The sequence below is a fragment of the Paraburkholderia sp. RL17-337-BIB-A genome (genome assembly GCF_046025895.1).
Taxonomy (GTDB): domain Bacteria; phylum Pseudomonadota; class Gammaproteobacteria; order Burkholderiales; family Burkholderiaceae; genus Paraburkholderia; species Paraburkholderia fungorum_C.
The window spans coordinates 286302-1209047 of the sequence record NZ_JARESY010000002.1; the positions used below are offsets into that span (position 1 = coordinate 286302).

Below are 922746 nucleotides of genomic sequence, written 5' to 3' on the forward strand. Positions count from 1 at the left end.
TTCCAACGCCCGCACATTGACGGCTACGCCACGCCGCCTCCTACGGGTTGGTGCCACGTCGTATTGGCGCGGCGGCGCTCGCCCGTCCTATAAACGGAGATGCACATGTCACAGCAAAAGTCCCAGCTCAATCTCCGTCCGCTATCGCTTGCTGCATTGACGGTGATCGAATTGACGCCGCCGCAAATGGTCCAGTGCGCCGCAGACGCCGGCTACGATTTCGTTGGCTTGCGGCTTATTCCCGCCACCGACACGGAAGTGCGTTATGACTTCATCGGCGACACGCCGCTGAAACGCGAGACACTAGCTGTCCTGAAGGACACCGGCATTGGCGTGCTCGATGGCGAAATCCTGCGGCTGAAGCCCGACACGAACGTAGCCGACTACAAGGCGATGCTCGAAACGTCGGCCGAACTCGGCGCACGCTACGTGCTCGTCGCTGGCAACGATCCCGACGAAACGCGCACCGCCGATAACCTCGCCAAGCTCTGCGACCTCGCCGCGCCCTTGGGACTCACGCCGTCGATCGAACCGATGCCGTGGACCGATGCGAAGAACATCACGCAGGGCGCACGAATCGTGAAGGCTGCGGGAAGAGCGAATGCCGGGCTCCTCGTCGATCCGATTCACTTCGATCGCGCGGGCTCTTCGACCGACGAACTACGCGCATTGCCGCGCGAATACTTTGGCTATCTGCAATTCTGCGACGCACCCGCCGAGCGTCCCAAGGATCTGGAAACGCTGCTCTATCAGGCCCGAGCCGAGCGGCTGATGCCAGGGCAAGGTGGCCTCGACCTCGCGGGTATTTTGCGCGCGCTGCCTGACGATATTCCGATCAGCATCGAAGTGCCGATGGAAAACTGGGCGAAGACGGCAAAAGCCACCGAGCGTGCGCTGAAGCTTCGTGAAGCAACGCTCGCCGTGCTCGATGCGACATACGGTTCCGCCTGATTCTTCCGTGGCTCCTGGAGCGACGAAAAGTCTTTGAACATCCGTTACGGAAAAGCAGAACGATCATGAGACAGATTCAACTCGTCGTTGCCGGCGCGGGCGCCATCGGGCGGCGTCATATCGAACTGATCCAGGAGAGTGACCGTTGTCAGTTGGCTGCCATCGTCGACGCGGGACCGGCTGCCGCCGAAATTGCCGCCAAGGCCGGCGTTCCACTCTATCGCTCGCTTGGCGAACTCTTCGAAAAAGCACGGCCGGGCGGCATCATTCTCGCCACGCCGAACCATCTTCACGTCGAGCAGGCGCTTGAGTGCGTCGCTGCGGGCTTACCGGCGCTGATCGAAAAGCCGGTCGCCCACACCGTGGAGGAAGGCGAGCGTCTGCAAGCTGCGGCCGATCGCGCCAAGGTGCCGTTGCTCGTAGGACATCACCGCGCCCACAGTCCGATCCTCGCAAAAGCGCGCGAGATCATTCGACAAGGGCGTCTCGGCACGCTGGTCGGCGTCATGGGTAGCGCCATCTTCTACAAGCCGGACGACTATTTCGACGTCGCGCCATGGCGGCGCGAGGCGGGTGGAGGCCCCGTGCTGATCAATATGATTCACGAGATAGGCAATCTGCGTTCGCTGTGCGGCGAGATCGTTGCCGTGCAGGCGCAGTCGTCGAACGCGAGACGTGGGTTTGTGGTGGAGGACACCGTCGCCATCGGTTTGCGTTTTGAAAACGGTGCGCTCGGCACGTTCCTGCTTTCCGATACCGCGGGCTCCGCGCGCAGTTGGGAGCAGACGTCGCAGGAGAACACGGATTACCCAAGCTACGACGACGAGGACTGTTACCTCATCGTCGGCGACATGGGATCGCTGTCGGTGCCGACAATGCGACTCAAGACCTATGCGCGTAAGGAAGACCGCTCGTGGTTCAAGCCGTTCGAGACCGGCGTGGCCGAGATGGTTCGCGCCGACCCGCTTGAAAAGCAACTGGCGCATTTCTGCGACGTGATCGCCGGGACCGCTCAACCGCTCGTCACGGTTTATGACGGTATCCAGAATCTGCGCATCGTCGAGGCCATCGCGGAAGCAAGCCGCACCGGCGCCATTGTGAACATACGGCGCCCGAGCGCTGCCGTCTGAAGCTAAAAGCTGTCCCATTCGTCAGCGTTGGCGGTTTGCGCCACCCGAACGGGTTGCGGTGCGGACCGCTTCGCTGCAGGCGTGACCGGCGCTCTCGCGCGCACCGGAGCCACCGTGCGTGCCGGCGCGACGGGACGCGTGGCCCCGGCCTCATGAGCCACGTCTAGCCTGAACATCGATACGGACGCTTTCAGATCGCTCGCCTGCGACTCGAGCGAGCTGGCGGCGGCCGCCGCCTGTTCGACCAGCGCCGCGTTCTGTTGCGTGACTTCGTCCATCTGCGTGACGGCCTGGTTGACCTGGCCGATGCCCTTGCTCTGTTCCTGTGAGGCGGCGGTGATTTCACCAATGATGTCCGCCACGCGTCTGATCTCATGAGTGATCTCGCGCATCTTCGCGCCCGCTTCCCGCACATGGCCGGCGCCTGCCTGCACGCGCTCCACGGATTCGTGGATCAGCTCCTTGATTTCCTTGGATGCCGCCGAGGAGCGCTGCGCCAGCGAACGTACTTCCGAGGCGACCACCGCAAAACCCCGTCCCTGCTCACCCGCACGCGCCGCTTCGACGGCCGCGTTTAGCGCCAGGATATTGGTCTGGAAGGCGATGCCCTCGATGATGCCGACAATGTTGGCGATCCTGTCCGAACTGGCGTTGATGCCGTCCATGGTTTCCACCACGCGTGACACCACGGTGCCACCCTGTTCCGCCACCGCGGCAGCCTGCGCAGCGAGCTGGTTGGCCTGACTGGCATTGTCGGCATTCTGGGTAACGGTCGAGGTCAGCTGCTCCATGCTGGACGCCGTTTCCTCGAGCGAGGCGGCCTGCTCTTCGGTGCGCTGCGACAGGTCCTGGTTACCCGCGGCAATCTGGTGCGTGGCAGTGGCAATGGAGTCGGCCGACACCTTGATCGTGCCGATCGTGTGCGTGAGCTGCTCCTGCATGCGCTTCATCGAGAACAGCAGGCTCGAGCGGTCATGCGGTGCCGTCTTCACCACGGCAGTCAGATCGTTGTTGGCAATCTGGTTGGCGATCCCGGCGGCATAGGACGGCTCGCCGCCCAGTGAGCGGAGGATGCCGCGGTTGAGCAGCACCACGACAGCTGACAGGGCACCGGCCAGGATCACCAGAATGCCGAGGCTCTGATACAGCGTCGTGCGGAACGCCGCATCGAGGTCGTCGATATAGATCCCCGTGGTGAGAATCCAGTCCCACGGCTGGTAGGTCGCGTTGTAGGAAATTTTCGGGGAAGCCTCCGTGGCTCCTGGCTTCGGAAACTCATACTCAGTAAAGCCCTGGCCATCACGCTTGATGACAGCGACCATCTCCCTGAACATGTAGACACCGTTCGGATCCTTGTAGTCGCTGACGTTCTTGCCATTCATACTCGGTTGCATCGGTTGCATCACGATGGTCAACTGCGAATTCAAGATCCCAAAATAGCCGCCTTCGCCATACCGGATGTTCCGGATGCTGTCCAATGCCCGCTTTTGGGCTTCTGCCACGGGCATGGCGCCAGCGGCTGCCTGATCGCCAAAGGTCTTGACCACACTCTGGGCGATCTCAGACGCGTGTTTCAGGTCCGCCTTGCGCTCGTCCAGCCGCATTTCTCGGGTCTGGTAAGCGTTATAGATCGATATTCCAGCCAGACACAGTAGGCTCAGGACCAGTGGCAGCCAGAGTTTTTGAACAAAAGACAGTTTCATAGGATCACGAATCTTTCAATTTGGCTATTGCAAGTGACTTCGAGAATATTGCGAGTGACTACGAGAAAACTGTATAACGGCAGTTATCCGGAAAACTTCAGACAAATAATATGCGCGCTGTGCGAACTGTTCTTCGATCACAGCGATTACCGGCTACGCACCGGGCACAGGCATTTCAGCGATGACCCGAAACTGCATCGGAATGCCGTCACACTTGTTACTCCCAGCGTTCGATTCTCCGGTGCAAAACTGTCTCACGGCCAACGACAGGCGTTGAGCATCGAATGGGGCCGCGCTTCAGCCATGAGGCGCGGCAATTCACCCAAACCGGAGATAGCAAAAAATCATGACGACCTCAACCAGGAACGGACAGAACGACGGACAGCTCGCCATGCAAACACCATCGGTCGTGTCGGCCGAGGCGTGGGAGGCGGCCCGCGAGCAGATGCTAGTGAAGGAAAAAGCCCATACCCGTGCCCGTGACGCGCTGGCCGCAGAGCGCCGGCGCATGCCGTGGATGGCCGTGGACAAGGCGTATGCATTCGAGGGGCCGGCGGGCAAGGCCAGCCTGCTCGACTTGTTCGAAGGTCGGCGGCAGTTGATCGTCTACCGCGCCTTCTTCGAGCCGGGCGTGTTCGGCTGGCCCGAGCATGCCTGCCGGGGCTGCTCCATGGTGGCTGACCAGGTCGCGCACCTCGCGCACCTGAATGCCCGTGGCACCACGCTCGTGTTCGTCTCGCGAGCGCCTCAGGCGGACATCGCGCGGTTGAAGGCGCAGATGGGCTGGGAGATACCGTGGTTCACCGTCACGGATAGCTTCGACGCCGACTTCGGCGTGGCGGAGTGGCATGGCACGAACGTGTTCTACCGCGATGGCGACCGCGTGTTCCGCACGTACTTCATCAACAACCGCGGCGACGAGCAGATGGGCGGTACCTGGAACTACCTCGACATCACGCCGCTGGGGCGGCAGGAAGTTTGGGAGGACTCGCCCGCGGGCTATCCTCAGACGCCGACCTACAAGTGGTGGAACTGGCACGACAGCTACGTGCCAGACGCCGAACCCGACAAGAAGTGGGTTGAGGTGTCGGACGCCGGAGAGGCGGCGTTCCGGGACCAGGAAGGGAACGCAAAGCCGTGAGTCAGGCCGGTTCCAACGGAGTCGGCGGACGGCGACGGCGGGTCTGAGGGGGCCACGATCGGCTATGGCGCAATGGGCCGTGACCGGCCATGACCCGAAGGTCCGCGATGAAGAGCGGTTGCGCAGGCGTGACCGCCTGGAATGGGGCTACAGCCAGCGCCAGATGCCCGCGGCCCAACCGGTGAGCGGCCTATGAGCCCAAGTCGCGACGAGCCAGACGACGAGGCCGCCCAACAGCGCGTGCAAGCCGAACCCGCCCAGCCGCGCACGGCCAGCGGCGATCGCCGCGAACGGCACGTAGCTCGTCTTCGATTCCCACGCGGGCCAGAGATCGGGCTGGAGCTGCTCCTTCTTCCGGTCCTGTAGTGCAGCGCCGACGAGTGCGAGGACGACGATTGCCGTTGCAAGGATGATGCTCCTGGCCGCCGGAAACACTGCGGCGTGACATAGTCCCCAAAGAGCGAACGACCACATCATCGGGTGACGCGTCACGGCGAACACGCCGAGCGCCGCTTCCGGCAACGAGCCAGGCCGGCCGCCGGTGGGAAGCGCCGGATTGCGGATCAGAGAGCCCATCAGGAGGATCGACGCGATCAGCATGACGACGGTCACAAGCGCCCAGAGCGCGTCTCCTACGGGCCATAGCGGTGTCGTCAGGGGCGCCTTCAGGTAGGCCCAGATCAGCCAGCCGAACGTCAGGATCGCGACCAGCGAATAGACGCCCAGGAACCCCACTTCGCCGAGTGCGCGGACCAAAGGCCTGCGCAGCGGATGGGACAAGACAAAGTGACTGCCCACGAAGACGACTGCCGCCGCCAGAACCGCGTTGGTGCTTCCCATAGGTCGGGCTCCTCAAGTTATATTGTCGGCTGACCGGGTTGCCCTTATTACCAAGCTTCGTGGCAGGCCCGGCTCGATGCAGCCGGCATGGCGCGCGCTTCGGTATTGAAGGGGCATTCAATTGGACATTTCGTCATGGCAACTCACGCCGCTATGGCGGGACGGGAATCTGCGATTGTTCGATGTCCAGTACTGAAGATTACTACTTCGCGTGCAGCAAAACGCGCGACGAACGAATGACACAAGCGCACGGCAATGCGAAGCGCGTCGTCACAAGACCAGAGTTGCTCGCTTGGCATCGCGGGCGGGGTCGGCTACGCCATAACTAGAATAGATGAGAGAGAACATGCAATCACCAAACGCGGGGATGCCGGCTTCTTTAGATGGCACGTTATTCGGACTCGGACTTAATACACCGCCATGGCTAATGATTCCTTTGGCGCTGTTAGCCAGCGAGCTGTTACCGCTGCCGTTTGACTATGCTGCTGATCTGTTTTTTCCGCACCAGCAGATGGGCGGCCCGGGTCTGGGCTCACATGGCATTGTCGTTGCGTTGATTGTGGGCTGTCTGATCGGACCTCTGGCGGAAGCCGCATTCCATCAGTGGGGATGTATCACGTTCCTGCGGAAGAAAATGGGCGTAGGCCCCTGGGCAGCGGTCGTGTTGTCCGCAGCGCTGTTTGCATCAATGCATTTCTATAGCTGGAAATACGTGCTCACTACGTTTCCTGTTGGCCTTGTGCTGGGTTACGTATTCGTAGTCGAACAAACGCGCCGGGGCCGAGCCTTCGGGATGGTTGCATTGATTCATTCGTTGCGGAATGCCATTTCTATCGCGCTTCTTTTTTACTGGCTTTAACGCATCTGCGCCAGCCACGGAAACTGCTCGAGATGATCGGCCTCGAACGCGCGGATTTCATCGGCCTTGCGCAGCGTCAGCGCGATATCGTCGAGCCCGTTCAACAGACAGTACTTGCGAAAGGGATCGAGTTCGAAACCCAACTGGATCGCGCCATCGACGGTGCTGATGGTCTGCGCTTCGACATCGATTCGCAGGCGGAATGCGGGCGTTGCATAAAGCGCGTCGAACATTGCATCAACCTGCTGTTCGTCGAGCGTGATCGGCAACAGACCGTTCTTGAAGCTGTTCTGAAAGAAGATATCGGCGAAGCTCGGCGCGATCAGCACGCGAAAGCCATATTGATCCAGCGCCCACGGCGCCTGCTCGCGTGACGAACCGCAGCCGAAGTTCTTGCGCGTCAGCAGGATCGATGCGCCCTGATATTGCGGTTGATTCAGTTCGAAATCGGGGTTCAGCGGCCGCGCGCTGCAATCCTGCCCTGGCTCGCCGTGGTCGAGATAACGCCATTCGTCGAACAGGTTCGGACCGAAGCCGGTGCGACTTCGGCCAATTGTCTTTTTCACACACGAAATATAACCTGGCTATTAAAGGCCTTTCGCGCTCGGGCGCGCCTCTCACTGTTGCCCATTGGTCCGCTCAGTGCCAGCCATGCGGTGCATCGAAGATCGGTGAATTCAGTGCCGAAACGCACATCCACTCAGATGCTGTTGGTTGACAATGCCGCGGTGCCGCGCAGGAAGTAGGGGCGACAAACTTCGGGCTATCATTTGCGTGAAAGTGCCGCCTCCGGGACGGTCAGACTTGCGTTGAAGTTGATAGCAAGTTCATGGCTTGGGGGACGGCCTTGATACAACCGTCTTCCTTGTCACGAAACGTTTTGTACATGCCGGGCCCTTCTTCCAGGAACACCGTATGCGTGATGACAAATGACGGGTCGATCTGCCCTTCCTGACCACCGATTTCCAACAACGATGACTCGCCACGCTGAAAACCTTCGTTTTGATCTTACGACGCTCCGTCTATTCGAAGCGACAGCCGAACTAGGTGCCGTAACCAAGGCGGCGGACCGTCTTGCGCTTGCGCCGGCGGCGGCTTCAAGGCGCATCAGCGAACTGGAATCGCAGTTTGGTGTAGTGCTGTTCGAACGCCGCCCTCACGGCATGACGCTCACCGACGCAGGTCGCACCTTGCTTGCCCACGCACGCAGCATGATTCATTCGGCGGCGCGCATGCACGACGACGCATCTGCCTTCCGCCAAGGCGATCGTGGCGTCGTGAAAATTGCGGCTTGTACGTCCGCTGTTCTTCAGTTCCTCGCGGAAGATGTGCAGCGATGCCATGCAACGCATCCTGGCATCCGGATCGATCTGCAAGAATTGAACAGCCACGGCGTCATGCAGGCGCTTTCACGTAATGTCGTCGATATCGGCATCTACGAGTCCTCGCTGGGTCACCTCGATTTTCCGACCCGGAAGTATCGCGAGGACCGGCTCGTCGTGCTGACGACCGCCGATCATCCGCTCGCCGAACTCAAGCGGGTCACGCTCCATGACCTGTTCGCTTACGACGTGATTGGCCTGACCGAAGGTTCAGCAATATCAATCGCGCTCGGCCGTCTCGCGAACCATAGCGCTCGCGTCCTGCATATGCGCATCCGTGTGGGCAGCTTCGACAGCATGACCGCCATGGTCGCCGCGGGCGTAGGGATCGGCGTAATGCCGCTCGATGTCGCGCGGGTGCTGGCGAGCGGCAAGCGCTTCCGCGTGCTGCCAATCGAAGGCGCGTGGGCCACGCGCCAATTCTTGCTGTGCCACTTGCCGCCTGAATCCATGTCATCCTCCGCGCTGTCCGTGATCGAGCTCCTCGCAGCGCCGGTTTCGCAGAATTCGAAACCTGCGTAGCCTAATGAGCGATGGCGTTGGCCGCCGATCCTTTTTATCTTTAGGCGTCGTCGCTACCTGGAAAGAGTAGCGCTCCCATCGTTCTCGCTGCTGGAGTTCCATGTCTTCGCAACCCATTCGAATTGTCCTTAGCATCGGCGATCCCGCTGGCATCGGCGCCGAGATCATCGTGCGCCTGCTTGCGGATCCTTCCATTCGCCAAAAGGCGCATGTCACACTGATTGGCAATCACGACGCCATCGCGCGCGGCGCGTCGGCTGCCGGCGTCGAGTTGCCGCAAGCTGCCGACTGGCTCGATATTGCATCCTGGGCTGGCAGCGACGCGGTGTTCGCCCCGGGCGTCATCAGCGAGGCTAGTGGGCGCTTCATGCTGGATTCGCTGCGGCTCGCCGTGCAATACGTTGTCGATGGGCGCGCCGACGCCGTGTGTTTCGGGCCGCTCAACAAGAGCGCGCTGCGCGCGGGCGGCATGATGGAAGAAGACGAAATGCGCTGGTTCGCGAAGCTGCTGGATCACCAGGGCGTATGTGGCGAACTGAACGTGCTCGAACCGCTATGGACGGCGCGCGTCACCTCGCACATGCCGCTCAGGGAAGTCTCCGCGCATCTGTCGCCCCGAGCCGTGGCCGATGCGATCCGTATGCTGACTGAAGCGCTTCGGGCATCCGGAAACGCTGCGCCTCGTATCGGCGTGTGCGGGCTCAATCCGCATAACGGCGACCACGGCAACTATGGCACCGAAGAGAGCGACATTATCGAACCGGGTATGGCGCTCGCGGAGTCGCAGGGGTTTGTATCGACGGGTCCGTATCCCGCGGACACGATCTTTCTGCGTGCGCGAGCCGGCGAACTCGACGGCATTGTCACGATGTATCACGATCAGGGGCAGATCGCGACCAAGCTGCTCGGCTTCGACGTAGGCGTCACCGTGGAAGGCGGCTTGCCGATTCCGTTGACGACTCCGGCGCACGGCACGGCGTATGACATCGTCGGCCAGGGCAAGGCGAGCGGCACCGCGATGGCGCGCGCCTTCGATGTCGCCTGCCGCATGGTCCGATCCCGGCAGAGCGCCGCCGTCTGAACGTCGCACGTTCTGTTGTCCCACAACCAATACAGACTGGCCGCGCGCGTCGCGCGTAAGCCGGCAATCTTCCGGAGGAGACATGAATCCAGAATTGACGCGTTCCCCCCGTACGCACGTTCAGCAGGGCGTGCTCGCGCTCCTGTGTGCGATGTCATTCATCCTGTATCTCGATCGGGTTAACCTCGCTGCCGCAGCTGGACCAATCAAAGCCGAACTCGGCCTGTCGAACACCACGCTGGGCGTCGCATTCTCGGCGTTCGGCTATACGTATGCGATTTTTCAGATCATCGGCGGCTGGCTCGCCGACCGCATGGGCGCGCGCCGCACGTTGCTGATCTGCGGCTCGATATGGGTTGTCGCGACTATCGCAACGGGTCTGGTCGGCGGTCTTGCATCGCTGTGCGCGGCGCGATTGTTGCTCGGCATCGGCGAAGGCGCGGCTCTGCCCGCTCAGGCGCGCGCCATTGCGAACTGGTTTCATACGAAAGACCGTGGCTTCGTTCAAGGCGTCACCCATTCGTCGTCGCGGCTCGGCAACGCCGCGGCGCCGACGCTGGTCGTGTTGCTTGCGACGCTCTATTCGTGGCGTCTGTCGTTCATCCTCGTCGGCGGCTTCACGGCGGTGTGGATCGTCGTGTGGATGGTGTATTACCGGGACGATCCGCGCGCACATGGGCGCGTCAACGAAGCAGAACTCGCATGTCTGCCTGTCGGCATGGTCCATCAGTCGCAGGAACTTCAAGGCACTCCGTGGCGTCGCATCCTGCGCCGCATGTCGCCTACGATCTTCGTGTACTTCTGCCAGGTGTGGAGCAACACGCTGTTTTTCAGTTGGGTGCCGCTCTTCTTCCTGCACGGCTACGGATTGAATCTCAAGGAATCTGCCATATTTTCTTCTGGCGTGTTTCTCGCCGGCGTGGTCGGTGACGTCCTTGGGGGCTTCCTGAGCGACCGGGTGTTAAAGCGTACGGGCAACCTCAAGCTTGCGCGTCAGGGGGTGATTGCGTTCAGTCTGCTTGGTGCGTTCGTCTTCATGATTCCGGTGATGATCAGCCGGGACCTGACAGTCGTGACGCTGTGCTTGTCCGGCGCATTCTTCATGCTCGAACTGACCATCGGGCCAATCTGGGCAGTGCCTATGGATGTGGCGGAACGCCATGCGGGCACGGCGAGCGGCATGCTCAATACGGGCGCCGCCTTGGCCACGATCATCTCGCCCGTCGTGTTCGGGGCGGTGATCGATGCGACCGGAAACTGGAGCCTGCCGTTCGTCGGATCCTTGCTCTTCCTGCTACTTGGGGCGGCGATGACACTAAAAATTCGGCCAGACCTCGACATTGGTGAGGGCCTCGATCCGTCGGGTAACGCTGACCCAATCCCGGCTCAGCGTAGTCAGCGAATGAACAAAGGAGGGGAGGAAAAAAGCGTCACGGTCATGGACGCAGATGCGAGCTAAATTAGATGCGTATTTATCGCATAACTTAATGCTGCGTTCTCCTCAAGGCGCACCACGCCGATTCCGACCGAAACCCGCAACCAGTTGCTTATGAAACCTGTTTGAGGGGTGTTGTACTAGGGCGCGTACTTCGGCAACAGCGCTGTCAGTGCCGATACGCGCTCCTTCAGCACTTCATGCAGCTGCCGGATCGCGGGAAAGAACTGCTTGCGATGCGTGCAGATCAGGTTCAGCGGCGCCGCCTCACCGGGCTGCTCGGGCATCAGTACTTCGAGCCGGCCCGTCTGCACGTCGGCGCACACGTCGAGCCACGATTTGTACGCAATGCCCTGGCCCTCGATCGCCCAGCGCCGTGCCACGTCGGCGTCGTCGCAAAAGAGCGACCCGGCGACGGCCACCTGGCGGAGCTCGCCCCCCACGGGGAACACCCATTTGTCGTACACGCGGCCGCCCAGGACATAGAGCAGGCAGTGGTGGCCTGCCAGTTCATCCAGCGTGCGTGGCCGCCCATGCCGTTGCAGATAGGCGGGCGACGCCACGAGCACACGCCGATTGTCGCTGGCCAGCGGCAGCGCGACGTAGCTCGCGTTATCGGCGCGGCCGTAGCGGATGGCGATCTCGACCGGATCGCGAAACATGTCGGTCAGTTGATCGGACAAAAAGAGCCGCACCGACAGCTTCGGATGCGCCTCGCGAAACGCAGTGATCCAGGGCAGCAGAACATTGCGGCCCAGATCCGACGGCGCGGCGATCTGCAAAGGCCCCTGCAGCGCGTCCGCCGCGCCCTGCAGGCACTCCCGCCCCTCCTGCAATGTCGCTAGCATCTGCTTCGCATACGGCAGATATTCCTCCCCCTGGGCAGTAAGCCGCAGGCTGCGCGTTGAGCGTGCGAACAAACGAACGTCGAGCTCGCGCTCAAGCCGCTGAATTGCCGCGCTGACCTGGCCCGGCAGCAGGGCCGCTTCGCGGGCGGCGTTCGAGAAGCTGCCGAGCGCGGCAGTGCGCACGAACAGCGCCAGGTCGTCGAACCGGATCATTTTCATTCCTGTAGTGAAAGTTTTACCCGATTCTCCCTGTTTTTCGAACGGCTTGTGCAGCGCATCATTAAACAACGTCCGAGCCGCTAACGCGGCTCGCTCTCGAACACCACGCCAGTAATGCAGATGAAAGCCATCGTTTATGACCAGCCCGGGTTGCCGATCGAAGATCCGCGTGCACTCTACGAAACGGAATTGCCGAAGCCCGAGCCGGGTCCGCGCGATCTGCTCGTGAAGATTCGCGCCATCGCCGTGAACCCCGTCGACACCAAGGTTCGTGCGGGAATGCTCGGCGACACGCCGCGCTTGCTTGGATGGGATGCCGTCGGGACGGTCGAAGCCGTCGGCGCCGCCGTCACGCTGTTCAAGGTCGGCGATAGCGTGTTTTACGCCGGCTCCGTCGCCCGCTCCGGCGCCTATGCCGAGTACGGCGTCGTCGACGAGCGCATCGCCGGTCATCAACCCACCACGCTCGATGACGCGCGTGCCGCCGCATTGCCGCTCACTTCACTCACAGCCTGGGAGCTGCTGTTTGATCGTCTCTGCGTTGCCGAGGGCGGGGGCGACGGCGATGCGATTCTGATCATCGGCGCGGCCGGTGGCGTCGGCTCGATTCTCACTCAGCTCGCGCGGCAACTGACGAAGCTGCGCGTGATCGGTACGGCATCACGACCGCAGACCCAAGAATGGGTTCGCGATCTGGGAGCGCACGACGTCATCGATCACGCCCGCCCGCTGGAAGAAGAGCTGCGCCGGATCGGCGTTGAGAAGGTGCGCTATGTCGCGAGCCTCACGCATACCGAGGAACGCTATGCCCAGATCGTCGACGTGCTCGCGCCGCAAGGCAAGCTTGGCGTCATCGACGATCCGAAAACGCTCGACGCGATGCCGCTCAAGTTGAAAGCGATCTCGCTGCACTGGGAACTCATGTTCACGCGGTCTCTATTCGAGACGCCCGACATGATCCGCCAGCACGAGATTCTCGAGCGCATCGCAACGCTAATCGACGCAGGCACGCTGCGTACGACGCTCGGCGAGCATTTCGGGGCGATCAACGCCGAAAATCTGCGGCGCGCGCACGCCCTCATCGAAAGCAATCGCGCGCGCGGCAAGATCGTTCTCGAAGGGTTTTGAGTCACCAGCCGGCTTTCTGTTTTGATTGCTTGTCCGTCTCCATAAGAAGATATCGCCATGAATTTGATTGATGCCGTACAAACCCGTCACACCGTCAAAGCATTTGAGCCGGGTCGTTCGTTGCCGCAAGCATCGGTCGATGCCTTGCTCGCCGCGCTTCACTACAGTCCTTCGTCGGTCAACTCGCAGCCTTGGCACTATGTCGTCGCGTCGACGCCAGAAGGCCGCGCGCGCATGGCCAAGGCAACGCAAGGCGCCTACGCGTACAACGAACCGAAAGTGGTGAACGCCTCGCACGTGATCGCACTGTGCATGCGTACCGATATGGACGCGGCTCACCTCGACGCTGTCCTCGAGCAGGAAGGCCACGACGGGCGGTTCCAGGTCGACGGAGCGAAGGGCATGCAGGATAAGACGCGCCGCTCGTATGTGGACATGCACCGCTACGAGTTGCGCGACGTGCCTCAGTGGATGGAGAAGCAAGTGTATCTTGCGCTGGGCGGACTACTCGTCAGCGCGGCCGTGCTCGGCATCGACGCGACGCCGATGGAAGGCTTCGATTCACGCGCGCTCGACCTCGAGCTTGGGCTGCGCGAACGCGGGCTTACGAGCGTCGTGCTGGCGGCCTTCGGCCATCGCAGCGAGCAGGATTTCAATGCCAGGCTACCGAAGTCGCGCCTGCCGCGCGAGCAGCTCTTCACTTTCATGTGATCGTAGCGGCACGCCGGTCTTTCGGCGTGCTGTTTTGCAGGCAAGGTCCGCTAAGGTCAGCGGAATGTAGACGTCAAATGAAAGCGCGCCCACCGGGCGCGCTTTCATTACGTTCGCGACGTACGCGTAAAGTCGACCAGCTACACCTGTGACTGACCCCGGCAAGGCCCCGGCCAATCAGTTCCACACTGAGCTTGCCGGGTCAGCACACATGGGTCTATACGTACTCCGTGTGACTCGGCGTTTCAATGTCGCCTAGACGGTCGAGGCCCGCTTCCACCGGCACCACAGCGAGTTGGCCAAACACGTTCGCCAAGGCAAGATCCGCGGAATCATACGCGTGGGCGCCGTCGAGCAAACTGAAGAGGCCCAACGTCAGGCCATTTTTTCGGATCGGAATATTGAGTGTGCTTTCGCAACCAATACTCCAGAGCGTCTCGTATTCGGAGAAAGCAGACTTGACATCGGCCTTCGTTGATCCGACGTAGATTTTCCCGTCCAGCAGAACATGCTGAACCCATGGGCTGCGGGTGACCCGCTTCACGCCTCCGACGGGACCGATGTCCGGCCGGTTGCTGTACACCCGGCACATACGACTGGATTCGGCGTCAAACGCCAGCACAGTGAAATAGCGCTGTCCGAACACGGCAGTCATCTCCCGTTCGAAAGTCTTCCAGACGTCGCTCTCGGGTTTGCCTTCGGCGAGTGCCGTTGCCACTGCTTTCACTGCATCGAGTGCAATGTCGGATTTCTGGTTCGTCATGATTCGTCTTTAGTTCCGGATTTCGCTTTGGAGCCCGATGCGATCAGGCGCCCAGTTCCCTGACCTCGATCGCCTCGAGCGACAGGCCTTTTGTCTTCACGCCCATCGTCACCACCGCGATGGCGCCGGCGAGTAGCACGGCGGTCGTCACGCCGAACACGCCGCCAAAGCCCAGCGCCGGGAAGATGTAGCCGACGAGGATGGGCGAAACGATCGCACCAATCCGGCCGATCGCCGATGCGACACCCGCACCCGTTGTCCGGATCGTGGTCGGAAACACTTCGCTCGTGTAGGCGTAGACGCCCGCATAAGTTCCGTTCATGAAGAACGACAGACAGATGCCCGCTGCAGTGATCGCTTCATTGCTCTGAAGCTGCGTCATCGACAGCGCTGCGATTCCGCCAAGGACCATATAACTGGCGATCGTTGCCTGGCGACCGATCTTTTCGTTAAGCCACGCAGCCGAGAAATAGCCAGGTATCTGCGCGACATAGATGGCGATCGAATAGGCAAAACTCTTCGTGATGCTCATCCCGTGTTGCATGAGCAAGCCGGGGATCCACGTGAAAAACGAGTAGTAGCTAAACGTGATTGCAAACCACATCGCCCATGTCATCGCGGTGATGCGGGCCTGCTTGCCGCGCCACAACGCCTTGAAGTTGGCGACGAACGAAGGATGCGCGTTTTCCTGATTCACTACCGGCGGCGCGCTTTCTTGAGGAGCCAGTCGATATCCCGTCGCGAGCAGTTCTTTCTCGATCGTGTCGACGATCCGCTCCGCTTCGTCATGACGTCCGCGGCTTTCCAGCCAGCGCGGCGACTCCTGCAACGCGCGTCGCCACCACAGCAGCATCAGAATCGGCACGCCGGTCAAAACGAGGACGATGCGCCAGCCGTCATCCGATGCCGGCACGATCATGTAGCCGAGTAGCGCGGCTGCCACAAAGCCGAACGAGAAGAAACCCGCCAACGATCCGACGAAGCTGCCGCGAAACCGTCGCGCGACGAATTCCGCCAGATACGGCGCGATGATCGCGCTTTCCGCGCCGGTGCCGACACCCGCACAGATCCGCGAAATCAGGAAGGTTTCCCAGCCATGCGTCGAGGCACTCACGAAGGACGACACTGCATAGATCAGCAGCGCATACATCATCACGCGGCGGCGCCCGATCATGTCGCCCAGCAAACCGGCGGCAAGTGCGCCGAACATATAGCCCACATACGTACTGCTGCCGAGCAGGCCCGTCTGCACACTGCTGAGATTCCACTGAATGCGCAGGACCGGAAGGATAAACGCGACAACGGCGGCGTCCATTGCATCGAAGGTGTAGCCCAGCCCACCGATGATGAGCAGTCGCCGATGAAACTTCGAGAACGGCCAACTTTCGATTCTTGTTGAAACAGTTGACATGCGACTACTCCCGTCGGCGCAAGGACGCCGTGTTAAGCGGTCAGGTTGTTGACGTAGAACTGGCCGCCCTTCATCACCGCGCGCAGCGTGCCAGGTTGCTGGAAAACGGCGAGGTCCTCGAGCGGATTACGGTCGAGCACGATCAGATCGGCGTGCGCTCCCTGCGCGACCACGCCGATTTTTCCTGTCTGGTTCATCATTTCCGCATTGACGGAGGTCGCGCTTTTGAGAATGTCGGCGGGTTTCATCGCGGCCTGCCGCAGGGTGAATTCTTCGTATTGACAAGCGTGCATGTCGCCGAGCAGATCCGAACCGAGACCGATCTTCACGCCCGCGGACTGCGCGATGCGAATCGCTTCGATGCCCAGGTGCTTGACGCGGTCGGCCTTTTCACGCATCGCGGGTGACCAGCCCAGCTTCTCTCCGTTGCGCTCGATCGCAGCGTACGTCGCCAGCGTCGGAACGAGGTACGCACCATATTCGGCCATCAGTTGTGCGGTCTCGAGATCGAGCAGATTGCCGTGCTCGATCGAGCGGATGCCGGCCCGGACGGCGCGCTGGATCGCTTCGGGAGCGTAGGCGTGGGCCATCACGTAAGTCCGCGCGGCCTTCGCTTCTTCGACGATCGCAGTGAGTTCTTCGATCGAGTATTGAGTGCCTTCCAGCGGATCGTTCGGTGTCGATACACCGCCGCCGGCCATCACCTTGATATGCGTCGCGCCGTTGCGGATTTCATTGCGGGCCGCGCGTCGCACTTCGGACACGCCGTCGGCCACAGCGCCGAGCAAACCGATGGCACCGCAGCACGCGCAGTTCATGCCTGGATAGAAGGCAGGGCGCGCATCGCCGTGACCGCCGGTCTGCGTCAGCGCACGGCCAGCAATGAAAAGGCGCGGGCCTGCGAAGTGGCCCTGTTCGATGGCCTGCACGAGACCCGAATCCGCGCCGCCTGCATCACGCACAGTGGTGTAACCGCGCTTGAGCATCTGTTCGAGAATGTCGCTGGTCTGCGCCGTCACTAGCGACTGCGGCATCATCGACAGCTTGAAGAAGTCGGGGACGGTCGCAGCGACATGAACGTGCCCATCGATCAGCCCTGGCAACACGACACGGCCGGCGACGTCGATTTCCTGCGCGTCATCCACATCGAGCGAACCGCGAGTCACCGTACCGATCTTGCCGTTCTCGACCACGATCGTCGTTTCGGGGTTCAGCTCGCCCGTGAAACTGTCGAAAAGATTGGCGTTGCGAAAAACGATGCGTGTCATGGGGATGAATCCGTTCCGTTGTAGATGGAAAAGATTCTTGCATCGTTCTTTTTTGGCAACAACGACACTCGATTTAAAATTTTGTTGCCTTTTCGGCAACATATTGTCAAATCGGAAACGGGTAGGTCGGAGGCGAATGAGCGATTTTTCGATAGCACGAATGCGGTATCTGTTCGAGGCGGTGCGACTCGGCGGCATCCGTGCTGCAGCCGATTTTCTGGACGTTGCGCCGTCGGCAGTCAGCCGACAGATCGCGCTGCTGGAGAAGACAGCGCGCACCGCTCTGCTCGAGACGAACCGTCGCGGGGCTAATCCGACGGAAGCCGGCCGGATCCTGCTGGCGTACTACAGGGAGCATGTTTCCCGCGAGGAAGCGCTCATTTCACAGCTGGACGGGATTCACGGACTCCAGCATGGCAACGTCGCCGTCGGCGCAATCCAGGGATTCACCGAGGATCTGATGAATCGCGCGTTGCGGGAGTTTCAGCAGCAGCATCCGAATGTGACGCTTACGCTAAGACTGGGTAGCGTGAATGACATCCTCGCGTGGTTGCAGGACGATCATGTGCATCTCGGCCTTACTCATGGCCCCAGGCTCAACCTTCATGCGGTACGCCTGAAAGAGGCGGCGTCTTCGACACAGCCGGTGTGCGCGATCGTGAAGACGGGGCACCCGTTGACGCAGCTTCCGGTGGTACGTGCAAGGGATCTCTTCGACCATCCGTTCGGACTGGCGAGCGCGGCGTTCGGCACGCGAATGATTGCCGATGAGGTCGAAGCACTCGAGAACCGTCATTTCAAGGTTGTGCTCGAATGCGACCACCTGATTGGGTTGATGAGTTTCGTCAGAGCGGGGATGGGCGTCACGCTGCTGCCCGCATTCTTCGTCCATGACGACGTTCAGCGGGGTGTCGTTCAGGCGTTACCGATCCGGCACAAGTTGATGGAAGCGGCTCAGGCGCAACTCATCGTCAGGCGCGGCCGGGAATTGCCGGTTAGCGCGCTAAAGCTGCAACGAATGCTGACGGCCAACCTGTTGGCGTTTTCTGCGCATGCTGCTGCGCAGGAAAGATAGGGCGGTCGCATACCTCCGGGTGCCGAGCCGCCATGGTTCTCGACAACGCCGTGTTGGTCAGAGCAGCCTTGGCGCGTAAAACGACCAGAATGATCAATGGTTCGACGCAGCGGTGGGACGCTTACTGATTTGTCCAAACCAGGACCGACGGAAGGGGGCCGTATTGTCGAAATCGTTGGCGAAGGAAATACATTTCGGGCACATTATGGTGTAAGCGTTTAATAATTTGCGGGCCAACGCGACCCCTCACAAGCTTCGGTCGTCGGCGATAGACGGATGCAGTGAAGCAGGGGTAGCTGCTTGAATGGTGCGTCCCCGCGCCGGCAGGACCGCCTCAGTCCACGATAACCAGCCCCAAAAAAACACAGTTTATGACGCAGGAATCCACGTCTCCCGCCTCTCCCGCAGTACCGGTCCAGCATCCGCCCCTACAGGGCGGCCAGCTCGTGATCGCCACGATCGTGGTGGCGCTTGCGACTTTCATGACCGTGCTGGACACGTCGATCGCGAACGTCGCGGTGCCCAACCTCTCGGGTAATCTCGGGGTGTCGGTCGATGAAGGAACGTGGGTCATCACGATCTTTGCCGCCGCCAATGCCGTGTCCATTCCACTGACGGGGTGGCTCACGCAGCAGATCGGTCAGATCCGGCTTTTCGTCGGCGCGATTCTGATGTTCGTTTTCGCTTCGTGGCTTTGCGGCATCGCACCGGACTTGCCGTTCCTGCTGGGCGCGCGGGTTTTGCAGGGCCTGGTGGCCGGCCCGCTCATTCCTTTGTCCCAGGCCGTCCTGCTCAGCTCCTATCCGAGGGCCCGGGCCAACATGGCGCTGGCGCTCTGGGCAATGACCGCCACAGTGGGCCCGATCGCGGGGCCGGTGCTCGGCGGTTGGATCACTGACAATTACAGCTGGTCCTGGATCTTCTACGTCAACATCCCGGTCGGATTTATCGCGGCCAGTGCCACCTGGTTCATTTACCGAAAGCGCGAAACGCCGACCAGGAAACTGCCAATCGACGCGGTAGGGCTTGCGCTGCTCGTGACGTGGGTTGGGTCGCTTCAGGTGATGCTCGACAAGGGGAGGGATCTTGACTGGTTCTCGTCGCCCTTCATCGTTGCGCTGGGGCTGACTGCGCTCGTCAGCTTCGCGTTCTTTCTTGTGTGGGAGCTGACAGAGGCGCATCCGGTCGTCGACCTCAGGCTCTTCGCATTGCGCAATTTCAGCAGCGGCACGATTGCGATTTCCGTTTCCTACGCGCTTTACTTCGGCAACCTTGTGCTGCTGCCGCAGTGGATGCAGGAGTATCTCGGCTACCGGGCTTACGATGCCGGCCTTGTCACGGCGCCCGTCGGCATCTTCACGGTTCTACTTTCTCCTTTTATCGGGCGCCTGCTTCACTGGTTTGATGCCAGGGTCCTGGTGTCGGTCGCGTTCGTGGGTCTGTCCGGTGTGTTCTTCATGCGCACGCAGTATCTGAGTACGGTGGATGCGTGGCATCTGGTGATACCGACCTTGCTGCAAGGCATTCCAACCGTGCTTTGGTTCGTTCCGCTCGTGTCGATCATTCTTTCTGGCTTGCCTCCTGAGCGCATCCCTGCAGCGGCAGGGTTGTCCAATTTCGCGCGTATTTTCTGCGGCGCGGTTGGCACGTCCATCGCCGGCACCGTATGGAATCATCGGACGGTTGTGCATCACGTGCGACTCACCGAGCAGGCGAGCATCGACAATCCGGTTTTCAACCAGACCATCGCGACATTGCAATCGCAATTCCATCTGGATCTGGGCGCCGCTTACGCATCGTTCGAATCGATGGTCGCGAGTCAGGCTGCGGTCATGGGTCTCGACGATTTCTTCTATGCGTCCACGTTCATCTTCATTCTGATCATCCCGCTCATCTGGATTACGCGTCCGATAAAGAGTGGAGACTCGGCAGAAGCGTCCGCAGCTCATTGAAATGACCGCGATCCGAAAACCCCTCGCACGCCGAGGTATTTAGAACGAGGTGGTCCTTGCTACCTGCGCCGGCCGTAGTAGCCTTGGATGCATTCGACACCCGATGGGACGAAGGGCGGCTGGAGTTTGTAGCCCGCCATATGGTGACGGCTGCGATCCGGAGGCACCTGTGAGTGCGGCCCCGCCTATGCCCGTGCGACCCACTAGAGGGAGGCGGCAATGATCGATTTCAGAGAAGCCCGGGAACGTATGGTGGTAGAGCAAATCGTGGCCCGCGGCATCCGTGATTCCAACGTGCTGTCCGCGATGCGTCAGCTGCCGCGCGAGGAATTCGTAGCGGAGCATCTCCGTGAATGCGCGTACGACGATGGTCCGTTGCCCATTGCGAGTCAGCAAACGATCTCGCAACCCGCCATTGTCGCGCAGATGATCGAGGCGGCCGAACTGAGTCGGTACGACCGGGTTCTCGACGTCGGCACGGGCTCGGGGTATGCCGCCGCAGTTGCCGCCGCGATCGTGGCGCACGTTGATTCCGTTGAACGCGATCCGGTGCTCGCCGACACCGCTCGCGAGACGTTGGCGCGGCTGGGCATTGCAAACGTGACTGTTTATCTCGGCGACGGCACTGTCGGCCTGAGCGCCCATGCGCCGTACGATGCGATCATCGCGGGAGCCGGCGGGCCGCGTATCCCGCGGGCGTGGCGTTCACAACTCTCGGTCGGTGGCCGCATCGTCATGCCGGTGGGGCGCGTGCCTTACCATCAGCGATTGATCAAACTGGTGCGCTACGGCGAACACGATTATCAGGAGCGCTCGCTCGGCGCAGTCAGTTTTCTGCCGCTAATCGGCGAGGACGGCTGGGCAGCTTGTTAGGCGCGCGGCCGCCAGGCGGTTGGAGCGCGTCGCTTGCCCAACGCCGCCGCAGCGCCGGATTGCCGGACCGTCGAGCCGCGCGTCGGCAGTGCTCGGATTGAGCCTCACGAAAAGAGCGGTCGAGGGGAACCAGAAAAGAAGCAGCGCATAATGCAGAGATCCCATTGTCAGGATGATGGAGGTAGATATGGCTACGTTTGCTATCGACGGCGCACGGATTAACCCTGCAACCGACCGTATCACGCATGTCCGCTGGGCGCTCATCGATCCGAAGACGCATGAATGGCTTTCTCCCACCGCGGTTGTCGAGGTGGCGGAAGTCGTCAGAGCGATCCGTGCGGGAGACGTTTGTTGGTCTCTTTTTACCCTGGGCGGTGCGAGGTTTCTTGGTCCGAAAATAAAGATCGTTGCGCACACCAACGGCCCGGATGGGATTGACACTGAGCCCCCAGGCGCGAGTATCGAAAAGTCCATGGACGATCTTCCGCCGGTTTGACGGAGGGTTCTGTCGCGGCAAGGCAGTTGAACGGTCCACAGGCGGCAAGTACAGGTTACGTCGCCAACGAGTAAAACCGGCAGGCTGGTATTGTCGCGCTGTTAAGGTCCGCTACTTTGTGACCGGTGATAGATCGTGCAATCAACAAAGGTGTGCGCTCGACTTTCACCGTATCGGAACGCCTCGTCTTCATGCAAAAATTCAGCCTGCGCTGGAAAACTTGCAATTGGCGGCGATACATTGTCAGGGGGAAAAATGGACCAGGAGACCCTGAATCGGCGCCCCATGCCGTGAAACGACAGACTTTTGCACGGAGTGACACACACTTCGATGCCGTATCCGCGATACGGCGAGCAGGATTCGTAGGACATGGCTCCTCCCGTTTGAGAAGCAATCAGGCGAACTTGAACGGCGCAACCATCATGCCCGTTCAATCCATAGTCGACCTGGTTGAAAGAGCCGCGGGCAACGCTGCCGCTGGAACAAACACGCCACATGCCGCGCAGGGATGCGCGCACGTCCTTTGAATCGTACATCTCCGCTGGATGGGTTCAATCGGGTATTTTGTCGGAGGATTGGCGAGTCCCCGTCGCCCCGAGCGGGACACGTGTCTCCGGGCCACGAGGGAAACGTTCTATAGCGCCGAAGGCAAAAACCCGGTGGCACGCACTTCCATTGCATAGACTCAGATTACGCGCAGAATGCTGCCGGGAATGCTATGGCAATGCGGTTCGCAATCTGACTTGCGCGTGTGAATGCCGTCTTGGATTAATCGTAAGGGGAATCGTCATGGTGACCTATGTGGTTCTTTCACAATTCACTGATCAGGGTATCCGTAACATCAAAAACAGCCCGCAGCGGGCCAGCCAGGCGGCGGAGTTAGCCAGGTCCTTTGGCTGTGAAATGAAAGAGATCTACTGGACGTTGGGTGAATACGATATTGTGACTGTCATCGAAGCACCCGATGAGCAAAGCTTCATGTCGTTCGGCTACGCGCTCGGCTCTGCAGGCAACATTCGCACGCAAACACTCCGCGCGTTCACGAAGGACGAATGCAGCTCGATTATCGGCAAACTCCCCTGAAGCCAAGCCCACCATTCAGCCAGGAAGCCGTTATCTTTTCGCGACGCAGGCTATGAACGGTCACGCGTTCGACGCGCTATTCGGACACTTACAAACAACATTCGAAGCCGCGCATCTTCACGCTGCCCACACGCCGATCTTTTCAAACGCGGCGACATATCGGGCAGTCGCCGTTTAGGCTCGTTCGACGCCTGCCAGCAACGCGTGGTGGCGCACTCACAATCCTGCAGACAATGGCAGGCTTCGAACAACCCTAATCGGCCCGAGACAGTCGGACCGACGGACTCTAGCGCATCAACCCACCTTCACCGGCCGCGTCCCCCAAAACAATACCGCCTCGACCGCGAAAAATGCAGCAAGCGGCACGATAGCTCCCACCGTTCCCGCGATCTCACGCCCGAACCGGCTCGTCACATACAGCAGCACGATCATGCTGAGCGCCATGCCCGGCGCGCCGAGCCCGCGCAGCGCAGCGCTGCGATGGTAGCCGAGCCAGAACGCGGCCCGCGCGACGATCCAGACTACGGTCGTCGCCACGACCGCGCGCATGGACGAACCGTCGGGACAGTAGGCGGCCAAGCCGAACAGCGACGGCGCAAACACGATGATCTGCTCCACCGTGTTCTGCAGGTATCGTTGATTGACCCGCAACCTGCGCGTCTCGAAGCCCGCCAGCGGATCGAACGCGGGAGAGGTCAATCGTTCGTGCGCCACGGCTTCGACGCCCGTCACCAGGCAGAACAGCACCGCGGCACAGCAGCATTTAAGCGTCAGAAGCATCCGCGCGCTGAGGCTGTCCATGCCCGGCAGGGGCGACATCAAAAGATCGATGCCGAGCCAGAGCCCTGCGGCAAGCAGCGAGGCGACCGCGATGCCAGCAATGCCGATGGCACGCTGCCGGCGAAAGTCGGACGCGTGATGGGTCGGGTCGGTCATGAATTTTTCCTCCGAGCGGTTCCTACGGCGGCATCGGCTGCGGTCTACGCGTTTGCCTCGTGCGACGTAGTGTATTGCGTCGGCTTTGCCACAGTACATTTGGCGAACTCGACTGACACCGGACGGATGACATCGCGTCATGTATTGCGCAGCCGTCCTTCCTGATAACGACCCCTGCATCACCGGCTCACACTCGGTCAGCGCATAAGACCCTCGTCAAGCAATAATGCGTCCCGCAGCGATCTCATGCTGTACGACGGAGAGGAGAACCTCGGTGAATGCTTCCGCATGGCGTGACAAAGGCCTGTCAAGGGAATGGAGCAGCCGGCCGCTGATATGCGTGGTCGGTTTAAACGGCCGTACCGTCAGTCCGGCGGGAACGCCGCCGATGGTTGTAAATGCATCCATGATGGCAAGGCCCGCCCCTGCCTGGACCAGGGCGCAGGCCATCCACGACTGCGCTACCTCAACGGCGATCGTGCGGCGGATGGAAGCGGCGCGAAACGCTTCTTCGATCAGCGCGCCAATCGGTTGATGGCGATTGAAAGAAATGAGCGGGAAGGGGGCGACCTCCTGAGGTCCCACAAACGCATGACCGGCCAGCACATGCGTCTGCGGCAGGACGCAGACGAGTTCCGCGGTGCATAAGTGGCGAGCCTGCGTATGTGCATCCTCGACCGGCGTCAGGACGACACCAAGATCAACCCGGTGATCGGCGACGGCCTCTACGACTTCCTGATTGGATATCGTCTCGACGATCACGTGCACATTCGCATATTGTGCGCGAAAGGCTGCGATCGCTTGCGTCACCACCGTGTTGCCCAGCACGGGCGTTGCCGCAAGCGTGACCATGCCGGTTTTCAGGCTCTGCAGGTCCTCGGCCAGCCGGCTGACGGCTTCCATCGCCGCCGTGGCACGGACGATCTCCGGCAAGAGCAGGCGCGCATCGAGCGTCGGCACGAGTCTTCCGCGCTCGCGGACGAAGAGCGGGAAACCCAGACGCTCCTCCGCCTGCTGCAATGTCTTACTGACCGCCGGCTGCGAAATGTGCAGGCGCTCCGCCGTGGCGGTGACACTGCGGGTTTCGATTGCGAACCGCAGCAGCTCCAACATCCGGAAACTGAGGTTCATAACCTCTTACTCATGGAAACCTTCCTTTTTATCATTTGACGTTAAGGAGTATGGCTCGCATTGTAAGCGCCATTGAAAAGCGACGAAGGAGGCGTTTTAAGTGACGACTAATCAACCATTATCGGGCTCGGTCCCGTCTGCATCTGCAGGAGGGACACCCATGAGCTCCGACACAGTGATCGAGGAAGGTTTGTCCCTTCTCGATGCCTGGGCTGAGGCATTCAATACCCGGGAGCCGGCACGTGTCGCCGCCCTGTATGCGGAAGACGCCTTTCTGCACGGCACCTCGCAAGCCCGGTTGCGCGTCGGTATGGCGGAAATCCGCGCTTACTTCCGTGGCGCGGCGACCGTGGAATTCGGCGAACGGCATTTCGTCCGCCTTTCCGACGGCAACTTGCTGAGCGTCGGCCACTACCGCTTTTCAAGGACGCAGGACGGCCGGGAGACCCTGGCACCTGCCCGTTTCACCTTCCTCTTCCAGAGAAGGGAAGGCGTCTGGAAGATATTGCATCACCACTCCTCAGCGGAACCCATCTGAGACTTCTTCGCAGCGAGATGAGCATCACATGAGAATTACTTCAGTCGAAACCATTCTGCTTCAGATTCCTTATGACATCGGTGGTGGCCCGAAGGCGATCGCCGGACATCCCGCGACCATGCTCAACATCTTGCTGGTCCGCATTCAGACCGACGCTGGGATCACCGGCTGGGGTGAAGCTTTCGGTCATGCCGTCGCTCCCGCCACCAAGCTGGTGATCGATACCATGATCGCGCCAATGCTGATCGGCCGGGACCCCACCGATATCACCGCCCTGATGTCCGAGGTCAGTCGCACCCTGCACCTGTTCGGACGCAACGGCCCGCTGGTCTACGGCGTCTCCGGCGTAGACATCGCGCTCTGGGACATCGCTGGTAAGCGCGCGCGCCTGCCGCTGCACGCCATGATCGGCGGCGCCGTGCGTAAGGAATTGCCGGTCTATGCAAGTCTGCTGCGCTATGGCGAGACAAGCGCGCTGGAAAAGAACCTACGGCTTGCTGCCGAACAGGGCTACCGCTACATCAAGCTCCACGAGGTCGATCCAGACCTTATCGAAATGTCGCGCGATGTCCTCGGCCCGGACATCGAGATGATGGTCGACACCAATTGCCCCTGGACGCCCAGCCAGGCTTGTGCGATGGTCGAGCGGTTGCGTCCGCTCAACATTTACTGGCTGGAAGAGCCGATCTGGCCGCCGGAGGATCACGCCGCCATGGCGCGACTGCGCGCCAGGGGCGTGCCTCTGTCGGCAGGTGAAAACGCCGGCGGTCTCCACGACTTCAGAAAGATGTTCGAACTCGGGGCGGTCGATATCGCCCAGCCTAGCGTCACCAAGATCGGTGGTATCACCGAGGTGCTGAAAATCAATGCCGTGGCCGAGAGTTTCGGCGTCCGCGTCGTTCCCCATTGCGCCTATTTCGGCCCCGGCTATCTCGCGTCGCTGCATATCGCCGCGTGCCTGGAGCAGGAGGCGCCGCTGGAGCGGCTGTACATGAATCTGGGAACAGCGCCGTTCAGTCCGTTCACGCTGCCGCGGCACGGGAAGACCTCCGTGCCGCAGGAACCCGGCCTGGGCTGCGATCCGGATGAGGCGCTAATCGCGCGCTACCGCGTCAATTGAACGTCACTAGAAAAACAATTATTTTAAAGGAGGAGATAGATGAATCCCGCCACACAAACGATCCCCCGCAAACGATGGACACGGGTCCTGCTATGTCTGCTGGGCCTGTACATCATCAACTTTATCGACCGTAACAACCTCGGCTTTGCCGTCATCGGCGGCATGAACCGGGATCTCGGTATCGGCACGGCAGCAAGCGGCCTTGCCGGCGGCCTGTTCTTCCTCGGCTATACCATTCTTCAGGTGCCTAGCGGGATTCTGGTCGAGAAATACGATGCCAACCGCCTCATCATGCTACTGGCGATCGCATGGGGCGTGGTCGCGATGGCGACCGGCCTGGTGCGTAACGGCGCGGAACTGCTGATACTGCGATTTCTGCTGGGCGTGATCGATGGCGGCGTTTGGACGATGATCCTCGTTGTTCTCGCGCGCTGGTTCCCCGAGAACGAGCGCAGCACCTCGAACGGCGTCTGGCTGCTGTGCCTGCCGCTGTCGTTCATCATCATGGGCCCCCTGTCGGGCGTGCTGCTCAGCCATTTCGACTGGCGCATGCTGTTTGTGTTGCAGGGCTTGCCGGCCGTCGTTCTCGGCGTCGTCTACTATTTGACCGCCGCCAGCCGTCCGCAGGAGGCAGCGTGGCTATCCCGCGAGGAGCGCGACTATATTCTTGCCGGGCAGCAGAAACCCGGGAAGAAGGCTTCCGCGCAAGACTACAAGAACGCGATCCTGAATCCGCAGGTTCTGCTGATGAGTGCGGTGTACGGCTTCTGGCTGATCGGCGCGACAGGCATGTTCATGTGGATTCCGGCGATCGTCAAGACGCTTTCTGGCGCCGGCATCACCTATACCAGCTACGTCTCGACGCTTCCGTATATCACGGCAATGGTCGGACTGCTGATCGCGGGCCGGATCTCCGACAAGACAATGCACAAGAACCGCGTCGTCGCCATCGTGCTGCTCGGGTTTGGCTTCTTCCTGCTTCTGTCGGTGCTGGCGCATAACTATCTCCTTTCGCTCGCGTTTCTGGTTCTTAGCGGGACGTTCCTCTTTGCGGCGCATGCGCCTTTCTGGGCCATTGCCGCGGAGAACTTTCCGCCGCAGCTGCGCGGCAGCGCGATGGGCATGATTTCTTTACTGGGCAATCTCGGTGCCTTCGTCGGGCCCTATACAGTTGGCTACATCAATGAGAAGACCGGGTCTTTCTCGAGTGGCATGCTTCTCCTGGTGGCTAGCCTCGGCATCGCTGCGGTCCTGGCCACCCGGATTCGTGTGATCGGGATAGCTCAGCAATTTGAGGCGCAGTTGTACGAAAAATCGGGGGAAGCGTGAGCACTCGCCGGACCGCGGAGTATCCGCTGGCTGTCGCATTAGTCATTTGTATGCGTCAAGGTACTCCCAGAAACAGCGATTGATGTTGCGCCGGTCTGAAAGGCTGTTCAGAGTCGCTTTATGCCTTTCGCACCCCTGCTGCGATCAGCGATCAATCGAGGTCTGCGTCGGGCCGGGTTCGGGCATGAAGGGACGTTCGCCGTGCCGCGATGAAAGGCCGAAGTTCAATCGCTAGCGGCCGTTCGACCCGTCGCGCCCGCGTTGAGCCTGCCTCCTCGCGCTTTATGCGGAGGTGCGAGGAGGCATTCGCAAACCCTCAGGCCGCGAGCTTTGCCCGGGCAAAGCAGGGCGTTCATATTCTGCGACCCAGGGAATCTTTATCCGTCTGGGGCCGCCCTCCTGAAAATCGCTTCAAACCTTTACGACAGAGGCCCGATAGATCTCGTCGATGCTCTTCGCCAGCGTCGCGTTGAACTCACTGTCGCTCATCGATTCCTTGAGCTCGTTGATCAATGCCCTTGAAAAGCTGGCAATCATGCCGTGATTGGAAGCGAGCCGTTCGCAGGCGTCGGCTCGTGTGTAGCCTCCTGAAAGCGCGACTACCCGCGCGACGCGCGGGTGCTCGATCAGGGGGCGATAGAAGTCCGCTACGTCCGGTATGGTCAGCTTGAGCATCACGCGACGGCTATCTGGTAAGGCGTCGAGACCTTTGGTCAGTTCCGCGAGGAGGGTGGCTTCCGCCCCTGCTTTGTCCGGACTCTTGATCGAAATCTCTGGCTCCAGTATCGGCATCAGGCCGTGCGCGTCGATCTGTGATGCCAGTGCGAACTGTTGCTTCACAATCGCAGCGATACCGTTTTCCGAATTCAGGTTGATGACCGAACGCATCTTGGTACCGCAGATACCGAGCTTCGTGGCCCGATCGAGCAACTCGTCCAACCCGGGTATCGGCTTCATGAGTTGCACGCCGTCGGCTTCAGCTTCCAGGCCCTTATCGACCTTCAGGAAGGGCACGACGCCGCGCTCCTCCCACAGGAAGGCCGGAACGGGTTTCCCCAGTGCCTGTCCGTCCATGGTAGCTTCGAACAGAATGGCCCCAATGACCTTGTCCCCTGTAAAGGCAGGCGCGGTGATGATGCGCACCCGCATCTCGTGTATCAGTTTGAACATCTCAGCGTCACCGCTGTAGGCGCTCTCCGGAATGCCGTAAAGCTTCAAGGCGCCGGGGGTCGATCCGCCGCTCTGGTCCAGGGCCGCAAAAAATCCCTGTTTTTCACGAACTTGCGCCAGCATCTTCTCATCTGCCATGATCGTCTCCCTCTGTCGACTCCGAATATCGGACCAGGCACGTCTGGTCCGGACCAATTGCGTTCAACACGCTTAGTGTACTGGTATCGCAAACGTCAGACTCCATGAAGGGACGGTCGCCGGTGTTGCATCTAGCGACTTTTTTTATGAGTTCCCTCTCCACGCGCTGCTCGCGCCATCGGTCGAGACACCGGTGGTGGGTGAAGACCAGACTGAATGACCCGTGCAAGCACGACCATCAATGCCGTTGTGGCCTGGCCGACAAAGACAAAACCCAGGGCATGCGACGACACACAGGATCACCACGTGCCACGTGCGTTCTTCGGTTTTCGCCCACAAAATCATTGCGACAACGGCCAGCACGCTGGGCATGCCTGCAATGAGGCCGGTCTCGAACGAGCCGAAGCCATACTGACGGATGATCAGCGGAGCCCAAAGACCAAGCGTGTACAGGCCCGCCGAGGTACCGAAGTAAATCAGAGCGAGCGCCAGAGTCGTACTGAGCCAGCCGCCGTCGGACTCTGTGCGGTCAGTTTCAGTCAATCGAACATGATTTTCCGTGCGATCTTCTGGCCAATGAGGGAGCAGACCCCTATAACATTAGCAGAACGAGTAAAGGCGTAATTAGCCAACTGAAGCAGCCATGACACACCGCCAATTCGCCCAGCCTATTCCACAGAATGGCCACGTCGCGTTCCAAGCCGAAGGATCTCTTTACAGTTCGCACCTTTGGCCTGCAATCTGTCGCACAGGGGGCGGCTGTCGCTGTATGACTGTGCGACCTGGCAACACTCATCGGTGACGTGGGCACCCATGGGAGGCTGTTCAATGCAGGAGCGCGTTTCCTTTTCTGAGCGCACTATGGTTAGATGTGACGAAGACCGAAGGGCCGCATTACTACTCGAAGGAGCTTCGAATGGGACAGAAGCGATGGAAATCGACAATTGCACCCGAAAGAAGAAAGCTTATCCGAAGCAAGGTTCACGTCGGGTTGGCGGCTGTAGGAACCCTTTCGGCGGTAGGTGGAATCGCTGTCGTGATATATGGTGGTCTCGAATTTAATAGGACTAAAGTGCTAGTCGGGGTCGGTATCATTGTCGTCTCGACTGTTCTCTATATCTCAATGCTTTTTGTTGCTGCGGACGATTAAACTTATCGGCGCATGGCACGCTTTGGGGCCTTCGCTAAATAAAATCAGGTTGGCCGTGACGCATCTTGTGCTCGAAGTCCTCGGAATACACAGCAGTGTGATTGGGAGCGCCAGTCTCACAGACGGACATGCGTGGGTCAGCCTTCATTTCACAAATGGTAAGCAGACCACGGTTGGCTTGTGGACGACGACATTATTCGAAACCAAGCGAATCGTTAGGAATCCGACTGGCGTCATACCTGACGAATCGTTCGATGTTAACTTCGGTCGTGAAATCCAGCGACACTATAAGGCTGCAGCGTTCGATACTACAAGCTAAACGAGACACAAGCCAGGCGCGCGATCGCGATCATGGGCACATACACCGGGTGGCGCTTCACGAACACATGCGCCTCATCGGCCACCAGGGTCGTACGCGAACTACTCGGGGAAGACCTTGACTCGTCCGAGGTAGGCGGTCTTACGCAGACGCCAAGGGCACTGGGTGATGCCATACTGAAATGGGACGCCGCGGATCCAACCGCGGTGGATCGTCCAAAGAATATTGCGTCCAATCCTGTTGTGGAAGCTTCGCTAACTAAATGAAGCGATCGACCCATGCGTTGGACGAGCGACAACTCGTGGCCGTCTCTCGTCCGCGTCACGGGCCGGTGCTCTTTTAACTGCTTGCGCAGCTATAGCTGGCTGCCTGATTGATGTTTCCTGAGCCGTTGTAGTGCGGCACCGTCGGATACGGGCAGTCAGGAAGCGTTGCTGTCACGTTGCCGTTCGTGTCAAGTTTGGTCATCGTCAATTGACCGGGTGCGACGCCTTGCTCAACCCAGGCGATCATGGGACCAATATAGTCGAACTGATCCGGCCCATTGCCGCCGATGACATGACCGACGCCGGCCTCGCAGTAGAACCGCGCATATCGGACAGACATCGAAGTTCGCGAAGTACCGGGAGGCAGCGGTCTAGCGGACCTCTAGTGCCGAAGGCCGAGTTCCAGGTCGCCATTTAGCTGGCCTATTCCAGTCGCATAAGATAGGTCTGCGACTAATCGCCCTTGAGCTTGAGAGACATCGTCGCGGTAAACTGAAGAAATAAACCGCTCGTCTTTCGAAAGTTGTTTTCCGCGAAATCCTGTCACAATGCCCGCGAGCGACTGTCAGAACGTCGAGTCGCCGAGCTGGCGCGCTTTCCGTCATGACCGAGGATCTCGGATAACGATGAAGGTTAACTGCACTCTCGCCTCCGCCGCCGCAGCGCTATGCATATGGACCGTCCCTGCGTCGGCCCAGGAATTCGCGCTGTACACCGGGCCGTTGACGGGCGAACATAGCCATTCCTATGCGTGGTCGATGGACTATACGGAGGGATTCGGCCAGTACCTCGCCGGCAGCATCACCTGGCTCAACGAAGGGCATATGCCCAATCATCACCGCGATGGCCAGCTCGTGCAGGTGTGGGGGAGACTTCCACTTGCACAACGGCGCTTCGTCGTCGCGCTTGGCGTGGGCCCCTATCGTTACTTCGACACCGAAGCGGCCGCAGAGGGCCAGGGCTATTCGAATACGCATGGCTGGGGCGTCGTCTATAGCGCGCGCGCCACATGGTATTCGTCCCAGCGCTGGACGGCGAATCTGCAACTCAACCATGTGCAGGTGGCGAACGGGCCGTCCACCACGGCGATCATGCTTGGCATCGGTTATCAACTGGACGCACCCGAGACGCCTGGGCCGCGTGACTTTGCGCTGCCGCGCACGCAAAAGGTGACGAATAATGAAGTCACGTTGATGGCCGGCGTCACTATCCTGAACAGTCTCGAGTCGCAAACATCGGTGGCGGAGGCGATCGAATACAGGCGCGGTTTGACGAACTATCTCGACGCGACGCTCGGCTACCTGCACGAAGGCAACGGCCTGACCGCGCGGCGTGATGGCGCGACTGCGCAACTCTGGCTCACGCGAGGCTTTTTCGACGAGCGCCTGACACTTGGCATTGGTGCCGGCGTATACGCAGCCATTCATCACGGAAATTCGGACGAGGATCGCGACACGGGCGACGGCGTTCTGTCTGGCCTCGTGTCGGTATCGGCTTCGTATCGAGTCACGCAGCACTGGTCGGCTCGCGTGACGTGGAACCGCGTGGTCACACGCTATAGCCGCGACACGGACGTGATCCTCGGCGGCATTGGTTATCGGTTCTAACGCGTAGCGCGCACGTAGTCTGATGCGGCTGTCTTTCACGGCAGATCGCGGTGCTGCGAAACTCACCAGGCATTCCGCGTAACCGCTACGGAGGCCGAAACAGGGAGCGCTCTGATCACATCCCGCTACTGCCGCTGCACATCGAATCAGGTCTTCAACGGCAACCAGATTTCGAGCCCGCCCATGCCGCTGACTGGATCGAATTGCTCACTGTAGCGCTCGAAATTCGGCGCATCCGCGGGCACGTGTCCCGACGCCGGCAGCCATTGATTCCAGATGGTGTTCAGGGTGCGCCGGATCGTCGAGATATGCTCGCGATGGCTGAATACCGCATACCGCTGCGCGGCAATGCGTACGCGGCTCAACTCCGCAGGCAGCGCCGAGAAGTCGCTGACTTCAACGCCGCATAAGTAGTCGAAATTGCCTGCGTCGTCGGCGTTGTAGCAAACGCCGTAGGCCACGCCGCCCATTTGTCCCGGCACCTTGCCGAAGTAAGCGCCAAAGCGCTGCCATTGCGACGGAATGGCGGTGCTGGTGTCACAGGTATAGCGTTCGCTCAGTCCCGCGACGAGGAACGGCTGGCCGTCTTCGAAACGCGGCGGTTCGAGGTGCGTGAGAAGGGTTTCGTCCATTTTGATCGGCTCCACGATGGCAATGCTGTCGAGATGACCACGCGCGCGCAGCGCTTCAGGCGTGAGCCCGAATTGCTCGCGAAAGGCACGCGTGAATGCTTCGTGAGAACCGTAACCGGCGTCGATGGCGACCGTCAGTATGTCAGGTGCGCCGTCGGCGAGGCGGCGTGCCGCTTCGCTCAGGCGGCGCGCACGAACATAGCGCATTACCGAAAGCCCGGTAGCCGCTTCGAACGCACGCGCCAGATGAAAGCGCGACACGCATCCGCGGTTGGCGATCTCGTCGAGCGTCAACGCCTGGGCAAAATGGCTTTCGATAAACCAGAGCGCTTTTCCAACCGGGTTCATATCGGCTCTCATGTCTGCATGAAGCCAGCATAGCCAGGCGCGCTCCGGCGCGTTTGATCGCGCTTGCGGTTTTGCAACGGTTCGCGTGCGGTGTGTGGCGAGCGGTGTGCGTTCCGGTGGGTGAAATGTCCTCGGCCGGTGAGCCGGACCCACCCCGTGGGTCAATAGTTTTCCGTTGCTGCCTCGTTGCCGGTGGGGCGAACGTGTCCCGATGCCGATGCCGATGCCGATGCCGATGTGCTGTGACCCTGTGCGTCAGTATGAGCGTCGGCACCGCCCGGCTGCCCCGGCCGCAACAGCAAGCCGCCCAAGATGCCTGCCGCCGCCGCGAAGATCGCGCCGAACAGGAACGCCACGTGATAGCCGCTATTGAGCGCGGCCACCGCGTTTTCGGAGGCCTGCATCGCGCTGCTGCGCGCGGCAGCGAGGCTCGCGAGCACCGCGAGACCCAACGCGCCACCCATCATGAACGACGTGTTGACGATCCCTGACGCGAGGCCGGAATCGCTCGGATCGACATCGCTCATGGCAGCCAGCAGCATGGGATTGAACGCGATGCCCGCGCCGAAGCCGAGCAGGAGCATGCCAGGCAGCACGTCGAGCACGAAGCTGCCATTGACCGGCGCGCGCGCGAACAGCGCAAGGCCGCACGCAGCGACCAGCAACCCGACAGCAAGCGGAACGCGCAGACCGAAGCGCATCACCACGCGCGCCGACAGGCCCAACGAAAAGAACGCCATGATCAGATTGGCAGGCAAGAACGCGAGCCCGACCTGCATGGGCCGGTAACCGAGCACGCGCTGCAAATACAGCGCGGAAATAAAAAACCACGCGAACATCGCTGCCGCCCATAGCACGCCGACCACATTGGCGGTCGCAACATTGCGCAAACGGAACAGCCCGAGCGGCATCAACGGATGCTGCACGCGCGCTTCGATGACGAGAAACATGGCCAACAGCACAACTGCGGCGAACAGCATGCCCAGCGTCTGCGGCGAGGTCCAGCCGGCTTCGTTGCCGTTCACGACCGCGTATACGGCGAGCATCAGCGAAACGGTAACCGTCACCGCGCCGGCCACGTCGAGCCGTTCGCCATGAGCATGACCGCGTGCCGACGGCAACAGTGCGACGCACAGCCCGTAGACGGCAATACCGATAGGCAGGTTGACGAGAAAGATCCAGTGCCAGCTCAGCAGGTTGGTCAGCAGACCGCCGAGCAACACCCCGATGCTGCCGCCGCCCGCGCAGACAAAGCCGTACACGCCCATCGCTTTGGCCCGTTCGCCGGTCTCGGTGAACAGATTCATGATCAGCGACAGCGACACCGCGGAGACAACTGCGCCGCCTAAACCCTGCACGGCACGCGCGCACACCAGCAGGATTTGCGAATTGGCCATGCCGCACGCGAGCGACGCCAGCGTGAACAGCGTGATGCCGCCAAGGAACAGCTTGCGATGACCATAGAGATCGCCGAGCCGGCCGCCCAACAGCAGACAGCCGCCGAAGGTAAGCATGTACGCATTGACCACCCACACCAGCGAGGTCTCGGTAAAGCCGAGGTCCGCGGCGATCGACGGCAACGCAACGTTCACGATCGTGGTATCGAGCACGATCATGAGCACGCCGAGGCACAGAACGATCAGCGCCAGCCAGCGTTTGTTGCCGTGGATGGAATGGGTCATGCGGGAACTCCTTTGCCGTGGTCAAACGGATGCAAGCGGGGTACAAGCGGATGCCGGACGTGCCGCCGCTCAGCGCGATGCTGACAATCCGTTCGGCAACCCGTTGATGGCAATGAGAAATTTAGGCAGTATGACTTTCCTTGAGTCAGCGGCTGGCCAGCCGTGAGGAACCAGACGCGGGTTAGCATCACTGCCAGAGCCGCACGATGTGCACAGGGCACACCCCGGCGATTTCCAGCGCGGAGGCCAGCGTGAACCACGATAGCACGGTGTTTGTCGGTCTGGATGTTCACAAGGAGTCGATCACGGTGGCGTACGCGATCGATATGGGCGAAGTGGAACTGTTGGGCAAGATCGGAACGCTGAAGGCGGATATCGATCGATTGTGCAAGCGCGTTCAGTCGAAGGCGCACCATGTCCGCGTTGTCTATGAAGCCGGCCCCTGCGGCTATGGACTCTACAGGGAATTCGTCGAGAGAGGATTCGACTGCATGGTATGCGCGCCGTCCCTGATCCCGAAGAAACCGGGTGAGCGTGTCAAGACGGACCGACGCGACGCGGTCAAGCTCGTACGCGCACTGCGCGCTGGCGACCTGTCAGCGGTACACGTACCGGATGTTGAAGACGAGGCGTTCCGGGACCTGGCTCGTGCATGGGCGGCAGCGAAAGCAGATCTTAGACAGGCCCGTCAGCGGCTGAAGTCCTTCCTGCTATCGCATGGAGTTCGCTACTCAGGTAACGCCAACTGGGGGCCCGCGCACCGGCGATGGATAAGTGTATTTGCATTCCCTAACCACTGGCAGCAACTGGCTTTCGACGAATGCCGTCGCACGATTGAAGACAGGTTTGCGCAATGTGAGCGCCTCGAGGCGACCTTGCACGAAGCTGTCGTCGGCTGGCGATTCTATCCGGCCATTCTGGGTCTGCAGACCATGCGCGGCATACAGTTCATCACCGCCGTGGGCATGCTTTCCGAATTGGGGGACCTCTCCCGCTTCGAGCACCCGCGCCAGCTGATGGCCTGGCTGGGCGTGACGCCGTCAGAACATTCTTCGGGTGAGCGGCGGCGCCAGGGCAGCATCACGAAGAACGGCAACAGCTATGCAAGAAAGCTGCTCGTCGAGGCCGCCTGGAGCTACAGATACCCGGCACGTGTCAGTCCGGAAATTCAGCGCCGACATGAGGGTATTCCCAAGCGCATCCTTGACCGTGCCTGGGACGCACAGGTTCGACTCTGCCGCCGATACCGCAAGCTGGCAGCACGCGGCAAGAATGTGAACATCGCTGTCGTCGCCGTCGCACGCGAACTTGCGGGGTTCATCTGGGACATCAGCAAGCTCGCAATGTCGCTCGCCGTAACGCGAAACGAGCAGCCGGCGTAGCGCTGAGCTTTGCAACACAGATTCGACGAGTTTCCTGAAGGCGGCGTAGCCCGGCACCCGAGCAACCCGCGGTTGGACTATGCAACGGACATCATTCGATTTGCGGCTTTAGATAGCGGCAGGCTCAAGGGGCGGACCTCTGTAATGCGGTAACCAACCCGCGGATATCAGTGCGATCCACCGTCGAGACTTACTGCTACGCCGCCTCCAGGAAATTCATGCGCCCACCAGAGGAAAACGAAAACCGATCCCGATTGACACGGAAAGTCATATCAGTCTAGTACCCGCGGCTTTTGGCCCACAACTACGAATTCCTGGGCGGCGTTTGCCGTCAAGCGCCACCCAGTAGTTCGTACTTGCCGCCGTGTTCCAGCGCCCGCTGATAAGCCGGCCGCGCGTGAATGCGTTTCAGGAAATCGACCACTGCGGGAATCTGCCCTTCCATGCCGCCGCGCGCGGTGGCGGCTTCGAGCGGAAAGCTCATCTGAACGTCGGCCGCCGTGAAATCATTACCGGCAAACCAGCCGCTCGCACCCAATTCCTTATTGATGTAACCAAGGTGCAGCTTCAACTGCGGATCGATGAAGCTCGATTGCAGCGTCGACGCGATCTTGCGGGCAATCGGCCTGGCGAAGAACGGCATCGGCGCACTGGCGATACGCAGCGCGACCAGTTTCAGCAGCAGCGGCGGCATCGCCGAGCCTTCCGCGTAGTGCATCCAGTAGGTGTAGCGCAGCCGCTCCTGCGTGCCCGCCGAGGGCGCGAAACGGCCTTGACCGTACCTGTCGACCAGATACTCGATGATCGCGCCGGATTCGGCGAGGGTCTGGCCGTCGTCGGTGATGACGGGCGACTTGCCGAGCGGATGCACGGCGCGCAACTCGGGCGGCGCCAGCATCGTTTTCGGGTCGCGCTCGTAGCGCTTGATCTCGTACGGAACGCCGAGTTCCTCGAGCAGCCACAACACGCGTTGCGAGCGGGAGTTGTTCAGATGATGGACGGTCAGCATGGGGCGAGGGACGTTGGCCTGTGAAGTGTCACATCATAGGGATGTTGTGCCGAGAAGAGGGCTACGTGAGGGCTTACCTGAGCGTACGCAATTCAAAGCGTTTGAGCTTGCCGGTTTCAGTGCGCGGCAGCGAGTCGATGAAAGCGATGACGCGTGGGTACTTATACGGCGCCACGCTATTTTTCACGAAATCCTGGAGTTGCGCGACCAGTTTGTCACCCGGCGTATAACCCGGGTTCAACACCACGAAGGCTTTGACGATCTGCCCGCGCGTTTCGTCCGCCACGCCGATCACACCGCATTCGGCCACCGCGTCGTGTTGCATCAGTACGCTTTCCACTTCCGGGCCGGAGATGTTGTAGCCCGCGGAGACGATCATGTCGTCGGCGCGGGCCTGATAGAACACGTAGCCGTCTTCGTCGAGATAGACCGAGTCGCCGGGAAGATTCCAGCCGTCGCGGACGAACTTCGCCTGCCGTTCGTCGGCGAGATAACGGCAGCCGGTCGGCCCGCGTACCGCGAGCTTGCCGATCGTGCCAGGGGCCACGGGTTGCATGGCGTCGTCCACGGCTTGCACCACGTAGCCCGGCACCGCGCGGCCAATGGCATGCGGACGGATCGCGTCGCCTTGCGCCGAGATGAAAATATGGATCAGTTCCGTGCCGCCAATTCCGTCGATCATGTCGATGCCGCTTGCGTCGCGCCAAAGGCGGCGCGTCGAATCCGGCAACGCTTCGCCCGCCGAGACCGTTTTCTTCAGGCTCGAAACGTCGTGATGCGCGATGAGCGGCGCCATTTGCCGGTAGAACGTCGGCGCGGTGAACATGATCGTCGCGTGAAAGCGCTCGACGGTTTGCAGCAAGGTCTCGGGCGTGAGCCGCTCGATCAGCACCGTCGACGCACCCACTCGCAACGGGAAGCACAGCAAACCGCCAAGGCCGAATGTGAACGCGAGCGGCGGCGTGCCGCAAAAGATATCGCTCGATGAAGGCTTGAGAACGTGACGCGGAAACAGATCGCACATCGCCAGTACGTCGCGATGAAAGTGCATGCAGCCTTTCGGGGCGCCCGTCGTGCCGCTGGTGAAAGCGATCAGGCAGACATCGTCCGCGGCGGTGTCGCAGGCGGCGAAGTGGTCCGGTTTATTGATTGCGAGCGTGTCGAGCGAATCGGCGGAATCGTCATGAAACAGGAGCGTCTGTTTCAAGCCCGCGCAGTAGAACTCATCCTGAGGATCGTTGCAGCGCGCGAGCTCAGCGGTCAGGCGTGCATCGCATAGCGCGGCGCTGACTTGCGCCTTCTCGATGATCTGCTTGAGTTCTTTTGCGCGCAGCAGCGGCATGGTGGGCACTACGACGAGGCCGGCCTTCAACGCGGCGAGCGCCGTCACCGCCATGTGCAGCGTGTTCGGTCCGCGCAGCAGCACGCGGTTGCCCGGTTGCAAACCCATTTCGTCGACCAGTACATGCGCGCTGCGATTGACCAGTGCTAGCAGTTCGCCATAAGTGGTGGCTTGCGGTTTTCCGTCCACGTCCGACCAGATCGCCGGACGGTCGCGATGTCCCGCCTCGATGGTTCTGTCGAGCAATTCCGTCGCGCAATTGAAGCGCGCCGGGTAGGCAACATCCGGGTTGTCGAGCAGAAAGACAGGCCATTGGTCCTGCGGCGGAAGATTGTCGCGCGCGAAGGTATCGACGTGTGCTGACGGTTCCATCATGGTCTCCCGGGCGTTGAGCCGGCTAAATGCGCTTCGTTTGGCTTGGTGGCTGGGTGCTTCGTGTGTCGTGGGCTTACTGAGGGATTACGGCCGTCGCTTCGATTTCGACCTTGGCTTCGTCTTCGATCAACGCGACGACCTGGACGGCGCTCATGGCAATGTCGTAGTCGCCGATCAGTTCGCGAAACGCACGGCCGATATCTTTCAACGAGGCGAGGTACTCGCGCTTGTCCGTGACGTACCACGTCAAGCGCACGAGATGCTCGGGTGCGCCGCCTGCTTCTTGCAGTACGGCGAGTACGTTCCTGAGCGCCTGAATCGCCTGTTGTGCGAAGTCGGTGGTCTGAAAACGCGCCTGTTCGTCCCAGCCGATCTGGCCGGCGATGAACACTTGCGTGCCGGTGGCCGCGACGCCGTTCGCGTAGCCGCGCGGCTTGATCCAACCGGCGGGAAGGAGAGCTTTTTTCATGAGCGATGCGCCTCGATGGATTCTGGCTGTGGAGCAAACCTCGCGAGCGCGCTCGCGATGTCGGCGGGAATGTCGATGGAGGTGCCGCGTTCGAGCGATGTCGTCACGAGCACCTGTTTCGCGCGAAAGCGGGTTTCGTCGCCGCAATAGCCGACGATCTCGATGCTGATCGAGCGGCGGCCGAGCGCCACGACGCTGAGTGCCAGCGTGATCGTTTCACCCATCTGGCTCGGCCGCGAAAACTCGCAATCGAGTTTGACGATCGGCAAGCCGACGCGGCGTTGCGCGATCATCTGCGCATAATCGATCTGCAGGCCTTCGTTGAACCAGTCTTCGACCAACGCGTTGGTCATCACCAGATATTGCGGAAAGAACACGATGCCGGCCGGATCGCAGTGCGAGAAGCGGATACGAACCGGTCTTTCGAAGGTCGTGTTCATTTCGCCGTATCCTTGATGGCTTGCGCGGCGTGGGCCTTCAAAAGGTCGCGGCCGACGATCAATTGCTGCACTTCAGTGGCGCCTTCATAAATCCGCAAGGCACGAATCTCGCGATACAGCATCTCGACGGCGGTGCCGCTTTGCACGCCCATGCCGCCGTAAAGTTGCACGGCGGCGTCGATCACCTGTTGCGCGCCTTCGCTCGCGTGCCATTTAGCCATCGCCGCTTCACGCGTGACGTTTTCGCCTTGATCGCGCAACCAGGCCGCGCGATAAACCAGCAGTGCACTGCTGTCGATGGTCAATGCCATCTGTGCCAGCTTGGCTTGCGTCAGCTGAAAATCGCCGAGCGTCTGTCCGAACATCTTGCGCGACGCGGCACGCGAGAGGCCCTCTGCCATCGCATGTCGCGCGAAGCCAAGCGACGCAGCCGCCACCGAGGTGCGGAAGATATCCAGCGTACGCATCGCAAGTTTGAAACCTTCGCCGGGTGCGCCGAGCATCTGGCTGCGCGGCACGCGTGCACCGGCAAAATGCAAACGCGCTAGCGGATGTGGTGCGATTACGTCGATGCGTTCGGCAATTTCCAGGCCTGGCGTGTCGGCATCGACGATGAAGGCGGTGATGCCGCGCGCGCCTGGCGCTTCGCCGGTTCTGGCGAACACCACATAGAAATCGGCGATGCCGCCGTTCGAGATCCAAGTCTTGTCGCCGTCGAGCACGTAGGCGTCGCCGTCTTCACGCGCGCTCAGTGCCATCGCAGCGACGTCCGATCCCGCTTCCGGTTCTGACAAAGCAAACGCGGCAAGGGCGGTGCCGTTCGCCACGCGCGGCAAATAGCGCGTTTTTTGCTCGTGCGTGCCGCCAAGCGAGATCGCGCCTGAGCCGAGCCCTTGCATTGCCAAGGCGAAATCCGCGAGGCCGGAATGTTTGGCGAGCGTCTCGCGCAGCAGGCACACGGCACGCGTGTCGATGGTGTCGCCGTGGCCGCCATAGGCCACGCCGCCGACACCGTATTTCAGCCAGCCTGCCGTGCCGAGTTCACGGACCAGATGACGGCAGGTCGCATCGACGTCGCCGTGCTCTACATGCGAGAGATTAGCCCGGCACCATGCTTCGATACCCGCGGCCAGTTCCCGGTGGCGTGGTTCGAAGAACGGCCAGGCCAGCGCGCTGTGCAGATCCATATCGCCCTTATCGCTTTGAGTGCTCAATTCAATCCCCTTTGAACACAGGGCGCGACTTCGCGGCAAACGCGCTATAGGCCCGTTCGAAATCGCGTGTGCTCATGCAGATGGCCTGAGCTTGCGCTTCCGATTCGATCGCTTCGTCGATGCTCATGCTCCATTCCTGGTGCAGCATCTTCTTCGTGATGCCGTGCGCGAAGGTTGGGCCGGCGACGAGGTCGGCGGCGAGCTTCTGGGCGTCCGCGAGGAGCGCTGCCGGTTCGCATAGGCGGTTATAGAAGCCCCATGCGTGGCCTTCGTCGCCACTCGCCGAGCGGCCGGTGAACAGCAATTCGGCGGCGCGTCCCTGGCCGATGATGCGCGGCAGGATCGCGCATGCGCCCATATCGCAACCCGCGAGGCCGACGCGTGAGAACAGGAACGCGAGCTTGCTGCGTGCGGTGCCGAGGCGCATATCGGACGACATCGCCAGAATCGCACCGGCGCCGGCGCAGACGCCGTCGACCGCGGCAATGATGGGTTGCGGGCAATGGCGCATCGCTTTGACGAGGTCACCGGTCATGCGCGTGAACAGCAGCAGTTCCGGCATCGGCAGATCGATCAGCGGCGCGATAATGTCGTGCACATCGCCGCCGGAACAGAAGTTCTCGCCCGCGCCGTGAATGACTACTGCCTTGACGTCGGTGGCGTAGGCCAGTTGCCGGAACAGATCGCGCAATTCGGCATACGACTCGAACGTCAGCGGGTTTTTGCGCTCGGGGCGGTTCAGCGTGATTGTCGCGACCTTGTCGGCGACCGACCAGCCGAAGTGCCGCGCCTCGTAACCGGCGAGCGTCAGGCGATTGCCGGCCAGCAGGGCGTCGGCGTTGGATCGTGTCATGTGTGTCTCCATGCAAGCTCGTTTTCGGTGCGGGTCAATCTTTCAAACTGTCGAGCAGATGTTGTTTGAGTTTGCCAAGACGCTGATGAGTACGCGATTTTTCGTCGAGGCTCAAGCCGCCGAACAACTCGACGACCCATTGCTCATGCGCCACCGCCATTTTGTCGAACGCCTTGCGGCCTGCCGGTGTCAGGCACACGCTGATCGAGCGGCGATCGTTCGGATCGGTATCGCGCGAAACCAGGCCTTCTTTCTCGAGCTGATCGGTAATGCCGGTGACGTTGCCGCCCGTTACCATCAAACGGCGCGACAACTCGGTCATCTTCAGGCCTTCCGGATGACGTTCGAGTTGCGCCATCAAATCGAATCGCGGCAGCGTGGTGTCGAATTCGTTGCGCAGGCGTTTGCGCAGTTCGGCTTGCACGAGATTGGTCGTGGTCAGCATGCGCAGCCACAAACGCAAGCCCATGTGACTATCCGCACCAGTGCTCATTTCCAGATCCACGACGTTCTCCGCTGGTTTGGCGACGCCTTTGCGCGGTGGTTTACTTTCTGCCGCCGTGGGCTTGTTGATGTTCGATGACTTGGTCACATTACTTCTCCACCGGAGATGGAAATGGATTGGCCCGTGATCGCGTCTGAGCCGGGTTGGCAGAGCCATAGCACCGCGTTGGCGACCTGCTCCGGACTCACGAAGCGATGTTGCGGATTCGAGCGCAGCAAGGTTTCGCGCGCCTGCTGGTCGGTGCGCGCGGTCTTGCTGGTGATCTGTTCGAGCGATGCGTGCAGCAGTTCGGTTTCCGTATAGCCGGGACAGACTGCGTTGACGGTGACGCCTTTCGTCGCGACTTCCAGCGCGAGTGAACGGGTCAAACCGATTACGCCATGTTTCGCGGCGCAGTAAGCGGCGACGTAGGCGTAGCCGATTTGCCCCGCCGTGCTCGCGACGTTGACGATGCGGCCGTGGCCGCGTTCGAGCATGCCGGGCAACACGGCGCGCGTACCGAGGAACACACCGGTGAGGTTCACGTCGAGCATGCGTTGCCAGAGCAGCATGTCGGTGTGCGTGAACGGCGCGGCTTGCGCCTGGCCCGCGTTGTTGATGAGGATGTCGATTGCGCCGGCTTGCGCGAATGCATTGGCTACGGAGTCTTCCTGCGTGACATCGACACTGACGCAAGCAACATCGCCCAGCGCGTGGAATTTTTCCCGCTGCGCATCGAGGCGTTGCGCGTTGCGGCCCATCAAGGTGACGCGCGCGCCGGCACGCAGCAGCGTTTCGGCCACCGCCGCGCCAATGCCGCTGCCGCCGCCTGTGACGACGGCATGTTGTCTGGCGAGCGTTCTGCTGAGCGTATTCACGTGGTTCCTTCCGCGCGTTGCGCGCGTTCTTGTGGCGACAGCCTCGCATTCGCGGCGAGCTGGGCACGCTCACGTTCGAGATTGCGTTCGAGTTGCGACTTCGCGGCGGTGTAAGGCTTCGGCCACATCACATCGAAATAGCCGATTTTTGCGGCCTCATTGAGTGTCCACGACGGATTCGCCAGATGCGGCCGCGCAATCGCGCAGAGATCGGCGCGGCCCGCCGCGATGATGCTGTTCACGTGGTCCGCTTCAGAGATCGCGCCAACGGCGATCGTCGCAATGCCGGCCTCGTTGCGCACGCGGTCGGCGAATGGCGTCTGGAACATGCGGCCAAAGACGGGTTTTTCCTGCTTGCTGACCTGGCCCGACGATACGTCGATCATGTCGGCGCCTGCCGCTTTGAAGGCACGGGCGATTTGCACGGCGTCATCGGGCGTCGTGCCGCCTTCGACCCAATCATTCGCGGAAATCCGCACGGAAATCGGCTTGTCTTGCGGCCAGACGGCGCGGATCGCCTTGAAGATCTGCAACGGGTAGCGCAGGCGGTTTTCGAGCGAGCCGCCGTATTCGTCCGTACGATGGTTGGTCAACGGCGACAGGAAGCTCGAGAGGAAATAGCCGTGTGCGCAATGCAGTTCGAGCCAATCGAAGCCTGCCTGGGCGGACATTTGCGTGGCGCGTACGAACTGCGCTTCGATTTCGTTCAACTCGTCTTTGGTGGCTTCGCGCGAGTGCTGGCTGATGCCGCTCAAATACTGTTGCGGTGAAGCGGATACGAGCGGCCAGTTGCCTTCGTCGAGCGGCTGGTCGATGCCTTCCCATGCCACGCGCGTCGAGCCTTTTGCGCCGGAGTGGCCCAACTGAATACCGATCTTCGCGTCCGACTGTTCATGCACGAGATCAACAACGCGCTTCCATGCCGTGAGATGTTCCGGCGCATACATGCCGGGACAAGCGGGCGTGATGCGCGCTTCAGGCGACACGCAGGTCATTTCCGTCATCACCAGCGCGGCGCCGCCCATTGCACGTGCGCCGAGATGCATCAGGTGATAGTCGCCGGCGATACCGTCGACGGCGGAGTACTGCGCCATCGGCGAGACGACCACGCGGTTTTTCAGCGTGACGCCGCGCAACGTGAAGGGCGTGAACATCGGCGGGACGGAGTGCTTTTCAGGCGCGCGGTCAATGCCTGAGCGATGTGCGAGCCAGTCTTCGAAGCCGGACAGGTAGCGCGCATCGCGCTCGCGAAGATTCTCGTGCGAAATGCGCTGTGAGCGCGTAAGCAGCGAATACGCGAACTGTTCAGGCTCGAATGACGTATAGCGGTCGACATGCTCGAACCACTCCGTCGAGTTGCGCGCGGCGTTCTGAATGCGCAGTACGTCGATGCTGCGCACGTCCGTGTAGTGTTTTAATGCGGCCGGCAAATCGCCGGGATGCGCGCCGATACTGTTGGCCAGTTCGATCGAATCTTCGAGCGCGAGTTTGGTGCCGGAGCCGATCGAGAAATGCGCAGTGTGCGCCGCGTCGCCCATCAGCACGATCGGTGTTTGGCTGCCGTCTGCGTTATTGCGCCAATGTACCCATTCCTCGTTGACGACGCGCGGGAAGCGAATCCACTGCGACGAGCCACGCAAATGCGCGGCGTTCAATAGCAGCGCATTGCCGTCCAGATACCTGGCGAACAGCTTCTCGCAGAACGCGATGCTGTCTTCCTTGCTCATCTCGTCGAGACCGGCGGCGCGCCACACATGTTCCGGTGTTTCGACAATGAAGGTGGAGGTCTGGTCGTCGAAACGATAGGCGTGCGCCTGGAACCAGCCGAATTCGGTTTCTTCGAACGCGAAGGTGAAGGCGTCGAACAGCTTTTTGGTGCCGAGCCAGACGAAGCGGCAGTCGCGCATGTCGATGGCGGGCTTGTAGTTGGCCGCGTGTTTCTGGCGGATCGCGCTATTGGCGCCGTCGCAGGCGATGATCAGGTCGGCCTCGTAGGTCGTGTCGTCTGTGACCTGGGTTTCGAACACCAGCTTGACGCCCAGCTCTTCGCAGCGCGCCTGCAGGATATTCAGCAGACGTTTGCGGCCAATGCCGCAGAAGCCATGGCCCGACGAGCGGATCTGCCTGCCGCGGAAATTGATCTCGATGTCGTCCCAGTGGTTGAAGGCGTCGAGGATCGCGTCGGCGCTCGGAGCGTCGGCGGCGCGCAGGTTGCCGAGCGTCTGGTCGGAGAATACGACGCCCCAGCCGAAGGTGTCGTATGGGCGGTTGCGTTCGACCACCGCGACGTCATAGGCCGGGTTCCGGCCCTTCATTAACAGGCCGAAGTACAACCCGGCCGGGCCGCCGCCGATACAGACGATGCGCATGCTGACTCCCCCACGTGGACTTTGCTCTGGAGGGTAATTTAGGTCTATATAGTTTAGATGTCAAGTAAATGGTGAGGGCGTGGCGGTCTGCACGAGGATTCGGACGGCGGGGCACCGGTCCTGTTAGGGGAGAGCCTGACGAGACCGTAGAGGTCACCGATGAACGCGGTCACCTAACCTGATGGTGCAATAATTTTCTTCGCCCCGAATACACACCCTCGCTGAGATCGAACATAGCGTTGCGGGTTCGATCATTTTGCACGTCACGTAGGAAACGATACAGTGAGGGCGTTCGCGATCGAACCACTAACATCGCGCGAATGGTGTTCTCGATGCGCAAAGTCAACTGTATAACCATGGCGATCAGCAGGCCCCGCTGCAATACCAGGAGTTTTGTCTTGTTCCATCTGAAATCCACGCTGGTTCATGCGAAGACCGCGTGTGTCCTCGTTCTCATGGCGATGCTGACGCAAGTCGGCACACAAGCGAACGCAGTCACTGTCAACCGTGCGGCGAACGTCGAGACCGGTGCTTCTACCAACATTTCAGCGGCACGTCCTTTTGTCGGCGACGACCCAGTTGCCATTCGGGATACGTTGGCGGACCGGCACATTAATGCCGCCCCGCCTTCCTTACGCGATCGCGTTCAAGGCCTGATCCACATTCCCACCCACAAGCAGCGCCCGAACCCCGACTTGACGGCGGCCAATCTCGATCGCGATCTGTTTTTCCTGGTGCGTGTGCCGTACGGAATTCGGTATCGGACAGAGACGCATCAGTTGACGGTCAACGCCGATCTATCCGGCGACGAGAATCAGCGAGGCATCCTGCTCAAGAAGACTACGACCGGACCGAGCGGCCGGGGGTTGGTGGTCGCGCCGGAAGCGAAGTCCAAAGGGTTCGTCCAGCATATCGATATGATCGAGCTCGAGTCTGGCGAAAGTAAGAAAACCACGGTTCGCGGGCGCGTGATGCTCTCACGGGCGGCGTACGCCGAAGCGAATGGGGACTTCGCGATTGTCCTCGTGGGGCGCCTCGTGCCCCCCTATCTCATCGATCGGAGCGACCACCGCGACCCGACCGATGACGAGCCTACTGACATCACGACGCGAACCTCCAGGCTATACGTCGATATCCGCGCCATCTGGTTGGTGAGTCCTCAGCGGGGCATCGTGCTATCAAAGACGCTGCATCTGTCGAAGTAGCGTCTTCTCTTGTCGGGAACGGAAACTGACCCAACAGCGACCTCCGTGCTGAAACGGAGTCTCGCCAACCGCTACGGATAATCACGTCTCCCGGCGAAATGCGGCTGAATGCGGCGCCACATCGCCGGCTGCATGGGCGTTCCGGTATTTAAAGCGGCGCTAAAGCGTTGCACCGGATATTGTGTGTTTACGTAATAATTGCGAGGCGCGTCCGATTTTGACCCATTAACCATTAAAAATGCGTAGGTCATGGCTTTCAGCGAACCAAGGTCTCCATTTTTCAAGTGGGTCGTGTCCTCCGCTCAAAACCTGAGCGCCGAGAACCGGCAAATATTGCTCGCCAACCTGTTCACTCGAACCGCATCGATTGTCTTTGCGTCGATCTGTGAAATAAGTGTCTGCGCAACCGCTTATTATCTCTATCCCCGTGCCCTTTATGCGTGGTGGGGCAGCGCCGTGGTCGCGCTGCTGATCGCGCGTATCACGTTGATCCGGCTATGCTGCCGGCGCAGCGCCCACAACCTGCCGACTCCTACCTCAGCCTTTCTTCTTGCAAGCATGCTCTGGGCCGTCCTGTTCGGCTTTGGTAGTTTCCTCTGCAATACCAGCGGAAACCAGACGCTTTTTCTGCTCGGTAACGTTTGCGCCGTGGGCGTGATCGGTGGACTAGCCGGACGCAACGCAGGCACACCCCGGCTCGTGCTTCTCCAGATTTCGTTCATTCTTGCGCTATTGGGTCTGGGCGCGGCGCTTTCGCCCGGCTCCGGCAAGCTCGTCCTGCTGTTTCAGGCGCCGTTTTGCGCGGCCGGTTTTTTTACCGTGGCACTGCGCAGTAATCGCGACACCGTTGCGCTACTTCTGGCGCGCGAAAGCAGCCATCGGCTCGCTCACCATGACAGCCTCACCGGCTTGCCCAACCGCGCGCGCATCACCGAACTCCTCCAGGAGCGCACCGCGGCTGGCTCGTTACGGCAGGATCACTCATTCGCGGTTCTACTGATCGATCTCGACGGCTTCAAGGCGATCAATGACAGCCTGGGTCATGCCGCCGGCGATCAGATCCTGCAGGAGGCAGCGATTCGATTGCGTGAAGTACTGACTGCCGGCGACCTTGTCGGACGCCTGGCCGGCGACGAGTTTGTCGCCGTATCCGACGGCCCGGCGTTGGCCCGCGACGTCCATCTGTTGGCGGACCGCATCGTCAAAACGCTGGCGCGTCCTTTCGTGTTAAGCGAGGCGTGGGTGCATATCGGTGCGAGCGTGGGCGTTTCGCTTTATCCGGAGCACGCGGAAACAGGACCGCAATTGCTGATCTGCGCGGACCGCGCGTTGTACGCGGTCAAACGCAGCGGCAAGAGCGCCTTCGCTATCTTCGATGCGACGAGGCACGCATCCGACGAAAGTTTGAGCCTCCTGCGAAGCGATCTGGAAGGCGCGATGCAGTCTTATAGCGGTTTGAGGATGGAATATCAGCCGATCGTCGATCTTGCCAATGACACGATTTCCGGCCGCGAAGCACTGCTTCGCTGGGCGCACCCAACGCGCGGCGAGCTTTCTCCGTCCGCATTTATTCCCACGGCAGAACGGACCGGCCTCATCCTCGCACTCGGGGAGTGGGCCTTGCTGCAATCGTGCACGGAAGCTGCCACGTGGCGTGATGCTGTGAGCGTCTCTGTCAATGTTTCGCCGGTGCAATTGCGGGAGGACTCGTTCGCGTCGACGGTCGCCGCGATCCTTCGTAAGACGGGGTTGCCGCCGGCACGTCTGAATATCGAAGTCACGGAAACGGTGCTGTTGCGTGACGATACCGTCACCCGGCACAACGTCGAGAAGCTTCGCGCGTTGGGAATCGGGCTGGCGCTCGACGATTTCGGTACGGGCTTTTCAACCATGTCGACGCTCGTGCGCTTCTCATTCGACAAGCTCAAGATCGACAGTTCGTTCGTGAAGGAGTCCGTGCATCGGCGCGAGTCCGCGGCTGTGGTTCGCGGGATTGTGGCTTTGGCACGGGAAATCGGCATGCCGACCACGGCGGAAGGCATCGAGACGCAAGAGCAGTTGAATTTTGTACGCCTCTGCGGATGCACGCATGCTCAGGGTTTTCTTCTCGGCAAGCCGGTCCGGGGTGAGGAGATCCCGCACCTCGAAAAAGGGCTCGCTGCGCATTCCGCGGATAAGGCGTAAGGCGTAGAGCGGCAGCTTCTTTCGCGACCGTCATATCGAAGAAATCCGTTTGTCCAATTCATAGACTATTTTCCTTCGATACGTCGAGTATGTATTCGCAGTTAGCAAGTATGTGAACGACGGCAAAATATATAGCAAGGAAATCGCCGACGTGATGGAAGCTGAACTACTCGCCCTGGTTCATGACGATGGCATCAGAAGCGTGGCCCGGTTCGATACCAATCCGGCGAATAACCCGCAACCGCCCAAGCGTTAGTGTTAGCGGCGAAGAAGATAGCGCATGCCGCATGGTCCCGTTTTCGCCGGTATGGACGAACCCGTTTCATTTCCAGATGCCGCTTCAGGAAAGTGTGGCTGTTCGATTCCGGGGTAGCAAAGCGTTCCGCTATTTGCAGCAATGGCCGCATGCAACGGCACAACGGACGAAAACGAAACCGCGTCGCGTTTGAGCAGCTAGTAGTTCTCAACGCTCCAACGGCTCACTCAAGCCAAGTTCGGCGAAAACCTTCGACATCGTCCCGCAGCGTCGCCACTCAAACCATTTGATGTAACAGGTTTGCGATGGCGGAAAGCTTGCCGGGAGACGTTGCCACTTTTGGTCATTGCGGACGATCCACAGTATGGCGTTCACGATGTCACGAGGATTTCGCCGTGGTCGGCCGACCCTCGGCGCGGCGTCATGGTGGAACAGGTGGGCAATGCGTTGCCACTCTTCATCGGATAGCGGGGAGTCGAACATCGTCAGCTTTGAACTAGCCAGTACAATCTGATTATGCCCAGTAGACGTTTGCTTCTAAATCGCGATATCGGACGTGGAAATACCGCAAACCGGCGGATTGTTTTGGGCCGGATTGTGATGGCGCGAGGCCTCGATTGATCTGCCCGTGCTAGCGGGGTTTGTTCCGCGCGCTTTTCCTTGCGGTCGCGGCGCGCGGCGCATCTTTGGCCGGCAACGCGGCGCCGCCGTTCATCTGCTCCATCCACGACAAGGCGTCGACGTATGAGAGGAATTGCTGGAGATACCCGGGCGACAGCTCGCGCATCAGCGAGAGCGACCGATGCACAAGGCTGCTCGAGTTGAGCGGACCGGCATTTCCCGGCGCTTTCTTCAGCGACTGCCGCAGCTGTTTCTCGGACCGGACTTTAGACCACGTCTGCCTGAAGTAATCGAGCGTCTCCAGTTCCGGATACGAGGGGCGCTGGGGCGCGGCATGACCTGTTGTGGGGTCCTTGCTGTCTACCGGCGCCTGGCTGGCGATGTAGTCGATCAGTCCGGCCAGCGCTCCGCGAGAGGGTTCGAGGGATGATGCCGCGGTGCCCGTGCCAACGCTAACGCCAACGCCACCACCGCTAGCCTTCTCCCCGGCCCGTTCGAGATCATCCGCATAAGCCTCAATCAGTTTGGACAATTTCTCGTCCAGCAGACGCCGCGCTTCACCCCCATGGGCAGCCGCCCGCCGATCCAGCGCCGCGATGAAATGAAAGCGGATGGGATCCAGACGATCCGCGCCGCGCTCGCGCCACGCGTCGAGCGTTGCCCGGGCGCTGCTTGTCGGAGGGCTAGCGCCATCGCTCTCCCGACTCACGTTACTCACGGGGCTTCACCGTGGCGGTGGCGGGTCTCGGCACCGGCGCGATTTCCACGCGCCGGTTTTTGGCCCGGCCCTGGTCATCGGCATTCGAGCTGACGGGCTGCTGCGAGCCGAACGCTGCGGCAAACACGGACGAGGAGGGCACGCCTGCATCGATCAACGCACGGGTCACCGTCAACGCACGCTGGGCCGACAGCTCCCAGTTGTCAGCAAAGCGGCGGTTGGCCTCCCGCACCTGCCGGTCATCGGTAAAGCCGCTCACCATGAGGATCTGGTCATTAGCCTTGAGGTACGTGGACAGCGGCCCCGCCAGGCTCTTCAAAACGTCCCGGCCTTCGGGCTGCAATTGATCGGAGTTCAGCGCGAACAACACGCTGCCGTTGATACCGATGCGCCCGTTCACCAGCGTCACCCGCCCCGCTGCCAGCGGGCCCGCCAGCGCCTGCTCCAGGGTCTTGCGACGCTGCGTTTCCATCTGCCGCTGCTTGACCTCCTGCTCCAGCCTGGTCGAGAGTTCCAGTTGCACGCCGATGACACTCACCAGGATCAGCACGAAGGCGCCCAGCAGCACCGACATCAGGTCGCCGAAGACAGGCCAGATGGGCGCCACCGTCTCCACGCCGCCGTCGATTTCCTCGTTCATGCCGCTTCAACTCCCGCGGAGGCCCGCTTGCCCGCGAGCTGTTGCAGGTCCTCGACGATCTGCTTCTGCGACATCATGCTCAGGTCGATCACTTCTCGCGCCTGAGCCACGTAATAGGCCAGCTGTTCGTCGCTGCGCGCGAGGGACTTGTCCAGCGCCGCTTCGATCCGCTGCAGGTGCACCACCAGCGTCGTGTTCGACTCGCCGAACAACTGAACGGCCGCGCCGAATGCTTCGCCGAGGCTCGCCACTTCGACTGCGCTGCCGGTGACTTGCGCGGCAATCGCGCCCAGCTTCCCGGTTTCGAGCTCGACCTTATCGGTGAAACGCGTGCCGACACGATCCAGCAGATCCGCCGACGTGGCGACGAGTGCGTCGACCGCTGAGCGCTGCTCGGTGGAGGCATGGTTCACGGCATCGAGCAGCGTTTCCAGCGTGGCCAGCAGGCGGCCGCGCTCCTCCAGCATCGCGGTGTCGCGGACCATGCTGTCGGAGAGCTTCTGACGCAGTTCGGCGACGACTTCCGCGGCGGCCTTGGGCGCTTCCGACGCGGCTTGCACGAGTTGGCCGATCTCGGCGATCGTGCTGCTCGCGTGTGCCTGCGTTTGAGCGGAGATGTCGCGTGCGGTTTGCGCCAGCGTGTCGCAGATTTCCTGCTGCCGGGTCGCGGTGCGCGTGCCCGCTTGCTCCCATTCCTTGCTCAACGTGGTGGCCATCGAACCGAGCGTTTCCGTCCAGGCCGTCAGTCGTTGCTGGTCTCGTGCGGCCAATTCCGCCTGCAGGTCCGCCGCAGCCTTCGGGGCTTGCGCCGCCACTTGCACGAGCCGTTCGATCTCGGCGATCGTGCTGCTCGCGTGTGCCTGGGTTTGAGCGGAGATGTCGCGTGCGGTTTGCGCCAACGTCTCGCAGATTTCCTGCTGCCGGCCCGCGCTGTGCGTGCCCATCTGCGCCCATTCCTTGCTCAACGAAGCGGCCATCGCACCGAGCGTCTCGGTCCAGGCCGTCAGTCGCTGTTCGTCTCGCGCCGCCAATTCTGTTTGCAAGTCTGTATGCGACTGTCCCACCGCGCGTACCAGCGACGCCGAGTGCTGCTCGAAGGTTGCCGCGGCCGCGGCCAGGGCTTGCTGATTGTGGCCGGCCAGCTTCTCGCCGGCCTGTTCTTGCCGCGACAGCGCCGCGTTCCATGCTGCCGACACACTGCCTGCCGTTGCATCCAGGCGCGCGGCAACGCCATCCAGTAAGCCGGCCGAGCGTTGCTCGAACGTCTCGGTGAATCGATCCAGCGACGTGCCCAGCTGCTGGGTGAGCGCCTCGCTCGCTCGCTGGTGCCCCTCGAGGGCTTTGTTCCAGATGTCCGCGACGGTGACGGTGGTCGCTTCGAAGCCAGTCGAGAGTCCGTCAAGTTGCCGTTGCACGGCCTGCGTGACGGTCTCGTGCAGCGCGGCCGTTTCGCGCGCGAGGCCCGCCATCGTGGCCGCCATGACCGGCTGCAACGCCGCGCTGGCGGCGCGGGTGCTTTCGGCGACGCTCTCCTTCAACGACTGCTCCACGGAGGCCGCGAGGCGCGTATAAGCGGCCTCGGCCTTGCCGTGAAAGGTGTCCTGGCTGGCGATCTGCCGCTCGTTCGAGGCGAGGCTCTGTTGCTCGATGGCGGCCATCATCGATTGAAGACGATCGACCAGGGTGGGCATCACCGCGGCCTGCCGCTGCAGGAGCTTGAGGCTTTCCTCGCGCTGATGGGTCTGCGAATAGATGCGCAAGGTCGTCGCGATCTTCACGTCGAGCAGCTGCGCCACCTGGATCCGCTCGCGACGGCACAACGCGGACAACAGCCCCAGCATCGCGGAGGTTGCCACGCCCGCAATCGAGGTGCCGAATGCGAAGCCCAGCCCCTTGACCGGCGCGGCGAGCGAATCGCGGATAGCCTGCAGGTCCGTCGCGCTTTCCAGCGCCATGCCGGTGCCGCGCAGGGTCGCCACCATGCCGAGCAGCGTGCCGAGCATGCCCAGCAACACGAGCAAGCCGACCAGGTACGGCGTCAGCGCCGGGCCCGGCAAGGCCACGCGCTCACCCTCGACGCGCAGGCGCACCGCATTGCGCAGGCTGGGAGGTAACGGATCAAGCCATGCGCCGAGGCTTGGCGGCGGCGCGGACAGCCCCGCGACCGCACGCGCCAGCGTGGACGTGGCCTGGTCATAGCGCTGCAATTCGAGCGCGCCCGCCAGATAGCAGACGCCGATCAACATCGTGACCGCCAAGGCCAGCGCGTTCGAGCCGACGTAGCCGACGCCGATCCAGCACACCGCGGCCAGACCTACCAGAAAAACAACGAGATTGAGATATCTGGACATAGTGTCCCAGTTAGCGGGTGCGAAGGGCTGCGAGCAATCCTTCGACCGGTTGTAAACGAACATCCAGTTCAGCGAGCAACACGCTCTGCATATCCTTGCGGAATGCGTCCAGCCATGCGCCGGGCGGGGTGGGCGCCACGGCTGTGGCGGGTGCGGCCGATGCGGCGTCCGCCGAAGCTTCGGCGTCGGCCAGCGTCTGTTGCTCCGCCTCGCGCAAACGCTCGAAGTGTCCCGCGAGCAATCCCGGCACGGCGGCCAGCAGACTGCGCTCACGCTCGCTGAGCGCTCGCTCCATCACCGCGTCAACCACCGCGAGGCGGGCCATGGCGGGCGTTTTGGCGGCCAACATGGCCCGCAGGCGGCCGCGCAGGTTGCCGACGCCCGTCTCCATCGCCTGCTGCATGGCGAGGTAGCGCTGACGAAACACCGCGTAATCGACCGGCGCCTCCGCCGGGGCGCCGTGCGGGAGCGCTTGCGCCGCCGGCCCGCGACGCCTCGCGGCGGCCAACACGCTATCGCCGACGATCGCCTTCGCCAACGCAGCGCGCGCGCGCGCGCACTCGCTCTCTTCAGCGTCGCCGAAGCTGCGCGCGCCGGCTACGACGGCAGGCGGCGCGTTGTTCAGCGCCGAGGACAGCGCGATCGCGTCGGTCCAGCCGAGCCATTGGCTCAGCCGCTCCGACAGCGACTGGCTGGATTCGGGAACGTCGACGTCCGTCAGGCGAGCAAGTAGGCGAATGAACGCCGGGCCACTGAAAGCTGTGCGCTGTGGGGCTTGCACGATACCACCAGAGTCAAAAAGTCAGCAGTTTACACGCCGTCAGGGTGGCGGATGCAGCCCCTTAATGAGCAGGGCGGGCGAGAGTGGGATTTTGACGTGACCGGCGAGCCACTCGCGACGCCTGGATTTCGGTCGCCATGCTGCCTTTCCTGCGCCACGTGGACTGCTTTTTGCACCACGCATTGATGGAGCGATATTGAGTGATCGAGGCGATCGGGCGCAGCGATGACGTACCTTACCAACGCTAAGCAACCACTCCCGCAAGAGGCGGTATGACCTCGTTGAGATGCGGCCATTTCATCTGGCTGTCATAGCTTCACGACTAGGATGCCCCATCGCTTCTGTCGTGCATCTGTCGCGCCGAGCTCCGGCACGGCACGCGCTGCCCGTCCGGCACCGTGCGCTCGCCGTCCGCGTTGGCGATCTTCCACCCCCATACAAAAACTCCGGACATGTCGAATAAGAAAATCGCCAAGGATTTTCCCGCCGAGCAGGGCGCTACCATCGTCTCGCGCCGCGGGTTTCTGAAGCTTGCCGGCGCCTCCAGCCTCGCGACGGCCGCAGGCACGCTTGCATCGGCGGCGCGCGCCGCGAACAGCGCGCCCGACGGCACGCCGGAGCAGATCCACCTGACGTGGGGCAACGATCCGACGAGCGAAGTCACCGTGTCGTGGGCCTCACCGGCGCCGGCGGTCAATCCGAAGGTGCGCTTCGGCGGTGCGGGTGCAGGTGTGGCCAGGCAGACGGTGCACGGCGTTCAAAACACCTATACCGATGGCATCAACGGCGAGGTCGTGTTCACCTACCACGCGCGCCTGCGTGGCCTGAAGGCCGATACGGGCTACGAGTACGAGGTGAGCGCCGATAACGACAGCAACGCGGCTCAGCCCTTTACGGCGAGTTTCCGCACCGCGCCGCGCGGCCGCGCGCCATTTCGCTGGACGAGCTATGGCGATCTCGCCACGCCCAATACCGGCTGGGTCCTGTCCTCACCGCAGAGCCGTTTCGCGGTGCAGGCCGTCGAGCGATTTCAGCCGCTGTTCCACCTGCTCAACGGCGACCTTTGCTACGCGAATCTGAATCCGACACAGCAGCCGGAGGTCTGGCGCGATTTCGGCAACAACGCGCAGACCTCGGCGTCGAACCGCCCGTGGATGCCGTGTCCGGGCAATCACGAACTCGAATTCCACAACGGCGAACAAGGCCTCGCGTCGTATCTTTCGCGCTACACGCTGCCCGAGAATCACACGCGCTTCCAGGGACGCTGGTACAGCTTCCGCGTGAGCTCGGTGTTCTTCATCTCGCTCGATGCGGATGACGTGGTCTATCAGGATGCGGCTGCGTTCGTCGCGGGCCCGAGTCCGCTGGTGCCGGTGGCGAGCACCGGCAATCCGTCGATTCAACCCGGCACGTCGCTCTACGTGCGTGGATATAGCGAGGGCGAACAAACGCGCTGGCTCGAGAAGACATTGCGCCGGGCGGCGCAAGACGACGAAATCGACTGGATCGTCGTGCAGATGCATCAGGACGCGCTGAGCTCATCGAAGACCGGCAACGGTTCCGATAAGGGCATACGCGAAGCCTGGCTGCCGCTGTTCGACCGCTACGGCGTCGACCTGGTGTTGTGCGGACATGACCATGATTACGAGCGCAGCTATCCCGTGCGCGGCTGTAATCACAACAAGGGCACCGATATCGCGACGGGGCGCGTGGTCGATACCTTGCAACCGCGGCCGGTGATGTCGGCGGTGTCGTCGGGCGCCTCGACGTTCGATACGAGTCACGGCACCATCCACCTGATTCTCGGCGGTGGCGGCACGAGCGCGCCGCTCGATGTGTATGGGGTAGATATCGGTACCGGCTTGCCGCAAGCGCGCATTTTCACGCGGCCTAATCGCCCCATTACCGGGACGACTGCGGGCACTTTCGTGCGTGCCAATGCGGACGCGGTTGAAGATGCGGTCTGGTCGGCGCAACGGGATACCGGCACGGGCTACGGTATCGCCGTGTTCGATCACGATCCGGGCCATCCGGGTGGCGAGACCACGATTACGATGAACTACTATCACGCGCCGGGCGCGGATCAAACACCCACGCAGAACTATGAGTTGTTCGAAACGATCGAGCTGAAGAAGAAGCGGCGGGGGTAGCCGGTTATGCCGCCGGCAGTGCATCCGCGGCGCGAGCGAACGACCTGCCCTGCTCTGGTCATTTACGACCGGCGGCAATTTTTACGCCAAGTTAATGGCGCTTTGGCTAACCTGATAGCAGATAACGCACAGGAGCCGCTATGACTCGCGCGCTGGTTGGTCTACGGACTCTTCTTGGACTGGGTAAAACGCCGCCTCATGGCCGGTCGCGGGCCACGCCAGGCCGCAATGTCATGATGCGCATCACACTCGACGCCCAGCACGCCACGCCGTTGCGCCAGGCGCTGATCCGAGACTGCGGCGATCAGCAATGGACCATTCGCGTCGCGCCGCTGCACGGAACGGGCCGCGTGCGGCTATCGCTCTATCTGCCGAGGGACGCAGTCAACGGGGCGATTCAACGGCTCGCGCATCTGGCGCCGTCCGCTGAAGTGGGGCGGCTGCTTGAAATTCCCGACGCGCCGACAGACGCCTGGCGGGATTTGATGGAAGGCGAGCCGCTGCCACGCACCGCTTCGCCCGCCGATGGCGTTGAAGCGGCTGAAAAAGGGAACACCCTTGCGCAACTGCTTTCACCGCATCATGTTCTGCTTGGTCTGGACGTGGCCGACCTGGAGACACTTTTCGCGCAGTTCGGCCGCTTCATCGAACAGCACTATGGGTTACCGGCAACGGCCGTGACTGCGGGGCTCACAGCACGGGAGGCGCTAGGCTCGACTGGCCTCGGCCAGGGCATAGCCGTTCCACACGGTCAAATACGAACGCTGCGCCACGCCATGGCGTTTTACGTTCGCCCCGCAAAGCCGATTCCGTTCGATGCACCGGATGGCAAGCCGGTGAGCGACGTGGTCGTCCTGCTCGTCCCGGAATGGGCAAACAACACGCATCTGCGGCTGCTGGCTGATGTCGCGCAGCGCTTCTGCGACCACCGGTTCCGCGAGCTGCTGCATGGCTGTCTCGATCCGCGAGCTGTGTGTCAGCTGTTCGCGAGCTATGAGGAAGCAGACGGTGTGGAGCGCGGCACTTCGCACGGCGATCTCGTCCGTCAAGCCGGTGCAGTGGGCAAACCGGTTCGCGCGCATAGCTAGGATCTTTCTCTGGCCCCCTCTGGGTTGCCGCGCGCATCACTTCTCAAGCTCAGCAAACAACCAATCCTGGAAGCTGCGCAGCTTCGGCAAATCGGCGCGCGATTTCAGCAGGTTCAGTGTATAGCCGCTCACAGGCAGTCCTTCGAAACCGAATGGCGCCACCAGCCGTCCCGTTTCCAGTTCGCGTTGCGCCAGAAGCAGACTCTCGAGGCAGACCCCCAAACCGTCGACCGCCGCGCTGATCGCCATGAATGAACGATCGAAACGCGGACCGCGTGCAATGTCGAGCCGCGTCTTGCGATGGAGGCGCATCCAGTCCCGCCAGCCCACCAGACACCCCTCGCTATGAATCAGCGCATGGTGCTGCAAATCCGCGACGCTCAGCAGCGGATGCTCGCCCGCCATGAGCGCGGGCGAGCACAGCGCCACGATCGTTTCGGGCGGCAGTTCGAGCACCATCGTGCCGGCCGGCTGCAATTTTCTCGGACCGTAGCGGATATCCATGTCGACCGCTTCCGAGATCAGATCCGCCGCCTCTGACGACGCGTTCAAACGCACATCGATATCCGGATGCGCCGCGCTGAAACGCGCGATGCGCGGCATCAGCCATTGAGTCGCGAAGCTCGGCGTGCAATGAATCGTGAGGATGTCGCTCTTGGCGGCGCGCCCGATCTCGCGGGTGGCGGCGTCGATTCGCGAGAACGCCGCGGTGATTTCCTCAGCGTATTGCCTTCCGTAGTCCGTCAGGATCACCGTGCGATGCAAACGATGGAACAGACGAATGCTCAATTGCTCTTCCAGCAGCTTGATTTGATGACTGACGGCGGAGGGCGTGACGAACAGTTCGTCTGCTGCGAGCGCAAATGAGGAAAGCCGCGCGGCGGCTTCAAATGCCTGTACCGACTTGAGGGTGACGCGATTGTGCATGGCAGCACCAACGTGAATTGAATTCATCTATTGGGCCATCTTAATTCGTTTGAGCGCGTGTGAGTGCGAGATTACGCTTGAGTTACTGGGAACGGCATCACAGCGGCCCCTGCAAAAGAACCCCAAGGAGACAAACAGTGAACACCAGCGAAACCGCACCGTACGCCGCACTCGCGGAGCACGCCTATCAGATTCGCCGTAACGCGCTGCGCATGGGTGAGGTGCAGGGCCAAGGTTATATCGGCCAGGCGCTCGACATCGCCGACGTGCTGGCCGTCGCCTACTTCCGCGCCATGCGTTATCGCGCCGACGACCCCGAATGGGAAGGTCGCGATCGTTTCCTGCTTTCGAACGGCCACTACGCCATCGCGCTGTATGCCGCACTGATCGAGGCCCGCATCATTGCCGACGAAGAACTGGAAACCTACGGCAGCGACGACAGCCGTCTGCCGATGTCCGGCATGGCGAGCTACACGCCCGGCATGGAGATGTCCGGCGGCTCGCTCGGGCAGGGGCTGACGATCGCGGTGGGCCGTTGCCTGGGGCTGAAGCGCAAAGGCTCGAATGCCCGCGTCTACACCCTGTTCTCCGACGGCGAACTCGATGAAGGCGCGATCTGGGAAGGCCTGATGTCCGCGGCCCACTGGCGGCTCGACAACCTGATCGCGATGGTCGATGTCAACAATCAGCAGGCCGATGGCCCGTCGTCGAGCGTCATGGCGTTCGAGCCGCTGGTCGACAAGCTGCTGGCGTTCGGCTGGTTTGTGCAGCGGGTGGACGGCAATGATCTCGCGGCAGTCGTCGCCGCGTTCGATGCAGCGCTCGCGCATCCTGAAGCGCAACCGCGGATCATCGTCTGCGATACGCGGATGGGTTGCGGCGTGCCGTTCCTCGAAGCACGCGAGAAAAACCACTTTATTCGCGTCGATGCGCACGAGTGGCAACTCGCGCTGCAGGCGCTGGAAGCCGGGAGAACCGTATGAGCGCCGCCGCACCGAAACCGCGTCTGAAGACTTCGGCGATGATCGCCTCGATTGCCGGAGAGGGGCAGCTCACGCGCTCCGCGCCGTTCGGCCACGCACTGGTCGAACTGGCGCGCAACCGGCCGGAAGTGGTCGGCATGACCGCCGACCTCGGCAAATACACCGACCTGCATCTGTTCGCGAAGGAATATCCCGAGCGCTATTACCAGATGGGCATGGCCGAGCAATTGCTGATGGGCGCCGCCGCCGGCATGGCGCACGAAGGCGCGCAGCCGTTCGTCACCACCTACGCCGTGTTCGCCGCGCGCCGCGCTTATGACTTCATCCATCAGGCGATTGCCGAGGACAACCTCGACGTCAAGATCGTCTGCGCGTTGCCCGGCCTCACCACCGGCTACGGCCCGAGCCACCAGGCGGCCGAAGACCTCGCGTTGTTTCGTGCAATGCCGAACCTCACGGTGATCGACCCGTGCGATGCCATCGAAATCGAGCAGATGGTCCCCGCCATTGCCGACCATCACGGTCCGGTATATGCGCGGCTGTTGCGCGGCAACGTGCCGGTCGTGCTCGACGAATACGACTACCAGTTCGAACTCGGCAAAGCGAAGCTGCTGCGCGACGGCGCCGAGGTGCTGATCATCTCGTCCGGGATCATGACGATGCGCGCGCTGGAAACGGCCAAGGCGCTGGCCGCCGATCGCGTCGACGTGGGCGTGCTGCACGTGCCGACCATCAAGCCGCTCGACACCGTCACGCTGCTGCGCGAAGCGCGCCGTTCCGGCCGTCTCGTCGTGGTGGCGGAGAACCATACGGTGATCGGCGGACTAGGCGAAGCAGTTGCCGCCGTGCTGCTGACCAATGGCGTCACGCCGCCGTTCCGTCAGATCGGCCTGCCGGACGCGTTTCTTGATGCGGGCGCACTCCCGACGCTGCACGACCGCTACGGCATTTCCACCGAAGCGATGTGCGCCACGATCAAAGGCTGGCTGCGGTAAAGACCCATCCGCGTTCATAGGCGCACATGAAGCGCACATAAGGCGCACATAAAGCGCCGCAAACACACGTAGTCACCGATAGCAAACCACGTAGCAAACCATAAGCTTCATATTCAGGAGATCCGCATCATGTCAGAGTCACGTCTACTCGACGGCAAGGTCGCCGTCATTTCCGGCGGCGCCTCGCCGCGCGGCATCGGCATGGCGACCGCCCGCATGTTCGCCGCGCACGGCGCACGCATCGCCATCTTCGATCTCGACGAAAACGCCGCGGTCGAAGCCGCCGCCTCGATTGGGCCCGAACATCGCGGCTACGTGTGCAACGTCACCGACCGTGGCGCCTGCCAGGCCGCTGTCGAACGCACCGTCGCCGATCTCGGTTCGATCGACATTCTGATCAACAACGCCGGTATTACCCAGGCTGCGAAGCTGCTCGAGATCGATCCGGAAAGCTGGGACCGTATCCTCGACGTCAACCTGCGCGGCGTGCTGTATCTGTCGCAAGCGGTCGTGCCGCAAATGAAGAAACAGAAGAGCGGCTCGATCGGCTGCATGTCGTCGGTTTCGGCGCAGCGCGGCGGCGGCATTCTGGGTGGCCCGCATTACTCGGCGGCCAAGGCCGGCGTGCTGGGTCTTGCCAAGGCGATGGCGCGCGAACTCGGCAACGACGGCATTCGCGTGAACTGCGTGACACCAGGCCTGATCCAGACCGACATCAACGCGGGCAAGATCACCGACGACAAGCGCGGCGAAATTCTCGCGGGCATTCCGCTCAATCGCCTGGGCGTACCCGACGATGTGGCGGGCGCCTTTTTATTCCTCGCGTCGGATTTGTCGTCGTATATCACCGGCGCGGTGATCGACGTGAACGGCGGCATGCTGATTCACGGCTGAAGAAGGGCTGATCGAGGCCAACCCGGTCCGGGAGGACGGGGGCCGTCTGGCGGGAGGCCGGCGGCGGCGAGGGAGACCTTGTAGTAGAGAACAGATGACCGCGGCGAGCGATACGTGCAGCCGCCGCGGTTTGGCTTCGCAAACTATAACGACACGCCATCAGAGTTGGAGGAAGACACCATGACTACCCGTTCTAACGCCCCGCAGGGCATCAGCCGCCGCACCTTTCTGAAGGCCGGTGCGGCCATGTCCGCCGCCGCGCCGCTATGGAGCATCTCGCGCAGCGCGATGGCGGCTCCCGAGTTTTCGTACAAACTCGCGACCGGCCAGGATCCGACGCATCCGGTCAACATCCGCGCCCAGGAGGCGATCAACCAGATTCGCGAAGCGACCAAAGGCCGCCTCGATATCAAACTGTTCCCGCAGAATCAGCTCGGCTCCGACACCGATCTGCTCTCACAGGTGCGCAATGGCGGCGTCGAGTTCTTCAACCAGGCGTCGTCGATTCTGGCGACGCTGACGCCCGCCGCGGGCATCGTCAACACCGGTTTTGCGTTCAAGGACTACGACGCGGTCTGGAAAGCGATGGACGGCGATCTCGGCAACTACGTCCGCGCGCAGATCACGAAGTCGGGCATCGTCTCGGTGAGCAAGGTGTGGGACAACGGCTTCCGGCAGATCAGTTCGTCCACCAAAGCATTGCGTGCGCCGGCCGACCTGAAGGGCTTCAAGATTCGCGTGCCGCAAGCGCCGATGCTGACCTCGTTGTTCAAGGCACTCGATGCCGGCCCCGCGCCGATCAACTTCAACGAGCTGTATTCGGCGCTGCAAACCGGCGTGGTGGAAGGCCAGGAAAATCCGCTGCCGATCATCGCCACTGCCAAGCTCTACGAAGTGCAGAAGTACATCAGCCTCACGTCGCATGTGTGGGACGGTTACTGGATTCTCGGCAACCGTGCGGCATGGGAACGCCTGCCGGCCGACATCCGCGCGATCGTCACGCGCGAATTCGAAAAGGCCGCGATGCTGCAACGCGCGGACATCGCCAAGCTGAGCCTGTCGTTACGCGACGACCTGAAGACGAAGGGCATTACCTTCGTCGATGTCGACCGCACGGCTTTCCGTGGTGCGCTGGCCAAGACGAGCTTCTATCACGACTGGAAAGCCAAATATGGCGACGAGGCGTGGGGCTTGCTTGAGAAAACCGCCGGAAAACTGGGGTAATGCGATGATCTCGATCTCTTATTCGCACGAGCGGCAGCATCGGTTCGCCTGTGCGCTCGACTCCGCCCTCGGCCATCTGGTGGAGATTCCCGCCGCCTTGCTGGTGCTCGCGGAAATCGTCGTGCTGTTGACCGGCGTGACGAGCCGCTATCTGCTGCATTCGCCGCTTGTATGGTCCGATGAACTCGCGTCGATGCTGTTCCTGTGGCTCGCCATGCTCGGCGCGGTGATCGCGTTGCGGCGCGGCGAGCACATGCGGATGACCGCGCTGGTCGGCATGGCGCGGCCAGGTGTGCGCGCCTTTCTCGAGGTGGTCGCGATTGCCGCGCCGATCGCGTTCCTCGCGATGGTGATCGGCCCGGCGATCAGCTTCGCGCAGGACGAATCGTTCATCACCACGCCGGCGCTGGAATTGTCGAACTCGTGGCGCGCCGCTGCGTTGCCGGTCGGCTCGGCATTGATGCTGCTGGTCGCCGTGGTGCGGCTCGCCCGCATGGGCAACTGGCGTCTCACGCTCGCCGGAGTCGCGACGGTTGGCGGGCTGGTCGGCATCTTCATTGCGCTCGGCCCGCTGTTTCGCGATCTCGGCAACCTCAACCTGCTGATCTTCTTCGTCGGCCTGGTGGCGCTTGGTGTGTTAAGCGGTGTGCCGATCGCCTTCTCCTTCGGACTCGCCACCTTCGGCTACCTCGCATTGACGACCAATACGCCGATGCCGGTGGTGGTCGGCCGGATGGATGAGGGTATGTCGCATCTGATCCTGCTCTCGGTGCCGCTCTTTGTATTCCTCGGCCAGTTGATCGAAATGACCGGCATGGCGGCGGCGATGATCGCGTTCCTCGCGAGCCTGTTGGGTCACGTACGCGGTGGGCTGTCGTATGTGCTGGTCGGCGCGATGTATCTCGTGTCGGGCATCTCGGGCTCGAAAGCCGCGGACATGGCCGCGGTTGCGCCGGTGCTGTTTCCGGAGATGAAAGCGCGCGGTGCGAAGCCGGGCGATCTGGTCGCGCTGCTCGCCGCAACCGGCGCGCAGACCGAGACGATTCCGCCGAGCCTCGTGCTGATCACGCTCGGTTCGGTGACCGGCGTGTCGATCTCGGCGCTCTTCACGGGCGGCATGTTGCCGGGCATCGTGCTGGCCATCACGTTGTGCGCGGTGGTGCAGTGGCGCTATCGGCGCGAAGACCTGTCGGCCGTCAAACGCGCGACCCGTAGCGAGATTCTGCGCAAGCTGGTGATCGCGATACCGGCGCTCGCGTTGCCGTTCGTGATTCGCGCGGCGGTGGTCGAAGGTATTGCAACGGCGACGGAAGTCTCCACCATCGGCATTGCCTACGCCGTGCTGGCAGGCCTCCTGATCTATCGCCGGTTCGAGTGGACGCGGCTCAAGCCGATGCTGATCGATACCGCGACGCTGTCGGGCGCGATTCTGCTGATCATCGGCGCGGCGACGAGCATGGCATGGGCGTTGACGCAATCCGGCTTCTCCGGACAGCTTGCTGAGACGCTCGGCGGTTTGCCTGGCGGCGCGGCGATGTTCATGGCCGCCTCCATCTGCATGTTCGTGATTCTCGGCAGCGTGCTCGAAGGCATTCCGGCGATCGTGCTGTTCGGCCCGCTGATGTTCCCGATCGCACGGGCGATGCACATTCACGATGTGCACTACGCGATGGTGGTCATCCTCTCGATGGGCATCGGCCTGTTCGCGCCGCCGTTCGGTGTGGGCTACTACTCGGCTTGCGCGGTGAGCCGCATTCATCCTGACGAAGGGATGAAACCGATTCTCGGCTACATGGCCGCCTTGATGGTCGGGCTGATCGTCGTGGCCGCGGTGCCGTGGATTTCCATCGGCTTCCTGCATTGATGCGCTGACGGATGAGGCTGCGCCGCGCAGCCTCTGTTACGACATTCGTTCACTCCATTCGATTCGTTTTGATTGCCGCCGCCTCGCGTGCCGAGGCGGCGTAGAGGAGCCTTTTGCCATGTCCACCACTGAAGCTCAACCGGCTGCATCGGATGATTCGCCTGATTCGCTTGCAGCGAGTACGCCAGCGCTGTTCGTTGCGGCAACACAAGCAACCCAGGCAGAGCAAGCAACGCGTCCGCCGCAGTTACCGCTCGCCGACGCGATCCGCTTCCTCTCCATCGATGCGATCTTGCAGGCCGGCGAGGGCCATCAAGGCGTGCCGCTCGGCATGGCCGAAATCGCCACCGCGTTGTTCACCCGTCACCTGAAATTCAATCCCGCCGATCCGAGCTGGCCGGATCGTGACCGCTTCGTGCTGTCCAACGGCCACGGTTCGCTGCTGCTGTATTCGCTGCTGTACCTGACCGGTTACGCGGCGATCGGCCTCGACCAACTGAAGACCTTTCGCGAACTCGGCTCGCATTGCGCGGGACATCCCGAATACGAACCGGCGCATGGTATCGAAGCAACCACCGGTCCGCTCGGGCAGGGCATTGCCAATGCGTTCGGCATGGCCATCGCCGAAGCGTATCTGGCGGCGAAATTCGGCAGCGAACTCGTCGATCACTACACGTATGCGTTTGTCGGCGACGGTTGTTTGCAAGAAGGCATCGGTCAGGAAATGATTTCGCTGGCAGGGCACTTGCGGCTCGGCAAACTGATTCTCTGCTGGGACGACAACCAGATCACCGACGACGGCAGCACCGCGCTATCGATCAGCGAAGACGTCGGCGCGCGATTTCGCGTGGCCGGCTGGCATGTGATCGAAGTCGACGGTCACGATCTCGATGCGGTCAGTGCGGCGTTGACCCTCGCGCGGAAAGACCCGCGACCGTCGCTGCTGGCGTGCAAGACGATCATCGGTCGTGGCATTGCGCGTTTGCAAGGCCAGCGTGGCGGCCACAGCGGCAAGCTCTTCCAGGCGGACGCCGACGCGGCGCGCGAGCAACTCGGCTGGCCCCATGCGCCGTTCGACCTGCCCGGCGAAGTGCAGAACGCATGGCTCGACGCAGGCCGGCGCAGCAGCGACGAATACATCGCGTGGCACGCTCGTTTGGCTGCGTTGCCGGACGCGCAGTGCGCCGAGTTCGAACGGGTCATCGCAGGCGGCTTGCCGCAAGGCTGGCGCGACGTGCTCGACGCTTACCGGAAGCGCGCTGTCGAACGCGACGAGCCGCAACCGGGTATCACCGTGTCGGGCGAGATCAGCGATCTGTTCGCGCCACTGCTGCCCGAGCGCATGATCGGTTGCGCCGATCTCGAAGCGCCCACAGGCCACAAACGCCAGTTGCACGCCTTCACCGCCGACGACCGCAGCGGCGCCTACGTCCACTGCGGCGTGCGCGAACATTTGATGGGCGCGATGGCCAACGGCATGGCGGCGCACGGCGGCATCGTCGCGACCAGCGTCACCTATCTGGCGTTCTCCGACTACCAGCGTCCGGCGATGCGCATGGCCGCGTTGATGGGCTTGCCGGTGCACTTCGTGTTCAGCCACGACTCGATCGGCGTCGGCAAGAATGGGCCGACGCATCAACCCGTCGAGATCCTCGCCTCGTTACGCGCGATGCCGAACATGCGCGTGCTGCGGCCCGCCGATGCGGTAGAAGCGGCCGAGTGCTGGGCACTCGCGCTCGAACATCGACGCGGCCCGAGCACGCTGGTGTTCGCGCGCCAGGCGTTGCCGCTGGTGCGCCGCGAACATAGTGCCGAACCGTTGTCGCAGCGTGGCGCTTACGTGCTGGCCGAGGCACAAGGCGGCCCGCGCGCCGTGACCCTGCTCGCGACCGGCTCGGAAGTCGCGCTGGCCTTGCAGGCGCGCAGCCAGCTCCAGGACGAGGGCATCGCGACCGCGGTGGTGTCGATGCCATGCTGGGAAATCTTCGACGAACAGGACGCCGGTTATCGCGCCGCAGTCCTGGGTATCAATACCGTGCGTGTCGGTGTCGAGGCGGCGCTGCGTTTCGGCTGGGACCGCTATCTCGGCGAGCGAGGCGGTTTTGTCGGCATGACAGGCTTCGGAGCTTCCGCCTCTGCGGAGACGTTATATGAGCACTTCGGTATCACGGCGCGGCACGTCGTGGCGGAAGCGAAGCGGCATCTATAAAATCATCGAGGATTCTTCGGAGATAAGCATGCAAAAAATCGTTTTTCTCGACCGCGCCACCCTTGCGCCGCAAATCGTATTGCGCGAGCCGCGTTTCGATCATCAACTGATCGAGCACGATCGCACGATGCCTGAGCAGGTGTTGACGCGGCTGGCCGGCGCATCGATCGCGATCACCAACAAGGTGCCGCTGACGAAAGAAGTGCTGGAGCAATTGCCCGATCTGAAACTCGTCGCGGTGGCTGCCACCGGCACTGATTGCGTCGACAAGGCAGCTTGCCAGCAGCTCGGCATCGCCGTGAGCAATATTCGCGGCTACGCGATCAACACCGTGCCGGAACACACCTTCGCGCTGATCCTCGCGCTGCGGCGCAATCTCATTGCGTATCGCGACGACGTGCTCGCCGGCGAGTGGCAGAAGTCCGGGCAATTCTGTTTCTTCACCCATCCGATTCACGATCTGGCCGGCGCGCGGCTGGGCATCATCGGCGAAGGGGTGCTCGGGCAGCGAGTCGCGGAAATCGGCAAAGCATTCGGCATGCAGCCGGTGTTCGCCGCTCATAAAGGACGTGACGGCCTTGGCCCGCTTTACACGCCGTGGGACGAAGTGCTCGCGACCAGCGACATCATCACCGTGCACAGTCCGCTCACGCCGCACACGCGCAACATGCTGGCCATGCCCGAGTTCCGTGCGATGAAGAAGAAGCCATTGATCATCAACACGGCGCGCGGCGGTCTGGTCGACGAAGCCGCTCTGGTGGAGGCACTCGACGAAGGGTTGATCAGCGGAGCCGGTTTCGATGTGACGGCAGGCGGCGAACCGCCGCCGCCCGAGAGTCCGCTATTGCGCGCTGCCGGCCGCCCGAATGTGATTTTGACGCCGCATGTTGCCTGGGCCTCGGACGAGGCGCAACAAAGTCTCGCCGATCAGTTAATGGACAACATCGAAAATTTCGTCGACGGTGCGCCAACCCATCTCGTGCAAGGAGCGTATTGATTGACGGGGGCGCGGCGCCCCGCCGCGCTCGGATCGTCGGATGAATTGCAGCCGCGACGACCCCGACGATCGCGAAGAGAACTAGTTCGTTGCCGACAAAAAGCTGACCACTCCGGACGAGAAAACTGCCTTTCCCCAAGCGAATGTTTCATCACATCTAGCTGTCGTCTCCGGTGGCCGCGGGCGCAGAGAATGCGCGCGGCTTTACGAACTGGATTGCTCGGACCAGGCGACCTTACAGCACAGATTTCCGTTTCGCATTAGCATACGAGGGTGTCCCGTGCCGTTCGGTGGAGTGATTCGCCGGACCATTGCCGCGGGACCGTCAACGTGTGCGGGTCGCCCGGTTCATTCCCCACATCAATCCATCGCAGGCTGACACTGCGAACCTGCCGTTTCACGTGCCTTTCGAGCGGACGGCCATCACTAATCCAATCGTATTGATTGAACGAATCGTTGGTTAATATGAGGAATATACGTACTTCATTGATAGTCGGCGTGCTTGTTGTCGAGGTAGTGTTCGGCGTGTTTTTACTGTCACACAAAAGCCATCGCGAGACGGTCGATCCCGACGTCACGACAAGCAATGCCGTGGAATTGGCTGCGACGTCCCCGCAATCAGGCGACACCCATGTGACGGCGGGCAGTGTGGTCAGCGCAGCGCCTCTCTCCAGCGATACAGCAACCGCCGCGACCGGCGATATAGCCGCTGCGACCGGCGTTAAACAGTCTACGAGCGGGGCAGTCGTGACGGCATCGGACTCGCCGGCCAAAGACGCCGTTCAGGTGCCTCGACTGAACACGCGTGCACGTGAATCCGTCGCGGTGCATGCTTACGCCGGGCCGAAGACCGGCGTGGTGCCGCAAACTGAAATCGGACGTGACAGTCTGCATCGTCACGGCTCGAATCCGGTCGGGGCTGCGATCACGGATGCGCTGGTCAAGGAGTCCGCCAAACTCGATCCGGCACTGCCACCGCCGACCCAGGCCGTTCAACCGCTCCACCCGACTCAAGCGGCCCAGCCGAGCCTTGACGACGCATACCATCGCGGCTCGAATCCCGTTGCGGCCGCCATGACTGAACAGCTGGTCAGAGAGTCCGCGAAACTCGATCCGGGACTGCCGCCGCCGAATCAAGCCAGCATGAAGTAGGTGCGCGACGCAAGGCGTGGGCTACTACCGGTAGAACACGTAGTCCGCGAGGTAAGGCGAACTGCCGGCTTGATGTTCGGTCGAGCACGGTGCCGTCGGCGCTAACCCGCCGACGGTATGGAGGCGCTGCACATACCGCACCGCTGAAAGTGTGCCGCTGCCGGACGTGCTGTGCGTTTCGAGTAACAGCTGGGGGATGCTCGCTCGTGTTTCGCTCGGCTGCTGTGCGAGCACGCGGCCGACAATCCGGCTTCCATCTTCCGCTTCCCATGACGGTCCCGCGCCATGCCGGACCGCAGCGTGGCCGCTCGCGTCGTAGAGTGTCGCTTGCGGACTCTTGAACACCCATCCCAGACGCTGCTGCGCGTCGAATTCACACGAATAATTCTGCACGCCGGACGCAGCGAGTGTCATCACGCGCTCGGCTTGCGGTGGGTCGATGGATACATTCGATGGACTTGCAGGCGGCGTTGCACACGCGGCTAGCATTGATGCGGCGATGATTGCGAAGCTTGCTTGCGAAATATTCCTGAGCATGGATATCACCTTGAGTGAAGCACCGCGCATGGCGGTTGCAGGGGAAAACCACTATAACGCAATGACTGTCCTCGGTATTGAATGCAACCAAACCGAGGGGACGCAAAGCCAATGAGCGATCAACAGTCATACTCCTGTGTGTGCTGCAGTGACTCCCAAAGCGCTGCCTTCAGCCGTCGCCGCTTCCTGACCCTGGCGGCCGAAAGTGCCGCGGCGCTGGCCTTGTTCCCCGGGCTTGCCTACGCGGAATCGGTCCCGAGCATCGCTTACGAGTCGGTTCCCGATTTTCTGCATCTTCCACGTGACGTCTATTTCGGCGAGTGTTCGGGCGTGAGTTTCAACTCGAAGGGGCATATCTTTGTGCTCTCGCGCGGCAACTCGATTGGCCCTGCCTACGGCGCGGCCGCGGCCCAACTTCTCGAGTTCGCGCCAGACGGTCGTTTCGTCCGCGAAATTGGCCACAACCTGTATGCCTGGTCGTTCGCACACTCGGTCAAGGTCGACCGGCACGACAATATCTGGGTGACCGACAAAGGTTCCGACATGGTGATCAAGTTCACCCCGGAGGGACGCGTCGCCATGGTCTTTGGCCGTAAGCAGGATGCGTCGGACGAGGAAACGGGGCCGCTCAAGCATCCGAATCCGCCTTTGCCATCGGAGCCGGGACGCTTCAGGCAAGTCACCGACGTTGCGTGGGACAGCGCCGGCAACACCTATATCAGCGACGGATACATCAATTCTCGCGTGGCGAAAGTCGACAAGGACGGCAACTGGCTCAAATCGTGGGGCGAGCGCGGCACCGGTCCGGGCCAGTTCCATACACCCCACAGCATCGCCGTCGATGCGAAAGGCCTCGTCTATGTGGCCGATCGCAGCAACCGCCGCATTCAGGTGTTCGACGGCGAAGGCAATTTCCAGCGGCAGTTCACCATCGATGTACCGGTGCCGCCCGGCGCTCAACCCGCAATCGGCAATGTGCCGGACGAAGCCACGATTGCCGCGGGCACCCTTGCGCCAGGCTCACCTTGGGCGATCTGCATTTCGCCGGGCCCGAATCAGGTGCTTTACAGTTCCGACGCGTTTCCGGGCCGCATCTACAAACTGACACTCGAAGGAAAACTGCTCGGCGTGCTGGGTCAATCCGGCAAGCAACTGAAGCAGTTTGGCTGGATTCATCAAATGGCCTGTCCGTCCGAGAATGTGCTGTATGTCGCTGAGCTTTTGAACTGGCGAGTACAGAAGCTCATGCTGCGTCCCTCGTAGCCTGGCTAACGCCGCGCCCTGCGTCCGTCCGCACAGGCGCGCGCCGATAACGTAAATGTTATCGCCCCATCCGGTTTCCTCATTGGAGTCAGTGTGCTCCCGTCCGTACACTTGGCGCTCGGTGCGTGCAAGGTAGCGTTGTATCGCGCAGCGCTAAAAAGACGCCACCGGCAACGATGAATGGCCGCGTAAGGCCATCTGGACGGAGACACGATTTGGACAAGAACACGCTTCCCGTATCGGCCGCCGCGGCGCGCCCCGTTCGCCTCAACTATCGCTGGCACGTTCTGATCTGGCTGTTGATCGGCGGGATCATCAACTATATGGACCGCGCCAGTCTGTCGATCGCCGCGCCCGGCATGATTCACGATCTTGGTCTGACACGCACGCAGATTGGTCTGCTCGGCAGCGTGTTCGCATGGACCTATGCGGTGATGCAATTACCGGCAGGCTGGGTGATCGACCGTTTCGGCGCGAAACGGGCGTACGTGCTCGGGATGATCTGGTGGAGCGTCGCGACCTGGCTGACGGGCGTAGTGGGTTCGATCTCCGGCTTGCTGGTGATGCGTGCGTTGCTCGCGGTGGGCGAGGCACCGTGCTGGCCGACCTCGGCAAAAATCACCGCAGCGTGGTTTCCGGCCAAGGAGCGCGGCTTTGCGACTGGCGTGTGGGATTCGTCGTCGAAGTGGGGGCCGGCACTCGCACCCGCCATGCTGGTTGCATTAATGATCGCGTTCGGCTGGCGCTCGCTATTTCATGTAACCGGTGCGTTCGGGATCGCGTTCGCGCTGCTATTCCTGCTGCTGTATCGCAATCCGGTCGACAGCAAACGTCTTTCGAAGGACGAGCTCGCTCATATCGAAGCCGGCGGCGGCGGTCACGAACGGTCGCTGGCGACCTCCTCACTCAAATGGCGTTCGCTGTTCGGACGCCGCAGTGTGTGGGGCATGATTCTCGGCTACTTCTGCACGATCTGGCTGTGGAACATTTTCCTGGTGTTCTTGCCGCTCTATTTGCTCGACCGCTTTCACATCTCATTCGCGCAACTCGGCGTGGTCGCGGGCATTCCGTGGGCAGGCGGCGCAGTGGGTGAAATCGCGGTGGGCTATCTGGCGAAGAAGATCGTCGACCGGCACCTCGCATCGGCGATCGATGCGAAGCGGCTATTGATCGCGTGCTGCTCGGCAGGCGCGGCGGTATGCGCGGTCGCGTTGCCGTTCACCCAATCGCTCAACGTGACGCTCGTGCTGTTCACCGTCGGCCTCGCCTTCATTGCCGCCGTGGTCGGCTCGGCATGGGCGCTTGCCGCGGATATTGCACCGTCGTCGATGATCGCATCGGTAAGTGCGATCCAGAATTTCGGTGGCTACTTCGGTGGGGCGTTCTCGCCCGTCGTCGCGGGTTTTATCGTCGACCGCACCGGCTCCTATGCGCTTGCATTCATCTCCGGCGGCATCATTGCCGGCTGTGCGGCACTGTTCTACTGGTTCATGGCGCGCCAACCGATCCTCGAGGATGGCACTGTGCCGGCGGCCTGATACTGGCCGGCCCGCGCGAGGAAACCCTGTTGCCGTTCGCAGTCAGTGCGGCATTCCGCTTCGCCCCGCGAGGACGCCGCGCCTGAAGTCACACGCGGCGGGGCGCAGCTATTGTTCCCCCGCCACGCGGTAAATTCGATTGCGCACTACGGCAATCGCCTGCTTGAGTGCGTAAACATCCTGGAAGTAACGCTGGGGCATGCGGATCTGGTTAGCATGCGCATCGATGTGTTCGATCTCGTGCTTCCACTGCGCGATCTGGTCCGCGTCTGGATGGCTGTTTTTCCATATCTCGTCTTCGAGCGCTTTGATCTCGCGATACCAGACAACCAGGCGTTTTTTTATGCGTGCCTCGGCCATGCGCGGCAACGCCTGTAGCAGGCCCAGCAGTAAAGCCATGAAGGGAAGCAGGATCAGCAGACGTCTTTCGACAAAGCTGGCCAGCCAGAATGGCAGGTAGCGTTGCAGGAAGGGGCGTCCCGTTTTGAAGTAACGTTCGCTCTCTTCGGAAACAGGAAATTCCTCGGTGTTCAGATTGGGAAACACGCCAAGCGGCGTGAAGTAATCTTCGCCGCCGTGGACAGTTTTGGCCGCGTCCAGCAACAGGTAGACGAGCGCAGGGTGCAGCGTGTCCTTGGCGACGAGCAAGGCCGTGGCGGCGAGCAGCGTGACATCGTTTGGCGGCAGATCGTTGACGATACTGGTCGCGGCGCGCGGGAAAATCACCTTGGATAGCGACGGGAATTTCTGCACCAGCGCATCGGCCTGCGCAAAGCTCATCAGTTTGAGATTGCTGTTCAGCAACGTGGTCTGCATGGGCGCATCGGGCCTGCCGATAAAGAAAGCGGCATCGAGTTGACCGTTTTCGAGGGCCTGATAGGCCTTGGCGGCGTCCATTTCGAGCAGCGTCGTATTGTCCCGTGTGACGCCGCTGTAACCGAGCAATAACTGGGAGACGTTCAAGAGGCCGCTGCCAGGAACGCCGATGGATACCTTTTTGCCGCGTAGTTGTGCCAGCCGGTTGATGGTCAAATCGGCGGAGCCGCCACGGTAGAACACCCAGATCGGTTCATAGGAGACGGCGGCGATTGTTTGCAGATGGTCGGTTTCCTTAGGACTGGTGGTGCCGGACTGAATGAAGCCCACCTCGTATGCGCTGTCCGGATCCTTCAGGCGCTGATAGTTTTCACTCGAACCCGACGAACCGCGGATATCGAGCGTGATGCCGTCACGTTTCAGGACGGGCGCGTAGCGATCCGCAAAGCCGCGATAGATGCCCTTGTCCGCGCCGGTTGTGATGACGATCGTGTGCCGGAAGGCGGGTTCGAGTATGACCGATATGCCCCAGCCTAGCGCGACGATCAGCAGGATCACGCCGGCGATGAATAGTCGCCGGCGACCCGGTGTCATGGGGCGTTTCTCATGGCGAAGAAGCGCGGGGTTGTGCCTGGGCATTAGCGTTGACCTTGCCGCGTCGCTGGTGCTGTTTAATAGTCTGCATGGATAATGCAGTGCCTCGAACGCCTTGTCCACATCCGCCCTCGTTGCGGAGCGCCTGGACCATGCTCGCCGTGCCGTCGGCGTTGCGTCGCTGACCGTTCTAAAACCGCTCCACCCTGAACGGCCGCGTGTCCACGAGCGTCTCTTCGTGGGTCATCATCTCGGCAATCAGCCGGCCCGTGACTGGGCCTAGCGTCAGCCCGTGGTGCGCATGGCCGAATGCAAACCACAAGTCTTTGTGATTTGTCGCGGGCCCGATAATCGGCATCATGTCGGCTGTGCAGGGGCGCCGTCCCATCCATGCTTCGTCGTCGAGACGCTGGCCCAACGGAAACAGCGTGCGCGCAATCGGCTCGACGGCGGCGAGTTGCGTGGGCGTTTTGGGCGCATCGCAGTGCGCGATTTCCGCCCCCGTGGTCAAGCGGATGCCTTTTGCCATGGGCGCCAGCAGGTAGCCGTTCTCGACGTCCAGAACCGGATGATTCAGGCGCGCCGATGCCTCTGACGCATAGTGCATGTGGTACCCGCGTTTGACGGCAAGGGGCAGCCGGTAGCCGAGCCGTGAACTGACGCGATCGGACCACGGCCCCAGGGCAACAACCGCTGATGAAGCGGTGATCGTTCCGACGTCCGTATCGACCGCCCAACCCTCACGAAACGAGTCGGCGTCGCCGATGAAAAACCGTCCGCCTAGCGCTTCGAAGTATCTTGCGTATGCGGTGATGAGCGCGTTAGGGTCGTTCACGGAATCGGATGCCGTATAACGCAATCCGCCTGGCAAGGACTTGTCGAGATCCGGTTCCTTCTGTTGCAGGCCGCTTGCGTCGAGTGCTTCGAACTCGACTCCATATTCCCGATGCCATCGTTCAGCGTTCCGGGTTTCCGCGTCCCGTACCTGTTCGGTGCGAAACACCTTGATCCAGCCCGTCGGGCGCAATAACGCGCTCGCGCCGGCAGCCGCGGCCAGGGCGCGGTGCTCGTCGACGCAATGCTCGATCAGCGTCGAGTACGACTTCGCGATCGCGGCGTGTTTTGCCGGATGAGAATTGCGCCAGTACTGCCACAGGAACGGCGCCGTCTTGAGGATGGCGTCGGCATGGTAGCGAACGTCCAGCGACTGGTTGCGCGCGTAGCGAAGCAAGGTGCCGAGGTCGCGTGGAAACGCATAGGGATACACGCTTTCGCGCTGGATCAGCCCAGCGTTACCGAACGACGTTTCGTTGCCGGGCAGTTTGCGGTCGATAAGCGCAACCTGGCGGCCGCGTTTCTGAAGATGCACGGCAACGCACACGCCGACAATGCCCGCGCCGAGCACGACGGCATCGAATTTCATGGTGGTCATGAACTCATTCTTGCTTTTGGATTCTTGAAATACCAGCGCCACCCTGCCCGGACTCGTTGAGTGTATGGGCAACCAGGCCCAGACGAGTGGCGAGCGGATCGAGGCTGACGTTGGCGTGGCAACTGGCTTCGACTATTCGTTCGCAGATTCGACGGGCGCCTGGGCGTCTCGCCTCGACCGGCGGACGGCTCTCACCTTTCCACTGGTGCCGCCACCGCAGAAGAACTGATCGTCGCCGTCGGACTCGAGCCCCGACACGTAAACGCCCGGCGGCATCTCGAGGCTCTCCAGGACTTCTCCCGTATGGGAATCGACGTGCCGCAGCTCGCTTTCGTCATCTTCCCAGGTGGCATGCCAGAGCTCGCCGTCGTTCCAGGTGACGCCGGTGACGAAGCGGGTGGACTCGATCGTACGCAGAATCGCCCCGGTTTCGGGATCGACCTGAAGAATCTTCCGGTCCTGATACCGCCCCACCCAGAGCGTTCCTTCGGCCCACGCGAGCCCCGAGTTACCGCTGCCGCCACCCGGTGCGGGGATCGTCGCGAGTACGCGGCCGCTATCAGGATCGATCTTCTGGATGCGATCGTCGGCGATCTGAAACAGGTGCTGGCCGTCAAAGGTCGTTCCTGCCTGCGCGGCGACATCGATCGAGCGCAGCATTTCGCCGCTCACCGGATCGAAGGCGTTCAGCCTGTCGCCGGTGGCAATCCAGACGTGCTGACCGTCATAAGTGACGCCGTGCACTTTGTCGACGCCCGGAAAGGGTCCATATTCACGCACGATTCTGGCGGCTGATCGGTTCATGGTTCCATCCTGATCACTCGGTTAAAGGAGCGGGGAGTAACAATGTTGTCGTGAATCCGGGCATGGGCGGCGTCATCCAGCGCCGCGCCCGCCCGCGACCGAACGATTGCACCTTGCCGCCTGCCGCCAGCGCGTCGAGGGCGCGCTGCATGGTGCGCTGGCTGGCGTCCAGCGCAATGGCGAGCGCCGAGCTCGACCACGATTCGCCGTCGGCGAGGAAGGCCAGCACCATCGCGTGCGGTTCCTCAACCGGCCGTGCGAGCACGACGACCTCGCGCGCGCCGTGCGGTATCAGCGCGAAGCCCCGCTTGGTCGCGCTCACGCCGGCCAGCGTTCCAAGCAATGCGCGAAGCCGCCCGATTTCGACTCGCAGCCGCGCGCGATGCGATTCATCGGGGTGCTTCGTCCGGAATGCCCGCGCGATGAGTGCGTCCCGCGAGACGTCCTCGGGCCACGCTTCGGCCAGCGCGCGTGCGAGCGCGAACAACACCGGACGCCTCGCGAGCGGGACCACGATGCGTGCTTCACGCACGACATAACGGCACGCGTCGACGATCAGCGCCTGCGACGCCAGTAACGCTTCAACCTCTTCGAGCAGCAGGAGCCGCTCCTCGCCATGCGCAATCAGACGCGCCGCCGGCGTGTTCAGGAGAAGGCGTGCGCTTTCGACCTCCGCCGTCAGCGATGGAATCCCCGCATGGCGCGCGGCGCGCTCGGCTCTCGCGAGCGCTGAGCGCGCCGTATTCGTCTGGAGGCGGCGCATTGCGAGCCCCGCGACGACCAGCTCGTGGGCGGTTCTCAAGGGGGGCGGGAAGGGCGCGGGGTCGAGCCTGGCGAGCCGGTGCCCGGCCTCGTCGAGGCGCCCGATCAGAAGCAGGCGCCGCACTTCGAGATACCGCGCATGTGCGGCGTTCAGTTGGTCGCCGTGCGCTTCGAGCGTTGCCCGCGCGGCGTCGAGCGCCTTCGCGGGCCATCCCAGATCGCGTGAGGCGAGCGCGATTTCGGCCTCGGCGACCACACACCTCGCGCGGGCCACAGGCTCTTTGGGGCCGAAGGCGCGCGCGGCACTTCGCACTAGCGCTTTTGCCCGCACGAGATCGCCGAGCTGCGCCATCGCGATGCCTCGCAAAGCGAGCGCAGGCGCGTCTTCGCGCAGAGCGACGCGGTTCAGCGCGCCGAGCGGGTCGCCCGCCGCGAGCGCCCGCGCCGCGGCTGTCACTAGCGAGTCCATGGTCGATTCAAATCGCGCCACACTTGTCACTCCCACCGTCCGGTGCCCGTGACTAATCTAGCACGACCACCAACCAGAACGTCGTATCGACAACTGAACGATCGACGCAGGACTCCCAAGGAGGGACGCAGGATGACAACACATACCACCGGGACACGTGAAGCGTGGCTGGCGGCGCGACTCGAGTTGCTCAAGGCGGAAAAGGCGTTGACGCGGCAGGGCGATGAGCTTGTGCAGCAGCGGCAGGCACTCCCCTAGGTGCGGGTCGACAAGGCATACCGATTCGAAACCGCTGCGGGAAGCGCCTCGTTGGCAGAGCTTTTCAATGGCCGCTCCCAGCTCCTCGTGTACCACTTCATGTTCGGCCCCGATTACAAGGCGGGGTGTCCGTCGTGCTCCTCGATTGCGGATGGGTTCGATGGCCTCGTGGTTCATCTGGCGAATCACGACGTCACGCTCATGGCGGTGTCGAGGGCGCCGCTCGAGAAGCTGCAGACGTATCAGCGCCGGATGGGGTGGACGTTCCCGTGGGCGTCCTCGGCTGGCAGCGACTTCAACTTCGACTTCAACATCGCCTTCACCGAGGCGCAACAGCGTGAAGGGCGCATCGAATACAACTACGAGCGGGGCGGCCACGCGATGGACGAGACGCAAGTCCCGGAGCCCGTCGCCCAGTTCGCGGCCACCTGTGGAACCGACGCGGCGACGTACACGCGTGACCGGCCGGGGCTGAGCGCGTTCGTTCTCGAGGACGGCGTCGTGTATCACACGTATTCCACCTATGCGCGCGGCGTGGACGGTATCTGGGGCATGTACCAGTGGCTCGACCGCGCGCCGAAGGGGCGCAACGAGACGGGTGTCTTGTGGAAGCGGCACGACGAGTACGAGAAGCGCTGAGCCAGATGATGGAACAGGTTTGCGCAACCGGGGCACGGGCAACGTCGGGACGCTCGATCGACGCGCGAGTTTCGCAGCGGACGTTCTTCGGCGTCTCGGCGCTGCTCTTCGTGGTCAGCACAGGGGTGACGATCGCTGGCGCCGCATCCATGTCGGCGATGGGCGAGATGCCGATGCCCGGCGGATGGACGATGTCGATGACGTGGATGCGGATGTGCGGGCAGACGTGGCCCGGTGTAGCGGCATCGTTTCTCGGCATGTGGGGAGTGATGATGGTGGCGATGATGTTGCCATCTCTCGCCCCGATGCTGTGGCGCTATCGCGAGGCCGTCGGCGGAATCGGCGAGCTGCGTCTGGGCTGGCTCACGGTGCTGGTGGGCGTGGGGTACTTCTTCGTGTGGAGCGCGTTCGGCATGGCCGTATTTCCGCTCGGCGCTGCGCTGGCGGCGCTGGAGATGGAACTGCCGGCGTTGGCGCGTGCCGTTCCGCTCGCGGCGGGTGTGATTGTGCTGAGCGCCGGGGCGCTGCAGTTCACCGCGTGGAAGGCGCGCCGCCTTGCCTGCTGCCGCGCGGAGCCGGGGTGCTGCCTTATGGTGCCTGCGTCGCCTGTGTTGCACGCATTGCCCGCGGACGCCGCCACGGCGTGGCGGCACGGCTTACGCCTCGGCCTTCACTGCTGCCACTGCTGTGCCGGTCTGACGATGGTCCTTCTCGTTCTTGGGATGATGGATTGGCGTGTGATGGCCGTCGTGACGGCGGCTATCACCGTCGAACGTTTGGCACCGCGTGGAGAGCGCGTGGCGCGCGTGACCGGCGTGGGTGTCGTCGGGGCGGGGTTGGTGCTGATCGTGCGAGCAGTAGGGCTTGGATGACTGGTGAAGCAGCAGCGAAAGCCCATTGCTATCGCGGGATCAGGAAGGTTATCCGTCGTCGGATCAATGCATGCCCACATGCAGCGAACAACGGAATGTGACCCACAAGTAGCACGGGACGCTGCTAGCAACAGCGCGCGCCCGTGATTCGAACATGACCGTCTGGTTGTTGCAGCCACGGTCACGTTCAATCGAAATCGAACACGTCGAAGATCGAGCGCTTCTTTTTGTGCCCGCGATAATCCGGTCGGCGATCGTCGTACGTGCGGTGGTTTTCGTATGCATGATCTCGATCGCGGTGGCCGTCCCGGGGGCTCTCCCGGTGACTCTCCCGGCTTACGCGTGCCGACGCGGAAGCATCGGGGTTCCCATCGTCAAGTGCGATCAGCTTGTCGAGTTCGCCACGATCGAGCCATATGCCCCGGCACACCGGGCAGTAGTCGATTTCGATCGAGCGTCGCTCGCTCATCAGCAAATCAGTGGTCTTGCAAACAGGGCATTTCATTTCGTTGCTCCTCAAGGGTACAAAAAGACATCGAACGCTCGACATAACGAGCTTCCCGACTCCGAAAAAACGATCCGACGTTACTTCGTTCAAGGATGTCAAACGCTCTTTTCATGGGCGGACGTAATAGCGGCGTTCACTACTCCGCGTTAATCGGCCGCTTCGATTTCGCCCGGCGCGCGAGCATGTTCAATGCCTCGACGAAGGCGGAGAACGCCATGGCCGCGTAGATGTAAGCCTTCGGCACGTGCGAACCAAAACCCTCTGCGATAAGCGTCATACCTATCACGAGCAGGAAGCCGAGCGCCAGCATGACGACAGTCGGATTACGATCGATGAAGCGCGACAGCGGGCTCGCGGCGAACAGCATCACCATGACCGCTGCAATTACCGCGATGAACATGATCGGCAGGTGCTCCGTCATCCCGACCGCAGTGATGATGCTGTCGACCGAAAACACGATGTCGAGCACCAGGATCTGTCCGATCGCAGCCAATGCGGTCAACTGCACGGTTGTGTTCGCCTTGTCGCGGGCTTCTTCCGAATGAACGACATGGTGATGAATCTCACTCGTAGCCTTCCAGACGAGAAACAGGCCACCACCCAGCAGGATCAGGTCGCGCCACGAAAACGCGTGGCCGAACAGCGTCACGGCGGGTGCGGTCAGTTGCGCGATCCACGCGACGGTGCCGAGCAGGCCGAGCCGCAGCCCGAGCGCGAGCATGATGCCCATGCGCTGGGTGCGCGCGCGTTGTGCTTCCGGCAGCTTGTTGCTGAGGATCGAGATGAAGATCAGGTTGTCGATGCCGAGCACGATTTCCATCACGACCAGCGTGAGAAGCGCAGCCCATGCGGCGGGGTCGGCAATGAGGATGAGTAGGGCGTCCATGGGGTCCGTAAGCGAAGGGTGACGGGTAACGTCGGTATGCCGTCATCATCGCCGTCTTCATGGTGCGGATAAATCAGTGATAATCTGAGCAACATATCGATTTTTTCGAAGTGTCTGCGCTATGCTCAACTACCGCCATCTCTACTATTTCTGGATCGTCGTGAAGGAGGGCGGCTTTGCGCGCGCGGCCGAGCGTCTCGACATGGCCGTTCAGACGATCAGCGCGCAGGTGCGCGAACTGGAAAAATCGATTGGGCGTCAGTTGCTGAAACCGGCAGGGCGCGGCGTCACGATGACCGAAGCCGGCGAGACGGCATTCAATCGCGCGGAGCAGATCTTTCAGATCGGCGAGGCGCTGCTCGACGAGATGCGCGAGGCAGGCGGCGAACGTGTTGCGCGGCTCGCCGTAGGTCTTTCCGACGGCATTTCAAAGCTCGCCGCGCACGCGCTGCTGGCGCCCGTGCTCGGCACGCCGTCGCTCAGGCTGCTATGTCATGAGGGCGAACCTGCGCAGCTGCTGTCGGAACTCGCGCTCCATCGGCTCGATCTCGTCCTTGCCTGCCAGCCCGCCCCGCATAACGCGGACCTGCGCGTGGTGAGTCAGCGGCTCGTGGGGGCGCCCGTCGATTGGTATGGCCCTGCGGAGATCGTCCGCAAATCGGCCCGTGCCGGCTTTCCGCAATGCCTGGCCGATCTGCCGGTACTCCTGCCCACCGGCCATGGCGCGTTGCGAGCGCGGCTCGACCGGTGGTTCGAAGCCGCAGGGATTCGCCCACGGATCGTCGGGGAGTTCGAAGACAGCGCGCTGATGGCGGTGTTCGCCGCACGGGGCCTCGGCGTGTTTCCGCTCGCGGAACTGGGCGCAGAAGACGCGGCGCTGCTGCGCAGACTGCGCTGGCTCGGGCGGGCGGAAGGCGTGGTCGACGAGATCCACGCCATCCGCTCGCGGCGCGGGCAACATCATGCGCTCGCATCTCAGGTGGTTGCCAGCGCACGTTCCTGATCGCGCGGCGGGGTGCCGTGCCGGCTTGCTGCCCGTGCAGGTGCAGCCCCCCACGCGTTGAACACGGCGGCGAGCAAGGCGATTTCGCCGTCCGCCAGATAGTCGTCCGCGATCGTGACGGCGATGCACAGGCGAATCACCTTGCGGCGCAACGCGGGGTCATCGATCTCGTCGATCAAGGCGGCGAGGAGGGCCGCGTCGAGGTGGCCGACCGGCGGCGCGAATGGCGTGTGCGCGATCGACTGATCCTCGCACAGCGCCTGGACGATCCGAGCGAATTGCGCGGGTGCGAGGCCGAGTTCGTCCGCGATATCCAGGCTTTCGAGTGCGCGCTCTTCCGCGCTGCTGACGTGGCCGTCGGAAGTGAGAGCCAGCGCGACGATGCGTGCGGCGGCTTGAGGACTGTTGCGCGGATAGGTTCGCATGTTGGGGCTCCTGGCGCGGACGTTGTCCGCAGTGATGGTGAGCCTCAGTTTGCGTTGGGGTGGGGATCGGGTAAATCTGTTAATTCGGGAGTGAAGGTTCGGAAAATCCGAAGTGTACGCGCCGCCTTGTGTGGCACCGTCCCGATTTAACCTTCCCCGTAAATGCCCACGGAGTGGGTAGGAGAACGGCAAGCATGGCGCTAGGTCGATGTGACATTGGCTTTGTAGAGATGCAGAGTTTTCCCCGACGTTTCGAGATTTCTTCTATTCCGCTCGCCAGCAGGAAAAGCCACGCTCTCGGGAAAAGGTTTTTCAACCCCGGGGTATCACGAGCGTGGTACTCCGATCTCGCAAAATCCAGACAGATTCTCTTTTGGGAAATCAAGTGAAGCGCGCAGCATGGTCTCTGGCGTATCTGACTACAGGGGTCCTCGCGTCCTGGTTATCGGTCCTGTTCACTAGCCGATTGGCAGGCCGATACGCCTGGCCGTTGATCCATCGCCGCTGGCATGGTTGCTGGGACTTTGAACATTGCAACGTTTCGTGGCTCGGCTATGCGGTAGCCTTCCTCTTTCTTTTCGGACCGGTTGCCGTTTGGGCCATCGTGGGACTTGCGCAAGCAAGAAAGATCACTGTGTCTCGCGTTGCTACTACCATGCCGATCTTACTCGTAGGAACTGCGTTGTTTTACGTGAGCTTTTATGCCGTCGTCTGGCAGTGACCTATGAATAGCCGTTCTGACGCAATACAAAACGCCCCATCGGATAAGATACAGCTCGCCGCAATTTTCCAAATAGAAGGAGTGTTTTCAGTGATTCAACCGAGCAACGTGTTCAAGGACAACCTCGCCCAACTGCCTGCCATTGACGGTATCGAACGCATCGATCTGGTCGACGGCAAAGGCGCCGTGGTGGCAAGCATTGAGAACAAGCCGGGCAAGCAGGGTTCGCTGGCCGTGTACCACTATCTAAAGCAGGCATTCGGCACGCTGGACGCCCAGGCAGCCGAACACGGTCTGCTGGTGTTCGCCGAGCACACGGCCGACGCCCGCAACCGCCCGGGTGCGCACCCGAACGTCGACCATTTGCTCGCGATTGTGGCCGGTGGGGAAGCGTTGCGCATCGACATCGTCGCAGCGAGCTAAGCGCGAAGAAGGTCGACGAACGCCCTGAGCAGAGCCGGCATATGAGTCCGGCTCGGGTAGTACAAAACCGATCGCACGCGCAAATTCGGCCCATACTTGCGGTCAAGCGCCCTGCTTGCGGCGCAACTAGCGAGGAACATGATGAAGCAACTTCAACTGGGTGAGACGGGTCCGCAAAGCTCTGCCATCGGTCTCGGCTGCATGGGAATGTCGGGCATGTACGGGCCTTCCGACCGCGCTGAAAGCATCGCCACGATCCACGCCGCGCTCGAAGCCGGCATCACGCTGCTCGATACAGGCGATTTCTACGGCTCGGGCCACAACGAAATTCTGATCGGCGAGGCCCTGAAAAGCGCGCCGCCGTCACGCCGCGACGCGGCGATCATCAGCGTGAAATTCGGGGCCATGCGAGATCCCGCAGGTGGCTGGTCGCTTTACGACGCACGTCCCGCGGCGGTCAAAAATTTTCTCGCTTACTCGCTGCAGCGCCTCGGCGTCGAACATATCGACATCTACCGTCCTGCGCGGCTCGATCCCAATGTGCCGATCGAGGACACGGTCGGCGCGATCGCCGACATGATCAAAGCCGGTTATGTGCGGCACGTCGGTTTGTCCGAGGTAGGGGCGACGACCATCCGCCGCGCGGCAGCGGTGCACCCGGTGAGCGACCTGCAGATCGAGTACTCGCTGATTTCACGCGGCATCGAAGACGAGATACTGCCGGCGTGCCGTGAGCTCGGCATTGGCGTCACGGCGTATGGCGTGTTATCCCGCGGCTTGATCAGCGGCCACTGGAGCAAGGTCGCCGCGGGCAAAGGCGATTTTCGCGCCATGAGTCCACGCTTCCAGGGGGACAACATCGATCACAATCTCGCGCTCGTGGAAGCGTTGCGCAAGGTGGCCGATGCAAAAGGTGTCTCGGTTGCGCAGATCGCGATTGCGTGGGTTGCCGCCCAGGGCAGCGATATCGTGCCGCTCGTCGGCGCGCGCCGGCGCGATCGTCTTGCCGAAGCGCTCGGTGCGGTTGACGTGACGCTCACGGCGGACGATCTGGCTGAGATCGCGCGGGCTGTGCCGATCGGGGCTGCTGCGGGCGATCGTTACGCGGCGGCGCAGATGGCGCATCTCGACAGTGAGAAGGGCAGTCACGGACACGCTGCCTGATGCGTTGACGGGTCATGCAAACTGGGTGAGCCACGCACCTATTGGTAAAACCCGGGGAAACGCTCGAACTGCCGTTTCGCGTCAGCCGGGTCGACGCCCTCTTTCAGTACGGCGCTGGAAAAGCCCGTTCTTTCCATCTGCACGAGCTGGTCTATCAGGACGTCGCCTGTCGCGCGTAAGTCGCCCTTGAATCCAAGTCTGCGACGCAGGAGATAGGCCTGGCTGTACGCGCGCCCGTCGGTGAAATGCGGAAAGTGCAGGTCGATGCGCTCGATGCTTCCAAGTTGATCGCCGAGTGTCGCCGGGTCGGCGTCGTTGGCGAGCTGAACGGGATTCGCGGCATCGTCAGCGAGATGCTCTGACGCCGTCAAAATTGTCAGGTGGGTGCTGTTTTTCACAACGGGACCTCTGCTTTGCAGCGGGCGTCGTTGGCTGCGGCCTTGAATGGTTCCAGTCCGACGCGCCTTAGCGTTTGAATAAAAGTTTCCCGCGTTCCGCCGGTGCTGCGCAGATCGCGGTAAGTCGAAAGAATCGCCTCGACGACGTCAGGAATCTCGGCTGCGGAGAACGATGGCCCGATCACCTTGCCCGGTTGCGCAGCGCCACTCGCCTGTTTGCCGTCCGCTCCGCCGAGCGTGACCTGGTACCACTCCTGACCGTCCTTGTCGACGCCGAGAATGCCAATGTGACCGCTATGGTGATGGCCGCACGAGTTGATGCAGCCGCTGATGTGCAAATCGACTTCGCCGATGTCGTCGAGTTCGTCCAGATCCTGGTAGCGTTCGGCAATGGCTTGCGCAATGGGAATCGAGCGTGCGTTGGCAAGCGCGCAAAAATCGCCACCCGGGCACGCAATCATGTCGGTGAGCAGATGGACGTTTGCACTTGCCAGGTCCGCGTCGCAAGCCGACTTCCAAAGCAGGAACAGATCGTCGGCATGAACCCATGGCAACACGACGTTCTGCGTGTGCGTTACGCGCGCTTCTCCGGCGGAAAACCGCTCGGCCAGCTCGGCGACGGTATCGAGCTGATCCGCCGATGCATCGCCGGGTGCCTGCATCAGGCGCTTGAACGACAGTGTGACGACGCGCAGCGCCGGGTCCTTGTGCGGCGCCACGTTGCGCTGTAGCCAACGGCCAAAGCGAGGATGGAGTTCCGCTTGTACACGTAGGTCTGAGCGCGCGCTCCTGTCGCGTTCGCGGGTTCTGCTCTTCAGGGCCGGCGGCATGAACGACGCACTCACACGGTCGAACTCGGTTTGAGGGATGGTGTGTGGGCCGCCGTCGAGTTCGACTATCTGGCGGAATTCGTCGTCCACCTCGTCGATATATCGTTGACCCTCGGCCTTGACCAGAATCTTGATACGCGCCTTGTACTTGTTGTCGCGTCGGCCGTAGCGGTTATAGACCCGCACTACCGCTTCAATGTAGTTCATGATCTGCTGCCATGGCAGAAAGTCGCGCAGCACCGTGCCGACCATCGGCGTGCGACCCATCCCTCCGCCGACTGTTACCCGGAAGCCAAGCTCGCCTGCATCATTTTTCAGGAGCCGCAGACCGACGTCATGCCAGTCTGTCGCGGCCCGGTCTTCGCTCGCGCCAGTGATCGCAATCTTGAACTTGCGCGGCAGAAACGCGAACTCGGGATGAAGCGTGGTCCATTGGCGCATGATTTCGGCGTACGGCCGCGGGTCGGCGATCTCGTCCGGGGCAACGCCCGCGCGTTCGTCGCAGGAAATGTTGCGAATGCAGTTGCCGCTGGTCTGAATGCCGTGCATGTCGACGCTCGCGAGCAGGTCCATCACATCCGCTGCTTTCGAGAGGGGAATCCAGTTGAACTGCACATTGGTACGCGTGGTGAAGTGCGCGTAGTGAGTCGGCAGGTGCAAGGTGCCGAGCCGCCGCTGTGCCTCGGACGCAAGCCTGTAGACCTCGGCATCGGGCTCATCGTACTCGCGGGCGATTCGGGCGAGCATGCGCAACTGCGCGCTCGACAGCTCGCCGTACGGGACGGCGACACGCAGCATGGGCGCGTGTCGTTGCACATACCATCCGTTTTGCAGACGCAGTGGGCGAAAGTCGTCCTCGCTGAGTCTGCCGGACTGCCAGCGCTCGAGCTGGTCGCGAAACTGCGCCGCGCGGCTGCGCACGAATGATTTATCAAACTCGGTGTATTGGTACATGGTCCGGTGCGTCTGCGGCTACATAAGACGTAGCTTGTCTGGGCGTCGGTTTGGGGCGAGATCCAACGGTCGTTGATTGCGACGATAGAGGCAACGGCGATCGGCGAAAAGTAGCAGATGCCGTAAAAAATGCGCTAGCAGATGACGGGCGGGGCCGCAGGGGAGCAACCGGGTGGACGTGCAAGGGCAAACTGCTGCGGCGGAATTGTTTGCAACTGCTGCTTTTTTGCCTGGGCCACCCGACTCAAACTACGCGTGAGATAAAACAATCCTGCCATGAGAGGTGATGCCATGAACCTGTTGAAGATGACGCGAATCGTGCTGTGGAGTTTTTTCGGCATCCGCCGTGGCGCCTCACATCAAGCCGATATGGCGGGCGTCAAGCTGCCGCTGTTGCCGGTCGTCGCAGTGGTGCTCGCCGGTGGTTTCGGCGCGACGCTGTTCGCGCTCGCGAAGCTTGCGATCAACGTCGCGCATTGACCGGTGCCGCCGATCGGCTGGTAAGCACGAACACGAACGCGCCGGAAGTGTGAAGGGGTGATGCGCGCCTCATTCACCCACGCGTTCGAGCAGCGAGCCCAGCGTTTTGATCGCGTTCTCGATCTTGTCGCTCCACGGATGGCCAAAATTCAATCGAACGTGGTCCCGGAACGCGTGCCGCGCGGAGAAAACGGGTCCCGGCGCGATGCTGATACCGTGCTCAATCGCGAGACGGTGCAATTGCATGGCATCGACCTGCGGCGGGAGCTGAACCCACAAAAAATAGCCGCCTGATGGCCGCGTCCAGTGCGAATCGTCCGGCATCCAGCGGTGCAACGCAGTATCCATTGCGGCCAGTTGGGTACGGAACGCACCGCGCAGTTTCCGTAGATGCTTGTCGTACCCGCCGTGCTGAAGATAGTCCGCGATGCCCGCCTGGGCCGGAATGCTGGCCGATAGCGTGGTCATCAACTTCAGACGCTGCACCTTGTCGGCGAAGCGGCCCGCCGCTACCCATCCAATGCGGTATCCCGGTGCAAGCGTCTTTGAAAACGAACTGCAATGCATCACGAGGCCTTGCTTGTCATAGGCCATGGCGGGTAGCGGGTACGTCGGTGCATGGTGCAGTTCGCCGTAGACATCGTCCTCGATGAGCGGCACCTCGTGCTGGGCAAGAAGGTCGACCAGTGCTTTCTTCTTTTCCAGCGACATGGCCGCGCCAGTCGGATTCTGGAAGTTGGTCATGAACCAGCATGCCCGAATGGGATGTTTGTCGAGGGCCTCCGAGAGCGCCTGCAAATCGATGCCCTCAATCGGGTCGACGGGAATCTCTACCGCCCGCAAGTCGAGGCGCTCAATGGCCTGCAGTGCGGCATAGAATCCGGGCGACTCCACCGCCACGACGTCTCCCGGTCGCGTCACCGCCATCAGGCAAAGATTGAGTGCTTCCAGCGCGCCATTCGTGACGACGATTTCTTCCATTGGCTGGGCAATTCCCATTGCCATGTACCGCAACGAAATCTGGCGGCGCAGTGGCTCATTGCCCGGCGGCAGGTCGACCACGGTGCTCCAGGGACTGATTAACCGGCTTGCGTGCCCGAGCGATTTCGCGAGACGTTGAAGCGGGAAAAGCTGCGGCGACGGAAACGCCGAGCCCAGGGGAACGATATCGGGATGCTTGGCCGCTTCAAGAACCGAGAAGACGAGGTCGGTGATTTCGACCTTGGCCGACTCCAGGGCTGGTAAGGGGCGCGCCGTTTTAGGTTGTTCGAGCGCCGCGCCCGGCGCGACGTAATAGCCCGAGCGCTCACGTGCTCGAATCAATCCCCACTCTTCGAGAAGATAGTAGGCTCGAAACACGGTGGACTGGCTGACGCCGTGCTGCGTGGTGAGCTGTCTCAGCGAGGGCATGCGCGAGCCGGCAGGGCGGCTGCCCGTACGGATTTCGTTGGCCATGGTGTTGGCCAGCAATTCGAAGCGTTTCATTGAACGGCCGTGGTTCGCCTGCATTCATTCCGTGAATGTGGGTGGCCGGTCTGGTTCGATACCGCGCCATCAAGCAGGCGATGTTGCCTTGAATGCGGACGTTGGGCAAGTTGTCATGAATTGCGGTAGGCGTGTGGTTTGCGGGTCCGAGTCGGTCGGCGTAGTACTTCAACCGGTCGCCCGGACCGGCTGCTCGCTTACGGAACGGGCGGGAAGTGCCGCTTGCCGGTGTGAACCCGCAAGCGCCGGAAGCGCTCTTTCTTATGTTCTTCGTCGAAGTGGGCAAGAGACGGTTTGACCAGATCGCTGCGCGACACAATACCGACCAGCTGCAACGTTTCGGCGTCCGCGACCACGGGCAACCGTTCGAGACCGTGCACCGCGAGGCGCGTTGCGACGAGCCGGCAGGTTTCACTGGGCAATGCAAAAGCGGGGGAGCGGTGGCGCAATACGTCGGCGAGGCGCGAGTCGAGCGCATGCCCGGTCTCGTCATCGCGAACTCTTTCCAGTACCGTGCGATCGACGACGCCTGCCAGCACGCCCCGACGCACGACCGGATAGGCGCGATGTGTCTGCGTCGTACCGAAGTACGTTTCCAGCGCTTCGCCCACCGATAGATCGCCATCGATCGTCTCGACGGTACGCGACATCACCTCGTCGACGTGGTGGCGCTCAAGCGGATCGACGCCATATTCCCGGTAGATGTGATAACCGCGCCGGGCAATTTTCTCGGTCATGATGGAGCGCCTCATGACGACCGTGGCAAACCCGTGCGCGACCAGCGTCGCGGCGAGCAGCGGCAGCAAGGCGTTACTGTCGTGCGTGAGGCCGAAGGCAAACACGATGGCGGTCAGCGGCGCGCCCAGCGTGGCGCCGAGCGTGGCCGCCATGCAGACGAGCGGCCACAGGGCGGGCTCGCCACCCGGCAGCACGTGGCTGAACACGACGCCGAGCCCCGCACCCAGCATGAGCAACGGAGCAAGGACGCCGCCCGAGGTGCCCGAGCCCAGCGCCACGACCCAGATGAGCGCCTTCACGACCAGGATCGCCAGCGCGATCTGGATGGCAATGTGCTGATGCAACAGGTCGCCGATCACGTCGTAGCCGACGCCCAGCGCGCGCGGTTCAAAAAAACCGCCGATGCCGACGACGAGGCCGCCGAGCGCGGGCCACCACATCCAGTGGATGGGCAGCTTGCCGAACAGGTCTTCGGTCTTGTAGAGCGCGGCCGACAGACCCGACGCGAGCGCGCCGGACATCAACCCTGCGATAACGCAGGACACCAGCGACATGGCGCCAGGCGGCGCGGTCTCCAGCGGAAACAGCGGCCCGGTGCCGAAGAATGCCGCGCGCGCAAAGCCCGCGACCGCGCATGCAAGGGCGACCGGCAGAAAACTGCGCGGACGCCATTCGAACAGCAGCAGTTCGACCGCGAGCAAGACGGCCGCCACCGGCGTGCCGAACACAGCAGTCATCCCCGCCGCCGCGCCGGCAACCAGCAGCGTCTTGCGTTCCGCGGAGGTGACCTTCACGCATTGCGCGATCAACGAGCCCAGCGCGCCACCCGTCATGATGATCGGGCCTTCCGCGCCGAACGGCCCGCCACTGCCGATCACAATGCCGGACGACAGCGGCTTGAGAATCGCCACTTTCGGCGACATGCGGCTCTTGCCGAACAGGATGGCTTCGATCGCTTCAGGAATGCCGTGCCCGCGGATCTTCTCCGAGCCGTAACGGGCCATGAAACCGACGATGAGTCCGCCGATCACAGGGATGATGACCACCCAGATACCCAGCGTGTTGACGGCCGGCGAGCGGTCCGCAAACGAGAATTGCTGGAAGAAAAACAGATTGGTGAACAGATGAATCAGGCTCAGCAGCACGAACGCCGCGAGCGTGCTGAGGGCGCCGATCCCCGCAGCGAGTGCGGAAATGCCGGGAAGCCGCGCGTTGGTGGAAAAGTCGCGCTTATGGGTATCGAGACTCATGGTGACTCAATAATCGATCTGAGGGACGTTAAAGGCACCTTTGAGGGACTTCAGTTCGGCACGGTGCATCTGGGCGAGACGGGCAAGCACCTGCTCGCCTGCTTTCAACAGATGAACCTCGACCTGGCGGCGGTCGGTCTCGCTGACCTGTCTGCGGACCAGATCGAGCGCCTCACAGCGGGACACGAGCGCGACCACGCCGTGATGCTGCGCCTGGAGCCGTTCCGCCAGCTCGCCGACGGTTGCCCAGTCGCGCTCCGGATAACCTTTAATGTGCAGAAGCAACAGATACTGCAACGGCGTAATGCCTTCGCCCTGGGCGGCCTGTTCGGAAAAACGCTCGAAGCGCCGCATCTGATAGCGAAACTCGGACAGTTGCTCGAAGTCCGCCTTGGTCAGGTTGCGAGCGAGGGTTTTCATCGGCGTTCCGTGCAGAATAGGTGAAGCGAAAATTATATCATGACGTGATATTTATGCCCGTGTTCGAACCTTGGCGCGCATGACACGGGTTATGCCGCGCGTTGTTGTTGCTGAGCGTAAGCCTGGCGATACAGACCGGCGATGAGGTCGGCCTGCGTGATCATTCCAGCCAGCCGCCGCTTCGAGTCCAGAACCGGGATGTGGTGGTGCCCGTAGTTCGCAAACACTGGCACCAACTCGACGATCGGCGTGGTCAGGTCGACGGTATGAACGTCGACGTTCATCAGCGCGCCGACCAGCGGCGCCGGCGTGATACTGCGCCGCACCCAGCGTTGCAGGGGAGACGACAGACCGGCCCCTCTGCTGAACGCGCGTTTGTCGACCAGGTCGGCGCGGGTCATGATGCCGATAACGTGCTGCTTCTCGTCGGTGACCGGCAGTGCCTTGAGGTGGCGCTGTTTCAGCAGACTCCATGCGGCGGAAGCTCTGGTGACGGCCGACACGGCGACGAGGGAGCGCGACATGATGTCCGCACAGGTCAGTTCGTTGAACGTACGGGCGTAGGCCTGCAACTGAACATCGCGCAGCAGGGATTCCAGATCGTCCGTGTCGATATCGAGCAATTCACCGCGCCGGTTCAGCACCGCCTCGAGGTCCGAGCGGGTGAAACCTTCGTTCGACACCGCCGCCGCCGATGCCGCCGTGCCTTTCCCCGAGTTCTGCGCGACATGCGGGTATCGGTGCCCGGTAGCAGCGTGATAGGTGATGGCTGCGCACAACAGCATCAGTGACTGGATCGCTATCGGTTCGGCCACAAAGCGGTAGCCCAGAGCGTGTACTGCCGGACCGCCAAGGACAGCAGTCAAGGCCACCGCGCCCGACGGCGGGTGAACGCACCGCAGCGCAAACATCGCACAGATCGCCAGCGCGACGGCCAAAGCGGCGGCGCCCACCGGATCGGCGATCCAGCTTGCACAGGCAACGCCGACCGTAGCGGAGACGAGATTGCCGCCGATGATGGACCACGGTTGCGCAAGCGGACTGGCAGGAACCGCGAACAGCAGCACGGCCGAAGCACCCATAGGCGCCACGAGAAGCGGAATGTTCGCCGCCGGTCCGAGAAGGACGTGCATGGTCCCGCCGGTGAACGCGATCCCCAGCAATGCACCGAGACACGATCTGAAGCGTTCCGGCCACCGGACGGCAATGGGATGAGGGGCAAAGCTGGAAAACCAGCGGATGAGGGCGTCTCGGGACAAGGTTGGAATAGGAAGGTGAGGGGCGGTATCGCATGGAACGAGGCCACACCTTACGGCCAAATCCTCGCTAAGCGAAAGAACGCATCGTCATGATTATATTTCATTGTGATATAAAATGCGGACGCCGCTTCTCGTGACGGTCCTTGCGTCACGGTGCGAAATCGCGCGCTCACGCGCGCGCAGACGCTTCCAGTTCAGCAAGACGCTTGCGCAGCAAGCGATCTTCCTGGAAGCGGCTGGTTTCGTCGCGGATGACGGCGACGATGCCTGTGAGCTCGTTTTGCGGCGAATGGAGCAATGCAACCGTAAAGGCAATCGATAGTGGCCGGCCGTCCTTATGCGCGGCGGGGACACGCAGCACGTCGTTGCCATAGCGGGTTTCGCCCGTTGCCATGGTCTTGTGATAGCCGTCCCAATGGCGGCCGCGCAAACGTTCCGGAATGATCAGATCCAGTGACTTCCCCAGCGCCTCGCTTTGCGTGAAGCCGAACATGCGTTCAGCGGCAGGGTTCCACAACGTGATGCTGCCGCTGGCATCGGAGATGATGATCGCGTCGCCGATTGCGTTGACGAGTTGCTCGAAGTCGATGGCTGTAGACATGGCGCTCCCCCGAATGTAAAACGCAAATCCCTGAATAGAATACGGCGTCCACGCGGGACGCCGTATCCGCAGGCCCAGGCATTCCCATGGACCTGCGGCGGAACACCATTAAACCGCTTTGATTTCGTGCAGGTTGAAGATGTCCTGCTTGCTATAGCCGAGACTCGCCAGCACCTCGTCCGTATGCTCACCGAGCAGCGGCGACGCGGTGACCTCCGGCTTCATGTCCGAGAACTTGATCGGACTACCGACCGTCAGATATGTGCCGCGCTTCTTGTGCGGCACTTCGACGATCGTGCCGCTCGCGCGCAGCGAAGGATCGTTGGCCAGTTCCTTCATCGTCAGCACCGGTGCGCACGGAATGTCGAACTTGCGCAAGATGTCGACCGCTTCGAATTTGGTCTTGTCGGCGAGCCAGCCTTCGATCGTGCCGAAGATCTCGAAGATATGCGGTTGACGCGCTTCCGCGGTTTTGTAGGCCGGGTCGTCAATCCACTCGGGTTTGCCGAGCGCCTTGCAGATCGGCTCCCATGCATGGCCCTGAATCGTGAAGTAGATGTACGCGTTCGGATCCGTCTCCCAGCCCTTGCACTTGAGCACCCAGCCCGGCTGACCGCCGCCGCCCGCATTGCCGCCGCGCGGTACTACATCGCTGAATTCGCCGTGCGGATACTGCGGATATTCCTCGAGATAGCCCACGCGCTCAAGCCGCTGCTGATCGCGCAGCTTCACGCGGCACAGATTCAGTACGCTGTCCTGCATCGACACGGCGACCTTCTGGCCTTTGCCCGTTTTGTCGCGCCCTATCAGCGCGGTCAGAATGCCGATGGCCAGATGCATGCCGGTGTTGCTATCGCCGAGCGCCGCGGCGCTGATGGTCGGCGGACCGTCCCAGAAGCCCGTGGTGGAGGCCGCGCCGCCGGCGCATTGCGCGACGTTTTCATAGACCTTCAGGTCGTCGTAGTGATGGCCGTCGCTGAAGCCCTTCACCGAGGCGACGATCATCTTCGGATTGAGTTCGTTGAGACGTTCCCATGAAAAGCCCATCCGGTCCAGGGCGCCCGGGCCGAAATTCTCGACTAGAACATCGGATTCGCGAATCAGCTTTTCGAGAACTTCCTTGCCTTCGGGCTTTTTCGTGTCCAGCGTCAGCGACTTCTTGTTGCTGTTGAGCATCGTGAAGTACAGCGCGTCGGCGTCGGGAATGTCGCGCAACTGGTTGCGCGTGACATCGCCTGAACCCGGCCGTTCAACCTTGATCACGTCGGCGCCGAACCACGCCAGCAACTGGGTGCACGCGGGACCGGCCTGAACGTGGGTGAAGTCGATGATCTTGATACCTTCGAGCGGTTTGGTCATTTTGTATCTCCGTGGTTGCTGTGGATTACTTTTTCATTGCCGCGCTTTGCGGATTCAGATTGGTCAGGCGGCCGCTTTCGGTACCGGCCGCTTCATCGATGACGGCATTGATCAAGGTCGGCTTGCCCGATGCGATGGCTTCCAGCAGCGCCTTCGTCAGCTCTTCCGGGGTGGTGGCGTGGTGGCCGACGCCGCCGAATGCCTCGATCATCTTGTCGTAGCGCGCGCCCTTCACGAACACGGTCGGTGCAACGTCCTTGCCGCCCGTCGGGTTCACATCGGTGCCGCGATACACGCCGTTGTTGTTGAACACGATCGTGCAAACCGGCAACTCGTAACGGCAGATGGTTTCGAGTTCCATGCCGCTGAAGCCGAACGCGCTGTCACCCTCGATCGCGACGACCGGTTTGCCGCTCGTCACCGCCGCGCCGATCGCGAAGCCCATGCCGATGCCCATGATTCCCCACGTGCCGGAATCGAAGCGTTTGCGCGGCTCGTACATGTCGATGATGCTGCGCGCGTAGTCGAGCGTGTTCGCGCCTTCGTTGACGACGTTGATGTCCGGGCGCGTCTTCAGTACATCGCGAATCGCACGCAATGCGCTGTGGAAGTTCATCGGCGACGGGTTCTTGTCGAGCGTGGCGGCCATCTTCTCGAGGTTCTTGCTCTTGCGCTCGGCGATCGCGCCGGTCCATTCGGTGTTCGGTTTCGCGAAGCCCGCATCGAGACCGGCACGCAGTGCCGCCACGCACGAGCCGATATCGCCGATCACCGGCGCCGCGATCGCGACGTTGCTGTCGATCTCGGTCGGTGAAATATCGACCTGCACGAAGCGCTTGGGCGCCGCGCCCCACGTTTTGCCTTTGCCGTGCGAGAGCAGCCAGTTCAACCGTGCGCCGATCAGCACGACAACATCGGCTTCCTGCAGCACGAACGAGCGTGCCGCCGACGCCGATTGCGCGTGCGTGTCGGGCAACAGGCCCTTGGCCATCGACATCGGCAGATACGGAATGCCGCTTTGTTCGACGAACGCGCGAATCTCGGCGTCAGCCTGCGCATACGCCGCGCCCTTGCCGAGCAAGATCAGCGGACGCTTGGCGCTCTTCAGCACGTCGATTGCACGCTTGACCGATTCCGGCGCCGGCAGCTGACGCGGCGCGGCGTCGACCACTTTGATCAGCGACTGCTGCGCCTTCACGGCATCCAGTGTTTGTGCGAGCAGCTTGGCCGGCAAGTCCAGATACACGCCACCCGGACGACCCGACACCGCGGCACGAATCGCACGCGCCACGCCGATGCCGATGTCTTCCGCATGCAGCACGCGATACGCAGCCTTCGCATACGGCTTGGCCGCATTCAGCTGATCCATTTCTTCGTAATCGCCCTGCTGCAGATCGACGATCTCGCGCTCGCTCGAGCCGCTGATCAGGATCATCGGGAAGCAGTTGGTGGTCGCGTTGGCGAGCGCGGTCAAGCCGTTCAGAAAGCCGGGCGCCGACACCGTCAGGCAGATACCTGGCTTCTGCGTCATGAAGCCGGCGATAGCCGCTGCGTTGCCCGCATGCTGTTCATGACGAAAGCCGATGAAGCGCATCCCTTCTGCTTGTGCAAGGCGCGCCAGGTCCGTGATGGGAATCCCGACCAGTCCGAAGATGGTGTCGATGTCGTTTAGTTTCAGCGCATCGATGACGAGATGGAATCCGTCGGTCGTCTCGGTTGCCTGTTGCTTCAGCTTATTTTCTGTTGTGGGGCTGTCGGCTTCTGCCATGATGTCTCTCCTTGGTCGCGGGACGTTATGGGGTTTGTCGTGAGCGGTGCGCTCGCGTTGTCATTTATTCAGATGGGGTGCTGGACGACGGCTGCAGCCGCGCTTCGGCGAGGACCGCGCCGGCTGGGGCGCCCCCCGAGTTCTCGATCCAGCGCTTTCTCATGGGGGCGAGGATGAATTTAGCGGACACGGCGGCCGCGATCGACACCACCGCCGCCGAGATAAACACGGTGCTCCATCCGCCGTTCGCGGACAGCACCGATGCGATCGGCACCAGCATCGACGCCGTACCCTTCGCGGTATAGAGCGTCCCTGCGTTGGCCGCGGCGTATTTGCTGCCGAACGTGTCCGCGCAGGTCGCCGGGAAGATCGAGAAGATCTCGCCCCAGCACAGGAACACGGCGGCCGCGAAGAACATGAATGCGTACGGGTTGTGGCCGAACTGCATCAGCCCGAGCAGCGCGACGCCTTCGCCGAGGAAGATCATGAACATGGTGTTTTCGCGGCCGATGCGGTCCGACAGAAAGCCACACAACGGACGCGTGAAGCCGTTGCAGAGGTTGTCGATCGACAGCGTCATCGTGAGCAGCGGCAACGTGATGCCCAGCAGATTCACCGGCATCTTGGCAAAGCCGTATTCCTTCGCAATCGGTCCTAGCTGCGCGGTTGCAATGATGCCGCCGGCCGCGACGAACACGAACATCAGGTACAGCACCCAGAACAGCGGCGAACGGATCATCTCGCCGGGCGTGTAGTCGATCTTGCTTGAGACCACGCGTTTGGCCGCGACTGCGGTGGCGGGCGGCTTCGGCCGTACCAGCATGGTGGCGAGCAACAGAATGCAGACGCCCTGAAAAATGCCGAAGAACATGAACGTGTACTCGTAGCCCGAGCGCTGAATCATGTTGGCGATCGGAATCACGGTCACGGCCGCGCCGGCGCCGAAGCCCGCCGCGGTCAAACCGGCCGCGAGACCACGCTTGTCCGGAAACCATTTGAGCGCCGTGCCGACGCAGGTGCCATACACGCAACCCGCGCCGATACCGGCGATCACCGCCGCGATGTAGAGCTCGACGAGACTGCTCGCATGCGCGTTGATGACCCAGCCGAGCGCCGCGCACAGCGAACCGCCGATCACGACCGGACGCGGCCCGAACTTGTCGACGAGCCAGCCTTCAATGGGTACGAGCCAGGTTTCCGTGACGATGAAGACCGTGAACGCGGTCTGGATGGCCGCCTGGCCCCAATGGTGGGCGTTGTCCATCGGTACGACGAACAGCGTCCACGCATACTGCAGATTCGCGACCAGCCCCATGCACACGATGCCGATCGCCAGTTGCACCCAGCGGTTTTGCCTGAACGCTGTACTGCCTGTTCCGGGTACGGTGGAATGTCCCATGTCTTTCGTCTCCTGTAGATTCCGTCGTGCTCGAACGGCACGTTGGACATACGTGATCGAATCGCTTTATCGCCGGTTTTGTGTGGGCAATGAAGCACCATTGGTCGGCCAGCGGGACTTGCACTAACGAAAACCCTTACTCGTTGCTCGCGCAACGACCGGGTAAGAAGGTGCTTCGTGTGGAGCGCGTCTGAAGTGGATGCTGCGCGAGAACAGCGATAAGCGAAAGTTAAAACATTTTATGATTTCTATTCGGTATTCCTAATATATAGGGTTTGCCCTCTATAGCTAGATTAGCTCGCTGGGCACGCTGAGCGGTGTGTCAATTGAAAGTCTTCGAGGAGGTGGGCCCGGTGCCTGGGTTTTGGGCGCGCGGGCCAATGAACTGTGCTTCGTGCAGCCGGTAGTTGCGCAGGCCGGTTGCTTAGGCATTCCGATTCTGTCGCCGCGATAACGGGGACATCGATATATAAACAAAACACTATCGTTCTTCGAAAAAACTTTAACTATTGTTTATTCATGCGCGCTCCTATTCTTGGTCCATGTCATTTGCCTGAAGGAGACGACCATGACCACGTCCCAGTTCGATGCTTACAACACTACCCATGACGCGGAGATAGAAGCGCAACTGTGCGCCTACAACTGCGCGTTCGATGAACTCGGCCTGCGCTTCCGTTGGGACGCGCGCACGCTGGCGCAGCTAGCCGCGATCGACGGTGAGGAGGCGCGGATTGCCGCCTACATCGAAGCGCACCACGCGCATTTGCTGAAAGCCTATAGCGTCGGCTTTCTGAGCCGGGTCATTCTCGAGAGGAAAAACGCCCGCTATCCTGCGTGCTTGCCGACGCGCGTCGACAACGCGCGGCATCCGAGCCACGCCGACCACCTGGCGCATCAGTCCCAGATGAGCAGCCGGCGCGAGCGCGTCTCGTACGAGGCCGAGCTGCCGGCGCTGGCGGGTGTCTAGACGCGGCCGCCGCCTGGCCGATCTGCAAGCGATCAGGCGGAAAAGTCAGTCGATACGGACAATGCCCGCCAGGTTTCGGTTTCCTGCGTGACATAGGCATTCTTTTCGGCGATGGCCTTCAGCGTATCGGTGCCAAGCGGCAGCCGCAGCGGAGGTGCCTGTGCGTCGACCAGTTCGACCATGGCGGCCGAGCAGACCAGGCAACTGGCTGCCTCGGTCAATGAGGTCCGCGCTCAATCTCCGTCAGCCCGATCCCACGGCGGCACGCTGCCGAACGCATCGGCCAGAAAATCGACCATCGCACGTATCTTGGCGCTCAGGTGCCGACGGCTCGGATATAACGCGAGTACATCGATGTCAGGCAAGCGATACGCAGGCAATACCTGAACGAGCTTGCCGGCACGCAGGTCGTTGCCGACCAGAAACGTGGGTTGCCAGATCACGCCTTGTCCGGCGAGTGCCGCTGCGCGTGCCGTATCGCCATTGTTGGTATGCATGTGGCAGTTCACCTTCACGGCGTGAGACTTGCCCTCACCGTCGGCCAGTTGCCACTCGTCGCCGGTGGCCGCATACGAGTAGCCGATGCATTGATGCTCGATCAAGTCAGCCGGCGCCGCCGGATATCCGCAGCGCGCCAGGTAAGCTGGCGACGCACACAGGATATTTCTCGATGTCGCCAGCTTGCGGGCTGCGTGGCTAGTCGAACCGGCGCGTGAGATGCGAATGGCGAGGTCGTAGCCTTCATCGACGATATCGACGACGCGATCAATCAGCGCAACGTCGAGTTCCACTTCGGGATGCTTCCGCATGAACGCGGGCCATAGCGGCGCCAGGTGCAGAATCCCGAAGCTAACCGGCGCATTGATGCGCAACCGGCCGCGCGGTTCGACCGACGCGGATGACACGAGCCCCTCCGTCTCGGCGACGTCGTCGAGAATGGATTTACAGCGGGCGTAGAAGGTCTCGCCACCCTCGGTGAGAGAAAGCATCCGTGAGGTGCGATTCAGCAGACGTGTGCCGAGATGCGCTTCCAACTCGTTCACGTAGCGGGTGACGTTGGCGGGCGACGTTTCGAGCGCATCGGCTGCGCGTGTGAAGCTGCCGCGGCTCACCACGGTCACGAAGACTTCAAAAGCACGCAGCCGATCCATGTCTTTCTCCGATCATTCACAAATGCTGAATGGTATACCCATGTTTTATGCCTTCCTGCGCCTACCGCTGAAGCCTATATTGCGTCTCACGGACCAGGGCATGGGGCACTGGCCAGCAAACTGCAGCAGGAGATTGAACATGCAACGCTTAAACGGAAAAGTCGCCATCGTGACCGGCGCCAGCGCGGGAATTGGCCGTGCCACCGCGAAACTGTTCGCCGCGGAAGGCGCAAAAGTGGTGATCGCGGCGCGCCGCGCAGCCGAGCTTGAAACGCTCGCTGCCGAGATCGTCAGTGAAGGCGGCGAGGCCGCGTTTCTGGCGGGCGACGTGCAGTCGGAGGACTATGCGAAAGCGCTGGTCGACCTTGCCGTCAGCCGCTTCGGCCGGCTTGACATTGCTTATAACAATGCCGGTACCTTGGGCGAAATGGGCCCGACCACGGGCGTGTCGGAGGCAGGTTGGTCCGCTGCATTGGCGACCAATCTGACGAGCGCCTTTTTGGGTGCGAAGCACCAGATCCCCGAAATGCTGAAGCAAGGTGGAGGATCGATCATCTTCACGTCGACGTTCGTCGGCTACTCGTTCGCTTTTCCGGGCACCGCGGCCTACGCCGCGAGCAAGGCCGGTTTGATTGGTTTGACGCAGGCGCTCGCCGCGGAGTATGGGCCGCAAGGTGTGCGCGTCAACGCCATTCTGCCCGGCGCCGTGGACACCCCGATGTATCGCGACATGAACGACACCGCCGAATCGCAAGCCTTCGTGACTGGATTGCATGCGCTCAAGCGGGTTGCGCGGCCTGAAGAACTCGCCCGCTCGGTGCTTTATCTCGCGTCCGATGACTCGTCTTTCGTGACCGGTACCGCGTCGCTGGTTGATGGCGGCGCATCGATTACGCGTACGTAACGCCTGGCGGCGTCCAACGTAGAGACACTTTGCTTTGAAGAAATCGTCGACGCCAGCCGGTTGCGCCGGGGTCGACGCTCAAATCCATCGCGCCACGAATCACGGGTTTTCCGCCAGCAGGGCCTTGATCTTCGCCTCGGTCTGTTCGTAGTCGCCTTCGCCGAAGTGCGTGTAGACCACGTGCCCTTTCTTGTCGACCAGATAAAACGCCGGCCAATACTTGTTGCCGTAGGCGTTCCACGTTGCATAGCGGTTGTCCTGCGCGACCGGGAAAGTTATGTCGAAGCGCTTGATCGCCTTCCTGACGTTGTCCGTGTCGCGCTCGAACGGATACTCGGGCGTATGGACGCCAACCACGACCAGGCCCTGGTCCTTATATTTCTGATTCCAGGTCTTTACATAGGGCAGCACGTGGATGCAGTTGATACACGTATAGGTCCAGAAATCGACCAGCACAACCTTGCCGCGCAATTGCTGGAGGGTCAGCGGATCGCTATTGAGCCATTTATCGATGCCGGTGAATTCCGGCGCGGTCGTGCCGTTGTTGATCACGTTTGCGGTGGGCGTCGAGGCCGCGCTGGCCGCGGGACTTGCAACGAGCGTTGCGATGGCGGCGGCGCCGGCTGCCACGGTTGCGGCGAACAGGGCGACGGCCGTGGTGGTTTTGAGTCGGGAGAGCATGTCAGCGTCCTTTGAAAAAAGGGAAGAGCCCGATGCGTCATGCGGGGCATTCCCGTGGTGGGCATGACTGCATTTAAATGCCCGTTCGTATCTGGCTTGTGTCGCCGAGGCGGCTCCGGTGCAATGTTTTGTGTCGGAGGAGCACACGGATACATTGGGATACAAAGCGCCGCAAGGACTGGGCTATAAAGCAGCCATGCCTACTCCGGAGCGCCACATGAGTACCGAACTGCTGCAAGGATCCTGCCACTGCGGGACCGTGAAATTTGAAGTCCGCACCGATGTCCTGCCTGCCTCGCGTTGCAATTGCAGCCTGTGCCGGCGCAAGGGCGCGCTGATGACGCCGCCGTTCGTCGCAGGTGAACTGAAGATCCTGCAAGGCGAGGAAGCGCTGACGCTCTACCAGTTCAATACACGCACGGCGAAGCACTACTTCTGCAAGCACTGCGGGATATATCCGTTCCACCAGACGCGTAAGGATCCGCAGCTCTGGCGCGCCAACATCGGTTGCCTCACCGGCGTCGACCCGTATACGCTGGAGGCCAGCGTGGCCAATGGCGCCAGCCTGTCCGTCGTGGAGGATGCATGAGACGGTTCATGGCGATTCTCGCCTTCCTGGCGGCCGGATTGGCAGCGGAACTGGCGCATCCCGTGCAGTGTTCGCTGGTCAACGTGAACCGGGTGCGCGTCAATCGTCGAAAGGATTGACCTCTGATGGAAAACACCGACCACGTGCTGATCGTCGACGACGATCGCGGCATCCGTGAACTGCTTGCCACCTATCTCGAGAAGAACGGCCTGCGCGTTTCGCTGGCCGCCAACGGCCGCCAGATGCGCACCGTCCTCGAGCAGGGCGCGCCTGATCTGATCGTGCTCGACCTGATGCTGCCCGGCGAGGACGGCCTCGTGCTGTGCCGCGAATTGCGCGCCGGCAAGTTTCGCGCGGTGCCGGTCCTGATGCTGACCGCCCGCAGCGAGGAGGCCGATCGCATCGTCGGGCTGGAAATGGGCGCCGACGATTACCTCTCCAAGCCGTTTGCGGTGCGCGAACTGCTGGCGCGCATCCGTTCCGTGCTGCGCCGCGCCCGCATGCTGCCGCCCGGCATGCAGGTGACGGAAACCGCGCCGATGATCGGTTTTGGCGATTGGCGGCTCGACACCACCGCGCGCCATCTGCTCGACGCCGAGGGCACCATGGTGGCCCTGAGCGGCGCGGAGTACCGGTTGCTGCGCGTGTTCCTCGATCATCCACAGCGCGTGCTCACGCGCGATCAACTGCTCAATCTGACCCAAGGCCGCCAGGCCGATCCGTTCGACCGCTCGATCGATCTGCTGGTCAGCCGTCTGCGGCAGCGCCTGCAGGACGTGGCGCGCGAGCCGCGTTACATCAAGACGCTGCGCAGCGAGGGCTATGTGTTCTCGGCGGCCGTGACCATGATCGAAGGCGACTCATGAAGCTGAGTTCATTGCTGCATTGGCCGCGCTCGCTGTTCGCGAGGCTTGCGCTGATTCTCTTTGTCAGCCTTGCGGTGGTGCAAACGCTATCGGTCTGGCTCACCATGACGGAACGGGACCAGAACCTGAATAACGTGATGATGGGGTACATCGAACGTGAGGTCACCAGTTCCGTCGCGCTGCTCGATCATTTGCCCGCTGACGAACGCGCCGCATGGCTGCCGAGGCTCGCGCGGCGCACCTATACCTTCGTTCTGGGACCCGGGGTCGCCGGCGCGCCGCCGGATGTGGCGCTTTCGGAGCGGGTCGCGCAATCCATCGCGGATGGTATCGGCAGGCGCTATCCGCTCACGGTCAATGCCGTGCCGGGTGACCCGGATCGCCTGCAGGTTCATCTGCAGCTGAGTGACGGTACGCCGCTGACGATCGATTACCGCCCCATGCCCGGCGCGCCGCTGTCGCCGTGGCTGTCGTGGGTGCTGGTGCTGCAACTGGTGGTGCTGGCCGCGTGCTGCTGGCTGGCGGTACGGCTGGCCACCCGGCCGTTGAGCCATTTGGCGCGAGCGGCCGATACGCTCGGTCCCGACCTGAAGGCGGAGCGCCTGCCCGAAGACGGACCGGACGAAGTCGCGCGCGCCGCACGGGCATTCAACGCCATGCAGGATCGCATCAGGATGTATATGACCGAGCGCTTGCAGATTCTCGCGGCGATTTCTCACGACCTGCAAACGCCGATTACCCGCATGCGTTTGCGCGTCGACGTGATGGACGACAGCGCACAAGGCGCAAAGCTGCAGCAGGACTTGCAGGAAATGGAAACGATGGTCAAGGAAGGCGTGACGTACGCGCGGACCATGCACGGTGCTACGGAGGCGCCGCTGCGCATCGATCCAGATGCGCTGTTCGACAGTCTTGTGTTCGACTACGTCGATGCCGGCAAGGATGTCTCGCTGCACGGGCGAATCTCTAGCGCGCTGGTCACGCGTCCTCAGGCGTTGCGCCGGATCGTGGGCAACCTCGTCGACAACGCGCTGAAGTTCGGTGGGGCGGCCGAGATCCGGGTTGCCGCCTCGCAGAATGGACAGGTGACGGTCGCAGTGCTCGATCGCGGGCCGGGTATTCCGGCTGAATCGCTGGAGGCGGTGTTTGAACCGTTCTATCGGCTGGAAGGATCGCGTAACCGCGGAACCGGCGGGACCGGATTGGGCCTCGCGATTGCGCGGCAACTCGCCTTGGCGATGGACGCCGTGTTGTCCTTGCATAACCGTCCCGACGGCGGCCTGGAAGCCAGGCTCGTGTTGAAAGGCGTCAGCCAGATTCCTGTAGTGCGACAGGTTCACTGACTGGATTGCGCTGTATGCGGCGGCTTTTCAACATTCATCGAGCGCATGTGCGAATCGCGCACTGCGCGTGTGTGGATAATCTTTGAGGAGAATCAGCGATGCCGGACCAGATCAATATTCGACGTCGTCGTCTGCTTGGGACGACTGTTGCTGGTATCAGTTTGATGGAGTTGGGCCTGAGCGGACTCGCCCAGGCGCAGTCGAACAGCACGACATCCAATACGAAAGCGGCGGGACAGGTTGCTTCATTCGGCACTATTCGCCAGGTCAACGCCGGAGCTCTCAGTATCGGTTATGCGGAAGCAGGCCCGCGCAACGGACCGGTCGTGATTCTGCTGCACGGCTGGCCCTACGACATATACAGCTTTGCTGAAGTCACGCCGTTGCTGGCCGCCGCGGGCTATCGGGTCATCGTGCCGTATCTGCGCGGCTATGGTTCGACGCGGTTCCTGTCCGCGGATACGCCTCGCAACGGTCAGCAGGCGGTGGTGGCCGTCGACATCATCGCGTTGATGGATGCATTGAAGATCGACCAGGCGATCCTTGGCGGCTTCGATTGGGGCGCGCGCACGGTCAATATCATTGCCGCGCTGTGGCCGCAGCGGTGCAAGGCGATGGTGTCGGTGAGCGGTTATCTGATCGGCAGTCAGGAAGCGAACCGAGCCCCGCTGCCGCCGAAGGCTGAGCTGGCCTGGTGGTATCAGTTCTATTTCGCCACCGAGCGCGGCCAGGCGGGTTATGAAGCGAACCGCCACGACTTCAACAAGTTGATCTGGCGTCTCGCCTCGCCAAAATGGAATTTCGACGACGCGACGTTCGATCGCTCGGCCGAGTCGTTCAACAATCCGGATCACGTCGCGGTGGTGATTCACAACTACCGCTGGCGTCTGGGGTTGGTGAAGGGCGAGCCGCAATACGACGAACTTGAAGCGCGCCTGGCGAAAGCGCCGACCATTTCCGTTCCGACCATCACCATGGAAGGCGACGCCAACGGCGCACCGCATCCGGAGCCGGCAGCCTACGCGAAGAAATTCACCGGCAAGTATGGTCACCGGAATATCGACGGCGGCATCGGACATAACTTGCCACAGGAAGCGCCGAAGGCATTTGCCGACGCCATCATCGACGTTGTTCGGCTTTAAGCGGCGTGGAGACGGGCGACTAGAGGCAATGAATGAGGACGGCGCATTTTCACTCCTCATGACGCGCCATTGCTCGTGGTCGTCTGCTTCGTCGACTTCCATTTGACCGCTTTGAGGCCGCAGCCAGCCACGCCGCCAGGCGCTAAGAGGCCGGCTGCGAAGCCTTATGCCTCCCTTATGCCTCCCTCATGCCTCTTTAGGCAGCGCGGATTTCCCGCCTCGTTTGCGCGCTTTCGGCTCGACCCCCACGCGCGGATCGCGCGCGAGCACGAGCGCCGTCATCCTTTCCACACTCGGTTCAAACGCCGGATCGTCCTGCGGTACATACAGCCATTTTCCGAGTACCGGATGGGGCCGCAAAGCGGGCACTTCTTCAATCAGCGCGCCGTGGCGATCTTGCGACGTGCACACCAGCAAGCCATTCCACGGCTTCTCGCGATCGGCCGCGATCAGACACAACAGGCCATCGATATACGCGGCATCGCTGCCGAACATCCGTTTGTGAACGTAGGTTGAATCGCGCTCGAATGCGTCGAAGATCCAGATGAGCGAGTTGCGGATGGCAGAGGGCATGGGAGCGGGAAATCCTTGGGCGATAGGACGAAGCTAAGCTTACCTGGTTTCGTTGGCCTAGGCAGACCGTGTCAAAGCCGCGGCCTGCTCGCCGGCGTGGCCCGAGCAAACCGGCGCTCCATTCATCGGGAAATCGGGAATATGGCTGAATGGAGTAACGTATTGGGTACTCTATTTGCTAGCACGTCATATTGAGCTTTGAGGCGCTTATGTCCACGGATGCAGAGACAATCACGGATGAACTGATTGCGGGGATTGCGGATCGCATGGTCGAAGAGGGCCGGAAGGTCTCCCCTGTGACGATCTGGCCGGAGGTCCCCGGCGGGTCGATTGTTGCCATTGCCGCGTCTCTGCAACGCTGGCGCGAAGCGCGGCAGCCTGACATTCCTCATGCGCAGATCCAGGCCGCGTTGCCTGAGCACGTCGCCGAAACCATGATGAGCGCCGCGGATCGGCTCTGGATGGCCGCCTTGGGGGAAGCCGACAAGGCGGTCAGTCAACACCTGAGCGCGGTGAATCAGCACCTCGACACCGCCCGCACGGAACGGGACGAGGCGCTTGCCGAATATCAAAAGATGCTGGAAGAGCTCGAATCGAGCCGTGAGCGGCATATTGGTCTGACGAGTGCGCTGAGTGCGTCGGAGGAGGCGGCAGCACGCCTCAGGGCGGACCTTTCAGCCGCGACTGGCCGAGCCGAAGCTGCCGAGGCGCGCGCGGAGGAACTGGCGCAGCGTGTGTCGGTGGAAGAGGCCGCGCTGGAACACACGAAGGCGGAACTCGACGAGGAACGCAAGGCACGTGAAGAGCTGGCCGCTGCTGTTTCGAACCAGAACGATGAGATCGCGCGGATGACGCTGTCGCTTGACGCGGCGCAGCAGGAGATCACCGCGTTGGGTTACGACTGTCAGGCGAAGTCGGCTGAAACGGACCGGGCGTTGGAGGAGGCCGGCGAGGCTTCGGCGCGCGCGGAAGCTGCTACGGCGCAGTCGAATGAGAGTCGCGCGCGGGTGGCCGCGCTGGAGGATGAACTGGGCGAGGCCCGTGTTTCACTCGAAGCCGAGCGCCGGACCAGCGCGGCGCGGAGCGAAGAAGCGTCGCTTCAGTTGGAGGAATTGCAGCGCGTTACCCGGGAGCTCGAGGCGGCGCGGGAGCAGGTCAGCGCCATGACGGAGGCGAAAGCGGCTGTGAGCGCTGAATTGGCTCAGGTTTCGCAGGACGCTTCGGCTGCGAGCGCAGAACTGGCTCGGGTTTCACAAGAGGCCTCCACAGCAAAGGAGCGGGCGGAGACCGCCGAGCAGCATTCGGCGGCTTTGCAGCAGCGCATCGTAGAAATCGAGCAGGCGAAATCGGCCGAAGCGGAACGATGGGCGCAGGAATCCAGCGTGGTTTCATCGCGCGCGGAAGCTGCCGCGGCGCAGGCGAACGAGAGCCTTGCACGGCTCGCCGCGATGGAGGCTGAACTGAATGAGACGCGCACAGGACTCGAAGCCGAACTGAATCAGACGCGCACTGCGCTTGAAGCCGAACTGAAGGAGACGCGCACTGCGCTCGAAGCGGAACGCCGGACAAGCGCGGCGCGGGGCGAGGAGGCGTCGGTTCAGCTGAACAAACTGCAGCGTGTTGCTCGGGAGCGCGAGGAGGCGCGAGAACAGGTGAGTGCCATGAGCGAGGCGAAAGCGGCCGCGATCGCTGAACTCGACAAGGTCTCACAAGATGTGGCTGCCGTGAGCGCTGAACTCTTCAAGGCTTCGCAGGAGGCGTCGGCTGCGAAGGAACGGGCCCAGGCCGCTGAGCAGCACGCGGCGACGTTGCAGCAGCGCCTCGCGGAAGTCGAGCAGGCGAAGTCGGCCGAAGCGGAGCGATGGACGCAGGAGGCCAGCGCGGCTTCGTCGCGGGCAGAGGCCGCTGCGGCAGAGGCGCACGAAAGCGTCGCGCGGGTCGCCGCGCTGGAGGCCGAACGCGATGAGGCGCGCGCCGCGCTCGCGGCAGCGCGTCAGGCGGCGCGCAGCGAGGAGTCTGCAACGGCGGAAGAAATCGCCGAGTTGCAGCGCCAGATCTCGGCACAGGCCAAAGCGCATGAGAAGGCCTTTAATGAGCTTCGCACGATTGCTGAACAGTGGGTGGCGCATGCCAAAGACCTCAAAGGTCGACTCGCTTCGGCTCAGGAAAAACTATTGTTCATCGACTCGCGCAGCACAGGCGAAGTGGCGCTGATCCGGAAGCTCTCGTCTGAACTTGAGCGGCTTAAGCCCGATAGTGAGCTGATATCCCGGGACACGCAGCAAAAGCTGATCGGGGCGACGATGGCCGAGCGACTTTCGCAGAAGGGTTATCGGTATGACCCGGCGACGGCGGTGATGTCGAAGGTTGAACGATGACGTGCGCGGGTCCCGGTTCCGCCATTCAGCGCAGGAGAGGCGAACCGTTCAAGCCGCCGCTTCCGACTCGGTGATATGCCCTACGATGGTCGCGTTGACTTTGTCTGCATGCGTGAGCGGCCCCATGTGTCCCGCGCCCTCAACGATTGCAAGACGCGCCGCGGGCAGCAGCATCGGCAGCCGCTCGGCAATCGCGCGCGTCGGAATGGGCGCGTGCTGGCCGCGCATGATCAGCGCTGGCACACGCAGGCTCCTGTACGCGCTTGCGGGCGTGCGTTCGTCGAGCAACGCACGGAAGTCGAGCGGCGCCTTCGGCGCCCAGCGCGTGAGCGCGGCCTGCACCGAGGGCCGCAGCGCTTCCCATGAACCCCGGCCGCCCCAGTAATCAACGAACGAAGCCGCCGCGCCTCGATAGTCGCCACAGCTGACGCCGTCGGCGGTGCGCTTCGAGATCGCGATGATTTCCGCAAGCGCGTACGCTCCGTGCGGGCCCATCACCTTCAGCAGATGAAACGCCGAGGGCTCGTAAAGCGTGAGGCTCGCGATGCACCCCGGCCGCTCGACGGCCGCGCGCAACGCCACGCCGCCGCCATATGAATGGCCGACGAGATGTACCTTGCCGCGCGCGGCGTCGATGATGCCGATGGTCCTCGCAGCCTCGTCGGCGAGCGTGAATGCGCGCTCGCCGCTCCACGGGCTCGTGCTATCGCAGCCGTAGTGCTCGGGCGCGACGAACGCGTGGCGCGAGCCGAGGGCCTCGCCGAGCTTGCGCCATTGCGCCGCTCCGGAGCCGGAGCAATGCAGTGCGATCACCGTTGTTGCGGGAGAGATGACTTGCGATGCGATAGTGCTATTCATGTCGTTCATGTCGTTCATGGAACTCACGGTTTGGGCGCACGGATGACGGACCGGCAGAGTCTCTAATATCGGTGCGGCGCGGGCAGCTCTGGCTCTAATCGGGACGCCGGCGCGGATGATCCGGTCTCCGGACTGATCGGTGCAGGGCACGTTAGTTTGTCAACTCAGCCGTTAACGTCCATCGAATGCATACGGCGTTCTAGCTCGCCGATGTCGACGGCGGACGCGAGGTACGCGTCTCGACGGCTGTGTTCAGCGCGTTCGAGCGCCTTTCTCAGCAGCAGGAAAAGATAGATGAACATGATGTCCTCCAGTCGGTGACCTGGTCGATTGCGTATCGGCGCGAACGGGGCGCGATACGCGGGTTCCAGGCGTGCATTCGGGTACGGGTGCATCCGGGTTCGGTGGATACGCGCGTCGTGCTACGGCTGGACGTTGTGTATTGCAGAGTCCGTGCCACATTGCAGCAAGCTCCGTCTGGCGCGTATTGAGCGGCCTAGAGAAGATGCGAATCGGGCAAAACGTCGTAGCGCGGCCAACACGTTTAGAGCGAAAGTCGGGCCGGGATAAACACTTGTTCTCACGCGGTGCCCTCAATAACTTGAAGTGACAACGGCGAGGCGTGGACGTCTGTGCTCGGGCAGACTGCTTCGCCGCGCGCGCGGACGCAGCGAAGCCATCAAGCTAGGGAAAACGGCATCTAAACGGAGAGGCCAAGCGCCGACAAAACGAACCGGACACTGAAGAAACACACTGACGAGCACAGCGGCACGGCAACCAGCACCGAGCCATGCCGAAGGCCAATCAGACAGGCCAAACACCAGAGGCGCGAGCCGGAGCTGACCAATGCGGCGACTTCACGCCTGACTTTGTTCATGATCGTTCCACCACGACTTCGAGGTACTCGCTTGGAAGGACGACTGTTGAGTCACCCGACCGGTTGCGGCTCTCGATCAATGTCAGCAGGTCGCCAAGCAGCGCCGCCTGCCGCTCACCCTCGAGTGCGGCAAACGCCTTGTTCATCGGCCCGTAGTACGTGCGGAACACGTCCACGAAGTGCGCCGGCGAACGGTAGCGAAACGTGAAATAGCGGCTAGTCGCGACGATCTGCCGGGCGTTCGCACCGAACAGCGCGTGCAGCCGTTCCTTCGTGCCCCAGAGCGCTGGCGATACCACGCCCGCGGGCGGCGTGATGTGCTTGCCGATCGTCTTGAATACCTGCCCGATGAAGCTCTCCGGCGTCCAGTTGGCGAGACCGATCCGACCGCCCGGCTTGCACACACGTGCGAGTTCGGCTGCCGCCTTCTCCTGATCTGGCGTGAACATGACGCCGAAGGTCGACATCACGACGTCGAACGAGGCATCCGCGTACGGCAGCGCTTCGGCGTCCGCTTCCTGGAATTGCACCGGGAGCCCTTCTGCTTGCGCACGCGCGCGCCCGGACTCCAGCAGTGAGGCGACATAGTCGGTGGAGATGACGTCGCAGCAGCGGCGCGCGGCGGCAAGCGTCGCGTTGCCGTTGCCCGCGGCAACGTCGAGCACGCGGCTTCCGGCGCGCAAGTCGAGCGCTTCGCAAAGATTTTCTCCGACGATCTGCAGCGTGGTGCCGACGACGGCATAGTTGCCGGTTGACCAGGCGGCCTGTTGACGGACCTTGACGGCAGCGAAGTCTGCGACGGGCGAGAAAGAGGAATCAACAGCGGACATAAAAAACTCCTGAGTGGCAAAAACGGCAGCGATGCGGGAATGCATGGCTCTGCTGCCTGTGCTGATGGCGCCGCGAATTTGCACTGCGAGGAGGTCCGCGCGACGATCGGACAAATCAGAAACTGTTCCGTGAGATGCAACGGCTACTCAACGACGCTCATGCCTGAGCCACCCATTTCGCGCGGCAGATCTCTTAATTTCGGCAGGCCGTCGTTCATGGGAAGAACCGACTCCGGGTAGTGAACATGCACACAGGCTTCATACGGGAAATCCGTCATGACTGCGGCATACACATCGATGAGGCCGAGTCCCGGGTGCTCGGTAAAGAGATGTCCACCGCACGACCTGCACCATTTGCGGTAGCTGTGCGGCGTCTTGTTGTAAGTGCCGATATCATCTGCGCCGCGAGTCACGCTCAACGATTCAGGCTTCCAGAGCGTGAAAGCGTTGACGGGGCCGCCCGACCAGCGGCGGCATGACTCGCAATGGCAATAGCCCATTCCCGCCGGTTCTCCGCTCACCGTAAATTGCACGGCACCGCAAAAGCATTGACCACGATAGGTATCTGCGTGACTCATGTCGGTCTCCTGAATGGTGTGTTGATGGGACGTTCCACAGTTCGTTGTCGTGGATTCGCGTGAGTGCTAGTATCGGGACGCAAGCTGCATTGATATATGACCAGGCGTCCAGATGTTTTGCGCAGGACGCCGAAATTGATGGGCGCTTTCATGGATGCTCTTTCGGATGTCCTTCGCCTCGTGCGTCTGGGCGGAGCGGTTTATCTAAACGGCGAATTCACTGCACCGTGGTGTGTTGCCGGCGAAGCGACGCCGGCGTTGTACGCCACGTTTCTGCCGCGCGCCGAACGCATCGTCTCTTATCACCTCATTACAGAAGGAAGCTGCTGCGCCCGCCTCGTTGGCGATCCCACTTGCATGATCCGCGTCGATGCGGGCGAACTTCTTGTGGTGCCACAAGGCGAAGCGCATCTGTTGGGCAGCTCGCTCGAACTCCCGCCCGCACCCTCGGACGAGATGCTGTCGCAGTACCTGAAAACCGTGCCGGGCGAAGTGATGGAGTTGAATTACGGCGGTGGCGGGGCACGCACGCGTCTCATTTGCGGCTTTCTTGCCTGCGACGACACGTTGACGAATCCGGTGCTTTCGGCGCTGCCGCGCATCTTCAAGGTGGACATGCGCAACGATCCGCAATCGGCGTGGCTGGAGTCATCGTTGAAGCTTGCGGCGGTTGAAGCGGGCGAGGGGCGCGTGGGCAGCGCGATCGTACTCGCGCGTCTGTCGGAGTTGCTGTTTGTGGAGGCCGTGCGGCGTTGCATCGACGCGCTGCCCGACGATCGCAAGGGTTGGCTGGCGGGCGTCGGCGATCGTTACGTCGGCCGCGCGCTCGCGCTGCTGCACGCGCAGCCCGCGCACGGCTGGACTGTCGACGAACTCGCGCGCAAGGCAGGCCTCTCGCGTTCGGCACTGGCGCAGCGCTTCACGCAACTGCTGGGTCTGCCGCCGATGCAGTATCTGGCGCGCTGGCGTCTGCAGATCGCGGCGCAGGAGTTGCGCAACGGGACGCGGTCACTCGCGGCCGTCGCAGAGCGGGTGGGGTATGAGTCGGAGGCAGCGTTCAACCGCGCTTTCAAGCGGGAATTCGGCATGCCGCCCGCCAGTTGGCGACGCAGCCATGGAATCACGGACGGCCGGGATTCGTTGTCCGTTGCTGAGAATTTCAGCGATCTCTCAATCGACCCATTTGCAACGGGTGCCGTCCCGTCGGCGCAAACGCAGCCGGTGCCGCTGACCAAAGTGTTACCCGCAGGCCGCGGCGCACACTAAACTCTCTGATGTTCAGACGTCACGTGGGCGGGCATTGCGCTTGCTGCTCTCCCGCTTGCGCGTGCGTGATGCAACCTCGACGCTCGCCCCCGAACGCCCCACGACCCGGCGATCAATCGCCAACGGGCCACGCTTTCTGCTTCCGTCCGCCACCGGGCACGCCAATTCTGGCCGCTCGTGCCATGAGGAGAATGCATGATGCAACAGACCGCCACCCCCACTCACACCCCGCAACAAAGCGCTGAGCGCGACGCAAATCGAACCGTGCTCCAGCCTTCCGCCAACACGACGATGTCAGTCGAGCTGACAGTCAACGGGCACGAATACCAACTGTCGCTCGATCCGCGCACCACGCTGCTGGACGCGCTGCGCGAGCATCTGCACCTCACAGGCACCAAAAAAGGTTGCGATCACGGTCAGTGCGGCGCGTGCACGGTGCATGTGAACGGACGGCGCGTGAATGCGTGCCTGTCGCTCGCCGGCCATCACGGCGGCGACGAGATCACCACCATCGAAGGGATCGGTCAGCCCGATGCGCTGCATCCGATGCAGGCTGCGTTTGTGGAATGCGACGGCTATCAGTGCGGCTACTGCACGTCGGGCCAGATCATGTCCGCGGTCGCGCTGCTCGATGAAGCGGTCGGGCCCCGCGATGCCGAAGTGCGCGAAGCAATGAGTGGCAATCTGTGCCGCTGCGGCGCCTATCAGAACATCGTCGCGGCGATCCAGCGCGTGCGCGGCCAGTCCTGAGGAGCGCCATCATGGAAATGTTCCAGTTGTCACGCGCCGACGGCGTGCCTGACGCGATCGCGGCGGGCGCGGCCGGGGTAACGGCCCAGCAAGGCGCACAAGTACGCTTTCTCGCAGGCGGCACGACATTGCTCGATCTCATGAAGCTGAATGTCGAGCGGCCGGTGCGTGTGATCGACATCAGCCGGCTGCCCCTCGACCGTATCGAAGCGCTGCCCGACGGCGGCGTCAAAATCGGTTCGACCGCGAGAAATGCAGACCTGGCATTGCATCCGCTGATTCGCGAGCCATACGCGGTATTGTCGCAGGCGTTGCTCTCGGGAGCCTCGGCCCAATTGCGAAACATGGCGACGACCGGCGGCAACCTGCTGCAACGCACGCGCTGCGTGTACTTTCGCGACACCGCAATGCCATGTAACAAGCGCGAGCCGGGCTCGGGCTGTCCCGCTATCGACGGATTCAATCGCACACTCGCGATTCTGGGCACCAGCGACGCCTGCATCGCCACCAACCCGTCGGACATGAACGTCGCCCTGACCGCGCTCGATGCGACCATTCACGTCGAAGGGACGGACGGCGCGCGCAGCATCGCGATTGACGACTTCTTCCTGCTACCGGGCGCGACGCCGCAGCGCGAGAACGTGCTCGGCGCAGGCGACCTGATCACGCACGTTACCCTGCCCCCTCTCCCGGCGGGCACACGGTCGGTCTATCTGAAGCTGCGCGATCGCGCGTCGTACGAGTTCGCGCTGGCGTCGGCCGCCGTGGTCGTGACGCTCGACGGTGGACGCATCGGCCATGCGCACGTTGCGCTCGGCGGCGTCGGCACCAGGCCATGGCATGCGCTCGAAGCGCAGGCGCTACTGCAAGGCGCGACGCCCGGCGCCGCGATCTTCCGCAAAGCCGCGGACGCCGCGCTCGCGAACGCAAAGCCGCAAAGCCAGAACGGCTTCAAGGTCGAGCTGGCGCGCCGCTGCATCATCCACGCACTGACCCAGGCGACGGCCACGACCTGAACCGACGATCGAGAGGAACGCACCATGTCTACCTTGCCCGACTCCGTGCTGTCCGTGATCGGACGGCCTCATGCGCGTGTCGATGGACCGCTGAAGGTCAGCGGCAGCGCAACCTATACCTCCGATGTGGACCTGCCCGGCCTGCTGGTTGCCGTGCCGGTGTGCAGCACGATCGCGAGCGGCCGGCTCACGTCGCTCGACATTGCGGATGCCGAAGCGATGCCCGGCATCCACGCGGTGCTGCATCAAGGCAATATCGGCCGCTTCTACCGACTCTCCGGCAACTCGTTGGAGACTGGCTATGTCGACGAAGCTCGGCCGCCCTTCGAGGACGACATCATTCGCTACTACGGCCAGTACATCGCGGTCGTGATCGCCGACACCTTCGAGGCGGCAAGCGCGGCATCCGCGGCGATCAAGGCCGGCTACGAAATCACGCCGCACGATGTGCGCGGCGAACTCGAGCCTGACGACAAGCCCAAGGTCGAGAGCGAGCGCGGCGACCCGGACGGCGCGTTCGACGCCGCGTCGGCGACGCTCGACGCAACCTACGTGACGCCCACGGAGACCCACAACCCCATCGAACTGCACGCGACGATCGCACAGTGGGACGGCGAAAGCTACACGTTTTACGAAACGACGCAGTCCATTTCGGTCCACCTGGGCACGCTGTCACAGATGCTCGGCGTGCCCAAGGAAAAGATCCGCGTGATCTCCCGCTACCTGGGATCGGGTTTTGGAGGAAAGCTATGGATGTGGCCGCACAGCCTGCTCGCGGCTGCGGCGGCGCGCCAGACCGGCCGCCCGGTGAAGCTGGTAGTCAGCCGCAAGATGATGTTCCAGAATGTCGGCCACCGTCCCGTGACGCAACAGCGCGTACGGCTGTCAGCGGAACGCGACGGCAGCCTCACCTCCCTGCAGCACGACTACATCAACCACACCGCCATCGCCGACGAGTACCAGGAAGGCTGCGGCGAGGTCACGCCGCTCATCTATAGCACGCCGAGTCTGCGCGTGACGTCCGCGCTCGCGCGCCGCAACGTCGGCTCTCCCACGTCGATGCGCGGCCCCGGCGCCGTGCCCGGGCTGTACGCGATCGAATCGGCGATGAATGAACTGGCGCAGGTGCTTCACATGGATCCCGTCGAATTGAGGCTGCGCAACGAACCGCGCGTCGACGAAAGCACGGGTTTGCCGTTCTCTTCACGACATCTCGTCGAGTGTTTACGCACTGGCGCTGAACGGTTCGGCTGGTCACAGCGGACGCCAGGCGTCGGATCGATGCATCGTGACGGCCTGACCTTGGGCTGGGGCGTCGGCGCCTGTGTCTGGCCGGGGATGCGCTTTTCCGCTGCCGCGGACGTCGATCTTCGGGTGGACGGCAGCGCCCGGGTGGTATGCGGTACGCAGGACATCGGCACCGGCACGTACACAGTGCTCGCGGAACTGGTCGCTGAAGAGACCGGGATTCCACTTGAGCGCATCGAGGTCGGACTCGGCGATTCGGCGTTGCCGCCGGGGCCCATTTCGGGTGGCAGCGCGGCGACGGCGTCGGTGATTCCCGCGGTGCTCGACGCGGTGCGTGCGGCAATCAAGCTGGTGTTGTCGCGCGCGGCGGCCGTAGACGGTTCGCCGTTCAAAGGCGCTGAGGAAGAGGGGCTCGCGTTCAGCGCGGGTCACGTGCATCGCAAGGGTGAGGCACCCGAGCGCGGCGTGCCGTTCGGTCAGATCCTCGAAGCAGCGAAGATGCACGCGGCGTCAGGCAGTGGCAGTGCCAAGGGCGGCTTCGACGATCCGCTCAAAAAGCGCTTCTCCATCTATTCTTACGGTGCGCACTTCGCCGAAGTCACGTGGCAGCCGGAGATCGCACAGTTGCGTGTCAGCCGCGTGGTCACCGTGATCGATGGAGGACGCATCGTCAACCCGTGCGCTGCCCGCAACCAGATTGAAGGCGCGGTCGTGATGGGGGTGGGCATGGCACTGTTCGAGCACACGATATACGACCGGCAGACGGGCGCACCGATCAATAGCAATCTGGCCGATTACATCATCGCGTCGAATGCGGACACGCCCGAACTCGACGTGACGTTTCTCGATCATCCGGACACCGTGTTCAACGAACTCGGCGCCCGGGGTATTGCGGAGATCGGCCTTGCGGGCATAGCGGCCGCGATTACCGAAGCGACTCATCATGCGACCGGCGTGCGCGTGCGGAAGTTGCCGATCATGATCGAAGATCTGCTCGCTGCAGAAATTGCTTGAGCACAGATGTCGTCGCAAGAGCGGAGCGCTTTGCCCTCAATCAGCGCTCCGCTCCATCACACTTTTGCGCGCTGGATGGCTGCTGCGACCGCGCGCACCGCGAGCAGATAGCCATCAACCCCAAGGCCGCATATCACACCGCCTGCCGCCAACGAGATTAACGAATGGCGATACTGCTCGCCCCGTTGATGGATGTTGGTGATGTGCACCTCGACCACCGGTTGACGAATCAGCTTGACCGCATCCAGCACGGGTATCGACGCAAACGAAAACCCTGCTGGATTGATGACGACGGCCGCATCCTTCTCGAAGGCTTCCTGCAACCAGTCGACCATCACGCCTTCGTGATTCGTTTGGCGAAAATGGCATTCGAGGTCGAGTTCGGCCGCCAGCGCTTCAGTGCGCTCTTTCACCTGAGCGAGGGTCGTCGTACCGTACAGGTGCGGTTCGCGCTTGCCGAGCATGTTCAGGTTCGAACCGTTCAGCACATAAACAAGTGGTTTCATCTGCATTGCCTGCATTTTTAGTGAGAATGGGACCGGGTCGGCACGTGCTCAGATGAGCCAATGACTTGTTCAGTAGAGTCGACCCGGTTCATGTCGATACCCAGCGTTTCGGGAGCGGTGAGGATCGTGATGAGAGAAATGACGTTGAACGTGACGCACACCGCGACGACGCCCCACGGCGAGCCGTTGCAAACGGCGAAGAGCCAGACCGCAAGAACCGGCATCGGCCCCCCGGCGATCAGATTCGCGCCGGTATAGGCAAGCGCCGAGCCTGAGTAGCGCACGTTGGTCGGAAATGCTTCAGCGAATGCAACCGGCTGAATGCCGCTCTGGAATTGGGTGAAGCCGAGAAAGAAACCCATTGCCGCCAGCATGGGCACGAAGCTCTTCGTATCGAGAATCTGAAAGTACACGAACAGCATGAGCAGGGTGGCGATCGAGCCGATCGCGAGCGCTTTCTTGCGGCCGATCCGATCGCTCAGCATACCGCCGGCTAGCGCGCCGACGATCGCGCACACGTTCGCGCCCATCAATAGCATGAAGCCCGTCTGTTTCGGCACACCCAGCGTTTTCGTCACATAACTCAACGAGAACACAACGATCAGATAGAAGATTGCCGCAGGGCCGCAGAAGAACAACATCCACCGGAGCACGGTTCGCCAGTGAAGACGCAGTGCATCGCGCAGCGGACTGCCCACATGAGCGACTTCGGTTTTGCGCAGCGCGACGAACGCGGGTGTCTCACTGACTCGCAACCGGATGTAGATGCCGACGATCACGAGAATGAAGCTCAGGACAAACGGAATGCGCCAGCCATACTCATCGAATGCCTGCGCCGACATCGCCGATGACAGTGCCAGCAATACGCCGTTGGCCATGATCTGACTGAGCGGCGAGCACAAGCCGAGAAGGCCGGAATATTTGCCGCGACGATCGGGACTTGCGTGCTCGATCGCCATCAACTGCGCCCCCGTCGACTCACCACCCAGCGCGAAACCCTGCAGGATGCGAAGCACAACCAGCAGGAGCGGCGCCCACACGCCGATGCTCGCATAGGTTGGCAGAAGGCCCATCAGCATCGAGCAGACACCCATCACGGTGACGGTGCCGAGCATCAGATTGCGCCGTCCCAACTTGTCGCCGAGGTAGCCGCAAATGATGGCGCCCAGCGGTCTCGCCGCGAGGCCCACACCGAATGTGGCAAGCGATGCCAGCAACGCGGAGGTCGAATCCATCGATGGGAAAAACAGCTTGGGCAGCACGGTGGCGGCTAGCGCGCCATATAACGTGAAATCAAACCATTCGAGTGCGGTCCCGACGGCCGCGGCAGTCACTGCACGCGTGCGCATCGCCTGATGCGCGGGTTGTTGTAATTGCTGATCCATGTTGTCTCCTGTTCAAACCTGTGTCGGCGTCGCGTTCCGGTGGCCCTTGTCATGTCGACCGCGAGCGGGCCGTCTGTTGTTATGCGTCTCTTGCCGTGCGTGGTGAAGCACTCGACGAGACGGCATGCGGCACAGATTAACAGCGCCGGTGGGACGCTATTCCATGCTGGAATTTGGTTTCGCATTATGCAATCATGCTCGATCTACTGATTGAGAGGAGTCTCCATGCCGGGCGTGACCGAAAGAACAATGGCGGTACTCGAATTTCTGGCGACACAGATGGAAGGAACGCCGCTCGCGTTGATCTCGGATCAGCTTGAGATCCCTCGCAGTGCCTGCCATCGCCTGCTCGTCGATCTCAAGCAATGCGGTTATATCCGTCAACTCCGTGAGCACGGCGACTATGTGCTCACCACGAAACTCGCGGGGCTCGGTCTCAGCTATCTCGCGACGTCCGGCATCATCGACATTGCGCAAACCATGCTCGACCGTCTGGCGGAAACATCCGGAGAACTCGTGCGATTAGCAATCGTCGATGGAGACAGGCTGACGTGGGTTGCCAAGTCGCAGGGCGCGCTGAAGGGCCTGCGTTACGACCCGGACATGGGTATGGATACCATTCTGTCTTGCAGTGCAACCGGTCACGCCTGGATGATGACCATGACCGATGAGCGGGCGCTCGAATTGGTGACGCGCCAGGGTTTCGGACAGCCGAAGCAGTACGGACCCAACGCACCGACTACCGTGAAGGCGCTGCTGGGCTTCGTCGATGCCGCTCGGGCCCGTGGCTACGCAACGATTTATGAAGTGTTCGCGCCAGGGATGACGGCGATGGCCGCGCCGGTCCAACGAAGGGGTTACCCGGCTATCGGGGTCATCAGCATTGCAGGGCCCGCGGTTAGATTGACGGAGAAGCGCATGACGGCGCTCGGCCCCGCGCTCGTGGCGGCTGCCAGCGAACTCGCGGCCGCCAGCCTGGCATCTCCGCTTTTTGAGCGAGTGCGTTAGTGTCCGGCGCGCGGCCCGATCAAATCCGTCAACCGGATTGTCATCGATTCCATTAGATAATCGAACCCTTCCAGCTTTAACTCGACACTCCGATGTCCATAACCGTTAACTTTCCCGCCGAAGTGCGCGATTGGATCGCTCACAATCTCACGCGCGGCGTTCCTCCGCAGGCCATTGTGCGCGAGTTGGTCAATCAGAAGAATGCGGTCGAACTCGCAACGGCGATGGTCGATGCGGTCTCCAACTCTTTTTTATACGGCATACCGTTGCCGGGCGAAACGCTCGAAATCGGCGGCGCGCCGGTCACTTACGAACCGGAGCCGCTGCGCGTGCTGGACGGACCGCTGATCCGGCTCGGCGAGCGCAAGACGCGTGTGATTTCGCGTATGCAGCGGCCCGCGGCGGTACTGCTCGACGACTTTCTGAGTGCGAACGAATGCGAGCAACTGATCGCGCTCGCGCGGCCGCGTCTGAATCATTCGACCGTGGTCGATCCCGTCACCGGCCGCAATGTCGTGGCCGGCCACCGCAGCAGCGAAGGGATGTTTTTTCGTCTGGCCGAGACGCCACTGATCGCGCGCCTCGAAGCGCGGATCGCCGAGCTCACGGGCCTGCCCGCCGAGAACGGCGAAGGCCTGCAACTCCTGCATTACGAAGCGGGCGCCGAATCAACGCCGCACGTCGATTATCTGATCCCGGGCAACCCGGCGAATCAGGAGTCGATCACGCGTAGCGGGCAGCGCGTGGGCACGCTGCTGATGTATCTGAACGATGTGGAAGGCGGCGGTGAAACCGTATTCCCGCAGCTTGGTTGGTCGGTCGTGCCGCAGCGTGGCCAGGCGCTCTATTTCGAATACGGCAACCGTTTCGGCCTCTCCGATCCGAGCTCCCTGCATGCGAGCACGCCCTTGCGGACGGGCGAGAAGTGGGTGGCCACCAAATGGATTCGCACTCGCCGTTTCGTGCCGCGTGATCAGGCGTAACCCGGCGTAATCCGACGTAACGGCTTGCGGGGCGGCTAAACGCGCGCCCCGCGCAGTGCGTTTCAGCGCACGAAGACCTCGTCGGCGACCCAGCCCTTCGACGTCAGATGCACACCTTCGCGCAACTGCATCGTGCCCGCACCCTCGATCACGCGCTTGATCATCGGGAACACGCGCTGTGCATCGGCATCTTTGGCCCACGGTGCCGGATCGATCTTGTAGGTATAGACGACCGAAGTGGCGGTCTTACCTTCCACCTGCATCGGCTTTTCCCAACCCACCACCTTGTCGAGCGTGAGCGTGGCTGCACAGAAATCGGCCGGGTGCGTGACGCGCGAGGTGGCGGTCGCGACGACCTCCGGAATGTGCAGATAGTATTTCTGCCCTTCGGCTGTCAACTGGTACTGGCGAGCGGTCGCGGTGATCTTCTTGCCGTTGGCGGGGTCAGTGCGTTCGACCACCATGTCCTTGCCCGTCACGATACCGAGTTTCTCGAGCACCGGCAGCTGGATCGAGTCGCTGGTACGCGCGGCGAAGTCGTCCGTTGTCACGTAGATCGGCCAGTCGTATTTGGCGAGGCACAAGTGGCCGCGCTGGGCGAGAAAGTCGTTGATGGTAGCCGTGAAATTCTCGCGGCTGACGTCCTGGCTCGTGTCGTGGCAGCCAGCGACCAGGGCCAGGGCGCTCAGGGCAAGTGCGCCGCAAGCAAAGCGGGCGGCGGTGGAACGTCGCGTCATGGTGTTTGTTGCTCAGGTTAGGTTGCTAAGGTACGGATAAGACAAGGCACGCGGTCTGCCCGAAAGGGCAGGCCGCGTGTGAGGATCATCAGGATCAATTCACGCAGGAGCCGCTGGTGGGCGGCGTCGCGGGCGGTTGATAGCCATCGGTAAGCGTGTTCAGGAAGCAAACCAGGTCGCTGATGTCCTGCTGTGTCAGCTGCGGCGTCGAATGAATCGGGCGCGGCTTTGCACCGTCGGCCGCCGTCGTGCCACCGGCGTCAGTCTGGCCTTGCCCCATTGGCAGTTCTTCGTCGACATTGCCCTGGTAGGCCGCGGGCAGATCGTTGAAGGATTGGGCCGTCGCACCCGACGCAGCCGTCGGGAACAGCGCGTACGACGGGTTCTGCACCGGGTGGCTGGCGTCGCCGCCCGTACTCGGGTACCAGTACTCAGGATTGGTGTCGCGCGTGTTGTAGAAATTGAGCACCTGCACGAGCGAGTGGAACACGCCGTTATGGAAGAACACGGACCGTGTCGCGACGTTGCGCAGCGTCGGCACCTTGAAGCGGCCGCAATACGGATCGGGGACATTGACGCCAGTGAACGAATCCGGACCGCCGCCGCTCGTCGTGGAACCCGGAATGTGGATCGTCGCGTACGGTCCGCACAGGCCCATGTCGTAGTACGACGTGTTCGTGGTGGCCGGAATCGGATCCGGGTTGTTCGGGATCGACGCGTCGTTGCGCGGCGCGCCGATCGCCTGGTACGTGAAGTCGGTCATCAAACCGACCGAGCCCTGGAAGTTGGCGCCCACGTAGTGGCAGGCCGCGCAGCCGGCGCCGTTCGTGGTGTCATTGAATAGTTGGAGACCGCGCGTCTCGGCGGCCGTCAGCGTGCCGCCGATCTTGTTGCCGAGATACAGGTCGAACTTGCTCGAGTACGTCTGGAACGACGGGTCCTCAGTCTGGAACTGCTGCAACGCGTCGCCGATATCGGTGAACGCGGTCGTGGTATTGGTGAACACGCCCTGGCCGTACACCTGCTGGAACAGCGCGGCGTACGGCCCGCTCTGCACGGCCTTCACGACGACATCCGGCGAGCTGTTGTTCATTTCGATCGGATTCAGCAGCGGCAACGCCGGCTGCGTAGCGAGCGTCGCGGCGCGACCATCCAGCATGAAGCCGCCGCCGGGTGCGTTCTGCGTGACGCCGTCCGGGTTCGCCGCGTTGTCGTCGTACGGCGGCGTCATCGCCTTGTAGCGCAGCGACGGCACCGCGCGCACGCCCGACTGCGACGGATCGGAGCCGAGCTGCACCGCCAGGCTGTTCGGTGGCCCGTACGCGTAGGCCGGGTCATGACAACTCGCGCACGACATGTTCTTGTTGCCCGACAGGGTCTTGTCGAAGAAGATCGTTTGGCCGAGTTGCGCCTTCTGGCTGAGCGTCGAGGCTGCCGGCGCGGATGCGCCTGATGATGGGCTTGACGCGCCGCTGCTGGACGAGCTGCTGCCGCCGCCACAGGCGGCCAGCATCGCGGAAACGGAGCAGATTAGAGCAAGAGATAGCGTACGCATGGTTGATATTGTTTTCGCCGGGAAGTCAGTTTCCGGGCAACCCCGCAGTCGCACGAGGCGAGGCGGCCGGGAAAATGTGCGAGATGTTCAACAAAAGTGCCGGGTAACGCGCAAGGCATCCCCGGCATACAGCTGCGATGGTTTCAGACCGGGGAAAGGGCGAACCCCTTCCCCGTGAGCGTGAAACTTACTGGATCGTCCAGATGTTGGTCTGGGTCTTGTCCGGACCCGGCACACGATTCGCTTCCTGCGTACCGATAATGTCGGCCGGATTCAGCTTCTGCGTGTAACCCGCCGGCGTGATGTACGCATGGTTCATCGGACGGACCGAGTCGAAGTGCGTATCGGCGCTGTTCGCGAGTTCCGGCAGGTTCAGGATGTTCGCCGTGATGAAGTTCTCGGTGTACTTCGAGCGAGCGATGTACGTGGACTCCTGGCCCGGTGCCGGATCGGCGAGCTGGAACATGTCCTGCAGCGTACGCACGAACGCGAAGTGGCTGTACGCGTCGCTGTCCTGGATGCCCTGCGCGCCATGGTTCGTGACCACACCGAAGATCGAGTTGCCGTGACCGTGGTTGCCCTTGTTGTACTGCACAGTCGTCGTCGGGGTGTACTTGCCGTTCGTGAACGTGAGCGGTTCAGCGGGCGACGAGGTACTCGGGTTCCAGCCGCAGCACGACGTCGAGCTACCTTCGCCTTCGTCGAACATCACGACGATTGCGACATGACGTTGCGGATTGTTCCAGATCGGCGAAGCCTGGATCTTGGTCACCACCTGCTGGACGTACGCGTCGCCACGCTTCACGAGGTTGTCGCCCTTACAGGTCGGGTCGTTACCCGTGCCGTGCATGTCGTCGCACTGGTCAGGCATGATGAAGTTGATCGCGCCAACGTCGCCGTTCTGCAGGTCGGTATCGAACTGGTCGACGTTGTAGCCTGACGGGACCGGGTACACCGACGTGCTCTTGAGCGCCGTACCGTACTGCGTACCGAAGATCGTGCGATTGTCCGCGAAGAATTCCGGCAGCGAACGCGCGGTCTGGTAGGCCATGCCCGGGTGGTGTTTCGTCTTGTACAGCTGTGACGGGATTGCCAGCGGCGGGCTGGTCAGGCCGGCGGTGACGGTACCCGCGATGCCGTTGTAGCCGGCCACGACGGCCGGGTCGGCGATGCTATCGGTACGCGGATCCTGGCCCGGGTTCATCGATTCGCTATACGTGCGCCATGCCAGGCCGGCGTTCGACAACTGCGTGAACAGGTTCGGTTGGACGATGTTGTGCGCGGCGGTCGAGCCCGTCGGACAAGTGCCAAAGGCGGTCAGGGCGCTCTGGTTGGTCGGAACACCAGCGGGCGTTGCCACCAGCGGCTGACCGTCCGATGCCTTGCCGCCCGGGAACGCGACGTCCTTCAGTGCGGTAGCGTCTACGCCGCAACCCCACCAGTTGTCGTCGGTGATACCCCAGTCGTCCGCACCGCCGAGTGCCGTGTAGTTCGGTTCCGACGGGTTGCCGGTCGAGTAATAGGTCGTGGCCTGGTTCCACTTGCCGCTCGTGAAGTCGAGGTTGCCGGCAATGAACGGTGCGTCGCCCGAGCCCTCGATACCGATCGTGCCGCCCGTCGTGGTACCGATTGAACGGTTCTCCATCATGACGATGAAGACCGCGTCATAGCGCGGAATGCCTTCGACGTTGAACGCAGCTTGCTGCGACTGTGCGAACGTGATCGGCGCCTGCTTCTGCGTCGGCACAACGGCGGTCGTCGAGCTCACGCCTGCCTTGCCGACGAGCGACGGATCGCCACCTGCAACCGCGAGGTTGTCCGGGTACATGTCGCCGCGATCGAGCTTCGTCGTCGCGTACGTATAGCGGTTCGTCAGTGCATTGTCTTCAAACAGGATCGCCGACTGCTCGGCGCCCGACAGCTTGTTCACGTCGCCGAGCACGTCGGCGGCCGCGACAACCGCCTGCGACGCGGCTACACCCGGACCGCTCAGGCGCGTCGCGAGGTTGGCCTTCTCGGCTGCGTAGGTCGTGCCGTTTGCTTCAACCAGACGCTGGATTTCGCTCGACATCGGGCTGATCACGACGTTGGTCGCGCCCTGGTCGGCGAGCTGCGCTGCCGAGGCGCGCAGGATCATATGGCTCGGAGCGGCTGCGCCGGTTGCCGTGTTGGTGGCCTTGGTGCTCACGTCGGCGATCAGTTGGCCGGTGCCGCTGGTCTTCAGCGTGAAATGGCCCGTGGCGTCGGTCGTCGCGATCGTTTCAGTCCCGTCGCACTTGCCGTTGCCGTTCGCGTCGACGCACACGGTCGCGCCAACGTAGTAGCCAGCCTTGAGCGTCGGATCGCCAGTCGTGCTGCCCGGCACGAAGCCAGCGGCGGCAACGGCGCCCGAGATTATCGTGGTCGGCGTGCTGGCCGTCGGCGTGTTGTCGCTATTGCCGCCGCAAGCTGCCAGTACGCAGGCTGCCGCGATCGAGGTTAGAAGAGGAGTAGTACGTTTTATTGGATTGACCGACATTGTGGGGTGCCCCTGTTGGTTGCATGCACTGCTTCTTTTTTGCGCCTTCTATATGCAGGCGACAGGGGATTATCGAGTCGATGTATTTATCTCCCGTGAATGGGAACTTTCATTAAAATTACAATTAAGTAATATTTTTGCGCACGGAAAATGTCTTTGTCATCAAATTGGCATGTTTTATCTATCTCGCTGCGTGGTCGGGAGAGGGCTTCGCCATTGCGCGGAGGGAAAGTAGACATTCGTTTTCGGGCAATCAAACAGGCAATCAAGGTTGTGATAACTGCGCTCCGTCCAGCTACGAGGTGCCTGGTAGATCTCGCGGGAAACACCGTGTATCGCACGTGCCACATAGGCCTGCTTTTCGCCCACTGGCCGAATGTAAGGATGGAAATGTGCATGGCGACCTCGTGCGAGTAGGGGAGCTTGTATTGCGCCATGGCAAGACCGACAATCAAAAAATTGTCATGGATACACTGACATGCCTGAACCGCGCTACAAGCAACTGGTCGACCGCCTCGCAGACGATATCCGTGCAGGCCGCCTGCGTCCCGGGACGCGTTTGCCGGCGCATCGCGATCTGGCGGCACGCGAACGCTTTTCGTCGTGGCCGTTGCCGCCGGCTATTTCAGTTCGCACTCGCGTTTAGCAAGATCATCCCGTGTATGCGCGAAAGCGCCTGTTGCCATGCGGGGCTGTCCTGTGTGGCCTGGTTATCCTCAAGGAGGGGTCTCAGCAACGCAAGCAGGTCTTTCGAATTGGACGTGCTCGTCGGCGTGGTGACATCCGACACCAGCAGGCCTCTCACGTATTGAGATTGGCGCGTGGATTGACTGGACGTCTGATTCAGCGACGCCAGAAGCAGGTTGCCGCGTTCCGCCTCGATTTTGACCGTGCTGCTTGCGTCGTCACTGATCTGTATGTAGTTGTAGTTCTGTGACCCTGGCGATGAGCCGAGTTCGACCGGACCGCCGGATAGCGCCTCGTGATAACTCGCGCGCAGATGCGATTGCTGGTTTTGCGAAATCGTGCCGTTCATCAGATCGCCTTTGGTACTGGTGCTTTGAGAGACCTGATAGGAGAAAGTGTCCTGTTGATTCAGCAGCAACGGATTTGACGAGACCGGCGTATCGGTAATCGAGGCGGCGAAATCGCCGAGACCCGTCAACATGGCCTGGTCCGATTGCGCGAGCCACGGCGCATAGGCCGTACCGGGAAGCTGTTGCGTCGAATTCCCATAATCGCTGTTCATCTGCGTGAACGCGTCCTTGAACATCGACATCAGCTCTGCGTTGCCGTGACCTTTCGCGTTGGCATTGTCGAACTGCGCGAGAAAGCTTGCGATGGCCTGATCGCGTTGCGCGCCCGATCCCCAGAGTGCGGAATCGCTCGTATCGACTTTGAGGTTCATCGTGCCGGCCGAGTCCGTGACGCTCACGCTCCTCGCTGAGCTGTTCTGGGAAAATTCGGCTGAAAGGTTGTTTTGCCCGGCGCCCGTCACATTGAACTGCATGTCCACCGACGACAATACGGACGGGTCGAACTGCGTCAGACCGCTCAGATCGAGTTCCGGCGGGGACGCGCTCAGGCCGTTGATGGCGTTCTGAAAGCCGTCGGCCAGCTTGGCCAGCGCGGTGCGCTCGGCGTCACTCAGCGTCGCGCTGCTATGCACGCTGACCCCCAGCGTGCCGTTCCCGCTATCTATTTTAATGTCGACCTCGAGGCCGCTCGCGGTCTGAACGGTCAGCCTGATATGGTCTTGCGGACCGTGTGACGAAGTGCCGACTACACCGATTGCACCGGATGCGCCCGCCGAACCGGCCGTGACCGACTGCGAGAAATCGTCACCGGTGGTCGTGAAGCGATTGAGCAGCGCGCTTCCCAGGTTATTGAACTGCCCCGACATCGTGCCGGCCATGTAATTGGCCGCCATCACCAGAGAGACGGCATCGGTGTTGCTTTGAGCCCACGTGACGGTCGGTTCCACACCTGCCAGGATTCCTTGCTGCGTGTAGACGATGGGCGTTGCGACGAGCCTCGAGGGAATCGTGACAATCGTCGACGCGGACCCGCTGAGGGCACCTTGCGATGCGCGCGCTGTCGCAGCAAGGCTGTTCGCCGTGTTTGATAACGGTGTCACCGTCGGAGGAAGGACGGCGTTCAATGACGATAAGGTGGTCATGGTGCGGTGCCTTGTTATTTTCGGCGGACGATGGCCGTCCTCTGCGCGACGACCGGTTTCAGTCAGGTTATCGACAGGAAGTTGAAAACCTTTAAGGAAAATGCCGGGCTTTATTGAAAGCTGCCGCGAAAGGGAAATGAATCCGCTATTTCGACTGGCTGCTCAAGCATGGGTGTATGCCGCACGCATTGGACTGCGGGCACGCGCGAAATTTTGACGGTTGCACCGGCGGTCAAACCGGGCTTTCGGGATTCACAGAAAGCGGCGGCCGCGGTGCGTCGCCGCGCGCCCGAAACAGGCGGACCTTACGCTTGCGCCTGATCGTTCGAATCGTGAGCCTCGTGCGAGGCGCGCGCGAAACCGGATTCCGGGTGGGTCTTGAGAAAAACAGGTAGATCGGTCGTGGGCGGTTTGGCGGGAACGTCGAAGAACATTTCGCAAACCCACCCGCGATGATACGAAGCGTGATTCACGAGATGCATGAACATCGCGCCGCGCGACATCGTCGAACGCTCGCCGGAGATGAACGCGAACGACAGTTCCTCAGCCAGCGACGCGTCGGTCTGTGCATCGGCCCAGCGTTCGAACCACGCGTTCAGGTCCTGTTGCGCGCGGCGCAGGTCGTCGAGATCAGCGTGCACGACCACGTTGCGCGCCGTGAAGCCGTGCTCCTTGCGTTCGAGGTGTGCCTTCCAGATCAGATCGACCACATAGTTATGGTTTAGCGTACCGATCATCGTTTTGAACAGCGTTTGCCGGACTTTGACGACTTCATCGGGCGGCAAGGCACCGGTGGCGTCGAACAGCACGTTGTCGGCCCAGCTTTTATAACGGGAAAGAATGCGGGCGGTTTGCGTATTGAGCATGACTGGTTTCCTCGACTATTCGCCTGCGTCGTTCAACACGTCCAGCGCCGCGCGACACGCGCCGGCCAGCTGTTCACGCATCAGATCCTGCACATTCGACGAGCGGTTCACAATGGCATCGCGAATTCTGACCGACTGACTGAACGACGCCTGCATACGGCCGCCGCGCGCCATCGCAATGCGCCGCACGCGCCGCACGGGTCCGATCAATCCTGCGTGGCTGTCCTGCAGCGTGCGGTTGTCGGCGATCGTCATGACGATTGTGTAGAAGCGGTCTAGCGCATCGACGTAACCCGGCGGATCGTCTGCATCGACACTCACTTGCATCGCTTCGATCACGTCGTCGAGTTGCGCGGTGCCGAGCGCCGTGATGCGCTCCGACGCGAGTTGCACGGCAAGACATTCGAGCGCCGCGCGCACCGTGTAAATCTCTTCGACATCGCGCAGCGTCACGGCGCGCACGTACGCGCCGACGCGCGGCAGCACCGTCACCAGTCCCTCGCGTTCGAGTTGCGCGAACGCCTCGCGCATCGGCGTGCGGCTTACGTTCAACTGCTTGGCGACCTGCACTTCGGAAAGGCGACTGCCCGGCGCGAGCACGCCTTCGACGATCGCCTCACGCAACGCGGGCACCACCACGCCTTCGCTCAGTGAATCGCTGGATGCATGCACCGTGCGCATGCGCGAGTGATATTTGCTCGCGATCCTGTCGAGCGAATGGGCGCCTGCATGTGCGCCTTTTGGGGGCTTCGGCGCGGCAGCAGTTTCGTCGGTTTTGAGCGCGGTTTTGCGGGAAGGCATTGACACCTCGTGATCATGTGAATACGCTGTATACAGATTATACACCTGCCGGAATCTCGCGGCTTTGCATGGTTGATAGCTTTGCGTGGGACTGGAGTAAGCGTTCAAGCGCTAACTCCGGTCGACAGCTTTGCATGGGACCGGAGTAAGCGCTAAAGCGCTAACTCCGGTCGACACAGGAGACGTTATGGATCGCAGTCCATTGTCGCAGCCGGTTTTGATCGAACGAACGGGCGACGTGCTAAGTTTTACGCTGAATCGCCCGGATGAAGGCCACGAGGTTTCCGCCTCGATGTTCGACGCCATGATGGCCGCGTTACGCAGCGAAGCCGCTGAGCCGAGCGCGCGCGTGCTGCGCATCCGTGCGAACGGCCACGTGTTTTGTACCGGGCGCGAGCGCGCTGGGCGCGACGCGGCGTCGATCCGGGCGGAAGTCGCGCGGCTGATCGAATTGAAGCGCCTCGTGCGTGGCACATCGATGATTTCAATCGCGGAAGTGCAGGGCGATGCGCACGGCTTCGGCTTCGGACTCGCGATTCTGTGCGACTTCACGCTAGTCTCGTCGCGCGCCACGCTCGCGTTTCCCGAGATGCGCAAGGGCTTGCCGCCCGCCGCGATCATGGCCTACGTGGGCCGCTACGCGTTGCCGAAGGCGCTGTTTCCGATGGTGCTGTTCGGCGACACGCTGACGCCCGCCGCCGCGTTGCAGGCTGGGCTGATCACGCAGGTCTGCGAACCCGCTGCGCTACGCAGCAACGCTGACGCGCTCTCCGATCGGATCCTCGCGCTCGACGACGCGGGTGCGCGCCAGTGCAAGGCGTTCTTTCAGGCGGCGGAAGAAAGCCCGATTGAACAGAACTTCCGCAGCGCGACGGACATGCTGACCGTCACGAGCCTGCGCCTGATGCAGGGCCGCTGAGCGTGAGCGCATCTGCAAGTTGAACTATCGCAGTCCATAGACGGTGCGCGCGAACTTCGCGGGATGGCTCGGTTTGCGCAGCGCGTCGACAGCTTTGCATGGGACCCGAGTAAGTGCTCTGCATGGGACGAGAGTAAGCGCTAAAGCGCCTACTCTGTTCGACACGCTAAAGCGCTAACTCCCGTCGACAGGAGACAGACATGAACGTCAACGCAGGGCCGCGGCTCGATCGTTTGCCAATGTCGGGATTTCATCGGCGCATCATGTGGTTGATTGGCATCGGCATGTTCTTCGACGGTTTCGACATCTACGTGGCGTCGACCGTGCTCGGTGCAACGCTCAAAACCGGCTTCTCGACGCTCGGCCAGAACGCGCTGTTCGTGTCGCTGACCTTTCTCGGCATGATGCTCGGTTCGCTCGGCACCGGTTTTCTCGGCGACCGCTTCGGCCGCCGCTTCACGTATCAGGCGAATCTGGCGATCTTTGGACTGGCGTCGCTCGGCGCGGCGTTCGCGCCGACTATGAGCGTTCTGATCGCGTGCCGCTTCGTGATGGGCCTGGGGCTGGGCGCGGAAAACGTCGTCGGCTATTCGACGCTGACGGAATTCGTGCCGCCGCAAAAGCGCGGCAAGCTGCAAGGACTGATGGCCGTGTTCGTCGTGTCCGGCTTGCCGGTTGCGGGGCTAATCGGCTTGCTGCTGATTCCGGCATTCGGCTGGCGTGCGATGTTTGTTCTGGGCGGGATCGGCGCGCTGGGCGTCTGGTATGCGCGCAAGTCGCTGCCCGAGTCGCCGCGCTGGCTCGACTCGGTTGGCCGTCACGCAGAGGCCGACGCGATCCTGCGGCGCATCGAAGACGAAGTCACGCACGCGCGCGGCGGCCAACCGTTGCCGCCGCTAGCCGTCGGAAAGACGCCTGGGCCGGCTGCAGTCTTGCTGTCGTTCGGTTCATTGTTCAGCGGCACGATGTTGCAACGCATGATCGTCGGCTGCGTGACGCTCGTGGTCATCAATACGCTGCTGTACGGCTTCGTCACCTGGTTGCCGACCTTTTTCGTGCATCAGGGCTTCAGCATCGCGAGGTCGTTCGGCTTCGCGCTCGTCATGTCGCTCGGCGCGCCAATCGGCTCCGCAATCGGCGCATTGACGGCGGACTCGTGGGGCCGCAAGCCAACCATCATCGGCGCGTCGCTCGCGGCGATCGTGTTCGGCGCGATCTATCCATTCGTCTCGAATCCGCTGCTGCTGCCCGTTGTCGGCCTGTTGCTGACCATTCCGATCTACGTGCTGGTGGCGCTGCTGTTCGCGGTCTACGTACCCGAACTTTTTCCCACCGAAGTCCGGCTGCGCGCATCGGGTATCTGCAACACGCTGGGCCGCGGCGCGACGATCGTCACGCCGTTTATCGTGGTCGCGCTGTTTGCGCAGCACGGCATCGTCGGCGTGCTGGCACTGATGATCGGCTTGCTCGCCGTTCAGATCGTCGTCGTTGCGTGGCTCGGCGTTGAGCCGACCGGCCAGCGTCTCGAAGACCTGCAACCCGCCGACCCACAGGCACGCGATGCGCCGGGCGCCGACGCGCATGCATCGCCTCTCAAGTGAACCACCTGGAATTGATCTCTATGGACACCGTGAACCCCAAACATCTCGATGCACAGCTTTTCATCGACGGCGCATGGACAAACGCCGACACCGGCCGCACGCTCGACATCGTCAATCCGGCGACAGGTGAAGTAATCGGCGCGCTCGCGGCCGCGTCGGAAAAGGATGTGGACCGTGCGGTGCGCGCGGGTCATCGCGCGTTCGAAAGCGGCGCGTGGCGCGACCTGCCGATCCAGCAACGCGCGCGTGTGCTGAACCGTTTCGCCGATCTGTTCGAAGCGGACCTCGAACAGTTTTACACACTCGAAACGTTGAACAATGGCCGGCCGATCTCGGAGACACGCGCGCAGATTTCGCGTCTGCCGCAGTTCTACCGCTATTTCGCGGCGCTTGCGTTGACGCGCCGCAGCGACGTGATTCCGATCGAAGGGCCGTACCTGTGCTACACGCAGCGCGTGCCGCTCGGCGTCGTCGCATTGATGACGTCGTTCAATCATCCGTTGATGATTCTCTCGAAGAGCCTTGCGCCCGCGCTCGCGACGGGCAATAGCGTCGTCATCAAGGCATCCGAACAAACGCCATTGACCACCGTGCGCCTGGTGCGTCTGCTTGATGAGGCCGGCGTGCCGAAGGGGGTGGTCAACGTGGTGAACGGCGAAGGGCGCGAGGCGGGCGCGGCGCTCGCGCGGCATCCGCAGATTCGCAAGGTCGTGTTCACGGGCGGTACGGAAGTCGGCCGCTCGATTGGCGAAGCGGCGGCGCGTAGCTTCGCATTGACGACGCTCGAACTCGGCGGCAAGGGCGCGGTGATGCTGTTCGACGACTTCGACATGGCGCGCGCGGTGAACGGCGCGGCGTTCGCGGCCTTCATCGGCGCGGGACAGACCTGCGTATGCGGTGCGCGGATTCTGGTACAGAAGTCGATCTATGCGGAGTTTCTCGAACGCTTCCGCGCGAAGGCGGCGAGCATTCGCGTGGGCGATCCTGCCGATGTGAAGACGCAACTCGGACCGGTGATTTCAGACCGCTCGCGCCAGCGCATTCTCGCGATGCTGGAGCGTGCGAAGGCCGCGGGCGCGAAGTTGCTGACGGGTGGCGGCATGCCGTCCGGCCTGAAACAGGGCTTTTTTATCGAGCCGACCGTGCTGTACGATGTCGATCCGCTTTCGGAGATCGGTCAGGATGAAGTGTTCGGGCCCGTGACCGTCGTGATGCCCTTCGACGACGAGGCGGACGCGATCCGCATTGCCAACGGCACGCAGTTCGGCCTCGCCGCTTCCGTGTGGACGCAGGACGTGGCGCGCGCGCATCGGGTGGCGGGCAAGCTCGAATTCGGCATGGTGTGGGTCAACGATCACCATCGCCTCGACCCGGCGTCGCCGTGGGGCGGGTTCAAGAATAGCGGCGTGGGACGCGAGACGGGTGTCGAATCGTTCGATCAATTCAGCGAGCCGCGCGCGGTGACGATCAATACCAGCGGCAAAACGGTCGACTGGTATGCGGATGACGGTGAACTGAAGCGTCTCAACTGATTCCGCCCCGCGCGCTTTGCCGGCGTGTCGGCGCCAAGGCATGAAGGCGCGGGTGGCGCGTCACATGCAGAGACACGCGCTGACGACGCACCGCCGCCAGACACGCCGTCGCCTGACGCACCGTTTCAAACCTGTTGATCAGCGAGACCGCTCACCTTGGCCGACGCGCGCAATTGAACGTTCAGCAAATGCTCGCGCATGCATCGGGCCGCCGTTTCTCCATCACGGGCTTTCATCGCATTCACGACAGCCTGGTGCTGCTGGGCGAAATAGTGCCGAGTCTCCTGGGCGACCGTTTTCGTCCGCACGTCGGGCTTTACGCGCATGCCATTGATGACTTCCATCAGCGCGATAAGGGCGGGATTGCGGGTGGCCTGGGCAATCAGCAAATGGAATCGGTGATCCCATTGCTGCCACTCTTCGTCGTTGTTCGCGGCAGCGTTCTTCCGTGCGCACTTTTCCAGTTCCAGCAGATCGTCCCAACTGGCTTTGGTTGCGGCGAGTTCTGCAAGTGCGGGCTCGAACAGCAGTCGCATCTCGGCGATATCCGCCGGACTGGTCCCCGCGCGCAGTCCACGCAGCGTGGGACCAAACTTCAGCGGCCGTGCTCCGAGATAGGTGCCGCGCCCAACGCCGCGCCAGACCCGGCCTGATGCCTCCAGTGAAGCAAGCACCGAGCGCAGTTCCCTTCGACTGACTCCCAGGTCTTCAGCCAGCCTTCTTTCAGGCGGCAGCGCATCGCCGTCTTTGAGTTGATGGTCGGCGATATATCCGAGCAAGCCGTCCAGTGCCGTGTTTTCCATTTTCTTAAACCGAACCAATGATCATTGGTATCAACAGTACCAGAATCGCCGCGCCCCCACGTGCGGATTCCCGAAAATTTTTTGATCCGCTATATTGCAAGGCGATTTCAGGTTAGCATCAAGTGAAACCCATTGGCCTCGTTCTCTTCTGGTCTTTTGTCTAACTCGTACCTATGATGATTGGTTCAGACACCAGTCGCCCGCCGTCGAAAAGGAGTCGCGCATGTCGTTCACAACCCGCCCGGAACTGATCGGCACATTCGGGATGGTGGCCTCCACGCACTGGCTGGCCAGCGCATCGGCCATGGCCGTTCTTGAGAAAGGCGGTAACGCATTCGATGCCGCCGCCGCCGCCGGTTTCGTTCTGCAGATCGTCGAGCCGCATCTGAACGGTCCGGGCGGCGAACTGCCGGTCGTGTTCTACAGCGCGCGCGAAGACCGTGTGCGTGTGCTTTGCGGGCAGGGCGTGACGCCCGCGGCCATGACCATCGAGCGGATGCGGAAGTTAGGGCTGGAAGTCGTGCCGGGGACGGGGTTGTTGCCGGCCGTGGTGCCCGGTGCGTTCGGCGGGTGGATGGCCATGCTGCGCGATTACGGGCAATTGCCGCTCGAGGACGTGTTGAGCTACGCGATCGGTTATGCGGAAAACGGCTATCCGGTGCTGCCACGCATGACTTCATCGATCCTCGCCATCAAGGATTTCTTCCGGACCGAATGGCCCACTTCGGCCGAGCAATGGCTGCGCGATGGCGACGCGCCCATGCCGAACCAGCTGTTCGCCAATCCGGCGATTGCCAACACCTACAAGCGCATTCTGCGAGAAGCGAATGCCCGCAGTGACCGCGCCGAGCAGTGCGAACGCGCACGTGAGGTGTTTTATCGCGGCTTCGTGGCTGACGCCATCGACCAGTATTTCCGCTCGACGCCGGTGCTCGACACATCGGGTCAGCGCAATTACGGCCTGCTCGACGCCGACGACCTCGCTCGCTGGGAACCGTCCTATGAAGACCCTGTTTCGTACGACTATGGGGACCTCCGTGTTCACAAGACCGGTCCGTGGGGACAGGGGCCGATGTTCCTCCAGCAGCTCGCGCTGCTCAAGGGATTCGATCTCGCGGCCATGGACCCGACGGGGCCGGATTTCGTCCATACGATCATCGAGTGCTCCAAGCTCGCGTTCGCCGATCGCGAGGTGTTCTACGGCGACCCTGCGTTTGCGCACGTGCCCATGGATGTATTGCTGAGTGACGCCTACAACGACGAGCGTCGCCGGCTGATCGACCCGCATCGCGCGTCACTCGAATTCCGTCCTGGCACGCTGGGCGATAGCGAGCAGCGTGCCGCGCGCATCGTGGCCCTGGCTGGCAAGGAACAGTCCGGCGGCTTCGGCCAGGGCGAACCGACGTTCGCCCCTTTGCCTGAACTGCGAGGCGATACGGTTCATCTCGATGTCGTCGACCGTTGGGGCAACATGGTGTCGGCAACGCCGTCGGGCGGCTGGCTGCAGGCGTCTCCCGCCGTGCCCGGTCTCGGCTTCAACGTCACCACACGCGCGCAGATGTTCTGGATGGAAGAGGGCCTGCCCTCGTCGCTCGGTCCGGGACGCCGTCCGCGCACCACGTTGTCGCCCACGCTCGTCACGCGCGCAGGCAAACCCTACGCGGCCTTCGGTACGCCCGGTGGCGACCAGCAGGATCAATGGTCGCTCCAGCTGTTCCTCAAACACGTGCACGCCGGCATGAACTTCCAGGCTGCCGCGGATTCGCCGTCATTCCAGACCGCTCACTTTCCAGGTTCGTTCTACCCGCGCGCGATGCATCTGGGCAAGATGTCCGCCGAGTCCCGCTTTCCGGAAAGCACGCTGGCCGAGTTGCGCGCGCGTGGACACGACCTGACTGTGGCCGAGCCCTGGGCGTTGGGCCGGGTTTGCGCGGTCGGAATCCGAAACGGTCTGATGCGTGGCGCAGCGACGCCTCGTCAGATGCAGGCATATGCGGTCGGGCGATAACTTTCGCGTTCCAGAGATCGCGTCCATTCCTTCAGGGAGAACGTTGCCGTGTCTGCCGTAGCCGCTCGTCTTGAAAGACTCCCGTTATCGGGCCTGCATCGGAAACTCCTGCTCATCGGTGGGCTGGGGTATCTGTTCGACGGACTCGATTCATCGTCACTCGCGTTCCTGCTGCCGGTCGTGAGCAAGCTATGGCATCTGACGAGCGCCGAGACAGGCCTCGTCGCGAGCAGTACCTATATCGGTTACTTCTTCGGGGCCTTCCTGTCAGGCGTATTCGCCGATCTGATCGGCCGTCGCCGCATCATGATGTCGGCGCTGGCAATCTACTGTGTCGCGTCGCTCGCGAGTGCCGCCGCCACGGATTGGCACACATTCTTCGCGTTACGCATTGTCGCGGGTTTTGGGTCCGGCGCCGAGACGGTGGTGATCGCGCCGTTTCTGGCGGAATTCGTGCCGCGGCGCTACAGGGGGATGTTTTGCGGCGCGCTGGTCGGCTTCATGTCGTTCGGCTATCTGAGTTCATCCATCCTCGGCTTTGTGGTGGTGAGAAACTTTGTCGATGGCTGGCGTTACCTGGCCGTGGTGACTTCGTTGCCCGTCGTGATGCTGCTCTGGTGGCGCAGGACGCTGCCTGAGTCGCCGCGATGGCTGGAGAGCCAGGGCCGAACGGATGAAGCGAATCGTATCGTGAGCACGATCGAGTCATGGTTTACCGACCGCGGCATTCATCTTCCGCCGGTCGCCTCCGTCGGCATGATTCCCGCATCGGCACCTGCAAAGCGTGGCGCGTTGCAGAACGTGCTGACGTTGTGGTCACCGCGGCTCGCGCGCACCACGGCAGTAAGCTGGCTCATGTGGTTCTCGGTTGCGTTCGCGTACTACTCGTTCTTCTCCTGGATTCCGAGCTTGCTCCTCAAAGAGGGGCTCACCATGACGAAAAGCTTCGGCTATTCCATCGCGATCTATGGGGCGCAGATTCCGGGATATTTCTCGGCCGCGTGGCTCAATGAACGGATCGGCCGGAAGGCGGTGGTCGCGTCCTACATGCTGCTGGGGGGCATCGCGGCGATCGCGCTGGCGTTCTCTCACACCGGACTCGGCATCATGGCCGCGGGCATCTGCCTGTCGTTCTTCATGAACGGCGCGTTCGCAGGCGTGTATGCGTACACCCCGGAAGTGTTTCCGACGGCGGTTCGCACCACGGGTACCGGATCGTCCTCCTCGTTCGGTCGCATCGGCTCGGTGAGCGCGCCCATTCTGGTCGGCCTGGTCTATCCCGTGCTCGGGTTCATGGGCGTGTTCACCATGACCACGACGGTTCTGCTCATCGGGGCGTGTGTGGTTTTCTTCCTGGGTATCGAGACGCGCAACCGCTCGCTCGAAGATATCGAAGCCGAGGAGTTCGGGCGTACGCCGGACGTTCGAGGCCCGCTCAATTCCACTGAACTACGCGGCTGAATACCGCGATCGACCAACTTCCCAATACAGACCATGCAAGGCAACCGGATCGAGACTGTGCCGCCAGCCCCACAAACGCTGGGCATTTCCACACTTGAATATCTCGCGCGGGCCGTGCGGCTCAATGGTCAGCCGATGGAGATTTTCCGTGCCGTTCATGAGGTGGCGGCAAGCGCCATCGGCTTTGGCCTGTTCACGATCATGTCCTACGATGCACAGCATGAGGAGGTCGAGCGGGTCTATACGAACATGCCCGACGTCTATCCGGTGGGCGGACGCAAGAAAAAGCGCGGCACGCCGTGGGCCAAACAGATACTGCACGATCTCAAGCCATTTCGTGCAGAGACGCCGCAAGGCATTCGCGAAGCGTTTGACGATCACGCCGTGATAACCGGCATGGGTCTCGGATCGATACTGAACATCCCGATCGCATACGACGGCGTGTGCATCGGCACGATGAACCTGACGCATCGGGAAGGGTGGTACACGGCGAGACATGAAGAATTGGGATTGCTGATCGGTTCGTTCCTCGCTCCCGCTCTCATTCCAGGCAACAAGATATCCGCCGGCAGCTTGACTGCTCTCTGACATGACCACTACCCAACGTGTTGCGACAGCGTCGCCTGCGACCCCAACCTCCGGATCGCAAGGCCGTTGGCTGCTTGTCTTTATCCTTGCCTATCTTGCGCTAATGGCCGATGGCGCCGATGTCATGATGTACGGCCTGACGCTCACTCGAATCAAGGACGACTTCGGGTTGAGCAATATCCAGGCCGGAGCGTTGGGCAGTTTGACGTTGTTAGGCATGGCCGTCGGCGGGATTCTCGGCGGCTGGCTGAGTGATCGCGTGGGCCGGGTGAGGGTGGTGGTCTGGGCGTTGGCGCTGTTCTCGCTTGGCGCGGGGCTGCTTGGGCTCACTCACGGCTTTCTGGAATTCGCGATTGTCCGTTTCATCAGTTCGTTGGGTATCGGCTGCATGGTGCTGGTCACCACGCTCGTTGCCGAATACGTGCCCACGGAACGACGCTCACTGATTCTTGGCGCATTGCAAACCGGCATTTCGGCTGGATACATCGTCGTTATCGCGCTAAGCAGCTGGATTTTGCCGCACTACGGCTGGCGTACGCTGTACTACGTGTCGGCGCTGCCCGTGGTGTTTGCGCTGGCGATCAAGTTTGCCGTGCCTGAACCGGCAAGCTGGCGAGCGAGCCGCGCAGCCGATCGCAAGAGCCAGCCTCGCTTGCGCAACAGCCGCTACGCGGTGATTTTCGGCAATCGGCAGACGCGACTGCTGTTTATTCTGTGGACCGTGGCCTCGATTTTCATTCTTTCCGGCTTCTATGGTTTGAACAACTGGCTGCCGACGTACCTCGAAAAGGAACTGCATATCAAGTTCAGCTCGCTGACCGGCTACATGATCGGCACGTACGTGGTCGCTTTCATCGGCAAGATCTTCGCCGGCTGGCTGGGCGACCGCTGGAGCCGGCGCGGCGTGTATGTTCTCGGCTGCGCGGGTGCGGCGCTCTTTTTGCCGGTGATCGTCTTATGGCATACGCGCGAGAATATTGCCCTTCTCATGCTTTTCTTCGGCTTTCTTTATGGCATACCACTGGGCACGATAGGCACGTTCATGTCCGAAAGCTTTGCCACTTCCATCCGCGGTACTGCGGTTGGCGGTTCCTATAACCTGGGCCGTTTCTGCTCGGGCGCGGCGCCTATTGTGATCGGTTATCTCGCCACACAGTTCTCCATCGGCCTCGGCTTTCTTGTGGTCGGCGCGGTTTTCTTCCTGAGCGGTGTGACGGCGTTGTTCATCCCGGACCGGTTGTACGACACGGAGCAGCCGTCCACAGTGTGAATCGAAGTACACGGGCACAAAGACGATGGAATGACTCAATAAGCTCAAGGAATGGCTGCACGAGCTGCCTACGGGCCCACGGAATATAGATTGACTTCTCGCAATACGCCGGAAAGTACAGCTGAACCTTCCAGTCGATAGGCCCAAAGTAGCAGCATGCCTAGTTCGAAGAGCAGCTCGGCTCGATTTCCACGTATGGCATTAGCCAGCGCCTGTGCCCATAGCACGTGCAAGTCCTCTTGGGGAAGCGTTGCCGGTACCGACAGCACGATGTTGCGTAAGGCGTTGAATCTATCTTCTGACGAGACAGTACGTAAAAGTTCAATTGCCGTTTCGGCGTGCAGTCGGCCCTTTATAGCGAGGTGCGGCAGAATTCGCTCCACGAAAAAAGGATACCTCGAGATGGCCGATTTGAGTTGAGAAGCGTCCATCCACGGCGCCAGTCTTTCGACAAACAATAACGAGAACATATCGTGCTGGAGCATGATCTGTTCGATCCGGGAGGCACCGGCACGATCGCCGTGCCGACAGTATGCAACCGCTAAAGCGGTCAATGCCTCTGAATCCTCACTAGATGACTCCAACGAGTCCGGCGACTTCGAATCAAGGATCTTTAGCTCGAATGATTCGAGCCGTTGCAAGGAATCCAGATCAACGATATCCGCGAGGATTCGAACCGCTTCGCTGCCAAGCACCATCGCACGCGGTTCGTCGAAGAGACGCTGCAGAGCGGCCTTGGAATCCGAGATCTGGGCGAGCCGCTTCAATAGCATTAGCCATCCATCTGTAAGATAGCGATTGCCCGCCTCTCCCCATGACATGTTGAGCAGTTCTTCCACCGTTGAAGTGTCTAGTACCGGAGCGAGCGCGCCAATATGGTAGACGCTCGCGCCATTGCACGTGAACATGCCGAGTTTTCTTTCAGCAAGAGAGCTCACCGTGCTCTGAGCGAGATTCAGTGCCGCATTGCAGTCACCAAGCGCGGCATATCCACGCGCGATTGCTATCCGCACGTCATCGAACCGGTGTTGTCTGCTCCAGCCCGCTTTAGAAAGGAGAGAATAGGTGCTATCAAGATCATTTCTATCGAACATCGGAATGATCGCAATCAAGACTTCCATTTGCGAGGCGTCCGGAGGCGATTGCTGATGCAAGACAGGCTCCGCCCATTGCCACAAAAGCGCGTGCCGATTTTCCTCTGCTAGCGTGTGAGCAACTTCAATCAAGGCGCCGGCGTAGAGGGATCTGTCGATTTGCCATAGATCGAGAGCCTGGGCCCACGCATCCTTGAATGCGCCATCAACCGCACTTCTGACGAGCATCGCACGAATCGCGGCCCTCTTTGCGATACCATCTTCAAGGTCTAGCGAGGTGTCGTTCACCGCTATCAGGTAGGCGAGCGCCCGCTGTGCGCCCTCATTGCCTAACTGTGGCGCGAGCATGGCCAAACCGGTTAGTTGCCGATAACCCGGCTGCATTTCCAGCAAGTCGTCAAGTGCTCCGCTCACCTCTTGCGCCAGCTGGGCACGAGCAAGCGCAAGTTGTACTTTCACGTAAGCACGCGCGGATGCTTCATTCACGTGGCCAGCAAGGGCCAACGCTCGTTCTTGCTGGCCCAGTCGCGCAACAGTTGGCGCGATTGCCAGGCGCGCGCGCCGCCGGTCGTCCTCGTTCGGCAAATCTTCCATGGCCAACAACAGGCGCTCTACGCCTGAGGCATCGACATATGGCGAGATGGCCGCTATTGCGGCTGCCGCCTGATGTTGTCTGCCCTCTTTACCGTGCGCAATGCGAACCGCAATCTCAATAGCCTCGTCAATCCGGCCGCGTCTCGCCATGGCAGGCAGAAGTCCGACGATAGCGTTGCCGCGGTCAAGTGAATCACGGGCTTCTTTGGCCATGGACAACGCCCGGTCCAATTCGCCCAATTCTCCATATCGAGCGATTACACGTTCGAGATAGCGACCTTCGAAATCGGCTAAATGATGGATCTTCTGAACAACCTTATCTAATGATGCAAGGGGTAAAAGAGGGATCAGAATATGAATAGTGAAATAATAATCGTTGGAAAAATCTTCGTCGAGTAACGGATCCAGAAGCAACGCACGTTCGTCGTCGGAAAATATTTTCATAAACCGGCACAACTGCTGGATCTTGGCTTCGAAGGAGTGCGTCTTTCTTGCAGAGAATTTTTTCCAGCGCTGGATTATTATTTCTGTTATTTCGCGCTGTATGTCATGCGCCAATTCGAGTTCCTTAAGTCTTTCGACCACGTCAGCCAAAGCTACTGGCACTGAACTCTCACCTTTGATGGCAAGCAAACTGCCAAGATAGAATCGCGCGTCAGCGGCCATTTCCAGCTCTAAAGCCCGAACGACGAGCGTTGCGAGCGGCAAAATAGACCAATGTGGAACGACCTTCCTGAGGTCGACGAGTACATCGTAGACATCTTTCAAGCGTTCACCTGGAGCACGGCTCACTACAGCAATCAGTACCTTATATATCTTTTCAGGTGAGGAGAAAGGGGTTTGCCTCGTCACCAGTTGTACCGTATGGTCGAAGATGCGATTCCACGAGGATAGCGGAGCAAATTTAACAATGTCGATTATTGCGTCGGCCTTGTCCTCATCAGGGAGTGCCAATGCCCGTTGTATAGCTGCCCCCGGATTGAATGTCATAAGGCGAACCAGCAAGGCGGTACGAGGCGGCCCGGACGCGATTTTGTGCCTGTCCAGAAGATTGAGGGCTTCCTCTATCAGTCCTTCATCCGAGAGCCGGGAAGCGAAAGTGACGAATGCGAATGCCAGGTCAGGCCGAATCGAAAGGTTCAGGCGAATGACTGCTAGCGCAGTGTCAATTTTCCAATAGCCGCTTTGCACCAGCGCTTCGAGCATCTCACTGGTCACGGCATCGGAGATGCCTTCAATGCCTGTCATCTGGAGCGCACATGCAACTTCGGCGGACAGGTCGGGTTTCGTGCCGCGGCGAATGGATTCAGCGTTTGCAGCGGTTATCGAAGCCTGGATCACGGCCCACTCTGAATGGCGCGCCGAACCGCTCGGGTCTATAGCGTCGCAACCAGCAATCCACGTAGGGTGAGCGACCAGGGTTCGAGCTATGCCAGTTTCCTGCGCCAGACAGAGATGCGAAACCGTATGCCGCCAGTAGTATGCTTGAACAGGGCTCGCTTTTAGCTGACGAGGCAATTCATGGAGTCCATTTTCGAGGCCGCCCCAGCTTTGAAGCGCGGCGTACGCGATTCGCTTATGGGCTTTTCGGACTTCGGATTCGTGCCGCTTGCCAAGGAAATCGGCAAATGACCGGTGGACGATCCGCCAGCGATTCGTCGCTTCGTCGTGGGACAAGAAGCGGCGCCACCGTTCAAGGGCGCGAAAGAAGACTTCATCGGTTGACCGCCCCACATGTAACGCGAGCCAGTCGACGGTGACAGGCTCCAGGGCCGCCCCCAGGAACGCAATCACTGGAGAATACAATTCCTGCCACGTGTCCCAACCCTCGCTTACACGAGTCGTTACGATGCCTTCCCAGATTCGCTCGTAATACCCTTGCAGTCCAGTTGGCAGCTTGTCCGGACTCGGAGCACGGCCTTCCCGCAGATCGGCCAGCAAGTAATGCAAATACATGAAATTGCCGCCGCTTGCAGAGGCGAACTTGCGCACTGCGTCCTCGACTCCAATCCCCATCATGGTCAGTTGTTGTTTTAATGCGGGGCCCGACATCTGCCGATCGAGGAAATCCTTAAGGTCTCGCAACTGACGGCTGTCCTCTGCCTGAATCAACAAAGTTTCAAGTGCCGTTTCTCCAAGTGCTTCGATGAGAACTCTCGTACGAGACGTTACCAGAACGAATATGCCGTCCGGCAGATCCTTAGGCAAATGCAAGGGATTCGCACCAAATGCGGACATCGCTTCGTCCGCGGCATCCACGACCAACCATACAGGTACCTTCTTGATGTCGCGCAGGCGCACCATCAAACTTAGTATTGGCGCCCAGCCTAACTTTGCAGGCGCATCGCCCGAAAAAAGCGTTCGTTCGGTCAGGTCTTGCCATAAATCGAGAAAGCAATCATCGAGGGTTGTTCTGCCTTCACTGATCGAGAACTGAAACAGCGGGCAATTGAAGCGGCGCCCCGCTTCAATTGCGAGCGCGGATTTGCCGAGCCCCGCGTCGCCCACCACGCAAAAATACCCGCAAGCATGCGTTTCGGCAAACGTACTTAGGGACTTGAATATCCAATGGCGGCCCACATACGTCGAGGCCTTTGCTCGCCTCCGCGGTAGCCGCGCGACCATGCGCTCGTTTGGAGAGTAAGGCGTGAATCCTTTGAGCTTTTGAAGCGTGACTACGTTGACAGTTGTTTCGTGCGTCATCGTCTCCAGGTAGCGCTCCGCTTCCTGCGTAGCATCCGCAAAGGGCAAGATCTCGTGCTCGCGGCCAGTCGTGCAGCGCGCAAATCCGGTGCACTCGATGGCGCATATTCTGCCGTGGGCAGCGCGGATTCTTTCTAGCAGAAGTTGACCGCCATCCGGGTCTGAGCGCCACCCTCGCTGCCAGTCAGCCTGGCGCCATCCGAGCCGATTTTCGTTCTCCGCGATTCGCTCTTGCTCGATGACGACGAAAGCATGCGTCTGGTCTTGATGTGGTCCATGGGAACGCATGAGCACCACGAGCGGGAGCAAACCAATCTCAACCGCAAGTCCGGAAAACAGGAGCGCCAGATCAATGCATGTACCATTGCCGCCACCATTTGCGAGTAGTTTGCCAGGTTCTCGAATCAGTTGTTCGGCGTCGGAAGGGTCCCCTTCGATATAGCTAGGTTCATGCGCGTACTCGATGCCAAGCGTTGTCAGTCGCTCATAGAGTATGAGTGCAATTTCCAGGTGCCTGTGTTGCAGCAAAAGATCGTGAAAGGTTGGTGTGCCGGGATCGGTCGAAAAAAAGGATCCCTTATTACCCCGTGTCTGCCAGGCATCTTCAACCGCCTTGGCGGCGGCCTCGCGCACTACATACCTCGCCAATAACTCGGGGCTGCGTTTTCGCCACGGGCGCCATGAATCAATGGTTGAGTTCATCGGACACGTTAGACGACGCAAAAAAGGTCAGCTATATAGTCGCCGGGGCTCGTATGTGCATGCTCAGGGATAATCGTCAGCCGGTAGTCGCCCACGGCAAGTCCGGTAACGCTACCGTGCCAGCGGTCCCCGTCGTGTTGCAGTTGATGCTCTATGGCAGGCCCCCCAGCGACAGGCTCGATGCGGGCACTCAGATTGCCCAGGTCGTGCTCCTCAGAGCGTGCCTCGAAGTCGACCGGCGTGCCGGCGGAAAAAGCCGGAGCAAGATCCAACGCGATGCCACGCTCGGTCGCGAGGTGCGTTCCGCCGCGTGCGGGCACTCGCAGATCTCCTTGCAGTGCGAGAAGCATCTGCGCAAGGTTTGCTATTAGCGTTCGATTATTCTGCAAGGTTGAGTGTCGTTGATTGACCGGCCACCAGCGCGGCGGTTTAGAATCCAGAGGGATCGGAATCGCGGATACTCGGGGAACTCTGCCATCGCCGTCAGGAAAGGCAAATCGGTCGATTCCGGGTGGTAAGCTCATCTGCAAATCCAGAACCCCATCACCGTGTAGTTGACCGGATTGATAAGTGCGTTGCCCCCAACCGTAAACCGGAATCAGCTCGGTGGTATAGCTCTGACTCTGTCGATTGCGTGCAGAGGCATGCTCTATCTCCTCGTGGAAAGCGAAGGCATCGATGGCCTTGGTTTGATCGATAGCCCACTCGCGGGTAGCGATTTCACACGGCCTTTTCCAGTTTCCTTCGGGATCCAGAATTGACGGATACCGCGGTAGCAACTGGTACGCAGATGTAAAGCTCTTCAGTGCGTCATTTAACGCCGCGAACTTCTTGCCGGCCAGCGTAAAGCCGTTTGCGAGGGAAGCTGCCGCGTCAATAGTGCCACGATGGGGTGTACCGAAAGTGACAAGCGCACGCACGCACTCGAACCCTCTCAACACCTCGACGTAATACCGCCCCACAAGCCCTCCCATGCTGTGGCAGAGCAAGATGACGCCTGCGTCGGGGGAACCCGAATGTTTGCGCCATTTCGGCAGTTCACGATCAACAAGCTCCTTTAGGCGATTTGCCGAGATGCGATTGCAACGTCGCCAGTCGTAAGGGAACTCAAAAAAATTCGCGGGTTCGCCGTCAGGGTTGAGGGCATCGCCTTCAGTCAGCGCAAACCGGTGATGGAGTTCGTCGTGTAAGCCCGAGTAACCGTCGAAATATGAAATTCCCGGGATTAACGTGTAAGGCATGATCCGAGTGGCGCGGACGCCGTCATCTTCGACGTCGTCGGCCTGGAGCTGCAGGCCATTTAGCGAAGCGCCCATTGAGCTAGCAAGGCTCACTAACGCGTGCGGCGCGGGACCCCATATCAGCTTGCCGTTTTTTTCCAGCACGCTGCCCGTGATGCCGGGCAGCAAAATCAGCATATGTTCCAATCGCGGCCGCGCCTTGCTCATGAGATTTCCCTTCCTGATATGAATCCGGCTTTTCCCTAAAGCGCTGCAAGCACGGTCGAGAATATCTCCGATACAGGTCACGCGCAATGAGGTGCGGCGCAACGCCTCCGCTACGCTCAAGCCGGCTCATGCAGGATCGACGAATCGAATGGCGCCATCCTGCGCAGCGCGAGCCGAAAGTCGCGCGCGATCGGCGAGAGCGCGGCATCGCGCCGGCGAATCAAACCGATGGTTCGCGCCACCGTCGGATCCACCAGCGGCCGGATTGCGATGCGCGCATGTGCATCGCGCGGCGCCGCGCAGCGCGGAATGATGGAGATCCCGAGACCCGCTTCAACGAGCCCTAGCGAAGTGGTCAGATGTTCGATCTCGATCAGCCGGTCGGGACGCCAGTCGATATCCCTGAGCGCGGCGTCGAGCATGCGCCGGTTGCCGCTCGACGTGCCCGAGACGATCAACGGCCATGGCCGCAACTCCGGCCACGTCACATGTTCGCTCGCGGCGAGCGGATGATCGGCGGGACATGCCAGCACGTACGGATCAACCAGCAGTTCGTCGATTGCAAGCTCAGGCGATTCGTTCACGAGAAACGCAATGCCGAACTCCGCGTCGCCGATCGCGACACGTTGCACGACCGTTGCGAGGTTGGCCTCGATGAGTCTGAGCCGTACTTCAGGACGCCGCCTGTGGTAACTGCTGACGATTTTCGGCAGCATGAATTTGGCGACCGTCGGAATACACGCGATGGTCAACTGACCAGTGCGAATACGCGTCGCTTCGCTCACCAGTTCGAGCGTTGCATCGAGCTCACGCAGCACGCCTTGTGCGCGCGGCAACAGCAATTCGCCGGAACTGGTGAGTGCGACGTTGCGCGTGGTGCGTTCGAACAACAAGGTATCGAGCGCTTCCTCGAGCCGTTTGATACGCCGCGTCAAAGCGGAAGCGGAGAGGTTCAGTTCAAGCGCTGCGTCGTTGAACGATGCGTGCGACGCGACCGCGACAAACGCTCGCAATGCGTCCAGATCGACTCCCGGAAAACGGTTCATCGGCACTCCGCTGACTCTTGCATGTGACGCAATAATAATCACGTCGCGTGCAATTCACAAACGCGTCCGGTGTGCGGATACTGAAGGCACGACATTTCCGTGCAACGTGATCCGCACGATTACACCCGAGACGGCACCCACACCGATGAACCAGCACAACGACGTAGGCACAAACCCTTATACCGGCGGCGTGGCCGCATTCGTCGCGGGCTTGCGGTATGAGGCGATACCGGACGAAGTGCGCGCGCGCATCAAACTGCTGATCCTCGATTCGCTCGGCTGCGCGATCTTTGGAGCCGGGTTGCCGTGGAGCCGCATTCTTGCGGATACCTTGCAGCGCGTCGATACCACGCCGGGTTGCCACGTGTGGGGCATGCCGATGCGTTTGTCCGCGCCACACGCGGCGCTCGTCAATGGCACCTTGATCCAGAGTTTCGAACTCGACGACGTACATCGCGTCGGCGTGCTGCATGTTGGCGCGGTGACCTTGCCGGCCGTGCTCGCGGTTGCCGAGTTGCTGTCCGCCAATGCGCCGATGACAGGCCGCGACTTCCTGCGCGCCTGCGTGGCGGGCTACGAGGTCGGTCCGCGCGTGGGCATGTGCATGGGACCGGAGCACATCGCGCAAGGCTGGCATTCAGGGGCAACGGTCGGCGTATTCTCGGCCGCGGCGGGTGCGGCAGCCGCGCTTCGGCTCGATGCGGAGCAGACGGTGCACGCGCTCGGCATTGGCGGCACGCAGTCGGCGGGGCTGATGGCCGCGCAGTTCGGCGCGATGGTCAAACGCATGCATGCGGGCCGCGCCGCGCAAAGCGGCTTGTACGGCGCGTTGCTCGCGCAAAACGGTTTCACCGGGATCGTCGACGTATTCGAGAATCCGTATGGCGGATTTTGCAGCACGTTCTCGCGCTCGCTGGACCGCTTCGATCTGACGCAACTCGTGGATGGCCTCGGCGAGCGCTTCGAGACCATGCGCATCGCGCTGAAGTTCTACTCGTGCGTGGGCAGCAATCACACCACGCTCGACGCAATCCGCACGATGCAGGCGCGTCATCCGTTCGGCCCGGACGATATCGAGCGGATCGTCGTGCATGGTTCGCGCGTAACGGTCGACCATGTGGGCTGGAAATATGTGCCGCAGGGGCTGACCTCGGCGCAGCTCAACCTGCCGTATTGTGTGGCAACACTGCTGCTCGAAGGCGACGTATTCGTCGACCAGTTCAGCGAGGACAAGGTCGCGGACCCTGAGCGCATGGCGCTGGCGGATCGCGTGCAGGTGGTCGAGGATCCCGCGATCACCGCGCGCGGTTCGATGCTGCGGCATATGGTGCGCGTCGAGGTGCTATTGCGCGACGGCACGCGGCTCGAAGAAACGGTCGAGGCACAGCGCGGCAGCGAACACGCATTCGCAAGCGAAGGGGATATCGTCGGCAAGATGAGAAAGCTCGCCGCACATCGGATCGACGCACGGCAAATCGCGCGCATCGTCGACTGGGTGATGCATGTTGAAGATCAACCGGACGCAAGCGAGCTTGCGCGCCTTCTCGCGACCGTTGCCTGAGGAGCCATCGTGGCCGCCACCGCGCACACGCTTACGCTGCCCGCCACGCCCGCCGCGCGGCGCGCACGGTTGCGGTCGATTATTGGCGGCAGCGCTGGGAACGTGATCGAGTGGTATGACTTTCTGGCGTATTCGATCTTCTCGATCTATTTCAGCAAGGCTTTTTTCCCGGGCGGCAATCAGACCGCGCAACTGCTGAACGCGGCGGCCGTCGCGGCGATCGGTTATGTCGTGCGGCCGCTCGGCAGCTGGGCCATTGGCGTGCTCGCCGACCGGCAAGGGCGGCGCGTGGCGTTGAGCGTCTCGGTTGCGATGATGAGCGTCGGCTCGCTGATCATCGCCTTGACGCCGACGTATGCGTCGATCGGCGTGGCCGCACCCGCCGTGCTGGTCTGCGCGCGCCTCTTGCAAGGTTTCAGCATGGGCGGCGAAGCGGGCACGAGCGCGACCTATCTGAGTGAAATGGCGCCGACGGGCCGGCGCGGTTTCTTTGTCGGCTTCGTCCAGGTGACGGTGGTGATGGGGCAACTGGTGGCGCTCGCGCTGATGCTCATCCTGCAACGGCTCGTACTGACGCCCACGCAACTCGAACAGTGGGGGTGGCGCATTCCGTTTGCGATCGGCGGCGCGCTGGCCGTCTTTGCGCTCTATCTGCGCCGTGGCATTGCGGAGACCGACGCGTTCGAGCGCGAGGGCGGTGCCAATGCCGGCATGCGGACCCAGACAGAGCGAGGCAGTCTGTTGGTGCTGCTGGTCCAGCATCGGCGTCAGACGCTTTGGACGATCGGCATCAGCGTCGGCGGCACGGTCGCGTTCTACACGTTCACGATCTATTTGCAGAAGTTCATGGTCAACACCACGGGCTTCAGCCGCGACACGGCGACGCTGATCGCGACCGTGGCACTCGTGATCTACATGGGTTTCCAGCCGCTCTTCGGCCTGTTGTCCGATCTGATTGGACGGCGGCCGGTCATGATGATCTTCGGTGTGGGCGGCACGTTCCTGACGGTGCCGCTGATGCATGCGCTCGGTGCGACACATAGCGCCCTCACGGCGTTCGCGCTGAACCTTGCGGCGCTCGGCATTCTCAGTGGCTTTTCGTCGATTCACTGGCTCGTCAAGTCGGAGCTTTTTCCGGCGAAGGTTCGTGCGCTCGGCGTTGGCCTGCCGTTTGCGGTCGTGTCGTCGGTGATGGGCGGTACCACCGAATATCTCGCGTTGCGCTTCAAGCACGCGGGCCACGAATCGTGGTTCTTCTATTACGTCAGCGCGTGCGCGGCGGTCTCGCTGCTCACGTACGTGCTGATGCCCGAGACACGCCATCGGTCGGTGATCGACGAAGAAGCGCGTCGGTAATGTGGCCACTGAGGTGATCACTGAGGTGCTCACTGAGGTGCTCACTGAGGTGGTCAGCGAGTTGATTACCAATATGACCACCAAGGTCAATGGAGACGCTTTCATGCAGCCGGCTTCATCCGCTGGGCCCACTGCGGCGCAGTTGTTGTCGGAGTACGCGCTCAGCGTGCGGTTCGAGCAGTTGCCCGCCGACATCGTGCGGCTCGCCAAGGACTGCCTGATCGATGCGATCGGCGCGGCAGTGTATGGACATGAAGTGGAAGCGGGTCAAGCCGCACTGCGCTATGTGAGTCATGCGTCCGCGGGCCCGTGCGCGATTCCTGGCACGAACCGGCGTGTCGCGCCCGAGGCGGCGGCGTTCGCGGGCGGCGTGCTGGTCCACGCGGCGGAGCTCGACAGCTTGCGGCAGCCCGGCGCCGGCGTTCACCCGGGCGCGTCGCTGGTCCCGGTTGCACTTGCCGCCGCACAGGTTTGCGGCGCGTCGGGACGCGACTTGCTGGCGGCGCTCGTCGCCGGTATCGAGGTGCTGTTTCGCATCGGCAGCGCAACGAAGCACTCCGCCGAAGCACGCGGCTTTCATGCGCCGGGTCTCACGGGACCGTTCGGCGCCGCGATTGTCGCGGGCAAACTGGCGGGCGTCGATGCCGATACGTTGCGTCACGCGCTGGGCATTGCCGGCTCGTTGAGCGGCGGATTGCTCGAATTCGCGAAGTCCGGCGACGGTGGTCTCGTCAAACGTCTGCACCTGGGGCGCGCGGCGCAGTCGGGCATCGTTGCCGTGCAACTGGCGCAGGCGGGCTTCGACGGACCGTCGACGGTGCTTGAAGGGCGTTACGGTTTTCTAAAGGCGTATTGCGAGGCCTCGGACGTGGCGCGTCTGACCGAGGGTTTAGGCACGCGCTATGAAACGCTGACGCTGTGCCTGAAGCGCTACGCGTGCCACATCGTGGCACACACGCCGGTCTACGCCGCGCAGCAATTGCGCGCCGCGCACGATATCGATGCACGACGTATCGCCGCGATCCGGATCGAGGGCGCGCCGCGTCTTGCCGCTAATCACGATATCAAGCTGCCGGCCAATCAGGTGCTCGCGCAATACAGCGTGCCGGTTTGCGTGGCGGCGGCGCTGCTGCACGATGCCAACGATCCGTCGACATTCGGCGCGCGCCTGTTGCAAGACCAGGCGATCCGCGAGCTAGCGCAGCGCGTGACGCTGGCCGCGACCGATGCCACCGGCCTTGCCACCGTCACACGCATCACGCTCGATGACGGCACGAACTACGAGCTGACGCAGACGGACTTCCCGGGCTGTCCGTCGACGCCGTTCACACCGGCCCAGTTGCGCACCAAGTTCATGTGGATGACGAAGCGGCTGGGTGCCGCGGCGCACACGTTGTTCGAGCGGTTGGACCGGGTGGAAGACGAAGCGGATCTGCACTGGCTCGATGCGGTGCCTGCATCGTCGCCCGATCTATCGCTTGTAAGAGGAGACCGCGGATGAGCATCGCAAAGTCGCTAGGCGAACGCATCGCCGCGTTCACTTCCGCCGACGTGCCCGACGAAGCATTGCGCTGGGCGCGCATCGGCATCATCGATACGATCGGCGTGACGCTGGCGGGCGCAGCGGAGCCATGCGCGCGGATGGCGCGGAGCGTGGCGGCGCCGTCGAACGGGGCGGCACTCGTGGTCGGCACGCGCGAGCGGATGAAGCCCAGTGACGCCGCGCTCGTCAACGGCACGGCCGCGCATGCGCTCGACTTCGACGATTGCAGCAATACACTGGGCGGCCATCCGTCCGCGCCGATCCTGCCGGCGCTCTTCGCCCTGGCCGAAGAAGTGCGCGCGAGCGGCCGGCGTCTCGTCACCGCTTACGTGGCGGGATTTGAAACGCAGGCTCGCATCGCGCATGCGGTCAATTTCCATCACTACGACAAGGGCTGGCATCCCACCGCCACGCTTGGCGTATTCGGCGCGTGTGCCGCGTCGGCGCATCTGCTCGAGCTGGATGCAGAGCGAACGGCGACCGCGTTGTCGATCGCCGCGTCGTTCGCCTCCGGTATCAAGGCCAATTTCGGCACCATGACGAAGCCCTTGCATGTCGGTCACGCGTCGCGCAACGGCCTGATCGCGACGCTGCTGGCGCGCGAAGGATTCAGCGCCGGCGACGCAGCCTTCGAACACCGCCAAGGCTTCTTCAACGTCTTCAACGGCGCGGGCCATTACGACGCCGAGGCGGCGCTGGCGCATTGGGCCGATCCGCTCGACATCGTCGAACCCGGCATTGCGATCAAGCAGTATCCGTGTTGCGGCAGCACCCACCCCGCGATCGACGCGATGCTGATGCTCGTCAGCGAATACGGCCTGAAGCCGGACGAGGTCGAATCGGTCGTGTCGTGGACGCATCCGCGGCGCCTTCAGCACACGAACCGCCCGCAGCCGGCCAGTCCGCTCGACGCGAAATTCAGCGTGCAGTACTGCGTGGCGCGCGCACTGGCGCAAGGACGCGTGGTGCTGTCCGACTTCGAAGGCGACGCGTACGCCGATCCGGCGATTCGCGCGCTCATGTCGAAGATCGTCGCGCAGCCTGATCCTCTGGCGGACCAGCAGCCGGATCATTTCGGCGCGGAAGTCGTCGTTCAGTTGCGCGACGGGCGGCGTTTGGCGAAACGCGTCGCGCGCGCGGCGGGCAGGACGTCGGCTAATCCGTTGCCGGACGCGCGGATCGAAGCCAAGTTTCTCGACTGCGCGAATCACGCATTGACGCCGGATGCGAGCCGCGACGCGCTGGGCATGCTCTGGCGCATCGACAGCATGGAAGACATCACTACGTTGACCGCTTTACTTGAAGCAGGTTTGCGGCACTGACGCAGTTGTCGGGATGTCGTGGGACGTCCTGCGAAAGAGCAAGACAATCGGCGGCTACGACCGCCATAACGAACGCAACTATGTTGCGTGGGACCAGAGTAAGCGCTAAAGCGCTAACTCCGGTCGACAGCTTTGCATGGGATCGGAGTAAGCGCTAAAGCGCTAATTCCGATCGACAGCTTTGCATGGGATCGGAGTAAGCGCTAAAGCGCTAACTCCGATCGACAGGAGACAGGCATGAACGACTCACTCGTCGCCGCGCGCGTCGACCGTTTGCCGAACTCGCGGATGCATCGCGAATGGATGTTCCTATTCGCGATCCCCCTCTTTTTCGATAGCTGCGATATCAACACGTTTGCATCGGCGGCGCCCGCGCTGATCCGGCATTGGCACATCGCCATCAACGAAATCGCGCTGATCACGTCCGCGAGCTTCATCGGCATGTTCTTCGGCGCGACGCTCGGCGGTTTGCTGTCCGATCGGTTTGGGCGCAAACGCTCGCTGATGCTGTTCGTGCTGATCTCGTCGCTCGGCTCGCTGGCCACGGCGGTCGTGCCGAGCGTCCCCTATCTGTTCGCGGCGCGGGTCGTCACCGGCTTCGGCATTTCCGCGGGCATGGTGACGGTGATGACCTATATCGCCGAACTGTTCCCGGCGCGCTCGCGCGGCACCTGGCAGTCGTGGGCCATGGTCATCAACCTGTGCGCGATTCCGCTGACGAACTTCGTCGCGCGGTTGCTCGTGCCGTACGGACCAGACGGCTGGCGCTGGGTCTTCGTGTGGGGCGCGCTTGGCGTCGCGTTTCCATTGCTTGCGAAGCGGCTTCCTGAGTCGCCGCGCTGGTGCGCGCGAGCGGGGCGCTTCGACGAGGCGGAAGCCGCGCTCGCGGCGATGGAGGCAAGGAGCATCGCGGAAGGGAACGTGCTGAGCGCGCCCGAGGTCGTCGTGCGGCCGCCCGACGCGCGCGAGCCGTGGATGACGATGTTCAACAGCGTCTACCGCCGCCGCACGCTCACGCTCTGCGCGATCTGGCTGCTGCAGACAATCGGCTTCTACGGCTTTGAAGCATGGGTGCCGACCTTGCTCGTGCATCACGGTATCACGATTGCGCGCAGCCTCACGTATTTCACGCTGATCAACGTGGGCGCGCCGCTTGGCGCATTGCTCGCGGTCTATCCAGCCGACCGTTTCGAACGCAAGCATCTGATCGCGCTCGTTGCGCTACTGATCGCCGTATTCGGCCTGCTGTACGGCCTAAGCTTTACGCCGGTGCTGATCGTGACGTTCGGATTCGCGGTCGGCATGCTGACGCAGACCTTCGCGACGCTGCTCTATTCGTACACGCCCGAACAGTTTCCAACCGGCGTGCGCAACAGCGCAACGGGGCTCACGTATGGCGCGGGCCGGATCGCGAATGTCGCCAATGCCTTTGTGATCGCCGCGATCTACACGAACTACGGCTATGTGACCGTATTCATGTACATCGCGGGCGCGTGGTTCCTGACCGCGTTGATCACGCTCGTGTTCGGCCCGCGGACCACCGGCCGCAGCCTCGAAACCCTGAACCCGGTCGTGGATGAAGTGGACGCAGCGTCGTTGACGCCGCTCGCCGAATATCCACGACGCTAGATCACATTGAAACTGGAGAGCCAACTGATGACCCTCGACGAACTCAACGATATCGACGTGCTCGTAATCGGCGCGGGAAATGCCGCGGCCAATGCGGCGCTTGCCGCGCGCGAAGGCGGTGCGAAGCGCATCGCGCTACTCGAAAGCGCACCGGAAGAAGCGCGCGGTGGCAACTCCGCGTTTACCGGCGGTGCGTTCCGTTTCGTCTACGAATCCGTCGACGATCTGTTGAAGCTCGCGCCGGATATCGCGGAACTGGATCTGCCGAATATCGATTTCGGCACCTACACGCGTGAGCAGTATTTCGACGATATCGGCCGGCTTACCGAGTTTCGCGCCGACCCGGAACTGACCGACGTACTGATCGGCAACAGCTACGACGCGGCGTTGTGGCTCAAGCGGCATGGCGTGCGTTTTCAACCCGCGCTGGGGCGGCAGGCGTTTCGCGTGGAAGGCAAGTTCCGTTTCTGGGGCGGGCTGGCCTGCCACATTCTGGGCGGCGGCACGCATCTCGTCGAAACGCTGCACCATGCGCTAAAGGATGCGGGCATTGGTGTGCTTTATCGCACTCAGGCCATGGGCCTGTTGCACGGTGACGGGCGTATCGAAGGCGTGCGTGCCATGCACGAGGGCCGCCAGGTCGACATCCGCGCGAAAGCGGTGGTGCTTGCATGCGGCGGTTTCGAGTCGAGTGCGGAAATGCGGGCGCGCTATCTCGGGCCGAACTGGGATCTCGCGAAAGTGCGTGGCACACGCTACAACACCGGCTGGGGCCACAAGATGGCGATGGAAATTGGCGCGGCGGTAACGGGGCACTGGTCGGGTGCGCATGCGGTGCAATGGGACATGAACGCGCCCGAGTACGGCGATCTGACGATTGGCGACCGCTTCCAGAAACATAACTATCCGTTCGGGATTCTGGTGAACGCGAAGGGCGAGCGTTTTCTCGACGAGGGACTCGACTTTCACAGCTTCACGTACGCGAAATACGGGTATGAAGTCTTGCGCCAGCCAGGTCTTTTCGCGTGGCAGATCTTCGATCAGAAAGTCGTCAAGCTGCTGCGCGACGAATACCGGATCGCGCGCATCACGAAAGAGACGGCGAACACGCTCGAAGAACTGGCGACGAAACTCACGGGCGTCGATCCGGAAGGTTTTCTGCGTACCGTGCGCGCGTATAACGACGCGGCGCGACCCGATGTGTCGTTCAATCCGAACATCCACGACGGCCTGCGCACGCGCGGGCTCGCCATCGACAAAACCAACTGGGCCAACCGGCTGGACACGCCACCTTATGAAGCTTATGGCGTCACTACCGGTGTGACTTTCACGTTCGGCGGACTGAAGGTGTCCACCGAGGCCGAGGTGCTCGACACGTCGGGTACGCCGATTCAGGGGTTGTTCGCGGCGGGTGAGATTGTCGGCGGTCTTTACTATCACAACTACGGCAGCGGCACGGGGCTGGTCGCAGGTGTCGTGTTCGGGCGGCGTGCGGGAGCAGGGGCGGCGCGGCTCGTGGCGCGCTAACACGAACGCTAATTAAGACCGCTGGTTCGGACGCACGGGGACTCACTACGATGTTGCTTATCGATAACGACTGCGTGGCGCGCGTGCTCACCATGCGCGATTGCATTGACGTGCAGGAACGCGCGTTTGCCGGCTTGCCGGATGGCGCGTCGATTGGGCGTCCGCGTATCGACACTTATGTGCCGACGGCGCGCGACGACAGCTATTACCGCTTCGGCTCGGTCGACGGCGCGACCGACGGCATTCTGGCGGTGCGTCTGAAGTCGGATGTCATGGTGTGGCCGCGCGACGCCGACGGCCGCGCGGGCAGCGAGCAGAAGTACTGCGTCGAGCCCGGCACGTATTGCGGACTGGTGATGCTGTTCAGTACCGAGAACGGCAAGCCGCTCGCGATGCTCAACGACGGCCACCTGCAACACATGCGCGTGGGCGGCGCGGCGGGGCTCGGCACGCGGCTGCTTGCGCGCGAGGACTCGCAGGTCGTCGGCATGATCGGCTCGGGCGGCATGGCGGAAACGTTTCTCGAAGCGCTGGTTGCCGTGCGCGACATTCGGCGCGTGCGAGTCTTCAGCCGTCGCGAGGTGAATCGCACGCGTTTTGCGCAGGACATGGCGGCGAAACTTGGGATCGAAGTCGATGCGGTCGGCTCGGCTCAGGAGGCGGTGCGCGGCGCCGACATCGTCACCACCTGCACTGACAGCATGACACCCGTGATCGACGCCGACTGGCTGGAACCCGGCATGCACGTGGTGGCGCTCACCCCGCGTGAATTCGACGCCAGGGTGGCAAGCCGCTTCGACGTGAGCATCGCGCAAGGCCATGAACGTCTGCCGATGGCGGAGAGCGGGCGCTTCAGCCAGCGCGTGTCGGGCAGCCCGAATGCGTTTATCGGCGGAAGTGGAGATGAACGGGCACGTCTGCCTGTGTCGCGTGGGGAGCGGGTGGATACGACGGGCTGGCCGGTCTATACCGATGTGATCACCGGCCGCGCGCCCGGCCGCACGGATGCCCGGCAGATCACTTTCTATTACACAGTGGGTAACTGGGGCGTTCAGTTTGCGGCGGTGGGCGGGCATGTGTATCGCGAAGCGGCGCGACTAGGCCTGGGGATTTCGTTGCCGGATCACTATTTTCTGCAGTCCATTAGAAATTGACAGGAGGAGGGCTTGAGTTGCATTCACCACTTTCCCATTCCTAAGGGGAATTGCCAGATCAGTGCAGGCTTGCCTCTGCAATACCGGCGAGCGCACAGAGCACAACAATGGCGAGTGGCGGAATTTTCCAGCGCGTCAGCAAGAAGAAGCTGATGACGGCGATGGCAAAGTCAAGTTCCGAGAGAACCGCGCTGGTCCAGACCGGCGAGTACAGTGCGGTGGCCAACAGGCCAACTACTGCGGCATTCACTCCAGAAAGCAATGCAGCCGCCGACGGGTGGGCGCGCAGCGCCTGCCAGTAGGGCAGCGCTGCAAGAACGAGCAGCAGACCCGGCAGAAAGATGCCTGCGGTGGCGAGCACCGCACCGACCCAGTGGTTCGGCGCTTCGGCCATCGTCCAGCCAAGAAATGCAGCGAACGTAAACAGAGGGCCCGGGACAGCCTGGGCGGCACCGTAGCCTGTCAAAAAATCGTTCGACGAAACCCAGCCGCGTGCAACGATTTCCTGCTGGAGCAGCGGAAGCACGACGTGGCCGCCGCCAAACACAAGTGCGCCGGAGCGGTAGAACGCTTCGAAGACCGCGACGGCCTGATCCGCGTTGAGTCGGCCCAGCGCCGGGAGGCCGAACAATAAGGCAAAGAAGAGGATGAAGGCAATGGCGCCCACCCTGCGTGAAATGCGGAATTCGTGGGCATGCTGCGGTACGCGAGCGGCGTCCGGGGATGTCGTTGTCTTGCAAAGCGCGAGTCCGAGCGCAGCGAAGGCCGATAACGATAAGCTGCGCATAAACAGTGGTCAGCATGCTTAGCAACACGATAGCCATGAGCGCGATGGCGGCACGGCGGCGATCCGGACACATGCGCCGCGCCATGTCCCAAACCGCTTGAGCGACGACAGCGACAGCGACGAGCTTCATGCCATGGATCAAACCCCCACCGACCGGGCCACCAAGACTCGGGGCGATGGCAGCAAAACCGAGCAGGAGCAGGACCGACGGAAGCGTGAATCCGCACCAGGCGGCGAGGCCCCCAAGCCATCCGGCTCGCAGGAGACCAATCGAGAATCCCACCTGGCTACTGGCCGGTCCTGGAAGGAATTGACAGAGTCCGACGATATCGGTGAAGGTTTCGTCATCGAGCCAGCGGCGCCGCTCGACGAACTCCCGGCGGAAGTATCCCAGATGTGCAATGGGACCGCCAAAGCATGTCAATCCCAACTTGAGAAACACCGCGAGAACCTCCGGCGCTGCACCGGCCTGAGTCCGGTGTGATGAGGTGATATCCGTTTCCATGGATTGCCGGCTTTTCAGTTTGAGAAGATCAGTGTGCCCGTGTAAGCGGGCCGGCTATTCGCCTTCGAATAGATCGCCGTAAAGTTCACGCGCTTTATGCCAGTTTTTGTTCAATGCCCGTTAGGCCGCAACAAGAGAAGGTTGTACCTCAACCGTGATGTGCGATAGTCCCTTGAAGCGCTCAAGCACTGCATGATAGAAACGGGAGTCTCGCTGGGGTTTGTTCGTCACCACCGATACCACAGCACTCATATGACCGGGACCTACTCGCCACACATGCAGGTCAACCACCTTGTCGCCACAGTCCTCAATGGCGTGACGGACATTCTCCGACATGCGTCGGTCGGGATTCATGTCGAGAAGAATCGCGCCGGTATCGCGCAGCAAGCCGTAAGACCAGTTCGCAATCACGAATGCTCCAATGATGCCTGCGAGAGGATCCATCCAGAGCCAGCCAAAGACCCGTGCCAGCACAAGGCCAATGATAGCCAGCACCGAGACCGCTGCGTCGGCTATTACGTGAACATAGGCTGAGCGGATGTTGTGGTCCCGGGTTGCCGGGTCATGTGCGTCGTGATCGTGCTCCTCGAATCTGGAAACTGCGAACGGCCCCGAAGTGGAAAAAACCTTCTGTGCTTCGTCTTCGCGAGCGTGGCCGTCATGGGCGTGGCTATGGCTGTGATCATGGCCGTGACCGTGACCGTGACCGTGACCGTGACCGTGTCCGTGTCCGTCATGGGCGTGGCTATGGCTGTGACCATGACCATGACCGTGTCCGTGGTGGTCCCCGCTCAGCAGCCACGCGCTCGCCAGATTGATGAGCAGGCCCAATACAGCAATGGGAATCGCTTCGCCGAAATGGATGGGAACCGGTGACAGGAAGCGCGAGATGGCTTCGTAACCGATCAGCAGCGCAATCATTGCAAGCACGATGGCACTCGTGAATCCTGCGAGATCGCCCAGCTTGCCAGTACCGAACACGAAGCGGGAGTCAGCGGCGTGTTTGCGTGCGTAGGTATAGGCAAACGCCGCAATCAGCATTGCTCCCGCATGCGTCGACATGTGCAGACCATCCGCGACAAGCGCGAGCGAGCCAAACATAGTTCCGCCGACGATTTCAATCAGCATCATCGCGCTGCATAGCGCAATGACGGCCCACGTCTTGCGCTCGTTCTGCTCGTGGCCAACACCAAGAAAAACGTGGTCATGCCCGGCGCCAAACGCCTCTTCTTTGAAATCAGTCATTTCCAACCCGAATCATTTGAAATAGCTGTGAACAACTTCGATGAGTTGTTCTGTCGCGCTGTTACTGTGCTCCTCGCCGTGCTCCGCATCAACAAGGTGGTTGCGGATATGGTCCTCCAGCACGACGGCAAGCAGACCGTTCATCGCGCCTCGACAACTCGTAATCCGCTGCAGGACGTCGGTGCATCCGTGCTCTTCCTCGAGCGCCCGTTCAATGGCTTCTACCTGCCCCTTGATGCGGCGAACCCTGTTGAGCAGTTTTTGTTTCTCTTTGATGGTGTGTGCCACCGGAAGCTCTCCCATTAATACCCTGGGGGAGTATATTTTAGGGCACAGAATTAGTATAGGGGTGGGGGGTATTGTCTGTGGTCGGCAGACGGGGGTCATCCATCGGGGTCCGCAAAGGCTGCTGTCGAACTCAGTATGAGTCGACAACCAGGTCTTGATGCCGGACGAGGAACTGCAAGCCCCGGTCGATCGAGCAGCAAAACAAGGCACAGTGATGCTGTTTCACGGCCCAAGGCATAGAACCCGTCGGCTTTCTACGTAAAGGACATTGGCGCGCGCGTAACGGTGCGTAATATTTATCGCACAAGAATCCCTTTTTGGACTGTCAAGGACGTTAGCTGCGCAGCCGTTATATAAGCGAGCATTTAAAAAAGTCAGTACCGGGGTTATATTTGAAAACAACATTGCGAATTTCCCTCGCATCGATCGCTTGCGCGACGTTCCTTGCGGGGTGTGCGACCAACGAGCAGGGCCTGCTCGTGGTCGATCCGAACAAAGTAAACGAAATACTGGCGGGCGCGCTGAGTCCACCGCCACCCCCGCCGCCCGTGGTCGTCGAAGAGGCTTATCAGCCGATGCCGAATGACATCTACATCTCGACTATTGTCGACCGGGATGTGGTGTTCTTCGGCGGCGATACCTATATCTGGGTGGTCGGCCCGGACGGAGTGCGGCACCGGCACTTCTACGCCCATGGCGATCATCGGGAAGACGTCTTCCATCGCAGGGACGAACTTCATAAGGTCATAATGAATCACGGCGGCCACTTACCCGACCACGCGATAGCCGCGCACAGGCCGATCGAACATCCTGGTGCGCCGGGCCATCCAGTCGCAGGTGCACAGAACCATCCGATGCCCGGCGCTATGCCGGTCACGCATGCCGCTGCTCAAAGCAAGCCTGCCCCCGCGGCCAGGCCGGTGACGAAGGATGTGAAGAAGTCGTCGTAGGTTCGCTTCTCGACATTAGATGGCGGATGTGCGGAGATTTGCGCTCCGCCTTCTGCCAGCACCCAGACTTACGCGAATGGCTCAAACCTGTTGGACAAAGCCTGATGTCGAGTGGTTGAGGTCGATCCACAACTGACTTTCGACCTAACTTACCTTTTAAGAACGAATACCTATCGGCTTGGGAATACGTGTCGTTCGGGACGATTCCAATCGCGAAGGTTGCATCTCGCCATTCGACTGCGGCATGCCGCGCGAGGCATCCGGTTGACAAGCCCCCCCGGCGTATCAGGACTGACCAGCTTCCGTCGGAGCAGGCGCTTCCTGCGCGGCCCCCGCAGCCTCTGTCGTCACCAGGCCATTCTCGACACGATGCACCACCACGCCAAGATGGGCCTGCGACTTTTCTGTCAACCACGGCTTCCTGCTGATCGCCGCTTTCAGATCGGCATAGCCGGCTGCACGCCGCTCGGCGATTGATTCACGCGAAAACTCCGCATCACTGCCGGGTACCTGATCAGGAGCCGGTCGATAAACGACATGGACAATGTCGAGCCGCTGAAACGCAGGCTCCTTCGCTACGGCCGAGGCTGCCTCGTCATGCGTCCTGAGCTGGTGCGCGGCCTGACGGAGCCGGGCGCATGCCACGGCCGTATCGAGGTGATAGCGGCTACGGCTAGCATACTGAATCTGCTTCACCCGCCAGAGCACTTCGTTCATGTTTCGCGGCGCCTTTCCCGCGAGGCTCCACAGGTCGATCATGAACACTACGAGATGCGCATGGCCTGAGCGCGCCACGATCTCGTCGAGCGGCGTATTCGATACGCAGGCGCCATCCCAGTAGAGCCGGCCGTCGATGGATGTCGCCGGAAAGCCCGGCGGAAGCGAACCGCTTGCGAGCACGTGCGAAGGCCCGATGCTCTCGCGTTTGCTGTCGAAGTAACGGATGGTCCCCGATTCGACGTCGGTTACGCCAAGGCTCAGCCGGACCGCCGCGTCGCGCGCGACCGGAAACGTCGCGAAGCGCTGCAGCGTAGCCAGCATTGGCGTGGTGTCGTAGAAACTCACGTTCTGCGAAGGCGCATCGGGTAAAAAGAGCGTGAAAGGATTACGCGGTGTGAAGAAGTCGGGCTGCCCGAACACCACCGCATCGGCATAGCTCACCACGTTGTGCAAGTAGCGCAGCGCGGTCGCATCCTCAGGCAGAAAAACACCAGGCCGCGAAATGGCGTCCCAAAACCCCGCCAGCCTCTTTACGCGATCTTCCGGTCGGTTTCCCGCGATCACCGCTGCGTTGAAGGCGCCAATCGAGGTGCCGCACACCCAGTCAGGCAGCAGATGAGCCTCGGCCAGCGCCTCATAGGCGCCGATGTGATAGGCGCCGAGGCCGCCCCCTCCTTGCAAGGCGAGCGCGATGGCAGGTGTCGTGTCAGGCGAAGCCGACCCGTGAGTCGTGGCCATACGGGACCTCCGGTCTCCGGTTACGAACGTGTACCCCCTACGATGGCTCATGATACGGCGATTGGCGTCGTCGCGGACGGACGATGCCCGGGACGCGCAGCCTCACTGCTGCGGTACCCGCAGTGCATGGCGCCCCGGCCAACAGAAACGTGCCGGCGCGATTCGCGGCAATCAAACCTGCGTATGTTCGCGCCGGGCGGCGTCGTCTCCGCGGTGATGTCGTGTGTGCTCCTGCAATGGGCGAACGACTGTACTCATTCGGTGCGCTGGTTTCGCTCTATCCTTTGCCGTATGAATCGGTCGAGCGGCCGGAAGTCGGCGCCGCACCGCATGCCGCGCATGCGAAAACAACCACTCTTTGCCATGAAGCACACAGAGGTCGACGTGAGCACCATCCACTACGCGTTACGCAGCGCCCACGCAGCACCTCCCATCGCGTCGGGAGAAGCCGAATCGACGCCACTTCTGTCCGAATGCACGGACAAACTGGGGCGCCCCCTAAAAGACTTGCGGCTGTCGGTCATCGATCAGTGCAACTTCCGCTGCACGTATTGCATGCCGAAGGAAGTCTTCACGAAGGACTACCCGTTCCTTCGTTCGGAGTCGCGTCTTTCGTTCGACCAGATGACGTTCCTGGCGAAGGCGTTCGTCATGCTCGGCGTCGAAAAAATCCGCATTACGGGAGGCGAACCGCTGCTGCGCAAGAATCTCGAGACGCTGATCGAGAGACTTGCTCGCCTTCGTACGCCCGAAGGAAAAGACGTCGAAATCGCGCTCACGACGAATGGTTCGTTGCTTGCTGCAAAGGCCCGCTCGCTGCGCGATGCCGGTCTGCGGCGCGTGACCGTCAGTCTCGACAGTCTCGACGATGCGGTATTTCGAAGGATGAACGACGTGGACTTCCCGGTTGCGCGGGTTTTGGAAGGCATTCAAGCGGCAGCGGCGGCTGGCCTGTCGCCGGTAAAGGTCAACACGGTTGTCGAGAGGGGCGTGAACGAGAGCCAGATCTTGCCGATCGCGCGGTACTTTCGAAACACGGGCGTCGTCGTCCGCTTTATCGAGTTCATGGACGTTGGCGGTGCCGCGTCATGGGCAAGAAATAGCGTTTTCACCTCCGACGATGCACGGCGCCTGATAGAAAGCGAGTTCGCACTTCAACCTCTGCTCACGCAACGCGCGAACGACACCGCGCGCAACTTCGAGTATGCGGACGGAGCGGGAAGCGTCGGATTCATCTCCAGCGTGTCACAGCCGTTTTGTGGAGACTGCACGCGCGCGCGCGTCTCCTCCGATGGCAAGATGTTCACGTGCCTGTTCGCGACGGGATCTCTTGATCTCAAGCCATGGCTCGGCGAAGCCCTTGCGCCCGAAGCCCTTGCGAGGGAAATCCTGGTCCGCTGGCGCGACCGTGACGATCGATATTCGGAGCTGCGCGGCGTACGCGCGCGAGTCGGTTCAAAGAAAGTCTATCCGACCGTGCGCATGTCCCTCGTGGGGGGCTAGGCGGCATCCAGACACATTGCTTAGGCGTCGAACATGAAGATTGAAGTCAAGTATTTCGCAAGCATCCGCGAAGCAACCGGACTGACGCATGAAACGGTCACACTAAACGCGGGCACGAGCGCTACGCCGACCGTGGACAGCTTGCGCACGCTGCTGGCGCAACGCAGTTCGGGGCTTCGCGAAGCGCTCGCAACGGGGCGTCCCGTTCGAGCGGCGGTCGATCATGTGATGCGCGCGGGAAGTTTCGAACTGACGGACGGTTGTGAAGTGGCGTTCTTTCCGCCGGTGACGGGCGGCTGATATCGACTCGCCTCATACGCAGGTATCAATCGAAGTATCCGTTAGCGCATGCACACGCCGACGAGCTTGCCGACTGTGATCAACGCCTTTTCGATTTCCGGCGACCACGTATAGCTGTAATTGAGCCGGATGAAATTGCGGTAGCTGTTCGTCGTGGAGAACATATAGCCCGGCCCGATCGTAATGCCTTGTTCGAGCGCGAGCTGGTAGAGCTTCATCGAGTCCACGTCCGGCGGCAGCTCGACCCACAGCACGTACCCACCCGCCGGACGCGACGTGCGCGTGCCTTCGGGGAAAAACCGCTTGACGGTCGCAATCATGAGGTCCGCCTGCTGCGCAAACGCCTTGCGTACGCGCCGCAAGTGATGTTCGTAGCCGTCCTTCTCCAGGTATTCGGCGATCGCGAGTTGCGGCACCCACGGCGTCGTCAGCGTATTGAGAAATTTGAGTTTTTCGACCTGGTCCCGGTAACGGCCGGGAATCGCCCAGCCAATCCGATACGCGGACGTCAGGCTCTTTGTAAATGATGCGCAGTGCAGTACCAGCCCTTTCGTATCGTACGACTTGAGGGGAGTGGGATGCGAATTGCCGAAGTACAGTTCGTTGTAGACGTCGCTTTCGATAGCCGGCACGTCGTGCCGCTCGAGCAGTTCGACCAGCTCGCGCTTTCTCTCGTCGGGCATCTGGAACCCGAGGGGATTCTGGAAATTCGGCATCACCATGCACGCTGCGATGCGACGCGTGTCGAGAAGTCGGGACAGCGCGCCAATATCGATTCCTTCGTGAGGATGCGTTGCGACTTCGATCGCGCGCATTCCCATCCGCTCGATCGCGTGCAGCATCGCGTAGAACGTCGGCGACTCGACGGCCACCGTATCACCGGGCTTCGCGACGGCCTGCAGGCACAGATTGATAGCCTCGGTCGCGCCGAGCGTCACGACAATCTCGTTGGGATCCACCGTCACGCCGTTCTCCACGTACCGGCGCGCGATTTGTCGGATCAATTGCGGATTCCCCGGCGGTAGTTCGACGGCGACGCCCCACTGCGTCTTGCGTCGCGCGATGCCGTAGGCATAGCGGTTGATCCTGTCGAGCGGGAACAGTTTCGGGTCGGGGTAAGGCGAGCCCAGCGGCAGGGCCGACTCGGTTGCGATCGAGCGCAGCGTGGACAACACGAGCCGGCTTACGTCCACCTGCGCGGATACCGCGATCGGCTTCGAAGCCAGCAACTCATTCGCAGCCGTGTTGCCTGCACCGGCCGGCGTAAGACGAACGAAGTACCCGGATTGCGGGCGGCTTTCGATGATGCCCTTGCTTTCGAGCAGCAAATACGCGTGGATCACCGTCGTCATGCTGAGCTTGTGATGCTGGCTCGTCTGCCTGACCGATGGGATGCGATCGCCGTGGCGAAACACGCCGCGCCGGACCTGGCGTTCAATGTCCTTCGCCAGCTTCTCGTATAACTTCACCGACTCTCTCCAGTTCGTCCGACGTTTCCATCCCGCCTCGGGCTGCGTCGCGGCCTCCCGCGTGTAGCGGTCAACTGTACTCTTCCAGAGCACAGTTTCCGTGGCAAGGCGCCGTACCTGAACTGTACTCTTTTCAACACTCTGAATTTGTGTGCTCTGCGCAAGGCCGAAGACTCTTAACCTTCAGTCACTGCACGCGCCACGCGATACGCCCGACTTCCAGGACGCAAGCAAAGCGTAAATTCTACGGAGCTGACGTCATGGAAAAATCCAAGCCGCAGGGTCGCATCGAACCCTATCATCACCCTGCCGCCGGCTGGGGCGCACTGAAGTACGTTGCCATCAACCTGATCAAGGAGAAGGTTACAGGCGGCAACTACAAAACCCTCTTCAAGCAGAATCAGCCTGACGGTTTCGATTGTCCCGGCTGTGCGTGGCCGGACCGCCAACATGCTTCGACCTTCGAGTTCTGCGAGAACGGTGTGAAGGCGGTTGCCGCTGAGGCGACCAGCAAGCGCGTGACGCCCGCGTTGTTCGACGAGTACACGGTCGAAACGCTGATGAAGCAGACCGATTACGAACTCGAACAGCACGGCCGCCTGACCGACCCGATGGTCTATCACGCGCGCTCCGACAAATACCAGCCGATCTCCTGGGACGACGCGTTCCAGCTCATCGCAAAGCACCTGAATGCGCTCGGCAACCCGGACCAGGCAGCGTTCTACACGTCGGGCCGCGCGAGCAACGAAGCCGCATTTCTGTATCAGCTGTTTGTGCGCATGTACGGCACCAACAACTTCCCGGACTGCTCGAACATGTGCCACGAGGCGACGAGCCGCGGCCTGCCCACCACGGTGGGCATCGGCAAGGGCACGGTTACGCTTGACGATTTCGAACTTGCCGACACGTTGCTCATCTTCGGTCAGAATCCCGCGACGAATCACCCGCGCATGCTCGGCGAGCTGCGCGAATGCGCCAAACGCGGCGCCACCATCGTGTCGATCAATCCGCTGAAGGAGCGCGGGCTGGAGCGTTTCGCAAGCCCGCAGCACCCGCTCGAAATGCTCACGATGTCGAGCACGAAAATCGCGTCGACCTTCATCCGGCCGAAGCTTGCCGGTGATTTCGCTCTGCTCAAAGGCGTCGCGAAGCGTGTGCTCGAACTCGATGACGAAGCGTGCGCGCAAGGCACCGAACGCGTTCTTGACGTGCCGTTCATCGAGCAGCACACGTCCGGCTTCGAAGCCTTCGCAGCCGATCTGCGCGCCGCAAACTGGACCGCGCTCGAAGCCGAATCGGGTGTGCCCCGCGAAGACATCGAAGGCCTCGCGCGCATCTACGTCAACGGCAAGCGCGTGATCGCAACCTGGGGTATGGGCCTTACGCAGCACAAGAACTCGGTTGCGACCGTGCACATGCTGTCGAACCTGATGTTGATGCGCGGCAATATCGGCCGCGAAGGCGCGGGCCTGTGCCCGGTTCGCGGCCACTCGAACGTGCAGGGCAACCGTACGGTCGGCATCGAAGAGCAGCCGTCGCAGGCATTCCTCGACCGCCTCGGCAAGGTGTTCGATTTCGAGCCGCCGCGCGAGCACGGCTACGATGTCGTCGAAACGATCGAAGCAATGCTCGAAGGCCATGTGAAGGTGTTCCTCGGCCTCGGCGGCAACTTCTCGATCGCGACACCGGACACGCCACGCACGTGGGATGCGCTGCGCGCCTGCGACCTGACCGTCCATATCACCACCAAGCTCAACCGCAGCCATCTCGTGCACGGCAAGGACGCGCTCATCCTGCCGACCCTCGGTCGCACAGAAATCGACATCCAGGGCGGCGTGTCGCAAGGCGTCACTGTGGAAGACTCGATGAGCATGGTCCACGTCTCCTACGGCATGAACATCCCGGCATCGAAGAACCTGATGTCGGAACCCGCGATCGTCGCGCACATTGCGAACGCGACGCTCGGAAGCGCGAAAGTCGACTGGCTCGGCTATGCAAAAGACTATGCGCGCGTGCGAGACGCGATCGAGCGTGTGCTCGACGACTTCGAACACTACAACGAACGTATCGCGCATCCGGGCGGCTTTCACCTGCGCGTCGCCTCCCGCGAGCGCGACTGGCAGACAGCGACCGGCAAGGCAAACTTCGTCGTCCATCAGATCGAGGAGGACACTCCGATCCGCCGCGCGAAGAAGCTGCACGGCGAACGCGTGATGACGCTGATGACGACCCGTTCGCACGACCAGTACAACACCACGATCTACGCGCTCGACGACCGCTACCGCGGCGTATTCGGGCAACGCCGTGTCGTGTTCGTGAACCCCAGAGACCTGGAAATGCTCGGCTTCAAAGCAGGCGATTGGGTCGACATGACGACCGTGTGGGACGACGGCATCGAACGGCGGGCCGACTCGTTCCTGCTCGTCGAGTACGACATTCCGCGTGGCTGCATCGGGTCGTACTACCCGGAGACGAACCCGCTCGTCCCGCTCTCGAGCGTCGGCGACGTATGCAATACGCCGACCTCGAAGTCGGTCCCGGTGCTGCTGCATCGGTCCGCGCCACCGGCCGTAAGCGCGGCGGCGTGAGGCCAGCGCCTCATCAATCGCGCAGCGCGCCGGGCGGCGCGCTCAACTGATTTTCACTTTGCCTTTGGTGCCCGATATGCCACTCGAAGCCTTACATCTCGCGCGCGGCCAGTTCGCAATGACCGCTATCTTTCATATCCTGTGGCCGATTCTGACGATCAGTCTGTCGGCCTTTCTGCTCGTCGTCGAAATTCTATGGGTACGCACGGGTGAGGTCGTGTGGTATCGCCATGCGCGCTTCTGGAGCAAGCTGCTCGTTCTGAATTTTGCCGTCGGCGTCGTGAGCGGCATTCCGATGGAGTTTCAGTTCGGCACCAACTGGGGACCGTTCTCGCAATTCACCGGCCAGTTCGTCGGCAACATCCTCGGCTTCGAAGGCGCGATGGCATTCATGCTCGAGGCGGGCTTCGTCGGCATCATGATGCTCGGCTGGGGGCGCGTGCCGAAGGGCGTGCATCTGTTCGCCACCTCGATGGTCGCGCTCGGATCGTCGATCTCCGCGTTCTGGATCATGGTCACCAACTCGTGGATGCAGACGCCTGCCGGGATCGCAATCGTCGACGGCAAAGTTGTCGTGACCGACTATGTGAAGGCCATCTTCAACCCGGACATGGTCTGGGGCGTGTCGCACATGTGGTTCGCCGCGCTCGAAACCGGTCTCGTGGTCGTCGCCGGTCTTTCAGCCTACTACCTGCTGAAGCGCCGCAACCCCGAGTTCTTCGTGCGTTCGTTCAAGCTCGCGCTGCTGTTGCTCGTGTTCGTCGCGCCGGTGCAGATCTGGCTCGGCGATTCGAGCGGCGTCGACGTCTTCGCAACCCAGCCCGCCAAGGGCGCGGCGATCGAAGGTCACTGGGAAACCAACGCCCCCGGCACCGGCGCTTCCTGGTCGCTGCTCGCATGGCCCGACAAGGCGAAACAACGCAACGACTGGTCGATCGAAGTCCCTGGCCTCCTGAGCGTCCTCGGTACGCACAGCCTGCATGGCCAGGTCAAGGGTCTCGCGGACATTCCGGTCGCCGACCAGCCGCCGCTGCTGCCGCTCCTCTACTACACGTTCCGCGTGATGGCGGGCATCGGCTTCCTCTTCATGGTCCTTGCTTTCTGGACGGCATTCGCGTTGCGCAAGGTGCGCGGCCGGCTCGATGCGCTACTCGCGCAACGCAAGCTGCTGCTCGCATGGGTGCTGGCCATTCCGCTGCCGTATATCGCGGTCGAATGCGGCTGGATCGTGCGCGAAGTCGGTCGTCAGCCATGGGTTGTGTACGGATTGCTTCGCACCGAACACGCGGCCTCCGCCATCTCTCCCATTGCGATTACCGGCAGCATGGTGATGTTCGCCGTCTTCTATGTGGTCTTGTTGTCGTCGTTCTTCTACTTCGCGCGCCGCTGGCTGAAGAACGGGCCCGACGTCACGCTCGCCCCCCCGGTCGAGCCGTCACACCAGTCCGTCTCGCCTATCACCGTCGAATATTGATCCGACCACGGCTCCGTTCAAGATAATCGAAAAAGGTCACTCAAAATGAATCCAGTCACCGCTGAAAGTTTGTTGAGTCAGGCATGGTTTTGCCTGATCGGGCTGATGCTCGTGCTTTACGTGATCACCGACGGCTTCGACCTCGGTGTCGGCATCCTGAGTCTCTTCCGTTCGAAGGAATCTGAGCGAGACCTGATGATCCAGTCAATCGGGCACGTCTGGGACGCCAACGAAACGTGGCTCGTCGTGCTCGGCGGCGCCCTCTTCGGGGCATTCCCGGCAGCCTATGCGACTTTGCTGTCGGACCTGTACGTGCCTGTGATGGTGCTGATCGCAAGCCTGATCATGCGTGGCGCCGCGATCGAATTCCGTCACGCCGCGACAGGTGCACGGCCGATATGGGACCGCGTGTTCGGCATCGGCAGCCTGTTAGCGGCGGCGTGCCAGGGGGTGATTCTTGGCAGAGTCATCACCGGCCTGTTGCCGGGCAGCCTTCACCTGGGATTCGTCGCGATGACCGCAATCGGCGTCGTGTCGGGCTATGCGCTGCTCGGCGCGACGTGGCTCGTGAAGAAGACCAATGGCCGGCTGCAAGCGGCGGCACGGCGCTACTCGATGATCGCGGTCGTCACAACGGTTGCCGCCGCCATCGTGATCTCGATCGGCACGCTGATAGTGAGCCCGATCGGCGCCGAGCGTTGGGCGCAAGCCGGCGTGCTGCATGTGCTGATCGCTCTCGCGATCGTCGCGGCGCTGGCGTTTTGCTACGTCCTCTATTCGGTGTATATGAGCGGCGAGCACGGGCCGTTCAATGCGTCGATCGTCCTGTTCGTCGCATCGTTCGCCGGCCTCGCTGTCAGCCTCTTCCCGGATATCGTGCCGGGACAGTTGAGCATCGCGTCTGCCGCGTCGAACAGCACGACGCTGATTTTCATGCTGATCGGCATCGGCACCGTGATGCCGATCATGATCGGCTACAACCTGTACCAGTACCACCTGTTCCGCGGCAAGGTCATTCCGGTCCACCATTGATCGATAGCCTTACACCGCCAAACACTGGAGCACGAAGTGATCGTCAGGCCCCCACACAACTGGTTCCGCATGCTATTCGTGTGGAACGGATCGGTACTTCAATCGATCATTCCGCAACTGGCCGTCCTCGCGCTGGTGGGGGTACTGGCGGTCATCGCCCACGGGTACAGATTCGGTGCGAGTATTCCGCTCAACACCACGCCGTTCACGCTGTGCGGTGTCGCGCTCACGATCTTCCTCGCATTTCGGAACAACGCGAGCTACGACCGTTTCTGGGAGGCCAGGCGCCTGTGGGGGAATATCCTCATATCGACGCGCAATCTGACGTCGCAAGCGCTTTGCTACGTGCCGGACGATGCGGCGAAGTTCGACCGGACCGAGTTCGTGCGCGGGCTTGTCGGTTTCGTCTATGCACTCAAGCATCAATTGCGCAAGACCGATCCGACGCCCGATCTCCTGCGCTGCCTCGGCGCCGAGCGAGCCCGTGTGCTGCATCAAAACACGATCGGGCCACGGCGCTCCTGAACGAGGTCCGGCATGCGGTGAGCAGGTTGCAGCGGCGCGGGGCGATCTCCGACACGCAGGGGTGGATGTTCGACAACCAGCTAAACGAACTGGGAACGATGGTCGGCGGCTGCGAGCGAATCGCGTCGACGCCGATCCCTTACCCGTACGGCGTGCTGCTTCATCGCACCGTGTACGCCTACTGCTTGCTGCTGCCGTTTGGTCTGGTCGATTCGATCGGCACCGCGACCCCGCTCATCTCCGTGTTCGTGTCGTACACGCTGATTGCGCTCGAGGCGATCGCAAGCGAAGTATCCGAACCCTTCGGCCTTGCGCCGAACAACCTGGCGCTCGACGCGATGACCCGCAATATCGAGCGCTCGCTGCTCGAACTGTGCGACGAAGCGCTTCCTGCCGAAGCGAAGCCGGACCGGCGCTACCAACTGACGTAAGTGCGGGCTGCATCGTGCGGCAGCCATTCTGTAGCTTGCCGATGCGGCCCGCTTCGTACCCTCCCGCCGCTCACCGCCTGGCTACGATGCTTCATACGGAATGCGGGACGGCTCAAGCGCGACGCCCGTACTCCACTGCCCCGAAGGAAAAAAGATGTCCAGCGATCTAGCCACCGAACATACAGGAAGCGTTTCGCGCCCGATCGTTCGCCGCCGGCGAGGCGTGTCGACGGTTGTCACGGATCGAGTCGTCTCCGGGTCCGGTGCGCCAACCTGCATCGACGGCAACCGTACGCACGGATGCGGCACAAGCCGACGGACCAAACCCAGCCCCCTGTGACAATGGCCCCTAACCAGCGGGGCCTGGTGTTGTGACTGGCACAGAATGACCGGCCTCGGCTCAGTCCGAACTTCCGGGATGGCCGACGAGGCAACGGGCAATCGGTCAGGTGAGACGCTGCGCCGCAGTGCATACGTGGAGGCCAGGATCTATGCTTATCCTGTCTCCTCCATGTTCTGCCTCGGCATGTGGATTCGGCCCGCCAGCTTAGGCGGGCTTTTTTTATTCAAGACGGAGAGTAAAACATGTCGCACGAACATGCCCCCCATGACGAAGCCATCGAACACGCAGCGCGTGCAGGCGATCCTCTATCGCGCTGGATAGCCGTTTTCACTGCGATTCTTGCCGGCATCGCGGGTTTTCTACATTATGAAGAAGGTGTGCTACAGACGCAGGCCTTATTGTTCAAGAACGAGGCCGTGCTGTTGCAAAGTAAAACTAGTGTCCTGAGTTAAAAATTCATTGAATGATGCCGATCACGTACTAAAGTGTTCTGTGTAGCACTTGATACGCGGAGGCAACGATGAGTGGACGGCCCAAAGGGGAGCTCGTGCTAAGCGAATCGGAACGCGAGCAACTGAAGGCGCTGACGATGAGGCGCAAGACAGCGCAGGCGTTGGCGTCGCGAGCGCGCATCGTGCTGGCCTGTGCCCAAGGGATGGACAACAAGACGGTTGCGGCGAAACTGCAGGTTACGCAGCAAACCGTTTCGAAATGGCGCGCGCGATTTGTCGCAGACCGTCTGGACGGACTGCTTGACGCGCCACGCCCCGGGGCACCCAGGACGATCGATGATGTGCGTGTCGACGCGGTTATCGCGAAGACACTCGAGTCCGTGCCGACGGGGGCAACCCACTGGAGCACACGCACGATGGCTCGGGAAATGAATCTGTCGCAGACGGCGGTCACGCGGATCTGGCGCGCCTTCGGACTGCAACCGCATCGACAGGAAACATTCAAGCTCTCCAGCGATCCGCTGTTCGTCGACAAGGTGCGTGATATCGTCGGACTGTACCTGGACCCTCCGCTCAAGGCGATGGTGTTGTGCGTGGACGAGAAGAGCCAGATCCAGGCACTGGACCGCACGCAACCGATGTTGCCGCTGGCACCCGGTATCCCCGAGCGACGTACCCACGACTACATGCGCCATGGCACGACTACGCTCTTTGCAGCACTGGACATCGCCACTGGCGAAGTGATCGGCGAGGTGCATCGGCGCCATCGCAGCAGCGAATTCCTGCGCTTCCTGCGCACCATCGAAGCGAGTGTGCCGCCCCACCTGGATGTGCATCTGGTGATGGATAACTACGGCACGCACAAGACACCCTCGATCAAGGCGTGGTTCGCTCGCCATCCCCGCTTCCAGGTTCACTTCACGCCCACCTCGGCGTCATGGCTCAATCAGGTCGAACGCTGGTTCGCCGCGCTCACTGAAAAGTACCTCCGACGCGGCACGCATCGTTCAACACGCCAGCTCGAAGATGCAATCCGGCATTATCTGGACGTCTATAACGCCAATCCCCGGCCGCTCATCTGGAGCAAGTCGGCCGATGAGATCCTGGCCAGCCTCGAGCGGTTTTGTATGCGCGTTCAGAAGGTCGCGGGATGAGTGCCATGAACATCAATACCGACGCAATCGACGAAGTCGCCCTGGCGCTTCTCCACCTGACCCTGCACGATCATTGCCGCGCGTGGAAAGGCTTCGACTGGGATGTGCTGAATCGCCTCTACGAAAAGGGCTTTATCTGCGACCCGGTCAACAAGACGAAGTCGGTGGTCTTTACCGAGGAAGGGTTACGTGAATCGGAGAGGCTTTTCAAACAGCATTTCGTCCTCCCGGAACGGGGCGGATAATAATGCAACGAATTTATAACTCACGACACTAGCGACGAATGGAATCTTTACCAGGCCGAATCGAGTAAAGGTCACATGATGGAGATCGCTGCCGGGTTGTCCGGACCCGAAAAGCAGCGGAACTATCGCGATCAGATCAACAAGTACGAGAACCGCAAGAAAGATATCTCGGCGAAGGCGCATGAGATGGAACAGCAGGTAGCCGAAGCAAACCTGCAATCGGGGCGCAAGGAGCATCCGCAGCACATGTTTGGTCAGGCGCTCGCGCTAATCAATGTCGCTATTTCGCTAGCGGCGGTTACGTCGTTGACAGGCAGTCGAAAACTCTTCGTCGTGGCGGCCTGCTCAGGAGCCGTGGGCATCGGCGTGTCTATCGCTGCCTTTTTGCACATATGATTCGACTTCCACGTCTGTCGCGCCCGCAAGAGGCATGGCGGCGTGATTGAAGAACACAGCCAGTCAGCGTACGCGCAACGGCAAACATAGTTGGAATGCAGGCAGCGGATTTGTCGGTGGCGACTGTTCGCGACAACGCGGGGGGACGCTCCCACGAACGGCGGCTTTCGCCGATGCCCCGACCAACATTATCCGCGCATGAACGTCCGTTGTTTGGGGGATGCTGTTGAGAAAGTCGCTGCTCTGCTTTTTCAAATCGCCGGTGAGAAATAGCGCGCCGATTTCGGGGCAACAGTCGTCGGGACGCGACCCGGAGCAGTCCTTTGACTCGGTAACATCTCAACGGCGCTTTCCAGGGAACAACGCCCGTTCGCGCCGCGTCAGCATCGGAAGCGCTGTTCACAAAATATCATTTAACCGTTAGACATCGCGATTTTTGTGCGAGGCGAGCACGTACTTCGGCCCACAACTGCTATTCGACTGAGCCGCGCCTGAATGGCGGCGCCTTGGAGCAACCGACCTTCGCACGCGTAGTCGTGTGGGTCACGGCCGCCGTCGTTAGCGATCGAATGTCTTCGAATCAACCCTCACACTTCGGATTAAAAGCCGCGCCGGACAGAAACCGTCGCTCCCGTACTGTGTGAATGGAAAATCGCGATACGCGCCGTTGCGGAGAAGACCCACTCTTCGACAGTCAACGAAAGCCTTCGCTGCGGTTGTGCACCGAGCGCTAAAGTCGTGTTCGGCAAATCGACAAGCGACAGTTGCGGCGCCGTCGACGGGCCCAGATGGAGATAATTCGATGCCGGCTGCGGCGCGAGTTGGGGCGCTGGTGTGGCCTTACCGGCGCCGAATCGGAAGTCATGCGTCAACTGTTCGCTGTAGAAGTTCTCGATTTGCGTGTAAAACGGCGCTCCCTGATTCGACTGATATTCCATTTCATAGCGCTGCAAATAGTGTTGCGGTTCCGGAATGTGCGGAACAACCTCCAAGGGCAGAGGTGCAATGTTCGTCACCGTCATCTTTTCGGGCGAATCGATGACGAGGTCGCCCGCGAACGCAAATCCGCTCAGCATAAAAAATATTGCGCCGACAATCCTTTCGTTCAGGCACGTCATGCGCATGCCTCCAATGAAGGAATTGAAACGTCACACTACTACCGACTGTTATGTCTCGACCGACCGTGTCTGAACAGACCGCCTTTGCAGCTTTGCTTGTATCCACACATTGTAGTCAGTCATTCGCGTCTCGCTACTCCAATGTGTGGAGCGACCGCGATGCTCCGGCAAGCGATGCGCGGGCTGAAGAGATGACGACATACGTCGCGAGCGACGCAATGGTCGCTGGGCCGATCGCCACCGACCCTGCGATGGAGGTGACGGCCAACGTCGCGCCGGGCGGTGCGATGCCGCGCAGTAGTCAGGGTTTGCGGGGCGGCCCGGAGATTCTCAGGCCGGCGGGGGCCGTCCTGGAATCGGCTCCCGCCCCCAACCTCCGCTATTGCAAGACCTGGTAGATCATGGGCCCCTGCCTGTACGGACGGGGAAATGGCCCCGTCCAATATCCCGCCCGGTAGACCGGATAGGGAATGGGACTGGCGACGGCGACCACCGGCTGCACCACGGCCTGCACCGGGTATTCCTGCATATCCTCCTCCTGGTTATAGATCGGAAGGTACCGGACAGCCGGTGGTGGGGGTGCTGCATAGGCCTGTGGCACGTACACCGGCCGCTGATACCCCGCCGGACCGTTGTCAAAGACCGGCGCTTGCGCATAGACGGGCGGCGGCTGGTAACGCGTCGGCGGTGGTGCGTACTGCGGCTGCTGCGCCACCGTCTGATACCCAGGCTGGGCCGGCAATGAGTGCTGGGCGACGTGCGGTTGCGGAACGGCCGCCTGCAGGGCCGTGTCCTCGTCCGGCATGCCCGACGGGAGCGGCGGCACATCGCGCGACTGGACCTGGTTTGGCGGATGCTTCAACTGATCTCGCAAGGACGCGTAAGTCTCGGCGTCCTCATTCGCCCGAGCGACGTAGCCATTGTGGTAGGCATCGCTCAGGTCTTTCTGACGTGCCCGGTTTTCCTCATCGGCTGTCATACGTTCTTCGCCGGGGTCAAGCGACGCATTCGTTCCGCCGTCGCCATAAGCGGACTTCGGACCATCGGCCCAAGCTGGAATGGATTGCAGCGATGGCGCGAAGGCCACCGAAGCAACCGCAATCCCTAACAACGATTTAATTCTCATGGTTTCACCTCGCAGCTAGAGAGAGAAATGGAAGCGCGCTAGCCATCCCCCGGTGGGCCTCGAGCCGATACGCAACGTCGTGCGGCGCACCAGAAGGCGACCGCCTGGATCCTGCACAGCGCGCGCGGGCAATCCCGACTTTTGAGCATTTTCTGGCCTCTTTCAGGACGGCGCAGTCTGGCTAACTCATGGTTTAGCGATCACAAGCCGTCCGTTAACGGCGCTTAACAGGGCCGCGGCGATAACTGGCACATTTCCCCACTCTCAACGCGCTATCCATTTCTCATTTGCAGCAGCTTCCTTTACGAAGCAATCGCGCGAGGGTTCTGGCGTCCAACGGCACACCGAGCCGGACTTACGCCAGGTACACATAGTGTTCGCTCAAGAGGGAAAACTCCGTGCGGAAATACTCACATCTCGTCGCCAGGCGTACTCAGGAAAAGCGGGGGCGCGGACGATGACAGTGGCGTGACGTGACGCGCTGCTCGGGCGGGTCCATCGACCAGGCCGGTCAGGACGCCGTAGGGGCATCGTGCCCGCTCGCAATGGAACTGCTGGCTTGCCGGTCGATGCGCCCGAGAATATACAGGCCCCATACGTCGTTCGTCTGGCGCTGTGCGAACACCGCCGTCTGCAGCGCAGGAGGCGGAAACAGTGTCAGTCCGAAGGCATGGACCGGCGGCACATTTTCCTCGGGCAGCGCCATCCGCTGCGGGTTGTGCTCCAGCACCCGCACCCGGTACACCAGGGGGGCCGGAGCGGCTGTCGCGCACCCAGAAGTACAAGGTTCGACCGGCTTGCAGTTCCGACGGGAGGAAATCATCCCGCCGTTCCCCGCCCTCGGCGGGTCCGGCCACCGCTGACGACGGCGAAGACGATTCCTCGCTCGCCCGTCTGCAGTGGTCGAACGTGACGCCTCGTTGCGGGTCGACAGGTCTTGTAAAGCGGACGGGAAGCTATAGTGCCTTCTCCCGCCCACAAGATAAAGTTGAAGTTTCTTATCGTGTGCATTACCGATCGTGCATGGATCGGTGTTAAAGCAGCAGCGTTGCCTTGTCACCCTTGATGGATATGCCGTTCCCAAGTGCATTTACTTTGCTATGCCAAGTATCGTCAACGTGATGTATTCGATAACCAGAAAGTACGTTCTGGAAATACCATCCTTGCACTAATCGCTCAACGCCTTTAACCACGCGGGTTTCGACGCCCGATCACCACTGCGGATTCGCTACAACCCAGTTCCCCTCTCCATTCCTTACGCGGTATCGGCTAGAGTTCAACCTGTGAAGCAAGTCCTATTGGAGAAGACATGCGCGACAACCTGATTCCCGTCATCGTGGGCCGGAAATGGCAAATTGCTAAGGGGTACGATGCCGTTGAACTTCGAACAACGTCCAAATCGGCGCTTCCGCCGTTTAACAATGGTGCATCACTCTCTGTCTGAATAGCGCTGGCGACAAGCAAAGAATTTATCCTTTGCTCGGTGTTTCGTCCCTGTCCGATGGTTACGTGGTAGGCATGAGACAAGAGGGTGATGGCAGAACGGATAGTCTGCTAACCAGGTTTCCGTTGAATGAACGAGACGAAGTGTTTGTCGTCGGCACCCCCGAAAGCCCGCCGACAATTTTGGACGATCATGTGCGATCTATCCTTTTTGCTGGCGGAATAGGCACAGCATCGATCGCGGGAATCGCGAAGCGGCTTGCATCGGCCGGTCAAAGGTTCGAGGTGCACAACTTCGCACGATCGGCCGACCGCGCAGTTCTTCGAGGAGAATTTGACGCGCTTCGAAGTCACGGTGAGGTCTATCACCATTTCGGCCTGTCCGATGATCTATTCGCGCAGAAGAGTTCCCACGCAATGAGTCCAACTCATGCCAACACACAGATTTACTGCAGCGGCCCCCCTGCTTTCATGGATCTCATTGAGCGCCAAGCCCGCGAATGGGTGTATGCAGCGAATGTTCATAAAATCGCCCTTGGCGACCAAAAGGCATGGTCAGCGGCAGTGCGACGGCACGGTAACTGAGGCGCGCTTTCCGCAGCTGATGCACAATCGCTCGTCGTCCCGCCCGCTCACGTCTAGCCATTGAACAATTCACTGCGCGCCGCGTCCATGATCATCGCGACAGCCGGATGACTGATGTGGCGCTCGATCGAGATCGCAAAGAACTCTTCGACGATGGTGTTGATCTGTCCGACCACCGTCAGTTTGTGTTCTGCCTGTAACTGGCTCTCCAGCACTGTTGGTGCGAACAGCAAGCCGCGGCCTTCACGGCCGAACGCCATGGTCATCGCTCCGTCGTCGAACTCGCCGACGATACGCGGCGAAATTGCATGCGACGCCAGCCAGTGATCCAGCTTGCGGCGCACTGCGGATTCCGTGCCGGGCAGCAACACCGGCAACTGACCGAGCGACAACGGGAAGCGTTTCCTGCCGCTCTGGACCAGCGTCTGCGCACCGAAGCAGCTTAGCGTCGAACGGCCGAGCCGGTGATTGAACGCCTTGATGTTGACGTCCGCGGGAATGGGTGCATCCGCAATGATCAGGTCAAGGCGGTGCAAGGCCAGTTGCGCGAGCAGCGCATGCAGCTTGCCTTCGTGACAGATCATACGCAGCGATACGGAAGCGTTCAGCGCCGGTTCCAGCAGCCGGTAGGCGATTGCTTTCGGTACCGAATCCGCGATCCCGACGCGAAACCGCGTTTGCGCGCCGGATTCGTTCTCGCGTCGCACCGCGCTCTCGAGCTCCGAGCCCAGCGAGAATATTTCGTCCGCGTAGTCGAGCGCCAGCCGGCCAGCATCTGTCAGCTCGATCGTGCGCCCGCTCTTCCTGAACAGCTTTCTATCCAGCGCTTCTTCGAGCAGCTTGATCTGGCCGCTGAGCGTTTGGGGCGAAATGTGCAGCTGCTCGCCAGCGCGGACGATCCCTCCCGCGTGCGCCGCAATCCAGAAGTAATGCAGGTGCTTGAAGTTCACGTCCCCTCCATCAATCAATCAAAGCTACGGTTTTTTCGAAATATTGGCAATAAAAATGCGAATTTTATGTTCTCTCGGGTTCGGTTAGATTTAAGCCTCGTACTTGGGCGCCAGCAAGCGGCTAACGACAACTGACAGAGGTGACATATGGCATCGGTTGCGCAATTCCTTCGTTCAAAAGTTTCCCGGACAGTGTGGTCCACGCAGGCATCCGCGTCGGTTTACGACGCGATCGCGATCATGGCTTACAGGCACGTAGGAGCGCTCATCGTTGCACACGAAGGGCGCGTTGCTGGCATCGTGACAGAGCGTGATTACGCGCGAAAGATCGTTCTGATGGAGCGTTCATCAAGGGATACGCCGGTGCGCGACATCATGTCGACGACGGTGCGTTACGTCAGCCCGCAGCAAACAACCGACGAATGCATGGCGCTCATGACTGAGCACCGGATACGTTATCTGCCCGTGATCACGGCGGGGCAGGTGATTGGAATGGTGTCGATCGGCGACCTGATCACGAACCTGATTTCCGAGCAGGAACACACGATCCAGCACCTGGAGCACTACATCCACGGCACCAGTTTTCAGGTCGGCCATAGTGGATTGCAGCGCAACCGGCTGCAAGTATGACGACCCGGTAATATTACTGTTCGTAATGTTTTTTGCGCGATGATGAAGAGCGCGATGCGAGCAGCCCCCTGACTCACCAAAAGAGGCCTTTATGTTCACACAATTCGTCAATCAACTTCGACGCGCTGCCGGTGCGGTTATGCGCGGGACGGCGGCGCTCGGTCTGGTGGGACTGCTTGCCCTCGGCGCCGTGGCGTCGAACGATGTAGAAGCGAAGCGGGTGGGCGGCAGTCAAAGTATCGGGCGCCAGTCGCAAGCGGCGTCGCCATCCGGGAAAGGGCAACAAAGCCAGCAGGCTCAACCGGCGCAGCAGGCCGCGCAGCCGCCTGCTGCCGCGGCAGGTAACCGCTGGATGGGCCCGCTCGCCGGGCTCGCCGCCGGCCTTGGCATTGCAGCTTTGCTGTCGTCGTTTGGCCTGGCTGAAGGGCTGGCGCAAATGCTGTCGAATGCACTGCTCATCGGGCTGGTGATTTTGGCCGGGGTGATGCTGTTCCGCTTCATCGCCAGCCGGCGTCGTCCGGATCTCGCTTATGGACACGGGGCCGCGAACCGCCAGCATACGAACGGCTCACCATTTCTGAATCAGATCGGGCAAGCACGGCCTGAAGCGAATCTCCGGAGCTGGCCGCGCGCAGCGATGAATTCAACCGGCGAAGCCGACGCGGTGAAGGTGCAGGATCTTCCGCTCGGGCCAGACCAGGTCGTGTTTCTCGCATCGGCAAAGACCATGTTCATGCGTCTTCAAGGCGCGTGGGATCGGAACGAGCAGGGTGACCTGTTCGAGTTGACGACGCCAGAGATGTTCGCCCGAATCAAGCAGGATCTGGAAGCCCGGGGCGGCCAGCCGAGCCTTACGGAAGTAACGCAGCTCGATGCCGAGGTGCTGGGCACGGAAAGCAATGCGGATGAAGCCTTGGTCAGCGTTCGCTTTTACGGTCAAATGCGGGAAGACGACGCACAGACCGCGCAGCCGTTCCAGGAGATCTGGAACATAGTCAGGAGCGCACACGGCGACCAGGCGTGGCGACTGGCGGGCATCCAGCAAATGGACCGTTAAAGGGAGCGTAGTTGAAACCGGCAGCGGCTTCCGAGGACACGCGACGCTGGTCAACGCGACGTTCTACGCAGAGCAGCCAGGTGCATTCATGCAAGCGACGGGCCCTCACTGACTGCGCCGTTCATGCTCGCCCTCGTTGGCATTTCATGAACCGAAAGAAAGCGAGGAGCCATCGTTCCTCTGCGTCGGAGCATGCGCTAGCGGTCGTTCGCCACGACGCGACTTATCTACGAACCGGATTCGTTTGCTGCGGTGTGCGCAGTCTTCAGTTGCACGGATTCAGCGCGCTCCACAGCCGGCGGACCGTCCGGGAACGCCGTCTCCCAGCCACCGCCGAGGGCCTTATAGAGGGAGACGAAATTGATCGAGGCGATTGCACGGCTCTGCGCCAGATCGCTTTCCGCGTTCAGCAGGTCCCTCTGCACTGTGAGCACGTTGAGGAAATCGATCGCACCCTCGCGATAGCGCTGCTGCGCGACCGCGAGTGCGATCTGGTCCTGCTGCACCACCTCCTGCAGCCGGTCGCGACGGCGCTGCTCGGCATCGTAGGCCGACAGCGCGTCATCCACTTCATGCCAGGCCTGCAATACCGTACGCTGGAAGACGATCGCCGCTTCCTGTTGCTGAGCCTTGCGCAGCTCGAGCGTGCCCTTGAGTCTTCCGCCCTGGAAAATGGGCAGCGAGATGGACGGACCGAGGACGAACTGATGTGACGCCCAGTCACCCAGGCTGGAAAGCTGGAGCGACTGAAAGCCGAGGCTGCCCGTGAGCGAGATCTGCGGATAGAAATCCGCCTGCGCGACGCCTATCTCTGCCGTCGCGGCGTGCAGTTGGGCTTCCGCCCGCCGGATATCTGGCCGCCGTCGTGCAAGTTCCGACGGAAAGCCGATCGGCGCGCGGACCGGCAGTGACGGAATGTCGCGCGCGTCCGCCAACGTCTGTCCGAGCGCACCGGGTTGTTCGCCGAGCAGGAAGCTGAGCGCATTGATCAGCGCGTCGCGGCGCGTCTGCAGCGGCGGCAGCCGCGCTTCAATCGACGCAACCTGCGCCGACGCGTTGGCGACGTCGAGGTTGGTCGTGACGCCCTCGGTCAGCCGCAGGTGGGTGAGCTTGACCGTGTCGCGGGCAAGCGCGAGGTTCTTGTTCGTGATGCCAAGCAGGGTCTGCGTGGCGCGCAACTCGATATAGTCGCGGGCAAGCTCGGCCTGCGCGGAAAGCAAGGTAGCGCGGCGGTCCTCAACCGATGCCTGCATGGCCGCGTTGGCTGCTTCCACGCCGCGCCGTGCATGGCCCCACAGGTCCAGCTCCCAGGAGGCGTCGAAGCCATACTGCCACAGGTTGTAAGGCGGTGATCCGCTCGTGCCCGGCAAGCTCGCGACACCGAATGCGGAGTCACCACCCGCGGATTCGGGCTGTGCTGCGGCGGGGTTGACGCCCAACAGCGAAACAATGCCATTCGGGCTCGCCTGCTCGCGATTGTAGGACGCCGCACTGCCTATCATCGGATACTGCTCCGCCCCGGCGACGCGCAAACCGGCGCGGCTTTGCAGCAGTCGCGCCGAGGCGGCCTGCACGTCGAGATTGTCAGTGGCGAGGCGCGACTCCAAGGCGACCAGCTCAGGGTCGCCCAACAAGGACCACCACGCGGGCGCGAGCGTTGCTTCTACGGGCCGGCTCGGTGCCTGGGCGTGGTTGGCGCGGGTGAAATCAGTCGGCGCCGCAACCTTGGGCCGCTGGAAGTTCGGTCCGACCGTGCAGCCGGCAAGCATGGCACCCCACAGAAGGGCTAGCAGAGGAGCCCGAATGGAAAGAACGCGCGCCGTCACTTTTTCTCCGTCCCTTCGACCGGTGCTTCGCTTGTGGCGACATTGACAGTCGGCTCGACCGAAAGACCCACGCGCAATCGCGCCGCCTCGGGTTGTCCTGGATCGATAGTGATCTTGACCGGCAGGCGTTGGACGATCTTGGTGAAGTTGCCGGTGGCGTTGTCGGGCGCAATCGGCGCGAACGCGACGCCCGTCGCCGGCGCAAGGCTATCGACATGGCCCTTCAGGACGAGGCCCGGAAAGCTATCCACGGTGATGCGCGCCGGCTGATGCTGGCGCATTCGGGCAAGCTGATTTTCCTGAAAATTGGCAATGACATACGCCTGCGACAACGGCACCACTGCCAGCAATGGGGTGCCCGCGCCAACGAATGCGCCCACGCGGATCGAGCGTTGGCCGACCATACCGTCGATCGGCGCGCGGATTTCCGTATAGGAGAGGTTGAGCTTCGCCTGATCGAGCGCGGCCTGCGCGCGTGCCAACGCACCGAGCGCCTTGCCGCGCCCCGCCTGCAGGATGTCGAGCTGCTGCTGTGCAGCAAGCAGCGCGGCGCGGTCGCGGTCCCGGCCGGCTTGCTGCTGGTCGAGCGCGGTCACCGCGTGCTGTTGCTCCTCCATGGTGCCAGCCCCGCCCGCTGAGAGATCGCGGTAGCGCGTGGCGTTGGCGCGCGCGAAGGCGATGGCGGCCTCGTCGGAGCGCAAGGTCGCTTGCGCCTGTGCGACGAGCGCGGGGTGTTGCGCAATCTGCGCTTCGAAATCACCCACAGCGGCCATCGCCACCTTCAGGTCCCCCTCGGCGCTGGCAAGCGCGGCGCGATAATCCCGGTCATCAATGCGGGCAAGAAGCTGGCCCGCCTTCACCACCTGATTGTCATCGACCAGTACTTCGGCAATCTGGCCGGCCACGCGTGGCGCGACGAGCGTGTAATCGGCGCTGACGTAGGCGTCGTCCGTTGTTTCGGCGTTGGGTCTGGAGACCAGCTTGGTGCCACCCCAGCCGCAGCCTACCAATAGCAGGGCGAAGGCCCCCAGCAAGATCGTCTTTCGGGATGGTTGACTTGGTAATGACATGTTCGATGCGTTCAGCGGGAAGTTGTCTGCGTGGCTGCACGGGGCGGACGAACGCGCACAGGCACAATGGGAACGAGCAGCACAAGTGCGATGGCAATGGCCGCCATGACGAGATAGAGGTCGGCCGACGTGAGCACGACCGCCTGCGCGTGAATCCGCCCGGCCAGATCGCCAAACATCCCCGTGCGGGCGGCGCCTTGCCCGGCGACGGCGACCAACGGCTCGTCGCCCAGCCGGTCGACGAGCATCACGGAATGGTAGTGCTCGCGCGCGGTACCCAGCCCTTCCACCAGGGCGGTGCCGACCGCCGCGGCAAAGCCCTTCACCATGTTGAACATGGCCGAGGCGAATGGGCCCTCAGTTGGCGACAGGCCGGTAGTCACTTCCATCAGCAGCGGGATCACGGCCATCGGCTCGCCAACCGTCAGAAGCGCCTGGAGCAAGTAGAAGTTCTCGCGCACCCAGTCCGAGGTCATGAAGCTGCCGAGGACGCAAGAGGTCGCTATAAGAGTGAGACCAAGCCCCAGCACCCAGCGGCAATCGACGCGTTCGATGTTGAGGATCGCCGCCGTAACAGGCAACGCGATGAGTTGAGGCAGGGCCACCACCAGCGCCAGCGGCGCGGTCTGCAGCGGCCGGTAGCCGCGCACCTCGGCGAGATAGTCGCTGGGGATGACGGCCACGCCCAGCAGAACCACCAGCACGCCGGCAAGCGTGACCAGCGAATGCGTGAAATTGCGTTGGGCCAACATCCGCAGCTTGAAGAAAGGCAGCGGGTGCGACCACTCGTTCAACAGGAACAGGCAGAACAGCAGGCCGCCGCCACCGAGCATTACGCAAATCAGCGGCGAGTTCAGCCAATCCAGCCGGTCGCCCTGGTACAGCCCGATCACCAGCATCGAGATGGCGGGAAAGCCGGTGAGCAAGCCAACCCAGTTGAACGAGCGGATGCGTTCCAGCCTGAGCGGATCCTGCGGCAGGCCATAGGCGATAGCCGCGCTGCTGGCGAGGCAAAGGGGCACCACCTGCCAGAACACCATGCGCCAATTGACGTATTCGGTCCAGAAAGCGGCTAAGGGCGTCCCCAGGTTGGGTCCGAACGTAGCGGTGAGCGCATAGCCGGCGAGTCCATAAAGCTTGATGTTGGGCGGCAGGTAGCGCAGCGCTGCGGTCATCAGCATGGGCGGCAGGCAGCCCCCGGCCAGCCCCTGCAGCGCCCTCAGGACAGCGAGCGTCTCGACATTGGGAGCGAACGGGCAAAGCAGGCCCAGCAGCGCAAACGTCAGCGTCGCGCCGATAGTGAAACGCCGCAGTGAAAAGGTGATCGAGCACCAGGGCGCGAACGCCATGGCAGAGACGTTGGTGGCCTCAAAGAGCGCTGTCAGCCAGGTTCCCTCGTCGTGGCCGATCGAGAGTGCGCCGCGCACGTCCATCATCGCCACTTCGGTGACATGCTCGTTCAGCCCAGCCGCGAGCGAAGTGAGCAGCATGCCCAGCAGCCCGATCGCAATCCGAAGCCCGAAAGCGGGTGGCGCGAGCGGAGCAGGCGCCACAGGCGCCACCGGCGCCCGCTGGCTCGGCGCGGGCGCCAAAACTTCGGCGGGCGTCATACTGAGGGAGCAGCAAATGCGAACGAAGCCGGGGCCGCCACGCATTCGCCGGCCGCCATAGGGCCGTCGGTGAGGCCGAGCGCTGCCATGGGCCCGACGCCGCCACAGGCAGGCTTAAACAGGGACCAGATGGTGGCGAACAAATTTCGACGCGAACTCGGCACGGCTTATACTCAGCGGGTGTAGTGGATTACCCTTACTCTAGCAACTCCAGCCTCGGCCATCCCGTTCAAAAATGCCAACGTTCGTCGCAATACGGACAGCCCTCTAATCATTTTTTACTCAGTTAATCCGACGTCGGAATAGCTACATTCGTCGCACTATGGACAGTTTTCGAACCATCGAGGATTGCCACCGCTCGCCCCGCGCGATTGCGGCCTTGGCAAGTGAGTATCCGCATGGCTATTACATCGCTCCGCACCGCCACCTGCGTGCGCAGCTGATTCATGCGCTGACCGGCGTGATGACGGTCATGAGCGAACACGGGAGTTGGATCGTGCCGGCGGGCCGCGCCGTGTGGATGCCGGCCGGCTCCGACCATGCGGTGCGTTTTTTCAGCGGCGTCAGCATGCGCACGGTCTATGTGGCCCCCGATGCCCGCCCGAGCCTCCCGGGCGGCTGTGAGGTCATTGAAGTATCGCCGTTTCTGCGCGAGGCAATCGTCGCCGCGACACGTGTACCGCTGGACTACGAGTTCGGCGGTAGGGATCACCGCGTCATGGAGCTGATTCTCGACGAGCTCGAGACAGCGCCACGACTGCAGTTGCATGTGCCTATGCCTCGAGACCCGCGGCTCATGCGTTTGTGCGAGCAGCTGGTCGCAAGCCCTTCCGCACCGGTGACACTCGCAGATCTTGCCGCCGGCATCAACGTCAGCGAGCGAACGCTCGCCCGCCTGTTCCATCGCGAACTCGGCATGAGCTTCGGGCAGTGGCTGCGCCGCATGCGCCTGTTGCTAAGCCTGCCACGTCTCGCGGCGGGCGCGTCGGTGTTGCAGGTCGCGCTGGAGCATGGCTATGACAGCCCCAGCGCCTACTCCGCGATGTTCCGGCGCACGCTCGGCATCGCGCCGACCGCCTATCTGAACGCGCAATAGCTGACGATCGAATGCGCATCACCCACATATTCTTCCGAGCCGCTCCGACACAAAGCCCACGCCGTCCATCTGTACGCGGCTGAGGCCGTGTGGAAACTTTTTTTTGCGTTGAGGACGGGACCATTCCGACGGTGACGAAGAATAACTGGACCCGGTCCCACGACGAACTTCTTTAGCTGTGGGAAAGCTGCACTGCAGATCGTGTGCGAAGCGCCAATGTGTCGTCGCCTGGCGACCGTCCAGAACGCCTGCTTCGGCCGGGTTAAAAGCGCCTGTGCACGGCGCCGCGATCCGCCTCGACGTTCTCAAAGCGCGCCTGACGACGGCAGTCAATTCGGCAGAGGCAATGTCGATCTCGACACCAGAGCCAAACATGACTGTGTCGAATGCGGCGTCGCAGAAGGGCTGCGTTCTCACGCGAATATCTGCCGAGGACAATACGAGTCCTCCCTCTTCAGACACGACTGTCACCTGGCATGCCGGCTCGCCGAGCACGACGTTCGCCATTCAAAGGCAGTGGCTGCCGCGAAACCCATTAGGTAGAAATTCGGGAATGCAACGAAGCCAACCGTGTGCATCGCTTGCCCAAGTCATGTCCTGAATCGCGTGTATATATGACATTTGAGACATGTTCAACGACGATTATTCTTTACCCATATCGTTCCAGCGCAAAAAACTGGCCGGCCCGACGCCGCGATCGCACACAAGTCAAATGGCGACGCGCGCCTTCGGATTGAACCTCAAACCGCTTATCGCAAGAATCTTCATATGGATCGTCGACTACTGATATTGGCCGTGGGCATGTTCGCAATGGGTACCGACAACTTCGTGGTCGCCGGTATTCTTCCAGGCGTCGCTGCATCACTGCATACGTCCGTCAGCCTCGCGGGGTTGATGGTCAGCTTTTACGCGTTGACCTACGCGGTGGCTGCCCCAGTCATGGCGGCTGTGGCGGGCGGTTGGCCGCGCAAGCTTCTGCTGGTTTCCGCCCTCGGCATTTTCGTTGCCGGCAACATGCTCAGCGCGCTCGCCACGGACTTGCACTGGGTGTTATTCAGCCGGGCTCTGTCGGGATTCGGCGCGGCTCTGTTCTCGCCTACTGCATTGGGCGTTGCTTCTGCGCTTGCATCACCTGAGAAACGCGGCCGTGCGTTGGCCGCAGTAACGGCCGGATTGACGGGCGCGACGGCCCTCGGCTCACCGATCGGCACGTTTATCGGCGGATTCGGAAGCTGGAGAACGACCCTCTGGTTCGTCACCTTGCTCGGGATTGTGGCGATGATCGGCGTCTGGACGATGCTGCCATCCGTGCCCCGGCCGGCGTCCATCAGGTTGCGAGAACGGCTTGCACCGGTCCGCGATGTGCGCATAGCGCTAACCTTGCTCACTTCGCTATTCGCCTTCGGCGGGTTTCTCATGGTGTACACGTATGCAGGCGTAGTGCTGCAACGTGTAACGCACGGCGACGGACGCATTCTCGCCGGGATGTTTCTACTGTGGGGCGTGGCGGCGACGGCCGGGAATCTTCTGGCCGGTCGCCTTGTCGACCGCTTCGAAAGCCGAACCATCATCAATGCCATGCTGGCGCTCGCCATCATCAATTTTGGTGCGTTACCGTGGACGTCCGCGCATGCATTCAGCGCTGCGGTCGCGCTCGTGATCTGGGGCATATGCGGATGGGGGCTCATCGTCCCGCAACAACATCGGCTGGTGCAACTCACGCCGGGCGTGGCGCCCCTGCTGCTGGCGCTCAACAATACCGCAACGTATATCGGACTCGCCTGCTCCGGTGTGCTTGGCGGAGCAGTGCTTCAGTCGATGGGTGGGCAGTACCTGAGTCTCGTGGCCGCCGCGCTGATTGCGATTGCTTTATTGCTCGCCGAAGCCGCACATCGTTGCATGAACCTGTCGCACGTACAGCACCGCACGGCGGCCAATACTGAGCCCGTCTGATCGGTTACGAACGGCTGCTAGTGCTGCCAATGCACCGCTGCCTCGCCAAGCCGCGATGCTTCCCCACTGCAGTCAATATCGCCGGCTTCCGCGTCTCTTATCGTCACACTTAAGCGCCTTATGTGAAAAGGTAACAGTCACCACTCGCGAAAACGACAACATTACAATGTCCTTCCATATTCAGTGATCGGAGGGCATGCAATGGTTCTGTTTCACCGTGGCGCAGCGATTCAGGCGTCGACGATAAGGTCCGGAAACACGTTCGTCGCCCGCGCCTGTATTTTGAAGGAAGACGGCGAATCCACCTCATTGGGCGATCTTGGTGAGTTCGCAAGCCAGACCTGTGCATACGAGTTTGCCGTGCGCTGTGCGAGTGCTTTTGTGGATGGCGTACCGATGCCTCGCTCGCCGTTCCGCAGATCATCAACCTTGGACGAGGCAGAAATAGGTAGCACCACGCTGCGCTATCCGGCAAACGTCCCTGGGCAGTGAACGACTGCCTCCTCAGCTAACAGGTCAAACCAGAAGCGGCCAAGCCAAGGAAAACGTGATGTACAAACCACTGTTAACCCGTTTCCAGTACACCCGCAAGCACGGCAAGCGACGCACATATGACGTAACGGTGAACCTCGTGCAAAAGGCTTCCGGTGTTTGCGCGTACGCAGCATGGGTGCATTTCGAAGCCGAGTTCAAAGGCTCAGGGTTGATGCTTCCACTCGTTGCCAACACACCTGATGCCGCCGTACAAGAGGCACAGATGCGTATCCAGAAGGACATTGACGATCTGGTCGGCATCGTCGAATAAAGGCAATAACAGGTGTGATCGTGATCGGGCTGGAAGACCGTTACGACGGTGAACCGGAATCCGCGCTCGCGGCGAATGTGTTCTCCCGCCGGTGGAACCAGCTGTAGCGGCCGGGCAGCGAATCTCCGCCGCGGGCCGCCCCGGGTAGCGATCCCACCGTGAACTTCCATTGCGAGGGAAGGCGATGAAATCGATCAAATTGCGTGTGCCGCGAGAAGAGGCCGCCGATCTTCCCGACGACCTGGCAGCTTGGGCGAGAATCACCGGCGTTGATCCGGGAATTGCTGTAATCAGCGAACCGGCTGCTACGACGGATGCGAGTTCGCCCATCCTGTACGAGGTCTACATCAGCGAGAGCTTCTTCGAGCAGTTCCCTGAATGGCGGATGTACGTAGAATGACCGGCCGTGCGATTTGTGAAAACGCAGTGACGAGGCGCGCCTGCGCCTGATACTGCGGATAGAGCAAGGCTATCTCGTTCGGTATGTCGAGCGTGAACGGTCGAATCTCGATTCCACCACTCAGGTACTCATCTCTTGCGGCGAGCGGAATGGGTGTCGTTGTGTCTGTCGGCAAGCGCCGGCTTCATCCATGCTCGATGCCAAACAGCCGCGCGTCCAGTCGCCGTGCTAGCGCCGCGCCGCCTTTGCGCATCACTGCATCGTGGTTCCATTGGAAAACCGGTCGCAACAACGGCGCTAATGCATTCATCCACGGGCGGTTGGTATGCACGCACCAGTCATAGCGAACCACGGTAAGGTTGGATCCATCGGTCGAAAAGCTCCACCGACCGGCGCCTTCGACGTCGCCACTGGCTTCCCCCTCCAGCACGACCAACGGTTCGACGCGCGTCACCCGCATATCGAACACGAGGCGATAGGGCAACCAGCCTTTCCATGTATAGCGCTGTACGAGGCCCACACCCTGATCGGAACCGGCCTCTAGCTGGTCCACGCGCTCGACGTTATTCCACCACTCGGGCCAGCGCGCCGAATCCTGGATTGCCGCCCAGACTTCCTGCACTGGAGCATCGATGCGCCAAATGGTGGAAAAGCGGTATTCGACCGTCCGCAAGCTGCCTCCATTCTTAGTATTCTTGTAGAGATTTTGTCAGATGCTCACCGCACTTGTCATTACCAGCGACACAGCACACCGTTTCCGCCGCTCGATATCGCGTCGATCATCGGCTCTCTTTGGGCATTCGGACTGCTACCGTACAGACATACCTGGTCGCATGCGAGAAAGTTAGTTTGTGTCCGCCGTGCGCCGGCGATTCCCTGGTCTCTCTGGCGAGGCGCACATTCGTAGCCGGCAACTGGCGCAACCGCGCAAGTCTTTCTCGTGACAAACGCCAGGTGCCGCTGCACGCTTCGCCCGTTGGTCCGCGACCTACGCGTCGCGCCGCTGTGAGCTGGCTAGTGTCGAACTTGAGGAGAGCGTTATGAACAACATCATCTGGCTTGTCGGAGCCGTCGTCATCGTTCTGTTCGTCCTCGGCTATTTCGGATTGAGATAGGACGTTCCACTCATCGCCGTAGCCGATTGCACCCGGCGAGCGCGAACCTTTGTCCAGTGCCTGCTCGGGCACGGATGACGCGTTTCTTATAGCCCCTTCAAATCAGGCAACAGCCAGTCGAATTCCCGTTTCACTACGGCATAGCACGCGCACACGCGCTTTTGCGAAAGGCTGGCCAGCGCTCTTTATGAGAGCCTCGTAGGCCCTCGATTGGATCTTCGACTTGAGCTCACGCGCTTACACGTTCGTCCAGGCGCGGCTCATCCGCAGGCGCAGAGCGCGTAACATGGCGCATGGCGATAGTTTCTACTCCAAAGAGAACACCAGCGCACCCGGCTGGCGTCACCGGCACTTGCCGATGGTCGCGGGTCATGGTGGTCTCGCGAAACCGCTCACTCCAGAAAGACGAAACCAACATCCAGGGGGCGCGTCATGATGCACGTTTTTCTTGCAAACAATCGCAGGGAACTGATTGATCGGTGTCGTGCCAAGGTAGCGCAGAGGCCCGCGCGCGAGGCGACCGCACAGCAACTTCAAAATGGTGTGCCGCTGTTCCTCGATCAACTCATCAGGACGCTGCAGCTGGAGCAGACATCGGAGCCCATGGACAGCCGCAGGATTTCTGGCCCTTCAGGCGGCGGGGCATCGTTATCCGAAATCGGCGAAGCTGCGGCACAGCACGGACGCGAGTTGTTGAAGCTCGGATTCTCGGTTGACCAGGTCGTTCACGACTATGGCGACTTGTGCCAGGCCATTACAGATCTCGCCTACGAGCGCGATGCGCCGTTTCTGATAGACGAGTTTCGAACCCTCAACCGCTGTCTGGACAATGCCATTGCCGATGCGGTCACCGAATTCAGCTATCAGCGCGATTTCGCTGTCGCGGATAGGCAAGCTGTTGAGATGCATGAACGGCTGGGTTTTTTCGCGCACGAACTGCGTAACTTTCTTCAGACTGCAACGCTGGCATTTGCGGCGGCGAAAACCGGAAATTTAAGTCTGTCCGGAGCCACGGGGTCGGTCCTGGAGCGAAGCCTGGGCGGATTGCGCGATCTGATCGATCACTCTCTGGATGAGGTACGTACGGCAGCGGGAATCTCCGTGCAATCCAGAATGTTTTCCGTTGCCGACTTCATCGCTGAAGTGAAATATGCCGCTGATCTTGCAGCCCAGATTCGTGGGTGTCTATTGACAGTTTCCGCCGTGGACGAGGGGCTTGCCATCAGTGGAGACCGTGATCAGCTTTATTCTGCGGTGGGAAACCTGCTGCAAAACGCCTTTAAATTCACTCACCACCACACCGAAGGGACGTTGGACGCCTACGCGTTATCGGATCGCATCCTGATCGATGTGAAGGATCATTGCGGCGGTCTTCCGTCCGGCAATGCAGAAAGAATGTTCCTGCCTTTCACCCAGAATGGCACGGATAAGACCGGACTTGGCCTAGGTCTTTCAATCGCGAGGCGCAGCGTCGAGGCGAACAATGGTGTTCTCAGCGTCCGCGATATGCCTGGCACAGGCTGTGTGTTCACCGTTAGTCTGCCTCGATATACAGTCCGGGCTACCTGAGCGTGACCGCTTTCAGGTCACCTATGGACACGACGCATTCGCAACAAACCGGCGAACCGACTCGTGTCTGGAGCCTTAGTGGCGATGTGGAAAGGGTCTGGGTGCCGGAAAGCACGATCCGCGCATGGTCGAAAATGACCCGGCCATTAGTAGGTGGCCATAGCTCAGGGACGGGAAGGCTACAGCAAGCGGCACGGTGATTGCTGCACTCATGGTCAAGCAGGCGGCGATCGTCTGCGTCTTTTATTCGAGTCCGATCAAGGAGGGACAGGTCATGAGCAAGGCAACCAGCTTATTAATCGCGGCCCTCGCCGCACTCACACTGTCGGGTGGCGCTTATGCACAGGCGGCCGCAGGCTCAAGCGGCACCGGTTCGGCAGGCAGCACGGCTGGCCCGGCGAACCAGACGAATCAGACGAACAGTGCAACGGCAGGCTACGGCGCGCCAGGCACCACCAACTCGGATAGCGGTATGGCTGCCAGGTCGCCGAACTCGGGCCTGCCGAGTAGCACGAACAGCAGTTCGACGTCTGGCACCAGCGCTCCTAAGAGCAACAACACGCTGGCGACACCCAGCGTAGTGTCGCCGGCCGCCGGCCAATAATAAATCTATGCCGTCCGCAGATATCCCGCGTGTCCGCTCAATATAAGCGCGCGGGATTTTGCAGACGGCATGCTGCGCACCGAAGAAAGAGCCCGCTCAGAAACTCGCGAACGCGTGCACAAGCCGATTAAAAGCCCCGGCATTCGACACATTCATCCCATGCGACGCACCGGCGATAGTTTGCCTTTCCGCATAGTCGATCCATTCCGCGAGCTTTTCGACGTTGTTGCGAAACATCCGCGGGCTGCGCTGGCCCTCGATCAGCAACGTCCTGCATTTCACGTCGCGAGCCGTTTCACGGGAATAGGCAGGCAACGGGTCGCGGAGCTGCTTGGGCAGCGTGCCCGCGTTGTCGATCGCCATACTGCGGAACGCAACCGGACTCTTGCGCCATGATCCGGGCACGCTGACCGAATCGACGAATAGCTCCAGCCCCGCGTCGATCTGCTGGCTCTCGATGAGTTCAGCGACGCGCGCGCGCAGCACATTGGTCGCGGGCGGCAGCGACGCGTCCGGCATCCCCTCGATCTGCAGCGGACCACCCGGGTCGGCGAGCGTCAATGTCTTCACGAGCCGCGGATACTCGCGCGCAACATGAAACGCCACGCAGCCGCCGCGTGAATGCCCGACCAGATGCACGGGCCCCAGATCGATCGCCTCGATGAACTCGGCCAGTTCGGTGACGTGCGTCTGCCAGCCGAATTCCCCCTGAATGCAAGCCTCGCTGGCCGGCCAGTAGTGGCTCAGGCTGACCGAGATGCAGCGGAAATGCTGCGACAGCGCCGCGGTCTGCGCATTCCAGTAGCGATAGTCGCAAAGCGAGCCGTGCACGAATATCAACGGTTCGCCCTCGCCGCGCTCGAGATACGGCACACAGATGCCCGATGCGACGGTCGCAAAGGACAATTCCTGCAGGGCAAGCACTGAGGGGTCGGTACGGGCGTTCATTGAGTGGCTCCTTGGCGATCACTATGCCCGATGTCGCCACGTTAGAAAATCGCGTAATATTGATCGAATCCATCTATTTTTCTGATACCAGACCAAATGAAAGCGCTCGACCTGGACGTCATGACGATGATCGTCGCCGTCGCCGACACCGGCAACATCAGCCGGGCGGCGGAAGTCGTGCATCGTTCGCAATCGGCGGTGAGCATGCAGATCAAGACGCTCGAGACCGCGCTGGGCAAGCCGCTGTTCGTTCGCAAGCCGAGAAATGTGATCCCCACGCAGGACGGCGAAGTGCTGCTGACGTACGCTCGCCGCATGCTCGCATTGCGCGACGAGGCCTGGGCGGCCGTGGTCAGGCCGGACGTGACGGGGCGCGTGAGTATCGGCGTGCCGGACGACTACGCGTCGTCGCTGCTGCCGCCGATCCTCAAGAAGTTTTCCGCGAGCTATCCGAAGGTGGAGATTCGGGTCGTAGGCTTGCCGAGCGTCGCACTGGCGCCCATGGTGAAAGATGGCTCCGTCGATCTCGTGTGCGCGACCCGGGTCAAGGGCTTGTCGGGCGAGTTCATTCGGCTTGAACCGATGGAATGGGCGGCGGCGCCGAGCGCCAACGAAATCTGGCGTGAACGGCCGCTGCCGATCGCCGTGTTCCTGCCGGGCAGCGTCGCGCGGGAAAATGCGATTCGTAGCCTCGAGCACGCGAAGATTCCCTACCGGACCTCGTATGAAAGTCCGAGTCTGCTGGGCCTGCTGTCGATGGCCGAAGCCGGCCTGGCGATTGTCCCGCTCGCACGATGCGCGGTGCCGGCGCACTTCACCCTCCTTGGACGCGCGCACGGCTTGCCCGAAATTACCGCGCTCGAGATGGTGCTTGCGCGAAGCACGGCCTCGAAGCGGCCGCCTTGCGATTTTCTGGCGGAGAAGATTCTCGCTGAGTTGAGGCGGTAGCGGTCCGCCGGTCGCGAATGATGCGGCTTGCGTAGTCCGCTTGGCTTGCAATTAGATAACACCATCCAAAAGGCCGTTGATTTGTGACAACGCACGAGAACCGTGGCATGTTCTCCCAAAAACCCAACAGAGCATCACGCCCCGCCCGATTATCAACGGCAGCATCTGTTTTTGGAGAGACCTATGAGCGAAGCCGTGTCCAAGCAACCAAAGCGTTCCCGACGCGGGCTCATTATCTTTGCGGTTATCGTGCTGGCGCTGATCGCGCTTGTCGCTGTCCATCTGTTGACGCAGAAGAAACCCTCACGCGAAGTGGCGCCCATTGTCGTCACCGTGGCGAGCGCGACACTCGGTTCGATGCCGGTCACGTTGAGCGAACTCGGCACCGTCACGCCGACCGCCACCGTCACCGTGCTGCCGCAGTTAAGCGGCTACCTCACCGCCGTTGGCTATCACGAAGGCCAGGAAGTGCAGAAAGGCCAGTTCCTCGCGCAGATCGATCCACGCCAGTATCAGATCAGCAAGCAGCAGGCGCAGGCGACACTCGCCAAAGACCGCGCCACGCTTGCCCAGGCGCGCGCCGATCTGGTCCGCTACACGCAGTTGAACGAACACAAGTCGATTGCCCAGCAGACCTTCGCGGATCAGCAATTCCTCGTGCAGCAGGACGAGGCGGCGGTCGAGTCCGATCTCGCCAACATCGCCCAATTCGACCTCGACCTGGCCTATTGCCGGATCACCGCGCCGGTCTCCGGCAAAGTCGGCCTGCGCCTCGTCGACCCGGGCAACTACGTGACGGCATCATCGTCGACGGGGATCGTGGTCATCACCACCATCAAGCCGACCACCGTGCAGTTCACGGTGCCGCAGGACGCGCTGGCCTCCGTCGTGGAACGTCTGAATGGCGGCGCGACCTTGCCGGTCACCGCCTATAGCAGCGACAACGCCCGCGAGGTGGCCACCGGCACGCTCTACGCCGTCAGCAACCAGATGGCCACGTCGACCGGCACCGTCACCTTACGCGCGACTTTCGCCAACGACGACGAAGCGCTGTTCCCCAACGAGTTCGTCAACGTCAAGCTGCTGGTCGACACGATGCAAAACGCCGTGCTGGTACCGACCCCCGCCGTGCAAACCGGCGCGCCGGGCGACTTCGTCTATCTGGTCAACGCGAACAACACGGTCTCCGTCCACAAGGTCAAAATCGGCCCGAGCGACGGCAAGAACACGGTCATTGTCTCCGGCCTTTCCCAAGGCAACCAGGTGGTCACGGACGGCACCGACCGTCTGAACGACGGCGCCAAAATCCAGCCGAGCAAGCCCAAACCTGCAACCGCCGGCGCCGCCTCCGGTGCATCCGCCAGCAGCGCAGCAAGTGGCGCCGCCGCGCAGCCTGCCGCCTCCGGACCCGCTGCCGCCTCCGCGGCGTCGGCCAATGCTGCTTCGTCGTAGCCGGTTCGCGCGCCGATGAATATTTCCCGTCTGTTTATTCTTCGACCGGTAGCCACGCTGCTGCTGATGATCGCGCTCGTGCTGGTGGGCCTCGTCGCCATGCGCGTGCTGCCGGTTTCATCGCTGCCCAACGTCGACTATCCGACCATCCAGGTGCAGACCTTCTATCCGGGCGCGAGCCCCGACGTGATGGCCACCACGGTCACGGCGCCGCTCGAGGTGCAGTTGGGCGAGATCCCCGGCTTGCAGCAGATGACGTCGTATAGCTCGGACGGCGCGTCGGTCATCACGCTGCAGTTCGATCTTTCGCTGAATCTCGACATCGCCGAGCAGAACGTCCAGCAGGCCATCAACGCTTCGAACAGCTACTTGCCCGCCGGCCTGCCGGCGCCGCCGACGTATGCCAAGGTCAATCCGGCCGACCAGCCGATCCTGACGCTTGCGGTCACGTCGAAGTCGATGTCGCTGACCCAGCTGGAAGACGTCGCCAACAACCGTCTCGGTACCAAGATTTCCGAGGTATCGGGCGTGGGCGTGGTCACGACGAGCGGCGGCAATGTGCCGGCCATTCGCGTGGAAGCGGACCCGCACAAGCTGGCCGCCTATGGCCTGAACATCGACGATCTGCGCACGCTGCTCAGCTACGTCAACGTGAGCCAGCCGAAGGGCAATTTCGACGGCCCCGACCTCGATTACACGATCAACGGCAACGACCAGATCACCGACCCGAAGGACTATCTCGACACGGTGATCGCGTACCAGAACGGCGCGCCGGTGTTCATGCGCGACGTCGCGCGGGTCAGCCAGGCCGCTCAGGACGTCGAGCGCGGCGCCTGGTATAACGGCACGCCGGCGATCGTGCTCAACGTGCAGCGGCAACCGGGTGCGAACGTGATCGCGACCGTCAAGCAGATCATGACGCAGCTGCCGCAGCTCGAATCCACGCTGCCGGCCGGCATGCAAGTGACCGTGGTATCGGACAGCACGGGCGTGATCCGCTCGTCGGTCTCTGACGCGGCGTTCGAACTGATTCTCGCCATCGTGCTGGTGGTGGCGGTGATCTTCGTATTCCTGCGCAATGTGCCCGCCACGCTGATTCCGAGCATATCGGTGCCGGTTTCGCTGATCGGCACGCTGGCGGTGATGTACCAGCGGAACTACTCGATCGACAACCTCTCGCTGATGGCGCTGATCATCGCCACCGGCTTCGTGGTCGACGATTCGATCGTGATGATCGAGAACATCGTGCGGTATCTGGAGGAGGGCAAGACACCGCTCGAAGCCGCGCTGGAAGGCGCCGGGCAGATCGGCTTCACGATTCTGTCGCTGACCATCTCGCTGATTGCGGTGCTGATTCCGCTGCTTTTCATGGGCGGCGTGATCGGGCGCCTGTTCAGCGAATTCGCGGTGACGCTCGCCGTCACCATCGTGATCTCCGCGATCGTCTCGCTGACCGTGGTGCCGATGCTGTGCGCGCGCATGTTGCGCGCGCGGGCCGAACGTCATCCGAGCCGGTTCGAGCGGATCAGCGAAGGGCTGTTCGACAAGACACTCTCCGCCTATGAACGCGGCCTGGTCTGGGTGCTGGATCACCAGGTGTTGACGCTCGTGGTGGCGATCGGCACCGTCGTGCTGACCGGCATTCTGTACGTGGTGATTCCGAAGGGCCTCTTTCCGGTGCAGGACGTCGGCGTGATCGAGGGTATCAGCGTGGCCGACAACTCGGTGTCGTATGCCGCGATGGTGAATCGCCAGGGCGCGCTTGCCGATGCGATCCTGAAAGACCCGGATGTCACCTCGCTCACTTCCTACGTGGGGATCGACGGTACCAACTCGACGCTGAACAATGGCCGCTTCCTGATCAATCTGCGCGACCGCGACAAGCGTTCCGACACGGCGCAAGAGGTGGCCCGGCGTCTGCAGCAGGAAGTGGCCAATGTGCCGGGCGTCAGGCTCTATATGCAGCCTGAGCAGGATCTGACGCTCGACACCACGGTCTCGCCGAACCAGTACAGCTTCGTGTTGCGCGGACCGAGCCAGCAGGCGTTCCAGAAGTACGTGCTGGAACTCATCGCGCGCATGAAGCAGATTCCGTCGCTCGCCGACGTGCAAAGCGACATGAATAGCGACGGCCTCAGCGTGAACGTCGAAGTCAACCGGCAACTGGCGGCGCGCTTCGGCATTACGCCCGCGACGATCGACAACGCGCTGTACGACGCGCTCGGCCAGCGGATCGTCTCGACCATCTTCGAGCAGTCGAGCCAGTACCGCGTGATTCTGGTCGCCAAACCGGAGAGCCTGCCGAACGTGCAGTCGATCGGCGACCTGTATTTACCGAGCCAGACCAGCAGCACGGGCCAGGTGCCGCTGTCGGGCATCGCGAAGATCGAGATCACCAAGTCGCCGCTCGTGATCAGCCATCTCGCGCAGTTTCCCTCGGTCACCATCTCGTTCAATCTCGCCAAGGATGCGTCGTTGAGCACGGCGGTCAAAGACATCCATCAAGCCGAACAGGCGGTGAATCTGCCGCCGTCGATCACTTCGTCGCTGCAGGGCGCGGCGCAGGCCTTCGAGGATTCGCTGTCGAGCGAAGTCTATTTGCTAATCGCGGCGCTGGTGGCGGTGTATATCGTGCTCGGCGTGCTGTATGAGAGCTTCATCCATCCGGTGACGATTCTGTCCACGTTGCCTTCGGCGGGGATCGGCGCGTTGCTTGCGCTGATGATCGCCGGCAGCGATCTGGACGTGATCGGCATTATCGGTATCGTGCTGTTGATTGGTATCGTCAAGAAGAACGCCATCATGATGGTGGACTTCGCGCTGGACGCCGAACGCAATCACGGCAAGGCGCCGCGCGAGGCGATCTTCCAGGCGTCGTTGCTGCGGTTCCGCCCGATCCTGATGACCACGCTCGCCGCCATGCTCGGCGCGCTGCCGATGCTGCTCGGCACCGGCACGGGTTCCGAGTTGCGTCGGCCGCTGGGCCTCGCGATCATCGGCGGTCTGACGCTGAGCCAGATGCTGACGCTCTTCACCACGCCCGTGATCTATCTGTTCTTCGACAGAATGGCCGAGCGCACGCGACGCTGGCGCAACCGCAATAAGCCGGAGAATCCGCCTGAAGGCGGCGCGGAGGAGGCGCCTTGAACATCTCGGCGTTATTCATCCGGCGGCCTGTCGCGACCACGCTTCTGGCGATCGCAATCCTGATCGCCGGGACGCTCGCGTACTTCCGGCTGCCGGTTGCCCCGCTGCCGAACATCGCCTTTCCGGTGATCGTGGTGCAGGCGAACATGGCGGGCGCGAGCCCGAACATCATGGCGTCGACGGTGGCCGAGCCGCTCGAGCGGCGCCTCGCCACCATTGCCGATGTCGAAGAACTGACGTCGATCAGCTACGTCGGTTCTTCGATGATCGTTGTCGTGTTCGGGCTGAAGCGCGACATCAACGGCGCCGCGCGCGACGTCGAAGCGGCCATCCAGGCGGCGCGCGCCGACTTGCCGACTACGCTGCGCAGCAATCCGACCTATCGCCAGTACAACCCGGCGGATGCTCCGATCATGGTGCTCTCGCTGACCTCGGACACGCTCACCAAGGCCCAGCTCTACGACTCCGCGGATTCGGTGATTCAGCAGCAGCTTTCCCAGGTCAAGGGCGTGGGTCAGATCACGCTCGGCGGCGGCGCGCTGCCCTCGGTGCGCGTCGAGTTGCAGCCGGGTAAGCTGAACAGCTACGGCATCGGTCTGGAAGACGTGCGCGCGGCGATCAGCGCGGCCAACGCCGACAGCGCGAAGGGCCATCTCGACGTGGGCGGCCAGCGCTACGTGGTGACGTCCAACGATCAGATCACGCACGCCGCGCCGTACCGCGATCTGGTGGTCGCCTACCGCAACGGCGCGCCGGTCCAGTTGCGCGACGTGGCCCAGGTCAGGGATTCGAACGAAAACATCCGCAATGCCGGGCTCTTCAACGGCAAGTCCGCCATCCTTGTCATCGTGTATCCGATGCCTGGCAGCAATGTCGTGAGCACCGTCGCGCAGATCCGCCAGGTGCTGCCGTCAATCGAGGCGACGCTGCCGAGCAGCGTGCACGTGGGCATTGCGATCGACCGTTCGGAGTCGGTCAGATCCTCGGTGGGCGATACGGAGCGCACGCTGTTCATCGCCGTGCTGCTGGTGGTGGGCGTGGTGTTCATTTTCCTGCAATCGCCGCGCGCCACGCTGGTGCCGGCCGTCGCGCTGCCGCTTTCGATTGTGGGCACCTTCGGGCCGATGTACCTGCTCGGCTACAGCATCGACAACCTCTCGCTGATGGCGCTCACCATCGGTACCGGCTTCGTGGTCGACGATGCGGTCGTGGTGCTGGAAAACATCGTGCGTCACATGGAGTTGGGGCTCAGTCCGAAAGAGGCCGCCTTGAAAGGCAGCGGCGAGGTGGGCTTCACGGTGATCTCGATGAGCCTCTCGCTGATTGCGGTGTTTCTGCCGATCATGCTGATGCCTGGCGTGGTCGGCTTGCTGTTCCATGAGTTTGCGGTCACGCTGTCCATCGCCATTCTGATCTCGCTGGTGATTTCGCTGACGGTCACGCCGGCCATGTGCGCCTATGTGTTGAGCCGCGAAAACGCCGGGCATTCGAAACGCCGCTGGGCGATGTGGATCGAAAAGCAGTTCGATCGTTTCAAGAATGCCTACGCGCGCTCGCTCACGGCGGTACTCGACCATGCGCTGCTGGTCATCCTGCTGTTGATCGGGCTGCTGGTGGCCAACGTGTTCCTGTTCAAGCTGGTGCCGGCCACCTTCTTTCCCGAGCAGGACACCGGCATCCTGATCGGACAGATCATTGCCGACCAGAGCATCTCCTTTCCGGCGATGCAAAAGAAGCTCACGCAATTGCAGGAGATCGTGCAGAAGGATCCGGCCGTGGACTCGGTGGCCGGCTTTACCGGCGGCCGCGCACTCAATACCGCGAACGTGTTCATCGAGCTCAAGCCGCTTGCGGAACGCCATGTCACGGCCACCGAAGTCGTCAACCGCCTGCGGCCCAAACTCAATGCGGTATCGGGCGCGCGGCTCTTTATCCAGGCGCAGCAGGATCTGCGAATCGGCGGCCGCCAATCCGCCGCCGAGTATCAGTACACGCTGACCAGCGACGACTCCGCCGCGCTGTTCAAGTGGACACCGCTGCTTGTCGGGGCGCTCGCCAAGGAGCACGCGCAGCTGCTCGACGTGAACTCGGACTTGCAGCAGAACGGTCTGCAAACCTTCGTGAAGATCAATCGTTCGACTGCGGCGCGCTACGGCTTCGCGCCGAATCAGGTCGACAATGTGTTGTACGACGCGTTCGGGCAGCGGACGGTGTCGACCATCTACAACCCGCTCAATCAGTACTTTGTGGTGATGGAAGTGGCGCCGGATTACTGGCAGTACCCGCAAGCGCTCAACCAGATTTACCTGAGCACGGCGTCGGGCAATGCGGCCGGCACGGCGCAAACACAAATGCCGGGCGCCACGGTGTCGGGCGTGACGGTGCCGACGGAAACCAGCACGAGCAACTCGTCGAGCACGAACACGCTCAACTCGAACGCTCAGGCCAATGCGACCACCAACAGTATCGCCAACAGCAAGGGCGGCAGCTCCACCGGCAGTGCGGACAGCACGTCCGCTGAAACCATGGTGCCGCTGGCGGCGCTGGCTTCGTACTCAAACAGCCATACGTCGACGCAGGTGAACCACCAGAGCGGCCTCGTGGCCGCGACGATTTCGTTCAACCTGCCGGCGGGCGGTTCGTTGAGCCAGGCGGCCGTGTCGATCAACAACACGATCCGTGAGATCGGCATGCCCGCCAGCATCCACGGATCGTTTGCCGGCGCGGCGGCGGCTTACTCGCAGTCCATGGGCACGGTGCCGCTGTTGATCCTGGCGGCGCTAGGCGTGGTGTATATCGTGCTCGGCGTGCTGTACGAAAGCTCGATCCACCCGCTGACCATCCTGTCGACGCTGCCGTCCGCCGGCATCGGCGCGACGCTGGCCTTGCTGATTTTCGGCACGCCGTTCTCGGTGATCGCGATGATCGGCATCATCCTCCTGATCGGTATCGTCAAGAAGAACGGGATCATGATGGTCGATGTCGCGATCCAGTTGCAGCGTAACGAAAACATGCCGGCGCGTGACGCGATTCACTCGGCCGCCGTGGTGCGTCTGCGGCCGATCATGATGACCACCTTCGCGGCCGTGCTCGGCGCGGTGCCGCTGGCGATTGGCATTGGCCAGGGCGCGTCGCTGCGTCAACCGCTCGGTATCACGGTGATGGGTGGCCTGATCCTCAGTCAGGTGTTTACCTTGTACACGACGCCGGTGATTTACCTCTACCTCGACCGCTTGCGTTTCAAGCTGGTGAGATGGTCCGATAACCTGCCATGGAATCGCGACGCGCAGCGACCCGGACAACCGGATACGAGGGCATGACGATGAAGATTGATCTGAACCGCCTTGATGGAATTGGCCCGCTTCGGCCGCTGGCTGTTGCGGCGCTGGCGCTGCTAGTGAGCGGCTGCATGGTGGGCCCTGACTATCATCGGCCGCAAGTCAGCGTGGCCACTACCTACTCAGAGTTGCCGGGCTGGACGCAAGCCGAGCCGGCGGCGGACAAACCGAAAGGCGACTGGTGGACGGCCTTCAACGATCCGCTGATCGACCAGCTCGAACCGCTGGTGACGGTGTCGAACCAGACCGTGCGCGCCAACTACGCGAACTATCAGGAAGCGCTCGCCGAAGTGCGGGCGGCGCATGCTAGTTTGTTTCCCACTATCGCCGCAACGGGTTCGGGCACCAAGTCGCGTGCGGCGGCCGGTAACGCGGCGAGGGTGGTCAATTCGGGTTCGCTGGAGGGCAACGTTAGCTGGGCGCCTGACCTGTGGGGCCAGGTGCGGCGCACGATCGAAGAAAGCGCCGCCACGGCGCAAGCGAGCGAAGCGACGCTCGCTAATGCGACGCTTGCCGAGCAGGTGGCGTTGGCTACGGCGATTATCGAGCTGCGCACTATTGACGCCAATGTCGATCTTCTGCAGAAGACGGTTGTTGCCTATCAGCACTATCTTGACGTGGTGTCGGATCAGGATCAGGCGGGCACCGTCCCGCCGTCCGACTTGATCACTGCTCGCACGCAGCTCGAGACCGCGCAGTCAAACTTGATCAATCTCGGGGTGGGGCGCGCGCAAGACGCGCACGCGATCGCCGTGCTGGTGGGCAAGAATCCGGAAGAGCTGTCGATTACGCATAGCACCGCCATGCCGACGCTGCCGGACGTGCCCGTCGGTGTGCCGTCTACGCTGCTCGAACGGCGGCCCGATATCGCCGCCGCAGAACGCAAGATGGCTGCGCAGAACGCCGCGATCGGTGTGGCGGTGTCGGCGTATTACCCGACGATTTCGCTCTCTGGGCTGGCCGGGCTTACGCAGTCGCCGTTGTCTGGGTTGTTTAATGTGGCCAATTACGTTTGGTCGCTGGGTGGTAGTGCTACCGAGACGCTGTTCGATGGCGGCTTGCGCAGCGCCGATGTTGATGCGGCGAAAGCTGCCTATGACGCGACGGTTGCCAATTACCGAGGCACGGTGTTGACTGCGTTTCAGAACGTGGAAGATGACTTGTCCGGGTTGCGCATTCTTGCCGAGCAATCGGTGGTTCTGGATAGGGCCGTGCAAGATGCAAACCGTGGGGCCGAGATCGCGTTCAACGAGTATCAGGCTGGGACGGTGGACTACACGACAGTGGCGCTCGCGCAGGCCACGCAGTTGACCTCGCAGCAGACCGCGTTGAGTGTTCAGGAGACGCGTTTGCTGGATGCGGCGTCGTTGTTTGGTGATCTGGGTGGTGGGTGGTCGGCTGATCAGTTGCATGATCCCAGGCATCCGGATCGGCAGCAGGCGGCGCCTGTGCAGACGGGGGAGGCGGCTTCGGGGACGGGTGATGTTAAGACGCAGTGAGTTGGGGCTGTCGTGGGATGCTTTGGGCGGCTTTTCGGCCTGAGCGGGGCTCGAAACAAAGACATCATCGCGTCTAGGCAGCGCGTGCAAAAGCGCCGCCGCCAGATGAAGCGCGATCAACCGGAGGCGGTACGTTGGCCGCCTCCGGTTGCGCTATCTCCGTGTTTTGCTCGGTCACTTGTTGACGCGGCGCGTTGGCCGCGATCGATGGTTAATGCTGCAGGGGAATTGGCTGTTGGGCGGTGTCGGTTTCTGCACTTGTCGCGGCTTTGGCGGACGGTTGGGTGCGCTGGCCAGACTCGGTGGTTGACGGCGTTTCCGTTGCTATTTGTGATGCCTCTGCGAGAAGGCGCGCCGCGCGGCTTGCGGTGATGCGGCTTTGAGGGATGCCTTTGGCATCGAGTGCGATCACCTGGTAGAGCTCACGGTCGCATTCGAGCGCTCGCTGGTATTGCTCGGCTGTGTCGACGAGCAGTTCAAGCATGGTCTGTTGACGGCGTCTTTCGTCACTCGTGATGGCAGGATTCCTACACATTGAGGACGCAAGTGTGATCAATGTGTTGAGTTGGCTCAACTGCCGGTTGCAGAGATCGAAGGCCTGCAATGCCAGTTTCTCGTATTGGAGCGCGTCGACAGGCGGGCGTGAATCGGGTTGAGTTTGTTTTGTGGTTTTGTTGCTCATGGTGCGACCTCCCTGGTACTTCCTGGATCGCCCGACACTCGCTTGGAAAGGGGGTGAGCGGGCACGAAGCGGGATTGGAAGACCGGTGTAATGCCAAGCCGGCGAGCCTCGCGGCTCCCCCACCACAGCCCGCCCATTATTGAAAAACAACAGACGTGCAGGGATAGACGCACACCCGCTTGGGCGGGCGTGCGGGCATTACATATGGGCTTCCAAACCCAGCCCTCGGGTGTTTCCCGACGGCTTGTTGATTATAAATCAAGGCAGGGGCGTAGAGGTCAACCAGGCGGGCTAAGTGTTTGCGTTTGGCTGTTTGGATAAGGCTTCGGTGACGGTTGACATGTTGTCGCAAATTCGGAGGCCGCAGAGGGTGCGCGCGGTTTATCGTCTTTACGCTGACAAGTCGGTACGCGAGCTTATTCGGGATTGGCAGTGTGTCCGAACGTAAAAGTCGATGGTGGCTCGTCGTCCATTGCGGACGGTCGCGTGGCGACGCAAACGAGCTTCCGAGAATGTTCTCCTCTGAGAGTCTCGAAAGCTCACTCGCATCCCGAAGCGGTCGATGCGCTCTCTGGGCCGCTGTTTACCAGGCGAACGTCGCGTTGGACGATATACAAATCGACGCAAATGACGGCGTGAAAGAGGCGCGGAAAGCGCCGAAGCTGCTTAACGACAACCGTTTCAAGAGATAGGCAAAGCCATGACAACACTTTTGTTCGATCTGCTCGAGAGGCTCGACGCAGCGAAAATTCACTACACGTTGAGCCGCAATCGCCCCGATACCGTGCTGGTGTCAATCGCGGTTGTCGGGATGCGCGTTGAGGTCGATGTATTCCGCGATGGGCACACGGAGGTATGCGTGTTCAAGGGATCGGAGGGCGAGATCGAGGACCCCGGGATTATCGAGCGGATCATCGGTGAGAACGCCGACTGATTGGCATCGTCGGCGGCAGATGAGTTTCCTGAGATGAACGAACGCCACTTGGTTATGACGCGCCGAATTGAATGGACGCCTCGGCCGAATTTGAGTCGTTGTGAGCGCGACAGGTACTGCCCGGTTGTCGGCCATACCGGCCATTCGGCCGTCCCAAATTTTTCCAGTCTGCAATGACCGGTATCTTGCGCCTGCGAGTTGGCGTATGAGCGTCGTCGATTCGGCTAACCGAGGAGCCGCGATGCCGTCCGGACGATTTCCTCGACGAACACCTTGATTGTTGGGTGGTCGCGCTCGCCGAGGCGATAAGCGACGTAGACCTTGCGGCGAACCTCGGGCCTCAGCTTGACCCATGTCACGCCGGCCGGTGGCCTCACCAGCATGAGTCCGGGGACCATTGACACCGAGCAGCCGGAGGCCACCATTGCTCCTACCATCTCGAATCCACGGCATTTGGCGTTGATCCGAGGCTCGTACCCGGCGCGACGGCATAAATTGGTGATGACGTCGCCAAAGCCACTCCACTTCGATTCGATAGCCCAGGTCTCATGCCGGAGATCGGCTACGCTCACTGACAGCCTTTTGCTCAGCGCATGATCGGCCGCGACTGCGACGTAGAGCGCATCCTCTGCGACCGGTACCAACCCTACGCTTTCTTGACTATCGCCCACCACGACCGAGAGGTCGTCAATCAGGGCGATGTCCGTTCGCCAGGACCTCAACGCCGTAAGCCCCTCAATCGGATCGAATTCTTCAAGAACAATCTCCAAGCGTGGATAGGCGTGCTGCAACGCCTTGAATGTCTCGGGTAGCACCGCCGACGCGATCGACGCAAACGCCGCGACGCGCAGCTCGCCGGCTATCTCGCGCCGTAGCTCTGCCAATTCCGAGCGAGCCTCGTCCAGCACAACCATGACTCGTTCGGCGTAGCCCACTAGCGCATGGCCGGCGGGCGTAAGCCTCACCCCGCGGCCAATACGCACCGTGAGCTTGACACCGGCCTCCTCTTCCAGTTGTGCGATCTGCTGCGACACTGCCGACGGTGTCAAGAACAGGGCCTCGGCGGCTGCCGCCATCGTGCCACACCTCGCCAGCTCCAGCAGCGCCCGCAGACGCCCGACTTCCATGATCTTTATCCTCGAAGAGACATGGGTATTCAACAGAATGTCTAATGTATTAGATCAAAAACGATAAGTATACGTAAGCATAGCCATTGCCTACGATTGAGTTGTAGATCGGCGCCGGAGAACAACATCGAGACAGAGGCGCCGCGCCGCGGTCGGACCGCGGCGTCCCCCACGAGCAACCTCTTGGAGATTGTCATGCTTGTCTTTCTTTTCACGCAGATTAGCCACTGGTTCGAACACATCGAACAACACCGTAACGACGAGTACCTGCTGGGCGCACGAGACCTGGTCGAGCTTGAACGCCGAATGCGCTCGCTGGAAAGAGACTGACGCTTGATAGCTAGAACTACTGGTCGCGGCCACCGTGATTTTCCCTACCACTGGCCCATGAACTGGGGAGTTGCTGGATGCGCTCCATGTTTGCCGGTGGAGAAAGCCGGCATCAAAGGAGGCGGCACGTCCGCGAAATGGCAGGTCTCTTTGGCCAGGCGTATGAGCGAGGACATGAACTCGCTCGTACGGTTGGCCTTGTAGAATACCGCATACTGCAACCGCGGCAAGGCCTGTCGAACATCCAATTCCCGCAGCAATCGGGCACTGACCAAATAACGGAAGCTCGGAGAGTGCACATACGTAACACCCAATCCTGAAACGGCCAGGCTGAGCAACGCTATGAAGCTGTTGCTCGTCATGCACGTCTGCGGTTTAAATCCGACACCCTTGAACCAACGGTCGAGGATCAGACGATCAGACCAGGTCCAGAGCAGTTGACCAGAACGACCGCTGGTGGCGGTAGTCCGTTTCCAGCGGCAGACAGTTTCGGGTTGGTCTCGCCCATTCCATAAGCGCCAAAGCAGCCATTCGCGGAGCGTGGTCCCGGTTCGGGTTCGAACGGCGACTTTGGCCAATGACCTGCCGACCGACGCGACGGGATGAATGGCCGCTGCACCCTGAAAGCTGCCGATGAAGTGGCGCGTGGTCCAGCGTCCGGAGCGGGTCGATCTGAGCCCGACGCCGGTCGACCTGCAGCCGATCGATAATCCGTTCAGCGTCGTACCGGGTTCGGCCATGAAGAGACACCCGCCTCTCAGCCATGATTGGCCGCTGACACGACGAAACCGGCCCCTCGCTCCCGACTTCGGTGCGATCCCTGATGGGCTGAATTACCGAGTGTTGTCCTCGATGGGCGCCTTCGCCAGCATCAGGCAAAATAGCCGCATCTGGAAAGCGGAGGATGGCTCGTGGGCGTCAACTTCGACCTGAACGATTTGCAGGCGTTTCGAGCCGTCGTGGAGTTGGGCAGCTTCCGCAAAGCGGCGGAGGCAGTCAACATTTCACAGCCGGCGCTCAGCCGGCGCATCGAGAAGCTCGAAGCGGCACTCGGCGTGCGGCTGTTCGAGCGAACAACCCGAAGCGTTACGCTCACGACCGTAGGACGCGTTTTCGCCCCGAGCGCGGAACAACTGCTCGACGACCTCGATGTCGCGTTGCTCGGCATCCGCGACGTCTCCACGAGCCGCCTGGGTCATGTGACCATCGCATGCGTGCCGTCGGTTGCCTACTATTTCCTGCCGAGCGTCGTTGCCGCCTATCACAGCCGCTATCCGCGGATCCGGGTCAAGCTGCTCGACGCGAGCGCCAATGAAGTGCTCGGCTCGGTAATCAGCGGCGAAGCCGATTTCGGCGTCAGCTTCATGGGCAGCCAGGAGACCGAGGTCGAGTTCAAGGTCCTGCTGCAGGAACGGTTCGTCGCCGCGTGCCGCCGCGATCATCCCCTTGCTCAGAAAAAGCGTGTGACCTGGAACGAGCTTTATGAACACGGATATGTATCCGTAGACAAGACTTCTGGCAACCGCCTGCTGCTCGATCAGGCGCTGACCACCGTGGCGCCGAGGAAGCCTAGCGTCTGCGAGACCCACCATGTCACCACCATGCTTGGCCTGATCGAAGCAGGACTCGGTGTGGCCGCCGTGCCTTCAATGGCCATGCCAATGCGCGACCATCCGGTTCTGACAAGCGTGCCGCTCGTCGATCCGGTCGTGACGAGACGCGTCGGGATCGTCAGGCGCCGGGGGCGTCCGCTCACGCCGGCCGCGCAACAGTTCTATCAGACGATCCTCAACACGAAGCGCAGCGGCATGGCCGACGCCAAGGGAAAGAAGGCGCCGAAATGACACTGCCGAGGCCCTTCAGGCTGCTTTACGTTCAGGTCCTGCTCGGAATGGGGCTCGGCATGACCGTTGGCCACTTCTGGCCACAGGCCGGCGCATCGCTTAAACCGCTCAGCGATGCGTTCGTCGCGCTGGTACGCATGATGATCGCGCCAATCGTCTTTTGCACGATCGTCACAGGCATCACGTCGCTCGCGAGCGGATCGAAGATCGGGCGGACAATTCTGAAGGCACTAGTGTTGTTCTACTTCCTCACCATTGTTGCGCTCGTTCTGGGGCTGACGACCGCGTTTGCGCTGCACCCGGGTGCGGGCTTGCACATCGATGCGCATCATCTGGACACGACGATCCTCGCGCAGTATTCGACGCGCACGCAGTCGCACGGATTCGTCGAATTCGCGCTTCACGTGATTCCGGAGACGCTTGTCGGCGCTTTCGAGAAAGGCGAGGTGCTACCCGTCTTGCTGCTTGCCCTTCTGTTCGGCTTCGCATTGAATGCGAGCCGAAGCGCCGGGCGGCGGGTACAGGAATTCATCGACGGCACCGCGCACGTGCTGTTTCGCATCCTCGCGATGATCATGCGGCTTGCGCCCGTCGGCGCATTCGGCGCGATGGCATTCACGGTGGGCCGCTTCGGCATTCGTTCGATTGGCTCGCTCGGCATGCTGATGGTGTCGTTCTATGCGGCGTGCCTGCTGTTCGTCATTTGCGCGCTCGCCCCACTCGCACGCCTGCATGGCTTCTCACTCTGGCGGCTGCTGCGCTACATTCGCGAGGAACTCGTCATCGTACTCGCGACGTCGTCGACCGAACCGGTGCTGCCGCGCCTCATCGTCAAGCTCGAAGCGCTTGGCTGCGACAAGGGCATCGTGGGACTCGTGCTGCCCGCCGGCTATTCGTTCAACCTCAACGGCACGGCCATCTACCTGACGCTCGCCTCCATGTTCATCGCTCAAGCGTGCGATGTACAGCTCTCGGGCGGCCAGATCGCGACGATGCTCTCGGTCATGCTGCTCACGTCGAAGGGCGCGGCGGGCGTAACGGGCAGCGGACTGGTTGCGCTCGTCGCGACGCTGGCCGTCATTCCCGACTTGCCGCTTGCAGGCGTCGCGCTGCTGGTTGGCATCGATCGCTTCATGTCCGAGGCGCGCGCCCTGACGAGCGTGATCAGCAACGCCTGCGCGGTGATCTTCGTATCGATGTGGGAGCGTTCCTGCGACCGGGTGCGCCTGAAGAACACATTGAGCCTGGCGCATGAGCCTGAGGATGCATTCGATCAGCCCGCCGACCTGACGGGCTGAATCGTTGCCCTGGTTTCAATGCGTAGCGACGGAATCGAGTCCGGTCGATGTCACCTCCGGCTGCACGGCGGGCGACGCGAGATAGTCGAGCAGCGCTTTGGCTTCCTTGGGGTGTTGCGCGCCGACGGGAATGCCGGCCGCAAAGCGCGTGACGGACTGCATCGACTCCGGAATCTTGCCGACATACGCCGCGCCCTTCACCGGAAGCAGCTCACTCACCTGCTGAAATCCCACTTCGTAGTCGCCCGTCGCAACAACGGACGCCACCGGAATTTTGGGGATCATCTTCGCCTTGGCCTTGGCCTTGACCTGCTCCTCGATGCCGAGCCGCTTGAACAACTCGCGCTCGATATAGACGCCGCTCGCGCTATCCGAGTACGCGATCGACCGGGCGTGCAGCAAGGTTTCCTTGAGCGCCGCCTCGGACCCGATATCGGGCTTCGGCGCACCGTCGCGCACGACCATGCCGATCCGCGAATCCGCGAGCTCGACGCGCGAATCGGGAATCACCTTGCCCTGCTTGATCAGATCATCGAGTGCATAGCCGACCATGATCACCACGTCGGCAGGTTCGCCGCGCTGGAGCCGGTTCGGAATGGCCTCCGGCGACTTGCCCATCGACGGCCCGAGCGCGCTATCGAGCGTATTGCCGGTGGACGCCGCGAACTTCGGGCCGAGCAGCTTGTAGGCGGCGGTAAAGCCGCCCGAACTCATCACATGCAGATCGGCGGCCTGCACATTCGCCGCAGCGGCGGAGGTGCCGAGCAGCGCCGCGGTGCAGAGTTTCAGAAGGAGGGATTTCATGGGCGATAGAATGTCAGTCTAATGTTCGAGGACGCGTGCGATGCTTCAGGGAGCCGCATGCAGCGGAACGCGCCGGCGCCGGTACAGTGCGAGTGTTGCTCCGAGCCCGCACACCGCGGCGAAGCTCATCCAGTAGCCTGGCGCGGCTTTGTCACCCGTCATATGAATGAGCGCGGTCGAGATGACGGGCGTAAAACCTCCGAAGACCGCTGTCGCGAGGCTGTAGGCGAGCGAGAATCCGGCGACGCGCACCTCGACCGGCATCACCTCAGTGAGCGCGACGACCATCGCGCCGTTGTAAATGCCGTACATGAACGAGAGCCAGAGCAGCACAAGCAGCATGTTGACGAAGCTCGGTGCGTGGGCCAGCAGCGACAGCGCCGGGTAGGCAGTCGCAATTGCCAGGATCGTCATCGCGAGAAGGAGCGGACGGCGTCCGATCCTATCCGACAGCGCACCACCAATCGGCAGCCAGATGAAATTGGAGACACCCACGCACAGCGTGACGAGCAGGCTGTCGGCAGTGCTCAGATGCAGGACCGTCTTGCCGAAGGTCGGCGCATACACCGTGATCAGATAAAAAGTTGTGGTGGTCATCGCCACCAGCAGCACGCCAGCGATCACGACATTCCAGTTCTGCACGAGTGTAGCAAAGACCTCTTTCATGCTCGGGCGATGCTGGCGCTGTTTAAATTCCTCCGTTTCCTCGAGATTGCGCCGCAGGATGAAGATGAAAGGCACGATCATGCAGCCGACGAAAAATGGCACGCGCCATCCCCACGCGGCGATCGTCGCCGTGTCGAGCCACTGATTGAGCGCGAAGCCGAGCGCGGCGGCGATGACGATAGCCACTTGCTGGCTCGCCGACTGCCAACTCGTGAAGAAGCCCTTGCGGCCCGGCGTCGCCATTTCGGCGAGATATACCGATACCCCGCCGAGTTCAGCGCCCGCCGAGAAGCCCTGCAGCAGGCGACCGATGAGAACCAGCGCCGGGGCGAAGAGTCCGATCGTCGCATAGCCGGGCACGAAAGCGATCAGGATGGTACCGCTCGCCATGATCGACAGCGTGACGATCAGGCCCTTGCGGCGGCCGACATCGTCGATGTACGCGCCGAGGATGATCGCACCGAGCGGCCGCATCAGGAAACCTGCGCCGAAGACGGCGAATGTCATCATCAGCGATGCGAACTCGCTCGCTGCCGGGAAAAAAACAGCGGCGATCTGCGTAGCATAGAAGCCAAACAGGAAGAAGTCGAACTGCTCCAGGAAGTTGCCCGCCGTTACGCGCAATACGGCCGACGTCTTGGACTGCCCGGGGGGCAGGGTGCTTGAGGAGGGATGCATTGAGGTGTCTCCTGAAAATTTTGAACTTTGTGATGTTCGGGCGGATTGTTGTTTGTTGAATACTCGCCCGAACGGCGCGATACGTTAAGTGCTATTTTTGGAACGATTGATGTCCGCTGGTTATCAGCCGACGGAGCGCTCAGGCCACGAACCGGCACTGAGAGGCGGGCGTGCGGGTGTCCATGTTGCGTCCCCGGTTCAGGTGATCGTCGATTTCCGCCGCGCATCCGAGCATGCGGGGATAAAGGAAGATCGTGAACGCGGCGGTTTCCAGATCGGTCTCGGTTAATTCACCACGTCGCAGCGGCTGCCACAGCATCTTCAGCAGAAGCGCTGCGATCACCGCATCGACGTTGACGCAATACACGTTGCGGGACACGCCGCCATCGAACAGCGCGTGCACAAGTTCCCGATAGAATGCATGGAACACGTTGTATTCCCCGCGCTTCTCGCACACGTCCGCGATGAACACTTCGCGCGGGTCGTGGTTGACCGGCCTGTCCTTGAAAACCGGGTGGTTCACGCCCGGCAGCTTCGCGATGTCGAGGCTTCCGGCATGCTTCTGCCGGGCCTTGTACTGCGCATACCGCTCGACCGAGCGCTCGGCCAGCGAGCGCAGGTCAACGCCATGTGCAGGGTCGGACGGATCGGCGAGGCCGCTGTCGCGGAACGCTTCGATCAGGAACGCGATGCCCTCATAGCCGTTGCCGCCATGCGTGTAGCCGGTATGCGTGAGAAAACCGACCAGCGCCTTGTTGAGTTGCACGCGCTCTGGACTTTCCGGACCGTCGGCCGATACCGCGCCTTTCGCACCCTGCGCCGAGATGGCTCCTGGACCGTTGGTGAGCAGCAGACCGACGAGCGTCTTGAAGGCGAACAGATCGTCGGGCCCGGGATCGAGGTTGAGCAGCGCGGCAAAGCAGATTTCGGTGAGGCTGCGTTCGTTCAGCAAAGCTTGCGTGGTAAAGCCGCAGAAGCCGTCTGGACGGTGCCGCGAGGCGTCAGCCGATGCGCCGATCAGTGTCCCGAACAGCATGGTCCACCAGGGCAGGCTCTCGGCCGTAACGCGCGAGATGCGCTTGCGCATCAGCGGTCCCCACGCGAGCGTCGTGGTGATCGCGGCCAGCACCGCGTCGGCCGTCGGGTGATCAGGCTGAGACGCGAGCCAGCGGACGAGGACCGAATTGACACCACGCTCGGCGAGTCCCGCGAGCATCGCCTCAGCGCGCGGATCGCTTGAGTCGGCGAAGAGCGGCTCGCAGCTGCTCGCGTCGATGCGCGCGATGTCGAAGTTCTCATCAAGCGCGCTCGTAAGGCCGGCTACCGAGAAGCGATCGATCATCCATTTCGCGGCATCCCGAGCCGCTCGCTGGCGATTCGGCCCGATGATCGAAGCCGCGGCGGCCAGGATCGCGTTGGGCGCGTTTCCGGCCTCGCGAGCGGCTTGCGCCGCCGTGAGTTCCGGCGTTCCGTGCAGATTGACGAACGCGGCGACTGCGACATCGATGAGCTTTTCGTCGTTCTCGCCGCCGAACTCGTGAAGCAGGGCGAGGCTGACGTTCGCTTCGAGCGAATGCATCGCTGCGTCGAGCATTGAGGCGCCATGCAGGCTGCTGACCTGCGTTTTCGCATCCATCTGCGAAGCGCCCGATGCGTCCTTGAGCGTCTGACGCGGCGCAATCGCCCCGACTTGCCGATTGACCCGCAAGACCTGCTCGTCATAGGGTGCGACCGCACCGACCACGGGAATCGCAAGGCCGGACGGAAGCCGGATGCCGTGGTCGGAGCCGAACCACGGTTTGAGCGCGAGACTGCCCTCAGGCTCGAAGTCGGGCATCGTCGCGTTGGCGCGCATCACGGCGGTCAGTGCAGCCGGGATATGCGCGATGTTCGTGACGACGGCGCCCCTGGCCGAGCAGCACGGATCGTCGGGCGTGAAGTGCCGGTCCACGCCGAACTTCTCCATGAACCAGCGTTCCTTGGCTTGCGCGTCGTCGGAGCCGCCGGACATTGCGCCCGCATGGCCGACCGCTCGCGTCAGGCGGCTCTTCCATCGGCCCACCACGCAGGCGACCACCGGTTTCGTGAAGGTTGCATCGGCCTCGTAGTAGCCGCCCGGTTCGCAATAGAGCACAGCGGCCTTGCTGCGCGCATCATTGGCGAGCGCAAAGGCAAATTCAGGCGCGGCATAGTGGATGTAGACGTCCTTGCCGCTGGAGATGACTGTCGACGTGCCCCAGCCGCTCATGCGCAGGTACTGCGCGATCGTCGTGCTGAAGCCGCCGGAGTTCGAGAAGATGGCGATCGATCCCTTGCGCAATGAATCGTCTGGACTATCACCACCGAGTGCTCCGCCGATTCTCACACGATTCCACGAGTCGGCGACGCCCAGCCCGTTCGCCCCGAAGATGTCGATGCCCGCCTGCTGCCCCATCGCGCGAATTTCGCGAGCGTCGTGCACGGCGATCTTCTCGGTGATGATGAAAATCTTCTTCAGATCGGGATTGACGCGGATCAGTTCGGCGACGCCGTCGCGAGCCGCCGATGGCGGTAGATAGACCACGCCGCAGTTGAAGCGATGCCCTGCCTCCAGACCCTCGCGAACGTTGTTGTAAACCGGGATATCGCCGATAGATGTGGCGAGCACCTGGCCGCCCTTGCCCGGCGCCGTGCCGAAGACAATATTGCCGCCCGAAAACGCATGACTGACGGGCGTTACGTCTGAGGACTCACCGCCCAGGATGTTAAGTACGCACACGCGATCGTCCCGCGTGGCGATCTGCGCGAGCGAGTTGACGCCAACGAAATACTTGAACTGGCTGCTGGTTTGCTTGTACATGTCGCTCTCCTCAGGCTTGAGCCGTTTCGGTTTCGGTCGTGGGCGCGCCGATCCGTGCTGCGACCTCGGCTCGGCCACCGGCGCGCATCCACGCATCCGCCTGCCGTGCGTACTGGATGACTTCACTGATGTCGGAATCAAATCCGAACATCCGGTACGGCAGGCCGAGCGAATCGCATGTATCTCTCAGCGCGGCCATCCCTCGCACGAGGTTCGGGCCTCCGCGGCCGAGCACCACGTAAAGGGGCGTCGGCCCATGCTCGCTGAAGTGTTCGCGAAGAGCATCGGCCATCGCTCGCAGCGTCTCGAAGATGTCGGTGTTATTCGACTTCCCCCCGATGATGAAAAGCACATTCGACTGCTTGAGCCAATGCCTGAAGCAGATGCGGGCCACTTCTTTCATCTTCGCGTAAGGCGGATTGCCGCCGAAATCCGACGAGATGATCGCGGCGTCGCCCAGCATTTCGGTGACGAGCGAGTTGGCGCCGCCGCCGAACGTCGGCGCGAGAATCGTGCCTTTTTCGTTGATCACATACACGTCGCTCTGGCCCTGGTGCGTGCGCAACTGATTGATCTCCTGCTCGAAATCGGAATAATCCGCCGCGAACAGATGTGGCGGCAGTCCGAGGCGCGTCCATCGCGGATCATCGCGATCGAAGCCGCACTTGAAGTCGCAGGCAACCGGCGTGAGTCGTCCGTGCTTGTCCTCGCGCATGCGGATCGGATTCAACTCCAGCGTCGTCATGCCGAAATCGTGAAAGAGCTCCCAGAGTTTCGGCAACTGCTGCACGAGCGGCGAGATGATCTCCTTCGGCGCACCGATTTCGCTCAGCGCGTTCGCCACGACGAACGCCTTGAGCCCCGTCAACGCGTCGAAGGGCACCATCGCCACATGCTTCGGGTCGACCTCTTCGATATCCATGCCGCCCTTGTGCGAGAGCGTCATCATGGGTGCACGAAAGCGGGTGGAATCGGTGATCGAAAAGTACACCTCATGCTGGGCCGGAACGCCGCCCTCGAACGTCACGCCATTTGCCTTTGCCTTCAGGTGGCCGACGGTATGCTCGGCAAAGTACAACCGCTCTTTTTCGGCCAACGCTGTCTTGAGATCGCCCGCGCGGCCGAGCAAGCCCGCCTTCCCCTTCTTTCCGACTCCACCCTTGAAGACGGGCTTGATGAAAATCTGACGATGACGATCGATCATCGTCTTGATTTCCTCCTCGCTGGCGCTCGGGCCGAGGATCTCACTCGCTGGGAATCCGACGAATTGCAGCAGGCGTGCGCCGTACAACATACCGGTGATTTGCATGGAAATGTCTCCTGAAGGTCTTTGCGATAGAAAAGAAGCAGCCCGATCGGCGCCGTCGACTGAACGCTGACGCGCGCCAGTCGTAAGCGATAGGTGTGAAACGCCGCCGTAACGCCGTTGAAGCTCGGCTTGGCGGGGCTATGGCGTACTTTTTGTTGTCCGATGCCTGAACCGGCTGGACCGCGGAACTGCACGGCCCAACAAGGCGGATCGCAGGAATGGCTTGCAGCTCGTTAGCCGCGCAAGTTGCGTCGTGCGTTGTGCATAGTCACGTCTCCGATGCGTTTTACTTTCGTTCCAATGTCGCTGGAATCTTGAGTACAGATACTCACGCAAAAGGATCTACGCGATAAGTGCATTTTTTTGAAGCATTGATGTTCAGGTGTTATCAATGCAGTTGGATGAAACGTCGCATCGCCGCCACGTTCCTCTCCGCAGCCTGTCGGGGCAGACGTGCCAGCGGTCCAAGCTCAGAGGTGACTTCAGTTGATGGTCCGTTGTCGGCGAATGACGGGACATCCGACATTCGTCGGAGACCGTCGGTTCAGGGTCGAACTCTGCCGGATGCAGCCGGGTCGACCATGGGCCCCGACGTCGGTTCAGCATCGGACCGTGTGCGGCCAGGAACGGTCCTTCGACATTCACGCCCGGATCGTCGACAATCTGAAGTATACGAGCTCAATGGCGGGCAAATGGACAATTCACCACTCAACGATCGCAAGGGTGTCAGGCATCTTGGTCAATATAAACCGACGACTGCTTACCAACTGGCGAACGAGTTTCTGCTAACTCCATCAGCGAGGGTGGCGGTTCCCTATGGTGAAGAAGGACAGATATATCTGAATAGCTTGTACTTCTCAACACTCGATATTCAAATCGAATCCAGGCTTCGCGAAGCATATCGACAATGGATCATCTTTGATGCATTCGTTTTGGATGACCATTTCCCGATTTATTGTTACGACACGGGGAAAAGCGGCGACATCGAAGCGATCCGATCTGATATAAGCAGCCAGTCTGTTTTGTTGGACTACAAGCAGATCGACTACGACAATATTCTGAGCTACTTCCTCGGATTAGACGCAGGCGACGGAAATCAGACCACCACGTCTTATGCAGATCTATTCTTTATCTACAAAAATTTAGATTCAGATCTGCGCGGAATGATTGAGTGGTATGTGTCGAGGCCCTTTCAAGTTCACTGTCAACGGAAACGACATGTCCTTGCACGGATGCCGGTGTTTGCGCGGAGCAGATATTTGAAGCGCAACGCCACTGCTGATCGCGGTCGAAATCGTGGGGCGCGAACAACTCGCGGTTCACGCAGACTCGAGCTGGAGGTTTAAGTAGACATTCAAGTATCGATTCCATTCGGGAACCGGTCATTCAATCCGCGATGTCGAACAAACCTTAAGATCTGTTGTCCCCGAGAAGCGAGCGTGGATGACCGGAAGAGTCTGTTAACTGTCCTTGGATGCCCGACCGGGCGAGCGGCCGCAGTGGGTCGAGGGTGTGTGAAAACGCCATGATCGCCTAAACTGGATTAACTCATTCAGCTTGGGTGACCGGATGAAGCGATTCATAGAAGGTGAAGATCGCAAGCAGGTGACGCTGCTTCCAGAGTGCCTCGATGACTTCGTCGCCGAGGACAATCCGATCAGGATCATCGAGGCGTTCGTTGAAGAGCTTGACCTTGGATCACTGGGCTTCGATGGAGCGATGCCGTCGACTACAGGTCGACCGTCATATCATCCTGGCGCTCTGTTGAAGATCTATATCTACGGCTACCTGAATCGGATTCAGTCGAGCCGCCGCCTGGAACGTGAATGCCAACGCAATGTTGAATTGATGTGGCTCACCGGCCGTTTGGCGCCGGACTTCAAGACCATAGCTGACTTCCGTCGTGACAACGGCACTGGCATCCGCAACGTATGTCGCCGCTTCGTCGTCTTATGTCGTGATCTGAAACTGTTCTCGCAAGCGCTCGTTGCCATTGACGGCAGCAAGTTCAAGGCGGTCAACACTCGCGACCGCAACTTCACTGAGGGTAAGGTCGACAAGCGGCAGAAGCAGATCGAGGAGAGCATCCAGCGGTATCTGAACGCGCTGGAGACTGCCGATCGTACGCAGCCCGCTGAGCTGGAAGCAAAGACGATCCGATTGCAGGACAAGATCGCGCGCTTGCGCGAGCAGATGCGAAACCTTGAGCAGATCAAGGAGCAACTCAAGACGCAGCCTGATGGCCAACTCTCGATGACTGATCCCGACGCGCGTTCCATGGCAACGAGCGGCAAAGGCTCGGGAATGGTGGGCTACAACGTACAGGTGGCAGTAGACGCCAAACACCACCTCATCGTTGCTCACGAGGTCACAAACTCTGGCAGTGACCGGGCACAGCTAAGTCCCATGGCTCAAGCTGCCCGCGATGCTATGAATAGGCCCAAACTTCGGGCAGTCGCTGATCGTGGCTACTACAGTGGACCTCAGATCAAGGCATGCGCAGATGCCGGCATTGCCGTCATCCTGCCGAAGCCAACGACGTCAGGCGCGAAATTCAATGGGCGGTTCGACAAAGCAGACTTCATCTACATTGCCCGGGACGACGAATACCAGTGTCCCGCCGGCGAACGCGCAATATACCGCTACACCAGCGAGGAACATGGGCTGCAGCTGCGCCGTTACTGGAGCAGTGCCTGTTCGCAATGTGCAATAAAGTCACAGTGCACGCCGAGCGTCCAGCGACGAATAAGTCGATGGGAACATGAGTCCGTTCTGGAAGCGGTCCAGCGTCGGCTCGACAGGACACCAGACCGGCGGCGCCGATTGGGCAGGGGCTTAGGATGGCTGACTGAAGTTACATGGCGGTCAGCCAATGCCGGGAACCCACATCACCGATCGACAGGTTCATCTCTACATGACCAAGCGCAAAGGCCACACCCAGGAAGTTGCCGCCGCGAAGGCGGGTATGAGCGTGCGTACGGCACGTCGCGTGGCGCACGCCACTGCATTGCCCTCACAGAAGCCAGAACGAGACTGGCGCACCCGCACAAACCCGTTCGCGGATGTTTGGGACGGCGAAATCGTGCCGTTACTACGTAGCACCCCGAAACTCAAAGCCATCACCCTGCTGCAGAAGCTGCAACGAGACCATGTTGACCGGTTCCCCGACAGCATGCGTCGCACGCTTGAGCGGCATATCCGACAATGGCGCGCCCTCGAAGGGCCGAGCAAGGAGGTGTTCTTCCCTCAAACATATGAGCCCGGCGTGCGCGGCCTGTCAGACTTCACGCACATGGACCAACTGGGGGTGACGATCGCCGGCGTTGCGTTCTCACACATGCTCTACCACTTCGTGCTGGCGTACTCCCGGTGGGAGTACGCCAGTGTGGTGGACGGCGGGGAGAGCTTCCAGGCCCTCGCGACGGGCTTGCAGAACGCGCTGTGGCAGGCGGGAGGGTGCCCGCTCGAACACCGCTCCGACAGTCTGTCGGCGGCGTTCAAGAATCGCAAGGAGGAGGAAGACTTCACCGTGCGCTATAAGGCGCTGCTCGAACATTACGGCATGGCGGGCACGCGCAACAATCGTGGCCTGGGCCATGAGAACGGCAGTGTCGAATCCTCGCATCGCTATCTGAAGGATCAGATCGATCAGGCGCTGGAGTTACGCGGCCATCGAGACTTCGTCGATCGGGGTACCTACGATGAGTTTGTGCGTGGGGTGGTGATGCGTCGGAACCGGCGCAATGCCGCGGCGTTCCAGGTCGAGCGGGCATGCCTGCAGGATCTACCTGAGCATCGCACCACCGACTTCGCTGAGGAAGAAGCGCGCGTGACCCGTTGTGGCACCTTCACCGTGCGCGGCGTCCTGTACAGCGCCCCGTCGCGGCTGATCAGCCACCGCCTGAAGGTGCGTGTCTACAGCGGCCGGCTCGATTGCTATCTGTCCGGTGCACTCGTACACAGCACGCCCAGAACCACGAGTACCAGCAAGGGACGCGGCCGGGCGATTGATTACCGGCACTTCATCGACTCGCTCAAACGCAAGCCGCAGGCCTTCCGGGGACTCGCGTTCCGTGATGATCTGTTTCCGCGCGAGGCCTACCGCCGAACCTGGGAGCAACTGGATCGCGAGATGACACCACGCAATGCCTGCAAGACCATGGTGGGACTGCTTGAGCTGGCAGGCAATCACGGCGTTGAGGCGCAACTGGCCGACCGGCTCGATGCCTTGCTCGAACGCGGTGAGCTGCCTGATCTGACGACGCTGTTCGACGAATTTGCGCCGCGCCAGGCTGAGTGTCCGGTGGTCGTGGTCGAGATGCCAGATGCCGCGATCTACGACACGTTGCTCGCTGAGGAGGTGGTCGTATGAACGCATCCGCTTACGACGCCGGCAGCATGGGGCTGATGCTCAACGAATTGCGTCTGCCGACGATCGGCCGACTGTGGTCTGAGTTCGCCCAACGTTCGGACAAGGAAGGCTGGCAAGCCTCGCAACTGCTCGGCGTGTTGTTCGAGCACGAACTGGCCGAACGGGCAAAGCGCAGGCTGGAACGTCATCGGGTCGAATCGCAGCTGGATCCGACCAAGACCCTTGCCACCTTCGACTTCAGCCTGGTACCAATGGTTTCGAAGGCACACGTCACGGCATTGGCCAGCGGCGATGCCTGGCTGGAGAAAGGTGCCACCGTGCTGATCTTCGGCCCACCGGGGGCTGGAAAAAGCCATCTGGGAAGCGCCATCGGTCACGCGCTGATCGACGCGGGCTATCGGGTCCTGTGCATGCGCACCAGTGAATTGGTGCAGAAGCTTCAGGCCGCGCGAAAGAGTCTGCAATTGCCGTCGGCACTGGCCAAACTCGATCGTTTCGATCTCATCATCCTCGACGACCTGTCATACGTCAGGAAGGATCAGGCGGAAACGAGCGTCCTGTTCGAACTGATCGCCGAACGGTATGAGCGGCGAAGCCTTCTGATAACGGCCAACCAGCCGTTCTCCGGCTGGAATAACGTCTTCCCAGACCCCGGCATGACCGTCGCCGCCATAGACCGGCTCGTTCATCACTCGACAATCTTCGAGCTGAATGTTGAAAGCTATCGACGCCGCAAAGCCAGCGACAACAACAAAGAGCGGCAGCGACAATTACCCACTGACCATCAAAATGGAGCGACAACTATAGCCGACTGACCACGACAATCACCCCTGCCAACCGGCCATCATAGTTGTCGCGCGAGCGGACTTCGTAGTTGACGTTATCCACCGAGATGCGGGCCCGCATGGCAGAGCTCGAGGATGCGCTGCCGGGAACCATGTTCAGCAGTCTGCGCGACCAGTTGAGACGCATCGACGGGATCGAGCAGGATATCGACCACCTTGAGAAGCAGATAAGTGGCTGGCACAAGCAGGAAGCTGCATGCCGGGCAATCGCGGAAGTGCCAGGCATCGGCAGGCTTACCGCGACTGCGCTGGTCGCTACGATTGGGGATGCAAAAACGTTCAGGTCCGGGCGCGAGTTTGCCTCGTTCCTCGGGCTGGTGCCCAGGCAAAGCGGCACCGGCGGCAAGATCCGGCTGGGATCGATCTCCCGGCGAGGTGATCCGTATCTGCGCACGCTGTTGATCCACGGCGCGCGCTCGGTGATGTGTCACGCCAAAGTGCCGACTACATGGCAGAAGGCGATCCAGGAGCGACGACCAGCGAATGTTGCGGCGGTGGCCCTCGCCAACAAGATGGCACGCACCGCATGGGCCATTCTGGCCCACGGCAAGACGTACGAGAAGAATCACGTCAGCGTGAAACCCGCTTAGCAGATGAGCAACGAAAGACGAGGTGAAGGCCGATAGGTTGCTGAGGTTGATTAACATGTGATGGCGAAACAGGTCGGACCGCAGGAACATAAACCTGAACACAGCCTTGCGCTTAAAAGTGCGTGGCCCAGATGAGGATGTTCCCGGCGAATTCCATCAGGGCCCGCGGGCTTCGGCTTGCACTACAGGCCGGATATAAGACCGCAGCCGATACCTCGTTTTAACATCACATCAAGATCAACCTGGCAAACCGGACGGTGTCCATATAAGGTTGTGTGGAAACGTCCACAGAATCGCAGTGCGACGCGCGACTCTGACACCGCCTGGCGTGTTTAACTGCCGCTTCGACCGATGCGGCGACAACGAACCATTGACCGGCTTTAATGCCTTATAAACGGCTATTCTGGGTTTGTGTTAGGACCTACGGGGTGCTCACGCACCCACCAGCCGCATCGCTTTCATTGTTTTCTTGAACCCCAGGATTCGCAGCACTCGCATGAGATTGTAGGCAAGTACGTTAAGACTCATTTCGGTCCCCACGTTGGGCAGCCTCCGTGTCAGGAAATGCGTGTAGCCCATCCAATGCTTGAACGTCCCAAAGACATGTTCGACGGTCCGTCTGCGTATCGTCATTGCGTCTGGTGTCCTGTCGAGCCGACGCTGGACCGCTTCCAGAACGGACTCATGTTCCCATCGACTTATTCGTCGCTGGACGCTCGGCGTGCACTGTGACTTTATTGCACATTGCGAACAGGCACTGCTCCAGTAACGGCGCAGCTGCAGCCCATGTTCCTCGCTGGTGTAGCGGTATATTGCGCGTTCGCCGGCGGGACACTGGTATTCGTCGTCCCGGGCAATGTAGATGAAGTCTGCTTTGTCGAACCGCCCATTGAATTTCGCGCCTGACGTCGTTGGCTTCGGCAGGATGACGGCAATGCCGGCATCTGCGCATGCCTTGATCTGAGGTCCACTGTAGTAGCCACGATCAGCGACTGCCCGAAGTTTGGGCCTATTCATAGCATCGCGGGCAGCTTGAGCCATGGGACTTAGCTGTGCCCGGTCACTGCCAGAGTTTGTGACCTCGTGAGCAACGATGAGGTGGTGTTTGGCGTCTACTGCCACCTGTACGTTGTAGCCCACCATTCCCGAGCCTTTGCCGCTCGTTGCCATGGAACGCGCGTCGGGATCAGTCATCGAGAGTTGGCCATCAGGCTGCGTCTTGAGTTGCTCCTTGATCTGCTCAAGGTTTCGCATCTGCTCGCGCAAGCGCGCGATCTTGTCCTGCAATCGGATCGTCTTTGCTTCCAGCTCAGCGGGCTGCGTACGATCGGCAGTCTCCAGCGCGTTCAGATACCGCTGGATGCTCTCCTCGATCTGCTTCTGCCGCTTGTCGACCTTACCCTCAGTGAAGTTGCGGTCGCGAGTGTTGACCGCCTTGAACTTGCTGCCGTCAATGGCAACGAGCGCTTGCGAGAACAGTTTCAGATCACGACATAAGACGACGAAGCGGCGACATACGTTGCGGATGCCAGTGCCGTTGTCACGACGGAAGTCAGCTATGGTCTTGAAGTCCGGCGCCAAACGGCCGGTGAGCCACATCAATTCAACATTGCGTTGGCATTCACGTTCCAGGCGGCGGCTCGACTGAATCCGATTCAGGTAGCCGTAGATATAGATCTTCAACAGAGCGCCAGGATGATATGACGGTCGACCTGTAGTCGACGGCATCGCTCCATCGAAGCCCAGTGATCCAAGGTCAAGCTCTTCAACGAACGCCTCGATGATCCTGATCGGATTGTCCTCGGCGACGAAGTCATCGAGGCACTCTGGAAGCAGCGTCACCTGCTTGCGATCTTCACCTTCTATGAATCGCTTCATCCGGTCACCCAAGCTGAATGAGTTAATCCAGTTTAGGCGATCATGGCGTTTTCACACACCCTCGACCCGCAGCCGCCGTTCGTTACGTCGCAGCCGCAACGGCTGCTTCAGATCCTGATACGGCCATAGAAGCAGTCATATCTCAAGACGAGTTTTTGGCCGTTCGCGGTCCCTTGCGCGACCGTTTGAAAGTGTATCCATTTTGTCTCCCGTACCAGACGTTCGCGGGTGATGAACACGATTGTCGAAGGCGACAGGTCTCGTCGCACTGACCGAGCAGGGCGAGTCGACTGTTGAGCGGCGGATGTCTGCGCCGGTCGTCATGGCGGCTTGCGATTGCGAGGTTTCGGTGATTCGACGACTGGATTGCGACCGCAACGTTCGAAGGCCCAAGGCGCAGCGCAATCATTTCAAATGGCTGTTGCGCCAGTCACGCGGCGTCACGCCAAAGCGTGAAGCAAACCAGTTCGTGAAGGAACCCTGCTGTGAATAGCCTAGGAGTGCGGAAACCCGCCCGATGGGATAGCGTGGGTTGCCCATATAGCGCACGGCAAGTTCGCGCCTGACTTCCTCGACCAGACGCGAGAAGCTGGTATGCGCCAGTTCAAGCTGGCGCTGCATGGTGCGAACGCTCAGACGCAAATGGCGCGCAACTAGTTCGACAGTGGCCTGTTCGAGGGGCAGCAGCAAGTAGATTGCCTTGCGCACTTCCAGCGCGGTCGAGTCGACACCCGTCACGTTGAGCGAATCCGCGAGGCTCTCGGCATATCGCACCAGTTCCGGGTCAGCGGCGGGGTTCGGGTAGTCGAGCTCGGCGGCGGCACACACAAAGCCATTGAAATCGCTGCCGAACTCCAACGGACAGCCGAAAAATCGTCGATGAAACGTCAGGTCTTTCGGCCCCTGATGAACGAAATGCACTGAGCGTGGTTTCCAGTGATCGCCGAGCAAGGCGCTCGAGTGGCGCCACAGAACGCCGACTGCGAGTTCGATCGCCTGATTCGTTGGGGTACCCGGTTCGACGACCAGTTCTTCACGGATGGTCACCGTTTCGCCTACGTCCTCGACGTACACAGCAAGAGCTTCGTTCAATAGATGCCGGTATTCGGCTGTCGCCAGCAACACCTCGCGCAGCGTGCGCTTGTGCGCGAGCAGGACATTGACCACGCCCGTACCGAACGTCTGCCGGGTCTCGGCCATCTGCAGCGCGAAAGTCGGACATGACGCCTTTTCGGCGGTAAGTTCCAGCAGCCGGCACGCGGCGGCTGCCGGAATGCGATCGTCCGGATTTGCAAGCGCGGCGGTATCGATCCCGACTTGCTGCGCAAGCTCGACCGGGTTCAGTCCGACCCGCCGCGTCACATCGAAGTAGCCGTTCATGGCTACCGACCGCAGCATCGATTCCATCGTTATGCCTCCGCACGCGCCTTACGGGCAACGCCTTCCCGTCCGGTTATGAAATGCCCGCCGCGCACCAATATCGGTGTTAACGCGCAGTGGCATGAAATGCTAAAAAGATGGCGCCCAATCACAAAAGTGTAATGCAGGATTGCCGTATCGTGCGATCTCAACGGTTCATCATGTTCCGACCAGTTTTGAAGCGGCTAACTGTGTCGCGAGCGTCGGAATACCGTCCCCTTACTGGAGAACACGATGCAATTCCTCGACGATTCGCTGCACCCCGAGAACCAGGACAAGGTTGTCATCACAACGGCTCCGTACGGCCCGGAATGGATGCCCGAGGATTTTCCGGAAGACATTCCGGTGACGATGGAGGAGCAGATCCAGAAGGCCGTCGACTGCTACAACGCCGGCGCGACCGTCCTGCACCTGCACGTGCGTGAACTGGATGGCAAGGGCTCCAAACGCCTGTCGAAGTTCAACGAACTCATCGCGGGTGTGCGCGCGGCCGTGCCGGACATGATCATCCAGGTCGGTGGCTCGATCTCGTTCGCGCCGGAAGACGACGGGCAGGCCGCAAAGTGGCTGTCGGACGACACCCGCCACATGCTGGCCGATCTCGACCCGAAGCCCGATCAGGTGACCGTGGCAATCAACACCACGCAGATGAACATCATGGAGTTGCTCTATCCGGCGTACCTGGAAGGCACGTCGCTGTCCAATCCCGCGCTCATGGCCGCCTACAGCGAAATGACGGTGCCCGCGGGTCCGGCCTGGGTTGAGGAGCACCTGCGCCGCCTGCAGGCCTCGGGCATCCAGCCGCACTTCCAGCTCACGGGCATACATGCGCTTGAAACACTCGATCGCCTCGTGCGCAAGGGTGCCTACAAGGGTCCGCTCAACCTGACGTGGATCGGTATCGGCGGTGGCTTCGACGGCCCTAACCCGTTCAACTTCGTCAACTTCGTTCACCGCGCGCCGGACGGCTGCACGCTCACGGCCGAGTCGCTGCTCAAGAACGTTTTGCCGTTCAACATGATGGCGATGGCCATGGGCCTGCATCCTCGCTGCGGCATCGAAGACACGATCATCGACCAGCACGGCAACAGGATGACTTCGCTGTAGCAGATCGAACAGTGCGTGCGGGTGGCGCGTGAACTCGGCCGCGAGATTGCCTCCGGCAAGGAAGCGCGCGACATCTACCGCATCGGTGTGCAGTACGAGACGGCCGACGAAACGCTCGCGGCCAACGGCATGGCGCCGAATCGCAAGGCCGGCGTGAAGAACCTGCCGCTACGCGCAGCATAAAGGCTCCCCTTTGCCCTCCAGGGCAAAGGCGGTCGCCAACGAGCTGGACACGAAGGAGACGACTCATGTTCACCCATGCCGAGCCGACCACGGCCGACGTTTCGACAACGCCAAAAGACGTGCCCGCGTATGCGTGGGTGGTATTTGCCCTGACCGTGGGCTTGCTGCTCTCCGACTACATGTCGCGTCAGGTGTTGAATGCGGTGTTTCCGATGCTTAAGGCCACATGGAATCTTTCGGACACCCGGCTGGGTTCGCTGAGCAGTGTGGTCGCGCTGATGGTCGGCGTGCTCACCTTTCCGTTGTCGGTGCTCGCCGACCGCTGGGGCCGCGTGAAAAGCATTGTCCTGATGGCGGCCATGTGGAGTCTCGCGACACTCGGCTGTGCGCTCTCGACGAACTATAACGAAATGCTGCTCGCGCGCGCCTTCGTCGGGATCGGTGAAGCCGCCTATGGCAGTGTCGGCATTGCGGTTGTCCTCAGCATCTTTCCGGCACGGCTGCGCGCTACGCTCACCGCCGCGTTCATGGCCGGCGGCGCGTTCGGTTCAGTGCTGGGCATGGCGCTAGGCGGTGCGGTCGCGGCTCACCTGGGCTGGCGCGCGGCGTTCGGTGCAATGGCGGCCCTGGGGATCATGCTGGTCGTTGTCTACCGGTTCGCCATCACCGAAAAGCGGCTCGCGCCGCTGCAACCGGCAAACGTGGGCCGTCGGACGCAGGGCGCCGGCGTGCGCATGAGCCTGCGCGCGCTGATGAAAGGACTCTTTTCTACAAAGTCGGTTGTGTGTGCCTACGTCGGCAGCGGCATCCATCTGCTGGTTCCCGCCGCGGTATGGGCGTGGATGCCCAGCTTCCTGAACCGCTACTACGGCATGCCCGCCGGCAAGGCGGCCATGAGCGCGGCCGTGTTCGTGCTGGCCACTGCGTTCGGCATGGTGGTGTGCGGAAATCTGACCGACCGGCTCAGCAAGCATGCGCGGGAAAGGAAGTGGAGCACGTCTGTCGCCTTCTGCCTGATCTGCTTCGTGCTGCTCACGATCGGTTTCCGGATGCCGGCGGGTCCGGCACAGCTCGTCGTGATTGGCGCCGGCATGTTCTTCTGCGCAGGCGCGACCGGCCCCTCAGGCGCGATGGTGGCGAACCTCACCCCACCGTCGATCCATGCGTCGGCGTTTGCCACGCTGACGTTGGCGAATAACCTGCTGGGCCTGGCACCTGCTGCCATCCTGACGGGCGTTGTGGCTGACCGGATCGGGCTGCTCGGCGCGTTGCAACTCGTGCCGTTTGCGCCGCTCGTCGCGGCGGTCGCCTTCTTCATCGGCAAACGGAACTATGGCGTCGACCTCGATCGCGTGAGTGCCCTGCGCGAACAGGCCAGCGCTGACCCAAGGGTCACCGGCAAGCTCAGGCCTGGCAAGTGAACCTGAGAACGGGACGGACACCACCGTCGCCGACCAAATTCAAGTTTGTAGTTCGAGTAAGGATAGGAGATTCGAAATGGCGAAAGCAGTGCGTTTCCATGAGACCGGCGGTCCCGAAGTTTTGCGCTATGAAAGCGTTGAAGTGGGCGACCCCGGTCCCGGGCAGGTTCGCTTGCGGCATGAGGCAGTGGGCCTAAATTTCGCCGACACCTACTTCCGCAGCGGCCTCTACCCCGTACCGATGCCTGCAGGCATGGGTGTCGAAGCTGCAGGTGTGGTCGAGGCAGTCGGCTCCGGCGTGACCAACGTCGCGCTCGGCGATCGCGTGACCTACACCGGCTTTCTCAACACACTCGGCGCCTACAGCACTGAACGCCTGGTTCCGGCGGCTCCGCTCATCAAGCTGCCGGAGGCGATTTCCTGCGAAACGGCTGCCGGCATGACGATGCGAGGCCTGACCTCGTCGTACCTGATGCGCCGCATCCACGATTTCAAGGCGGGTGACACCATCCTGCTGCATGCCGCCGCCGGCGGTGTTGGCCTGATTGTGTCGCAATGGGCGAAGCTGCTGGGTCTCACCGTGATCGGCACGGTTTCGAACGAGGCCAAGGGCGAGGTGGCCCGCGTGCATGGCTGCGACCACATCGTCTACTACGGCCGCGAGGACGTCGCGAAGCGCGTGCGCGAACTGACCAACGGCGTCGGCGTGGACGTCGTGTTCGACAGCGTCGGCAAGGATACCTTCGAGGCGTCGCTCGATTCGCTCAGGCGCCGTGGCCTGATGGTCTGCGTCGGTACCGCGTCCGGTCCGATCCCGCCGTTCAATCCGCAGATTCTGGCAATGAAGGGCTCGCTCTACCTGACGCGTCCCGCGCTGGCGGACTATATCGCCGACCCCGCCGAGAAGGACGAACTCGCCGGCGAACTCTTCGGGCATGTCGCCGCAGGCCGCATCAAGATCGAACTCAACCAGCGTTACGCACTTGAGGAAGCGGCGCAGGCCCACCGCGACCTTGAATCGCGCAAGACGACCGGCTCGTCAGTCTTCGTCATCTGAGGAGAACGCCATGCGAATCGAACAATTGACGTGCGCGATCGGCGCCGAACTGGTCGGTGTGAACCTTGCCGATGCCATCGACGATGACGGCTTGTTTGCCGGGATCCGCGCGGCGCTGCTCAAACACCGGGTGCTGTTCCTGCGCGACCAGGACATCTCGCGCGCAGAGCACGTTGCATTCGCGCGCCGTTTCGGCGAACTGGAGGACCATCCTGTCGCCGGCAGCGATCCGGAACATCCGGGCCTCGTGCGCATCTACAAGAACCCGGATCAGCCCAACGACCGGTATGAAAACGCGTGGCACGCGGATGCCACCTGGCGCGAGGCGCCGCAGTTCGGCGCTGTCTTGCGCTGTGTGGAGTGCCCGCCAGTTGGCGGCGACACGATGTGGGCAAACATGGTCCTCGCCTACGAGAACCTGCCAGACCACATCAAGAGCCAGATCGCGGACCTGCGCGCCCGCCACAGCATTGAGGCGAGCTTCGGCGCCGCGATGCCAATCGAAAAACGCCTCGCGATTAAGGCGCAATTCCCGGACGCGGAGCATCCCGTTGTGCGCACGCACCCGGAGACCGGCGAGAAGGTGTTGTTCGTGAACGCCTTCACCACCCATTTCACCAATTACCACACGCCGGCGCGCGTGCGCTTCGGGCAGGACGCCAATCCGGGCGCGGGTGAGTTGCTGCGCTATCTCATCAGCCAGGCCTACATCCCCGAGTACCAGGTCCGCTGGCGCTGGAAACCCAACAGCATTGCGATCTGGGACAACCGCAGTACGCAGCACTACGCAGTGATGGACTACCCGCCGTGTCACCGCAAGATGGAGCGCGCCGGAATTGTCGGTGACAAGCCGCAATGACACCAACCATTCTGATGGTGCCGGGCTTGCGCGACCACGTCGCGGAGCATTGGCAAACGCTGCTGGCGCAGAGGCTGCCCAAGGTGGCCTCAGTGTCGCCGCTCGAGCACGACAAACTCAGTTGCGCGGCACGCGTCGCGGCGCTCGATGCTGCCCTCGCGAACATCGATGGTCCGGTGCTCCTGGTCGCGCATAGCGCGGGCGTGATGATCACGGTGCATTGGGCCCAGCATCACAGCCGCAAGATTCACGGCGCACTGCTCGCCGCTCCGGCCGATCTCGAGACGTTGCTGCCGGCAGGCTACCCGGCCTTCGACGTGCTCGCTCAGAACGGTTGGCAGCCGATTCCACGAAAGCCGCTGCCGTTTCCGAGCATCGTCGGTGCGAGCCGTAACGATCCGCTCGCGCAATTCGAGCGCGCCGCGGCGATGGCGAAAGACTGGGGCAGCCGGCTCGTCGACCTTGGCGAAGTCGGTCACCTGAATCCGGCCGCAGGGTTTGGTGAATGGCCGATGGCGGAGACACTGATCCATGAACTCGTCTGATCAGATACCGCTCGGCGCGGTCGACGAACTCGCGCGAGGCCAGCGCAAACTGGTCTTCGTCGACGGCCGCAGCATCGTCCTGTTCAATATCGACGGCACGATCCACGCGATTGACGACTCGTGTCCGCACCAGGGAGCCTCGGTCGCAAACGGTCAGCTGGAAGGGTGCGTGCTGCGCTGCCCGGCCCACGGTCTGCACTTCGATCTGCGCACCGGCTGCATGCCGGGCGTAGCCGGGTTGAGCCTGACGACTTTCCCGGTCCGGGTCGTCGACGGAAAGCTGCTCGTGAGTCTCGACGATCCGGCCGCCAGTCCCGCGCAGGCATCGGGATGCAATGCGGCACCGTGATCCGGGCCGCGCCGGAACATGCAGTCATTCAGGGGAACAAGGATGCAAGGTTTGATGATGCAGCAACCGCTACTGGTTGCGTCGCTGCTCACGCACGCTGAACGCCACCACGGCGAACAGGAAATCGTGTCACGACGGGTCGAAGGCGACATTCACCGGTATCGGTACCGCGAATTTGCGCAACGCGCGCGCCGCATGGCAAATGCCCTCGCAGGCCTCGGCATTCAGCCGGGCGAACGGGTCGGGACGCTGGCGTGGAACGGCTACCGTCACATGGAGCTGTATTTCGCGGTGTCCGGAGCCGGGTCCGTATTGCATACGCTCAATCCCCGTTTGCATGTCGATCAGCTCGCGTACATCATCGAGCACGCGGAAGATCGCGTCGTGTTCTTCGACTTGACGTTTCTACCGCTGATCGAGAGCGTCGCACCGCGGGTCAAGGGCCCGAGGGTCTTCGTCGCCATGACCGACCGGGCGCATATGCCACAAGACCATGGCCTGTCCACGAAGCTGCTGTGCTACGAGGATCTCATCGACGCTCACGGCGACGCTTTCGACTGGCCATTGCTGGACGAAAACAGCGCGTCGTCGCTGTGCTACACGTCCGGGACGACCGGCCATCCGAAGGGAGTGCTATACAGCCACCGCTCGACCCTGCTGCACACCTACGCGGCGGCGATGCCGGATGCGCTGAACTGTTCGGCGCGCGATGTGATCCTCCCGGTCGTGCCGATGTTCCATGTGAACGCGTGGGGACTGCCGTATATCGCCTGCATGGTGGGTGCGAAGCTGGTGTTTCCGGGGCCGGCACTGGACGGCAAATCGCTCCATGACCTGATCGAGGACGAGCAGGTCACGCTGTCGGCCGGCGTGCCGACCGTCTGGCAGGGACTCCTTGCGCATGTCGACGCGATCATGGGTTCGTTTTCGTCGATGAAGCGCACGATTATCGGCGGCGCGCCTTGTCCGACTGCGATGACGATGGCGTTCCAGACGCGCCATCGCGTCGATGTACTGCACGCATGGGGCATGACGGAATTGAGCCCGGTCGGCACGGTCTGCAGTTTCAAGGCGCATCAGGTATCTCTGCCTGTAGAGGAGCGCTACGCCCTCCAGGCGAAGCAGGGGCGCGCGCTGTTCGGCATCGACATGAAAATCGCCAACCCCGCAGGCAATGAATTGCCGTGGGACGGCACCACAACGGGTGACCTCTTCGTGCGCGGTCATTGGGTCGCGCAGGCGTACTTCGGCCATGACGGCAGAACTCCGCTGTACGACGGCTGGTTCCCGACTGGCGACGTGGCAAAGATCGATCCCGACGGCTTCATGCAGATCACGGATCGCAGCAAGGACGTCATCAAGTCCGGCGGGGAATGGATCAGTTCGGGCGACATTGAAAACGTCGCGTATCTGCACCCCGAAGTGACGACGGCGGTCTGCATCGCCGCGCGGCACTCGAAGTGGGACGAGCGACCACTGCTGCTAATCGTGAAGAAGCCCGGCAGCACGCTCGCTGCGGACGAACTGCTGACGTTCTTCGACGACCGGGTTGCGAAATGGTGGAAGCCGGACGCCGTGGTGTTCGTCGACTCGGTGCCGCTTGGCGCAACGGGCAAGGTGCTCAAGAACCGGTTGCGCGATCAGTTCGGCGATTACTACCTGTCGGCGTGAGACACCGACCTGGCAACAACACAGTTTCATTCAGGCAGTAAGCAATAAACCATAAGCTGCCGGGTCCACCCGGCGCGCCTCAAATCTGGAGGAGACACAATGAAATTGAAGTCGAGTATCCTGGCAGTGCTGATAGTTTTTTCGGCGACGGCCCATGCCCAGTCGTCGGTTACGCTCTATGGCGTACTCGACACTGGACTCCTTTATCAGAGCACCTCGGCCGCAACGTTCCAGCCGACCGCGCGCAACCAGGGACATGTTTATCAACTCAAGGACGGCGGCATCTATGCTAGCTATTGGGGCTTGAAGGGAAGCGAAGACATCGGCGGCGGCTACAAGATCACGTTCAAGCTGCAAGGCACGTTCAACACCACGAACGGCAAGTTCGGGCTGTCCGACACGCCGGGCACGACCGCCCTCTTCAACCAGTTTGCGACGATCGGGGCAACCGGGCCGTTTGGCACGTTCGACGCCGGCCGGCAGATCGTCCCGATGATCTACGCGATGGCGGAAACGGACGTACGCGGCGCACAGTATTTCGGCAGCATCCTGACCGCGTGGCTGGGCGTGAATCAGTCGGCGGGCTGGCCCGGCACCAGCACGAACGCGCCAATCGGCGCCCTGTATGACAGCAACGCGCTGGTCTACACTTCGCCGAAATTCTACGGCGCGTCGCTTGCGCTCGAGTTCGCGCCGGGCGGGGTCGCGGGACAGTTCCAGGGCGGCACGCGCGAGTCGGCCGTGCTCAAGTATTCGAATTACGGTCTGAACCTGTCCGCGGTGTACTACAACGGGCATGACACCAACCCGTATCCGCTCACTTACCCGGCGGCTCCGGCAGTACCGGCGACCGGCCTGAACAATAACCGCTTCTACTATTTCGGTGCGATGTACACGATCAGTGGCTTTTCGGTATCCGCCTCGTACGCTATAGGCAGGAACCCGGCGAAGAGCAATAGCGCCGACTTCGAAATGGCGTCGGGTGGCCTTGGCTATCAGTTCAGTCCCGCCTTCAGGATCACGTCCGGCTACTACTACTTGAAGGACCGGAACAATTCCGCGAATCATTCGAGCGAATTCGCAGTAGGTGCGGAGTACAACCTGTCCCTGAGGACCAAGACGTACGCGCAGGTCGGGTATGTCAACAACAAGGGGACGATGAACCAGACGATCATTTATGGAGCCCCGGTTGCGCCGGGTGTCTCCACCACTGCGGCCATGGTCGGCATTCGCCATACCTTTTGATTCCGTCACTTTCATGAACCGGAGTAATCCATGAAAACAATCCACGCACTCGAGTTGGCAATCGCCGCATGGTTCGTTACCGCTTCCGCGACGGCGTGGTCCCAGACCGGTGACGCAGCCAGTGCGCCCGCCAGTGCACAGGGTGCGTCCGTGATCGCGGCATCGGGCGCGGTGACTCCCGCGGGCAGGAAAGCGGACCGCGCCCTGCGCCGCAGGGTCTATGCCGCCATCGGGAAGGACAAGGAAATCAGCGCCGGAGACATCAGTGTCATCGCGAAAGACGGTGCGGTGACACTGAATGGCACGGTCATGGAAGCTGCCCAGATCGGCAAGGCCGAGTCGATCGTCAAGGGCGTTTCCGGAGTGACATCGGTGACCAACAAGCTGGCGGTGAGGAAACCGTTTGGCGGCATGTAAGCTGCCATAGTCAAGCACGGAGCGCGGTGAGGCCGAAGACAACTGATCATGCCAACTTCTACCAATCAGTGGTGATGTCCGATAAGGCGACCTCGCGCAGCCACCGCCTCCTTGCGAGCCCGAAGCGGATGCTCAAACGGCTTGGGTTGCATCTCGTCCAACGTCTGCAACTGGCGTGCGCCGTGCAAAGGCGGCGCTTTCCCAGCGGGTGCAAGCCCCGCCCGGCAACCGCTCCAGCCGGAAGCAACCGGAGCAATCGTGGAGGTAACGAAGCGGTTGAAGCCTTCGGTGAAGCGTGTCACGAAATACGGTGACAGCGCGAGTGTGCAGGCCGTAACGCGAGTGAAGTGCGCCAGTACAAACTGGCAGGAGGTAGTCGATGAAAGTTCGATGCAGCGAAGGTCTAGCAAACCACGCTGACCCCGAGTCATGCGGTGGCTGTCGTGAGGCATCCATCGAAGCGTTGACAGGGGAAACCGGCAGGCCAGCCATTGAGCCGCGTAATCAGGAATTCGGGATGCCGACGGAGTTTCACTTCTCGGAAGGCAACACGGAACATGGCGTTAGATGCGAGTCATGTGACGATCCCGCGCGGTCGGAGACCCTGCGCATGTCGGGAAGCTTCCTGCACAGGAACTGGGAGATCTCATCGGCATTCGGGGCCGTTTGCCCGGATGGGGCGGGGAAGGCCACAAGCCGTACGCCCGCCGTCTACGTCGATGAGAAGTCGGATGCGTCAGTAGTACCTGAGAAGTCGTCGAACAAAGGGGTTCCCCCTGCGGAGGCGATGGAGGGAAGGGACGCAGCCAAGGGGAACACTGGAAAGCCTCCCGCGCCCCGGACACAGAGCCGGGCCGGCGCGTCGATGGGACTTGAAGGTGTACGCGAAGTCGCCCGCCGGGATCGGCGGACGAGGTTCACGGCATTGATGCACCACATCACGCCGTCGCTGCTGGTGGAGAGCTTCTACGCTTTGCGCCAGAACGCAGCGGTGGGTGTGGACGGAGTGACGTGGCGGGAATACGAGGGAGTTCTCTATACGCGGGTGCACGAGCTGCATCGGGAGATTCATACCGGTACGTATCGTGCACAGCCATCGCGGCGGGTATACATCCCCAAAGCAGATGGCAGACAGCGGCCACTGGGGATTGCTTCCCTGGAGGACAAGATCGTGCAACAGGCGGTTTCGACCGTACTAGGTGCGATCTATGAAGCGGACTTCCTTGGATTCTCATATGGGTTCCGTGTCGGGCGCGGCCAGCACGATGCGTTGGACGCGCTCTACATTGGAATCAAGACGCAAAAGGTGAACTGGATTCTCGACCTGGACATTCGGGGGTTCTTTGATGAAATCTCGCACGAATGGATGGTCAAGTTTCTGGAACACCGGATTGCGGACAAGCGGCTACTGCGGCTTATCCACAAGGGGCTGAAGGCAGGGGTGGTCGAGGACGGCCGTAGGATCGTGAGCCAACGGGGCTGCCCGCAAGGGTCTGTGCTGTCCCCAATGCTCGCGAATGTGTACCTTCACTATGTTCTCGATCTCTGGGCGCATCGCTGGCGGAAAAAGGAAGCGAATGGCCGCGTCATCGTCGTGCGGTACGCCGACGATACCGTGCTAGGTTTCCAGCACGAACACGAGGCCAGACGGTTCCTGGCTGCGGTAGAAGAGCGACTGGGCAAATTTGGGCTGGCTCTCAATGCTGAGAAAACGCGCCTGATTGAGTTCGGTCGATATGCTGCGGAGCGTCGGCGCGTGCGTCACCTTGGCAAGCCAGGGACGTTTGACTTTCTTGGCTTTACCCACTGCTGCACTCGCAGCAGGCGGGGTGCCTTCGACATCCTGCGTCTGACGGTCAAGAAGCGCATGCGCGGTACCCTGAAGGCGATACGGGAAACCCTCCTGCGTCGTCGGCATGAGCCGATAGCTGTTGTGGGGCGTTGGCTCGGACAGGTCTTGCGCGGGTACTACAACTACTTTGCGGTGCCTGGCAATATCTACCGCCTCAACGGATTTCGCGCCGAGGTGGAACGGGCCTGGTTGTGTGCCCTGCGACGACGCAGCCAGCGGCCTCGCATGCCCTGGCCGCGCTTCGCGCCGCTCATTGAGCGCTTTCTGCCCCCGTTGCGCCTTGTCCACAATCATCCGCTGGAGCGTCTTCGCGTCATGACCTAAGGCAGGAGCCGTATGCCTTAATTGGGCACGTACGGATCTGCGCGGGGGGCGGCGGGCAACCGCCGTTCCTACCGCAACCGCCGAGCAAGCCTCGAAAAGGACGATGCGCAGGCCGACCTGACTGCCATATCGGGGAAGGCTGATACGGCTGGGTGAACGAGCAGGCAGGACGCCCAGTCGCTGCGCCGGGGTAGTGGCGACAGCATGCACACAAGGGAAGCGCACGCAACACGGGAAGCCCCCTGGCGTGGTCAGGGATGACCAACCGGACGCCCGCGAGGGACAGGCCGGGCGCCTTGGGGTGACGGAGAGGCCCGTATTACCGTTGAAGCCGGTGTAATGCTGGTGGAGGAAAGGGGCCTCAGTTCAAGACAGACGCAATACGTAGTGAGGACGTGGAGATTGGGCAACCTATCAACTCCGATTCGTGTTCAGAAGCTGCAGATGGCGTTACACGCGAAAGCGAAGGCAGAAGCCGGGTACCGCTTCTACGCTCTGTACGACAAGATCTATCGTGAGGACGTGCTGGCGCATGCGTACGCTCAGTGTCGCTCGAACAAGGGCGCGCCGGGTGTCGATCGGCAAGACTTCACGGAGGTCGAGGCGTATGGGGTGCAGAAGTGGCTCGGCGAACTGGCGCTTGCGCTCAGGCAGGAGAGTTACCGGCCGGCCCCTATCAGAAGAGTGTTTATCCCGAAGGCCAATGGCAAGCTAAGGCCACTGGGCATCTCGACCTTGCGAGATCGGGTGTGCATGACAGCAGCGATGCTGGTGCTCGAACCGATCTTCGAAGCGGACCTTCCACCAGAGCAGTACGCCTACCGCCCGGGGCGCAATGCCCAGCAAGCGGTGATCGAGGTGGAGGAGCGGCTGCATAGAGGGCAAACGGACGTTGTTGACGCCGACCTGGCGGACTACTTCGGAAGCATTCCCCATGCCGATTTGATGTTGTCGCTTGCGCGACGCATCGTTGACCGGCGCGTGCTGCATCTAGTCAAGATGTGGTTGGAGTGCGCCGTTGAAGAAACCGATCACCGAGGCCGGAAGACACGTACGACCGAGGCCAAGGACCGCAGGCGAGGCATTCCGCAGGGCTCACCCATCTCACCACTATTGGCGAATATTTACATGCGCCGGTTTGTGTTGGCATGGAAGAAGCTCGGGCTTCAGCGAAGTCTTGGCAGTCGAATTGTGACCTACGCGGACGATCTAGTGATCCTGTGCAAGCGAGGCAAAGCTGAAGAGGCCCTGTCGCGACTGCGCGAGATCATGGGCAAACTGAAGCTGACGGTCAACGAGGAGAAGACACAAATCTGCAAGGTCCCGGAAGGGGAATTCGACTTCCTGGGTTACACGTTTGGGCGGATGTACTCAGCAACGACTGGCCAGGCCCGTATGGGCATGCGGCCGTCGAAGAAGAGTATCCGGCGCATGGTTGAGAAGGTTCATGCGCTGACCGCCGCTTCTATGACGTGGATGGACACCACGGAGCTGATTGGCAAACTGAACCGCACGCTACGCGGCTGGGCGAACTACTTCAAGGTAGGCACGGTCAGCCGAGCATATCGGGCGCTCGATAGCTACACCAGCACGCGGTTGCGTCGGTGGTTACGTACCAGGCACAAGGTAAGACGTCGCAGGGGCGGGAGCTATCCATCCTCGCACCTCTACGGGCACTTCGGTCTCGTTCGTCTACAGGGTCCTTGGTAGTGACTTGCCGTGTACGAAGGCGTGATGTCTTGTCCGAGAGCCGGATGCGATATGTGGTGTTGCCTCAAATGTGGTCTTGCGGCGCCCGAGCCGCGATCCTGACAGGATCCGGCCGGCTGAACGCCACATAAAAAGCCTGCTACAAGGACCGGAGAAACGCCATCAGCGCGGGATCTTTGGCCCATCGCCTGTTCTCCTTTCGATCGCTGGGGATAGCAAGCCTCGCCAGGGCGTTGGCCTTCATCTCCAGATCAATTTCGGCGTAAACGTTGGTCGTATCGATGGAGACATGACCAAGCCACGCCCGTACGGTGTTGATATCGACGCCGGATCGAAGCAGGTGGGTCGCAGTTGAATGTCTAATGCTGTGCGGGCTGACGCGCTTGGATGCGAGCGAGGGCATATTGGCTCGCGCCTTGATAGCGTAACGCTCTACGACCGCGTGAATGCCGAAACGCGTCAGGGGTTGCCCACAGCGATTGAGGAATACCCGTTCCTGCGGTGGACGTTGGCCAGCGAGGTTGCACAACTCTTGCACGGTGTCCGGCCATAACGGACACTGGCGCTGTTTGCGTCCCTTTCCGAGAACGCTCACGCTGCTCGAGATCGCATCGACGTTGCCGATGGTCAGGTGGGCCGCCTCGTCCGCCCGCGCACCGGCATTGTAGAGAAACAGCAACAGGGCGTAGTCACGGCGACCCTGAGATGTACGTCGATCTGGACAGGCAAGGAGCGCATCCATTTCAGATTTGTCGAGATAGGATACCAGCGTTCTTGTAGTCTTCTTGTAGGGGATGCAGCGCAGCTGGGTGCACCACTGGATATGTTCGGGGCTGTGCTCGCCAACGAATCGAGCCAAGGCATGGATAGCAGCCAGGCGCTGATTCCGCGTCGCGACGCTGCATCCGCGACAGACTTCGATATCTGAGAGGAAGTCCCGGACGATCTCGGCCGACACATCTGTCATTGCCAGCCGGTCGACCGGTTTGTGGACTCGACCTGAAGCGAAAGGAATCAGTTGGCACAGCGTGTCGCGGTAGCTCTGCTGGGTGTTGCGAGCGAGGTTCCGCTCGCCGATAAGGTGCTCGAGCAGGAAGCGTCGGACCCAGGGTCCAAGAAGGGTTGTGTCACGCATGATCGTCTCCTCCCCGGACGTAGCGCTCGAAACGTAAGCTCGCCTGCCGCAGCAACTCTGGCGTCATGGTCAGGTAGTGCTGGGTGGCGCCAATATGCACGTGACCAAGATAGGTTGCCAGCTGGGGCAGCAGGCGTTGTACATCCGCGCCTTCACGATACCAGGAGACCAGCCGGGTAACTGTATAGGTATGCCGAAGGTCATGAAGTCGTGGCTGATACCGCGCACCATCGTCACGACGTACCTGTGCGCGTTCACGCAATTGTTTGAAGGCATACTCGGCGCCGGCTCTGGACGGGCGCTGTCTGCGCTTCGTCAGTAGAAAGGCCGCGTCGGGGTCGAGTGGCGGGCATTTATTGCGTTCGACAGCGTACTTGGCCAGCACCGATGTCAGATCTGGTCCGGTCGGCACCAGCCGTGTCCTGTAGAACTTGCTCTCACGGATGCAAAGCACTCGGGAGTCCAGATCCACATCCGCCAGATTCAGGCCGACAGCCTCGCCGATGCGAAGCCCAGTACCATAGAGCAGGAGCAGGAGCGTGCGGCAAGTTAGCGATGACAGATTGCAGCGTTCACGACCAGCCGTCGCCGCGAGTAGACGCCGTATCTCTTCTCGCGAATAGATGTACGGCACGAAGGTCCGGTGTTCCTCTGGTACCGTTAAGGGTAACGGCGAACTGGTCGTGTAGCCGCGAGCAATGGCAAAGCGGTAGAAGCCGCGCAACGCGTTGAACTTGCGATGCCAGAAAGGCGTGATGGGACCCTTGCCAGCAAGGAACGCATAGACACAATCGGCGTCGACCGCGCGCATATCGATGTCGCCGAGCGTTCGATGAAAGGACTTCAAGGTACGCGCCTCAGTGGCAAAGCGCATCCCCAGTGACTGTTTGTAGGCCACGTACGCGGCGACCGCTTCAGGCAGTTTCATAGCAGGTCTCCCAGGGCAAAGTCTGCGACCTGCCTCAGGCCAGCCAGATCGACCTTGGCATAGGTGCGCGTTGCGTAGGCGCTGCGATGGCCCAGATGGTCCCCAATCTCCTTGAGTGAGAGTCCTTCAGCCACCAGACGGGTCGCGCACGCGTGTCGAAGCGAATGCGGGCCGCCATGACTGCAACTGATGTTCAGAAGTCGCAATCGTCGTTTGACCAGGTAGTGCAGGCTCGTAGGCGCGAGCGGACGAAACGGGGCTCGTATGGTGACAAACAAGGAGCGCGAGAAAGTGTGAGGTCGCACCTGTTCCAGGTATCGCAGAATTGCTTCACCTACCTCGGCTGCAAGCGGGTAGTCCTGTTTGCTCCGCTGCTTTGGACGGCTGATGTGAAGGATGTCATGTTCCCAGTCCACGTCGTCCAGAGTCAGGGCAACGACTTCACCCCTTCTCAGCCCGTAGACCGCCAGGAGCAACAGAATGGCCCGGTCCCGGATATCATGGGGACTGTCCGTATCGGTGCTGCGAATGAGTCGCTGCACGTCTTCCCACTTCGGCCCGGCTGGAAGCGTCTCGTGGCTGAACAGACGCGGTCCTTCGATACCGGCGGCGAGTCTCTTCGAGCACCAGGTTTGCTCACCGGCGTAGCGGAGGAAACTTCGCAGCGCGCCGGCAAGGGTGGCCATCGATACCCGGGACCAACCTTGCATTCGTCTCAGCGCAAAAAAAGCGTCGACCTGTTCGAGTCGCATCTCGCCGATGCTGCTTCCTTGCTCGCTGAGCCAGGACAACAACGCCTGAACGTGCCAGCATCGATTGTGGATCGTTTGTGACGACAGGCCGCGCTCCTCGCGCAAGTAGCGGTCGAACTGTTGAACCAGATCGGCGAATGGCGGCGTTTCAGGTTGCTGCTCTTGCAGTCGCCCCAGGAAGCGAAGCCAGGCCGTAGCGGTCTGAATAAACCGTTCCCGCGAGAACCTTCCCGTCAGGATTCGCTGATGCCGTCGCTGGTAACGAACCCAGCGATCGGCTGCCATCTCGACCTCCGCAGACGAAATCAATCGCTCGTTGTCGAGCGCGATACGCCGGGAAATAGCGAGAAGCTCAGGTGCAAGGCCCAACAGCGTTGATTGGGCCGCACCACCCTGTGCACAGTGGACCAGATAGCGTTCTCGATCATCGGCCGATGGACCATTGCGATGACGAGCCAGTACACGGGGGTAATGAAACAACGTACCGAACATGATCGGATCTCCGAGTTAACCTTCGGATCTCCGACACTACTCCGGCGCTAATTTATGTGGCCTTCAATAGACATACACCGCTGACGAACCTCGACCTGTCCCCGCAAGACCACATTTGAGGCAACACCACATATCGCATCAAATGAGTTCGATCACATTTGATGCGGGAGATCTGCATGTCCGGTTCGATGAGCGGGTTGTGGAAACGGGGTTAAGGCGAGGATATTCGGGCACCGCCAGACGAAAGGGGCGGAAACAGACAAACCGAACCTAATGCTCCCGCGAGAGGGTAGCCCCACTGCCTCTCAGCAGAGGGGCCCCCGAAGAACCGTGCGTGCGACTTTCGCCGCACACGGCTCGCGCACAGCATGAAACGTCACACTGACGCCGGTCTTGTCAAACTGCACAAGCCCTTCGCACGCGTCACCTCGTCGATTCATCTCATTGCTGAGACTAGGGCGCTGAACCGCAAACAGCCGGTCTCTCACAAGCTGCCCCACGGCGAATCTAAAAAGTGGACCTGCGACAGCTGCACCACACGGAAGTCTGCACCCTTTCAGGTCGAGGCAAATCTTGAACCTCTATGCAGCCCGTTACAGGCCGCCATTCGCTTTCTCCGCGTTCTCATACCCGCTTCGTCAACAGCGTTCCTCACGGTTTGCCTGCCTTGATTGCTGCGTTCCGAAATCAAGGCGACGAATCGGGCTTACCACGTTCCCAGTCTTGCCGATTCGATTACTCTCGGATCTGTCCGTTTAGCGCCTGCCTCTTCCTCGGTAGCGATGACGACGACGTGCACCCAATGTGGAGGGGAGCAACCCGCTACGCACCGTTTGGTCAGGGCCTGACAGCAGCTTTGGCCCCTCAGTCGTGACGAGGTTTATCGGCAGTTCACTTAAGTTGCGCATGCGGAACTTGCCTCGTCCCTATACCGCGTCGCTGCTCGCAGTATCGGTTCCTTGTCACCAAGGTGGACCGTCCATCGGAAAGGTACTTTGTCCCCGGAGCTTCACACCCGACGGTCTCCCGTCGCGCATGTCCAGGTAGGCAACTGTTGGTCGTACAACAGGTCACAGCTTCAACCTTCAACCTCCAAACTTCGATTGCTGAATGTGACAAGGCAAGAAAGAGCTTTACCATCTACAGCATGCCGTATAACGCGCGGCTGACGGCGACACGTGTCGCACCCACAACTCGACTCTACCGGTGTTCAGGGCGCTGGAGTTGGCACCACGTTATCGAGTTGTGACGATTGGCGTACGGGACATCATGGGCTATTGTGTCACCGCGTTGCTATTCTCCGGAGTGGTGTTCACCCCGGGCCTGTATCTCTTTCAGCCGCTTGCGGGCGGAGGCGCGACACATGAATGCTGACGAACTTGTCACGCGGCCGACGCAGCCTGTCCGCCGCGCCGTGCTGGTCTGGGACGCGCCGGTGCGACTGTTTCACTGGTTGGTGGTCGTGCTGGTCACGGCGGCCTATGTCACCTTGAAACTAAACTGGATCGACTGGCACGTCCGGGTCGGCGAGACGCTGCTCGCGTTGGTTGTTTTCCGGCTGCTGTGGGGCTGCTTTGGCAGTGAGACCGCGCGCTTTCGCAGTTTCGTGGCGTCGCCCGCGGCTGCACTTCGTCATTTGCACCACCTGTTTCGCCGCGAGCCGGATGTGCAGGTGGGCCACAATGCGGCCGGCGGCTGGATGGTCCTGCTGCTGCTCGCGTTGCTGCTGGTCGAGACGCTGAGCGGGCTCTACGTCAACAACGACATCGCCGACGAGGGGCCGTTGAGCGAAGTCGTGCCCGCGTGGCTCGCCAACGCAATCTCGACGCTGCACGGGCTTGTTTGGGACGTGCTGCTCGCCGCGGTGGCGCTGCACGTGCTCGTGATCGCTCTCTACGCGGTAGCGAAGGGACACAACCTGCTGCGTCCGATGCTAACGGGCTACAAGCTGTTGCCCTCGTCCATCGACGCGCCGCGGCAGACGCCAGCGCTGCTGGCGCTGCTGCCGCTCGGCGTCGGCGCTGCCGTGGTGATGCTGCTCGCGGCTTATCTCTGAGCTCGCCGGGAACCTGATCTCAGGATGCCGCTTCAGTGGGGGCGCGTCAGTTGCTCTTCGGCGGCACCACCTGGCCGCGGATCTCGCCGTTCGGATTGTTTTTGGTGTGAACGTTGATGTACATGTCACCGGCTTCGAACATCCTGGCATCGTCCGGGGATAGCGTGGCCTGACCGCTGATCGGGCTCGTCACCTCCATGTTGCCTTTCTGAGAGAGCCAGACCTTCACGCCAGCGTTTTTGCCGGCTGGAGCGGGTCCGTGGAAATGTGCCATCGTGGCCTGACTCGACAATCCGCCGAAGCTGATGTTCCAGGTTACGACCCGCGTGCCTGAGTCGTACGTGAGGTCGGCGCTGCCGCTGCCCGGCGTCTCCACCGGCGGAACCTGTTGAGCGCCCGTCAACGGCACTTTAAATGAGACCGGCGCCGCTTGCACCAAGCTCAGCGTACCTGCTAAGGCCAGGCCGCCGAACACCATGAAAGCGCGCTGCGAGATGGATCGTGACATTTAGTTTTCTCCTTTAGGGAACAACGACCGCGCAATGATGCGGATAGCACAAATCGACCCGATGCGGGGTTGAACCATGTGCTACCGCAGTGGACAGGTCCTCCATCCGACCACCAATCGACTACATCGGCGGAGCGACTCCATCCTTTTCGACCACCACGCGCTGCGCGACAAATGCACCCTGCGACGCGGCCGTTGCGACCACAAACACCTTCTTGCCCGCGGTCAGATCGGTGCGTGCGGCCGGCGTGAAAGTCACGATGGGTACGTTAGGCGGTACGGTTACTTCGTTGTTCCCGCCTTTGTACGACAGCTTCAGATTCCGGCCGCTGGTACCCTGAACGACCGTGTCGACGTTCGCATTCGTCATCGTGCTGTTCGGACCGAGGTCCCATGCGTAGTGGCCTTCACCCGAGCCGCGCGCGGATTCGGGGAAGACGACCACTTCGGTGGCCGTCAACTTTCCGTCAGTGCCCGTCGTTGCGGCCGTGCCGACGAAGGAGCCCGGCTTGATGTCCGAAAGCTGCATGGCCTTGACCGCCGAGACGGCAACGGTCGGTTTGAGCTCGATTGACACAGTGTCGCCGCTACGACGATGCACCTTCAGGACGTCGCCGTCGAGCGAGACAATTTCGCCGCGGATGCGCGACGGTTTGGGGGCGGGCGTCTGAGCGAGCACGACACTGGCAAAAGTCAGCGTGGCGAGGGTGACGCCAAGTTTCAAGCGGATAGACATGGATGCTCCGTAAAGGACTGTTGAGTTTCGAGAGTGGATTAGTGCACATCAGGAACCGCCGAACCAGTTATAGCCCTGGTTCTCCCAGTAACCACCGGGATATTCGTTCGTCACACTGATTGCGACGATATGCTTCGGATTCTTGTATCCGAGCTTGGTCGGCATACGCAGCTTCATCGGGAAGCCGTATTTCGGCGGCAGCACCTCGCCGTCGTATGTGAGTGTGAGCAGCGTCTGCGCATGCAATGCGGTCGGCATGTCGATACTGGTCCAGTAGTTGTCCGCGCAGTGCAATGACACGTACTTCGCCGTCACGTCCACGCCCGCGCGCTTCATGAAATCGGAGAAGCGCACGCCGCCCCATCGGCCGATCGCACTCCATCCTTCGATGCAGATATGGCGCGTGATCTGGCTTTCCTGCGGCAACGCGCGCAACTCGTCGAGCGTCCAGACGCGTTTGCCATTCGCCAGGCCACCCACCTGTAGCCGGTAAGTAGCGGCGTCGACTTCGGGCACATCGTCGATATCGTAGAACGCGTTGAACGGAAACGGCCGTGTGATCATCGACTCCGGATAGGTCGGGGCCATCTCGTTCGGGTTGAACAGCAGGGCCTGCACCTCGTCGTTGAAGAACGACATTCTGCGCAGCATGGTGTTCACGGACTTGTCATTGGACAAATCGCAGCCGGACAGCATCGCTATGCCGCCGAGCGTGAGAACTTGCTTGCCAAGCAGCCGGCGCGCCGGGTTCTTCAGTTCGTTGCGCGCATCCTTGATGATGGATTCAGCGTGCGACGAAAGAAATGTATCGGGATTCTTGGTCTTTTTTCGAAAAGTCATGGTCACCGTCCGCGAATCATCAGAAGCAGCGAGCGCGGCACCAGTGCGACCATGACGACATGCACGATGAAGAACGCAACCAGCACGCTCATTGCAACGAAATGCACGACACGCGCATTGTCGTACCCGCCCATTAGCGTGCGCAGCAGCGGGAATTGCACCGACTTCCATATCGCCAGTCCCGACAGAACCAAGAGCGCGATATCGACGATGACGACCAGATAGGCGAATTTCTGTACGGCGTTGTAGCGTGTGAGGTCCTCATGCCTGAGCGTGCCACGCAGTGCGGCGACGAGATCGGTTGCAAGCGACTTGAAGCTGATCGGCAGCAGTTTCCGGCGCAGACGTCCCGAAACGATATTCAGCCCGACGTAGATGAGGAAATTCGCGACCAGCATCCACATGATCGCGAAATGCCATTGTAAGGCCCCGCCGAGCCAGCCGCCCAATGTGATGGTGGAAGGAAACTGTAAAGCTGGAAAAATCGGCGAGGCGTCATAGATCTGCCAGCCGCTTGTCACCATCAATACGACAGCGAGGGCATTAATCCAGTGTGTGATGCGGACCCAGGCGGGTTGAATCGTTGTGTGAATCAAAGCGATCTCGTGATTGATGAGGTAGCACATGCTCGGACTGCTGGCCGGCCGCGACCAGGCTGGCCTCCATACGTAAACATAACCTGCGCGCAACTATTCCATTGCGCGACAAATAATTTTTCTTACACGCGACCGCATGCGCAGCATTGCGGCCAAGAGCGCCAATTGGTCCATGTTTCGAAGGCAAGTGATTCGAACCAGGCACGAACCAGGTCACAGCCAGCTGGAACGGCATAGGACGCGACGAGTGCGATCCTCGGGGAATGTCCGTTACCTGGGGATGCTGTTGAAAAAGTCGCTGACTGTCTTTATCGCAAGGTTAGAGGGTAGCCGCGCCCCCTCCCGGAAACGCGGCCCCCGAAGAACCGTACGTGCGAGTTTCCCCGCATACGGCTCGCGCACGGCATTAAGCATCATGTCGATGCCGGGTGCGGTTTGTGCACACACAACCTTCGCAAACGTCACATCGTCGATTCATCCCGTCGCCGGGACAAGGGTGCTGAACCGTAGCCCGACCGGTCTCTCACAAGCTTCCCTTTGGTGAATCTCTGACGTGGGCCAACGACAGCCGCACCACGCGCACGTCAGCACCCTTTCAGGTCGGGGCAAATCTCGAACCCCTATGTCACCCGTTACAGGCAACCCTTCGCTTCTTGCGCGTTCTCACTCCCGCTTCCCCAACAGTGTTCCTCACGGTCCACCTGCCTCCGCTCCATTGAACCAGAGCGAGCGCGGGAAATCGGGGTTCCCGCGTTCCCATCCCTGCCGACCCGAGCACTTCCGGGCCTGTCCGTTTAGCACCTGTCTATTCCCCGATGGCCTCGTGACGACGTGCACCCACTTGAAAAAGATGCAACCGGCCATTTACCATTTTGGTCAGAGCCTCTCAGCAGCTTTGGCTCTTCGAAGATAACGAGGATTCCATCGACAGTTCACGTACGTTGTGCATGCGGAACTTGCCTGGCCCCCACACCGCACGGCTGCTGGCAGTGTCGATCCCTGCCCGGTCGCCCGGGTGAATCGCCCATAGGGAGGGTACGTTGTCCCCGGAGCTTCGAACCCGACCGTTACCGGTCGAGCACGTCCAGGTAGGCAACTGCTGGTCGTACAGCAGGTCACGGCATCAATCTCCGATGTTCAGATTGTTGAATGTGACAAGGCAGAGAAGAGCTTTGCCATCCACTACGTTGCCGATTTACGTCCGGCGGACGGCGACACGCGTCGCACTTCGGGGGTCTTCTTGCCCTTACCCAACGGTCGCGAGCGGTTTATAGAGGGATCTGAGAGGTCGATTTTTTCGCCAGCGAATTGAAAACGCCGAGCAGCGACTTTTTCAACAACATCGGCCAGTTTCGGTCAATCGAAAGTGGCGCCTGGATCGTTGACGATCGGCACGACGTCCGCAATCGGTCGCACGCCACCAAACGAAACGAGCCCGTTCGGCGGGAGAGCCCAACACGGCACAGCCGCTGATTTATGGCATGCGATCATTAGCTCCCGGATCAAAATCAAACTCTAATGACCACGTTTCCGACACTGACAACTTCGCGGCTATTATTGCGGGAGCTTTTGCCCGGCGACGCACCGTCGTTGTTTGCTGTCCATGGCGATGCTGAAGGCATGCACTGGTTCGGTACTGATCCAATGACCGATATAGGGGAGGCCGATAAGCTGATTCAGGTATTCGCCGATTGGCGGCGCAGTGGCTCTGGCGTCCGCTGGGCCATCGAGAGGATTTCGGATGGCCTTTTCCTCGGTACATGCGGTCTTTTCCGATGGAATCGAAGTTGGCGAAGCTGCGTCGTCGGCTATGAACTGGCTCCGTTTGCGCGTGGCAATGGATATATGAACGAAGCGCTTTCTGCCGCGATCGATCACGGTTTCGATACGATGCAGATAAACCGCATCGAAGCCCAGGTTCACCCTCAAAACGCACCGTCTATAGACACGCTGGAGACGCTGGGCTTTCTCCGTGAAGGGTTCCAGCGTCAGGCTGGGTACTGGCGTGGCACCTATCACGATCTCCTACAGTTCGCGTTGTTACGTGCTGAATTCCAGCGTCGGGTCTAATAGACTGGTCAATGGTCGCACTTTTGCCATATGAGCGGCCGCTTTGGAGCAAACCGGATGACCGTAGCGGGGCGCCTGCCGCCGATCATCAACTGACGGGACTTGACCGGCACCCGCACCGTGCGTGAGGCGCTGATCGGCCAGGAGCGGCCGTTCGTCATCACGTCGAGCATGCCGTTTGATGGTCTGCTACTGCTTTCGAACCGGCCATTGCAAACTCTAGCGTTCGGGCAACTGCATTGAACCGTATTGCCGACTGCACATCGCCGGAGCCGGCAATATTGGAATTGCCCAAACCACCTGGGGAGAAACGCGACCATGGCGCCGCCAATCCCTGCAAAAAGCCAGCAAACAAAAGGATTGCAGCAGATATGCGCCGCTTCGGGTGACACTGCATCCGCTGCTTGCACTTGAACAAGCGTGAGATGACGCGCGGATCAGACCAGCGTTAGCTTGACGTCGATGTTGTTGCGCGTCGCGTTCGAATAAGGACAGACGACGTGCGCCTTGTCGATCAGTGCTTGCGCCTCTGCGCGGTCCATGTCCGGCAGCGAGATTTTCAGCTCGACTTCGATGCCGAAGCCAGTGGGAATCCTCCCGATTCCGACGCTGCCGTCGATGGCGACGTCCTTCGGCAAAGCGATCTTGTCGCGCGCGCTGACGGTCCTCAGCGCGCCGATGAAGCACGCGCTATATCCCGCGGCGAAGAGTTGTTCGGGGTTCGTGCCACCGCCACCGCCGCCGAGTTCCTTCGGCATGGCCAGCTTGAGATCAAGGTTGCTCTCGGGATCCGTCGCACGTCCGTCGCGGCCGCCGGTGACGTGCGCATGAGCACGGTACAAGACTTTTTCAATTGTCATTCTGGATTCCTTCACGTATCAGGGGGTGGTCGCAGGGAAGTGGTTTTAATCCGCGTGTTCGCCGGATGGCCGACTCAACTCCCCCACGCGTGGGATCAAATTGATGGGGCTGAAGGTAGCCCCGCCGTCAATACAGCATCGGTGCAACGCTTACTTTCCGTAGGCGAATTGCACCGGTTCAAAGGAAGTTTTCACGCACTATTTCCAGCACATCCGCCCCGCGGCCGTTGAGTATGGCGCGCGCCGAGTACAGCGCCATGCCGATCGCGGGCTTTGCTTCAAAGAACGGGGGTTTGACCAGTTCCAGCGGATTGACAATGACGTTAAGAAGCGCTGGGCCGGGCTGGGACAGCCACTCTTGAACGGCCGTTGGAAGTTCAGAAGCGTTTCGAACCGTTTTGCCCCAAAGGCCAATCGCGTCTGCCACTTTGCCGAAGTCCGGATTCTTCAGGCGCGTGAACGTGTCGAGCATGCCCTCAGACTTCTGTTCGATCTCCACAAAGCCCAGCTTGCTGTTGTCGAACACGACGATCTTGACCGGCAAGTCTTCCTGGATCGTGGTGAGGAGTTCGCCGAAGAGCATGGAAATGCCACCGTCTCCGCACATGGCGATCACCTGACGGTCGGGACACGCCTTTTGTAGTCCCAATGCACTCGGGAGGGCCGTCGCCATGGTGCCATGCAGAAGGCTACCGAAGATCTGACGTTTGCCGTTGACCTCGAGCAGGCGAATTGCCCACACCACCGGCGTGCCATCGTCCGCGCAAAATAGTGCATCGTCGGCGGCGTATTGGTTGATCACCGACGCAAGATATGAGCCGGGGATGGTGTTGTCGTGTCCGGGTACGAGATGCTTTTTTGCCGATGCCATGGTCTCGGCGTATCGCTTGACGTATTTCTCCTGGAACGAAGTGTCGTCCTTGCGCTCCAGGTGCGGCAGCAACGCCTGCAGCGTAGGTTGGATGTCGCCGACTGCACCCAGGGTGACATGATGTCGCCGGCCCAGATGCATCGGGTCGATGTCGATCTGAATAATCCTGGCCTCGTCGGGATAGAACTGACGCCAGGCAAAATCGGCACCCAGCAACAACAGAGTGTCGCATTCGAGCAGGGCGTTGTAGCCGGCTTCGTTCCCCAGGATGCCCGTCATGCCAATGTTGTAGGGATTGTCCGGCTCGAGAAAGCACTTTCCGCGAGAGGTGTGGGCGACTGGTGCCTTGAGCCGGTCAGCCACCGCCATGATTTCGTCGAGTGCCCCCTCGCAGCCGGCCCCCGCATAGATTGCGATCTGCTTTCCGGCGTTGAGGGTTCGCGCGATCTCGTCGATCTCCGCATCGCTCGGCCGGATGATCGGGTGACTATGATGAACGCGATAAGGAAAATCTTCTTTCACTTCGCCATGCGAGACGTCGACCGGCACGATCAGTACTGCGACGCCTCGCTTGGCCAAGGCGGCCTGGCAAGCCATCACCGCTTTTTTCCTGGCCTGTTCGGGCGTCAGGATCATTTCGCAGAACACCGAGCATTCCTTGAAGATCGACTTGAAGTCTACCTCCTGGATGAACTCAAACCCCATCTCACTCATCGCCACCTGACTTGCGATCAGGACGAGGGGAGCGCGATTGCGATTGGCTTCATACAATCCGTTGATGAAATGCAAGCCGCCTGGACCGCAGCTACCCGCACACGCCGTCAGGTTATTCGTGTGCAGCGCCTCCGCGCCCGCCGCGAAGGCGCCCGCCTCTTCGTGGCGAACACTGACCCATTCAATGGAGCTGCGCTCCAGGTTCTCAGCAAACAGATTTAGCGTGTCGCCCACGATGCCGTAGCAGCGCTTGACTCCCGCCTGTTCGAGAACTTCGACAATGATTTCCGCAACTTTCATGCCCATGTACGTCTCCAAGACGCGAGGAAATAGGGAGAAAAAAAGCCCCAAGGATTGATACGCGCAGCTTTGGTCGGCACGGCGGAGGTCGCTACCAGCCTGCGTCCGGCATGATCGAACTTGAGCACCGCGCATCTAAGAAGCTTCGAAGCAGACGGCATCAAAGCGTGTGAACAGCGTGGCGACATGTCCCGGCACGTCCACTGCGAACGAGAGAATCGACCGGGCGTGTCCGTGAAAGCGGCACGAACCGGTTCCGCCGTATGTCGGCCGCGCGATGCGCGGGCACTCGCATGCGAACAGGCCGGGCATTGAAAGCTCACCGAATTGGGGTTTGCTTCGGAAGCCTATCTTGCCCTCATGATAGTGAGCAAGGCGGAAGGGCCGCTATTACATAAAGCTGTAATCGGCCCCGAGTATGAGGAACTGGTCGAGCTGACGCTGCTGACTCGACTGACATGGTCCCGTCGATAAGTCTTCATAGCGCGGCTTCACTAGCAGGAGTCGCTCTGATCTTTGATCTTGGCCGCCACGGCCGCCTCAATCTCTGCCGCTTCGGTGGCATCAATGCGGGGCATTTGTATAATTGCCGCCGTTCTGATGCGGGATCAGCGCTGTTGCATGTCCTTTCAGGGCCGTTGGCGCCCTCGTCGTCACCCTATTCGTTCACGATGTCCGGCATGACCTGTCCCATCTCCATCGCCTGACTGGCTGGCACCTCCTGAATGCCGATGACAAGCTGTTCATCGGGCGCTCCCGTCGCGGTCTGAAACAGTTTCCAAAGACGCTGTATCAATTCCCGCTTATATTCAGGTGGCCGTCCGGCCCGCATCAAAAGCGTGAGCGCAGCCGTTGCCGCCGGTTCTCCGGCGGTGAACCCGCTGCCTCTCGCATAGTCCTGAAACACGACATGCACCCAATTCTTTGGCACACCCGCATATTCGGAATGCAGGGTCGTCAGTTCCATCGCGAGCTTGGCCTTGGCGTCACTGCTGAGTGCGCCGTCCTGAGTGGTCAAGGTGTAAAGAGGCATGGGAGCCACTCCTATACTGAAGATTCGCGGGCATTCGCATGGACGGTCGCCCGCATAACCTGGCCCCTTGCTAACTCATAGGGCCGTCGAGACGGTCATCCGGCGTAGTTCTTCAGAATGCGCAGGTCGGTCACGGAGTACGACATACCGAGCCGATAACCCCGGCCGACGCGCAGCGGAGCAACCAGGTGCATGTCCTCGCCGTCGACTTCGGGAAGCTTCAGTTCCGCTGATCCGCTCCAGACATTCACGATCGCGAGATTGTCCGTAAGCGACATGGTCAGTTCGTTGACCGCCGGCTTGTCCTGACGATCGGCCGCGAGCTGGGGAAAGTAACGGCGCATCGTCGTCGGCCGGTTGAAAACCGTCGCCGGGTCAGCGACAGCCTCCTCGAGCTGGATACGGGCAGTCGCCAGCCGCTCTCCGTGTGCGGATACGCTGGCGCCAAAGCGACTTCCTTTGGCGAGCGGCGCAGCCGCTGCACTGGGAGCGGAGAAACTGCGAGTCTGATAGACACTGGCGAGCTTCTTTGGAAACCCCTGCGCCCATCCGCGCGCGATGGCGGCGTCGTTGTCGACGAAAATATACGGGCAATAGTTGACCGGCATACCCTCAAACACTGCCTCGACCAGAACGAAGGCCTCACGGTATTGATACCGGGCAGGGTCCGTCAATTCGTCATTGGAACCCGTGAACTGCCAGTCCAGAAACCAGAAGAAGGCGCGCCCTCCTGATTTCTCGTCTACCGTGACGCCTGGCGGGAGCAGCGCCGCGATCGCCTTCTGGTCGGCCCAGTATTCGATGGCAAGACAGTCACTGGAATAATGCCACGGCGGCAGCGTCGCCAGCGCGGACTTTCCTTGCGGTGTGATGGGAACTGAAAAAGCTTTAAGCATCTCGTTTCCTCCTGAATTGGCACGACCCAAAGTCGCTGTATATGGAATCCTGGCGTTTCCTGGAAACGCCGCGTATTACCAGACGCGATCCGTGCGAGGACACAACTGGCGACCAGGAGCGCCTATCGAATGAAAGATTTCCGAAAATGTAGCCAACGTGATGGGGCTATATCTTGCGCGAGCGGCCGGCAATATCCGGATGATCGTCACCGATAATCGGGATCATCGGTCTATGTAACGGTCGGTCCGCTTTGCTCCACACATACCTTGAGTATGGCCAGCGCGCTGGAAGACGGCTATTACATAAAAACTGTAGTCACCTGTGCCCCCGCCTCCCTCGCGAACGGCCGTGGCTGCAAGAGCGGTTCTCGCGGCGCAGCCGCGTGAGTTGCACGCATCGACCGGATCTTTTCGGGCACGGCATATAAACTTAATCTGGCGCGCTCCTCGACCCTTTCAGTCATCTACAGCGACGGTATGACGACTGCGGCGAAGCAAGGCGGCGACAACCTCGGTTACAGCGGACACAATCATCCCAAGGGCGAGAAGGTGGTGGCCTTCTGCGATCGCGACTGCAACATGGGGCGCCTTCGGAATTTGGAATATAGAGCTCGATAGAAGATCAACAAAGAGGAGAACGTGGAGATGCGGGTATCGGCTTCGCTCAGTCAAGCGGTCATGCAAGTTAGGATTAGCTACCAGCGGTTTGGCCGACACTTTCCCGCCGTCGCGTCAGCGCGAACGACCGCTTGACCTCGGGAACCGCCGTTAAGACCGGGCTGGTCCTACTGGCCGAAGAGGGTCGTTCAGCGTCATTCGAAACGGCAGTTTGGAGTTGACCCGGTTTCGTGGACACCTATTCTTTGGAACAGGAGGTGTCCATCATGCAGAGACATCGCACCCCGTACCCGGCGGAATTCCGGGCACAAATGGTTGAACTGGTGCGTGCCGGACGTAAGCCTGAGGAACTCGCGACGGAGTTCGAGCCGGCCGCGCAGACCATCTACAACTGGGTCGCACAGGCCGATCGCGATTCAGGTAAGCGTCACGACGGGCTGACCACGGCGGAGCGCGAGGAACTGACGCGGCTGCGTCGCGAGAACCGGCAACTCAAGCTAGAGCGAGACATATTGTCAAAAGCCGCGGCCTGGTTCGCCCGGGAGACCGGGACCGTGCCCGACAAGGGTTCGAGTTCATGAAAGCGAATCAGGCCATCTGGCCGATTGTCACCATGGCGCGGCTGCTGGAGGTCTCCGCCAGCGGCTTCTACGCCTGGATCGAGCGCAAACCGTCCGCGCATGCGCGTAGCGATGCGGATCTGCTGTCACGCATCCGTGCAATCTATACGCGCTCACGCGGGACCTACGGGATGCCGCGCATTTATGCGGAGCTCAGCGGACAAGGTATCCACGTCGGGCGCAAGCGGGTTGCGCGCCTGATGCGCATCGCAGGGCTGCGCGGCGTGAGCCGGCGTCGCTGGTTCAGTACTACGCAACGGCAGCCCGATGCGCGGCCAGCGCCGGACCTGGTGCAGCGGCACTTCAACGCCGACGCGCCGAACCAGTTGTGGGTGGCCGACGCCACCTATGTACCGACCCGCGTCGGGTTTCTGTACCTTGCGGTGGTACTGGACGTGTTCAGCCGGCGCGTGGTGGGCTGGGCGATAGCCAACCATCTGCGCACCGCGCTGATGCTGCAGGCCCTGGACATGGCGCTGGGACAACGCCATCCCAACGGGGTGATTCACCACTCGGACCAAGGTTGCCAATACACTTCGCTTGCCTTCGGCCGGCGTTGCAGCGAAGCAGGCGTGCGTCCGTCCATGGGCACAGTGGGCGACTGCTTCGATAACGCCATGTGCGAGGCGTTCTTCGCCACGCTTGAATGTGAGCTGCTCGCGCGCACGCGATTCGATACACATGAACAAGCCCGACAAGCGTTGTTCTCCTTCATTGAAGGCTGGTATAACCCGCACCGCCTGCACAGCGGCATCGGCTATCGCTCGCCGATGATTTACGAACGGATGCATGCCGCGAAAAAACAGACCTCGTCCGCATGCGGGTTGCCCACCGCCGGCCAGCGTCATGGTCGTAACGGGCGACCCGCCGTCCGGCCGTGGACAACCCGCAACGTCACATCAAAGGGAGGACCCTCACCCGGGCACAATTCAACTACGTAACCGTCCACTGAAGCGGGTCACCCCCAGTTCGCCATCTCCCCTGCTACCGCGCACAGCCACACCCAATTCTGAAGCCGGACCGGGTCAGCCGAGCAACACCCACCCGTCCGAGTCACCCGAACTGCCGCCTCACACGGCGAGCGTTCATGCTTAACCCGGGTTTCCGTTCCTATGGGCTCGAACCCCTAATACTGGTATGAACAGCCGGTATGGACGCGCTGCGAATGAGATTAGCGTGGTGCCGTCGACGGCTCATACCCCAATTTGACAACTGCTCGCGTGCTGCCTTGCCGCCCGGTGCGGCGCCGAGACAATGCGTTGCCGGCGGGCAACACCCCGTCGCGGAAGGATGGCGGGCGAACCGCCTGCAGCAAGCGTTGCCCGGCATCGGACATTTTCCAGGCCGGATGCGGCATTGTCAGTCGAGGACCGGGTCAGCTAGTCTTTAACACGGACCCTCCATCGACGGCCAACGTTGCGGGCACGGAACCGCGAGGGTAGCGCAGACCGCATTTCCTTCATTGCATCTCAGGACATTCTGGAGCAAACAAATGAAGAAATCCCTGATCGCTGGCGCGGCGATGCTCTCGCTGACAGGCGCGGCGTACGCACAGAGCAGCGTGACACTGTATGGCTTGATCGACTCGGGCCTGACCTACACGAACAGCCAGATCACCGGGACTGGCACGGGTGGACACAGCAACTGGCAGATGACCAGTGGCTCAGTCCAATATAGCCGCTGGGGGCTGCGTGGCGCGGAAGACCTGGGTGGAGGTCTGAAGGCGATCTTCACACTGGAAAACGGTTTTAATTTGAACAACGGGCAGTTCTCCTCGAGTAACCGCATCTTTAACCGCCTTGCCTTCGTCGGCCTCAAGCACAACGACTACGGCACGCTCACGCTGGGCCGTCAGACCGACGACATGGTCGACTTTGTTGCTCCGCTCGCGTTGACTGGCACGGAATACGGCGGCACACACTTCGCACATCCTTTCGACAGTGACAACCTGAACGACTCGTTCCAGATCAACAACTCGGTGAAGTATGAGAGCCCGGACCTTCAAGGGTTCAAGTTCGGCGGCCTGTATGGCTTCTCGAATCTCGCAGGCGGCTTTTCCAACAATCGGGCATACAGTGTGGGCGCTTCTTACGCGTGGGGGCCACTGAACTTCGGCGCTGGGTATCTGCACCTGAACAGCGCCGCGCGGACCCCGGGGCAGGTCAATGCGAATGGTGCAGTGACTGATACGCTCGGGGCATCGCTCCAGGGACTCCTGTCGCCGACTTCGGTTCCGCTGGGGACGATGGCCTCCCGGCAGCAGACGTGGGGAGGTGGCGTGAACTACACGTTCGGTCCGGCGGTTGCGGGATTCGTCTATACGCAGACCAACCTGACACAGCTGTTCCAGACGGGCTTCAGCACGCACTTCCAGAATTTCGAGGGCAACATCCGCTACGCTCTGACACCGGTGCTAGAACTGTCCGGCGCGTACACGTATTCCCGCGGGGGCGGCAGTGCAGGCAGCGGCAGTCCGCACTGGAACCAGGTAAGCGCGATGGCTGACTACGACCTGTCGAGGCGCACGGATATCTATCTGCAGAGCGCCTACCAGAGCGTGAGCGCCAGTCGCAACTCGCCGCTGGGTGTTGCGTGGATCAACGGCATCAGTGCACCGTCGTCAACGAACAACCAGGTCGAGGTGACCGTCGGCCTTCGTCATCGGTTCTGAAGCACGTAGGACGACTTACGCAAATCGCATCGGAACTGATGGATTTCCGAGCTTCCGTCGCAGGACACATCGCGCATCTCATCTTTTGCACGGTGAGGCGGCGTACGGGTCAATGCCGGCCGGCGCAGCAAGCGGATCAGGGGAGCCATTACACCGGCGACCACTTCCAGGGATTGCTGGCCGAACAGGGCATCATGTGCCGCCTGAGCCGGGTGGGTATCTTCGTTTGCGCAGACTGGCGATTCACCCAGGCGTACTACACGGGGATGGCGACGCACATGTTGCACGCCACGCGTTCGCGGTGAAGACGACGGCCTTGGCTTATTCGGCGAGACAGATATGAAGACGGTTGTACCTCCGGAACCGGCCGTTCAGCACCAGACAATTCGAATGGCAGAGATGGGTCGATCTGGGTCGGTCGTCATCCGACTCAGTGCGGCCACTTTCTCTGGGGCGGCCAGGAGGCCTTTCAGATGATTATCAATTCGGAACCAGAAAGCGGACCTTCGCGCTCTGTCTATGCCCGTGGTGTTGTCCGGGAGTACGGAATGCGGGATGACCGATTCAAGTCAATACTTAATCCGGTTCGCGATAGCGCTCTCCGCAGCAGTGAACGATGTTAAGCGTGCACGTACGACCGAATGGGATGATTCAATTCGCTGGTTGGATCCGGACGTCGTCAGCGCGGCAACCTGCCAGCGGTCGCATTGACGGCAAGCACTGTCTGACCATCACTGGCAAGGTCGCATTGGTAAATGATCGGCGTATAGGTGCCGACGTCGTTCTGGAACTCGGCCTTATCGCCAACGTATGTGATCGCGCCGCCCGGCTGATCGGTCCAGCGAAAGTAACTGAATTTCATCTCGTTGGGTGCCTCAGTCCATCTCACAGCGTGCGTCGCAAGTCGCTCGATCGGATCCTTGCAATAGGTGTCGGCCGCAACGATCGCTTTCTCTGCGAGACATTGGAGGTCGTCCTTGCAGCACGACTGGGCTTGATTCATCGGGTCGTGGCCATCTTTGGCGCCATAGGTCGAAACGCAACACCCGCTGATCAACGATCCGACTATAAGAATCCCGAAGCCGCCCCTTATCTTTCCCGCGCCGGTCTGCTGCTTTACCCCGGGCGCGCCATACTTGACGCACTTCGTCGGCTTGCTGCGAGCCTCGCTCCCGAATTCCTTGCATTTGACCAACGCCATGAATTCCTCCGATCCACATCTCATCGGGCAGTTGCTCCAACAACGGATGAGATTTATCCCGAGAACTCTGAAATGCTCACCCCTTATTTCGTCACAACTCTCTTTGCGAATGGTTTGGCGGCCATGAGCAAATAACACACCTTTCCAGAGTAGAGGTAACGCGCCAAGTCGCAAGAAAATTATTGTTCCAGTGGATAATGGATGGTCCCGGATTCGTCCTGCGTGGTCACCACCCCGCGCAACGGGTGCACGTCGAGCCACCCTCGAGCGTACCTGTCGGCCAATGCGCCGACATGGATGACCGTTGTCATCCAGTAAGTTGCCCTTGAGGGACGAAGGTTCGACCGGCGGCTTAGCCCGAGAATTCGCCAACGATTTCATCTCGCGAGTGCCCGCTGTTCCCTAGACGCGCCGCACGGTCGCAAGGTGGCGACAGCCTGAAACAGGTCGGACAGCGCCATTGACAGAAACGTGCAGGGCGAAGCAACCGTTTGAAAGCGGCATACTCGCGTCACGAAACCAGCGTCAGAATATCAACGTTGAAACTAAAGCTCGCCGTCGCCGAGCCGAAACAGACCCGGTTACATCGCGCCATAAGTCTCGTGAAGGGATAGGGGAGGCTGCAGGAAAGAGGCCGCGCATCGACAGCCCTCCCACCTGAACTCAGCGCAGACTTCTAACCTGGCTCGGCGTGACACTTCCGTCAAATCGATTGCCAAAATGGGTTCTTGTGTAGTTAACAACAGCCGCGACCTGATCGTCATCCATCGCGTCGCCAAACGATGGCATCGCCTTTCGGCCGTGCAGTACGTTAACGATGACGTACGGTGCCGCATCGACTGCCGGGTTGTCAGCGAGCGCCGGATAGTGCCCCGCGCCCTGTGCGCCTTTTCCATCCGGCATATGGCACCCCGCGCAGGTAGCGTTGTAAAGCGCTTCGCCGCTTTTTTCGGTGAAACGGTAGCCCGGCGAAATCGTGAAAGCGCGTGGTGCGTCCTGTGCCACGTCCTGAGCCGACACCGTCGTGGCTCCCATCAGCAACCCCATCAGCATCACGCTGAGGATCAGCGTCGGCCTATCCATTGACAATTCTCCGATGCAACCGGGTGATCGCATCCAGTGACGACAGCACGGCGCCTTCCTGCCATGCCGGGATATGGGACGCGTGCTCTCCGGCAAGGACGATCCGTCCGTCGATCTGACAGAGATTCGCGTAATGCGCCTCTCTCAACGCATCAGTCCATGCGGCGAAACAGCCATTCGTGAACGGTGATCGGCTCCAGCTCATCGCGAAGCCGTTCTGGTATTCGCGTGCGTATTGCGGATGAATCTGGCTGCCCTGGCTCAATGCCACCGCGATCCGTTCGGCAGGGGGCAGCGCACCCAGCTCATAGCTGGCGGGCCCCCACATGTAGGCGCCAAGCAGCACCGCAGGACCAATCGATCCGTAACCTGTTGCCGGATAGCCGATCATCGAGATCGGCAGATCAGTATGCGTGATGCCGCCGTAGATCTGCTCGTCTTCTTCCCAGAATCGCCGGCCGAATTGCAACCCGATTTTCACCGATGTCTCGTAGGGCACCGCATCGATCGCGGCGCGCATGGCCGGGCCGACCGCAATGTCGATCTGACTCAGAATCGAGAGCGGAATGGTGCACACCAGCCAATCCGCGTGCGCGCTCCGTTCGGTCCGGGTGGTCGTATCGGTATAGCGCACTGTGACGCCTTGCTCGTCCTGCAAGATGGCCGTGACTTTGGCGTTGAACACGACAGCGCTTGCGACCTGCGAATAAAGCGCATGGGCAATCCTGTCCATGCCGCCGACGGGCTGGAAAATGGCGCTCTGGAAGTCCTGCTGGTTTCCAGACGAGAGCCATTGCCACAAACGCGACGCAAGCAAGGGGTCGCGCGGGAGCAGATCCGACGGTACCGCCTCGGGCATCAGCCCACCGCCATGCGCGATTGCGAATCCGCGGCGTTCACTGCTTCGCCGGCCCGCCTGATAGCGACCATCCCGATCGAGCGCACCCCATTGGCGCAGGGATTCGAGTAGCAGATGCGCATCGTCGACTGACAACGCATCATCGAGCGCGTCTTTGTGGATTGCTTTGGAAAGCAGCTCGGCGATATAGCCTTGATAGTCGGTCTGCACCGCCCGGAATCGTTGCGGCTTGCCATCGAAAGCCTCCGCCGAATGCAGGTAGGCGTTGTAATTGACCTGGATGAACGGCTCGAGCGGCACCTTCAGACGTTTTGCATAGTCGAGTACGCCCTGGTGGTGATACGGAATGCGCCACGGCCCTGGGTTCAGATAAAGCCCGTCAGCGAAATCGCAGTACTGGGTGGCACCGCCGAGTTCTGTATAACGATCACCGCCCCTGACAGTCCAGGCCCGGCCACCCGCGCGGTTGTTGTACTCGAGCACCTGCACGTGGTAGCCCGCGTTCCTCAACTCAAAGGCCGCGACGAGGCCAGCCATGCCCGCGCCGAGCACGAGAATTCGCGTTCCTTTGGGCGCGCCATCGAGTCTGATCGGTCCGGCGTAGGTCGAGGCAGCGGCGAACCCAAGCGTGCCCATGCCTTGCATCATGGCGGCCGCGCCGAGGTTCTTGCCGATCAGCGTCAGCAGGTGCCGGCGGCTCATCGCGTGTGTGGTCAATCTCGACATAAAGACGTGGTGCCCCGATCGGAGAGAAACGATGACGAACGAAATCAGATGGCATCCCAGATTGCAAAGGCCTGAGTCATCTGGATTTATAGACTTGGCGATTGCGTTTGGGCGTACTGCAACGGGCTAGTACATTTTATGCGCTCACTCGAGCGTCGTGAATCGAACGCCAGAAACACCGGTAAGGCAACTGCGGGTCGCTCTGCTGCCGTTCGCAGGTTGATGGTTTCCTATGTCAGGTCTCAAGATCAGCGAACGCGTGTTGTCGACCCCCAAGGGCCGTTCAATTGATGCCTTCGTGCGGCTGGAGTGATAGCGGAAGCGGACTATCGAAGACACGGGCGTCCCACGACGCTGAGTAGGACACTAAAACGTCGGAACATTCGTGGCTGCGAAACGCAGGTCAATGGGAAATTGTCTTTCGTCCCTTCGCGCCGGCGCACCACCTGGACAAGGGCGCAGTCGAGTCGGCCATCGCACAGCGGCGACCTCTTATAGAGCAGCCCAAGCGGGCGGCGCTGACGCCCACAGCCGAGAACACGTCGGACCGTCAGACGATGGCGAACGCCCCGCGATATCCCGAAGCGGGCCTTGACCCCACCCGTACTCGAGCAGCTCAAGCGCCTCGCGCTTGCTGGTGTCATGCGCGGCGTCGCGCGCTGGGCCGGCAATAGCGTTGAAGTCGACGCGCGCAGCAGCCCGTTGGCCGACGCGCCGTGTGCGATGGCGACGGACCAGGAGTTGCAGACCGTCATCGCCCTCATCGAGCGATGCCCCGAAACCGACCACCGGGCTCGTTTGTCCTGAGCCGTCTCGCCAGGCACGGCAACGCTCCGCTTGTAAGGGGATAGTCAACATCCCTATACTTAACCCGCTTGCCTGGTTTTCTCCCAGCCGGGAAATATACGCAAGCGTGAGTCGCCCACGCCGCACACCAGCGTGCCGATCAAACGCATCGAGCTGGAGCCGGGATGACAGACGAAAGGCGCTCGCCGCGCAAGCCCACCGTCACACTCGTTGTCGCGACCGCCGCGCTGGCGGCGGTGATCTTCATCCTCGATACGGCCACGGTGCTCGACATCGCCGTCGCGACGCTCTATGTGGTCGTCATCCTGATCGCCGCGCGCTTTTGCAAGCCGCGAAGCGTCGTGCTTGTCGGACTCGGCTGCGTGGCGCTCACGATCTTGAGCTGGGTGCTCGCGCCGCCCGCCCGCCCGAGCGCGGAGACCCTCATCAACGAGTGCATCAGCATCGTTACGATCGGCCTCGTGACGGCCCTGGCCTTGCACGCGCAGCAAACGGTATCGACGCTCCGCAATCAGGCGAATCTCCTCGACCTGACGCACGACCCCATCTTCTCGCGCGACATGGACGGCAAAATCCTCTACTGGAATCGCGGCGCCGAGGAGTTGTACGGATTCAAGGGCGCCGAGGCGCTCGGCGCTGTCGCGCACACGCTCCTGCAAACGACGTTCGTCACGCCGCTCGAGCAGATCATGACCAGGCTGCTGCGCGAAGACCGCTGGGAAGGCGAGCTCGTCAATCGAAAGACGGACGGCACGCCCGTCGTCGTAACGAGCCGCTGGTCGCTCCAGCGCGATAATGCAGGAAAACCCGCGCTGATCCTGGAGACCAACATCGACATCAGCGAACGCAAGCGCCTGGAGGACTCGCTGCAGCAGGCACAATCCGATCTCGCGCGACTGAACCGGGTCCTGGTGGTCGGCGAAATGACCGCGTCGATCGCCCATGAAGTCAATCAGCCGATCGCCGCCGTCGTCACGAGTGCGCACGCGGGCCTGCGCTGGCTCGATGCCCAGCCGCCGGCGCTCGAGGAAGTCCGGCATGCGCTCACGCGCATCGAGAAGGACGGTAGCCGGGCCGGTGAGGTGGTGAGCCGCGTGCGCGGGCTCGTCAAGAAGGTACCGCCGCGCATCGAGCGCTGGGATCTCAACGAGGCCGTCGGCGAAGCCGTGGCGCTGACGCGCGCGGAACTGCTGCGCAACGGCGTCGTCTCGCGCAACGCTCTTTCGTCTGACGTTTCCCTCGTCATGGGCGATCGTGTCCAGCTGCAACAGGTGCTGATCAACCTGATCGTCAACGGCATCGAAGCGATGACCGGCGTGCACGACAGGCCGCGCGAGTTGACAATCAGGACAGCCAGGGCCGACCCGGACACCGCCATGGTCGAAGTATGCGACACGGGCACCGGTCTCGATCCCGGGCACGTCGACCGCCTGTTCCAGTCGTTCTACACGACGAAGGCCGAGGGCATGGGCATGGGCCTTGCAATCAGCCGGTCCATCGTCGAGGCACACGGCGGATGGCTCGAAGCCGTGCCGAACGAGCCGCACGGCGCCGTCTTCCGCTTCACGCTGCCGACTAGGGAGAACGCGCAGGCGAGCGCGGAGGTGCTGCGCTCGTAGCGAGCGCGGTCTGATCGCACAGGGTGAACTCGGCCATTTTCAGGGGAGCACACGGCGAGCAGAAAACCCAGGCACGCGTGGCAGAGCAACGTCGTTACCAGGGCGCCGTGACGAGCCTCGCGAACGCCTCACGTCACGCGCCCGGCACGGGACGCAAGCGACGACGGCAACGGCTTTCGATCATGGCGTGCCGAGCACACGCGTCAGATGGCGCTCGAGCGCGGCGACGTCGAGCGGCTTTTCGAGCAGGGCCAAGGCGCCCGCCGCGGCCACCCGCGTGCGCAGTGCATCGGTTGGAAAGGCTGTCATGAGGAGCGTCGGCGGCGCAGCGCCGAGCGCGAGCAGGTGCTCAAACATCTCGATGCCCGACATGCCGGGCATGCGCACATCGGAAATCAGGCATCCCGTCGCGTCGGTGCCCGCAGGCGGCCTCGACTGCAGGTATGCCTCGGCCGAATCGAAGGTACGGGTCGGCCACCCCAGCGAGTGCACCAGGCTTTCGGTGGCCACGCGGGCAGACTGGTCGTCGTCGACAATCGAAACAAGCTGGAGAGGATCCATAGGGATCGCCTGGTGTGGGGCGTTCTCGACAGCGAAGAGCGCCAGCGTCCGAGATGAACGCTTCGCTGGGAAGCGTAGTGCCAAAACAGCCGGATTCCCATGATACAAAGGTATGGACCGGAGCAACGGCAACCGCCCCCGGAGTCACCGGGACAAGTGCCAGTTTCTACGCCGCTGCTGACCTGATGATTTGCCGCCCAGGTGCGGGCAGCGCGCAATCCGCCTGCGTCTTCGCCAGAATCATGTCTGGCGTAGGTCGCCCGAAACTATGCAGATTGCCGATTCCGCGTCGTCCGCTATCGTTCATCTACGGCCGTTGGCTTACCTACGCCGACTTCATTTCAAGCGATCTCCAGTGCCTGCAATATCGGTAGATGAATCCGGGCAAAGCGGTTCGCTTTCGCTGTCAGATCGGCCAGAGAAACCGCTGCGCCCGATGGCAGCTCTGTGGTTGCTCGCGTAGGCTGGGGAGTCGCGCGCAGCACGGACTCAGCGAACTCAGCCCATTGCGTCGGCTGCTGCATTTGATGCATCCGTGCCAGCAAGAAGAGTTGCGCTACACGCGGCACCAGGACCCCAGAACCCGAAACCGGACTCACCAGAAACTGAACTTCGTCATGATGGCGCGCCTGTTCGCAGATCGCCGCGTTCAGCTTCTTCGCCAACGGCTGGGCGGCACTGATTTGCACATCATTTTGGGCATTCAGCAACACGCCCATAGCAACCAGTAGCGTCACGGCCTTAACGATCTGCGTCAGTGTGATGCCCCGTCCGCGAACGCTGTTTTCGATATCGGACAGGGTCATCGGACGGTAGCTGTACAGCGCGTCGAGAATAGGGCCGTATTGCGATTCCGGTAACAGCGTCTCCCCCAGCGCACCGCGCACTTTCAGCACCACGGCATCTCTCGGCAGCGCCAGGATGACCCGATGGGCGCGCAGTTTCGCGTCCCGCTCGTCGTCACTGAGCGTCCGTGGGGCCTTGATCCAGTAATCGCGCCGCAACGACCGGTTCACGCAGAAATCGCGCACCGTTTCTCGCAAACTCGTATCCGCAATGTCCGCTAACAAAGCGCGCTGCGCCGGGGTGAGGTTGATCTCATCGACGTGATCGCGATAGTCCGCAGATCCCCCATAAGTCAAACCCGCCGCAACAAGCGACGAGGCGACCTGCGAGAAAGGCATGGGGTGCCAGTCACGGTTGAAATACTCATGCGCGAGATAATTAGGATTCTCCCCGGACAACGCGTCGACGCGCTCGGCAAGCAGTGGGTTAACCAGTGCATAGCCCGGCTGCGTCGCAAATACGGCCCGCGCAAAATCGACGGCGGCTTTAATGCGCACTTGCGTGCGCTCTTCGGCGCCCGTGTCGTCGTGCGGCTCGGATACTGAACCGATTTGAAAATGCCGCTGCATCAATTCGCGCACGGGCAGCATCGCGGCCCATCCGGGCTGGGTGTTGTAGCTCAGATACAGCACGCCACCGGCCTTGAGCTTGCGGCGTATGAATTCAACAATCAGCGCACGATTTTCGTCGGAAATCCAGCTCCAGATGCCGTGCATGCCGATGAAGTCGAAATCCGGTAAATTGTCGCGCCGGCAGAACTCGGAAAAAGGCTCGCCGAACAATTGCGCCTGCGATTCGGCACTGTCCGCAAGTCGTCGGGCGAAGTTCGCGTGAGGCGAGTGGAAGTCGGTGCCGTACCATCGCGTAGGGGACCCGGCAGCGTGGATATTTACGCTCACGCCGTGGCCAAAACCGAGCTCGCAAGCGGTATGTACAGTTGGCAAGGCAAGTTCAGCTTGCAGCAAGGGAAGTTTCAGCCGTAACGGATTCAGCTCGTCGCAATAGCCGAATGTGTATGCAATCTCATCAACGTAATTTCTGTCCGACTCACTCACGTTTTAGCTCTCGTTCTTTGCGCGGATACCCGCATTGGCTCCGCAGATTGCCGAGCACGATACCGGTGGGTGACATGTAATGCAAAGCATCCTTGATGCGGGCTTGAGCCTCGAATCTGACGCGACCTTCAGCGTGCTGAGCCGGGAGCGCAATCGCGCCGAAACGAGGAATGCCTCGCCAGTACGCTGGAAAAGCGTCGCCGAACGGGTGAACGGACGCGAGGTCGGCATACCGTGCCAGGCTGCCGGAGAATTCACACAATGACCGCAAATTATTGTTTCGCGCATTCACTCCCGCGCGAACACGACCGGCGTTCGCAAAAAATAAGCGAGTTGCCTGTCAGATCAACCGCTTTCAAGCGACTAACCCCGATTCCTTGAGCTTGGCGGTAGCCACAAGGGAGGGCGGAAGCCCTCGTGTGTGCCTGTCAGGCGTGAAACTGGACAATCGGAACGCGTCGCGCGACGCAAGGACTATTAGGCATGAATATCGATTTTGGGTGCACGATGTGTGGCAAGTGTTGTCACGATCTGCGTTTGCCGTTGACCGTGACGGAGGCGGTTGCGTGGCTGGAGCGTGGCAACGACGTGCAGATTCTCTGCGACGCGTCGCCGTGGCTCGAAGAGCCACCTGAGGACAACCTCCAGGCGGCGCATCGACGTCGTCGTTCGTTTGCCGCGATGAGTGGGTCGTTGCCCACGAGGGTCGTGGTCATTCTGGTGGGTGCGTATGCGGGCCCATGCCCGAATCTCCAACCCGACATGCGCTGCGGTATCTATGAGCAAAGGCCTCTGGTGTGCCGAATCTATCCGGCGGAAATCAGTCCATTCGTCGAACTGACGCCGATGCACAAGGGCTGTCCGCCTGACGCCTGGACGCCTGGATTGCCGCCGCTGCTGCGAGCTGGCAAGCTGGTCGACGCGGGCATCCTGTCGCTGATCCAGCAGTCGCGCGATACCGACGCGAACGATGTCCCCATCAAGCAGCAGGTGTGTGCGTTGCTGGATATCGATCGCACTGCGATGTGGAATGAAGGCTTTGTCGCCTATTCGCCTGATCGCGTCGATCTTCTCGCAGCGCTACGTCAGGCTAGCGGCGAACCCGCTGTGCCCACGCTGTCATCAATGTGGCGTTTCATATCCAACCGCCGAACGATGGTCGATACACTTGTGTCGGCTGGGGCGCTCGGTTCTCTCGTCTATGCGAACAGTACTGCGGACTTCGAATACCTGGGGTTTTTCGCGGCATCTGAGTAAGGCCGCCTCCGGCAATTTATACGCATCGAGCAATTGCGCCCGCGATTTGCCGGGTGAGGCTCGGGTTGACGCAGATGCCATACCATCTCGTCGCCGATTCGGCCGCGTATCCGCCACCACTATGCGCAACGGTCGACGACTTTGCGTCCGACTTTCTCAATTCGCATTAGTCAGGGAATTGATCAGCAGAAGCGCCTTGCGATATTTACGGTGTGTGTATGTGAAGGCGTACAGCGCCAATATGAAACCAACTCGACCATCGCGCCAATTTCCACGACGGATATACCACTTTCCGAATGCCCCGACTGGACTAATCCACTGCTTAAGCCAAAGTACGCCAATCCACCTCCCTTTATCGAGTAAATCGGCTGCGGCCAGGTCGGTGTATAGATCAATTTTACGCATCAGCTCGGCGTTGGTCTCAAAGGTATGGTGGACCAACGGGGATTCGATGCGCCCAGCACTTTCATAGCCGATAGGAGTTTCGTGAACACTGTGTTCAGAAAAATCAATTTTATCTCGCTTACATATGCGAATGGGGTAATCAGGGCAACTAGCAGGCATGAGAGCGTGGACAACCCTGCCCCTTACCACCCAATCGCGGCGAACAGAATAGGCATCGTGCGAAAACCCCGACACTTTTAGCGCCAGTACCTCATCAATCAGTGCGTCGCTGGCGATCTCATCGCTATCGAGAAACATCACAGTCTGATGTAAACATAAGCTGTGGGCAAAAAGTCGCTGGGCGCGAAAATTGTCAAAGGTGCGGTGCGCTATTCGAGCACCGTATTTGGTAGCAATCGCGAATGTTGCGTCGTCGCTGCCGCTATCTACAATTAGCAGATCATCCGCCACGCGCTTCGCGGCCGCGAGGACCTTGTCTAAGTGCCGTTCGCTATTGCAAGTGAGAATATATATCGAGAGAGGTGTCAACCTTTTACCAACCTAACGTCATTTACAAAAAGTCGCATCATTTCATAGCACCGCGAGATTCGTCGGTCGTGTTACCGTTCTAGCCGGATTTCCCAATTCCCCGTGCGACCACGGCCTGCCGATGAAATTGTCGGCATCTGCCGCGAAATCTTGCGCGGCAGGACGATCAAGAGTCAAAACAGGACCATGTCGGAGCGCGTCACACTCATATTCTTCGCGACGCTGGCCGGTGCGTTTGACAGAATCCATACCGCGGACAGTTCGGCGAACGGGTCCGGGGCCGAGAGTGTGTCGACCGGCACCGCCGCTTTGAAGCCGCGCAATGATGCGGCGGTTGCGGTGTAAAGGACCGCGCCTTGCGCGACGGTTCCGGTGACGATTACGGTACGGATGTGTTTCGCCTCGAGTGCAGCTTCCAGATTGGTGCCAAGAAACTTGTCGACGCCCGAGTGCACTACCGTCTCCCCACCCTTGGGCGCAAGCATTGGAGGCACCGACTTGACCGACCCCGTCGGGGTCGTGCTATAGACGACCATCATCTTGTGCCGGCGCGCAGCGTCGAGCAATGCGGCGACCTTCGGTAACGAGGCGAAACAAGTCGGTCGCTGCGTCGTCGTGCAATTGCCAGTGTCGAAATCGAGCACGAGCAGCGCGGTATGGGCGGGATCGACAGTTACCGAGGTCAGATGCGGCGACGCCGGTAGATGCACCGAATTCCAGGACGTAACAATGTCATCCGCCTGCGCCAGGCCGCCGAACAGCGGGACAAGCGCGACCGCATAGCGCAGGATACGAGAGCAACGCATGGCACCTCCTTCTATACGAGCCAAAACGATGGTGGCTCTGTTTAAGTTGAAACGAAGCAACGACGATGTTGGATGCTACGACGAACCCGATGTAGCTTGGCCACCCGGCAACCGACGACCTCTTCGAGCGAACAGCCGCTTTGAGCATCAAATAACGGCAATGAACGCCTTAAGCCCCAATGACAGCATGGTGCCCTGATGGTTTCGAACTTAGGCTTAGGCAGCCGCGATGCTGGGCCGCGCTCCCACGCGGGCGCGCCAGTCCTTCAGATTTGTAAGGGTGTCGGGCACTTCGATCTTGAGGAAATCTGCGAGGCTTAATCCGGCGAACGCGGTGATGTCGACCATAGAGAAACTATCCCCTGCAAGATACGGTTGCCCGCTCAAGACGTGGTTCAGATAGTGCAGGCCGGCAATCCCGCGCTTGAGGCTTCGCTCGCCCCATTCGCGGTTCTGGTAGAGCTCGATCTTTTCACCCAATCCTGGCGTGGCGTGATGAAAGTAGGTCCCTAGAGCATCCATCAATTCGACTTCGGCCCGACGCTGCATCATGTGAATGATTGCGCGTTCCTTACCGGTACGGCCAGTGAGTGTCGGCTCGCCGTCCAGGTGGTCGAGGTACTCGGTGATCGCCGTGCATTCGGAGATCGTCGTGCCATCATCGAGCTCAAGCACCGGTACCGCGCCTGACGGATTTTTGGCAAGAAACTCCGGAGTTCTATGTGCGCCGCCAGGCAGATCGACCTGAACGAACTCGACGCGGTTGGTAAGACCTTTTTCGGCAATCGCGATACGAACGCGGGCGGGATTGGGAAAACCTTTGAAATCGTAAACCTTCACTTCTAATACTCCGGAACTTGAAATTGGTAAGTAAGGTCGATGCAAGTAAGGTCGATGCAAGTAAGGTCGATGCAAGTAAGGTCGATGCAAGGATGAGTGCACTTTTAGCGCCCGCTTTGAGTCTACCTATTTCTTCCCATGCATGCGTGCCGCAGAAGTCGGCCTCAGAGAAGGCGGCCAATGGAACGGCTACTCGCTGCTGGACATGAGGTGATTGAACGCGGCGCTTCGATCAGCCTATTGCCGGTTGTGACAGATCTTCGAGCGTTTGGCTGTGGGACCGAATAGGAAAGTCCGGCTTGTCGCAACTCACCGATAACTATCGAATCCATTTCACCGTTCAGCGAGGTGTGACGAAACGCCGCCGGCGAGTTGCCCCCATTTCCTTGATCTGGCGTTTTCATCTAACCTGCTTTTTCACTCCGAGTAGAGCAGCCGCTCTGTCGCGTCAGTTACCGAGGCGCTTGTCGAGCCTTCCTGAAGAAATGTTTCTTTCGGTTCTCGTACTTGCTGATCTGATCACAATAGCTCGCCTGCTCTTCGGGCGCGGATGAACCCAGCAGCGATAGATACGCCGATGCCGCGGCTCCCGAACAGTCCGCCACGACGAAGAGCTTTCGACTGCCTATCACCGACGTAATTATCGCAAGCGAAATAGCGACATTGATTAGCGCGAGTGCCCGACAAACATGTGCTGCGGATGCTCCGACCGCACACGGCCTATGGGATAGAGGCCGATGCTGTCGCACAGCATGATTCGACGCGCGGCGGGGAGGGGGAGATCCGGCCGCGCAGCGATTACACCATCACCTTCTTCTCATAGTTAATCGAAACCGAGCAAATAAACAGGCCGATACCTGCTCCCGTGAATACCATCAGCGCGATAAAATAAGAACCGGTCAGTTGAACAATCAACCCGATCGCCAACGGCACCACGACGCCACCGACCTGGCCGCCCAGATTCATCACCGAACCGAGCAAACCGCTCCTGCGACGCGTCGTCAGCATCGCCGGCATACTCCAGTACAGCCCGGTCCAGCGCTGGAAGAACAGCGTGATCGACAGGAGAACTACCGTCACTACTGGCCCTGTCGTGAACGCAACAGAAAATATTGCAACCGTGGTAACCGCTGATGCAACGCCTAAAAGTGTGCGCATGACTTTATTCGGCGCCATGCCGGACGACATCAACTTGTCGGCAGACCATCCGCCGAACAGATCGCCAGCGAATCCGGTCATAAAGATAACGAACGATGCACCACCCATCTGGCGAATATCAAAACCGTGTACCTTGCTCAGATAGTTCGGCATCCAGGTCAGGAGGCCGAAGAAGACGACGTTCGAGAACATGTAGCCCAAAAACATCAACCATGGCGTACGGTGCTTGAGCAGATTGATAGCCTGGGCAGGCGGCAGGTTCGCTTCGTCGTCGATATCCGACTGGTTGGCAAGCTCGATGTATTCCGCTTCGGCTTGACTCACCCCGCCGTGGTCCCGCGGGCTGTTTCGAATAAAACGCCACGCGAACAGACCAGCCAGAATGGTAACGACACCCGTCACGACAAACGCCAACCGCCACGATCCCGTCCAGCCAATCAACGTAGCGATAATAAGCGAGCCGATTGCCGCGCCAAGCGGCGCGCCACCGTCGAGCAACGCCGCGCCCCGGCCGCGTTCATTGGGCGTCAACCATATGCCGTTGAGCTTGCCGCTCGAAGGGTTCAGCGGCGCCTCGGCCAGCCCCAGGCCAAGACGCGTCAGGATCAACCCGGCGGTGTTCGTGCAAGCTGCGACGAGCGTCTGACATACACCCCATATAACGGTTGCCGTCGCAATGACCACACGCGGCTTATAACGGTCCGCGAGCATGCCGCCTGGGATCTGCATCAGCGCATATGACCAAAAAAACATGCTCATGATGAGTCCCTGCAGTGCAGGAGACAGATGGAACTCCGTCGCGATCAGGGGCATGGCAACTGAGATCGAGGCGCGATCCAGATAATTCAGCGAGACTAGACTTAATATAACGAAAAATATTTTCCAACGAACTGCCGTTTGAGCTTCGACCACAGCGATGTGATTAGTAGTTGCCATCTTATTCTGACCTGAATTGATTCAGCGATGAACTTGCCCTAATCGGAACAGCGGCTGGTACCGTACGCCCGTATGCACTGCATGTGTGGCGCTCAAAGCGCAGCGCCGCACGGCTTGCACGACGGAGCGGGACAGCACTCGACGCACGCCCCGTCGTCCTCGACAGCAGCCGAAAGGCAGCCGCCAACGCCCTGCAACTACAATTGCACGCCGCGTGTCAGTGCGCCGTCCACTACCACGTTTGCGCCGCTCATGAAGCTCGCCGCCGGGCTCGCCACAAACGCGACGGCATTGGCGATCTCCTGCGGCCGCGCCATGCGCCCCGTCGGATTGAGCGCGAGTGCTTCAGCGAACAGCTTGGGATCGTTGCGTTCGATGCTGTCCCAGACGCCGCCGGCAAAATAGACGTTCCCCGGCGACACCGTATTCGCGCGAATTCCCTTGGGCGCAAGCTGATACGCAAGGCCCTGCACGTAGTGAATCAGCGCTGCCTTGAACGTACCGTACGGGCCAGCCGCAAAATCGATCTCACGTCCGGACACGCTGGAAATCGCGATAATCGACGCAGCACTACTTTTCTCGAGATACGGCATCGCCGCATCCACCAGATTGACGGTGCCCATCAAATCGGTCTCGAATTCCTTGCGCCACGACTCCTGGTCGTTACCGATCGAGAGTGCACTCACATTGGCAATCACGATGTCGAGGCCGCCCAACTCAGCGGCGACTTCGGCAGTCCAGCGCTGCAGCGCCGGTCCATCGGAAACATCCACCGCGCCCCCGATCGCGCGCGTACGACCCTGCGTCGATGCAGCGATTTCGTTGGCCGTCTGCGCAACTGCCGCGCCGTCCCGTGCGCATATGGCAACGTCGGCGCCCTCGGCCGCCAGGGTGCGGGCGATCGCGAGGCCGATACCCTTGGTGCCCCCGGTGACGATCGCTTTCAAACCGCTCAATTTCAGGTCCATGCGAGTCTCCTTAAATGGCCGGTGCGAGGTACTGCTTGCTGATCGCCGCGCCGACCGAATACTTCGGATCGACGAAGTTTCCAAGGCGGACCTTGCCGCACTGGCTGAGCATCATGTAGGCATCCCACCGCTCATAGCCATATTCCTGTTCAAGCCAGAGCACCAGTTGGGTATAGGCGATACGGGTGGCGTCCTCGAGCGGACGTGCGCTACCGATCGCCATCAGCAACGCCTCGGTTTCGAGGCGTGGCCAGTCGATGTGCCAGCCCTTGATCAGGTCGACGTGAATGGTCGTGGTGCTCGCATATTCGACTGCCGTGCCGCACACTTCGCCGTCGCCCTGGCAAGCGTGCGCATCGCCGATGAACAGTCGCGCGCCGGGCGAGCGCACGGGCAGATAAGTGATGCTGCCGGGCCCCATGTCAGGCACATCCATGTTGCCGCCGTGGTTGTCCGGCGTGAGCGAATTGATCGAATCGATTTCCGGTGAAACGCTGAGCGTCCCGATGTGAGGCCGGTACGGTAGCGTCACGCGCTTGCTCCAGTACACACCGTTTTCGTCGACGTCGATCTTGCGGGTGATTTCCGGTAGCGGTTCGTTCAGCGTCGCCGTGTAATCCGTGCCCGTCAGCGCACCGAAGCGCGGAATCAGGCAACACGTACCCCGCGGATTGTCACCACGCGGCAACATCGACTCGATGTACACGGCCACCACATCGCCCTTCTCGGCACCGTCGATCATGATGGGGCCGTTTTGCGGGTTGAGAAACGGAACCTGCAAATTCTTGCTCGGCAAATCCTGTTCAGTTCGAATCTTGCCGTCGAATGCGTCGCGCGTTTCGACGATTACACGGTCGCCCGGCGCAATGTGCAACACCGGATCGGAGTACGGCCCCATGGTGTAGTGAAATTTGCCCTGACGCGCCTCTGTCAGTTCGTGAGTATCGCGAACCTCGCCACGCGCGACGCCGCGGGTGTACATGATTGAATTCTCGAGCCACTTCATGACGTTTCCTCTAAGAGTGTATGAGTATGTAGCAGAGCTTATGCAGGTGCCTGCGACAGAAGACACCGTACCCGGTGCCGTTTATCGCGCGGCCTGATCCTTCGGCTCGATGAGCAGCCCCGGCTTCGTCGAGCGGGGGTCGCGCAGGCCCCAGCGCCCGAGTTCCACCGCCGTGAAGAAATCCAGCAGTGCCCGGTTGAACACTTCCGTATCTTCAAGATTGTTGGTATGGCCCGCGCGCGGTACCACCAGCAAGCCCGCACTCGGGATGGCGCGCTTCATCAGGAGCGACGGCTCCAGGCACGCCTCATCCTCATCGCCGCATACGATAAGCGCGGGCACAGTGATGCGCTGCATTTCTTCAACGAGCTCCCACAGTGCCGGCCGCTCCTTCATTACGCCGCGCAACGTGTTGATCGCACCGAGCGCGGAGTGATCTTCCATCTGGCGGGCGAATTCAGCCCAACCGCGTGGATCCTTATTCTGATACGGCACCCTGTTCGGGCTGATCGTGTAGCGCCTGGCCGCCTGGGCCATCTCCTGTTCGAACAGCGCCGCGGATGTTTCGATCTCATCGTGGAACTGCTGCTTCATGCCAGGCTTGGCACCGTACCCGCATCCCGCAATCACGAGCGCGCGTACGCGCTCCGGATATGCAATGCCAACGTGCAGGGTGGCAAAGCCACCCATCGACAACCCCACGACGTGGGCGCGATCAATCTTGAGATGGTCGAGTACGGCGATCACGTCATCGCGTGCGCGTGCCTGTGAATAACGCGATACATCTTCCGGCACCCTCGATGGAGGATACCCGCGCGCCGAAAACGTAATGCAGCGAAAGTAACGCGAAAAGAACCGCATTTGGGGTTCCCAACTGCGCCAGTCGCCGGCAAATTCGTGCACGAAAATCAAAGCATGACCACTGCCGGCTTCTTCGTAATAGAGTTCAACGCCGTCGTTCGTTGTTGCGTAGGGCATTTCGTATTTCCTTTGCGTGAAGCACAACCAGACTGATTCCGCTCGAGGCGGCTGAGACAGTTCGTATCGATGTTCACCGCACCAAAAGCGTGCACCTCACGGGCTGTCTCTTACTCACTGTTTGTGAGCCGTTCCAATATATATAGGAATCTCAAGAAGCGCTGGTGATCCTGGGTCCTCCTCGGCGCTGTCACTTCGAACGCCACGTCAACCCGACAAAGATCAAGGCAACGCCCGAGCCGAGAAGAAACAGAAAGGCGGGCGTAAATGAGCCGTGCGCAAAATCGACTAACAACCCGATCACCGCCGGCGCGACCGCTGCGGCGACTTGTCCGCCAAAATTGATGATGCCCGAGCCGGTGCCAACCATTTCATCCGGCAAGTGTGTGAGCGGTATCGCCCAGACGGTACCGTAGACAATGGTGGAACCAACCATACTGAGTGTCCAGAAAGTAAGGACCATGGTTAGCGATGCGCTCATGGTCATCAAACCCAGGAACACGACGATCCAGACGCCGCCGATCGCGAGGAACAACCGCTCCCGACCGTAACCAAACTTATCTAGCATCCAGCCTACGATGTTCAGGGAAACGAATGCGACGATATACGGCACAGTTGAGGCGAAGCCGGCATGGACCACGTCGATATGGCGCGTCTTCACAAGAAACGTGGGCATCCACGAGATCAGACCGATCAGCACGGTGTTGCTAAAAAAGTAGATCAGTGTCGTTTTTCGCATTAAGGCCATGCGTAACAACGGGCGGAACTTGGGTTCACGCTGAGCGCCGCTGTTTCGATCCCGAGGCCGCACTTTCCCGATTGCGAACCAAAGCACAAGTGCCATCGCAATCCCGATAAATCCAAGGACATGGTAGGCAACTCGCCATCCGTAGTTGTGTATGAGCGCCGCTATCGAGCCGGTGCCCAATGCGCCTCCGATGAATATTGCGCCCGTCACGACGGCCTTTGCCCGAGCTCGCTCCTTCTTTGGAAATACCTCGGAAATCGCGACCGAGCTTGCTGGATTGAATGCGCCTTCTCCAATTCCAAACAGAAAGCGGACCACGAGAAGCACACCAAGGGATCCGGCCAAGCCCGTCATACCTGTGAAAACTGACCATGCAGCGACACAGCCAACGAGCACGCCTCGCGATCCGAAACGGTCGGAAAGCCACCCTCCGCCCAGTTGCATCAACGCGTAGCTGACGTAAAACGCGCTCAGCACATAGCCCGCCGACTGCGCATCCAGTCTGAACTCCTGTGTGATCGGAATGATCGCGATAGTCATCGCGATACGGTCGGCGTTTGCCAACATCCACGAAAACAGCAGACTGACGAGAACCAGGAGCTTGCGCTCCCGTGAATACGCGGTCGTCATCGTTTTGTGAACGCGCCCAAACTCGCTCGGCGCGGCAACCGATGCTGATGAGGACGTGGGAATGCTCTTTATTTCAGTATCGAAAGGACGTGCCATGGGACACCAAGCTTAGAGTTAATGTGGCACTAGCGATTAAATTAGATCGAGCGCGAGATTTTTGAAGGTGTCAATCGAACGATGAAACTGCTCTTCTTCTATATATTTAGTCGGCATGTGAGCGCATGAGATATGGCCGGAGCCATAAATCAGGCGGGCGCAAGCCTGGAATACTCCGAGGCCTCGTTGCGCCGCCCGGAGGCGGATACACAACACCCCAAAATCCATTGGAGGCCTTCACAAGGTAATGCTCATCATCAAGCTCGGGAGGAGGCGCCTCCATCTTGATCGTCAGCTCGACGCCATGCGCGGTTGCCGAATCGCGAATTTCCTTCATTACAATTTACGCATAGAAAGTTCCGAATAAAGATGGCACCGGTGTGAATATGGTTTTGCAAAAAATTCGCGTCAAGACGAAATATTGGATTCGACTGTTCGAATTTTTGCGTGCATCCGGTCAACCAAAAAATTGGCTGGGGTGCACCGTCGCTTCGCATGCCATGGACCGAGCGGTGACAGAATGCCTGCACGCGCAAATGACATGTGCGAAATGCGGCGAGACTTTGGGGCGCCGAATCAGCAGCCAGGAACCTGCGCGATGACAGTGACTGCGGGCGACGCTGGCACTGCGCCTAACCGCGTCCGCTTCCGCCATGGGCGGCTCCGCTCATGTGTCCTATCTCGGCGCATCCCATTGCGCCGAAGCCCGGACGCCCGCTATCGAACTGTGCGCGACCGAAGCCTTCAGGGCCGATTCCCCCGAACCGGCTCAATCCGACGCCCGGAACCGTATGCGATCCGACGAATTGTCGCGGCGACATCGCAGGCAGATACGTGTGCGCCGCGCCGTACATGCCGCGCATGTCGTAAGCGCCATGCTGAGGATTGAAACCTTCGTTGCCGTGAAAGAAGTGATTGGCGTCGATGAGGCTGCGGTTGTGCCATACATACTGGCTCAGCGAACGCGTGCTCTCGACCCTGAGCCGCCATTGGGGACCCACATGAGGTCAATGGCCGCTTCCGAGGTCCAACGGCCATCCGTGGTACTACGGCGGCCGGCACGTTGTCGGCCTAAGCTGACGCTGGGCCGGTCCGGGTTCCACGTCGGCAATGCCGCGGCGGATTGCTGACGGTGGTGTCAGTGAGTAGTGGGACGGCAGTTTCCTGCATCAGCGAACTCACGCTCCCGACCCGCTGCAGCCCTCCAATCTCGCGCAACCTTAACGGTTCCTTTCAAGGTACTCCGGCCGTTCGCCGCCAGGGGCTCATCGCCGTTTCCAAGGCGCCGTGTTCATTCCGGTACGCTTGATTCGTCTAATGATGGGCGAAAACCGCCACTTTTGAGGCGACGCCATGTATCTCAGCCGCCACTGTGTACTATCTGACCAGAACACATCGGACGATTGCTACGGATGTAGCATCATCCGCTGTGTAATTGCAGCTTGCCTCGAAAGCGGTCCTCGGAGACGATGAGATGCGCGTACTGATCGTCGATGACCACGAGCTGTTCAGAGCCGGATTAGCGCTTCTACTGAGACAGCTCTTTCCGAGCATTGAGTTGCTGCACGCGAGTACGTTGTCGCAGGGCATGCATCATGCGCTCGGCGAGTTCCTGAACATCGTTTTTCTCGATCTCGATCTTCCCGACGGTCACGGTTGCGACGCGCTTGCCGAATTGAAGGAGTTGCGACCGTCGTTACCGGTGATTGTGATATCGGCCGATGAGAGCGTGGAAACCATCAGTCGGTGCATCGAACTTCGCGCCATTGGATACGTACCCAAGTCGTCACCTCCTGAAGCACTTCATGCGGCGATAAGCGCAGTGTTTGCCGGGGGCGTGTTTCTGCCCGCCGCCAGCATCGCGAGGCTCAGGCGTGACATGGGCACGGACGAGGCTCCGGTAAGTGGGCCTAAGAACGCACAGCCGAGCGGTAATTCGGAAATGAGCAGCGCATCCGAGCTGGGACTCACGCCGAGAGAGTTCGAAACGTTGGCGTGGCTAGTGCGCGGGCTTCCATCCAAGGCGATTGCGCTGAGAATGGGGCTCGAAGACATTACGGTACGAAAATACGTCAGCCATCTGCTCGCGCATTTCAATCTGCGACGCCGTACGGAACTCATCGTCATGCTGGCGGATAAAGGGATCAAACTCGGCGTCCCGCCAGTCACGGATCCCGCACATGATCGAAGCCCGTCAGCCGTTGGGCAGCAACGAACCGACTGACTTCAGCGAGCGTGCTTTCCGGCGCGGAAGACTTCCGCAACAGCACGAACGGCTCGGCGAAATCGCGAAGTGCGTGCGGAGACACCAGTTCGCCAGTGATGAATGCGACGGGAAGCACGCCCGCCCAGGCGAAATGCTGCCTGATCCGTTCGGCGACCTCAATGCCAGTCGGCCCGTCGCGCAGCCGGATATCGGTGACAATGATGTCGGGTGCGCGGCCATCGTCGGCGAGAATCGCTTCGAATCCCTCCATTGACTCGGCAGTATCCACCAGTGCGCCAGCACTGAGGAACAGTCGGCGCAGGCCCTCGAGAACAGTCGGTTCGTCGTCGCAAAGCAGGATGTATTTGCCCTTAAGGATGGATGTGCACTTGCCGTCCGTTCGATCGTCCGTCTCGACGACAGGTATCATTTTCGATATCGGAGCGTACAGGGAAAAACGTGACCCGCGCCCTTCGACCGACCAGAAACGCATGCTGTGCTTCGGCAGAATTCCAACAACCCGATTGACGATAGACAACCCAAGTCCAAGGCCTTTCGACCGGTCGCGGCCAGGATTGTTAATCTGATAGTACTCGGCGAATATCGCATCTCGATGCGCGGGCGAGATGCCGACACCTGTGTCCCACACGTCGATGCGAAGCCGTTCCCCAATCAGCACCCAGCCGATTACGACTCCCCCCGCGGAGGTGTTCTTGATCGCATTCGATACAAGATTGGACAATGCCCGCTTGAACAGGGAGCGGTCGCTTTCAATGGGTGGAGGGTGGCGCCGACGCTCGCTGATTCTCAACTCGATGCCCCGCGATCTCGCCGGCTCGAGGTATTGCTCGAAGACCTCCATAAGCACGGTCTGCGTATCGACTGGCGCCAGGTGCGGGACGTATGAGCCCAGTTCGCTATAGTCCTGAATGTCCTTGAACATGTCGAGGATGTCGCGTGCCGTTTCCTCGATGACGTCGAGATCATGGCTTGCGGCGTGTTCATCTTCGAGTTTTATCCGTGCGCTGCGGATAAAGAGGTTAATTGCGGCGAGAGGCTGCTGGATATCGTGGTAGGCCGATGAAAAGAACCGCTCCTTCTCTCTGACGACTTCTCTCATGCGTTCATTTTGTTGCTTGATCACGCGGGAAGCGGCGTCGACTCGTGCCTTGGCTGCGCGCAACGTCCGCCGGAACACAAATTCGCGCCGGGCAGCGAGTTCAAACTGAATGCAGACGACAATGCCGGCGAGATACATGAGAGACACCGTATTTCCGCGGGAAATCCAGGACACCGAGTGAAACCTCGGCGTGGAAACATTACTCCGCAGCCAGAGGTAAATGGCAAGACGGAAGGTTACAACGCATAGGCCGAATAACCATGCTGCCGTGATTGCGCGGAGTCGGAACGATGTGAATATCAGGAAAGTGATAAGAAAATATTCGGGGAAAGTTTCCTCGAAGACCCATCTCGCCGGGTAAACGTTCATCAACTCCAATTGGGCGAACCAGCAACTCAGTATCACTACACAAAGTAATATGACGGACCGGCGCTCGTCAAAGGCGCGTGGTCCCCACATCAACCATGACGCCAGGACCATACCCACGGCACCTGCGAGTCGCACATAGCCAACGTGGAGGAGGATGCTGGGATCAAGCGTGTTCAGCAGCCACCAGTCACGCCAAACAAACACGATCCATATCAGTATGAGGCTGGCGCCAGCCAACCTGCGTTGGCCCGCGTAGCGGCGTGCATAGTCCCTACGGAACGCACGCTCCATCGCCGCCGACCTGAACTTGCGTACTACGAAGCCTGGCGATCTCATGGGCTGCTTGATCCGGAAAGCCACCGTGGACGAATAGTGCGCGACATCGAGAGGCTGTATCGGCGCACCACGGGTTAGACAGGTCCCCACCGAACGTGGGTCGCGCCACTCACGGATCCCGCACCTGACCGAACCCTGTCGGCGGTCGGTCGGCAACGAGCCGACTGACTTCAGCGAGCGTGCTTTCTGGCGTGGAAGACTTCCGTAATAGCACGAACGGCTCGGCGAAATCGCGAAGTGCGCGAGGCGACACCAGTTCGCCGGTGATGAACGCGACGGGAAGCACGCCCGCCCAGGCGAAATGCTGCCTGATCCGTTCGGCGACCTCGATGCCGTTCGGCCCGTCCCGTAGCCGGATATCGGTGACGATGATGTCGGGTGCGCGGCCTTCATCGGCAAGAATCGCTTCGAATCCCGCCATTGACCCGGCGGTATCCACCAGTGCGCCAGCATTGAGGAACAACCGGCGCAGACCTTCGAGAACGGTCGGTTCGTCGTCGCAAAGCAGGATGTATCTGCCGTTAAGGATGGACGTGCATGCGGCGTTCGCTTGATCTTCCGTCACGATCGCGGGGGCTAATTGCGATATCGGAGCGTACAGGGAGAAGCGTGACCCGCGCCCTTTGACCGACCAGAAACGCATGCTGTGCTTCGGCAGAATCCCGACAACCCGATTGACGATAGACAGCCCAAGCCCGAGGCCTTTCGACCGGTCGCGGCCAGGGTTGTCAATCTGATAGTACTCGGCGAATATCGCATCCCGATGCGCCGGCGAGATGCCGATGCCCGTGTCCCACACGTCGATGCGAAGCCGTTCCCCGATCTCCACCCAGCCGACAACGATGCCCCCCACGGAGGTGTATTTGATCGCATTCGACATGAAATTGGATAGTGCCCGTTTGAACAAAGCGTGGTCACTTTCAATAGGCGGCGGGGGGCGCCGACGCAGGCTGATTCTCAACTCGAGGCCTCGCGATCGCGCCGGTTCAAGGTATTGCTCGAAGACCTCCATAAGCACGGTCTGCGTATCGACTGGCGCCAGGTGCGGGACGTATGAGCCCAGTTCGCTAAAGTCCTGAATGTCCTTGAACATGTCGAGAATGTCGCGCGCCGTTTCCTCGATGACGTCGAGATCGTGGCTTGCGGCGTGTTCATTTGCGAGTTTTATCCGCGCGCTACGGATAAAGAGGTTGATCGCGGCGAGAGGCTGCTGGATGTCGTGGTAGGCCGATGAAAAGAATCGCTCCTTCTCTCTGACGACTTCTCTCATGCGTTCATTTTGCTGCCTGACTACGCCGGAAGCGGCTTCAACGCGTGCCTTGGCTGCGCGCAACGTCCGCCGGAACACAAATTCGCGCCGGGCAGTGAGGTCAAACTGAATGCAGACGACAATACCAACGAGATACATCATCAACACCATAGCCCCAGTGGTAAACCAGTGAGACCACGGTGTGGGAATACCCCAGATGTATTGGAGCAGTTCTATAAGATGGTAGGTTACAACGCATAGGCCGACTAACCATGCTGCCGTGATTGCGCGAAGTCGGAACAAGGTGAATATCAGGAAAAGGAGAACAAAAAAGCCGGGGAAAATCTCCTGTCCGACCCGGACTGGCGGGTAAGCGTTCACCAATCCCAATAGGGCGAACCAGCAACTCAGTATCACTACACAAAGTAATCTGACGGCCCAGCGTTCGTCAAAGACGCGTGGCCCCCACATCAGCCATAACGGCAGGGCCATACCAACGGCGCCTGCGAGTCGCACATAGCCAACGTGGAAGAGGATGCGGGGATCAAGCGTGTGCAGTAGCAACCAGTCACGGATAACAACCGCGGTCCATATCAGTATGAGGCTGGCCACAGCCAGCCTGCGTTGGCCCGCGTAGCGACGCGCATAGTCAATACGGAACGCACGCTCCACAGCCGCCGAGCCAAACTTGCGTACCAGGAAGCCTGACAATCTCATAAGGCTGCTTAATCAGGTGAGGTGCCGTGGGCGGATAGCGCGCGACATCGGGAGGCTTTATCGGCGCACAACGGGTTAGACAGGCCCCGACAGGTTCCCACCGAACGTGTCTAACGGAGTAAGACGGCACATTCCAGCGAATGCAGCGCCGGTGGTCACGAGTGCACAACACCCTCGTGCGTAGCCGCAGCGCGATAAAAACAGAATAACAGGTCGCCATTCCTACCATCAGCCACAAATGTATCAGCAACGTGACGTGCGCTCGCCCCGCACCTGGACAATTCAGCAAGGACCGCCGTCGGGAGGCGAGTATCCGACATGTCACCGGAATCGGGCGATGACAGTGCATACATCTTTCGCCGACGATTGCTGTTCATCGCCTACGCATGTGGGTTGCGACGGTGTTTCGCCTGACCAAGAATGAATATGACAGCAACGCTGAGGGGGCATTCGTCGGGTGTACCCGCAGCGGTTGGTCGTCGTGATGAGCTGAACCGGCCTTGGCTCGTGCGAAGACTGCAGTAGGTCGGCATGAAGTGAGCAGGATGATTGATTGTTTCGACTCCAAACGAGCTCTCACACGAAACCTTATCAATCGATCACCCCCTGTATTGCGGCTCGTGCGCGACACGCTCGATGCGCGTGGATTTCGAGTTCAGGGCACGCGAATAACGAATCGCATGAATGGAAAACTTAACGTAGATAAAGGAACCAACATGAAATCGCCACTGATAGTCGCATCCGCTGTCGTGCTGTTTGTCATGGCCGGTGTTGCGCATTCGCAAGGCACACCGCAAGCCTCTCAACCCGCCCCGCAAGAAAACGCCGCAACACAAGCCTCTGACCCGAGTGCGGGGACGGAAGCATACGGCGGCACGCCCGACACACGGGTACAAAGCGGTGCAAAACATGCCAGACCGTGCCGGATAGATCCACAATGCAACGTTTTTTTCGGAGGGAGCTAACAAAGATCTGACGGCGCGCGAGCCATGACTGGAAAGCACCCGATGCTCGTATCGCGAAGGGGACGAAATCCTTGGTCAGACTTACCGGGTTCGCTGTCACTTTTTCAGGTGGCGCCTCCTGATAGGGGAGGTGCCTCGACACACGAGAGGCGCGATGGCTTCGAGAGCAAGCGGAATGGGCGTCATAACGAGCATTTGGGCGGTCGCGAAGCTTGAGTTCGAAATGGCTGCGCGCCAGTTGCAGCTGGCAGGACGTCAACGTTGCTGCGGGCCAAGGCCAACTCTTCTTCGCGTCGGTAAACCTTCGCGGCACCGCTCACATAAAACGATGTCTCGGCCACGCGTTTGTGGGAATTCTTTCCCTGGCTGCAAGTTCGGCGTCGCTAACGCAACCCGTTGATGACGAAAAGGTGAAGAAATGAAAGCGCAACCCTCGGCTGTAACCATCGTACTATTCCTGCTAACCGCGGCCGGCGCTGCCGACTCTCAGGAAATGCAACCGTCAGACGTCGCTGGCCACTCGTCCAGTCAGCCGCCAACAAATTCATCGCAGCGGGCGATGCCGATGGACGGCGACAGTCCGTGGGACTATGGAGCCCAACCGGGCGGACGAAATGGTTATGGCAAAACCCGAGACGGTCAACCGTGCGTGGTAGGCCTGTCGTGCGATATCTATCAGGGTAGTTAACCTGGGTGGCTGTGTCGCGATAAGCCAACTCGCTATCTGAAACGACCGATACGATCGATTAAACAGATGCTGAATGGGGTCGAGAGTGTGAAGGCACTGATCGATGAAGCTGCCGTCCGACTGCTCGACACCGCCATTGGCAGCAATCCGCCACATAGCTGACGTAGAACCGAGCCCGCTCCAACGTCAGCCATGGCCGATCCAGCAACGTTCACCATCTTGAATGGAATGGCCGCTTCCTGGGTGGAAACGACGTCTGAATGTCCCAGCGACGGTGCGGGCGAATGACGCCTCCTGGCCGAATCCAGTCTGATACGGCTGTCAGTCTTCCCTCGCATTCACCACGAGGTGCCCCCAGTCAGGCTGAGCGCACTCGCCTGCGCGACCAGCTCGGTGGCAGACCCCGTAAGATGTGGGTTCGCCACGAATGCCAAATGCCCATGACTACGCTCGCCGATCGCCCGAACACCGCGCTCATCGTCATCGATCTTCAAAACGGCGTCGTCGCGAACGCCTATCGGCGCGAGGAAGTGCTCCGCATCATCAACGCGCTCGTTGAGCGAGCACGCAGCGTCCACGTACCGGTCGTCTGGATCCGTCACTCCGACGAAGACCTGGAAGCTGGAAGTGATGCGTGGCAGATTGTCGACGAACTTTCGCCAGGACCGGCGGAAGTGATTATCGAAAAGCATTACCGCGACGCGTTCGAAGGCACCGACCTCGAACAGGCCTTATCGGCGCTCGGCGTTGGCAAACTCATCGTGACCGGGGCGCAAACGGACATGTGCATTCGCTCGACAGTGCACGGCGCGCTTGTGCGCGGCTATGACGCAACTCTGGTCGGCGACGCGCACACGACCGAAGACATGACTCGATGGGGAGCGCCATCACCGGACGGTGTGATCGCGCACACGAATCTGTACTGGAGCAATCAACGCGCGCCGGGGCGCACGGGCGGCGTCGTCGCGAGCAAAGACGTCGATTTTGGACTCATCACTGGTTGATGAAGAACGAAGTAAGCTGCCGGGGCATCGAGCAGTAGCGTTACCTTGCCGACCACCCAGCAGAGATGCCCGACGGCGAAAACTCGGTAGCCGACGACGGGATTGTATTCGCCGCTGCGGGGAAGCTCCGGAGTCGACCCTCTGCGGACCGTCACGACTGGCCGCTTTCCGGCGTCGGAAATTGCGTGCTCAAAGCATCGGTAACCGGGGCCACCGGTCAGCACGGTGGCAGGTCAGCTCGCGCACTATCGCGACGGCGAATTGAACTCGAGCTTGCTGCCGTTACGGAGGAGATCCGCTGCCTGTGCCGCCATCGATTGCACGATTGATTCAGCATTCGGGCGGTCTTTTAGCAGACCCACAGCCTCTCCGCAGACGACGGCAACCGTATCCAGGTCATTCCGCGCGCGTGCCTCGGCGTATTTCTCAGACAGCGTACCAAAGACGCGGAATGCCTCGGCTTCCCGGTCAGCCCAATCGTCGGCCAGCTTGTTCTTGAGGAAGCGAAGTGAGTATTCATTCGGCCATGGAAACCCTCGCAGTGCATCGAGCACGTTCGTCCGAATGGTCGAATCGCCGGTCACATCGATGGCCTTGTCAGTGTGCGCCTTTGGAGTGAGCGCTTCGGCCGATGCCCACAGACGTGTTCCCACTACCACCGCGTCTGCACCAAGCATCAGGGCTGCTGCCAATCCTCTCCCGTCCGCTATGCCTCCGGCAGCAACCAGCAAAGTTCCAGGCGAGTGTATCTTCAAGTAGTCGGCAGCTTCCGGCACAAAGGGAAACGTTGAACGGTTTCCTCCGTGCCCCCCTGCTTCGGTGCCCTGTACTACGATCGCTGCGGCGCCAGCTTCCAGTGCTACGTCGATCTGCGACAGGAACTGCACCTGGCAGATGAGCGCGGCGCCCGCGTCGCGGATTTCTGCTGTGAACGGGCGAGGATCGCCAAATGAAAGGAACACGCAGGACGGCGAGTATCGCAACGCTTTCGTCAGCATCTCCGGCGCGCGCGCCAGAGCCCAGGTGATAAATCCAACGCCGAATTTGCCAGCATTCACTTGAGAAAGCTCAGTTTCCAGATCAGGCTCCCCGCCCAGCGTCCCTGCATAACCTCCGCCCACGATCCCCAGTCCTCCGGCACGACACACCGCAGCCGCGAGCGCCCCGCCAGTGACGAACGCCATTGGCGCACAAACAATTGGATGCTTGATGCCAAAGCGCTCCGTGAAACGTGTGCTAATCATCATGCCTTCCGAAGAAGCCGCCTGGTGGCGGTGATCGTGTTCATGATCCTCGTACGACTGCTAAAGAGCAAGCGGATGTTGCCGGTCAGAGTCGGCTTCTGGCCGGGTGTCGCCTCATGCATTGGACATCCGCACCCTGCACGTCACATGGTGGCGACCGGCGGCACGCGACCCATGGCTGCCCGTCGACCCAGCGCGACATCTAAGGCGGCTTTCAAGCTACAACGGCCGTTGGTCGACTCGCACAGGGAGATGGGTGTTCGGCCATTGTGGTCATTGGCACTGCCTCGACTGCGGCGCGCCGCGAACGACCGTTTCCGAAAAAGCCGTCGGACCGAATCTGTGCAGAAATCACGCGATATGTGAAACCTGCAGAAGGTCATTCGCGCGAACATTTGCTCAAGGTCGACACAAAACTCAGACTCGCGCTAGAAAGCGACCCGCACGCCGAACCTTGACCGATTCACTTCAGGTCAATGGTGAAATTCGTTCTGGGTTCAGTGCGGATCCCGTAGTTTGAATTCGATCGTCGTATCGTTGTTGGCGCAACGGGATGAAGCGAACGACAGATAGCGCATGCCCTCGACGCAAACGAACGATTGCACCTCGCTTTCTCTCGGTCCATGACATGCCAACGAGGGCGAGCATGAACGGCGCAGTCAGTGAGGGGCCGTCGCTTGCATGAATGCACCTAGCTGCTCCGCGTAGAACGTCGCGTTGACTAGCGTCGCGTGTCCTCGGGTTTCGGTGCTGGCTGGAATCAGCAACAAGCGGGCGTGCTTCAATTGGTGAAGCGCCGTTTGCATCGTGCCGGTGTCCGGCGGGTTACGCTCGTCATCCGCGGAGTTAATGGCCAGTAACGGCGCCTGAATTCGGGGCAATCCTGGTACGGGGTTGTAATCGGCGGCTGCAGCCCATTGATACATGACATCGTTGGCATCACCTTTGGGCGCCGCCAGCATGTCGTCGACCATCTTGTCGGCTTTCGCACGCGTCGGAGCCAACGTCTGATACGCAAGCGTGCCGCCGCTGGTTGCGATTGCAAACATCGTGCTGGCGAGGCGTAACGACGGGGGCTGCGCCGTATAGTCGCCATGGTTCCATGCCGGATCCTGCCTGATCGACTCCACGAGCATCCGACGCATCATCCAGTTGCGCGCGGACATCTCGATAGGTTGGGACGCCATTGGAACGAGCGCATCCATCATGTCGGGATACTTTTCGCCCCAAAGCCAGGTCTGCATTCCTCCCAAGGAGTAACCGAGGACGAGGCGAAGATGATGAATGCCGAGTCCTTCAGTAACCATGCGATATTGGGCGGACACCATATCGTCGTAGTCGTACTGAGGAAAATGCGCGTGCAGACCATCGGATGGCTTGGTGGATTTCCCAATGCCGATTCCTTCGGGCAGGATGATGAAGTACTTCGTCGCATCGAGCGGCTGCCCGCGTCCAAACAGCTTGCCGCCAAAGTTCGGCGTCAGCATGCTCGCCGCGGGTTGATTCGTGCCATGAAGCACGAGAACCGCCGGGTTCGCAGGGTCGCCAATGGTCAGGTAGTGAAGGCGAACTGCGTTCAGCGTATCGCCCGTATGGAACGTAAAGCTCGGTGCGATCCAGTCACCTTCACGCGGAGCGGGATAACTTTGCGCCGAAGCCAGAGAAGGCAGTAACGCACAGAGAACGGAAAAACAGGTACTGCGAACAACGGTGAAAAAGCGCATCGATTAAACCTCGATTCTGGATTGAACGCTGGGACTCATGCCATTCTAAGGAACTTCTTCATCGGCCGCTTTGGCGAACATCGGCGCATGCGATCCCATCATAACGAGGGTTCGTCCATCGCCGCACGTTGCGTTGCGACGTTTTTCGACCGCGCTTCTACAAGGACACCTGAGCCGTCAACAGGTCTTCGATCCGAACCGGAAGATTACGCACGCGCACGCCCGTCGCGTGATAGACAGCATTCGCAATCGCTGGTGCAAGACCCGCGATCCCTATCTCACCGACACCGCGCGCACCGAGTGAATTCAATGCGAGATCGGGATAGTCGAGGAACGTGACGTCGATCTTCGGTGCATCCGCATGGGTGGTCATGACGTAGTCGGCGAGGCTGCGGTTGATCGGGGCACCAGAACGGCTGTCGTAGTTCGTCTCCTCGAATAGCGCCATACCGACACCCATCACCACGGCTCCTTCGATCTGGTTACGGGCCGTCCGGTCGTTAATGATCTTGCCTCCATCAATCACGCTCACCACGCGGCTGACTCGCAGCCGCGCTGTTTCCGGCTGCCATGTAACCTCGACAAAATGCGCGCAGTACGAGTGCACCGACACGTGCTTTGCGTCAGGATCGTCCTGATTTGGGCCTGACCGGCCCCTTCCCACCACCGTGTTGATCCCTGCCGGCCCCAGGACCCGCTCGAAGGGCACGCCCGCTCCCGGTGAGGTTCCTTTGCGGTAGACCATGCCTTGCTCAAAGCCAAGCGCCTCCACCTTCAGCCCGTTGAAGGGCGAGTTAGTTGCCTCGGCTGCGGTGAGCAAAAGGTGCTGGACGGCCACTTGTGCCGCCTGTGTGACAGCCGGAACCAGCGACGCCGAAGCCCTCGAGCCCCCCGACATCGGGCCCAGGGGCAAGCGGGTGTCACCGATCACGGCTGAAATTCTGTCGAGCGCGATCCCGGTCGCATTTGCCACCATCTGAGCGAGTATGGTGTACGTCCCGGTGCCAATGTCCTGAGTCGCTGTCAAAACGCGCGCCGTTCCGTCAGCATTCAGTTCAACGATGGCTTCGGCAGCGGATCGCTGCGCCTGCCACGACCCCGCTGCGACGCCCCAGCCGATCACCAGACCGTCACGCCGCATCGAGCCGACCGGCGCCTTGCGTGCCGCCCAGCCGAATTGTTCCATGCCGCGCGTCAGGCATTCCTTGAGGTGCCGGGAGGAAAACGGCACATTCAGGCTTTCGTCAATCGCCGGCTCATTGAACAGGCGCATCTGGACGGGGTCGATATTGAGCTTGATGGCGAGCTCGTCGACGGCCGATTCGATTGCGAACAAGCCAGGGACGGCGCCCGGGCCGCGCATCGAGGTGCTGGGCGCGATGTCCCGGCGCGCATAGGCGGCAGTCACTTGCAGGTTCGGCGAGCTGTAGAGATAGCCTGTCGCTTCACCGCAATTCTCTTTTCGTGTATCGAGGCGGGCTGCTTGATAGACGTAGTGTTGCTGCAACGATGTCAATCGTCCATCGCGTGTTGCCGACAAGCGTATGCGTTGCTCCGTGGCCGGGCGGTGCCCCACGTTCTGGAACATCATCTCGCGGGTCAGCACCAGCTTGATGGGCCGCCGCAGATTGCGGGCCGCGGCGGCAGCGAGTAGCGAGTGGGGCCACGGAAACAGCTTGCCGCCGAATCCCGAGCCTAGATACTTCATGATGACGCGTACCTGGTCTTCCGGCACGCCGAGCATTTGTGCCATCAACTGCCGCTGGTAGACGATTGCCTGAGTCGTTTCGTAAAGCGTGTAGTTCGCGCCATCGAATACTGCCACGGTGGCATGCAGTTCGATCGGGTTGTGCGTTTCGACCGGCGTCGTGTAGATCTGGTCGAGCTTCAGCGCCTCAGAGGCGGCCGCGAATGCGGCCTCTGCGTCGCCGCGCTGCGTGTCGACGGACGGCGTCCCTTCCGCCGGCATCCGGCTCGTTACATCGGGTTGACTCTGCGCATACCGCGCCTTCACTGCACTGGATGCGGCGCTTGCCTGTTCGAACGTATCGGCCACTACAACGGCAATGTACTGGCCATAGTACGAGATGATGTCGTCATCGAGCGGCGGCCGCCTTTCGTCGATTCTTGGTCCGAAGCCGATGCGATAGAACTTTCCGATGTTTTGGCGTGTGAAGACAGCCCGGACCCCTGGCATCTTCGAGGCAGCGGCCGTTTCCAGCTGATTGATGCGTCCTTTGGCGATTGTCGCGCAAACTGGTACGGCGTAAAGCATCCCTGGAAAGTTGAAATCCGACGTGTACGTTGCCGCACCACTGACCTTAAACGGGCCTTCAATTCGGCTAAAGTCACCGCCGATGAGTGGCTGCGTTTTGTTGCTAGCTAGTTGCACGTTCTCTCCGCGTCACGAACATTGGGTCAAGCAATCTGTGTGGTCGGCTTGGGGACTTGCCAGGTGCAGCGTGATGCAAGTCCGGCCTTGAAGCCGTTCCGGCTTTGCGCGCGCTGACTGGAGCGCGGCATCGGCAGCCGTCCAGAACGCCGCGGGCTCAGGCAAGTGGCCGGGCAACGCGGTTTCAGGTCGGTGAGCGGTGCCCGGGGTTCGACCGACTCTCATTTCTAACACCCGCCGTATAAAACGGAAGCGACGCCAAGATGAAATTCGCGACATCTTTGAAGTCTGGACGGCTGGTGTGGCGGGGCGTCGTACAACTCACTCGCGGTCGGACTCAGCAAATCCGCGCACCGCCCGCGGTGGATGCCGGTCGCGTTAGCTACACGGTTGCATCGGGATACTGAAGTAGAAACGGCTCGTCCAACGTTACCTCGTTGTAATTCACACCTTCGCCCGCCCGGTCGACCACAATGAATTCGCTTTGCTCGCCGAGACAAATCAAGGCATGGTGCCAGACACCCTTCGCGTAATTGACCCCCTGCCAACCGTGGGTCACAAAGGCGCGTATTGTCTTCGGATCGAATGGACCGGGCGCTGCCACTATGATCATGAACGGCATGGCGCGAAGCGGCAGGAATGCCTGGCTACCGAGGGGATGGCGTTCCAATGCGCAGACCCGCAGCGGCATTTCCTGCGCTGAAGCACGAATGAAATTCACGCTTGTTGTTCCCCCTTCGCCCACATCGACTCGAACGAGATCCCGATAGCTCAGCGCGGTACCGCCATTGACCAGCTTGGCTTCAACGCCGTCGAGTTGGACCACTTCGCCGAAAGGCGAGAAGGCGTCGCTGGTGAGTTTCTCTACGACTATCTTTTTCATGTTGGATTCCTAATCGGCATATTTTTTGTGTGCCCAGCGAATCGAACTGAATCTCGCTACCATCCGGCGCGGGTCAGTAGCGATGATCATGTATTGCTGCGTGCCAGCTATGCGGCGGGATGCTCCTTGATCCAGTGACGCGCAATATCGACACGGCGTGCGATCCAGACGTCGTCGTGTTTCATGATGTGCTCGAGGAACCGTTCAAGGCCGGCCGCCCGCGATGGATGTCCGATCAGCCGCATATGCAGACCGACCGACATCATCTTGGGCTGCTTTTCACCTTCTCGATAAAGCATGTCGAACGCATCCCGCACGAATTCGAACCATTGATTGCCGGTCCCCATACCTGCGCTGAATTGACCATCGTTTGTGGTCAGCGAGTAGGGCACGACCAGGTGAGGCTTGTTCTGAACGCGCGTCCAGAGCGGAAGTTCGTCGCCGTAATAATCCGAGTCGTACAGGAACCCTCCCTCTTCGGCAACCAGCCTGCGCGTGTTCACCGACGGCGAATACCGGCAGTACCAGCCGTAAGGCCGTTCCCCGGTCGTGCGCGTGATCGACTCGACGGCAAGCCGTATATGCTCCCGCTCCACCGCTTCGCTCAGACCGTAGTGCTTGATCCAGCGCCAGCCGTGACTGCATACGTCGAAGCCCGATTCGCGAATGGCAGCCGCCGCCTCGGGATTGCGCTCGAGCGCAAGCGCGCAACCGAAAATGGTCATTGGAAGGCCACGATCCTGAAACAGGCGCATGAGCCGCCAGAAGCCCACTCTGCTGCCATATTCGAAGAGGCCTTCGGCCGCGAGGTCGCGTCCGTTGACGTCTTTGAAGAGCGCATGCGAATCCGTCAGCATGTTTTCGGTAAAGCCTTCGCCGTCTTGCATCGACGGTTCAGAACCTTCTTCGTAATTCATGACGAAGTTGATGGCAATACGCGCTTTCTTCGGCCAATTCGGGTTGGGCGGATTGGCGCCGTATCCAATAAAGTCTCGTGCGAGGTCCATGTCTGATCCGTAAGTCTGTGTGTGGGTGTTAGTGATTGGTCGAGAATGCGCTGTGGTTTTTTCGACGAGAGAACGCGCTCAGCAAAAACCGTCAAAAGCTTTGCTCCTGCCTTCCTCGAACCAGTTGGGACAAGGTAACTGCCAGCACGAGTGCGCCCCCGTAGAACATGTCCTGGATAAACGAACCGAAGCCAAGGAAGATCAGGCCGGTGATGCCGGTCACCAGGAAGTAAACGGCGATGGTCGTTCCCCACGGATTGAAGCGCCCAGGCAAGATACTGGTCGAACCCAGAAAGGCCGCAGCAAGTGCAGGAAGTAGATATGAGTCACCTGAAACGGGATCGGCCGCGCCCTGGGTTCCGGCATAGAGGACGCCTGCCAACGCGCCGAACAACCCTGAGCAGATCAGGCACATCCAGCGCAGCCTGTCGGTATGAATGCCGCTAAGCTGCGCCACTTCCCGACCGCGCCCCACGAATAGCACCCGTCGCCCAAGCGACGTGAACTCGAACACATACCAGACGATTGCCGCTAGCAAAATGGCGTAATAGAAAACGAAAGGGATGCCGAACAGACGGCGCACGATCACGTAATTGCTGAGAATCGGATTGATGCCGCTGACTGTCTGCGAGTCGCTTATCCACAATCCAATGCCATGAACGGCTGTACCCACGCCAAGCGTCACGATCAACGAATGAATGCGGAAAACGATAATGAAAAAGCCATTGATAAATCCAATCAACGCGCCGGCCGCCAAGGCCATCGCCACGGAAACGCCTAGCGGAAGTCCCACATTGACGTTCAGAATGGCGACGATGACCGAAGACAGCGTCAGCGTATTGGCGATCGACAAATCGAAGTCATTTGCAGTCAATGACACGATCACACCCAGCGCCACGACTACGAGGACGGCCTGAGAGCCCAGGATCGTCGAGAAATTCGCCCACGTCGCAAAGGTGCTCGGCCGCAACGCGCAAAACACCACGAACATGACGACCCATACAACAATCAACCCGTAACGTTCCGCACAGTGGGCAACCGATTGGCCGGTTTGACGACGAACCGTAGCGCCGGTTTTCAACGATGCACTCATGACGCGGTATCCATGTCGGTTATAAATCCTTCTGAATGGGCATAGCAAAGCTCGGCGATTGCCGTCTTGCTAATGGCTGCACCCTGTAGTTCCGCAACGATCCGGCCATGGGCGAAAATAAGCACTCGATCTGCGATCTGCTCGAGCTGTTCGTAGTCGGAACTCGCACAAAGCACCATTGCGCCGTCATCGGTTGCGGCCTGGATCTGATTGAAGACGGCCGCCCGCGCGCCTACATCAACGCCTTGTGTGGGCTCGTCGAGCAGTACGAGCGACGGTTTTGTCTGCAGCCATTTCGCCAGCACAACTTTTTGCTGGTTGCCGCCCGACAATGCATCCATGGGCAATGACGGATTGTTCGGCATGACTTCGAAACGGCGCCCGAGGTCCAGTGCAAGGCGGGTCATGGCGTTGCGCGCTATGCGGTAAGCCGGGAACATGGTGCCCAGTAGCGGCATGGTGACGTTATCGGTGATGGGCAAGGTGCCAATGGACGCGGCGTTCGCACGATCACCAGGAATCAGCACAATGCCGCGGCGAATCGCGCGTGCGGGCGTCATTGCCGTGAGGTCGACACGGCCCTCGGCATGCTGAAAACTTCCGGCGCGAGCCTTTTTCGCGCCGAACAGCAGATAAGGCACGTTCGCGTAGCCGGAGCCCACCAGCCCCGTCAGTCCGATGACTTCGCCGCGACGCAAAGCGATGGACACCGCGTCCACCCCTTCGCCCGACAGATCAATCACCTGTGCCGCTGCCGCCGTTGCTTCGCTGTTGAGCGCGCCGCGCACGTGACGCTCCAGCTTGCGGCCGATGATCCGTTCGACGAACTCGGCCTTGGTTGTATCGGACGTAGTCAACACACCCGCAAGACGGCCGTCCCGCAAGATCGTGCAGCGGTGCGTGATTTCCTTGACTTCATCCACGTCGTGCGAGACGAAGATCACCCCCGCGCCTTCCGCGGCGACCCGGCGCACCACGGAGAACAACCGCTCTACGTCGCGTCTCGGGAGAAAGGGGGTCGGCTCGTCGAGTATCAACACGCCGCCGTCCGCTTCGTTGAGTTCCTCGACCGCGCGAACAATGGCGAGCAGCGCACGCTCGACCGGCTGGAGGCTGGAGACGGTCGCGCGCGGGTCGATCTCCACGCCATAGCGCGCCATTGCAGCCACGCAGCGGCGCCTCTGCGCTGCCCAGTTAAGAAACAGGCGCTGATCGTCCGCGAGAGGCCCCAGCATCATGTTTTCGAGCACGCTGAGCGAAGGTATCAAGCCGAGATGCTGGTGCACGAAGCTGAGCCCAAGCTTCTTCGCCCGGCCCGGCGGCAATGGCAACGGGTGTTCCTCGCCCCGAATAAGCAGGCGGCTGCCCGCATCCGGCGTATGAAAACCCGCCAGTACCTTGATGAGCGTCGACTTGCCAGACCCGTTCGTGCCCAGCAAGCCGTGAACTTCACCCTGCCTGACGCTGAGCGCGGCATTGTCGAGCGCCTTCTGACCTCCAAACGTCTTGGAAAGCGAAATAAGCTCGAGCGCGGGTGGCCGGCCTGGCTCGTTGGCAACGAACGGATGCGGAGTCATTGCAACTTCCAGAGCTTGGCGTAGCCGGACACGTACGCGTCACCGTAACCCTTGGACAATTGCGGCGGCGTTCCTGCGTCGGCCGCGTTGGACGCATCGAAAATATAAAGCGGGATCTGCGGATTGGTGACGGGCTTCATGCTGCACATCCGGCGTAAGTCCGCGTCCACGATCGCGTGCCCGATCCAGTCGAGATTCTCGCCAATGATCATGTCGACCTTGCCCTGCTGAACCAGCCCAATGGCGAACGGCGTACCGTTAAAACTGCCGATCTTCGCTTTCGAGCCGGTGATCGTCACAGCCGGGACGACGAACTGGGTCATCGGGTCGTACATCACGACAATGTAGTTGATCGATGGATCCGACAACAACGCGGACTGCACGCCCGGTGTGATCTTGCTCGCCCAGTTGTCCGGGAACTCCAAAGTCTTGGCCGTGCAGCCGCTGCACTTGGCGAGTTCGGTTTTCATGCCGTTGAGCATGGAGTCGGACGAGAGGATCCCGGGAGAAGTGACAAGCAAAGCGTGAAGCTTGCCATTGGTAACGACCGCTGCCCGATCGACCAGCAGCGAGCCCGCCTTGAAGTAATCGATTGGCACATCGCCGGCCCCGAACTTGGCGATCTCAGCGGACTGCTCGTAGCCGTTGAAATGCGACGCAACCGTTGGAATGCCGGCAGCGGATACCTCTTTTATCTGCGGCACGAGCGCGCGGGGATCGGGACCTGCAATCAGATCGATCAGGCTCGCCTTCTCGTTCAGGGCGGTGTTCATGCCCTGCACCCACTCACGGCGATTGCCCTGGTTTTGCCAGACTGTAACGTTCAGTCCGATCTTTTTGCCGGCGGCAGTCATCGCCTTGGCGATGGTATCGGTGAAAGGATTGGCGCTCGACTGGGGAACCGCGAACAGGGTCTTGCCTTTCGCGCAAGCACTGGCGTCAAAGGCCGGGCCAGCTGGGACGAACGTCGGCTTTTGGCTGTAGGGGGCGAGTTGCGCCTTGAAATAATCCACCGTCTCCGCATGAGCCGCGGCGCCGACAAGGCCTCCGGACACCAGCCACATCGCCAAAGACAGCGAACGTACGACTCGAGAGCTGCACAACATACTGGTACTCCTTACGGTTAGGGCCACTCCCTCGGCGGGAATGTTTCGATTGGATTTCAGTCCGGACGTGCGTTAGTCGGGTGGCACCATCCCGTGCATGACAACCGGACCGTAGCGGCGCAAATGCAGAGGGGTTTGGATTGTGCACAATCAAGTCGGTGTGGTGCACAATACGGCTGAAAATAAATCGCGTAAACCCCAGACAAAATAAATGGATGAAGTTCGGTGGTGTTCGCCGTTTCGGGCGTGCACTTATGTCCCAAGGGTGAAGACGCACAGGAAAGGGCGCCTCGGAGCAACGGCGCACAGCGGGTGAATTTGAAGCAGCGAGCGTTGCAATAGTCGCTGATGTGATAATCGCGGGAATTCTGTAGAACGAGTGAGCGGGTATGAAAAGAGGTGAGGCGCAGTGAAGGCTAAGACGGAAGATCTGATCTACGAGGCGTTGTCCACCTCGCTCCTGACAGGGCAACTGCAACCAGGCACCCAGTTAGTCGAGACCCGCATTGCGAATATATTCGGCGTTTCGCGCGAGCGCGTGCGCAAAGTGCTGCAGCGCTTGGGACACGAACGATTGATCGAGGTGATTGCACATCGCGGGGCGTTCGTCAGTCACCCGAGCCTCTCACAGGCGAGGGAAATCTATGAGGCGCGGCGAATCATTGAAGGCGGCGTTGCTTCAAGGCTCGCAGGACGGCTTACGCCTGCCCAGGTCGAGCAGTTACGCGTTCACAGCGCGCACGAAATCGATGCCATCCGCCGCGGCGACCGCGCACTGTCCATTCAATTGTCGAGCCGCTTTCACCACTTGCTGGCGACGTTCTGCGCCAATCCGTTCGTCACGCGTGAACTCGAGGAACTGGTGAGTCGCATCCTCATGCTGGAGGCGTTTTTTGTCGCAGAGCCTGGCGCTGCGTCGCAATGCTCGTGTGATGAACATCGCGACATCGTCGACGCATTGATCGATGGCGACACCGCGCGCGCGGTAAAGAGCATGCACGTCCACCTGTCGATGATCGAAACGCGCCTGCAGCCGGAGATGTTCGTGCGTCCTGCAGTCGATCCGGACGTAGTGCTTCAACGCGCCTGGGACAAGGTCAAGAGTTTGAGATAGTTTCAGGACCCGCGGTCCTCCACGCAGTGAAATGCGCCCACTGCTCGACGAAACCGATCCTTGGCTGACCCGCTACGATTGTCCCGGGCCCTCTTACTCGTTGTTGTTTGTTGTATGTCTTGAACTGGTAACCCAGTTCGAGGCGCTACTGGTTCTCGGGCAGTCGTTTTTGAAATGGCCGTAATTATGCGGGGCTACCCCTATCGCCTCCGCGGGGCAACCGCTGGCAATAGGATGAGCCTCAGCGCAAGCATGACGGATTAGCGAAGCTGAGGAAATCGACGCAGGCGTCGAAACGGCCGGGACCGGTGCCCGTCCTTACCCTGCAGGCGTGCCGTAGACGCGCCCGGGGGCGACGATCCGGTCCGCAGCGCAACGCAGGAACGTGAGGAGGTCGGCGGCGGGCAACGGCCGGCTCAACAGGAAACCCTGCACCTGATCGCAGGCAAGTTCGCTGAGCGTGCGGAATTGCGACTCCGTCTCGACGCCTTCCGCGACGACCTCGATCTGCAATGCGCGAGCGAGCGACACGACTGCGGACAGCAATGCACTGCCGCGCTGGCCGGCGGAGTCGAGGTCGCGCATGAACGAGCCGTCGATCTTGATCTGGTCGAACCTGAAGCGCTGGAGATAGCCGAGGCTCGAAAATCCGGTGCCGAAATCGTCGACGGCAACGGTATAGCCGCGCGACTGCAGCGCTTCGATCGCCTGGCTCGTGTTCTCGATGTTCTGCATCGCCGTCGTTTCTGTGATCTCGAACATCAGGCGACGCGGATCGACGCCGGCTGCGCCGATCAGCGCATCGATGCGGGCCACCAGGTCCGGCACGTTGAACTGGATCGGTGAAAGATTCACCGCCACGGAAATCGCGGGCAGCCCTTGCGCGTCCCATAGTGCGATGTTGCGGCAAACCTCACGCAGCACCCAGTCGCCGATCTCGATGATGAGGCCCGAGCGTTCCGCGATCGGGATGAATTCGAGCGGAGGAATCTCGCCGAGTTCGGGATGATGCCACCGGATCAGTGCCTCGACGCCCGTCACCGCTTGCGATGCAACGCTGAACTTCGGCTGGAACGACACGCTGAGTTGGCTGTCACTCAACGCACGATGCAGATCGCGTTGCAGGATCAGCGTCTTGAGCGCGGTGTGGTTCATCTGCGGCTCGAACACCCGGAACGTGTTGCGCCCGCTTTGCTTGGCGACATACATCGCGGCGTCCGCGCTGTGGAGTACTTCGTCGGCATTGCGGCCGTCGCGCGGGTAGTACGCGATGCCGATGCTCGCGCTCACACGCAGCGGCAGTCCGTTGACGACGACCTCCTGGCTGAGGCGCCGCAGCACGCCATTGGCGACCGCCACGGCGGACGACGCATCGGTCACGTTCTCGACCACGATCACGAATTCATCTCCGCCGAGCCGGGCAACCATGTCGGTACGGCGCAAGTCCTGACACAGACGCTCGGCGCAGACTTGCAGCAAGTCGTCGCCGACGCCGTGGCCGAGCGAATCGTTGATCGACTTGAAGCCGTCGAGGTCGATGAAGAGCACGGCGAACGCCGATTCCCTCCGCGTGCATTCGGCGACCGCCTGAGCGATCCGCAAAGAGAGTTGCTGGCGGTTCGGGAGCTTCGTCAGCGCATCGTGCGTGCCGAGATATTGCAGTTGGCGGTTCGCGCGCTTGAGCGAGAGGGAGAGGCTGCTCGTATGGAAGCCGAGCAAGGCGAGCGTGCCGACCAGCACGGCGAACGACGTCGCCGTGATGACGAGCGCAAGCCAGTTCGGATCGAGCTTTGCGCCCGAGAGGCACAAGCTGCCGGCGGCGAAGTTGGCCGCACTCATGCCCAAATAGTGCATTCCGGTGATCGCGATCGCCATGATGAAGGCCGCGCCGAGCCGCTTGACGACGAGATTCTCGACGTCCGGCGTGCGCAGCGTGAAAGCTAGCCAGAGTGCCGCCATCGAAGCGGCGATCGCCACGCCCACCGAAAGCGCGACTTTCCAGATCGTGTATTCGATTCCCGGCGACATCTGCAGCGCATACATGCCGGTAAAGTGCATCCCGGCCACGCCGATGCCCATGATTGTCCCGGCGACGCACAGGCGCCTGCGCGACAGCGCGCCGCGGCTCGCGGTGGCAAGCGCGATCAGCGACACGCTGATCGCGAGGAACAGCGACGCCGCGGTAATGGAGAAATCGTAGCCGACAGCAATCGGCAGCGAGAACGCGAGCATGCCGATGAAGTGCATCGACCAGATGCCGAGGCCCATCGACACCGCGCCGCCGACGAGCCATAGCGGCCGCCGTTTCGCGCTCGCGAGCGCGTTCAGGCCGCCGGACAGTTCCACCGCCGTGTAGGACGCAAGGAATGCGACCACCAGCGACAGGCAGACAAGCAGGGGGTTGTAGACACCAGTCATCGGCCCTCTCTCTCATTTTGTATCAGTCTTGTGCGACTGCTTTTTTCTTGCGTCTCGCCTCGGCGAGACGCGCCGCGTCAATGCGCGGCGCATGTTCTTCGCTGTTATATCGGCAGACTGGCGGATAACTTTATGCTTTCGTCGTGCGCATGTGAGGTCCGCCTGGGTGCAAGCACCGCAAGTGTGGGATCGGTGCTGATCAGCAGGGCGAAATTTACCCGTTTGCCCCTTACGTACAACGTACCTCATTACCTGGAGGCATCGCGTGCGCCGCTCTTTGCTGCAACGTTAATCTATCCATTTGGATTGGATCTCGACGACGCTCAAGTGACGACCGCCGAAATGAGCGAGTGGCCCGGACAACTGACCGTTGTCCGGCGAGGAGCAGCCCTTTGAAAGCTCCCAAGCGTGCGTAGGCCAGCGTCTGCAACTGGCCGACTGCACGCGCTCGCCAAATTCGCCGTAACAACCGCTGGACGGCGGCAAGACCTATCGGCTGCACATCGCAGCGAACGTGCCGGCACAACAGTTCTGGGCGGTGACTGTCTACGATCTCGACACGGCCGAAGAATTTGGGAGGCTCGCGCATAGACGCTCGCTGCAACCCACCAGGAGAAAACTTCCAGTACCTGGCATGGAGGTGACGAGTCACCCCGAAAGATTGATGTTCGATCGATGATCTTGTCAGCGACAGCCGATACGCAATCGCGGTGAAGTGACACGTCTCTGACGCGGCAGGAGCCGACAGCTACGAATTCAAGTTGGATCCCGCTTCTGAACACGCCAGGTCAAGCGCAAGACCTGAATTTTCACCGAGGCTAACTATCCGCTATCCAGGTTAATTGATCTGTTGATGGCGGCGGGTTACGTTACGAAAAACAAAGTACAACCGCGCGAGCCGAATCGAAGCGCGTGGCGAGACATGCGGCGAAGCCGTCCGGGGAATTACTCATGAAGCCATTCGGAGGAGACACAATGCCCGACATCGAATTAATGAAGCGGGAAAGTCGCGTTTTCGAAGTACCCGCTGCGTTTTCAAAGCAGGCGACAATCGCGAGCATGGAAGCCTACGACTCGCTTTGCGCCGAGGCTGAAAAGGATTACGAGGGATTTTGGGCTCGCCTGGCCCGCAGCAAACTTTTTTGGTCTAAGCCATTTTCCGAGGTTCTTGACGACAGCAATGCCCCTTTCTACCGATGGTTCGGTGACGGTCGTCTGAATGCGTCATACAACTGCCTCGACCGCAATGTGCAAAACGGGAACGGCGATAAGTCGGCTATCCTTTTCGAGGCAGATGACGGGACACTAACCAGCGTCACATACCGGGAGCTGCATGCCAGGGTCTGCCGATTCGCGAACGCGCTCAAGAACCTTGGAGTTGCCAAAGGAGACCGTGTCGTCATCTATCTGCCGATGTCGATCGAAGGTGTGGTGGCGATGCAGGCTTGTGCGCGTATCGGAGCGACCCATTCAGTGGTGTTCGGGGGCTTTTCCGCGAAGGCGTTACAGGAGCGTATAACCGATCTCGGCGCGTTAGTGCTGATCACGGCGGACGAGCAAATGCGGGCCGGGAAGACCCTCCCGCTGAAGTCCATCGCGGACGAAGCGCTCACCATGGGAGGCTGCGAATCCGTACGTCATGTGGTGGTTTATCGGCGAACGGGCGGCGAGATCGGCTGGATCGAGGAGCGCGACCGCTGGATGCACGAGATGTCGGAGGGCCAATCCGAGACATGCGAGGCCGAACCCGTGGACGCCGAGCATCCCCTCTTTGTGTTGTACACCTCCGGCTCTACTGGCCGGCCTAAAGGGGTACAACACAGCACGGCAGGCTACCTGCTGTGGGCCATGCTCACGATGCAGTGGACGTTCGACATCAAGTCCGAGGACGTATTTTGGTGCACCGCGGATATCGGCTGGATCACCGGGCATACGTATATCGCGTACGGTCCGCTCGCGGTGGGCGCGACGCAAGTCATATTCGAAGGCGTGCCAACTTATCCGAACGCCGGTCGCTTCTGGGAAATGATTGCGCGCCACAAAGTAAGCATTTTCTACACCGCGCCCACGGCTATCCGGTCACTGATCAAGGCCGCCGAAGCAAATGCGCAAATCCACCCTGGTCGCTATGACTTATCGAGCTTGCGGCTGCTCGGCACGGTCGGAGAACCAATCAACCCCGATACGTGGGAGTGGTTTCATCACAATATCGGCGGCGACCGCTGTCCAATTGTCGACACGTTCTGGCAGACCGAAACGGGAGGCCACATGATTGCGCCTTTGCCCGGCGCTACTCCGCTCGTGCCGGGTTCGTGCACGCTTCCCCTGCCGGGCATCGTGGCGGCGGTTGTCGATGAAACAGGGCAAGCGTTGCCCAACGGCAGCGGCGGTATTCTCGCAATAAAGCGCCCATGGCCATCGATGATTCGTACCATCTGGGGCGATCCCGACCGTTTCAAGCAGAGCTACTTCCCCGCCGAGCTCGGAGGTGACGTGTATCTTGCCGGCGATGGCGCGATCCGCGACAAGGACAGCGGTTACTTCACGATCACCGGTCGCATCGACGACGTGCTCAATGTTTCCGGGCACCGGATGGGGACGATGGAAATCGAGTCTGCATTGGTCGCTCACCCACTGGTGGCCGAGGCGGCCGTGGTGGGACGCGCCGACGAAGTGACCGGAGAGGCGATCTGCGCCTTCGTGGTGCTCAAGCGCGAGTGCCCATCCGACGAGGAAGCCCGGCAACTCGCTGCCGACCTGCGTAAATGGGTTGGCGAGCAAATTGGACCCATCGCCAAACCCAGGGACATCCGGTTCGGCGACAACCTGCCGAAAACACGCTCGGGGAAGATCATGCGGCGACTACTGCGTTCCCTCGCTAAAGGCGAACAGGTCACACAGGATGTTTCGACCCTCGAAAATCCATCAGTCCTGGATCAACTGGGCGAGGCGTTCTAGCGCCATCCTGGGAAGGAGAATGCTGTCCGCCCCACGAAGCCGTTGCACAGTCTTCGCGCCAGGCCAATGACCTCCGCCTCTTCGTGACGAGCGGGATGATCGAACGATCGCCGCCCGCTTGTCGCGAAGAATGCGGGGTTATCGCTACTTGTCCAGCAGTCTCATGCGCCGATAATCGTCAATTTCGACCATTCCCTGCATCGAAATGCGCGACCGAATCGACGATGAGATCACCTTTCGCAAGCTGGAATTCCTGCTCGCATTCATGGAGACCGGAAACCTGTCGAAGGCGGCCGAAGCGCTGAACGTGAGCACGGTCAGCGTGCATCGAGCGCTGCACTCGCTCGAACAGGGCGTACGATGTGCGCTGTTCCGGCATGAAGGCCGCAACCTCAAGTCGACGGAAGCTGCACAAATGCTCGCCGATGTGGCGCAAGAGGTGCTCACTCTGATGTCCGCCGGCATTCACGCGACCCGTGAGGCGGCGGGGTATTCGTCAGACCGGCTGAAGATCGGCTCGCTGTACTCGCTGACCATCAGGACCGTGCCTGACATCGTCGTCGACATCAAGGTGCGGCGACCGATGCTCCAGGTCGAACTCGTGCTTGGTTCGAATGCCGAACTGCTCGACAAGCTGAAACAGGGCACCGTCGATGCGGCCCTGATGGCCTTGCCGGACGGCGAGCCCGAAGTCGAATCCATCCCGCTTTTCGAAGACGACATCTTTTTCGCGGCGCCTGCCGGTTCACCATACGCGAATCAGGAGGCGGTCGATCTGCGGGACTGCCGCGACGAGACCTTTGTTTCTCTCGGCGAGGGGTTCGTGACATATCGAGGCTTTATGGAGGCGTTTCGCGTCGCGGACTTCACGCCGAATGTAACCATGAAAGTCGGCGATATTTTTTCGCTGATGAACCTTGTGAGCGGCGGGGTCGGCTATACGCATCGTCTTATACACAAGTCAGCCCTCCGCAACCGTAGGCCGGAACAAACCGTCGTCGGGCAATGAGATCGACGGGGGCTTGTAAACTTTCGGCGCATCGCGTTTACTCTCGCTTTTTGCGTGAACGCCTTGGCCCTGGAAGCACCGTGCTGGACGCAAACCGAATTTGCTGACCTCGACCTTGGCGACGCGCGCTTGAACAAGCGAGCGAGGACATTGATGGAACGATTGGCGGCCAAGCCGACGGCTGGCGTGCCGCAGGCGTGTCGGGGCTGGGGCGAGACGATGGCGGCGTACCGCTTCTTCGACAACGGCGAGGTCGAGTGGAGTGCGATTCTGGAACCGCACTGGCGGCAGACCGAGCAACGAATGGCCGCTCAGTCGGTCGTGTTGTGCCTGCAGGACACCACGGAACTGGATTTCAACGGCCGGCAGGCCGCGGGCCTTGGGCCACTGTCTTATGAGATGCAGCGCGGGATGTATTTGCATCCGACCTATGCGGTGACGCCTGAGCGGGTGCCGCTGGGTGTACTCGACGCATGGATGTGGGCGCGTGAGCCCAAGGACGCGCAGGGCCAGCGCGGCGGCCTCAAGGAAAGCCTGCGCTGGATCGAGGGTTACGAGCGCGTAGCGGAAACGGCATCGAGCCTGCCACACACGCGACTGGTGTACGTCGCTGATCGCGAGGCAGACATGCTCGCGCTGATGGTGCGGGCGCAGGAGTTGGGCACGCCGGCGGATTGGCTGATTCGCTCGACCCACGACCGCGCGCTGCCCGAGGGAGCCAAGCTATGGACAGCGACGACAGAAGGCACACCGCTGGGCGAGATTGCCTTCACGATGGGCTCGCGTCACGGCGTGAAGGCGCGCCAGGTGCGTCAGCACGTATGGTTGCGGCGCATCGAACTGCCGGCAGGCGTTGGTCAGAGCGTTGCGGCCACGTGTCTGGTGGCGCGTGAGTTTGATGCACCAGGCGGCGTCAAGCCGATCGAATGGCGCTTGCTGACCAACCGCGAAGCCACGACGTTGCAGGAAGCGATTGAACTGATCGACTGGTATCGGGCGCGCTGGGAAATCGAGATCTTGTTCAACGTGCTGAAGAACGGTTGCCGGGTCGAGGCGCTGCAACTGGGCGCGATCGAACGGCTCGAACGCGCGCTGGCGCTGTTTCTGGTCGTGGCTTGGCGAATCGTCCGTCTGATGCACATGGGTCGCAGTTGCCCCGATCTGGATGCCGAACTGTTCTTCGATGTCGATGAAATTCGTGGCGCGTATTTGCTGACCGACGTCAAGCAGCCGGACAAGCCCAAGCTCAACGAGGTGCTGCGCCTGATCGCGCGCCTGGGCGGATTCCTCGGCCGCAAGGGCGATGGCGAACCCGGCACGAAAGCTATTTGGCTGGGACTCAAAGAGGTTCATGTCGCTGCCAAGACATTGCAGAAGTTACGTGCCGGCGGTCACGCTGGAAATTGTGTATAAGCCGATGGGCTATACGCTATTACCAGGCCGCGTGCGTGGCGTGTTCGGCGACAAGGTGCAATTCATTCCTCTCAAGCCGCAATACCTGATGCGCCAGTCAATCGGTGTCAGCTTCCTGCACGCACGCGAGCGCGACCCGAACCTGTTGGCGCTGATGGCCGTCTGCCGTCTTTGCACGAGAAGGGCTGGTTGAGGTTTCAGCTCTCACTCGCGTGCCCGTTCCCGCTCGATCAGCGCGCCAAGGTCCGGCAGCGCCGTCTCGCTGCAACTCACCGCGATCCCCTCTGTGAAAATCGCGCTGCTCAACCGGGTCAGTGCGTTGGCCGGCGGCATCTCGACGGCGAGGCGTGCGCCTCGTTCCCACGCAAGCCTCACAGTGTCATGCCAGCGCACCTGCCGCGCCATGTTGCCCGCAAGATCGGCCGCGATGCGCGGGCCGTCAAAAAGCGGGCGTGCAATGCTGCTGCTCAGATACACAATACGAGGCGCGCGCACGGTGATCTGGCCAAAGGCATCGGCGAGCGCCACCGCGGGTGCGTCGAGCAAAGCACAATGCGACGGAACCGCCACGTCGAGACGCTCGCAGCGTTGCGCCCCGTGTTCGATCGCAAGCGTCGTAAGGCGGTGCATGGCAGCATCGCTTCCTGCAACGACCATCTGCGTTTCTGCGTTAATGTTCGCAAGGAACACGGTCGTGGCCTCGTTGTTCACTTGCGCGATCAGTCGTTCGAGCGCCCGCTGCGTCATACCGATGATCGCAGTCATGCCGTAGCCGCTCGGGTAGGCGCGTTCCATCAACTGGCCGCGCAGCTCGACGAGTTTCACGGCGTCGGCGTATTGAAGCGCGCCTGCGATCACGGCGGCCGGATAGGCGCCGATCGAAAGCCCGGCCACCATGTCGGGTTCGTAGCCGCAGGCGCTCATCACGCGCGCCTGAGCGACGCCCGCGATCAAGACGCAAAGTTGCACCGCGACGGTGGAGTGCAGCGAATCGGAATCGTCGAGCGATGTGACGTCGTAGCCCAACGTGTCGCTGGCTTCTTGCAGTGTTCGAGCGGCTTCGGCGTGAGACTGGAGCGCATGCAACATGCCCGGGCGCTGTGAGCCCTGACCGGGGAATGTGAACAGTACGCTCATGATATGTCGCCAACCCAGGGATCCGATACGAGCAAGGGGCCACGCCCCGTCTTCAGCAGAACGCGATCCGCGTTGCCGGCCCACTCCGCGAGCGCGAACCCGCCGTGGCCTGTGTCGACCTGCATGTCGATGCGCGCGGGCGACGCTTGCAGCAACGCGAGAAGCGAGCGGGCTTCGTCGCGCGGCAGCGGCTTCGATGCGCGCAGCAGCAGATCGAGGTCGCTGTCCTGCCGCAGCGTGCTCACGCCGCTCGCAAGCGCAAAGCCGACGCTGCCGGTGATGCCCCACGTCAACCGAAGCCGGTCGAGTTCTGGCGCGATGCGACTCAGTGCGCGCACGCAGGGCAGGGTGGCGAGTGCGGCCTTCGTCCGCCAGGCGCGGCCTGTAGCGAGCGCCTCGGGCGTGACGCTGAGACGGATGCGCTCGCGCGCCACGTGAGCGGCGAACCGCTCACTGCGTGCACGACCGCGAAGCCCGACCGGCACCACGCCCTGCTCGCTGACCGCTTCGCGCCGCACGACCACCGGCGCGTGCGAAAGCCACTCGCGCGAGGCCCATCCAGGTACTACCGATGTCGAACGAAGGTCCTCCCGCTCACTGATCCACAGGAGGTCGTGCGGGCGAAGCGGTTCGTAAGCGGTAGACAAGAGGATTCTCCCAGGCGCATCAAGCGCTCATCAAAGCCTTGGTCGCAAAGAACAACAGCGAAGGTCCAAGCAGGCAGCCGACGCCCGTATGGAACGTCGCGATCAGCGCCCCGTAAGGCACGAGCCGACGATCGGTCGCGGCGAGCCCCGCGCTCACACCGCTCACCGTGCCCGCCAGGCCGCCGAAGATCATCGCGGAGCGCGGCGTCTTCAGTCCCATGAAACCGGCCGCGAGCGGCGTGCCGATCATCACGATGATCGCCTTGATGAGGCCCGTCGCGATGCTGAGCGCGATCACATCCGAGCTCGCGCCGATCGCCGCGCCCGTCACCGGTCCCACGATATACGTGACCGCGCCCGCGCCAATGGTCGTCATGCTGACGGGATCGGTATAGCCGAACGCGTAAGCAATGCTTGCGCCGACGATGAACGGCAGCACAGTGCCGAGCAGCAGCGACACCACGCCGATCATTCCCGCCTTGCGCGCCTCGGTCGCCTGCACCTCGAACGCGGTCGCGACAATGGCGAAATCACGCAGCATCGCGCCGCCCATCAGGCCGATGCCGGTGAAGAGCGGCAGGTCGGCGATGCCCTTTTGTCCGCCGGTGAATGCGCCGCCGACATAGGCGAGCGCGAGGCCGATCACGATCGCGATTGCCGAGCCGTGCACGCGCCCGAAGGTCAGCTTGCGCGAAATCAGCGACGACACCCACATGATGAGGCCCACCAGCGCGAACGCAGTGACGAGGCCGTTCTGAATCAGATTTTTATCGAGAATTTGCAACATGACTAACTCCTGATTCAGATTTCTTCAAGATGCGGCGCGTTCACGAACGACGTGCTGTCGCGACCGGTGCGGGAAAGAACGGCGATGCAGCATGCGCAGACGGCCGCAGCGCCCATTGCCGAAAGCAGTGCGACGGGGCCGCCCTTGAGCGCGGCCACGACGTTCTGGTTGGCGGCCATCGCCACCACGACGGGGATGTACATCGCGCCCCAGAAGCCGACGCCGAATTCGGTTTCCTTCGGCAGCAGTCCCTTCTTTTGCAGATAGAGTTTCAGGAAAATCAGCAGCAGCATCGCGATGCCGACGCCGCCGACGTTCGTCTTCACGCCGATCGCGACGCCGAGCAGGTCGCCGAGAAAGAGTCCCGCGAGATGGCAGAACGCGAGAAGTGCAGTTCCATAGATGATCATTTCATGTCTCCTGTAATACCTTTATTGGCTTCTGACGAGGCGGTGCGAGAACTGAAGCTCTACCGCCATTGCTCCCGCAGCTTGCGGCGAACCGTCGCGGAGGCCGCGCGGTGCGCGCTGCCGAGCCGACTTTCCAGACCGCGCGACGGGTCGTTGCGGATGTCGTCGAAAGCGACCTGCAGCGCCTTCTCGACGGTGGTCTGATCGGCGCCGGTCGGCGCATCGGCGTTGGTTACGCTCAGGAGTTTCCAGAGCAGCCCGAGCGATGCGTAGTTGTCGATGTCGTAGGCCATCGGCGGAACGCGCCCCGTGAACGCTTCGAGATCGGCGACCGAGCGGAGCGTGACCCGCGCCGCCGATTCCTTGCCCATCGCGTGGACCATGACCTTCGGATCGGCGAGTGCGATGAGGCGGTTGGCCTGATAGCCGTGGGCGAGAAACGCACCCGACATCGCGCGCCCGACGATCAGCCCGATCACCGGATGGCCCGCGAGACGCGCGCTGGCGTAGGCATCGGCGGCTGCGGCGAGCGCCTGGTGGATGCCGTACGCTTCCTCGCGCCGGCCGTACGCCTGGCTCGCCACGTCGATCACTGCGACGATCGCGCGCTTCTCTTCACGCTTGCTGTCCGCATCGACGACCTCACGCACCGCGCGCGCCACTTCCCATCCTTCGACGAGACCGACCTCGCCGCCGCGCGCCCGTGGGAACGGATTGTCCGGATCGGGCACCACGGCGATGAAGCGCGCGGGATGGTCGCCCAACCGCGCATCCGCGACCCGCACCGAAGGCGGATAACCGGCCTGCAACGGCGCGCTGTAAGTGAGCGCGTCGAGCCAGACTGCGCCGCGCTTCGAAAGCTCTTGTGTGCTCATAACTGAAACCCCTTGCCGTAGATGGCGGCCGCCTGTTCCGGCGTGGCCTGCACGCCCGGATCGACCTCGGAAAGCCGCGTCAGAAAACCCGCGACGCGCTCGCTGCGGCATGCCTCGGGCCGCCCCGCGCGAAAGCGTTCGATGACGGCTGCGCGGATCGCGTCGGCGTCGTCGGCGACGTAGTCGTCGACGAGTCCCGTGCGATGCCGCTGCTCGCAGCCGGTGAAGCTCCAGATCATCGGACGGTCGCGCGAATCGAATTCGGCGATGCCCGCTTCCTGTTCGATGACCGCCGGACCATTGAGGCCCAGGCGCGCTTCGCGGGTGCCGATCAGATAGCTGCACAGTCCCGCCGCGATCGACATGCCCCCATAGCAGCCGATCGGCCCGGCCGTGATGCCGATCACCGGCTGGTAGCGCCGCAAGTCGACCATGCCTGCGTGAATTTCCGCGATCGCCGCGAGCCCGAGATTGGCTTCCTGCAAGCGCACGCCGCCCGTTTCGAAGAGGATGACGGCGCGCGTCGGGATGCCGTTGCGGTTGTCCTCGGCGGCGAGTTCGAGGCTGCCCGCGATCTTCGCCGCCGACACCTCGCCCATGCTGCCGCCCTGGAATCCGCCATCGATCCCGAGCACCACGGCGGGCTGGCCGTCGATGGTGCCCTTCGCGACGACCATGCCGTCGTCCGCTTGCGTCACGATGCCCTGGCGCATGAGCCACGGCGACGTGACGCGCTGGAACGGGTCGAGCAGTTCGCTAAAGGTGCCTGCATCGAGCAGCTTCTTCGCGCGGCTGCGCGCATCGAGCTCGATGAAGCTCTGGCGTTCGAGCAGTTGCTGTGTATCCATGATCATCACGCTCCGCCGGTTGATTTCAGTTGTTCGAAGACCTGCCCGATGCGCATCTGCACGACGCCCGGCGTCGCGCCCGAATCGTTGATTTCGAGCTTCGCGGCGGGGAGCGACCCGTCGCCGAAGATGCGTTCGAGCACGGCCTGCCAGAGGCGGCCCTTACCGTCGACGGAGGTCGTGACATTCACGACGGTGCGGTGCGCCGCGTTCGCTTCGAGCAGCACTTCGAGGTCTCCCGAGGCGACGACGCCCGCGAGCGCGCGGCCTTGTGCGGGCTGGCCCGCCGGGAATTCGAGGACGATGGTTTCCATGTGTGTTCCTATGCGTTCGACGTTTGAGGGGCTTCGCTACGAAGCCGGTCGAGAAACAGGGCTGCGGCGAGCAGGTCGGCGGCGCCACCGGGCGATACGTGCAGTTCGACGAGGCGCCGGTCCAATGCCTTCAGTTGACGGCGCCCCGCGAGCGCGGCGGCACCGCCTTGTTCCAGTACGCGCCACGCGCCGTCCTGCATCTCGGCGAGCGCCTCGGGTCCGCCGCGCGCGAGCACGCAGGTGTCGTCGAGGCTCGCCATCACGGCGAGCAGTGCATTCAGGCGCGCGGCCGTTTCGCTGTCGCCGCGAATGCGCGAGCGCGCGAGCTCCGGCAGCGCGACATCCACGACATGCGGAAAGCCCGCCTGCGCCTGTCCGCGCGCGCCGCCGACGTTGTAGTCGAGACAGGCCTGCTCGCCCTTGTTGCCGGTGATCGCAGGCGCGTGACGATCCTGCACGCGGGCGATCGAACCAGCGCGCGCGGCGACGGCTTGCGGCGCAAGATCCGAAACTTCGCGCGCCGCAGCGGTCACGAGCAATCCGAGCGCCCAGATCGCGCCGCGATGCGTATTCACGCCGCCGGTCGCATCGAGCATGCGCGCTTCGCCGTCGCGCCCGATTGCGCCGATGCGCTCACGCAGCGCGAGCAGCGGTTGCGATTGGGTGCCTGCACGCGCCAGTTCAACGAACGTCGGCTGCAATGCGAGCGCCGATGCGCACATCAGTTTCCAGTCGAGATCGTGATGCGCGCCGCGGCTGCGGATATCGACGAGTCCGGGCTTCGGCGCGAGCGTGACTTCTTCAATCAGCGCTTCCACCACATGCGCGCCGAAACGGTCGGCCAGGTCCGGCGCCTGGCGCAGCGGCTGCGCCGCGTTCATTGCGAGGTTCTCGCGCATTACCAGCTCCGAAAGCGTGCGGGCGGCTCGTACAGCCCGTCCGACCAGTCGACGATATCCGCCATGCTCTTCGCGGCGAGCAGCGACCGGCTCGCTTCGCTGCGGTGGATGCCGAGGTCCTCGGGCAGCGCGACGAAGCCATCGCGGCGCAGCGCCGCGAGTTTGCCCGCGTCGCTCTTGAGACCGATCGGCGTGACGCCCGCGACGGCCGCGATCATCTCCTTGCGATGTTCGAGCGAGCGCGCCTTGTAGAGATACGCGATGCCTTCCTCGGTCAGCACGTGCGTGACGTCGTCGCCGTAGATCATCACGGGCGCGAGCGGCATGCCGGATTCGCGGCCGACCTCGACCGCATCGATCGATTCGACGAGGGTCGGCTGGCCGCCCGCCTGGAACGTCTCGACCATCTGCACGACGAGCTTGCGGCCGCGCTCCAGCGGGCTGTCCGTCTGCAGCAGATCGAGCCACGCGGGCGTCGCGTGGCGCCGGCCGTGCGGATCGTGGCCCATGTTGGGCGCGCCGCCGAAGCCGGTGAGCCGCCCGTGCGTCACCGTCGACGAGTTGCCTTCTCCATCCATCTGCAGCGTGGAGCCGATGAACATGTCCACCGCGTATTGCCCCGCGAGCTGGCACATCGTGCGATTGGAGCGCATCGAGCCGTCGTGGCCGGTGAAGAAGATGTCGGGCCGTTGCGCGACGTAGGCTTCCATGCCGAGTTCGCCGCCGAAGCAGTGCACGCTGTCGACCCAGCCGGTTTCGATCGCGGGGATCAGCGTCGGATGCGGGTTGAGCGTCCAGTGGCGGCAGATCTTGCCCTTGAGACCGAGCTTCTCGCCGTAGGTTGGCAGAAGCAGTTCGATCGCGGCCGTGTTGAAGCCGATGCCATGATTGAGCGACTGCACCTGATGCTTCTCATAGATGCCGCGGATCGCCATCATCGCCATCAGCACCTGGATCGGCGTGATGAGGCGCGGATCGCGCGTGAAGAGCGGCTCGATGAAGAACGGCTTGTCGGCCTGCACCACGAAATCGATCCACGAGCCGGGGATGTCGACGCGCGGCAGGTCCTTCGGGTCGTCGACGATCTCGTTGACCTGTGCGATCACGATGCCGTCGCGAAACGCGGCGGCTTCGACGAGCGACGGCGTGTCTTCGGTGCTCGGACCCGTATAGAGATTGCCTTCGCGATCCGCCTTGTAGCCGGCGCACAGCACGACGTTCGGCGTGAGGTCAACGTAGAGCCGCGCGTAGAGTTCGATGTAGGTATGGATCGCGCCGATTTCGAGGATGCCGTCCTGCAGGAACTGCGAGATGCGCAGGCTCTGCGCGCCGGCATACGCGAAGTCGAGCTTTCTGGCGATGCCGCGCTCGAAGAGATCGAGATGCTCGGCGCGGCTCACGCTCGGAATGATGAGATGCAGGTCGTGGACGACTTCCGGATCGACTTTCGCGAGGGAACGCGACAGGAAATCGGCCTGTTTCTGGTTGTTGCCCTCGACGACCACGCGGTCGCCCGGGGCGACGAGCGCCTGCAGGACATCGACGATGCGCTCGGTGGGTAGCACCATGCCATCCGCGATCGATGCAACCCGCGCGAGGCGGCGATGTTTTTCCGCACGGCGCGTGGCCCAGCGGGATTGGGTCTGACTTTGACTGGACATGTGGACTCTCGCTCAGGACATGAGGCAAGTCTAGGGAGCGAGGTGCACCGGTTCAATGACGCTTGGGACGCGTCTGTTATCCCAAGGGTAATGATCATTCGACGTGAACGCTAAAACCGTGACAGAACTGGGCAGGGGGCTTAACCGCGTTGCCTAGGGGTTTTCCCGGTTTCGCTGACGGATGTGCTCGACCGCACGATGGACGTCGTCTGGTTGATGCGCGTGGAATTGCAAAGCAGGCCCAAGTTCCTGAACCTCGGCGAACGCGGCAGGATAGAACCCGCCGCGCTTCAAAAGACCTACTTCACCGCTCCCAACGCCAACCCCTTCACCAGGAACCGCTGCAACCAGGCAAACACAATCGAAACCGGCAATGTCGCGCAGAGGGTCGCGGCCATGACCAGATGCCATTCGACGACGTACTTCCCCGCGACCATATCGGTCACCTGCACGGTAAGCGTCTTATTCTCCGGCGACCGAATCAGCGTATAAACCACCGCAAACTCATTCCACGCATTGATAAACGTGAAGATCGCGGTAACAACAATCGCAGGCACAGCCAACGGCAAGAACACCTTAAAAACAGCCCTCGTCCTCCCACACCCTTCCAACCAGGCCGACTCCTCAAGATCTCGCGGCACAGTCTGAAAGTACGAAGACAACATCCAAACCGCAAACGCGATATTGAACGCAGCATAGGAAACGATCACACCAATCTTGGAGTCAACCAGATTCCCATCCCCATAAGGAATCATCGCAGCGAGCCGGAACAGACCAACAACCAGCAAAATCGGCGACAACATCTGCGTCACCAGCAGAAACTGCGAATACAACCCCTTCCCACGAAACGGAAACCGCGCCAACGCATAAGCCGCAGGCAAGCTCACTGCCAACGCCAGCGCGGTCGACAGAAAGCTAATCACGCAACTATTCCTCAGCGCCACGCCAAAGTTAGCCGCAACCCACATATCCGAGAAATTGCTCCACTGCCAATGCACCGGCAACCACCGCGCCGGATAAACAAAAATCTCCGTAGCCGGCTTCAGGGCAGTAAATAACATCACAGCAAACGGAAACAGCACCGCCACAATCAGCGGCGAAAGCGCCAACCAGCACCACAACGAGCGCTTCGTCTTGACGCTAAGACTCATGACGTCTCTCCTTCTTTCGCCGGCTGCAGGCGCAGATAAGCGATCGAGAAAACGAACAACATGACGAGCATGATTAGCGACACCGCCGCGGCTTCGCCGGGACGTCCCAACCGGAAACCAAGCTCATAAAGATACGTGACAAGAATATGCGTGCCGTTATCCGGGCCGCCTTGCGTCATCACCCAGATGATCGGGAAAGAATTGAATACGTAGATCACATTCAACAGAATCGTCATGTTGATGAACGGCCGCAAAAGCGGCATCGTCAGCTTGCGAAACTGCTGCCATGCGGTGGCGCCATCCATGCGCGCCGCTTCATAAATATCGCCCGGCACCGACGACAACCCGCCAAGCAGAATCGTCACCGTAAATGGAATCGACACCAGGATACCCACCGCGATCTCCACGGGAAACGCGAGTTCCGGCGTCGCGAGCCAATGGATCGGGCCACTGATCAACCCAAGCCGCTGCAACGTGACATTAACCATGCCGTAGTCATCGTTGAAGGCCCAGCGCCATACCACGGCGGTCATCGTCAGCGAGACGGACCACGGCAGCATCACAATCGTGCGCGCCACACCGCGGCCATAGAAGTCCTGATTCAGAATCAGCGCAACCGGCACCGAAATCAGCACCGTGCCACCCACCACGAACACGGTCCAGACAATCGTCCGTCGAGCGGCGGCGAGAAACGCGGGGTCGTTGAAAATCGTATAGAAATTCTGCAGACCGGTGAAATCGCGGATCGCGCCAAAGCGCGAGACCTCATGCAGCGATTGCCACACGATGTTGAAAATCGGATAACTGATGATGAAAAGCGCCAACACCAGGCTCGGCGCAATCAACAACCAGGGCGCTTGCAGGCGCGAAGAAGCGGAACGGCTCATGCGTGCTCGATCGTAAGACGCGTCCACACTAAAAAGGCGGGCGCGACGGGATGGGCCGGATAGTGCATTACGGGCGTTGCGTGTGTTGCGGGCGTTACATGCAGTACATGCATTACGACCGAAACGCGCGCCGCCTTCACAACGGCGGCGCGCGTTCCGTATTCAGCAAATCACTACGAGACTACGCGCAATCACTTACCGAGCGACTTGTTTGCTTGCGCGGCCGCAGCATTCAACGCATCAGCCGGCTTTGCCTTGCCCAAATAGATCGATTGCATTGAATCGGTCACAGCCTTCGCGGTGTCTTCCCAACCGGTCACGGTCGGCGCGAAGTGAGCCGTCGGCAGCAGCGCGACGAAAGCTTTGGTATCCGGATCGCTGAACGCCGGATCGGTCGCCTCGGCCTTGGTGGTCGGCAGGAAGCCTTCGGTGGTCGTGAACTCTACACGCGGTTCCTTCGTGAACAGATAGTCGAGGAACTTCCACGCCGACTTCTTCACCTTCGAGTTCTTGAACATCACGATCGAGTCGGTCACCGCATAGGTGGCGTGCGTCGTGCCCATCGGGATCGGAACGATGCCGTACTTCAAATTCGGCACTTCTTTCTTGATCTGCTTTGCGAGGAACGGTGCGGAGATGTCCATCGCGACGCGGCCCTGCTTGAACAGGTTCTGCACGTCTTCGCGGCTGTAGCCGGTCACGCCAGGTTGCGTCAGGCCCTGGTCGATCATCGTCTTGTACAACGTGGCCGCCTTGATGCCGGCCGGCGAATTGAATGCCGCCTTGCCGTCCTTGCCGACCACATCGCCACCGTTGGTCCACAGGGCGTAGTAATAGTAGACGTCGGTTTCGATTTCCTTGCCTTGCAGACCGAAGCCGGCAATGCCCTGCGCCTTCAGTTTCTTCGACGCGTCGATCACGTCATTCCACGTCTTCGGGCCGTCGGGATAACCGACCTTCGCGAGCAGATCCTTGTTGTAGTAGAGCGCCCGCGCGGAAGCGGCGATCGGCAGGCCGTACACCTTGCCGTTGATTTCTCCAGGCGCCAGGAATGGGCCGATGAAGCGGCCCTTGAAGCTGGCGTCCATGTAACCGTCGAGCGGTTCGGCGACGTCGTCCTTCACAAAGTCAAGCAGCCAGCGCGTGCCGACAATCGCGAGGTCGGCGTTGGCGTTACCGGTAATGTCCGTCTGCAGTTTTTGTTGCAGCGTGTCCCAGCTCACGTCTTCGATCTTGATGGTCGTGCCGGGGTTGGCCTTCTCGAAGTTGCGGGCCATCTTTTCGAAGTACGGCGCGGTGGCATCGCTGTAATGCGCGACCGTTACGCGAACCGTGTCGGCGTGAGCCGCGACGGCGATACCTGCAAACGCGAGCGCCATGGCAACTTTGCCTAGCGCGAGGGAAGCACGGGCATGCAACGACATTTTCTCTCTCTCCTGTGTCGAACGGAGTTAGCGCTTTAGGCTCACTCCGGTCCCATCCAACGATGGTGGGGGGTGGTCTGCTGCCGTCGCCGGCCGCTTGGGTTGATTTGTTTGAAAAAATCCTACATGACGCAAAATAGCTTGTCACGTAGGGTCTGCCATATTTCTTCTCGGCCAGTTTTGTGCATAAGATGCTGTAAAGCAGGGATATTCTGCGTAACGCGAAGTCATGGATACCCAATATTCGGGATGACTGGACAACTGAGCGGTAGTCGTTTTGTAGGAAATTTACACGCCAGTCTGGCGCTGCAACAGGATTGAGGAGCGAGGGCGGACATGAATCGTGTGGTCTTGGTAACGGGCGCTTGCGGCGGCATCGGCAGCGTGTTGTGCAAGCGCTTCGTGGAGCAGGGCGATACGGTGCTGGCGCTCGATATCGACGCGGTCGCGCTGAGTGGATTAACGGCGCAAATCGGCGAGGCGCATGTCACGCCGATCGCGGTCGACCTCGGCGACGCTGCCGCAGTGCAGCAAGCGGTGGCCGAAGCGGTCAAGACGCGCGGTCCGGTGGATGTGTTGGTCGCCAACGCGGGCGCTGCGAAAGGCCTGACGCTCGCCACGACGGACGCCGCTAGCTGGCAACGCGACATCCATCTGAACTTGAACGGTACGTATCACACGGTGGAAGCGGTGCGCGCCTCAATGATCGAACGGCAGAAGGGCGCGCTGGTACTGATCGGCTCGGTGAACGGCATGGCCGCGCTCGGGCATCCGGCATATAGCGCGGCGAAGGCGGGGCTCATCAGCTACACGAAAGCGCTGGCGATCGAACTCGGCCGCTATGGGATTCGCGCGAACATTGTCTGTCCGGGCACGGTGAAGACGCAGGCATGGCAGGCGCGCGTCGACAAGAATCCGCAGGTCTTCGAGGATCTGAAGAAGTGGTACCCGTTGCGCGACTTCGCGACGCCCGACGACATCGCCGACGCGGTGCTGTTTCTCGCCTCGCCGATGGCGCGGGTGATTACCGGCGTCGCGTTGCCGGTCGACGGTGGGCTGATGGCCGGCAACCGTTTGATGGCGGAAGAACTGACGCTTGAATCAATTTGAAAGCATTGAATGGATAGCGCGGCGTGCTCCTTGCTTCGACTTCGATGAAGCAACCCAGCACAACCGCATGACAGCACGACGATGAGGACAGCATGGCAGCAGTGCAACTGAGCGGCATCTTCAAACGCTATGGCGACACGCAAGTGGTGCACGGCATCGATCTCGACATCGACGACGGCGAGTTCGTCGTACTGGTCGGCCCGTCGGGTTGCGGCAAAAGCACGCTGATGCGCATGGTGGCGGGGCTCGAGGAGATCAGCGGCGGCGATCTGATGATCGGCGGAACGCGCGCCAATACGCTTGCGCCACAGCAGCGCAATATCTCGATGGTGTTCCAGAGCTACGCGCTCTATCCGCATCTGTCGGTCTACGAAAACATCGCGTTCGGGCCGCGGATTCGCAAGGAATCGTCCGCGAGTTTCAAGCCGCGGATCGAAGCCGCGGCGAAGATGCTGAACCTCAGCAGCTATCTGGACCGTTTGCCGCGTGCGCTGTCCGGTGGCCAACGTCAGCGGGTGGCAATGGGCCGCGCAGTGGTGCGCGAGCCGTCGCTGTTTCTGTTCGACGAACCGCTGTCCAATCTCGACGCCAAACTACGTGTGCAGATGCGCACGGAAATCAAGGCATTGCATCAGCGTCTGAAGAACACGGTGATCTACGTCACGCACGATCAGATCGAGGCGATGACGATGGCCGATCGCATCGTCGTGATGAACGCGGGGCGGATCGAACAGGTCGGCCGTCCGCTCGATCTGTACGACCGTCCGGCCAATCTGTTCGTCGCGAGTTTCCTCGGCTCGCCGTCGATGAATTTCGCTGAAGGTGTGTTGGCCAATCGTGCGGAAGGACAGGGCTTTGCGTTAAAGCTCACGGACTGTGGCGAGATCGTGCTGGAAGGCGCGCCGGCGTCCGCGGTGGTCGGCGCGAAAGTCACGCTCGGCGTGAGGCCAGAGCACATCGAAACAATGACCGACAAGCCGGACGCCACGCTGGAAGTCGAAGTGGTCGAACCGACTGGCGCTGAGACCCATTTGTACGGGAAAATAGGCGGCAGCACGTGGTGCGTGACGACTCGCCAGCGCTCGAAAGTCGAGCCCGGCCAGCGCGTCACGCTGCGCCTGCCGGCCGAGCATATTCATCTGTTCGACACGGAGAGTGGACGCAGGCTGGTCTGAGCCGCGTGTTGCCTTTTACAGCTGCATAAGGCCGAATAAAGCTGATTGAAGCTGCGACGCGACGCGGATTCATTTAACCCTTAAGGAACACCGGGTGTCCGCACCGAACTTGATTCCCCACATCCGTGGCGCGCTGGACAATCTGCGGCCCGCCGAGCGCAAGGTCGCCGAGATGGTGCTGAGCGATGTCGACTTTGCGATGCGCGCGAGCATCACCGAGCTCGCGCAGCGCGCTGACGTGTCCGAGCCTTCCGTCACGCGGTTTTGCCGCGCGATCGGCGCGCATGGCTTGCGCGACTTCAAGATGCAATTGGCACAGAGCGTGGCGGGTGGTGTGCCGTATGCATCGACGGCGGTTGCACGTGATGACGATGTGCAGACGTTGATGGACAAGGTGGGTGAGGCTGCGGTCGATGGGATCACGCATGCGTGTGCTGCGTTGGATCCGGTGGTGGTCGAGAGTGCGATTGCGGCGTTGTCGAGTGCGGGGCGGGTTTTCTTCTTTGGCGTGGGCTCGGGGTCGGGACTCGTCGTGCAAGACGCGGCGTTAAGGTTTTTGCGGCTGGATATCGCGGCCACTGCGTTTACCGATGGTCATTTGCAGCGTCTATACGCAGGCCTCATGGAGCCGGGTGATGTGGCGTTTGCGATTTCGCATTCGGGCCGCAGCGTCGAAGTGAATGAAAGTATTCAGATCGCCAAGGAACGTGGCGCGACGACGATTGCGCTGACTAATGTCGGCTCGCGGTTGGCGTGGTTGGTGGATATTCCGCTGCTGCTGCGCGTGCCGAGTCCGATCGATCCGAATACGCCCGGGGTGTCGCGGCTCGTGCATCTGTGCATCATGGATGCGCTGGCGATCGGCGTCGCGTTGAAGGCGAGGCCCAAGACGCTTGAAAAGATGCGGCACGCCAAAGCACGGTTGTCGTCGCATGAGCCGGAGGCGGCGGGGGATTGACCAGGATGGTCCGCGTCAAGAACCCCGTAACGAACGCATAAGCGGTCACTCAGCTTGAGGACGCCAGGCGATCATGCCGGCCGTCCGCGCTCGAACTTCCGGCGAGCCTGAACACGTCGCGACGGCCTCGTATCCCGGCGATTCCCATCCCTTTCGCGTCTTTGTTTTACAGCGAACAGCGCGCACCCTAAAATCCGCCGGGTTGACTGAATCCGTCAATCACCGCATGTCGTCGAAAAAAATATCCTGAAGGGAAAATGAAAAAACTATTAGCTTCAGCCGTGCTCTGTCTGCCCCTGTTCGCTCACGCCGCGACTGACGCCACCGCCGACTGCCAGTCCCACCTCTCCACATGGATGAAAACGTTGCATCCCGGCCGGCAACTCGACACTGAACATGCCGCGTGCAAAATCTGGCCCGCCGACCCTTCGCTGACGCTGGCCGTGCAGGCCCTGCCGAAAGCGGGCAATACAGACGACGGAGGAGAGTACGACCTCGAAGTGCTGGTCGCCGACAGCAAGTCGGGTGCAATCATCGCGCATGAATATGAACCGGCGGCTATCAGTTCCGACGCGATCCGGTTCAGTCAAATCGATCTGGATACCGCTCGCTATCAACTCACTCCGCAATTGCGCGCATTCGGCGTTCGCGTGACCTACGAGGGTTCGTCGCGCGTCAATCCGTACGAAGGTCAGTCGCTGAGCTTGTACGTGCTGGACGGTCATGCGCTGCGCCGCGTGGTCGACGATCTGGCGGTCCAGAACAATTCCGGCGAAGGGGACGGCGATTGCGCCGGTACGTTCTCGGCGATCACGCGCACGCTTGCCGTTGGTCCGGCTAATGGCGCCGGCTACGCGACGCTGCGCGTCGGCGAAACCTCGAAGGAAAGCCTCAGCAAGCAGACCAGCAAAGACTGCGTATCGACCGATCGTCCGGCAAAGCGCACCACCACGACGCTCGAATACGACGGCACCGCTTACCGCGTGCCGAAAGCATTGCACTATGAGTGACGGCGGTTCAGCATCGGCGCGGCGGCGAGTCTGCAGCGCGCTCGCCGCGTGTGCCGCGTCGCCACTGGCGTTGGTGCTTACGCTGATGCTGACGCTCGTCAGCGGATGCAGTAAGGCGCCCGCATCCCTGCCGAACGACGCCTATATCTGGCAACGCAAATGGACGCCGTCCGTCACGTCCGCGATTGCGCGAAGCAGCGGCTTCGTTCAAACGTGGCATGTGCTCGCCGCCGAAAAAGACTCGCAAGACGACTGGACCCTCATCTCGCCCGACTGGGCGACCCTCGCCGCAACCCACGCGCCGGTAACAGCCGTGGTGCGGATCGACGGCCAACTCGGCGATCTGACCACGTTGCCCATCGCGCGTATCGTCAAACTCGCCGATGACTGGAAGCAACACGGCATCACGCTCGCGGCCATCGAAATCGATCACGATTGCGCGACGTCCAGGCTCGCCGGCTATACGCGCTTCCTCGCCACGTTACGTGCGCAACTCGATCCCGCGATCAAACTGACGATCACCGCTTTGCCCGCCTGGCTCGGCAGCCCCGCGCTCGACGCGTTGCTGGCCCATGCCGACGAAGCCGTCCTTCAGGTGCATGCGGTCATGAATCCGGCGCAAGGCCTGTTCGATCCGACACAGGCACGCGCATGGCTGCGCGAATTCGCGCAGCATACGAAGCGCCCATGGCGCGTCGCGTTGCCGACCTACGGCACGCGCGTGACGTGGGGCGACGACGGCCGCGTGGCCGGCATCGAAAGCGAACGTCCGATGCTGCTCGCGAATGGCTTCGCGCAAGGTGTTGCGCATGAGCTCGTCGCGCAACCGGAACAGATCAGCGCGTTCGTCACGCGGATAGAGCGCGATGCGTTGCCCGGAATCACGGGCATCGTCTGGTTCCGCTTGCCCACCGACGCCGACGATCGTGCATGGAGTCTCGCCACCTGGCGTGCCGTGCTCACGCGGGCGCCGCTTATCGCCACCATTTCCGCGGACGCGCACCAAAGCGCGCGGCAACCGGGGCTTTTCGACGTCTCGCTCGTGAGCGGCGGCAATACCGACGCACCCTTACCCGCTGTCATCCGCACCGATGCCTCATGCGAAGCCGCCGACGGCATCAACGGCTACGCACTCGATTACGACGCGCATGGCATGCTGCTGCGCCGCGTTCAACCCGGTTTGCTGCGCGCGGGCATGCGCCGCGACATCGGTTGGCTTCGCTGCGGCGGAGTCGATAACAAAAAGGTCTCTGTTCATGTTGAACCGTAAATATGTTGCGCTGGTTGGCGGCGTCGCGTTGTTGGCCGGCGCCGTCATCGTCCATGCTTGCGGACCGTTTTTTCCGCTGCAATTGCTCGACAATCGCGCGGGCACGCTGTCTGGCACGCCGAATAATTCGTTTGCGTATGAGGCGTCGCGTCTCGTCACGCCGGACGATCATCTGCTGGCTCCTGAAGCCGTGCAGGTTCCGGCGGGGCAGCAGCGGGTCGATCCAGCGAAGGCGGCGTTGGCCGATCTCTCGTCAGAGCAGGTCGCGACGCTGGCCACAATGGGCAAGGCCGCCGACGGTGATGCAGCATACGCAATGGGGACCGGCGTGCCGGAGGCGCCGCGGCTCTATGCGGCCGCTGACGTCGATTTCGGGCATGCGCTGGCGGGCTGTGTGAGCACGGCAGCCGCCAACAGCCCGGCCGCTGCGGCGCCCAGCGCCTCGTCAACTACGAACGCGAAGAGCAGCACGGCCGCTAGCAACGCAGCCGCTGTGTCCAGCGCCTCGCCAACTGCGAACGCGAAGGGCCCCGCAGCCGCTGCGCCCAGCGCGTTGCCAGCCACGAACGCGAAGGGCTCCACGTCCGCCAACAGCCTGGCCGCTGCTGCGCCTAGCACCTCGCCAACTACGAACGCAGCGAGCCCCACCGCCCCGCAATCCGCCTGCGCCGCCCGTGAACCGCTCCTCAACCGCGCGGCCACGCGGCTCGACGCGATCCTCGCATTGCCCGGCTCAACCGGCGCCCCACGCGCGGTAGCCGCCGCAACCGAACTCGCAGCGATTGCCCAGGCGCGCGCGGATGACTGCACAACCGGTGACGCTTGTGCCGCCTTCACAGCCGCGTTGCCCGCTGCCTATGCAAAACCGCGCACGCTCGCGGCGAGCGGCGCCCCCGATCCCGAAGGCCTCGCGGTAGCCAGCTTCGGTGACGAAGCACTCACCTATCTGCACGACAAGCAGACCGGCAAGCACTGCGACTACCGCAGCTTCATGAACGACACGCCATGCGCGGCGGGCATCGAGCCGGGGGATCTGAAACAGGCCATCGGCCTCTACGCGCAGCAGGCGGCGCGCGGCGGCAACAGCGGCTTGCAATCCCTGCGCGTCATCGCCGCGTGGGCATTAGCCGACAAGGCGCGTGTCGCGTCACTGATCGACGACCCGGTTGCACAACGCCTACTGGTGTCCTATGCGCTCGCGCGTGAAGGCGACATTGTCAGTGACCGGCCGGAGAGCGCGTTCGAATACTACGGCGGGTACGACAACAGTTACGGCCCAACCGGCTATGCCGATGCCGCCCGTGGCGACAAGGGCATCACACCGAACCCGGCGTTAGTGTCCCTCGTCGAAGCGATCCAGCAGCGCGGCATCGATCATGTGGCAGGCGGCGATCGCCTCGCCGCGCTCGCCTACCGCGTCGGCCGCTACGATTTTGCCAGTGCGCTGGTGACGCGTGAACACAGCGCGCTCGCTAGCTGGGTGAGCGCGAAGCTGGCATTGCGCCGTGGCGATACAGCGGCGGCCATTACGGCTTATGCGCAGGCATCCAGACATTTTCCGTCTTCCGATTCGAGCGTCGAGCCCGGCGGCGCGGCTTTGATTCAAGGCGAGCAGGCGGTGCTGACGTTGTCGCGCGGGCAGTATGTCGAGGCGCTCGGCTATCTGTTCGACGCGGCGTCCCGCCAGGACACCGTGGGCTTCTACGAAGACAACTCCACCGATGTCGCGTACGCAAGCGATATGGCGTACATCGCCGAACGCGTCCTCACAACGGATGAGTTGAAGCAGTTCATCGATTCACGCGTGCCGGCCTCGCCGGTCCCGCCGATGCCACCGGCCGATGCGGGTGCGGATGCTTACTACTCGCTGCGTCCGAGCACGGGCGATACGTTGCGTTATCTGCTCGCGCGCCGTCTCGTGCGTGACGGCCGGATCGACGAAGCGCTGCCGTATTTCCCCGCCGACAACGATCCGCGTTACGGCTCGTTCGATTACACCGGAAACCAAACCACGCGCAAGCAATTACAGCTTCGCAAGCTCGCGAGCGACTATGCGGCCGCGCTGGACCAGGCGCAGCACGCATGGACCCGCACGAACCGCGCGCGCGGCTGGTTCGCCGCGGCGATGCTGGCCAGGCAGTCCGGGATGGAATTGATGGGCTACGAGCAAGCGCCGAATTATCACGACGTGGACGGCGCGTTCTACGGTGGCTCCGGGCGTTCGGGTGTTGTCCGGCCGCGGCTGGATCCGGACGCCGGCGCGGACGCAGCCCGTACGATGAAAGCCGCGCCGCCGGCGGACACACCGGCGGCGCGCGCGGAGGCGGATCTGGCGGGACCGTTCGTCACCGTCGATGAAAAGCGCCGTTATGCGGCGAGTGAGAGCAAACCGATGACGCGCTTTCACTACCGCAACATCGCCGCCGACTACATCGCCAAAGCGGCCGATGGGCTGCCGCCGCGCTCGCAGGCCTTCGCGGCAGTGCTATGCCGCGGAACCGACTGGATGCGCAACGACGATTCGTCGCGCGCGCTCGGGTTTTATCGGCGCTATGTGAAAGAGGGCGCTTATGTCGATTTCGGCGGACCGTTCGGCACGCTGTGCCCGGCACCGGATTTCCGGGCAGCGGCGACGTTCACTTATACGCAGGCGTGGCACAACGTGAAGCGCGATGCAGGACGCAACAAGAAGCGCGTCGCGCTGCTTGGACTGTTGATCGCCGCGGGTGTGAGCGGCTTGGGTGTGTGGCGCTATCGGAAAGCGAAGGCGCGGCGGACTGAGAACAATAACGCGTGACGTGGGTGCCGGCGGCGGACTAGTCGCTTTGCTCGTCCGCAAACGCTTCGGTCACAGCCTGCATGATTTGCGCACTCAACCCCGGCCGCTCGTCGAGAAGTGGATAGCGCTTGCGCAAGCTGTTCGACACGCTGTTGCCGTTCTGCCGGACGCTGCGAATGATGCTGTCCAGATCGTTGTCCGGCGCTTCGAGAAATTCCTTGATGGCGCGCCGTGCTGTGTCGTTGGCGTGCAGAAAGCGCGCCTCGGCGCGCATTTCATGCGTGAGCGTCACGTCGATCAAGTCGGCAAGATAGATGACGTGTGCGGTCAGATCAGGATAGCGCCAGGCGGGCAGCGCGTCGTCATAGGCGCGAAAGTGCAGGTTGTATTCGACACCGTCTTCTGCGATCTCAGTCTTGCCGAACGTGTACTGGTCGGCATAGTGTTTCATCAGCGGGCGCGAAAAGCGTTCGAGCACCTTGTCGTAAGCGGCGCGATCGCGCGTGCTGTGGGTGATCGTTGCTGAGACCGGCAAGATGATCGGCGCGGGCACCGCCCCGTCGCGACGCAGAATGTCGTTGATCAGGAAGCGCGAAATGCGGCCGTTGCCGTCGGCCATGGGGTGCACATAGACGAAACCGAACGACGCCGCTGCGGCGCGGACGATCGACGCACCACCGTTGGTACGTTCCAGAAAACGGCTAAGCCCCGCGAGCATCGCCTCGATATGTTGCCAATGCGGCGCGATGTAGTCGACCACCGGTTGATAGCGCGCGATGTGTCCCACGTACACCGGCGAGCGGCGGATGCCGTAACGCAGGGCCGACTGCCCGAGAATGCCACGTTGCAAGACGTCGAGTGTTTCAGCGTCGAACGGATTGGCATGCTGTCCGCATTCGCTTTCCATGACTGCGGCAAAGCGGCGGATTCGATCCTCTTTGTCCTGCTCGTGTTCGATCAGAAAGCTCGCGCGGCTCTCTTTGACCGTCAGCCAGACGGCGCTGCGCAAGATCAGGTCGATGCCGTAGGCCGCTTCCAGTTCGGCGAGCGGCGCGGCAAGGTTGTACGCTTCGGCGCGCTGAACCGCTCCGACACGGCGGATCAACGGGCAAAAATCCCGATTGCCCGGCAGATTGTCGCGCACGCGCCAGCGCGCGTTGTTGACCGGCGTGCCTACGACGAAGTCTTCGGGATTCAACGCATCGACATAGTTTCCCCGGGACACGCCGGGTGCGTCCAATGGCTCCGGCATCAGCCATTCATAGAAAAAGCAGGCGCGGCGGGCATAGGCGCCCGTGGGTTCGCGGGCGATCCATGCCTCCAGCTCCTCGCGCACGGATTGCCGCGCATAGAGCCGCGCGAGGAATTCCAGATGAATGCCCTCGTGCCGGAAGGCGAAAGTCAGGTTATCGGTCAGGCTGGCGGTTGGGCGATAAGGTTCGGGGTAAACCTCGCGGCGGATGTCACCGTCGGTAGAGGTTGAGCGAGTCCGGCCGATCTCGCTTTGAACGGCGAACGGGTGCACCGGTACGACGCCGTACCTGTTGGATAGCCATTGATAACCGATCTGCGGCATGATTTTCGATCCGGGTGGCTGAGACGCGCTGGAGGACACGTGTTTCGCTCCGTTTCGCTCAGTTTCGATTACTCGGCTCGCAAAACGATTAAAAAACGCGTGTTTTCCAAAAAAACGATTATACGGCGCCGGTGCATCGTTTCGATTACTCGGCTCGCAAAACGATTAAAAAATGCCGGTTTTTAGAAAAAACGATTACTTGCCGTTTGTTGAGGCAGCTTTTCCAAGGTCGCTTGCCGCCGCCATCCATCCAAACCGCCGCGACAATCTCAGGGTCGCCGCGCGCAAAGTCTGCGCCGGGCCGCCCGCGAGTTCGCTGTCGAAGCTGCCGCTCGGTCCCATCAGCGCGAGCACGAGACAGATGCTGCCGGTATGGTCCAGCACCGGCGCGGCCAAGGTATTGATGCCCGGCACCGGGCGGCTCAAGGCCGTGTCGATACCGTCCGCGCGGATTTGCGCGAGGCGCTGCGCGTAGGCTTTTGTTAGCTGCGGCTGTGGCTGCGGCTGTGGCTGCGGCTGTGGCTGTGGCTGTGGCTGTGACTGTGGCTGTAGCTGTAGCTGTAGCTGTGGCTGCGGCTGCGGCTGCGGTTGCGGTTGCGCCGCGTCTTTGCGACCCGCGGCCGATGGACCGTCCACCGCCCCCGCAAAAATCTCCCTCTCCGCGGCCCCCGCCAGCCGCAAATGATCCTGCGCCAGCAGACCACTGCGCACATCGTCCGCGACATAGGCCGCGAACACACGACCAATCGCCGTATTCACCAGCGACATCACCGTGCCGACCCGCAAGCTCACATGCAGCGGCCGCGCCGATTCTTCCAGGCGCACGACGGTCGGCCCGAGCGGCCCGAGCACCGCCATCGCGACGCTCATGCCCGTCGACGTCGCCAGCTCAACCACTTCCGGCTCAGCTTCGCGCGTCGGCGACAAACGTTGCAGGCCGATCAACCCCAGCTCAAGCGCTAGAGGCCCGGCTTCGAAGCAGCCGGCCGCGTCCCGGTTGAGCAAACCGATCTTGAGCAGACTCACCAGATGCGGAAACGCCTTGGCGGGCGGCATGCCGGCAGCGGCCGCAAGATCGCGCAAGGTCAATGGCCGCGCGGCGGCAACGAGCGCACCAAGCAACTCGCCGGTGCTGTCGAGCGACTGGATGCCACGCTGCGGCTTCGCATCGGCGGATGTGGCAGCAGGGGCAGAAGCCCCGGAGGCCGTGTACGAGCTGGAGAGAGAATCGGTCACGATGCGGAAGAAGCGAACAAGGAAGGTGCTGCCGCAAGCTCGGCGCTAATGTCGTGAACCGCTGCAAGCAGCGCGCGGGCCGTCGGACCGTCGGCGGCGACGTCGATCGCGCCCGTTGAGCCGATCACGGTCAGCGCGAGGCACAAGCGGCCGTCCGCATCGAGCACCGGCGCGCTCAAACTGCTGATGCCCGGGCTCGGCACATCGACGCTGCATTCCAGCCCGCGTGCGCGGATTGCATGTAAAGCCGCTTCGAAAGCGGCGCGTTCATCGGGTGGCGTCATCGCGCTACTCGCAGCACCCGACTGATTCGCCCACATCCCCTCCAGCGCCTCGCGTGGCAGATAAGCGCAAAACACGCGACCCGTCGACGTGGCCGGCAGCGACATCACGGTGCCCACATGCAGATTCACATGCAGCGGAAAGCCCGCATGCTCGTAGCGAACGATGGTCGGCCCCTGCGGCCCCGCAATACAGATCGCGACGCTGAAGCCGATCGCCTCGGCTAAAGCCACGACGCGCGGCACGGCGGCGCGAAACGCCGGCTGGTTCTCCAGATGCATCAATCCAAGCCGCAACGACAGCGGCCCGGGTTCATAGCGGCCCGACAGCTCGTCGCGTTTGATCAGGCCTAAGCGGCTCAAGCTCACCAGATAAGCATGGGCCTGCCCCGGTGCAATCTGCGCGGCGGTGGCGAGATCGGACAAAGCCAGCGGCGTGCGCGCCTGGGCGAGCGCCAGCAACACACGGCCGCCCACTTCAACGCTCTGAATCCCGCGCTGCGTCTTGCCGCCATCCGCTGTCTCGTTGCCGCCCGCGCCTTTGCCGGCGACCGATTTCGCTGCCTTGTTCACACCCGCTCGTCCGTAAAAAGGGTCCATGTTAGCCGAAGCCCTGCGCGAAAGTCCGCGCCTTCCTGTTTTCATCTTAGGTGTTTATGAGTTTGCGTATAGCGATACATTTCGCTATTGACAAATAAACTGGCGTGGCCATAAGATGCATTCACCCCGACGTACCGGTGCAGTCACAGAGTCAAAACGGGGCGAGACAATCTCCAATACAGTCAGTCCGCGCATCTGAACGCGCAGCCGGCCGTCTCGCCTCACGTCCAACTTTTGAGGGAGACAAGCATGGCAAAGGCATTCGCATCCCAGGCCGATCTGGAAGTCAAGAAAGTCACGTGGACCAAGTTGTCGGAGAACGCCTATGCGTACACGGCGGAAGGCGATCCGAACTCGGGCGTGATCATCGGCGACGACGGCGTGCTGATCGTCGACACCACCGCCACGCCGGCCATGGCGCAAGACCTCATCGCGAAGATTCGCAGCGTCACCGACAAGCCGATCAAATATGTCGTGCTGTCGCATTACCACGCGGTGCGCGTGCTCGGCGCGTCGGCGTATTTCGAAGAAGGCGCGCAGCAGGTGATCGCGAGCCGTGGCACGTACGAGATGATCGTCGAGCGCGGCGAAGCGGACATGAAGTCAGAGATCGAACGCTTCCCGCGTCTCTTTGCCGGCGTCGAAACGGTGCCGGGCCTGACGTGGCCGACGCTCGTGTTCGAAAAAGAAATGACACTGTTCCTCGGCAAGCTCGAAGTGCGCATCGCGCATCTGGGCGCCGGTCATACGAAGGGCGATACGATCGTGTGGCTGCCGTCGCAGAAGGTGTTGTTCTCCGGTGATCTGGTCGAATACGACGCCGCCTGCTATTGCGGCGATGCTCAACTCGAACAATGGCCGGCCACGCTCGAAGCGCTGCGCGCGCTGAAGGCCGACAAGCTCGTGCCGGGCCGCGGCCCCGCCTTGACCACGCCGGAAGACGTCAACAAGGGCCTCGATTACACGAAAGATTTCGTCACCACGCTGCTGCAGCAAGGCCGCGAAGCCGTCGAACAGAAGCTCGATCTGAAGGCCGCAATGGCGCACACCCGCAAGGCGATGGACCCGAAGTTCGGCCACGTGTTCATCTACGAGCACTGCCTGCCGTTCGACGTTTCACGTGCCTTCGACGAAGCGAGCGGCATCACGCATCCGCGCATCTGGACCGCGCAGCGCGACAAGGAGATGTGGGACGCGCTGCAAGCCTGATAATGGCATGAAAAGGCCGGAAAGCGTCAAGCGGAGCAGAGCAGAGCAGAGAAGGACGGAGACAAGATGAGCATCAACTACCAGACGCTGTCGTTCGAGTATCAGCCGTGCCGCGAACAAAGCGAACAAAGCGGGCAAGGCGGTGCGGAGCAGGCGCCCTATCCCGTGATCGTGGTCGGCGCGGGGCCGGTGGGCCTCGCTACCGCTATCGATATCGCGCAGCAGGGCGTGCCGGTCGTCCTGGTCGACGACGATTGTTCGTTGTCCACCGGTTCGCGGGCGATCTGCTTCTCGAAGCGCTCGTTCGATATCTTCGACCGGCTTGGCTGCGGGCAGCGCATGGTGGACAAGGGCATCAGCTGGAATGTCGGCAAGGTGTTCCTGAAAGATGAACTGGTGTACACGTTCAATCTGCAGCCGGAAGCGGGCCACAACCGGCCCGCGTTCATCAACCTGCAGCAGTACTACGTCGAAGGCTTTCTGCTCGAACGCGCGCGGGAGATGCCGAATCTCGAGATCCGCTGGAAGAGCAAAGTGGTCGGCGTGCAGCAGAGCGGCACGCCGGGCACGGCTCAAGCCAGCGTGACGCTGACTGTCGATACGCCTGACGGACAGTACCCATTGTGCGGCCGCTACGTGGTGGCCGCCGACGGCTCGCGCAGTCCGATGCGCAATCTGATGGGACTCGACAGCAAGGGCGTCACATTCAAAGACCGCTTCCTGATCGCCGACGTGAAGATGGAAGCGGAATTTCCGACCGAGCGGTGGTTCTGGTTCGATCCGCCGTTCCACCCGAATCAATCGGTGCTGTTGCATCGTCAGCCGGATAACGTGTGGCGGATCGATTTCCAGTTGGGCTGGGACGCCGATCCGGTGCTGGAAAAAACGCCGGAACGTGTGATCCCGCGCGTGCGTGCATTGCTTGGGCCCGACGCGAAGTTTGAGCTGGAATGGGTCAGCGTCTATACATTTTCGTGTTTGCGCATGGAGCGGTTCCGGCACGGCAATGTGTTGTTCGCGGGCGATTCGGCGCATGGCGTGTCACCGTTTGGCGCACGCGGCGCAAATAGCGGCGTGCAGGACGCGGAAAACCTCGCATGGAAACTGGCGATGGTGCTCGAAGGTCAAGCGTCCGATGCCTTGCTCGACACGTATGCAAGCGAACGCGAATTCGCCGCGGACGAAAACATCCGCAACTCCACGCGTTCAACCGATTTCATCACGCCGAAGAGTCCGGTCAGCCGCGTGTTCCGTGACGCTGTGCTGAAGCTCTCGCGGCATCACCCGTTTGCGCGGCAGTTGACGAATAGTGGCCGCCTGTCGGTCCCGGCGGTGCTGCGTGATTCCCCGCTGAATACATCGGACGGCGACAGCTTCGAAGGTTTGATGGTGCCGGGTGCATCGTGCGTCGATGCGCCGGTTCGTGTGGGCGGGCAACCGGCATGGCTGCTTCAGCAACTCGGCCAGCAATTCACGGGCGTGTTGTTTTGCGGCTCGCAAGCTATCGATCAGGCGACGCGAGCTGCGCTGGATGGTTTGCGCAGCGGTCCGATTCCGCTGAAGCTTGTCGTGGTGACGAGTGGCGCTGCACAGGTCGCTGCGGCTTCGGGTGCTAATGTGGTGCACGACGTCGATGGTCTTGCAGCCGCGCGTTACGACGCCAAACCGGGCACGTTCTATTTGATCCGCCCGGACCAGCATGTCTGTGCGCGCCGGCGGCAACTCGATGCGAGCTTTGTGGTGGGTGCGTTGAAGCGAGCGTTGTGCGTGGAAGGGGTGGCCTGAGGGTATCGGCAGACGCAGCACATCGGCACAAGAAAATAGCAGGAGACAGTCATGGCATTGAACACGCAACCCAATCTCACGCGCCCCGACGATTTCTACGAGGCGCTGATCGACATGCATCGCGATCTGAACGATGCACAGAGTCAGTCGGCCAATGCGCAGCTGATCCTGTTGCTCGCCAACCATATCGGCGATCACGTGACACTGCTCGAAGCAATGCGGCACGCGCGTGAGGGCGTGATCGACGCTGCGGTGCAAGGCTCACAGGGGCATTCGCTGGCTGCTTGAATAAACAGGAACGCCAGATCGGGTACAGTCGCGCATATTCCCTTGCGACTGTACGTTCCACATCCGAACCTTCGCGATGTATTCGATCGAACCTATTCCATTGCCGCACGACGGCCCGTCCGACATTTCGTTGTGGCGGGTCGATTTCGCTTTCGACACGCCGTTGGAGCATGCTGCCTTCGCGCCACTCAGCGACGAAGAACGCGCGAGAGCCCAAAGCTTTCGTCGCCACGAAGACGCGTTGCGTTTTGCAACGGTGCGCGCGGCACTGCGCGAGCAACTCGCGCGGCGTCTCGGCATCGCGGCATACGCCGTCCGGTTCAATCTCGATGCGAACCACCGTCCTCATCTCGCCAATTCCGACGCATACGATTTCAACGTCTCCCATGCGGGCGCGCATGGACTGATCGCGATGTCGCCGCGCCGGCGCGTCGGCGTCGATATCGAGCAGTACAGCGATAAATTCGATTGGCGCTCGATCGCATCATTGACGCTCGATGCCAGCGAGGTGGCGTGGATCGAGCAGCTAGGCGTCACGCAGCAGTTCGCTGCGTTTTACGACGCATGGGTCGCCAAGGAAGCGCTCGTCAAAACCACGGGTGTGGGCATCACGCGCGGCTTGCAGCATCTGACGGTGCTGCCGCGTGATAGCGACGAGGTGAGGCTGCGCAATCAGATTCCGGATGACATGCGCGAGGTCGCAGCGCAGTGGGTCGTGGCACCGCAGGCTTATGCCGCATGTGTGGCGTGGTCAATGACCACGTTCCGTTAAGACACCCAGGGCTGAATGCGGAGCGCTTCGCTTGATCCGGCCTACCACGTGGCGGACCGCGTCGCCGTGCAGATAGTCAATGCGTCGGATTTGCCCCACCGGCACGCCACACTACGCATCGGGCTTGCCAAACGCCAACGCCTTCGGCCATCCAAAGGCATGCACGTGCGTGACCGGCGGCGCGAGTGCAACCGCCGCGCGAATCTTGCCCGACATCGGCAGATCGAGCACATGCCACTGGCCATGTTCGGCAAGGTCGAACGCGCTGGCTGTGGCATCGCTCGAGAGCAGATCCGGATCGATATCGGCGGGCGTGTAGCGCAACGCATTGCATAAGCTGCCGTAACGCGCGCGTCGGCGTGAGTCTTGAGGTGCGTCGTCGAGCGCGGCGCCCGGCGAGGGTACGACGACGCTCAGACCGAGCGTCGCGGAGGCAACGCCGATGACGATCCAGATACCGCCGTACGCGATATCGATGGTGATGCCCCGCCCGTCATGCGGATGACGCGCGCGCAACTTCTCATTGCCGTCGTCCTGCAAATCCACGGCGCGTGGGTCGCAGTCGAACAGATTGGCAACGATCCAGCGCGTCACCACGCGTGCACTGATAAATCGTTTGCGTAACGCCGAGTTCGGATGAAGCCGGGCGCGCTCGCGCTCTACCTTCGACAGCCATGCATCGCCTTCCTGCACTGCCACCGGTAGCCATTCGCAACGGAACCGCCACAGGTGCAACTCGCCCGCGCGTGGCACGGCGACGCTGCGCGAAGCGTGGCGAGTCAGCGAATGCGAGACGAATTGCGGCGCGGCCACGCCGACGATAGCGTGTGCGTGTCGAGCAGGTTGATCGGCTTGCAAGCCGTGTGCGTGATTCGTTGCCTGGGAGTCGACGCCGTCATGCACATGCGGCAGCGAGAGATAAGCGAGTTCCAACGTCATGCGCTCGGGTCCTCAATGCATATACGTGACGCGGCGCGCTTGCACGTCGAGTTCGACCCCAGCGTCGAGCAGATCGATGGCGAACCAGCGGATCAGCTTCAACACGCCGCTGACGGCCGGCGCCGGCAGCCATTCGTTGAGCATGCGCAGCGCAGCGCCGCTGTGCGTTTTCTGCAGCAGCGCGATGGTTTGCAGAATCACGGCTTCGTCCTTGCCGAGATCGCTGGCGCAGCGGCAGCGCATGTCGAGCGGACGATAGGACACGTGCATCAGCGAACGCATCAGCAGGTCGAAATGTTCAATGCCGTCTTGCCGCAAGCCCACGCCGCTCAGGATGTCGCGCCAGTGCACGGCGCCGCGCGCCGTTTCACACGCGGGCCGCAGCCACGTGCGTACGGCGCTGAGGACCGTGCGGTCGGGCGCGTCGGTGGTGTCCGTGACGTGATCGTCGACCAGTTCGGGACGGCTGCTGTACTGAGAGCGGAAATCCATGGTTGCTCCTGAATGGACACGGTGTTCGGCGTAATGGCACGGGCTTCATCATGCGTCAATTTCCTCGTAAATGCAAATCATTCGCATTTACGAATGATGTTTGTCAGAGCATTGACCTGCCGATTGGACTGGGCTTGAGCGCCTCGTGATCACGGCGCAGGACCCCTCGAGGCGCCCACAGATATGATGGCGAAATGCCACAGCAAGCCTGCCGCATCCTTGCCTACCCACGCTAGCCAATGCCCACAAAATCTTTCGACGCCGTATCGACCGCCACGTCCACCTCAACCTCCGCCGAAGCGGCGCAGCGCCTCCCCACTTTGCTGCTGGCCGCCGGCCTGTCGTTAGGCAGCGCGATCGCGCTGGGTCTTGCGCGCTTCGCGTACGCGCTGCTGCTGCCGTCGATGAAACTCGATCTCGGCTGGAGCTTCGCTCAGGCCGGCGCGATGAATACCGCCAATGCGCTGGGCTATTTGCTGGGCGCGCTGGCTTTTCCGCGGCTCGCGCGCCGCTGGTCGGCCGCTGCCTTGTTCGGTGCCGGCTGCGTGGCCACTGCGCTTTTGATGGCCGTCAGCGGTCTCGTTGCCGACACCCATTCGCTACTCGTGTTACGCGTGATTACCGGCGCGAGCAGTGCGGCGATTTTCATCAGCGGTGGTGTGCTGGCGGCGCGGCTTGCGTCGGCGAGACCCCACGACGCGGGGCTCGTGCTCGGCCTGTACTACGGCGGGACCGGTTGGGGCATCGTCGCTTCGTCGGTGCTGGTGCCGCTGACGGTTTTCAACGTCGTGCACGGCTGGCAGTTTGCGTGGTTCGCCCTCGCGGCGGCGTGCGCCGCGTTCGCCGCAGTCGCGATCGGCGCAGCGAGGAAAATCGAAAGCGTGCACGCGATTGGGTCTTCGTCCACGCTCGCAACCGACGCAACCGACGCGCCGCGTTGGCCGCGTTTCAGTCCCGCGCTGGCAGGCTATGGATTGTTCGGTGTCGGCTATATCGGCTACATGACCTTCATCGTCGCGCTGCTGCGCAACGCGGGCATGAGCGCGGTGGTGGTAACGGGCTTCTACCTGTTGCTTGGCGTAGCGACCGTCGTATCGGCACGTCTGTGGTGCGGTTTGCTCGACCGCATGCGCGGCGGCCACGCGCTCGCGATACTCAACGCCTTGCTCGCGGTGGCGACGCTGCTGCCCGCTTTGTTCACGCAACCGTGGGTGGCGTTTGTTTCCGGCGTGCTGTTCGGCGCGACGTTTCTCTCGGCCGTCGCGTCGACCACGGCTTTTGTGCGCCACAATTTGCCGGTGAGTCACTGGGCCAAGGGCATCAGCGCATTCACGATCGTGTTTGCGTTCGGACAGATCGTCGGGCCGATGGTGATCGGCTGGGTCTCGGATGGTGCCGGTCTTGCACGTGGACTGGTCTATTCCGCGTTGCTGCTTGCGGCCGGCGCGGTGCTGGCGGCTTGCCAGAAGCCTTTGCGCGGAGTCTGATCCGGCTCAGCGTTGAACCCGCGAACCCGCTTTGAATTGTCCCCAGGAATTCTCCGGAATATCGGGTGACTGTATTAAGAACGTACACTCATGGCTTCTTCCCTACGCTGAGAGAAGCCGTGCCTGCCATCACCTGCATCGAAGATTTACGCGTACTTGCCCAACAGCGTGTGCCGCGCATGTTCTACGACTACGCCGACAGCGGCTCGTGGACCGAAAGTACCTACCGCGCCAATGAAAGCGACTTCCATCGCCTGAAGCTACGCCAACGCGTGGCGGTCAACATGGCCGGCCGCAGCACGCGCACGGAAATGATCGGTCAGGAGGCCGCCATGCCCGTGGCGCTCGCGCCGACGGGGTTGACCGGCATGCAACATGCCGACGGCGAAATCCTCGCGGCGCGCGCGGCGGAGAAGTTCGGCGTGCCGTTCACCTTGTCCACGATGAGCATCTGCTCGATCGAGGACGTTGCCGCCGCAACCAGTAAGCCGTTCTGGTTCCAGCTTTATATGATGCGCGACCGCGATTTCATTGAGCGATTGATCGAGCGCGCTCGCGCGGCACGGTGCAGCGCCTTGATGCTTACGCTGGACTTGCAGATCCTCGGCCAACGCCACAAGGACATCAAGAACGGATTGTCGGCGCCGCCCAAATTGACCCCTGCGAACCTCATCAACCTCGCGACCAAGCCACGCTGGTGCCTCGGCATGCTCGGCACCCGGCGGCGCACCTTCGGCAACATCGTCGGTCATGCGAAGGGCGTGGGCGACCTGTCGTCCCTGAGTTCGTGGACCGCCGAGCAGTTCGATCCGGGGCTGAGCTGGGCAGACGTCGAATGGGTCAAGAAGCTGTGGGGCGGCAAACTTATTCTGAAAGGCATCATGGATGTCGAAGACGCGCGCCTTGCCGCCGACAGCGGCGCCGACGCGTTGATCGTCTCCAACCATGGCGGCCGTCAACTCGACGGCGCGCCCTCTTCGATCTCGGCGCTCCCCGAGATCGCACGCGAGGTCGGCTCGCGCATCGAAGTGTGGATGGATGGCGGCATCCGCAGCGGTCAGGACGTGCTGAAAGCCGTTGCGCTCGGCGCCAAGGGCACGCTGATCGGCCGCAGCTTCCTCTATGGCCTGGGGGCAATGGGCGAGGCGGGCGTCACACAGTGCCTGCAGATCATCCAGAAGGAACTGGACATCACCATGGCCTTTTGCGGCCACACGGATATTCGTCAGGTGGACGAGCGCATCCTGCTGCCTGACAGGCGTTGAAGGCAGACGCGTGGCGGCGGATTCTGGGTGCCGGGACGGACGCTTCTACGCTCCCGGCGGTCGTTCGTAGATTTCGAACCAGCTGATTCCAGTGTCCGCCCGCGCGATGCCGAAAGCTCCGCGGCACTAGATCTGCACCGACGGAATACTCTTCATACAGCGCAGCGCAAACATCGAGCGGCTGTGACGGATGCCGGCGATCTTGTAGAGCTTCTCGCGCAGAAACCGCTCGTAGCCCGCCGTACCGTCGACGGCCACTTTGACCAGGTAGTCGTATTCGCCTGACACCAGATACGCTTCCAGCACTTCAGTCAGCGTTGCCAGTTCGGCGCCGAAGCGGGCGAGGGCGTCGTCGTCGTGCCGGTCGAGCGTAACCTCGAGCAGCACCACGTCGGCGAAGCCGAGCTTCTGCTGATCGAGCAACGCGACGTAGCCGCGAATGTACCCCTCGGTTTCCAATTGGCGCGTGCGATTCCAGCACGCGGTGGTCGACATGCCGACCAGTTCGGCGAGCTCGGCGTTACTCAGGCGCGCGTTCTTCTGCAATTCGCGCAGGATCTTCCGATCCTGGTTGTCGAGTGGGCGATTTCGGGCAGTCATGGCAGTCTCGGAAGCATGTTCGGATAAATACCATTCTAGCGGAAGAACATTCCGAAATCGGTGAGCAGGTGGATTGCTTTAAGAAGCATATCCAGCCTGCGCCCGGGTATATTTTCAGGGTGCATTCATGCCCGGGACAACCGTCCGGGTCGCCGGCCTCGGGCCTGCGGTCTTGCGCGGCCACAAGCTGCCATCCGGTGTCTCGCCGCCTTCACAGGAAGACAGCACGCGAGCGAATTCCGGCGTTACCGCGCCGGGAGATGCGCTCGCCGGGCATGGAGCATTTTTTCTAACCGAATGAGGCAGATGGACAGATAGCTTTTAGCTAGCTTTGTTCGGCGCTTTGGCCGCGCTCTGCAGCGCGACATGGCGATAGACGTCGCGACAGAATTGCACGCCGCCTTCATGAGAGCCATTCACGGTGGCCGTGATTTGTACAGCGCCGTCAACACGTGCGGACAAGGGCGGATTGACGAGGGCGGCATCGATGGCGAGCGGGTCGGCAGGGGAGGCTCGCATGATGCCAATGCCCTTGATCGTCAAGGCGAGGCACGGATCCGGCACTTGCGGACCATGCGTGGCGGCGACGTTGAAATTGATGTTCAGCGTCCAGAAGCCCTCATGAATATTCTGATGAATGATCACTGCCTTCACCACGTCCTGGTGTGACAGCATGTATTCATTGTTTGCCATTAGTCCCTCCTTGCTCGTACGCAGCGGGTGCGTGCGTATGCAGATATGGCATTTTGCGCGGGGCTGGTGAAGTCTAGTTTTACGCACAGTTTTGCACAGCGCAAGTGGCCAACGCATCTGCGCCGACGCGCGAAGGAAGCGGGTGCAGGAAGACACCCATCGCGCGGGTGTCATTGGGACGCGCGGTCGCCGGAACAGGCAGCGCCGCGCGCAATGATCTTCAGGTGAACTGTCTATGTTGCAAAGGGTTAATGGAAAATGAGGTACAGGATGACCAGTACGATCAGTGGGACGCCAAGAAGCCAGCCGAGAAGATAAGGCATGATGTGATCTCCTTTCGTATCGAGGTTTGAATACGATGGTGAGTCAGCATCCGGCGTGCCTGACGGTATTTGCTCACCGCCACGTGCCTGCTAAAAAGGCCGAAACCCCTGCTAATCAAGGCAAATTCTCCCTCAGCACAATACTGAACTGCACCGGCTTCACGTCACTCAGGGATTGCGGGCGGCGATACATCGAGCTTTGCCGTCCGCGCCCTCGACGCCTGGGGGCTGTGGTATCTCGCGCCCTTATCGGCGGGCGTCACTGTGCGCCGCCTGCACGCCGAGCGGAGCGACCTCGACGGCATGGAAATCATGCTCAAAGGTGGCCAAATGGGCGATGCCGATCTGTTCGAGCAACTGTTGAACGGCTACGCCGGCGATAAAGCAGACAAGGACTAACCGTTGTCGGCAAAGCCGGGGTACAACGTCATGCCGTCCACGAATAGTGTCGTGCCCACCACGTAATCGCTTTCATCCGACGCGAGCCAGACAGCCGCTTTGCCGATATCTTCCGTTTCGCCCACGCGCCCGTAGGGAATCAGCTTCAACAATTTGCCGAGCGCGGCGTCCGTATCCCACGCATCCTTGTTAATCGGTGTACGGATCGCGCCAGGCGCAATGGAATTCACACGAATGCGCTCGGGCGCGACCTCCTGTGCGAGTGATTTCATAAACATCTGAATGCCGCCTTTGGACGCCGCGTAATTGACGTGGCCGCCCCAAGGGATCACTTCGTGCACTGAGCTCATGCAGATGATTTTTCCAAGTGCTTTGGAGACTGGCCGCGGTCCGCGTCGCCGAAACTCTTTCACGGCCGCCTGGGTCGTCAGGAACTGGCCGGTGAGATTGGTCGCCAGAACGCCTTTCCAATCATCGAGCGTCATATCGGCGAACGCATTGTCTTTTTGTACACCGGAATTGGCGATGACGATATCGACGCTCTCGAACTGTTTGCGGCACACGTCGAACATCTTTTCGACCTGATCAGGATCGGCCACGTCGGCTTGAACGGCGATCGCCGTACCACCAGCCTTGCCAATCTCATCGGCAAGTGCTTCTGCCGCTTCGCCATGCGAATGGTAATTCAGCACGACGGCCGCGCCCGCATTTGCCAGCGCTTGCGCAACGCCGGACCCGATGCCCGAACTGGCGCCTGTGATCAAAGCGACCTGATGGCCGAGTAACTTTTCCATTGCACTCTCCGGCGTAATAGGTGTGTCGATCGACTACCGATGGATATCCAACGAATACTGACATAACAAGGCCGCCGGACGTCCATGCAGCGAACTGCATCGATATCCGGCGGCCGGCTGGGTTCATACCGTTGAAGCAAGTACTTCAATTCGGCTATATCACGCCCGCGACGAGCAGCACGATCACGACGATCACCACGATGCCAATACCGCCGGTCGGCGCATAACCCCACGAACGGCTATGCGGCCACGTCGGAAACGCACCGATGAGGAGAAGGATCAGCACAATCAGAAGAATAGTTCCCAACATATAAATAACCTCCGCTTGAGTTGATAAGACCTGCCTGTCACGACAGCCATGCAGTGCGCGCCGAGGCGAGCTTGCGAAAAAGCAGTACCGATGTCTTGGGAGTGAGCAATCCATGTGCCCGCGGGCGGGCGGCTGTTACGGACGGTGTTACGTAACGAGCGCGTTACTGAACACGATTTCGCACATTGTTACCGGCTTTTCTGAAGCGTGGCGCCCATAGAAGAACGTATATCCGACAAGACTTTCCCCGATGCTGAGAGGGCAATTTCGAAAGAAATCTGAAAATTGGCATGCTTGCTGCTTTAGAGATTGCGCGGTGCACAACACAGACAAGACAGGCAGTAAGTGCTGGTGGAGTTCGAGTCAATGACCGGCCTGATCGGGGGTTATCAGGTCGGTCTCCTCAACGCACAAGCGATGCGATCGTTGTTCTGATCTCGACGTGGCGGCGTTTTGCCAGAGTGCCCAGATTGAACGGGTGCGAGCGGCTCGTAGTAAATCCCTCATCGTTGTTCAGGAACGTCCAGTCGTTTGGTTTCGCGCTGGATGAGTGAAATCCGGATTGATTGCATTGCGCGCTTCTTCGCGTGCCGGGGCGGTGTTGTTGTCGCGAAGAGCGTGGTGGTTGAAGTACGAGACGCATGAGCTGTTGAAGCGAACACAAGTTGAACAGCTCGACAAGAACGTTTGGCGCGAGAGACCAGCGCGGGGATACGAATGGACACGGCGAATTTTGCGCAGCAAAGAAGAACGATACCGGGGTTGCAAAGCCTGATCGCGCGCTTGCTCGATGTGATGCTCGTCGTCCTCGGGGCGCTGGCCGCTTCGCAAGTGCGATTTGAAGATCTCGCGCAAAGCCGTATCGATACCGCGTTCGTTGCGTGGGCCGCGGCTTTTACGCTGGTTCTGTTCCCTGTATTCGGCGTCTACGGCTCATGGCGTGGGCGGGCCATGCTGCGGATGACTGGCCACGTATCGCTGGCCTGGTTCGTAGTTCAGGGCTGTGGGCTCGTGTTGATGTTCTCGCTGCATCGCACGGATTTCATCTCGCGTCTCTGGTTTGCCTATTGGATGGCAATCACGGGCGGCGCGCTGATTGTGTCGCGTCTGGTTGTGCATGCGGTGCTTGCACGCGTCCGGCACGCGGGGATGAATCTGCGCCGGGTTGCCGTGGTGGGATGCGGGTCGCATTGCCACCAGGTCGTACGCAATATCGAAGGTTCGACGGCGAGTGGCTTTCGCGCAGCCGCGGCCTTTGACGTTCGGCCGGTGATGGGAACGATCGGCTCAGGTGTGCCGGTGTACGACGACATCGCCAAGTTTGCTGCGTACATCAGGTCTCACGATGTGCAGGAGTTGTGGCTCGCGTTGCCACTCTCAGAGGATCGCACGATCTCGCGCTTTGTGGCCGAGTTTCGCGACGACCTCGTGAACGTGCGCTTTGTGCCCGATATGCGCAGCGTTGCGCTGTTCGATAGCGGCATGATCGATTTGATCGGAATGCCTGCGATCAACCTGGTTGCGTCGCCGGTGCCGGCTCGCGCGCTGGTAAAGAAAGAGATCTTCGATCGTGCGTTTGCTGCTTGCGCGCTGATTGCGCTGGCTCCGCTGCTGCTTGCGATCGCGATTGCCGTGAAGCTGTCTTCGCGTGGACCCGTGTTTTTCACGCAGAAGCGCAAGGGTGCGGATGGACGCATCTTCAAGATCTATAAGTTTCGCTCGATGCGTCCTCATGCCGTAGAAGCGGGCGTGGTGAAACAAGCCACGCGAGGCGATCCGCGTATTACGCGAGTGGGCGCGTTTCTCAGGCGGACTAGCCTGGATGAGTTGCCGCAGTTCTTCAATGTGCTGTGGGGCGATATGTCGGTCGTGGGGCCGCGGCCTCATGCGATTGAACACGACGAGCTTTATCAGAAAGTGGTGAACGGCTACATCCATCGGTACCGGATCAAGCCGGGGATCACAGGATGGGCACAAATCAACGGATTCAGAGGAGAGACAGATCAGATCGAGAAGATGCAAGGACGCGTCGAACACGATCTGTATTACCTGCGCAATTGGTCATTCGGGCTCGACATGCGGATTGTCATGGCGACGATAGCGAAGGGTCTGGTTCATAGCAACGCGTATTGACATCTGCAGATAATAAAAAACACATGGCCTTGATATTACGCGGACAACAACCCCGATCGGCGCCGAGCGCAGTGGCGCTTGCTGCGGCGGTAGCGTTTTCAGCTTCGGCGCACGCGGCTGAGCCGGCGCTGAATGCGCTGGGGCAGTCGGGTGGGTTGGTGATTCCGTATGCGTTTGTACTGCCGGAAGGGACTGTGGAGGCGCAGTACAACAACTATATTGATCCGCGCTACGGAAAGCAGGCGACGGGTTCGCAAATGTACTGGGGTGCAGTGGGTTTGCTGCCCTATGTCGAGGTGTCCGGTGGACTTGCCAATTACCCGGCGGATGTCCACGCGCCCTTCAGCAATGCGGACCACTTCCTGTTTCGTCACCTGATGGGTGACGTCAAGCTCGAAGTACCGAAGTTCTTCAAGTATCAGCCGAACATTGCGTTCGGCATTAGCGACATTGGCGGCCAGACACATTTCTTCCGGTCGGAATATGGCGTGGTGTCGCAAGCATTTGGACCGGTGACGTTGACTGCCGGTTACGGACAGGGCGATCGCCTCGACGGCGTGTTCGGTGGTGCCCAGGTCTCGCTTTGGAACACAGGTTTATCGCTGCTCGCAGAAGACGATTCGAAGACGCCTTACGCCGGCTTGCGTTATCAGTCTCCGCGGATTAGCTGGCTGGCCGATGCGAACGTGATCGGCACGTTCATGCGCGCGATCCGCTCAACGGATGGCGTGTCGCCGCGCACGTCGTTCTCGGTGGGCATTCAGATTCCACTGGGCAAACGTTTTAGCAGTACGCGTTGTGCAGACGGATTGTGCGAAGGCCCGCAGGTGTCCGCCGCCCAGACAGCAGATGCTGACGATGACGGCCCGATCCGCCTTGCCAGTCTGCAACCAGTGGACACGCGCGCGGCCGCCGGCAACAACGGCGCGCTCGCCGCAGCGCCGATTACGTATGTGCCGCCGCTGCAGTCGTATGCGTCTGTGATGTTGAGTGATGTGACGGCTGCCAAGTCGTCCGATGCGCAGTCGCCCGCCATTCCGGAAGCGCTGGATACCTCCGCGCTCGACGAAATCGCGGCGCAGCTCTTTGCCGCGGGCCTCGAGCGTGTGCGCGTTGGGATGAGTGGGCGCGATCTGGTGGTCGAGTACGAGAACCATCGCTACAACCAGAACGAAGCTGACGCACTCGGCATTGTGCTGGGTGTGGCGAGTGTGAATGCACCGCATGGCACCGATAAGATTCACGTGGTCATCAAGAAGGCCAATGAGCCGCTGGGCGAAGTCATTGTTGATCGTGATGCATTCGCTCAATTTGTTGAAGGCGGTGCGCCGACGGCTGCAAGCGCCTCACTGACGATGCGCACGCGTCCGGCCTACGACGCGGATTCGATCGCATGGCATGGCAATGAGCACACGCATGGTCTGACGCGGATTCAGATCGAGCCGATCGTCAGTTATTTGTACGGCACCGAGTACGGCAACTTCGACATCTCGCTCGGCGCGAACATTGAGGGGTTCGTACCGTTGTGGCGTGGTGCCGAGTTGTACGCGAGCTATATCGCGCCGATCTACAACACGGAGAACATGGATGAGGGCCGCGTGTTCAGCGATTACCGCTTGCGCGGCGGTCTCAATGCAGTCGCATTGGCTCAAAGCTTCTGGATCATGCCGCAGGTGTTCAATGTGGCATCGGTCGGCAAGTTCGATTACTCGTATGTCGGCGTGCAGAACGAAACGACCATGTTCGTGCCGGGTCGCCCGGATCTGATTCGATTGCGGCTTGCCTATTTGCACCGTGAGCCGGGCCAAGACGAATTGCCGAGTGAGAAGAATGCCGAGCTGACTTATCGCTGGGTTCAGCCGTCCTGGAAGCTGTGGATTGAAGCGGGGGTGGCGCGCTTTGTCGGCGGAGACAAGGGGCCGGTTGTGACGTTCACGCGCTGGTTCGACGATGTATCGGTGAGCGTGCATGGCGAGCATAGCGGGCAGGGTACGTTTGTTGGCGCCGCGATCAGCTTCCCGCTCACGTTACGGCAGGGCATGAAGCCCGGGATCAGTCAGGTGTATGGCTCTGAACAGTTTGCACTCGATTTCCGCACGCGGGTTGGATCGACGAATTACCTCTCGGGCAATGGGGCGGAGAACATGGACTTCCCGTATAGCACGCAGCAGTACCTGTTGAATCAGGGTCGCTTTAGCGGCGAGTACTTCTCGACGCAGCTTTACCGGATGCGCGATGCGTATCTGCGTTACGGGCGGCCTGATAGCGACGGAACGAAACCGAAGCCGAAGCCGAAGGTGAGTGCGCCTGTTGTATCGACGGGCGCCGCGTTTTCACATGGCGTCTGCGGAAGCAATTTGCAGGGTGTAGGCGACGGACGGGCGTCGGTGCCGGTCAATTGTGAATGACTTTCTCTGGAGATAGGCGATGAAGCTTCTAAACGGCGCCACGCTGCGCACGCTGCAGTTCGGATCGATGGCTCTTGCAACCAGCGCACTGGTTGCATGCGGTGGCGGAGCCGATAGCGGCGGTTCGCCGGTCGGTACGGTGAGCGGTACGGCTGCCGTCGGTGCGGCACTCGCTAACGCGAGCATCACGCTGAGTTGCAAGAACGGTTCGGGTAGTGCGACGGCTAATTCCAACGGCGCGTATACAGCGACGTTTGCGTTTGACGGTCCTTGCGCGATTACGGCGAACAGCGGCGCGATCACGATTCACTCGTTTGCGGCTGGGGCGGGGACGTTCAATGTGACTCCGTTGACGGAGTTGTTGTTGGACTATATCGCGGGGCAATTGGGCACGTCGGTTAGCGGATTGCTTTCGGGGATCACTTCTAACCCGTCGTTTCAGAGCGCACTGTCGAATAGCACGGTGATTGCGAATGCTGAGGCGGCGGTTGTGACGTTGATTAAGGATACGTATGGGGTCACGCTTTCTTCTTCCTCGTTCTTGACTGTGTCGTTTACGCCGGGTGCTGGGGGCGCGGATGCGGATCTGGATACGTTGCAAGCGGATGGGGCGATTACGAGTGATGGGCAGCCGGCCGCTTCGTTGGCTGCGGCTGCGGAGGCGGCGGGTGCGGCGGCGCCAATTTCGGGTGGGAATGCTGGCCCGACGGGTGGGACGGGGGGGAGTGGGGGGACGGGGGCTACGACGAAGTAAGTTGCACAGATCTCTATTAGTGTGGCGCGGTATGAGCCTGACGCCGAATGCTCTTCACATTTTGGACATCGTTGGTGAAAGCTACGAGCGTTACGTTAGATGTCACGTAACAGCACGAGTGCTACCGACTCCCATCAGTAAGAGTTATGAGCGGAAGTGGATATCTCTCTCTTAAAGTCAATGCGGGCGGGGCTTTTGTCAACGACGAAGCCTTCTCAACTCAGACTCTACGTTGGCATATTTGGTGCTTTAGAACTCTTGACTGGTTCGAGCATCTAGCGCTCGGTTAAGGCATCGAGAAAACCCGAGCTTCTGAGCGATGAGTGTTGCCTGTCGGGGATGCCAACCTGCTGGAAGGCGAGGATCAACTTAAGGTTCAGTGACCGAATGTTGAGTACGTAATTTGAAGCACGCCTGCCGTCCGAGAAGAACAAACGGTGAGCCGTGCCGAGAAGGTTGTTTCTAGTGTCGCTGACCTACAAATAGCCGGCAAGGACCGGTGAGTTGTCTAGGTCAATCGAATGTAAAAAAGGATTAAATCAAATGGCCAAATTGAGGGAATTTCGGGTCGGGTGCCCGCTCGAAGTCAGTACGCGTTGGTTGACCTTTCTTTGTTGCACTCTGTGCCTAGCGCTTTCCGCGTGTGGGGCCGCGCCTGGAATGAGGATGCGATCCCCAGCGACGCTTCCGATTAGTGATGCCACGCCGACCCAACCCGCCCCCCAGTTGCAAGTCCCGATCACAGATGTCAACTTCGATCTGTTAAGCAAGCTTCGCGAAGTAGCTGCGAACGCTCGCACGGATGCTACTGAAAGTCTCATGAAGGTGACGCGAGACGCCTATACGCTCGGGCCAGGCGATGTCCTTCAGATAACCGTGTGGGATCATCCGGAATTTGCAGCGGCTCTCGGTGCTCAGCCAACAACCGTAGCGCACGCGTCAGATCCGGCATCAGGCATCGTAGTCGATCAGGCAGGGAACATTCAATTTCCGTACGTAGGCACCGTTCACGCTGCGGGCCTGCGACCTGAAGAGGTGCAAGCCCTTGTCATGAAAGGGTTGTCGCGGTATTTCAAAGACCCACAGGTAACTGTGCGCATCGGGTCTTTCCGCGCAAAGCAAGTGTTTGTCGATGGAGAAGTCCGGGCGCCTGGCGCCGTTCCGATCACGGACATCCCTATGACTCTATACGAAGCTATTGGCGCAAGTGGTGGGTTTACGCCAGCTGCTGACCAAAGTCGCATCGTCCTGGTCAGAAACGGCACGTCATATCCAATTGATTTAACCGGAATGCTTGAGCGCGATGAGAACCCTTCTCAAATTGTTCTGAAAAACGGCGATCTGCTTCGGGTGGTGGCACGTGATGACAATGGCGTCTTTGTCATGGGTGAAGTAACTAAGCCCGCAACAGCCTTGCCGCTAAAAAATGGGCGTCTCACGCTTAGTGAGGCACTGTCGCAAGCTGGCAGTATCAGCTCTACGACCGCAGATGCGGCGCAACTCTATGTGATCCGGGGCTCGCTCGGAGTCACCCCAAGAGTCTTCCATCTCGACGCGGCTTCGCCGGTCGCAATGGTGTTGGCAAACGAATTTCAACTGCAACCGAAAGACATTGTCTACGTGGATGGAAATGGCCTAGTCCGTCTGGGTCGGGTTCTGAGTCTGCTGTTGCCCGCGATTAATGCCGGCCTTACTGCCGCTATCGTGACGAAATAGCTTCTGGCGATCAGAGGAGAGTAATCACTATTGGACCAGGCTATGTAGGTCGTGAGACGGCTGCATGCCTTGCGGAACTTTGCAGCGCTATATCCCGCCGTACCGAGGAAGACGAATGATCGAGTCCGTTCTAGTCGTGTGTACAGGAAACATATGTCGCAGCCCAATGGCCGAAGGCATGCTTAGAGATCTATCGCCCGACCTCAACGTGATGTCGGCTGGGTTGGCAGCGATGATGGGTTTCGCGCCCGACCCGATTGCAGTCGAACTCATGCTGTCTCGCGGGATAGACATTACGGGCCATCGTGCCAGGCAGCTGGAAAGTTGGATGTGTAAGGATTTCGACCTCATTTTGGTCATGGAAGCAGAGCAGAAACGTTCGCTCGAAAAGCAGTTTTTGTTTGCTCGTGGAAAGGTCTTCCGCTTGCGAGAGTCAAATGGACTAGACGTCCCCGATCCTTATCAGAAAGGGCAGGAAGCATTTGAACTTGCGCTAAAGGCATTGGAGATTGGTGTGAATTCGTGGCTCAGCAAGCTGAAGCGAGTCGCGGACGCCTGGTAATAAACGCATTGGACCGTTGCTGTAGCAAAGGGCTGTGCCTAAGACGGCTCAGAACCATCGAGGGTTGTTTTTGTTGAGGGCGAGAACGGCGATAGGCCGTCGGCGTCGCTGCCAGCGATGGATCCGTTTAAGAAATCAAGTGAAGTTGAATCCAAAAAATGACAAATCTCAGTGTGCCACCGCAAGGCGAGATACAACAGGCCGAAGAGTACTCTTACCCGCTCCTCGATGTACTGTTTGAAAGCAAGCGCTTGATCATTGCAACTATCTTGGTTTTTATCGTCATAGGCTCGTTGTACGCCTTTCTGGCCAGACCGAAGTATCAGGCCGATATCGTCGTGCAAATCGAAGATAGCCCAGAGGGCGCGATTTCAAAGGGTGTCTTGGGTGACGTCTCGTCGCTCTTCGACGTCCAATCCACGGGGGCCGACGAAACCCTAATTATGCAGTCGCGGCTGGTCGTCACGACGGCCGTCGAGGATCTAAAGCTATATATCGACGCAAAGCCGCACTATTTTCCTATGATTGGATTCTGGATTTCTAAATTTCATACGGATCGAGGTCATGGATTGTCGCGCCCTGGCCTACTGGGATTTGGCGGTTATGCGTGGGGCGATGAAAGCATCGAGATGGATACTTTCGACGTCCCGCAGGTTTACGAGAGTGACAAGTTCAAGCTAACAATTCTCCCGGGAAATCGCTTTGAGATCAGCGGCAGCGATTTGGACGATGCTGTCGAGGGCACGATTGGAGCGGAGGAAACCTTTCCCACAGCAGCTGGGAGCATGCGGGTCAAAGTGGCGAACGTTCACGCAAACCCGGGGACGACGTTTGTCGTGTATCGATACTCCAAGCTGGATACCATTCAACAACTACAGAATAATCTGATCATTCAACAGTCAGATAAGCAGTCAAACGTGATTGCAGCTTCGTTACAAGACGAGGATCCGCTGAAGATCACGAAGATCATGAATGAAATAGGCGAACAATATGTTCACCAGAATGTACAACGGAAAGCAGCACAGGCCGCGCAGTCTCTATCCTTTTTGAACAAGCAGCTCCCGAGCTTAAAGGAGCAGTTGCAACAAGCAGAAGAGAGATACACAAAGTTCAGAAACGAACACGGTACTATTGACCTCTCCCAAGAGGCTCTGCTCGCTCTGCAAGAAATGTCTCAGAATCAAGCGCAGATCGTGGCACTTCGGGCAAAGCGCGAAGATCTTTTGCAGCGGTATACATTGGAGCATCCAAACGTTCTCGGGGTGGATCAGCAGATACAAGTATTGCAGCAACAAGATGCAAAGATAGCGGGGCAGATAAAGGGGCTACCGGACCTCGAGCAGGATGCCGTTCGCCTGATGCTTGATGTAAATGTGGATACTCAGCTATATACCACCTTACTGAACAGCTCTCAGGAATTGCAGTTGGTGGAAGCCGGTGCAACGGGAAATGTCCGATTGGTCGATAAGGCCTTGATTCCGGAAGTGCCGTCCAAGCCTCGGAAAGCACTAGTCATTGCGTTAGCGGCGTTGGTCGGTGTCTTCTTTGCCATCTCTATCGCGATTCTCCGCGACTTGCTATTTGGCGGCATTAACGATGCTTCAGAGATCGAGAGGCACACCAGCCTGAATGTCTTCGCGTCAATCGCATTGTCAAAGCATGTGTTGAAGGTGGAGCGCACGTCATTCGGCAAAGCGGGCGGTAGTGGGCTTCTTGCAGTCGCTGCTCCAAATGATCCCGCGATTGAAGCCATGCGCAGCCTTCGCACCGCTCTCCAGTTTGCGATGTTGGATGCTCCCAATAATCTGGTGCTCTTCGCCGGCCCGACGCCAGCCGTCGGCAAATCGTTTGTCGCAAGTAACATGGCATCGCTGATAAGCATGGCAAACAAACGGGTCCTTCTTATTGATGGCGATATCCGAAGAGGATGCATGCACGAGCTATTCGGCCTAGCACGGCATCAAGGATTAACGGACGTGATTTCGGGCAGCATCCGCTTTTCCGACGCGGTTCACAAAGATGTCGCAGAGAATCTTGACCTCCTTACGACCGGCTTCTTGCCTCCGAATCCGTCGGAGGTGCTGATGAGCAGCAAGCTCACAGAAATATTACGTATCGCGAGAGAGACATACGATTTCGTTATTGTCGACACTGCTCCTGTGCTTGCCGCGACAGATACAGAATTGCTCGCTAGACACGCAGGTACTGTTTTGCTGGTGGCGCGGGCGGGCGCCAGCAAAGTCGGGGAGATCATGGAATCCGTGAAAAGACTTCAGCAGGTGGGAGCGCGAGTTCCAGGAGTCTTACTGAACGGAGCCAATCCAAATCGCGGCCGATATGGATATGGCTCCAAATATGGTGGATACCGCTATTTGGCTTACAACTATGCGCCTGGTAAAAATGTTAAAGGTAAATAGCGATCCGCGAAGAGATTCAAAGTGACGTTGTAGGCTCGCGGTTTTTGCTAGCTCTACACGCCGAGCGTACTTGATGACGATTCAAAAATCGATCGGTATATCCTTCAAAGAGAGATGAAATGTCGAGCACCGAAGAGAAAGTGCTACTTCTTTGTGTGAACTACCAAAACGACGGCGAGACACTGGCGTTTTTAAAAATCGTACTCGCAAACGACCGCGCGGGGCGAGTACGTATTGCTGTTGCCGATAACACCATAAGAAGCGACATTGAACGAATTCGGTTCCAGCAGGCGGCAGAATCTCTCAGCCGGCACGTTTGTGTAACGAGTGAAAACGCTAATCTTGGCTACTTTGGCGGTTTGAACGCGGCTTTTAAGAAAGCGAACATCCAATATTCGGAGACTTTGTTCTGCTGCGTTGTACTGTCGAATACCGATATCGAATTTTCGTCTGGAAATTTCTTTGACAAGCTCGTTGAAGTAATTGCTCTCCGCAGCCGCGCCTTAACTCCGGATAATATCGGTCTCATTGCGCCGATGATCCGATCGTCACGCACGGGGGTGAATCAAAATCCCCTCTATCGGCGAAAACCGTCACGGGGAAAATTCTCGTATCTGAGCGCGATCTACTCTGTTTATTCACTCGGCGTCGCCCATCGTCTGCTGTCAAAAGTAAAGAACTTTGTCAGAAGGAAATTAGACCCGGACAAGATTGAACTCGAAGACGAAGCAATCTACGCAGGCCATGGTTCCTTCATGGTGTTGCTCAACGAGTACTTTGCAAGGGGTGGGCAATTGGCATATCCCGAATTCCTATTTTGTGAAGAAATATTTGTAGCCGAACAATGCGCGTCGTTAGGCCTGACGACACTTTTCTGTCCTTCTCTCCGTGTTGTGCATCGTGAAAATGCTACTACCGGACTTTTGCCAAGCCGAAAGATAGTCGCCTACCTCCAGCGCTCGCATCTATATTGCCGTGATACCTATTTCTAAAATGGCCTATCTCATCTTGCCCATCCAATATGGGGTTTGGTACTTTAGCCGAAAAGTATTAAAAAGTGCGTACCATCCCGCGGTTATATTGTGCCAGCTATGGTTCTTTGTTCTGCTCCTGACAACAGTATTCGCGCCGGACTATTATTATTCCCCAATGGCATACATGCTGATTATTGCAATGCAGATTTCTGCAGTGCTTGGCGCGACATTCTATTACATAGTGGGGGAAAGCGCCTCGATCCGGAATACCAGGCGATTCAGTCAGGATTTTTCGCATTTCAGGATTATTGTTTACGGCTCGCTTTTTTTTGGTCTTGTTGCGATATACGCGACGCTAAAAGCGCAGGGATTCGGTTTGTCTTCGCTGATTTCAATAAGCGGAATTTTGCAGTTAAGCCATGCGATGTCGCTGGCGCGCTACGAGGACCAATTCCAGATTCCACTCCTGGCAAGAATTGGCCAGATGGCAGTCTTTTTTGCATCGGCGGTTGGTGGATTTAATTATTCTTTGAACCGCGGAAAGTATCGAACGTTTGAATATTTTATTCCGATAATTCCGTCTCTCCTTATTGCTTTAATTTTGACGACAAGAGCGGCAGTTCTCTTCAACCTGACCTTCTGGGTTGGCGCCAACCTGAGTGGCAGTCTCCTGGGTGGTGGACGAATCAATCTGGTGTTGATCACAAAGCGCACTGCTATGGCGTTGGTTTTTGGTATTTTATTTATAGCATTGATGTTCGTCTGTCTCCAATTTATGCGCGGGGGAATTACCGATTTTGGGAGGCTGAAGGAGATCCTACTACATTTAAGGCAGTGGCCCTTCGGCAGCATAGCGGGATTTGGTATATGGGCTGACACATTTCAGTTCGACTGGTCGACCACCGGCGGGTATTACACCTTCGTCGGTCTGTTCGACCAGCTCGGGATTCAAGCTAGAAAGTTAGGTCTTTACGATCAATATGTAAATCTCGGCAGTCAGTCATGGGGAAATATCTACACCGCGTACCGGGGGCTTATTCAAGACTACACGTTGACCGGTGGCCTGTTTTTTATGGCCTTGCTGGGATTTGCTGGGTCCATATCGTTTGCGAATTGTGTCCGCGGTAACGCTATGGCTGCAAGTTTGCTCATGGCAGTGTACGCGTTCTTTTTCTGGACGCCGATCGTGAGCTTTTACGGCTATATGGCACATATCGGTGCATTCGTCCTATTTGGCGCCTACCTGAATTTTTGCCACCGTAAGACTCGAATGTTTTATGGAACACCGCGAGGGGCGCTGTGAATATCCGAACGCTACCTTTGTACGTCACTGCTCGCGCGTGTCCCGCCGCAGCGATGCTAACAATTGCAGTTGTAGTAGAGAAGCGGTTCGGTGCGCTAGTTTATGGTGAATTCTCGACCATCTTTTCATTCTCGCTGTCGGCGTCAGCGTTTTTCTTCGGTTGGATAGTGCAGGCTATTTCGCGATTCAGCAATGGAACTGATGATTTTCTGCACAGCACGCCACAGGCATTTTCTGTCAGCTGGGTCTTTAGCTCGGTTGCTGTGACTGTCACAGCACTTATTGTCTCGCTTTTTACCCAGTATTGGACTTTAGCGCCTCTTGTTGCAACGGCGGTCTGCTGCCAGGGCTTGCATTTAATTGCGATTGCCATTCATCAAACCCGCTTTAAAAGCACCGTCTATTTTGCACTAGAGGCGTTCCGTTCCGCCTGTATATGTTTCTGTTCCATTGGGGTAGGAATGTTGCTAAATAGGGGGCTGGAAGGTCTAGTCTTGGGCTTTTCGGCCGGAATGCTTGTAGATGCCATCTTCGCGTTGCTGTCGATTAGGAATTATCGCCTGGTAGGCAAATGCGATCTCGGAAAAATAAAGATAAACATAAAAGAGATATTTGGATACGGGTGGGCTATTTCGATTTGGTTGTCCCTTTCGCTCGCGATTCCGTTCATCGATAGGTCCGTTTTGAGAGGGCTAGGCGGAGGTGTTTTGATGGGAAGGTATGCGTTCGAATACGATATTGTCTTTCGTGCATTCACGTTCATTCTGCTGCCCGTCACCATATCGTCGCAGCCTGCAATCTTCAAGGCGCATGCAGAGGGAAATCTGGCAAAAATTAGCGGTTTGCTGAAGGCAGCCATCTTGGCTCAAATGTCACTCGGCATTGGTTTCGCAGCGGTACTTTATCTATTGATTTTTTTCTTATTGCCTTTGAAAGACGTCTTTTTGAATGTGGACCCAGCGGTATTTTTAGTTCTATGCGTCTCAGCACTTTTTTGGCAAATGGCGCTTGTCAGCCACAAGCTGATGGAATGCGAAAAGAAGATTCTGTTAATGGTGAAGATATTCGCGGCGAGCTATTTTATTCTAGGTCTTTGTCCCGCTGTATTGTTATTCGAGTATTTTGGTCTTCCTGGGTTTGCTGCAGGTAATGCCGCAGGCGGCGCAGGGTACTGTCTTATCGCGTTTGGATTTAGTAAAAAAATAAAATTCGGAATACGAGGTAATTTTTCCGGGGTGTGAAGTGACAACAACCATTTTTTTTGGGGTTTTATTTGTATTTCTTTACCCTTACGTAATATTTCCTACGGCTGTCGTCCTCGTCGCGCGATTTTTTGGAAATCATAAGTTATCTGGAGGTTCAGGTGATGGAGAATTTCCAAAGGTAAGTCTGATAATCTCGGCGTACAACGAAGAATTGGTGATAGGGGAGAAAATTTCAAACTCGTTGGGGCTTGACTATGAGCGCGCTCGGTTGCAAATTATTGTTGCGTCTGATGGATCAACGGACCAAACGAAAACAATAGTTGAAGGGTTTGCCGATGCAGGAGTTTGCTTGTGGCATTCGGAGATCCGGCGGGGAAAGAATAATTGTCTCAACGAGGCGATGCCTCTGGCCACCGGCGATATCGTGGTATTTACTGATGCTAACGCAATGTTCGATCGGGCCGCTGTAAAAGCGCTTGTTAAAGGATTTCATTCGGCACGTGTTGGTTGTGTTGTGGGAAAGGAGTGTAGGATTTCAAAGAGGAAGTCAGGTACGTCAAAATCAGATGGCTTGTACTGGAGCTTTGAGAATCTCATAAAAAGAGCACAAAATAGACTCGGACTCGTCTTGGTTGGAAATGGACCCATATTTGCCATACGGCGAGAGCTGTTTAAACCGTTGCGCAATGATATCGCCAATGATTTTCAGACTCCTATGCAGATTGGAAACGATGGATGGGCTGTCGTTTTTCAGGAAGGCGCGATTTCGTTTGAGAATTCTGCGACGAGTGCTCGGGAAGAATACGATAGAAAAGTGCGCATTGTCACAAGAGGACTGGTGGGTTTTGAACAACATGCACGTGAAATGCGTGGCTTAAGGCTTTTCACGTTTGTGTCGCACAAGATGATGCGATGGTTTGGGCTTTATTTGCAGATATTAATTTTATCGTTAAGCTTGCTGTTGTTGTCGCAGCAATCTGTAATCGCTATATATGCACTCGCGGCGCAGGTGAGCGTTTACGCACTCGCCGTGCTTGGTTCGTTCAATCCGTGGAATATCCGACGAATAAAATTGATTGCGATTCCTTTCTATTTCTGTCTCGTCAATGTTGCGGCGGCGGTTGCAATTATAAAATATGCCAAAGGCAGTCGAGTCTCAGTTTGGGAAAAGGCCATCAGTGTGCGGTCCTAGTCGAATGCTACGGGAGGTAAGATGATTTCGTCCAGATTTTTCCGCGGATTGTTTGGATGTCTTCTTGCTGGAGCTGTATCTTGCAATTGGATATCTCCAGCGTCGGCTTCTGAGGGTGACGCACTGGCAGCTAAGCCATTGCTTGTGGATCGTGTCTGGGGCGGTACACGGGTCGGTTTTGATGCCGTAATTGCTGGCACAAAGGCCTATGTCGGATATTACGATTCGGAGCGTTATTTGACGGTTGCGGAGGTAGACCTTGAAAATGGTGGGATTAGGAGGGAGCGCATCGATAGCCGCTACGGGGGATGGGATTCGCACAATTACATAACTTTGACCTACGATACTCATGGAATCTTGCACGTCACCGGAAATGAGCACGCGACTCAATTGGTTTATGCACGAACGGAAGTTCCAGGCGACTTTTCGTCTTTAGAGCGCCGAACGGAACTTGTCGGGAACGCGGAAGAGAGGGTGACCTATCCAGTCTTTTTAGAAACAAAAAGCGGGTCGCTCGCGTTTATTTACAGAGACGGCGGAAGTGGAAATGGTAACTATGTGATTGACAGTTTTGACGGAGATAAATGGAGGAGATTGTTGTCTACTCCGCTATTTTCAAATAAGGACGGTGCGGGCACTGTTAGCGCATATCCAACCTATTTTGAACGTGACAAGGAAGGCAATTTCCATGTCGCGTGGGTATGGCGTTCCTCTCCGGACGTGCGCACGAATTTTGATATATCTTACGCATCGTCTCCCGATCTGGTGAATTGGTTCAATGCAAAGGGGGACCGCCTGGAATTGCCCATCACCCCTGAAAGTGACGTGAAGGTCGAGAGCATTTCTCAAGGCGCGGGATTATTTAACAACTTGAGATTGGGATTTGATGTAAAAGATCGGCCCATTATTTCGTACCAAAAATATGATCAGCGAGGTTATTCGCAGATATATCATGCTGCCTTGAGAGGGAAGACTTGGGTAATTGCGCCCTTTACCATTTGGAACTACCGATGGAATTTCGGCGGACGGCGATCCATTGCATCCGAAATCTCTTTTTCCGGAATTCTGAGAAGCGGTCAGAACCTTACGGAGAGTGTTCACAGTTTTCGATATGGGAACCAGGTCTACAAGTTTAATCCCGAAACGCTTGCAGTTATCGGAATTGGCCCACCTGTGGCGATTGGACAGCCGGTTAAGCTGCCAAGTTTTGCGCCACACTATGGATCGTATCAACTGCCGATTCTCGCGTCGCCTGGTGGGGGGGCAACCAAGTACAAGCTGGTGTGGGGAGCTCTGCCTCCTGGCAATCACGACGAGCCCAGAAGTTGTGATACTCCAGGCGCCTTACCAGATTGCGAGTTTGTTTCGGAGCTTTATCTTGTCTCGGGACCCGGGGGGCATTAACGTCAGAACACAGATTGACTCTGTGGCATGCGGGTAGATGGAAGATGCGAAATTGATCACTCGGATTTGTCCATTTCCTTCGCGCTGCTGGGCACTTTTGTATGGATCTAGTCTTCCCTGTTGTAACGACGTTAAAAACCTAAACCAACGCGGGGGCATTGTGCCAATAGATCATTCATTGACGTATACGAAATGGCGGCTTAAAAATATACCGCACATGGTTAGACTTCGGGCGATATTAAAGCAAACGACATTTTTTCTGGCTTTCCGGGGCCGTCCTGGGAATTTATATGCTGATTTTGGATGCTCAAATGGCTTCATTACGTCGAAGATTGTCAATATACTCAAGCCAAATCGTGCTACTGGATTTGACCACGCGGAAGAAAATCTATCAATTGCGCGTCAGCGCTATTCAAACATAACCTTTTCGCACATTGACCTTAACAGGCCGAGATCATTCGCTACGAAATTTGATGTCGTCACCTGTTTTGAAACACTAGAGCATGTCGGAGACGTACACAATGCGGTCAATACGGTAATTGGTGCCATTGAGCACGGTGGAGTCGCGCTAATTGTTGTGCCAATAGAACATGGACTGATCGGGTTGGTGAAATTGGTTGTCAAGCTGCTATACGGCTACAATTTGGACGAACTTGCCAATAACGAGCAACGGGTGAGCCTCAAAGCGTACCTCACGTCTCTATTGACCGGTCGAAGAATGAGCGCCTTCAGGGATCGTGCGCGACCTGGGTGGGGCACGCACTTTGGTTTTGACTACCGCGATGTTAGTGATGCGCTAGCTGGCTTGCCGGTGACATATCGGTCATTTCGGATCGGATTCAACATGTTCTATCGAATTACAAAGCGCTAAAAGCTTTGGATGGATTTCCTGCCCGTCTAAAGCGGCCTCGTGTGCTTATAATTCACCGTTGGGTCTGGCCACACTTGATTGTTGATCTCGTATTCGGCCTGGAGATAGGCGCGATTACATTCGGCGCACCTGGCAGTTCTATGCTGGAGGCCTTGATCGTCGTCGTGGTGCTAGTGGTATTTTTTTATGAGTATTTGCGATTTTTTTTCGTCCACTGGCGGCGCCAGGTTAAGCGCTATGTTCATGGCCTTGGCACGATGGGCGGGGTGCCTGCGGGAAATGTTGCCGCCCGCCGCTCCGCCTCAAACCGATCCAACTCCCCCAGCAAATGCTTGATCTGAAACGTCTGCAACTCAGTCAGCGGAAACTCATCCTGTATGCGTTGTAGCCGTTTCCGCCAATAAGCTGGCGGCAGCACAGGTTCACCACGAAAGGCGCGCAGCGACGGCGCCATTACACGCGCGACGTGCGCGATGTCTTCATCCATATTCATGCGAGAGCCCCGAAAAACGTCGATGTTTAGTTTTGTTTTTTCTGTGTGCGCTTTGGGTGACAACGAGTTCAGTGGCTGCGCAAACGTCGACGCTCATAGTAAGAAATCAGAATCGCCAGGTCAAGGTTTCCGACCGAATTTCGCATGGACGACGCTTAGAATTTGCCTTGATTTCAGGCCTATTTCGGTCACGCCAAGGTTTCAATGGGTAGTTTTCCGGGCCTTCAACGGGCGTACTTCTACTCGCGAGACTGCTCCGGCCTGACACGCGTCAAGCGGCGCAAGTGAGTGCCTCCAAACCTCGGGACGCAGGCAGAAAAACAGGGGATGGGTGAAAAAAGGGGAACTCGGCAAAGCTGGCGCCGCATAAAGCGCATTACCCCGCGGCGGCACCGCATCCTCTTACGCCTTTCCTTCGCCCACCACCTCCGCTTCCAAATAACCAACCCGCACCGGCGGCACAAACCACGCGAGGCACAACCCAACCAACGCAGCCGCGCCCGCCACCAGAATGCCGATATGAATCGACTCCACCAACGAATCTCGCGCGGAATTCATCATCGCATCGCCCGCATGTCCAGCGCTTACCAGCCGATTGATCAACGCCGCCTGCTCCGCGCGGTCCACCAGCAACTCGGGACTCGCAAACGACTTGAACCACTGCGTCGCCTGATACGAAGCGAGAGAGCGATGCACGCCCTGAGTGTAGAGATGCCCAAGCAACGCACCCGTCATCACCGTCCCTAGCATTCCACCAAAAGTTCGCAGCGATTGCAGCATCGCAGTTGCCGCGCCGAGCTGGTCGCGCGGGACGATCTGTTGCGAACAGACCGTCAAGCTGGTCGCCACCAGACCAAGTCCGAGCCCGCTGAGACCCATGCACGACATCCACACCAGGTGCGGCTCGGTCCCTCTGAGTACGACGACGCTCAAACAGGCCAGCGCGGACAGCGCAAAACCGGCGTACATGATGCCGTTCGCGCGGCGAATCCGTGTGACGATACGATTGTTCAACACGCTGCCAACTGTCGTGCCCAGCAGCAACGGGGTAATCAGCATCCCCGAATCGTGCGCGGACATCGCGTAGCCGCCTTGAAACAACAGCGGCACGTAGAACACCAGCGAAAACAGCGCAAATCCGCCGAGCACTGACATCGCAAAGAGTGCGGAGAGCTTGCGGTTCAACAGCATATCCACTGGAATGATCGGATATGCGATCCTCCGCTCCCACAGCCACAGCGTCATTGCAAAACTCGCCGCAACGACGGCCAGCACGACCGTTATCGTATTGACGCCGTACTTCGGAAACAATTCGATCAGTAATTGGAATGAGCCGAACGTGACCGCGATCACGAACGCGCCGAGCCAATCGAGCCGTATGGGGCCTTTGCGCCGCAGATGATGCAGCGGCGGCAAAAAACGCTGCACGAACAGCAGCGACACGAGGCCGACCGGCACATTGACAAAAAACACCAGCCGCCAGCCGCCGTATTGCGTGAGCATGCCCCCGAGCGTCGGCCCGATCATATTGGCGACGCCAAATGCGGACGTAACGAACACGAGCCAGCGCAACCGCAGCTTCGGATTGGGGAACAGATCGGCGACGGTGGCGAACACCGTGCCGATCAGAATGCCGCCGCCGATCCCCTGCAGGCCGCGCGAAATCACCAGTAACAGCATATTGGTGGCGAGGCCGCACAATACCGACGCGCCGGTAAACAACAGAATCGCGGCGATCAGAAACGGCTTGCGCCCGAACAGATCACCCAGTCGCCCGAAAATCGGAATCGTGATCACCGAAGCCAGCATGTACGCCGTCGCGACCCATGCGTACAGATCGAAGCCCTTCAGATCGGCGACGATGCGCGGCAGCGCGGTACCGACGATAGTTTGATCGAGCGCTACCAGCATCGAGACGAAGGCGACACCGAGCATCGCCAGCAACGACTCGCGAAACGGCAGCAATTGTCCGCTGGGTAGAGGCGCGTCCGGATCGGGAGTCATGACAGTCCGATTTGCGCGCTCATGCGTCCACTTACTTGCGCGCGGCTTGATGCGCGCCCAATGCCGCGCCGAGGTCCTCGTCCGTCGCCGCGGGGAAGATGCTCATGGTCAGTAAATCGCCCCATTCGAGCGCCAGCGCCGACAGTCCGCGCGTATCGTCCGCCTCGACGACCGCAAAGCCATGCAGTCCGCCGATCGCGTGCCAGCGCCCGAGCAATTTGACACCTTCGGGCGGTTGGCCGCCGGTTTTCATAAAACGCTCGATGACGGAGTTTTCCGCGGTCGGCAGGCCGTCCCATTGCACGATGAATTTCATTGCATGTCTCCAGTTTGGATTGACGATGCCGGCTCGTGGCGCGCTGCAATCGTCCTCAGTGCTGTGAGACGCATTTGCATACCTCGCGCCTTGAACACTTTGCGCCAGGATGCAGTCCGCTTAGCACGTGCGTTATCGGCGGACGGCATAAAACCACGTGGCGTCATAAACAGGATAGGTGAGCGAACGGTCGTCAACGTCGCCCCATGCGGACATTCACCAGGCCAATTGAACAATGCGTGTTGCCGGGAAAGCGTGACGGGCGCGTTTTTTTCCATTTGTGGCCATCTCGCGCGTCCTATAAGAAGGAGCTTCTTCTATACGGCCGTCGAGAATGTGGATGTCGATCTGTCTTGAAGCGCGCCATGCAATGCGCCAGCACGACTGGCTCACAGGCGGATGGCAAACGGAACAAGCGAAAACGCGTCAAATACATCAAACAGCAACGGCACGCGCGTTAAGCGTGTGCCGTTGCTGTTGCTGCGAGTGTCCGAACCCGGTTTCAGCTGCGCGGCAAAATGCGCGGCACTGCGGTAGTGGCTGTACCGGCAATAGCTTGATGCGCTGCGGGAAAACCCGGTGGGTATTCGACAACGCGTGCGGAGCCCGGTGCCACCTGCACAGCGACACTCACCTGCGCACCGATCCGCGCGCCGCCAACAATGGCCGCCATCGCCTGGCGGTCGAGTTCGACGCTGTCAGTAAGGTCCTTGATGAGAAGCTTTGCCATAGCGGCTCCAGGGAAGAGGCCGAGCCGGCGGCTGGTGCGATGCTTCAGTCGCCGCCCGGGTGTGTCGTCAAATGTGCTGAGGTCTCGTCGCACTATCAGTATAGGAAATCTGTTTGCAGCTCGCCTGTGGGAAGTGAACAGGCGGCAATAGGGAAGCCCCCGCCTCCGCGCTATTGCATGCCGTTAAACGTTGGCGAAATTGGCGCCCCACAGCGACGGACTGACATTCAGCTTCAACGGTACGAGGCCCGCGCCAATCACGCCGATGTTGTTGAGGGCGGCGACGTTGACGGTTTGTATCTGGCTGAGGTTCTGGTTTACCGAAACGTTGACATTGGCAATGCCGCCAAGGCCGGCCACGGACGGCAGACCCGGCACGCTGCTGCCGGTGCCGCCGGCCACCGCCGACATTGCGCGGCGATCGAGCTCGCGGGTGCCGGACAGATCGCGAATCATGAGGGATGACATGGTGATTCTCCAAAGGTGCGCGGAAGACGGGCGTGATCGAAGCGAAGCGGAGCTGGCCAAGGGCCCCTCCACTTCGCCGAATCAGGCTTATCAGACTTTAAACGTTGATGTTGTTGCTCGACGTGATGTGGGGAACGATCGAGGTATCGATACCTGCCGCGAACGCGACGTTGTTACCGTTGGCGTTCTGCACGTTCACTTCGTTGCTGATCAACTGCGTGGCGTTGACGTGCTTGCTGTTGTTCGGCGCGACCACCGGGCTGAAGTTGAAGTACGACGACGAGGGGTAGCCGAAGCCGCCGCGCACGGCACTCATGGCCTTGCTGTCGAGTTGTTCGGTGATGGACAGGTCTTTGATCATCAGCGTGTTCATGGTAAATCTCCTGGAAGGGAACGTCACAGTCTTGCGGTTGGGTTCGAGCATCTTGTCTGCTCGAGTGTCACTAACGCATGGGCTGTGCCAGTTTTATTCGTGGCTCCTAAGAAAGTTGCCGAACGCTTGATGCATAAGGTTTTCGCGCCGCGCCGCCGTGTTGGGGGCGCCGCACGATCGTCTACAGACGGTCAGCGCCTGACGGCACGTACCCAACAACGCGCGGGATTCTGTTGGTTGTCGCAAGACACGCGGGGGACATGCACGCAGCGGGCCATTCCTGATTTGCGAAAGGGCGGGTCGGGAGCTAGTATCGAAGCGGCACATGTAACTGATTACGACAGGTTTTCTATCAGCCCGAGGGTTGTCGGTTGCATGCGATGCGGCCCAACGGCAGCGGCGGCGCTTCGCACAAATGGCTAGCCTTGCGCATGTGATTCGCGACTATCAGAACGGCGAGCTGTCACGTGACGAGTTCGTCGCTCAACTCGACAGCACGTTGACGACCGAAGGCCTCGGTCCAACGCAGCTGCTGGAAATGCTCGGCGTTGCCCATCGCAAAGCCCCTCTGCCTGACGATCTCTACGCCGAAGTGCGGCGGCGTATCGAACAGTTGCGCGTCTCGAACGTGGCAGCTGGCGGCGAGGAAACCGGCGTGCAGACCACCGTCGAGATACCGTCGGAGCGCTCGGCGAGCGCGGCAGGCGCCGCGAGCGCTGCCGGCGCAGCCGGCCAGGATCAGATCAAAGGCACCGGCGACACGCTGAATAACCGCTTCGTCCTCGAAGAGTGTCTTGGCGTCGGTGGAATGGGCACCGTGTACAAGGCGCTCGATCTGCGCAAGCTCGAAGCGTCGGATCGCAAACCGTATGTTGCGATCAAGGTGCTCAACGTCCAGTTCCGCGGCAATCCGAACTCACTCGTCGCGCTGCAACGCGAGGCGCGCAAGGCGCAGGTGCTCGCGCACCGCAACATCATCGCGGTGTACGACTTCGACCGCGACGGACCGATCGTCTATCTGACGATGGAGTACCTCACCGGCAAGCCGCTCAGCCAGCTATTGCGCACGCCCGGCTATAAGGGCATGCCGGTTCGCGCCGCGCTGCCGATCGTGCGCGGCATGTGCAATGCGCTCGCCTATGCGCACGAGCACGGCTTCGTGCATTGCGATTTCAAGCCCGCCAATGTCTTTCTCACGACGAATGCCGAAGTGAAGGTGATCGACTTCGGCATTGCCCGCGTGTTCCAGCGGCCGGAAGAGGAGAGCGACGCGACTGTCTTCGACCCCGGCACGCTCGGCGCGTTGACGCCTGCGTACGCGAGCCCGGAGATGATCGAACATCGTGAGCCGGACCCGCGCGACGATATCTACGCACTCGGCTGCATTACCTACGAGTTGTTGACCGGTCATCATCCGTTCGACCGGCTGTCGGCGACGCAGGCCCGCAATTCCGACTTCAAACTTCAGCGTCCACCCAATCTCGATGCTAAACAGTGGCGCGCGTTGCGCACTGCGCTTTCGTTCGATCGCGACACGCGCATGCCGAGCGTCGTGCGGTTTATCGCGGAGTTCGACAACGAAGCGCGCGCGGAGAAGTCGGGTACCCTGGTCAAGGTAGGGTTCGCGAGTTTCGCGGTGGTGTGTGCCGCGGCTGTCGGCGTGTTTGCTTTGCGCTCGGCACCGAATCGACAAAATGGCTCGCAGCCGCCTGCTGCGACATCCGAGGCGTCGGCGGATCAAGCGGTCTCTGCGTCGTCTCCGGTGGTTGCCGCGGCGGAGGCGAGTTCGCCTGAACAGTCCTCCTCCGCTGGGCCAACAGCAGTGCCTGCCGCGCCCACATCGCCGCCGGTAGCGCAGGCGCCCACTCCACCCACTGCGCCCGCGCCCAAGCCCGCCCTTACCCTGGCCGCGGTTGCGCCGGTGCTGGCACAAGTGCCGTGCTCGGCGCTCTCTGCTTCGACACAGGACCACGCATTGGCGGTGCGCGGCTACGTCTCACAACGCTACGGTGCAGCGCACCTGAAGGACACGCTGGCGGCATTGCCGGGCGTTGATGCGCTATCGCTGCAGGTGGAACCGCTCGCCGACGACAAATGCGACACGATCAAAGCGCTCGCCCCCTATTGGACCCGCAACTGGCAAGCGGGCCATGTTGCATCGCTGCATGTGCGTCCGCCCGGCGGGCAGCTGAGCGAAGGCGATCCGCTGGTCGTCGACGTGACCACGCCCCCTTACGACTCGTACGTGAACCTCGACTACTATCAACTCGACGGCAGCGTCGTGCACATGGTGCCGAGCCCGCGTGCGAAGGACAATCAGGCGCCCCCGCACTATGCGGCCACGATCGGCAGCGCGGGTGAGTGGATCATTTCGAAGCCATTTGGAGCGGAGATGGTGGTGCTGTTGATTACGCCGGCGCCGCTATTCGACAAGCCGCGGCCGGAAAGCGAATCACGTGCTGATTATCTGCGTGCGCTGGAGACGCGGCTCGCGCAGATCGGCGGCAAATTCGGTCAGGACCGTATCGTCGCCGATTTCGCGCCGATCACGACGAAGCCGCGCACGCCTTAGTGAATGCGGTGTCCGCTTTACTTAAGGTCTTTAACTACCCTGAAGCCATCCTGCGACTGCCGCACGCTCGCGCTGTACTTGAAGCGTGTCGCGCTCAGCATATAGCTCGCGCCTTCGCGCCACGAGCCGCCGCGAATCACGCGCATGTCGCAACTGGGGTTGTCCCACGCGTGGCCGTCGGCGGGCGCGCCCTGATAGGAGTTGTGCCAGCAATCGGCGACCCACTCCCAGACGCTGCCGTTCATGTCATACAGGCCGAGCGGATTCGGTGCGAACGAGCCGGCTGTTTCCGGGCCGTCCTTGTGCCAGGGTTCGCCGCAGTCCTTGCAATTGGCGTTGCCCTTGCGCATCTGATCGCCCCACCAGTAGGCCGTCGTGGTGCCGCCACGGTCTGCGTATTCCCATTCGGCCTCGGTGGGCAAGCGGTACGGTTTGCCGGTCGTTTTGCTCAGCCACTTCAGGTACTGTTGCGCGTCGTCCCAGCTGAGATCGCGTGCTGGCGCCGCTTTGTTCGTATTGCTTTCGGGCGTCAGCTTTTGACAGGCGTTCGCCGCGACGCACGCATTCCATTGCTCGACGGTCACCTCGTATTTGCCGATCGCGAACGGCGCGCCGATGGTCACATGATGGACGGGCTTTTCGGAAGGGTCGTCGGTGCTGCTGCCCATTGAGAATGCGCCCGCCGGCACGGTGATCATGATCGGGCACGTGGCGCAATCGCGGCTCTCGCCTGCGCCCGGTGGATGCGCCGTGGGCTTTTGCGCGACTGCCGGCGCGGTAGGGGCCGCGGGTACGGGAGTCGTCGGCGTCGGCGCGGCGGCGCGCGGATGGTCTTGCGGTGCGGCGCTGGCGGGCGTGGTTGACCGTGGGGCTTGCGGTGCCGGCGCGACCGATGGTGCCGCGGAAGGTGCGGCACCAGGCGAAGCGGACGGCGCACTCGCCGAAGCCGCGGCACGCAACCGGTCCATACGTGCGTGAGCGAGCGCGGCGAAGCGGCCATTGGGATAGGCCTTCAAATAGGCCTCGTAATCGCTCGGGTAGTTGCTGTCCTTGATGGAATTCCAGAAGGTAATTTCGTATTGCTCGCTGCTGTCCTTCGGCAGAATGCCTCTGCTGTGCAACACGGCAATGGGTTCATCGCTCGCGGCGGAGATGAGCGCCGCGCTAGCGCCACGAGCTGTGGCAGGCTCGCTCAAACTCGCATTGCTGGCAAGCGATGACGCGATCCAGGGTATCTGCTCACCGCTGGTGACCGCGTTAACGGTCGTCGCGACGCGTTGAAACAACCCCGCAAGGTTCTGTGATGAAGAAGCGTCGTTGAGCGCGCGCAGCAATGCGTCTGTATAGACGCCGTGACCCATGCCGTCCGCCGCAAATCCGCCCGGCGTTGTCGCGTACGCGACAACGGTATTGGCCGGCAAAGCGGCCGTATCGAACGTGACGTCCGCTGAGAAAGGATTGTTCAGGCAAGCATCGAGAATCACGACATTCAGCTGTCCGGCACGCGGCGCGCGCATTGCCTGTAATACGCTATCCAGATCGACGCCCTCGCTAACCAGCCGGGCAGGCGCGCGTGCGTCGAGGCCGGCGGGCACGAGCAGCGTCTGCCGGCCCACTTGCAGGCCGTGTCCCGCGAAATAGAAGAGTCCGACGCCGCCGTCCCGCAGACGTTGGCGGAATTCGTTGATGGCTTCCCGCATTTGCTGCGGCGTCGCATCGGTGCGCATGATGACGTCGAAGCCGCGAGCACGCAGTGTGTCGCGCATGGCTTCAGCGTCGCGAGGCGCATTCTCGCGAAGCGGGTCTGCATAATCGGCGTAAGCGGCGTGATCGCCGTACGCGCCGTTGCCGATCACCAGTGCAATGCGCGCAGGCCGCGTGTCCTTCCTTTGCAGTGCGAGCGGCGCGATGGACGCCGCCGCCGTGCGTGCAGCCCCCGCGCCATGCTCCGCGGCGTCACGCTGCATCGCGGCATGGACACTGCCCGACTGCGCCTGAATTGCCCCGGCCATGCACACCAGCAGGAATGTTCGCCACATATTCGTATCCTGTTTGTCCCGGACAGAACATAGGGTTTCGACGACCGCGACGCCCGCGTCAGCCTTTGAAGCGGATCGCACACAGCATCGATGCCGCGCGCGACTCTCCATCGACAACCTATGAATAACGATAGCACGCGCTTTGCGCGTCACAACTGTCCGCGCATCGACAATGCGTTATACGGTTAACGAGTGTGGCGTATCTTTTTGGCAAGTTACGACCTAAGCTGATTCACAAAGTAGGGCACTACGGCCGTTTTAATCCTGTGGCCGCTCATCTACGTCAATCCGCCACGTGAATCCACGCGTATCCACGTGAACCACGCGAGCGCCCGCGACACCCAGTCGGATCGTCCGCCTGCGTTTGACGCAGAGGCGGCCACGACCCATCTTCGGGAGAGTGCGCAATGCGAAGAGTCCTCACCCCTGGCGTACTCGAAAGTCGTTATGGAGCGAATGCATGGTTGGCCGCGCTTCGCCCGGCTTTGCGCGTCACGCTCCTCATCCTGCTGTTCGGCGTGTCACTGTGCGAAGCCGCGCTTGCCGGGCAAACCCCTTCGCCGCCTGGTGCCGAGGAATACATCATCTGGCCGTCGGATGGCACGGTGATTCACGGCGGCAAGCTGTGGGTCCGCATGGGGTTGCGCAACATGGGCGTGTGCCCGAAGGGTGTCGCGGTTCCGAACACCGGTCATCACCATCTGTTGATCGACACCGACTTGCCGCCGCTCGACCAGGAAATTCCGTCGGACCGTAATCACCTGCATTTCGGTGCGGGTGAAACCGACGCGCGGATCGAGTTGCCACCGGGCAAGCACACGTTGCAACTCATTCTCGGCGACCAGAATCACGTGCCGCACGTGCCGCCGGTGTATTCGAAGAAGATCACCATCACCGTACTAAAAGACTAGCTGTCCCGTTCATTCAAAGCGGGTCCGTCAGGACGGAGAGATCAACATGTACAAGATCATCGCGCTCGCGGCGTGTCTGGCATTGGCGTCACTGGCCGCGCCGAATCTCGCCACGGCCGGCACGACGCCGGCACCGGCTGGCGCGCATGCCTATATTGGCTATCCGAACGACGGGCAGGTGGTGCCGGCCAATAAGCCGTTTCGGGTGTGGTTCGGCTTGCGCTATATGGGCGTGGCGCCGAAAGGCGTCAAGTATCCGAACACGGGGCACCATCATCTGCTGATCGATACTGATCTGCCGCCGATGGACCAGGAAATTCCATCGGACCGCAATCATCTGCATTTCGGCGCGGGTGAAACGGAAACGATGATTCAACTGCCGCCCGGCAAGCACACGCTGCAACTGCTGATGGGCGATGACATGCATGTACCGCACAATCCGCCGGTGTACTCGAAGAAGATCACCGTCATTGCACGTTGATGCGGTAATGGCGCGATGCGGTTTTCGCTTCAGTGTCACGTCGAAGCCAACACCGTAGCGCACATTGTTGGCTGCGCTCCACCAGCTCCAACCTGGCGCTCCGTAGCCGTCGCACTGCACGCGATGAACTGCAATCCCCGAAGCCCTTTATTTACGGCGGTTCGGAACATTTCTTAGGATCGGAAAGCAAAACTGGCACAGCCCATGCATTAGTGACACTCGAGCAGACAAGATGCTCGAACCCAACCGCAAGACTGTGACGTTCCCTTCCAGGAGATTTACCATGAACACGCTGATGATCAAAGACCTGTCCATCACCGAACAACTCGACAGCAAGGCCATGAGCGCCGTGCGCGGCGGCTTCGGCTATCCCTCGTCGTCGTACTTCAACTTCACGCCGGTGTACGCGCCGAACAACAGCAAGACGGTCAATGCCACCCAACTGATCAGCAACGAATTGAACATCCAGAATGCCAACGGCAACAACGCAGCGTTCGTCGCCGGCATCACCACCACGATCGACCCGCACGTGAGCTCGAGCAACAACATCAACGTGCACTGAACGGCGTAAGCCGCCGCGGAGGCGCTCATGCCTCCGCGGGACGCACAAGCTTGACGCATCAAAAAGATTTCGCATCCAATCGTTCTTTCCACACGACCCCAGCGTCACCGCCCGATCCCCGCGCCGACCTTCCCGTACCGCTTCGATGGTGAAGCCGGGCAAGACATGCTTTACTTAAATAGCGCGTTCTCCTCGTGCAACGTAGCCGGCGTCATCGGAGAAAATCGTGTCAGCGTTGCTTGATTCAATGGGCGGTCAGCGCTTTTTCAATGCCTCGTCGCCCGGCTGCGCGGAGCGTCGACCGGCTCGTGCGAACAGCGCGGCCGCGGCGCTGCGTGGACTCTGCGCCGCAACGGTCTGCGCGCTCTCGCTCTGCGCGTGTATCGATGTCAGCATGCCCGACTACAAGCGGCCCGACACGCCCGCCAAGGCGTCGTGGTCGGATCAGAAGGGCTCGCCGGTATCGGCGGCCGCAACCATCGATCCAGAGTGGTGGAAAGGCTTCCACGATCCTTACCTGGACACGCTGATCGCGAAAGCGATCGCGAACAACTTCGATATCAAGGTACTAGCCGCACGTATCGACGTGGCAGGCACGCAGATCGGCGAGGCCAAAGCAGGCGCGTTGCCGACCATGGATCTCGGCGGCGGTGCCGATTTCGAAAAGACCACGGGTCAGACGTTTGCCAAACAGTACAACGTCGCGACGCAGGTGAGCTGGGACATCGATATCTGGGGCAAAGTGGAGAAGGGCGTGCAGGCGCAAAAGGCCGAATTCCACGCCAGCGAGGCGGACTGGCGCGCCGGCTATCTTGAGCTGGTGGCGAACGTCTCGAGCACCTATTTCCAGATTCTCCAATTCGACGACCAGATCGAGCAGCAGCAACAAACGCTCGTCACGAACCGCCAGATTCTCACCATTTACGACGGCCAACGCCGCAACGGCCTCGTACCGCAAACGCAGGTGTTGCGCCAGCAGGCCGAAATCAACCGCCTGACGAATCAGTTGCTCGAACTGCGCCGTTCGCGCGCTATCGCGAACAACGCGTTGTGCACACTGCTCGGCGTGCCGGCGGGCGAGTTCCAGTTGCCCAAAGGGCATTTGCAGCAACGCGTGCAACTGCCTGCCGTGCCCGACGGCTTGCCCGCGCAACTTCTCGCGCGGCGTCCCGACGTGGTGGCCGCGGAGTTCAGAGTGCTGGAAGCCTACGACCTGGTCGGTCAGGCCAAGCTCGCGCAATTGCCCACCATCAATCTCACCGGCCACGGCGGCACAGCGAGTTTCGCGCTGACCGATCTGCTGAAGTCGTTCACCTACGGATTCATGCCCAGCATCAACATTCCACTACTCGATCCCGGCGTGCGGGCGCATGTGAAGGTCACGCAAGCGCAATCGACGGTCGCCGAACAGCAATACCGCGTGGCCGTCATGGGCGCATTCGAGGAAGTGGAAAACGCACTGGTCAATCTGAATTCGCACAAGGAGCAGCGAGGGGAATTGCAGCAGGAGGTGTCGCGTCTGCAAATCGTCGCCGATCAGATTCAGTCGCAATTGCGCCTCGGCGTGGTGTCGCAACTGGAGGTTTTCGAAACCGAACGGACCTTGCTGGAGGCACAACAGGAATTGCTCGCCAACCATCAACTGATTCTGTCCGACACGGTGTTGCTTTACAAGGCGCTGGGCGGCGGCTGGCCGAGCGTGGACGTGCAAACGGAAGTAAAGGAGCACTGAGCTAATCCGGGGCATGATGCGCACGCGGCGCATTCCGGCTGCATCTGACGCAGGAATGGCCCTTACCACCGACGATCCTAAAATTGACACTTGCCATGTGTGACTTAATATTCGTAACAGGCCGGATTTTGCGCGGCTCACTAAAAAATCCGCCGTTCGCCGTAGTTCTTCTTTCCGTTCCTGTTGCGTTCTCGCCGCAGCGGGTAAACGATTAGTGATCCAGATAAAATGACTGCTGGCGAAGCTTCGATTGCTGAGATGCGCGCGACCCAGGACGCCACGTTCGACGTGGTGCTGTCGCCGGTTGCGTCCGCGCAGCGTCCCGCACTCGACGCGATCCGGATCGTCGACAGCCTGTTCGCGATCGGCCGCAGCGAGGTGCCGTTTACCGACTACCCCACGGACCGGATTACCCGCCTGTCACGCCGCCATGCGCGGATTTTCACGGAGCACGGCGCCGTCTATGTGGCCGATCTCGGCAGCAAGAACGGCACGACGCTCAACGGCGTCGTGGTTCGGCAAGCCCCGGCGCGGGTGCGTGCCGGCGACGAATTGTGCTTCGGCGGGGAGCTCTGCTATCGCGTGGGTATCGAACCGCGCGCGCGGATCGTCGCCGCGGCGAGTGCGCCGCCCGCACCCGGCCTGCTGCTGGTGCCGCAGCGCGACGACCTCGGCCTCCTACCCATCGAAGTGCAGGCGTTCCCCTTCCTCATCAGCAAGGCCGACGAAGTCTTCTCGCGCTACCGGGACCGCTATCCGCACCAGGTCAACTACATCTCGCGCCGTCATGCGCACGTCTTTCTGAAGGGCGGCGAGCTCTACCTTGAAGATCTCGGCAGCACCAATGGGACATTCGTCGGCGGAAAGCGGCTCGACGAAACCGCCGTGGCGCTCGTAGAGGGAGACCTCCTTGCATTTGGCGGCGACCACTTCGTCTACAGGGTGACGCTGCAAAAACCCCCTGAAGTCGAGCCGACCGTGACCCAGTCATTCCTCAACCCCGCCATCGACGACGCCGCCGATACCGACAAGACCACGTTTGTCGGCGCCGCGAATTCGTTCCTCGATATCTTCTGCGTCGACCCGGGGCTACAACGCGAAGACGAAGTCAACGAGGCGGCGCAGGCCGCTTCTGCGCAGGCGAAGCGCGACACCCTGACGGGCGCTGCAAACGGCACGAAAGGCAAGAACGGAACTGACGGCGCGCATGGCGCGGGCAGCACTCATGCGACCCAAGGCACGAAGGTAGCGAAGGGCCGCCCGCAGCGTTGGCGTCTGCTTGCCGGCGAACTCAGCAAGGCCTTTGCGGGTAGCGATCACACGATAGCGCGCCGCGCCGCATGGTGGGGTGGCGCGGCCGTCGTCATTCTGGTGGCCATGGCGCTGACGCTCTACCTGCGTGGCTCATCGGAGCGCGAGTTGAGAAACCTGCTGGCAAGCGGCGATTACACCGGCGCGGTGACGGCGGCAAACGGCTATCTGGCGGCTCATCCCACCGACACGAAAGTCAGCGCATTAGCGAGCGAAGCGCTGCTGAAGGCAAAAATCCCCGGCTGGCTGAACGCGCTGCACAAGGCGCAGTTCGACCAGGCGGACGCGCTGCTCAAGGAGATGCGGTCGTTGAGTGCGAATAACGCGGACGGTTCCGCGCTGGTCGGCGAATTGCAATGGGTGGGCGACCTTGAGCGTTTCGTGGCGGGGCGCGGCGGCGTCGACGCGCCGATCCGCATGTACACCGACGAGGCCACCATCAACGGCCTGCTGCAACGCTGGGACGACGACGCGCGAAGCCATCAGCGCGCACTGGACCGCATCGCCTCGTACGTGCCTGTTTTTGCGGAGCCGTATGCGCAGGCGCTGAGCCATCTGCGCAAACTGGAAAGTGACGACTCGGTGTACCTCGCTGCCATCGATCGCCTGAATGGCACGATTCGCACCGAACTGGCGCGCGACAAGCCCGATGCGCTGCCCGCCGTCCTCGACGATTACGCGCAGCGCTATCCGCGTCTCGCCGGCCTCGACCGTGTACGGGCAGACCTGCGGCAGTACACCGATGTGCTGAATGCAGCCCTGAGCCGGCAACTGACGCCGTTGCTCGCCTTGCTGAAGACGGTGCGTTTCAGCACCCCGCCATTTCAGGCGCAGTTTCAGCAACTGGCCGCGAGCCGTCTGCCGTCGCCAGACGTCATTCAGCGCCATGACGCGGCGAGCGCGGCGTGGCAACACGGCGACGCGCAACAGGCGCTGGCCGATTTGCAAGCCATGCCTGCCGGGCCATGGTCCGATGTGATCGCAGCGGAACTGGCGCACAAGAAAGCGCTGCTAGACCAATTCGCCGATTTGCAGAAAACGCGCGGCGGCAAGGATTACGACCAACGCTTGCTGTCGTTCTACGCCAGTCTCGATCCGACAGCAGACGCGTGGTTCGTGCAATCGATCCAGAAAGACGTCGCCGCGTTGCACGACAAAGCGCTGGCACGCGCGCAAGACCTGCTGCTGCGCGCGCAGAGCCTCTGGAAACAGTATCGGGCGAGCGGTGCGATCGGCGGCACGCAACGGCTGGAAGCGGGGATTTCGCCCGGCTTTCGCAGCGAGGCGCGTCTGCTATCCGATGCGCAGTCCGCCGCGCAACAAGGCATGCGCATCTATACGCAGCTGAAAGCGGATCATCCCGCGGACTTCGACCGCCTGCTCGCGGATATCGAAGCCGAAGCGGATTTGCAGCGCCGCTCGCTGACCGAGTTGCGCATGGTGCTGGATCCCGGCTTGTTGAAGGCGAAGCTGGCATTGATCGGAGGCGAGCAGCGTGAAGCGCGACAGTCACCCTAGACCGTTGTCGGAGGCGCTGGAGGACCATAGCGTCGAGGGCATCGCGATTCTGACCGCGGAGCCGGTACGGCTCGCGCGTGCGCTGATCTGGGCGATGGTCGCGCTGGTGGTGGCCGGTTTGCTGTGGTCATTCGTGGGTCGTGCCGATGTGATCGTCAGCGCGCAGGGCACGCTCTCGCCGGAATCGGAGGTGCGCCGCATCTATGCGCCGATCGACGGCGAACTCGCCGATCTGTACATCGCCGAGGGGCAGCCGGTGCAAAAGGGCGATGTGCTGGCGCGGCTGAATGCGCGCGGTGCGATCGAGGCAGCGAGCAACGCGCTGCAGGCGCAACTCAAACTCGAAGATGCCGAGCGCGACTGGAAACAGTTCCCCGAGAAGAAGGTGCTGATGGAGCGCAAGGCTGCCGCGCTGAAGGCGCAGATGGAAGTGGAAGCCCATCTACACGAAAATCGCGTCTCGGAGGGCACCAGCAAGCTTGCCGAAGGCCAGAAGGCCGAACTCGACGAAGCGCGCAGCGTGCTCGACAATGCGCGCCGCACGCGTGAAGCGGCGCGTCAGGAACTGGACCGCTACTCGCGGCTTTTCGCGCAACCAGGTGGCGGTGGTATCGCCGAGTTGCAGGTGGAGCAGAAACGCACCGCCGCGATGGAAGCGGATAACGCTTACCGTGTCGCACAATCGAAACTCGCGGAACTGGACTTCCGCCTGAGCCACGAATACGCGCAGGCCAATGCGCAACTCGAAACCAGCGGCCAGCAGACCACCGACCTGCAACTCCAGTACGACTCGGCCGTCCGCGACATCACCGACGCGGAAGACAAGGTGCGTCTGCAACTGCAGACCGCACGCCTCGTGGCGGAAGCTGCCGCGCGAATCCGCTTCGAGAACATCGACAAAGACAATTTCCTGCTGATCCTCGCGCCGGTCTCCGGCGTCATTACCGACGTGACCTCCACGCAGCGGGGCGACAAGATCCAGGCGAACGCGCCGCTTGGCGGCATCGCGCCGAAAGACGCGAAGCCCGTCCTGAAGATCGAGATCGCCGAACACGACCGTGCTTTTCTGCACGAAGGCCAGTCCGTGAAGCTGAAATTCAACGCGTTCCCGTATCAGCGCTATGGGCTGATCAGCGGCACGCTTGCCTATATTTCGCCGGCCACCAAACCGTCCTTGCAGGACAAACAGCCGGTGTACGAGGGCCGCGTGACGCTCGACAAGAACTACTACCAGATTGCCGACACCCGCTATCCGCTGCGCTATGGCATGACGGCGAGCGCGGAAATCGTGGTGCGCGAACGGCGCCTGATCGATCTGGGTCTCGATCCGTTCAGGCAGGTGGCGGGTTGAGCGCGCCGACTACACGTCAATTAAAGGAGCGGATGACATGACCGCGATAGTACGAATCGATGAAGAAGTCGTGGACGTTTCCGAGTTCATTCGTCTTCTGAAATTGACGGGCCAGTTCGAGAGCCTGATCGAGCAGATCGTGCGCGACAAGCTCACGGTGCATGCGGCGAAAAAACACGGCATTGCCGTCACGGCGGACGAAATCCAGCAGCGCGCCGATCAGTTCCGCCGCGTGCGCGGCTTGCATCGCGCGACGGATATGAATCAATACCTCGATGCGCTCAACGTGAGTCTCGACGAGTTCGAGGAATTCATTACCGACGGGCTGTATCAGGAGAAGATGCTCGACGTAGTCGGCAACGAGGCCGCGATCAAGGATTACTTCGCGCTGAATTCGCCGAAGTTCGACGCGATCGAGGTGAGCCATATCGTGCTCGACAGCGAAGGCAAGGCGAAGGAAATGATTTCGTACCTGCACGACGATCCCGACAGCTTTGCCGACATGGCGCGCGAGCATTCAATCGCGGATACGCGCGAAGCCGGCGGCGTGATCGGCAAGGTGTTGCGCGGATCGTTGAAGCCGGACATCGAGGCGAAGATTTTCAATGCGGCGGTGGGCGATCTGCTCGGGCCGTTTCCTTCGGCGGATCGCTCGTGCTTCGAGATTTTCGCCGTGACCGCGAAATATCCGGCGACGCTCGATGCCGATGTGGCCACCGAAGTCAGGCGTCTCTTGCGTGAGAGCTGGCTGATTGCGCGCGCGCAGGAGCATGTGATCGAAGCGCGCTAGCCGCGTATTTCGCATCGCATCGCGCCGCAACGCAACATCGAAACGCAAAGCAAAGCAAAGTCGAACCGAGGTCCGCAAGCCCATGGATGCACCCCAGACCGCGCCTTCCGCTGCCGAGTTTCTCACCTCGGTGGAAATCCTCTCGCCGTTTTCGCGCGACGAGATCGAGCGTCTTGCCGAGTACGCGCAGGCACGCTTCTATTCGTTCGGCGAGACGGTATGCTCGGCGGGGGAGACGGCTGACGGTCTTTACGTGGTCCGCTCGGGTTCGGTACGTATCTTCACCGAGGAACACGGCAAGGAAACCAGCATGGGCGTACGCAAGACCGGCGAGATCTTCGCCGACATTGCGATGTTGCGCTCGTATGTGCACGAGGCGTCGGTACGGGCGTCCGCGAAAACCGAGTTGCTGTTCATTCCGCGCGCCGCGATCGAGCCGGTGATTGCCGGCAATCAGGCGGCGTTGGCCTTTATTGCGAGCTATGTGGCGATCAGTTCGGCCGGTGGTTTCGTGGCGCAGTTGTTCGATCTGCGCGGCAAACTCAACAAGGCGGAACTCGAGGAATATGTGCGCAGCGTCGGCGTGAAACGGGTGACCGCAGGCAAGGAAATTCTCAAGCAGGACGGCCGCGACGATCGGCGGCTCTACGTGGTGCGGCAAGGCGGCGTGCGCATCGTCCGTCATGAGGAAGGTCACGACTACACGCTTGCGACGCTGGGCGAAGGCGAAATTTTCGGCGAAAAGGCCTGTTTGATGCGGCAGGAGCAAATGGCGTCGGTGGTGGCAACGACCGAAACGCGGCTGCTGGTGATCCCTGAACGCACGGTCCATTTCATCCTGGAGCGCAATCCGAAGCTGCGCGAAGTGCTGGATGAACGGATTCGTTACGGCGACCGCGAATTGCAACGGCAAAAGCGCCTCGAACAGCGGCGCAAGTTGCCGTTGATGCTCGATCTACAGACCAAACCCGAGTTCGGCGAAAAGGTCATCAAGCGCTTTGCGCTGGTCGAGCAGGCTGAAGAAATGGATTGCGGCGCCGCATGTCTCGCGATGGTATGCCGCCACTACAACATTCCAATGACGCTCGGCAAACTGCGCGAGCTCGCCAACGTCACGACGCAGGGCGCCACGCTCGACAGTCTCGCGCGCGCGGGTGAATCGCTCGGTTTCACCGCGCGCGGCGTGCAATGCACATTCGATTCATTGCGCGGCTTCGATCTGCCCTTCATCGTGCATTGGGAGGGATACCACTATGTGGTGGTGTACGGGCTTTCGAAGGAGTACGTGTGGGTCGCCGATCCGGCACTCGGCTTCAGGAAAATGACGGTTGAAGATTTCGAACGCGGCTGGAGCGGCACGTGTCTGCTCTTTACCGGTGGCCCGAATCTCTTGCAGATGTCGGCTGCACGCTCGCCGTGGATACGCTTTGTCGGCTATCTCAGGCCATACAAGAAGATTCTCGGCCACCTGTTCCTTGCCACGTTCGTGATTCAGGTACTCGGCGTGATTCCACCGCTGATCATCCAGAATATTCTCGACGGCGTGATCGTGCATCAGAACGTCAGCTTGCTGAATCTGCTGATTGGCGGGTTGATCATTGCCAATGTGTTCTCGCAATTGATGTCGTCGATCCGCGCGTATCTCGCCAATTTCATGGTACGCAACATGGACTTCGCGATGATGTCGCAGTTCTTCAAGCACACCATGTCGTTGCCGTTTTCGTTTTTCGCCAAACGCAAGACCGGCGACATCTTCGCGCGGTTCCAGGAGAACCAGACGATCCGCGCCTTTCTCACCGAATCCACGGTGACCACCGCGTTGAATCTGCTGATGGTGTTCATCTACTTCACGATCATGTTTGTCTACAACGTGAAGATGACGCTGGTGCTGATCGCGTTCGTGATCCCGATCATGGCGTTGACCGCGCTCGCCACACCGAAGATCAAGAACTACGCGCGTGAGGTGTTCACGGCGTCGACTGAATCGAAATCGTTTCTGATGGAAGCGCTTGCTGGTGTCGAGACCATCAAAGGCATGGGCATCGAACGGCCGGTGCGATTGCGCTGGGAGAAGAAATACGCGAAGGCGCTCGAAGTGCAATATCGGGCGCATGCCTTCAGCATTCTCATCGGACTTGGCAGCCAGTTGCTGAACGCGGCGACCACGATCGCGATCCTCTGGGTCGGCGCGAATCTGGTGCTGGCGCGCGAAATGACCATCGGTCAGTTGATCGCGTTCAATGCGTTCATGGGCAGCGTGCTGGGTCCGCTGATGGGACTCGTCGGCTTATGGAGCATGCTGAACGACGCGGGCGTGGCGATGGAACGCCTCGGCGACGTGCTCGATATCGAGCCGGAGCAGAAGCCGCAGGATTTGCCTTCGCGCGTGATGCTGCCTGAGTTGCAAGGCGAAATCAGCCTCAACGGGGTGTACTTCCGCTACGGAGAGAATGATTCGGCATATGTACTGGAAAATATCAGCTTCGACATCAAGCCCGGCGAACTGGTGGCGATCGTAGGCCGCAGCGGTTCCGGAAAAACGACGCTCGCCAAACTGCTGGTCGGCTTTTACGCGCCGACCGAGGGCAAGATGACTGTCGACGGTTACGACCTCGGCGTGGTCGATAAAGCCTATTTCCGCGCACAGATCGGCTATGTGATGCAGAGCAACCTGCTGTTTTCCGGCACGATTGCCGAGAACATTGCAAGCGGCGACGACGCGCCCGAACGGCGCCGTATCGAGGAAGTCGCGAAAATGGCCGACGCGCACGCGTTCATCAGCAAGATGCCGCTCGGCTACGAACAGATTGTGGGCGAACGCGGCATTGGCCTATCCGGCGGGCAGATCCAGCGGCTGTGTATCGCGCGGGCGCTGTATCACGATCCGCGTCTGCTGGTATTCGATGAGGCGACCTCGGCGCTGGACTCGCAATCGGAGAGCAATATTCTCGGCAACATGCACGACATTCTGAAGGGTCGCACGGCGGTGATCATTGCGCATCGGCTCAGCACCATCATGCGCGCGGACAAGATTCTGGTGCTGTACGAAGGGGCGATTGTCGAACAGGGCCGTCATGATGAATTGATCCAGCGCGGCGGCATGTACTACCAGCTGGTCCAGAAACAGTTGAGCGCGTGATGAAGATACTCGACCAGGTAGAGGAACCCAGCCCGGCGATTTCGTACGCGGGTCTGATCGAGCGGATCGAGATTTTGCGCTCGACGCTGCGCTGGTCGTCCCGGCTCGAACGTGCCGACATCGACAAGCTACTGCGGCAGGCGACCTCATTGCGCGACGAGGTCATGCAACTCTCGCACAAGGAGCGCTTCGTGCAGGCCGCAACGGCCGCCGAACCCGCCGCACCTGCCGATCAATCGCGTGGTGCGCGTAGAAAGGCCTTGATCGAGCGCAGTTTCATTTTCGAGGGGACATTCGGCGACAATCCGCGTTTGCTCGAATCGCTCGAAATCGCCGAGAAAGCCGCGCCGACCGATTTGCCGGTGTTGATCGACGGCGAAAGCGGCACGGGTAAGGAACTGATGGCGAAGGTGATTCACGCGAATGGCTCGCGCCCGGACAAGCCGTTTATCTCCGTGAATTGCGGCGCGATTCCAGACAATCTGCTGGAGTCGGAATTGTTCGGGCATCGCAAGGGCGCGTTCACGGGGGCCTCGAATGACCGTAAGGGCAAATTCGAAAGCGCGCATACAGGCACGATCTTTCTCGATGAAATCGGCGAGTTGCCGCTGGCCGGTCAGGTGAAGCTGCTGCGCGTGCTGGAAGCACACGAGATTCAGCGCGTGGGTTCCGATGAAACGATTGCCGTCGATACGCGTATTGTCGCGGCGACCAATCGCAATCTGCGGCAGCTCAGCGAAGAGGGCAAGTTCCGCGAGGATTTGTTCTACCGTCTCAGCGTGATTCACGTCACGTTGCCGCCGCTGCGCGAGCGGCGCGATGAGATACCGCTGCTGATTGCATGGTTCGGCGATGAGGCCGCAGGTACGCTAAAACGCAGGCCCGTCAGATTGACGCCGCGTTTGCGGGACTTTCTGCTGAACTATGCGTATCCGGGCAATATCCGCGAATTGCGCAACGTGATGTATCGCGTGTCGTGCCTGGCAGGGGAGATGGCGGATATCGATCATTTGCCGGTGGATATGCGGCCGGCCGCGCCAGGGTCGGCGGCGGCTTTGTCCAATGCAGCCACTGCGACGGGGCAGGAGCAAATCAGCGTGGCGAATCTGATGTCGCTAAGCGACGCGAAGCGCGCCGCGAGCGATGACGCGGAAAAAGCCTTCCTGGAGCGCGGCCTTCGCGAAGTGAGCGGCACCGTTGCGGAACTGGCCCGGCGGATCGATATGAACCGCTCGCATTTGCAAATGCTCCTGAAGAAGCACGGCCTGCATTCGAAGGATTTTCGCAACCGCAGTGCGCCATCCCCGGGCAAAAACGGGGCTGACGAGCATGATGAAGAAGACAGCGATAGTTGAGGAAGGCCGTGTGGCCCAGCTTGCTCTCGGGCGCCTTGACTGCCCAGCGTTCCTTGAGGTGCCTGGAGTACCAATAACTTGCTTAAGGCAGCGCTTCCAGCCCGCGCTTTCAAGGCGCCGGGTTCAACAAGGTTTTCTCTGACGCATACGGATCTTCCGCTTGCACCACCACCGCGGTGACATTGTCGCGTCCACCGCGCGCGATGGCCAACTCCACCAGTTCGTCAGACGCGCGCTCACACGCCACTGAGGTCAGCACCGCCAGTATGTCCGCATCGCTGATCTCGTTGCTCAACCCATCGCTGCATAACAGAAAGACATCGCCGTCCGCGACTTCGATCGCATCGTCATCGAGTTCGAGCACATCCGTGGCGCCGACCGCGCGCGTGATCATGTGCTGCGCTGGATGATGCCGCGCCTCTTCGTCGGTAATCACGCCGAGGGACTTGAGTTGTTCCACCTGGCTGTGATCGCGTGTGAGTTGCCGCAATTGCCCTTCGCGATACAGATAAAGGCGACTGTCGCCGGCCCACAGATAGCCGCAGAAGCGGTCGCAGGCGAGCAGCACGATGACCGTGCTGCCGATCCGTTGCACCTGGCGGCGCGCGGCTTCATCCCGCAGTTGGCGATTGACCATTTGCAGCCGTGCGCGCGCGTCGGCGATACCGGTTTTCATGGCGAGCGGCGGCGCGAGCCGGCTCAGTGTATCGATCACGAGGCGGCTCGCCAGATCGCCGACCGCGTGCCCGCCCATGCCATCGGCGACGGCCCAGCGTCCGGGTTCGGGCTGGGCGAGGCAGGCATCTTCGTTGATTTCACGGACACGTCCGGCGTCGGAACGCGCGGACGACATCCATCGAAACTGGCTCGGACAGGTCACAAGGGCTACACCGTATCGTTTCTGCTGCGTGCGTCAGGGGAAACGTTGATGTTCGAGTTCGCGCCGGTGTTGCGCACATCCACCGACTGGAACGTGTTGATCATCTGGTTAGCATAGAAGTTGTTCGAGATGTCGTACAGGTTCACGACCGGACCGATGCTCGGCGTTTCCCGCACATAAGGCTGAATCCAGCCGTACACCCACGGCGCGCCGCCGCCGCCGCGGATCGCCGCCATCGCCTTACGGTCGAGCGCGAGATTTAGCGAAAGGTCGTTCACTGTGATAGAAGCCATGTCGTTCTCCGGTTTGCCGCGTGCGTCGGGCGTGCGATTGAAAAGGAATGGACGTAATGGTGCAAGTGCCATGCCAATTTGCGGCTCGCACGCGCGTTTTCTCGTAACGCGTTGATAGCGCGGCGATTCCGGGTGCCTGTGCATGCCGCGCGCGTTTACTGGCCGTGCAGAGGTCGGAATGCACCCAACATCCGCGCGTGTGCATCGGTGCGGGACCCAACACATTGGCCTCAGATACCGGACCTTAACCGACCCGCTCGGGGGCCTCAGTCAGCGCTCCAAATGATCGACCAAGGCCAACACATGGGTTTGTTTTCTGTCGGCTCACAGCGGACACTCGCCCCATTCAAAACACCTCGCCATTCCTGTCAGCCCTTTAAATAAAGGCTTTTCCGCACATGGCCCGGATGATGCAAAAGCTCTCGCAACAGTGTTGGATATTGAAGCGAGGCCAGCCATGAACACAAACCCACTTCCGGCAAGCAGCGAAGACCGCGACGCATGTCGTGACGAAGCATCGACCATCGACCTGCCGATCGGCGCGCATCTCGTCACGCAACGGCGCGGCTACGAACACCACGGCATCTACGTGGGCAATGGCCGCGTGGTCCATTACGCCGGCTTTGCGGGTTCGGCGCATCGCGGCCCGGTGGAGGAAGTGGAATTGACCCGCTTCGCCGCCGGTCATCCATTGACGATCCGCTCGACGCCGAGCGCCCGCTACGTCGGCGATGAAGCGGTGCGCCGCGCCCGCTCCCGCCTCGGCGAAAACCGCTACCGCCTGCTGACGAACAACTGCGAGCACTTCTGTGCGTGGTGCCTGCTTGGCGAGAGCCACAGCGAACAGGTGCATTGCTGTTTGAGGCATCCCCGCACCGGCATGCATGCGCTGGTGTGTCTGGTGAAGGCGTTTGTCGAAAGCGTCGCGAAGGATGGTCACGTTACCGCCCAACTCGCCTGAGCGAGTGGGAACGAGTTCAAGCGTTCACGAATTCATTAATTCAAGGATCAAGGAGCACATCATGGTTGCCGCAGAAAAGACCTTGCACTGGGCCGTCGATAAATGGCTCGCACCGACCCCCTCGATGCCCGCGCGTGTCGTGCGCTTTTGCCACAGCGCGTCGCAACATCAACGCTACGTTTGCGTGGAAGCATTGCGGCCAGGCGGCTTGTTGTCGATCTTCTTCTTCCGTCACAACGACGGCTCATGGAACGTGTTCCCGCCGCAAGCCGAGCGGCCCGCGATGAACGGCCATCGTCGCGCGTCGGCTTGCTAGCCGGGTGTGTGCGAGGCCGCTTCCTTCATGATCCACTGACTGAACAGCAGCATGGCCGGAGCCATCGCTTTGCCCTTCAGCCACGTCAGCCAGTAACTGCCGGCATGCACTTCCACCTCGAACGGGCGCACCAGCCGGCCCGTATTGATCTCGTGATCGAACATCAAAGCCGGCGCCAGCGCGATACCCGCGCCTTGCATGGCCGCTTCCACCATCAGCCGCGATGAATCGAACACCGGTCCGCGAATCGGCCGGGGCGGGATGCCGGCGGCCGTGAACCACGCCATCCAGTCGTCGACGCGATAGGACCGCAACAAGGTTTCGTTGGCGAGATCCATTGGATCGGACAGACGTTCGGCGATCTCCGGCGCGCACAGAATCGCGAGCGGCGCATCGAGCAGCCGCGTGGCGAGCGAACCCGGCCAGGTGCCGTCGCCGAAACGGATCGCGAAGTCGAGGCCTTCCGTGGCGAGATCGACCAGATTGTTATTCGTCAGCAGCCGCAACTCGACAAACGGATGCGCGTCGCGAAACGATTGGAGCCGCGGCATCAACCAGCCTACTGCGAAGGTGCCCACCACGCCGACCGTCAATACCTCGTGAAAGTGGCCGCCGTCGAACTGCTTGAGCACGGCTTCGATGCGATCGAACGCATCCGTGAGGACGGGGCGTAGCGCCAGGCCTTCATCCGTCATGGCCAGTCCGCGGGGCAGACGCTTGAAGAGCGCGGTGCCCAGCCGTTCTTCCAGCGCTCTGACCTGCTGGCTCACGGCCGCCTGGGTGACGTTCAATTCGAGCGCGGCGCGCGTAAAGCTCAGATGCCGCGCGGACGATTCGAAGGCGCGCAGCGCATTCAACGGGAGATACGGTCTCATGGCGAAGGCATAAGATTTTCTTGGGAGTCGACTAACTTATCATCGTTTGTCAGCGGGCGCCGGAAAACCGATAGTTGCGGCTTCACATAAGGAGCGGCGATGATCGCAAGACGGAAGTTCGCGGGCGCGATGCTCGGTGTTTCGATAGCTGGGGTTGCGGTAGTGGTGGCGCGGGAGTACGGCATGATGCGAAAGCCCGGCATGGATTGATGACTCACGGGTCGCGCGTATGAAGCGGTTCGCTGTGCCAACGCGCTGACGATTGGGAAAAGTGGCCCATGTCCTTTGCGTACGGTTGAAAGTCGAATCGTGCGACACTAGGGCCACACCGAAAGGGGGCGATGAATCAGGGCAATCGAGCAGGCAATTGAGCGGGCAACTGAGCCGGCAACTGCGGATCGGCCTCGACTTACGCGGTGAGACGTTGACTGTGCAAGTGAATGCTAGACACCTTCCGCCGACGTTCGCCCGGTTAAGCCGTCGGCCTGTCCAACCACGCAGTATTGGCCTTGGTTCGGAGTCCCCTATGTCTGTCTATGTCCTTGCATTGCTAATCGGCGTAGTAGCCGGCCTTCGTGCGATGACCGCGCCCGCGGCCGTCAGTTGGGCGGCGCATCTGGGTTGGTTGCCGCTGCAAGATACGCCGCTGGCATTTCTCGGCTTTACTGCCACACCGTACATTTTCACCGTGCTGGCGATCGTCGAACTGATTACCGATCAATTGCCGAAAACGCCTAGTCGTACCGTGCCGATGCAATTCGGCGTCCGTATCGTGCTGGGTGGATTGTGCGGCGCGGCGCTTGGGGCGGCGCATGGCGGCTTGCTGGGTGGCCTGATTGCCGGGGTGGTGGGTGCGGTGATCGGCACCCTGGGCGGCGCGAAGGCAAGAGGTGCATTGGCGCGCGCGTTTGGCCGGGACTTGCCGGCCGCGCTGATCGAAGACGCGGTGGCGATCGTAGGTGCTGTGTTGATTGTGATGGCGTTGCGCTAACGCGGATGAGCTGCCTGGTTGGCAAACGAGGCGTCTTCGCGTACGATTTGTTTCGCCCAAGGGCCACGACAAATACCTGACTAGCAACAGACGGTCGGCTATCCGTGGACTTGGGCGTTTTCGTTTCTAAGCTCGCGCAATACGTGATTTGGCTGGACCTTGAGTTGCAGCGTAAAATTTCCACTTTGATATAAAGCAACGCTTACCCAGCCCACTCATGCCAACGCCCGCGGACAAATCAAACTCAAAGGAAAGCGAGGGTGTTGCCGTCATCGATCGTGCTTGCGCGATTCTGTTCGCCTTCCGGCCGGACGACGTCGCGCTCACACTCGCTGAACTCGCGGCACGCACGGGGCTCTACAAGAGCACGTTGTTACGGCTCGCGGGCTCGCTGATCCAGCACCGCCTGCTGCTGCGTCTCGACGACGGCCGCTATCAACTCGGCTCCGCAACCTTCATGCTGGGCGCGCTGTATCAGCGCAGCCTGAACGTCGGCGATATTCTGGTGCCACTGATGCGCGAGCTTGCGGAAACGAGCGGCGAAAGCGTGTCCTTTTACGTGCGCGACGAGGCGGTGCGCGTGTGCCTGCATCGTGTGGACTCGACGCATGCAGTGCGTTTTCACGTGCGCGAAGGTGACGTACTGCCGCTGGAAAGCGGCTCCGGCGGCCATGCCTTGCTGGCGTTCAGCGGCATGCCGGGCGAGCCGTACGAGAAGATTCGCGAGGACTTCTATTGTGTATCGATCGGCGAGCGCGATCGGGAGACGGCTGGGATCTCGATGCCGGTATTCGGTGTGCGCCAGAGTTTGCGTGGCGTGCTGACGCTCGCGGGCCCAAGCTCGCGTATCGATCAGGCTTTCTTCGAACGCAATCTCGCCGCGCTGTTCGATTGCGCCGCGCGCGCAACGGATGCGTTAGGCGGCGACTCGCGCGCCATGCGCAATGCGCAGCGGCGCGCGGCCGAAGTTCAGGACAGGTGACGCTCGGGCTTACCCGTGTAGGTGTAGTTCATCTGGCGCGGCATCGGGCCTTTGTTGCGCTCCTTGCGTCCGCGTTGCTCCCATGCATGCGACAGAATGCCGACCGCACGTGACAGGCAGAACACGCCACGTGCCAGTTCCGGCGCAAAGCCGAGTTCGGCGTAGATCACGGCGGTTGCACCGTCGATATTCATTGGCACGGGTTTGTTCTTGCGCTGCTTGAGCAAGGCTTCAATGCCGCGTGCGATAGCAGCGTATCGCCCGCTGATATTTTTCTGTTCGACGCTGTCGTCCACGAGCGAAAGCAGCCGGATTGCCCGCGGATCGACCGGATGAAAACGATGTCCGAAGCCGGGCAAGTACTTGCCGTGTTCGGCGGTAAAAGCGTCGACGCCTCGCTCGACGGCTTCTTCCAACGTGGCGCCTACGTCCATCAGTTCAGCAATCAGGTCGTACAGTTCGACCGCCTGCTGACCGGCGCCCCCATGCACATCATCCAGCGCGTTGATCGCTGAAGCCATCGCGCCGTTCAACGGCAAACCGCAACTGGTTGCCATCCGCGAGATTGCGATCGACGGTGCATGCGGGCCATGATCCACCGACGCCACCAGCGCCGCTTCGAACAAACGCGCTTGCGCGGCGTCAGGCAATTCGCCGCGCAGCATCAGCCAGATCATCTGCGGGAAGCTGACGTTGCCGATCAACTCCTGAATCGGGAAACCACGCACCTTGATCGAACCGGGATGAATATCGATGATCGAGGTGCTCCAGTACTCGGCGGCGAGCTTGGCGGCGTCGAATGCTTGCGTCATGTTCAGATCACTCCTTCGGAGCGTAGGTGGTCGATTTGTGCGTCGTCGTAACCGAGCGAGGCGAGATGCTCACGCGTGTGAGCCGATAGAGCCGGTGCGGGTGAGGTCGGCGCTGTGTCACCGTCGGAGAGACGAAAGCCCGCGCGCGTCACGCGTTGCCGCTCAGCGCTGCCGTCGCCGGCAAATTCGCGGATGAACTCACGCGATTCCAGATGCGGATGCGCGAGGATTTCCGGCACCGACATCACGCGCCCGGCCGGCACGCCTGCTTCGAAGAATTTGGCTTCCCAGTTCGTCGCGTTGTCGCTTGCCAGCGCTGCTTCGATTTCGGCCTTCAATGCCGCGCGATTCACTTTGCGTGCATTGCGCTCGGAGAAACGCGCGTCGTCGAGCAGATCGGCGCGGCCGATCAGATGGCAGAGACTCGCGAACTGCTTGTTCTCGTTCGCGGCGATATTGAGCGGCCCATCGCCCGTTTTGAAGGTGCCCGAAGGCGCGGCGGTGAAGTTCTCGTTGCCCATCGGCTCCGGCGTGACGCCGGCGTTCAGATAGTTCGACACCACCCAGCCCATCGTCGCCAGCGTGGCCTCCAGCATCGAAACGTCGAGCATGCGGCCGTGTCCGCTCGCGCGGGCATCGACCAGCGCGGCGCAGATGCCGAACGCAGCCGTGAGACCGCCCACCGTATCGGATACCGGATAGCCGACGCGCAACGGCGCGCTATCGGCGTCGCCGGTCACGCTCATCACACCCGAGATGCCCTGGATGATCTGATCGTATGCGGGGCGTTTCGAAAACTCGCCGTCCATGCCGAAGCCGGAGATCGCGCAATAGACGAGCTTCGGATTGACCTCGCGCAACGCGTCGAAATCGAGACCGAGCCGCGTCATCACGCCAGGCCGGTAATTTTCGACCAGCACGTCCGCGGTTTTGACGAGCTCGCGCAAAATGGTCTTGCCGCGCGGGTCTTTCAGATTGAGCGTGATGGACTGCTTGCCCGCATTCACCGCGACGAACGAGGCCCCCATATTGCGCATCGAGGCTTCCTTGTCGGCGCCTAGCCGCCGTGCAAGATCGCCGCCTTCGGGGTGCTCGACCTTGATCACCTCCGCGCCGAGCAGCGCGAGTTGATACGCGCAAAACGGCCCCGCCAACACATTCGACAAATCCAGCACCCGTACTCCAGCCAACGGCAGCGTCATCTTTGAAGCCTCTTGTTCAATGCGAAATTTCGTCGAGATTGCGGTTGTTGGTACGCGGCCCGAAGATGCCGATCGCGCCCATCACCATCACCATCGACACGGTGATCAACGCGAACACGCCTGGCACCTGGAAATGGCGCAACGCGAAGGCGATCATGAAGCCGGAAAACATCGCGGATAAACGCGACATCGAGTACACGAAACCCACGGCGCGTGCCCGCAAGCGCGTGGGGAACAGTTCGGTCTGGTACGCGTGATAGCCGACCGAGAGCAGCGTGCCGCAGAGCGTGATCAGCACGCCGAGGGTCATCAGCATCGCAGGCGAGGTTTGCGTTGCGAACAGGCTGCCGAACACGGCGATACCGAGCGCCGACAACACGATCAGCGTCTTGCGTTCAATGCGGTCCGCAATCGCCATACCGATCAGCGGTCCGAACGGATTCGAGATCGCGATCACGAACGAGTACAGCAAGCTGTGCGTGATCGTCACGCCTTTGGAGACCAGTAGTGTCGGCACCCATGACGCGAAACCGTAAAAGCCGATCGACTGGAACAGGTTGAACACGAGCATCGTGATCGCGCGTTTGCGATACGGCGGCTGCCAGATTTCGCGGAAGGCGGCCTTGGTGGTGGCCGGCTCGACAGTCGGCACGGCGGGGGGCAGCGGCTTGCCGTATTGGCTGGCGATTTTCGCTTCGAGTGCTTGCAGAACTTTTTCCGCTTCGGCGGCGCGGCCTTGCTGCGCGAGCCAACGCGGACTTTCCGGCACGCGTCGCCGGATGGCCCACACCACGACCGCGCCGAGTGCGCCGATGATCACGACCCAGCGCCAGCCATCGAGGCCGAATGGGCTTTGCGGCACCAGCCACCACGCCAGGAAGGCGACCGACGGCACGGCGGTGTATTGCACCAGATGAACGAATGCGAAAGCACGGCCGCGCAGATGTTTCGGTACGAGTTCGCTGACGTAAGTGTCGATCGTCACCAGTTCGACGCCCACGCCGATGCCCGCGATCAGGCGCCACAGGTTGATGGCCGGCGCGGTGGTTTGCAACGCCATGATCAGCGTCGCCACGGAGTACCACAGCAGTGAAATGGTAAACACGGTCTTGCGGCCATAGCGATCCGCCATGCCCGCGAAAAAGAACGTACCGATGAACAGCCCGGCGAACGACGCCGCCACGAAAGCGCCCAGCCCGGAGACGCCGAAGAACGACGCGGTCGTCGTCGCATAGAGCCCGCTCTTGACCAGGCCGGGACCCACATACGCCGTAAAAAAGAGATCGTAGAACTCGAACCAGCCGCCGATCGACAGCAGGAACACCAGCATCCATACCGTGCGCGTCGCGGGCAGACGGTCGATGCGCGCGTTGATGCCGGTCGTGAGTCCCCGCGCTCCGGCGCTTGAATCGGGCGACGCGCCAGGTGCGTCGAGCGGCAGGCTAGCCATGGAATTCTCCTTCGAGGGTCTCTCGCTTACGTCGTTCTGCTAGACAGAATGATGTTCTATTTAATGAATGTGCCGAGATTAGTCTGTGTGGCGCTTGCCAGGAATTCGGGGTTTTACCTAGTCAGTCAAACCGCCATGCGCTCCAGCATCGCGAGAAGGCTGTCGAATGAAAGCGGCTTGCGTGCGTACTCGATGGTCGGATTCGGCTGTGCGGGGATATCCGCGGCCGCGCTGCACAGGATGATCGGAATGGCGCGCAGATCGGGGTCGTCGTTCAATGCGGCGCACAGTTGCAGCCCCGACATGATCGGCATCATGCAGTCCGACACGATGATGTCGGGCCGGGTCTTGCGGATCTGTTCGAGTGCGGCGGCCCCATTGGACGCCGTCAGCACGGTATAGCCGTGCCGCTCCAGCAGCAGTCGCCAGACCGTGAGGATGTCGAATTCGTCGTCCACGACCAGGATGGTTTTCATGAGCGGCTACGTATCTCGTCGCGGTGTCAGCGCGGCCGCGAGGCCTTGCGCTGGAGACACGCTGGGGGTGCCGACCGGATTGCCGATTACGTCGAGGCCCTGCGACGAAATCACGAGTTCGCGCAGCGACGTGTCGTGCGCACTTTCGCGCTGCTTGACCACGGAGATCATGCGTTGCAAACCCGTTTCCGTTTCGGCGTAGCGCAAGAGCACGAGGTTCTCGGTCAACGCGGAGACCCGCACGCTCTTCGCGTGGCCGGGGCCGGCGTAAAGCGGCAGTTCTTCCGTCAGGATCGTGGTGACGCACGCTTCCCGCAGTTGATGAAGCAGCGCGTTCAGTAACAGGCCGAAGCGTTCGGGCCGCAGGGCCGAGTCGCGAAAGCCTTCCACGCCGTCGATCACGATCCGCTTCGCGCCGGTCTGCTTGACCGTGGCCAGCGCGATCGCCGCGAGTTCGTCGACCGCCAGTTCGATGGCCGGGTGCCATTGAATCATGAGGCGGCCGTCGTTGTAAGCATCGGCGAGCTCAATCGAGACGGCTTCGGCTTTGCCGATCAGACGCTGCGGGCCTTCATAAAACCCCAGATACAGGCAGTGTTCGCCGCGCGCCAGACCGGCTGCGAGAAACTGCAGACAGAGCAAGGTTTTGCCGACACCTGACGGCCCGATCAGCGTGGTCGTGGAGCCTTGGGTGAAACCGCCGCCAAGGAGATTGTCGAGATGCGGGAGGCCGAAGCCGAGCCGCGTTTTCAGATCGACCGGACCCGGTTGCACGGCGTCCAGCGATTCCAGACGCGGGAACATCAACAGCCCGCTTTCGGCGATGCGAAAGAAATGCTTGCCCATCAGATGGTTGCGCGCCCGCATCTTGTGCACTTCGATTTCGCGTGCGCGGCGCATGCCGTCGTTGTAGCGGTTCAGCTCGATCAGGCCGTCGACCAGCGTGTGCTCGGGATGCGGTTCGTTGCCCGAGAGCGGCGCGAGCAACAGCGTGGTGCAATTCATGGCCGCGGCCAGCGCATTCAGTTCGTGGATGAACTTCGACAGCGACAACTCGGTTTCGCTGAATTCGCGCGCACTGCGAAAGCCGTCGATGATCATGAGGCTCGGCCGATAGTCGTAAATGCTCGACGCAATCAGCTTGAGGAAGCCATCGAGACCGCCCTGCATCAGTTCGTGATAGCCGGAGACGAACAGCATTTGCTGGGCGACGGCGGCTTCGTCGAAGAAGCTCAGGCCTCTGAGGTGCGCCAGCAGTTTGTCGTGCGACTCGGCGATCAAGGTCATGTACAGCACCTTTTCGCCCTGGCTCACACGATGAAAACCGATCTGGCTCGACAGAATCGTTTTGCCCGCGCCGGCCATGCCTTCCAGCAGATAGACGCCGCCGCTGACCAGACCTCCACCCAGAATTTCGTCGAGACCGGGGACACCTGTTTCCACGTTGGACCGGGAGGACGTCTGAGAGTCGCGGATAGTCATTGCCGTATGTCGCTCAAAGTGCGGAGGAGCGACAGCGCGCAACGAGACTGCGCATCGCTCGAACTAACCGTGTCCGCAATTCGTGTTCCCGCGCAGGGGCGGCACGGCGCCTGTCGGCAAGTGGGTGCAGGGGACCTTACCTGGCCTGCGCCCACTTGGCGGACGAGGTATGGGCAGGCGGCGCAATGCGTGCGCGAGGGATGCTGCTTACCGGCAAGTATCGGCGGAGTGCGGAAGCGGTTTTTTCAAAACGATGCGAAACGATGCAACGAAAATTTCGGACCGTCAGCCAGATCGAAGAGACCGCCGCGGGCAAATTGCAGATAGCGTAGTCGGGCAGGCGATGGCGTGCTGCGGGTAAGTCGGGGCGAGAGGTTTCACCGGCAACGGGTTCGCAGGTGTGAACCGCCGGGTCAGCGTGGAGCCACGACAGGACCGCCGCCGCACGGCAAAGGCGCTTCGCCGTATACAATTCGGCAGCGCCTGATTTCCGCCCAATCCTGACCTGATCCCATCCATGCCGAATCCGACCCGGGCCTTTCTTCTCGGCCCGCTCCTGAAAGGCGTTTCACGCTCCTTCTATCTCACCCTGCGCGTGCTGCCCGTCGGAATGCGCGATCCGATCGGCCTCGCGTACCTGCTGGCGCGCGCGGCCGACACGATCGCGGATACCTCGCTGGTCTCGCCCGAGCAGCGCCTTGCGTTGCTGTTGTCGCTACGCGACCAGGTCAACGGCGCTCCGGACGACGGCGCGCTGTTCCAGCGCATGGCGGCCGAAGTGGCGGGCCAACAGGTCCAGTCGGATGAAAAGGTCTTGCTGGAATCGCTCGGTCCCGCACTAGAGGTGCTTGCGCAACTAAGCGAGTCTGATCGCAAGGCGGTACGTGAGATTGTGTCGACTCTGACCGAGGGCATGGAATTCGACCTTCGCACGTTCCCCGACGAACGTTCCGGCCAGATCGCCGCGCTGCGTGAATACGACGAACTCGACCGCTATACCTATCTCGTCGCGGGCTGCGTCGGCGAATTCTGGACCACCATGACCTACGCGCACATGCCCGGCACGCTGAAAGAGCGGCCCGAGACAATGGCGCGCCGCGGCGTGCGTTTCGGCAAGGCGCTGCAGATGACCAATGTGCTGCGCGATTGCGGCAAGGACTTGCGGATCGGCCGCTGTTATCTTCCGCAGACGATGCTCGATCCCTATGCCCTCGCTGCACAGGATCTCCTGCAGCCGGCGAATTCTCTTCGCGCCCGGCCTTTGATGATCGAACTCGTGCGCAAGACGCTGGCTCATTTCCGCGAGGCCCTGGACTACACGCTGGCGATTCCCGCGTTTTCTGTGCGCTTGCGCCTTGCCTGTTTGTGGCCGATTCTGATTGGACTGGAGACGCTGCTGTTGCTGGTGGATAACGACGCCTGGCTCGACCCGGCCAAGGTCTCTAAAGTCCGGCGCAATCAGGTGTATCGAATCATCGCGTCGTCACTGGTGCTGGTGCCCTCGAATGGCTTGGTGCGCAAGTCGGTTGAAACGCGGATCGAGCAGATCGAAGCTCGGCTCTGAGCGGCTGCTTCGCTATACGAACCAGTTCGCTACGTTGCGCGCGGACCTGCTTCGCCCAGCAGTACCTCAATGAATAGCGTGTTTGCGTGCGACGCATGTGCCGTGTATGTGCCGTGCGCATGCAGTGTGGGCAAGCGTACTGAATAAAACCCCCACGGGCCGTAGTTTGGCGGACAAAGCACCTTGTCCGATTCCAGACTGCCATGGCACCCCGCGGCAAACAACATTGCGACACGTTGGACCTGATCCGCGCGCTGGCGGCAGGCGCGGTGTGCGTCAGTCATTTGCGCAATCTGATGTTTGTCGACTACCGCGCGAGCGCCGGTCTCGGACTCGCGGGCAAGGCCTTCTATTTCGTCAGCAACTACGGCCACACCGCGGTGATCGCACTGCTGTGCAATGTCGTGTTCTTGCAGACGCTCACGTGCGGCACGTACGGCTCAAACGGACCGCTATGGAGCCTTGCCAACGAGTTCTGGTACTACATGTGGTTTCCCGCCTGCTATGTGCTGTTGCGCCAGCGCCGTGGCTTCAGTGCAATCGTTGCAGGGGTGCTCGCGCTGGGCACGATGATCGCGTTTCCGTCGCTCCTGAGCGGATTCGGACTGTGGATGCTTGGCGTCGCACTCGTGTTGCCTGAAAAGCGCTTTCCTGCGCGCGGAGAGGTTTGCCATGGTTCACGCTTGCCAGCGGGGCCTCTTTTCTTGCGGCGCTGGTGTTGTCGCGCGTACTCTTGTTGAGTAACGACTGGATCGTCGGCGTGCCGTGTTTCGTATTCCTGCGTTGCATACTCTGGGAAGACGTTCGCCTGCGTCCCGCACTCCTATCGCGACTCGCGGTCGTCTTTTCAGGCTTCTCCTATTCACTGTATCTGACGCACTTCTCATTCATTCTGTTTGTGGCAGCGGTCGTGTTCGGGCAGCGCATCCAGTTCGACGGCCGCGGCGCGCTGGTGTTCGCGACCATGCTGGTTGTCTGCTATGGGTACGCGTTCGCGGTGTACCTGCTGTTCGAACAGAATACGAAACGTGTGCAACGCGGTATCCGGCAGTTCCGTTTTCTGCGGCCCAAGCCCGATCCAGCCACGCCGCATAGCTGATCTGCGTAGCATTGCCACTCGATTTAATCTGCATCATTGAATGTCTATCAATCGGGAAACCCCTAGCATCCTGCACCGATGGTTCGCGTTAGTCTCTTCTAAAGAGGAGACGATCCATGAGACAAGCGTTCAATATTGCCGTGGTGTTGTTGCTTGGTTATCTGATGGCGGATCGGGCGCTGATGCGCGCCCAAGCGGGAGAAATGGGGACAATAACGTGCCACCAAGGCGCGGAGCTGGTTAAGTCGAATGCGTTGAAAAAAGGCTTCGGCGACGCCGGCGCCAGCAGTCAGGGTGAAAATTTCCTGTCGAGCTGTCTCGTCACGGGGCGTGGCCAGGTGGGCGACCTGATCGCCCGCGAATGACGCAAGCAGCCCGGCATCGCTGAGGCTTCGACGAAGCGCGGCGGTACATACGCGAAAAAAGTGCCCAGACCGTGAGGGCCCCGGCGAAGTCATCGGGAGCCCGATGACAGAGATATTGAATACAGAACTGGCCCGCGATCGGGGACACTCGATCGCGGGCCAGTTCGTTTTGAATCAGAGCGCGCGACTGTTTGCGCGCTCAGCGGCGGATCAGATCAGGGCAAACGGCGTGGCCTCTGCGGTTCGTTCCGCTGGACAGCCTGGTCCAGCTTCGCCACCAGCCTGGTTGCCGGCGTGGTTAACCGAACTCGGCTACCCGCCCGGTTGCCTGCTCAGTGGCTCGACTGCGACGCGCCACTCACCCCACCGCCGTAGCCGCTTTCGGCGCCTTGCGCGGTGCCGTTTTGCGCAGCGACACGGGCTTGCGCAGCCTGGAGGTCATTCGGGTAGTACGGGTCGGAAAGGCCCGGCCGGTAACCGGCCTGTTCGAGTTGAATCAGTTCTGCGCGCACCTGCGCGCGGGTCACGGGCTGGTTGGACTGCGCAAACGAGGCAACAGGAGCGGCCAGTACAGCGGCGATAACAACGGCTTGAATGAGCGATTTCATGATGAACCACCTCCAGTTCGGTCTGTATCGTGCTACGAGCGATCTTGTTCGCAGTCAGTGATTACATTGTAGTTTTGCGATCTGGCGGGAGTAATCACTAATTCAGGCAAGGTTTATTGCTAAATTTGAGACAAATGAAGAGGCTTGAGAGAGGGAGAGTATCTTGCTGCGGAGCAATTCAAGTATCGACCACCCATCCTGAATGGGAAAGCGCGAAATGAAAAAAAGGGCGCCGCTGGCGCCCTTTCTCGCTACACGATCTGACGGTCGACTTAAACCGCCGCAGGCCGCCACTTCAACAATCGCTGTTCAACCGCGGTCAACAGATAGTCCGCAGCCAGCGCGACCACCGCCAACACAATCATCGCCGCGAACACACCGCTTGCATTGAACGCGCCTTGCGCGGTGGAGATCAGCAGACCGATACCTTGCTTCGAGCCGAGGAACTCGCCCACCACCGCACCGACCAGCGCAAAGCCGAAGCTGACGTGCAAGCTGGCAAGAATCCAGCTCAACGCCGACGGAATCACCACCGAAGTCGTCACCTGACGGCGCGACGCACCCAGAATCTGCGCATTCGCGATCATGTAGCGGTCCGCCTCCCGCACGCCCTGAAATGCATTGGCGAACACCACGAAGAACACCATCACGACCGCCAGCGCCACTTTCGAAGCCATGCCAAGACCGAGCGCAATCACGAACACCGAGCCGAGCACCACGCGCGGAATCGAGTTGGCGATCTTGATGTAGAGGCTGAACACGTCGGAGAGCAGCTTGTTGCGGCCGAGCACGATGCCGCAGAACACGCCCCCGATCGAACCGATAATGAAGCCGAGGCCGGTTTCCTCGAGCGTCACCCACACCTGTGTCAGGAGCGGTCCTTGCGACGTGCCGTTCACGAACCAGTCGATGATCTGATCGAAGATCGCACTCGGCATCGAGAAGAAGAATGGGTCGATCCACTTCAGGCGCGCGGACAACTCCCACCCGCCGAGCACCACTACCAGCACGACAATCCGCAGCGTGATCACGAGCGCATGGCGTTGCCGGATGCGTTTTTGCGCGATGCGTTCGACTTGTGCGAGCGACGTTGCATCGATACCCGAAGGCAGCATGTGTTGAGGGGTAGTAGACATGTTTGCCGTTCCTTGATTAACCGATCTGCACTTCTTCGCGCAGGTCATGCCAGATGTCGCGCGAGATTTCGATAAAACGCGGGTCGTAGCGAACCTCCGACGTGACGCGCGGACGCGGCAGATCGATTTCGTACACCTTCTTCAGCGTCGCCGGGCGGGCGGTCAGCACGAACACGCGATCCGCGAGCGCAATCGCTTCTTCGAGATCGTGCGTGACGAACACCACCGAGCCCGCCCCGCCCCACAGTTGCAGCAGTTCATCCTGCATCAGCGTGCGGGTTTGCATGTCGAGCGCCGAGAAGGGCTCGTCCATCAGCAGGATTTCCGGCTTGTTGATGAAGGTTTGCGCCAGCGCCACGCGCTTTCTCATGCCGCCCGACAGTTGATGCGGATAGTGCTTGCCGAACTTGTCGAGGCCGACACGGCGCAACCATTCGTTGGCCTCGTCGTAGGCGGCCGATTTCGAGCGGCCGCGATACAGCGGGCCGGCCGCTACGTTGTCGATCACCGAGCGCCACGGAAATACGGCGTCCGCCTGAAACACAAAGCCGATGCGCGGATCGATGCCGTCCACCGGCGCGCCCATCACGCGCACTTCGCCGGTGGTCGGCTTCAGCAAACCGGTGATCATGCTGAGCGTGGTCGACTTGCCGCAACCCGTCGGCCCGACCACCGCGACGAACTCGCCGCGCGCCACCGACATGCTGAAGTCGCGCAACGCAATCGTCGCCTTGCCATCCGGAGAAATGAAACGGCACGATACGTTGCGCAGCTCGATGGCGGGCGTATCGCGTGACATAGGTTGATTCATCGGCTGGGGCCTCGCGGTTCTCTGGATGTTGATAGGTGTTACTTCGAGGGCGTTACTTCGCCGCGGTCTTGACCGCCGCCGACACGTAGTCGTTGGTGTAGGTCTTGGCGAGGTGGATATGCTTACCCTTCACCGAAGGATTGAAGGCCGCCAGCACCTTCAGGACAGTATCCGGGCCGTCCGCGGGCATCTTGCCGTCCTTCGTGAACATCGGCAGCGACGCCTTCAGCGCGCCCACGTACAGGTCCTTGTTGTTGCCGTAATAGTCCTTCGGCATCTTCGCGGCGATCTCTTCCGCGCTGTGCGTGGCGATGAAGTTCAGCGTCCTCGCGAAGGCGTGCGAGAGCTTCGCCGCGTCGTCCTTGTGCGACTCGGCCCAGGCGCGCTGCACGTAGAAGCTCGAAGCCGGATAGGTGCCGCCGAGCGCGGCGCGCGTGCCTTCCAGCGTGCGCATGTCGACCAGCACCTTGGCGTCGCCGGTCTTCAGCAGCTGCGAGACGGTCGGCTCGGTGGTCATGCCGGCCTCGATACGGTTCTGCTTGATGGCGGCGATAAAGCTGTTGTCCGCGCCCACCGGCAGCAGCGTGTATTGCGTCGACGGCACGCCCGCGCGTTGCGCGAGGTATTGCGTGAGGAAGCTGGTCGACGAGCCGAGGCCGGTCACGCCGAGCGTCTTACCCTTCGAGTCGGCCATGCTCTTGAAGGTGTCCGCTGCCTTGGTGGAGACCATTTCCACTTCACCCGGCACCTGGCCGAAAATCACCAGTGCCTGGATTTCCTTGCCCTTGCTCTGCAGGTCGATGGTGTGATCGTAGAAGCCCACCACGCCTTGCACCGCGCCCGCGAGCAATTCGTTTTCTGCATCCACGCCGGCCGGTTGCGAGAGGATATCGACGTCGAGGCCTTCGTCCTTGAAGTAGCCGAGCTGTTCCGTGAGCTTGGCCGGCAGATAGATGATCTTGGTGGCGCCGCCGACCATGATCGTCAACTTTTCGGCGTGGGCCGCGGCCGAGGCGGCGGCAAGGGTGAACGCAACACCTGACACGGCGGCAATCTGGCGCAAGGTACGCATGAAGCAGTCTCCTTAGGTTTGTTCGCCGCGGGGTGCGGAAATGCGGCGCTTTCTGGATGAATGACGGGGATTATAAAAATCGCAAACCTTCTGGCAGCTTTCGGGGCAGTGGGCAAATCATGGGTGTTAACCCGAGAATTCACCACAACCTCGTGGCGCCCCTCTGGAAAACCCCATGACGTGTGATGCAAACCGCCCAGGCCGCGCGCAAAGCCCTTGTTTTACGGCACAATCGGCGTCCTGACTTTTGCTGCTCATTTGCCGCCTGTTCGACTTCCAATTCGCCGTCCCTGCCATGAAGCTGCTGCTCATCGAAGACAACCCTACGCTGGCACACTGGCTCGCGAAGATGCTGGAGCAGGAGGCGTTCGCACTCGACGCCGTGCAGGACGGCGACGCCGCCGACCGCTTGCTGCGCACCAATCACTACGATGTGATCCTGCTCGACCTGAATCTGCCGAAGCTGTCAGGCAAGAATGTGCTGCGCCGTTTGCGCCAGCGCGGTGACGCCACGCCGGTGCTGATTCTGACGGCGAGCGGTTCGATTGATGAAAAAGTGGAGCTGCTCGGCGCCGGCGCGGACGATTACCTCGTCAAGCCTTTCGAAGTGCGCGAGCTGATTGCGCGGATCAAGGTGGCGATCCGGCGTCAGTCGCCGTCGAAATCGAGCGAGGTCATATGCGGCGATCTCGCGTTCGACATCGACACGCGTCAGTTCACGCTGAAGGGCGCGCCGCTGAACGTCACGCCGCGCGAGCGCTCGGTGCTCGAAACACTTATCCTGCGTCTGGGCAAGACGGTGACGAAGCCGGCACTGGTCGATGCGATCTTCACGCTCGCCGACGAGCCGAGCGAGGACGCGGTCGAAATCTACATTTCACGGCTGCGCAAGAAGCTCGACGGCAGTTCGGCCGCGATCGTCACGTTGCGTGGGCTGGGTTACCTGCTGCGCAAGAAAGAAGATGACCAATAGCCTGCGCATGCGTCTGCTGTGGTGGCTGCTGCTGCCACTCGCGTTGTACGTGTTCGTCACCGGCAAGGCGGAGTACGACAACGCGCGGCGCACGGCGGATCTCGTACAGGACAATCAGCTCATTTCGTCGGCGCGGATGATCGCTGGCGAAGTGGAATGGGTAGACGGTTTTCTGCGTGTGGATGTGCCGCCCGCCGCGCTAGAAGTGTTCGTGTCGCCGTATCGCGATCAGGTGTTCTACAGCGTAAGCGTAGACGACGGCCGGCTGCTGGCGGGCATACCGGATTTTCCTCAGCACGCGCCGCTCTCGCCCGACAGGGCCGATCACTACGACGCCGAACTCAACGGCCAGCCCGTGCGCGCCGCCGGCCTGGTACGCCTGATGTACGACAACGGCGCGACGCACCGCGTGCGAGTCACAGTCGGCAAGACCGTGCGCTCGCGCGATGCGATGGCGCAGCAGTTGTGGCAGCCGCAACTCGTGCGGCAGATCGAGATGATCGTGCTGGCGGTCGCACTGGTCTGCATCGGCCTCACCTTCGAACTGCGGCCGCTGATGAAGGTGAAGGAAGACGTCGTCGACCGCGATCCGATGCAACTCGAGCCGCTTCGCGTCGAGCGCCTGCATACCGAGTTGCGGCCCATCGTCGAAGCGATCAACCAATGTATCGCGCGGCTCGGCGTGCAGGTGGCTGCACAGCGGCGTTTTATCGCCGACGCCGCGCACCAGTTGCGTACGCCGCTCACGTTGCTCGGCACGCAGTTGCAGTTCGCACGTCAGCAGGACGGCCTGAACGCCGCGCTCGACGAAGCGCTCGCCGCCATGCACCGCAGTAATCGTTCGATGGTCGGACTCACCAATAAGCTGCTGTTGCTCGCGCAAGCCGAAGCGGCCGACAACACACAACTCGCGGTGGAAACTGTCGATCTGGTGTCGCTGGCGATGGAAGTGGCGGAAGATCTGGCGCTGCTGGCGCAGGCCCGGGACATCGATCTGGGCGCGGAGCTGAATGGCCCCGCGCTGGTAGCCGGGCATCGCGGCCTGCTTCAGGCGCTGATCGCCAATCTCGTGGAGAACGCAATCCGCTATACCGGCAGCGGTGGCCACGTCACCGTGGCGGTCAGCGGGGCGGCCGACACCGTCACCGTGTCGGTGCTGGACGACGGCCCCGGCATTCCGGCCGAGTCGCGCAGCCGCGTGTTCGAACCGTTTTTCCGGGCGTCGGCGGATACGGAGGGAACGGGCTTGGGCCTCGCCATCGTGCGCGAAATCGCGGACGCGCATCACGGAGAGATCGTGCTCAAGCCGGGCGACGGCGGCAAAGGCGTGCACGTGAGCGTTTCATTTCCGCGTGCGGCGGCGGAAGGACCTCGGCCTGAATAAACCAGCCGATTCAAATTCGCCGCATCAAATCAGTGCTTCCGCTTCAAAGCCCGGCGAATCTCATGGTTGCCAGGCGCGCGCAATAGAGAAGAGCTCACGCAAAGACCATCCTCGAACCAGTGGTTCGACTCTGAATCGATACGGGATGCGAAGCAATGCTTGCCGCTTGATCAGCAGGTCGAAAGCTCCGAGCCGCACAGGGGCAGGCGCTCATTCACCTGGTCTAGCACGCCCGTTCGCTTCCAGGTTATGTATCGAAGATAGCAAGTCTGTTGGGGCGGAAAAGTGGCTGGCAATCTGTGCCATTTTTCTTTTGTGTGCAGCACCCAAAGTACTGCGTCGAGAATCTCACGATCGCTGCGGCGGGGTCGCCCGCGCCCGGATGGAGCCACTGGAAAAAGACTCTGGACGCGCGCCCAATCGGCGTCAGTGAGAGGAATCTGGAGCATCTGCTGCCTTGTGTGACTGTGTGGGGTCGCAGTCATTGATTGCATGCTGCGTTCTTGCCGATACTAGTAAATCTTTTTTTTCCGGTCAAATAATTTGTTGCAGCGCGATACCTTAGTACACCGCTTGTTGTATGGCAATCTTATTCGTGATGCTTCACACCGTTTCTTGGCGCGTGAAAACTTGTGATAACGGCGACTTTCAAGTCACTGCGCAATGCAGCCGTAACGCCGATGCAGAACGCTACGTAACATTCGCCTTCATACAAACGTTTGCCGATCGACATTACGTTTCGACAGGTTAGATCGTATTGCTGCAAAGCCATTGCCCAATAAGGCTTATCGGCGAGTATTGCCATTTAGTTGCAAAGTGAATGCATTTTCTGGCACGACATGTGCACGCGTTTGCGAGGTTGAAAATTTGCGTTTCCACCATGCTCACGCTTGCCTATGAAAAGCCTGCATCGCTCGCAACTACTTCGTTCGGCGCACGGACCACTTGCGTTGAACAGACCGATTGGGACAACTCGTGCGAAGATCCCATGGCACTGAGCGAACTTGAACGCCGGGTCCGTGAAGGTCTGCGCGCGGGCGAGTTTCATCTTGTGTTTCAAGGTGTCTATCGTGCAGCGAGTGGAACACTGGCGCGCCTCGAAGCGCAGGTCCGATGGACGCATCCCGACTACGGCTTGCTGCTTCCGGGCATTTTCATGATGCCGCTCGCCCACCCGCAGGTTGCGCGGGAGATGGCCTTGTTTGCCATCGACGGCGTATGCCGTGAGTTGCGCGGCTGCCTCTCTTCGAAGATGGCGCTGCTGCCAGTCGCGATCACGGTGCCGGCGCAGGTGGCCGTACTCGAATCGTTTGCCGGCGACCTCACACGCATCGCGTGTTCGTATGGCGTGCCGGCCAATCTGCTTGAAATCGAAGTACCTGATAGCGCGGATGCAGCACGTCTGCTGTCGATGCGTACCTTGACCTCCGGCCTTCGGTCTACGGGCGCCGGCATCTCGCTGGGCAAGTGGGGCAATGGAACGTCTTCGCTGGCGCTGCTCGGCGCACTCGACGTGGACACCATCACGCTCGCGCCCGAACTGATGGCTGCGGTGCCGTGCGATCCCCGTGCCTGCGCGGTGATGTCGGCGTTACTGGATCTGCTCGACGCGCTTGACGTGCAGGTCGTGGCGAACGGCGTCGAAACCCAGGCGCAGTTGCAATGGTTGAGTTCGTGGCCGAAAGCCTTGGCGCAAGGGTTCCTGTTCTCGCGCCCAAAAGGTGGTTTGGCCAGCGTGCTCGCCCCAGGCCGCGAACCGTGACCACGGCACAGGACGTCACGTAACGCTTGTGTGCAATGCCGTTGAGGCGAGCATCCGCGGTCCGCTGAACATCGCGCGTGATCGCGCCTTTCATGCAGTGCGCATACCTTATTCAAACGCACGTCCAATCCTGGCGAACAAGCCATTCTTCGCGATCCATTCCGCGTAGGCACGATAGTCGGGATCGTTCATCAGATGCCGCTCTTCGGTTTTGGCGCGCAGGAAGTACAACAGGTTCACGGCCACGAGTGCGGCGCAATGCGTGAGCGCCAGGCGCCACCCCAACGGTTCGATGAATGGCACCGTGACCATCCAGTAAGACAGATTCTTCGTGATATAGGCAGGATGTTTGGTCAAGCGGTAAGGACCCGAGGTGATGATGCCGCGATTGGTGAGGTTCGAAAATCGCAGGCCGAACGAGATCGTGGCGAGCGCGTAGCACAACAGCAAAGCGATGATGACCGTGCCCCAGACCACCCGGATAAGCGGAAGCGAAGCGAGCCAGCTGTCCCACAGCACGGAGCCTTCGTAATGAATGTACTGGTTTGCGATCAGCGACCAGAACGGCTGATAGCAAATCAGCGCGGCCAGCCAGCCGAGCGTGGTCGGCTCAGCACTGCGCACGTGACTGTCCAGTATACGTAGCGTGCACAGATAGCTCACCGTGCCGACCATCAGGTCCATCGCGAACGACAGGTCGTACATGAACCTGAACGTCGCGAGCGATAACGGTGCGTTCAGCGCTTCGGTCAGCAAGGCATTGAGATGGTCGGCATTGCCGGCGAGATAGACGATCATCAGCGGCAGGAAGAACGCCTTCACCATCCACCCGGCCAGCATTTCACGCACGGGCCGCCAATTCGCGGGACGTTCGCCGCGAAACAGCAGGCGCGCCCACAGGAGATAGCTGTCGTCGACTTCGCGCTGATGTCGGTCCATCCATACAAAGTAGAACGGCGCCGCGATGATCACATACGGCGCGAGCGTGCTGAGCAGCGACCAGAAGGGGTCGTAGAACGCTCCGTGATATTCCGGTAACAGCCAGTAGAGCAGACCGATGCCTGCATAGACGGACGCCAGCGCGGCAAGACGCAAGCCGACTCGCGCGAGGCTCAGGGGCCGCACCGCGTTGGCGGCAAGACCGGCGCTCGGGCGCAGATAGACGCGCGCGACGAATAGCTCGTAGGCGGCGATGGGAACGATGATCGCGAGACACGCGACGGTGCTGCGCGCCGCGCCGTCCAGTGCGGTGCTGTTGCGCAGCAGCCAGAGCGTGACAAGGCCGGCGACGATACCGACCAGGCCGACCGAAAACGGTGTTGCCGAGCGCGGACGTGAGTCTTGTACGTGCGCTACGGTATCGAAGGTGGAGTGCATGTCATCCTCGTATTCATGACATAGAAGGCGGCCGGACTTGTTATTTTTTAAGGCCCGGCCGCCGCGCCGAAGTACTCTTTCGAAGCGGTGTTTCGAAGCGGTGTTTCGAAGCGGTGTTTCGAAGCGGTGTTTCGAAGCGGTGTTTCGAAGCGGTGTTGCGAAGTTCTGCTGCGAATTGCTGCGGCGGAATTACTGCCGGGAATTACTCCCGCGCATTGCTGCCGCGAATTGCTGCCGCAGAATTACTGTTGCGAATTGCTCTCGCAGAACCACTGCCGATTTGCCAGCCTTATTTGCTAGCGGCAACCCCGCCAAGCAAACCGCCGACAAGACTCGTCACCGGCGCCAGCGGATTCGTGCTGGTCGAACCGCCGCTACCGGCACCGCCGCTACCGGCACCGCCGGTCAGACCCGTCACGATGCCGGTGACCGGCGCGAACGGCGAGCTCTTGCCGGCCGCGCCGCCGACTGTCGACGTGAGCGTGGTGACGAGACCGGTCACCGGTGCAAGCGGTGAACCTTGCCCACCGGCGCCGCCCAGCGTCGACGTCAGCGAAGTGACGAGACCCGTGACGGGCGCAAGCGGACTGCCTGCGCCGCCCGTGCCGCCGAGCGAACCCAGATTGCCGACAAGTCCCGTAACCGGCGCGAGCGGATTGCTGCTACTGCCCGTGCCGCCAAGCGAACCCAGATTGCCGAGAAGTCCGGTGACCGGCGCAAGCGGTTTGCCGCTGCTGCCCGTGCCGCCCAGCGACCCGAGGTTGCCGATCAGGCCGGTCAACGGCGGGATGCTGACGCCGCCGCTGCCCGTGCCGCCAAGGTCGCCAAGCGGTCCGAGCACACCCGCGATCGGGCCGAGCGGATTGGTGGTCGCGCCGGTGAGCAGTCCGCCGCTGTTCGTAACGGTCTTGCCCAACTGACTCGCGATGCCGCCGACATCCTTGCCTGTCTGATCGCCGGTCGCGCCCGCCACTTTCGCGCCGGCCGCGTCGAATCCGCTGCCGAGCGTGCCAAGCAGGGTGTTGAGCTGCGCGCCCAGACCCGTGGCGTTGCCAATGGTTTGCGTCGTATTCGAGATCGCGGTGGTGATCGGGTTGATCGCCGTGCTGAGCTGCGTCTCGATTTGCTGGACCGGTGCGCTGGTGAGGGCCTTGTTCAATCCCGAGCCCACGGCAACCACGCCGCTGCCCACGCCACCGACGACGCTGCCCAAAGTCGACGTCACCGGAGAGAGCGGCGCGAGCGGCCCGCTGCCGAGGCTCGACACCACACCGCCGACCGATTTGACGGCGGCGCCGGCATCGGAGACGACGCCCGACGTGGAGCTCAGGGTCGGTCCGAGCGGATTGGCCGAGCTGCCCAAGGTGCCCAGGCCGGCGGCTACGCCGTTGCCCAGGCCCTTGACGCCGTTGCCGAGGTCGGTGACAGCGTTGCCGAGACTGGTGGTGGTTGCGCCGTTGACGCCGGGCACCGACGTGCCGCTGATCTTGCTGCCCGTATCGGCGACCGTCGTGCCGACCGCGGTGATGAGATTGCCGCCTTGGATGATGACATTGCCGATCGGCGTCGACGAAGTGCCTGACGTGGTGCCCGATGTCGTGCCCGATGTCGTGCCTGACGTGGTGCCTGAGGTGGTGCCTGAGGTGGTGCCTGAGGTGGTGCCTGAAGTCGTGCCTGAGGTGGTGCCTGAAGTCGTGCCTGAGGTGGTACCTGAAGTCGTGCCGGAGGTGGTGCCTGAGGTGGTGCCTGAAGTCGTGCCTGAGGTGGTACCCGAGGTGGTGCCTGAAGTGCCGGAGGTGGTGCCCGAGGTGGTGCCGGAAGTCGTCCCTGAGGTGGTACCCGAGGTCGTGCCTGAGGTGGTACCCGAGGTCGTGCCTGAGGTGGTACCGGAAGTCGTGCCCGAAGTCGTACCTGAGGTAGTACCCGAAGTCGTACCTGAGGTGGTACCCGATGTAGTACCCGAAGTACCGCCCGAAGTACCGCCGCCCCCCGATGTACCTCCCGACGTACCGCCGCCCGAAGTCCCTATGGCCCCGCCCGAAGTTCCACCGAGCCCACCCCCACCAAGTCCGCTGCCGGGGGTATTAAGACTGGAACCGCAACCGTACAGCGCGAGTAAGGTAGACGCCGCAACAGCGATGGCTGTCCGGCCGATGATTTTTTGCATGATGTCCCCGTAGAATGACTATTGGTGGGGGCAACGCTGCAAGTTGTGCGCCAATTACGATTTGCACTTTAATATCGAAAATTTGGCGTATATAAATACAAAAAAACAAAGAAACCAAGAACTTATGGTGCCAAAAGCGCGATTTTTCCCAAAGAGGCCGGCCTGTGTTCCGCGCGCGTGCTACGTAACGTGTCCGCTGGCCGTAACGGCGCGGAGCCGCCGCCGAACACCGCCGCGACTCCGCCGCTCACCTGCGCCAAACGCCGATTAAAACGCAGCGGTATAGATAGCCAACGCGTCGGCCTCGGTAACAGTGCGCGGGTTATTCACCAGAAGCCGCGTTTGCAACATTGCGTCGCTCGCCATCCGCTCGAGTCCGCTACGTTGGATGCCGACATCGCGCAACCGCGCCGGAATCGCGGTCGCGGCAATCATCTGTTCGAGCCGTTCGATCAACGCCAGCGCCTTGCTTTCGGCGCTGCCTGTCAGACCCGGCACGACCACATCCGCGAGTTCGGCATATAAATAAGCCGCCGCGTCGGCGTTGAAGCGCAACACATGCGGCAACACAAGCGCATTCGAAAGACCGTGCGGCACGTGATAAATGCCGCCGATCGGATACGCGAGCGCATGCACCGCGGCCACCGGCGAATTGGCGAACGCCTGGCCCGCGAACGCCGCGCCGAGCAACATCGCTTCGCGCGCCTCGCGGCTCTGGCCGTTTTCGCACGCGGGCAACAGATTGCGCGACAGGAGTTCAAGCGCCTTCACCGCCAGCATGTCGGAAATCGGATTCTTCAAATGCGCGGAGGTGTACGCCTCGATCGCGTGAACCATTGCGTCGACGCCGGTTGCCGCGGTTGCCGCAACGGGCAGCCCGAGCGTGAGTTCCGCGTCGAGAATCGCCAGATCGGCGACCAGTTGCGGCGCGACCACGCCCATCTTCTTCGCTTCGCCCACTGTCACGATCGACACGGCCGTGACTTCGGAGCCGGTGCCCGCGGTGGTCGGCATCTGCACGAGCGGCAAGCGCGACACCTCGACCTTGTTGACACCGTACATCTCGCTGAGCGCCTGCTGTTGTTGCGGAGCCAGCACGGCGATCAGCTTCGCCACATCCATCGACGAACCGCCGCCAAGTCCGAGCACGATCTCCGCGCCGGCCTGACGCGCGCGCGAGGTTGCCTCGAGCACGATGTGCTCGGGCGGATCGGCGATCACGTCGTCGATCACGGTGGTGTTCCAGCCATGTGCCGCCAGATCGGCGAGCGCCGGATTCAGCAACCCGCTCTTGTGAAGGAAACCATCCGTCACCACGCACAAGCATGTGAGCGACGGAAATTGCGCGCGCAACAAAGCGCCGAGGCGGCGCGCCGCGCCGAACTCGACGACCATGGTCGGGACGGTTTGAAACCGGAATGCGTTCATCATGCCGCGTCTCCAGGCACCATGTGGCTCGTGACTTCGCGCCGGTCGAGCAGCGGAATGATGGTGCCGAAGCCGAGCCGCTGGAAGTGCGGCGTGTCGCGATGCACGGCAAGGCCATCGGCCTCGCTGTACTGTTCGAGAATCACGAAGTGATCGGGATCGAGCGGCGAACGGAAGAATTCGTAGTAGAGATTTTTCGGCTCCGCGCGGGTTGCCGCCGCGAGTTCCGTGAGGGGCTTCACAATCGCGTCGCCGTTGCCAGGCTTGGCGAAATAATGCGCGATCACCTGCAGATAAGCATTGGCCATCAATCAATTACTCCAACAAGATGGGACCTTCAACATTCAAGATCCAGATTCCACAATTCGCTGTCGCTGTCGCTGTCGCTGTCGCTGTCGCTGGTCGATCTTCGACCGCGCGGTTCTTCAACGCATCGAATCCGCCGCCCTTATTGCAGACGAAACCCGAGTGACGATCGGCGGCAAAATTTCGCAGTCTTGCGCGAGCCGATGCGAGTGCAGCGGCGCAGGCATGAGTTGTACCAGATTCGGCTTGAGTATCCATCCTCACACCAGGCCGTCGGTATCTCTATTTCATCAGACAAACCTATCAGAAATGTAAGGTTATTCCTATTCTTGATTGAGAATGATTCGCGTTTACGATAGATTGACTGCCTTCCTTCAGAAGTACGGAGCGAATCCATGGCTGAGGTGCTCATCCGGCGGGAGCCTTCAACAGCGATACCGATGCCTGTTTTCAACGCCGGCGTCGCCAGTCCTCCGGGGCAGCGGCGGGCGCGCAGCCACCCCCGCACTGTCGACCTGGAAAACGACACGCTGCTTGACGTGCTGATCGCCAACCGGCCAATGCTTGTCAATCTGGCGCGCGGCTTTGTGGGTTGCGCGAGTCTCGCGGAAGACGTGGTGCACGACGTCTTCATCAAACTGGTCGACTTCCCGGATCAGGATGCTGTGCGGCAACCGCTGGCCTATGTAACCCGCATGGTGCGCAATGCGTCGATCGATGCATTCCGCCGCCAAAGCCTCGAAAACACTTATCACGCTGACGAAGACGACGGCCTGCACGTGCCTTCGCCGGAGCCTTCGCCTGAAGCGGCCCTGCTTGTGCGGGACACGCTGCGCCATGTCTACAACGCGCTCGAGCAATTGCCGCCGCGCAGCCGCGCGGCGTTCGAGATGGTGCGCTTGCGCGAGGAAACGTTGCAAAGCACGGCGCGCGCGCTCGACGTTTCGCAAACCCTCGTGCATTTCATGGTGCGCGATGCCGAGAAGCATTGTGCCGATTGCCTCGACGCCAGCAATCGCGGCGTGGCCGGTCCCGTCTTCTGCGGCGGCCGCGCCCGGCGCCGGTAAAAAAGCGCGCGCATCAAACGTCAATTGAGTAGAGGCGGTGGGCGAGCGAGATACTGCCACCGCAGCTTTGGAGTAGTCCATCGGCAATCTGCTGAGGCATACTGACCATTCATCGATTGGGCCATTCATCATGACGCAAGCACAGCAAACCCCTTCCGCCACAGCAGGCGAGGCGGACGATCTCGTCTACACGGTCGTTATCAATGACGAAGCGCAGTACTCCATCTGGCCGACGTTCCGCGCCGTGCCGGCGGGTTGGCGCGAAGTGGGCGTGAGTGGACCGAAGACCGCCTGCCTCGCGCATATCGACACGGTATGGACCGATATGCGTCCGGCCAGCTTGCGCCGTCACATTGACGAGGCCGCCTCGAAGGCGAGCGCAGCCTGATCGGACAGATCCGGACAAGTCCCGGGCCACGTCGCTTCTGCAGGAGGATTTCGCATGACCATGCTTTCGATGCCGCTACCCACGCTTGCCGACCTGTCGATCGAGCCGGGCTTGCCGACTGTCGTCGCGCCGCGTTCGGGCGCGGAGATTTCACTGGAAGAGGCCGTGACGCTGCTGCATGCGATCGCCGACGACACGCTCGAGCGGGCCGGCGGCATGCTGTTCACCGGCTTTCGCGTGGCCTCGATCGAGGCCTTCCAAAGCTTTGCCGGTTCGTTCGGGCATCCGTTGATCGGCTACGAATTCGCTTCCACGCCACGCAGTCAGGTGGAAGGCGCGGTGTACACATCGACGGAATATCCGCCGCATCGCTCGATTCCCTTGCACAACGAGCAGTCGTACACGCGTGAGTGGCCGCTGCGCATCTGGTTCCACTGCGCGCTCGCCGCGCGCTCGGGCGGCGCGACGCCGATTGCCGACAGCCGCGCGATTTATCGGGCACTCGACCCGGCGCTCGTCACACGCTTTGCGAAGCGCGAGCTGCTGTACATACGCAACTTTGGGCAAGGGCTCGATCTACCGTGGGAACAGGCGTTCGGTTCGGACGATCCGAGCGTGGTCGAGCGGATTTGCCGCACACGTGGCATCGATTGCGAATGGCGCGACAGTGAGGATGGCGAACTGCTGTTGCGTACGCGCGAACGCTGTCAGGCGGTCGCGCGTCATCCGCGCACCGGCGAGATGGTCTGGTTCAATCAGGCGAATCTGTTCCACCTCTCTTCGCTCGATGAGGACATGCAGGAAGCATTGATCGATTCGGTCGGAGTTGAAAACGTGCCGCGCAACGTCTATTACGGCGACGGCGAGCCGCTCGAAGCGGAGGCGCTGGCGGAAATCCGCGGTGTGCTCGATCAGCAGCGCATTGTGTTTCCATGGTTGACGGGTGATGTGCTGATGCTCGATAACATGCTGACGGCGCATGCGCGCGATCCGTTCGAAGGACCGCGCAAGGTTGTCGTCGCGATGGCGCAGAGCTATAGCGAAGGTCACAATAAAGGCGCAGGCGCAGGCGCAGGCGCAGGCGCAGGCGCAGACGCAGACGCGGATAGAAGCGAAAGCGGCCAGCGGACGGCCGCGCAATGACAAAAAAGCAGGGAGCGGCGCTCGCGGCGCATTCGCTGACGGTCGGCTACCGCGATCATGTGGTACTCCACGGTCTGAACCTGACCATCGCGTCTGGCCGCGTCACCGCATTGTGCGGCCCAAACGGCTGCGGAAAGAGCACGCTGCTGCGCACGCTTGCCAGTTTGCAGCCGGCGCTTTCCGGCAGCGTTGAAGTGGACGGCAAGCCGCTCGCTTCGTACCGCCGACGCGCATTGGCGCGCACACTGACGATGCTCGCGCAATTCAACCAGATTCCTTCCGGATTGACCGTACGCGAGTTGGTCGCTTACGGTCGCTACGCCTATGGTGGCTGGCTGCGCGGACTCTCGCGCGCGGACCACGCGGCCATCGACGAAGCGCTGGTCACCAGCGGTCTCGCCGACGACGCCGCGCGCGACGTCGCCGCGCTGTCGGGCGGCGAACGCCAGCGAGCATGGATCGCGATGGCGCTCGCGCAGCAGGCGCCGATCGTGTTGCTCGACGAACCGACCACCTACCTCGACATCCACCATCAACTGGACATTCTGCGCGAATTGCGCCGCCTGAACCGTGAACGCGGTTTAACGATCGTCTGGGTGTTGCACGACCTGAACCAGGCAGCGGCCTACAGCGACGATATTGTGCTGATGCGTGCGGGCCGCATCATCGCCCATGGTCCACCCGACGCGATGCTCGACCCACGTCATCTGAACGACACCTTCAGCGTGCCGATGCTCAAGATTGCGCATCCGCAGACGGGTGCGCCGATGTGCGTGCCGGCCTACGAGGGCGACGCCGCGGATATCGCCGGCATCGAATTTCACCACGACGCATTGAGCGGCTCCGCATCCACGAGCAAGGGCCTCGCCGCATGACGACGCTTGCAGCGCGCAAACGCCTGCGCCGTCACAAGCCGGCAATCGATAGCTGGCGCGCGCCCGTGAAAAGCCGCGCGGGGATGATCGGCGGCGCGCTCGTCGCGTTGATCGTGGTGGTAGCGGCATTGCGTCTCGCGCCGGGATTTCGCGCGTGGCTCGCCGCGCCCGCGGGCAGCGACGCCGCGCAACTCGCGGGCATTCTGCTGTTCGACCTGAGCGTACCGCGCATCCTGGCCGCCTTGGTCGCAGGCGGCTGCCTCGCTATAGCGGGGACGTTGTTCCAGTCATTGACGCGCAATCCGCTAGCTTCGCCCGATCTGCTCGGCATCACCGGCGGCGCTCAACTTGGCTTGCTTGCCGCGATGCTGGTGCCGTCGCTCGCGGGTGTGGCGTCGGTGCCGCTGCTGTTCGTCTGCGGCCTCGCTGCCGCCGCATGCGTCGGCGCCGCAGCAGGCGGCTGGCGCGCGACACCATTGCGCCTCGTGCTCGCCGGCAGCGTTTGCATGCTGCTGTTCTCTGCGCTCACCACGCTGATTCTGGCGTTCTTCGAGCAAAGCATCGTCGGCGTGTCGCTGTGGGCGAGCGGCAGTCTCTATCAACCCGGCGCGGCAGGTCTGAAGATCGCGGCTGGCTGGCTCGTGTTGCCGCTCATCGCGTTGCCATTTGTGATCCGCCCGCTCGACCCGCTCGCACTCGGCGACGACGCTGCCGCGGCGGCGGGCGTGCGCGTCGATGCGGCGCGACTCGCGGCGATGGTGGTGGCGGTCGGTTTCGCGAGCGTGGCGGTGAGTGTGGCGGGCCCGCTCTCGTATGTGGGCTTGATCGCACCGAATCTGTTGCGGCAGACACGCGGCGCGAAGGCCTCGCGGCTGGCCGCGCTCGTGCCGTTGTCGGCGCTGGTGGGCGGCGCGCTCGTGCTCGTCACCGATAGCGCGGTGCAGGCGCTCGATCTCGACGCAACCCTCTCGACCGGCGTGGCGATCGCCTTCGTCAGCGCGCCGTTGATGCTGGCGATGATTCGCAGCGGCGCGGCGTGGTCGGGCGCCTTGCATGCCGGGCAGGATCGTCCCGCCGTGCGTGCCGGGACGCGCTGGGTGCGCATGCTCGATGCGAGGCCATGGCCGCTGACGGCGACGGTATTGCTGATGTTCGGCATCCTGATCGTCTGCGCCGGTGCCTCCTTCGGCCCCACCGCGATCGGCGTGCATCGCTGGCTAGCCGTATTGGATCAGCGCGACGAACTCGCGCGCATGCTGCTCGATTTGCGTTTGCCGCGCCTCATCTGTGCGTTGCTGGCGGGCGCCTTGCTCGCCGCGAGCGGCGTGCTGATGCAGAGCATCGTGCGCAATCCGCTTGCCGGGCCGGAAGTGCTCGGCGTAACGCAGGGCGCGGGCCTCGCCACGCTCGCGGCGCTCGTCGCGTGGCCGCTCGCCGGGCATTCGACGCTGACTGTTGCCTCGCTCGCGGGCGGCGGAGTGACGTTGGTGCTCACCCTATTGCTGAATCGACGGCATCGCTATGCGCCGCTCGCGGTGGCGCTGACAGGCATTGTGATCGGCACGCTGTGGACCACGCTATCGCAATGGCTTATCACGCAGCAAAGCGTGCAGCCCGCGCGTTTCGTGGTGTGGCTGGTCGGCGGCACGTACGGGCGCAGTTGGGGCGAAGTGACGATGCTGTTGCCGTGGTGCGTGGTGGCGATGCCGGTGTTCGCGCTTCTGGCACGGCCGCTCGATCTGCTCGCGCTAGGCGACGACCAGGCCGCCGCGCTCGGTTTGCCGATCGGCGTTTTGCGTCCTCTGGTGCTGACGATGGCGACGCTGGCCGCCTGTGCCGCGGTGGCCGCGGTCGGGCCGGTAGGCTTTATCGGTTTGATGGCGCCGCATCTCGCATCGATGCTTGGGGCGCGTGCCCACCGTACGCGTTTATGGCTTGCTGCCGCGTGCGGTGCGCTGGTGCTGGTGGTCGCGGATATCGCGGCGCGCACGCTGCTCGCGCCGCGCGAGATTCCTGCGGGCGTGCTGACAGCGTTGATCGGCGCGCCTTACCTGCTTGCGTTGCTAATCGTGGAGGCTCGGCGCGAGAAGCGAGGAAAACGGTGATGGGACCACGAGCCGGACTATCAACGATCGCAAACAGGTGCGACCCGCACGCGCAGTGCCTTGCCGCTTTTGCGCCGGAATCGATCGCGCATTATCTGGAGCACGTGTGGCTCGGCACGCCTGATGCGAGCGACGAACCCACGCTCGCGGAGGACGAAACAACAGGCAAGCCGGCCGTCCTCGCTGTAACGGAACTAGCGAGCCATCGCGCCGTCTTGCTCGCTGCCATGGTCAAGCTCTACGGCGGTGAGTGCGAAACGCACGCACGTGCGTTGCTCTCGCAATGGAGCAAGTATTACTTTGGCTTCGCGGCAACCGCCGGCTTTGTAGCTGCGGCGATGCTGGGCCGTCCGCTCGACATGTCGCCGGAAAAGACCCACGTGGTGCTGCGAGACGGCCTGCCTGTCGCGCTTTATTTCGCTCAAGACGCATTGCAAGCACCCGCCAGCGCTCCCGCGAGTCGCTACACGCCGCTCGTCGACCATTTGAACGCGGTGATCGAGACCCTCGCTGCGATGACGAAAGTCGCGCCGCGCGTGTTGTGGAGCAACGCGGGCAATCTGCTGGATTATCTGTTCGAACAATGCACACCACCATTCGACTTAGCCGACGACGCCGCCTGGCTCTTCGGCCCGCTCGCCGCCGATGGCGAGGTTAATCCTCTGCGCATGCCGGTGCGTCTTGCCACGCCCCGCGCCGCGAGCTTGCCGAATCCGTTTAGCGCACGGCGCGTGTGCTGCGTACGTTATGAAATTCCTGGAGAGACGCAACTGTGTGGACGCTGCCCCTTGCTATTGACGATGAGCGATGCCGAAATCGCCTTGCAGGACGCTTCGCATTGACGGGCCGCGCAAGGAAACCGCAACAGTTCAAGCGCGTGCGTGCGGCTACGGCAGTGGCAGTGGCAGTCGCGCTGCTTGCCAACTCATATGCGTTCGCGCAGAGCGGTGCTGGCGATGCAACAGGCGCGACGAACGCAAGCCGCGTTGTCAAGCCTGCAGGCGAGAACAACGCAAGTAACGCAACTAGCTTTACCGGTGCAAATGGCGAAAGCACTGCTACTGGCGAAGCCAGGGCCATCCGCGCCACTCCGCACGCGCGGCAAACCTGCACACCACTCGCCGACAACCCAAGCGTCTCCCAGGCAAGCCCCTTGTTACCCGCACGACCGAAGCGCATCGTCGTGCTCGAATTCATGTTCGCCGAAGACCTCGCCGCGCTTGGCATCACCCCGGTCGGCATGGCGGATCCCGAGTACTACCCGGTGTGGATCGGTTACGACGAAGCACGCCTTGCATCGGTGCCGGACATCGGTACGCGCCAGGAGCCGAGCCTCGAAGCAATCGCGGCGGCCAAACCGGACCTGATCCTCGGTGTAGGCCTGCGTCATGCGCCGATCTTTGCCGCGCTCGAACGGATCGCCCCCACCGTGCTGTTCAAATACGGCCCGAACTTTGCCGAAGACGGCGCCCGCGTGACGCAACTCGATTGGGGCCGCGCGATTCTGCGCACGATCGGCTGCCTGACGGGACGTGAGGACGCGGCGCGCGCTGTCGAGGCCAAGGTGGATGCCGGCTTCGCCCGCGATGCGCAACGCCTCGCGCAAGCCGGCCGTCGAGGCGAGCAGATAGCGTGGCTGCAGGAGTTGGGATTGCCCGACCGATACTGGGCTTTTACCGGCAACAGTACGGCAGCCGGCGTCGCACACGCGCTTGGCCTCGAGCCGTGGCCCGCGGAGCCGACGCGAGAAGGCACCTCCTATGTGACGTCGGAGGATCTGTTGAAGAAGCCGAACCTCACGGTGCTGTTCGTCAGCGCGACCGGACCCGGCGTGCCGCTCGCGACCAAACTCGATTCGCCGATCTGGCGCTTCGTGCCGGCCCGCAGCGCGGGGCGTGTGGGTCTCGTCGAGCGGAATATCTGGGGGTTTGGCGGGCCGATTTCCGCGCTGCGGGGATGGCCGATACGATGACGGAAACGCTGCTATCTCTGCCGGCGCCGTCCGCAAGCAAGTAAGCGGTTGCAAATGGATTGGCGTTATTCGACCGGCTTTGTCTGTGAGCACAGGGAGGGGCGCGAGATTAAGGAGCGTACGATCGAACCGCTCGAGTACCTCGGCATTGCGCGACATGCGTATTGCCGCACGCCGGGCGTTTGAGCAAACACGCCCGGCGTGGATCTCACTTAACTCAACTTATCCCACCGTGCCGTTCGCAACGGCACCCTTATTCTCCACGGCCTGCGCCGCGCCATAAGTTTCGCTGACGATACTGCCGTTATCCAGCTTCAACACACGATCCGCGAGATGGAAGTAGCGATCATCGTGGCTGATCACCAGCACTGTCTTGCCGCGCGAACGCAATTCCGGCAGCAGTTGCTCATAGAACACCGCCTTGAACTGCGGGTCCTGATCCGCGGCCCATTCGTCGAACAGGTAGAACGGCCGGTCTTCCAGATACGCGACGACTAGCGCCAACCGCTTCCTCTGACCGGTGGAGAGTGCGCGGGTCGAGAATGCGCCGTTCACCACCTGCACCTTGTGGTCCAGCGCGAGCTTCGCAACCAGCGCATTGGCGCGGGCGTCGGCCTGCGCGCGCGATGCATCGTTCGGATCGACGATGCCGAGCAGCGCGTCGAACAGATGGAAGTCGTTGAACACGGCGGTGAAGCGCTGCCGGTACGCGGCGCGTTCGGCGAAGCCGACCGGCTTGCCGTCCAGTTCGATCGTGCCGTCTTCCGGTTCGTACAGACCCGTGAGCACCTTCGCGAGCGTCGTCTTGCCGCTGCCATTGCCGCCGACGATGAACACCAGCTCACCCGGCCGGAAAGTCAGATTGACTGGTCCGACGCGGAACATCCGCTCATCGCGTTCATGGAAGTACGAGTGCGTGACGTTGCTTAGCTTGAGAGTCCGGTACGGCGCGTGCGAGGCGTTTTCATCCGGCGGCGGTGCGGTGCGCAGCGCGCCGAACTCGCTCATCACCTTTTCGATGCGGTCGAGCGACACGCGCGCCGCATTCAGCGTCGGCACGTTGTTGAGCAGGCCGTCCAACGGCAGCAGCATGAAAAGGAACACCACCACATAGCCCGAAGCCGACGGCGCATCGGCATGTACACCAAGCGCGGGCCAGAACGCCGCGACGCCCAGAAACACGTAGAACAGGAACACGATCCAGCCGACCCCGACCGCATAGGCGCTGAACGCGTGGCGCCGATGGTCGCGCACCTCGTCGATCGCGGAACCGAGTTGGCCGTCGACGAATTGACGCGAGCGCGCCTGATGCAGCTTCAGTTCCTTTGCGCCCGTAAACAGCGCGCCGAGATAGCCGAACAGTTTGTCCTGCGAGCGGCCGGCGGCTTCGAGCGAGGCGATGGCCCGCTTGTCGCCCGCGTGATAGCCGAGCGAGCCGACCAGAATCGCGGCGAGCGCGAGCAGGCAGACCGGCCACGACAACCACGCCAGATAGCCGAGGCAGCCGAACACGATCGAGCCGTGCATCACGAGATTGGGCAGCGCGAAGAACAGCATCGAGACGTTGGTCGCATCGTCGGTCAGGACCGACTGCACGGGCGCCGCGCCGATCCGTTCGACGTCGCGCAGTTCCGCCTCGGCGACGCGCCGCGCGACGTGCTCGCGCAACTGCGCCATCGTGTCCTGCGAGAGACGCGCGAACAGCACGCCGGTAATGACGCGCGTGACGAGCGCAAGCACCGCGCATAGCGCAAAGCGCATCGCGAGCGACATGTCGGCGGCGCCTGGTTGCGACAGCGCGCGGCTCAAGGTCGCCACGAGCAGTACGCTCGCGATGCCGTTCAGCACGCAGGCGGTGAGCGCGATCGCGAAGGCGCCGCGCGAGCGCTTGAGCAGCGCCACGATCAGGCGCATGGCCGGCTTCCCGGGCGCCTGAGCGGTGGCGTGAGCGGCGGTTGAGGGAGAAGGCGAGGGTGGCGCGTCGTAGCGCTCGTTGGCAGCGGTCATCGGCAATGGGTCGCAGTGGGTCGCAATGGATCGGTGAGATGCAGCGCATGCGGGCGGCAAATCGGCGGGGCGCAAAGATGCGCCCCTCGCCTGATAGACGAACGGGCGTTGCAAACATTTACCGTCTGGCGCCGATTGGCTCTGCTTACGACCGTCCGTGACTAAAAAGATGTAGTCCGAATAAATCGACGGCGGCGGTAAAGATTTGCGATTGCGGATCGTCACACCAATGAAGCGGCCCATTGCGGCCTGCGACTTGGCCGACGCGGCCAGTTCTAACGGATTTCACGCCCATGACGAGCTTCCCGATTGCCTTGCATCATCGAATCCGCGCTTTGGCGCGCATCGAACCCGACGCGCCCGCGCTTGCATCGTTCACGCCACATACCGTGCGGTTGACGCGCGGTGAGTTGGACAGCCGCGCGGCGCGGCTTGCCGCACAACTGAGGGCAGCAGGCGTCACGACGGAGGTGCGCGTGGGTGTGTGTGTCGCGCGTTCGTGCGATCTGTTCGTCGCGTTGCTGGCGGTGCTGAAGGCGGGCGGTGTGTTCGTCGCGCTCGATCCGCGTCATCCGGCGGCGCGCCTCGACTGGGTCGCGCAGGATGCCGGGCTCGCACATGGCATTGTCGACGCGTCCGCCGATGCGGCAATGCGCGCGCGTTTCGCGCAATGTTTCGATGTCACGAGCGGCGCTTTGGCAGAGGCAGACGCGGCGTGTTTCGATGGCGATGACGAGCCGGTGCATCCGCGCGCGGCCGCATACATGATCTACACGTCCGGTTCGACCGGCACGCCAAAGGCGGTGGCCGTCGAACACGGACCGCTTGCCGCGCACGGCGACGCGCTCGCCGAATCCTTGCCGATCGACGGCAGCGATCGCGTATTGCATTTCGCCTCGGTGAATTTCGATGTGTCGATCGAAGCATGGCTGGTGCCGCTCGCCGTGGGCGGCAGTGTGGTGATCAGCGATCCGCCGCCGTTTGCGCCCGAAGCCACCCATGCCTTCATGCGGCGCGAGGGCGTGACCAACACCACGCTGCCGCCGGCTTATCTGCGCGAATTCGCCAACGTTTGCGAGCGGCTCGGCGTGCCGCCTTCGTTGCGCGTGTTGCTGTTCGGCGGCGAAGCGATGTCGCAGGACAGCTTCGATGAAATTCGCCGCGTGTTTCCGTCGATTCGTCTCGTCAATGGCTATGGGCCGACCGAGGCGGTGATTTCGCCGATGCTGTGGCCGGTCGATCCCGGCATGACGCCGGCGCGGGAGGCTGGCAACGGTTATGCGTCGCTGCCGATCGGCTGGCCGATCGGGCGCCGGGTCGCTCGAATCGAGGGCGCGGCGAGGTGAGCCAGGCGAACTGCTGCTCGGTGGCGTGTGTCTCGCGCGGGGTTATCACGGCCGTGCGGCGCTCACCGCCGAACGTTTTTCGCCGGACGAAAACGGCGCACCGGGTGAGCGGATCTACCGTACCGGTGACCTTGCGCGTGAACGCGGGGATGGATCGTTCGATTATCTCGGCCGCATCGACGATCAGGTGCAGGTGCGCGGCGTGCGGGTGGAGCCGGGGGAGATCGCGGCATGTCTGCTGACGCATCCGGCGATCGCCGATGCGGGCGTGCTCGCCGAGACGACGGGCGGCAGAACGCAACTGATTGCCTGCGTGGTGCTGAAGGAGGTGGCGGCCGCACAGGTGCGTGGCGAAGTAGCGCACGGCGACGCAACACGCGGCGATGCGACACACGGCGATGCAGTATGCGGCGAAGAGCCCCGCGACGCAGGAGCATCCAGCGACAAAGCAGCATCCAGCGACGCCGCATTGCAGGCGCACCTCGCCGCGCATTTGCCGCAAGCGTGGCTACCGCATCGCTTCGCGCGCTTTGCCCGTCTGCCCTATACGCTGAACGGCAAGCTCGATCGCGCTGCTTTGCGCGATGCCGTGGCGGCACTGCCGGTTGCGGCCACAGCCGACTACATTTCGCCACAAACCGTCACAGAGCAACGCCTTGCCGATATCTGGCAAACACTCCTGAACGACCCCACGCCGATCGGCCGCACGGATCGATTCTTCTCGCGCGGCGGCGATTCGCTCGCGGCGATGCAGTTGCAGGCGGCGATCCGGATCGAGTGGCGCGTGAATTTGCGGCTCGATGCCTTGTTCGGCGATCAAGCGCTCGAGACACTCGCGGCCCTGATCGACAACAGAGAAACGGAAACCGCAGTGAATCACCCTCAGCAGATCACGGTACTGCAACCTGCACCTGCCGCGTTCGTCGACCGTGCTGCGTCTTTCGCGCAGCAGCGCTTCTGGGTCCTTGCGCAAACTCAGGACGCCGGCTCGGCGTATCACGTTGCCGTGCAATGGGACGTGCAGGGCACGCTCGATCCCGGCACATTGCAACGCGCGCTCGATTGTCTGATCGAGCGTCAACAGGCCTGGCGCACGACGCTCGTCGAAAACGACGATGGCATCGTCATGCAGCGCATTCATGCTGAATTGCCCGTGCAAGTTGCTGAAATCGAGCTGCATACCGGCGATGAGGTCGAGCGCGTGTCGCGGCTCGCGGCGTTGACGAAGCAACACGTCGGCGCAGCGTTCGATCTATCGAATGGTCCGCTGGTGCGTGCCACGCTCATCACGCTGACCAACAACGCGCAACGCTTCCTGTTGACGACCCATCATGCGATCAGCGACGGCTGGAGTTCGCGCTGCGCCTTCGACGAACTACAGGCGGCCTACACGGCATTCGCGACAGGACGCACGCCGCAATTGCCCACGCTACCGGTCCAATACGCCGACTATGCGCAATGGCAGCGCGACTGGCTCGCCGCAGGCGAAGGCGAACGACAGCTCGCGTATTGGCGCGACGCGTTGCGTGCCGCGCCGGAACCGCTGGCGTTGCCGCTCGACCGGCCGCGTTCGCCGCAACGCGACTATCGCGGCGGCCGGCTCGCGTTGCGGCTGCCGCAGGCCGTCTCTGCCGCGGTACGCGAAACCGCGCGGCGCGCGCACGCGTCGCCCTTCACCGTGCTGTTGGCCGCTTTCGACGCCTGGCTCTATCGGCTGACCGGCGCAACCGACATCGTGCTGGCCGCGCCGATTGCGCATCGGCAGCGTGCGGAAACCGCGCCACTGGTCGGTCTGTTCCTCAACACGCTGGCATTGCGCGCGCGCGTGGCGCCGGGCCAATCGTTCGCTGCATTGCTTGACGACGTACGCCGCTCGGCGTTCGATGCTTTCGCGCATCAGGATGTGCCGTTCGATCAGGTGCTCGATGCCGTCAAGCCGCCGGTGCGGCGCGGTGAAGAATGGCTCAAGGTCAAGTTCGCGCAGCAGTTCGATCTGGAATTGACGGCTGAATTGCCGGGTGCTTCGGTGCGGCTGTCGCCGGGGCTCGATCTCGCCGCGCGCTTCGATCTCGCGCTTGATTTCACTGATGATCCGCGCGGGATTGAACTGGTGGCCGCTTATGCGCTCGAGGGTCTCGATGAAACGACCGCACAGGTGTGGCTCAATAGTTATGGCGCGCTCGTTGCCGACGCGGTGCGCGATCCGCAGAGAGCGATTGCTGAACTCGACTGCGCGGATGGGGTGGGGTATGGCACGGCGCGATATGGGCGCGCGCTCCAGCATGAGGCGGACACCGTGCTCGCGCTTTTCGCGCGTCACGCGAGTGAAACGCCGCATCGCATCGCGCTGGCGGACGCTGACACGCAGTTCACGTTCGCCGAACTCGACGATGCGTCGGAGCGCATTGCGCTTGCGTTGCAGCAACGCAAAGTTGGCGCGGAGCAGCCGGTTGCGGTGTGTATCGAGCGTTCGGTGCGTTTTGCGGTTGCGTTGCTCGGCGTGATGAAGTCCGGCGCGTACGCGGTGCCACTCGATCCCGTTGCGCCGCACGAGCGGTTGGCGGCTGCCGCGGATGCCTGCGGCGCGCATTGGATGCTGACCGCGGGCGGCCAGCAAGCCATCCAGGCCGTAGGCGCTGCGAAGACGCTCGATATCGACGCGCTCACGCAGTGCGCGTCGAGTTTGAGCACGCGTGCCGACGCTAATGCGCAGGTGGGAGTCAACGCGAAAGCGGAGTCGGCAGCGAACGTGGAGGTTGGCGCCGCCGACACCCCGCGTCCGGCACCGCTGCCCGAGCAGGCGGCCTATCTGATCTTCACATCGGGGTCGACCGGCGTGCCCAAGGGCGTCGTGATCTCGCATCGCGCGCTGGCTGACTACGTCGAAGGCATGCTGGACGAACTCGCCTTTGCCGCCGACGCTTCGATGGCGATGGTCTCCACCGTCGCCGCCGACCTCGGTCACACGACGCTATTCGGTGCGCTCTGCTCGGGCCGCACGCTGCATCTGTTGCCGGCCCAATGCGCGTTCGATCCCGATCGCTTCGCTCATGAGATGCGCACGCGCGACGTCGGTGTGTTGAAGATCGTGCCGAGCCATCTGCATGCGCTGCTCGATGCACAGAACCCCGCCGACGTGTTGCCCACGCACGCGTTGGTGACGGGCGGCGAGACGTTGCCTTGGTCGCTGGTGACACGGATTGCGGCGCTTAAACCGGCGTGCCGTGTCATTAATCATTACGGCCCGACCGAGGCGACGGTCGGTGCATTGACCTTCGATACATCGGCGCCGGCGCACGCTGGATTGCGGTTGGCAGATGTTTTCGCTGAGCGAGGGGGGCATCCCGCGCGTGCTGCGCAATCCACGCAAGCCACCCAATTCGCGCAGGCGACGCAAGCCACGCAAGCCACCCCATTCACGCAGGCCACGCACGCCGCGCGGTCCACGCAAACCGCACAAACCGTCCCGTTAGGCCTGCCCTTGCCAAACGCATACGCATGTGTGCTCGACAGCCACGGCGCCAGCGTGCCACCCGGCGGAATTGGCGAACTTTACCTCGGTGGTCCGGGCCTCGCGCGCGGCTATCTGAACCGCGCTGCTGCCACCGCCGAGCGCTTCGTGCCGCATCCGTTCGCGCCGGGTGAGCGTCTTTACCGAACGGGCGACCGCGTGCGGCTGCGTGCCGATCGTCGGCTGGATTTTCTTGGGCGGCTCGACGATCAGGTGAAAATTCGCGGCCATCGCGTCGAACCCGGTGAAGTCAGTGCGGCGCTGCGCGCGCTCGAAGGCGTCGCTCAGGTTGAAACGCTTGCTGTGGAGCATGAAGGGCGTTTGCGCCTGGCATCGTTCGTTGCCTCGTCGAATGGCGCGGGTCTCGACGAATCGGCTTTACGTGCAGCATTGACCGCGCGTTTGCCGGATTACATGGTGCCGGCCGTGTTGCTGATCGTCGCCGCGTTACCGGTGACCGCGAACGGCAAAGTCGATCGAGCGGCATTGCGCGCGCTTGCTGCGACGCCGATGCCATCCGTCGCTGAGGGTGACGCGCCGCAAGGCGCGACGGAAGAGGCGCTCGCCGCCGTCTGGAAGGAAGTGCTCAAGGCTGAACGCGTCGGCCGCGACGATAACTTCTTCGAGCTGGGCGGCGATTCGATTCTGGTGTTACAGGTGATCGCGCGCTCACGCAAGCGCGGTGTGCGCTTTACGCCGAAGCAGTTGTTCGACGCGCCGACGTTGGCGCAACTCGCCTGTGTTGCTACAACGGTGGATGCCGCGGCGCCGGTTGTATCGAAAGCGCAATCCGCGCCGCCGGCATTCAGAACGCAGGTATCGCAGGCAGCGTCCCGGCAAGCCACGACGCTCACCCCGGCGCAACTACGCTTCTTCGCGCTGGATATCCCACAGCGTGGTCACTGGAATCAATCGATCGAACTCGAGACCCCGGCGCCGTTCGACGCTGATGCCTTTGCTCGCGCATTCGAAACGCTGTTGACGCATCACGAGATATTTCGTCATCGCTTTACGCCGAGCGGTGCCCGTGAAGAATGGCAGCTCACATTCGCCGCGCGCGCGTTCGAGGCACTACCGCTTGCCGTCGCTGTCGCGCGCGATGAAAGCGACGCGCTCGCCCAGTTCGATGCGTTGCAAAGCACGCTCGATCTGACCTACGGCCCGCTAGTTTGTGCGCTCGCCGCGCTGTTGCCGGACGGGACCACGAAGCTTTATCTGGCGATTCATCACCTGATCGTCGACGGCGTGTCGTGGCGGGTGTTACTGGACGATCTCGATGCCGCCTATCGTGCGGCGCGCGAGCGCCGCACGATACGCCTTGCATCGACGGGCACGAACGCGCAGGAATGGGCGGCACGGCTCGCTCGCGCGGCGCTCGACGCGACAAGCTCGCCGATCGCCACGGGTGCTCCTCATTCGGCCGCATTCGAAGCAACGAACTCCCCGTTCGCCGCCGACGGGCCGCGTTCAACCACGCCCGACGCAACACACTCACCATTCGCCGCCGAAGTGCCGTATTGGACCGCCCTCGCGGCACCTTGCGACGACCTGCCACTCGACCATCCGCACGCCAGGGCGACTAACGCGGACGCGCAATCCGTCATCCAGACGATCGACGCCGATCTGACGCGTGCCTCATTGACCGAGGCAAACGCGGCCTACCGCACGCAGATGATCGAATTGTTGATCGCGGCGTTGGTGCAGTCGCTCGGTATGACTCGCTGCCGCATCGAGCTCGAGGGCCATGGCCGCGAAGCATTGTTCGAGGACGCCGACGTGAGCCGCTCACCAGGGTGGTTGACGAGCCACTACCCGGTGGAGTTCACCATCGAAAGCAACTCAGCGGCGACGCTCGGCGCGGTCAAGGACACGTTGCGCGCCGTGCCGAACAAGGGGCTCGGCTTCGGTGTGCTGCGTCACTACGGCGATGCAACGACGCGTGCGGCGCTCGCCGCTGTGCCGCGGCCCCATGTGACCTTCAACTACCTCGGCCAGTTCGATGCGCCGCGCGAGGCTGCGCTCGTACCGCGGTTCGGTGGCGTGGGCTGCGAGCGCGATCCCGCCGGGCCGATCGGCAACGCGCTGGCGATTCACGCGTATGTCGACGGCGATGCCGCACGCACGCTGAAAATCCATTGGGTGTATGGCGCGACACAGTTCGAGCGCGCGACGATTGAAGCGCTCGCGCAGCGTTTCGAAACCGCGCTGGCCGAGTTGAGCGCCGCGTGTACGGCCCGTCTCGCGCAACGCGGCGGCGGGGCGACGCCTGGCGACTATCCGCTTGCGCGTACTGGAGGTCTTACGCAGGCCGCACTGGAGCGCTTGCCGCTCGATCTGCGCACCATCGACGATATCTACCCGCTCTCGCCGATGCAGCACGGCATTCTGTTTCACTCGCTGTTCGCGCCTGAACAATCGACGTATGTGAATCAACTGGTCGCGACGCTGATCGAGCCGGACGTCGAGCGTTTGCGCGCCGCATTCGAGGGTGCTGTGATGCGCCACGACATCCTTCGCACCGGCTTTACGCCAGATGAAGCCACGCCGATGCAGATCGTGCATCGCCAGGCGCGCATGCCGGTTGAGATCCTCGATTGGCGCGATCGAGGTGAGGGTGCGCTCGACGCTTTCGAAACGTGGCTCACCGACGACCGCGCGTGCGGTTTCGATCTGAGCTCGCCGCCTTTGATGCGCGTCGCGCTGATCCGCATCACGGATGAGGCGTGGCGTCTCGTCTGGACCCGTCATCATCTGTTGCTCGACGGCTGGAGCACGGCGCGCTTCTTCGGTGACGTGCTGCGCGACTATATCGAGCCGCGCCGTCCGCAACCGTTCGCGGCGCCTGCCAGAGCGCGCTACCGCGATTTCATCGCATGGCTCGCGGCGCGAGATATGGAAGGCGAGCGCGCGTTCTGGCTGCAACGTCTTGCGCTTATCGAGGAACCGACGCTGATTGCCGACCGTGAGCGCGCCGTCGGCCACGAACGCGGGCACGACCACGAACACGGGCACGAACAGGGTCGCGAGCACGAACACAAGCAAGAGCACGAACACAAGCAAGAGCACGAAAACAAGCAAGAGCACGAACAGGAACACGACCACGAACGCGGACGCGGACGCGACAACGACCGTAAGCACACCCCCGAACCCCAACGCGTCGCCAAACATCTCACGCGCCGCGAATCCTTCGACACCGACACAACGGCACGTCTCACCGAAACGGCGCGCCGCCTGAAGGTCACGCTCAACACGATGGTGCAGGGCGCCTGGGCGCTCGCGCTACAACGGATGACGCATCACACCGCCGTCGCCTTCGGCGCAACCGTGGCAGGCCGCCCCGACGCGCTGCCCGATGTCGACACCGTGCTGGGCCTTTTCATCAACACACTGCCCGTCATTACCGCGCCGTCGCCGCAACGCCGCGCATCGGCATGGCTGCAAGAACTACAGCGCGACAATGCCGCCGCGGCGGAACACGCACATACGCCGCTCTACGAAATCCAGCAGTGGGCAGGGCAGGGCGGCGGCGCGCTGTTCGACACGCTGGTCGTATTCGAAAACTACCCGGTCGATGAAGCCTGGCAAGGACGCGACGAACGCGCCCTCAAGCTGCGCGACCTGCGCAATATCGAAGCGACCGATTTCGCGCTTACCCTCGTGATCGAAGCCGGCACGACGCTCACGATCGACTACGGCTATGACACCGCGCAAGTCGACGAAGCACGCGTGGCTGCATTGCATCGCGCATTTGCTGCATGCCTGGCGGGTTTGATCGCCGATCCGCACGCAGCGCTAGGCACGATTTCGATTGCAAGCGCAGACGATCTCGCCACACTGGCGAACGCCAATGCGACCACTCAATCGTGGACGCGGGCGCAGCAGCAGCCGCTGCATCGGCAATTCGAGCAGGCTGTTCTCGCGTCGCCCGACGCCATCGCGCTCGAGTTCGTCGATCCACAAGGACGTACGCAACAGATGACTTATGGCGCGCTCGATGCAAACGCCAATCGGGTCGCGGCCGAGCTCGTCGAAGCCGGCGTACAACCCGATACAACGGTGGTGTTATGTGTCGAGCGTTCGTTCGACATGGTGGTGGCGCTGATCGGCGTGTTGAAAGCGGGCGCAGCTTATCTGCCGATCGATCCCGACTATCCGGCCGACCGAATTGCGTATCTGCTCACCGACGCGCGCCCGGCGGTCGTACTCACGCAGCCGCAGCTGCGCGACCGTGTCGAGGCGGCGGCCGAAACCATCGACGTCAAGTTGCTGACCGTCGACGAACTGCTCAGCTCCGGCGCCGCGCTCGCCGCACCGGCGGAGGTCGCGCCCGAACAACTCGCTTACCTGATCTACACATCGGGTTCGACCGGCAAACCGAAGGGCGCGGGCAATACACATCGCGCGCTCGCGAACCGGATTGCGTGGATGCAGGACGCGTATCGACTGAGCGCTGAAGACGTCGTGCTGCACAAGACGCCGTTCGATGCGCTGGCGGCCGAGATTCCCGCCATGGTCAGGGTGCCCGCCGTGGACGCCCCGCTCGACGCATAGTGCCTAGAACTGCATCGTCGCGCTAGCCACGGCCGTGCGAGTCGGCGAAGGCGAGACGAAGGAGCCCCACGCCGTGGTCCAGTAGCGGCGGTTGAACATATTGTTGATACCGGCGCGCAACGTCACGTCCTTGCCGGCGATCTTCGTCTCATAGCGGCCGCTCAGGTCGAAAGTGGTGTAGGCCGGCACGAACTGCGTGTTGGCTGCGTCGACCGCCTGGTTGCCGACATACTTGCCGCCGAACGCCAGCGTCAGCGGACGCAGATACGACGGGTTGTATTCGATACGGCCCGTGAACGTGAAGCGCGGCGCGCCATAAATACGCTTGCCTTCGACGCTCGGATCGTCGATATCGACAGCCTTCGTATCGAGCCACATCATGCCGCCCATCACGCGCCATTCGCTCGTCAACGCGAGCCAGCCGCTCGCGTCGATGCCGGTGAAGCGCTGGGTGCCGTCCTGCACGAACACGTTCGCCGTGTTCGTGTAGTTGTAGCCCCGATCGACGCGGAACAGCGCGAGGTTGGCGCCCCACTTGGCGTGATCCGTCTTGAAGCCGAGTTCGTACTGCTTGCTTCTCAACGGCCCGTATGTCTGCGGGTAATTGAGGTTGGTGTTGCCGGCGGAGCCGCCTTGTTCGAGCGACTCGACATAGCTCGCATAGACCGTCGAATACGGATCGGTCTTGAACATCAGCGCGAAAGTCGGCGTGACCGGATCCGCGCTGTATTGCGACGTCACGGCGCTCGACGGAGCGTACTGATACTGGCGGAATTGCGTGTAACGCACACCGAGCAGCGCCGACAGACGCGACGTCAATTGCACGGTGTCGCTCGCGTACAACGCGGCCTGCGTGATGCGTTGCTGGCGATAGAGATCCTCGCCGACGCTGACTTCGTCGTTGGTCAGCAAGGTGCTGTTGTACAGATTGCCGATGCCGAGGAAATAGCCTTCGTTCCAGCCCGTGCTGTTGCTGTACTCGGCGGTTTGCGTCTCGTAAGCCGCGCCGAGCACGACGTCATGCTTGATGCTGCCGGTGTTGAACGTACCCTGCACCATCGCGTCGACGTTCTGATCGAAGTAACGCGTCATCGCCGCATAGAGCGTGTTTGCATAGTTGCCCGCAGCGTCCTGAACGAACAGGAAGCTGTCCGAGTTCGTGCGGTTTTCCTTGGCAAAGCGGTACTTCACGCTCGCATGCCAGTTCTCGGAGAGGCGGTAATCGAGACCCGTGCCGAATGAGGCCATCTCGGTCTGATAGTAGTTTTGCGGCTGCGTGAGTGCATGCGTGACTTTGCTCGCGTCGGGAATGCCCAGACCGGTGCCGAAGCCTATGCCGAACAACGTGCCGTTGGTTTTGCGCTTCTGATAGAAGGCGTCGGCCGTCCAGGTCAGGTCCGGCGTAATGCGGAAATCCAGTGCGAGCGAGGCGACCTGGCGGCGGATGTGGCCGTTCTGTTCGGCCGTATTGCCGTCTTCGTTGACGAGGTTCAGGCGATAGCCGAAGCGGTTGTCGTTGCCGAAGCGGCCGCCCAGATCGATCGCCTCGCTAAACACGCCAGCCGATCGGTAGCCGACAGAAACGCTGCGGTACGGATCATCGGTTGGCCGTTTCAGCACGAAATTGACGATCCCGCCCGGCGAGCCGAAGCCGTACATGAAGCCGGACAGACCCTTCAACAATTCCACCTGCTCGAACGGTTCGAGCGGCAGGTCGGTGTCCCACGAGGGGAACGTCTGGCCGTCCACCTTGATGCTGTTCAGCGTGTCGATCGGCATGCCGCGGACCTGGAACATCGAGTTTTCGGCGATCGCGTTGTCGCTACTGATCGACACGGCCGGGTCGTACTTGAACAGGTCGTTGGACGTTACCGCGAACAGGTCCTTGCCTTCCTCGCTCGTCACGGTGTGGATCGAAAACGGCGTATCCACCGCCTTGCGGGTGCCCAGTGCGCCGGCGCTGACGGTGTCGGCCTGCGCCACGGTGGTCTCTTTCGCGGCCGACACGCTCACGGCCGGCAGTGTGGCCGACGCGTCGCTCGCCGCGGCTTGCGCCCATCCGGACGACGACAGCGTGGACAATGATAGACCCACGCTGACGAAGAGCCCGGCGTTGAGAAGCGACGGCGTGCGTCGCTGGCCGCGCGCAAGGAGAGGGCGCGCTGGCCGCTTTGCTACATAGAGTTTCTGCATATTGTTCGAATTAGACGTGGCGCCGCCGCGCACCAAAAGTGTGCGGAAATGGCATCGGTGGTCGAGCGAGTGTGGTTAAACGGACGGTTCGCACATGTTCAACCTGCGAACCTTACGAATGATAATGCATCTGATTCGCATTAACAATCCGTGCAAAATTTCAAGTCATCTATAAGACATCTGTCTTAAGACATAGGGTAATCGGCTGTAAGCCTTGTCTGGCGGGGCTTGGCACTGTTGAGGGCAGCGTGGCGGTATGTTTGTTTAGCAGCGAGTAGAGGAAAACGCGCATATACTCACGGTCGGGCCGTAAAAAGTAGTGCCGCGGGTCGCGCTGCGTTTTGTTGCTTTGTTGCAACTGTCGTCGCAACTCGCGGGCTCAGCGCCACGAACGCTCTGTCTACCACCTCACCTAGCAAAGCACCAAACATGTCCACACCGCCGAAGATCATCTACACCCTGACTGACGAAGCGCCGGCTCTGGCGACTTACTCGCTGCTGCCGATCGTCAAGGCGTTCACGCGCTCGTCCGACGTGATCGTTGAAACGCGCGATATCTCGCTTGCTGGCCGGATCATTGCTGCATTTCCGGACTACCTGACCGCGGAACAGAAGGGTTCCGACGATCTGGCGGAACTGGGTGGACTCACCACGCGTCCGGAAGCGAACATCATCAAGCTGCCGAACATCAGCGCTTCGGTGCCGCAACTGAAGGCCGCGATCACCGAACTGCGCGATCAGGGCTACAAGCTGCCGTCCTATCCGGACGTAGCCAACACCGACACTGAAAAAGACGTCAAGGCTCGCTACGACAAGATCAAGGGCAGCGCGGTGAACCCGGTGCTGCGCGAAGGCAATTCGGATCGTCGCGCGCCGCTGTCGGTCAAGAACTACGCACGCAAGCACCCGCACAAGATGGGCGCATGGAGCGCGGACTCGAAGTCGCACGTGTCGCACATGAGCGGCGGCGATTTCTATGGCAGCGAAAAATCGGCGCTGATCGCAGCCGCCGGCGCGGTCAAGATCGAACTGACGGCCGCTGACGGCACGAAGACGGTCCTGAAAGAAAAGACGGCTGTGCAAGCGGGCGAAATCATCGACGCTTCGGTGCTGAACAAGAACGCGCTGCGCAGCTTCATCGAAGCGGAAATCGCCGATGCGAAGGCGAAGGGCGTGCTGTTCTCGGTGCACCTGAAAGCAACCATGATGAAGGTGTCGGATCCGATCATCTTCGGTCACGTGGTGTCGGTGTTCTACAAAGACGTCCTGACCAAGCACGCTGACGCGCTGGCGCAAGCGGGCTTCAACCCGAACAACGGTATCGGCGACCTGTACGCGCGCCTGAAGGACCTGCCGGAAGCAACGCGCGAAGCGATCGAAGCCGACATCAAGGCGCAATACGCGCAGCGCCCGCAACTGGCCATGGTCAACTCGGACAAGGGCATCACCAGCCTGCACGTGCCGAGCGACGTGATCGTCGACGCCTCCATGCCGGCCATGATTCGCGAGTCGGGCAAGATGTGGGGCGCGGACGGCGCGCTGCACGACGCCAAGGCGGTGATTCCGGACCGTTGCTACGCCGACGTCTACCAGGCTGTGATCGAAGACTGCAAGAAGAATGGCGCATTCGACCCGGTCACGATGGGTACGGTGCCGAATGTCGGCCTGATGGCGCAAGCCGCTGAGGAATACGGTTCACACGACAAGACGTTCCAGATTTCGGCGAACGGCGTGGTCCGCGTGACCGACGCAGCCGGTACGGTGCTGATCGAGCAGGCAGTTGAGGCGGGCGACATCTGGCGCATGTGCCAGACCAAGGACGCGCCGGTTCAGGATTGGGTCAAGCTCGCGGTCAACCGCGCTCGCGCCACCGGCACGCCGGCCATTTTCTGGCTGGACGCGGCTCGCGCGCACGACGCCCAGATCATCAAGAAGGTCGAGCACTACCTGAAGGACCACGACACCAGCGGTTTGGACATTCGCGTCATGACGCCGGTCGAAGCGACGAAGTTCTCGATCGAGCGCATCCGCGCCGGCAAGGACACGATCTCGGTCACCGGCAACGTGCTGCGCGACTACCTGACCGACCTGTTCCCGATCATGGAACTGGGCACCAGCGCGAAGATGCTGTCGGTCGTTCCGCTGATGGCCGGTGGCGGCATGTTCGAAACCGGCGCCGGCGGTTCGGCACCGAAGCACGTTCAGCAACTGGTCGAAGAAGGTTTCCTGCGTTGGGATTCGCTCGGTGAATTCCTGGCGTTGGCGGCTTCCCTCGAACACCTGAGCGGCGCGTATCACAACCCGAAGGCACAGGTCCTGGCCAAGACGCTGGATCAGGCAACCGGCAAGTTCCTCGACAACGACAAGTCGCCGGCGCGCAAGATTGGCGGTATCGACAATCGCGGCAGCCACTTCTACCTGGCCATGTACTGGGCCGAAGCACTGGCCGCGCAAACCGAAGACGCCGCGTTGCAGGCGCAGTTCGCCGGCGTGGCGAAGGCAATGGCCGACAACGAAGCGAAGATCATCGAAGAGTTGGCGGCAGCGCAAGGCAAGCAGGTGGATATCGGCGGTTACTACCGTCCGAACGTCGAACTGACGAGCAAGGCCATGCGCCCGAGCGCCACGCTGAACAAGATCGTGGACGCGGTCGCATGATTTGCCGGATGAGGTGCTGAATGAGGCCGTGAGGCTGCTGCTCAAGGTACCAAAGCAAGCACTAAAATAAGCAGTAAGCAAGACGATGGCGCTCTTATGGAGCGCCATCGTCGTTTCTACGCGCACGTAAGTGGCGGTCATGCCGCCATCACACGTGAACGATTTCCCAATCGCTGAGTTTTTCTGGAATTTCGAGCGTCGACGTGTCGACTTCGGAGAGGTGCGGGCAGGTCAGGCCGCGCGCAACTTCATCGGCGGCTTGTTGCGGGCTGGAAAACTCTCCCAGCGTTTCGTTGCCGTAGGTTGCCTCCCAACCATCCTGGCCCGGCATGATGTAGAACGCTCCCTGGGTCGAACCAAAGCGAAAGCCTTTCATTTTTAGTCTCCCAATTACCATTTAAAAACCGCTGTGCCGCAGCGGCTTCATGCATGGCGCGGGGGGACATACTGCAACTGCGTTTTTGTCCCGTCTATTTCGCTGCACCACATGAAGCGTCGGCTCTTGTAAAAGAGTCTACGTCAGCAGGTCATGGTGCAAGGGCTTGTTAGATGGTTCGTTCGATCAAAAAATATCGTTTAAAAATAATATGTTAGACGTTTAATTTTGCGATGTGCAACGTGGGGCACCATTGCGGAATGACGAATTTGTGCCACGCACCACGATTTTTTACGAAGCAATGGTTCATGTCACATCGTGAAATTTTGACGGTTTTGCCAATAATGGGGCGTGATGCCCGCTTGGCGAAGCGGGCCTCCGCGCGCCGTCGTGTTCAGGACAGAACCCGGTCCAGAAAATCGAGCATCACGCGGTTGAATTGCTCCGGCCTTTGTAGCGGCGCGAAGTGGCTCACGCCACGCAGAAGAATCAGCTCCGCGCCGGGAATACTGCGGGCCAGATAGTCGGCGTGTTCCGGCTTGATGAACTCATCGTGCTCGCTTTGCACGATCGCAACCGGCACGCGAATCTGGCTGAGATCGTGCGCCGAGTAGTCAGGCTGCGTTTTCATCATTTTGCTGACCGCGCCGACGAAGGCATCGAACTCGCCGGGCGTCGCCGATAGGTGTGCGTAGTCTTGGGTATGCCGGCTGAAGCAGCGCTCGATGATTGGCGTTGGCACGAATTCCTTGGTGCCGCTTGGGTCCATGTTGCAGCCGAAGAAGAACACGCCGGCCACGCGCTCGGGGGCCTGGCTGGCGAGTACCAGCGCGACGCAGGCGCCGTCGCTCCAGCCGACCATCGCGGCGCGAGGGAGCTTCAGCGTGTCCATGACGGTTAGGACATCGGAGGCCATCAACTCGTACCTATAGGGGCGTGCATCGCGGGTGCTGCGGCCGTGGCCGCGGCTGTCGATTACCACCACGCGATGTCCGGAGCCGACCAGCGCCGGGATTTGATAGCCCCAGTTGCCGCTGTGGCCCAGACCGCCATGCAGGAGGATCACCGGCGCGCCGGTGCCGTATGACGCGTACCAGATTTGCGCGCCTTCGTGCTCGATGTGGCTGTTCTCGGTTGAGATTGGTAGTGGGGCTGCGCCATGGGCTTCGAAATGGGTGAGGGTGTCGTCGCGGAATTCCATGAGGGGGTCCCTTCTGGGTGGGTTCGCAGTGCGAGGATCTTGGTAGGTTGCCAGCGGCGTTGGTGGGAAATCAAGTTGGCTACGGTTTTTGGACTTTTTTGCGTGGGCGATGGTTTTTATTTGTTTGCCTACGGCGTTGGGCTTTCGCTGGTTTGTTTGCCTGCGCGGCGCTTGTTGTCTGTTTACCTACGGTGTTGGCCTTTCCTTGATTTGTTATTGGTCTATTAGCGTCGCCCCTGTGCGGGGCGGGCACTTACTTCTCTTTGCCGCCGCAAAGAGAAGTAAGCAAGAGAAAGCGGCTCACCCCGCTAGCGCATAAGCGGGGCCCTCGCACAGTCGCGGTAGTGGTGCATCTGGAATTTGTGCCCTCGCACATTCAGCCTTGGTGACCAGGCAGTCATACTTCCCGCCTCGCACCGCGTGCTCGCCGGAAGGGGACATCGGGAAGACGGGCGGCTTCGCTTGGGATTCCTGTGAGCCATTGGCTTCTTCTGATCAGCATGTTTCCGGCGGCGCTGCGCGCGCCGACGCGTATTTCATAAAACGGAGCACCACGTTTTCGCGGTCACGCTTCATTCAGCACAGTGTGTTGGCGTATATCGCCTTCTTCGTTTCTTAGCTTCTTCGCTTCTTCACCTCTATTGATCTTCTCGCCTGCCACTGTCGCGTGGGCACATCGCCGAGGCGAAGCCGACGGCCCCCAATCACGTTCAAACGAAGCTCCCTGGTTGCCCAGGCAGACCCGTCCGCGACGCACGCAGTGCGGAGTGGGAGCTGATGACGGCCTGGTCACTAACGCCGAATGTGCGAAGGCACGGATTCCAGATGCACCACTACCGCGACTGCGCGGGGGACCCGCTTATGAGCTGGCGGTGTAAGCCGCTTTCTTTGCTTATCTTTCTTTGCGGCGGCAAAGAAAGTAAGTGCCGCCCCGCACAGGGGCAACGCTAATAGACCAATATCAATTCAAGAAAAGGCCAAAGAATCAGATCAATGAAAGGCCAAAGAGTCAGATCAAGGAAAGGCGCAAAACCGTGCGCCACAATCTGCTGCGTGGTCGTGCGGCGCCATGAGGCGCTCCTTGCTATGCGCGTAGCAAAACCCGTCCGAACAGCACTTCCTTCAAATTGACGACCGGCGCGGGATCGCGCTGCGCCTTCGCGAGCAGAAACGCGCCCTGCATCGACGACACGCTGAACGCAACGAGCTGCTCGCAATTCGTATCGGCGCGCAACTCGCGCGCAACCACCGCCGCCGTGAGGCAATAGAGAGCGCACTTTTCGATTTAGGCAAAGATCGCATTGATGCGCGCGCGGATCGGTTCGCTGTCGCTCGAATCCGCCGCGAAGTTGCCGATCAGGCAGCCGTTACGCGAATCGTTCTGGCTGATGAGCCGGATATGAACATCGAAGTATTTGCCGAGACGGAACAGTGGTTTGAGTTCGTCGTTGCAGAGCGTATTGCGAAGCTCACAGCGAGCCTGCTCGAAATAGAGTTCGATGACTTCCATCCCGAACGCCTCGTTCGACGCGAAGTGGTTCGTAACCGACCCGTGCGGCACACCGCCACCTGTCAGCCGCCCGCTTTGCTCGATTCGTGCGCGCGTCGCAGTCTCTCGCGGCTGTTACTCAAATGCATCCGCATTGCGGCGCGCGCGTCGTCGGCGTCCTGACGTTCGATGGCCCGATAAATCAACAGATGCTCGCTGAGCACGTTGCGCAGGAGTTCGATATGGTCGAGTTCCGCGATCTCCGCGGAGCCGAGCCGTGTACGCGGGCTCACCGCGCGGCCGAGCTGGCTGAGGACATCGAAGAAGTAGCGGTTGCCACTCGCGCGCGCGATCTGCAGATGAAACTCGATGTCGTGCGCCAATGTGTCAGTGCTCCCCCGTTCGAGTTCGGATTCGAAATGCGCCAGCGCGCCACGAATCTGCTTGAGATTCTGCTCGGTGCGTCGCACGGCGGCGAGCGCCGCTGAGGCTGCCTCGACGTCGATACGGAATTCGATGATCGCCATCACGTCCAGCATGCTGGACAGGTCGGCGGCGGGCAGTTGCATGGACCTTTCCGTGGCCGGTTCGAGAACGAACGTGCCGATGCCATGACGCGTCTCGACCACTTTCGCCGCCTGCAGACGTGAGATGGCTTCGCGAACCACGGAGCGGCTCACCGAGAGCTGCTTCATCATCGCGACCTCGGTGGGGATGCGGTCGCCCGGCCGCAGGGTGCCGCGGCGGATTTCATCGGAAAGGGTGGCCACCACCTTCTCAGTTAAGCTGCTCATTTCTGTGGCTGGTTGACTAATCGGCTGGAAATACGCACGTTGCGCGCGCGAGGGACGTCAATTGAAGTCTCGACACGGGCATCATAGCGCCAGTCAAAATCATGAGCGACGCGCAGGGCAAGATTCGATCCGGCGACACGGCCTGTCCGCGGAATCGAATCTCGCGCGCCCAGCGTGCTCGTGAAATCACTTGTTGACGAGGCGCGCGGGCGTCACCAGCGCGAGAAGTCCACCCAGCACCATGAAACCCGCCAGCAGAAACATCCCGGCCGAGGTGCTGTGCGTGCGCGCCGTGAGCAGGCCGAACAGCGACGGCGAGAAGAGTCCCGCCAGATTGCCGAGCGAACTGATCATCGCGATGCCGGCGGCAGCCGCTCCGCCGCTCAGCAGTGCGGTCGGCTGAGCCCACAGGAGCGGCGCCACGGCGAACACGCACATCGACGCCGCGGTCATCGTCACGACCGTCATCGTGAGGTCGTTGCTCCACACCGTGCTCAGAGCCAGCAGCGCGGCGCCGGCAAACGCGGGCACGGCGAGGTGCCAGCGGCGTTCGCGCCGCTTGTCCGAACTCATCGACAGCGCCACCATGGCGACCGCCGCGAACGCGTACGGAATGGCGGTCAGGAGGCCGACGTTCAGCGCGTTGCCGTGGCCCGCGCGCTGCACCACGGTCGGCAGCCAGAAGCTGATGCCCATGTTGCCGGTGGCGAACGCGAACAGCATCAGGCTCATCAGCCAGATGCGGCCGTTCGTGAATACGCTGCGCGTGCTGGCGGTGGGCTTCTGCGCATCCTCTCGCGCGATATTGGCGGCGATCGTCTTCTTCTGTTCATCGGAGAGCCAGCGCGCGTCGACCACCCGGTCCGGCAACAGGAACCAGATGACGACGCCGATCACCACCGCCGGCAGCGCCTCGAGGAAAAACAGCCATTGCCAGCCGTGCAGGCCCGACACTCCGGTGAAACGCTGCATGATCCAGCCCGACAGTGGACCGCCGACCAGCCCGGAAATGGGCAGCGCCGCCATGAACATCGCGACGATCCGGCCTCGGCGATGCGCCGGGTACCAGTAGGTCAGATACAGGATGATGCCTGGGAAGAGGCCGCATTCGGCCATCCCGAGCAGCAGTCGCAGCGCGTAGAACGAGGCCGGCGTGTTCACGAACAGCATGCACATCGACACGAGGCCCCACGAAACGGCAATGCGCGCGATCCAGCGGCGCGCGCCGACCCGATGCATGATGAGATTGCTGGGGACTTCGAAAATGGCATAGGCGAGGTAGAAAATGCCCGCGCCGAAACCGTAGACGGCGTCGCTGAAGCCCAGGTCGGAAGCCATCTGCAACTTGGCGAGGCCGACGTTGATGCGGTCGAGATACGCGATGCAGAACGCGGTCAACAGGATCGGCATGAGCCTGCGAGTGACCAGCGCATAGAGGGCGTCTTCCTCGGCCGTGGCGGCCGTCGCCGTTTGCGGCTCATTGACGGGTGTCGTCGCCAAGGTCTTCATGTGTCATCTCCACGATATCATTTTGGTCATCAGACGTCTTAGTGCGAGTTTGGTTGTGCAGCGTCAGGCGCAGTATATTAGCGCTTCGCGCGCGTCGTATAGCGCATTGACAACAGGGTAAACACCGCATTGGAGTGCATGACTCGATCGATGTAGACTGTCATCGGACAACGTATCACGCGTTTCGGGACATCACCCGCCTGTTCGAATGCGCAGCGTTGCATTCCACCCGGCCGCCCGGGTGGCCGAAACTGGAGACAACCTTGACATCTGCTTTCACCACGGCGACCGACCCGCTCGAATCCGCCGTCTCGAAGGTCAAGCGGCACGTGCTACCGCTATTTCTGATCATGTTCATCGCGAACTACATCGACCGCGTGAACATCGGCTTCGTCAATTCCCACATGCAGACGGACCTCGGTATCGGCGCGGCCGCATACGGTTTGGGGAGCGGCTTGTTCTTCGTCGGCTACGCGCTGTTCGAAGTGCCATCGAATGTGTTGATGCAGAAGTACGGCGCGCGCGCCTGGCTGACCCGCATCATGGGCACGTGGGGGCTGGTCGCGGCCGCCATGGCGTTTGTCTGGAACGACACCTCGTTCTATGTATTGCGCTTTCTGCTCGGTGTCGCCGAGGCCGGTTTTTTTCCCGGCGTGGTGTTTTACTTCACCCAATGGCTGCCGCAGAAAGAACGCGGCAAGGCCGTGGCGGTCTTTCTGGGGGGCTCGGCGTTCGCGTCGGTTCTGTCCGGCCCGATCACGGGCAGCCTGCTGTCCATTCGCGGCTTCGGTCTGCACGGCTGGCAGTGGATGTTCCTGATCGAAGGCGCCTTTTCGATCGTGTTGTGCGGTGTCAGCTGGGTGTTGCTGAAGTCGCGCATCTGCGATGCCTCGTGGCTGACGGCTGAAGAGCGGACTATCCTCGAAACGTCGATCGCCGCGGAGCAGGCGGAGCGTGAGGCGCACGGCGGCGCGCATCTGCCGGCCATGAAGCTGCTGAAGGACCCACAGATTCTTTTATTCTGTTTCCTGTACTTTGCGATTCAGCTGACCATTTACGCGGCCACCTTCTGGCTGCCGACGATCATCCGCAAGATGGGTGGACTTTCAGACTTCGAAGTCGGCATGCTCAATGCGATCCCCTGGTTCATCGCCATGTTCGCGATGTACTGCTTCGCGGTGCTGTCGGCGAAATGGCGTTTTCAGCAGGCGTGGCTGGCCGTGTCGCTCGTGATCGCGGCGTGTGGACTGTTCGCCTCGACGTCAGGCAATCCGGTGCTGTCGTTCGTTGCTATCTGTTTCTCGGCGATTGGCTTCAAGGCGGCGGCTTCGCTCTTCTGGCCGATTCCGCAGGGCTATCTGGATGCACGCGTGGCTGCCGCAGTGATAGCGCTGATCAATTCGGTAGGCAACCTCGGAGGATTCTTCGCGCCCGCCGCGTTCGGTTATTTGCAGCAACACACGGGCTCGATTACCGGCGGACTATACGGCTTGGGCGTGGCTTCGCTGATCGCGGCAGCGGCCGGCTTCCTGACGCGCAACCGTCGCGTGACTCGCGAGGCGCTGCCGGAATCGTTGCCTCGCGAAGCCCACTGACGGGCGAACATCGTCGACCATGAATCACACCTTTCCCACTTTCTGTCCGGCATGGGTCTCGAGCGAGTTTGTCGAACGCGCGGATTCCCACTTGCTGGCTCACTAACTCAACCGGGCCTACTCTCATGTCCACGAATACATCACAATCGAACGCGACGCCGATCGTCACCGAACTGCGCGTCGTCCCCGTTGCTGGCCGTGACAGCATGCTGATGAATTTGAGCGGCGCGCACGGGCCGTTCTTCACCCGCAACATCGTAATTCTGCGCGACAGTGCCGGCCATACCGGCATCGGCGAAGTGCCGGGTGGCGAGAGCATCCGCAAGACGATCGACGACGCGCGTGGGCTGGTTGTCGGCCAATCGATCGGTAATCTGCAAGCTATCCTGAACAAAGCGCGTACCCAGTTCGCCGACCGCGACGCCGGCGGGCGCGGCCTGCAGACTTTCGATCTGCGCACCACGATTCACGCGGTGACCGCGCTCGAAGCCGCGCTGCTCGATCTGCTCGGCCAGCATCTGGGCGTGGCCGTCGCGGCATTGCTCGGCGAAGGCCAGCAGCGCGACGAAGTGGAAATGCTCGGCTACCTGTTCTATGTCGGCGACCGCAACAAAACCGATCTGCCCTATGCCAGCGGCGCCGAAGGGCGCGACGACTGGGAGCGGGTCCGCACGGAAGAAGCGATGACGCCCGAGGCGGTGGTGCGGCTCGCCGAGGCCGCGCAAGCGCGCTACGGCTTCAACGATTTCAAGCTCAAGGGCGGCGTGTTGCCGGGCGATGCGGAAATCGAAGCGGTGACCGCACTCGCCGAACGTTTCCCCAACGCCCGCGTCACGCTGGACCCGAACGGCGCGTGGTCGCTTGCCGAAGCGGTTCGCCTGTGCCGCGACCAGCACGACGTGCTGGCGTACGCGGAAGACCCGTGCGGTGCGGAGAACGGCTATTCGGGCCGCGAGGTGATGGCCGAATTCCGCCGCGCCACCGGCTTGCCGACGGCGACCAATATGATCGCCACCGACTGGCGCCAGATGGGTCATGCGATTCAATTGCAATCCGTGGATATTCCGCTGGCCGATCCGCACTTCTGGACCATGCAGGGCTCGGTGCGCGTCGCGCAGATGTGCCACGAATGGGGTCTCACCTGGGGTTCGCACTCGAACAATCACTTCGACATTTCGCTCGCGATGTTCACCCATGTCGCCGCCGCGGCGCCCGGCAAGATCACGGCGATCGATACGCACTGGATCTGGCAGGACGGTCAGCGCCTGACACGCGAACCGCTGCAGATCGTCGGCGGCAAGGTCAAGGTGCCGCAGGCCGCGGGTCTCGGCATCGAGCTGGATATGGATGAGATCGAGAAGGCACACGCGTTGTATCAGCAACACGGCCTCGGTGCGCGCGATGACGGTGTGGCCATGCAGTACCTGATTCCGAACTGGAAGTTCGATAACAAGCGTCCGTGTCTCGTGCGCTAAGTCTCTAACGATCTGAATGGCGGCCCGTGCGGCCGCCCGCTTTTACCCACCATTCACGCTATTCACGCTATGACCTCACCTCAAGAACTCAAGGCGATTGTTTCCGAAGGCCTGCTGTCCTTTCCCGTGACCGACTTCGACGCACAAGGCGATTTCCGCGCCGACACGTACGCCGAGCGCCTCGAATGGCTCGCGCCGTACGGCGCCACCGCGCTGTTTGCCGCCGGCGGTACGGGCGAATTTTTCTCGCTGACCAAAGCCGACTACACGAACGTGATTCGCACGGCCACCGAGACCTGCAAGGGCAAGGTGCCGATTCTCGCCGGCGCGGGTGGCCCGACGCGCGTCGCGATCGACTATGCGCAGGAAGCCGAGCGTCTCGGCGCAAGCGGCGTGCTGCTGATGCCGCACTATCTGACCGAGGCGTCGCAGGAAGGCATTGCCGCGCACGTCGAGCAGGTGTGCAAGGCGGTGAAGAACATTGGGGTGATCGTCTATAACCGCGCGAACTCGAAATTGAATGCGGACATGCTCGAACGTCTCGCGGACCGTTGCCCGAACCTGATTGGCTTCAAGGACGGCGTGGGTGAAATCGAGGCGATGGTGACGATTCGCCGGCGCTTGGGCGACCGCTTCTCCTATCTCGGCGGCTTGCCGACCGCGGAAATTTACGCCGCGGCGTATAAGGCGCTGGGCGTACCGGTGTATTCGTCGGCGGTGTTCAATTTCATTCCGAAGACGGCGATGGCGTTTTATCGCGCGATTGCCGCCGATGATCACGCCACCACGGGCAAGCTCATCGACGAATTCTTCCTGCCGTATCTGGCGATTCGCAACCGCCGCCAGGGCTACGCGGTGAGTATCGTGAAGGCGGGCGCGAAGCTGGTAGGCCGCGACGCGGGTCCGGTGCGTGCGCCGCTGACCGATCTGACCGAGGAAGAGACGGCGCAGCTCGACGCGCTGATCAGGAAGCTAGGCGCACAGTAAGCGACGCAGAAGGGCTCAACTCCGGCGAAACACCACATGCGAGATGCGCTGCACGAGCAACGCGGCGGCAAGCGCCGCCACCGCCGTCAGCCAGACACCGATATGAATCGACTGCACCAGCGCATCGCGTGCGGTGTCGATGAGCGCGACCGTATTGAGCCCCGACGTCTTCATATCCGCGATCAGTTTCAGACGCGATGCTTCATCGATCAGAATGCGCAGTTCGACGAAGCGCGGCTGCCATTGCGATACGGCCGGTTCGCCGAGTACGCTCATCGTGCGGGTGATCACATTGCGGTAATGGTGCTGCACCACGGTTGCCACAATGCTGGTGCCGAGCATGCCGCCCACCATCCGCGTGGACTGCAGCAGGGCCGTCGTGATGCCGAAGCGTTCGCGTCCGGCAATCTCCTGGCCGAACACATTCAGATTGTTCAGGATGAACCCCAGGCCGATGCCGACGGCCGCCATCGGCAATTCGATCCACAGGTGCGGTGTCTCCGGATTGGCGAACGCCAGGGCGATCGAGGCGAACAACAGCAGCGCGAAACCAATCGAGAGAATCCGCGTGGGCTTCTTCATATGAAGGACGATGCGCGTATTCAGCAGGCTGCCGAGCGCGATGCAGGCGGCAATCGGCGTGGCGAGCAGACCGGCTTGCTGGGGCGACAGTCCGAAGCCGCCTTGCAACAGAAGCGGCGCGAAGAAGATCAGCGAGAACATCACGAAGCCGGACAGGAAGCCGAGAATGAAGAGCGTGACGAGTTGCGTGTCTTTGAACAGGTCGAGCGGAATGATCGGATGCGTGGCGCGTTTCTCGCACACCAGCAACGCGATGGTGCCCACAATCACGAAGGCCGCCAGCGCCAGGTTGCCGGCCGTCAGACCGTTTTTCGGCACGGCTTCGATGAAAGCCTGCAGGCTACCCAGCACGGCTGCAACCAACGCGGCGCCGAGCCAGTCGATCTTGACCTCGCCCTCGTGCGGACGCTGGAAGCTCGGCAGATGCGCCCAGATGAAATAGAGCGCCGCGGCGCCGACCGGCAGGTTGATCAGGAAGGTGGAACGCCAGCCCCAGTGCTCGCTCATCCAGCCACCCAGCGAGGGACCCGCCGCGGTGCCGATCCCGTACGCGGCCGCCATGACCACTTGCCAGCGGACCCGCGCGCGCGGATCGGGAAAGAGGTCGGGTATCGACGCGAATGCCGTGCCCACCATCATCCCGCCGCCGACCCCTTGCAAGCCTCGCGCGATCACGAGGAACAGCATGTCGTTCGCGACGCCGCAAAGCACCGACGCGACCGTGAACGTGATGACCGCGGCGATCACGAAACGCTTGCGGCCGAAATAGTCGCCGAGACGGCCGAACACGGGGACGGTCACGACCGACGCCAGCAAGTACGCGCTGGCAATCCATGCGTAGTACTCGAAGTCATGCAGTTCGGCGACGATCGAAGGCAGCGCGGTGCTGACGACGGTCTGGTCGAGTGCGACCAGCATATTGACGAGGCCGATGCCCAGCATGGCTAGCAAGGCGTTTCGGAAAGGCAGGGCAGTCGCGGTCGGGTTCACGTAAATGGAAGCAAAGGGCTTTTCAGGGTTGGCGCGGCGCGGACGGGCGCGGGCCAGGGTCTTGACGACTATTGTCTTACAGTTGTCTGACCTCTTGCCGCCGATTATACGGGTTTTCCCTTAATAAAAACTATTCGAATCGAGTAGGGACCATACTGCCCGCTTACTGCGTCAGATGCTTTCCTCAGCCAGCGGGTACACGTTTGCGCTGGCGCTCGAGCGTCTCGCGATAGATGCCGGGCACGCAGGCCAACTCCGCCGGCGCGCCGTCCTGAACCACGCGGCCCCGATTGATGACGACGATGCGATCGAAGGTCTGCAGGGTGGAAAGCCGGTGCGCAATCGCGATGACAGTGCGATTTTTCATCAACCGTTCAAGTGCTGACTGGATGGCGAGTTCGGACGCGGTGTCGAGCGCCGAGGTCGCTTCGTCGAGCAACAGGATCGGCGCGTCCCTGAGAATGGCGCGCGCAATGGCGATGCGCTGTCGCTGACCGCCCGAGAGCTTCGTGCCGCGGTCGCCCGCTATCGTCTTGAGGCCGCCCGGCATGGCGGCAAGGAAATCCAGGCAGTTTGCGTCTTCGCACGCGCGGCGCACTTCCTCGTCGGTCGCCGTGGGCTTGCCATAGCGGATGTTGTCCAGCAACGATCGATGAAACAGGGAGACGTCCTGAGGCACGATCGAAATCGCGGCCTGCAGACTTTGCAGCGTGACCTGAGAGATATCCTGGCCGGAAATGCGCACGCAGCCTGACTGCGGTTCGTAGAAGTGCTGGATCAAGGCGAAAATGGTCGATTTGCCGGCACCGGATGGCCCGATCAGGCCGACCCGCTCGCCCGCGCGAATGTGCAGGTTGAATCCGCTAAGGACCGGCCGGCGTCCCGAATAGGCGAAGGTGACGTTATCGAAGTCCACTGTCGCTTCCTGAATCTGCAGCGGCGCTGTGTTGCCGCGCTCGGCCATCTCGTGCGGTATCAGCAGCGTTTGCGTGGCCTCGCCGAGACGGGCGACGTGCTGGGTCAGATCGACCAGCGCCACGGCCAGATCACGGGTGCCATGCAGAATCGCAAAGCCCAGCGAGCCGACCAGCACCACGTCGCCGGTGGTGGCGCGATCCTGAGTCCATAGCCACAGCGTCCAGCCAAGCAGCCCCGCCGAGAGCACTGTCGTGGCGAGCGAGTGCAGCAGCCGCAGTTTTTCGAGGTACAGCAGGCTCCTGGTGCGCGCGCCGCCCTCCGTTTCCAGATGCCCGTCGAGCCGTTGGTGCTCGATGTCCATCGCGGAGAACGTGCGCACCAGGCCCATATTGCCGATGACGTCCACCAGTTCGCCGTCCACCGATGCGGCGCGCGCGGCGAACGCCTGATGCCGCGCCGTTCCCTTGCTCGCAAGCACGAACAGCCCGAAGGCGAGCGCGGCGGAAATTGCCGTGAGCGCGAGACTCATCGGAATGCTGACGATGCCGATCATGACAATCGCGCCAGCTACAGTCAGACAGGGCGGCAGCGCGGTCCACGCGACGGTGTTTTCGATGGTGTACACGGCGTTGGCCATGGCCGACACCCGGCTGGAGAGGACGCCGGGCTGCTTGTCCGCGAAAAACACGGGAGCGTGCGCCGTCAGATAGCCGAACATCTCGTTTCTGACGTCGCCCGTGACCGCGACGAACGCACGCGCGGCGATCCAACCCCCGATTCGCCAGAACAGGTTGTCGGCGAGGATCAATACGACCACGATCGCGAAGGCCCGGATCACCGTGTCCGGATGTGCGCGTCCGGCGGGCAATGCATCGATAAGGTTCTTGATTCCATATTGCGACGCCAGTGCGCAACCGACGGCAATCAGCACACTTGCGAGTACGACGACATGTGCCGTCTTGCGCCGGCCGACATAGCGCCATAGCAGCCGGATCGGCTTGCCGGCATACCGGGAGATCTCGCGTGAGCGCCTGCGCCGCCGCACGCGTCCTGCGCGACTCATGTCGGCATCGTCTGCAAGTTGCATCGCTTCGCGCTCCTGGGCAGTGACGGAAGCGATAACCTGTTTGCGGCATCACCTTCGATCGGCGGGGACAAGCAAGATGTGGGATGGGATTCGCTCCCGATACGCTGCTGCGCAACCGCCGTGCCAACCGGGGTGTCGGGTCCCGAAGACTGTAGATTGACTGGGCCTTCATGCTTAAAAGCCAGTTGAAACGATCGGACGGGTACGCATGCGCTGAATGAAATCCGTGAGCGATTGCGGCACCTCGAGGCCGACTTTTTGCTCGCCCAAAGTAACACGGTGAAGAGGTAGGCATCCGCCACGCTGACTGCTGTGCCGGACAGGGAGTCGCTTTACGTCAGCATCGACCGCAACGGGAAACGCGGGCCGCCGAAGCATGGGGCACCCCCGCGAGTGGCAATTCGCGGACCCGGCGGAAATGATGTAATCAGTTTGCGCGTATTAATGAACTCCGCAAGAATGGCCACGTAAGGTTCTCTTTTTCGTCATTTCCGGGGCAGACATGAGATTGGCTGACTTCATCCTGCATGATATGGAAGCTATTCTGGCGCAATGGGAGGCGTTTGCCGGCACGCTTGTGCCGGCGGCGGCCAACATGAGATCGCTAGCTTTACGCGACCACGCGCAGCAAATTCTTGAGGCCGTGGCAAAAGACCTGTCGACATCCCAGAGCAGGGGCGCCCAGATCGAGAAATCGACGGGGCAGGCGCCGAAACGGCCGGGCGCTTCGGAAACGGCCGCGCAGACCCATGCCCTTCTGCGCGCGCGCGGCGGGTTCGACATCAACCAGCTGACTGCCGAGTATCGCGCCCTGCGGGCCAGCGTACTTCGCCTGTGGATGGACGCATGTCAGCCCGACACGCCGCATCTGGACGACATCATCCGTTTCAATGAGGCGATCGATCAGGCCATCGCCGAATCGGTCGGCTTTTTCAGCGCGCAGGTGGAGCAGGCGCGCAACCTGTTGCTGGGGATGCTGGGCCACGACATGCGCAGTCCGCTCCAGACCATCCAGATGACAGCTTCGTATCTCGCGGCGCTGAACGCCGGCGATAAGGTGTCAGGTGCCGCGTCCCGCTTGATCAGAAGCGGTGCGCGCATGCAGGCGCTGCTCGACGATATGCTTGATTTCAATCGAACCAGGCTGGGCTTGGGCATCAATATCGCACCGGCCGAGATTGACCTGGCAAAACAGCTTGCCGACGAACTGGACCTGGTGCGGGCGGTGCATCCGGACCATCAAGTCGATCTGAACGTGGTCGGCGACTGTGTAGGGGTTTGGGATGGCCGACGTTTGCAGCAGTTGCTCGGCAACCTGGTTCTGAATGCAATCAAATATGGCGCGTCTGACGCGCCAGTGTGTGTGTCCGTGACCGGTGAGGAAGCGGAAGTCCGCCTAGAGGTGAAAAACAGCGGGCCCGCAATCGAGCGCTCAACCCTCGAACGTATCTTTGATCCGCTCCAGCGTGGCCTGAACCATCAGGTCATCAATGCCGACAGCAGTCTGGGGCTTGGCTTGTACATCGCGCGCGAGATTGCCAAGGCCCACGGGGGAGGCATTGAAGCGCACTCTGACGAGACGGAAACGGCGTTCGTGGTGTGCCTGCCTCGTCGGCAGTAGCGAAGCAGTACGCCATCAAGCGGGACTATGCGCAAACGCTGCAGGTAAGCACCACGGTCGCTGGTGACGCTCGCGTCAGTATCCTGGCCAACTGCCGGACGCGGTCACTTCAGGAATGTGGGTATGACCGGGCACTGAGGGGCGCGTCAGTCGTCATTCTATTGTTCACCTGAAGTAAAAAATGAAATGAATCAAGGTGAATGTAAGCGCCCTGTTTCGCGGATAAGCTAGTTTCCATTGCAGCCCGACGCATGCGAACACGTGCCCAAAACTCAGAAGACACCCTCATGAGAATCGTTGAAATCCGCGAAAAGACCGTCCCGATCAGCTCCCCCATCCGGAATGCCTACATTGACTTCAGCAAGATGACGCTGAGTCTCGTCGCCGTGGTGACGGATGTCATCCGGGACGGCAAGCCTGTTGTGGGCTATGGCTTCAATTCCAACGGCCGGTATGGCCAAGGCAAGCTGATGCGCGAGCGCTTCATTCCCCGCATCCTCGAAGCCGATCCCGCCACGCTCGTCAACGATGCCGGTGACAACCTCGATCCGCACAAGATCTGGGCGACCATGTTCACGAACGAAAAACCGGGCGGCCACGGCGAGCGCTCGGTCGCGATCGGCACCATGGACATGGCGATCTGGGATGCGGTTGCGAAAATTGAAGGCAAGCCGCTGTTCCAGTTGCTGGCCGACCGCTACGGTAATGGGCAGCCCGACCGTAAGATTTTCGTCTACGCCGCGGGCGGTTACTACTACCCCGGCCAGGATCACGAGAAGCTGAAAGACGAAATGCGCAGCTACATCGACCGCGGCTATACGGTCGTGAAGAAGAAGATCGGCGGCGCTTCGCTCGACGAAGATCTGCGCCGCATCGACTCGATCCTGAGCGTGCTCGGTGACGGACAAAAACTCGCTGTGGACGCCAATGGCCGCTTCGACCTCGACACGGCGATCCAGTACGCGAAGGCACTCTCGCAATACGACCTGTTCTGGTACGAAGAACCGGGCGACCCGCTCGACTTCGAATTGCAGGCGACGCTGCGCAACTACTACGACAAACCGATGGCCACTGGCGAGGATCTGTTCTCGATGCAGGATGCCCGCAACCTGATTCGTTACGGCGGCATGCGCCCTGATCGCGACTGGTTACAATTCGACTGCGCGCTGAGCTATGGCCTCGTCGAGTATCTGCGCACGCTCGACATGCTGCATCAACACGGCTGGTCACCCAGCCGCTGCATTCCGCACGGCGGGCATCAAATGTCGTTGAACATCGCGGCCGGACTTGGCCTGGGGGGTAACGAATCCTATCCGGATCTGTTCCAGCCGTATGGCGGCTTCCCCGACGGCGTGAAGGTGGAAGACGGCTTCATCACGATGCCCGATCTGCCAGGCATCGGCTTCGAAGGAAAAGCTGATCTCTTCGCCGAGATGCAAAAGCTGTCCGCATAAGGCGTCAATCGGCAATACGCGCCGGCAAACGGAGTCGGCGCAAGGCCGCGTTTGATCGCCATGGTCAGCGGCGAATACGCACCACGAACGTGAAATTGCTTCCCGTTGCGCTGCGTTTCCGCGATCAGGCAGCCGAAAATCCATCCAGCTGGATACGGTAAAGCCATCGGGCCGTCCGCAAGGCCGCGCCCGACCTCGGCGAGCAGGGAGCGAAAAAGGACTGAGACAAAAGTCTCATGCGGATTGATGCTGCACTGCAATGTGCTCTTCCGGAACCCGCGTGCTAAAAGTCATCCTAAGCGCGCCACTGATGCAATGTGCGCCGAGCCGAACGGAGACATTCATGCCCTATGTTCCGCAAGTGAGACACGTCGACCGGATCCGGAGGTTGATTGAGGGCCGAATGCCGGATCGCGGCGGCGACGCGACGCGGCTCGCTTCGTCATATTGGCGCTCGCTCGAGCAATATCATCTCGATCCTGGCCTGACAACAGGGCCACGCGTTTTGACCGCTCCGGAATTGCGCGATGTACAACACCGCGAAGAATCGGTTTTGCGCGCGTCAGGAGAATGTCTTTCGCGTCTGCACGAGACGGTTCGCGAAGCGGACTACTGTGTGATGCTCACCGACGCAGAGGGCGTGACGATCGATTATCGCGTTGACAGGGATCGGCGCCATGACTTCAAACGAGCGGGACTGTATTTGGGCTCGTGTTGGTCCGAGCAGGAAGAGGGCACCTGCGGCGTCGCGACCGTACTGCTCGATTCCCAACCGATCACGGTGCATAAGACCGATCATTTCCGTGCCGCTTTTACCACCTTGACCTGCAGCGCCTCGCCCATCTTCGGGCTGGAAGGCGAACTGATCGGCGTGCTGGATGCATCGGCGATTCACTCGCCTGACGAACGCGAAAGCCAACGTCTGATCAATCACATCGTGCGTCATAGCGCGGTGTTGATCGAGGACAGTTTCTTTCTCAACGCGACCACGCATTGCTGGGTTTTGCTGGCGCACCGGAACCGCCATTACGTGGAAACCCAGCCGGAGATTCTGATCGCCTTCGATGCTCGCGGAAATGCGGTCGCGGCAAATCGCCGGGCAAAGGAGTGCGTGCCGGGCCTTGGTCATTTGCCGCGACCTGTCTCCGAGCTATTCGACGTTCGTGCCGAACGTCTTCTGGATGTCAGGCCCGGTCGCGATATGGTCTCGATGAAATTTGCGGGCGACGGCTCGCCGCTTTACGCGCGCGTTCGTCCGCCCGTCAGTCGCGCGCAACGGCCGGCGCCGCGAAAGCCCCGCGCCCCCGCAGTCGAGGCGCAACCTGCTTTGAACGAGATCGACGCGCTTGAGCGCGATCGCATCCTCGCCGCGCTGACCGATGCGAAATGGCGCGCGGTCGAAACAGCCCGGCGCCTGGGCATCTCGCGCGCAACGCTTTACAGACGGATCGCGAAGTTCGGCATTGTCCCGCCTCACCGGCGCTAGCGGTCCGCGGTTATCCAGCGGGCACAGAACCCGCGCATTACTTCGACGTTTCATCGATCCGTAGTGAATGGAGGAGCAACCATGCCTGAAAATAATGCAACCCAGACCATTAGCCATGTTCTGGAGTCTCTGGAATCAGCGCTTAAACGCCGTGATACAGCCGCGGCTGTCGCGTTGTTTCAACCTGAGTGCTACTGGCGCGATCTTGTCGCTTTCACATGGAATATCAAAACCATGGAAGGTCGGGACCAGATCGGCGCCATGCTCGACGCGCAAGTGGACGCTATCAAGCCCACTGGGCTGAAGATTGCCGAAAATGAAGAGCCGACCGAAGCCGACGGTTTAGCCCAGGCGTGGATTACCTTCGAGACGGAGGTTGCCCGCGGCAGCGGCTTTATCCGCGTGAAGGACGGCCTGATCTGGACCTTGCTGACCACTATGGGTGAGCTGAAAGGCCATGAAGAGCCCAAAGGTCGGCGCCGTCCGATGGGCGCGGAACATGGCGCACGCATGGACCGGACGAGCTGGAAGGAGCGTCGTGAAGCCGAAGCACAAGCGCTGGGCCGCGCGGAGCAGCCGTACTGTCTGATCGTGGGCGGAGGCCAGGGCGGGATTGGACTCGGCGCACGCTTGCGGCAGTTGGGTGTGCCGACGATCATCATCGATAAAAACCCACGTCCCGGCGATGCCTGGCGCAACCGCTACAAGTCGCTGTGCCTGCATGATCCGGTTTGGTACGACCACATGCCTTATTTGCCGTTCCCGGACAACTGGCCGGTTTTTTCACCCAAGGACAAGATCGGCGACTGGCTCGAGATGTACACCAAAGTCATGGAGCTGAACTATTGGGGATCGACTGTTTGCAAGTCCGCGCGCTACGACGAAGCGGCGGCCGAATGGCTGGTCGAGGTCGAGCACGACGGCGAAACGCTGACGCTGCGGCCCAAGCAGCTTGTGCTGGCAACGGGTATGTCGGGTAAGCCGAATATCCCCTCATTCAAAGGCATGGACGTGTTCAAGGGCGAGCAACATCATTCGTCGCAACATCCGGGACCCGACGCGTACAAAGGCAAGAAAGTGGTGGTGATCGGCGCGAACAATTCGGCGCATGATATTTGCGCGGCGTTGTGGGAGGCGGGCGTCGACGTGACGATGGTTCAGCGTTCGTCCACGCATATCGTGAAGTCGGATTCGCTGATGGAGCTTGGACTCGGTGATCTTTATTCCGAGCGTGCGGTGGCGTCCGGCATGACGACGTCGAAAGCCGACCTGACGTTTGCGTCGGTCCCGTACAAGATCCTGCACACATTTCAGAAGCCCGTATACGACGCGATCCGGGAGCGCGACGCGGAGTTCTACGATCGCCTGGAAAAGCGGGGTTTCATGCTCGATTTTGGGGATGACGACTCGGGGCTTTTCATGAAATATCTTCGGCGCGGCTCGGGCTATTACATCGATGTCGGCGCAGCCGATCTTGTAGCGGACGGCAAGATCAAACTGAAGAGCGGCGTGGATGTGGTCGAACTGAAAGAGCACTCTGTGCTGCTAAGCGACGGCACCGAGCTCGCCGCGGATCTCGTGGTTTATGCAACCGGTTACGGATCGATGAACGGCTGGGCCGCCGATCTCATCTCGCGCGAAGTGGCGGATAAAGTGGGCAAGGTGTGGGGTCTGGGTTCGAATACGACGAAAGACCCGGGGCCGTGGGAAGGCGAGCAACGCAATATGTGGAAGCCGACGCAACAGTCTGCTTTGTGGTTCCATGGCGGTAATCTGCATCAGTCGCGCCACTACTCCCAGTATTTGTCTTTGCAACTGAAGGCGCGCATGGAGGGGATTGCGACGCCGGTTTATGGTCTGCAGGAAGTGCATCATCTTTCCTGATGCCGGCCTGCGGTCCATCAGGACGTAGCAATACTGGAGCCGCTTCACATTAGAATGTGAAGCGGCCCACGCATCAGAGTCATAGTAAGCTTGCCTTGCGGCGATGCCCTTTCTGGCAACGCCATCTTCCAGAAAACCTATGGACGACCCCATCTTTGCGGCATCGCCCCGTTGGGCCTTGAATCATCGTCACTCAAGCGCAAGCCGGTGAGGCGCGGTGCCTGGTGGGTTCAGCGTGTGGCGATGTGCGCGAGCATCGGTGGCGCCGGATTGCTTGCGTGCATGCGCGTCGCCGCTGCGGAGGGGGAAGGTGCCGTCACGTTGTATGGCGTATTGGACACCAGCATCGAGATAACCAATCCCGGCTCCGGGTGGACCCCGCGCCTTGACTCCGGCGCCTATCGCGGCTCGCGATTCGGACTTCGCGGCAGTGAGCCGATCGGTGCCGATACCGCAGTGGTGTTCGTGCTGGAAAACGGCTTTGGCAGCAACGACGGTTCGTTCCAGACTCCCGGAGTCCTGTTCAATCGTCAGGCATGGATCGGAACGCGTAGCACGTGGGGAGAGATAAGAGTGGGCCGGCAATACTCGCCGATCTACATACCTTTCAAAGGCAGTCTCGACGCGTTTGGCGCCGGCACGATTGCGTCGGGACTCAACAACCTGTCGAAGATCACGCCATACTCGAATAACGCGATCACGTATCTGTCGCCGGTTATCGCCGGGTTCGACACCACGGTCATGTTCGCCACGCGCGATCAGTCGGAAAACGACGGCAACGGTATCGACGGATACTACGTCACCGCCGAATATCAGATCGGCATGCTGAAGCTGCTCTATGCACGTCAGCAGACCCATGGTGACGGCGCGCTGCGTGCGAATCTCGGCGGGGTAACGGTCGGGACTGAGAAAATCCGTGTATGGCTGGACTTCTTCAACGGCGATGGCGGTACGCCGCTCTATCACGGCGCGGGCGGTTCCCTTTCGGCTCAATACAGCTTTTCGCCCCATACGCGGGCGTCGGCCGGCTATGCACACGTGCGCGATTTTACGGGGGCTGGGGCGAGCGCCGACCAGTTCAGTGCGGCCTTCGAATATGATTTTTCGCGCACGCTGCTCTTCTATTTCAGCGCGGCCTATCTGGCGAATCACGAAGATGCGCGCTTTACCCTGCGCGGTGTCAACGTGACCGGGCTGCCGGTCGCTTATCCCGGGGCGCCGGTCAAAGGCGTGCAGCTGGGATTGATCGAGCGATTCTGATCGCCGGGGCGGCCCGGTGTTTCAGCGAATGCCACGCGCCGTCAGATCGTACGAGATGCCGCTCGCTTGCCTTGTCCTATCTGAGCGCCACCGTACAGACTCGCTGCATCAGCCGTACGATTCTGGGGTCTCAACGATCTGCTGCCGATTGTCGTCGAGCTTGTTACGCAATCCAGCAGAACGATCGCGATACCACGATGAAACTGTCCGTTCTCCGCATGCTGACTGTCATTGCGTCACTGGGCGTGGGATTCTCTCCAGCCATGTGCAATGCCTACGCGCTCGATTCACAACTGGCTTGCCAATCGAGTCCGCATGACTTCATTGCCGCACTTCTGGACGAGCAGTCGATCGATCCAAAGCCAATGCGCATCGAAGCGAACTCAGTCAACGCATTTCGACCCTCGCACGGCAGCAACCTGACGGCATTCGGCTTTCATGTCTATGCCGTCTTCGGGTATGAGCAAAACGATCCCATCTTCAAACAAGGCAGCGGCCAGCCGGTCAAGCGCTCAACCTATGGCGTGGTGGTGACCGGCTCCGCCGCGTCGGTCGAGGCGAGCGCACGCCAGGCAGGCAGCGATGCTGTCGTTCACGAAGTGATTCCGCTTGTTCTCGCAGCCGTTTACTGCAACGGGGATTGATGTCTGTATCTCGTCGGATCGAGTCGTGGCAAGCAATCGAATTCAGGCTGGATGGTTTAACGATAAGCACCCGGACGCGCGTGCGGCGCACGTTGCGTGTGCGCGAGGAGACAATCATGCATATGCTCACCAGTGCTGGTCCGCTGGCTTCATTGATCGCCGGCATCCTGATTCTTGTCGTGCCGCGTCTGTTGAACTACATCGTGGCGATCTACCTGATCGTGATTGGACTGCTGGGCCTTTTTGGAGGCCACCTCCGTTGAACGCACGTCTTGTCAGTGGGAAGACGATGTGATTCCCGTCGATCAGGACGCCCACTGCGCAGCCATGGCAATCGCAAAGTCCCGATAGGATCCTGGCTGCCGCCCGAGCAGCACAGCCAGGCGATCCACCTCCGCTTTCGAAGCGACCGCGCCGTCCTGTTGATACCGGCGCATCATCAGGCGCATGTCGTAGGCAAGCCAACCCGGTGCAACCGCCTTGAGACGCTGTTCGAGCGTGTCGAGATCGTCGCCGCCATAGCGGACAGGACGTCCCAGCGCCTCGGTCCAGATCGCCGTGATGGTGTCCGAAGTCAGCGCATCCGGACCGACGAGTTCGTAGGTTTCACGCGGCAACGGTTAGTCCGTCGCGTCAGATCAAGCCGACCTGCACAACGGTCTTTGCCAGGCGCATCGTGGCCTTCCGCGATAGGTACGTTTGCTGCTATGCAATCGTTTCGACACGCAGTGGCCATAACCTGAGCGATACTCGCGAACTTGCGACTAGCCGGCAAAGATATGCCTGCTGCATTTTCCACAGTTCACCCCATGAATTACGGTGATTTATGTTAACGAGGAACAACTGTCAGGAGAGCATCACTCATGGTCAAGAAACGAATTCGTGCTGCGCTGTTGGGCGTGGTGATCGCGGTTGCTGCGTCGGCGTGTCAGGCGCAATACACCACCGACTGGCTCGCGAACACGTTCGGCACGCTTGCCGCACACGTGGGCAACACGGCCCGCTCGATGTGGGTCGCACCCGAAGGCGTGATCTACACGGCTTCCCTATGGGACGAAAACGAGGGTGGCGTCGCGATATACCAGAACGGCAAGAGCATCGGTTCCATCGGAATTAACAGCGAATTTCAAGGAGGGGCCATCACGGGGAATGCCACTTCGATTTTCGCTGCGTTACAGTTCAACAAGACGTATGGAAGCGGCGTGGTAGGACGGTATAACCGCGCGACTCACACACGCGATCTTCTCATCCACGTGAGCACGTGGAACGCCATTCAGCGCGCCGATGTGATCACCGGACTGGCAACGGCCGGATCACTCCTTTATGCGAGCGATTTTTTTGGCAATCGCGTGCGGGTCTACACTACCGACGGTGTGTGGCAGCAGGATATCAACGTATCGAGTCCCGGTGCACTCGCTTTGGATGGCGCCGGTAATCTCTGGGTCGCGCAGCAAAGCGCGTCCGCCATCGTCGAATTCAGCCCGGCTGGCGCGACGTTGAACACCATCCGGATGCCTGCGGCCTCGCGCCCGTCCGCGCTGTATTTCGATGCATCGTCAGGACAGCTCATGGTCGGCGACCAGGGGCCCGACATGAACATCAAGCTCTACAAGGTAGCGGGTACCCCGACGCTGGTCGGCACGTTCGGCATTCAAGGCGGTTATCTCGACACTACCGCTGGGATTAAAGGCCAGGTGGGCGACAAGCGTTTCACGCGTGTTGTCGGCATCGGCAAAGATGCTGGCGGTAACCTGTATGTGCTCAATAACCCGTGGGGCGGAGGGTGGGACCTTGGCCGCAATGGCGGCACCGACCTTCACGCGTACAACAGTGCCGGCAACCTGCAATGGAAACTTCAGTCCCTCAACTTCGAGGCAGTTGCAGCGCCGGACCCGGCGACGGATGGCGCTTATTTCTACAGCGGCACCAACATTTACACTGGCACCGCGGGTGGCACCTTTGTGGCGAACACCGTCGACCCGTTTAGTTACCCGTCCGATCCTCGCCTCAATATGAACGATACGCAGCGCGACGAGCACTTCGGTCAGCTCGTCAGCGTGGGGGGAAACCGGATCCTCGTCGCGTCCGGCCAGAACCCTGGCATCTTCTATTTTTTCCATTTCAACCCGGCGAGCGGTTACATCGCCATTCCCGATGCATCGATTCCAGGTCCCGCGTTCAATACGACGCGCTCGGTCACGGGCGGATTTTGCATCGATAGCAGAGGCGATGTGTGGGCCGGTCTGGACCGCACGAATCACATCTATCACTACCCGCTGTCCGGGTTCGACGGCAACGGCAAACCGACATGGGGACCGGGAATCACCATTTCCATTCCGGAGAGCATCCGGCCATTGACGCGCATCATCTACCTGCCGGAGAGCGATACCATGATTCTCGCGCAAGGCATTGCCGGGAGTTGGGACTGGACGGCGATGCAATCACGAATCGAGGTGTATCACGGCTGGAGCGCAGGCAACACCACGAGGCCCGATCCGGTGATCAACCTCACCAGTGCGAATCCCAAGTCGATCACCGCCGCCGGCAATTATCTCTTTGTCGGCTACGTGCATACTGTACCCAACATCGACGCCTTCAATCTCACTACCGGTCACCTCGATACGACACTGGTCAACTCGAGCGCGGGTGCGGTTGATGTGGGTAACGACGTAGATTCCATGTACGGTCTGAGGGCGTATCTGAGAGCGGCGGGTGAGTATGTGATCACGAAAGACAACTACAACGGTTCCAGTATTGTTGTTTATCGCTGGACACCTTGAGCGGTTCATTTCAGGTCAACCGTCAGACGAAAATCACTGCGATGCGGATTCCTCATTTCGTCGAATTCGCATCGTTGACTTCTCCCATGAAAGAGGTCGTAAAACTCGCCGCTATTGATATTAATAATATAAAAACCGCGCAAGACATGTGCTTAAATTGCGATCAATCGTTCGATCGGAGTCAAAGATTTGCGTTTTCAGCGCGTCACTGAGGCAGAGATTTTCAATTTCACCTTATTTGGAAAAACATCGGACGTGTTTCATGGAAGTTCATTGGAACTACTACTTATCACCCCTCACTGTGGCAACGTTACACGGATGAAACGTTTATAATTCGTCTGCCGAACGTTGATGTAAGTAATACCGGGCACGCGCCATAACTCTTTCAATTCAGTAAAGATTGCGTGGGCGAGTTGTGCGCGGCGCTGACGGTCAGCGTCCTCTGATTGCGACTGAGTCGATCGACTTGAGCGTGACTTGTCATCGTTATTCACGCGTGCTGTCTCGTCCGAATTAGGCTCGAAACCCAATTTTGTGTTCCGCACGAGGCTTCGCCTCGCGGATTTGATTTGGCTAATGTGTGTCCGCCGCTCATACCGGGATGCATTGCCAAGAGTGAAAGGATTTGTTCGAGCTTTAAGGCATCCTAAATTTAGAGATTTCATACGACGGCGGAAATTCGTCTGTCACTTCGACGCTGTGCTGGACTGCCAACGCGAAACCGTTCAGTTTTTATTGGCCAAATCGTCGGCGCCGTCGTTCACTCGTGCAAGTTTTTCGTCCGTTGCGCCGAGCGGGTGGATGGCAACCCCAGCTAAGCGGAACGTTGACAGAATTCGTCACGCAATGGGTGTATAGAGCTCGGGTCGCAGCTATGTGCCGATCTGGATGCTCGGCGCGGCAGATCAAAAAGTGTCATCACGGACAGTACATCGTCGAGTGAGTTTTTTGTTGATAGTAAGCATTACGTAATAAATATCCGTTGTCTGGAGACAGATCGAAATGTCCAGCGCTGTCGTAGCAATCAGCGCGTGTTCGAACGCCTGACGGCATCTGCTAACGGATAACGGCACATCGGAAGCGTCAGCTTCATCAGCAATGAACGCAATCATCGCGTTCGCCGCTTCACCTCTCTCTGTACTCAAAAAAATGCCACGGCGGGACGACTTGGTTCGATCTTGCTCATCCTCGGGGATAACCTGCTTTTCACCGATACATACGGACAATGACGAGAAATTTCAAACTTCTAGGGATTGCGACAGCAACCGTGTTGGCATGGTTTGGTGCAGAAAACGCGCAGGCTCAGGCAAGCACCATCACCGTCTCAGGACAGCAATACAAGTTGTGCGCACAAGAGAACGGTAGCTGCCAATTCCTCGGAACAGGCTCGGTGGTGTTCGGCGCAGTGCCGCCGAACGCGCCGTCGGTCATGTTGACGGCCCCGCGTACCATTAGCAATGGCGTCGGATGTTATGTCGGCGCAGTTTCGCAGACAGATCCCGCATTCGGTTACGACAAATCATGCTGGGTGAGGGCGGTTGCCGCCAGCCCGACACCGACACCGACGCCGACGCCGACGCCGACGCCGACGCCAACGCCAACGCCAACACCAACGCCAACGCCAGCACCAGCACCAGCACCAGCACCAGCACCAGCACCAGCACCAGCACCAACGCCAGCACCAGCACCAACGCCAACGCCAACGCCAACGCCAACGCCAACGCCAACGCCAACGCCGGGCAGCTCGACCCTCTCGTGCGGCACGCCCACTCACACGGCTGGCGGGACCGCGAAAGGCGTGATCAGCGCCGACACCCCCACCACCGACGGTATGCGCATATTCCAGAACAACGCACCGTTCAAGCTCGCGATTACAACGAACGCACCGGGCGCGGATACGGTGGTCTGGTCCGTAGCGGATTCGAATGGCGCGATCAAGACGCAGGGGAGTTTCGCGGTGAGTGCCGGCGTGCAAACCAACTCGATTCCGTGCACGTCGACGTGGTCGGGCTATGGCGCGCTGACCGCGACGCTGCGCTCGAACGGCGGCACGTTGCCGAACTCCGGAACGCGTCCGGTGGGGATTGCTACGTTCGGCGTGCTGCCGAACCTGACGCCGGTGCTCGGCACCGTAACGTACGCTCATCAGGATCAGCACCGCTTCGGTATGCAGGGCTTCAACGGCAACATCGCCGCGCTGCACGATCTGGGGATCTCATGGACCATCGACGACCGTCAGGTATCGGCCATGGAACCCAATGGCCCCAACACGTACACGCCGAGCGTGAACGACCTCGATCCGTTCTATAAAGCGAACCCCGATCAGATGCGCATCGTGCGTCTCGATGGGCTGCCTGCATGGGATTCGAAGACTGGCCAGTTCAATGACAGCTATTACGCGCCGTCGAACATGCCGGAGTTCCAGAGCTTCATGGCCAAGGTCGGTACCGATACGAGTCTGATCCGCGCTGCAAACTACCCGAACCAGCAAAAGAACTACTATCAGGTGACCTGGGAGCCGAGCCTCGGCTGGGCGGATAGCGACGCGAACTTCGTTGCCATGTACAAGGCGGCCTATCAGGGCCTCCACTCAACCGATCCGAATGCCGTCGTGATGGGTACCGGCAACCCGTTCCCCGCGAATTGCGACACCTGCACAACTGGCTATCTGCAGAAGTTCGGTGCGCTGGGCCTGTGGAATTACATCGATGCAGTCTCGACACATGGCTACTGGAATGCGGGCACGTATCCGGCTCATCCGCCTGAATTGCAGGACTCGGATCCGAATCCGGCGAACCAGGCGAACGCGCTCGACAACCAGATGACGCAGTTGCGATCGGTCATGCAAGCAGGCAAGCCGAACATGAAGCTCTTCTTCACCGAAGCGGGCACGAGCTACGATCCGGGTCTCAACTACGGCCCCACGGTGCCGTCGCAGAACCAGCTGTTTGCGCATGCGGCGGTTGGCGTGCGCTCGCACATCATTGTGCTCGGCGGTGGCGCGCAGTTGACGACGCTTTTCTACGGTCCTGACTATCCGGGCGAAGTGGGATACGGCTCGTTCTTCGATCTGAATGACGCACAAGGCGCGTACGGCGCAACGAACCTCTCGCCGAAGCCCGAGGCAATGGCATTCGCCACGATGACTCGTGTGTTGGATGGCACGAACACATTGGGCCGGGTCACGGGTGCGCCGTCCGGAACCTTTGCGTACGCGTTCCAGCAACTCGGCAACGGCAAGGTGGTGACTGCTGCGTGGGCGCACAGCAATGCGCAATGGCCTGCAAGCAATGGCGTCTATAGCCAGACATACTCGACGAGCTATTCGCTTCAGGTCGACAGCGCCGGAACGTCTGGCAATGTGACGAAGATCGATGGTTACGGCAATACCAGCACGCTTGCCTATACCAACGGTAAAGTCACGTTGACCCTCACGGAGGTGCCGCAGTACATCGTGTCGAACAACGCGACGGTGGCCAAGGCCAATGCGACTGTGCCGGTCGGGTACACGGGCCAATAATACGGTCCAATAAGGCTGAGTAGTATCGACGCGCCGCTGGTGAAAGCAGCGGCGCGTCGATCAAACCGTCTCGACCGGGAGTCGATCGCGAGGCCTGTTGCTAGCGCAACGATCAGGCAGCGCAGCGTGTCGTCACCCCAATCGAAAGCTGGCAACCCCTATCCACGTCTTTTCAGGCTGCCACGTCTCGCAGATCTCTTATGTGCTGATACACGGTGGCGCGCCCATCACTAGCACGTTTGCCACATAGTTTGCGGCACTTTTCCCCTTGAATGCACCCTCGGCCAAAAGGGCCTCGACTAATTCGCGACGGTGGTCGCGGGTCAGCGAGTTCAACGCCAACTGGCGCTCCTGAAGCCAGGCGTGAAGAAAAGTGTTGATGCGTTCTTGCCAGTCGTCCTTGAACAATTCCTCGGGTTGCTTGATCACGCCAGCGCCGGAAATGACGCGGTCGATGACATGTTTCATGTCCTCGAAGACCGCAATGTTGTAGTTCACGCACATCACACCGACGGCAACGCCGGCGTCGTCAAAGAGTACGGTGCTGACACAGCGCATCCGCCGGCCGTCCCAATTGATTTTTTCGTATGGACCGATCGTGCCTGACTCTGCCGAATGGTCGATTTCTTCCAGTGCGGATTCGTCACCCAGTTCACGCTTGGACAGGTTATTTGCTATGTAAGCAACGGTCTGGCTTTGCAAGTCGTGAAGGACGATCTCAACGTAGGGAAAAAAGAGCAGCGGGCATACGGGATCCCGGCTGGTTTGCGGCTAAAGTCGAGTCCAGCGAATCCGCCACACTGGCGCTATGCTAGCGACTTCGCCTACCTCGAGGAGTAACTGATGAAACCGACTACAGGATCGATGATCACGTTTAGCCGCCCTGACGGCAAAGATGTTCAGGGTTATCTGGCCAGGCCGCAAAAACCGGAGGGTGCGCCTGCCATCGTAGTGATTCAGGAGTGGTGGGGTTTGAACGACCAGATCCGCGGCGTGGCCGACCGGCTGGCGCAGGCCGGCTATCTGGCGCTGGTGCCCGATCTCTACCGCGGCAAATCGACGGTGGAAGAGGAAGAGGCGCACCATCTGATGAGCGAGCTCAACTTCGGCGACGCCGCTACTCAGGATGTGCGGGGCGCGGTCCAGTATCTGAAGCAGCATTCGACGAATGTCGGCGTGACTGGCTATTGCATGGGTGGCGCGCTCACCTTGCTCGCGCTATGCAATATCCCTGAAGTGTCGGCCGGTGTGGTCTGGTACGGCTTCCCGCCGCTCGAATACATCGACGCCTCGAAAATAAAAGTACCGGTTCTCGGCCACTGGGCGACGCAAGACCAATTCTTTGCGGCTGAAACGGTCGACGCCCTGGAGGCCAAGCTCACCGCGGCCAATGTCGACATCGAGTTTCATCGCTATCTCGCGCACCATGCGTTCGCGAACGAAACGGCAGTCGGGCCGGGCCGTATCGCCGGGACCCAGTTCGATTCGGTCTGGTCGCAGCGGGCCTGGGACCGCACGCTGACTTTCTTCGGCCGCACGCTTTGGAAGTAGCAGGAAAGCGCGAAGCTGCGTCGTGAGGTGAACACCGGCGGCGAGCGTGCGCGCCGCTGGCTGAATGCCCACGAACTGCCGAACATCGACGTGACGGTGTCGAGCGGCTATTCACCGGACCTCGCGGATGCACTCGCCCGCGGCAAGCTCTACCTTGCGTTTCTGCACGGAGCCTCACATGCCTCTAGCGATGCGAAATGCGGCCCTCATGCTGCTGACATGTTTGGCGTTGGGCGCCAGCGCTTATGTGCAAGCCGGCTCCGGCTCCGGCTCCGGTTGCGATGCGGAATGTAACTCTCGCGGCCAGCTCCTCGATCATCGCGTCACGCTGCGGCTTAGTGCCGCGGCATTTTCGACATTGCTTGCAGCGAACGCATCCGGCCGGCAACTCGAGCAGATTGCCGGGGCGCCCGCGTGCAGTGTGGAGATCGTGACCTTCCGCTACCGGACCATCGGCGGCGCAGGCGAGCCCACCACCGCGAGCGGCGCATTGATGATTCCGGGCGGACGGTCGGCTGCGTGTAGCGGGCCGCGTCCGCTGATGCTCTACGCGCACGGTACGAGTGCATACCGCAACTACAACATCGCCGATATCACACGAACGGATCCGGGCAACGGCGCCGGCGCAGGGGAGGGCATGGGCGTTGCCGCCATGTACGCGGCCCACGGTTATATCGTGGTGGCGACCAACTACGCCGGCTACGCCGGCTCCGATCTCGCGTACCACCCCTACCTGAATGCCGGCCAGCAATCCGCCGATGTGATCGACTCGCTGCGGGCGGCGCGCGCCGTCCTGAATGAAACGAAGCCGCGAAGCAGGACGCGCGAGGACGGCAAGCTCTTCGTCACCGGCTATTCGCAAGGCGGCTTCGTGGCATTGGCGACGCATCGTGCTTTGCAAGCGGCCGGCATCAAGGTCACCGCATCCGCGCCGGGATCGGGTCCCTATGCGCTCGCCGCCACCGCGGATGCGCTGATCGAAGGCGAAGTGAATCTGGGTTCGACGCTGTTCACCACCTTGATCGTGACGGGCTACCAGCATGCCTATCAGACCATCTATCGCACGCCGGACGACTTTTATGAAGCGGCCTATGCCCCTGACATCGAGAATCTTCTGCCCAGCCTGCAGCCCCTCGATACTCTGATCGCGCAGGGGAAATTGCCCTCGACGCATCTCTTCGACAGCGTTCCTCCCGCACCGCGATTCGCGTCGTTGACGCTGCCGGCATCGCCACCTCTCGCACCGCCCGCGCTGACACCTTTGTTTGCTGCGGGATTCGGCAACGCTAATCTCGTGCGCAACGCCTATCGCCTGGGTCTTCTGGAAGACGCCGCGGCCCATCCCGACGGCGCGTTTCCCAACAGCACGGTTGCCATGACGCCGGCGAAAAATCCCATGCATCCGCTGCGTCAGGCGTTCAAGCGCAATGACTTACGCAACTGGTTGCCGCGTGCGCCGGTTCTGTTGTGCGGCGGCGGCTCGGATCCCACCGTGTTTTTCTTCAATGCACGTATCGAGCAGGCCTACTGGCAGAACGCCAAAGTGCCGGCAGGGCTTACATCCGTGCTGGATGTGGACTCGCCAGCGAGCGGACCTGATGACCCGTACGCGCCCATCAAGCAGGGCTTCGCAAGTGCGAAGGCGACGCTCGCGAATCGGGCCGTGGCAGGCGGAGCAACCGACGGCGGCGCTTCAGCCGTGCTTCGGGCCTATCACGGCGAACTGGTCGCGTCGTTCTGCATGCTCGCCGCGCGGGCGTTCTTCGCTAATTTCTGAGCGTCACAGGCGGGCTAGCTGCACGCGCGAGCGATCGATAGAATCGCCCGGCGTCAAGCCGTGTAATCTTCTCTATGCATGTCGGTAAACCCCTTGGCGGCATAGGCCAACATCAAAGGAAATCTGAACGTGGTGAAGATCGATCCGGACCGGTTGCTGACCGATCTCAAACAGCTGCGCAGCTTTGGCGCCACCGGCCCTGGCGTCGTGCGCCTCGCGCTCTCGCCGGTGGACCTGGCGTCGCGTCGGTGGCTGGCCGGGCGCATGGCGCAGGCGGGACTCGATGCCGTTATCGACGGCGTGGGGACGGTGTTCGGCCGCTCGCGCAAAAGCGGTCCCGCGCTAGTCGTCGGCTCTCATACCGATACGCAGCCCACGGGCGGTTGGCTCGACGGTGCGATGGGCGTCATCTACGGGTTGGAGATCGCCCGCGCGCTGGGCGAGAACGAAGCGACGCGCCACCTTGCCGTGGATGTGGCGTCCTGGATCGATGAAGAAGGCACCTTTTCCGGTTTGCTTGGCAGCCGCAGCTTTGTGGGCGATCCCGTCGAGGAGTCGATCCGAAGCGCCACGAACCGGGAAGGGCAGCGCCTTCACGACGTGCTCGAAGCCGCCGGCCTTGCCGGCTTGCCGCGTGCCCGCTTCGAACACGGCCGGCATGTCGCGTATCTCGAGCCGCATATCGAACAGGGCGGCCGCCTGGAAGCCATCGGCAAGTCCATTGGTGTCGTCACCACGATCGTCGGGCTGCGCGAGTTGCGCTTACGTTTCACGGGGCAGCGCAATCATGCCGGCACCACGCCCATGTCGATCCGGCGTGACGCCGGCGCGGCGCTGGTGGCATTTATCGCGCGGATGAACGACGCGTTCGCGCAACTCGCGGATGCCGACACCGTGTGGACGGTGGGGCGCATCGATCTCGATCCCGGCTCGCTCAGCGTCGTGCCGGGGCGAGCCGATATGTATCTGCAATTCCGCGATGCGAACGCCGCGCGCCTGCGGGCGATGGAGGAGAGACTCGCGGAACTCGTGCGAGACTTCGACGCGCAAGGTCCTGTGGGCGTGGAGCTGACAAGCGCCGACGAAGCCATGGAGCCGGTGACCATGAATCCGGCGCTCGCGGAGCATCTCGCCCGCGCGGCCGAGGCCGTGGCGCCGGGCCAATGGCTGCGCATGCCGAGCGGGGCCGCGCACGACGCCCAGGTCATCGCCCGTTGCATGCCGGCTTGCATGATGTTCGTGCCGAGCATTGGCGGCGTGAGCCACGACTTCATCGAAGATACGGCCGAGGAGCATATCGTCCTCGGTTGCCAGGTCGCGGCCACGGCGGCGGCCGCGATTCTTCAGGAGCAGTGGGCGAGGCGATCGTGACGAAGCCGGGCGGAGCTGTTTAGCGGCGCCGTATGAGGCCACCGCTGCGCCTCGATCTGGCTCAGTTGCCGAACAACGAGGCCTGCGTCCCGCGAGCTGGCGTCGGGCGTGCCGGTTTCGCCGGCGTTTCCCGTTGGAGCTTTTCCGGTGCGGCGGCCGCAGCTACAGCTACAGCCGAAGCCGAATCCGAAGCCGCTTCCAGAGAGGTCTGCCCGGCTTCGAGTGAAAGAAGAAACATCTTGTTCGCCAATCCGCCTGCAAAGCCGGTCAGATCGCCGGACGCGCCGATCACGCGGTGACACGGCGCCACGATCGAGATCGGATTTCTGCCGTTCGCCGCGCCCACGGCCCGCACCGCGTTGAGGTTGCCGATTTGCGTGGCGATGTCCGAGTAGCTGCGCGTCTCGCCGAACGGGATCGTCAGGAGCGCCGCCCAAACCTTCTTCTGAAAATCCGTTCCCTGAAAGTCGAGTTCAAGATCGAACCGGTCTCTCTTCCCCGCGAAATATTCGTTCAACTGCCGCTCGGTTTCGATCAGGATCGGGCGATCGTCCGCCTCGACTGTCTCCGGCAGACGCACCCGGTTCGGCTTGTCGTTCTCCCACAGAATGGCGGCAAGCCGGTTACCGTTTGCAACGAGCTTTAGCTCGCCCACGGGCGAATTCATTAACTTGTAGGCGTAGGTCATTTTGCAGAATCCCTGGCTGGCTGGAGGCTGACATCGCTCGATGCGAGCCTGCGAACTCGCTCTTCAATGGCTCCGATACCTGACAGCTTAAACCGCGTCCTCGCCGAGGTCACGCCGGATCTTGCTATCCAATTCCGCGCGTAGCCCGCGACTCAGTAGAATTGATATCTTGGCATATCGCTCACCGGCAACCGGATATCTTCTCTACGATCGTGGCAACCACTCTCGAACAACTGCGGGCCGGACAACTGGCGGGTACTCGCCGGCTCAAACTGGCGTGCGGGCTGAGCGAATTTCCCCGCGAGATTTTCGATCTGGCCGACACGCTGGAAATTCTCGATTTGTCGGGCAATGCCCTCACGTCGCTGCCCGACGATTTGCCGCGGCTCGGCAAGTTGCGCATCCTCTTTGCTTCTGACAACCCGTTCACGGAATTGCCGGAAGTCCTCGGGCAGTGCCCGCAGCTGAGCATGGTCGGTTTCAAGGCGAACCGCATCCGCAAGGTGTCGGGGACATCGCTGCCGCCGCTGCTGCGTTGGCTGATCCTCACCGACAACGAGATCGAATCACTGCCGCCGGAAATCGGCGCCTGCGCACAGCTGCAGAAGTTGATGCTCGCCGGTAACCGGTTGCGGACGCTGCCTGAGGAATTGGCCGCCTGCTCGCGGCTCGAACTGGTGCGTCTCGCGGCCAATCAACTCGGCGAACTGCCCGTATGGCTGTTGCGTCTGCCGCGGCTTTCCTGGCTGGCATTCGCCGGCAATCCGTTCAGCGAGGCACTGGAAACGGCGGCCTTGATCGATACGCCGATCGCCCACATTGGATGGGACGACTTGAAACTCGAACAGCAGCTAGGCGAGGGTGCGTCCGGTGTGATTTATCGTGCGGCGCTTCTGGCGCGTCATGACAAGGCGAAGCGACCCGTGGCCGTCAAGCTGTTCAAGGGCGCCGTCACCAGCGACGGATTGCCGGACTGCGAGATGGCGGCCTGCATTCGCGCCGGCGATCATCCGAACCTGATTCCGGTGGTGGGTAAAGTGAAGGACCATCCGGCAAGCGCACATGGTCTGGTGATGGAGCTGATCGATCCGCAATTCACAAACCTTGCTGGACCACCGAGCCTCGAGTCATGCACGCGCGACATTTATAGCGCTGGCACGCGCTTCGAGTTGGCTTCGGCGTTACGCATTGCATACGGCATCGCATCGGCAGCATGTCATCTGCATCGGCAAGGCGTGATGCATGGCGATCTGTACGCACACAATATTCTGCACGGCGGCAAGGGTCGCGCGCTGCTGGGCGATTTTGGCGCGGCGTCTTTCTATGCCACTGATCATCGCGATCTCAACCCCGCGTTGCAGCGCGTGGAAGTCAGGGCGTATGGTTGCCTGCTGGAGGAGTTGATCGACCGATGCGACTGGCTGGATGCAGACGCGCCCACTGCGGCGAAGCTGGTGGCGTTGAAAGAGGCCTGCTTGAGCGACGATGTCGGCAGCCGGCCGCTATTCGAGGATATCGTTGCCGTGTTGCGGCGGCTAGCGGGCGCCGGGGATCGGGACGCGGCAGCGTTGGCAGCCATTTGATCCGATGTTTGTGTGAACACAATGCAACCCTTCGTCCGCCACGCCTAAGGAGACAGAATCAATGACGCAGAAGATGCGCCGCCGCGTGCTGGTTGCCGGCACGCTTGCTGCGGCAGGCCTGACCGGTGCGGCCGGTGTCGATGCCATGCAGAGCGGCAAGCTGAAGATCGCCCTCGTGTTGAAGTCGATGAATGATCCGTTCACGGTAGCAATGGCGAACGCCGCGCAGAATTATCAGAAGCATTTTGCGTCGCAGTTCGGCTTGACCATGCGCGGAACGGCAACGGAGAACGACACGGCCGCGCAGATCCGCATGGTGGACGAGTTGATCAAGGCCCGGATGAACGCGATCGTCATCGCGCCGACTGACTCGAAGGCGCTGACCGCGATCGTGGCGCGAGGGATCAAGGCCGGCATCATCATGGTCACCATCGATAACCCGCTTGATGACGCGTCGCAGGATGCCGCCCACATTTCCGTGCCCTTCGTCGGCCCGAATAATCGCAAGGGCGCGAAGCAGGTGGGCGATTATCTGGCGCGACGGCTCAAGCCAGGCGATCAGGTCGGCATTATCGAAGGGAGTTCCGCCGACCGCAATGCGCAGCAACGCACGGCCGGCGCCCAGGACGCAATGAGCGCGGCCGGCATGAAGCTCGTCGGCATACAAGCCGGCGACTGGGACTACGGGAAAGGACGGGACGTTGCGTCGAGGATGCTCGGGGGCTATCCGCAGATTCGTGCGTTGATATGCGGTAACGACAATATGGCAATGGGCGCGGTGGATGCCGTTCGCGATGCGGGCAGAACCGGCGGTGTGTATGTCACCGGCTATAACGACAACGACGCGATCAGGCCGCTGCTCGCGGACGGCCGCGTGCTCGCGACGATGAACCAGTTTGCCGAACGGCAAGCTGTGTTCGGTGTTGATGTAGCGTTGAAGGCCGTGACTGAACAGAGAAAGCAGAGTGAATTGTCGCGGGTCATTGAAACACCACTGCAACTGGTGACTGGCGCGAGTGACTGAGGTTAAGAATCCCGAATCCCTCTTCTCAAGCGACCAGATCCCCCAGCGCCTTGCGCGCACGCACAACAAACGTGGAAGCGACCGCTGAGAGCGATTGCGCCGCCGCGCTCGCGAGATAGACCGGATCGGGCAATTGCGGCTCGAACGGCCGCACGGCCACATCTTTCCCCGCGTAGGCCGCGGTCACCGCATCGAGCAGCGCGACGCCCGCGCCATTCGCGAACAGCGACACGATCGTGCGCGACAGTTGCGGCTCGACGGTCAATTGCCGCGGCACCTCATGCTCGACGAATCGATATGTATGGGAAATGAGGTATGGGAAATGAGCGCTTGAACGGACGAGGCCCGCGCCATCACGCGCGAGCCATCGACCGGGACGACGGCGATAACGCCACTAACGCCACTACTCAGTCTTGACCTTATGCGGCTTGGTCGCCTTTTCGAGTTTGTTGTACTCGAATTCCGGCACGGATTTCAAAGCGTCCTTGGTCGCGCCGGCGAGGAACAGGTTGCCGTCGCGGATCTCGAAGTGGTCGACCGGAATCGCCACGTAGTGCTTGCCCATGCCGAGGAAGCCGCCGACCGAGACGACCGCGTAGGTCGCCTTACGGTCCGGCGAGATGATCACGTCATAGATGCTGCCGATCTTGTCGTTGAGATCGTTGTAGACCGGCTCGTCGACCAGCGCCCGGCGCACGCTCCAGCCCTTCAATAGCGCGTTGGTCTGCTCGACCGTGCCGCCGAGCGGTTGCAGCCCGGCGACTTGAGCGATGGCGCCTTGCGAGGCGCAGATAGCGGTGAGAGCAGCAGCGCAAATCAGTTTTTTTGCATTCATTTTCGGCTCCTGGTTGTCCGTCGAACAATAAGCTTCGTACCAGGAGTAGGGGGAAGCACGTGACGTGCCCGGTCGCCGCCATCGCGTCCTCCACTTCTTCCATCTTGTCGGCTCTGATGGCCTATGCGAACGCCGCCAGTGGCGTAGTCACTGCTTCAAGGCGTCGTCTTCGTCTGCCCGTTCTGACTCGCGCTCATTGCCGCGTCTCTTTCCGCTCGATGTTTGGCGGCAACCTTCGCTTCCGCTGCCTGAAGATCGGCGGGGTACGAACTGTCGTCGCCTTGGGCCGGGTCGTAACCCGCCGCTTCCAATTCCTCGAGTTCATGCCTGACCTCGGCACGCGTGACTCGATGCGTGGCGTAGGCCGGATTTAACGCCGGCGGCGAAGTTTCGATGACATGGTTCGGATCGTTTTGCTGTGTTTCGCTCGGGGTTCGATAAATATCGGCGTCGGTTTTGTTTTGAGCGAATGCACTCGACAGGGTGAGCGTGGTCAGTGAAATGGCGATCACAATGGACTTAATCATTTTAGACTCCTGAGTGTTGAGTTAAGGTGGTGCGATGTGCATTGAGTAGACGCTGCTTCGTCGCTGGATATTCCCGCGCTTCTGAAAGAGATCCGGCTCGATCGAAGCACCTCGAATAATCTCGAGCGAGGTCGGAATAAATGTGCGTCCGCCGGTAAACGCCGCTATTCGGCCACGATTCTCGCGATCGCGAGTCGTTGCGAAACGGACGTTTTGGGTTCAGATGTGCCGACGTTCTGGGAGGCAACTGCAGGCAATCAGGGGGAATCACTCACTCAGGAACCAGCAAGAGGCTTGCCGCTTTGGCGGCAAGCTGGACTTCAGCCAATGAGATCGGCACCTGTCGTAAGGACAATCTTTCCAAAGTGTGTGCCGGAATCGATCAGCTCGTGGGCGCCGCGAGCATCGGCAAGCGCAAAGGTCTTGTAGACAACCGGCTTGATCTTGCCGCTTTCGATATGCGGCCAGACCTGCCGCTCCAGTTCATTGATGATGGTCGCCTTGTCCGCGGAGGTGCGCGATCGCAATGTTGAGCCCATATGCGTCAGACGTTTCGTCAACATCGGCACGACGCTGAGATCCTTCGCCGGCCCCTTGATCACGCCCACCTGAAGGATCCGTCCGTCCATGGCTGCGGCGTCATAGTTTCTAGCCACGTAGTCGCCGGCAATGATGTCGAGGATCGCGTCGGCGCCTCTTCCATCTGTAAACCGCTTCGTTTCGGCGACGAAATCTGCCTCGCGGTAATTTATCGCGAGGTCTGCGCCTAGCGCCAGGCTGGCCTCCCGATGCGCCTGCGAGCCAACTGTCGTGATGATTTTCGCAGCGCCGAATGCCTTCGCCAGCATGGTCGCCGTGGTACCGATACCCGACGCGCCGCCATGGATCAACACCGATTCACCGGCAACCAGCTTGCCGCGCTGAAACAGGTTCAGCCATACCGTCATAAACGTTTCGGGCATGGCGCCCGCTTCCACCAGCGTCAGGCCTTTGGGGACATGCATCGTGTTGCAGGCGTGCGCGACTGCATATTCTGCGTAGCCACCGCCGGGAATCAATGCACACACCAGTTCGCCAAGCCGGAATTGGGACACGTCGGAGCCAACGGCAACCACTTGACCTGCCACTTCCAGCCCTGGGATGTCCGAAGCGCCGGGGGGCGGATCATACAGTCCTTTGCGCTGGAAAACGTCTGGACCGTTCACGGCAGCCGCGTGGATGCGGATCAGAACCTGATCGGCGGCCGGCATCGGCACCGGGCGCGTAGTTGGCACGAGGACCTCAGGACCGCCGGGCTGTTTGATTTCAATAGCCGTCATGGACGACGGCACACGATAAGTTGAAGCAGACATGGATACCACTCCTTCTATAGATGAGGCTCGATTGATCCGGGCGGATCGTTGAACGAGGAACTCTTGCGTTCAGTATAGGCATCGACATTGATGAATATGTGCAGCATTATTCACGTGGTGGGATGCAAATTTGCATCAGGGAGGGCGGCACGATGAACTGGGATGACGCGCGAGTGTTTCTCGCGGTGGAGCGCGAAAAGACGCTTCGTGGAGCGGCCAGAACGCTCAATCTCGATCAGGCGACAGTCGGCAGACGGATTGCGGCACTAGAGCACGCCCTACGTGCAACGCTCTTCCTGCGCACCTCTGACGGTTACGCCTTGACCGCCGCAGGCGAGGCCGCGCTGAAATCAGCGGAGAAAATGGAACACTCCGCACACGAACTCGTCAGACGAACTCAAGGCACGGATACACGGCTTGCGGGGGAGGTAAGAGTCACCAGCACCGACTCGATCGCGCTCGAATTCCTGCTTCCCGCCATCGAACGCCTGCATGCTGCACATCCCGAAGTGCGCGTCCTGCTGGACACGTCGACACGCATGCTAAATCTGGCAAAGCGTGAAGCGGATATCGCGGTCCGCTCAGTCAGGCCGGACAATCCCGATCTGATCGCGCGGCGCCTTGCTCGCTGGCCCATGGCGCTCTTTGCATCGAATGCTTATCTCGAGCAGCACGGCAAGCCCGCCGCTGGCTCCGCATTCGCGGGCCACGATCTTGTTGTCTATCAGGGAAACTGGACCGGTAATCGATCACCGACTCTGGCTGGCGAACCGATACACGCGGGGCGCATCGTATCGACCTTCAATTCCAGCCTCATGCTGCGTACCGCGGTAAAGGCCGGCCTCGGCATCGGTGAGCTTCCGATACACCTGGCTGAACACGACGGCCTCGTGCAGATATGGCCGGAACCCGCACGTGGGGCGGTCTACGAAATCTGGCTCGTCACGCATCAAGACCTTCGGCAAACCGCGCGCATCGCAGCAATGATTGAGGGCATCGTCTCCGCGTTCGAAGATCACTGTTCTTAACGGGTCTCGAAGCCTATTGTCCGGCAGTGATAGTAAAGACCACCGTCTTGAACAATGAGGAATGGCGAATCCTGGTCGTGATCGTTGTGATGTGAGTGGACCGATCCGGCGGGCGTCACGAATGTGGCAAACGGTGACACGAATCGGCAAGGTGCCGGAAGGCGAACTCGACTTCCTGGGCTACACGTATGGGCGGCTGTACTCCGCAACGACTGGCAAGGCCCGTATGGACATGCGTCCGTCGAATAAGAGTATCCGGCGCATGGTCGAAAAGATTCATGCGATGACCGCTCTCAAGACGGTGCGGCAAGAGACCCGGGAGTTGTTGCAGGAGATCTGCATGTCTGGTCGATGAGCGGGATGTGGATCTCGACTCTACCGGCCAAGGAAGTTGGTCGTGGGACCGGGTCCTCACTATCCGCCACGGGGAAGAACTTGGCTTGGGGAATGCTGGCGCGCAGACTACGTTGCGACCGTCGATATGCGCGCCTATCGGCTCTCCGAATACCTAGCCCGGGATATAGGCGGCGGCGTTCGCAGTTTCACTCAGAAGCGGAAAGGTGGCTCCACGTGGGCAAAGAAACACACCTACGCTTGCCCTCTTTCATGCCAATCATCTATCTCGGTTCGAGCCCGATGCTCAAGCGCACTGAGTGCCATCAGTGGGTCGATCTTGGCCCTTGGAATGACCAGTTCGATTGCCGGGGGCGTGCCTTTGCCCTTATCCCCGTCGGTACGTTCAATCACGGCATGGCATACCCACTGAACGCCAAGCTCATCCGCCGCAGCATCGGCGGTCACGCGAAAACCACGATGTTCAAAAGACACAAACCCTCCAGACACAGAACGAAACACAGGTTCCTCGACAACCTGCATGCGAGGACCGCGGGAAGCCTAACATGGGAGCACAACCCTCTGCAGCGAAGTGCCGAATTCGATTACACGCAGCTGACTCTTGCGCAAAAATGCGCACCTCGCTGAAAGGGAGCGCAGCAGGCCCAAAGCAGAACTACAACCAATCGAAACTGTCAGCCGCGCGGACGGGTGCCGGCGCACGAGGGAGTCTGTCACGACTCCGATGCCAATTCCCACCTCGACGATCACCTCGAACGCCTCAACGCCGTCAGCCATGGCATCGGCGAGACAACGCGACGAAGGCGCCACTGCGCCTACGATTGCAGGGCTTCTTAACCATTGCTTGAAGAAACTCAGGTTCATGCGGGGGAAGGCGCACGACGTCGGACGGTCTACGAATGTGCCCCGGTCGTGATGCAATTGCGGAAGCCATTTCGAAAATAGCAGATAGAACTTAACGCGAAACGGACAGGGCCATTACAGATTTGCAATGAGGTACACGGCATCGTCCCCGGCGGAGGTCTGTCGCCTGACGGTGAGCGGTGGGTCGCATGCCGGCCTGGGTGGGCTGATATTTGTGAGAGCGTCCGAACGCAACTTGCGTCGCGAGACTTCTACCAAACTTCGCGGATTACAAAGTTAAAGTTAAAGCTGGTTTAACTGGTACAGGGGTTTTCGGATTTTTGATGTTCTAGCATGGGCCACGTTAAATAACCTGGAGACGAATCACGAGGAATTATCGCGTCGCCTGCCTATTTCGGAGCATTCCATGTATTTCCTAGCCGCGTTCGTAGTCAAAGTCGCTCAAGGCAACGCCTTTCATCGCGCCACGTCGAGCGCACCGACCACGAAGAGGATTTCGCGCTTTCCCTGGCTTTGACATCCTGTTGCCGGCGGCCCGCCCTGATCAAAGGGAGGCTGGCGGCGCGCCGCAGCACTTCATGTCCGGCCGGCCGCGCTTGGAGGGCGACGCCGACGACACTTAATTTTCCGGGAACGGAGTGGGTAATGCGGCTCTACGGGCACGCGAGTTGGAGCTGGAGAAATCGGGTTTTCCGGCAATGAGGAAATGCACGATTCGCAGCGAACGCCCACCCTTCCAGTATCTGAACGTGATGTAGACACCGAAACGCATATGAATGTACGCAACGATAGCAACCCCCTTTCGGCAGCCGTGGAATGGGTTTCCCGACTGGTGGAGATCGAGACGGTCAGCCGGAACTCGAACCTGGGCCTGATAGAGACGGTCCGTGACTTTCTTGGGGGCGTCGGCCTGAAGACACACCTCACCTACGACGCCCACAAGACCAAGGCCAATCTGTTTGCGACGATTCCCGCCGCGGACGGACGCGTGGAAGGCGGGATTTTGTACTCGGGCCATACGGACGTCGTTCCGGTGGACGGCCAGGACTGGCACACCGACCCCTTCCGCGCAGTGATCAAAGACGACCGTCTGTACGGACGGGGTAGCGCCGATATGAAAGGGTACCTTGGCGTCCTGCTTTCCCTTGTGCCGGAGCTGACTAACGCGCACCTCACGGAGCCGGTTCATCTTGCATTCTCGTTTGACGAGGAAGTCGGTTGTCTCGGCGTGCCTCTGCTCCTTGCCGACATGCGTGAGCGCGGGATCCGCCCCACAGGCTGTATTGTGGGCGAGCCGACGTCCATGCGCCCGGTTATTGCCCACAAGGGCCTGAATCACTATCGATGCTGCGTGGTGGGCCGCTCCGTCCATTCGTCGCTGACCCCGTCGGGCGTCAATGCAATCGAATATGCAGCCCGGCTCATCTGCTTCATCCGCGACATGGCGGATGAGTTTCGCCGCACGGGCCCCTTCGACAAGGACTTCGACGTGCCGTACACGACGGCGCAAACCGGGCTGGTGCGGGGCGGGGTTGCGCTGAATACGGTACCGAACGCATGTGAGTTCGATTTCGAGATCCGGGACTTGCCCGGCACCGATGTGCGCCATCTGGTGCGCCTCATCGAGGCGTATGGGGCGGACCTCGAAGCACAGATGAAAGCCGTGTTCGATGGCGCCAGCGTGACATTCTCCTGCCTGGGGGCTGCTCCCTCACTTTCCGAAGTGGAGGCGTCCGCGATCGTCCAGCTGGCCAGGGCGCTCACGCACGATTCAGTCCGCCGCAAGGTCGCCTACGGCACGGAAGCGGGCTACTTCTCGAGTGCAGGCGTACCTACGGTAGTCTGCGGCCCTGGCAACATTGAGCAGGCGCACCGTCCAGATGAGTTCGTCGAACTCGCACAACTGCAGAGTTGCGAGGCCTTCCTCAGGAGCGCGACGCTGCTGACCGTACCGGACGGCGTTGGCGCCTGAAGCCTGCACAGTCCCTCACGGTAAAGGCAACGCGGCGCAACGACGCTGGTTATGACCATGCTGGAAAGAGTCCATAACCAGCCTGCGTTCTCGCAACCCATGTCTGTATTACTAGCGATACGGGTCGCACGGCTATCTATTTGAATTCGGACTCATTTGTTTGAGCATTGAAACACCCGGTATGGCTCATGGCCGCAGCGTGATGCGCCAGTTCCCCTGAAGATGACGGAGAGACTTGATGGACCACACAATCACGGGCGCGGTGGATAAACGCGCCCCTTACGCTAACGACGAAGTGGCAGCAACCTACAGAAAGGTTAGCTGGAGAGTCGTGACATTCCTGTTTGTCGGCTATCTGGTCGCCTATCTGGACCGCATCAATGTTGGGTTCGCACAACTGCAGATGCAGCATGACCTGGGTTTCAGCGACGCGGTGTATGGACTCGGGGCCGGCATTTTTTTCGCGGGCTACTTTCTCTTCGAAGTGCCAAGCAACCTGATGCTTGAGAAGATCGGCGTGCGCAAGACCATGATGCGCGTCCTGATCTGCTGGGGCGTGGTGTCGGCCTGCATGAGGTTTATTTCCAGCCCGATCGAGTTCTACGTCATGCGCTTCATGCTTGGCGTATTCGAAGCCGGTTTTGTGCCCGGCGCCATCCTGTACCTGACCTACTGGTATCCGGAGACGCGCCGCGCTCGCATGTTGGGCATATTCAGCAGCGCCATAACCATTGCCGGTGTGATCGGTAGCCCGGTTTCGGGCGCCATCATGACGCATCTGGCGGGCGTCTACGGCATGGCGGGTTGGCAATGGCTTTTCGTGCTTGAAGGCATACCCGCGGTTGTACTCGGTCTGCTGGTGCCGTACGTGCTGGTCAATCGTCCTCGCGATGCCACGTGGCTGACTCGCCGCGAAAAAGACATTATCGAGCACCATCTGGCTAGCGAGCCCGAACAGAACGGAGCGGATCGCCGCCGTACGTTTGGTGATGCACTTAAGGATCCGCGCATTTACCTGCTTGCGTTCGTGTATTTCGCCATTATCTGCGGCATATACGCGGTCAGCTTCTGGCTGCCGACCATTATCAAGAATGCCGGCGTTAAGGATGTATTCGACGTCGGTCTGTACTCCACGATTCCCTACGGTGTCGGTGCACTGGGCATGATCTTTATCAGCCGTCATTCCGACGTGAAGATGGAGCGGCGCTGGCACCTGGCTGGTTGCGCGTTCATCGGCGGTGCGGCCCTGGTCATGATCGCGGCGACCACCAGCAACCTGACGCTGGCGCTGGTTGCCTTTGCGATCGCCACCGCGACGATCTTCACCGGCATGCCGCTGTTTTTTGCGCTGCTAACCTCCTACCTGTCCGGTACCGCGGCAGCCGGTGGCATCGCCCTGATCAACAGCCTTGCGCTGATCGGCGGCTTCGTCAGCCCGGCCATCATGGCCTGGGCGAAGACCACCACCGGCAGCTTTACTAGCGGACTCTATATTTTGGCCGCTTTGCAGGTGCTTGCGGGTTTGGTTGTGCTGCTCTGCGTACCTGCCCGGGCATTGCGCGGGACCCGGTAAGCACACGAGCAACAAAGGGGCGGCCTAAGGCCGCCCGCGAACACATACGTTGTCCGGCATGATTTGCTTGCGCTTGAGGAAAGCCTATTTGAATCTATCGCCAGGCCAGGTGCGTGAACCCTGATTCAGGTTAGCGGAAAGTGTTCGAGTCCAAACCACCACTTGTCTCTCCAGCTTCATCCATCGCTTTATCCGCGCTTCGCGAGGCACGTAATTGCTCAGATGCGACAGCCTGCAACGCGCCGGCCTCTCGAGGAGGGATGTTAAGCGCTCGCGCGACCTGCTCTTCGGCACCTAGTTGCCGAGGATCAATGCCCGTGAGACTGCCAAAGATCACCAGTGACTCCAGATAACTTCCAAAACGGCTCGCGTGGTAGTTGTTGCTGGACTCTGGCGGCAGCCCGGCGCGCCACAGGTCTACCTTGCCTGGGCTGATACCGTCATACGGGTTAGGGTCGGCGATACCGTCCTTCATCGCCCGGTTCCAGGCTAGGCCCACCGGCATGACCTTCGCGTTCACCGTGGGGTTCGCAGCTACTGCAAACTGATATCCAGCCTGGACGTGTTTCGCCATTTGTTGAATCGGTGTTCCGTACCAAAGGCTCGACGGCGTTGCATAAACGAGGTCTGCCCGGGACCATGTCGAGAGCAGATCTATTTCGATGGCTGGATTCTTGACGCGCCACATTGCACCGAGCAGCCCAAGATCGCTGGTGATGCGCATGGGATTTCCAGGTGCATCAAAGTCAAGGGTAGTTTGCCCATTCATGACAACCTTGTCCCACGCTCGATCGATAACGTCTCTTTTTGTATCGTAATGCTGCGTCAGAGACGATCCGGGGATCATCTCCATTGAGACGTCGTAGTTCAGGCCGGCCTCTTTGGCAAGTGCCTTGAACATGGCCGGCACACCGCCGATCGCTTTGCATCCGCCCTCCGTCTCAGTGCAACCGTTCAAGTCTGTAACAGTACCCACTCCAAAGCCTTCAACTTCGGTATAGCCCCAGGTGACGCTGCTTCCCATGAAAAGGACGGTGGGAACCGACGTCACACCGGCCATGGCGTTGAAGCTTAGGGAGAACATCCCGGCGGCGGCGAGAGCGCCAACTTTGCCAGAGCATTTTTTGATTGTTACGCGACGCGTGTCATCCATTTTTGTCTCCATTTTTTCTGTGCTTAACGGCGATTTAAAAGGTGGCCACTCATACGGTCGTCTACCGCAACGACGAGGGGCAGTCTGCACGAGATTTTTTCCGCACAACGACGCTCGAAGTTAAAGCACCATTAACTTGAGGTAACAGATGAGCGCCACGTGATTTCATAGTTGGGCAACTCGAAGCGGGCGCGTTCGAACAGAAGCGACTCCTCACAGATTTCTGCCAACAGGTAGCGCGTATGTGTTGGGTGAACGCCATCACACCTCTCTCACGCTGACTTTAAAGTCATCAACCCGCGCCCGCCCGGGACGGCACGGCGCGGCGATGTCAGGCAGTTACAGGGCTCACACGCAACTTCGCCATATGGGTGGCCCGTTCTGTGCATTACACCGGCATAAGGTGAGTCAGTGTTCGGTTGCTTCGACCGACAGTGGTTGCCGCATCGAGGCGTAGCGCAGTGTTTTTTGCCTTTGCGCACACCGCGACCCAGTGGCGCACATGGTGTGCTGGAGACGTGGACGGATTCTTTTCCTGGTAGGCGGAGCGAATACTAATGGCACCCAGAAAGTACCTCCTGGTGGCGGCCATGCCGACACCGAACGGTGCCCTGCACCTGGGGCACGTGGGCGCGCAATATCTGCCGCTGGATGTGTTCCGGAGGTATCAGGAGCAGCAAGGCAACCGGGTGGCTTATTACGGCGGCTTCGATGTCTTCGACAATGCGGTCTGCATAGCGGCGCAACGCAATGGCCGCACGCCGCAGGAACACGCCGCGCTCGTCACGACCCAGATCACGGCGGAGCTTCGGTATCTCGACATTCACATCGATGGGCTGATCAACTATGCCGACGCGGCACACTCCGCGCTCGCGCGCCAGTTGGTGGAGCAGTTGCGCGAGACGTACGGCCCTCGAGTGAGTCGTCGTGTGGCGCAATTCCCATTTGACGAGACGGGACGACCACTTGGCGGGAACTGGCTTCGCGGCCGCTGCGCTTACTGCAAGGCGGCCGTCAAGGGATACTCCTGCGACCTGTGCGGCCGTTCGCTGTTGCCGTCCGAGCTGATCGACCCGGAGACGATCGACGGTTCGGCAATCCACTGGCATGCCGTGACGCTTGAATTCGTGACCGCGCCCGTTCAAGGGCTGCGTGCCTATCTCGAGTCTCTCCCTTGCGCGCAGCAGTACCTGCCTCTCGTGACCGGACGTCTCGATGCGCCCGAACTGCACTTGCAATGGACCAATGTCGACAGCTGGGGCCTGTCGCTGGCCGAGGGAGCGGTCGTCTATAACCGCAACTTCACGCTGGTGGAGCAGTTGCTCCTTGGCGACCTCGCTCGCGCACCCCTCGATCTGAAAGAAAACGCCTTCTGTCCCGGGAGCGACGTGGTTTCCATCCTGGCTTACGGCAAGGACAACGCCGGGTTGCTGCTGGCCGACATCTCCGCGCTTGCGATGGCTACCGGCTATTACCAGCCGTACAGGTACCAGTGGATCAGTCCTTTCTACACGCTCGACAGCCGAAAGATGTCGACCAGCGGCAACCACGCCATCTGGGTGCGCGATGTCAGCGGCAGCGATGCAGAAGCGATCCGCATGTACGTCTGCCGCAAGTTCGACGTGCGGCGAGACGTCGATCTGTCTCTAGCCGAACTTCGCAGCGAAGAGGCGGCTCACGCCAGGCTGGTCGATCTGGTGCGCTCAGTAATTGCTCAGGCGTCCAGAACTGTGCTTCCGTCCGCTGAGATGAGTGGGGTTCTGGCGCGCCTGCGAGGAACGGTGCGCGATGCCATGCAGGATGGCATCGCAGACATTGCCGTCTTTCCTCAGGCCATCGACGAGTGGGTGGCATTGCGGCCGTCGGCGAGCGCGAGACAGTGGCTGCTCGGACTTTCGGGGCTGGCCGCGCCCTTGTTGCCCCGCCTGGCACGCGAGATCGACGAGCACCTGGAGGTCACCCGATGAGCACGCGTGGAGGCGGTCGTCTGCTGCTCGCGGCAACCGTCGGGAATCTGGCCGATGGCGTCCGGGTGTCCGCGTTCCCGCTGCTCGTCGCGGGACTCTCGACCTCGCCGTTCGTCGTCGCGTTGAGCACGGCGCTCACGCACCTGCCGTGGCTGCTTTTTGCGCTGTACGCTGGCCTGGTGGTGGACCGGCATGGCGCGAGGCGTGCGCTTGTGTTGTCGCATGCAATACGGGCCCTGTTCATGCTGCCCGCTTTGGCCGTGGCTGCGTTTGGGGGAAGGGTGGCGCTGCTGCTGGCGGTCATCTTCGCCATGGGTGTCCTGGAGGTGTTCGTCAACACGGCTGAGCCGACGCTCGTGCCAGCAGTCGTGGAGGCCGATGCGCTTGCCACGACCAACGCAACGTTGAGCGTCATCGAGCCGGTTATGAACTCTTTTCTCGGCGTCGCATTGGGTGCCGTGCTGTTCGGGGTCACAAAGTGGCTTCCATTCGTCATCGTCGCAATCGCCTATTGCGGCGCAACGGTCCTGCTAAGCACGCTGAGGCCGCGTGAGATTCGCACCGCGGAGGCCCGTGGACAGTGGGGGGACAATCTCCTCGACGGGGTTCGCTTCGTGTGCAGCAACAGAATCTTGCTGACGCTGGCCGTCGTGACGGGACTGGCAAACTTTGCGATGACCGCGTTCTTCAGTGTCCTCGTGCTTTATGTACGCCGGTTTGGATATGACACCCAGTACCTCTTTGCCGCATCGCTCACGGCAGTGTCGGCCGGCTCCGTCCTCACGCCAGGGCTCATCGGCCCAGCGCGCCGCTGGTTCGGCGACGCCTGGGTGTTGCGCGGCGCAATCGTTCTCCTGACAGTCGCCCTCGGCATCATTGCCACTGCGGACCGCCTGCCGTTGGCATTGGTAGGGTTCGTCGCGATCGGCGTGGCGGTTGGCCTCTGGGGAACTGTTGCCGTGACGTTTCGCCAGGAGGTGGTGCCGGAGCAGTTGCTGGGGCGGGCAAACGCCTTCTATCGCCTGGTTTCCTACGGCAGCGCGCCGCTGGGCGCATTGTTCTCGGGGGGGATGTCGGAGTTCGCCGGTGTTACGCAGACCTGCACGGCGGCCGCGATCCTTACCCTGTTGTGCTGGCCGCTGCTGCCCCTCATCTCACACCGCCAGATGACCCACATGCGCCAACTGGGCGCGACCTTGAAGGAGGACGTCTCGTGAAGATCCTGATCCTCAATAACTGGAGTGGCCTGATGCACTTCTTCCACCAGTACGTGGACCATGATTCGCATGAAGTCCACTACCTGTGCGACGACAGCGGCGTAAAGGCGGTACGCACTTTCCTCGACCCGGACCACATCCACGGAATGACCGTCGTCAAGGACTTCGATCACCGCGACGAGGTGCTGAGGGCGGCATTGAGCTTGCACGAAGCGTTTCCGTTCGAGCGCGTCATTGGCGTTGACGAATTCAGCGTGCTTCCGGCTGCCCGCATCCGGGACGAGCTTGGTATCCCCGGTCCTCGCGCCGCGGATGTGGAGCTCTATCGCGACAAGCGGCTGATGAAGCGTCGCGTGGCGGAAAGCGGCATCCGTGTTCCGCGCGAGCTGGGCGCGACGGTAGAGGCCGATTCCTTCATGCCGTGCGTAGTGAAACGTCCGGACGGCGCCGCCGCAATGGGCGTCACGATCTGCCACACCCCGGAGCAGGCCGCGGCCGCGCTCGCGGCCGCCACGGCTTCGGTGCTCGTCGAGGAGTTTGTCGAAGGCGAGGTCTTCCATATTGACGGAGGGTATCGCGACGGCCAGATCGTTTGCGTGCCCCACGCGTATACCAACACCTGCTACCGGCACTACGTGAACGCCCAGCCTATCGGGTCGGTGAAGGTCGATGAGCCTGTCCTGAATCAGCGTCTGGTCGAATTCGCTGAAAAGGTCGTCAACGCCTTGCCGTTGCGCGAAGGGGTATTTCACCTCGAGGTGGTTCGTAACCAGGCCGACGATCTGGTGTTTCTGGAGATCGCTTGCCGGGTGGGTGGCGGCGAGATCTACCGCAATTTCATCGATGTCTACGGCATGGACCTGCTGAAGTTTCACATCGAGGCTGATCTGGGCCTGCAGCCCCGGCTGCGGCGGCTGGGACACAAGGCTGCCGCCGGTTGGCTGCTGATGAACTTCGCGCAGCGGCCCCGCACATTGACTGGCTTCCACTGCGCCGCGTTGTCCGCGGAGAACTGCATGTACGCGATGCGCTCGGTCAAGCTGGGGCGACAGATTGAGCACGCCTATGACTACATCGCCTTCGCCCTGCGCGCGGCGACATCCGAGGACATCCGCCGCAGCATCGACGAGTTGATTGCCAAGGTTCAACTCGTGACGGAGCCGGTGCAATGAGTTGCCAGAACGCCGTGCCGCCCGACGGGCCGATCGCAAATCAGTCGGGTGCCAGTCAAACCGTGGCTGTGCGGCCTCGCATGCTGAGGACGCGCGAGGAATTGATGGCCTACGACCCCGAGCGCGAGCCGTGGGCCCAGCAACTGTCGAGGCGGTACACCCACCACTCACAGCTCGCCGGCATCCTGGAGCATGTGGAGGACGTGCCAGAAGGCCTATATTCGATGTTCAACTTCAGGGTCACGCCGTACATGGCGCAGCTGATGGATCCCATCGACCCGTTGTGCCCGATCCGCAGGCAGTATTTGCCCACGAGCAACGAGCTCGTCATCCGCTCCTATGAAGCGCGGGACTCGCTGGCCGAGGACAACGCGATGGGGGAGCCGGGGTCGTCGGTGGTGCACAGATACCCGCAGCGCGTGTTGTTCCTCGTGCAGAACACGTGCGGTGCCTACTGCCGGTACTGCACCCGCAAGCGCATGGTGTCCGACGCCGACGCGGCCATCACCGGCCACGCTATCGATGCGGGTATCCGCTACATCGCCTCGCATCGGGAGATCGAGGACGTACTGCTGAGCGGCGGAGACCCGCTGATACTCAGCGACAGAAAGCTCGACGCGATCCTCGCCGCCCTCCGTGCCGAAGCCCCGCATGTGAGGCTGCTTCGGATCGGTTCGCGTCTGCCGGTCCAGCTTCCGACGCGCATCACCGATGAGCTGTGCGAGCTGCTATCCCGGCATAACGTGCAGATGGTCAACCTCCACATCAACCACCCGAAGGAGATCACGCCGCTGCTGGTGCGCCGGCTGGCCATGCTCCGCAGGGCGGGAGTCATGCTCGGCAACCAGTCGGTGCTGCTGCGCGGCGTCAATGACAGCGTCGCTATCCAGCGGGAACTGTGCATGCGCCTGGTCGAGATCGGCGTACGTCCCTACTACGTTTACTCCAACGATAGCGCCCAGGGGAACTGGCAGTTCACGGTGCCGCTCGCGGAGATGACCGAGATCGCTCGAGGACTGCGCGGCTGGATCAGCGGACCGGCCGTGCCGACCTTCGTCGTGGATGGCACGGGTGGCCTCGGGAAAATGCCGGTGCTGCCGGCATACGTCATGCAAGATGGGGAGACGGGGGAGGTGTGGGCCACCAATTACGAGGGCCAGCGGTCTCGACAGCGGAACCTGGAGCGCGCAGCGAATCCTCAGTTGTCCGAGAGAACTTGAATTACAGGGAGCGTATCTGCATGAATCAGAACAGCACGGAGTTCCTGTCCCGCAACGGCTTGTCGAGTATGTCGAGACACAGTGGCAAATCGGCCCGCTGCTGCGCTGGCTGCGCGCCGGCCCGGTATGACCTTCTTTTCACGCACTGACCCATGGAGTCCGTCATGACGATCGACTGGATCACGCAAGACCGTCACGAGGAAGCGATTGCGGCTTCCGCAGCCGGCGACAAGCCCATCCTGATCTACTTCCACAGCAAATCGTGCGACGGCTGCCAGCGGCTGGAACGAGAGGTACTGTCCAACGAGGCAGTCCAGAGCGCGATCGGCAAGGCCACCATCCCGATGTGGGTCGAGGTTGAACAGGGGAGGGTGGACACGCGTGTCTCTTCCCTCGTGGGCAGCCACATCTTCATCATGTCGCCGGTGGTGCAGCTCGTCTCCTGCCACGGGGACATCTTCCACAAGTTCCTCGGCGCGCCGCTGCATACGCGGCTGGATCTTGGGTATACGCGGGTGCACCACGACGTAGCCGGCGACATCGGCGTCGCGCAGTTCCTTGGGCAGCTTCACCTGGGCGTGGACAAGCGCCACCTGTTCAACGGCGACTTCGCGCTTGCCACCCAGGCGCTGAGTGAGGTTGTCGCGCAGGCTACCGACTCGCTGACCTATGAGGAGGCGCGGTATTGGCTACCCGTTGCGCAAAACAGCGGGCGCTATCCGGAGGAAACGTGTGCCGGTCCTATTGCACCGACACTGCCGGCGCTATCGGAGATAGCCAACGAGGTGCGGCGGTTCTGCTCGCTGCTGACAGCGATCCCCGATACGGAGCTCATGGCCGACTGGCCCGGTACGCCAGGGGAAGGCGGTTGGGCGCATTACTCCGACTGTCTTCGCGAAGTCTGCCTCGGCGTCTATCAGACGCTGTTGGACTCCGGAAACGCCGCGACACGAGTACGGCAATCAAAAGGCGTTGCGCTCACGCAAGCCCAGTTGATCCTGCAGCACTGGCAGGAGTCGTACCGTTCCCTGCAAGGCACGCTACAGGGTCTGCGCCTCAGCGACTGGGACCGCCAACATTTGCATGAAAACTATTCGCTGGGCAAGCAGCGCACGGTCCGCAACAACATCGTGCACTGCGTGATGGCGGAGTTCTGGGCTCACGGGTCGGCGATCCGCAACGCTCGGGCGGCTTTCGCGGGCGTCAGGCACGACGGCTCCAGACCGGTGGATGCTACCTGGAAGAAGTACGGGCCGCCGCCCGCCAACTTTGGAACAGCCGCAGATCTGCTGCAGACCTGGGAGCTGCGTCACAATGAGCTGCTCGAGGAGTTAGCGGGGGTGACGGACGCCGAGCTGGATTTCGAGCGTAGCTGGTGGGAAGAGTCAGGTGTGAGCGTCCGCTTCCGACTCAATCGTCTGGGGTGGCACCTGCAGGACCATGCCGCGGTGCTTGAGACAATCTGCGAGCGCATCGGCCGCGTACGCACGGAAACCGAGCGCCTCGCAGTCCGGATCTTCACCGCGCTTGGCACCGCTGAGGGGGCAATGATCGGACTGCCCAGCGAGGAGAAACGCGGCCTCTTCTCTGACGCGGTAGAGGTCCTGCGTCGCAAGAGCGATGAACTGCAGGCGCATTACGCCCGGTTCTGGGATGACGCGCAACTCGCGCACTCACACGCCTGCAGCCAATGACCGTTGGCAATGCGTGCGAGATTCCAGAATTAGCGAGAGTCAAATCCGGCGCCACCCGTTTTCTACCCAGTTCACAAGCTGAGGAAACGTATTGAAGTTGTCCATGAGTTTGCGCGACGTCTCGCGCCGAAGCGACTCGCAACCAGCGCAATGCACATCACAACGTCTTCGACTTCCTGTTCGACACACACCCGGACGCCTTCGCCACGAAATGCTGCCGTCACCTCTTGCGCCAGCCCGTGCACGGGCGCGTCCGGGTACAGAATTATGCGCTCGTCATCGAGGTTGCGCAGCGTCACGGTTTTTTTCTCGCAAAGTGGGTGACCTTCGTAGAGGGCAACGATGAACGGCTCACGATGCACCAGTCGACGGCGATATCGGACCCTGGCTGCCGCGAAACGGGTCGGCTGAAGGGGCATGAGACCGTGCCCCGACGAAGTCAACCAAAGACAGACCGATCGTGCCATAGTCGACACGTCGGCAACTCGTTTTCATGAGTTAGGAGACGAACATGCAACGCTCAACACATGGAATAGCGGCGAGCGCGGGAGCCCCTGCGGCACGGCACTCCCGCACGCGCTTTGTCGTCCTCGCGTTGCCCGCCGCGGGCACGATGATCAACTCTAAGCGCTGGCATATGTTGGCGGCGCGGCGCTAATCGGAGCACTGTCATACATATTCATTGTGGGCGAGGTGCGACGTGTCGAGATCGATGCCTGAATCCCGCATACCTGAAGGAGTGCAGCAATGATCAGCGGAAAGACTACCCTTATTGCCCACCTCGGCTATCCGACGGAGGGTTTCAAAGCCCCATTGATCTACAACCCCTGGTTCGACAAGAACGGTATCGACGCGGTTGTGGTGCCGATGGGCGTACTGGCGGACGACTACAAGGCATTGCTGCCTCTGCTGTTTCGCCTGACCAACATCCGCGGCGCGCTCGTCACCATGCCGCATAAGGTTACGACCACTGGCCTTGTTGACGAGATGACGCCGACTGCCCGCATCGCGGGGGCATGCAACGCGATCCTCAAACGCGAAGACGGCACGCTGCTGGGCGACCAGTTCGACGGTGCAGGCTTCGTGCGGGGCGTGCAGCGCAAGGGCCGCGAGCTGACGGGTGCGCGCGTGCTGGTACTTGGCAGCGGCGGTGTCGGATCAGCGATCGCTGCATCGCTTGCCGGCGCGGGCGTGGCGGAAATGGCCTTGTTCGACACGGCGACGCAGTCGGTCGAGGCGCTCGCCGGCCGGCTGCGTGAGCATTATCCGGCGCTTCGCGTGAGTACCGGATCGAAAGACCCGGCCGGTTTCGATCTGATCGTGAACGCGACGCCGCTCGGCATGAAGGACGGCGATCCGATTCCGTTCGACGTCGATCGTATCGCGCCGACTACGTTCGTCGGCGAAGTCGTGATGAAAGCGGAATACACGCCCTTGCTGCGGGCGGCGAAAGACAAGGGCTGTCCGGTGCAGGTGGGCACGGACATGCTGTATGAAATGATTCCCGCCTATCTGGAGTTCTTCGGATTCGGTACGGCCACGCCTGAAGAGTTACGCGCAGTTTCACAGATCAAACAGTAACCAATCGAGGTGGAATGATGAAAAAAGTACTCGTGCTCAATGGGCCCAATCTCAACCTGCTCGGTCAGCGCGAACCTGCGCAGTATGGCTACGACACGCTCGCAACCGTCGAGCAGTTGTGCAAGGAAGCGGGCGAACGGCTGGGTGTAGAAGTGGAATGTCGTCAATCGAACCATGAGGGCTTTCTGATCGACTGGATCCACGAAGCCGGGCGCGAGATCGCCGCGGGCAATATGCTCGGCGTTGTGATGAATCCAGGTGCGTTCACGCACACGTCGGTGGCTTTGCACGACGCGATCAAGGGCGCCAACGTGACGCTGATCGAGTTGCACATCTCGAACGTCCATGCTCGGGAATCGTTCCGCCACCATTCCTATATTTCACCCGCGGCGCGCGGCATTGTCGTCGGATTGGGGGTGAAGGGCTACGGAATCGCAATTGACGCGCTAGTGCAGATTTCAGAGCAGAAATGAGCGGGAATGTGGTAATCGGCAGCCCCGACGATTGACGAACGGCGCTGCCAACGCGTGCCGTACTCTGATCGTGCGCTCGAATCACCATATATTGGAACGCCATGCCGGTCTGGCGACGAGGCTCGTCGCTACTATCGAGCCTGTCGAGACAGCGTCTCTTTCCGTGGTGGCAGACGTCATCGCCGACGTTCCTGTGAAGGAGTGCGGACCGAAGGGCTGTCGGCGAGCGTCTCGTGCTTCCGCGGGAGCGGACAGCAGGAATGAGCTTCTGGGCGACTCAAAGGGGTCGACCCTGGCCTCCAGACGCCGCGGCGATGCCAGGTTTGTCAACGCTGCGCGATGACCACGTACGCCTGGATCTTTCCGTCTACCGGTCCCGCGCCGAATCGCTCGGCAATCGCAGCGGCGGACGCTGACGTGGCGTCGTCAACGCTTGCACCGGAACGGGCCTCAATCTCGTTGCGCAAGGGCGTTCCCTGGCAATAGGCGACGGCTGGCTCGCGAGCCGATGCCGCGCGGCTACGCGCCACGATAGTCTCGAAGCGCGGCGCCGCACTGAAACCCGCCTCCGCGAGGTCGCGTGAAATCACTTGTGGGTCGAAATAGCCGTGCGGCGTGCGCACCATGAAAAGTGGTGGATCCGTGGGGAACAGAGCAGCAAGCGCCGCCGTGATGGTATCGGCAAACTCGTTTTCCTCGATCCGATCCCAGACGTTGAACATGAGCACGCCGCCGTGCCGAAGTACGCGCCGGGCTTCGCAAAACGCGAGCGCTTTGTCCGGAAAGAACATGACCCCGAACTGGCAGACGACGACGTCGAAACTCGCGTCGTCGAACGGCAACCGGGCTGCGTCTGCCTGTTGCCACTTCACCGGCCTTGAGGTGCCGATTGCCGCGGCACGATCGAGCATGGGCTGATTCAGGTCGGTCGCAACCAGGTCAACATGCATGGGCAATGCGTACGCCAGCGCGCGGGTCACGACACCTGTGCCGGCGGCGGTCTCGAGCACGCGTGATGGCTTGAGAACCGCCACCCGGTTCGCGAGATCGGCGGCGTAGGGTTCGAAGATCAGCGGAACGAGGTACCTGTCATAAAGCTCGGGGATCGAACCGGCGAAGAGTGTGTCGGTACCAAACCCGTCCATGTGCCTGCTCCTTTTATTGCACTTGCGGCAATCTTAGGCGCAGCGGGGAAAATCGAACAGCCAGGTTGTGAAGATCCACTCTGTCGCACTCCATATACCGTCTTCGAGGATCGCGGGAGTCTACAGCCGGCGAGCACCAGTCGCGATTTCAGGCGCACGAACAGTTTGCCGCAATAGGCGCGAGACCTCCAGGAACGCTCGAGGTCGAATGAACAGTTCAAACAAGTAAACAATCTCTGAAGAATCCGACGAACATGATCGGGTCGGCCCGATCGAAACCGGGACACGGCGAGCGCTAAAACAATGAGCTAGCCTTTCACCCATTTATGCCTATATTCAACGTTGAGCCTGCCGACGTTCTGACCTGAGTCAGGATTAGCACCACCTTCGTTCTCGTCGAGGACAAACGCAAGCGGGCCCGTTCCGCCCTTCAGCATTTCGATGCAGCTTGGTGCGCTGCAGCTGGAGTGACATGGAGATGATGATGGCAACCCCAACCTGGAAGATCAGCGGTCAATACTACGAGACGTGCAGTTGCGATTTTGTCTGCCCATGCCTGCCCGGACAAATGGCAGTCAGACCGAGCAAGGGCTCATGCACGTTTGCCATGGCATTCCAGATCGATCGCGGCCAGCACGAAGCGGTTTCCCTCGACGGCCTCGGGTTCATTGTCCTCGGATTGACTCCAGAAGCAATGGCTAAGGGGAACTGGTCCGTGGGCCTTATTGTCGATGAGCGGGCCAGCACGGAGCAGCGCGACGCGATAACGGCTATTACCAGCGGCGCGGCAGGTGGACCGATGGCGGCGCTATCGCCGCTCGTTGGATCGTTTGTCGGGGTCGAGTCCGCGGCGATTCGCTTCGACCGCAATGGGACGAAGTGGTCTGTCACATCCCCGCAATTCGTCGACATGGCCGCTGAAGGTGCGATGGGCATTAATCCGAACGCAACCGAGCCGCTCCATCTGGATAACACCGGTCATCCGGCCGCCGACCGCGTGGCACTGGCTCATGCCTCGCGCAGTCACGTCCGCGCGCTCGGCTTTGAGTGGGATGACGTCAGTGGTCAGAACAACGGTCAATATGCGCCCTTTTCCTGGCAAGGTGCGTAAGCTGGCTACCTCTTCTCGCGCACCCGGTCCTGGCTCGGTCGCGAGCCTCTCAAGGCGCGAACGCGTTCTCATTCTGGGTTGCGTTGCCGCGGTCACGACGCTGTCGTGGGTATATCTCTTCTATCTCGATCATCAGATGTTGTCGGCAAGACAACACGACAAAATGATGATGGAGATGGGCATGTCGATGGCGGCGCCATGGACGACCGCCGACGTTTTTTTCACGTTTGCAATGTGGGTCGTCATGATGGTGGGCATGATGGCTGGATCGGCGATCCCTGTATTGCTTCTTTTCGCGGGGGCACATGCCCGGCGGGGCGGAGGCAGGGCGCCGTTCATCGTTCTGATGTTCGCCTCGGGTTACCTGGCCGTGTGGATTGGCTTCAGCGCGTGCGCGACACTTGCGCAGTGGGCACTGCACCATGCCGCGCTGCTGTCACCGGAGCTGGGGGCGGCAAGCCCACAGGTGGGCGGTGCGATTCTTTGCGCGGCTGGCCTGTACCAATTGACGCCGTTCAAGCGAGCATGTCTCATGCACTGCCAAAGTCCGCTCGGGTTTCTAATGACTCGCTGGCGCGATGGGACGTCTGGTGCGCTGCAGATGGGAATGCGTCATGGCGCGTACTGCCTCGGGTGTTGCTGGGCGCTGATGTGCGTCCTGTTCGTTGTAGGGGTGATGAATCTTGTCTGGGTGGCGGCGCTAGCGCTGTTTGTTTTGCTGGAAAAGATCGGGCCAGCAGGCGCCGTTCTAGCGCGCACGGCCGGTGCGGCGATGATCGCCGTCGGGGTTCTGCTGTTCGCCGGCATTCTTTGAATCCTTCTTTTTGAGTTGCCGCAAAGGACTGCAATAGTGACCGCCCAGCACCTGGCGCGATGAGCAGGTCGCGGCGATGCTGTTGAAGAAGTCGCTGACCGATCTCTTGCACGCCTATCGGCCTGGCAGCGCCGGGCAGGTTTAAGCGCCTCCATTGTCAACTAATAAGGATAACCTGGTTTATCGGGAAGTTATCTACTGGCGTCATTAACTTGATAAAGCCGGAATGAGCGCTTTGCGATGCCAGCAGGCCAATTTTCGGACGATTGCCATGCACGATCACCCGATCGTTTCCAGCTGCCACAGTCGCGAGTTGGGCGGCAGCGCGCCGGACGCGCTCCCTATTAGATAGTGCGGCTCAAGCTGGTGCGTGCCACGCCCTCGCGACTGCGCGTTCGACGTAAGGTAGTCTGAAGCGGTGATGCGCTGCGTCATCCATCGACAGATGGCGCTGCGTGCGAAAAGGTCTATTATCGAAAAGACGCATCGAGCGCCTGGCTGTGCAACGCAGCCGCCCTTCGCCTTCGAGGAGAAGAACACATGACGGAGATGGTGAAGGCGCTCCCCGCTGCGACACCCGGCCATCAGCGCCGGCAGATCGTGTGGCTCTACGCATTACTACTGACCTTCAATCTCGCCGCATGGCTCGCGGCCTTCACGGCGTTTCGCGGCTATCCGCTGCTGATGGGCTCCTGTTTGCTGGCCTATTCGTTCGGGTTGCGGCACGCCGTGGACGCGGACCACATCGCCGCCATCGACAACGTCACGCGCAAGCTCATGCAGGCCGGCCAGCGTCCGCTGACCGCAGGACTGATGTTCTCGCTCGGCCACTCCACCATTGTCGTTCTGGCGACGCTCGGCATCGCCGTCACCGCCATGGCCTTGCAAACCCGGCTAAGCGGATTCAGGGGGACGGGCGCGATGATCGGTACGCTCGTGTCGACGTTTTTCCTGTTCGCCATCGCGCTGCTGAACCTCGTCGTGCTGCGCTCCGTGCTGCGCGCCTTTCGGCGCGTGCGCCGCGGCGAGCCGTACGTCGACGAAGATCTCGACATGTTGCTCGCCAATCGTGGTTTTCTCGCGCGCATTTTCCGGCCGCTGTTTCGTCTGATCACACGAAGCTGGCACATGTACCCGCTAGGCTTCCTCTTCGGCCTCGGTTTCGATACCGCGACCGAAGTCGGCCTGCTCGGCATTGCCGCGGCGGGCGCCGCGCAAGGCATGTCGATCTGGTCGATCCTCGTGTTTCCGGTGCTGTTTACGGCGGGCATGACGCTGATCGACACCACCGACAGCATCCTCATGCTGGGCGCTTACGGGTGGGCCTTCGTGAGGCCGGTCCGCAAGCTCTACTACAACCTCACCATCACGGCAATGTCGGTGCTGGTGGCGCTGCTGGTCGGCAGTATCGAAGGCTTGGGGCTGGTGGCCGACCACCTGCATCTGAATGGCGGATTCTGGCGGGCAGTGGCGGTTCTCAACGATAACTTCGGCATGCTCGGCTATGCGATTATCGGCGTATTCGCGGCCGCCTGGCTATTGTCCGTGGCGGTTTACAAATGGCAGCGAATCGGGGAGATAGAGATCCATTCCTGATTACAACGCAATGGCCGATCTGTTTTGACCAAACCCTTAAGGCTACGCTGAAAAAGGTCAACGGCATTGGGCGTTCAATCGTTAGATGTGCATGAAACAACAGACCCTTGCGATGGCGGCCGATCAAGGCGCCGGATTTGAACAGTACCGTCGGCCAACCAAACGCGATGTGTTCCTTGAGACGATGGAGCAGATCGTGCCGTGGGCGCAACTGTGCGAGGTTGTCGAGCCGTACTATCCGAAGGGTCAAGGCGGTCGCCCGCCAGTGGGTCTGGAGCGCATGCTGCGCATGCACTTTGTGCAGCACTGGTTCAACCTGGCCGATGAAGCGTGCGAGGAGGCGCTGCTGGACAGCACCGCATTGCGGCGATTCGTCGGGATTGACCTGGGGCGCGAGCGGGTTCCCGATGGCACGACGCTGTTGAAGTTTCGCCGGCTGCTGGAGCGCAACAAGCTCGGCGAGCAGTTGTTCTCCAAGGTCGGCGAAGTACTGCAAGGGCATGGGCTGAAGGTTGGCACCGGCACGATCGTGGATGCCACCATCATCGGTGCGCCCAGTTCCACGAAGAATGCGGACAAGGCACGAGACCCCGAAATGCATCAGACGAGGAAGGGTCAGCAGTGGTACTTCGGCATGAAGCTGCACATCGGTGTGGATAGCCAGACGGGACTGGCACACAGCGCGGTAGTGACGGCGGCAAACGTGCATGACAAGCATCCGCTGCCGGCGCTGCTGCACGGCGACGAGCGGCGTGTGTACGGTGACAGCGCCTATGCGAGCCAGAAAGAACTCATCGCCAGCAAGGCGCCGAAAGCGAAGGACTTCACCAACCAGCGTGTGCGCAATCGCAGTGGTGCAGTCGATGAAACCAGGCGCTCGAAAAACCGCAACAAGTCGAAGATTCGTGCCCGGGTCGAACACGTCTTTGCGGTGGTCAAGCGGCTGTGGGGCTTCGGCAAGGTGCGCTATCGCGGCCTCGCGAAGAACGCCACGCGTGCCTTTACTGCACTCGCGCTGGCCAACATCTACATGAGCCGCACGCGGCTGATGGCACAGGTGCGTCCATAAGCAGCCGAAATGGGTCGAGAGTCCCGCTTGCCAGGCCCTTCAGGGCCGGGAAATCGAACCAGTCGAATCGCTGATCTCACGTTCCGAAATTCAGCATCAAGCTGTCGGCGAAAACGGTGGCTTCTTCAGCGTAGCCTTAAGGGCTATCGTCAGAGAATTGAATAGGGCGTGTGGGATGCCTTTATCGCGGTGCGCGTAGTTTCCTGAATAAGCGGTGAAAACTGGGTTATTTCGTATCGCTGACCTATACTCGAAAAAGTTTTTCGGGCTCATTGCGGTGGGCACCATTCAAACGAAAACATGCAGCCAATCCGATCCTTTTAGCCGCCCCCCACGCGGAAATCATTTCGATCGATTGCTGGACACGTGACTGCCGTGCGGCGTTCGCCACGTATCTTTGCTTGTCTAAAAGAACGTGAACGCAGTGGAGACAGATCATGGCAGAAGCAGACAACGTCCCCTATGGGCGCAAGACTCAGCACGCGCCGGCTCTCACGGAAGTGCACATCATCTGGATAACCGCGGGCCTCGGCTGCGACGGTGATTCGGTATCCATTACCGCTGCCACCCAGCCAAGTATCGAGGACGTGATTCTCGGCGCGATTCCCGGCTTGCCGAAGGTCCATTTACACAATCCCGTGCTGGCGTATGAAAACGGCGACGAGTTTCTCAAACCGTTTCATCAGGCCGCGCGTGGCGAGCTGGACAACTTCGTGCTGGTGATGGAAGGCTCGATTCCCAATGAGCGTATCAATCGCGAGGGCTATTGGGCCGCCTTGGGCACCGACCCCGATACGGGCGACCCGATCACGATTCCGCAATGGCTCGACCGGCTCGCGCCGCGCGCACTGGCGGTGGTCGGCGCGGGCACGTGCGCGACGTATGGCGGCATTCACGCCATGCAGGGCAACCCAACCGGTTGCATGGGTCTTGCCGACTATCTCGGCTGGGACTGGAAGTCGAAGGCGGGCCTGCCGATCGTCAACGTGCCGGGATGTCCGGTGCAGCCGGACAACTTCATGGAGACCCTGCTCTATCTGCTGTATCAACTCGCGGGCCTCGCGCCCATGATTCCACTCGACGACGCGTTGCGGCCGAAGTGGCTGTTCACCCGCACCGTGCACGACGGTTGCGATCGTGCGGGTTCGTACGAGCAGGCGATCTTCGCGACCGAATACGGCAGCCCGAATTGCATCGTCAAGCTCGGTTGCTGGGGACCGGTCGTGCAATGCAATGTGCCCAAACGCGGCTGGATGGCGGGTATCGGTGGCTGCCCGAACGTGGGTGGTATCTGCATCGGCTGCACGATGCCGGGCTTCCCGGACAAGTTCATGCCGTTCATGGAAGAGCCGCCCGGCGCGGTGCTGTCGTCCAATCTGATCAAGAGCTATGGCCCGCTGATTCGCAGCCTGCGCAAGCTGACCAGGAACACGCTCAACGATGAGCCGAAATGGCGTCACAACCGTTCGGAACTCACCACCGGTTACCGTCGCTGAGCGGGCGGAATTCGCGTTGTCAGTGTCGTCAGCATTGTCAGCAGGAGAAGGTCATGGCCATCAGTACCGCACCTGAAGCGACCGGCAGCACGCAGGCAGCGCCGGGCAAGCTGGTCGAAATGAACTGGGATCCGATTACGCGGATCGTCGGCAGTCTGGGGATTTACACCAAGATCGATTTTGCGAACCGCCGGGTGGCGGAGTGCTATAGCACGTCGTCGATCTTTCGCGGCTATAGCATTTTCATGAAGGGCAAGGATCCGCGCGACGCCCATTTCATCACGAGCCGGATCTGCGGCATCTGCGGCGACAACCACGCGACCTGCTCAGTCTATGCGCAGAACATGGCCTACGGCGTGAAGCCGCCGGCGATCGCCGAGTGGATCGTCAATCTTGGCGAAGCGGCCGAATACATGTTCGATCACAACATCTTCCAGGACAACCTGGTGGGCGTGGACTTCTGCGAGAAGATGGTCAGGGAGACCAATCCGGGCGTGTGGGACAAGGCGCAAAAAACGCCCGCGCCGCACGCGGACAAGCACGGCTATCAAACCATCGCGGAGATCATGACCGCGCTCAATCCGTTTACCGGCGAGTTCTACCGCGAGACGCTGATGGTGAGCCGCTATACGCGCGAAATGTTCTGCCTGATGGAAGGGCGCCACGTGCATCCGTCGACGCTGTATCCCGGCGGCGTGGGCACCGTGCCGACCATTCAGCTCTTTACCGATTACATCACGCGTTTGATGAAATACGTCGAGTTCATGAAGAAGGTCGTGCCGCTGCACGACGATCTGTTCGACTTCTTCTACGAGGCGTTGCCCGGTTACGAGGAAGTGGGCCGGCGCCGTGTTCTGCTCGGCTGCTGGGGTTCGTTCCAGGACCCGAACGTGTGCGACTACAACTACAACACCATGACGCAATGGGGCCGCGGCATGTTCGTCACACCGGGCGTGGTGGTGGACGGCGAACTGGTCACGACCGACCTCGTCGACATCAACCTGAACATTCGCATTCTGCTCGGCAGTTCCTATTACGACGACTGGGATCACGAAGAAACGTTCGTGAAGAACGACCCGCTCGGCAATGCGGTGGATCGCAAGCATCCATGGAATCAGACCACGCTGCCGCATCCGCAGAAGCGCAAATTCGACGGCAACTATACGTGGGTGATGTCGCCGCGCTGGCTCGACAAGCGCACGGGCGATCACCTCGCGCTCGATACCGGCGGCGGTCCGATAGCGCGTTTGTGGTCCACGGCGTTGGCGGGACTCGTCGACATTGGCTATATCAAGGCGACCGGTCACAGTGTGAAGATCTATTTGCCGAAGACCGCGCTCAAACCTGAAGTCGAATTCGAATGGAAAATACCGAAGTGGAGCAATGCACTTGAACGCGATCGCGCCCGCACGTATTTTCAGGCGTATTCGGCGGCAGCGGCATTGTATTTCGCCGAGCAGGCGCTCGCCGAATTGCACGCGGGCCGCACCCGCACGTTCAGCGATTTCACGGTGCCAGAAGAAGGCATTGGCTGCGGTTTCCATGAAGCGGTGCGTGGGGTGCTGTCGCATCACCTGGTGATTCGCAACGGCAAGATCGCCAACTATCATCCGTATCCGCCTACGCCCTGGAATGCCAATCCGCGCGATATTTACGGCACGCCTGGACCGTATGAGGACGCGGTGCAGAACACGCCGATCTTTGAAGAGAACGGCCCCGACAAGTTCAAGGGCATCGACATCATGCGCGCGGTGCGCAGCTTCGATCCATGCCTGCCGTGCGGCGTTCATATGTATGTGGGCAACGGCAAGACGATCGACACCTCACACTCGCCGACCTTCGGCGTGATGCAGGGAGCGCATACGTGAGCGCACCAGCAAACGACCAGCGCGCGGTCGCTGCCCAGCAACACCGCATCGAGGAACTGATTGCGGCGCTGGAAGCGCTCGACGATCCGCCCGCGCGCGAAAGCGCCCAGGAGCTGCTGCAGGTGGTGCTCGATTTGCATACGAACGGGCTCGCGCGTCTGCTGGAGATCGTCATGTCCGCCCGGGCGATGGACGGTGCGATGGTCGAGGCGTTCGAACGCGACGCCGGTGTGTCGGCGATGCTGCTGTTGCACGGTTTGCATCCGCAAGATCTGCCGACGCGCGTGTCTCGCGCGGTGGAGAAGATGCGGCCGCTGCTCGGCGTGCAAGGCATCCAGATCGAATTGCTGGACGCCGTGGAAGAAGCGGTGCGCGTAAAAGTGGCCGGGCGTTTGCAAGGCAAGCACAACTCGGTCGGCGAATTGCGGCAGGAAATCGAACTCGCCATTTTCGAGGCTGCGCCTGAGGCCATGCGCGTCGAGATTGCCGGTTTGCAGGACGTCAACGTGCATGAACTGCGCTTCGTGCCTAATGGGCGCACCGAGGCGCACACCGAGCACACCGAGGTAGCCAGCCGGACCGAGGCCGGCGCGCAATGACACCCGCCACCGCCACGACGCGCGGCTGGGTCGCGGGTGTGCGCCATTTCGTGCGCAAAGCCGACGACACGCACTGCGAGTTGTGCGGGGCGCTGCTGCTGGCCGATCATCCTCATCTGTTCGAAATCGACAAACGCCAACTTTATTGCTGCTGCCGTGCCTGCGCATTGTTGTTCGGCAGTCAGCAGAATGCGCGCTATCGTCCGGTGCCACGCGACGCGCGCTATCTCGAAGGCTTTCGCATGAGCGACGCGCAGTGGGATGCACTGGCGATTCCCATCGAGATTGCTTTTTTCTTTCACGACAGTTCAGCGCAACGTATTGTCGCGCTGTATCCCGGACCGGCGGGCGGCACGCAATCGCTGCTGGATCTGCAGGCGTGGACCGAACTCGTCGCCGACAATGCGTGGCTCGCGCACCTGGAGCCCGACGTCGAAGCGCTGCTTGTGAACCGCAGCGAAGGCGCGCGCGAGTACTACCGCGTGCCGATCGATCAATGTTTTGCGTTGACCGGCGCGATTCGCGCGCGTTGGCGCGGCGTCTCGGGCGGACGGCAGGTCTGGGACACGATTCATGGTTTCTTCAGTGCGCTGAAGAGCCAGGGCCGCGTACCGGAGGGTTTGCTCCATGCCTGATCTCGGATTCGCCGTCGAGTCGGCGGACGTAGTGCCGTTTGCCGCGGCGCCGCTGCTGATGTTCAAGCTGCATATCGTGGACACGGCCGCGGACAGGTCGGCGCACCGCGAGATCGCCAGCATCGCGCTGCAATGCCAGATTCAGATCGAGGCCGCGAAACGCCGCTACGCGCCCGCCGAGCAGTACGCGCTCGAGGATCTGTTCGGCATTCCGCCACGTTGGGGCGATACGTTGCGCACGATGCTGTGGACGCATGCGTCGGCGGTCGCGCCACCCTTTACCGGCGAATGCACGCTCGATCTGCCCGTGCCGTGCAGTTACGACTTTAATGTGGCGGCGACCAGATATTTTCACGGACTCGAGGAGGGGGAGATTCCGCTGATGCTGCAGTTCAGCGGCACGGTGTTCTATCGCGAGGCCGATGGCGCGTTGCAGGCCGCGCCGATTCCGTGGCACAAGGAGGCGGCGTACCGTCTGCCGGTGGCGCTATGGCGCGACATGATGGCGCGCTATTACCCGAACGGCGCATGGTTATGCCTGCATCGCGACGTGTTCGATCGCTTCTCGCGCTTTAAGACCCGCGGGGGGCTGACGAGTTGGGAGCAGGCGCTCACGAGCCTGCTCGACAAGCTCGAGGAGGACATATCGTGAACGCGGTCGAGAGCGTGGTGCAGGCGGTGCTGTACGAAGGCTACATGCTGTATCCGTACCGGCCGACTTCGGTGAAGAACCGGCAACGCTGGACCTTCGGCGGTGTCTATCCGCGTGCCTATGCGGAGGCGTCCGGCAGCGATCCCTGGGTAACGCAGAGCGAGTGTCTGCTGCACGGCAGCGAGCACACGCGCGTGGCGGTGCGGCCCGGTTTCTTGCAGGTGATCGAGCGCATGGTGCTGGACGTAGCGGAGAACGCCGCGGTACGGCCGGAGTCGGGCGACCCGGCGTGGCGCACGGTGTCCCTGCTCGATATCGACGAACGGCGCTATACGCCGTGGCAGGAAGCGGCTGAACGGCATATCGCGCTGCCCGTGCTGGTGCTGGGCGAATTGCTGAACGCGCCGCGAGATATTCCCTTTTCGTTCGATGCGGGCAGCGAACTCGAACCGCTGGCGGATCGGCACGGCGCGCTGCGTGGCGCGTTGCGACGTACGCGCGCGGCGCTACAAGGCCGCGTCGAAGTGAGTGCGGCGAGCGTGGTAGCGGGGGTCTATCGGCTGAAAGTGCGCATCGTCAATGAGACGCCGCTCGATCAGGCGCGCAGCCTCACGCGCGACGCCGCGTCGCTGTACGCGTTGGTCTCGTGCCACACCGTGCTGACCGTCGAGCGCGGCACATGGGTCTCGTCGATCGATCCGCCCGACGACCTCGCGGCGGCGTCGGCCGCGTGCCGCAATATCGGCGTTTGGCCGGTGCTGGTCGGCGAGGAACAGCGGCCCGACACCATGCTTGCCTCGCCGATCATCCTCTACGATTTCCCGCAGATCGCGCCCGAAAGCGCTGGCGATCTGTTCGACGCCACCGAGATCGACGAGATTCTCACGCTGCGCATTCTCACCATGACGGACGAAGAAAAGCGCGAAATGATCGCCACCGACGAGCGCGCTCGCGCGTTGCTCGCGCGCACCGAAGGGCTCGGCGCCGAGCAGATGCAGAAGCTGCACGGCACCTTGCGGCAGGTGCGCGCGCTCGACGCGGCGAGCGTGGGCGCGTCCATTTCTCCGACGCAGACCGCCGTGCCCGTCTCGCCATGGGCCGAACTTGACGCGCGGCCGCAGCTTGCCTGCGTGCGGGTCGCGGGCGTGGAGATCCGCGTCGGCGATCAGGTGCGCTTGCGTCCGCGCGGGCGCGCGGACATCTTCGATATCGCGCTGAGCGGCATGGTCGCGACGATCGAATCGATCGAACGCGATTTCGACGACCACGTGCATGTCGCCGTGACCGTCGACGACGATCCAGGCAAGGACTTCGGCATGCAGCGCATGCCGGGCCATCGGTTCTTCTTCGGACCGGACGAGGTCGAGCCGCTCGGTCACGCTGCCGGCGCCCGGCGGGGGCTCGTATGAGCACGATTCTGGTGGCCGGCATCGGCAATGTGTTTTTCGGCGACGACGGGTTCGGTGTCGAAGTGGTGCGGCGTTTGCAGGAGCAGCTGGCCGCAGGTGAACTGCCGGCATTCGCGGCGGGCGTGAACGTCGCGGACTTCGGCATTCGCGGCGTCGATCTTTGTTACGCGCTGCTCGACGGCGTGGACAGCGCGATCCTGATCGACGCGACGCAGCGCGGCGGCGCGCCCGGCACGCTGTACGTGATTGAGCCGTCCACCGAAGAGTCGGGCGGGACGGCGAGCGAAGATCCCTACGTCGTGCCAATCCTGATGTCGCCGCACGAGATGGACCCGGCCAAGGTGCTGCAAACCGTGCGGATGCTTGGCGGCCGGTGCGAGGACATCGTCGTGCTCGGCTGCGAGCCGCAGGATTTCGGCGGTGAAGACGGTGAAGAAGGGCGCATGAGTTTAAGCCGGCCCGTGGCGGCCGCGGTGGAGCAGGCCGCTGAAGTAGTGGTACGGCTCGTGACGGCGAGGCTGGAGCAGCGCGTCGCGCGGGTGGCCTGACATACCGGGTGCGCGGATATGTGATGGATACGGCGTGAAATAACTGAAGCGGGAGACATCATGAAAGGATTCTTCAAGTACCTCTTGTTACCGGCATTGGTGGTCGGCGTGTTGGCGAACATGAAGGACATCAGGCGCTATATCCGTATCCGCAACATGTAGGCGACAAGGGCCAGGGAGATGGCGATGAGCACGCATGCACAGCCCGCCGGGCAGGGATCGACGCAACATCCTGCGCTCGCGGGTCCGGTCGGCGAGGAGATCCGCGTGCGCGGACTGGTGCAGGGCGTCGGCTTCCGGCCGACGGTGTGGCGGCTGGCGCATGCCTGCGGCGTGGCCGGCGACGTGTGCAACGACTGCGACGGTGTGCTGATTCACGCTTGGGGCGACGCGCGGATGCTGCAGCGCTTCATCGACAGTCTGAGCGCCGAGTGTCCGCCGCTCGCGCGGATCGACGCAATCGAGCGGCATCCATTGAGCGAGGCGGCCGAGGCGAACGACTTTCGTATCGTGCCGAGCGTGAGCGGCCATGTGCAAACCGGCGTCACGCCCGACGCGGTCATCTGCGGCGACTGCGCGACGGAGATCGCCGACCCGCTGAACCGCCGCTATCGTTATCCGTTCACGAACTGCACGCATTGCGGCCCCAGGCTTTCGATCGTGCAGGCCGTTCCCTACGATCGTGCCAATACGACGATGGCGGCGTTCGTCATGTGTGACGCGTGCCGCGCGGAATACGACGATCCCGCCGACCGGCGCTTTCACGCGCAACCGGTTGCGTGCTCCGCATGCGGACCGCGCGTCTGGCTGGAAGGCCGCGACGGCGCGCGCGTCGATGGCGACGACCCGTGCCGTGCGGCGAGTCAACTGTTGCGGCACGGTGCGATCGTCGCGATCAAGGGCTTGGGCGGTTTCCAACTGGCCTGCCATGCGAGCGACGAAACCGCGGTCGCGCGTCTGCGGCGGCTGAAACGGCGCGAGCGCAAACCCTTCGCGCTAATGGCGCGCGATCTGCAAGCCGTGCGTCGGTATTGCACGCCGGGCGAAGCCGAACGCGCGCTGCTTGCCAGCGCCGGCGGACCCATCGTGATCATGTCTGCCGACGGCGCCGAATGCGTCGCGCCGAGCGTTGCGCCGGGTGTCGGCACACTGGGCTTCATGCTGCCGTCCACGCCGCTGCACCGGCTGCTGATGGAGTCGATCGATTCCGCGCTGGTCGTGACGAGCGGCAATACCAGCGACGAACCGCCGTGCATCGACAATGCGGACGCCCGCGCGCGGCTCGGCCGTATCGCCGATGTGTTTCTGATGCACGATCGCGACATTTCGCGCCGGGTCGACGATTCGGTGGCGCGAGTGGTTCACGGTACGGCGCGGATCGTGCGGCGCGCGCGCGGCTATGCGCCGGCGCCGCTGCTGTTGCCTGAAGGTTTCGCCGCTACCCCCGCCGTGCTGGCGATGGGCGGCGAACTCAAGAACACTTTCTGCCTTGCGCGCGATGCACAGGCAATCGTCTCGCATCACATCGGCGATCTGGAAGACGCGCTGACGCATGCGGACTATCGCCGCGCGGTGGCGCAGTATCTGCATCTGTTCGAGCATGAACCGCAGGTGGTCGCGCTCGATCTGCATCCCGAGTACCTGTCGCGCAAGATCGGCTACGACCTCGCGCAAACCTTGCGGATTCCCGTAGTCGAGATTCAGCATCATCACGCGCATCTCGCCGCGTGCATGGCAGAAAACGGCGTCGCCTTCGATGCATTGCCAATGCTCGGCGTCGCGCTCGACGGTCTGGGTTACGGCGACGACGGCACGCTGTGGGGCGGCGAATTCATGCTGGCCGACTATCGCGGCTATACGCGGCTCGGGCAGTTCAAGCCCGTGGCGATGCCCGGCGGCACACGCGCCGTCGACGAGCCATGGCGCAATGCCTACGCGCATCTGCGGGCGGCGTTCGACTGGTACGGATTTACGCGGCATTACAGCGGTCTCGACATACAGCAGTTCCTGAGCAGCCGTCCGCGCGCCGCGCTCGACTCGATGATCGCGCAGCGCGTGAACAGCCCGCTGGCGAGTTCCGCGGGCCGTTTGTTCGACGCGGTGGCGGCCACGCTCGGCGTGTGCCGCGAGTGTGTGCTTTACGAAGGCCAGGCTGCTATCGAACTGGAGGCGCTGGTCGATCAACACACACTGCGCAACGATAGCGACGTCCGCGCGTACCCGTTCGAATTGACTAACACCCTGCCGGGTGGTTTGCGCTGCATCGAACCCCGGCCGATGTGGGAAGCCTTGCTAGGCGACCTGCTGCGCGGGACGCCGGTGCCGGTGATTGCCGCGCGTTTTCACAAGGGCCTGGCGATTGCGATTGTGCGAATGGTGGAGTGTCTTGCCGATCTGCTGACGGGCTCCGCAGACGCGCGCAGCGTTGCGCTTTCGGGTGGTGTGTTCCAGAACCGCGTCCTGTTCGAACAGGTTGCGACGCGGCTTGGTGAAGCAGGTTTTCGCGTGCTGACGCACCGCCAGGTGCCGGCCAACGACGGCGGATTGTCACTGGGGCAGGCGGTCATCGCGGCGGCGCGATGGGGTTTGAAGCGTGCGTGGAGTAGCGGTGCAGAACCGGGTATGGGGAGAGCGACATGTGCTTGGGCATCCCAGGGCAGATCGTCGAAGTGACGGATGCGGCGAACGATCTCGCGCTCGTCAACATAGGCGGTGTGCGGCGCGTGATCAACATCGCGTTTGTGATCGACGAAGACCGGCCGGCGAGCGCGTGCATCGGCCAGTGGGTGCTCGTGCATGTCGGCTTCGCAATGAGCCGGCTCGACGAGCAGGAGGCGGCGCGCACGCTCGCGCTGCTGCACGAGTTAGGCGTCGCCCAGGGCGAGATGAATGAGCTGCGCAGCGCGCCGTGAGCGCGCCAACATCAGCATACGGAGACCCGCCATGCCTGAACATGAATCGCTGCAAGCGCTCTATCCGTTCCTGCATGGCGCCCGTCGGGATGCGGACCGGCTTGACGCCGCGTTGCTCGAATCGGTGCATCGCAAAGCGCAGGAAAGCGTCGATGCGAAAACGCGCTTCTTCGAAGAAAACGCACCCGAGGTCGTCCGCGTTGCTCACGCCATTGCTGACGTGTATCGCCGCGACGGCCGGCTCTTCACGATGGGCAACGGTGGTTCGAGTTGCGACGCGGCGCATATCGCCGTCGAGTTTCTGCATCCCGTGACGACGGGACGCCCCGCACTCACCGCCATCAATCTCGTTGCTGACATGGCCATGTTGACGGCGGTCGGCAACGACGTCGGCTTCAATCACATTTTTGTACGGCAACTGGTCGCCCAGGCGCGGCGCGGCGATGCACTGATCGGCGTGTCGACGAGCGGCAATTCGGAGAACCTGTTGGCCGCCTTCGCGAAGGCGAAAGAGATGGAACTGCTGACCGTCGGACTATCCGGTCACGACGGCGGACGCATGGCCACGAGCGCTGCGCTCGATCATTGCCTGGTGGTGAGAAGCGACAGTATCCATCGTGTGCAGGAGACCCACGTCGCGATTTATCACATTGTATGGGACCTCGTGCATACGCTGCTCGCCGACGACCGTGGCGGCCTCGGCGCTTCGGCCACGGGGGCTGTGAGAGGCACGCCATGAAATACGTCGATGAGTTTCGCGACCCGGAGAAGGCGAAAACCCTCGCCAGGGAAATCCGCGCGCTAGTGTCGTGCATCGAGCGCGCGAAGCAGCGGCCACTGCAAATCATGGAAGTGTGCGGCGGCCACACCCATACGATTTTCCGCTACGGCATCCAGCAATTGCTGCCCGACGCCGTGGAGTTCGTTCACGGTCCCGGCTGCCCGGTATGCGTGCTGCCGATGGGCCGCGTCGACGATTGCGTCGCTTTGGCGGAACGCCCGGAAGTGATCTTCACGACGTTCGGCGACGCGATGCGTGTGCCCGGTTCGAAGAAGAGCCTGCTGAAGGCAAAAGCCGAGGGCGCCGACGTGCGCATGGTCTATTCGCCGCTCGATGCTTTGAAGATCGCGCAGCTCAATCCCGACCGGGAGGTAATCTTCTTCGGCCTGGGCTTCGAGACGACCATGCCGAGCACCGCAATGACCGTCTTGCAGGCGCACGTGCGAAAGGTCACGAATTTCTCGCTGTTCTGCAATCACATTACGATCATTCCGACAATCAAGGCGATTCTCGATTCGCCAGACCTGCACCTCGACGGCTTTCTCGGCCCTGGACATGTCAGCATGGTGATCGGCACGCGGCCTTATGACTTCATCGCGCGTCACTATCGTAAGCCGATCACGGTGGCCGGGTTCGAGCCGCTCGACGTGCTGCAATCGCTGTGGATGGTGCTGAAACAGATCGCGGACGGCCGCTGCGAAGTTGAGAACCAGTATGGGCGGATCGTGCCTGAGGATGGCAACGCGCAGGCCCTGGCGGCGGTGGCGCGCGTGTTCGAGACGCGTGAGTTCTTCGAATGGCGTGGACTGGGCTCGATTGATCATTCCGGTGTGCGGGTGCGCGAGGCGTTCGCGGGATTCGATGCCGAGCGCAAGTTCGCGGTGCCGAACGTGAAGATCGCCGACCCCAAGGCATGTCAATGCGGCGAGGTTCTCAAGGGTGTGATCAAGCCGCATCAATGCAAGGTGTTCGGCACCGGCTGTACGCCCGAATCGCCGCTCGGTTCTCTGATGGTTTCGAGCGAGGGCGCGTGTGCGGCGTATTACAACTACGGACGGATCGATATGTCTCGCATTGAGGGACGGCAACGCGCGCGGCAAGCGGCGACGCCGCCCGCGGCATGTCTGGGCGCGGGTGGCATGTCCGATACGGCTGCGCTTGCTAACACAGTCCCCACGCCCACCCAGCGAGGCGGGCTATGAACGATCGCGCTTCCACTCCGATCGCACTGGACGCGCCACCACGCGTGCGCCGCGTGCGTGACGCTTCGGTCAATCTTGCGCACGGCAGCGGCGGCCGAGCGATGCGCGATCTGATCGAAGACGTATTCGTCTCGACCTTCGACAATCCCGCGCTCGCGGCGCTCGAAGATCAGGCCGTGTTCGCGCTTGGCGATCTCGCCGCGCACGGCGACCGGCTCGCCTTTACGACGGATAGCTACGTAGTCGACCCGCTTTTCTTTCCGGGCGGTGACATCGGCACGCTGGCCGTGTCCGGCACCGTCAATGACCTGGCGGTGTGCGGCGCGACGCCTTTGTATCTGTCGTGCGCGGTGGTGATCGAGGAAGGTTTCTCTGTCGATCTTCTACGCCGTGTCGCCGCGAGCATGCAACGTGTTGCGCTCGAGGCTGGTGTCGCGATCGTCACAGGCGACACGAAAGTAGTGGAACGCGGTTGCGCCGACAAGCTGTTCATCAACACTGCAGGCATTGGCGTGGTGCGCCGCGATGTTTCGATTTCGGCGCGCAATGCGCGGGGCGGCGACGTGGTGATCGTCAACGGGTACCTCGGCGATCATGGCGCGGCAATTCTGGTGGCGCGTCAACAGTTAGCACTCGAAGCTGACATAGAGAGCGATTGTTGTCCCCTCAACGGCCTGATCGCGGCGATGCTCGACGCGTGCCCACAGATCCATTGTCTGCGCGATGCGACGCGCGGCGGTGTCGCGACCGTGCTCAACGAATTCGCGCAAAGTTCGAACGTAACGATACGGCTCGATGAAGCCGCGCTGCCCTTGCGCGAGCAGGTGCAGGGCGCCTGCGAGATCCTCGGGCTCGATCCGCTGTATCTCGCCAATGAAGGCAAGCTGGTGGCCGTCGTGCCTGCCGATGCAGCAGACCGCGTGCTGGCGGCCATGCGCGCGCATCCGGCGGGACGCGAGGCCGCGGTGATCGGCACGGTCGAACAGAGCGAGGCGGAGGCGAGTGGGCTTGTCGTTATGCAGACGGTGTTCGGCGGGCAGCGCATCGTCGATATGCTGGTGGGCGAGCAACTGCCGCGCATCTGCTAAAGGCTCGAAGGAAGCGACATGCATGAATTGAGTATCGCGAACAGCGTCGTCGAGATTTGCGCGGAACAGGCGCACGGTGCGCGTGTGCGGTGCGTGACGTTGGAGATTGGGCAGTTGTCGGCAGTGATGCCGGAGGCGATCCGGTTTTGCTTCGATGTATGCGCGAAAGACACGGCCGTGGAAGGTGCGACGCTGGATATCGTCGTAATGCCCGGCGAGGCACGCTGTCTGGCGTGCGGTGCGACGCTCGCGGTTGACGTGCCGTTTGGGCAATGCGCGTGCGGCAGCGAGAACCTCGAACTGATTTCCGGCCAGCAGTTGCAGATTCGACGGATGGAGGTGGTGTGATGTGTACGACATGCGGATGCTCGAATACGCGGCTTGCGACGGTGACCGATCTGGATGCGGTGAAGCCCCCGGAAGACAATGCGCAGTCGCAGTCGCAATTGCCGTCGAACCGGGAAGCCGGGGCAGTCGGCTCGTCCGAAACTGCCTATCGGCGAGTCGACGAACATCTTCATGCAAGTTTGACTGCGCACACGCGGGGTCATTCGCATTCGCACGTGCACAGTCGTCACGAGTCGAGCGGACACGCACATCACGATGTACATTCGCATGGCGGTGACCATGCGCATTCTCATGCGCATGAACACGGTCATGACGATGGACATGTCCAGCAACACGAACACCAGCACGAGCACGACCACGGTAGATCGATCGACCTCGAACGTGCCATTCTGGCAAAAAACCAGCTGCTGGCCGAACGCAATCGCGGTTGGCTCGCCGGTCGTTCGATATTTGCCTTGAACCTGATGAGCTCACCGGGCGCGGGCAAGACGACATTGCTCGAACGAACTATTCGCGATTTGGGTAGCACGCTCCCGCTGACGGTAATCGAAGGCGATCAGGCCACGCTCAACGACGCAGAGCGAATTCGCGCGACCGGCGCGCGCGTGGTGCAGGTCAATACCGGCGCCGGCTGTCATCTCGATGCGGAAATGGCGTCGAGAGCACTGACGGAACTCGATCCGCCCTTGCATTCTGTGGTGATGATCGAGAACGTCGGCAACCTCGTGTGTCCGGCGTTATTCGATCTCGGTGAAGCGGCAAAAGTACTGATTCTTTCAGTGACTGAAGGTGAGGACAAGCCAATTAAGTATCCGCATATGTTCCAGGCATGCTCATTACTGTTGCTGAACAAGATCGACTTGCTGCCCCATTTACGCTTCGATGTCGACCGTTGCATCGGATATGCGAAGCGTGTCAATCCTGAGATGCTGATTCTTCAGGTTTCGGCGCAGAGCGGCGAGGGGATCGAAGCGTGGTACGGATGGTTGCGAAAGAGAGCACCATCGCGCAGAGAGTAGATCGCGAACAAGTCAAATACGCTCCGAGAAACACGGCACGGCCTCGCGAAAACACCGGTGGATCCGGTTCCGGGTCGGGTCGAGGCCGCGCTGGTCGGCATCGGCACCGCATAGATTCCCGATTATCTGGCTGCCGATCATTCGGCAGTAGGGCGTTTGCGATTGTGTTCGGCATGAGCCAGCCGGACGATGTCGATATGAGCGAGATCCTGTTCAGGCCGATACGGTCTTAGGGGCCGACCTCAGCGCGCCGGATCCGATCCACGCCCGGTGCCCCCGCAACCCGAGCCAAAAAGTAGGAGGACGTCCATGGGCAGGCTTGTCAGTTCCCCGGCAGATAGCGAGAGAGCGCGGAAGTGGTTGATGGTCGCGATACTGGCGGTATTCTGCTGCCTGTGCCGGAGCGCCTTCGCGCAAGCGGCCGACAACGCGGCGAGCGTGCGCGACAAATATCAGAGTCTGACGCAGCGGCTCGCGCACAATCAGTTTCAGCGACCGCTGTACCTCGAATCGCAGGAGTTGCCCTCGGCGCTCAAGGGCGATATTTACGGTGTGCTCAATTATCCGTTCGCGACGGTCAACGGCGCGCTCAATGACCCGACTCAGGGCCCGGCCAACTGGTGCGACGTGCTGATCCTGCACCTGAACACCAAGTACTGCCGTGCATCGACGAGCGCCGGCGGTACGGTCCTGGCGGTGAACATCGGCAAGAAAACGGAGGAGTCGCTGTCCTCGTCTTACCGCGTGCAATTCAACTATCGTCCGGCAGCAAGCAGCCCGGATTATCTTCGCGTGGAGCTTTCCGCCGCCACGGGTCCGCTGAGCACGAAAGACTACCGTATTGTGCTGGAGGCGATACCCGTGGGCGATAGCCGCACCTTTATCCATCTGACCTACGCCTACGGTTACGGCATGGCGGGACGGCTTGCGATGAAAACCTATCTGGCGACGATCGGTAGCGACAAGGTTGGCTTTTCCTCCATGCCTGATCCCTCGACGGGTGAGACGCGATACATCGGCGGCGTGCGCGGTCTGGTGGAACGCAATACCATGCGCTATTACCTCGCCGTCGACGCTTATCTGGGTGCGCTTTCGGGGCCGCCCAACGCCCGCCTCGACAAACGCCTCACTGGCTGGTTCGATGCGACCGAGCAGTATCCTCGGCAATTGCATGAGGTCAGCCGCGCCGACTACATGCAAATGAAGCACGACGAGTATCAACGTCAGCAGACCGCTCAGTAGGCCGCGCAGCAGGCGAGCGTCACAAGTCCGATCGGCTGCCCGGCGTTGCTCGCCCTATAAGATTTGAAAGCTCACCGCAGCCGTACCCGACGCAAAGAGCAGCGACGTCGGTAAGGGAAGAGCAATCGCCAGCGGCCGTCCCACGCCCTCTCTGTAATAGCACTTCATGCTGCGTGTCTCCACCAATGCATTTCTTGCAGGCTCCTCAGGTGGGCAGATTTTTTCCATTGCAACCTGCACCGACCTGATAGCGATGACGACTTCAAGGCTCTGGTGAAGAAAGCCGTCAAACTGGTAAAGAGTGAAACGGCGCTGGGGCTGCCTGGATACCTCGGCCCTCGAACTGACACTCCACAGACGGCAACGCTTCGCCTTGGAGGCGACATGGGCAGATCGAGTGCATCGGAAAGGGGGCAGCCATGGGTCATTGTTGACGAGCCGGGGGCGCGTGCCGGCCCACTGATGGCGACCGATCATATGAAATCAAATAACATAAACCGGGGACCTGGCTTGGGCCGCTTGCGCCGCAAACGCGAAGTACGTTAAGACGAAAGCCGGGATATAAGTGGTTTCTGCTTTACGATAAGGAGTAGGCTTAATTATGAAGCCGGTCTTGCGCACAATAACGATGACGCTCCCGGCAAATCTACCCAACCGCGGACTCAGTTTCCGCCAATACGTCCCCACTAATACCCCGATTCGATTCGGCTTGATGTGTTCATGCGCCGGGCTCGCCTGTGCAACTGGCGCGTTGAGCGACTGCCTTTCTCTTCGGAGCATTCGATGACGAACCAACCAAAGGAACAGAAACACGGTGTCGGCCGCAAAGACGAAGACAAGCGTGCGGACGACATCCCGAACAGCGACACCGGCTCACCGGCACCTGACAGTGCTGCCCCTGTCCTGCAGTCCGAGGACGATGAACCGTTCGATGAAGATTCGCCGGAATTAGGGGCGAGCGGACGAGGCGATGTTCCGAAACAGCACGTTTCGGAACAACGACACGATGAACGGACATAGTGCAATGGACGACCGATTTGATAGACGAGAACTACTGCTTCATCTAGGAGACATTCTCGAAGCGTTGCACTGTCTGGCCAGGACGGGTCGGCCGGACGTATCGGTGGCGTACCTTGCGCAGAAAGAGAATTCGTTGCAGGACTTCGCGTTCCTCCGGGCGCTTGCGCCAATGATGACTGTGACCGAATTCAGCGCACGCGCCGCCAGCGCGTTCTTCTTATGGCCCAAGGAGCTGCTCGAGACTGAACTTAACCGGAATGCCTCTTTTGAGTTTTGAGTGGGTAGGGTTGGCGGGTCAAGGACGGGCGTAAGCCCGGCGAAGCGAATCCTTGAGGCGCCCAGAATTGATAAGCTGAGCCATGGCTGGTTGCGGCAGAATGCGGCAACCAGCCACGCAAGACAAAGCAACCATGACGAATCAACTGTTCGAATCCGCTCTCGGTATAACCGCGCCCTGGTACGTTCAAGGCGTTGACTTCGATGCCGCTCAGCGTCAACTCACCATTGCCGTGGACTTCGTCGCGGGCACCCGGTTTTCCTATGCTGGAGTTGCCGGTGAGCATCCTGTCCACGACACGCAAATCAAGCGTCTGCGTCACCTGAATTTCTTTCAACACGAATGCTTCCTGGAAGTGCGGGTGCCGCGTGTGCGCTTGCCCGATGGCTCCGTGCGGTTAGTCGAACCTGATTGGGTCGGTCAACTCAGCGGCTTTACGCTGCTGTTCGAGGCACTCGTACTGATGCTCGCCCAGCAGATGCCGTTTGCCGCTGTCGCGCGTGCGGTCAACCTGTCGTGGCATCGAGTACACGCCATCTGTTCGCGGTATGTGGAGCTGGCACTCGCGGGGGCTGACCTGTCTGAGGTGACGGCAGTGGCGATTGACGAAACCTCGTATCGGCGCGGTCATGAGTATCTGACGCTGGTCGCCGATATGCGGGCGCGGCGGGTCGTGTTCGTCACGACCGGCAAGGATGCCAGCACGATTGAACGCTTTGCGGCCTATCTGGGCGAACACGGTGGCACGTCCGAGCAAATCAGCTCGGTCAGCATCGACATGTCGCCAGCTTTCATCAAGGGCATCAATGAACATCTGCCCGACGCGCGACTGACCTTTGACAAGTTTCACGTCGTTGCTCACGCGTCCAAGGCGCTCGACACGGTGCGCAGGCAGCAACAGAAGGTCGACCCGCAACTCAAAGGCATGCGCTGGACGCTGCTCAAAGACGCGAACAAACTGAATCTCGCCCAACTGACCGACCTCGAGGCGCTCGTCAGTCAGTACACCACCAGGCGCACGGCCCGGGCGTGGCTGTACCGCGAGCAACTGCGCGACATTCTCGAGCGCAAGCAAATCAATGTCGTGTCGGCGATGTTGCACCAGTGGTGTACGAACGTCATGCGCTCGAAGGTCGAACCGATGAAGGACGTCGCCCGACTGATTCGCCGACACTTCGAGGGCATTGTCGCCTGGACTCAGACGCGCCAGACCAACGGCTTCATCGAAGCCATCAACGGCCTGTTTCAGGCCGCCAAACGCAAAGCACGCGGGTACGCTCGCTTCGAAACCATGCGCACTGTCCTGTTTCTCATCGCCGGAAAACTCGACTTCTCACGCTTTAATGAGCATGCCCGATGAGCCCCGTTACCCACTCCGTTTTCAAAAGAGCCACCGGAATGCGCTGGCGTCCACCGTTCAGCACGACCTTTTTGAGGACAACGCTGAAGGCTGGAGCGCGTATGTCACTCACATCCAGAAGAAGGTGGCGTGGTTCGGGACCGGGCTTCTCACGGTGAAAAGGGACCAGATGGCCGAACCGTCGCGCAGTACCGGAGGTCTGGCGACTCCGCTCGAGGTGGCGGGCGAGCTAGCGCGTGGCGCGCGTCGCGATGCGCCCTCCGAAAGGAAAGGTTGGCCCTGGCCAGAGTCGACGTCCTGACGTACTGTCGGTGTCATACATTTCCAACACCTGGTCGTTAGTTCAGTGACCCACGTGAAAGGCTCGAGCCATTGATGGCCAGCGATTCGCGACATGTGACTCCACCCTTATCCACTTGCGTTGCGGACAGAACGAGTTATCCACAAAATCTGTTCACAAAGCTGTGGACAAATCACACCCTGGATAAACGGCCCCGCCGCATAAGGTTTTCCGGGCGGCGTGTGGGGGAAATTTCTTTCCCCTCGCGCCCTCAAACATCCATTCCGCCACGTTTCCCCACACGCTGCGGTGCGGCGAAACCTTCGTCCCCAACAGAAGGACGGTCCTACATATCAGACATGTGTCTCGTTTGAGATTCAAGCTAACGGCGGCACTTAACGCCGATTGACAAGACACCCATTAGCGGGCCTGCGTCAAGTGAGCAAACACCACCATCGACTGCCTCAACAGCCGGTTTCGAACTCTGGTACCCGAATGCGTCGGCCGAACGCGTCCGTTTCTTCATTTCCTGGCTGCGACGAATCGCACCAGACACCCATCAGGTTCAAGCGAGCGGCAATGCTACCGGCGCCTTTCGCCCTGGCGGCGGTGCCGCCCCAGAAGAACATTGGTACCGCAATACGTCCATGGGGTTCGTACAAATTCAAGGGTTGCCCAACATCTGGGCGCCAATCCATCGGTGGCTCGTATTGCGGGCGATCCGCTTTGACTGCACATCGGGGGACGGCGGCACGGCATCCCATTCAAATTCCCGGAGCTGGAGCTCAGTCTTGCCACGGGGCTTGCCGCCCGACGTCCGGAAGCTTATGTAAAGCAGCGTGTCGTATCGAACGGTTTGTGGTCCTTCAGAATATGGAAGCATGCGCGGGCGAGCTTGTGCGACAAAGCCTTGCGGGCCAGGATAGTGTTGCTTCTGCCTTTCTTGCGCTCATAGAACCGTCTGGCCTCGGCGCAATAGCGCAGCGCGAGGTTGGCCGCTTCGATGAACGCCCAGGACAGATACGGGTTGCCATTCCTGATGTTGCCTTCGCCTTTTTTCTTGCCGTTGCTCGTGTGCTGGCTGTCCACGCAACGGGCGTACGACGCGAAGTTACCGGCGCCGGAGAAGCGCTCGATGGGGCCGGTCTCCAGCAGGATGACGGTTGCCAGTGTCTGGCCGATGCCCGGCACCGTAGTGAGCAATGCATAGTCGGGGTTCGGTGCGACCTTTTCCTGAAGACGCTTTTCCAGGACGTCGATTTGCGCACACAACGTTGTGATCACTGCGACGTTGGCCCGGAGCGCGAGTGCGACGTCGTCTGGCAGCCGCATCTGATTGATCGCTTCTTCGCCCAGCCGCTTGACCTGATTGCTCGTGATCCGCGTGCCGAACTGGCGTGCCGTAATGTTCTCAACCGCGAGAATATGGCTGGTGCGGCTGCGGACCAGTTGCATGCGTTTCCTGGCCAGATCGCGTACGGCACGGTGCTCCGGCGAGAGGATGGTGCCGGTGGGAAGAATTCCAAGGCGCAGCAGCTGCGCCAGGTAACGGGCATCGGTTTCATCGCCACTGTGCTTGAGCCCGTCGTATTTCTTGATGGCCGCGGTGTGTGCCAGGTGCACAGTGAAGCCGGCCGCCTGCAGACCATCGACGAGCCAGTACCAGTTGAAGGTCGACTCGACCACGACGCCCGCGAGCTCCGCTTGCCATGGCGCGAGAAACGCGAGAATCTTCGACAAATCGTTGGGGAGGCGCTTCTCAGCGACAACCCCGTCTGCTTCGTCGGTGACACTCACCACGCTGTTGTTCGAATGCAGGTCAATTCCGCTATATTTCATCTCAGCCTCCTTCTGGTTAAAGCACTTCGCAAACTCACTTTAAACCCCGTCGCCTCCATGGCGACGGTGGGAGGCCCGCTAGATGATTTTCAAGTGACTTGTCTAAAGTCCACACAGGTGAGTTGTCGATGCATGCGGTGCATGCAGCGTGGGGAACGTCATGGACTTTCCCCCACGGCACGCTAGAACTGCGCCGTTGCCTGCACTCCCACCGTCACACGCGAAGTCGGGAAGCCGCTGGGTTTGTAGACCGGCGTCCCGACGAACAGGTCATAGGAGATGCCGACGAAGCGGGAAGGCAGACCACCGCGGATGCCGATCACCGCGCCCGCCAGTTGTGTCCCGGCCAGAAACGCCGTGTTCGGACCGAACACGCGCCCGTAGTCGAGCCCGGCGTACAGCGCCTGTCCCGTCTGGCCGATGGGCCATTGCAACTCATTGCGCCAGTAAAAGCCTTTCTCTGCTGCCAGCATGGTTTCGCCGTCGAAACCGCGCACCGTGTAACGGCTGCCGATGGTGAGGTCGTCCAGATAGAACAGCGTGTCGTTGGTGAACTGGGCGTGAACGGTCGCGACATACCGGAAGCCCTGTTGGGCGATGGCAAACGGCACCGACAGATTCGCGTCCAGCACGGCCATGTGGTAGCGGTAGGTCGGACCATCGGCGGATGGGTCTGGCGTCGCACCCAGGCCGCTAATCCCCTGGCGGTAAGCGAGCGTGCCGTCGAACTGCGACGCGCCGAAGTAGTGCCGGTCGGTCAATCCCGCCTCGATAATCGTGTCATTGCGCCGCTGCTGCGGTATATCAGTATCGTCAATAAAGCTGTCACCGAAGCGCTTCGATAGCTGGAACTCCACGCCGAATACGTCGCTCTGGCTGCGGCTTAATACACGCGCGAGCCTGAGTGCAGCGGTCTGCGAGTTGCCGCTGGACACGAACGTCTGATTCACGCCGGCAATGTTCTGGTAGTACGTGTTCGTGTTGCCGGACAGCGTGGCCGTCCAGTAACCCCACGGCAGAGAGTACGAGCCATTGAAACCGTGCGAGCCGAGCGACTTGTTGCCGAATGACAGGTCCTGATTCGCGCCGACCGTGAACACGTCGTTCAGGCCCAGCGGATTGTCGATGCCGAGGCTCACGTTGCCCTGCCACTTGCCGGTCGCGTCCGTGCCCGAGTTATCGACGGATGCAACGAAGCTCCACGGCTTCGAACGCTTCACGGTGACCACGACATCGCTTTCGCCCGGTGTATCGGTCGGCTCGATCTTCATGTCCACGTCCTGCGACGCGACACGTTTCATCTGCTCCAGACCCTGCTCAAGGTCGCGCAGGTCCAGCAGGTCGCCGTCGCGGGCCGGGAAAGCGGATTTTAGGGTGCCGGGTGTTTCAGGGTCGGCAAAGCGGAGCTGGTGCACGACGCCTGGAATGAGCGCAAAGGCCAGCGTGCCGCTGGACAGGTCCTGCTGCGGGACGAGCACGCGCGTGGTCACGTATCCACGACTCAGGATCGCCTGCTGCAGTCCTTTGGTCAGCGTGTCAATGCCGGACTTGCCGACGCACTGTCCCTTGTAGTGATCGAGCCATTCGCGCGCGAATGCGAACGGGTCCAATGATAGGGCCGACGCCCCTTTGCTGCGCACACCATCGGGCAGCGTCGTCGGGACATCGAGCGCGAACCTGCCGATGCGGAAGCATGGCGTCTCGACGGGCAGCAGCGGATAGCCTTCGAATGTGGGAAGGGTTGAACGCACAGCGGGTGCCTGCACGGTTGCGTCCCGCTGCTGTGCGTCGCGCTGCTGCTGGATTTGCTGGTTCTGCTCGACGTTGGCCCGTGCGGCGGCGGCTTCATCGGCTGGCGTCGGCGCATGCTGCGCGTTCGACGCGAGTGATACCAGGGCTGTGAGCGGCAGTGCCGCCAGCCTCTTTCGAATTTTCATAGTTGGTTCAGTCTAATTTCGAGATTTATCTACGGCCTGCGAATCACTCGATTTCTTTTTTTCGCGAGACCGACGAACGCATTCCGAAACGCTCCCCAAGATCAACATCATGCCCAAGCCTGGAACGAGGCTCGCATAATCTTGAGAGGATGCAGTCGCTGCAGCGAACAGAAAATTAACGAGGAACACAATGCCGATCCAAGGGCGCAGAGCATATTTCACAGCGACATGAGGCGCTTCTGGCCTTGAAATAAGACACGCTGTAACCGTAAAAACCGGGACAAGCCGGCAAAAAATTCAGCTCGCCCATTGTCCAAAACATACGCAATCGTGAAGTAGATTGCATACATAATCAGCAACTCGGCAGCATAGATAGAAGCGACGCGAATCACGCTTTTAGAAGAGTTCATTTCAGCCCATGCACTAACGAATTTAACGGCGGCACCACGATGGTAGTCGTGGCTGATTTGCCAGCTCCGATCCCCGCTCCGAACCCGATTCCGGGGAACGCGGATATAGGCAGCGCACCGCCTATTTCCCCGATGGTCTTGTCGTCGTTAATAGTTCCATCGTTCGGCTCTCCGTGAGCTGTTTTGCGAGGGTCTTTTCGTCAGGATGTAGTTGTCTGTTGAACCGAACCGTATTTCTGCCGCCCGTAAGAATCGCGCCGAACGTCATAGCCGTCATTTATTTGCTATCCGTTCGGACATCCCCGTCGCTAAGCGTTCAAGACTCTCAGCATTGCCCCACAGGACAACGCGAGTACCCTCTAGATCTACCGTCAATTTCCCGCGTTGCACATACTTCTCCTGCACTAGCTGAACGTCTTTGTAGGAATACGACCGCGCAGTTATAAAGCACACAACAAGATGCTGCTCGTAAACGCTGAATCGATAAAACGCGCCTCCTGAACGGAAAACTGACTGACCGAACGATGCGATGACGCGCGCTTGCGCAATAAGCTGGCCAGCGCTTCTATCAGCTATTCGCGAAATTGCGGGCAGTAGAACAAAGACCACCAGTACGCCGACAATCAGCAATCCAATCACGACCAACCCTGCTGAAGGGCTGAGCGTTGTCTGAAAGAATGGTTTCATCGCTTCACCGGAGATTGATAGGTCGGATCGACCGAAGCGTTGACAGGTGTACTGAAGCCCGCGCCGATACCGACTGAAACACCATTTATATAGCGCGTCGCGTCATACCAGTATTTTTCCTGCCACGCCGTTACATTACTCGGAACTACTTGGACGCCAAAGTATTTGCCGATGCCCACCCCGACCGACGTTGGACCTGAATAACGCGAATCGCCCGAAAAATTGATACTCGCTCCGAGATCCCCCAAACTACCGATTGCGACGTCAGGCTTAAGCGAAGCCGAACCATCGCTCGGCGTGTACGAGAAATTCGGCCCGACAGCAACTCCTGGAGAGACCGGCACGTGAAAACCCGCCTGCACGCTAACGTCGGGATTGTTGCGTGGATCTGAGTTGGGCATGCCGGCCGCACACTCAGCCGTAATGCAGCCATTTGCCGCCGGAGTGAACGGCCCGGTAGCATCGATCCTTGGCCCGGCTGCATTTTGGGTAGATGGCGCATTCCAGCCATACGGCGAATTTGAGCCACCCGTGTTCTGGGTAATCAAGTCTTGCAGCGCTTTTGACGGCGTCGCCAACATCGACGGTTCTTGCACCAGATAATTCCCGGTGCTATCCGTCACCAGCTTCATGCCCGTTGTGTCGTGGACCGCGCTTGCAGGCGTATTCCCAGTCAACGGCACAACAACGCCTGTCGCAGCGATCTCACCATACTGGCTATTGTTTCCCGCACGCATGGCATTCTCGATCTGCGCCGCCGTGATCGGCGATCCATCGGTGTTAGTGAGCCCTTGAGCGTTCGCTACCGCTGCGATCTGCTGTGCCTTCGTTTTCTCCGGTTGGTGCAACTGCCTATTAAATCTGTCTGTGTTCACGGCTTGAACCAAGGTCCGAATCTCTCCGGCTCATCACTCAGTATTCCTGCCTTGCGTAGTGGTTTCGGTAAAAACCTGATTAAGACCATCGTCTTATACACAAGTCAGCCCTCCGCAACCGTAGGCCGGAACAAACCGTCGTCGGGCAATGAGATCGACGGGGGCTTGTAAACTTTCGGCGCATCGCGTTTACTCTCGCTTTTTGCGTGAACGCCTTGGCCCTGGAAGCACCGTGCTGGACGCAAACCGAATTTGCTGACCTCGACCTTGGCGACGCGCGCTTGAACAAGCGAGCGAGGACATTGATGGAACGATTGGCGGCCAAGCCGACGGCTGGCGTGCCGCAGGCGTGTCGGGGCTGGGGCGAGACGATGGCGGCGTACCGCTTCTTCGACAACGGCGAGGTCGAGTGGAGTGCGATTCTGGAACCGCACTGGCGGCAGACCGAGCAACGAATGGCCGCTCAGTCGGTCGTGTTGTGCCTGCAGGACACCACGGAACTGGATTTCAACGGCCGGCAGGCCGCGGGCCTTGGGCCACTGTCTTATGAGATGCAGCGCGGGATGTATTTGCATCCGACCTATGCGGTGACGCCTGAGCGGGTGCCGCTGGGTGTACTCGACGCATGGATGTGGGCGCGTGAGCCCAAGGACGCGCAGGGCCAGCGCGGCGGCCTCAAGGAAAGCCTGCGCTGGATCGAGGGTTACGAGCGCGTAGCGGAAACGGCATCGAGCCTGCCACACACGCGACTGGTGTACGTCGCTGATCGCGAGGCAGACATGCTCGCGCTGATGGTGCGGGCGCAGGAGTTGGGCACGCCGGCGGATTGGCTGATTCGCTCGACCCACGACCGCGCGCTGCCCGAGGGAGCCAAGCTATGGACAGCGACGACAGAAGGCACACCGCTGGGCGAGATTGCCTTCACGATGGGCTCGCGTCACGGCGTGAAGGCGCGCCAGGTGCGTCAGCACGTATGGTTGCGGCGCATCGAACTGCCGGCAGGCGTTGGTCAGAGCGTTGCGGCCACGTGTCTGGTGGCGCGTGAGTTTGATGCACCAGGCGGCGTCAAGCCGATCGAATGGCGCTTGCTGACCAACCGCGAAGCCACGACGTTGCAGGAAGCGATTGAACTGATCGACTGGTATCGGGCGCGCTGGGAAATCGAGATCTTGTTCAACGTGCTGAAGAACGGTTGCCGGGTCGAGGCGCTGCAACTGGGCGCGATCGAACGGCTCGAACGCGCGCTGGCGCTGTTTCTGGTCGTGGCTTGGCGAATCGTCCGTCTGATGCACATGGGTCGCAGTTGCCCCGATCTGGATGCCGAACTGTTCTTCGATGTCGATGAAATTCGTGGCGCGTATTTGCTGACCGACGTCAAGCAGCCGGACAAGCCCAAGCTCAACGAGGTGCTGCGCCTGATCGCGCGCCTGGGCGGATTCCTCGGCCGCAAGGGCGATGGCGAACCCGGCACGAAAGCTATTTGGCTGGGACTCAAAGAGGTTCATGTCGCTGCCAAGACATTGCAGAAGTTACGTGCCGGCGGTCACGCTGGAAATTGTGTATAAGCCGATGGATTAAGACAACTAGCAAGATAAGAAACATAGGCAACCCGATTGCCAAGAGGGCAATATTTTCATCTAGCTTGAACATTAAGCGACATAACCCGGCAACCAGAAACGACCAGGAACTCGCCCCGATCGCCGATGTAAGGCAGACCATGAACCAAATTTGGAATGCGGCGTACGCGTGGTCGCGCTGTCGCTGCCGCTGTCGTTCTGGCTCAACATAGGCGCACCGCCGCCCGCGTTAGGCCCGCTCGCCGTTGAACCCGGGCCATGCGTACTGTAAGTTCGCGCCGCCATCACCCGTCGTCACGCCCGCGCTGAAGCCGCCCGAGTGCGCGTCATAGCTGGACTGGTTCTGGATATCGCTAAAGGTCAGCGTGCCCGTGGACAGGTTGTTCTTCGACGCATCCGCATCGCTCGCAATCACCGCTCCCTTGAGGTCGGTATTGCCCTTGACGTTGACGTTGAACCCGCCGTCGCCCGCCTGGATGCCAGCCTGTTCGTTCACGCCCGCGTAACTGCCGCTGGCGTTCGCATTGGTGTGGCTGAAGCTCGCGCTGCCGCCGCCCTGGCTGATCGCAAAGCCGCCGCCCGTGCTCTCCTGATGCGCGGCGCTCGTCATCGTGTCCTGTACGCTTGCAACGTTCAGGTTGCCGCCGACATCGGCATTCACCTGGCGACCGTTGACATTCGACCCGATGATGTTGGTGTCACCACCCGAAATGATCGTCGCGGTGTTGGCCGCCGTCACATGTGTGTTGTTCTGCATGGTGGCATCGCTGTTGCCCGCCTGCTGCGTCTGCACGATGGTGGGCGAGTTGTTCAGGATCGCGCCTTTCGACGGCACGTCGAAGCGGCCATACGTGTTCATCGACACGCCCGCGCCGGAGGGCCGGTTGAGGTTGACCTGATCCAGGCCGTTCTGTGTCTGGATGACGGACGGGGCGTGTGCGCCGCCCGGAACAATCTGTGCGCCCGACAGCGAAGGCAGCGCGCCAAGGAGCGCGAGCGCAATCTGACGCAACGAAAAAATCACACCCTGTGATTTTCTCCTGCTTACCGTGGTCTCTCCTGCCTGCTTGCCGGTTGACGTGGCGGTTTCCTCGACGGCGACAGGCATTCCTCTCAGTCGGCTGTACACCAGCCTGTATGTCTTCCGGTTCATTCTTATGCTTCGTATTACGGATTATTAACGGGCCGTAATCTAGCGCCAGATGAAACAGAATGGTTCGGACTTATTGTCGCCCTTGCGCCACGTACAACGGTTTGCAGCAAATCGGACTTGTCCTATGGTGCGCTGCCCGGGGTATAAAGTAGCTCGAGCAGGCAAAAAAATGCCCGCGCGAAGCGGGCGAAGGCAACCAGTGCGTTGACCGGGGATAGTCAACGTTGGTTGCCGAGGATGACGTCGAATAGACGCCGCTCCCCTCTATGAGCTGTGTATGCTGAATTGCCATAGGACAACTCCGCTAAGCCGCAAGTGACTTGCAAACGCAAAAAGGGCGACCGAAGTCGCCCTGAAGCCAGCAAAATGCCAGCGGTGATGATAGGGACGCGTGCCACCATCCTGACGTTAGCGGCGCGCGTCGCATCCTTCGATCAAGGCGTAAGTCTCCTCAAACATCCGGCGATCGCAGCGAGCGAGATTACCCTGCGCGTCAGACACGATCCAGTCTCCCCGGTCCACGCGGCGCTTGCCATCGAGTGACCTGATCGTGCACCAGTTGAACAGTGACTCGTGGCTGGTCGCATCAATGTTGCTGATCCAGCCATTCGAGTACGAGGCGTGAAACCAGTTAGGCCATGCTTCCGCGGAGCCAACCTGGTATGCCTGGACCACCGGTGATTTGGTGCGATATCTTCTTACGCTCAAGAACCACCTCCTGTCTCATACCACCGTACTCCCTGCCCATCGTCATCCACCTGGGCGAGCGCGCGCCGCGCTTCATCGCGCGCACTGCCCATGCCGATGTCGGCCCAGCGCTGCAGGCAGCGATGAATCTCCATCACCTGCAATGCGGTTGCACGGTTTGTGCGCGCGGACTCGATGGCAGCACTGCGCGTGGAGTCATACGGCGCGGTGGCCGCAATACGTGCGAGCACGTCCGCCTGCTCGTGTGGCGTCATCCTGTACATGGCGTTCTCCCTGAGACACCGGTCGGTATCGTCCTTGCGCTTGCAGTGACTAATCGTTGATCAGTTCAACCTGCAGGTCCCGATGTTCGCGCAGCAGCCCTTGAAGCTTTGGCCAAACGTATTGGTTCGCGGCGTAGTCCGTGGCAGAGATGCGCACGTGCCAACGGGCCTTTCGGGAAGCTCGGCGACGGCTCGCAACTCGGCCTTGATCTCTACAGGGACAGCCCAGCGCCGTCATCCTGGATGGCCGCACGATACAGTCGACCTGCGAAAGCGGCCCGCGTGCGGGCTATGACGGTTATCCCCCAAGGGGACTTCCTTCGGGGCGTAAGCGCAAACGCGGCAGCAAAGTCCACATTGCGGTGGACACCCTGGGGCAATTGCTGGCGGTGCATGAGACACCGACCAACGAACAGGAGCGCGCGCAGGTAGCAGAGCTGGCACGTCAGGTCCAGCAAGTGACGGGACACACGGTCAAGGTTGCATTTGCGGATCAGGGGTACACGGGCAAAGAGCCAGCGCAGGCTGCACTCGACGAAGGCATTGAACTACAGGTGATCAAACTCGAGGAAGCGAAAAAGGGCTTTGTACTGCTGCCCCGGCGGTGGGTGGTCGAGCGCAGCTTTGGCTGGCTCAACCGTTTCCGCCGTCTGGCACGTGATTATGAACGGCTACCCGAAACGCTTGCCGGTCTTCATTTCGTGGTCTTCGCAATGCTCATGCTCGTTCACGCGTTCCAGTACTTCAAAGTGCCTAACACGTTAAACCGATCGGTGACTTTGTGGGTCACCAATTGGTTTAATGGTCACCCCTTCACACACCGAAATCCCGCATACACATACTGATAGTGCGGCTGAAACCAGTTCCGGAAAGCCGGCCGCAACATGCATTGCGCGGTGCGCGGCGAACCACCTTTGATCACGTAATGCTGCCCGTCGAAAAAGTTGGCGGAGTAGCCCGGATAGAACGGAAACGCTTCAAATCCCGGCAGTGCGTCGAACACCGTCGAAGTCCACTCCCAGCCATTGCCGAACTGACCTTCCACGCCGAACGCGCTGACGTTGTCGGGATGCGCGTCGACCGGCTGCGGGTCCCAGCTGCGGAAATCGAAATTGCCCGACACCGCGTGCGGTGCGCCGTGCGCTGCACGTTGCCATTGTGCTTCGCTGGGGAGTGCCTTGCCGGCCCAGCGCGCGTAGGCGCTGGCTTCGGCATGACTCACATAGGCGGGCCAGTCGAGCGGCAGCGGTACTTCGTCGAACATCGTGCGCAGCGTCCATGCGCTGTTCTGAGCGCTTCCAGCTTCCTTCGCCCAGCACGCCGGATGCTCGATATGCTCGGCTTCCTTCCAGGCCCAATCCTTCTCCGCCCACCACTTTGGTTCGCGATAGCCGCCTGCCTCGATGAACTCGCGAAACGCGCCGTTGGTCACCATGTGGCGGTCGATCTCGAACGCCGGCACGTCGACGCGCATTTCGCCGAACTCGTTGTCCCAGCCAAAATGCCCGCTCTCGCGCGACATGCCGAGCACCGTTGCGCCAGCCGGCACGCTGACCATCGACGACAGCGCCTCGCGCGGTTCAGAGCGCGTGAGCACCGGCTCCCGCAATTCGGTGACCTTCTGCGCAAGCGGCAACTGATGCAGCATGTACGCGAGCGTTTCAGCATGCATCAGCCGATGCTCGATCGCGACATTCAGCAACTGCTCGGACGCCTGAGCCCGTGCGTTCTCCCGGCCGACACGCGCCGTGTCGCTCAGCGCATCGAGCTCGCGGTCGATCTGCTCGCGGGCGCGCAGCGCGTAGCCACGCACGGCGTCGAGAGACGGCCAGTCGCTGGGTTGATCGGTGGGAAAGCCGCCGTCGACCGGATCGATCCCGAAAGCGAACAACTGGTCGAGGTGCGGATCGAACGCCGGCAGTTCGCACAGGCGTTGATCGAAAAGATTACGATCGAAAGCTTCCAGGTGGCCGACGTAAAACACGATCCGGTGGCGCTCGCGGATCGGCCGTTCATACAGAAACTCGGGTTTGACGATGGAAAACAGCGCATCCGTGATTTGGCGCGCGTCGATCAGGCGCTGGACGAGCGGGTGATGCGGGGCGGGGTCGCGATTCATTTCGCCAGGTCTCCTTGCGGGGGACGGACTAAAGACTGTACCCGCTCGCAGGAGCCATGCCAAGACGAATGCGCGCTAAGAAGCAGTTCGACGAAGACCTGGCTGCGCGGGCCAGGTCCTGCGCGTAAGGCTTACACCGTCTGCAGGCCTTCCAGATCGACGATCCGGATGTGTTTGCCTTGTGTGTCGATCAGGCCGCGCTTTTGAAATCTTGACAGGGTGCGGCTGACGGTTTCGAGCGTCATGCCGAGATAGCTGCCCATGTCCTCGCGCGTCATGCGCAAGTTGAATTCCGCCGATGAATAGCCACGCTGTGCGTTGCGTTCCGACACGTCGAGCAGAAATGCCGCTACGCGTTCGTCCGCGGAAAGCGAGCCGAGCACCATCATCTGCCCAGCTTCGCGGACGATCTGCTCTCCCAGCAGTTTGTGCAGGCGGTCCTGCATCGAACTGATTTCACGGCACAAGGACTTGAGGGCAGGGTAGGGGACAATACAAACGGTGCTGTCTTCCAGGGCGACGGCGCTGCATGCATGCATGTCTTCACTGATACCGTCGAGGCCGAGCGCTTCGCCCGCGAGGCGAAGCCCGGTGACCTGTTCGCGGCCGTCACGGTGCGCCATGACGGTTTTCATCGAACCGGAACGCACGGCGTAGATGCTGTCGAAGCGGTCGCCGCTGCGATACAGCGCTTCGCCACGCTGCACCGAGCGCGCGGTGCAAATGAGCGCTTCGAGTTTGGTTAGTTCGTCGGGCGATAAGCCTTGTGGCATGCAGAGCGCCCGCATCGCACAGCTCGAACAGCGCGCTGCGGTGCGCGCTGTTGCTCTCACCGGGGCGGCACGACGGCCGCCGCGCGCCGGCGGAGAAATCAGACTGGAATCGGCGGCGCCTGAGGAGCGAGTCACAGCGGTAGGAGTAAGCATGTTCTGCAGCCATTGTAAGGATAACGACTCATTGTCCCACCGCCCATGGCCGCTGTTTAGCGACAAAATGACGCGCTTGGGCAGTTAGGCATCTTGAGCAATGTCACCCTCGTGTTGCTGTTTGTGGCTATGGACTGCTATGCATCATGGCGAACGTGTTCTGCTCTGATTTTGGAGATAGGAGCGGCGCGTGCCGCCCCATGCGGTAAGCACGCGATTTGCAATGTGTGTCACCGCGCGTTCAGATGGCTTCGCTTTCCTTGCCTGCCGCGGACGGAATCAACAGGACGGGCAGGCTCGCCTGGCGCACGCAGCGCTCGGCCACGCTGCCGAGAATCAGTCGCTGAAAACCGCGCCGGCCATGTGTGCCCATCACCAGCAGATCGGCGTTGAACTCAGCGGCAGCCTTTAGCACGACCACCGAAACATCATCGAGCGAGGAGGCCTCGCCCACCACGAGTTCACCCTTGACGCCTTGCGCCGCCATCGCCTGGGCGAATTCCGCGCCGAGTTCCTTGCCCTCTTCGATCAGGCGGTGACGCAGAACGGACGGGTCGTAACCGGGCGCTTCGAAATACATCGGCGTATTTTCGACCACGTAGAACGGTTGCATGACGGCGCCGGTGGATTTCGCGAGCGCGAGCGCTGCTTCAATGCACGGCGCGAGGTGTGGCTGCCGTCGACCGCTACAAGGATGCGTGTGTACATATCGACTCCGCGTCTGATGATTCGGATGCCATGGCCGTTTGCCCAGCCTGGCTCATTGACGATCGATTTATTATCGATGCGAGCTTAAATGATCGCTGAAAAAGATGCATCCAGTCAGGATGTAAATCAAATACTTATCAAATTTCAGGATGGCAGCGTTTCACGCGGCAAACACCGTGTAGTGGGCGCTTGCGCTATTCCTGTGAGACCAGGGCACATATATCGAGCGAAGATAGGGCCAGGTTTGCCTTACAATCAAAACCTATTCAGACAAGCTGCTTTCGCACCGCTGATGAACGAGCGTAAAACGACGGGTTTGCCCGACAAGATCTACAGCGACATACTCAATCGCATTCTTGAAGGCGAGTATAAGGAAGGCGAGCGGCTGCCCACCGAGCATGCATTGGCCGAACGCTTTGCAACGTCACGGCCGACCGTGCGCGAAGCGCTCGCGCGCTTGCGCGCGGACGGGATCATCATGACGCGGCACGGTTCGGGCACCACGGTTGCGCGGCGGCCGGACCCGGATGTGCGCCGCTTTGCGCCGCTCGAAACGCTGTCGGACATCCGCCGCTGCTATGAATTTCGCATCGTGACCGAAGCGGGCGCGGCCGAACAGGCGGCGCTCAAGGCCGACGCCGACGACATCGCCGCGATCCAGCATGCATGGGACCAACTGGAACGCATCATTGAAACGCATGGCATCGGCGTACAGGACGACTTCACGTTTCACCTGGCGGTGGCGCGCGCGTCCAAGAATCCGTTTTTCATCACGGTCATGTCGTTCATCGAAGAACAGATTCTGTTCAGCATGAACCTGTCGCGCAATCTGTCGCTCGTGAAGACGTTGGAGCGGCGCCGGCTCGTGCAGGCCGAACATCTGGCCGTGCTGGAGGCGATCCGCCGTAAGGACGGCCCGGCTGCTGGGAGGGCGATGCGCGCGCACCTGGAGAATGCGCTCGAGCGGATGTTCGGTTCCTGATATTCCGCGCGTCGCCTCCCGCGGGCCGCGACTGCGGGATAGGGGCCAGTTTGCTGCCGCCGGGCAAGCTCAACATTGCAACGGGCACCTGGCGCCTGGCGCCTGGCACCCGGCAGCCGCACCCGGCACCCGCACCCGGCACCCGCACCCGCACCCGCACCCGCACCCGCACCCGCACCCGCACCCGCACCCGCACCCGGCTGCGGCAGCCGCAGCCGCAGCCGCAGCAATCTCCTTGCAACGGCACTCCGGGCAGCGGGCAACCGCACCCCGGCTACCTGCGGCCAGGCGAGCCGCACCCCGGGCAACCACACTCCGCGTACCTGCGGCCAGGCGGGCAACCACACTCCGGAGCCGACTCGCCGCAGACGCTAAGCGGCGGCAGCCATCGGTCCGAACAGGGCTGTGCGGGTCTTCGGACTGACCGCGATATCCAGTGCCACCGCCCGTTCCACGCCGATCTGCAGCGGCGACCCAAGCCGGCTGATGTCGATCCCGGTCTTGCGCAGCAGCCGTTCGATCGGCGTGGTGGTCACCGTGACGTAGCGCGTGATGCCCATCCGGTCGGCGAACGTTACGAGTTCGTGAATTGCCTGCATCGTCAGGTCGGCAAAGCCGAACGATTGCTCCTCGCCACTGGTTTCGATCGCGAACCGGCTCAATTCCCAGATATGCCGCCCGACCGGCGCATCCGCGCCATGCAGCAGTTGCGGGAAGGTGTCCTTCAGCATGTTTGGCCCCTCAGTCGGCATCAGGCGCCAACAGCCCCGCACCTGGCCGTCGTCGCCCTGAATCAGCATGTAGTGAGGCCCGAGCGCGTCGTAGCCGTCGATCTCCATACCCGCAATGGTCGGGATGTCCCACCCGAGCCGCCCGTGAAAGACCCGAGCCCGCAGGCGGTACATCTCGTTGATGTCCGCGTTGTCGAATTCTTGCCGCATACCAATCCGGATCGCTGTTTGCATGACGTTCTCCTGAACGTGTTGGAATACCCAATACGCAAGGAAACTTATGCATTTTGAATCGTTCTGCCACCTACCTACCTGGATAGGTGTGCATGCTTATCGGATAACGCAGAATTCGAGATAAGCCTCAGCCCTCAACCGACGGGACCTAAAAATGGAACTTCTCGAAAATCACTGGCAAGCACAACCCTCTGTCCAAACCCGTCCGGCGGAGCCTTCGTCGGCGGTGGATCGCGTTCTGATCATCGCCTACCGCAAGAAGAAAAAAGAGAGCCAGCGCCGCTTCTGGGCACGCTTCGGCGTGACGCAGTCACGGGGTAGCCGGTTCGAATCGGGCGCCGAGATTCCGGCACCGGTCTCCATCCTGCTGGGTCTCTACTTCACCAAAACTGTTTCCGACGCCGATCTGGGCCGCGCCGAGCGGGTGCTGTACAGCCGCGACGCAGCCGCCTTGCTCAACCCGGGTCAATAAGCCCCAACTGCGCGGCGATCACGGCCGCCGCGCGTCGCGAATTCACACCGAACTTGGTCCTGATGTTCTTCATGTGGAAATTCACCACGGCCTCCGAACAACTCAGGATATGGGAGATTTCCCATGTGGATTTGCCGCGCGCGGTCCATTTCAGACATTCGCGTTCGCGCGGCGTGAGCTTGGGCAATAAGGTCTGAGCGTGCGTATTCAAATGGCGCTGACTGGTATCGATCACCAGATCGCGCAACAACACCAGATTCGGCAACGCAACGTTGACATGGCGCCAGAAGGCGTCGGTTGGGTTGCTGTCGTTGACGAAGCACATCATGCCGGCTTCCTGGTTCGGCCCATGAATTGGCAACGTCACACCCGCGCGCAGGCCGTGCGCACGGGCTTCCTCGTACATCGACTGCTGCGGCGCGGTCGTAAAAATGTCCGGCGACCAGATCAGCGGCGCGGAGCGCGTCGCGCAATGCGCAACAGTCGGATCGATGTGGACGAGCCCCTGCTCGTCGTAGGTGCGCCGCCACGTCGGCGAGTAGGTGCTGCGCACATAGGCGTCTTCAAGGCGAATGGTCGGACGCGGCAGCATGGCGATCAAAAGCCGGTCGAAACCCCACGTATCGGCAAGGCCCGTGATTGCACTGAACCATTCCGCCTCATCTGCGGCGTTCAGTAGTGGCGCCATTTCCTCGATAAAATGTAGCGACAATTTAGTTCTCTTGGACTCGCAAACATCCCGTTGCGTTTAATTGCGGTACGGCATTCCGTCCGGCCGTTTTTTTATCTTCACAATCTATCACTAAAAATCATTTTTCAAGCCGAGGGCGATTTCTAAAAACATCACCAGCGCGGGTCCGCCGAATCAGTGAACGACTCCTTATAACGGATTTTTTGATCCGATTAACATTCACGGGTCGATAAAGTGGGTAATTTTCTCGTAGTAGCGCTTTTCATGATTTTCTGATTGGCAATGTTATTGTCAAACCAATTTGAATGGCCGTGTATGTCGAACCTTCGGGCGAAACTATGCTAATTGCCGAATTGGCTAACTCCGCTTAACCCTCCGATATTCATGAACATCCCCTGTTGCGCGCTATTGTCATATAAAAGCGACGCCCCTGCAGGTTGCCAACTTCGCTTTCTCGCCGTAACGCCGCCCCAGGTAACGCGATGACAGCAGCGGCCAAGTCGTTTGACAACATTTGCGAGGCCGCGACAACCCCGCGGACGATCCTTATCCGCGCCGCATGCTGCAATCCGTGCCTGCGGCCAAGGGCTCGAAACCTTCGCGGCGAAATTCGCTGATCGCATGCTGCACGACGCGGTCACGTTCTCCAGGATTGCCGGCATGGGGCCGATCCTGCCGCTACGCAGTTCGACGCCGCCCGAACATCATGCGAAGATTGATCCTGCGACGCAGGTCCTGCCTGCATCGGAGCGTCAGTTCGCGCGGAAGCCCGCGTTGCAGCGATGTCGTACCGACGTCCCGTTAGCGTCGATCACGCTCGCCTGCGCCGCAGCATATCGGCATGCCGGGCGCAACGCGCTGCCGCCTGCTTTCCCCATCCACTTTCATCACCCAAAGCCTACGTATGACCGACAACAACCGCCGCTATCCCGATCCCTCCATCCGTGTGCTCGATCCGCGCTTCAAGTCGCTGATCCTCGCGTCCGCTTCCGTCGAGTGTCTGTATCAGGGCGCGCGCTGGTCGGAAGGCCCGGTCTGGTTCGGCGACGGCCGCTATCTGCTGTGGAGCGACATTCCCAACGACCGCATCCTGCGCTGGGACGAAACCAGCGGTGCCGTGACCACGTTTCGCCAATCGTCGAACAATGCGAACGGCCATACGCGCGACCGCCAGGGCCGCCTCGTCAGCTGCGAGCACCTGACGCGCCGCGTCACGCGCACGGAGTACGATGGCTCGATCACCGTGCTCGCCGACCGTTATCGCGGCAAGCGTTTCAATTCGCCGAATGACGTGGTCGTGAAGTCGGACGGTTCGATCTGGTTCACCGATCCGACCTTCGGCATCGACGGCTTTTATGAGGGCGAGCGGCAGGAGTCGGAACTGCCTGCGTGTGTGTATCGCATCGACGGCCAATCCGGCGAAGTGACGGTAGTCGCCGACGACATACTGGGCCCGAACGGCCTCGCTTTTTCACCGGATGAATCGGTGCTGTACATCGTCGAATCGCGTGGCGTGCCGCGCAAGATCCGCGCGTTCGACGTCGACGCAGGCGGTGATAGCGCCGCGCTGTCGAACAACCGTGTGCTGATCGACGCCGGCCCGGGCACGCCGGATGGCTTTCGCGTCGACGTTCACGGCAATCTCTGGTGCGGTTGGGGCATGGGCACCGACGAACTCGACGGCGTGCGTGTCTTCACGCCGCAGGGCGAGCCGATCGGCCATATCGCGTTGCCGGAACGCTGCGCGAACGTGTGCTTCGGCGGACGCCATCGCAATCGGTTGTTCATGGCGGCAAGCCACGGGTTGTATTCGCTGTATGTGAATACGCAGGGCGTTCAGGGCGGGTGAGTGCGGGCAGCCTGAACGCACAGCGTAAGTGTGACTTGCCCGACAACCCGGTGCGCCACTCGCCCGCCGACTCCGGGTTTGCCCTTGTATAAAACGCGCAAACCATTGAACCACAAGGATTGCGTAACAAAATGGCCAATTTCGTGCACCGGACACCGCGGCGAGTATTTGCTTGACATCAACAGTTCCGCTTCGCTATGTTCCATTGGTAGATAGACACCGTCGGCAGCGCATCTGACCGGCGGACTTCCATACCAAGAAGCGAGGAGACGCAATGACTGTTTCAGGCAGGTTGGCGCTCAGACTGGTGTCCGTATGTCTCGTGGCAAGCGCCGCATGTGCATCCGCGGCGCACGCCGCGGATCCGGTAACGCTCAATATCGTCGACGTGGCCGGCGATCTTCAGCTCACGCAAAAGGGTTTCGAGGCCTTCAAGGCGAAGTATCCGAATCTGGTCGCCAATCTCACGTTTACCAACGCGCCCGCCCCGCAGTTGCCCGGCAAGATCAAGGCGATGCAGGGCGCCGGCCGCTCCGATATCGATCTCGTCCTGACTGGCACCGACGCGCTGGCGGCTGGCATCGAACAGAATCTCTGGATAAAGCTATTGCCGGACAATGCAGCGGCATTCCCGGGCGTGCTCGACAAATACGCGCCCGGTCCGCGCAAGATGCAGGAGCTCGCGCAAGGCTACGGTCTCGAAGTCGCTTATATGCCGGCGGGTCCGTTGCTGGAATACAACCCCGCCAAAGTCAGCGATCCACCCAAAACGCCTGAGCAACTGCTGCAATGGTGCAAGGCGCATCCGGACAAGCTGATCTACGCGCGGCCGGCGAACTCGGGTCCGGGCCGCACGTTCCTGATGGGCTTGCCTTACATACTCGGCGACAAGGATCCGCAAGATCCGATTCACGGCTGGGACAAGACGTGGGCCTTCCTCAAGCAACTGAATGACTGCATTCCTTACTATCCGGGCGGCACATCGGCGGTGATGAAAGAGCTCGGCGAAGGCACGCGCGACATGACGGTGACTGTCACGGGCTGGGACATCAATCCGCGCGCGCTTGGCATCGTGCCGGCGGAATTCCGTGTGCAGGCATTCGACAACATGACGTGGGTGAACGACGCGCACTACATGGTGATTCCGAAGGGCGTGCCGAAGGAAAAGCTCGACGTGATCTACAAGCTGATGAACTTCATGCTCGAACCGGCGCAACAGGCCATGACGTATGACGATGGCTATTTCTACCCTGGCCCCGCGATCAAGGGCGTGAGTGTCGAGCAAGCGCCCGCGCATAGCCAGGACGTGCTGAAGAAATACGGCCGGCCGGAATACGCGAAGCTTCTGGCCGAGCGTCCGCATGTCTTGCCGCTGAGTGCGACCGCGATGGTCGCGGCTTTCAAGAAGTGGGACAGCGACGTCGGCGCGCAGAAGACCAAGTAGTCGATGACCGAGTGCGGGCACCCGCGCGGCCGGTCCGCCGGGATTCGCGCGTCATGCACGCAGGAAGCCGCCAGGAAGTATCACGCGCATCCGTTCGATCGGCCCTTCGCGATTCGTGCGCCACCTGTATCAGGAAACGCCATGAAGCATCACTTTGAACAGTTGCGGCTCGATTCGGTGAGCCGCAGTTTCACGAATGCGGAAGGCCACGCGGTCGCGGCGTTGCAAGGTCTCGATCTGAATATCCAGCGTGGCGAATTTATTGCGTTGCTGGGGCCGTCCGGTTGCGGCAAGTCGACGGCGCTCAATTGCATCGCCGGCTTGCAGCCGTTGAGCGGTGGTGGGATCTGGCTCGACGAGAAACGCATCGACGTGCTGCCGCCGGAGAAGCGCGGCTTCGGCATGGTGTTCCAGAGCTACGCGCTGTTTCCGCATATGAGCGTGCTCGATAACGTCGGCTTCGGCCTGAAGATGCGCGGTGTCGGCAGGAGCGAGGCCGTGCGCCGGGTGCGTGAAGCGTTGCAGCTCGTGCAACTGGTTGGCCATGAACGCAAGCTGCCCGGACAGCTTTCCGGTGGTCAGCAGCAACGCGTGGCGATAGCGCGGGCGATCGTGATCGAGCCGCCGTTGATCCTGATGGACGAACCGCTGTCGAATCTCGATACGAAACTGCGGATTGAAATGCGCGCGGAGATTCGCCGCATCCATAGCCAGCTCGAACGCGCGACGCTCTACGTCACGCACGATCAGGACGAAGCGCTTTCCATGGCTGATCGCATCGTCGTGATGAGAGAGGGCGTGGTGCAGCAGATCGGCACGCCGAAAGAGGTCTATACGCGGCCGCAGAATTTGCATGTGGCGCGGTTCATGGGCTATCGCAACGTGGCTGAATTCGCGCTCGAAGGCCCGTGGGGCGAGGGCGTTGCGGTCAACGCCAACGGCGTGCGTCTGATCGGCATGCCGATGGCCGGTTTCAACAGCAAGCGCGTGAGCGTCGCCTTGCGCCCCGAGGATATGGAGCGTGCGGCACCTGGGGTGGAAAACGCCTTCGACGCGCTGGTGACAACGGTGGAATACGGCGGCCGCGATTCACTGCTGCGGGTGAAGACCGCGTTCGGCGACTTGTGGGCGCGCATCGCGGGAGAGTTCGCAGAGGGTGAACGCATCAGCTTGCGCGTACCACCGTCGCGCACGCTCGTCTATGACGGAGAGGCCGCATGAACACGCCCACGCTGTCGCCGCCAGGCGGACCATTTGCGCCGCGCGACGCCAAGGCGTGGCTGGTCGCGCCGGCTTTGATCTTCATCGTCGCGTTGTTCATCTATCCGTTCGCGTATGGTTTGGTGCTGTCGTTCCGGCCGATGAACGGCGGCGGACCGTGGGCCAACTATCTGACGTTCTTTACCGACACGTCGATGTGGCCGACCATTCTCGTCACGCTCAAGCTCTCTGTGCCGGCAACGCTGATCAATGTCGGCGTGTCGGTTCCCGTGGCGTTCGCGCTGCGCCGCAATTCGCCTTATCAGAAATTCGTCACGACGCTGCTGGTGATTCCCGTCACGCTCGGCACCGTGCTGATCGCCGACGGCATGCTCACGTACTTCGGACCGAACGGCTGGCTTCCGCAAGCGTTGCACGGATTGCACCTCTATACCGATGAAGTGCGTCTGACGCATAACTTCTGGGGCGTGCTGATCTCGCTGATCGTGTCGGGTTTTCCGTTTGCGTTTCTGCTGACGCTGTCGTACGTGACCGGCATCGATCCGACGCTCGCGAGCGCCGCCGCCACGCTCGGCGCGAGCCCGTGGCAGCAGTTTCGCCGCATCTATCTGCCGCTGCTGGTGCCCGGTTTGACGATGGCCGCGTGTTTATCGTTCGTGCAGGCGTTCTCGGTGTTTCCATCGGCAGTGCTGCTGGGGGCGCCCGCCGGCCCGACGCGCGTGATGTCGATTGCCGCAGCCGAAGCCGCGTTCGAAAGCTACGACTATTCGCTTGCTTCGGCGATCGCGATGGTGATGGGCTTCGTGCAACTGCTGGTGGTTGCCGGCATGCTCGGTGCGCGCCGCTTCTTCTACAGCGGTCCGGTGACAGGAGGCAAAGGCTGATGGCTAGCGATCATCGCGCCGCGCGTCCTTCGTGGTCCGCGCCTTCACCGAATGAAAACAACGACGGCGCGCAGCAGCCCAGCAAGCGCGTGAAGCAGCGCGCCAGTGTGCCGGGCCGCATCTGGCACGTGCTGGTGTGGGGCGCGATGGTGTTTTTTCTCATCAACGTGGTGCTGCTGATTGCGACCGTCGCGGTGAATTCGGTGGCGACGCGCTGGTTCGGCACCTTGTTGCCGCAAGGCTTCACGCTGCACTGGTATGCGCAGGCGTGGAGCGACTTCCAGTTGGCGAGCGTGTTGTGGGTCACCGTCGAAGTGGTCGGCGCGGTGGTGGTGTTGTCGGTCGTACTCGGCGTGCCCGCGGCGTATGCGCTCGCGCGCGTGCAGTTTCGCGGCAAGCGCGTGGCGATGCTGGTCTTCCTGTTGCCCTTGATGGTGCCGCCCGTGACATACGGCATTCCGATGGCGACGGCGATGTACAAGGTCGGCCTGGCGGGTACGCTAAGCGGTGTGATTCTTGCGAATCTCGTGCCGGCGCTGCCGTTCGTGATCCTCGTGATGACGCCATTCATCGAGCAGATCGATCCCAATCTCGAATCGGCCGCGCGCATTTTCGGCGCGAACACATTCCGCTATTTCCGTTACGTGCTGCTGCCCTTGCTGGTGCCCGGCATGTTGGCGGCTGGGCTGCTGGTGTTGGTGCGCACCATCGGCATGTTCGAACTGACGTTCTTCACAGCCGGTCCCGCGACGCAAACGCTGGTGGTCGCGTTGTACTACGCTGTCTTTTCAACCGGCGTGCGCGCACCGCAATCGATCGACGCGATGGCGATGATCTACATGGCGATCACGCTGATCTGGGTGCTGATCGCGCTGCAATTCGTCAGCCCGACGCAGATCGTGTCGCGCGTGAAGGAGCAGAAGCGCTGAAGCAACGAGGCACCGACTCGCGGAAGCACGCCCCGAACGAAGTCCCTCGCTGCGAAGACGTTTCTCGCCCCGGAGGAAGTCCCCCTTGGGGGTTGGAGGATGCGGGGACGACGAAAGACATCGCGGAGCAGACGAGCCGGAGATTCACTGAGCTGGCTAAGGGTTCAATATCCCACGCGATACACACGGCCTGTTTGCGCGCCTTCGACGCTGCGCAGATAAGCCTGCGCTGCACGCTCGGCGGTCACGGGCTCGAAGCCGCGGAAGTAGGGCGCATAAGCGTCGAGCGCTTCGGTCAATACCGTCGGGCTCACCAGATTGATGCGAATGCCGCGCGGCAATTCGATTGCGGCGCCTCGCACGAAACCTTCCAGGGCCAGATTGACGGTGGTTGCGTTCGCGCCTTCGCGAATCGGTTCGTCGGCGATAATGCCGCTCGTCAGCGTGAACGAGCCGCCGTCATTCATGTATTGCTGGGCCGTCAGCACCACGTTGATCTGCCCCATCAGTTTGTCGCGCAACCCCACCCAGAACTGCTCGACGCTCATCTCCGGCAGCGGGCCGAAATGCACCTTTCCCATGGCGGTGACAACGCCGTCCACCTTGCCGATCTCGCGAAAGAGCCGCTCGATGCTGGCCGGGTCGGTGCTGTCGACGCGATACTGGCCGCGCGTCGCACCCACTTCGATGACTTCATGGCGCGCTTTCAATGCCGCGCTGACTGCCTGGCCGATGGTGCCGGTTGCGCCTATCACGACGATCTTTTTCATGTGCTGCTCCGTTGAGGTTTGGACCTGCAGTCGATTGTGTCTGGGTTCGGCGCACGGAAAAAGCCTGTTCGGCTTGCAGGTCCTGCAACCCCGAGTTTCTAATCCACGATGAAACGCGCACCGTCATTCAAACGGCGCGCGCTTTCGAATTGACTGAGTATTCGGCACAAGCGGCGTAATTCAAACGAATACGCGCCGCGCGAAACCTTATTTCACCCGATGTAATTCGATCAGACGAGTGGGCCGCAGATGATTCAGGGCGTAGTGAATGCGTCCACGTTCACTGCGGCTGCCGACTGGGCGCGGGTCATCGAACTGATGATCTGCTGAATAGACGCCTTGTGGCTCGATCATGCCTTTGTCGATGACCGTATAGCCTGGCTCGAGCGCCAGCAAAAGATGATTGCCGCCAATCCGGCTGTCGAAGCCGGCCATGCCGTCGTGCGCCTCCGGCACGCTGTTGCTGAGCGTCGCGTTGGTCGTCGTGATTTCGTCGGGGGAGATCGGGCTGTGGCCGGCGATGCGCGCCGCCTCGAGATTCTTGCCGTCGGTGTCGACGGTGCTGTCGTGCGTGCGGTCGTTGTGCAGTTCCGTCGTGCTCGGGCCGGTGGTGCCCGGCTGTTTGCTCGCGTCTGCTGGCTTGTTGATATCGCTGTTCATCATGCATTCTCCATTGAAGAGGACATGGTTGAAGTGCAGCAAAACCCGTTCCGCCTCGCACTATGCCTGCATGCGCGTGAGTCGCGCCGCGCTTACGCATACGGCATTTCAGCAGGCGATTGCGTCCAGAATTCTTTTCGTTTTTTTTAATGGACGCGTATTTTCTACAGAGTATGATCTTACTCCGACGAGCGAAGCGCGGCTCAATTGGAGACATGCGTTGGTGGCATGCGTTCGGTTGTTTTTACATGGCCGGCACCCACAGACGCGCGCTGCTCAAAACATTTTACGGGGCCGTCAGGGCGGGTGACACATGCACTTCGATGCTGCATTCACACATCGCGGCTATTTGCTGAATTGCGCGCCGGCGCGCGCGTGCGATGGTACTTGGCAACCTTATGTAGTCATCTCCCGCTCGAGCGACGGCGAACTGGTCGCCAACCGTTTTTTCCCCACTGACCTGCGTTTTCAGGACGAAGCCACCGCCATCGCGCATGCACGCGACTGGGCGGTGCGCTGGATCGATGCGAGCAGCGTGACCATCTGAAGCAAGGTCCCGCTGCGGGCCTGCATGCCGGGCGGTCGTGTGGCGCTGCGTGAGCAGCATGACCATCTGAAGCACACCGGCGCGCCAGGGGCTGTATGCGGGCAATCGTGGCGCGCTGCGCGAGCCGTGGCAAAACGCGGTAATCTCTTGGGACCCTCACCCTGAACCGTGCTTTATGCCTAACGTGCCTACCCACAACTGGGGTCTCGAACAGATCGTCGCGGACTTGCGTGCTTCGCGTGAAGAATTGCATCGCACGCGGCATCCGCTCGGCATTCGCGAATTGCCGTCGCGCGAAGCGGTGATCGGCATTGTCGCCGGTTTGCGCGCGGCGTTATTTCCCACGCACTACGGCGCCCCCGATCTCACCGACGAAACGGTCGACTACTACGTCGGCCACACGCTCGAAAGCACGTTGCGATTGCTTGCCGAACAGATACGGCGCGCCTTGCGTTTCCTGCCCGAGTTCGGTGAAACGCCCGATGCGGATTTGCGGGAGCGCGCCTTCAACGTCGCACGCGAATTCGGCACGCAGTTACCGGGCATTCGTGCGTTGCTGGTCAGCGACATTCAGGCCGCTTTTACCGGCGACCCGGCTGCGCAGCACATTACGGAAATTCTGCTCTGTTATCCCGGCGTGTGGGCGATGACGCACCATCGACTTGCGCATGCGCTGCATCGCCTCGGCGTGCCCTTGCTTGCGCGCTTCATCAACGAGATCGCGCACTCCGCGACCGGTATCGACATTCACCCGGGCGCGACGATTGGCCCGAGTTTCTTTATCGACCATGGCACGGGCGTCGTGATCGGCGAGACCGCGATCATCGGCGAGCGCGTGCGCGTCTACCAGGCCGTGACGCTTGGCGCGAAGAGCTTCGCGGCGGACCTTGACGGCGCGCTGATCAAGGGCAACGCGCGTCATCCGATCGTTGAAGACGACGTCGTGATTTATGCGGGCGCGACGATTCTGGGCCGCGTGACGATTGGGCGCGGCTCGGTGATTGGCGGCAATGTGTGGCTCACGCATAGCGTGCCTCCGGGCAGCAGCGTATCGCAAGGCAAGATCCGCGAGGGCGAGCGTACGGACGACGGACGAGGCTGAGGAAGGGGCCGGCTCGCGCGTCGTTCCATAGCGTTCGTACGATTGCTGGGGATTACGCCTGCCAACTACGCTTGCGCGACGCGCTCATAACCCAGGCAATTGTTTGAGCGGGGACTAAACATGCTGTCCATCGACGAGAGCAGTGAAGTACCGAAGCATCTTTCGGCGCCCGCAGCACAGCCGAAAACATGACACCCTTGTCGAACAGAGCCGACGACTCCCACAAGTCCGAGCGAACCCACTGGTCTTCCCGATGTCCCGTTTCGGCGAGCACGTAGTGTGAGGCGTGAAGTGTCCCGAGAGAACCCACGGGTCTTCCCGATGTCCCGTTCCGACGAGCACGCAGTGTGAGGCGTGAACCGTCCCGAGCGAACCCACCGGTCTTCCCGATGTCCCGTTTCGGCGAGCACGTAGTGTGAGGCGTGAAGTGTCCCGAGCGAACCCACCGGTCTTCCCGATGTCCCGTTCCGACAAGTACGCAGTGTAAGGCGTGAAATGTCCCGAGCGGACCCACCGACCTTTATGATGTGCCGTTCCGACGAGCACGTAGTGTGAGGCGGGAAGTAAGACTGCCTTGTCACTGACGCCGGATGTGCGAGAACACAGATTCCAGATGCACCACTACCGTAGCTGCGCGAGGGACCCGCTTATGCGCTGGCGGTGTGAGCCGCTTTCTTTGCTTATCTTTCTTTGCGGCGGCAAAGAAAGTAAGTGCCGCCCCGCACAGGGGCAACACTAATAGACCAATATCAATTCAAGGAAAGGCCAAAGAGCCAGTTCAAGAAAAGGCCAACACCGTAGGCAAACAGACAATAAACGCCACGCAGGCACCAGCCAGATCAAGAAAGCCCCACCGCCGCAGTCCCCCAAAAACCCCAACCGCCGCGAAGGCAAAAAAACCCGCCGCGAAGGCAAAAAAAACCCGCCGCGAAGGCAAAAAAAACCCGCCGCGAAGGCAAAAAAAACCACCCCCCTCACCCCACCCGCAAATACCGCAAAACCGAAACCCCTTCCACCCCATGCACCCAAACATGCATCCCAACAAACCAGGCCACAACCCAAGACCCCGCAACAACGATCAAATCACAATGCCCGCTTTTCCAAAGATTCAAAGAATGCCGCCGGGCGATCCACGGCACTCCCAAAGGATTGGGCCAATCGGCCAACAGATGCATTACCCCACCACAGGCAAACCCAAACGCCGGCGCAGCATAAATAGACCGCCCAATCCAATGATAAGAAACGGCGAACAACACTCCCCACCCCACACCCCAATGCGTCAACGTACGATGCGTAATCCACAGCCTTCGCGCACGTGACCACCACGCCAGCTCCAACCAGTCCGGCGCCGTACTCCCCGCCACCCCGGCGATAAAACTCAACAACACGCCGATATGAAACAAATCGTCGCCGCCGAGCCGAGCGACAATCGCCGCCGCGATGACACCGGCTGAAAACCCGGTCGCGTGATGTGCTTTTTTGGATGCCATCGAATCTCACGACGCAGCGCGCCGGATAAAAGCTAAAGGGCGGCTATGTTCGCAGATGCCCGGATAAAAAAATAGCCGATCCGCGAGATAAAAACTCGCGCATCGGCATGGCCTTCCACAACGCAGGGGTGCGACCAGAAACTCAGGTCGCGCAACGCGCAATATCGAAGCGCATTTCCGGCTCCGGCGGATCGTCCGGCGCATTCGCGGGATGCATCACCTTGATGACCGAGCCGGCGTTGAGCGGCGTCAGCGTGACGAAATACGAGTTGTTCGAATCCGAGCCGACCGCGATCTCAGTCGCGTCACCTACGTGCGACATACGCACGCGTGAGAGCTTGCTTTCGAGGCAATCGGCGATATAGGCGGGGGCGCGCTGCGAAGACACGTACATCATCGGCTGGGACGCGTCGCGGACGGGGCCGCTGGAAGAACCGCAGGCAGCGAGAAAAGCGGTGACGGCAGCAGCAGGGGCAAGCAGGAGAAGTCTTTTCATGGTCCGATCGTCGGCGTCCCCGGTCGTGCACGGGAACTTGGGGCGCGGGCGAAGCGCGCCGCGATTGAACGCAACGCCATGCTTCGCGACGAAGCCGCCGTTCAGCCGCAGCGACGTTGCGGCAAGGAAGGCAGCCGGCCTCAGTATACCCACCGCGCGCTTGCGCCGTCACTATGGCTACGTCGAAACGTAAGAACGTAAGCCCCATGAAAAAAACCCGCGCGTGATCGTGTCTCGCGCGGGTTCGGTTGCAAAGCGGATGGGTACACCGCTTTGCACGCACATGCAGCCAGAAAGACTTAGAAGCGGTGACGCACGCCGACAGCCGCAGCAACCTGGTTGCCGGTCGACGACGGCGCCAGCGTGTTGATCGACGCCACGTTCGCGCCGAAGTTGCCGAGTTCGCCGGACGCATGCTGGTACACGCCTTCCACGTACACATCGGTGCGCTTGCTCAGCGAGTAGTCGCTTTGCAACGACACCGTCTGCCACTTCGGATCGCCCGAGCCGTTCGAACCCGACATCTTGCCGTTGGTGAAGGTGTACGAAGCCGCGAGGCTCAGTGCCGGCGTCAACGCATACTTGCCGTTCAACTCGAAGTTGTCCAGGTGCAGGTTCGTGCCCGACACGCCGGGCAGCGTCACGCCGCCCACATCCACGCCGGTGATGCCGTCCAGTTGCGTATGCGTGTACACGAAGCCAGCAGTAGCCGGGCCGTAGGTGTAGTTGATGCCCGCACCGAACGTGCGTTGCAGGTTCGCCGCGACAGCTGCGGTGCCGTCGCCTTGCGAGACCGCGCCGCTCAGATTGGAGCTGCCCGAATTGTTCAATTGCAGGTAAGCCGCGGCAACGCTCAACGGACCGTTGTCGTACGAAGCGCCGGCGCTCCATGCGCGGTTGTTCGAGAACTGGCCGGCCGAATTGCTGAAGCCGTACAGGCCGCCGAATTTGAGGCCGCCGTAGTTCGCGCTCGTGTACTTCACGGCGTTCTTGACCGAGAACGAGTTGTCCAGATTGTCGTTATCGAACGGGTGAGCGGCCAGGTTGTTGCCGTAGCCGGCGCCGGCTTCGGACAGCGGCGCGAGGTAATCGACCACGGAGTCGTATTGACGGCCGAGCGTGAGCGCACCGTACTGATCGCTCTTAAGACCGACGAAAGCCTGACGATTGAACATCGCGCCGCTTTCCGTGTCCGCGCCATTGTTCAGGTTGAAGCCGTTTTCCAACGTGAAGATCGCGTGCAGACCGCCACCGAGGTCTTCGTTGCCACGCAGGCCGAAGTAGGTGTTCGACACCGAACCGCTACCTTGTTGCCAGTTGCTGTGGCCGCTCTGGTTGTTCGAGTAGACGAGACCGGCGTCCAGCGTGCCGTACAACGTGACGCTGCTTTGGGCGTGAGCGGTGATGGCGAACGCGCCCATGAGGCTTGCAGCGATGAGGGTTTTTTTCATGTTCAGATAACTCCGGGGGGACAGTGCATGGAGAATCGCATTCCAGTGCTAACAGGCGATTGCGCCGGCTGCCTGACGATCCGCTGCGAAGTGTATTCCTGCTATTCGTGTCTTTAAGAGCATATGGCGCAACAATTCATTTTCGAATTCGTAATAGCGGATTTGGAGTTGCGTAAGTGCGAGTAAATAAAAGAGAAAATCTTTGTATGAGATAGTGCTGTAATTATTTGTCAAATTGTGGGTGTTGTTCGATCGCGACGCTCCGCTGCGTAATGCCCAGTAAGGATCTGAGCGAATCGTCGCGTTGGCTTCGGTTCATTCGATTTTCTGAAATGCACTCTTCCAATCCCGTATTATTTCTCTAGACGACTTACGGATCTACAATTCACTTCACCCCCTGACCAGGGGTGTCTTTTTTATCTTTTTATACGCGGCCTTCGGGTCGCGTTTTTTTATTTATTTATGATCGTTTTATAAGTTCCCGCGAATAGAGAAATAGATTATTTCGATTGGCGAGGAGCATGCCACGGCTTGTCCGTTCGTCAGAGGGGCGCATTCGGCACGTGCGGGGCGGGTAGAATCGCATGCCTGAGATGTGTTTCCGCCCCTGCGACTGTGAGCAAACCTGTAATGATCGATACACCCCTTCCTTCGTCCAACACCGCTGCTGATTCCACGACGGAAGGCGCGTCCGAAATCCATCAGGACCCGAATGAGGTCCAGCAGGAAAGCCAGCCCGAAACCCTGCACGAAGCGCGTCTGTGGCGCGACGACGGCTGGACCGCGCGCGTCATCAAGAATGAAGACGATGAAGGCTGGGCTGTCGAAATGATCAAGGACGGCGAAGCGGAGCCGGCGCTCGTCGGTCCGTGGACGATGGGCCGCAACAAGAAAGATCCGAAGCCACTCGACACGTCGGCGTTCAATACGCTGGTGAAAACCGCGTCTGAAGTGCTGCGCCGCCATGAACAGCAACTGCGCGCCCAGTTGCATAAGGAAGTGCGTGTGGCCAGCGCCGACGGCAATGACGAACTCGACATCACGCTCGACATCGTCCCCGACGAAGACGAACCGTACGCGTTGCTGACCGCACTCGACACTTTCGGCGAACAGCTCGCGCAAGTGCAGGTCGCGCCGAACTTCAAGCTGAGCAAGGCGAGCGCCGCTGCGTGGGTCGAAAACGAATTCCGTCGTCCGGGCTAGATCGGTGGCAGCAAGTTTAGCCAACGAATAGCCGAATATAATATTACTAAATACTGTCAATATACTTTCACAATCGTTTCATAGAATCCTCGCGTCATAGCGGCGCGGGCGTGAACCATGTGGTTTTGGGTCTGAGTGCGTGCCGGCTGTGCATCTCCCTCACGCTACCCAAACCCTGGATCACGACAACATGGCAGAGCCGTTAGACTTTTCCCGCCGCAAGGCCCTGAAACTCATCGTCGGTGCGCCGATGCTGCCGTTAGGTGGCCTCGCGACGGCGTCAATGTTGAGCGCATGTGGTGGCAGCAATGATCTGGCCGCAGCGCCGGCCAAGCCCGCCGCGCCGGTCGCGAACTTCAGCACGGCCTCTTTCACTGGCATGCCCGCGCCGTCGCTCGCCAATCCGGCATTGATGGCGACCACCACGGTCGGCTCAGGCCTGACGGTTTCGTACGCCGACGGCTCGAAGAAAGCCTTCAGGCTCGCCTACCAACCGTTCTTCGTGACTGGCGACATGGTGCCGGATGGCAAGGGCGGCAAGGTGCTGGCGGGCGGCTACTTCGACATCAACAACCAGCCGATCTACGACGATTCGGTGCCGGCGAAAAGGCGCCAGTTCTTTTCAGACTCACCGGACGGCACATCGCTCCTGAAGATCGACGGCGCGAAAGTTGCCGGCGTAAAGGGCAACGCGGTGTTCGCGGTGGTCCAGTTCGAATACACCACGCGCGACCAGAAAACGGATGACGCCGGCCTGAACACTAACAATATGTAGTCGGTCCTGAAAAATTCAGTTTGCGCATCAGCGCGTCTCCATGGGGCCAAAGAGGCCACAGTCTCCGTCTGCGCGGCGAGGCAGTGGAACGCCTGGATGTCAACGAAGGGGATCAGTGCCTTTGCAGACGGTTCCAGCAAGCCGGTGCTGGCGTGAGCGTGACAGTGACGAGCCACTGCAGCGTCGTGAGGATAAAAAATGCGGGCGCCAGGCGCAGACGAACGATTGCGCGCAGCAACCATCGCAGGTTGTACCCCGCAGCACACAGTATCGCGTGTAGCGCATCGCCAGCCTGCCCTTTAAGCCAGCAACGCCGCATGCCGTGATCATGCTTCACATGGCCGATGATCGGTTCGATCGCCTGCCGCCGCTTTAGCCAGCGTCGCTGCGTGCTCGTCAGGCTCTTGTGTTTACCGCGATGAATAAGTTGTACTGACGATACCTCATTATCGACCCCACGATACCCGAGATCGACCAGCACGGTCTTCGGTTGCGGCGTACCGGGCAGATCCTGCAACAGGATGGTGCTCTGTTCAAGTTGTTCTGCCAGCGTGTGGCCGTCGTATGGGTTGCCCGCGAACGTGCGCGCACCAACGATCAGCCCTTGTTTTTCCGTGATCGCAAGGCTTACCTTGACGCCGAACTCGTAGGGCTGGCGCGCCTTGCCTTTACCGATGCACTCGACTTCGGGCGCGTGCAGGGCGTAAAGCTTGTTTTTGTCCTTTGGACGTTGGCAGCAAATACGCCACGCCCGCTCCAGCCACACGCGCAGTTGTGCCTTGCGTTCGTCTGAGGCTCCAGAGAGCTTGCGTTCGATGTCGCGCAGTAGCCGTCCCAATACGGTGCGCTGACGTTTGAGTACACGCCGCAGTCGCCTGAACTGCTTCGCATGCGCATAGCCGCCGGCGCGGCGACGCAGCCGTTTGCCTTCACGTTCGTACGTCTGCTTCAATACAAGACCAGCGCGTTGCGCAAGTTGCACGAGTCTGGCCCGCGCCACCTCCAGCAGACGGCCGTCAGTCGGATACGCAATGGCCTTCTCCTGGACCGTCGTATCAACAATCACGCGCTCGAATTCGGCCGGCTTCACCGCCTTCATCTGCACCGCCGCCGTGATCGTCGTCGCGAGCAGCTCCTCGACACCGCCTTCGCCCAGCGCCTGCCGGAAACGCACCAGATTGGTCGGGTCGCATGGCAGATGTGGCTGAAAGTACTCCTCACCACAGAAGAACTGAAAGTACACGTCCTGCGCCCAGCGCTCGCACACCGATTCATCGCTCTCGTTATAAGTGTGCTTCAAATACAGCAGCCCGACCATCAGCCGCACTGGCAGGCGCGGACGTCCGGCCGCACTAACGCCACCGGCCAGTTCCTTAGAACTCACACCAAACAGGTCCGCCGCTTCGCTTAACCGGCCATCGCGTGAGCGCCGCACAAACAGGGGCGCGAGCCTCGCTTCGATGGCAGCCCACGGCATCCTCGTGGCCAGCACCGCAAGTGGGTGGCGCAGATCAATCATCGCGTCCAGACGGCTACGAAAAAAATCCGGTGTGCTCATCGGCCAAAACTCCCAGAATTTTTATCTCTTCGATAATCTTCCTGGGAGCCAGGTTATCCGAAAACCAACTGCTACGCCAGGCCAGACGGTGCTTCACAGGTTTTTGCAGATCCGACTATGTACGGCCGCCTGCCCTCGCCGATTGCCGTGCTGACGCTGGATCAGGACCCGGCCACCGGCAAGCTGGCGCTGGTCAAATACCACAACGTCGACACCTCGGGCGCCAACGGCCTGTGGATCACGTGCGGCGCCAGCCTGTCGCCGTGGAACACGCACCTGTCGAGCGAGGAGTACGAGCCGGACACCTACGCCACGAGCAGCGGCAACAAGGAGCAATACGCCGCTTTCGCCCAGAACCTTTATGGCGATGCCAGTAAATTCAATCCCTACCTGTATGGTCATTTGCCTGAGGTCACGGTGAAGCCGGACGGGACCGGCAGCATCAAGAAGCACTATTGCCTCGGCCGCATCTCGCACGAACTGGTGCAGGTGATGCCCGACAACCGTACCGTGCTGATGGGCGACGACGCGACCAACAGCGGCCTGTTCATGTTTGTCGCCGACAAGGAGAAGGATCTCTCCGCCGGCACGCTGTATGTGGCGAAGGTGGGCGCGGGCTTTTCGATCGATCCGGGCGCCGCGGGCGCTGATCTGGCCTGGGTCAAGCTCGGTCATGCCACCAGCGACGAGATCGAGGCAATGGCCCGCTCCCTGAAGCCGGCCGATGTCATGGACGTGAAGTGGACGGATCCAGCCGACAGCAGCTACACGAAGATTTTCGGCGACGGCAAGGCGCAATGGGTCAAGGTTCTGAACGATAAGGCGGCTCGCTTCCTCGAAACGCACCGCTACGCTTTCCTCGCGGGCGGCAGCATGGGCTTCACGAAGCTGGAAGGGACCACGGTCAACATCAAGGACAAGATCGCCTACTCGGCGCTGCAAAACATCCAGGGCTCGATGGTCAAGGATCCGACCGGCAAGAACGTCGGCGGCTGGAATGCCCAGAGCAATATTTCGGTCGACAAGGCGCTGCTTGCCGGGGGCGTCATGCAGCACAAGCTCGGAGGCGGTCAGCGAGATCTGGACGGCGCAGCGATCAATAGCGACTGGGTGCCTGTGCACACCAAGGCACTGCTGGTAGGCAAGGATATCGCTGGCGACGCGTTGGGTAATACCGGCGATCCTGAGCGAGTGGCCAATCCGGACAACCTCAAGTTTTCGGAGAAGCTGCGCACGCTCTTTATCGGCGAAGACAGCGGTCAGCACGTCAACAACTTTTTGTGGGCCTACAACGTCGACACGGGGCAGCTCGCGCGCCTGCTGTCGACACCGGTCGGCGCGGAAGCGACGGGGCTGCATGTCGTCGACGATCTGAACGGCTGGACGTACATCATGAGCAACTTCCAGCACGCCGGCGACTGGGGCGATATCCACAAAGACGTGAAAGGTACGCTCGAACCGCTGGTTCGCACCAACTACAAGGACCGCTTCGGCGCGGCGGTAGGGTATCTGACCGCGGATCCGGCGGCGATCAAGCTATAGGGACGAGCCGGGCGAGCGACGCGGCATAGGCCATCTGGCCGAGGCGCCAGCGAGGGGGATTCTCGCGATAATTTGCGGTTTCCCCCTCAGCTGGCGTATGAATTGGATATCGTTCTTGCGGCAAGGTTATATCGACGTGGCGAGCGTCCGATACGACCTGTCGCACTTGTTCGCCGGCGCCTTCCCGCTTGCCATTCCTGCTTCTGCGAAGTTTCCCGCCTCGGCGGCGACCGTCCATGTTGAATACACGTCCCATTGCGTGTCGTTCGGGCCAAAGCCAGGTGACCAGCTGGATTTCGAAACGCTCGGCAATGAACGCAAGATTCTCGACCACCGGCGCGTCGCTCGCGCATTCTGCTTTGATAGGCATCATTGGTCGCTTGGACTGCCTGCGATTGTCGAGCAGTTGGGCGAGCGGCGCTGCTACTTCACAGGGCATTCGAACTGGCTCGTGATTGAAGACATCACACATCGCGGCGAGCCATTCGAATATGAAGTGTTTTTTCGCTTGCGCCGGGCGGAAGCAAGTGCGTTGCGGCTTGTGATCGAGAGCGCTTACGTACGCAACGTCAGCAAGGGAAAGGCGGGAATCCCGCGCAACCGGCGGAGCATTGTTCGGTTTCGCGTGATGGCGGCAAAAGTACTGAGAGGGGAGGCGATCCGCGACCCGAATCTCAACCACGCTTAAACGAAAAGCGCGCGCCAGAAACAGGTGAGGCCCCACGTGGGGGCCTCATAACTTCGCGGGTGCGCTTGGTCGGTATGACCCGACGTAACCAGCACGGCTGGACCCTGTTGACCAGGAGGCAGATAGACGCCCTTGCGGGCCCCGAAAAATCCATCTGTTGGCATTATAACGCAGCGCAACGCCACCACCTATCCCCCCAATCGGCCATGCACTACTGGCCTTGCGGTGCGATTGGCCGCTCAGCTCCGCTTGCAAAAAATCGCCGTCACGAGCGGCGCCACGCGATGCACGATCGCCGTGCTGCCGGCCTCCGCCAGCGCGCTCTGCACCTTGGATTCGCTGCCGAACACCACGACGCCGTAGGCCGAGCGGGCTACCGGTTCACCGTCGCCGACGCGAAACAGCGGATCGTCTTTTTCGTAGCCGACCACCGCAAAAACGCGAAAGCCAAACGCCGTCAAATCCGCACCGTGTACGGGCGAAAATGCATTGATGGAGTTGCTTTCGACCCGCGTCGGTTTCGGATCGATCATCTGTTGCTGGGCGAGATCGGCGATGAACTGATGACCGCTCTCACTGCAGTTCAGCGGCGCATCAAGGGCCGCGGCGGAGCTGGCGAGCGGCAGGGCGGTGGCGGCCAGTGCAAGGAGTACAGACGAAAAGAAGCGTTTCATAGGCGTGAATGGCGAGCCGTACATATTCGCCGTAGTGCGTAGTGTGTTCGCTACGGATCGCGGCAATCGCTCGCGGCCCGAAAGACGTTGCGCATCGAAGTGATCCGGCGTGACAGGCGCAACTGGATTCGCACTTTAACGTGATTCGACAAATTTTGCCCTCTGCCTCGCGGGCGTCGGAGACGAATGGCCCTTCAGAAAACGTTAAGGAATAAAGCAAGCTTTGGCGATCCCGTATATATTTCCGGGTTATGAATTCGCGACCATCAATTCCAACTAACGTTCCGGCCCCCAGAACATGGGATGCCAGGCTGGCCCGCCGTCTCGTCACGCCGCTCGTCAACACCTGGGTCACGCCGAACCACCTCACCACGCTGCGGCTCCTGATCGGGCTCGCCGGCGCGCTATGCCTCGCGCGCGGGGGCTTCGCCTGGGCTAATTCGGGCGCCTTTCTGATCGTGCTGTCGAACTTCGTCGACCACACGGACGGCGAACTCGCGCGCATCGGCGGCAAGTCGAGCCGGATCGGTCATTTTTACGATCTGGCCTGCGACGCGCTCGTGACTGTCATGTTGTTCGTCGGCATGGGTATTGGGTCGACGCATGTCGGCTCATTGAACGTTGCCCCCGGATGGTTGGGTGCCGTGGCGGGCGTTGCAATCGCATTGATTTTCTTCCTGCGCATGCGCATTGAGGATATGGCGGGCAAGGCGGGTACCAAACAGGCATCGGTGGGCGGTTTCGAAACCGAAGATGTGCTGTATCTGCTGCCTATCGTCACGCTGACCAGCGTCGTCACGCCGTTCGTGGTGGTCGCTTCAATCGGCGCGCCGCTTTTTGCTGCCTGGGTGGTGGTCGATTACTGGCGTGTCGCGCGCCGCGCCGCACGCTCGTCGGTCGCCCCCGCCAAGGCATCTGAAACCAGTCAAATGTGGGCCAGCGAATGAGTACGCACGCCGAAGACGACGTGATCGCATCGATGTCGGTTGAACGTTCGCCTGCGTCGGCGCAGGCCGCGCCCGCGCCGAACGCCGACCGAGCCGTTGCGAGCCGCACGCGCACGTTCGACACGCGGCGTTTTTCCAGGGAATTCGCCGACCAGGGCGCGTTCCTGTACCAGGAAGATTTCCTCGCACCCGAAGTCACCGCCCAGCTCGTCCAGAGCGCGCGGGGTCTGCTCGACGAAGTCAATCGCAACTATCTGCCGGGGCACAAACAGGGCGGCAGCGTGAGCCGCCATACGATCGACCGTCTCGCGCCGTTCATTGCCGAGTTGTATCGCTCGAAGGAACTGATCGGCTGGCTCGAGCAACTGAGCGGCGACAAGCTGCAAGTCTCGCCCGCGGACGATCCGCACGCCTATGCGCTGTACTACTACACACGCGCCGGCGACCACATCGGCTGGCACTACGATACTTCGTACTACGACGGCCGCCGCTACACGCTGCTGCTCGGCGTGATCGACGAATCGTCGTGCCGGCTCGATTACGAATTGCATACACGCAATCCGGACGTGCCGGACCAGCCGGGCTCAGTGCAGATTCCGCCGGGCGGCCTGGTATTCTTCGACGGCGACAAGCTGCGCCATCGCATCACGCCGGCCGGCGCAAACGAAATGCGCGTGTCGCTGACTTTCGAATACGTGACCGACCCGAACATGCGGCCGTGGCGCCGCTTCATCTCGAACATGAAGGACGCGATCGCGTACTTCGGTTTCCGCCAGGTGTTCCGTCAAATGACGAAGCGCGGCAAGGACCACGCATGACACGCGCGGCCCTGATTCTGCTGTCGATCGGGACGGCGCTGTTTGTCGGCCTGCTCGCGTGGCAGGGTTTCGGTTCCATCGCCTCTGCGCTGGCCGCGGCCGGCTGGGGGCTCGTGCTCGTCGCGGCGTTCCACCTCGTGCCGCTGGTGCTCGACGCCGGCGCGATTTCGGTGCTGTTCCAGCGCCAGCGCGACGGTGTCCACCGCGACGTCACGTTGCGCGACGCCTTGTTCGCCCGCTGGATCGGCGAGTCGGTGAATAGCCTGTTGCCGGCCGGTCAGATTGGCGGCCCGGTGGTGATGGTGCGGCAACTGTCCCAGCGCGGCATGCGCATGCCCGACGCGGCCGCCGCCATCACTGTCAGCACCACGGCGCAGGCGCTCGCGCAAATCGTCTTCGCGTTGCTCGGGCTGCTGATGTTCGGCGCTTACGCCGCGCACGGCGCCCTGCACGATCTGCGAACCGCCACGCTGATTGCCACTGGCGTGCTGGGCGCGATGATCGCGGGCTTCTATTATGCGCAGCGCCGTGGCCTGTTTGGCCGTTTGCTGGGCGTGCTCTCGAAGGTGTTCGGCAAGCGCGACTGGTCGTCGTTGATGACCCGCGCCGAAGCCGTCGACGCCGCCGTGCAGGCGATGTACCGCGAGCGTGGCCGCGTCGCGGCGAGCTTCGCGCTGAGTCTGGCGGGCTGGATCGTTGGCACGGTCGAGGTGTGGCTCGCATTGCGCTTTCTCGGCCATCCGGTCGACTGGGTCGATGCGCTCCTGCTCGAAAGTCTCGGACAGGCGATTCGTGGTGCAGCGTTCATGATCCCCGGTTCGCTGGGCGTGCAGGAAGGCGGTTATCTGCTGCTCGCGCCGCTCGTGGGCTTACCGCCGGATGCGGCGCTGGCGTTGTCGCTCGCCAAGCGCGCGCGGGAGATCCTGCTGGGTTTGCCAGGTCTACTGGTTTTGCACTTCAGCGAACGAAACTGGCAACGGCGGCGCGCCACGGCGCGCGTGCCGGTTGTCGATTAAAACTCCGTATTTTTTCAAGGACTGCGCATGCGTGCCATCATCCTCGCAGCGGGCCTCGGCCTGCGTCTCCAGCAACCGCCGCAGGCACAGTTCCCGAAGTGCCTGTTGCAGTTCGACGGCATGAGCCTGCTCGAACGGCATCTGCAAATGCTTGAAACCGCCGGTGTGACGGAGGTCGTGCTGGCACTCGGCTTTCAGCCGGAATCGGTGCAGGCGGAACTGGAACGGATCAACTGGCCGCATCAGGTGGAAACCGTGCTGAACCCGCGTTACGACCTGGGCAGCGTGCTGACGGTGCACACGGTGGCCGAGGCGCTGACGCGCGGCGGCGACGTGCTGCTGATGGACGCCGACGTGCTGTACGACGAGCGCATTCTGAGCGCGCTGGTAGCGGGCGAAACGGTCAACCGTCTGTTGATCGACCGCGATTTCGAAGCCGGCGACGAACCCGTCAAGCTGTGCCTGAAAGACGGCGTGCCGGTCGAATTGCGCAAGCAGTTAGCCGTCAATCTTGAGTACGACACCATCGGCGAATCGGTGGGCTTCTTCCGCTTCCGCCAGGAAACCGCGCAGCGTTTCACGGAGATCGTCGCGGGCTATGTGGATAGCGGCCGGGCCAACCTGCCGCACGAAGAAGCGGTGCGTGACCTCCTGCTGGAGCGCAGCCAGGTGTTCGATACGGCCGACGTGACCGGCTCGCCGTGGATCGAGATCGATTTCCCGAACGACGTGGCGCGCGCAAGCACCGAGATTCTGCCGCAGCTGCAACCGCTGGTCAGCGCGTCGCGTTAAATCCCGCTCCTGAATGGGTGCTGTATTGCATGGTGAGCCGGTTGTACGCCGGCCACCATCGCGTCGTTTTCCCGCTTCTTTTCCCCTCCTGTTTTTCGTAGTCAGTGCTGCCTCGTTGCGCGCACAACGATTGGACGTGGGATAGCGGTGCGTCATGCGCGTGAGTGCAAAAAGGCATCGCCCTTGCAACATCTGTTGTCGATGCAATGCGATAATTGCCGCTTTACACCGGCGGTCTCGCAACCCGTCGCCATGACAATGCCTCTCGCTTTAGGCGCTTTCATCGTTCCGCTGATCGTCGCGTGTGCGATGTTCATGGAAAACATGGACGGCACGGTCATCGTGACGTCGCTGCCGGTTCTGGCACGCGATCTCGGCCAGGATCCCATCACCCTCAAGCTCGCCGTGACGGCATACGTCATCGGCCTCGGCGTCTTCATTCCCATTTGCGGCTGGGTCGCCGACCGCTTCGGCTCGCGCACGGTGTTTCGCACGGCAATCGGCATCTTCATGGCCGGCTCGCTGATGTGCGCGGCGTCCACGTCGCTGGGCACCTTCGTGGTTGCGCGTTTCGTGCAAGGCGTCGGCGGCGCGATGATGGTGCCGGTGGGGCGCATCATCATTTTCCGCTCGGTGCCCAAGTCGGACTTCATCCGCGCGGTCAACTATCTGACGGTGCCCGCGCTGCTGGGGCCTGTGGTTGGCCCACCGCTCGGCGGCTTCATCACCACCTATCTGCACTGGCGGCTGATTTTCTTCATCAATATTCCTATCGGCCTGCTGGGTATCTGGCTTGCAAACAAGCACATCGCCAACGTGCGTGAAGCGCATCCCGGGCGGCTCGACTGGACCGGTTTCGCGTTGTCGGCGAGCGGGGCTTCGCTATTCATGCTGGGACTCTCGCTGGTAGGCGGCGAACTCGTGTCCAACACGGTAGCGGTCAGCATGTGCGTGATCGGCGTGGTGCTGCTGGCGGTGTACGTGCTGTATGCGAACCGCGTCGAGTTGCCGGTGCTCGATTTGCGGCTGTTGCGCATTCCGAGTTTTCACGCGAGCGTGGTGGGCGGCTCGCTGTTTCGCATCGGCCTCGGCGCGGTGCCGTTTCTGTTGCCGCTTGTGTTGCAGGAAGGCTTGGGCATGACCGCCTTCAAGTCGGGATCGATCACCTGCGCATCCGCGTTCGGTTCGGTCTTCATGAAGGCAGCGGCGTCGCGCATTCTCGGCCGTTTCGGGTTCCGCACGGTGCTGATGTTCAATGCCGGCTGCGCGGGTCTCGCCATCGCGGTCTACGGGTTGTTCTTTCCCGGTACGCCGCATTGGTTGATCTGGTGTGTGGTGTTGTTCGGCGGCTTCTTCCCGTCGTTGCAGTTCACCTCGTTGAATACCCTGGCGTATGCGGACATTCCGAGCCGCGACGTGGGACGGGCGACGAGTGTCGCCAGTGTGATCCAGCAAATTTCGCTGGGGCTTGGCGTGACGATCGCGGGCATCGTGCTGCAGATTTCGCACAACCTGCAGGGTCATTCGACGATCGTCTTCTCCGACTTCTGGCCGGCGTTTCTGGTGGTCGGCCTGTTCTCGTTCCTGTCGATTCCGATAACCGCACGCTTGCCGCACGGGGCAGGCGATGAAATCGCACGCGGCGCTCGCGGCAACGCCTGAATTTTGTGTGCCGCAGCATGCACCATATGCGTGCAATTGCTTCGCAAATGGCGGAGCGGCATGTTATAAGCCCAAGGCAGCTCTTGTTATCGTTAGATCAAGAAGTCGTCTTGGGGGACATTCAATGAAGTTGTTTCACAATGCCAAATCGTCTGCTAGCGGACTTGCGCTAGTCGCACTCGTCACCGTTTCAACCGGCTTTCTCGAAGCCACCCCGGCCGTCGCCAAAGCGCCCGCGAAAGCGCAGCCGGCGGTTCTTACGGCCTCCGCCATCGCGGTGGCCGACAAGTACAGCGCCGACGCTGCGGAACAGATCTTCAAGGAAGGCGGCAACGCCGTCGACGCAGCCGTTGCGATTGCCTTCACGCTTGCCGTGACCTATCCCGAAGCGGGCAACATTGGCGGTGGCGGCTTCATGACGCTTTACGTCGACGGCAAGCCGTACTTCCTCGACTATCGCGAGCGCGCTCCGCTGGCTGCGACCAAGAACATGTATCTCGACGACAAGGGCGAGGTCATCAAGGGCATGAGCCTGTTCGGCTATCGCGCGGCAGGCGTGCCAGGCACCGTCGACGGCATGTGGCAGGCACAGCGCCGCTTCGGCAAGCTCAAGTGGAAGCAGGTGCTCGCACCGGCTATTCACTACGCACGCGACGGCTTCGAGGTCAGCGAGCAATTGCAGCAACGCCGCGACGATGCCGCGAAAGATTTTGCCGGCAAGACCAACTTCGATACCTACTTCGGCAACCTGAAGGAGGGCGTCAACTTCAAGCAACCGGATCTCGCCGCCGTGCTGCAACGCATTTCGGATCAGGGCGCGAAAGACTTCTACTCGGGCAAGACGGCCGATCTGATCGCGGCGTCCATGCGCGGCCACGGCCTGATTACGAAGGCCGACCTGCAGCAGTACAAGGCGGTGTGGCGTCAGCCGATCCAGGCGGACTGGAACGGCTATCGCGTGATCACCGCGCCGCCGCCGAGTTCGGGCGGTATCGGTCTCGTGCAGCTGCTGAAGATGAAGGCCGATATTGCGCCTGACTTCAAGGACGTCAAGCTGAATTCAGCGCAATACGTGCACCTGATCGCGGAAATCGAGAAGCGTGTGTTCGCCGATCGTGCGCAGTATCTCGGCGATCCGGATTTCTACAAGGTGCCGGTCGCGCAATTGACCGACGACGCGTATATCGCCAAGCGTGCCGCGGAAGTCAATCCGAGCTCGCCTTCGGACACGAAGAGTATTCAGGCCGGTCTCGGCACGTCGATGCCTGAGAAAGCGGAAACCACGCACTTCTCCGTAATCGACAAGTGGGGCAATGCCGTATCGAATACGTACACCATCAACGGTTATTTCGGGTCGGGCGTGGTGGCGGATCGCACGGGCATCGTGCTGAATGACGAAATGGACGACTTCTCCGCGAAGCCGGGCGTGGCGAACATGTTCGGCGTGGTCGGCAGCGACGCGAATTCGATCGAACCGAAGAAACGCCCGTTGTCGTCGATGAGCCCCACGATTCTGACCAGGGACGGCAAGGTGTCGCTCGTGATCGGCACGCCGGGCGGCTCGCGCATCTTCACGTCGATCTTCCAGGTGATCAACAACGTCTACGACTTCAATATGCCGTTGCCGGATGCTGTGGCCGCGATGCGTTTCCATCACCAACTGTTGCCGCCGAACACGATCTTCTGGGAGCCGTACAAGCCGATCGACGGCGAACTCGCCAAGCAGATCGAAGCCAAGGGCTACTCGCTGAAGGGGCAGGATTTCAGCGGCGACATTCAGGCGATCAAGGTCAATGGCGATACGCCGGAAGCTGCCGCCGATCCGCGCGGCCGTGGTGTCACGCGAGTGATCCAGTGAGCGTTTGAACTAACTCGTTCTGGTGCATCTTTGCGGATGCGCCGCACGCAGGAAAAAGGCCTCGCGTTCAGTTTGAGCGTGAGGCCTTTTTTATCCGCGAGGTTGATGGAGCGTGTGGTTTTTTTATCCGCGAGCTCGCTTGAACGTGGGGCTTTTTCACCCCCGAGCTTGATTGAACCTAAGGCCTTTTTCCGCCGCTAGTAGGCGGCCCAATCAGCTTGTCTGTTCCACCGGTGTCAGGGTCAATTCGAGCCGTTGCGCGCCACGCAACACCGTCACGTTGACCGGCTTGTCGATCCGCGACGCGTCGAGCGTGCGTTGCAGGCTATCGACGTCTTGCACCGCAAGCGTATCGATCGCGACGATCGTGTCGTCGGTACGCAGACCGCCGAGCGCGGCGGGACTGCCTTTGACGATTTCCATGACGTGCACGCCGCTCTCCACGCTCAACCCGAAATAGCGCTGCACACGGCGCGACAGTGGTCTCGTGGTGCCGGCCACGCCGATGTACGCGCGCCGCACGCGGCTGTGCGCGAAGATCTGCATGATGACCCACTTGGCCGTATCGATCGCGGTGGCGAAACAGATCGCCTGCGCGCCGGGAATGATCGCGGTGTTCACGCCGATCACCTGGCCGGCCGAATTGATCAGCGGACCGCCCGAATTGCCGGGATTGAGCGCGGCATCCGTCTGGATCACGTCATAGATCATGCGACCCGAATTCGAGCGCAGCGAGCGGCCAAGCGCCGAGACCACGCCAGTTGTCACGGTTTGCGCGAGGCCGAGCGGATTGCCTACCGCGATCGCAATCTGGCCGACCCGCAGCTTCGACGATTCGCCGAGTTCGACGTGCGGCAATGGCTCGGGCGAGCCGATGCGCAGGACAGCCAGATCGCTGCCGGGGTCGTCGCCGACCAGATCGGCGGCGAATTTCGCGCCGTCGGCGAGCGTCACCGTGATGTGCGTGGCGCCGTGCACGACGTGGCTGTTGGTGAGCAAATAACCATCGGGCGTGAATAGAAAGCCCGAGCCGGTGCCGCCGCGCGCGCCGCGGCTGTCGCGCCCGGATGGCGCACCAGGCAGTCGGCGCTCGACGGAAATGAAGGCGACCGCCTGCTGCACGCGTTCCAGCGCGCCGATTACGGTGCGGGAATAGGCGTCGAGCAGGGCGTCGTCGGATAAAGCGTTGAGTGGATCGGACCCGGGGGCGTCGGATGCGGCGCGCGACAGGTCATCGATGAAGCGTGGACGGCTTCCCATGGCGATGCTCCGGATGAACGGAAATCGAGATGCGGGGCGGCGGGCGGGTTTTCAAGTGCGGGCCGGCCGTGGGGCGCGGGGGCTGGGTGTGAGACACTTTCTTATGCCGGCACGCGCGAACGCTGGATCGTTGGCCAGGCTGGAACGCCGGCTGATGACTCGTCCGACGCCGGGGCGGAGCGGGAGCCGGCAGGGCCAGTGGAACCAGTGGAATCAGCACAGCCAGCACAGCCAGCACAACCAGCACAACCAGCACAACCAGCACAACCAGCACAACCAGCAGAACCTGCAGAACCAGCAGAACCAGCAGAACCAGCAGAACCAGCAGAACCAGCAGAACCAGCAGAACCAGCAGAACCAGCAGAACCAGCAGAACCAGCAGAACCAGCAGAACCAGCAGAACCAGCAGAACCAGCAGAACCCGGGCACACGCCATGCAGGCCTTTCAGGCCCCGCCATGCCCACAAGGAGACAGCCGCCATGAACTCGCCCTCGTCAACTGCATCCTCTGCTTCGTCGAGCGCGTCGGGTGCGTCAAGCGCTTCAGCCACTTCAAGCGCCCCCGCGGATTCAACGAAACCGATCGAGCCGCGCATCGAGTCGCTCAGCGCCATCACCCTCGCCACCGGCGATATGCCGCGCGCGGTGCTGTTTTACGAAGCGCTAGGTTTTCCGCTCAAATTCGGCGGTTCGCACGAAGCATTCACGTCGTTTGCATTCGGCGGTTCGTATCTGAACCTGATCGTCGATACGCGCGCGCCGGTCAACTGGTGGGGGCGCGTCATCATCTATGTATCGGATGTCGACGCGCTCTATCGGAAAGCGCTGGCGGCGGGTTTGAAGCCGTCGCTCGAACCGTCCGATGCGCCGTGGGGCGAGCGCTATTTCCACATTACCGACCCCGACGGCCACGAACTCAGCTTCGCGAGGCCGTTGCGGTAGCGCCTGGCGGTCGCGCTAAACTCGCTATCATGGGTGTTCAAAAGGCATACAGGCCACCGCCGGGCGTCCATCATGGGTGTTCAAAGGCACGCAGGCCACCGCCGAGCGTCCATTGGCCCAAGAAGGCACGGCTGACGCGCCAGTAACACGGCTGACACTTCGCGCTTCGATAATCGAACGCATTCGCGACGCGCAGCGCCGCGCGCCTAACCATTTCCGTTGCCAGGAGAGTCGCAATGAAAGAGCTGGATCCGAGACCCGAGGCCGAAGTCATGGCGGAACGGCAACGCCGTTTCGAGGAAGACCTCATCGACGCGTACGACGAGGAACTCGAAATGGAGGTCGACGACCGCATCATCGACGGCGCTGAGGGCTTTACGCCCGAGCATCGCGAGGCGCGCAAGACGTACTTCCGCGAGCTGTTCCGGTTGCAGGGCGAGCTCGTCAAATTGCAGGACTGGATCGTGCAGACCGGCCATCGGCTGGTGGTGATTTTTGAAGGACGCGACGCGGCCGGCAAGGGCGGCGCGATCAAACGCATCACGCAGCGGCTCAATCCGCGCATGTGCCGCGTGGCGGCATTGCCGGCGCCGAACAATCGCGAACGCACGCAGTGGTATTTCCAGCGTTACGTGTCGCATTTGCCGGCCGGCGGCGAAATGGTGCTGTTCGATCGCAGCTGGTACAACCGCGCGGGCGTCGAACGCGTGATGAATTTCTGTAGCGACGACGAGTACGAAGAGTTCTTCCGCTCGGTGCCCGAATTCGAAAAGATGCTGGCGCGAAGCGGCGTGCAGATTCTCAAGTACTGGTTTTCGATCACCGACGAAGAACAGGAAATCCGCTTTCAGAACCGCATCCACGATCCGCTGAAGCAGTGGAAGCTGAGTCCGATGGATCTGGAAAGCCGGCGCCGCTGGGAAGCCTATACGCAGGCGAAAGAAGTCATGCTGCAACGCTCGCACATTCCCGAGGCGCCGTGGTGGGTCGTGCAGGCGGTCGACAAGAAGCGCGCGCGCCTGAACTGCATTCACCATCTGCTGAGCCAGGTGCCGTATCACGAGATCGAGCATTCGCAAATCGAATTGCCAGCACGGGTTTATAACGATGAATACAGCCGCCAGCCAGTGCCGGCCTCGATGATCGTTCCCGAAGTGTATTGATCGGCTGCTGCTTGTTGAAACGAAAAAGCGCGGTGCAGACCGCGCTTTTTTCCTTCAAGGCCGATTGGCAATCGGCCCCCAACAGTTTAAGCGGCGCCGCCGATCCTTTCAGCGGCGCCACCGGTTTCAGAACACCATCCGGAACACCCAGTACAAGCCTGCCGCCAGCGCGATCGAAACCGGCAGCGTCAGCACCCAGGCGAGGATCAGGCTGCGCACGGTGCCCCATTGCAAGCCGGAGCCGTTGGCCGCCATGGTGCCGGCCACGCCCGACGACAGCACGTGCGTGGTCGAGACCGGCAAACCGTACATATCGGCCGCGCCGATCGTCAGCATCGCCACCAGTTCGGCCGATGCGCCCTGTCCATAGGTCAGATGCTGCTTGCCGATTTTCTCGCCGACCGTGACGACGATGCGTTTCCATCCGACCATCGTGCCGAGACCCAGGGCGATGGCCACCGCGACCTTGACCCACGTCGGGATGAACTTGGTGGCGTGATCGGTTTGCGCCTTGAAGTTGTGGATCACCTTGGCGTCTTCCGGCGAGAAGGCCGGCTGTTTGTTCTTGTCCATGAGGCGGATCGCCTCGGACGCCACATACATGTTGTTGCGCACGTTATCGACGATGCTTTGCGGCACGGCTGCCATCGACCCCGACGCGCTGACCTGGCCGCTGATCTGGTTGGTCAACTGCTGCAGGGCGGGCAGCGTGGCAGGCGTCAACTGGCGGGTGCGCACATAGGTTTCGACGTCGGCGCGTGGATTGGCGGACGGCGCCGCGCCCTGGGTGTATTTGGCGAGTGTCGCCGAGGCCTGCTGCGCGACAGCGACGAAGGTCTGAGTTTCCGCCGGCGTGACCGCCTTGTTCAGCGCGTAGGCCGTCGGCACCGTGCCGATCAGGATCAGCATGATGAGGCCCATGCCTTTCTGGCCGTCGTTCGAACCGTGCGCGAATGAAACGCCCGTACAGGTCAGAATCAGCAGGCAGCGAATCCAGAACGGCGGCGGTTCCTTGCCCTTCGGCTCTGCGTACAGCGCGGGAATCCGCACCACGGCCTTCAGGATCAGCAGTAGCAAACCGGCGGCGAGGAAGCCGACCAGCGGCGAAAACAGCAGCGACTTGCCCACGCCGAGCGCCTGATTCCAGTCCACGCCGCTTGTGCCGTTTGAGCCGTGCATCAGCTGATTCATCAGGCCGACGCCGATGATCGAGCCAATCAGCGTGTGCGAACTCGACGATGGTAGTCCGAAATACCAGGTACCCAGATTCCAGATAATCGCCGCGATCAGCAGGGCGAAGACCATCGCGAAACCGGCACTGCTGCCCACTTGCAGAATCAGTTCGACGGGCAGCAACTGCAGAACGCCGAATGCCACCGCACCAGATGAAGTCAGCACTCCGAGGAAATTCCACCCGCCGGACCAGACCACTGCGATGTTCGGCGCGAGCGAATGCGTGTAGATCACAGTGGCGACTGCGTTCGCCGTGTCATGAAAGCCGTTCACGAATTCGAAGCCGAGCGCGATCAGGAGCGCGATGCCGAGCAGCAGATAAGGCAAATACGAGGCTTGGCGGACGGGTTGCAAATCGTCCACCAGATGCATGGCGCAATACACGGCACCGATCGCGATCACGGCGAGGAAAACGATGAGGCCGAGATTGCGCCCCTTTCCATTTGCAGTGCCCGGTTGTGGGTACGAAAGTTCCGGCATGGCGTGAGCCCCAAAGTTTGTCGCGGAACTACCGATCCTGCGGGGCCAGGATGTCGTAATGATGACAGTGGCGTGACGCTCAGGCGGGACGGGTTTTCGCGGAAAGGTGCGTGGAGATTGACGCTACGAGAGAGGCCACCGCCTGCGCGGCGGCTCAGAATGATAAGCGGTCCGAAAGTAACTAGGCATGAAGCAGGCCTGCGGGTTGAATGGATTTTCCGCTTCAAACTTTCGTCTGGGGCGCATGCAGATTCCGGCGATCCTGGCGATGACCACAATTTGTGGCGAATTGTGGCCGATGCAACGCAGTTTCCTGCGGTCATCCTCGTGCAGTTTAGGCGACGTTTCGACGGATATCCACGGGGACCATTTTTTGCTAGCCTGACATAAAGGGACTTTTGAAAGGCGTCCAATGAACCGACAGAGCCGGAAAATCGACAAAGAGGCTGCGGATAGCAAGCCGGCCGGCACAGAGGCCTCGGCGGAAGAAGCCTTCGCGTCGTACGCGGCGCCGCTCGTCAGTGACGCGATCGAATTCGCTAACGCCGTGCGCGAAGATGCCTCGCCGGAAGCATTGCACAAACTGCGCGTATCGCTGCGGCGCTTGCGCTCCTTGTGGTGGGCGTTCGAACCCTTGCTCGACAAAGCGGAGAACACGCGCCACCGCGCGTTGTACAAGTTTCTGGCAACGGCGGCGGGTAAGACGCGCGATTGGGACATTCTGATCGAACTGATTGCACACGAAGAGGGTGTTGCGCGCGAGATGGCGCTGAAACTCCAGGAGGCTCGCAGCGATGCGTTGGCGACGAGCCGCGAAACGCTATCGAACGCGGACGTCAAACATCTGCTGCGGGAAGCCTTGAGCGGCGCCGCCAAGGAGTTGAACACGGCGCATCAGCGCGTGCCGCTGAGAAAATTCGCCGAAAAGCGCGTGAGCGATTCGGAACGGTCGTTGAAGAAGCGTATGAAACGCGCATCCCGGGCGAAACGTTCCAACTATCCGTCGTTTCACGACGTTAGAAAGGCGGGGAAGAAGCTGCGCTACCTGCTCGAGTTTTTCGAGCCCGTTCTGAAGGCGGGCCGCAAACGTGCCCTGAAGCGTTTGAAGCAGATTCAAAAACGTTTCGGTACGCTGAACGATATTGTCGCAAGCGAAATGCTGCTGCGCGACAACATGGCTTTGCTGGCCGGGTCTGGCGATGTCGATGCGGTGCTTCTCTGGTTCAGAAAGGAACGCAAACGCCGGATGCGCTCGGCGGCTGGATTGCTGCGCAAACTGTGATGCGCTGCGCGGTGCTGCTCGTTCGAGCAACCCGGGCCGAATCACGACATGGGCGATCTCGCGGGATTCGTGGTTGTGGGCGCGGCGGAACCGTTTGACTCGTGCTGGCGGTAGGCGCACTGGAACCGTCACAAGCTTTGAACCCGCCGGGGGGCGAGGCCGCGCAAGGTGACCGCGTCGCGTGCCGCGCTGTATAGCGCCGGCGCACGTCCTCCGACGGCCAATTCCTCGGCGAGCGCGAGCGGCTCGACGGGAAACCCCCGCCTTTGCCAGGCATCGAGGCCGCCTCTCAGTGCGCGAATCCGCGTGTAACCGTTCAGGCGCATCCGTTGGGTGATCTCGACGGCTGTCGCGCTATCGGGGCAAATGCAGTAAATCACCATGTCATAGGCGCGCAGCGCGCCGTCGATCTGTTCCGGCGAATGCGGGTCGAGCGCCAGCGCGCCGGGAATAGGGCGCAGCGCCTGCTGCGCCTCGCCAGCCGAGGCGAGCGGGCGGGCATCCAGAACCTTGGGAGGCACGATGCGGCGCCATCCGCCGGCTGTCGCCTGTGACGCTGCAGCGGAGGTGGCTTCCGCGAAACGGCGTCGCTCGCGGCGTCGTTGTTGCAGGCGGTACACCAGATAGACCAACGCCGCGGCTAGCAGAATGTCGATCACCGTGCCGCCGCGTGCCTTGACGAGGTCGAGCAGCATATGCAACTGCCTTTCCGCCGCGGCGCCGCCGAGCAGCCAGAAGGTGGCCCACGCGAGGGCGCCGGCGAGGTCCCACGCGGCGTAGATGCGGGTATCCACGGCTGTCGTGCCCATCAGCGGCGGGGTGATGAGTCCGAGGCCTGGGACGAACTTCGAGATCGCCACAAGCGGCACGCCGAAGCGTTCGAATAGCGAGCGTGCTCGCGCGACTTTGGAATCCACGGCCGGCGATATCCGCTTGAGCTTGGCGATCAGTTTGCGGCCGTAGATGCGGCCGGCGGCGAACCATGCGCCGTCGCCGATCAGCGCGCCGAGCACGGCGGAGAACAGGATTGGCCAAAACGATAGTGTGCCGGCAGCGATCGCCGAGCCTGCGAAGAGGAGCACGGGCACCGCGGGGATCGGCACGCCGAGGCGTGTCAGCAGCACGTTAAGGAATACGACTGCACCGCCCCAGGTGGATACCGCCGACGACGGGAACGCTATCAATTGCGTAACTCCTGTTATTGCCGTTGGGGCCGCGTTGCGGCGGGAGCGTGTTTTGCCGGGACGCAAAGGGTGTTCCTGAAGCGTTTATCTGCTTGCCCGTCCGGTTTGCTCGTTCGGGTTCCGGGGTGCGGGTTTTCTTCGCTCAGGATACCCGATGGGTCTGGCCGCGGCGCTCGCTTCCAATTCGACCATAAGCTGGATTCGCGCCACCTTTCGTGAAGCGGCGGTGGCGTTGGCCACTGTCGTGTTACGGGAGCCGGTTAGCGCGGCGCAACTCGCCGGCGTTGCATGCGTGCTGGGGGCGGTGCTGCTGGCCAACTTCGGCCAGCTGCGCACGGTGCGTGGCATGGCGTGAAGCGTAAACCGGTGTGCGCGAGATCAGGTATGAGCGTATCCGGGCTTGAGGCATACCCCGGATGTAAGGTGTCCCGCCGTGAGGCATCACCGACGGGAGACGTAACCGCCATGAGACGTAACCGGTGCGCAAGGCACAGCGCGGCGGGCATGACACGACGGCATGAATCACAATCGATGAGCGGCGAGCCAGGGTTCGACGCCGCAGCCCGCACCACGACGCGACCGAAGCGCCGTTCAGGCTTCAGGTATTGGCGACCGCTACCACACCCGGATTACCCACGATCGACAAAAACTCGCGCCGCGTCGACGGATCGGTACGGAATGTGCCCAGCATGCGCGAGGTGACCATCGTGACACCGGCTTTATGTACGCCACGCGTGGACATACATTGATGCGCGGCTTCGAGAATCACGCCGACGCCTGCCGGTTGCAGCACTTCGTTCAAGGTATCGGCGATCTGCACCGTCATCTTTTCCTGGATCTGCAGACGCTTGGCGAACGCATCGACGAGGCGCGCCAGCTTCGAAATGCCGACCACCCGATGCTCAGGCAGATAGGCAACGTGCGCCCGCCCGATGATCGGCACCATGTGGTGTTCGCAATAACTCTCGAAGCGGATATCTTTCAGCACGATCATTTCGTCGTAGCCGTCCACCTCGGAGAAGGTGCGGGCGAGGATCTCGCGCGGGTCGACCTGATAGCCCGCGTAGAACTCCTCGTAAGAACGCACCACGCGAGAGGGCGTATCGAGCAGGCCTTCGCGTTCCGGATTGTCGCCGGCCCAACGCAGCAGCACGCGTACGGCTGCTTCAGCTTCCTCGCGGCTGGGGCGTTCTGCTGCGGCTGTGGGTTTGGTTTTCTTTGCTTTGCTGCTGACCATCCGTCGCTCCTCTGGGATCGCGCGTCGACGGTAAACGGAGCGCGCGGGTTCAATGAGTGCGGCCATTGTTCCATGTTTTGCGGCGCGTCGTGTCGATGCCCCTTTCGCCGCCGGGGTGCGAGTTCACTTCGGCCACTCGTCCATATCGTCGTTGAAGAGCTCGGCGACGACGCCGCGCAGCCAGCTTGCCCGCGGATCGTTATGAAACTTGCGATGCCAGTGCTGCCGCAGATCGAAGCGCGGCAGCGGCAGCGGCGGTTCGACCAGCGTGATCGACGCATGCTCCGACACGTACGCGAAGCCGATCGCGTGCGGCACCGTGGCGAGCAGATCGGTGCGCGCGAGGATGAACGGCAGACTCATGAAGTGCGGCGTTTCGAGTACGGCGCGGCGCTTGATGCGTTTTTTTTCCAGGTAATGTTCGAGCACTTCCTGGCTGCGTCCTTCGGCGCGCACGACTGCGTGGCCCGACGCCACGTACTGAGCCAGTGTGAGCGGCGCCTTCGAAAGGGGATGCCCCGTGCGCATCAGGCAGATGAATCGATGGGTGAAGAGCCGTTGCTGGAAGAAGTTGTTGCCCGACAGATCGGGGAAATAGCCCACGGCGAGATCGACGTCGCCGGATTCGAGTCCACGTTCCACGTGCGAGGGCGAGAGCGACACCGAGCGCAGATTGGCATGGGGCGCGCGTTCGGCGAAGAGTTGCAGGAGCCGCGGCAGGAAGACGATTTCGCCGACGTCGGAGAGCGCCAGGGAGAAAGTATGGGTGCTGGTGGCCGGATCGAAGTCTTGCACGTCGAGCATGCCTTTCTCGATACGTAGAAGCGCGTCGCGGGCGGCGGGGAGAATGGCGAGCGCGCGCGGCGTGGGTTCCATGCCTTTTGATGTTCTGACGAAGAGCGGGTCGTCGAAGTATTCCCGCAGGCGGCCTAGCGCGGTGCTCACGCGGGGCTGGCTGACGCCGAGTTGGTCCGCTGCGCGGCTGACGTTGCGGGTGTCTTCTATTGCTACCAGGTAGGGGATCAGGTTTAGATCCAGATTTGGGTCGGGCATGGTTTTTTTTGCCTGCGGCGCTTTGGGGGGTATCTGGTTTATGGATAGAGGGTAGTTTAGGAATATTGGTTTGGGATAGTGGTTTTTTGCCTGTGCGGCGGTTGGTTGGCTGTTTGCCTACGGCGTTGGCGTTGCTTGCATCTGGTTGGCTGCGCGGCGCTTGTTGGTCTGTTGCCTTGCGGTGTTGGTCTTTCCTTGATCTGGCTCTTTGGCCTTTCCTTGATTTGTTATTGGTCTATTAGCGTCGCCCCTGTGCGGGGCGGGCACTTACTTCTCTTTGCCGCCGCAAAGAGAAGTAAGCAAGAGAAAGCGGCTCAAACCGCTAATTTTTAAGCGGGTCCCCCGCACAGTCGCGGTAGTGGAGCATCTGGAATCCGTCTCTTCGCACATTCAGCGCGAGTGACAAGGCGCTCATCAGCGCCCACTCCGCACTATGTGCGTCGCGGATGGGTCTGCCTGGCAAACCAGGGGCTTCGTTTGGAGGTGGTGGGGCCGTCGGCTTCGCCTCGGCGAAGCGCCCAGGCGACAGCGGCAAGCGGGACGATCGACAGAGGCAAAGAGGCAAAGAGGCAAAGAGGCAAAGAGGCAAAGAGGCAAAGAGGCAAAGAGGCGAAGAGGCGAAGAGGCGAAGAGGCGAAGAGGTGATATACGGCGCCAATACACGGCGCCAGATGAGACATGAAGGCGAAAACGCGGCGGATGGTTTTATGAAATGCGTGTCGGCGCGCGCAGCGCCGCCGGAAGTATGACGGCTGTGTCACCGGGGCCGAATGTGCGAGGGGACGGATTCCAGATGCACCACTGCCGTCACTGTGCGGGGGACCCGCTTAAGAGTTGGCGGTTTGAGCCGCTTTCTCTTGCTTACTTCTCTTTGCGGCGGCAAAGAGAAGTAAGTGCCCGCCCCGCACAGGGGCGACGCTAATAGACCAATAACAAATCAAGGAAAGGCCAACACCGCAAGGCACACAGAGCAACAAGCGCCGAGCAGGCAACCAGCGCAAGGAAAGGCCAACGCCGTAGGCATACAACCCAAAAGCGCGGCGCAGGCAACCAGCTCAAGGAAAGGCCAACGCCGTAGGCAAATACAGACGAACAAGCGCGAACAGGCAACCTGATCATGGAAAACCCACCGCCGGAGGCAAACAAAACAAAAAGCGTCACGCAGACACCCCCGCCGGGCAGGCCAGAACCTATGATTAAGGGGAATCCCCTGCCTTGACAACCCGCCCGAAGGGCAACCATAATCCCCCAACCGTTCGCTAATAGAATCCATGTTCGCATATAGAACAAATCGACAAACGAACACCCAAAGGCGCCAGCCCGCATCCCCACCCGGCGAGCCGCCGCCAGTACAGGCCCGGAGACCGTCCCGCAACAAGCCCCTGCCTGCACAGGCAAAGGCAAAAAGCCCAGTGGCACGCGGCGCCCCAAAAGGAAATTCGACATGATCAACAAGATTTTCGAGTCACTTCAGTCGGCGGTCGCCGATGTCCCCGACGGCGCGACCGTCATGATCGGCGGCTTCGGCACGGCCGGCATGCCGTCCGAGCTGATCGACGCGCTCATCGAACAAGGCGCGCGCGAACTCACCATCGTCAACAACAACGCCGGTAACGGCGACATCGGCCTCGCGGCGCTGCTCAAAGCCAAACGCGTGCGCAAGATCATCTGCTCGTTCCCGCGCCAAACCGATTCGTATGTGTTCGACGCGCTCTATCGCGCCGGCGAAATCGAGCTCGAACTGGTGCCGCAAGGCAACCTCGCGGAGCGCATCCGTGCCGCGGGCGCAGGTATCGGCGGCTTCTTTACGCCCACCGGTTATGGCACGAAGCTCGCCGAAGGCAAGGAGACGCGTCTGATCGACGGCAAGCATTACGTGCTGGAGTCGCCGCTGCATGCGGACTTCGCGTTGATCAAGGCGCTCAAGGGCGACCGCTGGGGCAACCTGGTCTATCGCAAGACCGCACGCAACTTCGGCCCGATCATGGCGAGCGCGGCAAAAACGGCCATCGTGCAAGTGTCGAAAGTGGTGCCGCTCGGCGAGCTCGACCCGGAAAATATCGTTACGCCCGGCATTTTCGTGCAACGCGTGATCGAAGTGCCGCAAGCGACGCATCAAGCCGAACTTGCATCCGCGACCGCCGCCTGAGGAGACCCGACATGAAAAAACTGACCCGCGATGAAATGGCCAAGCGCGTTGCCCAGGATATCCCTGAAGGCGCTTACGTGAACCTCGGCATCGGTGTGCCCACGCTGGTGGCCAATCACCTCGCCGCCGACAAGGAAATCTTCCTGCACAGCGAAAACGGCTTGCTCGGCATGGGCCCGGCACCCGCCAAAGGCGAGGAAGACGACGAACTGATCAACGCCGGCAAGCAGCATGTCACGCTGCTGACGGGCGGTGCGTACTTCCATCACGCGGATTCGTTCGCGATGATGCGCGGCGGTCATCTGGATTTTTGCGTGCTCGGCGCGTTCCAGGTATCGGCGAAGGGCGATCTGGCGAACTGGCACACCGGCGCGCCCGACGCGATTCCGGCTGTTGGCGGCGCCATGGATCTGGCCATCGGCGCTAAGCAGGTCTACGTGATGATGGAACATCTGACCAAGCAGGGCGAAAGCAAGATCGCCGCTGAGTGCACCTACCCGGTGACGGGCGTGGGCTGCGTCGACCGCATCTATACGGACCTGGCGATGATCGACGTCACCGACAAGGGCTTGGTGGTGCGCGAGATCTTCTCGGACCTCGACTTCGATGCACTGCACAAACTGACCGGCGTGCCGCTGATCGACGGCACGCAAACGGCGCGCGCGGCCTAAGCATCGGCGCGGTAGCCGTCAGCATAAAGCTTGCGATAGGTGGGAACGCTGGCGAGGCGGCAGCAACGCTTACGCGGCAACCGCGAGGCTTACTCGGTGGCAGCAACTCTTACGCGGCAACCTCAAGGCTTACGCGGTGGAAGCGACGCTTACGCGGCTACCGCAAAGCTTACGCGGTGGCAGCAACGCCTATGCGGAAACTGCAAAGCTTACGCGGCGGCGACAACGCTTACGCGGCTACCGCAAAGCTTACGTCGCAACTGCAGCGCTTACGCGGTAACGCAGCGCATACGTGGCAACCGGAATACTCGCGCGGCAACCGCAACGCTCACGTCGGTCTGCGCCGTGCACGGGTGCCACCAGGCATGTCCGGAGCGCGCATTCGGCAAGCTTCATGCGCGTGTTCCGATGCCACGGCGGTACGCCGGGCCATCGCGTCGGTATCGGTGCAGAATGCGCTGCAACGCCGCGTGCGGTACGCTCTCGATAGATAGCGCGGTGGGACACGCAGGGTGCGCCTTCAGTGTGCGTCCACGCGTGTCCAGATCGCCCTGGTGAAAAAACCTTTACCTTCGACTCCCTCATCGACGCCATCATGCTCGACTCCAGCGCCCGTCTGACCGGCCTTCTTTGCGGCACACAGCCGATGAACGACATCTGGGCGCCGCGTGCCGCGCTGCAACGGATGCTCGATGTCGAAGCAGCGCTCGCGCGCGCTTCGGCTGCCCATAACGTGATTCCACAATCCGCCGTGGCCGCGATCGAGGCGGCCTGCCAGGCCGATCAACTCGACGCCGACGCTCTTGCGCGCGACGCGGCACTCGGCGGCAACCTCGCGATTCCCCTCGTCAAACAACTCACCGCGCGCGTCAAAACGGCGGACGCGGAAGCATCGAAGTACGTCCATTGGGGCGCGACGAGCCAGGACATCATCGATACCGCGACGGTGCTGCAACTACGCGACACCTTCGATCTGCTCGACAGCGGCTTGCAAGCCACGTGTGACGCAGTCGCAAGACTCGCGGCCGCCCATCGCGCGACGCCGATGATCGGCCGTACCTGGTTGCAGCAGGCGCTGCCCATCACGCTCGGCCTGAAATTCGCGCAATGGCTCGACGCGTTGCTGCGGCATCGTGAGCGGCTCGATGCATTGCGCGCGCGCGTGCTGGTGCTGCAATTCGGCGGCGCGGCGGGCACGCTCGCGAGCCTTCGTGACGCAGCGCCCCAAGTCACGCAATCATTGGCTAAAGAACTCAAGCTTACTGTGCCCACCTTACCGTGGCACACGCAACGCGATCGCATCGCCGAAACAGCGGCGCTGTTCGGCATGCTGATCGGCACGCTCGGCAAAATCGCGCGCGATATCTCGTTGCAGATGCAAACCGAAATCGACGAACTCGCCGAGCCCGCCGCGGCAGGCAAGGGCGGTTCGTCGACGATGCCGCACAAGCGCAATCCGGTGGGCTGCGCCGCGGTGCTGACCGCCGCGACGCGCGCGCCAGGGCTGGTGGCCACGGTATTCGCCGGCATGGTGCAGGAGCACGAGCGCGCGCTCGGCGGCTGGCAAGCCGAGTGGGACGCGCTGCCGGACCTCGCGCGCCTGGCTGGCGGCGCGCTCGCGAACATCGAGCAGATTGCCGCGGGACTCAACGTGAATGTGCCGCGCCTTGCCGCCAATCTCGACGTCACACACGGCTTGATTCTCGGCGAAGCGGTGATGCTCGCGCTCGGCGACAGCATCGGCCGGCTCGATGCGCATCATCTGGTTGAGCGCGCATCGAAAGCGGCAATCGCGGAGAACAAGACGCTCTTCGACGTGCTCTCGGCGGACCCTGCCGTGACCGAACATCTTTCGCCCGAGCGCCTGAAGCAACTGCTCGACCCCGCTCAATACGTCGGCCAGGCGCACGCTTATGTGGACGCCGCGCTGGCACTTCATCACGTGCGCGCCAGGCGCGCCACTTCCAAGGAGTAACCGGCATGCCCTACGCCGCAGTCAACGGTATCGAGCTGCACTATCGAATCGACGGGGACCGCCACGGCAACGCGCCGTGGATCGTGTTGTCGAATTCGCTCGGCAGCGATCTGTCGATGTGGACGCCGCAAGTCGCGGCGCTGTCGAAACACTTTCGTGTGCTGCGCTACGACACGCGCGGTCATGGTCATTCGGAAGCGCCGAAAGGTCCCTACACGATCGAACAGTTGACCGGCGACGTGCTCGGCCTGATGGATACGCTGAAGATCGCGCGCGCGAATTTCTGCGGCCTGTCGATGGGCGGCCTGACCGGCGTCGCGCTGGCCGCGCGTCACGCGAATCGCCTCGAGCGCGTGGTGCTGTCCAATACGGCGGCACGTATCGGTTCGCCGGAAGTGTGGGTGCCGCGCGCCGCGCGGGCACGCACGGAAGGCATGCTCGCGCTGGCTGATGCTGTGCTGCCGCGCTGGTTTACCGCCGACTACATCGAACGTGAACCGGTTGTGCTTGCCATGATTCGCGACGTGTTCGTGCACACCGACAAGGAAGGCTACGCATCGAACTGCGATGCCATCGACGCCGCCGATTTGCGCCCCGAAGCAGCCGGTATCAAGGTGCCAACGCTCGTGATCAGCGGCACGCACGATCTGGCCGCGACGCCGGCACAAGGCCGCGAGCTGGCGCAGGCGATTCCGGGCGCGCGTTACGTCGAACTGGACGCCTCGCATATTTCCAACATTGAAAAAGTCGACGCTTTCACGAAGACCGTGCTCGACTTCCTGACGGAGCAGAAATGAACGACGAAGACCGCTACGAAGCAGGACTCGAGGTACGCCGCGCAGTGCTGGGCAGCGCGCACGTGGACCGCTCGCTCGCCAATCGCACTGAATTGACCGAGGAATTCCAGAACTTCATCACTCGCTACGCATGGGGTGAAATCTGGACGCGCGAGGGATTGCCGCGCCACACGCGCAGCTTGCTAACCATCGCGATGATGGTCGCCTTGAACCGGAGCGAAGAACTCGCCTTGCATTTGCGCGCGGCGAAGAACAACGGCGTGACACGCGAGCAGATCAAGGAAGTGCTGCTGCAAACCGCGATCTATTGCGGCGTGCCGGCGGCTAATTCAGCGTACCACCTCGCCGATAAACTGTTCCGCGAAGACGACGCGGCAGCGGCAGCGCCAAAGCCGTAACGGCGCAGTTGCAGAGATGCGAAGCCTGAAGCGTACGTCGGACGAAACGCGCTTCAGGCAGTTTTGCTCTCATGCACCACCACGGTTTCAGCCGGCAATTGCAAGCGCACCGCGCGCAACACCGTATCCTTGATGACCTCGCGCCAATGCGCGAGCGCCGCGTTGTCCATCAGCGATTCACCGAGAAACGCACCCAGTGTGTACTGATTGGCGTTATAGAAATAACCGAGCGACGCAATCATCAGGTACACATCACGCGCTTTGACGTCGGTACGAAAAACGTTCTGCGCTTGACCCGCGTCCAGTAACTTCTGCACGACCGAAATCGCATAGCCCGAAATCTCCTTCAGCTTTGACGATTTCTTCGCATGCTTGCCCTGATGCAGATTCTCGCTCGACAGCAGAGTGACGAATTCCGGATGATCGAGGTAGTACTGCCAGACGAATTCGACCATCTGCTCGAGGCCGTGCACGGGATCGTCCAGATCGAGATCGAGCTTGCTTTCGGCTTCGTTGAACTGCGTGTAGATCGTTTCCAGGACTTCGACAAACAACTGTTCCTTGCTGCCGAAGTAGTAATAGATCATGCGGTCGTGCGAACGCGCGGCCTTCGAAATGCTTTCGACCCGCCCGCTTGCATAGCCTTGTTTTGCAAAGACCTTGATTGCCGCTTTGAGAATCTTGGCGCGCGTGTCTTGCGCCTGTTTCGCTCGGATGCCGATAGCGCCCGGCTTACGGGCGGCAGTGGAACTCATGGCGGTCTCGGAACTCTTTGTTAGCGTCAGGTTGAACGGCATGCGCCGCGGCCGTTTACGACCACTCAGATACGCTTTGGCATGGCGCGCCTTCATCATACAGCCCATCTCACGCGCGACGGAATGCCCTGCGCGATCATGCGCTTCGGCGTAGATTGAAGCGTCATTCGCGCGCCGATGCCGCGCCGCAGCATTCAGCGCGCGCCGTGAAACTCGTTGCGCAGTCTATTTTGATCGGGTAGATTTCAAACGAGTTTGGTGTAGCGGATACTACACGAACGGTGAGTGACCGCAACATTAAAACGAACGGATCACGCGAAAGTCCCTTGAAACAGGGGCTTTTCGTCAGCCGGGCAGGACCGATTGTAATGTCGTCGTATGGGAACCCCGTCATGACAGAACATACGAAGGTCGATTTCGGCGCGGAGAGCGTCGACGGCGAAATTGCCTCGACGCCCGGCCCCACCGTGCTAGAGAAAGCGGCGCCGCGCAGCGAGCGGATGGCGTCCAACAAGATCGAATGCAATGCGTGCCCGGTGTTGTGCCAGATATCTGAGGGCCGCACGGGTGCGTGCGATCGCTATGCGAATGCAGACGGGCGGCTGATTCGCGTCGACCCTGTGGTGTTTCTGTCGCGTGCTGCTGCTTTACCTGGTGCGAGCCTGGGCAATGAGGATGCCACGGTCGAATTTGGTGCATCGTCCGAGGTGCACGATCCCGCAGCGGAACAGGAGTTGTTCGTCACCGGCATTGGCGCATCGTCAACCTATCCCGACTATAAACCTGCGCCTTTCATCGTTGCCTCGAAGCGCGACGACGTCGACATGATCACCGTCGTCACCGAGGGCATTTTCAGCTATTGCAGCTTCAAGGTGAAGATCGATACCGACCGCTTTCTTGGGCCGGAGCAATCGAACGTGCGTTGCCATGGCGAGATTGTCGGCCATGTGACCACGGCGGAGTACGGCTCGCAGATGCTGAGCCTTGGCGGTGTCCATCATCTGACCGGCGGCAGCAAGAAAGAAGGCCGCGTGACGTGCGACATGATGCTCGCCCTCGGCAACAAGGAGGCGGTGGAGTTGACCATCGACGGCGGTGCGAGTCTGGTGATTCGCGCGGGCGCGGCACCGATTGTCGACGGCGTCGAAGAGCAGCGTATGCGGGTGGGCTGCGGGTCGGCCACCATCGGCATCTTCGCGAAGCAATGGTTCGGGCATGCCGACGAAGTGGTGGTGGTCGACGATCACATCACCGGTGTGCTCACCGAACACCAGGCCGGCCGCTGTCTCGGCATGACGCGCTCAGGCCTGAAGATTCGCGGACGCAAATCGACGCCAGGCCGCTATTTTCAGGTTGCGAATCCCGGCACCGGCTGGGGCGGCACGGACATTCAGGACCCGTTGGCGATTGTCGAAGGCTTCGATCCCGCCGCGGCGAAACCGGGCATGCGCTTGCTGATGGTGTCGACCACCGGCGAGCACGCACAGTGGTACGAACTCGATCAGGACCTCGTGCCACGCATCGCGGCCATGCCGGATGCCGTGCGCCGCACGGTCGAACGAATCGGCGAGAATTGCGAGCCGTCGCTTGCGACGGTGCTGTTCCTCGGCGGCGCGGGCGGCAGTCTGCGAGCAGGGGCAACGGAGAATCCGGTGCTGCTCACACGCGCCATCAAACAGAAGCTGGTGAACGTGACATGTGGCGGTGCGCCGGCCTATGTGTGGCCGGGTGGCGGCATTACCGTGATGGTCGATGTCTCCCGCATGCCCGATCGATCGTTCGGCACCGTGCCGACGCCCGCAATCGTCGCGCCGATCGAATTCACCATGACATATGATGCGTACCGCGATCTCGGCGGCCATCTCGAGGCGGTGCGTTCACTGGAAAGTGTATTGGCGAACGGGCCGGAGCATACGGAAGGGGCGCCGCTCGCGCGCAGGACTCTGGCGCGCAATCCCGATAACCCATGGCCGCCCGCCATGCCGCCGATGCTCGGCTAATGGCGACAACGTGACCGATCAAGAAACACGCGACGAACACGCAGACACGCAGACACGCAGAACGCCACGAACACGCCGAACACGATGAACGCAACCCGCACCCAACTCGACGCGGCCCGCTGGCATTGGCAGCATGGCCCGATCGATCTGATCCTCAGCGCGGAAGGCGAACCCTCGGCCGTGCAGGCCGCCTACGAGGCGTGCTGGATGCGCTTTGTCGACGTGTTGCCTGAGTTGGTCGGCGAGTTGAAACTGCTTCGGCAGCCTGTGCCGAGCAGTGCGGCTCATGGCGACTGCGCGTTGAAAGGCTCCGTAGCCCGCCACATGTGGGACGCATGTCACGCTCACCGTGCGCGCTACATCACGCCGATGGCGGCCGTTGCCGGCAGCGTCGCGGACGAATTGATCACGGCGTTCGCACGCGAGGGCATATCGCGCGCCTTCATCAACAACGGCGGCGACATCGCGCTCCATTTGACCGAAGGGCAGCAATACCGCGTAGGCGTGTTCGCCGATCTGGCGCAGTTCTCCGCTGCCAGGCTGTCAGGCGATCAGGCCTTGGACGCCAACCTGACGCTTGACGCCGCGATGCCGATTCGCGGCGTCGCGACAAGCGGCTGGCGCGGGCGCAGCTTCAGCCTGGGGATTGCCGACAGCGTGACGGTGCTGGCCCGCAACGCCGCCACCGCCGATGCCGCCGCGTCGATGATCGCCAACGCAGTCAATCTGGAGCATGCGGGCATCGTGCGCAGGCCGGCTTCCTCCTTGAAGGACGACAGCGATCTCGGCGACATGCTCGTGACTGTCGATGTGCCGTCCTTGCCTCAACCGCTGATCGATTTTGCGCTGGCACGCGGCGTCGACGCCGCCCAGCGTTTACAGGAACAAGGTTTGATCGAAGGCGCCGCACTGTTCCTGCAAGGACGGGCGCGAGTGGCTGATACTCATCACAATGGCGCGTTGTTCATGAACCGCGCTGAAATAGCAACGGAGGCTCCGTGTTCGAAATACGCCGCGTGCTGACGCACGTCGAAGACATTTTCCACGAGTTCGGCCCCGCGCCCGCGCAACCGCTGCGGCGCGGCGCGATTGCCGCGGTGATGACGAATCCGTTCGCCGGCCGCTACGAAGCCAGGATCGAACACGCCATGGAAGCGCTCAAGCCGATCGGCTTCGATATGGCGCAGCGGTTGCTGTCGGCAATGGCCGTGCCGCATGCATCGATCGAAAGTTACGGCAAGGGCGCCATCGTCGGCTCGCGCGGCGAACTCGAGCATGGCGCGTTGTGGCATGTCCCCGGCGGCTATGCAATGCGTGAATTGCTGGAGAAAAACGGTGTGCCGACCAACGCCATCGTGCCGTCGACCAAGAAAGTCGGCGCGCCTTCCACCGCGCTCGATGTGCCGCTGACGCATGTCAACGCGAGCTACGTGCGCAGTCATTTCGACGCGATCGAAGTGCGTGTGCCCGGTGCGCCCGCCGCGGACGAACTGGTGTATATGCTCGTGATGAGCACGGGCCAGCGCGTGCATGCGCGCGTCGGCGGCTTGGCGAAAGAAGCGATTGTGGGTAAGGACGGATTGCGCTGAAAGGCGCAGAACACGCATCGAAACACGGAGATCGAAATGGCAATCAAGCTTCGCAAGCTGGTGGTGCAGGTCGATGAAACACGCATTGAAATGGGTCAGGCCATCGAGCCGCCGGCACGCCGGGCAGTCGCGATTGCGGTGATCGACAATCCCTATGCGGGCCGCTACGAGGCCAGGCTCGACGCGCTGATCGAGGCCGGTGAGGAGCTGGGCGCATTACTCGGCAACAAGTGCGTCGAAGCGCTAGGCATCAAGCCGGGCGACGCGCAAAGCTACGGCAAGGCGGCCATTGTCGGCGAAGCGGGCGAACTGGAACATGCGGCGGCGATCCTGCATCCCAAGCTCGGTGCTCCTTTGCGAGTCGCGGTCGAAAAAGGCGCGGCGCTGGTGCCGTCGGCGAAAAAAATGGGTACGCTCGGCACCGCGATCGACGTGCCGCTCGGCCACAAGGACGCGGCCTTCGTTCGCAGTCATTTCGACGCCATCGAAGCGCGGGTTTCGGACGCGCCGCGCGCGAATGAAATCGTCGTGGCGGTCGCGGTGACGGCTTCCGGCCGGCCGCTGCCACGCATCGGCGGCTTGCAGGTGAGTGAGATCAAGGGCGAAGACGGTTTGCGCTGAGTTTTCTTAAGGGTCGCGATGCTTTCGAATTTGCTGGTACAGCTGGTCAACGGACTCGCCGACGCGTCGACGCTGTTTCTCGTCGCCGCTGGTTTGTCGTTGATCTTCGGCGTGACGCGCATCGTCAACTTCGCGCACGGCTCGTTCTATATGTTCGGCATCTATGTCGCGTATAGCATGGCGAGCCGCTTCGGCCAGACGGCGGGCGGATTCTGGCTGTCGGTGCTGGCTGCCGCGTTGGTGGTTGCCGTGCTCGGCGCGTTGGTCGAAATGATCGTGTTACGGCGCATCTATCAGGCCCCCGAGTTGTTTCACCTGCTGGCGACATTCGCGCTGGTGCTGATTTTCCGCGACGCCGCGCTGTGGCTGTGGGGCCCGGAAGACCTTTTCGGACCGCGTGCGCCGCATCTGGCCGGCGCGGTCGATTTTCTCGGCCATCCGCTGCCGACCTACGATATCGCGCTGATCGTGATCGGGCCGGTGGTGTTGCTGTTGCTGTGGTACGCGTTGACGCGCACGCGTTGGGGCACGCTCGTGCGCGCCGCGACGCAGGACCGCGAGATGCTTGGCGCGCTCGGCATCAATCAGGCGTGGCTGTTCACCGGGGTGTTTTTCGTCGGCGCTTTTCTTGCGGGTTTGGGCGGCGCGTTGCAAGGACCGCGGATGTCGGCGAATCTGTCGCTCGATCTGGAGACCATCGGCAATGCGTTCGTGGTGGTGGTGGTCGGCGGCATGGGGTCGATTCCAGGCGCGTTCGTCGCGGCATTGCTGATCGCGGAGATCAAGGCATTGTGCATCGGCATTGGGCATGTGTCGGTGTTCGGCATCGATCTGTCGTTGAGCCGTTTCACGCTCGTTGCGGAATTTGTCGTGATGGCAGTCGTGCTGGTGGTGCGGCCTTGGGGTTTGCTAGGGAAGGCGAGCGCCGCGGTGCGGGGCATGGCCCCGCCTGAAGCGCCGTTGCGGCCCGCCGGCAAGCGCCTGAAGTGGTTGGCGGCCATCGCGTTGCTGGTGTTGGTACTCGCGCCGCTTGCTGCCAATGCGTTTCCCTACATGCCCGTGCTGATGGTTGAAATTCTGATCGCCGTCCTGTTCGCGACGAGTCTGCATTTCATCATGGGCCCTGGCGGCATGCATTCGTTCGGCCACGCCGCGTACTTTGGCCTCGGCGCATACGGCGCCGCGTTGTTCCTGAAAGTCCTGAATCTGCCGATGGAAGCCGCGTTGCTGCTCGGCCCCTTGCTTGCAGTGGCTGGCGCGCTGGTGTTCGGCTGGTTTTGCGTGCGGCTCTCAGGCGTGTATCTCGCCATGCTGACGCTTGCGTTTGCACAGATCGTCTGGTCGGTCGTGTTCCAGTGGGACGACGTGACGGGCGGCAGTAACGGCATTCTCGGCTTGTGGCCGTCGAACTGGTTGTCGTCGCCGGTCGCTTTTTATTATTTGACGCTCGCCTGTGCCGTGATCGGCGTGTGGCTGCTGCGCAAGATGCTGTTCTCGCCGCTTGGCTACGCAATGCGGGCGTCGCGCGATTCGGTGCTGCGCGCCGAGGCGATCGGCATCGACGTGAAACGCGTGCAGTGGGCGGCGTTCGTTGTCGCGTCGCTGTTTTGCGGGCTCGCCGGATCGCTTTATGCCTTCTCCAAAGGGACGATTTCACCGGAAGTGATCAGCGTAAGCCGCTCCGTGGACGGCCTCGTGATGGTGCTGCTCGGCGGCTTGCAGACGTTGACCGGCCCGATCGTCGGCGCGGCCGTGTTCACGTGGCTGCAGGACACCGTCGCGCGGCAAACCGATTATTGGCAGGCGCTGCTAGGCTTCGCGATCCTGCTGCTGGTGATTGCGTTTCCGCAGGGTATCGTCGGTTTCATTCGTGAGCGTTTCGGCGACGACAACGCCGATACGGCCGAAAAGAGCCCCACGTCACGCACGCCAAGCGCTGCGATCAAGGAGGGGCTATGAGTTTGCTGCGCGTGTCCGGCCTCTCCAAGTCGTTCGGCGGGCTGAAGGCAGTCGACAATGTCTCCTTTGATCTCGAAGCCGGTCAACTGCTGGCCCTGCTGGGCCCGAATGGCGCGGGCAAGTCGACCTGCTTCAACATGGTCAACGGGCAACTGCAGCCGTCTTCCGGTTCGATCCGGCTGAACCATCACGAACTGGTCGGCATGCGGCCACGCGATATCTGGCGTCTTGGCGTCGGCCGCACGTTTCAGATTGCCGCGACCTTCAATTCGATGACCGTGCTTGAAAACGTGCAGATGGCGCTGGTCTCGCGTGAACGCAAAACCTTCGGCCTGTGGAAACCCGCGGGTTCGCGCTATGCCGACGAAGCCATCACGCTGCTCGAACAGGTCGGCATGGGCGCCGACGCGAACCGCGCCTGCGGCGTGCTCGCCTACGGTGACGTCAAACGCGTTGAACTCGCTATCGCGCTGGCAAACCGCCCGAAGCTATTGCTGATGGACGAGCCCACTGCCGGCATGGCGCCCAAGGAGCGCAACGAGTTGATGGCGCTGACCAAGCGCCTCGTCACGGAGCACAAAATCGGCGTGCTGTTTACCGAGCACAGCATGGACGTGGTATTTGCCTACGCCGATCGAATGATCGTGCTCGCACGGGGCAAGCTGATCGCCGAGGGCGACGCTGAAACGATCCGCAACGACGCGCGCGTGCAGGAAGTCTATTTCGGCACCGGCAAGACCTTCCAGCCACGCGCGCCGCTGCATGAAGCGGCAGGCGGCCATCAAGGACAGGGAGCGCTGCAATGAGCGAGCCGATGCTGAAAGTGTCCGGCCTCAACGCGTTCTATGGCCGCGCGCACATTCTGTTCGACGTCGGCTTCGAGGTCGGCCGCGGTGAAGTGGTCGCGCTGATGGGCCGCAACGGCGCCGGCAAGTCGACGACGATGAAAGCGGTGATGGGTTTGCTGCCGCGCCGTCAGGGAGAGGTGCGTTTTCGCGGGCAAAACGTCACGGCGTTGCAACCGTATCGTATCGCGCGCATGGGCATGGGTTTCGTCCCCGAGGACCGCCGCGTGTTCGCCGATCTGACCGTGATGGAGAACCTCGCTACAGGCCGTCAACCGCCGCGCGAAGGTGCGCCTGAGTGGACGCCGGAAAAACTGTTCCGGCTCTTCCCCAACCTCGGCGAAATGCCGAAGCGCCCAGGCGGCCAGATGAGCGGCGGCGAGCAGCAGATGCTCACCGTCTCGCGCACGCTGATGGGCAATCCGTATCTGGTGCTGCTCGACGAACCCTCCGAGGGCGTTGCACCCGTGATCGTCGAACAGATGGCGAACATGATTCTCGAACTTAAGCGCGAAGGGCTCTCGATTCTGTTATCCGAACAGAATCTGCACTTCGCCGAGCTGGTTAGCGACCGCGCGTATGTCCTCGAAAAAGGACAGATCCGTTTCAGCGGCACGATCAGCGAACTCGCAAAGAACGAAACAGTGAGGCGCGCTTATCTGAGCGTGTGATTCCATCGGCGCATGAGACGTGCAGCGTGTGCACGAGAGACGGCGCCCGGTAGTCGTTGCGAAAGGAGAAGCAGATGGCAGCAGAGACGTTGACGGGCTTGTCGGGCAAGGTCGTGGTAACGAACATCGGGCTACTCTTATCAGGCGACATCGACCAGCCGATTCTCGACGCGAACACGCTGGTGATCGACGACGGCGTGATCGTCGCGGTCGGCATGGAGAAGGATTGCGACCTCGAAGGCGCGCGAATGACCGTCGACTGCAAAGGCACCACGGTCGCGCCGGGCCTGATCGATTCGCACGTGCATCCGGTGTTCGGCGACTGGACGCCGCGCCAGAATCAGATGGGCTGGATCGAATCGAGTCTGAACGGCGGCGTGACGACGATGATCTCCGCCGGCGAAGTGCACCTGCCTGGCCGTCCGAAAGACGTGCTCGGCGTAAAGGCGCTCGCGATCACCGCGCAACGTTCGTTCGAAGGCATGCGCGGCGCGGGTGTCGGCGGCGGCGTGAAAGTGATGGCGGGTGCGCCGGTGATCGAGAAGGGCATGGTCGAAGAGGACTTCAAGGAGCTCGCGGAAGCAGGCGTAAAGCTGCTGGGCGAAGTCGGTCTCGGCAGCGTGAAGGGCGGCGAGGAAGCGGCGCAGATGGTCGCATGGGCACGCAAATACGGCATTCAAAGCACGATCCACACGGGTGGCCCGTCGATTCCGGGTTCGGGCCTGATCGACAGAGACGTGGTGCTGGCCGCCGATGCAGACGTGATCGGCCACATCAACGGCGGCCATACGTCGCTGTCCTATCGGCACGTATGCGATTTGTGCGAGCAATCGAGCCGCGCGCTGGAAATCGTTCACAACGGCAATGAGCGGATCGCGCTGCTCACCGCGCGTCACGCGATCGAATTGAAATGTCCGCATCGAATCATTCTTGGCACCGATAGCCCCGCGGGTTCCGGCGTTCAGCCGCTCGGCATTCTGCGGATGATCGCGTTGATTTCCAGTCTTGCGGACGTACCTGCCGAAATCGCATTCTGTTTCGCGACCGGCAACACCGCGCGGCAACGCAACTTGCGCCAGGGTTTGATTGAAGTGGGCCGTCCCGCCGATCTCGTGTTCATGGATCGCGCGCAGCACACGGCGGCCGATACGTTGCTGGAAAGCGTGCAACTCGGCGATATTCCCGGTGTCGGCATGGTGATGATCGACGGTTTGATTCGCTGCCGGCGCAGCCGTAATACACCACCGGCGACCGAAGTGCCGGTGGTGCTTTGAACGCGCGCCGCACGGCGTGGCCGGCACTTTCATGAACCGCCCGGCGCCTCTTACGCTGCACGTCAACGGCGCGACGCATCTTGTTGACGCTGGCGCCGACACGCCACTGCTTTATCTGCTGCGTAACGACCTCGCGTTGAACGGTCCGAAATTCGGTTGCGGCCTCGGCGAATGCGGCGCGTGCACGGTGCTGCTCGACGGCATGCCGACGCGCGCTTGCGTGACGACCGCGAAAGTCGCATTGGGCCGCGAGATCACCACGCTCGAAGGATTGGGCACGCGTGCCGCACTGCATCCGGTGCAGCAGGCGTTTATCGAAGAGCAGGCCGCGCAATGCGGCTATTGCCTGAGCGGCATGATCATGACCGCCAAGGCGTTGCTCGATCGGGATCCGCATCCGAGCGTCGAGACGATCCGACGGGAGTTGTCGCGCAATCTGTGCCGCTGCGGCACGCATGTCGAGATCGTACGCGCGGTGCAGCGCGCGGCCGAATTGCTTGCTGCGCAAACTTCCTTGCGTCAAGGAGTGCACGCATGACGGGGCCGGATTTCAGCGTCGATCGACGTTTCGCGCCGTTGTCGCGGCAGCAGCTTTACGACGCGCAGAATGTGCTCATCATCACGCGGCCGCCGCAGGCGCCTGTGAAGCCTGCGATGGGTCAGCCGGGGTCGCGTTCGTCGTTCGTGCCTACCGAGGCGGACATGTTTCTCGCGGTGCGCGACGACGGCAGCGTGGTGGCGTTTAACGGTCATGTGGATCTCGGCACCGGCATCGGCACGGCGCTCGCGCAGATCGTCGCGGAAGAACTGGATGTGCCGTTGACGCGCGTGTCGGTCGTGCTCGGCCACACCAGCGAAGCGCCGAATCAGGGGCCGACGATTGCAAGCGCGACGATTCAGATATCGGCGGTGCCATTACGGCATGCGGCGGCGCAAGCGCGGCAATTCCTGCTGGCGGAAGCGGCCGCGCGATTGAACATAAGCGCGGAGCAACTCGATGTGCGCGACGGCGTGGTTTTTAATCGCGACGGCGATATGGCAAAAGGCCTTGGCTACGGCGACCTGATCGCTGGACGGCGCATCGAATTGACGCTCGCCACCGATGCGCCGTTGAAATCGCCGGACGCGTACAGGATCGTCGGCAAGAGTACGCCGCGCGTCGATATCCCGGCGAAGGCAACCGGTGAATTGAGTTTCGTACATGACGTGCGTGTGCCGGGCATGTTGCACGGGCGCGTTGTACGGCCTCCGTATGCCGGTGTGGCGCAGGGCGACTTCATGGGCAATAGCCTGTTGCATGTCGATGAGGATTCAATCGGCGATTTGCCGGGCATCGTCAAGGTGGTGGTGATTCGCGATTTCGTCGGCATCGTGGCCGAGCGCGAGGAAGTCGCACAGCAAGCCGTCAAGCGCTTGAGTGTGCAGTGGAAAGCTGTGGAAGGTTTGCCGCCGCTCGATACCAGCGAGGAGGTGGAAGCCGCGCTCAGAGCAAATCCCGCCAAACGACGTGATCTGCTGATCCAGGGCGAGATCGACGCAGCACTCGCGCAAGCCCCAGCCCAAACGCTGGAACGCACCTACGTATGGCCGTTTCAGATGCATGCGTCGATTGGACCGTCGTGCGCGGTGGCCGATTACCGCGATGAAAAGCTGAAAGTCTGGTCGGGCACGCAGAATCCCCATTCGTTACGAGCGGATCTCGCTTTGCTGATGGCGCTCGACGAAGCGCACATCGAAATCGTCCGCATGGACGCGGCGGGCTGCTATGGCCGCAATTGCGCCGACGACGTCGCCGCCGATGCCGCGCTGTTATCTCGCGCAACCGGCGCTCCGGTGCGCGTGCAACTATCGCGCGAAGACGAGCATGCATGGGAGCCGAAGGGCGCAGCGCAATTGATGGATGTGCGCGGTGCTTTAGGTGCCGAAGGCGAGCTCGCTGCATACGACTTCGCGACGCGCTATCCATCGAACGACGCGCCCACGTTGGCGCTGCTGCTCACCGGAACCCTCTCCGCACAGCCGCAAATATTCGAAATGGGCGACCGCACGTCCGTGCCACCGTACGATTACCGTACCATGCGCATCGTTTGCGACGACACGCCGCCGATCGTGCGAGCGTCGTGGTTAAGAGGCGTGTCCGCGTTGCCGAACACGTTCGCGCATGAGTCTTTCATCGACGAACTCGCGGCTGACGCGGGTGTCGATCCGGTCGAGTTTCGTTTGCAGCATCTGACCGATCCGCGCGCGATCGATCTGGTCAAGGCGGTGGCCGGGAAAGCCGGTTGGGAGCCTCGCAGCATTGCTTCGAAAGAGGATGCCCAGCAAGAAGGCGACATTCTGCACGGCAGAGGCTTCGCTTACGCCCGCTACGTGCACAGCAAATTCCCCGGCTTCGGCGCGGCATGGTCCGCGTGGGTCGCTGACGTCGAAGTGAATCGCAAGAGCGGCGAGCTTGCGGTGACGCGCGTGGTGGTCGGCCAGGACACCGGCACGATGGTGAATCCTGACGGCGTGCGTCATCAGATACATGGCAATGTGATCCAGGCCACCAGCCGCGCGCTGAAAGAGCGCGTGACGTTCGGCGAGAACGCGGTCACGAGCCAGGAGTGGGGCGCGTATCCGATTCTGACGTTCCGTGAAGTGCCGGTAATCGAAGTGGTGATGATGCCGCGCCACGGCGAGCCGCCGATGGGCACGGGCGAATCGGCGTCGCTGCCTGGCGCCGCGGCGATCGCCAATGCGCTGTTCGACGCGACAGGTGTGCGGTTTCGCAGACCGCCGTTCACACCGGAGACGATCCGCGCCGCGCTCGCCGATGCGCAAGCGCAAGACGCGGCGGCGCGCAAGAAGAAGCGTCGGCGGTTCGGCTTTCTCGGCGCAATTGCCGCGGGCGCGGCCGGTTGGTTGGGTGTGTTGGCGATGTCGCCCCAGGCCATTGCGCCGATTACGCCGCCGCTTGCGAGCGCGTTCGCGCCCGAACTGGTGGCGCGCGGCAAACTGCTTGCGTCGCTGGGCAATTGCGCGATTTGCCATACCGCGCACAACGGTGTGCCGAACGCGGGCGGTAAACCGCTCGATACGCCCTTCGGCACCGTCTACAGCACCAATATCACGCCCGACGGACCGACCGGCATCGGCACATGGTCGCTGGAAGCATTCGTGCGGGCGATGCGGCAAGGCATAAGCCGCGACGGGCATCGGTTGTATCCCGTGTTTCCCTATACATCGTTCAGGAACACGTCGGACGACGATCTGAAGGCGCTTTACTCGTACCTGATGGCGCAAACGCCGGTGCGTTCCCGTCCGCCGGAAACGAAGCTGGCGTATCCGTTCAGCGTGCGTCCATTAATGGCTGGATGGAATGGGCTTTTCCTCGGACGCAACACGTTTACCGCGAGTGCGAGTCAAAGCGCGCAATGGAATCGCGGCGCGTATCTGGTGAACGGCCTCGGCCATTGCAGCGCATGCCATACCCCGCGCAATTCATTTGGCGCCGAGAAAACCGGCGCGGCATTCATGGGCGGCGGCATGGCGGAGGGTTGGGAAGCGCCCGCGCTGTCGACGCTTTCCAACGCGCCCGTGCCCTGGAGCGAAGACGAACTGTTCAGCTATTTGCGCTACGGTCATGCGCCGCTGCACGGCGTCGCGGCCGGTCCGATGGCGCCGGTCGTCAGCGATCTGGCGACGCTGCCCGATAGCGACATTCGCGCGATGGCCACGTATCTGGCGTCCTTGAGTCCCCTGGAGCCCAACGCGAATCCCGAGGCGATGGCGCGTCAATACGAGCAGGCCAGCACGATTACGAGTACGGCAACAGGCCTCGGTGCTCGTCTGTTCGATGGCGCGTGCGCGGCCTGTCATCACACCGGCAGCGGGCCGCAATTGTTCGGTGCGCATCCGTCGCTGGCGCTTAACACGAATCTGCACAGCACGACGCCTGATAATCTGATTCGCGTGATTCTCGATGGTATCGGCTCGCCTGCGCGCCCCGAACTCGGTACGATGCCGGCTTACCGCGACAGTTTCAACGACGCCCAGATCGCCGAACTCGTGACCTACCTGCGTCAGCAATTCGCCGGCGGCAGGCCGGCATGGCAGGGCGTCACGGCGAGCGTCGCCAGAATTCGCGCGACGCCACGGGCAGAGTGAAGTCGCCAAACGCATTGCAGCATGGTTTGCATGCATCAGGCGTGGCACAACTCGTGGCACGGCTCGGAACACGGCTCGCAGGACGGCTCGCAACACAACTCGCAGGACGACTCGCAACACGGCTCGCAGGACGACTCGCAGGACGACTCGCAACACGGCTCGCAGGACAACTTGCAACACAACTCGCAGCACAACTCGCAGCACGGCTCGCCAGACGAATCGCGAAACGCTTGAACGCTTGATAAAAACGACCGCATTCCCGCGATCCTTTTGATACGGAGAAACGCATGACCACGCGCGCAGGATGGATCTCTCGCCTCACGGTTTCAACGGTTCTATCGCTTGCCGCCGTCGGCGCGAGCGCACAGCAGACCATCAAGATCGGTGAAATCAACAGCTACAAGGCGCAGCCCGCCTTTCTCGGGCCTTACAAAAACGGCTGGAATCTCGCGCTCGAGCAGGTGAATGCGGCGGGGGGCGTGCTCGGCAAACAGCTCGAAGTGGTGTCGCGCGACGACAACGGCAATCCGGGCGACACGATCCGTGTCGCGCAGGAGTTGATTGCGCGGGAGCAGGTGCAATTGTTGTTCGGCGGTTTCCTGTCGAACACGGGCCTCGCGCTGACCGACTTCGCGAAGCAGAAGAAGATTTTCTTCCTCGCGGCCGAGCCGTTGACCGACAAGATCGTTTGGGCGGATGGCAACAAATACACGTACCGTCTGCGTCCTTCGACGTATATGCAGGTGGCGATGCTGGTGCCCGAGGCGGTGAAGCTGAAGAAGAAACGTTGGGCGCTGGTGTATCCGAACTACGAGTACGGGCAATCGGCGGTGGCGACGTTCAAGAAGCTGATGACGGCGGCGCAGCCGGACGTGCAGTTCGTCGCCGAACAGGCGACCCCGCTGGGCAATGTCGACGCGGGCGCGGTCACCCAGGCGATAGCCGATGCGAAGCCGGATGCGATTTTCAACGTGCTGTTTGGCGCCGATCTCGGCAAATTTGTGCGTGAGGGCAATACGCGCGGGTTGTTCAAGGACCGCAGTGTCGTCTCGTTGCTGACGGGCGAGCCGGACTATCTTGATCCGTTGGGGGCGGAGGCGCCGACTGGCTGGATCGTGACGGGCTATCCGTGGTATTCGATCGATACGGCGGCGAACCGGAAGTTTGTGGATGCGTATCAGGCGAAGTATCACGACTATCCGCGGCTCGGGTCGGTGGTGGGGTATTCCGCGCTGATGTCGATTGCGGCTGGGATCAGGAAGGCGGGTTCCACGGATTCGGATAAGCTCGCTGCCGCGTTCAAGGGGCTTGGGGTGGAGACGCCCTTCGGGCCGATTACGTACCGGGCGCAGGATAATCAGTCGACGATGGGGGCTTTTGTTGGTGTGACCGGAGTCAAGGATGGGAAGGGGGTGATGACTTCTTATCGGTATGTGGACGGCGCTAGTGTGCAGCCGTCGGATGGGGAGGTTAAGAAGTTGCGGGTGGGGGAGTGATTGTTTTTTGCCCGCGGCGGCTGGTTGGTGATTTGCCTATGGCGTTGGTTTTTTCTTGATCTGGTTGCTGTGTGGTGCTTGTTGGTCTGTGTGCCTTATGGCGTTGGCCTTTCCTTGAATTGATATTGGTCTATTAGCGTCGCCCCTGTGCGGGGCAGGCACTTACTTCTCTTTGCCGCCGCAAAGAGAAGTAAGCAAGAGAAAGCGGCTCAAACCGCCAACTCTTAAGCGGGTCCCCCGCACAGTGACGGCAGTGGTGCATCTGGAATCCGTGCTCTCGCACATTCCGCGTGAGTGACAAAGGATTCATCAGCTCCCACTCCGCACTGCGTGCGTCGCGGATGGGTCTGCGTGGGAAACCAGGGGCTTCGTTTGGGCGTGACGGGGCCATCGGCTTTGCCTCGGCGATGCGCCCAGTCGACAGCGGCAAGCGAGAAGATCGACAGAGGCAAAAGAGGCAAAAGAGGCAAAAGAGGCAAAAGAGGCAAAAGAGGCAAAAGAGGCAAAAGAGGCAAAAGAGGCAAAAGAGGCAAAAGAGGCAAAAGAGGCAAAAGAGGCAAAAGAGGCAAAAGAGGCAAAAGAGGCAAGAGAGGCAAGAGAGGCAAGAGAGGCAAGAGAGGCAAGAGAGGCAAGAGAGGCAAGAGGCGAGGTGGCGAGGAGGTGAAGAGGTGATATACGGCGCCAATACACGGCGCCAGATGAAACATGATGGCGAAAACGCGGCGGATGGTTTTATGAAATGCGCGTCGGCGCGCGTAGCGCCGCCGGAGGTATGACTGCTGTGCCACTGACGCTGAATGTGCGAGAACACAGATTCCAGATGCACCACTGCGGTGGCTGTGCGGGGGACCCACTTAAGAATTAGCGGTGTGAGCTGCTTTCTTTTGCCTACTTTTCTTTGCAGCAGGCAAAGAAAAGTAGGTGTGTAGTGGTTCAATGATCCTGGACACCTCTAAAGGGGATAATTCTCCAACTGAGGTGAGAAATGAGCAGACGGAACATTCCCGACGAATTGAAGGCAGAAGCGGTCCAGCTGGTGGTCAGCAGGGGCTATTCCTATGCGCAGGCGTGTGAGGCGCTGGGCGTGGGCGACACGGCGTTGCGCCGCTGGGTGACGCTGTGGCGCGCTGAGCAGGTCAGAGCGCCGCGTACACAACTGGAGATAGAGGCCGATGCGCGCCGCATCCGCGAACTCGAAGCCCGGGTCGCCGATCTGGAACGGGAGCGCGACATACTAAAAAAGTCCACGGCCTTCTTCGTCAAGGAAATGGATCGCTTCCCGAAGTGATCCAGTCACTGAAGAAGGTCTGGCCTGTGAGGGCGATGTGCCGGGTGATGAATGTTGCGCCTAGCAGCTATTACGCGTTTGCCGGGCGCACGTCGAAGAGTGCGGCGCCTTGCCAGCAGATAGCGGCCGCACGGGAAATTCATCGCGAAACCCGCGGCAGTTATGGGAGCCGCAGGATGTCGCAGGAGTTGCGAAAACGTGGTCACGCGGTAGGTCGTTATCGTGCCGGCACGCTGATGCGGCAGGCACAACTGGTGGTCACCAGAAAGCGCACACATCGCTATCCGAAGAGCAATGAGCAGGCGCAGGTGGTGCCTAATCTGCTGGACCGTAACTTCGAGCCGCCGGCCATCAATCAGGTATGGGCAGGCGACATTACGTATGTGAGGACGCTTCAGGGTTGGTCTTATCTTGCCATCGTGATGGACCTGTATTCGCGCCGTATCGTCGGCTGGTCGTTGGGGCTGATGCCTGATACAGCGCTGGTGATCAGGGCGTTGCAGCAGGCCCTGGAGCGGCGCAGTCCGTCGCCAGGCCTGATGTTCCACTCGGATCAGGGATGCCAGTACACCAGCGCGCACTTCACGAACGAACTGAAGGCAAACGGCATCGTCCAGAGTATGAGTAGAAAGGGGAACTGCTGGGATAACGCGCCGGTGGAGCGTTTCTTTAGAAGCCTGAAAGGCGAATGGATCGACGACAAAGGGTACCGTGATCACGCGCATGCCGAACGCGACATTGAGGCTTACATCGACGACTTTTATAACCACCGTCGCATCCATTCTGCAGCAGGCGGACAACCGCCGGCACGATGTGAAGCGTCACTTTTTTAGAAATGCCCCTTTCCGGGTGTCCAATTTTACTTGACCACTACAGTGCCTGCCCCGCACAGGGGCGACGCTAATAGACCAATAAGAAATCAAGGAAAGGCCAACGCCGTAGGCATACACCCCAAAAGGCGCCGCGCATGCAACCATCTCAAGGAAAGGCCAACGCCATAGGCACACAACCCAAAAGCGCCGAAGGCAAAAACCCTTACTCCTCCGCATCATGCTCAATCACAAACCGCTTCAAATAAGCCAGCACAGCGGCTTCCACAGCCCGATGATCAGCAGTGCTCTTGGACCCCGCATTCTCCTCATCGCCAAATAACGTGGACGGCGCGTTATGCACGTCCACTTCCTGGCCTTCGCGGAACACGCGAATCTCATGAACGTCCTCGGCGTATTCGGCGATCCAGTGCACGCCTTCGATATGCGCTCCCGCGCGAACGGTAGGTATCTTCATGGATGTCATCTCCCGTCGGGTCCGGACCACGGCGCCAACCCTTGCTATTACCATACGCCGTCCACGTGCCACGCGCGAGTCCAAGCCGCCAATTTCCGGAAGTTTCGCTGCGTCGCAAGCCATTTACCGGAACTTTTACAGCGTCGCGGGCCGCGCCCTGTCAACCGCTCAAGTTGAGCCAAAAGCACGAAATCCCCGTCGGACCCCCCTTCCGATTGCATCCGCCGTCATGGCGAACAGCCCCGGCACACGCGTTGCTGCATTTCATGCACCAACACCAACCGGAGGACTGTCATGCCCGAACAGAAAACCATCAAGCGCGCCCAGGCCGACAAGCGTGCCGGCAAGTCATCAAGCACGCAGGCCGGGGAATTCGTCAAGGAACAGGTCGATAAGGTGCGCGCCGGCAAGCACGGCGTCAGGTCGGCGAAACAGGCGATCGCAATCGGCCTGTCGGAAGCGCGCCGTGCGGGCGTCGCCCTGAAGTCGCCGAAGAAGGGCGCCACCAGCGAGGCAACCCGCAAGAAAGCCGAGAAGGACAATGCAGCAGGCCAGCACAAGAGCACGGCGAAGAAGAAAACTGCAAGCAGCGAGTCGACAGCCAAACGCTCACGTGCCGCCACCAATGCATTGAAGCGTGAAAGCACCGCCGGTGTTTCGCGCACCGCTATGTCGAAGCAGACCAAGTCGGCAGCAGCCAAGCGTCCCGCAGCCAGCCGTTCCGCAGCAGCGAAGAAAGCCGCCGCGACGAAAAGCGCCGCCGGCCGCTCGGCAGCAGCCAAAAAAGCTGCGCAGACGCGAGCTTCACGCGCGCATCACTGACGCAGGTGTCTGAGAGGGAGAGATGCAGGCGGTCGGAGCGATGTCTGAGAGGGAGAGATACAGGCGGTCGGAGCGATGTCTGAGAGGGAGAGATACAGGCGGTTGAAGCGATGTCTGAGAGGGAGACATACAGGCGGTCGAAGCGATGCGCGCGCTTTTTCGCGCGCGTATCGCTCCACGTATTGCCTTACTGCAACGTCGCCAGCACGTCGCCGACCGTTTTGAAAATGTGCGCGATCTGCTCTTCGTCGATGATAAGCGGCGGCGAAAACGCGAGGATGTCGCCCGTAAAGCGCACCAGCACGCCCGCCTCGAAGCACTTCACGAACGCTTCATAAGCACGCGCGCCCGGCGCGCCCTCGCGCGATTCGAGTTCGACGCCGGCGATCATGCCCAGATTGCGCACGTCCTTCACATGCTTCGCGCCGTTGAGCGAGTGAGCCGCGGCTTCGAATTTCGGCGCCATCGTTGTCGCGCGCTCGAACAGACCTTCGCGGCGATACAGGTCGAGTGTCGCAACCGCAGCCGCGGCCGCGGCCGGGTGGGCCGAATACGTGTAGCCGTGGAACAGTTCGATCGCACCCTGCGCGCCGGCGTTGACGATCGAGTCGTGGATCGTGCGGCTCGCGGCCACCGCGCCCATCGGGATCGCGGCGTTGTTGATGGCCTTGGCCAGCGTGATCAGGTCCGGCGTCACGCCGAAATACTCGCTAGCCGTCGCCGTGCCGATGCGGCCGAAACCGGTGATCACTTCGTCGAAAATCAGCAGGATGCCGTGCTTCGTGCAAATCTCGCGCAGCTTCTGCAGATAGCCTTGCGGCGGAATCAGTACGCCCGTCGAGCCGGCCACCGGCTCGACGATCACCGCGGCAATGGTCGAGGCATCGTGCAGCGTGACGATGCGCTCGAGTTCGTCGGCGAGATGCGCGCCCCAGGCGGGCTGGCCCTTCGTGAACGCGTTGTGTTCAAGATTGTGCGTGTGCGGCAGATGGTCGACCGCCGGCAGCAGTGCGCCGGAGAACGTCTTGCGGTTCGGTGCGATACCGCCGACCGAAATGCCGCCGAAGCCCACGCCGTGATAGCCGCGCTCGCGGCCGATCAAACGCGTGCGCTGGCCTTCGCCGCGCGAGCGGTGGTACGCCAGTGCGATTTTGAGGGCGGTGTCGACCGATTCCGAACCGGAGTTCGTGAAGAAGATCCGGTCCAGACCGTTCGGCATCAGCTCGGCAACTTTCGTGGCCGCTTCGAATGCCAACGGATGGCCCATCTGGAAGGTCGGCGCGAAATCGAGCGTCGACAGTTGCTGGGTGATCGCGGCGACGATTTCGTCGCGGCCGTGACCCGCGTTCACACACCAGAGACCCGCGCAACCGTCGAGCACTTCACGCCCGTCCGTGGTGCGGTAGTACATACCCTTGGCCGATTCCAGCAGGCGCGGCGCGGCCTTGAACTGGCGGTTGGCGGTGAAGGGCATCCAGAAAGACGACAGGTCGTCGATGACGGGGCGCGAAGTCATGGTTTTCTCCTCGAAGTGGTAGCGAAACTGTAGCGCCCGCGGTTTAATGGCGGCATAAACAGTTGACGCAGCGTGGCGCTAACTGTGTTGGTGGAATGGCGGTAACTGTGTCGATCGCGTCGTGACGCAATTCGGCCTTTTATCTGGTGCATGCCTCGCACTCTCCACCTATTTGGCTACTCAGCCGGCCGTCGCGACCGGCCTTTCATCCCATACCATGATCGAACTACAACTTGAGCGCGACCGGCGCGCCGCTCCCACGCTCGTCGAGCAGGTCGTGCAGGGTTTCGCGGATGCGATCGAGGCGCAATCCCTGCGCGCCGGCGCGCTGCTACCGTCGGTGCGTCAGTTGGCGCAAAGCCACGAACTGAGTACCTTCACGGTCACTGAGGCGTACAACCGTCTTGTTTCGATGGGCCTCGTGGTGGCGCGGCGCGGCTCCGGTTATCGCGTGGCGGCCCGTGCGCAGCCCGCGCGGGTCGCGCCGACCGACTGGCAGCCGCCCAGTCTCACCGCGACCTGGCTGCTGTCCGACGTATTCGCCGACCATTCGGTGCCGATCAAGGCGGGCGGCGGCTGGTTGCCGAACGAGTGGATCAACGAGACGGGTTTGCAGCATGCGCTGCGTGCAATGAGCCGGGTGCCGGCGGCGCGTCTCGGCGACTACGGGCATCCGTACGGCTTCGCGCCGCTGCGCGAGCGGATCGCCGAGCAACTCGACAGGCGCGGGTTACCGGTCGACGTCTCCAACGTGCTGCTCACGCAGGGCGCGACGCAAGGGCTCGATCTGATCGTTCGCACGTTGCTGCGCGCGGGCGACGCCGTGATCGTCGAAGATCCCGGTTATTGCAATCTGCTGCAGATTCTCAAACTGGCGGGGCTGGTGGTGCATGGCGTGCCGCGCACGCCGGCCGGCGTCGATACCGACGTGCTCGAAGCGCTGGTCGCGCAGCACAAGCCGAAGGCGATTTTCGTCAACACCACGCTGCAGAATCCGACCGGCGCGACCTTCGGCATGTCGGCGGCGTTCCGGCTGTTGCAGATTGCCGAGCGGCAGCGCATGTGGGTGATCGAAGACGATGTCAGCCGCGAACTGGCGCCGCCCGGCGCGCCGATGTTTGCCGCGATGGAAGGTTTGCAGCGCGTGCTCTACGTCGGCGGTTTTTCGAAGACGGTGACGCCGGGGCTGCGCTGCGGCTACGTGGTCGCTGAGCGCGCGGTGTTGCGCGAACTGGCGCGCACGAAGATGGCGGTGGGCTTGACGTCGTCGGAAGCGATCGAGCGGATCGTCGACAAGGTGTTGCTCGAAGGGCGCTATGCGCGTCACGTCGAAGCCGTGAACGAGCGGCTCAAGCTCGTGCATGCGACGCTCGAAGAGCGGCTCGACTCGCTCGGTCTCGAACTGTTTCACCGGCCGCGCGCGGGGCTGTTTCTGTGGGCGCGGCTGCCGATCGAACCCGAGCGCGCCGGCCAAGTGGCGACCGCCGCGCTCACGCACGGCATCTGGCTCGCGCCCGGTTCCTACTTCCGTCCCGACGATGCCCCGAGCGCCTGGTTCCGTTTCAACGCGCCGTACTCGACCGACGACGCATTGTGGCGCTTCATCGAGCGAGTCGGGCAGGGCGTGATCTAGATCCGCTTACGCGGACTGACCCAGCAGCTTCAGCGCGATCGGATACAGCGAGACCACCAGCAGCAGCGCCATCGCCACATTGAAAATGCGCAGCCGCTTGGGGTCCGCCAGCACGCGCCGCATCGCGGTGCCGAAACCGGCCCACAAGCAGATACACGGAAACCCGATGATGTAAAAGACCACCGCCATCGCAAGAGCATTCATGCTGGTGCTCTCGCTCAGGTGGATCGTTGTCGCGGCGGTCAACACCATCATCCACGCTTTCGGATTGACCCACTGGAATGCAATGGCTTCATGAAACTTCATGGGCCGGCGTTCGCCGTTCCTGACCTTCAGTTCTCCCGACGTGCCGATTTTCCATGCGAGATACAGCAGATACGCGACGCTCGCGACTTCGAGCACGGTGTACAGCACGGGAAAATGCACGAAGGCTTCGCCCAGACCGATCCCAACCGACAACATCAACAGCACAACGCCGACACTGATCCCCGAAACATGCGGCAACGTGCGGCGAAAGCCGAAGTTGACACCCGAGGCCAGCAACATCGTATTGTTCGGCCCGGGCGTAATGCTGGTGACGAGCGCAAACAGAATGCCGGCGGGCAGCGCGCTGAGGCTGAGGTAGGACATGGGAGGCTCCGGTAATGGTCGAGAAGACCTTTGGAGCATTCTAGCGACGGTTGCCGGTACAGTACCTATACGGTTTATGGGATGGTGTCCGGTACAGGGGGAGATCTTCGCCCGTACAGACGTGTGCAGGCCAAGCTGCGTTGCCCTCTCGATCGGCAGGCGCATCACCACGTCGGCGCCGCCCCGTTCCCGCGTGTGAAGCTCTCGTATATGGCCTCTCGCCGCTGCTATAGCAAATCTGTAGCACCCCGAAAATCCCCCATCACACCAGTGGATTTTTGCCCGGTCCCCGGAATTGCCTGCTCATTCGGCAGCAGTCGGCGATCTACGGATGCTGGCCTACGCATTCACGAGGACGTTCGAACGCCGCTCAGCAACGTGATGCTGTTGAAAAAGTCGCTGCTCTGCTTTTTTCAAATCGCCGGTGAGAAAATTGACCTCTCGGATCGGCCTATAAACCGATGGCGACGCCGCTTAAGGGCACGAAGACTCCTGAAAACCTTATGAGAGCGACGGTCAGCGACTTTTTCGACAGCATCATCTTGAGCGCTGCCCTGGAGGTCGTGTCAGCTCGAACGGCCGGAGCGGGTCCGCCTTGAGCCGCTCGCCATTCGCTCCAGTTCGGCGACTACAGCCCACTAGACTCCTATAGCGAGCCGCTTTGGTCAATAGAGAGGTGTGCCCGGTTGATCGCTGAGAACCCCCGCCGGATACTCGAAGCGTCGCTTCTTCGCTGACAGGCTCACGCCATCCGATGAAGAGAGCAGAGCGATACGCCGCGGCCCCGGATTCTGCTGAACTTGCCGGAAGGCGCCGAACAGGGAGACGAAGTACAAGAAGGACTATAGGGGGCCTGAAAAATGGCGCACGCCGAACTGGCGGTACTTGGGGGTGTGGGAATTCTCTCGCTGGCCTCTCTGGTCGTATGCGGAATGTATGTGTACTGGAGCAGCGACAGATACCGCAACCGGCAACGCCGATTCGAAGCACAACATAGCGGCGCTCAATCCATCGTTCAATATGACGAGCCGTCTTCGGCGATCGAGGTAACCATGGGCACGCAACTCAGCGCTCGCTGCAGAACTTCGCTCTATCGGGCCGTGTTCAGTAATGCCCACGAAGGAAGCATCGTGTTCCTGTTTGCCGGTGATCGTGACGACGCCCGCCAACGCGCGGCCAGCGCTCTGGCGGCCATTCACAAAATCCCGGCGGAGAAGGTGCAGCTCAGCGAGCTCGCGTCGTTCCGCGAACTGGTCGATAGCGGCGTAAGCGAGGACGAAGATCTGCGAATCTTCGAAATGGCCTGGAAAGGCGCGGACGTCAGCGCATGGGCCGAACATCCACTCTTTCTCACCGACGATCCCGGCTTGCTCGGCAAATGGGCCGAGTTGTACGCCGACCTCGCGCGCGAACTGGCTGTCAGCGCGATTGAAAGAGCGCGGGACTGAGCTTGTCTCGATGGCTTGAGTTCGCGGGACACTGCCTGTACGCAGGCGCCCCGTTTCGTTTGGACTTGCCTCGTCCTCTCGTTGCCACAGGTCCCTGCTCGCACATCACATTCAATGGCGCTTGCGCCGAAGCGTGAGCAACGCCCGCCGTCTTCGGCTTACTGCAAAGCAATCGTTTGCGGTCGAATTTAGATTCGCCCAACCATTGCCATGTTATGCAACATTCTATCTAATAGGCTCGCAGAAGAAGCCTGATTTATTTCGGTTCACTGATCCACGCACCTGCCCTCCATCACAGGCCATGAATCGTCTGCTACCGCTTAAATCCCAGTTGGGCCGTTTCGCGCGAATGCTCGCCGGGCATTTTCCTGCTCCTTTTACACGCGACGAATCAAACGGTGTCGAGATCCTCGGAAACTTGACCCCCAGGTTGCTGAACGGCAACACGCTGCTGAACCTCAATTACAGCGAAGTCGACCGCTTTACCTTCAACACCGGCTCAACGGCAACGCTGTTCGTCGTCAGAGGCGAAGACTTCGTGCGTGTCACCACTTCCGTCAAAAAGCAGAACGGCGAACGAGCCGTGGGCACGGTGCTTGACCGCTCGCACCCTGGCTATCGGGAGCTGCGCTGCGGACAGTCCTATACCGGTTACGCCACGCTATTCGGCAAGCAATACATGACACAGTATGAGCCGATACGGGATAGCACCGGCGAGGTAATCGGCGCGCTGTACGTCGGCCTTGATGTCAGTGAAGTATGGACCTTGTCGATCGGAGCAAAACTCGCACTGCTGACCCTGGCAGCGGCTACCATGATCCTGCTCGGCTATGATTGGCTGCTGCAGGCCGTGATCCTCGCCGACCGGGCAAGCCCGGTGGGCGCGTTGACCCCGTTCCAGCAAACCGAGATGATAGCCTTCGGGTTATTTGGCGCGCTGTTGATCAGCGCGCTGATCTTCGTGACGACCCGGCGCGGCCTCGGGACGCAACTGCTCGAAGCCAAGGCCGCCGCGGAACAGCTAGCGGCCGGCGACCTGACCGCACAGGTGCATGTCGATCGGCGTGACGAGCTCGGTCAGTTGATGCAGGCCATGAACGGCATCAGCGTCGGTCTAGCCTCGTTAGTCGGCAACGTGCGGCGTGCCTCCGATACGATCGCGCTGGCTGCTCGCGAAATTGCAGCCGGTAACGCGGACCTGTCCGCGCGCACCGGGGCGCAGGCTGGCTCGCTCGAGCAAACCGCGGCGACGATGGATCAATTGACTTCAATTGTCCGCGCCAATGCTGAACACGCAACGCACGCCAACGAACACGTCGCCTCGGCCTCCGAGCTCGCGGTCAAAGGCGGCACAGTGGTGGGGGATGTGGTCACCACCATGTCGTTCATCCGCGGCAGTTCAGGCAAGATCGTCGAGATCATCAGCGTGATCGACGGACTTGCCTTTCAGACCAATATTCTGGCCTTGAATGCCGCCGTCGAAGCCGCGCGCGCGGGTGACCAGGGACGCGGCTTTGCGGTAGTTGCCGCCGAGGTGCGCAGCCTGGCGCAACGCAGCGCCACAGCCGCCAGGGAAATCAAGGCGCTGATTACTGACTCGGTTGGCAAGGTCGATGCCGGCGGCGAACTGGTCGATCAGGCCGGCCGGAACATGACCGAAATCGTCACGGCCGTTGGCAGTGTGGTCGCCTTGATGGGCGAGATTAGCCGCGCGAGCAAGGAGCAAAGTACCGGCATCAGCGAGGTCAATCGCGCGATCGGGCAGATGGATGAAATGACCCAGCAAAACGTTGCCCTGGTTGAGCAGGCGGCAGCTGCGGCAGCCAGCATGCAAGAACAGGCGCGCGCACTGCAAGACTCCGTGCGGGTATTTCGCCTGGCAAGCGACGCGCCAACCTGACAGGCGTCTGACGAGGTGAGACGCATGTCAGCGAGGAGGCGGGTGCTCAAGAACATGCGCAAGGTGTCTGCAAGGTATTGGCAATTTGTTGGTCGGCGTGCGACCGAAAACGAGGTATGTCAGGGTTGCCAAATCAAGCGGCAGAGCCCGACCGGCCGGCTGCCGTAGCAAAGCGATTCCAGCGCTTAACGAACTCCGGCGTGAATCGCTTGACCCGGCGCATGATCGTCGTGTGCGCCAGATGAAGACCACGTGCGGACCGCATCCCGACCAGAACGTGCTTGCTCTTGCCCCGTCTGCACGTACGTCTCCTCCATAGCCGGCTCACAAACCTGGTGCGTAGGAGGCGGCCTCGCTATCTCGACTGTCAGCGGGGTCTGCGCGGCAGGCTGGGTACCACTCTCGTTGTCGATCCATTTGCGGGCCCAATCGAGTGCGTATTCCCGCGCCGCATCAAGATCCGAGAAGCGCGAACCAATGAGACCAGAACGCGCGATGCGTCTTCCGTCCTGAACAATCTCCGCCCACGCCCGGAATAGTCCATTTGCGACCGGATCCGCTGCAGCATAGATGACGTAGCCGCGCCTGTCGGTAACCTTTATGCCATGCGAAGGGATGCCCATCCATAGTGACCACGGTTCACCGGTTGTCAGGATCCACAGGATCGCATTTGCCACGACGCGCGGTTCTGCGCGGGGCCGGCCGCGTCGGCTCAGGCACGGAGTCGGTTTGTCACAGGCGATTGGTGCGATCAGCGTCCACTCACCATTGCTTAGCTCATCGAAAAACATGCATTTCTCCACGCAACCTCGCCAACGGGATTGCGCCTTTGGCCAGTCACGAATCTTTGACGCGCGATTCGTGTGAAGTCCTCAGTTGCACAATATGTTTCTCCTGACTGGCCCGAAGAAACTCGCACATGGCTAGTGCGCGCATTCACAAGGATGAAGCACAAAACACGGTTTCACTTGTACGTTGAAAAATCTGCGCGTGAAGCATATTGGTCTTCGTGCGATATTTGATGAATTCAATGATACAAAGCTGGACGCTGGACGTTTGACATTGCCGCCTCTCAAACAGATTCGTATCGTCCATGGAATCAAGATAGGCCGACGACCCAAATAGAACCATTGTACAAATGGGTTGCCGCTGTCCTCCATCAGCGTATGGGTCATATACGTGTGTATACTTGGACGGGTCCAGGGAGCATTGCACGCGGGCATCAACTCCGACCGGATCGAGCCGGCCAAACCGTCGAGCCTGGTCGTCCAGGAAACCACTTCGTCTCATGGACATCCAGCCTGGAGATTGGCTGGGACGTGGAAATTGTGGGTAATAGCAAGCGCGTGCCTCTCGCTTACTACCGCTTCAGTCTGAACCTGCGCGACATCGAGGAGCTGCCGCTCGAACGTGGCGTGACGGTGAGCTACGAGACGGTACGTCAATGGTGCGATCGGTTCGGCACTCAGTTTGCACGTCGCGCCAAAGAGCTAAGCTGACCTGATGGCGATTGGACCAACGCCGTCGTTGTTTGAAGCACGGTTTCGGGGCTGCGGTCGCTTGTCATCGTCGTGCGTTGGCGTCCGGTTCTGAACCAGTAAGACGACCCTCATTGGCCGCTTTGAAGCGGTGCATAAGAAGGGCCAAAAGCAATGGGCATTCGTCGCCGCTGCTCCAGTTGTAGTTTGCTGATTCGCTAGCCCTCCAAACGGCAAGCGTTCTGGCGACATCAATGTTGAAAAGGAGGATGGCAATGAAATACATGATTAGCTGGTTCGAACGTACACAAGGTTCGCCTGTAGAGTACGAGAATGCCCAGAAGCGAATCCTTGATGTGTTTAGTCAGTGGAAGGCGCCAGACAACTTCAAGATCGAGTTTTTCGTGGTGCGCGTGGGGGAGTGGGGTGGGCACATGCTGGTTGATTGCGACGATCCGCTGGCGGTTCATAAAGTTTGCTCGACATTCCCTGCATTTGAATTTCGGGCGCACCCCGTAGTTGCCGTCGAGGACGCAGTCCGGGTCGAACTCGAAGCGATCGCCTGGCGAGACGGACTGGAAAGTAAGTGACATCCGGGAGGACCGTGTCGCCTTCACGGCGAGTGAACCCGAGACGCGGTCCTTCTTTTTGAGGTGGCCAGCGTCCTGACACTATCGCCGAGCTGCGGACTAACATCCGCTCAGTCGGACGGCCAACGGCCCGCACCCGCCGGCCGTCGTTGACCGTAAGCGTCCTTGAGGGAAGGATGAACGACCGGAGCGGGTGTGCGTTCTGCCAATCGCTGGCAGGTAAAGAGCGCGCATTCGCGAACGAGCATAGCCGCCGACGAGGCACGCGCTAGTCGAAAAAAAGCCGACCGGGTTAAGGTCGGCTGAAGATTCTGGCTAAGCCGAAGGCCGTGCCACCGAGTGCGACATCTCAGGGCGGTTTTGAGCTGATGTCGGCTCGCTGCGCCTTATAGATCAAGCATTTGGCATTCGGAAGTGGCGTTGGTCTGTACAAAGAGGCTCGCTACAGCTCCAGTCTGATCGAATCAGTGACTGCGCGCGAAACGCATACGGCCAACTGGGATTTTCTGGCACCCGCAGTGAGACAGACATCATGGTGGTCGACTTCTCCCTGACTATAGGCTACGACGCACGTCCCACAGCTACCCGACTCGCACGAGGACGGGACGTCGATCGCGTTGTCGCGAAGGACCTCGAGGATGCTTTGCCGTGCGGAGACCGCAAAGGATTTCCCCGACGACGCAAGTTGTACGGTGAACGGTCGCGCGTGATCCGCGTTGGCGATCGGTGCGAAGGCTTCGAAATGGTAGTTCGAGGCAGGAAGCTTCGCTGGAGCATGGCGTACCGCATCCATCAGCAACGCGGAACCGCAGCAATAGACGTGGGCCGTCTCATCGAGCGCGTTCATGATCGCGCCTATGTCGAGTCTCCTTGTCGAGTCGCCGTCGGTGAAATGGAAGCGTACTTCACTCGCGCGCAGGTTTCCTAGCTCTTCCAGGAACGGGGCAGTCTGTTCCGAACGGGCGAGATAGAAGAGCTTGAAACGTGCACCGGTTTCTCGAAAATGCTGGATCATCGAAAGGAACGGCGTGATGCCGATCCCGCCCGCGAACATGACGTGCAGTTGGGCATTGGGCGCCACCGGAAAGCTATTTGATGGGACGGAAGCCAACAGCGTGGTGCCAAGGCGAAGTGATTCGTGAATCCACCTTGAGCCTCCCCGACTTTCCTTCGCGAGCCCTACGGCAATTTTGTACGAATGCCCCTGCGAGTTCTCGCATAGCGAATATTGCCGCTCGAGGCCGTTGGGCAGTTTAAGCTTGATGTGCGCGCCGGGCTCCGATGGAGGCAACCTGCCGCCGTCTTTCGCGACGAGGGTGAATGAACGCACATCAGGCGACTCCTCGGTCATGCTCTTTACACGCAGAGATAACCACGCCTTCCCGTCCGATGTCGCGACCGCAGCGAGAGTGGGGACGGGATCGGACGGCCCTTCGACCAGTCTCGAACTCCAGTCTTCGGTCTCGAGAGATTGCAATCGCTTGCGGAACAGGTCCCTGATGAGCGGTGCCATGAGATCGAGCTCCGCGAGCGTTGCCATCGCCTCGACATTGCCGGTGTCGACGTACAGGAACTGCTGGATTCTGGATATCGTCCACTCCGGGTATGGGCGCTCAACTATGCGCAATGTGTCGCCAGAGCCGACAACACCCGGCTTCAGCACCCGGTAATACCAACCGGTTCTGCCTGTCTGCTGAACGCGGCGCGCCATGGTCGGCTGCTCAAACCGGTGATTCAAGCGGAAGCAGGGTTGCCGAGGCATCGAGACCTGGAGACGGGCTTCGCCTACCTCGACGATGTCGCCGATACATATGTTGGACTCGTTGAATCCGCACGCAACGAAGTTCTCGCCAAAGCCGCCGGCTCGCAGTCGCTCGGCACTCTCTGGAAATTCTTCCTGCCACGCGGCATAGTGCTCCTCAGGGTATTGCAGGATCACCTGCTCTGCGCCACCGTGCAGGTGGGGGGAGCCGTATTCGTCACCCGCGATCAGCTCTTCCGCTATCAATACCGATCCGGCGCAGACCGATTTCGCAATGCCGGACATGATGTCGCTTTTGCCAAGCCTCGCGACTTTCCCGACGCGCACTTCGCGCAAGATCGTTCGTTGTATTACTTCGGTCGCAGTTATGGTCATGACTGCATTTCTCCATCGGTTCCTTCTGACAATCTGGTCGGGGCCCCCGCTGTTCCCCTGAGTGTGAGCGGTTGTTCACGCAAGGCGACGCGTGTGCGGATTGTGGCTTTCATTCGCCTTCGTCCGCTGTCGTCCGGGACATCGAGTGCGGAACTCCAGGTTTTACCGGCAGATTGGAATGACCCAGTGCGTGTGCCACATCTCGCCTCCGTACGGCACCCACCACACCCGTCGATGCCGGGAGCTCCGCAGAACAGGTTTCCTCATTCGCCGTCCAGGGCGTCTTTAACTACCAGGGCGGGGAGAGCAGGACGCAGAAGTATGACCGAGTCCCGTGCCAACGAATGTGGCTTGTCCGTATCTATCGTCAGATTGGCAGGAATCGCTCTACCACTGTCTTTTTGGCAGCAACGGGTGAGTCCGGCCGCCAACGATTTCACCCGGATTCAAGGCGGACAGTCCAGTGTGGGCAGCGGGGAGCCTGGTGGAGCGCGACGGGGGAGCTGTCGCAGCGAACCGATACCACTTACTCGTAAACCCTCTTGTGACAGCGGTAAGATTGCGCAATCATTCAGGGAATGGTTGCGCAATCTTATGCGCGTCGTCGTTCGGCTGCCGATTGCATGCCGACACGCCTTGTTATGGGCCGAATCCATCGATTGCGTCTGGTCGCTTAGTGGCGATCCCTCGTGCGCCAATTTCCCGGATGTCGATCTCGTTTGCTTCGCGGTCCTTACTGCGACCAACCTCGTGGAGGCGCTAATGGAGCGCGGTGAAAGTAGTTCTGTCCAGTATGAGACAACCGCCGCTCGCTCATTTCGTGAATTACTGCTGGCGATGCTCGGCATCGGCCTCGTCAACATGCTCGTCGCACTTGATCAGACGGTCGTCAGTACAGCGCTGCCTTCCATCGTCGCCGATCTGAAGGGCGCCGAATACTACGCCTGGATTGCAAGCGTTTATCTGCTTGCATCCGTCGTGTCGGTGCCCATCTTCGGCCGGCTCGGCGACTATTTTGGCCGCAAGGGCTTCGTGATTGCATCGATCACCACCTTTGTGGTCGCGTCCGCGCTGTGCGGACTCGCGCCAAACGTGCAGATGCTCGTATTCGCACGGGCCCTGCAGGGGATCGGTGGCGGCATGATGGTGGGCACCGCATTCGCGTCGATCCCCGATCTGTTCCCCGATCCGCACGCCCGTATGCGCTGGCAGGTCGTGATGGCGGGGTCCTACGGAATCGCTACGGCGGCCGGGCCGTTCCTCGGCGGATTCCTGAGCGCTGTCTATGGCTGGCGCGCGACGTTTCTCGTCAACCTGCCGGTCGGGCTTGCCGGCCTTTATTGCGTGATCCGGTATCTGCCTCGTATCGAGCGACGGGGCGGGCAGCGCACCACGATCGATTGGACGGGTGCACTGTTGTTGTCGACCCTGCTCGGGTCGCTGCAAATGGGTATCGAGCGGCTGCCCACCAGGGGGCTTGCTCCCTCAACGCTCATGCTTGTCGCGATTGCGATCGGCTCATGTGTCCTGTTGGCCGCTTGGGAAAAGCGCCATGCGTATCCGATTCTTCCAATCGACCTGTTCGCCGACCCCAATCTCGTGCGGCTGTTCCTGCTGTCGTTTGCCGCGGGCTTCGTGATGTTCTCGCTGCTGTTCTTCATGCCGCTGCTGCTGCAAACCGGCTTCGGCATGACGCCGCAGGCGGCGGGAATAGCGGTAACACCGCTACCGGTGTGCCTCGCACTCGGCAGTTTTGCGAATACGCGGATCGTCATGCGTTTGCGTGTGCCGATGACAATCGTCAGGGTCGGTTTTGCGTTGATGGGCGCGGGGTGCATCGGCGCGGCCATGCTCGGCGGCGCCAGCCCGCATCTGCTGGGCGCTGCATCGCTGGGTGTGGCGGGCATCGGATTCGGCTTCATCTTTAACAATCTGAACGTCTTTGCGCAGGAATTGAGCGGACCTACACGGTTCGGCATCACGACCGCGCTGATCCAGTCGACCCGGATGGTCGGCGGCATGCTGGGAACAGCCATGATCGGCACGTTGGTCTCGCGCAGCCTGGCGCGCGTCGTTGCCAGCACGGGCAATGCTGCGCTGGGTGGCGCTCAGGCCGCCGTCGTGCATGCGATCCATGTGGGTTTTGCAATCGACGTCGTGGTGGTATGCGGAGCGCTGCATTGCACGCGGCGCATTGTCGGCGTGCATTTGCGCCGGTCGGGTGCGGTTCAGCAATGACGTCGCTGGCGGCGCTTCGACTTTTTTTTGTCACCGCCTTGCCCGGCAACTGCACGGCCAGCCAGCTCGCCCGACAGTCCCGTCGACGGACTCGCCGGACTGGACTGGTCGAAGCACGCGAGCGGCCCCTGGACTATCAAAACAAGGAGGAGTCGATAATGAAAGACGTGGCTGTTGCATCGAATGAACTTGCAAGCCCAGTGCAAGCGACCGGTGAAAAGTCGAAAGTAGGCGTCAAGCCGATTATTCAGGTTGTCGCCGGCAATGGCCTCGAAATATACGATTTCATGATCTATGGCTACTACGCAAGATACATAGCGCAGACCTATTTCCCGAGCCATAACCAATACGTTTCGCTGATGATGTCGCTGATGACCTTTGCGTTCGGGTTTCTGGCTCGCCCGATCGGCGCCATTGTCATCGGCTCGTATACCGATCGCCATGGGCGGCGAAAAGGGCTGATCCTGGCCTTGTCGTTGATGTCCCTGGGCATCATTGCCGTTGCCTGCACGCCCTCCTACGCGAGCATCGGCATGGCCGCTCCGATCATCGTTCTATGCGGGCGCCTGCTTCAGGGTTTCTCGGCCGGAGCCGAGCTTGGCGGTGTCGTGGTCTATCTGGCTGAAATCGCCCCGCCGAAAAAGCGCGCGTTCTATACCTGCTGGCAGGCAGGCAGCCAACAGATCTCGGTCATGGCTGCTTCGCTGGCCGGCTTCCTGCTGCTTTACTGGCTCGCGCCGGATGAAGTGCGCGCCTGGGGCTGGAGAATTCCGCTGATGCTTGGCTGCGCCGTTATCCCGGTCATGTTCTGGCTTCGCTCGAGCCTCGCCGAGACCTCGGTTTTCGCCAGGAAGAAGAAAACGCCGACTGTCTCCGAGATCTGCACGAACCTCGTTGCCGGCTGGCGGACCATTGTCCTTGGCATGGGCATGGCCGCCATGGCGACCGTCACGTCGCAAACGATCACCACCTATGCCCCGACCTTCATCAGCAGCCTCAAACTCGGAGATTCCGCGGGTTTCGTGATCCTCTTCTTCGGTGGCTTGTCAGTGCTGCTCTGGTTGCCGATCATGGCGACGGTGGCGGATCGCGTCAACCGCCGCACCATGCTGATCGCCGTGACCCTGCTCGCGGGTGTAACTGCTTATCCCATGTTGTCATGGCTCGCTGCTGAACCGACCGTGCTCAAGTTCGCCGTTGTCGAACTGTGGTTCTCGTTCATTTACGCGAGCTACAGTTCGGTTCAGGTCGCGGCGCTGGTGGAGCTGGTTCCGCCGGATGCGCGCACCTCCGGGTATGCATTCGCGCAGGCGGTCGCCGCTGCGGTTCTCGGCGGCTTCACGCCAGCCATTCTGACGTGGCTGACGCATGCGTTCCACAGCAGTGCCATGGTCGGCGTCTGGCTGGCAATCAATGCCGGCATCAGTCTCGTTGCGGCGCTCGCCCTGGACAAGAAGGGGACGGCGGCGAGGCAAGCGGCCGGACTGCACTAGGAACATGCCGCTCGATGCGGATCACGGCGCGCGGTCGTCCCGTGCGCCGGGGTGCTGTTGCAGCCGCCTTTCCCGATCGTTACGACCCGTTCGATCTCGTGCGAAAGTCGTTCGTCTGCAGTGAACAGCCATCCTGCCTGCTGCCATGACGGCTCGCCTTGGGTGAGATCGGTAAGCGGCGCGCGCACCGGACCGCCATCTCGGCCCACGCGCTTCGCACCTGCTCATGACGAGAAGGCGGGCGTTGCGACGCCCGCTTTTTCTTCGCTTCAGGCGCGAGCGCCAAATTCAACCGTCTGCGCAGTCCAGCCGGCGACCCGCTCGCTGAGCGACAGCCCGAGACCCGGGCGCGTCGGCACGATCATGCGGCCATCGCGAGTCTCGAGTTTTTCGTTGAAGAGCGGCTCCAGCCATTCGAAGTGCTCGACCCAAGGTTCGCGGGGATAGCACGCCGCCAGATGCACATGCAGTTCCATGGCGAAATGCGGAGCGAGCATCAGACCCGCGTGATCGGCGAGCGCTGCGATCTTGAGAAACGGTGTGATCCCGCCGACTCGTGGGGCGTCGGGCATCAGGTAGTCCGCACCGCGCAACCTGATGAACTCGTCATGCTCCGGGACGCTCGTCAACATCTCGCCTGTTGCGATCGGCGTGTCGAACTGCGCGGCGAGCGCCGCGTGCCCTTCCGCGTCGTAGCAGTCGAGCGGCTCTTCGATCCATACGAGATTGAACTGCTCGAAGATGCGGCACATCCGCTGCGCTGTCGGCCGGTCCCATTGCTGGTTTGCATCGACCATGAGTGGGAAAGCGTCGCCCAGATGCTTGCGTACCGTTTCCACGCGGTGAATGTCGAGCGCGCAATCCGGCTGGCCGACCTTGAGCTTGATGCCGCCGATGCCTTTTTCGCGCGAGATGTCCGTGTTGGTCATCAACTGATCGAGCGGCGTGTGGAGGAAGCCCCCCGACGTGTTATAGCAACGCACGGAATCGCGATGCGAGCCGAGCAGCTTTGCCAACGGCAGATTTGCCCGTTTGGCCTTCAGGTCCCAGAGCGCGACGTCGAATGCGCCGATTGCCTGCACCGCCATGCCGCTTCGGCCCACCGATGCGCCCGCCCAGCAAAGCTTGTCCCACAGGCGGGCGATGTCGTTCGGATCTTCGCCGATCAGGCTCGGGCCGACTTCCTGCGCATGCGCAAACTGCCCTGGGCCGCCCGCGCGCTTCGAATAGCTGAAGCCCAGGCCGCGGTGACCATCAGCGGTTTCGATCTCGACAAAGAGAATCGCGATCTCCGTCATCGGCTTCTGTCGCCCGGTTAGGACTTTCGCATCGCTGATGGGGTTCGCGAGCGGCAGGAAGACGGACGAGATGCGCATCCATTTGACGCGATCACCAGTCACGGTTTTCGCAGTGGAGGAAGCCGAAGCGTTCATGAAATGGTCCTTGATAAGGAAGAATGTCGAACGGCTCAGGACCCGCGTGGTGCGGATGGCCCCTCAACGGCGCGGGTCGGGCCGATGGCATCATCTTACTATGATTGCGCAATCATTCAAGGCGGTTTGATTGCGCAAACATGGGTGTTTTCACTGATGCCGATGCACGGAGCGCCGAGGACGCCGCAGCGCTTGCAAGGTTTTGGAAACCCATCGCCAGACGTTAAAATCCAGAGGTAACCAGAGGGATCGGAAATGGATGAGCCTTATGAAGGCAAGCAGGCCGGCGCGCCGGGGGGCACTGCAGAAAGTGTCACCCTGGTCGATGTTGCGCGCGTCGCCGGCGTTGCGCCGATGACGGTGTCGCGTGCCTTGCATCGGCCGGAACTGGTCCGCAGCGAAACGCAGAAGAAGGTCCTCGATGCGGTGCGCGTCACTGGCTATGTGCCGAACATGTTGGCGGGAGGGCTTGCAAGCAACAAGAGCAGGCTGGTCGCGTTGTTGCTGCCAACCATCGCCAATTCGATATTCTCGGACACCGTGCAGGCCTTGATGGACAGCCTCACCGCGGCGCGCTACCAAACGCTCCTCGGCCTCACCGGCTATTCGGCCAAACGGGAGGAAGAGCTTGTCGAAGCGATCCTTGGACGCCGGCCGGACGGGGTCGTGCTCGCTGGCACCAGCCACACGGATGCCACGATCGAACGCCTCACCAAGGCCAGGATTCCGGTGGTCGAAACCTGGGATCTGACGGACACGCCAATCGACATGGTCATTGGCTTCTCGCATGAGCAGGTCGGCGTGAACCTTGCGCAGCATCTCCTCAGCAAGGGCTACAGGCGCTTCGCCGTGCTGTCGGTGGACGATCCGCGTGGACTTCGGCGCGCGCACAGCTTCATTGGCGAGTTGACGCGGCACGGCATTGCCGGCGTCCCGTTCGAAATGCTGCCGGCGCCCGCCACGCTGCAGGTAGGCCGGCAGGGCTTGTCGAAAATTCTGGAAACGGACCGGCCAGAGATCATCGTCTGCAGTTCGGACACCCTCGCGGAAGGCGTGCTGGCGGAAGCCGCGAGCCGGGGCATGAAGGTGCCGCAGGACCTCGCCGTCATGGGTTTCGGCGACTTGAATACCGCCGCGCATGTTTATCCGGCTTTGTCGACGGTGCGCGTAGACGGCGCATACATGGGCAAACGCGTCGCCCAGGCGTTGCTGGAACGCTTTGCGTCCGGTGAGGAATCGAAGCACCATCCGGTTCGCATCGATACGGGTTTTACGATCATCGACCGTGACAGCGCCTGACGGGAAGACGGCCCCGCTCCTATCCCTTCGGCCCTCACGCCTCCAGTCAATTCCTGATCGCGACACAACCCGATTGGCGTCGAGCGCTGTCTGTTTCAACGGAAATCGGGTTTTGCGCCTGCTCAGCGCTCAAGCGCCTTGAACAGTCGATTCTTGTCGAGCGTGGCCGGATCGAGCGTCTTCTCGTCGCCTTCCGCGGGCAGCGGGGAACTGGCGTCCTCCAACGCGCGCCCCGTATAGCGGCCTCGCGGCCGTATTACCTTGCCCACCCGGAGCTGCTCGATGCAATGCGCGAGCAGACCCACGCTTCGGGCCGTGGCGAACAACGCGAACGACGCATCGTGTGGCAACTCCAGTTGCGCCGCCAAGGCAGCAAGCGCAACGTCGATATTTGGCTTGAGCCCGGTCAACTCGACCACCTTGTCGATGAACGACATGAGCTCTGGAGGTGGACTCAGCACGTCGAGCAATGCCCCCGCCCGCGGATCGCCGTCTGGATACAGATGATGCCCGAACCCCGGAATGGGAATGCCCAACTGCAAGTGGTGGGCAACGACGCACTCCGCACCGAGTCTTCCGACGTCGTCGAACACGGCCCGCACGCGGCCTGATGCATCGCCATGCAGTGGGCCAGAGAGCGTCGCGAGTCCCGTGAGCAGGCATCCCGGCAGCGATGCACCGGTGGAGGCGGTAATCCTGGCCGCGAACGCCGAACTCGTAATCTCGTGGTCGGCCACGAGGACCATGGCACGGCGGATGAGTTCGGCGCCATCGCGGTCCTGGCCCCAACCGAGCGCGAGCCGTTCATGCGTCCTTTGTGCATCCGGGTGACATCGCGCGCCAAACGCTTGCGCGATGAGCGCCACGAGCCGGCCCGCCTCGACATGCAGTGCGCTGTCAGTGCGTCCAAGGGGCGAGTGCCCGCATGCCGCCAGCGCCGCCAGCGATGTGAACGCGCACTGCCTGCCGCGCTCGCCGCTCTGTAGCGGCACGTCACCCGTTTCGAAGGAAACGGGCGCGTGCGCATTCCACAGAATGGCCGCTACATCCTCAAGCGTCGCCATGTCCGAAAGGCGGATGCTATCCCGTCCCCGGTAATACGGCCGACCTTTTGAGAAGGTAGTGATGCCGCTGTAAATGCAGGGCTCCGCACCGAATATCGTTCCGGCGGCGAGCGCCTCGCGCTTGCGCCCCACCTGCTTTTTTCGGCACAGACCAGCGACGTCTTCCGCACGATAGAGGCTCTTGCGCGGGTCATGTGGATCCGGCATGACCGCAATGTTGCCTCGACTCGCGTACGCATAGACAGTCTGCGCCTGCACTCCGAGTTGTCGAGCCGCTTCAGTCAGAGGGATCCAGTTTCGCATGGGATGGCAGGCAAGGTGATGCAGTGGAGTGGAGCGGGGCAGCAGGAGAGTGACTATGCGAGTCGCGCCTTGCATGCGAGCGCGACCGCTGCAGTGTCGATACTGACTTTTTTTTCAGGTAAAAGTCATCTCGGCGGGTCGCCGTTCCAGGATCTCGATGAGAATGTCGCACGGCGATCGCACGAAGCAGCCCCTGACACCTGCGCGGACCTGCTTGATCGGCTCGACGATTTCTGCGTCGCAGCGCAACAGATGCTCGAACGCAGCATCCAGATCATCCACGACCACCCCGAAATGATCGATGCCCTGCCTTCGTTCGCCATGAGCAGGCCCCGCGGTTTGCGCGCTCGCCAGCGGTGTGATGAAAAGGTTGATGCTGCCGATGCGCAAATCCACTCGCCCCGGGCGACGCACGATCTCCGCGTTCAGGCAACGCGCGAACCATGCGGCGGTAGCTTCGGCGTCCGCCGAGCACAGTTGAAGATGATCCCACTTGAATTCAATCATTCGATTTCACTAGATAGTCGAAAGTGTCACAGTTCGATGCGGGAAAGTTTCCCCAGCAACACGGAGTAAGAGAGCGCGCCAAGCAGGCATATTGCGCCCATCAGGTTGATAGCCCAGTAGAAATGACCGGTGTGGTGGGTAATGTAGCCGATCATGAGCGGCGTCGTCACGCCCGTGATGTTGGCCGCGAGGCTGGTGATGCTGCTGGTCAGTCCCACGTACTGTCGAGGCGCGATTTCGGAGACGGCGGCCCACGACATCGACCCGACGCCCTGCGCGAAGAACGCGATCGTCAGGATGGCGATCACCAACTCGTTCGACTCGACGAAATTGACGAGCACGATCGACGCGCCGAGCATCGTGCCAATGATAAGCGGCGCCTTGCGCGCAGTGGAAAGCGACACCCCGCGCCGGATGAAAAAGTCCGAGAGAAAGCCGGCAAGGAGAATGCCGACCGTCGCGCCGATAAAAGGGAGTGCCTGGAAGATCCCGACCTTGATCATCGACATGTGACGTGCTTCGACCAGGTAGGTCATGAACCACGTGGTAAAGAAGACCAGCAAGGTGTTGTTGCAGAACTTGCCGAGGCAGATGGCGAGAATCTGCCTGTAGCTGAGCAGCTTGAGCGCCATGCGCCAATCGAACCTTTCGCGGGGCTTGCGCGCCGCTGTAGCGCCTTCATTGATGTATTCGAGTTCCGCAGCATTCACGCCCGCGTGCTGAAGCGGATCGCGATAAACCCGGTACCAGAGAAGACTGAACAGAATGCCGAAGCCGCCCGTCACGAAAAAGACCGCACGCCAACCGTACTCGGCGGAGATCCACAGCAACAAGCCGGTGAACAACGGTGTCCCGATGTATTGCCCCATTACGTAGACGCTGGTGGCGAAGCCGCGTTCGCGGGCGGGAAACCATAACGTCACGGCTCGCGCGTTCGAAGGGAAGGCCGGCGCCTCCAGTGCGCCGATTGCAAGCCGCGATCCGAGCAACATTTGATAGCCGGTCGCGAGACCCTGCGTCAGCGTGGCGAAAGACCATCCGACGAGAGACAGGGCATAGGCGAGGCGCGAGCCGAGAATGTCGGTCAGCACACCGCCGGGCATGAGACCGACGGAATAGGCAAGACCGAATGCCGCAAACAGTTCGCCCATCTGCATCTTGTTGAGCGCCAGGTCCTTCGAGAGGCCCGGCGCAACGATGCCCAGCGCCGACCGGTCCACATAATTGAGAATGGTCGCCACGAGCAACATCGAGAGCACGACATAGCGCACCCGGGAGCGTTTCGCGGTATCGGCGTAAGCCGGGTTTCGCGCCGGCAATGTTTGTTCCTCTACGACTTTCATCGGTGTCTCCAGAATATAAGCCTGTTGTTCTTTTATATCTGGCGGAAGGGCGTTATCCGCGGCCGATGAACGGCATAGTGGTCGCCATGATGGTCATGTTGAGAACATTGGCCTCGAGCGGAAGACCGGCCATGTGCGCGACCGCATTCGCCACGTGCGTCACGTCCATTCTTGCTTCGGGCGCCAGGCTTCCATCCGCTTGCAGTACACCGCGGTTCATGCGTTCGGTGAGTGATGTGGCCGCGTTGCCGATATCGATCTGGCTGCAGGCGATGTTGAACGCGCGTCCGTCCAGCGCGATCGATTTCGTGATGCCGGTGACGGCATGTTTCGTTGCCGTGTAGGCGATGGTATGCGGCCTCGGAGAGTGGGCGGAGATTGAACCGTTGTTGATGATTCGTCCACCTTGAGGCGACTGTGCTTTCATCAAGCGATAAGCGGCCCGAGCGCACAGAAAGACGCCGGTCAGATTGGTGGCCACGACATCGTTCCAGAAATCCACCTCATAGTCTTCCAGGGGGACGGCCCCCGCGTTGCGGCCCGCGTTGTTAAAGAGCACGTCGAGCCGGCCGAATGTCTCGGCGATCCGCGAAAACGCGTGCTCGACCGATGTTGCGTCGCCAACGTCGGCCTGGAATACCTGCGCTTCTCCGCCGGCAATGCCGATTATCTCCTTCGTTTCCAGCAGCGGCTCGGCTCGGCGCCCGATCAGCGCGACGGCGAATCCAGCGTTGGCGAGCGCCACGGCGGCGGCTCGGCCGATGCCGGAGCCGGCGCCGGTAACGGCTGCGAATTTCTTCGATGCAGGCATTTCACTTCCTCTCGACAGTTCAGTTGAACACCGGAAAGAGATTTGCATTCGCGCCGTGCGTCGAGCAATCTTGATTCATTGAATCAACATCTGAGGGCCTTGCCGATGGGGATCGCACCAGGGTATTCCTGATGCGCGCGTTGCCGGCAGCGAGACGAACGAGGGGATGGAAAGCGACGGATCACAACGCGCGGGGTAGGCCGGGGACGAATAAGGGGCGACTCAGATCCGAGGCGTTGATTCATCCAATCAACGTTGACCGTCCTGGCTGCGGTTTCGTCGTCTCTCGACGTCTGGCTGCTCCAGCGGGCTTACTCTCGCTGACCTTCGATAGTATCCAGGCGGCATGGGCGCGGATCGTGTGACCGATGCGGCCGGCGTCACTTCGTACGCGCCGGGCACGGTCCAGCGCCAGTCGTCGCACCATCTTCTGCGTGCATGAACCGCGTCGAACGGGCGCTAAGACCGGCTGCTCAGCCTGCCTTGAGTTGGGGCTGCGCGCCGCGTTCGGTGCGATCGAATCTGATCGGTTCGACGGGTCCCACGATGAACAGATAACTGCATGCGCCGATCACGCAGAACGCTCCCGCCGTCAGCAGTGGAATAGCAAACGAGCCGTGCGTGACGGTTAACATGATGCCGGTGAATGTCGAGGTGAGAATGCCAGCGATGTTCGACGCCGTGTTCTGGATCGCGCTGATCGTCGCGACGTGCCGCGGCGACGGCGCGACGTCGGCGGGCAACGACCAGGCGTTCGCTGAGACGAACGACAGGCTCAGATAGGTCAGCGAAAATAGCCCGATGGCGATCGCACGGCTATCGGCGAACGCGCATAGCGTAATGCACGACGACAGAAGCATGCCACCCACCAGGCACGTCTTGCGCGCGGCCGTCATGCTCCATCCGCGCCGGAACAATGCATCCGACGTCGCGCCGCCGAGCCAGCTGCCGGGAATAGCGCAGAGCGCGGGCAACATGCCGAGCGTGCCGAGTTGCGCGAGCGAGAAGCCACGCGCATTCATCAGATAGCTCGGAAACCATGTGATGAAGAAGTACTTCACGAAGTTCATGCAAAAGAAGCCGAGCGTCATGCCGAGTACGGCGCGATGCCTGAGCACCGATGCCCAGGGTGCGGCTTCCGCGTGCGCGTCCCGGTACGAGGTATCGCCGCGCGCAATCCGTAGCGCGCGGTACTGTTCGGCCGACACGCGTGGGTGTTGGTCGGGGTCGCGATACAACACGATCCATGCGATCACCCAAACGAAGCCGAATGTGCCGGTGACGAGAAACGACCACTTCCAGCCGAACACGGCGATCACCCAGGCGACGATCGGCAGCGACAGGGCCGAGCCGACCTCGACGCCGCTCGTGAAGATACCCGAGGCGATGCCGCGTTCGCCGCGCGAAAACCATAGCGATACGACCTTGGTGCATGCCGGATAGGCACCGGCTTCACCCGCGCCGAGCAGCAGACGCGCGGTCATCAGACCGGGCACGCTGCGCATCATGCCGGTCACCATCGTGAACGCCGACCACCACACGACGGACACCGCCATCGTGATGCGCGGCCCGATGCGATCCGCGAGCCAGCCGAACGGAATTTGCATCGCGGCGTAGGTCCAGAAGAACGCGCTCAGCACGAAACTCATCGTCGTGGGCGTCAGATGCAGTTCGCGCTGGATGAACGGCGCGGCGACCGCGAGATTGGCGCGATCGATATAGTTGATCGTACTGGCGAAAAAGCACAGCGCGATCATCGTCCAGCGGGCTTTGGGCATGTCTCCTCCGGTTCGTGACGGCGTGCAATGCGCCGCATCGTGGTCGATCCGGCTGCGCGGATTCGCCTGGAGACATGTTACGGAGCCGCGATTACGCGAGCCAATCGATATATTCGATGAATTGATTGAATTTTCAACTGAATGTGCGCCTCGCGGGCGCGCGGCGGTCCGGCCGCGATGCCTATGCCTTCGCTTTGCGCGACGGTGGACGTCACCCTGCTTGTGCGACCGGTTGTACGCTGAGGCGGGTCGCACGCCGTGCGCCGCTCGTGCCAATGTGTGCCCAGCTCTCGCGCAACAGTGCAACGAATGCGGTCACCGCCGACGATCCCGCGTCGTTGCGCCGCCGGATCAGGCAGATGTCGCGATCGCCGAGCGGCAGTCTGATCGGTAACGCGACGAGACCCGGCAAGTGGAACTGGTAAAGCGCGAGGGTCGGCACCAGGGTCACGCCAATACCGTTGGCAATGAGGCCCGCCGCCGTGACCAGGTTGTACACCTCCAGTTCCGTCGGCGGCGTGTTCGGATAGAACGCGGCGTCCAGATGCTGACGTACGCTGCTTGTGAGCGCGAACTTGATCATCGGCAGGTTGCGTACGTCGCGCGCGAGCAGCTTCTTGCGGGTGGCGAGCGGATGGTCTTCGCGGCACACGAGATGAAACGTGTCTGACAGCAGCGGCTCGCTAACCATGTCGCGTCCCGGCGAAATCGCCGCGCTCAGTGCGATATCCGCCTGATTGGTGCGTAGCAGTTCGAGGCACGCGTCGGCAGTGACGTCTTTCAGCACGATCTCGATGCCTGGATACCGGTCGCGAAACACCTTCAGCACCGGCGGCAGAGCGCCGCCCGCCACGGTCGGCAGGGCGGCGATCGTCACGCGTCCGCGCCGCCGGTTCGCGTGATCGTTGAGTTCGTCGAACGCGTGTTCGATGTCGTTCAGAAGCCGCGCGGCGACTGATTCGAACAACGCGCCCTCCGTCGTCAGTTCGACGCTGCGCGTGCTCCGGTTGAACAACCGCACGCCAGCCTGTTCTTCCAGGTTCTGGATCAACGCGCTGAACGCCGGTTGCGACAGATGGCACTGCTCGGCGGCGCGCGTGAAGCTGCGCGCTGCCGCAAGCACAGTGAACGCACGAAGGTGACGGACGGAAAGATTCATATCGATTCGCTCGAAAGAAACGGCGCTGGATCCGCTGACATCGGGAGCACCGGACAATTGATTGAGATTTCAAATCAATCTATCAAATTAATCGATTTGTCGTGGTGTTTCAACTGCCGTATCGTCATTTCACCGGATGGTTCGCACGACGTCTAACGTCGCCGCGCCAAGCCGTCCGACGCGCATTCAAACAGGTTTTCACCAGCACACAGGATTTCTTTCATGGCTCGGATTGAATCGGTATCGGTCTGCGTCGCGCGGGTTCCGCTCGACAACCCTGTCACGTTCTCGACGCGCACAGTACAGGCGCGCGAATACTGTCTTGTGCGCGTACGCAGCGTCGACGGCGTCGAAGGCGTTGGATACTGCTATGCGGTCAATACGTCGGGCCGGCTGCTCGCGGTCGCGGTCACCGATCTTCTGGGGCCTATCGTTGCGGGCCAGGAGTCGCTGCGTGTCGAAGGACTGTGGCAGGCGATGTATCAGGAGGCGTTGCTGCAAGGCCGCGCGGGCGTCGTGTTGCGCGCGCTGTCGGCGATCGATACCGCGATCTGGGACTTGAACGCACGCAGCGCCGGTCTGCCGCTCTATCGCTATCTCGGCGCGCACGCCGACGATCGCGTGCCGGCGTACGCGAGCGGCGGCTACTACTGGCCCGGCAAGACCAATGCGGCGCTCGCGGACGAAATGGCGGGCCACGTCGCGAGCGGTTTCGACGCGGTCAAGATGAAGACCGGCCGTCTGAGTCCCGCCGAAGAAGAGGCGCGCGTGGCGGCGGTGCGCGAGGCGATCGGCCCGAACGTGCGGCTGATGCTCGATGCGAACAATGCATGGCCTGATCTGTCGACCGCACTCGAATACATGAAGCGTCTCGAACGTTACGACCTGTTCTGGATCGAGGAACCGTTTTCGCCCGACGACATCGACAACCACGTGCGGCTCGCGAAGGCGACGCGCGTCACGGTCGCAACCGGCGAAATCGAAGCGGGCCGCTGGCGGTTCAAGGAACTGCTCGAAAGCGGCGCAACGTCACTGCTGCAGACCGACGCGACAGTGTGTGGCGGCGTGACCGAATGGCGGCGCATCGCCGCGACGGCAGCGAGCTTCGGGGTGCCGGTCGCACCGCATGCCTGGCACGACCTGCATGTGCATCTGGTCGCTTGCGCGCCGAATGCGACGTACACGGAGTTCATGCCGGACGCGCACATCGTCAATTTCCGCAAGCTGATCGATACGCAGATCGTCGCGGAGAAAGGGGCGTTGCTGCTGCCGAAGACGCCCGGCCTCGGTTTCGCTTTCGCGGACGACGCCATTGCTCGATACGGTGTCACGCAGATCGGCGAACAGGGCCCGTGGCAGGTCGTCAAGGCGATCGCCGCGTGAAACCGGATCCGGCCGCCGCAGCGAACATGATGACGAGGCATGCAGTAGTTGACCGGCGCCCAATTTGAAGTGTGCAGGCGCCGGCCCGCGTATAACTATCTTCGCGATCGAAGAGTCGCGCAGGAGACAGACCATGCTGTCGCAGCGCAAGCGCCTGATTGCTGTCGTTCGACTGGACGACGCCGGGTATCGCGCTTCCCGGTAACCGATAGCCGCTAACCCAACGCCGACAACGACACGCTGCTCTGGTCGCGCGGGTTCACCGTGCAGGAGAAAGCGGGCTGCGAGGAGACCACCATGAGCACGTCCGGATTGAAAGCAATCGCTGCACATGATGTCGAGCGCAGCGCCATCCGCAAGACGGCGGTGCGTATCGTTCCAATCGTCGTGCTGCTGTATATCGTGTCCTACGTGGACCGCATCAACATCGGTTTCGCCGCGCTGACGATGAACGGCGATCTCGGGATCGCGAGCAACGTGTTCGGTCTTGCGGCGGGCATTTTCTTCATCGGCTATTTTCTTTTCGAGCTGCCGAGCAACCTGTTGATGGTGCGCTTTGGCGCACGCCGCTGGATTGCGCGCATCCTGCTGACGTGGGGACTGCTGTCCTGTGCGACGGCGTTCGTCGCTGGCGAGAAGAGTTTTCTGGTGCTGCGCTTTCTGCTTGGCGCGGCTGAAGCGGGGTTCTTTCCCGGCATCATTTTTTACCTCAACGACTGGTTCCCAGCACGGTATCGCGGGCGCATTCTCGCTGCGTTCATGTTTGCGCTGCCGTTATCCCTCGCGGTCGGCGCGCCACTGTCGACTGCGCTGCTGGGGCTCGACGGCGTCTTTTCGTTGCGTGGCTGGCAGTGGATGTTTCTGATCGAAGGGTTACCGCCGGTGCTGCTCACCGTCGTTGCGTTGAAACTGCTGAAAAATTCTCCCGACGAGGCGCACTGGCTGTCACCCGATGAGCGAAGGTGGCTCGCCGCCGAACTCGCGCGCGAACGGGCCGCGATCCCTATGCCGAACGTGAGTCCGCTGCGGATCGCGTTGGCGAGTCCCATCGTGCTGGTGCTCGCGTTCGTTTATTTCTGTGCGACGTCGGCCAATCTCGGGCTGTCGTTCTTTCTACCGCAGATGATCCGCGAGCAGGGCTATTCGATCGTGGCGTCGGGCTGGATCACGTCGCTAACTTATGTGGCCGGGGCGGTCGGCATGATCGGCTTCGGCTATCTGTCGGACCGGCTGCGCGGCCACTACGGGTGCCTCGTCGCGCCGCTGTTGATCGCGGTTGCCGGGTTGGTCGGTACGGCATGGCTCAACGATTCCGTGTGGGGTATCGTGGCGATGAGCGTCGCTGCCATCGGCATTCTCGGCTTCAAGTCACCGTTCTGGGGCGTGCCGTCCGGCTTTCTGAGCGGACCGGCTGCTGCCGCGGCGATCGCATCGATCAACTCGATCGGCAATCTCGGCGGCTTCGCCGGGCCGTTCCTGTTGGGCGCGGTGCGCCAGACGTCCGGCGACTATCGTATCGGCCTGTATGTACTGGCAGTCGGGCTGCTGGTCTGCGCCTTTGCGGTGAGAGGGCCCGCGCGTCGACCGCAGCGATCCTTTTTAGCTCGCTAAAGGGGCAACTGATTGCGGGTTTCACTCGAGCGCAAGCAGTCGCCCGTCAAGTAGCTCTACCTGCGTTGCAGAAGGTGGTGAGCGCCCTTCGTTTCGGGGTGCATCATCCAGGAATGATCCGCTCCGCCTTCAGCCGGTCAAACAATGCAAAGAATGCGTCTGGCGTGCTCTGATAGTCAAGAAAGCCTGCCTTGCGGCTCTTCGTCATGTCGGTGAGCACTTCCATCGGGCGTCCGAGATCAGCATCGGTATGCCACCACGACACCAGCTTGCCGATGTCCGCTTCGATCAGACCGAACCGCGCCGCAATCCCGGACCATTGCTGTTGCGCGTCCTGCATCCGGCTCTCGAGCGGACGCACCACGCCATCGAATGGAATCGCTTCAATGCCGAAGTAATCCGCAATGCGCGACCACATCCATTTCCAGCGAAACACATCGCCGTTGACCACGTTGAAATCCTCGTTACGGGCATTCGCGGAAGTCGCGGCCCATTCCAGATGTCGCGCGAGCAACCGGGCATCCGTCATGTCGGTGAGACTGTCCCACTGCGCGGCGGAACCGGGAAACAGGAATGGCTTGCCCTCCTGCTTGCAAAGCGTTGCGTAGACGGCGAGCGTCACCCCCATGTTCATCGCGTTGCCGACAGCAAAGCCGATGATCGTATGCGGACGATGCACGCTCCAGCTAAAGCCGTATCGTTGCGCCGCTTCGAACAGGCGGTCTTCCTGTTCGTAATAAAAATTGTCGACCGGCTGACGGCCCTGTTCTTCCCGAAACGGTGTAATCGGCACCGCGCCCGTCGCGTACGCCTCGAAAGGACCGAGATAGTGCTTCAGGCCGGTGACGAGCGCGGCGTGTGACACGCCGCCTGCCGGTCCAAGTGTGTCCAGCACATGACGCACCATGCCGCCGTTGACGCGGATGTTGTCCTTCTCCGTGGCCTGGCGGGCCCATACGGTGAAGAACAGGTGACTGAAGGCTCTACCGGCTAGCGCGTGACTGACGGATTCAGGTGAGGTCAGATCGGCGGTGATCGATTCGATCGCCGGCGACACCGCAGTGCGGCCGCGCGAGAGCCCTGAAACGCTCCAGCCAGTGGAAAGCAGACGATCGGCCAGATTGTTGCCGACAATGCCGCTAGCCCCGATGATAAGTGCCCGATTTTCCATGAGTGAGAAATTCAAAAAGTGAATGCCTGTTGACACAGGGAGGGTTCTGCGACCGATCATTCCCCGTGGATGGAACGCGTCTCCAGCGAAATTCGTTAGACATCGTCGAATGAATGCAGATTCGGCGGGGCGCCGTGGAAAGCGATTTGCAGCGAGCGGCGAACCGCGCCGTAGGACAGCAGCCTCGGACTGAAATTCGGTGAGCGCATGGCGACTTCGGCCGCGTGAGCGAGATCGGTTTCGCCGAGACCGAGCGCCGCTAGCGGCGAGGGCGGCTCCAGGCCACCGTCCGAGTTCATGTAGAGATGTTACCGGACACGGGTGTCTAACGCAGCGCAGCTCAGCAGCCTGTGCCGCTGCCGGCAGATTGAACGCCATTGCATACGGTAGAACTACCGCGTGTGTTTCCGCTCGAGACGGTGAAGACGAGACGTCCCGCGAAGGATCAAGCGGGCATCATCATCTGGTGCAAGATCTGGCTGGAGTCGTGCCCGCCCGGGCGGTGTCGGATTGCAGCGCATCCGGCTGCAATGTCTCGAGCCGCAGGGGCGGGTACAAAGCATCATCATTACACCGCCATATTGCCGGCAGTTGACGGACAAATTACATCCAGCCGCCGCCAACGGCGCTGCAACTCCCCACGGGCGACGCCCGATAAGTGCGACCCGGCGTGGGTGTCGAGCATTTCCAGATCTCCGTGGTACGCAGTTTGCTGACGACTCGTGTTTTTATCGCAAGCTGCCACACATGTCCCGAACACCCTCTACTTCCCAAAGGTGGAGCGCCCGCGAAGTCCGGGTATTGCACGAAGTGCCGCGCGTACTTGTCGTCGACGACAACGCCAACGCCGCCGAAGCGCTCGCCACCTATCTCTCGTATGAAGGCGTGGAAGCCCGTACGGCCAACGGTTGCAGCGAGGCGCTGCGCTGCGTGAAGGATTGGGTGCCGGATGTCGTCGTGCTCGACATCATGATGCCGGAGCGCGACGGCTACGAAACCGCGAGCGCGCTTCGCAGCTATCTTCCGACGCAGAGCCTGGGCATCGTCGCGTTCACTTCGCTCGATGAAGATCACGTAAAAGAAACCGGCAAGGCGCGTCACAATTTCGACGGCTATTGTCAGAAAGGCACGGCGCCGACTGCGTTGCTCGCGCTGATGCGCAAACTTTGGCGCGAGTAGAACGGTGAGTTGAGGTGTGATCTGCGTAGCGCCGCGCCATCGATCCACGGTCGATCTTCAATCGACCGTCAAGCCGGCTCGCTCAACGCCGGCTCATTGACGATCTGCTTGACGATCGCCTCCATCAAGCCGGGAAACCGGGCATCCAGTTCGGCGCGCCGCAGCGAATTCTGATGCACGGTGCCGGCGACGCGCGTGCGCACCAGTCCCGCTTCACGCAGGATGCGGAAGTGATGGGAGACGCTCGACTTGGGTCGGCCGCCGTCGAGGTCGCCGCAGGTGGCCTCGTCGATCGTTGAAAGGCGACGGACGATCTCAAGGCGCACGGGGTCGCTAAGCGCATGGAAAAGCCGTCCAAGCGTGAAGTCCTCAGCGGCAGGATGGGTATAGGTGCGCATTGTGCAGGTGATAAGGGTTTCTGCCATACTCGGTAGTTCGATGATTATCGAACTACCGTACAAGCCTATCCATTGGAGTTTAGCCTGATGTCCGCATTATTTCAGCCCTACAAGCTTAAGGATGTTTCCTTACGCAACCGCATCGCGATTCCGCCGATGTGCCAGTACACCGCTGAAGACGGCCTGATCAACGACTGGCACCGCGTGCACCTCGCCGGATTGGCGCGCGGCGGCGCGGGGCTGGTGATCGTCGAGGCGACGGCTGTGTCGCCCGAGGGCCGTATCACGCCGGGCTGCGCGGGCCTCTGGACCGACGAGCAGGCGCAGGCCTTCGCACCGGTGGTCGCGTCGATCAAGGCGGCGGGCGCCGTGCCGGGCATTCAGATCGGCCACGCGGGCCGCAAGGCCAGTGCCAACCGCCCGTGGGAAGGCGACGACCACATCGCCGACAACGATCCGCGCGGCTGGCAGACCCTTGCGCCGTCGGCGATCGCCTTCGGTGGCGGCCTGCCGAAAGTGCCGAAAGCAATGACGCTCGACGACATCGCGCGGGTGCGCGAAGATTTCGTCGCCGCCGCCAGGCGTGCCCGTGACGCGGGCTTCGAATGGCTCGAGCTGCACTTCGCACACGGCTACCTCGGTCAAAGCTTCTTCTCGACGCACTCCAATCAACGCGACGACGCCTACGGTGGCAGCCTCGAAAATCGCAGCCGCTTCCTGCTGGAAACCTTGGCTGCGGTGCGCAAGGTGTGGCCTGAGCATCTGCCGTTGACGGCGCGTTTCGGCGTGATCGAATACGACGGACGCGACGAGGAAACCCTCGCCGAATCGATCGAACTGGCGAAGAACTTCAAGCGCGAGGGCCTGGACATGCTGAGCGTCAGCGTGGGCTTCTCCACGCCGGAGGCGGCTATTCCGTGGGCGCCGGCATTCCTCGCGCCGATCGCCGAGCGTGTGCGTCGCGAGGCCGGCATCGCCGTCTCGTCGGCATGGGGCATCGATACCCCGGAACTGGCCGAGCGCTCCGTCAAGAACGAGCAATTGGACCTGGTGATGGTCGGCCGCGCGCATCTGGCCGATCCGCACTGGCCGTATCACGCGGCGCGCAAGCTGGGTATCGAACGTCCGTCGTGGACGCTGCCGGCGCCGTACGCGCATTGGCTCGAACGTTACGCCGTCGCTTAAGCGCTCCGCCAATCCGTAGATTGCGGAACAGACCTTGCTGAAGGCTCCGTGTATCCACCTTACACGGAGCCTTAACGCATGAAGCCGTTCATCGTCGTTCACATGATGTCCTCGCTAGACGGCCGCAGTCTGACGGACGGCTGGCATCTCGACTTTGCCAGCGATCTGTACAAAACACCGCGGCGACTTTCAAGGCCGACGGCTGGATTTGCGGTCGCGTCACCATGCAGGAGATTTCACACGGCACGGATTACCCAAAAGGGCTCGCGAAAGGCGCCGTGCCGCGCACCGATCATTTCGTCGAGCGGAACGCGGAGCAGTACGCGATTTCGATCGACCCCCAAGGCCGGGTGGCGTGGAAGAGCAACACAGCGCTCAAGTCGCACATCGTCGAAGTGCTGACCGAGCAGGTTGCGGACGACTATCTGGCCTATCTTCAATCGATCGGCGTCTCGTATCTGTTCGGCGGAAAATCTGAAATCGATCTCAACAAGGTGGTGCAGACGCTCGCGCGCGAACTCGGCGTGAAGAAACTCATTGTGGAAGGTGGTTCGCATGTGAGCGGCGCGTTTGTGAACGCGGGACTCGCCGACGAGATCAGCGTGTTGATCTTGCCGCTGGTGGACGGCCGCAGTGAGCATCCGTCTTCGTTCGAAGTAGCCATGGACAAATGGCAAGCGCCGGCATATCTGAAGCTTGAGTCCGTTGAAAAGACCGGGAACGACGCGGTCTGGCTGCGCTACACGAAGTCGGTCAGAGCATGAAAAACGTGCGACTGGATGTGAATTCCAGGCATCAATTCAACGCGAGCTTGATGATGCAGCAAAGAACGAACACGAGAAGGACGGCGGCGACGGCCATGTTTAGCGGATAGCGCATGGTTCACCAGGCACAAGCGTTTCGGTGCTCTTATCCTAATCACCTGACAGAAGATGAAAAGCGGGCAGTGAGGCGGCTATGTGCGAAAGCTAACGTAGCGCGGCCGAACGGCCGCGCTACGTTTCGGCGGGAGCGCTTCCAACTGACTTTGCGACCGCAGAGCTTCACGGCGCGCCTTCGCCGTGTGGTTTCGCCCCAACCCCGTACGGCAAAGTCCTACTGCGGCGGCGCAGGCGGTTGCATCCCCGCCGGCATGCCGCGCGGCTTGTTGGCCGCGACAAGGTCTTCCGACAAACTGGTGCGCAGCGTGGCAATGGCCTGGTCGGGATTGGCCGGCTTTAACTGCTCGCGCGCCAACGCGTCATAAACGTAGTGGCGCAGCATGGGATCTTGCGTCTTGCTCAACACCTCGTGATACACGGCGACGATTTCGCCTTCGCGTCCGCTCATTGCATACAGGCGACGTAACTGTTCGAGGTCATGGATCACCGCGAAACCGGGGCCCATCGGCCCGTGTGGGTGATGCGGTCCGTCGCCGCGCCGCGGCTCGCCGTGCGCGTGGGCCAAAGCAGGCGACGGTGCCGCTTCCTGTGCTAACGCGCAGGTCGCGGCCACGGTCAAAACAGCGGCCAGTGCCGCGCTCACAAATCGTTTTTTCATGTTGCCGCTCCCATCGAGAAAGCACCGGCGCGACAGTGCGCCGGCACATCGGCAACGATAGTCGACATGCCGTTTCGCAGGGTTACTGAAGCCGCCTTGGAACTTACCAAGCCTTGCATGGCCATGGCCCCCGATAGAAGAAGCACCGTGGCAGACAGGTTGCGGAGAAGCCGGTTCTACGTCGGCGCTACGTAAAGGGCGGCCAACCCGTAAAACGTTCCGGCAAGGAGACCCTCGACGCCAGGGTGTGCCCGCTGGCGCAATGTGCCCGGATGGCGCATGATTGAAGCAATGTGCCGTCCGACCCCAGAAGCAGCAAGTCTATGCGGGAGGCGCGCGGCGCACGCGACGCCACTGGTGCAGAGGTCGAAGCAGCCCATCGCGGCGATGCACCGCCGGCGAGTATTCAACCGTTAAGGAGGATTTCGCATGAGCCAACCTGACGCCGCCAATCCGTTTGGCGATTTCACCAAAATGCTGGAGCAGTTCAAGCTCCCCGGCTTCGACGTACCCGCCATCATGGAAGCGCGACGCAAGGACATGGAGGCACTGGTTCAGGCGAATCAGACTGCATTCCAGGGCATGCAGTCGCTCGCCCAGAAGCAGACCGAGATGTTGCGTGCCACGCTGGCCGAATTGCAGTCGCTCACCGGGCAATTGTCGGCTGGCGGCGCAGCGCCTCCGGCGAAAGCCGCCGAACTGATCCAGCAGAGTCTGCACAAGTCGCTCGCCGATATGCAACAACTCGCACAAGCAGCGTATCAGACACAGGCCGAGTCGTATGCGGTGATCGCAAAACGCGTAGATGAAAATGTGCAGGAGCTCAAATCGCTCTTGCAGCAGCAACAGAAAAAGTAAGGACTGCGGGCCGTGTCGAATCGCTTGATGCGAATTCGGCGCAACTTGCGGAAGTCGCAATGAAATAGCGAGAAGCTCGCGAGGAAGTATCCGGTGCCGCGGATGACGATCACGTTATCCGCGGCATTTTTTTTCGCCTCGAATCAGGATTGAGGTCGCGATTTCTCTTCACACAAAAGCAGTCTGTATGCGCCGCAATTATCAGATGAAATAGGCCAGCAGACGCGGATTATTCAGCGCACGCTTACACCGCTCGCCGCATGCTGACACGCATCGATAAATTTCTGGCGTGGCGCCGTTACTTTTTGCGTGTGTTCGCTTTAAACACCGCTGATCGGGAAAATAAGCGTCGAAGCGCCGCCCCTTGGTGATTCTGTCCTCACCTATCAAACGGCATAAAACGGCGCGGCATTCGCACAAGGTTTAAATCATCCCGCAAACGATTGCCATGGCGTTGCGCCGTGCCTAAAGTTTCGCTCCGTCACTCCGTAGACGCATTCACGCAACCCGACCGCTGTGAATGCAATTCCGGTACCGCCGGTCAGGCGTGCGCCCCCTGGATTCCCGTTCGTGCTCGGCTCGCCCGCCGGGCACGAGCGTTTCAACTCGAAGGAAATCTCTTGAAACCGATGCTCTTTACAAGCATTGCTCGCGCAATGCTCGGGGCAAGCTGCGCACTGTCGTTTGCCGCACACGCCACGCTCGGCCAGAACGTCAACACTGTCGACAGCGATCAGACGCGCCTTCGCGCACTCGCTCATACGGCCACTACGCAAAGCGCGTATTCGGTACATCTGATGACCATGCCGTCCGGCACGCTGGTGCGCGAGTACGTCGCGCCCAACGGCATGGTGTTTGGTGTCGCGTGGCAAGGCCCGACGCTGCCGGATCTGAAAGCCATGCTGGGCACGTCGTTCGACCAATACGTCGCTGCTACCGCGGTGCGCCGCGGCACGCCGCTCGCCGTGTCGACCCGCGATCTGGTCGTCTATTCCGGCGGTCACCTGCGCGCGTTTGCCGGCTATGCGTATTTGCCGCAAGCGGTGCCCGCGGGCGTCGACGCCGGCGTCATTCAATAATGGAGCGGATCATGCGTGATAGCGCTTCGTTCATTACCCTGTTGTGCGCGATGCTGCTCGCGTTGCTCGTCAGTGCCTGTGGTGGCGGAGGCGGCGGTGGCGGTGGCTCCAACAGTTCAGGCTCCGCGGCGAATTCGGGGAACACGACGAGCGTTTCGGCCGGTCCCACTGTCACCAATACCGCGCCTTCGCCGCAAGTGTTGGCCGCCAATGCAGTGCGCGTGACAGTCGACTCCGGTGTGAGCAATGTGCCGAACATGCCGTTCGTCAGCATCACGATTTGCGCGCCCGGCACGACGCAGTGCCAAACCATCGATCACATCCTCGTGGATACCGGGTCGTGGGGCGTGCGCGTGTTCGCCTCGCAATTGCCCGCGTCGATGACGCTGCCGCAACAGAAGGACGGCTCGGGCAATCTGGTTGCCGAATGCATGCAGTTCTTCGACGGCTACACGTGGGGTTCGGTGAAACTCGCCGACCTGCAGATCGCCGGTGAAAAAGCGGCCTCGCTGCCGATCCAGGTAATCGATCCAAACTATGCTTCGCTGCCGTCCGATTGCGCGACCTACGGCGCGGCGCGCAACACGCCGGGGACGTTGCAGGCCAATGGCATTCTGGGCATCGGCGTGTTTAAGCACGACTGCGGCGCGAACTGTGTGCAGCAGGCCGTGGCCGGCACGTACTACGGGTGCAATGGCGCGGCGTGCACCTCGATTCCGCTCGCCGAGGCGCTCCAGGTTGCCAATCCAATTCCGTACTTCACTACCGACAACAACGGTTCCATGCTGAGCCTGCCGGTGGTGTCGGGCGGCGCGCAGTCGGTCACCGGGCAACTGGTGTTCGGCATCGGCACGCAGGGCAACAATGGTCTCGGCAGCGCACAGGTGGTCGGCGTCAGTCCGTCGGATGGCACCTTTACGACGGTGCAGAACGGCACATCGTATTCGAACAGTATTCTGGACAGCGGCTCAACCGGCCTGTTCTTCCAGACCGGTGCGTTGCCGGTATGCGCGAGTCCCAATAGCGCGTACTACTGTCCGGTGTCGACTGAATCGTTGAGTGCGATGATCGAGGGGGTGAACGGCACGACGAGTACGGTGAACTTCGCGGTTGGCAACGCGACGACGATCTCGCAGACGTACAACGGCGATTCGGCGCTGCCGCTGCTGGCGGGACCGGCTTTTGTGAAGTCGTCGATTTTCGACTGGGGTTTGCCGTTCTTCTATGGCCGTAACGTGTACGCCGCCGTCGAGCAGCAGGCGACGCCGGGTGGTACGGGGCCTTACGTCGCGTATTGAGCGATAGTCAGGTTTGGCTCTGGTGGAAAAAGCCCGCTGCCGGTTTACTCGGCAGCGGGCTTTCTTTATGGGTTCGCGAAGCGTGTCACTTGCGGGCACTGTAACCAGGCACTGTAACCAGGCACAGCGACCAGGCACAGCGACCAGGCACAGCGACCAGGCACAGCGACCAGGCACAGTGACCAGGCACAGTAACCAGGCACAGCGACCAGACTAACGTCGCCGCGCGGTCCGCTTGGGCGGTGCTGTTTTCACGGCGCCGGATTCGGATTGCAACGGCGGTGCGGATGGCGCGACCGCTTGCATGGCTGGCGCCTGCGCGCAGTCTTGCGGCACCGCCGCTTGAGCGACAGGCTGCGCCGGTTGTGGCGGCGCTGTCTGATCCGCAGTCTGCGACGGTTCTTGTGACCTCACGGCTTGCGCCACCGGCTGCTGCACCACCGGCTGCGCGGCAGGTTGAGTGGTTGCCGGCGCCACAGCCGTCGGCGATGTGCCGGCCGCTGCCGTCTGCACCGTCGTCTGCACTGTCCCCGCAGCATTCGCGGGCTTCGCCGCTTCCCGCGGCTGCGTTTTGTCGCCCGCCGCCGCAATCACCCGATGCACGAAGCGCAACTTGTCCACCACCGGCGAGGCCAGCGTGAACGGATAGCCATCGGGCATGCCGAGACTGCGGTTCAGACTGTTCAACGCATACGTGAGCGGAAACCAGCGCTTCATCAGATTCTCGAAGCTCGCATCTTCCACCGGCGTGCGGTCGGTGAGCGTCGGCTCGTTCGGGTCGTCGGGCAACAAGGCGAGGCCGTACGAGGTCGAGGTATCCAGCACGTCGACAATCAGCATGTAGTGAGCCCACGTCTCAGCCCAATCTTCCCAGGGATGCATCGTCGCGTAGGCGCTGACATACGAGGCCTGCCAGTCCGCCGGTGCGCCGTCGCGGTAGTAGGCCGTTAGCGCCTCGCCATAGGAGGCGCGCTCGTCGCCGAACAGCTTGCGGTAGGGCTCGATCCAGCGCGGATTGTTTTCGACCAGCTGACTGAGGTAGTAGTGGCCCGTCTCATGGCGGAAGTGACCGAGCAGCGTACGATAGGGCTCGCCCATCGCGCTGCGCACTTTCTCGCGGTAGACGTCGTCGGCTTCGGCGATGTTCAGCGTGATGAGGCCGTTGTCGTGGCCGGTCATGACCCGCGAACCATCGCCGCCGTCTTCGAGGAACTCGAAAGCGAGGCCATGTTCGGGATCGGTCTGGCGCGACGGCACGTCGAGGCCGAGCGCGGCCAGCGTGTACAGCAGGCGCCGCTTGGCCATCTCCAGCCGGTACCAGTAGAGCCGGTTGTCCGGCGCGCTCAGATTCGGAATCGTGCGCGTGAGCTGGCAGGCGCGGCACAACGTGTCGGGCGAATCGGCAGGGATCATCCAGTTGCAGACATTTTCGACCGCGTAGTTGTGGCATTGCCGGAACAGCGCGCCCTCGGCACGCGGATGCAGACTGCGCCAGCGTCCTTCATCGGCTTCCTCGAAGGCGCTGATTTCGGCGAGTTCAGGCACATATCCGAGCAACGACTCACAGCGTTCACAGCGAACGTTTTCGTAGAACACGAGATGCGAGCAGCGATTGCAGTGGAAGGTTTTCATCGATCGAGCCCGAGTAATGGGTAGCAGTCGTGGAGCAGCAGGCGAGGTGCGTTGTCAGCGGCCGTATGCCGGCCACCGGGCATTTCGAGCATCCTCAAGCGCCTGCAAGAGCGAAGACGACGCGCAATCTTCATGCCGCGATTGCCAGACGTCACTGGTTTAACGCACATTACGTGCATGATCGTGCATCGCTGCTGCGCCGCTTTGGTGCGCGGCCGCCGAAACGGCGGTGGGACGGCGCGCGGATCATCGGGGCGGGCGGCGGCAGGCGCGGCAAACCTGGCAGCAGGCGCTAGTCCGCGCGGTACAGGCAGTTAACGCGGCTTTGCGGGTTCGTTCTCTAAACGGCATGAAGCTTGCTTTTTTGGCGGGCTGCCATCCTTTGTCCAGGAGTCCGGTGTGTCCATACGCGTTGCGTTGAATCATGTCACACATTACCGCTACGACAGGCTGGTTGCGCTGTCGCCCCAGGTCGTGCGTCTCAGGCCTGCGCCGCATTGCCGGACTCCGATTCTGTCTTATTCGATGCGGGTCGAGCCGGCCGGGCACTTCATCAACTGGCAGCAGGACGCGTTCGCCAACTATCAGGCGCGTCTGGTGTTTCCAGAGAAGACGCGCGAATTCAAGGTGACCGTGGATCTGGTCGCCGAGATGGCCGTCTATAACCCATTCGACTTCTTTCTCGAACCGTCGGCGGAACAGTTTCCGTTCGAGTATGCGCCCGGTCTTGCACTGGAACTCGCGCCGTACCGCGTCAAGCGCCCAATGACGCCGCGCTTTGCCGAGTTCGTCGCAAGTATCGACCGCACGCCGATGGGCACCGCCGATTTTCTGGTCGGACTGAATCAGCGGCTGCAACGCGAGATCCGCTATCTGATCCGCATGGAGCCCGGCGTGCAGACGCCCGAGGAAACGCTGATGAGCGCGGCGGGCTCGTGCCGCGATTCGGGCTGGCTGCTCGTCGAGACGCTCCGGCAACTGGGGCTGGCGGCGCGCTTTGTCTCCGGTTATCTGCTGCAACTCGCGCCCGACGTCAAATCCATCGACGGCCCGAGCGGCACCGAAGTCGACTTCACCGACCTGCACGCATGGTGCGAGGTCTACCTGCCGGGCGCGGGCTGGCTCGGCCTCGATCCGACCTCCGGCCTGCTCGCCGGGGAAGGGCACATTCCGGTCGCCTGCACGCCCGAACCCGGCAGCGCGGCGCCGATCTCCGGCGCGGTCGACGAATCCGAAGTCGAGTTCGAGCACACCATGTCGATTGAACGGGTGCTGGAGACGCCGCGCGTCACCAAGCCGTTCAGCGAAGCGGTGTGGAACGACGTGCTGAAAATGGGCGCGCAGGTCGATGAGCGCCTGACCAGCATGGACGTGCGCCTGACCATGGGCGGCGAACCGACCTTCGTGGCGGTGCGCGACCGCGATGCCGCCGAATGGAACACCGACGCGCTTGGCCCCACCAAACGCGGCTACGCGGTCGCGCTGATGGACAAGCTGCGCTCGCGCTACGGCGCAAACGGTTTTCTGCATATCGGCCAGGGCAAGTGGTATCCGGGTGAACAACTGCCGCGCTGGGCGATGTCGCTTTACTGGCGCGCCGATGGCGAGCCGTGCTGGCAAGACCCGGAACTTTTCGCCGACGAACGCGAGCCGGGCACCTACACGGCCGGCGACGCTCAACGTTTCCTCACTCATCTGGCAACCAAACTGGCGCTCGACCACGACTGCATCCAGCCCGGTTTCGAAGACGTCTGGTACTACCTGTGGCGCGAACGCCGTCTGCCGGTCAACGTCGATCCACTCGACGCGCGTCTGGATGACGAACTGGAGCGTGTGCGTCTGCGGCGCGTGTTCGATGCAGGCCTGGGCGGCGCGACCGGTTTTGTCTTGCCGCTCGCGCGCGAACGCGACGTGCCGAATCAGGAGCCGAGGTGGGTCAGCGGCCGTTGGTTCTTCCGCGACGAGCGCATGTTCCTGATTCCCGGCGATTCACCGATGGGTTATCGCTTGCCGCTCGATTCGCTGCCGTGGGTCTCGAAGACCGACTATCCGTATCAGCACGCGCATGATCCGTTTGCGCCGCCGGTGCCGTTGCGCCCTGCCGCGCAATTGCGCATGCAGTACGACGGCGAACAGCGCACCTTGAGCGCCGCCGAAGCGCGGCGTGCGGCAGCGTTGTCGTCGTCAGCGGCGGATTTGTTGAGCGGCATGGCGGGCAGCGGCGTGCTGGCTTTTGCGCCTCAGTCAGACGACCAGCCGCCGCCGGTGCGCGGGCAGTCGTCGAAGGAAACGCTGCGCACGGCGATCTGCGTCGAAGCGCGCGATCCGAAACGTGCCGCCGGTCCGAAAGCGGAAACCCAGGCGTTCGGCAGCGGCCGCTCGTTGCTGCACGTGTTCATGCCGCCGCTCACCGAACTCGACGACTATCTCGACCTGCTCGCCGCGGTCGAAGCGACGGCGGCCGAATTGCGGATGAAGGTGGTGCTCGAAGGCTATCCGCCGCCGCGCGATGCACGCCTGAAAATCTTGCAGGTGACGCCGGACCCCGGTGTGATCGAGGTGAACATTCATCCGGCTTCGAGCTGGGAGCAACTGGTCGACAACACCGAGTATCTATATCAGTCCGCGGCCGCGAGCTATCTGAGCAGCGAGAAATTCATGACCGACGGCCGGCATACGGGGACCGGCGGCGGCAATCATTTCGTGCTCGGCGGTGCGACGCCTGCCGATAGTCCATTCCTGCGCCGTCCCGATCTGCTGGCGAGCCTGATTGCGTATTGGCACAACCATCCGTCGCTGTCATATCTGTTTTCCGGGCTGTTCATTGGGCCGACGAGCCAGGCGCCGCGTGTCGATGAAGCGCGCAACGACCAGGTGTATGAACTCGAAGTGGCGTTCCGCGAGTTGCAGCGGCAGATCGATCTGCTGGGCGGACGCGATAGCGCGAATCTGCCGGCGTGGATGATCGACCGCTCGTTGCGCAACATCCTGATCGATGTGACAGGCAACACGCACCGTGCCGAGTTCTGCATCGACAAACTCTATTCGCCCGACGGTCCGACTGGCCGCCTCGGCCTGCTCGAGTTGCGCGGTTTCGAAATGCCGCCGCATGCGCGCATGAGTCTTGTGCAGCAGTTGCTGTTGCGTGCGCTGGTGGCGCGCTTCTGGCACACGCCGTACACGCAGCGGCTCACGCGCTGGGGCACGGAACTGCACGACCGCTTCCTGCTCGGCACCTTCGCGAAGATGGATTTCGACGACGTGCTCGGCGAACTCAACCAGGCGGGCTTCGCCTTCGAGAGCAGCTGGTTCGCGCCGCATTTCGAATTCCGCTTCCCGCTGGTCGGCGAGACTACGGTGAACGGCGTCTCGCTGACCATCCGCAACGCGCTCGAACCCTGGCACGTGATGGGCGAGGAGGGCTCGCCGGGCGGCACGGTGCGCTATGTGGATTCGTCGGTGGAGAGGCTCGAGGTGCGCGCGCTCGGTTTGAACGACAACCGCCATGTGCTGACCGTCAACGGCGTGCCGGTACCGTTGCAACCGACCGGCCGCGTCAGCGAATATGTGGCCGGCGTGCGCTTTCGCGCGTGGTCGCAGCCGTCGGCGCTGCATCCGACCATCGGCGTGGATGCGCCGCTCACTTTCGATCTGGTCGATACATGGACAGGCCGCTCGGTCGGCGGATGCCAGTATCATGTCGCTCATCCGGGCGGGCGCAACTACAAGACCTTCCCGGTCAACGCCTACGAGGCGGAAAGCCGGCGGCGCGCGCGCTTCTTCGCGTCCGGTCATACGCCGGGGCCGCTCAGGGTCGAGATGCCGCAGCGCAGCCTCGAGTTTCCGTTCACGCTCGACCTGCGGTACTGGTAACCTGGTAGACTGAAACGCGGCAACACACTTTTAAAAACGACACGACCTTGGCCTTTCAATCGACTTTTCCCTTCGAAACGTCCGCAGCGCGTGCGGACGCTTCGTCCTTATTGCGGCTGTTGCCGGCCTACGAAGGACACTGGGACGAGTTACGCGACGCCTCAGGCGCATTGCGCGAACCGTGGCGGCAATTCTTCGAACGGCTCGGCGAAGACGGCATCGCGCGGCTGGAAGATCATTACGCGTCGATCGCGCAGCAGATCCGCGACAACGACATCAGCTACAACGTCTACGCGGATAACGGCGAGCCGCGGCCGTGGGCGCTCGACCTGCTGCCGTTCCTGATCAGCGAGGCCGAGTGGGCGCATATCGAGCGCGGCGTGACGCAGCGCGCGCATCTGCTCAATGCAATCGTCGCCGATATCTATGGGCCGCAGACCTTGCTCGAACGTGGGCAGTTGCCGCCCGCGCTGGTATTCGGGCATCCCGGCTATCTGCGTTCCGTGAAGGGCTTTACGCCGCCTGGGGGGCAATATCTGCAGGTGGTCGCCGTCGATCTGGCGCGTACGCCCGCCGGCAACTGGACCGTCATGGCGCATCGCACCGAGGCGCCGTCCGGCCTCGGTTATGCGCTGGAAAACCGGCTGATCGTCTCGACGCTGTTCGCCGAACCGTTCCGCGCGCTGCATGTGAGCCGCCTCGCGCCGACCTATTCGCAACTGATCGCGACGCTCGCGCAGGCCGCACAAGCCACGATGCAGCACGACGGTACGGGCACCGATACTTCGCCGCACATCGCGTTGCTCACGCCAGGGCCGTTTAGCGAAACCTATTTCGAGCACGTGTTTCTCGCACGCTATCTCGGCGTCACGCTGGTGGAAGGCAAGGACCTGACCGTGCGCGACGACATGCTGTATCTGAAGACGCTCGCCGGTCTCGAACGTGTGCACGTCGTGCTGCGCCGTCTGGACGATGCTTTCTGCGATCCGGTCGAACTGCGCGCGGATTCGAGCATCGGCGTGCCGGGCCTGTTGCAGGTGATGCGCGCGGGCAAGGTGATCGTCTCGAACGTGCCGGGTTCGGGCTTTGTCGAGTCGCCGGCTTTGCATGGTTTTTTGCCGGGCATCGCCGAAGTGCTGCTCGACGAAGACCTCGTGCTGCCGAGCGTGGCGACCTGGTGGTGCGGCGAAAAGGCGGCGCGCAATCATGCATTCGCGCGGCTTGACGAAGCGTTCATCGTGCCGACGTGGCCGGTCGCCGCACGCGATGCGCCGCCCGGGTTCGAACAGGGCAGGCAGCGCCTCGCGACGTGGCGCGAACGTATCGAAGCAATGCCCGACGCCTACACGATCCAGCAGCCGCAGCGTTTTTCCTGCACGCCGCGTTACGAGGACGGCACGATTGGCCGCCGTCCGTCGGTGCTGCGCGTCTACGCGATTGCCGACGTCAACGGGGGCTGGCATGTGATGCCGGGCGGCTTCACGCGCATGGCCGCCGAGCGTCAGGCGACGGTGTCGATGCAATACGGCGGCAGCAGCGTCGATACGTGGGTGCTGTCCAGTCAGCCGACGTCGACCTTCACGCTGCTGCCTTCGCCGATGAAACCCGCCGACCTCGCGCGCAAGCATCGCACCGTGTCGAGCCGCGCGGCGGAAAATCTGTTCTGGGCCGGACGTTACGGCGAACGCGCCGAAAACAATGTGCGGCTGTTGCGCCTGATTCTCGGCTCGCTGGAAGGCAATGATGCCGACGCGATGTTCCCCACGCTGGTCGAGCTCGCGCTGCATTGCGGTCTCGTGCAATCCGGCGATATGTTCTCGCCACATTCGCCGCAGGCGTTCGAGCGTGCGCTGGTCGCGAATCTGAGCGAGAGCACCGGCGCTGCGAGCATCGGTCAGAACCTCAATTGCCAGGCGCGTTCGAGCGGCGAAGTGCGTGGGCGTTTGTCGAACGATCACTGGCGCACGATTCTCGCGGCGCGCAACGATTTCCGCGATGCGTTGCAGACGTTGATGCCGGCTGTGGGTTTGAACGGTAATGGCAATGGCAATGGTAGCGGTAGCGGTAGCGGTAGCGGTTCATCGCAAGGCAGCGCGAATGGTCACGGCCGCGCGGAGCGCAGTGAGCGCTACGACCGTTATGATCGCGTGACCCTGATGAATGCGCTTGAACACCTGTCGGTGCAGTTGTCGGCGATCAGCGGCGCACAAGGCGACCGCATGACACGCGATGAAGCATGGCGTCTGCTGTTCGTCGGGCGACACATCGAACGGGTATCGGCGATGACGTCATTCTTGCGCGTGGTCGCCGATAAAGGCCAACTCGCGACGCCGGCCGGCTTCGATCTGCTGCTGCAATTGTTCGACAGCACGCTGACGTATCGCTCGCTGTATCCGGGCCGTTTCGAAGTGCCGGCTTTGCTCGACCTGCTGGTGATCGAGGCGACCAATCCGCGCGGCATCTACGGTGTCTATGAGCGCCTGCGCAAAAAGCTCGACGAGATTGCCGTGGCCGCGGGCAGTATGCGGCATCGTCCGTTTGCGGAATTGATGTTGCCTGCTGCTTCGTTGCCGACGCTCGAATCGCTGTGCGCAACCGACGAAAAGGGTTCATATGTCGATCTGATTGCGGTGTGCGACCAGATTGGCGGCTTTGTTGGCGCGGCGGCGCATGAGATCAGCGCGCGTTATTTCAGTCACGCCAGTACGGTGGCATCGCAGGTCTGGTCATGAAGCACGCACCGACGGTGTTGTCCGTCTCGCATCGCACGACTTATCGCTACTCCACGTATGTGGAGACCGCCCAGCATCTCGCGACGATCCGGCCGATCGCCTGTGCGTGGCAGCGGGTGGTGTCGCACACCGAAAAGATCGAACCGGAGCCGTCGTATCTGAATAGCCGTATCGATGCATTCGGCAACGACGTCCTGTATTTTGCGCTGGACGCCCCGCACGAACGGCTGCAGCTCGTTAGCGAAACGACGGTGGCGCTCATGCCGCGTTGGACCGACCTCGACCCCGAGGCGACGCCTGAATGGGAGGAGGTGGCGGACGCGCTGCGTTTTTGGGTGGGTGGCGAGTTCCGGCCCGAGGCGGAGTTCTGCTTTGCGTCGCCGAATATCGTGCCGCGGCCTTCGTTGCGCGCTTACGCGTTGCCCAGTTTTCCACCCGGCATGCCGATCGCCGCGGGTGCGATCGATCTGATGCACAGGATTCACGAAGACTTCGCGTACAAACCTTCGGCGACGATGTTCGATACGCCCGCCGAGCGCGCTTTCGAATTGAAGAGCGGGGTATGCCAGGACTTCGCGCAGGTGATGATCGGCTGTTTGCGTTCGCTGGGTTTGCCGGCGCGTTACGTGAGCGGCTATTTGCGCAACGATCCGCCGCCGGGGCAACCGCGCCTGATCGGTGCCGATGCGTCGCATGCATGGGTGTCTGTGCATTGCCCGGAAGTTGGCTGGATCGATCTGGATCCTACCAATGACGTGCTTGCCGATGTGGACCATGTAACGCTCGCGATCGGGCGCGATTACAGCGACGTGTCGTTGCTGCGCGGGATGATTCTGGGGGGTGGGGCGCATCGGGTGGATGTGGGGGTGACGGTGTTGGCGCTTTAGCTTGCGGTTTTAATTCGCTGCTTCTGCACGCGGTGCTTTTCCCGCCGCGTTTTCCCGCTTCGCTCTTTAGTGAAGGCGCTTTCTGTCAGACAGATTCTCCCCACGCGGTACATCTGCAGTCGCACGCCTTTTCTCCCGCTTTCGGGGAAAACCCTCTCCATCCATTCCCACTCCCCGGGAATCCAATTTTTGAAAACCGAGAACGTTCTGGCATTCTGATTCCGTTATTCATCGTGGATAGCTTCATCGTGAACGCGGAACAGGGAGTGACAGGGGCTGAACGGGTGCTGCTGGTGCTGGCGGCGCTTGCCAGTCATGGCAAGGCCATGTCGGTCAAGGATCTGCTCGCCGTCACCGGTCTCGCGCAAAGCACGCTGTACCGGCAGATCGCCTTGCTCAAGCGCTGGGGTTTCGTTGCGGAAAACGCGGGCCATTACGCGCCCGGCCCGATCAGTTTGCAACTCGCGCTCGGCTTCGACGTGAATTCGCTGCTCGTCGAAGCGAGCCGCAGCGAAATGCAGCAACTCGCACGGGCTTCGCAAGAAAGCATCGGCCTTGTGGTCGCGGTCAAGCATCAGGTGATGTGCCTGGAAATGGTCGACAGCCAGCACTCGTTGCGCTGCTCATTTGAAAAAGGCCGCGCGGTGCCGCTGAAAGCCGGCGCTTCGGCGAAATCGCTGCTGGCTTTTATGGCCGACAAGGCGCGCACGGAAGTCCTCGACACAGTGTTCGACAACGACCCCGCCGGCCGTGCCGCGATCGAAGCCGAACTCGAACAGATTCGCGCTCAAGGCTACGCCGTCAGCGACAGCGAAGTCGACCCGGGTGTGTGGGGCGTAAGCGCCCCGATCTTTCATCGCGGCGGACGCGGCGTGGGCAGCAGTGCGTCGATCACGCTGATGGCGCCGTCCACGCGCGCCATCGGCCGCGAAAGCCAATTCATCGACGGGACGCTACGCACGGCCCGCGCCATTTCCGAGCATATGCAAGCCGATTGATTGAGCCGGACCGCTCGCGGCTGTATCGATCTGGATACCGAACGAACTGAACGAGCCCAAACCAAACCACAAGGAGCCCTGCCATGAAACTGAATCGCCTGTTATCCCTCGCGTGCGTCACGGTCGCAGTGACGTTTGCCGGCTTTTCCGGCGCGGCGTCGGCGCAAACGCCGGACGTGCTGAACGTCGCCACCGACGCGACCTTCCCGCCGATGGAATACACCGAAAACGGCGCACGCACAGGATTCGACATCGACCTGATGAATGCGCTCGCGAAAGCGATGGGCAAACGCGTGCAATGGACCGACATCGACTTCAAAGGCCTGATCCCGGGCTTGATCGCACATCGTTTCGACGCGGCGATCTCCGGCATCTACATCACCGATGATCGCGCAAAGGTAGTCGACTTCACCGACTCGTATTACGCAGGCGGCCTCGTCGCGCTGGTGAAGAGCGATTCGCCGGTCAAGTCAGTAACCGATCTGAACGGCAAGAAAGTGTCAGTCCAGGTGGGCACGAAGTCGGTCAACTTCCTGCGTGACAATTTCCCGCAGATCAACCGCGTGGAAGTAGAGAAGAATCAGGAAATGTTCGATCTGGTCGGCATCGGCCGTGCTGACGCCGCTGTGACCGGCAAGCCGGCCGCCTATCAGCTGGTAAAGACGCGCCCCGGCTTCCGTGTGCTGGACAAACAGTTGACGACCGAAGCCTACGGCATCGCCGTGCGCAAGGACGAACCGCAACTGAAAGCGGCCTTCAACTCGGCACTGGCGAAGATCAAGGCGGATGGCACGTACGCGGCGATTCTCCACAAGTGGTTCGGCGCCACCGCGCAATAAACGGCTGAGCAGACACAATGGAACTCGATTTTTCGCCGGTGATTGCCGGTTGGCCGGACATCATGCATGGTGCACTGGTGACGGTCGAAGTGACCGCCGCCGCGCTCGCACTGAGCTGTGTGCTGGGCCTGTTGATCGGTATCGGCCGGCTCACGCCTAAGCGGCGAGTCGTGTACGCCTTCTGCACCGCGTACCTCACGTTCTTCCGCGGTACACCGTTGCTCGTGCAACTATTCCTGTTGTTTTTCGGGTTGCCGCAATTCGGCATTCTGTTACCCGCTTTCGTGTGCGGGATGCTGGGGCTCGGCCTGTATTCGGCGGCGTATGTGTCGGAGATCGTGCGCGGCGCGATTCAGTCGGTGGATCGCGGGCAGATGGAAGCGGCACGCTCGATCGGCATGTCGTCGGGGCAGGCGATGCGCGCGATCATTTTGCCGCAGGCGATCGTGCGGATGATCCCGCCGCTTGGCAACGAGTTCATCGCGTTGATCAAGAACTCGGCGCTGGTGTCGCTGCTGACGATCGACGATCTGATGCACGAAGGTCAGAAGATCATTAGCGTGTCGTACCGTTCGCTCGAAGTGTATCTGGCCATCGCGCTGGTGTATCTGGTGTTGACGCAGGTGACCAATTACGCGCTGCATCGTGTGGAGCGGCGCTTGCGTGCAGGAGGGATGGTGCAATGAATACCGTAGCCAAAGTGGCTGAACCTATCGTCAGCATTCGTGGGCTGACCAAATCGTTCGGCTCGCATACTGTGTTGAACGGCATCGACTTCGACATTCAGCCGCAGCAGGTGGTGGTGGTGATCGGGCCGAGCGGCTCGGGCAAGAGTACGTTCCTGCGTTGCTGCAATGGGCTCGAAGAGGCTGAAGGCGGCACGATCGATATCTGCGGGCATCGGTTGGTCGATCAGGGCGCGATGCTCAAGGAGCGCTCGCTGAATGCGCTGCGCACCGAAGTGGGCATGGTGTTTCAGTCGTTCAATCTGTTTCCGCATCTGTCGGTGCTGCATAACATCACAGTCGGTCCGCGGATGTTGCGCGGCGCCAGCAAGGCCGAAGCCGAAGCGGCTGCGATCGCGTTGCTGGAAAAAGTCGGCCTCGCGCACAAGGCGCATGTGATGCCGGCGAGTTTGTCGGGCGGTCAGAAGCAGCGCGTTGCGATTGCCCGCGCGTTGGCGATGCAACCGCGCGTGATGTTATTCGACGAGCCCACCTCCGCGCTCGATCCCGAGTTGGTCGGCGAAGTGCTGCAGGTGATGAAGCTGCTCGCGAGCGAAGGCATGACGATGGTGGTCGTCACGCACGAAATGGGTTTCGCGAAGGAAGTCGCCGACGTGGTGGTGGTGATGGACGGCGGCGTGATCGTCGAGGCGGGACCGCCTGCTGAGATTTTCTCGGCGCCGTCCCAGCCGCGCACGCGGGCCTTCCTGCAGGCGGTGCTGTCGCGCGCATGAGAGTTCCATTCGATGAGAAGGTGTGGAGCGGCCGTTCCGATGATGGCGAGCCCGGCGATACGCGGCGTGTTTTCAATCAGGTGGTGCCTTTTGCGTTCGGCCGCGGGGTGCTGCATGAGGCTGGTTTGCGTGTTGCGCCGCGCATTGGAGGCGATGCGCCGGTGATCGTCGGCTTTGGTTCCGATGAAGGCGTGCGGCGCAATCAAGGGCGTACGGGCGCGGCACATGCGCCGAAGGAATTGCGTCGAGTGCTGGCGGGTTTGCCGGCGAAGACCTCGATGACCGCACTCGCTGATGCCGGTGATGTGGTGTGCGACGACGGCGACCTCGAAGGCGCGCAGGCGGAACTCGCGAACGTGGTGAGCGAAGTGCTCGCGGGCGGCGGCCGGCCGTTGGTGTTCGGGGGCGGGCATGAGGTTGCGTGGGGGACGTATTGCGGTTTGCGCATGCATCTGGAGCATGTGACCCGCAAGCTGCTCATCATCAACTTCGACGCTCACTTCGATCTGCGCCAGAAGCGGCCGGCTAACTCGGGTACGCCGTTCGACCAGATCGCGAACGATTGCGCCGAACGAGGTGTGCCGTTCAACTACGCCTGTTTCGGCATCAGCGATCTGGGCAACACCGCTTCGCTGTTCGCGCATGCTGTAGAACTCGGCGTGCGCTACGTGCTCGATATCGATATGCAGGAACCACATTTGCCGCAGCGTTTAGCCGATCTGCAACAGTTGCTGGACGCAGCGGACGATGTCTATCTGACCCTCGACCTCGACGTGCTCCCGGCTGCCACGGCACCGGGCGTATCGGCGCCGGCCGCGTTAGGCGTACCCTTGTCGGTGGTCGAAACGATGGTGCAGCGCGTGCGTGCGTCGGGCAAGCTGCGCGTGGCGGATATTGCGGAGTACAACCCGTCGCTCGATCAGGACAAGCGGACGGCGAGGGCGGCTGCGCGATTGGCGTATCGATTGCTTTAGCGCACAGCGCAGCACAGCACTCGGCAGGGCGGGCGTGCAAAGTCACCAGACAAAACGGCCCGCCGGATTACTCCAGCGAGCCGTTCTTCACTTCCAGCGCACTGCATACCTACTGCACAAACACCCCAATAGCCAGAAACGGATTGACCTTACTGGTGTTATTCGCCGGATCACCGTGATTCCTGCCGGGGACGCCTTGAACGCAAGTAAACTTGACTCTGTGCGTATGCACATATACACTCCCCACCATGAACCGTCCCCTCTCTTATGACGAATGCAACTGCTTCGCGCTGCGCCAGGCGGCGCGCCACGTCACGCAGATCTACGAGCGCCATCTCGGCGAGGTGGGTCTGACAGCCGCGCAGTTCACGATTCTCGCCAAGCTCGCGCGCACGCCGAACCTGCCCATGGCGGAGCTTGCGGACGCCATGGTCATGGAGCGCACCACGCTGGTTCGCGCCATGAAACCGTTGCAGCGCGACGGCCTGGTGGTGGCCGAGCCGGCGGAGCATGACGGCCGCACGTTTCTGTTCAGTCTCACGGAGAAGGGCGAAACGACCTTCGACCAGGCCGCCATCGCATGGCGTGCCGCGCAAGACGAGTTCGAAGAAAAGTTTGGCCACGCGCGTGCCAAGATGCTGCGCGCCGAACTCTTCAGCATCACCGGGTAGCCAAAGCGTATGAGCTCGTTCCGACGAGCTTCGGTACGCCTCATTGTGTGCATACGCACTCACGAAAAAGGAAGTGCAGCGATGGATGGGCTCTTCGACGACGACTGCTTTGCGATTCGCCAGGCCGCACGCTATGTATCGCAGCTTTACGACCGTCATCTTGAGAATGTCGGCCTCACCATCACGCAGTTTTCGCTGATGGGCCGATTGAAGCGCACCGGTCCGATGACCATGAAGCAACTGGCCGAAGCCATGCGCATGCAGCGCACCACGCTGGTTCGCACGATCCAGCCGCTGCGGCGCAACGGACTCGTGTCGAGCGAGACACGCGGGGCGGACGCGCGGGCATTGTCGATTGCACTGACGGCCGCGGGCATTGAGCGTTTGCAGGCAGGACGCAAGCATTGGTATGCGGCGCAAGCCGAATTCGAGAATCGCTTCGGCGAACAGCGCGCGGCGGCATTGCGCGCCGAGTTGTTCGCCATCACAAACGATCCGGTTTGAATCAGGCCCGCATGAAGCGGGTCAAGCCCGGCGCAGCGCAACGCGCCGTTTTTTTCAGCTCAACGAGTGCATACGCACATTCGAACACCATGTCCACTACACCTTCGACTATTGCACCGCCCAGCGTGGCAAGCGCCGCCAAACCGGCCCGGCGCATTCCGTGGATGCTGCTCGCCATCATCACGGTGCTCGCCGTGCTGGCGCTTGCTGCGTCGTACTGGTTCTTCGTCGGCCGCTTTGTCGAATCGACCGACGATGCATACGTGGGCGGCGATGTCACCGTGATGTCGCCGAAGGTGAGCGGCTTCGTCACGGACGTGCTGGTGCGCGACAACCAGTTCGTCCATGCGAATCAGGTGTTGATCCGGCTCGACGCGCGCGATTACGATGCCCGCCTCGCGCAGGCCACTGCGGAAGTGCAGAGCGCACAGGCCGCCGTCACCGAGTTGCAGGCGAAGAAATCGCTGCAGCTCGCCACCATCAACGAGCAGGCCGCCGAGGTGCGCGCGTCCGGCGCCGAGTTGACCCGCAGCGCATCCGATCAGACGCGTTATCGCGAACTGGTGAAGGACGAGGCGGTATCGAATCAGGTTGTCGAACGCGCGGACGCCGATCTGACCAAGGCCCATGCCGCGGTTGATCGCAGCAACGCCGGGTTGATTGCGGCGCAACGGCAGATTGCCGTGCTCGACGCGCAGATCGGTGACGCCGAGGCACGCATCGCCACCGCGCAGGCGGCGCAGCGGGTCGCGGCATTGAACGTGGAATACACGACGATCCGCTCGCCGATCGACGGTTACGTCGGCAATCGCACCGCACGCGTCGGCCTGCTGGCGAACACCGGCGTTTCGCTCTTGACTGTGGTGCCGTCGAGCGGACTGTGGATCGACGCTAACTTCAAGGAAGACCAGTTGAAGAAGATGCACGTCGGCGATGGTGTCGACATCGATCTCGATGCGTCGAGCAAGCAGATTCACGGCGTGGTGGAGAGTCTCGCCCCCGCGACCGGTGCGACGTTCAGCGTGTTGCCGGCGGAAAACGCCACCGGCAACTTCACGAAGATCGTGCAGCGCGTGCCGGTGCGTGTGCGTCTCGACGTGCCGAAGGACATGCAAGGCGTGCTGCGCCCCGGCCTTTCGGCAACCGTGAAGGTGCATGTCGACGCTCCCCAATCCCCCAAGGAGACCTCCTTCGGGGCGGAGAACTCCCCTCGGGGCGCCGGCAATGCGCCGGCCCGCGGATAAGCCGATCATGACTCAGGCTCCCGCCCATTTCGCCAATCCGGCCGACCAGCCGACGCGCACCAGGTTCTTCGCGTTCGCGCTGATGTGCCTCGGCTTTTTCATGGCGACGCTGGACATCCAGATCGTTGCGTCCTCGCTTAGGGACATCGGCGGAGGTTTGTCCGCGAGCCAGGACGAACTCTCGTGGGTACAGACGTCATATCTGATCGCCGAAATTCTGGTGATTCCGATGTCCGGCTGGCTGACGCGAGTGTTTTCCACGCGCTGGCTGTTCGCGTTCTCCGCGCTCGGCTTCACGATCACCAGCATGCTGTGCGGCCTCGCATGGGACATCAACTCGATGATCCTGTTTCGCGGTCTGCAGGGCGCACTCGGCGCGGCGATGATCCCGACGGTTTTCACCACGGCGTTCGTGCTGTTCCCCGGCAAACAGCGACTGATTGCGTCCACCACTATCGGCGCGCTGGCCACGCTCGCGCCGACCATCGGTCCGGTAATAGGCGGCTGGATCACGGCGCAATGGTCCTGGCATTGGCTGTTTTATCTGAACCTCGTGCCGGGCATCGCCGTCACGCTGATGGTGCCGAAATACGTCCACATCGACGAGGTCGATCTTTCGCTGCTGAAAAAAGGCGACTACCTCGGCATCCTGTTGATGTCCGGCTTTCTCGGCTGCCTCGAATATGTGCTGGAAGAAGGTCCGCGTAAGAACTGGTTCGGCGACGACGTGATCGTGCTGTGTACATGGGTGTCGGCGATCTGTGGTTTTCTGTTCCTTGTGCATGCATTCACCGCGAAAGAACCAATTGTTGATTTGCGCGCGCTGGCGGTTCGCAACTTCGGCATCGGCAGTTTGTTGTCCTTCATCACCGGGATCGGCATTTTCTGCACGGTATTTCTGACGCCGGTGTTTCTGTCGCGCGTACGGGGCTTCGATTCGTTGCAGATCGGCTTGGCGTTGCTGTCGGTCGGCTGTTTCCAGTTGCTCGCGCTGGTGGCGTATTCGACCCTGGCTCGTTTCATCGATATGCGCTGGCTGATGGTGTTCGGACTCGTTCTATTCGGTGTCGGGTGCTATCTCTATGTGCCGTTGACCAGTGAGTGGGGCTGGAAAGAACTACTGATCCCGCAGGCATTGCGCGGCATCGGCCAGCAGTTCTGCATTCCACCTATCGTGACAATGGCGCTCGGCTCCCTGCCACCTTCGCGGCTGCGCTCGGCGAGCGGCCTGTTCAATCTGATGCGCAATCTCGGCGGCGCGATTGGCATTGCGGTGAGCAGCACGATGCTCAACGATCGATTGAATCTCCACTACGAGAGGCTCGACGAACACCTGAGCGCCGGGCGTCCGGTGGTCGAATCGATTCTGCAGCAGCAAAGCGCGCACTTCGCGGCAATGGGCGGCAATGCGCTGAATGCGGCCAATGCGGGTCTCGGCGAGTTGCATGCGTTGCTAATGCGCGAAGCGCTCGTGCTCACGTTCTCCGACACGTTTTTTGCGCTGTCGCTCTGTTTCGTCGTTGGTTTGCTGAGCGTGCTGTTCTCGCGCCCGTTCGGCAATACCGCACCGCCGCCCGATGCTCATTGAGGAATTCAGCATGAAACCTATCGTTATCAAAGCACTGGCGAGCGCGGCATTGCTGACGCTTGCGGCATGCGCGGTGCAGCCCGCAACGCATGCGGACCTGCAGCATACGGTTCAGACCGTCGCGCCGAGCGCATGGAATGTCGACGCGCCGCAAGACAGTGTGAGCGCCAACACGTGGTGGGCGCAATTCGGCGACCCTGTCATGCATCAATTGGTCGAGTCGGTGCTGACCGGCAATCTCGACGTGCAGGCCGCCGTGGAACGCGTCAAGCAAGCACAGGATCTCGCGACGCAGAATCGCGCGGCATTGCTGCCCGAATTGAACGCCAGCGCGAGCGCATCCGACTCGCGTCAGAACACACCGCCGCCGCTCGGTTATGTGCGCCAGGCCGGCATCGGCGTGACGGCGAGCTGGACGCCGGACGTCTTCGGCGGTGAACGTCTTGCCGTGCTGGCGGCGCAGGCGCAGGTGTCGGGCCGCCAGGCGGCCTTGAACCAACTGCGTCTGGCGCTCGCGGCGAACACGGCGGCGGCGTATATCGATCTGCGTTGGGCGCAATCGCAATTGCAGATTCTCAGCGACAACGAACAGATCCGCGCCCGGGCCCTGAAGCTCACACAGCAGCGTTTGCATTACGGGTTGTCGACGCAACTCGACGTCGCGCGAGCGCAGAACCAGCTGGAAGATTTGCAGGCGCAGATCCCGCGCATGCAGTCGGCGGTGCAGCATCAATTGAGTCTGATCGCGGTGTATTCGGGGCGCACGCCGGAGAGCGTCGACGGTTTGCTGCTGGCCAATGCACGCGACATTCCGGTGCCCGCGCAAAGCGTGCCGCAGACGCTGCCGTCCGACGCGCTGTTGCAGCGGCCCGACGTGCGCACGGCCTATGCGACAGTGGAACAGCGCGCGGCGGAAGTGGGCGTGTCGAAGGCGCAGCGCTATCCGCAGTTCAGGCTCAATCTCGCCGACGGCTTGCTGGCTTCGTCCTACCTCGGCTTGCCGACGCTGACCGATAACCTCTTTAGCGCCGCATTGAATGCAACGAGTCCGATCTTCAACGCCGGCCGCATCACGGCGAACATCGACGCTAGCGAGAGCCGGATGCGCGAGTCGCAACTTGGTTTGCAGCAAACCATGCTGCAGGCGCTCAAGGAAATCGAGGACAACCGCAGCGATCTGGTGAATGGCGCGGTGCAGGTGCAACGCCTGGGCGGCGCACTCGATGCGTCGAATCATGCGCTGCGTCTGTCGACGGAGCTTTACAAGGGCGGCGCGTCGAGTTTCCTCGATGTACTCGACGCGCAGGAAGCGTATCTGCGCGATGCTGAATCGTTGAATCAGGCCAAACGCGAGCATGCGCTCGCGGCCGTGGCGCTATACCGCTCGCTGGGTGGCGGCTGGGATGTGCCTGACACGGTCACGGCGGCATCGGCGAATTGATGCGCGTGCACGTGGCGATCAATGGGGTAGTGCAACTGGAGATGAACGATGAGTACGCGAGAAGTAGTGATCTGCAATCCGGTGAGAACGCCGATCGGTGCGTTCGGCGGATCGCTGAAAGATGTGCCCGCAACCGAACTCGGCGCGGTCGCGGTACGTGAGACGCTGCGTCGCAGCGGGCTCGATCCGGCTGCGTTGGCCTCGGTGGTACTGGGCAACGTGATTCAGGCCGGCAACAAGATGAATCCGGCGCGTCAGGCGTCGATTGGCGGCGGTGTGCCGGTTGCCGTGCCTGCATTGACGGTCAACCGTGTATGCGGTTCCGGCGCGCAGGCAATTGCGTCCGCGGCCCAGGAAATCTGGCTCGGCCTCGGCGATGCAGCCGTGGCCGGCGGCATGGAAAACATGGACCGTGCACCGTATCTGCTCGACGGCGGCCGCTGGGGTTACCGCATGGGCAACGCGCACATCCACGACAGTCTGCTGCGCGACGGCCTGAACGACGCGTTTTCCGGCGAGCATTCCGGCTGGCATACCGAAGATCTCGTCGCACAGTTCGACCTCACGCGTGAAACGCAGGACCGTTGGGCCGCGCGTTCGCAACAGCGTTTTGCCGAGGCGCAGGCGCGCGGTGATTTCGACGCTGAACTGGTCGCCGTGGAAATCCAGGGGCGCAAAGGTCCGCAGCATTTTACGAGCGATGAACAGCCGCGCCCGGATACCACCGTCGAAACGCTCGCCAGATTGCGTCCGGCATTCCGCCCGGACGGTACGATCACCGCGGGCAACGCGCCGGGATTGAACAGCGGCGCAGCGGCGATGCTGGTCGCCGAGCGTGGCTTCGCCGAGGCGCATGGCATCGAGCCATTCGCGCGGTTGGTGGCGTATGGCGTCGCGGCCGTCGAGCCGGGCATGTTCGGCCTCGGTCCGGTGCCGGCTGTGCAAATGGCTTTGGCCCGTGCCGGTTGGCAACTGGGCGACGTCGAACGCTTCGAGATCAATGAAGCCTTCGCTGCTGTGCCCATCGCGGTGGCGCGCAGACTCGGCATCGCCGATGAACTGATCAACGTGCAAGGCGGCGCGATTGCACACGGTCATCCTATCGGCGCGACCGGCGCGGTGTTGACGACGCGCCTCTTGCATTCGATGCGCCGTGACGGCTTGAAACGCGGCATCGTGACGTTGTGCATCGGCGGCGGGCAGGGGATTGCGCTGGCATTGGAAGTGATCTGAAAGCAGCGGCGCGTTGTCGTGTCCTGAAACGCTAACGCGCCCCTCGGGCTATTCGTTGTCTGTTAGATGCGCGGCGCGTTAACTCAGATCCCGTTGCTCAGCAAACACGCGCCGCTCGCTATTTAAGGTTTTCCTACGGCACAAGTTTCGTTTAGCATCAGTGCCACTCGTTCTGGAACCTGATGAGCGCCACGATTGCGGCCATGTTCCTGACGCTGAATTGAATTGAAGCGAGGATCGTTGCATGAACATGGAACAACTGCTGGAACGCGCGGGTGTTGCGCGAGAAAAAGCTTATGTGCCTTATTCGAAATTCAAGGTCGGCGCCGCGCTGCTGACTAAAGACGGCAAAGTATTCGACGGTTGCAACGTCGAGAATGCCTCGTACGGGCTGTGCAATTGCGCGGAACGTACGGCGTTTTTCAGCGCTATTGCCGCGGGCTATCAGCGCGACCAGTTCGCCGCGCTTGCCGTGATAGGCGATACGGATGGACCGATCGCACCGTGCGGCGCATGCCGCCAGGTGATCATCGAACTGGGCGGACCGGATTTGCCGATCCGCCTCGGCAATCTGCACGGTGCGACGCGCGACACCACCGCGCGCGAACAATTGCCGGACGCGTTCTATCTATGAGCAGGCACAAGGTTATCTACGACACCGACCCCGGTGTGGACGATGCAATGGCGCTTGTTTTTCAGGCGCTGCATCCGGACATTGAATTGCTCGGTCTGACGAGCGTATTCGGCAACGCCACGATCGATACCACCACGCGCAATGCGCGTTTCCTGGCCGGACGGTTCGCGCCGGGTGTGCCGGTTGCACAAGGCGCCGCTGCGCCGCTCAAACGCGCGGTGCCCGAGCCGCTCGCCTGGATTCACGGCGATGACGGCCTTGGCAATATCGCAATCGAGGCAGGGTGTGAAACCGGTCTTGAAGCAGCGCTCGACGGCCGTCCCGCGCACCGCTTCATCATCGACACGGTGCGCGCGCACCCCGGGGAAGTCACGTTGATCGCCGTGGGACCGCTGACGAACCTGGCATTGGCGCTCGCTGACGATCCGCGGATCGCTACGCTCGTCAAGCAGGTGGTGATCATGGGCGGCGCGTTCGGCACGGAAGGCGTGCTCGGCAACGTGACGCCCGCCGCGGAAGCGAACATTCTCGATGACCCCGATGCTGCCGATATCGTGCTCGGCGCGGCGTGGCCGGTGGTGATCGTGGGGCTCGACGTCACGCAGCGCACCATCATGAGCCAGGACTATCTGGCGTCGCTGCGCGATCGCGGCGGTGCGGCGGGGCAGTTCGTGTGGGACGTGTCGCGGCACTACGAGGCCTTTCATCAGCAAAGCGCACAACTCAAGGGTATCTACGTACACGACTCGTCGGCGGTGGCCTATGTATTGGCGCCGCATCTTTATACGGTTCGCAGCGGTCCCGTGCGCGTGCTGACGGAGGGTATCGCGATGGGCCAGACTATCCAGAAGCCTTCCACGATGCCGGTGCCCGCGCCGGATTGGGACAGCCGGCCTGAGTGCGAAGTTTGCGTGGCTGTGGACGTGCCCGGGATGCTCGCGCTTTACGAGCGCACCATCTGCGGCATGCTGTAGGCCGATCTTGCAATGCTGTCGCCGCTTTGCCCGGTGAGCCTTCGCGCATCGATTCCTCGCGGTGCCTGCTCGCCGTGCGTCCGTTTACGTATAGGGCGAGCCGTGTGGACGGCCGGCGGCGCGGCGATTGAGCTGACATAACGGCAGTCCGGAACGATGCGGAACACCGTGGACGCGGTGCGTTGCAACAAAAGACCGGCATTTGTGGCCGATGCCCATCCTCAATCTTTGCTACATTTCTCCCCACGTGCTGCGTGCGGGTCCTTAAGGCGTTGGCTTATCGCCCCGGCGCGCATGACTCAAATCTATCGAGAGGCAAAAGATGCGAATTCTAGTAGTAGGGGCGGGCGCCGTAGGCGGCTACTTCGGCGGACGTCTCGCGGCAGCGGGCCAGGACGTGACCTTTCTGGTGCGCCCCGGCCGTGCGGAAAAACTCCAGCGTGACGGTCTCGTCATCAACAGCGCGCGCGGCGATCTCACGTTGCGCGACGTCAAGACGATTCTCGCCGGTGTCGGCGCGGAGCCGTTCGATCTCGTGCTGCTCAGTTGCAAAGCCTACAGTCTCGACGACGCGATCGATTCGTTCGCACCGCTGGTCGGCGAATCGACGCTGATTCTGCCAATGCTCAACGGCATGCGCCATATCGACGTGCTCAAGGAAAAGTTCGGTGCGTCGCGCGTACTGGGTGGACAATGCGTGATCGCCGCAACGCTCAACCCCGAGCAGCACATCATGCACCTGAACGAAATGCATGCGATCACCTTCGGCGAATTGGAAGGCGGCACGTCCGAGCGCGTAGAGGCGATCGCGGACGCAATGGCCGGCGCGAATTTCGACGCGGTGGTCAGCGACAACATCCTGCTGCGCATGTGGGAAAAGTGGGTGTTCCTGGCCACATTGGCGGCCAGTACATGCTTGATGCGTGGGTCGGTCGGCGATATTCTGGCTGCGCCGGACGGCAAGCGCATTATCGAAAACCTGCTCGGCGAGTGCCGTGGCGTGGCCGAGCGCAATGGCTTTACCATGGGCCAGGACTTCGACGCCCGGGCCACGCAAACGCTGTTCACGCCTTCGCCGCTGACGGCTTCGATGCTGCGCGACGTCGAAAACCATTCGCATACCGAGGCGGATCACATTCTCGGCGATCTGATCTCGCGCGGCGGCGATGCGCAAAAGGGCGAACACGGCTTGTCGCTGCTGCGTATCGCCTATAGTCATCTGAAGACGTATGAAGCGAGGCAGACCCGCACGTCCTGAATGACCGGAGCGCGGGCGACGGGAACGGCCACAGCAGCTTAACGATCGGAGGTGCAGCATGCCGAGTCCAAGCGGCTCCGTACCCGCGCTCAGTTCCGCCTCGGCGACGATCTTCTCGATCGGCATCGTCTTTCTCGGATATTGGGGCTTGTACGACCAGACGAAATGGCAGGTCTCCGACGTCTTTGTCTTCGTGTTTGCGATGATCGGCTTCGGCTGCCTCGGTCTGGTGCCGTGGATGGCGACGAGTCCCGTTGAAGCGGAAACCAACGACAGCCGCATCCGGATCGCGCGGCACATGTTTCTTGCCGGTGTCGTGTCGATCTGGCTAGGCGTGGCGATTTCGGTGATCTTCTGACTAACGCTCGATCTGCCGATTCCAGCGCGTGCGCCAAGCCGATGTGATCCGCCTGCAGACTAATCCGTTCGATGTCGCGTTGCGCCCGCCGATGCATGGGTTGCCGCGGGCGGTGACTACGGAGCGGATCACGGGGTGATCTGAAAGCGGAAAGCGACCGTCATCGGGCGATGGACTCGACTGCCAGCGAATCAAACTCAATGAACAATTCAGCGCCAAGCGTTGCTGTGATTACCGCGATGTTCTTCCTGGGCTTATTTCGTCCCCAGGAATACGAGTTGTCCAGCGCGTCGAGAGCTCGCTTGTACTCGTCCGACTCAAAATCTGTCAGTACGTCCATCGAGTAAATGATGTTCTGTATCAGAAAATCGTTCATGAGACACCGCGACGCTCCCTTGAAAATCACGTGTGCATGATCTTTCCTGTTGTCGAACATCAAACGTAGCTCTACCTCGCCGGCGTCCAGATCGGCGGCAACACCCTGCAAATACCAGTCGTGGAACGACTCATACTTTTTGATTATTTCTATTGCACACGTTTCTTCGCCACCGGATGGCGCTCACTCCTTTGCGTGAGAAGTACGGCTGCGAGGCTTAAAATTCGCTTCGGCTGTATGGTCGAATTGCACTGACGACGACCTCTTTACAAGTTAAGCGGATATCGAGTCCGATATTGGGTTCAAGGTCGAAGCGGATCAGATCATCGGGCGTATCGGACAAAGAAATCTCCATAACTGAGGCTTCCTCGATCATGGCGTTTACATCGATCTCCGAGTACCGAATATCCAGGATATCTAACACGACCAGATAGTCGGGCCCTCCATCAGTGCGAGGAGCCGCGTAGCGATTGTGCAGCACCTCAAGCTGGAGATCGACTAAATTGCGCACGCGGCCAGCCGGCAGCGGCTTCGAGTCTACGCCATCGAACGAGCGTCGCTTTCTCTGCAAAGAGAACGTCGTCACGGCCGAGTCGTGAAAGGATGGGTAGTCGCCAAAAATCTTAATGAGCAGGCCACTGTTCCTCGCCAGTTCCCAGCCCCACGTTTTATTGTCGATGCTCATTGGCTTTTCCCTCGCAATATGCTGCTACCTGCAATTGATCGGTGACATTGGACGATGAATGTCATTTCTCACTCCGGCATCAGAATCCGGAAGTCAAAGACAACTATTTCCATCGCTGGTAGATGCTCCGAAAAAGTGAACTCAGGACCCAAAGAAAGCTCACCATCCGGCGCGTGCAGGTGTTTCCCAAACACACCTGCACGAAAAGAGAACGGCCTTTATGGCCCTATGCACAGGGCCCGTAAGCCCGCTCCCCTCAGAACACCTTCACCGGCACATTCACCACCAACCTGTACTCCATATTGTTGCCATCGGAGTAATAGCGCGAGGCGTTGTGCCACATCGCGATGAACGTGATCTTCGTGTCTTTGAAGCGGCCGCTTTGCAGCGTATAGCTCGGAATGAAACCGAACTCGTGGTGATGGCCGTGCACCGGTTCACCATTCTTCCAATAGAGGTCGTGCAGCGGCGCCGACGCCGAAGCATTATCCGCGGCACCCGCCGATGCATCCGCGCCCCAGCCATACTCGCCCCAGAACATCGCCTTGAGCCCCGGCACGCCCGCATATTTACCGTCGAACGTGTAGCGCAATTGCAGCGACTGTTCATGCGGCGCGTTATAGTCGACGTCCATCGAGTTGGTCAGGTAGATGCCGTTGGTCTCGTTGACGTAGTCGAAGAACTGATCGCCGAGCACCTGCTGGTAGCCGAGCAGCAGCGCATGCGGGCCGTGCTGCGCGGAAACTGACAGGCTGTACGCGTTACTGTTGATATGCCCCTGGCGGGATGCGCCGGTATCGTGCGTCGAGTAGATATTCGCGAGACCGCTCCACTTGATGGTGGTCGGGTCGCCAAACGATTGCGCCACCGAGCCGTAGTATTGACGCCAGACGTCGTCGGCCTGGTTGACATACAGCGCCATTTCGCCGTTCTTCGCGTAGTGCCACGTGCCGCCCACGTAAGTCAGGCGGTCGATGCGCTTACCGCCGTACGAGGTAGTCAGGTTGGTCAGATTCGTGTGGCCGCGTGCGTCGACTTTGGTGAAACTGCCGGCCTCCAGCGTCGTATGAACCAGGTCGTTGCTGACCATCGACACACCAAGGAAAGTCGGTGGCAACGCGCGGTTATCGTGCGGCTCGAGGAACGGGTTGGTTACGATCTGCAGACCGTACTTCACGACCGTTTCCGAAATGCGCCCCTTGATGTCATACATGCCGGGGTAAGCCCACGCGAGTTGTTGCGAGCCGCCGCCGTCCTTGCCGACATGCACCATATTTCCGGCGCCGTTGCCGCCGTCGAGTTTGAGTGCGGCGAACAGCGACGCGTCGACGCCTAAGCCGACCGGGCCTTGCGTGAACCCCGATTCATAGTTGACTTGCGCGCCTTGAACCCACGCGTGGCGATAGATCGAGGTGGGGGCCTGAAAGTAGTCGGCGTAGTTGCGGAACTGCAGGTTCAGATGGCTATCGCCGATAAAGCCCTTGCTCGCTGCCTGGCTCGACGGCGGAGTGGGCGGCGTGACGGTCTGGTTAGCTTCCGCGTTGACAACGGCGTTGGTGGTGTCCGGTTGATCGTTGCGCACCGTGCCGCCTTGGTCCGCCCTGCGCTTGCCAGCGGGGTTCGCTTGCGCGGCTTGCGACTGTGGCGTGGGAGACGAAAACGTTTGCGCGAGTGTTTGAGTTTTGCTCGTATCGGCGGTGGGCTCCAATACGATGTCATCGGCGTAGGCACTCGTGCCGAGAGTCAGCGCGGGCAGCGTGAATGCGCAGTAAAAGAAGGTAGCTGCACTGGTTTTTCCTGACCGGTTTTTTGTTCGGCAATCTTTCATGTGGAACGTCTCTGTTATTTTGGTGAATCATTGGCTGGCGGTTAGCCAGTCCACGTTTAGCGTTCGTCCTGATGATGACAGGACGAACGAATCCAGCGGCGCGACGGACTGCCACGTCCCAGATACATCATCAGCACGCGATGATTTCGGCCAGCACCTGGCGGGTCATCTCCTGCTGGCAGCGAGCGTGACGCCGGCGGGCACCGTAACCGCGAGGGCCGAGGACCGAAACGTAAGGACGAGCGCGGTCAACGCCGTCGCGTGGACGAACGGGTTTTCATCGGTTGAGATTGCGGGAAAGGTCGAGAGAAGAACGCGCCGGCGCCAGGGCGCCTGGTTATCCGCAGTGTTCGGGCCGGGGAGGCCCTTGTTGTTTGCTCGGCATGCAGGATTCCTCACATTGCGTAATGCAGGCAATCCCTGGCCGGCTCGACCGGAAAAGGTGCCTGCTTTTTAGAACAGTCTTGGTGTGCCCACCCAGACGACCACCGACTCCTTGCGTGCGGTGTTCACCCAGCTGTGCGGCACCGTCGATTCGTAGTGCGCGCTGTCTCCCGCGTGCAACACGAACGTCTTGCCTTCCAATGTCAACGACACTTCGCCGTCGATCACATAAACAAATTCTTCGCCGGCATGCGTGGTCACTTCGGAGCGCTTCTGCCCGATTGGCATCCTCACGAGGATCGCTTCGAGCTGACGGCCGCCCGTCAGATTGGTCAGCCGCGCAAACAGATTGGCTGAGTCCGCAAAACCAAAAAACTTCAACTGATCGCCACGGCACACCGAGCGTTCTTCGCTTGGCGTGTCGACGAAATACTGCACCGTCACCCCGAGTGCTTGCGCGATCCCCGCCAACGACGTGATGGACGGTGACGCCAGGCCGCGTTCGACTTGCGACAAGAACGGCTTGGAAATACCTGCCGCGGTTGCCGTGTCGTCCAGGGTGCGCTTGAGCCGTTGCCGAAGTGAGCGGATCTTGCTGCCGAGTTCGAGCGCCGGATTGTTCTGTTGAATTGTCGTGACCATAGCAGGAGGAAATTAGCCCGTCAAAATTTGTTTGATATAAGTAAATATGGTTTGATAGCGGTTTAGGCCGGGGCTGCGGCCATTCAGCGCCCGGTTATGCGAGCGACCGCTTTTCGAGACAACATTCTATGTTGCCAGAACGCGAATGCGCGCCGGCCGTTTTGACCGGTGTTGATCCGCGGGCCGTTTTCCATCAATCAGTTTTTCGCGGCGCGTGGCCCGTCCACGCGCCGCTGCAACCGTAAAAGCAAGAGGTACATGATGAATTCATCCAATCCCCCGGGCGCACCGGTCTCGCAGACCCGTTCGTTCTCGACGGTCTTCCTGATCGAGATGTGGGAGCGCTTTGGTTATTACGGGATGGCCGCGCTGCTGGTCCTGTTCATGATCGACAAGCTGAACTTCACCGACAGCCACGCCACCCTCACGTGGGGCGCGTTCACGGCGCTGGTGTACGCGGCGCCCAGCACAAGTCAATTGCCGTGGCCTGCGTGTACACGGCGGGCGTCGCGATTCTGGCGATCTTCGGCTACATGCTGGTGAAGTGCGAACGCTCGGAGCGCGCGGGTCTGGTCGCCGCGCTGATCCTGACTGCGCAGGTGATCCTGTTCTTCGTGTTCTACGTGCAGATGTCGACGTCGCTCACGCTGTTCGCGCTGCGCAACGTCGATCCGCGCTTCATGCTGTTCGGCGAGACGCTGTTCACGTGGAGCGCCGCGCAGTTCCAGGCGCTCAATCCGATCTGGATCATGTTGCTGAGCCCGGTGCTCGCGCTGCTCTATACGAAGCTCGCAAAGAGCGGCAAGGACGTGCCGGTGGCGGTCAAGTACGCATTCGGCTTCGCGGTGGTGGCGGCCGGCTTCTTCGTGTATGCGGCGAGCGGCAACTACGCGGTGAACGGGCGCGTGTCGTCGTGGTTCATGGTGGGCGGCTACGGCCTGTATTCGCTCGGCGAATTGCTGGTGAGCGGGCTGGGTCTCGCGATGATCGCGCGCTACGTGCCGGCGCGCATGAGCGGCTTCATGATGGGCGCTTACTTCGTGGCAACCGGCGTGTCGCAGTATCTGGGCAGCGTGGTCGCCAACTTCGCGCAGATGCCGGTGGGCGATCTGGACCCGCTCGAATCGTTGCCGTTGTACACCAGGCTGTTCACAGGTCTGGGCTGGCTCGCGGCGGTCGGCGCGCTGGTTGCCGTGCTGCTGTTGCCGCTGATGCGCAAGCTTTCGCGTGAACATCAGCGTTGCAGCGACGAGGCGCGCGAGAGCGCGCGGCAAACCGCTGCGCTGAGCGGTACGGCGGCAGATTAAGCCAGTCGGCAGCAGAAAAAATGGCGCGCCTGGTGTCGCACGGGCGCGCCATTTTGCGTTCTGGGTAGGGCGCTTGCGGGCGTGCGCTGCGTACCTCGCATCTCCGGACCTCGCGGCGGCTTGACTGCGCCGACTGCACTCCGATAGCGGCGACCCGAGGTAAGCTTGCGGTTGGCACCGGTCTTTCGGATCAACCCTTGCCGGGATATTTTAGGTAACCACTCGGATGGACATCCACATTGCGGTCGAAGGGCGTCACGATCTGTCCGGACAGATCTACCGGCAGTTGCGTGCCGGCATACTCGCAGGGCGCCTCGCCGGCGGCACACGCTTGCCTTCCACGCGCGATCTCGCGACGCAACTGGGCGTGTCGCGCAAGACCACGCTCGACGTATTCGAGCGGCTGCTCTCTGAAGGCTATCTGAGCGCCTGTGCCGGTTCCGGCACCTTCGTCGCCGATGGTCTCGAGCGTCTTCCGGTGGAACGCTCGCCGCATGCACGGGCCACCGAGTCGGCGCGCGAGCGGGCGAAAGCGAAACAGCAGGCCGCGGCGCGCGCCCAGCCGCTGTGGGAGCAGATGCCTGAGACCTTGCCGCTGCCCCGGCCCACGGTCGCCCCGCCGTACGATTTCGTCGGCGGCGCGACTGACAAATCGCTATTCCCCTTCGACGTCTGGCGCCGCTGCGTGAATCACGCATTGCGTATGCAAGCGCGCGGCCCAGGCACGTATCGCGACGTGGCCGGCGAGCAGGAATTGCGCCTCGCGATTTCTCGCTACCTGGCATTCAACCGCGCGGTCACGAGCAACTGGGACGACGTGATCGTCACGCAAGGCGCGCAGCACGCGCTCGATCTGATGGCACGCATCACGTTGCGGCCCGGCGAGATCGCGGCGCTCGAAGACCCCGGCTATCCGCCGGCCCACGCATGCTTCACGGCCACGGGCGCACGCGTGGTGCCGGTACCGGTGGACAGCGAAGGCCTGATCGTGAGCAAGCTCCCGGACAAGGCGCGGCTCGTCTACGTGACGCCCTCGCATCAATTCCCGCTCGGCATGCCCATGAGTCTGGAGCGGCGCGTAGAGTTGCTCGAATGGGCGCAGAAACGCGGCGCCGTGATCATCGAGGACGATTACGACTGCGAGTACCGTTTCGAAGGCCGGCCGATGGAGCCGCTGAAAAGTCTCGACCGCGCCGGTCTCGTCGCTTATCTGGGCACGTTTTCGAAGACGATTTTCCCGGAGCTGCGGGTCGGCTACGTGGTGCCGCCGGCCTCGCTCCATGGGCCGCTCCTGAAGGCCCGCCAGATCGCCGACTGTCACGGCTGCACGCTCACGCAAACCGCGCTCGCGACCTTCATGCTGAACGGCGACTTCGCCAAGCATCTGCGGCGCATGCACAAGACTTATGCGGCGCGGCGCGCGATGCTGCTGAAGCACTTGCAGGGCGATCTCGCGCCGTGGTTCGAACCGATCGTGCCGACTGCCGGCATCCATCTGGCCACGCGGCTGAAGGCGCCGTTGACCGAGGAGGCGCTGGTGAGCGCCGCGCGTGAGGCGTCGATTGGTTTGTATGGACTCGCGCCGTTCTATCGGCGCGCGAAGCCGGAGCCCGGCGTGATGCTCGGCTATGGCAGCATCGCCGTCGAGCATATCGATGCGGCGCTCACGAAGCTCACCGGTATTCTGCCGCGCCTCTGAAACTGACGGCTCGCCGCGAACTACATCAACGCGAATCTGCCGCCATATGCGGGTATTCCGGTGTTGTCGGTGAGCGCGCCGTTCAAGGGCGGCTTTGGCGGCGGCAACGATTTCATCGACGTCACGGAGGGCAATGTCATCGCCTATCGCAACGGCGAACTCGGTATGGCGCGCGACGATGATGCGTATTGGGCCCACGTGAAAGAGACCGGGCAGGATCTGAAGCACGTCAGCCGGCCCTGGTCGCGCGTTGAAGCGTTGAAAATGACCTGCGCTTTTCTGTCGCAGAACAACGTTAGCCGCCCCCTGCAGAGATTTTCGCTGCGGGGGGCGTGTTTTTTCCGCCGCATGAATCGGCATGGCGAGCGCGTCGGCGAGCCGTGATTCGACTTTCGAGTCGTCGTCCGTTGCTCATCGTCTGACGCCGAAAGTGCCTCTATTCATGCATCGAAACGACTTGTAACGCGCGTTACGTGTTCGTGTTGCAGACCTCTTTCAGGCAGGCCGACACACGTTTACCCGCTAAAACAAGCATCAAAATGTGTTGCGAAGTCTGCGCGGCGCAACAAACCTTCGCTGTTATACACAAAAGAGTCGCGCAAATCGTATTAGCGCTTGTAGAATCCGGCGTTGAAGCGTGCACATACCGTGTGCGCTTCGTGCAATTCACTGACCACTACAGGTAGGAGAAACATGCCGACTTCCGCAAAAAAGGTGGCCAAGAAGGCTGCTGCCCCGGTACCGACCAAGAAGGTTGCTGCAAAGAAAGTCCCTGCGAAGAAAGCCGTCGCAGCTAAGAAGGTCGCCGTGAAGGCTTCCAGCGCTCCGTCGCCGATCAAGGACACCTTCACGAAGGCCTCGCTGGCTGCACACGTCGCTGAACGCGCTGCTGTGGAACCGAAGACCGCCAAGGCCGTGCTGGCCGCGCTCGAAGACACGATCCTCGGCGCTGTCCACAAGAAGGGCGCTGGTGAATTCACGCTGTCGGGTCTTCTGAAGATCGTCGTGCAAGCTGTGCCGGCGAAGAAGAAGCGCTTCGGCAAAGACCCGTTCTCGGGTGAAGAGCGTTGGTTCCCGGCCAAGCCGGCTAGCGTGCGCATCAAGGCACGTCCGCTGAAGAAGCTGAAAGACGCAGCAGCAGGCTGATCGCGCTTCATGCGTTAGCGCGGTATTTAACCGTGCGGTTTTAGCCGCGTGTTTTTAACCGTCCGCTTTTAACCGTCGTTAACGTTTGAGCCGACCCGCAGTGCGAGTTGTCCAAATCCCCTTGGATGCAAATCCACGGGGATTTTTCATGCGCGGTCCCGGCATTTTTGCGAGGTGGCGCGAACGCGCCGCGATCCTGGCGCTAGTTCGGCTCCGCTCCGATGGAGGCCCCGTGTCCGGTTTTGCGATGGCCGCCATCACCCGCCACAGTGCCCCTCATGCACCGTACTAGCGCATCATGGGCCGCCGCAGTACGATGGCAGCGAGGCCGTGCCAGTCGGGATGCGCTCTTGGCGTGCATGCACCGTGTTTTGCACGCAAAAGGCTCAATGGCATAGCGCTTGCTTGATCGTTTGTCGAACACCGAATGCGCAGCGCATTCGCCTTCTATCCGACAACAAGAGCGGGGCGTGACATGCGATGCTATGACGAGATGCGTCATCACGACGATGCCGTGCGGCCACACTACGCGCGCTTTGAGCGGTGGCTGGTAAAGCAGGGTAATGAGGCGATCGCACGTAAGCGTGCGGAAGCCGACCTGCTGTTCCGCCGGGTCGGCATCACCTTCGCGGTGAACGGCGATCTGTCCGGCACCGAACGGCTGATTCCCTTCGATCTGATTCCGCGCATCATTCCGCGCAGCGAGTGGCAGACGCTGGAGGCCGGTTTGCGCCAGCGGGTCCAGGCGCTCAACCTGTTTATCCACGACGTCTATCACGATCGCAACATCGTGCGCGCCGGGATCGTGCCGGCCGAACAGGTTTATACCAACGCGCAATACCGTCCCGAGATGCAAGGCGTGAACGTACCGCTCGGTGTTTACGCGCATATCGCCGGGGTCGACGTGGTGCGCGCGGGCGACGAGGGCGAGTTCTACGTGCTCGAAGACAACCTGCGGGTACCCTCGGGCGTGTCCTATATGCTCGAAAACCGCAAGATGATGATGCGGCTTTTCCCCGAGCTGTTCGTGCAGAACCGCATTGCGCCGGTCGCGCATTATCCCGATCTGCTGCTCGACACACTGCGCTCGGTGGCGCCCGAAGGCGTCGACGATCCAGTCGTGGTGGTGCTCACGCCGGGCATGTACAACTCCGCCTATTTCGAACACACCTTCCTGGCGCAGCAGATGGGCGTGGAGCTGGTGGAGGGCAAGGATCTGTTCGTCGACGACAACTATGTGTTCATGCGCACCACCCAGGGGCCGAAGCGCGTCGACGTGATCTACCGCCGTGTAGACGACGATTTTCTCGATCCGCTTGCCTTCCGCAACGATTCGGCGCTCGGCGTGCCGGGTCTGTTGACCGCCTATCGCGCTGGACGCGTCGCGCTTGCGAACGCCATGGGCACCGGCATCGCCGACGACAAATCGATCTACCCGTACGTGCCCGAAATGATCGAGTTTTACCTCGGCGAGAAGCCGATCCTCAACAACGTCCCCACGTTCCAGTGCCGCAAGCCCGACGATCTCGCGTACACACTCGCGCATCTGCCTGAACTGGTCGTGAAGGAAGTGCACGGCGCGGGCGGCTACGGAATGCTGGTGGGTCCGGCGTCGACGAAAGCCGAAATCGAATCGTTCCGCGAGCGCCTGATCGCGCGGCCCGCGGGTTACATCGCGCAACCCACGCTGGCGCTCTCCGCGTGCCCGACCTTCGTCGAAGCGGGGATCGCGCCGCGCCATATCGACTTGCGGCCCTTCGTGCTGTCCGGCAAGAGCGTGACGATGTGCGCCGGCGGTCTCACGCGCGTGGCGTTGCAGGAGGGCTCGCTCGTCGTCAATTCGTCGCAGGGAGGCGGGACCAAGGATACGTGGATGGTCGACTGACGCGCTTGCCAACGCGGTTGCCGCGGTGGCTCATGTCACAGCTCGGGTCACAGCTCATGCGACTCATGAAGCCATCCAGGCAACCGCGTGCGCAACCTAACGCGCCGGCAGATGAATCAAACGCCGCCGGCCCACACGGATAACCAGCGCGGACCTCTTACTCTTGCACAGGTCTCGCGTCATCAGATACGGAACGCCGTCATGCTAAGCCGAACTGCCGATCACCTCTTCTGGATGGCCCGCTACATGGAGCGCGCGGAGAACACCGCCCGCATGCTCGATATCAACCTGAAGGCGCTGCTGTTGCCGCAAACGCCCGAGCAGGAGGCGCGCGCGCAACGTTCAGTGCTGCGCATCTCCGAACTCGAATCTGCCTTCGCGCAGCGCTACGATGAACCGACCCGCGAAAATGTGCTCGATTTCATGGTGGCCGATGCGACCAACCCTTCGAGTATTCATTCGTGTTTGCAGGCCGCGCGTGAAAATGCCCGCGCCGTGCGCGGCACCTTGACGACCGAATGGTGGGAAACCATCAACGACACCTGGCTCGAGTTCAACGAACGTGCCGCGTCCGGCCAGGCGTCGAGCAACCCTGGCGCGCTATTCGAATGGGTGAAGTTCCGCTCGCACCTGTCGCGCGGCGTGACGATCGGTACCGCGTTGCAGGACGACGCGTTTTTCTTCACGCAGCTCGGCACCTTCCTCGAACGGGCCGACAACACCGCGCGGATTCTCGACGTGCGCTTTGCCGACGTCGAGCCGAATTCACGCGATGCCGCGCGCCAGCTCGAAGACTTCTACTACTGGACCTCGATTCTCAGTTCGGTGTCGGCGCTGGAAATCTATCGCAAGGTGTATCGCGATGTCGTCACGCCGGCGCGGGTGGTCGAATTGATGATCCTGAACCAGCAGATGCCGCGCTCGCTGCTCGCTTCGCTCGAAGGCGTGTGCGCGAATCTCGCGATGCTGCGCACGTCCGGCTCGAACCAGTGCGAACGGTTTGCCGGCAAGCTGCGCGCCGAGCTGGTGTACTCCGACATCCGGCAGATTTTCGAAGCCGGCCTGCACGCCTATCTGACGCAGTTCCTTGCTCGCGTGTTCGAGCTCGGCAATCTGGTTGCGCGTACCTATCTGATGCTGCCAGTCGCCTGACGGAGTTTTTTATGTATCTGACGATCCGCCACGACACGTCCTATCGTTACGAAGCGACGGTCCATTATTCGATCCAGCAACTGCGTCTGACGCCGTCGAGCGGCGCCTCGCAGGTGGTGCGGCGCTGGAGCATCGATGCGCCCGGCAAGCTCGACGCGACCATCGACGCCTACGGCAATGTGCTGCATACGCTCGTCATCAACAAGCCGCATGACGAGATTCGTCTGCATGTGGCGGGTGAAGTGGACACGATTCCGCTGATCGACGGCCAATTGCCCGACGCTGTCGGCCCGATTCCGCTCGAGCATTTCACCTGCTCGACGCGTCTTACCGAGGCCGATGCGGCGGTTCGCGAGCTGGCCGCGTCGGTGCCGAGCCTCGCGAGCTCAAGCAATCTGATCGCGTTGTCCGAACAGATTCTGCAGCGCGTGAAATACAACCCAGGCATCACCGAAGTCACCAGCACGGCCGCCCAGGCGCTCGCGCTCGGCAACGGCGTGTGCCAGGACCATGCACATCTGATGCTGGCATGCTGCCGCGCACGCGGGGTTCCGGCACGTTACGTGAGCGGCTACATCGAACCCGGCGAGGTTCTCTCCGAAGGAAGTCCCCTTGGCGGGGAGCACGGCGCGAGCCACGCATGGGTCGACGTGTGGCTCGATGGCAAGGGCTGGATTTCCATCGACGTCACGCATGCCACGTTTGCCAGCGAAATCTACTGCCGCCTCGCCGTGGCGCGCGACTACGAAGCCGCCGCGCCGGTGCGCGGCCGGCGCATCGGCGGGATGGACGAGCAGCTGAAGGTATCCGTCACGGTCAGTGCGCAGTTGCCGCAATAGGGCGGAGGCTGCCAGCGGCCGTAATATGCGGTAAAGGCGCATGCGCGCCGCATTACAATAGGCCGTTCTGTCGTTTTTTGCGGGTACCTTTCGTTATGACTTACTGTGTCGCGATGTCCGTGGACGAAGGGCTCGTGTTCCTTTCGGACACGCGCACCAATGCGGGCGTCGATCACATCAGCACCGCGCGCAAGATGTCGGTGTTCGAGCATCCGGGCGAACGCATGCTCGTGCTGCTGGGTGCCGGCAATCTGTCGCTCACGCAAGCCGTGCTGCACGAGCTCTCCGAACCGACGGATCCTGCGCAGCCCACGCTCTGGAGCGCGCCCACCATGGCCGACGCGGCCCGCGTGATCGGCCGCGCGGTGCGTTGCGTGCATCAGCGCGAAGCCGAGGCGTTGCAGGAATTCGGCGTCGACTTCAATTGCAGCTTTATTCTCGGCGGCCAGATCGCGGGCAACCGGCCGCGTCTGTTCATGATCTATGCGGCGGGGAATTTCATCGAAGCGTCGGCCGTGAATCCGTATTTCCAGATCGGCGAGGCCAAGTACGGCAAGCCGATCATCGACCGCGTGCTGACGCCTTCCACACCGCTCGACGAAGCCGCCAAATGCGCGCTGATCTCGATGGATTCGACGCTGCGCTCGAATCTGTCGGTCGGTTTGCCGCTCGATCTGCTGGTCTATCAGAAGGATTCGCTGCGCATCACGCGCTTCGTCTCGATCGATCACGACAACGCCTACTTCGAGATGATTCACCGCACGTGGGGCGAGCGGCTGCGTCAGGTGTTCGGCGAGATTCCCGATCCGGACTGGCAGGATTCGCCCAATGTGCCGCTGCTGCAGCGTGAACGGGCGCTCGTGCTGCATCGCGCGCCAGTAGGCGCCGACGGTGTCGAGCATGAGCTCGATGCGAAGCCGGCGCAGACCTTGGCGCAGTCGGAAAAGGGAAAGGCCCAGCGGCGCTAGGCAATCCGGGGCCGCTCTTGCAGTCTGAAGCTTCACAGCGAGGTCGTCGTGAGCCTGATAACGGCTTACCGGCGGCCTTTTTCTTTTACTTCCCCGCGGTTGATCCTGTCGGATTAATGACGACGGACGCGCTGTGCGCGCGTGGCGGTCCATCTATTCGTAGCGTGATACGCACGCGTCACGAGTCGACGGCTCGCCGCGCACGCCAGAACCAACCGGCAGACGAAAAAAACCAGCCACCGGCTTTCGCCCGTGGCTGGTCTTCAACTGCGTGTTGCTTCAGCAGTCCATCAAGTTCGATTAGAACTTGTGGCGGATGCCCAGGCTGACCAGTTCTTGCGAGCTGGACGCCGAGTTGTAGCTGTACGAACCGATTGCCGCGCCTGCGTTGACCAGCGTGCCGTTCGAAGCACGTTGGTCGCCGCTGGCGTGCTGATACGCGCCAACCAGGTAGATGTCCGTGCGCTTCGACAGGTTGTAGTCGCCGCCCAGGGAAACCTGGTGATACGTTGCGCTCGCGTCGCCGCTAGCCTTCGTATAGGTGTAGCCCACGCCAACCAGGATTGCCGGCGTTGCCTGGTAACCCAGGTATGCACCGCCGACGTTGTACTTCTCGGTCGAACCGAAGCCCGAGTTCGCGTCCGGCTTGTACTGTGCGTTGCTGTAGCGCAGATTAGCCGTGAACGGGCCTGCTACGTACTGCACGGCAACCGAAGCGATGCCGATCGACTTGGCAGCGGCGTATGCGCTGTTGATCTGGTTGTCGAACGTGCCGTCCGACGTGCTGCCATTCCAGCCTGCCGTCGGCGGCGTGCCAGCCGTACGGCTAGCCAGCGTGTTGCCGTTATCGGCGAGGAAGTAGCCTGCAGCCACGCTGAACGGACCCGTTGCGTACGTTGCGGCGCCCGACCACGTTTGACCCGAACCCGTCTGGCCAGCCACGCCGCCCAGAGCGTACATACCTTCGAACTGGAAGCCGCCCCACACCGGCGAGGTGTACTTGATGGCGTTGTTCGTGCGCGAGGAGTTGTCGTTGTTGTCGACGTCGCCCGGCGTAGCGAAGGTGGAACCGAAGTAGTTGTCAGCCGTCAGCGGCTGAACCAGGTCGACCAGCGGGTCATATTGACGACCCAGCGTGAAGGTACCCCACTGGTCGCCCGTCAGGCCGACGTAGGCTTGACGACCGAACATTCTGCCGCTTTGAAGCAGCTTGCCGCTGTTCACGTCAAAGCCGTTTTCCAATTGGAAAATCGCCTTCAGGCCGCCGCCCAGATCTTCCGTACCCTTCAAGCCCCAGCGATCGCCTTGCAGGTTGCCGCCGACCAGGCCAACCTGGTTGCTGTTCGCGCCGGACGCGTTAACCGTGTTGTGAGCGAACTGGACCGATTCGTCGATCAAGCCGTACAGGGTAACGCTGCTTTGAGCATGTGCCACGCCGGTGACGCCGAGAAGCGCCAGCGAGAGGGTAGACAGTGCGATTCGTTTCATCCATATCTCCACGCAGATGATTAGTTTCGTTGTTGCGGAAAGGAGAATAGCTCACTGCCTCAATTGACTAGAACAGGAAAAAAAAGACTGTCTCTAAAAAGTGACAAACGACGCAAAGCCTTGTATTTAAAGACCGTTAACGATTATTGCCGTTTTCGCAATATTGATTCGTCGACGAGGCATTATTGTTGTTTTGTTGACAGTGAAGGTTCCAGTACCTTCAATTTAGACACGTATTTGAATGGTTTTCGTAATCTAGTCGTCTAACCGGATTTAGCGTTCTTCAGCGTTCATGGAAAAGTGAGGTCACGTTTCGCTTGACGCGGCGTCCCAGTCCTCAGCCTCGACGGGCGTTATCGTCCCCGCTGCGGCGCGCAATGGTGGCGGCAGCCAGGCCGGCCGCCGCCGCAAACAACACCGAGGTCCATGGATGCCGTCTGACATAGCGATCAGCCGCGACGGCTGTGCGGCCGGCTTCCACCAGCGAGACGGCGGCGAGACGTGTCGCCTGTGCTTCAGTGAGGACAACGGCGCGGCCGATCTTGAGCGCGGTCGCCCGCGCCGAAGCCTTGTTGCGCGCTTGCGCGCGCCGCAAGGCCGACGCGGGGGTGGCCGCGCCAGGCGCCGTGGCGGCTGCCGCTCCGGTTGCAGGAGCAAAGTTGGCGGTAGCACGGGCGTCGCGGTCTTCCTCGCGAAGGAGTGCATCGCCAGATACCGTCGAGGCCGCCAGTACCGAAGCGAGTTTGGCACGGCTGCCGGGCGGCGAGTCTTCCTGCATGCCCCAGCCGCCGCGCGGGTCGTGCATGCGTCCGCGTGCCGCCGAAAACTCCGCGCCGAGCAGAAGCACGGCAGCCGAGAAGTACAGCCACATCAACAACACGGCCAGCGAGCCGGCCGCGCCGAACGAGCTCGCCATCCCGGCATGCGCGATATAGAGCGCGAATAGTTTCTTGCCCGCCGAAAACAACGCCGCTGCGACGATCCCGCCCACAAACGCATCGCGCCACCGCACCTTGTCGTCCGGCAGAAACTTCAGAAGACCGGCAAAGGCGAAGGCCAGCACCAGCAAGCCGACCCCGAGTTGCAGCAGGTTGCCGATCACCACGTAGGGCGAGTTGCCCCACAGCCACTTGCCGACGAACGTGATGACCGTATCGAGCACCAGCGAGACGATCAGCAGGAAAGCGACACCGAGCACGAGGCCAAACGAAATCAGGCGCACGCGCACCATCGCGATCACGCTCGACGAGCGCGGCCCGGTATACGGCCACACTATATTGAGTGCGCTGTTGAGCGAGGAGAAGGTGGCCGAAGCGCCGATCGCCAGCATCGTGAATGAAATGATCGCCGCGATGCCGCCGGCGCTGCCGCTGTGATGGGCGTTCTCGACGATGGTCTGCACGCCGGCGGCGGCCTGGTCGCCAAGCAGGCCGTGAATGTGAGTGAACAGCTCGCCGCGCGCGGCTTCGGCGCCGAAGAACCAGCCCGCCACGGCAATCACCATGACCAGCGTGGGCGCGAGCGAGAATGCCGCGTAGAAGGCAATGCTGGCGGCCATGGCTGCGCAGCGGTCGTCGGCAAACTGTTTGAATGCGCCGATTGCCCAATTGGCCTGCTTGCGGGCCACCAACTGGAGGTTCTCGGCGGAAAGCGTGTCGATGTCCATGGTCGTTCTCAATGGGATACTGGCGCCCGGATGCCGTGTGCGTGCCGTTGAGGTGGCGTCGAGGCGGTCCTCGCACCGATACCTTTCGCAAACCTTGTGCCTGTCACTATAACAAGCGCGGCACCCGCATGCCCGCGATGCGGCGCCCGCAGGCATGCCGTTAGAATGTCGCCGGACCTTCACACTCTTTTCTACTATGCACTCGCACGAACTCGTCAAACAGCTGGACATCATTCCCGCCGAACAATTGAGCGCGCATTTGCCGGCGCATGTCGTCGAGCATTTGCCGGCCCAGGGCGTCACCGTATTTGCCGTTAGCGACGACGCTTCGGACACCGCCGCATTCAGCGCGCGCTACGGCTTTGGCCTCGAAGACTGCGCCAATACGATCGTGGTCCGCTACAAGAAGGACGGCGCCGAGCATTACGCGGCGCTGGTCTCATTGGGTTCGCTGCGCCTCGACATCAACGGCGCGGTGAAGGCTGCGCTCGGCGCGCAGCGCCTTTCGTTTGCCAGGCGGGAGGCCGCCGTGGAGCATAGCGGGATGGAGTTCGGCGGCATTACCGCCTTCGGCTTGCCGGCAGACTGGCGCATTCTCGTCGATGCCGCGGTGCTGGAGCGTGCTCAGATCGTGATGGGAGCCGGGGTGCGGGCGGCCAAGTTGCTGTTGGCGCCCGCAGTGCTGCAGCAGTGGCCGCGCTGCGAAGTGGCCTCGCTTACGCTGCCGGCCGAGTGAGCAGCGTGGGACAGCGTAGCGCGGCCGTGAAGCAGAACGCCGGGAACGCCGGCGGCGCGGAGCAGACCGCGCAATCGGCGGCACATTGCCGGATTCGCGCTGCCGCAACGGCAGTGATCCGACCCGCCGTGTTCAGTGCGGACCGGCCGGTCCCACTTTGGGCTGGGCGAAATAGCCTTCGAGGATATCGACCACGCGCCATAGCGAACACGGTCGCCGGCAATGGCCATCGAAACCGGCTTGTTTGAGCCCGGCAATCGGATCAAGTGGCCAGATGTTGCTCATCGCCAGTAACAGTATTCCGGCATTCGATGGCTCGCCGCGCACGGCGCGCGTAAATTGAAAGTCAGAGGCGGAATCGAGCCGCGTGTCCAGCAAGATTGCATGCGGTTTCCACCATTTCAGAAAGCGATCCAGTTTGATCACGTCGGCGGCATAGACCGCGTCGAATCCCTTCAGCGACAACAACAGCAACAGCGATTCGCCGATCGCTTTGTCGCGATGTCCTATCATGACGCGGCGCGACGGTGCCTCTTCCACCACACTGCCAAACCTCCAGATTGCGAACTCGGATTCATCCTCGAGCGAAACGCGTCTTGTCACGGGCCCTCCGGCAGGCTGCACGAATCTTCTAATGTAGTAAAAAAGACATGGCTTCGGGTCGATTTACCTTTCGTCAATGTTCATATATTACAGGGGACGTGCCGGACCGGTGCGAGCAATCTGGATCGACTACGGGGCGCGTCAAGCCGCGCCGCTTCCCGAAATCTCAATGCCGGCGCGGCTCAGCAGGCGCTGGTTGCGCTCCGACAGATTCTCCACACGCAATTGCTTGCCGGCTTTTCGATAGCGTTCGAACAGTCCCTGCAGCGCGGCCAATGCGGAATGATCCGCGAGCGTCAGGTGGCGGCAATCAACCGTGATGTGACCGGGATCTTTTGCCGGATCGAAAAGCTCGTGAAAGCGGCTGGTCGACGCAAAAAACAGCGTGCCGCGCGGAACGTAGGTTTTGTCGCCGCCGTGATCTTCGATATGCGCGTGAATTTCGCGGGCGTGTTGCCAGGCGAAATTGAGCGCGGCGATCACGATGCCGCACAACACCGCGATCGCCAGATCGGAGAACACGGTGATGGTTGTGACCGCAACGATGACCAGCGCGTCGTTGCGCGGCACCTTGCCCAATACCCGCAGCGAACCCCATGCGAAGGTCTGCTGCGCCACCACGAACATCACGCCGACCAGCGCCGCCAGCGGAATCCGTTCGATCAGGGGTGACAGAAACAGGATGAACATCAGGATCATCACGCCGCTGACGATGCCCGACAGCCGCGAACGGCCGCCCGAATTCAGATTGATCATGGTCTGCCCGATCATCGCGCAGCCGCCCATGCCGCCGAACAGGCCCGAGGCGATATTTGCCGCGCCCAGCGCGAGACATTCGCGATTAGGCTGGCCGCGGGTTTCGGTGATCTCGTCGGTCAGGTTGAACGTAAGCAGCGTTTCCAGCAGACCGACGATTGCCATCAGAACCGCGTAAGGCAGCACCACATGCAGCGTGTCGAGATTCAGCGGCACCCTGGGCACATGCAGGCTCGGCAGGCCACCGGCAATGTGGGCCATGTCGCCGAGCGTGCGCGCAGGCAGGTGCGAGAGCTGATTGAACAGCCCCACGCCGACGATCGCCACCAGTGCGGGCGGGGCGGCGCGTGTGAGCCGTGGCAGCAGATAGACGATCAGCATGGTTAGCGCGACGAGACCGCACATCAACCGCAACGCGCTGCCGTGCAGCCATTGTTCGCCTTGCGGCGTGCTTTGCCTGAAGTGCGCCAGTTGCGCCATCGCGATGATGATCGCGAGGCCGTTGACGAAACCGAGCATCACCGGGTGCGGCACCATGCGAATCAGCTTGCCCAGCCGCAACGCGCCGAACAGCGCCATCAGGATGCCGCTGAGTATCACGGTGGCGAGCAGATATTGCGCGCCGTGTTGCACGACCAGCGCCACGATCACCACGGCCATCGAACCGGCCGCGCCGGAGATCATGCCGGGCCGCCCGCCAAACAAAGCCGTGATCGTGCAGATGAAGAACGCGCCATACAAACCCATCAAGGGATTGAGGTGGGCGACCAGCGCGAAGGCGATACATTCCGGCACCAACGCGAACGACGAGGTGAGACCCGCGAGCACATTGCTCCTGATACCTGGAAGTTTGGCGAGCCATCGGGGAGTGGGACTAGCAGTGTTCATCTGAAGGAAACGGGGACTTGGGGTTGAGAGCGCGTCGGCTGTGCGGCTGCGCTATCGATGCGTAAAAGTCGGCATGCCGTGGCTTTCCGCACGCGAAAGCCTTACGCGCGTGGTCAGCGGAGTGGCGAAACCGAGGGGCAAACAGCGTGGCGATACGCGAGGCGCCAGACAGGATGAACGTCATGGCTAAGGCGGAGCAGTGGCCAGGCAGGATTGCAAAACGGGCGAATTTTACAGCAGTGCGGTCAAAGTGACCGGCGCGGCAAGCAGAGCGCTGATCGCGGCGCGAGTGATGCCGCCGGATGGAGAGGTCACACGGGAGGTCACGCAGCCGCTTGCGCGACCGCGCGACTGCGCCTGATTGTGGGTGTTAGCGATGGCATCAGCGTGCCATGCGCAATACACCAAAAACACCACGAACCCTCTCAGATGATCAGACGCGAGACCTTGGTGCCTTCGAGCGACACACCGGCCATCAGGCCGCCGTTCGTCAGCACAAAAGCTTCGACAGGGCTCGTAGCGGTCGAGGTATCGACCGCGCCGTTCGCGCCGATCTTCAACAGGGCGACCGTTGCATCGGCGCCTGCTGCCCATCCCTGACTGCCGAGGAATTTGTCGAGCGCCTCTTGTGTCATGAACAGAAACACCAGCGCCTTGGACTGTGCGCCGATCTGCAAACCAAACGAGCCCGCGACGGTGCTGTAGTAGCCCGACGTGCGTCCGCCCACGCGCAGCGCGCCTTCGCCGTATTGGCCGCCGACCCAGAAGCCTGCCGAAATCACAGACGGGAACACGAGCACGCCGCGCGCCTTGCCCACCAGTTCACGCGATCCGGTGACGTTCGCGTACAGGCGAGAGAGCGTGGAATCGACACCGACATTGATCGTGTCGCGCTTGCCGGCGTTCGCCGAAGGCGACGCGCTCGAGGACGGCGACGTAGTGGTGCAGCCGGCGAGGCTAAAACTCGCAGTTGCCAACGCGGCGCTCGTGGTCATGATGAATTGTCGTCTGCGCATGATTATTTTCCCCTGTGCGTGATGGAGGTTGTGTTTGCTGTCTGAACCGTGAGTGCCGTGACGCCAGCAAGCTCGTACGTCAATTGCTAATCAGCATTTAACGTGCCTGACGCCACGGGTTGTTATCAGACAGCCGCACTGAGCTGACGTTCGCGCGCGGACTGACGACGTTCAACTCCGCTCCCCCGCAGTCCCTACGCCGCCGGGCGGATATTCTGATTGTGGCGGAACAGGTTGTGCGGGTCGTAGTGCTTTTTCACGGCGACGAGACGCTCGTAGTTCGGTCCATACGCGTCGGCCACCCGGCCGCCTTCCTCCTGTGTCATGAAGTTGACGTACACGCTGCCAAGCGCGAACGGTGCGGATGCGTCGAAGAATGCGCGGGCCCAGCCAATGCAGCGCTCGTCATCGCTTGCGTCGTCCCAACGGCCGTGCACGTTCATCGCGTACTGCGTGTCGCGACTCGAATAGGCCGTCGCCTCGACAGGCACCCGGCTCGTCTGCGCGCCGATCTGCCCGAAGAAGATTTCGCATTGCGGCGACGGCAGTTTGCCGATCGCATCGAGCAGGGCATCGATGAGACCGTCCGAAATCTTGCCTATGTTGTGCGACTTCCAGTAGTTGCGCGCGCCTGGCGTGAGCAGCGGATCGAATGCCTGTTGCCACGCGGCGTAGGCCATCGGCCCAAGATGTTCGCCGACCGGTGTGCCGAAGCCGCGCACGGCCTCCACCACGGACGGGCCATTTTCGATCGGGCCGGTGTAGCACATCGCAAATACGATGACCGGCTTGCCGTGGGCTTCGGGCGGCAGGAACGGCAGCGGCGGGGCAAGCCGCGAAACGGTCCAAACGCTCAGATCATCCGGCATCTGTTCTGCCGCCGTGCGGTACTGGAGCAGGGCATTCCTCGCCTGCTCGATCGGCAATACCACGAGGCCGCCGTAGACCAGTGGCCCGACCGGATGCAGCGCAAATTCGAAACGCGTCACGACGCCGAAATTGCCGCCGCCGCCGCGAATCGCCCAGAACAGATCTGCGTGTGATTCGGCGCTCGCGTGGACCAACTCGCCGTCGGCGGTGACGACGTCCGCTGAAATCAGATTGTCGACGGTCATGCCGTATTTGCGGCTCAGCCAGCCGAAGCCGCCACCGAGCGTCAGACCTGCCACGCCGGTGGTCGAGTTGATGCCGAGCGGGGTGGCGAGCCCGAACGCTTGCGCTTCGTGGTCGAAATCGCGGAGCGTCGCGCCCGGCTCGACATACGCGCGCCGCGCTGCCGCATCGATATGTACCGATTTCATCAGCGACAGGTCGATCACGAGGCCGTCGTCGCACAGCGCGGTACCGGCGATGTTGTGGCCGCCGCCGCGCACCGCCAGCGGCAGACCGTTGTCGCGCGCGAACGCTACGCCGCGGCGCACATCGGCCGCGCCGGCGCAGCGCAATACCATTGCCGGATGCCGGTCGATCATCGCATTCCAGATACTGCGGGCCTCGTCGAAACCCGCGTCGCCGGGCAGCAGCAGTTGGCCCCGGACCACGGCTTTGAGTTCTTCGACGGCACTGCTGGACACACTCACCATGACACACCTCCAGACACAGTAGAGACGCTTTCAGACCACTATTCAGCTGAACAAAGCAAAATGAAGGCGTCTGAAAGGTTTGATTTGCGTCCAGTAAACGGGCCTGCCTCCGGAAGTCAAACGAAGGTAAACCCGAATCCGCGGCCGATATCGCGCGAAAGCTCGTGCCGCAAGTGTCTGCGTGTCGCAGGGAGAATGATGACCCTCCGCGAGGCCCGGGATGGTGGAAACGCTTCGGGAAAAGTCGCCGCGAAGAAGTGTTGGTTGGGCGCCGGGGTGGTGGCTGCGCGGCGACACTTCCGTAGCATCAACCCTTCACGAGGCCGCCGTCCACAATCAGATTCTGACCGGTGACCGCGCGCGCCCACGGCGACAGGAAGAACAGTACGGCGTCGGCAAACTCTTCAGGTGTCGTGACGCGCCGCACCGGGGTTGAACTGGCGATCAGGTCGAAGACGAATTCCGGCGTAGCCGCGCTCGCGTCCGTGGTGCGTAGCAGGCCGCCCGACACCATGTTCACCGTGATGCCGTCCGGGCCGAGATCGTGAGCCGCGGTGCGCGTGAGCGATAACAGCGCCGCTTTGGCCGCCGTGTAGTCGTGATAGGGGACCACGGGATTCTGAAACAGATTCGTGCCGACGTTCACGATGCGGCCGAAGCCGCGCGAGCGCATGCCCGCGGCTGCTGCTTGCATCGTATTGAGCGCGCCCTTGAGGGAACCGTCCAACTGCTGCTGGAAGCGCGCCCAGTCGATCGAGTCGATTTTCGGGCGGCCGTCGCCGTCGAACTGAAAGTCGGCCAGCGCGTTGTTGACCACTGAGACGATGGGTTGCCCGGTTTGCGCCTGTGCGGTTTCGAATAGACGCGCGATGGCGGTCGCGTCGGTCACGTCCGCCTGGATCGGCAGGACACGGTCGCCAAACTCTTCTCTTAGCGCGTGCGCCAGCGTTTCGCTCCTGCGGTAATTCACCACGACGCCCGCGCCTTCGCGTAACAGTGCACGCGTGATTGCCGCGCCGAGTCCGCGGGCGCCACCCGTTACCAGCACCCATTGTTCGGATAAAAGCATCTCTCTGTTCCCGTTGTTGATGAGCTTGCGATTTTCCTATTGTCGCCTGATCGGATTTCGCGCGCTTTCCTGGTCAGTGCGGCGACGCATGGATCACGATAGCGCGGCTGCGCAGGCGGTGGTCGATGTGCGTAACGGGAAAACCACGGGAGCGCGCGCGTGCACTGTCTGTGTGATGGTCCTCACTTCCACCTTTGCAAATGCTCTTTTATGTGCGGACAGACACTTATACGAAACGCTTGTTCGCGTCACGGTCTACGCGTTTGCGCCGCACCTCACTCCAAATAAAAAGTTGGTCTACGGTCCTTCGATTCATGCGATGAAGGAGTCCACGATTCCAAATCAAAAATAATAGTTTGGACTGCGTATCTAGAGAAAAATTTTTCCGGCCATTTACAAAACGGCAGTTAATGATATTTGACAGTCATGCAACGTAATTGATCGGAAAACAGGCCGTCAATCGCACATTGCGTGGGCTAGCGCACGGTCACCTGGTGGCGCTGCGCATAACTTCAACGTCCATCAGGCCCTGCTGTGCCCTTTCAAGACTTTGTTCGCGCGCAGCCAGTTGTCTCTCCCGAATCACGTCAAATCGGACCGGGTTATCTGCGGGAGAGATGCAGGGTGTCGCGCGTTTTCGTGTGGCACGCCGCAATGTCGACCGGGCTTTGAAGTTTCACTTTTTTAAAGGCGAACAGGGATTCACTCGTTATCTGGATCTGTTTTTCAGAATACATGGTTAGGAGAATGAAATGAAAAAGCAAAACGGGGACGCGCGGGCGTTGGGGACAAGCCGAGCGGTATTGGCGGTTGCTGTGAGTCTTTATGCGGCGATGGCGGGCGCGCAAACGAGTCCGGCAGCAGCTGTGGCGTCGTCGGCGAATTCGACGAAGATGATGGTCACGCAAGCATTGCCGGTCGATTGTCTGCTTTTCGACACGCTTGGCTGCAAGTCGGAACACGGTGGATTGCGGGCGTCCGCCGGAATTGGCGTGGCAGCGGCGGCCACGGGTCCGGGGTCGACGTCGGCTTCGGGCTCACAGAGCAGCAATGGCGGCGGGACTTCGTCGAACGGGGCGGGCGCTAACGGTGGTGGAGGCGGCGGGGCAGGACTCGGTGCCGGGAGTGGGGGGAGCGGCGGCGGTGGTGGTGGTGGTGGTGGTGGTGGTGGGACGGGTGATGGAGGCACGGGCGGAACGGGCGGCAATGGTGATGGTGGGACAGGCGGCAATGGCGGCAATGGTGACGGCGGTGACGGTGGGACAGGCGGCAATGGTGATGGCGGTGGGCATCACGGCGGCCACGGTGATGGTGGTCATGGTGATGGCGGTCATGGCGATGGCGGTCATGGTGATGGTGGCCATGGTGACGGCGGCCACGGTGATGGTGGTCACGGTGATAGTGGTCATGGCGATGGCGGTCATGGTGATGGTGGCCATGGTGATGGCGGCCACGGCGACGGCGGTCATGGCGACGGCGGCCACGGTGATGGCGGCCATGGTGACGGCGGCCACGGTGATGGTGGTCACGGTGATGGTGGTCATGGCGATGGTGGCCATGGTGATGGCGGTCACGGTGACGGTGGCCATGGTGATGGCGGCCACGGCGACGGCGGTCATGGCGACAGCGGCCATGGTGACGGCGGCCACGGTGATGGCGGCCATGGTGATGGTGGTCACGGCGATGGTGGTCACGGCGATGGCGGTCATGGCGATGGCGGCCATGGTGATGGTGGCCAAGGCGCTGGTGGCCACGGTGACGGCGGCCATGGTGATGGCGGTCACGGCGATAGCGGTCACGGTGACGGCGGGCAGGGCAACGGTGGTCATGGCGATGGCGGCCATGGTGATGGTGGCCAAGGCGCTGGTGGCCACGGTGACGGCGGCCATGGTGATGGCGGTCACGGCGATAGCGGTCACGGTGACGGCGGGCAGGGCAACGGTGGTCATGGCGATGGCGGCCATGGTGATGGTGGCCAAGGCGCTGGTGGCCACGGTGACGGCGGCCATGGTGATGGCGGTCACGGCGATAGCGGTCACGGTGACGGCGGGCAGGGCAACGGTGGTCATGGCGATGGCGGCCATGGTGATGGTGGCCAAGGCGCTGGTGGCCACGGTGACGGCGGCCATGGTGATGGCGGTCACGGCGATAGCGGTCACGGTGACGGCGGGCAGGGCAACGGTGGTCATGGCGATGGCGGCCATGGTGATGGTGGCCAAGGCGCTGGTGGCCACGGTGACGGCGGCCATGGTGATGGCGGTCACGGCGATAGCGGGCAGGGCAACGGTGGTCATGGCGACGGTGGTCATGGCGACGGCGGCCATGGTGATGGTGGCCACGGCGATAGCGGTCACGGTGATGGCGGGCAAGGCAATGGTGGTCATGGCGCAGGCGCTCACGGTGATGGCGGGCAAGGCAACGGCGGTCAAGGCGGCGGAGGCCAAGGCAACGGAGGCCAGGGTAACGGCGGTCAAGGTGGAGGCCAAGGTAACGGCGGTCAGGGTGGCGGAGGCCAAGGCAACGGTGGTCATGGCGGCGGTGGTCAAGGCAACGGCGGCCAAGGCGGCGGAGGCCAAGGCAACGGAGGCCAGGGTAACGGCGGTCAAGGTGGAGGCCAAGGTAACGGCGGTCAAGGTGGAGGCCAAGGTAACGGCGGTCAGGGTGGCGGAGGCCAAGGCAACGGCGGTCAGGGTGGTGGCGGCCAAGGCAACGGTGGTCATGGCGGCGGTGGTCAAGGCAACGGCGGCCAAGGCGGCGGAGGTCAAGGCAACGGTGGCCATGGCGGTGGTGGCCAAGGTAACGGTGGCCAAGGCGGCGGTGGTCAAGGTAACGGTGGCCAAGGCGGTGGAGGGCAAGGCAACGGTGGCCAAGGCGGTGGCGGCCAGGGCAACGGTGGTCATGGCGGCGGTGGCCAAGGTAACGGAGGCCAAGGCAACGGCGGTCAGGGCGGTGGAGGCCAAGGCAACGGTGGTCATGGCGGTGGTGGCCAAGGTAACGGTGGCCAAGGCGGCGGTGGTCAAGGTAACGGTGGCCAAGGCGGTGGAGGCCAGGGCAACGGTGGTCATGGCGGCGGCGGTCAAGGCAATGGCGGCCAAGGTGGTGGAGGCCAAGGTGGTGGAGGCCAGGGCAACGGTGGTCATGGCGGCGGTGGTCAAGGCAACGGCGGCCAAGGCGGCGGTGGTCAAGGCAACGGTGGTCAAGGCAACGGTGGTCAAGGCGGTGGCGGCCAAGGCAACGGTGGTCATGGCAACGGCGGCCAAGGCGGCGGCCAAGGCAATGGCGGTCAAGGTGGCGGCGGTCAAGGCAACGGTGGTCATGGCAACGGTGGCTTCGGCGGAGGCTTCGGCCACGGAGGCGGTTTTGGCGGCGGCTTCGGCGGCGGTGGTCATGGCGGCGGCTACGGCGGTGGCCACGGCCACTAAAGCAGCCAACTCCACTCAGCGCGTGGCGGCCGACAACACGGTCGCCCGCGCAGATGCCTAAGCCAAAGCGGCACGAGCGGACAGATCAACGTCCGCTCGCTTCCCCAGAGCTCACCGTGCAACCTCGATCACCCTTTCCTGCACGACGAGGAAAACCCTCTCACCGGCAACCCTGCCGTCCTCGCGCGCGCCCCCGGTAAAACTGCCGAACGCCGGCAGCACCCCACACGCAGTCCCGAATCGGAAACACGGCACACGCACCGAATCATTGCGCGTCGTGATTCGGTAGACGGGATGAACATGCCCCGCGAGCACATACGCGCCTTCCACTCGTTGCGGGTAATGACACAGTGCCCACGGCCCGATGCGCCACGGCTCCTGCACGTATTCGACATCCAGCGAAACCGGCAACGTCCCCGCATGCCGATCATGATTTCCTTCGACGAGCACCACCCGCAGCCCCGCATGCCGCGCGCGCCAGACCTGCAACGCGTCGAGCGTCTCCTTCGCATGCGCCTCGCGGGCGTGCAATAAATCACCCAGAAACACCAGCATGGCCGGCTCGAACGCGGCGATCAGGATATCGAGGCGCATGAGATTGTCGGCGGTCGAACCGACCGGCACCGGAATCCCGCGCGCGCGAAACACGGCGTCCTTGCCGAAGTGCGCATCGGCGACAAACAGACAGCGCAGCGCCGGATCGACCATCGCGCGCAAATTCGACAGCACGACAGGATGCCCGGCGATTTCAACCGGCAGCGAAGCAGGCCTCATGTCCGCGCCGCCTTCTCGAGTTCGGCCAGCATCCGCTCGACGCGATCCGCGAGCTTCTCCGTGCTGACCTTCTCGCGCAAGCGTCCGACAATCAGCGGAAAGGCGAACGGCGTCGGCTTCTTCGGCCGGGTGACGACCACGCGGCTTGCATTCATACGCTCGAGCGCGATACGAATGCGCTGAGCATCGAGTTCCTGCAGCAATACTTCAGTGTCGGCCTGATTGAGCAGTAGATTGCCGCTATCGTGATTGCGGAAAATCTCGTAGAAGAGGCCACTCGAAGCCTGCAACTGCCGCGCGCTTTTCTGCTGTCCAGGATGCCCTTGAAACACCAGCCCCGACACGCGCGCGATCTCCCGAAAGCGCCGCATCGAGAGTTCGGATGAATTGAGGCTCGCAAGAATGTCATGCTCGAGTTCATCGAGCGACAATAGTCCGCTCTCCAACGCCGCTGCCCAATCGAATGGTTGCGCGGACAACAACTCGAACCCGTAGTCGTTCATGGAAATGGAAAAGGTGCCGAGCTTGTCACGGGCCACCCGCCATGCGAGCAATGCACCCAAGCCAATATGCGCGGTGCGCCCCGCAAATGGATAACAAAAGAAGTGGTGGCCTTCTCGCGATTTCACCAATTCCACCACCAGTACGCCCGGCTCGGGCAACGCCGACCACTTCTGTTGCAATTCGAGCAACGGGCGCACGGCGCGCATTTCCGGTTCGTCGTAGATGCCGTCGGCGGCGCGCGCGAGCATCGTCAGTGTTGCATCGGCGAGTTCGGAAGAAAGCGGCATGCGGCTGCCTGCCCATTGCGGCATGGCTCCGCGTGAAGACGTGGCGCGCCGTACCCACGCAGTCATGTCCTGCACACGAATCAATGCGAGCGCACGTCCGCCGAAAGTAAAGATATCGCCCGGCTTTAGCCGCGAAATAAACGATTCCTCGATCGCACCGATTCGGCCGCCCGACAGATAGGCAACGTGCAAAGTGCCGTTCGCGACGATCGTCCCGATGTTGTTGCGATGCCGACGTACCAGATCCTCGCGCGGCACGCGGTACAGTCCGTCGCTTTCGCGCACCACGCGATGGTAGTCGGGGTACGCGCGCAATGCCGTACCGCCGCCTTCGACAAAACCGAGCGCCCAGTCGAATTCTTCCTGCGTCAGTTGCCGGTACGCATAGGTGCCGCGAATTTCGCCATACAGTTCCTGCGCATCGAAGCCGCCGCCGATCGCCACGGTGACGAGATGCTGCACGAGCACGTCGAACGGTTTCTCCGGCGTTTCGCGGCCTTCTATCTGACGCTTTTCGACGGCTTCGCGCGCCGCGGCGGCTTCGACGAGTTCGAGCGCATGCGTCGGCACGATCGTCACGCGTGACGGACGGCCCGGCGCGTGCCCGGAGCGTCCCGCACGTTGCATCAGACGTGCGACGCCCTTCGGCGAACCGATCTGAAACACGCGTTCCACAGGAAGGAAATCGACGCCGAGATCGAGGCTCGATGTACACACAACCGCTTTCAGCATGCCGTTCTTCAGACCACGTTCCACCCATTCGCGCACTTCCTGGTCGAGTGAGCCGTGATGCAACGCGATCAGGCCGGCCCATTCGGGCCGCCCGTCGAGCAGCGCCTGATACCAGACTTCACACTGCGAGCGTGTGTTGGTGAAAACCAGCGACGTCTGTGCCTCGCTAATCGCATCGGCCACGGCGCCGACCTGGCGCATGCCGACATGGCCGCCCCACGGAAACCGTTCGATCGTCTCGGGAATCACGGTATCGACGATCAGCGCCTTAGGCAGCGCACCGTGCACGCTGACGCGCGGCGTCTTTACGGGCGCGAGCAAGACTTCGGCGGCGAAGGGCAGATTGCCGAGTGTCGCGGACAAGCCCCACACCTGTAATTCAGACCGCCAATGCGCGAGCCGCGCGAGCGCGAGTTGCGTCTGCGTGCCGCGTTTGTTGCCGAGCAACTCATGCCATTCGTCGACGATCACCAGCCGCACATGCGAGAGGACCTCTCGCGCATCGGGCCGCGTGAGGATCAGCGACAGGCTTTCGGGCGTGGTGACGAGTGCCGACGGCATGCGCCGGTTCTGCCGCGCGCGTTCCGCTGACGAGGTGTCGCCGGTACGCAGCCCGACGCTCCATGGCACGGCGAGCTCGGCCGCCGAGCTTTGCAAGGCACGCGCGGTGTCCGCGGCGAGTGCGCGCATCGGTGTGATCCATAGGACGGTGAGCGGATCGGGCTGCGCGCGCGGCGCGCGGTTCCGGGCGGAGGGCGGTGCGGCAGCGAAGGCGGCAAGGGCGCCGAACCAGACCGCCCATGTTTTACCCGCGCCGGTGGTGGCGTGCAACAAACCGCTTGCGCCGCAGCCGATCTCTCGCCATACCTCGCGCTGAAAATCGAATGGCTGCCAGCGCCGCGCTTCGAACCATGCGTCGAGTCTCTCAGCGAACGGGCGGCGAGCGGTGGCTTCATCGACGGCAAATGGAATCGGCTCGAAAGCCGCTTCGCGTGCATCGAGCCGCGCTTGCTGCTCGCGGCTCTTCGGAATCCGGCGCGGCCGCGGCGCACGACGCCGCTCGGACGAAACAGAGGATGCCGGACTGGCGTTGTCGTCGGAATCGGCGGACTCAGTCATCGCAAGCGCTCTTTAGCATCGGATTTGCACACCGGCGTGAAGGCGTCGAATAAACACGCACGCCGCATCACATCGAATAAACACGCACGCTGTATCACATCGAATAAACCGGCACGCCGTATCACGTCGAATAAACTCGCACGCGCCATCACGTCGGCCAGAACATGCCGACGGCCGCCAGCCCCATTGCGACGGTGGCGAGCCAGCCGAGCCAGCGCAACCAGCCGGTCACGGCGAACTGGCCCATGACCTTGGGGCTGGCCGCCATCACCATCACCAGCGCCATGATCGGTACGGCCGCGACGCCGTTGATCACCGCGCTCCAATACAGCGCCTTGATCGGATCGAGCCGCATGAACGTGAGCGCAATGCCGCCGGCAATCGCGACGGCGATCACGCCATAGAACTGCTTCGCCAGATTCACCTGCAACGCCAGGCTGTTGCGCCATTTCATCGTGCCCGCTGCCGCGTAGGCGGCCGAACCCGCCAGCACCGGCAAAGCCAGCAGACCCGTGCCGATGATGCCGAGACTGAACAGCGCAAACGCCAGGTCGCCCGCAATCGGCTTGAGCGCAGTGGCGGCATCGGCAGTGGTTTTTACCTCGATGTGATGCACGTGCAGCGTGGCGGCGGCCGTGAGCATGATAAAAAACGCCACGCTGTTCGACATCGCCATGCCGACCCAAGTGTCTATATTGATCCGCTTCAGTTGGGCGGACGCTTGCAACGGCGCGCGCAATAGCGCTTGCTCTGCCGGTTTCGAGCGAATCTCCTCGACTTCCTGCGACGCCTGCCAGAAGAACAGATATGGGCTGATCGTCGTCCCGAGTACCGCAACCACGGTGGTCAGATAGCCACCGGAGAATTGAATCGGCGGTTTCACAATACTCAGACCGACGGCTTTCCAATCGATCGGAATCACGAAGATGATGGCGACGTAGGCGAACAACGTAAGCGTGAGCCATTTCAGAACGCTCGCATAGCGTGCGTATGGAATGAATACCTGCATCAGCAGGGACGCCGTGCCGAGCAACGCGACGTAGAGTTGGACCGGACCGCCGATCACTAGTTTGGCAGCGGCGCCCATTGCCGCGAGATCGGCCGCGATATTGATGGTGTTGGTCAGGAGCAGAAGCAATACCGCGAGATACAGAAGCGGAGCGGGGTAGTGATGGCGCAGATTGGTGGCGAGTCCTCTGCCCGTCACCCGTCCCATGCGCGCACTGACGAGTTGTATCGACACCATCAGCGGGTAAGTGACGAGCAACGTCCACAACAGTCCGAAACCAAACTGCGCGCCGGCCTGCGAATAGGTGGCGATGCCGCTTGGATCGTCGTCCGCGGCGCCGGTGATCAGGCCGGGCCCTAGCCGCTTCATCCAGGAGCGTTCGGCGACGTCTTCAACGACAAGTTCCGGTTCCAGGTTTTCAGTGGTCATCGTATCCGCCGGTCAGGGAAACTGTGTCGAATCATGTCGTACGGGCGCTATTGCCGGGACGAGATGGTCGTCCGTTCCTCAAATACGTAGCATTCTCTGTGCCACCCGCCTCGCCGCCCAGTTGCCATTGCCTCCGCGATAGTCTGCATCGCTGAGCGGCGGCCTCCGGAAGTTGCCATCCGCTACAATGACACGCACTACCCACCTGGAGATTCGCTTTGAAATCTATCGTTGCTTTGGTTGCCGCAACTGTTCTTTCCTCGACGGCGATGGCCGCGTCCACCACTGAGAAGCTGCCTTCCGGCGTAATCGTTGAACATCTTACGCAGGGCACGGGTGCTCAACCGGCCGCTGATGATGTCGTGAAGGTCAACTATCGCGGCACGCTCGCCAACGGCACCGAGTTCGATAGCTCGGCGAAGCATGGCGGTCCGGCAACCTTTCCGCTCAATCGCGTGATTCCCTGCTGGACGCAAGGCGTGCAAAAAATGAAAGTCGGCGGCAAAGCCAAGCTGACCTGCCCGGCGGCCACGGCCTATGGCGATCGCGGTGTCGGCGTGATTCCGCCCAATAGCGACTTGACGTTTGAAGTCGAACTGGTTGGTATCGTTAAGTAATACGGCGCCAAGCCCGTGAGACTGAACCCCGCTCCGGATAACGAAGCGGGGTTTTTCTTTTTCTGGGCCACTACATCTATTCGATAGCCTGGCAATTCTAAAAGATCTAAAAGAAGAGAAGTTCTGGCTTTACCCGGCTGGTGCGAATAGCATCGACACATGCACGATAGTGAAAACGACGATAATGCCGTGGCCGTGCTATTCGTCAGCGCAACCCACCTGTATTCGCCATACGGGTCGATCTGGCGGATTTATCGCCTGATATGACCGGCGGCAGCGTGGCTCACGCGCTCCCGCTGATTGCGGGCGGCGTCTTTTTCAAAGTCCCGCGCATTCAGCCGTTTACCTTCTACGGGGGCGTCGGCGCTGCAATAGCTGCCTTGCGCATTCCGAAAGATCCGCCCGTCATTCGTTGCGCGCGAGGAGCGCCTGTCATGAACATCGACTTTCACTACGGTGTGGTTTATATCGTCGCCCGTGTCGCCGGGATGACGGCCGGCGATGCAGTTACGGTGGCGCATGCCTGCCAGTACGTCGACGATGCGACCACTTCAGGAATACTGCGTTTCGCGGGTGGCGAGACTTTTGAACGCTTCGCCACCGCGCACAAGCTATTCGACTATACCAATACGGAAAACGACCAGAACCGGCTGGTGTGGACGCCATTTCATTTTCTTCCCGCGGGCGTGGGGGAGACGCTTGACGAAAAGGCGGTGTGCCGGCCGGATAGCACTGTTGCTCGCGAGGTGGTTCGCCGGGCAATCCGGCAGCGGGGCACCGACACGGCATTGCACCGCCTGGGCGTGGCGCTTCACACTTACGTCGACACATGGGCACATCAGGGATTCTCCGGTATCGAAAGCCCGATGAACCGCGTTCATATGCTGGAGGCGGAGGATTGCACGCGGGAAGGCTGGCTGGTCCGCCTTACCCGCGCTACGCGGCATCTGGTCGAGCGCATCGAAGAAGATGTGCTGACGCTTGCATTACCCGTGGGTCACGGCGCTGCTTTGCACTATCCCGATCAGCCGTGGGCGAAATGGCATTACGTCGATGGCAGAAACGTGTCCGTCAAAAGGCATAATCTGCCTGAGTTCATGCAGGCGGCCGAGATGACGTGCCGCGCGGTGCGCGCCTATGTCGCGGGGCGGGAAGATTTTGAATACCAGCCCGGTCTGCCGGCCGATGTCAACGCCGCACTCACCAGGCTTCTCGACACCAATCGGAACCTGGACGACAGCAAGCGTTTGCAGACCATTTGCGAAGCGGTGAAAACCGATGCCATTCCTGGGCTGTCAGAGTCGATTCCGGACTATGTGGCCAAGGGGCTCGGTTCCTGGAAATACAAGGCCACTGGTTTGCAGTCCGACGACGATTCCGGCGACCGCCCGCGCTGGAGCGAAGCCTTTGAGAAAAGTGATTACCGGCGCTTTCACGACGCGGTCAAACAGCACCGTTTCGTGACTACGCAGGAGATTCTGCCGGCTTGCGGACTGCGGATCGCGTGAACCGGCTGGGCTATTGCACCTTCACTTGCTGATGCTGCGCGGCCCGTTCTTCCGCTTGTTTCTTCGCCATGTGTCTTCCCACGAGGCAGCCCGCCACCGCGCCCACCACCGCATGGTGCCCAGCGTAGTGGCCGGCGACCCCGCCCACCACCGCGCCTTTCATACAGCCGGCCGCGTTCGCCGTGCCTGCTGTGGCCGAAATCAGTGCTACCGCCGCGAGGGCGGCGTTGATAAAACCAGCTTTCATCTGAAAGTACCCTGCTATTGAGTTGTCGAAACGAGTTGTCGAAACCATCCGAATGCAACTGGGTTGCCACTGCTTTGCTTCTCAGTCCGGTTCGGATTGTAAAAGGACAGTTCGCAGACAGGTGAAACAGCGCCGCGAGAATGGTTACGCCGGATTACGGGCCAAAAAAATGAACGGCCGCCCTTTGAATCCACGGATGCGCGCCTATAGTAGAAGCGGCAATTGCCGCATTGCACAGCGGCGGCCTTTTCTTGACGTGGATGACGGGGAAACAGAAATGACGCCATCGAACGCTGCGATCTATCAGGCCCAGGCCAGCACGCCGGATTCGTTACGAACGCTTGCCGGCTATCTCGAACTGGCGCTCGACGAAGGAGAAAGCGTGATTCTGATGCGGATTGGCACGCAGGTGCGCAGTGTTTATGTCGGCAATCCGTCCGGCATGCTGGATGAGTTGACGGATCACGGCGTGGTGGCCGCTTTTCAGGCCGACGAGATGCTCGCATTGACCCAATTGGGACTCAACCGGATAACCGCCGACGATCAACAGTACCGGTTTATGCGCAGCGTGAGGTATATCGCCGACCGCCAGGTCGTCGTCTTTACACCCATTTAAGCGACCGGTCGGCAAACAGGAAAAGACTAGAGAATAGGGTTATCGGTAGTGGACTCGAAAGGTTCGTACTCCACTGGATGCGTTTCCATGTAAATCTGATGTTGTAATAGCCCTATAGATCTGCCTTTCTCGCGCTATTCATGGCATAGTTCGATCGATTACCACACAAGGAGCAATCAAATGCCAACGTTAGAGCAAATCCAAGCAAAGCTTAAGAAGCTCCAGGCACAAGCTGACGTCCTGGTTGCCAGGAAAGCACAAGTCGCGGTCGACCAGATTCGCGACCTGATGCTTAAGCACGGCCTGACTACCGCGGATATCGAAGCCAAGGCAAAGGCGAGACGCGCCGCACAGGCTTTGAATGGCCATGCAGCCGGTGGCAAGGCAAAAGCCGTTAGCGCAGGCAAGACGCCGCCGAAGTACCGCGACCATAAAACCGGTGCAACCTGGACCGGTCACGGCCGTGCACCGGCCTGGATTGCCGCGGTGAAAGACCGGACTCAATTCCTGATCGACGGCGCCAGCGAACTGAAGTCAGCGGCAAAGGCGGCCGTCACTCACGCCAAAGCCGCGAGCAAAGGCCAGCCTAAAGGCGCGCAGCCGCCCAAGTACCTCAATCCAAAAACCGGCGCCACCTGGAGCGGACGTGGTCCGGCGCCGGCATGGCTTGCAACGGTCAAAGACCGCAGCAAATTCCTGATCGATGGCGCGGCGGCTACCCAGAACCTCGCCGCCGGGAAAGTCGTGAAGGCGAAAAAGGCAGTAGCGTCGAAAACGGCGACTAAAAAGGCCGCGGCAAGGAAAAGCGCGGCCAAGCCTGCAGTAAAGAAAACCGCGGCAAAGAAGGCGGCGGTGAAGAAGACCGCTACGGCAAGGAAAGCCCCGGGCCGCAAGGCGGGTAGTCAACGCAAAGCCGGGGCGACGAGCGCTGCCGCAGCGCCGCAAACCCCGACGGTGCAAGCCGCCGCGTGAGCGTAACGGAGTCGCGAAGTAGATGACTGTTACGCTCGATTCATCCCGGCAGGAAGACCACGTCGTCCTGCTGGAGTCCGTTCCTCATCCGGCCGCCGACGCTGCCGAGCCGTTCATTGTCGCTAGCGATCGCCGGGTAATTCTGGCTTATCCGATTGCTGAATCCGACTTCGAACGGTTCGGACCATTCGATTCCGACGACGATCCATTTTGCACGGTGCTATTTCCCGACGCCGTGTTTCATCGGTTGGGGCCGCCCGGCGATCTCGATCTCGAGATTCATCCACTCGCGTCGCAAGGGCTCAGTGGGTACTCGGTTCACGAAGTGATGAATTCGTCACTGGCCGCCGAGATTTCGGCCGTCGCTTCGCACGGGCCCGCACCACGCCACTTTGTCATCACATTTCAGGACTCGACGTTTGAATGCGTGGCGTCGGACTATACAGTGGTCGGCGTGTATGGCGCGGGAGAGATTGCCAGCCGGGAGGCATTCTCACTGGTCCGTTAGTGTTGTGAGTGGTTAGTGGGTGGTTAGTGGCCTCGTCGATTGACCGGCACTCAGCGTGGCAAATGGCCGCGCTTAAAACGGTCCTGGCAACGGGCACGCGCAATGCGTCCTGTTTTGGGTTGTAAAGCCCGGGCTTAAGGTCCGGGCGTTTTCCCCCAATCGCAAACCGCGGGGCGACGACCTTTGCGCGTCCTGCCGATTAGCATCGAGGTCACGCATGCTGACGATTCCAATCACCGCCTTTGTCACACTCGTCATCGTATTGTTAATTGCCAATCTGTCGAGTGGCGAGAAGAAGATCGAACACAAGATCGAGCGGCTTTACGCGAGCCACGATCCGCAGTTTCTCCGTTCCATGGGTCTGCTGCTCGGGCCGCCCGTCATCTCCGGGAACCGCTTCGAGATGCTGTTGAACGGTGCGCATATATTTCCGTCGATGCTCGAAGGTATTCGGTCCGCGCGCAAAACCATCACGTTTGAAACGTTCATCTACTGGTCTGGCGAGATCGGCGAGCAAATCGCCCACGCATTGGCGGATAAAGCACGGGAAGGCGTCGCCGTGCACGTACTGCTCGATTGGGTGGGCTCGTCGAAAATGGATAAACGCTATCTGAACATTCTGCGCGATGCGGGCGCTGAAGTGATCCAGTATCACAAGCCGCACTGGACCGGTCTGGGACGGATGAACGATCGCACTCACCGCAAGCTGCTGGTGATCGATGGGCATATCGGCTTTACCGGCGGCGTGGGCATTGCGCCGCAGTGGACCGGCCGCGCGCAAGACGAAAAGCATTGGCGCGATACGCATTTCCGGGTTGCCGGGCCAGTGGTGGGCCACATGCAGGCCGTATTCATGGACAACTGGGTCAAAGCGACCGGCAATGTGTTGCACGGGGCCGACTACTTTCCGGAAGTCGAAGCCGTCGGCGACGGCCTTGCGCATATGTTCAGCAGCTCGCCTTCGGGCGGCAGCGACGACATGCAATTGATGTATCTGATGGCAATTACCGCGGCCACTCACTCCATTCATCTGGCGAGTGCCTATTTCGTGCCGGACAAGCTGACGATCAATGCGATTGTCGAGGCAGCAAAGCGCGGCGTGAAAGTACAGATCGTCACGCCTGGAAAGCGCATCGATACACATACCGTGCGGGAAGCGTCGCGCGCCTGTTGGGGCGACTTGCTGCGAGCCGGTGTCGAGATTTTCGAGTATCAGCCGACCATGTTTCACTGCAAGTTGCTGGTCGTGGACGAATATCTGGTCTCGGTAGGTTCCACCAATTTCGATAACCGCTCGTTCAAGCTCAATGACGAAGCGAACCTGAATATCTACGACCGCGACTTCGCGAGGCAGCAAACTGCTACCTTCGCGGACGATATCAAGCAGTCACAGCAGATCACGCTCGACGCGTGGATGCGGCGGCCATTCTCCGAAAAGCTGATCGAGAAGTTCGTGCCGCTGCTGGATACGCAACTGTGATGTGCGATGCAGATGCGTCGATCGCGCAGATCATCCGGGAGAACCGTGAGCGGGGTGATGCCGGTGACTAGCGGCCTGTGCCGCTGAGATACGTTTCGACGGCCGATACGTGAGTCGGTTCATTGCTGTGCTCATCCGCGGAGACAGGCACGGCAAGAATCGCTTTTGCGCGTTGATAGGCGCTGGCGAAGCCCCGCAACTCCTGCGTAACCGGCCGGTCATCCAGCCGGCGACGAAGCAGCGCTTGCGCAATGCAACGGTCGATTAAACCGAGCTGGTTGTCGATATAGTCGAGACACAATTCGCGGCAGCGTGCTGATAGTCCTGCTACGGCTAGCAGCGCCGGCACAATCGAAATCGTCAGAAAGCCGCCTGCGGGAATGCGCGACAACGCTGCGGGCGAGTCGAACAGATCTTTGCGCAGCGACTCGAAGACGGCTTTGCCCCATACCTCGCGCTCGGCCGCGAGCGAGGCACGGCGGCGTGCGAGTGCATCTCTCGCATTCGCGTCTTCAATGCGACCTTCGGCGACCAACAGCGTAGTGTCGCCGCGTTTGCCTTCCTGAATGCAATCGGCACCGAGATAGATGGCGCTCTGGTTGCGTCCGGCCAATACCAGGTGTTGAAGCGCATCCGGCACGAGCGGATCGAGCGGGACCACTTCGCACGTGACGGGCTTGCCGTTGAAGTGAATTGCGCAGCGTCCATCGTCTTCGAGCGCCGGGCAGCGCGCGAGAGAAGGGTAGTCGTAGCCCTGCGCCGTGATGCTGAAGGTGTCGCCCGCGCGATACAGCAGCGTATCCGCGATGGCCTCGAAGGCGACGATATCCGTGTCGTCAAGTATGGCTTCGTGTTCGCCGACGCGAAGCTTTTCATGCAATCGCTTGCGTGGCACGCGCCCAATCGCAATGCAGCCGATGAACAGATCGCGATGCCGGAACAGTTCCGGCAGCGACATCGCCGGTGGACTGTTGCAGCATTTGCCGCACGCCGAACACGCATACGAAAACGCGTTCACCATGGCCGGCGTACCGAGTCCTGGTAGTGCGTCAGGATGAAATGCGCGACGTCGGGGGAGTGATAGGCGCCGACCAGTTGCGCGACCCATGGCTGAGTGCGGTCGCCGTCGCGCACGGTCAACACGTTGGCGTAGGGCGAGCGCGCATCTTCGAGACCGAGGCTGTCACGGGCAGGGTAGAGACCCGAGCGTGCCGCGTCGTCGCTATCAATGACGGCGAAAGCCACGCTGTTCAAACTGTCGAACAGGCGAGCATGCGGCAACTGGCGGATCTTCAGGTTCAGCCGGTTGCTTGTGATGTCGGCAACCGTGGCGTGTAAGCCGGCGCTGTCCTTGAATCTCAGCAGCGTAAAGTTTTGCAGCAGGATCAAGGCGCGCGCGGTGCCTTCACGGTCGTCGGGAATCGCTATCGTTGCTCCGCGCTGCAACTGGCCGAGGTTCGTCAACTTGCGCGAGTACAGCGCGATCGGAAACGTAACGGTGGTCGCCACGCTCGTTAGTGCGTAGCCGTGTTGTTTGCGCTGGCTCAAGAAGCGCGGTCCGTCTTCGAAGCTCGCTGCATCGATCTGTTTCGCGGCGAGCGCGGCGTCGATGCCCTCGGGCTTATCGAACACGACGACATCGAGCGTGAGGCCTCGCGTTGCGGCGACACGCCGCACTTCGTCCATGATCTGCGCATGAGCGCCGGCCGTCACGCCGATTTTGACGACCTGCGATGCGGCGGCTTGCGCAGCCTGGACCCATGAAGCCGCAATCAGCAGCGCCACCGTGATGAACGTGCGGGGCTTCACGATGCATCCCTCAACACCGTACGAAAGCCGATATGCGAGGCCGGTAAATCCGCTTCCTGCTGTTCGCGGGACGCCGCGCGATAGCGCACGCAATAGTCGCGTGAACAGAGAAACGAGCCGCCTTTAATGACCATCGGCGTGTCGTGTTTGCGGCTGAGCGGCGCGACCGCTGCGGTATCGCCATTGGTATGCGATTGATGCGGACCACTGTAGACGTCCCTGGTCCATTCCCAGGCATTGCCGATCATGTCGTAGAGTTTGAAATCATTCGCCGCATAACAGCCGACCGGGGCGAGGCCGACGTGCCCATCCTCATTGGTGTTCAGCACGGGAAACACACCTTGCCAGTAATTCGCACTCGGCTTGCCGTGTTCGTCACGTGGCGCGGTGTCGAGATCCGCGCCTTCGTGGCCGGCCTTGCCCGCGTATTCCCACTCCGCTTCGGTCGGCAGATCGCGGCCGAGCCAGCGCGCGTAGGCCAGCGCGTCGGCCTGCGTGACCATCGTCACGGGCTGGTTCAGGCGGCCGTCGAGATTGCTGCCAGGACCCGTCGGATGATTCCACGCGGCGCCCTTGACCCACGTCCACCATGCCAGATCGCGCGCGTTCATTTCTTCGCGAGTCGGCGTATGAAAGACCACGGCGCCGCCCTGGCGCTCCGAATCGCTGACATAACCCGTGGCCTTCACGAAGGCGGTGAACTGCGCATTCGTCACATCGGTCTGATCGATCCAGAAACCGGCGACGTGGGTTTTGCCGTCGCCCGCAGGGCGCTCGTCTTCATAACCGAGCTTGCTGCCGAACACGAAGTTGCCGCCGTGCAGATGCACCATGCCGGCTTTCGGATCGTCGCGCCAGCGCGTGGGCAGGCCGGCATGGCGCTCGCATAGCTGTTCGGAGCCGAGCGCCGCTAAAGCGCGCGAGCGGTTCAGATCATCGAACGCGTTCTGCTTGCCGTCGCGCCATGCCGCCGAGGCGGCCATCGCGGCGCTAAAAGCGGCGGCAAACGCGACCATGGCGACCGCGGCATAGACGCCATACAACGCCGCGGTCCCTTTCAGCTTGAGTCGGACAGACATGGCGTGCTCAGTAGTAACCGCGCGGACGCAACGGTTCGACACCGCCGACGCTGCTCATATAGTTGTTCCACTGTTGCACGAGCCCATCGACCACTGACGGATTCTGCGCCGACACGTCCTGCGTCTCGCCGCGGTCGGCGCTCATGTCGAACAGTTGCCAGTGACCATCCACCGGGCCCAGCGGCGGCTCGGTCCACAAGGCTTTCCAGCGGCCGTCGGCGCTGCGCAGGTAGCCGCGGCCGTAGGCTTCGTCGCCGAACGACGCGGTGTGCACGGCGTCGGTGGTCTGATCGTTCAGCAAAGGCAACAGCGATTGCCCGGTGACCGGATAAACATAGCGATTGTTGTAGACCACCTTACCCTTGTTCTGATCGACGCCGGTGAGCGTGTTGATCAACGGCGGCGCAGCTTGCGTAGGCGGTGAAATCCGTGCGACGGCGAGGAACGTGGCAGTGTTATCGGTCACGTGCGTGAAGTCGCGCAGCGTAGGCTTCTGCGTGGTCTGGCCCGGCAAATGGACGATCAACGGTGTGGATACGCCGCCTTCACCCGAATAGCCTTTCGTCAAACGGAACGGGGTGGCGCTCACTTCGGCCCAGCGCAAACCGTATTGCAGGCGTTGCGCGTTCTGCTTGCCGTTGTCGGTGCCGAGCGTCGAATAGACCGGGTCCGCTGCATTGGCGGTGTCGGTCGCGCTCGGGTCGGCGCCGGAGTCGATCGGCCAGCCTTCGGCGCCGTTGTCCGACTGGAACATGATGAAGGTGTTGTCGTATTCGCCAATGTCCTTGAGATGCTGGATTAGCAGGCCGATGTTGTGATCGAGATTCTCGACCATGCCCGCATAGATTTCCATGTAACGTGCCTGGGCCTTTTTCTCGGCGGGCGAGAGGCTTGCCCACGTCTTGTTCACGTAGCCTGGGCCGTAGTCGGTATAACCCTGCGCGGCGCCATGCACGGCGCTCACATACTTCGCGTTGGCCGTGCCGTTGTTTGCGGTGGCCGCTGTTGCTACCCGTGTTTCCGATGCGCCGCCATAAGGCACGAAGTCGTTCGGGATGATACCGAGCGCTTTTTGCCGTGCGATCCGTGCGTTGCGGACCACGTCGTAGCCGGCATCATATTTACCGACGTAATTGTGCAGATAAGGATCGGGTACTTGCAGCGGCCAGTGCGGTGACGTGTAGGCCGCGTAGGCGAAGAACGGCTTGCCGTCACCCTTGTTCGAGTCGATGTACGAGATCAGGCGTTGCGTGTAGAAATCGGTCGAATAGAACACGGCGGGGCTGCCGCCTGCGCCGCCCGGTTGTCCAGGCTGGCCGGGCTGCACGTATTTGCCGTCTTCAGTGTAGTTCTGCGAGTTCAACGGTTCGTGAGCAAAGTGATTGGTCGCGGCGCCGCCGAGCAGCGCGTAGCTGTGCTCGAAGCCCCATTGGTCCGGCGTCTGCCCGCCGCCCGTCGTGCTGCCGACAATGCCCGAGCCGATGTGCCACTTGCCGGCCATATAGGTGTGATAGCCGCCGTCCTTCAGCAATTGCGCGACCGACAACGCGCGGTCGTTCAGATAGCCCTCGTAGCCGGGCAGGCCTTTGCGTTCGTCGGTCGGCACACCCATTGTGCCTTCGCCGACCAGATGGTGATCGGTGCCGGAGATCAGCATCGAACGCGTGATCGCGCAGACAGTGCCGGTATGGTGATTCGTCAGGATGCGGCCCGACTGGACCAATGCGTCGAGGTTGGGCGTGTTGATTTCGCCGCCGAACGCATGGATGTCGGAATAGCCGAGGTCGTCGGCCATGATATACAGAATGTTCGGGCGTTTCTGCGCGACCACGGGCGCGGACGCCGCCGCTTGAGGCAGATTGTCGTCGCCGCAGGAAGCGAGCACGACAAGGCTGGCGACGGCCGCGCCGATCATGCCGAGACGAAGAGTGGGGCGTTGCGATCTCTGAGTTGTCATTGTTGTAGTGACCGGATATGTCGGGTCGCCGATGTTAGCAATGACGTCAGGATGGCGAAAGATTGATTTCTGCGTTGCTATGTTCGATTGTCGATATAGGCGCTGAAATGTGATCGGGGATATAACGCGGCGTGCAACTTCCTTCGCTGTTTCGCACGGCTTTTGTGTGCGGCTAGTTGCCCGGGTCGACTACGGGTTTGTCCGGATCTGCAAGCGTTTTATAGGGCAGCGATGCGGCGTGCGGATTGGTTGTGGTGTCATCGATCACGCGATCGACATCCGCGGTTTTCGCGAGTTCGGCGAGGAACGTGTGTTTGTCGAAGCCGGGGGCGACGCAGCCTTGCACGTAAATGAAGCGGCGTTGCAATGTGAGCCATAGCGTCGACTGCTCGCGCCAGTGGGTGACGTAATTGATGTTGGTGAGACGCCGTTGGACGGCCTCGGCGATCTCCGTGTCGTAGAGATATGCGTTCGACAGGCGGCAACGTCCTTCCACCCAGCAGCTATTGCCGCGCTCGATCCGGTAATGACTGTCGTCGAGCCATTCCTGTTCGGTCTCGAGTGGGCCTAAGGGCACCGGGCAGTTGCTGATTGCTTTGGATATCTGAAAGAACGGGTCGTGGCCGCGATTGAGGCGCTGCGCTTCGGCGTGGGCGTGCAGGGAGGCCACGCTGAAGATCAGGGTTAGCAGCTTGAGGTGGATCGGGCATTTCATCGTCTCGGCTCCGGGATATTGAGCGGGGAATAGACGGTTTTGATTCTCGATTACCTGATGGAGACTATGCAGCGGTGGCGCGGTTACTTCATCGGCTCTGACGCCGATTCTCGACGGCAAACTTGATCAACTCAGCCTGACCTTCGATATCGAGCTTGCGTTTCAGATTCTGCCGATGCGTTTCCACCGTGCGCACTGAGAGCTCGTTGCGTTGAGCGATCTGCTTACTCGACAGACCTTCCGCAAGCGCATCGAGAATATCGCGTTCGCGTGGCGTGAGCCGTTCAATGGGCGGCTGCATTGCCGAGGCCTGAATCAAACGCGCACCGAGTCCCGCGCTGAAAAACGTCTTGCCTTCGAGCACCGCGCCGATCGCCTGAATGATTTCGGTCGCGGGCGAATCTTTGAGCACGTAGCCACTGGCGCCGGCGCGTACGGCCTGGGTGACGTACTCGAGGTTGTCGTGCATGGAGAGCATCAGCACGCGTATCGCCGGGAAGCGCTCATGAAACATGCCGGCCAGAGCAATGCCGTTCATCCCGTTCATGCCGACGTCCATGAGCACCAGATGCGGTTCCTGGCTGGCCGCGAGCGCGAGCGCTTCCTGCGCATTGCCCGCTTCGCCGACGATTTCGATGTTGCGCACGGCTTCGAGACGAGCGCGCAAACCGTCGCGCACCAGCGGATGATCGTCGATGAGAACCAGACGTGCGGTGGCGGTTGAGGCGTCATTCATAGTCAGCGTTCCTGCAAGGCGGGCAATTGAGGTTCGTGCGTTCCGAGCGGCACGCGTGCGCTCACTTGCGTGTGGCCAGGCTGCGAGATGAGCGACAGCTTGCCGCCCAGCGCTTCGAGCCGCTCGCGCATATTGCGCAGACCGACACCGGAGCGCCGGCCGACGAAGGCGTGTGCCACGTCGAAACCGCGCCCGTTGTCCGAGATCGTTAACGTCACGGCGTCGTTCGATATTTCCAGCGCCAGCGCCGCGCTCGATGCCTGTGCGTGGCGCACGATGTTCGTCAGCGCCTCCTGGGCGATACGGAATAGCACCGTGTTGACCGTCTCGGGTAAAACCGGGGCATTCGTGTGCGCGATTTGCGTGAAGCCGATCTTGATCCCCGACTCGTCGCTCAGCTCGCGCGTGAGCTGTTCCAGGGCGGCCGCTACGCCGAGGTCATCGAGCATCGACGGACGCAGCGCGTGAGATATACGGCGCACCTCGCGCAACGTATCGCCGAGGCGGGTGAGGCTGGTGGAGAGCGCGGCCTCCGCTGCGGGCACCCGCACTTCACTGCGTTCGAAACGCGCCAACGCGGATTCGAGCAGCAGCTTCACGGAGACCATCATCTGGCTGATGCCGTCGTGCAATTCACGCGACAGTCGCGCCCGTTCGTTTTCCTGCGAGTCGACCACCTGTTGCGCGAGCCGCTTCAGTTTGGCATCGGCGCTGCGATATTCGGTGACGTTGAGCACTAGCGCGCATAACGCGATCACGGCGAGCCCGGCGAGCGCGATGGCATCGATCCACTGCATCGTGCGATCGATGTTGGCCGCGGCACCCTGATCGATATGCGCGAGCGTGGCGTCGACATCGTCGAGATAGATGCCGGTACCGATCATCCAGCCCCAGCGTTCGAGCGGCACCACATAGCCCAATTTCGACGCGAGCTTGCCCGTCGACGGACGGTGCCACACGTAACGCACATAACCGCCGCCGCTCGCGGCCGCGGCGAGCAGTTGCTGGATCGTCGGCGTGCCTTGCGGATCGCGCAGCGTCCACAGGTCGCGTCCGACCAGATCGGGCTCGCGCGGGTGCATCAGCGAACGCCCGTGCATGTCGTAGACGAAGAAGTAGCCGTCCTTGCCGAAATCCATTTTCTGGAGGATGTCGAGCGCGCGGATGCGCAGCATCGCATCGTCGCGCGCGTTGTCGCCGCCGCCCTCGTAGAGCGGAGCGATCGCCGTGGTGGCGAGCTCGACGTAATGCTTGAGTTCAATCTCCTTGCTGGCCATGTACGCGGCCTGGGTGGTCGCGTGCTGCGTCTCGGCGAGCGCGGTGGCTTCCTCGCGCACACCGATTTCAATGCTGGCGATGGCCGCCAGAAAGGGCACGATCGCCAGCAGAACAATCTTTGCTTTGAGTTTCATCGTTGAAGAGACGGCCGACAGGCTACGTAGTATTACGTAGCCGGCTTACGTAGTTGCGCGCTTGTAAGGACGTTCACGAAAGCGAATACTACATGCCCGCGGCGTACCGCGCCTGGCGGCGCGCGCGCGGCGTTTTTTGCACGATGCCGGCCTCTTGCGGTGCGGCCGGCGCTCATTCGTATGGATGTTCCATCCGCCCGGTCGTTTTTCAGGTGCTGCGTCCTGGGGCGGTGTAAAGAGCAAACGCTGGTTTTGCCCTCCAATATCAGGTAACCGGTTTTCCGCGTGCCCGGCCACAAGTCACGGCGCGCAGTTCAATAATAGACTTAGGAGAAGTTTGTGGAGACCTCCCAATCTGCCGGCCGTTCATGGCTCTGGCTTATCTTGCTGATCCCGTATATCGCGTTGCTATGGCTGCCGTTCTATAACGACACGCGCCCCTCGTTCGCCGGCTTTCCGTTCTTCTACTGGTATCAGTTCTTGTGGGTTCCGTTGACCTCGCTGCTGATTTACGTCGTGTACCGAGGTGTCAAATGAGCGATCTGAATCCCGTGAACCCGGTCGCGATGACCGTCTTTATCGCTTTCTTCGTTCTCGTCACCGTGATCGGCTTTTTTGCCGCGCGCTGGAAGCGGGGCGACCTGACGCAATTGCACGAATGGGGCCTCGGTGGCCGCCAGTTCGGCACGGTGATTTCGTGGTTCCTCGTGGGCGGCGACTTCTATACCGCCTACACTGTGATCGCGGTGCCCGCCCTCGTGTATTCGGTGGGCGCATATGGCTTCTTTGCTCTGCCGTACACGATCATTGTCTATCCGTTCGTGTTCGCAGTGATGCCGAAGCTGTGGAAGATCGCTCACGCGAAGAACCACATCACGGGGGCGGACTACGTGCAGGGTGAATATGGCGGCAAGTGGTTTCCTGCCGCGGTCGCGATCACCGGTATTGTCGCCACCATGCCGTATATCGCGCTACAGCTGGTGGGTATGCAGGTGGTGATCAAGGGGCTCGGCGTGACCGGCGAAATGCCGCTGATCGTCGCCTTCGTGATTCTTGCGCTGTACACCTATGCAAGCGGCTTGCGGGCGCCGGCGATGATCGCGTTCGTCAAGGACATCATGATCTATATCGTCGTGATCGCGGCGGTCTGGCTGATTCCCGCGAAGCTCGGCGGCTATGCGCATGTGTTCGATGCGGCCGATACGTATTTCAAGGCTAAAGGCGGCGCAACCGGCATCATTCTGAAGCCGACGCAATTCACCGCGTATGCCTCGCTTGCTTTGGGTTCGGCACTCGCGGCATTCATGTATCCGCACACGATGACGGCGGTGTTGTCGTCCTCGTCGGCGAACACAGTGCGCAAGAATGCGATTTTCCTGCCGGCGTACACGCTATTGCTAGGGCTGATTGCGTTGCTTGGCTATATGGCGATTGCGGCCGGCGTGCATGTGAAGTCGGCCTCCGACATGGTACCGGCACTCTTCAATACGCTATTCCCGTCGTGGTTCATCGGCTTTGCGGCCGCTGCAATTGCGATTAGCGCGTTGGTGCCTGCAGCGATCATGTCGATTGGCGCGGCCAATCTGTTCACGCGGAATTTGTGGCGTCCTCTCGTCTCGCCGAATATGACGCCTGAGGCGGAAGCATCAACCGCGAAGATGGCTTCGCTGGTTGTGAAGTTCGGTGCGCTGTTGTTTATCGTGTTCTTGCCGACGCAGTATGCAATTGATTTGCAACTGCTGGGCGGGGTCTGGATTTTGCAGATTTTCCCGGCCATTGTGTTTTCCTTGTACACGCGCCGACTGAATACGCCGGGCTTGTTCCTCGGTTGGCTTGCCGGGATCGTGATCGGCACGGGACTGGCCATTTCGCAAGGGCTCAAGCCGGTATTTGCGCTGCATATCGGCGATGCGACCTGGCCGCTTTATATCGGCTTGATCGCGTTGGCCGCTAACATTGTGGTTAGTTTCGTTGTTTCGGCCTTGTCGCCGCGCAGGAGTGTGGTCGCAGTTTAAGGTTGCTGTTTGCCTGGCCGGCGCTGTGGAGTGGCTTACTCCGCGGCGCCGGCTTTTGTTTTTGTGTAGAAGGAAAACCAGGGACCCGATCGGGCATAGGCGATGCTATAAATGAGCGATACGTGCCGCGCGTTCATAGGGAGGATAGGTAATGCAGTTCGACTACAAGCACTTCCACATCGATTGCCGGGCCCGCCACGCAGAAGACGGTGCTTACCATGCGCGGGCCAGGATCAGCCGCGTGCCCCAACATAACGAGCATGTCCAGTCGCACGATTCGGGCGACATCGACGCCTTTTCGAACGAAGCTGACGCCATTTCATGCGCGAAGTCGTGGGCAATGGAGTGGTGCGACGCGGCGACCCAGTAGGGCGCTTCAGCAGGATGCCTTCCAGGGGAACATGCCGTGGCCAAGCTTCGCATCGCAACCTTCAACATCAACGGTATCCGTTCGCGCTTGCCCGCGCTGCTGCAATGGCTCGAGCGTGAAGCGCCGGACATTGTGTGCCTGCAAGAACTGAAGGCCGTGGACAGCGCATTTCCTGTCGAGCAACTACGCGCGGCGGGCTACGCTTCCCTCTGGCAAGGCCAGAGCGCATGGAACGGCGTGGCGATTCTTTCGAAAGGGGAGGCGCCCATAGAAAGCCGGCGCGGCCTGCCTGGTTTCGAAGAGGATACGCATAGCCGCTATCTGGAAGCGGCCGTCGGCGGTGTGCTGGTGGCCTGTCTCTATCTGCCGAACGGCAATCCGCAGCCGGGCCCCAAGTTCGACTACAAGCTAGCGTGGTTCGACCATCTGATCGCGCACGCCGCGAAGCTATTCAAGAGCGGCCATCCGGTGGTGCTGGCGGGTGACTTCAACGTCGTCCCGACCGACGAAGACATCTACAATCCGCGTTCATGGTTGAAGGACGCGCTGTTGCAACCCGAAAGCCGCGATCGTTATCAGCGGCTGCTCGCGCAAGGGTGGACCGATTCGCTGCGGACCCACTTCGGCGACGAGCGCGTGTACACCTTCTGGGACTATTTTCGTCGCCATTGGGACACGAACTCGGGTTTGCGCATCGACCACATACTGCTGAGCGCGGACCTCGCGCCGCGCTTGCGCGACGCGGGCGTCGATCGTTGGGTACGTGGAGAGCCGCACGCGAGCGACCACGCGCCGACGTGGGTGGAGCTGGATCTAGGCGCGGGACGCCGCAAAAAGAAGAGCGGATAGGCGCATCGTCGATCTTGTTGAAGTACACGTGTTGCTGGGGTGCGGGCAGGAGAACTTCCGCACGCCGACTTCCAAAGAGCGAGGCACAAGCAGAGCCGGGCGATCGCCTACTGCCGATCGCCCGATCATCTGATCAGCTACGTCGAAATTTACCGGCGATAATCGCGCCCCGACGCCCCGTGCGACCAGAGCGCACCGGCGACAAAACCGGCGAGCGCGACCACGGCAATGGTGGTGAAAGGGCTTTCCGCAGTCGTATCCCGAACGAGGCTGGTGGTACTCGCGCAAAGTTGTTGGGCTTTGCCGCTGAGTTCCTTGGCCTTCCCGGCCAGTTGAGTGCCTGTATCACCTAGCACGTCGCCGACGGCGCCTTGCACCTTTCCTGCGACTTCCTTGACTGCGCCTTCTGCTGAGTTGGTGTCCATACGTTTGCTCCCATTGTCATATTTACGTGTGGGCCATTGCCGCGCAACGTCGCCACACCGAGGTTCACGCAGGCCGCTCCTGCTTGCGGCTTACGTCCATCAGACGGGGCGCAAGAAGCGCGCCCGAGGAACGGAATCAACTCACGGCCGACGCCGTGTACAACCGGTAAAGCGCGAACACACAGGAAAGCCGGAGCACGCAAACATTCAGCGTCGACGTCGAAAATTAATCCCCACGAACACCGCCATCAACATCAAAAACCCGCCAAACAACAGGGCGGAATTGACGACAACATGTCTGACCCCAAGTACATCGACATTGATGAAGGGATACGGATAGAAATCCGACAAACTCCCGCGCCAGAAGGTGATGACGAGATAGGCAATGGGATAGACCAGCCATAACAGGCAGTGCCGCAACCGTAAATGAAAGCGCGGCACGAATAGCACCCAGTAAAGCGCCGTCAGCATAGGCAACACGCTGTGCAGCGATTCGTTGAGCAGCAACCGGTAGGCCGCGGGCGACCACAACCCCCGCAGAAGAAGGTTATACGCGATCCCCACAAACGCCATATAGACAACGACCGCGGTCACCACAGTAGGCTGACGGAAAAAACGCGCGATCGGCGAACTGCGTCCGCGTAGCGCTACGCAGGTAAAACAGATCGCGCAAGCCAACACCGTCAGATTGGTGAGATAGCTGCTCAGCCGCGCAATGCCATCGAGCACGCTGAGCCCGCGGGCAAGCGTGCGATCGATTGTCAGATCGGTTTGTGCGGCGATCGAAATCCACGCGATGACGGCAATGATTGCCGCCAGCGTCACGGATGAGACGCTGGGCGTGTGGAGCGGGAGCTCGGGCTCGTGTTGCTGAGAAGGGGCAGGGCGCATGTAAACGATTTTATACATACCGGATTTGCTTTGCAGCAAGCGCGACAAAATCGCGCCCGTCCAGGCCGGATTGCTCACGACAAACGGGTGGTCTGCTAGCATGTGCGCTGCCTTACCGTGCCCGCAGAAGCAGTCTTCTGAAACCGAGTAAAAATTCACACAAAAACCGGAGAAGAGCATGAAAGCCAGCACCATCGCCGAGCGGGAGGCCCGTGGCCGTGCCGCCCGTGAACATTCGAAACGTTCGAGCCATCGTACGGTCGGGGAATTGAATCGCAATCCCATCGAGCTGCTCAAACAAAGCAGCGAGGGACGCGTGACGAATCTGGTGCCGCTGCGCTATGGGCGCATGGCCGTGTCGCCTTTCACGTTTTTTCGCGGTACCGCGATCCTGCAAGCTCACGATCTGAGCCGGGTTCACGATTCGGGCCTCACCATGCCGATCTGCGGCGACGGCCACCTGATGAATTTCGGCGGTTTCGCCACACCGGAGCGGCAACTCGTATTCGATCTGAATGACTTCGACGAAGTCGCGACCGGTCCTTTCGAATGGGACCTGAAACGGCTGACCGCGAGTCTCGTGGTCGCCGCGCGGCATATGCGGTTGAGCCGCGGGACAGCCGAGCATCTCGTGATGACCGCCGTCACCGAATACCGTGACCGCATGGCGCAATATGCGCAATGCAGCGCGCTCGAACTCTGGTATGACCGCATCACGTTCGACCGCATGGCGGAAACCGCGCTGACGCCCGAGCGCCGGCGTACCGTGCGGCGCGGCATGGAAAAGGCCGCGAGCCGTACCCACGAAAACCTGCTGGAGAAAATGGCGGTGCGTGACGGCGACCATTGGACGATCCGCGATGCGCCACCGGCGCTGTTCCACGTGCTGGGTGCGAACACGCTGTTCACGCCGGAAGAGGCCGAAGTGTTCAAGGCGGCCAACTGGCGCAAGCTGCTCGAACGCATGTGGGGCGAGTACCTCAAGACGATGTCGCACGACAGGCGCGAACTGCTGAGCCATTTCACCGTGCAGGACATTGTGTTCAAGGTGGTGGGCGTCGGCAGCGTGGGCACGCGTTGCATGGTGGTATTGAGTGTCGATCACATGGGCAAGCCGCTGTTCCTGCAAATCAAGGAGGCCCGGCCGTCGGTGATCGCGCAGTTTTACAAGTCGCCGGGCAACAAGCACGAGGGCGAGCGTGTCGTGCAGGGGCAGCGTACGTTGCAGGCCGCGAGCGACATCTTTCTCGGCTGGGCGACCGGACCCCAAGGGCGGCACTTTTATTTCCGCCAACTGCGCGACATGAAACTGTCGGCGAATATCGAATTGTTCGATACCGATTTGCTGGAAGGCTATGCGCAACTATGCGGCTGGATCATGGCGCGCGCTCATGCCAAGGCGAGCGGCCAGGCGATCGAAGTCAGCGCGTATATCGGCCGTGGCGATCAATTCGCGGAAGCGCTCACGGGCTATGCGAACACCTATGCGGATCAGGTGGAACGCGACTACGACGTGTTCCTGAAGGCGTGCCGCAGCGGCGAACTCGAGGCGCGTTCGGACGAAGACATGGCGGCGGATTTCCGCGTGTAACCGCGGGCGGTGTTTGCGCGGCTCGCTTGCTGGCCCGCCTGGCGAGCCGTGAGCACGGCGTGGCCCTGTTCGAGGTTCAGTTCAGTGCTCGGGTCTGGGGCTCGAGGCGAAGGCTGGAGTCTAATGCGCAATACGTGCTTCACGCAGCGTAACGAAGCGCAAGTGCTGCCGGCGAGCCGCGTCGATCACTCGCGGCAGGACCGCGAGTATCAGCGGTTTGCCTTCGACGGTGAGCGCGGCATTGCCGTCGTGCAGCAGCAGGATGTCGCGCGCGGCAAGACCGTCGAGCAGCCGGCGCGCGACCACGCGCGGATCGCGCTCGCGCGTATCGTAGCCGCGCCGCGTCCACGCCGCGAGCCGCAGATCGAGTTTGCGCAGCACGGGTTCGAGAAAGATGTTGCGCAATCCCGCCGGGGCGCGGAAGAACATCGGCCGCTCGCCGCTCAATGTCTCGAAGGTCCGCTGTGCCGCATCGATCTCGCGCGTGAGCGCCGCCGGAAACGTGAGCGAAAACGTGTGCAGGTGAACCTGCGAATGGTTTTCCAGCGCATGGCCGCGTGCGACGATTTCCCGTATGAGCTCCGGGTAGCGTTGTGCTTTCGCGCCGATGCAGAAGAAGGTGGCGCGTACGTTCAAGGCGTCGAGCAGATCGAGCACTTGCGGTGTGACAACCGGGTCGGGACCGTCGTCGATGGTCAGTGCGATTGCGTCCGCGTTGCGCGCGCCGGCGGGCAGGCGCGTCCAGTTCGGGCCCAGCAGCGAGGTGCGCGGCAACAGGCCGGCCACCGTGAAAACAGCGTGATTCGCGAAGATCGCGGCCAGCCACCACGGCCACGCGGCGGGCGTCAGCAGCCATCCGGCCAGCACGAATACGTGCCATGCGGTGGTGGCCGTGAGCATCGCGGGGTAGCCGGTGTGCGGCCAGCGCGGCTGTGGTGTGGCTTCACCGCGTTGCGACGGCGTGAATAACTCGTTCATAAAGCGTGCTTCCTGTCTTCCTTCCTCCGTCCTGGGAAGGCCTTGAATCGCGCGCGACGCGCAACAGCGAACGATACCATTGATGTACCGTCCGACGCGGACGCTGATACGAATGGAAAACAATGAAAGCGCGCTGAAAGACGTGACATTTTTTCGGCGGCCGCAACGTTGCATTTGTGATGGGCGATCCGCTGTTGTATGGTGCTAAGACCAATTAAACGGAGAGGAAAAGCTGTGACAGGAACGGGAATCAAGAAGGTGGCGCTGGTGACAGGCGCGGGCAGCGGCATCGGTCGGGCCAGTGCGCTCAAGCTGCTGGAGCATGGCTATAGCGTCGTGCTCGCCGGCCGTCGTCAGGCTCAGCTCGACGCTGTTGTCGAAGCGGCGCAGCAACTGGGTGGCGATGCACTCGCCGTGGCCTGCGACGTGACGGACGCCGACAGCGTCGCCGCGCTGTTCGACACGATCCGCGCGCGACGCGGCCGGCTCGACGTGCTGTTCAATAACGCGGGCCGCGGCGGCTCGCCCGTGGATATCGACGAACTCGATATTGACGAATGGCGCTCGGTGGTCGACACCAACCTCACCGGCGTGTTTCTGTGCACGCGGGCCGCCTTCGGTCTGATGAAAACGCAGACGCCGCGAGGCGGCCGCATCATCAACAATGGCTCGATTTCCGCGCATGCGCCGCGGCCCAACAGCATTGCCTACACGGCGACCAAGCACGCGATCACCGGCATCACGAAAGCGGTTTCGCTCGACGGCCGCAAATACGACATCGTGTGCGGGCAGATCGACATCGGCAATGCCGCGACGGAAATGGCCGAGCGGATGGCGCGCGGCGTGCCGCAAGCGAATGGCGAAATCGCGGTCGAGCCGTTGATGGACGTGCAGCATGTTGCCGACGCGGTGCTGCATATGGCGGAATTGCCGCTATCGGCGAATGTGCAGTTCATGACCATCATGGCGAGCAAGATGCCGTTCGTCGGCAGAGGCTGAGCGCGGCGCGGGAGATCAACTTATACTGAACCCTCCCCGCCTTTTCGAAAAAGCGATTCGCCGTGCCCAGCAACACACCCAGGGACGACCGGCCGCCGGTGCCGCCCGCGCGGCCCGATCTCGACGATTGTTGTCATAGTGGCTGCAATCCTTGTGTCTTCGATCTCTACGATGACGCGCTCGAACGCTATCAGGCAGCGCTCGCCGAATGGCAAGCGCGCCAGACGGGCCACAGCCACACCCTATCCCCGTCATGACCGACCCTCTGCCCGCGCACATCGAACCCTTCACTGAATCGCACACGCTGGACGATCTGCATACCTTCGTGCAGCGTTATCCGCGTCTGTTCGTACTGACCGGCGCGGGCATCAGCACCGACTCCGGCATTCCAGGCTATCGCGACGACAACGGCGAATGGAAGCGTTCGCCGCCGATCACGCTGCAGGAATTTCTCGGTACGGTGGCGATGCGCCAGCGCTACTGGGCACGCAGCATGGTCGGCTGGCCGGTGGTGGCCGGCGCGCAGCCGAATGCCGCGCATACCGCCTTGGCGCGGCTCGAGGCAGCGGGTCACGTGCCGACGCTCGTCACCCAGAACGTCGACGGTTTGCATCAGCGTGCGGGCAGCCGCGAGGTGATCGAACTGCACGGCGGTATCGGCGATGTGACGTGTCTGGACTGCGGCATGCAGCATTCGCGCGCGTCGATCCAGCAGACGCTGGCGGCCGACAACCCCGCGCTGCTGAACGTCACCGCCGAAACCGCCGCCGACGGCGACGCGCATCTCGAGTGGCACGATATCGAATCGTTCCGCATTCCAGCGTGTACGAACTGCGGCGGTTTGTTGAAGCCCGCAGTGGTGTTCTTCGGCGAAAGCGTGCCGCGTGAGCGGGTTGAAGCGGCCTCGCATGCGCTCGATGCGGCGGATGCTGTGCTGGTGGTGGGCTCGTCGCTGATGGTTTATTCGGGCTACCGTTTCTGCGTGTGGGCGCAAAAGCTGGGCAAGCCGATCGTCGCGATCAATCTCGGGCGCACGCGTGCCGATGCGCTACTGTCACTGAAAATCGCCGCGCCCTGTGCGGATACGCTGACTGCTTTGGCCGCGCGGCTGGCGCTGGATTGAGGCCGCGACCTACGACCGTGAACTACGCCCGTGAACGCGCCGAACGCGTGCGCACGCCCCTCTATTGAAACAAAGTGAACATGACTGACTCCCATCCCGCACTGCGGCAACGCTCGCCGTCCGCCGAACGCAATCGTGAACCGATTCTCGCTGTATTGCGCAAGGTGCTGCCGGCCACCGGCCGTGTGCTGGAAATCGCGAGCGGCACGGGCCAACACGCGATCTGCTTCGCCGGTGCGTTGCGTGGGCTCGACTGGCAACCGAGCGATCTCGATGCAGATGCGCGTGCGTCGATTGCCGCATGGATCGCACATGAAGAGCTGACCAACGTGCGCGCACCGCTTGCCCTCGACGTGCATCAGCAGGATTGGGGCGTGCAAACGCTGGATAAGCTCGACGCCGTGGTCTGTATCAACATGATTCACATCTCGCCATGGAGCGCGACAGAGGCACTGTTCGCCGGCGCGAGCCGCCGCCTGGCCGTCGGCGGTGTACTGTATCTGTACGGTCCTTATAAACGCGGTGGTGCGCAGACCTCGCCGAGCAACGATGCGTTCGATCAACAATTGCGCAGCCGCGACCCCGCGTGGGGCGTGCGCGATATGGAAGCCGTGGTGGCGTTGGGCGCATCGGTCGGACTCGTGTGCGACGAGCCGATCGCGATGCCGGCCAACAATTTCAGTCTGGTCTTCAGGAAACACCCGGAGGCGGCGCGGGTCTGACTAGCGTCCGCCTCCGTGCGGCAAGCCGGCATTTCTTTTATCCTTTCACCCTCAACGTTCCGCCGACGTTCTTTCCGGCGTGACGTCTCGACATTTTTTGGACTCTGGAGAATTCACATGGGCAAACAGGCAATCGGCGTGGTGGGGCTAGCGGTCATGGGCCGCAATCTGGCGCTCAACATCGAAAGCCGCGGCCACGCGGTGTCGGTGTACAACCGTAGCCGTGAGAAAACCGACGAACTCATCGCCGAATATCCGGACAAGAAGCTGGTGCCGGCGTTCACGCTGGAAGAGTTCGTGGAGTCGCTGGAAAAGCCGCGCCGCATTCTGCTGATGGTGAAAGCGGGCGAAGGCACCGACGCGACGATCAACCAGTTGAAACCCCTGCTGGAAAAAGGCGACATTCTGATCGACGGCGGCAACACCCATTTCACTGACACCATCCGCCGTAATCAGGATCTCGCAAAGTCCGGTCTGCACTTCATCGGCACGGGCGTGTCGGGCGGCGAAGAGGGCGCACTGAAAGGGCCATCGATCATGCCGGGCGGCCAGCGCGACGCCTATGACCTGGTCGCGCCGATCCTCACCGAAATTGCCGCCAAGGCGCCGGACGGCGAGCCGTGCGTCGCGTACATGGGACCGGACGGCGCGGGCCACTTCGTGAAGATGGTGCACAACGGCATCGAATACGGCGATATGCAGCTGATCGCCGAGAGCTACGCTGTGCTCAAGCAGGTCGTCGGCCTGTCGAACGAAGAATTGGGCAAGGTCTACACCGAATGGAATCAGGGCGAACTCGACAGCTATCTGATCGAAATCACCTCGAAGATTTTCAGCAAGAAAGACGATGAAACCGGCAAGGACCTGGTCGACGTGATCCTCGATCGCGCCGCGCAGAAGGGCACGGGCAAGTGGACCAGCCAGAACGCGCTCGACCTCGGCGCGCCGCTGCCGCTGATCACGGAGGCCGTGTTCGCGCGCGTGCTGTCGTCGCTGAAGACGCAGCGCGTGGCCGCCAGCAAGGTGCTGGAAGGCCCGGCGCCCAAGCCGCTGGGCGTCGAGCGTGATGCGTTCATCGAGTCGGTGCGCCGTGCGTTGTACTTCAGCAAGGTGATTTCGTACGCGCAAGGTTTCGCGCAACTGCGCGCGGCCTCGGAAGAATACAAGTGGGACCTGGACTACGGCACGATCGCGAAGATTTTCCGCGCCGGCTGTATCATCCGCGCCCGCTTCCTGCAGAAGATCACGGACGCCTATGCGAAAGACAAGGCAATCGCCAATCTGCTGCTCGATCCGTACTTCCGCGACATCGCGAAGAATTATCAGTCGGCGTTGCGCGAGGTCGTGATTGCCGCCATCAATGCGGGCGTGCCGGTGCCGGCATTCGCGTCGGCGGTGGCGTATTTCGACGCGTATCGTTCGGAACGCCTGCCGGCGAATCTGGTGCAGGCACAGCGCGATTTCTTCGGCGCGCATACGTTCGAGCGTATCGACAAGCCGGGCAGCTTCCACGCGAACTGGAGCTAGGCGTTTGAATCGTGGGCCGGCGCGCACTTGCCGCAAGGCGCGCTGGGCCTCGCTGGCGATTGAAATCGAGCCAGAGAATTATTGCTGAAAGCTATCAGACAGTTCGCGTGACGGTACCGCAGATCACCTACTATTGCGAAATTCGAAATAGAGTTTCATCGTTTTAGGGGTTTCCCCTAGATGCCAACGCTCCTAAACTTCGGTTCAAGCGCTACGGACCACATGTCCGAAGCGGATGAAAAACAAGTTCTGGAGGTTTACATCATGAAAGCTCTTATCTCTGCAGTTGTTGTCGCCGCGGCTCTGGTCGCTCCTGTTGCTTCGTTTGCTCAATCGAACCAGCCGCTCACTCGCGCCGAAGTGCGTGCTCAACTGGTGCAACTCGAAAAGGCCGGCTACAACCCGGTTGGCGACCATTTCGACTACCCGGCCAACATTCAGGCCGCGCAGGCACGTGTCGACGCACAGAACGGCACTGCTCAAGCTGTGAATAGCGGCTACGGCGCGCCGATGGCCGGCAGCTCGCAAGCCGGCCGTCCGGTGAGCAGCAACGACCGCAACTCGGTCTACTTCGGCAACTAATCGTCGAAGCTGATGCAAGCGCCGCCTTGGTAGTAGGCGGCGAGTTATAAAAACGCCGACCGGATTGCCGGGCGGCGTTTTGTCATTTACGGGCCGGGTCGGCAGCCAATTCGATTTCAAGGCGCTTCAGCGCGCAGTCTAAACGCACATGGCGGACCGGCGGCGCTTGCGGACGCGCGCCGGTGGTGCGCGGCAGTGCGGATGTGTTTGCGCGGGCGCAGCGTCAATGCAGGGTTCGATGCCGGTGGCCTATTTCATCGAACAGCGCGCGGCTTGGTTCGAGAGCCAGCAACCAGGATTCGTCGTAAGCGCTGAGGTTGTCGAGCGCCTCGCGCAACCGTTCGATTGCAACGGCGGGAATCTCGACGCTGGCTTCGACGCCGCTCGACAGGCCCGCGATGCTGGCCAGTTGGACCAGCGCGTCGGCGGCTTCGGCAACGTCTGCCGCGAAAACGAGATGTGTGTTCAGCAACTCGACCAAACCGGGCGACGCCGCAACATCGTCGACGTTGAGTTGCACGGCCAGAAAGGTGGCTTTGTTCATCCCCAACTCCTCGCAGGATTCAGGCGTTTGCGTACGGTGCATCGTGGCAGTTTGACTGAGTATAGGCGAGGGTCGAAAGGATTCAATGTTCACACGAATGCGTCCGAGCGGCCTCGTGCCAGCGGTCGTGATGGCTGCAACACCTATAATGGGGCCAGTCGGAACGCGTGATCTCGCCGGGGCGGCCGCTTCGGTATGCGGCACAGATAACGCGCGGACAGCGTCGGCTTCTCAACCCGCTATTCACCATGAAGATCATCCGCAGCAAGAGCTTCACCGCGACGCGTCCATGGGGCGCGCTCGATATCGCCAACATGGGCGGCATAACGACGCGCCTGCATTGGACCGATCAGCCGTATAAATGGCATGTCAACGACGGCGAGGAAGTGTTCGCCGTGCTCGACGGACGCGTGGAGATGCGCTACCGCGAAGATGGCGTCGAACGGTCGGCCATTCTGGAAACGGGCGATGTGTTCTACGCGTCGGTGGGCACCGAACATGTCGCGCATCCAATCGGCGTGGCGCGCATTCTGGTGGTCGAGGCCGCGGGCAGTGTCTGAGGGCTCACCAGCCCATGCGGTGCCGACTCCCACGGCGGCATAATGGATACGAGCCGAGCCGAGCCGAGCCGAGCCGAGCCGAGCCGAGCCGAGCCGAGCCGAGCCGAGCCGAGCCGAGCCGAGCCGAGCCGAGCCGAGCCAGGCGGCACGGCAAATGCTTGGGGCTGATTGAAACCGATCGAATCAAAGTGTCGAGGAAAATCACATGACAGGACAATGGCAATTCACGGCGAGCCGGTTGCTGATCGCGGCCACCTTCGGCGTGTTGATCAGCGGCTGTACGTCGATGCCGTGGGAAAGCACGCCGTTTTACAGCAGCGCGCCGTCCCATCCCACTACCCTCGGCACGGTCCCTGTGCCGGCCGGCTACTACCGCGCCAATCAGGGCGACACGCTGGCGGGCATCGCATCGGCGTATGGCCGTAAGCCGCAGGAGATTGCGGCGTGGAACGGCCTCGCGGCGAATTCCGCCGTCAATCCGGGGCAGGTGCTGCGGGTGGCGCCGCCCATGGCGTCGGGTAGCGTGGTGACACCGCCGGTTAATGTTGCCGGTCAGAATGGTTCGGTCACGACGCCTGGCGCGACCGGTGCCCCCGGCGTTCCGCAGCCAGGTGTGCTGTTGTGGCCGCTGCGGGGTCCCGTGCTGAAGGCCTTCGCGCCCGGCAAGTCGAACGGCATCGTGATCGGCGGCCATCCGGGCGATCCGGTCAAGGCCGCCGCCACCGGCCGCGTGGTCTATGCGGGCACGGGTATCGAGGCGTACGGTCCGCTCATCATCATCAAGCACGACGACTCGCTGATTACCGCCTACGGGCAGAACAGCACGCTGCTGGTCAAGGAAGGCGACGCTGTCGCGCAAGGGCAAACCATCGGCGAAGTCGGTGTGGATAGCCGGGGTGTGGCATCGATCCAGTTCGAAGTGCGCCAGAACGGCCAACCGGTCGATCCACTGACGTGGCTGCCGAAGTCGGGTGGGTGATTCCAGATGATCCCGGCTTGAGAAAACGTTCGATTCGAACAGTCAGCCATCGGTTGACCAGGTGATTGCCTGAGCCTCCTTGCCGATGAGATCGGCCATGAGGCGCTCCACCGCATCGTTGCCGAGCGGGGCGCGCCAATGTACTTCAAACCGTTCTTCGAGCCGGGCCGTGTCGGTAGCGATCCGCAACGCGCGGGACCTGACAGCGCACCGGTGCTGCTCGAGGCGCTCGATTGATCTCGCGCGGGTATCGGCCGCCAGGTCGTATTCGAGCGTCAGCCGTCCACGCCTGTTGCGAGGCAAACGTTTCTCGATTGCACCGAGTACCAGAAGCACAACAATGCCTAACACGAGGCCGGTGATAGCGAGGGCGATCTGGCCGCCGCCGGCGCACAAACCGATCACGGTAACAAACCATAATGTTGCAGCGGTCGTGACGCCCGTGATGAGACCGTCCTTGCGCAGAATCGCACCGGCGCCGATGAACCCAACGCCGGACAGAATGCCGAGCGGCAGGCGCATCAGATCGAGCTGCACGAACGAGCCTTCGGGTTTGCCGGCCTGCGACAACAGCACGTTGACCTGAAGCATCGCGATGCAGGCGGCAAGGCAAACCAGCAGTGTCGTGCGTAGACCTGCCGCCTTGCCGGACTCGCCGCGATTCAGTCCAATCACCACACCGGCTGCCAACGCGACCGCAAGGCGAACGGCTACGTCCTGCCAACTGACTGTCAATGCCATCGCGTTCATACCCGTCCCCCAATGAGGTCGGCTGAAGCGCCGTCACGCGCGCGCTATTTATCGTGATGGCCGGGCAGTACCGCGCCGAGCACCTGTTTGGCTGTTTGGACGATTACATTGCCTTGATCCGGATCGCCCTTCAGCAGCGTCGACGCAAAGGCCTTGGCCTGCGCGAGCGTGATATGCGGCGGCAGGGGCGCGATATTCGGATCGGCCTTGACTTCGATGACCACCGGTCGATCCGCCGCCAGGGCCTCGTCCCAGGCGGCGCCCATCTGTTCGGCGTCGTCGACGTAAATGCCTTTCAGGCCGATCATTTCCGCGAACTTGTGATACGGCACCGACGGAATGTCCTGCGAGGCCTCGAACTTCGGATCGCCTTCCATTGCACGCTGTTCCCATGTCACCTGGTTGAGGTCCGCGTTGTTCAGCACCATGCAGATCCAGCGCGGATCGGTCCAGCCTCGCCAGTACTTCGAGACCGTGATCAGTTCGGCCATGTTGTTCATCTGCATCGCGCCGTCGCCGACCAGCGCGATCACGGGCCGTTCGGGGTAGGCGAATTTCGCCGCGATCGCATAAGGCACGGCCGCGCCCATCGACGCGAGACCGCCCGAGAGCGAGCACATCATGCCGCGTTGTACTTTCAGATCGCGCGCGTACCAGTTCGCGACCGAGCCGGAGTCGCTCGTCACAATCGAGTTGGCGGGAATGCGGCTGGACAATTCCCATACCGTGCGCTGTGGGTTGACCGCATCCTTGCCGGCTTCGTGCGCGCGCTTGTCGAGCGTCTTCCACCAGTCCTCGGTCCAGCCTTCGATCTTCTTGCGCCAGGCGCGGTCGCTTTTTTCTTCAAGGAGCGGCAGCAACGCACGCAAGGTTTCGACGCTATCGCCGACCAGATTCACTTCCATCGGATAACGCAGGCTCAGCATGTCGGCCTTGATGTCGATCTGCACGCCGCGCGCCGCGCCTTCCTTCGGCAAAAATTCCGCATAAGGAAAGCCCGAGCCGATCATCAGCAGCGTGTCGCACTCGCTCATCAGGTCGTAACTGGGTTTGGTGCCGAGCAGGCCGATCGAGCCGGTGACCCACGGCAAATCGTCGGGCAGGACGGCTTTGCCGAGCAGTGCTTTGGCAACGCCCGCGCCGAGTTTTTCGGCGACGGCGATCACTTCGTCAGTGGCATGCAATGCGCCCGCACCGACGAGGATCGCGACCTTCTTGCCGGCGTTGAGGACGTCGGCGGCTTGCTGCAGATCGTCGGGATACGGCACGAGACGCGGCGCGCGATACCCGACGCCCGAGTGCAACGTGCCGTGTTTGTGGCCGGGTGCTTCATAGGGCAGGTCCTGCAGATCGTTGGGCAGCACGATCGCGGTGACCTTGCGCTCGGCGAGCGCGGTGCGGATGGCTCGGTCGACCAGATGGCGGACTTGAGCCGGCACAACGGCCTGCTCGACGAAGGCACCGGCGACGTCCTTGAACAGGGAGACCAGGTCGAGTTCCTGCTGATAGTGGCCGCCCAAGGCGGCGCGGGCTTGCTGCCCCGCGATGGCGAGAACCGGCATGTGATCCATTCGTGCGTCGTAAAGGCCGGTGATCAGATGCGACGCGCCGGGGCCCGAGGTGGCGATGCAAACCCCGAGTTCGCCGGTGAATTTGGCATGGGCGGCGGCCATGAAGGCGGCCATTTCCTCGTGGCGGACCTGGACGAATTCAATGGGAAGGGTGGGGTGGTCCTGGTCTTTCTGGTCTTTGTCTTTCTGGTGTTTCCTTGCCGCGGTCTGCGCACGGTTGAGGGCACCGAAGACGCCATTGATGCCGTCGCCGGGGTAACCGTAAATGCGGCGCACGCCCCAGGCATGAAGCCGCTCGATGATGAAGTCGCCAACGGTCTCGGACATGTTGTCTCCTTGAATGCGATTTGAGCGGCAATGGCAGGTACGATTTGGCCTCGCCATATCGCCGCCTGTTGTACACATCCGATGTGTGTTGCAAGTCCCGTTCCGCGGTGTTGCAAGTCCCGTTCCGCGATATTGCAAGCTGTAATCGTCAATGCCGTGCGATGGGGTGAGCAAGGCTCGGAACGTTCCGGCCGCAAAATTTGTTCCCCTCTTACTGACCGCGTTGACGCGACCGGTCACGCTACGCTCGATCGCGACAGAGACATGGAGGAAGAGCTGGCTAATGTCGCGCGCGCCCTAACCGCCTGTATCGGCCAGGGGCGGGCTGAACGACTCGCAGGGGCATATCACGGCAGTCGCCGCGCGCGCCGTGATCGATATCGACTGCAACAATCGGCCATTGGCCAGGTCGCCTTTCAATTCGTCGGCATGGCGGATGTCTCGTCGTGCGTGATTGACGCCCTTTCGGGCCAGCGCGTCAGGAAGGGCAATGAACCGGGTTATTTCCAGTATGCCGGCTCGACATACTGGCTGATAGTGAACCCGGCGTGATGGGCGGTTTCGTGCCGAAGCCGCCCTTTGACGACAATACGCCACGCTTAAGGTGAACACGCACATTGCGACATGCGTATGACGAATGGATCGCTGCCAGGCTGAAGGATCGGCTAGGGAAAACGAGGATTCATTCAAAAATGCCTGTCACGTACTTTGTTTTCCTTGTGATTCTCGTATAACCAATCGGGCGTGACTATCTGCTTCCTGGGTTCAGTCAGGACTGCCGGACATGCGCGCCAGGTGCGGTGACATTTTTATTTTTTCGAACGCGCTGTCGATTCTGTCGAACAGCGCTGCTGTGGTTCCTGGCCCACGTATTTTTAGGGAAGCGATGACCACCGGAAATCGTAAAAGCGGACTTACTTCACTTGGGCCCATTTCTTGGGGCACCCATCTTTGTCATTTCTACGAGACGCGCAACGAATTACTCAGCGTGACGGCGAATTTTCTCCAGGCCGGACTCGCTCAGCGGGAAGTCGGCGTATGGGTCGCGCCCGCGTTGCTGGGTCCGGACAAAGCCCGTCATATGCTCACGCGGGCGGTGCCCGCACTCGCCGAATATATCGACTCCGGTCAGTTGCAGATTCTCGATGGCGCGCAACTCTATGCGCCGTCTCGCACCGGCTTCAACGGCAGTGCCACGGTGGGCTTGTGGTCGGCTGCCATCAACGATGCGCTTGGGCGCGGCTTCGAAGGTCTACGGGTTGCCGGTGACGCTGTCTGCAACGAGCATACCGATTGGGCGTCATTGCTCGACTATGAAGCGACGCTGAAGCACAGGCTCGCCGGGAGTCCGATTGTCGGCTTGTGCACTTACTGCGTACAGGGGTTGCGCGCCGCCCAAACCCGACAGATCGAACGTCTGCACGATGCGACGGTTGCGCCGTCATCTACTGAATGCGTGGACCGCGCCGCACCGAAAGTCGGACGGCGGGCGATACCAGTTGAACCGCAGCAGACCGGCGGTGAACCGCAGCAGACCGCAGCGCTCGGCGAGTCCTCCATTGAGGCCGCACAACAGTTTGCCGTCGGGCCCATGATCGGCCATGAGATTCGCAACGCGATTACGCCGCTCGGCCTGCTTGCGCGTTTGCTGAATACCCAATATGGCCACGACGAACAGCTCACGCGGTATGCCCTGGTGCTGTCACGGCAAGCCCACCTGCTGGGGCAGTTGGCTCAGCAATTGATGGCGCCGGCCCATGCTCAGTGCGCGAGCTCGCTGGAATCGGTGGGCGAGGTCGTGGTGGATGCGCGGCCGGCGCAACCGGCGCATGTCAACGTCGATGAGCTGCTCGCGCATTGCATTCAGGTCGCGGAAGCGGGTGTCCCCGGGCATTTGCCGATCCATCTGGCGAAAAGTGCTGCGCCACTGCTCGTGCGGGGCGACTTCTGCAAGCTGACGCAGGTGTTCGTCAACGTCATGGTGAACGCGCTCAAATATTCCTCCCCAACCGATGCGGTCTCGGTGATGGCGGCGCGTGCGGGGTGCTCCTGCTATATCAGCGTGCGCGACAACGGCATCGGAATCACGCCGCGCGAACTGAAAACGATCTTCAAGCCCTATACGCGCGGTCTCGAAGGTCGGGCGCTGGGTGTCGACGGTCTTGGGCTTGGCTTGTCGGTGGTTCGTGAAATCGTTGCCAGTTGCGGAGGTACGGTCGAAGCCTTCTCCGAAGGTCCCGGGACCGGGTCGGAATTCGTGGTGCGTCTGCCGCTTGCCAACCTGCCCATCAACGCACCGGTGAATGAGGATGCGTTCGAGGCAAATGTCCCCGGCGAGGTTTGCGCCGGACGGGCCGACGTGGGTGCCGGGCAAGTGTTGACCGGTCTTTAGAGTGTTGGGACAGGGAAAGACGCTGCATGAGCTTTTACGCAGTTTTCCTTTACGCAGTTTTCCTTTACGCAGTTTTTCCTTCATGCCGTTTCTCGTCGTGCGCCGCCAAAGCATCAAGCGTCAACTGAGCCATCCACACGCATAGCGTGCGGCAACGGCGGCGCCCATGCTGACGGTTGCCAGCCAGGCCAGCACGCGCAACGTCCAGTGCGAACTCAGGTCGCCCACTGACGAGTGCTTCGTGCTGAGCAGCACCAGCAGCACCATCACGGGCGTTGCGGTCGTCCCATTGAGTACCGCGCTCCAGTACAAAATGCGCAGCGGCTCGAATCGCATTGCCGCCAGCGCGACGCCGAGGGCGCCCCCTAGTGCGACGACCGCGATGTGCGTATAGGCGATGCGCCGGTCATTCGAGGTGTCGTTATGCCAGTTCAACCCACTCGCGACTGCGTGCGCCGCGGAACCGGCAAGCGGCGGTAACGCAAGCAACGCGCTGCTGAGCAATGCCAGCCCCAGCAGGTGCGAAGCGAACGGGCCCGCGATCGGCGCAAGCGCCCCCGCGAGGGAAGCGGGCGTGTCGACGGCCTCGCCTCCTGCATGGAGGCTTGCTGCCGCGGCGATCATGATGGATAGCGCAACGGCATTGGACATTGCCGTTCGAATCAGTGTGCCGACGCGCAAGCTTCGGAACCCATCGCGACGCGATCCATTGGCTGAGCGATCGGCATGTGTCCGCTGTTCAGGGCGCTGCGCCTCTACCTGCTGTTCGGCCTGTGAATAGAGCAGGTACGGGCTGATGGTCGTGCCGAGTACCGCGAGCAGCATCTCCAGATAATGCACGGACCAGGTCAAGTGGGGTACCAGTGCTTTGATCGCGATTGTCGACCAGGGAAGACGGAGGGTGATGTCGACGACGACGTAAGCGAAGAGCGACAGCGCCAGCCATCGCAGCACGCGCGCGTACCTGGGATACGGAACGAACCACTGCAACGCGACGGAGAGCACCAGGAACACCGCTGCGAAGCCAGGCATCGAGCCGTGCCACAGCAATTGGGCGGCTACACCCATCGCCATGACATCGGCGGCAATATTGAAGGTGTTGGCGATCAGGAAGCGTGCAACCGCGAGAAAAAACCAGATGCGCGAGTAATGCTCTCGCATGTTGGTGGTCAATCCCTTGCCCGTTAGACGCGCGATGCGCGCCGATACGAGCTGCAAGGCGACTATCAACGGATAGGACAGCACACACGTCCACAGCAGATCGTATCCGAACTGCGCCCCTGCAAGCGAATAGGTGGCGATACCGCTTGGGTCGTTGTCGGCTGCGGTGGAGATCACGCCCGGCCCGATATCGGCCGCCCAGGAGTGGGCGGCGGTTTCACCTCGAACACTGTCGCGATGGTAGGTAATGTTTCGCTCCTGAAATCGCTGAGTGGGCGACATGCCGCTCATGTCGGGTCCCGCCATCCTTTGTAGCGCCAGCCCGACATGCCGATGCGTACGTCACCGATTTTTTTCATGGAAATGAACCCAGCATCCGCTATGCCCGGCATTTATGGCGTTTTACCCTATGCCGCTTCGCTATCGAAGACCACGTTCTGGCCTCCGCGCTCGCCTCTATCGGGTGACGATCCAGGAATTGCTGAATCGATGGCGCGTCAGCGGGATGCAATGCTGCATCGCACCAATGACAAAGCAGGATGCACACCGCAAAATGTCGGGCTCACCAGCCGGAGCGGCGACCGCCCGTCGAAAGATGATGCGGCACGCCGGCCGGCTGCCACAGGCTGTCATGCATTGGCACAACAGGGACACAAAGGCTCTCACCATGATCGATTTGCGCAGCGATACCGTAACCCGTCCGACCCCGGCCATGCTCGCGGCGATGTCGGCCGCCGAAGTAGGCGACGACGTCTGGGGCGACGACCCAACCGTGCTGCGTCTGCAAGCAACGGTTGCGGAGCGCGCCGGCAAGGAAGCCGGTCTGTTCTTCCCGACCGGCACGCAGAGCAATCTGGCGGCGTTGATGGCGCACTGCGCGCGCGGCGACGAATACATCGTCGGCCAGTTGGCGCACACCTATAAGTACGAAGGCGGCGGCGCGGCGGTGCTCGGCAGCATCCAGCCGCAGCCGCTCGAAAATGCCGCCGACGGTTCGATCCCGCTCGAGAAGATCGCCGCAGCGATCAAACCGATCGACGACCACTTCGCGCGCACGCGGCTGCTGGCGCTGGAAAACACCATCGGCGGCAAGATATTGCCGGCGGGGTATGTCGACGAGGCGGTGCAGCTGGCGCGTCAGCGCGGGTTATCCGCTCACCTCGACGGCGCGCGCGTCTATAACGCGGCGGTTGCCTCGGGCAAGCCGGTGGCCGCGCTGTGCGCGCCGTTCGATTCGATCTCGATCTGTTTTTCGAAGGGCCTCGGCACGCCGGTCGGCTCGGTATTGGTTGGCAGCCAGGCGCTGATCGATGTGGCGCATCGCTGGCGCAAGGTGCTGGGCGGCGGGATGCGTCAGTCCGGCGTACTGGCGGCGGCTTGCCTGTACGCGTTGGATCACAACGTCGAACGTCTCGCCGACGACCACGCGAACGCCGCGCATCTGGCGGCCGGTCTGGAGGCGATCGACCAGGTCAAGGTGCAGTCGATCGCGACCAACATGGTGTTCGCGCAGTTTCCGCAGCAGGATTGCGCGGCGCTCGAAGCGTGGCTCAAGGAACGTGGCATCCTGACGCAGATGCTGTACGCGTCGCGATTCGTCACGCATAAGGATGTGTCGCGTGCGGATATCGATACGTTTATCGCCGCGGTGAAGGGGTATTTCGCCGCGCGTTGATCGAGCGGAATGGCGGGGCTGGGAGGCTGGTTTGAGAGCCGGCGTTGACAGCGGCGGCCGGGATCGAAGGCCGTACTGACCGCCGGGATCGAAGGGCGACGCTTGACAGGCCCAGGCATCGAGAAGCCGAAATCCAGGTCCCCCGATCAAAATGCCGCTTTATTTATTTCGCCGACGCCTCCGCCGGCGCGCCCGCGCGATGCGACGGCGCGAACAGTCGCAGGCCGCTCGCGAGGCTCGCCGCACCGGCAAAGAAGGCGCCGGCCCCGAGCGCGAGTGTCGGTCCATGCCGGCCGGCGATGCCGAAGCTCAGCGCGACCAGCGCGGCGCCGGTGGTCTGCCCGAGCAGCCGGGCAGTCGCGACGATGCCGCTCGCGCCGCCGCTGCGCTCGGGCGGCGCGCTCGCCATCAATGCCTTCAGGTTGGGCGACTGGAAGAAGCCGAAGCCGGCGCCGCAAACCGCCATCCGGATGCCGATGTCGAGCACATGCGGATGCGCCGGCAACAACGCAAGCGACGCCATCCCCGCCGACATCACAGCAAGGCCGATCGCACCGAGCAAGCCCGGCGGATAGCGGTCGGACAGCGTGCCCGCCAGCGGCGCGGCCAACGCGACGACCACCGGCCACGGCGTCATCAGAAAACCGGTCTCGACCTGGCTGCGATGCAGCACATCTTCGAAGTAGAACGGCAGCGCCACGAACGCCAGCCCTTGGGCGGCGAACGAGCACACGGCGGTCACCGCCGACAACGCAAACACCGGCCGCTTGAACAGATCGACGGGCAGCATGGGCGCCGGGTGGCCCGCTTCACGGCGAATCATCAACAGCCCGAACGCCACGGCGATCGCCGCCGCGCTCAGCACCAGCGGCGCCGAAGCACGCTGGGCCGCCTCGCCGAGCGCGAACACCAGCGCGGCAAAGGTGATCACATTGAGAAGCGCTGCAATCGGGTCGAAGTTGTGCTTGCCGCGCTCGGTGTGCGGCAGCGCGGGCCACGCGAAGGTCAGCGCCAGCAGGCCAAGCGGCACGTTGACCGCAAACAGCCAGGGCCATGTGCCAAGGGAGAGGATCAGCGATGCCACCGTCGGCCCGACCGCGAACGACACGCCGACGACCAGGGCGTTAATGCCGAGGGCGCGTCCGAGCCGGTGCGGCGGATGCAGATAGCGAATCAGCGCGGTATTGACGCTCATGATCCCGCTCGCCCCGAGGCCTTGCAGCACGCGCGCGGCGGCGAGCATCGGCAGCGTCGAGGCGAGCGAGCACGCGAGCGAAGCCAGCGTGAATAGCGCAATGCCGCCGATATAAATCTTGCGATGCCCGACGATCTCACCGAGCGCGGCCAGCGGCAGCAGCGTCGCGACCATCGAGAGCTGATAGGCGTTGATGATCCACACCGACGCCGCCGGCGCGGCGTGCAGATCCGCGGCGATGGCGGGCAGGGCCGTGTTGGCGATCGCGGAATCGATCGTGGCGAGCGCGACCGCGAGCATGAGCGCGGCCATCGCGCGGCGGTTGGCGGCGGACATTGGACCGTCGGCGGGAAAGGAGTGGGCGGCGGTGGCGCTGGGTTTGTCGGACAAGGCGGGATCGTCGGTTATGCGTGCCGAAGCGCCGGACGCGTTGGGGGACGGTGCGGCGTGCAAGCGGCAGGGTTGCGTGGCGTGAAACGGGCGCGGCCTGAGCCCGGCGGTCAGGGTGGCTCGCGCGGCGAATGGTGCGATTGTTACAGAGACCTGGAAATCGTGCTGGAAAGGCAGCAAGGCGAGGGCGCCTGGTTAAACGCCATAATGCAACTAACGGTCAAGTCCGCCCGACATCTTCGAACGCGCACGCGGCCGCGTTATCACCCGCCGCTTTGGCACAACGATTCAGCAGACGAGGCGCTTCGATTCGATCACGCATCGGACCTGTCAAATCAGTCATCGGCAAAGTCACACGCCGAAAAAATAAACGTGCTAGCTCTCCCTTTCAGGTGGCTTTCACCGTTCGTCATCGTTCGCCTGTTTGGCGAGCCGATGCACGCGCGCAGTGCCGCGAACCCGCCGCTTGCACCGCGCACGTGCGCAAAACCCGCCAGGTGCCGCGTGTCGGCGGGCATGGCATGTGCGTGAGCATCCGCTCGCGCTCGCCGGTGTCCGCGGGCCGTAAAATGTCGTACTCTGTTCGTTAACCCGCCTGACCGGCACGCGCCTCCCGTCCGTCATCTATGCGGTTTGCGTATGTCGCGTCGTTTCTTCCCCGGAGGCTTCGATGACAGCCGTCGATCTGGAATTCGACCAGCTCAACAGTACCGTCGACGCGCTACGGCGCTCAATTTCCAATCGCATGATGTACGGCGTCGGCAAGGACGCCGTCACCGCTCACCCGCATGACTGGCTGCACGCCGCGGCGCTCGCCGTGCGCGACCGGCTGGTCGCGCGCTGGATGAAAACTACGCGCCTGCAGTACGAACAGGACGTCAAACGCGTCTACTATCTGTCGATGGAGTTCCTGATCGGCCGCACGTTTACGAACGCATTGCTTGCGCTCGGCATCCACGATCAGATGAAGGAAGCGCTCGCGAGTCTCGGCGTCGACATGGAGACGCTGGTCAATATCGAGCCGGATGCGGCCCTTGGCAACGGCGGCCTCGGCCGGCTCGCGGCCTGTTTTCTCGATTCGATGGCCACGCTCGGCATTCCAGGTTTCGGCTACGGTATCCGTTATGAATACGGCATGTTTCGCCAGGAGATCGTCGACGGCGAGCAGGTCGAAGCACCGGACTACTGGCTGCGCGCGGGCAATCCGTGGGAGTTTCCGCGGCCCGAGATCAAGTACATGGTGCATTTCGGCGGCCGCACGGTGCAGCGTGGCGAGCACGTCGAGTGGATCGATACCCAGCATGTCAACGCCACGGCCTACGACACCGTGATTCCGGGCTACGCGACCAGTGCGACGAACACGCTGCGCCTGTGGTCCGCGCGCGCCACCGAAGAACTCGACCTCGGCGCGTTCAACCGCGGCGATTACCGCAATGCGGTCGACACCAAGAACATGTCGGAGAACGTGTCGCGGCTGCTCTATCCGGATGACTCGACGCCGGCCGGCCGCGAATTGCGGCTGCGCCAGGAATACTTCTTTGTTTCAGCGACGATGCAGGATCTGATTCGCCGCTATCAGCGCACCCACAGCACCTTTGGGCGCTTCTCCGAAAAGGTCGCGGTGCATCTGAACGATACGCACCCGGTGCTGGCGATTCCGGAGCTGATGCGTTTGCTGGTGGATGTGCATCATCAGCCGTGGGACAAGGCCTGGCAGCACGTCACGAAGATCTTCTCGTACACCAACCACACGTTGATGCCTGAAGCGCTCGAAACGTGGGATGTCGAGATGCTCGCGCGCCTGCTGCCGCGGCATCTGGAAATCATCTTCGAGATCAACGCCGGCTTTCTCAAGCATGTCAGCGAGCAATCGGGTCATGACGCCGAGATGATCCGCCGCATTTCGCTCGTCGACGAATATGGCCAGCGGCGTGTGCGGATGGCGTATCTGGCGATTGTCGCGAGTCATAAGGTGAATGGCGTCTCCAAGCTTCACTCGCAATTGATGGTCCGCGATATCTTTGCCGACTTCGCGCGCATCTATCCGGATCGCTTCACCAACGTGACCAACGGCATCACGCCGCGGCGCTGGCTCGCGCAGGCGAGTCCGTCGCTGTCGTCGCTGATCGATCAGCAGATCGGCAAGCATTGGCGCAGCAATCTGTTCGAGCTGGAACAACTGCGCAGTCTGCGCAACGACAGCGGGTTCATCGACGCTTTCCGCGAAGCGAAGCGGCAGAATAAAGTGCGCCTCGTGCAGCGGCTCGCGCATCATACGAAACTGCACTTCGATCCCGACGCGTTGTTCGACCTGCAGGTCAAGCGCATTCACGAATACAAGCGGCAGTTGCTGAACGTGCTGCACGTGATCGTGCGCTATAACCAGATTCGCGCGAATCCGGAGCGTGATTGGGTGCCGCGGGTGGTGATGTTCGCCGGCAAGGCCGCGTCGGCGTATCGCATGGCGAAGACGATCATCAAGCTGATCGGCGACGTCAGCGAGAAAGTCAATCACGACCCGTTGGTGGGCGATCGCCTCAAGGTGGTGTTCGTGCCCAACTACGGCGTGAGCGTGGCCGAGTTGATCATTCCGGCCGCCGATCTATCCGAGCAGATTTCGATGGCCGGCACCGAAGCGTCAGGCACCGGCAACATGAAGCTCGCGCTGAACGGCGCGTTGACGATCGGCACGATGGACGGCGCGAACATCGAGATCTGCGACGCAGTGGGGCGCGAGAACATCTTCATTTTCGGCCATACCGCCGACGAAGTGGACAGCCTGCGCGCCACCGGCTACCGGCCGCGCCAGGTGTACGAGGAGAATCCGGAACTGCGCATGGCGCTCGACCAGATTCGCACAGGCTTCTTCTCGCCGGACGATCCGCTGCGTTTCTCGGACATCTTCCATACGCTGGTGGATTGGGGCGATCACTATATGGTGCTCGCCGATTTCGCCGCGTTTGCGAAAGCGCAGGACGAGGTGGATGCGCGTTTCGTCGACCAGCGCGCGTGGGCCGAGAGTGCGATCGAGAACGTCGCGGGCATGGGGCAGTTTTCTTCGGACCGCACCATCGGCGAATATGCGCGCAACATCTGGCACGTGAATCCGCTCAGTATGGATTGACGCAGGCGCCTTCGCTGATGGCGTCTGCTCAAATAAAAAGGCCGTGCGGGATTTTTTCGCACGGCCTTTTCTATCGACTGCTGAACTTCACGGGGCGAATCGTTCGCTCTCTTTCGCCGCGTGCAAACCGAATTGCGCGCGCGGGAAGTCGAACAGGATGTCGATGTTCTGCATCGCCATCAAACCGACCACGATGCGGTTAGCGTCCGGCTTGGCCTTGACGATCGTAACCTGAGCGGTTTCGTAACGGTGCACCCATGGGCCCGTGCCGATCGCTGTCTCATAGTTGCCCTGATCGAGCACATTGCCGACATCGCCGTCACCGGTCCAGTTGGGGGCTTTGTCCGTTTCGATGCGGATCATGCCGGTGCTGCCGGTCGCGAACTCCAGCGGCGCGCAAAAGGTCATCTTGTTGCCAACATTCACGCAGCCGCGCGGCCATTGCGCCGTGCCGTCTTTCGACAGCGTCATCGGCACCATCGTGTAGTCCTTCGTGATGGCGTTCGACGGGCTCAGCACCATGTACGGCTTCGCGAAGTTCGAGTGCACCAGATAACGTTGGCCGATGTTGCCGGGCAACGCGCGCAGCGGTTGCGTGTAGGTGTTGTCGTCCGGCTGTGCGGCGCCGACGCCGAAAATACCGGAGAACGCCCAGCCGAATTCACCGGTGTAGCCGTCCATCCCGGCACAGCGCCGCGCGTTCGGCAGGCAGCGCACGACGTCCACCGCTTGCGCGGCGACGGGCGTTGGCGTGGTGCCGGCGAGGCTAAGCGGCACCTTGACGGCTGAGCCGAGAATCTCCACGCCGTTCGCGAATGACAATGAGGTCACGCCGCCGGCGCTTGCATAGTTCGAACCCGGCAGCACCGACTTCAACACCCGCGCGCCTTGCGTCCCCGTGTCGAGCGCCATGTAAACGGGCTTGCCGTCGAGCTGGACCGGCAGGCCGAGGCGCGCATGATCTTCGTCGGCACGTTCCACGTGCAGCGGAATCAGCAGGCCGTCGTTGCCGCCGTTGATGAGCGCGGCATTGGGAGCCGGCGGCGTGGGCGTGGGGAAGGTGGTGGAGCAGCCCGTCAGCGCAACGAGCGCGCCGCTGGCGACCAGTGCCGCCGCGGTTGAATGACGAACACAATGATGAAAACGCCGGCGCGCGGCATCGAGAGACGACAGGAACATAAGATCACGCTTTGCAAAAAGGCGGGTCCCTGGCGAAGGCGATGCATCGTGAGCTGCAAATTGGACAGCCTGGACAGCACTGGCGGCAATCTCACTGGATTGCCGCAGCGTGGACGGGGAAACCGGGACGCTTGGGGGGCCTGCGGGAGGGAACACGCGATAACAGGAGCGGCGACTCTACACGCCCACCCGCAGGTAATTGCAAAAATGTGTCAAGGTTTGAGTGTGGCTAGCTACTTGCCCGTGCAAGCATTGATCTATGTCAATAGTTGCGCGGGCGGCGGATCACGGTGACTTGCGCGCGGCCGAGCGTGGCATGGTCGAGGGTGGCCGTCAGCAGGCCGATCACTTCGTCGAGCGAGCGCGAGGTGACTTCAACACGAAAAGTGACGCGTTCGTGTTGCTGGTCGATGGTGACGACGTAAAGACGCAGATCGTCTCCGAGGGCGGTGTGCAATGCGCGCCGTCCATTGGCCGACGAAGTGCCGGGCACGGTGACGTCGATGATGACGAGCGGAACGACGACATGCGTGCGGCGGGGAAGACTTGATTCGCGCCGTGCGCGCGGCGCGGAGATTTCAGACGTTGCTACGGACGTGAGCATCATGATTGCGCCGATTCGGCGAGGCGGCGCGCGTTGTTGACACCCAACCACTCTAGCGGCGCGCGCCTCAACGACGCGCAAAAGCTGCCGCCTGGCGAATCAAAATTGTGTTAACGCGCACTGCCTCGCATTTGCGCACTGCGCCCGCTCAAGCCTTGGGCGCCGCGGGAGCTGCCTTCGCCTCGTGGACGGCGGCGGCGACGCGCTCGACGAACTCGCGATCGGTGCTCATGAGCGCTTCGCGCACGCCATTGGCGGTCTGCACCATCAGGCGGTGCGTGACGTCCTGAGTCGCCCACGTGAGCCAGCCGACCACCACCAGCATCGTGCCGCATACCATGCCGGCCGGCGAGCGGAATATTCCGCCGACGATGGCGCCGATGAGCCCGACGAGCGAGATTGCACGTGGCAAGACTTTGTTCTTCTGCACGGTGACGACTTGCACGTCGACGATATCGCGTAGCGGAAAAACCTGGCCGGCGGACGAGAGTGCGTTACGCGTGACCGACACGCCACGATCGTTAAAAGGGGTTTCCATCGAGTCCAATGCAAGCGGTAGCAAAGGGCGCAGCGTAACAGACTTCAAATGCCTAAAGTTATGGGATTTTTGATCTGCTGTGAAGCCCGCTGGGCAAGCGTTCCTTGTTTAAGTGACTAAAAATTTGAGTTACGGAAATTTGTGCCTAAGTTATGGTGTCGTTGGCTTTTCGAATTCTTTTAGAACGGCGTTCATGACATGTCGGCACGGATTCTAGCCTGGCACCGGACAGCCCGGTACCCGGAGGCACATGAGAGATGAAAGCGCCGCACGTTGCCGGCTTCATGGAGGTCTTGGTCGCAGCAGTTGGCATCAGGCAGGAACGGACTGGCCGCCGTGACGAAGTTAGGCAAGATAGAGTGGCTGTCGGGTCCACGCGGGCAGAGGCATGCAGCTAAACCGGAATCCCGAAGAAAGTTGCTAAAGGGCGGCGGAATACTGTCATCAGGTTGGGCTTCGGGGATTTCCGTTTACTCCCACAGTTGCACCGGGAAATTCTCCGTCCCAGACTTCCAGATGATATGCCGCACTATCGCGGCAATACCCGCTCGCGGTCATGACGCCTCGCCTTCCAGTTGCCATTTGCCTGCTTCCGCCGTCGTGGCGCCGAGGGGTCGCGAGCCGGGGAGGAAATCGATTCGGGCGGGATCCCCTCGCATGTCAATGGCTCGCCTTTCATTCCGGCTGCGCGTGCCCGTCGGTATTCATTGAGTTCCGTGTCGTAGAGCTGCCGGTCCGGGGCGTCAGCCGAAGCGGCGGCGATGATCCGGTGCAGCTTCGCGCTAACCCATGTCACCGCAACGGTACAGCATCGTAGCTCAGCGTTCGCGATCTCGAGTTCGACCGCGCGTCGGGGGGTGCGCGAGCGTTCGCGGGGTGATGCGAACTTCAGATGGTCCAGAGGAGCATCCAATGCTGGAGCGCCTTTCCACTTATGTTCGCTATCTTTAAGTACTGCGTGTCCGGCCGCAAGTCAGTCAACAAGCTGACAGTAATCCTGCGATTCGTCCCGGACGGAGAGGGGCAAGGTTAGATTAGTCGACGCCTGCCGCAACAGGGACGGTGAACTGGAAGACCGTGCCATGGGGCGAACGTGGGGAGACGCTCAGCTCTCCTCCATGCGCCTCCTCTATTATCGTCCGGCAGATCGACAACCCGAGGCCCATACCATCGTTTTTTGTGGTGTTGAATGGCTCGAAAATGCATTCGGCTAACGAGGGATCGAGTCCTTTCCCAGTATCCTCCACGGTAACTTTGACCCACCCCTCACCTTCAAGTCCGGACGCTATGAAGAGGCGTTTCGGATAGGCCGTGGCTTCTCTCATGGCGTCAACCGCATTTGTAACGAGGTTCAGTATCACTTGTTGTAACTGCACCCGGACGCCATTGACGAAACGGGGCACGCCAAGCTTCTCGATTACCTCGATGTTCTCGTCGTCGAGCTGATGCATGAAGTAGCACGTTCATGATCCGACTTCGATCGTCGCGATCGCGCGTTGGCTGATGAGTGGCCTGAACCGTTCAACGACGAATTGCTCGTGATATTCGCTACCCAGGTAGTCGTCGACATCTATTCTTTCGTCGAACTCGACGGTCATTGCGTATTCAAAAGTCCGGTCTACTCACCCGTGCATCCGCGTCAAGGGCGAATGGCGGTACCTTTACCGGGCCGTCGGCAAGGACGGCAACACCATGGACTTTCTGCTACGGGCCCATCGAGACAAGACTGCAGCCCCGGCGTTACTTTGAGAAATCGATCGCCCAGGATGGCGTGCCGGAGACGGTGACCATCGACAAAAAGCGCCGCCAATTTCGCCGCACTCGAAGGCATCAATGACGATCGCGATACGCCCATCAGGATCCAGCCAGTCCAAATGTCTCAACAATCCTGTCGAGGAGGACCATCGCGATCAAGCGACACACGCGACCCATGCTGGGATTCAAAACTTTTTTCGCTGCACGGGATTGCAACTACGAGCAGCTAACGCCGGGAAGGCTAAACGTGTACCTACGCCCGCCACTCGCGGAAGCCGTTAGAGAGGTAGATGGGGCGTATATCGCGTCACTTTTCGGACCGCACAGTTTCGCTGTTTTGACGAGAGAACGCGCGGCTTAACGCCAGCGCAACATCGGCTTGCCGCAGCGGTTTGCGCAACACTTCAATGACACCCATTGCTTTCGCGTCATGTTCTAACGTGGAGTTGCTATATCCGCTTGCAAGAATGACGGGAATGTCGGGACGAATCGCACGGATACGCGACGCCAGTTCGAGACCCGACATCTTCGGCATCGTCTGGTCGGTGACGATTCCATCGAAACGCTGTGGATCGGCGCGGAATGCTTGCCATGCCGCCTCGCTTGAAGCAAAGCCGACCGGTTCGTATCCGAGCTCGGCTAAGACTTCTTCGCCAAGCGCTACGAGTGCTTCTTCGTCGTCTACCAGTAGCACCGTTTGTCCGTCGCCATGCGGCAGGATCGTCTTGCACGGGTCAACGGAGACCGCGACCGCGTCGATGACCGGCAGATAAACGTCGAAACAGGTTCCTTCCCCGAGGGCGCTTTTCACGTCGACTCCACCGCTGTATTCCCTGACGATCCCCTCGACCAGCGCAAGTCCTAGCCCGGTTCCCTCGCCGGCCTTGCGCGTCGTAAAGAACGGATTGAAGATCCGTTCGAGCAAATCCGGTGAAATTCCGACACCAGTGTCGATCACGGTGAGCCTGACGAACTCACCAGAATCAACGGCGCCGTGCGAGAGCGATCGAGGCGTCTCGAGTTGTTGCAGTACTAGCGCGACTGTGAGTGTGCCGCCCTCAGGCATCGCGTGGATCGCGTTGCTGCAAAGATTCATCACAACCTGATGCATATGGGCAGGATCGCCCGCCACGAACGCATCCCGTGCGTCCAGCTGAACTTCAAGCCGGATCGCTTCCGGCAATCGGACTTTTAACAAGTCGATTGTCTCCATGACAACTGGCTGAAGATGAACAGGCAAGCGGGTTGTTATCCCGCTGCGGCTAAATGTCAATATGCGCTCGACAAGAGATCGCGCGCGATCACCGGCATTCAGCACCTGCTCGATGTAGCGCCGCTCCCGCGTGCCCGCCCCGACTGCATGAAGGGCCCGCTCGCCGTAGCCGAGTATCGCGCCAAGGATGTTGTTGAAGTCGTGAGCGATGCCGCCGGCGAACGTGCCGAGCGCCTCCAGCTTCTGGGACTGTCTGAGCTGGCTTTCGAGCTGATGGCGTGCCTGCTCGTCCATATGGCGTTGGGTCACGTCTTCGACTGTGGCGACGAGAACGTCCTCCATTTGAGGCGTCGATCGATCTGGCGCCTCCGCCGGTACTGTGACGCGAGCTATGCTCATGTCGGTCCAGACTACTCGTCCATCCCGATGCAGGTAGCGCTTCTCGAACCGCACGCTGTCGTGCTCGCCACGCAGCAGTTGATCGATGTACCGTTGCGTCAGTTCGATGTCGTCGGGATAAGTGATATCCAGAGCTTTCCAATGCGCGAGTTCAGCTGTCGAATAGCCGACCATTCGCTGGAACGCCGGATTGGCGGCAAGGTGGCTAGCGTGCTGGCGCAGGAGCATGATGCCAACCGGTGCAGTTTCGAATACGGCACGCCAGTGCTGCTGGCTTGATTGCAACCGGCCGTTGACCTGCCTGAGGGTTCGCACCTGTCTGACAAGCGCGATGGCGAGTACCGCGACAAACAGCGAAAGGGCGGCTACACCAGTCAGCTCATCGATTGTCGAGGCGCGCCACATTGCCAGGGCGACCGTTTCGTCACGAGCGACTTCAACTTTCAGTGGAAAACCGGGCACGGGCCTCTGGACTGAGAGAAAACGGGACGGCGGCTGGCCAACCGGGCTGTTTTCCAACGCGACGACGGGCGTGCCATCTGTACGCAGGAGGCGGATGAAGGTGCCAGGTCCGAGATCGATCTGTTCGTAAAATTTTTGGAAGTATGCGTCTTCGATGAGAGCGAGGACTGCACCTTTGAAGTTGCCCTGCGCGTCTTCGAGCCGCAGCGCAACCACGAACGTCGGCCTTCCGTCGAGCAGACTCGCGATCGGTTTGCTCATGACCAGTGCATTGCCGCTCGCGTGCTTCAGTGTCTGGAAATAAGGTCGGCTCGCGATATTGACCGGGTTTGACGGCGCAAGCGACGTGGCGATCCGGTTGCCGTCGGCGTCGGCGACTTCAAGCTGACGGATCTGGGGCACACCATCGATTTCCTGACGCAGAAACGCGCGCATATCGGTGGGTGACGTCTGTGTGCGTCTGGCATCCAGTGTCCACACGGAGGTGCGCCGCAGAATGAACTCGACACCCTGCAACGAACGCGCGGTCTGCTCCGTGAGCGCGCTCACGAGACTCGACAGCTCCCGGTTGTTGTCCGCGAGCGTCAGCCCGCGGGATCGCATGATGCTCGTCGCGGCGCCGATCCACAGAAAGACGATCAATAGACACCCGCCCAACGCGATCAGCCAGTATCTGTCGGGCCATGTGAAGGCGCGTTTCGATCGTTCCGTGTCGATCATGTCCGGTCGCTTTATTCAGGGTTCAGTCATCCGGTAGTCGATCGAGCAACATCTTGACCGATGAGACGAGCTCGTTGCAGCTGAACGGCTTCGCTAGCGCCTGGTCCACGCCGAGTTGCCGGATCGCGGCGTCGGCCATCACCGGTCCGACGCCGAAGTAGCCCGAAATCGCAAGGATCAACGCTGCCGGGAAGCGCAGTCGTAACGTACCGATGGTTTCAAGCGAACTGCGCTTGGGCTCGATCAGGTCCACGATGACGACCTTTGGCAGGACCACATCATGAAGATGTTGCATGCGTTGACCACTACATTCTACGACGCGATACCCGGCATCGCGCAGCGAAAGTGCAATCAGATCGCGCATGAACTGATCGTCTTCGATGATCAGAATATCCGTTTTGGTTTCCATAGTCCAAATACCGCAATTCAATGCATTTTCGGGGCTCTGGGCATGTCGGCCGCAGCACCGCATATCAGTATTAGAGTCGCTGAAAGTCGCACGACTGTTTCACTCAGGCTCCCGAATGTTACAAATGAAAAGAGAGGTCTGCCTCCGTGTGGGCGCGCTTTCTGATGCGACGCCGCAACCCGCCCGGCTCGCTCAACGTCTTCCGGCGGGCGACCAGATCTCGCTCCGCAGCGCCGAGCTCGATCCATTTCATTTGCAACGGAAGCCGCGTGTCATTGAAACCCTGAGGTAATCGGCCGTTGTTGAAATTCGCCCATCGGATGTGAACGCAGCGACCGGCGGTCAGGCCGGAAGCGATTTGCTCACAGACCAGAAGCGCGAATCGCGGCACCCGATATTCGTCGTGGCTCAGGTTCGTCATGCGGCGATGTTGCCGATAGGGCTACAGAACCTTCAATCCATTAAGGGAAAAAAATGAATCGCAGAGAAATGATTCAGTCGACTCTCCTCGCGTCAGTGGCCGTGGCCAGTACTTCCGCTTTCGCGCAGGGCAGCAGTTCCAACAGCGCGGCGCCCGAGGTTGGTTTTCGGCAGGAAACTGACAGCATGGGTGTCGTGAACGTTCCGGCAGACAAACTGTGGGGCGCGCAGACTCAGCGTTCGCTCGAGCATTTCAGCATTGGCGGCGATCTGATGCCGCGGGAAATGATTACGACGTACGCGATTCTGAAGAAGGCGGCCGCGAACACAAACTTCGCTGGTAAGCGGTTGACTGCGCAGCAGCACCAGTTGATCGTACAAGTTTGCGACGAGATTCTCGCCGGGCAGCACCACGACATGTTCCCCTTGCACGTGTGGATGACCGGCAGTGGTACGCAGTTCAATATGAACGTGAACGAGGTTATCTCCAATCGCTGCTGTCAGATCGCCGGCACGCCGTTGGGTAGCAAGACTCCGGTCCATCCAAACGACCACGTGAACATGTCTCAATCGTCTAACGATTCGTTTCCGTCGGCGATGTATATGGCCGCCGCGATGAACGTCAAGCAGCGATTGATGCCGGCCGTCGCGGCGTTGCGAGATTCGATTTCAACGAAGGCTGACGCCTGGAAGGACATTGTCAAGATCGGCCGTACGCACATGCAAGACGCGACGCCGATTACGCTGGGTCAGGAGTGGTCCGGTTATGCCGGCATGCTGACGGACAACCTCGAACGCTTCGACGACGCATTGAAGGGCGTCTACCGGCTCGCCCTTGGGGGCACGGCGGTAGGTACAGGTCTTAATTCGGCCCCGGGCTTTGCCGAGGCGTCGGCGGCCGAAATCGCGCGGCTCACGAAGCTGCCGTTTGTGACGGCGCCGAACAAGTTCACGGTACAGGGTGCACATGATGCACTCATCCATCTGTCCGGCACGATGCGCACGCTCGCCGTGTCGCTCTTCAAGATCGCCAACGATATCCGCCTGATGTCGTGCGGCCCCCGTGCTGGTTTCGCGGAACTGATCATTCCAGCCAATGAACCGGGTTCGTCGATCATGCCGGGCAAGGTCAACCCGACGCAGGCCGAAGCGCTGGCGATGGTCGCCGCCCAGGTGATCGGCGACGACGTGTCGACGGGGATCGGCGGTGCAAGCGGATACCTTGAGATGAACGTGTACAAGCCGCTGATCATTTTCGACATCACGCACTCGATCACGATCATGACCGACTCATGCACGAACTTCCGAAAATTCCTGATCGAAGGGACCAGGCCGAATCTGAAGAAGATCAAGGAAGATGTCGACAGCTCACTGATGCTCGTGACGGCACTTTCACCGGTGATCGGCTACGACAAGTCGTCGAAGATTGCGCATTACGCGTACGACAACGATCTCACCCTGAAGCAGGCCGCGCTGAAGCTTGGTTTTGTCGATGAGGCGGAGTTCGACAAGATCGTCGATCCGAAGAAGATGGTGAGTCCCTACATCGCGCACGACTAATCGGAAAACGGCATCACGATGAAACTCGGCGTTCCCTGTCGATCAAGTCCGGCTGGGAGCGCAGACGTGAAGAGGGGCCGCCCGAACCTGGCGTGAACGTTTTGCAGGTATTCAAGGAATCTTCGAGCATAGCGATGGACATTGAAAGAGCCGAAGCGAGTCGGAATGTGGCGGTGCTGCTGACCCTATCGGGCGGCTTTCTCGACGCGTTCACATATCTCGGGCATGGCAAGGTTTTCGCAAGCTCCATGACCGGCAACATTGTGTTATTGGCAATCAATCTGGGTGCCGGAGACTGGCATCAGGCAGGAAGGCATATTTCGCCAATCGTTGGTTTCGCGTGCGCGGTATTGGCAGCATATTTACTGCAATTGACGGCACCGCGTTGGGCACGAAATCACGCGTTGATTTCACTTGTTTTTGAAATTGTGTTTCTTTTGATGGCCTCGTTGAGAGGGCTGCCGGAGTTCTGGCTGATACCAGGCATCTCGTTCGTCGCAACGCTGCAAACGATGTTCTTCACGCATTCCGGAAACGTGACCTACACGTCTGTCATGACGACGGCCAATCTGCGTCGGTGTATGCAGCTATTTCTCGAATCGACGATACCCCGGCGCGATGCTTCCGGGCTAAACGATGCAGCAATGCTCGGTGTGATTAGCCTTAGCTTCGCGATCGGCGCGTTGGTTGGCGGCTTGACCACGCCGCGACTGCACGATGCCGGACTCTGTGTGCCAGCCGCCCTGTTGTTTATCGCGTTGCTCGACATCTGCCGACGCCTTCAACGAGGCAATTCGACAGTCACGTCCGGCGCCGCATCCCGGCCTGACGGCCAGGTTTCACGCCGTAAATATTGACTCGGCGAATTTCAAGGAGAGTTTTCATGGGTTCCCTAAGCATTTGGCATTGGTTGATTGTGTTGGTAGTCATTTCGCTTGTGTTTGGTACGAGCAAACTGCGCAATATCGGCAGCGATATCGGATTTGCGGTCAAGGGATTCAAGCAGGGCGTCAAGGAAGCTGAGTCGATCGCTGAACTGGAGCAGCAATTGACATCGCACGGCGCGACGGTGGAGGTCGCCGCGAAGGAAACCGCGCGTCCCGCAGAGGACTTTCGCTGATCGACCGCATGTTGGGTAATGGTAGAGGATACGACTATGCTGGACTTCGATTTTTCGAAAATGGCGCTGATAGCCGTGGTCGCGCTCATCGTCCTTGGGCCAGAGCGCCTGCCGCGCGTCGCGCGCATGGCCGGCGCATTGTTTGGCCGAGCACGGCAGTACGCCGATAAGCTGAAGTCGCAGGTTACGCACGAGATGGAACTCGACGAACTGCGGCGGCTGAAAACCCAGTTCGAATCGACCATGAGCCGGTTCGAAGACGCGCTCGATTCGACAATGTCTGTTCGCGGCGATGCTTTGCCTGTACAGCGTGGTTTGGAGTCGCCATTGGCGGTGGCCGGCGGCGACGCGCCGGTTGCCGCCAGCCAGGACGACGGTGCGTCGGCAGTCGCTTTCGTAAAACGTGCGTCAGTGGATACGGAGCGAAGGAGAAACTGGCGCTCGATACGTGCGGGGCAACAACACGGTAAGCGCATGGCGGAAACCAGTCGTCCCGTGACTGCTTCACGCAAGGTGCGTTCCGGTGGAGTTCGTTCAGCGGCCAGTCGCCAGTCGGTGCATTTCCTCTAAACATTAACAATTGCCAGGAGAGGTGCGCGCCATGAGCGATCTACCCCGAACGCAAGCCGAGTTTGAAAACCAGTCCTATCTCTCACATCTCGTCGAGTTGAGGCGCCGTCTGGTTCGCTCGGCGGTTGCAGTGATCATCGCGTTCATTGGACTTGTCTACTGGGCGCCGCTTATTTTCCGGCTGCTTGCGCGGCCGCTGATGCAAAATTTTCCCGAAGGCGGCAAGCTGATTGTCACTGACGTAACGGGTTCGTTCTTCGTACCCATGAAGGTGACGATGCTAGTTGCGTTCCTGATTGCACTGCCGTTTGTGTTGTACGAAATCTGGGCATTCATCGCACCGGGACTCTACAGATCCGAAAAAAGCTGGGTCGGACCACTGATCGGGATGAGCTACGCGTTATTTCTCTGCGGAATGGCATTCGCGTATTTTCTCGTATTTCCAACCATTTTCCGCGTGATGGCGCATTACAACGCGCCACTCGGCGCGGAGATGACGACAGACATCGACAAGTTTCTCGGCTTTGCGATGACGATGTTTGTCGCTTTCGGCGTGACGTTCGAAGTCCCGATTGTTGTCGTGATGCTGGTGCACGCTGGAGTTGTTAGCGTCGCGAAGCTCAGGCAAATACGGCCTTATGTGATCGTTGGCGCGTTCGTGATCGCGGCGGCTGTCACGCCGCCGGACGTACTGTCGCAACTGATCCTTGCCGTACCTCTGATCCTTCTCTATGAGGCAGGCCTGATTGCGGCACGCCTCATGACTGCGTCCGCACCCCGCGACACACCCGCGCATTTCGACATGGAGTAGCGTTCGCGAATGGTTCAGCGGGTACGTTGATATCGAAGTCCCGCTGCGGCCATCGGGTGGCTAGGAGGCCGCTCCGGTCAGCTTGTCTACTGCCGCCGCGAACACGTATCCCACACCGCGCTCGGTCTTGATGTATTGCGGGTGTGACGGATCCTCTTCAATTTTCCGTCGTAGCCGAAGGATCTGAACGTCGATCGAGCGATCATAGACGTCGTCGTAAAGACGGCTCGCTTCGAGAAGCTGTTCGCGCGTCAGAACGCGCCCCGGAGAAGCGAGAAACGCGTTGAGCAGGCAGAACTCGCCGTTGGTCAATTCGACGCGCTTGCCGACGGGCGATGTCAGTCGCCGCGTGCCGATATTGAGCTCCCATCCGGCGAAGCGAAATGCACGCGCATCGGCCTGACGTCCAGTCAGAGACTGAGCGGCAGTCACACGCCGCAACACGGTGCGGATGCGAGCCAGCAACTCACGCGGGCTGAAAGGTTTCGTGAGGTAGTCGTCGGCGCCAAGTTCGAGTGCCATCACGCGGTCGACTTCGTCGAGACGACCCGATACGACGATGATTGGTAGCGACGATTTCTCACGTACCCGCCGCGCAATCGTCATACCGTCCTCTCCCGGCATGCGCAGGTCAAGTACGACCAGATCAATCGCATACTCCTCGAGCGCAGCCGTCATTTCTTCGCCGTTAGCCGCTGCGGTAACCCGCAAGCCGTTATCGGTCAGGTACTCGGAGATAAGGCTACGGATGGCTGGGTCGTCATCCACTGTCAGCACGTGCGGAAGATTCGACTCGTTCATGATTTCAGGGTTTGTGGCCAGAGTGGGAAATAGTAGCTTTCAATGAGCGGCTCGCAGCGGGCAGGTAGCTGTCAACTCGAACGTACATGATAGCGGCGAAGATATTTTCACTCACAGCATGCCTCGGACCGTTCCGCGCTGCACCACTGTCATGGTCTGAAAGACCTGGTAGTACGGTGAACGCATTCCGCAGATCAGTCTCGAAGTTCAAGATACCACGTTTCGCTTATGAGCAATCTGAGTGGGGCGACCCTATGGTTCGGAACCAGGTGTGGACCGTGGCCGAAGACCCACGGTCCCTTGGAGTTGCAGTTCATCGCGCCAGAATTGGTGGGACGCAAATTCCTCAGATACGACGCTTGCGCGACCTGACAGTAACGTAGGCCAGCAGCAGAATCATCGCGGCCCCAGCCGCTCCGATGCCTGCACGCGCAAGCGCAACGAGGGAGGAAGACGGACCACCCTTACGGACCTCGGCAACCTTTTGCACTGTAATAGTAGCGTGCGCGTTGCCGTAGTGCCGAAGGACGTAGTTACCCAGCAGGGCGATATCTTCGTCACTTAGGGCGTTTATATCGTCCGGGTTGCCGCCAAATCCGGGCATGTATGCCTGTCCCGCCGTAGTCGTGCGATCTACGCCGTTCAGGATCGTGGCAACAAGATTGTTGGCGTTCCTTGACCCCGTCGCGGAATTGTCGAACAGACTCGGATAATAGCCATCCTTGCTACCCTGACCTTGAGCGGAGTGACAGGATGCACAATTTGCCTGAAATAGCTCGCTACCGGTTGGATGGGCATCGTTCGCTGACTTAACGCCATCGCGTCCGCGCAAGGCGGCGAGTTCTGACGATGTCGCTCCGTCGGAAAAGCGGGAGGTGTCGTCGGTCGAATCATGAATGGGTGGGACGCTTTTTACGTACGTTGCCATAGCCTCGAGATCCGCCGTCGACATGTACTGGAAACTGTGCTCGACGGCTTCACCCATGCTACCTGCCGCTTGTGCCTTGCCACGTACCCGTCCGAAACGTAGATAGTCCACGAGATCTTCCTTGCTCCAGCTTCCAATGCCGCTAGTAGCGTCAGACGTGATATTCGGCGCATACCATGCTCCCACCTGACCGCCGGCCAGTTCAAGGCTCGTCTCTTCCTGCATCAGGAATCCGCGAGGAGTGTGGCAAGCACTACAATGTGCAGCGCCCTGTACGAGATACTTGCCGCGATTCCATTCCACCGAGTGGTGGGGATCAGGTTGAAACGTATCTTTATTCAGGAAAAGAAAGTTCCAAACCTTCATTGACGCACGTATGTTCAGCGGGAATGGCAGGCTGGTTTTCGGCACTGGTTGATCGACAGGTTTCACGCCGAACGTAAAGTACTCGTACAGCGCGTGCACATCATCATCGGTGAAGACAGAATACGACGTGTACGGCATTGCGGAGTAGAGGTTTGCGCCATCGGCTCGAATACCGTGGCGAAGCGCATCAGAGAATTGCTGTTCGGTATAGTGCCCGATCCCGAACTCGTTCGACGGGGTAATGTTCGTCGAGTAGATTGTGCCTACTGGCGAACTGATGGGAAGGCCGCCCGCAAACGGCTTTCCGTGTGCAGCAGTGTGACAGGCCACGCAGTCCGAAGCTCTGGCGAGATACTCCCCGCGCTTGACCAGTTCAGCCGTATCGCTGGCCAAGTCAGCCGCGTGGGCCGACGCTGCTATGGTGGTGCCTGCAATGAGAATAGCAAAGCCGCGCAGGCAATGACTGAAATTGCGCATGATTACCCGTGCTTGAGTTGGGCGACAATAGCGTCAGCTGCCTTCAGTGCTAACGCTGCCATCGTGAGGGTGCTGTTCCCGCTGCCGCCTGTCGTCATCGCGCCGCCGCCAGGCAAGAACAGGTTGTGGTGGTCATGTGCGCGGCAGTCGACGTCAACCACCGAGGTGGACGGATCGGTACCCATGATGCAGCCGCCCATGATGTGATCGCTATTCGTGAACTGCGTGGCAATCTTGCTATCAGTGGCGCCGAGCGCGGAAATGAGACGCTTCAACAATGGCACCGTGTATTCTTTAGCGCTGCGACGTACGTAGTCCCCGACATCGTAGTAAATGTTGGGCTTATTGATGCCTAACCAATCCTTTTTGCTCGACAGAGTCAGGCGATTGTTTGGGTCAGGAAGTATTTCGTGCTCGATGGTCAGCTTTGCGGTACATGCGGAGAGGCGCCGAATTTCGGCGTCCAGGGCCTTTCCTACCAGCCCCTTTTTCAGTGCGGCCATCCCGCCGATCGCACTGCGCGCCGCGTTCTCTGTGCGTAGCAACGCCCCAGCATATCGGCCTCTGAAGGCCCCCTGACCGGTGTGCAATATGCTGCTTCCCTGAACAGGTCCAACCCCGGTCCACATCGGTTCAGCGAGTACCAGCTCTGCAACCAGTTTCGGTTGATCCATCATGTTGCGCCCGACCTGGTCGGAGCGGTTTGCGATTCCATTAGGATTGCGGTCATCCTTGGAGAGAAGGAGGATCTTTGGCGTCTCAATGCCGTTGCAAGCGATAACGAAGAGCCGCCCCGTGACTCTGTGGGAGGTCTTGTCGGGATCGAAATAATGCACGGCCTGGATGCTATTCTTCGCATCGGTCTCGACGTTGTAGACCACGGCATTTGCCAGAATTCTCCCGCCTTTGGCTTCGATCTTCGGGAGCGCTGACGCCGCGTCATACTTGGCAGCAATAGGACAGACTGGAAAGCAATTATTGTTGCCGCAGCAGGGGGGGCGCCCGTCGTAGCTGACGCCGCTATTTCTAGCCTGAGGCGCAGGAAGGTTTTTTAGTCCAATGCTGGCAGCAACATCGGTGAAACGTTGTTCTCCCTGACCGTATGGCAGGCGGCCCATCGGATATGGCTTCGAGCGCCTTTGATTCGGCGGCCACTGCAACGCCGGGTCAGACGGTCCACCTACGCCCATCGCGTATTCCGCTCGCGTGTAGTAGGGTTCGAGCGTCTGATACTCAAACGCCCAGTCCCGTCCGACGCCGTAAAGAGTCTTCAGGCGCATATCGTCGGGCGTCAGGCGCCAGCAAATGCCTGCCCAGTGCCAGGTCGCGCCTCCCGCATAGCGGACATATCCTTGACGGTAGGCACGCGCGTTAGGTCCTTCGAGTTGAAGATATTCCGATTCCTCTGCGGGCGTGTGCGTTTCCAGATGAGGCGCCCATGGTTTTGCCGGGTAGGGCGCATTCCAATGATCCCGCATGCCTGGCGGTAAATTCCGGAAGTTTTCAACGATCCGCCAGCGGTCGACGCGGGGGCCCGCTTCGAGCATCAACACGGACAGGCCTGCATCCAGCGCCTGTTGCGCGATCAGGCAACCCACGACGCCCGTTCCTACTATGACGACGTCCGCGTTATGGTCACTTGTCATCTGGAGAGTCCTCTGTTGTCCTGAAGCCATTGCGTTTAGAAATTCGGCATGTTGCTGAGTGGCGGTGCATCGGCGTTCCAGCCATTCGGTCCGGAAATTGCGTAAGACGGGATAGTCATCACATCGATGGTCGGTTGGTACATGAGTGCCAACTCGTAGGCAAAAACCTCTGCATCAGGCGAGTCAGATATCACGCCCGAGTACCACGCGGAAATGATTGAAAGGGCGCTTTCCTTTAAAGGTCCGTCCGGAACGTCAGGGAAGAAATCCTCGACAATCTTCGCGTTCTTCTGCTTCGCAATGGCAAGCAAATCCTTGATGTGCTCACCGATGTGAGAATTTTCTGTCTGCATGGCAACAGCGATCCGCTGTCCGATGTGTCTGTCCAGGCGATGGGCGATGAGTAGTGAGGAGATCTCCATGAACTGCGACACGGAAGTCTCTGGAGCCAATTCGCTGGTTGCTGCAATGGACGGGGTCGGCAGAACTGCGAGGGCACCTACCAGGAGAGCGCCACCCACAACGATCTTGCGACGAGCAAGACTGAATTCCAAAGGAGCGTCATCACGATATCGATCAGGCATAGGCCTCCCGGTAGTAGAGGAAATTCGGGCTGATCAGCCCGGGGTAAAGAACCGGTTGCACGGATAGTGGAATCAAGACCTTAGTGGTTCCAGGCGCCATGCTGAAAACGGCGTCCGGTCAAACCAGAAGGTGTTTGTCCATTCCGGATTAGCGCGATCGCCGTGGAAGCTCCGCGTCAACCAGCGTCAACTTGCCGCATGCGACCCTGACAGCGATTAAACCGTCGTCCCGTTACCGAAAGGTTTCGAAAGACGCTCGCCCGATTACAAATGAAACATTTCCGAGAGCCACCACTGCACCTGTTTCGAGACCAGCTCGACTTGCACCTTGCATTCACGTGGATCCGCGTCCTGTATCGGTCCTGGCAGACGCGCACGCCGTACAACGAGACCGTTTACCTCAACGTGCTCAGGAAATGCGGTTCGCTCCTTCTCGGCACGCCAGGCGCGTAGGTCGAGACCGGGGCCTGCGCCAGCCAGTTCTACTCGAACGGGTGCAGGCCGGCTACATGATTAGCTGTACACTCTATTGAACTAAGGCTGCCGGTGAGGAATCGCTCCGCGTGACAGACAGCTGTTTTGCACGCTCTGCAGCGACCTTTGCCTCTGCCGCCTGGATGTTGGCAGGGTAGTCCGCCTCATCGCCGGCGGAGGGGGTGTAACCGGCCTTCTCAAGCCGCATGAGTTCCACTTGCACCTGCGCGCGGGTCAGCGGGGCCGATGGCGGCACGGCGAAGGCGGCAATAGGGGCGGCGAGTCCACAGGCCGCAAACGTGATACAAACAAGCGTTTTCATAATGTATATCTCCATTGATACTCGGGGAATTTCCTGGCGCCGCGCTGTGCGCCGGGACTGATGGAGATTTAATCGGCCGACCGTTACTTCATCATTTCATACAGGCCGTCGATTGATTCCAATTGAAACGTTCGTGTATGCCTTCATTTCACTTGAAACGCGTCACCCGCTTCCCGACCGACAGCCAATCATGCGCTTTGCCGAATAGGTCGCTGCACTGGTTCCCGCGGCCAGCTGGAAACGAGGATCCGCTGGCAGCATGAGCAGGTAAACGCCTCCCGGCGATGTTCTCCACAGCCGTTCGATAAGGAACAACACGAAGGAAAGCGCCGTCTGAGCTAACGAATCGATAGTCGATCCTTAATCGACTTTGATCGACGTGACCGTCCATTTTTGGGCTCCGCTTGCGACGTTCGCTCGAAGTTGCCGACCGGCAGATATGGGGTGCGTGCCGTGAAAAGGTGAGGCTTTCCAGCGGGTGCAAGCTCCGTCAGGCAACCGCTCCATCCGGAAGTAACCGGAGCTGCTATGGAGGTAACGAAATGGCTGAATCCTTCGGGTAAAGCGTGTCACGAATTAATGGCAGCGCAAGTGTGCAGGCCGTAACGCGAGTGAAGTGCGCCAGTACAAACTGGCAGGAGGTAGTCGATGAAAGTTCGATACGGTGCCTGGCGTGTGGTGCCGCACAACCTCATTTTGCGCAAGGAGTCTCGTAGCTTCGCCGTATCGTTGTGCATGGTGTGGCACGCTCTACCGCAGTAGCCTTCCTCCAGTCCTTTCGACCAGGCCAGCGATGCGCAAAGAGGATCGAATCGCCATCGCGCGACGTTTCCATAATTCGGGAAACTCGTCGAATCTGTAGCAAAGCTCAGAGCTACGCCAGCCGCTCGTTTCGCGCTACGGCAAGCGACATTGCGAGCCTGCTGATATCCCAGATGAACCCTGCAAGTTCGCGCGCGACGGCGACAACAGCGATGTTCACATTCTTGCCGCGCGCGGCTAGCTTGCGGTATCGGCGGCAGAGTCGAACCTGTGCGTCCCAGGCACGGTCAAGAATGCGTTTGGGAATACCCTCATGTCGGCGCTGGATTTCCGGACTCACGCGCTAAAGGCTGTTGACCGGAAGCTCGACAATTGGATGAGGATGAGCTACGCAGCCTCTTGGCCGTCTTTGAAAATCGTCTATTCGTCTTGTTCGATCCGGTTAGGCATTGACTTGCTCATGCCACCGGCAGACCGTCGTTCCCACTGGACGGAGCATGTTCGACTTCCCCGCGCGGAAGAACGAGTTGAAAGACGGCGCCACGCGGCACGTTTGCTCCCACCCAAAGTCGTCCCCTATGCGCCTCGACGATCGAACGACAGATCGACAGGCCCATGCCCAAGCCATCTGCCTTGGTCGTATAGAACGGATCGAACGCGCGCTCGATCCCCTCTGCAGGCAGTCCCGGTCCAGAGTCCCGTACGGCGATAGACACGCCATTCGATGAATCCGCGCTCGTGCTGATCAGCAACTCGCGCGGGCCCATGCTCGTTTCGCTCATCGCTTCGATGGCATTGACGATCAGGTTGAGCCTCACCTGTTGCAGCTGCACGCGATCTCCCAGGACGAGTGGCAACCCATCCTCGAGTACGGTCAGCACCGAGACGCCGTGCTTCGCCGCTTCGCCCCGCGTCAGTTCGGTCACCTCGCGGACCGCCTCGTTGATGTCAACGTTGTCCTTGCGCGGTGGCGCTTTCCTGACCAGATCGCGAACCCCGCTAACGATGCCGCCGGCACGCATTGCCTCATTGACGATTTGCTCGAGCGCCAGCCTGACCTCCTCAAGGTTCGCCGGATTGCCGTCCAGCCAGCGTAAGGCGGCCGAAGCATAGGTTGCTGTTGCGGCGATCGGCTGCTGCACTTCATGGGCAATCGAGGCCGTGAGCTGTCCCATCGTCGCAGCCCGGTTCGAGTGCTCGAGTTCCGTCTGGACTCCGCGGTAGCGCCGCTCGCTCTCGCGCGCTTCGGCTTCCGCCCGCTTGCGCTCGGTCAGGTCGAGCACGAAGCCGACACCTTGGCTTGCACCTTCTTCGAACGTCGCCGCGCCGATCAAAACCGGCACTCGGCTGCTGTCCTTCCTGGAGAATTCCTTCTCGAAGGGCTGTAACGTCCCCGTCATCCGGAGCTCAGGAATCCGTTGTTGTATGTCGCGGTCGAGCCACTCGGGCGGTGTCAGGTTTGTCCAGCACATACGCCCCGACACGAGGTCCTCGCGGTCGTATCCCACGATACGCAGAAATGCGTCATTGGCGTCGAGAATTTGACCTGCCAGGTCCCAGATAAAGATGCCGACAATGTTGGCGTCGACCAGGCGCCGGATCTTCGCTTCACGTTCTGCGAGGTCGCGGTACAGGAGCGCGTTCTCAAGAGTGATCGCGGCCTGCGAAGCGAGCAGCTTCAGCACCGCGATGTGGGTTGGCATGAAGACGCGCGGCGTCAGATTGTTCTCGAGGTACAGCATGCCGACGAGTCCGCCCTGGTTGATCAGCGGCAGGCAGAGCGCGGAGCGGACCTGATGTCGCCGGATGTAGGGATCGGCGCAAAACACGTCGTGTTTTACCGCATCATCGAGAATGACGTTCTCCCGCGTTCGCATGACGTAGCGGAGTATGGATTCGGGCAGCACCGCCGTTGTCACGGGCTCATCGCGCAACTGTGTGACGACCGTGTCGCGCTCGATGGTGGCTTCTGCCCTGAGCCGCGGCTCCCCCCCGTGCGCGACGAAAAACAGGAGACCGCGCTCGGCCCCCGCCTGCGCGAGCGCAGTGCGCAACAGCGTGTCGATCAATTTGTCCAGGACGATCTCGCCCGAGACCGCCTGCGATACCCTGATCACGGTCGCCAGATCGAGATGTTCGACGGGCGTGGCGATCGTGCTCGTCGGACCGGGTGCCGGCTCTTCCTCCCGCAGTTGCGGATGAAGCTGATCGAGTTGTCGCACCTTCCCATCAGCGCCCCAGCGTAGATAGCCTTGGCGGGCCTTGCGTAGATACGTCCCGGCGAAAATATCCAGACCACGCGTCGCGTAGAAGCGCGCCACCAGTTCGTAAGCGATCGACGCGTTCTGGACGAAGCCGTTGTCCTGAGCTGCGCGGATGGCCTGCTCGTAGAGCCGCTCGGCGTCGAGTTCGCGGCCTTCCAATCGGGCGAGTTCGGCACGGACCAGCGCGGCGCGGTCGGAGAAGTTCGCCGGGCAGTGCTCGGCCCACTCCTGGAGTTGGCGATGGTGCGCGGCCAACGCGTCCAGGTGCCCCGCGCGCTGCGCGACGGAGGCCATGTCGAATTGGGCCGCGTGCGCAAGGGCGCTATAGAAGTGGTATTCGGCCGCCTCGAAAAACGACAGCGACGTCCAGAGCCACTGCTCCGCCTTCGCCGCTGCCGCAACAGCGCACGCGTGCTCCTGGGCGAAGTAGTGAGCCTGCAACTTGCGGATCCAGTACCTGCAGGTCACTACCGCCAGATCCGGGTCGCCCTGCAGATGCTGCTCGAAGCGATCCTCATCGAACTGGTCGTCATTAAAGCAGCCGAACACCGGCGTCTGGCCGCGCAACGTCCGGATCAGCCCGAGCTGTGCGGCGACAAGATCGATGACGACACCGAACTGCGCCTTGCGCACGAAGCCGAGTCCGGCCTCCGCTTCCCGCTGCACCTCGTCAAGCGGATCGCCGCCTGCGAGCATGAAGGTGACCGTATTGATATAGCTATAACCCGCAAAGGTAAGGTCGCCAGCTTCCTGAGCCATGTCGAAGGCGCGCCGCAACAAGGTGCGGCACGTGTTCAGGTGCCGCACCCACGGATTCACAAGGTAGCCGAAGCACATGTAGACACGGGCCTTGAAACGGTCCAGCCGGCGCTTCTCCACCAGATCGATGGCTAACTGGCCGAAGCGGAACCCGGCTTGGTAGTCGCCGAAGTGCGGTCCCAGAATCATGCCGAGATAGACATAGGCGAGGCATGATGCGTCGCTGTTGCCATACTGGAGGCTCAGGTTCGCCATCCGGCAGACAACGAGGCAATAGAGTTCGTTATCAGTCCACGAGGCTGGCGGCAGGATCTCCGCGAGGACGTCCATGCTGGCGCAAGCGGCCGGATCGCTCATCGGCGGCAGTTCGATGAGCTCCTCGATCGAGCGCTTGCCGAGCTGGCGCCAGATGTGTTCGATCTCCTTGCGCACCTCGTCATGCGTCGGGTGCGGCGAACAGTCGATACTTGCGCGGCGGAGGTACTCGATCCCCACCGCAATGGCGTGTCCGTTCTCACCCGCGGTCATATAGAGCGATATACGCAGGCGGGTCACGGCAGCGAGGTCTACGAGGGAAGCGGCATGGGTTGGTAGCGCAGCCAGGCGCGCCTCGGCGCAAGCTAACTGACCGGTCAGGAACTCGCATTCGGCGTGGTGGAACTCAAGCGAGAAGGCGAGTGCATAACGCCGGTCCCAACAGTCCTCGGCCAGCAGTGCCCGACCGGCAGCCAGGTAGGTCAGCGCCGAGTTATAGGCCATCGAATCCTGGGCGCGCTTGCCCGCCATGAGATTCAACTCCGCGGCTCGCTGACGCTCCTCCACAGAAATGAGCAACCCGGCACCCCGGTTTAGCTGGTTCACGACCTCGAAGATGTTGTCCTCGACCTTCTCCGGCGTCGTCCACAACCCGAGCCGCCTGCCGATCTGCAGATGCTCGGTCGGCCGCTCGCCCGCGGGGATCAGCGCATAGGCCGCTTCCTGCACGCGGTCATGCAGGAAAGCGTAGGCGCGGTCCGAGCGCAAGACGAGCCCGGACCGGACTGCGTCCCACAGCGCCGCATGGACCGCCTTTCCAGGCACCCCGAGAACGATGCTTAGCGTGGCCGTTTGCGCGCTGGTCCCGAGACAGGCGAGCCGTGTCAGGGCATCCCGTGTTTCCTCCGGCAGGCGGGCGAGCTTGCCCAGCAGCAGCGTCACCACGTTGTCGGTGTAGCCCTTGGCGCGGATGCGCTCAAGGTCCCAGGCCCAGGTCCGCTGGCCTGGGACGAAGGCCAGTAGTCCCTCCTCCCAGAGGACGGTAAGAAACTGGATGGCAAAGAACGGGTTGCCGCCGGTCTTGACGTGCACCAGCCGGGCCAGCGGCGCCGCGCGTCGCGGCGTACACTGCAGCGCGTCGGCGATCAGTCGGCCCAGGCCAGCGACGCTGAGCGGCTTCAGGCGAATTTCCCGCACCTGGCCCCCCGCGTCGCGGATCGCCGCGAGCCGACGCACCAGCGGGTGCGCGGGGGTGACCTCGTTGTCGCGGTAGGCGCCGACAAGCAGTAGATGGCGCAGCTCCGGTTGGGTCGCCAGGTGCTCCAGCAGATCAAGCGTCGCCAGGTCAAGCCACTGCAGGTCGTCGAGGAACAGCGCCAGCGGGCGCTCCGCCCGAGCGAACACACCGAGCAGGCGGCGGAATACCAGCTGGAAGCGGCGCTGCGCCTCTTGCGGCGGCAGTTCCGGCGCTGGCGGCTGCGGGCCCATGAACAGTCGAAGCTCGGGAATGAGGGGCATCATTATCTGGCCGTTCGGGCCCAGCGCCTCAGCGAGCGCTTCGCGCCAAGGCGCCAGTTCGGCGTCGGTCTGGCCCAGCAGCGGGCGGATCAGGCCCTGGAGCGCCTGCGCCAGGGTTGCGTAAGGAATGTCGCGCTGGTGCTGGTCGAACTTGCCGGATGCGAGCAGGCCGTGCGGCGACACGACCGCTCGGTGCAGCTCTTGCACCAGCGACGACTTGCCGATGCCGGAATAGCCAGACACCAGTACCAGCTCCGGTCCGCCCCCGGCCACCACCCGCTCGAAGGCGGCAAGCAGGGTGTCGATTTCGCGCTCGCGCCCGTACAGCGTCTCGGGGATCAGCAGCCGGTTTGGCGTGTCATATTGGCCCAGTGCAAAGGAGTGGATGGCGCCTCGCGCTTGCCATTGCGCGAGGCAGCTGCGCAGATCGCTCTCGACCCCGCCCGCGGTCTGGTAACGCTCCTCGGCCGTCTTGGCGAGCAGCTTCATGACGATGGCAGAGACTACGGCCGGGACGTTCTTCACCCGTTCGTACGGCGCGTCGGGCTTTTTTGCGACATGGCAGTGCACCCACTCCGTCGGATCGGTGGCCGTGAATGGCAGCGACCCCGTGAGCATCTGGTAGAGCGTGACGCCAAGCGCGTAGAGGTCGCTGCGGGCGTCGATCGAGCGGTTCATCCGCCCGGTCTGCTCGGGGGCCATGTAGGCGAGACTGCCGGCGATGAACTCGGGTGGCTCGGGCGCCTGCCACTCGCGGGGCAGGCGCGACGCAATGCCGAAGCCGGTTAGTCGGACCTCTTCGGTCGAGCGATTGACGAGGATATGGGACGGTTTGAGGTCCTTGTGTATCAGCCCGCGCTGGTGGACCTGGCCGACGGCAGCGACCATGCCGACCGCCAGGCGCAAGAAACGCCCCATCTCCAGCGGCGCGCCAAGTTGCGCGTCGAGCGGTTCGCCGTCGAAGTCCTCGAACAAAAGTAGCGTGCGACCGCCTTCGCGCAATAGTTCCAGCGGCCGCAACGCCCATGCACTATCCAGCTCTTCCTTCAGGCCGTGTTCGTGGGTGAGACGATCGCGATCTGCGGCGGTCGATCGCTCCGCACTGAGCCGCACGGCTAGCACCACGTGCTCATTGCCGTCGGCATCGTTGCGTCGGACCCGACACCACGTGCGCTCGCCGTCCTCCCTTATGACCTGAAAGCGGCTATGTCCAGACGTATCAAGCCGAAACGACGAACTCAACTGTTGGCCTCCGCAGTAGTCCGAGAGCCGCTCCAGCCGCTTGCAGACACTCTGTCCGCGAACGACTGGCCCGAACCGTAAAATCAGTCTGCCACAAATGCGGCGAAATGACGAACGCGCGCTCCCGACTTCCGAATACGATAGCGGGGCGAGACGCGGTCCTTTATGCGTACCGTCTGAGTCAGTTCTCCGACTTTAGGACCGGCTGACTTACTCGCCACTTTGCCCGGTCTGATAGCGTCGGCCGGATGATGGACATTTGCTGTCTGTCTGTCTGTCTGTCTGTCGGGCCGGCCTGACTACCAGGTCGCGGGCAGGGTCCCGCTGAGCTCTCAGGCATGGCAGCGCGCTTCTGTCACAATAGCGCTCTGCCGTTTCGCTGACGTCCCGTCGGCAACGCCCCACAACTGACCTTCCCGTAAATGCGCATCTTCGGAATCAGCCTTTACGTCATCATCGCCCTGTTCTTTGCGGTGCATGCCGTGCGCACCCAGCAGAACATGTACTGGCTGCTGATCCTGTTTCTTTTCCCTGGCCTTGGCAGTGCGGTCTACTTCTTTGTCATTTACTTGCCCTCCCTGCGCCAGTCGCGTGGGGCAAGGGCGGCAACGAGGGCCATCTCGCAGTTTGTCGATCCGAACCGAGCGGTGCGCGAGGCGCGCACGGATTTCGATCGCGCGCCAACCGTCGCGCATCGCATGCGGTTGGCTGCCGCACTGCTCGATGCAGGAAAGGCCGCTGAAGCCCTGGAACATTACCAGGCGGCGGCCAGCGGGCCGTTCTCATCCGATCCGGCTTTACTCCAAGGGCTGGCGCGTGCGCAGTTTGCGAACGGCAGTGCTTCGGCCACGCAGGACGCGCTGGAAAAACTGTTCGCCGCCCACCCTCTCACCCGCCGGCAGCCGGAGCCTGCCTTGCTGTATGCACGGGCCTTGGGCGCGATTGGCGCACCAGGCACACGCGCCGCGTTCGAGATTGCGCTCGCAAGCGCAAGCGACGCTGCACCGCGTTGCCTATACGCCGATTGGCTAGCGGCGCAGCCCGACGAGGCCGACCGCCAGCGTGCGCGCGAACTTTACGCTGAGATTGTGCAGGATGCCAGGCATTGGCCACGCCACGCCCGCGAACACAACAGCGAGTGGCTGCAGCGGGCCCAGGCCGCCCTAAGCCGCTAATCCACGGGCGCCCGCTGCAGAGCGGCAGACCTTTGGCTGCAGGCTCAGTCCAGGCCGAAGCCTGCCGAAGGCCGCATTGATCCTGACGGATTCAAAACGACCGGTTCATACGGTCTGCGCGCAAGCCGCTGTTCGCGAGCGATGTGGATGATGCGCCTGCTTCGCGTATGGGAGTCCGATGAAGTTTCCCTGGTTCCAGGGTTCCCATGCCCGAGACTGGCTGTTGATCCTCAGTGACGGTTTCTGTCAGATGACTGGCGCACCAATCGGCGCCGCGAGATTACTCATTATCGTTGGTCCCCAGCAACGAGCGAAAAGTACCGAAAAGTCTACGACGAACTTCGCGACCTCATATTGGGGAGTCGAATACAGCGACCACCAAAGCGTCGGGCAATGCGAGGCTGTTGAGATTCCACAAGCGGTTATGAAGTACTCCTGGTCGGATGCATATGGGCAGCGTCGGAAGGGGACGATAGGACGTCTGTATAGCCAACTCCTGGATGCTGCGCCGTACGATGTTCCAGAAGATGTGAAGCGAGTCTTCGACGAGACGGTCTCACCCGCTTACTCGAAAGCTATCCAATGGCAGTATTCGCGTTCAGAAAGACTGTTTATCCCCGCGCGAGAGAAGAATGATTCACGTGTGATAAAAGACGTATAACTGGCTCGGCGTTGGATAGTTTAGACGTTCAACGTTCAGATCGAGAAGTACGATGAGCTCATCGGGCGCACGCACAACAGTTCACCGCTATGCTAGCGACCTGCAAAAGTTAGAGGTGTGCGTCCCCTCATAGCGACTGCGGTCGTCGCGGCCGCGGGCAACGCTACCGAATGAATAATCCAACCCTTCCTTGGTCTCGTAGATCCAACTCCTTGCGGCAAGCTGCCGGACGGTGGTACGAAACACGACATCTCTAACGGGCCACCCACCCCGACATCTGAAAGAAGCCTCGACAAAGCACACCAGCCGTTCTGGCACCTCTGCGAGGAGGTTTTCAGGCGGGCGAAACTGCGCACGCGGGATCAGGGTGGGGCTGACGTCCTAATACTTCGACGGGCAAAACGGCGCCACTCCGGTGCGTGCCCTATAAAGAGCCGGTTGAACCCCCGGGAAAGCCCCTATTTTTTTGGCGAGGTTGCGAAGCGTTTTTTTTTCACTCATTGTGCATTATGCACAACGGATCTCCGGCACGGCATGTTCAGCGCGATTAAGCAGCTTGCCATGCGGGTCCCTGTGAGGCGCGGCAATGCGTTGCCGCTTGCGCTACTTCCCAGGCATGCCAATGAACACAGCGAACACAATGATTTCACCGGGCTTCACAGCGGCCGCTTCGGGAGATGATCCCAAGCCGGGCGCGCGCTTGACAGTTGCGGGGCTCAACCATGGATTCGATACCGACGACGGCGTGCGAACGACCCTCTTCGCCGGCCTGGACTTCAGCGTCGGGGCAGGAGAGATCGTGTCCATCGTCGGTCGCAGCGGCGCGGGTAAAAGCACGCTGTTCAATCTGATCTCCGGCTTGCTCAGTCCGCAGGCGGGCAGCATCGAAGTCGGCCGTCGCAAGGACGGCGGCGCGGGCCGCATCGCCTATATGTTGCAAAAAGACTTGCTGATGCCGTGGCGTTCGGTGCTGCAAAACGCACTCCTGGGTATCGAGCTCTACAGGAAGGTGACGCGCAACGATATCGACCGCGCCCGCGACATGCTCGCGCGCTACGGACTCACCGCGGTGGTCGATGCTTACCCGCATGCGTTGTCCGGCGGCATGCGGCAGCGGGTTGCGCTGACACGGACACTGCTCGTCGATCCCACGCTTGTGCTGCTCGACGAGCCGTTTTCGGCGCTCGACTATGAAACACGTCTCGCTCTTGAGGACGACGTGATGTCCTTGCGTGAAAGCACCGGTACGAGCGTTGTGCTGGTCACGCACGACATCGAGGAAGCGATCGCGATGAGCGATCGTGTGATCCTGCTCGGTGGCCGGCCGGCACGCATCGAAGACTCGGTTGACGTCAAGCTGTCCACCCAGGGTCCCCGCACAGCGGTGTCGGCCCGCGAGGCACCGGAGTTCCGCACCTTCCATAAGCGTATCTGGGGCGGTCTGCGCAGCAATACTATCCATCATGCAGGAGCCTCGACATGAGCGATGCGGTTATCTCAGCGGGAACGGCGCGTCGGCGGCCGCGCGCGGGCCGTTTGAAAGGCAACGCGACGACCGGTGCGGTCGTTGCCCTGATCATGGCAGCGCTTGTCGGGCTCTGGCAGGTCGCTGCGGGGCATGCCTGGATCAATGGCCAGTTGTTCGGCTCTCCTGAGGGGATCTACAAGGCCGCCGAGGTGGGGCTGACGCAGGGCACCCTCGTGACGGATACGTTGACGACATTGTACGAGACGGTCCTGGGGCTCGTGTTCGGCAGCGGTCTCGGTATCGGGCTCGGCCTCCTGCTCTGGTTCGTGCCGCGGGTGGCCGGTGTTACCGAGGGATTCGCGGTGGTCCTGAACAGCATTCCCAAGATTGCGCTAGGCCCGCTGATCGTGATCTGGTTCGGCTCGGACATGTCGTCGAAAGTCTGGCTCGCCGGCATCTCAACCTTCGCGGTGGCGATGATTTCTTCCTGCGCGGCGGCGAGGGAGGTCGACCGGGACCTGTTGAACCTGTTTCTTTCATTCAAGGCAAAGCCCGGCATGATCTTTCGCAAGCTGATCGTGCCGGGGGCGCTGCCGTGGATCTTCTCCACGCTGCGCATCAATATCGGCTTCGCCTTGATCGGTGCTGTCGTCGGTGAATATATCGCGTCCCAATCCGGGCTTGGTCACGAGGTGTTCGTTGCCGGCTCGCTCTTCGATCTCAATACGGTATGGCTTGGCATCATCATCCTGACGTTGATGGCGACCCTGCTGACCAAGATCGTTCAACTCGCAGAAAGCCAGATCATTTCATGGAAAACGAAACGATGAAACAGCGTCCTAGCCGTTTGCAAAGCAAGTCGTTGCGCAACAGACTCCTCGCCAACCGGTTCGTGCAGGCGTGCGCCGCTGGCGCATTGCTCGCGACCGCGGCGACCCAGCCCGCGCTGGCAGCTCCGGATAAAGTCGTCGTCTACCAGGCGTTCCAGTCGATCCAGTATCTACCGCTCTATGTCGCGATCGACAAAGGCATCTTCGCGCAGAACGGTCTCGATGTGCAGAAAGTAACGGCAGGCGGCGGGGCACAGGGCGTCGCCGCTGTGATCGGCGGACACGCCGATTTTTCCCTGCAGGATCCGATGACAGCCGCGCTCGCCAATCTGAAGGGCGCATCGCTCGTCAATGTAGCGAACGTCGTAGCCGGCGTGCCGGTGTGGATCGTGGCTCCGCCCGGTTCGGCCCTCAAGACCCAAGCCGATCTGGCGGGGAAAACGGTGTCCACGGCGTTGCCGCCGACCACCAGCACGTACCTGCTGCAGCGGTTAATCAAGCAGGAGAACATCGCTGGCGTGAACCTGAACACGGTGCAAATCGGTACTGAACTGGCGCCGGTCACAGCAGGGCGTGCAGTTGCGGCCGCACTCTATGAGCCGCAAGTGGACCAGGGCATTGCGGCGGGCTACAAGATTCTCTACGGATTTCCGAAGGACTATCCTGGTGGCTACGCCTTTTCGACGATCGATACGCTGGCATCCACGATCAAGTCGAAGCCGGCGATGGTTGCGGCGTTCGTGAAGTCCATCGCGCAGGCGGAAGCACTGATCCAGCAGTCGTCTGATACTGCCAAAGCCGTGGCTATCGCGGAGTTTCCCACCCTCGACAGGAAAGTCGTCGAGGCCGCAGTCGGTCGTCTGATCGACCAGAAAATCTATGCGGCGACGCCCGATATCTCGGCGCAGGCGTTCCGCAATGCGCTGGACCTGCAGGAATCCATCGGCAATATCAAGCCAGGCAGCGTGACGTACGATAGCGCGGTGGACAATTCATTTGCCAAGGCCAGTGCTAAATGAGTGCGGAAAGCCGTTCACTGGTGGCTGAGCTGATCGCGAGCCGCGGCGATGAGCAGACTTGCCGTGCGCGACTCGAAGCGAGCGAGGCGCGCGCGCAAGAATTCGAGCCGTGGTTGAAGGCCTTTGTCTACCGGCCCGACTCCTATGAGACGCGCAACGTTGCGGGCAAGCCGCTGGCCGGTTTGCCGATCGGCGTCAAGGATCTGATGGCGACGCATGACATGCCCACGACCTACGGATCGCCCATTTATGCGGGATTCAGGCCGGCCGAGGATGCGTGGATCGTCGAGCGGATCAGACACTTCGGCGGCATCGTGTTCGGTAAGACTGTGACGACCGAGTTTGCATGGCGTGAACCGGGGCCAACAGTCAATCCATGGAACCGGCTTCATACCCCGGGCGGTTCTTCGAGCGGTTCGGCGGCGGCGGTCGGGGCCGGTATCGTGCCGCTCGCTGTCGGTACACAGACGGTAGGGTCCGTGATCCGGCCTGCGGCTTTCTGCGGTGTGGTCGGGTATAAGCCCAGTCATGGCAAGGTGCCTTCGGCGGGCGTGCATCCACTGGCGCCATCCCTGGATCATGTCGGCTTCTTTGCCCGGACCGTGGAGGGTGCAGCCATCTGCCACGCGCTGTTCGTCGACGCCAAGCCCGATGCGATCGCGCATCTCGATGCCTGGACGAGGTACTTTACGGCGCGCCGTCCGCGCAAACTTGGCGTCATCCGAACGCCGTTCTGGGACCGTGTGACGGAGGATCAGAAGGCCAATTTCGATGCCACGCTCGCACGCCTGCAAGCTGCCGGCGCAACGCTCGTCGAACTGGACCCGTTCGATGCCATGCCCTCGATGCTCGATGCGTTGCAGATCATCCTGCAAGTGGAAGCGGCCCGTGCGGTCGGACCGTTAGCGGCGGACTATCCGGACCTGATCAGTCAGCACATGTTGGCGCTGACGACTGCAGGCGCGGCGGTTCCGGCTGAGCAATACGAAGCGGCATTGGCGTTGCAAGGGCGGTTGCGCAGCGAATTCGCCGGCTTCATCGACGGCTGCGACGCGCTCGTGACGGTGCCGGCGACTGATGCGGCACCCGGGGGGCTCGCCGATACCGGCGACGCGACGTTCTGCGCGCCGTGGAGTTTTCTCGGCGTGCCGGCTGTGACGGTGCCTTCGGGGCAATCGCAAGACGGACTGCCGTTAGGCTTTCAGGTGCTGGGCAGACAGGGCGACGATTTGCCGACCCTGCAAACCGCAGCATGGATCGAGACCGCTTTGAGGTAGGCATTGGCCAGATTCTATCGGACTGCTCAGCAATACGTGCTGAGTACGCTTAGAGCGGAAATCCTGCAAGGCCTGTATCCGGCCAACACGCATCTGCGTCAGGAAGAAGTGGCGAAGCGTCTTCACGTCAGCACGACGCCGGTGCGCGAGGCGTTTCGCGACCTGCGGGCAGAAGGGCTGGTTTCGATCGACCCGAACAAGGGTGTCGTGACGAGAGGGCTGACGCTCGCCGACGCGACGGGCATCTATGAACTGCGCGTTATGCTCGAGCCGATGCTTGCCCAGCGCGCGTGCCTGGAAATCACGGCGGCCGATCTCGATGGCGCGAAAGGCGCGCATGACGCGATGGCGGCGACCGCTTCGCCGGAACAGTGGTCGCTGCTGAACGAAGGCTTCCACGAACATCTGGTGAAGAGTCAGGCGGAAACGCGCTTGTTCGACATGTGCGAGGCGCTCTCGCGCGCGGCCCGTCCGTATGTGAGTCTTTCGATGCACGTGGATCAGGACATCATGGCATCGAACAATCGCGAGCATGCGGCCCTTCTGGCAGCATACGAGGCGAGAGACGCCGACGCCGTGTATGCGCAAACCCGTAGCCATCTGGAGAATACTCGCGATGCGGTGGTCGGGTACGTGAACCAATGGCTAGCCGCAGAGAGCCAGCGTCCGAGGAGATCCGGCTGATTATCCTTCATCGTCAGCCGACAAAAGACCGAATATGAATTCCGTTGCCTTGAACACCTTGTCGGCCGTGGACGCCCGGCGCCTGATCGCGAGCCGTCAACTATCGCCGGTCGAACTGCTGGAGGCTTGCATCGCGCAGATGCAAGCCATCAATCCCAGCGTCAACGCGCTCGCGGCGACGCGTTTTGCTCAGGCGCGCAGCGAAGCACGCGCCGCGGAGCAGGCGGTCATGCGTGGCGAAGAACTGGGGTTGCTGCACGGACTGCCGCTTGGCGTGAAGGATCTGGAAGAGACCGCCGGTCTGTTGACCACCTACGGTTCGCCGATCTTTCGCAACAACGTGCCCTCGCACGATAACGCGATGGTCGCGCGTTTGCGTGCGGCGGGCGCAATCTTGACCGCGAAGACCAACACGCCGGAAATGGGCGCGGGCGCCAATACCAGGAACGCGGTATGGGGAGCCACCGGCAATCCCTTCGATCCCGCGTTGAACGCCGGCGGCTCTTCGGGCGGTTCCGCCGTCGCCTTGGCAACTGACATGCTACCCCTGTGCACCGGGTCCGATACGGGTGGCTCGTTGCGCATTCCCGCCGCGCTTTGCGGTGTCGTGGGATTTCGGCCTTCTGCTGGCCTCGTACCGGGCGACACCCGTTTGCTCGGCTGGTCGCCGCTGACGGTATCGGGGCCGATGGGACGCAATGTTGCCGACATGCGTTTGCAAATGGCAGCGATGGTGGGCCTGCACGGCGGCGAGCCGCTCGGTGTCGAGTGCGATTTCCGCACCATCCTGCGGGCCCGGGACGTGGATCTGAACACGCTGCGAATCGGCTACACAGAAGACTTCGGCGTGTGCGAGGTATCGGACGCCACGCGCCAGACGTTTCGCGCGAAGATGGTGGCGCTGTCACGCTATGTCGGCGTCTGTGAACCGGTGAGCTTCGAGCTGGGCGAGGTCGACCGCTGTTTCGACGTGATCCGCGCGCAAAACTTCATCGCGAGCTTCAAGGAAATCTACGAGCGCGACCCCAACCTGCTCGGACCGAATACGCGGACCAACTATGAGATGGGACTGGCGATGTCGCTCGGTGACGCTGTGTGGGCGCATGCGGAGCAGACCCGGATATTTCGCCGCTTCCAGGCGGTGTTCGACGACTACGACCTGATCGTCTCGCCGACCTGTTCGGTCTCACCGTTTCCATGGCAACAGCTCTATCTCGCGGAAATGGATGGACGCGCGCTCGAGAATTACTATCGGTGGTTGGGACTGACCTACGTGGTGAGCTTGCTCACCAATCCCGCGTTGTCGTTGCCGAGCGGCACGGACCATGCCGGAATGCCGTTTGGGCTCCAGCTCGTGGGACGGTTTCGGGGTGATCGTCGCGTGCTGGATATCGCTCAAGCGCTTGAACGCGCGTTCAGCCGGGACGATGCGTTGCGGCGACCCACGCCCGATCTCAGCAAACTGGTGGCTAGCCGGGTGGCATTGAAATCAATTGTCACGGATCCGCCGGATGAGGCACTGGTGCGGGGTCCAGCGTTGACGAGCTAGGTTCCTCAGCCCACGACGGTCGAGCAATCCTGGTGGACGGCCGCTTTGCCCATCGTCGAGCAGCAGTGCAACACGTTTCCCTTCGCTCCTGCTGGCCAACGCGCCGGTCATGCTGGGCACGCTTTCGGTGCGGCAGCACGACGAACCCGGTAGCCGTTGAACAGCTTCGGTTCCTCGTGCAACCAGCGCCTGCTTGATCTCGACTTCAGGGGGAAACCCTTGCGAACACCATCGAGCCAGGCCGACAGTCCGAAGAGGCGATCACACGAGTCACGTTGACGGTCGCCAAGAACGGACCGGGTTCGCTCTCCGGACCCGCAACGTCATGCCACAGCATCTGGCCGGCCGTGCTCGGGACAAACGACGTCCCGTCCTACAGGCAGGGTGAAGTGAAAGACGGCACCCTGTGGTTCATTCGTGGAGGCCCACAGCCGCCCCCCGTGAGCCTCGATGATCGAACGGCAAATCGTCAGGCCCATGCCCATCCCGCTGGTCTTGGTCGTGTAGAAGGTCTCGAACAGGCGTTCCACGCGCTTCGGGTCCAGCCCCGGGCCCGAATCCCGCACCGCAACCAGCACGTAGCCCGCCTCGACTTCCCCGGTCCTGATCAACAGCTCTCGCGCTCCCTCGCTGACTTCGGCCATGGCCTCGACGGCATTGATGATCAGATTCAGGAGCACCTGTTGCAGCTGGACCCGGTCGCCGTGAATGAGCGCTAAACCATCCGCGAGCTCTGTCCGCACCGAGACATCGTTCTTCACGGCTTCGCCACGGGTGAGTTCAATCACCTCGCGGATCGCCTCGTTGATGTCCAGGCGATCCGTCAGAGGCGGCGCCTTCTCGACAAGGGCACGGATCCGGCCGATGACCTCGCTTGCGCGCTGACCCTCCTTGACGATGCGCGAAAGCGCGTCGCGTACTTCATTCAGATCCGGCGGTCGATGGCCGAGCCAGCGCAGCGCCGCCTCGGCGTTGCCGACCGTCGCGGCGATGGGCTGCTTTACTTCATGGGCAATCGAGGCCGTGAGTTGCCCCATGGTGGCGACACGGTTCGCGTGCGCCAATTCCATCTGCACCACGCGCAAGGCCTCTTCGGCCCGCTTGCGCTCGGTCAGATCGAGCACGAAGGCGACACCCTGGTTCCGGGCTTCATCAAAGCTCGTCGAGCCGACGAGCACGGGCACACGACTGCCGTCTTTCCGGAAGTACTCCTTTTCGTAGGGTTGCAGGTTCCCGGTCATCTTGAGTTCAGGAGTCCACCTGCGTTCATGCCGATCGCGCCACTCTGGGGGCGTCAGCTCGGTCCAGTGCAGGCGACCCGCGACGAGATCCTCGCGGTCGTATCCTGCAATCCGGAGAAACGCGTCATTGGCCCCGAGAATGGGACCGGCAAGGTCCCAGAAGAAGATCCCGATGATGTTGGCATCGACCAGGTGCCGAATCTTCGCTTCGCGCTCCGCGAGGTCGTGGTACAAACGGGTGTTCTCCAGCGCGATCGCCGCCTGTGATGCAACCAGTCGCAGCATCGAGATCCGGGTCGGCGTGAACACGCGCGCAGCCAGGTTGTTCTCGAGGTAGAGCACGCCGATGAGCTTGCTCTGGTTGACCAGGGGCAGGCAGAGAATGGACCGGGCGTGGCGCTGCCGGATGTAAGGATCCGTGGCAAACGCGGGTTCGGCCGCGGCGTCGTCGAGGATCATGGCCTCCTGCGTGCGAAGGACAGTCTGGACGATCGCCTCGGACAGCGCCGTTGCGCTCAAGGCCTGGTCGCGCAGCCGTACGACGATTGCATCGCCATCCGTTACGGCTTCCGCCGCGATCCGCTGCTCAAACCCGTGTGAGAGAATCAACAGGCCTCGTTCGGCTCCAGCATGCTCGATAGCCGTACGCATGAGCGTGTCGAGCAGCTTGTCCAGCATGATCTCGCCCGAAACGGCTTGCGACACCTTGAGCACGGTCGCGAGATCCAGATGTTCGACCGGTGCCCGGATCGTGCTCGTCGGCCCGGCTACAGGCTCTTTCTCGCTCAGTTGGGGATAGAGCTGATCAAGTTGCCGCACCTTCCCATCGGCGCCCCAGCTCAGGTAGCAACGCCGGGCGTTTCGCAGAAACGCGTCAGCCATCGTCGGAAAGCCGCGCGCCGTACAAAACCTTGCGGCGCGTTCGTGGGCCAAGGCCTCGTTCTGGATGAAACCATCCGAACGCGCCAGTCTGATGGCGTCTTCATAGAGGCGTATCGCGTCCAGGTCCCGGCCTTCGAGTCGTGCAATCTCGGCGCCAACCAATGCCTCGCGGTTCGCGAACGTTGCGGGACAGTTCTTTGCCCAGACCGCGAGCTGCTTGTGATGACTTGCCAGCGCCTCCAGGTGCTGAGGTCGCTGCTCAGGCCCGTTCAAATCGCAATGCGCCGCCCAGGCGAATGCCCCATAGAAATGGTATTCAGCCGATTCAAATTGGGTCTGAGTCGTCCAGAGCAGCGGAGCCGCTTTTGATACAGCCGCCATGGCAGATGCCTCGTCGCTGCCGTAGATGCTCGCTTGCAGCCTGCGAATCCAATAATAGGACGCGCCAATGGCCAGCCGGGGATTGTTCTCCAGGCGTTGCTCGAAGCGGTGCTCGTCGAACTCCGCGTCATTGAAGGAGGTGAACTCCGGTGTCTGTCCACGGAGCATCCGGATGAGCCTGAGCTGCCCCGTGATGCAGTCACACACGAGACCAAACCCTATTTTCCGCGCGAATTCGAGCCCATGCTCGGCCTCTTGCTCGACGTCGCTGAGCGGATCTCCGGTGGCGATTCGGTTTGTGATCACGTCGATGCAGCTATAGGCTGCATAAGACAGGTCGCCGGCTTCCAGCGCCGCCTCAAAGGCACGCCTCAGGAAGGCGAGAGACGTCTGCAAGGGCTGCGTCCAGTGAGCAACATGGACGGCGAAGACCAGGTAGACGCGGGCCCTGAAGCGCTCCAGCCCACGCTTCTCCACCAGGTCCAGGCCAAGCCTGCCAAAGCGGAACCCGGCATGATATTCGCCGAAGTACGTCCCCATGACGCCGCCCAGCCACGCATAGGCGAGGCATGATCCGTCGCTGTTGCCATGCTCCAGGCTGAGGGTCGCCATCTGACTGACGACCAGCCGGAACAGATTCAAATCGGTGAACAAGGCCGGCGATGTGAGCACCGTAAGCACATCCATGGTCGCGCATCGCTCTGGATCTCTCATCAGCGGCAGGTCAAGCAGTGCTTCGATCGAGCCCTCCCCCAAGTGTTGCCATAGTCGATCATAGGCCTGGCGAACGTCCTCCGCCATTGGGTGCGACGACCACCGGTCGTCAACCCGGCGGAGATACTCCACGCCGACCTCGACAGCGCTGTCACTCTGGTCCAGGGTAGTGTAGAGATTGATGCGCAGGCAGGTAACGGCCGCAGCGTCAACCGTGGTCTGTGCGCGAATCGACAGCATGGCGAGCCGTTGTCCCGCCGGTGCGGACTCTCCGATCAGGTATTCGCACTCGGCGCAGTTGAGTTCGAGGTCGAAGGTGAGCCGGTAGCACTGTTCCCATCCGGTCTCTGCCAGCAACGCGCGGCCGGCGGTGAAATACTGCAGGGCCGCATCATAAGCGGTTGCCCCCTTGGCACGCTTGCCAGCCATAAGGTTGAACTGGGCGACCCGTTCGCGCTCCTCCTGCGTGTTGATCAGTGCCGAGCCGCGTCCGAACTGGTTCACAATATCGAAGATGTTTTCCTCGAGGTCCTCCGCGGGCGTCCGGGCCGCGAGAACGCGGCCGATCCGGAGATGCGCCATCGCTCGCGCGTCTTCGCGGATGAGCGCATACGCCGCCTCCCGGATACGGTCGTGGAGGAATGTATAGGTGCTATCCGAGCGCATGACGAGGCCGGAACGCACGGCGTCCCACAGCGCCGCATGCGTCGCCTCCTCGCCCTCCGCGTGCACCAGAGCGAGTGTGTCCGCGTTGGCGACGTTCCCCAGGCAGGCCAGGTGTCCCAGGGCTTTCCGAGTCGCTCGGGGCAGGCGGCTCAGCTTCGCCGCCATGAGATCCGCGACGTTGTCGGTGAATCCCTTGAGGCGGATGTGGGGCAGGTCCCACGTCCAGGCCGCCATGCCGGGATCGAATGTCAGTAGTTCCTGCTCGGCCAAGGCGAGCAGGAACTGGATCGTAAAGAACGGATTACCAGCCGTCTTCTCGAACATCAGTTCAGCCAATGGTCGTACGCGCCCGGGCTCCATGTGCAGCGCATCCGCCAGCAGCCTTGCCACATCCTCCGGGCCCAGGGCCGCCAGCACGATCTCCCGCACCCGCCCGCCGGCGCCGCGGAGTCTCGCCAGCGTTCGCGCTAGCGGGTGCGCGGGACCGACCTCGTTGTCACGGTAGGCCCCGACCAGCAGCAAGTGGCGCACGTCCGGGTGCGCAATCAGATGCTCGATCAAATCAAGGGTTGCCGGGTCCAGCCACTGCAGATCATCGAGGAACAGCGTTAGAGGGTGCTCCGGCCTGGCAAACACGCTGAGGAAACGCCGGAATACCATCTGGAACCGGGCCTGCTTATCCTGTAGCGGAAGGTCAGGGGGCGGGGGCGGCTCACCGATGATGAGAGCCAGCTGCGGGACGAGAGTGACGATGAGCTGGCCATTCGGACCCAGCGCCTCCTGTAATGCGGCGCGCCATTGGCCCATCTCCGTGTCGCTCTTGCCGAGAATCTGTGAGACAAGGCTCTGGAAGGCCTGAGCCAGCGTCGCATAAGGGATATTTCGTTTGTACTGGTCGAACTTGCCTGATGCGAAGAGCCCGCGGCGCGGCACGAGCACCTGATGCAGCTCATTGACGACGGAGGACTTGCCGACACCGGAATAGCCGGAGACCAGCACCAACGCCGGAGTACCTTCGTTGACAACACGATCGAAGGCAGTGAGCAAGGTCGCGATTTCGCGCTCTCTCCCATACAGCTTTTCGGGGATCCGCAGCCGGTCGGGGATGTCGCGTTCGCCCAGCGGAAATGGATTGACCTGGCGAACCGCTTCCCATGCAGCCAAACAACGGCGAAGATCATGCTGGAGGCCAACCGCCGTTTGATAGCGTTCCTCGGCCGTCTTGGCGAGCAGCTTCATGACGATGCGCGAGACTTGCGCCGGAACGCGCTTAACCCGTTCGCTCGGTGGTACCGGCTTTCGCGCAATATGGCAATGGATCCACTCCATCGGCTCAGATGCAGTGAACGGCAGCGAGCCGGTGAGCATCTGGTAGAACGTGACGCCGAGCGAGTAAAGGTCGCTGCGCGCATCGATTGAGCGATTCATCCGGCCGGTCTGCTCCGGCGCCATGTAGGCGAGCGTGCCGGCAATGGTCTCGGGCGGTGCGGGCGACTGGCGCTCGCGCGGCAGGAGTGTGGCGAGGCCAAACCCCGTGAGCCGCACCGATCCGGTTGATTCGTCGACAAGGATATGGGCCGGCTTGAGGTCCTTGTGGACAAGGCCGCGCAGATGGACTTCGCCGAGCGCCGCGGCAATGCTGACCGCCAGCCGCACGAACCGGGCCGTTTCGAACGGCGTGCCTAGCAGCCGCTCGAGTGGCTCGCCGCCTGGGTCCTCGAATACCAGCACGGTCCGATCGCCTTTACGCACAAGCTCCAGCGGCCGCACCGCCCATGCACTATCCAGCTGGTCCTTTAAGGCGTATTCGTGGGACAGGCGATCCTCGCCGGCAGCCGTCGGGGGCTCGCCGGTGGACCATTTGGACAGCACGGAAGTTCGCGTGCCGTCGACGTTTACTTGCCATGTCCTGAAGAAGGCACGGTCGCCGTCCTTTCCCAAGACCTCGAAGCTGCTATCCACGACTGCACGGACCTCATAGTCAGGTTCGACTGCTGGTCTCCGCCGTCGAGCCGGTTCACGCCAAGCGGAGAAAGTGCGTTATCCGCGTCGGCAGGTCAGAACTGTAACAAGTTAGTCTGCCACAGTTGAAGTTGGGTCGGTTCGATGTTTCCAGGCGAATCCCAAGAACTCATTTTGGTTCGGATGCGGAACGGTCTCCAATAGCAGCTGGCCGTCTGTTTCGGGGCTGCACTGCCGTTCTGCGACGGTCAAAGCGGCCGTCCGGCCGGATTGGTCGACCGTTGCCAGCTGAGGAACCGATTGTGTTTGAAAAAGTCGTGTTTTGGTCGGAGACGCAGGAGCTGGCAGAACGTTTTCGAGTTGTGGCGATCGGCGAAGCGGTGAACTTGGGCCGAGGCAACGATCCTCATATCCCGTCATGCCACTGCCTGGTTCATCTGTTTGCTTCCTGGCATGAGCCGCTTGGCCATTCTTCGCAGGTTTTGCGCAGTTGCCGCGATCAGGAATTCGTCGTGGGCGCCGCTTGGACCTCGCAGGCGCAGACGGTCCAGCTTCAGGATGCGTTTGAGATGGGCAAAGAGCATTTCCACCTTCTTTCGCTCACGGCAAGATCGCTTGTGTTCAGGCGTCTTTGCCATACGCCTCGTTTCGTCACGCGCAGCCTCATGGATGCTGCGAGCGATCTTGCGGAACGGTGCATTCGAACAGCAGTGATCCTTCATCGAACAGCTCTCGCAGTCGAGCTGACTTGCCCGATAGATGATCGTGTCAGCCTTCGTGACGCGCGAACGCGGATTGCTGAATTTGCGCCGGTCACTGCGTAGTGTGTGTCCGGTGGGACAGCGATATTCATTGGCCAGTTCATCCCATTGGGACTCGCTGCTGGACAATGTATTGTCCTTGCGCGTCGTTTTGTACCAGACCGGAACATGTGGTGCAATTTCCTTCTCTTCGATCATCCAGGCAAGCATCGCTGCTGAGCCATACGCGGTGTCGCCGGCGAGATGTCGAGGTTTGAGATCGTGCCGCCGCTCAACGCGCTCAATCATCGTCCTGGTTGATTCCACTTCGTGCGAGCGGTTCGCGGGCGTCGCCTCGACGTCCACAATGATCCCGGCTTTTAGGTCAATCAGATAATTGGTCGAATAGGCAAAGAATGCCGGGCCACCCTTGGCGGCTGTCCAGCTCGCGGCAGGATCAGTCAGGGATATCTTCTTTGGCGGCGTCGATGTCTCTGCCTTCTCCGCCGCGTCGGAGCCCGCCGGATTCGCTTCCTCCAATGCTTTTAGATATTCCCGCACGGCACGGCTTTGGCCCCTGACGCAACCCCAGTCGATGGGCTCAGAACCCGGAACACCGCGTGCAGGGCTCGCGTCTGCTCTGATGATGCTTGCGTCAATCGCGAATCCCTCACCCTTTACGAGCCCTTCGGACATGCACCGACTCAGTACTGTCTCGAACACATGGCGAAGCACATCGCTATCGCGGAAGCGAGGCTGCCGTATCGAACAGTCGCCTCACCAAACTTATGCGCCCGATTGATGTGGTTTTGTCGACCACTGCTTCAGTGGCTTTGCTGCTGTTTGCGCTTTGGCGGGTCGCGGCTGTAAAAGGATGGCTTAAGGTTGCCACTGAGACTGCTTTTTTATGTACCGTGGTTAAAACGTGCGGGACTCGTAAAATGTCATATCGAAGGAGCACGGCGTTTCTCGTGCCGCGGCTGGCCATGTTTACCTCGTCTCACGCTCGGCAGGGATTGGCGGTGGATGTCCGTTCGCTCGGCGCCACTTCCGGAGCGTCGACAAACTCATCGGAGTCGTTCATTCTGGCGCCTTGCGTGGGGCTATCATCGAACAGGACCATCGGGCAATCAAGCGACGTACCCGGCCGATGCTGGGGTTCAACAATTCTCGTTGCGCCCGCATCCTCCTGTCGGGCATCGAAGTGATGAATATGATCAGGAAGGGGCAGATGAAGGACAATGTCATTGCAGCGAACCGCTGCCAAACAATTCTATTCGTTGGTGATGTAAGCAATCCTGAACATATCGGGCCTTGCGTCATTTCATCATTATCACGACAAAACCGCTTAAGTTCCAACCAGAATGGAACGCCACACTAGCAAATCGCTTATGGCGACAGAGGCCGTTCAGGCGGGTGTCGGCGCGACGAACCCTGTCTGCAGCATGATTGTACGGGCCATCTGGACGATAGTATCGATACCGGGTCCACGTCCGTCACTCAGGTATGAAACGAAAAATGGTTCTCGCGGGAGTGGCGGGTCGGCGGGAAGGAGGCGGATCGCGCCAGCGCCAATAAGATCTTGCATGATCGACAGCGGCAGCGTCGCAATGGCGTGTCCGGCATAGACCAGGCGCAACATCAGCGACAGCGAGTTACAGGAACTAAAGTTCTCCAGGTCGAAGCCGCCGGTACGCAGCCACTTCTTGGCGACGGAGTGTAGCGTTGAGGGTTCTGAATGGGTAACGATTTGCAAGCCTGCGGCGTCGGCGGGAGAAAAATCGCGGCCCGGTAGAACCATGTGCGGTGATGCCACCCACCGGAAATCTTGCCACCCCACCAGTTCGTCGATCACATGAGGTGCCGAGGAAGGACTTGTCACAAACGCGATATCAAGTTGACGCGCGTTCAGCTTGCTGCTCAGTACCGCGCCGACCTCAATTGTCAGCTCCACCTTAAGGTCGGGATACGTCGCCTTCAACTGAGCCAGTATGTCGGGCAAGCAACCGAGAGCGGATGACTCATTTGCACCCAAACGAAGTAGGCCCCGCAGCGGTGCTCGGCTGGCACCCACGCTTTGGAATTCCTGCTCCGCGTTTAGAACCTTCTCGGCGAGGACCAGCGCGTTTCGGCCGTCTGCCGTCAATTCCACCTTGCGCTCGCGCCTTTCGAACAGCTTCAGGTTAAGTGCAGACTCAAGCTCTTTAATGCGAGCGGAAATTGCCGGTTGTGTGAAATGCAGATGGCGGGCGGCGGCGTGAAAGCTTCCCAATCGGGCTGCCCAGTAAAACGCTTCGATTTGTAGAAGGCTAGCCCTCATGGTCAATAACTTTTATCAACGATTGAAAAATTCTTGATTATTGTATGTCATCTGCGTGGTGGTACCGTTCCCTGAACTTTTCCAACGCCCGTCGGGTGCCTGCTTCCTCTTCAGAAACAAACATCATGTATCTACTAAATCCCCTTCCTCCCCCCGTAGACAAAGACTCGCTCGACCTTCTAGCTCGCGCGGAGCCTGCCACCATCGGACACTTTTTGCACACAGGTTTCATGAGCCCGGTGATCAAGGCACATTTCCAGGACGTGCGAATCGCGGGCACAGCAGTGACTGTCCGAGCGCCGGGGATGGATGGAGCAATTGTGCATTACGCGTTGGGGCAGGCTCGCCCCGGTGACGTGCTGGTGATAGACCGTTGTGGGGAATCGACCATTGCATGCATGGGTGGCGCGGTCGCCTATGCCGCAAAAAAAGCCCGTATTGCCGGCATCATCGTCGACGGTCTGGTCACCGATCTCGGCGAGATTCGCCAATATGGCGTACCGGTATGGTCGCGCGGCTCTAGCGCCATCACCACGAAAATTCTGGGCATCGGCGGCGAGTTTTGCATTCCGGTCAGTTGTGGTGCAGTCGCCGTGAATCCAGGGGACGCCATCGTCGCTGACGAGAACGGTGTGCTCGTACTTAATCCGCGGGATATCGAGGCGGCCGCCACTCGCGCAATTGAGATGCAAAAAGCCGAAAAATTGACGTTGGCCCGGCTCGACGCTGGCGAAAAGTATCCGGACATCGTGGGCACAACGCCGATCGTCATGAAGAACGTCAAAAACGGCGGCTAGCCGAGCCCCTGCTGTAGTAGTCCTCCGCTGACCGCACTTATTCACAACAACGCGCATGCTCTACACATCAGATCTCGCATCACTATCTCAGTCAATTCATTCGGGCAGCGTGTCACCCGTGGAGGTGCTTGACGCTTACCTCGAAAGAATCATCAAACTGGATTCCAAACTTCACGCCTACACCGAGGTTTTCGAGGCTGACGCCCGGGCTGCGGCGAAGGCGGCCGCCAAGATGATCAGCGCGGGTTACTCCCTTGGTCCTCTGCACGGGATTCCGATCGCTATAAAGGATCTGATCGACATCGAGGGCAAGGTCACAACCGGCGGTTCGCCCCTGTTTGCCGACCATATTGCGTCTTCAACGGCCGACGTTGCACGGCGCCTTGTCCGCGCGGGTGCGGTGCTCATCGGCAAAACACACATGGTTCAAGTCGCGCTTGGAGCATGGGGCACTAACGAACATATGGGTACGCCGTGGAACCCGTGGGACATGAAGACGCATCGAGTCCCCGGCGGGTCGAGCAGCGGGTCGGCCGTAGCCGTCGCCGCGCGAATGGCGCCATTCGCGCTCGGGACCGATACCGGTGGGTCGATACGTGTGCCTGCCGGCTTTTGCGGCATTACCGGCCTTAAGCCAACTGTTGGCAAAATTAGTGCTAAGGGCCTATTACCCTTGAGCCGTACGCTCGATAGCGTGGGTATCCTGTCTGTGTCGGCGGCGGACGCGGCTTTGCTTTACGATGGATTGACAAGCCCAAATGGGTGTGTGGCGGTGACGGCACACCAGCGCGGCAAACAACGATTGACTGGCCTCCGCGGATATCGCATTGCGCGGCTGGCGGAAAATGATTTCGGAAACGTTGAGCGGGATGTGCGCGCCGCTTACGAAGCATCGTTGGAGGTGCTGGCGAGTCTTGGCGCCGAAATCGTGACCATGAAGATGCCTTGCGACTTTGATGACTTCGCGTCCATGGCCAGTGCCATCATGCTCGCCGAAGCGGCGGCCGAATACGGAACCCAGGCACAAGACATGGCCTTGCGTGTCGACAGTTCGGTTCGTCCTCGCCTGCTGAAGGGGAAGACAATTCCGGCGACTGAATATATAAAAGCCTTGCGTCTGCGCGATCATTGGAAGCGCGTATTCCTGGCTTCGATGGACGGAATCGACGCCATTCTCACGCCGACGACCTTGTCGACCGCCATTCCGGTGTCCGAAGTGAATCACGACACGCCTCCCGTTCGCTATACGCGCGTGGTTAATCTGCTAGAACTCTGCGGTCTAGCTCTGCCAAGCGGCTTTGACGCCAAAGGGTTGCCTTGCTCCATCCAGGTGATATGCCGCGGCGATGACGAAGACACGGCGCTGCAAATCGGCATGGCGTATCAAACAGCCACTGACTGGCACACGCGCATGCCGCAAGTGTGAGTCGGCCGCAGTAAGTCGTAACGAATACTATATCTAGTTCGGACCGCAGCAACGCGGCGGCCCCGGCGCGCTCAATTTTGGAATTATGGAATATATTCGCCTTGGCCCCACCGGTCTTAAAGTATCGCGTATCTGTCTCGGAATGTTGACGTTTGGCACGCCGGCATGGCGACCCTGGATTTTGGACGAGGCGGGTTCACGACCTGTGGTTCAACATGCGGTCGATCTAGGCATCAATTTTTTTGACACCGCAGACACCTATTCCGGCGGTGCGTCCGAAGTCGTGACTGGCAAATTCCTGAACGAGATGTTTCCCGGCGCACGGCGCGAAGAAGCCGTGGTCGCCACCAAAGTGTTCAATCCGGTAGATCTGGCATATGAAGGGATGCCTGAGGCCGCCGCCGAATTTAAACGCCGGCCGAACATGGACGGCTTGAGCCGGAAAAGAATTTTCCATGCGGTCGACGCTTCGCTCAAGCGGTTGGGTACCGACTATATCGATCTGTACCAGATGCACCGCTTCGACAAGGAGACGGCGCTCGAGGAAACCATGGAGGCGCTACACGATGTCGTGAAAGCCGGCAAGGTCCGTTACCTCGGTGCGAGCAGTATGTGGACGTGGCAATTCGCAAAGGCGCAGCAAGTGGCAAAAGAGAATGGCTGGACTCCTTTTGTGAGCATGCAGAATCACTACAACCTTGCTTACCGAGAGGAAGAGCGGGAAATGATCCCTTACTGCAAGGACTCTGGCATTGCCGTGCTGCCTTGGAGCCCGCTTGCGCGCGGCTTTCTGGCCGGCAACCGGTCAGGCGCCGGCGGCGTCCAGACAGCGCGTGCCCAAGGGGACAACGCGGCCAAGCAATACTACTCCGCGGACAGTGATTTCAATGTCCTCGCAAACCTGAGCAAGTTGGCAGAGGAAAAAGGGCTCAGCTGCGCGACGCTGGCGTACGCTTGGCTGCTGCACAAAGGCGTCACAGCACCGATTGTGGGGGCCAGCAAGGCATATCAGCTTGACCAGGCAGTCGAAGCGGTGAAAGTGACATTGACTGAAGACGACATCCGCCGTTTGGAGGAAGCATACCAACCGCACCCGATTATCGGGCATGTCTGAATCCAGTGCCCGAAGTGATACTTCGGCTACCCGAGCCCGGTTCTAGTCACCGGAAGGTCGCGCCATGAATATTCGGTTTTTGGAAGCTTTTGTGTGGGTGGCGCGGCTAGATTTCCTCTGGAAGAATAGGGCGAAGCGATTTATTCGCGCGGCCATTTCCACGTCGCGCCAAATCCGAAGTTGCACGAGGGCATGAACGTTTCATGCGGATGATGTTAAGGGTTTATGCTGGCTCTCAAGCTTTTTCTTGTACCGGTTCTCATCGCGATGGTGACGTTTGCCGGGCGCTGGCGAGGTCCTGCACTTGCGGGAATGCTCGCTGGTTGCCCGGTTGTCGCGGCACCCGTCTTGCTGCTGGTCGCTATTCAATACGGGCCGGGATTCGCAGTCAGTGCGACAGCAGGGGCCATGTATGCGCCTTTGGCGAACGCGTCCTTTTGCCTCGGCTATGCATGGGCGGCCACCCGCTTTCCGTGGTGGATCAGTCTGACTGGCGGATTGTTTTCCTATGCCATCGCCGGTGGCCTATTGATTGGCTTGACTCCTTCGGCCTATCCAACATTGTTTCTGACCATTCCAAGTCTGTGGCTCATTTGGCGCTCGTTTCCGACCAATATGGAACTGAGCGCAACCCCATCGCGCTCCGCTGGTGACTTGCCGGCTCGGATGATTGCAGGTGCTGTTCTTGTGATGGTCGTGACGTTTGCAGCCCCGGCTCTGGGGCCGCGATTAAGCGGAATATTGTCCGGGTTTCCCGTACTGGGATGCGTGCTTGCCAGTTCATCACATCGAGTGGAGGGGCCGGAATTTGTCATTCGCTTATTGAAGGGCATGGTGACGGGTTTTTATACCATGCTGTTCTTCATCTTTACTCTGGCAATTCTTCTGCCTGAATGGGGTATCACCCACAGTTTCATCATGGCATTTGCCATTGGAACACTGATTCAGATCGGCACGGTAGGAATGAAGCCTTTTACTTTACCTCGGACCCGATGACTTATTGCCGATGTAATTCAACTAGTTGCGGGTTTCACTCTAGCGCAATCGGGATGGGGAGAAGTGATGTGGCGTGAGCGCGCAGGGGCGGTTTGGGTTGGGAAGAGATCGATAGTTATGGTATCAAGATTGAAGATGAAATAGGCGTGACGCTTCATGGCGCGCTGCGCCATTGCCACGATGTTCATACCAGAGGTGATTGTCAGGACTAGTGGCGCAGGTTGATCATCGTATAGGCGAGCGTCTTGAACACGTAGTGCGCGTCACTGATGCCTCCCCCTGCCGCCCCGGCGGGCGACGGGGTTAAGGTGAGTTTTCACAGAACTCTTTAACTATAGCCACCGGCCGTCTGTCCGTTGTTGCAAGCGGTAACGCCTCGCGCGTTCGTCGTGCATTCCGCAACACGCTGCTTACAAGTTAGGGCGCGGAGGCGAGCGGCGCAGAGATCGAAACCGCTATAGAACGCGCCGCCGTCATCGAATGCGCGTCTGGACAAGAGTTTGTTCGTCGCAACAAAAATGCCCTTATTTCTGGATTCGTACCATGTGCTAGATGGAACTAAGCGAACGCCAAGAACCGAGCATCGCTCACGCGGGATGCTTGACCGTTTTGTGCCGCGAGCGCATCGCGTACGCGGCACTTCTCGCAATACATGATCGATGCGCCGGCATTTTGTGCCGAGGGCACGTAGCGCCGGCTATCTTTTCGATCGGCGTGCGTCACTGGTTTATCGGCCATGCTGCCGGCATCAAAGGCTGGTTGAATTTTCTGGAGTATGCGTCCAAGAAATCGGGTTTGCGGTTTCGCACGGACCCACACGGCGCATCGTTGGACCGGCACTTTTCCAGCTGAGAATTTTTCTCCGGCCTAATCGACAAGACGAACAAGTCATCAATTATTCCGACGTCGAACTAATCGCTTTTTGGATTCTTGACGCGTCAAATATCCTGCAGGTAGGATCAGCCGCGTCGATTTCAATTTTTAAACCACGCCCAAGGAACATGTCGTGTACGTTCTGAAATCGTTGCCGCCACAGGTCGATTACGACCCTGTTGCTCTGCTGCGCAAAGGAGAGCTCGCCACCATCGGCCACTTCATGCATACGGTCTTCATGGACCCGGGCGTGCGCGGCCTTTTCCAGGATATCCGGATTGCGGACACCGCCGTCACGGTGCGGACGACGACGGCGCGATGATCCTTTACGCGGTCGGCCAGGCCAGGCCGGGTGACATTCCCTATTTCTGCGCGCCGGTTTCTTGCGCAAGCGTGTCCGAGCGGCCAGGCGATGCGATTTTTTCCGATGAAAACGGCGTTCTGGTACTCGTGCCCGAGCAAACCAAGGCGGCCGCAAACCGCACCATCCAGATCCTGGGCGACGAGAAGAAGTCCTTGGCGTGCCTAGATGCGGGAGAGAAATACCCCGACATCATCGGTACGACGGCAATCGTCAAAGCGAATCTCGCTCCCAACTAAAAAGTGGCGCGGCGGCGTACTTACCAGGTTCAACGCCGCTTGCGCTTATGGCTAACACCGTTGCCGTCGAAGCGAGTTGTGTTTTACCCGTTGTAGCTTGCACCGCGATGCCGCGGCCTCAATTCCATCTATGCGAGAAATAGAATGAATACGTTAGCCCAGACCACCGGACCCGATACGCACGCGCCCAAGCCGGCGGCGGATGCGGTCTATAGCAAAATTGCGAAGCGCATTGTGCCGTTCCTGGTTTTGCTTTGGTTGACTGCTTGGCTGGATCGGGTCAATGTCGGCTTCGCCAAGTTGCAGATGCTGCAGGATCTCGGGCTTAGCGAGGCTGTGTTCGGGTTGGGCGCCGGCATTTTCTATGTCGGCTATCTTCTGTTCGAGGTCCCCAGCAACCTGTTCCTCGAAAAGATCGGGGCGCGCAAGACGATTGCTCGCATCACGATCCTGTGGGGCCTCACAACCATCGCCACCGGCTTCGTGCATTCCGCCACTTCGTTCTATGTTTTGCGCTTTCTTTTAGGCGCGTTCGAGGCGGGTCTATACCCGGGCGTCATCCTATACCTGACCTACTGGTTCCCAGCGCGCCGCCGCGCGCAGATGGTGGGCCTGTTCATGACTGGCGTTCCGCTCGGCGGCATATTGGGTGGGCCGATTGCGGGCTGGATCATGGGCTCGATGGGAGGGCACCTGGGTTTCGCGAACTGGCAATGGCTATTCCTTCTTGAAGGGATCCCGCCGCTCATTCTGGGTATCGTTACGATTGTCGCCTTGACCGACAAACCAGCTCAGGCACGTTGGTTGACGGACGGAGAAAAGCACCTGGTCCTGGCTGATCTCGAACAAGATCAGAAAGCAATGGGGATCACCCGGCATTCGTTTTTCGATGCGCTTCGGTCGCCGCAGGTGTGGCTGCTGACCCTCATCTATTTCTGCCTCGTCAGCGCCAACCCGACGCTCGGATTCTGGACGCCGACGATTATCAAGGGGTTGGGGGTTAAGAGCGATGTCGTTATCGGCCTGTTGTCTTCGCTGCCCTACGTTATCGGCGTTTGCGCGACCATCCTGGTCGGGCGTCACTCGGACAAGAAACTCGAACGCCGCTACCATTGCGCACTTTCGACCCTGGCGGCGGCCACTGGCCTGGTACTGATAGGCTGGTTCGCAAACTCGCCGACACTTGCTTTTCTCGCACTTGTGCTCGCCGTTGCCGGGGTGCTCAGTGCTTTTGCGCCATTCTGGCAGATGCCCACGATGCTGCTGAGCGGCAGCGCGGCCGCCGGCGGAATCGCGCTCATCAATTCCTTGGGCAATCTCTCGGGGTTCGTGGGCCCGGCCCTGGTCGGCTGGTTGAAAGACATCACGGGCAAGACGTCCACCGGGCTGTACGCCGTGGCCGGCCTGGAGGTCTTGTGCACGGTATTGATTCTGGTCTTCATGCCGCGCGCATCGCGTCAAGCCGCCGCTGTGGGCGATTTACGGAAGAGTTAAGTGCAGGTCAGATTGCTGGGGAAAAGTTATGTATCCGTCAGCGGAACCCGTGTTGACGGTGCAGCACGCTTAGATGTCGAATCTTTCGCAGCAAAGCGTACGAGACCCGTCAATGCCCTTCCGAATCATTCACAGCGATAGACGCGGTTTTTGCGTTGAGCCTGACGGTGATGCCGACTCGCTCGCTCAGATGCTTGTCGGTGAAGCCAACGCTGTCGCAAATGAGGAATTCCTCCCGTTGTGCTCGCGGTGGCGGCGACGCAGGCGCGTGAGTTGGGCCGCTCGCAGTGTCAGGGATAACCGCCGCGTATAGTACCGACCAACGCTGACGTTCTGGTTGTCCTGGATCACCGCCTGGGTTTGCCGCAGCTCCACCACGATTCCGTGCGAAGGTGCTGCGAGCGGATCGCCCCCGATAAAGCTGACCTCCATTCCCAGGTGCAAGCGTTGACGCGCTTCAAGAATACGTCGCGGGTCGTCCAGCATTTTGCCGATGGCGAGATAAAGGCGATACAGCTCGGCGCTGGGCGCCTGCCGAAGCGAGTCGAGAATGTCCATGAGTATTGGCAAGGTGCTCAAGCGGCTTCATTATCCGCTTGATGTCATCGTTCTGTGCGTGCGCTGCGCTGAGCCTGCGCAACCTCGAAGAAATGATGGCCGAACGGGGCATTGAGGTGGATCATTCCGGCGTGCACCGCTGGGTCATCAAGCTCGTGCCGTTGTTCGAAAAGGCGTTTCGACGGCACAAGCTACCGGTTGGCAAGAGCTGGAGGATGGACGAAACCTACGTCAAGGTCAAAGGCCAATTGAAGTACCTGTACCGCGCCGTCGACAAGCAGGGCACGAAAGACCGGGGCCGTCCGTGAACGCGCGCTGACGGAATGGGCGCGGCGCGGAATTCAGGACGACAGACTTCATTTGCCTAAAGTTATGGATATTGCAAACGGCTGTGAGGTCTGCAGGGCAAGCGTTCCGTTGGCGGAAGTGCGGCTTGACCTGCTCGTCGCAACATTCCCGCTTCCCGGCGACGGTCAGCGAGGAGGAACTGCATTTTCGCCGGATCGATATGGGAGCCTCTCTTCGCGGCGATGGGCTTTATGAGGTGGAAGAGACCGCTGGGGGCGAAATCTGGCGTCAAGAACCCCGCAACCATCTGACCAGATCCGCCAACGCGTCACTGTTGATTTCGTGTCGCATACCCGGATAGATATGGAACTGGGGCTTAAGTCCCAAGTCCTTCAACCGCTGGTCTGCCTCTTGAGCATAGCCGATCGGGATACGGTGATCTGCCTGTCCGTGAGAAATGAAAATACGAAGGTGGGACAGCTCCGGCGACGGTTTGATCAGCGGGACAAATGACCCGAAAATCGCACCGCTCATGACCCCGATACCTCTTATTCTGGCCGGTTCCGTTAGCGCTACCTGATAGCTCAGTATTGCGCCTTGACTGAATCCGACCAGGTATACCTGATGCGGGTCTAACCTGTATTTCGTTACGACCTGGTCAATGAACCCACTGATACGGGCGCGTGAAGCCGCCATCTGTTGTGGGTCTCCGTCAAGGCGGTTATTGACCAGGGTGCCCTGAAACCACTGATAGCTGCCTTCAGCGAGGGTGTAAGGCGCGCGTGCCGAAACAATTGCGTATTTCTGCGGGAGTTCGGGAAGTAGCGAGTATAAGTCTTGCTCGTTGCTTCCCATGCCGTGAAGCAAAATGATGACCGGCGGGGGACTTGTCGATCGGCTCGGCAAGTGAACGAGATATTGCAGAGACAGGTCGCTGTGTAGCTGGTTATCGGCGTCTGGATTCCCTGTTTGTGCACGAGCGCTTGTTGCAAGCACCATCAGAAAGAGGATGGCGAAAATCTTCGATAAATATTTCATTCGGTAAGGACGCAAACGTTAGGGGGAGTCAACACGAGGTGCCAATCGATCATCGCCGGATCATAGAGGAACTTCGAAAGACGTGTGCCCCACGTGGACCTTCCCGCTCCTTATCCGACGCGCTGGACAATGCCACGGCGTGCATGCAACTAACGTGCGATCGTGCCGCAGCACAACTTCCCGACGTGGTAGTAGCGCAATATCTGCGGTTCGAGTTCAGCACTAGTGGTCATGGGTCGATTCCTGTGCGATGACTGGCTGTAGAACATCACGGAAGACCGACAGCGCAATCGCCGGAGGCGTACGAAGCTTGAACCGACATCGACACATCTAAATGAACGCCATTGCGCCACTTTCCTTACAGACTTATACGTCGAGCACGGTTCGAAGTATGGCGCTAGACTCGTGCGCTTTGCCAAGGAGAACACCGCATGTCATCCGAAATTCGTGTAATCGCAGTCGTCCAAGGAAAGCCCGGCACCGCCGACGCGATCCAGCAGGTGCTGTTGCGTTGTGTAGTGCCGAGTCGCGCCGAGACGGGCTGCCTGCTTTATACACCGCACCGCGACCTCGATCGCGCCGAGCGTTTCGTCTTCTTCGAGCGCTGGGCAAGCCGCGCAGCGCTCGCCGAGCATGAGGGCACCGAACACTTTCAGGAGCTGATTCGCGAACTGACACCGCTGCTCGCACATCCACTAGACGTGACGGTACTCGAAGCGCTACTGGACGATTGAGCGTGCCGTTCCGACGCTGATCGCGACCCGCCATCCATGGGCCTGCTACGTCAATGGCTGAAGAGTTTTGGCGCATACGCAAAGGCCAATTCAACCTGATGAAGCGGCGCCTCAAAGACGCCACTGCACCCGTCGTCTCGACGACGGTGCTTTCAGCTCGCTGAGTTGACGAGCAGACGGGCGGCTTCTCGCTCGTCTGCGCTATTCGCACCACAACCACAGTACCCAACCATGCTCAGCGAAATGCCGAGTCTAGCGAAGACAGGCGTATGATGCGCGGACCCTAAACAGGTAGAGGGACGCGCTTGCGGACCCGACGCGATCCGCGCCCACAAGGACATGAACAACGATGCGACTGCGCGGCACGAGTGCGCGATGCCTTCGTGACGCCATCTGTAACCGCCGCCGGTAGGCTATGAACTCGGACGACCTCGAAATGTTCGCGCACGTCGCGAAAACAGGCAGTTTTTCGCGTACCGCGATGGAACTCGGCGCGAATCAATCGACGATCAGCCGGCGCATCGGTTTGCTCGAAGCCGAACTGGGTGTGCGGCTCTTCAGGCGTAGCGGCCGTGGCGTGGGCCTGACCGAGCGCGGCGAACAGCTACTCGGCTACGCGCTGACGCTCGAGCGCACGCTCAGTGAAGCGAGTCAGGCGATGCGCAGCGGCGACGAGCGCGGCCCCGCCAACCTGGCGATCGCAGCCCAGCCTACCATCGCGCGCATCATGTTCGGCTATCTCGGACACCGGCTCAAGGCACGCTACCCCAACACGCGCATCCGGTTCGTCGAGGGACTCGCGAGTCAGATTCTGAGCCGGCTCAGCGATGGCGAGATCGACCTCGCGGTGATGTACGTGCCCGAACATCCGGGCACGATGCAACACGACGTGCTGCTCGCCGAGGACATCTGCCTCGTCACGCCCGCGGGCTACGCGCTCCGCGACGGCCCTGTCGACGTCCAGACGCTTGGCGACATCCCTCTGATCCTGCCGAGCACCCACCATGGTTTGCGTCTGCTCGTGGAGACACTCGCGGCGCGGCACAGCTTCACGCCGAACATCGCGCTCGAATGCGACGGTTCGATCTCGCTGACCAAGCGGCTCGTGATGGAACAATGTGGCTGCACGGTGCTGCCGGCCGCGTCGGTCGTGGAAGAAACCGCGGCGGGGCGGCTGCGGTGCTTTCCGCTTGCCAATCCCGTCGTGCGGCGCGACGTGGCTATCGCATGGCCGCAAAACCGCACGATGCCGGAAGGCGTGTGGAACGTCGCGCATACGATCCGCGAACTCGCCGCCGAGCTGGTCGGCAACGGCGCCTGGCCCGGCACAACCTTGCTCGCGCCGTTTCAGCGGCCGTCACGCACGACGCTCGCGAACAGCTTGAGCTAACTCACGGTGCGCATCCGCTCGCCCTCGAGGCGCGCGAGCGGCAGCGCGGTTTCGACATGTGCGTATCTGTATTGTCGGCCTCATGCACTCAAACGGTTAGCCGGCGTGATCTGCCGCGGGTCGGTGCGCAGCTCGATGAGCGCCGCCACGCCCGCGCGCTGCGCGCGTTCGAACGCCGCCGGGAAATCTTCCGTGCGCTCAACCAACTCGGCATGCGCGTTGAACGCACGCGCCATCGCGATGAAATCGGGATTGACGAACTGCGTCGCCGACACGCGTCCCGGATACTCGCGCTCCTGATGCATGCGGATCGTGCCGAGCATGCCGTTGTTCACCAGGATGACGATGAGCGGTGCGCCGAACTGGACCGCCGTCGCGAGTTCCTGCGGGTACATCATGAAACAGCCATCGCCCGCGAAGCAGACGACCTGACGTTCCGGGTTCCGGAGCTTTGCCGCGATCGCCGCCGGAAAGCCGTAGCCCATAGCGCCGTTGGTCGGTGCGAGTTCCGTCGCGAGGCTGCGATAACGGTAGAAGCGATGGACCCAGACCGTGTAATTGCCCGCGCCGTTTGAGATCACCGCGTCGTCGGGCAGGACGTCGTTCAGATGAGCGACGACCTGCGCGAGATCGACGCCCGTGATTTCCGGGCTGCCCGGTTGCGGCGTCGAGTGCGCGACGTAGTCTGCGCGTGCCGTCTCGGTCCACGCGTGCCAGCGCTGCTGCTGCGCGGCCGCGATCGGCGCCACACCGTCGAGTGCCAGCGCGAACGCGCTCAGCGACGCGTTGATCGGCAGGCGCGCCTGATAGACGCGGCCCAGCTCCTCGGCATCGGCATGCACGTGAATCATCGTCTGCTTCGGCACGGGGCTTTCGAACACCGTGTAACCCGACGAGGTGATCTCCGCGAGCCGCGAGCCGATCACGATCAGCAAGTCGGCGTCGCGCGCACGCTGCGCGAGTTTGGGCGACACGCCGAGTCCGAGTTGGCCTGCGTAGTGCGGATCGCGGTTATCGAACAGGTCCTGACGACGGAACGAGGCCGCCACCGGCAAGCGGTTGGCGTGGACGAAACGCTTGAGCGCGGCGCAGGCGTCGGCGTTCCAGCCGGTGCCGCCGACAATCACGAGCGGACGCTCGGCCTGGGCGAGCAAGGTGCGCAGCGCGTCCATCGCCTGCGGCTCGGGCGCAGCCTGCGCGATGCGCACGGGTAGCGCGTCATTCACCTCGGCGGAATTGAACAGCACGTCCTCGGGCAAAGCGATCACGACCGGCCCGGGACGGCCCGACATCGCCACGCTGTACGCCTTCGCGATGATTTCGGGGATGCGCTCGATGCTGTCGATCTGCGTGACCCACTTCGCGATGCCGCCGAACATCTGCCGGTAATCGACTTCCTGAAACGCCTCGCGTCCGATGAAGCCGCGCTCCACTTGCCCGATGAACAGGATCATCGGCGTCGAGTCTTCGCTGGCGGTGTGCACGCCGTTGCTCGCGTGCGTCGCACCCGGGCCGCGCGTCACGAAGCAGATGCCGGGGCGGCCCGTGAGCTTGCCGTACGCATCCGCCATATTCGAAGCGGCGCCTTCATGACGAGTCGTGATGGTGCGGATGCCATGCGCGTCGTGCAACGCATCGAGCACGGCCAGATAACTTTCGCCGGGCACGCAGTAGACGGTATCGGCGCCGTTGTGCGCAAGCGCGTCGACGAGGATGCGGCCGCCGTTGCGCAGTTGTGGGGTTTCAGACATGGACTTCAAGCTCCTTGTTACGGGTTTCTGGCAGGAACACGGCGACGACGAAGACAAGCACGTAGGAGACGGCAGCCCACACGCCGATCGACTCCCCGAGTCCGACCGATGCACTCGTCATGCCGACGGCCGCGGGCACGAGCGCTCCGATGCCCCGGCCGAAGTTGTACGAAAAGCCGCCCGCCGATCCACGAATGTGCGCGGGAAACAGCTCGGTGAAGCAGGCACCCATACCCGAAACGATGCCCGACTGGAAGAATCCGAGCGGGAAGCCGAGCACGAGCAGTGTGGAGAGCGGCAGATGCAGAAGGGTATAGGCCAGCACTGTCAACGTCGCGCCGGCTGCGGACAGTGCAAAAGTCCAACGTCGGCCGATGCCGTCGCTCAGATACGCCATGCCGATATAGCCGCAGAACGAGCCGAAGATGTTGACGGCCAGATAGAGCGTCGTGAGGTTGACCGTCAGGCTTTGCGTCTCACGCAGATACGTGACGAGCCACGTGAGGATCGTGTAGTTGCCGCCGAGCGCGCCCGCCGCCATCAATGAAGCAAGCACGGTGCGCGAGATCACGTCCCGCGCGAAGATGTTCGCAAAGGTTTCGAAAGAACTGCGTTTGTCGCGGTAAGCGGCGGCGGCTTCGAATGCTTCCGATTCGTCGATGTTGCGGCGCATCCAGAGCACGAGCAGGCCGGGCAAGAGGCCGATCACGAAGAGCGCGCGCCACGCGAGATGTTCGGGCAACAGGTGGAACAGTACCCAGTAAGCAAGCGCCGCCAAAGCGTAGCCGACCGGCCAGCCGCTTTGCACTGAGCCGACCGCGCGGCCGCGAATGCGCTTGTCGACAACCTCGCCGATCAGGATCGCGCCCGCCGCCCATTCGCCGCCGAAGCCGAGACCTTGCAGGCTGCGCGTGAGAAGCAGTTCATGAAAACTGTTCGTAAAGGCTGAAAGCCCGGTGAACAGCGAGAACCATAGGATCGCAAGCTTGAGTACGCGCACGCGGCCGATGCGGTCCGCGAGCACGCCGGCGATGACGCCGCCGATCGCCGACGAAACCAGTGCCGAGGTGCCGATCACGCCGGCTTGCGCTTTTGTCATCCCCACGTGGTCAACAAGGTCGGAATGACGAATGCGAAGAACTGCACGTCCATCGCATCGAGAACCCAGCCGAGAAAGCAAGCCCAGAAAGTCCGGCGCTGGGCGGGCGCCATGGTGCTGTACCAAGGTTGCATGAGGTGTATCTCCATCAGGCAGTGGGCGCCTATCATTTTTGTCGTCGTGCGTGGCAGATGCGTCGAAAGAAGCTCGCGCCGCGCTGCGCGTCAAATTATGCCGAGGGGTGTTCGAATTGACCTGTGCGTGAGACGCATAGCAGCTATGCGCGAGAGCGTCGGGTCACCATCGGCTTGCGTCCGTTCAGCCGTTTGATGATGCCTGCTGACGGGCCTGAGCGGTGGCCGGGGCGGTGGCCGCAGTCCCGCCCACAGGATCAGTAAGCGTCACACGCCGATCTTAAGTTTCTAACCGGCGGGCCGTAATTCACGCATACGAAGGGATCGTCTATTCGTGTCAATACCGTTGTTGGAGAATAGCCAAATGCCGCAAGTGCCGGCTACTCCATATGCAATAGATAGAGGTGAAAATATGGATATGGAGGTTCATATGCTTCTCGAAAGCAACCTGTCATCTGGAAGGTCAGAGGCAATGTACATCGCCGTTGAGCAGACATACGTGGTTGCCGTTTGCGCGACAGCCGTTTCCGACATACCGTTCCCATGTCAACGCAATAAAGACGTGACTGCCACTTCCTTCCATCATGATTAAAGGGCTTTCAATCCGCCGTCGCCTGGCGTTGGCGATGGGCTTCCTGAGCGTCCTGCTGATTGCCGGCGGGACAATGGGCGTCAGCGGTGTCGCGATGAGCAACAGCGACCTGCAGCGGCTCTATTCGAATCAGCTTGCGTCGTCGGTCGCACTCAGCGAAACAAGCATCGCACTCGCGAGAGCGCGCCTCTGGATATTCCGCATCGCGCTCAACCCCGCTGGGTCCGACGTGTCGAAATTCGCGCAGAACGCAAAAGACCAACTCGATCGGTCAAAGAACGCGTGGGTCGCATATCGCGCGTTGCCGTTTTCAGACGCGGACGAAGAGCGAGGCGCCGGCGAAGTCGATCAACGATTGAAAGATCTCGTGACGACCGGTTACGAGCCGGTTTTTCAGGCTATTGCGTCCGCAGACGCGGTCAAAATCTCATCTGCCGTGTCAGCTATGTCAGCGGCGCAATACGGCGATGTCACCAGTAGAATCGATGCGCTTGAGCAGACACAGGCGAAGACCGCGCAGTCGTCTTATGTTCGGGCCGAGACGCGCTTTGACTGGTTTGTCGGTATTGCGATAGCGGGAGTCGCATTCGCGCTGGTGGCTGCAGCGCTTGCATGGCGATCGCTGCAACGCGCGATCGGTCGCCCGATAGAGGAGGCGCTCCATCATTTCAGGGCGATTGCCGAGGGCGATCTGACCGCACGCGTCGAGGTTCGCTCATCCGACGAAATGGGTCAGATGATGAACGGCCTTCAGGCAATGCAAAGCAAACTGGTCGAAACGATCAGTGCGGTGAGAGACGGTGCGCGCGCCATCGATACCGCGGCCAGGGAAATTGCAGTCGGTAACATGGATCTTTCCTCGCGCACCGAAGAGCAGGCCGCATCGCTTGAGCAGACGTCCGCCAGCATGGGCGAACTCACTACGGCCGTGAAGCACAACACCGATAACGCACGTCAGGGGAACATGCTTGCGGTGAACGCTTCGACGACCGCCGAGCGCGGCGGCGAAATGGTCCGGCGTGTGGTCGAGACAATGCACAGGATTTCCGGGTCGTCGAAGCAAGTCGAGCAGATCATCGGCGTGATCGAAGGGATTGCCTTCCAAACCAATATTCTTGCGCTAAACGCTGCGGTAGAAGCGGCGCGCGCTGGCGAACTCGGGCGTGGATTCGCGGTGGTCGCTTCCGAGGTGCGCAGTCTCGCGCAGCGCAGCGCAAGTGCCGCGAAGGAAATCAAGGAGCTGATCGGCCAGTCTGCTGCCCATGTCAACGAAGGCTCAAAGCTGGTGGACGAGACTGGCGGCACGATCGACGAGGTAGTCGCCTCAGTAAAACGCGTGGCCAGTCTCATGAACGAGATCACCGCGGCGTCGGAGGAACAGCACGCTGGCATCGAACAGGTGAACCGGGCAGTAGCGCAAATGGACGATGTCACACAGCAGAATGCCGCGCTCGTCGAGGAAGCATCGGCGGCAGCGCAGTCGCTGGCCGCGCAGTCCAATGGGATGCGCGAAGCCGTGACGGTCTTCAAGCTGGATTCAGCGCTTTCCAGCAGGACTTTTTGACGATCACGCGGCCATGGCCGCTCGGGTTGGAAAAACTATCGAATCGGATTGCCGACGGTTACGGCGTAGGGACGCGCTCCACGCCAAAAGCAAAGGGCGGATGGCGACAAAAAGGTAACGCCGGGCGATATGGCGCTGTCGGGCCGGGACTTGGCGAACTGGCCGTCAGAATTAAAGTAGGGTGGTCCGTCTCTAAAATCAATGTCTCTTTCCGAGCCTGGACGCGCCCCTCGACCGCAATCGCTCAACGGCTAAGTTGGGTCGGCTACGGCCGGTTGCACCAAATGGCAGTGCGGCGGCGGTCCCCTTGATAGCCTCCTTCCGATTATTCCGCCGCAGGTTTCGACCGGGCGCCTCCCATTGCGCGTTCGTCGGCAAGCGGACCGTTCTCAACTTCGAGCGCCGACGGCAACAGGTGATCGCAGAACTGCTCGCGCAGCTTCAGTTTGTGCAGCTTGCCAACCGCCGTATGCGGCAATTCGTTGACGAAGACAACGTCATCTGGCATCCACCACTTCGCGACCTTGCCCTCGTAGAACGCGAGCAGTTCGTCGCGCGTGACCTCCGCGTCCTTGCGTTTGACGACGACGAGCAGCGGCCGCTGCGCCCACTTCGGATGGGCGCAGGCGATGCAGGCCGCCTCGGCGACGGCCGGATGCGCGATCGCGATGTTCTCGATTTCGATCGAACTGATCCACTCGCCTCCCGACTTGATCACATCCTTGCTGCGGTCGGTGATGCGCATGAAACCGTCCCGGTCAATCGTGGCCACGTCGCCGGTCGGAAACCAGCCGTCGACGAGCGGCGAGTCATCCTTCTGGAAATACCGCTTGATCACCCACGGACCGCGCGTGTGCAGTTCGCCGAACGCGACGCCGTCCCACGGCAGATCGCGCCCATCGTCGCCGACGATCTTCATGTCCACGCCGTAGATCGCGTGCCCCTGCTTTTCGCGCAGCCTGCGCTGCTCTTCCGGCGGCCGCTGTGATTGTTCCCAGTTGAGGGTTGCGAGCGTGCCGAGCGGTGACATCTCGGTCATGCCCCATCCGTGAATGGCTTCGACGCCGTATTCCTCGAAGGAGCGCAGCATGGCCGGCGGGCACGCGGACCCGCCGATCGCCACGCGTTGCAGTGACGACAACCGCACGCCCGCTTCCTTCATGTAGTTGAGCAGGCCAAGCCAGACGGTTGGCACGCCGGAGGAATACGTGACGCGCTCCGCCTGCATCAGTTCGAACAGGGATTTTCCGTCGAGATCCTTGCCCGGAAGGACGAGTTTCGCGCCCGTGAGCGGCGCGGCATGCGGTATCCCCCATGCGTTCGCATGAAACATCGGCACGACGGGCAACACCGAGTCGCGCGCCGATAGACACATCGCATCCGGCAGCGAACCGGCGTACGCGTGCAGCACCGTGGAGCGATGCGAATACAGCGCGCCCTTTGGATTGCCTGTCGTGCCCGAGGTATAACAAAGGTACGATGCCAGGCGCTCGTCAAGGAGCGGCCAGTCGAATGCGCCGTCGTGCGGTTTGAGCAACGTCTCGTAGCTGATGAGCGGTATGGGCGTCTGCACCGCAGGCAGATGCGCGTCGTCGGCAAGCGCGATCCACCCACGCACCTTCGGGCAGAGGGGCGCAAGGCAATCGATCAGCTGCGCGAACGTCGTATCGAACAGCACGTAGCTGTCATTAGCGTCGTTGATGATCCATGCGATCTGCTCGGGGAAGAGCCGGGGGTTGATGGTATGGCAGACGGCCCCGAAGCCTGTGGTGCCGTAATAGGCTTCCAGATGGCGGTAACCGTTCCATGCCAGCGTGCCGATCCGTTCGCCCGGCTGCACATCCAGCGCGATAAGCGCCTGCGCCAGTTGCTTCGCGCGCTTTTCGCAGTCGCGATATGTGTAGCGATGCACGTCGCCTTCGATGCGTTTTGACACGATCTCGGTCGTGCCGAAGTGACGTGACGCATGGGCCAGCAGTGAGGAAACCGTCAGCGGCACGTCCATCATCTGTCCGAGCAGCGGTGTCGTCATAGCCGAGTCTCCCTGCTATTGTCACGAACCCGGAATCGCGTAAGAGTGCCAGGAATATCGGACATGGCACCCGCCTGGCAGCCGAGCCTTCCGACTATTCAACATAGTTGAGGCCTGCGAGTGTTGCAAATAGATAAGATGGATATTGCTAATGTCTTGCGTCTGTACGGCCAGATTGGCGCCGCTCTTGTCCACTGTGATCGTTTCGGGTACGCCGTTCTTATCAATCCAACGCGGCGGAGCAGGAACGTCGAGCGAGCAAACGTATCGTACGACCAATGCCAGGATTTAGGAGCTTTCGTTGCGCCCGCATCATTTTAGGCAGTGTCGAACTCATGCACATGATAGCGAAATGGCAGATGAAGAGTGACGGTGGTCGGGATAGTTCAGTCGCGTAGCAGTTCTACGATCTTGCAAAATAAGCATGCCTATTCGTCCATCTCGACTTTTCCTGATTTTCGTTGCCGCGACAGATCCGATCATGGATGGCCTGGCAGGACTCGGGCCTTATTTTGGGAAGTTGGTGGCGATGCAGGTGCGCGCGTGGCTGGTTGCGTGGCCAATGGCGTGTTTGCAGTTGATGCAATGGGGGCTGGCGCTGGCGGCAGTGGTGCTCATCGGTGTCTCGTAGTACAGCTTGCCGGTGCCGCTACGTTTTTCAGTGGCGATCAACGTCGATCTTTTTGACCATTGATTCTGCGCGGCGCAATCAGGTGGTAACCGCTAGAATTGCGGCTTTAGCCTGGAATACGCCAATGTCTTTTGCCTCGCTTGGCCTGATAGATCCCTTGCTGCGTAATGTGCAGGACCTCAATTACCAGACACCCACGCCGGTGCAGGCCAAGGCGATTCCTGCTGTGCTCAGTGGCAAGGATGTCATGGCTGAGGCGCAGACCGGCACTGGCAAAACGGCGGGTTTTGCGCTGCCGCTGTTGCAACGGCTAGTGCAACACGGCCCGGCGGTGTCCAGCAACCGCGCGCGTGTTCTGGTGCTGGTGCCCACGCGTGAACTGGCCGAACAAGTGCTGCAAAGCTTTATCGATTACGGCAAAGGCCTCGACTTACGATTTCTGGCCGCCTACGGCGGTGTGAGTATCAACCCGCAGATGATGAAGTTGCGCAAAGGCCTGGATGTGCTCGTTGCCACGCCGGGCCGTTTGCTAGATCTCAATCGCCAGAACGCAGTGCAGTTTGATCAAGTACAAACGCTGGTGCTGGATGAAGCCGACCGCATGCTGGATCTGGGCTTTGCGCGCGAACTCAACGCCGTCTTTGCTGCCTTGCCCGCTCAGCGCCAGACCCTGCTGTTCTCTGCCACGTTTACCGATGATATCCGCGCCATGGCGGCGGGCATTCTGCGCGGCCCGGTCAATATCAGCGTCAGTCCGCCCAATGCCACGGCCAGCAAGATCAAGCAGTGGGTGGTGCCGGTAGATAAAAAGAACAAGCCTGACCTCTTCATGCACCTTGTGGCTGAGAACAACTGGGAGCACGCGCTGGTGTTCGTCAAAACCCGCAATGGCGTGGATTACCTGGCGGCCATGCTGGATGAAGCGGGCTATGCGGTGGACACCATCCACGGCGACAAACCGCAACCCGCGCGCCTGCGTGCGCTGGAGCGCTTCAAGACGGGCGAAGTACATATGCTGGTAGCCACCGATGTGGCTGCGCGCGGGCTGGATATCGACGATCTGCCGCTGGTGATCAACGTTGATCTGCCGATCGTGGCGCAAGACTATGTGCACCGTATTGGCCGTACCGGCCGCGCGGGCGCCAGCGGCGTGGCGGTGTCCCTAGTGTGTGCCGATGAAGCGCCGCAACTGGCCGCGATTGAAGCGCTGATCCGGCTAACGCTGCCCCGTGAAGAAGAGCCGGGTTTTGAAGCCGAACACCGCGTGCCGCAAACCAGCGCAACGGGCCAGATCATCAAGAAACCCAAAAAGCCTAAGAAGCCCAAAGTGCCGCAAGCTGCGCCGGGCGCCGTGCAGGTGCTCAGCAAAAAACCGCGCCTGCAAAGTGGCGAAAACAAACGCAAGCCTGCGGCGCAACGCGCTGTGGCCGCGGGTAAAGGCACAACCTTGTCCAGCGGTAACCCATTCAGCGTGCAAAAGCCACGCAGCAAACCCGCCAGCAAGCCAGCTGCGGGTTCACGTAAGCCGGCTGGCAAACCCGCTGGTGGCCGCGGCAAACGCCAACCCTGATCCGTGGGGACGAGTAACGCCAGCCCTGAAACAGGCTGGCGGTTTGCGGCCCGCTGGCAGACAGCGGCGCGGCTTCGGCGCGCATCAGGCGGCGGGTAACGGCGCATTGAATCCCAGGATCCATAACAATTTCGGGCCGAATGGACGTTGAAATCGTGCGTAGCGAGGGTCCGATCGAGGTCGTCACTGGCGAATGTGTCCGCTTCTCACACGAAAGCCGTGATTTGATCGCCTCATCACTACCGCTTTGGGTCGACGACCTGAACCAGTTGTCATTGGGCTCAGTGCGGTCATCAGGAGCCGTTCGCCCGCTACATTCATTCAAACAGCGGACTTTTGCGCACGACCCTTCACAGCGTCATGCACGGCGAGGCAATGGCGCACCAGGTTTGGCCGAGACAGCACGTACTGCTTCAGCGGCGTATCGATCGGATAGAAGTAGATATTCGCCACAAACCCGTAGATGCCGGCATCGAGGCTCACCGGCTGCGGGCCAAACACGAAGCCGCTGTCGCCCAGCAGGTCTGCGATTACTCCGAGGTCGCTGATACCCCGCGCATAGACCTGCTCGGGCTCATAGCGGCCGATGCCCTGATAGTAGTACCGCTGGCGGTTGTACTCCCTCGCGGCATCCAGTCCGGCTGGCGCGATCTGCGGATGTGTGGTTAGCAGCGCGTCCCGGAAGGCCGGCCAGAAGCGCTCGTCGCGCCAGCGGGAATAGCTCATCGGCCAGTACAAGTCGTCCAACGTGCGGCGAACCAGCAGGTCGAGGTTCAATTGGCCGGGCGAGAGCTCGTTGTCGATCGACGGCGGGTACTTGCGTTTGATGTGCGCCATGATCGCATCACTATCGCCAATCACTTCGGCACCATCGACGATGTAGGGTAACTGGCCGCGCGGCGCTTGTGCGGTATCGAGAATGTGCCGGTGCTTGAACGACAGGCGGCACAGTCGAAGAAACGCGAAGACTTTCAGGCCGAATGGATTGTTGTCCGCTATGCCGAACAGATCCGGATACGAGTAGAGCGTCAGCATGTACTGCCTCCCGATGCGTTCGTGCGACCGAAGATCAACCCCGAGGCGGGCAGACGAATATAACCGCCATCGATACTAGCAGCCGCGGATCGCCGCCGGCGGCGCGTGAAACTGGCTGATCCGCCAGGATGGGGCAGCAAGCGGCCAACAGGAGCCATTCGACTGCGCCGCTTCGATCATCGACAATCGGGCGACGACAAATCCATTGGAGGCGCAAGCGCGCAATCCCGCACACCAAATTGATATTTCCGCGCGTTGGCGAATCATATCTCGTGATTAGCGAGCCAGACACTGGCCGCGCCTGCGAACCGCCTGGGGGCGGCCAGGTGACTGTGCGGGGTCGTTAATGGAGAGCCGACTCCGTTAGCTCATCGACTCCCCGTCGCGTCCGCACGGACGTCCCCCTGCTTCAGATCCGTAGGCCGAGTAGGTTGCCGGGCTCAGGCATTCATTCCACCATCCACCGTAAGATTCGCGCCGGTAATGTAAGAGGCCTCCGGGCCGGCGACGAAAGCCACCATTGCGGCGATCTCCTCAACGCGTCCATAGCGGCCGAGTACGGTGGCCGCCTTCTGCGGCACAGCCCAATCGCCTGAGGCGGGATTCAGATCTGTATCGATCGGACCTGGCTGGACGTTGTTAACCGTGATGCGCCGGCCTCCCAACTCTCGAGACAGCGCCTGGGTGAACATCCTGACGGCTGCCTTCGTGGCCGCGTAGGGCACCAGCCCGGGCGCAATGGCACGCTCGCCCACCGCCGAACCGATCATGATGATGCGGCCACCATCACCCAGGTGCTTCAGCGCAGCCTTGGTCGTAGCGAACACGCCGCGGATGTTGATGTCGATCACTCGATCCATCTCCTCCAATGTCGTGTCTTCGAACGGTTTCGGAATGGCCGTGCCGGCATTGTTCACCAGCACATCCAGCCGGCCGAAGGTCGCAAAAGTTTTTTCGACCGCAGCCTCGACAGCTGTGACGTCAGTAGCGTCCGCCTGGATCGCGAGAGCCTTTCCGCCATTGAGTTCGATCTCTTTGACTACGGCCGAAGCCGCGCTGGCGTCCTTCGCATAGGTAAAGGCCACCCGCGCTCCATCCGCGGCGAGACGCTTCGCGATTGCCGCACCGATGCCGCGTGAACCGCCGGTAACGAGTGCCACTTTTTGAGCTAACTTAGACATGTGATTTCCTAAGGTTTCCGTGAGCGGTTCACCGCGTCACTAATCCAGTTAATGATTGACTGTTGTCGTTCGTCGGGATGTCGAATCCCTTCTCCGCGATGAAGATGCGCACATGGCGTGCGTTCGGAGATCCGTTCAATTCGTAATCGTCCTCCCTGATGTTTCGAATAAATATGGATACCTGATTAACAAGGCTTATCGAAGACCGTTGGAAACGGGCGTGAATCGGGTCGCTCTAGAGTTTCGAGCCGCCGTCGACACGCAGCGTTTCACCGGTAATCCAGCGCGCTGCGTCCGAGGCGAGAAACGCAACCGCTTCGCCGATGTCATCAGGTTGCGCGACGCGCTTTAATGCCTGCATGCCGAGCGCGAGCTCGCGTCCCGCGTCGGTCCTGGTGAAGTTCGACATGTCGGTTTCGACGACGCCGGGCGCAACTGCATTCACGCGAATCTCGCGTTCACCAAGTGCCGAAGCGAAATGCCTGACGAGTGTATCGACCGCCCCCTTGGTAGCCGCGTATGCGGGGAGCTTGCCGACCGCGGCATGCGCTGCGAGCGACGAGAGCAGGACAACGCTGCTGCCTTTGCACATCACGGGCAGTAACTGCTGCACGAGGAAATAAGGCGCACGCACATTCACGGCGAACAGGTCGTCGAAATCTTCGACGGTCGTTTCCTCGATGCTTGCGGCCTTTGAAATGCCGGCGTTCGCCACCAGAATGTCCAGACGGTGGCCGACGACAGCGCGTACGCGTTTTGCGAGCGTATGCGGCCCGTCTGCGTCGCGCAGATCCGCGGCGATTTTCTGGGCGTTGCCGCCGGCCGCGCGGATTTCGGCGACGACAGCATCCGCAGCCTTTTCCCCGCTGCTGTAGTGAACGAGCACCTGTGCGCCCGCTTTCGCGAGTGCGAGCGCACTGGCGCGGCCGATGCCGCGTGAGGCGCCCGTGACGAGCGCGGTCTTTCCGGCGAGGTGGCTCATGAGAGTGCTCCTGGTCCGGTCGAGCATGCCGGTCTCGGTAGGTCCCACGACTGGGTTGTCCATTTCAGGCTCTCCTGCGATATAGATCAGAGGTATGGGGGCGAGGGCGAGTGCCAGTTCGTTGTGGTTTGCCGGCAGGCTCCGCGACGCCCCTTGTTCGCTAATCTAGTGGTCGATTGCGCAAAGCAAAAAGACTTTGTAGGCTGGTGGGCATGCCTATGAGGCATAGGATGCGGGCGAGGAGCATATGGAACTTCGACATCTGCGGTATTTCGTTGCCGTCGCGGAGACGGGCAGCCTCACGGTTGCGGCCGAACAGCGTCTGCACACATCGCAGCCATCTCTTAGCCGACAGATTCGCGATCTGGAAGACGAGGTCCGCGCGGAACTGTTCAGCCGCAGTGCGCGCGGCGTCGAACTGACTGCATCGGGCAAGGCTTTCCTCGACCATGCGCGGCTGGCGCTCGCGCAGGTCGACGCCGCGATCGAGGCAGCACGTCGCGCCGCGCTGCCGGCGAAACAGGTCTTCGCGCTCGGCTTTCAGACCGGCGAGGAAATAACCTGGCTGCCGCGCGCCATGCAGGTTCTGCGCGATGAATTGCCGAATATCGACGTCACCGTATCGAGCAGCTATTCGCCGGACCTCGCTGATGCGTTAGCGCGTGGCCGGCTCGACCTCGCGTTCCTGCGGGCCGAACCGGGATTCGATCTCGACTATCGCGTCGTCAGCAGGGAGAAGCTCATTGTGCTGATGCCGAGCGACCACCGGCTGGCCGCACGAACAGCGATCCGCCCGGCGGATCTCGTGGGCGAGACGTTCATCATGGCGTCGAACAAGGCGAGGGTGCTGCACGACTTGATCGAGCGGTATCTGCAACAGAGCGGGGTCGAAATCACGCCCGACCACGGCGTCGACAATCTCGCGATGGCAATGTCGCTCGTGGCGTCCACGCGTGGGCTGGCGTTGATGCCGGAGTACGCAAACAATCTGCTGCCATGGTCGGTCGTCAGCCGGCCCCTTGAAGGCGATGCACCGACGGTTGATCTCGTCATTGGCTACAGCAGGTCGAACACCTCTCCGGTCCTGAAGCTCTTTCTTTCGAGAGCGGAAGAACTCCTGGCACCGTTCACTGCTCGATCCTCATGAGGCAAAGCCCGACGTAGTGCCCTCGCGCCTGGCGAATACGCGTGCTGCCCTCGCCGGGACGCCGGACGTTGTCCGATTGCCATTCGTTAGACCGGCTAATGGCGCTCGTTCTATTGTCTGATCGACTCTCCGATTCCGAAATCAGGTGGGGAACCTGCGGCCCACCAGATAGGTTGCGCCGGCGGGACCGTATTGCTCCGAATGCTCGTCGCCGGCTTCGATTTCGAAGATATCGCCGACACGGTATTCACGCGAAACCGTGTCACCCCACGAAATGGTCATTTCGCCGGCGGTGACCACCGCGCGCGCCCTGAACGGATGCTTGTGCTTTTCAATGAACTGGTTCGGTGCGTAGGTTTTTTCCAGCACTTCCTGGTAGCCGGTACTGGTCAACTCAGCCTTGAAGCTTTCGATATCCATCGTTCTCACTTCCTTTTAAAGTCGCGCGGCACTTGCACTCGCCGGCGGCTAAAGCTCGCCGGATCGAGACTGTCCGCCACGTGTCAAAAGTCGAAAAGATTGCGCCGTACGTTCACCAGGTGCGTGACCATGAAATCGCGTGCACTGGCCGCATCGCGCTCCTTGAGCGCTGCCAGCAATTGCCGGTGCTCGCGCTGATAAGCGAGTCGTCGTTCAGGCGTAAGGCTGCGTTTTTTTAACAAGCCCCATTCGCCATGTTCGCGGACTTTCAGAATCAGATTGAAGACGCTGACCATGAAATTGTTGTGTGCGGCCTCCGCGATCTTGTGATGAAACTCGGCGTCCCAACGTTCAAACTCCTCGAGCGTCTTTGACTGCTCTGCGCTTACGCAACATGCTTCCATCGCTGCAAAATCGGCCGGCGTGCCATTGCGCACCACCAGGTCGATCAGGCCCGGCTCGAAAATCAGCCGTGCGTCCATCAGCTCGGCGGGACTCACTACAGTTTGTGGCTCCGCTGCCTTGGGTATTTTTTGCTCAATATCCTCGGCCACGTAAGTACCGCTGCCCACGGTCTGGGTGATCAGGCCCATGTCTTTCATCTGCGCCAGCGCGCGTCGCACAGTCGAGCGGCCGACCGCGTAGGTCTCGCTCATCTGCCGCTCGGTTGGCAAGCGTTCGCCCGGATGCCAACGGCCATCGCGGAGGTTGGACAGCAGGGCTTCCTTGAGCGTGTAAACCGGGTCTGAAACGGGATGTTCGGGCATTGGATAAAAAAGCTGTAACGAATCCATGAATCATAAGGCAATGACTGCAGGGTTGGTACAAATTGGTTTCACTCGTGCGCGCCGCCAGATGTCCCCGGTTTTCCCCGCCCCAGTATCGACGTTCGCAATGGAAGGCGCTCAACACAAACCAGGACGTGCCGGCAACAGCGCCAGCGTGATCATGACCGCCGTCCATGGGCACTGCCTGGATTGACGAGAAATCAATCGATTGCTAGCATGGCTCCGTTTGGGTTGATATTAAACCAAATTGAACCAATAGGAAATCTCGTGCGCGTTGTTTCCCTGCTCATCGACCACCGTCAAGTCTTTGTCGTTGTCGCCGCTCCACAGCGCCATCGAGGTTCGCCACCTGCCGCCTCACCTCAGGTCCCGTCATTCCTCAAAGCAAGCGATGTCATGACCCGACAGCGGATACCTGAGTCCCTGTCAATACCGTCGCACAAAGGACGTTTGACCCGTCAGCGAAGCAGCGGGAAAGCTCCGTGAACCCCTTACGTAGCGCAACCGGACAAACCAGGTCGTGGCAATCCTAAAAAAATGAGGGTGAATCGCTACGCCGAAAAAGACAGCGTTTTATCAGTACCCAAGCTCCGGAAAGAACCGGCGCGAAGGCAAATTACAGGAGACAAGTAACGTGAATACCAAAACGGCGCATGCATTCGGCTTTCTGCATCGCTATAACAAAGATCTCTATGCGGGCGCCCTGATGCTCGTGCTCGGCCTCGGCTCGATCTATGCCGGGCTTGGCTATAACGTGGGCAGCCTGAGTCACATGGGCTCGGGATTCTTCCCTGTAGCGGTGGGGACCGTTCTCGTCTTGTGCGGCTTCGCGATCGCATTTTCTGCCAAAGCCCCAGACGCCCAGGACACTGCGGAGCCAGCGCCCCGGCCCGAATGGCGCGCCTGGTGCTGCATCGTGACAGGCATCGCCGCCTTCGTCGTGCTGGGCCGATACGGCGGCCTGTTACCCGCCACCTTCGCGATCGTGTTCATTTCGGCACTCGGCGACCGGGACAACACCTGGGCGAGCGCGCTCATTCTCGCCGTCGCGATGTGTGCGATCTGCACCGTCGTGTTCTGGTGGGCGTTGAAACTGCAGTTTCCTTTGCTGTCCTGGGGTTGAATCATGATGGGTCAATCTCTATTGGACTTGATGCAAGGTTTCGGCGTCGCGCTTCAGCCCCACAACCTGATGTGGTCGTTCGTCGGCGTGTTGATCGGCAACCTGATCGGTGTGCTGCCGGGCATGGGCGCGTTGTCGGCCATTTCCATGTTGCTGCCGCTGACCTATACGATGCATCCGATTCCCGCAATCCTGATGCTGGCGGGTATCTTCTACGGTTCTCAATACGGCGGCGCGATCGGTGCGATCCTGCTCAACCTGCCATGTCATCCGCCGCACGCGGTGACCTGCCTGGACGGTTATCCCATGACCAGACAGAACAAAGGCGGCACGGCACTGGGCATCGCCATGCTAGCTTCGTTCTTCGCGGCGTCGTTCGGCATCGTTGTGATGGTTTTCGCCTCGCCGCTACTGGTCAGCGTGGCTTTCAAGTTTGGGCCGACCGAACTGTTTTCGATCATGCTACTGGGCTTGCTGGCCGGTGGCACCATGTCCCGGGGCTCGGCGCTCAAGGGCGTGGCGATGACGGCCGTGGGACTGCTGATCGGCATTGCCGGCACGGACGTCAACAGCGGCGTGATGCGCCTGACCTTCGGTCTGCCACAGCTTTCCGACAAGGTCGAACTGGTGGCGCTGGCGCTCGGCCTCTTCGGTGTGGCGGAATTTCTGCGCAACGTCAATCGCATGGAGTCGGTGGGTAGCGGCACCAAGGTACGCTTGCGCGACATGCGACCCAGCATGGCCGAGCTCAGGCAAGCGTTCTTGCCGATGGTGCGCGGCACGTTCATCGGTACGTTGTTCGGCGCGATGCCGGGCACCGGTCCTACCATCACCACGTTCCTCGCTTACGCGGCCGAGAAAAAGCTCTCTAAATCACCCGAACGGTTCGGCTGCGGCGCTCTCGAAGGGGTCGCAGCGCCGGAGGCCGCGTCGCATTCCAAGACCCAGGTGGACTTCATTCCAACCATGAGTCTGGGCATTCCGGGCGACGCCGTGATGGCGCTGATCCTCGGCGCGCTGTTGATCCAGGGTATCCAGCCAGGTCCGCAGTTGATCACCGAGCACGCCGACCTGTTCTGGGGGCTCATCGCCAGCTTCTGGATCGGCAATGTTCTGCTGGTGATTCTGAACGTGCCGCTGATCGGCGTCTGGGTGAAGCTGCTGCGGGTGCCTTATCGCTATCTGTATCCGTCGGCACTGTTTTTCATTGCGGTGGGCGTTTACAGCACCAACAACAGTCTGTTCGAGGTTGGCGAAGTGCTGGTATTCGGTGTGGTCGGCGCCATCTTCGCCGCGCTTGATTTTCAGGTCGCGCCGATCCTGCTCGGTTATGTGCTCGGACCTATGGTCGAAGAGTATTTCCGGCGCGCGATGTTGCTCTCGCGCGGAAACCTGGCCGTCTTCATCGATCGCCCGATCAGTGCCTTTTTCATCGCGTGCAGTGCTCTGCTCATCCTGGCGCAACTCTTTTTTTGGGTGCGCGGCATGAAAAAACGCGCTGCCCAACGCCGCTCATTGCACGCGACGAAACCAGCCACCGTCACCGACAACACGCTGGTGTGAGTCGCGACACATTGGTTGTAATTGGTTTTGTTAATTCCTGATCTACGTTGTTTTTTTCCATCGCAAAGCGCAAGAATGCCGATTAGCGAGGCGGGTAGTGCTTGTGGAGTGGTTGCGTTTGGGATATATTAAAACCCAATCGTAACCAATAGGAGATTTGATGCGCTTTGCTTCCCTGCTTATCGACCGGCGTCACGTCCCGGTCGTCATCGCCGACGACCTGCAACGCTTCGTCGAGGTTCGTCACCTTCTGCCCGGCTTTGACGGTGACATGATCGATCTCATTGCCCAGGTTTCGTTGCCGGACCAGCAGTTCGCCGCCGCCGTGCAACGCACTGATCGCTGGCAAGCTATCGGTGCCCACGAGCTGCTCGCCCCGCTCGAGGTGCGCCGTAACATCTTCTGCGTCGGCAAGAACTATCACGAACATGCGAGGGAGTTCAGCCAATCCGGGTTTGACACGTCCGCCCAGCAAGGCGAGTTCGCTCCGCCCGCGCCCGTCGTCTTCACCAAGCCCGCTTCTACCGTGGTCGCGCATCGCGCCACCGTCAAAGCCTTCGAGCACCTCACGTCCCAACTCGACTACGAGGTCGAACTCGCTGTCGTCATCGGTAAGCCCGGCATAGGCATTTCCAGGGCCAATGCCCTTCAGTACGTGTGGGGCTACACCATCGTCAACGACGTCACAGCGCGCGACCTCCAGCAAAAGCATCGTCAATGGTTCATCGGCAAGTCATTGGATACCTTCTGTCCGATGGGCCCCTACCTGGTTTCCGCCCAGGGTATCGATAGCGCCAACCTGAACGTGCGTTGCTGGATCAACGACGAACTGCGCCAGAACGCCAACACCAAAGACCTTATCTTCGATATCCCAACTATCATCGAAACCCTTTCGGCCGGCATGACTTTGCTGCCCGGCGATGTCATCGCCACCGGCACCCCCGCTGGCGTCGGCATCGGCTTCAAGCCCCCCAGGTTCCTCAAGAAGGGCGATGTCATGAAGCTCGAGATCGATCACCTCGGCTCCCTCGTCAATACCATTGGATAAGTAGCGCGCGGCATCTTTTTCAATGATCAGGCGCTCGCGCGCACCACGCCGGGCGGGCGTCTCGTTACTGCGGCGCGCAGTGGCGACGCGGACTATAAATACCAGGAGGCACGTCATGAACAATCGTTGGAGCACTCGCTCCTTTCGCCGGTGTATGGGCCAGGCCTTGACGCTTGGCGCACTGGCGTCGACATCGATCGCGAGCTTTGCAGCCGACGACTATCCGAGCCGTCCGGTCACCATCATCGTGCCATTCGCGGCAGGCGGGTCCGCCGACGTATACGCACGCATCGTCGCGCAACAACTCAGCGCTCAATTGAAGCAGTCGTTCATCGTCGACGACCGGCCTGGCGCGGGCGCCATTATCGGCACCGAGTATGTGGCGCAGTCGAAGCCCGATGGTTATACGCTGCTGTTGATCTCCAACACGCACACCGTCAACGAAACGCTCTACACGAGGAAGCCGTTCAAGCTGATGAGCGATTTCGTGCCGGTGGCACCGATCAATTCTTCCGACCTGGTGCTGGTGACACGGCCGGGTCTGGGGGTCAATAGCGTCGCCGACCTGATCAAGCTGGCGAGGAGCGAACCAGGCAAACTGTCGTATGCCTCGTCCGGTTACGGCACGCCGTATCACATGGCCGGCGAGCTGTTCAAACAGATGGCCGGGGTCTCGATCCTGCATGTGCCTTACAAGGGCAGCTCGAATGCACGTACCGACGTAATCGGCGGCCAGGTCGACATGATGTTCGATGCCACCACCACCATGGCGGGCTTTATCAGCAGCGGCAAGGCCAAGGCGCTGGCCACCACCGGCACGGTGCGTTCGGACCTGCTGCCCAATCTGCCAACCGTCGATCAGTCCGGGGTGCCTAAGTACAACGCCGTGATCTGGCTCGGCCTGATGGCGCCCAAAGGCACGCCGCCTGCGGCGGTCGACAAGCTCAACGCCGCGCTGACCCGGATCGTCGCCACTCCGCAGATCAAGGCGTCCTGGCAGAAACAGGGCGCCGACACGATGTCGATGAATCCGGCTCAGTTCACGCAATTCATGAATGACGACATAAAAAAATGGGCGCAGGTAGTCAAGGTTTCGGGTGCGAAGGTCGACCAGTGACCATGGCCGCGACTACGTGCATTCCGGTTACGGTCAACGGGACCGGGCATGGGTTCGATCTGGACGGCGACACCCGCCTGCTCGACGTGCTTCGCGATGAACTGAAACTCAAAGGCACGCGTTTCGGCTGTGGAGAAAACCAGTGTGGTGCGTGTTTCGTCCTGGTCGACGGTTTTGCGGTGGCGTCATGCGACACACCGCTTTGGGCTCTGGCGGGCAAGCATGTGACCACGGTCGAAGGTTTGGGCAACCCGCGGGCACCGCATCGCTTGCAGCGGGCGTTCATCGCCGAGCAAGCCGCGCAATGTGGCTACTGCAGCTCGGGCATGCTGATCGCCGCGGCGGCGCTGCTCGAGCGCTGTCCGCACCCGACAGACGCCCAGATTCGAGAGGCCCTGGACCGCAATCTGTGCCGGTGCGGCAGCCACAATCGCATCGTGCGCGCAGTGCTGCGTGCCGCCTCGTCATTGTGAACGCACTCACCGCCGTCTCCACCGAAGCGACAGGCGTCCCGGTCAGCGAGCGGCCGCAGAGTCTGCGCGCCAATCCTTGCCTTGGCGCGTGGCTGCGATTCTCCAGCGAGGGATACGTCGAAGTGTTTTCGGGCAAGGTCGAGTTCGGCCAGGGCATCGTCACGGCGCTCGCGCAGATCGTTGCCGAAGAACTGGATGTCGGCATCGACCAGATTCGCATGCGCCCGGCCAACACGGCGGCGAGTCCCGACGAGGCTGTCACCTCCGGTAGTCTTTCGATACAACACGCCGGCACCGCGTTGCGACACGCCTGCGCGCACGCCCGGGCCTTGTTGCTCGAACGTGCTGCGCGTTTGCTGCAAGTGTCGACGGACCTGGTGCATCAATTAACGGTGAAGCGCGGTGAGATCAAGGCGCCTCACGGCGGTGTCGCGAGTTACTGGGCCATCGCCGGCGATGTTCAATTCGACGTTGATGTCGATTGCACGATTGCCGTGAAAGCGGCCGCCGCCTACACCATCGTGGGCGCGCCGGTGGCGCGCGACGATCTCGCGGATAAATTCCTGGCGGTTCCGCGCTTTATCCAGGATATCGAGCTGCCGGGCATGCTGCATGGACGCATGCTGCGTCCGGCCTCGCGCGCAACGACCCTGCTCGCGCTCGACGATGGCGCAGCACGCGCGGTGTCCGGCGTGCTGCAAGTGATACGCGACGGCTCGCTGGTGGGCGTGCTGGCCACGTCGCAACGCGCCGCCGTCGAAGCCATTGACAAGCTGCGCCGGCACGCCCGCTGGCAGCACAGCGAGCCCCTTCCGGAACAACAGAAGTTGAGCGTCTGGTTGAAGCAGCAATCAGTGGAAACCACCGTAGTGGCCAACCGGCAAAGCGCCGCCCCCGACGTGGCACGCACCATGAAGATGACCTGCGACAAGCCGTTCCTCGCGCATGCTTCGATCGGCCCCTCGTGCGCATTGGCTCGATTCGACGGCGAACGCCTGGAGGTGTGGAGTCATAGTCAGGGCATCTTCAATCTGCGCGCCGACCTGGCGTTGAGCTTCGGCATGGCGGAATCGGCCGTGGTGGTGCAGCACGCGGAAGGCGCCGGCTGTTATGGGCACAACGCGGCCGACGACGTCGCCTACGATGCCGCGTGGCTGGCGCGCGCCGCGGGCGGCCAGCCCGTTCGAGTCCAGTGGAGCAGGGCGGACGAGTTGGCATGGGCGCCGTACGGCCCAGCCATGGTGATCGAACTCGAGGCAGATCTCGATGCGGGCGATCGCGTGGTGGGGTGGCGTCATAGCGTCTGGAGCAACGGCCATGGCACGCGGCCGGGTCGCGGCAGCACCCCTGCATTGCTGGGCGCCTGGCATCTCGAGACGCCGTTCGAAGCGCCCGCGGCAGTCAATCCCCCGCTGGCCGCGGGTGGGGGTGCCGAGCGTAATGCGGTGCCGTTCTACGATTTTCCCGCGTGGAACATCGTGAATCACCGGGTGCTGAGCATGCCGCTGCGAACCTCGTCGTTGCGTTCGTTAGGAGCATTCGCCAACGTGTTCGCGCTTGAGTCGTTTGTCGACGAGCTGGCCGAAGCGAGCGCCAGCGAACCGCTCGAATGGCGCTTGCGGTATTTGTCGGATCCCCGCGCCCGAGCCGTGCTGCAGCGCGCGGCGCTGCGCGCCGGCTGGCACGAAAGGGATAAGCAGGAAGGCATCGGCTATGGCATGGCCGTGGCACGGTATAAAAATTCCGGCGCGTATTGCGCGGTGGTGGCACGCATCGAGGCAGGCGTGCAGATCGTGGTCACCAGACTGAACATTGCGGTGGACGTGGGCATCGTCATCAACCCTGATGGCGTCGCCAACCAGATCGAGGGCGGTGCACTACAGGCTGTGAGCTGGACCTTGAAAGAAGAAGTGCGATTCGACCGGCAACGCGTCACCAGCGATAGTTGGGAAACCTATCCGATCTTGCGGTTCACGGAAGTTCCCGCTGTCGAGGTCGATATCGTGCCGTCGAACGCACCGGCTTGTGGGGCGGGCGAGGCATCGCTGGGTCCGACCGCGGCGGCCATCGGTAACGCGGTACGCGATGCTCTCGGCGTAAGAGTAACCAGCCTGCCCTTGAGCGCCGAGCGAATCATCGCGGCATTCGACCATTAATCCAATCAGACGGGAGTCACTGTAACTATGGAATTGAATATTTTGAGCGCCGGCGCGGCCAAAGGTATTGTTCAGGCCCTGGCGGAAGAATTCCGCTCGAGCACGGGTGCCAGTCTCAACGGCACCTTCGGCGCGGTCCACTCGATCCGCGAAAAACTGGATGCCGACGAACCTTGCGACGTCATCATCCTGACCGGGAAAATGATCGCGGAGCTGGACCTGGAGAGACGCGTGGAATTCGCTTCGCGCGCCGAGCTGGGACGTGTCGAAACCGGCCTCGCGGTGCGCACCGGCGAACCGCTTCCGGCCATCGCCGATAGGGAGGAATTGAGCGCCAGTTTGAAACGCTCGAAGGGGGTCTACTTTCCCGACCCGCTGCGCGCCACCGCCGGCATTCATTTCGTTGCCGTGTTGCGGAAGATGGGCATCTACGACAACGTCGAGCCGTTCTTCCGGCCTTTTCCGAGCGGCGCGGTGGCCATGGCGAACCTGGCACAAAGCAGCGAACCCGGACTGATCGGCTGTACTCAGGTGACCGAGATCATGTATACGCAAGGCGTTTCGCTGGTTGGGCTGTTGCCCAAGGAATTCGAACTGTCGACGGTCTATTCGGCAGCCGTCAGCAGCAAGGCCGCGAACCCGGAGCTGGCACGCGCCCTCGTCCAGTTCCTCACCGGCAGCCAGACCCGGACGCTGCGCGAATCTAGTGGCTTCGACGTTTAGTTTGATGCGCATGAGCACCGTGCGGGACCACTCGGCAGGCGACACCGAACCGGCTCACCACGCCGAACGCAAAACATTGCTGGGCCGGCGCGGGCAGCCTGAAGAAGTGGCTCGCCTGGTTCAGTTTCTATACAGCCCGAAATCCCGCTACTTGAGAGGGCAAGCGTTGTACACCAACGAGGGCGCATTCCTCGCCTGAATTTGCATGAGAGCGATCGAACGGCACGCCACGGCGTGCCGCTTTGACGGAGGTCGATTTAACCGGCAGTCGATACGGAGGATAACTTCAGAACTATATGTAATTCAATATATTAGTTAGTAGTGCATATGCAATGAATAAACTGACAACCGCATACCAAAGAGAATAGAGGCGATAGTGAAAAAATCACTACTGGCATTGCCGATACTGGCTGTTTGTGCGACGCACGCGAACGCACAGAGCAGTGTCACGCTGTACGGGCTTCTTGATGAAGGATTGATGATCAACACGAACGCCAAGAACGTGGTGAACGGAAAGAATGTCGGCGGCCGTCAGTTTCAGGTGGATTCCAACTCGGGCTTGCAAGGCAGCCGGTGGGGCTTCCGAGGTTCCGAGGATCTGGGCGGCGGCCTGAGGGCGATCTTCACGCTGGAATCCGGTATGAACATCAGCAATGGCGCGTTTGGCCAGGGCAACACGGCTTTCGGCCGCCAGGTGTTCGTTGGCATCTCCAGCGCGAGCTACGGCGCGGTCACGTTGGGCCGGCAGTACGACAGCGTCAACGATTACATCGGCAGCTACGGCTTCGCGCTTTCGTATGGCGGTTCGAGCACCGAGCATCCGGGCGACATCGACAACGTCAATCACTCGGTCCGCGCGAACAACACGATCAAATACACGAGCCCCAACTTCCGCGGTTTGCAGTTCGGCGGGACGGTCTCGTTGGGCGGTGTCGCCGGTGAAATCTCGCAGTCCAGCAGCTATACGCTGGGCGCGAACTATAACCACAACGGCATCGGGCTCGGCGTGGCGTACGAGTACTTCAAGAACCCGTCTGCACCGGGCGCCATTTTGAACGGTAACATGAACCCGACGACGTTCAACTCGTTGAATTCCGGCTATCTCGGGGCGAAACCCGCGAATTCGTTGCAGATCATCGCCGCGGCCGGCAGCTATCAGATCGGACCGGCGTTGATTGGCGCGGTGTATTCGAACACGAAGTACCAGAATATCGGTGCGTTCGGCGGCGCGACGGCGACCTTCAACGACTTCGAATTGAACGCGTCCTATCGATTCACGCCGGCGCTACTTCTGGCGGGTGACTACAACTACACGAAGGGCAACGCAGTGCGCGGGGACATCGGCGACCAGAAGTACAATCAGTTCTCGCTGGTGTTGGACTACCTTCTGTCGAAGCGCACGGACGTTTACATGGAAGGCACGTACCAGACGGCAAGCGGCACCAGCTCGACGGGCGCGGCGGCGGTGGCGGATATCGGCGCCCTCGGCGATTCGTCGAACAACCATCAGCTCGTCGCCCGGGTCGGGATGCGCCACAGGTTCTGACGTCGTAGCGTGTCGGCGCGCAAGCGTCGTCAGCGACGCCCGTGGGGCATCGCTGGGCGTGCCTCACAGGCACATGGCCGCCGCGATTGTGGCGGTCATTGTCATGAGTGCCATTGCTACACCGACACGCTGCAGAATCGGGCACTCGGATGCTGAGGCGACTCGTCGCTTAAAATTAGGTATCCCGATGTACTGTGTGTGTTCGAGCGTATGCCGTTCGACAACTTGATAATGCCGTACTCAGCAATGCTCACCGGAGCACTTTCTTATGAAGACGAAAGCAGGACTTCTGCTTGCTATCGTGTTGGTCACGATGCAGTCCGCTCACGCGGCGGATCTGGTCATTCTCTCAGCGGCTGCGATGAAAGGCGCACTGGAGAATCTGCCCGAACAATATCTGGCTGCAACAGGCGATCGCGTGCGCCTTATCTACGGCACCGCGGGACAGGTGCGTGACCGGGCAATATCGGGGCAGGCCTTTGACCTCGTCATCGTCCCACCTGAGCCCCTCGCCAAACTGACCGAGCGCGATCTTGTCAGGAAGGGTTCACAGGTCGATGTCGCGCGCGTGCGGCTCGGAGTCGCAGTCAAAGCGGGTGCCACCTTGCCCGCGATCGCTGACGACGCGGCGTTCACGAAAGTTCTGCTCGACGCCCCTTCGATCGGTATGGCCGACCCCGCCACCGGTGCTACCTCCGGCGTCTATCTGGCCCGGTTGATTGACCGTCTCGGGATTGGCGGCACGGTGGGTCCCAAGGTCAAATATTATCCGGAAGGGCAAGCCGCCATGGAAGCGATGGCACGAGGCGAGGTGTCCCTCGGATTAGGACAGACCAGCGAAATCAAACCTGTGCAGGGTGTCAGCCTCGTCGGGCCAATCCCGGAAGATTTGCAACTCGTAACGACCTACGCAGCAGGCATAGGTGCAAAGAGCGAGCATCCGGGCGCAGCGCAAAAGCTGCTTTCCTATCTCACCGGACCAGCAGTGCAAACGTCTTTGAAGGCGAACGGATTCGACCTCATCTCACCCGCTAATTGACTCATTCCGTACTACGGCACACGCCATGGAGTCGAGACAAAAAGGGGAGTGTTGCCCAGGCTCGGCGGTACGGGCACAAGGATTGGTAACGTCTTAATTCTCATAATCGGGAAAAACAATGAGCAACACGAAAGACACGCAGCAGAGGGTCCAGCGACGCCGTTTGCTGCAAGGCGCGGCCCTGACACTGATGGCCACAGCAGTGCCGCTCTCTGCCAATGCGGCGGCGCCGCAGATCATTGCCGAAGATCACTGGGCGCAGAAAGGCGCGGTGAAACTGTATCTCTATCGCAAGCGACTCGCGGACGACCGCAACGCAAAGTCCGGCCAGAAGCCTGTGTTATTCCTTGTGCACGGTTCGTCGTTTTCGGGCCGCGGGGGCTTCGACCTGCATGTGCCGGGCACGGAGAACTACTCGTTCATGGACGAGTTTGCTCGCTACGGCTTCGACGTCTGGACCATGGACCATGAAAACTACGGCCGCTCGTCGCAGACGGATTCGAACTCCGATGTCCGCTCCGGTGTCGAGGACCTGAAAGCCGCAATGCCGGTTGTCGAAAGGGTGACTGGCCAAAAAACGTTCATGTTCTATGGCCAGTCGTCCGGCGCCCTCAGGCTGGGCGTCTTTGCGATGGAAGAGCCGGACCGCGTGGAGCGCATGGTCCTGGATGCGATCACCTACACGGGCGAGGGCGCACCGGAAATCATGAGGCGGCGCGAGAACATCGCGGCCCTCGAGGCCAGCAACTTCCGTCCAACCTCGCAAGCGAGCTTCGATGCCATCTTCGCCCGCGACGACCCGTCGACGGTCGATCCCAAAGTACCGAAGGCATTGGGCGACTATGAACTCAAGCTCACCAACCGGACGCCGAACGGCACCTACATCGATATGGCAATTCATATGCCGATGGTCGATCCGAAACAGCTGCAGTGTCCAGTTTGCATGACGAGAGCCGAGCACGACGGCAATGCGACCGATGCGGAACTGCTCGATTTCTTTTCGCTATTGCCGAACAAGGACAAGCAATTTTGCGAGATCAAGGGAGTGGCTCACATTGCGGTGCTGGGCATCAATCGGCATCGTATATGGCATGCGATGCATGCCTTCTTCACGATGCCGCCGCAGCGTTCAGCCTGACATAAACGAGAGCGTGCAAAAGTTGGGGACAGCCGCTCGAGCATCTGGCTGCGGCACTGGCTTCGTGTGGGGTACGCTGATCAGTCGGGCCACATTCTCGTGAGCGCCGACTGCAATCGTGGGCGACGGCCTCCCATCAGAACTTGTGCCGCATTCCTACGCGAAGCACGACCTGATGATTATCGCTCGCTGGAGTGCCGATCGTTGATCGCGGCAACCGCCGCACGCAAGTATCTGAAAAGCCGATCCCCCAAAAGAAAAACGCCCCGCAGGGCGTTTTTCATCACCTTGGCACGGCAAGGAACTCGCGCTCCTCGCCGACCAAAGCAAGACTCGCTTAGAACTTGTGACGGATACCGACGCGGAATGCCAGCTGGTTGTCCGCACCCGTGCCCGACGTGTTGAAGTAGCTCGTGCTCGAACCGATCTGTGCTTGCAGATCCTGCGTGCCGTTGTGGCCGGCCGCGATCTGGTAGATGCCCAGTGCGTAGACGTCCGTACGCTTGCTCAATGCATAGTCGACGCTCAGGTCTACCTGGTTGAAGTGGCCCGTGTTGGCATCGCTCAGGTGCATGTACGTATAGCCCGCGCCTGCCGTCAGTGCCGGCGTGAACGCGTACTTCGCGCCCGCTTCGTATGCAGTGAACGTCGTGGAAGCGCCCGTGATCGGTTCGAAGCGCGTGTTCGTGTACAACGCCCACAGCGTAGCGGCGCCGATCGAGTAACGGCCACCGACGCCGAACGTGCGCAGATCGCGCACGTTGCCCGTCGACACGTTGGCGATGCTGGTCGAGAACGCCGGGGTTGCCTGGCTCGGGTAACGGATGTCCGTGTACGCCGCGCCCACGCCGAACGGGCCGTTCGCGTAGTTCACGCCGAAGCTATACGCACGCGACGAACCCGCCACCGGTGCAGCGGTCGTGCCGGTAGCCGGCGCGCCTGCGAATGCGCCAGCCTGGTTCGAGAAGCCGTACAACGCGCCGAAGGTCAGACCCGAGAAATTCGCGCTGCTGAACTTGACTGCGTTGTTGATACGGCTCGACGTCAACTGGTCGACGTCGTTGATGTGGTAAGCGTAGTTGCCCGCGACGGTCTGGCCGCCGGTCGAGTAGTTGCCACCCAGATAGTCGGTCGAAAACGAATACTGGCGACCGAACGTCAGCGAGCCGATGGTGTCCTTCGACAGACCGACAAACGCTTGACGGCCGAACATCGCACCACCCTGGCCGAGGGTGCCGTTGCCGCTGTTAAAGCCGTTTTCCAACACGAACAGCGCCTTCAGGCCGCCACCGAGGTCTTCGCTGCCGCGCAGACCCCAACGGCTGCCTTGAGCAACGCCGTCGTCGTACTTGACGAGGTTGTCGTGACCGCCGGTAGCGGTCTTCGAATTGTTCACGTAGCTGATACCGGCATCGATCACGCCATACAGCGTGACGCTGCTTTGCGCGTGGGCAGCGCTGGCGACGATGGCGAGAGTAGCGGCGGTCAATACTTTCTTGTTCAAGACTTTCTCCGATTAAAAATTAAGCGATCGCGACGCGGTGCTCTGCGGCAGGGTCGTGCGATGGCCCGAAATTTAAGCGAATGCAGAGTAGCGTATGTGACAGTCCGGGTATTTTTAGAAATCTGTCGCGCCGGCGCGACACTCGCATCGCTTCGCGAATCGAAATACGCAAGACACGCCGCTCATAAGCTTTTTTCAGATCGTGCATATAAGCGTGTGAAAAACGAATGGTTTTGGGCGCATCGACTGCATGCGACGATTTGTGCCTATCAATCGAAATCGCTTGTGGGGAAATGCATGCAACGCCGGAAAATCATCCAGAATCTGCTCGCTATCGCCGCCGTCTCGCTGACGGCAACATTCGCGCATGCCGACGACAAACAACTCAAGATCGGCACGATGAGCGGCCCGGATGCGCAGATCTGGTCGGTCGTGACCAAGGTCGCGGCGCGCGAAGGGCTGAATGTGAAGGTCATCGAATTCAACGACTACGTGCAGCCGAACGCGGCGCTCGACGCCGGCGACCTCGATGCCAATGGTTTTCAACACCAGCCGTTTCTTGATAGCCAGATCAAGCAGCGCGGCTACAAGATCGTCAACGTCGGTTTAACCTACGTGTCGCCGATGGGCTTCTATTCGAAGAAACTCAAGTCGCTCAAGGAATTGCCTGAAGGCGCGAAGGTCGGCATCCAGAACGATCCGTCGAATGGCAATCGCGCGCTGCTGCTGTTGCAGAAATACGGCGTGATCAAGCTGAAGCCGGGCGTGGGCACGAGCGGTGTCAATGCCACGCCGCTCGATGTCGTCGACAATCCGAAGAAGATCAAGCTGGTGGAACTCGACGCCGCGCAATTGCCGCGCGCGCTCGACGACCTCGATGCGGCGTCGATCAACACGGACTACGCGGTGAAGGCCGGCCTGCAGCCGACAAAAGACGCGATCGCGATCGAAGACCTCAAGGGTCCATACGCGAATCTGATCGCCGTGCGCGCGCAGGATCGCGACAAGCCGTGGGTGAAGAAGCTGGTTGCCGCTTATGAATCGGACGAAGTGCGCAAGTACATCGATACGCAGTTCAAAGGCGCGATCATTCCGGCTTTCTGAGCTGGTTCGTGAGCGGTTTTACATGTGGTTTTCCAGCCGTCTTTGAGCAAATCCGTTCTGTCGCCACAGATGCGTAAACGCAGATCGCCCGCTGAAATAGCGGGCGATCTGCTTTGCTGCGGGCATAGCTTCCGCGGGCCAATACGGGCAAGCGCGGCCTCCGGTGTTGGTCAAAGGCTCCTCAGTTGCTCAACAACGAGCCGCTTCTGAACGCCTTCGCACCGGCAATGCGCGCGAATTCCAGCCCGGCTGTCGCAAAGCGCGTCAAATGCCGCGCGTACAGCACACCGGCGACGGTGCTCTTCAGCGTCACGACGCGATCGGTCAACGGATCGACGATGTCGGCGATCTCTTGGCCGACATCGACCCAGGTACCCACTTCGCAGCGATACACCAGCACACCGCTGATCGGCGCGACGATCGGTTCGGCGCCGGCCAGCGGCGTGGCTGCGAATTCGAGCGCCGGCAGCGGCGCCGGCGTGCCGTCGATCACGCCGCGCGAGGTCAGGTATTCGATGATTGCCTGAGCGTCGCGCTCGGCGTACTCGTACGACACTTCGCGTTGACCGCGCAGTTCAACCGTGACCGAGATCGAGCCGTTCGGAATCGGAAAGCGATCACCGTAACGGCCGCGCAGATCCGACCAGCAGAAGCTGTGGATTTCGTCGAACGGATTGCCCACCGAATTCAGTGCCAGCAGCGAGGCCTTGGCGTCCAGATAGCAGGCCAGCGGCTCGACTTCCGGCCACAGGTCGGGGTTGGTATAGAGGTGCAGCGCGGCTTCCCAGTCGCAGTGCAGGTCGAGTACCACATCGGCGTCATACGAGAGCTTTTGCAGCGCCAGACGTTGCGATTCGAGTTCGTTTGCCGGCTTTTGCTCATCGAGCGCCTCACGCATCGCCGCGCGGATCGCGCTGCGATTGGCGTCGATGTTGTCGGTCAGACGCGCCTCGATACCGGGTTGAATCAGTGCCGCGAGTTCGTAGAAATTGCGGTTGAAGTTCTGCGCGCTGTTGGTCTCGAAGCGGCCCGTCAGATGGCCGAGAAAATGCTGATTCAAGCCGATCGGATTGGCCACCGGCACGATCACGACTTCGCCGCGCATTTTGCCGGCCGCTTCCAGCGCGGCCAGTTTGCGGCGCAATGCCCACGAGACCAGCATGCCAGGCAACTCGTCGGCATGCAGCGACGACTGGATGTAAATCTTCTGCCCGCCGCCGGGACCGTAGTGAAAACTCGTCAGATTACGGGCGGTGCCGAGCGTCGGGGCAATCAGCGGATGGGTTTGGGTTTGCATGGTTTTCAAGTCCGCGGGCAAGCGGGGCATGCCGCGCTATGTCGTTGATTACAGGGGGAAAAGGTGCTTCATGGCCGATCATTGGCGGGCCGGCTCGCGGCGCCGCTATCGCACGATCTTAGCCGATATGACGCGATGCGGGGTCTTATCCGGCATTGTGCGGATCGCGCGTGGCATGCGGGCAGGCCGGTTCGGCCGGAGCGTAGCCGAGGTGGAACGGCCAGGCGGCCCCGCAAACGAAACGGGCCCCGCATGTAGCGGAGCCCGTTTCTGCAAGCCGGCAAGCGCGCCGTCAGACGCGCCTGGCTGGCTTAGCTGCCGTACACGTTGAAGTCGAAGTACTTCTTCTCGATCTTCTTGTACGTACCGTCCTTGATGATGTCGGCGATCGCCTTGTCGACCTTCGCCTTCAGATCGGTGTCTTCCTTGCGCATGCCGATGCCCGCGCCTTCGCCGAGGATCTTCGGATCGTTCAGATCCTTGCCGACGAAGTCGAAGCCCGCGCCGCGCGGCGTCTTCAGGAAGCCGATTTCAGCTTGCACGGCGTCCTGCAGCGCTGCGTCCAGACGGCCCGACAGCAAGTCGGCGTAGACCTGGTCCTGGTTCTGATACGGCACGACCTTCGCGCCCTTCGGTTCCCAGTAGGTCTTTGCGTAGGTTTCCTGAATCGTGCCCTGTTCCACGCCAACCGTCTTGCCCTTGAGCGAGTCGGCCGTCGGCAGGATGCCCGAACCCTTCTTCGCGACGAGGCGTGTGGGGGTGTTGAACAGCTTGGACGAGAAAGCGATCTGCTCGGCGCGTTGCGGTGTCATGGACATCGACGAGAGCACGCCGTCGAACTTCTTCGCCTTCAGGGCCGGAATCATGCCGTCGAAGTCGTTTTCGACCCACACGCACTTGGCCTTCAGGCGTGCGCAGATTTCATTGCCGAGGTCGATATCGAAGCCAACGAGCTTGCCGTCCGAACCCTTCGACTCAAACGGGGGGTAGCTGGCGTCAACGCCAAAACGGATCGTCGACCAATCTTTAGCGTGTGCGCCAATCGAGACGGTGGCAAGCAGAGCAACCGTCAAAGCCGCTAGCAGTTTTTTCACTGTTTAACTCCTCGGTGTAGTTCAAATACTCCCGTATGCGGTTGTGCCGCTGCGGGACGCCCGGCGCGACTCACGACCGGGCTTGGGTTGAAGCTGCGGGCCGGGGCGGCCAGCAGCGCGCGCCAAGCTTATCAGTTCAAAAAGAACGGGTAGCTAGTGAAACACCGGATGGCGCACGGGAATCGCTCTTATATTGCCGGCATGGGCAACGTCAAGCCCGCCGCGGACGGTTTCTGAATCTGCTTCAGAAGCGTTCGAGATAGTGTTGTGCAGTGCGCGTCACATGCCGCTCGGCGAGCAGTGCCACGAGCGTCGCGTCGCCGGATTGCACGGCGCGCAGGATGGCGGCGTGCTCTACCCAGGTGGTGCGGACTTCAGCGTCGTTGGCGTTGACGAACAATTTCCTTTGTCAAGCGATAAGAGGCGATCAAGGCCCCGTGTTTCGGTCCGCAGAACCCCCATTTCGAATGTTTCCTCGACCCATTCAGTTAAAGTTTCCGCGAAATCGACCGTTATCAAGGTCAACGCGAGATGAGCGCGTTGGTACATGCCAGCAGCCTATTCCTGTCGACCCCGGCAAGGCCCAACCAAAAACGCCCTGCGGAGCGCTATCATCAACACGCTGCGCGCAAGCCGCGCAGCTCAAGCGATATCTGTCTGAACAAAGTCATCGAGTACTGCGCGCGCGGATAAGCGCCGCGCGCGCGTCTGCGCTCGTCGTAGCAGCCTTCTGCTAAGTGGTGTTATATGCACGTGATTTTTACAGCAGATGAAAAGTGCGGTTTCAAAGCGCCGTTCCGGCGCCGCATTGCAGCGGCTGCGGCTCGCGGAAGTTCGCTACGCCGCAGCGGTTTTTTGACGTTACTGATAAGCGCCATTTTCTGCTGCAGCCTTTTATCGTCAGGGCCGGTTGCGGCCGCCGAAAAAATCCTGCGCGTACTGGCGTGGCCCGGTTATGCGGACGCCGACGTCGTGAAGACTTTCGAAGCACGCTATCACGCGAAGGTCGAAGTCACGCTGGTCGATTCCGACGAGGCCCTGTGGGCGCAGATGCATACCCAGGGCACGCCGCCATTCGATGTGCTCGCCGCTAATACCGCCGAAATCCAGCGTTATACCCGCGCGAATCTGCTGGCGCCGCTCGATCTCGCCAGCTTGCCGAATACGAGAAGGCAGATGCCGCGGTTTCAGGCATTGTCGTCGATCGAAGGGTTGACGTCGGCAGGCAAGGTGTACGCCATTCCATTCACGTATTCGTCGATGGGGCTGATCTATGACCGTAAGCAGATCGCCGTTGCGCCGCGCTCGATGCGCGAATTGTGGAACCCGCGCTACCGCGGCAAGGTGCTCGACTTCAACAGCGCCCAACCTAATTTCTCGTTCGCCGCACTGGCGCTGGGCTACCGGCATCCGTTCCAGCTGGACGCCGCGCAGATGCGTGTGATCACTCAAAAGCTCGTCGATTTGCGCCGCAACCTGCTGACCTATTACACGTTGCCGGAAGAAGCGACCGCGTTCTTCATCCAGCATAAAGTGGCCTTGATGTTCGGTAACTATGGCACCCAGCAGGTTGAATCGCTGCGCCGCGCCGGCGCGGACGTGGGCTACGTGATTCCCGATGAAGGCGTGCTCGCGTGGCTGGACTGCTGGTCGATGACGCGCTCGGCAACCGATCGCCCGCTCGCGCTGGCGTGGATCAATTACATGCTCGAGCCGGGCGTCAGTGCGTTGTTGACGCAACGGCAGGGGCTCGCCAACACGTTGACGGCGCCGGCGGAAAGCAGCGACAACGCGCACATCGTCTGGATCGGACCGGTGGAAGATATTCAGCGGCGCGAAGACCTGTGGCGCAGAATCGTATCCGGCGACCGCTCGGAGCGTTTCTGATGATGCGTCCCGGCCTGACAATCAAGTTATCGATCCTGCTCGCGTGCATCGGCGTGCTCGCGTCCGGCGCGACCGGTTATTACGCGTATCGCGCGAACCGCACGATGCTCGTGAACGAAGCCGAAAGCAGCCTGCTGACTTCAACGGAATTGCTGGGCCAGCGTTTTTCCGGGGCGATCGACGACGTCGGCGCGGACGCGCTGGTGCTCGCGAGCTTGCCGTCTTCGGCGCACGTCGCGCAGACCGACGACGGTTTTGGCGTGAATGCGTCGCGCGAACGGCTGGCGCAGGTGTATGCCAGCTTCATGGTTCACCACCCCGAATACCTGCAAATCCGCTTGATTACCCGTCAGCACTACGGACTCGAGCTGATTCGTTTCGACCGTGACGCGGACGGGCTTGTGCGGGTCGAAGGACGGAATTTGCAGGAAAAAGGCCAGTTCGCGTATGTGTTCGACACGCTGGCGTTCTCGCCCGGCCGCATTTACACCTCGCCGATCTCGGTCAATCACGAATACGGCGCGCATGCCGCCGAAGGCAAACCGACGCTGCGGCTCGGCACGCCGGTGGCGAGCGCGAGTGGTGCGGTGGTAGGCGTCATCGTTATCGACATCGATCTGGCCGGCTTGCTCAAACGTTTGCAGAGCGATTTGCCAAGCGACTATCAGGTCTATCTGGCCAACGAATGGGGTGACTTTCTGGTCCATCCGGATGCTTCGAAAACATTCGGCTTCGACAAGGGGCGGCGCTTCCTGATGCAGGACAGCTTCTCTGTCACCAAGCCGCTGTTTGAGCAATCGCAAAGCGAAGAGCTGGTGAACGGTCTTGCGCACCCGAAGCAGGCGGCCGGTCAGGTGCTCGCTTTCGTACGCAGACCGTTCGGCGCGTCGGAGGGCAATCGCTTTATCGTGCTCGGCCTCGCCAGGCCGCTCGATGATGTGTTGTCCGGCGCCCACCTGCTGGGTTTTAGCATCATTCGCATGGTGATGATTTTCAGCGTGTTGGCGCTGTTCCTCGCGATTCTGTTCGCCCGTGCGCTGACCAAGCCTTTGCACAGTCTTGCGCACGCGGCCACGCATCTGTTCGCCGAGCACGCGATGGAAACGCTGCCGCTCAAACGTACCGACGAAATCGGCGTGCTGGCGCGCTGCTTCGATCGTCTGCGCCGGGAAATCAAATCGCAAATGGACGTGCTGCATGGCAAGCAGCGCGAGCTCGTGCATCTCGCCACGCACGACGGGCTGACCGGCCTGCCGAACCGCATGTTGTTCATGCAGAAGCTCGAGGTGGCGATCGAGGAAGCGACGCGGCGTGAGGAGCGGCTCGCCGTCCTGTTCGTCGATCTCGACGGCTTCAAGCAGATCAACGACCAGTTTGGTCATTCGATTGGCGACAAGGTGCTGGCCGCCGTGGCGCAACGGCTCAAGCGCGTGCTTTGCACGGCGGATCTCGCTGCGCGCCTTGGCGGTGACGAGTTCATCGTGTTGATCGAGGGACCGCGTTCCGCGGAAGCCGCACCGGGGATTGCCGCGCGGATCATGGGGACGTTGAACGAAGAACTGAGCGTCGACGGACAAAGCATGACGGTGGGCGCGAGCATCGGCATCAGTCAGTTTCCGGACGACAGCGCCACGGTGGAGGAACTGTTGCTCCACGCCGACGCTGCGATGTATGCGGCCAAATCCGGTGGGCGGTGTGCGTATCTACGCTACCGGGACGTGCTCGAGGCGCGGGAGTTGAAGCAGTCGCAGGCGGGCGAAGGGGCAACGGAAGGCCGCGAAGCGGAGCCGACTGCGTGAAGCGGCGATGAGCGGCGTCTGACAAAAGCGCCTGACAAAAGCGCTTAACAAAAGCGCTTAACAAAAGCGTCACCCGAAGCGCCAACCGGATCTTCCAACTCGACGCTTCCTGCCGAGCCCACCGCGCTCGCTTCCCAATCGCGTGGATTCATTGCGACGCGTCTATGGCTCCCCGTGCACCCTTTGCCTGAAGCAACAGCAACGCTTGATGAAGCGCTTTTCTGAACGCAGGAAGCGCGGCCAGATCCGCCGGAAACACTTCGCGCACCGACAGTAACGCATCCATTAGCGCCTGCGTTTCGCCATGCGCCGACGCCGCGAGCGTCTTCAACCTGCTGGCAAGCGGATCACTGATTTCATAACCCGTGCCGTCGTCAGCATGGCCGTACAAAAACATCATCCATGCCGCTACCGCCAGCGCGAGACGTGTGAACGGCTGGCCCGCCGCGAGCCTCGCCGAGATCGTGGCGAGCAGACGCGGCGGAATCTTCTGGCTGCCGTCCATCGCAATCTGCGCGCAGCGATGTTTCAGCGCCGGATTCGCGTAGCGCGCCAGCAATGCGTCCCGATAGGCGAGCAGATCGAACGACGCAGGCATGGTCAGTGTCGGCGCGATTTCCTGCGTCATCATCGCGTGAATGAGATTGCGCATGGCGGGGTGGGCGATCGCCGCGTCGATGGTGTCGAAGCCGCCGAGCATGGAGAGATACGCGAGCGTCGAATGCGTGCCGTTCAGCATGCGGAGTTTGGCCAGTTCGAACGGCGTGACGTCGTCGACGAGTTGCGCGCCAACCGCGTCCCACGCAGGACGTCCCCCGGGAAAACGATCTTCAATGACCCATTGCCGGAACGGTTCGCAAGGCACCGGTGCGGCGTCCTGATAGCCGGTCGCGTCGGCAACGGCTGCGCGCTCGGCGGCGGTGGTCGACGGCACGATACGGTCGACCATCGTCGAGGGAAACGCAACCTGAGCGGCGATCCAGTCGGCCAGTTCAGGATCGGCTTGCCGTGCGAACGAGCAGACCACCTGGCGCAGCGCGGCGCCGTTATGGGCGAGGTTGTCGCATGAGAGCACCGTGAACGGTTCGCCGTTTGCTGCGTCGCGCCGCTCGCGCAATGCCGCGACGAGAATGCCCGGCACTGTGCGCGGCGCGAGCGGATGAGCCAGATCGTGCGCGACGGCGGGATCGTCGAGCGCGATCTCGCCGGTTTTCGGGTCACGGCAATAGCCTTTTTCAGTGACGGTCAGCGAGACGATCCGCACCAACGGGTCCGCGAGGCGCGCGAACAGGGCAGCGTGATCGTGCGGCATGGCCAGCACTTCCTGTAACGCACGCACGACTGTCACCTTGGCGCCCTGCGGCCCGCGTTCGACCACGCTATACAAGCCTTGCTGCTCCATCAGCGCATCGCGCTTGCCGACATCGCCTTGCAGCGTCACGCCGCAAATACCCCAGTCGCCGCCCTCGGCGAGCATGGCTTCTTCCGTATAGAGCGCCTGATGCGCGCGATGAAAATTGCCGATCCCCAGATGCACGATGCCGATACGCGGCTCCCGCCATTGCGGCGACAGCAGATGCGTTGACAGCGTGGGCAGGGCGTTGCGGACAAGACGAGGCAGGGTGGCTGCAGAGGTCATGTAATGAAATCCAGGTCACGGAAAACACAAAAAAGGCTTTTGAAACGACGCCGTTCAGCGGGAAAACCCTGATTTGACGTCTCGCTATACTTGTATGGTAGCATCGTTCAAACGGCTTGGGACAGGTTGATGAAGGTGATTTTCCACTTCATTTCCCATTCCTGATGCCACTCGAAACCGACATGAAAACAGCACGTCGCGCACCGCCGTTGGGTGTGGTTCGCGCCGCGCTACTGCAAGGAAGATGTCATGAAGATCGTTCGCGCCGACGTGATCGTCACGTGCCCGGGCCGCAATTTCGTCACGCTGAAAATCGTCACGGACGAGGGCGTGCACGGCATCGGCGATGCCACGCTGAACGGCCGCGAACTGGCGGTCGCCTCGTACCTGAAAGACCACGTCTGCCCCTTGCTGATCGGACGCGACCCTGGGCGCATCGAAGACACCTGGCATTACCTCTACAAAGGCGCCTACTGGCGCCGCGGCCCCGTCACGATGACGGCGATCGCCGCGGTGGACATGGCGTTGTGGGACATTCTCGGCAAAGTCACGGGCATGCCGCTGTACAAGCTGCTTGGCGGCGCGTCGCGAGAAGGCGTGATGGTGTACGGCCACGCCACCGGCCGCGACATTCCCGAAGCGCTCGACCGTTACGCCGAACACATCGAAGCCGGCTATCAGGCCATCCGCATTCAAAGCGGCGTGCCGAATATGCGCTCGGTGTACGGCGTCTCGAAAGGCGGCGGCATGTACGAGCCGGCCACCAAGGGCGCGGTCGAGGAGCAGAGCTGGTCGTCGGAAAAGTATCTCGACTTCGTGCCGAAGCTCTTTGAAGCGGTGCGCGACAAGTTCGGCTTCGACACGCATTTGCTGCATGACGTCCACCACCGTTTGACGCCGATCGAAGCGGCGCGGCTCGGCAAATCGGTCGAACCGTATCGCCTGTTCTGGATGGAAGACCCCACGCCCGCGGAAAACCAGGCCGGCTTCCGGCTGATCCGCGAACATACGGTCACGCCGATCGCGGTCGGCGAAGTCTTCAACAGCATCTGGGACTGCAAGCAGTTGATCGAGGAGCAACTGATCGACTACATCCGCGCGACCTTGACGCACGCGGGCGGCATTACGCATTTGCGGCGCATTGCGGATTTTGCTTCGCTGTACCAGGTGCGAACCGGTTGCCACGGGCCGTCGGATCTGTCGCCAGTGTGCATGGGCGCGGCGCTGAACTTCGATTTGTGGGTGCCGAATTTCGGCGTGCAGGAGTACATGGGTTTTCCGCAAGAAGCGCTCGATGTATTCCCCCATGCATGGCGCTTCGAGCACGGCATGATGCATCCGGGCGAAGCGCCGGGCCACGGCGTCGATATCGACGAAGCAGCGGCCGCGCGGTATCCCTACGACCCCGCGTATCTACCGGTCGCGCGTCTCGAAGACGGCACGCTGTGGAACTGGTGAGCTGATTTCGCTTGACCAACCCAATTAAAAAATCATGGAGACACGCGTGAACCCAGCACGTCCGCAAGCCGCCGCGCCGGCCAGCACCGCCATGCTGCGCCGGGTGGCCTTCGCCTCGACCATCGGCACCGCGGCCGAGTACTACGACTTCTTTGTCTATGGCACGGCCGCCGTGCTGGTGTTCGGTCAGAAGTTCTTTCCCTCCACGGATCCGCTGATCGGCACGCTCGCCGCCTTCGCGACCTACGCGGTCGGCTTTCTGGCGCGTCCGCTGGGCGGCATCGTCTTCGGTCATTTCGGCGATCGCGTCGGCCGCAAGAAGGCCTTGATCGTGACGATCCTGATTGTCGGGTTGGGGACGTTCGCGATCGGCTTGTTGCCGGACTATCAGTCGATCGGTATCTGGGCGCCGGTCGCGCTGATCGTGATCCGCGTGCTGCAAGGCTTCGGCGTGGGCGGCGAGCAGGCGGGCGCTGTCTTGCTCACCGCGGAATACGCGCCGCCTGTGCGGCGCGGCTTCTTCGCGAGCCTCGTGCAACTGGGCGCACCGGCCGGCTTCCTGATTCCATCGGGCCTGTTCGCGCTGCTCTCCGCGACGTTGACGCCGGCGCAATTGCTCGACTGGGGCTGGCGCATTCCGTTTCTCGCCAGCGCGCTGCTGGTCGCCGTGGGCCTGTATATCCGCTTGCGCACCGAGGAGTCGCCGATCTTCGCCACGATCCAGCGTACCAAGGCAGTGGCTTCGCGCCCGGTGGTGGAAGTGGTGCGGCAGTTCGGCCCGATCATCGTCAAAGGCGTCGGCGCCAAGTTGATCGAGGCTTGCGCCTTCGCGATGTACACGATGATCGTGCTCGCTTACGGCAAAGCACACGGTATCGCGCAAAGCATGCTGCTGGAAACGGTGATCGTCGCGGTGGCGCTCGAGCTCGTGACGATTCCGCTCGCCGGCGCGCTGTCCGATCGGATCGGCAGGCGTCCAACCTTTATCGCGGGTGCGTTGTTGCACGTAGCGCTGGTGGTGCCGTTCTTCATGGCGATCGATAGCGGCAATCGCGCGGCGATCCAGCTCGTGATGATCCTCGCCATTAGCGTGGGCCACAGTCTTTGCTATGCCCCGCAAGCGGCACTGTTCCCCGAACTGTTTCCCGCGCGCGTGCGGTGCAGCGGCATCGCGTTGATCTGGCAGATTGGCTCGTTGCTCGGCAGCGGCATACTCGGCCTGCTGGCCGTCAAGCTGATTCAGGTGGCACATGGCAATTCGCTTGCATTGATCGTCTACGTGGCCGTGCTCGGGATCGTGTCGGCTGTGTCGCTTTTCGCATTGCCGGAAACCGCGCCTCTGCGCCGCGGCGGCGATCTCCATGATTGGGGCGGCGGCGAGCCGGTAGAAGCGCATCCGGCAGCCCGGCCGCTCTCGTCTTCGTCTGCATCCTCTTCTTCGTCTTTCGTCGCGCGTCACTGAGCGCGCGACCTTTGCCACACCGGAGTCCATCATGCTCGCAGCCGTACTTCACGAACCCAAACTGATCCGTATCGACGAAGTCGAGCCACCCGAGCCCGGCCCCGGCCAGGTGCGAGTCCGCGTGCGCGCCGGTGGCATTTGCGGCTCGGATCTGTCGTACTACTTCAAAGGCAGGAGCGGCGATTTCGCGGTGCGCGAGCCGTTCGTGCTCGGACACGAAGTGGCCGGCGAAATCGATTCGCTCGGCGAGGGCGTGAGCGCTGAGCATCGCCTGACGCCCGGACAGCGCGTCGCCGTCAATCCGGGGCTAGCCTGCGGGACGTGCCGCTTCTGCGTCGGTGGGATGCCGAATCATTGTCTGAACATGCGCTTCATGGGCAGTGCCTCGACGTTCCCGCACACGCAAGGCATGTTCCGTCAATACATCGTCGTCGCGGCGCGGCAGTGCGTACCTGTGCCGGATGGTGTCGATTTTGCGCAGGCGTCGATGGCCGAGCCGCTCGCCGTCGCGTTGCATGCGGTGAAGCAGGCCGGCTCGCTGGTTGGCGCGAGTGTGTTGCTGGTGGGTTGCGGACCGATCGGTTGCATTCTGCTGAGTGTGGCGCGCCGCGCCGGCGCTCATCGCGTGGTCGCGGTGGATCTTTCGGATCGCGCGTTGCAGGTCGCGCAGCAACTCGGCGCGGATCAGACCGTGAACGCCACGGATAGCGCCACGATCGATCAATGGTCCGCACATCGCGGCACATTCGACGTCGTGATCGAAGCATCGGGCAGTCCCGCCGGTCTCGATACGGCGCTGCGCGCGGCGCGCGCGGGCGGCACCGTGATTCAGGTCGGCAATCTGCCGGCCGGCCAATCGCCGGTGGCGGCCAACCTCGTGATGTCGAAAGAACTCCGCTATCAGGGCTCGTTCCGCTTCACGAGCGAATACGCTGTCGCCGCCGATGAAATCGCCTCCGGCAAGGTCGACTTGCGACCGCTGATGACGCATGCGTTCGCGATGAGCGAGGCGAACCATGCGTTCGAAGTGGCGCTCGACCGCTCGCAGTCGATGAAAGTGCATCTGAACTTCGACTGAATTTCGACCGTGGCATAAGGCGTTGCATCTATCCGCCGCGCCTTTCGAAGCCATTCAAGCGACTTGAGCTATTCAAACGCCCACCAAGAGGCGACCCGAAGGAGACACCTGATGATCAAGAGTCAACGCTGGTTTGTTGTCGCGCTACTGTTTCTGGCCGGCGTCATCAACTATCTCGACCGCGCGGCGCTGTCGATTGCCGCACCGCTGATCCAGAAAGACCTGCATTTCTCGCATGCGCAGATGGGCATCGTGTTCAGCAGCTTTTTCATCGGCTATGCGCTGTTCAATTTTGTCGGCGGCGTGCTGTCGGACAAGGTCGGCGCAAAACGCGTGTTCGGCACCGCGATGGGCGTGTGGTCCGTGTTTTGCGGCGCGACCGCGTTGGCGAGCGGCATCGGTTCGTTGATCGTGCTGCGCGTGCTGTTCGGCATGGGTGAAGGGCCGTTCAGTTCGTCGAACAGCAAGATGGTCAACAACTGGTTCCCGCGCAAGGAAGTCGCGAGCGCAATCGGCGTGATCAGTTCGGGCACGCCGCTCGGCGGCGCGCTGGCAGGTCCGGTGGTGGGCTTCATGGCGGTGCAGTTCGGCTGGCGCTGGGCCTTTGTCGCGATCATGCTGCTGGGACTCTTGTGGCTCGTCCTGTGGGCGGCAACGACCACCGAACACCCGCACGAAAATTCGCGTGTCACGCCTGACGAGATCGCGCTCATCCGCGCCGGTCAAGCGGACGAACATGCGATCGCGCATTCAGCCGACGGCGAGCGGCTCGGCCTGCGGCACTTCCTGAAGAAGCCGATCATTCTTGCCACGGCCTTCGCATTCTTCTCATACAACTACGTGCTGTTTTTCTTCCTGTCGTGGTTCCCGACCTATCTGACCGAAGCGCATCATCTGAGTCTGCGCGATATGAGTTTCGCCACGGTGATTCCGTGGCTGCTCGGCAGCATCGGGCTCGCGGCGGGCGGCTTCATCTCGGACTTGATCTTGCGCCTGACCGGCAAGCCGCTGCTGTCGCGCAAAATCGTGCTGGCTAGCTGTCTGGGCGCGGCGGCGGTGTGCGTGGCATTGGCCGGGCGCGTCGCCAGTACCCAGAGCGCGGTCGCGCTGATGTCGGTGTCGATCTTCTTTCTGTATGTGACCGGCGCGGTGTATTGGGCCGTGATTCAGGACACCGTGCCGCGCGAACACGTCGGCGGCGTGGGCGGTTTTGTGCACCTGCTGGCGAATCTGGCCGGCGTGATCGGACCCGCGGTGACCGGCTTCATTGTCGAAGCCACGCACGGTAATTACGCCAGCGCATTCGTGCTGGCGGGGGCGATTGCCGTACTCGGCGCGGTCTGTTCGTTAGTGTGGATTCGCGAGCCGCGCGTGAGTGCGTTGAAGATGAAACGTGCATGGTAGTATGGTGCGGCACATCTGATTGGATATCCATGGTGGTATTCATGGTGTGCCGTCTCCCTCGCAATTCCTTCGCTGCTATTCGCTGCTTTGCCGATGCCGACCAAGAACCTCCACGCCAACGCGTCTTCTTTCTCCTCCGACGCCACGCGCGTCGCGCCCCGCACACGGCGCCGCGCGAGCGTACAGGCCGGCACGCGCGTCGAACTGCCGGATCTGACCGCTAGCGTCTCGTTCGACTCGCACGAGCCGATCGGCAAGCAGATTTTCCGTGCGCTGCGTCAGGCGATTTTCGTCGGCCAGATGGTGCCAGGCACGCCGCTCTCGGAGAAGGAAGTGTCGGACATGTTTCAGGTGTCGCGGCAGCCGGTGCGGGAGGCGTTCATCAAGTTGGTCGAAGCGGGCGTGCTGCAGGTATTGCCGCAGCGTGGCACCTTTGTGAAGCGTATTTCGCCGCGCCAGGTGCGCGAAGGGCGCTTCATTCGCGAAGCGATCGAGACGGCGGTGGTGCGCAAGGCAGCCGTGTCGATCACCGACCAGCAATTGCAGGCACTCGCCGACAATCTTCGCGACCAGAAGCTCGCGGCGAAATCGAACGACACCGCTGCTTTCCTCGCGCTCGACGAGGCGTTTCATTACGCGATTGCCCAGGCGATCGATTGCACGGCGGCATGGGAAACGATTCAGGACATCAAAGCGCAGATGGATCGGGTGCGCTATTTGAGTTTGCCTGACGTATCGCCGCTCGATCTGCTGATCAAGCAGCACGCGAAAATTCTCGCAGGTCTTCGCGCGCACGACCCGAGCGCCGCCGAAGAGGCGATGCGCAGCCATCTGCGCGAGATTCTGATGTCGCTCGGTCCGATTGCCGAGCGCAATCCCGCGTGGTTTGAAGCGGACGAACCGGAGCGCGTGCCGCTATCGACCTGAGGCGGCGCGCTTTTGCATTTAACCGGTATGCTGCGGTGCAGCACGTTAGTTACTTTTCGGCTATAGTCGGGTTACGGCATATGTCCAGAGAGGTACAGAATGTACGACGCCGAAATCGCCGCCACCCTCCTGAATCGTTGGGCCACCCGTTCCTCGACCACTGACTTCGCCACCTATCTCGAGTTGCTGCGCGAAGGCAACCTCAGTTTCACCTATCAATCGGGACACGTGCGCGAGGTGGGCATTGAAGCGGGCATTGAAGCCGGCGTCGAATCCGGTACTGAAGCGGGGAGCGCATTCAATATCGAATCGCTGGTCTTTGGCGACGGCTCGCGCACGCTACGCGTCGAAGCGCCTGACAAGACTCCCCGCTGGACGCGCTGGGCCGCGGTGGAACCGCTGCTGCCCGCACCCAGCGAGACGTGAACACAATAATCGTCAGACGATCCGCACGCCGGCGCGATACGTCGCGCGCGGCACCGGCAGTGTGTCGAGCATGGTGACGCGCACGAAGTCCGCACGCAAACCCGTTTCGATCGCCCCGCGGTCATGCAAGCCCGCCGTGCGGGCCGGCTCGGCGGAGACGGTCGCCATGGCGCGCGGCAGGGTCCAGCCGGCTTTACTGACCAGCTCGAACACGGCCGTCATCAAACTGGACGGCACGTAATCCGACGACAGAATATCGAGCAGATCGGCCTTCGCCAGTTCGAGCGCCGACACGTTGCCCGAATGCGAGCCGCCGCGCACGATATTCGGCGCCCCCATGATGGTCGAAATGCCGTGCTCGCGGGCCGCCTCGGCGGCGATGCGGGTGGTCGGGAATTCGGCCAGCACGATGCCCTCGGCCTTGGCCTGTTCGACGTGCTCGATCAGCGTGTCGTCATGGCTCGCCACCGGAATGCCGAGCTGCTTGCAGCGCGCGACGATCTCGCGGCGGTGCGCATCGGCATAACGTTCCTGCTCGACCGACAGTTCCACCAGCGCGGTTGCGACGTGTTCGTCGGTCAATTTGCCGTTGCGTTCCTGAAAGCGCCGCCATTGGTCGCGATCGTGCCATTGACGCTGGCCGGGCGTGTGATCCATCACCGACGCAAGCCGCAGCAACGGATGCGTGCACAACGAATCGAACATCTCGACCACGTCGGCGGTGGCGATTTCACAGCGCAGATGCAGAAAGTGTTCGGCGCGCAGCAGCTTGCGCTCGGAGAAGCGCGTGAGGGCTTCGGCGCATTGCGTTTGCTGATCGCGCCCACGCAGTCCTACTTTCGAGCGTGAACCAATCGCGAGGGCGTCGAACACCGTGGTGATGCCGGCCGCCGCCACTTGCGCGTCGTGGATCACAAACGCGGCATCGGTATTCCATTGCACGCCCGGACGCGGCACCAGATGCTTCTCGAGGTTGTCCGTGTGCAATTCGATCAGACCCGGCAACAGAAAGTCGCCGTCCCAATCTTCCGCTTCGCGCGCTGAGGTCGTGCCACGCTCGACGTCGCGAATCACGCCGTCTTCAATGCGTACCACGCCGGTAAATACTTCATCTCGCGTCACGATGCGAGCGTTCCTGATCAACATCGACTTGCTCCGTAGTCTGTTCTGGGTTGCAGCGCAGTGCTTCGACCCAGTGTTTCAGCTCATTGGTTCAGTTTAGTGCCGTTCCGTGTCGGTTAGTGACGTACCGGCGGCTGGAGTTCGAGGCGGCGCGTGGCCACCTTGTTGCGAGTATCTTCGTCGTGAAAGATGCCGACGATCGCCGCGCCACGCTCGCGTGCTTCGACGATCAGATCGGCGACCACGTCGCGGTTCTCCGCGTCGAGCGAGGCCGTGGGCTCGTCGAGCAGCAGCAGCGGATGCCCGGCGATCAGGCCGCGGGCGATGTTCACGCGCTGCTGTTCGCCGCCGGAGAAGGTGGCGGGCGCGAGCGACCACAGCCGCTCAGGCACGTTCAATCTCGCCAGCAGTGCGGCAGCACGCGCGCGGGCTTCGTCTTCCGCCACGCCGCGCGACAGCAGCGGTTCGGCGACGAGCGTAAGCGTCGTCACGCGCGGAATCACGCGCAGAAACTGGCTGACGTAGCCGACCACGCCGCGGCGCAGACGCAGCACGTCGTGCGGTTCGGCGCCGGTGATCGACACCGGCCGCCCATCATCCGCCGCCGCGTCGCGAATCGCAATGGAGCCTGTACTGGCCAGATAATTGCCGTACAAACAGCGCAGCAGCGTACTCTTGCCAGCGCCTGACGGCCCGACCAGCACGACACACTCGCCGCGCTCGACATCGAGCGAGACGCCCGCGAGTGCTTCGATCTGGACGCCGCCCTGGCCGTGCAACGTGAAGGTCTTGCCGATGCCGACCGCGCGCAGCATCAGTGCATTATTCTCGATGAACGCGCGTTCAGCGGCGTGTGATTCCTTGCTTGTTTCAATGGATCGCATTGTGAGCCTCAAACCGGCAGAACCGAGGAAACCAGCGTTTGTGTGTACGGATGCTGCGGATCGTCGAGCACCTGGTCCGTCAGACCGGCCTCGACCACCTGGCCGCCTTGCATGACCATCAAGCGATGTGCCAGCAGACGCGCCACGCCGATATCGTGCGTCACGATCAGCACCGATAGATGCAGTGTAGAAGTCAGCGTGCGCAGCAGATCGAGCAGACGCGCCTGCACCGAGACGTCGAGTCCGGCGGTCGGCTCGTCCATGAAGACGAGGCGCGGACCGGTGACGAGATTGCGCGCGATCTGCAAACGCTGCTGCATGCCGCCGGAAAACGCCGCCGGAAATTCGTCGATGCGGGTGGCGTCGAGTTCGACGCGCTCCATCCACTGCGTCGCCGTGTGGCGGATGTCGCCATAGTGGCGGGCACCGACGGCCATCAACGGTTCGCCGATATTCGCGCCGGCGGAAACGCCGCTGCGCAGGCCGTCGCGCGGATTCTGCTGCACGAAGCCCCACTCGGTGCGCATCAACAAACGCCGGCGCGGTTCGGACAAGGCGAGCAGATCGAGCTTTTCGCCATGCGTGGCCGTGTAGTGGAGCGAGCCGCTATCGGCTGCGGTTTTCAGGGCGAGCGTATTCAGCAGCGTGGTCTTGCCCGAGCCGGATTCGCCGACGATGCACAGCACTTCGCCCGGATACAGATCGAAGCTGACGTTCCTGCAGCCGTTGCGGCCGCCAAATTGTTTGGTGAGCGAACGGGCGCTCAACAGCGGCGTCATGCGGTTTCTCCTTTGCGTGCTTCGTATGACGGCAACTCGAGGTCCTGATCGCCGCGGCGTTCATGGCAGTAGTCGCTATCCGAGCACACGAACATGCGTTTGCCGGCATCGTCGACGATCATTTCGTCGAGGAAGCTTTCCGTCGATCCGCACAGTGCGCACGCGTGCTGCCACTTCTGTACTTCGAACGGATGATCGTCGAAGTCGAGACTGCGCACGGGCGTGTACGGCGGAATGGCGTGAATGCGTCGTTCGCGGCCGGCGCCGAACAGTTGCAGCGCGGGGTTCATGTGCATCTTCGGATTGTCGAATTTCGGAATCGGCGACGGCGAAGTCAGATAGCGGTGGTTGACGATCACCGGGTAGTCGTACGTGGTGGCGATGCTGCCGTGATGCACGATGTCCTCGTACAGCTTCACACTGATCAAGCCGTAGTCGGCCAGTGCGTGCAACTTTTTGCATTCGGTAGCGCGCGGTTCCAGCTTGTAGAGCGGTTCGGGCATCGGCACTTGATAGACCAGAATCTGCTTCTCGGTGAGCGGCGCTTCGGGAATCCGGTGGCGGGTCTGGACGATCGTCGCTTCAGTCGTGCGGCGCGTGGTCGCCACGCCCGTGGTGCGCGCGAAGAAGCGGCGGATATTGACCGCGTTAGTGGTTTCGTCGGAGCCCTGATCGATCACCTTCAGCGTATCGTTCTTGCCGATGATCGCGGCCGTCACCTGAATGCCGCCCGTGCCCCAGCCATACGGCAAGGGCATTTCGCGCGAGGCGAACGGCACCTGATAGCCCGGCACGGCAACCGCTTTGAGCAACGCGCGGCGCAGCATGCGCTTGGTCTGCTCGTCGAGGTAGGCGAAGTTGTAGCCGTCCGCGGCGCTGTCGTACGAAGCGGTGGCGAGAGATGTGTCCGGCGCGTTCATGCGGCTTGCTCCTGCTGATCCTGATCCTGGCCTTGGTTTTTACCCGCTGCGCCGTGCTGTGCCCGCAAGCGCCGCACGAGTTCGAGTTCGGACTGGAAGTCGACGTAGTGAGGCAATTTCAGATGCTGAACGAAGCCGGACGCTTCGACGTTATCGCTGTGCGAGAGCATGAATTCGATGTCCTGCGTCGGCGAGGCGAGTGTTTCGCCAAGCTCCTCAGCACGCAACGCGCGATCCACCAGCGCCATCGCCATCGCTTTGCGTTCCGAGTGGCCGAACGCGAGACCGTAGCCTTGCGTGAAAGCAGGCGGCACGTTGCCGCTGCCGGCGAACTGGTTGATCATCTGGCATTCGGTGATGTCGATGTCGCCGATCTCAACGGCTTCGCCCAATTCGTCGAGTTCCATTTCGACGGCGATCGCGCCAAAGCGGATCTCCCCGGCGAACGGATGCGAATGCGCGTAGCCGCGTTGGGTTGCATAGCCCATCGCAAGCAGGAAACCTTCGTCGCCACGAGCCAGATTCTGCAATCGCGTGGTGCGGCTCGCGGGAAAAGCGAGCGGCTCGCGTGAGAGGTCGCCGGGTTCCGGCGCGTTCGGCGTGGGGCGTTCCTGCTCGATCAGACCTTCCTTGTCGAGCAGCGTGACCACGCGCGGCATGGCTTCTGCCGCGGCCTGTGCGGTTTGAATGGACGAGGTCGTTGCGGCCGCATCGATTCCGCTATCGCCATCGCCTTCGGCGAGCAATGCGAAGTCCAGCAGACGCTGCGTGTAATCGTAAGTCGCGCCGAGCAACTGCCCGCCGGGCACGTCCTTGAACGTCGCCGATATGCGGCGCTCCACTTGCATGGTTTCCGTGTCGATCGCTTGCGTGTAACCGAAACGCGGCAACGTGGTGCGATACGCACGCAGCAGAAAGATCGCTTCGACCAGATCGCCCGCGGCCTGTTTGATGGCGAGCGCGGCGAGTTCTTCGTCGTAGACCGAACCTTCGGTCATGACTCGCGCCACCGCGAGACGCAATTGCTCGCGAATCTGCGCGACGCTGAGTTCGGCCAGCCGCGTGTCGCCGCGGCGCGCCTTGTCGAGCAGACGCCACGACGCTTCGATCGCGCGTTCTCCACCCTTGACGGCAACGTACATCAGTTCACCTTCGCTTGAGTTGTGCGCGGCAGGCCGATCAACGTATTGCCGCAGACGAGATAACAATCGATGCCGCACGGAAAGAGCGGCGCGAGAGCGGCGCGTTCACGCCAGAAATGCTCGGGCAGGCCGAGCGGCGCGATCGTCGCCGTGTGTTGAATGCCGGGGCCGCTCAGCACGACCGGCGCGCCACCCGTCAGCGCTTCGACGCGGATCAGCAGGGTCACCGATTGCTCAGGCGATTCCGCCGCGCCGAGCGCGAAGCTTTCCAACGCCGGCATCGCGCTTGCATCGTGGATGTAGGCGAAGGCGGCTTGCCCGGGTTCGTTGACGAGCGGCGCGCCGGTATGAAAGCGCAGCGCCGAACTCAACGCCGTATCGGCTTGCGCGAGCCATACGGGCGTGGCGTAGTCGCACAGCGTCAGCAGCGCGGCGAAGGCGGCGAGCTCGGCCCGCGTGGCCTGCACTTCCGGCAAAACGTTTTCGACGACGCCCACCGAGCCTGGACGTGACAGCGCGTCGAGCAGGGTACGGAACACCGCCTGGGTGTCGTGCACCGGGTCTGCGAAGCCCGGTGCTAGCGTGGACAATGATGAAGCCAATGCAATCTGCGAGTTGTCCATCAATCGCCCCTGACCATCGTGAAGAATTCAACGCGTGTCGCCGCGGCGTCCTGCCTGCGTTCGACGTGTTGCGCGGCTTGCTGTGCGGCAAACGGCTCGATCAATTGCCGGTGTAAGTCAGCGTGATGCTCGGGCATTTGCAGCAGCGCGTCTGCCAGAGCAGCCAGTTCGGCACGGCGACGGTCGCGGCCCAGATGACACGCAACGCCGACGGCGGCGCTTGCGTCACCCGTGGCGCGCAAACGCAACGTGGCGCGCGTGACCGTGGCTTCGCCGAGGTTGAACGGGTCGCCGCTTCCGCCGACGCGGCCACGCACCATCGCGAGACCGATTTCGGGTGGCCGCAGCCAGTCGTAGGGGGGCGGCGGGACGCCTTGCAGCGCGCGTTCCAGCGCGGCTTCGAGATCGGCGCGCGGGGTGCGGGCCAGCACGGCCATCCAGGCGCGCCGCATGGCGGAGGAAGGCGAGGCGGAAGTAGCACTCATCGAATTTCCTGTTGATCCAGCGAGTGGACATTTGACCATCTATTCATCTAAACGTCTAGACGTTTGGAGGTATGATTGTGGGGCGTTGTCGCGCCCGGTTGCCGTTTCATATTTCCATCACGGCTTGCGCACTACAATGCACGGCACAGTGAATATTTGAACCCAGGGGAATGACAGCACCATGACATCGAACGACAATGCGACGCCGGGCACATCGCTCGAACGCGGCGCGGGCGTTGCCGTCTGGCGGCAGATCGAACAAATTCTGGCGACGGAAATCGCCGCAAGCGGCTTCGGCGAAGAAGGCCGTTTGCCGAGCGAGGGCGAACTGGCCAAACGCTTCGACGTGAACCGGCATACCGTGCGCCGGGCCATGCTCGGTCTTGCCGCATTGGGCCTCGTCAGCGTCGAGCAGGGACGTGGCACCTTCGTGCAGCCGGGCGCGATCGACTATACGATTGGCCGCCGCACGCGGTTTACAGAAAACTTGCAGCAACAGAATCAGGCGGCGGCGGGCACGATGTTGTCGGCCGCGCGCGTCAAGGCCGAGCCGAATGTTGCGAAGGCGCTCGGCCTGCGGGCAGGCGCGCCGGTCTACCGGATCGAGTCGCTGCACGAGTCGGATGGCGTGCCGCTCACATTCGCGCGCAACTGGTATCCGGCCGCGCGCTTTGCGAACTTGCCGGAAGTGCTGGAACGCACCGGCAGTACCACCAGGGCGATGGCTGAACTCGGCGTGACCGATTATCTGCGCAAGTGGAGCCGGATCGGCAGCGTGTTGCCTGAACCGGAAGTGGCGCGGCGTTTGAATATCAACCGGCAGCAACCGGTGTTGTGGGTCGAAAACGTCGACGTCGATCTGCAAGGCACGCCGATCAAATACGGTTTTACGCATTTTGCGGCCGACCGTGTGCAACTGCTGGTGGAGCACGACGTATGAGCGGCGCGACTTGGAGCGCCGAGGCACGTTTTGCGGTGTATTACGCACCGTCGCGCGAGTCGGTATGGTGGCAGGTGGGTTCGGCGTGGTTGGGGCGTGACGCGCAAAGCGGTGAACGATGCGTGCCGCCGCAACCGCAAGCCTTGGGGCGTCCTCTGGCCGATCTGACCGAAGCGCCGCGCCGCTATGGTTGGCACGGCACACTGGTCGCGCCGTTTCGTCTTGCTGAAGGCGTCACGCAGCAACATGTTCTCGACGCAACGCGTGACTGGGCTAGCACGCAAAGTCCATTCGCGTTGCCGGTCGAAGCTGCGACGCTCGGCGATTTCGTGGCACTACGTCCTGTTGATCAGGATGGCGAAGCGAACCTTCGTCACGTTGCATCCAGTGCGCTGCGAACGCTTCACCCATTGCGCGCGACGCCCTCCGCCGCCGACCTCGCGCGCCGTCTCGCCGCGCCGTTGAGCGAACGGCAACGCGCATTGCTGATCGAATGGGGATATCCGTACGTCTTCGACGAGTTCCGTTTTCATATGACGCTGTCCAGTTCGCTCGCGGATGCGGATGAGCGCGCGACGCTCGTCTCGTGGTGGCAGGCGCAAACAACCGCGCTCGGGCCGCTCACTATCGATCACGCTGCGCTCTTTGTCGAACCCGCGCCCGGCGTGCCGTTCGTTTTGTGGCAGCGTGTGCCGTTTCAGACCCAGGAGGTGAAATAACAATGACAGGCCGTTTGATTTACGTAATGGGGCCGTCCGGCGCTGGCAAGGATTCCTTGCTGGGTTTTGCGCGAAGCCGCCTGATGGGCGAGCCGATTGTGTTTGCGCATCGCTACATCACGCGGCCAAGCGGCAACGGTGAAGAGCATATTGCGCTGAGCGTCGAAGAATTCGCGGCGCGTTCGGTGCTCGGTCTGTTCGCGCTCGAATGGTCGAGCCACTCGCTGCGCTATGGCATTGGTATCGAGCTCGACGCATGGCTTACACGCGGTTGCACGGTTGTCGTCAACGGATCGCGTCAGCATTTGCAGCATACGTTGGCGCGTTATCGGCATACGGAGGTCGTTCATGTCGACGCCGCGCCGCATATTCTCGCAGCACGGCTTGGCGCGCGGGCGCGTGAGTCGGCGGAACAGGTCGCGGCCAGGCTCGCACGGCGGGCACCGTTCTCGTTGCCGGAAGGACTTCGGTGCACGACGATCGACAATTCCGGGGCGCTGGAAGACGCGGGGCACGCGCTGATTGCTTTCTTGCAGGCGGAAGCCGACGTTCGATAAAGTGGCTGCCACAGGTGTTGGCGCGCCTCGAACGAGATGCGCCGCACGACGACCAGACCGGGGCGTGCCTTGATTTCACCGCGCTTGGAATAAATTTTCATTTAACCCTCAAGTCTTTCAAACTGAATCCGATAAGAAAGGCGGAGGCGGATTTGTGCGCACGCGGGTAACAGGCCTACGGCTATTGCTACGGCCTCGAGGGCCATGGCTAGCTGACTGAATGGACCAGCCGGCCCGGCCAGTGCAATTCGATTGGTCACGCAGAAAGCGCAAATTCAATATCTACATTCTTATCTTGAGTGAGTTTTATGATTAAGCGATTCATGTTTTTCGCCTTGATTGGCGCGACGTTCCAGGCGCACGCGTGCAATGTTACTTACAGCACGGCATCCGACAGTGTTGATAAAGCCATAACGGAACAGGGATGGGATTTTAAAAATTACGACATCATCTGCGAAAAATTGAGAGCGGCCAACGCTGCGTTATTGGTTGACGGGCAGGCTACCGTTTTGGGCGGCAAGTCGATTGCATGGGCCTCGGTCAAGCTGAGGGAAAAGAATCTGACGATTTTTACCGCTGACTATGGCGGAAAATCAACGCAAACAAATGACTATGCAAGCATCGATAAGGCGGATTCGATGCTGATAACTGCTATCAACAGGGCCGTTGAAAGCGTTGACGTTGATAAGGCTATTAAATCCCTGGCCGAACAACGTAGCCTGGTAAAAGCGGCATACTCAAAGTAAGCCTGTCAATTCGGCCCGCTCAGGCCGCGGTGTTCCACGTCGACGATCGCGCCGACTGCATCCTTCGTCGGCGAAGAGTCGCGGAACAATTCAGTCTTTGTCACAATGGGATCTTTGCCGGCCGGTGTCGACCCCGGCCGGCTTCGAACAAAACGGCGTAGCTATAGGGCTAGCCTGTTTGCCGCGCGACGCGGCGTGAATTCCCATGGAGCGATAGATGAGCGAAGCCGCGCGTTTTACCGAAGTGTCCGACCTGGCGCCTGCAACCGAGAGCCTGCGTGAGATTCGCCATCATATCCATCACCATCCGGAGCTCGCCTACGAGGAAGTGCAAACCGGCGCATTGGTGGCGCAGAAGCTCGAGCAATGGGGCTGGCAGGTCACGCGCGGCGTCGGTCAAACCGGTGTGGTGGGTACCTTGAAGGTGGGTGACGGCACGCGCAGCATTGGTATTCGCGCCGACATGGACGCGCTGCCGATCATTGAGCAAACTGGTCTGCCCTACGCGAGCGGCACGCACGGCAAGATGCACGCATGCGGCCACGACGGCCACACGACGATGCTGCTCGGCGCCGCGCAACACCTCGCCGCCACGCGCAATTTTTCGGGCACCGTGCATCTGTACTTCCAGCCGGCCGAGGAAAGCGGCATCGACAGCGGCGCGATGAAGATGATCAACGACGGCCTGTTCGAGCGCTTTCCGTGCGACGCCGTGTTCGGTCTGCACAACCATCCGGGCGAAGAGCCGGGCGTGATGCTGTTCCGCAAGGGGCCGTTCATGTCGGCGGGCGACAAGGCGATCATCACGATCGAAGGCGTCGGCGGTCATGCGGCCCGTCCGCATCTGACGGTCGATCCGGTGGTGGTGGCAGCGAGTATCGTGATGGCGTTGCAGACGATCGTCGCGCGCAACGTCGATCCGTCGCAGCCGGCGGTGGTGACTGTCGGCTCGATGCATGCGGGCACCGCGAACAATGTGATCTCCAGCAGCGCGAGGCTGGAATTGAGCGTGCGTTCGTTCAGCCCCGAAGTGCGCGCGTTGCTTAAGAAGCGCATTACCGAACTCGCCGAAAGCCAGGCCGCGAGCTATGGCGGCAAGGCGGTGGTGGAGTACATTGAAGGTTATCCGGTGGTGATCAATTCGGATGCCGAAACGGATTTCGCGATACAAGTGGCGCGCGAACTGGTTGGCGACGACAAGGTGGTCGAGCAGACCGACATCCTGATGGGCAGCGAAGATTTCGCTTTCATGCTGCAGAAGCGGCCCGGTACGTTCCTGCGCATCGGCAACGGTGCGGGCGAGGACGGCTGCATGGTGCACAACCCGCATTACGACTTCAACGACCGCAATCTGCCGGTCGGCGCGGCCTTCTGGACGCGGCTGGTGGAGCGGTATCTGGGGCAATGAAGAGCGCATGAGGTGTAAATCAGGCGCCTCAGCTGCGCATGACGAGCCGATGAACGGGCGGCAAGTTCGCCCCCTTCAGCCACACAACCATGACGACGGGGAAGACCCACGATGAGCGCTGCAACGGATGCGGGCCGCGGTCGGCGCCATCCGGACAGGTGGCGGGCGCGCGTGAGAAAGGCGTGAGAAGCGCGTGCCTCTATCGTGATCCCTGCATCTGATCACCCTCTCCGCGCCACCATCTCCGAGACCGTCTGCGCGGCCTGCTGCAACGGTTCCAGAAACACCTTCACCATCTGCCTGGCCGAATTGCGCTGCGCGTTGCCGCTGATATTCATCGCCGCGATCACGCGCCCCTGGCGGTTGCGAATCGGCGCGGACAGCGAGATCAGACCGCCTTCCAGCTCCTGGTCGACGATCGCCCATCCCTGGCGGCGCACCTGTTCGATCAGCTTTTTCAACTCTTCCTTGTCGGTGACCGTGCGCGGCGTGTGCGCGTAGAGCGGCGAAGAGTTCAGCGTCGCTTCGAGCGCTTCGTCGTCGAGCGCGGACAGCAGCACGCGGCCCATCGACGTGCAATACGCCGGCAAGCGGCTGCCGATCGACAGGTTGATGGTCATGATCTTGTGCGTCGGCACGCGCAGCACGTAGACAATCTCGGTGCGGTCGAGCACGGCCGCCGAGCAACTCTCGTGGACCTGGGCCGACAGGCTTTCCATCACCGGCTCGGCGAGGTTCCAGAACGGCATCGAGGTCAGATACGCGAAACCGAGGTCGAGAATCTTCGGCGTGAGGCGGAACAGGCGGCCTTCGGCCTCCACATAGCCGAGCGTCTGCAAGGTCAGCAGGATGCGGCGTGCGCCGGCGCGGGTCAGGCCGGTGGCGGCGGCGACGTCAGTGAGCGTCTGTTCGGGGCGGGTGGCGTCGAATGCACGGATGACCGAGAGGCCTCGCGCGAACGACTGCACATACGAGTCGCCCGGTTTGTCCGCAGCCGGTTCGGCGCTGACAGGATCGGCGGAAGACGGCGGCAGGGCTTTGCTCATGGACCTTGAAAGATGCGTTCGAAGAAGGGCGCACAGCGCTCGCGCGATTCAGCCGGCGCGATGCTGCGCAAAGGCGTGACGATAGCTTAAGCGTTCTGTTTCGCCAACTTTGCCTGCTTTTGCTAAAAAAACTCAGGGTTTGCATGGATGCAGTCAAGTTTCAAAATTTGTATGATGACCCGACAACATGATCCATTGGGGCATCCATGTTCGAGAAGATTCCTGCCCGCGCGCTAAGCGACACTGTCGCGCAGCAGCTGCTCAAGCAGATCGACAAAGGCACCTTCGCGAGCGGCGGCAAGCTGCCGACCGAGGCGGTGCTGGCGCAGCAGTTCGGCGTGAGCCGCACGGTGATCCGTGAGGCGATTTCGCGGCTGAAGAACGAAGGCGTGGTCGAGCCGCGGCAGGGCAGCGGCGTGTTCATCGCCGCGCACGGCGCGATCCGGCCGCTGCGCATCGACTACGCGGAGGCGGTCGAAGCGGGCTCGGTACTGCAAATCCTCGCGCTGCGCCGGGCGATCGAGGCGGAAGTTGCCTCGGAAGCCGCCATGCACCGTAGCGACGCGGACATGATGTCGATCGACGCCGCGCTCGCCAAAATCGACGAAGTGGTGGCCGAAGGCGAGAACGGTGTCGCCGAAGACGTCGCTTTCCACCGCGTCATTGCCGCGGCCACCGGCAATCCGTATTTCCTCAAGACGCTCACCTTCCTGAATCAGTACCTCGAAGCCGGCACTGTGGTGACGCGGCGAAACGAGGCCCTGCGCGATGACTTCACACGCCAGGTGCGAGACGAGCATGCGGCGATCGTCGCGGCAATTCGGGCGGGCGATCCTCTGGCGGCGCGCAATGCGGCGAGCACCCACATGTACAACGCGGCACGGCGGCTCGCGGAAGCGGGTGTTGACTGAATTGAACTGAACTGAAGAGAACAGAGGCGAGCCGGGTTCCACCGGGGCGCTGGCGGTTAACCAACCTGGAGTCGAGCATGTCCAGAAATGTCGGTGTTATCGGGCTCGGAGCGATGGGCATGGGCGTCGCCCGCTCACTGCTGCGCGCGGGCTTTCAGGTCCACGCGTGCGATCTGCGCAGCGAGATCCTGCAAGCGTTCGTTGCGGCTGGCGGCGTCGGCTGTGCGTCACCTGCCGAGCTCGGTGCGCAATGCGAAGTGGTCGTCACGCTGGTCGTGAATGCGGCGCAAACCGAAACGGTGTTATTCGGCGCGCAAGGCGCGCTCGCGGCGATGAAACCAGGCAGCGTGGTGATTGCGAGCGCAACCGTGGCGCCGGACTTCGCGATCGACCTCGGCCAGCGCATCGAAGCGGCCGGCTTGCAGATGCTCGACGCGCCGGTGTCCGGTGGCGCGGCGCGTGCCGCGTCCGGCGAAATGACGATGATGACGTCCGGCCCGGACGCTGCCTATGCCGCGTGCGAGGACGTGCTGGCCGCGATGGCCGGCAAGGTCTATCGGCTGGGCTCGACGCACGGTGCGGGCTCGAAGGTGAAGATCATCAATCAGTTGCTGGCGGGCGTGCATATCGCCGTGGCGGCCGAGGCGATGGCGCTCGGTTTGCGCGAAGGCGTGGATCCTGACGCGCTGTACGAGGTCATCACGCATAGCGCGGGCAATTCGTGGATGTTCGAGAACCGCGTGCCGCATATTCTGAGAGGCGATTACACGCCGCTCTCCGCGGTCGATATCTTCGTGAAGGATCTGGGCCTCGTGCTCGATACCGCGCGCCGTTCGAAATTCCCGTTGCCCTTGTCGGCGGCGGCACATCAGATGTTCATGATGGCGTCGAGCGCGGGGTACGGCGGCGAGGACGATGCCGCGGTGATCAAGATTTTCCCCGGCGTCGATTTGCCGGCGGCTAAGTAAGCGCGGGAGCCTGCCATGACCACTTTGTCCAGACGCGCATTGCTCGGCTGCATCGCCGACGATTTCACCGGCGCCACCGATCTCGCCAACATGCTGGTGCGCGGCGGCATGCGCACGGTGCAGACGATCGGTGTGCCCGCATCGAACGAACTCGTCGAAGCCGATGCGTTGGTCGTCGCGTTGAAATCGCGCACGATTCCCGCCGCCGAGGCGGTCGCCCAATCGCTCGCCGCGCTCAAGTGGTTGCGCGCGCAAGGATGTCGCCAGTTCTTTTTCAAATACTGCTCGACCTTCGATTCGACCGATGCCGGCAACATTGGTCCGGTCACGGACGCATTGCTCGACGCATTGTCCGCTGAGGGGGGAGCAACGGCTTTCACGATTGCCTGCCCGGCATTTCCCGAGAACGGCCGCACGATCTATCGCGGCTATCTGTTCGTCGGCGATGCGTTGCTGAACGAATCGGGCATGGAAAATCATCCGCTCACGCCGATGCGCGATGCGAACCTCGTACGCGTGCTCCAGCGGCAAACCGGATCGAAAGTCGGCCTCGTGCGTTACGACACGGTGGCAAAAGGCGTGTCGGCCGTACGCGAATCGTTCGATGCACTACGCGGCAACGGCGTGCGAATGGTGATCGCCGATGCGGTATCGGACGCCGATCTTTACGTGCTGGGGGAGGCCTGTGCCGATCTCACGTTGATCACGGGCGGTTCCGGCGTTGCGCTAGGCCTGCCTGGCAACTTCCGTCGCGCCGGCATGCTCGCGCAAGGCAATGATGCCGCGCAATTGCCGCTTATTGAAGGATTGTCGGCGGTGCTGGCAGGCAGCGCTTCGAAAGCGACCAACGCGCAAGTGGCGGCCTGGCGCGAAACCCGGCCCGCGTTCCGCATCGATCCGCTTGCGGCGGCGCGCGGCGCGCCGATGGTCGAGCAGGCGCTGGCTTTTGCGCAGCCGTATCTGGATAAAGGCGAACCCGTGCTGATCTACGCCACCGCCACGCCCGACGAAGTCAAAGCGGTGCAAGGCGAACTCGGCGTCAACGAAGCAGGACACCTGGTCGAATCCACGTTGGCATCGATCGCACGTGGTCTGCGTGAGCGCGGCGTGCGCAAGTTCGTGGTGGCGGGCGGCGAGACTTCGGGCGCCGTGGTGCAGGCGCTCGATGTGCGCACGCTGCGGATCGGCGCGCAGATCGATCCCGGCGTACCCGCCACGGCAACGACGGACGCCGAACCGCTCGCGCTCGCATTGAAGTCCGGCAACTTCGGCGCGATCGACTTCTTCGAAAAGGCACTGCGTCACTTCGATGGAGCCGCGTCATGACCGGCACAGCCGCACTCCTCACGACGAACGAAGCACGCGTGCGCGAAGAAATCTGCGTGACGGGTGCGAGTCTTTATCAACGCGGCTATACGGTGGGCAGCGCCGGCAACATTAGCGCGCGCCTTGAAGACGGCTGGTTGATCACGCCGACCGATGCGTGCCTCGGCCGGCTCGATCCGGCCGATATCGCCAAGGTCGATTTCAACGGCCATGCGGTATCCGGCGGCAAGCCGTCGAAAACGCTGGCGCTGCATCGGGGCATCTATGCGCGCAACGGCGAGGCGCGCGGCATCGTCCACACGCATTCGACGCATCTGGTTGCATTGACGCTCGCCGGCGTATGGCGCGACGACGACGTTTTACCGCCGATCACGCCGTACTACGTGATGAAAGTGGGTCACGTCCCCCTGATTCGTTACAAGCGTCCCGGCGATCCGCAGGTGGCCGAGCAGATCGCCGCCCTTGCGGGCACCGTTCGCGCGGTTTTACTTGAGCGCCTTGGTCCCGTGGTATGGGAGCGCTCAGTGGCGCAGGCGTCGTATGCGCTCGAGGAACTCGAAGAGACGGCGCGCTTGTGGCTGATGACGAATCCGCGGCCCACGCCACTCGACGATGCGGCGCTCGACGAACTGCGGACGCTGTTCGGCGCGCGTTGGTAGACCGACCAACCAATCGCGAGATAGAAAGCTTGCGTGCGGAGCATGCCTTCATCGCCGCTTCCGCACGCTGAAACCAATTATTTCAAGGAGTTGCCGCCATGCCTCGTTTCGCTGCCAACCTGACCATGATGTACAACGAACACGCGTTCCTCGACCGTTTCGCCGCTGCGGCAAAAGACGGTTTCAAGGCAGTGGAGTTTCTGTTTCCCTACGATTTCCGTGCCGGGGAAATCAAGGCCCGGCTCGACGCGAACGGTCTGACGCAGGCGCTCTTCAACGCGCCGCCTGGCGACTGGGCCGGGGGCGAACGCGGCATTGCATCGCTACCGGGTCGCGAAGACGAATTTCGCCGCAGCGTCGAAACCGCGCTCGATTACACGCGCGTGCTCGGCAATCGCAAACTGCATGTGATGGCCGGGTTGATTGGTGCGGATCAGTCGCGGGCCGCGCATCGCGAGGTGTACCTGAAGAATCTCGCCTATGCCGCACAGGCCGCGCAAGCGGAAAACATCACCGTCGTGATCGAGCCGATCAATACACGCGATATGCCGGGTTTCTTTCTGAATCGTCAGGACGATGCACAGGCGATTTGCGCGGAAGTGGGCGCGCCGAATCTCAAGGTGCAATTCGACTGCTATCACTGCCAGATCGTCGAAGGCGACCTTGCGGTGAAGCTCAAGCGCGATATGGCCGGCATCGGCCACATTCAGGTCGCTGGCGTGCCCGAGCGCCATGAACCCGATATCGGCGAAGTGAATTATCCCTATCTATTCGAGCTGATCGATACGCTTGGTTATGACGGCTACATCGGTTGCGAATACCGGCCGCGGGCCGCCACGTCGGCAGGGCTCGATTGGGTCAGGCCATATTTGAATGCCGCTCGCTGACAAGAAAAGGGCAAGGCCAAACCGGGGCAACGCCAAACCAGGGCAACGCCAAACCAGGGCAACGTCAAACCAGGGACAAAGCACATCATGAAAGTACTGATCACCGGCGGCGCGGGTTTTCTCGGCCAGCGTCTCGCACGCGAACTGTTGACCCGTGGTTCCTTGAAGGACGCGGACGGCAAGCAACAAGCCATTACCGAACTGGTGCTGCTCGACGTCGTGCACGGAAGCGATTTCGGCGACAGCCGCGTGCGCACGGAAGTGGGCGACATCGCCGAGCGCAGCGTGCTCGACCGTGTGATCGACGACAAGACCGCCGCAATCTTCCATCTCGCCGCGATCGTCAGCGGACAGGCCGAGGCGGATTTCGATCTCGGCATGCGCATCAATCTGGACGCGTCGCGCCTGCTGCTGGAAATCTGCCGGCAGCGCGGGCATACACCGCGGGTGCTGTTCACGAGTTCGGTGGCCGTGTATGGCGGCGATCTGCCCGAGGTCGTGCAGAACGACACCGCGCTGAATCCGCAATCGTCGTACGGCGCACAGAAGGCGATCGCGGAACTGTTGCTCAACGATTACACGCGGCGGGGTTTCGTCGACGGAAGGGTGTTGCGGCTGCCCACCATTAGCGTGCGGCCGGGCAAGCCGAATGCGGCGGCGTCGTCGTTTGCGAGCGGCATCATTCGCGAGCCGTTGAACGGCGAAACCTCGGTGTGTCCGGTCGCGGGCACGACGCGTTTGTGGCTGCTGTCGCCGCGCAAGGCCATCGAAAGCCTGATCGCCGGACTCGAGCTCGATTCCGCTGCGCTCGGCAACCAGCGCGTGTTGAATCTGCCGGGGATTTCGGTGAGTGTCGACGAGATGGTGGCGGCACTGCGCGAGGTGGCGGGCGACGAGGCCGTGAAGCGCATTGTGTGGGAGCCGGATGCGCGGGTGGAGAAGATTGTCGGCAGCTGGCCGGGGCAGTGGGACCACGCGCGTGCCGAACGGCTCGGGTTGAACGGCGATCGCAGCTTCGTCGATGTGATTCGCGCCTATATCGCGGACGAGGGGATTCAGATCCGCTGATTAGGGCGGCATCGGCGTATCGGGCTTGATGTTTCAACGGCCATGCTGGACAGCAGAACGCTCCAAAGCGTCGTGCCGGCGGGTGTAACCGCACTTTGCCGGCACAAGCGCGTCGATCTTCAGACGTTTTATTCGGCCATTGCCCAAGGCCGCGGGCCTGCACGTATTCCCTGATCCGGGGCGGCCTTCGCTTGACAGGGTTTCCGGCACACGCCTATTATCGAGCCTGGTTGTTCGATATATGACCTTGTGTTCTTGTATCGAACAAACGGCCCCAAGTCGGAGCCCATCGTTCATCATCCTGCGCTAAGCTGATCTATCGCGACGGTTGCCATGCAGGCGTTCCCGTCGCGCCCGCCGGGTCGATGCCACACGGCATCCCGCCGCGTCACGCGCAAGCAGCCGGCGCCGCGAAGCGATCCCCGCTCGGCGTAGCGCACGCAGCACATCAACTGGAGACATCACATGACCGAAGCATTCCTTTGCGACGCGATTCGCACCCCCATTGGCCGCTATGCGGGTTCACTGGCGTCGGTTCGTGCCGACGATCTGGGCGCGGTGCCGCTCAAAGCGCTGATGGAGCGCAACAAAGACGTCGACTGGAACGCGATCGACGACGTGATCTACGGCTGCGCGAACCAGGCCGGTGAAGACAATCGCAACGTCGCGCGCATGTCGCTCTTGCTGGCCGGTTTGCCGCAAGGCGTGCCGGGCTCGACGGTGAACCGTCTGTGCGGCTCGGGCATGGACGCCGTCGGCATTGCCGCTCGCGCGATCAAGTCGGGCGAGGCCGCGTTGATGGTGGCCGGCGGTGTCGAAAGCATGAGCCGTGCGCCGTTCGTGATGGGCAAAGCCACCAGCGCGTTTTCGCGCCAGGCAGATATCTTCGACACGACGATTGGCTGGCGTTTCGTCAACCCATTGATGAAGCAGATGTACGGCGTCGATTCGATGCCGGAGACCGGCGAAAACGTCGCAACGGACTACAAGATCAGCCGCGCCGATCAGGACGCTTTTGCGCTGCGCAGTCAGCAGAAAGCCGCACGCGCGCAACGCGACGGCACGCTCGCGCAGGAAATCGTCGGCGTGACGATCGCGCAGAAGAAGGGCGATCCGATCACCGTCTCGCAAGACGAACACCCGCGCGAAACCAGCCTTGAAACGCTCGCCAAACTGAAGGGCGTGGTGCGCGCGGACGGCACCGTCACGGCAGGTAACGCGTCAGGCGTGAACGACGGCGCAGCGGCGCTGCTGCTTGCCAACGAAGAAACCGCGAAGCGCTTCGGCCTCACACCGCGTGCTCGCGTGCTGGGTATCGCAACGGCAGGTGTCGCGCCGCGTGTGATGGGCATCGGCCCGGCGCCCGCCACGCAGAAATTGCTGGCCCGCCTGAACATGACCATCGACCAGTTCGACGTGATCGAACTGAACGAGGCATTCGCCTCGCAAGGTATTGCCGTGCTGCGCACGCTCGGCGTTGCGGACGACGACGCGCGCGTGAATCCGAACGGCGGCGCGATTGCGCTCGGCCACCCGCTCGGCATGAGCGGTGCGCGCCTCGTGACCACCGCGATGTATCAACTGCATCGCACGCAAGGCCGTTTTGCGCTGTGCACGATGTGCATCGGCGTGGGTCAAGGCATCGCGATCGCTATTGAGCGTGTGTAACGGTTTGGCGCTCGCGCGGCGAGCGCCAAAGCGTCTTTGGCGTTGAGGCTTCGCGTATAGCGCGGCCGTGACCCTATGATGAGCAGCCCCTTCGCCCCGGCGACGGGGCTGTTTTATTTGGTGCGCATTGCATGAATTCACCGGCTATTGAATTTTTGTTTAATCGGTGTTAATGACGGATTCGATTGCATTGCGCTGAATGCCAGCGATAAGAATTAATGCACTATCGGACTGCCATGCAGTATGCGTTTAATGCTTTTCGCATATCACGCATTGCTGCCGAATATATGGATTACAGAAAGACTTAAAGCAGTGTTGTCAACCGGAAAGATGACACTGCGACGCCATGTTGCGGCATTTCGTATCAAGCCGCCGGGTAATTTAAAAATCACGATATAAACAATCGTAGCTTTTTGTAAGGCATGTACAATCGTTGCGCCACACTCGTTTTAGTAATTGATATCCTGAAGATGTATGCATTCGTGGCGTTAATCGGCATCCTGCGGTTTCAGATCGCCGTCACGCCAGACCGAACAATTTCTCAAGGAGCGCGTAAATGAAGGCAGCGACGATTGGAGCAGCTTTGATGGTAGCGGCTTTCGCCGCAGCACAACCGGTGTGGGCGCAAGACGCGTTGGCCAGTGCCGCGCAGGGCGTCGTCGGCGCAGTGCAACCGGTGCATGTGAAGGCGGAGATCGTCGGTATCGATCCGGGCAGCCGCACGCTTACGCTCAAAGGGCCGGGTGGTAACGCGGTGGTCGTGCTGGTGAGCCAGCAAGTTGCCGGGTTCGAACAATTGAAGATCGGCGATCGGGTGGATGTGCTGTACAAGAATGCGTTGCTGGTGAAGGCCGACAAGGTCACCGGCAAGGACAAGGGCATTCGTGCGCGCGTCGATACGCAGGTGTATGCGCCGGCCTCGGGCGGCTTTGAATCCGCACGCCAGATCGAGGTGCTCGCCACCGTGCAGAAGATCGATCACAAGAAGCGTCTTGTCACGCTTCGCGGTGCGTATCAGACGCAATCGCTCGAAGTCGGACCGGACGTCGATCTGAAGGGGGTCAAGGTCGGCGATACGATTCATGCGGTATTCGTTTCGGCAGCGGCCGTGCAGGTGACGCAGCAATAGCTGTAAGAGCCGCCATCGCCGCCATCTCCGCAACTGCGGCAACCGCCGCTATCGCCGTCATCACCGTAATCGCCGTAACCGTCGCGATGGCGGTGAAGTAAACGCCACGCCAGTAAGCGAGCGGCCCACGTTCAAGCAGCACGACGCAGCCGCTCAACGCGGCATGCCCTCGCTCCTCGAAGCTGGCATGACCGATCGGCAAACACCCCTCGCTGCAGGGGTGTTTGCTTTTGCGCGTGACGAAAGCCCGATCATCGGATCGCGATGGGACACGGCTAACGAGTTGCCGCGCCCCAACCCCAACCATGCGAGCCGCCTGAGCCACCGCCTGACCGGATCACCACGGGACACCACTACCGAGTCGCCGGCGCGCCCAGACCCAACCATGCGAGCCGCCCGAGCCAACGCCTGACGAGACCGCGTCTGGCAGGCAACGCGCAACTCAACGACACACGCGCGGTGCGTTCATCACCCGTGCTGAGCCACACGCGTTCGCCGCGTTGCAGACGGAACTCGTGGCCCGGTTCGAGCCAATGATCGTAAGGCGAGTTGACGCGCGTGAGCCATAGACGCGCGCCCTGCACACGAAGCGTGCTGTCGGCATCGACACGCCACGTGAGCGTTGCGCCTGGCACTACGGAAAAATGTATGACTACCTTCGGCAGACGCTCGTCCTGTTGATACGCAGACAGACTTGAGTCGTCATCCATGCACTGCGGGCTTGCCTGATCCATCTTGCTCTCCGTCATCGAGCCGGCGGACGGAGGCGCCCACAAAACAAAAGGCCCCTTCCGTTACCGGCGGGGCCTTTGGGTCTTGTTTGCAGATTCAGACTGCTAACGCGCACATGCTCCCAAATGCCTGCCGATCATGGCATGCATGGTTGGTTTTTTAATCGCGAAGGCGATGGAGGTGTGCGTCAACATGCGAATGAGTGTGCCGTTTTGCCGGATGTCTTGTCAATAAAAAAATCGCAATGAATTCAAACGACAACACGAGGCGCGCAAGATCCGTCCGGCTTGCTTGCTTGCCGCGCCGCTGCGGCGAATCTGCGCGGCGAGTGCGCTTCGCAATGCGTAACGCTTGCGTCGCGTTGCGTTGCCGGTGTCCTCGCCCCGGCGTTCGGCCAGATAGCGAGCGCTTCCGCGTCAGCGCATGATGATCGAGCCTGGCGTCCGGGCAGCGCCGTTGGGCGCTGCCGTGCCGCGTGACCGTATCCTGTCCTATGTGTAATCAGGCGACGTGGTCCGCCACGTCCGGAGGAATGATGAAGAGAGAACCCTGTCGCTGGATCGGCCGCAGTGTGCGTCACGCCTTGCTCGTCAGTTTCGTGCTTGGCTCCGTTTCGAGCTTTGCGGCCAGCTTCGACTGCAATCGCGCACGCATGCCCGACGAAAAGGCGATATGTGCTTCCCGGCACTTGAGCGAGCAGGATGTCGAGATGGCCGTGCGCTATCAGATGTTGACGGGCCTGGTGGCAATGGGCACGCGTGGGGACATGCAGGACGAACAGCAGGCATGGCTGAAAACAAGGCAAGCATGTGGCGGGAATCAGGCGTGTCTGGATACGGCGTATCGGAGTCGCATTCAAAGGCTCAAGGACGAGTACGCGAATCTTGCTAGCCGCGGGCCATTCTGACGGGAAGCCGGCGGAATCCGACTCGTAACAAGTTATGTCGAGCTATGTCACGGTGCGTTCGAACCGCCCGAAAACCCTTGTCCAGCAAGCCTCTTTCAGGGTGAAACAGGATGACATATCTTCGCTGCTGATTAAATTCAGGCGTCCTTCTATAGTCCGTTTGTCGCCACGCCGCAGTACCCGGAAGTGGCCCAAAACCAGCAAGGACATACCGTGAAAAACCGTTCGTTTGACGCTCCAGCCACCGCCGTTTGCTCTGTCTGCGTGACCACCTCCGCATCCTTACGCGGCACTTTGCGCAAGTTCGTGCTCAGCGCAACCGTCGCCGTGCTCGCGCTTGGCAGCGCTTCGGCTTTCGCCTGGTCGGAACATGGCACCGCCTACACCTCGCGCGGCACCTACAACGGCGCGCGTTACGGTTCGTGTGGCGGCGGCAGTTGTTCGCACGCTGGCGGCGTAGCCGGCCCCTACGGCGGCGTGGCGACCAACACCGGCACGGTGACCCGCAACGCGCCCGGCCAGTTCTCGAATTCAGGCACCGCGACGGGACGCTACGGCAATCAGGTCCAGCACGCCGGCGATACCAGTTGCGCGGGCGGCACCTGTTCCCACACCGGCACCCTCACCGGACCGGACGGTAAAACCGCGACCACCTCCGGCGACGTGACCAGGACCGCGCCTGGCCAGTATTCGTCGTCCGGGGCGATCACCGGATCAAACGGCAATACGTTCGATCATTCGGCATCGACTAACTGCGCGGGGGCTTCGTGCTCACGTTCGGGCACGGTGACCGGCTCCGGCGGCGGTACCGTCTATCACGCTGGTACGGCCACGCGGGTTGCGCCGGGCGTTGTGACGACGTCGACGAGCACTACGGGTACGCACGGCAACACGGTGACGACAAGCGGAACGGTCGTGACCACTGGCGTCGTCACGACGGGTGGCACGGCGGTCGTGGTTGCGCCGAAGCCGGTCGTGGTCGTGCCGCCGCCGGTTGTGTACGCGCCGCCGAAGCCGGTCGTGGTCGTGCCGCCGCCGGTTGTGTACGCGCCGCCGAAGCCGGTCGTGGTCGTATCGCCGCCGGTTGTGTATGCGCCGCCACCGGTCGTCTACCTTCCGCCGCCGCCCCCGCGTGCTGTGTATGTCGCCCCGCGCATGGTCTATGTGGCGCCGGCGCCGCGCCCTGTCGTGTGGGTGCCGGCGCATTGGGTGGGGAACGTCTGGGTGCCGGCGCACTGGTCATGAGTGAAACGCGCGAGTGAGCGCCGGCGACGAGGCCAGGCAAATCGGTCCGTCGTCGACGAGCGAGCGGGGGAGTACGCAGGCGGTCCGGTCAGTTAAACGGGTCACCTTAAACGAAGACGGCCGGTTGTTCCGGCCGTCTTCGTGAGTTGATGGCGAATATGCCGCTGATGCCGCAACCTAAACCGCTTCGTGCCCGGCAATTTTTGTCGTTCGAACGCGTGGGAGCAAGGGCAACGGCTCCACCTTGCCGACAAGGAACAGATAAGACAGGGCGCCGACAATGCATAACGAGCCTGCCACCATCAGCGGAATCACGAACGAGCCTTTTGTGATCGCCAGCATGACGCCGGTAAACGTGGTGATGAAAATGCCGGCGAGATTCCCCGCAAAGTTCTGAATGCCGCCGAGCGATGCCACGTGAGCCGGTGTCGGCGCGACTTCGCCAACCAGGGTCCACACATTCGCGCCGGCGAACGACAAACTCGCATAGGCGAGAGCGAACAAGGCAAGGCACGCCCACGTGCTTTGAACGAACACCGATAGCGCTATCGACGACGACAGAAGCATGCCGAGCACAAGACATGTCTTGCGTGCGGCGGTCGCGCTCCAGCCACGTTTGAACAGATTGTCCGACACCATGCCGCCAAGCCAGCCGCCAGGAATGGCCAGCAGCGCCGGCAGCATGCCCCAGGTCCCGAGCGACGCGAGCGAGAATCCGCGCGATTGCAGCAGATAACTCGGGAACCACGTGATGAAAAAGTAAATCGCGAAGTTGAGGCAGAACAGCCCGATCATCATGCCCCACACCGTCCGATAGCGAAACAGATCGAGCCACGAGACGGTGCCGGTGCCGGTGCTCTCGGCAGTGGTGGCGGTGTCGGCAGTGGCGGAGCTCGCCGCGCGTTGTGCCAGCAGGGCGTCGACGGCCGCGGGTGCGATGGCTCGATACCGCTCCGGGTCACGATAGATGAACCACCAGGCGAGTGACCACACGACGCCGAGGCCACCTGTTATCACGAACGAGCCGCGCCAGCCGACGATGGATATCAACCACGCAACGAGAGGCAGGGAGAGCGCCGAACCGACGCGCGAGCCGCTGTCGAAGATGCTGCTTGCGAGGCCGCGCTCGCTGCGCGGAAACCAGTTGAACGCGACCTTGGCGAACGACGGAATCGCCGCCGCTTCACCGACGCCGAGCATGAGCCGCACGCCCACGAGTTGCGCGAGACCGCGTGCCGCGCCGGTGGCGATCGTGAAGGCCGACCACCAGCCGACCGCCAGCGCCAGACTCACGCGCACGCCGACCTTGTCGATGAACCAGCCGGCCGGCAGTTGCAGGAACGCGTAGGTCCAGAAGAACGCGCTGAGCACGAGCCCCATGCCGACCGCGTCCAGACCCAACTCCGCGCGAATGCTCGGCGCGGCGATCGCGAGGTTGGCGCGATCGACGAAGTTGATGACGTTGGCGAGGAAACACATGAAGATCATGGCCCATCGGATGCGTGGCATGGAAGTCTCCGTCCGGATTTTATGGTTATGACGACGCCGGCCAGGCAATCCGCCGGCGCCTTGTTTGCAAAGTTCTATTCAGGTATCAGGAACAGCTTCAGGAAAGCTTGTCCATCGCTTCCCACAAGCCGTTGATATAGACGGCACCGAGCGCCCGGTCGTACAAACCATAGCCGGGCTTGCCGGTTTCGCCCCAGATCATGCGGCCATGATCCGGACGGAAATAGCCGGTAAAGCCGGTGTCGTGATAGGCCTTCACGATGGCGGCGATATCCAGCGAACCGCAGCTGGACAGGTGGGCCGTTTCTTCGAAGTCACCCTCGGGCGTGATCTTCACATTGCGGATGTGCGCGAAGTGGATGCGCCCCATGCCGCCGAATTCACGCACGAGTGCTTCCACGTTGTTCTGCGGTCCGGCGCCGAGCGAACCCGAGCACAGGGTGAGGCCGTTCGCAGGCGAGTCCACGATCTTCACAATGCGCGCCAGGTCGTCGCGGTTCTTCACGATACGCGGCAAGCCGAAGATAGGGCGCGGCGGGTCGTCCGGATGAATCGCCATCTTCACGCCGCATTCTTCGGCCACGGGAATGATCGCTTTCAGGAAATATTCCAGATGCTGCCAGAGCCTGGATTCGTCGACCTCGCGATATTCGGCGAGCAGGGCTTTCAATTGTCCGGGCTGGTAGCTCGAATCCCAGCCGGGCAGCGAAATGCCGTTGTTCGGGTCGATCTCTTCGATTTCTTTAGTGCTGAACGCGAGGCACGTCGAACCGTCTTCGAGCGTCTTCGACAACTCCGTGCGGGTCCAGTCGAACACCGGCATGAAGTTGTAGCAGATCACCTTGATGCCGGCGGCCGCGAGGTTGCGGATGGTCTGCTGATAGTTGGCGATGAGACGCTCACGGTTCGGCTTGCCGAGCTTGATGTCTTCATGCACGGGCACCGATTCGACGACTTCGAACCGAAGGCCGGCTTGCTCGATCGTCGACTTCAGGGCGGCGATTTTGTGCGCGGGCCAGACCTCGCCCACCGGCTCGTCGTAAATGGCGGACACGATGTCCGTCATGCCGGGAATCTGGCGAATGTATTGCAGCGTGACGGGATCGGACTCGCCGTACCACCGGAAAGACATCTTCACGACTTCACTCCTTTGATTGACTGCACAGGCCTTTGGCTCGGAACGGGATCGTGTTGGTCAGTCTCCCGAGGCAGGCGGATTATGATTGGTTGACCAATTTGATGCGATAGTGGTTTACCAGTCTATAACTACCGCAAGCCTTGTCCAGGCGCGATCTTCGGGCGATTGACGGAAGTTTGAATGGCATGGAAAGGGGCTCGCACGCGAAATTGGTGTACCATTTTTTGCGCGAGGGCCGAAGCAGGCGCCTCGTCATGTCTATCCGCGAGCACTTTGATGACCGACCTCTTAACCCAGCCATTCGCCCGACAAGACGCAGAAGCCGCGGACCGTTCCTACATCGGCCTCGCGAAACAGATTCATGCGTTGATCGCTGCGTCCGGAGACTTCGAGGCGGGATCGAGGTTGCCGTCGGAACGCACCCTGGCCGATAAATTCGGCGTGAGCCGCACGCAGGTTCGCGAGGCGATCATCGCGCTCGAGGTGCAGGGTGTGGTTGAAGTGCGCGGCGGTTCTGGCATCTATGTGTCGGCGGGCCTCGGCGCCAAGCCGGTGACCTTCGACTTGCCGCGCGGCCCGGGTCCGATCGAAACGTTGCGCGCGCGCGCGTTGATCGAATCGGAAGTGGCGGCGCTTGCGGCAACTGAGCGCAAGGACAGCGACCTCGACCGCATCTTCTCCGCGCTCACGACGATGCGCGAGCAGATGCATGACAAGCAGGCTAACGACGCGGCTGATCGTCAGTTTCACATGCGCATTGCCGAAGCCACCGGCAATACGGTGTTATTGCACATGGTCACCGCAATGTGGGACTGCGCGCGCAGCGATCCGCTCTGGGCCAAGATCGAAGAACACTTTCATACGCCGGCCATGCGTGCGGCGTCACAGGAAGATCATCAGCGTATTTTTGCCGCCATCATGAGCCGCGATCCGGCTGCGGCGCGAGAGGCGATGCAGGCGCATCTGTCGCGCGTGGTGGGCGAGTTTACGCAGGCGTGGCGCTGAGAACTCGCTAACGCAAGTCATGGGTGTTCTTTTGACACCACGTCATTTTTATTTTTGACGTGTTATTTATCTTCTAAGTCATATCATCGCGTTGTTCGTTTTCGGCATTGCTTGCAAGACGCGCCTGTGTAACCCAATTGAAAAAAACCACTGTAGTCAGCATGCGCCATTCGCAACTCATTGCAAGGCGCTATACGCAATAATCAACAAACTCTATTGCACGTTTTAGCAATTCGCGTGGCACTGCTCCGCGAATGCGTTGCCTTTCCGTTGCCACGTTTTGCGGGCGGTCAACGCGCTTGCCAATGGGTATCGAATGCACACAACTGATTACGTCATCACCGCCCATTCATGGAGCCAAACAATATGAAAAAGTCTTTATTCGTGGTCGCGCTTTCCGGCGCCTTTGCTATTTCGGCGCATGCGCAAAGCAGCGTGACGCTCTATGGTCTTATCGATACGGGATTGATCTACACGAACAATCAGTCAGGCCATAGCAACTGGCAGGAAGTGAGCAGCTCGACGCAAAACACGGTGTTCGGCCTCAAGGGGTCGGAGGATCTCGGTGGTGGCTTGCACGCGGTCTTCAAGCTGGAGCAGGGTTTCCTGCTGAATAACGGCGCCCAGGCTTTCTCCGGTGATGGTTTCGGCTCTCAGGCGTGGGTCGGTTTGCAAAGCGATGCCTACGGCACCGTGACGTTCGGCCGCCAATTTGACGTGATGAACGACCTGGTCGGCCCGCTCACGGCGGAGTTCAACACGTGGGGCGGCAACATGGCTGCGCACCCGTTCGAAAACGACAACCTTGCTGCCAATTCAGTCGTTGTCAACAACACGGTCAAGTACGCGAGCCCGACGTACCGCGGCGTCACGTTCGAAACGATGTATGGGTTCAGCAACCAGGCGGGCGGCTTCGCGAACAACCGTTCATATGGCTTCGCCGTCTCCTATGCGCAAGGGCCGGTCAATCTTGCCGCCGGCTACCTGCAATTCAACAACGCAGGCGGCGCGGCGGGCGGTGCCGTTACCCAGGGCGACACGAGCGCGAACTTCCTTGCGCAACGCCAGCGTATCTGGTCGCTTGGCGGTAACTACACGTTCGGACCGGCTACATTCGGCCTGGTCTGGAGCCACACGCAGATGGACAACGCGTCGGGTGTCTACTCCTTCGGAACCGGCACGTATCTTGGTGCGAACGACGCTTCCGCCGGAACCCTGAGTGGGTCGCTGCGTATGGACAACTTCGAAGCGAACGCGAAGTATGCAATCACGCCTGCATTGAGCGTATCGGGCGCGTACACCTACACGCGTGGCGCCTACAACGGTTCGTCGCCGGGCTGGAATACGGCGATGCTGCAGACCGATTATTCGCTCAGCAAACGCACCGACTTCTATCTTGAAGGCGTCTATCAGAACGTGCACGGTGCGCCTGCGGACTCCGTGCTCTCGCATGCGATGATCAATACGCTCTCGCCGTCGTCGTCGAACACGCAAGTGGCGGTTACCGTGGGCATGCGCCACGCATTCTGATCGGTCTCGCGTCGTGTAAGCCGTACTCGACGTATGCCTGCACTCTGCCAGGCATACGTCGACACTTAGGGTTTCGCGGGTACGATGGTCTTCACAGCTTCTCAGTAGTCGAACCGGTACAAGGCATCGTTAGACGCTCGCTAACCAGCCGCCTTCAGGAAATCGACAAATACGCGTAACGGTGCCGGCAAGTGACGACGGCCCGGATAGTAAAGAAACGGCCCCGAAAAGCATTGCCACCACGGCACGAGGATCGGCTCCAACGCGCCGCTCTCGAGATGGGGCCGCAGCATGTCTTCGAAAAGGTGAATCACCCCCACACCTGCAACCGCGGTACTGACGGCAAGGTCGATTGCCGCGCCCGGTCTGACGAGCAGTGGTCCTGACGGATTCAACTGGATCACCTCGCCATCGCGCTCGAAATACCAGGTCGGCATGGCGCCACCGGAAAATTGGCCGCGCAGGCATGCATGAGCGAGCAGGTCACGCGGATGCTCGGGTCTACCGTGCGTGTCGAGATAGTCCGGCGCCGCGGCCGTAGCGAATCGCTGCACACGCGGACCGATCGGAATCGCGATCATGTCCTGCTCGAGCCGCTCGTCATAACGAATGCCCGCGTCGCAACCGATCGACAGCACATCGACAAAGCCGTCCTCCACCACCACCTCTACACGGATGTCGGGATAGGCCTTCAGGAACTGCGGAATGATGCTCGCCAATACGATGCGTGCGGCGCTCGACGGAACATTGAGCTTGAGCGTGCCGGTCGGTTTGTCCCGGAAGCCGTTGAGGACGTCCAGCGCGGCTTCCATCTCGCTGAACAGAGGCGTCAGCTTTTCGATCAGGCGCAGCCCAGCTTCGGTCGGGGCCACGCTGCGCGTGGTTCGGTTGAGCAAGCGCATACCGAGTTTCGACTCGAGACGCCGTACCGCAATGCTCAAGCTCGAGGCGGAGACGCCGCTAATGCGCGCGGCGTCGCGAAAGCCGCCAGCGCGAGCAACCGAAACAAATGCGGCAAGATCGTTGAATTCCATGGCCGTTGTTCAAAATGTTTAACAACCCGTGCAATTTAGGCCGGATTATCGAACAACGCAATGCCCTTCATACTGACGCTCAACCCTCACATCAAGGAGCGCGTCATGTCGAACTTCACCGCTGCAAGCACCTTTCCGCTGGCTGGCCACCGCGTGCAACGCATGGGCTATGGCGCCATGCAACTGGCCGGGCCGGGCGTATTCGGGCCGCCGAAAGATCGTGAAGCAGCGCTCGCGGTGCTGCGCGAAGCCGTGGCGTCGGGCGTCAATCACATCGATACGAGCGACTTCTACGGACCCCACGTCACCAACCAGTTGATTCGGGAAGCGCTGCATCCTTATCCGGATGATCTCGTGATCGTCACCAAGGTCGGTGCGGTGCGTGGCGACGACGGCGCCTGGCTGCCGGCGCTCGAGCCGCAAGATATTGAGCGCGGCGTTCACGACAACCTCCGCAATCTAGGTGTCGACGCGCTCGAGGTCGTCAATATGCGGATCATGGGCAACGTGCACGCGCCCGCCGAAGGATCGATTGAAAAGCAGGTCGCGGCGCTGGCCGAACTTCAGCAGCGCGGGCTTGTACGTCACATTGGTTTGAGCAACGTGACCCCGGCCCAGGTCGCCGAGGCGCAGGGCATCGCGGAGATCGTCTGCGTACAGAATCATTACAACGTGGTGCACCGGGAAGACGATGCATTGGTCGACGAACTGGCGGCCAAGGGGATCGCTTATGTTCCGTTCTTCCCGCTGGGCGGATTCACGCCGATTCAATCGACAGCGCTGTCCACGCTTGCCCAAACGATCGGCGCCACGCCGATGCAGGTGGCGCTCGCGTGGCTTCTGCATCGCGCGCCGAACATTCTGCTGATCCCCGGCACTTCGTCACTTGGGCATCTGCGTGAAAACATGCAGGCAGCCCAATTGAGCCTGAGCGACGAAGTGCGTGCTGAACTGGATGCCATCGGCAGAGGGGATGCAGCTGCGTGATTGTGCATAGTCACGCGCGTGTTCAGCTGGCCACCGAGTCCACGATGCATTCCCGCAGCCATTGATGCGCCGGGTCGCGATGCGAGCGCTCATGCCAAAGCATCGCCATTTCATAACCCGGCACTTCAACCGGCGCCTCGACGATCCTGAGCGCGCTATTGTCGCGCACCAGACGCGACGGCAGCATCCCCACGAGGTCCGTGCTCGCGAGGACCGACATCATGAACAGGAAGTGCGGGACCGAAAGCACCACCCTGCGCGTAAGACCGCTCTCAGCCAGCGCGTCATCCGTGACGCCGCTAAACCCTCCCCCAGCCGGCGAGACGATCACGTGCTCCAGCTTGCAGAACTGCGCTAGCGTGGGCCGGCGCTTCAATCGCGGGTGATTGGCGCGGCCTACCAGCACATAGCGCTCCTTGAAAAGCAATCGCTGGCGCAATCCGGGCGGCGCGCCTTCGCGGGTATGGAAAGCCAGATCGATGTCGCCCTGTTCCGCCTGCTTGCGATGCGTGGCGGAACGGCCTCCACGATCGCAAGGCGAGTGCCGGGCTCTCCGGATCAGGTCGGCTTTTCGGCACATATTGAATAGACGCAATAGTGTCCCGTGCATTCACGTGCCGGACGTAGCCGTTGCATAGACGATCAGTTTGCGCCGTCGCGCCCCTTTGGAGTGGCGCCAAGCTGACAAGGCCGTATGCTTCGCTGAAATTTGGTTGTAAGTCGCCATTGCTAGAGTCGTCGTCAGAATTTTGCCGCCAGATGCCGGACAGTGTTCTTCGGACACATAGAAAGGGGAGAGCGACAAACCATGAAGATGAATCGTGCTTTCTGGCTCATTCTGACGCTGCTTTTCGCGAACCCGGTCTGGGCGTTTCAGTCGAGGGTCGTCACCATTCCCAGCGCCGCCATGCATAAGTCGTTCGATGCAACGGTGGTGCTGCCCGACCAATACAGGCACGGCAAAGCGGCCGATCGCTTCCCCGTCGTCTATCTCCTGCACGGCTCAGGCGGCGACTATACGGACTGGACGGCGAATTCTCACATCGGCAAACTGGCCGATCGCTATCACGTGATCCTCGTCATGCCGGACGGCGGTCACGAGAGCTGGTATATCGACAGTCCCGTCGATCCGCGCAGCCGTTACGAAACCTATGTCGGTAGCGAGGTCGTCGGCTACATCGATACGCATTTCCGCACGATCGCGACGCGGCAGGCACGCGCGATTACCGGGTTGAGCATGGGTGGGTTTGGGGCGTTGCATATCGCGCTGGACCGGCCGGATGAATTCGGCGCCGCGGGAAGTATTAGCGGGGCGGTCGATCCGCGCGGCTGCGAGGACGAGCCCGGGATCGATCAGGTGTTTGGCGATCCTACGCGTCACGCCGACTTCTGGAACAACGAGGCGATTGTCGAGAACGCGCGTGGTTTTGGAAATGCGCATATTGCGCTGACGATCGATTGCGGGGTGAGCGACTCGCTGGTGCAATCGAACCGGACGCTGCATGCACGGCTGGTTGAGCTCGGCGTGCCGCATGATTACGCGGAGCGGCCGGGCGGCCATACATGGAAGTATTGGTCCAACGCGGTGCAGTATCAGGTGCTCTTCTTTGCCAGTGCGTTCAAGCGGAGTGGGGGCGCGGCGCAGACGTGAGGCGCGCCTCGCAACCGGCAGACCGCCGAAGCGCACCGTGCGTGTTCAGCGGTCCGGTCAACATAGGCCAGGACGTGCGTTTAATGGCTTCGCAGGCAAGCCGATCGCGCGTCCCGCAAACCTGGCTGCCGGCAACGCCGCATGCGCTTGCGCCAACGCGCGCACGCGCGCCTCGATATCCGCGTCGAAGGCAACCGCGCGCGGCCCGGCCGTATCCACATGTAGCAGCATCTGCTCTCCCGCGGCTACCGGCTCCACGCCATCATCAGCGACCATTTCGAGGTACAGATGAAGCCGCTTCGCATCATGTCCAAGCACGCGCATATCGACGCGAACCTGTGTGCCTTCCTTGATTTCATGCAGATAGTTGAGATGCGCTTCGAGCGTATAGATCGAGCGGCCACGTTCCTTGCGCACCGAATCGGGCAAGCCGATCGCATCGATCAGCTCATCGGTCGCAAAGCTAAAGATCAGCATGTAAAACGCGTCGCGCAAATGACCGTTGTAGTCGACCCACTCAGCGCGCACGACGTCGCGATAGCAGGGCAGCGAAGCAGAGTGCGGCGCAGGCATAGCTAATCGTCTCCTTTATTCCCGTGAACAGCGCCAGCCGTGGCGATCGGGCGCCGGCCTGCCGCTGAAGCTGATCGCGATGAAGCCCGGCGCGCCGCTCGGGTTGGCGCGTCCGCGCATTCAAGCGCGGGCGGGCGTGTGCCAGTACACAGCGTCATTCCGCTGGAAGCAAGCCGTGCCGCGCCTTGGCCTCCCCAATCTCAGCCAGCACGCTCGTCATGCAATCGTCACGATACCGTTTCAAGCTGTTTGATCGGGCGCGTCCCGACCTGTTCAGACGTCCCGTCCACCACTCGATCATCGATTATCGAACTTTCAGATATGTCCTATTGAGATTGTGCCGATTCTAGCAACAGTGAATTCGCGTATTAGGGGTTTACCCTAGGTTCGCCGACTCTTAGACTACGTTCACTGGCTGCAAACAAACAGGTTTGCAGCACGGCAAAAACAATCTCTGGAGGTAGTCGTCATGAAATCGCTGATCGAAGCTGCTGTTATCGCCGCCCTCATCACTGCACCGCTCGCTGCGTTCGCCCAATCCAACCAACCGGTGACCCGCGCCGAGGTGCGCGCTCAACTGGTGCAGCTGGAAAAAGCCGGCTACGACCCGGCGATGTCGAACGCCGATGATTACCCCGCAAACATTCAGGCTGCCGAGGCGCGCATCGCAGCACAAAACACCGTTGCTCAAACCAGCGGTTATGGTTCAGCCACGAACGGCTCGTCGCAAGCAGGCAGCCACACGGAAACCACGCTGAGCTCGTACTCGGCTCCAGTTGTCAACGTGGGTCATTAATGGGCTACGGCGCGAGCAGTCGTCTCGCGCCAGCTTGATTCGTGTCGTTGCACAAGCGGCCTTGCTCTCACGTCGATGTGAAAGCAAGGCCGCTGTGCAATTGAGCGTGTTGAACCAGGCAGTCCGCGCGTTTGGCTGCGTTCAGGCAGCTATTCCTGTACCGCAGTCAGCTGCCTGAGTTGCTCCAGCAACTTCACCGCCGGACTCGGCAGAATTCCCTGACGGCGCCGAAACGCCGTCAACGTGCGGCGTGCGACGAGGCCCGGAATCGGTAACGTATCGAACACGCCCGCCGCGCTTTCGGTGTCGTACATCGGCGTAGCCATCCAGCTTAGAAATCCCGCACGCGTCACCAGGCTTTTCAGCACGGTGATCGAGCGCGTCTCGACCGCAATCGGCGGCATGCCGAGCCCATGCTCGGCAAACACGTGTTGCAGATGCTCGAACGGACCCGTGCCACGCGGCGGCACACACCACTGCTGATCGAGCGTGTCGCCAAGACATAAATCCACTTTGCCTCGCAGCGGATGATCGAGCGCGGCGACCACATGGCTCGTGTCTTCCCATCTGCAATCGGCAATCGCGGCAATTTCGTCCGTGTCCGGCACGGCCATGCTGAGCGCGAGATCGATCTCGTGTTTCATCAGACTGTCCGCCAGCCGGTCCCACACCCCCTCCATGATCTCCACGCGCAGATTCGGCCAGCGCGCGAGCACGCCGCTCACCGCGAGCGGCAGCACGAGCGTCGCGATGCTCGCCACCGCGCCGACGCGAATCGTCCCCTTGGCGAGGCCGCGCATCGCATCGATTTCCTCGCGTGCGTAATCGGCTTCGCGTTGCAGCAGGGTGGCGTGCGGCAGCAGCGCGCTGCCGATCGCAGTAAGCTGCATACCCTTTGAGTGCCGTTCGAACAGCGGCGCGCCGACCTGATCCTCGAGTCGCTTGATGGTGCGGCTCAGCGCAGGCTGCGTGACGTGCAGCGCTTCCGCGGCACGGCCAAGGCTGCCGCTCGCGACGATGGTTGCGAAGGCATGCAATTGCTGAAGATTGAAAGTCATGCGCAAAAGTAATGCCTTTTCTCAAAAAAGGCAATTTTCAATCAACGTCGAGCTTCCGATAATGAACCATCAAGAAACGGCGCTCATTGACCGCAACTATTTTGCATGAGACCAGAGTAAGTGCTTTGCATGGGACCGGAGTAACGCGCTGAAGCGCGAACTCCGGTCGACAGCTAAAGCGCTAACTCTGATCGACAGCTTTGCATGGGACCAGAGTAAGCGCTAAAGCGCTAACTCTGATCGACAGGAGACAGGCATGACCAGTAACGCGCCCCGTTCAGACGCATCGGGACTCTCTCAACACGCATCGTTCACGGTGCGCGACGCCGTGATCGATTTCATGCGCCGCGTCGGTATGACTTCGGTGTTCGCCAATCCGGGGTCGACGGAATTGCCGTTGTTCCGCGATTTTCCCCAGGATTTCCGCTATGTGCTGGGCTTGCAGGAAGCGGTCGTGGTCGGCATGGCCGATGGCTATGCGCAGGCCACCCGCAACGCTTCGTTCGTCAATCTGCATTCGGCGGCGGGCGTGGGCAATGCAATGGGCAATATCTTCACCGCGTTCCGCAATCGCACGCCAATCGTGATTACCGCCGGGCAGCAGGCCCGCTCGATTCTGCCGTTCGACCCGTTCCTTGCGTCGACACAAGCCACCGAATTGCCGAAGCCGTATGTCAAATGGAGCATCGAACCGGCGCGCGCCGAAGACGTGCCGCTGGCCATTGCGCGCGCTTATCACGTGGCGATGCAGGAGCCGCGCGGGCCGGTGCTGGTGTCGATTCCCGTCGACGATTGGGACCGCGCTGCCGAGCCGGTGCCGGCCCGCGTAGTCAGTACTGAAATGCGGCCGGAGCCATTCGTGCTGGAGCAGATCGGCGCGGCGCTCGACGCCTGCGAACGGCCGGCTTTCGTGGTGGGTGGCGCAGTCGACCGGGCCGGCGGCTGGGACGCAGTCGTAAGTCTCGCCGAACGACACAACGCCCGCGTGTTCGTCGCGCCGATGACAGGCCGTTGCGCGTTCCCCGAAGACCATCGCCTGTTCGCCGGCTTCTTGCCGGCCATGCGCGAGAAGATCGTCGAGTTGCTTGGCGGCCATGACCTGATCTTTGTGATCGGCGCGCCGGCCTTCACCTATCACGTGGAAGGTCACGGCCCGCATTTGCCTGCAGGTGCAACGCTATGTCAGTTGATCGACGATCCGGCGATTGCGGCATGGGCGCCGGCCGGCACCGCGGCGATTGGCAATATTCGCCTCGGTGTGGCCGATCTGCTGGCCCGGCCCGCGCCGAAGGCACGCCCTTTGCCCGCGCCGCGCGTTGCATGTCCGCGCGCGGAACCGTCGGCACTGATGTCGGTGGCGTTCGCGTTGCAGACCCTTGCCGACCTGCGCCATGCAGACAATATCGTGGTCGAGGAGGCGCCGAGTTCCCGGCCGGTGATGCAGAGCACCCTGTCGTTCACGCGCAGCGGCACCTTCTACACGATGGATAGCGGCGGTCTCGGCTATGGCATGCCGGCTGCCGTCGGCGTGGCGTTGGCGAAGCCCGGCACGCGCGTGATCGGCGTGATCGGCGACGGCTCCAGCATGTATTCCATTCAGGCCATCTATAGCGCCGTGCAGATGAAACTGCCGATCACATTCGTGATCCTGAACAATTCCCGCTATGCCGCGCTGCAGGACTTTGCGCCGGAATTCGGTTTTGGTCCGGCCGACCCTGTGCAAGGCACCGATCTGCCGGGACTCGATTTTGTGGCACTTGCCGCGGGCATGGGTTGTCCGGGCACGCGCGTGACCGCCGCCGAACGCTTGCATGACGTTCTGCGCGACGCATTGGCGTCGTCCGGACCGATGCTGGTCGAAGTCGTCGTGGCGTGAGCGCGAGCTCAGTTCTCGCCCGCATTCATCAAACTTTTCGCAGGAGACAAACACGATGCAAAGCATCTCGATGTTGATCAACGGCACGGCGGTACAGGCAAGCAACGGCGCCACCTTCGAGCGTCGTAATCCGCTCGATGGCGAAGTCGCGACGCGTGCGCCCGCAGCGACGGTCGCCGACGCGGTAGCCGCCGCCGATGCCGCGGCAGCAGCGTTTCCGGCATGGTCGGCGATGGGGCCGAGCGAGCGCCGCGCGCTGCTGATGAAGGCAGCGCATGCGTTGGAAGCGCGCGGCGAAGCGTTCGCCGCGGTGATGGCGGCAGAGACGGGCGCATCGGCGATGTGGGCGGGCTTCAACGTGCACCTCGCCGCCGGCGGTTTGATGGAGGCGGCCGCGCTCACCACGCAGATCGGCGGCGAGCTGATTCCATCCGACGTGCCCGGCAGTCTCGCCATGGGCATGCGTCAGCCGGCCGGCGTCGTGCTCGGCATCGCGCCCTGGAACGCGCCGGTGATCCTCGCGGTGCGTGCCATTGCATTGCCGCTCGCCTGTGGAAATACGGTCGTGCTGAAGGGTTCGGAAATCTGCCCCGCCACGCATGGCCTGATTATTGAAGTCTTGCAGGAAGCGGGCTTGCCGAAGGGCGTGGTGAACTTCATCACCAACGCACCGGCCGATGCAGGCGCGGTGGTCGAGGCGCTGATCGCGCATCCGAAAGTCCGGCGCGTCAATTTCACCGGTTCCACGCATGTCGGCAAGATCATCGCGGCCACCTGTGCGCGCTATCTGAAACCGTCGGTGCTGGAGCTCGGCGGAAAAGCGCCGCTGATCGTGCTCGACGACGCGGACCTGGATGCCGCCGTCAACGCCGCTGCATTCGGCGCCTTCGCCAACTCGGGGCAGATTTGCATGTCGACGGAACGGATCATCGTCGATGAGCGGATCGCGGATACGTTCGTTGCCAGGCTCGCGCAGAAAGCGCGCGGCCTGCCGCTCGGCGACCCGCGTAAGGGACCGGTGGTGTTGGGATCGGTCGTCGATATGAGCACGGTGGAACGCTGCAACGCGTTGATCGACGACGCGTTGGCTAAAGGCGCCACGCTCGTTTGTGGCGGCAAAGCGGACAGCACCTTGATGGCCGCCACGTTGCTCGATCACGTCACGCCCGCCATGCGCATCTATGCCGATGAATCGTTTGGGCCCGTGAAGGGTATCGTGCGCGTCAACGGTGAAGCTGAAGCGGTGGCCTGTGCGAACGACAACGAATATGGGCTTTCGTCCGCGGTGTTCAGCCGTGATGTGGCGCGCGCGATGAATGTTGCGAGGCGTATCGAATCGGGCATCTGCCACGTCAACGGGCCGACCGTTCACGACGAGGCGCAAATGCCGTTCGGCGGCGTGAAGGGCAGCGGTTTTGGACGTTTCGGTGGGCAGGCGGGAATCGCTGAATTTACGGATTTGCGCTGGATCACCGTGCAAACCACGCCACGTCATTATCCGTTCTGAAGCGCTGAGCGCCGCATTGGCCGTTGTGTATCGCTGCATATCGCCGTGATACGCGGCGCCCAGATCACCACAGCGATACGAGCTTCGTGCAAGCCATGCATACAGGTCATGGCTTTTGCGCGAAACGGCAATGTCAAAGGCCGAACGCTCGCTCACATACTGATTAAAAACCGTGACAACAAAAGCGCGGCGGGAAGAATCGCGCACAACAATCCAGGAGACAGCTTCATGACCAGTTATGTACCGCCGGCCGGATCGGCCAGTGCGTCCGCCGATGAGGTCGGCGCGCCGCTCGCCGGCAATCGGGCAGGTGTCGAGGAAGGGCGCCATGCCGTCGACATCGGCCGCACGCTCGACGAAGGTCCTTACACCACCATGCAGAAGATCGTGGTGTTTCTCGCGGCGTTATCGATTGTGTTGGACGGCTTCGATAGCCAACTGATCGGTTTTGCGATTCCCGTGCTGATCAAGGAGTGGGGCGTCACGCGCGCGGCTTTTGCGCCGGTGGTCGCGGCCGGATTGATCGGCATGGGCATCGGCAGCGCGTGCGCCGGACTGCTGGCCGATCGCTTCGGCCGTCGCTGGGCCGTGATCGGCAGCGTGCTGGTGTTCGGTGCCGCCACCTGCGGCATTGCCTTCGCACCCGACATCGTGACGATTGCCCTGCTGCGTTTTATCGCCGGCCTCGGCATCGGCGGCGCGTTGCCGAGCTCGACAACCATGACCGCGGAATTCACACCGGCTCGCCGTCGCACTTTGGCGGTCACCGCGACGATCGTCTGCGTGCCGCTCGGCGGCATGGTGGCGGGTCTGTTCGCGCATGAAATCCTGCCGACGTATGGATGGCGCGGCTTGTTTCTGATCGGCGGCGTGCTGCCGTTGGCACTTGCTGCGCTGCTGCTCTTCACGTTGCCCGAGTCGCCGCGCTTTCTCGCCCGGCAGCCGCAGCGCTGGCCGGAACTCGGACGCCTGCTTGGTCGGATGTCGCGTCCGGTGGCAAGCGGCAGCGTATTCACCGACGTGCGCGAGCAGGCCATTGAAAAGCACACCGGCTTTACCGCGCTGTTCCGCGAGGGCCTGGCGCTCGATACGCTGGCGATCTGGTGCGCGTTTTGCCTGTGCCTGCTGGCCGTCTATAGCGCTTTCAGCTGGCTGCCGACAATGCTGAGCACGCAGGGCTTGTCGGTGTCGGTGGCGGGCTCGGGACTTACCGCGTACAACCTCGGCGGCGTGGTGGGCGCGTTGCTGTGCGCCGTGGTGATTGCTCGCACCGGCTCGCGTTGGCCGTTGATTGTCTGCAGCGCGGGCGGTGCGGCGAGCGCATTGCTGCTGCTCGGCGTGAATATTTCCGATCACACCGGCTTGCTGATCTTCGGTCTCGGCGTGCATGGCCTGTTCGTCAACGCTGTCCAGTCGACGATGTTTGCGCTGTGTGCTTACGTCTATCCGACCCGTGTGCGCGCAACCGGCACCGCATCGGCGCTCGCGTTCGGCCGGCTCGGCGCGATCGCCAGCGCGTTTGCCGGGGCCGTGGTGATTACGGCCGGCGGCGCATCGTCGTACTTGTGGATGCTCGGCGTCGCGATGCTCATCGTGATGGTCGCGCTGATGGTGGTCAAACGCCATATTCCGAAGTCTGGCGTTTGAGTCGCGCAATGTCCGCAAGCGCGGCGATCGGGCGCGATGCGCGGATTGCCGCTATCTGAAGCAGTCAGTCTTTTCACGTATCGGGTGGCTTGAATAGCAGCCGGTGCTGTCACGCATGTAATTAGTATCGCTACATAAAAACGCTTCGTATGAGCGGCGTCTGGATCGTTGCGCGCTCACGCAAAGCACCTACCACGGAGACTTGGAGACACATGAAATACAAACTCGCTTTGGGCAGTATGTTGCTTGGCGTCAGCGCATCGTCGTTCGCACAGAGCAGCGTGACGCTGTACGGGATCATCGATACCGGCATTGAACTGGTGACGCATGCAAACGCGGCGGGCGATAGCGTCGTGCGCATGCCGGGCATCACCGGCGAGTTTCCATCGCGTTGGGGGATTCGCGGTAAGGAAGGATTGGGCGGCGGCTTGTCCGCGGTCTTCGTACTGGAGAGCGGCTTTAACACCAAGGGTGGCACGCTTAATCAGGGTGGCCGGCTGTTTGGGCGGCAAGCGTACGTAGGTCTCGAGAGTCCATACGGCACGTTGACGTTCGGGCGCCAGTACACGATGACGTATTGGGCGATCCTCGATTCCGATCTGCTCGGACCTGACATTTACGGCGGCACGGGGTCGTTCGATCAGTACATGCCGAGCGCGCGCAGCGACAACACGATCGTGTATAAAGGCACGTTCTCGGGCTTCACGTTCGGTGCTACGTATTCCTTCGGCCGCGATTCAGCGGGCACCGGCAATTCACCGGGGCAGGGCACCTGTGTGGGGTCGATTCCGGGCAGTTCGCAGAGTTGCCGCGAATGGTCGACGATGTTGCGCTATGACATGAACGGTTATGGTGTGGCCGGCGCCTACGACGAACAACGCGGTGGCCCGGGCGCGGCCGCGAATCTGTACGACGGCACGGCACCCTTTGCGCTGACACAGTCCGGTGACAAGGACGTGCGGATGCAGTTGAACGGCTATGGACACATCGGGCCGGTCAAACTCGGGGCGGGTTGGCTTGGACGTCACGTCGAAACGGTATCCCCGGCATTGCCGGACGTGCGCTCGAATCTCTACTACGTCACGGCGGCGTATAACGTCACGCCTGCATTTATTCTGGACGGCGGCGTGTATCGCATCATCAATCGCGCCGACGATACGCGCGGCACCATCGCCGCGTTACGCACCACGTACCTGCTGTCGAAGCGTTCCGCGGTTTACCTGCAAGGCGCGTATCTGTTCAACAGTCCGCATGCCGCTTACACGGTGAGTCAGGGCGGCGGAGGCACGACGCCCGCGCCGGGCATCGGACAACTCGGTGTGATGGCCGGCATTCGCCATTCGTTCTGAGGAGAACGCCGCCTTCGGGGCAACGGCCGCACAGGGCGATCGCGACCCTGGATACAAGTCATATGTCTCAGGCGCCTTGCAAGCAAGCGGCCGCATTCGCGCGTATCCTTCTCCGTTCGTTTCCAACTCAACACCGTAAGCAAAGAAAGCCATGCAACAACACACCATCGGAACCTCGAATCTTCAAGTCGCACCCCTCGTTTTCGGCGGTAACGTCTTCGGCTGGACGGCCGATGAGCGAACATCGTTCTCCATTCTCGACGCGTTCGTCGATCACGGCCTGAATTTCGTCGATACCGCCGACGCCTACTCGCAGTGGGCCGAGGGCCATCAGGGCGGCGAGTCCGAAAAGATCATCGGGAAGTGGTTCAAGGAAAGCGGCAAGCGCGACAAGATCGTGCTTGCGACCAAGGTCAGCAGGTTGAAGACGCGGCTGGGTCTGTCGGCGGCGAATATCGAGGCAGCCGTCGACGATTCGCTGCGACGTCTTCAAACTGACTACATCGACGTCTATTTTTCTCACTTTGACGACGAAACGACGCCGATGGAAGAGACGCTCGGCGCGTATCAGAAGTTGATCGAGGCGGGCAAGGTGCGCGTGATCGGCGCGTCGAACTTCACCGGCGCGCGGCTTGAGGCAGCGTTGAAAGTATCGAAGGAATCGGGCTTGCCGGCGTATCAGGTGCTTCAGCCCGAGTACAACCTGTACGATCGGGAAGGTTACGAGACGGACCTCGAACCGGTCGCGCAGGCGCACAAACTGGCAGTAATCACGTACTTCAGCCTGGCGAGCGGCTTCCTGAGCGGGAAATACCGTTCGAAGGCGGACATCGACAAGCGTGCACGTAGTCCATTCCTGAACAAGTACCTGAACGACCGTGGACTGCGAATCGTCGATACGCTCGTTGAAGTGGCCAAACGCAACGACACCACACCCTCGACCGTGGCACTCGCCTGGATCATCGCACGGCCGAGCGTGATGGCGCCGATTGCGAGCACTACCTCGGTCGAACAGCTGGAAAGTCTGGTGGCGGCGACGCGCCTGCAACTTTCTCCGGAAGACCTGAAGCTGCTCAACGAAGTCAGCGCCCCGGCGAAGTAGCCGAGTGCGCAGGACGGACATGCGCAGCTTTGCAGAAGAGGTCGTGCCGCGCGTTCGCCGGCTCCATTCGAACTGAGCGCAGCCGGTCTCGAGTCGCGCGCGACGTGGTGTGCGGTCAGAAGAACGCGCCGGTAGGCGGCAGCTGACCGGTCAGCAGGTTCTGCCCGAGTAGCCGCTCCTTGTACAGGCGCGGATTGTGCGAAGCAATCACCTTGATGTTGCGCCAATGCCGGTCCAGTGCACCCACGCGCGACACGACCGAGCCAGACCCAAGGTCGATCAGCCAACTGGCGATCTGCGGGGCGAGGTCGTCGATCACGACCTTGGCCTCCGCCGCCGAGAGCGTTGCGGCCAGCGTAGTGTCATATTCCTCGGCCGTTCCATAGCTGTCCCAGGCACGCTGCAGCGCTGCCACAGCGCGATCGGCGGTTGCCTCGATGCTGGCGGCATAGGCGCGAATCCGGCCAAGCAGCGTTTGCAGTACAGGCTCGTCGGCGGGATGCGCGGCGTCGCCGTGATAGAAGTTGCGCCCGCGTGCGCGCAAAACCTCGACGGCGTCCAACGCTACCCGCCGCGCGATGCCTGCGATGCAGTTGGTCAGATAGACCTGGTGAAAGGTGAATCCCCAAGGCGCTGCTTCGTCAGTTCGCGGCGGGTCGGTCGGATAGACGTAAGTCGCGGGCACGGTCACGGCATGAAACTTCGCCGTGCCTGAGGCCGTCAGGCGCTGGCCGAATCCCTGCCAGTCGTCATCGTTGCTGACGCCTTGGCCTCGGTCGAGCACGTATTGTACGGTCCTGCCCTCACGGCTTTCCACCGCGAGGCCAACGAATGCGTCGTTGTAGAGGTTGCCGGTCGCGTAGACCTTTTCGCCTGAGCCGGTATACACACGTCGCGCTTCGTCCCATTCGAGCCGGCTCAGCACCTGGCTCGGACGCGCGCCGGCCGCCACGGCGTCGCTCTCGGTGAAACTGAGGCCGACGGTTTTCTTCTTCTTCGCCAGATCGAGAACGTGCGCATGGAACGGGTGATCCCAGTGTCTGAGCGCCGCTTCGACCTGCCAAAGATGATTGCGAAAAGCGTGAGCAATGTTCGAATCCGCCGCCGCAATGTCGCGCGCTACGACGAAAAGCCCGCTCAAGGATACGCCGCGCCCGCCGGCGTCGGCCGGCAGACGCAGCGCGCCGAAGCCGAGCTCCTTGAGCGTCGCGATCTCCTCGTGCGGCAAACGATGATTCCGTTCCCGCTCCGCTGCGCTCGATGCGATATGGGCAATGGTTCCGGCGAAGCCGAGTGTCGTGGACAATGGTGAGACGAGCGTGGTTCCCATCGTGTGTCTCATCAAACCTTGACGCTGTAATCAGCGACGTTGATTCGCGAGTTGATGATCTTGCGTTCCGCAAGCCAGTCGGCGGCGCGTTGGAACTGCGCGATGAACGTGGCGTCGTCGGGTTCGTGGAATTGATTCACGCGCTTGAGGCTCGTCAGATAGTCGCGCACCTGGTCCGGATATTTGGCTTCCTTCTGCACGAGCAGTTCGGATTCGGCAGAATGCGTCGACTGCCACGCGCCCTCGACATAGTACGCATCGATCGCTGCGCGAATCAGCTCGGAATTCTCTTCGGTAAACTTTCGGCGCGTCACGAGAGAGCTGTAATCGATCAGGAAATCGAGATCGCGTCCTTGAAAATGTCCTTGGCGTTGTTGGCATAGCGTGAGATATCCACGGCCGGGGACCACATCGACCACGCGTCGACTACGCCTTGCGCAAACGCAGGCGCGGCATCCGGCGGATTCAGGTAGACGAACTCGACCTTGCTGCGGTCGATGTGATTTTTTTCCAGCGCCGCAATCAGGAGGAATTCACCCAATCCGGATCGATTGATCGCAACCTTGCGGCCGACGAGATCGGCAACCGAATTGATACCACTCGATTTCTTCACGATGATCGCAGTCGAGCGCGGCGAATAGATGTCGAATGCATTGAAGACGAGGGGTGAGCCCGCCAGCATCGCGGCGAGTGCCGGCGTCGTCGATCCCCAGAAGCCGAAATCCGCGCTACCGCCGACCACTGCCTGAATCGACGGCGCATGGTTCGGGAACGGCCCGACCCATTCGACCTTGATGCCCTTTGCCGCCAGGGTCTTTTCGAATACGCCGCGCTGTCTGGCAATGTCAGGCAGGCTACCGTATCCCCACCCGACACGAACCGTATCGGTGTTGCGTGTCAGCTTGCGCGGCTCGGCTGCACGAGCCGGAAACAGGCTGCTGGCGGCGGCGCCGGCCAGCAGGCCACCCGCCGCGCGCAACAGTTGGCGGCGGCTCAGTGAAGAATCGTTCATCCTTGTCAGGTCCTTGGAGTCATGCAGAAAAGCGCTCAGTGAGACTGAACGCCGAGCTCTTCGAGCAGGATTGGCCGCAGTGCCTGCGGCGTGTGGTTTTTGGGTTGGAAGGAAGCCGCGATGCGCCCCGAGCGCATGACGAGAATCCTGTCGGCGAGCGTGAGCGCCTCGTCGACGTCATGCGTCACGAGCAGCACGCCGGGGCGATGGCGCACGACGAGTTCCTTGACGAGTCCGTGCATCTTGATTCGCGTGAGCGCGTCGAGCGCCGCGAACGGTTCGTCGAGCAGCAGCAATGCGGGATCGCGGACGAGGCCGCGCGCCAACGCCACGCGTTGCGCCTGACCGCCAGACAGGTTGCGCGGCCAGTCGTCTTCCCGGCCGGAAAGCCCGACTTCGGCCAACGCACGCGCGGCCCCGGCTCGACCGACCGTCGTTTCATGACCGAGCGCGACGTTCTCCCACAGCGTTGCCCAAGGCAGAAGCCGGTGCTCCTGGAAAACGACGGAAGGGCGATCGGGCGCGCGGATCTGACCGGCGTTGGGTAGATCGAGCCCGGCCAGCGCACGCAACAGGGTGGTCTTGCCACATCCGCTTTCCCCGAGCAGCGCGACAAATTCGCCTTCGCGGATATCGAGGTCCAATGTATCGATGACGACACGGGTGCCGTAGCGGCGTTGCAGGCCGCGCACCGATACGGCGAGTGGCGACGCGTTCACTCGCTCCTCGGCGAGAGCCGGAACAGCGGCATCCTGGGTCAGTGCAAAATTAAGCGTCACTTGTGCGCACCCTTGGTGTAATTCGCGTGCCATGAGAGGAAATGCCCTTCAAGCAGCCGCACCAGCGTGTCCGCCACGACGCCGATGATCGCGTAGATGATCATGGTCAATAGAATGACATTGGTCTGCAGGAATTCGCGCGCATCCATGGCCAGAAAGCCAATGCCTTTCGTCGTCGCGAGTGTTTCGGCGATGACGAGCGCGAGCCAGGCATGAGCGAGTGCATAGCGGACGCCCGTCAGGATCGACGGCATCGCACCAGGCAGAATGATCCGTCGCACGACCGCCGTCCAGTCCAACCCGATGACCTTCGCGAGCTCCATCAGCTTCGGATCGATCTGGCGAATGCCAAGCATGGTGTTGATGTAGATGGGGAACAGTACTGCGAGCGCGACCAGAAAGATTTTTGCCACCTCGCCGACGCCGAACCAGATGATGACGAGCGGCAACATCGCGAGAAACGGAATTGCGCGCACCATCTGGATCGAGCGGTCCAGCAGCGCCTGCGCGAGCGGCGAGAAACCGACCAGGATGCCAAGCGCAAGTCCGATCGTTCCGCCGATTGCAAAGCCTGCGGTGGCACGCAACAGCGAAACGCCCAGGTGAACGAAGAGATCGCCGTTTCTCGCCAGATCCAGCGCGGTTGCCGCGACGCTGCTCGGGGCTGGAAGAACCTGAGGGGTAATCAGTCCAACGCGCGACGCAACTTGCCACAGCACCAGCAGTACCACTGGAACGATCCACGAAATCCACCTGTAGAGCGCGCCTTTCGACACGCCCAGGTACGACCGGGTCGATGCGACATAACTGTTGCGAGAATAAGTGACGTCAGCCATGTCGGTTCCAGATTAGCCATGAAAAAGGACTGCTCGCAGCTGGAGCCAGTACGGATCAACACACCTCCGAGCGGATTCATTTCGCCCAGCGAGCCGGACCATGAACATTTATCGGCAAAAGGCGGTACCTCGCGAAGGCGAGTTTGTTATTAGAGGCTGCTGGTATTGCGATGACAAACAGTTTTTTATGCTTTGCTTTTCAGTTGTGACGGCAACCGATCGTAAAAAATTACGAGACCGAAAGCCGGCACGCGCTTGCACCCGTACGCGTCGGCTACGGGCCCGAAAACGAGCTGGCCGACTGCGTAGGCCGCGAAGCAGCCGGAGCGCTCGACTGGATTGCGTGAGGCGAAGTCGCGAAGAAGGGCGCCATCGCGGGACAGGCATCTGGTTGGCCAGCGCCGCACCGTCGTGACGCAACGCGCGGGTCATGTCAGGTTGCGCTGGCCGGAGCGCTAACCATCAACCTGTCATATGGATATCTGGATTCGATGGATGCGCGATCTCCGCTGAGCACCAGGCTCAGGGACGACTCCCGGCCCGATCGGCCCTCGCATTTCCAGATGCACGTCAGAAAGGCTACGCGCAACAGGATTCTGTCGGCGTAGCTTCCGGCGCAAGTCCAATATTCGAGCCCTTACGGTGAAGGCTCAGATCCCGCCCACGCACAGGTACTTGATGACGACGTAATCGTCGATGCCGTAATGCGAGCCTTCGCGGCCCAGGCCGGATTGCTTGACGCCGCCGAACGGTGCGACTTCGTTGGAGATCAGCCCGGTGTTGATGCCGACCATGCCATATTCGAGCGCTTCGGCGACGCGCCAGACGCGGCCGATATCGCGGCTATAGAAGTACGACGCGAGGCCGAATTCGGTATCGTTGGCGAGGCGGATTACTTCCTCATCCGACGAGAAGCGGAACAGCGGCGCGAGCGGCCCGAAGGTTTCGTCGCGCGCGACCTTCATGGCCGGCGTGACATCCGCGAGCACGGTCGGCTCGAAGAAGCCGTGACCGAGCGCGTGGCGCTTGCCGCCGGTGACGATGCGTGCGCCTTTGGCGAGGGCGTCTTCGATATGCGATTCGACCTTGAGCACAGCGGCTTCGTTGATCAGCGGGCCTTGCGTGACGCCCTCGTCGGTCCCGCGGCCGACCTTGAGTTGTTCGACGGCGACGCGCAGTTTTTCGGCGAATGCGTCGTAGACCTTATCGTGCACGTAGAAGCGATTGGTGCAGACGCAGGTCTGGCCGCTATTGCGGTATTTCGATGCGATGGCGCCTGCGACGGCCGCGTCCAGATCCGCATCGTCGAACACGATGAAGGGGGCATTGCCGCCGAGTTCGAGCGACACTTTTTTGACCGTCGGCGCGCACTGCGCCATCAGCAGACGGCCCACCGGCGTCGAGCCCGTGAAGGACAATTTGCGCACGATCGGATTGCCGGTCAATTCCGCGCCGATGGCTTTCGGCTCACCGGTGACGACGTTGAACACGCCGCGCGGCACACCGGCGCGTTCGGCCAGCACCGCTAGGGCGAGTGCCGACAGCGGCGTGGCTTCGGCCGGCTTGACGATGATCGGGCAGCCGGCGGCGAGGGCGGGGCCGACTTTGCGCGTGATCATGGCAGCGGGGAAATTCCACGGCGTGATGGCGGCGCAGACACCGATCGGTTCTTTCGTGACGACGATGCGTTTGTCGCTGGCCGGCGTGGGGATCGTGTCGCCGTTGACGCGTTTGCCTTCTTCGGCGAACCATTCCAGGAACGAGGCGGCGTAGAGGATTTCGCCTTTGGCTTCGGCGAGGGGTTTGCCTTGTTCGGTGGTCAGGATCTTTGCCAGATCGTCGGCGTTTTCCAGCATGAGGTCATGCCATTTGCGCAGGATCGTGGCGCGGTGTTTGGCGGTGGTGGCTCGCCATGCTGGCCAGGCGGCGTTGGCCGTGTCGATTGCACGGCGGGTTTCTATTGTGCCCATGCGGGGCACGGTGGCGATTGTTTCGCCTGTGGCGGGGTTTTTTACTTCGAAGGTTGTGGCGTCTTCGGCGGGTTGCCATTCGCCTGCGATGTAGCTTTTTGTTTTTAGAAGGGTAGGGTCTTTTAGGACTAGCGTCGGCATTTGGGTTTTGCTCCTGGGTTTTGAATTTGGGGTTTTTTTCCTGCGTCGCGCTTATTCGGCTGTATGCCTGCGGCGTTGGCCTTTCCTTGGATTGCTGGCCCGCTCGGGGCTTGCTATCTGTTTACCTACGGTGTTGGCCTTTCCTTGAATTGTTAGTGGTCTATTAGTGTTGCCCCTGTGCGGGGCGGCACTTACTTTCTTTGCCGCCGCAAAGAAAGATAAGCAAAGAAAGCGGCTCACACCGCCAGCGCATAAGCGGGCCCCCGCACAGTCACGGTAGTGGTGCATCTGGAATCCGTGTTCTCGCACACTCCGCGTGAGTGACAAGGCCGTCATACTTCCGGCGGCGCTGCGCGCGCCGAAGGGCACTTCTTAAAACCATCTGCTGTGTTTTCGCGCTCACGGGTCGTTTGACGCCATGGCGCGGCGTGTATTGCGTCTTCGCCTCCGCTTCTCGCCGCCGTCGCCAGTGTGTCTCGCCGAGGCAAAGCCGATGCTTCCCACCTGCTCCCAAACGAACCCACTGGTTTGATGATGAACCTTTCCGGCGAGCACGCGGTGCGAGGCGGGAAGTATGACTGCCTGGTCACCAGGGCTGAATGTGCGAGGGCACGGATTCCAGATGCACCACTACGGCAACTGCGCGAGGAACCCGCTTATAAGCTGGCGGTTTGAGCCGCTTTCTTTTGCCTACTTTTCTTTGCGGCAGGCAAAGAAAAGTAGGTGCCGCCCCGCACAGGGGCAACGCTAATAGACCAATATCAAATCAAGGAAAGGCCAAAAAGCCAGCTCAAGCAAAGGCCAACACCGCAGGCATACAGACAAACAGCGCCGCTAGCCAAAACCCCATCAAACAGCGACAGCAACACATTCCTTAAGCACAGCTTCCAAAATCCCCATTGCCTCATCAAAGACGGAATCTTGAATCGTAAGCGGAAACAGAAACCGCACCACATTCGAATAAACACCACAAACCAGCAGCAACAACCCGCGCTCGAGCGCGATCGCCTGCACCCGCCTGGTGAAATCAGCATCCGGCTCCGTCCCACCTGCTTTGCAGAACTCAACAGCAACCATCCCACCCGGCCCGCGCACATCGGCGATCTGCGGAACCTCGCTCTGCAGCGCGATCAGCTTCGCCTTAACCCGATCACCCAAAACAGTAGCCCGCTCGCAAAGCTTCTCTTCATCGATGATATCCAGCACAGCATGTGCCGACGCAACCGCCAGCGGATTGCCCGCATACGTGCCGCCCAAACCACCAGGCGCCGCCGCATCCATCACATCAGCACGCCCAACCACACCCGATAACGGCATGCCGCCCGCAAGGCTCTTGGCAATCGTCATCAGATCAGGCACCACGTCATAGTGATGCATGGCAAACAACTTGCCAGTACGGGCAAAACCCGTCTGTACTTCGTCGGCAATCAGCAAAATGCCATGCTCATTGCACAGCTTGCGCAGAGCACGCACGAACTCGGCCGACGCTGGATAGAAACCGCCTTCGCCCTGAACCGGTTCGAAAATAATCGCCGCCACACGCTTCGGATCGATGTCGGCTTTGAACAGAAACTCGATCGCCTTCAGCGAATCGGCCGTCGTCACACCATGCAGCGGATTCGGGAACGGAGCATGGAACACGTCCGCCGGGAACGGACCAAAGCCGATCTTGTACGGCGTAACCTTGCCAGTCAGCGCCATGCCCATCATCGTGCGGCCATGGAAGCCGCCCGTGAACGCAATCACGCCCGGACGGCCAGTCGCGGCACGCGCAATCTTGATCGCGTTTTCAACGGCTTCCGCGCCGGTCGTGAAAAAGGCGGTCTTCTTCGGGTAGTCGCCCGGCGCGCGCTGGTTGATCTTTTCAGCCAGTTCGACGTACGACGCGTAGGGCACGATCTGATACGCGGTGTGCGTGAAATGATCGAGCTGGTCGCGGATCGCCGCCAGGATCTTCGGGTGGCGGTGGCCCGTGTTGCACACGGCAATACCCGCAGCGAAATCGATGAAACGGCGGCCTTCGACGTCCCACAACTCGGCGTTCTCGGCGCGCTCGGCGTAGAAATCGCACATCACCCCGACGCCGCGCGGTGTGGCGGCGTCTTTGCGGCTCTTCAGTTCAGCATTCTTCATGATTATCTCCTTCGCTCCTCGGTTTTACGGGCCGCTGGCGGGGCCGCCTACGGGAGGCGCCTGCGGGGGGCCGCCAGCGGACGCTGCGCGCTTAGCGCAGCACATGCAGCGACTATAATGAGATTTGGCTCTTAACTTCAGAGCCATTTCAATAAAAATGTAGGAGCCAATCATGCGCGCAAGCGTTTTGTCCGACTGGCTGGCGCAGCGCCTCGACCGTGGCAACGGCCAGCCGATCTATCGTCAGCTGCATCGGCTGTTGCAACAGGCGATCCTGTCGCGCGAATTGCCGGCGGGCAGCAAGGTGCCGTCATCGCGGCTGCTGGCGCAGGAATTGGGCATCGGGCGCAATACCGTCACACAGGTCTACGAGCAATTGGTGCTCGAAGGCTATGTGAGTTCGGCAACTGGCCGGGGCACGTTCGTCGCCGATAGCGCGCCTGACGAGATCATCGGCGTGCCCGACGCCGAAGCGCCGGCGGCGGCGCTCGAGTCATTGCCATCGCCGCCGCCACTGCCGTTGCGGGGCAACCGCGCGTTGTCCACGCGTGGCGCGCGGCTCATCGCGGGAGCGGGCGTGTCGAAACGGCAATGGGGCGCGTTTATGCCCGGGGTGCCGGATGTCACGAAGTTTCCGGCGCGAGTGTGGAGCCGCCTGCACAACAAGTATTGGCGCCGGCTGCGCCCGGATTTGTTGACCTACGCGCCGGGCGGCGGGTTGGCCTCGTTGCGGCACGCGTTGGCTGACTATCTGCGGACGTCGCGCTCGGTGCGCTGTACGCCCGAGCAGATCATCATCACGACCGGAATCCACCAGTCAGTAGACCTGGCTGTGCGCCTACTGTCCGATCCAGGCGATGTGATCTGGACCGAAGATCCTTGCTATTGGGGCGTACGCAGCGTGCTGCACGTGTCCGGCCTGCAATCGCGGCCGATCGCGGTCGACGAAGAAGGTATCAATCCCTCCGCTGACGATCTTGCGCATCCGCCGAAGCTGATGCTTGTCACGCCGTCGCATCAATATCCGCTCGGCATGGTGATGAGTCTCGCGCGGCGGCGCATGTTGCTCGAGTACGCGCGGCAAAACCAATGCTGGATCATCGAGGACGACTACGACAGCGAATACCGCTACGGCAGCCGGCCGCTGGCATCGCTGCAAGGTCTGGATACGTCAGGGCAGGTGATTTACGTGGGCAGCTTCGGCAAGACGCTGTTTCCGGGGTTGCGCATTGGCTACCTGGTCGTGCCCGAAGCGCTGGCCGAGAGCTTTGCGACCGCGAGCGCGGAGTTGTATCGGGAAGGGCAGTTGCTGCAGCAGGCGATGCTCGCGGAGTTCATCGCGGAAGGGCATTTCACGTCGCATATCCGCAAGATGCGCACGCTGTACGGGCAGCGTCGTCAGGCCTTGCTGGACGCCGCCGCGCGCCGTTATGGCGACGCGCTGCCAGCGGTGGGCGGCGATGCCGGTTTGCATCTGGTGATGCAATTGCCCGAGGGCAGTGGCGACCGCGCGGTGGCTGCCGCGGCGCTGGAGCGCAATATCGTCGTGCGGCCTTTGTCGGGGTATTACGCGCAACCGTCGCTGGCGCCGTCGGGCTTGCTGATCGGCTATGCGTGCGTGCCGGACGAGGAGATCGCGCCGGCGTTCAATACATTGGCTGAGGCGATTGATGAGAGGCTTGTGCAGTTCGCTTGAGCTTGGGGGGCACGGGCGCGAGGCGACGGATGAGGGGCGAGGGGCGACGGCTCTTACGCGTTCAAAGCGGCTTCAGAGCGGGTCAATGATGGGGCGGAAAATGGCGTCAACATGAGCGCCACTGCCCCTCAAATCCGAATCAACACAGCCCCCAGCGTAACCAGCGCGCACGCCGCGATACGCCGCGTGGTCAGCTTTTCCTTCATGAACAGCCATCCAATCAGCACCGCGAAGATCGAACTCAGTTCCCGTAGCGCGGACACCATCGCGATGGGCAGATAGCGGTAGGCCTCGATGATCAGGCAATAGGCAATGAGTGCGAGCGCGCCGGAGGCCATGCCCTTAAGCACCACGGTGCGGCCGATGAACAGCCCCCTGGCGCCACCGCGCCAATGCCAGGCGAGCAGAAACTGCGGGATATTCCAGATCAGATAGACCCACATGATGTAGCTCAGGCCGTTGCCCGCCAAGCGCGCGCCGATCCCGTCCACCACCGAATACGTCGCGATGAAAAAGCCGGTGAGCAGCGCAAACGGTACGCTTTCGCCGGAAAACCGCATGCCGCGGCGAAACGCCAGCGAGACGATGCCGAGCGACACCAGCGCCACGCCGATCGCCGCCAACGGTTTGAGCGCTTCGTGCGCGAACACCAGCGCGCCGACGAACACGAGCATCGGCGAAAGACCGCGCGCAATCGGATAGATTTGCCCGAAGTCGCCACTCTTGTACGCGCGGATCAGCGCCAGCAGGTAGCCGAACTCGAGGACCACCGACGCGAGGATGTAAGGCCACGCCGCCGGCGCAGGCAGTGGCAGCACGATCACGCCGACCGCGCTGACCGCGATATACGGAATCGCCATCATGCCGAGCAGCCATACGCGGTCTTCGGATAGATGCAGAAACGCGTTCCAGGTGGCGTGAAGCAGCGCGGAGAGCAACACCAGCAAGACGACAGGGGTGTCCATCGAAGACCAGGGAGAGGAAAAGGAAGGCCGAAGACCGGTCGCAAGCCAGTGATTATTCCAGCAGAACGCCGGAATGGAGGGGTGGACGACTAGAGTGAAGGGGCTTTATGTGGCAAAAGCCGGAAATTTGTGGCAGCCGGGAACTGCTCTGACAGACGTCGACTCAATGCTGACACGCTGACACGCTGACACGCTGACACGCTGACACGCTGACACGCTGACACGCTGACACGCTGACACGCTGACACGCTGACACGCTGACACGCTGACACGCCGACACGCGGTACCGAAGCGACCGGATAAGGGTTGGCGAAGTCGCGTCTCGCCAACCCTCGGCACTCAGGAATCGCGAACTGTCACGTCACGCGTTCGCGCAGCCACGCGGACGCGAGATCGATCACCGTCACGACGACGATCACCATGATCAGCACCGCAGCGGTGGATGCGTAATCGAACGAGCGAATCGCCTCGTACAGCACCACGCCGATCCCGCCCGCGCCGACCATGCCGACCACCATCGCCGAACGCACGTTCGATTCGAAGCGATATAGCGCGTACGAGATCCACAACGGCAGCACTTGCGGCAGTACGCCGTAAATGATTTCGTCGAGACTGGTCGCGCCGGTGGCGCGCACGCCTTCGGCCGGACGCGGATCGATTGCCTCGACCGCTTCGGCGAAGAGCTTGGCGAGCACGCCGGTGGTGTGCACCCACAACGCCAGCACGCCGGCGAACGGACCGAGTCCCACCGCGACGATGAACAGCATCGCGAAGACCATTTCATTGATCGCGCGGCACGCATCCATCAGGCGGCGCATCGGTTGCACGACCCACTGCGGCGCCATGTTGTGCGCGGACATCAGACCGCACGGCACCGCGCATACCAGCGAGAGAGCCGAACCCCACACCGCCACCGAGAGCGTCACAACCATTTCGTGCAAATAGCTGCGCCATTCGGTGAAGTCCGGCGGGAAGAAGTCCTTGGCGAACTGGCCCATGTTGCCGGAGTCGGAGAGCAGGTCCCACGGTCGCATATCGGCGCCGTGCCACGCGCCACCCAGCACGGCAAGCACGGCAATCCAGCCGATGAGCGACAGCCAGCTGCGCTTGCCCGCGGCGGGGGCGGCAACGCGCGCCGTATGCGCGGCGAGCGCTTCGCTCGCACGCGCGGGCGACGTGGTCAGATCAACTGTGTTCATTGCTTGGCGACGGCGGTGTTGAGTGCGTTCAGCTTCGCATCGAGCGCGGCCAGCTGCGTCTTGCGCTCGTCGTCGGAAAGATGCGTATCGCTCGCGATCTTCTGCTTCTGCTGGAACAACGCGATCTGGCGAATCGACACCAACTGCTCATTCGACGATGCGGCGAAGCCCCCGTAGCCGGTAATCGCGGCCATCACTGCCTTTTCATGCGGATCGGTCTTCGCATAGTTCACGAAAAAGTTGCGGATCTTGTCCTTGGTGGCCTGCGGCAGGTCCTTGCGCCACACCAGCGGGTCGGACGGAATCAGCGGCGAGGTCCACAGCACGCGCACTTGCGCGAATTTGTCCGGGTGCTGCTTCTTCAGCGTGTCGAGCATTTCGCTGTTGTTGGTCGCGATGTCGATCTTGTTGTTCACCACGGCCAGAAGGTTCGCTTCATGGCTCGACGGCAGCACCATCTTGAACGACGTGTTGACCGGCGTGTTGTGCTTGGAAAACAGGTAATAGCCTGGGATCAGCGTGCCCGAGGTGGAATTCGGATCGCCGAAACCGAGCGTGACGTCCTTCGTATTCTTGAACACGTCGTCGAGCGTCTTGAAGCGGCTGTTCACGTTAGTGATCAGCACCGAGTAATAGCCGGCATCGCCGTTCGAATACCGGATCTTCGCGAACACTTCGCCTTGCGAGCGATCCACCGCTTCGATCGCCGACGCATTGCCGAAATAGCCGACCTGTACCTTGTTAAAGCGCATGCCTTCGATGATGCCGGCGTAGTCGGTCGCGAAGAACGCTTTGACGTTCAGGCCGGTCTGCTTGTTCATGTCGGCGATCAGCGGTTCCCAGCGCTCTTTCAGCACGGAGGACGAATCGGTCGAGATGATGCCGAGGTTGATGTCCTCGGCTTGTGCGGTGGCGACGCAGGCGAATGCGGCCGCGCCGACGGTCAGCGTGATCAATGAACGCAGGAATTTCATCGCTTTGAGATCCGGTTGAGAAAACAGAATGGGTGGGCGCGCTCAGCTCGAGTGCGCCGGATTGAGGGCGAACGCATAACGCGTCGAGGTGGGTGCGGTGTCTTGCGTCGCTACGCCGGTTTCGATGCCGCTGACGTTGCTGGCCGTAGGAGCGGCATTGCTATCGGCGGCTGCCTGATCGAGCAGTTCGCGGGCGTCGTCGCCATAGAGCTTCTTGAGCAGGGCAGGCGTGAGCGCGGTGGAAGGGCCGTCGTAGACCACCTTGCCGCGTCGCAACGCAACCGTGCGCGGGCAATACTGCATCGCGATGTCGACCTGGTGCAGCGAGACCAGCACAGTCAGTTGATGCTCGATGTTGAGCGTGCGCAGCATTTCCATCACGCGGCGCGACGATTCGGGATCGAGCGAGGCGATCGGTTCGTCGGCGAGCACGATGCGCGCGCGCTGCACCAGCGCACGCGCCAATGCCGCGCGTTGTTGCTGGCCGCCGGAGAGGTTGGCGGCGCGTTCGCGCGCATGGTCGCCGATGCCGACTTCATTGAGCGCGGCCAACGACAGGGCTCGCTCGGCGCGCGGAAAGCGTCCGGTGAGACGGCGCCACAAAGGCAGCCGCGCGAGCGCGCCGATCAGTACATTGCTCTCCACGGAAAGCCGGTTCACCAGATTGAACTGCTGGAACACGAAGCCGATATCGCGGCGAATGCTGCGCACTTCCCGCACGATACGGCCGTTCTGCTGGATCGGCCGGCCAAGGATCGCGATCTGCGAGGGCTGCGCATCCGAGGGCGTAAAGCCCGCGATATGGCGCAGCAGCGTCGACTTGCCCGAACCCGAGGCGCCGATCAACGCAACCATTTCGCCTGGCTCGACACGCAGATCGATTTCGTCCAGCGCCTTGCGGCCATTGCCGAACGTCTTGCTCAACCGTTCGATACGAATTGCTTCCCGAATTGCTTCCATAAGTATCCCTTGATGCATCCGGCCATTGCCGGCATGTGTGGGGCTCATTCTAGGAAGCATCTGTGACGGTTCAGTGAAGGTGTCGCAACGTCTAGACGACTATATCTCCATGTGTCATTTTTGCGTCGCCACAAAGGCAAGCAGAAGTCATTCATTCGAATAAAAAATGACATCCGTATGACACGATTTGCCTCGCGCAGTGCCGGCAGCGCATGATCGCCGGCAGCCAGGCTATATTGCGTCATCCGGCATGCCGTCCCCAATAACCTTGCAGTTCCTTGCGACGTTGTCATGCAGCCTTTGAGCTTTCTTCCCGACAGTTTTGCGGAGTACGAAGATCTCAAGACGATCCTCGATCAGGGCAGCGCCAGCTTCGAGATTCGTACCGTTTGCGAGACGACGGTGCGTGGCCGGCAATTCGCCGTGCACACGGCGAGTATCGGTTCGACAGACCCGCTCGCGCCGGCTATTGGCTTTTTTGGCGGCATTCACGGGCTCGAACGGATCGGCTCGCAACTCGTGCTCGACTACATGCGCGCACTGCTCGCCCGGCTGGAATGGGATGAACTGCTGGTGCGGCAGTTGCAATCGATTCGTCTGATCTTTATGCCGATCGTCAATCCGGGCGGCATGTGGGCTGCCACGCGCGCCAATCCCAATGGTGTCGACCTGATGCGCAACGCGCCGCAGAATGCCGACGAACGCGTGCCGCTGCTTGCCGGCGGTCAGCGGGTCGGCGCATGGCTGCCCTGGTATCGCGGGCGGCAAGGTGAGCCGATGCAGCCGGAGGCCGTGGCACTCCTGCGGGTGGTTGAAACCGAAATGAGCGCGCGCCCCCTGAGCATCGCGCTCGACTGCCACTCGGGTTACGGCTGGAGCGACAGCATCTGGTTTCCCTACGCACGTACCCGCAAATTGATGCCCCATCTGCCGGAAATGTACGTGCTGAAAACCATGTTCGAGCGCGCTCATCCGCATCACGGCTATGCGTTCGAGCCGCAGAGCCATCAGTATCTGTTGCACGGCGATCTGTGGGACTTCGCGTACGACCGCGCGCCGGCGCCCAACGTCTTCCTGCCGATGACGCTCGAACTCGGTTCATGGCTATGGATCAAGAAAAATCCACGCCAACTGTTTTCACGTCAGGGTATGTTCAATCCAGTGAAAGCGCATCGCACCGCACGGGTGCTGCGGCGTCATGCGAATCTGCTCGATTTCCTCGCGCGCGCGGCGTTCTCATCGCAACGCTGGTTGCCGCAAGGCAATCGTCGCGAGCAATTGCTGCAAAGCGCGATCGACCATTGGACCAAACCGGAAGCGTCATGAGCACGTGGATTCTGTTGCGTGGACTGACGCGTGAAACACGCCATTGGGGGCGTTTGCCGGGCTTGCTGCGCGAGGCGATCGGCATGGATCGGCTGTTGCTGCTCGATCTGCCCGGCAACGGCGAGTTCGCGAACTTGCGCGCGCCGGCGGTGGTCGAGGATATGGTGGGCTTCGTGCGGATTGCTGCGCTGCAAAGCGGAGCGGCAGCGCCTTACCGCGTGCTGGCGATGTCGCTTGGCGGCATGGTCGCGACCGATTGGGCACAACGGCATCCTGGCGAGATCGAGCGGCTCGTGCTGATCAATACCAGCATGCGCCCGTTCAGCCGCCTGCCCGAGCGCTTGCGTCCATCCGCCTGGCCGGGCCTGCTGGGCGTCGCAGCCCACTGGCGCGACGCGCCGCGCGCGGAAAGCGGCATTCATCGGCTGACGTGCAATAACGTCGAAACGCTGGACGCGGATCTCGAGGCATGGAGCGAGATTCGCCGGAGCGCGCCGGTGAGCCGCGGCAATGCGTTGCGGCAGCTTTGGGCCGCCGCGCGCTTTAGCGCGGCGCCAACGAAACCGCGTAGCCCGTTGCTGATTCTGTCTTCACGCGCCGATAAGCTGGTCAATCCGGTGTGTTCGGCGAAACTCGCGGCGGCGTGGGGCGCACCGCATCGCGAGCATCAATGGGCCGGTCACGACCTGCCACACGACGACCCGGCCTGGACCAGCGAACAGGTTCACGCGTGGCTGATAGAAGAGGCTGGTGAGCCGAAGGCCGTGCTTTAAACAGACGGCGGACCGCCGCCGCGCTGCCACGGGCAACGGGTATAACCCAGGTCAGCTCGCCCATCGCTTTCCGGGACGGCAGGCGCATAATCCCCGTTCAGACGATGCATGCGAATCAAGCGATACTCGCTATTGCCGCCCGCCGGGGGAGTTGATCATGCAAGCAAAGAACGAAGAAGCCGTCACGCATCTGCTAAACGATGTCGTTGAATTTGCACGTGGGCGTTTGCCGGAGCCGACCTTCAACGTCGTCGAACCGTTCTTGCGGCACTACTACGATTTCGTCGATGCCGACGATCTGCAGAGCCGCTCGATTGCCGACCTTTACGGCGCGGCGCTCGCGCACTGGCAAACCGCGCAGCGCTTCGTGCCCGGCAGCGAACGGCTGCGCGTCTACAACCCGATAATCGAACAGCACGGCTGGCATTCCGATCATACGGTGATCGAGATCGTCAACGACGACATGCCGTTTCTGGTCGATTCGGTGTCAATGGCGGTCAATCGCCTCGGGCTTGCGCTGCATTCAGTCGTGCATCCGGTGTTCCGCATCTGGCGCGGACCGGATGGCAGCATCGTGCGAGTGGGGCAGGGCGCTGAAGATGCCGGCGACACGCGCTCGCAGCTTGCCTCGTTCATTCACTTCGAAGTCGACCGTTGCGGCGACGCGGCGAAGCTCGACACCTTGCGTGACGAGATCGCCAAGGTGCTGCGCGACGTGCGCGCCGCGGTGGAAGACTGGCCGAAGATCGTCGAACTCGCGCGCCTTACCATCAAAGGCATGAAGACGGGCGAGGCGGGGCCCGAAGGTGTTGAAGCCCGCGCGTTTCTCGAATGGATGGTGGCCGATCATTTCACCTTTCTTGGCCAGCGCGACTATGAACTGGTGCAGCACGACACCGGCTTTGGCTTGCGCGCGGTGCCTGGCTCCGGCCTCGGCATTCTGCGTGACGCGCTGCGTCCCGAGGGCGCCGCCGAAGTCACGCCGTTGCCGCCGGCGGCCGCCGATATCATCTCCGGCTCGTCACCGATCTTCCTGACCAAGGCCAACTCGCGCGCGACGGTGCATCGGCCGGGCTATCTGGATTACGTCGGCATCAAGCTGACCGGTGCGGACGGCAAGGTGACCGGCGAGCGGCGTTTCATCGGCCTGTACACGTCGACCGCATACCTGGTCTCGGCCGCGGAGATTCCGATTGCGCGGCGCAAATGCGCGAACATCGTGCGGCGGGCCGGTTTCCTGCCGAAGGGCCATCTCGCCAAATCACTGGTGACGGTGCTCGAAACCTATCCGCGCGACGAACTCTTTCAGGCCGACGAAAACCAGCTCTACGATATCGCGCTCGGTGTGCTGCGTTTGCAGGAGCACCAGCGCACGCGCCTGTTCGTGCGGCGTGATCGTTTCGACCGTTTCGTGTCGTGTCTCGTGTTCGTCCCGCGCGACAAGTACAACACCGATCTGCGGCAACGCATTGCCAACCTGCTGGCCGATGTATTCAACGGGGAAAGTGTCGAGTTCACGCCGCTGTTGTCGGAATCGACCCTCGCGCGCATTCACTTCGTTGTGCATGCGAAGCCGGGTGTCATGCCCACTGTCGATACACGTGAACTCGAAGCGCGCCTCGTGCATGTCACGCGCCGCTGGCAGGACGATCTTGCCGACGCATTACTCGACGCATTCGGCGAGGAGCAGGGCAACCGTCTCCTGCAACACTATGCGGATTCGTTTCCCCCGGGCTATCGCGACGATTATCCGGCTCGCACCGCAGTGCGCGATATCGAGCTGATCGAGCGCGTGCAGGGCAGCGAGCGGCTCGCCATGAATCTGTACCGCCCGATCGAAGCCGGGCCGCGCGCGTTTCGTTTCAAGGTTTATCGTGCGGGGTCGCCCATTGCGTTGTCGCGCAGCTTGCCGATGCTCGAACATCTTGGCGTGCGTGTCGATGAGGAGCGGCCTTATCTGATCGAAGCGCCCGACGCCACGCCGGCGTGGATTCACGACTTCGGTCTCGTACTCGCGGACGACGCGGAGTTCGATATCGAACGCGTGAAGGATCTATTCGAAGAAGCGTTCGAACAGGTGTGGACCGGCGGAATCGAAAGCGACGATTTCAACCGCCTTGTGTTGCGCGCGCAACTGAATGCGCGCGAGGTGACGATTCTGCGTGCTTATGCCAAGTACTTACGGCAAGTAGGGTCAACCTTCAGCGACGCGTATATCGAACGTGCGGTGACCGGCAATCCGGCGATTGCCCGCATGCTCGTGGAACTGTTCATCGCGCGCTTCGATCCGGTACTCGGCGAGACCCGCGAGGCGCGCGTCGACGGCTGGTTGAAGACGATCGACAGCGCCCTCGATCAGGTGCCGAATCTCGATGAGGACCGGATACTCCGGCAATTCCTCGGTGTCATCAAGGCCACGCAGCGCACGAACTACTATCGTTTCGATGCCGACGGTCATCCGAAACCGTATCTGTCATTCAAGTTCAATCCCGCGCAAGTGCCCGGTTTGCCTGAACCGAAACCGATGTTCGAAATCTGGGTGTATTCGCCGCGTGTGGAAGGCGTGCATTTGCGCGGCGGTCGTGTCGCGCGCGGCGGACTGCGCTGGTCGGATCGCCGGGAGGACTTCCGCACGGAAGTGCTCGGGCTGATGAAGGCGCAGATGGTGAAGAATGTGGTGATCGTGCCGGTCGGCTCCAAGGGCGGCTTCGTCGTGAAGAATCCGCCGCCGCAGACGGAACGCGACGCGTGGATGCGCGAAGGCATTGCCTGCTATCAGACCTTCCTGCGCGGCCTGCTCGATCTGACCGACAACCTCGCGGGCACGGCGGTGGTGCCGCCGCCGGATGTCGTGCGGCATGACCCCGACGATCCCTATCTGGTCGTCGCCGCCGACAAGGGCACCGCCACCTTCTCCGACTACGCGAACGCGATCTCGCAGGAATATGGTTTCTGGCTCGACGACGCCTTCGCGTCGGGCGGCTCGGTCGGTTATGACCACAAGAAAATGGCGATCACGGCGCGCGGCGCGTGGGAGTCGGTCAAGCGGCATTTCCGTGAAATGGGCGTCGATACGCAAACAACCGATTTCACGGCGGTGGGTGTCGGCGATATGTCGGGCGATGTATTTGGCAACGGCATGCTGCTGTCGCCACATATCAAACTGGTCGCCGCGTTCGATCATCGACACATCTTTCTCGATCCGAATCCCGATCCATCGGTAAGCCTTGCCGAACGCGGGCGCTTGTTCGTTCTGGATCGGTCGAGTTGGGCCGACTATGATCCTTCGCTGATCTCGGCGGGCGGCGGCGTGTTTCCGCGCTCGGCCAAGACGATTCCGCTGTCGCCGGCAGTGCAGTCGGTGCTTGGCATCAGCGCGCCGGCGCTCGCGCCGGCTGAATTGATGCGCGCGATTCTGCAGGCGCCCGTCGATCTGCTCTACAACGGCGGCATTGGCACCTATGTGAAAGCGAGCCGCGAAACCCATCTGCAAGTCGGCGATCGCGCTAACGATGCGATCCGTGTCAATGGCGCCGATCTGCACTGCAAGGTCGTGGCGGAAGGCGGCAATCTCGGTCTCACGCAACTCGGGCGCATTGAATTCGCGCAGCGCGGCGGCCGCATCAATACCGATGCGATCGACAACTCCGCCGGTGTCGACTGTTCGGACCACGAGGTCAACATCAAGATTCTGCTGGGCCTGGTTGTCGCCGACGGTGAAATGACCGGGAAGCAGCGCAATGCATTGCTCGCGGAAATGACCGATGAAGTCGGCTTGCTCGTATTGCAGGACAACTATTACCAGACCCAGGCGCTCTCGATCGCGGGCCGCTACGGCGTCGAATTGCTCGATGCCGAAGCGCGTCTGATGCGTTACCTCGAACGCGCGGGCCGGCTGAATCGCGTGATCGAGTTCTTGCCGACCGATGAGGAAGTCGCTGAACGCCAGGCCGCGAAACAAGGGCTGACCACGCCCGAGCGCGCGGTGCTGCTTGCCTACAGCAAGATGTGGCTCTACGACGCGCTGCTCGAATCGTCGATGCCGGAAGACCCGCTCGTCAGCGACTTGCTGATCGAATACTTTCCGAAGCCGTTGCGGCAGCGCTTTAGCGAACCGATGCAACGCCATCCGTTGCGGCGCGAGATTCTTGCCACGCACTTGACCAATGCGCTGGTGAATCGCGTGGGCTGCGAGTTCGTGCATCGCCTGATGGAAGAGACCGATGCGAAGCCCGGCGACATCGTGCGGGCCTGCATCATGGCGCGCGACGTGTTCGATCTCGACGACGTGTGGCGCAGTATCGACGCGCTGGATAACCGTGTCGCCGACGATGTGCAAGCGCGTATGTTCGTCGAAGTAGCGCGGCTCGTCGAACGCTCGGCGCTGTGGTTCCTGCGGCACTTGCAATCGGGCGCGATCAGCGACGGTGATGTCGCCGGCTTGCTCGCACGTTGCCGCGACGCGGCGCAACGCCTCGCTGCGCAACGGCCCGCGCTGCTGCCCGCCGCGGATCTCGAGGCGCTGTCCGAGCGGCAACGGGTGCTCGTGGACGCGGGCGTCGACAGCGAACTGGCGGTGCGGATCGCGAGCGGCGAAATCTCGGCGGCCTTGCTCGACATCGCCGAGGTGGCTTCGACCTGCGGGCGCAGTCTCGAACTCGCGGCGGGGGTCTACTTCGCGCTCGGCACGCTGCTGAACTACGGCTGGATCAGCGAGCGCGCGGCCGCGCTGCCGGCGCCCACGCACTGGGACATGCTGGCGCGCGCCACGGCGCTGGCCGAACTTGCCCGCCTGAAGCGCGCGTTGACCACGAGCGCGCTGGCCGGCGCCGATGATGCGTCGACGCCGGATGCATTGGTCCAGTCGTGGCGCGAGAAGCGCGCCGCGCAACTGGAGCGCTATACGCGCCTGCTTGCCGATCTGCGGGCCACGGGCGGTGCGAGCCTGTCGATGCTGCTGGTGATCGTGCGGGAGATGGCTGCGCTGGAGCGCGCATAACACGACGCGAGGCCGGCGAGGGGGACCGTTGCAGAATACGGTGCAAAACAGCGCCGGGGTTGGACGCATGCCGTCCGGCGTGTCCATAATACGAACTATTGCCAACCGAAAGCGTTCTGCAAACTCACGGATCCCCTCCACGACGATGAAAGAAGAATCGCCGAAAGCCATTTTCTATGCGCTCGCCGCCAACCTCGGCATCGCCATCTGCAAGTTCGCTGCTGCCACCTTCACCGGCTCCGGCTCGATGTTCGCCGAAGCCATTCACTCGACCGCCGACTGCGGTAACCAACTGCTGCTGCTATTCGGCCTGCGTGAAGCGCGCAAACCGGCGAGTCCGTTGCATCCCATGGGCGGTGGCCGCGAGATCAATTTCTATTCGTTGCTGGTGGCGTTGCTGCTGTTCTTTGTCGGCGGTGCGTTTTCGGTGTACGAGGGCGTACATCGTCTGTTTGCGCGCGAGCCGTTGCAGTATGCGTATGTGGCGCTGCTTGTGCTTGGCGTTTCAGTGGTGCTGGAAGCCCTTTCGTTGTGGGGTGCGGTCAAGGAGATCCGCAAGACGCATCCCGACAAAAGCATGTGGCGTTGGTTTCGCGAAACGCGCGAGTCCGAATTGCTGGTGGTGGCAGGCGAGGACATCGCGGCGCTAGCAGGCCTTGCGATGGCCTTCGTCGCCGTGCTGCTGACCATGGTGACCGGCAATCCTGTTTACGACGCCTTGGGTTCCATCGGTGTGGGTGTGTTGCTGATGGTGATTGCGTGGCTGGTGGCGCGCGAGGTGAAGTCGATGATCGTCGGCGAATCGGCGAGCCCGGACGTGCGCCGCGCGATCGAGGCGCATCTGCGAGCGCGCGCCGAGATTCGCAGCATCATCAACATGATTACGCTGCAGTGGGGCCGTCACGTGGTGGTGGCGGTGCAGGCGGAAATGGTCGACTACGCGAGCGGCCGCGCGATGGTCGATGCAATCAATGTGATCGAAGCGGACTTGCAGGCGGCGTTTCCGCAAGTGCGCTGGGTGTTTTTTGAACCGGACGTACCGCGGGTTTGATGTGTTATCTCGCTTGCGAGGCACGTCCGGTACATTGAGGGCCGGCGGATTTCGCACAGGTCTGCGTTCAGACTTTTGCGTCCGCTGGCTGGTGCATCGGCCGCTTATTTGAAGCCGGTCACCGCATGCGGCACATACAGTTCTTCCAGTTGACGGATTTCGTCCTCGCTCAGCTTCAACGACAGAGCCGCGACCGCATCGTCCAGATGGTGCAGCTTGGTCGCGCCGACGATCGGCGCGGTGATGGGCTTCTTCTGCAACACCCAGGCTAGCGCGACTTGCGCACGCGGCACGCCGCGCGCCTTGGCAATCTGACTGACCCGTTCGACGATTCGCCGATCCGCGTCTTCGGTATGCGCGTACAACGTGCGGCCGAATTCGTCGGTCTCCGAGCGCGCGCTTTCGGTGTTCCAGTCGCGCGTCAGGCGCCCGCGCGCCAGCGGGCTCCAGGGAATCACGCCGATGCCTTCGCTTTCGCACAGCGGCAGCATCTCGCGCTCTTCTTCGCGGTACAGCAGGTTCACGTAGTTCTGCATTGTCACGAAGCGCGTCCAGCCATTGCTTTCAGCCACATGCAACGCCTTGGCGAATTGCCACGCATACATCGACGATGCGCCGATATAGCGTGCCTTGCCGGCCTTCACGACGTCGTGCAGGGCTTCCATGGTTTCTTCGATCGGCGTGCCGTAGTCCCAGCGGTGGATCTGATACAGATCGACGTAATCAGTCCCGAGGCGCCTCAGGCTGTGGTCGATTTCCGCCATGATCGCCTTGCGCGACAGACCTGAGCCGTTCTGACCCGGATGCATGCGGCCATGAACCTTGGTAGCCAGCACGATTTCGTCGCGCTTCGCAAAGTCCTTTAGCGCGCGGCCGACGATTTCCTCGCTGGTGCCGTCTGAGTAAACGTTGGCGGTATCGAAGAAATTGATGCCGTGATCGAGCGCCTGCTTGATGAAGGGACGCGCCGCTTCATCGTCGAGCGACCAGGGGTGGGTACCGCGAGCGGGCACGCCGTAGCTCATACAGCCGAGACAAAGACGCGATACATCGAGGCCGGTGCGGCCGAGTTTCACATAATCCATCGTGGTGCTCCTGGGTTGAAGTGCGCACACGCGGTGCGTGCTGAGGGCCTCCATTATAGGAAGGGCGGTGCCGACGTGCTGGCGGCCCGACAACTGACCAGGAAGGGCTGCGTCGACGTGCTGGCGGCCCGCCAGGCCGACCGAACGCGCAGGCCGGCGGGGTTCAATCGCGGCGGAATGCGGCAACGCGTAGTGGCAAATAATTTCTTCGCACCTATACTTCTTTCGGCTTGAAAGCAGCACCTTCTCCCAATCCGCATCACAGGCAAAAAGAAAGGATCACGATGCTGACTCGCGCACTTGGCGCAATCTGCGCAACTACACTCGCGGCTTGCGCTGCTTTCACAGCCGGCCCGGCCAGCGCGGACGACAACGACGGTTTCTCGCAAGGCGACGGCGGCTCGCACGGGCGGCCGGTCAAGGTGATGATCATCTCGATGTTTGGGCCGGAGGGGCAGGTGTGGCTCGATCGGCTGGGGCCATGGCGTGAGATTGCTGTCGACGGCCTGTCGCCCGACTACCCGACGGTTCATTGCAACAAGCAGGAGGTGTGTGTCATGACCACGGGCATGGGGCATACCAATGCTGCAGCGTCGATCATGGCGCTGACCTTCTCGTCGCGCTTCGATTTGCGGCATACGTATTTTATGGTTGCGGGGATTGCCGGGATCGATCCGCAACAGGGTACGGTGGGGTCTGCCGCGTGGGCGAAGTATCTGGTCGACTTTGGGATTCAGTGGGAGATCGATGGGCGGGAGATTCCGGCTGGCTGGAAGACCGGCTACCTTGGGATCAATACCACGAGTCCAACGGACAAGCCGCCGCTTGATTATCGGACTGAGGTGTTTCAGTTGAATACCCAGCTTGCCGATACGGCGTTTGCTTTGTCGCGGAGCGTTGTGCTTTCCGATGATGCTCAGGCTCAGGCAGCGCGGGCCAAGTATTCTTATGCGCCGGCGAATCGACCGCCTGCTGTGATTCAATGCGATACGCTGGCGGGGGACACCTGGTGGTCAGGGGCGCTGCTTGGGCAGCGGGCTCGCGATTGGACCAAGATTTTGACTGACAACAAGGGGGTTTATTGCACTACGCAGCAGGAGGATAACGCTACGTATGAGGCGCTTAAGCGCGCGGCCTCGGTGCATAGGGTCGATCTGAATCGCGTTGCAGTGCTGCGGGCTGGGTCGGATTTTGATCGGCCTTATGATGGGCAGACTAGTGCGGATAATTTGCTGAACTATGCTGCGCAAGGGGGTTTTACGATCGCTATTGAGAATTTGTTTCGGAGTGGGAATCCGGTTGTGCAGGATATTGTTGGTCATTGGGGGGAGTGGCGGGAAGGGGTGCCTAAAAGGTAGATGGTTTTTTTTGCCTGCGCGGCGCTTTGTTGGTGTGCCTGCGGCGTTGGCTTTTCGTTGATCTGTTTGCCTGCGTGGCGCTTTTTCTGCGTGCCTACGGTGTTGGCCTCTCCTTGATTTGTTATTGGTCTATTAGCGTCGCCCCTGTGCGGGGCAGGCACCTACTTTTCTTTGCCTGCCGCAAAGAAAAGCAACCGTATTGGAAGTCAAGCGGGAACCTGTTCCTGGGTGCTGGATTTTCAATGTGGTCGCCAGTTCGTACAGGCGAGCGCAAACCACGCGAGTGATCGCGTTCAGGCACCGCATCCAGGCAAGGCTATACCGCCGGTTAATCCGTCGATGGGCTCCAGGGTGTTGAGTTATGGACCATGGCGTTGAGCGTCACGATGAGCTTGCGGATGCACGCGGTCATGGCCACCTTGAAGGGTTTGCCGGCTTTGCGCAGACGGTCGTAGAAGGCCCTGATCACCGGGTTGAAGCGCAGCGCGGGAATGCAGGCCATATAAAGCGCGCGCCGCACGATGGCACGACCGCCCTGAATGCGCCGCTTGCCGGTGTGCCTGCCGCTGTCGGAATTGAACGGTGCGACACCGGTGAGCGCGGCGATCTCGCGACGGTTCAGTGAACCGAGTTGCGGCATGAATGCGATCAGCGTGGCCGCCGCACCGGGACCGATGCCGGGCACCGAGCGCAGCAGGTCCTCCTTCTGGCACCACGCGGGCGAAGCGCGCATGAACGAATCGATGTCCTTGTCGGCGACGGTGAGCTGCTGCTTGAGCCATTTGATGTGGTCATTCAGGCTTTCCTTCGCCGCGGCGTGAGCGCGCTCCAGGCGGGCCTTTTCGGCCACGAGCATGTCGATGAGCTGGGCACGGCGCAGCAGGAGTGCCTGCAGCTGCTCGGTCTGCACATCGTTGAGCGGACGCACGACGGGTTTGATGACGGCGGCGAAATGGGCGATGACGAACGCGTCGATGCGATCGGTCTTCGCCCGTTTGCCGGTGGCTTTGGCAAAGTCGCGCACCTGTCGGGGATTGACCGCGACCGCGCGCAGGCCGGCCTGGCAGAGCGCCCTGAGCACGGCGAGTTCGAGCTTGCCGGTGGCCTCCATGACGATCAGGGTGGGGTTCAGCGCGATCAGACGCTGGACCAGCTGGTCGATGGCGGCGGTTTGATTGTCGACACTGAAATGTTCGGTCGTGTCGTGGATGGCAACGTCGAGCGTGCTACCGCTGACGTCGATGCCGATATAAAGGGACGAAGAGGTCTGGTTCATCACGGTACCCATACTTGCAGGAAAATACGAGCTCGGGGCTCAGTCAACTGTTCGGGTTAAGAGGATGAAAAGGACAGTCGCTCAGGCTTTCTGCGGGCTCGAGGCACTGTAGGCAGACGAGCTGACTGTCCGTGTGGCGACAACTGATCGGGTCGGCGCCACGGAGGGGAATATACAAGTAGGCAAAAGAAAGCGGCTCAAACCGCAAATTCTTAAGCGGGTCCCCCGCACAGTCACGGTAGCGGTGCATCTGGAATCCGTGCTCTCGCACATTCGGCGTTAGTGACCAAGGGCTCATCAGCTCCCACTCCGCACTGCGTGCGTCGCGGATGGGTCTGCATGGGAAACCAGCGGCTTCGTTTGCGCATGGGAGCCATTGGCTTCGCCTCGGCGAAGCCAATGGCAACAGCGGCGCCAAAGAGCCAAAGAGCCACGAAGCCACGAAGCCACGAAGCCACGAAGCCACGAAGCCACGAAGCCACGAAGCCACGAAGCCACGAAGCGAAGAAGCCGAAGAACCGAAGAGCCGAAAGAGCAGAAAGAGCCGAAAGAGCCGAAAGAGCAGAAAGAGCAGAAAGAGCAGAAAGAGCAGAAAGAGCAGAAGAGGCGATAAACGCCGTACCACGGCGCCAGATGAAGCCATGAGGAACATGGCGATCGGCTTTAAGAAGCGGGCTACGGCGCGCGGAGCGTCGCCGGAAGTATGACTGCCTTGTCACTAGGGCTAAGTGTGCGAGAACACTGATTCCAGATGTACCACTACCGTGACTGTGCGGGGGACTCGCTTAAGAATTTGCGGTTTGAGCCGCTTTCTTTTGCCTACTTTTCTTTGCGGCAGGCAAAGAAAAGTAGGTGCCTGCCCCGCACAGGGGCGACGCTAATAGACCGATACCAAATCAAGGAAAGGCCAACACCTTAGGCACACGAACAAAGCGCCGCACAGGCAAACAGATCAGGGAAAAGCCAACACCGTAGGCACGCAAACGAAGCGCCGCACAGGCAAAAAAACCAAACCTCTACCGCTGCGGCGCCCGATACGGCGTCCACACAGCAGCATCTGTATCCCAGTTATCGAGTTCAGACGGTGTCATGATGAGATCCTTTTTGAAGAATAAACGTTTACCACCGCGATGAAAATTCCTTTGGAAACCAAACCATCGCGGCGTCCAAGCCTTACTGCCCATTGGCAACGCGCGTCACATCGCCGCTTCGACCTTCCTGCAATGCAATGCGCGCAGCCTGCGTCTGCCCAATCAGACCTTTATTCGGATACGTCGTGCGATTCAGCGCAGGCAACGACCCATCGCGATACGCCGCGACCAGTTCAGCCTGAACTTCAGCGCGAGTTTTGCCGCCAGCGGTCGGCGCGGGTTGCGTGTCGTACGTGCCTGCATGCCCAATGCCCCCACCGCCGTTGCCTTGGGCAAAAACCGGCGCGCTGGCAAGCAGCGAAAGAGCCAGACCTGCTAAGAGATTGCGTTTCATGATTCACTCCTGTCGATTCATTTGCAGCACAGGCAGCGCCGCGACAGGATGAAATGTAGACTTCGAGGCGAGTCGGATAAATCGCAGTTTCGCGAAATGAATTGTCGCAATTCCAGAACAATCGCGACCACCATCGAGTAACTCAAGCAACCACGGCATTAGAGCCGCGGTTGGAATTCACTGTTCCACATTCTGTACTTCAACTCGCACGAATCAGGCAACCCATTCCGTTATCACCGGCGTGTCGAGCATCGGAGCAGATTCGCGCTCTTCGAAAGTGCGCTTGGTACACGTCGCTTCGAGACTGCCGCGTCCGCTCAACAACGGGCAGCGGTCAAACACCTCGGCAATCCAGTCTACGAAAACACGGACTTTAGGCGACAGATGCCGACTGTGCGGATAGACTGCGGAAATCGGCATCGGCAAAGGCTTCAGCTCCGGCAGGACTTCAACCAGCTGACCCGAACGCAGATGCGGCAGCACCATGAAGAGCGCCGGCTGAATCAGGCCGAAGCCTTCCACTCCGCAGGTTACGTAGGCATCAGCGTCGTTCACCGACACAATGCTCTTCATTTTCACCTCGACTTCTTTGCCGTCAACCTTGAAGGCCCAATCGAGCGTGCGCCCCGTGCGGCTCGAAAAGTAATTGACTGCTTTGTGATTCTCGAGGTCATCGAGCGAAGTCGGCATACCCGCGCGCTCGATATAGTCGGGGGCCGCGCATGTCACGCCCTCGAACAAACCGATACGCCGCGCCACTAGCGACGAATCCTGTAGCGCACCCACACGTATCACGCAATCCACGCCTTCCTGCAACAGATCGACAGGCCGATCCGTCAATCCGAGTTGCAGGTCGATGTCCGGGTAGCGCGTGTGGAATTCACACAGCGAAGGAATCACCAGCAAGCGCCCGATCGATCCCGGCATGTCGATGCGCAGCTTGCCATGCGGCTTCTTATTGCCGCTCTGGAAGCTGGCCTCGGTCTCTTCGACGTCCGCGAGTATGCGCACGCAGCGTTCGTAATATGCGGCGCCGTCCGGCGTCAGCGACAAACGCCGCGTGGTCCGGTGCATCAGGCGCGTGCCGAGGAACGCTTCGAGGTTCTGAATGATGGTGGTAACGGATGCGCGCGGTAAATCGAGCGTTTCCGCTGCACGGGTAAAGCTGTTGGTGTCGACGACGCGCGTGAACACTTGCATGGCCTGAAGCCGGTCCATTGCAAACCTCCAGATAGGGGCGGACGCTCTGAGCAGAAATCGAATCCGCAGAGCAATCGCATTCGATTGTTCAGGGGCGCCGAATTGTGTTGCCGGATTATAGGCATTTATTTACGAGTCTGCCGAACCCACAATTCGCACCATTGAAGTTCTATGCGCATTGCGCGGCTCGACATGGATGCATTTAAACCGTCGTACTCCTTTGTGCCCGCCGGCAGCGGCCCGGCACAGGCTGGTAGCACGGCACTCGACGTCACTGACGTGCAGATCGAAGGGCACGCACAGGACATCACCTTGCGTTTGTACCGGCAGGCAGAGAAAACCGCACTGCCAGTACTGCTTTATTTCCACGGCGGCGGCTTTACCAAGGGCTCGATCGATCTGGCCGACTACGCAGCGCGTTATTTCGCAGAACACTTACCGGCTCTCGTCGTCTCGGTCGGTTATTCACTGGCGCCACAGTTTCCGTTTCCGGCGGCGCCTGAGGACGCACATCGCGCGGCACTCTGGGTGCAGACCAGAGCACGCGCGTTTGGCGGAAATAGCAAGAAGGTCGGCGTGGCCGGCCACGATGCGGGCGGGCAGCTGGCCAACTGCCTCGCTTTCATCGCGCGTGACCGTGGCGATGTGCGCATCGCCGCGCAAGCGCTGTTCGGACCGATGCTCGATCCGAGCTTGACGCGCCTCGGCGATGAGCAACGGCTCGGCTCGGACATCACCGCGAAAGAGTGCGCGGCGTGTTATCGCGCATATCTGCCGCAAGCGTCGCAACGCATGCATCCGTATGCCGCGCCGCTCGAATCGTCGCGCCTCGCGGGCCTGCCGGCGACGCTGATCGTGACGGCGCAAAACGACGTGCTGCATGTGGAAGCGGAGAAATACGCGAGCAGTCTGATCGACGCGGGTGTGCTGACCCAGGTGGTCCGCTATCCCAGCATCTCGCACGCCGCGTTGGCCGACCATCCGCCCGCATTGCAGGAAGCGGTGAGATTTTTTCAGTGGCGCTTCGATGCGCGCGCCCATCGCTGAAACAGAAATAAACAGAACTTTAATCAACGATATCGGGAGCTTCTCATGACTATCCTTCCTCTTTCCCGTCGCCGTGTGGCGATTGCCGTGCTAGTCGTCGTCGTCGTGGCCGGGCTGGGCACGTTCGGCGCGATTCGCGTCGACGCGAGCTCGCCCGCCGCGCCCACCATCGTGCCGGAAGTGGATGTGGCCACCGTGGTGCAAAAGACCATCACCGACTGGCAGAGCTATTCGGGCCGCCTCGAAGCGGTCGAAAAAGTCGACGTCCGTTCGCAAGTGCCGGGCACGATCGTGTCCGTGAGCTTCAAGGACGGCGCGCTCGTGAAGAAAGGCGACACGCTGTTCGTGATCGATCCGCGTCCTTACGCAGCCGAAGTCGATCGCGCCGAAGCGCAACTCGCGGCTGCGCAAGCGCGTACGGGCTACACGCAAAGCGATTGGGAACGCGCGCAGCGCCTGATCGCCGACAACGCCATCGCCAAACGCGACTACGACGAGAAGCAGAACGCCGCGCGCGAAGCGAGCGCGAACCTGAAGGCCGCGCAGGCCGCCGTCGAAACCGCGCGCATCAATCTCGGCTACACGAAGATCGTCGCACCGGTGGCGGGCCGCGTGTCGCGCGCGGAAATCACGGTGGGCAACGTGGTGTCCGCAGGCGCAAGCTCGGCGCCGCTGACGACGCTGGTGTCGGTTTCGCCGATCTACGCATCGTTCGACGCTGACGAACAAACCTATTTGCAGTACCTGAGCCGCGCGAAAGATGGCAGCAAGGTGCCGGTGGAACTGGGTCTCGCGGACGAAAGCGGCTATTCGCGCAGCGGTGTCATCGAGTCGGTGGACAACCGGCTCGATACGTCGTCCGGCACTATCCGAGTGCGGGCAAAATTCGATAACCAGGATGGTGCATTGATCCCGGGTCTGTATGCACGCGTGAAGGTCGGCGGGAGCGAGCCGCATCCGGCACTGCTGATCGACGACGCCGCGGTGGGTACCGACCAGGACAAGAAATTCGTGCTGGTGGTCGACCAGAACAACCACGTCATCTACCGGGAAATCGCGGTGGGCGGCATGCAGGGCAACCTGCGGGTCGTCAATGGCGGCCTGAAGGCGTCTGATCGAATCGTCGTGAACGGTATCCAGCGCGTGCGTCCAGGCGATGCGGTACGCGCTCACATGGTGCCGATGACCACCGACGAGGATCCGAACAGCGCGCCGCTTGCACAGACGCGAGCGAAGGCAGCGGACAAGAACTCGTGAGCCTCATGCGCCGCGCTTATCTGACCACATCTGGCCACCTTGCGTAGCTGTAGCGGGCGCATGCTCCAACGTTAAGAGCTTCCCATGAACATATCCAAATTTTTTATCGATCGACCGATCTTTGCCGGCGTGCTCTCGGTATTGATCCTGCTGGGGGGCATCATTGCGCTCTTCAAGCTGCCGATCTCGGAGTACCCGGAAGTCGTACCGCCTTCGGTGGTGGTGCACGCGCAGTATCCGGGCGCCAATCCGAAAGTGATCGCCGAGGCCGTCGCGGCGCCGCTCGAAGAGCAGATCAACGGCGTCGAGAACATGCTGTACATGCAGTCGCAAGCCAACAGCGACGGCAATCTCACGCTGACGGTGACCTTCAAGCTCGGCACTAATCCGGACCTCGCGACGCAGCTGGTGCAGAACCGCGTCAACCAGGCGCTGCCGCGCCTGCCGGAAGACGTGCAGCGCCTCGGCATCACGACCATCAAGAGTTCGCCGACGCTGACAATGGTGGTCCACCTGATCTCGCCGAACAATCGCTACGACATGACGTATCTGCGCAACTACGCGCTGTTGAACGTCAAGGATCGGCTCGCGCGGATTCAGGGCGTGGGTGAAGTGCAACTGTGGGGTTCGGGCGACTACGCGATGCGCGTCTGGCTCGATCCGCAGAAGGTCGCGCAGCGCGGTTTGACGGCGACCGAAGTGGTCAACGCGATCCGTGAGCAGAACATTCAGGTGGCAGCCGGGGTGATCGGCGCATCGCCTTCGGTACCGGGCACGCAATTGCAGTTGTCGGTGAATGCGCGTGGCCGTTTGAAGACTGAGGGTGAATTCGGCGACATCATCGTCAAGACCGCGCCGGATGGCGGCGTGACGTACCTGCGTGATATCGCGCGTATCGAACTGGCGGCGTCGGAATACGGGCTGCGTTCGCTGCTCGACAACAAGCCGGCGGTTGCGCTCGCCATCAATCAGGCGCCGGGTGCGAACTCGCTGGCGATTTCCGACCAGGTTCGTACCGCGATGAAGGAACTGGCCGAAGACATGCCGGCGGGCGTCGAATACAAGATCGTCTATGACCCGACGCAGTTCGTGCGCTCGAGTATCGAGGCGGTGATCCACACGCTGCTCGAAGCGATCGCGCTAGTGGTGATCGTGGTGATCGTGTTCCTGCAAACGTGGCGTGCGTCGATCATTCCGCTGATTGCGGTGCCGGTGTCGATTGTCGGTACATTCTCGTTGCTGCTTGCGTTCGGCTTCTCGATCAACGCCTTGTCATTGTTCGGCATGGTGCTCGCCATCGGGATCGTGGTGGACGATGCGATCGTGGTGGTGGAGAACGTCGAGCGGAACATCGAAAACGGCCTCAGTGCGCGCGATGCGACGTATAAGGCGATGCAGGAAGTCAGTGGGCCGATCATCGCCATCGCGCTGACGCTGGTCGCCGTGTTCGTGCCGCTCGCTTTCATGACCGGCCTGACGGGGCAGTTCTACAAGCAGTTCGCGATGACTATCGCGATCTCGACGGTGATCTCGGCGTTCAACTCGCTGACCTTGTCGCCGGCTTTGGCCGCGTTGCTGTTGCGCAGCCACGGCGCGAAGGAAGACTTCCTCACGCGTGTGATGAATCGCGTGCTGGGCCGCTTTTTCAAGGGCTTCGACAAGGTGTTCCATCGCGGCTCGACGGAGTATGGCCGTGGCGTGAAGGGCGTGCTGCGCCGTAAAGGGGCGATGCTCGCGGTGTACGCGATCCTGCTGGGCGCGACTGTGCTGATCTCGCGCGTCGTGCCGGGTGGCTTCGTGCCGGCGCAGGACAAGGAGTACCTGATTGCGTTTGCGCAGTTGCCGAATGGCGCGTCGCTGGATCGCACGGAAAAAGTGATCCGCGACATGAGCGCGATTGCGTTGAAGCAGCCGGGCGTGGAAAGCGCGGTGGCGTTCCCGGGTTTGTCGGTGAACGGCTTCACCAATAGTTCGAGTGCGGGCATCGTGTTCGTCACGTTGAAGCCTTTCAAAGACCGCGGCAACAGGAAGCTCTCGGCCGGTGCGATTGCCGGTGCGTTGAACCAGCAATACGGTGCGATCAAGGATTCGTTCGTCGCGGTGTTCCCACCGCCTCCTGTGCTCGGTCTCGGCACGCTGGGCGGTTTCAAGATGCAATTGGAAGATCATGGCGCGGTCGGCTATGCGGAGTTGAACAAGGCAGCGGAAGCGTTCGTGAAGAAAGCGGCGCAAACGCCTGAACTCGGACCGACGTTCTCGAGCTATCAGATCAACGTGCCGCAACTGAACGTCGACTTGGATCGCGTGAAGGCCAAGCAACTGGGCGTGCCCGTCACGGACGTGTTCAACACGATGCAGATCTATCTGGGCTCGCTGTATGTGAACGACTTCAACCGTTTCGGCCGCGTCTATCAGGTGCGGGTGCAGGCGGACGCGCCGTTCCGTCAACGTGCCGACGACATCCTGCAACTGAAGACGCGTAACGCGGCGGGCGACATGGTGCCATTGTCGTCGCTGGTCACGGTGACGCCTACCTATGGTCCGGAAATGGTGGTGCGCTACAACGGCTATACCGCCGCCGACATCAACGGTGGACCGGCGCCAGGTTTCTCGTCGGGCCAGGCTCAGGCCGCGGCCGAACGCGTGGCGGCCGAAACCTTGCCGCATGGCGTGAAGCTCGAATGGACCGACCTGACGTATCAGCAGATCCTGGCGGGCAATGCCGGCCTGTGGGTGTTCCCGATCAGCGTGCTGCTCGTGTTCCTCGTGCTGGCTGCTCTGTATGAAAGTCTGACGTTGCCGCTCGCGGTGATCCTGATCGTGCCGATGAGCGTGTTGTCCGCGCTGACCGGTGTGTGGCTCACGGGTGGCGACAACAACATCTTCACGCAGATCGGTTTGATGGTGCTGGTGGGGCTGTCGGCGAAGAACGCGATTCTGATCGTCGAGTTTGCTCGCGAACTCGAACATGACGGGCATTCGCCGTTGTCGGCGGCAATCGAGGCAAGCCGCTTGCGTCTGCGGCCGATTCTGATGACGTCGATCGCTTTCATCATGGGCGTAGTGCCGCTGGTGCTCTCGAGCGGAGCCGGTTCGGAAATGCGTCATGCGATGGGTATCGCGGTGTTCTTCGGCATGCTCGGCGTGACGCTGTTCGGCCTGATGCTGACCCCTGTGTTCTATGTAGTGCTGCGTACGCTGGCGGGTGGGACGATTCACGTCGCGCAGAAGGACGCGCCGCACTATGGGGCGCCGGTGACGGACGCCTGAGGAGAAAATAAAAAATGAAGCGCTTTGAATCTTTAGGCGGGTGGGGCCGGGCGGCCGCCAGTGGTTTGCTGGTGGCGTTGCTCGCGGCCTGCTCCGTGGAACCCACGTATAAGCGGCCGGAGGTGGATACGCCGGTCGCGTTCAAGGAAGCACCTGCAACTGCTTCGGGCGCGTCCGCTGCCTCGGCTATGTCCGCCGCGTCGGCTCAGGACACGGGCACGTGGAAGCCGGCTCAACCCGCCGACGACGCGCATCGCGGGCAATGGTGGGCGATTTTCGGCGACTCGCAGTTGAACGCGCTCGAAGAGCAGGCTGCCGCTGCGAACCAGGACCTGAAGGCGGCTGCGGCGCGCGTGCAACAGGCGCGTGCGGTCACCCAGGCGGCGAAGTCGGACTGGTTCCCGAAGTTCGACGCGGGCTTCGGCCCGACGCGCGAACGGGCCTCGGCGGCCTCGCAATTCCAGCCGGATAGCGCGGGCGGTACGAACGGCACGATCTGGCGTGCGCAGGTGGGCGCGTCGTATGAGGCTGATCTGTTCGGGCGAGTCGGGTCGAATGTGAATGCGACGCGTGCGGACGAGCAGCAAACTGAAGTGCTGTTCCGTTCCGTGCAGTTGTCGCTCCAGGCCGACGTCGCGCAGAACTACTTCCAGTTGCGCGAGCTCGATACGGATCAGGACCTGTACCGCCGTACCGTGGCGTTGCGCGAGGATACGCTGAAGCTGGTCGAACGACGTTTCAAGGAAGGCGATATCGGCGAGCTGGATGTCTCGCGCGCTCGCAACGAACTGGCGAGTGCGCGTGCGGACGCGGTGGGCGTGGCACGTCAGCGTGCGGCCTCCGAGCACAGCCTCGCAATTCTGCTCGGCAAACCGCCGGCGGATTTCTCGTTCGCGGAAGCGCCGCTTGCGCCGGTGACGGTGCGTGTGCCGCCGGGTCTGCCTTCGGCGCTGCTCGAACGTCGGCCGGATATTTCGGCGGCGGAGCGGGCCATGATTGCGGCGAATGCGCGGGTTGGTCTGGCGAAGTCGGCGTTCTTCCCGAAGCTCGATATCACTGGCGCGGCGGGCTTTGAATCGGCGACGCTGGGCAACCTGTTCATGTGGTCGAGTCGCGCGTTCATTCTTGGCCCGTTCGCCGGTACCGCGCTGACGTTGCCCTTGTTCGACGGCGGCCGGCGCAAGGCAAACCTCGCCCAAGCCCGCTCGAAGTACGACGAGGATGTGGCGCAATATCGTCAGCAGGTGCTGGTGGCGTTCCGTGAGGTTGAAGACAACCTCGCCGATCTGCGTTTGCTCGACGATCAGATGCGTGAGCAGAACGATGCCGTCGTGGCCTCGCAGCGCGCGGCCCATCTGTCGCGCACGCAGTACACGGAAGGCGCAGTCAGCTATCTGGATGTGATCGACGGCGAGCGGCAGGTGCTGATTTCGCAACTGCAGGCGAGTCATCTTTCGGGCACGCAAGCGGTGGCGACGGTGAATCTGATTCGCGCGCTGGGTGGCGGGTGGGGGGATGTGAAGGCTGCGGGCGATGAGGCGGTGGGGGCGGTTGCGCCGGCTGCGGGTGCGGTTGCTGCATCTTCTGCATCTGCATCTGCATCTGCATCTGCGTCTGTGTCGGCGGAGCAGGTGGCACAGCGCTAGGGCTTGCTGTCTATCTGCCAGGGCATTTTTGTAGAACGCCGGACTGCGCGAAAGCGCATCCGGCGTTTCTCGTTAAAGTTGTGCTGATCGCACTCGGCGTGGCAGACGGCATATCGCTTGTTTCCGCCGTGTTTCCTCAAATCAGTTTTCCCGCTTTCCTTCCAAAAATCCGATCGTAGACCGCTGGTTTCCCGCCGTCTATCATGACTCGCACCTCATCTGGAGAGATGCGATGACCTGTCCGACTTGCCGCTGTCCGCGCTAATCCGCTCGCGCGTTCTATTGCTGCTGCACGCCGCTTAACCCGCGCGCCGCAGATTTCCGTTGCCCGATCTTTTCAGGCATGCGTTGCCGCATGTCGTTGGCTCGGCACGCCTCGAGAAACACGTCGCCCCAAATTTAAACGAGCTCACCATGCGCATTTCCCTGTCCACCGTGCGGCGTTTCTTCCATGCGCCGGCTCTAACCCTCATCAGCGTGTTCGGCCTCGCGCTGGCGTTGTCCGCCGCGCCCGCAAGCGCGGCAGATACGTCCACATTGAAAATCGGCACCGCCACCAGTCCGCAAATCGAAGCGCTCAAAGTGGCCGCGCGCGAAGCGAAGGAGCAGGGGCTCGACGTGAAGATCATCGAGTTCACCGACTGGAATACGCCGAACGCGGCGCTCGCCAACAAGGATATCGACGTCAACTACTTCCAGCACATTCCGTTTCTCGAGAACGCCAAGAAGCAGGGCGGCTATAACTTCATCGCAATCGCGCCGGGCACGATCATGAAGATCGGTCTGTACTCTAAAAAGATCAAACACTTCGACGAATTGAAAGACGGCGCCACGGTCGCCATTGCTAATGATCCGGTCAACGGCGGTCGCGGCCTGCTGTTGCTGCAACGCGCCGGTCTCATCAAGCTGAAGCCGGGCGTCGACTATCGCGCTACCACGCTTGACATCATCGACAACCCGAAGCATCTGAAGATCGTTCAACTCGAGGCGTCGCAATTGGCGCGTTCGCTGGACGACGTCGATCTCGCCCAAGGCTACCCGAGCTTCATCAAGCTCGCGGGCACCGCCGATCCGAATAGCGCATTGCTGTTCGACGGTCTGGAAAACAAGAACTATGCGATCCAGTGGGTCGTGCGTCCGGAAAGCGCGAACGACCCGCGTATCCGCAAGTTCATCTCGATCTATCAGCATTCGCCCGCTGTGCGCGCCGCGCTCGATAAAGCCTTCGGCAACCTCTACGCTGTTGCCTGGTAAGTTACGCCGCCAGGTTACGCCGCTAAGTTATGCAACTGAGCCGCGCAACTGAACCACGCAACCAGGCCACGCAGCCAGCAACGTTGTAATAGCAAGGAGCCACACGATGGCGAAGAAAAAAATCCTGCTGAACGCGTTCAACATGAACGCGGTCGGCCACATCAATCATGGTTTGTGGACGCATCCGCGAGACCGTTCCGCGCACTACACCGACCTCGACTACTGGACGAGCCTCGCGCAAACGCTCGAGCGCGGCAAGTTCGATGGGATCTTTCTCGCGGATATCGTCGGCGTGTACGACGTTTACCAGGGCGGGCCGGAAACCCCGTTGCGCGAATCGGTGCAGATTCCGATCAACGATCCGTCGCTGATCGTACCCGCCATGGCGCATGTGACGAAGCATATCGGCTTCGGTGTCACATCGAATCTGACTTACGAACCGCCGTATCTGTTCGCGCGCCGTATGTCGACGCTGGATCATCTGACCAAAGGCAGGGTGGGATGGAACATCGTCACCGGCTATCTGGACAGCGCGGCGCGCGGCATGGGGCTCGCGCAACAGATCAGCCACGACGACCGCTACGATCGCGCCGACGACTACATGGATGTGGTCTACAAGCTATGGGAGCAAAGCTGGGAAGACGACGCGGTGGTGCGCGATCGCGCGGCGCGTATCTTCTCGCATCCCGGCAAGGTGCATCGGGTGAAACACGACGGTCCGTACTATTCGATCGACGCGATTCATTTGAGCGAGCCGTCGCCGCAACGCACGCCGGTTCTGTATCAGGCGGGTTCGTCGAGCCGTGGCGTCGATTTCGCAGCACGTCACGCGGAATGCGTGTTTGTCGGCGGCCAGAACAAGCAGCTCACGCGCTCCATTGTCGATGACATTCGAGCACGAGCGGTGAGCTTCGGGCGCGCGCCCGGCGATATCAAGATCTTTGCCGGCATCACCGTTGTAGTCGGCGAAACAGAACGCGCCGCGCAGGAAAAATTCGAGGAATACCGGCGTTATGCGAGCGCCGAGGGCGGCATCGCGCATTTCTCCAGTTCCACTGGCATCGACTTCTCGCAGTACGAACTGGATGAACCGATTTCGTATGTGAAGACCGAATCGATGCAATCGGCGGTTGAAGCGATTTCGAAGAAGAGCGTGAGCGGCGTGTGGACCAAACGCAAGGTGCTCGAGCAGATGACGCTCGGCGGCCGCGCGAAGCCCGTGGTCGGTTCACCTCAGCAGATCGCGGATGAGCTGGTGTCGTGGATCGAAGAGGTCGGCGTCGACGGCTTTAATCTGACGCGTACCGTCATGCCCGAATCGTTCGAAGACTTCGTCGATCTGGTGGTGCCGGAATTGCAGAATCGCGGCGTCTACAAGGAAGACTACGACCCGGCGCCGACGCTGCGTGAAAAGCTGTTCGGCGGCGGCCGCGCGCGACTGCCTGAGGTGCATGCCGGCGCGCAGCATCGGACTCGCGCGCAAACCGGCGCGCGATCTACCGTGGAAGCATGAGAGGAACGGAGCCATGGCTAATCTTTTCGACGTGCCGCAGTTCATTGAAGACGCGCCGTCCCTCGGCTTGAATCGCATTTCGACCGATACCACGCAGGAAGCCGTCGTATTCGACGACGTGGGCAAGGTATTCGCCAACACGCGCGGCGTGTCGACTGCGGCGCTGGCGAACGTCACGCTGAAGGTGGCGCGCGGTGAGGTATTCGGCATCATCGGCCGCAGCGGGGCAGGCAAGTCGACGCTGCTGCGGCTCGTCAACGGTCTGGAAAAGCCGAGCTCCGGCGCTGTACGTGTCAATGGCGTGAGCGTCGGCGAACTCGACGAACGCGGGCTGGTTACATTGCGGCGGCGCATCGGCATGGTGTTCCAGCATTTCAATTTGCTCTCCGCAAAAACGGTGCGCGAAAACATTGCGTTGCCGCTGAAAATTGCCGGAGCGCCAAAAGCGGCGATCGACAAAAAGGTCGACGCGTTGCTCGAACTCGTCGGACTGTCGACCAAGCGCGACGCCTATCCGGCGAGTTTGTCCGGCGGCCAGAAGCAGCGCGTCGGAATCGCGCGCGCCTTGGTGACCGACCCGGACATTCTGCTGTGCGACGAGGCGACCTCCGCACTCGATCCTGAAACGACGCAGGCCATTCTCGCGTTGCTGCGCGATATCAATCAGCGGCTCAATCTGACCATCGTGCTGATTACGCACGAGATGCAGGTGATTCGCGAAGTCTGCGATACGGTGGCGGTGATCGAACGCGGAGAAGTGGTGGAGACGGGTCCGGTCTGGCGCGTGTTCGGCGACCCGCAGCATGACGCGACACGCGCGCTATTGCGCACCTTGGTGCATGACCTGCCAGCGGATCTTGCCGCGCGCGTCAAACCGTTGCACGAGATCGGGCAAGCGGATGCGCGGATTCTGCTCGACGTGCGCTTCACCGGCAGTAACGCAAGTGAGCCAGATCTCAGCGGGTTGACGTCCGCATTGAGTATTGAAGGTGGCCATGTGAGCTTCGTGCATGGCGGCATCGACCGGATTCAGGGGCATGCGCAAGGGCGCCTGGTGGTGTCGGCGCAAGTGCGCGCGAAGGCGGACGTCACCGTGCAAAAGCAGATCACGACGCTGCTCGAACGCGCGCGTCCCTATGCAAATCATGTCGAGGTGCTCGGCTATGTCTGATCTCTGGCTCTCGGAACTCGCCGATGCCATTCGCGACACCATCGTCATGGTCGGTGTATCCGCCTTCGTCGCGGCCCTGGTCGGGATTCCGCTTGCGCTGGTGCTGGTCACCACGACGCGCGGCGGCATCTTTGAAAAGCGCGTGGTCAACAGCACGCTCGGTGCGCTCGTCAACGCGTTCCGCTCCACGCCGTTCATCATTCTGCTGGTCGCGTTGCTGCCGCTCACGCGTTTGCTGATCGGCACCACGATCGGCGTTTGGGCTGCCATCGTGCCGCTCAGCATCGCCGCGATTCCTTTCTTTGCGCGCGTGGCCGAAGTGAGCTTGCGCGAGGTGGATCGCGGGTTGATCGAAGCCGCGCAGGCTATGGGCGCGCAGCGCCGGCACATCATCTGGCACGTGCTGCTGCCTGAGGCACTGCCGGGCATTCTCGGCGGCTTCACGATCACCGTGGTGGCGATGATCGGTTCCTCGGCAATGGCGGGCGCGGTCGGCGCCGGTGGCCTCGGCGATCTGGCGATCCGCTACGGCTATCAACGTTTCGATACCACCGTGATGGTGACGGTGATCGTGTTGCTGATCGTGATCGTGACGGCGGTGCAGTTCGTCGGCGACCGTTTCGTGCGACGGCTTGCGCAGCGCGCATAATTGTCGCCTCGCTTGCCAAACCTCTTCACCTGGAAATTGCATGAACGAACCTCGTCATCCCGAGGCACTGGGAACATTGCAAGCCGACGCTGCGCCCATGGTGCGCGATCTCGGCGGCTTGCTCGACGCATTGCGTGCCAGCGCGGCCCAGCGCGATCGCGACGGCGGCCACGCCGCGCAGGAAAAACAATGGATCGCTGACGCCGGTCTGCTCACGCTCGCCGTGCCGCGTGAATTCGGCGGTTCCGGCACGCGCTGGCCCGAGATCTACGAGACGATCCGCAAGATCGCGCGAGTCGACAGTGCGCTTGCGCATCTGCTGGGCTTCACGTGCTTGCAGGTGGTCAGCGTCAATGTATGGGGCAACCCGGAACAACGCGCCCGTTATCTGAGCGGTACCGTGGAAGGGCGCTGGTGGTGGGGCAATGCAGTCAATCCGCTCGACACGCGGCTCGTTGCAAACGCAACCAGTGACGGTGGCTATCGTCTCGACGGGCAAAAAGGCTTTTGCTCGGGCACGCGCGGCTCGCACATGATGACGGTGTCCGCGCACGATCCGGCCACCGGCAAACCGGTGTTTGCCGTCGTGCCGACCACGCGCGAAGGCATCACCGTCAATGAAGACTGGAATCCGATCGGTCAGCGGCAGACCGACAGCGGCAGCGTCTCGTTCGTGCAAGTCAAGGTCGAGCTGCATGAGGTGCTGGAGCGGGCCGACACGCCCTACGCGAGTCTGCGCACACTGATTTCGCAGCAGGTGTTGACCAATCTGTTCGTCGGCATCGCCCAGGGCGCGCTTGAAGAAGCACGCGCGTACGTGACGCAGCACGGCAAGCCGTGGATCTCTTCCGGCGTCGATAAAGCCACCGACGATCCCTACCTGATCCAGCGTTTCGGCGAAATGCGCCTGCAGGCCGTGAGCGCGGAAGCGCTGGCAACGCGTGCCGCCCACGCGCTCGAAGATGCGTGGCAACAGGGTCCGGCTTTGGACGCCGAAACCCGTGCACATGTCGCACTCGCCACCTCGGAGGCGAAAATTGTCGCGCACCGCGCCGCGCTCGACGTCAGCGAAAAACTCTTCGACGCCTGCGGCGCGCGCGCCACGCACGCGCCGCTCGCACTCGACCGCTTCTGGCGCAACGCGCGCGTGCATACGCTGCACGATCCGCTCGACTATCGCGTACGCGACGTAGGCCGTTATGCGCTGAGCGGGACGTTGCCGGACGTTTCTTTGTACACTTGAGGCGGTTCGCGGCGTCCGGCATGGAGCGCCGCGGTTTGTCCCCTTCAAGAGATCATCGGATTGCAGTTCAAATTACCGACCACCGCAACAGCGCCGTTTTGCCCATCCGAGGTGCAAGGCTCGGTCACCGTCACGCAGGGCGCACCGTTCTGGAAAAAAATTCTTCAATTCGCCGGGCCCGGTCTGCTGATTTCGATCGGCTACATGGATCCCGGCAATTGGGCCACCGACATCGAAGCGGGTTCGCGCTACGGCTACAGCCTGCTGTTTGTCGTCATGCTGTCGAGCCTTGCAGCGATGGCGCTGCAATGCCTGAGCATGCGTCTTGGCATCGCCACCGGGCGGGATCTCGCGGAATTGTCGCGACTGCGTTATTCACCGGGTGTCGCGCGCTTTCAGTGGCTGCTTGCCGAGCTGTCGATCGTGGCCTGCGATCTGGCCGAAGTGCTCGGCGGCGCGCTGGCCTTCCATCTGCTCTTCAAGTGCTCGCTCACCACCGGCGTGTTGCTGACCGCGTTCGACACGCTGATCGTGCTCGGCCTGAAGGGCAAGAATTTCCGCGATCTCGAAGCGATCATGCTCGGCCTGATCGCGACAATCGGCGTGGGCTATATCGTCGAACTGGCGCTGGTGAAGCCGCATTGGCCGTCCGTTGCACAAGGACTGATTCCTTCGTGGCAGGCACTCAGCAGCCGCGAGCCGATGTATCTGGCGATCGGCATTCTCGGCGCCACCGTGATGCCGCACAACCTCTATCTGCATTCGTCGATCGTGCAGACGCGCGCGGTGAAGCGCGATTCGGCAAGCATCAAGTCGGCGATCGGCATGTCGCGCATCGATACGATCGTCTCGCTGGTGCTCGCGTTGCTGATCAACATGGCGATCCTGATTCTCGCGGCCGCCGCGTTCCATGCCACCGGCCACAATCAGGTCACCGAGATCGAAGACGCGTACAAGCTGCTGGCGCCGGTCGTCGGCACGGGGTTCGCGGCGGTGCTGTTCGCGATCACGCTGCTGGCGTCGGGGCAAAGTTCGACCTTCACCGGCACGGTGGCGGGGCAGGTCATCATGGAAGGCTTTCTTAAGCTGAAAATTCCGTGCTGGCAGCGGCGCTTCATCACGCGGGCACTCGCTTTGATTCCGGCGCTGATCGGCGTGCAGATGATGGGCAACGGCGCGGTCGGCAAATTGCTGGTCGCAAGCCAGGTCGTGCTGAGCCTGCAACTGCCGTTCGCGCTTTATCCGCTGATCCGCATGACGAACGATCGTTCGCTGATGGGTGAATTCGCCAACCGGCTGCCGACGCGGCTGCTCGCCTGGTCGCTGTTCGTGGTGATCAGTGCGGCGAACCTGTGGCTGGTGGTGCAGACGGTGGGACTGCTGGGTTGACCGGGCGTAAGGGGAGGGGCGCCTGTCGCCCGATGCCGGGTTGAGAAACGGGCTCACTCCGCTCCGGGATCACGGGCAGGATCCGCGCGCGATTCTGACGGCGGCAAACACAATATAAAAAGGTCCGCGCGTTAGCGGACCTTCTTCTGGGTTGCTTCGGTTCGAATCAGGCTGGACCGGCCCTCATCGATACGACTCGATTAGGCGGCCTGTGCGATCTGTGCGGCTTCGAGCGCTTCCTGGCGAGCGGCGGCGGCCTTCTTGGTCTTGCCGGCGCGCGACGGTGGCTGACAAGCGCCGCACACCACGTTGTGTTGCAAATCGTGCTTGTGCGCGACGAACTTGCCGGTGCAACGGCAGCATTTGGTCAGTTGCAGGATATTAGCGTCGAAGAAACGCACCAGCGTCCATGCACGCGTCAGATCCAGCACCGGTTCGGTTTCGCTGTGCTGGCAATGTTCCAGATACAGCCGATACCCTTTGGTCAGCGCGTCCAGGTGCGAGCAGCGCGCTTCCTTCTTCAGAAACAGATACGTGTTGTAAAACAACGACGCGTGGATGTTCGCCAGCCACGTCATGTACCAGTCCGCCGAGAACGGCAGCATGCCCTTGGGCGGCGATACGCCTTTCACCTCGCGGTACAGGCGGATCATGCGGTCGCGCGAAAGCGTCAATTCGCTTTCGAGCACTTGCATACGCGCGCCGAGTTCAATCAGCGCGATGGCACGGAAGACTTCTTGTGCGTCTTCGGTCAGGCTACGCTTGAGCATCGCGTTCACCTCGATTAAGCAAACTGCTCAGCAGGCTGGCCTGCAAGCAGGATCGCCGCGTGAGTCGGTGCAACGGCTGCGTGCTTTGTCGTTTGCGTCAACGCCGACAACATCGCGTGGTCGTTGAAGCGGAAGAAGCATAAAAGCTGATCGGAAGCGGCCAGCTTGACGATCTGCGCGAGCGACAGACCAGCAAGCAAATCAGCCAGTTCCGACGACAGTCCCAGCCGGAACATGCCGACTGGTTTGTCCTCACGCAACATGCGTTGCGCGAGCATGATGTAAGACAAGTTAATCTCGCGGATTGAATCCAGCGTCTCGCTGCTACGGTCCATTTTTGTTGTTTCCGAAGCCCCGAATTACTATTTCGGCATTTTTTTGCCGTTATGTCTTTTGTGCCTCGCCGGAAACGAGAACCTCCGGCTACATGTCACCACCTGATACAGACAGCGACTTTTTGATACATCGCGTTACATTTCGTAACAGCTTGAGTCGAATTGTATGAAGGGTAAAACAAGAAATCAATCCCTTCCCAAAAAAATATCTCAGAAAGATGCATCAAATATCGGTAATTCTTTCGCCGTGTCGTAATAGATGGCGCTCTGTAGGTTTTTTGCGCCCGCGAATCTTGTCTGATCCATGGAAACCCTTGTGTGATGGGGCCTTGATCATTCGTCTAAGGAAATGCGCGGGTCTGGTCGGGAACCGGAAAATCAGGAGTGAGCTTGGAAAGGAAATAGAAAGCGAATTTAATTAAAAGTAATAAATACCGTTCGTTGACGCCGCTATGGGGACACATCAGAGGTGTAACAGATGGGTGCGGCCCCAGTTACAAATGAGGCCGCGTTTGTAACGTCTAGCAACCGGTGGCCTGGACCCGTTCAACTTCGAGGCCGAATGCCGGGCGCAACCGGGTGCCCAGCACGTTGCCGGCGAAGGCGGCGACCAGCCACAACCAGCCGTGCAAGCTGCCTGACACGATGCCGCTGAAATAGGCGCCGATGTTACAACCGTAGGCCAGGCGTGCTCCGTAGCCGAGCATCAGGCCGCCGACCACGGCCGCGATCAGCGAGCGGGCCGGTACCTTCCAGACCGGTGCGTAACGGCCGGCGAGCGCAGCGGCCATCATGGCGCCGAGGACGATGCCGATGTCCATCACCGTGGTGACGTCATGTGTAACAGGCGCGGCCAGGGCACCGGCGTTGGCGTGAGCGGCCCAGTATGGCCAATTGGCCACATCGATACCCAACGCGGCAAATAGCTTGGCGCCCCACAGCGCGAACGCCGACGTCACCCCCCATGGGCGGCCGGACAGCGCCAGGGTCGCGAAGTTGAGCAAGACCAGAGCAATTGCGCCGACGAACAAGGGCCACGGGCCGTGCAGCCATGGTGACGCGTGCGGCTCGCGCAGCGGTTCGTTGATCAGCCGGCCGTGACGGCGCCGTTCGACCCATACGGTGAGCGCCGCGATCGCAGCGAATATGACCAGATTCAACACGATGGCCCAGCCCGCTCCGAGCGCGGTGACCATCGAAAGCGGTTTGAGAGACGGCAGCGCGGTCCAGAACGGCATGTGCGCGGTTGCGACAACCGATCCGATGACGAACGCCACCAGCGTGACGATCATGCGCGTGCTGCCGCCGCCCACGGTGTACAACGTGCCGGACGCGCAACCGCCGCCCAACTGCATGCCGATACCGAACATGAAGGCGCCGACCAGCACGGACGTGCCTGCCGGCGCGACCAGACCGACCACCGGCTGGCCGAACAGCGTGCCTGCGGCGAGCGCCGGAAAGAACAGCAGGACGCCGAGCGCCAGCATGAGCATTTGCGCGCGCAGACCGGCGCCGCGACCGTCGGCGATAAAGACCCGCCATGCGGAGGTAAAGCCGAACGCCGCGTGATAAAGCGACATGCCCAGCAGTGCGCCGACAATGTAGAGCGCCGCCTGGCGGCCGCTCACGGTTTGCGCCAGATAGACGGCGCCCAGCGCGATTAGAACGAGCGCGGCGCCTAGCGGTTTCGGATTGATGTCGAAACGGCGGGGTATGCGCGGAAGCGAAGTGGAGAGATCGGACATGGTATTTGACTGACGAGCGGCAAATCGAAGATAGCCCGAGGGCGGCGGGTGAGCCGCTTCGGGGTTGGTGCGGTGGAAAGGTAACAAAAAACGATAGCACGGATCGCGCGCTTGAGCAGGGCGGTGGTCTACCCGATAGCTGTTACATGAAGCGCGCCATCAGATCGGCATCGTGGAACACCCCGTTGACGTTCAACGCGCCGATCTCGCAACCATATTTGCGAAAACCAAGCGACTCGTAGAGTTTGCGTGCTGCCTCGTTCCGGCTGCCCACCATCAACTGGATCTGCCGCAGGCCTTCTATTCGCGCCGCTCGCGCCAGCAACTCATTTAGCAATGCGCGCCCGACTCCGCGGCCCGCAGCCTCCGGCGCGACATACATGCCGACGACGGAGGCCTTGTGCCGTTCCTTGTCGCTCTGGCTGCGCAGCAGTCCGACTACGCCGATCAACGGCGCATTGGCTGATGCGTATGCACCGAGCAAAAAGTCGCCTTCGGCAGCGCGTGCGCCCTGCAACGTCGCATCATGCCGCGCTGCGCCCTTGGCTACCGCTTCCTCGTAGCTTTGACCGAATGACTCCGGATGTGCCTTCAGTCCGCGCAGGCGAAGCTGGAAGTAGGCATCACGATCGGCCGGACCGAGCAGGCGCACCAGTGGGGCGTTGTTGACCAAATGCGTCTCCGTGTGGTTTGAACGATGCTGCAAGCGGTAACAACCCGGTGTTCACGTTGCTCGGGATTCTGAGTCTTGCAGTCCTGCCATGGCGTCACGGCTTCATGCCCGTTGGCCTTCGGCGCGTTGCTTTTCGGCAAACTCGCGCAATGCCGCCGCCGTTTGCTGGTCGGCGGGGAAGAACGCTTCAATGGCAAGTTCCGACAGTGTTACATCCACCGGCGTTCCAAAGACCGTGGTCGTACTGAAGAACGACAGTTCACCGATCGGCGTGCGCAGCCGCAGCGGCACGGCGACCTGATTGGTCGCGGTGTCGTCGTGGTCGGCCACTTCCACCCCGGGTGGGGCGGGATACGTGGTTAGCTCATCGCGCAGAGCGCTCAACGTATCGTCACCGCTCACGTCGATTTGCCGCTGGAGCCGGGACAGCGCGTGCGCGCGCCAGGCATGCCAGTTGACGATCGACGCTGCGATGCCTTCCGGATGCAAGCTCAGCCGCATCGCATTGACTGGCGGTTTCAGCAGTTCCGGGCTGGCGCCTGCAAGCAGCGGCGCAAGCGCATTGTTCGCGGCAACGATGGTCCAGTGGCGGTCGATCGCGAGTGCCGGATACGGCTCGTGACCTTTGAGCACCAACTCCACTGCCTCGCGCGCGGCGGCCAGTTGCGGGTCTGTCAAAGGACGCTCGCGGAACAGCGGCGCATAGCCCGCCGCAACCAGCAGTGCGTTGCGTGCCCGCAGTGGCACGTCGAGCCGCTCGGCGAGGTGCATGACCATTTCCCGGCTGGGCACCGCACGCCCTGATTCGACGAAGCTCAGATGCCGCGTTGAAATATCGGCTTCAGCGGCGAGCAGCAACTGACTCATTCTTCGTCGTTGGCGCCATTCACGCAGCAGATCGCCGACCGTGCGGCTTGCCGTCGGCACGTTCGACGGGATGGTTTGCGCGAGAGAGAGTGTGTTCATGTTGCCGATGATAGCCAAAGCGCGTGAGCGATCCATTACTTGACAGGTAATGGCAGACCCGGGGAGACCCGGGAAGACCCGGAATATCCGAGAAAACGTAGGACATCCACGAATACGCGGCACATTTGGGGCGTTGCCCCCGGCGACAACGCGGCAGGCGCGAGTCAGGCGTGCGCCACGCCTTCCGGCACGGCGTTGAGCTTGACGCCTAACGCGCGCAGCAACTTGAACACCGTATCCATGCGCGGTTTGGAGCCGGGCGCGAGCGTTTTATAGAGGCTTTCGCGCCCGAGCCCAGCGTCGGCCGCAACCTTCGCGATACCGCGTGCTTTTGCGATATCGGCGATCGCGGCGAGGAGGAGGTCGGCGTCGCCTTCTTCCAGCGCTGCATTGAGATATTCAGCGATCATCTCCTCGCTATCGAGGTAGTGCGACGCGTCGAACCGTGCGGTTTTGACTTTGCTCATGACTGTTCCTTTCTGATTGCTGCCCACATTGATTTGGCATGCTTGATGTCGGCTGGCTGCGAGGACTTATCGCCCCCGCAGAGCAGCAGGTACACCGAGCGCCCTTCGCGCGCGAAGTAGACCCGATAGCCGGGACCGCAATCGATGCGCATCTCGGACACACCGTCTTCCAGCAGCTTTGTGTCGCCGAAATGACCTCGCTCCGCACGCCGGACCCGCACCAGGATTTTTGCCCTCGCTCTTAAATCTGCGAGGCCGGCAAGCCAACTGTCGAATTCCTCGGTGCGGTTGACCGTGTACACAGGCGGTGAACCGATTTGCTGATGAGTGTATCCTGTCGGATACGATCTTGCAAGCGTAAAAACCATATTTAAAAGGCGGCTCGTGTCCGCACCCGTTGAGTTCATCACATGCCGCTTGTCAACGCTGCGCGGCTCCCATTTGCCCAATGAGATTAGCGGCTGACGCCGCCCGTGACGATTCGGCCGGATGGCCAATCCGGCGGGCAAAGGGCGTGGATCACGCCGGTGCATCCGGATGCTTACCTCCCACGTAATCGACGCGCTGCGCTCGAAGCGCCAATCTTCACTCCGAGCCCGCCGCATACAACGTGTTTGCCGAGCGTAGTGCTCAGTCATGCCAATCAAGGAGTTTGAGATGAATGCGCATACCGATCTGATCGACCGTTATTTCGACGCATGGAATGAAACCGATGCAGTGCGCCGCCGCGAACTGATCGCCGCGACATGGGCCGCCAATGCCGACTATCGCGATCCGCTGCTGGCAGGCGCGGGCCATGACGGCATCGACGCGATGATTCGTGCGGTGCATGAACGCTTTCCGCATCACACGTTTCACCGCACGACGGAGGTCGACGGCTTCGCGAACCGGCTGCGCTTTTCGTGGGCACTCACCACGCCGGCCGGCGAGGCAATCGTGAAGGGATCCGACTTCGGCGTGCTCGACGCACACGGCCGCCTGCAGGCGGTGACCGGCTTCCTCGACCGGGTGCCTGCCGCCGCCTGACCAGCCACGATTTTTACGGAGACGATCATGCACGAGTCCGCCGCCGCCACGGCTCCCGGAATTGGCCTCACGGTCGCGCGCCTCGCGGGCGCCGTCGACGCGCTCTCCAGTGCGATTGCCGGCTTCGCTCTGCTGGCCGGTACGCGCGCGTTCACCTTCACTGCGTTGCTGGCCTGGCGCGAGCCGGTGTTGGGTGGCGCGGGTCTCGTGCTGCTCGCGCTGGTCGGATGGCTGCGGTGGCAGTGTCGTCAGAATCGGCTCGGCGCATCGTGCGCAAAAGCGGATTGACGATCAGGCGTCGGCACCGGACCGTGCGCTACGGTCTTGCTACAATCAATCGCAATGCGTGGAAGAACAGCGCTACAAGGACAAACCGTTCGGACCCGGGCGGCTAGCCGCCAAATCGAACCTCAAGGACCTCAAGAATCTCAAGGAGACAACGCGTGCTGAAAAATCTGGACCCGCTGCTGAATGCCGATGTCCTGCATGCGCTACGCGCGATGGGACATGGCGACGAACTGGTGGTTTGCGACGCCAACTTCCCGGGCGCGTCCGTCGCGCAGCAGACGGTGTTGGGCAAACTGCTGCGACTCGACGGTGTGAACGCACCGCGCGCGATTCGTGCGATTCTTTCAGTGATGCCGCTGGATACCTTCATCGAACACCCTGCCTCGCGGATGGAAGTGGTAGGCGAGCCGAATACGATTCCGGCTGTTCAGCGCGAGGCGCAGATCGAGATCAATGCGGCGGAAGGGCGTGAGGTCCCGTTTGCGTCGGTCGAACGTTTCGCTTTCTATGAGCGGGCGCGCAAGGCTTATTGCGTGATCGCAACCGGTGAAGCGCGCGGTTACGGCTGCTTCGTTTTTACCAAGGGCGTCTTGCTCGCGCCGGATGCGCCACAGCAATAGCCCTTCTCCATGGCGACGAACCCTATGAGCTTCTCGATAGACAGTCTCGATCATCTCGTTCTGAATGTTGCCGACGTGGAGGCGAGCGCAGCCTGGTATGCGCGCATGCTCGGCATGCGGCGCAGCGAGTTCGAATCGCGCACCGGCATGCGCGTGGCGATGATGTACGGCAATCAGAAAATCAACTTGCGTCCGGCGGATGCGGACACGGACGCGTGGTTCACCGGGCGCGAGCCGGTGCCGGGCAGCGCCGATCTGTGCTTTATCACCACCACGAGTCCCGCCGAGGTCAAGGCCCATTGGCTCGCTCAGGGTGTCGAGATAGAAGCCGGCCCGGTTGAGCGCGATGGCGCACGCGGCAAGATGACCTCGGTGTATTGCCGCGATCCAGACGGCAATCTGATCGAGGTGGCGACCTATCCTCGGGCATGAGCATGGCGGTGTCGCCCGTGCCCCGCCGTGCGGAATCGGACGCTCGCTGAGCGCCCGGACACCTTTTCTTCTGCTGAGACGGCGCGAATTGCGCCGCTCACTCGGGCCCGCGCTTGGAAATGGCGGGCAGCGTGCCTATTCCGAGGCGCAAAGTGGGGAACTGCGGCCGCCTGGCCGGGTCTGCTGCTTATTCATTTACAGGAGCCCCTCATGACGCGTCCCGTCGATTCCGGCGTTATCCTCATCGCGCGTATCGCCCTTGCCGTGCTGTTTTTGTGGGGCGGCGTGATGAAACTGCTGGGCTATGCGGGCTTCGTCGGCTACCTGCATTCGAAGGGTGTGCCGTTCGTCCAGGCCGCCGCCCCGATTGCAACCGCGGTCGAGGCGATCGGCGGCCTGCTGCTGATCGTCGGCTTCAAGATCCGCCCGCTCGCGCTGATCCTGGCTGTTTACGCCGTGGCGACCGCGGTGTTGGGCCACGATTTCTGGAACGTTACCGATCCCGCCTTGCAACGCGATATGGTGATCCACTTATGGAAGAACATCGGTATTGCCGGTGGTTTCCTGCTGTTGTTCGTGACCGGAGCGGGCCGTATCAGCATCGACGGCGCGCGTGCGCCCCGCGGCGGTCTGAGTCTTTGATCACGCAGTTGAGGTGTAGTCTGTGCAGGTTGCTATTGATATTGATTCTGGCTGTCATCAAGGGAGCAAATAATGATTCAAAGTTTTGAGCAAACCATTGGCGGCAAGGTTACGCAGCTGTGCGCAAGTCTTGGCGAAGGGCCTACGCCCCATCGCGTGATCATCAGCCTTGCCGATTCGGCGAAAACCTTGGTGGTGCTGGATGCATCCGGCATCATCAGCACGATCAAGGCGGAGATCGAGGAGCCGGAAAAGCTCATCGCCGACGCGATCACCAAGGCGCAAAACGAAGGACTGATCGAGCGCGCAATCGACACCGGCACGATTCAGGAAGCGGCGCTGTAAATCGAGCGGCGGGAGTGCGAGGGTATTGCAGCTGCTCGCGCCGTATAGCGCTAAAAAATGACCCCACGGTGCGTAGGCATCGCGGGGGCATTTTTTTGTACTTTCGACCAAGTGGTGAGACGCTCAGCGCGACCCACCCACTTGCTCAGAGCCAGTCTTGTGCGGCTCTGAGGCCAACGCGTGCGGCTCCGGATGTACAAGGCAGCCCATTACGCCACCTAGCATCAGCAGACCGACTGAGACGGCCGTCGCGACCTGCATTCCCGAGACGATCTGCGTGGCGGCTGCGCCGCTCGCCAACGCGCCGAAAACGGCTACGCCCACCGCGCCGCCTGCTTGCCGGGCGGTATTCAGTACGGCGGAAGCCGTGCCGACGCGTTCCGCCTTGACGGAGGCCAGCACGGCGGTTGTCATCGCCGGGACCGCCAGCCCCATCCCTGACGGGATCAGCAGGAAGGGCACCAGCAAGCCGACTAGTGGTGTGGAGGCATCGACGAAATGCAGCAGGCCATAGCCGAGCCCCGCGGTGATCGCGCCGGCGATCATCGGCACACGGACGCCGAAGCGTCCGACCACCCAGCCGCTCGCCACGTTCGACGCCAGAAACGCCCGTCAACGGCAGGAAGGCAAGGCCCGCCTGCAGCGGTGTATAACCGCGGACGCGCTGAAGATAAAGACTTAGCACGAACACCATGCCGTAGTAGGTCAGATTCACGCAGATGCCGAACAGCACCGCGGCAGTGAAGGTGCGCTTGCTAAAAAGCGAGAGCGGCAGCATCGGGGCCGCGACGCGCGATTCCACGGCGATAAAGGCACCTGTTGCGACCAGCGAGACGATGAAACCGCCGATTATCAGCGGATGGCTTAATCCTAGCGGCTGCATTTCGATCACGGCGGCGACGAAGGCGGTGAGCGCGACGATGGCAAGGGTCTGGCCGCTCAGATCAAGACCACGCGGGCTGACCTTGGCGCCAGTGCCGGCCTGAGCCCGAGCCCGAGCCCCAGCATCGGCACCGGCACCGGCACCGGCACCGGCACCAGCCCCAGCCCCAGCCCCAGCACCAGCACCAGCACCAGCACCAGCACCAGCACCAGCACCAGCACCAGCATCATCCCTGGCTCCAGTCCCAGTTCGAGTTGCAGTCCCACTTTGAGCTGGAGCCCCAGCCCCGGTCGCACTCGCGTGCTGCACATTTTTCCGCTCGGCGTCAGGCCGTGGCACCCAGAGCAACGTCGCCAGCAAACCGGCTGCGCAAATCGGCAGATTGACGAGAAAGATGCTGCGCCAGCCGAACGCCGCGATCAGCAGGCCGCCGACCACCGGGCCGGCCGCGATCGCAATCGCGCCTGCGCCGGTCCACAACCCGACAGCACGCGCCCGGAGCTTTGGATCGTGACCATACGACTGATTGAGGAGCGCCAGAGAGTTCGGCAGCATGGCGGCGGCGCCGATGCCTTGCACCGCGCGCGCCGCGACCAGCATGGCGGCATCGAGCGCCAATCCGCAGGCGAGCGACGCGAGCGCAAACAACACGATGCCGGCCGCGTACATGCGCCGTGTGCCGAGCCGGTCGCCGAGCGCGCCCGCCGAAAGCATCAGGACGGCGAACGCGAGCGTGTACGCGTCGACGACCCATTGCAGACCCGCGACATTCGCATGCAGATCCGCGCCGATCTTCGGCAGTGCGATGTTGACGATAGTCACGTCGAGTTGCGTGACGACGAAGCCGACGCTGACGGTCGCGAGAATGCGGCCGAGGGTAGGCGTGAAGGACTTGTTGGAAGAGTTCATGAGACACATCGTAGGCCGATGCGTCGCACGATGTTTCGGGCCGACGTGAAGTGTCGATGCCGCCGAACTGCGAACTGCGAACTGCGAACTGCGAACTGCGAACTGCGGACAACCGGACTACCGCGGAAAGCCCACAAAGCCCACAAAGCCCGCACGCGGAGCCGATGCAAACAACGGCGCCCCTCGCGGTGCGCCGTTGCGAACAACTCGCTTAGCGCGCCTGCGCCACGTCTTTAATAAACAGCGTACTCACCGCCCCGAGAATGCAAATAGCGCCGACATACACCGGCGCGGCCATCGGGTTCGACTTCATCATCAGCGAAACAGCAATCGGCGTGAGGCCACCAAACACCGCATAAGCGACGTTATACGAAAACGAGATGCCGGAGAAACGAATGATCGGCGGGAACGCCTTGACCATCACGAACGGAATCGCGCCGATCACGCCGACGAAAAGGCCGGCCACGGCGTAGAACGGCACCAGCACCGACGTGTCGACGGCGAGCTGCTGGAACATCACGTAGTACGTCACGGCCAACGCCAGGCCGCCGATGAAAATCGTGCGCCCCGCGCCGATCCGGCCGGCGATCGAGCCCGCCATCACACAGCCGATCGTCAGGCACAGCGTCGCCACGCAATTCGCCAGCAGCGCGGTGGCCGGGGCGATGTGAAACTGCTTCTGCAGCAGCGTGGGCGTCATCAGAATCACGACCACGATCGCGGCCGACAGCATCCACGTGAGTACCATCGACACGATCACGGCGCGGCCGTGGTCGCGCAATACCGCTTTGAGCGGCACTTCCGCGGCGATTGCCTTGCGTTGCTTGAGTTCGGCGAACACGGGCGTCTCATGCAGCCAGCGGCGCAGATAGACCGAGAACATGCCGAACACGCCGCCTACCAGGAACGGGATGCGCCATGCGTAGGCGGAGATTTCCGCCGGTGCGAAATGGCGGTTCACCGCCGATGCGATCAACGAGCCGAGCAGGATGCCCGCCGTGAGGCCGGCCGTCAGCGTGCCGCACGCATAGCCGACGTGCCGCTCGGGCACGTGCTCGGAGACGAACACCCACGCGCCCGGCACTTCGCCGCCCACCGCCGCGCCTTGCATCACGCGGAACAACAGCAGCAGGACCGGCGCCATCACGCCGATGCTGGCGTAGGTGGGCAACAAGCCCATCATGAGCGTCGGCACCGACATCAGCAGCACGCTCAGCGTGAACATGCGCTTACGGCCGAACAGGTCGCCGAAGTGCGCCATGATGATGCCGCCGAGCGGCCGTGCCAGATAGCCCGCGGCAAAGATGCCGAAGGTTTGCACCTGACGCAGCCAGTCCGGCATCGCGGCCGGGAAGAACAACTGGCCGATCGCCGGCGCGAAGAATACGAAGATGATGAAGTCGTAAAACTCCAGCGCCCCGCCGAGCGCGGCGAGGCCGAGCGTCTTGTAATCGCTTCGCCCAAGAGGGCGTGGGGTGACAGCCTGCGCTCCACCCAGATTGGTCGCTTGCATTGTTTGTGTCTTGTCTTGAATTGAGAACCACACGTGGCGCGTGGAAATACGGCGGTCGTCGGGCGAGAAGTGTGGCAAGCGCTGGGTAGAGCACGGGACACCGGCGCGCTGGCCCGGGTAGGGTAAACGCGCTGACGACTGGGGCCAGGGCGGAGATTTTACAGGATGAAAACCATTCGTTTCGGGAAGTGCTTAATTGGATTGGAAAAAGTTCCCCGAAATCTGTCCTTTCGATGGCGCCAGGACGGCGAGGGCGCACGTCGTGCGAGCTGCAGCCGTCGAGTGTAGGAATGCCGCGCGCACCTGTCGGAGCGGAGCGATTGGGGAGCAAATTAGGAATGCTCCTATGGGATGACTGGGGCGTCCCTCTGAGAATCGCGTCCGAGCTATCAGTTAAGAGTTATCCCATGCGCATTGCCATCCTTCAGCGTGACCCCGTCATGCGTCAATCGATCGAAAAGGTCCTCATGAACGCCAACCATACGTGTATGGTCTACGACGATGGTCTGACCATGTCGAAAGCGCTCGCCCGTTCCACCGTGGATCTGCTGGTGCTGGACTGGCAAGGCACACGCCTGTCCGGCGCCGAGGTGCTGCGCTCGGTGCGCGCGGTCGGTGGCGACCGGCTGCCGGTCATGTTTGCTTCGGCGGAGACCTCGGAGGAGAGCGTGGTGCGCGCCTTCGCCAGCGGGGCGGACGAATATGTGACGCTGCCGCTGCGGCCGGGCGAGTTCCGCGAACGCGTGGCGGCGTTGCTGCGCCGCGCCTATCCGGACCGTTTTAGCGTCGCGAGTTTCGATGTCGGCCCTTACCGTTTCGACACGCATCGCCAGCTCGTCATGCTGCGCGGTCAGCCGGTGCAGCTCTCGGGTACGCAATACCGGTTGGCGTCGTTGTTCTTTTCCAATATCGGCCGCGTGTTGTCGCGCGACCATATCTTCGCGATGGTATGGGGCCGCGAGTTCCGCGAGTTCACCCGCACGATCGACAGCCACGTGTCGCGCCTGCGTCTGCTGCTAGAGATCGAGCCGCAAAACGACTTCCGGCTGCAGCCCGTTTACAAGAGCGGCTATCGCTTGCTGCATCTGCGGCAAGGCGAAGAGGGCATGCAAAAGCAGGCGGCCTGAGCGCGGCAACGGGCACACGAACCGGATATTGTCGAGCAGCTGCGCTGCCCAGCCGCTCTTTCCTCTCCTTTAGAAGCCGGAGACCCGTTTCCTGGTCTCCGCGAACGGCCCCTCGATCACAGATTGCCGGCTAGCCGACAAGCGCACGCGCTGATTCCGTGCGTTTGGCTGCACGCCTTCATGCCAGCCTTCATACAAACCTTCACCCACGAGCCGCACGGCTCGGTCCGATTTTCCCCTCGGCTAGTGCGCAGCGCTGCCGACGCCGATGCGTTTAGACGCGCAGTCGGACACGCGACGTCGACCAGCGGCGGTCACGAACTCGAAGGCTGCCTCGAGCAGCGCTCGCGACGTCTCGAGAAATTCGCCGGTGCACAGAACCGGGCCGGGTGTGAGTCCGTGGGACGATTGGAATGAGTCGGTCATGCGAAACGAGATCAAACGAGAACCAGAAACGCGACGCCATAGACCACTGCGCCGAGCAGAAACGTCATCATGGTAAAGCCCAGCACGCGCTGCACGCCGACGCCGGCCATGGCGACCACGGGCGCGGCCCAGAACGGCTGCATCATGTTGGAGACCTGCTCGCCGACCGCCACCGCCATCGAGGTCGCCGCGGTGGACGAATGCAGGGCGACGGCCGCGGGAATCACGAACGGACCTTGCACCGCCCAGTGTCCGCCGCCGCTCGGCACCAGGAAGGTGACGAGCAGCGAGCACACATAGCTCCAGAACGGCAGCGTATGTGTATTGGAGATCGCAATGAAGAAGTTCGCGATTACGCCCGGCAGGCCGGTCGCGGCCATCATGCCCATCACGCCGCCGTAGAGCGGATATTGCAGCGTCATGGAGCCGGCCTGGCGCGCGGCGTTCTTGACCGCGTTGCCGTAGGCGAGCGGATAGCCATGCAGGAGCACGCCGAGAATGAACATGACGAAGATCACCGCATTCACGCCGGAGAAGGCGCCGATGTGTTTGAACTGCGCGAGTACGAACAGCGAGATGCCGCCCGCGCCGATCGCGAGGCTACCGATACGCGAGTATTCAAGACGTTTTGCAAACGACAGGGTCCGCGGTCTGGCCGGCGGGATTGGGTCCGGATTCTTCGCCAGATCAAGGATGATCGCATCGCTGTCGCGCGGCTTCATCAGCGCGAGGACAACCGGCGTGGCAACCAGCATGACGAATGCCGGCACCAGGTTGAACGTCGTGAACACGGTTTCGCTGAACGGCAGCACATGGCCGGTCAGTTTCTCGACGACATTCATCGGACTGCCGTGCGTGGCTTGCGCCAGCACGATGGTGCTCGACAAGCCGCCGGCCTGCACCACCCAGCCGGAAAAACCGGCCGCCACGATCCACGCGAAGTCCACCGGCATGCGCTTGGCGACTTCGCGTGCGAGCAGCGCACTCACCACGAGACCGAGCCCCCAGTTGAAAAACGATGCGAAGGCCACCAGCAGGAACGTCAGCGTGGCTGCCTGAACCGGCGTGCGCGCGAGGCCGACAACCGACTTGAACGCGCGCTGCACGGGCGGCGCGTGAGCGAACGCATGACCGGTGACGAGTACGAGAATGATCTGGAAGCCAAACGTCAGGATATCGAAGAAACCGCTGTACCATCCCACGACGATATGTTCGAACGACGCCTGCGGAGCGAACAGTGCGGACAGCGCCGCCACCAGCAGGGTGATCAGTACAGCGAGCACGAACGGATCGGGAATGATACGTTCGAACAGATCGATGGTCATCTCCGCGAAACTGTGCCGGGCGGGCGTGACCGCCAGCTCTCCTGCTTTTGATTTCATGTCTCCACCTCTTTGTTATGACGACCCGCCGTGCGCGTCGCGTTGTATGTGCTGTCTTTAAACCGGTCTATGCCGGGAATCCATAGAGCCGCGCCGGGTTGTCGACAAGAATGCGTTGTCTGACGCGGGCATCCGGCGCCCAGCGCGAGAGCAGATCGAACAGTCTGCCGGTATCCGGCTTGACGGAAACCGGCGAATGCGGCCAGTCGCTGCCCCATACGAGGCGCTCGGGCGCGGCGGAGATCCAGCTGCGCGCAATCGGATCGAGATCGGCATAACCGCCGGCATCGCCGAGCTGTGAATCCAGATACGCGCCGGATAACTTGACCCACGCGCGCTCGCGCTCGACCAGACCGCGCATGATGTCGAAGGCCGGATGCCGCGTGCCTTCCGGCAGCGGCAGGCGCCCCAGATGATCGAAGACAATCGGTGCCGTGAGCCGTTCGAGCATGTCGCGGTGCGCGACCACCTGATCGGCGGTCCAGTGCAACTGCACGTGCCAGCCGTAGCGGCTGATGCGCTTTGCAAGCGGCTCGAGCATGTCGGAATCGACAACGGCGAATTCCGGCCGGTACAACGTGAAGCGGATGCCGCGAATCCCGCCCGCATGCAAGGACTGCAGTTCGTCTTCGCTGACGTCGGCACGGATCACGGCGATACCGCGCGTGCGCTCGGGGCCGAGACGTTGGATTGCGTCGAGCGTGATGCGGTTGTCGGTCGCGTAGTTGCGCGGCGTGACGACAACGGTGCGCGTCAATCCCAGACGCGCCTGCACGCGCTGGTAGTCGTCCACTGTCGCATCGCGTTCCACGCGCTCATCGGGGCCGACATGCGCAAAACGCAGGTCGTAGATGTGCATGTGCGAGTCGCAGATACAAGCGGGGGTATCGGTGGGGGCAGCGTCGAGGTGCATATTGGTTTGGGGGCGCGAATCAGCGATGGTTGTCGTCCGTCGACGCAGCGGCATCTGTTGCATCACGCCGAAGCGCCGCCCGCACGTCGTCCGTGTGTTCGCCGAGCGCGGGCGCCGCGAACGGCTCCGGTCCAGGGGTACGCGTGAATTTGATGGCGCGCGCGAAGCCGCGATAGCGGCCGGCACGCGTGTGCTCGAACTCCGCGATCATCTGTTCGCTTTGTACCTGAGGTTCGTCGAACATGTCTTCGAGGCGGCGCGCCGTCGCACACGGGACTTCTTCGCCGAAACTCGCTTCCCATTCAAGCGCGCTGCGCGCCTGCAGGGCCGCGCGCAGTTGTGGCACGATTTCGGCCGCGTGTTGCGAGCGTTTGCGTACCGTGTCGTACTTCTCGTTGTCCGCGAGTTCGGGCAGGCCGATCTTGTCGCACAGTGCGCGCCAGAAATGCGGTGTGTTGGCGGACAGATATAGATAGCCGTCGCGTGTCGGATGAATGCCGGTCACGCCGCCGGCCCGCATTTCACGGCCGATCTCGCGAGGCTCGCCTTCCGCCCAGACCATGCGCGCCGATTGCATCGTCAATGCGGCGCGCAGGAGCGACACGCCGACGTACTGGCCGACACCGCTGCGCTCACGTTCGTAGAGCGCGGACGCGACACCGCCCGCGACCAGCGAGGCCGCATAGTAGTCGACCACCGAGCCGTAGACGATCTCCGGCGGCCCGTCGGGCTTGCCCTGGAAGTGGCACATACCGGTCATCGTCTGCAGTACCTGATCGTAGCCGGCTTTCTGCGCCAGCGGCCCGCTCTCGCCATAACCGCTCACGGCACAATAGATGAGGCGCGGATTCAGCGCGCGCAGCGTTTCATAGTCGATGCCGAGCCGTGGTGCAACGCCCGGCCGGAAGTTGTGTACCAGCACGTCCGCATCATGCACGAGTTCGAGCAGCGTCTGCAGATCGTCCGCCTGCTTCAGATCGAGCACCACGCCGAGCTTGCTGCGATTGATGCCGACAAAGGCGCGGCTTTCCGCTTCGAGCGTCGACGGATAGTGGCGCAGCGTATCGCCGATCGGCGGTTCGATCTTCACGACCTCCGCGCCCTGGTCGGCGAGCAAGGTGCAGCCATAGGGCGCTGCAATGTAGGCGCTCAGATCGAGCACGCGGATGCCCGACAGTGGGCCGGCGGCGCCGGTGCGCCCACGCGGCAGGGCGGTGCGATTGGCGGATTCGCTCATTGCGCAGGTTCCGTTTCAGCAGGGATCAGGCCGAGCCGCCGTGCCGACGCGACGATGGCTTCGGCGCGCATCACGAACGGCGGGTCGATCATTTTTCCGTCGACGACGTAGGCGCCTACGCCATCTTCATGGGCACGCCGCGCGGCTTCGACGACTTTCAGCGAATGCGCAATCTGCTCATCCGTAGGACGGAACGCGGCGTTGGCGAGCGCGATCTGGCTCGGATGAATGCAACTCTTGCCCAGATAACCCAGGTCGCGTGACAGCGCGGCCTCGGCGTTGAAGCCTTCAACATCCGCGATGTCGGCGAACGAGGAATCGAGCGCGTACACATTGGCTTCGGCGGCGGCCATCCGCACGGTGAACATCGCCTGGCGCACAAATACCCGGTCGTCGCGCGCAATGCCGAGCGGTTCGAACAGATCCGCGAGCCCGAGTTGCAGGCCGGCGACACGCGGGTCGGCACAGGCCAGTTCGTTCGCGATGCGCAGCGACTTCGGCGTTTCGATGTTCAGCAGCAAGCCGATCGGCTGGCGCACGCCATGACGTTGCTCGACGCGTGCGATCGCGGCGGCCACGGCACGGACCTGCTCGGCGCTGTCGGGTTTGGGCAGATTGATGAGATCGACGCCGGGCCACACGATCGCGTCGAGATCGTCGCCGAACCACGGCGTGTCGAACGCATTGACGCGCACGATGATGGTCTTGTCCGACACGAGCAGCGCGTCGCTTCGCAGTAGCGCCTGCAATTCCACGCGGGCGCGCGGTTTGGCGGCGGGCGCGACGGCATCTTCAAGATCGAATGAGAGACCGTCGGCGGCGCTGGCCAATGCCTTCGGGAACAATTCGGGACGTGACCCGGGAACGAAGAGTTTGCTTTTCATGCAGCCAGTTTCGCGCCGATGAATGAAAAGATAAACTGGCAAAATGTTCCTTTAATCGAAAGTTTTTCTTTTCTCTCGATACGCATGGATACCCAGTTTCTCGCCAATTTTCTGCTCGTGGTCGATACGGGCTCGTTCGCCGAAGCCGCGCGGCGGCTCGATCTGACCTCAGCGGCGATCGCCCAGCAGATGCGCACGCTGGAGCGTGAGCTGAACGTGAAACTGCTGGCGCGCTCGGGAAGGACGGTGCGCCCCACCGAGGCCGGCTATCGCCTGGTGGAGCGCTCGCGCGATTTGCTGCAAGACCTTGTGGACCTGACGATGCATGTCAACGCCGAGCCGTCGGTGGGTGAACTGCGGCTGGGCACGATCAACACCGCCTTGCACAGCATCGTTCCCGACATGATGGCGCTGTTTGCGACCCGCTATCCGCAAGTCAACGTGACTATCCGCTTCGATACGTCGATGGCCTTGTACCGTTCGGTGCAGGCGGGGGAGCTCGATGCGGCGGTGTGTCTGCATCCGCCGTTTGCGCTGACCAAGAACTTCGCCTGGGAGCAGTTGCGCGAGGAGCCGCTGGTCGTGCTCGTTCCCATGTGCTGGAGCTCGCGCGATGCGCACGAACTGCTGCGTAATGAACCGCTGATCCGCTACGACCGCACCCTTGGCGGCGGCAGACAGGCGGACCGCTATCTGCGCCGCCACGATATCGTGCCGCGTGAGCGCTTCGAGCTCAATTCGCTGGTCGCCATCGCGATGATGGTCGAGCGGTGTCTCGGGGTGTCACTGATGCCCGATACGGCCTCGCCCTTGACCGCGAGTCTGAAGGTGGCACGCATCGCCTTGCCGGACGAAGCGGAGAAGCGCCGCTTCGGGATCATCTGGCCACGCAGCTCGGCGCGGCTTCATATCGTGGAAGGATTGATCGCCGCGGCCAATGAAGTGATGGAAGCCATCAAAACGTCTGAAACTCGTCCGGCGGCCCATCATTCCTTGCCGCGCGCGCGTTGAGCGTTTCGATGTGGTTCGTCGATGCAATGACGCGCGATATCGAAGTGCCTGAAAACGCCGGAATACGGCAAAACCCTACCAATGGATAATGACGCAAAGGTTTGCGCGGCCCGATTATATTGAGGTAAGATTTTCTGCATCACGCCAATAACCGGCTGACGCGCCGGCGCGATTAATAACCAGGATGCAGCGAAACCCGTCAAGCGCCCGCGTGCCTCGCTCGTGCGCTTTCGCAACCCTTGCAGGCTGTGCCTGGCCACGCAAGGCCAATAGAAGAACAGCGGCCCGGGAAAAAAATATTTCTACAAATAAGGCCTCAAGTTTTTAAAATCGCAACCGATTACGCGAGCGTATAGCATCGCCATGCGTTTTTAACTGCCAATTAGAAGCAACAAAAGTCTTTAATTCACCATTGCCGCGACTTGTCATCCGGCTGAAAATCTCGGGAGCCGTGTAAGCTGCCAGCCAGTCAGTAATAGTCGACCCAACTGGAGCAATACCCGTGTGTTTGGTCTCCGATCGCATCGGCGTCCGGTTTTCATCCAGTTCTGTCCGATTCATGACTGCTTCGATTCCCCACAACATCCTTGCTGTGCCGGCTGACGAGAGCGCGTCCGCCTCCGCGTCGGCCGTTCACCTCGTGTCCGCGGGCGCGCCGTCCAAGCCGCCATTCCCGCCGCCGGCGCGCGTGCCCACGCAGGAAGCGCTGCACGGCGTGCGCTTCGACTTCAACGACGGCTGCCGCGTGGTGCTGCCTCAAGGTGAATGGCATGTCGTGCTGCGCGACTACGAGACCGACAACGTGCTGTTTGAGACCGACATCGGCGAGGGCGTGGTGGCGAGCGCGAAGAAGTATTTCGTGCCGATCGAAGTGCAGATCCAGCAGCGCGGCAAGCAGGCCGACGCCGCCTTCATCCATCGCTTCGACGCGAAGGACCGCGAGGTGCTGATTCAATTTCCGGTCGGCACGCTGGGCGATCTGATGGGCTGGTTTCCGTACGCGGTGAAGTTCCAGCGCAAGCACGGCTGCCGCCTCACCTGCGCGATGTCGGCGCTGATCGCGCCGCTGTTTCGCCGCGCGTATCCCGAGATCGAATTCGTCACGCACGAAGAGGTCCTGCCCGAGCGCTATTACGCGACCTACAACGTCGGCCTCTTCTTCGACGATACGAACCACGTATTCCAGCCGTGCGACTTTCGTCACGTCGGACTGCATCGTACGGCGGGTCACATTCTCGGTGTCGATCCGGCGGAGATGAAGCCCGCGATCGTGCTCGAGGACGAGAGCCGTCCGATCGAGGAGCGCTACGTCTGCATCGCTGTGCAAAGCTCGACGCAGTGCAAGTACTGGAATCATCCGACCGGCTGGCGTGAGATCGTCACGTTCCTCAAGGAACAGGGCTATCGCGTGATCTGCATCGACCAGAAGGCGACGCACGGTTCAGGCCTCGTGTGGAATCACATTCCGCACGGCGCCGAGGATCAGACCGGCGACCACCCGCTCGAGGAGCGCGCGCGCTGGCTGCGTCACGCGGACTTCTTCGTCGGGCTGTCCAGTGGCCTGGCCTGGCTCGCGTGGGCGTGCGGCACGCCGGTCGCGATGATCAGCGGCTTCACGATGGAAAACAACGAATTCGACACACCGTATCGCGTGATCAATTACCACGCGTGCAACGGCTGCTGGAACGACGCGAGCCATCGCTTCGATCACAAGGACTTCTTCTGGTGTCCGCGCCACAAGGACACGCCGCGTCAGTTCGAATGCACGCGGCTCATCACGCCCGAGCAGGTGAAGCGCACCTTGCGGCGCATTCCCGGCTTCGGCGCGCACGCCGCACAGCCAGACGGCGCCGCTGCCACGCCTTCGACATCGTTGGTGCATTGATGCGCTGACGCACCGCCGTACCCCAAAAAAAGCAATTTCCGCCAGTTCAGAAAGGCGGATACCACGAGAGATCGTCGTTCCCTCGCGCCACGCGTGCGCGAGGGTACGACACAACCGCACGTTCCCACATGAAGCCGATCACTTTTCGCCGTAAATTCTGCCTCCACGTCTTCGGTAGCCGCAGAAGCCGCGTTTCGCGCCTGCTCGCGGGCCTGTTCTCGCTCGTCGGCATGCACGCGCTCATCGCGACGCCCGCGGCCGCCTTCACCGCGAACGTCACGAGCGGCGTGACCGTCTCCAACGAGTCGGTGACGAGCGGGCAGCAAAACGTGAACGCCTTTGGCCACACCACCGACATCACGGTCAGCGACGGCGGCGTGCAGAACGTTATGTCGTCGGGCACGACGTTGCGGACCACGGTGAACAATTCCGGGCTGCAGATCGTCGCCGGCTCCGCTACCTCGACGACGATCAACGCGGGCGGCAGCCAGACGGTGGTCGGCAACGGTTTCGCGCCGGCGATCCTCGCGGGCGGCGGCCAGACGCTGGCCGGCAACGTGAATGTCGCGCTAGTGCCCGTTGCCGGCGGCACGGCGACCTTGTCGACGGTGTATGGCACGCAGACCGTGAGCTCGGGCGGCATCGCCACCTCGTCGACGATCGAAAGCGGCGGCGTGCAGGACGTACTCTTCCTCGGCACCGCCTCGGCTACCTCGGTCACGAATGGCGGCACCCAGGACGTCGCATACGGCGGCCGTGCCGTCGGCGTGACGGTCGCGGCGGGCGGCAGCGCGGTGATCGAGGCCGGTGCGACGGTCACCGGCCTCGCGCTTTCGTCGGGCTCGGTGCTCTCGGCGACCACCTCGGGCACGATCTCCGGTACCAACGCGGACGGTTCCGCACTCAGCGTGACCGGCGGTGTCGCCACGAACGTCATGCTGACCAGCGGCAGCGAACTCGACGTGCTGTCCGCCGAAAGGTCGAGCGGCACGGTCGTGAGCGCGGGCGGCACGGAAGTCGTGAGCACGGGCGGCGTCACCTCCGGCACGCAAGTGCTGGGCGGCGGCACGCAAGTCGTGAGCACGGGCGGCCTCACGTCCAGCACGCAGGTGCTCGGCGGCACGCAGAACGTCAGCGGCGGCATCGCGGTCGCGTCGCTCGTGACGAGCGGCGGCGTGCAGAACATCAACGGCGGCCTGGCGTCCTACGCGAACGTGACGAGCGGCGCCAGGCAGACCGTGGCGGGCTTCGGCGCGGCCAACTCGGCCGCAGTCAGCTCGGGCGGCACGCAGACCGTCTCGGCCACCGGCACGGCCAACGGGACCTCGGTCGGCTACGGCGGCAGCGAAATCGTCGCGGGCGGCACGGCCAACTCGACCACGGTCAATTCAGGCGGCGGCGTCACCGTCTCGAGCGGCGGCGTGCTAAACAACGCGAACATCAACAACGGCGCGTCTGCCAACGTTCTCGCCGGCGGCAGCGCGTCGGGCTCGGTGCTGAGCGGCACGTATCCTTACTTCGCGTCGCAGACCGTGGCGGGCGTGGAAAGCGGCACGCTGGTCGGCTACGCCTCGACGGACACGGTGCTCGCGGGCGGCGTCGCGAATGCGACGACCGTGAGCGGCACCTACGCGACACAGATCGTGAGTTCGGGCGCCGCGACCAACAGTGCGGTGGTGTCGACCGGCGGCACGGTGGACGTGCGCGCGGGCGGCAACGCCTCGGCGGCGACCATCAACTCGGGCGGCACGCTCGATATCGAATCGGGCGCGACGGCCCGCGGCGTCGTGCAGAACGCGGGCGGCGGCCTCGTTGCGACGACCTCGTCGACGGTGTTCTCGGGCACCAACACCCGGACGGACGGCACCGGCTTCTCAATCGCCGGCGGCGTCGCCGACCACGCGCAGATCGTGGGCACGGGTCATTTGAGCGTGCTCGCGAGCGGTACCGCGGTGGATACCGTGTACTCGGCGGGCGGCATTTTCGAGGTGGACGCGGGCGGCACGGCGGCCACGGTCGTGCAAGGCTCAGGCGGCCAGATCGTCACCAACACCTCGGCAACCATCATCAACGCGCAGACCAGCGCCGGCCGCGCGTTCTACGTCCAGGACAACGTGGCCTCGGGCGTGATGCTCGACGGCGGCGCGGCCAAACTCACGGTCAACAGCGGCGGCTTCGCGAGCAACACGCTGCTCGCGGCCGGCACGTTGGAGGTCGACGCGGGCGGCTCGGCGGATATCGTCGCGCAGAGCTCGGGCGGCGCGCTCATCACCAACACCTCGGCGACCATCACGAACGGGCAGAACCGCATTGGCGCTTTCACGGTATCGAACAACGTCGCCAGCAACGCCGTGCTCGAGAACGACGGCAGCCTGACGGTACTCAGCGGCGGCTCGGCCACCTCGACCACGGTCGGCATATACGGCAACACCACGGTCAACGGCGGCGGCTCGGCCACCTCCACGACGGTCGCCAACAGCGGCCGCCTCGAAGTCGACGCGGGCGGTCTCGCCGACACCGTGAACATCGCGGCAGGCGGCGCGCTCGTCACCAACACGTCGGCGACCATCGTCAACGCGTCGAACTCGATCGGCACGTTCACGATCAGCGGCAACTATGCCTCCAACGTGATCGCCGAGGACGGCGGCAAACTGACGGTGCTCGCCGGCGGCACGGCCAGCGCGACCTCGGTCGGCAGCGGCGGCAACCTCACGGTCTCCGGCGGCGTCGCTCAGGACGCGACGATCAACGCGTGGGGCACGGCCGTGGTGAGCGGCGGCACGCTCAACAACGCCGTTGTCAACAACCTGGCCACGCTCACCGCATCCGGCGGCGTGACCAACGACACGACGGTCGGCGCAGGCGGCCTCGTCTACGTGCAGGGAACGGGCGTCACCAGCAATACGCAGCTCGAAAGCGGCGGGCTTGAGCGCGTCTACGCCGGCACGGCGGTCGGCACGGTCGTCTCGGCGGGTGCGAGCGATGTGGTCTACGGCGGCCAGACCAGCGGCACCGTGATCGCGGGCGGCGCGCAGACGATCTCCGGCGGCACGACCAACAACACGGTCTTCAACAGCGGTTCGCTGACTGTTTCGGGCGGCGTCGCCTCAGGCACGCAGGCCGCGGCCGGCACAAACGTCAACGTGGTCGGCGGCACGACGGTCGGCACGGCGCTCTCGGGCGGTGCGAGCGAAACCGTGACGAGCGGCGCGGCGAGCGGCACCGTGGTCGGCAACGGCGCGACCCAGTCGATCAGTCAGTATGCCCGCGCCTCGGGCACGCAGATCCAGAGCGGTGGCGTCGAAAACGTGAGCGGTGCGAGCGTCGGCGCGGTGGTATCGGCGGGCGGCAGCCAGACCGTCAACGGCAGCGCGGCCAGCACGACCTCGGCGACGGTTCTCGCCGGCGGCACGGTCACGCTCGCCAACAGCGCGTCGGCCAGCGGCTTGCAGCTCGACGGCGGCGCGCTGCGCGTCTCGGCAGGGACGTCGGCGTCGCACACCGGCGTTTCGTCGGGCGGCAGTCTGTCGATTCTCGCCGGCGGCTCGGGCAGCTTGAACTCGGTCGGCTCGGGCGGCACCGAAATCGTGGCAAACGGCGGTGTGACGACCAGCGACGCGATCTCCGGCGGCACCCAGACCGTTCAGTCGGGCGGCGTGGCCAACGCCACGAAGGTCCAGGCAGGTGGCGAACAGGACGTGCTGGTGGGCGCGCTGGCGAGCGGCACCACAGTCTCGGCGGGCGGCCTGCAGAACGTGAGCGGCGGCGTCGCGAGCGGCACCTCGGTGAGGGGCGGCACGCAGTCGGTTGTCGCGGGCGGCATCGCTTCGGGCACGACGATTTATAGCGGCGAGCAGCAGGTGAGCGCGGGCGGCCGCGCGAGCGGCAGCACGGTGCAGAACGGCGGCACGATTGCCGTTTCGTCGGGCGGCGCACTCTCGGGCGTGACGATGAACTCGGGCGGTGCGCTCACGCTGAGTGCGGGCGGCTCGGCGCTCGGCGTCAATGAACAATCCGGTGCGGTTCTCACCGCCGATACCGCCGGCCTGCTCTCGGGCACGGGCCCGAACGGCTCGTCCTTCCGCATCAGCGGCAACGTCGCGTCGGGCGTGCAGGTCATGAACGGCGGCCAGCTCA

General features: G+C 61.4%; 774 protein-coding genes and 47 pseudogenes (2 of these 821 running past the window's edge). 464 read left to right on the top strand and 357 right to left on the bottom strand.

The genetic code is table 11. The features are described from left to right. The 3 genes from P0D84_RS22275 to P0D84_RS22285 all read left to right on the top strand — a co-directional run. Positions 1-20, top strand: the final stretch of a protein-coding gene (locus tag P0D84_RS22275; RefSeq protein ID WP_408340427.1) for an FAD-dependent oxidoreductase. Its footprint begins 1762 nt before the window's first position; the window shows 20 of its 1782 coding nt (coding positions 1763-1782); the start codon falls outside the window, past its left edge; it ends in the stop codon at positions 18-20. 85 nt (positions 21-105) lie between these two features. Continuing rightward, positions 106-951, top strand: coding sequence for a sugar phosphate isomerase/epimerase family protein (locus P0D84_RS22280; protein WP_408340429.1), 846 nt, complete (start codon positions 106-108; stop codon positions 949-951). Between the two features lie 65 nt (positions 952-1016). Then, positions 1017-2081, top strand: coding sequence for a Gfo/Idh/MocA family protein (locus P0D84_RS22285; protein WP_408340431.1), 1065 nt, complete (start codon positions 1017-1019; stop codon positions 2079-2081). Between the two features lie 2 nt (positions 2082-2083). Here P0D84_RS22285 and P0D84_RS22290 read toward each other — a convergent pair whose 3' ends face one another. Continuing rightward, positions 2084-3784 carry a methyl-accepting chemotaxis protein gene (locus tag P0D84_RS22290; RefSeq protein ID WP_408340433.1) on the bottom strand — a complete coding sequence of 567 codons (1701 nt, stop codon included), beginning with the start codon at positions 3782-3784 and terminating at the stop codon, positions 2084-2086. Positions 3785-4130: 346 nt separating this feature from the next. Between P0D84_RS22290 and P0D84_RS22295 the strand changes: the two genes are divergently transcribed. Beyond that, positions 4131-4925 carry a DUF899 domain-containing protein gene (locus P0D84_RS22295; protein ID WP_408340435.1) on the top strand — a complete coding sequence of 265 codons (795 nt, stop codon included), beginning with the start codon at positions 4131-4133 and terminating at the stop codon, positions 4923-4925. Between the two features lie 147 nt (positions 4926-5072). Here the strand turns inward: P0D84_RS22295 and P0D84_RS22300 are convergent, their stop codons facing one another. Further along, the gene (locus P0D84_RS22300) at positions 5073-5765 is read right to left on the bottom strand and encodes an NnrU family protein (RefSeq protein WP_408340437.1); all 693 of its coding nucleotides are present in this window, start codon (positions 5763-5765) and stop codon (positions 5073-5075) included. 346 nt (positions 5766-6111) lie between these two features. Here P0D84_RS22300 and P0D84_RS22305 point away from each other — a divergent pair, with 346 nt between their 5' ends. After that, entirely contained in the window at positions 6112-6624 is a 513-nt protein-coding gene (locus P0D84_RS22305) for a CPBP family intramembrane glutamic endopeptidase (RefSeq protein ID WP_408340439.1), read from the top strand. Here the strand turns inward: P0D84_RS22305 and leuD are convergent. Continuing rightward, entirely contained in the window at positions 6621-7190 is a 570-nt protein-coding gene (gene leuD, locus P0D84_RS22310; RefSeq protein ID WP_408340441.1) for a 3-isopropylmalate dehydratase small subunit, read from the bottom strand. The genes P0D84_RS22305 and leuD overlap by 4 nt on opposite strands. Before the next feature lie 232 nt (positions 7191-7422). Next, complete coding sequence (locus P0D84_RS22315; protein ID WP_408346350.1) at positions 7423-7596, bottom strand: hypothetical protein; 174 nt, start codon at positions 7594-7596, stop codon at positions 7423-7425. Positions 7597-7598: 2 nt separating this feature from the next. Between P0D84_RS22315 and P0D84_RS22320 the strand changes: the two genes are divergently transcribed. The 3 genes from P0D84_RS22320 (at position 7599) to P0D84_RS22330 (ending at position 11068) form a co-directional block, all read left to right on the top strand. Further along, a complete protein-coding gene (locus tag P0D84_RS22320) occupies positions 7599-8528 on the top strand; it encodes a LysR family transcriptional regulator (protein ID WP_408340443.1) in 930 nt (309 codons plus the stop codon). Between the two features lie 100 nt (positions 8529-8628). Beyond that, positions 8629-9609: a 4-hydroxythreonine-4-phosphate dehydrogenase PdxA gene (locus P0D84_RS22325; protein WP_408340445.1), complete on the top strand. Its 981-nt coding sequence runs from the start codon at positions 8629-8631 to the stop codon at positions 9607-9609. Between the two features lie 82 nt (positions 9610-9691). After that, the gene (locus P0D84_RS22330; RefSeq protein WP_408340447.1) at positions 9692-11068 is read left to right on the top strand and encodes an MFS transporter; all 1377 of its coding nucleotides are present in this window, start codon (positions 9692-9694) and stop codon (positions 11066-11068) included. Between the two features lie 116 nt (positions 11069-11184). Here the strand turns inward: P0D84_RS22330 and P0D84_RS22335 are convergent, their stop codons facing one another. Then, positions 11185-12105 carry a LysR family transcriptional regulator gene (locus tag P0D84_RS22335; protein ID WP_408340449.1) on the bottom strand — a complete coding sequence of 307 codons (921 nt, stop codon included), beginning with the start codon at positions 12103-12105 and terminating at the stop codon, positions 11185-11187. Between the two features lie 126 nt (positions 12106-12231). Between P0D84_RS22335 and P0D84_RS22340 the strand changes: the two genes are divergently transcribed. Continuing rightward, positions 12232-13239 (top strand): zinc-binding alcohol dehydrogenase family protein, encoded by a 1008-nt coding sequence (locus P0D84_RS22340; protein WP_408340451.1) that lies wholly within the window; start codon positions 12232-12234, stop codon positions 13237-13239. A 57-nt stretch (positions 13240-13296) separates the two neighbouring features. After that, positions 13297-13950 carry an oxygen-insensitive NAD(P)H nitroreductase gene (nfsB, locus tag P0D84_RS22345; RefSeq protein WP_408340453.1) on the top strand — a complete coding sequence of 218 codons (654 nt, stop codon included), beginning with the start codon at positions 13297-13299 and terminating at the stop codon, positions 13948-13950. 217 nt (positions 13951-14167) lie between these two features. On the opposite strand, the gene P0D84_RS22350 is transcribed toward nfsB, so the two are convergent. From P0D84_RS22350 to P0D84_RS22360, 3 genes are read right to left on the bottom strand one after another with little or no spacing between them, the layout of a single operon-like run. Further along, positions 14168-14713 (bottom strand): GAF domain-containing protein, encoded by a 546-nt coding sequence (locus tag P0D84_RS22350; RefSeq protein ID WP_408340455.1) that lies wholly within the window; start codon positions 14711-14713, stop codon positions 14168-14170. Between the two features lie 43 nt (positions 14714-14756). Continuing rightward, positions 14757-16124, bottom strand: a complete 1368-nt coding sequence (locus P0D84_RS22355) for an MFS transporter (protein ID WP_408340457.1) — start codon at positions 16122-16124, stop codon at positions 14757-14759. 32 nt (positions 16125-16156) lie between these two features. Continuing rightward, complete coding sequence (locus P0D84_RS22360; protein ID WP_408340459.1) at positions 16157-17392, bottom strand: metal-dependent hydrolase family protein; 1236 nt, start codon at positions 17390-17392, stop codon at positions 16157-16159. A gap of 136 nt (positions 17393-17528) precedes the next feature. Between P0D84_RS22360 and P0D84_RS22365 the strand changes: the two genes are divergently transcribed. The 4 genes from P0D84_RS22365 (at position 17529) to P0D84_RS22380 (ending at position 21788) form a co-directional block, all read left to right on the top strand. Next, positions 17529-18467, top strand: a complete 939-nt coding sequence (locus P0D84_RS22365) for a LysR family transcriptional regulator (protein WP_408340461.1) — start codon at positions 17529-17531, stop codon at positions 18465-18467. 371 nt (positions 18468-18838) lie between these two features. Further along, a complete protein-coding gene (locus P0D84_RS22370) occupies positions 18839-20419 on the top strand; it encodes a DHA2 family efflux MFS transporter permease subunit (protein WP_408340463.1) in 1581 nt (526 codons plus the stop codon). A gap of 219 nt (positions 20420-20638) precedes the next feature. Continuing rightward, positions 20639-21292, top strand: a complete 654-nt coding sequence (locus P0D84_RS22375; protein WP_408340465.1) for a protein-L-isoaspartate(D-aspartate) O-methyltransferase — start codon at positions 20639-20641, stop codon at positions 21290-21292. A 187-nt stretch (positions 21293-21479) separates the two neighbouring features. Further along, complete coding sequence (locus P0D84_RS22380) at positions 21480-21788, top strand: hypothetical protein (RefSeq protein WP_408340467.1); 309 nt, start codon at positions 21480-21482, stop codon at positions 21786-21788. Positions 21789-21889: 101 nt separating this feature from the next. Here the strand turns inward: P0D84_RS22380 and P0D84_RS22385 are convergent, their stop codons facing one another. Further along, positions 21890-22324 (bottom strand): hypothetical protein, encoded by a 435-nt coding sequence (locus tag P0D84_RS22385; protein WP_408340469.1) that lies wholly within the window; start codon positions 22322-22324, stop codon positions 21890-21892. 253 nt (positions 22325-22577) lie between these two features. Between P0D84_RS22385 and P0D84_RS22390 the strand changes: the two genes are divergently transcribed. Then, on the top strand, positions 22578-22871 hold the full coding sequence (locus tag P0D84_RS22390) for a GYD domain-containing protein (RefSeq protein ID WP_408340471.1): 294 nt from the start codon (positions 22578-22580) through the stop codon (positions 22869-22871). Between the two features lie 294 nt (positions 22872-23165). Here P0D84_RS22390 and P0D84_RS22395 read toward each other — a convergent pair whose 3' ends face one another. Next, on the bottom strand, positions 23166-23807 hold the full coding sequence (locus P0D84_RS22395) for an MAPEG family protein (protein WP_408340473.1): 642 nt from the start codon (positions 23805-23807) through the stop codon (positions 23166-23168). A 216-nt stretch (positions 23808-24023) separates the two neighbouring features. Then, complete coding sequence (locus tag P0D84_RS22400) at positions 24024-24938, bottom strand: LysR substrate-binding domain-containing protein (RefSeq protein ID WP_408340475.1); 915 nt, start codon at positions 24936-24938, stop codon at positions 24024-24026. Positions 24939-25098: 160 nt separating this feature from the next. Here P0D84_RS22400 and P0D84_RS22405 point away from each other — a divergent pair, with 160 nt between their 5' ends. Genes P0D84_RS22405 through P0D84_RS22415 form a run of 3 tightly spaced genes read left to right on the top strand, consistent with a single transcriptional unit; the run spans position 25099 to position 27925 of the window. Continuing rightward, complete coding sequence (locus P0D84_RS22405) at positions 25099-25476, top strand: SgcJ/EcaC family oxidoreductase (RefSeq protein ID WP_408340477.1); 378 nt, start codon at positions 25099-25101, stop codon at positions 25474-25476. Between the two features lie 28 nt (positions 25477-25504). Next, positions 25505-26596, top strand: coding sequence for a mandelate racemase/muconate lactonizing enzyme family protein (locus P0D84_RS22410; protein WP_408340479.1), 1092 nt, complete (start codon positions 25505-25507; stop codon positions 26594-26596). Positions 26597-26635: 39 nt separating this feature from the next. Next, complete coding sequence (locus tag P0D84_RS22415; RefSeq protein WP_408340481.1) at positions 26636-27925, top strand: MFS transporter; 1290 nt, start codon at positions 26636-26638, stop codon at positions 27923-27925. A gap of 411 nt (positions 27926-28336) precedes the next feature. Here the strand turns inward: P0D84_RS22415 and P0D84_RS22420 are convergent, their stop codons facing one another. From P0D84_RS22420 to P0D84_RS22430, 3 genes and pseudogenes are all read right to left on the bottom strand, one after another. Further along, positions 28337-29233, bottom strand: a complete 897-nt coding sequence (locus P0D84_RS22420; RefSeq protein ID WP_408340483.1) for a fructose bisphosphate aldolase — start codon at positions 29231-29233, stop codon at positions 28337-28339. A 215-nt stretch (positions 29234-29448) separates the two neighbouring features. Beyond that, positions 29449-29725: pseudogene (locus P0D84_RS22425) on the bottom strand (MFS transporter); the annotation flags it as partial. Positions 29726-31041: 1316 nt separating this feature from the next. Then, complete coding sequence (locus P0D84_RS22430) at positions 31042-31308, bottom strand: tannase/feruloyl esterase family alpha/beta hydrolase (protein ID WP_408340485.1); 267 nt, start codon at positions 31306-31308, stop codon at positions 31042-31044. A 286-nt stretch (positions 31309-31594) separates the two neighbouring features. Between P0D84_RS22430 and P0D84_RS22435 the strand changes: the two genes are divergently transcribed. Next, positions 31595-32575 (top strand): hypothetical protein, encoded by a 981-nt coding sequence (locus P0D84_RS22435; RefSeq protein WP_408340487.1) that lies wholly within the window; start codon positions 31595-31597, stop codon positions 32573-32575. Positions 32576-32721: 146 nt separating this feature from the next. Here the strand turns inward: P0D84_RS22435 and P0D84_RS22440 are convergent, their stop codons facing one another. Further along, on the bottom strand, positions 32722-33555 hold the full coding sequence (locus P0D84_RS22440; protein ID WP_408340489.1) for an AraC family transcriptional regulator: 834 nt from the start codon (positions 33553-33555) through the stop codon (positions 32722-32724). A gap of 161 nt (positions 33556-33716) precedes the next feature. Further along, complete coding sequence (locus tag P0D84_RS22445; RefSeq protein ID WP_408340491.1) at positions 33717-35237, bottom strand: DHA2 family efflux MFS transporter permease subunit; 1521 nt, start codon at positions 35235-35237, stop codon at positions 33717-33719. Positions 35238-35443: 206 nt separating this feature from the next. Between P0D84_RS22445 and P0D84_RS22450 the strand changes: the two genes are divergently transcribed. Continuing rightward, on the top strand, positions 35444-36619 hold the full coding sequence (locus tag P0D84_RS22450) for an IS110 family RNA-guided transposase (RefSeq protein WP_408340493.1): 1176 nt from the start codon (positions 35444-35446) through the stop codon (positions 36617-36619). A 331-nt stretch (positions 36620-36950) separates the two neighbouring features. Here P0D84_RS22450 and P0D84_RS22455 read toward each other — a convergent pair whose 3' ends face one another. The 9 genes from P0D84_RS22455 to P0D84_RS22495 all read right to left on the bottom strand — a co-directional run bounded on the left by P0D84_RS22455 (position 36951) and on the right by P0D84_RS22495 (position 46052). Further along, a complete protein-coding gene (locus P0D84_RS22455; RefSeq protein ID WP_408340495.1) occupies positions 36951-37628 on the bottom strand; it encodes a glutathione S-transferase in 678 nt (225 codons plus the stop codon). A gap of 73 nt (positions 37629-37701) precedes the next feature. Continuing rightward, a complete protein-coding gene (locus P0D84_RS22460) occupies positions 37702-39342 on the bottom strand; it encodes an AMP-binding protein (RefSeq protein ID WP_408345897.1) in 1641 nt (546 codons plus the stop codon). Between the two features lie 76 nt (positions 39343-39418). Beyond that, positions 39419-39814 (bottom strand): RidA family protein, encoded by a 396-nt coding sequence (locus P0D84_RS22465; protein ID WP_408340497.1) that lies wholly within the window; start codon positions 39812-39814, stop codon positions 39419-39421. Then, positions 39811-40254 carry an acyl-CoA thioesterase gene (locus P0D84_RS22470; protein WP_408340499.1) on the bottom strand — a complete coding sequence of 148 codons (444 nt, stop codon included), beginning with the start codon at positions 40252-40254 and terminating at the stop codon, positions 39811-39813. The genes P0D84_RS22465 and P0D84_RS22470 overlap by 4 nt, the downstream gene beginning before the upstream one ends. Further along, positions 40251-41441, bottom strand: coding sequence for an acyl-CoA dehydrogenase family protein (locus tag P0D84_RS22475; protein ID WP_408345900.1), 1191 nt, complete (start codon positions 41439-41441; stop codon positions 40251-40253). The genes P0D84_RS22470 and P0D84_RS22475 overlap by 4 nt, the downstream gene beginning before the upstream one ends. A 28-nt stretch (positions 41442-41469) precedes the next feature. Beyond that, positions 41470-42321, bottom strand: a complete 852-nt coding sequence (locus P0D84_RS22480; RefSeq protein WP_408340501.1) for an enoyl-CoA hydratase family protein — start codon at positions 42319-42321, stop codon at positions 41470-41472. 34 nt (positions 42322-42355) lie between these two features. Next, complete coding sequence (locus P0D84_RS22485) at positions 42356-42913, bottom strand: MarR family winged helix-turn-helix transcriptional regulator (RefSeq protein ID WP_408340503.1); 558 nt, start codon at positions 42911-42913, stop codon at positions 42356-42358. Then, entirely contained in the window at positions 42910-43683 is a 774-nt protein-coding gene (locus P0D84_RS22490; RefSeq protein ID WP_408340505.1) for an SDR family NAD(P)-dependent oxidoreductase, read from the bottom strand. Before P0D84_RS22490 ends, P0D84_RS22485 begins: the two co-directional genes overlap by 4 nt. Then, the gene (locus P0D84_RS22495; protein ID WP_408340508.1) at positions 43680-46052 is read right to left on the bottom strand and encodes a bifunctional salicylyl-CoA 5-hydroxylase/oxidoreductase; all 2373 of its coding nucleotides are present in this window, start codon (positions 46050-46052) and stop codon (positions 43680-43682) included. Before P0D84_RS22495 ends, P0D84_RS22490 begins: the two co-directional genes overlap by 4 nt. A gap of 398 nt (positions 46053-46450) precedes the next feature. On the opposite strand from P0D84_RS22495, the gene P0D84_RS22500 reads away from it, so the two are divergent. After that, positions 46451-47257, top strand: a complete 807-nt coding sequence (locus P0D84_RS22500) for a hypothetical protein (RefSeq protein ID WP_408340510.1) — start codon at positions 46451-46453, stop codon at positions 47255-47257. Between the two features lie 71 nt (positions 47258-47328). On the opposite strand, the gene P0D84_RS22505 is transcribed toward P0D84_RS22500, so the two are convergent. Continuing rightward, positions 47329-47541 (bottom strand): hypothetical protein, encoded by a 213-nt coding sequence (locus P0D84_RS22505; RefSeq protein ID WP_408346353.1) that lies wholly within the window; start codon positions 47539-47541, stop codon positions 47329-47331. Here P0D84_RS22505 and P0D84_RS22510 point away from each other — a divergent pair. Next, positions 47507-49441, top strand: a complete 1935-nt coding sequence (locus P0D84_RS22510; protein ID WP_408340512.1) for a putative bifunctional diguanylate cyclase/phosphodiesterase — start codon at positions 47507-47509, stop codon at positions 49439-49441. The genes P0D84_RS22505 and P0D84_RS22510 overlap by 35 nt on opposite strands. 463 nt (positions 49442-49904) lie before the next feature. Here the strand turns inward: P0D84_RS22510 and P0D84_RS22515 are convergent, their stop codons facing one another. The 5 genes from P0D84_RS22515 to P0D84_RS22535 all read right to left on the bottom strand — a co-directional run bounded on the left by P0D84_RS22515 (position 49905) and on the right by P0D84_RS22535 (position 54811). Then, a complete protein-coding gene (locus P0D84_RS22515) occupies positions 49905-50180 on the bottom strand; it encodes a transposase (RefSeq protein ID WP_408340514.1) in 276 nt (91 codons plus the stop codon). A 148-nt stretch (positions 50181-50328) separates the two neighbouring features. Further along, positions 50329-51036 carry a DUF2894 domain-containing protein gene (locus tag P0D84_RS22520; RefSeq protein WP_408340516.1) on the bottom strand — a complete coding sequence of 236 codons (708 nt, stop codon included), beginning with the start codon at positions 51034-51036 and terminating at the stop codon, positions 50329-50331. Then, positions 51029-51676, bottom strand: a complete 648-nt coding sequence (locus tag P0D84_RS22525) for an OmpA family protein (RefSeq protein ID WP_408340518.1) — start codon at positions 51674-51676, stop codon at positions 51029-51031. Before P0D84_RS22525 ends, P0D84_RS22520 begins: the two co-directional genes overlap by 8 nt. Then, positions 51673-54027 carry a DUF802 domain-containing protein gene (locus P0D84_RS22530; protein WP_408340520.1) on the bottom strand — a complete coding sequence of 785 codons (2355 nt, stop codon included), beginning with the start codon at positions 54025-54027 and terminating at the stop codon, positions 51673-51675. Before P0D84_RS22530 ends, P0D84_RS22525 begins: the two co-directional genes overlap by 4 nt. Positions 54028-54037: 10 nt before the next feature. Next, a complete protein-coding gene (locus tag P0D84_RS22535) occupies positions 54038-54811 on the bottom strand; it encodes a DUF3348 domain-containing protein (protein WP_408345903.1) in 774 nt (257 codons plus the stop codon). Positions 54812-55260: 449 nt separating this feature from the next. On the opposite strand from P0D84_RS22535, the gene P0D84_RS22540 reads away from it, so the two are divergent. Both P0D84_RS22540 and P0D84_RS22545 read left to right on the top strand, forming a co-directional pair. Next, a complete protein-coding gene (locus P0D84_RS22540) occupies positions 55261-56958 on the top strand; it encodes a purple acid phosphatase family protein (protein WP_408340522.1) in 1698 nt (565 codons plus the stop codon). Between the two features lie 233 nt (positions 56959-57191). Further along, a complete protein-coding gene (locus tag P0D84_RS22545) occupies positions 57192-58046 on the top strand; it encodes a PTS sugar transporter subunit IIA (RefSeq protein WP_408340524.1) in 855 nt (284 codons plus the stop codon). Positions 58047-58082: 36 nt separating this feature from the next. On the opposite strand, the gene gcvA is transcribed toward P0D84_RS22545, so the two are convergent. Next, positions 58083-58973 (bottom strand): transcriptional regulator GcvA, encoded by an 891-nt coding sequence (gcvA, locus tag P0D84_RS22550; RefSeq protein ID WP_408340526.1) that lies wholly within the window; start codon positions 58971-58973, stop codon positions 58083-58085. Positions 58974-59110: 137 nt separating this feature from the next. Between gcvA and P0D84_RS22555 the strand changes: the two genes are divergently transcribed. From P0D84_RS22555 to P0D84_RS22590, 8 genes are all read left to right on the top strand, one after another. Beyond that, on the top strand, positions 59111-59956 hold the full coding sequence (locus P0D84_RS22555) for a transketolase (protein WP_408340528.1): 846 nt from the start codon (positions 59111-59113) through the stop codon (positions 59954-59956). Further along, positions 59953-60951, top strand: a complete 999-nt coding sequence (locus P0D84_RS22560; protein ID WP_408340530.1) for a transketolase family protein — start codon at positions 59953-59955, stop codon at positions 60949-60951. The genes P0D84_RS22555 and P0D84_RS22560 overlap by 4 nt, the downstream gene beginning before the upstream one ends. Positions 60952-61080: 129 nt before the next feature. Further along, positions 61081-61845 carry an SDR family NAD(P)-dependent oxidoreductase gene (locus P0D84_RS22565; protein WP_408340532.1) on the top strand — a complete coding sequence of 255 codons (765 nt, stop codon included), beginning with the start codon at positions 61081-61083 and terminating at the stop codon, positions 61843-61845. Between the two features lie 180 nt (positions 61846-62025). Then, a complete protein-coding gene (locus P0D84_RS22570) occupies positions 62026-63069 on the top strand; it encodes a TRAP transporter substrate-binding protein (protein ID WP_408340534.1) in 1044 nt (347 codons plus the stop codon). 4 nt (positions 63070-63073) lie between these two features. Next, the gene (locus P0D84_RS22575) at positions 63074-64933 is read left to right on the top strand and encodes a TRAP transporter large permease (RefSeq protein WP_408340536.1); all 1860 of its coding nucleotides are present in this window, start codon (positions 63074-63076) and stop codon (positions 64931-64933) included. Positions 64934-65051: 118 nt separating this feature from the next. Further along, entirely contained in the window at positions 65052-67142 is a 2091-nt protein-coding gene (gene tkt, locus P0D84_RS22580; RefSeq protein WP_408340538.1) for a transketolase, read from the top strand. Positions 67143-67170: 28 nt separating this feature from the next. Continuing rightward, a complete protein-coding gene (locus tag P0D84_RS22585) occupies positions 67171-68139 on the top strand; it encodes a D-2-hydroxyacid dehydrogenase (protein WP_408340540.1) in 969 nt (322 codons plus the stop codon). 465 nt (positions 68140-68604) lie between these two features. Beyond that, positions 68605-69291: a hypothetical protein gene (locus tag P0D84_RS22590; RefSeq protein ID WP_408340542.1), complete on the top strand. Its 687-nt coding sequence runs from the start codon at positions 68605-68607 to the stop codon at positions 69289-69291. 24 nt (positions 69292-69315) lie between these two features. On the opposite strand, the gene P0D84_RS22595 is transcribed toward P0D84_RS22590, so the two are convergent. Then, a complete protein-coding gene (locus P0D84_RS22595) occupies positions 69316-69828 on the bottom strand; it encodes a DUF3455 domain-containing protein (protein WP_408340544.1) in 513 nt (170 codons plus the stop codon). Between P0D84_RS22595 and P0D84_RS22600 the strand changes: the two genes are divergently transcribed. From P0D84_RS22600 to P0D84_RS22610, 3 genes are all read left to right on the top strand, one after another. After that, positions 69731-69943 carry a hypothetical protein gene (locus P0D84_RS22600; protein WP_408346356.1) on the top strand — a complete coding sequence of 71 codons (213 nt, stop codon included), beginning with the start codon at positions 69731-69733 and terminating at the stop codon, positions 69941-69943. The genes P0D84_RS22595 and P0D84_RS22600 overlap by 98 nt on opposite strands. Beyond that, positions 69940-71091, top strand: a complete 1152-nt coding sequence (locus tag P0D84_RS22605; RefSeq protein ID WP_408340546.1) for a peptidyl-alpha-hydroxyglycine alpha-amidating lyase family protein — start codon at positions 69940-69942, stop codon at positions 71089-71091. Before P0D84_RS22600 ends, P0D84_RS22605 begins: the two co-directional genes overlap by 4 nt. 215 nt (positions 71092-71306) lie before the next feature. Then, the gene (locus tag P0D84_RS22610) at positions 71307-72629 is read left to right on the top strand and encodes an MFS transporter (RefSeq protein ID WP_408340548.1); all 1323 of its coding nucleotides are present in this window, start codon (positions 71307-71309) and stop codon (positions 72627-72629) included. Between the two features lie 108 nt (positions 72630-72737). Here the strand turns inward: P0D84_RS22610 and P0D84_RS22615 are convergent, their stop codons facing one another. From P0D84_RS22615 to P0D84_RS22630, 4 genes are all read right to left on the bottom strand, one after another. After that, positions 72738-74039, bottom strand: a complete 1302-nt coding sequence (locus P0D84_RS22615; protein WP_408340550.1) for a TAXI family TRAP transporter solute-binding subunit — start codon at positions 74037-74039, stop codon at positions 72738-72740. Between the two features lie 190 nt (positions 74040-74229). Then, entirely contained in the window at positions 74230-75462 is a 1233-nt protein-coding gene (locus P0D84_RS22620) for an NAD(P)/FAD-dependent oxidoreductase (protein ID WP_408345906.1), read from the bottom strand. Positions 75463-75603: 141 nt separating this feature from the next. After that, a complete protein-coding gene (locus tag P0D84_RS22625; protein ID WP_408340552.1) occupies positions 75604-76275 on the bottom strand; it encodes a Vgb family protein in 672 nt (223 codons plus the stop codon). Positions 76276-76288: 13 nt separating this feature from the next. Continuing rightward, on the bottom strand, positions 76289-77506 hold the full coding sequence (locus tag P0D84_RS22630; RefSeq protein WP_408340554.1) for a winged helix-turn-helix domain-containing protein: 1218 nt from the start codon (positions 77504-77506) through the stop codon (positions 76289-76291). 132 nt (positions 77507-77638) lie between these two features. Between P0D84_RS22630 and P0D84_RS22635 the strand changes: the two are divergent. Both P0D84_RS22635 and P0D84_RS22640 read left to right on the top strand, forming a co-directional pair. Next, positions 77639-78403, top strand: a pseudogene (locus P0D84_RS22635) (DUF899 domain-containing protein). Positions 78404-78408: 5 nt separating this feature from the next. Continuing rightward, positions 78409-79275, top strand: a complete 867-nt coding sequence (locus P0D84_RS22640; protein ID WP_408340556.1) for a DUF2182 domain-containing protein — start codon at positions 78409-78411, stop codon at positions 79273-79275. A gap of 187 nt (positions 79276-79462) precedes the next feature. On the opposite strand, the gene P0D84_RS22645 is transcribed toward P0D84_RS22640, so the two are convergent. Together P0D84_RS22645 and P0D84_RS22650 are read right to left on the bottom strand one after the other, a co-directional pair. Beyond that, positions 79463-79780, bottom strand: a complete 318-nt coding sequence (locus P0D84_RS22645; protein ID WP_408340558.1) for a TFIIB-type zinc ribbon-containing protein — start codon at positions 79778-79780, stop codon at positions 79463-79465. A 139-nt stretch (positions 79781-79919) separates the two neighbouring features. Continuing rightward, the gene (locus P0D84_RS22650) at positions 79920-80669 is read right to left on the bottom strand and encodes a TerC family protein (protein ID WP_408340560.1); all 750 of its coding nucleotides are present in this window, start codon (positions 80667-80669) and stop codon (positions 79920-79922) included. Between the two features lie 121 nt (positions 80670-80790). Here P0D84_RS22650 and P0D84_RS22655 point away from each other — a divergent pair, with 121 nt between their 5' ends. Further along, complete coding sequence (locus P0D84_RS22655) at positions 80791-81672, top strand: LysR family transcriptional regulator (RefSeq protein WP_408340562.1); 882 nt, start codon at positions 80791-80793, stop codon at positions 81670-81672. Here the strand turns inward: P0D84_RS22655 and P0D84_RS22660 are convergent. Next, entirely contained in the window at positions 81645-82097 is a 453-nt protein-coding gene (locus tag P0D84_RS22660; RefSeq protein ID WP_408340564.1) for a TerB family tellurite resistance protein, read from the bottom strand. The two genes, P0D84_RS22655 and P0D84_RS22660, sit on opposite strands and share 28 nt — an antisense overlap. Positions 82098-82908: 811 nt before the next feature. On the opposite strand from P0D84_RS22660, the gene P0D84_RS22665 reads away from it, so the two are divergent. Together P0D84_RS22665 and P0D84_RS22670 are read left to right on the top strand one after the other, a co-directional pair. Continuing rightward, positions 82909-83241, top strand: coding sequence for a DUF2322 family protein (locus P0D84_RS22665; protein ID WP_408340566.1), 333 nt, complete (start codon positions 82909-82911; stop codon positions 83239-83241). 141 nt (positions 83242-83382) lie between these two features. Further along, positions 83383-84405, top strand: a complete 1023-nt coding sequence (locus P0D84_RS22670; RefSeq protein ID WP_408345909.1) for an aldo/keto reductase — start codon at positions 83383-83385, stop codon at positions 84403-84405. A 38-nt stretch (positions 84406-84443) separates the two neighbouring features. Here P0D84_RS22670 and P0D84_RS22675 read toward each other — a convergent pair whose 3' ends face one another. Continuing rightward, entirely contained in the window at positions 84444-84803 is a 360-nt protein-coding gene (locus P0D84_RS22675; RefSeq protein ID WP_408340568.1) for a DUF934 domain-containing protein, read from the bottom strand. Beyond that, positions 84800-86587 (bottom strand): nitrite/sulfite reductase, encoded by a 1788-nt coding sequence (locus P0D84_RS22680; RefSeq protein ID WP_408340570.1) that lies wholly within the window; start codon positions 86585-86587, stop codon positions 84800-84802. The genes P0D84_RS22675 and P0D84_RS22680 overlap by 4 nt, the downstream gene beginning before the upstream one ends. Positions 86588-86878: 291 nt before the next feature. On the opposite strand from P0D84_RS22680, the gene P0D84_RS22685 reads away from it, so the two are divergent. Further along, positions 86879-87067 (top strand): DUF2970 domain-containing protein, encoded by a 189-nt coding sequence (locus P0D84_RS22685; RefSeq protein ID WP_408340572.1) that lies wholly within the window; start codon positions 86879-86881, stop codon positions 87065-87067. A gap of 69 nt (positions 87068-87136) precedes the next feature. Here P0D84_RS22685 and P0D84_RS22690 read toward each other — a convergent pair whose 3' ends face one another. The 8 genes from P0D84_RS22690 to oxlT form a co-directional block, all read right to left on the bottom strand. Continuing rightward, positions 87137-88552, bottom strand: a complete 1416-nt coding sequence (locus P0D84_RS22690; protein WP_408340574.1) for an aminotransferase-like domain-containing protein — start codon at positions 88550-88552, stop codon at positions 87137-87139. A 197-nt stretch (positions 88553-88749) separates the two neighbouring features. Then, positions 88750-90540 carry a chloride channel protein gene (locus P0D84_RS22695; RefSeq protein ID WP_408340576.1) on the bottom strand — a complete coding sequence of 597 codons (1791 nt, stop codon included), beginning with the start codon at positions 90538-90540 and terminating at the stop codon, positions 88750-88752. A gap of 6 nt (positions 90541-90546) precedes the next feature. Continuing rightward, complete coding sequence (locus tag P0D84_RS22700) at positions 90547-90960, bottom strand: MarR family winged helix-turn-helix transcriptional regulator (protein ID WP_179740310.1); 414 nt, start codon at positions 90958-90960, stop codon at positions 90547-90549. 89 nt (positions 90961-91049) lie between these two features. Continuing rightward, positions 91050-92219, bottom strand: coding sequence for an HPP family protein (locus P0D84_RS22705; RefSeq protein WP_408340579.1), 1170 nt, complete (start codon positions 92217-92219; stop codon positions 91050-91052). A 169-nt stretch (positions 92220-92388) separates the two neighbouring features. Further along, positions 92389-92820 (bottom strand): PAS domain-containing protein, encoded by a 432-nt coding sequence (locus P0D84_RS22710; RefSeq protein ID WP_408340581.1) that lies wholly within the window; start codon positions 92818-92820, stop codon positions 92389-92391. A 108-nt stretch (positions 92821-92928) separates the two neighbouring features. After that, on the bottom strand, positions 92929-94179 hold the full coding sequence (gene frc / locus P0D84_RS22715) for a formyl-CoA transferase (RefSeq protein ID WP_408340583.1): 1251 nt from the start codon (positions 94177-94179) through the stop codon (positions 92929-92931). Between the two features lie 25 nt (positions 94180-94204). Next, positions 94205-95947, bottom strand: a complete 1743-nt coding sequence (oxc, locus tag P0D84_RS22720; RefSeq protein WP_408340585.1) for an oxalyl-CoA decarboxylase — start codon at positions 95945-95947, stop codon at positions 94205-94207. Positions 95948-96011: 64 nt separating this feature from the next. After that, positions 96012-97346 (bottom strand): oxalate/formate MFS antiporter, encoded by a 1335-nt coding sequence (gene oxlT / locus P0D84_RS22725; protein WP_408340587.1) that lies wholly within the window; start codon positions 97344-97346, stop codon positions 96012-96014. A 568-nt stretch (positions 97347-97914) separates the two neighbouring features. Between oxlT and P0D84_RS22730 the strand changes: the two genes are divergently transcribed. Further along, a complete protein-coding gene (locus tag P0D84_RS22730; RefSeq protein ID WP_408340589.1) occupies positions 97915-98313 on the top strand; it encodes a hypothetical protein in 399 nt (132 codons plus the stop codon). A 32-nt stretch (positions 98314-98345) separates the two neighbouring features. Here P0D84_RS22730 and P0D84_RS22735 read toward each other — a convergent pair. Both P0D84_RS22735 and P0D84_RS22740 read right to left on the bottom strand, forming a co-directional pair. Further along, a pseudogene (locus P0D84_RS22735) lies at positions 98346-98504 on the bottom strand (short-chain dehydrogenase/reductase); the annotation flags it as partial. 42 nt (positions 98505-98546) lie between these two features. Further along, on the bottom strand, positions 98547-99464 hold the full coding sequence (locus P0D84_RS22740; protein WP_408340591.1) for a LysR family transcriptional regulator: 918 nt from the start codon (positions 99462-99464) through the stop codon (positions 98547-98549). Positions 99465-99603: 139 nt separating this feature from the next. On the opposite strand from P0D84_RS22740, the gene P0D84_RS22745 reads away from it, so the two are divergent. Beyond that, on the top strand, positions 99604-100368 hold the full coding sequence (locus tag P0D84_RS22745; RefSeq protein WP_408340593.1) for an SDR family oxidoreductase: 765 nt from the start codon (positions 99604-99606) through the stop codon (positions 100366-100368). Between the two features lie 99 nt (positions 100369-100467). On the opposite strand, the gene P0D84_RS22750 is transcribed toward P0D84_RS22745, so the two are convergent. Further along, entirely contained in the window at positions 100468-101049 is a 582-nt protein-coding gene (locus tag P0D84_RS22750; RefSeq protein ID WP_408340595.1) for a thioredoxin family protein, read from the bottom strand. Between the two features lie 217 nt (positions 101050-101266). Between P0D84_RS22750 and P0D84_RS22755 the strand changes: the two genes are divergently transcribed. The 4 genes from P0D84_RS22755 (at position 101267) to P0D84_RS22770 (ending at position 104989) form a co-directional block, all read left to right on the top strand. Beyond that, positions 101267-101638: a GFA family protein gene (locus P0D84_RS22755; RefSeq protein WP_408340597.1), complete on the top strand. Its 372-nt coding sequence runs from the start codon at positions 101267-101269 to the stop codon at positions 101636-101638. A gap of 125 nt (positions 101639-101763) precedes the next feature. After that, positions 101764-102504: a response regulator gene (locus P0D84_RS22760; RefSeq protein WP_408340599.1), complete on the top strand. Its 741-nt coding sequence runs from the start codon at positions 101764-101766 to the stop codon at positions 102502-102504. Continuing rightward, the gene (locus P0D84_RS22765) at positions 102501-103847 is read left to right on the top strand and encodes an ATP-binding protein (protein WP_408340601.1); all 1347 of its coding nucleotides are present in this window, start codon (positions 102501-102503) and stop codon (positions 103845-103847) included. The genes P0D84_RS22760 and P0D84_RS22765 overlap by 4 nt, the downstream gene beginning before the upstream one ends. Before the next feature lie 98 nt (positions 103848-103945). Next, on the top strand, positions 103946-104989 hold the full coding sequence (locus P0D84_RS22770) for an alpha/beta fold hydrolase (RefSeq protein ID WP_408340603.1): 1044 nt from the start codon (positions 103946-103948) through the stop codon (positions 104987-104989). A gap of 186 nt (positions 104990-105175) precedes the next feature. On the opposite strand, the gene P0D84_RS22775 is transcribed toward P0D84_RS22770, so the two are convergent. Continuing rightward, a complete protein-coding gene (locus P0D84_RS22775; protein ID WP_408340605.1) occupies positions 105176-105562 on the bottom strand; it encodes a hypothetical protein in 387 nt (128 codons plus the stop codon). Positions 105563-105771: 209 nt separating this feature from the next. Here P0D84_RS22775 and P0D84_RS22780 point away from each other — a divergent pair, with 209 nt between their 5' ends. Beyond that, complete coding sequence (locus P0D84_RS22780; RefSeq protein ID WP_408340607.1) at positions 105772-107940, top strand: DNA-binding protein; 2169 nt, start codon at positions 105772-105774, stop codon at positions 107938-107940. Positions 107941-107988: 48 nt separating this feature from the next. On the opposite strand, the gene P0D84_RS22785 is transcribed toward P0D84_RS22780, so the two are convergent. From P0D84_RS22785 to P0D84_RS22800, 4 genes are all read right to left on the bottom strand, one after another. Continuing rightward, positions 107989-108798 (bottom strand): alpha/beta fold hydrolase, encoded by an 810-nt coding sequence (locus tag P0D84_RS22785; protein WP_408345912.1) that lies wholly within the window; start codon positions 108796-108798, stop codon positions 107989-107991. A gap of 164 nt (positions 108799-108962) precedes the next feature. After that, complete coding sequence (locus P0D84_RS22790; protein WP_408340609.1) at positions 108963-109100, bottom strand: DUF3563 family protein; 138 nt, start codon at positions 109098-109100, stop codon at positions 108963-108965. A 571-nt stretch (positions 109101-109671) separates the two neighbouring features. Then, a complete protein-coding gene (locus P0D84_RS22795) occupies positions 109672-110505 on the bottom strand; it encodes a class I SAM-dependent methyltransferase (protein ID WP_408340611.1) in 834 nt (277 codons plus the stop codon). A 143-nt stretch (positions 110506-110648) separates the two neighbouring features. Beyond that, entirely contained in the window at positions 110649-111083 is a 435-nt protein-coding gene (locus P0D84_RS22800) for a GFA family protein (protein ID WP_408340613.1), read from the bottom strand. 150 nt (positions 111084-111233) lie between these two features. Here P0D84_RS22800 and P0D84_RS22805 point away from each other — a divergent pair, with 150 nt between their 5' ends. The 4 genes from P0D84_RS22805 to P0D84_RS22820 all read left to right on the top strand — a co-directional run bounded on the left by P0D84_RS22805 (position 111234) and on the right by P0D84_RS22820 (position 116377). Next, entirely contained in the window at positions 111234-112349 is a 1116-nt protein-coding gene (locus P0D84_RS22805) for an AraC family transcriptional regulator (RefSeq protein ID WP_408340615.1), read from the top strand. A 195-nt stretch (positions 112350-112544) separates the two neighbouring features. Then, positions 112545-113099, top strand: coding sequence for a (2Fe-2S)-binding protein (locus P0D84_RS22810; RefSeq protein ID WP_408340617.1), 555 nt, complete (start codon positions 112545-112547; stop codon positions 113097-113099). A gap of 11 nt (positions 113100-113110) precedes the next feature. Further along, positions 113111-114115 (top strand): FAD binding domain-containing protein, encoded by a 1005-nt coding sequence (locus tag P0D84_RS22815; protein ID WP_408340619.1) that lies wholly within the window; start codon positions 113111-113113, stop codon positions 114113-114115. A gap of 24 nt (positions 114116-114139) precedes the next feature. Next, on the top strand, positions 114140-116377 hold the full coding sequence (locus tag P0D84_RS22820) for a xanthine dehydrogenase family protein molybdopterin-binding subunit (RefSeq protein WP_408340621.1): 2238 nt from the start codon (positions 114140-114142) through the stop codon (positions 116375-116377). 56 nt (positions 116378-116433) lie between these two features. Here the strand turns inward: P0D84_RS22820 and P0D84_RS22825 are convergent, their stop codons facing one another. Both P0D84_RS22825 and P0D84_RS22830 read right to left on the bottom strand, forming a co-directional pair. Further along, complete coding sequence (locus tag P0D84_RS22825; RefSeq protein ID WP_408340623.1) at positions 116434-116883, bottom strand: type II 3-dehydroquinate dehydratase; 450 nt, start codon at positions 116881-116883, stop codon at positions 116434-116436. A 17-nt stretch (positions 116884-116900) separates the two neighbouring features. Then, positions 116901-118268 (bottom strand): MFS transporter, encoded by a 1368-nt coding sequence (locus P0D84_RS22830; protein WP_408340625.1) that lies wholly within the window; start codon positions 118266-118268, stop codon positions 116901-116903. Positions 118269-118493: 225 nt separating this feature from the next. Between P0D84_RS22830 and P0D84_RS22835 the strand changes: the two genes are divergently transcribed. Then, positions 118494-119276, top strand: coding sequence for an IclR family transcriptional regulator (locus P0D84_RS22835; RefSeq protein WP_408340627.1), 783 nt, complete (start codon positions 118494-118496; stop codon positions 119274-119276). A gap of 92 nt (positions 119277-119368) precedes the next feature. Beyond that, positions 119369-120259, top strand: a complete 891-nt coding sequence (locus P0D84_RS22840) for a 2OG-Fe(II) oxygenase (RefSeq protein ID WP_408340629.1) — start codon at positions 119369-119371, stop codon at positions 120257-120259. 62 nt (positions 120260-120321) lie between these two features. Here P0D84_RS22840 and P0D84_RS22845 read toward each other — a convergent pair whose 3' ends face one another. From P0D84_RS22845 to P0D84_RS22855, 3 genes are all read right to left on the bottom strand, one after another. Beyond that, complete coding sequence (locus P0D84_RS22845; RefSeq protein ID WP_408340631.1) at positions 120322-120996, bottom strand: SEN1982 family lipoprotein; 675 nt, start codon at positions 120994-120996, stop codon at positions 120322-120324. Between the two features lie 94 nt (positions 120997-121090). After that, positions 121091-122551 (bottom strand): cytochrome-c peroxidase, encoded by a 1461-nt coding sequence (locus P0D84_RS22850; protein WP_408340633.1) that lies wholly within the window; start codon positions 122549-122551, stop codon positions 121091-121093. Positions 122552-122738: 187 nt separating this feature from the next. Continuing rightward, entirely contained in the window at positions 122739-125069 is a 2331-nt protein-coding gene (locus P0D84_RS22855; RefSeq protein ID WP_408340635.1) for an alkaline phosphatase family protein, read from the bottom strand. Between the two features lie 478 nt (positions 125070-125547). Here P0D84_RS22855 and P0D84_RS22860 point away from each other — a divergent pair, with 478 nt between their 5' ends. After that, a complete protein-coding gene (locus tag P0D84_RS22860) occupies positions 125548-125715 on the top strand; it encodes a GntR family transcriptional regulator (protein WP_408340637.1) in 168 nt (55 codons plus the stop codon). Here P0D84_RS22860 and P0D84_RS22865 read toward each other — a convergent pair. The 3 genes from P0D84_RS22865 to P0D84_RS22875 all read right to left on the bottom strand — a co-directional run bounded on the left by P0D84_RS22865 (position 125695) and on the right by P0D84_RS22875 (position 128915). After that, positions 125695-127248: a hypothetical protein gene (locus tag P0D84_RS22865; protein WP_408340639.1), complete on the bottom strand. Its 1554-nt coding sequence runs from the start codon at positions 127246-127248 to the stop codon at positions 125695-125697. The two genes, P0D84_RS22860 and P0D84_RS22865, sit on opposite strands and share 21 nt — an antisense overlap. A 305-nt stretch (positions 127249-127553) precedes the next feature. Then, on the bottom strand, positions 127554-128114 hold the full coding sequence (locus P0D84_RS22870; RefSeq protein WP_408340641.1) for a DinB family protein: 561 nt from the start codon (positions 128112-128114) through the stop codon (positions 127554-127556). Positions 128115-128129: 15 nt separating this feature from the next. Further along, positions 128130-128915: a GntR family transcriptional regulator gene (locus P0D84_RS22875; RefSeq protein WP_408340643.1), complete on the bottom strand. Its 786-nt coding sequence runs from the start codon at positions 128913-128915 to the stop codon at positions 128130-128132. A gap of 187 nt (positions 128916-129102) precedes the next feature. Here P0D84_RS22875 and P0D84_RS22880 point away from each other — a divergent pair, with 187 nt between their 5' ends. The 3 genes from P0D84_RS22880 to P0D84_RS22890 all read left to right on the top strand — a co-directional run bounded on the left by P0D84_RS22880 (position 129103) and on the right by P0D84_RS22890 (position 132967). Continuing rightward, positions 129103-129834, top strand: coding sequence for an enoyl-CoA hydratase/isomerase family protein (locus P0D84_RS22880; RefSeq protein ID WP_408340645.1), 732 nt, complete (start codon positions 129103-129105; stop codon positions 129832-129834). 200 nt (positions 129835-130034) lie between these two features. Beyond that, on the top strand, positions 130035-131435 hold the full coding sequence (locus P0D84_RS22885; protein ID WP_408340647.1) for an MFS transporter: 1401 nt from the start codon (positions 130035-130037) through the stop codon (positions 131433-131435). A gap of 20 nt (positions 131436-131455) precedes the next feature. Then, complete coding sequence (locus tag P0D84_RS22890; RefSeq protein ID WP_408340649.1) at positions 131456-132967, top strand: aldehyde dehydrogenase; 1512 nt, start codon at positions 131456-131458, stop codon at positions 132965-132967. A 125-nt stretch (positions 132968-133092) separates the two neighbouring features. Here P0D84_RS22890 and P0D84_RS22895 read toward each other — a convergent pair whose 3' ends face one another. Next, the gene (locus P0D84_RS22895; protein ID WP_408340651.1) at positions 133093-133770 is read right to left on the bottom strand and encodes a FadR/GntR family transcriptional regulator; all 678 of its coding nucleotides are present in this window, start codon (positions 133768-133770) and stop codon (positions 133093-133095) included. Positions 133771-133993: 223 nt separating this feature from the next. On the opposite strand from P0D84_RS22895, the gene P0D84_RS22900 reads away from it, so the two are divergent. Genes P0D84_RS22900 through P0D84_RS22915 form a run of 4 tightly spaced genes read left to right on the top strand, consistent with a single transcriptional unit; the run spans position 133994 to position 139097 of the window. Then, the gene (locus P0D84_RS22900) at positions 133994-135778 is read left to right on the top strand and encodes a gamma-glutamyltransferase family protein (RefSeq protein ID WP_408340653.1); all 1785 of its coding nucleotides are present in this window, start codon (positions 133994-133996) and stop codon (positions 135776-135778) included. A gap of 48 nt (positions 135779-135826) precedes the next feature. Then, a complete protein-coding gene (locus P0D84_RS22905; protein WP_408340655.1) occupies positions 135827-137239 on the top strand; it encodes an MFS transporter in 1413 nt (470 codons plus the stop codon). A gap of 33 nt (positions 137240-137272) precedes the next feature. After that, complete coding sequence (locus tag P0D84_RS22910) at positions 137273-137827, top strand: GAF domain-containing protein (protein ID WP_408340657.1); 555 nt, start codon at positions 137273-137275, stop codon at positions 137825-137827. A gap of 1 nt (position 137828) precedes the next feature. After that, positions 137829-139097: an MFS transporter gene (locus P0D84_RS22915; RefSeq protein WP_408340659.1), complete on the top strand. Its 1269-nt coding sequence runs from the start codon at positions 137829-137831 to the stop codon at positions 139095-139097. A gap of 68 nt (positions 139098-139165) precedes the next feature. On the opposite strand, the gene P0D84_RS22920 is transcribed toward P0D84_RS22915, so the two are convergent. Genes P0D84_RS22920 through P0D84_RS22930 form a run of 3 tightly spaced genes read right to left on the bottom strand, consistent with a single transcriptional unit; the run spans position 139166 to position 146684 of the window. After that, on the bottom strand, positions 139166-144190 hold the full coding sequence (locus P0D84_RS22920) for a P-loop NTPase family protein (protein WP_408340661.1): 5025 nt from the start codon (positions 144188-144190) through the stop codon (positions 139166-139168). Positions 144191-144198: 8 nt separating this feature from the next. After that, positions 144199-145758, bottom strand: coding sequence for an esterase/lipase family protein (locus P0D84_RS22925; protein WP_408340663.1), 1560 nt, complete (start codon positions 145756-145758; stop codon positions 144199-144201). After that, entirely contained in the window at positions 145755-146684 is a 930-nt protein-coding gene (locus P0D84_RS22930; protein WP_408340665.1) for a LysR family transcriptional regulator, read from the bottom strand. The genes P0D84_RS22925 and P0D84_RS22930 overlap by 4 nt, the downstream gene beginning before the upstream one ends. 145 nt (positions 146685-146829) lie before the next feature. On the opposite strand from P0D84_RS22930, the gene P0D84_RS22935 reads away from it, so the two are divergent. From P0D84_RS22935 to P0D84_RS22965, 7 genes are all read left to right on the top strand, one after another. Further along, positions 146830-148245, top strand: coding sequence for an MmgE/PrpD family protein (locus tag P0D84_RS22935; protein WP_408340667.1), 1416 nt, complete (start codon positions 146830-146832; stop codon positions 148243-148245). Between the two features lie 9 nt (positions 148246-148254). Further along, a complete protein-coding gene (locus P0D84_RS22940; protein ID WP_408340669.1) occupies positions 148255-149601 on the top strand; it encodes an MFS transporter in 1347 nt (448 codons plus the stop codon). A 13-nt stretch (positions 149602-149614) separates the two neighbouring features. After that, positions 149615-151102 carry an MmgE/PrpD family protein gene (locus tag P0D84_RS22945; RefSeq protein ID WP_408340671.1) on the top strand — a complete coding sequence of 496 codons (1488 nt, stop codon included), beginning with the start codon at positions 149615-149617 and terminating at the stop codon, positions 151100-151102. After that, a complete protein-coding gene (locus tag P0D84_RS22950) occupies positions 151099-152466 on the top strand; it encodes an MmgE/PrpD family protein (RefSeq protein WP_408340673.1) in 1368 nt (455 codons plus the stop codon). The genes P0D84_RS22945 and P0D84_RS22950 overlap by 4 nt, the downstream gene beginning before the upstream one ends. Positions 152467-152703: 237 nt before the next feature. Continuing rightward, a complete protein-coding gene (locus tag P0D84_RS22955; RefSeq protein WP_408340675.1) occupies positions 152704-154095 on the top strand; it encodes an MFS transporter in 1392 nt (463 codons plus the stop codon). A 27-nt stretch (positions 154096-154122) separates the two neighbouring features. Further along, positions 154123-155622, top strand: a complete 1500-nt coding sequence (gene tcuA, locus P0D84_RS22960) for an FAD-dependent tricarballylate dehydrogenase TcuA (protein ID WP_408340677.1) — start codon at positions 154123-154125, stop codon at positions 155620-155622. A 50-nt stretch (positions 155623-155672) separates the two neighbouring features. Then, positions 155673-156776 carry an ornithine cyclodeaminase family protein gene (locus P0D84_RS22965; protein ID WP_408340679.1) on the top strand — a complete coding sequence of 368 codons (1104 nt, stop codon included), beginning with the start codon at positions 155673-155675 and terminating at the stop codon, positions 156774-156776. A 58-nt stretch (positions 156777-156834) separates the two neighbouring features. Here the strand turns inward: P0D84_RS22965 and chrA are convergent. From chrA to P0D84_RS22980, 3 genes and pseudogenes are all read right to left on the bottom strand, one after another. Continuing rightward, positions 156835-158068: pseudogene (gene chrA / locus P0D84_RS22970) on the bottom strand (chromate efflux transporter). A gap of 120 nt (positions 158069-158188) precedes the next feature. Continuing rightward, positions 158189-159313 (bottom strand): CDF family Co(II)/Ni(II) efflux transporter DmeF, encoded by a 1125-nt coding sequence (dmeF, locus tag P0D84_RS22975; RefSeq protein WP_408340681.1) that lies wholly within the window; start codon positions 159311-159313, stop codon positions 158189-158191. Positions 159314-159325: 12 nt separating this feature from the next. Then, on the bottom strand, positions 159326-159601 hold the full coding sequence (locus tag P0D84_RS22980; protein WP_408340683.1) for a metal/formaldehyde-sensitive transcriptional repressor: 276 nt from the start codon (positions 159599-159601) through the stop codon (positions 159326-159328). Between the two features lie 404 nt (positions 159602-160005). Between P0D84_RS22980 and P0D84_RS22985 the strand changes: the two genes are divergently transcribed. Then, entirely contained in the window at positions 160006-160551 is a 546-nt protein-coding gene (locus P0D84_RS22985; protein ID WP_408340685.1) for a hypothetical protein, read from the top strand. Between the two features lie 285 nt (positions 160552-160836). Here the strand turns inward: P0D84_RS22985 and P0D84_RS22990 are convergent, their stop codons facing one another. After that, positions 160837-162009, bottom strand: a complete 1173-nt coding sequence (locus tag P0D84_RS22990; protein WP_408340687.1) for a patatin-like phospholipase family protein — start codon at positions 162007-162009, stop codon at positions 160837-160839. A gap of 363 nt (positions 162010-162372) precedes the next feature. Here P0D84_RS22990 and moaA point away from each other — a divergent pair, with 363 nt between their 5' ends. Both moaA and P0D84_RS23000 read left to right on the top strand, forming a co-directional pair. After that, positions 162373-163512, top strand: a complete 1140-nt coding sequence (moaA, locus tag P0D84_RS22995) for a GTP 3',8-cyclase MoaA (protein WP_408340689.1) — start codon at positions 162373-162375, stop codon at positions 163510-163512. Between the two features lie 33 nt (positions 163513-163545). Continuing rightward, positions 163546-163812, top strand: a complete 267-nt coding sequence (locus P0D84_RS23000) for a MoaD/ThiS family protein (protein ID WP_408340691.1) — start codon at positions 163546-163548, stop codon at positions 163810-163812. Positions 163813-163853: 41 nt separating this feature from the next. Here P0D84_RS23000 and P0D84_RS23005 read toward each other — a convergent pair whose 3' ends face one another. Next, complete coding sequence (locus P0D84_RS23005; RefSeq protein WP_408340693.1) at positions 163854-165281, bottom strand: aminotransferase-like domain-containing protein; 1428 nt, start codon at positions 165279-165281, stop codon at positions 163854-163856. 260 nt (positions 165282-165541) lie between these two features. Here P0D84_RS23005 and P0D84_RS23010 point away from each other — a divergent pair, with 260 nt between their 5' ends. From P0D84_RS23010 to P0D84_RS23045, 8 genes and pseudogenes are all read left to right on the top strand, one after another. Beyond that, positions 165542-167869: an FdhF/YdeP family oxidoreductase gene (locus P0D84_RS23010; RefSeq protein WP_408340695.1), complete on the top strand. Its 2328-nt coding sequence runs from the start codon at positions 165542-165544 to the stop codon at positions 167867-167869. A 76-nt stretch (positions 167870-167945) separates the two neighbouring features. After that, positions 167946-169343, top strand: a complete 1398-nt coding sequence (locus P0D84_RS23015) for a cytochrome ubiquinol oxidase subunit I (RefSeq protein WP_408340697.1) — start codon at positions 167946-167948, stop codon at positions 169341-169343. 45 nt (positions 169344-169388) lie between these two features. Next, positions 169389-170375 carry a cytochrome d ubiquinol oxidase subunit II gene (gene cydB, locus P0D84_RS23020; RefSeq protein ID WP_408340699.1) on the top strand — a complete coding sequence of 329 codons (987 nt, stop codon included), beginning with the start codon at positions 169389-169391 and terminating at the stop codon, positions 170373-170375. 69 nt (positions 170376-170444) lie between these two features. Beyond that, positions 170445-171331, top strand: a pseudogene (locus P0D84_RS23025) (bestrophin family protein). A 585-nt stretch (positions 171332-171916) separates the two neighbouring features. Then, positions 171917-172126 carry a hypothetical protein gene (locus tag P0D84_RS23030; protein WP_408340701.1) on the top strand — a complete coding sequence of 70 codons (210 nt, stop codon included), beginning with the start codon at positions 171917-171919 and terminating at the stop codon, positions 172124-172126. Positions 172127-172194: 68 nt separating this feature from the next. After that, positions 172195-173280, top strand: coding sequence for an IS630 family transposase (locus tag P0D84_RS23035; RefSeq protein ID WP_408340703.1), 1086 nt, complete (start codon positions 172195-172197; stop codon positions 173278-173280). Positions 173281-173285: 5 nt separating this feature from the next. Next, positions 173286-173525, top strand: coding sequence for a DUF6429 family protein (locus P0D84_RS23040; RefSeq protein ID WP_169490877.1), 240 nt, complete (start codon positions 173286-173288; stop codon positions 173523-173525). A gap of 15 nt (positions 173526-173540) precedes the next feature. After that, positions 173541-173921 carry a DUF4337 family protein gene (locus tag P0D84_RS23045; protein WP_408345915.1) on the top strand — a complete coding sequence of 127 codons (381 nt, stop codon included), beginning with the start codon at positions 173541-173543 and terminating at the stop codon, positions 173919-173921. A 599-nt stretch (positions 173922-174520) separates the two neighbouring features. Here P0D84_RS23045 and P0D84_RS23050 read toward each other — a convergent pair. Next, on the bottom strand, positions 174521-175039 hold the full coding sequence (locus P0D84_RS23050; RefSeq protein ID WP_408340706.1) for a hypothetical protein: 519 nt from the start codon (positions 175037-175039) through the stop codon (positions 174521-174523). A gap of 191 nt (positions 175040-175230) precedes the next feature. On the opposite strand from P0D84_RS23050, the gene P0D84_RS23055 reads away from it, so the two are divergent. Then, positions 175231-175437: a hypothetical protein gene (locus tag P0D84_RS23055; protein ID WP_408340708.1), complete on the top strand. Its 207-nt coding sequence runs from the start codon at positions 175231-175233 to the stop codon at positions 175435-175437. On the opposite strand, the gene P0D84_RS23060 is transcribed toward P0D84_RS23055, so the two are convergent. After that, positions 175419-176165, bottom strand: a complete 747-nt coding sequence (locus tag P0D84_RS23060) for a hypothetical protein (RefSeq protein WP_408340710.1) — start codon at positions 176163-176165, stop codon at positions 175419-175421. The genes P0D84_RS23055 and P0D84_RS23060 overlap by 19 nt on opposite strands. Positions 176166-176676: 511 nt before the next feature. After that, the gene (locus P0D84_RS23065; RefSeq protein WP_408340712.1) at positions 176677-176988 is read right to left on the bottom strand and encodes a hypothetical protein; all 312 of its coding nucleotides are present in this window, start codon (positions 176986-176988) and stop codon (positions 176677-176679) included. 486 nt (positions 176989-177474) lie between these two features. Between P0D84_RS23065 and P0D84_RS23070 the strand changes: the two genes are divergently transcribed. Both P0D84_RS23070 and P0D84_RS23075 read left to right on the top strand, forming a co-directional pair. After that, the gene (locus P0D84_RS23070; protein WP_408340714.1) at positions 177475-177609 is read left to right on the top strand and encodes a hypothetical protein; all 135 of its coding nucleotides are present in this window, start codon (positions 177475-177477) and stop codon (positions 177607-177609) included. Between the two features lie 125 nt (positions 177610-177734). Continuing rightward, positions 177735-178193, top strand: a complete 459-nt coding sequence (locus P0D84_RS23075) for a ferredoxin reductase domain-containing protein (protein WP_408340716.1) — start codon at positions 177735-177737, stop codon at positions 178191-178193. A gap of 53 nt (positions 178194-178246) precedes the next feature. Here the strand turns inward: P0D84_RS23075 and nhaR are convergent, their stop codons facing one another. Further along, a complete protein-coding gene (gene nhaR / locus P0D84_RS23080) occupies positions 178247-179143 on the bottom strand; it encodes a transcriptional activator NhaR (RefSeq protein ID WP_408340718.1) in 897 nt (298 codons plus the stop codon). Positions 179144-179290: 147 nt separating this feature from the next. Here nhaR and P0D84_RS23085 point away from each other — a divergent pair, with 147 nt between their 5' ends. Next, positions 179291-179773 (top strand): CBS domain-containing protein, encoded by a 483-nt coding sequence (locus P0D84_RS23085; RefSeq protein ID WP_408340720.1) that lies wholly within the window; start codon positions 179291-179293, stop codon positions 179771-179773. A gap of 91 nt (positions 179774-179864) precedes the next feature. Then, complete coding sequence (locus tag P0D84_RS23090; RefSeq protein ID WP_408340722.1) at positions 179865-180830, top strand: Tim44 domain-containing protein; 966 nt, start codon at positions 179865-179867, stop codon at positions 180828-180830. 227 nt (positions 180831-181057) lie between these two features. On the opposite strand, the gene P0D84_RS23095 is transcribed toward P0D84_RS23090, so the two are convergent. From P0D84_RS23095 to P0D84_RS23105, 3 genes are read right to left on the bottom strand one after another with little or no spacing between them, the layout of a single operon-like run. Continuing rightward, positions 181058-182656, bottom strand: a complete 1599-nt coding sequence (locus P0D84_RS23095; protein WP_408340724.1) for an efflux transporter outer membrane subunit — start codon at positions 182654-182656, stop codon at positions 181058-181060. Beyond that, positions 182653-183726 carry an HlyD family secretion protein gene (locus P0D84_RS23100; protein WP_408340726.1) on the bottom strand — a complete coding sequence of 358 codons (1074 nt, stop codon included), beginning with the start codon at positions 183724-183726 and terminating at the stop codon, positions 182653-182655. Before P0D84_RS23100 ends, P0D84_RS23095 begins: the two co-directional genes overlap by 4 nt. Before the next feature lie 11 nt (positions 183727-183737). Further along, positions 183738-185336, bottom strand: a complete 1599-nt coding sequence (locus tag P0D84_RS23105) for an MFS transporter (protein ID WP_408340728.1) — start codon at positions 185334-185336, stop codon at positions 183738-183740. A gap of 322 nt (positions 185337-185658) precedes the next feature. Between P0D84_RS23105 and P0D84_RS23110 the strand changes: the two genes are divergently transcribed. Beyond that, entirely contained in the window at positions 185659-186432 is a 774-nt protein-coding gene (locus P0D84_RS23110) for an AraC family transcriptional regulator (protein WP_408340730.1), read from the top strand. Positions 186433-186612: 180 nt separating this feature from the next. On the opposite strand, the pseudogene P0D84_RS23115 reads toward P0D84_RS23110, so the two are convergent. After that, positions 186613-187010, bottom strand: a pseudogene (locus P0D84_RS23115) (DJ-1/PfpI family protein); the annotation flags it as partial. Positions 187011-187060: 50 nt separating this feature from the next. Between P0D84_RS23115 and P0D84_RS23120 the strand changes: the two are divergent. The 5 genes from P0D84_RS23120 to P0D84_RS23140 all read left to right on the top strand — a co-directional run bounded on the left by P0D84_RS23120 (position 187061) and on the right by P0D84_RS23140 (position 189590). Further along, the gene (locus P0D84_RS23120; protein ID WP_408340731.1) at positions 187061-187219 is read left to right on the top strand and encodes a hypothetical protein; all 159 of its coding nucleotides are present in this window, start codon (positions 187061-187063) and stop codon (positions 187217-187219) included. After that, the gene (locus P0D84_RS23125; protein WP_408340732.1) at positions 187201-188385 is read left to right on the top strand and encodes an MFS transporter; all 1185 of its coding nucleotides are present in this window, start codon (positions 187201-187203) and stop codon (positions 188383-188385) included. The genes P0D84_RS23120 and P0D84_RS23125 overlap by 19 nt, the downstream gene beginning before the upstream one ends. A gap of 201 nt (positions 188386-188586) precedes the next feature. Further along, on the top strand, positions 188587-188877 hold the full coding sequence (locus P0D84_RS23130) for a hypothetical protein (RefSeq protein WP_408340734.1): 291 nt from the start codon (positions 188587-188589) through the stop codon (positions 188875-188877). Between the two features lie 58 nt (positions 188878-188935). Then, positions 188936-189190, top strand: coding sequence for a hypothetical protein (locus tag P0D84_RS23135; protein WP_408340736.1), 255 nt, complete (start codon positions 188936-188938; stop codon positions 189188-189190). A 184-nt stretch (positions 189191-189374) separates the two neighbouring features. Then, positions 189375-189590, top strand: coding sequence for a hypothetical protein (locus P0D84_RS23140; protein ID WP_408340738.1), 216 nt, complete (start codon positions 189375-189377; stop codon positions 189588-189590). A 184-nt stretch (positions 189591-189774) separates the two neighbouring features. Here the strand turns inward: P0D84_RS23140 and P0D84_RS23145 are convergent, their stop codons facing one another. Continuing rightward, on the bottom strand, positions 189775-190263 hold the full coding sequence (locus P0D84_RS23145; protein ID WP_408340740.1) for an SRPBCC family protein: 489 nt from the start codon (positions 190261-190263) through the stop codon (positions 189775-189777). An 874-nt stretch (positions 190264-191137) separates the two neighbouring features. On the opposite strand from P0D84_RS23145, the gene P0D84_RS23150 reads away from it, so the two are divergent. Further along, positions 191138-192274, top strand: coding sequence for a sensor histidine kinase (locus P0D84_RS23150; protein WP_408340742.1), 1137 nt, complete (start codon positions 191138-191140; stop codon positions 192272-192274). Between the two features lie 274 nt (positions 192275-192548). Further along, entirely contained in the window at positions 192549-192878 is a 330-nt protein-coding gene (locus P0D84_RS23155; protein WP_408340744.1) for a hypothetical protein, read from the top strand. Between the two features lie 96 nt (positions 192879-192974). Here the strand turns inward: P0D84_RS23155 and P0D84_RS23160 are convergent, their stop codons facing one another. Then, the gene (locus tag P0D84_RS23160) at positions 192975-193826 is read right to left on the bottom strand and encodes an alpha/beta fold hydrolase (protein ID WP_408340746.1); all 852 of its coding nucleotides are present in this window, start codon (positions 193824-193826) and stop codon (positions 192975-192977) included. A 96-nt stretch (positions 193827-193922) separates the two neighbouring features. On the opposite strand from P0D84_RS23160, the gene P0D84_RS23165 reads away from it, so the two are divergent. The 5 genes from P0D84_RS23165 (at position 193923) to P0D84_RS23185 (ending at position 204210) form a co-directional block, all read left to right on the top strand. Further along, on the top strand, positions 193923-194774 hold the full coding sequence (locus P0D84_RS23165) for a LysR family transcriptional regulator (protein WP_408340748.1): 852 nt from the start codon (positions 193923-193925) through the stop codon (positions 194772-194774). 183 nt (positions 194775-194957) lie between these two features. Further along, on the top strand, positions 194958-196226 hold the full coding sequence (locus P0D84_RS23170) for an efflux RND transporter periplasmic adaptor subunit (RefSeq protein WP_408340750.1): 1269 nt from the start codon (positions 194958-194960) through the stop codon (positions 196224-196226). Between the two features lie 15 nt (positions 196227-196241). Then, entirely contained in the window at positions 196242-199373 is a 3132-nt protein-coding gene (locus P0D84_RS23175) for an efflux RND transporter permease subunit (RefSeq protein WP_408340752.1), read from the top strand. Then, positions 199370-202693, top strand: coding sequence for an efflux RND transporter permease subunit (locus tag P0D84_RS23180; protein WP_408340754.1), 3324 nt, complete (start codon positions 199370-199372; stop codon positions 202691-202693). Before P0D84_RS23175 ends, P0D84_RS23180 begins: the two co-directional genes overlap by 4 nt. Continuing rightward, a complete protein-coding gene (locus P0D84_RS23185) occupies positions 202690-204210 on the top strand; it encodes an efflux transporter outer membrane subunit (protein ID WP_408340756.1) in 1521 nt (506 codons plus the stop codon). The genes P0D84_RS23180 and P0D84_RS23185 overlap by 4 nt, the downstream gene beginning before the upstream one ends. Before the next feature lie 211 nt (positions 204211-204421). On the opposite strand, the gene P0D84_RS23190 is transcribed toward P0D84_RS23185, so the two are convergent. Then, the gene (locus tag P0D84_RS23190) at positions 204422-204892 is read right to left on the bottom strand and encodes a hypothetical protein (RefSeq protein ID WP_408340758.1); all 471 of its coding nucleotides are present in this window, start codon (positions 204890-204892) and stop codon (positions 204422-204424) included. 700 nt (positions 204893-205592) lie between these two features. Between P0D84_RS23190 and P0D84_RS23195 the strand changes: the two genes are divergently transcribed. Next, complete coding sequence (locus P0D84_RS23195; protein WP_408340760.1) at positions 205593-205826, top strand: hypothetical protein; 234 nt, start codon at positions 205593-205595, stop codon at positions 205824-205826. A 224-nt stretch (positions 205827-206050) separates the two neighbouring features. Here P0D84_RS23195 and P0D84_RS23200 read toward each other — a convergent pair whose 3' ends face one another. Then, on the bottom strand, positions 206051-206953 hold the full coding sequence (locus P0D84_RS23200; RefSeq protein ID WP_408340762.1) for a LysR family transcriptional regulator: 903 nt from the start codon (positions 206951-206953) through the stop codon (positions 206051-206053). 195 nt (positions 206954-207148) lie between these two features. On the opposite strand from P0D84_RS23200, the gene P0D84_RS23205 reads away from it, so the two are divergent. Next, positions 207149-207283, top strand: a complete 135-nt coding sequence (locus P0D84_RS23205) for a DUF3563 family protein (RefSeq protein WP_408340765.1) — start codon at positions 207149-207151, stop codon at positions 207281-207283. A gap of 44 nt (positions 207284-207327) precedes the next feature. Here P0D84_RS23205 and P0D84_RS23210 read toward each other — a convergent pair whose 3' ends face one another. Next, a complete protein-coding gene (locus tag P0D84_RS23210; protein ID WP_408340767.1) occupies positions 207328-208023 on the bottom strand; it encodes a LysR substrate-binding domain-containing protein in 696 nt (231 codons plus the stop codon). 171 nt (positions 208024-208194) lie between these two features. Here P0D84_RS23210 and P0D84_RS23215 point away from each other — a divergent pair, with 171 nt between their 5' ends. Beyond that, positions 208195-209127, top strand: coding sequence for a LysR family transcriptional regulator (locus P0D84_RS23215; protein WP_408340770.1), 933 nt, complete (start codon positions 208195-208197; stop codon positions 209125-209127). Next, positions 209124-210425, top strand: coding sequence for a C4-dicarboxylate transporter DctA (dctA, locus tag P0D84_RS23220; protein WP_408340772.1), 1302 nt, complete (start codon positions 209124-209126; stop codon positions 210423-210425). The genes P0D84_RS23215 and dctA overlap by 4 nt, the downstream gene beginning before the upstream one ends. 15 nt (positions 210426-210440) lie before the next feature. Here the strand turns inward: dctA and P0D84_RS23225 are convergent, their stop codons facing one another. The 4 genes from P0D84_RS23225 to P0D84_RS23240 all read right to left on the bottom strand — a co-directional run bounded on the left by P0D84_RS23225 (position 210441) and on the right by P0D84_RS23240 (position 216721). Continuing rightward, positions 210441-211229: a substrate-binding domain-containing protein gene (locus P0D84_RS23225; RefSeq protein ID WP_408340774.1), complete on the bottom strand. Its 789-nt coding sequence runs from the start codon at positions 211227-211229 to the stop codon at positions 210441-210443. 45 nt (positions 211230-211274) lie between these two features. Further along, the gene (locus P0D84_RS23230; protein ID WP_408340776.1) at positions 211275-212573 is read right to left on the bottom strand and encodes an MFS transporter; all 1299 of its coding nucleotides are present in this window, start codon (positions 212571-212573) and stop codon (positions 211275-211277) included. A 139-nt stretch (positions 212574-212712) separates the two neighbouring features. After that, the gene (locus P0D84_RS23235) at positions 212713-215412 is read right to left on the bottom strand and encodes a CoA-binding protein (RefSeq protein WP_408340778.1); all 2700 of its coding nucleotides are present in this window, start codon (positions 215410-215412) and stop codon (positions 212713-212715) included. A 10-nt stretch (positions 215413-215422) separates the two neighbouring features. Further along, positions 215423-216721 (bottom strand): ATP-grasp domain-containing protein, encoded by a 1299-nt coding sequence (locus P0D84_RS23240; protein WP_408340780.1) that lies wholly within the window; start codon positions 216719-216721, stop codon positions 215423-215425. Positions 216722-217413: 692 nt separating this feature from the next. On the opposite strand from P0D84_RS23240, the gene P0D84_RS23245 reads away from it, so the two are divergent. The 5 genes and pseudogenes from P0D84_RS23245 to P0D84_RS23265 form a co-directional block, all read left to right on the top strand. Further along, positions 217414-218067, top strand: a complete 654-nt coding sequence (locus P0D84_RS23245; protein ID WP_408340782.1) for a hypothetical protein — start codon at positions 217414-217416, stop codon at positions 218065-218067. 223 nt (positions 218068-218290) lie between these two features. After that, positions 218291-219541: pseudogene (locus P0D84_RS23250) on the top strand (IS1182 family transposase); the annotation flags it as partial. Positions 219542-219593: 52 nt separating this feature from the next. Further along, positions 219594-221093: an IS21 family transposase gene (istA, locus tag P0D84_RS23255; RefSeq protein WP_408340784.1), complete on the top strand. Its 1500-nt coding sequence runs from the start codon at positions 219594-219596 to the stop codon at positions 221091-221093. Continuing rightward, a complete protein-coding gene (gene istB / locus P0D84_RS23260) occupies positions 221090-221908 on the top strand; it encodes an IS21-like element helper ATPase IstB (RefSeq protein WP_408340786.1) in 819 nt (272 codons plus the stop codon). Before istA ends, istB begins: the two co-directional genes overlap by 4 nt. Before the next feature lie 74 nt (positions 221909-221982). Beyond that, positions 221983-222528, top strand: a pseudogene (locus P0D84_RS23265) (IS110 family RNA-guided transposase); the annotation flags it as partial. 432 nt (positions 222529-222960) lie between these two features. On the opposite strand, the gene P0D84_RS23270 reads toward P0D84_RS23265, so the two are convergent. Both P0D84_RS23270 and P0D84_RS23275 read right to left on the bottom strand, forming a co-directional pair. After that, a complete protein-coding gene (locus tag P0D84_RS23270) occupies positions 222961-224406 on the bottom strand; it encodes an IS1182 family transposase (RefSeq protein WP_408340788.1) in 1446 nt (481 codons plus the stop codon). Positions 224407-224811: 405 nt separating this feature from the next. After that, a complete protein-coding gene (locus P0D84_RS23275; RefSeq protein ID WP_408340790.1) occupies positions 224812-225813 on the bottom strand; it encodes an AraC family transcriptional regulator in 1002 nt (333 codons plus the stop codon). Positions 225814-226059: 246 nt separating this feature from the next. On the opposite strand from P0D84_RS23275, the pseudogene P0D84_RS23280 reads away from it, so the two are divergent. The 11 genes and pseudogenes from P0D84_RS23280 (at position 226060) to ltrA (P0D84_RS23330) (ending at position 238565) form a co-directional block, all read left to right on the top strand. Further along, positions 226060-227115: pseudogene (locus P0D84_RS23280) on the top strand (beta-keto acid cleavage family enzyme). 65 nt (positions 227116-227180) lie between these two features. Then, positions 227181-228536, top strand: coding sequence for an MFS transporter (locus P0D84_RS23285; RefSeq protein WP_408340792.1), 1356 nt, complete (start codon positions 227181-227183; stop codon positions 228534-228536). Between the two features lie 76 nt (positions 228537-228612). Then, entirely contained in the window at positions 228613-229593 is a 981-nt protein-coding gene (locus tag P0D84_RS23290) for a quinone oxidoreductase family protein (protein WP_408340794.1), read from the top strand. A 10-nt stretch (positions 229594-229603) separates the two neighbouring features. After that, complete coding sequence (locus tag P0D84_RS23295; RefSeq protein ID WP_408340796.1) at positions 229604-230452, top strand: TauD/TfdA dioxygenase family protein; 849 nt, start codon at positions 229604-229606, stop codon at positions 230450-230452. Then, positions 230449-230997 carry an RBBP9/YdeN family alpha/beta hydrolase gene (locus P0D84_RS23300; protein ID WP_408340798.1) on the top strand — a complete coding sequence of 183 codons (549 nt, stop codon included), beginning with the start codon at positions 230449-230451 and terminating at the stop codon, positions 230995-230997. The genes P0D84_RS23295 and P0D84_RS23300 overlap by 4 nt, the downstream gene beginning before the upstream one ends. Then, positions 230984-231346: a Rieske (2Fe-2S) protein gene (locus P0D84_RS23305; protein WP_408340800.1), complete on the top strand. Its 363-nt coding sequence runs from the start codon at positions 230984-230986 to the stop codon at positions 231344-231346. Before P0D84_RS23300 ends, P0D84_RS23305 begins: the two co-directional genes overlap by 14 nt. A 42-nt stretch (positions 231347-231388) precedes the next feature. Further along, positions 231389-233017 (top strand): 3-(methylthio)propionyl-CoA ligase, encoded by a 1629-nt coding sequence (locus P0D84_RS23310; RefSeq protein ID WP_408340802.1) that lies wholly within the window; start codon positions 231389-231391, stop codon positions 233015-233017. Positions 233018-233116: 99 nt separating this feature from the next. Continuing rightward, complete coding sequence (locus tag P0D84_RS23315; RefSeq protein ID WP_408340804.1) at positions 233117-234262, top strand: porin; 1146 nt, start codon at positions 233117-233119, stop codon at positions 234260-234262. 30 nt (positions 234263-234292) lie between these two features. Continuing rightward, positions 234293-234679, top strand: coding sequence for a BON domain-containing protein (locus tag P0D84_RS23320; protein WP_408340806.1), 387 nt, complete (start codon positions 234293-234295; stop codon positions 234677-234679). Between the two features lie 865 nt (positions 234680-235544). Beyond that, positions 235545-236855, top strand: a complete 1311-nt coding sequence (gene ltrA / locus P0D84_RS23325) for a group II intron reverse transcriptase/maturase (RefSeq protein WP_408340808.1) — start codon at positions 235545-235547, stop codon at positions 236853-236855. A 402-nt stretch (positions 236856-237257) separates the two neighbouring features. Then, positions 237258-238565, top strand: coding sequence for a group II intron reverse transcriptase/maturase (gene ltrA / locus P0D84_RS23330; RefSeq protein WP_408340810.1), 1308 nt, complete (start codon positions 237258-237260; stop codon positions 238563-238565). A gap of 139 nt (positions 238566-238704) precedes the next feature. On the opposite strand, the gene P0D84_RS23335 is transcribed toward ltrA (P0D84_RS23330), so the two are convergent. From P0D84_RS23335 to P0D84_RS23345, 3 genes are read right to left on the bottom strand one after another with little or no spacing between them, the layout of a single operon-like run. Next, positions 238705-239700, bottom strand: a complete 996-nt coding sequence (locus tag P0D84_RS23335) for a tyrosine-type recombinase/integrase (RefSeq protein ID WP_408340812.1) — start codon at positions 239698-239700, stop codon at positions 238705-238707. Then, on the bottom strand, positions 239693-240628 hold the full coding sequence (locus tag P0D84_RS23340; RefSeq protein WP_408340814.1) for a tyrosine-type recombinase/integrase: 936 nt from the start codon (positions 240626-240628) through the stop codon (positions 239693-239695). The genes P0D84_RS23335 and P0D84_RS23340 overlap by 8 nt, the downstream gene beginning before the upstream one ends. Continuing rightward, positions 240625-241872: a tyrosine-type recombinase/integrase gene (locus P0D84_RS23345; RefSeq protein ID WP_408340816.1), complete on the bottom strand. Its 1248-nt coding sequence runs from the start codon at positions 241870-241872 to the stop codon at positions 240625-240627. The genes P0D84_RS23340 and P0D84_RS23345 overlap by 4 nt, the downstream gene beginning before the upstream one ends. A 1206-nt stretch (positions 241873-243078) precedes the next feature. On the opposite strand from P0D84_RS23345, the gene P0D84_RS23350 reads away from it, so the two are divergent. Next, positions 243079-243246: a TIGR00366 family protein gene (locus P0D84_RS23350; RefSeq protein ID WP_408340818.1), complete on the top strand. Its 168-nt coding sequence runs from the start codon at positions 243079-243081 to the stop codon at positions 243244-243246. Next, a complete protein-coding gene (locus tag P0D84_RS23355) occupies positions 243236-243928 on the top strand; it encodes a cytochrome b/b6 domain-containing protein (protein ID WP_408340820.1) in 693 nt (230 codons plus the stop codon). The genes P0D84_RS23350 and P0D84_RS23355 overlap by 11 nt, the downstream gene beginning before the upstream one ends. 46 nt (positions 243929-243974) lie before the next feature. Here the strand turns inward: P0D84_RS23355 and P0D84_RS23360 are convergent, their stop codons facing one another. From P0D84_RS23360 to P0D84_RS23375, 4 genes are all read right to left on the bottom strand, one after another. Further along, positions 243975-244436 carry a CHRD domain-containing protein gene (locus tag P0D84_RS23360; RefSeq protein ID WP_408340822.1) on the bottom strand — a complete coding sequence of 154 codons (462 nt, stop codon included), beginning with the start codon at positions 244434-244436 and terminating at the stop codon, positions 243975-243977. Positions 244437-244557: 121 nt separating this feature from the next. Continuing rightward, entirely contained in the window at positions 244558-245172 is a 615-nt protein-coding gene (locus tag P0D84_RS23365; protein WP_408340824.1) for a hypothetical protein, read from the bottom strand. Between the two features lie 48 nt (positions 245173-245220). After that, positions 245221-246012, bottom strand: a complete 792-nt coding sequence (locus P0D84_RS23370) for a molybdopterin-dependent oxidoreductase (RefSeq protein ID WP_408340826.1) — start codon at positions 246010-246012, stop codon at positions 245221-245223. A gap of 2 nt (positions 246013-246014) precedes the next feature. Beyond that, positions 246015-246638 (bottom strand): cytochrome b/b6 domain-containing protein, encoded by a 624-nt coding sequence (locus tag P0D84_RS23375; RefSeq protein WP_408340828.1) that lies wholly within the window; start codon positions 246636-246638, stop codon positions 246015-246017. A gap of 1488 nt (positions 246639-248126) precedes the next feature. On the opposite strand from P0D84_RS23375, the gene P0D84_RS23380 reads away from it, so the two are divergent. Next, the gene (locus P0D84_RS23380; protein WP_408340830.1) at positions 248127-248678 is read left to right on the top strand and encodes a GNAT family N-acetyltransferase; all 552 of its coding nucleotides are present in this window, start codon (positions 248127-248129) and stop codon (positions 248676-248678) included. Between the two features lie 102 nt (positions 248679-248780). Then, entirely contained in the window at positions 248781-248921 is a 141-nt protein-coding gene (locus tag P0D84_RS23385) for a hypothetical protein (RefSeq protein ID WP_408340832.1), read from the top strand. A gap of 194 nt (positions 248922-249115) precedes the next feature. Here the strand turns inward: P0D84_RS23385 and P0D84_RS23390 are convergent, their stop codons facing one another. The 4 genes from P0D84_RS23390 to P0D84_RS23405 form a co-directional block, all read right to left on the bottom strand. Then, positions 249116-249538 carry an organic hydroperoxide resistance protein gene (locus P0D84_RS23390; RefSeq protein ID WP_200653502.1) on the bottom strand — a complete coding sequence of 141 codons (423 nt, stop codon included), beginning with the start codon at positions 249536-249538 and terminating at the stop codon, positions 249116-249118. Positions 249539-249716: 178 nt separating this feature from the next. After that, a complete protein-coding gene (locus tag P0D84_RS23395; protein WP_408340835.1) occupies positions 249717-251429 on the bottom strand; it encodes a thiamine pyrophosphate-dependent enzyme in 1713 nt (570 codons plus the stop codon). A 652-nt stretch (positions 251430-252081) separates the two neighbouring features. Continuing rightward, entirely contained in the window at positions 252082-252456 is a 375-nt protein-coding gene (locus P0D84_RS23400; protein ID WP_408340837.1) for a tautomerase family protein, read from the bottom strand. A 95-nt stretch (positions 252457-252551) separates the two neighbouring features. Further along, a complete protein-coding gene (locus tag P0D84_RS23405) occupies positions 252552-253352 on the bottom strand; it encodes an acetoacetate decarboxylase family protein (RefSeq protein WP_408340839.1) in 801 nt (266 codons plus the stop codon). 884 nt (positions 253353-254236) lie between these two features. Between P0D84_RS23405 and P0D84_RS23410 the strand changes: the two are divergent. The 4 genes and pseudogenes from P0D84_RS23410 to P0D84_RS23425 form a co-directional block, all read left to right on the top strand. Then, positions 254237-255387 (top strand): annotated as a pseudogene (locus P0D84_RS23410) (IS3 family transposase); the annotation flags it as partial. 695 nt (positions 255388-256082) lie between these two features. Continuing rightward, entirely contained in the window at positions 256083-257261 is a 1179-nt protein-coding gene (locus P0D84_RS23415) for a porin (protein WP_408340841.1), read from the top strand. Positions 257262-257299: 38 nt separating this feature from the next. Beyond that, on the top strand, positions 257300-257566 hold the full coding sequence (locus P0D84_RS23420; RefSeq protein WP_408346359.1) for a hypothetical protein: 267 nt from the start codon (positions 257300-257302) through the stop codon (positions 257564-257566). A 341-nt stretch (positions 257567-257907) separates the two neighbouring features. Further along, the gene (locus P0D84_RS23425) at positions 257908-258597 is read left to right on the top strand and encodes a hypothetical protein (RefSeq protein WP_408340843.1); all 690 of its coding nucleotides are present in this window, start codon (positions 257908-257910) and stop codon (positions 258595-258597) included. A 528-nt stretch (positions 258598-259125) separates the two neighbouring features. On the opposite strand, the gene P0D84_RS23430 is transcribed toward P0D84_RS23425, so the two are convergent. Continuing rightward, the gene (locus P0D84_RS23430; protein ID WP_408340845.1) at positions 259126-259545 is read right to left on the bottom strand and encodes a c-type cytochrome; all 420 of its coding nucleotides are present in this window, start codon (positions 259543-259545) and stop codon (positions 259126-259128) included. Then, positions 259538-261106, bottom strand: coding sequence for a flavin monoamine oxidase family protein (locus tag P0D84_RS23435; RefSeq protein ID WP_408340847.1), 1569 nt, complete (start codon positions 261104-261106; stop codon positions 259538-259540). The genes P0D84_RS23430 and P0D84_RS23435 overlap by 8 nt, the downstream gene beginning before the upstream one ends. A gap of 615 nt (positions 261107-261721) precedes the next feature. Here P0D84_RS23435 and P0D84_RS23440 point away from each other — a divergent pair. Then, positions 261722-261937 carry a hypothetical protein gene (locus P0D84_RS23440; RefSeq protein WP_408340849.1) on the top strand — a complete coding sequence of 72 codons (216 nt, stop codon included), beginning with the start codon at positions 261722-261724 and terminating at the stop codon, positions 261935-261937. A 236-nt stretch (positions 261938-262173) separates the two neighbouring features. After that, on the top strand, positions 262174-263556 hold the full coding sequence (locus P0D84_RS23445; RefSeq protein WP_408340851.1) for a sensor histidine kinase: 1383 nt from the start codon (positions 262174-262176) through the stop codon (positions 263554-263556). A 180-nt stretch (positions 263557-263736) separates the two neighbouring features. Here the strand turns inward: P0D84_RS23445 and P0D84_RS23450 are convergent, their stop codons facing one another. Together P0D84_RS23450 and P0D84_RS23455 are read right to left on the bottom strand one after the other, a co-directional pair. Further along, positions 263737-264117: a response regulator transcription factor gene (locus tag P0D84_RS23450; RefSeq protein WP_408340853.1), complete on the bottom strand. Its 381-nt coding sequence runs from the start codon at positions 264115-264117 to the stop codon at positions 263737-263739. A gap of 341 nt (positions 264118-264458) precedes the next feature. After that, complete coding sequence (locus tag P0D84_RS23455) at positions 264459-265928, bottom strand: class I SAM-dependent methyltransferase (protein WP_408340855.1); 1470 nt, start codon at positions 265926-265928, stop codon at positions 264459-264461. 169 nt (positions 265929-266097) lie between these two features. Here P0D84_RS23455 and P0D84_RS23460 point away from each other — a divergent pair, with 169 nt between their 5' ends. Beyond that, positions 266098-266283: a hypothetical protein gene (locus P0D84_RS23460; RefSeq protein WP_408340857.1), complete on the top strand. Its 186-nt coding sequence runs from the start codon at positions 266098-266100 to the stop codon at positions 266281-266283. Positions 266284-266501: 218 nt separating this feature from the next. Beyond that, positions 266502-267275, top strand: a complete 774-nt coding sequence (locus P0D84_RS23465) for a YkgJ family cysteine cluster protein (RefSeq protein ID WP_408340859.1) — start codon at positions 266502-266504, stop codon at positions 267273-267275. Positions 267276-267431: 156 nt separating this feature from the next. On the opposite strand, the gene P0D84_RS23470 is transcribed toward P0D84_RS23465, so the two are convergent. The 9 genes from P0D84_RS23470 to P0D84_RS23510 form a co-directional block, all read right to left on the bottom strand. Continuing rightward, positions 267432-268208 carry a glycosyltransferase family 2 protein gene (locus P0D84_RS23470; RefSeq protein ID WP_408340861.1) on the bottom strand — a complete coding sequence of 259 codons (777 nt, stop codon included), beginning with the start codon at positions 268206-268208 and terminating at the stop codon, positions 267432-267434. Between the two features lie 173 nt (positions 268209-268381). Further along, on the bottom strand, positions 268382-269014 hold the full coding sequence (locus P0D84_RS23475; protein WP_408340863.1) for a cysteine hydrolase family protein: 633 nt from the start codon (positions 269012-269014) through the stop codon (positions 268382-268384). 216 nt (positions 269015-269230) lie between these two features. Beyond that, positions 269231-269854, bottom strand: a complete 624-nt coding sequence (locus P0D84_RS23480; RefSeq protein WP_408340865.1) for a glutathione S-transferase family protein — start codon at positions 269852-269854, stop codon at positions 269231-269233. 798 nt (positions 269855-270652) lie between these two features. Continuing rightward, positions 270653-271948 (bottom strand): MFS transporter, encoded by a 1296-nt coding sequence (locus tag P0D84_RS23485; RefSeq protein ID WP_408340867.1) that lies wholly within the window; start codon positions 271946-271948, stop codon positions 270653-270655. Positions 271949-272145: 197 nt separating this feature from the next. Then, positions 272146-272916 (bottom strand): SDR family NAD(P)-dependent oxidoreductase, encoded by a 771-nt coding sequence (locus P0D84_RS23490; RefSeq protein ID WP_408340869.1) that lies wholly within the window; start codon positions 272914-272916, stop codon positions 272146-272148. A 10-nt stretch (positions 272917-272926) separates the two neighbouring features. After that, on the bottom strand, positions 272927-273922 hold the full coding sequence (locus P0D84_RS23495) for an acetamidase/formamidase family protein (protein WP_408340871.1): 996 nt from the start codon (positions 273920-273922) through the stop codon (positions 272927-272929). 81 nt (positions 273923-274003) lie between these two features. Beyond that, positions 274004-274900, bottom strand: a complete 897-nt coding sequence (locus tag P0D84_RS23500) for an alpha/beta fold hydrolase (RefSeq protein WP_408340873.1) — start codon at positions 274898-274900, stop codon at positions 274004-274006. A gap of 190 nt (positions 274901-275090) precedes the next feature. Next, entirely contained in the window at positions 275091-276278 is a 1188-nt protein-coding gene (locus tag P0D84_RS23505; RefSeq protein ID WP_408340875.1) for an MFS transporter, read from the bottom strand. 728 nt (positions 276279-277006) lie between these two features. Then, positions 277007-277375 (bottom strand): hypothetical protein, encoded by a 369-nt coding sequence (locus P0D84_RS23510; RefSeq protein WP_408340877.1) that lies wholly within the window; start codon positions 277373-277375, stop codon positions 277007-277009. Between the two features lie 473 nt (positions 277376-277848). Between P0D84_RS23510 and P0D84_RS23515 the strand changes: the two genes are divergently transcribed. Beyond that, a complete protein-coding gene (locus P0D84_RS23515; protein ID WP_408340879.1) occupies positions 277849-278598 on the top strand; it encodes a response regulator transcription factor in 750 nt (249 codons plus the stop codon). On the opposite strand, the gene P0D84_RS23520 is transcribed toward P0D84_RS23515, so the two are convergent. After that, positions 278540-279838, bottom strand: coding sequence for a hybrid sensor histidine kinase/response regulator (locus P0D84_RS23520; RefSeq protein WP_408340881.1), 1299 nt, complete (start codon positions 279836-279838; stop codon positions 278540-278542). The two genes, P0D84_RS23515 and P0D84_RS23520, sit on opposite strands and share 59 nt — an antisense overlap. Positions 279839-280514: 676 nt before the next feature. Continuing rightward, positions 280515-282365 (bottom strand): hybrid sensor histidine kinase/response regulator, encoded by a 1851-nt coding sequence (locus P0D84_RS23525; RefSeq protein WP_408340883.1) that lies wholly within the window; start codon positions 282363-282365, stop codon positions 280515-280517. 2093 nt (positions 282366-284458) lie between these two features. Between P0D84_RS23525 and P0D84_RS23530 the strand changes: the two genes are divergently transcribed. Further along, positions 284459-285028 carry an isochorismatase family protein gene (locus tag P0D84_RS23530; RefSeq protein WP_459252215.1) on the top strand — a complete coding sequence of 190 codons (570 nt, stop codon included), beginning with the start codon at positions 284459-284461 and terminating at the stop codon, positions 285026-285028. Positions 285029-285273: 245 nt separating this feature from the next. Here the strand turns inward: P0D84_RS23530 and P0D84_RS23535 are convergent, their stop codons facing one another. The 9 genes and pseudogenes from P0D84_RS23535 to P0D84_RS23575 form a co-directional block, all read right to left on the bottom strand. Next, positions 285274-286026 (bottom strand): NAD(P)H-dependent flavin oxidoreductase, encoded by a 753-nt coding sequence (locus tag P0D84_RS23535; protein WP_408345921.1) that lies wholly within the window; start codon positions 286024-286026, stop codon positions 285274-285276. A 111-nt stretch (positions 286027-286137) separates the two neighbouring features. Continuing rightward, positions 286138-286281 (bottom strand): annotated as a pseudogene (locus tag P0D84_RS23540) (nitronate monooxygenase); the annotation flags it as partial. 650 nt (positions 286282-286931) lie between these two features. Next, positions 286932-287996: an alpha/beta fold hydrolase gene (locus P0D84_RS23545; RefSeq protein ID WP_408340885.1), complete on the bottom strand. Its 1065-nt coding sequence runs from the start codon at positions 287994-287996 to the stop codon at positions 286932-286934. A 157-nt stretch (positions 287997-288153) separates the two neighbouring features. Continuing rightward, entirely contained in the window at positions 288154-290388 is a 2235-nt protein-coding gene (locus P0D84_RS23550) for a xanthine dehydrogenase family protein molybdopterin-binding subunit (RefSeq protein WP_408340887.1), read from the bottom strand. Positions 290389-290770: 382 nt separating this feature from the next. Further along, positions 290771-291271, bottom strand: a complete 501-nt coding sequence (locus P0D84_RS23555; RefSeq protein WP_408340889.1) for an ureidoglycolate lyase — start codon at positions 291269-291271, stop codon at positions 290771-290773. 107 nt (positions 291272-291378) lie between these two features. Next, a complete protein-coding gene (locus P0D84_RS23560) occupies positions 291379-292278 on the bottom strand; it encodes an allantoinase PuuE (RefSeq protein ID WP_408340891.1) in 900 nt (299 codons plus the stop codon). A 91-nt stretch (positions 292279-292369) separates the two neighbouring features. Further along, positions 292370-293371: an ABC transporter permease gene (locus tag P0D84_RS23565; RefSeq protein WP_408340893.1), complete on the bottom strand. Its 1002-nt coding sequence runs from the start codon at positions 293369-293371 to the stop codon at positions 292370-292372. Next, positions 293368-294948 (bottom strand): sugar ABC transporter ATP-binding protein, encoded by a 1581-nt coding sequence (locus tag P0D84_RS23570; RefSeq protein ID WP_408340895.1) that lies wholly within the window; start codon positions 294946-294948, stop codon positions 293368-293370. Before P0D84_RS23570 ends, P0D84_RS23565 begins: the two co-directional genes overlap by 4 nt. Then, positions 294945-296012, bottom strand: a complete 1068-nt coding sequence (locus P0D84_RS23575; protein ID WP_408345924.1) for a sugar ABC transporter substrate-binding protein — start codon at positions 296010-296012, stop codon at positions 294945-294947. The genes P0D84_RS23570 and P0D84_RS23575 overlap by 4 nt, the downstream gene beginning before the upstream one ends. A gap of 451 nt (positions 296013-296463) precedes the next feature. Here P0D84_RS23575 and P0D84_RS23580 point away from each other — a divergent pair, with 451 nt between their 5' ends. After that, positions 296464-297168: a GntR family transcriptional regulator gene (locus tag P0D84_RS23580; protein ID WP_408340897.1), complete on the top strand. Its 705-nt coding sequence runs from the start codon at positions 296464-296466 to the stop codon at positions 297166-297168. 318 nt (positions 297169-297486) lie between these two features. On the opposite strand, the gene P0D84_RS23585 is transcribed toward P0D84_RS23580, so the two are convergent. Further along, positions 297487-299586 (bottom strand): putative bifunctional diguanylate cyclase/phosphodiesterase, encoded by a 2100-nt coding sequence (locus P0D84_RS23585; protein WP_408340899.1) that lies wholly within the window; start codon positions 299584-299586, stop codon positions 297487-297489. 472 nt (positions 299587-300058) lie between these two features. On the opposite strand from P0D84_RS23585, the gene P0D84_RS23590 reads away from it, so the two are divergent. The 5 genes and pseudogenes from P0D84_RS23590 to P0D84_RS23610 form a co-directional block, all read left to right on the top strand. After that, positions 300059-300265, top strand: coding sequence for a DUF1214 domain-containing protein (locus tag P0D84_RS23590; protein WP_408345927.1), 207 nt, complete (start codon positions 300059-300061; stop codon positions 300263-300265). 296 nt (positions 300266-300561) lie between these two features. Beyond that, a complete protein-coding gene (gene acs, locus P0D84_RS23595) occupies positions 300562-302544 on the top strand; it encodes an acetate--CoA ligase (protein WP_408340901.1) in 1983 nt (660 codons plus the stop codon). 205 nt (positions 302545-302749) lie between these two features. Further along, positions 302750-303553, top strand: a complete 804-nt coding sequence (locus P0D84_RS23600) for a LysR family transcriptional regulator (RefSeq protein ID WP_408340903.1) — start codon at positions 302750-302752, stop codon at positions 303551-303553. Positions 303554-303616: 63 nt separating this feature from the next. After that, entirely contained in the window at positions 303617-304966 is a 1350-nt protein-coding gene (locus tag P0D84_RS23605; RefSeq protein ID WP_459252212.1) for an IS4 family transposase, read from the top strand. Between the two features lies 1 nt (position 304967). Then, positions 304968-305159, top strand: a pseudogene (locus P0D84_RS23610) (LysR family transcriptional regulator); the annotation flags it as partial. Between the two features lie 11 nt (positions 305160-305170). Here the strand turns inward: P0D84_RS23610 and mdcH are convergent. The 12 genes from mdcH to P0D84_RS23670 all read right to left on the bottom strand — a co-directional run bounded on the left by mdcH (position 305171) and on the right by P0D84_RS23670 (position 316006). Further along, on the bottom strand, positions 305171-306103 hold the full coding sequence (gene mdcH / locus P0D84_RS23615) for a malonate decarboxylase subunit epsilon (RefSeq protein WP_408340905.1): 933 nt from the start codon (positions 306101-306103) through the stop codon (positions 305171-305173). Beyond that, on the bottom strand, positions 306100-306750 hold the full coding sequence (locus tag P0D84_RS23620) for a malonate decarboxylase holo-ACP synthase (RefSeq protein ID WP_408340906.1): 651 nt from the start codon (positions 306748-306750) through the stop codon (positions 306100-306102). The genes mdcH and P0D84_RS23620 overlap by 4 nt, the downstream gene beginning before the upstream one ends. A 19-nt stretch (positions 306751-306769) precedes the next feature. Beyond that, a complete protein-coding gene (gene madM / locus P0D84_RS23625) occupies positions 306770-307537 on the bottom strand; it encodes a malonate transporter subunit MadM (protein WP_408340908.1) in 768 nt (255 codons plus the stop codon). A gap of 14 nt (positions 307538-307551) precedes the next feature. Next, on the bottom strand, positions 307552-307947 hold the full coding sequence (gene madL, locus P0D84_RS23630; RefSeq protein ID WP_149675622.1) for a malonate transporter subunit MadL: 396 nt from the start codon (positions 307945-307947) through the stop codon (positions 307552-307554). A 59-nt stretch (positions 307948-308006) separates the two neighbouring features. Further along, positions 308007-308822 (bottom strand): biotin-independent malonate decarboxylase subunit gamma, encoded by an 816-nt coding sequence (gene mdcE / locus P0D84_RS23635; protein ID WP_408340910.1) that lies wholly within the window; start codon positions 308820-308822, stop codon positions 308007-308009. Continuing rightward, complete coding sequence (locus tag P0D84_RS23640; RefSeq protein ID WP_408340912.1) at positions 308819-309670, bottom strand: biotin-independent malonate decarboxylase subunit beta; 852 nt, start codon at positions 309668-309670, stop codon at positions 308819-308821. The genes mdcE and P0D84_RS23640 overlap by 4 nt, the downstream gene beginning before the upstream one ends. A gap of 5 nt (positions 309671-309675) precedes the next feature. Next, positions 309676-309984, bottom strand: coding sequence for a malonate decarboxylase subunit delta (locus P0D84_RS23645; protein ID WP_408340914.1), 309 nt, complete (start codon positions 309982-309984; stop codon positions 309676-309678). Between the two features lie 8 nt (positions 309985-309992). Then, positions 309993-310883 (bottom strand): triphosphoribosyl-dephospho-CoA synthase, encoded by an 891-nt coding sequence (locus P0D84_RS23650; RefSeq protein ID WP_408340916.1) that lies wholly within the window; start codon positions 310881-310883, stop codon positions 309993-309995. Continuing rightward, a complete protein-coding gene (gene mdcA, locus P0D84_RS23655; protein WP_408340918.1) occupies positions 310883-312544 on the bottom strand; it encodes a malonate decarboxylase subunit alpha in 1662 nt (553 codons plus the stop codon). Before mdcA ends, P0D84_RS23650 begins: the two co-directional genes overlap by 1 nt. A 299-nt stretch (positions 312545-312843) precedes the next feature. After that, positions 312844-313695: a carbohydrate ABC transporter permease gene (locus P0D84_RS23660; protein ID WP_408340921.1), complete on the bottom strand. Its 852-nt coding sequence runs from the start codon at positions 313693-313695 to the stop codon at positions 312844-312846. Then, positions 313692-314582 (bottom strand): carbohydrate ABC transporter permease, encoded by an 891-nt coding sequence (locus tag P0D84_RS23665; RefSeq protein ID WP_408340923.1) that lies wholly within the window; start codon positions 314580-314582, stop codon positions 313692-313694. Before P0D84_RS23665 ends, P0D84_RS23660 begins: the two co-directional genes overlap by 4 nt. A 191-nt stretch (positions 314583-314773) precedes the next feature. Continuing rightward, positions 314774-316006: an ABC transporter substrate-binding protein gene (locus P0D84_RS23670; RefSeq protein WP_408340925.1), complete on the bottom strand. Its 1233-nt coding sequence runs from the start codon at positions 316004-316006 to the stop codon at positions 314774-314776. Positions 316007-316342: 336 nt separating this feature from the next. On the opposite strand from P0D84_RS23670, the gene P0D84_RS23675 reads away from it, so the two are divergent. The 6 genes from P0D84_RS23675 to P0D84_RS23700 all read left to right on the top strand — a co-directional run bounded on the left by P0D84_RS23675 (position 316343) and on the right by P0D84_RS23700 (position 324326). After that, positions 316343-317116 carry an SDR family oxidoreductase gene (locus P0D84_RS23675; protein WP_408340927.1) on the top strand — a complete coding sequence of 258 codons (774 nt, stop codon included), beginning with the start codon at positions 316343-316345 and terminating at the stop codon, positions 317114-317116. A gap of 92 nt (positions 317117-317208) precedes the next feature. Continuing rightward, positions 317209-318291 (top strand): ABC transporter ATP-binding protein, encoded by a 1083-nt coding sequence (locus P0D84_RS23680; RefSeq protein WP_408340929.1) that lies wholly within the window; start codon positions 317209-317211, stop codon positions 318289-318291. A 94-nt stretch (positions 318292-318385) separates the two neighbouring features. Beyond that, the gene (locus P0D84_RS23685; protein ID WP_408340931.1) at positions 318386-319249 is read left to right on the top strand and encodes a MurR/RpiR family transcriptional regulator; all 864 of its coding nucleotides are present in this window, start codon (positions 318386-318388) and stop codon (positions 319247-319249) included. A 257-nt stretch (positions 319250-319506) separates the two neighbouring features. Further along, positions 319507-320259: a PA3715 family protein gene (locus P0D84_RS23690; RefSeq protein ID WP_408340933.1), complete on the top strand. Its 753-nt coding sequence runs from the start codon at positions 319507-319509 to the stop codon at positions 320257-320259. Further along, positions 320252-321529 (top strand): DUF3142 domain-containing protein, encoded by a 1278-nt coding sequence (locus P0D84_RS23695; protein ID WP_408340935.1) that lies wholly within the window; start codon positions 320252-320254, stop codon positions 321527-321529. Before P0D84_RS23690 ends, P0D84_RS23695 begins: the two co-directional genes overlap by 8 nt. Further along, positions 321516-324326 (top strand): hypothetical protein, encoded by a 2811-nt coding sequence (locus P0D84_RS23700; protein WP_408340937.1) that lies wholly within the window; start codon positions 321516-321518, stop codon positions 324324-324326. Before P0D84_RS23695 ends, P0D84_RS23700 begins: the two co-directional genes overlap by 14 nt. Before the next feature lie 19 nt (positions 324327-324345). Here P0D84_RS23700 and P0D84_RS23705 read toward each other — a convergent pair whose 3' ends face one another. From P0D84_RS23705 to P0D84_RS23715, 3 genes are all read right to left on the bottom strand, one after another. Next, complete coding sequence (locus P0D84_RS23705; RefSeq protein ID WP_408340939.1) at positions 324346-325884, bottom strand: Fic family protein; 1539 nt, start codon at positions 325882-325884, stop codon at positions 324346-324348. Positions 325885-326079: 195 nt separating this feature from the next. Continuing rightward, positions 326080-327120, bottom strand: a complete 1041-nt coding sequence (locus P0D84_RS23710) for an IclR family transcriptional regulator (protein ID WP_408340941.1) — start codon at positions 327118-327120, stop codon at positions 326080-326082. Next, on the bottom strand, positions 327117-328001 hold the full coding sequence (locus P0D84_RS23715) for an IclR family transcriptional regulator (protein WP_408340943.1): 885 nt from the start codon (positions 327999-328001) through the stop codon (positions 327117-327119). The genes P0D84_RS23710 and P0D84_RS23715 overlap by 4 nt, the downstream gene beginning before the upstream one ends. A 249-nt stretch (positions 328002-328250) precedes the next feature. On the opposite strand from P0D84_RS23715, the gene P0D84_RS23720 reads away from it, so the two are divergent. The 4 genes from P0D84_RS23720 (at position 328251) to P0D84_RS23735 (ending at position 332055) form a co-directional block, all read left to right on the top strand. Further along, positions 328251-329210, top strand: coding sequence for an MBL fold metallo-hydrolase (locus tag P0D84_RS23720; protein ID WP_408340945.1), 960 nt, complete (start codon positions 328251-328253; stop codon positions 329208-329210). 66 nt (positions 329211-329276) lie between these two features. After that, positions 329277-330995, top strand: a complete 1719-nt coding sequence (locus tag P0D84_RS23725; RefSeq protein WP_408340947.1) for an FAD-dependent oxidoreductase — start codon at positions 329277-329279, stop codon at positions 330993-330995. 51 nt (positions 330996-331046) lie between these two features. Further along, complete coding sequence (locus P0D84_RS23730; protein ID WP_408340949.1) at positions 331047-331283, top strand: DUF2783 domain-containing protein; 237 nt, start codon at positions 331047-331049, stop codon at positions 331281-331283. Between the two features lie 76 nt (positions 331284-331359). Beyond that, positions 331360-332055 carry a 4'-phosphopantetheinyl transferase family protein gene (locus P0D84_RS23735; protein WP_408340951.1) on the top strand — a complete coding sequence of 232 codons (696 nt, stop codon included), beginning with the start codon at positions 331360-331362 and terminating at the stop codon, positions 332053-332055. 111 nt (positions 332056-332166) lie between these two features. Here P0D84_RS23735 and P0D84_RS23740 read toward each other — a convergent pair whose 3' ends face one another. Next, the gene (locus P0D84_RS23740) at positions 332167-332994 is read right to left on the bottom strand and encodes a 4'-phosphopantetheinyl transferase family protein (RefSeq protein WP_408340953.1); all 828 of its coding nucleotides are present in this window, start codon (positions 332992-332994) and stop codon (positions 332167-332169) included. A 12-nt stretch (positions 332995-333006) separates the two neighbouring features. After that, a complete protein-coding gene (locus P0D84_RS23745; protein WP_408340955.1) occupies positions 333007-333486 on the bottom strand; it encodes a hypothetical protein in 480 nt (159 codons plus the stop codon). A gap of 239 nt (positions 333487-333725) precedes the next feature. Between P0D84_RS23745 and P0D84_RS23750 the strand changes: the two genes are divergently transcribed. Both P0D84_RS23750 and P0D84_RS23755 read left to right on the top strand, forming a co-directional pair. Further along, positions 333726-334973: a YbfB/YjiJ family MFS transporter gene (locus tag P0D84_RS23750; protein WP_408340957.1), complete on the top strand. Its 1248-nt coding sequence runs from the start codon at positions 333726-333728 to the stop codon at positions 334971-334973. Positions 334974-335092: 119 nt separating this feature from the next. Further along, a complete protein-coding gene (locus P0D84_RS23755; RefSeq protein ID WP_408340959.1) occupies positions 335093-336238 on the top strand; it encodes an alpha-hydroxy acid oxidase in 1146 nt (381 codons plus the stop codon). A gap of 126 nt (positions 336239-336364) precedes the next feature. Here P0D84_RS23755 and P0D84_RS23760 read toward each other — a convergent pair whose 3' ends face one another. Together P0D84_RS23760 and P0D84_RS23765 are read right to left on the bottom strand one after the other, a co-directional pair. Continuing rightward, entirely contained in the window at positions 336365-336838 is a 474-nt protein-coding gene (locus tag P0D84_RS23760) for an Lrp/AsnC family transcriptional regulator (protein WP_408340961.1), read from the bottom strand. 321 nt (positions 336839-337159) lie between these two features. Next, a complete protein-coding gene (locus tag P0D84_RS23765; protein WP_408340963.1) occupies positions 337160-337531 on the bottom strand; it encodes a hypothetical protein in 372 nt (123 codons plus the stop codon). Positions 337532-338016: 485 nt separating this feature from the next. On the opposite strand from P0D84_RS23765, the pseudogene P0D84_RS23770 reads away from it, so the two are divergent. Next, positions 338017-338253, top strand: a pseudogene (locus P0D84_RS23770) (nucleotide-binding domain containing protein); the annotation flags it as partial. On the opposite strand, the gene P0D84_RS23775 reads toward P0D84_RS23770, so the two are convergent. Together P0D84_RS23775 and P0D84_RS23780 are read right to left on the bottom strand one after the other, a co-directional pair. Beyond that, positions 338250-339047: an SDR family oxidoreductase gene (locus tag P0D84_RS23775; protein ID WP_408340965.1), complete on the bottom strand. Its 798-nt coding sequence runs from the start codon at positions 339045-339047 to the stop codon at positions 338250-338252. The pseudogene P0D84_RS23770 and the gene P0D84_RS23775 sit on opposite strands and share 4 nt — an antisense overlap. Before the next feature lie 154 nt (positions 339048-339201). After that, positions 339202-339357 carry a DUF3309 family protein gene (locus tag P0D84_RS23780; protein ID WP_169483667.1) on the bottom strand — a complete coding sequence of 52 codons (156 nt, stop codon included), beginning with the start codon at positions 339355-339357 and terminating at the stop codon, positions 339202-339204. 717 nt (positions 339358-340074) lie between these two features. Between P0D84_RS23780 and P0D84_RS23785 the strand changes: the two genes are divergently transcribed. From P0D84_RS23785 to P0D84_RS23840, 12 genes are all read left to right on the top strand, one after another. Further along, positions 340075-341490 (top strand): undecaprenyl-phosphate glucose phosphotransferase, encoded by a 1416-nt coding sequence (locus tag P0D84_RS23785; RefSeq protein ID WP_408340968.1) that lies wholly within the window; start codon positions 340075-340077, stop codon positions 341488-341490. Between the two features lie 23 nt (positions 341491-341513). Further along, positions 341514-343898, top strand: a complete 2385-nt coding sequence (locus P0D84_RS23790) for a YjbH domain-containing protein (protein WP_408340970.1) — start codon at positions 341514-341516, stop codon at positions 343896-343898. 19 nt (positions 343899-343917) lie between these two features. Then, on the top strand, positions 343918-344652 hold the full coding sequence (locus P0D84_RS23795) for a carboxypeptidase regulatory-like domain-containing protein (RefSeq protein ID WP_408340972.1): 735 nt from the start codon (positions 343918-343920) through the stop codon (positions 344650-344652). A gap of 543 nt (positions 344653-345195) precedes the next feature. Then, on the top strand, positions 345196-346368 hold the full coding sequence (locus P0D84_RS23800) for a polysaccharide biosynthesis/export family protein (protein WP_408340974.1): 1173 nt from the start codon (positions 345196-345198) through the stop codon (positions 346366-346368). Positions 346369-346483: 115 nt separating this feature from the next. Further along, positions 346484-346930: a low molecular weight protein-tyrosine-phosphatase gene (locus tag P0D84_RS23805; RefSeq protein ID WP_408340976.1), complete on the top strand. Its 447-nt coding sequence runs from the start codon at positions 346484-346486 to the stop codon at positions 346928-346930. A gap of 158 nt (positions 346931-347088) precedes the next feature. Beyond that, positions 347089-349347 carry a polysaccharide biosynthesis tyrosine autokinase gene (locus tag P0D84_RS23810; RefSeq protein ID WP_408340978.1) on the top strand — a complete coding sequence of 753 codons (2259 nt, stop codon included), beginning with the start codon at positions 347089-347091 and terminating at the stop codon, positions 349345-349347. Between the two features lie 119 nt (positions 349348-349466). Beyond that, positions 349467-350339, top strand: coding sequence for a glycosyltransferase family protein (locus P0D84_RS23815; RefSeq protein WP_408340980.1), 873 nt, complete (start codon positions 349467-349469; stop codon positions 350337-350339). A gap of 1 nt (position 350340) precedes the next feature. After that, the gene (locus P0D84_RS23820) at positions 350341-351624 is read left to right on the top strand and encodes an O-antigen polymerase (protein WP_408340982.1); all 1284 of its coding nucleotides are present in this window, start codon (positions 350341-350343) and stop codon (positions 351622-351624) included. After that, a complete protein-coding gene (locus P0D84_RS23825; protein ID WP_408340984.1) occupies positions 351621-352865 on the top strand; it encodes a hypothetical protein in 1245 nt (414 codons plus the stop codon). The genes P0D84_RS23820 and P0D84_RS23825 overlap by 4 nt, the downstream gene beginning before the upstream one ends. A 1-nt stretch (position 352866) precedes the next feature. Further along, positions 352867-354021, top strand: coding sequence for a glycosyltransferase family 2 protein (locus tag P0D84_RS23830; protein ID WP_408340986.1), 1155 nt, complete (start codon positions 352867-352869; stop codon positions 354019-354021). Positions 354022-354042: 21 nt separating this feature from the next. Beyond that, positions 354043-355425: a BNR repeat-containing protein gene (locus tag P0D84_RS23835; RefSeq protein ID WP_408340988.1), complete on the top strand. Its 1383-nt coding sequence runs from the start codon at positions 354043-354045 to the stop codon at positions 355423-355425. A 178-nt stretch (positions 355426-355603) separates the two neighbouring features. Beyond that, positions 355604-356296 carry a class I SAM-dependent methyltransferase gene (locus P0D84_RS23840; RefSeq protein WP_408340990.1) on the top strand — a complete coding sequence of 231 codons (693 nt, stop codon included), beginning with the start codon at positions 355604-355606 and terminating at the stop codon, positions 356294-356296. Between the two features lie 241 nt (positions 356297-356537). Here the strand turns inward: P0D84_RS23840 and P0D84_RS23845 are convergent, their stop codons facing one another. The 6 genes from P0D84_RS23845 to P0D84_RS23870 all read right to left on the bottom strand — a co-directional run bounded on the left by P0D84_RS23845 (position 356538) and on the right by P0D84_RS23870 (position 360680). Beyond that, the gene (locus P0D84_RS23845) at positions 356538-356789 is read right to left on the bottom strand and encodes a hypothetical protein (protein WP_408340992.1); all 252 of its coding nucleotides are present in this window, start codon (positions 356787-356789) and stop codon (positions 356538-356540) included. A 402-nt stretch (positions 356790-357191) separates the two neighbouring features. Next, on the bottom strand, positions 357192-358793 hold the full coding sequence (locus P0D84_RS23850) for an MFS transporter (protein ID WP_408340994.1): 1602 nt from the start codon (positions 358791-358793) through the stop codon (positions 357192-357194). 31 nt (positions 358794-358824) lie between these two features. After that, on the bottom strand, positions 358825-359109 hold the full coding sequence (locus P0D84_RS23855) for a DUF3303 domain-containing protein (protein ID WP_408340996.1): 285 nt from the start codon (positions 359107-359109) through the stop codon (positions 358825-358827). Between the two features lie 502 nt (positions 359110-359611). Continuing rightward, the gene (locus tag P0D84_RS23860) at positions 359612-359839 is read right to left on the bottom strand and encodes a hypothetical protein (RefSeq protein ID WP_408340998.1); all 228 of its coding nucleotides are present in this window, start codon (positions 359837-359839) and stop codon (positions 359612-359614) included. Between the two features lie 183 nt (positions 359840-360022). After that, positions 360023-360307, bottom strand: a complete 285-nt coding sequence (locus tag P0D84_RS23865) for a hypothetical protein (RefSeq protein ID WP_408341000.1) — start codon at positions 360305-360307, stop codon at positions 360023-360025. Positions 360308-360404: 97 nt separating this feature from the next. Further along, positions 360405-360680: a hypothetical protein gene (locus P0D84_RS23870; protein ID WP_408341002.1), complete on the bottom strand. Its 276-nt coding sequence runs from the start codon at positions 360678-360680 to the stop codon at positions 360405-360407. Between the two features lie 415 nt (positions 360681-361095). On the opposite strand from P0D84_RS23870, the gene P0D84_RS23875 reads away from it, so the two are divergent. Beyond that, the gene (locus P0D84_RS23875) at positions 361096-363252 is read left to right on the top strand and encodes a serine/threonine protein kinase (RefSeq protein WP_408341004.1); all 2157 of its coding nucleotides are present in this window, start codon (positions 361096-361098) and stop codon (positions 363250-363252) included. A 17-nt stretch (positions 363253-363269) separates the two neighbouring features. Here the strand turns inward: P0D84_RS23875 and P0D84_RS23880 are convergent, their stop codons facing one another. Together P0D84_RS23880 and P0D84_RS23885 are read right to left on the bottom strand one after the other, a co-directional pair. After that, the gene (locus P0D84_RS23880) at positions 363270-364220 is read right to left on the bottom strand and encodes a formylglycine-generating enzyme family protein (RefSeq protein ID WP_408345930.1); all 951 of its coding nucleotides are present in this window, start codon (positions 364218-364220) and stop codon (positions 363270-363272) included. Positions 364221-364469: 249 nt separating this feature from the next. Next, positions 364470-365402 (bottom strand): annotated as a pseudogene (locus P0D84_RS23885) (caspase family protein); the annotation flags it as partial. Between the two features lie 296 nt (positions 365403-365698). Here P0D84_RS23885 and P0D84_RS23890 point away from each other — a divergent pair. The 9 genes from P0D84_RS23890 (at position 365699) to P0D84_RS23930 (ending at position 378441) form a co-directional block, all read left to right on the top strand. Beyond that, the gene (locus P0D84_RS23890; RefSeq protein ID WP_408341006.1) at positions 365699-366202 is read left to right on the top strand and encodes a DUF4399 domain-containing protein; all 504 of its coding nucleotides are present in this window, start codon (positions 365699-365701) and stop codon (positions 366200-366202) included. Between the two features lie 46 nt (positions 366203-366248). Then, complete coding sequence (locus tag P0D84_RS23895) at positions 366249-366683, top strand: DUF4399 domain-containing protein (protein ID WP_408341008.1); 435 nt, start codon at positions 366249-366251, stop codon at positions 366681-366683. 283 nt (positions 366684-366966) lie between these two features. Continuing rightward, positions 366967-367245, top strand: coding sequence for a hypothetical protein (locus P0D84_RS23900; RefSeq protein ID WP_408341010.1), 279 nt, complete (start codon positions 366967-366969; stop codon positions 367243-367245). A 247-nt stretch (positions 367246-367492) separates the two neighbouring features. Beyond that, positions 367493-368977, top strand: a complete 1485-nt coding sequence (locus tag P0D84_RS23905) for an efflux transporter outer membrane subunit (protein WP_408345933.1) — start codon at positions 367493-367495, stop codon at positions 368975-368977. Between the two features lie 228 nt (positions 368978-369205). Beyond that, a complete protein-coding gene (locus tag P0D84_RS23910; protein WP_408341012.1) occupies positions 369206-371806 on the top strand; it encodes an FHA domain-containing protein in 2601 nt (866 codons plus the stop codon). Continuing rightward, positions 371784-373157, top strand: a complete 1374-nt coding sequence (locus P0D84_RS23915) for a beta-barrel domain-containing protein (protein ID WP_408341015.1) — start codon at positions 371784-371786, stop codon at positions 373155-373157. The genes P0D84_RS23910 and P0D84_RS23915 overlap by 23 nt, the downstream gene beginning before the upstream one ends. A 37-nt stretch (positions 373158-373194) precedes the next feature. Continuing rightward, positions 373195-373947 (top strand): peptidylprolyl isomerase, encoded by a 753-nt coding sequence (locus P0D84_RS23920; protein ID WP_408341017.1) that lies wholly within the window; start codon positions 373195-373197, stop codon positions 373945-373947. Between the two features lie 82 nt (positions 373948-374029). Beyond that, positions 374030-377086 (top strand): peptidase domain-containing ABC transporter, encoded by a 3057-nt coding sequence (locus P0D84_RS23925; RefSeq protein WP_408341019.1) that lies wholly within the window; start codon positions 374030-374032, stop codon positions 377084-377086. Further along, positions 377083-378441, top strand: a complete 1359-nt coding sequence (locus P0D84_RS23930; protein WP_408341021.1) for a sigma-54 interaction domain-containing protein — start codon at positions 377083-377085, stop codon at positions 378439-378441. The genes P0D84_RS23925 and P0D84_RS23930 overlap by 4 nt, the downstream gene beginning before the upstream one ends. Before the next feature lie 109 nt (positions 378442-378550). On the opposite strand, the gene P0D84_RS23935 is transcribed toward P0D84_RS23930, so the two are convergent. Beyond that, positions 378551-379321, bottom strand: coding sequence for a PP2C family protein-serine/threonine phosphatase (locus tag P0D84_RS23935; protein WP_408341023.1), 771 nt, complete (start codon positions 379319-379321; stop codon positions 378551-378553). A 5-nt stretch (positions 379322-379326) separates the two neighbouring features. After that, the gene (locus P0D84_RS23940) at positions 379327-379614 is read right to left on the bottom strand and encodes a hypothetical protein (RefSeq protein WP_054035641.1); all 288 of its coding nucleotides are present in this window, start codon (positions 379612-379614) and stop codon (positions 379327-379329) included. A gap of 457 nt (positions 379615-380071) precedes the next feature. On the opposite strand from P0D84_RS23940, the gene P0D84_RS23945 reads away from it, so the two are divergent. Together P0D84_RS23945 and P0D84_RS23950 are read left to right on the top strand one after the other, a co-directional pair. Continuing rightward, positions 380072-380575, top strand: coding sequence for a lecithin retinol acyltransferase family protein (locus tag P0D84_RS23945; RefSeq protein ID WP_408341025.1), 504 nt, complete (start codon positions 380072-380074; stop codon positions 380573-380575). A gap of 61 nt (positions 380576-380636) precedes the next feature. After that, positions 380637-380891: a hypothetical protein gene (locus tag P0D84_RS23950; protein WP_408341027.1), complete on the top strand. Its 255-nt coding sequence runs from the start codon at positions 380637-380639 to the stop codon at positions 380889-380891. Here the strand turns inward: P0D84_RS23950 and P0D84_RS23955 are convergent. Beyond that, positions 380888-381766 carry a LysR family transcriptional regulator gene (locus tag P0D84_RS23955; RefSeq protein WP_408341029.1) on the bottom strand — a complete coding sequence of 293 codons (879 nt, stop codon included), beginning with the start codon at positions 381764-381766 and terminating at the stop codon, positions 380888-380890. The genes P0D84_RS23950 and P0D84_RS23955 overlap by 4 nt on opposite strands. A 526-nt stretch (positions 381767-382292) precedes the next feature. On the opposite strand from P0D84_RS23955, the gene P0D84_RS23960 reads away from it, so the two are divergent. Both P0D84_RS23960 and P0D84_RS23965 read left to right on the top strand, forming a co-directional pair. Next, positions 382293-382757, top strand: coding sequence for a DUF4126 family protein (locus tag P0D84_RS23960; RefSeq protein ID WP_408341031.1), 465 nt, complete (start codon positions 382293-382295; stop codon positions 382755-382757). 217 nt (positions 382758-382974) lie between these two features. Beyond that, on the top strand, positions 382975-383739 hold the full coding sequence (locus P0D84_RS23965; protein ID WP_408341033.1) for an IclR family transcriptional regulator: 765 nt from the start codon (positions 382975-382977) through the stop codon (positions 383737-383739). Here P0D84_RS23965 and P0D84_RS23970 read toward each other — a convergent pair. The 5 genes from P0D84_RS23970 to P0D84_RS23990 form a co-directional block, all read right to left on the bottom strand. After that, positions 383727-384551, bottom strand: a complete 825-nt coding sequence (locus P0D84_RS23970; protein ID WP_408341035.1) for a citryl-CoA lyase — start codon at positions 384549-384551, stop codon at positions 383727-383729. The two genes, P0D84_RS23965 and P0D84_RS23970, sit on opposite strands and share 13 nt — an antisense overlap. Before the next feature lie 2 nt (positions 384552-384553). Beyond that, positions 384554-385753, bottom strand: coding sequence for a CaiB/BaiF CoA transferase family protein (locus tag P0D84_RS23975; RefSeq protein ID WP_408341037.1), 1200 nt, complete (start codon positions 385751-385753; stop codon positions 384554-384556). A gap of 16 nt (positions 385754-385769) precedes the next feature. Further along, complete coding sequence (locus P0D84_RS23980; RefSeq protein WP_408341039.1) at positions 385770-387203, bottom strand: MFS transporter; 1434 nt, start codon at positions 387201-387203, stop codon at positions 385770-385772. Positions 387204-387328: 125 nt separating this feature from the next. Beyond that, entirely contained in the window at positions 387329-387679 is a 351-nt protein-coding gene (locus tag P0D84_RS23985; protein WP_408341041.1) for a response regulator, read from the bottom strand. A gap of 6 nt (positions 387680-387685) precedes the next feature. Further along, positions 387686-389161, bottom strand: coding sequence for an ATPase domain-containing protein (locus P0D84_RS23990; RefSeq protein WP_408341043.1), 1476 nt, complete (start codon positions 389159-389161; stop codon positions 387686-387688). Between the two features lie 517 nt (positions 389162-389678). Between P0D84_RS23990 and P0D84_RS23995 the strand changes: the two genes are divergently transcribed. The 4 genes from P0D84_RS23995 (at position 389679) to P0D84_RS24010 (ending at position 392189) form a co-directional block, all read left to right on the top strand. Next, positions 389679-390725 carry a phytoene/squalene synthase family protein gene (locus P0D84_RS23995; RefSeq protein ID WP_408341045.1) on the top strand — a complete coding sequence of 349 codons (1047 nt, stop codon included), beginning with the start codon at positions 389679-389681 and terminating at the stop codon, positions 390723-390725. Between the two features lie 203 nt (positions 390726-390928). After that, positions 390929-391465 carry a hypothetical protein gene (locus P0D84_RS24000; protein ID WP_408341047.1) on the top strand — a complete coding sequence of 179 codons (537 nt, stop codon included), beginning with the start codon at positions 390929-390931 and terminating at the stop codon, positions 391463-391465. Continuing rightward, positions 391444-391824, top strand: coding sequence for a hypothetical protein (locus tag P0D84_RS24005; protein ID WP_408341049.1), 381 nt, complete (start codon positions 391444-391446; stop codon positions 391822-391824). The genes P0D84_RS24000 and P0D84_RS24005 overlap by 22 nt, the downstream gene beginning before the upstream one ends. Before the next feature lie 116 nt (positions 391825-391940). Continuing rightward, positions 391941-392189, top strand: coding sequence for a hypothetical protein (locus P0D84_RS24010; RefSeq protein WP_054035535.1), 249 nt, complete (start codon positions 391941-391943; stop codon positions 392187-392189). 332 nt (positions 392190-392521) lie between these two features. Here P0D84_RS24010 and P0D84_RS24015 read toward each other — a convergent pair whose 3' ends face one another. The 4 genes from P0D84_RS24015 to P0D84_RS24030 form a co-directional block, all read right to left on the bottom strand. Further along, a complete protein-coding gene (locus P0D84_RS24015) occupies positions 392522-392797 on the bottom strand; it encodes a DUF4148 domain-containing protein (protein WP_408341051.1) in 276 nt (91 codons plus the stop codon). 272 nt (positions 392798-393069) lie between these two features. Next, positions 393070-393933, bottom strand: a complete 864-nt coding sequence (locus tag P0D84_RS24020; protein WP_408341053.1) for an ABC transporter permease — start codon at positions 393931-393933, stop codon at positions 393070-393072. Between the two features lie 16 nt (positions 393934-393949). After that, positions 393950-394744: an ABC transporter ATP-binding protein gene (locus tag P0D84_RS24025; protein WP_179740497.1), complete on the bottom strand. Its 795-nt coding sequence runs from the start codon at positions 394742-394744 to the stop codon at positions 393950-393952. 52 nt (positions 394745-394796) lie between these two features. Continuing rightward, complete coding sequence (locus P0D84_RS24030) at positions 394797-395816, bottom strand: ABC transporter substrate-binding protein (protein WP_408341056.1); 1020 nt, start codon at positions 395814-395816, stop codon at positions 394797-394799. 295 nt (positions 395817-396111) lie between these two features. Between P0D84_RS24030 and P0D84_RS24035 the strand changes: the two genes are divergently transcribed. Both P0D84_RS24035 and P0D84_RS24040 read left to right on the top strand, forming a co-directional pair. Further along, complete coding sequence (locus tag P0D84_RS24035; protein WP_408341058.1) at positions 396112-396789, top strand: response regulator; 678 nt, start codon at positions 396112-396114, stop codon at positions 396787-396789. Then, positions 396779-398173 carry a sensor histidine kinase gene (locus tag P0D84_RS24040; RefSeq protein ID WP_408341060.1) on the top strand — a complete coding sequence of 465 codons (1395 nt, stop codon included), beginning with the start codon at positions 396779-396781 and terminating at the stop codon, positions 398171-398173. The genes P0D84_RS24035 and P0D84_RS24040 overlap by 11 nt, the downstream gene beginning before the upstream one ends. 170 nt (positions 398174-398343) lie before the next feature. Here the strand turns inward: P0D84_RS24040 and P0D84_RS24045 are convergent, their stop codons facing one another. Next, on the bottom strand, positions 398344-398667 hold the full coding sequence (locus tag P0D84_RS24045) for a transposase (RefSeq protein ID WP_408341062.1): 324 nt from the start codon (positions 398665-398667) through the stop codon (positions 398344-398346). Positions 398668-399161: 494 nt separating this feature from the next. Between P0D84_RS24045 and P0D84_RS24050 the strand changes: the two genes are divergently transcribed. Continuing rightward, entirely contained in the window at positions 399162-399935 is a 774-nt protein-coding gene (locus P0D84_RS24050) for an EAL domain-containing protein (RefSeq protein WP_408341064.1), read from the top strand. Between the two features lie 108 nt (positions 399936-400043). On the opposite strand, the gene P0D84_RS24055 is transcribed toward P0D84_RS24050, so the two are convergent. Both P0D84_RS24055 and P0D84_RS24060 read right to left on the bottom strand, forming a co-directional pair. Continuing rightward, positions 400044-401312: an isoprenylcysteine carboxylmethyltransferase family protein gene (locus P0D84_RS24055; protein ID WP_408341066.1), complete on the bottom strand. Its 1269-nt coding sequence runs from the start codon at positions 401310-401312 to the stop codon at positions 400044-400046. A gap of 289 nt (positions 401313-401601) precedes the next feature. Next, entirely contained in the window at positions 401602-402783 is a 1182-nt protein-coding gene (locus tag P0D84_RS24060) for a collagen-like triple helix repeat-containing protein (RefSeq protein WP_408341068.1), read from the bottom strand. On the opposite strand from P0D84_RS24060, the gene P0D84_RS24065 reads away from it, so the two are divergent. Continuing rightward, positions 402743-403492, top strand: a complete 750-nt coding sequence (locus P0D84_RS24065; RefSeq protein WP_408341070.1) for a hypothetical protein — start codon at positions 402743-402745, stop codon at positions 403490-403492. The genes P0D84_RS24060 and P0D84_RS24065 overlap by 41 nt on opposite strands. A 254-nt stretch (positions 403493-403746) precedes the next feature. Here P0D84_RS24065 and P0D84_RS24070 read toward each other — a convergent pair whose 3' ends face one another. Next, entirely contained in the window at positions 403747-404907 is a 1161-nt protein-coding gene (locus P0D84_RS24070) for an iron-containing alcohol dehydrogenase (protein ID WP_408345936.1), read from the bottom strand. Continuing rightward, complete coding sequence (locus P0D84_RS24075; protein WP_408345939.1) at positions 404907-405215, bottom strand: putative quinol monooxygenase; 309 nt, start codon at positions 405213-405215, stop codon at positions 404907-404909. The genes P0D84_RS24070 and P0D84_RS24075 overlap by 1 nt, the downstream gene beginning before the upstream one ends. Positions 405216-405608: 393 nt before the next feature. On the opposite strand from P0D84_RS24075, the gene P0D84_RS24080 reads away from it, so the two are divergent. The 7 genes and pseudogenes from P0D84_RS24080 (at position 405609) to P0D84_RS24110 (ending at position 412807) form a co-directional block, all read left to right on the top strand. Beyond that, complete coding sequence (locus tag P0D84_RS24080; protein WP_408341072.1) at positions 405609-406280, top strand: RNA polymerase factor sigma-70; 672 nt, start codon at positions 405609-405611, stop codon at positions 406278-406280. A 130-nt stretch (positions 406281-406410) separates the two neighbouring features. Further along, a complete protein-coding gene (locus tag P0D84_RS24085) occupies positions 406411-406668 on the top strand; it encodes an MbtH family protein (RefSeq protein WP_408341074.1) in 258 nt (85 codons plus the stop codon). A 54-nt stretch (positions 406669-406722) separates the two neighbouring features. Then, the gene (locus tag P0D84_RS24090) at positions 406723-407811 is read left to right on the top strand and encodes a TauD/TfdA family dioxygenase (RefSeq protein ID WP_408341076.1); all 1089 of its coding nucleotides are present in this window, start codon (positions 406723-406725) and stop codon (positions 407809-407811) included. Continuing rightward, on the top strand, positions 407808-408686 hold the full coding sequence (locus tag P0D84_RS24095; protein ID WP_408341078.1) for an ABC transporter ATP-binding protein: 879 nt from the start codon (positions 407808-407810) through the stop codon (positions 408684-408686). Before P0D84_RS24090 ends, P0D84_RS24095 begins: the two co-directional genes overlap by 4 nt. Next, positions 408683-410791 carry a Fe(3+)-hydroxamate ABC transporter permease FhuB gene (gene fhuB / locus P0D84_RS24100; RefSeq protein WP_408341080.1) on the top strand — a complete coding sequence of 703 codons (2109 nt, stop codon included), beginning with the start codon at positions 408683-408685 and terminating at the stop codon, positions 410789-410791. Before P0D84_RS24095 ends, fhuB begins: the two co-directional genes overlap by 4 nt. Further along, entirely contained in the window at positions 410791-411633 is an 843-nt protein-coding gene (fhuF, locus tag P0D84_RS24105) for a siderophore-iron reductase FhuF (RefSeq protein WP_408341082.1), read from the top strand. Before fhuB ends, fhuF begins: the two co-directional genes overlap by 1 nt. Before the next feature lie 53 nt (positions 411634-411686). Next, positions 411687-412807: pseudogene (locus P0D84_RS24110) on the top strand (ABC transporter substrate-binding protein). Positions 412808-412985: 178 nt separating this feature from the next. On the opposite strand, the gene P0D84_RS24115 reads toward P0D84_RS24110, so the two are convergent. Next, positions 412986-414770 (bottom strand): cyclic peptide export ABC transporter, encoded by a 1785-nt coding sequence (locus tag P0D84_RS24115; protein WP_408341084.1) that lies wholly within the window; start codon positions 414768-414770, stop codon positions 412986-412988. Positions 414771-415063: 293 nt separating this feature from the next. Between P0D84_RS24115 and P0D84_RS24120 the strand changes: the two are divergent. Beyond that, positions 415064-419426, top strand: a pseudogene (locus P0D84_RS24120) (amino acid adenylation domain-containing protein); the annotation flags it as partial. Between the two features lie 144 nt (positions 419427-419570). Next, a pseudogene (locus P0D84_RS24125) lies at positions 419571-424109 on the top strand (condensation domain-containing protein); the annotation flags it as partial. A 72-nt stretch (positions 424110-424181) separates the two neighbouring features. Here the strand turns inward: P0D84_RS24125 and P0D84_RS24130 are convergent. Then, positions 424182-426371, bottom strand: a complete 2190-nt coding sequence (locus P0D84_RS24130; RefSeq protein WP_408341086.1) for a TonB-dependent siderophore receptor — start codon at positions 426369-426371, stop codon at positions 424182-424184. A gap of 429 nt (positions 426372-426800) precedes the next feature. Here P0D84_RS24130 and P0D84_RS24135 point away from each other — a divergent pair, with 429 nt between their 5' ends. Continuing rightward, the gene (locus P0D84_RS24135) at positions 426801-429029 is read left to right on the top strand and encodes an NADP-dependent isocitrate dehydrogenase (protein WP_408341088.1); all 2229 of its coding nucleotides are present in this window, start codon (positions 426801-426803) and stop codon (positions 429027-429029) included. Positions 429030-429177: 148 nt separating this feature from the next. On the opposite strand, the gene P0D84_RS24140 is transcribed toward P0D84_RS24135, so the two are convergent. The 6 genes from P0D84_RS24140 to P0D84_RS24165 form a co-directional block, all read right to left on the bottom strand. After that, positions 429178-429405, bottom strand: coding sequence for a hypothetical protein (locus P0D84_RS24140; RefSeq protein ID WP_179740520.1), 228 nt, complete (start codon positions 429403-429405; stop codon positions 429178-429180). Between the two features lie 394 nt (positions 429406-429799). After that, positions 429800-430606, bottom strand: coding sequence for an alpha/beta fold hydrolase (locus P0D84_RS24145; protein ID WP_408341090.1), 807 nt, complete (start codon positions 430604-430606; stop codon positions 429800-429802). 1084 nt (positions 430607-431690) lie between these two features. Beyond that, positions 431691-431891 carry a TetR family transcriptional regulator C-terminal domain-containing protein gene (locus tag P0D84_RS24150; RefSeq protein ID WP_408345942.1) on the bottom strand — a complete coding sequence of 67 codons (201 nt, stop codon included), beginning with the start codon at positions 431889-431891 and terminating at the stop codon, positions 431691-431693. Next, complete coding sequence (locus P0D84_RS24155) at positions 431892-432116, bottom strand: hypothetical protein (protein ID WP_408341092.1); 225 nt, start codon at positions 432114-432116, stop codon at positions 431892-431894. It abuts the gene before it with no gap. 62 nt (positions 432117-432178) lie between these two features. Further along, positions 432179-432889, bottom strand: a complete 711-nt coding sequence (locus P0D84_RS24160) for a FadR/GntR family transcriptional regulator (protein ID WP_408341094.1) — start codon at positions 432887-432889, stop codon at positions 432179-432181. A 186-nt stretch (positions 432890-433075) separates the two neighbouring features. Further along, positions 433076-434398, bottom strand: coding sequence for an MFS transporter (locus P0D84_RS24165; RefSeq protein WP_408341096.1), 1323 nt, complete (start codon positions 434396-434398; stop codon positions 433076-433078). A gap of 263 nt (positions 434399-434661) precedes the next feature. Between P0D84_RS24165 and P0D84_RS24170 the strand changes: the two genes are divergently transcribed. From P0D84_RS24170 to kdgD, 3 genes are all read left to right on the top strand, one after another. Further along, positions 434662-435993, top strand: coding sequence for an MFS transporter (locus P0D84_RS24170; protein WP_408341098.1), 1332 nt, complete (start codon positions 434662-434664; stop codon positions 435991-435993). A gap of 125 nt (positions 435994-436118) precedes the next feature. Then, entirely contained in the window at positions 436119-437468 is a 1350-nt protein-coding gene (gudD, locus tag P0D84_RS24175; protein ID WP_408341100.1) for a glucarate dehydratase, read from the top strand. A gap of 69 nt (positions 437469-437537) precedes the next feature. After that, a complete protein-coding gene (gene kdgD, locus P0D84_RS24180; protein WP_408341102.1) occupies positions 437538-438455 on the top strand; it encodes a 5-dehydro-4-deoxyglucarate dehydratase in 918 nt (305 codons plus the stop codon). A 15-nt stretch (positions 438456-438470) separates the two neighbouring features. Here the strand turns inward: kdgD and P0D84_RS24185 are convergent, their stop codons facing one another. The 3 genes and pseudogenes from P0D84_RS24185 to P0D84_RS24195 form a co-directional block, all read right to left on the bottom strand. Further along, a complete protein-coding gene (locus P0D84_RS24185) occupies positions 438471-439979 on the bottom strand; it encodes an MFS transporter (RefSeq protein WP_408345945.1) in 1509 nt (502 codons plus the stop codon). 232 nt (positions 439980-440211) lie between these two features. Beyond that, on the bottom strand, positions 440212-442032 hold the full coding sequence (locus tag P0D84_RS24190; protein ID WP_408341104.1) for an ABC transporter ATP-binding protein: 1821 nt from the start codon (positions 442030-442032) through the stop codon (positions 440212-440214). Positions 442033-442196: 164 nt separating this feature from the next. Then, positions 442197-442361, bottom strand: a pseudogene (locus P0D84_RS24195) (glutathione binding-like protein); the annotation flags it as partial. A 173-nt stretch (positions 442362-442534) separates the two neighbouring features. On the opposite strand from P0D84_RS24195, the gene P0D84_RS24200 reads away from it, so the two are divergent. The 7 genes from P0D84_RS24200 (at position 442535) to P0D84_RS24230 (ending at position 450644) form a co-directional block, all read left to right on the top strand. Continuing rightward, complete coding sequence (locus tag P0D84_RS24200) at positions 442535-443653, top strand: ATP-binding protein (protein ID WP_408341106.1); 1119 nt, start codon at positions 442535-442537, stop codon at positions 443651-443653. Between the two features lie 287 nt (positions 443654-443940). Then, positions 443941-445107, top strand: coding sequence for a mandelate racemase/muconate lactonizing enzyme family protein (locus P0D84_RS24205; RefSeq protein ID WP_408341108.1), 1167 nt, complete (start codon positions 443941-443943; stop codon positions 445105-445107). Between the two features lie 343 nt (positions 445108-445450). After that, on the top strand, positions 445451-446593 hold the full coding sequence (locus tag P0D84_RS24210; protein ID WP_408341110.1) for a helix-turn-helix domain-containing protein: 1143 nt from the start codon (positions 445451-445453) through the stop codon (positions 446591-446593). 81 nt (positions 446594-446674) lie between these two features. Continuing rightward, positions 446675-448477, top strand: coding sequence for an NAD(P)/FAD-dependent oxidoreductase (locus P0D84_RS24215; protein WP_408341112.1), 1803 nt, complete (start codon positions 446675-446677; stop codon positions 448475-448477). Between the two features lie 282 nt (positions 448478-448759). Continuing rightward, positions 448760-449737: a porin gene (locus P0D84_RS24220; RefSeq protein ID WP_408345948.1), complete on the top strand. Its 978-nt coding sequence runs from the start codon at positions 448760-448762 to the stop codon at positions 449735-449737. A gap of 197 nt (positions 449738-449934) precedes the next feature. Next, the gene (locus P0D84_RS24225) at positions 449935-450381 is read left to right on the top strand and encodes a hypothetical protein (protein ID WP_408341114.1); all 447 of its coding nucleotides are present in this window, start codon (positions 449935-449937) and stop codon (positions 450379-450381) included. 116 nt (positions 450382-450497) lie between these two features. Then, a complete protein-coding gene (locus tag P0D84_RS24230) occupies positions 450498-450644 on the top strand; it encodes a DUF3096 domain-containing protein (protein WP_408341116.1) in 147 nt (48 codons plus the stop codon). A 42-nt stretch (positions 450645-450686) separates the two neighbouring features. Here P0D84_RS24230 and P0D84_RS24235 read toward each other — a convergent pair whose 3' ends face one another. Continuing rightward, on the bottom strand, positions 450687-450998 hold the full coding sequence (locus tag P0D84_RS24235; protein WP_408341118.1) for a Rossmann-fold NAD(P)-binding domain-containing protein: 312 nt from the start codon (positions 450996-450998) through the stop codon (positions 450687-450689). 246 nt (positions 450999-451244) lie between these two features. Between P0D84_RS24235 and P0D84_RS24240 the strand changes: the two genes are divergently transcribed. After that, a complete protein-coding gene (locus tag P0D84_RS24240) occupies positions 451245-453161 on the top strand; it encodes an SMP-30/gluconolactonase/LRE family protein (RefSeq protein ID WP_408341120.1) in 1917 nt (638 codons plus the stop codon). Positions 453162-453457: 296 nt separating this feature from the next. On the opposite strand, the gene P0D84_RS24245 is transcribed toward P0D84_RS24240, so the two are convergent. Next, positions 453458-453655, bottom strand: a complete 198-nt coding sequence (locus tag P0D84_RS24245; protein WP_408341122.1) for a hypothetical protein — start codon at positions 453653-453655, stop codon at positions 453458-453460. A 957-nt stretch (positions 453656-454612) separates the two neighbouring features. Beyond that, positions 454613-454888 (bottom strand): hypothetical protein, encoded by a 276-nt coding sequence (locus P0D84_RS24250; RefSeq protein ID WP_408341124.1) that lies wholly within the window; start codon positions 454886-454888, stop codon positions 454613-454615. Positions 454889-454959: 71 nt separating this feature from the next. Between P0D84_RS24250 and P0D84_RS24255 the strand changes: the two genes are divergently transcribed. After that, on the top strand, positions 454960-456681 hold the full coding sequence (locus P0D84_RS24255) for a hypothetical protein (RefSeq protein WP_408341126.1): 1722 nt from the start codon (positions 454960-454962) through the stop codon (positions 456679-456681). A gap of 172 nt (positions 456682-456853) precedes the next feature. Here the strand turns inward: P0D84_RS24255 and P0D84_RS24260 are convergent. Continuing rightward, positions 456854-457419, bottom strand: a pseudogene (locus P0D84_RS24260) (helix-turn-helix transcriptional regulator); the annotation flags it as partial. A gap of 105 nt (positions 457420-457524) precedes the next feature. On the opposite strand from P0D84_RS24260, the gene P0D84_RS24265 reads away from it, so the two are divergent. The 4 genes and pseudogenes from P0D84_RS24265 (at position 457525) to P0D84_RS24280 (ending at position 461380) form a co-directional block, all read left to right on the top strand. Continuing rightward, positions 457525-458232 (top strand): dienelactone hydrolase family protein, encoded by a 708-nt coding sequence (locus P0D84_RS24265; protein WP_408341128.1) that lies wholly within the window; start codon positions 457525-457527, stop codon positions 458230-458232. A gap of 72 nt (positions 458233-458304) precedes the next feature. Then, positions 458305-458397 (top strand): annotated as a pseudogene (locus tag P0D84_RS24270) (LysR family transcriptional regulator); the annotation flags it as partial. Between the two features lie 13 nt (positions 458398-458410). Then, entirely contained in the window at positions 458411-460009 is a 1599-nt protein-coding gene (locus P0D84_RS24275; RefSeq protein ID WP_408341130.1) for an alpha/beta hydrolase family protein, read from the top strand. A gap of 129 nt (positions 460010-460138) precedes the next feature. After that, positions 460139-461380 (top strand): Zn-dependent hydrolase, encoded by a 1242-nt coding sequence (locus P0D84_RS24280; protein ID WP_408341132.1) that lies wholly within the window; start codon positions 460139-460141, stop codon positions 461378-461380. Positions 461381-461441: 61 nt separating this feature from the next. Here P0D84_RS24280 and P0D84_RS24285 read toward each other — a convergent pair whose 3' ends face one another. Continuing rightward, complete coding sequence (locus P0D84_RS24285; protein WP_408341134.1) at positions 461442-462068, bottom strand: methylated-DNA--[protein]-cysteine S-methyltransferase; 627 nt, start codon at positions 462066-462068, stop codon at positions 461442-461444. A 212-nt stretch (positions 462069-462280) separates the two neighbouring features. On the opposite strand from P0D84_RS24285, the gene P0D84_RS24290 reads away from it, so the two are divergent. Next, positions 462281-463651, top strand: coding sequence for a leucine-rich repeat-containing protein kinase family protein (locus P0D84_RS24290; RefSeq protein ID WP_408341136.1), 1371 nt, complete (start codon positions 462281-462283; stop codon positions 463649-463651). 61 nt (positions 463652-463712) lie between these two features. Continuing rightward, a complete protein-coding gene (locus P0D84_RS24295) occupies positions 463713-464675 on the top strand; it encodes a substrate-binding domain-containing protein (protein WP_408341138.1) in 963 nt (320 codons plus the stop codon). A 25-nt stretch (positions 464676-464700) separates the two neighbouring features. On the opposite strand, the gene P0D84_RS24300 is transcribed toward P0D84_RS24295, so the two are convergent. From P0D84_RS24300 to P0D84_RS24315, 4 genes are all read right to left on the bottom strand, one after another. After that, a complete protein-coding gene (locus tag P0D84_RS24300) occupies positions 464701-464985 on the bottom strand; it encodes a LysR substrate-binding domain-containing protein (RefSeq protein ID WP_408345951.1) in 285 nt (94 codons plus the stop codon). A 93-nt stretch (positions 464986-465078) separates the two neighbouring features. Beyond that, positions 465079-465510: a PRC-barrel domain-containing protein gene (locus P0D84_RS24305; RefSeq protein WP_408341140.1), complete on the bottom strand. Its 432-nt coding sequence runs from the start codon at positions 465508-465510 to the stop codon at positions 465079-465081. Between the two features lie 155 nt (positions 465511-465665). Continuing rightward, positions 465666-466037, bottom strand: a complete 372-nt coding sequence (locus tag P0D84_RS24310) for a DUF4148 domain-containing protein (RefSeq protein WP_408341141.1) — start codon at positions 466035-466037, stop codon at positions 465666-465668. 320 nt (positions 466038-466357) lie between these two features. Next, entirely contained in the window at positions 466358-467389 is a 1032-nt protein-coding gene (locus P0D84_RS24315) for an NAD(P)H-quinone oxidoreductase (protein ID WP_408341142.1), read from the bottom strand. Positions 467390-467541: 152 nt separating this feature from the next. On the opposite strand from P0D84_RS24315, the gene P0D84_RS24320 reads away from it, so the two are divergent. Together P0D84_RS24320 and P0D84_RS24325 are read left to right on the top strand one after the other, a co-directional pair. Continuing rightward, positions 467542-468417, top strand: coding sequence for a LysR family transcriptional regulator (locus P0D84_RS24320; protein ID WP_408341144.1), 876 nt, complete (start codon positions 467542-467544; stop codon positions 468415-468417). A gap of 121 nt (positions 468418-468538) precedes the next feature. Continuing rightward, complete coding sequence (locus P0D84_RS24325; protein ID WP_408341146.1) at positions 468539-468772, top strand: hypothetical protein; 234 nt, start codon at positions 468539-468541, stop codon at positions 468770-468772. A gap of 233 nt (positions 468773-469005) precedes the next feature. Here P0D84_RS24325 and P0D84_RS24330 read toward each other — a convergent pair whose 3' ends face one another. Next, positions 469006-469245, bottom strand: coding sequence for a hypothetical protein (locus P0D84_RS24330; protein ID WP_408341148.1), 240 nt, complete (start codon positions 469243-469245; stop codon positions 469006-469008). Positions 469246-470407: 1162 nt separating this feature from the next. Between P0D84_RS24330 and argE the strand changes: the two genes are divergently transcribed. Next, positions 470408-471607 (top strand): acetylornithine deacetylase, encoded by a 1200-nt coding sequence (gene argE, locus P0D84_RS24335; protein WP_408341150.1) that lies wholly within the window; start codon positions 470408-470410, stop codon positions 471605-471607. 238 nt (positions 471608-471845) lie between these two features. Beyond that, positions 471846-473180: an MFS transporter gene (locus P0D84_RS24340; protein WP_408341152.1), complete on the top strand. Its 1335-nt coding sequence runs from the start codon at positions 471846-471848 to the stop codon at positions 473178-473180. 130 nt (positions 473181-473310) lie between these two features. Here P0D84_RS24340 and P0D84_RS24345 read toward each other — a convergent pair whose 3' ends face one another. Beyond that, positions 473311-474333, bottom strand: coding sequence for a PEP-CTERM sorting domain-containing protein (locus P0D84_RS24345; protein ID WP_408341154.1), 1023 nt, complete (start codon positions 474331-474333; stop codon positions 473311-473313). 581 nt (positions 474334-474914) lie between these two features. Between P0D84_RS24345 and P0D84_RS24350 the strand changes: the two genes are divergently transcribed. The 5 genes from P0D84_RS24350 to P0D84_RS24370 all read left to right on the top strand — a co-directional run bounded on the left by P0D84_RS24350 (position 474915) and on the right by P0D84_RS24370 (position 481603). Further along, the gene (locus P0D84_RS24350) at positions 474915-476300 is read left to right on the top strand and encodes a class I tRNA ligase family protein (protein ID WP_408341156.1); all 1386 of its coding nucleotides are present in this window, start codon (positions 474915-474917) and stop codon (positions 476298-476300) included. Then, positions 476297-477517 carry an MFS transporter gene (locus P0D84_RS24355; protein WP_408341158.1) on the top strand — a complete coding sequence of 407 codons (1221 nt, stop codon included), beginning with the start codon at positions 476297-476299 and terminating at the stop codon, positions 477515-477517. The genes P0D84_RS24350 and P0D84_RS24355 overlap by 4 nt, the downstream gene beginning before the upstream one ends. Further along, positions 477514-478689: an ATP-grasp domain-containing protein gene (locus P0D84_RS24360; protein WP_408341160.1), complete on the top strand. Its 1176-nt coding sequence runs from the start codon at positions 477514-477516 to the stop codon at positions 478687-478689. The genes P0D84_RS24355 and P0D84_RS24360 overlap by 4 nt, the downstream gene beginning before the upstream one ends. After that, positions 478686-479909 (top strand): KamA family radical SAM protein, encoded by a 1224-nt coding sequence (locus tag P0D84_RS24365; protein WP_408341162.1) that lies wholly within the window; start codon positions 478686-478688, stop codon positions 479907-479909. The genes P0D84_RS24360 and P0D84_RS24365 overlap by 4 nt, the downstream gene beginning before the upstream one ends. Before the next feature lie 164 nt (positions 479910-480073). Further along, complete coding sequence (locus P0D84_RS24370; protein WP_408341164.1) at positions 480074-481603, top strand: thioredoxin family protein; 1530 nt, start codon at positions 480074-480076, stop codon at positions 481601-481603. 71 nt (positions 481604-481674) lie between these two features. Here the strand turns inward: P0D84_RS24370 and P0D84_RS24375 are convergent, their stop codons facing one another. Then, on the bottom strand, positions 481675-482070 hold the full coding sequence (locus P0D84_RS24375) for a LysR substrate-binding domain-containing protein (protein ID WP_408341166.1): 396 nt from the start codon (positions 482068-482070) through the stop codon (positions 481675-481677). Between the two features lie 44 nt (positions 482071-482114). Here P0D84_RS24375 and P0D84_RS24380 point away from each other — a divergent pair, with 44 nt between their 5' ends. The 3 genes from P0D84_RS24380 to aroQ all read left to right on the top strand — a co-directional run bounded on the left by P0D84_RS24380 (position 482115) and on the right by aroQ (position 483657). Beyond that, positions 482115-482261, top strand: coding sequence for a hypothetical protein (locus P0D84_RS24380; protein ID WP_408341168.1), 147 nt, complete (start codon positions 482115-482117; stop codon positions 482259-482261). An 89-nt stretch (positions 482262-482350) separates the two neighbouring features. After that, positions 482351-483184, top strand: coding sequence for a shikimate dehydrogenase family protein (locus P0D84_RS24385; RefSeq protein ID WP_408341170.1), 834 nt, complete (start codon positions 482351-482353; stop codon positions 483182-483184). A gap of 17 nt (positions 483185-483201) precedes the next feature. Then, positions 483202-483657, top strand: coding sequence for a type II 3-dehydroquinate dehydratase (gene aroQ / locus P0D84_RS24390; RefSeq protein ID WP_408345954.1), 456 nt, complete (start codon positions 483202-483204; stop codon positions 483655-483657). Between the two features lie 326 nt (positions 483658-483983). Here the strand turns inward: aroQ and P0D84_RS24395 are convergent, their stop codons facing one another. Beyond that, complete coding sequence (locus P0D84_RS24395) at positions 483984-484802, bottom strand: class I SAM-dependent methyltransferase (protein ID WP_408341172.1); 819 nt, start codon at positions 484800-484802, stop codon at positions 483984-483986. A 472-nt stretch (positions 484803-485274) separates the two neighbouring features. Here P0D84_RS24395 and P0D84_RS24400 point away from each other — a divergent pair, with 472 nt between their 5' ends. The 23 genes and pseudogenes from P0D84_RS24400 to P0D84_RS24510 all read left to right on the top strand — a co-directional run bounded on the left by P0D84_RS24400 (position 485275) and on the right by P0D84_RS24510 (position 507848). Continuing rightward, complete coding sequence (locus P0D84_RS24400; protein ID WP_408341174.1) at positions 485275-485913, top strand: DUF1326 domain-containing protein; 639 nt, start codon at positions 485275-485277, stop codon at positions 485911-485913. After that, positions 485885-486727, top strand: a complete 843-nt coding sequence (locus P0D84_RS24405) for a DUF2182 domain-containing protein (RefSeq protein ID WP_408341176.1) — start codon at positions 485885-485887, stop codon at positions 486725-486727. Before P0D84_RS24400 ends, P0D84_RS24405 begins: the two co-directional genes overlap by 29 nt. Positions 486728-487267: 540 nt before the next feature. Continuing rightward, a complete protein-coding gene (locus P0D84_RS24410; RefSeq protein ID WP_408341178.1) occupies positions 487268-488323 on the top strand; it encodes a HoxN/HupN/NixA family nickel/cobalt transporter in 1056 nt (351 codons plus the stop codon). 91 nt (positions 488324-488414) lie between these two features. Continuing rightward, positions 488415-489392: an IS5 family transposase gene (locus P0D84_RS24415; protein WP_408341180.1), complete on the top strand. Its 978-nt coding sequence runs from the start codon at positions 488415-488417 to the stop codon at positions 489390-489392. A gap of 437 nt (positions 489393-489829) precedes the next feature. Beyond that, complete coding sequence (locus P0D84_RS24420; RefSeq protein ID WP_408341182.1) at positions 489830-490888, top strand: NADH-quinone oxidoreductase subunit B family protein; 1059 nt, start codon at positions 489830-489832, stop codon at positions 490886-490888. Between the two features lie 53 nt (positions 490889-490941). Beyond that, positions 490942-492756: a nickel-dependent hydrogenase large subunit gene (locus P0D84_RS24425; protein WP_408341184.1), complete on the top strand. Its 1815-nt coding sequence runs from the start codon at positions 490942-490944 to the stop codon at positions 492754-492756. Further along, entirely contained in the window at positions 492753-493355 is a 603-nt protein-coding gene (locus tag P0D84_RS24430; protein WP_408341186.1) for a NifU-related iron-sulfur-binding protein, read from the top strand. The genes P0D84_RS24425 and P0D84_RS24430 overlap by 4 nt, the downstream gene beginning before the upstream one ends. Continuing rightward, a complete protein-coding gene (locus tag P0D84_RS24435) occupies positions 493352-493990 on the top strand; it encodes a DUF5947 family protein (RefSeq protein WP_408341188.1) in 639 nt (212 codons plus the stop codon). Before P0D84_RS24430 ends, P0D84_RS24435 begins: the two co-directional genes overlap by 4 nt. Beyond that, positions 493983-494642 carry a DUF6084 family protein gene (locus P0D84_RS24440; protein WP_408341190.1) on the top strand — a complete coding sequence of 220 codons (660 nt, stop codon included), beginning with the start codon at positions 493983-493985 and terminating at the stop codon, positions 494640-494642. The genes P0D84_RS24435 and P0D84_RS24440 overlap by 8 nt, the downstream gene beginning before the upstream one ends. Further along, on the top strand, positions 494639-496051 hold the full coding sequence (locus P0D84_RS24445) for a hypothetical protein (protein WP_408341192.1): 1413 nt from the start codon (positions 494639-494641) through the stop codon (positions 496049-496051). Before P0D84_RS24440 ends, P0D84_RS24445 begins: the two co-directional genes overlap by 4 nt. Continuing rightward, positions 496048-496599 carry a hydrogenase maturation protease gene (locus P0D84_RS24450; RefSeq protein ID WP_408341194.1) on the top strand — a complete coding sequence of 184 codons (552 nt, stop codon included), beginning with the start codon at positions 496048-496050 and terminating at the stop codon, positions 496597-496599. The genes P0D84_RS24445 and P0D84_RS24450 overlap by 4 nt, the downstream gene beginning before the upstream one ends. Before the next feature lie 60 nt (positions 496600-496659). After that, positions 496660-496761 (top strand): DUF6893 family small protein, encoded by a 102-nt coding sequence (locus P0D84_RS24455; RefSeq protein ID WP_408341196.1) that lies wholly within the window; start codon positions 496660-496662, stop codon positions 496759-496761. Between the two features lie 24 nt (positions 496762-496785). Beyond that, positions 496786-499272: a carbamoyltransferase HypF gene (hypF, locus tag P0D84_RS24460; protein WP_408341198.1), complete on the top strand. Its 2487-nt coding sequence runs from the start codon at positions 496786-496788 to the stop codon at positions 499270-499272. Further along, positions 499236-499511, top strand: coding sequence for a HypC/HybG/HupF family hydrogenase formation chaperone (locus P0D84_RS24465; RefSeq protein WP_408341200.1), 276 nt, complete (start codon positions 499236-499238; stop codon positions 499509-499511). The genes hypF and P0D84_RS24465 overlap by 37 nt, the downstream gene beginning before the upstream one ends. A 31-nt stretch (positions 499512-499542) precedes the next feature. Next, the gene (locus P0D84_RS24470) at positions 499543-500250 is read left to right on the top strand and encodes a D-sedoheptulose-7-phosphate isomerase (RefSeq protein ID WP_408341202.1); all 708 of its coding nucleotides are present in this window, start codon (positions 499543-499545) and stop codon (positions 500248-500250) included. Further along, positions 500247-501494, top strand: a complete 1248-nt coding sequence (gene hypD / locus P0D84_RS24475) for a hydrogenase formation protein HypD (RefSeq protein ID WP_408341204.1) — start codon at positions 500247-500249, stop codon at positions 501492-501494. Before P0D84_RS24470 ends, hypD begins: the two co-directional genes overlap by 4 nt. After that, entirely contained in the window at positions 501491-502582 is a 1092-nt protein-coding gene (gene hypE, locus P0D84_RS24480) for a hydrogenase expression/formation protein HypE (protein ID WP_408341206.1), read from the top strand. The genes hypD and hypE overlap by 4 nt, the downstream gene beginning before the upstream one ends. An 18-nt stretch (positions 502583-502600) precedes the next feature. Then, positions 502601-502930 (top strand): hydrogenase maturation nickel metallochaperone HypA, encoded by a 330-nt coding sequence (gene hypA / locus P0D84_RS24485; protein ID WP_408341208.1) that lies wholly within the window; start codon positions 502601-502603, stop codon positions 502928-502930. Beyond that, a complete protein-coding gene (gene hypB / locus P0D84_RS24490; RefSeq protein WP_408341210.1) occupies positions 502930-503949 on the top strand; it encodes a hydrogenase nickel incorporation protein HypB in 1020 nt (339 codons plus the stop codon). Before hypA ends, hypB begins: the two co-directional genes overlap by 1 nt. Positions 503950-504312: 363 nt before the next feature. Next, the gene (locus P0D84_RS24495) at positions 504313-505191 is read left to right on the top strand and encodes a hypothetical protein (protein WP_408341212.1); all 879 of its coding nucleotides are present in this window, start codon (positions 504313-504315) and stop codon (positions 505189-505191) included. Positions 505192-505974: 783 nt separating this feature from the next. Beyond that, positions 505975-506211 (top strand): hypothetical protein, encoded by a 237-nt coding sequence (locus P0D84_RS24500; RefSeq protein WP_408341214.1) that lies wholly within the window; start codon positions 505975-505977, stop codon positions 506209-506211. 4 nt (positions 506212-506215) lie between these two features. Next, positions 506216-506473, top strand: a pseudogene (locus P0D84_RS24505) (hypothetical protein); the annotation flags it as partial. Between the two features lie 148 nt (positions 506474-506621). Next, the gene (locus P0D84_RS24510; RefSeq protein ID WP_408341216.1) at positions 506622-507848 is read left to right on the top strand and encodes an ISL3 family transposase; all 1227 of its coding nucleotides are present in this window, start codon (positions 506622-506624) and stop codon (positions 507846-507848) included. Positions 507849-508953: 1105 nt separating this feature from the next. Here the strand turns inward: P0D84_RS24510 and P0D84_RS24515 are convergent. From P0D84_RS24515 to P0D84_RS24535, 5 genes are all read right to left on the bottom strand, one after another. Beyond that, a complete protein-coding gene (locus tag P0D84_RS24515; RefSeq protein ID WP_408341218.1) occupies positions 508954-509967 on the bottom strand; it encodes an IS110 family RNA-guided transposase in 1014 nt (337 codons plus the stop codon). Between the two features lie 182 nt (positions 509968-510149). After that, a complete protein-coding gene (locus tag P0D84_RS24520) occupies positions 510150-511904 on the bottom strand; it encodes a ShlB/FhaC/HecB family hemolysin secretion/activation protein (RefSeq protein ID WP_408341220.1) in 1755 nt (584 codons plus the stop codon). A 218-nt stretch (positions 511905-512122) separates the two neighbouring features. Then, positions 512123-512314: a hypothetical protein gene (locus tag P0D84_RS24525; protein ID WP_408341222.1), complete on the bottom strand. Its 192-nt coding sequence runs from the start codon at positions 512312-512314 to the stop codon at positions 512123-512125. 273 nt (positions 512315-512587) lie between these two features. Continuing rightward, positions 512588-513001, bottom strand: a complete 414-nt coding sequence (locus P0D84_RS24530) for a hypothetical protein (protein ID WP_408341224.1) — start codon at positions 512999-513001, stop codon at positions 512588-512590. Next, positions 512998-513888: a hypothetical protein gene (locus P0D84_RS24535; protein ID WP_408341226.1), complete on the bottom strand. Its 891-nt coding sequence runs from the start codon at positions 513886-513888 to the stop codon at positions 512998-513000. Before P0D84_RS24535 ends, P0D84_RS24530 begins: the two co-directional genes overlap by 4 nt. Positions 513889-514091: 203 nt before the next feature. Between P0D84_RS24535 and P0D84_RS24540 the strand changes: the two genes are divergently transcribed. Continuing rightward, complete coding sequence (locus P0D84_RS24540) at positions 514092-515441, top strand: IS4 family transposase (protein WP_459252212.1); 1350 nt, start codon at positions 514092-514094, stop codon at positions 515439-515441. 174 nt (positions 515442-515615) lie between these two features. On the opposite strand, the pseudogene P0D84_RS24545 reads toward P0D84_RS24540, so the two are convergent. From P0D84_RS24545 to P0D84_RS24560, 4 genes and pseudogenes are all read right to left on the bottom strand, one after another. Continuing rightward, positions 515616-516345 (bottom strand): annotated as a pseudogene (locus P0D84_RS24545) (hemagglutinin repeat-containing protein); the annotation flags it as partial. Positions 516346-516486: 141 nt separating this feature from the next. Further along, positions 516487-516606, bottom strand: a pseudogene (locus P0D84_RS24550) (ESPR-type extended signal peptide-containing protein); the annotation flags it as partial. Positions 516607-517014: 408 nt separating this feature from the next. Beyond that, positions 517015-517314 carry a hypothetical protein gene (locus P0D84_RS24555; protein ID WP_408341228.1) on the bottom strand — a complete coding sequence of 100 codons (300 nt, stop codon included), beginning with the start codon at positions 517312-517314 and terminating at the stop codon, positions 517015-517017. Next, entirely contained in the window at positions 517311-517577 is a 267-nt protein-coding gene (locus tag P0D84_RS24560; RefSeq protein ID WP_408341230.1) for a hypothetical protein, read from the bottom strand. The genes P0D84_RS24555 and P0D84_RS24560 overlap by 4 nt, the downstream gene beginning before the upstream one ends. A 215-nt stretch (positions 517578-517792) precedes the next feature. Between P0D84_RS24560 and P0D84_RS24565 the strand changes: the two are divergent. Continuing rightward, positions 517793-518334: pseudogene (locus tag P0D84_RS24565) on the top strand (transposase); the annotation flags it as partial. Between the two features lie 48 nt (positions 518335-518382). Here P0D84_RS24565 and P0D84_RS24570 read toward each other — a convergent pair. The 3 genes and pseudogenes from P0D84_RS24570 to P0D84_RS24580 form a co-directional block, all read right to left on the bottom strand. Then, on the bottom strand, positions 518383-519696 hold the full coding sequence (locus P0D84_RS24570; protein WP_408341232.1) for an SUMF1/EgtB/PvdO family nonheme iron enzyme: 1314 nt from the start codon (positions 519694-519696) through the stop codon (positions 518383-518385). 131 nt (positions 519697-519827) lie between these two features. After that, the gene (locus tag P0D84_RS24575; protein WP_408341234.1) at positions 519828-520622 is read right to left on the bottom strand and encodes a helix-turn-helix domain-containing protein; all 795 of its coding nucleotides are present in this window, start codon (positions 520620-520622) and stop codon (positions 519828-519830) included. A gap of 241 nt (positions 520623-520863) precedes the next feature. Beyond that, positions 520864-521330: pseudogene (locus P0D84_RS24580) on the bottom strand (universal stress protein). A gap of 292 nt (positions 521331-521622) precedes the next feature. On the opposite strand from P0D84_RS24580, the gene P0D84_RS24585 reads away from it, so the two are divergent. Next, a complete protein-coding gene (locus P0D84_RS24585; RefSeq protein WP_408341236.1) occupies positions 521623-522312 on the top strand; it encodes a FadR/GntR family transcriptional regulator in 690 nt (229 codons plus the stop codon). 371 nt (positions 522313-522683) lie between these two features. Here the strand turns inward: P0D84_RS24585 and P0D84_RS24590 are convergent, their stop codons facing one another. After that, a complete protein-coding gene (locus tag P0D84_RS24590) occupies positions 522684-523277 on the bottom strand; it encodes an acyl-homoserine-lactone synthase (protein WP_408341238.1) in 594 nt (197 codons plus the stop codon). 154 nt (positions 523278-523431) lie between these two features. Between P0D84_RS24590 and P0D84_RS24595 the strand changes: the two genes are divergently transcribed. Then, positions 523432-523749, top strand: coding sequence for a helix-turn-helix domain-containing protein (locus P0D84_RS24595; protein WP_097395728.1), 318 nt, complete (start codon positions 523432-523434; stop codon positions 523747-523749). Here P0D84_RS24595 and P0D84_RS24600 read toward each other — a convergent pair. Beyond that, on the bottom strand, positions 523733-524437 hold the full coding sequence (locus tag P0D84_RS24600) for a helix-turn-helix transcriptional regulator (RefSeq protein WP_408345957.1): 705 nt from the start codon (positions 524435-524437) through the stop codon (positions 523733-523735). The genes P0D84_RS24595 and P0D84_RS24600 overlap by 17 nt on opposite strands. 907 nt (positions 524438-525344) lie before the next feature. On the opposite strand from P0D84_RS24600, the gene P0D84_RS24605 reads away from it, so the two are divergent. From P0D84_RS24605 to P0D84_RS24625, 5 genes are all read left to right on the top strand, one after another. Next, positions 525345-526289 (top strand): SMP-30/gluconolactonase/LRE family protein, encoded by a 945-nt coding sequence (locus tag P0D84_RS24605; protein ID WP_408341240.1) that lies wholly within the window; start codon positions 525345-525347, stop codon positions 526287-526289. 274 nt (positions 526290-526563) lie between these two features. Next, the gene (locus tag P0D84_RS24610) at positions 526564-527733 is read left to right on the top strand and encodes an extracellular solute-binding protein (RefSeq protein ID WP_408341242.1); all 1170 of its coding nucleotides are present in this window, start codon (positions 526564-526566) and stop codon (positions 527731-527733) included. A gap of 141 nt (positions 527734-527874) precedes the next feature. Further along, positions 527875-528954, top strand: coding sequence for an ABC transporter ATP-binding protein (locus tag P0D84_RS24615; RefSeq protein WP_408341244.1), 1080 nt, complete (start codon positions 527875-527877; stop codon positions 528952-528954). After that, positions 528951-529838, top strand: a complete 888-nt coding sequence (locus P0D84_RS24620) for an ABC transporter permease (RefSeq protein ID WP_408341246.1) — start codon at positions 528951-528953, stop codon at positions 529836-529838. Before P0D84_RS24615 ends, P0D84_RS24620 begins: the two co-directional genes overlap by 4 nt. Then, on the top strand, positions 529838-530767 hold the full coding sequence (locus P0D84_RS24625; protein ID WP_408341248.1) for an ABC transporter permease: 930 nt from the start codon (positions 529838-529840) through the stop codon (positions 530765-530767). Before P0D84_RS24620 ends, P0D84_RS24625 begins: the two co-directional genes overlap by 1 nt. A 164-nt stretch (positions 530768-530931) precedes the next feature. Here P0D84_RS24625 and P0D84_RS24630 read toward each other — a convergent pair whose 3' ends face one another. Beyond that, positions 530932-531537 carry a short chain dehydrogenase gene (locus P0D84_RS24630; protein WP_408341250.1) on the bottom strand — a complete coding sequence of 202 codons (606 nt, stop codon included), beginning with the start codon at positions 531535-531537 and terminating at the stop codon, positions 530932-530934. 207 nt (positions 531538-531744) lie between these two features. Further along, entirely contained in the window at positions 531745-532197 is a 453-nt protein-coding gene (locus tag P0D84_RS24635) for a DUF3005 domain-containing protein (protein ID WP_408345960.1), read from the bottom strand. A gap of 313 nt (positions 532198-532510) precedes the next feature. Here P0D84_RS24635 and P0D84_RS24640 point away from each other — a divergent pair, with 313 nt between their 5' ends. Next, a complete protein-coding gene (locus P0D84_RS24640; protein ID WP_408341252.1) occupies positions 532511-532744 on the top strand; it encodes a hypothetical protein in 234 nt (77 codons plus the stop codon). Positions 532745-532919: 175 nt separating this feature from the next. After that, complete coding sequence (gene epsC, locus P0D84_RS24645; RefSeq protein ID WP_408341254.1) at positions 532920-533846, top strand: serine O-acetyltransferase EpsC; 927 nt, start codon at positions 532920-532922, stop codon at positions 533844-533846. Between the two features lie 974 nt (positions 533847-534820). On the opposite strand, the gene P0D84_RS24650 is transcribed toward epsC, so the two are convergent. From P0D84_RS24650 to P0D84_RS24660, 3 genes are all read right to left on the bottom strand, one after another. Continuing rightward, the gene (locus P0D84_RS24650) at positions 534821-535336 is read right to left on the bottom strand and encodes a metal-dependent hydrolase (RefSeq protein ID WP_408341256.1); all 516 of its coding nucleotides are present in this window, start codon (positions 535334-535336) and stop codon (positions 534821-534823) included. A 142-nt stretch (positions 535337-535478) separates the two neighbouring features. Further along, complete coding sequence (locus P0D84_RS24655; protein WP_408341258.1) at positions 535479-535832, bottom strand: sugar ABC transporter ATPase; 354 nt, start codon at positions 535830-535832, stop codon at positions 535479-535481. A gap of 299 nt (positions 535833-536131) precedes the next feature. Further along, positions 536132-537283: a porin gene (locus P0D84_RS24660; protein ID WP_408341260.1), complete on the bottom strand. Its 1152-nt coding sequence runs from the start codon at positions 537281-537283 to the stop codon at positions 536132-536134. Positions 537284-537913: 630 nt separating this feature from the next. Between P0D84_RS24660 and P0D84_RS24665 the strand changes: the two genes are divergently transcribed. Beyond that, positions 537914-538486, top strand: coding sequence for a hypothetical protein (locus P0D84_RS24665; RefSeq protein WP_408341262.1), 573 nt, complete (start codon positions 537914-537916; stop codon positions 538484-538486). 190 nt (positions 538487-538676) lie between these two features. Further along, positions 538677-539222, top strand: a pseudogene (locus P0D84_RS24670) (alkaline phosphatase); the annotation flags it as partial. Between the two features lie 151 nt (positions 539223-539373). On the opposite strand, the gene P0D84_RS24675 reads toward P0D84_RS24670, so the two are convergent. After that, positions 539374-540819, bottom strand: coding sequence for an IS5 family transposase (locus P0D84_RS24675; RefSeq protein WP_408333720.1), 1446 nt, complete (start codon positions 540817-540819; stop codon positions 539374-539376). Positions 540820-540936: 117 nt separating this feature from the next. Here P0D84_RS24675 and P0D84_RS24680 point away from each other — a divergent pair. Then, a pseudogene (locus P0D84_RS24680) lies at positions 540937-542361 on the top strand (PhoX family protein); the annotation flags it as partial. Between the two features lie 115 nt (positions 542362-542476). Continuing rightward, the gene (locus P0D84_RS24685; protein ID WP_408341264.1) at positions 542477-543049 is read left to right on the top strand and encodes a YjaZ family protein; all 573 of its coding nucleotides are present in this window, start codon (positions 542477-542479) and stop codon (positions 543047-543049) included. A gap of 239 nt (positions 543050-543288) precedes the next feature. Here P0D84_RS24685 and P0D84_RS24690 read toward each other — a convergent pair whose 3' ends face one another. Continuing rightward, on the bottom strand, positions 543289-543723 hold the full coding sequence (locus P0D84_RS24690; protein WP_408341266.1) for a hypothetical protein: 435 nt from the start codon (positions 543721-543723) through the stop codon (positions 543289-543291). A 251-nt stretch (positions 543724-543974) separates the two neighbouring features. Here P0D84_RS24690 and P0D84_RS24695 point away from each other — a divergent pair, with 251 nt between their 5' ends. From P0D84_RS24695 to ggt, 6 genes are all read left to right on the top strand, one after another. Next, entirely contained in the window at positions 543975-544670 is a 696-nt protein-coding gene (locus P0D84_RS24695; RefSeq protein WP_408341268.1) for a CDP-alcohol phosphatidyltransferase family protein, read from the top strand. Further along, positions 544667-545488, top strand: a complete 822-nt coding sequence (locus tag P0D84_RS24700; protein WP_408341270.1) for a HalD/BesD family halogenase — start codon at positions 544667-544669, stop codon at positions 545486-545488. Before P0D84_RS24695 ends, P0D84_RS24700 begins: the two co-directional genes overlap by 4 nt. Continuing rightward, the gene (locus tag P0D84_RS24705) at positions 545485-546504 is read left to right on the top strand and encodes a flippase-like domain-containing protein (protein WP_408341272.1); all 1020 of its coding nucleotides are present in this window, start codon (positions 545485-545487) and stop codon (positions 546502-546504) included. Before P0D84_RS24700 ends, P0D84_RS24705 begins: the two co-directional genes overlap by 4 nt. A 27-nt stretch (positions 546505-546531) precedes the next feature. Next, complete coding sequence (locus tag P0D84_RS24710; protein ID WP_408341274.1) at positions 546532-547296, top strand: phosphocholine cytidylyltransferase family protein; 765 nt, start codon at positions 546532-546534, stop codon at positions 547294-547296. 258 nt (positions 547297-547554) lie between these two features. Next, positions 547555-548958, top strand: coding sequence for an MFS transporter (locus tag P0D84_RS24715; protein WP_408345963.1), 1404 nt, complete (start codon positions 547555-547557; stop codon positions 548956-548958). A 124-nt stretch (positions 548959-549082) separates the two neighbouring features. Further along, positions 549083-550816 (top strand): gamma-glutamyltransferase, encoded by a 1734-nt coding sequence (gene ggt / locus P0D84_RS24720; RefSeq protein WP_408341276.1) that lies wholly within the window; start codon positions 549083-549085, stop codon positions 550814-550816. Between the two features lie 213 nt (positions 550817-551029). Here ggt and P0D84_RS24725 read toward each other — a convergent pair whose 3' ends face one another. Further along, on the bottom strand, positions 551030-552076 hold the full coding sequence (locus tag P0D84_RS24725; protein WP_408341278.1) for a S1C family serine protease: 1047 nt from the start codon (positions 552074-552076) through the stop codon (positions 551030-551032). 154 nt (positions 552077-552230) lie between these two features. Here P0D84_RS24725 and P0D84_RS24730 point away from each other — a divergent pair, with 154 nt between their 5' ends. The 3 genes from P0D84_RS24730 to ppk2 all read left to right on the top strand — a co-directional run bounded on the left by P0D84_RS24730 (position 552231) and on the right by ppk2 (position 554181). Then, a complete protein-coding gene (locus tag P0D84_RS24730; RefSeq protein ID WP_408341280.1) occupies positions 552231-552560 on the top strand; it encodes a hypothetical protein in 330 nt (109 codons plus the stop codon). Further along, a complete protein-coding gene (locus tag P0D84_RS24735) occupies positions 552557-553018 on the top strand; it encodes a VOC family protein (RefSeq protein ID WP_408341282.1) in 462 nt (153 codons plus the stop codon). Before P0D84_RS24730 ends, P0D84_RS24735 begins: the two co-directional genes overlap by 4 nt. A 236-nt stretch (positions 553019-553254) precedes the next feature. Then, positions 553255-554181 carry a polyphosphate kinase 2 gene (ppk2, locus tag P0D84_RS24740; protein ID WP_408341284.1) on the top strand — a complete coding sequence of 309 codons (927 nt, stop codon included), beginning with the start codon at positions 553255-553257 and terminating at the stop codon, positions 554179-554181. Between the two features lie 126 nt (positions 554182-554307). Here ppk2 and P0D84_RS24745 read toward each other — a convergent pair whose 3' ends face one another. After that, the gene (locus tag P0D84_RS24745) at positions 554308-555894 is read right to left on the bottom strand and encodes an inorganic phosphate transporter (RefSeq protein WP_408341286.1); all 1587 of its coding nucleotides are present in this window, start codon (positions 555892-555894) and stop codon (positions 554308-554310) included. 412 nt (positions 555895-556306) lie between these two features. Here P0D84_RS24745 and P0D84_RS24750 point away from each other — a divergent pair, with 412 nt between their 5' ends. Further along, complete coding sequence (locus tag P0D84_RS24750; protein ID WP_408341288.1) at positions 556307-557176, top strand: CHAD domain-containing protein; 870 nt, start codon at positions 556307-556309, stop codon at positions 557174-557176. 128 nt (positions 557177-557304) lie between these two features. On the opposite strand, the gene P0D84_RS24755 is transcribed toward P0D84_RS24750, so the two are convergent. Next, the gene (locus P0D84_RS24755; RefSeq protein ID WP_408341290.1) at positions 557305-558360 is read right to left on the bottom strand and encodes a VTT domain-containing protein; all 1056 of its coding nucleotides are present in this window, start codon (positions 558358-558360) and stop codon (positions 557305-557307) included. A gap of 154 nt (positions 558361-558514) precedes the next feature. On the opposite strand from P0D84_RS24755, the gene P0D84_RS24760 reads away from it, so the two are divergent. Next, entirely contained in the window at positions 558515-558715 is a 201-nt protein-coding gene (locus tag P0D84_RS24760) for a hypothetical protein (protein ID WP_408341292.1), read from the top strand. A 243-nt stretch (positions 558716-558958) separates the two neighbouring features. On the opposite strand, the gene folE is transcribed toward P0D84_RS24760, so the two are convergent. Both folE and P0D84_RS24770 read right to left on the bottom strand, forming a co-directional pair. Continuing rightward, a complete protein-coding gene (gene folE, locus P0D84_RS24765; RefSeq protein WP_408341294.1) occupies positions 558959-559597 on the bottom strand; it encodes a GTP cyclohydrolase I FolE in 639 nt (212 codons plus the stop codon). 123 nt (positions 559598-559720) lie between these two features. Further along, on the bottom strand, positions 559721-560650 hold the full coding sequence (locus P0D84_RS24770; RefSeq protein WP_408341296.1) for a LysR family transcriptional regulator: 930 nt from the start codon (positions 560648-560650) through the stop codon (positions 559721-559723). A 1444-nt stretch (positions 560651-562094) separates the two neighbouring features. Between P0D84_RS24770 and P0D84_RS24775 the strand changes: the two genes are divergently transcribed. The 5 genes from P0D84_RS24775 (at position 562095) to pcaC (ending at position 566640) form a co-directional block, all read left to right on the top strand. Then, the gene (locus P0D84_RS24775) at positions 562095-562799 is read left to right on the top strand and encodes a 3-oxoacid CoA-transferase subunit A (RefSeq protein WP_408341298.1); all 705 of its coding nucleotides are present in this window, start codon (positions 562095-562097) and stop codon (positions 562797-562799) included. Positions 562800-562810: 11 nt separating this feature from the next. Then, complete coding sequence (locus P0D84_RS24780) at positions 562811-563470, top strand: 3-oxoacid CoA-transferase subunit B (RefSeq protein WP_408341300.1); 660 nt, start codon at positions 562811-562813, stop codon at positions 563468-563470. A gap of 595 nt (positions 563471-564065) precedes the next feature. Continuing rightward, on the top strand, positions 564066-565445 hold the full coding sequence (locus P0D84_RS24785; protein ID WP_408341302.1) for a 3-carboxy-cis,cis-muconate cycloisomerase: 1380 nt from the start codon (positions 564066-564068) through the stop codon (positions 565443-565445). Positions 565446-565450: 5 nt separating this feature from the next. Continuing rightward, positions 565451-566242 (top strand): 3-oxoadipate enol-lactonase, encoded by a 792-nt coding sequence (gene pcaD / locus P0D84_RS24790; protein ID WP_408341304.1) that lies wholly within the window; start codon positions 565451-565453, stop codon positions 566240-566242. After that, on the top strand, positions 566239-566640 hold the full coding sequence (gene pcaC, locus P0D84_RS24795) for a 4-carboxymuconolactone decarboxylase (RefSeq protein ID WP_323045984.1): 402 nt from the start codon (positions 566239-566241) through the stop codon (positions 566638-566640). Before pcaD ends, pcaC begins: the two co-directional genes overlap by 4 nt. Positions 566641-566693: 53 nt before the next feature. Here the strand turns inward: pcaC and P0D84_RS24800 are convergent, their stop codons facing one another. Then, on the bottom strand, positions 566694-567395 hold the full coding sequence (locus P0D84_RS24800) for a TetR family transcriptional regulator (protein WP_408341307.1): 702 nt from the start codon (positions 567393-567395) through the stop codon (positions 566694-566696). Between the two features lie 392 nt (positions 567396-567787). Between P0D84_RS24800 and P0D84_RS24805 the strand changes: the two genes are divergently transcribed. From P0D84_RS24805 to P0D84_RS24865, 13 genes are all read left to right on the top strand, one after another. After that, entirely contained in the window at positions 567788-569395 is a 1608-nt protein-coding gene (locus P0D84_RS24805; protein WP_408341308.1) for a 6-hydroxynicotinate reductase, read from the top strand. A gap of 84 nt (positions 569396-569479) precedes the next feature. Beyond that, positions 569480-570418 carry a UPF0280 family protein gene (locus P0D84_RS24810; protein WP_408341310.1) on the top strand — a complete coding sequence of 313 codons (939 nt, stop codon included), beginning with the start codon at positions 569480-569482 and terminating at the stop codon, positions 570416-570418. Beyond that, positions 570394-570984: an amino acid synthesis family protein gene (locus P0D84_RS24815; RefSeq protein WP_408341312.1), complete on the top strand. Its 591-nt coding sequence runs from the start codon at positions 570394-570396 to the stop codon at positions 570982-570984. The genes P0D84_RS24810 and P0D84_RS24815 overlap by 25 nt, the downstream gene beginning before the upstream one ends. A 36-nt stretch (positions 570985-571020) precedes the next feature. Beyond that, a complete protein-coding gene (locus tag P0D84_RS24820) occupies positions 571021-571605 on the top strand; it encodes an amino acid synthesis family protein (RefSeq protein WP_179740595.1) in 585 nt (194 codons plus the stop codon). An 18-nt stretch (positions 571606-571623) separates the two neighbouring features. Beyond that, entirely contained in the window at positions 571624-573564 is a 1941-nt protein-coding gene (locus P0D84_RS24825) for an ABC transporter permease (protein WP_408341314.1), read from the top strand. Next, positions 573561-574370: an ABC transporter ATP-binding protein gene (locus P0D84_RS24830; protein ID WP_408341316.1), complete on the top strand. Its 810-nt coding sequence runs from the start codon at positions 573561-573563 to the stop codon at positions 574368-574370. The genes P0D84_RS24825 and P0D84_RS24830 overlap by 4 nt, the downstream gene beginning before the upstream one ends. Further along, on the top strand, positions 574367-575080 hold the full coding sequence (locus P0D84_RS24835) for an ABC transporter ATP-binding protein (protein ID WP_408341318.1): 714 nt from the start codon (positions 574367-574369) through the stop codon (positions 575078-575080). Before P0D84_RS24830 ends, P0D84_RS24835 begins: the two co-directional genes overlap by 4 nt. 74 nt (positions 575081-575154) lie before the next feature. Continuing rightward, positions 575155-576354 (top strand): amidohydrolase family protein, encoded by a 1200-nt coding sequence (locus P0D84_RS24840; protein ID WP_408341320.1) that lies wholly within the window; start codon positions 575155-575157, stop codon positions 576352-576354. Between the two features lie 31 nt (positions 576355-576385). Further along, entirely contained in the window at positions 576386-576892 is a 507-nt protein-coding gene (locus P0D84_RS24845) for a (2Fe-2S)-binding protein (protein WP_408341322.1), read from the top strand. Further along, on the top strand, positions 576889-580503 hold the full coding sequence (locus tag P0D84_RS24850; RefSeq protein WP_408341324.1) for a molybdopterin cofactor-binding domain-containing protein: 3615 nt from the start codon (positions 576889-576891) through the stop codon (positions 580501-580503). Before P0D84_RS24845 ends, P0D84_RS24850 begins: the two co-directional genes overlap by 4 nt. A gap of 21 nt (positions 580504-580524) precedes the next feature. After that, the gene (locus P0D84_RS24855; protein WP_408341326.1) at positions 580525-580737 is read left to right on the top strand and encodes a hypothetical protein; all 213 of its coding nucleotides are present in this window, start codon (positions 580525-580527) and stop codon (positions 580735-580737) included. Positions 580738-580790: 53 nt separating this feature from the next. Continuing rightward, a complete protein-coding gene (locus tag P0D84_RS24860) occupies positions 580791-581999 on the top strand; it encodes an ABC transporter substrate-binding protein (RefSeq protein ID WP_408341328.1) in 1209 nt (402 codons plus the stop codon). 985 nt (positions 582000-582984) lie between these two features. Continuing rightward, positions 582985-584120, top strand: a protein-coding gene (locus P0D84_RS24865; protein ID WP_408333544.1) for an IS3 family transposase whose coding sequence is annotated in 2 segments (ribosomal slippage) — positions 582985-583243 and positions 583243-584120 — 1137 coding nt in all. Because the reading frame shifts where the segments join, the coding sequence is not laid out codon by codon here. Between the two features lie 202 nt (positions 584121-584322). Here P0D84_RS24865 and P0D84_RS24870 read toward each other — a convergent pair. Next, positions 584323-584574 (bottom strand): hypothetical protein, encoded by a 252-nt coding sequence (locus P0D84_RS24870; protein ID WP_007178046.1) that lies wholly within the window; start codon positions 584572-584574, stop codon positions 584323-584325. A 294-nt stretch (positions 584575-584868) separates the two neighbouring features. On the opposite strand from P0D84_RS24870, the gene P0D84_RS24875 reads away from it, so the two are divergent. After that, a complete protein-coding gene (locus tag P0D84_RS24875; RefSeq protein WP_408341330.1) occupies positions 584869-585396 on the top strand; it encodes a DUF6496 domain-containing protein in 528 nt (175 codons plus the stop codon). Positions 585397-585583: 187 nt separating this feature from the next. Here P0D84_RS24875 and aptA read toward each other — a convergent pair whose 3' ends face one another. Beyond that, the gene (gene aptA / locus P0D84_RS24880) at positions 585584-586912 is read right to left on the bottom strand and encodes an omega-aminotransferase AptA (protein ID WP_408341332.1); all 1329 of its coding nucleotides are present in this window, start codon (positions 586910-586912) and stop codon (positions 585584-585586) included. Between the two features lie 217 nt (positions 586913-587129). Between aptA and P0D84_RS24885 the strand changes: the two genes are divergently transcribed. Further along, positions 587130-588545 (top strand): aminotransferase-like domain-containing protein, encoded by a 1416-nt coding sequence (locus P0D84_RS24885; protein ID WP_408341334.1) that lies wholly within the window; start codon positions 587130-587132, stop codon positions 588543-588545. A gap of 6 nt (positions 588546-588551) precedes the next feature. Here the strand turns inward: P0D84_RS24885 and P0D84_RS24890 are convergent, their stop codons facing one another. Continuing rightward, positions 588552-589175, bottom strand: a complete 624-nt coding sequence (locus tag P0D84_RS24890; protein ID WP_408341336.1) for a LysE family translocator — start codon at positions 589173-589175, stop codon at positions 588552-588554. Positions 589176-590035: 860 nt separating this feature from the next. Here P0D84_RS24890 and P0D84_RS24895 point away from each other — a divergent pair. Together P0D84_RS24895 and P0D84_RS24900 are read left to right on the top strand one after the other, a co-directional pair. Continuing rightward, positions 590036-590623, top strand: a complete 588-nt coding sequence (locus tag P0D84_RS24895) for a hypothetical protein (RefSeq protein ID WP_408341338.1) — start codon at positions 590036-590038, stop codon at positions 590621-590623. 301 nt (positions 590624-590924) lie between these two features. Beyond that, entirely contained in the window at positions 590925-592523 is a 1599-nt protein-coding gene (locus tag P0D84_RS24900; protein WP_408345966.1) for a methyl-accepting chemotaxis protein, read from the top strand. Positions 592524-592671: 148 nt separating this feature from the next. Here P0D84_RS24900 and P0D84_RS49080 read toward each other — a convergent pair. The 3 pseudogenes from P0D84_RS49080 to P0D84_RS49085 all read right to left on the bottom strand — a co-directional run. Further along, a pseudogene (locus tag P0D84_RS49080) lies at positions 592672-592797 on the bottom strand (IS6 family transposase); the annotation flags it as partial. A 127-nt stretch (positions 592798-592924) separates the two neighbouring features. Then, positions 592925-593146: pseudogene (locus P0D84_RS49185) on the bottom strand (DUF6566 family protein); the annotation flags it as partial. A gap of 6 nt (positions 593147-593152) precedes the next feature. Continuing rightward, positions 593153-593314 (bottom strand): annotated as a pseudogene (locus P0D84_RS49085) (transposase); the annotation flags it as partial. A 567-nt stretch (positions 593315-593881) separates the two neighbouring features. Here P0D84_RS49085 and P0D84_RS24910 point away from each other — a divergent pair. Next, positions 593882-594010, top strand: a pseudogene (locus P0D84_RS24910) (IS6 family transposase); the annotation flags it as partial. 76 nt (positions 594011-594086) lie between these two features. Here P0D84_RS24910 and P0D84_RS24915 read toward each other — a convergent pair. Continuing rightward, positions 594087-594287: a hypothetical protein gene (locus tag P0D84_RS24915; protein ID WP_408341342.1), complete on the bottom strand. Its 201-nt coding sequence runs from the start codon at positions 594285-594287 to the stop codon at positions 594087-594089. On the opposite strand from P0D84_RS24915, the gene P0D84_RS24920 reads away from it, so the two are divergent. Further along, positions 594277-594591 carry a DUF3303 domain-containing protein gene (locus P0D84_RS24920; protein ID WP_408341344.1) on the top strand — a complete coding sequence of 105 codons (315 nt, stop codon included), beginning with the start codon at positions 594277-594279 and terminating at the stop codon, positions 594589-594591. The two genes, P0D84_RS24915 and P0D84_RS24920, sit on opposite strands and share 11 nt — an antisense overlap. A gap of 442 nt (positions 594592-595033) precedes the next feature. Here the strand turns inward: P0D84_RS24920 and P0D84_RS24925 are convergent, their stop codons facing one another. Continuing rightward, positions 595034-596680 (bottom strand): MOSC domain-containing protein, encoded by a 1647-nt coding sequence (locus P0D84_RS24925; RefSeq protein WP_408345969.1) that lies wholly within the window; start codon positions 596678-596680, stop codon positions 595034-595036. Between the two features lie 810 nt (positions 596681-597490). Here P0D84_RS24925 and P0D84_RS24930 point away from each other — a divergent pair. Together P0D84_RS24930 and tcuC are read left to right on the top strand one after the other, a co-directional pair. Next, positions 597491-598966: an MFS transporter gene (locus P0D84_RS24930; RefSeq protein ID WP_459252216.1), complete on the top strand. Its 1476-nt coding sequence runs from the start codon at positions 597491-597493 to the stop codon at positions 598964-598966. A gap of 158 nt (positions 598967-599124) precedes the next feature. Then, on the top strand, positions 599125-600459 hold the full coding sequence (tcuC, locus tag P0D84_RS24935) for a tricarballylate/proton symporter TcuC (RefSeq protein WP_408341345.1): 1335 nt from the start codon (positions 599125-599127) through the stop codon (positions 600457-600459). A gap of 269 nt (positions 600460-600728) precedes the next feature. Here tcuC and P0D84_RS24940 read toward each other — a convergent pair whose 3' ends face one another. Further along, the gene (locus P0D84_RS24940; RefSeq protein ID WP_408341346.1) at positions 600729-601892 is read right to left on the bottom strand and encodes an L-talarate/galactarate dehydratase; all 1164 of its coding nucleotides are present in this window, start codon (positions 601890-601892) and stop codon (positions 600729-600731) included. Between the two features lie 255 nt (positions 601893-602147). Between P0D84_RS24940 and P0D84_RS24945 the strand changes: the two genes are divergently transcribed. Beyond that, complete coding sequence (locus tag P0D84_RS24945; protein WP_408341347.1) at positions 602148-603191, top strand: LacI family DNA-binding transcriptional regulator; 1044 nt, start codon at positions 602148-602150, stop codon at positions 603189-603191. A 122-nt stretch (positions 603192-603313) separates the two neighbouring features. Here P0D84_RS24945 and P0D84_RS24950 read toward each other — a convergent pair whose 3' ends face one another. From P0D84_RS24950 to P0D84_RS24975, 6 genes are all read right to left on the bottom strand, one after another. Further along, positions 603314-604558, bottom strand: a complete 1245-nt coding sequence (locus tag P0D84_RS24950; protein WP_408341348.1) for a citrate synthase — start codon at positions 604556-604558, stop codon at positions 603314-603316. Between the two features lie 114 nt (positions 604559-604672). Further along, positions 604673-605065 (bottom strand): VOC family protein, encoded by a 393-nt coding sequence (locus tag P0D84_RS24955; RefSeq protein ID WP_408341349.1) that lies wholly within the window; start codon positions 605063-605065, stop codon positions 604673-604675. A gap of 26 nt (positions 605066-605091) precedes the next feature. Beyond that, complete coding sequence (locus tag P0D84_RS24960) at positions 605092-606408, bottom strand: MFS transporter (protein ID WP_408341350.1); 1317 nt, start codon at positions 606406-606408, stop codon at positions 605092-605094. A 52-nt stretch (positions 606409-606460) separates the two neighbouring features. Next, a complete protein-coding gene (locus P0D84_RS24965) occupies positions 606461-607219 on the bottom strand; it encodes an SDR family oxidoreductase (RefSeq protein ID WP_408341351.1) in 759 nt (252 codons plus the stop codon). 473 nt (positions 607220-607692) lie between these two features. After that, positions 607693-608997 carry an MFS transporter gene (locus P0D84_RS24970; protein WP_408341352.1) on the bottom strand — a complete coding sequence of 435 codons (1305 nt, stop codon included), beginning with the start codon at positions 608995-608997 and terminating at the stop codon, positions 607693-607695. A 211-nt stretch (positions 608998-609208) separates the two neighbouring features. Continuing rightward, complete coding sequence (locus P0D84_RS24975; RefSeq protein WP_408341353.1) at positions 609209-610156, bottom strand: LysR family transcriptional regulator; 948 nt, start codon at positions 610154-610156, stop codon at positions 609209-609211. A 222-nt stretch (positions 610157-610378) separates the two neighbouring features. On the opposite strand from P0D84_RS24975, the gene P0D84_RS24980 reads away from it, so the two are divergent. Together P0D84_RS24980 and P0D84_RS24985 are read left to right on the top strand one after the other, a co-directional pair. Continuing rightward, entirely contained in the window at positions 610379-611539 is a 1161-nt protein-coding gene (locus tag P0D84_RS24980) for a mandelate racemase/muconate lactonizing enzyme family protein (RefSeq protein WP_408341354.1), read from the top strand. Positions 611540-611836: 297 nt separating this feature from the next. After that, entirely contained in the window at positions 611837-613150 is a 1314-nt protein-coding gene (locus P0D84_RS24985; protein ID WP_408341355.1) for an MFS transporter, read from the top strand. Positions 613151-613253: 103 nt separating this feature from the next. Here P0D84_RS24985 and P0D84_RS24990 read toward each other — a convergent pair whose 3' ends face one another. Continuing rightward, complete coding sequence (locus P0D84_RS24990; protein ID WP_408345975.1) at positions 613254-614321, bottom strand: SDR family oxidoreductase; 1068 nt, start codon at positions 614319-614321, stop codon at positions 613254-613256. A 95-nt stretch (positions 614322-614416) separates the two neighbouring features. Continuing rightward, a complete protein-coding gene (locus P0D84_RS24995; RefSeq protein WP_408341356.1) occupies positions 614417-614620 on the bottom strand; it encodes a hypothetical protein in 204 nt (67 codons plus the stop codon). A gap of 448 nt (positions 614621-615068) precedes the next feature. Between P0D84_RS24995 and P0D84_RS25000 the strand changes: the two genes are divergently transcribed. Beyond that, positions 615069-615500, top strand: coding sequence for a response regulator (locus P0D84_RS25000; protein ID WP_408341357.1), 432 nt, complete (start codon positions 615069-615071; stop codon positions 615498-615500). 68 nt (positions 615501-615568) lie between these two features. Here P0D84_RS25000 and P0D84_RS25005 read toward each other — a convergent pair whose 3' ends face one another. Further along, positions 615569-615898 (bottom strand): ArsR/SmtB family transcription factor, encoded by a 330-nt coding sequence (locus P0D84_RS25005; RefSeq protein WP_408345978.1) that lies wholly within the window; start codon positions 615896-615898, stop codon positions 615569-615571. 87 nt (positions 615899-615985) lie between these two features. Here P0D84_RS25005 and P0D84_RS25010 point away from each other — a divergent pair, with 87 nt between their 5' ends. Together P0D84_RS25010 and P0D84_RS25015 are read left to right on the top strand one after the other, a co-directional pair. Beyond that, the gene (locus tag P0D84_RS25010; protein WP_408341358.1) at positions 615986-617083 is read left to right on the top strand and encodes an NADH:flavin oxidoreductase/NADH oxidase; all 1098 of its coding nucleotides are present in this window, start codon (positions 615986-615988) and stop codon (positions 617081-617083) included. Positions 617084-617307: 224 nt separating this feature from the next. Further along, positions 617308-617847 carry a RibD family protein gene (locus P0D84_RS25015; RefSeq protein ID WP_408341359.1) on the top strand — a complete coding sequence of 180 codons (540 nt, stop codon included), beginning with the start codon at positions 617308-617310 and terminating at the stop codon, positions 617845-617847. A gap of 331 nt (positions 617848-618178) precedes the next feature. Here P0D84_RS25015 and P0D84_RS25020 read toward each other — a convergent pair whose 3' ends face one another. Further along, positions 618179-618622 carry a hypothetical protein gene (locus P0D84_RS25020; protein WP_408341360.1) on the bottom strand — a complete coding sequence of 148 codons (444 nt, stop codon included), beginning with the start codon at positions 618620-618622 and terminating at the stop codon, positions 618179-618181. Between the two features lie 429 nt (positions 618623-619051). Here P0D84_RS25020 and phaP point away from each other — a divergent pair, with 429 nt between their 5' ends. From phaP to P0D84_RS25035, 3 genes are all read left to right on the top strand, one after another. Next, complete coding sequence (gene phaP / locus P0D84_RS25025; protein ID WP_408341361.1) at positions 619052-619480, top strand: TIGR01841 family phasin; 429 nt, start codon at positions 619052-619054, stop codon at positions 619478-619480. Positions 619481-620109: 629 nt separating this feature from the next. Further along, a complete protein-coding gene (locus P0D84_RS25030) occupies positions 620110-620559 on the top strand; it encodes a DUF2844 domain-containing protein (RefSeq protein ID WP_408345981.1) in 450 nt (149 codons plus the stop codon). Positions 620560-620570: 11 nt separating this feature from the next. After that, positions 620571-621857, top strand: a complete 1287-nt coding sequence (locus tag P0D84_RS25035; protein WP_408341362.1) for a DUF3443 domain-containing protein — start codon at positions 620571-620573, stop codon at positions 621855-621857. A 567-nt stretch (positions 621858-622424) separates the two neighbouring features. Here P0D84_RS25035 and P0D84_RS25040 read toward each other — a convergent pair. Beyond that, positions 622425-623489, bottom strand: a pseudogene (locus tag P0D84_RS25040) (zinc-binding metallopeptidase family protein); the annotation flags it as partial. Positions 623490-623888: 399 nt separating this feature from the next. Between P0D84_RS25040 and P0D84_RS25045 the strand changes: the two are divergent. The 19 genes and pseudogenes from P0D84_RS25045 to P0D84_RS25135 form a co-directional block, all read left to right on the top strand. After that, positions 623889-627362, top strand: a complete 3474-nt coding sequence (locus P0D84_RS25045; RefSeq protein WP_408341363.1) for a transglutaminase family protein — start codon at positions 623889-623891, stop codon at positions 627360-627362. 47 nt (positions 627363-627409) lie between these two features. Continuing rightward, positions 627410-630094, top strand: coding sequence for a circularly permuted type 2 ATP-grasp protein (locus P0D84_RS25050; protein WP_408341364.1), 2685 nt, complete (start codon positions 627410-627412; stop codon positions 630092-630094). Next, entirely contained in the window at positions 630091-630981 is an 891-nt protein-coding gene (locus P0D84_RS25055) for a transglutaminase family protein (protein WP_408341365.1), read from the top strand. The genes P0D84_RS25050 and P0D84_RS25055 overlap by 4 nt, the downstream gene beginning before the upstream one ends. Positions 630982-631229: 248 nt before the next feature. After that, positions 631230-631979, top strand: a complete 750-nt coding sequence (locus tag P0D84_RS25060; protein WP_408341366.1) for an IclR family transcriptional regulator — start codon at positions 631230-631232, stop codon at positions 631977-631979. A gap of 83 nt (positions 631980-632062) precedes the next feature. Further along, positions 632063-632818 carry a transporter substrate-binding domain-containing protein gene (locus tag P0D84_RS25065; protein ID WP_408341367.1) on the top strand — a complete coding sequence of 252 codons (756 nt, stop codon included), beginning with the start codon at positions 632063-632065 and terminating at the stop codon, positions 632816-632818. Positions 632819-632835: 17 nt separating this feature from the next. Next, positions 632836-633504, top strand: a complete 669-nt coding sequence (locus tag P0D84_RS25070; protein WP_323047223.1) for an amino acid ABC transporter permease — start codon at positions 632836-632838, stop codon at positions 633502-633504. Continuing rightward, entirely contained in the window at positions 633501-634277 is a 777-nt protein-coding gene (locus tag P0D84_RS25075) for an amino acid ABC transporter ATP-binding protein (protein WP_408341368.1), read from the top strand. Before P0D84_RS25070 ends, P0D84_RS25075 begins: the two co-directional genes overlap by 4 nt. Further along, positions 634274-635251, top strand: a complete 978-nt coding sequence (hutG, locus tag P0D84_RS25080) for a formimidoylglutamase (RefSeq protein ID WP_408341369.1) — start codon at positions 634274-634276, stop codon at positions 635249-635251. Before P0D84_RS25075 ends, hutG begins: the two co-directional genes overlap by 4 nt. Before the next feature lie 248 nt (positions 635252-635499). Continuing rightward, on the top strand, positions 635500-635922 hold the full coding sequence (locus P0D84_RS25085) for a MarR family winged helix-turn-helix transcriptional regulator (RefSeq protein ID WP_408341370.1): 423 nt from the start codon (positions 635500-635502) through the stop codon (positions 635920-635922). Between the two features lie 81 nt (positions 635923-636003). Continuing rightward, on the top strand, positions 636004-636426 hold the full coding sequence (locus P0D84_RS25090; protein ID WP_408341371.1) for a MarR family winged helix-turn-helix transcriptional regulator: 423 nt from the start codon (positions 636004-636006) through the stop codon (positions 636424-636426). Between the two features lie 89 nt (positions 636427-636515). Then, the gene (locus tag P0D84_RS25095) at positions 636516-637670 is read left to right on the top strand and encodes an HlyD family secretion protein (protein WP_408341372.1); all 1155 of its coding nucleotides are present in this window, start codon (positions 636516-636518) and stop codon (positions 637668-637670) included. 7 nt (positions 637671-637677) lie between these two features. Continuing rightward, positions 637678-639258, top strand: coding sequence for a DHA2 family efflux MFS transporter permease subunit (locus P0D84_RS25100; RefSeq protein ID WP_408341373.1), 1581 nt, complete (start codon positions 637678-637680; stop codon positions 639256-639258). A 10-nt stretch (positions 639259-639268) separates the two neighbouring features. After that, positions 639269-640699 carry an efflux transporter outer membrane subunit gene (locus P0D84_RS25105; protein WP_408341374.1) on the top strand — a complete coding sequence of 477 codons (1431 nt, stop codon included), beginning with the start codon at positions 639269-639271 and terminating at the stop codon, positions 640697-640699. 48 nt (positions 640700-640747) lie between these two features. Then, complete coding sequence (locus P0D84_RS25110; protein ID WP_408341375.1) at positions 640748-641932, top strand: thiolase family protein; 1185 nt, start codon at positions 640748-640750, stop codon at positions 641930-641932. A gap of 244 nt (positions 641933-642176) precedes the next feature. Continuing rightward, on the top strand, positions 642177-642566 hold the full coding sequence (locus tag P0D84_RS25115; protein WP_408341376.1) for a cytidine deaminase: 390 nt from the start codon (positions 642177-642179) through the stop codon (positions 642564-642566). Further along, positions 642563-643540 carry a nucleoside hydrolase gene (locus tag P0D84_RS25120; RefSeq protein WP_408341377.1) on the top strand — a complete coding sequence of 326 codons (978 nt, stop codon included), beginning with the start codon at positions 642563-642565 and terminating at the stop codon, positions 643538-643540. The genes P0D84_RS25115 and P0D84_RS25120 overlap by 4 nt, the downstream gene beginning before the upstream one ends. Before the next feature lie 322 nt (positions 643541-643862). Continuing rightward, positions 643863-644798 (top strand): 2-dehydropantoate 2-reductase, encoded by a 936-nt coding sequence (gene panE / locus P0D84_RS25125; RefSeq protein ID WP_408341378.1) that lies wholly within the window; start codon positions 643863-643865, stop codon positions 644796-644798. Between the two features lie 58 nt (positions 644799-644856). Continuing rightward, positions 644857-645156: a hypothetical protein gene (locus tag P0D84_RS25130; protein ID WP_408341379.1), complete on the top strand. Its 300-nt coding sequence runs from the start codon at positions 644857-644859 to the stop codon at positions 645154-645156. A gap of 31 nt (positions 645157-645187) precedes the next feature. Then, positions 645188-645295, top strand: a pseudogene (locus P0D84_RS25135) (IclR family transcriptional regulator); the annotation flags it as partial. Between the two features lie 21 nt (positions 645296-645316). On the opposite strand, the gene P0D84_RS25140 reads toward P0D84_RS25135, so the two are convergent. The 3 genes from P0D84_RS25140 to P0D84_RS25150 all read right to left on the bottom strand — a co-directional run bounded on the left by P0D84_RS25140 (position 645317) and on the right by P0D84_RS25150 (position 648045). Next, positions 645317-645532 carry a hypothetical protein gene (locus P0D84_RS25140; RefSeq protein ID WP_408341380.1) on the bottom strand — a complete coding sequence of 72 codons (216 nt, stop codon included), beginning with the start codon at positions 645530-645532 and terminating at the stop codon, positions 645317-645319. Between the two features lie 217 nt (positions 645533-645749). Continuing rightward, complete coding sequence (locus P0D84_RS25145) at positions 645750-646217, bottom strand: hypothetical protein (protein WP_408341381.1); 468 nt, start codon at positions 646215-646217, stop codon at positions 645750-645752. Positions 646218-646473: 256 nt separating this feature from the next. Continuing rightward, on the bottom strand, positions 646474-648045 hold the full coding sequence (locus tag P0D84_RS25150) for an OprD family outer membrane porin (RefSeq protein ID WP_408341382.1): 1572 nt from the start codon (positions 648043-648045) through the stop codon (positions 646474-646476). On the opposite strand from P0D84_RS25150, the gene P0D84_RS25155 reads away from it, so the two are divergent. Continuing rightward, complete coding sequence (locus P0D84_RS25155; RefSeq protein WP_408341383.1) at positions 648044-648502, top strand: hypothetical protein; 459 nt, start codon at positions 648044-648046, stop codon at positions 648500-648502. The genes P0D84_RS25150 and P0D84_RS25155 overlap by 2 nt on opposite strands. On the opposite strand, the gene P0D84_RS25160 is transcribed toward P0D84_RS25155, so the two are convergent. Continuing rightward, on the bottom strand, positions 648499-649071 hold the full coding sequence (locus tag P0D84_RS25160; RefSeq protein WP_408341384.1) for a helix-turn-helix domain-containing protein: 573 nt from the start codon (positions 649069-649071) through the stop codon (positions 648499-648501). The genes P0D84_RS25155 and P0D84_RS25160 overlap by 4 nt on opposite strands. Positions 649072-649332: 261 nt before the next feature. Here P0D84_RS25160 and P0D84_RS25165 point away from each other — a divergent pair. From P0D84_RS25165 to P0D84_RS25200, 8 genes and pseudogenes are all read left to right on the top strand, one after another. Next, positions 649333-650378 (top strand): annotated as a pseudogene (locus P0D84_RS25165) (oligopeptide:H+ symporter). Between the two features lie 226 nt (positions 650379-650604). Then, positions 650605-652077: a MocR-like pyridoxine biosynthesis transcription factor PdxR gene (pdxR, locus tag P0D84_RS25170; protein WP_408341385.1), complete on the top strand. Its 1473-nt coding sequence runs from the start codon at positions 650605-650607 to the stop codon at positions 652075-652077. A gap of 69 nt (positions 652078-652146) precedes the next feature. Next, positions 652147-652461, top strand: a complete 315-nt coding sequence (locus P0D84_RS25175) for a hypothetical protein (protein ID WP_408341386.1) — start codon at positions 652147-652149, stop codon at positions 652459-652461. A gap of 309 nt (positions 652462-652770) precedes the next feature. Next, positions 652771-653223, top strand: a complete 453-nt coding sequence (locus P0D84_RS25180) for an HU family DNA-binding protein (protein WP_007177969.1) — start codon at positions 652771-652773, stop codon at positions 653221-653223. 475 nt (positions 653224-653698) lie between these two features. Continuing rightward, the gene (locus P0D84_RS25185; RefSeq protein ID WP_408341387.1) at positions 653699-655108 is read left to right on the top strand and encodes a circularly permuted type 2 ATP-grasp protein; all 1410 of its coding nucleotides are present in this window, start codon (positions 653699-653701) and stop codon (positions 655106-655108) included. Between the two features lie 201 nt (positions 655109-655309). Next, on the top strand, positions 655310-656260 hold the full coding sequence (locus P0D84_RS25190; RefSeq protein ID WP_179740661.1) for an alpha-E domain-containing protein: 951 nt from the start codon (positions 655310-655312) through the stop codon (positions 656258-656260). Between the two features lie 11 nt (positions 656261-656271). After that, positions 656272-657099: a transglutaminase family protein gene (locus P0D84_RS25195; RefSeq protein ID WP_408341388.1), complete on the top strand. Its 828-nt coding sequence runs from the start codon at positions 656272-656274 to the stop codon at positions 657097-657099. A gap of 95 nt (positions 657100-657194) precedes the next feature. Further along, entirely contained in the window at positions 657195-658067 is an 873-nt protein-coding gene (locus P0D84_RS25200) for a proteasome-type protease (RefSeq protein ID WP_408341389.1), read from the top strand. A 300-nt stretch (positions 658068-658367) separates the two neighbouring features. Here P0D84_RS25200 and P0D84_RS25205 read toward each other — a convergent pair whose 3' ends face one another. Together P0D84_RS25205 and P0D84_RS25210 are read right to left on the bottom strand one after the other, a co-directional pair. Next, entirely contained in the window at positions 658368-659555 is a 1188-nt protein-coding gene (locus P0D84_RS25205; protein ID WP_408341390.1) for a porin, read from the bottom strand. Positions 659556-659892: 337 nt separating this feature from the next. Further along, positions 659893-661221: a YihY/virulence factor BrkB family protein gene (locus P0D84_RS25210; RefSeq protein WP_408341391.1), complete on the bottom strand. Its 1329-nt coding sequence runs from the start codon at positions 661219-661221 to the stop codon at positions 659893-659895. Positions 661222-661417: 196 nt separating this feature from the next. Here P0D84_RS25210 and P0D84_RS25215 point away from each other — a divergent pair, with 196 nt between their 5' ends. Next, on the top strand, positions 661418-661957 hold the full coding sequence (locus P0D84_RS25215; RefSeq protein WP_408345983.1) for a YbaK/EbsC family protein: 540 nt from the start codon (positions 661418-661420) through the stop codon (positions 661955-661957). Between the two features lie 132 nt (positions 661958-662089). Here the strand turns inward: P0D84_RS25215 and P0D84_RS25220 are convergent, their stop codons facing one another. The 5 genes from P0D84_RS25220 to P0D84_RS25240 form a co-directional block, all read right to left on the bottom strand. Further along, positions 662090-662560, bottom strand: coding sequence for a histidine kinase (locus P0D84_RS25220; protein ID WP_408341392.1), 471 nt, complete (start codon positions 662558-662560; stop codon positions 662090-662092). Positions 662561-662701: 141 nt separating this feature from the next. Next, positions 662702-664204, bottom strand: coding sequence for a SulP family inorganic anion transporter (locus P0D84_RS25225; RefSeq protein WP_408341393.1), 1503 nt, complete (start codon positions 664202-664204; stop codon positions 662702-662704). Positions 664205-664629: 425 nt separating this feature from the next. Continuing rightward, positions 664630-665220 (bottom strand): BPSL1445 family SYLF domain-containing lipoprotein, encoded by a 591-nt coding sequence (locus P0D84_RS25230; protein WP_408341394.1) that lies wholly within the window; start codon positions 665218-665220, stop codon positions 664630-664632. A gap of 194 nt (positions 665221-665414) precedes the next feature. Continuing rightward, positions 665415-666803 carry an FAD-binding oxidoreductase gene (locus P0D84_RS25235; protein WP_408341395.1) on the bottom strand — a complete coding sequence of 463 codons (1389 nt, stop codon included), beginning with the start codon at positions 666801-666803 and terminating at the stop codon, positions 665415-665417. Between the two features lie 307 nt (positions 666804-667110). After that, positions 667111-667872, bottom strand: coding sequence for a 3-oxoacyl-ACP reductase (locus P0D84_RS25240; RefSeq protein ID WP_408341396.1), 762 nt, complete (start codon positions 667870-667872; stop codon positions 667111-667113). An 88-nt stretch (positions 667873-667960) separates the two neighbouring features. On the opposite strand from P0D84_RS25240, the gene P0D84_RS25245 reads away from it, so the two are divergent. After that, positions 667961-668224, top strand: coding sequence for a hypothetical protein (locus P0D84_RS25245; protein ID WP_408341397.1), 264 nt, complete (start codon positions 667961-667963; stop codon positions 668222-668224). A gap of 685 nt (positions 668225-668909) precedes the next feature. On the opposite strand, the gene P0D84_RS25250 is transcribed toward P0D84_RS25245, so the two are convergent. Then, positions 668910-670256: a hypothetical protein gene (locus P0D84_RS25250; protein ID WP_408341398.1), complete on the bottom strand. Its 1347-nt coding sequence runs from the start codon at positions 670254-670256 to the stop codon at positions 668910-668912. On the opposite strand from P0D84_RS25250, the gene P0D84_RS25255 reads away from it, so the two are divergent. Further along, positions 670195-671355 (top strand): hypothetical protein, encoded by a 1161-nt coding sequence (locus P0D84_RS25255; protein ID WP_408341399.1) that lies wholly within the window; start codon positions 670195-670197, stop codon positions 671353-671355. The two genes, P0D84_RS25250 and P0D84_RS25255, sit on opposite strands and share 62 nt — an antisense overlap. Positions 671356-671405: 50 nt before the next feature. Here the strand turns inward: P0D84_RS25255 and pdeM are convergent, their stop codons facing one another. The 3 genes from pdeM to P0D84_RS25270 form a co-directional block, all read right to left on the bottom strand. Continuing rightward, complete coding sequence (pdeM, locus tag P0D84_RS25260) at positions 671406-672068, bottom strand: ligase-associated DNA damage response endonuclease PdeM (protein WP_408341400.1); 663 nt, start codon at positions 672066-672068, stop codon at positions 671406-671408. Further along, positions 672065-674710: a ligase-associated DNA damage response DEXH box helicase gene (locus P0D84_RS25265; RefSeq protein ID WP_408341401.1), complete on the bottom strand. Its 2646-nt coding sequence runs from the start codon at positions 674708-674710 to the stop codon at positions 672065-672067. Before P0D84_RS25265 ends, pdeM begins: the two co-directional genes overlap by 4 nt. 148 nt (positions 674711-674858) lie before the next feature. After that, positions 674859-676148 carry an NRAMP family divalent metal transporter gene (locus P0D84_RS25270; protein WP_408341402.1) on the bottom strand — a complete coding sequence of 430 codons (1290 nt, stop codon included), beginning with the start codon at positions 676146-676148 and terminating at the stop codon, positions 674859-674861. Between the two features lie 269 nt (positions 676149-676417). Between P0D84_RS25270 and P0D84_RS25275 the strand changes: the two genes are divergently transcribed. Both P0D84_RS25275 and P0D84_RS25280 read left to right on the top strand, forming a co-directional pair. Further along, complete coding sequence (locus P0D84_RS25275) at positions 676418-676765, top strand: FKBP-type peptidyl-prolyl cis-trans isomerase (RefSeq protein WP_087753251.1); 348 nt, start codon at positions 676418-676420, stop codon at positions 676763-676765. A gap of 434 nt (positions 676766-677199) precedes the next feature. Next, positions 677200-678273 (top strand): DUF6765 family protein, encoded by a 1074-nt coding sequence (locus P0D84_RS25280; protein WP_408341403.1) that lies wholly within the window; start codon positions 677200-677202, stop codon positions 678271-678273. 10 nt (positions 678274-678283) lie between these two features. On the opposite strand, the gene P0D84_RS25285 is transcribed toward P0D84_RS25280, so the two are convergent. Then, positions 678284-678520 carry a hypothetical protein gene (locus P0D84_RS25285; protein WP_408341404.1) on the bottom strand — a complete coding sequence of 79 codons (237 nt, stop codon included), beginning with the start codon at positions 678518-678520 and terminating at the stop codon, positions 678284-678286. A gap of 277 nt (positions 678521-678797) precedes the next feature. Between P0D84_RS25285 and P0D84_RS25290 the strand changes: the two genes are divergently transcribed. From P0D84_RS25290 to cls, 4 genes are all read left to right on the top strand, one after another. After that, positions 678798-679136, top strand: coding sequence for a hypothetical protein (locus P0D84_RS25290; protein WP_408341405.1), 339 nt, complete (start codon positions 678798-678800; stop codon positions 679134-679136). 180 nt (positions 679137-679316) lie between these two features. Continuing rightward, positions 679317-680108 carry an H-NS family nucleoid-associated regulatory protein gene (locus P0D84_RS25295; protein ID WP_408341406.1) on the top strand — a complete coding sequence of 264 codons (792 nt, stop codon included), beginning with the start codon at positions 679317-679319 and terminating at the stop codon, positions 680106-680108. Between the two features lie 22 nt (positions 680109-680130). After that, a complete protein-coding gene (locus P0D84_RS25300) occupies positions 680131-680616 on the top strand; it encodes a hypothetical protein (RefSeq protein ID WP_408341407.1) in 486 nt (161 codons plus the stop codon). 217 nt (positions 680617-680833) lie between these two features. Further along, positions 680834-682096, top strand: coding sequence for a cardiolipin synthase (gene cls, locus P0D84_RS25305; RefSeq protein ID WP_408341408.1), 1263 nt, complete (start codon positions 680834-680836; stop codon positions 682094-682096). 67 nt (positions 682097-682163) lie between these two features. Here cls and P0D84_RS25310 read toward each other — a convergent pair whose 3' ends face one another. The 7 genes from P0D84_RS25310 to P0D84_RS25340 all read right to left on the bottom strand — a co-directional run bounded on the left by P0D84_RS25310 (position 682164) and on the right by P0D84_RS25340 (position 689804). After that, a complete protein-coding gene (locus P0D84_RS25310; protein ID WP_408341409.1) occupies positions 682164-683117 on the bottom strand; it encodes a hypothetical protein in 954 nt (317 codons plus the stop codon). Beyond that, positions 683111-683908: a MetQ/NlpA family lipoprotein gene (locus tag P0D84_RS25315; protein WP_408345986.1), complete on the bottom strand. Its 798-nt coding sequence runs from the start codon at positions 683906-683908 to the stop codon at positions 683111-683113. Before P0D84_RS25315 ends, P0D84_RS25310 begins: the two co-directional genes overlap by 7 nt. Continuing rightward, positions 683902-684984 carry a formylglycine-generating enzyme family protein gene (locus tag P0D84_RS25320; RefSeq protein WP_408341410.1) on the bottom strand — a complete coding sequence of 361 codons (1083 nt, stop codon included), beginning with the start codon at positions 684982-684984 and terminating at the stop codon, positions 683902-683904. The genes P0D84_RS25315 and P0D84_RS25320 overlap by 7 nt, the downstream gene beginning before the upstream one ends. Positions 684985-684991: 7 nt before the next feature. Beyond that, on the bottom strand, positions 684992-686941 hold the full coding sequence (locus P0D84_RS25325) for an arylsulfatase (RefSeq protein ID WP_408341411.1): 1950 nt from the start codon (positions 686939-686941) through the stop codon (positions 684992-684994). A 172-nt stretch (positions 686942-687113) separates the two neighbouring features. Beyond that, positions 687114-687656 carry a hypothetical protein gene (locus P0D84_RS25330; protein ID WP_408341412.1) on the bottom strand — a complete coding sequence of 181 codons (543 nt, stop codon included), beginning with the start codon at positions 687654-687656 and terminating at the stop codon, positions 687114-687116. Positions 687657-687744: 88 nt separating this feature from the next. Continuing rightward, positions 687745-688392: a response regulator gene (locus tag P0D84_RS25335; protein WP_408341413.1), complete on the bottom strand. Its 648-nt coding sequence runs from the start codon at positions 688390-688392 to the stop codon at positions 687745-687747. A gap of 2 nt (positions 688393-688394) precedes the next feature. Then, complete coding sequence (locus tag P0D84_RS25340) at positions 688395-689804, bottom strand: cache domain-containing protein (RefSeq protein ID WP_408341414.1); 1410 nt, start codon at positions 689802-689804, stop codon at positions 688395-688397. 339 nt (positions 689805-690143) lie between these two features. Between P0D84_RS25340 and P0D84_RS25345 the strand changes: the two genes are divergently transcribed. The 4 genes from P0D84_RS25345 (at position 690144) to P0D84_RS25360 (ending at position 693038) form a co-directional block, all read left to right on the top strand. Beyond that, complete coding sequence (locus tag P0D84_RS25345) at positions 690144-690341, top strand: DUF3311 domain-containing protein (RefSeq protein ID WP_093634922.1); 198 nt, start codon at positions 690144-690146, stop codon at positions 690339-690341. Further along, positions 690338-691819, top strand: coding sequence for a monocarboxylate uptake permease MctP (gene mctP, locus P0D84_RS25350; RefSeq protein WP_408341415.1), 1482 nt, complete (start codon positions 690338-690340; stop codon positions 691817-691819). The genes P0D84_RS25345 and mctP overlap by 4 nt, the downstream gene beginning before the upstream one ends. A 151-nt stretch (positions 691820-691970) precedes the next feature. Then, entirely contained in the window at positions 691971-692189 is a 219-nt protein-coding gene (locus P0D84_RS25355; protein ID WP_408341416.1) for a hypothetical protein, read from the top strand. A 36-nt stretch (positions 692190-692225) separates the two neighbouring features. Further along, positions 692226-693038, top strand: coding sequence for an exodeoxyribonuclease III (locus tag P0D84_RS25360; protein WP_408341417.1), 813 nt, complete (start codon positions 692226-692228; stop codon positions 693036-693038). Positions 693039-693187: 149 nt separating this feature from the next. Here the strand turns inward: P0D84_RS25360 and P0D84_RS25365 are convergent, their stop codons facing one another. Together P0D84_RS25365 and P0D84_RS25370 are read right to left on the bottom strand one after the other, a co-directional pair. Continuing rightward, positions 693188-693463 carry a CsbD family protein gene (locus P0D84_RS25365; protein ID WP_408341418.1) on the bottom strand — a complete coding sequence of 92 codons (276 nt, stop codon included), beginning with the start codon at positions 693461-693463 and terminating at the stop codon, positions 693188-693190. A gap of 207 nt (positions 693464-693670) precedes the next feature. Further along, a complete protein-coding gene (locus P0D84_RS25370) occupies positions 693671-694354 on the bottom strand; it encodes a Pr6Pr family membrane protein (protein ID WP_408345989.1) in 684 nt (227 codons plus the stop codon). 178 nt (positions 694355-694532) lie between these two features. Between P0D84_RS25370 and P0D84_RS25375 the strand changes: the two genes are divergently transcribed. Continuing rightward, positions 694533-695945 carry a DUF2252 domain-containing protein gene (locus tag P0D84_RS25375; RefSeq protein ID WP_408341419.1) on the top strand — a complete coding sequence of 471 codons (1413 nt, stop codon included), beginning with the start codon at positions 694533-694535 and terminating at the stop codon, positions 695943-695945. Between the two features lie 120 nt (positions 695946-696065). On the opposite strand, the gene P0D84_RS25380 is transcribed toward P0D84_RS25375, so the two are convergent. Then, positions 696066-696923, bottom strand: a complete 858-nt coding sequence (locus P0D84_RS25380) for a polysaccharide deacetylase family protein (RefSeq protein WP_408341420.1) — start codon at positions 696921-696923, stop codon at positions 696066-696068. Positions 696924-697157: 234 nt separating this feature from the next. On the opposite strand from P0D84_RS25380, the gene P0D84_RS25385 reads away from it, so the two are divergent. From P0D84_RS25385 to P0D84_RS25410, 6 genes are all read left to right on the top strand, one after another. Beyond that, positions 697158-697922 (top strand): SDR family oxidoreductase, encoded by a 765-nt coding sequence (locus P0D84_RS25385; protein ID WP_408341421.1) that lies wholly within the window; start codon positions 697158-697160, stop codon positions 697920-697922. A gap of 62 nt (positions 697923-697984) precedes the next feature. Next, entirely contained in the window at positions 697985-698179 is a 195-nt protein-coding gene (locus tag P0D84_RS25390) for an oxidoreductase-like domain-containing protein (protein WP_408341422.1), read from the top strand. Then, positions 698176-699045, top strand: coding sequence for an NAD-dependent protein deacetylase (locus P0D84_RS25395; protein WP_408341423.1), 870 nt, complete (start codon positions 698176-698178; stop codon positions 699043-699045). The genes P0D84_RS25390 and P0D84_RS25395 overlap by 4 nt, the downstream gene beginning before the upstream one ends. Before the next feature lie 80 nt (positions 699046-699125). Then, positions 699126-699767, top strand: coding sequence for a DUF938 domain-containing protein (locus P0D84_RS25400; RefSeq protein ID WP_408341424.1), 642 nt, complete (start codon positions 699126-699128; stop codon positions 699765-699767). 117 nt (positions 699768-699884) lie between these two features. Then, positions 699885-701294 carry an NADP-dependent phosphogluconate dehydrogenase gene (gene gnd / locus P0D84_RS25405; protein ID WP_408341425.1) on the top strand — a complete coding sequence of 470 codons (1410 nt, stop codon included), beginning with the start codon at positions 699885-699887 and terminating at the stop codon, positions 701292-701294. Between the two features lie 264 nt (positions 701295-701558). Beyond that, positions 701559-701876, top strand: coding sequence for a DUF4148 domain-containing protein (locus P0D84_RS25410; RefSeq protein WP_408341426.1), 318 nt, complete (start codon positions 701559-701561; stop codon positions 701874-701876). A gap of 223 nt (positions 701877-702099) precedes the next feature. On the opposite strand, the gene P0D84_RS25415 is transcribed toward P0D84_RS25410, so the two are convergent. After that, positions 702100-702420 (bottom strand): hypothetical protein, encoded by a 321-nt coding sequence (locus tag P0D84_RS25415; protein ID WP_408341427.1) that lies wholly within the window; start codon positions 702418-702420, stop codon positions 702100-702102. Positions 702421-702668: 248 nt separating this feature from the next. Here P0D84_RS25415 and P0D84_RS25420 point away from each other — a divergent pair, with 248 nt between their 5' ends. Both P0D84_RS25420 and P0D84_RS25425 read left to right on the top strand, forming a co-directional pair. Beyond that, positions 702669-702980, top strand: coding sequence for a cupin domain-containing protein (locus tag P0D84_RS25420; RefSeq protein WP_408341428.1), 312 nt, complete (start codon positions 702669-702671; stop codon positions 702978-702980). Positions 702981-703185: 205 nt separating this feature from the next. Beyond that, entirely contained in the window at positions 703186-703959 is a 774-nt protein-coding gene (locus P0D84_RS25425; RefSeq protein WP_408341429.1) for a murein hydrolase activator EnvC family protein, read from the top strand. Between the two features lie 42 nt (positions 703960-704001). On the opposite strand, the gene P0D84_RS25430 is transcribed toward P0D84_RS25425, so the two are convergent. Both P0D84_RS25430 and P0D84_RS25435 read right to left on the bottom strand, forming a co-directional pair. Further along, positions 704002-704709, bottom strand: a complete 708-nt coding sequence (locus tag P0D84_RS25430) for an MgtC/SapB family protein (protein ID WP_408341430.1) — start codon at positions 704707-704709, stop codon at positions 704002-704004. A gap of 44 nt (positions 704710-704753) precedes the next feature. Further along, positions 704754-706607, bottom strand: a complete 1854-nt coding sequence (locus tag P0D84_RS25435; RefSeq protein ID WP_408341431.1) for a thiamine pyrophosphate-requiring protein — start codon at positions 706605-706607, stop codon at positions 704754-704756. Positions 706608-706926: 319 nt separating this feature from the next. Between P0D84_RS25435 and P0D84_RS25440 the strand changes: the two are divergent. After that, positions 706927-707241 (top strand): annotated as a pseudogene (locus tag P0D84_RS25440) (phosphatidylserine decarboxylase); the annotation flags it as partial. A 252-nt stretch (positions 707242-707493) separates the two neighbouring features. Beyond that, entirely contained in the window at positions 707494-708999 is a 1506-nt protein-coding gene (locus P0D84_RS25445; protein ID WP_408341432.1) for an MEDS domain-containing protein, read from the top strand. A 120-nt stretch (positions 709000-709119) separates the two neighbouring features. Here P0D84_RS25445 and P0D84_RS25450 read toward each other — a convergent pair whose 3' ends face one another. Continuing rightward, on the bottom strand, positions 709120-710466 hold the full coding sequence (locus tag P0D84_RS25450) for an NRAMP family divalent metal transporter (protein ID WP_408341433.1): 1347 nt from the start codon (positions 710464-710466) through the stop codon (positions 709120-709122). Positions 710467-710827: 361 nt separating this feature from the next. On the opposite strand from P0D84_RS25450, the gene ltaE reads away from it, so the two are divergent. Then, positions 710828-711835 carry a low-specificity L-threonine aldolase gene (gene ltaE / locus P0D84_RS25455; RefSeq protein ID WP_408341434.1) on the top strand — a complete coding sequence of 336 codons (1008 nt, stop codon included), beginning with the start codon at positions 710828-710830 and terminating at the stop codon, positions 711833-711835. A gap of 163 nt (positions 711836-711998) precedes the next feature. On the opposite strand, the gene P0D84_RS25460 is transcribed toward ltaE, so the two are convergent. Next, entirely contained in the window at positions 711999-713366 is a 1368-nt protein-coding gene (locus P0D84_RS25460; protein WP_408345992.1) for an MFS transporter, read from the bottom strand. Positions 713367-714090: 724 nt separating this feature from the next. Between P0D84_RS25460 and P0D84_RS25465 the strand changes: the two genes are divergently transcribed. Beyond that, entirely contained in the window at positions 714091-716544 is a 2454-nt protein-coding gene (locus tag P0D84_RS25465) for a glycogen/starch/alpha-glucan phosphorylase (protein ID WP_408341435.1), read from the top strand. An 87-nt stretch (positions 716545-716631) separates the two neighbouring features. Here P0D84_RS25465 and P0D84_RS25470 read toward each other — a convergent pair whose 3' ends face one another. The 5 genes from P0D84_RS25470 to P0D84_RS25490 all read right to left on the bottom strand — a co-directional run bounded on the left by P0D84_RS25470 (position 716632) and on the right by P0D84_RS25490 (position 720463). Further along, positions 716632-717723 (bottom strand): hypothetical protein, encoded by a 1092-nt coding sequence (locus P0D84_RS25470; RefSeq protein WP_408341436.1) that lies wholly within the window; start codon positions 717721-717723, stop codon positions 716632-716634. Positions 717724-717985: 262 nt separating this feature from the next. Beyond that, positions 717986-718330 (bottom strand): hypothetical protein, encoded by a 345-nt coding sequence (locus P0D84_RS25475; protein WP_408341437.1) that lies wholly within the window; start codon positions 718328-718330, stop codon positions 717986-717988. A 145-nt stretch (positions 718331-718475) separates the two neighbouring features. Further along, on the bottom strand, positions 718476-718865 hold the full coding sequence (locus P0D84_RS25480; RefSeq protein WP_408341438.1) for a DUF6232 family protein: 390 nt from the start codon (positions 718863-718865) through the stop codon (positions 718476-718478). Between the two features lie 1034 nt (positions 718866-719899). Next, positions 719900-720316, bottom strand: a complete 417-nt coding sequence (locus P0D84_RS25485) for a sensor histidine kinase (RefSeq protein ID WP_408341439.1) — start codon at positions 720314-720316, stop codon at positions 719900-719902. A 12-nt stretch (positions 720317-720328) separates the two neighbouring features. Further along, positions 720329-720463 carry a hypothetical protein gene (locus tag P0D84_RS25490; protein WP_408341440.1) on the bottom strand — a complete coding sequence of 45 codons (135 nt, stop codon included), beginning with the start codon at positions 720461-720463 and terminating at the stop codon, positions 720329-720331. A 34-nt stretch (positions 720464-720497) separates the two neighbouring features. Between P0D84_RS25490 and P0D84_RS25495 the strand changes: the two are divergent. Beyond that, positions 720498-720599, top strand: a pseudogene (locus P0D84_RS25495) (DDE-type integrase/transposase/recombinase); the annotation flags it as partial. 328 nt (positions 720600-720927) lie between these two features. On the opposite strand, the gene P0D84_RS25500 reads toward P0D84_RS25495, so the two are convergent. The 3 genes from P0D84_RS25500 to P0D84_RS25510 all read right to left on the bottom strand — a co-directional run bounded on the left by P0D84_RS25500 (position 720928) and on the right by P0D84_RS25510 (position 724244). Continuing rightward, entirely contained in the window at positions 720928-723414 is a 2487-nt protein-coding gene (locus P0D84_RS25500; protein ID WP_408341441.1) for an ATP-binding protein, read from the bottom strand. A gap of 22 nt (positions 723415-723436) precedes the next feature. After that, on the bottom strand, positions 723437-723823 hold the full coding sequence (locus tag P0D84_RS25505) for a response regulator (RefSeq protein WP_408341442.1): 387 nt from the start codon (positions 723821-723823) through the stop codon (positions 723437-723439). A gap of 118 nt (positions 723824-723941) precedes the next feature. Next, positions 723942-724244 carry a hypothetical protein gene (locus P0D84_RS25510; protein ID WP_408341443.1) on the bottom strand — a complete coding sequence of 101 codons (303 nt, stop codon included), beginning with the start codon at positions 724242-724244 and terminating at the stop codon, positions 723942-723944. A 185-nt stretch (positions 724245-724429) separates the two neighbouring features. Between P0D84_RS25510 and P0D84_RS25515 the strand changes: the two genes are divergently transcribed. From P0D84_RS25515 to tatC, 5 genes are all read left to right on the top strand, one after another. After that, positions 724430-725803: a class II fumarate hydratase gene (locus P0D84_RS25515; protein ID WP_408341444.1), complete on the top strand. Its 1374-nt coding sequence runs from the start codon at positions 724430-724432 to the stop codon at positions 725801-725803. Between the two features lie 134 nt (positions 725804-725937). Beyond that, complete coding sequence (locus P0D84_RS25520; RefSeq protein ID WP_408345995.1) at positions 725938-726660, top strand: YoaK family protein; 723 nt, start codon at positions 725938-725940, stop codon at positions 726658-726660. A gap of 26 nt (positions 726661-726686) precedes the next feature. Then, a complete protein-coding gene (tatA, locus tag P0D84_RS25525; protein WP_408341445.1) occupies positions 726687-726923 on the top strand; it encodes a Sec-independent protein translocase subunit TatA in 237 nt (78 codons plus the stop codon). 36 nt (positions 726924-726959) lie between these two features. Next, the gene (tatB, locus tag P0D84_RS25530) at positions 726960-727493 is read left to right on the top strand and encodes a Sec-independent protein translocase protein TatB (protein WP_408341446.1); all 534 of its coding nucleotides are present in this window, start codon (positions 726960-726962) and stop codon (positions 727491-727493) included. A gap of 31 nt (positions 727494-727524) precedes the next feature. Next, positions 727525-728304 carry a twin-arginine translocase subunit TatC gene (gene tatC, locus P0D84_RS25535; RefSeq protein ID WP_408341447.1) on the top strand — a complete coding sequence of 260 codons (780 nt, stop codon included), beginning with the start codon at positions 727525-727527 and terminating at the stop codon, positions 728302-728304. Between the two features lie 60 nt (positions 728305-728364). Here the strand turns inward: tatC and P0D84_RS25540 are convergent, their stop codons facing one another. From P0D84_RS25540 to P0D84_RS25555, 4 genes are all read right to left on the bottom strand, one after another. Then, positions 728365-729105 (bottom strand): response regulator, encoded by a 741-nt coding sequence (locus P0D84_RS25540; RefSeq protein ID WP_408341448.1) that lies wholly within the window; start codon positions 729103-729105, stop codon positions 728365-728367. Between the two features lie 346 nt (positions 729106-729451). Then, entirely contained in the window at positions 729452-730876 is a 1425-nt protein-coding gene (locus P0D84_RS25545; protein ID WP_408341449.1) for a c-type cytochrome, read from the bottom strand. A 2-nt stretch (positions 730877-730878) separates the two neighbouring features. Then, on the bottom strand, positions 730879-732522 hold the full coding sequence (locus P0D84_RS25550) for a GMC family oxidoreductase (protein ID WP_408341450.1): 1644 nt from the start codon (positions 732520-732522) through the stop codon (positions 730879-730881). A 35-nt stretch (positions 732523-732557) separates the two neighbouring features. Beyond that, positions 732558-733076 carry a sugar dehydrogenase complex small subunit gene (locus P0D84_RS25555; protein ID WP_408341451.1) on the bottom strand — a complete coding sequence of 173 codons (519 nt, stop codon included), beginning with the start codon at positions 733074-733076 and terminating at the stop codon, positions 732558-732560. A 300-nt stretch (positions 733077-733376) separates the two neighbouring features. On the opposite strand from P0D84_RS25555, the gene P0D84_RS25560 reads away from it, so the two are divergent. Continuing rightward, positions 733377-733559 carry a hypothetical protein gene (locus P0D84_RS25560; protein ID WP_408341452.1) on the top strand — a complete coding sequence of 61 codons (183 nt, stop codon included), beginning with the start codon at positions 733377-733379 and terminating at the stop codon, positions 733557-733559. Between the two features lie 73 nt (positions 733560-733632). Here P0D84_RS25560 and P0D84_RS25565 read toward each other — a convergent pair whose 3' ends face one another. The 3 genes and pseudogenes from P0D84_RS25565 to P0D84_RS25575 form a co-directional block, all read right to left on the bottom strand. Continuing rightward, a complete protein-coding gene (locus P0D84_RS25565; protein ID WP_408341453.1) occupies positions 733633-733902 on the bottom strand; it encodes a DUF4148 domain-containing protein in 270 nt (89 codons plus the stop codon). Positions 733903-734776: 874 nt separating this feature from the next. Continuing rightward, positions 734777-735007 (bottom strand): annotated as a pseudogene (locus tag P0D84_RS25570) (IS110 family transposase); the annotation flags it as partial. Between the two features lie 115 nt (positions 735008-735122). Next, a complete protein-coding gene (locus tag P0D84_RS25575) occupies positions 735123-740702 on the bottom strand; it encodes a trifunctional serine/threonine-protein kinase/ATP-binding protein/sensor histidine kinase (protein WP_408341454.1) in 5580 nt (1859 codons plus the stop codon). A 422-nt stretch (positions 740703-741124) separates the two neighbouring features. On the opposite strand from P0D84_RS25575, the gene P0D84_RS25580 reads away from it, so the two are divergent. From P0D84_RS25580 to P0D84_RS25610, 7 genes are all read left to right on the top strand, one after another. Beyond that, positions 741125-741877 carry a hypothetical protein gene (locus tag P0D84_RS25580; RefSeq protein WP_408341455.1) on the top strand — a complete coding sequence of 251 codons (753 nt, stop codon included), beginning with the start codon at positions 741125-741127 and terminating at the stop codon, positions 741875-741877. Positions 741878-743160: 1283 nt separating this feature from the next. Then, a complete protein-coding gene (locus P0D84_RS25585) occupies positions 743161-744021 on the top strand; it encodes an ABC transporter ATP-binding protein (protein WP_408341456.1) in 861 nt (286 codons plus the stop codon). A gap of 53 nt (positions 744022-744074) precedes the next feature. Next, complete coding sequence (locus tag P0D84_RS25590) at positions 744075-744836, top strand: ABC transporter permease (RefSeq protein ID WP_408341457.1); 762 nt, start codon at positions 744075-744077, stop codon at positions 744834-744836. Continuing rightward, a complete protein-coding gene (locus tag P0D84_RS25595) occupies positions 744833-745855 on the top strand; it encodes an ABC transporter substrate-binding protein (protein WP_408341458.1) in 1023 nt (340 codons plus the stop codon). Before P0D84_RS25590 ends, P0D84_RS25595 begins: the two co-directional genes overlap by 4 nt. After that, positions 745852-747132, top strand: a complete 1281-nt coding sequence (locus P0D84_RS25600) for an amidase (protein ID WP_408341459.1) — start codon at positions 745852-745854, stop codon at positions 747130-747132. The genes P0D84_RS25595 and P0D84_RS25600 overlap by 4 nt, the downstream gene beginning before the upstream one ends. A gap of 3 nt (positions 747133-747135) precedes the next feature. Then, positions 747136-747816, top strand: coding sequence for a GntR family transcriptional regulator (locus tag P0D84_RS25605; RefSeq protein ID WP_408341460.1), 681 nt, complete (start codon positions 747136-747138; stop codon positions 747814-747816). Positions 747817-747850: 34 nt separating this feature from the next. Next, entirely contained in the window at positions 747851-749365 is a 1515-nt protein-coding gene (locus tag P0D84_RS25610) for an amidase (RefSeq protein WP_408341461.1), read from the top strand. 323 nt (positions 749366-749688) lie between these two features. Here P0D84_RS25610 and P0D84_RS25615 read toward each other — a convergent pair whose 3' ends face one another. After that, a complete protein-coding gene (locus tag P0D84_RS25615; protein ID WP_408341462.1) occupies positions 749689-755211 on the bottom strand; it encodes a trifunctional serine/threonine-protein kinase/ATP-binding protein/sensor histidine kinase in 5523 nt (1840 codons plus the stop codon). A 416-nt stretch (positions 755212-755627) separates the two neighbouring features. Beyond that, positions 755628-756713, bottom strand: a pseudogene (locus tag P0D84_RS25620) (transposase); the annotation flags it as partial. A gap of 343 nt (positions 756714-757056) precedes the next feature. Between P0D84_RS25620 and P0D84_RS25625 the strand changes: the two are divergent. Beyond that, a pseudogene (locus P0D84_RS25625) lies at positions 757057-757243 on the top strand (DDE-type integrase/transposase/recombinase); the annotation flags it as partial. A gap of 116 nt (positions 757244-757359) precedes the next feature. Here the strand turns inward: P0D84_RS25625 and P0D84_RS25630 are convergent. Continuing rightward, positions 757360-758271, bottom strand: a complete 912-nt coding sequence (locus tag P0D84_RS25630; protein WP_408341463.1) for a LysR family transcriptional regulator — start codon at positions 758269-758271, stop codon at positions 757360-757362. A 230-nt stretch (positions 758272-758501) separates the two neighbouring features. Here P0D84_RS25630 and P0D84_RS25635 point away from each other — a divergent pair, with 230 nt between their 5' ends. From P0D84_RS25635 to P0D84_RS25665, 7 genes are all read left to right on the top strand, one after another. After that, positions 758502-759068, top strand: coding sequence for an RraA family protein (locus P0D84_RS25635; RefSeq protein WP_408341464.1), 567 nt, complete (start codon positions 758502-758504; stop codon positions 759066-759068). 55 nt (positions 759069-759123) lie between these two features. Beyond that, positions 759124-760494, top strand: coding sequence for an amidase (locus P0D84_RS25640; protein ID WP_408341465.1), 1371 nt, complete (start codon positions 759124-759126; stop codon positions 760492-760494). 85 nt (positions 760495-760579) lie between these two features. After that, positions 760580-761608 carry an aldo/keto reductase gene (locus P0D84_RS25645; protein WP_408341466.1) on the top strand — a complete coding sequence of 343 codons (1029 nt, stop codon included), beginning with the start codon at positions 760580-760582 and terminating at the stop codon, positions 761606-761608. A 225-nt stretch (positions 761609-761833) separates the two neighbouring features. Continuing rightward, positions 761834-762604 carry a hypothetical protein gene (locus tag P0D84_RS25650; RefSeq protein WP_408341467.1) on the top strand — a complete coding sequence of 257 codons (771 nt, stop codon included), beginning with the start codon at positions 761834-761836 and terminating at the stop codon, positions 762602-762604. Between the two features lie 1006 nt (positions 762605-763610). Then, positions 763611-763799: a hypothetical protein gene (locus P0D84_RS25655; protein WP_408341468.1), complete on the top strand. Its 189-nt coding sequence runs from the start codon at positions 763611-763613 to the stop codon at positions 763797-763799. Continuing rightward, positions 763796-764077 (top strand): RraA family protein, encoded by a 282-nt coding sequence (locus P0D84_RS25660; RefSeq protein ID WP_408341469.1) that lies wholly within the window; start codon positions 763796-763798, stop codon positions 764075-764077. The genes P0D84_RS25655 and P0D84_RS25660 overlap by 4 nt, the downstream gene beginning before the upstream one ends. A gap of 144 nt (positions 764078-764221) precedes the next feature. Further along, positions 764222-765571 carry an MFS transporter gene (locus P0D84_RS25665; protein ID WP_408341470.1) on the top strand — a complete coding sequence of 450 codons (1350 nt, stop codon included), beginning with the start codon at positions 764222-764224 and terminating at the stop codon, positions 765569-765571. 186 nt (positions 765572-765757) lie between these two features. Here P0D84_RS25665 and P0D84_RS25670 read toward each other — a convergent pair whose 3' ends face one another. After that, the gene (locus P0D84_RS25670; protein ID WP_408341471.1) at positions 765758-766129 is read right to left on the bottom strand and encodes a hypothetical protein; all 372 of its coding nucleotides are present in this window, start codon (positions 766127-766129) and stop codon (positions 765758-765760) included. On the opposite strand from P0D84_RS25670, the pseudogene P0D84_RS25675 reads away from it, so the two are divergent. After that, positions 766128-766413: pseudogene (locus P0D84_RS25675) on the top strand (IS6 family transposase); the annotation flags it as partial. The gene P0D84_RS25670 and the pseudogene P0D84_RS25675 overlap by 2 nt on opposite strands. Positions 766414-766705: 292 nt before the next feature. On the opposite strand, the gene P0D84_RS25680 reads toward P0D84_RS25675, so the two are convergent. Beyond that, a complete protein-coding gene (locus P0D84_RS25680) occupies positions 766706-767455 on the bottom strand; it encodes an alpha/beta hydrolase (RefSeq protein ID WP_408341472.1) in 750 nt (249 codons plus the stop codon). A gap of 431 nt (positions 767456-767886) precedes the next feature. On the opposite strand from P0D84_RS25680, the gene P0D84_RS25685 reads away from it, so the two are divergent. After that, positions 767887-768189 carry a putative quinol monooxygenase gene (locus P0D84_RS25685; protein ID WP_408341473.1) on the top strand — a complete coding sequence of 101 codons (303 nt, stop codon included), beginning with the start codon at positions 767887-767889 and terminating at the stop codon, positions 768187-768189. Positions 768190-768604: 415 nt separating this feature from the next. After that, the gene (locus tag P0D84_RS25690; RefSeq protein WP_408341474.1) at positions 768605-769579 is read left to right on the top strand and encodes a LysR family transcriptional regulator; all 975 of its coding nucleotides are present in this window, start codon (positions 768605-768607) and stop codon (positions 769577-769579) included. A gap of 80 nt (positions 769580-769659) precedes the next feature. Here P0D84_RS25690 and P0D84_RS25695 read toward each other — a convergent pair whose 3' ends face one another. Genes P0D84_RS25695 through P0D84_RS25705 form a run of 3 tightly spaced genes read right to left on the bottom strand, consistent with a single transcriptional unit; the run spans position 769660 to position 772563 of the window. Further along, positions 769660-771330, bottom strand: a complete 1671-nt coding sequence (locus tag P0D84_RS25695) for a thiamine pyrophosphate-binding protein (RefSeq protein ID WP_408341475.1) — start codon at positions 771328-771330, stop codon at positions 769660-769662. Beyond that, a complete protein-coding gene (locus P0D84_RS25700; RefSeq protein ID WP_408341476.1) occupies positions 771323-772429 on the bottom strand; it encodes an MFS transporter in 1107 nt (368 codons plus the stop codon). Before P0D84_RS25700 ends, P0D84_RS25695 begins: the two co-directional genes overlap by 8 nt. Further along, positions 772426-772563 (bottom strand): hypothetical protein, encoded by a 138-nt coding sequence (locus P0D84_RS25705; RefSeq protein ID WP_408341477.1) that lies wholly within the window; start codon positions 772561-772563, stop codon positions 772426-772428. The genes P0D84_RS25700 and P0D84_RS25705 overlap by 4 nt, the downstream gene beginning before the upstream one ends. A gap of 584 nt (positions 772564-773147) precedes the next feature. Between P0D84_RS25705 and P0D84_RS25710 the strand changes: the two genes are divergently transcribed. After that, the gene (locus tag P0D84_RS25710) at positions 773148-774719 is read left to right on the top strand and encodes a methyl-accepting chemotaxis protein (protein ID WP_408341478.1); all 1572 of its coding nucleotides are present in this window, start codon (positions 773148-773150) and stop codon (positions 774717-774719) included. Positions 774720-775044: 325 nt separating this feature from the next. On the opposite strand, the gene P0D84_RS25715 is transcribed toward P0D84_RS25710, so the two are convergent. Then, positions 775045-776751 carry a 3-(methylthio)propionyl-CoA ligase gene (locus P0D84_RS25715; RefSeq protein WP_408341479.1) on the bottom strand — a complete coding sequence of 569 codons (1707 nt, stop codon included), beginning with the start codon at positions 776749-776751 and terminating at the stop codon, positions 775045-775047. A 221-nt stretch (positions 776752-776972) separates the two neighbouring features. Between P0D84_RS25715 and P0D84_RS25720 the strand changes: the two are divergent. The 3 genes and pseudogenes from P0D84_RS25720 to P0D84_RS25730 form a co-directional block, all read left to right on the top strand. After that, positions 776973-777149 (top strand): annotated as a pseudogene (locus tag P0D84_RS25720) (IS6 family transposase); the annotation flags it as partial. A gap of 26 nt (positions 777150-777175) precedes the next feature. Further along, positions 777176-777382: a hypothetical protein gene (locus P0D84_RS25725; RefSeq protein WP_408341480.1), complete on the top strand. Its 207-nt coding sequence runs from the start codon at positions 777176-777178 to the stop codon at positions 777380-777382. 124 nt (positions 777383-777506) lie between these two features. Then, complete coding sequence (locus tag P0D84_RS25730) at positions 777507-778952, top strand: DEAD/DEAH box helicase (RefSeq protein ID WP_408341481.1); 1446 nt, start codon at positions 777507-777509, stop codon at positions 778950-778952. Positions 778953-779273: 321 nt separating this feature from the next. Here P0D84_RS25730 and P0D84_RS25735 read toward each other — a convergent pair whose 3' ends face one another. The 3 genes from P0D84_RS25735 to P0D84_RS25745 all read right to left on the bottom strand — a co-directional run bounded on the left by P0D84_RS25735 (position 779274) and on the right by P0D84_RS25745 (position 782150). Continuing rightward, the gene (locus P0D84_RS25735; RefSeq protein ID WP_408341482.1) at positions 779274-779987 is read right to left on the bottom strand and encodes a glutathione S-transferase C-terminal domain-containing protein; all 714 of its coding nucleotides are present in this window, start codon (positions 779985-779987) and stop codon (positions 779274-779276) included. A 440-nt stretch (positions 779988-780427) separates the two neighbouring features. Next, on the bottom strand, positions 780428-781168 hold the full coding sequence (locus P0D84_RS25740; protein WP_408341483.1) for an SDR family NAD(P)-dependent oxidoreductase: 741 nt from the start codon (positions 781166-781168) through the stop codon (positions 780428-780430). Between the two features lie 235 nt (positions 781169-781403). After that, complete coding sequence (locus P0D84_RS25745; RefSeq protein ID WP_408345998.1) at positions 781404-782150, bottom strand: SDR family NAD(P)-dependent oxidoreductase; 747 nt, start codon at positions 782148-782150, stop codon at positions 781404-781406. A gap of 247 nt (positions 782151-782397) precedes the next feature. Between P0D84_RS25745 and P0D84_RS25750 the strand changes: the two genes are divergently transcribed. After that, positions 782398-783297: a LysR family transcriptional regulator gene (locus tag P0D84_RS25750; RefSeq protein ID WP_408341484.1), complete on the top strand. Its 900-nt coding sequence runs from the start codon at positions 782398-782400 to the stop codon at positions 783295-783297. 141 nt (positions 783298-783438) lie between these two features. Here the strand turns inward: P0D84_RS25750 and P0D84_RS25755 are convergent, their stop codons facing one another. Together P0D84_RS25755 and P0D84_RS25760 are read right to left on the bottom strand one after the other, a co-directional pair. Further along, positions 783439-783717 (bottom strand): cupin domain-containing protein, encoded by a 279-nt coding sequence (locus tag P0D84_RS25755; RefSeq protein WP_408341485.1) that lies wholly within the window; start codon positions 783715-783717, stop codon positions 783439-783441. An 83-nt stretch (positions 783718-783800) separates the two neighbouring features. Further along, entirely contained in the window at positions 783801-784511 is a 711-nt protein-coding gene (locus tag P0D84_RS25760; protein ID WP_408341486.1) for a FadR/GntR family transcriptional regulator, read from the bottom strand. Between the two features lie 700 nt (positions 784512-785211). On the opposite strand from P0D84_RS25760, the gene P0D84_RS25765 reads away from it, so the two are divergent. From P0D84_RS25765 to P0D84_RS25815, 11 genes are all read left to right on the top strand, one after another. Beyond that, positions 785212-785628 (top strand): tripartite tricarboxylate transporter TctB family protein, encoded by a 417-nt coding sequence (locus P0D84_RS25765; RefSeq protein WP_408346001.1) that lies wholly within the window; start codon positions 785212-785214, stop codon positions 785626-785628. A gap of 3 nt (positions 785629-785631) precedes the next feature. Beyond that, positions 785632-787191 carry a tripartite tricarboxylate transporter permease gene (locus P0D84_RS25770; RefSeq protein WP_408341487.1) on the top strand — a complete coding sequence of 520 codons (1560 nt, stop codon included), beginning with the start codon at positions 785632-785634 and terminating at the stop codon, positions 787189-787191. A 160-nt stretch (positions 787192-787351) separates the two neighbouring features. After that, the gene (locus P0D84_RS25775) at positions 787352-788239 is read left to right on the top strand and encodes a fumarylacetoacetate hydrolase family protein (RefSeq protein WP_408341488.1); all 888 of its coding nucleotides are present in this window, start codon (positions 787352-787354) and stop codon (positions 788237-788239) included. Positions 788240-788354: 115 nt separating this feature from the next. After that, the gene (locus P0D84_RS25780) at positions 788355-789356 is read left to right on the top strand and encodes a tripartite tricarboxylate transporter substrate binding protein (RefSeq protein ID WP_408341489.1); all 1002 of its coding nucleotides are present in this window, start codon (positions 788355-788357) and stop codon (positions 789354-789356) included. Positions 789357-789358: 2 nt separating this feature from the next. Beyond that, positions 789359-789829 (top strand): (2Fe-2S)-binding protein, encoded by a 471-nt coding sequence (locus tag P0D84_RS25785; protein WP_408341490.1) that lies wholly within the window; start codon positions 789359-789361, stop codon positions 789827-789829. Continuing rightward, positions 789826-791985 (top strand): xanthine dehydrogenase family protein molybdopterin-binding subunit, encoded by a 2160-nt coding sequence (locus tag P0D84_RS25790; protein ID WP_408341491.1) that lies wholly within the window; start codon positions 789826-789828, stop codon positions 791983-791985. Before P0D84_RS25785 ends, P0D84_RS25790 begins: the two co-directional genes overlap by 4 nt. Positions 791986-792027: 42 nt before the next feature. Beyond that, positions 792028-792708, top strand: a complete 681-nt coding sequence (locus P0D84_RS25795; RefSeq protein ID WP_408341492.1) for a molybdate ABC transporter substrate-binding protein — start codon at positions 792028-792030, stop codon at positions 792706-792708. 10 nt (positions 792709-792718) lie between these two features. Then, positions 792719-792907 carry an SDR family oxidoreductase gene (locus tag P0D84_RS25800; RefSeq protein WP_408341493.1) on the top strand — a complete coding sequence of 63 codons (189 nt, stop codon included), beginning with the start codon at positions 792719-792721 and terminating at the stop codon, positions 792905-792907. A gap of 177 nt (positions 792908-793084) precedes the next feature. Beyond that, positions 793085-794254, top strand: a complete 1170-nt coding sequence (locus tag P0D84_RS25805; RefSeq protein WP_408341494.1) for a porin — start codon at positions 793085-793087, stop codon at positions 794252-794254. A 268-nt stretch (positions 794255-794522) separates the two neighbouring features. Continuing rightward, positions 794523-795293, top strand: coding sequence for a molybdate ABC transporter substrate-binding protein (locus P0D84_RS25810; protein WP_408341495.1), 771 nt, complete (start codon positions 794523-794525; stop codon positions 795291-795293). Between the two features lie 118 nt (positions 795294-795411). After that, entirely contained in the window at positions 795412-796431 is a 1020-nt protein-coding gene (locus P0D84_RS25815; protein ID WP_408341496.1) for an alpha/beta hydrolase, read from the top strand. 337 nt (positions 796432-796768) lie between these two features. Here the strand turns inward: P0D84_RS25815 and P0D84_RS25820 are convergent, their stop codons facing one another. Then, positions 796769-797935, bottom strand: a complete 1167-nt coding sequence (locus P0D84_RS25820; protein WP_408341497.1) for a porin — start codon at positions 797933-797935, stop codon at positions 796769-796771. 297 nt (positions 797936-798232) lie between these two features. Between P0D84_RS25820 and P0D84_RS25825 the strand changes: the two genes are divergently transcribed. Then, positions 798233-799039, top strand: a complete 807-nt coding sequence (locus P0D84_RS25825) for a MetQ/NlpA family ABC transporter substrate-binding protein (protein ID WP_408341498.1) — start codon at positions 798233-798235, stop codon at positions 799037-799039. A gap of 181 nt (positions 799040-799220) precedes the next feature. Here the strand turns inward: P0D84_RS25825 and P0D84_RS25830 are convergent, their stop codons facing one another. From P0D84_RS25830 to P0D84_RS25840, 3 genes are all read right to left on the bottom strand, one after another. Continuing rightward, entirely contained in the window at positions 799221-800336 is a 1116-nt protein-coding gene (locus P0D84_RS25830; RefSeq protein WP_408341499.1) for a succinylglutamate desuccinylase/aspartoacylase family protein, read from the bottom strand. A 311-nt stretch (positions 800337-800647) separates the two neighbouring features. Continuing rightward, positions 800648-801430: an ABC transporter substrate-binding protein gene (locus tag P0D84_RS25835; RefSeq protein WP_179740730.1), complete on the bottom strand. Its 783-nt coding sequence runs from the start codon at positions 801428-801430 to the stop codon at positions 800648-800650. A 244-nt stretch (positions 801431-801674) separates the two neighbouring features. Next, entirely contained in the window at positions 801675-801830 is a 156-nt protein-coding gene (locus P0D84_RS25840; protein WP_408341500.1) for a hypothetical protein, read from the bottom strand. Between the two features lie 347 nt (positions 801831-802177). Here P0D84_RS25840 and P0D84_RS25845 point away from each other — a divergent pair, with 347 nt between their 5' ends. Both P0D84_RS25845 and P0D84_RS25850 read left to right on the top strand, forming a co-directional pair. Next, complete coding sequence (locus P0D84_RS25845) at positions 802178-803317, top strand: extracellular solute-binding protein (RefSeq protein ID WP_408341501.1); 1140 nt, start codon at positions 802178-802180, stop codon at positions 803315-803317. Beyond that, positions 803317-805116, top strand: coding sequence for a diguanylate cyclase domain-containing protein (locus P0D84_RS25850; protein ID WP_408341502.1), 1800 nt, complete (start codon positions 803317-803319; stop codon positions 805114-805116). Before P0D84_RS25845 ends, P0D84_RS25850 begins: the two co-directional genes overlap by 1 nt. A 148-nt stretch (positions 805117-805264) precedes the next feature. Here the strand turns inward: P0D84_RS25850 and P0D84_RS25855 are convergent, their stop codons facing one another. Then, positions 805265-806755 carry a mannitol dehydrogenase family protein gene (locus P0D84_RS25855; RefSeq protein ID WP_408341503.1) on the bottom strand — a complete coding sequence of 497 codons (1491 nt, stop codon included), beginning with the start codon at positions 806753-806755 and terminating at the stop codon, positions 805265-805267. 249 nt (positions 806756-807004) lie between these two features. On the opposite strand from P0D84_RS25855, the gene manD reads away from it, so the two are divergent. The 6 genes from manD (at position 807005) to P0D84_RS25885 (ending at position 813510) form a co-directional block, all read left to right on the top strand. Continuing rightward, entirely contained in the window at positions 807005-808213 is a 1209-nt protein-coding gene (gene manD / locus P0D84_RS25860) for a D-mannonate dehydratase ManD (protein ID WP_408341504.1), read from the top strand. Positions 808214-808259: 46 nt separating this feature from the next. Further along, positions 808260-809675: an MFS transporter gene (locus P0D84_RS25865; protein ID WP_408341505.1), complete on the top strand. Its 1416-nt coding sequence runs from the start codon at positions 808260-808262 to the stop codon at positions 809673-809675. Between the two features lie 31 nt (positions 809676-809706). Next, positions 809707-810753 (top strand): L-idonate 5-dehydrogenase, encoded by a 1047-nt coding sequence (locus P0D84_RS25870; RefSeq protein WP_408341506.1) that lies wholly within the window; start codon positions 809707-809709, stop codon positions 810751-810753. 111 nt (positions 810754-810864) lie between these two features. Next, positions 810865-812157, top strand: coding sequence for an MFS transporter (locus P0D84_RS25875; protein ID WP_408341507.1), 1293 nt, complete (start codon positions 810865-810867; stop codon positions 812155-812157). 93 nt (positions 812158-812250) lie between these two features. After that, positions 812251-813084 carry a GntR family transcriptional regulator gene (locus tag P0D84_RS25880; RefSeq protein WP_408341508.1) on the top strand — a complete coding sequence of 278 codons (834 nt, stop codon included), beginning with the start codon at positions 812251-812253 and terminating at the stop codon, positions 813082-813084. A gap of 99 nt (positions 813085-813183) precedes the next feature. After that, complete coding sequence (locus P0D84_RS25885) at positions 813184-813510, top strand: hypothetical protein (RefSeq protein WP_408341509.1); 327 nt, start codon at positions 813184-813186, stop codon at positions 813508-813510. 12 nt (positions 813511-813522) lie between these two features. Here the strand turns inward: P0D84_RS25885 and P0D84_RS25890 are convergent. The 7 genes and pseudogenes from P0D84_RS25890 to phnG form a co-directional block, all read right to left on the bottom strand. Next, a pseudogene (locus P0D84_RS25890) lies at positions 813523-814659 on the bottom strand (alpha-D-ribose 1-methylphosphonate 5-triphosphate diphosphatase); the annotation flags it as partial. A gap of 89 nt (positions 814660-814748) precedes the next feature. Next, positions 814749-815516: a phosphonate C-P lyase system protein PhnL gene (gene phnL / locus P0D84_RS25895; protein ID WP_408341510.1), complete on the bottom strand. Its 768-nt coding sequence runs from the start codon at positions 815514-815516 to the stop codon at positions 814749-814751. An 8-nt stretch (positions 815517-815524) separates the two neighbouring features. After that, the gene (gene phnK / locus P0D84_RS25900; RefSeq protein ID WP_408341511.1) at positions 815525-816295 is read right to left on the bottom strand and encodes a phosphonate C-P lyase system protein PhnK; all 771 of its coding nucleotides are present in this window, start codon (positions 816293-816295) and stop codon (positions 815525-815527) included. Continuing rightward, entirely contained in the window at positions 816292-817215 is a 924-nt protein-coding gene (locus tag P0D84_RS25905; protein WP_408341512.1) for an alpha-D-ribose 1-methylphosphonate 5-phosphate C-P-lyase PhnJ, read from the bottom strand. The genes phnK and P0D84_RS25905 overlap by 4 nt, the downstream gene beginning before the upstream one ends. Next, positions 817212-818357 (bottom strand): carbon-phosphorus lyase complex subunit, encoded by a 1146-nt coding sequence (locus P0D84_RS25910; protein ID WP_408341513.1) that lies wholly within the window; start codon positions 818355-818357, stop codon positions 817212-817214. Before P0D84_RS25910 ends, P0D84_RS25905 begins: the two co-directional genes overlap by 4 nt. Beyond that, positions 818357-818980 (bottom strand): phosphonate C-P lyase system protein PhnH, encoded by a 624-nt coding sequence (phnH, locus tag P0D84_RS25915; RefSeq protein WP_408341514.1) that lies wholly within the window; start codon positions 818978-818980, stop codon positions 818357-818359. Before phnH ends, P0D84_RS25910 begins: the two co-directional genes overlap by 1 nt. Continuing rightward, positions 818980-819465: a phosphonate C-P lyase system protein PhnG gene (gene phnG / locus P0D84_RS25920; protein ID WP_408341515.1), complete on the bottom strand. Its 486-nt coding sequence runs from the start codon at positions 819463-819465 to the stop codon at positions 818980-818982. The genes phnH and phnG overlap by 1 nt, the downstream gene beginning before the upstream one ends. A 181-nt stretch (positions 819466-819646) precedes the next feature. On the opposite strand from phnG, the gene phnF reads away from it, so the two are divergent. The 5 genes from phnF (at position 819647) to P0D84_RS25945 (ending at position 823835) form a co-directional block, all read left to right on the top strand. Continuing rightward, positions 819647-820405: a phosphonate metabolism transcriptional regulator PhnF gene (gene phnF, locus P0D84_RS25925; protein ID WP_408341516.1), complete on the top strand. Its 759-nt coding sequence runs from the start codon at positions 819647-819649 to the stop codon at positions 820403-820405. Continuing rightward, positions 820402-821124: a DUF1045 domain-containing protein gene (locus tag P0D84_RS25930; protein WP_408341517.1), complete on the top strand. Its 723-nt coding sequence runs from the start codon at positions 820402-820404 to the stop codon at positions 821122-821124. Before phnF ends, P0D84_RS25930 begins: the two co-directional genes overlap by 4 nt. Before the next feature lie 2 nt (positions 821125-821126). Next, complete coding sequence (gene phnN, locus P0D84_RS25935) at positions 821127-821681, top strand: phosphonate metabolism protein/1,5-bisphosphokinase (PRPP-forming) PhnN (protein WP_408341518.1); 555 nt, start codon at positions 821127-821129, stop codon at positions 821679-821681. 308 nt (positions 821682-821989) lie between these two features. Continuing rightward, entirely contained in the window at positions 821990-822427 is a 438-nt protein-coding gene (locus tag P0D84_RS25940; protein WP_408341519.1) for a hypothetical protein, read from the top strand. Between the two features lie 217 nt (positions 822428-822644). Further along, entirely contained in the window at positions 822645-823835 is a 1191-nt protein-coding gene (locus tag P0D84_RS25945; RefSeq protein ID WP_408341520.1) for a M20 aminoacylase family protein, read from the top strand. A 221-nt stretch (positions 823836-824056) separates the two neighbouring features. On the opposite strand, the gene P0D84_RS25950 is transcribed toward P0D84_RS25945, so the two are convergent. Continuing rightward, positions 824057-824881 carry an IclR family transcriptional regulator gene (locus P0D84_RS25950; RefSeq protein ID WP_408341521.1) on the bottom strand — a complete coding sequence of 275 codons (825 nt, stop codon included), beginning with the start codon at positions 824879-824881 and terminating at the stop codon, positions 824057-824059. 206 nt (positions 824882-825087) lie between these two features. Here P0D84_RS25950 and P0D84_RS25955 point away from each other — a divergent pair, with 206 nt between their 5' ends. The 8 genes from P0D84_RS25955 (at position 825088) to P0D84_RS25990 (ending at position 833497) form a co-directional block, all read left to right on the top strand. Further along, positions 825088-825792, top strand: coding sequence for a FadR/GntR family transcriptional regulator (locus tag P0D84_RS25955; protein ID WP_408341522.1), 705 nt, complete (start codon positions 825088-825090; stop codon positions 825790-825792). An 11-nt stretch (positions 825793-825803) separates the two neighbouring features. Beyond that, positions 825804-826760 (top strand): L-threonate dehydrogenase, encoded by a 957-nt coding sequence (gene ltnD, locus P0D84_RS25960; RefSeq protein WP_408346004.1) that lies wholly within the window; start codon positions 825804-825806, stop codon positions 826758-826760. A 15-nt stretch (positions 826761-826775) separates the two neighbouring features. Then, on the top strand, positions 826776-828086 hold the full coding sequence (otnK, locus tag P0D84_RS25965) for a 3-oxo-tetronate kinase (RefSeq protein ID WP_408341523.1): 1311 nt from the start codon (positions 826776-826778) through the stop codon (positions 828084-828086). Continuing rightward, positions 828083-828745 (top strand): 3-oxo-tetronate 4-phosphate decarboxylase, encoded by a 663-nt coding sequence (otnC, locus tag P0D84_RS25970; protein WP_408341524.1) that lies wholly within the window; start codon positions 828083-828085, stop codon positions 828743-828745. Before otnK ends, otnC begins: the two co-directional genes overlap by 4 nt. Positions 828746-828843: 98 nt before the next feature. Further along, positions 828844-829632, top strand: a complete 789-nt coding sequence (gene otnI, locus P0D84_RS25975; protein ID WP_408341525.1) for a 2-oxo-tetronate isomerase — start codon at positions 828844-828846, stop codon at positions 829630-829632. Between the two features lie 87 nt (positions 829633-829719). Beyond that, a complete protein-coding gene (denD, locus tag P0D84_RS25980; protein ID WP_408341526.1) occupies positions 829720-830700 on the top strand; it encodes a D-erythronate dehydrogenase in 981 nt (326 codons plus the stop codon). 465 nt (positions 830701-831165) lie between these two features. Continuing rightward, entirely contained in the window at positions 831166-832368 is a 1203-nt protein-coding gene (gene pcaF, locus P0D84_RS25985; protein WP_408341527.1) for a 3-oxoadipyl-CoA thiolase, read from the top strand. 556 nt (positions 832369-832924) lie between these two features. Continuing rightward, positions 832925-833497, top strand: a complete 573-nt coding sequence (locus tag P0D84_RS25990) for a hypothetical protein (RefSeq protein ID WP_408341528.1) — start codon at positions 832925-832927, stop codon at positions 833495-833497. Between the two features lie 353 nt (positions 833498-833850). Here P0D84_RS25990 and P0D84_RS25995 read toward each other — a convergent pair whose 3' ends face one another. Further along, positions 833851-834231: a DUF2917 domain-containing protein gene (locus tag P0D84_RS25995; RefSeq protein WP_408341529.1), complete on the bottom strand. Its 381-nt coding sequence runs from the start codon at positions 834229-834231 to the stop codon at positions 833851-833853. A 533-nt stretch (positions 834232-834764) separates the two neighbouring features. Between P0D84_RS25995 and P0D84_RS26000 the strand changes: the two genes are divergently transcribed. Further along, on the top strand, positions 834765-835136 hold the full coding sequence (locus tag P0D84_RS26000) for a lysozyme inhibitor LprI family protein (protein ID WP_408341530.1): 372 nt from the start codon (positions 834765-834767) through the stop codon (positions 835134-835136). 213 nt (positions 835137-835349) lie between these two features. Then, entirely contained in the window at positions 835350-836381 is a 1032-nt protein-coding gene (locus P0D84_RS26005) for a hypothetical protein (protein ID WP_408341531.1), read from the top strand. Positions 836382-836558: 177 nt separating this feature from the next. Here the strand turns inward: P0D84_RS26005 and P0D84_RS26010 are convergent, their stop codons facing one another. Both P0D84_RS26010 and uxuA read right to left on the bottom strand, forming a co-directional pair. Further along, positions 836559-837890, bottom strand: coding sequence for an MFS transporter (locus P0D84_RS26010; RefSeq protein WP_408341532.1), 1332 nt, complete (start codon positions 837888-837890; stop codon positions 836559-836561). 97 nt (positions 837891-837987) lie between these two features. Further along, positions 837988-839028 carry a mannonate dehydratase gene (uxuA, locus tag P0D84_RS26015; protein ID WP_408341533.1) on the bottom strand — a complete coding sequence of 347 codons (1041 nt, stop codon included), beginning with the start codon at positions 839026-839028 and terminating at the stop codon, positions 837988-837990. Positions 839029-839304: 276 nt separating this feature from the next. Between uxuA and P0D84_RS26020 the strand changes: the two genes are divergently transcribed. Together P0D84_RS26020 and P0D84_RS26025 are read left to right on the top strand one after the other, a co-directional pair. Beyond that, positions 839305-840033, top strand: a complete 729-nt coding sequence (locus P0D84_RS26020) for a FadR/GntR family transcriptional regulator (RefSeq protein WP_408341534.1) — start codon at positions 839305-839307, stop codon at positions 840031-840033. A gap of 366 nt (positions 840034-840399) precedes the next feature. Then, positions 840400-841563 carry a porin gene (locus P0D84_RS26025; RefSeq protein ID WP_408341535.1) on the top strand — a complete coding sequence of 388 codons (1164 nt, stop codon included), beginning with the start codon at positions 840400-840402 and terminating at the stop codon, positions 841561-841563. Between the two features lie 140 nt (positions 841564-841703). Here P0D84_RS26025 and P0D84_RS26030 read toward each other — a convergent pair whose 3' ends face one another. Beyond that, complete coding sequence (locus tag P0D84_RS26030; protein ID WP_408341536.1) at positions 841704-842597, bottom strand: LysR family transcriptional regulator; 894 nt, start codon at positions 842595-842597, stop codon at positions 841704-841706. 105 nt (positions 842598-842702) lie between these two features. Here P0D84_RS26030 and P0D84_RS26035 point away from each other — a divergent pair, with 105 nt between their 5' ends. Continuing rightward, positions 842703-843584 (top strand): aldo/keto reductase family oxidoreductase, encoded by an 882-nt coding sequence (locus tag P0D84_RS26035; protein ID WP_408341537.1) that lies wholly within the window; start codon positions 842703-842705, stop codon positions 843582-843584. A gap of 22 nt (positions 843585-843606) precedes the next feature. On the opposite strand, the pseudogene P0D84_RS26040 reads toward P0D84_RS26035, so the two are convergent. Beyond that, a pseudogene (locus P0D84_RS26040) lies at positions 843607-844133 on the bottom strand (LysR substrate-binding domain-containing protein); the annotation flags it as partial. Positions 844134-844392: 259 nt separating this feature from the next. Between P0D84_RS26040 and P0D84_RS26045 the strand changes: the two are divergent. Further along, complete coding sequence (locus P0D84_RS26045; RefSeq protein WP_408341538.1) at positions 844393-845235, top strand: alpha/beta hydrolase; 843 nt, start codon at positions 844393-844395, stop codon at positions 845233-845235. A gap of 57 nt (positions 845236-845292) precedes the next feature. Here P0D84_RS26045 and P0D84_RS26050 read toward each other — a convergent pair whose 3' ends face one another. After that, a complete protein-coding gene (locus P0D84_RS26050) occupies positions 845293-845808 on the bottom strand; it encodes a thioesterase family protein (protein WP_408341539.1) in 516 nt (171 codons plus the stop codon). 154 nt (positions 845809-845962) lie between these two features. Continuing rightward, a pseudogene (locus P0D84_RS26055) lies at positions 845963-846107 on the bottom strand (L-carnitine dehydrogenase); the annotation flags it as partial. A 170-nt stretch (positions 846108-846277) separates the two neighbouring features. Here P0D84_RS26055 and P0D84_RS26060 point away from each other — a divergent pair. Continuing rightward, positions 846278-846604 (top strand): DUF4148 domain-containing protein, encoded by a 327-nt coding sequence (locus tag P0D84_RS26060; protein WP_408341540.1) that lies wholly within the window; start codon positions 846278-846280, stop codon positions 846602-846604. A gap of 149 nt (positions 846605-846753) precedes the next feature. On the opposite strand, the gene P0D84_RS26065 is transcribed toward P0D84_RS26060, so the two are convergent. After that, positions 846754-847662: a LysR family transcriptional regulator gene (locus P0D84_RS26065; RefSeq protein WP_408341541.1), complete on the bottom strand. Its 909-nt coding sequence runs from the start codon at positions 847660-847662 to the stop codon at positions 846754-846756. Between the two features lie 256 nt (positions 847663-847918). On the opposite strand from P0D84_RS26065, the gene mdlC reads away from it, so the two are divergent. The 5 genes from mdlC to P0D84_RS26090 all read left to right on the top strand — a co-directional run bounded on the left by mdlC (position 847919) and on the right by P0D84_RS26090 (position 855143). After that, positions 847919-849538 (top strand): benzoylformate decarboxylase, encoded by a 1620-nt coding sequence (gene mdlC / locus P0D84_RS26070; protein ID WP_408341542.1) that lies wholly within the window; start codon positions 847919-847921, stop codon positions 849536-849538. 55 nt (positions 849539-849593) lie between these two features. Continuing rightward, positions 849594-851045, top strand: coding sequence for an aldehyde dehydrogenase (locus P0D84_RS26075; protein WP_408341543.1), 1452 nt, complete (start codon positions 849594-849596; stop codon positions 851043-851045). Between the two features lie 228 nt (positions 851046-851273). Continuing rightward, positions 851274-852692: an MFS transporter gene (locus tag P0D84_RS26080; RefSeq protein WP_408341544.1), complete on the top strand. Its 1419-nt coding sequence runs from the start codon at positions 851274-851276 to the stop codon at positions 852690-852692. 212 nt (positions 852693-852904) lie between these two features. Next, positions 852905-854041: a porin gene (locus P0D84_RS26085; protein WP_408341545.1), complete on the top strand. Its 1137-nt coding sequence runs from the start codon at positions 852905-852907 to the stop codon at positions 854039-854041. A gap of 151 nt (positions 854042-854192) precedes the next feature. After that, positions 854193-855143, top strand: coding sequence for an aldo/keto reductase (locus tag P0D84_RS26090; RefSeq protein ID WP_408341546.1), 951 nt, complete (start codon positions 854193-854195; stop codon positions 855141-855143). Positions 855144-855258: 115 nt separating this feature from the next. On the opposite strand, the gene P0D84_RS26095 is transcribed toward P0D84_RS26090, so the two are convergent. From P0D84_RS26095 to P0D84_RS26125, 7 genes and pseudogenes are all read right to left on the bottom strand, one after another. After that, positions 855259-856473, bottom strand: a complete 1215-nt coding sequence (locus tag P0D84_RS26095) for an acyl-CoA dehydrogenase family protein (protein ID WP_408341547.1) — start codon at positions 856471-856473, stop codon at positions 855259-855261. Positions 856474-856484: 11 nt separating this feature from the next. Beyond that, a pseudogene (locus P0D84_RS26100) lies at positions 856485-857485 on the bottom strand (NrtA/SsuA/CpmA family ABC transporter substrate-binding protein). 35 nt (positions 857486-857520) lie between these two features. Next, complete coding sequence (locus P0D84_RS26105) at positions 857521-858264, bottom strand: ABC transporter ATP-binding protein (protein WP_408341548.1); 744 nt, start codon at positions 858262-858264, stop codon at positions 857521-857523. Continuing rightward, positions 858261-859100: an ABC transporter permease subunit gene (locus P0D84_RS26110; RefSeq protein ID WP_408341549.1), complete on the bottom strand. Its 840-nt coding sequence runs from the start codon at positions 859098-859100 to the stop codon at positions 858261-858263. The genes P0D84_RS26105 and P0D84_RS26110 overlap by 4 nt, the downstream gene beginning before the upstream one ends. A 224-nt stretch (positions 859101-859324) precedes the next feature. Then, positions 859325-859485: pseudogene (locus tag P0D84_RS26115) on the bottom strand (multidrug effflux MFS transporter); the annotation flags it as partial. Between the two features lie 265 nt (positions 859486-859750). Next, a complete protein-coding gene (locus tag P0D84_RS26120) occupies positions 859751-861211 on the bottom strand; it encodes an NAD-dependent succinate-semialdehyde dehydrogenase (protein WP_408341550.1) in 1461 nt (486 codons plus the stop codon). 849 nt (positions 861212-862060) lie between these two features. Further along, positions 862061-863344, bottom strand: a complete 1284-nt coding sequence (locus tag P0D84_RS26125; protein ID WP_408341551.1) for a 4-aminobutyrate--2-oxoglutarate transaminase — start codon at positions 863342-863344, stop codon at positions 862061-862063. 172 nt (positions 863345-863516) lie between these two features. Between P0D84_RS26125 and pdxR (P0D84_RS26130) the strand changes: the two genes are divergently transcribed. Further along, positions 863517-865040, top strand: a complete 1524-nt coding sequence (gene pdxR / locus P0D84_RS26130; protein WP_408341552.1) for a MocR-like pyridoxine biosynthesis transcription factor PdxR — start codon at positions 863517-863519, stop codon at positions 865038-865040. Between the two features lie 128 nt (positions 865041-865168). Here the strand turns inward: pdxR (P0D84_RS26130) and P0D84_RS26135 are convergent, their stop codons facing one another. The 4 genes from P0D84_RS26135 to phnC all read right to left on the bottom strand — a co-directional run bounded on the left by P0D84_RS26135 (position 865169) and on the right by phnC (position 869138). Beyond that, positions 865169-866005, bottom strand: a complete 837-nt coding sequence (locus P0D84_RS26135; protein WP_408341553.1) for an EamA family transporter — start codon at positions 866003-866005, stop codon at positions 865169-865171. A 356-nt stretch (positions 866006-866361) separates the two neighbouring features. After that, a complete protein-coding gene (gene phnE / locus P0D84_RS26140) occupies positions 866362-867204 on the bottom strand; it encodes a phosphonate ABC transporter, permease protein PhnE (RefSeq protein WP_408341554.1) in 843 nt (280 codons plus the stop codon). Beyond that, positions 867201-868178: a phosphonate ABC transporter substrate-binding protein gene (gene phnD, locus P0D84_RS26145; RefSeq protein WP_408341555.1), complete on the bottom strand. Its 978-nt coding sequence runs from the start codon at positions 868176-868178 to the stop codon at positions 867201-867203. Before phnD ends, phnE begins: the two co-directional genes overlap by 4 nt. Before the next feature lie 42 nt (positions 868179-868220). Further along, positions 868221-869138 (bottom strand): phosphonate ABC transporter ATP-binding protein, encoded by a 918-nt coding sequence (phnC, locus tag P0D84_RS26150; protein WP_408341556.1) that lies wholly within the window; start codon positions 869136-869138, stop codon positions 868221-868223. A 291-nt stretch (positions 869139-869429) separates the two neighbouring features. On the opposite strand from phnC, the gene P0D84_RS26155 reads away from it, so the two are divergent. The 4 genes from P0D84_RS26155 to P0D84_RS26170 all read left to right on the top strand — a co-directional run bounded on the left by P0D84_RS26155 (position 869430) and on the right by P0D84_RS26170 (position 877287). Then, positions 869430-870464 carry a M14 family zinc carboxypeptidase gene (locus P0D84_RS26155; protein ID WP_408341557.1) on the top strand — a complete coding sequence of 345 codons (1035 nt, stop codon included), beginning with the start codon at positions 869430-869432 and terminating at the stop codon, positions 870462-870464. After that, entirely contained in the window at positions 870461-871237 is a 777-nt protein-coding gene (locus P0D84_RS26160; protein WP_408341558.1) for an alpha/beta fold hydrolase, read from the top strand. Before P0D84_RS26155 ends, P0D84_RS26160 begins: the two co-directional genes overlap by 4 nt. A 157-nt stretch (positions 871238-871394) precedes the next feature. Beyond that, the gene (locus P0D84_RS26165) at positions 871395-876236 is read left to right on the top strand and encodes an NAD-glutamate dehydrogenase (RefSeq protein ID WP_408341559.1); all 4842 of its coding nucleotides are present in this window, start codon (positions 871395-871397) and stop codon (positions 876234-876236) included. A 145-nt stretch (positions 876237-876381) separates the two neighbouring features. Continuing rightward, positions 876382-877287 (top strand): cation diffusion facilitator family transporter, encoded by a 906-nt coding sequence (locus P0D84_RS26170; RefSeq protein WP_408341560.1) that lies wholly within the window; start codon positions 876382-876384, stop codon positions 877285-877287. 104 nt (positions 877288-877391) lie between these two features. On the opposite strand, the gene P0D84_RS26175 is transcribed toward P0D84_RS26170, so the two are convergent. Further along, the gene (locus P0D84_RS26175) at positions 877392-878372 is read right to left on the bottom strand and encodes an aldo/keto reductase (RefSeq protein ID WP_408341561.1); all 981 of its coding nucleotides are present in this window, start codon (positions 878370-878372) and stop codon (positions 877392-877394) included. Positions 878373-878656: 284 nt separating this feature from the next. On the opposite strand from P0D84_RS26175, the gene P0D84_RS26180 reads away from it, so the two are divergent. After that, positions 878657-879730, top strand: a complete 1074-nt coding sequence (locus P0D84_RS26180) for a purine-nucleoside phosphorylase (RefSeq protein ID WP_408346007.1) — start codon at positions 878657-878659, stop codon at positions 879728-879730. A 328-nt stretch (positions 879731-880058) separates the two neighbouring features. Here the strand turns inward: P0D84_RS26180 and P0D84_RS26185 are convergent, their stop codons facing one another. From P0D84_RS26185 to P0D84_RS26195, 3 genes are all read right to left on the bottom strand, one after another. Continuing rightward, positions 880059-881006: an IS110 family RNA-guided transposase gene (locus P0D84_RS26185; protein WP_408333819.1), complete on the bottom strand. Its 948-nt coding sequence runs from the start codon at positions 881004-881006 to the stop codon at positions 880059-880061. Positions 881007-882179: 1173 nt separating this feature from the next. Then, positions 882180-882491 carry a DUF4148 domain-containing protein gene (locus P0D84_RS26190; protein WP_408341562.1) on the bottom strand — a complete coding sequence of 104 codons (312 nt, stop codon included), beginning with the start codon at positions 882489-882491 and terminating at the stop codon, positions 882180-882182. A gap of 213 nt (positions 882492-882704) precedes the next feature. Next, entirely contained in the window at positions 882705-883709 is a 1005-nt protein-coding gene (locus P0D84_RS26195) for a LysR family transcriptional regulator (RefSeq protein ID WP_408341563.1), read from the bottom strand. A gap of 174 nt (positions 883710-883883) precedes the next feature. On the opposite strand from P0D84_RS26195, the gene P0D84_RS26200 reads away from it, so the two are divergent. From P0D84_RS26200 to P0D84_RS26245, 10 genes are all read left to right on the top strand, one after another. Beyond that, positions 883884-884738: an alpha/beta hydrolase gene (locus P0D84_RS26200; RefSeq protein WP_408341564.1), complete on the top strand. Its 855-nt coding sequence runs from the start codon at positions 883884-883886 to the stop codon at positions 884736-884738. 45 nt (positions 884739-884783) lie between these two features. Next, a complete protein-coding gene (locus P0D84_RS26205) occupies positions 884784-885995 on the top strand; it encodes an efflux RND transporter periplasmic adaptor subunit (protein WP_408341565.1) in 1212 nt (403 codons plus the stop codon). Positions 885996-886079: 84 nt separating this feature from the next. Beyond that, positions 886080-889265, top strand: coding sequence for an efflux RND transporter permease subunit (locus P0D84_RS26210; RefSeq protein ID WP_408341566.1), 3186 nt, complete (start codon positions 886080-886082; stop codon positions 889263-889265). A gap of 14 nt (positions 889266-889279) precedes the next feature. After that, a complete protein-coding gene (locus tag P0D84_RS26215) occupies positions 889280-890911 on the top strand; it encodes an efflux transporter outer membrane subunit (protein ID WP_408341567.1) in 1632 nt (543 codons plus the stop codon). Between the two features lie 414 nt (positions 890912-891325). Beyond that, positions 891326-892165, top strand: coding sequence for a MetQ/NlpA family ABC transporter substrate-binding protein (locus P0D84_RS26220; RefSeq protein WP_408341568.1), 840 nt, complete (start codon positions 891326-891328; stop codon positions 892163-892165). Between the two features lie 106 nt (positions 892166-892271). Beyond that, positions 892272-893678, top strand: a complete 1407-nt coding sequence (locus P0D84_RS26225; RefSeq protein WP_408341569.1) for an LLM class flavin-dependent oxidoreductase — start codon at positions 892272-892274, stop codon at positions 893676-893678. A gap of 13 nt (positions 893679-893691) precedes the next feature. Further along, a complete protein-coding gene (locus P0D84_RS26230) occupies positions 893692-894849 on the top strand; it encodes a methionine ABC transporter ATP-binding protein (protein ID WP_408341570.1) in 1158 nt (385 codons plus the stop codon). Further along, positions 894842-895498 (top strand): methionine ABC transporter permease, encoded by a 657-nt coding sequence (locus P0D84_RS26235; RefSeq protein ID WP_074286788.1) that lies wholly within the window; start codon positions 894842-894844, stop codon positions 895496-895498. The genes P0D84_RS26230 and P0D84_RS26235 overlap by 8 nt, the downstream gene beginning before the upstream one ends. Before the next feature lie 40 nt (positions 895499-895538). Next, positions 895539-896741, top strand: a complete 1203-nt coding sequence (locus P0D84_RS26240) for an acyl-CoA dehydrogenase family protein (RefSeq protein WP_408341571.1) — start codon at positions 895539-895541, stop codon at positions 896739-896741. A 60-nt stretch (positions 896742-896801) separates the two neighbouring features. Next, a complete protein-coding gene (locus tag P0D84_RS26245; protein WP_408341572.1) occupies positions 896802-898130 on the top strand; it encodes an Nramp family divalent metal transporter in 1329 nt (442 codons plus the stop codon). Positions 898131-898330: 200 nt separating this feature from the next. Here P0D84_RS26245 and flhC read toward each other — a convergent pair whose 3' ends face one another. The 7 genes from flhC to P0D84_RS26280 all read right to left on the bottom strand — a co-directional run bounded on the left by flhC (position 898331) and on the right by P0D84_RS26280 (position 903454). Beyond that, a complete protein-coding gene (gene flhC / locus P0D84_RS26250; RefSeq protein ID WP_408341573.1) occupies positions 898331-898900 on the bottom strand; it encodes a flagellar transcriptional regulator FlhC in 570 nt (189 codons plus the stop codon). A gap of 14 nt (positions 898901-898914) precedes the next feature. Continuing rightward, the gene (flhD, locus tag P0D84_RS26255; RefSeq protein WP_035558891.1) at positions 898915-899235 is read right to left on the bottom strand and encodes a flagellar transcriptional regulator FlhD; all 321 of its coding nucleotides are present in this window, start codon (positions 899233-899235) and stop codon (positions 898915-898917) included. A gap of 521 nt (positions 899236-899756) precedes the next feature. Then, the gene (locus P0D84_RS26260; RefSeq protein WP_408341574.1) at positions 899757-900980 is read right to left on the bottom strand and encodes a YeeE/YedE family protein; all 1224 of its coding nucleotides are present in this window, start codon (positions 900978-900980) and stop codon (positions 899757-899759) included. Positions 900981-901122: 142 nt separating this feature from the next. Continuing rightward, positions 901123-901653 carry a GNAT family N-acetyltransferase gene (locus P0D84_RS26265; protein ID WP_408341575.1) on the bottom strand — a complete coding sequence of 177 codons (531 nt, stop codon included), beginning with the start codon at positions 901651-901653 and terminating at the stop codon, positions 901123-901125. 102 nt (positions 901654-901755) lie between these two features. Beyond that, positions 901756-902619, bottom strand: coding sequence for a helix-turn-helix domain-containing protein (locus P0D84_RS26270; protein WP_459252217.1), 864 nt, complete (start codon positions 902617-902619; stop codon positions 901756-901758). 164 nt (positions 902620-902783) lie between these two features. After that, a complete protein-coding gene (locus P0D84_RS26275; RefSeq protein ID WP_063499837.1) occupies positions 902784-903086 on the bottom strand; it encodes an addiction module antidote protein in 303 nt (100 codons plus the stop codon). Then, positions 903083-903454: a type II toxin-antitoxin system RelE/ParE family toxin gene (locus tag P0D84_RS26280; protein WP_408346010.1), complete on the bottom strand. Its 372-nt coding sequence runs from the start codon at positions 903452-903454 to the stop codon at positions 903083-903085. Before P0D84_RS26280 ends, P0D84_RS26275 begins: the two co-directional genes overlap by 4 nt. Positions 903455-903743: 289 nt before the next feature. Between P0D84_RS26280 and P0D84_RS26285 the strand changes: the two genes are divergently transcribed. From P0D84_RS26285 to P0D84_RS26310, 6 genes are all read left to right on the top strand, one after another. Further along, entirely contained in the window at positions 903744-904112 is a 369-nt protein-coding gene (locus tag P0D84_RS26285; RefSeq protein ID WP_408341577.1) for a nuclear transport factor 2 family protein, read from the top strand. A gap of 27 nt (positions 904113-904139) precedes the next feature. Further along, positions 904140-904400 carry a hypothetical protein gene (locus P0D84_RS26290; RefSeq protein WP_408341578.1) on the top strand — a complete coding sequence of 87 codons (261 nt, stop codon included), beginning with the start codon at positions 904140-904142 and terminating at the stop codon, positions 904398-904400. Between the two features lie 155 nt (positions 904401-904555). Further along, on the top strand, positions 904556-905020 hold the full coding sequence (locus tag P0D84_RS26295) for an RbsD/FucU family protein (RefSeq protein WP_408341579.1): 465 nt from the start codon (positions 904556-904558) through the stop codon (positions 905018-905020). Positions 905021-905044: 24 nt separating this feature from the next. Further along, entirely contained in the window at positions 905045-905452 is a 408-nt protein-coding gene (locus P0D84_RS26300) for a VOC family protein (protein WP_408341580.1), read from the top strand. 210 nt (positions 905453-905662) lie between these two features. Next, a complete protein-coding gene (locus P0D84_RS26305; RefSeq protein WP_408341581.1) occupies positions 905663-906094 on the top strand; it encodes a DoxX family protein in 432 nt (143 codons plus the stop codon). Between the two features lie 72 nt (positions 906095-906166). Continuing rightward, the gene (locus P0D84_RS26310) at positions 906167-906439 is read left to right on the top strand and encodes a hypothetical protein (RefSeq protein WP_408341582.1); all 273 of its coding nucleotides are present in this window, start codon (positions 906167-906169) and stop codon (positions 906437-906439) included. 123 nt (positions 906440-906562) lie between these two features. On the opposite strand, the pseudogene P0D84_RS26315 reads toward P0D84_RS26310, so the two are convergent. Both P0D84_RS26315 and P0D84_RS26320 read right to left on the bottom strand, forming a co-directional pair. Next, positions 906563-908231, bottom strand: a pseudogene (locus P0D84_RS26315) (MFS transporter). Between the two features lie 211 nt (positions 908232-908442). Beyond that, on the bottom strand, positions 908443-909744 hold the full coding sequence (locus P0D84_RS26320; protein WP_408341583.1) for an MFS transporter: 1302 nt from the start codon (positions 909742-909744) through the stop codon (positions 908443-908445). Positions 909745-910151: 407 nt separating this feature from the next. Here P0D84_RS26320 and P0D84_RS26325 point away from each other — a divergent pair, with 407 nt between their 5' ends. Beyond that, positions 910152-910871, top strand: coding sequence for a response regulator transcription factor (locus tag P0D84_RS26325; protein WP_408346013.1), 720 nt, complete (start codon positions 910152-910154; stop codon positions 910869-910871). 437 nt (positions 910872-911308) lie between these two features. Here P0D84_RS26325 and P0D84_RS26330 read toward each other — a convergent pair whose 3' ends face one another. The 4 genes from P0D84_RS26330 to P0D84_RS26345 all read right to left on the bottom strand — a co-directional run bounded on the left by P0D84_RS26330 (position 911309) and on the right by P0D84_RS26345 (position 915713). Further along, a complete protein-coding gene (locus P0D84_RS26330; protein ID WP_408341584.1) occupies positions 911309-912679 on the bottom strand; it encodes a short-chain fatty acid transporter in 1371 nt (456 codons plus the stop codon). A gap of 67 nt (positions 912680-912746) precedes the next feature. Then, on the bottom strand, positions 912747-913538 hold the full coding sequence (locus P0D84_RS26335; protein ID WP_408341585.1) for an amidohydrolase family protein: 792 nt from the start codon (positions 913536-913538) through the stop codon (positions 912747-912749). A 73-nt stretch (positions 913539-913611) separates the two neighbouring features. Next, positions 913612-914829: a CaiB/BaiF CoA transferase family protein gene (locus tag P0D84_RS26340; RefSeq protein WP_408341586.1), complete on the bottom strand. Its 1218-nt coding sequence runs from the start codon at positions 914827-914829 to the stop codon at positions 913612-913614. Further along, positions 914826-915713 carry an HpcH/HpaI aldolase/citrate lyase family protein gene (locus P0D84_RS26345; RefSeq protein WP_408341587.1) on the bottom strand — a complete coding sequence of 296 codons (888 nt, stop codon included), beginning with the start codon at positions 915711-915713 and terminating at the stop codon, positions 914826-914828. Before P0D84_RS26345 ends, P0D84_RS26340 begins: the two co-directional genes overlap by 4 nt. 84 nt (positions 915714-915797) lie before the next feature. Between P0D84_RS26345 and P0D84_RS26350 the strand changes: the two genes are divergently transcribed. Then, a complete protein-coding gene (locus P0D84_RS26350) occupies positions 915798-916724 on the top strand; it encodes a LysR family transcriptional regulator (RefSeq protein WP_408341588.1) in 927 nt (308 codons plus the stop codon). A 324-nt stretch (positions 916725-917048) separates the two neighbouring features. Here the strand turns inward: P0D84_RS26350 and P0D84_RS26355 are convergent, their stop codons facing one another. Then, positions 917049-917285 (bottom strand): MDR/zinc-dependent alcohol dehydrogenase-like family protein, encoded by a 237-nt coding sequence (locus P0D84_RS26355; RefSeq protein ID WP_408341589.1) that lies wholly within the window; start codon positions 917283-917285, stop codon positions 917049-917051. Between P0D84_RS26355 and P0D84_RS26360 the strand changes: the two genes are divergently transcribed. Together P0D84_RS26360 and P0D84_RS26365 are read left to right on the top strand one after the other, a co-directional pair. Further along, positions 917284-918609 (top strand): autotransporter strand-loop-strand O-heptosyltransferase, encoded by a 1326-nt coding sequence (locus tag P0D84_RS26360; protein ID WP_408341590.1) that lies wholly within the window; start codon positions 917284-917286, stop codon positions 918607-918609. The genes P0D84_RS26355 and P0D84_RS26360 overlap by 2 nt on opposite strands. 128 nt (positions 918610-918737) lie before the next feature. Further along, positions 918738-922746, top strand: partial view of an AIDA repeat-containing protein gene (locus P0D84_RS26365; RefSeq protein ID WP_408341591.1) — the 5' end (the start) only. 8582 nt of this gene lie beyond the right edge of the window; 4009 of the gene's 12591 nt are visible here — the first part of the coding sequence; the start codon lies at positions 918738-918740; its stop codon lies beyond the right edge, outside the window.

What these genes read in the sequence shown, in the direction of transcription:
- P0D84_RS22280 (WP_408340429.1), top strand. Translation starts at nt 106, where the DNA reads ATGTCACAGCAAAAGTCCCAGCTCAATCTCCGTCCGCTATCGCTTGCT.
- P0D84_RS22285 (WP_408340431.1), top strand. Translation starts at nt 1,017, where the DNA reads ATGAGACAGATTCAACTCGTCGTTGCCGGCGCGGGCGCCATCGGGCGG.
- P0D84_RS22290 (WP_408340433.1), bottom strand. Translation starts at nt 3,784, where the DNA reads ATGAAACTGTCTTTTGTTCAAAAACTCTGGCTGCCACTGGTCCTGAGC.
- P0D84_RS22295 (WP_408340435.1), top strand. Translation starts at nt 4,131, where the DNA reads ATGACGACCTCAACCAGGAACGGACAGAACGACGGACAGCTCGCCATG.
- P0D84_RS22300 (WP_408340437.1), bottom strand. Translation starts at nt 5,765, where the DNA reads ATGGGAAGCACCAACGCGGTTCTGGCGGCGGCAGTCGTCTTCGTGGGC.
- P0D84_RS22305 (WP_408340439.1), top strand. Translation starts at nt 6,112, where the DNA reads ATGCAATCACCAAACGCGGGGATGCCGGCTTCTTTAGATGGCACGTTA.
- P0D84_RS22320 (WP_408340443.1), top strand. Translation starts at nt 7,599, where the DNA reads ATGACTCGCCACGCTGAAAACCTTCGTTTTGATCTTACGACGCTCCGT.
- P0D84_RS22325 (WP_408340445.1), top strand. Translation starts at nt 8,629, where the DNA reads ATGTCTTCGCAACCCATTCGAATTGTCCTTAGCATCGGCGATCCCGCT.
- P0D84_RS22330 (WP_408340447.1), top strand. Translation starts at nt 9,692, where the DNA reads ATGAATCCAGAATTGACGCGTTCCCCCCGTACGCACGTTCAGCAGGGC.
- P0D84_RS22335 (WP_408340449.1), bottom strand. Translation starts at nt 12,105, where the DNA reads ATGATCCGGTTCGACGACCTGGCGCTGTTCGTGCGCACTGCCGCGCTC.
- P0D84_RS22340 (WP_408340451.1), top strand. Translation starts at nt 12,232, where the DNA reads ATGAAAGCCATCGTTTATGACCAGCCCGGGTTGCCGATCGAAGATCCG.
- nfsB (WP_408340453.1), top strand. Translation starts at nt 13,297, where the DNA reads ATGAATTTGATTGATGCCGTACAAACCCGTCACACCGTCAAAGCATTT.
- P0D84_RS22350 (WP_408340455.1), bottom strand. Translation starts at nt 14,713, where the DNA reads ATGACGAACCAGAAATCCGACATTGCACTCGATGCAGTGAAAGCAGTG.
- P0D84_RS22355 (WP_408340457.1), bottom strand. Translation starts at nt 16,124, where the DNA reads ATGTCAACTGTTTCAACAAGAATCGAAAGTTGGCCGTTCTCGAAGTTT.
- P0D84_RS22360 (WP_408340459.1), bottom strand. Translation starts at nt 17,392, where the DNA reads ATGACACGCATCGTTTTTCGCAACGCCAATCTTTTCGACAGTTTCACG.
- P0D84_RS22365 (WP_408340461.1), top strand. Translation starts at nt 17,529, where the DNA reads ATGAGCGATTTTTCGATAGCACGAATGCGGTATCTGTTCGAGGCGGTG.
- P0D84_RS22370 (WP_408340463.1), top strand. Translation starts at nt 18,839, where the DNA reads ATGACGCAGGAATCCACGTCTCCCGCCTCTCCCGCAGTACCGGTCCAG.
- P0D84_RS22375 (WP_408340465.1), top strand. Translation starts at nt 20,639, where the DNA reads ATGATCGATTTCAGAGAAGCCCGGGAACGTATGGTGGTAGAGCAAATC.
- P0D84_RS22380 (WP_408340467.1), top strand. Translation starts at nt 21,480, where the DNA reads ATGGCTACGTTTGCTATCGACGGCGCACGGATTAACCCTGCAACCGAC.
- P0D84_RS22385 (WP_408340469.1), bottom strand. Translation starts at nt 22,324, where the DNA reads ATGTACGATTCAAAGGACGTGCGCGCATCCCTGCGCGGCATGTGGCGT.
- P0D84_RS22390 (WP_408340471.1), top strand. Translation starts at nt 22,578, where the DNA reads ATGGTGACCTATGTGGTTCTTTCACAATTCACTGATCAGGGTATCCGT.
- P0D84_RS22395 (WP_408340473.1), bottom strand. Translation starts at nt 23,807, where the DNA reads ATGACCGACCCGACCCATCACGCGTCCGACTTTCGCCGGCAGCGTGCC.
- P0D84_RS22400 (WP_408340475.1), bottom strand. Translation starts at nt 24,938, where the DNA reads ATGAACCTCAGTTTCCGGATGTTGGAGCTGCTGCGGTTCGCAATCGAA.
- P0D84_RS22405 (WP_408340477.1), top strand. Translation starts at nt 25,099, where the DNA reads ATGAGCTCCGACACAGTGATCGAGGAAGGTTTGTCCCTTCTCGATGCC.
- P0D84_RS22410 (WP_408340479.1), top strand. Translation starts at nt 25,505, where the DNA reads ATGAGAATTACTTCAGTCGAAACCATTCTGCTTCAGATTCCTTATGAC.
- P0D84_RS22415 (WP_408340481.1), top strand. Translation starts at nt 26,636, where the DNA reads ATGAATCCCGCCACACAAACGATCCCCCGCAAACGATGGACACGGGTC.
- P0D84_RS22420 (WP_408340483.1), bottom strand. Translation starts at nt 29,233, where the DNA reads ATGGCAGATGAGAAGATGCTGGCGCAAGTTCGTGAAAAACAGGGATTT.
- P0D84_RS22430 (WP_408340485.1), bottom strand. Translation starts at nt 31,308, where the DNA reads ATGTCTGTCCGATATGCGCGGTTCTACTGCGAGGCCGGCGTCGGTCAT.
- P0D84_RS22435 (WP_408340487.1), top strand. Translation starts at nt 31,595, where the DNA reads ATGAAGGTTAACTGCACTCTCGCCTCCGCCGCCGCAGCGCTATGCATA.
- P0D84_RS22440 (WP_408340489.1), bottom strand. Translation starts at nt 33,555, where the DNA reads ATGAACCCGGTTGGAAAAGCGCTCTGGTTTATCGAAAGCCATTTTGCC.
- P0D84_RS22445 (WP_408340491.1), bottom strand. Translation starts at nt 35,237, where the DNA reads ATGACCCATTCCATCCACGGCAACAAACGCTGGCTGGCGCTGATCGTT.
- P0D84_RS22450 (WP_408340493.1), top strand. Translation starts at nt 35,444, where the DNA reads ATGTGCACAGGGCACACCCCGGCGATTTCCAGCGCGGAGGCCAGCGTG.
- P0D84_RS22455 (WP_408340495.1), bottom strand. Translation starts at nt 37,628, where the DNA reads ATGCTGACCGTCCATCATCTGAACAACTCCCGCTCGCAACGCGTGTTG.
- P0D84_RS22460 (WP_408345897.1), bottom strand. Translation starts at nt 39,342, where the DNA reads ATGGAACCGTCAGCACACGTCGATACCTTCGCGCGCGACAATCTTCCG.
- P0D84_RS22465 (WP_408340497.1), bottom strand. Translation starts at nt 39,814, where the DNA reads ATGAAAAAAGCTCTCCTTCCCGCCGGTTGGATCAAGCCGCGCGGCTAC.
- P0D84_RS22470 (WP_408340499.1), bottom strand. Translation starts at nt 40,254, where the DNA reads ATGAACACGACCTTCGAAAGACCGGTTCGTATCCGCTTCTCGCACTGC.
- P0D84_RS22475 (WP_408345900.1), bottom strand. Translation starts at nt 41,441, where the DNA reads ATGGATCTGCACAGCGCGCTGGCCTGGCCGTTCTTCGAACCACGCCAC.
- P0D84_RS22480 (WP_408340501.1), bottom strand. Translation starts at nt 42,321, where the DNA reads ATGACACGATCCAACGCCGACGCCCTGCTGGCCGGCAATCGCCTGACG.
- P0D84_RS22495 (WP_408340508.1), bottom strand. Translation starts at nt 46,052, where the DNA reads ATGCGCATCGTCTGTATCGGCGGCGGCCCGGCCGGGTTGTACTTCGGC.
- P0D84_RS22510 (WP_408340512.1), top strand. Translation starts at nt 47,507, where the DNA reads ATGGCTTTCAGCGAACCAAGGTCTCCATTTTTCAAGTGGGTCGTGTCC.
- P0D84_RS22515 (WP_408340514.1), bottom strand. Translation starts at nt 50,180, where the DNA reads ATGTTCGACTCCCCGCTATCCGATGAAGAGTGGCAACGCATTGCCCAC.
- P0D84_RS22525 (WP_408340518.1), bottom strand. Translation starts at nt 51,676, where the DNA reads ATGAACGAGGAAATCGACGGCGGCGTGGAGACGGTGGCGCCCATCTGG.
- P0D84_RS22530 (WP_408340520.1), bottom strand. Translation starts at nt 54,027, where the DNA reads ATGTCCAGATATCTCAATCTCGTTGTTTTTCTGGTAGGTCTGGCCGCG.
- P0D84_RS22540 (WP_408340522.1), top strand. Translation starts at nt 55,261, where the DNA reads ATGTCGAATAAGAAAATCGCCAAGGATTTTCCCGCCGAGCAGGGCGCT.
- P0D84_RS22545 (WP_408340524.1), top strand. Translation starts at nt 57,192, where the DNA reads ATGATGCGCATCACACTCGACGCCCAGCACGCCACGCCGTTGCGCCAG.
- gcvA (WP_408340526.1), bottom strand. Translation starts at nt 58,973, where the DNA reads ATGCACAATCGCGTCACCCTCAAGTCGGTACAGGCATTTGAAGCCGCC.
- P0D84_RS22560 (WP_408340530.1), top strand. Translation starts at nt 59,953, where the DNA reads ATGAGCGCCGCCGCACCGAAACCGCGTCTGAAGACTTCGGCGATGATC.
- P0D84_RS22565 (WP_408340532.1), top strand. Translation starts at nt 61,081, where the DNA reads ATGTCAGAGTCACGTCTACTCGACGGCAAGGTCGCCGTCATTTCCGGC.
- P0D84_RS22570 (WP_408340534.1), top strand. Translation starts at nt 62,026, where the DNA reads ATGACTACCCGTTCTAACGCCCCGCAGGGCATCAGCCGCCGCACCTTT.
- P0D84_RS22575 (WP_408340536.1), top strand. Translation starts at nt 63,074, where the DNA reads ATGATCTCGATCTCTTATTCGCACGAGCGGCAGCATCGGTTCGCCTGT.
- tkt (WP_408340538.1), top strand. Translation starts at nt 65,052, where the DNA reads ATGTCCACCACTGAAGCTCAACCGGCTGCATCGGATGATTCGCCTGAT.
- P0D84_RS22585 (WP_408340540.1), top strand. Translation starts at nt 67,171, where the DNA reads ATGCAAAAAATCGTTTTTCTCGACCGCGCCACCCTTGCGCCGCAAATC.
- P0D84_RS22590 (WP_408340542.1), top strand. Translation starts at nt 68,605, where the DNA reads ATGAGGAATATACGTACTTCATTGATAGTCGGCGTGCTTGTTGTCGAG.
- P0D84_RS22600 (WP_408346356.1), top strand. Translation starts at nt 69,731, where the DNA reads ATGGATACATTCGATGGACTTGCAGGCGGCGTTGCACACGCGGCTAGC.
- P0D84_RS22595 (WP_408340544.1), bottom strand. Translation starts at nt 69,828, where the DNA reads ATGCTCAGGAATATTTCGCAAGCAAGCTTCGCAATCATCGCCGCATCA.
- P0D84_RS22605 (WP_408340546.1), top strand. Translation starts at nt 69,940, where the DNA reads ATGAGCGATCAACAGTCATACTCCTGTGTGTGCTGCAGTGACTCCCAA.
- P0D84_RS22615 (WP_408340550.1), bottom strand. Translation starts at nt 74,039, where the DNA reads ATGACACCGGGTCGCCGGCGACTATTCATCGCCGGCGTGATCCTGCTG.
- P0D84_RS22620 (WP_408345906.1), bottom strand. Translation starts at nt 75,462, where the DNA reads ATGAAATTCGATGCCGTCGTGCTCGGCGCGGGCATTGTCGGCGTGTGC.
- P0D84_RS22625 (WP_408340552.1), bottom strand. Translation starts at nt 76,275, where the DNA reads ATGAACCGATCAGCCGCCAGAATCGTGCGTGAATATGGACCCTTTCCG.
- P0D84_RS22630 (WP_408340554.1), bottom strand. Translation starts at nt 77,506, where the DNA reads ATGGACTCGCTAGTGACAGCCGCGGCGCGGGCGCTCGCGGCGGGCGAC.
- P0D84_RS22640 (WP_408340556.1), top strand. Translation starts at nt 78,409, where the DNA reads ATGATGGAACAGGTTTGCGCAACCGGGGCACGGGCAACGTCGGGACGC.
- P0D84_RS22645 (WP_408340558.1), bottom strand. Translation starts at nt 79,780, where the DNA reads ATGAAATGCCCTGTTTGCAAGACCACTGATTTGCTGATGAGCGAGCGA.
- P0D84_RS22650 (WP_408340560.1), bottom strand. Translation starts at nt 80,669, where the DNA reads ATGGACGCCCTACTCATCCTCATTGCCGACCCCGCCGCATGGGCTGCG.
- P0D84_RS22655 (WP_408340562.1), top strand. Translation starts at nt 80,791, where the DNA reads ATGCTCAACTACCGCCATCTCTACTATTTCTGGATCGTCGTGAAGGAG.
- P0D84_RS22660 (WP_408340564.1), bottom strand. Translation starts at nt 82,097, where the DNA reads ATGCGAACCTATCCGCGCAACAGTCCTCAAGCCGCCGCACGCATCGTC.
- P0D84_RS22670 (WP_408345909.1), top strand. Translation starts at nt 83,383, where the DNA reads ATGAAGCAACTTCAACTGGGTGAGACGGGTCCGCAAAGCTCTGCCATC.
- P0D84_RS22680 (WP_408340570.1), bottom strand. Translation starts at nt 86,587, where the DNA reads ATGTACCAATACACCGAGTTTGATAAATCATTCGTGCGCAGCCGCGCG.
- P0D84_RS22685 (WP_408340572.1), top strand. Translation starts at nt 86,879, where the DNA reads ATGAACCTGTTGAAGATGACGCGAATCGTGCTGTGGAGTTTTTTCGGC.
- P0D84_RS22690 (WP_408340574.1), bottom strand. Translation starts at nt 88,552, where the DNA reads ATGAAACGCTTCGAATTGCTGGCCAACACCATGGCCAACGAAATCCGT.
- P0D84_RS22695 (WP_408340576.1), bottom strand. Translation starts at nt 90,540, where the DNA reads ATGAGTCTCGATACCCATAAGCGCGACTTTTCCACCAACGCGCGGCTT.
- P0D84_RS22700 (WP_179740310.1), bottom strand. Translation starts at nt 90,960, where the DNA reads ATGAAAACCCTCGCTCGCAACCTGACCAAGGCGGACTTCGAGCAACTG.
- P0D84_RS22710 (WP_408340581.1), bottom strand. Translation starts at nt 92,820, where the DNA reads ATGTCTACAGCCATCGACTTCGAGCAACTCGTCAACGCAATCGGCGAC.
- frc (WP_408340583.1), bottom strand. Translation starts at nt 94,179, where the DNA reads ATGACCAAACCGCTCGAAGGTATCAAGATCATCGACTTCACCCACGTT.
- oxc (WP_408340585.1), bottom strand. Translation starts at nt 95,947, where the DNA reads ATGGCAGAAGCCGACAGCCCCACAACAGAAAATAAGCTGAAGCAACAG.
- oxlT (WP_408340587.1), bottom strand. Translation starts at nt 97,346, where the DNA reads ATGGGACATTCCACCGTACCCGGAACAGGCAGTACAGCGTTCAGGCAA.
- P0D84_RS22730 (WP_408340589.1), top strand. Translation starts at nt 97,915, where the DNA reads ATGACCACGTCCCAGTTCGATGCTTACAACACTACCCATGACGCGGAG.
- P0D84_RS22740 (WP_408340591.1), bottom strand. Translation starts at nt 99,464, where the DNA reads ATGGATCGGCTGCGTGCTTTTGAAGTCTTCGTGACCGTGGTGAGCCGC.
- P0D84_RS22745 (WP_408340593.1), top strand. Translation starts at nt 99,604, where the DNA reads ATGCAACGCTTAAACGGAAAAGTCGCCATCGTGACCGGCGCCAGCGCG.
- P0D84_RS22750 (WP_408340595.1), bottom strand. Translation starts at nt 101,049, where the DNA reads ATGCTCTCCCGACTCAAAACCACCACGGCCGTCGCCCTGTTCGCCGCA.
- P0D84_RS22755 (WP_408340597.1), top strand. Translation starts at nt 101,267, where the DNA reads ATGAGTACCGAACTGCTGCAAGGATCCTGCCACTGCGGGACCGTGAAA.
- P0D84_RS22760 (WP_408340599.1), top strand. Translation starts at nt 101,764, where the DNA reads ATGGAAAACACCGACCACGTGCTGATCGTCGACGACGATCGCGGCATC.
- P0D84_RS22765 (WP_408340601.1), top strand. Translation starts at nt 102,501, where the DNA reads ATGAAGCTGAGTTCATTGCTGCATTGGCCGCGCTCGCTGTTCGCGAGG.
- P0D84_RS22770 (WP_408340603.1), top strand. Translation starts at nt 103,946, where the DNA reads ATGCCGGACCAGATCAATATTCGACGTCGTCGTCTGCTTGGGACGACT.
- P0D84_RS22775 (WP_408340605.1), bottom strand. Translation starts at nt 105,562, where the DNA reads ATGCCCTCTGCCATCCGCAACTCGCTCATCTGGATCTTCGACGCATTC.
- P0D84_RS22780 (WP_408340607.1), top strand. Translation starts at nt 105,772, where the DNA reads ATGTCCACGGATGCAGAGACAATCACGGATGAACTGATTGCGGGGATT.
- P0D84_RS22785 (WP_408345912.1), bottom strand. Translation starts at nt 108,798, where the DNA reads ATGAATAGCACTATCGCATCGCAAGTCATCTCTCCCGCAACAACGGTG.
- P0D84_RS22790 (WP_408340609.1), bottom strand. Translation starts at nt 109,100, where the DNA reads ATGTTCATCTATCTTTTCCTGCTGCTGAGAAAGGCGCTCGAACGCGCT.
- P0D84_RS22795 (WP_408340611.1), bottom strand. Translation starts at nt 110,505, where the DNA reads ATGTCCGCTGTTGATTCCTCTTTCTCGCCCGTCGCAGACTTCGCTGCC.
- P0D84_RS22800 (WP_408340613.1), bottom strand. Translation starts at nt 111,083, where the DNA reads ATGAGTCACGCAGATACCTATCGTGGTCAATGCTTTTGCGGTGCCGTG.
- P0D84_RS22805 (WP_408340615.1), top strand. Translation starts at nt 111,234, where the DNA reads ATGGATGCTCTTTCGGATGTCCTTCGCCTCGTGCGTCTGGGCGGAGCG.
- P0D84_RS22810 (WP_408340617.1), top strand. Translation starts at nt 112,545, where the DNA reads ATGATGCAACAGACCGCCACCCCCACTCACACCCCGCAACAAAGCGCT.
- P0D84_RS22815 (WP_408340619.1), top strand. Translation starts at nt 113,111, where the DNA reads ATGGAAATGTTCCAGTTGTCACGCGCCGACGGCGTGCCTGACGCGATC.
- P0D84_RS22820 (WP_408340621.1), top strand. Translation starts at nt 114,140, where the DNA reads ATGTCTACCTTGCCCGACTCCGTGCTGTCCGTGATCGGACGGCCTCAT.
- P0D84_RS22825 (WP_408340623.1), bottom strand. Translation starts at nt 116,883, where the DNA reads ATGAAACCACTTGTTTATGTGCTGAACGGTTCGAACCTGAACATGCTC.
- P0D84_RS22830 (WP_408340625.1), bottom strand. Translation starts at nt 118,268, where the DNA reads ATGGATCAGCAATTACAACAACCCGCGCATCAGGCGATGCGCACGCGT.
- P0D84_RS22835 (WP_408340627.1), top strand. Translation starts at nt 118,494, where the DNA reads ATGCCGGGCGTGACCGAAAGAACAATGGCGGTACTCGAATTTCTGGCG.
- P0D84_RS22840 (WP_408340629.1), top strand. Translation starts at nt 119,369, where the DNA reads ATGTCCATAACCGTTAACTTTCCCGCCGAAGTGCGCGATTGGATCGCT.
- P0D84_RS22845 (WP_408340631.1), bottom strand. Translation starts at nt 120,996, where the DNA reads ATGACGCGACGTTCCACCGCCGCCCGCTTTGCTTGCGGCGCACTTGCC.
- P0D84_RS22850 (WP_408340633.1), bottom strand. Translation starts at nt 122,551, where the DNA reads ATGCGTACGCTATCTCTTGCTCTAATCTGCTCCGTTTCCGCGATGCTG.
- P0D84_RS22855 (WP_408340635.1), bottom strand. Translation starts at nt 125,069, where the DNA reads ATGTCGGTCAATCCAATAAAACGTACTACTCCTCTTCTAACCTCGATC.
- P0D84_RS22860 (WP_408340637.1), top strand. Translation starts at nt 125,548, where the DNA reads ATGCCTGAACCGCGCTACAAGCAACTGGTCGACCGCCTCGCAGACGAT.
- P0D84_RS22865 (WP_408340639.1), bottom strand. Translation starts at nt 127,248, where the DNA reads ATGACCACCTTATCGTCATTGAACGCCGTCCTTCCTCCGACGGTGACA.
- P0D84_RS22870 (WP_408340641.1), bottom strand. Translation starts at nt 128,114, where the DNA reads ATGCTCAATACGCAAACCGCCCGCATTCTTTCCCGTTATAAAAGCTGG.
- P0D84_RS22875 (WP_408340643.1), bottom strand. Translation starts at nt 128,915, where the DNA reads ATGCCTTCCCGCAAAACCGCGCTCAAAACCGACGAAACTGCTGCCGCG.
- P0D84_RS22880 (WP_408340645.1), top strand. Translation starts at nt 129,103, where the DNA reads ATGGATCGCAGTCCATTGTCGCAGCCGGTTTTGATCGAACGAACGGGC.
- P0D84_RS22885 (WP_408340647.1), top strand. Translation starts at nt 130,035, where the DNA reads ATGAACGTCAACGCAGGGCCGCGGCTCGATCGTTTGCCAATGTCGGGA.
- P0D84_RS22890 (WP_408340649.1), top strand. Translation starts at nt 131,456, where the DNA reads ATGGACACCGTGAACCCCAAACATCTCGATGCACAGCTTTTCATCGAC.
- P0D84_RS22895 (WP_408340651.1), bottom strand. Translation starts at nt 133,770, where the DNA reads ATGGAAAACACGGCACTGGACGGCTTGCTCGGATATATCGCCGACCAT.
- P0D84_RS22900 (WP_408340653.1), top strand. Translation starts at nt 133,994, where the DNA reads ATGTCGTTCACAACCCGCCCGGAACTGATCGGCACATTCGGGATGGTG.
- P0D84_RS22910 (WP_408340657.1), top strand. Translation starts at nt 137,273, where the DNA reads ATGCAAGGCAACCGGATCGAGACTGTGCCGCCAGCCCCACAAACGCTG.
- P0D84_RS22915 (WP_408340659.1), top strand. Translation starts at nt 137,829, where the DNA reads ATGACCACTACCCAACGTGTTGCGACAGCGTCGCCTGCGACCCCAACC.
- P0D84_RS22920 (WP_408340661.1), bottom strand. Translation starts at nt 144,190, where the DNA reads ATGAACTCAACCATTGATTCATGGCGCCCGTGGCGAAAACGCAGCCCC.
- P0D84_RS22930 (WP_408340665.1), bottom strand. Translation starts at nt 146,684, where the DNA reads ATGAACCGTTTTCCGGGAGTCGATCTGGACGCATTGCGAGCGTTTGTC.
- P0D84_RS22935 (WP_408340667.1), top strand. Translation starts at nt 146,830, where the DNA reads ATGAACCAGCACAACGACGTAGGCACAAACCCTTATACCGGCGGCGTG.
- P0D84_RS22950 (WP_408340673.1), top strand. Translation starts at nt 151,099, where the DNA reads ATGAGCATCGCAAAGTCGCTAGGCGAACGCATCGCCGCGTTCACTTCC.
- P0D84_RS22955 (WP_408340675.1), top strand. Translation starts at nt 152,704, where the DNA reads ATGAACGACTCACTCGTCGCCGCGCGCGTCGACCGTTTGCCGAACTCG.
- tcuA (WP_408340677.1), top strand. Translation starts at nt 154,123, where the DNA reads ATGACCCTCGACGAACTCAACGATATCGACGTGCTCGTAATCGGCGCG.
- P0D84_RS22965 (WP_408340679.1), top strand. Translation starts at nt 155,673, where the DNA reads ATGTTGCTTATCGATAACGACTGCGTGGCGCGCGTGCTCACCATGCGC.
- dmeF (WP_408340681.1), bottom strand. Translation starts at nt 159,313, where the DNA reads ATGACTGATTTCAAAGAAGAGGCGTTTGGCGCCGGGCATGACCACGTT.
- P0D84_RS22990 (WP_408340687.1), bottom strand. Translation starts at nt 162,009, where the DNA reads ATGGCCACGACTCACGGGTCGGCTTCGCCTGACACGACACCTGCCATC.
- moaA (WP_408340689.1), top strand. Translation starts at nt 162,373, where the DNA reads ATGAAGCACACAGAGGTCGACGTGAGCACCATCCACTACGCGTTACGC.
- P0D84_RS23000 (WP_408340691.1), top strand. Translation starts at nt 163,546, where the DNA reads ATGAAGATTGAAGTCAAGTATTTCGCAAGCATCCGCGAAGCAACCGGA.
- P0D84_RS23010 (WP_408340695.1), top strand. Translation starts at nt 165,542, where the DNA reads ATGGAAAAATCCAAGCCGCAGGGTCGCATCGAACCCTATCATCACCCT.
- P0D84_RS23015 (WP_408340697.1), top strand. Translation starts at nt 167,946, where the DNA reads ATGCCACTCGAAGCCTTACATCTCGCGCGCGGCCAGTTCGCAATGACC.
- cydB (WP_408340699.1), top strand. Translation starts at nt 169,389, where the DNA reads ATGAATCCAGTCACCGCTGAAAGTTTGTTGAGTCAGGCATGGTTTTGC.
- P0D84_RS23030 (WP_408340701.1), top strand. Translation starts at nt 171,917, where the DNA reads ATGTCGCACGAACATGCCCCCCATGACGAAGCCATCGAACACGCAGCG.
- P0D84_RS23035 (WP_408340703.1), top strand. Translation starts at nt 172,195, where the DNA reads ATGAGTGGACGGCCCAAAGGGGAGCTCGTGCTAAGCGAATCGGAACGC.
- P0D84_RS23040 (WP_169490877.1), top strand. Translation starts at nt 173,286, where the DNA reads ATGAACATCAATACCGACGCAATCGACGAAGTCGCCCTGGCGCTTCTC.
- P0D84_RS23050 (WP_408340706.1), bottom strand. Translation starts at nt 175,039, where the DNA reads ATGACGTGCCTGAACGAAAGGATTGTCGGCGCAATATTTTTTATGCTG.
- P0D84_RS23055 (WP_408340708.1), top strand. Translation starts at nt 175,231, where the DNA reads ATGACGACATACGTCGCGAGCGACGCAATGGTCGCTGGGCCGATCGCC.
- P0D84_RS23060 (WP_408340710.1), bottom strand. Translation starts at nt 176,165, where the DNA reads ATGAGAATTAAATCGTTGTTAGGGATTGCGGTTGCTTCGGTGGCCTTC.
- P0D84_RS23065 (WP_408340712.1), bottom strand. Translation starts at nt 176,988, where the DNA reads ATGATTTCCTCCCGTCGGAACTGCAAGCCGGTCGAACCTTGTACTTCT.
- P0D84_RS23070 (WP_408340714.1), top strand. Translation starts at nt 177,475, where the DNA reads ATGCGCGACAACCTGATTCCCGTCATCGTGGGCCGGAAATGGCAAATT.
- P0D84_RS23085 (WP_408340720.1), top strand. Translation starts at nt 179,291, where the DNA reads ATGGCATCGGTTGCGCAATTCCTTCGTTCAAAAGTTTCCCGGACAGTG.
- P0D84_RS23090 (WP_408340722.1), top strand. Translation starts at nt 179,865, where the DNA reads ATGTTCACACAATTCGTCAATCAACTTCGACGCGCTGCCGGTGCGGTT.
- P0D84_RS23100 (WP_408340726.1), bottom strand. Translation starts at nt 183,726, where the DNA reads ATGTCATTACCAAGTCAACCATCCCGAAAGACGATCTTGCTGGGGGCC.
- P0D84_RS23105 (WP_408340728.1), bottom strand. Translation starts at nt 185,336, where the DNA reads ATGACGCCCGCCGAAGTTTTGGCGCCCGCGCCGAGCCAGCGGGCGCCG.
- P0D84_RS23110 (WP_408340730.1), top strand. Translation starts at nt 185,659, where the DNA reads ATGGACAGTTTTCGAACCATCGAGGATTGCCACCGCTCGCCCCGCGCG.
- P0D84_RS23120 (WP_408340731.1), top strand. Translation starts at nt 187,061, where the DNA reads ATGTTCAACGACGATTATTCTTTACCCATATCGTTCCAGCGCAAAAAA.
- P0D84_RS23125 (WP_408340732.1), top strand. Translation starts at nt 187,201, where the DNA reads ATGGATCGTCGACTACTGATATTGGCCGTGGGCATGTTCGCAATGGGT.
- P0D84_RS23130 (WP_408340734.1), top strand. Translation starts at nt 188,587, where the DNA reads ATGGTTCTGTTTCACCGTGGCGCAGCGATTCAGGCGTCGACGATAAGG.
- P0D84_RS23135 (WP_408340736.1), top strand. Translation starts at nt 188,936, where the DNA reads ATGTACAAACCACTGTTAACCCGTTTCCAGTACACCCGCAAGCACGGC.
- P0D84_RS23140 (WP_408340738.1), top strand. Translation starts at nt 189,375, where the DNA reads ATGAAATCGATCAAATTGCGTGTGCCGCGAGAAGAGGCCGCCGATCTT.
- P0D84_RS23150 (WP_408340742.1), top strand. Translation starts at nt 191,138, where the DNA reads ATGATGCACGTTTTTCTTGCAAACAATCGCAGGGAACTGATTGATCGG.
- P0D84_RS23155 (WP_408340744.1), top strand. Translation starts at nt 192,549, where the DNA reads ATGAGCAAGGCAACCAGCTTATTAATCGCGGCCCTCGCCGCACTCACA.
- P0D84_RS23160 (WP_408340746.1), bottom strand. Translation starts at nt 193,826, where the DNA reads ATGAACGCCCGTACCGACCCCTCAGTGCTTGCCCTGCAGGAATTGTCC.
- P0D84_RS23165 (WP_408340748.1), top strand. Translation starts at nt 193,923, where the DNA reads ATGAAAGCGCTCGACCTGGACGTCATGACGATGATCGTCGCCGTCGCC.
- P0D84_RS23170 (WP_408340750.1), top strand. Translation starts at nt 194,958, where the DNA reads ATGAGCGAAGCCGTGTCCAAGCAACCAAAGCGTTCCCGACGCGGGCTC.
- P0D84_RS23175 (WP_408340752.1), top strand. Translation starts at nt 196,242, where the DNA reads ATGAATATTTCCCGTCTGTTTATTCTTCGACCGGTAGCCACGCTGCTG.
- P0D84_RS23185 (WP_408340756.1), top strand. Translation starts at nt 202,690, where the DNA reads ATGACGATGAAGATTGATCTGAACCGCCTTGATGGAATTGGCCCGCTT.
- P0D84_RS23190 (WP_408340758.1), bottom strand. Translation starts at nt 204,892, where the DNA reads ATGAGCAACAAAACCACAAAACAAACTCAACCCGATTCACGCCCGCCT.
- P0D84_RS23195 (WP_408340760.1), top strand. Translation starts at nt 205,593, where the DNA reads ATGACAACACTTTTGTTCGATCTGCTCGAGAGGCTCGACGCAGCGAAA.
- P0D84_RS23200 (WP_408340762.1), bottom strand. Translation starts at nt 206,953, where the DNA reads ATGGAAGTCGGGCGTCTGCGGGCGCTGCTGGAGCTGGCGAGGTGTGGC.
- P0D84_RS23205 (WP_408340765.1), top strand. Translation starts at nt 207,149, where the DNA reads ATGCTTGTCTTTCTTTTCACGCAGATTAGCCACTGGTTCGAACACATC.
- P0D84_RS23210 (WP_408340767.1), bottom strand. Translation starts at nt 208,023, where the DNA reads ATGGCCGAACCCGGTACGACGCTGAACGGATTATCGATCGGCTGCAGG.
- dctA (WP_408340772.1), top strand. Translation starts at nt 209,124, where the DNA reads ATGACACTGCCGAGGCCCTTCAGGCTGCTTTACGTTCAGGTCCTGCTC.
- P0D84_RS23225 (WP_408340774.1), bottom strand. Translation starts at nt 211,229, where the DNA reads ATGAAATCCCTCCTTCTGAAACTCTGCACCGCGGCGCTGCTCGGCACC.
- P0D84_RS23230 (WP_408340776.1), bottom strand. Translation starts at nt 212,573, where the DNA reads ATGCATCCCTCCTCAAGCACCCTGCCCCCCGGGCAGTCCAAGACGTCG.
- P0D84_RS23235 (WP_408340778.1), bottom strand. Translation starts at nt 215,412, where the DNA reads ATGTACAAGCAAACCAGCAGCCAGTTCAAGTATTTCGTTGGCGTCAAC.
- P0D84_RS23240 (WP_408340780.1), bottom strand. Translation starts at nt 216,721, where the DNA reads ATGCAAATCACCGGTATGTTGTACGGCGCACGCCTGCTGCAATTCGTC.
- P0D84_RS23245 (WP_408340782.1), top strand. Translation starts at nt 217,414, where the DNA reads ATGGACAATTCACCACTCAACGATCGCAAGGGTGTCAGGCATCTTGGT.
- istA (WP_408340784.1), top strand. Translation starts at nt 219,594, where the DNA reads ATGCCGGGAACCCACATCACCGATCGACAGGTTCATCTCTACATGACC.
- istB (WP_408340786.1), top strand. Translation starts at nt 221,090, where the DNA reads ATGAACGCATCCGCTTACGACGCCGGCAGCATGGGGCTGATGCTCAAC.
- P0D84_RS23270 (WP_408340788.1), bottom strand. Translation starts at nt 224,406, where the DNA reads ATGAAGCGATTCATAGAAGGTGAAGATCGCAAGCAGGTGACGCTGCTT.
- P0D84_RS23275 (WP_408340790.1), bottom strand. Translation starts at nt 225,813, where the DNA reads ATGGAATCGATGCTGCGGTCGGTAGCCATGAACGGCTACTTCGATGTG.
- P0D84_RS23285 (WP_408340792.1), top strand. Translation starts at nt 227,181, where the DNA reads ATGTTCACCCATGCCGAGCCGACCACGGCCGACGTTTCGACAACGCCA.
- P0D84_RS23290 (WP_408340794.1), top strand. Translation starts at nt 228,613, where the DNA reads ATGGCGAAAGCAGTGCGTTTCCATGAGACCGGCGGTCCCGAAGTTTTG.
- P0D84_RS23295 (WP_408340796.1), top strand. Translation starts at nt 229,604, where the DNA reads ATGCGAATCGAACAATTGACGTGCGCGATCGGCGCCGAACTGGTCGGT.
- P0D84_RS23300 (WP_408340798.1), top strand. Translation starts at nt 230,449, where the DNA reads ATGACACCAACCATTCTGATGGTGCCGGGCTTGCGCGACCACGTCGCG.
- P0D84_RS23305 (WP_408340800.1), top strand. Translation starts at nt 230,984, where the DNA reads ATGAACTCGTCTGATCAGATACCGCTCGGCGCGGTCGACGAACTCGCG.
- P0D84_RS23310 (WP_408340802.1), top strand. Translation starts at nt 231,389, where the DNA reads ATGCAAGGTTTGATGATGCAGCAACCGCTACTGGTTGCGTCGCTGCTC.
- P0D84_RS23315 (WP_408340804.1), top strand. Translation starts at nt 233,117, where the DNA reads ATGAAATTGAAGTCGAGTATCCTGGCAGTGCTGATAGTTTTTTCGGCG.
- P0D84_RS23320 (WP_408340806.1), top strand. Translation starts at nt 234,293, where the DNA reads ATGAAAACAATCCACGCACTCGAGTTGGCAATCGCCGCATGGTTCGTT.
- ltrA (WP_408340808.1), top strand. Translation starts at nt 235,545, where the DNA reads ATGGGACTTGAAGGTGTACGCGAAGTCGCCCGCCGGGATCGGCGGACG.
- P0D84_RS23335 (WP_408340812.1), bottom strand. Translation starts at nt 239,700, where the DNA reads ATGCGTGACACAACCCTTCTTGGACCCTGGGTCCGACGCTTCCTGCTC.
- P0D84_RS23340 (WP_408340814.1), bottom strand. Translation starts at nt 240,628, where the DNA reads ATGAAACTGCCTGAAGCGGTCGCCGCGTACGTGGCCTACAAACAGTCA.
- P0D84_RS23345 (WP_408340816.1), bottom strand. Translation starts at nt 241,872, where the DNA reads ATGTTCGGTACGTTGTTTCATTACCCCCGTGTACTGGCTCGTCATCGC.
- P0D84_RS23355 (WP_408340820.1), top strand. Translation starts at nt 243,236, where the DNA reads ATGAATGCTGACGAACTTGTCACGCGGCCGACGCAGCCTGTCCGCCGC.
- P0D84_RS23360 (WP_408340822.1), bottom strand. Translation starts at nt 244,436, where the DNA reads ATGTCACGATCCATCTCGCAGCGCGCTTTCATGGTGTTCGGCGGCCTG.
- P0D84_RS23365 (WP_408340824.1), bottom strand. Translation starts at nt 245,172, where the DNA reads ATGTCTATCCGCTTGAAACTTGGCGTCACCCTCGCCACGCTGACTTTT.
- P0D84_RS23370 (WP_408340826.1), bottom strand. Translation starts at nt 246,012, where the DNA reads ATGACTTTTCGAAAAAAGACCAAGAATCCCGATACATTTCTTTCGTCG.
- P0D84_RS23375 (WP_408340828.1), bottom strand. Translation starts at nt 246,638, where the DNA reads ATGTGCTACCTCATCAATCACGAGATCGCTTTGATTCACACAACGATT.
- P0D84_RS23380 (WP_408340830.1), top strand. Translation starts at nt 248,127, where the DNA reads ATGACCACGTTTCCGACACTGACAACTTCGCGGCTATTATTGCGGGAG.
- P0D84_RS23390 (WP_200653502.1), bottom strand. Translation starts at nt 249,538, where the DNA reads ATGACAATTGAAAAAGTCTTGTACCGTGCTCATGCGCACGTCACCGGC.
- P0D84_RS23395 (WP_408340835.1), bottom strand. Translation starts at nt 251,429, where the DNA reads ATGGGCATGAAAGTTGCGGAAATCATTGTCGAAGTTCTCGAACAGGCG.
- P0D84_RS23400 (WP_408340837.1), bottom strand. Translation starts at nt 252,456, where the DNA reads ATGCCTCTTTACACCTTGACCACTCAGGACGGCGCACTCAGCAGTGAC.
- P0D84_RS23405 (WP_408340839.1), bottom strand. Translation starts at nt 253,352, where the DNA reads ATGCTTAAAGCTTTTTCAGTTCCCATCACACCGCAAGGAAAGTCCGCG.
- P0D84_RS23415 (WP_408340841.1), top strand. Translation starts at nt 256,083, where the DNA reads ATGAAGAAATCCCTGATCGCTGGCGCGGCGATGCTCTCGCTGACAGGC.
- P0D84_RS23420 (WP_408346359.1), top strand. Translation starts at nt 257,300, where the DNA reads ATGGATTTCCGAGCTTCCGTCGCAGGACACATCGCGCATCTCATCTTT.
- P0D84_RS23425 (WP_408340843.1), top strand. Translation starts at nt 257,908, where the DNA reads ATGATTCAATTCGCTGGTTGGATCCGGACGTCGTCAGCGCGGCAACCT.
- P0D84_RS23430 (WP_408340845.1), bottom strand. Translation starts at nt 259,545, where the DNA reads ATGGATAGGCCGACGCTGATCCTCAGCGTGATGCTGATGGGGTTGCTG.
- P0D84_RS23435 (WP_408340847.1), bottom strand. Translation starts at nt 261,106, where the DNA reads ATGAGCCGCCGGCACCTGCTGACGCTGATCGGCAAGAACCTCGGCGCG.
- P0D84_RS23450 (WP_408340853.1), bottom strand. Translation starts at nt 264,117, where the DNA reads ATGGATCCTCTCCAGCTTGTTTCGATTGTCGACGACGACCAGTCTGCC.
- P0D84_RS23460 (WP_408340857.1), top strand. Translation starts at nt 266,098, where the DNA reads ATGCAAAGCATCCTTGATGCGGGCTTGAGCCTCGAATCTGACGCGACC.
- P0D84_RS23465 (WP_408340859.1), top strand. Translation starts at nt 266,502, where the DNA reads ATGAATATCGATTTTGGGTGCACGATGTGTGGCAAGTGTTGTCACGAT.
- P0D84_RS23475 (WP_408340863.1), bottom strand. Translation starts at nt 269,014, where the DNA reads ATGCGTTGCTCTCGTATCCTGCGCTATGCGGTCGCGCTTGTCCCGCTG.
- P0D84_RS23485 (WP_408340867.1), bottom strand. Translation starts at nt 271,948, where the DNA reads ATGGCAACTACTAATCACATCGCTGTGGTCGAAGCTCAAACGGCAGTT.
- P0D84_RS23490 (WP_408340869.1), bottom strand. Translation starts at nt 272,916, where the DNA reads ATGGACCTGAAATTGAGCGGTTTGAAAGCGATCGTCACCGGGGGCACC.
- P0D84_RS23495 (WP_408340871.1), bottom strand. Translation starts at nt 273,922, where the DNA reads ATGAAGTGGCTCGAGAATTCAATCATGTACACCCGCGGCGTCGCGCGT.
- P0D84_RS23500 (WP_408340873.1), bottom strand. Translation starts at nt 274,900, where the DNA reads ATGCCCTACGCAACAACGAACGACGGCGTTGAACTCTATTACGAAGAA.
- P0D84_RS23505 (WP_408340875.1), bottom strand. Translation starts at nt 276,278, where the DNA reads ATGACGACCGCGTATTCACGGGAGCGCAAGCTCCTGGTTCTCGTCAGT.
- P0D84_RS23515 (WP_408340879.1), top strand. Translation starts at nt 277,849, where the DNA reads ATGCGCGTACTGATCGTCGATGACCACGAGCTGTTCAGAGCCGGATTA.
- P0D84_RS23520 (WP_408340881.1), bottom strand. Translation starts at nt 279,838, where the DNA reads ATGTATCTCGCCGGCATTGTCGTCTGCATTCAGTTTGAACTCGCTGCC.
- P0D84_RS23530 (WP_459252215.1), top strand. Translation starts at nt 284,459, where the DNA reads ATGCCCATGACTACGCTCGCCGATCGCCCGAACACCGCGCTCATCGTC.
- P0D84_RS23535 (WP_408345921.1), bottom strand. Translation starts at nt 286,026, where the DNA reads ATGCTGACGAAAGCGTTGCGATACTCGCCGTCCTGCGTGTTCCTTTCA.
- P0D84_RS23545 (WP_408340885.1), bottom strand. Translation starts at nt 287,996, where the DNA reads ATGCGCTTTTTCACCGTTGTTCGCAGTACCTGTTTTTCCGTTCTCTGT.
- P0D84_RS23555 (WP_408340889.1), bottom strand. Translation starts at nt 291,271, where the DNA reads ATGAAAAAGATAGTCGTAGAGAAACTCACCAGCGACGCCTTCTCGCCT.
- P0D84_RS23560 (WP_408340891.1), bottom strand. Translation starts at nt 292,278, where the DNA reads ATGGACCTCGCACGAGACTTTATTGGATACGGCGCCAATCCGCCCAAC.
- P0D84_RS23565 (WP_408340893.1), bottom strand. Translation starts at nt 293,371, where the DNA reads ATGAGTGCATCGTTGAAAACCGGCGCTACGGTTCGTCGTCAAACCGGC.
- P0D84_RS23570 (WP_408340895.1), bottom strand. Translation starts at nt 294,948, where the DNA reads ATGACTCCGCATCCGTTCGTTGCCAACGAGCCAGGCCGGCCACCCGCG.
- P0D84_RS23575 (WP_408345924.1), bottom strand. Translation starts at nt 296,012, where the DNA reads ATGTGGCTGGTGTCCGGAGGCCTTGTCGGCGCCGCGGCTCATGCGGAG.
- P0D84_RS23585 (WP_408340899.1), bottom strand. Translation starts at nt 299,586, where the DNA reads ATGACTGGTGTCTACAACCCCCTGCTTGTCTGCCTGTCGCTGGTGGTC.
- acs (WP_408340901.1), top strand. Translation starts at nt 300,562, where the DNA reads ATGCCCGACATCGAATTAATGAAGCGGGAAAGTCGCGTTTTCGAAGTA.
- P0D84_RS23600 (WP_408340903.1), top strand. Translation starts at nt 302,750, where the DNA reads ATGCGCGACCGAATCGACGATGAGATCACCTTTCGCAAGCTGGAATTC.
- mdcH (WP_408340905.1), bottom strand. Translation starts at nt 306,103, where the DNA reads ATGAGCGTACTGTTCACATTCCCCGGTCAGGGCTCACAGCGCCCGGGC.
- madM (WP_408340908.1), bottom strand. Translation starts at nt 307,537, where the DNA reads ATGTTGCAAATTCTCGATAAAAATCTGATTCAGAACGGCCTCGTCACT.
- madL (WP_149675622.1), bottom strand. Translation starts at nt 307,947, where the DNA reads ATGATCATCTATGGAACTGCACTTCTCGCGTTCTGCCATCTCGCGGGA.
- mdcE (WP_408340910.1), bottom strand. Translation starts at nt 308,822, where the DNA reads ATGAGCACACAAGAGCTTTCGAAGCGCGGCGCAGTCTGGCTCGACGCG.
- P0D84_RS23640 (WP_408340912.1), bottom strand. Translation starts at nt 309,670, where the DNA reads ATGGATACACAGCAACTGCTCGAACGCCAGAGCTTCATCGAGCTCGAT.
- P0D84_RS23645 (WP_408340914.1), bottom strand. Translation starts at nt 309,984, where the DNA reads ATGGAAACCATCGTCCTCGAATTCCCGGCGGGCCAGCCCGCACAAGGC.
- P0D84_RS23650 (WP_408340916.1), bottom strand. Translation starts at nt 310,883, where the DNA reads ATGCGCGAGAACCTCGCAATGAACGCGGCGCAGCCGCTGCGCCAGGCG.
- mdcA (WP_408340918.1), bottom strand. Translation starts at nt 312,544, where the DNA reads ATGTCCAGTCAAAGTCAGACCCAATCCCGCTGGGCCACGCGCCGTGCG.
- P0D84_RS23660 (WP_408340921.1), bottom strand. Translation starts at nt 313,695, where the DNA reads ATGAGTCTTAGCGTCAAGACGAAGCGCTCGTTGTGGTGCTGGTTGGCG.
- P0D84_RS23665 (WP_408340923.1), bottom strand. Translation starts at nt 314,582, where the DNA reads ATGAGCCGTTCCGCTTCTTCGCGCCTGCAAGCGCCCTGGTTGTTGATT.
- P0D84_RS23670 (WP_408340925.1), bottom strand. Translation starts at nt 316,006, where the DNA reads ATGTCGTTGCATGCCCGTGCTTCCCTCGCGCTAGGCAAAGTTGCCATG.
- P0D84_RS23675 (WP_408340927.1), top strand. Translation starts at nt 316,343, where the DNA reads ATGAATCGTGTGGTCTTGGTAACGGGCGCTTGCGGCGGCATCGGCAGC.
- P0D84_RS23680 (WP_408340929.1), top strand. Translation starts at nt 317,209, where the DNA reads ATGGCAGCAGTGCAACTGAGCGGCATCTTCAAACGCTATGGCGACACG.
- P0D84_RS23690 (WP_408340933.1), top strand. Translation starts at nt 319,507, where the DNA reads ATGAAAAAACTATTAGCTTCAGCCGTGCTCTGTCTGCCCCTGTTCGCT.
- P0D84_RS23695 (WP_408340935.1), top strand. Translation starts at nt 320,252, where the DNA reads ATGAGTGACGGCGGTTCAGCATCGGCGCGGCGGCGAGTCTGCAGCGCG.
- P0D84_RS23700 (WP_408340937.1), top strand. Translation starts at nt 321,516, where the DNA reads ATGTTGAACCGTAAATATGTTGCGCTGGTTGGCGGCGTCGCGTTGTTG.
- P0D84_RS23705 (WP_408340939.1), bottom strand. Translation starts at nt 325,884, where the DNA reads ATGCCGCAGATCGGTTATCAATGGCTATCCAACAGGTACGGCGTCGTA.
- P0D84_RS23715 (WP_408340943.1), bottom strand. Translation starts at nt 328,001, where the DNA reads ATGGACCCTTTTTACGGACGAGCGGGTGTGAACAAGGCAGCGAAATCG.
- P0D84_RS23720 (WP_408340945.1), top strand. Translation starts at nt 328,251, where the DNA reads ATGGCAAAGGCATTCGCATCCCAGGCCGATCTGGAAGTCAAGAAAGTC.
- P0D84_RS23725 (WP_408340947.1), top strand. Translation starts at nt 329,277, where the DNA reads ATGAGCATCAACTACCAGACGCTGTCGTTCGAGTATCAGCCGTGCCGC.
- P0D84_RS23730 (WP_408340949.1), top strand. Translation starts at nt 331,047, where the DNA reads ATGGCATTGAACACGCAACCCAATCTCACGCGCCCCGACGATTTCTAC.
- P0D84_RS23735 (WP_408340951.1), top strand. Translation starts at nt 331,360, where the DNA reads ATGTATTCGATCGAACCTATTCCATTGCCGCACGACGGCCCGTCCGAC.
- P0D84_RS23740 (WP_408340953.1), bottom strand. Translation starts at nt 332,994, where the DNA reads ATGACGTTGGAACTCGCTTATCTCTCGCTGCCGCATGTGCATGACGGC.
- P0D84_RS23745 (WP_408340955.1), bottom strand. Translation starts at nt 333,486, where the DNA reads ATGGATTTCCGCTCTCAGTACAGCAGCCGTCCCGAACTGGTCGACGAT.
- P0D84_RS23750 (WP_408340957.1), top strand. Translation starts at nt 333,726, where the DNA reads ATGCCCACAAAATCTTTCGACGCCGTATCGACCGCCACGTCCACCTCA.
- P0D84_RS23760 (WP_408340961.1), bottom strand. Translation starts at nt 336,838, where the DNA reads ATGACTGCCCGAAATCGCCCACTCGACAACCAGGATCGGAAGATCCTG.
- P0D84_RS23765 (WP_408340963.1), bottom strand. Translation starts at nt 337,531, where the DNA reads ATGGCAAACAATGAATACATGCTGTCACACCAGGACGTGGTGAAGGCA.
- P0D84_RS23775 (WP_408340965.1), bottom strand. Translation starts at nt 339,047, where the DNA reads ATGGAAAAGTTACTCGGCCATCAGGTCGCTTTGATCACAGGCGCCAGT.
- P0D84_RS23780 (WP_169483667.1), bottom strand. Translation starts at nt 339,357, where the DNA reads ATGTTGGGAACTATTCTTCTGATTGTGCTGATCCTTCTCCTCATCGGT.
- P0D84_RS23785 (WP_408340968.1), top strand. Translation starts at nt 340,075, where the DNA reads ATGGACACGGCGAATTTTGCGCAGCAAAGAAGAACGATACCGGGGTTG.
- P0D84_RS23790 (WP_408340970.1), top strand. Translation starts at nt 341,514, where the DNA reads ATGGCCTTGATATTACGCGGACAACAACCCCGATCGGCGCCGAGCGCA.
- P0D84_RS23795 (WP_408340972.1), top strand. Translation starts at nt 343,918, where the DNA reads ATGAAGCTTCTAAACGGCGCCACGCTGCGCACGCTGCAGTTCGGATCG.
- P0D84_RS23800 (WP_408340974.1), top strand. Translation starts at nt 345,196, where the DNA reads ATGGCCAAATTGAGGGAATTTCGGGTCGGGTGCCCGCTCGAAGTCAGT.
- P0D84_RS23805 (WP_408340976.1), top strand. Translation starts at nt 346,484, where the DNA reads ATGATCGAGTCCGTTCTAGTCGTGTGTACAGGAAACATATGTCGCAGC.
- P0D84_RS23810 (WP_408340978.1), top strand. Translation starts at nt 347,089, where the DNA reads ATGACAAATCTCAGTGTGCCACCGCAAGGCGAGATACAACAGGCCGAA.
- P0D84_RS23815 (WP_408340980.1), top strand. Translation starts at nt 349,467, where the DNA reads ATGTCGAGCACCGAAGAGAAAGTGCTACTTCTTTGTGTGAACTACCAA.
- P0D84_RS23820 (WP_408340982.1), top strand. Translation starts at nt 350,341, where the DNA reads ATGGCCTATCTCATCTTGCCCATCCAATATGGGGTTTGGTACTTTAGC.
- P0D84_RS23835 (WP_408340988.1), top strand. Translation starts at nt 354,043, where the DNA reads ATGATTTCGTCCAGATTTTTCCGCGGATTGTTTGGATGTCTTCTTGCT.
- P0D84_RS23845 (WP_408340992.1), bottom strand. Translation starts at nt 356,789, where the DNA reads ATGAATATGGATGAAGACATCGCGCACGTCGCGCGTGTAATGGCGCCG.
- P0D84_RS23850 (WP_408340994.1), bottom strand. Translation starts at nt 358,793, where the DNA reads ATGACTCCCGATCCGGACGCGCCTCTACCCAGCGGACAATTGCTGCCG.
- P0D84_RS23855 (WP_408340996.1), bottom strand. Translation starts at nt 359,109, where the DNA reads ATGAAATTCATCGTGCAATGGGACGGCCTGCCGACCGCGGAAAACTCC.
- P0D84_RS23860 (WP_408340998.1), bottom strand. Translation starts at nt 359,839, where the DNA reads ATGGCAAAGCTTCTCATCAAGGACCTTACTGACAGCGTCGAACTCGAC.
- P0D84_RS23865 (WP_408341000.1), bottom strand. Translation starts at nt 360,307, where the DNA reads ATGTCATCCCTCATGATTCGCGATCTGTCCGGCACCCGCGAGCTCGAT.
- P0D84_RS23870 (WP_408341002.1), bottom strand. Translation starts at nt 360,680, where the DNA reads ATGAACACGCTGATGATCAAAGACCTGTCCATCACCGAACAACTCGAC.
- P0D84_RS23875 (WP_408341004.1), top strand. Translation starts at nt 361,096, where the DNA reads ATGGCTAGCCTTGCGCATGTGATTCGCGACTATCAGAACGGCGAGCTG.
- P0D84_RS23880 (WP_408345930.1), bottom strand. Translation starts at nt 364,220, where the DNA reads ATGGACCGGTTGCGTGCCGCGGCTTCGGCGAGTGCGCCGTCCGCTTCG.
- P0D84_RS23890 (WP_408341006.1), top strand. Translation starts at nt 365,699, where the DNA reads ATGCGAAGAGTCCTCACCCCTGGCGTACTCGAAAGTCGTTATGGAGCG.
- P0D84_RS23895 (WP_408341008.1), top strand. Translation starts at nt 366,249, where the DNA reads ATGTACAAGATCATCGCGCTCGCGGCGTGTCTGGCATTGGCGTCACTG.
- P0D84_RS23900 (WP_408341010.1), top strand. Translation starts at nt 366,967, where the DNA reads ATGAACACGCTGATGATCAAAGACCTGTCCATCACCGAACAACTCGAC.
- P0D84_RS23905 (WP_408345933.1), top strand. Translation starts at nt 367,493, where the DNA reads ATGGGCGGTCAGCGCTTTTTCAATGCCTCGTCGCCCGGCTGCGCGGAG.
- P0D84_RS23910 (WP_408341012.1), top strand. Translation starts at nt 369,206, where the DNA reads ATGACTGCTGGCGAAGCTTCGATTGCTGAGATGCGCGCGACCCAGGAC.
- P0D84_RS23920 (WP_408341017.1), top strand. Translation starts at nt 373,195, where the DNA reads ATGACCGCGATAGTACGAATCGATGAAGAAGTCGTGGACGTTTCCGAG.
- P0D84_RS23925 (WP_408341019.1), top strand. Translation starts at nt 374,030, where the DNA reads ATGGATGCACCCCAGACCGCGCCTTCCGCTGCCGAGTTTCTCACCTCG.
- P0D84_RS23940 (WP_054035641.1), bottom strand. Translation starts at nt 379,614, where the DNA reads ATGGCTTCTATCACAGTGAACGACCTTTCGCTAAATCTCGCGCTCGAC.
- P0D84_RS23945 (WP_408341025.1), top strand. Translation starts at nt 380,072, where the DNA reads ATGAACACAAACCCACTTCCGGCAAGCAGCGAAGACCGCGACGCATGT.
- P0D84_RS23950 (WP_408341027.1), top strand. Translation starts at nt 380,637, where the DNA reads ATGGTTGCCGCAGAAAAGACCTTGCACTGGGCCGTCGATAAATGGCTC.
- P0D84_RS23955 (WP_408341029.1), bottom strand. Translation starts at nt 381,766, where the DNA reads ATGAGACCGTATCTCCCGTTGAATGCGCTGCGCGCCTTCGAATCGTCC.
- P0D84_RS23960 (WP_408341031.1), top strand. Translation starts at nt 382,293, where the DNA reads ATGTCTGTCTATGTCCTTGCATTGCTAATCGGCGTAGTAGCCGGCCTT.
- P0D84_RS23965 (WP_408341033.1), top strand. Translation starts at nt 382,975, where the DNA reads ATGCCAACGCCCGCGGACAAATCAAACTCAAAGGAAAGCGAGGGTGTT.
- P0D84_RS23970 (WP_408341035.1), bottom strand. Translation starts at nt 384,551, where the DNA reads ATGACGCAAGCATTCGACGCCGCCAAGCTCGCCGCCGAGTACTGGAGC.
- P0D84_RS23975 (WP_408341037.1), bottom strand. Translation starts at nt 385,753, where the DNA reads ATGACGCTGCCGTTGGCTGGAGTACGGGTGCTGGATTTGTCGAATGTG.
- P0D84_RS23980 (WP_408341039.1), bottom strand. Translation starts at nt 387,203, where the DNA reads ATGGCTAGCCTGCCGCTCGACGCACCTGGCGCGTCGCCCGATTCAAGC.
- P0D84_RS23985 (WP_408341041.1), bottom strand. Translation starts at nt 387,679, where the DNA reads ATGAAAACCATCCTGGTCGTGGACGACGAATTCGACATCCTCACGGTC.
- P0D84_RS23990 (WP_408341043.1), bottom strand. Translation starts at nt 389,161, where the DNA reads ATGACTATCCGCGACTCTCAGACGTCCTCCCGGTCCAACGTGGAAACA.
- P0D84_RS23995 (WP_408341045.1), top strand. Translation starts at nt 389,679, where the DNA reads ATGCCGAATCCGACCCGGGCCTTTCTTCTCGGCCCGCTCCTGAAAGGC.
- P0D84_RS24000 (WP_408341047.1), top strand. Translation starts at nt 390,929, where the DNA reads ATGGCACCCCGCGGCAAACAACATTGCGACACGTTGGACCTGATCCGC.
- P0D84_RS24010 (WP_054035535.1), top strand. Translation starts at nt 391,941, where the DNA reads ATGAGACAAGCGTTCAATATTGCCGTGGTGTTGTTGCTTGGTTATCTG.
- P0D84_RS24015 (WP_408341051.1), bottom strand. Translation starts at nt 392,797, where the DNA reads ATGAAATCGCTCATTCAAGCCGTTGTTATCGCCGCTGTACTGGCCGCT.
- P0D84_RS24020 (WP_408341053.1), bottom strand. Translation starts at nt 393,933, where the DNA reads ATGTCTACTACCCCTCAACACATGCTGCCTTCGGGTATCGATGCAACG.
- P0D84_RS24025 (WP_179740497.1), bottom strand. Translation starts at nt 394,744, where the DNA reads ATGAATCAACCTATGTCACGCGATACGCCCGCCATCGAGCTGCGCAAC.
- P0D84_RS24030 (WP_408341056.1), bottom strand. Translation starts at nt 395,816, where the DNA reads ATGCGTACCTTGCGCCAGATTGCCGCCGTGTCAGGTGTTGCGTTCACC.
- P0D84_RS24035 (WP_408341058.1), top strand. Translation starts at nt 396,112, where the DNA reads ATGAAGCTGCTGCTCATCGAAGACAACCCTACGCTGGCACACTGGCTC.
- P0D84_RS24040 (WP_408341060.1), top strand. Translation starts at nt 396,779, where the DNA reads ATGACCAATAGCCTGCGCATGCGTCTGCTGTGGTGGCTGCTGCTGCCA.
- P0D84_RS24045 (WP_408341062.1), bottom strand. Translation starts at nt 398,667, where the DNA reads ATGCAATCAATGACTGCGACCCCACACAGTCACACAAGGCAGCAGATG.
- P0D84_RS24050 (WP_408341064.1), top strand. Translation starts at nt 399,162, where the DNA reads ATGGCACTGAGCGAACTTGAACGCCGGGTCCGTGAAGGTCTGCGCGCG.
- P0D84_RS24055 (WP_408341066.1), bottom strand. Translation starts at nt 401,312, where the DNA reads ATGCACTCCACCTTCGATACCGTAGCGCACGTACAAGACTCACGTCCG.
- P0D84_RS24070 (WP_408345936.1), bottom strand. Translation starts at nt 404,907, where the DNA reads ATGAACGCATTCCGGTTTCAAACCGTCCCGACCATGGTCGTCGAGTTC.
- P0D84_RS24075 (WP_408345939.1), bottom strand. Translation starts at nt 405,215, where the DNA reads ATGGCCAATGCTTATCTGCAGGTGATCGCGCATTATTTCGCCAAGCCT.
- P0D84_RS24080 (WP_408341072.1), top strand. Translation starts at nt 405,609, where the DNA reads ATGGCTGAGGTGCTCATCCGGCGGGAGCCTTCAACAGCGATACCGATG.
- P0D84_RS24085 (WP_408341074.1), top strand. Translation starts at nt 406,411, where the DNA reads ATGACGCAAGCACAGCAAACCCCTTCCGCCACAGCAGGCGAGGCGGAC.
- P0D84_RS24090 (WP_408341076.1), top strand. Translation starts at nt 406,723, where the DNA reads ATGACCATGCTTTCGATGCCGCTACCCACGCTTGCCGACCTGTCGATC.
- P0D84_RS24095 (WP_408341078.1), top strand. Translation starts at nt 407,808, where the DNA reads ATGACAAAAAAGCAGGGAGCGGCGCTCGCGGCGCATTCGCTGACGGTC.
- fhuB (WP_408341080.1), top strand. Translation starts at nt 408,683, where the DNA reads ATGACGACGCTTGCAGCGCGCAAACGCCTGCGCCGTCACAAGCCGGCA.
- fhuF (WP_408341082.1), top strand. Translation starts at nt 410,791, where the DNA reads ATGGGACCACGAGCCGGACTATCAACGATCGCAAACAGGTGCGACCCG.
- P0D84_RS24115 (WP_408341084.1), bottom strand. Translation starts at nt 414,770, where the DNA reads ATGACCGCTGCCAACGAGCGCTACGACGCGCCACCCTCGCCTTCTCCC.
- P0D84_RS24130 (WP_408341086.1), bottom strand. Translation starts at nt 426,371, where the DNA reads ATGCAGAAACTCTATGTAGCAAAGCGGCCAGCGCGCCCTCTCCTTGCG.
- P0D84_RS24135 (WP_408341088.1), top strand. Translation starts at nt 426,801, where the DNA reads ATGTCCACACCGCCGAAGATCATCTACACCCTGACTGACGAAGCGCCG.
- P0D84_RS24140 (WP_179740520.1), bottom strand. Translation starts at nt 429,405, where the DNA reads ATGAAAGGCTTTCGCTTTGGTTCGACCCAGGGAGCGTTCTACATCATG.
- P0D84_RS24145 (WP_408341090.1), bottom strand. Translation starts at nt 430,606, where the DNA reads ATGGAATTCCGCGACGACACCCTCACCCATTTCGAAGCCCATGGCGCA.
- P0D84_RS24155 (WP_408341092.1), bottom strand. Translation starts at nt 432,116, where the DNA reads ATGGAAGTCATCGAACTCTATTTCGAGCAGGCTCGCTGTGAGCTTCGC.
- P0D84_RS24160 (WP_408341094.1), bottom strand. Translation starts at nt 432,889, where the DNA reads ATGAGCAGCTTAACTGAGAAGGTGGTGGCCACCCTTTCCGATGAAATC.
- P0D84_RS24165 (WP_408341096.1), bottom strand. Translation starts at nt 434,398, where the DNA reads ATGAAGACCTTGGCGACGACACCCGTCAATGAGCCGCAAACGGCGACG.
- gudD (WP_408341100.1), top strand. Translation starts at nt 436,119, where the DNA reads ATGTCCACGAATACATCACAATCGAACGCGACGCCGATCGTCACCGAA.
- kdgD (WP_408341102.1), top strand. Translation starts at nt 437,538, where the DNA reads ATGACCTCACCTCAAGAACTCAAGGCGATTGTTTCCGAAGGCCTGCTG.
- P0D84_RS24185 (WP_408345945.1), bottom strand. Translation starts at nt 439,979, where the DNA reads ATGCTGGGCATCGGCCTCGTCAATATGCTGGTCGCACTCGACCAGACC.
- P0D84_RS24190 (WP_408341104.1), bottom strand. Translation starts at nt 442,032, where the DNA reads ATGCAACTTGCAGACGATGCCGACATGAGTCGCGCAGGACGCGTGCGG.
- P0D84_RS24200 (WP_408341106.1), top strand. Translation starts at nt 442,535, where the DNA reads ATGAGATTGGCTGACTTCATCCTGCATGATATGGAAGCTATTCTGGCG.
- P0D84_RS24205 (WP_408341108.1), top strand. Translation starts at nt 443,941, where the DNA reads ATGAGAATCGTTGAAATCCGCGAAAAGACCGTCCCGATCAGCTCCCCC.
- P0D84_RS24210 (WP_408341110.1), top strand. Translation starts at nt 445,451, where the DNA reads ATGCCCTATGTTCCGCAAGTGAGACACGTCGACCGGATCCGGAGGTTG.
- P0D84_RS24215 (WP_408341112.1), top strand. Translation starts at nt 446,675, where the DNA reads ATGCCTGAAAATAATGCAACCCAGACCATTAGCCATGTTCTGGAGTCT.
- P0D84_RS24220 (WP_408345948.1), top strand. Translation starts at nt 448,760, where the DNA reads ATGCGCGTCGCCGCTGCGGAGGGGGAAGGTGCCGTCACGTTGTATGGC.
- P0D84_RS24225 (WP_408341114.1), top strand. Translation starts at nt 449,935, where the DNA reads ATGAAACTGTCCGTTCTCCGCATGCTGACTGTCATTGCGTCACTGGGC.
- P0D84_RS24230 (WP_408341116.1), top strand. Translation starts at nt 450,498, where the DNA reads ATGCATATGCTCACCAGTGCTGGTCCGCTGGCTTCATTGATCGCCGGC.
- P0D84_RS24240 (WP_408341120.1), top strand. Translation starts at nt 451,245, where the DNA reads ATGGTCAAGAAACGAATTCGTGCTGCGCTGTTGGGCGTGGTGATCGCG.
- P0D84_RS24265 (WP_408341128.1), top strand. Translation starts at nt 457,525, where the DNA reads ATGAAACCGACTACAGGATCGATGATCACGTTTAGCCGCCCTGACGGC.
- P0D84_RS24275 (WP_408341130.1), top strand. Translation starts at nt 458,411, where the DNA reads ATGCCTCTAGCGATGCGAAATGCGGCCCTCATGCTGCTGACATGTTTG.
- P0D84_RS24285 (WP_408341134.1), bottom strand. Translation starts at nt 462,068, where the DNA reads ATGACCTACGCCTACAAGTTAATGAATTCGCCCGTGGGCGAGCTAAAG.
- P0D84_RS24295 (WP_408341138.1), top strand. Translation starts at nt 463,713, where the DNA reads ATGACGCAGAAGATGCGCCGCCGCGTGCTGGTTGCCGGCACGCTTGCT.
- P0D84_RS24305 (WP_408341140.1), bottom strand. Translation starts at nt 465,510, where the DNA reads ATGAATGCAAAAAAACTGATTTGCGCTGCTGCTCTCACCGCTATCTGC.
- P0D84_RS24310 (WP_408341141.1), bottom strand. Translation starts at nt 466,037, where the DNA reads ATGATTAAGTCCATTGTGATCGCCATTTCACTGACCACGCTCACCCTG.
- P0D84_RS24315 (WP_408341142.1), bottom strand. Translation starts at nt 467,389, where the DNA reads ATGTCTGCTTCAACTTATCGTGTGCCGTCGTCCATGACGGCTATTGAA.
- P0D84_RS24320 (WP_408341144.1), top strand. Translation starts at nt 467,542, where the DNA reads ATGAACTGGGATGACGCGCGAGTGTTTCTCGCGGTGGAGCGCGAAAAG.
- P0D84_RS24325 (WP_408341146.1), top strand. Translation starts at nt 468,539, where the DNA reads ATGTGGCAAACGGTGACACGAATCGGCAAGGTGCCGGAAGGCGAACTC.
- argE (WP_408341150.1), top strand. Translation starts at nt 470,408, where the DNA reads ATGAATGTACGCAACGATAGCAACCCCCTTTCGGCAGCCGTGGAATGG.
- P0D84_RS24340 (WP_408341152.1), top strand. Translation starts at nt 471,846, where the DNA reads ATGGACCACACAATCACGGGCGCGGTGGATAAACGCGCCCCTTACGCT.
- P0D84_RS24345 (WP_408341154.1), bottom strand. Translation starts at nt 474,333, where the DNA reads ATGGATGACACGCGTCGCGTAACAATCAAAAAATGCTCTGGCAAAGTT.
- P0D84_RS24355 (WP_408341158.1), top strand. Translation starts at nt 476,297, where the DNA reads ATGAGCACGCGTGGAGGCGGTCGTCTGCTGCTCGCGGCAACCGTCGGG.
- P0D84_RS24365 (WP_408341162.1), top strand. Translation starts at nt 478,686, where the DNA reads ATGAGTTGCCAGAACGCCGTGCCGCCCGACGGGCCGATCGCAAATCAG.
- P0D84_RS24370 (WP_408341164.1), top strand. Translation starts at nt 480,074, where the DNA reads ATGACGATCGACTGGATCACGCAAGACCGTCACGAGGAAGCGATTGCG.
- P0D84_RS24375 (WP_408341166.1), bottom strand. Translation starts at nt 482,070, where the DNA reads ATGGCACGATCGGTCTGTCTTTGGTTGACTTCGTCGGGGCACGGTCTC.
- P0D84_RS24380 (WP_408341168.1), top strand. Translation starts at nt 482,115, where the DNA reads ATGCAACGCTCAACACATGGAATAGCGGCGAGCGCGGGAGCCCCTGCG.
- P0D84_RS24385 (WP_408341170.1), top strand. Translation starts at nt 482,351, where the DNA reads ATGATCAGCGGAAAGACTACCCTTATTGCCCACCTCGGCTATCCGACG.
- aroQ (WP_408345954.1), top strand. Translation starts at nt 483,202, where the DNA reads ATGAAAAAAGTACTCGTGCTCAATGGGCCCAATCTCAACCTGCTCGGT.
- P0D84_RS24395 (WP_408341172.1), bottom strand. Translation starts at nt 484,802, where the DNA reads ATGGACGGGTTTGGTACCGACACACTCTTCGCCGGTTCGATCCCCGAG.
- P0D84_RS24400 (WP_408341174.1), top strand. Translation starts at nt 485,275, where the DNA reads ATGGAGATGATGATGGCAACCCCAACCTGGAAGATCAGCGGTCAATAC.
- P0D84_RS24405 (WP_408341176.1), top strand. Translation starts at nt 485,885, where the DNA reads ATGCGCCCTTTTCCTGGCAAGGTGCGTAAGCTGGCTACCTCTTCTCGC.
- P0D84_RS24410 (WP_408341178.1), top strand. Translation starts at nt 487,268, where the DNA reads ATGACGGAGATGGTGAAGGCGCTCCCCGCTGCGACACCCGGCCATCAG.
- P0D84_RS24415 (WP_408341180.1), top strand. Translation starts at nt 488,415, where the DNA reads ATGAAACAACAGACCCTTGCGATGGCGGCCGATCAAGGCGCCGGATTT.
- P0D84_RS24420 (WP_408341182.1), top strand. Translation starts at nt 489,830, where the DNA reads ATGGCAGAAGCAGACAACGTCCCCTATGGGCGCAAGACTCAGCACGCG.
- P0D84_RS24425 (WP_408341184.1), top strand. Translation starts at nt 490,942, where the DNA reads ATGGCCATCAGTACCGCACCTGAAGCGACCGGCAGCACGCAGGCAGCG.
- P0D84_RS24435 (WP_408341188.1), top strand. Translation starts at nt 493,352, where the DNA reads ATGACACCCGCCACCGCCACGACGCGCGGCTGGGTCGCGGGTGTGCGC.
- P0D84_RS24440 (WP_408341190.1), top strand. Translation starts at nt 493,983, where the DNA reads ATGCCTGATCTCGGATTCGCCGTCGAGTCGGCGGACGTAGTGCCGTTT.
- P0D84_RS24450 (WP_408341194.1), top strand. Translation starts at nt 496,048, where the DNA reads ATGAGCACGATTCTGGTGGCCGGCATCGGCAATGTGTTTTTCGGCGAC.
- P0D84_RS24455 (WP_408341196.1), top strand. Translation starts at nt 496,660, where the DNA reads ATGAAAGGATTCTTCAAGTACCTCTTGTTACCGGCATTGGTGGTCGGC.
- hypF (WP_408341198.1), top strand. Translation starts at nt 496,786, where the DNA reads ATGAGCACGCATGCACAGCCCGCCGGGCAGGGATCGACGCAACATCCT.
- P0D84_RS24465 (WP_408341200.1), top strand. Translation starts at nt 499,236, where the DNA reads ATGTGCTTGGGCATCCCAGGGCAGATCGTCGAAGTGACGGATGCGGCG.
- P0D84_RS24470 (WP_408341202.1), top strand. Translation starts at nt 499,543, where the DNA reads ATGCCTGAACATGAATCGCTGCAAGCGCTCTATCCGTTCCTGCATGGC.
- hypD (WP_408341204.1), top strand. Translation starts at nt 500,247, where the DNA reads ATGAAATACGTCGATGAGTTTCGCGACCCGGAGAAGGCGAAAACCCTC.
- hypE (WP_408341206.1), top strand. Translation starts at nt 501,491, where the DNA reads ATGAACGATCGCGCTTCCACTCCGATCGCACTGGACGCGCCACCACGC.
- hypA (WP_408341208.1), top strand. Translation starts at nt 502,601, where the DNA reads ATGCATGAATTGAGTATCGCGAACAGCGTCGTCGAGATTTGCGCGGAA.
- hypB (WP_408341210.1), top strand. Translation starts at nt 502,930, where the DNA reads ATGTGTACGACATGCGGATGCTCGAATACGCGGCTTGCGACGGTGACC.
- P0D84_RS24495 (WP_408341212.1), top strand. Translation starts at nt 504,313, where the DNA reads ATGGTCGCGATACTGGCGGTATTCTGCTGCCTGTGCCGGAGCGCCTTC.
- P0D84_RS24500 (WP_408341214.1), top strand. Translation starts at nt 505,975, where the DNA reads ATGACGAACCAACCAAAGGAACAGAAACACGGTGTCGGCCGCAAAGAC.
- P0D84_RS24510 (WP_408341216.1), top strand. Translation starts at nt 506,622, where the DNA reads ATGACGAATCAACTGTTCGAATCCGCTCTCGGTATAACCGCGCCCTGG.
- P0D84_RS24515 (WP_408341218.1), bottom strand. Translation starts at nt 509,967, where the DNA reads ATGAAATATAGCGGAATTGACCTGCATTCGAACAACAGCGTGGTGAGT.
- P0D84_RS24520 (WP_408341220.1), bottom strand. Translation starts at nt 511,904, where the DNA reads ATGAAAATTCGAAAGAGGCTGGCGGCACTGCCGCTCACAGCCCTGGTA.
- P0D84_RS24525 (WP_408341222.1), bottom strand. Translation starts at nt 512,314, where the DNA reads ATGAACTCTTCTAAAAGCGTGATTCGCGTCGCTTCTATCTATGCTGCC.
- P0D84_RS24530 (WP_408341224.1), bottom strand. Translation starts at nt 513,001, where the DNA reads ATGAAACCATTCTTTCAGACAACGCTCAGCCCTTCAGCAGGGTTGGTC.
- P0D84_RS24560 (WP_408341230.1), bottom strand. Translation starts at nt 517,577, where the DNA reads ATGTACAGGATGACGCCACACGAGCAGGCGGACGTGCTCGCACGTATT.
- P0D84_RS24570 (WP_408341232.1), bottom strand. Translation starts at nt 519,696, where the DNA reads ATGAATCGCGACCCCGCCCCGCATCACCCGCTCGTCCAGCGCCTGATC.
- P0D84_RS24575 (WP_408341234.1), bottom strand. Translation starts at nt 520,622, where the DNA reads ATGCTTACTCCTACCGCTGTGACTCGCTCCTCAGGCGCCGCCGATTCC.
- P0D84_RS24585 (WP_408341236.1), top strand. Translation starts at nt 521,623, where the DNA reads ATGAACGAGCGTAAAACGACGGGTTTGCCCGACAAGATCTACAGCGAC.
- P0D84_RS24590 (WP_408341238.1), bottom strand. Translation starts at nt 523,277, where the DNA reads ATGCAAACAGCGATCCGGATTGGTATGCGGCAAGAATTCGACAACGCG.
- P0D84_RS24595 (WP_097395728.1), top strand. Translation starts at nt 523,432, where the DNA reads ATGGAACTTCTCGAAAATCACTGGCAAGCACAACCCTCTGTCCAAACC.
- P0D84_RS24600 (WP_408345957.1), bottom strand. Translation starts at nt 524,437, where the DNA reads ATGGCGCCACTACTGAACGCCGCAGATGAGGCGGAATGGTTCAGTGCA.
- P0D84_RS24605 (WP_408341240.1), top strand. Translation starts at nt 525,345, where the DNA reads ATGACCGACAACAACCGCCGCTATCCCGATCCCTCCATCCGTGTGCTC.
- P0D84_RS24610 (WP_408341242.1), top strand. Translation starts at nt 526,564, where the DNA reads ATGACTGTTTCAGGCAGGTTGGCGCTCAGACTGGTGTCCGTATGTCTC.
- P0D84_RS24615 (WP_408341244.1), top strand. Translation starts at nt 527,875, where the DNA reads ATGAAGCATCACTTTGAACAGTTGCGGCTCGATTCGGTGAGCCGCAGT.
- P0D84_RS24620 (WP_408341246.1), top strand. Translation starts at nt 528,951, where the DNA reads ATGAACACGCCCACGCTGTCGCCGCCAGGCGGACCATTTGCGCCGCGC.
- P0D84_RS24625 (WP_408341248.1), top strand. Translation starts at nt 529,838, where the DNA reads ATGGCTAGCGATCATCGCGCCGCGCGTCCTTCGTGGTCCGCGCCTTCA.
- P0D84_RS24630 (WP_408341250.1), bottom strand. Translation starts at nt 531,537, where the DNA reads ATGAAAAAGATCGTCGTGATAGGCGCAACCGGCACCATCGGCCAGGCA.
- P0D84_RS24635 (WP_408345960.1), bottom strand. Translation starts at nt 532,197, where the DNA reads ATGAACAGCGATATCAACAAGCCAGCAGACGCGAGCAAACAGCCGGGC.
- P0D84_RS24640 (WP_408341252.1), top strand. Translation starts at nt 532,511, where the DNA reads ATGCACTTCGATGCTGCATTCACACATCGCGGCTATTTGCTGAATTGC.
- epsC (WP_408341254.1), top strand. Translation starts at nt 532,920, where the DNA reads ATGCCTAACGTGCCTACCCACAACTGGGGTCTCGAACAGATCGTCGCG.
- P0D84_RS24650 (WP_408341256.1), bottom strand. Translation starts at nt 535,336, where the DNA reads ATGGCATCCAAAAAAGCACATCACGCGACCGGGTTTTCAGCCGGTGTC.
- P0D84_RS24655 (WP_408341258.1), bottom strand. Translation starts at nt 535,832, where the DNA reads ATGAAAAGACTTCTCCTGCTTGCCCCTGCTGCTGCCGTCACCGCTTTT.
- P0D84_RS24660 (WP_408341260.1), bottom strand. Translation starts at nt 537,283, where the DNA reads ATGAAAAAAACCCTCATCGCTGCAAGCCTCATGGGCGCGTTCGCCATC.
- P0D84_RS24665 (WP_408341262.1), top strand. Translation starts at nt 537,914, where the DNA reads ATGATCGATACACCCCTTCCTTCGTCCAACACCGCTGCTGATTCCACG.
- P0D84_RS24675 (WP_408333720.1), bottom strand. Translation starts at nt 540,819, where the DNA reads ATGAGCACACCGGATTTTTTTCGTAGCCGTCTGGACGCGATGATTGAT.
- P0D84_RS24690 (WP_408341266.1), bottom strand. Translation starts at nt 543,723, where the DNA reads ATGAAACGCTTCTTTTCGTCTGTACTCCTTGCACTGGCCGCCACCGCC.
- P0D84_RS24695 (WP_408341268.1), top strand. Translation starts at nt 543,975, where the DNA reads ATGAATTCGCGACCATCAATTCCAACTAACGTTCCGGCCCCCAGAACA.
- P0D84_RS24700 (WP_408341270.1), top strand. Translation starts at nt 544,667, where the DNA reads ATGAGTACGCACGCCGAAGACGACGTGATCGCATCGATGTCGGTTGAA.
- P0D84_RS24705 (WP_408341272.1), top strand. Translation starts at nt 545,485, where the DNA reads ATGACACGCGCGGCCCTGATTCTGCTGTCGATCGGGACGGCGCTGTTT.
- P0D84_RS24710 (WP_408341274.1), top strand. Translation starts at nt 546,532, where the DNA reads ATGCGTGCCATCATCCTCGCAGCGGGCCTCGGCCTGCGTCTCCAGCAA.
- P0D84_RS24715 (WP_408345963.1), top strand. Translation starts at nt 547,555, where the DNA reads ATGCCTCTCGCTTTAGGCGCTTTCATCGTTCCGCTGATCGTCGCGTGT.
- ggt (WP_408341276.1), top strand. Translation starts at nt 549,083, where the DNA reads ATGAAGTTGTTTCACAATGCCAAATCGTCTGCTAGCGGACTTGCGCTA.
- P0D84_RS24725 (WP_408341278.1), bottom strand. Translation starts at nt 552,076, where the DNA reads ATGGGAAGCCGTCCACGCTTCATCGATGACCTGTCGCGCGCCGCATCC.
- P0D84_RS24730 (WP_408341280.1), top strand. Translation starts at nt 552,231, where the DNA reads ATGACTCGTCCGACGCCGGGGCGGAGCGGGAGCCGGCAGGGCCAGTGG.
- P0D84_RS24735 (WP_408341282.1), top strand. Translation starts at nt 552,557, where the DNA reads ATGAACTCGCCCTCGTCAACTGCATCCTCTGCTTCGTCGAGCGCGTCG.
- ppk2 (WP_408341284.1), top strand. Translation starts at nt 553,255, where the DNA reads ATGAAAGAGCTGGATCCGAGACCCGAGGCCGAAGTCATGGCGGAACGG.
- P0D84_RS24745 (WP_408341286.1), bottom strand. Translation starts at nt 555,894, where the DNA reads ATGCCGGAACTTTCGTACCCACAACCGGGCACTGCAAATGGAAAGGGG.
- P0D84_RS24750 (WP_408341288.1), top strand. Translation starts at nt 556,307, where the DNA reads ATGAACCGACAGAGCCGGAAAATCGACAAAGAGGCTGCGGATAGCAAG.
- P0D84_RS24760 (WP_408341292.1), top strand. Translation starts at nt 558,515, where the DNA reads ATGGGTCTGGCCGCGGCGCTCGCTTCCAATTCGACCATAAGCTGGATT.
- folE (WP_408341294.1), bottom strand. Translation starts at nt 559,597, where the DNA reads ATGGTCAGCAGCAAAGCAAAGAAAACCAAACCCACAGCCGCAGCAGAA.
- P0D84_RS24770 (WP_408341296.1), bottom strand. Translation starts at nt 560,650, where the DNA reads ATGCCCGACCCAAATCTGGATCTAAACCTGATCCCCTACCTGGTAGCA.
- P0D84_RS24775 (WP_408341298.1), top strand. Translation starts at nt 562,095, where the DNA reads ATGATCAACAAGATTTTCGAGTCACTTCAGTCGGCGGTCGCCGATGTC.
- P0D84_RS24780 (WP_408341300.1), top strand. Translation starts at nt 562,811, where the DNA reads ATGAAAAAACTGACCCGCGATGAAATGGCCAAGCGCGTTGCCCAGGAT.
- P0D84_RS24785 (WP_408341302.1), top strand. Translation starts at nt 564,066, where the DNA reads ATGCTCGACTCCAGCGCCCGTCTGACCGGCCTTCTTTGCGGCACACAG.
- pcaD (WP_408341304.1), top strand. Translation starts at nt 565,451, where the DNA reads ATGCCCTACGCCGCAGTCAACGGTATCGAGCTGCACTATCGAATCGAC.
- pcaC (WP_323045984.1), top strand. Translation starts at nt 566,239, where the DNA reads ATGAACGACGAAGACCGCTACGAAGCAGGACTCGAGGTACGCCGCGCA.
- P0D84_RS24800 (WP_408341307.1), bottom strand. Translation starts at nt 567,395, where the DNA reads ATGAGTTCCACTGCCGCCCGTAAGCCGGGCGCTATCGGCATCCGAGCG.
- P0D84_RS24805 (WP_408341308.1), top strand. Translation starts at nt 567,788, where the DNA reads ATGACAGAACATACGAAGGTCGATTTCGGCGCGGAGAGCGTCGACGGC.
- P0D84_RS24810 (WP_408341310.1), top strand. Translation starts at nt 569,480, where the DNA reads ATGAACGCAACCCGCACCCAACTCGACGCGGCCCGCTGGCATTGGCAG.
- P0D84_RS24820 (WP_179740595.1), top strand. Translation starts at nt 571,021, where the DNA reads ATGGCAATCAAGCTTCGCAAGCTGGTGGTGCAGGTCGATGAAACACGC.
- P0D84_RS24825 (WP_408341314.1), top strand. Translation starts at nt 571,624, where the DNA reads ATGCTTTCGAATTTGCTGGTACAGCTGGTCAACGGACTCGCCGACGCG.
- P0D84_RS24830 (WP_408341316.1), top strand. Translation starts at nt 573,561, where the DNA reads ATGAGTTTGCTGCGCGTGTCCGGCCTCTCCAAGTCGTTCGGCGGGCTG.
- P0D84_RS24835 (WP_408341318.1), top strand. Translation starts at nt 574,367, where the DNA reads ATGAGCGAGCCGATGCTGAAAGTGTCCGGCCTCAACGCGTTCTATGGC.
- P0D84_RS24840 (WP_408341320.1), top strand. Translation starts at nt 575,155, where the DNA reads ATGGCAGCAGAGACGTTGACGGGCTTGTCGGGCAAGGTCGTGGTAACG.
- P0D84_RS24845 (WP_408341322.1), top strand. Translation starts at nt 576,386, where the DNA reads ATGAACCGCCCGGCGCCTCTTACGCTGCACGTCAACGGCGCGACGCAT.
- P0D84_RS24850 (WP_408341324.1), top strand. Translation starts at nt 576,889, where the DNA reads ATGACGGGGCCGGATTTCAGCGTCGATCGACGTTTCGCGCCGTTGTCG.
- P0D84_RS24855 (WP_408341326.1), top strand. Translation starts at nt 580,525, where the DNA reads ATGGTTTGCATGCATCAGGCGTGGCACAACTCGTGGCACGGCTCGGAA.
- P0D84_RS24860 (WP_408341328.1), top strand. Translation starts at nt 580,791, where the DNA reads ATGACCACGCGCGCAGGATGGATCTCTCGCCTCACGGTTTCAACGGTT.
- P0D84_RS24870 (WP_007178046.1), bottom strand. Translation starts at nt 584,574, where the DNA reads ATGAAGATACCTACCGTTCGCGCGGGAGCGCATATCGAAGGCGTGCAC.
- P0D84_RS24875 (WP_408341330.1), top strand. Translation starts at nt 584,869, where the DNA reads ATGCCCGAACAGAAAACCATCAAGCGCGCCCAGGCCGACAAGCGTGCC.
- aptA (WP_408341332.1), bottom strand. Translation starts at nt 586,912, where the DNA reads ATGACTTCGCGCCCCGTCATCGACGACCTGTCGTCTTTCTGGATGCCC.
- P0D84_RS24885 (WP_408341334.1), top strand. Translation starts at nt 587,130, where the DNA reads ATGATCGAACTACAACTTGAGCGCGACCGGCGCGCCGCTCCCACGCTC.
- P0D84_RS24890 (WP_408341336.1), bottom strand. Translation starts at nt 589,175, where the DNA reads ATGTCCTACCTCAGCCTCAGCGCGCTGCCCGCCGGCATTCTGTTTGCG.
- P0D84_RS24895 (WP_408341338.1), top strand. Translation starts at nt 590,036, where the DNA reads ATGGCGCACGCCGAACTGGCGGTACTTGGGGGTGTGGGAATTCTCTCG.
- P0D84_RS24900 (WP_408345966.1), top strand. Translation starts at nt 590,925, where the DNA reads ATGAATCGTCTGCTACCGCTTAAATCCCAGTTGGGCCGTTTCGCGCGA.
- P0D84_RS24920 (WP_408341344.1), top strand. Translation starts at nt 594,277, where the DNA reads ATGAAATACATGATTAGCTGGTTCGAACGTACACAAGGTTCGCCTGTA.
- P0D84_RS24915 (WP_408341342.1), bottom strand. Translation starts at nt 594,287, where the DNA reads ATGTATTTCATTGCCATCCTCCTTTTCAACATTGATGTCGCCAGAACG.
- P0D84_RS24930 (WP_459252216.1), top strand. Translation starts at nt 597,491, where the DNA reads ATGGAGCGCGGTGAAAGTAGTTCTGTCCAGTATGAGACAACCGCCGCT.
- tcuC (WP_408341345.1), top strand. Translation starts at nt 599,125, where the DNA reads ATGAAAGACGTGGCTGTTGCATCGAATGAACTTGCAAGCCCAGTGCAA.
- P0D84_RS24940 (WP_408341346.1), bottom strand. Translation starts at nt 601,892, where the DNA reads ATGAACGCTTCGGCTTCCTCCACTGCGAAAACCGTGACTGGTGATCGC.
- P0D84_RS24945 (WP_408341347.1), top strand. Translation starts at nt 602,148, where the DNA reads ATGGATGAGCCTTATGAAGGCAAGCAGGCCGGCGCGCCGGGGGGCACT.
- P0D84_RS24950 (WP_408341348.1), bottom strand. Translation starts at nt 604,558, where the DNA reads ATGCGAAACTGGATCCCTCTGACTGAAGCGGCTCGACAACTCGGAGTG.
- P0D84_RS24955 (WP_408341349.1), bottom strand. Translation starts at nt 605,065, where the DNA reads ATGATTGAATTCAAGTGGGATCATCTTCAACTGTGCTCGGCGGACGCC.
- P0D84_RS24960 (WP_408341350.1), bottom strand. Translation starts at nt 606,408, where the DNA reads ATGAAAGTCGTAGAGGAACAAACATTGCCGGCGCGAAACCCGGCTTAC.
- P0D84_RS24965 (WP_408341351.1), bottom strand. Translation starts at nt 607,219, where the DNA reads ATGCCTGCATCGAAGAAATTCGCAGCCGTTACCGGCGCCGGCTCCGGC.
- P0D84_RS24970 (WP_408341352.1), bottom strand. Translation starts at nt 608,997, where the DNA reads ATGCCCAAAGCCCGCTGGACGATGATCGCGCTGTGCTTTTTCGCCAGT.
- P0D84_RS24975 (WP_408341353.1), bottom strand. Translation starts at nt 610,156, where the DNA reads ATGAATCTTTCCGTCCGTCACCTTCGTGCGTTCACTGTGCTTGCGGCA.
- P0D84_RS24980 (WP_408341354.1), top strand. Translation starts at nt 610,379, where the DNA reads ATGGCTCGGATTGAATCGGTATCGGTCTGCGTCGCGCGGGTTCCGCTC.
- P0D84_RS24985 (WP_408341355.1), top strand. Translation starts at nt 611,837, where the DNA reads ATGAGCACGTCCGGATTGAAAGCAATCGCTGCACATGATGTCGAGCGC.
- P0D84_RS24990 (WP_408345975.1), bottom strand. Translation starts at nt 614,321, where the DNA reads ATGGAAAATCGGGCACTTATCATCGGGGCTAGCGGCATTGTCGGCAAC.
- P0D84_RS24995 (WP_408341356.1), bottom strand. Translation starts at nt 614,620, where the DNA reads ATGAACTCGGACGGTGGCCTGGAGCCGCCCTCGCCGCTAGCGGCGCTC.
- P0D84_RS25000 (WP_408341357.1), top strand. Translation starts at nt 615,069, where the DNA reads ATGTCCCGAACACCCTCTACTTCCCAAAGGTGGAGCGCCCGCGAAGTC.
- P0D84_RS25005 (WP_408345978.1), bottom strand. Translation starts at nt 615,898, where the DNA reads ATGCGCACCTATACCCATCCTGCCGCTGAGGACTTCACGCTTGGACGG.
- P0D84_RS25010 (WP_408341358.1), top strand. Translation starts at nt 615,986, where the DNA reads ATGTCCGCATTATTTCAGCCCTACAAGCTTAAGGATGTTTCCTTACGC.
- P0D84_RS25015 (WP_408341359.1), top strand. Translation starts at nt 617,308, where the DNA reads ATGCAGGAGATTTCACACGGCACGGATTACCCAAAAGGGCTCGCGAAA.
- P0D84_RS25020 (WP_408341360.1), bottom strand. Translation starts at nt 618,622, where the DNA reads ATGAAAAAACGATTTGTGAGCGCGGCACTGGCCGCTGTTTTGACCGTG.
- phaP (WP_408341361.1), top strand. Translation starts at nt 619,052, where the DNA reads ATGAGCCAACCTGACGCCGCCAATCCGTTTGGCGATTTCACCAAAATG.
- P0D84_RS25030 (WP_408345981.1), top strand. Translation starts at nt 620,110, where the DNA reads ATGCTCTTTACAAGCATTGCTCGCGCAATGCTCGGGGCAAGCTGCGCA.
- P0D84_RS25035 (WP_408341362.1), top strand. Translation starts at nt 620,571, where the DNA reads ATGCGTGATAGCGCTTCGTTCATTACCCTGTTGTGCGCGATGCTGCTC.
- P0D84_RS25055 (WP_408341365.1), top strand. Translation starts at nt 630,091, where the DNA reads ATGAAGCACGCACCGACGGTGTTGTCCGTCTCGCATCGCACGACTTAT.
- P0D84_RS25065 (WP_408341367.1), top strand. Translation starts at nt 632,063, where the DNA reads ATGAAACTGAATCGCCTGTTATCCCTCGCGTGCGTCACGGTCGCAGTG.
- P0D84_RS25070 (WP_323047223.1), top strand. Translation starts at nt 632,836, where the DNA reads ATGGAACTCGATTTTTCGCCGGTGATTGCCGGTTGGCCGGACATCATG.
- P0D84_RS25075 (WP_408341368.1), top strand. Translation starts at nt 633,501, where the DNA reads ATGAATACCGTAGCCAAAGTGGCTGAACCTATCGTCAGCATTCGTGGG.
- hutG (WP_408341369.1), top strand. Translation starts at nt 634,274, where the DNA reads ATGAGAGTTCCATTCGATGAGAAGGTGTGGAGCGGCCGTTCCGATGAT.
- P0D84_RS25085 (WP_408341370.1), top strand. Translation starts at nt 635,500, where the DNA reads ATGAACCGTCCCCTCTCTTATGACGAATGCAACTGCTTCGCGCTGCGC.
- P0D84_RS25090 (WP_408341371.1), top strand. Translation starts at nt 636,004, where the DNA reads ATGGATGGGCTCTTCGACGACGACTGCTTTGCGATTCGCCAGGCCGCA.
- P0D84_RS25095 (WP_408341372.1), top strand. Translation starts at nt 636,516, where the DNA reads ATGTCCACTACACCTTCGACTATTGCACCGCCCAGCGTGGCAAGCGCC.
- P0D84_RS25100 (WP_408341373.1), top strand. Translation starts at nt 637,678, where the DNA reads ATGACTCAGGCTCCCGCCCATTTCGCCAATCCGGCCGACCAGCCGACG.
- P0D84_RS25105 (WP_408341374.1), top strand. Translation starts at nt 639,269, where the DNA reads ATGAAACCTATCGTTATCAAAGCACTGGCGAGCGCGGCATTGCTGACG.
- P0D84_RS25110 (WP_408341375.1), top strand. Translation starts at nt 640,748, where the DNA reads ATGAGTACGCGAGAAGTAGTGATCTGCAATCCGGTGAGAACGCCGATC.
- P0D84_RS25115 (WP_408341376.1), top strand. Translation starts at nt 642,177, where the DNA reads ATGAACATGGAACAACTGCTGGAACGCGCGGGTGTTGCGCGAGAAAAA.
- P0D84_RS25120 (WP_408341377.1), top strand. Translation starts at nt 642,563, where the DNA reads ATGAGCAGGCACAAGGTTATCTACGACACCGACCCCGGTGTGGACGAT.
- panE (WP_408341378.1), top strand. Translation starts at nt 643,863, where the DNA reads ATGCGAATTCTAGTAGTAGGGGCGGGCGCCGTAGGCGGCTACTTCGGC.
- P0D84_RS25130 (WP_408341379.1), top strand. Translation starts at nt 644,857, where the DNA reads ATGCCGAGTCCAAGCGGCTCCGTACCCGCGCTCAGTTCCGCCTCGGCG.
- P0D84_RS25140 (WP_408341380.1), bottom strand. Translation starts at nt 645,532, where the DNA reads ATGAACGATTTTCTGATACAGAACATCATTTACTCGATGGACGTACTG.
- P0D84_RS25145 (WP_408341381.1), bottom strand. Translation starts at nt 646,217, where the DNA reads ATGAGCATCGACAATAAAACGTGGGGCTGGGAACTGGCGAGGAACAGT.
- P0D84_RS25155 (WP_408341383.1), top strand. Translation starts at nt 648,044, where the DNA reads ATGTGGAACGTCTCTGTTATTTTGGTGAATCATTGGCTGGCGGTTAGC.
- P0D84_RS25150 (WP_408341382.1), bottom strand. Translation starts at nt 648,045, where the DNA reads ATGAAAGATTGCCGAACAAAAAACCGGTCAGGAAAAACCAGTGCAGCT.
- P0D84_RS25160 (WP_408341384.1), bottom strand. Translation starts at nt 649,071, where the DNA reads ATGGTCACGACAATTCAACAGAACAATCCGGCGCTCGAACTCGGCAGC.
- pdxR (WP_408341385.1), top strand. Translation starts at nt 650,605, where the DNA reads ATGGACATCCACATTGCGGTCGAAGGGCGTCACGATCTGTCCGGACAG.
- P0D84_RS25180 (WP_007177969.1), top strand. Translation starts at nt 652,771, where the DNA reads ATGCCGACTTCCGCAAAAAAGGTGGCCAAGAAGGCTGCTGCCCCGGTA.
- P0D84_RS25185 (WP_408341387.1), top strand. Translation starts at nt 653,699, where the DNA reads ATGCGATGCTATGACGAGATGCGTCATCACGACGATGCCGTGCGGCCA.
- P0D84_RS25190 (WP_179740661.1), top strand. Translation starts at nt 655,310, where the DNA reads ATGCTAAGCCGAACTGCCGATCACCTCTTCTGGATGGCCCGCTACATG.
- P0D84_RS25195 (WP_408341388.1), top strand. Translation starts at nt 656,272, where the DNA reads ATGTATCTGACGATCCGCCACGACACGTCCTATCGTTACGAAGCGACG.
- P0D84_RS25200 (WP_408341389.1), top strand. Translation starts at nt 657,195, where the DNA reads ATGACTTACTGTGTCGCGATGTCCGTGGACGAAGGGCTCGTGTTCCTT.
- P0D84_RS25205 (WP_408341390.1), bottom strand. Translation starts at nt 659,555, where the DNA reads ATGAAACGAATCGCACTGTCTACCCTCTCGCTGGCGCTTCTCGGCGTC.
- P0D84_RS25210 (WP_408341391.1), bottom strand. Translation starts at nt 661,221, where the DNA reads ATGGACATCGACACGCTTTCCGCCGAGAACCTCCAGTTGGTGGCCCGC.
- P0D84_RS25215 (WP_408345983.1), top strand. Translation starts at nt 661,418, where the DNA reads ATGCACTCGCACGAACTCGTCAAACAGCTGGACATCATTCCCGCCGAA.
- P0D84_RS25225 (WP_408341393.1), bottom strand. Translation starts at nt 664,204, where the DNA reads ATGAACACTGCTAGTCCCACTCCCCGATGGCTCGCCAAACTTCCAGGT.
- P0D84_RS25230 (WP_408341394.1), bottom strand. Translation starts at nt 665,220, where the DNA reads ATGCGCAGACGACAATTCATCATGACCACGAGCGCCGCGTTGGCAACT.
- P0D84_RS25235 (WP_408341395.1), bottom strand. Translation starts at nt 666,803, where the DNA reads ATGGTGAGTGTGTCCAGCAGTGCCGTCGAAGAACTCAAAGCCGTGGTC.
- P0D84_RS25240 (WP_408341396.1), bottom strand. Translation starts at nt 667,872, where the DNA reads ATGCTTTTATCCGAACAATGGGTGCTGGTAACGGGTGGCGCCCGCGGA.
- P0D84_RS25245 (WP_408341397.1), top strand. Translation starts at nt 667,961, where the DNA reads ATGGATCACGATAGCGCGGCTGCGCAGGCGGTGGTCGATGTGCGTAAC.
- P0D84_RS25255 (WP_408341399.1), top strand. Translation starts at nt 670,195, where the DNA reads ATGGTGATGGTGGCCACGGCGATAGCGGTCACGGTGATGGCGGGCAAG.
- P0D84_RS25250 (WP_408341398.1), bottom strand. Translation starts at nt 670,256, where the DNA reads ATGACCACCATTGCCTTGCCCGCCATCACCGTGACCGCTATCGCCGTG.
- pdeM (WP_408341400.1), bottom strand. Translation starts at nt 672,068, where the DNA reads ATGAGGCCTGCTTCGCTGCCGGTTGAAATCGCCGGGCATCCTGTCGTG.
- P0D84_RS25265 (WP_408341401.1), bottom strand. Translation starts at nt 674,710, where the DNA reads ATGACTGAGTCCGCCGATTCCGACGACAACGCCAGTCCGGCATCCTCT.
- P0D84_RS25270 (WP_408341402.1), bottom strand. Translation starts at nt 676,148, where the DNA reads ATGACCACTGAAAACCTGGAACCGGAACTTGTCGTTGAAGACGTCGCC.
- P0D84_RS25275 (WP_087753251.1), top strand. Translation starts at nt 676,418, where the DNA reads ATGGCCGCGTCCACCACTGAGAAGCTGCCTTCCGGCGTAATCGTTGAA.
- P0D84_RS25280 (WP_408341403.1), top strand. Translation starts at nt 677,200, where the DNA reads ATGAACATCGACTTTCACTACGGTGTGGTTTATATCGTCGCCCGTGTC.
- P0D84_RS25285 (WP_408341404.1), bottom strand. Translation starts at nt 678,520, where the DNA reads ATGAAAGCTGGTTTTATCAACGCCGCCCTCGCGGCGGTAGCACTGATT.
- P0D84_RS25290 (WP_408341405.1), top strand. Translation starts at nt 678,798, where the DNA reads ATGACGCCATCGAACGCTGCGATCTATCAGGCCCAGGCCAGCACGCCG.
- P0D84_RS25295 (WP_408341406.1), top strand. Translation starts at nt 679,317, where the DNA reads ATGCCAACGTTAGAGCAAATCCAAGCAAAGCTTAAGAAGCTCCAGGCA.
- P0D84_RS25300 (WP_408341407.1), top strand. Translation starts at nt 680,131, where the DNA reads ATGACTGTTACGCTCGATTCATCCCGGCAGGAAGACCACGTCGTCCTG.
- cls (WP_408341408.1), top strand. Translation starts at nt 680,834, where the DNA reads ATGCTGACGATTCCAATCACCGCCTTTGTCACACTCGTCATCGTATTG.
- P0D84_RS25310 (WP_408341409.1), bottom strand. Translation starts at nt 683,117, where the DNA reads ATGGTGAACGCGTTTTCGTATGCGTGTTCGGCGTGCGGCAAATGCTGC.
- P0D84_RS25320 (WP_408341410.1), bottom strand. Translation starts at nt 684,984, where the DNA reads ATGTCTGTCCGACTCAAGCTGAAAGGGACCGCGGCGTTGTATGGCGTC.
- P0D84_RS25325 (WP_408341411.1), bottom strand. Translation starts at nt 686,941, where the DNA reads ATGACAACTCAGAGATCGCAACGCCCCACTCTTCGTCTCGGCATGATC.
- P0D84_RS25330 (WP_408341412.1), bottom strand. Translation starts at nt 687,656, where the DNA reads ATGAAATGCCCGATCCACCTCAAGCTGCTAACCCTGATCTTCAGCGTG.
- P0D84_RS25335 (WP_408341413.1), bottom strand. Translation starts at nt 688,392, where the DNA reads ATGAATGACGCCTCAACCGCCACCGCACGTCTGGTTCTCATCGACGAT.
- P0D84_RS25340 (WP_408341414.1), bottom strand. Translation starts at nt 689,804, where the DNA reads ATGAAACTCAAAGCAAAGATTGTTCTGCTGGCGATCGTGCCCTTTCTG.
- mctP (WP_408341415.1), top strand. Translation starts at nt 690,338, where the DNA reads ATGAGCGATCTGAATCCCGTGAACCCGGTCGCGATGACCGTCTTTATC.
- P0D84_RS25355 (WP_408341416.1), top strand. Translation starts at nt 691,971, where the DNA reads ATGCAGTTCGACTACAAGCACTTCCACATCGATTGCCGGGCCCGCCAC.
- P0D84_RS25365 (WP_408341418.1), bottom strand. Translation starts at nt 693,463, where the DNA reads ATGGACACCAACTCAGCAGAAGGCGCAGTCAAGGAAGTCGCAGGAAAG.
- P0D84_RS25370 (WP_408345989.1), bottom strand. Translation starts at nt 694,354, where the DNA reads ATGCGCCCTGCCCCTTCTCAGCAACACGAGCCCGAGCTCCCGCTCCAC.
- P0D84_RS25375 (WP_408341419.1), top strand. Translation starts at nt 694,533, where the DNA reads ATGAAAGCCAGCACCATCGCCGAGCGGGAGGCCCGTGGCCGTGCCGCC.
- P0D84_RS25380 (WP_408341420.1), bottom strand. Translation starts at nt 696,923, where the DNA reads ATGAACGAGTTATTCACGCCGTCGCAACGCGGTGAAGCCACACCACAG.
- P0D84_RS25395 (WP_408341423.1), top strand. Translation starts at nt 698,176, where the DNA reads ATGACCGACCCTCTGCCCGCGCACATCGAACCCTTCACTGAATCGCAC.
- P0D84_RS25400 (WP_408341424.1), top strand. Translation starts at nt 699,126, where the DNA reads ATGACTGACTCCCATCCCGCACTGCGGCAACGCTCGCCGTCCGCCGAA.
- gnd (WP_408341425.1), top strand. Translation starts at nt 699,885, where the DNA reads ATGGGCAAACAGGCAATCGGCGTGGTGGGGCTAGCGGTCATGGGCCGC.
- P0D84_RS25410 (WP_408341426.1), top strand. Translation starts at nt 701,559, where the DNA reads ATGAAAGCTCTTATCTCTGCAGTTGTTGTCGCCGCGGCTCTGGTCGCT.
- P0D84_RS25415 (WP_408341427.1), bottom strand. Translation starts at nt 702,420, where the DNA reads ATGAACAAAGCCACCTTTCTGGCCGTGCAACTCAACGTCGACGATGTT.
- P0D84_RS25420 (WP_408341428.1), top strand. Translation starts at nt 702,669, where the DNA reads ATGAAGATCATCCGCAGCAAGAGCTTCACCGCGACGCGTCCATGGGGC.
- P0D84_RS25425 (WP_408341429.1), top strand. Translation starts at nt 703,186, where the DNA reads ATGACAGGACAATGGCAATTCACGGCGAGCCGGTTGCTGATCGCGGCC.
- P0D84_RS25430 (WP_408341430.1), bottom strand. Translation starts at nt 704,709, where the DNA reads ATGAACGCGATGGCATTGACAGTCAGTTGGCAGGACGTAGCCGTTCGC.
- P0D84_RS25435 (WP_408341431.1), bottom strand. Translation starts at nt 706,607, where the DNA reads ATGTCCGAGACCGTTGGCGACTTCATCATCGAGCGGCTTCATGCCTGG.
- P0D84_RS25445 (WP_408341432.1), top strand. Translation starts at nt 707,494, where the DNA reads ATGACCACCGGAAATCGTAAAAGCGGACTTACTTCACTTGGGCCCATT.
- P0D84_RS25450 (WP_408341433.1), bottom strand. Translation starts at nt 710,466, where the DNA reads ATGGCGGGACCCGACATGAGCGGCATGTCGCCCACTCAGCGATTTCAG.
- ltaE (WP_408341434.1), top strand. Translation starts at nt 710,828, where the DNA reads ATGATCGATTTGCGCAGCGATACCGTAACCCGTCCGACCCCGGCCATG.
- P0D84_RS25460 (WP_408345992.1), bottom strand. Translation starts at nt 713,366, where the DNA reads ATGTCCGCCGCCAACCGCCGCGCGATGGCCGCGCTCATGCTCGCGGTC.
- P0D84_RS25465 (WP_408341435.1), top strand. Translation starts at nt 714,091, where the DNA reads ATGACAGCCGTCGATCTGGAATTCGACCAGCTCAACAGTACCGTCGAC.
- P0D84_RS25470 (WP_408341436.1), bottom strand. Translation starts at nt 717,723, where the DNA reads ATGTTCCTGTCGTCTCTCGATGCCGCGCGCCGGCGTTTTCATCATTGT.
- P0D84_RS25475 (WP_408341437.1), bottom strand. Translation starts at nt 718,330, where the DNA reads ATGATGCTCACGTCCGTAGCAACGTCTGAAATCTCCGCGCCGCGCGCA.
- P0D84_RS25480 (WP_408341438.1), bottom strand. Translation starts at nt 718,865, where the DNA reads ATGGAAACCCCTTTTAACGATCGTGGCGTGTCGGTCACGCGTAACGCA.
- P0D84_RS25485 (WP_408341439.1), bottom strand. Translation starts at nt 720,316, where the DNA reads ATGCATCAGCTCGACGACGAGAACATCGAGGTAATCGAGAAGCTTGGC.
- P0D84_RS25490 (WP_408341440.1), bottom strand. Translation starts at nt 720,463, where the DNA reads ATGACCGTCGAGTTCGACGAAAGAATAGATGTCGACGACTACCTGGGT.
- P0D84_RS25500 (WP_408341441.1), bottom strand. Translation starts at nt 723,414, where the DNA reads ATGATCGACACGGAACGATCGAAACGCGCCTTCACATGGCCCGACAGA.
- P0D84_RS25505 (WP_408341442.1), bottom strand. Translation starts at nt 723,823, where the DNA reads ATGGAAACCAAAACGGATATTCTGATCATCGAAGACGATCAGTTCATG.
- P0D84_RS25510 (WP_408341443.1), bottom strand. Translation starts at nt 724,244, where the DNA reads ATGACGAACCTGAGCCACGACGAATATCGGGTGCCGCGATTCGCGCTT.
- P0D84_RS25515 (WP_408341444.1), top strand. Translation starts at nt 724,430, where the DNA reads ATGGGTGTCGTGAACGTTCCGGCAGACAAACTGTGGGGCGCGCAGACT.
- P0D84_RS25520 (WP_408345995.1), top strand. Translation starts at nt 725,938, where the DNA reads ATGGACATTGAAAGAGCCGAAGCGAGTCGGAATGTGGCGGTGCTGCTG.
- tatA (WP_408341445.1), top strand. Translation starts at nt 726,687, where the DNA reads ATGGGTTCCCTAAGCATTTGGCATTGGTTGATTGTGTTGGTAGTCATT.
- tatB (WP_408341446.1), top strand. Translation starts at nt 726,960, where the DNA reads ATGCTGGACTTCGATTTTTCGAAAATGGCGCTGATAGCCGTGGTCGCG.
- tatC (WP_408341447.1), top strand. Translation starts at nt 727,525, where the DNA reads ATGAGCGATCTACCCCGAACGCAAGCCGAGTTTGAAAACCAGTCCTAT.
- P0D84_RS25540 (WP_408341448.1), bottom strand. Translation starts at nt 729,105, where the DNA reads ATGAACGAGTCGAATCTTCCGCACGTGCTGACAGTGGATGACGACCCA.
- P0D84_RS25545 (WP_408341449.1), bottom strand. Translation starts at nt 730,876, where the DNA reads ATGCGCAATTTCAGTCATTGCCTGCGCGGCTTTGCTATTCTCATTGCA.
- P0D84_RS25550 (WP_408341450.1), bottom strand. Translation starts at nt 732,522, where the DNA reads ATGACAAGTGACCATAACGCGGACGTCGTCATAGTAGGAACGGGCGTC.
- P0D84_RS25560 (WP_408341452.1), top strand. Translation starts at nt 733,377, where the DNA reads ATGAAACATTTCCGAGAGCCACCACTGCACCTGTTTCGAGACCAGCTC.
- P0D84_RS25565 (WP_408341453.1), bottom strand. Translation starts at nt 733,902, where the DNA reads ATGAAAACGCTTGTTTGTATCACGTTTGCGGCCTGTGGACTCGCCGCC.
- P0D84_RS25580 (WP_408341455.1), top strand. Translation starts at nt 741,125, where the DNA reads ATGCGCATCTTCGGAATCAGCCTTTACGTCATCATCGCCCTGTTCTTT.
- P0D84_RS25585 (WP_408341456.1), top strand. Translation starts at nt 743,161, where the DNA reads ATGAACACAGCGAACACAATGATTTCACCGGGCTTCACAGCGGCCGCT.
- P0D84_RS25595 (WP_408341458.1), top strand. Translation starts at nt 744,833, where the DNA reads ATGAAACAGCGTCCTAGCCGTTTGCAAAGCAAGTCGTTGCGCAACAGA.
- P0D84_RS25600 (WP_408341459.1), top strand. Translation starts at nt 745,852, where the DNA reads ATGAGTGCGGAAAGCCGTTCACTGGTGGCTGAGCTGATCGCGAGCCGC.
- P0D84_RS25610 (WP_408341461.1), top strand. Translation starts at nt 747,851, where the DNA reads ATGAATTCCGTTGCCTTGAACACCTTGTCGGCCGTGGACGCCCGGCGC.
- P0D84_RS25630 (WP_408341463.1), bottom strand. Translation starts at nt 758,271, where the DNA reads ATGAGGGCTAGCCTTCTACAAATCGAAGCGTTTTACTGGGCAGCCCGA.
- P0D84_RS25635 (WP_408341464.1), top strand. Translation starts at nt 758,502, where the DNA reads ATGAGCCCGGTGATCAAGGCACATTTCCAGGACGTGCGAATCGCGGGC.
- P0D84_RS25640 (WP_408341465.1), top strand. Translation starts at nt 759,124, where the DNA reads ATGCTCTACACATCAGATCTCGCATCACTATCTCAGTCAATTCATTCG.
- P0D84_RS25645 (WP_408341466.1), top strand. Translation starts at nt 760,580, where the DNA reads ATGGAATATATTCGCCTTGGCCCCACCGGTCTTAAAGTATCGCGTATC.
- P0D84_RS25650 (WP_408341467.1), top strand. Translation starts at nt 761,834, where the DNA reads ATGCTGGCTCTCAAGCTTTTTCTTGTACCGGTTCTCATCGCGATGGTG.
- P0D84_RS25660 (WP_408341469.1), top strand. Translation starts at nt 763,796, where the DNA reads ATGATCCTTTACGCGGTCGGCCAGGCCAGGCCGGGTGACATTCCCTAT.
- P0D84_RS25665 (WP_408341470.1), top strand. Translation starts at nt 764,222, where the DNA reads ATGAATACGTTAGCCCAGACCACCGGACCCGATACGCACGCGCCCAAG.
- P0D84_RS25670 (WP_408341471.1), bottom strand. Translation starts at nt 766,129, where the DNA reads ATGGACATTCTCGACTCGCTTCGGCAGGCGCCCAGCGCCGAGCTGTAT.
- P0D84_RS25680 (WP_408341472.1), bottom strand. Translation starts at nt 767,455, where the DNA reads ATGAAATATTTATCGAAGATTTTCGCCATCCTCTTTCTGATGGTGCTT.
- P0D84_RS25685 (WP_408341473.1), top strand. Translation starts at nt 767,887, where the DNA reads ATGTCATCCGAAATTCGTGTAATCGCAGTCGTCCAAGGAAAGCCCGGC.
- P0D84_RS25690 (WP_408341474.1), top strand. Translation starts at nt 768,605, where the DNA reads ATGAACTCGGACGACCTCGAAATGTTCGCGCACGTCGCGAAAACAGGC.
- P0D84_RS25695 (WP_408341475.1), bottom strand. Translation starts at nt 771,330, where the DNA reads ATGTCTGAAACCCCACAACTGCGCAACGGCGGCCGCATCCTCGTCGAC.
- P0D84_RS25700 (WP_408341476.1), bottom strand. Translation starts at nt 772,429, where the DNA reads ATGACAAAAGCGCAAGCCGGCGTGATCGGCACCTCGGCACTGGTTTCG.
- P0D84_RS25705 (WP_408341477.1), bottom strand. Translation starts at nt 772,563, where the DNA reads ATGCAACCTTGGTACAGCACCATGGCGCCCGCCCAGCGCCGGACTTTC.
- P0D84_RS25710 (WP_408341478.1), top strand. Translation starts at nt 773,148, where the DNA reads ATGATTAAAGGGCTTTCAATCCGCCGTCGCCTGGCGTTGGCGATGGGC.
- P0D84_RS25715 (WP_408341479.1), bottom strand. Translation starts at nt 776,751, where the DNA reads ATGACGACACCGCTGCTCGGACAGATGATGGACGTGCCGCTGACGGTT.
- P0D84_RS25725 (WP_408341480.1), top strand. Translation starts at nt 777,176, where the DNA reads ATGCCTATTCGTCCATCTCGACTTTTCCTGATTTTCGTTGCCGCGACA.
- P0D84_RS25730 (WP_408341481.1), top strand. Translation starts at nt 777,507, where the DNA reads ATGTCTTTTGCCTCGCTTGGCCTGATAGATCCCTTGCTGCGTAATGTG.
- P0D84_RS25735 (WP_408341482.1), bottom strand. Translation starts at nt 779,987, where the DNA reads ATGCTGACGCTCTACTCGTATCCGGATCTGTTCGGCATAGCGGACAAC.
- P0D84_RS25740 (WP_408341483.1), bottom strand. Translation starts at nt 781,168, where the DNA reads ATGTCTAAGTTAGCTCAAAAAGTGGCACTCGTTACCGGCGGTTCACGC.
- P0D84_RS25745 (WP_408345998.1), bottom strand. Translation starts at nt 782,150, where the DNA reads ATGAGCCACCTCGCCGGAAAGACCGCGCTCGTCACGGGCGCCTCACGC.
- P0D84_RS25750 (WP_408341484.1), top strand. Translation starts at nt 782,398, where the DNA reads ATGGAACTTCGACATCTGCGGTATTTCGTTGCCGTCGCGGAGACGGGC.
- P0D84_RS25755 (WP_408341485.1), bottom strand. Translation starts at nt 783,717, where the DNA reads ATGGATATCGAAAGCTTCAAGGCTGAGTTGACCAGTACCGGCTACCAG.
- P0D84_RS25760 (WP_408341486.1), bottom strand. Translation starts at nt 784,511, where the DNA reads ATGGATTCGTTACAGCTTTTTTATCCAATGCCCGAACATCCCGTTTCA.
- P0D84_RS25765 (WP_408346001.1), top strand. Translation starts at nt 785,212, where the DNA reads ATGCTCGTGCTCGGCCTCGGCTCGATCTATGCCGGGCTTGGCTATAAC.
- P0D84_RS25770 (WP_408341487.1), top strand. Translation starts at nt 785,632, where the DNA reads ATGATGGGTCAATCTCTATTGGACTTGATGCAAGGTTTCGGCGTCGCG.
- P0D84_RS25775 (WP_408341488.1), top strand. Translation starts at nt 787,352, where the DNA reads ATGCGCTTTGCTTCCCTGCTTATCGACCGGCGTCACGTCCCGGTCGTC.
- P0D84_RS25780 (WP_408341489.1), top strand. Translation starts at nt 788,355, where the DNA reads ATGAACAATCGTTGGAGCACTCGCTCCTTTCGCCGGTGTATGGGCCAG.
- P0D84_RS25785 (WP_408341490.1), top strand. Translation starts at nt 789,359, where the DNA reads ATGGCCGCGACTACGTGCATTCCGGTTACGGTCAACGGGACCGGGCAT.
- P0D84_RS25800 (WP_408341493.1), top strand. Translation starts at nt 792,719, where the DNA reads ATGAGCACCGTGCGGGACCACTCGGCAGGCGACACCGAACCGGCTCAC.
- P0D84_RS25810 (WP_408341495.1), top strand. Translation starts at nt 794,523, where the DNA reads ATGAAGACGAAAGCAGGACTTCTGCTTGCTATCGTGTTGGTCACGATG.
- P0D84_RS25815 (WP_408341496.1), top strand. Translation starts at nt 795,412, where the DNA reads ATGAGCAACACGAAAGACACGCAGCAGAGGGTCCAGCGACGCCGTTTG.
- P0D84_RS25825 (WP_408341498.1), top strand. Translation starts at nt 798,233, where the DNA reads ATGCAACGCCGGAAAATCATCCAGAATCTGCTCGCTATCGCCGCCGTC.
- P0D84_RS25830 (WP_408341499.1), bottom strand. Translation starts at nt 800,336, where the DNA reads ATGCAAACCCAAACCCATCCGCTGATTGCCCCGACGCTCGGCACCGCC.
- P0D84_RS25845 (WP_408341501.1), top strand. Translation starts at nt 802,178, where the DNA reads ATGCACGTGATTTTTACAGCAGATGAAAAGTGCGGTTTCAAAGCGCCG.
- P0D84_RS25850 (WP_408341502.1), top strand. Translation starts at nt 803,317, where the DNA reads ATGATGCGTCCCGGCCTGACAATCAAGTTATCGATCCTGCTCGCGTGC.
- P0D84_RS25855 (WP_408341503.1), bottom strand. Translation starts at nt 806,755, where the DNA reads ATGACCTCTGCAGCCACCCTGCCTCGTCTTGTCCGCAACGCCCTGCCC.
- manD (WP_408341504.1), top strand. Translation starts at nt 807,005, where the DNA reads ATGAAGATCGTTCGCGCCGACGTGATCGTCACGTGCCCGGGCCGCAAT.
- P0D84_RS25870 (WP_408341506.1), top strand. Translation starts at nt 809,707, where the DNA reads ATGCTCGCAGCCGTACTTCACGAACCCAAACTGATCCGTATCGACGAA.
- P0D84_RS25875 (WP_408341507.1), top strand. Translation starts at nt 810,865, where the DNA reads ATGATCAAGAGTCAACGCTGGTTTGTTGTCGCGCTACTGTTTCTGGCC.
- P0D84_RS25880 (WP_408341508.1), top strand. Translation starts at nt 812,251, where the DNA reads ATGCCGACCAAGAACCTCCACGCCAACGCGTCTTCTTTCTCCTCCGAC.
- P0D84_RS25885 (WP_408341509.1), top strand. Translation starts at nt 813,184, where the DNA reads ATGTACGACGCCGAAATCGCCGCCACCCTCCTGAATCGTTGGGCCACC.
- phnL (WP_408341510.1), bottom strand. Translation starts at nt 815,516, where the DNA reads ATGCGATCCATTGAAACAAGCAAGGAATCACACGCCGCTGAACGCGCG.
- phnK (WP_408341511.1), bottom strand. Translation starts at nt 816,295, where the DNA reads ATGACGCCGCTGTTGAGCGCCCGTTCGCTCACCAAACAATTTGGCGGC.
- P0D84_RS25905 (WP_408341512.1), bottom strand. Translation starts at nt 817,215, where the DNA reads ATGAACGCGCCGGACACATCTCTCGCCACCGCTTCGTACGACAGCGCC.
- P0D84_RS25910 (WP_408341513.1), bottom strand. Translation starts at nt 818,357, where the DNA reads ATGTACGTTGCCGTCAAGGGTGGAGAACGCGCGATCGAAGCGTCGTGG.
- phnH (WP_408341514.1), bottom strand. Translation starts at nt 818,980, where the DNA reads ATGGACAACTCGCAGATTGCATTGGCTTCATCATTGTCCACGCTAGCA.
- phnG (WP_408341515.1), bottom strand. Translation starts at nt 819,465, where the DNA reads ATGAGTGCTACTTCCGCCTCGCCTTCCTCCGCCATGCGGCGCGCCTGG.
- phnF (WP_408341516.1), top strand. Translation starts at nt 819,647, where the DNA reads ATGACATCGAACGACAATGCGACGCCGGGCACATCGCTCGAACGCGGC.
- P0D84_RS25930 (WP_408341517.1), top strand. Translation starts at nt 820,402, where the DNA reads ATGAGCGGCGCGACTTGGAGCGCCGAGGCACGTTTTGCGGTGTATTAC.
- phnN (WP_408341518.1), top strand. Translation starts at nt 821,127, where the DNA reads ATGACAGGCCGTTTGATTTACGTAATGGGGCCGTCCGGCGCTGGCAAG.
- P0D84_RS25940 (WP_408341519.1), top strand. Translation starts at nt 821,990, where the DNA reads ATGATTAAGCGATTCATGTTTTTCGCCTTGATTGGCGCGACGTTCCAG.
- P0D84_RS25945 (WP_408341520.1), top strand. Translation starts at nt 822,645, where the DNA reads ATGAGCGAAGCCGCGCGTTTTACCGAAGTGTCCGACCTGGCGCCTGCA.
- P0D84_RS25950 (WP_408341521.1), bottom strand. Translation starts at nt 824,881, where the DNA reads ATGAGCAAAGCCCTGCCGCCGTCTTCCGCCGATCCTGTCAGCGCCGAA.
- P0D84_RS25955 (WP_408341522.1), top strand. Translation starts at nt 825,088, where the DNA reads ATGTTCGAGAAGATTCCTGCCCGCGCGCTAAGCGACACTGTCGCGCAG.
- otnK (WP_408341523.1), top strand. Translation starts at nt 826,776, where the DNA reads ATGACCACTTTGTCCAGACGCGCATTGCTCGGCTGCATCGCCGACGAT.
- otnC (WP_408341524.1), top strand. Translation starts at nt 828,083, where the DNA reads ATGACCGGCACAGCCGCACTCCTCACGACGAACGAAGCACGCGTGCGC.
- otnI (WP_408341525.1), top strand. Translation starts at nt 828,844, where the DNA reads ATGCCTCGTTTCGCTGCCAACCTGACCATGATGTACAACGAACACGCG.
- denD (WP_408341526.1), top strand. Translation starts at nt 829,720, where the DNA reads ATGAAAGTACTGATCACCGGCGGCGCGGGTTTTCTCGGCCAGCGTCTC.
- pcaF (WP_408341527.1), top strand. Translation starts at nt 831,166, where the DNA reads ATGACCGAAGCATTCCTTTGCGACGCGATTCGCACCCCCATTGGCCGC.
- P0D84_RS25990 (WP_408341528.1), top strand. Translation starts at nt 832,925, where the DNA reads ATGAAGGCAGCGACGATTGGAGCAGCTTTGATGGTAGCGGCTTTCGCC.
- P0D84_RS25995 (WP_408341529.1), bottom strand. Translation starts at nt 834,231, where the DNA reads ATGGATCAGGCAAGCCCGCAGTGCATGGATGACGACTCAAGTCTGTCT.
- P0D84_RS26000 (WP_408341530.1), top strand. Translation starts at nt 834,765, where the DNA reads ATGAAGAGAGAACCCTGTCGCTGGATCGGCCGCAGTGTGCGTCACGCC.
- P0D84_RS26010 (WP_408341532.1), bottom strand. Translation starts at nt 837,890, where the DNA reads ATGCCACGCATCCGATGGGCCATGATCTTCATGTGTTTCCTCGCCAAC.
- P0D84_RS26020 (WP_408341534.1), top strand. Translation starts at nt 839,305, where the DNA reads ATGACCGACCTCTTAACCCAGCCATTCGCCCGACAAGACGCAGAAGCC.
- P0D84_RS26025 (WP_408341535.1), top strand. Translation starts at nt 840,400, where the DNA reads ATGAAAAAGTCTTTATTCGTGGTCGCGCTTTCCGGCGCCTTTGCTATT.
- P0D84_RS26030 (WP_408341536.1), bottom strand. Translation starts at nt 842,597, where the DNA reads ATGGAATTCAACGATCTTGCCGCATTTGTTTCGGTTGCTCGCGCTGGC.
- P0D84_RS26035 (WP_408341537.1), top strand. Translation starts at nt 842,703, where the DNA reads ATGTCGAACTTCACCGCTGCAAGCACCTTTCCGCTGGCTGGCCACCGC.
- P0D84_RS26045 (WP_408341538.1), top strand. Translation starts at nt 844,393, where the DNA reads ATGAAGATGAATCGTGCTTTCTGGCTCATTCTGACGCTGCTTTTCGCG.
- P0D84_RS26050 (WP_408341539.1), bottom strand. Translation starts at nt 845,808, where the DNA reads ATGCCTGCGCCGCACTCTGCTTCGCTGCCCTGCTATCGCGACGTCGTG.
- P0D84_RS26060 (WP_408341540.1), top strand. Translation starts at nt 846,278, where the DNA reads ATGAAATCGCTGATCGAAGCTGCTGTTATCGCCGCCCTCATCACTGCA.
- P0D84_RS26065 (WP_408341541.1), bottom strand. Translation starts at nt 847,662, where the DNA reads ATGACTTTCAATCTTCAGCAATTGCATGCCTTCGCAACCATCGTCGCG.
- mdlC (WP_408341542.1), top strand. Translation starts at nt 847,919, where the DNA reads ATGACCAGTAACGCGCCCCGTTCAGACGCATCGGGACTCTCTCAACAC.
- P0D84_RS26075 (WP_408341543.1), top strand. Translation starts at nt 849,594, where the DNA reads ATGCAAAGCATCTCGATGTTGATCAACGGCACGGCGGTACAGGCAAGC.
- P0D84_RS26080 (WP_408341544.1), top strand. Translation starts at nt 851,274, where the DNA reads ATGACCAGTTATGTACCGCCGGCCGGATCGGCCAGTGCGTCCGCCGAT.
- P0D84_RS26085 (WP_408341545.1), top strand. Translation starts at nt 852,905, where the DNA reads ATGAAATACAAACTCGCTTTGGGCAGTATGTTGCTTGGCGTCAGCGCA.
- P0D84_RS26090 (WP_408341546.1), top strand. Translation starts at nt 854,193, where the DNA reads ATGCAACAACACACCATCGGAACCTCGAATCTTCAAGTCGCACCCCTC.
- P0D84_RS26095 (WP_408341547.1), bottom strand. Translation starts at nt 856,473, where the DNA reads ATGGGAACCACGCTCGTCTCACCATTGTCCACGACACTCGGCTTCGCC.
- P0D84_RS26110 (WP_408341549.1), bottom strand. Translation starts at nt 859,100, where the DNA reads ATGGCTGACGTCACTTATTCTCGCAACAGTTATGTCGCATCGACCCGG.
- P0D84_RS26120 (WP_408341550.1), bottom strand. Translation starts at nt 861,211, where the DNA reads ATGCCGACGCTAGTCCTAAAAGACCCTACCCTTCTAAAAACAAAAAGC.
- P0D84_RS26125 (WP_408341551.1), bottom strand. Translation starts at nt 863,344, where the DNA reads ATGAAGAATGCTGAACTGAAGAGCCGCAAAGACGCCGCCACACCGCGC.
- pdxR (WP_408341552.1), top strand. Translation starts at nt 863,517, where the DNA reads ATGCGCGCAAGCGTTTTGTCCGACTGGCTGGCGCAGCGCCTCGACCGT.
- P0D84_RS26135 (WP_408341553.1), bottom strand. Translation starts at nt 866,005, where the DNA reads ATGGACACCCCTGTCGTCTTGCTGGTGTTGCTCTCCGCGCTGCTTCAC.
- phnE (WP_408341554.1), bottom strand. Translation starts at nt 867,204, where the DNA reads ATGAACACAGTTGATCTGACCACGTCGCCCGCGCGTGCGAGCGAAGCG.
- phnD (WP_408341555.1), bottom strand. Translation starts at nt 868,178, where the DNA reads ATGAAATTCCTGCGTTCATTGATCACGCTGACCGTCGGCGCGGCCGCA.
- phnC (WP_408341556.1), bottom strand. Translation starts at nt 869,138, where the DNA reads ATGGAAGCAATTCGGGAAGCAATTCGTATCGAACGGTTGAGCAAGACG.
- P0D84_RS26155 (WP_408341557.1), top strand. Translation starts at nt 869,430, where the DNA reads ATGCAGCCTTTGAGCTTTCTTCCCGACAGTTTTGCGGAGTACGAAGAT.
- P0D84_RS26160 (WP_408341558.1), top strand. Translation starts at nt 870,461, where the DNA reads ATGAGCACGTGGATTCTGTTGCGTGGACTGACGCGTGAAACACGCCAT.
- P0D84_RS26165 (WP_408341559.1), top strand. Translation starts at nt 871,395, where the DNA reads ATGCAAGCAAAGAACGAAGAAGCCGTCACGCATCTGCTAAACGATGTC.
- P0D84_RS26170 (WP_408341560.1), top strand. Translation starts at nt 876,382, where the DNA reads ATGAAAGAAGAATCGCCGAAAGCCATTTTCTATGCGCTCGCCGCCAAC.
- P0D84_RS26175 (WP_408341561.1), bottom strand. Translation starts at nt 878,372, where the DNA reads ATGGATTATGTGAAACTCGGCCGCACCGGCCTCGATGTATCGCGTCTT.
- P0D84_RS26180 (WP_408346007.1), top strand. Translation starts at nt 878,657, where the DNA reads ATGCTGACTCGCGCACTTGGCGCAATCTGCGCAACTACACTCGCGGCT.
- P0D84_RS26185 (WP_408333819.1), bottom strand. Translation starts at nt 881,006, where the DNA reads ATGAACCAGACCTCTTCGTCCCTTTATATCGGCATCGACGTCAGCGGT.
- P0D84_RS26190 (WP_408341562.1), bottom strand. Translation starts at nt 882,491, where the DNA reads ATGAAACGCAATCTCTTAGCAGGTCTGGCTCTTTCGCTGCTTGCCAGC.
- P0D84_RS26195 (WP_408341563.1), bottom strand. Translation starts at nt 883,709, where the DNA reads ATGGACCGGCTTCAGGCCATGCAAGTGTTCACGCGCGTCGTCGACACC.
- P0D84_RS26200 (WP_408341564.1), top strand. Translation starts at nt 883,884, where the DNA reads ATGGATGCATTTAAACCGTCGTACTCCTTTGTGCCCGCCGGCAGCGGC.
- P0D84_RS26205 (WP_408341565.1), top strand. Translation starts at nt 884,784, where the DNA reads ATGACTATCCTTCCTCTTTCCCGTCGCCGTGTGGCGATTGCCGTGCTA.
- P0D84_RS26210 (WP_408341566.1), top strand. Translation starts at nt 886,080, where the DNA reads ATGAACATATCCAAATTTTTTATCGATCGACCGATCTTTGCCGGCGTG.
- P0D84_RS26215 (WP_408341567.1), top strand. Translation starts at nt 889,280, where the DNA reads ATGAAGCGCTTTGAATCTTTAGGCGGGTGGGGCCGGGCGGCCGCCAGT.
- P0D84_RS26220 (WP_408341568.1), top strand. Translation starts at nt 891,326, where the DNA reads ATGCGCATTTCCCTGTCCACCGTGCGGCGTTTCTTCCATGCGCCGGCT.
- P0D84_RS26225 (WP_408341569.1), top strand. Translation starts at nt 892,272, where the DNA reads ATGGCGAAGAAAAAAATCCTGCTGAACGCGTTCAACATGAACGCGGTC.
- P0D84_RS26230 (WP_408341570.1), top strand. Translation starts at nt 893,692, where the DNA reads ATGGCTAATCTTTTCGACGTGCCGCAGTTCATTGAAGACGCGCCGTCC.
- P0D84_RS26235 (WP_074286788.1), top strand. Translation starts at nt 894,842, where the DNA reads ATGTCTGATCTCTGGCTCTCGGAACTCGCCGATGCCATTCGCGACACC.
- P0D84_RS26240 (WP_408341571.1), top strand. Translation starts at nt 895,539, where the DNA reads ATGAACGAACCTCGTCATCCCGAGGCACTGGGAACATTGCAAGCCGAC.
- flhC (WP_408341573.1), bottom strand. Translation starts at nt 898,900, where the DNA reads ATGCTCAAGCGTAGCCTGACCGAAGACGCACAAGAAGTCTTCCGTGCC.
- flhD (WP_035558891.1), bottom strand. Translation starts at nt 899,235, where the DNA reads ATGGACCGTAGCAGCGAGACGCTGGATTCAATCCGCGAGATTAACTTG.
- P0D84_RS26260 (WP_408341574.1), bottom strand. Translation starts at nt 900,980, where the DNA reads ATGTCCGATCTCTCCACTTCGCTTCCGCGCATACCCCGCCGTTTCGAC.
- P0D84_RS26270 (WP_459252217.1), bottom strand. Translation starts at nt 902,619, where the DNA reads ATGAACACACTCTCTCTCGCGCAAACCATCCCGTCGAACGTGCCGACG.
- P0D84_RS26275 (WP_063499837.1), bottom strand. Translation starts at nt 903,086, where the DNA reads ATGAGCAAAGTCAAAACCGCACGGTTCGACGCGTCGCACTACCTCGAT.
- P0D84_RS26280 (WP_408346010.1), bottom strand. Translation starts at nt 903,454, where the DNA reads ATGGTTTTTACGCTTGCAAGATCGTATCCGACAGGATACACTCATCAG.
- P0D84_RS26285 (WP_408341577.1), top strand. Translation starts at nt 903,744, where the DNA reads ATGAATGCGCATACCGATCTGATCGACCGTTATTTCGACGCATGGAAT.
- P0D84_RS26290 (WP_408341578.1), top strand. Translation starts at nt 904,140, where the DNA reads ATGCACGAGTCCGCCGCCGCCACGGCTCCCGGAATTGGCCTCACGGTC.
- P0D84_RS26300 (WP_408341580.1), top strand. Translation starts at nt 905,045, where the DNA reads ATGAGCTTCTCGATAGACAGTCTCGATCATCTCGTTCTGAATGTTGCC.
- P0D84_RS26305 (WP_408341581.1), top strand. Translation starts at nt 905,663, where the DNA reads ATGACGCGTCCCGTCGATTCCGGCGTTATCCTCATCGCGCGTATCGCC.
- P0D84_RS26310 (WP_408341582.1), top strand. Translation starts at nt 906,167, where the DNA reads ATGATTCAAAGTTTTGAGCAAACCATTGGCGGCAAGGTTACGCAGCTG.
- P0D84_RS26320 (WP_408341583.1), bottom strand. Translation starts at nt 909,744, where the DNA reads ATGCAAGCGACCAATCTGGGTGGAGCGCAGGCTGTCACCCCACGCCCT.
- P0D84_RS26325 (WP_408346013.1), top strand. Translation starts at nt 910,152, where the DNA reads ATGCGCATTGCCATCCTTCAGCGTGACCCCGTCATGCGTCAATCGATC.
- P0D84_RS26330 (WP_408341584.1), bottom strand. Translation starts at nt 912,679, where the DNA reads ATGAAATCAAAAGCAGGAGAGCTGGCGGTCACGCCCGCCCGGCACAGT.
- P0D84_RS26335 (WP_408341585.1), bottom strand. Translation starts at nt 913,538, where the DNA reads ATGCACATCTACGACCTGCGTTTTGCGCATGTCGGCCCCGATGAGCGC.
- P0D84_RS26340 (WP_408341586.1), bottom strand. Translation starts at nt 914,829, where the DNA reads ATGAGCGAATCCGCCAATCGCACCGCCCTGCCGCGTGGGCGCACCGGC.
- P0D84_RS26345 (WP_408341587.1), bottom strand. Translation starts at nt 915,713, where the DNA reads ATGAAAAGCAAACTCTTCGTTCCCGGGTCACGTCCCGAATTGTTCCCG.
- P0D84_RS26350 (WP_408341588.1), top strand. Translation starts at nt 915,798, where the DNA reads ATGGATACCCAGTTTCTCGCCAATTTTCTGCTCGTGGTCGATACGGGC.
- P0D84_RS26360 (WP_408341590.1), top strand. Translation starts at nt 917,284, where the DNA reads ATGACTGCTTCGATTCCCCACAACATCCTTGCTGTGCCGGCTGACGAG.
- P0D84_RS26355 (WP_408341589.1), bottom strand. Translation starts at nt 917,285, where the DNA reads ATGAATCGGACAGAACTGGATGAAAACCGGACGCCGATGCGATCGGAG.